Here is a 922,746-nt window from a genome sequence, read left to right as displayed (position 1 = left end):
TTTTCAAAAAAGTTTTGGATAAGTTCTATAACGGAGAAGAAGACGGATTTACTCTGGAAAAGCTTAATAAGTAATTTATAAAAAAACAAAAACACCGAGTTCTAAGAACTCGGTGTTGATTGGTGCGAGTGACGAGACTTGAACTCGTACGTCATGGACACACGCCCCTCAAACGTGCCTGTCTGCCTATTCCAGCACACTCGCATTTATTAACTTTGTCGGTCAACGTTGATTATTATATCAGATAGCTGAGTGTTTGTCAACACTTTTTTACAAAAAATATTTTTATATTTCTTAAAACTGCTTGATCTCCTATTATTTCAAATTATTAAAAAAACAGCTTGACAAAACAGAGTTATTGTAGTATAACTAAATAAAGGTTAGTTAAAGCTAACTTTTATTTTTAGAAACAAGTTAGTTTAATCTAACTAAATACAAAGAAAAGAGGTTTTTATATGAGTAAAGTAGCAATAGTTTATTGGAGCGGTACAGGAAACACCGAGGCCATGGCTAATTTTGTTGCAGAGGGCGCAAAAGAGGCGGGAGCTGAGGTTACATTGTTTACAGCAATGGAATTTGACGGCGGACTTATGGATAACTTTGACGCAGTAGCTTTCGGATGCCCATCAATGGGAGCAGAGCAGCTGGAGGAAGATGAGTTTGAACCAATGTTTATAGGCTGTGAATCAAAGCTTTCCGGAAAGAAAATAGGACTCTTTGGTTCTTACGGCTGGGGCGACGGTGAATGGATGAGAAATTGGGAAGAAACCTGCAGGGGAGACGGAGCCCAGCTTGTTATGGACGGTGTAATATGCAATGAAGCCCCTGACCGTGATGCTGAAAACGACTGCAAAAATCTCGGAAAAGCACTTGCCTGATTTGTCATTTTTTAATATAATAGAACTATATTATATTAGAATATGGGATGTGCTATGAAAGGTTTGCTGTATGCGTCTTTAGGAACCGGTTTTACATTTTTGATGACAACTTTGGGTTCGGCTTTGGTTTATTTATTTAAAAAAGAACCTGATACCAAGACACAACGTGTGTTTTTAGGATTTGCAGCAGGTGTCATGATTTCTGCTTCTTTTTGGAGTTTACTCTTGCCGGCTATTGAAGAATCTGAGAAAATGGGAGTACCAGGGTGGATTCCGTCTGCATTTGGATTTGCTCTGGGTGTTGTGTTTCTTATGACGCTGAACCTTTTATTGCCTCATCTTCATATAGACCAAAATAAACCCTCGGAAAAGTATATACATAAAAAGCGAACAACTCTTTTGGTGACGGCAGTGACGCTGCACAATATACCTGAGGGAATGGCAGTTGGCCTTGCGTTTGCTTTGGCAATGCAAGAGGGAAATATGGGAAATCTGTCAGCCGCCATGGCTCTTGCCTTGGGAATAGGAATACAGAATTTTCCTGAAGGAGCGGCAATATCCCTTCCGTTAAGAAAAGAGGGACTAAGCCGCACACGTTCATTTTTATATGGAAGTATGTCGGGAATAGTGGAACCTATTTTCGGAATAAGTGTGGTACTGCTGGCAGGAACAGTAAGCTCAATAATGCCTTGGCTTTTGTCATTTGCCGCAGGCGCCATGATATATGTAACAGTTGAAGAGCTTATCCCCGAATCACAGATGGGTGAACATTCAAACCTGGGAACTATTAGTATAATGGTTGGTTTCCTGATAATGATGATACTTGATACAGCTCTTGGCTGATAATGTAAAAATTTTAATACTGCAAAAAATTATGCCGTCCCATATAGGACGGCATTTTATATGTTAAATTTTATCTCAATGTTTACCACAGCAGTGTCCGCATGTTTCGCAGTTTGGGAATTCTTCGGTATTGTAGTCAATGCCCATTTTATTGTAGTAGTCCTGTACAGCCGCTTTTATTGCTTCCTCGGCTAAAACCGAGCAGTGCATTTTGTGAGCCGGCAAACCGTCCAGAGCTTCCGCGACCGCTTTGTTTGAAAGCTTTAGTGCTTCATCTATAGACTTTCCTTTAATCATTTCTGTCGCCATAGAGCTTGAAGCGATGGCGGAACCGCATCCGAAAGTCTCAAACTTTACATCGGTGATTATATTTTTATCTACTTTCAAGTATATTTTCATTATATCGCCGCATTTGGCGTTTCCAACTTCGCCTATTCCGTCGGCGTTCTCAATTTCGCCAAGATTTCTTGGGTTCATAAAATGGTCCATTACTTTTTCACTGTATAATGCCATAAAGCCACCTCATTTCAAAATATATTCTTTTCTGCCCTTTTCTTTGTCTTTCCAAAGAGGGGAGATGTTTCTCAGATAATTTACCACCTGTGGAACAGTTTCAATCATGTAGTCGATTTCCTCTTCTGTGTTGTATTCACAGAGGGAAAGTCTTAAAGAGCCGTGAGCGATTTCGTGTGGTCTGCCTATTGATAAAAGCACATGGCTTGGGTCAAGGGAACCTGAGGTACAGGCAGAACCTGAGGAAGCGGAAATACCTTTTGCATCAAGCAAAAGCAGTAAACTTTCACCCTCTATGCCCTCGAAACAAATACTTACGTTTCCCGGCAGTCGATTTTCTTTGTCACCGTTTAAAGCGGAGTGGGGGACTTTTAAAAGTCCGTCGATAAGTTTGTTGCGGAGAGGAATAAGATAATCTGAATTGCTGTCAATTTTTTCGCAGGCTTCCTCAAAGGCTGACGCCATAGCCATAATTGCTGGAATATTTTCAGTTCCGGCACGCTTGCCTCGCTCCTGTGCGCCGCCGTCAATTAAATTTGTAAGGGGAACGCCTTTTCTTGCGTAAAGAACGCCGATGCCCTTTGGTCCGTGGAACTTATGGGCGGAGAGGGAAAGCAAATCGATGTTTTCCTTTTCAACATCTATGTGAAGATGTCCGGCAGCCTGAACTGCGTCGGTGTGGAAAATAACCCCTTTTTCACGGCAGATTTTTCCAATCTCAGATATGGGAAGTATAGTTCCTATTTCGTTGTTTGCGTACATTATTGTCACAAGACAGGTATCTTCTCTTATGGCGTCTGCAACCTGCTGTGGCTTTATCATTCCGTTTTCATCAACCGGTAAAAGCTCAATTTCAAAGCCTTTCTTTGACAATCGGTCTAGAGTATGCAGAACTGCGTGATGTTCAAAGGCTGTTGAGATAATATGCTTTTTGCCTTTTCTTAATCCTATTTCTGCGGCGGAGATAATAGCCTGGTTGTCGGCTTCGCTTCCGCCTGAGGTGAAGTAAATCTCTTTTGGTGAACAGCCGAGATATTTTGCAATAGTTTCTCTCGCCTGAGATAAAGCTTCGGCAGCCTCCCGACCTACAGAATGTAGGCTTGAGGGGTTTCCGTATACATTTTCCATATATTTAACCATTGTTTTAATAGCAATGGGACTCATCTTTGTTGTAGCCGCATTGTCTGCGTATACTTTCATTTTTGTACCTCCTTTTATTTGGTATCTATTTTACGGCGTTAAAACCGTTTTCAAGGTCTGCCAAGATATCGTCAATGTGTTCGGTGCCGATTGACAGACGTATTGTGTTTGGTTTAATTCCTGAAGCTAACAGCTCTTCCTGTGAAAGCTGGGAATGAGTTGTTGAAGCAGGATGAATTACAAGACTTTTTAAATCTGCAATGTTTGCAAGCAATGAGAAAAGCTCAAGGCTTTCTGTAAACTTTTTCGCCTTTTCTCCGTCGCCTTTTATTTCAAATGTAAATATAGAAGCGGCTCCATTTGGGAAATATCTGTTGTAAAGCTCCTTTTCTCTGCCCTTTGCAAGGGAAGGGTGGTTAACCTTTTCCACCTGCGGATGACTATTGAGAAATTCCACAACCTTTAATGCGTTCTGAACATGGCGTTCAACTCTCAAAGAAAGAGTTTCAAGTCCCTGCAATAAAAGGAAAGAGTTAAAAGGTGAGATTGCCGCTCCCTGATCTCTCATGAGTGTTGTTCTCAGCTTTACAATATAGGCGAGATTTCCGCAGATTTCCGAGAAAACCGTTCCGTGATAGGATGGATTGGGCTTTGTAATTCCCGGGAACTTGTCGTTTTGTGTCCAGTCAAATTTTCCCGAATCTATTATAACTCCGCCCATAACAGTTCCGTGACCGCCTATAAATTTTGTGGCTGAATGAACCACAATATCTGCCCCATGTTCAATAGGTCTTAAAAGATAAGGTGTTGTAAAGGTGCTGTCTACAATAAAAGGTATGCCGTGCTTGTGGGCAATAGCTGAAATAGCCTCAAGGTCGATTACATTTGAATTTGGATTTCCAAGAGTTTCAGCATAGATAAGCTTTGTGTTTTCCTTTATTGCTTTTTCAAAGTTTTCAGGCTCTCTGGGGTCTACAAAAGTAGTTTCCAAACCCTGATCACGGAGAGTATTTGCAAAAAGATTGTACGTACCTCCGTACAAATTCATTGATGCAACAATGTGGTCGCCTGCCACAGCTATATTTTGCACTGCATAGGTGATAGCCGCTGAACCTGAAGCTGTTGCCAAAGCTGCGGCGCCGCCCTCAAGTGCGGCAATTCTCTCTTCAAAAACAGAAGAGGTTGGGTTCATAAGTCTTGTGTAGATGTTTCCGCCTTCGCTTAGGTTAAAACGTCCTGCGGCTTGGGCAGAATCATTAAAGACATATGCTGTCGTAGCGTAAATAGGAACAGCTCTTGCATCTGTTGCTGGGTCCGGATTTTCCTGTCCTGCGTGTATCTGTATAGTTTCAAATTTATAATTCTTTTTCATATAAAATCCTTTCGTCTGCATGTTATTTTCTGTCTGTCAACAGCGGCACATTCGTCCGAAACGATAATTTTTTCTTAAAAGCTTAGAAAACAGTTTAAGCATATAATCATACCTTTCTTATAGGTTAATATGATTATATCTTGATAAACCTATCTTGTCAATAGGAATATGAAATTTATTCCATAAAACAGGACTTAATGAAACGGATAATGATATATTGTTTTGTTTTTTATTGACATTTTAATTAAATATGATATACTGTAAAAAATTGATTATTAAGGGGTGAAAGACTATGTCTGAAAATAAAAAGCGTGAAACATTAGAAGAATTTAAAAACAGAGTTTACGGTTTTGAAAGCAACAGCATATATCTCAATGATTTCGGTTCTTTCAATACAGCAGGAGGGCTAAGCAAAAAAGTCGATGAAAACGGAAAAATGAAAAAATTTATAGGAAACACAACTGTTTTTCTTCTGAATGATAATAATGGTTTTAAAGACAGGGTGATTTATTTTCAGCAGGTTCTTTACACCATGTGTCATAGGATGCTGTCAGAAAAGCTTAGAGAAAATACTCTGCACATGACGCTCCACGACCTTATGAACGGTTTGCCTGAGGAAGTGTCACAGGAGGATATGAAGAAGCTGGGTGACAAAATCCAAAATATTTTATCTGACCTAAGAAAAAAGCCTTTTAAAATAAACTTGCAGTCAACATGGGCTTTTAATATGGTAAATACCAGCATTGTTCTGGGGCTTGAACCCTGCACCCAAAGGGACTGGGACATTTTGACAGATATTTATAGAAAAGTTGATGAGGTGTACAGTCTTAGCTATCCCTTTACACCTCATGTCACCTTGGCTTATTTTAAACCGGGCAGCTATAGCGGCAGTGAAGTAGAAAAGCTTCGCTATACCATTGAATGTTTGTCAGAGGAAAAGCTGTCTGTTACATTTGCAGAAAAAGACCTTGTTTATCAGATTTTTGAAGATATGAACAGCTATTATTAGTTAAAGAGGTAATTTATGATAGAAGTAAAAGGAAAATATAATACAGCAAAAGTTTTTACAGATAATTTGGAAATCTCTGCGGAAGGTCAGCTTAAAGCTGTATGTGATATGGAGATTTTCAGCCATAGCAAAATAAGAATTATGCCGGACGTACATGCGGGAAAAGGCTGTACCATAGGCACAACCATGACAATAGAAAATTTTGTTGTTCCAAATATGGTTGGTGTAGATATCGGATGCGGAATGCTGACTGTTAAGCTTAAAGAAAAGAGAATAGAGCTTCCTAAGCTTGACAGTCTTATAAAAAAAGAAATACCCAGCGGAAAAAGTGTCAGAGCAACTCCCCACAGCGGACATGAGCTTGTTGATATAACAGAGCTTAAATGCCTTGAAAAAATAGGGGACAAAAGGGCAAGAGAAAGCATAGGAACTCTGGGAGGTGGCAACCATTTTATTGAAGTTGATAAAGAGGGCGATGACCTTTATCTCGTTATCCACACAGGAAGCCGCAATTTAGGCCTTAGAGTTGCTGAATTCTATCAGGAAAAGGCATTCGAGGCCCTTGGGGGAAGAAATCAAAGTGATATTCCCTATGAGCTTGCTTATCTTTCAGGCTGGGATATGGAAAATTATCTCCATGATATGGAAATAATGCAGAGATATGCTCAGGTTAACAGAAGAATAATAAAAGAGATTATTTTAAAGGGAATGAAGCTTCACGAGGAGGGAAGCTTTTCAACTGTTCACAACTATATAGATATTGAAAATATGGTTTTGCGAAAGGGAGCGGTTTCCTCACAAAGGGGAGAGAAGCTTTTAATTCCAATGAATATGCGTGACGGAAGCCTTATCTGTACGGGACTGGGAAACAGCGATTGGAACTGTTCAGCTCCACACGGTGCAGGCAGAATTATGAGCCGCAAGGAAGTAGCGGACAATTTTACACTTTCCCAGTTTAAGAAATCCATGGACGGAATTTTTACCTCCTGTATTTCAAGGGAAACTTTGGACGAAGCACCTTTTGTATATAAACCTATGGATGAAATTCTTAAAAACATAGGTGATACGGTGACAGTTGATAAAATAATAAAGCCGATATATAATTTTAAAGCCAGCGAATAATAAAAGAACACCGCCTTAGTTTTGAAACCGAGGCGGTGTTTTTGTTAGATTATTTTTAATACAACGCTGAATTTGAATACCATTTTTTCCTTATCGAAATTGTAATCAATATTTCCGTCGTATTCCTTTGCAATTCGCTGAATACTTTTAATTCCAAAACCGTGAAAAGCTTTGTTTTCTTTGGTTGTGATAAGCTTTCCGTTTTTGATTTTCGGTTCACAGGAGCTGGAGTTTTCCATATTTATCACAATGAAATTTGTGTTAATAGGTTTTATTGTGAACTCAATATTTTTCTTATCCGATTTTTCTGCGGCAGTTACGGCGTTGTCAAGCATATTGTCAAGGACAGCCGTAAGATTGTTGTCGCTTATAAATGAAAAATCTATATTCCTTATGTCACAGTAAAAGGAGATTTGTTTTTCGTCGCATAGGGCGGCGTATCTGTTGATTATTGCGTTTACAAGCTTGTTGTCGCTGTATTTCTTTATTCTCTTTATCTGATATGATTGATAGAGATTGTCTATATAGTTGTTTATAGCTGTGAAATCCTTTTCTGCGGAAAGCTCCTTAATAGACAAAAGATGACGTTTTATATCATGAATGAGAATATTTGAGTTTTCGTACTGCTCTTGAAGAATAGCATAGTATTCGGTGTCGATTTCTGATTTTTGTTTTTGCAGCTGTAAATCCATATTTTCTTTTTGGGTTTTTATAGTCTGCTCGTGAATCCAGAATACTACGATATTTGAGTACAAAAGCAACACAGCGGATATACTGAAGAGCCTGTACACATTATCCTCAGCAGGATATTTTTCAGTTACGTATACTATTCCAAGAAGCAAAATAATTGAAGCTAAAGGAAGCAAAAACAGCAGATAGGCTTTGGAAACCCTAAAGGATTTCCCGTCTTCTTTTGAGGAAAGCTTCAATATTATAAATGAAACAAAGAAGTAAAAAAGCTTTGTACATATGCTTTGAAGCAGTAAAACCGTGCTGTTTGTGGTATGCGCCGTCACATCAATACCGAAAACAAGCCGGAATACATATAGAATACACAGCTCGGTTACAAGCATTATGGAAGCCAAAAGAATTGAGTTAAGAGCGCTCTGCAATGCGTCGGCATCAAAGCAGATAAAACAAAATAAAAAGTTACACAGCAGAAAGGCTGAAAGGTTAAGGTTTGGAATACCTATGTAGCTTACTGCATATTGTATTAAAAAAGAAAGACTGTAAACAATAAAGCACTTTTTATATGAAAGCTTCCTTTCAAATTTGCGGTCAAAATAAATGAAAGAAATTAAGGTTTCAAAAAGATAGGCAAAAAAGTAGCAGGCAGTTGTCATTTAATCCCCCCTGCAAATGCGAAGAATTTATTTTTAAAATCAGTGTATTTTCGCTGAGAAACACACTGGATTTCCACTAAATCACTGCCGCATTGAAAAGTGGCGGAGTGTTTATTGAAATTTACCACGTTCTGTAGATTTACAAGAAAGCTCTTATGGGAGAAAACAAAGCAGTTGGGCTGATTTATTATTTCGTCCCACTCGATTGGCTTTTTGTTTGTGTCGAATTTCCGTTGCTTTGTGACCACAACAGAGCCGTGTTTTTGATTTTCTATGTACAAAATATCCTTTGTTTTAACGGTGTAAACGCTGTCGCTGTTTTGTATTATGATTTGTTTGCTGATTTCTTTGTTGGCTTCTATTGCCTCAAGAAAATTTCGGTTAAATCTTTCAATATCTATAGGCTTTGAAAGATAACGAAAAACCTGAATTTTCATAGCGCTGTCGAGATAATTAGAAAATGAAGTGAGAACTATAATAAGAACATCCGGATTTGCAGATTTTAGTTTTTCAGAAACCTCAAGGCCGCTTATTCCCGGCATTTCGATATCAACAATGGCAATGTCGTAATAGGAATTTTCGCCCGTGACAAATTCACCGCTGTTCCTGACAGTTATTTCAAATTTACAGCGGTATTTATTTTTTATTTCATTTATTAGTGTTTGAACTTTATTGGTAATATTTACATCATCGTCGCAAATCAAAACTTTCAGCATAGAATCACTCCTGATGTATATTATACAATAAAAAACACATATTGTCATCACGGATTTTTTGATTATATATTTTACAAAAATATGGAACGAAATATATTTGATATCGTTTTTGCCGGATTTAATATCGTTTTTACCAATAATAACAAAAGTAAAGGAATTTGTGTTAAAATAAACCTAACAGTTAAGGCTCTTTGTTTAGAGCTTAGAGATTATTTAATTTTTACAGAAAAGAGGAATACATATGAATAATGTTAAAAACAGAATAGCAAAATTGTTTGTTGGATTTATGACACTTACTTTGTTCTTTTTGGCAAACTCAACCAGCTGCTACTATATTCACCAGCCGGAAGAGCCAGAAGAGATAAATGACTTCAAATGGATAAAGTGATAGACAGTTTTTCCGAAAGGATAATAAACTATTTTGTAAGCCGTGATCTGATAAAAGATAATAAAAAACGACTGTATCAGTACAGCATGACAAATATTGTTCAGTCATCCATATGCATCATAGGCACTTTGCTTATCGGACTTTGCATGGGAATGTTTTTTGAAAACCTGATTTTTTTCTTGGTTTTTAAGATACTGCGAAAATATTCCGGCGGACTTCATGCGGGCAAGTATATTTATTGTCTGTTGTTTTCGCTGTCGGCAAATGTTGTGTTTATGTTGATAATAAAATATCTTCAGAGCTTTGATTCAGTTGTAATAGTTCTGGCTTTTGAATTGCTTTCTCTTTTGTCGGCGGCACTTTTTGCACCGTTGGAGAACAAAAATAAAAGGATTAACGGAAAAGAAGCAATGATATATAAAATTATGGCTATTGCAATTTCTTTTTCACTTATTGTAGTATCATATATTCTTGTGTATTACAGCAATCCTTTTTCTGTACCTATAGGCATGGCAATGCTGTTTAACGGAATTTTGCTTGTTGTAGGAAAGCTCTCAATGTATGCGAAGAGTAAAAAGTTTCAATAATTGGTTTAAGCTGTGCTTTGTAAAACCTTTGCGTGTTTCCCAAAAAATTAACATTGATAATCTCTTATTACGCTTAAATATAGCGATAGTATGTCTTATTCATCACACGGTAGACCTTGGAAGAACTTCTTCTAAGGTCTATTGGCTTTTTAAGGGTTAATTTAACTTTGTAAAAGAAAAAAGTATTGCTTAAAATAAAATTAAATAAAAGAAAATTGAAAATCTTAATAATTTCTTAATAAAAATATATTTCATTGACACGATAATTTATATATGTTAGTATAATATAAAGCATAAAAATGCAATTGTTCAAATAAGAAAATACGGCGATTTTGAGGAGTAAGTAATGTATTTGTGGGTAGTTACAGCGGCAGTTTTATTACCACCTTTAATTATGGGGATATTTGCGGTTTTGCAAAAAATTAAAAGGAACAAGGACATTGATATGAAAGATGAGGATTTTATCGTTGAGATATCTGATTCTATAATATCTTCGTTACCGTAAAGATACGGTCTTTCTTTTTGAGTCCGTAGAGCATACCAAGATACTCCTGCATTTCTTCACAGAGAAAATGCGGCATTTTAATGGTGCGGTTGCTTTTCTTTGTTTTCGGCGTGGTAATTACATCTTCCCCGTGCAGACGCTGATAGGACTTGTTGATCGTAACCGTTTCCTTGTCAAAGTCGAAGTCCGCAGGCGTAAGCGCCAGCAGCTCGCCCTCACGGATACCGCACCAGTAGAGCATTTCAAAGGCGTAAAAGGAAACGGGCTTGTCCATCATCTCAAAGGAAAACTTCTTATATTCCTCTTTCGTCCAGAACAGCATTTCCCTGTGTTCCTCGCTGCCCATATTTCCCACCTTTGCGGCGGGATTGGAGCGCAGCTCATAATAGCGCACAGCATGGTTGAATATGGCTGAAAGCTGGTTGTGCAGTGTTTTCAGATAGGTCTGTGAGTACGGCTTTTTCTTCTCGTCACGATAGGCAAGCATTTCATTCTGCCAAGTGATGATCTCCTTTGTGGAAATCTCGCTGATTTTCAGCTTACCGAAAAAGGGCAGTATTTTCGTGCGGATAATATGCTCCTTCGTCAGCCATGTGTTTTCCTTCAGGCGGTTTTTCACATCTCTGATATACAGCTCCGTGAAAGCCTCAAAGCTCATATCAAGATCAGAGGAGTTCTGTAGCTGGAACATCCGCTCCCATTCCTGCGCTTCTTTCTTTGTGGTAAAGCCACGCTTGCATTTCTGCTTGTGCTCGCCTTTCCAGTTCACATACCTTGCCATCACATACCAAGTGCCGTTGTCCTTATTCTTGTAAACGGGCATTAATCATCTCTCCTTTCTGCTCCGTAAATTCTTTCACTAAAATACTGTCGGCTGACACGCCCTGCAACCGTAATAAATCCCTTTGCACTCAGTTCATCGTTGAGCTGTCGGATAATCTTGTAGGCGTAAGCCTTTGATACATCAAGTTCCTCTGCAACTTCATCTGCCCGCATAAAAGTTTTATCTGTCATAAAATCACCTCCTTTAAAAATAGTTCTCCTTATTTCGTGTCGGAATACTTTCTGACCGCTTTCCGATTTGCCCGGGCGGGTACGCCATTGCCGTGAAGTACGACGGTTATTCAATTTTTATCAACTTAACGCTATTCGTTTAAGTCTGTATTGTTATTATACTAAGCAAATTCAGTAAAGTCAAGCGGTTTTAGAAAAAATATTAAATTTATTTGCTTTTGTTGCATTGACATACACTAATCGTATCTGTATAATGTATATTGTCAATAGATCGTTAGGAGGAAGCGCAATGGCAATTGGTGAAAGAATCCGTTTCTTTAGAAATTTAAGAGGTATGACTCAAAAATGGCTCGGTCAGGCTGTGGGCTTTCCGCAAAAAACTGCCGACATTCGTATGGCACAGTATGAATCAGGATCAAGAACACCGAAAGAAGATTTGGTAAAATCTCTTGCAGGAGTACTTGAGGTTTCGCCTTTGGCGCTCAGAATTCCCGATATTGACAGTGATCTTGGCTTTATACATACTCTTTTTGCCGTTGAGGATTTGCACGGCGTAAGAGTGGAAAAGAACGAAAACGAAGTACATATCGTCTTTGATGGAAATAAGCCGAATGTTGACCACTCTGTTTTCCAAATGCTTACTGCTTGGGCAGAACAAGCTGAGAAATACAGAAGCGGCGAGATTTCTAAAGAACAATACGATGAGTGGCGCTATACTTATCCCAAAAAAGATACAACACAGACTTGGGCGAAAGTACCGTCGCAGGAACTCAGCGATGCCCTTGTAGAAGCCTTTAAGGACAAACTGAAATAACCCCGCAAACGACAAAAACCCCGTACTGACTTTATTCCGTCAGTACGGGGTTTAATGTTAATATGGTGTTTTTTGTGAGCCACAAGATATTACTCTTTACCCACAAACCACTTGATACATCCGATAAAGGTGTTCAAGTGCAATCTTATCAAAATCTTATCAACGAGGGTTTTGAAATCCTGCAAACCCGCATTATTACTGGGTTTTCAGACTTTTTCAATTTATTCCCACTCGCTCCTGAAAACCACCACTTAAACAATTTTGTATTGGTGATTTAGCACGAGTTATTTTAGTTATCTGAAATATCCATAAAATATGGACTCTCCAAATTTCTGTTGTCATTTTGTTGTCACAATTATGCAAAAACTAAATATTAATTTATTCTTTTCTCCAACGCTTTATAACTTCTTTGAATGCAATATTGATCCAATCTTTATTCCACTCATCATAGACATTAACATTGCTAGAACTTGGTGCAGGATTTGGCATACTCATTTTTACAACAGCAGGGAGAGGAACAGCATCTCCGACTACCAAGCATTCACCAGCCGCTAAAGTAGGAAGAGTATCAACCAACGAAGAATTATTATCAGGTAGCAAATTCTTAATACAGTTTTGGTCGTTCACATTAGTTAATTTCAAAACGATAAAGTTATTGCATTGCGAGAAAATAGTTTCTGATACTTCAGAAGGTCTTTGACTTACAACCATTAAATTCAAGCCATATTTTCTACCTTCTTTAGCAATTCTCTCAATAGAATGCTTAGATGCATTATATTCTGCACCACCATTTTTAGGTATATAGTTATGAGCTTCTTCGCATACAAGCATAAAAGGAATATCATTAACTAAACCCAATGTGTGACGAAGTTTTGAATAGTGGAAAGCAAAGTCAAAAATAACTCTCGAGAGCAAACTAATAACAATACTGAGGACTTCAAAAGGTATAGCACTCAAGTCGATAATGGTAACATTACTTTTATCTATGTATCCCAAGAATTGTTGAAGAATAACATCAAAATCTTCTGTTTTAAATTCTTCGCCACTTTCTTTTTTAGGTGCAGTTATAAATTTGAGTCGCTTGTCAGACAGTTTTGTTTCTAAACGAGTTACAAATCTCTCAAATTCTCCGTTATAAGGACCATTTGATGCCTTTGAATCTTTGGCGGTGCTTGTCGCTGCAAAGGTTACAATTTCGTTCAAGTATGCATTATCAGCATCATTTATTATCGTTCCATCACTACGTTTAGGAAGATGTGGCAATGTTTCATTTTTATTTATAACCTCGTTGTTTTTGTTCTTTATATAACGGTACACTTCCGATATATCAAAATACACTGGCGTATCATAGTTGATATGCTCCATAGTGGGATTGTGCTTTTCTTTACTGAGAATTACAGCTTTCTTGAATTGCGATATTTGATTGTGAGAATTCATTTCATTGCTCTCTATAAATAGAGCTTCTAACTCTTGAGAATTCATCAACCAATACGGCAAACAAAGCTTTTCAACATCAAGACAATTTACACTAAAGTTTTCTTCAGCTGCAAGCTTAAAAGCCGATTGATATTCGGAGTGAATATCAAAAATAATAACGTGAGAATTTTTTAATGAATCGGCATTTTCATTGTGACCATCATTGATCTTCATTATATTTTGCAAGAGACGAGCAACGGCGCAAGACTTACCAGAACCCGTAGATCCTACAACAGCTATATGCTTTCCAAAAAACTTGTTTCCGTCCACAAAATAGTTTACTGCATCATTATTAGAAAGACTTCCTATTTTGAATGAAAAGTTATCATTGCTACTAAAAATCGCATTAATGACTTCGTCATCTGGCAAATACACTGGTTCTGTAGGCGAAGGAAGATTGACACCGCCTTGCCTAAAAGAAATTCCATCTTCGGTTTCTGAATAGCATCCTATTGGTGTGCAAGAAACCGTATAGTTAATTGTATCTGCGTCTTTAGATTGGACAGCGCACACATTTTGAATTGACACGAGTATGTATAAATCGTTACCGTCCTCAATTGATAAATATTTTGAAACTTTAATCTTTGATTTGTTTTGATCAAAGACCTCTATACTATTTAGCAACACCTGTATTGTGCCAGGAGTACTATTTATAACTTTTCCTATTTCAATCATTACTTATGACACCTCCAAGTTTCTTTCTAAATTAACCAAATACCTTAATACATTTAATTCTTCAATTTCAATTCGCTCTGTGTAATAATTTGAACTACTTAATTCAGCTGAGATATCCCCGATAATATACAATTGATTTACATTACAGGATTCGAAAATGGTAGTAGTTATATTTTCCAAAGAGGCTATTTTGCATACAAATTCCGAAGAACAATCCGTGTTGTTTACAAAACTGTCAGGCATAAATACATTTCCAACTAATCCGCTATTAACTGTCTTTTGGTACTTATGTAATCCCAATATTACTTTTTGAATTATATCGGAACCATTTTCAAAAATAAATATTGGAGGACGCTGTAATGTTTTCTTTTTATAGTATTTAGCAATATATTCCTGAATGAAAGGAATTATTTGGTCCTCGTTTGCCGTGTGAAAGCGTTCAGAAAAAACAAACGCACGGATTGCTGTGTTCAATGAAAAAGAAGACGACAAATGCCTTTTTTTTGCTTGCAAAATTTTCTTTTTATCTAGTCCAGCTAACATCCATTTTGTTATTAAAACAGACTCTTTTGATTTCAGTTCTTCAATAAAGCTTTGCTTATTAACGGTTCGATCGCCAATTTCTGATTTAGAAGAAAGATTCGCAACTATTGAAAATGCATTAGGGTAATACAAATCTTCGGCAGTTCTGCGGTCAGTTAGCTCGCATAAATTTTGAATAACCTTTTCTTTTAAGCCTTCAAATTCTTCTGCTTGTACATATTTAAAGCAATTCCAAAACTTGCTTAAATCTAAGCAAAACCTCAAAGAAGTTCTATTCGATTTATAGTAATCTAAAATTTTCGCCTTATCTTCTTTGCTTTTCTTAGGCCTATTAGCAAGATTAAGTATTGAAGCATCGGGGATGGTGTAAATTTTGTGAAAATACGAGAGTTGTAGTTCCTTGCTGGTAGTTGTAGAAATATGTTTTTCAAAAGCAACTGTATCAATTTGATCAACATTTTCTGCATAGTGTGCAAACAAAATATATTCCGTACTTTTTCCTAATGCAACACACTCATTATAGTGACATACCATTTCCAAAATAGGAGCAGCTACACTGGACATAGTAAATTTAGCATCCTCGTGGTATTTACACTGAATTGTAGAAGTTGCATTTGGCAATTGTATATCAATATCTTCAATAACTCCTTCAAGTGTTATAGAAGCTTCATCATCAGCTCTTAAAATTTCAAGAATCGATTTATTAAACTGATACAAATAACCTTTTATAGTGCTATTGGCTTGTCTCATATTATCACCCTCTCTTTTTCACCCACTCATATTTTTGTCAACTATTTGATAAAGATTTAAATAATAACATTTTTAATATGAATTATTCATTTTAAACACTGAGTTATGCTCGAAGCATTTCTGCTATGCGCTCTTTTGAATTGATTGCTTCAATAAACTCTGTTATTGTAAGGGTTAATATGTCAATACCATATTGATATTTGGAATAACCTGCCATATATTTCGTATCAGCGTGTATAGATGGCGCAACCAATATTGAAAACAAAGTAATATTAGGCTGTTTTTCAATTGCTTCCTGTAAATGTCTTGTTATTGCTGGCATTTCGTTTGTAGCTTGATTGCGTGCACACATAAGTGTAACCTCCACAAGGGAATTGCAATCGGTATCATAACATTCGATATCTGCAACCCCGCCAGAAGCGGTAAAAGTTGGTAGTCCTTCATCATCTACGTGGTAATTTGGCCTAACGTCTAAATTTATAAAATGCTGTTTAAGCGCAACGCTTGTTAAAAACTCTAATCTTGTAGGCTTATCTATAATTCTAAGAATAGCATTTTTGCTTTCACCGTTTCTCGAAAGAATATTAAGCTCGTTAGCAATATCTTCTTTTGTATACTCTATTGCCCACTGATTTAAGGTAGAAATTCTTGCATCTGAAACTATAGTATCATCAACAACTTGTGTTAATGACACTACATTAGTATCAATAGCTCCAATATACTCAAAGAAATCTTTTTTAGAGGTAAAGTTACTATAATCAACATAATTAGCCAATACATATTCAATTTTAGACATTTCAAACGAGTTAAAGTCTATAAATCGACCATTACCTCTTAAAGATACTATACCTGTAATACGCATTTTCCTGATAAATTCATCTACAGCTTCACCTGTAATTTGGTTAAGTTTGAATCTGTTGCGTTGATTATCGGTAGCACCAAGAAGGCCTAAACATATCTCATAAACAACCTCGTCACCATAAGTAAATCTATATCGTCTGCGTAATTCTTTTATTTTCCTATATAAAGCTATTGCATCACGATTAGGCCAACATATAATCAATGAAAGTTCACTACGAAAAATACCTGCATCGTTCTCTTCGGGATCGTCTTTTAAAAGCTTTATAACCTGGAGAAGTAAAACAAGCGGAGAGTTGTCGTTTGCATTTTTTCTAAATGGATTATTGGTTTGATACTTCATCAAAGAATTCAGAAAAACATTTTTAATTTTTTCATCATTGATTGGATTTTCATTATGAGCATCAAGCAACATATGCCCAGCAATAGATATTTCTATCGGTTCACCCATTTTATAATACACAAAACCAAACTCCATTGAAAGCTTGTACCAAGTGTCAAATCTCGAGGGCCATCCTTTATCAAATCCAGCTTCTTTGTGATTTTGAGGACTATTTTGCATAATTTCGTCAACCTCATTATCACTAAAGTCACGCTCTTCGTTTAAAATCATTTTTAATCTTGGATTTTTTGAAATATACACTGGTCTATACAATTTGCGTTTAATTAATAATTTAGCAACAGCAAATATAATCTCATTAGTAAGTCTTTGCCCTTCATAAGGCGAAATACATTTGAGGAAATCGGCAATACGAGCAGGATTTCGCATAGTAGTAGAAAAAGATAATGGTTTGTATTCTGCAGCACGCTCTCTTGGCATAAACAAATCTCCTTAGTAGTTTTTCACAAGGACTTCATAAGTATCCTTTTCGGTATTGTCATTAAAACTAATGTAGTTACTTTTGATTCTAACAATATTATATTTTTGTGCCCATTCATTGAAAGTTCCATTATATCTTTTTCTATGCCATAACACGTTAGAAACAGCAAAGCGAATTTTTCTTGAGTTAAGTTCATCAAGATAATCTATCAAACGCATTTCACTATCTTCATTCCAAAGCTTATTGTATTCGCTAAAAGTGATTAAATATGGTGGGTCCAAATACACCATATCATTCGGTGTTGGCTGAACCTTTTCAATGAAGTCTTGAAAGTCCATATTAAATAATTCAATATTTTTGTCACTCACATAATCAAAATATGAATTAAGTGCGTTTACAACATTTTTGTTAAAATCAACATTGCCAACAGGCAAATTAAAATCTCCTTTTGAATTAAATCTAAGCATTCGGTTGAATCCATATATAAGCAGCATATACAAAAGCATCATATCATCTTTATTGTCATTGAAATCACTTCTCATTTTGTAATATGCTTCTTTGTTGTATTTTGCAAAATATGTTTTTACAAATTCCTTACGATATTCTTTTGGAACATCTTTGCCAAGAAAAGTTGCCGAAAGCTTATACTTATCAATATCAAACTTTAGTTCATCCCAAAACGCATCTTGATTATTACTAAATGAAATTAAGAATTCGTGCAACTTAATCATATAAGTATCAATATCATTTAATAAGTATTTTTTTGCATTAGTGTTAAGAAATACACTTCCGCCACCGCAAAAAGGTTCGATAAATCTATCAATATCTTTCGGAAAATTATCTTTTAATTGTGGAACTAATTTAAATTTATCTCCAACATAAAAGAAAGGAGAACGTCTGCAAACACTTGCATCAGTCATTTTGTCCACCTACTTTCGTTATAAAAACTAATTCTTTGTGGTTTGGTAATTCCGTTTTGCCAGCATTAAAATACTGATGATCTTTTTCAAATATTGAAACACTCCCTCTACTTTCTAAAATACTTCGGATATCATCGAGCGTAATTTTATTTTTTGACGAGCTACTTTTCGAATTATATGTATTATTATACGAGACAACAATATATTTACAGTTCAAAGAATTTATCAATTCTTCAAAAGTTTTTGTTGCAGAATTTCTGCAATATTCGCTCATATTCTCAGCTTTGGGTTTACGTGCGGTTCCAAACAACTCGGGTTTTTCCCATTTAGTGATATTTTCAAGAATATGATAAAATCTACTGTACTGTCTTGAATTGTAAGGTGGATCAATATAAACAATATCACAACTAATTTTTTTTGCTAATTCATTAGCGTCCAATCTAGAAATGTGTACTTTTTTATTTTCAAAATTATATGGTGTTATTAAATCAAAAACAAATGCATCGCTAATCATCTTTCCTTTAATGTATGCATCGTAATGGCCAACAGTATTAGCTGCCCTATCTAAAGAATACAGCAGTGAAGCAAGCAATATATTTTTTTCTTTTTCATTTAAGTCATTATTATTTTCTATTTGCTCTCTAATAAAACCTATACAGAGTGCATCATTATAAGAAAAAAATTTGTTTCCAAAATTTATTGATACATAGTTTTCGGGAATTTCTGTTGGCTGTATTTTTGAAAATTCTTTTTTTAAATCATTTAGTTTTTTGTAATCAAAATTAGATTGTTCAAAAAACGCTTTATATATTACTTCGTTTGAATATAGAAAATCATTTATATAAATTTCGTCTACATTATCTATCATTTGTTTACTTATTATTGCAGTACCTGCAAATAAATCACAAAATGAATTTCCTTCACAATTTTTAGCTATTAAATCTGAAATCCATTCCGATAATTTATATTTGCTTCCAGTATATCTTCTGTTCCAAATCTGATATGGCATACCATTGTTTCCTTTCTAGTTTTCTGCTTTTAACAACAATTTATATAAATCAGTTGTCATCAGAAGTTAATTCCATAATATCTTCTATTCGGCAGTCAAGGGCAGTGCAAATTCTTACCAATACGTCAACAGTAACATTTTCATTTTTACCAAGTTTTGCAATAAGAGAATTGCTTATACCAGCTGCTTCTCCGAGTTCTTTCTTTTTCATATTTTTATCTATCAGAAGTTTCCATAGTTTATTATAACTAACAGCCATACTGCACCTCATAAACATAATTAAATAGGATTTTAAGCTAATTTAGTATATCATATTTTTTTAAGCAATGCAATAACTAATTACACGAAAATGGAATTTAATACAGATAACGTCACTTATTTACTCGAAAGCAAAACCAAAAAAATACCGAGTATAACTTACTTTAAAAGTTACACTCGGCGTGATTTTTAAGCGTAGATTAAATCTGAAATTACAACTTCAGTTGCACGATTATGGATATTATTCATCTTCTGCACCCACAGCATTTGATTTTCAGCTTTGAGCTTTTCCGTTACATTTTCTTGTTCAGCAAGTTGTTTTACCAGCCGGGAAAACATTTTCTCTGCCTGCTCATCAACATCGGCAAGGTAACTGTTCAGCTTGCAGGAAGTCAGCAGGCTGGTGTAAAAAGCTCTTTTATGCTCCTTAATATACCTCAAATGCCTTTGTCCCCAAATGCCTACTGGCTTCTGTTCTTCTTCGGGCAGTGAGAGGCAGGGGAGATAATAATCTCCCTGCAGCTCGTACCATAATCCGTTCTTTTCGTCATAAATTTTCTTTTCCATCGTGTAGTCCTACCTTTCATCTTTATAATTTCTAAAGCGTGAGCCACGCTGTTTAGACTGTGTGATTTCCTTTGCCTGTTTCAGCATATCATCAATTTGTTTACTGCCGAAAACCATGCGGAGCAGCTTATAATCTTGCAACTCCGCCTTTTGTTTAGCGTTGATATTTTCCAAGTTCTTTGCCTTTTCCGACAGTCTGTTGTTATCGTGATACAGACTGTGATTCGCCTGCCGCCATTGTTCCAAAGTGTTCTTCATTTCAAAATATTTGATAATTACACCCTGTACCAGTTCTCTCAATGTGTTGATTACAGGCTGTGCAATTTTCGTTTTGTATGTCTTTGCGCTCATTAAAGCAGGAGGATCAGGGAGTTGATACTGCGGATCTTCATCAAAGTTTTTTACTACATTATCAAGAGACTTTTCGCAGTCAAGCATATTGTTTATCCGAGATTTTACAAGCTCCAATTTATCTTCTTGCTTGCTGATTTCATCGCCTAACTGAGCCACTTCTTTCTCTCGTTCCTGCTTTTTGTAGTCAAGAACAGAGAGGTGTTTCTCGTGAGTTCCTTTGTGTTCCCATTCAATTCCGTGACGCTCCATCACAGCTGAAAGCTGTTCTTTTTCGGATTGTATCCATTGATTCCACTCTGTATTTTCACGAGTACCACCCTTGAAACCTTGTGCGGCTAATGCTTGTTTGAGCGAAACTCTTGTATCAAGTCCTCGCTTACTGCCGGTAATAAACGGGACAAAATCAATGTGTAAATGCGGTGTGGCTTCGTCCATATGAAGATGAACTGAGAACACTTTTAACTGCGGATTTCTCTCCTGAAACCCTTTATAATACTCGTCCAATACCTGTTTAGCGAGCAGTCCGTTTTCACTTTCTGCGCTCATATCTTCTTTGTTGCCTATCTGCAAAATGATTTCGTGAAACGGCTTTTCCTGCTTGGAATTGCAGATTTTTTCATAGTAATTCTTTATTTTTCTATCCGCTCTTGTCTGCTTGTCATTGTATCTCTTAAGTGCTTCACCGAACAATTGATGATACACTTTCTTGATGTTCTCATTGCAGTAATCTATATTAAGATGGGTTCGGCTCGGATCTACATTTTCAGCTTTGAATTTACGGCTGTTGTGATTTACAGAGCCTTTCCCGACCATTGCGCTTATTGTTCTTTTCATAAGTTACACCTCCAATCTCTTAAAGATAGTTCTTCCTCGGTTCTGTTACTCTTGTCAAGAGTAACGCAAAAGCACTTTTGACAGGCAAGCCTATCAAAAATGCGACCTGCAAGCAGGTTTTGCGCTCTCCGAGGGGCAAAGAACACCTTTGAAAAGGTGCTCTCTGCACTCTCCACCAAACTTTATTACTTCTCGAAAAAGGAAGATTGCAAGGTTGCAGATGTGCCTGCCTTTGCAATGTTGCAACCTTGAATAGCTTCACTCTGTCTTTTCGGGAAGCTGCCAGTACCACTGACTGCCCTCTTTAACAGATTGGACATTCAGTGCCTTCTTTGCTTCGTCCAGCACACGCTTTGAAATACCTATTGCCTGTGCTTTCTTCACCAATTCTTTCTGCGGGTATTTGCCCTTTGAAAGATATTCGAGTATTAAGTTTTCAGCCTGCTCTGATTTCTTTTCCTTCGGAATACCGCTTAGCAAATCATCAACTGAAATATCGTAATGACCGAGCCAGCTGAATCCGTTTTCCTTGTCCAGCTCAAAGGCAATCGCTTCACCTTCGGGTGCAAGGGAGGACTTGTCCTGCACCATCACTCGCACCTGCGGATTGTCTTTGATTCTCCCGACAATCAAAACGCTTCTTGCCGAAGCCTGAAAGTCAATCGAACCAAGTCCACGATAAGAAGATTTGTTCCCGCTTCCTTTATTCATATGACCGACAAGCAAAATAGCACAGTCATATTTTTCTGCGATTCGTCCGAGCTGTGCCATCACATTACGAACTTCATTTGCGTTGTTCATATTGATATTGGTGCCAACATACGCCTGAATTGGATCAAGGATTACCACACTTGCACCGACTTCTATGATTGCTTTTTCAATGCGTTCATCCAGCATACTGAGTGCAGCTTCCGATTCATCTATGACTTTGATTTGCGTACAGTCTGCCTCAGCCGCCTCTAATCTCGGTTTGATGGTATCTTCCAGTCCGTCCTCAGCTGTTTGATAAATAATCTTGACAGGCTCACGCTCGGTATCGTCATAGGGCAGCGCCTCTCCTTTTGAGAGAAGTGCTGCCAGTCTTAACGCCAAAGTTGTTTTACCCTCACCGGGATCGCCTTGAATGATTGTGATTTTTCCGTATGGGATATACGGATACCAGAGCCAGTTTACTTCCTTGCTCTGTACTTCATCCATACTGATAATTTTAAGTTCTGCCATTCATACCACCGCCTTTCAAAAGAAAAACATTGATATTTCTGACATTATTGTGTATACTGTAAGTGTTACATTTAGATGATGACTGCCTTTCATCTGCGCCAACAGATGATGTTCGGGCGGTCATTTCTTTTTTATCATTCATTTGCATTTTCTCCTTTCAAGCCGATCAGTGTTACCGACACAAGCTCGACGATGTCAAGCAGTTCGTCCGACACTTCATCGGCTTTGTTAATTCGTTTTAACTCCGACAGAATTTCTGCCATTTCATTTTTCAGTGCTTTGTGAACTCTCGGGTTGCCCTGCACAACTACATCATGGTTCATACATTTGCGGTAGCAGTATTCCTGTTTCGGCAGTCCTGAAAGAGCAACAGCTTTATTCAGCGCCTCGTTTTCTTCGGGTGAAACTCTGAACCCCACCGTAATACTTCTGAACCTATTTTTCTTGTCTACATTTTTTGCTGACATATTACATCGCTTCCTTTCTGAAATTATTAAGTTTGTCCGCCATATCGTCCTGTGTCGACGGGAAAAGGTGAGCATAGTTATAGGTTATATCTATACTTTCGTGACCTACTCTGTCGGCGATTGCAACTGCTGAATATCCCATATCAATTAAGAGCGATATATGACTGTGTCTCAAATCGTGTATGCGAATACGCTTAACGCCTGCTTCTTGCGATCCTCTGTCCATCTCGTGGTGCAGATAGCTTTTTGTGATTTCAAAAATCCTATCGTTTTTTCCTATTCCGTAAAGCTGATTCAGATATTCCTGCATTTCTTCTGCAAGAAACTGCGGCATTTTGATTGTTCGATTGCTCTTTGGTGTTTTCGGATCAGTAATTACATCCCGCTTGCCAATGCGCTGATATGATTTATTTACCCTGACCGTACCCTTTTCAAAATCCAAATCCGCCGGTGTCAAAGCAAGTAATTCACCTTCACGCAGTCCGCACCAGTAAAGCATTTCAAATGCGTAAAACGATATTGGCTTGTCCATAACGGCAAATGAGAATTTAGCATACTCATCCTGCGTCCAAAATAGCATTTCTCTTCCTTTGGCTTTACCCATATTTCCAACCTTTTGAGCCGGGTTGCATTTCAATCCGTAAAACCTGACTGCGTGGTTAAAAATAGCGGATAGCTGATTATGAAGTGTTTTAAGATATACAGGTGAATACGGTTTTCCTTGCTTATCGATTGCTTTAATCATCTCATTTTGCCAAGCAATGATATCTTTAGGCTGAATGTCGCTGATTTTTCGCTGACCGAAATAGGGAAGAATTTTAGTTCGCATAATATGCTCTTTGGTATGCCAAGTGTTTTCTTTGATACGGTTCTTCATATCAGCCGTATAAATATCAATAAAGCTCTCAAATGACATATCCAAATCGGTTTCCACTTTATTCAGCTGTTCTCTTTCCCACGCAAGAGCCTCTCTTTTTGTCTGAAAACCTCGTTTTGTAGTTTGGTGGACTTTGCCCTGCCAATCGGTGTATCGGTAATACACCTTCCAAGTATTTGTTTTTTCATCTTTATAAACAGACATTACTTAATCCCTCTCTTTCTGTTTTGCTCCGTAGCAAACTCTTTCCATAAAATACTGTTTGTTTAGTCGACCTGAAATTGTGATGAAACCTTTTTCTTTCAGCTCATTATTTAATCTCTGTACAATTTTGTAAGCGTAAGATTTGGAAATACCTAATTCGTTGGCAACCTCCTCCACGCTCATAAAAGTATTTTCTGTCATAAAATCACCCCTTTCAGCAGTTTTTGATATAATAATTCTTTATTTCGTGTCGGAATACTTTCTGACCGCCTTCCGATTTGCCCGGGCGGGTACGCCATTACCGTGGTGTACGACGGTTATTCAATTTTATACACACTTAACGCTATTAGTTTAAGTTTGTATCATTATTATACTAAGCAAATTCCGTAAAGTCAAGTGGTTTTTGAGAAAATATTAAACTTTTTTGTTTTTGTATTCTTGACATACACTAAGCGTATCTGTATAATATATATTATCAACAGACCGTTAGGAGGAAGTACAATGGCAATCGGTGAAAGAATCCGTTTCTTTAGAAATTTAAGGGGTATGACTCAAAAGTATCTTGGTATTCAGGTGGGTTTTCCTGAAAAAACAGCGGATATTCGTATGGCGCAGTATGAAAGCGGTTCAAGAACGCCGAAAGCTGATTTAACAAACAATCTTGCAGAAGTGTTTGGTATATCATCTCAGGCTCTTACTGTTCCCGATATTGACAGCGACCTCGGACTTATGCACACATTGTTTACGCTCGAAGACCTTTACGGTATGAGAGCGGAGAGTGTAAACGGTGAAATACATTTATGCTTTGATGAAAACAAGCCGACAGCAAGCAAGTCTGTATTCCAAATGCTCGCCGCTTGGGCAGAACAAGCCGAAAAATACAGAAACGGCGAAATCACCAAAGAGCAGTATGACGAATGGCGTTATACATATCCCAAACTCGATACAACACAGACTTGGGCGAAAGTACCGTCACAGGAACTCAGCGATGCAATGGTAGAAGCGTTCAAAGATAAACTTAATAATATGTAATTGGGCAAAACAAAAAGAGCTAACAGACACAGAAATCTGTTAGCTCTTTATTTATGAATAATTTTCAGATGTTGTCAAAATGTTGTCACGAGGACATTTCGCCTTTCAAAAACCTAGTATTTATGCGGGTTTGTGGCGTTTTGACTACTATTCCCACTCAATAGTTGCAGGTGGCTTAGTTGTTATATCGTAGACTACTCGGTTAATTCCTTTTACTTCGTTTACGATTCTTACTGAGATTGTTTCTAAAACGTCGTATGGGATACGGGCAAAATCGGCTGTCATGAAGTCTGTGGTTGTAACTCCTCTAAGTGCCAATGTATAATCATAGGTTCTTTCATCGCCCATTACGCCGACGCTTCTCATTGAGGTGAGAACTGCAAAGTACTGGTTGATACTGCGGTCGAGTCCTGCATTTGCGATTTCATCACGGAAGATTTTATCTGCGTCCTGAAGAATAGCAATTTTTTCTTCTGTAATTTCTCCTATAATTCTTACAGAAAGTCCAGGGCCTGGGAACGGCTGGCGCCATACAAGATAATCTGCAAGTCCAAGTTCCAGTCCGAGCTGTCTTACTTCGTCTTTAAAGAGAAGTCTAAGTGGCTCGATGATTTCCTTAAAGTCAACATGGTCGGGGAGACCGCCTACGTTATGGTGACTCTTAATTGTTGCGGCGTCGCCTGCTCCGGATTCGATAACGTCCGGATAAATTGTACCCTGTGCGAGAAAATCAACCTTACCGATTTTCTTTGCTTCAGCTTCAAAGGTTTTGATAAACTCTTCGCCGATAATTTTTCTCTTTGTTTCAGGGTCAGTTACGCCTTTAAGTTTACCTAAGAACTGGTCTTTGGCGTTAACTCTTACAAAGTTTATATCCATATTTGAGAAAGCGGCTTCAACTTCGTCGCCTTCATTTTTTCTCATCATTCCATGGTCAACGAAAATACATGTGAGGTTGTTTCCAACAGCTTTTGCCAAAAGAATAGCAAGTACAGAGGAATCAACACCGCCGGAGAGGGCCAAAAGGACTTTGCCGTCGCCTACTGTATTTTTTACATTTTCAATGGCTGTTTTAGCATAGCTTTCCATTGTCCAGTCGCCGGAACACTCACAAACCTCATAGAGAAAGTTTCTAAGCATCTTGGTTCCGTTTTCGCTGTGGTTTACTTCAGGGTGATACTGCATACCGTAAAGTTTTCTTTCCTTACATTCCATAGCGGCAGTAGGGCAAGCGTCAGTATGAGCTGTTACTCTGAAGCCTTCCGGAAGTTCCTTTACATAGTCTGTGTGACTCATCCAGGAAATACCTTCTGAAGGAAGTCCCTTGAAAAGAAGACAATCTGTATCATAGTAGGTGGATGTCTTTCCGTATTCCTTAGTGTCAGGAGTTGTAACTACACCGCCCAGCACATGAGCCATAAGCTGATGACCGTAACAAATTCCAAGTACCGGAATTCCCAGCTCAAAAATTTCACGGCTAACCTTAGGAGCGTTTTCTTCATAAACGCTGTTTGGACCGCCGGTAAAGATGATACCTTTCGGCGCTTTGTTTTTTATTTCCTCAATGGTTATTTTGTTGTACGGATGTACTTCACAATAAACATTGCATTCTCTTACTCTTCTTGCGATAAGCTGGTTGTACTGACCGCCAAAGTCGAGAATAATAACTGTTTCATTTTTCATAAAAAACCTCCCTGTTGTAATAACACTGATTTGCAGAGTGTTAACAGAAGCAAAAGTGTCTTTAAAAATTAAAAAACAATCAAAAACACGAGGTTTTTGAAAGTTATAAGACCATATATTTATTTTGCCATGTATTAACCGATATTTCAAGTGCCAATATTATAAAAATATAATTTTTTTTCAAAAAAATCACCTTTTAGTCAAGAAAAAATTGATTGAAAGAGTTATGGGGAAAACCGGTAAGAAAAAATATAAAATAATTTTTTGTTTTTATTTACCTTAATTTTTTATTATGGTATAATCTACTAAACTAGTATGATTTAAAAGGAGTGAAAAAATATGAAGCTTAAAAAAGTTATTTCAGTTCTGACGGTATTATCGTTGCTTACTTCATCAATAGGAATTTCGGCTTTTGCTTCCAATAGAATAGAGCCTACCGAAAACACTGATTATACAGATATTCCTGCTACAGAGGAAACTATAACTACAGAGCCTACCACAGAGCCTGAAACAACTGATGATATGCAGCAATATGAAGAGCTTAAGAAAAATCTTATGCAAGAGTACGAAAATGCATTGTCGTTAAATAAAGAAGAATACACGGAAAAATCCTTTGAAAATTTGGAAAACGAAATCAATTTTACTAAGACTGTTTTAGAGAATTGGGAGGAGCTTTACACAGCAGGTGATGTCGCTTTAAAAAGCTTAAAGGAAGCGGTATTGAATCTGGAATCCTATAAGGACTTATTGCTGGATGTAATTGAAAAAGCTGAAAAGATTTCTTCCGAATGGTATACAGACGAGAGCTTTAAAGTTTTAACAGATTCCATTAAAAAGGGAAGAGAAGCGGTTGAAAAAGGCGGCGTAACCGAAGATATTGCCAATTCCCTTATTTCTGATATACAGAAAGCAGAGGAGAACCTTTATAATATTAAAGACCTTTTAAAACAGAATATTGCCGATGCCAAGAAAAAATATGACCTTGTCTATGAAGAAAGCTCTATGGTTCAGTTTAAAACTGAAATAGAGAGAATAGAAAAGTCATTTAATGATAATCTTACATCACAGGAAGCTAAAGAGCTTATCGAAGCCGTTTCAAAGGCATATAGTCTTTTAAAGCCTGTATTGGGCGATACAGATGTCAGCGGAGATATTTCCATAAGCGACGCCACAGCGGTTCAAAATTATATAAGTAATATCAATACAAAAATAGAGCTATCTGCAGCAGATGTAAACTTTGATGATAAAATAACTATAAGCGATGTTACAAATATTCAAAAATACGTTGCAGGTTTGATTGATGAATTTAAGAAAGACCCTCATTTACCTGATTATGATACAGAGTGGAATTTGGTTTTAGTAAATTACAAATATCCTATAAAGAACGGATATGTGCCTGATATGAGAGTGGTTGACGGCAGAAGCATTTTTACATTTGATAAGAGAGCGGCTGACGCATTGGAAAAAATGCTTGACGATTGCAGAGCAGAAGGCCTTGAGCCACTTATATGTTCAGCTTACAGAACACAGGAGCTGCAGGAAGAGCTGTTTGCAAACAAGGTGGCATATTATACAAATCAGGGTTACAGTTATGAAAAAGCGGTAGAGCTTGCAAAAACCTCTGTGGCATATCCGGGAACCAGCGAACACCAGCTTGGTTTGGCGGTTGATATTGTAGCTTTAGATTATCAAATTTTGGATGAGGGACAGCTTAAAACAGAGGAACAGCAATGGCTTATTAAGAATTGCTGGAAATACGGATTTATACTTAGATATCCAACAGGCAAGCAGGAAATTACAGGAGTTATATTTGAACCTTGGCACTACAGATATGTGGGAGTAGAAGCGGCTAAGGAAATAACAGAAAAGGGGATAACCCTTGAAGAATATTTGGAACTTGAATGATATATAAAAATGAAGCTTCGGTACGTTATTACCGAAGCTTCGTTTTTTGTCAATGCAAAACTTTTGAGAAAAGAACAAAATCATATATATAAAAAGTAGTTACCTGTGTGATTTTATCCAGTAGTCAGTTTGTTTATGTAATCAGGCGTTGTCGGTAACAGCGATTCCGAAAGTAATGCTGCCCTTGTATTCTACACCGTACTCATATCTGCCTGCGATAACAGGGAGAATCTGATACTGCTTTGTACCGTCCTCAGTGAAAGAAACTACCTCTTTACCAACACCTACAGCACCTGTAGAAGCGTTAGTTTCAATAGTTTCACCTTTTTCATTGATAATCTGATATCTGATAGATGTACGTGGGCTGGTAGTGTCACATTCGAGAACCATCTGATCATTATAAGCATCTGTTCCGGCAATTGTTACGGAAATCTTTTTGCCCTCAGGGAGATTTTCAATATCCTCGGCAACAACATCAACGGTTGTTCCTTCATTTCCCATTGTAACTGAAGCAGGGATTGTAACTGTGTAGGTTGGTTCTGCGGTAAGGGTGCAGCTTATGCTCTGCTCATCGGCTGAAAAAGAAATTGAAGCGGCGCTGAGAAGAACTGCACAGCACATTACTGTAGTTAAAACTTTTTTAAACATTTATATTTCCTCCTTGTTTCAGGTAACTACCAAAGTTGTTTTTACTTCTGCCCCGTTCATAGGGGAGAGATTTTCGTCTAAAGAATATGTATTTATTTGCAGAATTAAATCATATGTGCCGGGATTGGGGACATTTTCTAAAGAGATTTCTTTTATAGCCTTTCCCGGTTCGATTAAATCTGATTTGTAAAGTACGCTGTCGCCTACTTTAAGGGTATATTCAAAATAACAGGGATTGCCCTCGGGATTTACAAGAGTGATATTTGCGCTTTCAGCGTTTTGAGAAATGGTAATTTCACCATATCCGGGAATTTTTATGCCAGTTGTTTCGTTTCCTAAGTTCTCAAGTGTTTTGTCCCAATCTTCGGCATTATCAGCCAAGGAAAGACCTTTATTGTTGCTTACATCCTGCTGTTGACTTCCGTTAAAACAGGTGAGATAAACAACAACCATAGCCATAATGAATACAGCTAAAATCAAAACACCGATGATAATCTTAGATTTATCAATTCGTTTGTTTTCCATGGGAATAAAATCATCCTTTAAATAAGTCTTTTTGGAAGGCTGAAAAGCACAAAGCTTCTCAGCCTTCTTTATAGTTAAATAAATACAGAACGGAATGATTTAAATAATGAATTAAATTAGATATCTTTAAGCTCGACACCGAATGTCATAGAACCTTTGTATTCAACACCTTTCTGGATTGAGAGGTTCTGGTTTGTTGAACCCGGATAGTCGAATGCACAAGGATACATCTGGAAGTTTGCTGTACCGTCCTCTGTGAAAGAAGCAAGCTCCATGCCTTTTATCTGCTTCTCAAGAGCGCCGCTTTCAAACTCGTCGCCTGTACCTTTGATCATCAATGTCATCAAATAATTTTTTCCGCCGTCAGGATTTTCAGCTTCAAGATAAAGGCGTCCGTATGTACCGCTGCCCTTTGTGAGTGTTACGGAAATTTTCTTTCCCTCAGGAATGTGCTGTACGTCGCTTGCGGTAACTGGAACATTTGTGATTTCTTTAGTATCAATCTCTATAGTCTGAGGTATTGTTACAGTGTATACCGGATCATAGGGCTGGTACATTGTGATATCGGACTGAGCCGAAGTTGTGTTTTCTGCGCTTACCTGTGCAGCCATAACTGAACCAATCATGGCAACAGCAAGCATAGCTGCGATAATTTTTCTTTTCATGATACTCTCCTCGATTTTTTCCGTCTGCACCATTATTATAAGACTTTTCTTTTTAACTCATCATCATAGAACGGTAAAAAATCTGTTAATTTGCTTTTCTTTTTTTACCGATGATAAAAGCCGATACTCCTGCCGCAGCGGCGCATATTGCGGTAATACCGGGGATAATAGTGCAGTTGTTTTCTCCGGTTTGGGGAGAGGATGGCAAAGACTCCGTTGTTGATGAGGAATGTGTTTCAATTTGGGTTTCGGTTGGTTCATACATAATCAAGTCAGCTTCCTGAGCCGATATATTTTGACAAAGAAGCACCATGAAAACCATTAAACCTGTAATTTTCAACATTACTTTACCTATTGAAAAAAATCTGTTTTTCATATAATCACCTGCCTAATTTTAATTATAGAATATTAAATATTAAGTTTTTAATCTGATAAAGGTAAATTGTGGGTTAATTAAATGCATACCTTAAACAAAAATCAAGATAATAGAAATATATCAGTATAGAAAAGGTGATTGAAATGCAGATGAGAACGGACTTAGCCATAGAAGCAAAGGAGCTTGCAGGCGATGAGCTTTCAGGAGTTGAGCAAAGAGAAGAAACAAAAGGAGATATGAAGATAACCTTTACAAAAATAACAGGGGAGGGAGCGGCACGACTTTTAAACAAAAGCCGAGGAACATATGTGACGGTTGAACTTCCGTCCCTTTCTGATAATATAAAACACACTGATAAAAGAGTTCCGGAGATAGGAAAGATAATAAAAAATCTGCTTCCTGTAAACGGACTTATTTTGGTGGTGGGTTTAGGAAATAAGAGAATAACCCCTGACGCTCTCGGGCCTTTGGCGGCGGAAAAGATTTTGGCTACACGGCATATTTCGGGAGAGATTGCCAGAAGCACGGGCTTAGACAAATTAAGGCCGGTAGCTGTTGTGAAAACCGGAGTAACAGGGGAAACGGGAATAGAAACAGCAGAGATGATTTCAAGTATTGTAAAGAGAATTAAACCCACAGCGGTTATTACTATAGACGCCTTGGCGTCAAAGAGCCTTTCACGTTTGGGATGTACAATTCAGATTACAGACACAGGAATATCGCCGGGGGCGGGGGTGGGAAACTCACGAGCGGCAATAAACTATGAAACACTGGGAGTTCCTGTTGTGGCAATAGGAATACCTACAGTTGTGGACGCCGCCACTCTTGCCATAGATATATTAAATGCTGAAACAGAGATGCAGGCTTCACAGATAGCAAGAGAGGTAACACCAAAAGGAAATAAAATGGTGGTAACCCCGGGAGAAATAGACCTTTTGTGTTCCAGAGGGGCAAAGCTTTTGGCGATGGGAATAAACTGTGCCTTGCAGGATAAGTTTTCTCTTGAGGAAATTATGGAGTTTGTATAATTTATGTTAATTCATTGACACCTATTTTTTCCTGATATATAATTAACTCAAGAAAAAATGAAAGGGTGATAGCTGTGAGCGTTTATTGTGTTTCTGACATACACGGAGATTTAGAGAGATTTGACAAGCTTTTGGAGAAAATAAGTTTCTCCGAGGAAGATACAATGTATGTAATCGGAGATGTGGTTGACAGAGGCAAGGAGCCTATAAAGCTTTTGATTAAAATAATGGAAACGCCCAATATCACTCTGCTTGAGGGCAACCATGAAGAGATGATGAGTCTTGGTCTTGACCCTATCCATGAAAAAAGAATTCTTCATATTTGGCAGTGGAACGGTGGAGAAAATACATTCAGACAGTTCATCCGCCTTGAAAAGGAACAGAGAGAAAAAATTCTCGATTATATAAATGACCTTCCCGACTATATGGAAATAACGGTGGGGGGAAAAAGATTTTATCTTGTACATGGATGTCCCTCTGACGACCATCGCACCAGAATATGGGAGAGAGTGGAAAAGGACGAGGATTACACAGAATTGAATTTGGGAACTATTATTTTCGGACACACTCCAACCATTATGTATATGGACGTGGATAAGAACGACCATTTGAGAATTTTCCATGGCAAAGGCGTAATAGGAATAGACTGTGGATGCGGCCACCCAATGATAGAAAACCGCAGACTCGCCTGTATAAGACTTGACGATATGAAGGAATATTATGTGTAAATAAAATATCCCTCGGCTGTTTATAAGCCGGGGGATAAGTTTATTATAAAAATAAGGGTGCGGATTTCCGCACCCTTTAAATTTTATAGTAATAAATAATTATCAATATTTCTTACGTGCAACGTAAGTTGTGTGGAGAAGCTCGTGAGCTTTGTGGCTGCCTGGTTCTCCCAAATACTCCTCGTAAAGCTTCTTTACAACAGGGCTTTCGTGGGATTTTCTCAATGGAAGGTTCTTATCCTCATCATAGAGAGCCTTTGCACGGAGAGCTTTAAGGTCTGTAAAGTTGCGAACCTGTGCAGGCTGAATCGGCTGGCCGCCGCCGTTTACACATCCGCCCGGGCAGCACATGATTTCGATAAACTGATAATCTGCCTCGCCGGAACGAACCTTATCAAGAATTTCAGCTGCATTTTTAAGACCGGAAGCAACTGCAACCTTAACCTTAAGTCCTGCAACATCGTATTCAGCCTCTTTGATGCCCTTTGTACCTCTAACATCCGGATATTCGATTTCTTTCAAATCTTCTCCGGTGAGAGTATCAGCGGCAGTTCTCAAAGCAGCTTCCATAACGCCGCCTGTTGCGCCGAAGATTGCAGCAGCACCTGTAGTAACGCCCAAAGTTGGGTCAAATTCACTGTCAGGAAGCTCTGTAAACTGAATACCTGCGGATTTAATCATCTTTGCAAGCTCTCTTGTGGTGATAGAAATATCAATGTCAGCAAGACCGTTTCTGCCCTGGTCATCTCTCTTAATCTCAAACTTCTTAGCTGTACAAGGCATAACAGATACAACAACAATGTTGTCAGGGTCGATGTTTTCCTTTTCAGCGTAGTAGCTCTTGATTATTGCGCCTGTCATCTGCTGAGGTGACTTGCAGCTTGAGAGGTTGGGGAGGAGGTCCGGATAATAATGCTCGCAGAACTTAATCCAGCCCGGTGAGCAGGATGTAATCATAGGAAGCACGCCGCCGTTTTTAACACGTCCGATAAACTCGTTAGCTTCCTCCATAATTGTAAGGTCTGCACCGAAGTCGGTATCAAATACCTTGTCAAAGCCAAGACGCTTGAGAGCTGTTACCATTTTGCCCTTTACGTTTGAGCCGATTGGCATACCGAAGCACTCGCCCAAAGTTGCTCTGATAGCAGGAGCTGTATGTACAATAACAATCTTATCCGGATCGTTGATAGCGTCGAATACCTTGTCTGTGTCGTCCTTTTCAACCAATGCGCCTGTAGGACATACAGCAGTACACTGACCGCAGGAAACACAGGCAACATCAGCAAGCTTCTGCTCGAATGCACAGCCGATTTCTGTGTCAAAACCTCTGTTGTTAGCGCCGATAACGCCTACAAACTGCTCTTTACAAGCGGCAACGCATCTGCGGCAAAGCACACACTTGTTGTTGTTTCTTACAAGATAAAGTGTGCTTTCGTCGTTCTCGTAGTGAGGACGAGCACCCTCAAAACGGTTTTCGTTGTCTATACCGAAGTCAGCGCACATTTCCTGAAGCTCGCAGGAGCCTGAACGTGGGCAGGAAAGGCACTTTCTGTCGTGGTTGGAAAGTATAAGCTCAAGGGTTGTTTTTCTTGACTCCTGAACCTTCTTTGTATTAGTAAAGATTTCTGTTCCCTCTCTGTCGATTGGGTAAACACAAGCGGCAACAAGAGAACGGGCTCCCTTTACCTCGCATACGCACATACGGCATGCGCCGATTTCGTTTATATCTTTAAGGAAGCAGAGAGTAGGAATTTTAATTCCGAACTGCTTACATGCCTCCAAAATTGTAGTGTTCTTCTCAACAGAGAAAGGCATACCGTTAATTTTAATGTTAATCATTTCCATTTTAAATTATCTCCTTTCTCTTATTCCTTTATAATTGCGTCAAACTTACATTTTTCCATACAAGCGCCGCACTTGATACACTTGTTAGGATCAATAACGTGAGGCTGTTTCACGCTGCCCTGAATTGCGCCAACAGGACATACTCTTGAACAAGCTGTACATCCACGGCACTTATCCTCAATAATCTTGTACTGGAGAAGCTTCTTACATACGTGAGCAGGACATTTCTTATCTACAACGTGAGCCATATATTCGTCACGGAAGAAATGAAGTGTGGAAAGAACAGGGTTAGGAGCTGTCTGACCAAGTCCGCAAAGTGAATTCTCTTTAATGTAATAGCAGAGCTTTTCCATTTCGTCTATCATTTCAGGAGTGCCCTGACCCATTGTAATTTTGTCGAGCATTTCCAAAAGTCTCTTTGTACCGATACGGCAAGGAGTACATTTACCGCAGGACTCGTCAACTGTAAACTCAAGGAAGAATTTTGCAATATCAACCATACATGTTGTGTCGTCCATAACGATAAGTCCGCCGGAACCCATCATTGAGCCGATAGCGATAAGGTTGTCGTAGTCAATCGGAACATCAAGGTGGGAAGCAGGGATACATCCGCCGGATGGGCCGCCTGTCTGAGCTGCCTTGAACTTTCTGCCGCCGGGAACACCGCCGCCGATTTCCTCAACGATTTCACGGAGAGTTGTTCCCATTTCAACTTCAACAAGACCTGTATGCTTGATTTTTCCGCCCAAAGCGAATACCTTTGTACCTGCGCTCTTTTCGGTTCCCATATCCTTGAACCACTGTGCGCCGTTTAAGATAATCTGGCAGATATTAGCGTATGTCTCAACATTGTTGAGGATTGTTGGCTTGCCGTAAAGACCCTTAACAGCAGGGAATGGAGGACGTGGACGAGGCTCGCCACGCTTGCCCTCGATAGATGTGAGCAATGCAGTTTCCTCACCGCATACGAATGCGCCGGCGCCGAGTCTTAACTGGATGTCAAAGGAGAAATCAGTTCCGAAAATGTTGTCGCCCAAAAGTCCGTACTCGTGAGCCTGGTCAATAGCTATCTGAAGTCTGTGAACAGCGATAGGATATTCAGCTCTTACATAGATATAACCCTTGGAAGCGCCGATTGCGTAACCTGCAATAGCCATTGCTTCCAAAACGCTGTGCGGGTCGCCCTCGAGAACAGATCTGTCCATAAATGCGCCCGGGTCGCCTTCGTCGGCGTTACAGCCTACATATTTCTGGTCAGCTTCGTTTGCAGCTGCAAAGCTCCATTTAAGACCGGTTGGGAAGCCGCCGCCGCCTCTTCCTCTGAGACCGGAAGCCTTGATTTCATCGATAACCTGCTGTGGTGTCATCTCTGTCAAAACCTTACCGAGAGCTGCATAACCGTCCATAGCTATGTACTCGTCGATTTTCTCAGGATTGATAACGCCGCAGTTTCTCAGAGCAACTCTCTTCTGTTTCTCATAGAAAGGTGTGTGGTTAAGGCTCTTGATTGTATCCTGTTCAACTGTCTCCTGATAGAGAAGTCTTTTAACAATACGGCCTTTGAGAAGATGCTCTTCAACAATTTCCGGAATATCCTCAACCTTTACCATGCTGTAGAAGCTGCCTTCCGGATATACAATCATGATTGGACCCAAAGCACAAAGACCGAAGCAGCCGGTTCTGATAACATTAACTTCCTTTTCAAGACCTTTTGCCGCAATCTCTTCCTTGAGCTTTTCAATTATAAGTTCGCTGTTTGAGGAGGTACAACCGGTACCGCCGCATACAAGCACGTTAGAACGATACATATGTTTTCCTCCCTGTTATGAGTTTGCACCGATTGTATATTCGGTAACTACGTTTTTATTTACAATATGGTCATTAACAACCTTTGCTACCTTTTCAGGTGTCATCTTTACATATGTAACCTTGTCCTCGCCCGGAACTTCAATTTCTACAACCGGCTCAAACTGGCAAATACCGATACAACCTGTCTGTGTAACTGTTACGTTTGTAAGACCTCTTTTTGCTATTTCTTCTGTGAAAGCGTTAAGCACAGGTCTTGCTCCTGCAGCTATTCCGCATGTTGCCATACCAACAAGAACTCTGATAGCGTCCGGATTGTCCTGGCGCATGTTAAGCTGTGCCTTTGCTCTATCTCTGATTGCCTGTAATTCGGCTAAAGATTTCATTTATAACGCACCTCCGTAAAGTATTTCTGTTTGTTCTTTTAAGTAATCATCGATCCACTGCATAACCTCCGGCGTGTCCAGAGGAACATCTCCAAGCACCTCTTTAAGCTCTCTGGTGTCGAGAGTAAAGGTTTTATCGTCAACCGAATGAGTAAACACAATGTTTGTGTCGGGATTACAGCGGATTAAAATTGAAATTGTTGAATTTATATCTCCGAGAGGAGTCATATCCATGTGGGATGAAATAAATTTAGCGGTTACAACAGTTCCTTTTCCTAATTGTGACTTAATGTCAAGGTATCCGCCCGTCTGTTCTGCCGCCATTTTAAAGAGAGGGATACCAAGTCCTACCTTTCTGGTGGTTCTTGTGGTAAAAAACGGGTCAATAACGCTTTTTACCTGTTCTTCGGACATACCGCATCCGTCGTCGGTAATTTTTATTTCCAAAGTGCTCTGTTCCGTATCCTCTGTAATTTCTATTTTAATAACAGAGGCTTTCGCTCTTACGGAGTTTTGAGCAATGTCCATTACATTTAAAGAAAGCTCCCTCATACTTTATGCCCTTATGCCATGTACTTTGCAAGTATTCCGTCGATATCCTCAACCTCAAGACGTCCGTAAACATCGTCGTTTACAGTCATTACAGGAGCCAAACCGCATGCGCCTATGCAGCGGCAGGCTGTAAGAGAAAATCTTCCGTCTGCGGTACATTCCTCAGCACCTATTCCCAAAATCTCGGAAATTCTTTCAATAATCTTTCCTGCGCCCTTAACATAGCAGGCAGTTCCAAGACAGACAGAGATGTTGTACTGTCCCTTTGGTGTAAGTGAAAACTGTGAATAGAAAGTAGATACTCCGTAAACCTCTTCCAGAGGAACTGAAAGACCCTCAGCAATCATCTTCTGAACTTCTATTGGCAGATAGCCGTAAACTTCCTGTGCTTCCTGCAAAACGGGCATTACTGCACCTGGATCATCTTTGTGTTTTGCGATAATCTCTTTAAGCTTGGCTTCCTGCTCGGCAGTTCCGTTAAAAGGAATACTGCTTATTTTCTTTTGCATCTGTTATTTCCTCCTTAGCAATAAAATAATTATGCAACATCAATATTCTCTTTAAACGATAAATAATTTTATCTGTTCTTATGCATACAACTACATAATAACATATATTTATTCAAAAGTCCACAAAAATTTAATCTCATGAGTGAAATTTTATACACTAATAACTGATTTTGAATTTTTAAATTCCTATTCCTGCATAATTTTGATTGAATAGGAAAATATACTCAGTCATACACCCATCCAAGCCCGGTAATAAAGTTGTCAATGAATTAACATCTTAAATTATATGCAGGATTTGAAATAAAAATTTTTGATTTAAAAAAGAAAAAACAGCCTTTCGGCTGTCAAAAACAAAAAATCGTGATTTATTTGAGCTTGAAAAAAGGATAAAAATACAAATTCTGGAGTATTGATAATTAGGAGTTTTTTAAGTACAATTTGTTGCTTTAAAGATTTTATCAGCAATTCATTTTATCAATCAGTTCAAAAAGAATATCCTGCTGTTCCTTGTTAAGCTTTGACCACTTTTCCAGAAGAATTTTTTGGGAGTGGGTAAGGGTTACAGGTGCATCGTCCTCGGCAAAAAGCTGAGAAAGTGTTATTCCGAAAGCATTGCATATTTTTTCCAAAGATTGGACAGAGGGAACCATGTCCTTTCTGTACCAGGAAGAAATGGTGGATTGAGGAAGTCCGGAGTGTTCTGCAAGCTGATATTCCGTCCATCCACGCTCAAGTCGATATTTAGTTATGGTTTCAAGAATATTTTTCATTTTGTTTCACCGCTTATATAAAGTTTATCTATATAATAGCATGAAACAAAGGATTTGTGGATATCAGATATTGTTTTATTTATAATTTTAATCTGTGATGAAAAGATTTAAAATACTTTTTGTAAAAAATCTCAAAAATACTCTTGATTTTTTGGTTAATTCATGGTATACTACACAGCGGAATGCAAGTCTATGAGTTTTCGCATGGATAAGTGAGCGGCAGGCCCTGTACGATTGAGGCCTGTGAACCATGTCAGGCAGGGAACTGAGCAGCATTAAGCAGTGCACTTGATGCGATACAGTAAGTCTGTCGTTCACTTATTTATGCGACGGCGAGCAGGAGATCCCCAAAAGGATAAATGTTTCGCAAAGGCTTGCATTTTACTTTTATTTCGGGGGTGAGTTGATTGTATCAGGTTCTGTACAGAAAATGGAGACCAAAAACATTTGATGATGTTTCAGGTCAGGAGCATATAACAACTACCCTTGTAAACGAACTGAAATCCGGAAGAATAAACCACGCATATCTGTTTACAGGTTCCCGTGGTACCGGTAAAACCACCTGCGCCAAAATTTTGGCAAAGGCTGTGAATTGTCTTTCTCCGGAAAACGGAAACCCCTGCGGCAAGTGTGAAAACTGTATTGCGGCAGAGGACGGAAGCTTTCAGGACATTGTGGAAATGGACGCCGCCAGCAACAGAAGAATTGACGATATCAGAAGCGTCATAGACGGTGCAGTTTTCACTCCGGCAAAGGGCAAATATAAAGTGTATATAATCGACGAGGTGCATATGCTCACCCAAGAAGCTTTTAATGCTTTGCTTAAAACCTTGGAAGAGCCGCCCTCACACGTTATATTTATCTTAGCTACCACAGAGGTTCACAAGCTTCCTGCTACTATAATTTCACGTTGCCAGAGGTTTGATTTTCACAGAATAAATCCTCATGTAATAAAGGACAGACTGAAATATGTGGTTGAACAGGAGGGCTGTTCAATAACCGACGATGCGGCTTTGCTTATAGCGGCAATAGCCGACGGAGCATTGAGAGATGCGCTGTCTTTGACAGATAGATGCATAGGTTTGAGCGGCGGGGAAATAACACTTTCAGTTGTCAGAGAAGCGGCAGGTCTTTCGGGAAGAGGTTATGTGTACGACATGGCGTCATCCTGCATAAATAAAAACTGCGGAGAAGCTTTAGAGCTTATTGCAAAGCTCTACGGTGAGTCAAAGGACATGGCAAGACTTTGCGAAGAGCTTACCGAGCATTTCCGAAATCTTATGCTTTTAAAAAGCGTAAAGAACCCGGATGATATTCTTGTTGTGGGAAGAGATGAACTTGAGGTTTTGAAGTCCCATGCGGAGAGAATAAGCCTTTCGGAAATTGTCCATATTATGGATGTTTTGGGTTCGGCTTTCGAGAGAATGAACAGGGGAGCAGACAGCAGAACAGAAATGGAAACTGCTGTAGTTAAACTTTGTTCTCCTCAGCTTGATGTGACAGAGGATGCGGTTTTAAGCAGAATCGGAGCTTTGGAGCGAACCGTAAACCGCCTTATGAACATGATTTCAAGCGGAACTTTGACAGTTCAGAAAGATGACAATCTGAATAAAAACGGAGAAACTTCCAATAAGGCTGAAACATCAGAAAACACTGCCGAGTTTAATGATACAGAAAATTCAGAGAATACTGTTTCCAATCAGGCGGAAGACCCTCAAAATTCTTCGAGAGAACCTCAAAGAAAAAGAGGAGCGGTTGATGTAGATGAGATTTACCGAAATGCAAAGCCATTCCCAAATTGGAAAGAAGTAGTGGAGAATCTCAGGAAATATTCAAAAACCATTTCAGCCGCTTTCGACGGAACAAAAGCATATGTCAGCGGCAGATATATATTGATAGACTCTCCGTCAGACATTCCTTTCCAGCTTTTAAAACAGTCGTCACAAAGAGAAAAAATCAGGGAAGCTGTTTTGGAAATCACCGGTGCAACCTACAGCCTGGGACCATACAGACCACCTGAAAAGAAAATCCGTGAGGAAAAGGAAGACCCAATAGAAAAGCTCACAGAAAACTTTAAGAGCTTGGGTATCGAAGTGACGGAAGAATAATTGATTTAGCAAATAAAACTTTTGAATAAATATTTATTAAATTGGAGGACATACTTATGAAAGCAAGATTACCAAAGGGATACGGTTCCAACGGAGGAACAAACCTTCAGCAGATTGCAAAGCAGGCACAGAAAATGCAGGAGCAGATGGACGAAGCATCAAACGTGCTCAATGAAAAAGAATATTCCGCAACAGCAGGCGGAAATGCTGTAAGCGTAACAGTTACAGGTAAAATGGAAATCAAATCAATGGACATTAAGCCGGAAGTTGTTGACCCGGAGGATGTTGAGATGCTTTCCGATCTTATCACAGCTGCAGTAAACGAAGCACTGAGAGCTGCTCAGAAGGATAAGGAAGACACAATGACAGAGCTTTCCGGTGGATTTAGCTTGCCGGGCTTGTTCTGATAACATGGGAAGTTATAATGTAGCACCTTTGGACAGGCTTGTGGAGCAGTTTGAAAAATTGCCGGGAATAGGCATAAAGACAGCTCAGAGGCTTGCCTATTATGTGCTTAATATGAGTCAAAACGAGGCGTCGGATTTTGCCAAGGCGATAACCGACGCCCACGACAAAATAAAGTACTGCACAGTTTGCTGTAATTTTACAGATAAAGAAAAGTGTTCCATATGCAGCGACCCTAAAAGGGATAAAGAAGTTATCTGCGTTGTGGAAGAGTCAAGGGACGCCATGGCGATAGAGAACACAAGGGAGTTTAACGGAACATACCATGTGCTTCACGGGGCAATATCTCCTCTTGAGGGCATAACTCCCGATAGACTGTGCATAAAAGAACTGCTGGCACGTATAAATAACGGCAATGTAAAAGAGGTAATAATGGCAACAAATCCCACAGTTGAGGGGGAAACAACCGCCATGTATATTTCAAGACTTTTAAAGCCATTGGGTGTAAAAGTCACCAGACTTGCCTATGGAATACCTGTAGGCGGAGATCTTGAGTACGCCGACGAAGAAACATTGCTCAGAGCAATAGAGGGCAGGAGTGAACTGTAATGAAAGAGTCACTTAAAACAATAGCTCAAAATAAAAAAGCCTACCACGACTACTTTGTAGATGAAAGCTATGAAGCGGGAATAGAGCTTTGCGGAACAGAGGTAAAATCTCTGAGAGCCGGAAAGGTAAACCTGAAAGATAGCTGGTGCTCTATAGTGGAGGGCGAGATTTTTGTAAACGGTATGCATATAAGTCCATATGAACACGGAAATATTTTTAACCGTGACCCTGTAAGAGTGAGAAGACTTTTAATGCATAAAAAAGAGATAATGAAGCTTTACGGAACGGTAAAACAAACCGGCTATTCACTTATACCATTGAGCCTGTACTTTAAAGGAAGCAGAGTAAAGGTTCAGGTAGGACTGTGCAGAGGTAAAAAGCTCTATGATAAGAGAGCCGATATGGCGGCAAAAAGCGCCAAGAGAGATATCGACAGAGCTATGAAAGAAAGCAGAAAATGACAAATATCTCTTGAAAAGTAATAGGAATAGTGATATAATACTTTTCCAAAGAAAGCAGCTTTTAAATACAAGGTTTGTAAAAACCAGATAAATCTATTAGGGGATGTAAAGGTTTCGACGGGGATTTCAAGCCATGGTAAGCGAGCAGCGGTGCGGAACCGCTATAAAATCCGTAACTTAAAAATAACTAACAACAATAAAGTTGCTTTAGCTGCTTAATGCAGCTCGTTCTTCCTCGGAGTACCACGGCTGAGGTAAGGGCGTCGATTAGTGGTAAATGTGAATCAAAGAGTGTTTCGGCTTTGGTCACACAATAGAAACTACCGACTTATGAATCCTGTTGTTGGGAGTCATAATGGGGGAATCCCAAAACAATAACTGCGCTCGGAGAAAGCCGTGAGGCGAGATTTTCGGACAGGAGTTCGACTCTCCTCATCTCCACCAAAGAACAATTATCCGAACATCTTCAGGAGTGGTATTCATATTCACCCCCGGGATGTTCGGACTACTAACAAAACTAAAGGCAGAGGATCGATAACGGTTCTCTGCCTTTAGTCTAAATTAGGATATTTTAGTTTATATCTAAATATTTGATAACAAAATATAGTATAACAAATTATGGTGGTACATTATTATGAAACATTATTTATGGATATTAAGTAGAAAATACAAAGAATTTAGTAACAATAATATTGTGAAAGCAATTAATAAATCATTTATATTTAATTTGTTTAAGGCCCTGAGTATTATTATGTTTGTATTATTATTAATATTCTCTGTTAAACCTAAAAAAGCGTATGTATATGGTGAATTAGATAGTGTTTCATATGTTGATTGTAAAACTGAACTATTGGAAGTAAGCAGTATTATCTCAGATTATGTGTCGATTAGTGGCAATAATGAAATTATAATAGACTTAAATGGTCTATCAATCAATGGCATAGATTACATAGAAGGCGATTACTTGGTAATATCTCCAGAAGAATATAAAAACTTTAGAGAAGGATATATAAGCTTTTTTGGAACTATAGATAAGGTTAATTTTTATGATGTAAACTCATTCTCATTTCAAAATAAAATAATATATTCAGATACTTCAGAATACTTTTTTGTTGGTGAACAACATTTAAAAATTTATTCTGAAAATGCATATATTATGAGAGAAGATGGTAAGAAAGATGAAATTGATTGTACACAAGATTTAATATTAATGGATACATTAACAAAAAACACTATAAATGAATACAAAAGGGTTCTTGAAGAGATAACTAATGACGATGGCACCGTAAAAAAAGAATATGAAAAAGAGTATCAGCTATATACTAATTATATTGATAGATTATATAATGAAGAAAAATATCCGGTGAAAATATATATAAAAAACTCATATGAAGATTCGAATTTACAATTAGAAAATTGTTTTGTTGATTTTGAAAACGTTGAATCAAAATATGTAAGATCTTGTAAAATAGTAGCTAATGGAAATTTTGCTATATCCTATACGCCAAATGCAAATGAATACACTTTAAAAAATCAAGAAATCTGCTTAAACTCTTCAGAATCATTGATAAGTTTTTCTTATGACGCTAAAAATAACTTCTTGTTTATTTCAGGGTATGTTAATGATACAGTTTTATCTCGAATGAGTTTATTTCCAGATTTTTGGAATTGGTATTTTTCTAATATTTATATGATTCCGCTTACACTTATTTCTGCTGTATTTACAGCTTTATCGATGATGAAAAGTTTAAGAAAATAACTATTTATATTTAGTTTTGTAACATATTAATATTTTTATGCCTTCCATTTTTATTTTTAACTTGAAATATAGAATAATTTGTCATAAAATATATTTGTAAAAACCGTTATTTTTATTGATAATGTTAATAAAAGATGTATAAATGAACTGGGGTGCGGAAATGAACAGTGATTTAAAAAACACGAAACTGTGGCAAGTTTTTGAGGAAAAGGTTAATAAGGAACTTATAACTCCTGACAATCAAAAATTTATAGTACAAGTTGGAGAAATATGTACTTATGGAATTGATAGAGCAAGGACTATAAATCTAACATTTCCTATGTATACAATGCATGACTGGACTCATATTAAAAATGTCCTTGATATAATGTGTAAATTGTTAGGTGATAAACTTAATGATATAACTTGTGACGAAGCAGCAGTTATGCTAATCGCTGGTTGTTGCCATGATGTGGGAATGAGTTATGATAAAAAGGAAAAAGATGAACTTATTGAAGATTCTGCACTTATTGAAGAGTACTTAGATAAACACGCTGGCTATTATAATCGTGTGTATAAAGATGGTTTTAAGGAATTAAAAACTCTTGATGATATTCCAAAAGATATAATGAATGATTTTATGCGCAGCATTCACCATAAAAGATCTAATGAACTTATTAATAAGTTTTTTTATAAAGAAAGTTTTTCTGATAACTTATTGTTTCAAACAAGAATTGGTGTAGAAAATATAGCAAGCGTATGTCAAAGCCACGGTGAAAACTTTAGCTATATTCAAAATAATCTTGTTTCTAATGATAGAATTGATTTAAAACTTTGTGCAATTCTTTTGCGTTTAAGTGATATTCTTGATTTCGATACAAGCAGAGCACCAAAAACTTTGTATGATTTTTTTGATTTAGAGAATGTAGAGAGCAAAGAAGAAAAAATAAGCAAAAATGAATGGGAAAAGCACAGTTCATCATTGGGATTTGATTTTCCTACAAAAAGAACACCATATTATAATATTATATATAGTGCATGTTGCGGGTCAATTCAAATAGAGCAGGCTATTCGTTCATATATTGATTGGGTTAAAGCAGAACTTTGTGGCTGTTCTCAGATAATTAAAACATGTAATGATAGATGGCGAAATTTTATACTACCTATGGATGTTGATATTAACATAGTTGCACATAATTATTTATCAGGAGAGTACCGTTTTACTTTTGACCAAGAAAAAATACTTGAACTTTTTGCGGGAGAAAATCTATATGATGATCCTTATGTGTTTGTAAGAGAATTACTTCAAAATGCAATAGACGCTGTGCTTACCAGAAAACAAATAGATAAGAATCTTCCGCAAAACTGGAAACCTGAAATTAAGATAAGGTGCTGGCGTGATAACGAGGGATATGATTGGTTCCGCATAGAGGACAATGGTACTGGAATGAATTTAGAAGTCATAATGAACCATCTTTTAAAAGTAGGAAATTCTTATTATACCTCAGATAGCTTTAAAAAAGAAATGCTTGCAAGTGGTAATGATGTTGAATATTCACCGATTAGTAAATTTGGTATAGGGATGTTATCTTGCTTTTTGGAAAAAGATAATAAAGTTTATATTAGTACCTATCATTATAAGGATAAAAAAGCTTTGCGTCTTGAGATTCCGAATATGTCAGGATATTATTATGTATCCAGCGAGGAAAAACATCATATTCCAAATGAAATGAAAGGTGTTACCGATACTGAGAAAAAAGAATATTTAAATAAACCGGGAACGGTTATTGCTGTGAGAACTGCATTGTATAAAACAACAGAGTATACATGCTTTAAAGATATCGTAGATAAATATTTACTGTTTCCTCCATTTTCAGTTGTACTGCAAGAAGGTGAAACGATACATCGATATACAACACAGGATGAATTTATGAATGCAATGGAATCTTTTGGTGCAGGAGAAAAAAATTCACCTGTAAGAACATTAAAAATTCCATTGACAAGTTTTCAAAAAGAAAAAGTTTCATCATATTTAAAAAATTTTGAATCAGGTGAAAAATTAGCAACTAAGATTCAAAATATTATCATTGACTGCGTATTATTAAATAAATATTCGAATAAGTTGTCAGGAGTTATTTTTGTTGTTTATTTAGAAAATAAACTGCCGGATAGGTTTACTTCTTATAGCTTGCGAGTTATAAAAGATACCATGGAATTAAATGTTGATTTTATCAATCCAAATAAAAATAATTTTTTCGGAATAATGACGGTGAATATTCAATGCGATTTTACGGCGCCTATGAAGGAATTTATTAGTCATATAAAAAAAGAATATTATTTTAATTATTATATTTGTAACGGAATACGCAATGTAAGTAATAGTGATGAAAATATGTATAATGAATTCGCATGTTTTTTTATAAGAAACAGTAATAATATAATAACAAATATTTCAAGGGAATATGTAGAAAATATTAATATCGAAGAAAAAATAGATATTTCTATGATTATTACATCGTTTTTATTAGAGTATGGTTATAAAATAGATTTTACTTTTTTACAAGATGAAAAAGATTGTAATCTTTCGTTGGATAGTTATAATGAAATATTATCAAGACGAAAAGATTTTATTGAGCGAATGATTTTTAAATATGGAAATGATACTTATAATTACAAAACAATATCCGATAAGGTCTATAAAGATGGAAAAGTTTGCATGAATTTTAATGACAGTATTTATGATAATTACTATAGAAAAGTAATATTTTCTTATTTAAATTCAAAATATGAGCTTGGGCTAGATATTGTTAATGATAAACCAGTTATAAATATTAGTGGTAAGGGTAATTTTTATGGGAATATGGGAATATTTCCACCGGATATGTTCATTACATTTAAAAACAATAGATTATCAAATAAACTCATTTTTAGTATTGAATATACAAGTAAAAATATTTATAATATAAATCATCCATTATCAAAATTTTTTATAGAGAATGGATTAATAATTAAAAATTTTTCACAACAACTATTTTATAAATTGATAAGTGTTTTATCAGGAAGTTTTCCTGAATTTTTAATGGATAATATTAACTATCTTATGGATGCTATAAGAAATATTCCAAACATCGATATACTTGTTACTGATGATTTATACGTTACCGAAGACGATATTTATATTTTTGATGATGAGGATGAGCTTGAAGATAATGAATGATTTCTAATTATTTATACAAAGCATAAAACCCACCAGCTTTTCACAGGGCTGGTGGGTTGAGTTTTATTTTATTGACCTACATAGATTTCGTAGTGGTCGTAGTCTTGTAAATCTTCTGCAAGATAGCTTATGTCAATTTCAAAAGGCATTGTATCGCCGCTTTTTAAACCTTCATAGTAATCAAGTGTTCCTCCTATTATTTTGCCGTCTTTATAAAAAACTGCCATGACTGGGAAATAGCTATTTATATCAAAATTACTTGTATTGGTAACATTTCCGTATAACGCTATAAGTGCCCTATCTTCGTTTTTACGCTCAGATACATCACTTACAACGAGTTCGTTTTGGTAAATAGCGGTAGACTCTTCTTGCAAAATGTAGCCGCCGTCATCTGCCAAAGAGCCTACTGTCGCTTCTACTGTTGTAGCTACTTCCCCGTCATACATAATCGTTCCGCCACACATTATCGTATCACCTGCGGCTATTGCGGTCAGTGGCATTTCATTTTCATTCAGAACTTTTCCATAAGCGTCTTTTGCTGTAAATTTTATTACTACAAAATTTACAGCGTGATTAGGATTAGGATTTTTGATTTTCACGCCGTATTCAATCATTGTCTGACATTCATCCTCAAGGAAAGCTGTTAAAGAAGACTCGTATGCAGTGTATCCGAAGTCCAGAACTTCCAAAGGCTCAAGATTTTCTGTTGTCTCTTCGGTTTTTTCTTCTGTTGTGCTTTTTTCTGTACTTTTCACTTCTGTAGTTGTGCTTTCATTGGTTGTAGGCTCTGTACTTTCTTGATTGCTACCACATGCAGACATAGAGAAAGCCATAATTAAAACCATAAAAAACGCAAATATTTTAGTTTTCATATAATTTCACCTTACTTTATATTTTTGGATTTATTCTTATATTATATAAAAAATACAGAGCATATTAATTGCGTTCTACTAATCAGAAATCAGCCCATAGGAATGACGTATATTTCGTAGGAATCATATTCTTCTTTGTCTATTATGCTATAAATTGAGAAAGACTTTGTTTCGCCTGCATTTAAACTTAAAAGCAAATCGCTTTCACTTCCGGCAAGATTGCCGTCTTTTCTGTAGATGATTGATATTGATACTGCATGCATATCGATGTCACTATTATTTGTGACGTTTGCAGAGTATTTGGTTGTGTAAGAAATATCTTCCACAGTAACATTTTCTACGGAAAGGTCCTTTGCATAAATTATACCAGAGCTCTCTTGTGGGAGATATGTTACGTTTGTTTCTTTGACATCAACAGAAAATTCGACAGTTTCAGGTAAATCGCCTTTGTAAGTAATTGCACTACCGTATGTAATAGTTTCTCCAGCTGCAAGGCTCATAAGCTGATCTTGTTCTTCGGTTAAGACTTTTCCATTTTCGTCTTTTGCTGTGATGTAAATAGTTGGGAATTGTATGGCATGATTTGGGTTTGGATTTTTAATTTGAAGAGCATATGAAACCCTATTTCCTACTGATGATTCAGATACTACATATTCGCTTTTTACGAGTTCAGGAGGTAAAAACTCACTGTTAGCGTCATTCTCTGTTGTTGTAAGTGAATTTTCTGTTGTTGTAACTGTAGCATTGGTTGTTGACACTGTGGCATCCGTAGTTTTTTCGACATCTGTCTGTTGCACATCGCTGGAAGAACAAGAGGTAATTGTTGCAATAATTAAAGCAAGCACTAAAAAAATAGTCAATTTTTTTCTCATATCAATTCACCTTTCTTATAAAAGTAACTGTAAATTCTTATATAAAGTAATTGTACATTTAAAATATATCATTTATTACTATAAAAATCAATAATTTTTAATAAAATATACATAATTATAATTAAAAAATCTGAATTTTTAATGGGAAAAGAATACTTATTATTAATAGAAAAATATGTGATAAATTAATAATACACTGCATTTTATAAAAGTAACCCCTTTTAGCTCTAAATGAGTTAAAAGGGGTTCTATGTTTTTAATATACTAAAATTTTGCTCTAAGTTCTACTACTTTACCTATGATAGTTACAGGCTTACTAATCACATCATCATGGCTGAAGTACATTGGTTCGTATGCAGGATTGAATGATATGAGACTGATACTATTACTATGTTTTATTAGCTTTTTACAACATGCATCGTCGCCATTAATTTTTACAATAACGATATCGCCTGTTTCTGCATCGGATTGTTGCCTAACAATAACAACATCGCCGTCTAATATTCTTGGGGACATTGAGTCACCTTTAATCCTTAAACCGAAAAACTCGCCTTGTCTTGACATTTTTTCAGATATTTCTTCCCAATCAAGAATTTCTTCTATCGCTTCCATTGGAATGCCTGCCTTAACAGTTCCGAGAACAGGAATCTTTATCCCGGTATCAGTATTTTTTCTGTTATCAGTTAGAATATTATCTTCTAATTTTGCTTGTCCGTCAGTTACTGCGTATCCAGTAAGCTCTTCTAAAGATACGCCAAGTGTCTGTGCATATTCATAAACGGTTGTAATTTTCGGTATTCGTTGTGAAGTTTCATATCTACTAATAACTTGTTTGGATGTTTTGAGTAGGCTTGCAAGTTCGTCTTGTGACATATTACGTTCTTCTCTGATTTTTTTGAGTCTTTTTCCAAACTCATTATTCATTATTACCACCTCAAAATTCTGCTTGTTTATATTAAAGCATATTTTGTCACCAAAGTAAAGATAATTTTCAAAAAAGTCACCAAATAGTTGACACATAAAGGTGATTATGTTAAGCTGTGTTTGTCACCAAATAGAATACAAAAAGTATGGGGAATTAAAACAACAAAATGTTTCCTCATGATAAATGATAGCCTTGTATATGGAAAATAGAACGTAAAGTAACAGATAATGTCCATAGAATAGTTCTTATTCATATTTTTTTACTTGTTAAGTCACCAAATAGGCAACAGATAAATTCATTCATTTTTATTATCTATACCAAGAAGTTTATCTACCGCCGACTGCATCTCTGGATGTGAGCGGTAGGCTAAAACGAGTTCTTTTTCTTTTTCGGAAAAATCCTCTTTTACTTCATTTTCCTGATTTCCAAATATTAAATAATCTGCCGTCGTGTCAAGGGCTTTGGCAATCTTAATAATATTTGAAATTTGTGGGTCTTTTGTTTTGCTACCGAGAATTTTTGTCAAAGTGCTTTTTGGAATCTCTGATTTCTCTGCCAAATCATCGTTGGACATTCCTTTTTGCTTCTTGAGTTCTTTTATTCTGATTCTCATCTCTTCAACGCAAAAACCTATCATATAATCTCTCCTTTCGCCACCATTGTACTTTAAAGTTGGCGAATAGTGAATAGCATAGTTGATATTATTTTACAATTTAATTGTCTATACCAAGAAGTTTATCTACCGCTTTTTACACTTGTTAATTTTCTGTTTCTTTGCGCTGGATTTCAAGTAGTTGATCTATTTGCTTTAATACATACTCTTGGTATTCGGGTTTTAATTCTTTGAATGTAGAGTAGGCTAAATCAAATGCTTGATCAGGTTGTTTGTTAAACATTTCGCCATTTCCGGTTTTTAGCCACTCTTCATTTGCGTTAAAAGTTGCAGAAATAAGCTTAACAAGTCTGTCGTTGACTTTTCTATTTCCAAGTTCTATGCCAGCAATATATCCATTTGAAATAGAAATTTCTTTTGCAAATTTTGCTTGGGATAGACATAAAGATTGTCTTAATTCTTTGATGCGCTGATTTATGGTCATATATACACCCCCTTACTTTCCGTAAATATATAATATCACAAAAACACTCACAAAGCAAGTAAAAAGAAAGAAAATAGTATTGACACACTCACTATGTTATGTTATTATACTTACATAGAGAGTGGAGAAAGGAGGATACATAATGGATAAATCTACTGAAAAAAATTTTTTAAGCAAATTTAAAGAGCTCAATAGCGAAAATAAAAAATACATTATTGCAATTCAGCAGGCTCTTGTATTTGCTCAGGAAAGAGAAAAAGATCCAAACGAAAAGAAAGCAAGCTGAGCCGGCTTCTTGCCGGCACAGTGGAAAGAGAGGCAAAAGATAAAGCCTTTTAGTATGCGATAGGAGCATAAAGCACATCTATGTCAGAATGATAACTTAAAACAAATTTTCCTGCTTTACAAGATCTGCGGCGAAAGCAAGCAACTGTGCCTGCTTAATTACATCCAGTTTTTCAAAAATACTTAACAGTGCGATTTCCTGTTCTGTCAGATTTTTTTTAGAGTTGTTGATTTTGTTAATAGAGTCGCACCCGTTGTAAATTTCGTTTTGATTATTATGTATGTAATTTCTCGAATCTTTGGCGGCATCCTCTGATTCTGCTTTTTCAAAATTCAAATATGCTTTTATTGCAGAGTTTACATCGCCTTTGTATATGTCCAAGAAGTGATCATATAGGTCTGGTCGGAAAGACGATGCATCAATATAGTCATAGTTAATAGGCGATACTATTCCATCCTCTAATTCATTGACGCTTATATCGAAATAATCTGCGATTTTTTTAAGCGTACTGTTTCGAGGCATTTCTTTCAATTTCTTCCAAGTAGTGCCAGCAGAACTGGAGAAACCAAGTTCTGTTGCAAGGGAAGTAACCGTTATGCCTCTTTCTTTGCAAAGCGTTTCAAGTTTTTGATAGAAAGTCATTTTTATACCTCCGGTTTTTATAGAATTTTTATTGTTGTTCAGTAACCGAGTCAAACAGAGGCAAAGCGTTAATAAAGATTTGAATAACAAAGTTATTGGTGGTAACTTTGCAAATTTGTTAACATACACAACAGTTTAACTCGGATATACTGATTATGACACTAATGATTATGCTATAAAACCGAGCAAAAGTCAAGCAATACGTAAAAGGAGTTGTTGTTTTTGGAGAATATTTATACATGTAAAGAAGTGGCTGCACGTTACTATGTGGAAATAAGTACTGTTTTGGAGTGGATAAAAAAGAAAAAGCTTCCAGCGGTCAAAATAGGCAAGAGGTACCTTATTAAGGAATCAACTTTAGTCGCATTTGAAAATGAAAACCTTACTGTACAAAAGTAATTGAGCAAAACACATTCAGATTAAAAGGAGTAATCAAAATGAACAATATAGAAAAATCAACCTCGGTACTTGAGATTGTGCAGGCGATAGACCAGCTCATTACAGCTGTTGAAAGCACCAAAAGGCAAAGCAAAGTAATCAGTGAGGAAAATCACACAGAACCGACCGATCAACCAGTTATGCAGAGCGCTGTTAAATCGCTGACTTCTGAGGATTACCTGCTTGCAGCATACTTGGTTGCGACTTGCAAGCCTGAGAGACTCAAAATGGTTATAAGCCTGCTGAGCAAGGGCGGGTGGGATATGTCAGTAGAATGCAAAGCGCCGTCTAAGGTTGATACCTCCGATATCGCTTCTCGAATCGAACAGGCACTTCAGGAAACTGGATGTTCCGTTAAGGAACTGGCAGATATACTCGGCGTTTCACGTGGGGTATTGAATTCGTATAAGGGTGGAAAACGATTTCCAAGACCTGAAAGGTATGAGATGATCGTGTCTATGCTTAAAAATTTACATACCTGAGAAAGGCTCTCTTTATGGACAACATTGAAGAGAAAAGGAGTAAATATGAAAATATTAAAATCAGCCTTAACAAGTGTAATAATTTCAGTATTGGTTATAGTCATTGAGCCTATTAGGATTTTTGCCGGCTTAGCAAGTTTTGTTGTTTTTGGAATGCTGATTGTTGACTCAGTTAAGTGCTACATAAAAGCACAAAAAATATCGGTTAAGGAGAAAAAGCGCTGAAATGAAAACGTTTTTGATTTTAACAGCGGTGTTTATCCTGTCCAATATCCATGCGGTGGTTGTAGCCGCCGTTACGTTTATTGTGACGTTAATAATCTTTACAATTAAGGACGTGATTGAAGATGAAAAAGATAACGGTGACCAGGGAAAGAGCAGATAGGCTCGATATGTGGAACTTAGGCCTTTTTTACAAGTATGAAATTCATGGAAATAAAGTGGTTTTCTACTTTGATGAAAGACGTACAAAGCGTGAACCTAATTTGGTGAAGCCTACATAATAATGGATCTTAAGGATATGAGCGAAAATAAAATGGACTATTTTTGCGATGGAGTTTTAGAAGCAGTCCAGTTATTTTACACAAATCCTAAAAAGATGGAAGAGTTTGAAAAGTGGAAACAAAGTCAATTAGGTAAAAACGAAACAAATAAATTAAAGAATTGAAAAGGAGAGTATCGACATGACAGAAGTAAAAATAACCATCACAGCACCTGAACTTGCAAACGCAATCAATAACCTGGCTGCGGCACTTGCCGGAAAAACCTCTTTGGATAATCCGGATAAATCAGTTCAGACAGAACAAAACGTAATGCAGTATAACCCGGTTACACCTGTAGCGCCAGTATCTGCGCCGACCCAGATAACTAACATGGTTACACCGCCTGCACCGAGTCCGGCACCCGCAGCTCAGACTCCTGCAAACACAGTACCTACAGGAGCTCCACAGTATACGATGGATATGTTGGCTGTAGCCGGTACAGCTCTTATAGATGCAGGCCGTATGGGAGAACTGTGTGGATTGCTTGCAAAATACGGAGTAGAGTCTGTCACAGCTCTTAACCCGGCGCAGTATGGCGCATTCGCAACGGATTTGAGAGCACTGGGAGCACAGATATAAAGAGGAGGTAATTTTATGCCAACACCTGAAAAACACGCTCTGTTGTCGGCATCAGCCGCTCATCGCTGGCTTAAATGTACGGCAGCACCAAGGTTTGAAGAACAGTTTCCAGAAACAACATCAGACTATGCAGAAGAAGGACGTCTGGCACATGCCATCTGTGAATTAAAGGTTTTAAAAAAGTTTGGTGTAGGAATTACCTCAAAAACTTTTACTACTCGCTTCAATAAACTTAAAAAGGATCCATTATATCAAACCGAAATGGATAAAACCTCAGATTTGTATATTGAACATCTGTCAGAAAAGGCGATGGAGTATGATAGTATGCCGTGTGTTTCGGCAGAGGTGAGAGTTGATTTTTCAGATTATGTCCCACACGGGTTTGGTACTTGTGACTGCATTATGGTTGGCGGCGATACCCTTACCATTTTTGATTATAAACACGGAAAAGGTGTTGCCGTGTCAGCAGAATGTAATCCACAAATGAGGCTTTACGCTTTAGGGGCACTGAAAAAATACGCTCTAATTTATGGCAACGCACTCAAAAAAGTTTGTATGAATATAGATCAGCCGAGAATAAGCAGTGATCTTAGCAGTGAAACAATATCCGTTGATGAACTTAAAGAGTGGGGCGAGAGTATAAAACCGATAGCCGCAAGAGCTTATGCAGGTTTTGGAGAATTTAATCCGGGAGAACACTGTAAATTTTGCAGAGGCAGAGCCAAATGCAAAGCTCGTGCAGATGTATTTACAGCTCTTGAGGACTTTAAGAATTGTGTGCCGGAACACGGTAACAAGGAACCGAAAGAGGGGCAGGGAATACTCACTGACAGTGAAATAGGAGAACTGCTAATCAAGGGCAAAGAACTGGTTAAATGGTATGGTGACTTGGAAGAGTATGCATTGTCCGCAATTCTCAAGGGTAGAGAAATATCAGGATGGAAGGCTGTAGCCGGCCGCAGTAACAGAACCTGGTCTGATCAGGATGCTGCGTTATCTGCAATTATGGCTGCCGGCTATGATAAAGCACTTGTATACGATCTCAAGCCGAAATCACTTACCGAACTTGAAAAGCTAATGGGCAAGACAGAATTTGCAGAAAAGGTAGGTCAATTTATCATAAAGCCGCCAGGAAAGCCAACTCTTGCACCATTGAGTGATAAGAGAGAACCATACAACCCGGCTGTAGCTGATTTCGCAGGAGTTTCATCAAATGGATAGTGAAATGATTTTTGTATTTGTGGACGATTGTACATTCTATATTAGTCCGGATATATTTCTTGAAAACAGCACACTTCCTAATATCAAGAAATTTTTTAAATGTGTTTTTAAAGAGGAATGGAGAAATACAGATGCTATAAGGATATTAGGAGATTGTCTATCATGCAAACTTAAAGACGCTAAAATGAACTGGAACATTGCAAGCAGAATTTATCAAAATGAATACGTTGATACAAGATTTAGATATGACTTAAACGATAAAAGCATTCAAAAAATAAAATCGCAAAACAATAAAAGGCTCAACGAAGTAAAAAGATGTAAAACCAAGTACGAACGATGGAAAAAAATAAGCGACAATTTTAATACTTACTTATAGTCTAAATAAATTAAAGGGGATTTGATTATGTATCAGAATATAGCAACTAAAGTTTTGACCGGAGAAGTAAGACTTTCATATGTACATTTGACAACACCAACGGTTCCTCAGTCCGGTGGCACTCCTAAATACAGCGTTACCTTGCTTATTCCAAAGAGCGATAATGCAACAAAGTTGGATATAGAGGCATCTATAAAGGCTGCCTACGCAGAGGGTGTAAATAAAAAGTGGGGCGGTGCTCATCCGCAGCCTAAGAATATCCTGCATGACGGTGACGGTTTGAGACCGTCCGGATTACCTTTTGGCGAAGAATGTAAAGGACACTGGGTAATTACTGCATCGACACAAAACAAGCCGCAGGTAGTTGGAATTGACAATATCAACTGTGAGCTTGCACCTCAGGATATTTACAGCGGAATGTATGCACGTGTAACGGTAAATTTTTTCCCTTATGATAATGCCGGTAGCAAAGGAGTTGCCTGCGGACTGGGTAATGTAATGAAAACCAGAGACGGAGAACCGCTGTCCGGAGGAGCTTCAGCGGCAAGTGATTTTGCGGCCTTTAATTCCCAACCGACGGTAACGCAGCCGGCTGCGTATTATAATAATATGCCGCAGCAAACAGCACAACCGATGTATAGTATGCCGCAGCAATACAATCAGTCGCAATATACACAACAAGGATTTAGAGTTAATCCGATAACAGGTGAAGTTATTGGATAAAATACGGAGGGTGATTTAATGCATCATTTGAGTATAGACCTTGAAACTTTTTCAAGCGTTCCTATAGCAAAAGCAGGAGCGCATAAATACATAGAAAGCCATGATTTTGAAATACTTCTGTTTGCTTACTCGGTAGACGGCGGAGATGTTTTTTGTGTAGATCTTATGCAGGGTGAAATACTTCCTAACTGGCTTATTGATGCTCTGACTTCACCGGATTATATTAAGCACGCATACAATGCGGCGTTTGAATGGGGTTGCCTGTCCAGATATTTGGGCAGGCAACTTCCGCCAGAGCAGTGGCGCTGTACAATGTTCCACGGTTTGTATGCCGGGTACACTGCCGGACTTGATGCAACCGGCAGAGCTTTAGGACTACCGGAAGATAAACGTAAACTAAATACGGGTAAAGCGCTTATACGATATTTTTGTGTGCCGTGTGCGCCTACAAAAGCTAACGGAGGCCGAACACGAAACATGCCTCATCATGCACCTGAAAGATGGCAGTTGTTTAAAGAGTACTGCCGTCAGGATGTTGTTACAGAGATGGAAATTGAAAAACGACTGTCCTCAATAATAATACCCGATTTTGTACAAAAAGAATGGGAACGGGATCTTATTATAAACAGTCGTGGTGTAGCTGTTGATATGGAGCTCGTTGAAGGTGCGCTCGATATAGATAAAACGGTACATGATAGGCTTGTAGCAGAAGCTATGGAGCTTTCGGGGCTTAATAATCCCCGCAGTGTAGCGCAGCTCTCTCTTTGGTTGGAATCTCAAACAGGAGAAAATATATCTGACCTGCGAAAGGACACCGTCGCAAAGATGCTCGCCGAAAAGGATAATAGCCCTAAGGTGAAGCGAATGCTTGAAATAAGACAAGAATTGGGGAAGACAAGCACCAAAAAATATGATGCTATAGAAGCTGCCGTTTGTAAGGATGGCAGAGTTCGTGGGCTTTTGCAGTTTTATGGCGCAAATCGTACCGGAAGGTGGGCTGGCCGTTTAGTCCAGGTTCAAAACCTCCCGAGAACATATACAAATCCGTTGGAGCTTGCGCGTGAACTGGTAAAAAAACGTAATATTGAAGCATTAAGGTTTATTTATGGGAGTATCCCTAACACACTATCGCAGCTTATAAGAACGGCATTTATTGCAGCACCGGGCAAAGTACTTATTGACGCTGACTTTTCGGCAATTGAAGCTCGAGTTATCTCGTGGCTTGCCGGAGAAGAGTGGAGATTGGAAGTGTTTAGAACCCATGGCAAAATCTATGAGGCCTCTGCATCACAGATGTTTGGAGTACCTATAGAACTTATTAAGAAAGGTAATCCAGAATATTCCCTCAGGCAGAAAGGGAAGGTTGCGGAATTAGCCTTAGGCTATCAGGGTGGTACAGGAGCGCTTATAGCTATGGGTGCGTTGGATATGGGGATAGCTGAGGAAGACTTATCCGACATAGTAAGCCGATGGAGAGAATCAAACAAAAGAATCAGAGACCTTTGGTACAAAATGGAAGCGGCGGCAGTACAAGTCATTTCACAGGGCGGAGCTGTTGGCGTAAATGGGTTGGTTATATCCCATGAGCTTAACTGCGACACTGGATTTGATGCGCTTACTATTTTACTACCGAGCGGCAGAAAACTATTTTATGTTTCGCCTCAGATAGGTGAAAATCAATGGGGAAAACCTTCTCTGTCATATATGGGCATGAATCAGACGTCTAAAAAATGGCAGCGCATAGAAGCATATGGAGGAAAGCTCGTTGAAAATAGTGTGCAGGCTATAGCCCGTGATTGTTTGGCGCAAGCGATTGAAAATTTGGAAACAGCGGGAATACCAGTTGTATTTCATATTCATGATGAAGTAGTTATTGACTGTACTCCTGATACAGCTTCTTTAGATGATGTAATTCAAATAATGAGTAAACCCATACCGTGGGCTTCTGGTTTACCGCTTGGTGCTGACGGTTGGGTAGGCACATTCTTCAAGAAAGATTAAGGGGGAAGAGAGATGAAAAGCTTTGAATGGATTAGTGTCCACGATAAATTACCCGAAGACCAGGAGGAAGTTTTAGTGTGTGCAAGGTCAAAAAACGGTGTAAGAAATATAGATAAAGGATATTTATCAATAGACCGTTTTATTCATAGAGGACGTGCCCAAGTTACACATTGGATGCCATTGCCAGCCTTTCCTGAGGAGGATCCACCATGCAGTATGACAGAAAAATAATTATATCAACCGGAAGCAGCAGGCGATCAATGCACTGGAACCCTCAAACTCTTATGGTATCTGACTTATGGCTGAAATTAAAAACCCCTGTAAGGGGAACGGAAACTTTCGCAGAATATATGAGCTTCAAAAAATCTCAGCAGGACGATTTAAAGGACATAGGTGGATTTGTAGGCGGAACGCTTATCGGTACACGCCGCAAAGCAAATAATATTGCCGGACGTGACGTAATAACCCTTGACCTTGACAACATACCTGCGGGGTTTAAAGACGGCATACTGAGGCGTGTAGAGGCCCTTGGCTGTGGGTACTGCGTATATAGTACCCGTAAGCATCAACCGGCGGCACCTCGTTTGCGTGTGCTTTTTCCTACGGACAGAACTGTAACCGCCGATGAATATGAACCGATAGCCCGTAAAATGGCGGATTATATTGGTATTGACTATGCAGACCCAACTACATTTGAACCAAGTCGACTAATGTATTGGCCGAGCTGTAGTGCTGACGGTGAATACGTTTATGTAGTTGGTGACAAACCCTTTGTATCTGCAGACGGTATACTCGCACAATATGATGATTGGCATGATATAACGAAATGGCCTGCAATTCCCGGACAGCAGAAGTTTACAAAACTTGCAGTCAAGCAAGGAGACCCGGAAAGTAAAAGCGGTATAGTCGGAGCATTTTGTCGTACATATGACATATACAGAGCAATGCAGGACCTGATTCCGGGTATATACGAGCCGGCAGATAATTACAATAATAGATTCACATATGTCGGCGGATCTACCACAGGTGGTGCGGTGATTTACGAGAACGGTAAATTTTTATACAGCCATCATGCAACAGACCCCTGCAGCGGAAAGCTTGTTAATGCTTTTGACCTTGTGCGTTTGCATAAGTTTGGTGATGCCGATGAAGATGCACAGCCTGATACACCGGTAAACCGACTTCCGTCGTATGCCTCCATGTGCGAATTTGCTACAGGACTTTCAGATGTATCGGGTCTTATGGCTCAGGAAAGGTATGAAAGTGCGGCAAAAGATTTTAACGGTGTGGGTATTGACAATGCAGACAATCCGGCAAACTGGATGACAATGCTGGAAATAAGCCCGCAAACAGGAATCGTAAAGGCCACTATGAATAATATATTGATTATCTTGGAGCACGACCCTTTACTTAAAGATAAATTCGCCCTTAATAAATTTGCAAGCCGTGGAGAAGTTCTTAGCGTGGTACCTTGGGATCAGCGCAGCACACGGCGGCTTTGGGATGATAACGACAACCAAGGTTTGTACTGGTACTTGGAAAAGGTTTACAAAATTACAGGAACAGGAAAGATCGACGGTGCGTTGTCGCTTCATTCAAATCGTTTCGCATTTAATGAAATACAGGATTATCTAAGAAGCTTAATGGGAAAGTGGGACGGCACACAGCGACTTGATACTCTTTTTATAGATTACCTGGGAGCGAAAGACACTCCATACAATAGAGCTGTTACAAGAAAAGCTTTTACCGCTGCCGTCGCCCGTGCAATGACACCGGGGTGTAAATATGACAGCATGGTTATACTTTCCGGCCCGCAGGGAATAGGTAAAAGCACACTGCTTGATAAAATGAGCCGTGGTTGGTTTAATGACAGCATAAGAACCTTTGAAGGTAAAGAAGCGTCGGAACTTTTACAAGGTGTGTGGTTAGTGGAAATCAGCGAGCTGGACGCTTTTAGACGTACAGACGTGGCACGAATAAAACAGTTTCTTAGCCTACGAGCGGACAGGTTTCGTGCAGCTTACGGCAGACACGTCAAAGAAATCCCGAGATCCTGTGTGTTTTTTGGTACTACCAATACATCTGATTTTTTACAGGATACCACAGGCAACCGCCGTTTCTGGCCAATAGATACAGGTGAACAGGCGTGTATAAAAAATGTATGGAAAAATTTAAACGAAGAAATTGATCAGCTTTGGGCAGAAGCGGTTATGCGCTGGCAGGCTGGAGAAGCTTTGTATTTAAGCGGAGAGATTGAAGCCGCCGCCAAAGAAAAACAAGAGGAACACAGAGAAGTTTCAAGCAGGGAAGGTATCGTGCGAGAGTTCCTTGAGAGAAAAGTTCCGGAAGACTGGAGCAAATGGCCACTTGATAAGCGGAGAATGTATTGGGGCGGCTGCGTCCAGGGAGATGTAAAGCTTGTACACCGTGAAACTATTTGTGCAGCTGAGGTATGGTGTGAGGCATTCGGAGGTGCTATAAAAGATATGAGAAATTCTGATGCAAGAGAGATTAACAACATAATAGCAACAACACAGGGATGGAAAAAAACTAAAGGTGTAAAAAGAATCGGGCCATATGGTGTGCAGAGAGGATTTGAGCCAAAATAAGTGTAACAATTTGTGTAACAAACCTTGTAACAAAAAATAATTGCAACAATCGTATTGTAACAAAAAAATAATTGTTACGTAGATTGTTACATGGATTGTTACATTAAAAAATCCGAGTATAAAGCCGTTTTTTAATGTTTTGTAACAATGTAACACTTATTTTCTATTAACTATATTAAATAGGCAAACAGGGAGTATATATACCCGCCTAACCCGCCTGTGTGCACGTATTATACGCGCGCGTGAGAATGTTGTTACATGGATATAAAGAGGTGAAATCAATGCTTGAAGCGGAAGTGGAAAAATATCTGTGCCGTAAAGTAAAAAGTGATTTGCATGGCAGGGCTTTAAAATTTATAAGTCCGGGACTTAACGGCGTGCCTGACCGAATCGTCCTGATACCGGGTGGCAGAATTTATTTTGTGGAGACGAAAGCACCAGGGAAAAGATTAAGAAAACTGCAAAGCTATGTATGTACAGTTATTTCAGGTTTAGGTTTTGAAGTGAAAAGGATAGACACAAAAGAGAAAGTTGATGGATTTATAAAGGAGGTGAAAGCCGATGATTTATAAACCGCATAATTATCAATCGTACTGTATTCAGCGTATAGTGACAGATCCGGCGGTTGGATTGTTTTTACGACCCGGACTTGGTAAAACTTCGATCACCTTGACGGCAATAAATCTGTTGAAATACTATCGTTGGAGTATAAGTAAAGCTTTGGTAGTTGCGCCGAAAAAAGTTGCTGAAGGAACATGGAGCAAAGAAGCGGCTAAATGGGACCATCTTAAACACTTGAGGATAGTCACGGTGCTGGGATCTTCTTCCAAACGAATCAGGGCATTAAATACACCGGGAGATGTATATATCATAAACCGAGAAAATATTCCGTGGTTGGTTGATTATTATAAACAGGCTTGGCCGTTTGATATGTTGGTGCTTGACGAGAGTACAAGCTTTAAAAACAGTCGAAGTAAAAGATTTAAAGCAATAAAGCTTGTCCGCCGTTTTTGTAGAAAAATAGTTTTACTTACCGGTACGCCATCATCAAAGGGACTTGAGGATTTATGGGCGCAGGTTTATTTGCTTGACGGCGGACAGCGATTAGGAAAGACACTTACGCAATACCGTCAAATGTACTTTGACCCGGATAAGAGAAATGCAACACAGATTTGGAGTTATAAAGCTAAGTCTGGTGCGGAGGTTGCGGTGTTAAAGGCCATAAGTGATATTTGCGTCAGTATGAAAGCAGAGGACTATCTTGAATTACCTGCTTGTATTGACCACGAAATACCGGTGCTTTTGGATGATAAGGCAAAAAAAGCATACGACCAGTTTGAAAGAGATTTGTTGCTTGAGGTTGATGAGGATGTAATTACTGCAAGTGCTGCCGGCGTCCTTACTAACAAACTTCAGCAGTTTTGCAGTGGCGCCATTTACGATGAGGATAAAAAAGTTGTACATATACATGATTGCAAACTTGATGCATATATGGAGCTTCTCGAAAGGATTGATGGAGAGCCGTGCATTACTTTTTATGGTTTTCAGCATGACAGGGATAGAATTCTTGAACGGCTTTCAAAAACAAAACTATGTGTACGAGTTTATAAAGGTACGGAAGATGAGGATGCATGGAACAACGGAAAAATTGATGTTCTGTTGGTACACCCGTCAAGCTGCGCTTATGGACTTAATTTACAGGCAGGAGGCCGTCACATAGTTTGGTTTACTCCTAATTGGAGTTTTGAATTAAATGATCAGGGAAAATGCAGGCTTTGGCGACAGGGGTCACCTTACGATAAAATATATAATCATTTTCTTGTAGCACAAGGATGCGTTGACGAGGATATCATAGCAGCTGTGAAAGATCGTACTACCACACACGAAACCGTTATGAAAGTTCTGAAAGCACGTATACAAAAACAGAAAGCGTCAAAAGGCGGTGCAACATGATTGAGCGTAAATGCTATGTGTGTGGTTTAATTTGGCAGGTAAGTATTCAGCAGATTCATAAACCTAAAAAATATATTTGTCCCCACTGTGCTAATAAGAAAGACAAAACAGGATATAAGGAACTACGCAAAAAATTAAACGAGGTGATTTAACAGTGAATCCAAAATATAACAGCGAGGGATATCCGGATCCTACGGCATTTGCAGGAATTAAATCCGTGATTAAGGAAGAAACAGACGTTGAAAAACGAGCTAACGATTTGATAAAACATCTGAAGTATGTAATATCTCTTTCAGGCTTTGAACTTATAGAACGTATAAAATTCAGAGATAACAAAAGCGGGAGAGAGTTTAAATAGATTCCTATTATGTAAAGGGAGGCGTCACATATGGATTATTTCAGAGAAGCCGAGAATATACTCAGAAAAGTAAATTTGTTAGAAAAAGCTTTGGATAATTTAAAGCGACATAAAGGATTAATCATACAAAGAAATGCACCTCAGGGATGCAAAGCCTTATCGTTTGATAAGCCAGCATCGGCACCTATTGACAAAGAAACTCTTACTGAATTATGTGAATATGCCCAGTGTATAGAGCGTATCACAGCGACAGAATACGAAATAAAGAGAATAAAAGATATTATTTCTCAGCTAAGTTGTGCGGAACAGAATTTGATACAGCTTTGGTATATAGACGGGATAAGTAAAGATGAAATAAAGGAGAAGCTATACATATCATCACACTCAACACTTTATAAATTACAAAGACAAGCGGTTTCTAATTTTGCTTTGCTTTATTTTGGCGCAATAATTCTATAAAGTGTAAAAAAAGTGTAAGGACATTTGCTTTTTAATATGCTATAATAATATCGTACAAATGTGTACAGTTAAAAACCTTTTTCAAATTTCTAAATGCCGAGATTGGGACGAGTTTTCCATCTCGGCATTTGTATTTAAAAGGAGAGGAGGGAATGTATAAACGTGATATTAACCCCTGGGAGCGACAAGAGGGTGAAAGTTCAAAAGCTTTTGAGGCCTTTGTAATCTACAGAGATATGGGTGCTAAGAGGACCTTTACAGCTGTTGCGGATACGTTACATAAAAGTTGTACTTTAATAAGACGTTGGAAGGAGCAATGGGACTGGGAAAAAAGAGCAATGGCTTATGATAATTCTCTTGAGAAGGAGGCTCGTGCTGAGGCAGCAAAAGGGATAAGAAAAATGATAGAGCGTCATATTAAGATAGCTGTCGATATGCAGGATAAAGCGGTTGAGGCCTTAGGAAAGATGGGTGCAGGGGAAATGACACCGAAAGAGATAAGGGAATTTATTAAAATGGCAACAGAGCTTGAAAGACAAAGTCGTGTCCTTGAAAATGAAAGAACAGCGGAAAATGTTGACAATGAACAGTCCCTTGCCTCAGTAATAATAAATGCATACCGGGAAAGAGAGGAAAAGAATAATGCTGATGACAGCGGAACCGATTAAATATTATGCATCTCATCCGGTAGAATTAGTTGAAGACATAATCGGAGCAATACCGGATAGAGAACAGCGAAAACTGCTGCAAAGTATTGCAGAGAATCGCATGACGACGGTTAGAAGCGGACATGGTATTGGAAAAAGTACCGTTGAAGCTTGGGCGATAATCTGGTTTATGCTAACCCGACCATTTCCTAAAATTCCATGTACCGCACCAACACAGCATCAGCTTTATGATATCCTTTGGGCCGAAGTCAGCAAGTGGATACGTAACAGCAAAGTACTTCAGAAGGAACTTATATGGACGAAAGAAAAACTCTATATGAGAGGTTATCCCGAGGAGTGGTTTGCGGTTGCAAGAACTGCAAGCAAACCAGATGCGCTGCAGGGCTTTCACGCTGAAAATGTTCTTTATATCATCGATGAAGCAAGCGGTGTTGACGATAGCATATTTGAGCCTGTACTTGGTGCGCTTTCAACTCCCGGTTCACGTTTGTTAATGTGCGGGAACCCTACGCAGCTGTCAGGATTTTTTTACGACAGCCACAATAAAAACAGGGCGAGCTATAAAGCGTTTCACATTGATGGTCGTAATAGCAGCAGAGTGTCCAAAGAATTTGTACAAACCATAATTGATATGTACGGGGAAGACAGTGATGTTTTTCGTGTGCGAGTGGCGGGAGAGTTTCCTCTGCAGGAAGATGATATATTTATCCCTCTTTCGCTTATAGAAGCATCCATTATGACCGAACCTAAGACTAACAAAAATCCGAGTTTTATTCATATAGGCTGCGACGTTGCCAGATTTGGCGATGATAAAACAGTAATTGGATATAATGTAGACGGTAAAGTATCGTTCTATAAAAAAAGACGGGGACAAGATTTGATGAAAACCGCAGACGATATAGTTATGCTGGGTGAAGAATTGATTAGAAAATATAAATTTAACGGTACGATACCTGTGAAGATTGATGATGGTGGTGTTGGCGGCGGTGTAGTTGACCGTTTACGTCAAATGAAAAGAAATTCACCGGAGAGATTTGTTTGGCTGGACATTTATCCTGTAAAATTTGGACAGCGGATAAAGCACAAATATTGTTATGATTCAACCACTTACATGATGATGATAGTAAAAAAGCTTTTGCAACCGTTTGATGAGGACGGTAACAAGAAGCCTGTAGAGCTTATACTGCCGGATGATAATGATTTAATTGCCCAGCTCAGCGGGCGAAAATATTTTTTAACAGATAACAGTAAAATCAGGATTGAAAGTAAGGATGCAATGAAAAAACGAGGCAGTCCAAGTCCTGATGAAGCCGACTGTGTATTGCTTTTATGTCTCCCTATAAAACCGGGAAATAAAGGAAGGAGAGGGGATAGGAAAGTTGGAAAAGAAAACCAGCACGGTACCGGTGAAAGTTCAGCTGATAAAAGCGAAAAGCACCGTCCCGCTGTGCAAAGCAGAAACAACAACAGCCATATCAAGCAAAGAAGCTGATAGTGTTGGTGATTGGATATATCCTGAATATAACATGCTTGGTCTTAAAACCCTTGTGAAAAACAGTACCATATTGCCGCAGTGCATAAGAGCTTATAAAAACAACATTGCGGGTTTTGGAATAGACATACGCTATAAAAATGACATCGAGGAAACAGAAGCATCTGCTATTGAATTTGAAAAAGCAGAAAAGATAATTGAGCTGCTTAACACAGAAAATGATACAAAGCGCATTTTTGAGAATCTCATAGAAGCAAGAGAAATATATGGCATTGCATATATTGAGGTTATCCGCAATTTGGCTGGAGAAGTTCAGCAAATAGAGTTTGTAGAGGAAACTCCTTCAATAGCAAAAACAAAACCACTTAATCCATATATTGAAACTTGCTTTTTTTATAATGGAGAAGATATACCAAGAAAAAGAAAATACTGCAAATATCGCCAGCAAATCAATGGTAATACCGTTTATTTTAAGGAGTTTGGTGATCCACGAATAATGGATAATCGCAGCGGCAGATACCTTGAAGAAGGTGAAACTCTTGATATTCAATATCATGCCAACGAAATCCTTGAATACAAAATAGGTACTGAGCCATACGGCGAAGTTAGGTGGATAGGTCAAACACTGAGTGTAGACGGAAGTCGTAAGGCAGAGAACCTCAATAACAACTATTTTGAAAACGGAAGACATACACCGCTTGCAATACTTGTTAATAACGGAACGCTCACACAGGAAAGTTATGAAAAGCTTCAGGAATATATGAACGACATTAAAGGTGAAGCAGGACAACACGCATTTTTGTTGATAGAAACAGAATCTATTACCGGAAACACGGACTTTGAAACTTCCGAAAAACCGGATATAGAAATAAAAGATTTGGCAAGTGTACTTCAAAAAGATGAGCTTTTTCAAGATTATCTTGATAATAACAGAAGAAAAGTTCAGTCTGCTTTTCAGCTTCCGGACTTATACGTTGGATATACGACAGATTTTAATCGTGCTACTGCGCAGACTGTACAGGAAGTTACTGAAGAACAAGTATTTCAGCCTGAAAGAAGAAGTCTTGCATGGCTGATAAACAATAAGCTTTTAAACGGCTATAAGTTTAAATATGTTGAAGCCTATTTCAGAGAGCCAAAGATAAGCAATCCGGATGACCTCTACAGGATTATGAGTGTGGCCAACAGCGCAGGCGGGTTGACTCCAAACAAAGCAAAAGAAATCGTCTTTAATGCTCTTGGAGAAACGTCTGAACCTTATCCTGATGAATGGGGAGAGATACCGCTGTCCTATTTGCGTAATAAAGGAGCAGCGGAAGATGAGTACTCTGCCGTTATGCAAAATCTTCAAAAGCAAATAGAAAAAGCAGCATCAAACAATGAAGATAATATCGTGTCTGTGATGAAGCAGGTAAAAGGACTCCTTCAAGAGATAATACAAGAGGAGCACAGCGATGGGTAAGTATGTAGATACTTGCAGACAGCTTTTAAAGGCTATAGATGCTTACATAGAAAAAGCTGATAAAGATATAAAAGATATCCTTGAAGCTGAAGGATATGCGGAGCCTGAAAAAACAGTTGAGTATATAAAAAAAATTGAAGACGATGTTGCAGCGGCATTGACCGACGAAACTAAATATATACTTGAACAAACTGAAAAAGCATTGAGTCTTGAGAATTTCGCTGATAATGACTGGTCCAACATAAAGCAAGACGATCCTATAACATGGAAGTTAAAGGATATATTTGATAAACATTTTAATTCATTTATTTTGTCGTTCACCGACAGTTATATAAAGAACACTGATAAGGAGCTAAATGTAGTACAGGTATCAAATGTTACTACTAACTGGGTTAAAGATTGGAGTTCAAAACTTGCTGATATTATGCGGCTAAACAGCCATGATGAGATAGAAAATATACTCATAAATAATTTAAAGAAAGGTTCAGGAATACCTGAGTTTATAAGAGATATACAGGACAGCGGCATCAGAGATGAACATTACAAGGCTCGCAGAGTTGCGGTGACAGAAGTACTGTGTGCTCACAGTGTAGCCCAACAGGAAGCTTTTATGCAAAGTCCTGCTGTTAAAGAAAAGAAGTGGAGACACACAGGAAGCTATAGAAATGAACCACGCAAAAATCATGAGGCTATGAACGGTCAAATTGTTCCTGTTTCTGAACCTTTTAAACTTATCGGAAAAAACGGATCTACTTATTATCCTATGTATCCAAGAGATATTATTCTTCCGGCAGAAGAACGTATAAACTGTCATTGTATAAGTCAACCGGTTGTGGATAAAAAAATACTCGGTATGTCTCTTGAAGAGCGGCAAACGCTTCAGCAGAAAGCAATAGAAAACATGAATGCTGATTTTGAGAACGCTTTAGACAATAAAAACAAAACAAGAGCCGGTATAAACGAGAACACAATCCGCTGTGATTGGCTTAAAAACAGTTGTACAATAGAACAGAGAAAAAAGTACTTTAAGAGTGATGCAAGGTGGGCGTTGTTTGAAAGCGGAGTTATTAAAAACGATGCGGATCTTGAAAGACTTTATAAAATATCAACTGCAGGAAATAGACAAAGAAAAGTTTTTAAAACGTTGAGTGAGCTTGAAAAAGATGGTATAATTACTATTGAAAACAGTCGATTACCCCATGCTGTTACTCACTCTACCGTTGGAGAATACACAGGAATTTATAAAAATTATCCTAATGGAAGATTAAAATGCGGTGGACACTCCCAACAGTGTATCGATGAGCTTGATAAAAAGAATATTTCATATGTCATCGATAAAACTTGTAACAATGGAGTAAGACTTGGACATATTCCGGATCACAAAGATGGAAATAAACGAAAGCCGTGCAGTCAATCATGGTTTCCAAAAAGTTGGGATGCCGACGAAGTATTAAAGGCTGGAACTTATGTTATAAACACATCTTCAGATTCAGGATTGTTTAGATTTGGCATATATAACGGCGTGCGAGTTGGAGTTGTTTATGATATAAATACCGGAGGGGTAAAAACTATTTTTCCGGATAATGTTTATCAACCTTGAGGAGATGATTGAATGGTAGATGAGAAAAGAATTTATGAAATAATTGAAAAAAGAAGAAAAGCACATCCAGAAGATCCACGAAAAGAGGAGCTTTTCTGGATTCCGCTGCGAGATGCTTTGGGTGATGATGAACAGGATGCGCTCTCGTATCTAAAGAATGTAGATGGTGAAAAGACAGTCTTCTTCAGCGAAATATATGAAGAGGTTGTAGAAAAATTTCCGAGTGATGAAATGGAAGATGTTTTCCGTAGCATCATAAACACAGCTAATGAATATTTAGAGTCACACGATGTTTTTGAACCGAAAATATAATATGCTTATGTAACCCGTAGGATTAAAGTCCTGCGGTTTTCTTTTGGGTAAAAGCGGCACATATATGTCGCTTTTTGTTTTTATATATCCTACTGAAAGGGGGTGGAAAGGTGAAAAAACTAAAAAAAGCTTTTGCAATAACAGATGCAAAAATATCTTTTGTATCTTTGGTGGATGCCGCTGCTAATAAGCATAAATTCCTCATAACAAAACAGGAGGACGGTAAAGCCGGTATAACCACGTATGGAAAGATAATCAAAGCTGACGCTGAAAGCCACTATGTTACCGGGATAGTCTATGAACCAATGGTTGAAGATACAGATGGTAATTTTATGACTGAAGAAGAGATTATCAAGGCTGCCTATTGGTTTGCCAAAAACGGCGATAAGGTAGATTTGCAGCATAACTTTGAGCCGCTCTCGGGAGCAACTGTAGTTGAAACTTGGGTTGCCAAGGCGGATTTTGAAATTGAGGACACAGCTGTAAAGAAAGGTACTTGGCTTATAACAGTGGAGATTACTGACGATAGTGTTTGGAAGGATATACACGATGGAAAGATAAACGGCTTTAGTATGGGCGGTGTAGGGCAATTCAGCGAGGAGGATACAGATTTGGATAACGCAAATAAAAGCAAAAATACAAGTGAGAAAAAAGGGCTCTTGAAGCAGATTGCATCTGCGTTTGGATTAAAACTGATTGATAAAGGCGTTGTGGCTGAGATTTATGATAGCCGTGAGAAATGTTCACGCTTTTGGAGTGCAACCTCAGCCCTTGAAAATACACTTTATCATACTGATAACTCTTCAGGTGAAAGAGTGTTTGAAACTGACAGGGTTAAGATTATGCAGGCACTTGAAGACTTCAATAGAATTATCACGGATCTTCTTATACCCAAAGATGAAGGTTTAGAAGAGAATGATTCTGTTGATAATTCTCCTGTAGAAAAAGCCGGTAGGGTTCTCAGTCAAAAGCGTGAAAATGAACTTAAAGAACTTTATGAAACCCTTGGGGAGTTTCTCAGTTCTCTTAATAAACCTGAAACAGATGAAGGAAATAAGGAGGAAGTAAACGTGACAAAAGAGGAGGTGCAGCAGATAGTTAATGAAGCAGTATCTGCTGCAATAGAAAAAGCTCGAAAATCGGAACCAACAGCGCTGACCGCTGAACAGGTGCAGAATATGATTTCTGACAGTATAGAAAAAGCCATTGACCCAATTCTTAAATCAACAGGCGTACCAAGCAATCTCAATAACAGCGGCAATGTACAGCCTACTGTTCATTATTTGCATGGAATCATTTAATTAACTTAAAGGAGGAATTAAAGAGTATGACAGTAAACAAAGATATTATTGAAAAGGCGGCTATTACCACATCCATCCTGACAGCGGGACTGCTTAACCCGGAACAGTCAAAACAGTTTCTTAAACAGGTTTTTGATTCTACTCCGCTTATGGATGCTATTCGTCGCGAACTCAGAAAATCTCGTACCGGAGAAATTGATAAAATCGGTATTGCAAGACGAATTTTGAGAAAGAAAACAGAGAATACAGACGATGATTATCGTGCCGGCGTTGATACAAGTAAGGTTGAATATGCAACAACAGCAGTAAGACTTCCATGGGAAATCAGCGGAGAGACCCTGAGAGAAAATATTGAAGGCGACAACTTTGAGTCTGTTGTGACTGACCTTATGAGTCGTCAGGTTGGTATTGATCTTGAGGACTTGAGTATCAACGGTGATGAGGATGCTTCTCCTGGAGATGATTACGATTTTCTTAAAATCAATAACGGTTGGATTAAGCAGATTGAAGAGGGCGGTCATGTCTATGATGCAACTGATGCCGGCGGTATGAGTATTGAAATGTTCTACAAAGCCCTGGGAGAGCTGCCGAATAAATATAACGATGGCCAGCTTCGCTGGATCATGTCTCCGAGAAGAGCACAGGATTGGGAGATGTATCTTCTTAATCAGGTTATCACGGCCGGCGGTTCAGTTCCAGATAGTCTCTATGAATCACCTGCAAAAATTCCGGCACTTATATGCGCCAATATGCCGGATGATAAAATTTTACTTACCAATCCGAAGAACCTTATTGTTGTAAATACCTACAATATGCAGATAAGAAAAACAAACGAGGGCAAGGAAGCTGTGCTGAAAGACATGACATATTATGTTATCCATCTTGACTTTGATCCGGTAATTGAAGAACTTGATGCAACGGCCATTATCAAAGGCATAGGAGTGGTTACAGATGATACACCTTAAATTATGTAAAGGAAAGTCTTATCTCGGCGCAGTGAAAGCTACTGTGAATAAACCGGATGTTTTTGTTGAGGACAAAAAGACTGCAGAAAGGCTGTTGAAATCCGGTTACTTTATTTTGGTTGAAGAGGCTACAGAAGATGAAGATATCCCACCATCAAGGGATGATAAAAAAACTGAACATGATTTTAACTCATTATCCCTTGATGAGCTTAAGCAAATGGCGGAGGAAAATGGTGTAGATATAACTCACTGCAGAAAAAAAGCTGACTACGTTGCAGCTATTGAAGCTTCTGAAAAGGATTAAGCTATGGCAAAAAGACCCTGGATAACACCACATGATGTTAAAGCCTATACAGATATTGAATTGATAAAAAATCGTTCTCCTGAAAAATTAAAGGTTGACATTATGCGAGCAGAACAGTATGTGATTAACTATACGGGTAACAGTTTTTCTGATGACAATAAATATCCTCAAATACCTGAACCTGTTAGGATTGCCGTCATACTTATTTCGGAAGTTTTCGCTTATAACGCCAGCACAAAAGACGAAAATACCGGAATAAAGTCGGAATCGTTCGATGATTATTCTTACACTTTGTTTGATAGCACAGAACTTTCGTTGTCTTCTCTTAACCTTGGGGATCTGCTTGACGAGTTCTGTGACGAAGGAACAACAAGGGGAAAAATCAACCTAAAAATTAGGAGGTTGTAAATGTTTGCGGATTTTCTGAACCACCGATGTAATATATTTCATTTAATAAAGCTTGAAAGTTCTCCGGGTTGGGGATTACCAGCAGCATCGCAGTTTACTTATGGTGAGCACCCTGATATCCACGATGTGCCATGTCATTTTTGTGTTGGGAGCAGCACAAACAATGTTATTCAGGGCGAGCCACAAGCTGACTATGAAGCTAAAATTAAGTTGGTTTTACCGGTTGATATCGACATAAGAGTCAACGATAAGATTATTGATGCTGAGAGTGGATATGAATACACATCTGGTATACCTATAAAGATCCGTAATCATCATAAATTTGTATATATAAAACGTACTGAAAAACAAGAGGCACTGTGATGAGCGATGATAACGGAGTAAAAATAGATTTTGATGAACTTAACAGTTTTATAGATAAAATTAACTCGGCAGCTCAAGGTGGTTTTGCAAAAGCGAGTAAACTGTTTTTAGAGGGAATAGGAAACGAGTTTTTGCGAATTCTTGAAGATGAGATTATACGTCGAAAAGTTATGGATACAAGACTTTTGCTTAACAGCTTTCATAAAGGTGATGATTCAAATGTTTGGAAAATGAGCCAAGGAGGAATGTCGCTTGAAGTAGGAACAAATGTCGAGTATGCAAAATTTGTTAATGACGGACACTGGACCAACAAGAAGGGTGAAAAAGGAAGATTTGTCCCCGGAGAATGGAAGGGAGACAGATTTGTGTATATAAAAGGTCATAACAGCGGAATGTACCTTAAACAACAGTGGGTAGAGGGCGCACACTACTGGGAAGCGTCATTGGAAATATTAGAAAAAATGTTTCCTGATCTTGTGAAAGCGATGTATGTTGAATGGTTGGAAAATTACTTTAGTGAGTTTATCTGAGAGGTGATTATTTGGAACAGGAAGTTGCAAGCATTGCAAAATATATGATAGAAAACAGCGGCGGAGCCTATCCTTATTACTGGAAAATTCCAGAAGGATTTATGGTTCCGTCGATTTATTTTCCAGAACCGGAGGTTGCCTCTTACGGGGATACTTTTACAAGCTTTAGATATGAATATTCTTGGTATGTAAAAGTTTTTTCAAATAATGCTCAACAGGCACACAATATAGCACTAAAGATTATAGACGCTATTGTATCTAACCGTAACCTCATACCGCTTGTGGATGAAACCGGGGAGCCACTACCTTACGGTGTAAGAATTAAAAATCCTGAAATGAAAAATATCGAGGACAGTCCGTCAGCTGTACAGCTGTATATACGCTGGCAGAGTTCACGCCCTTATCGTTCTGAAAATGCCAAAAGAGCGATGGATTTGATTATGTCGATATCAGCGAAAGGATATGATTAAAATGAAAAAAGAAAATGTAAAAGAAAATAACAATAGCCTGGAATGTACACCTAATCCAGTGAAAGCACCTGAGTTTTCTATAGAACAGTTGAGGGAGAAAGCGCTGGTTCTTTTTGGAGTATCGGATAGTACTTTTGTAGCAGCTACATACAATCTCAATGGTACATTTACTGTTGAGGATATGAGATGCAGGATAGAGGCTTTTTTAAGTAAAAAGATAAAAGGAGGTAAAAAGTAATATGGCTGGTGGAACATTTACTGAAGCGGGCAAGGTTCGTCCGGGTACATATATAAATTTCATTTCTTCGAGAAATGATAGTGTAAGTCTTGGTAAAACCGGTACAGTTCTTATCCCGTTGATTGGACATGATTATGGTCCGGCAAAAACTTTTATTACAGTCAAAGCCACCGAACCAGAAGGACAGAAGGAACGTCTCGGATACAGTGTTTTTGAAGAGAATGACAATATGCTTCTTATTCGTGAAGCTTTGAAAAATGCCGGAGAAGTTATTGTATATATTCCTAACCAGGGTGAAAAAGCAAAGGCAACAAGCGGAGGACTTACTGTTACAGCGATGTACGGCGGGGTTCTTGGAAATTCTATAAAAGTTTCGGTTGTGACGAACCCGGTAGAGGGCTTTGATGTTACTGTATATCTCGGAGTTAATGTTGTATCTAAGCATGAAGGAGTAAGCTCCATAGAACAGCTTACAGCGGTTAAAGATCCGTGGGTTGAATTTTCCGGTACAGGTGAACTCACTGCCACACCGAGCATTGTGCTGTCTGGAGGAACAACTCCGGATGTTACGGCAAAAGACATCACGGATTTTTTGGATGTGTCCGAAAATGTATTCTGGAATACGATGGCGTTTCCTGTTGACGAGAACACAGTAGACGACAGTTTTGATGCCCTCTGCGAGGCTGTATCAGCTAAAGTGAAATACCTGGCAGAAGAGGTTGGCAAGTACCGAACAGCCGTTGTGGCTAACTTTTCGGCAAACTATGAACACGTCATAAATGTAACTAATTCTGTGGTTGTGGATGGGAAAGCTTTGACAGCTGCACAGGCTACAGCATGGGTTGCAGGCGCAGATGCGTCGGCGGGTCCAGGTGGCAGCCTTACATATAAAACATATGAAGGTGCAACGTCCATTGTGAGTGAAAAGAACCATGCTGAATCTGTGGCGGCAATCAACAAAGGCGAATTTTTCTTTTCTGCATCGGAAGGCGGAAATATAAAAGTGGAGTATGATATTAACTCCTTGACTGATTTTTCTGCGCCAAAAGATGAAACATACAGCAAAAACAGAGTTATGAGAGTATTTAATTCTTTTGGCAATTTGATTATGAGCGCATTTGCGCCTAATAAGTTTGACAACAATCGCAGCGGCTGGGATGTAATTGAGGGTATTGGACGTACATATCTCAAAAGTTACTATGATGCCGGATACATAAAAGATGTAGATTACGATAAAGACTTTGTTGTAGACAGAGGAGCAAGCAAAGACGACTCTATGTACATAACTGTAGGACTGTGTCCTGTACAGTCGTCCGAAAAGCTCTATTTCACAATTAAAACAAGGTAAGGAGGTTAAGCTATGGGTGTAAATAGAAGAAGAGCATCCGCACGTGAAGGTTCCGTATACTTAGACGGAAACAAAGTTTTAGACGCTGTAAAGTTTGAATTGCTTTATACTCCTGAAGTATCTGAAACAAGAAGTCTGGGTGAAAGAGGTGTTTCACGCCGTTGGTTATCAAGGGATATTACTGGAACTATTTCGCAGTATAAATCCACTCCGTGGTTACGTGAAGCTGTGAAAAAATATGAGGCTTCAGGAGAAACGCCGGAGTTTACAATTCAGGGAATAAGTGAAGATACAAACAGCGACTACTATGACAATTACGGCACTGATACAATTACCGCTGTAGGATGCGTACTTACAGGCGATATTCCTCTCGCCAGCCTTGACAGTGAAGGTGATCTCATCATGGAGGAAATAGAATTTGGAGCCCATGCTATAGTCTAAATAATAAATAGGAGGATTAAAGCTAATGAGTAAACTTAGTTATTTTATGCGTCCTGAGCTTAAACAGGACGTAGTTATGGAAGTTCCGGGGGTCGAAACATTTAAAGATGAAGAGGGAAATACAATACCTTTCAAAATTAAAAGACTTTCGACTTCTGAACAAAATAAAATACGTGGGATGTATCGTACACGAAAAATGGCTACAGATAAAAACGGAAAGCCTATCATCTCAAATTCCAATGAGGTGGTCTTTATCGAAAAGTATGACGGTGACAGAGCTGTAGACAGAATTATTGTTGAGGCATTTGTGGAACCGGATCTCAAAAACAAAGAACTTATGGATTTTTACGGCGTATATGATGTTGAGGATATGCCTAAAACTATTTTTTCAAAAACAGAGGACTATAATTACGTTGTTCGCAGCGTTATGAAAATTCTTGGACTTTGGGAAAAAAGTGATGGAGAGATAATTGAAGAAGTAAAAAACTCCTAACGGACGAGGAAAACGGCGATGCTCTTATGATATGGGCGCATAGGTTGTGGCAAAAGCACGGTCTAAGAATGGAAGATTTTGAAAAAATGCCGAGACAGACAAAATGTGCTTATATCGCATCAGAGATGGTTGCTGAAAAATTTCCCGTCCATAGCACTGATAGATTACTTCGAGCTTTTACTAAAAATAAATCTGTAAGGGTAAAAAATTCCAAAAAGAAAGGGGTGAGGTACAATAGCGGATACTAAAGCAAAACTAACGGCAATTTTCGAATTACAGGATAAAATGAGTAATAGTCTTGCCGGCATAGATGCACGAGGTCAGGAGCTTACAAATACATTAAAAAATATTGGGAAGGCAGCAACGGCAGCTTTTTCAATAGCTAAGATTGTTGAATTTGGCGATGCCAGTGTTCAAGCGGCTAATCAATTTAACAAAGGAATGAAAGAAGTATTTACTCTGCTTCCAGGAATATCAAAACAGTCTATGTCAGCAATGACAAACGATGTAAAAGAGTTTTCTAAAGAAATGGGAACCTTAACATCTGAAACAGTTCCTGCGCTTTATCAAGCTTTGTCCGCTGGTGTATCTCAAGACAGCGTTTTTGATTTTTTGGAAACAGCGAACAAGGCTGCAATTGGTGGAGTAACAAACCTTGAAACAGCGGTTGACGGACTTTCGTCTGTAGTTAACGCCTATGGTGAGGATACAGTGTCTGCATCTAAAGCCAGCGACCTTATGTTCACCACAGTAAAGCTCGGTAAAACTACCTTTGAGGAGCTTTCATCAAGCTTATATAATGTGGTTCCGACAGCTGTAGGCGCAGGTGTTGCTTTTGAGGATGTTTCCGCAGCTCTCGCCGCAATGACCGCACAAGGTATTCCGACAAGCGTTGCAACTACACAGCTGAGACAGGCAATTGTAGAGTTGTCGAAAAGCGGAACGGAAACAGATAAAATCTTCAGGCAGATTGCAGGAAAAGGATTTACAGATTTTATAGCTGAAGGAAATAATATACAGCAAGCATTTCAGCTTTTGGAACAATATGCATCGGATACTAATGTTGGTGTAAATGATTTGTTTGGCTCAGTTGAAGCTGGAAATGCTGTATTAGCACTCACAGGTCAGGGAACAGAAAAGTTCACACAATCTATGAGTGAGATGAGAGAGGCGATCGGCGCAACTGATGCCGCTTTTAAAACTATGGAAGAAGATCCCGGAAGAAAATGGGATAGAATAGTTGCGGCGGCAGAGGTTGCACAAATCAACATAGGAAATGTACTTATTGATAAACTACTTCCGATTATGGAGTGGGTTCAGGATAATATTGATGACATTGCAGCGGGTGCCGAGACCGCTTTTGATATTATTGGAGACTCTGTAGGTAAGGCGTGGAAAATAGCAGAACCAGCTGTAACTTTTATCAAGAATAACCCAGATGTAATCGCAGTAGCACTTGCAGGCATAGGTTCAGCGATTATTTCCTACAAAGTTATATCTGGTATATCAGGAGTTGCCAAAGCAATAAAAACATTTAACAGCGCTTTTAAAGCTTCTCCTGTTGGCATTATAACGGCGGTTGTAGGAGGCGTTGTTGCTCTTGGTTCTGCGATACAAGCAAGCGTACAAAAAATGAAAAAACAAAACCTTGCAGAGCATTTTGGAGATATAACTTTATCTGCAGAAGAACTTGAAGATGTTGCGTCAAGAATTGTTAGAGCTGATCCATTTGGTAAGCTTGCTAAATCAGCTCAGGCTATGAGTAATATCGAAAAGTATATCGACGATATAAGCAGCTATATGTCTGAAATTGATAAGGCCAATTGGAAGGTATCTGTGGGATTAGAACTTACCGAAACGGAAAAAGAAGCTTATAGAAACAATATAACCTCTTTTATTTCCGATACACAGTCTGTACTACAGGAAAAACAGTATCAGCTGACATTATCTGTTGATGCTTTGTTTGCAGAAGGAGAGGGCGGACAGCCTATAAAAGATTCTATTAACTCTTCATTCTCAGGTTATCAATCAGAACTTGCAGCATTGGGCACACAGCTTCAGGATGCTGTAAACGCAGCATTTGAAGATGGATTGCTTGATATTGATGAAGCTAAAGAAATAGCAGAGCTTAAAAATCAGATGGCTGAAATGGTAAACCAGCTTACTGCGTATGAATTTGATGCGCAGCTTGAAGTGTTGGCAGACCCAATTTTAAAAGGCGGAGACCTTACTCCTGAATCATTTGAAGCTTTGATGGGAAAGATTAACGAACAAATAGCTTCTGCAAGCGAACAATATGAGAGTGCATATGTTGATATATCATCTGCCCTTAAACTTCAATTAGGCAACGGGGAGATAGATCAGGCAACCTACGATGAAGCAATTAGCACGGCCGAAGAAGAGTTAAATAATAGAAAAGCGGAATTGACAATCAAAGGCGTGAAGTTTGCACTTGATACTGTGTCTGAAACATATGGAGAAGAAGCAGCGGCGGCTTTTCAGGAATGGACAACAGTTACTGAGTCTGTGTTTCAAGAACAGCTTGGTGCAATGCAAGAAAACGGCGCTTTTGAGTTCAGACCAGATGAATTTATTTCGATATCTTATGGAACGGGTCTTTCTGAAGAGTCAAAAGCTAATCTTACTGCAATTTTTGATATGCTCAAACCGAGTCAGGAACAATTGCTTGCAATCCAACAATCCTATGCAGATGCGGGTAGGGAAATACCTGATTATATTGCGCAAGGAATATCGGATATTGATGCTCTCGGAGTTGTTACATCAAATACAGATTCAATCTTTAGAACTGTAGGCGGTATGTTTAACGAGGCAGATCCAGAATATGCAGCAATGATAGAAAATGCAAAGAATACAGGTTTGTATGTACCAGCTCAAATTGCAGAAGGAATGCAAAACGCTGAAGCGATGGAACAAATCACAGCGGCTGGTAATGGCATCCTCGAAAGTATGAAAAGTACGCTTGAGCAAGGAGTCACTGCAAATGTACCAGTAACAATTAATTACAGCACAAGCGGCAGTATTAGATACACAGCCACAGCCCCTGCATATGAACAGCACGCAGATGGTACTCTATGGGGAGAAAATGCTTATATAGCAGGTGAAGAGGGTCCCGAACTTATACTTGGCAGAAGCGGAAGTAAGGTATTTCCAACCAAAGAAACAGACAGAATATTGTCCGCTATGTCGGATGTTTCTCCTGATGTTCCCATTCCTGAATTTTTAACAGGTCGGTATGACGAATATAAACGCAGCGATAAAAATATAACGCTTGAGATTAAAGGAAACGGAAAAATATCAATTGATAAAGGAGCTTCAAAGGAAGAGATAGTTACAATTTTGTTTGAATATCTGAAACCCGCATTGCTAAAAATTTTGGCTCAGGAAATATTTGAAGAGGGTGATAATTCCTATGAGTTCTAAATATCAAATTTGGATTACAGCTAATGCTGAAAGTGAAAAAATTCTCATTCCGGTTAACCCAGAGGAAATTAAAATAACACATGGCAGCGGAAATGAAAGTATTACTATATCCGGACTGGGCGAGATACCTATATTTGGTGACCGTCCAGCCACTGTTATTTCATTTTCTTCATTTTTACCTGCAACAAAGTTTTCAGGAATCAATAATGAAGAGATAGTACCTCCCCTAAGCATAGTGAAAAAAATCATAGAGTGGAAGAATAGTAAACGCCCTGTACACTTTTTGGCCACAGGAACAGATATTAACCAATACTGTACTATTGAAGAATTTACATATTCAGAAAAAGGCGGAGACGTCGGCACTATTTATTATGATATATCCTTTAAAGAATATAGAGAGGTTTCAGTGAAGCAAATTCAGGTTAATGATGGAACAGCGGAAATACCTGAGGACACAGAAACCCGCACAGATAATCGACTTCCGGCAAAAACCTATGAAGTAAAATACGGGGATTGTTTATGGAATATCGCTCAGTCCCAGCTTGGCGATGCAACGAGATGGAGAGAAATTTATGACCTTAACAAGGATATAATTTCCAGTTCATTTTTCATTTATGTGGGTCAGGTATTAAAACTGCCGTAATTAAGGAGTGTGAAAAATGATAAGATTGATTCTTTTAAAAGGAGAAAAAGCCTATGATGTAAGTGAATTAGTTTCCTCTGTAAGCTGGAAAGGTCGGCGTGGTTCTGCTGCACGTTCACTTTCCGTCAATTTTATAGACGATGATGGTTACAAACATGACCGTACAGGTATAAATGTAGGGAATGGCGATCGTTGTATATTTTATTGGAATGGTAAAGAGTTATTTAGAGGGATTATAATGCTGCAGGAACAATCAAATAGTAAAAGTATGAGTGTTACAGCGTATGATAATTGTATTTATCTTTCAAATAATTCAGATACATTTACTTATTCAAATAGAACGGCGAGCAGTATTTTTATTGACGTATGCAGCAGGTTTGGGCTGAGAATAGGAGAAGTCACACCGACAAACTATCAAATTGCGGATCTCGTAAAAAGCAAGACTACGGGGTGGGATGCAATCTTAGATGCATTAAGCATTACATTTGAGGCCACTGGGCGCAGATATTATCCAGTTTGTTTAGGTGAAAAAATAAACCTGATAGAGAGAAGAAATAATATTTTACAGTGGGTAATAGAAACCGGTACAAATATTGAAACTTATTCTTATTCAAAAAGTATAGAAAATATAAAATCAAGAATAAAGGTTTTTTCAAAAGAAGACCAGGTTGTTGCACAAGCACAAAACAACTCATTAGAATCTAAAATAGGTATTTTTCAGGATGTTATTTCTGCAGAGGATGATATGAACAGTGCTCAGCTTAATGAGCTTGCCAAGTCAACACTTAAAGAAAAGAGTACACCAGTTGAATCTCTCAATGTGTCTTGCTTAGGAGTGGCTGATGTTATAACTGGAACAGGTGTTTTTGTTAAAATAGCGCCGCTTAATATAGCAAAGACCTATTATGTTGAAAGTGATACCCATGATTTTACAGGTAATAAGCACGTGATGAGTCTATCTCTTTCATTAGCTAACGATATATATGACAGCAATTAGGAGGGATGAAAATGCCAGAACCTCAAAGCGTAAAGGAAATTTTAAGCAAAATTTTAAATCAGGATCTGCAAATTATAAAAGGAAGTGTGGTTTCCTCAAATCCTATATCTGTAAAAGCTTCAAATGATGAGAAACTTATAATCCCGTCGCAACTGTTGTGTGTCCCACACTGCCTAACAGATTATCAAGTTGATCTTGATATAGAGGAAGACGGTCAGAAAAAAAGAATAACAGCGACAATCAGAAACCATTTAAAAATTGGTGATGAGGTATGGCTGCTTTCTTTTAAACGAGGTAAAAAGTATCTGATTATTGACAGGGAGGGGTAGTATGGGTGTTGTGTTGCCTTTCCCAATAGTGTCAGCAAATATGGAAAAAGAAAAACCATCGTTGACCTATAAGCTTGATTTAGATATGGGAAGAATTATTGGGAAAGTTGATGGTATAGAAGCGGTAGAGCAAGCAATAAGAAAAGCACTAATAACTCCACGTTTCAAATGTATTGCCTATGACAATCAGTATGGAAGCGAAATAGAGCAATCAGTAATAATAGGAAACGCCACCGAAGAATATATAAGAGCAGATTTGCCTCGACTTATCAGTGATGCGTTATCTCAGGACACCAGGATAAGGAAAGTAAAAGATGTTAATTTTGATTTCAAAGATAACAGACTTTATATCAGTTTTATTGTAGAAACCATATATGGAACGACAACGATAAGTGAGGTGATTTAAAAGTGTTTGAAGATAAAACACCCGAGTCAATCCTACAGTATGCGCTTAAAAATGCACCTGCTGGGGTTGATACCAGACAAGGCAGCATATATTATGATGCAGTTAAAGGCGTATGTTTTAAAATCGCAGGTTTATATGCAGATATGAATGATGCTTTAGATCTTGTGTTTCTTGATTCGGCCGTAGGTGAGTATTTGGATGCGCTTGGAGAACAATATAAAATGATAAGACTACCAGCTACAGCGGCAAAATACAGATATATCTATTCTGGTACTGAGCCTGAAATAGGAGAGAGATTTTTCGGAGAGGGACTATATTTTTCCTTGCAGAAGGAAGATGATGCCCTGATACTCCAGGCTGAAAATCCCGGCAGTGTCGGAAATAATATTGCAATCGAAACACCTGCAGTCCCGGTAAATAATATAGTCGGATTGATTACATCTGAATTCGGAGAGCTTTTTGAACCGGGAGCAGATATTGAGAGCGACGAAGACTACAGGGAAAGAATAAGAATAAAAATGGCTGGACCATCGGAAAACGGAAACAGATTACACTATAAAACATGGTGTGAACAGATTCAAGGTGTGGGGCGAGCGAGAATAATTCCGCTGTTTGCAGGTGAAAATACCGTAATGGGTGTGCTTATCGGTGTTGATGGTAAACCGGCAACATCTGCTGTTGTGGAAAGAGTCCAGGAATACGTTGATCCTATAACTAAGAATATTGAAAAAGTTTATAACGATAAAAAAATAATAGTTGGTGATGGAACAGGTAACGGTGTCGCAAATATAGGAGCGCACTTTGCAGCTGTTGCAGCAGAAACATTAGAAGTTAATATTTCCTTTAAGGCTGTAAAAAATCCAAACGCAACAGAGGAAGATATAGATACTAAGGTTAAGGAAATGCTTTCTTCGTATTTTAAAGCGATTGTCCTTGATACTCCGGAAGCTGATCCCATGATAATAAGAGTATCAGAGATTGGAGCAAAACTGTTATCTCTGGACTGCATTATAGACTACTCAGATTTAAAGCTGAATGATTCGTCATACAACATAAATCTGAGTGACATTCAGGCCCCTGTAATTGGAGAGGTGACAATAACATGAGCCTTTATGAGAATGCTTATAAAAGCACATATGAGGAAATTCTAACGTATTATCCGTTGTGGTATTCTGATGTTCTTGAGATGACTGCGGTGTGGAAAACTTTGTGCAGTGAATTGGATGAAGCAAGAAACGGAATCGTACAGGCGATAAATAACTGTTTTGTCAACAGTGCTGATGAAGCTGCTATTTCAAGATATGAAAAGTTTTTAGGTGTTACCTATGATGGTGAACGAACCCTTTCTGAACGTCGTGACATGGTTGCTTCATTTTTTATCGGGAAAGGTCATATTGGCGAACCAGAGATTGTTGATATTATGTCAAAGTTCACGAGTGGTTCTATATCCGTAAATTTTGAGAATGGTATTATTACCGTAAAGGTTGAAAGGGAGTTCTCAGATAAATTCAATTTATCTGATAGTACATACGTGTTACTGAAAAGAATACCGGCCCATTTACGTTTAAAATTTTTGGATTTGTCACTTCCTATGGTTTTTCACACGGAAGAGAATTTTATACTGATAGATATTTTGTACGCAGTTGTATTTCAAAACTGCGTTATAGGAGAAGAAAAGAGACTTGACGGTTCGAGTTTGTTGGACGGTACCTGGGTACTATCCGCACCGCTTAAAGGAATTCTAATGGCTGATATAGAGTTCTTTAATAGAATTAAAGAAAATACAGGAAGTGTAAGCGGAACATTAACAAAAGATAATCCTTTTAAGCTTGACGGCACTTATTTCCTAAATGCAGAAAAAAGTCTTAGCGGAGGAATGGACAAGGAGGAGATATAAGCAATGGCAAATACGAGTGTGATTACAAATTATAGGCGTACAAAACTATGCCAGATAACAAGCGGAAATATTACGACGATAGCAAAAATAACACATGTTGCTTTTGGCAACAGAGGTGTTGATTCTGGTGGAGAGCCTCTCACACCTGCATCATCGCAAACTTCCCTCAACAATGAAATAGCCAGATACCCTATAGACAGTGTAGAATATCCAATACCTACAACAGCAAGATATAAGGTTACAATACCCGCAAACGCACTTATGGGTCAAAAAATAAGTGAAGCAGGACTTATTGATCAGGCAGGAAATTTGTGTGCAGTAAAGAATATGTACGAAAAAGTCAAGGATGGGGATACATCTTTTACTTTTACATTTGATGATGAATTTTAAGGAGTGGTAGTTTTGGCATATTATGAAATTCCGGATAATCCAGAATATAGTACAGAAATAAGAAAACTCGAAAATTCGGATCCGGCAAGTGCAGAAAAAGTGTTTAATCCTCTTTTTCAAACCTTAATAAACAATACCCATTATCTCCATAAAAATAAAGCGGATAAAGATATGTCAAATGTTAACGAGGAAGCGTTTATAAAATTGATTTCTACTTTTAATTGTGGAGTGTTTTATGTTGAGGCAACATCAGGAGGTGCTACCAATTTAGTAATTAACAAGCCGGAGATTGAGCTGAAAAAAGGGCTGACTCTTGCAGTAAAAACAGGACCCTTTAACTATGGTTATGAAGTTGATAATCCTACTATCACATTTAATAGTGTTACAAAAAATGTTTTTACTTTGTCGGGAAGTAGAAAGCTCAGACCTACCATAGAGCATACAGTTATATTTTTTACATATTCTGGGGATAATTGGTATATGCAAGATTATGGTTTGGTTTCAGCAAACGATTTGACTTTTTATAAAACTTTGAATGGTGTTTCACAATTTACAGATAAAGGGATAAAAAGCGCAGTCCAGAACGCAATGTGGGAGTATGTATCTATCCCTGCAGAGGATCAAGCACTTTATCCGGGAGGATACAAACCGTTTATATATTATGAGTTTGAAGGAACGCTGACGATGGCTACTGTTTTTGTCAGCGAGTGGGATAAAACGGGTCCTATGCCCATTTATAAATTTCAGTTTACCTGTCCGGATTTTCAGCCTTCTAATTTTGGTATAAATGAGAATATAATTGGTGCTGCTGAATTTAAGAAGAAAATACAGCCAGGTGGAACTTACGTAGTTACGATTATGAATAATATTCTTACCTATCACGAGATTCTCCCTGAAAACTAAGGAGATATGATATGGCGATGATTATAAAAGAAATTTCTGCAGCGGTTGATGAAAAAAACAATGTTCCTGTAATTGTCGCAAAGCAAAAAGATTTTAAATCACGGTTTATCAATGTAAGGCTCATAAATTCAGGTGGATTTATGAAAATTCAAAAGAATGCAAATGTTATTGCAAATTTTAAACGAGGTGACGGTGAAGCAAAATCATTTGCAGGAGGTGTAAATGAAGATGGCACAGTAAAAATCCTGTTGCCATTTTGGGTTTTAGAGCTAAGCGATACTGCTGTGTGTGATATATCTATAATAGAACCTGATGGTAGCAAGCTGACATCTATGTCATTTAATATTGTAGTAGAGGAAGCTGCAAATCCAGAGAATAGTGATATATCAGAGGATGATGACTATGAGATCCTGCTGTCACTTATAAATGAGGTCCAGGCTTTAAAAGAACACTGTAAAGAGGCTATAGATGTTGCGCTCGATACAGCGGAAGATTTAAAACAAGCTGCAGAAAATGGAGAGTTCGACGGTGCGTCTCCGGAAATTGGTGAAAACGGTAACTGGTTTATTAACGGTAACGATACTGGTAAGCCGAGTGTAGGAGAGGTATCAGAAAAAACTATACAGGAAATGGTTGATAGCTATTTGGCTACCGACCATTTTATTTTAGAATGTGAAATAGGAGGTTAACATGGAAAAAACATTAAAAGGAAGAATAAAACTGCTTTCTTATACATCGTCCGAGTGGAATTCTAAAAATCCTATCCTTTTTAAAGGAGAAGTCGGAATAGAAAGCGATACATCAAAGTTTAAATTCGGTGACGGTGAAAGTGATTGGAAAACTCTTTCATACGCAGGAGTTGATGCATCTCAACTGCAGGAACTGATAGACGCTAACAGAGATAACGTGTATTCTGTTGAAGCAGAAGAAGAGCAGGATGATTTGGAAGCTTTAAACACCGCCGTTGAAACACCGAAAAAGGGAGACATAGGTGTTGTTAAAAGAGTTATCGCTGATGACAAAAAAACATATACGACCTATGTATATAACGGATCTACTTGGGAAGCAGCTGATGGAAGCTACGATGCGACAAATGTGTATTTCGGTTCGGATTTGGTTATTACTGCTGCCATTGGTGTACAGACACCAGATTCGAGCGGCTCAAAAATCTTGCCAACAACTGGTAAAAATGTGAAGCAGGTTTTTGATTTGATCGTAGCACAGGAAAAAAATCCTTCGGTAACTCAGCCTGCGGTGACCGTTTCATCTTCTAACATGGGAGCAAAAGAAGCAGGTACAAAAGTTGCCCCACAGTATACGGCTTCTTTAAGTGCAGGTTCTTATCAATTTGGTCCTGCTACAGGGATCACTGCTACATCCTGGAATATCACTGATACAAACGGAAATAAGTCAACAAATGCAACTGGTACGTTTGCTGAGTTTCAGGTTACCGACGAAACAAACTATTCCATTACCGCTGTTGCTCAACACGGTAATGGTGCTGTACCAAAAACCAACCTGGGAAATGATTATACTGCAGGTCAGATTAAAGCAGGTTCAAAAACAGGGAATAAAGGTTCAATTACAGGATACAGAAACAGTTTTTACGGAACAACAGCGTCTAAAGATGTACCAACAGATTCGGATGTTGTAAGAGTTTTGACCGGAAAATCCAATAAAGCTTTGACAAACGGGGCAACCTTTAACGTAAGTATTCCGGTAGGTGCGTTGAGAGTGATAATTGCATATCCAGCGACTTTGAGAGATGTGACATCTATCCTTGATGTTAACGGATTAAATGCGGAAATAAAGAGCGGCTTTACAAAAACAGAAGTACAGGTTGAAGGCGCAAATGGTTTTGATGCTATTGCATATAAAGTATATACAATGGATTATGCAAAAGCTAATGATACGGCTAATACCTATAAAGTAACTATATAAGGAGGGAATTCACATGGCAGATTTTGGTAAGTTAAATTTTTCAGTAAGTTTTAATCCAACGAGTGGATTTCCGCTGGATGCGAGATATTATTTCAGCACACTTGCTTCGGCACAGGAGGCTGCTGCTTCCGCTGTAGAAGTTGGAAGTGCGGATGGAACTTACTTTATAGGTCAAAACATAGTTGTTGTTGAGGGAGATACAGCAACGCTTTATGTTATACAACCCAATAAGCAGTTAAAAGCTGTTGGTGCAGCACTTGTCGGCGATAATAAATCTATTGAAGTGGCTGAAAACGGAACAATCAGTCTGAAGGGACTTGCAAATGCTAAGACAGGTGCTTATCCAGCGAAAAAAGCAGACGGAACTATAGAATGGGTAACACCAACAGCCGCTTCTACATACACAATCGAAAAAGAGGCATCGGCGACTGCTGGATATTTGTCGTCTTACACTCTGAAAAAAGACGGTGTACAGGTTGGAGATAAAATCGATATACCAAAAGACTATCTTGTTAAATCAGCGTCCGTAAAAGATTCTGTGGGGGAAGGTGACCCATCTGGTTTACCGGCTGGAGTGAAATATATTGATTTTATCATAAATGCAAAAGACGACGATGGACAGGAATCACACGTTTATTTGAACGTAAATGAACTCGTTGATGCTTATACAGCTGGAACAGGTATATCTATAAGCGGAGAAAATGAAATCGGTGTAAAGGTTGTGGCGGCTAACGGATTATCTGTAGATGCTTCCGGTATAAAAATGGCGGTTGCCACCACCGGAACGGCAGGCGCACTCAGCGCAGCTGATAAAACAAAGCTTGACAGCGTATCATCTGGAGCGCAAGCGAATGTTATTGAGTCTATAAGTATCAACGGTGAGAAAATTTCACCGGTTGAAAAAGATGTACCTATTCCAATCGCAGCTGCAACAAGGCTTGGCGTTATTAAAGCAGACAACACATCTATAAGTATTTCCGGTGACGGGACAGCGTCTGTAAAATCTGTAAATACAAGCCTTTTGTCTCAAAATGAAGACGACGTATTGATTATAGATTGTAGTATATGAGGGCGGTGAGCGGTATGGCAGAAAATACAATACGTTCATTGCTTAGGCTCAATCAAAAGACCTATGAGGAATTATATACAGAAAATAAAATATTCCGAGAAGGTGAACCAGTGGTATGTGTTATCCCTGCCGCTCAAGATGCTGTACAGCAAGAGCCTTGTGTTATGTTGAAAATTGGGGACGGTGTAACGCCGTTTCGTTCACTTCCTTGGGTATCGGGTTTGGCCGCAAATGTTTATGACTGGGCTTTAAGCTCTTCAAAGCCAGATTATCAAACCTCAGAGATCAAAGGATTAGATACAAAATTAAACGATTTACAAAGCTCCATTCAAAAATTGAAATGGAAAAGAATATAAAAAGGAGATAATTTTATGTCAGAAATATTTTCAAACGCAGATATACTTATGTTGCCAAGTTTCATTTCTACAACATCTGATAAAATTGATACAGTTCCGGTAGAGGATGGACAGATTATTGTTTTATCTGATAAAAGTGGATATTTTTACGATTTTGACGGAAAAAGACGTGCTGTTGGAGGTATATCCTTTATCCCGGATTTGAGTGAGTCAGGGCAAGAAGATATACTCTACATATGTACAGAACCGGCAGGTCTTTATCTGTGGAACAGCGGAGAGTACAGTAGTATTGTACATGATTCAAATGTTCCGGATCTTTCAGTAGAAAATGAAAGACTTGGATGCATGTTGTATAAAACAGGAGCCGACACATCAGAGTGGGGAGCAGGAACAACATATTTTTGCAGAAATAATTCCATAGGTGAAGACAACAGCACAGAAATAGGAAAAACAATTCTTGATATTGCAAACAAAACACCGATGGTTAAACTTGCTATAGCGGGTGAGTTAAATGTAAATTACGGACCTTTGGTAATTCCTGATTTGTCATCGGCGCAGTACAAAAAGTTAACTATAATTTTGGACTTTAGCCAGTGCGTAATTAAAGCCCCGTATAGCGTGAATTCTGTTTTCAGCTTTATCCAGGTGACAAACACCTCGAATATCGAAAGTATCCACATAAGAGGACTTTTGATAGACCATTCAGTTGCACCGCTGAGCATAATATCAGCTGACCCTGCTTATCCACAGTCTATGTCAGTATATTTTGAAAACTGTAGTTTCTTGTTGGGCCGATATTCAAATAACACATCCAAACCTTATTTGTTGGTTGAAGGAACCGGTGGAACTTATCCCACATATTATTTTGATAACTGCACTTTTAAGAGTAATTATGACTCAAATAAAGAGGAAACTTTCAGAAAGGGCCTGATTGTAAATCTTTATCAATCAAGCGACTATCCTTCTTTTATGTTTTTTAACTGCTGTAAGTTTATGTTGGCTGATAACGAGAGTGCCTTGGACGGAACAGGTATATCAAACGGTGCTTATGGTATTACAAACTATTGGGGAGACAAACACATATTTAGATTTACAGGATGTGTGATGAGTGAATCTATATTGATGGCGCAAGCTGATTTTTCGTCCATCAACACATCTACAAAGCTGCAAGTGATATTTAATAACAGCAACACTACAGGAACAAATATTTTATATAGTAATTAAAGAAGGGAGAAAATAAATGAAACAAATCTGGACTTTAATACAAATAGCCTTTTCCACTTTTGGCGGTTTTATCGGCTGGTTCTTAGGCGGAAACGACGGCTTTATTTACGCACTTTTGGCGTTTGTAGTAATCGACTACATAACCGGAATTATGTGCGCTATAGCCGATAAGGAGCTTTCAAGCGAAGTGGGATTTAAAGGCATATGCAAAAAGGTTCTCATCTTCGCTTTGGTGGGAATTGGAAATCTTTTGGATATATACATTCTGGGACAGGCAGGTATTTTGAGAAATGTGGTAATCTTCTTTTATCTTTCAAATGAAGGCGTTTCAATTCTTGAAAACGCTTCACATCTGGGCTTACCGGTTCCGGAAAAATTAAAGGAAATACTTAAACAGCTGCATAATGGAAAGGAACATGAAAACTAATGTCATATACAAATTCTTCTCTTATATCATATACAAAATTAAGCCCTAACCATTCAGGTGAGAGAACCCACTCCATTGACCGCATTACTCCCCACTGTGTGGTTGGTCAGTGTGCAATCGAGACACTGGGAAATCTTTTTGCGGCGACTTCCTGCCAGGCATCCTCCAACTATGGAATAGGCTTTGACGGAAGAATGGGAATGTTTGTTGAAGAGAAAAACCGCTCCTGGTGTTCATCTTCAAACGATAATGACCAGAGAGCGGTAACAATAGAATGTGCTTCAGACACCACAGCGCCATATGCTTTCTACGACGTGGTTTACCAGTCACTTATCAATCTTTGTGTTGATATCTGCAAGCGTAACGGTAAAACAAAGCTTTTGTGGCTTGGCGATAAAGATAAAACCCTTGCCTATGAACCAAAATCAAATGAAATGGTGCTTACTGTACATAGATGGTTTGCAAACAAGAGTTGTCCAGGTGATTGGCTTTACAGCCGTTTGGGCGACCTTGCAGACAAGGTAACTTCCAAGCTCAGCGGCAGTTCTGACAATTCTGATAACACCGACGACGGTACAATCTACAGAGTTCAGACCGGAGCCTTTTCGCAGAAAGCCAATGCCGAAGCACAGCTCGAAAAGTTGAAAGAAGCCGGATTTGACGGTTTTATCACAACAGGTACGATTCAGAAGCCGGATAACACTCCCGATGAACCTGCCCTTGCTGTAGGCGATAAAGTAAAGCTCGACAGTGATGCCACAGTGTACGGCACATCAATGAAGTTTTCATCTTGGATATATGACTCTACCCTGTATGTAAGGGAAATCAGCGGCGACCGTGTGGTTGTCTCCACTCAGAAAACCGGAGATATTACCGGAGCGGTTGACAAGAAATATTTGAGTAAGATTTAACATTATTCTTAGGGGAGCAGAAATGTTCCCCTTTATTTTTTTGCCTAAAGCTAAATAAATATTGATTTAACAGCGTCAAAATGATATTCTTATAATAGAAATTTGAAAAAGAGTGATAATAATGGAAACAGCGGTAATTTATGCGAGATATAGTACCGGTCACAACCAAAAAGAAGAGTCCATTGAGGGACAAATAAGAGAGTGTACAGCCTTTGCGAAGGCTAACGACCTGCAAATAGTTGAAATATATGCCGACCGCCGGCAGTCAGGCAGAAGCGACAACAGAGAAGCATTTCAAAAAATGCTTAGTGACAGCAAAAAGAAGCTTTTTAATTATGTTATTGTTTGGAAAATAGACCGTTTCGGGCGAAACAGGGAAGAGATAACAAAGAATAAAGCGTTATTGCGTTTAAACGGTGTAAAGCTTCTATCTGCGAGAGAAAACATACCCGAAGGGCCGGAGGGGATTATCCTTGAAGCTGTGCTGGAAGGCTTGGCGGAATATTATTCAGCAAACCTATCCCAGAATATCAAAAGAGGAATGAGTGAAGCAGTTATGAAAGGCAAATATGCAGGTTCTTCTGCTGTGCTTGGATATTATGTGGATGATAATAACTATTTTCAAATAAATCCGGCCGAAGCCGACGCAGTCAGAAAAGTATTTGATATGTATGACACAGGTACCGGATACACAAAGATTGCCGAGTGGCTTAATAACAGCGGATTTAAAACATCAAGAGGCAAACCCTATAACTGCAACTCAGTCAAAAAGCTTTTAGCGAACCGCAGATATATAGGGGAGTATAACTGGTCTGATATAACCGGACAAATGCCGCAGATTGTGGATAAAGATAAGTTTGAGCGTGTGCAGGAAAAAATGAAGGCGAGAACTGTCACCCCAAGGCGCAGCGGTGATGTTGATTTTCTTTTGACCGGCAAGCTGTTTTGCGGCCATTGTAAGTCACCAATGTCGGGAGACAGCGGAACCAGTAAATCGGGAGAAAAACACTATTATTACACTTGCAGAGGAAAGAAGCAAAAGCATAATTGCAAGAAAAAATCCGTAAGGAAAGAATGGATTGAAAGCAAAGTCGCACGAGCTACACTTGATTATGTCCTTACGGATGAATCAATAGAATTTATAGCCGAAAAGATGTATCAAATATATAAAAAGAAGCAAAAGAAAAACAGCCAGCTTGCACATCTTAAAAGGCAGCTGGCGTCAACAGAAAAATCCCTTGAAAATCTTTTAAGGGCCATTGAAGCAGGAATATTCGGAGAAACAACAAAGAACAGAATGGACGAGTTGGAAGCCGAAAAAGAGAGATTGCAAGTAGAAATTGCAAAAGAGGAGCTGCATAATAAAGACCTCACTAAAGACCATTTTGTGTTCTACCTTATAACCATGAAAAAAGGAAACTGCGATAAAGCGTTTTTGACGTCAATTTTGGATATGTTCATCGACAGCATTTTTCTTTACGATGATAAGATGCTTATAAACTATAAAATTGGTGACGACTTTGACAGCTCTGAAATAGTTGAGTTAGTCGATTCAGGCAAAGCAGACGCACTTTTATATGAAAATGTTCGGATAAGCAATTCCCAAGTCCACCATGAAGGGTTGACAAAAAAGATGTCAACCCTTTTTTCTTAGTATTCATGCGGGTTTGCGGGCTTTTGGACGGAAAATCCGGAAAACGGTTTTACCGTGGATGTCCAAGGCAAAATCCCCAGCGAAACCCCACAAGCGGGGCTTCCGCCTGATTTTTCAGGCCGGAGGCCCCGCTTTTTTGCGTTCTGCGGCCCTTTTCCCCGTTGTCGGAAGTGTAGAAGTTTCCGGCAGGTTCATAGACAGATTGACGAAAGCCCAAAACGGCCCAAAATCAAACCCTCAAAATACAAGGGGGTAGTGCGCCCTTTTTCAGGAACTCCCCGGCTGGCTGGCCGGGGAGTTTTTTGCGCTTCCCCCCCTCTCACACTCTCCCCCTAAATACTTTACCAGCTGGGAAAGAACAAGATACGCTTCGCTCTTAACCAGCAGGAAACCAAGTTTTCAACAACAGCCAAGAAAGGATGAACAAAACTATGAATATCGGCATCGACCATGGCTACTACTCCATCAAGACCCGGCATTTTTCTTTCCCAGCCGGTATCACCGCCTATTCCCATGAACCCTACACCCTGCAGAACACGCTGGAGTACGGTGGAAAGTTCTTCGTGTGCGGGACCGGCAGACAGCCGATCCTGCGAAACAAGATGGAGAACGAGAACTACTATCTGCTGACCCTTGCGGCCATCGCCAAAGAAATCCAGCAGCGGGGCGCCAAGACGGACTGTTCCGTTACCATCGCAGTCGGCCTTCCTCTGGCTGGGTTTGGGCGGGAGAAGAAGTCCTTCCGGGAGTACCTTCGCCCTTCTTCCCAGCCGGTAGACTTCAAGTTCGAGGGCATCCCCTACAAAGTGACCATCGAGGATGTGAAGCTGTTCCCACAGGGGTATTCCGCCCTGATGATCCACCCGGAACTCCTCCAGAACGAGCCCTCCGTCCTGCTCATGGACATCGGCGGCTGGACGGTGGATCTGATGCGGCTGGACAACAATGTTCCCAACGCCGCCACCTGCCGGAGCCTGGAACTGGGGATGATCCGCTGCATCGACGAGGTAAAAGAACAGGTTCGCCGGGATGTGGGGCTGTCTGTAACCGACGCCCAGGTGGAGCGAGTGCTGGCGGGAAAGCCCTGCAGCATGGACGAGGACGCCCGCAGCATCATCCAAAAGCAGGGCCGCCTCTACACCGAGCGCCTTCTCTCAGCGGCCATGGAAGCAGGGTTTGACCTCAAGGCCATCCCGGTGGTGATGCTGGGCGGCGGCGCAGCGGTGGTCAAGCGCAACGTCGCCCCTCAGGACGGCCTGTGTCGGGTTTTTGCCCTGCTGGATGACCGGGTAAACGCCGAAGGATTCGAGCGGATTTTGGGGCGTTTGTCGGGCGGTGTGGGCAAGGGATGAGCAGGCCCCTTTTTATGTTCCGCCCAAACCTCCAGAATGAGGACCACCGCCGGGCATGGGCCCTGCTGCAGTCTGTGCCGGAAGGCCAGAAAAGCGCCTTCCTGGTGAAAGCGATTCTGGACAGCGCCAGGCAGGACGCCTTGGAGTCCACCCTGCGCCGCATCCTGCGGGAAGAACTTCAGGCTGTCCCTTCCCAGCCGGTGCAGCAGCCGGAGGAAGCCATCCCACCGGAGATGCTCGGCTTTCTCAACACCCTCATGGATGACGGGTAAAATCCCCCAAAGCGGCCCCCAACATAGCCCTTATTGCTTGTGACGTTTGTTGCCCCTGCTTTGGCTGAAAGGTTGTTGGTCTTGGTAATAGCTTTCTCTTCGCTCTTCGGATATGCTTGTGTTGCCCGAAAGGGAAAGAACCAAGCAAAGGAGCGGTGACCGTGGAGACCAAGGGCGTGACCTGTAAAATCCCGCTGGCCCTGCACAACAGGATCAGCGAGGAGATCCGGGAAACGGAAAGCACCATGAGCAAGTTTATTGAAATGATCATCCAAGAGCATTATGAGAAAGGGGCTGGCAAAGTCATGGCAAAGGGCAGAACACTGGCATTTCAGGTGAGTGAGGAATTGTTCCAGCGGGTCAAGGAATACCTGGAACGCTTTGAAAAAGTCCACCACCGCCGCCTGACGCAAAAGGAGTTCATCATCGGGCTTATCGAGCAGGCACTGGAGGAAGCGGAGGAAGAATTCGAGGCCGCCGAGGCAGCCGGACAGGAGGAACAGGAAGAAAGCGCCTGGGCCGCCGTCCAGGGCGAGGAAACCAACGAGGACGATGGTGACCCCAGCACGGGCCTCCCCAGCGAATACGCCGCCTGGAACGCCCCACAGGAGGACGGGCAGGAAACGGCGGACGAGGGCGAGGTAGATGCCGAGAGCGAAACAGCTGAAACCGAAGATGCCGGTGAAACCGAGGAAGTCGAAGAAGAAATCTACGCATAAGAGGAACAACAGCAGCCCGCAGGATTGGGTTCACCCCAGCCCCTGCGGGCTGTTTTCATATCATTTGACACTGCACCATGAAAGGGGTGATGCCGGTTGATTGTGTAGTAGCGTTTCATCAAATTTATGAAAAAGGAGCGTGATGCCCAAAGCCATAACGTATATTGACCTGTTTTCCGGTATCGGCGGGTTCCGGGAGGGACTCAGCCGGGCCGGAGGTTTTGTCTGCGTAGGCCATTGTGAGATCGACAAATATGCCGACCAAAGCTACCGGGCGCTGTTCGATACGAAAGGAGAGTGGTTCCGTGAGGACGTCCGAGAAGCCGACCCCGATGAAATGCCCGACTTCGACCTGCTGTGCGGGGGATTTCCCTGCCAATCTTTTTCTATTGCCGGACACCGTGGAGGGTTTGCCGACCCAAGAGGTACGCTGTTCTTTGAAATTGCCCGGCTGACTGCGGCAAAAAGACCTGCGTATCTGCTGCTTGAAAACGTACCCGGCCTGCTTAACCATGACGGAGGCCGGACGTTTGCGGCCATCCTCCATACGCTGGATGGATTGGGGTATGGTGTGGAATGGCAGGTGCTTAACAGCAAAGATTTCGGCGTCCCTCAATCCCGCAAGAGGGTGTACCTTGTCGGATATCTTGATGAAAGATGCAGAGGAAAAGTACTTCCTTTCACCGAAACAGCAGGAACGCCTCTTAAGCAAATTCGCCCCGGCGCACAGGGGGAGCGCATCTACTCCCCGGAAGGAGTAAGCTGCACCCTGACCTCCCAGGCAGGCGGGATGGGCGGGAAAACCGGGCTGTACTGCACAGGCGTCCCCATCAAGGAAAACACGAAAAAGGGATATAAAATGGCATATCCCGGTGACAGTGTGGATCTGGCATACCCCACCCTCAATACCCGCCGCGGCAGGGTGGGCAGGAAAATCGCCCACACCATCACCACCGGGAGCAGCCAAGGCACCCTTTGCTGTGTGGATATGAACGAGGAACCGGAGCTGACGGACTATGCCCGCTGCCTCACCGCCAAGCAGAACGGCGGGATCCGCAGCCACAAGCGGGAAGCCTCCGGCGTGTGGGACGGATGCCGCATTCGCCGCCTCACGCCACGGGAATGCCTGCGGCTCCAGGGCTGGACGGATGACCGCATCGACCTTGTCCTGCCGCTCCAATCCGACGCCCAACTCTATAAGCAGGCTGGGAACGGAGTCACCGTCAATGTGGTGGAAGCCATCGGAAAGCGGCTGGCCGCTGCCCATCGGGAGGTGACCGCTGTCGATTGACCTGAAAGACCAGTTCTTCGGCTGCGAGATCGAGATGACGGGGCTGACCCGCCAACAGGCTGCGGAAGCGGTGGCCGCCCTGTTCGGCGCCGCCGCCACCCATTCCCGTTCCTCCCGCACCTACGACCCATGGGAGGTCACCGACAACGAGGGGAAAACATGGCGCTTTGTCTTTGACGCCAGCATCCGCGCCACCCATCGGAGTGGGCGCAGGCAGCTTTCCACAGGCGATGATACCTACAAAGTGGAGATGAACTCCCCCAAGCTGGAATACAGCGAGATGGGGAAGCTTCAAGATGTAGTACGCACCCTCCGCCATGCGGGGGCTGTGGTCAATTCATCCTGCGGGATGCACGTCCATGTGGACGCCTCCAAGCACACCCCGCAGAGTCTGAAGAACGCCCTGTCCATCATGTACTCCAAGGAGGATATCCTGTTCAAAGCCCTCAAAGTGGACGAACGCCGGGTGGAACGCTGGTGCCAGAAGGTGCGAGAACCCATGCTGGAGAAGATCCGCAGGCTGCCCACCAACACCACCATGGACCGCCTCAAGCGGGAATGGTACGAGGGAGGCGATGGCAGCTACGAGCACTACAACTGGACCCGGTACTACGCTTTGAACCTTCATTCGGTGTTCTATCGCGGCACATTGGAGTGGCGCTGTTTTGAGAGCACCCTCCATGCCGGCAAGGTGCGCGCCAATATTACGCTGGCGCTGGCCATCTCCGCCCAAGCCATCAATCAGAAGCGGACGGTGATGCGGAAAACCGAGATCAGCGAGAACCCCGCCTTCACCTTCCGCACCTTTCTTTTGCGCCTTGGCCTCATCGGGCCGGAGTACAAAAATGTGCGGGAACACTTACTCTCCAATCTTCCCGGCGACAGGGCCTGGCGGTATGACAAATCCCAGTACCCCAGCCTGCAGAACCGACGCAACCAAGAACGATAGAGGTGATGAAAAACCACAGGGAAACTTTACTTTGCCTACGGCTCCAACATGAACCTGAACCAGATGGCCTTCCGCTGCCCGGACGCCCAGGTGGTGGATACCGTCCGGCTGGAAGGATACCGCCTTGCTTTCCGTATGAATGGTGGCGGGCATGGCGTTGCCACCATCCTGCCAGAGCCAGGCAGCTTTGTGGATGGCGTCCTCTGGCGCATTTCAGAACGGGACGAGCAGAGCCTGGACCACTATGAGGGATTCCCCCGGCTGTATGGAAAGGAACCCGTCACTGTGGTAGACCCGGATGGACTGAAGCGGGAAGTCATGGCCTATACCATGAACAGCCCCTACAAGGACGCCCCCGCACTGCCCTCTCAATCGTACCTGTCCGGCATCCTTCACGGGTGCCGGCAGAACGGGATCGAAATCGAGTCTGTGCTGGACGCTGTCTGGCGCACCCAGCGGGATACGCACCACAAGGTGCTCCCCCGGAAAAAGCCCCGCCAGAAAAATGGCGAGGAACGATAATTCTGCTTTAGCCCCCGTGGGTTTGAGGATTTTCCTCAAATCTGCGGGGGCTTTTTTTATTTTGCCAAAAAGGAGACTGTTATGAAAAATCTTAAAAGAGTGCTGTCCCTGATGATGGCGGTGCTGCTCTGCTTTGGGCTCTTCCCTGGCAGCGCCCTTGCCGCCGAGAATGATTATGACGGGTACCTCGCCATGATCGAATACAAAGACCGCCGTTATTCTCTCAGCGAAAACCTCCCTGCGCCTTTTGGCGGGCGTACAACCGAGGAATTCTTCGAGCTGCGGATCAATGATTTACGCACATACCGCACCGCCTACTGCATCCAGATGGGTGTACGGGCCAACAGCGGCATCGGCTACGAGGCATCGGATGATTACGCCTCTTTCACAGAAGAACAAAAGGCGCTGATCAACACTACCCTCACCCTGGGCTACAACATGGAAACCGGCACAAAGTACGGGGGCAGCGCCATCGATGAGTACATCGCCACCCAAATCCTCATCTGGCTCATTGCCCACAACCAGCTCGGCACAGGGTATGAGAGCCAGATCGTGGACGAGATCACCGCCAACAGCCCCGCAGCGAAGCCCATCTTCTATACCCTGCGGGAAAACGTGATGAACTACCGTACGATCCCGTCCTTTACCACAGATGACCCCAGCGCGGTTGGGGCCTATACCCATGCCCTGCAGTACAATGAGAGCACTGGGAAAAATGAAACGACGCTGGTGGATGAGAACAATGTGCTGGGTGATTTCACCTTCAGCTGCGCCGGCGTGGATTTTTCCGTGGACGGGAACCAGCTGCACGTTTCCACCAGTGAAACGGATTTCGGGACCATTACCGCTGAAAAGAGCCTGCCCTCTTCCATCCCCGGTGTGATAACCGGCGGCACGAAATACTGGCTGCGGGATACCTATCAAAATGTTGTCACCTTTGATGTAGAGGGCGAGGCCCAGCCGGTGAAGTGCTACTTCTCCCTCGAAATCAGATCCGGTACCCTGCAGATCGTGAAAACCTCCGAGGATGGCGAGGTTTCCGGCATCCCCTTCCACATCTCCGGCAACGGGGTGGAACGGGATGTGGTGACAGGCCCGGATGGGACCATTGGGGTGGACAATCTCCAGGCCGGCACTTACACCATCACTGAGCAGTCACCGAACCGATACGTCCAGCCCGCTTCCCAGCAGGTGACCATTTACCCCGGCCAGACCGCCAGCGTCAGCTTTTCCAATGTGCTGAAGAAGTTCACCGTCACCATGGAAAAGGTGGATTCCGTCACCGGGGAAGCCCAGGGCGACGCCTCCCTGGATGGCGCGGTGTACGGAATGTTCAAAGGTGAAACCCTGCTGGACACCTACACCACTTCGGGCGGGGGAAAGTTCATCACCAAGGAGTACCCCTGCGGCCCGGATTACTCCATCCGAGAGGTCTCGCCCAGCGAGGGGTACCTGCTGGATGAAACCGTCTATCCTGTGGGCGCAGAGCCGGGGAACTTCACGCTGGAACACAACAGCGTCCCCATGACCGCAACGGAGGATGTGGTGCTCGGCTCCATTGCCATCACCAAGCACACCGACCAGCCCGCCATTCCAGAGCAGGACGCTCCTGCGCCTGAAACGGAGCCTCCCACCGAGGAAGAAGCTGCCGTTACGGAAGAACAGCAGACCGAAAGCGCAGAGGAAGATCCCGCTTCCAGCACACCTGAAAATGGCGCTGTTCCTGAAAATAGCTTCGAGCCTTCCAGCCAGCCGGAAGAAAATGAAGCTGCCGACGAAGGCCAGGCCGGGGAAGGCAGCACCGCCCCGGAAAACGACGCTGTGCAGGAACCAGCTGACGTTGACCAGCCTGATGCAGCCGATGCGGAAGCAGAAGCTGTGCCGCTGGCCGTTACCAGCAATGAGGTGCAGATCGAGCAGCCGGAGGCCGGGGCTGAATTTCAGGTCTACCTGGCCAGCGCCGGCAGTTACGAGAACGCCAAAGAGTCTGAACGGGATATCCTGCTGACGGATTCCTATGGTTTTGCCCAATCGAAGGACCTCCCTTACGGCCTGTATGTGGTGCATCAAACCGCTGGCGCCGAGGGGCAAAAATTCGTCCCGGATTTCTCCGTGTTCATTTCCGAGCATGGCAAAACCTATTATTTCATCCTGAACAATCCCACCTTTACCTCCCTCATCCGCTTTGAAAAAAGGGACGCCGAATCCGGCGAGATCATCCCGCTGGCCGGCACCTCCGTGAAGATCCGCAATGCGGATACCGGCGAATGGGTGGTGCAGCACATCAACTATCCCAGCCCCATGGACATCGACACCTTCGTGACGGATTCCACAGGGACCCTCATGCTGCCGGAGGCCCTGAGCTTTGGAAATTATGAGTTGTATGAGCAGCAGAGTCCCTGGGGTTACGTTCTGGATGATGAGCCTGTACCCTTTGTGGTGGATGGCACCCAGGACGTTGTCACCGTGACCAAGTACAACACGGTGCAGAAAGGTACCATCACCGTCCACAAGGAGGGCGAGGTGTTCAGCCATGTGACAGAAGCCGGTGGCCTCTACCAGCCGCAGTACGAGGTGCAGGGCCAGCCGGGCGCTGTTTACGACATCACCGCTCTGGAGGATATCGTCACCCCGGATGGCGTCGTTCACGCAAAGGCGGGAGAACTGGTGGCTGCCCTGACCACAGGGAGCGATGGGACTGCCACATCGGAGCCCTTGTACCTGGGCCGCTACCAAGTTTCTGAACGGACAGCGCCCGCAGGCATGGTGCTGGATTCCGAACCGAAGGAAGTCACCCTCGCCTACGCTGGCCAGGAGGTGTCCGTCACCACCGCCGATGTGGGCTTCGTCAATGAACGGCAGAAGGTGGAGATCAGCCTTAAAAAGCTGCTGGAGCAGGATGAGACCTTCTCCATCGGGATGAATGGGGAATGGGAAAACATCACCTTCGGCCTGTTCGCCGCAGAGGAAATCGTCGCCGCCGATGGCAGTTCCATCCCCGCCGATGGCCTCATCGAGACCACCGGCATCGATGAAAATGGGAACGCCGCCTTCAAAACCGACCTCCCCTGCGGGGCCTCGCTGTATGTAAAGGAGATCGGTACGGATGAGCACTACCTGTTGAGCGACGAGAAATACCCTGTGGTGTTTGAGTACGCCGGGCAGGACGTCGCCACCGTGCAGCTGGAGGTCAATGACGGAGAAGCCATCGAAAACACGCTGAAGTATGGCAAGGTATCCGGCTGGAAGGTGGATCAGGACGGATTCGAGTTGGGCGGCGCCGTGATCGGCCTGTTCCGCTTTGACGAAACCGAGTTCACAGAAGAAACCGCCCTCATGGTCACCGAGAGCAATCCCATCGGGTACTTTGAATTTGACCGGGTACCCATTGGCAATTGGGTCATTCGTGAGATCGCAGCGCCGGAAGCCTTCGTACTGAGCGAGGAAACCTTCCCTGTGGAGATTACCGAAGATGGGAAGACCATTGAGATCACCATGGAAAACCAAATCATCCGGGGTACTGTGGAAACCACCAAGGTAGACGCCGACTTCCCGGAGAACAAGCTGTCGGGGGCCATCTTCGAGGTGTACGCCGATGTGGATCACAACGGGGAGTTCGACCCTGACATCGACAAGCTGGTGGGTGAAATGGCTGAGTCCGAGGGCGGCATCTATCAGCTGAAGGACTTGCAGTACGGGGATTACTTCCTGCACGAGAAGGAAGCCCCTGAATTTTTCCAGCGTGACGAGGGGTACTATCCCTTCTCCATCACGGAAAACGGCGCCATCGTGCGGGTGGAAACCGAAGCTGGCGTGGGCTTCCTCAACCATGCACAGACCGGCTCCCTGAAGGTGGTCAAGACAGCCGATGACGACCAAATCGAAGGCCACGCCTTCAAGATTACCGGCACCGACTTCATGGGCAACGCCTATGAGCAGGAGTTCCAGACCGATGAGAACGGTGAGATCAACGTCACCCTCCGGGTGGGCGAGTACACCGTTTCCGAGGTGGCCGGTGAGGATGCCGAACAGTATATCCTGCCGGATGACCAGACCGTGGAGATCCTGGCTGGCGAAACCGTCACCGTGGCGATGCACAACAAGCTGGTGCCGGAAATTCCCACCGTTCCTCAGACTGGGGACAGCCCCTGGATGCCCGCAGCTTTGATTGGCCTTTCCGCACTGGCGCTGCTGGCAGGCGGCGGGCTCCTCGCCATGCACCTTGTGGGCAAAAAGAAGAGATCCGCAGGCGGCCATGACAGGGGCCAGGGTATCCGATGAAAACCTTCCTGAAAGGTTTCTGCATCGGCCTGCTGTGCCTGAGCCTGTTGGGGCTTGCGTGGTTTTTGGTGCTCCAGCCGGGGCTGACCAATGGGGAAGCGCAGGCCCTAAAAGAGGAATACATAGTACAGCCCCTCCCCGGAGCCGAAAGCTCCGGGGAGGAACCGGCTGGGAATGAACAAACCGTGCAGGAGCAGAAGCCGGAAGCCATTGTAGACCTCCCGGCCCTGCAAGCGGAATACCCGGATATCAAGGGGTGGATCACCATTCCCGGAACCTGCGTAGACTACCCTGTTCTGCAAAGCGGCGTCGATGATCCCGAATACTACTTGCGGCGCACCTATAAAGGGGAATGGCGCACAGCCGGAAGCATTTTCTTTCAGTGGGACTGCACCCCGGAAAGCCGGAACACCGTGGTCTACGGACACAACATGAACGACGGGACCATGTTCGCTGTGCTGCAGAAGATGGCCGATGCAGCGTTCCGGGAAGAACATTCCGAAATCCTCCTGCAGACGGAAACCGGGCTGCGGGAGTACACCATTGTGGCTGTGCTGAAAACGGATATCCAAAAACTCTCCTTTAACCGCACCGTATTCGCGGACGATGAAGATTTCCTCTCCTTTCAGAAGGAGCTGCTTGCACAGCCGCTGTATCACGACCCAGCATTTATCCCCGGCGCAGGCCACCGCCTGCTGACTCTTGTTACCTGTTCCTATGAATGGGATAACGCCCGCACGGTGGTCGTCGCCGTACAAGTGAGGTGAGAATGAACCTATGGAACCGAAAGCAATTATAGTCATTGTCCTGTGCGCTGTCATTTTAGGCGGCCTTGTTTTCCTGCACATTCGCAACCGCAGGAAAAAGTAGCAGAGATTTTATTGGGTGGGGCGCTGAAAAGCGCCCCGCTTTTTGTATTTGAATGCACTGGAGGGATTGATTGAAGAAACTTGGACTTTTAGACCGGCTGGCAGAGCAGCACCGCACCTTCATCTCCAACCTGCGCCTGCAGCCCACCCTCAAATGGGAGGCCCTTGGAGACTTGTACCAGCTGGAGAACAAAGAGCAGTACCCGCTGAGGGAATGGGAAGAAGCTGTGTCCTACCTGCTGGGCTGCGAGGTGCGGTTTGCCAATTATGAGGACATCGGGAAAAGCCTCAAGCCCTTTTCCCTGAAAGTGAGGTGACGCCATGAATCAATTTTACACCGCCGAATCCGTCACGGAAGGCCATCCGGATAAGCTGTGCGACCTCATAGCCGACAGTGTTCTGGATGACTGCCTTTCCCATGACGCTCTCTCCCGTGTGGCCTGCGAAGTGCTGGCCACCAAGGGGCAGGTCATCGTAGCTGGTGAGATCACCAGCCTGCATGAACCCCAAATCCCGGCCATTGTCCGTTCTGTGCTGCGGAAGGTGGGCTACGACCCCACCCGGTACGCCGTCCAATGCCTCATCCATAAGCAAAGCCCGGATATCGCCGCAGGGGTGGATTGTTCGTTAGAGCAGCGAAGGGGATCTCTCCAAGATCCTGTCCTCCGCTTGGGCGCCGGTGACCAGGGGGTCATGGTTGGGTACGCCTGTTCGGAAACCCCGCAGATGATGCCACTTCCCGTTGTACTGGCCCACCGGCTGGCCGGCTGTCTCACCACAGCCCGGAAATCCGGCATGGTGCGGGGCCTGCGCCCGGATGGAAAAGCCCAGGTCACCGTGGAGTACGACGAGGATGGACGCCCCCTGCGGCTGGACACGGTTGTCCTCTCCGCTCAGCACAGCCCGGAGAAGCCCGCCGATGAACTGTTTTGGGAACTCACCGACAAGGTGCTGGCCCCGGCGCTGCAGGCGCTTCCCCCGGACGAGGATACTAAAATCCTGCTAAACCCCTCCGGGCGGTTTGTGCTTGGCGGCCCGGAGGCCGACACCGGCCTCACCGGAAGAAAACTCATGGTGGACAGCTATGGTGTGTTCGCACCCCATGGGGGCGGCGCCTTTTCCGGGAAGGACCCAACCAAGGTGGATCGTTCCGGGGCATATATGGCCCGCTACATCGCCAAAAACCTCGTGGCCGCCGGGCTGTGCAGCCGGTGCCAGGTGACGCTGGCCTATGCCATCGGAAAAGCCGAGCCGGTGATGGTGGAGGTGGATACCTTCGGCACCGGCGCCATCTGCGCCGACGATTGCCTGGCGGATGCGGTGCGCCTTGTGTTCGGGCTGACCCCTTCGGAGATCATCGCCCAGCTGGACCTGTTGACGCCCCGCTATACCCAAACCGCAGCCTACGGGCATTTTGGCAAGCCGGAACTCCCCTGGGAGCGCACCGACCAGGCCAAGATCCTCCGGGCAGCGGTAATCTAACACAAAGGAAGGAGCATTCCCATGCCCGGAGTGAGCAAAGAGCAGATCGCCGCCGCCAAGCAAATGACCGCCATCGAATTCCTGCGCCGGTTTCGCCCCAATGAACTGGTCAGAAGCGGCAGCCGTGGTGAGTTCCAACTGAGGGAGCACGACAGCTTCAAAATCAATGGGGAGTCCTCCATCTGGCATTGGAAAAGCCGGGATATCGGAGGGAAATCCGCCCTGGATTATCTCATCAAAGTGGAAGGGATGAAGTTTGTAGATGCGGTGCTGGCCTTGTGCGACGAATGCCCCAGCTACATCCCGCCTCCGCCTCAACCAAAAAAGAGGCCGGAGTTCATCCTTCCACCGGCAGCCGTGAACAACCGCAGGGTGTTCGCCTATCTGCTGAAGCGGGGGATCAGCCGTGGGGTCATCGAAGCCTGCATCCGGGCAGGGATCCTCTATGAAAGCGCAGACTACCACAACGCTGTTTTCGTCGGCAGGGATGAAACCGGCACTGCCCGGTATGCCTTCCTGCGCGGCACCTACACACTGGGAGAACCCTTCAAGGCAGAGGTGCCGGGCAGCGATAAGCGGTTTTGCTTCCTGCTGCCGCCGAAGGGAAAAACCAACCGGGTGGCTGTGTACGAAGCCGCCATTGAACCCATGGCTCATCTGACGCTGGAAGGGACCACAGACAAGTGGCGGCTGTCTCTCGGCGGCATCTACGCGCCGGAAGAAGGACATCGACAGGAACGGGAGGCCAAGAGCCCCCTTGCGCTGGACGCTTTTTTGGAGCGCCACCCGGAGATCGAGGAAATCGAGATCTGCACCAACAACGATTTTGCCGGGCGCTGGGCCGCAGCCCACATCGAGAGAGGCTATCAGGGCCGGTACCGCATGGTGAAGAACCTGCCCCGGCGAGAGGGCTGCGACTATGGCGATCTGGCAAAAGAAAACTATGAACGGCGAACCGCCCGGAGCCTTTCGGACGGTTCCCGATAGAAAGAAGGTCATGCAATCGACAAGAAGGAAATCACACTGAAACTTTACTCCCCACTGAAAGGGGATTTCTTTCCCCAGGAGGTCTACGACGATATCGATTGGATGGATCGAGTGGGGCCGGACGAGTTCTCTGGCTTTGAACTGGCGGACTATGAGGAATCCATCCGATCCGCAGTAAAAGACTCTTTTAGGGGAACGGGCGGGGATCTCATGCCCTACTTTTCAGAGAAGCGAAACCCCGGCGTCAAGGCAAAGGTGCTCAGCGCCATCCCCTCGGTGGAACTCCGGGACGGGGAACTGATGGGCTGCACCACGGTTCGGCTGAAGGAGCCTCTGAACGATGTGGAAATGAAAGCTCTCCAGGAGTATCTGCGGGGCCAGTTTTCCGATGGCTGGGGCGAGGGCTTCGAGCAGTGGGAAATCTATACGGAGGATGGTACGCTCTACGTCCATTTTTGGAATGAGGACTCCTTCTCCTTCGAAGCCGTGTCGGTGCAGGTCACAGAACCGGCAAAAGAGCCGTCTGTTCCCAAACGGCCCAAAATGAAGCTGGCCGGCATGGACGGAAACATCTTCTTTATCCTCGGCAAGGCTTCCCAGCTTCTCAAGAGAAGCGGACAGCCGGAACAGGCCAAGGAGATGGCGGACCGTGTCTACAGATCCGGCGACTACGGAAAAGCCCTGTCTATCATCAGCGAGTATGTGGAAACCGAGCTGTCGGTAAAACCGCCTGCGAGATCCAGGAAGGAACGGGGTGACGCCAGATGAATGAGAAAAAGTATGAAATCACCAACATAGCCCATCCGCAATATCCATGGCTACACCGCATCCGGGCACTGCGGGATGTGCGGGAGGACGTCCATGCCGGTGCCCTGGGCGGCTTTGTCCAATCGGAGGAAAATCTGAGTCAGGAGGGCCAGTGCTGGATTGCGGGAAACGCTGTCGCAGCGGAGGAAGCCTATGTGTACGGAAACGCCATCCTGTGGGATCAGGCCTGCGCCCGTGGCTGTGCGGCCATCTCCGGCCCAAGCAGGATCGGTGGAAACGCCATCATAGAGGATTACGCCATCATCACTGCTGGGTACGTTCACGGCAATGTCCATATTTCCGGCAACGCCAAGCTCTTTGCCAATTCCGTGACCGGCGGCATCCCCATCGTTATGGAGGGGGCGACTGTCTACGGTGAACTTGGTGGGGAAATCGAAGTGCGTGAAACCGCTGTGATTTTGCCTGGGGTCACCATAGACAATCCCACCAGTGACGTGATCCACATTGGGCCGGACGATATCGCCATCGAGCGCAGGTTCAAGCGTGAATCGCCCATTCTTACCCCGCCGCCCGGTTTCCAGCCCAAGCAGCATACCACCGTCAAGAAGCGCCATCGGAGTGAGGAACGATAAAAACAAAACAGGAAGGATGATGCCTCTGAATCAAAAGAACGAACTTGCTCAAGTTGTAGAAGAATCCACTTTGCCCATCGAGCACAACGGCGGGGATGGCTGGACCATTCTGCATGGGGACACCCTGCAGATCATCCGTGCCTTCAAGCCCCAGGTGTTTGATGCCCTTATCACCGATCCGCCCTACGCTTCGGGCGGCTGGAAACCTGCGGAGAAGAACCGCACGACCACACAGAAGTACAGCAGCATGGACCCCAAGAACGCCCCGCCCGACTTCGACGGGGACAATCGGGATCAGAGAAGCTGGACCCGCTGGATGGCTGAGTGGCTGTACGATGCCCGTAAAGCCTGCAAGCCGGGTGCGCCCGTCTGCCTGTTCATCGATTGGAGGCAGTACCCCTCCATCACTGACGCTTTGCAATGGGCCGGATGGATCTGGCGGGGCTGCGTGGTATGGGATAAGATGACCAGCCGCCCGCAAAAAGGGCGTTTCCGCCAGCAGAGCGAATATGTGGTGTGGGGCTCCAACGGCCCCATGCCGGTGAGCCGCCCGGTGGGATGCCTGCCGGGGGTGTTCCGTTACGCCAATCCGCAAAACCGCACCCATGTCACCGAGAAGCCCCTGCAGCTCATGCGGGACCTTGTGAAAATCTGTGTGCCGGGAGGAAGGATCCTCGACCCCTTCTGCGGGGCCGGAACCACCGTGCTGGCAGCCAGGCTGGAGGGGTACGAGGCCGTGGGCATTGAGGTGACCGATGCCTACTACAAGCTGGGCTCGGACCGGGTGCGTTTTGCGCTTGAGGCCAAGTCGGAAACCGCTGAATAATCTCCATGGCTATCCATGTGGATAGCCGCCAACAACCCCAAACCCAGGCAGGCTATCCACATGGATAGCCTGCCTGATTACCTACAAAGAAAGGAAACATCGCCATGGAAAAAGCCTTTGCCTACATCTGCGCAGCTGCGGATACGGCGCCCCGCCTTTTGAAGCGGTACTGCCGGAAAGTGTATGAGCTCGGATACGTCCCCATCTGCCCTAAACTAAACGATGGGCAGTACCTTGCGCTGGACAACGCCGATGAAAAGAGGGATTTTCACAATATTGCCCGCCAGAAGCTGGGCCGGTGCCGGATGCTGGTGGTATGCGGCAAGGAGATCAGCAACTCCATGTCCGCAGAAATCGGGATGGCCGAAAAGAGGAACATCATCTGCACCACACTGGATGGTCTGGCCAGAATCAAAGAAGCTGGCGAGGACAACGTCATCTGACCTGCGGCGCAGGTCGCTTCTTTCCCAGCCGGTGACTGGTTTTGCAAGCATAGCCTTTGGATATCCAAAGGCATTCTTGGGGAGCACCCCAAACCCCCGGCTGCCTGCCATCGGCTGATTTTGTGAAATACGAGGTGAAAAATGAGCCAAAAGCAGTACGCCGCATTTGCGGCAAATATAAAATCATGGGATGCCCTGCGCCAAAAGAAAACAAACTTTGTTCCGGGCGTTCTCAGGGTTGAGAAGGTCATCCTTCTGAGTAAATCGGATTTTGACAAACTCTCGGAGGATATCTCCCCGGATTATCCTTTCCTGCAAGACAACCGGCACCTCCTCAGCGCCGACCCGGGCGGGTTGTTCCGCTGCCTGATGGTACGAGCAGAAGGACAAGCAGAGCATCTGCTCATCTCACAGCGAAGAAATACCCTGTACCTGGGCTATGGGAAGGACTACCGCAAGGTGGACTTAAAAGAGGTTCCGATTGAACGCATCGTTTTAGAAGATCCGAAGGTGTACCAGGAACGGGCTGCGTTCCATCATCGGCCCCGCCGCATGGAGGATATCGTGGGAGAGCATCCCGGAACCTCCACTCCAGAGCGTCAAACGGGGTTTCGGGTGGAGCAGATCGTCGTTCTCTCCGACGAGCAGTACCGTCAGTTCCAGGAGAGCGGCCTTGTGGAAGATCAGATTTTCCTGTTCGACTACAACGACAAGATGTGGTTTGACCCCGGCGACCTGTGCTGGCACTGTGTGCTCGTCAAGGGTGAAACCAGCAGGGATGGCATCCTTGTGGAAGCGGAGGGGTATTCCTATGCCCGGTACGCCGCCTTTGCCCCGGATTGCAGCAGACTGCGGCTGCGGGATGCCCATGTCCACTATGAATACCCAGCAAAAGCGCCGGAGCAAGTGAAAACCCGAAAAAGGAATGAGCCGGAACGCTAAAGGAGTCCATATGAGAAAACGAAACCATATCATTCCCCTCCATCTGAACAAAAAGGAACTGGCCCATCTGGAGGCCCAGGTGAAACTCAGCGGCCTTGCCCGTGAGGAATTTCTCCGTTCCCTCATCATGGGAGCGCAGCTGCAGGCGAGGCCCTGCACCCACCATGCCGACCTGCTTCATAAGGTGGCTGGGCTTTGCAACAACGCCAACCAGCTTGCCAAGGTCGCAAACACCTATGGCGAGGCCAGCCGGCAGAGCGTGGAGGAAATGACCAGCATCGCCCGTGCGGTCTGGAAGGAAGTGAAGGAGAACTGGTAAATGGCGTACACCAGCATTATCCCCGTGCACCGCCTGGACAACAGTGTGGACTATGTCCTGGATGAGAAAAAAGCCTCCCGTTCCCAAAACGCAGACTCCCTGCAGGCGGCGGTGGACTATGCCCTCAATAAGGATAAAACCGAGCAGGACCTGTTCTGCTCGGCCATTGGCTGTACGCTGGATTCCGCCTTTGAGGATATGCGCCAGATCAAGAGGATGTGGCACAAGGAAAAAGGGGTGCAGGGATTCCACCTGGTGCAGAGTTTCGCCGCCGGGGAGGTAACGCCGGAATTGGCACATCAAATCGGTCAGGAACTTGCGGACCGTCTGCTGGGCGGCAGATTTCAAGTGGTCATCAGCACCCATTTGAACACCGGGCATATCCACAACCATTTGGTTTGGAATTCCGTTTCCATCCAAACAGGTAAGAAGTACCGGAGCAATGAAAAAAGCTATGTCACCGGGGTGCGCCGGATCTCCGATGAACTGTGCCGGAAATACCATCTCTCGGTCATCGACACCGAGAAATCGGAACGGGTGACCCGCCCCTATGCCCAATGGCTGGCCGAGCAAGAGGGAAAGCCCACTTGGAAAACCGTCATCCAGCAGGATGTAGACGCCGCCATAGCTGCCTCTCTCACTTGGAAGCAGTTCCTGCGGGTGCTGGAACAGCAGGGGTACACCTTCCGCTTTGACCGCAAGTACATGACGTTGAAACCGCCGGGCAAGGATCGGCCTGTCCGGTTTAAGACCCTGGGCAAAAACTACACGCCCGAAGCCATTCAGCGCCGTATCCTGTACCCCAGGCGCTCCGCACCGGCTGGGAAAAGAACACCACCCGCCCATGGGCTGCTTCTCCTCCTTGGGGAAACGCAGCCCCGCAAGCTCACCGGCCTGCGGGCGCTCTATTATTCCTATTTATATCAGGTGGGAGTGCTTCGCAAGAAACCGCCCTACCCAAGCTATGCCGTGCGGGAGGATATTCGCAAGCTGGACCAGCGGATCGAGCAGGCTGAGTTCATCTTTCAGCATCATGTGGAGGACCGCGGCCAGCTGGCCAGCCTCCGGCAGCAGGCGGAGGATGAAATCGTCGTGCTGTTAAAGCAGCGCCAGAAGCTCTACCGCTACGAGCCGGACTCCCCCCAGATCAGCGCCCTCACCGAGAAACTTCGGCAGCTTCGCCACACCGCCAAGCTGTGCCGGAACATTGAAACCCACTCTGTGGAGATGGAGCAGCGCCTGCTGGCGGCCCAAGAGGAAGATCGCCAGCGTCAGGAACGGGAAGAAAAACAGCAAGAACGTAAAAGTAAAGACGGACCCAGGAGGTGATTGATTGAACAGAATCCCCAGCAGAGAACAGGTGGAACGCCTCCGGCAGCGATATCCCGCCGGAACCCGAATCGTCCTGCATTCCATGGATGATGCCCAGGCCCCGCCGCCTGGTACCATGGGTACGGTTGTCTATGTAGATGATATGGGACAACTCGAAGTTGAATGGGACAACGGTTCCGCCCTGTCTCTTATCCCCGGTGAAGATTCCTTTTCCAAAGTTTCTGCGCCGGAAAAGGGAAAACAGAAACGCTCCCGTGATTTGGAGCGGTGAAAGCGAGGTGATTTGACTGAACTACGGAAGCGACCCCGCCGACCAAATTGTCCGATTTACCTTGGAAGGCACAGAGGTAGCCCTCAAGCTGTCGGGGTTGGCGGCAAAGAATTTCGCGCTGTTCGTCTATGCGGTATTAAAGGATCAGAAGAAAACCCGTGGAAAGACACGGCTGGTACGGATGCTGCGGGAACAGCGCCCCTTCAAATTCTTTAAGGTGCCGGTAAGTTATATGAAGGAATTTGCCAGGGAAGCCAAGGAGCACGGGCTCCTATACGTCCCCATTCGGAACCGGCAGAAGTCTGACCGCATCGAGGTAGTCGTGTTTGCTGATGACGCCTCCAAGATCCAGCGCATCTATGACAACCTCGGCCTGGATTACGTTGCGGCCCAGGCTGGTGACGCCACTGTGGAGAAAGCGCCTGTGCAGGAGAAACAGCCTCCCGCCGCCGCTGCCCCCAGCAGGACGGAAACCGTCCAGACGGAGCATGGTGCGGTGGAATTTGAGGTTGGCGGTTTCGAGGATGAGATTGAACTCTCCTCCGTACCAGATCAGGAGGAAGGGGCAAATTTTACTCTTGGCCGGGAGAAGGATCCTGTGCAGGGGGAGGCGGCAAAGAGTCCGTCAGAGAATTCCTCGCCCGACAGAAGTTCTTCGCCCGGTCCAACCGGCAGTGAGCCGGCGCCTGAGCAAAAGCCCTCCGTGAGAAAACAGCTGCAGGAGATCCGGCAGGAGCAGGCCCAGAAGAAGGAGGAACGGGCCAGACAGCCCCAGCGTGAGCACGCTGCGCCCAGCCGCAGCAGGAAAAAGAAAAAGCAGAAAGGAAGGTAATGCGGTATCGATTTAAGTACATTGATTGGCAAGCAGCAGGAACAGCAGCCTCAGCAGGAGACGCCCCGCCTTTCCAAAGAGGAATACGCCGCCATGCGAAAGGCGGAACGGGAAGAACTTCAGGCACGGGTGGACGCCCAGACCCAGGAGGTGTTCCGGGATGATGCCTCCATGAAGGGATTTCTCAATTTCATGGCACAGTGCACCCCACAGAGCACCCGGAACCTTCTCATCCTCTATGAGCAGGATCCCACCATCACACATCCCCGCACATTCGACAAGTGGAAAGAGGCCGGGCGTTCTCTGCGAAGCGGTGTGACGGGGTATGCGTTCTACGCCGACCAGGAGTATGAACGGGAGGATGGCACCAAGGGCAGCGGTTTCACCATCACCAAAGCCTTCGACATCTCTCAGACCAGGGGGCAGCAGCCCCTGCCCTCCCAGCAGCGGCTGCCGGAGGAGATCATCGCCGCCCTGGTGGAGCAAAGCCCTGTTCCACTGGCCATTTCCGATCAGCTGCCCCAGGGGGTGCAGGCGCAGTATGTCCCCAAGCAGCGCACCATCTATGTGAGAAACGGAATGGACGAAACCGCTACGATCTGCGCCATCGCCCGTGAGCAGGCCCATGCCGGTTTTGACACCGTAGGCAGCGGCTACTACCGGCAGGCGTATGCGCCCCAGGCCTATTGTGCGGCCTATGTGGTGGCACAGAAACTGGGGCTGGACACCTCTGCTTTCCACTTTGATAAGGTGTGCCAGACCTGCGCCGGGATGGAAGTCCAGGAGAAGAAGGGGTTCATCAGCGACGTCAAGCGGGCGGCCTATGCTATCAACCGGGATATGCAGCGGAGTTTTCGGGAGATGGAGCAGACCATCCAGCCGGATGAATTCTCCGTAGAGTCTCCCAAGCCCGCCAAAGCGCCCAAAGCCAAAGAGGACAAGGAAAAGGAAGCGGCCAGATAACGGCTCCCGCCGAGAGTTTTCCGTTTGTTTTCTTCTGTGCGGTAGCTTTCTACAAGGCGTTGTGATATGGTGATGATGAAAAACAGCAGGAAAGGCAGGGGTACCTATGGAAAAGCAAAGGATGCTCAAGATGAGCCAGCTGGAACAGGATATGCTGGTCAAGGCCCTTTGCGATACGCAGAGTGATGTGCAGCCTGAACAGGCCGAGGAAATGCGTTCCCTTGCTGCGAAAACTGTCCGTGCTCCCCGCCGCAGGCTGTACCTGAGCGATGAGGAATTCGGGCGGGCGGTACAGGCCCTAAACCGGAAGCGCAACGCCTATCTGTCGGCAGGACGGAGTAGCGTCGGGTTTGACCGCATTCTCCTCAAGCTGTTGAACAGCAAGTACCGGCATAAGCCGGTCAGATAAATCCATTCACTTCCCCCGAAGCCTGTGGGCTCTCCCCATGGGCTTCGGGGGGCTTTTTTTATTTTCTGCAAAAAGGAGGGTTATTTTTGATTCGATAGCTGTACGGAAAAATCCATGGTGGGTGTGGCTGCTGCCGCTGCCCATCGTTTGGTGGGCTGCCCTTTTGGTGGCCGGAAGCTGGAGCGCCGGGATGAACCTCGTGGATCTGCTGGGGAAACTCTCCGCAGCCATGAACAGTCCCTTTGCCATCCACTGGACAGAGTATTCCGCCCGGTGCCTGCTGTTCTTTACCATGGGGTATGGGATCGTGGCGCTGACGGTGGCCTCCAGCCGGAAGAACCGCCGCCGTGGTGTAGAACACGGCTCCGCCCAATGGGGCGATGTGTTTCAGATCGCCAAGCGGTACCGGGATAAGAAGCACCCGAAGGAAAACCTCATCCTGACCCAGCACTTTCAGATGGGACTGGACGGTCATAAACACAAGCGCAATACCAATGTGCTGGTGATTGGGGGCAGCGGCGCCGGCAAGAGCCGCTCCTACGCCATTCCCAACACCCTGAACTGTGGGAACTGCTCCATGGTGATTTGCAATCCGAAATCCGAGATCGTGCGGAAAACCGGAGGGGCTCTGAAAGACAATGGCTATGAGGTGCGGGTGTTCGACCTGCTCAGCCCCGACACCTCCTTCTGCTACAACCCCTTGGCCTATGTGCGGGATGACAAAGACGTGCTTCGCCTCATCGAAACACTCATCCAGAGCACCACCCCGCCGGGAGCACAGAGCAGCGACCCGTTCTGGACCAAATCAGAAACGGCGCTGCTCCAGGCCCTCGTCCTCTATCTCATGCATGAAGCCCCAAAAGAAGAACAGAACTTCGCCATGGTGATGGAGATGCTGGCCGCCGCCGAGGTGCGGGAGGAAGATGAGGAATACGAGTCGCCCTTGGACATCCTGTTCGCCCGTCTGGAGATGCGGAACCCGGAGAGCATTGCCGTGAAGCAGTACCATGTGTTCAAGATGGGGGCCGGAAAAACTCTAAAATCCATTTTGATTAGTGTTGGCGTTCGGTTGTCAGCGTTCAACCTGCCGCAGATCGCCCGGCTCACCTATACCGATGACCTCCATCTGGAGGAAATGGGCGAAAAGAAGGTGGCCCTCTTCTGCTGTATCCCGGACAGCGACAAGAGTCTCAACTACCTTGTGGGCATGATTTACGGCCAGCTCATCCAGACCCTGTACTATGTGGCGGACCGGAAATACAAGGGCCGCCTGCCGGTGCCAGTGCATCTCCTCATCGATGAGGCCCCCAACATCGCCCTGCCTACGGACAACTTCCTGCCCTGGCTTTCCACCATGCGGAGCCGGAACATTTTCTGTTCCTACATCGCTCAGAACATGGCCCAGCTCAAGGCGCTGTTCAAGGAGCAGTGGGAGTCCCTGGTGGGCCTATGCGATGAGTTTTTATATCTCGGCGGCAACGAGAAGGAAACCCACAAATACGTTTCCGAGCTCATGGGCAAGGAAACGCTGGATACCAACACCTATGGCCGCAGCCGTGGGCGAAGCGGCAGCTTCAGCGTCAACGACCAGCAGACGGGCCGGGAACTGCTCACCCCCGACGAGGTGCGGATGCTGGACAACCGCAAGGCGATTTTGTTCGTCCGTGGGGAGCGCCCCATGCTGGACGATAAGTACGACCTGATGCGCCACCCCAATATCCGGCTTACTGAAGATGGGGGCGCTGCGCCCTACGACTATACCCAGGCGAAAGATGCCGCAAACGATTTGGACTATTCTCCGGAGCAGTACGAGGATTTCGAACTGCTGGATCCGGAGGATTTTTTGAAGCCTTAAACTACACAATGAATTGGAGGAATGCTTCTGAAGAATATTCTGCATCATTGGATTTCCAAGAAAAATCATAGCAAGAAGAACGACAGGCTCCAGGGCGCTCTGCCTCTTGGCAGGAAGGGCCGCTGCGGGTTTTCCGTCTATGCCGCCACCGTGCTGTGTGTCGGCTGCCTGTCTACCACTGCTTTCGCCGCCAGCGATCCGCTGACGGTAGTGAACAATCTCTCCACCTTCATCTTTTCCCTGATCCGCGCCATCGGCCTGATTCTGCTGGGCTGGGGCGTGGTGCAGGTGGGCCTCTCCTTTCAGAGCCATGACCCTTCCCAGCGTTCCCAGGGCTTTCTCACTCTGGCGGGCGGCCTGGTCGTGACCTTTGCCAAGGAGATCCTCGACCTTATCACGGCCTGAGTTTCTGTGTTCCGGCAGCGGGGGCGTCCGCAGGGGCGCTCCCGCCTATTTTTTCTAAAGGAGGTGACCAGCCGGAAACTGGATCATAGATAACCTAAACTCGGCGCTGGAAACATGGAACGACAAGCTGGCCGAAATCTGGACCTTGCTCACCCAGGACCCCGCCACCTTCAAAGGCGGTGGGATTTGGGGCGTCATGCTCAACATCAACGATGCGCTGAAAGCCATTGGCCTTGGCTTGCTGGTGCTGTTCTTTGCAGTTGGCGTAGTCAAGACCTGTTCGAGCGTGGCCGATCTAAAGCGCCCGGAACACGCCCTCAAGCTGTTTGTACGCTTCGCCCTGGCAAAGGCGGCGGTGACCTATGGCCTGGACCTGATGCTGGCGGTGTTCCGCATTGTCCAGGGCATGGTCTCCACCATTATCACCCAATCGGGCCTGTCAGGGAGCACCGGCACGACCCTGCCCCAAGAGATTATCGACAAGATCAACGATGTGGGGTTTTGGGACTCCATCCCCCTGTGGGCGGTGACCCTCTTAGGCGGCCTGTTCATCACCGTTTTGTCGTTCATCATGATTCTGACGGTGTATAGCCGGATGTTCAAATTATATATGTACACCGCCATCGCCCCGGTTCCGCTCTCCAGCTTTGCGGGGGAACCCACCAGCAATGTGGGGAAAAACTTCCTTCGTTCCTACGCCGGAGTGTGTTTGGAAGGGGCCATCATCGCATTGGCCTGCATCATTTTCTCCGTCATGGCAACCTCCCCGCCTGCGGTGGATCCCAACGTCTCGGCGGTGACTGCCGTGTGGAGTTATGTGGGCGAGCTCATTTTCAATCTGCTTGTCCTCGTAGGCGCCGTGCGGATGAGTGACCGCATCGTCAAAGAAATCTTGGGCCTGTGAGCCGGAAGGAGTGAAGCAATATAGAAGTAAAAGTGCCAAAGGAAATACGGGATTACCAGGAGTCCATCTTTTTCGGCCTCTCCACCAGGCAGTTTCTCTGCTCCCTTCTGGCGGTGGGCGTAGCGGTGGGCATCTACTTCGGCCTGCGCCCCTTTGTGGGGAGCGAGGAAGTGGGCTGGATGTGCATCCTTGGGGCGGCGCCCTTTGCCGCCTGCGGCTTTTTCAAGTACCATGGCATGACTGCGGAAAAGCTGTCCTGGGCCTGGTTTAAGTCGGAATTTCTGTACCCGAAGAAGCTGGTGTTTCAATCCGACAGCCTCTACTACGAGGCGATGGAGGAAGCCATTGCGGAGGGGGAAAAGCCTCCCCGCAAGCGCAAAAACCGCAGGCCCCAGCCACCAGCTGGGAAAGAACAGGGGGAATAAGGCATGGAGATGAACATCCACTCCATCCTCCCGGAGGAAATCGCCGCTATGGGCGGGCATAGCAACCGTGTGCTGAATGACAAAACCGGCTGCATCGGCTATCTGACAGCCAACCTCAATGCCAGCGCCCCGGTGTTTGAAAGCTCCTGGCATGACCGCACGCCCCGGCTCAACACCCCTGAATTCACCGACGATTTCAACGATATGATGGATGCCCTGCGCCAAGGGATCCTGAAAAGCCCCGCTGAACTGCGCGCTTATTGTGCCGCTCACCCAGACAGCCTTCTGCAAGACAACCCAAGTGCCGATACACGGCATGGGTTTCGCATCAATACCGGAAGGTACTCCTACTGGATGGTCTGCTCGTTTCTCTCCACAGACTGCCGCTTGTGGGTAAATGCCTTTTCGTTCCTGGCGCTGGATCGCTACATGAGGGAGGCCCGAAACGGCATCCCCATTCTGGACTTGCAGGGCCATGAGCGGTTCCGAATGCCGGATGGAGGAAAACTGAAAGCCGTGTCTCCCAACGGGCGTTCCAGCTTCTGGACCATCCGTTATTTAGACACGGAACAGGCGGTTCTGTTCGATGAACTGCGCCAAAGCTCCATCCACGCTGTTCAGGAGTTGCCGGAATGGGCGGCAAAGAACGGGCTTCATCTGCTGCCGCTGGATCCGCCCATGCGGGCCAGCCACAAGCCGCACCGTAAAGGGCAGGAGCGGTGATGCCCAACACAAAAATCTCTTAGAAAAGGACGGATGCCTATCATCAAAACGCTTACCAAAGCAACGAAGTTGGAAAAAGAGAAATTCAAAATTCCCAAGTCCGTACAGGACGCCATCCCCATCCAGCGCATCTGGCCGGATGGGATTTTTCAGGTGGGGAGCCGGTTCTCCAAGACCTTCTCCTTTACCGACATCAATTACAGCATTGCCAGCAAGGATGATAAGACCGCCATGTTCCTGGACTATTCAGAGCTCCTCAACGCTCTGGATTCCGGGGCCAGCGCCAAAATCACCATCCACAACCGGCGGATCGACAAGGCGCAGTTCGAAAAATCCCTGCTGCTCCCCATGCGGGAGGATGGCCTGGATCATTTCCGCAGGGAGTACAATGAAATGCTGCTCTCCAAGATTACCGGCACCAACAACAGTGTGGTGCAGGACCGCTACATCACCATCACGGTTGCCAAGCGGAATATCGATGAAGCCCGCACCTATTTCTCCCGTGTAGGCACGGACCTCATCAATCACCTGTCTCAGCTATCCTCTGTGGGGCGGGAACTGGACGCCGCCGCCAGGCTGCAGCTGTTCCGGGATTTCTTCAAGGGTTCGGAGCCTGCGGCCTTTGCCTTCGACCTACGAGAGCACATGAAAAAGGGCCACAGCTTCAAGGATTGGCTCTGCCCTGACTCCATGGAATTTCAGAAGGACCACTTCCGCATCGATGAGCGGTGGGGCCGGGTGCTCTACCTGCAGGATTACGCCACTTACATCAAAGACTCCATGATTGCCGAACTCTGCGACATGGACCGCAGCCTCATGCTGTCCATCGACGTCCTGCCGGTTCCCACCGACGAGGCAGTGAGGGAGATCCAGAATAAGCTGCTGGGTGTGGAGACCAATGCGGCCAACTGGCAGCGGAAACAGAACGCCGCCAACAACTTCTCCGCCGTGCTGCCCTATGACATGGAACAGCAGAGGAAGGAAACCAAGGAGATGCTGGACGACCTCACCAACAGAGACCAAAGGATGATGTTCGGCCTGGTGACGCTGGTGCATCTGGCCGACACCAAGGAGCAGCTGGACTCGGATACCGAAACCATCCTCACTGTGGCCCGAAAGCATCTGTGCCAGATGAGCACGCTGCGCTGGCAGCAGAAGGATGGCCTGGACACTGTTTTGCCCTATGGCCTGCGGAAGATCCATGCCCTGCGCACCCTGACCACAGAGAGCACTGCGGTGCTGATTCCCTTCCGCGCTCAGGAGATCCTCCAGGGCGGCGGCATCTACTACGGACAGAACGCTGTTTCCAAGAACATGATTGTGGCGGACCGCCGCAAGCTCCTCAACGGGAACAGCTTTCGTTTGGGCGTCAGCGGCTCTGGCAAATCCTTCTCCGCCAAGGAGGAGATCGTCAGCATCGCCCTGTCCACCGATGACGATATCCTCATTCTGGACCCCGAATCCGAATTCGGCTTCCTGACAGAAGCGTTGGGCGGCGAGGTGATCCAGGTGTCAGCCTCTTCCGATACCCACATCAATGCGCTGGACATGGACAAAGCCTATGGGGATGAGCGCAACCCGTTGATTGAGAAATCCGAGTTCATCCTCTCCCTGTTTGAACAGCTGGTGGGCGCCGGGGGTGTTTCCGCCAAGGAGAAATCTATCCTGGACCGCTGCACCTACGACGTGTACCGGGAGTACATGGCCAACAACTACCAGGGCGAGGTGCCCACCCTGAAGGATCTGTACCAATCTCTCCTGAAGCAGCCGGAGCCGGAGGCCAGGGGGCTCGCCCTTTCCTCCGAGCTCTTCATCACCGGCAGCCTCAACACCTTTGCCCAGCCCACCAATGTGGATACCAAGGCGAGGATTATCGCCTACGATATCCGGGAACTGGGTGAGCAGCTCATGCCCATCGGGATGCTGGTCACGCTGGACGCCATCTTCAACCGAGTGATTCAGAACTGGAAGAAGGGCAAGACCACCTGGGTGTTTGCCGACGAGTTCTACCTGTTGTTCCGCTACCAGTACAGCGCCGACTTTTTCTACAAGCTGTGGAAGCGCATCCGCAAGTACAACGGCCTGGTGACAGGGCTGACCCAAAACGTGGAGGAACTGCTCCGCTCCGACACCGCCCGCCTCATGCTGGCGAACAGCGAATTCCTCATCCTGCTGAATCAATCCGCCACAGACCGTGACGAGTTGGCGGGCCTCCTGCACATCTCCGACACCCAGTTGGGGTACATCACCAATGTGGCGGCGGGCTGCGGCCTTATCCGCTGCGCCGGGAACATCGTCCCCTTCGAGAACAGTTTCCCCCGCAACACTCGCCTGTACCAGCTGATGACCACCAAGCCGGATGAGGCGCTGAGGGGGGTGTAACATCCATGAATCTGTCATTTTCCAGGGGGCCTCCTTTGGCTCCCTGATTTTAATTTGTGCAAGTATCGCTTGCAAAGAATCGTACATACGCCTCAGAGGTTTTCCCGCTCTGATTTTGTGCAACAAGTTGCTGCACAAATCTGCTTCTCACCTCTGATGTGTCTTCTTCCAGGAGGTATGCCTTTGAAAGAAATAAAGACCAAGCCGGAGGGCGGCAAGCCAAAACTGCTGGAGAGCGCAGCTAAAGTCCCGAAAACCGCTATGAAGGATTTGTGGCTGAAGTCCAAGGAGAAATCCATCTCCGAGTTAAAGGAAACGCCCTTCGCCAGCCAGCAGGGAGAATCCTTCAACGCCCCGGCCAACACTGCCGGAGATCAGATGCTGTCCGGCATGGAGAGCACTGCCAAGAAGGGAGCGGATTTGACCTATCGTGGCGGTAAAAAGCTGGCGCAGACCACCGCCAAAAAAGTGCGGGAGAAACGTGAGATAGCCCGCATTCGCAAGCAGGCCGAGGGTCCCGCCTCCCAAGCCGCATCCCAAACGGGAAAGGCCGCCAAGAGTGCGGCCTCCAAAATCAAGACCAAGAACGCCGTGGTGAAGGGTGTCAAGGGGAAGCCTGCAAAAGCGGTAAAGACAGCCAACCGGACCCTGAAGGGGGTCAAGCAGGGCACCAAAAGCATCAAGACCGCACAGAGATCCGCTAAGGTGGCACAGAGAACAGCCCAGGCCACCGCAAAAGCGGCAAAGGCAGCTGCCCATGCCGCCAGAGCCGCAGCGAAAGCGACGGTCACTGGGGTCAAGGCCGCTGTTAAGGTGACTGCCACAGCTATAAAAGCGACCATCGCGGCAGTGAAGGGGTTGATTGCCGCCATCGCTGCCGGTGGCTGGGTCGCCGTGGTGATCATCCTGCTGATATGCCTGATTGCTTTGATAGTCGGCTCCTGCTTCGGCCTGTTCTTCGGTTCAGAGTCCACTGGGACAGGGACCAGCGTGACCCAGGCGGTGGCTGACCTCAACGGAGAATACCAGGCGCGCATTCAGGAGATTGAAGCCGCCAACCCCCATGACAGGCAGGAGATCACCTCCAACGACGGGGTGCTGTCTGTCAATTGGGAAGATGTCCTTGCGGTATTCTCCGCAAAAGTAACGGGCGCAGAGGATGGCTCCCAGGTGGCCTCGCTGGATGATGCCCAGGTGGATGAACTGCGGAGTATCATGTGGGAGATGAACGCCATCAGCTACACCACCCGCACGGAGAGCAGTTCTGTGGAGGTGACTTCCACAGATGAGAATGGAAATGAGGTTACCAGCACGGAGACGGTGACGGAAACCATTCTGGAAATCACCATCACCCACAAAACACCGGAGGAAATGGCCCAGCAATACAGCTTCAATGACCGGCAGAACGAATACCTGGCCCTGATGACAGAGCCGGAAAATGAAAACCTGTGGGCCGAACTGCTGGGCGGTTACGTCAGCGGCGGCGGGCAAATCATAGACCCCAATACCAACTGGGAAGGAACGGGCATCTTCCAATGGCCGCTGCCTCAGAGCTACACCATCACCTCTTGGTTCGGCTACCGGGCGGATCCCTTCACCGGGGAGATCGACTACCACAGCGGCACCGACATCGGCGCTCCGGGCGGCACCCCCATCCTTGCGGCTGCGGATGGCACCGTCACCATTGCCAACGGGATAGACTCCTGGGGCGGCGGGTACGGATACTACATCAAAGTGCGCCACAACGACACCTATGAAACCCTGTATGCCCACTGTTCCTCCATCTGTGTGGTGGCAGGCCAGGAGGTCAAACAGGGCGAGGTGATCGGCTATGTAGGCACCACCGGGAACTCTACCGGAAACCACCTCCACTTCGAGGTGTGGCAAAACGGGCAGCGCACCGACGCTCTCAGCTTCTTCAGGGCTAAAGGATAAAAGGAAGCAGCAGCCTGGTTCAGGCTGCTGCCCCTCATTTCTTTCTCTCGAAGCTGTACCCCACATCACGGATGCACCGCAGGTAAACGCCGGAGTCCTGCTTCAAATTCAGCTTGCGCCGGATGGCCTGCACGTGATGGCTGACCAGCTTACGGGCCTCCCCATAGTCCGGTTCCCGCCAGATCCTCTCATAGATTTGGCTGTGCGTTAAGACATGGTTGGAGTTCTGGAATAAGTAAATAAGTATTTCGTACTCCGTTTTTGTAAGCGTGATCTCCTGCTGGTTGCGGAAAACCCTTCGCTGCCGTGGATAGATTTCAAGCCCTGGAAGAGATATGATGGAGTCCTTGTTCTGTTTGCAGTTCTCGATTTCGGGATGATCCTGCAAAAACGAAAGAAAGTCCTCAAAAACTTCCCCATCCTCTTCCTGCAGCTCCAGAATAATGACTCGTCTAATTCTATCACCTCCCATGCTTATGAACGAAATCCTGTTTGCCCTTCATGCTGCTGCATGAGGATCCCCGGTTTATTTGTCTTGCTCCCGAAATCCCCAGCCTTCCCAATCGTCATCGTCCTCCTCTGGCTCCGCCTCTTCCGTGAAGGTGGAGCCGGGGGCCTCTGCCGGGGCGTTGAGCATATAGGGAGTGACCTGTACCGGCATCTCGTTCTTGAGCGCCAGCACCTTGGGGGCCGCCTTGCCGCAAAAAACCATGGCGGCGGCAAAGGCGAAATACTGCACACAGCTTGTAAGATAGAGATTCACAATGGCCAATTCATTTCCCTGCACAGGGACGCCCTGCTCAAGCTGCAGGGAGATATTTTGATGGCAGGCCGCCAGGGAGACAAAAGCCGTGATCAGCAGCGCCACAGCAAAAACGTAGCAGGCCACAGCGAGGATGCTGCCCTTTTTGGAGGGTTTAGAAAACTCGTCCATCATCTTGCCCTCCTCTCGCTGCGAGAAGCGTTGTTCCTGCGGGACTGGTGCGGGGCCGAGAGGTCATCAACACGCTCCATCACCTGCAGCTCACCCTTCTTCAGCCGGAACACCACATCGGCCTGCTTCGCGAGTTCGTTGGAGTGGGTGACGACCACCACACACTTGTTCATCTTGTGGGCGCTCTCTTTAAGAATTTCCGTGATGTCCTGGGCGGTGTCCTCGTCCAGATTGCCCGTAGGTTCGTCTGCCAGGATTACCGGGGCCTCACTTGCCAGGGCGCGGGCAATGGCTACACGCTGCTGCTGGCCGCCGGAGAGTTTCAGCACATTCCGCTTGGCTTCTTCTTTCGTCAGCCCCAGGCGCTCCAGAATGGGCAGCGGCGGCAGCTTGGAAGTCAACGACACATTCTCTGCGGGGGTCAAATAGTCGATTAGGTTGTACGCCTGGAAAATAAACGCCACATGTTTTTTCCGATGGTCAGAAAGCCCCGTCTTGGCAATGTCCTGCCCATCGAAGTAAATCTGGCCGCTGCCGGGGCTGTCCAGGCCGCCGATCAGGGAGAGCAGGGTGGTTTTGCCGCAGCCGGAAGGACCCAGGATGGCGTAGAGCTTGCCCTGTTCCATTTCGGCGTTGACGCCTTTTAAGACTTTCTTTTTATTATCGTAGGAATATCCCACTTGTTTGATTTCCATGATACTCATAGTGATTACCTCATTTCGTTATTTTAGGGAGTGGATGGTCTTATTCCATCTGCGACAAAATCTGCTTAGGTTTCAACCGCATAGTCGAGATACTGGACACCAGCACCGCCGCCACCAGCAGGATACCTCCCACGATAGCCACCAGCATGAAATGCTCCGGTGTGACGATGACATTCTCCGCCGCCTTGCCGAACAGCGTACCCAGGGTGCCGGCCACTTGCTTACTGGAGAGGTAGGCCAGCGGGAAGGCCACCACCGCAATCAGCAGGGTTTCCAACACATATTGGAGAATCACCGCAGGCTTGGCAATCCCCACCGCCAGCAGGATTCCGGTTTCTCTTTTTCGGCTGCGGATGGACATGGAGAGAATCAGGATAATCAGCACCATGCTCACAGCAGTAATAACAACAATGAGGGTGGTAATCAGGGTGCCGGTGTCGGAAAGAGCGCTGGAAATATTTTGATATACCTCGTCATTGGCGGTGATGATAAAGTTATCCCAGTTAATCGAGGATATGTTCTGTACCTCGGCTATTACGTTATCCAACTGTGCTGCATCTTCTACGAAAAAGTGGGCCTCTTGGAGTTTGCTCCCATCTTCATAATTAACAGCCATTTCTTTCATTGCATTGTAGCTGCAAAAAGCATAATCGGCATAATCCCATAGTGTAGAAGCATCATACATGGTCGCCTCATCATTTTTATCGGCAACGATATCAAAAAAACCTACTATCTCCATATCAACTTCTGGATCGCCATTATTCGGATCATTGATCCCGGTAACTTTATCACCAATTTTTATCCCATTCCGTTCAGCGTTTTCTTTGCTAATGATAAGGCCGTTTTTTACATTTTCTGTAATATGAGAACCTTCTACCAGTTCAAATCTTCCGGATGAAAAAAGTTGGTTGTATTCAGTATTTATTGAACCATAGGTATAATAACTGTTGATAACATTTCCATTAACAAGTTCTTCACCAGCTTCATTATAATAGCTCGGCATAGAGACAACCGCTGCATCATATCCTGCAACTCCATCTACTGAGGAAATTTTCTGAAGCATTTCTTCGGATATAAATTCCTGCGTACTATAAGAACCACTATTGCCGCTGGCCCAACCGCCAGTAGATAAGTTTCTCTCCACGGTAAAGCTGGCCCCGGTGGTTCCCCGGACTTCCTCAGCCTGTTCCTCCTGGGCGTCGGCTATGGCAAGGCCGGACAACACCAGGGTAGTAATGGCAAGAAGCAAACAGAACACCAGCAGTGTCTTTTTCCACTTCCGTGCGCTGTATAAAATCGCTCGTATTCCTAAATTCGTTTTGTGGTTCATATTGCGCCTCCTTTACTCCATCTGCGACAAAATCTGCTTGGGCTTTAACCGCATGGTCGAAATGCTGGACACCAGCACTGCCGCCACCAGCAAAATGCCGCCCACGATGGCCACCAGCATAAAGTGCTCCGGCGTGACGATGACATTCTCCGCCGCCTTGCCGAACAGTGTTCCAAGGGTGCCAGCTACCTGCTTGCTGGAGAGGTAGGCCAGCGGAAAGGCCACCACTGCGATCAGCAGGGTTTCCAACACATATTGGAGAATCACCGCAGGCTTGGCGATACCTACCGCCAGCAAAATGCCTGTTTCTCTCTTTCGGCTGCGGATAGACATGGAGAGGATCAGGATAATCAGCACCATGCTCACAGCCGTGATGACAACGATGAGGGTAGTAATCAGAGTGCCGGTGTCGGAAAGGGCGCTGGAAATATTCTGATACACCTCGTCATTGGCGGTGATCTTGTAGTTGTTCCAGTTGATAGAGGAAATGCTCTGCACTTCCCGAATCACATTCTCTAATTGGGCGGCGTCCGTGACATAGTAGTAGGCTTCGGAAATGCCCTCGCCATCTTCGCCCCAGCCCTTAATCAAGCCTTCGGCTGCGTCCATACTGCAAAAAACATAGCTGGAATAGGCGTAATAGGACGCATCATCATACATATTTACTTGGTCGTTCTTATCAGCCACCACATCGAAGATACCTACGATCTTCATATCCACTTCCGGGGTGTTATTTTGCGGGTAGTAAACGCCTGTCAAGGTATCCCCAACCTTCAGCCCGTTCCACTCAGCCAGTTCCCGGCTGATAATAATGCTACCCGTCATATCATCGGTGATGTGGGTGCCTTCCACCAGCTCAAACCGGCCCGACAGAAACAGCTCATGGTATTGGGAATTGTAGGAGCCGTAGTTGTAGAAGCTGTAATTCTCATGGGCCAGTTCCTCGCCCTTATCATTGAAGATACGGGGCAGGGTAATCAGGGTGGCGTCATACCCCGCAATGCCATCCACTGCGGCAATCTGCTGGATCATGTCCTCGGACATAAATTCCTGTGTGCTGTAATTGCCGTTCCAGCCGCCCGTGGAGATGTCTCGCTCCACCGTGAAGCTGGCCCCGGTGGTTCCCCGGACTTCCTCGGCCTGTTCCTCCTGTGCGTCGGCAATCGCCAGCCCTGACAGCACCAGGGTGGTAATAGCCAGGAGCAGGAAGAACACCAGCAGCGTCTTTTTCCATTTCCGTGCGCTATATAAAATCGCTCGTATTCCTAAATTCATATCGCCTGCACCTCCTTAACTCATTTGCGACAAGATACTCTTGGGCTTCATCTTCATAATCGGGTAGGCCGCCAGTGCGGTAGAGGCCACACACAGCACCATGCCGAAAGCCCACACCAGTGCGTAATCCTCGGCGGAAACAGCCACCTCGATCTCGGCAAGGCCCAAATCCTCGGTGGATTCTTCTTCCGCAGCTTCGCTTTCCCCGGTCAAGTCCACCGTTTCATAGGTTTCGCTTGTCACCTGGGAGAGCAGGCTGCTCCCGATCTGATGGGAAATGGCTGTGCTGGTGCCGAAGGAGATCACCAGGGCGATGGCCGCCACAAGGATCACTTCCAGCAGGTATTGCAGCAGCACCGAGCCTTTGGAAATGCCCATGGCCAGATAAACGCCGGTTTCATGGATTCGCCCACGGAGCCGCAGCGTCAGGAACAGGGCCAGCACCAGGAAACAGATTACCGATACCACCGCAATGGCGATAAAGACGATGTTCTGCAAGCCCTCCAAGGATTCCTTGGCGTTCTGATAGTCGTTGTCGTAGCGGGTCAGGGTGCAGCTTTCCCAATCCACGCCATCCAGTTCCTGCACATCGGTCATAATGCGTTCCAGCTCGTCCGGGTCGTTCACATAGAAATCCCCGTACTGGACATTGGTGGTTCCCTCCGTGCCGTAAAGCAGGAAAGAGGCAGTGGAGAGGTCGGTAAACACGATGTTGTCGTAAAGGTCATAGGACGGGGCCATGCCGATGGAATCCTGTTCCTCGGTGTTGGTGAAGATCCCGGCCACCGTCACGGGGATGGTCTTATCTTTGTCCTCCACATTCCCCAGCAGCATGGTGTCGCCCACAGACAGGCCATTACGCTGGGCGAACTTCTCATGGATCAGCACCTGATTGCCGGTTTCGGTGGTGATAGGGTTGCCCTCCACCATCTCAAAGCCGCCATCGGTGAAATAGCTGTCCTCCTGGGAGTTGGAGTTTGCCACCACCCGTCCAGCGTTCTCGTAGCCCTCCGGCACCTGGGCAGCGCCCTCGGTGTTGATCTCCAGAAGGTTCCCGTCTGCGTCAAAATAAGTAGCGTAGGTGTAGGAGCGCAGGGTGTACCTGCCGCTCAAGCCATCCACATCAAGAATCTGGCTCACCGTATCCTCCGGGATACCGTTTTCCAGCGTCTTGGCGTTGATGGTGAAATAGCCCAGCAGGGCCTTTTTGATATTGGCATTGGCTGTTTCCGTGGCCGATTGGATGGAAAGGCAGGTCAGCATCAGCGTGGCCATGACCAGCAGAAACGCCAGCAGCGTGAGGGTCTTGCCCTTTTTTCGGATGGAATACAGGCAGGCCCGTTTGCACAGGTTCATGTCACAGCCACCTCATTTCCTTTGAGTAAAACCAGTGGGTTCACTTGTGTACCTCCTAACATAAGTTTTTCGCCGGGGCTTTTCCCGCTCCGGTGGTGTCCCGTCTGCCGGGAACACCCTTATGGTACACTACGAAGGTGGAGTTGAGGTGGAGTTGAGGAGTAGTTTTGATGGAGTTGGGGACAGGGCGCAAAAAAGCCGAGGGGCTTTCACAGGGAAAACCTCTCGGCTGAACACTTTTATTTAAGGTGAGAAAACGCCAGCTTGTGCCGTTCTTATTTTATGAGAACTTCGCCATAAATCGCACTCCATCCTCCGTATTCACCATGCTGTGCTGTATCCCATGGTGATCCAGAATGGTTTTGGTGATATACAGCCCCAGGCCGCTGCCGCCGCTATTGCGGTTTCTTGACTTGTCCACCCTATAGAATGGCGTGAAGATCTGCTTCAAATCTTCCTCGGCAATGTGGACGCCAGAGTTCTCCACAAAGAAAACACCATTCTGCAGCGACACCGTAACAGTGGCTCCCACAGGAGAATAGGCTACAGCGTTTCCAATCACGTTGGTGAACACCTTCTCCATGAGCCGCCCATCACCCGCATAGTGGAAGGTCGGCTGGATGTCCATGCGCAGTTCCATCTCCTTGTCCTCCATCCGGCCACGGAACTGCTGGCAGGCCTTTTGCAGCATTTGGCTGATATCCAGGTCGGTGCGCTCCAGGTGGAAGTCGCTGCCGCCCATCCGGGCCGCCGACAAAATCTCCTTGACCAGCGCCTCCATGTCATTGGTGGTTTTCAGGCACCGGCGCAGATAGGTGTCCCTGTCCTTATAGGGACCCACCTGATGGATCATCCCCTCCAGCTGCCCTTTGATGATGGCAATGGGGGTTTTCAACTCATGGGATACGGAGGTGAAGAAGTCCACCCGCTGCTTTTCCTGTTCCCGTTCCCGCTCGATGTCCTGCTGCAGCTGCTCATTGGCCGTCTGCAGGCTGTCCAGAGCATTGCTTAGCTGCTGGGACATCTCGTTCAGGCTGGAGGCCAAGACGCCAATCTCATCTCTTCGCCCTACATCGCATTTCCATGTCATATCCAGGGTGGTCATCCGTTTCGCCACATTGCTGATACCCACCAGCGGCTTGGAATAGTACCGGGAACAAATCACCGCTCCGATGATGGAAATCAGCAGGATCACAGCGGCGATAAGGGGGATCAGCTTCAGGAGGATATCGTAGGACTGCGAAACTGCTACCAAGGAAGCGTTTGCAAAGAGGTGATAGGTTCGTCCGTTTTGCAGGAACGTTGCAGAGCAGCTCATGGATGGTGCGGAGGAATCCATCTTCTCCATGTCGGCATAGTTCACGGAAAACAGGCTGTTACCAATATCATCACTGATTTCCACCGAGGCGTTGTTCGTCATGGAAAACTCCAAAAGGCTGTCCGAGCTGGCCTCCCAGCCGTTCCGCTCCAGAATATCTACCAGGTCATAAAAATCGGAAGTGACCTGCCCCTCCAGCTCCGTATGGTAATTCCTCGGCAGGAAAATCATCACCATGCCGTAGATGATAATACAACAGACCACCAGCAGGGCCAGCATACTGAGAAAGGTCTTTGCCTGGATGCTTTCACTAATTCTCTTTCTCAATTTTATATCCCGCCCCTCGTATAGTTTCGATATAATCCACGCCCAGCTTTTTGCGGATATTCTTGATGTGGGTGTTCACGATCTTCTCATCGCCAAAGTAGTCATAGCCCCAAATGCTGTCCAGCAGGCTCTCCCGTGTAAACACCCGCCCCTGGTTCTCCACCAGGAGTTTCAATATCTCAAATTCCCGGATGGTCAAGGACACGCTTTCGTCTTTGACAAGGACCGTGAAGCTGTCCGTATCCAGGGTGAGATCCTTATAGCGGAGGATGTTCGTCTCCACCCCGGCGCCTTGCTCCGCCCGGCGCAACACCGCTTCGATGTGCTTCACCACAAGGGGCATGGAGAAGGGCTTGGTGATATAATCGTCTGCCAGAGAGTCAAAGCCCTTCATCTGGCTGGCGTCATCGTCTAAGGCGGTGAGCATGATGATGGGTACTTGGCTCTCTTTCCGGATCGCCTCACAGACAGAAAAACCGTTCATTTTTGGAAGCATCAGATCCAGCAGGATGAGGTCTGGACGATGCTCATGGAATTTCTCCATCCCTTCTAATCCGTCGCTGGCCAGCACTACGTTATATCCTTCATCCTCCAGAAACGCTTTCACCACGCTCTGAATGGCCTCTTCGTCTTCTATAATTAAAATCGTTTTCGACATTGTCTGCACCTCCAGGTAGTAGTGTACCATACGAAGATGGAGTTTTGATGGAGTAAGTGTTACTTTTGAAAAAAAGTAACGGCGGTCTGAGAAAAAATCAGGCCGCCGTTGAATTCAGAGACACCATATTAGCTTTGCAAATGCTACTTTGAAAACTCCTGCATAATGAGGTTTAGGATTTCCTGCTGGTCGGCAGACAAGCCGCCGTTTTTCGGCTTGGTGCTCTCCTTCAATTCTTTCACCAAGAGGTGGATCAGTTCCCGCTGCCCATCGGTCATGCCTTCCAGCACAACCTGGTCTTTCTTATCGAAGCCAACCAGGTAATCCAGCGATACGTTGTAAATCCGAGCCATGGTCGTGAGGACATCCAGCGTAGGGATCTTGATATTGTTCTCATAGTTGCTGATGACCGATCCGGCCCGGCCTACTCTCCGTCCAAGCTCCTCCTGAGAAATGCCATACCGTTCCCGCAGCATCCGCAAGTGGTTCCCAAAATCAAACATCCCATCTCACCTCGCTTTATCCTCGAACTTAGCGTACAGCTATATTTTACCCGCTTGACCTTCGTGTATGGCTAAGTATATAATGAAAGTATTTAGCGATTTGATAAGTTTACGGGCGGTGATTTTCATGTTTTGCGAGGGCAGACAGGACGTATGTCCGGAGTTTGTCTGCACATTTGCCGGTCACAGGCAGGTTTTTGAGCCGAAAATCGAGGAAAGAGTAAAAGAAACGCTGGAAAGCCTGATAGGGAGAGGACACAGGCTCGTGTTCCTATGCGGGGGCATGGGCCAGTTTGATGCGCTCTGTGCCGGCGCCGTTCGCTGGCTGAAGAAAAAGCATCCGGAGAAGGGTATCCAGCTTTGCTTAGTCATCCCTTATTTCTCAGGTAAATTGAATGCAGATAGAAGTTTTTTTCGATCTCTATACGATGAAATTTTAATGCCGGACGGGGTAGAATATGCCCATTACAAAGCAGCGATCTCCAAACGGAACCGCTGGATGGTAGATCAAGCGGATTGCTTGGTCTCCTATATTATCCGCCAGTATGGCGGGGCCTATCAGACATACCGGTATGCACAGAGAAAATCCATCCCCATCATCAATGTAGCGAAAGGAGCGCCACAATGCCTAAAATGATTATCATCGAGTGCAGCGATGAAGAAGCTGACCGCATGGTAGAACAGCTCAAGAACATGATTGCTGAATATGAGTACCACTCGTACCATGGACCGGGAAAGGTCTATGAATTCGGTTCGCTGCGGATCGACCAACCTAAGCAGGAGGTGACCATCAACGGAGTCATGGTAGATTTGACCCGCAGGGAATTCGAAATCCTCGGGTTGCTTGCCGAGCACCCAAACCAGGCTTTACCCGCAGATTTCCTCCACAACGCTGTGTGGTCTCATCCCGACGCAGACCACGGCGAAGAAGAAGTGGCAGCCTATATAAATAGGTTGCGGGAGAAGCTGAAATTGGACCAGCCGGACTCCGCCTGCCAAATCGTCGACGAGGCCACCCAGCGGGGAAATGGCTACCGATTGACCTATTCAGCCAAGTAGAAAACGGCCTTTGTCGTAATTTGTAGAATAAGCCATTACGAAATATGTAATTCGAAGGAGAAAGATAGTAAGAAAATAGTTTCCCCTTTTTATACTGGCCCCATCTGAATTTGGCTGGAGAAAACTGGTATAACAGGAGGTTGCCGGTTTCCCCCGCATAGAGGGGATGCCAGCAATGCGGCGTTGGAAACCGCATCATATGATTTGGGCTGCAGCTTCACCCGAAGCTGCAGCCCTTTTTCGAGTATTATCACTTTCCCATAAGCATCCATATTGTGGATTTTCCAACGAGGTAGCCCTATCAAGCGCATTCGTCCAGGGACGAGTGCGCTTTTTTTACTTTTGCAGAAGGAGGTCATGGCTCAGAACACATAGCGGCAGGCCGCCGCCCCCGACAATCTGAATTTTCTCAAATTTCAGATTGATTGGAGGAAAACAGCCATGGCTTACAACAAAGCCAGAGCCGAAAAGAAGTGGCTCAAATGGAAAGAAGCGGAGGAAAAGAAACTCCGGGAGTTGGGTGTGGACGAGGAAACCATCCAGCGCCTGCATACATACGACTGGGCCGAATTCAACCGGGAGCGCCAATACCTGCAGCGGCAGGTGGAGTGGTCGCCCTATGTGGATTTGGTTTCGGCGCAGGACTTGGAACTGCCCGTAGAGGATGTGGAATCCCTCATGGACAGCATCGAAGATATGGAATTGCTGCGTATCCTCTCCAAGGAGGACAAGCTCACCATCCAAATCGCCTTTCTGAAGATGTCCGGCTACAACGGGTGTGAAATCGCTGAGAAAATCGGCCTGACACAAAAGGCGGTCAACCTTCGGATGGTGCGCCTCAGAAAAAAACTGAAAAAATTTTTTGAAGCGTGAAGCTATCGGCCCTTTTTCCTGGGCTATGGGATGAACGGGGAAAAGAAATACGTTCAACCTGTAGCTTGAAAAGTCAATATCAGCCATGCGGGTACGTTCCCGTCCAGGCGAGCGACGATGGAAAAGCGCCATGACAAGCTGCGGCACAGCTGCCACTCCCCAATGGGATGGCAGCTTGTGTCGTTGCTTCGAGCGATCCCTTTTGACCGAAAAGAGGGGGCAGTTGCCCTTTTCGCCACGACCCTGGCCGGAGTATTATGATACGCATTACCGTTTGCCCACACGTCAGATGGGTTGGCCGACCCTGGGTTGTAATCAGCAAGACCCCCGGAGAGCCAGTGAACGGCTTGTAAACTGCAAGCCTGCCCCCATGGTTCCCAAGGTTGCCGGGGGGCGAGTTGCAAATACGGCACATCAGAATCAACCCTTTTATTTTTCAGATTGCCGTTGACGGCGAATCCGTGCGGCGCAGTTTTTGCTGCGCCGCATCAGTTTGCCGCCAACGCACCAAGGAGAATGTGCCGATATGAACATAGACCTGAAGGAGCAGGCCCATGGTGAGATCGAGCGGATCTTCCGCATCCTTCTGCCTCAAAATGGGCTGGCGGTGCGGGAAGAACAGATTGCCCTGTGCCATACCATGCTGGACACCTTGCTCCACAATAAAATTGCCTTGTGCGATGCAGGGGTGGGGATTGGGAAAACCTACGCCTACCTGACCGCCTGCATCCTTTTGAAAAAGTTTTACCCATCCGGGCCTGCCGGCTCCCAGCCGGTGGTGGTCTCCACCTCCAGTGTGGCCCTGCAGGACGCCATCATCGGAGAGTACATCCCATTCTTATCCCGTATCTTTTTAGAAAACCATATCATCCCGAAGCCTATCCGGGCCATGGTTCGCAAGGGGAAGGAGCGGTTCGTCTGCGACGCCCGTCTCGCCCAGCGGCTGGAGGCCGTCAAGGGGAAGAACAAAAACGAGGAACAGCGGAAAGCGTTGTTCTCCCTTCAAAGCAATTATGACCTGGACGCTGTCACCGGCCTGAGCGGTTTTGACCGCCGCCAGGTGTGTGTTCCGAAGGTCTGCGAGAAAACCTGCCGGCTGCGGAACAGCTGCCGCTACCATCAATATTTGAAAGAGGCCCGAAGTGCAGAGATTTTCGTCCAGATCTGCAACCACAACTATTTGCTGGCCGATGCAGCCCATCGGCTTCAGGAACTGCGGCCCCTTCTGAACGATTACCGGGCTTTGGTCATCGACGAGGCCCACAAGCTACCGGATGCCGCCCGCCAGATGTACGGGCAGAGCCTGTCGGCGGAGGATTTTCATGAACTCTGCTCTCTGCTCACAAAGGAGAAGTATATCCTTGCGGCGCAGAACCTGCGGGAAAAGTTCCGGGCGCTGATGGGCGCCCTGTGCCGGGGTGAGCTGCTGGAAGAAGCACAGCGCACTGCCTTCGTGCTGACCGCAGAACGGGAAGCGGCCCTTCGGGATTGCCTCTCCCTCCTCCGTGTACTCCAAAAACAGCTGGCATCCCACCTGCCACGGTGGATCCTTCACCGGCTGGGAACAACAGAGCAGGTGCTGAACCTGTTCTTCACGGGGGATCGCCGCTATATCCTTTACATCCAATACGACAGGACCGGCAGCCCCAGCCTATGCGCCGCCAGCCGGCAGATGCCGGAACAGCTGAACCGTGCGCTCTGGCGCAACAACATTCCCGCCATTCTCACCTCCGGCACCCTCATGGCTGGGGGCAGCTTTCACCGGACCCGGCAGCGCATGGGGCTGTCTTCAAGCCAGCGGCTGGAGGATTTCATTGCGGAGTCACCCTTCAACTACCGGGAAAACTGCATCCTTTACATTCCGGGGGACCTGCCGAAAACGCCAATGGGCAGCGAAATGGAGGCCAAGTGTCTGGCAGAACAAATCTGCAGGTTGGTGGATGCCACCCATGGCCACACACTGGTGCTGTTTACTTCTTATTCTCTCATGGGCGCTGTCTACAACCAGGTGAAGGGCCGGATGGCCTTCCCGCTGATGGAGGTCTGGCGGCATTCCCAGGATGTTATCCATCGCTTCAAGCAGGCCCAAAACGCTGTGCTGTTCGCAGCGGGTTCCTGTTGGGAGGGGGTGGACTTTCCCGGAGATATGGTGTCATCGCTGATCATTGTGCGGCTGCCCTTCCCCGTTCCAGATCCACTGAGCGAAGCGGAACGGGAGCAGTACCCCACCTTGCAGGACTACATTAAAACTGTGGTGATACCCGATATGCAGGTAAAACTCCGACAAGGGTTTGGCCGTGCCATCCGCACGGAGACCGACACCTGCGTGGTCAGCATCCTGGACCACCGTGCCGCCCCCGGAGAGCGATACCATAAAGCTGTGCTGGAAACCCTGCCACCGATCCGCATCACTACCAAAATTGAAGATGTGGAGGATTTCATCCGGGCAAAGAAAGGCCCGGATTATTTTATGCCATAAAGGAGTTGCCATAGATGGACAAGAAAAATATGAAGGTGGCAGTTTATTTCCGAACAGCCACTACGCCAATAGAGCAAAAAGTCTGGCTCTATGCCAGTTCCAAGAGTTCCGAGCAAGCAGAGTGGAGAGATTTGAGCGTAGAAGCCATGAAACATACGGCCCGTCAAAATGGCCTTGTGGTTGCCGGGGTTTCCACTGACTCCAGCAGGCAGCTGCCGCCCATGGAGCGGCCCGGCGTTCAGGAAATGCTGGCGGCTATCCGAGAAGGACAGGTGGGTGCGGTGATGATGCCCAGCCTCCGTCATCTTGGCCGGGAGCTCGATGCAATCCTCCCTGTGTCAGCCGAATTTCAAAAACAGAAGGTACACATCCACGCCAAAGACGCCTCTGCGCTTTCCCTTCCTCTGTTTCCAAAGCCGCCCTCAAAGGGGAAAGGGGGCGACGCACGATGAATTTTCCCTATGCGGACCGCCCCATGTGGCTGTACAGCCGAAGCAGCGACAAGCATCTGAAGGTGCTGTTCCAGCAGATGCAAAACCTGCTGGATGAAGCGGAGCGCAGAGCATACACTGTCGCAGGCACTTCGCAGGATATGGGTTCCGGCAAGAGCATGGCCAGAATGGGCCTGAAGCAGATGATGCGTGCCGTGAAAGGCGGCCTTGCCCAAGCTGTGCTTGTGCAGAACCTCACCCGCCTAAGCCATGACCCCGCCATCCTTATGAGGATACTGGAGTTCCTGCAGGACCACAATGCGGTACTGATCACCACCGAAAGCGACCTGCGGTATGAACTCTACATCAAAGGGCTGGAACAACATTTTCTCAGGAGAGCCGCCCAAAAAGGGCTCCGGCTACCATGGTGAGCCTACCATGGATCCCGCTTTTACTCCGGCACTTCCGGGCGAAAAGGTGATCAAGGAAATTAAATACTTTGTGCTGTTTTCCACGCTGAAAAAGCTGATGGAGCAGGGAAAAATCACAGCAGAATACTGTCAGCAAGCCAATGTTGCTATTGCCGAAAAGTACGGAGTCTCTGAGCTCAGTATTTAGTGGTTGTCGTAATAGCTATCCCATGCCGGTTGTGGTAGTGTTGGGTGTGACAAAAAAGATGTCCAGCCGGAAAGGGGGTGGCAGAGATGCCGCAGGTCAGAGTGATTCAACCCATCTCAGAGCAAGCCAAAAAGCTGCGGGTTGCCGCTTATGCCCGTGTCAGCAGCGATTCAGCCGACCAACTGAATTCCTTTTCCACCCAGGTGGCTTATTACACCGACTTCATCCAATCCAAAGATGAATGGGAGTTTGCCGGCCTTTATGCTGACGAAGCGGTTTCCGGCACCACAGTCGACAAGCGGGACGATTTCCAACGCCTGCTTGCCGACTGCCGTGCTGGGAAAATAGACCGTATCCTTGTTAAATCCATCTCCAGGTTTGCACGAAATACCCTCGACTGCCTTCAGACCGTGCGAGAACTCAAGCAGCTTGGCGTGGCGGTGGAATTTGAAAAAGAGGGCATTGACACCGGGAACATGGGCAGCGAGATGCTGCTGAGTATTTTGGGCTCTGCCGCCCAGGAAGAATCTCTCTCCATATCGAAGAACTTGAAATGGAGTTACCGGCGCCGGATGAAATCCGGCGATTTTATTACATCCAAGGATTTGCTGGGCTATTTCTTCAAAAACAACACGCTTGTACCCAATCCCAAGGAGGTTCCCATTGTCGAATACATTTTTAATAGCTATCTGTCTGGAAAAGGGACAGAAGAAATCGCAGCGGAATTAAATGCGGCAAATCTAAAAACAGATAAGAAACCATCGGGCAGATGGCACTCTACAATGATTAGATATATCCTGTCTAATGAGAAATACATCGGTGACTCGTTGGTTCAAAAGAGATATACTCCTGAGGAATTACCGCTCCGGCAAAAAAGGAACAGTGGTGAACTATCGCAATACTATATTCAGAACTCGCATCCGGCCATTATTTCAAAAGAAACATTTGAAGCTGTTCAACAGCTGCTAAATCAAAGGAAGAAATGGCATCCTCCATCGGGGGAAATGCAGCAGACTCCTTTAAGGAGTAGAATGCAGTGTGCGCTTTGCGGTTCTTATTTTCACAAACATAAAAGCAATGGAGAGAACTGCTGGTTCTGTGCGTTACACAGAAAATCCAAGGATTTATGCCCCATGCCAAATATTCGTGAGCAGGAAATCCTGATGGCTTTCCTATCCATGTACAACAAACTCTTAGACAATATAGATATCCTTAGCACTATGATGAGCCAGTTGCTGGAGTTACAGGCCAAGTCCGTTTGTAGCCGGCCAGACATAATGGATTTAAACGAGAAAATTTCAGAATTAGTCACGCAGAATCACTCGCTCTCACGGCTACAAGCCAAAGGGTGCATTGATTCTGCTATTTTTATAGAGCGGAGCAATCGCAACAATAAGCGAATTGAGGAATTGCGCCTGGAACTGCGCCAGCGTCAGGAGCCGGACGATACCAGCAGCGCCATCGAAGGAACTCGCCTGTTGCTTGACTTATTGGAAGGGGCAAAACCTATGCTCGAATTTGACCCTTCCCTCTTTCGAAGCATGGTAAAAAAAATCACAGTTTATCAGGAAAAATTCTGTTTTCAACTTGCCAACGGGCTGGTTCTCGAGGAAAGGAGGGCCCAATCGTGAAAAAGATCCGATACTTTCCCTTCGGGTATCACATGGTGAATGGAAAGACTGTAATCCGTTCAGAGGAAAGTGCTCTGCTTCAGGAGTTATTTTCTGGCTACCTAAACGGTGCCTCGCTTCAGCAATTGGCTGATTACGCAGAAGGAACCGGGATTCGCTTCCGGGAAAACGCCGAGCATTGGAACAAAAACATGATTGCAAGGATGCTGGATGATGAGCGATATTGGCGTGCCGGCGATTTCCCTCTTATCGTCAGCAAGGAAATTGGGACAGCGGTTACTTCTATGAGAAAACGGAAGGCCACTGCCCAATCTCCCATCATATTCATACAGAGAAAGTTAGTCTGCTGTAGTTGCGGAGAAAAATTAAGACGAATCAAGCTAAAATCATCACGAATCCATTGGACTTGCAAAAAGTGTGGCATACCGTTCAGCCTGACAACCGACCGCGATTTGCTACAAGCCGTAACAGATAAATTGCTTATGTCCTGCCATAATCCGGAGATTGCGGGGCGAAATCCTACAACCAATAACAGCCTATCCATACAGGCAGCCCGCTTGACCAATAAAATCAATCAGGCGATGAACCAGCGGGAGGTGGATCCGAATGAACTGCTTCCTCTCATTCTTGAGTGTGCCGCTGAAAAATACAAAACCTGCTCCATCAAGGAAGCAGACCATCTGACCATTACCCTGAAAGCCCTCTTTCAGGCACACAGCAATGACAAGATCCTGGATCGGGAACTTTTTGAAAGGGCTGTGAAACAGGTGATCCTGCATCCGGACGCATCTGTACAGCTTCGTCTGCTGAACGATATCGTGGTTTGAAAGGAGAATCTCCATGGCACAAAAAACAGTTACAGAAATCCCGGCGAACCCCCTGCTGGGTGACCTTCGAAAGCGAAAACGGAAACTACGGGTAGCAGCCTACTGCCGGGTCAGCACCGAGGAAGAAGAACAACAGAATAGCTTTGAGGTGCAGGTGGCTTATTACACGGATAAAATCACCCATCATGAGGGTTGGCAGCTGGCCGGGATTTTTGCGGACGATGGGATCTCAGGCGTCAGCACCAAGAAAAGAGAGCAATTTAACAAAATGATTGAACTGTGCCGGAAGAAGAAAATTGACCTCATCCTGACAAAATCCATTTCCCGCTTTGCCCGTAACACCCTGGACTGCATCAAGCACGTGCGAATCCTCAAAAGTTGGGGCATTCCGGTCATATTTGAGAAAGAAAACATCGACACCTCGAATATGAACAGCGAGATGATCCTCACCTGCCTGAGTTCCTTCGCCCAGGCCGAGAGCGAATCTATCAGCGGCAACGTGACTAAGGGCATCCGCATGGGCTACCGGCAGGGCCGGTTCAGTTTCCGATATAAAAACTTCCTGGGCTATCGCAAAGGGCCGGATGGTGAGCCGGAAATTGTGCCTGAAGAAGCGAAGATCATCCGGCTGATCGCTCAGAATTACTTAAATGGCGATAGCCTGCGTACCATAAAGGAAACTTTGGAGAGCATGGGCATTCCAACCGCCACCGGCAATCAAAACTGGAGCACGGAAGCCATCCAACGCATCCTGCAGAATGAGAAGTACATGGGTGACGTCCTGCTGCAGAAAACCTACACGGCAGATTTCATTGAAGGCAAGGTCAAGAAGAACAATGGAGAACTCCCGCAATACTACATCAAGGACAACCATCCGGCAATCATTCCGAGGGAAATGTTTTACCAAATCCAAGAGGAAATCGCCCGCAGGAAAAGTAAAAAGCCCGCCAATGCCAAGAAAGCCAAGACCAATCGTGGGCGGTTTACCAGCAAATACGCTCTTTCGGAAAGACTTGTCTGCGGGAACTGCGGCTGTTACTTTCGAAGGGTGACATGGAGCATCCACGGGCGGAAGCAAATCGTCTGGCGATGCATCAACCGGCTGGAATGCGGGCCAAAGGTTTGCAAGGACTCCCCCAGCCTCAAGGAAGATGAACTCTATTCCGCTATTCTGAAAGCCATTCGTTCCCTGGTTCAAGGCCACCAGGAAGAAATGGCTGCCACCCTGCAGGAAGCACTTGCACACTGTATTGGTGGAGAAAACGCCGCAATCAATCCCCTTGTGATAGAAAACAGGCTCCATGACCTGGACAAGGACTTGGACCGGCTGCTTACGATGGAAGGGAGTGAAATCGTAGATCTGCGGATCAAACAAATCAGCGATGAGATGCTCCAGCTGAGGCAAATGAAAAAACGTGCGGAACTGGACACCCAGCAGGATATGGGCCGAGAAAACAAAGCCAAGGAAATCATGGCCCTCATCTCCGCAGAAGATCTCGACCTTACGGAGTATTCCGACCCCCTGGTGTACCGGGTGATTGAACGAGTAACCGTCCTCTCCAAAGAAGAGATCCGCATCCGCTTCGTCGGTGGGTTCGAACTCACCCAGCCCCTTCACTAAGAAGCAGGCACAGAGAAATGCTGGCAGCTTGGGCGCTGCCGGTGTCTCTCTGTGCCTGCTTTTCTCGTTGAGAAATGGGGAAATTTGTGGTATAATAAAATTAACCATTTACAAAGATACTGCAAAAGATGCATGAAACATCAAAAATGAGTCCATTCCACAACCTGATTAGAAAACTGAGTTTATTTAAGACTGGTGAGGAGAGCGGGCATATGTACATACAGAAGATACATATTGAAAATTTCAGACTATTAAAGAATGTAGATATCGTTTTAGACAAATCTTTAACGCTGATAGTTGGTAAAAATAATACTGGTAAGACATCAGTTGCCCATCTGCTTCAATCAATCATTAACGAAAAGAAGAATTTATCGTTTAACGACTATCCTCTTGAATGTCGGCAACAGCTTTATGAGACGCTTGAAAAATACTGGGCAGGTCAACTAAAAAATACTGAGATAAAAAATCAAATAGAGGAAACGAAGGTGATTTTTTATATCGATTATAGTGAAGATGGAGAGGATCAATGCCTTGGAGAGTTGCGTAACTTTATCATTGATATGGATGATACACTGAACACTGCACGGATAGATGTCGTTTATTCTTTTAATGATCTGAAAGCAGCAGAACTTTTTGATACATGTCGTAAACGCTATGATGAGTTGTTGGCTACAAAAGAGAAGGAAAACTCTCAATCAGGGCAGAGCGATTCGCTTTTATATGACAAATCCATTATTGCAGCTGTGGTGAAAGAGCAATTTGATAAGTTTTTCTCTTTGATTGTTCTTGCTGTAAATCCGACAAATACATATGATTATCAGGAGAGACATTCAAATCTATTAAAAAAGCTTTTTACATGCAGAATGATTGAGGCAGAAAGAAATCTTGACGAGTCGGAAAATAAAAATGAACATCCTTTGGCGAATATTATGAATCGTGTGTTCAGCCAAGATGAAGATCAACTTACGGAAGCATTACGTCCTATAATAAATGAACTTAATCATTATGTAGATAATATGAGTTTTGCAGCTCAGAGGAAGATTAATTCCCTGATGGATAAGATTGTTGAAAGCATGGTGCGGTTTGGTTATCCATCGACTGAAGATATGAGATTGAAAGCAAACACAGATATCTCTTTGAAACAGCAAATCCTTAATAGTACTGATTTAACCTATACGTCTGCGAATGCTGAGGAGTCTCTTCCGAGTACACACAATGGTTTAGGTTACAAAAACCTTATTAAGATTTCTCTTATGCTTCATGAGTTTGCAAGAGCAGTCAATGCGAATGATGCCACTATACCGTTACTTCTAATGGAGGAGCCAGAGGCGCATATGCATCCTCAGCTTCAAACAGCTTTTGTAAGCTTTTTAGATAAATTTTTAGAAGATGAGATAGGCAAGGAAAAATTATCTCAAGTTATTCTTTCTACGCACTCAGCTCATGTAGCTAATACTGTAAATTTTAAGCAAGTACGATATATGCGGCGGCAGAAGGAATTTGTTATATGTAAAGACTTGCAAAATTTTTATGAGTCTGCACAATCCGACGAAGTAAAGAAAGAAAATCTGGAGTTCCTGCAGAAGTATCTTAAATTAAGCTATTGCGATTTGTATTTTTGCGATAAAGCAATTCTTGTGGAGGGTGCGGCTGAAAGGCTTTTACTGCCCAAAATGATTTCAAAATGTGAGGAAGATGGTTTGTTTGGTACGCAGAAACCAACGCTTGCATCACAATATTATACAATTGTTGAAGTCGGTGGAGCATATGCACACAGATTCTATGAGTTTGTGGATTTTTTGGAAATTCCTACTTTGATTCTTACAGATATTGATTTCATTAATAGTGATCACAAGAAATGTCAACTATCTGTTGCCGTTAACTCATCTAATGGTGCGATTAAACGCTGGTGTCATGATATATATAACATCGCAGTGTCTACGAAAGTTCCTTTTGAAAAGGTATTAGAACTTGCAAGAGATCCTAATAAGAAAAACAATGGACATCGTCATATCGAGTTTCAACTTGAAGAAAACGGCGCATATCCGAGAAGTCTCGAAGAATCAATTCAAAATGTAAATCGCCAACTCTTTAATATTGATTCTGAGGTCACTGAAATACCGCTTTTTAACGATGACGAGGGCAGTAAAACGGATTTCGCACTTAAGTTGTTAACTGATTCGGCATACGAAAATTTTTCTGTCCCTTCATATATTCAAAATGGATTGATCTGGCTGAACAATCAAGACAAGATGCCTGAAGTAATGCAACCAACGAGAAAATATAAGAGGAAGCACGGTGCTTCTTCTCAGAAAGCGTGATTACATGGTTGAAAAGACGAATTATGAATTGGCCAAGGCTCGCGCTGATATGATTGATACTCAAATTATAAATATGCTAAAATCCGGTAAAAGCTTTCGTGTCGAGGCGGGTGCAGGCTCTGGGAAAACCTATTCATTGCACAAAGTAGTAGAATGGATAGATAAAAATAAGGCAAAAGAGTTTAGTAGAAAAAATCGTCAAGTTGCCTGTATTACATATACCAATGCAGCCGTGGATGTTATTAAAAATCGGATTTCGAGTGGAAGTTCTATTGTCCCATCGACTATTCATAATTTTGCATGGGATAATATAAAGAACTTTAAATCAACATTGCTTATCGGTATTGAAGAATTAGAACTTTTTCCTTCTGATAGCGATATTTCGAAAATCCAGAGTGTTGTATACGATCTGGGTGTTAGATACATTCAAAATAATGAGTTACACCTATTCCACGATGATGTAATTAAACTTTTTTCCTGGTTTTTAGATAAGCCAAAGTTTCGCATGTTGTTAACGGACAGATATCCAATTATCCTTATTGATGAGTATCAGGATTCCTTTAAAAGTATTACCGATAAGTTCCTAAAGTATTTTATTGAGAAGGAGCACGGTCCACAATTTGGATTATTCGGTGATGCATGGCAGACTATTTATTCAAATAATGGTGCTTGTGGCTTAATAGTCAGTGACAAGCTGATTGAGATAAAAAAAGAGTCTAACTTTCGCTCTCAGAAAGTTATTATTGATGCTTTGAATAAAATTAGGCCTGAACTCCCGCAGATATCAGCGTTAAACGAGAACGATGGCAGTATAGTGGTTATTACCACAAATGATTATCGTGGTCCCAGAGACACACGACCATATTATAAGGGTGAACTTCCTGAAGATTTGTTAATTGACTATATTACTTCGGTTAAAGAAAAATTAAAATCAAAAGGCTGGGATAAAGATAGTAAAGTTCTGATGATTGCACATAAAATGCTTGCCAAGCAGCAGCACTATCAAGCATTCTTGGATGCGTTGGGTGATCGTTTTAAAGATCAAGATGATAAGCACTTTATATTCTTTAGAGACATGCTTGAGCCTTTATACTATGCATTAGAGAAGCAAGATGTCAAAGCAATGTATGAGGTTCTTGGAACAATGCGTCAGCCAATAGAAACTAAGAGACAGAAGAAGCAGTGGCGCGACCTTACAAGTGCTTTATGCGTTGCAAGGCAAGGAACAATTTATGATGTTTTAAGGACAGCTGTTGATAGTAGGTTAATTCCCATTCCTCCAGATATTGAAAATTATATGAAAGAATATTATTCTACTGATGATTCGGCCTATGCACAGACTACCCTAAAACAGTTTTATGAAATTAAATATGAGGAAGTCATCAATGCTATCAATTTCTTCAAACCGGATGCCGTGTACTCTACAGACCATGGAGTAAAAGGTGAGGAATATGACAATGTTCTTTTTGTAATGGGCAGAGGATGGAATCTCTACAAGTTTGAAGATTCACTATATAAAGATGAAAAATCTCTGCAAGGCAAAGAACTTGCAACATACATTAGGAATCGAAACTTGTTTTATGTGTGTTGCTCCAGACCGAGGAAGAGACTCGCTATTTTAGTTACTGTTGAGATCAACGCACAATTCGAAACGTATTTGCGCAATGTATTTGGTGCCGATAATGTGGTACCATATAGTGAGTTTATGATGTGAATCTCCAACATGCATGAAATTCTCATTTTCACCGGGTATCTTTTTTGTCAACGCATCCCAAATCCGCACCCAATGCATAATTCTGACAGTATTATGCATTGGGTGCATTTTTGTTGTCCGAAAATCCAGTAATAAAGCCCAAAATTGATACTTACGCGTAACGATTTATTTAGCTAAAATAATGCTGTTTTTTCGATTAGAGTCATAAAATATGGTTATACCAATAAAAGTTTTATACTCACTGTAACGATTTATACTAATCCGGTGCAAATTAAAGCGCTTGGTGCAAATCTCCTTGACAAATGGTATTTATGCTTAAATTAGTTTTGTTTGTAATTTACTGTGTAAAATTTTATCGAAATTATTTAGTTACTTGCATTTAATAATTTAAGCTATTATAATATATATTATAAAAATATGGTTTTTATTTTGATTTATCTATGACTGAGTTTGTCTATTCGTCTGAATATATTTTTCTTATAGGATTGATTACTGCGATTACTATCATGGCTTTGAATAATAGGAGAACTTTTTATGAATCAATACACAATAAAAGACTTTTCTAATAAAGAAAGTTATCTTAATTTCGTTGATTACCTTCTAAATAACAGCGATTTGTTTTCCCTTAGCTTTATTAAGCGTTCAGAAAACGAATTGAGTACAGATACAAGTGACGATATATCAAAAATTCTTGAGCCTTACATAATGTTGGAGGAAAAAACAGTTAACGATTTTGGATTTATCATTCGATATATTGAATATAAATCAGATAAAAATGCGATAAAAGCTTTTGAAAAGGCAGATTATTTGTATGACTGGAAGTATCCTGAGTTTCCTTCAAATTTGTCATTTTATAAAAACGGTGAATGTGTTTTTGAAATAGACGCTCAGAATAGATGGAATAAAATTTACATTGAAAACGAAATTGAGAAAAATAAACTGGAAAGTATCGGTGTTTTATTTACAGATAAAAAAGATAAATCAAAAAATAACGACAATGCTGCCAATATGTCAGTATTAATATTTGATAAATTAAAACTAAGTATTGATGTGAATAAAACAAAAAACTATTATAATAATATCAGATTGGGTAAGTCACAGGACATACGAAATTACGAGAAATTTTGTATAGAGTATTTATCACCGCAAGAACAAAAATTTTTCAAGACTCTTGGAATTGAACCGGCAAAATTAGATATAAGCTGTTCCATCAGGGGAAGAGATAAAATATTTGTTGGAGGTTGTTATTATTTTTATGGCAATCTTTTAAATCACATAAATGAAACTGTTATAAATATCGGAAGGTTTAAGTTTGAATTTCAAAACACAGATAGTTATGACTATAATCCTCCTGAAGAATTGGAAGAGGGATATACATATTTTTTAGCCTCCTGCACTGTCCCATGGGTATTAGAGGAGGAGTGCAAATTGTTTGATATAGGTGATATGCCTGCAGAAAATATCTTTTTATAAATATTTTAGAATAACTTAGTTGGTGATACAAAATGAAGAAGTATTATATCAGAGACTTTGAAAATAAAGAAAACTATTTGAAATTTATTCATTACCTTATGAGTAACAGTGACACATTCTCGTTGGTTTATTTACGTTATCAAGAAAATTCCAAACCGACTAAAACCACAAAACAGGTATCAAAAATGCTTGCTCCATATAAGATTTATGCTGAGCGTGTTTATGAATGGCCAAGCATGATAACATGGGATACTGTGCATATTTATAAGTTGACTATGTATCGTGCCTGCGAAGAAGCTGAAGAAGTACTCGCATTAGCCGATTGTCTTTATGATTGGGATTATTCAAAATATCCAATGGATCTTTGCTTTTATAAAGATGGTTACTGTTGGTTTGCTACAAGTTCTCATGAATGTTGGAATGCGCTTTACACCAATAGTAAAAAAACTAAAACAGAGCTTGAGAAGCTTGGAGTTATTATTGATGATGAATGTGATTTTGATGAATCAAATCTGTTTTACAATGAAAAAGCCATAATTAAAGGAACAGATAACAAATTGTAAGGAGTAAGTATGTATTATGATTTAATGATAAATTTTGAAGATATAATAGATCATCAAGTTGAAATATTGAAGTATGCAGGTAAAAATTCAGATTATTTTACAGTTATTACAACCCTCAAAAAACCATATTCAAAACGGCCACCAAATTTTGTACATGATAAAATAATGATGGATTTATTTCCCTATATGGTAGATTATACTGTTGGTATAAAAGAATGGCCCGGGACATATCGAAGTGGAGGAAGCCATACCGTCATGCTTACTTATCGGTTATGTAAAAGCAGTAGATGCCTATTAGAAAAATTGGAGAATTGGTACTTACCGTTGCAGAATGGTCTTCCTGAGGATATATGCTTTTACAGAAAACAAAAACCATGGTTTGGAAGTGTTTCCCATGAAAAAATGGCTTTTATGTGGAATGCAACTGAAAGTGATTGTGCTAATTTGGAAAGGCTTTCAATTAAATTTTCAATTCAGGATAAAAAAGTTGAGAAGAGTTTTTAATTTTAATCGTCAATGGCAAACTGAATAACATAAGATTAAACCATTTAACGGATTTATTTTTGACAATAAATATTAGCGTTTTTATATTTAGTTTACAAATTTCGAGTAGGATGATTGAGTTTATGAATGAATTTGTTTTTTGGGATACAGATATTACTGGAACAGAAGATTACGATATTAAGGGTCAGGACTATAGCAATTTAATCAATATCTGCTGTAAATATTGTTCAGTTCTTTCATTTAGAATTGTAAATTCAGAGATTTCTTTTAAAAAAGAATTAGAAAAATTTCAAATTCCAAGACCTGAAAATATTAAATATGTTTATAGACATTACTATAAAAATTTAGAGTATCAATCTGACGTTAAATATTTCAGAGTTTGTCAAGAATTAAAAGACTTGCTTTTAAAAATTGCTGACAGTATATTTGAACTGATATGTGGTTGGGGTTTTAAAAATCCGGAAGATCCTGTTTTTTATAGAGATGACGGGAGCGTATTCTTTTCGTCTATAATTCATGATGGTAAATGTTTTTTATTTCCTACGGACTCGGAAAATATAAGCGATATAGTTTCGTCAGGTTATTGGATACACAAAAATGAAATATCATAAGTGGTGTTGGCATAACAAAACAGAAATTGGACTTATTGTGCTTATTTTAGCATTATCATTGTAGTTAGATAGTGAATAATCTGTACGCTTGTATTTACTACATAAAAATGAAAGTACTACAAAAATAGCTGATATTGAGTTATTCAAAGAACCACCTGATTCAGAAAATCTATAAGAGAACAATAAAATAAATTTGTTTTAATCAGATTTTATGAACAGGTTCAGTAAAAATAGACAATAGAAAAAGAACCTCCTATGGTAGAATAAAAGAAACTACCATAGGAGGAATTTTTATGCACAGATGTTATAGACACATATAGTCTGGTGCAAATTGTGGCAAAATACTGTACCCACATACTTAAAAGTAGGTGTGAGACGTACTTGATGGTGAATACTGAAATATCATCGATTATGTTGCAGATTATGAAGTTGTAACACAAATATGATGAATGCAAGTGTTGTCGGATGTATATGAAAATGTTGTGGAGTAAATTGACTACGACGAGTATTATAAGTTTATTTAAGAAAAAACAGAGCTCCGAAACACTTCGAGTCCCTGCTTAACTGTAGAAAAATGTTGTTAGCACTTTTTAAAACTTATAGAGTCTTTAAACAAATGACCGTATACCCATAGCGCACGGTCTATATCACGATTAGCATTGTATTCTTCACCGAAAATATCATCAATAAGACCGATATACTGCTTCATTTTCTCACCAACTAATTTGGGAAAATTTTTAATATTTTTATCTGACAATTCTCCGCACTTCACATCGTCGCCAATTTTTTTATTACTCTTAATTGCCAAAAGAGCTCTCATAGCAAAACGGTCATAAATCGGGCATTTTCCGGGATACTGATGATTTGTTACAAAATATAGTAAGGTAATTAAATACACAGCTCCAATACCTTGCCGAGGCTGCTTTCTTAATTCATCAAGAGCCAGCTCCATATTGCCGTTTCCCACCAAATCATTTAATCTTTGTCCATTTTCATGCAAATAATTAGTTATCCCCTTTTACATCAATCATAATGGGACGTTTGTCACCAAACCGTTTGATTGGTTCACCGTTCCATGAGTTGAAGCCCTCAGATTCAGAATACTCACCGAGTGCTTCTTTCCAATCGTTATGAAGTATGATGGTATCTTTAGATTTCGCATGGCTGATTTTCCCTATTTTCCAAGCAAGCATTAATGCAACATCAGAGCAGGTAAAATCTTTCGGTTCTTTTTTCAAAATTTCCTCAATTATATTCTCCACGAACCTGGAAGTTTTGCCAACAGAACGGTTTTTACCCGCATTGGTTTTATATGAAACTTTAGCTGTACAATCCGTAAAATATCGAGCATTATAGTATGAAATAAACTCCTCTTTGGAAAGTGGATTGCCGTTTTCTGTATAATAATTAAAATTCATTTCAACCACCTTTCTTATTTCTCATCATCTTTGTTCACACAAATTCTGCGATGAATTTTAAGAATACGTGACTTATATCTCATTGGTTTACATCTCTTTTATTTTTTGCATATTTTTGTACTGTTTTTTCTAAATAGTTTTTTACCCAGTCAGCTAATTCTTGCGGTTACAGTTGATTACATCCGGAGCATAAACTTTTGCAAAATGCTCCATAGCCATTTCATTTGTATGTGCGGTCACGGTGACATTGTGTATGTTCTCGTTCGAAAAGATGATATCTTTGCCAAATGTCTCGATTACATCTCTGATCATTGGCTTGGTAATACAAAATTTCACCCGTACGGTTTCGCTGGAAAACATATAGATGTGTTCTTTCATATACTCAGTAAGATTCAGTCGCTGTCTTTTTGCGCCTCGCAGCGTTTCAAACGGTTTTGCGGGTTTATCCAGAATTTTCAGTTCTCGGATACGGTCAAGCCGATAATTGGAAATATCATCGTATTTATTGTAATTACAGATAAGATAATACTTTCCTTCTTTTACCTCCATCTGGTAAGGGGTAACAACATATTCACGTTCACTTTCATCGGGGTGTTTGTGATAGTGTCTTTCATTGGCTGTAGGGGATATGCCTGGAAAAAAGCAGGCTGTCAATCAGTAACCGCAGTTCCGAATCGTCAAACTCCCGGCACAAATAAAAGTCTGAAAGAATATAGCTTTCCTCTAATTTTCCGGTTTGAGCGTTAGGCACCATGCGTATGGTTTCTCTGTATTCTATTTCATATCCGAAGTCAATCAGATTCATCAAATTACGTTTCACAGCTTTACGTTCAGCTTTCATATGATATTCCTGTTCCAGAATTTCCGAAATTTCTTTTTGACTGAGGCGATGATCTTTGTCGGTGTATCGACGGAGAATATCCAAAATATTGATAATCATCAGCTTTTTGGTGTTTGGTGTACATTGTATAAATCTTCCGATATTATTTAACTTTATTGTATCATCTTTAACGGTGTTTTACAAGATACAATGTGCATAAAAACGTGTATACTTAGTATATGAAATTTAATTTTTTTATTTTTCGCCGCAATGGACCTTTTTGAGGCAATGGCAGAGCGGCATAGTTGTGTAAATTCTGATTCGTACAAATGGTTTGAAATATTTATAACGGTGTATCTGCGGTTTTGCAGTCGGTTAGCTTTGGAAAATGATACGATTATTTTTACGCCATATCTTTTTCAAAAAAGATCGATAAGCCCTAACAAGTAGAAATTTCTTTTCTTCTGCTGTTTCGAGTGCTCGTCGGTTAAAATATATTGGTATGCTATTATACACCCGTCGATATTAATTTTATTTTTATAATAAGTCTATATTGCTTTGAGAACCCGCCGACCATCGCTTAAATCTCTGTCGAAGTATTCAAGGCTGAGATAATAAAGACCGATATAAGTGTTCTCCGTTTTTGTAACTGTAATATTGGTTGAAATAATTAGAATCATATAAGACACCAAATTGATAAATAAACTCTTTTTTTCATAGAAAAACTCTGTCAGCAAACAGTTATGATCATAGTGAGTATTACCATTGTTACCTGGATGAGTAAACCATCTGTGTGCATATTTTATAAATAAATCGTCATGTGATTTTCATGAACAAGTCCGTTTATACCTTTTATTATTTTGTATTTTTAAGAATTATTTAATAGAGCTATAATTTGTAATACAGTATTCATATTGTTGATTTTTCTTTTGCAACTTAACTGTAACTTAGAAACTTTCTATTTCCTATATTTATTTTTGAAATATTTTGAAAAGAATAGACTTTTTCGTAAGGTAGCGTATAATAGCTGAAAAATGTATGCTGTTTTCAGCTATTATAATGCTTACTATTCTTTTTATAATATATCTGCTGTAATTTTATATTTGATTGTAATCTAGTGCGTATATTGTATTGATTTAAATGTATTTATATGTTACAATAATTATATTATACAATAAAATTATTAAATATTTTTAAATTGATTTAAAAGCATAATTTAGTATTATGGAGGATTAAGTAATGAGTAATATAGAAAATAGTGCAACAGAGATTGCTTACTTTAATACGGATGCAGACGAGAAGTTTGCCGAAGATTATATTAAAGATTTAGATAACATTACTGTTTTCAGAGATGAAATTAAAAAGAATCTTAAAAATGCTGGGTTTTTCGGAAATATGGATAGCACCAATGAAATTGTTGAGTTTTTATGTGACTGCTGTAAAAAAGAGTTTCATGGCGATTTTGAAAATCCTAACGATAAAAGCCATTGTATTAAGTTGAATAAGAAGACATTAAAAAAATTGATTGAATATGGCGTTGTGACTTTAATCAACAATCTAAGTCGAGAATTTATGTATAAGCTGTGTTTTGCTTTAAAGATGGATGAAAAAGCCGCTGAAGCCTTTTTTTATAAAGGCTTTTTTGAACGTCCTTTTAATTTCAAAGATATTCATGAAGCAGTCTATTATTTCTGTCTGAAAAACAATAAAAGCTATAATGATGCATTAAAAATTATAAACGAAATTGAAAATTCAACTGAAGAGCAAAACTCTGACGCCGATGAATTAACTGCAATTATAGCTGGTAATATTAAAAAGATAAAAACAGAAGATGAATTGAAAGAATACATAATCCATAATAAAAGCGGATTTACCAAATGTAATAATACGGTTTACAGCGTGATTGATGATTTATTAGATAAATGCAAAAAATTAGCCAAGGATGAATCAGAAAAATACAGTACTGAAAATAAGACATCCAATCATGACGATAAACCGTTATCAATAGATGAAATGTTATCAGTTATTTATGGATATGATGCCCGCAGTAATTATAATAAAGAGAAAGTATACAAAAATAGCATAAGCACAAACAAAAAAGAAATATCTAAATTACCTAAGCTTATTACAAGGAACTTTCCTCAAAGAGAACAGTTTAATCAGATAGAACATAAAAAAGCGAGCGATGACACCTTGAAAAAAGCTTTGATAATGTTATGTTTTTATTCTTTTTTTACAGAAGCTTATTTAAAAGATCCCAATTTGATGAACTCAGACTTAATAGATGAATTTAAAACCGAAATGAATGGTATCTTAGAAAAATGCGGATATGTGCAGTTATACTGGCGAAATCCATATGATTGGATGATTGGTTACTGTATTCAGTTTGCAGGTGACGGAGGAAATCCCATATATAGATTACGAGATATTATTTCAGATATGTATTTAAAATACACCCAGGGATTGGATGATTATACTATAATTGATTGAAAACTGTTTTTACAAGCTTTAAAAATATTCTGATATACTATTAGCAATGGAGGTGCAAAATATGAGAAGTGAATTACCAAATGGTTATGTGCTTAGAGCTGACGATAGTACAAGTACATATAAGATTGAAAAAGTTATAGGAAAAGGATCCTCTTGTCTTGTATATCTTGCAGAGGGTGAAAAAGAAGGGATGCTCTATAAAGTTATTCTCAAGGAATATAATCCAAAAAATATTTCATTACCAAGGGAGGGAGGAGCGTTATTAATCAGAGAAGAAAAGAAAAAAGAATTTGAAGATGGTATTAAACGCTTTGAAGCTGGTATAAAAAAACAGGCTTCTATACGTTTAAACAGTGATTTGACAAACTCTACTTCTAACATCCAAGACATCATATCAGCAAACAATACAAAATACGTTGTGATGACATTTTTCAATGGAACAGCTTATAATGTGGATAGATACCCGACAGATACTTCGCTGCATAATTTTTTAATACGCATGAAAGCGCTGACGGCTGTGATAGGAAATTACCACAAAGCAGGGTATCTGCATTTAGATATCAAGCCGGATAATATATATGCCATACCGGAATCATCTGAAATAGTTATGCTGTTTGACTTTGACAGTCTGGTTGAAAAAGAGCAAATAAAGAATAAGACGGCCGTTCTTTCATATACGAAAGAATGGGCGGCTGTTGAGCAAACTGTCCCATCAAAGATGATTAATATATGTGAAGCCACAGATATATTTTCAATAGGTGAAATAATTTTTTATCGGATTTTCGGAAGACACTCCGATATTAGCGAACGACGCAGTTTTTTAAGTTATGAGTTTGACCATAATGCTGAGATTTTTAAAAATGTCAACCCAAAGGTATTTCCTTTGCTTAACACTTTGCTCAAAAAAACTATCTGTAACGTAATAAAAGAACGATGTCAGAACACAGATGAGCTTATTGAAAAGCTTTGCGAATTAATCAGGCTTTCTGACCCAAAAGAACCGTTTCTTGTCAGCACTTCTTTTATAACGTTAGAGTTTTTTATTGGCAGAGACAAAGAACTTCGAATGATTCATGAAAAACTGCAAGAGAAGAATATTTTATTTATCAGCGGTCTTGCAGGAATAGGAAAAACCGTACTTGCAAAGAATTATGCAAAGAAATATGCAGATTGTTATGAAACCGTACTATTTGCCGTATACAATAGCAGTCTGGAAATACTGATTAATGACGACTCAAATATCCATATCGCTAATTTTGAACCATTGGAAGGAGAGAAAAGTGAAAAATATTATTCACGTAAAATTAAAATATTGAAAGAATTGTGTAATAATAAAACTTTACTCATTATAGATAACCTAAATGAAAATGAGTTTAAAGGACAGGAGAAACAACGTAAAGATATTTTTGGACTTAATTGCAAAATTTTGGTTACTACACGTTTGAACACTACTAATAGCAATATTCGTATAGGTGAATTTCAAAATCCAGAAGACCTTATAAAGCTTTTTGATACGTATTGCAAGATTAAAAATGAAGATGAGAAGCAGTCTGCAAAAGAGATTATATCTTATTTTGACGGTCATACTCTTGCGGTGGAATTAATCGCAAAACAGATAAATTCTGGCTTCTCTACCCCTACTAAAATGCTTCAAAAACTGAAAGAGCGAGGAATTTCTAAATGCGGAAAGACCAACTATAAAAAGTCAATAGGAAAAATAAAAAAATAACGAATAAGGGATGAAAAAATATGCAAGACAAAAAGACCTGAACAAAAAGTCCAAGTCGATGGATAAGTGGGTATAAAAAGATTATTTAAATTGAGGGACGTAAGCGGTATTGTATTTCAAAACAGCAAAAATGGTGTTACAAAGCTTTCTGGCAACAGCACCAACAGCAGTAAGATGATGCTTGCCCTCGGATCGCTTTTTTTGATAAAAAGCCGAGAAAACCGGATCATGAAAGGCTGCAATCAAGGCAGCCTGAAACAGAGCTTTGCGCAAATAGGGAGAGCCACGCTTACTCATTTTGTTATTGGTGGATTGGTATTCACCGGATTGGCTGACAGAAGCGTCTATACCTGCATAAGCAGCAAGCTTGGAAGCGTTTGAAAAGCGAGAGATATCACCGATCTCTCCTAAAATAACAGCGGCGTTAATATTGCCTACACCCGGTACAGTCATAATAGGAGAATTAATTTTATCAAGGATAACTTTGATTTCTGCTTCCACATCACATACCTGAGCGTCAATAAATTTAATCTGCTCAATTAAAAGCCGAAGCTGTAAAGAGAAGCTATCCTGACAGAACTTCAGTCCGAAAGAACTTGCTGCGAGCTCTGAAATCTGAGTGATTTTGTTTTTGGCAAAACCCTTAAAAGAGACCTTTTTGAGCACGTTTTCAAGCTGTTCAGAAGAGATGTTTTCAAAATCATCCGCAGTCTGAAAGTGCGAAAGAAGTTCTTTAGAGGTTTCGCCGAAAACATCTGAAAAAGCAGTGTGATATTCTGGGAACACCTGGTCAAGAACACAGATTACCTTGCGCTTCAAGTCTGAAATGGACGAAACAAGATAAGTGCGAAAGCGTGACAGATTACGCAGTGACATTGTGTCTTCATCTGACAGTGAGGTTTCAACAAAATCACCGTAGCGTATCAAATCAGCAATGAGAACAGAATCGATGAAATCTGTTTTACGCTTTCTGATTTCAGTCCCTTTTCGCCAGCCGTCAGTTTGAATAGGATTAACGACATGAACAACAAATCCATTTTCAACAAGAAATGAGTAAATCGAAAGCCAATAATGACCGGTAGCCTCCATTCCTATTTCAACTTCTGATTGATTATTGATATGTACTGATAATTTTTCAATCAGGCTGTTTGCGCCTTCGGTTGTGTTTGAAAACGAGAATGCTTTGAATAATGGTTTTGCCGTTTCATCAATAAGAGAAGCAACATGAGTATTTTTGCCGATATCAATTCCGAGATAAAGCATAACATTCACCTAAATAAACAGATTTTAGATAGTTCCTCTTATCTGATAAACGTTACTGCCTTGTTCTATATTCGAAGTACGGCAATCAGCCGTCAACATCCAACTTATTCGTAATCTGTTTATCAGAAAGAGGTGTCAGTCTTTCCAGTACGGAGTAGCTTTTGGCTCCCCAAGGAGAATACGACATCCTCTATCTAATAACTACAATTATACAACATTATGTTGAATAATTATACAGTTGATTTTGGGAGATAGGCTCCCTTATCAACCTAAATTTATTATACAAGGAGAATGTTATTTTAGATAAGGATAATAAAATAAGCAGAAAGACGCCGTTTGAGCATATTTCCGAGGTGTTTGATATTGCAGATTTTGATGAGTCGAAAAAATATATTCTTGCCAATATGTCACTTATTCCAAGGAACGGTATTAAGGCGGAACTTTTTGCTGATTGGTGCAATTTGGAAAACTATAACGATATAAACAGTCTTGTTGAAAGCGGCTGGATTTATAGAGAAGATGACACCATAAAAATACATCCTTTGATAGCAGAAGTCTCTCAAGCGTATGCTGAAAAGAATCCGGAAATCTTAGAAAAATATTTAGAAAGCGTGATTTATGAAATCAAAAAGCTTAAAATAAATAGTGTTTTTTCAAAAGATATAGTAGGTTACATGGACATTTATTCCTTTGCCGCAGAAAAACTCTTAAAATATCCAACTATGTGTGATATAGGAATTTATTATTTGAGTATTGCAGAAGATGTAATAGATGGATATTTTAGCGATACATTAATTGAAAGCTGTCTTAAAAAGGCGTTGGAATTTTCGGTTAATAAATATGGAGATGATTTCAAAATAACGGACGATATACGTAAAAGGCTTTATACCTTCTACTTAAAAAACAAGCAGTCAGAAAAAACGCAAGATTATTTAAAAAAAATAAGGAGGATTGACACACTAATGGATACTCAGGATTATATCGTTACACGCATTAATGAAGGCGCTGTATATTTGAGTCAGAAGAATTTTGATAAAGCTTTAGAGTGTTATAATGAGGTTTTAGATTATTGCGAGAAAAATGAGAATAAGTATATTGATGATAAAATATATGCTTATGGAGGAATCGGAAGAGTTTACGACGAACTTAAAGATTTTAAGCAGGCGGAGGAATATTATAAAAAAGGATTAGAATTGAATATAAGCTTGCATGGAGAAATAAATGATGAAACCGCGAAATTCTATACTAATTTAGGCGATATTATGCGTCGTCAAGAGAAATTTAAAGCGGCTCTTTCATATTTTGAAGAAGCTTTGAAAATAAAAATCGAAATTTATGGAGATAAACACCGTGATGTTGCTAAAGCATACATAACTCTTGGAAGCGTTTATTGTAGTTCGGGTGACTTTATAAAATCTGAATATTATAATAAAAAAGCGCTTGAAATTTATCTTGAGATATACGGTGATACCGACATTAATACTGCAATGGCATATAGAAATTTAGGGGAATTATATGGTAGACAGAAATTATTTAAGAAAGCAAAAAAATACTCTTTACAGGCTTTGGAGATCCGCAAAAATTTTTACAAGGACAACAGTAATCACGAAGTTTTAGAAATGTACATGATTTTGTCGCTCATATATAAAGAACATGGTGATATGAAACAAAGCTCTGATTATAAGAGAAAATATCTCGAAAACGCCAAAGAACTTCCGTTTTAGGATTATTATTTAACTTTAAAAGTATCAAAAAATATTTTTTCACCTCTCTCTGTGAGAGGTGATTTTTTGTTATAACAACCGTTTTTACAAACATCGTATTTTTGTGTTATATAATTAAGCTGTAAAATAAAAGTCCGGCAGAGAAAAGAGGTAAAATTATGAAAAAAGTAGCGGTATTCTTAGACGGAGCTAATTGCTTCTATACACAAAGAAAAATGGGATGGGATATCGACGCTGAAAAACTTTTATCATATTGTAAGGGATTCGGCAATGTTGTAGAGGCTGTTTATTACACGGGAATTGATATCTGTCCTTCAAATAGTCAGCAAAAATACTACGATAAGCTTGCATATATTGGATACTCATTGGTTACTAAACCTGTTAAGACAATTTATGATCCGGAAAGCGGAAAGACCGTTCAAAAGGCAAATCTTGATGTTGAAATTGTCCTTGATATTTTTAATATGATTGACCGTTATGATATAGCTGTTCTTATAAGCGGTGACGGTGACTTTGAAAGGGCAATTAAACAATTGAAGTCAAGGGGAAAAGAAGTTAAAGTTTTGTCTACCCGTGGTTTTGTTGCTTCCGAGTTGGTACGTACAGTTGGAATAAATTATATTGACTTTCTCAAAATACGTGAAATAATCGAACGAAATCATAAAACCTGCAATTTTCAGGAGAATTTAAATTTAGATAAAAAGGCATCATAACCGTTTTTACAAAACACTAAATGTTAGATGATATAATAAAGTTGCAAAAAACATATTAAGGAGGACGAATTTATGGAGAAAATTTTTGTAAGAGGAACACAGGGTGCAACACTCGGCGGAATTATCGGAGGGGCAATCGGAACCATATTTACAGCAAGTTTAGCATTAGTGGCAGCGCCGGTAACCGTTCCTGCAATGGCAGCTATAGCGGTCGGCGCAGCTGCGGCAGGAGGAACATCTTCAGCGGCGGTTGGGACTCTGATTGGAGCCGGAGTTGGAACAACAGTAGGTACGGTTGAAACAATTTATGATAATACAAACAAAATAGAAGATACGGAGGAAGAATATTATGATTAATAATTTTTTTAAAGACATATTTTTTGAAAGTATGACTGCTATGTCAAATTCATGTCACAGCAAAAGCCCTAAGGATACTCACGGTCCAGTAGTAAAAACCGGACCAACAGCTGGACAAAACCGTAGCCGAAATAAAAATGGTCAATGGCGTCGCAAACGCAGCGATTCCAGTACTAAAAAATAATTCTATTGGTTTACAGAAGGTATAACTAAAATTTTGTGTAGACACTGTACTGAGTGTAAAAACAGAAATTAAAAGCATATTTATAAACTAAGGCAGCAACACCAAAGGTTGCTGCCTTAGTTATACCTCAACGCCGGATTATCATATGTCAAGGACAGCGAAATAGTTTATTTCATCCTTAACATATGAAATTTGTCGGGAATATGAACCTCGAAAAATATAGACAGCTTGATGTGGACAATATTACAGTCTACTTTTTCATGATGTTTATCATCGAAGGTACAACATTTTAAACAGTTTTTCATCCGTTGGAAATATTGATTTTTACTTTGTGACTTTACGGAACTGTAGATTAATTAAATATTGAAAAAAGTATTTTAGAAATATAATTATCTTCACAAATTAATATAGTTTGTGTTTATCTCTAATATCAGAAAACAATGGTATTTAGTAACACTACATAGAATGAATAATTTTAACGTGCTTAAAATAGTTATCCAAAACCTAACTGAATTTAGACAAAGTATAACTGTTTTTAACTTGTTTCTGATTGAAAACTTATAATATTTATAATTTTTTGTAGACTTTTTATTTTTTGTATTGTATAATAAAAAATATATAGTAAAACTCACCTAAAATAATTATATATGGAGCGGTAAAATTGGATAAAACGATTTCAGGGCTAGATTTTGAAAATAAAATATTTTTTCCATTGTTAGGAAAAATATCTCCAGAGCATAAATGGCTTCCGGTTTGGTCACATCTTTTGGATACTGCCGGGGTATTGGAATATTTATTAAACAATTGGATTTCATCTTCTGTCGTCGAAAACATAATGAAGCGAAATGATTTTGAAGGTTTTGATAGATTATGTATATTTGTAGCATTGGTACATGATATAGGAAAATTTACACCATTATTTCAATCAAAGCTTTTGGAATTATTACCCGAGTTTAGAAATCAAACTTCAGATTATGGATTTGAAATACCTCGTCATAAAGATTTTTTGGATTCAAATAAGTCACCTCACGGATACGCCGGCGAAGCAATATTATTGAAATATGGCTGTCCACAAGGTGTTGCAGCTGTAGTAGGGGGACATCATGGAAAGCCGTTTGATGGTGCAGAAATACCGGAGGAGCAGCTTGAGTTCTATGAAGAAAATTTTTATGGTCTTGACGGAGAAGATAGCAGTCAAGGAGAACTTTGGGAAAAAGTTTGGCAGGAATGGATTTCAACTGCATTAAATCTTTCCGGATATAACACAATACATGATGTTCCCGATATAGATGTACCGGCGCAGATTTTATTAAGCGGTCTTTTGATTATGGCTGATTGGATTGCAAGTAATCAAAGCTATGCTCCGTTAATCTTAAGCGACGATAAAGGTATTTATATTACATATCCAAAACGTGTTGAAAAAATATGTGAAAAAATCGCTTTTCCGGAACCGTGGACTCCCTGCTGCTTTTTTATGGATGACGAATACTTTTTACAGCAGTTTGGTTTTTATCCGAACTCGGCCCAGCACAAAATAATAGAAGCTGTAGAAAATTCATCCACGGCAGGTATATATATTTTGGAAGCGCAAATGGGTCTAGGCAAAACAGAGGCAGCTTTGGCAGCTGCGGAGCTGTTGGCAAGCAAATACGGGAACGGAGGAATATTTTTTGGATTACCCACACAGGCAACCGCAAATGGAATATTCCCAAGACTTATAGATTGGGCAGAAAAACAATCTGAGGATGTTCAGCACAGTATAAGACTTGCTCATGGAATGGCAATGATGAACAGTGATTATAAAAATCTATTTCACGGTTCTGCATTACAAAACGAAGATAGCAAATTTTATGAAAATAAGGAATCTGATAAAGACAGCGGTTTGATAGTACACAGTTGGTTTGAAGGAAGAAAACAAGCACTTTTATCATCTTTTGTTGTTGGTACTATAGATCAGCTGCTTATGGCTTCACTTAAACAAAAGCATGTTATGCTGCGTCACATTGGTTTAGCAGGAAAGGTTGTAATTATTGACGAATGCCATGCCTATGATGCCTATATGAATCGTTACTTAGACCGCACGTTATACTGGCTTGGTATTTACAAAGTCCCGGTTATCATTTTATCAGCGACATTGCCGGCAAAAAGAAGAGAAGAACTTGTTGAAGCTTATCATCACGGTTCTTTTGAGAAAGAGGCTTGGGGATGGAAAAACACATTGAATTATCCTCTGCTTACATGGACAGATGGGAATGAGGTTAAACAATGTACAATACCTGTTGAAAAATCGGTACGTAAAATTGAAATTCAGAAGATTGAGGAAGACAGTCTTATAACAATTTTGAGAGAAGGGCTTTCAAATGGTGGATGCGCAGGAGTGGTAGTAAATACTGTCGTTAAAGCTCAAAGAATTGCTAAACTGCTCAAAGAAGCTTTACCGGATAAAACAATTGTACTTATCCATGCACGTTTTACAATGATAGATCGTTCACAGAGGGAAAAGAGGATATTAAAGTCTATTGGCAAAAAGTCACTTCCGGAACAAAGAAACAATCTTATAATTGTGGGAACACAAATTTTAGAGCAATCGTTGGACATTGATTTTGATTTACTTATAACAGAGCTTTGCCCCATGGATTTATTACTGCAAAGAATAGGTAGACTTCATCGTCATAAAAACAGACAACGTCCTGATTTATTAAGCTTGGCAAAGTGTTTGATTATGAACACAGATATATCTGATAATAGTTCTGTTAAAGTTTACGGAGAATGGGTGTTGAGAAGAACGGCAGAGCTTTTGCCTAAAGAAATATCTTTGCCTAATGATATTTCTCCTTTGGTGCAGGAAACTTATCGTGACATGAGTGAAAATGAAGATCTATATACACTATGGTTAGATTATAGAGACAACTTGTTGAAAAAAGAACGAAAAGCCGATGCTTTTAAGCTGCCTAAAGAAGAAAATCTGGATAGTAATATTCACGGGTTGCTGGACAGTAACATCGGAAGTGGCGATGAAATCGGGGAAGCTAAAGTTAGAGATGGCGAAATGTCAATTTATGTGTTGCTGCTTGTCAAACATAAAGACGATACTATTAGTTTTTTACCTTGGCAAAATAATGGAACTAATATTCCTTTTGACCGTATTCCTTCTGATGAAGAATGTTGTGAAATATTAAAGCAGAGAGTGCAGCTGCCAAGACAGTTAAGCGTATACAATAACAAAGATTGCATAGATCAGCTTGAAATGGAAACTATGCAAGTTTTCAGAGAATGGCAGTATTCAAATATGTTAAAAGAGGAGCTTGTTCTCTTGTTAAATGAAAAATATGAAGGAACATTATGTGGGTACAAAATTGCTTATAGTGAAGATTATGGGTTAATTTGTGAAAAGGAGGAAAAATAAATGGCAGACAGAGCGTTTAACCTGTTAAATGAACAATGGATTTGTGTTATGAACAGCGATTATAAAATTGAGAAAGTTTCTTTGATTGATGTTTTCAAAAACGCACACCATTATCAAGGATTAGCAGGTGAAACAGAAACTCAAAATGTTGCAATGCTTAGATTTTTACTTGCTGTATTACATTCAGTTTTTTATCGTGTTAATGAGGATGGAAAAATCAGTCCTATAGAGTCACAAAGTGAAGCTTTGCGTAGATGGGAAGCAATCTGGAATATGAGAAATTTTCCTGAAAAGCCGATAACTGATTATTTGAATCAATGGGAAGATCGCTTTTGGCTTTTTGACGATGAGCATCCTTTTTACCAGGTACCTAAAATTACCGGAACAGATAATCCAGCAAAGAAATTGAACGGAGAACTTGTCGAAAGTAACAATAAAATACAGTTGTTTTCATTAAGAAGCGGCAAATCTAAAAATGAATTAAACTATGATGAAGCAGCCCGCTGGCTTATATATCTTCAGTCGTTCGGAGATACTGCTGCAAAGAAGCCTTCGCCTAAACTTGGATGGGTTGGAGGACTTGGAGTAGTCTTAGCAAAGGGAAAAACACTTTTTGAAACAATGATGCTTAACTTTGTCCTGCTGGATAATAATTCAAATGTTTGGGAAGAACCTAAACCTGCGTGGGAATTGCCTCAGCCAAGAGAAGATAAACTTATAGAAATTCCTCTGCCAAATAATCAGGCAGAATTATTGACATTGCAGTGCAGACGAGTTTTGTTATGCCGCACTGATAATGTTGTTACCGGATATATCGAAGCTGCCGGAGATTATATAGAAAAAGAGAATGCATTTTCAGAACAGATGACATATTGGGGCGAAAGAAAAAAGGGAAAAGAAACATTAGGTTTTTATCCGAGAGCACATGACCCCTCAAGACAAATGTGGCGAGATTTTTCTGTAATGCTTGGTGAGGGAACGAAAATGCCTGGTGTTGTTTTCTGGACCAAGAAATTAAAAGAGAAAGGTAAAATTGACAAAAACAGAGTCATAACGTTTCAAATTGTCGGAGTTACGTATGGAAGTATGTGCTGCGGTATAACCGATGAGTTTTCCGATGAATTAAAATTCCATACGGGTTTATTGGAAGAGCTTGGAAAAAAGTGGGTAAGACATATTACCGATGAAATAGAGCGATGCGACATGTTTGCAAAGGCAATAGGTCAGCTATCCTTAGATTTAAATAAAGCAATTGGCGGAGATGGAGTTTTTGCATCACAGCAGGCTAAGGAGCAGTGTTATTACCGTTTTGATATTCCTTTCAGAAACTGGCTTATGGATATTGACCCAGAAAATCAGAAAAATATGGAAGTTAGAGAAAAAAGAGAGCAATGGGAAAATACAGCAAAACAGATAGTTATTGATTTAGGTAAGGAATTAATTGAACATGCTGGTACAGCGGCTCTTGTAGGAAAAACTGTTGTAGAAAAAATAAAAAATAAAGATGTTAAGAGTCATTATTGTTCAGCTAAAGCTTTTAATAAATTTTTATATCAGATAAGTAGGGAGGAGAGAAAATGAGCGAGATTGTTACAGCAAAGCAGGTTGAACTTTATACAAAAAATAAACTGAATAAATTGCTTTTACAATTCGGAGATAATGTTCTTAGAGCTGCACTGGCAGAGCTTAGACGAGGTGTTGGTAAAAAACCGGGAGATATACCTCAGCTTTGGGGATATTTTCTTCAGGATATGCCTGAAGAGCTTTTTGGCACTAATGAGCCAAGCAAAGCTGAATGGGCTATTTATACCACACTGACGTTGTTTGCGCTTCATCAGCAGGGCAAAGATCCAAAGACAGATTGCATGTACAAAGAGGGTTATTCATTTGGTACAGCAGTAAACAGGCTTGTTCATGATGAGGATGAAAGAGAACGAGTGGCAAGAAGATTTTATGCAGCTGCCACTGCAAGCAGTATGGAAGAACTTTCCCACCATATGAGAGGAATTATACAGCTTTTAAGAGGCGAGGGTGTATCGCTTGATTATCCTATGCTTGCGGCAGATCTTTATCGTTATCAGTTTAACTCCCTTGTGTCCAATGTTAGATTGAAATGGGGACAGGATTTTTATAAAATTACAAAAAATAAAGAAATAGAATAATATTTAGGAGGCTGTTTTATGAATTCGTTATATGTTGATATCCATGTACTTCAAACCGTTCCGCCCAGCTGCGTAAACCGTGACGATACGGGAAGTCCGAAAACCGCTGTATACGGCGGAGTTACTCGAGCAAGAGTATCAAGCCAGTCTTGGAAGCACGCAATGAGATTGATGTTTAAGGATATATTTACAGATGAGCAGATAGGTGTTAGAACCAAGAAAGTATATGAATTAATTGTAACACTTCTTAAAGAGATGGATTGTGTTGTGAAAGAGGATATTATAATAAAAAAACTGAAAAAAGCAAATATAGAATTAAAAAAAGATACAAAAACAAAGGAATTAAACAGTAAAGCGTTAGTCTTTGTTAGTCGTAAGCAAGCTAAAGCGTTGGCAGAGTTAATTTCAAATAATTCAGATAGTGATAAAGAATATCAAGAAGCTATAATAAATTTCCCTTCTATAGACATTGCTTTGTTTGGTAGAATGGTTGCAGATAAGCCAGCAATAAATTATGATGCAGCTGCACAAATTGCGCACAGTATATCGACACATGAGGTACATAATGAATATGATTATTTCACTGCAGTTGATGACATTTCCAATGAAGACAATGCCGGAGCCGGACATTTGGGAACAGTTGAATTTAACTCCTCGACACTTTATCGTTATGCAACTGTGAATGTAAGAGAGCTTGTTAAGAGTTTGGGTACAGATACTCCTAAGGTTGTTGAAGGTTTTGTAAAGGCCTTTTTGCTTTCAATGCCAACAGGTAAGCAGAACACATTTGCAAATAGAACTGTTCCTGATTTTGCATACATAACTATTAGAGAAGACCAGCCCGTAAATCTTGCAGGAGCCTTTGAAGCACCTGTTAGAGCTGATCAAAATGGATATGTTTTAAAGTCAATTAAAGCATTGACTGATTATGCTGATAAGACCTATAAGACGTTTGTTGATGCTCCTAAGAACGCTTATTATATTGGCTCATGCGAAAGCAGTATTGCTTCCCAAGTATCAATGAAGCAGCTCATGGAGGAATTATTTGCTCAGGTCAGTGACTATTGTAATAAGGAGAATGAAAAATGAGTACCCTATTATTGCGAATGTCAGCACCTTTGCAGGCATGGGGGTACGAATCTAAGTTTGAAACAAGACGAACAAGCCGTGAACCTACGAAAAGTGGTGTTATTGGGTTATTGGCGTCTGCACTGGGAAGATCTCGTGATGAATCTGTACAGGATTTAAATGAACTTTCTTTTGGCGTGAGGGTAGATCATGAAGGAGAGTTGCTTCACGATTATCATACAGTCAAATTAAATGAAAGTAAAACATATGTTACACATCGTTATTATTTATCAGATGCAGTTTTCCTTGTTGGCTTAGAAAGTGATAAAGAAGAATTACTGCAGAAACTTAATAATGCTGTTTTAAATCCTGCGTTTCCGTTATTTTTAGGAAGACGATCATGTCCGCCAACATTACCCTTATCTTTGGGAATTCGTGAATGCAGCTTGCTGGAAGCTTTACAGTCTGAACCTTGGCTTATTTCTCAGTATATGCAAAAAAAGCTTAAAAACCGTTCGGATTTTAAACTTCGCATAATTACGGATTCTGACCCAAAAGATTCTCGAGCGGTAAGACAAAAAGACGTGGCTGTTTCATTTGATCCAAGAAAACGCCAGTATGGTTATCGCCCTATAGTTGAACATACCCCAATTACAATGGTTAATAAAAATTACGAATTTCCTGAGTACAACACAGAACATGATGTAATGGCTGAATTGACAGGGGGTGACTAAATGTATTTTTTAACAAGATTTGAATTGGATTTTAAGAAAAGAAGTACAATGAAAGCCCTTGTCTCTCCGAATTTGTTTCATGGAGCCGTGGAATCATCTTTTCCGGGAGAACGAAAAAGATGTCTATGGAGAATAGATTCCCTGGCAGGCCGAAATTATTTATTACTTTTAAGTTCTGAAAAACCAAATTTGGAACATGCAGTGAAACAATTTGGGGTTGATAATGCAGAACAGTTATGGGAAACAAAAGAGTATACGCCTTTGCTTGACCGTATAAAAGATGGTACGCAGTGGAGATTTAGATTGACTGCAAATCCAACAAAGAGCTGTAAAAATGGTAATGAAAAGGAAAAAAGAGGAACTGTGTATGCACATATAACCCCTGAATATCAGAAAAAGTGGTTATTGGAAAGAAGTGAAAAGAATGGTTTTACTTTGGAAGAAAATTCTTTTTCAGTAGTTGAGCACAAGTGGTATAAGTTTTTTAAAGGCAGTGTAAGAAAACATCCGGTAACATTACTTTCAGTTACTTATGAGGGATATTTAACTGTTAAAGATGCAGAACTCTTTAAAAATACATTGGTTGGAGGATTAGGAAGAGGTAAGGCCTACGGCATGGGTCTTTTGACTGTCGTAAAGGCAAGGTGATATTTATGGCTTCTAATATTCCCGGTATGGAAAAGCCTGAAATACAGGAACTTCCTCAAATCGGAGACAGAATGAGTTTCCTTTATTTAGAACATTGTCAACTTAATAGAGAGGATAGTGCTATACTTGTAAGAGATGAACATGGAACAATACGTGTTCCTGCGGCTGCAATTTCAGTTTTATTATTGGGGCCTGGAACAAATGTAACTCACCGTGCAATAGAACTAATAGGTGATGCAGGTGTGTCTATTGTTTGGGTAGGAGAACATGGTGTAAGATTTTATGCAGGTGGCCGTCCTTTGACACACAGATCTCATCTCCTTGTAAAACAGGCTCAACTTGTCAGTAACCAGCGTTCACATTTAGAAGTAGTAAGAAAAATGTATCAGCTTCGTTTTCCAGATGAGGATGTAAGTGGTCTTACTACACAACAGCTTAGAGGAAGAGAAGGCAGCCGCGTAAAAAAAGCTTACAAAAATTCAGCAAAAAAATGGGGAATACCGTGGAACGGCAGAGATTACGATCCGGATAATTTTGAAGATAGCGATGCGGTAAACCAAGCTTTATCAGCAGGAAACACATGTCTTTATGGCTTGGCACATGCTGTGATTTTTGCTTTGGGGTGTTCGCCTGGTTTGGGATTTATTCACGTTGGGCATGAGTGTTCTTTTGTATATGATATAGCAGACCTTTATAAAGCTGAAATTACTATTCCAATAGCTTTTGAAATAGCCTCTAAAAATCCTCCTGATTTGCCTGGTACAGTCAGAAGAAGAGTAAGAGATGAATTTGCAGCATCTCATTTATTGGAAAGAATGGTTAAGGATATACGTTATCTTCTGAAAGAAGATGATTGTTCCGATGATTCTAATGTTGATGTTACATATTTATGGGACAGCCGCAAAGGAATAGTATCAAATGGAATAAGTTATTCGGAAGATTAGGAGGTATTTTGAATGATTACCGTCGTAATTACAAATTGTCCTCCAAAGCTCCGAGGAGATATTTCAAAATGGCTGTTTGAAATAAATACAGGAGTTTATGTGGGTAAAGTATCTGCCCGAGTTAGAGATTTGCTTTGGGAAAGAATCTGTGAAAATATAAATCAAGGACAGGCAACAATGATATTTCCGGCGCAAGGTGAACAAAAAATGGAGTTTAGAGTACACAACACAAGCTGGGAAATCGTGGATTTTGATGGTCTGAAACTTATGAGAAGACCGAACATGCATTTGAAACAAAATGATGAACATTTTGAAAATAATAGTACGCAACTCAGTTTTAGCAGAGAAGCGAAAAATTTAAAAATCCAAAGTATTCAAAAAGCTAAAAAATCTTCAATGCAATATGATAATTACACTGTAATTGATGTAGAAACTACGGGACTTTCTCATTTAACGGATAGTATAATCGAAATTGCAGCTTTACGCATCAGAAATGGTTTGCCAAAAGATGAATTAAACTTTGAGATAAAATGTGATAAGTCTATTCCAAAAGAAATTGAAAAGCTTACGGGGTTAACGACAGAGCATTTAATCAAAGAAGGTCGTGATTTGGAAAATGCGTTAAAAGAGTTTATCGAATTTTTAAATTCTGACTTGATTATATGTTACAATGCACCATTTGATTATGGTTTTATACAGGCAGCGTGTAAAAAATTGAAAATATCACAGTTGAGAAATAAATATGTTGATGCACATGTTCTTGCAAAAAGAAAGATCAAAGAAGTTTCTGATTATAAATTACAAACTGTTGCAAAATATTTTTTGGTTGATACTTATGGTTCACATAGGGCACTTAGGGATTGTTATATTACATATGGGATCTTTAAAAAGTTAAATGAAATTTAAATTTTTGTTTAACAAAAGTCTGAGTTTTACTGGACTTTTTTAGTATTATCCCCGCACCCGCGGGGGTGATCCCACGGTGTCCTTTTTAAGACAAAATTTGAACAAATTATCCCCGCACCCGCGGGGGTGATCCCCAACTGTGGGTTATATCCATCGCTTTTCTTCTATTATCCCCGCACCCGCGGGGGTGATCCCCAAGCTTAAGAGACCAATCATCCTTTGGTAATATTATCCCCGCACCCGCGGGGGTGATCCCATATCAAGCATAACTGATATTGATTTATCAACATTATCCCCGCACCCGCGGGGGTGATCCCGAGCCTTCAAAAAATCGCAAGAGAGAAATCGCATTATCCCCGCACCCGCGGGGGTGATCCCCGAAAAGCGTTAAAATCAGCATATAACTATTGATTATCCCCGCACCCGCGGGGGTGATCCCTACAGCCGCAAACGTGCAGTGAGGTTTTACGAATTATCCCCGCACCCGCGGGGGTGATCCCGGCGCTGGACAGCTTACAGAAGCACAGCTTTCATTATCCCCGCACCCGCGGGGGTGATCCCCTCTGGGGTCGCTGTAGAGCTTGTAGAGGACTGATTATCCCCGCACCCGCGGGGGTGATCCCAGGTTGACAATTCCGAATGTGGCTTTATTTGGATTATCCCCGCACCCGCGGGGGTGATCCCGAAAAGTCAAGCCCTTTAGCTCTATTTTTTCGATTATCCCCGCACCCGCGGGGGTGATCCCGAAATGGACGGTCAGCACCCTTTTTGACCTGAATTATCCCCGCACCCGCGGGGGTGATCCCAGGTGGCTGATAAACTACAACCTATACTCACTATTATCCCCGCACCCGCGGGGGTGATCCCTGAGCCGTTTCCGCCTGCACAGTAGCCGCAGTATTATCCCCGCACCCGCGGGGGTGATCCCGAGGTTTTTGCTACATCCGAAAAAGAAAAGAAATTATCCCCGCACCCGCGGGGGTGATCCCGAGGTTTTTGCTACATCCGAAAAAGAAAAGAAATTATCCCCGCACCCGCGGGGGTGATCCCGAATATATCAATTCCTATATGGAAGAAAGAGGATTATCCCCGCACCCGCGGGGGTGATCCCGCCTGCGGCCTTTGCGTTTCTGTAGTTCTGCCATTATCCCCGCACCCGCGGGGGTGATCCCAAGTCGCATGACCGTGGCACAGGCGATTGACAATTATCCCCGCACCCGCGGGGGTGATCCCCTGCCGCACCAAGACCTCCGACAAAAGCGACGATTATCCCCGCACCCGCGGGGGTGATCCCCCTCGTGCTCTGGGTGCTCTTTTGCGGCGGCGATTATCCCCGCACCCGCGGGGGTGATCCCCTGTGCTTTGCAGGGCGAAAATCTGCACCTTAATTATCCCCGCACCCGCGGGGGTGATCCCTTGCACCAGCGAAGCTCTTAACGCTGTGGTGGATTATCCCCGCACCCGCGGGGGTGATCCCACTTGCCGCTGTTGTAGGCTCTGTTGTTTCATATTATCCCCGCACCCGCGGGGGTGATCCCGCTGTACACGAAAAATGGCAAAGGCTTTTCATATTATCCCCGCACCCGCGGGGGTGATCCCTGTATCAAATCTTAATATAATTAAATCATACCATTATCCCCGCACCCGCGGGGGTGATCCAATATTGCGAAAGACCTGAAAAGCTTTTAGAAAATTATCCCCGCACCCGCGGGGGTGATCCCGGTAATGACGACCTTGTAAGAATAATGACACCATTATCCCCGCACCCGCGGGGGTGATCCTGTTTCTTTTGCTCTAAATATAAATTCTTTCTTATTATCCCCGCACCCGCGGGGGTGATCCCATATGAGGCTTGCAAGAAAGTTGGCATAAAACATTATCCCCGCACCCGCGGGGGTGATCCCTAAATCTACTTGTGGTTCGTCTGCTTTTTCTTATTATCCCCGCACCCGCGGGGGTGATCCCAGTTGCACGTTTACCCTCTTATTCCATATCAAATTATCCCCGCACCCGCGGGGGTGATCCCCTTTTATCCTACCAGCATAATAAGTTGGGAGAATTATCCCCGCACCCGCGGGGGTGATCCCAGCATCCGAAAAAGATGTAACCGCTTCTGCATATTATCCCCGCACCCGCGGGGGTGATCCCGTTTCATCAAATCCGGAAACTGTAACGTCTGCATTATCCCCGCACCCGCGGGGGTGATCCGATTTGTGTGGCTTTATAAAGTAAAATTTAATGATTATCCCCGCACCCGCGGGGGTGATCCCATTACAAGGTCGTCAAAATTATCTTGATACCAATTATCCCCGCACCCGCGGGGGTGATCCCAGAAATAATCACCGCTACATTAGGTGAAAGAAATTATCCCCGCACCCGCGGGGGTGATCCCAAGGGGTCTGGACAATAACCTGTAAATTTAAAATTATCCCCGCACCCGCGGGGGTGATCCAGCCTCGTGCATTTCGTGCGGCTCTCCTGCCATATTATCCCCGCACCCGCGGGGGTGATTTCTTGTACACCTTTTTCAGAAATTCTATATGGATATTATCCCCGCACCCGCGGGGGTGATCCACGTGGTGGGTATCAATCCCGATATGCCTGTTTCATTATCCCCGCACCCGCGGGGGTGATCCCAGAGCTTTACTACCCTATACAAATAGCCGCTTATTATCCCCGCACCCGCGGGGGTGATCTGTGTATAGGCATTTAAGCCCAGCTAAAAAGGTTATTATCCCCGCACCCGCGGGGGTGATCCCAGCTATTGGACTTTACTCACTTTTGATTGAGGATTATCCCCGCACCCGCGGGGGTGATCCCTGGGTTAGGCTTAAATTTGCTGCCATGAACCTATTATCCCCGCACCCGCGGGGGTGATCCCATACTGATTGACTGCGGTGTGTCTTACAAGAAATTATCCCCGCACCCGCGGGGGTGATCCCAATCAAGGCATAATCAATGGCGTTAAAAATTCATTATCCCCGCACTCGCGGGGGTGATCCCGCTCCGAAGTCGCCTAATTTAATTTTTGCCACATTATCCCCGCACCCGCGGGGGTGATCCATGGTCATTGGCTTCTTTTATTGAAAAACGCTCATTATCTCCGTACCCGCGGAGGTGATCCCTGACACCGAAAGAGATAAGGAAATTTTACTTATAATATTCAAAACTGTTTCTTTTTCTTACCTCATAATAAACTCCCTGGTAATCTCCGTACCGTCTTTGAATCTGAAAGTTATTTTTTTACCTTTATGTACTACAGCTTCTTCGAGAAGGGTTATCCATGGGGTGTCGGACCATTCTTTCATGAAGATTGGTTGCTTTTCCAGTGAATTTAGGAAAAGGCGGTATACTCGTTCCTGATTTTTTAAATCGGTTTTCTTGTTGTTTATCTTTTGAAGTTTTGCCAGTGTTTCATTATAGCGTTGTTCCAGTGCAGAATATCGCTTTTCATATTCGTCCTGCTGCTGGGAAACGGTGGCGTTTTCCTGAACACAGTTGTCAACCAAGTCTGAAATATGGTTAAGCTCATCTCTGAGTTTTTCTATCCTTTTATCAAATCTTCCAAGGTCGCCGATTTTTTCAAGCTTTTTATTACAGCGGCTAACAACCTCAGCTTTATCCGCCATAAGGTAATTACAGGCTTCCATGAATTTTTCCTTAATGGCCGGAGTATCTATAGCTGGGGTTTTGCATTTAGTTTCGCCTTTTACTTTGCTGTTGCACTCCCAAACGTATCTTCGGTAACTCATGTTTGAGTGCCAAAGCTTACTGCCGTAAAATCCGCCGCAGTCGCCGCAGACTATTTTGCTTGAGAAAATCGTTCTGCCGCTGTATCTTCTGTTTAAAGCTTTTCGCCTTGCTATTTCAAGCTGAACCATTTCCCATTGGTCAGGGTCGATAATGGCTTCGTGACTTCCCTCAACATAGTATTGGGGAACTTCACCCTCGTTTTTCTTGGTCTTTTTTTGGAGAAAGTCAACGGTAAACTTCTTTTGAAGAAGGGCGTCGCCTTTGTATTTTTCATTTTCCAGTATGCTTTTAATTGTGCGTGGACACCAGGTGGTTTTGCCCATAGGGGTGGGGATTTTTTCGTCGGTCAGGTATTTTGCAATGCCTGTTGCCGTTTTTCCCTCAAGAAAAAGCTGATAAATTTGCCTTACGATTTTGGCTTCCTCTTCAACAATTTTAGGTTTGTCGTCTTCGCCTCGCTCGTATCCTAAAAAGCTTTTGTAAGCGAGGCTCACTTTTCCGTCGGCAAACCTTTTTCTTTGTCCCCAGGTCACATTTTCCGAAATACTTCGGCTTTCTTCCTGGGCAAGGGAAGACATAATGGTGAGAAGAAGCTCGCCCTTGCCATCAAAAGTGTAAATATTTTCCTTTTCAAAATAACATTCACAGCCTGCGTCCTTTAATTTTCTGATAGTCGAAAGGCTGTCAACTGTATTTCGTGCAAATCGGCTCACCGACTTTGTCACAATAAGGTCGATTTTCCTGTCCAATGCATCGGAAATCATCTGATTAAATCCCTCACGATTTTTTGTGCTGAGAGCTGAAATTCCCTCGTCTGTGTAAACCCCAACAAACTCCCATTCAGGATTTGAGGTGATAAATTCTGTGTAGTACTCGACTTGAGCCGTGTAGCTTGTGAACTGTTCGTCACTGTCCGTTGAAACTCTGGCATAGCCGGCAACTCGTCTTTTTGTTCTTTGATTGATTGGTTCTGATGTGAATAAATTCCTTGTGGCAGGTATTGTGGTTACTCTTGGCATGTGTTTTTCCTCCTTTGATTTTTAAATCTTTCCGATGCGGCTTCACGCATTTCTTTTGTCCATGAATTGCTCCTTGAGATAAATTCCCAGGTTGTTTTTTTAACTTTTCCGTTATTAAAGATAAAACGAAGAATGTTGTTCTCGGGAACCTCAATGTGGTCTATTGATGATAAAAAAGCGTTCTCGTCAAATTCAGCAGTCCCCAGAACTTCTGATATTTTTTCTTTTAATATGTCCTCAGGTATTGCCCTTGTTTTGCAGGTTTCTTTTCCTTTTGTCAGAAATGTACTGCAATTCCAGCCATGGGATTTTTTTGTGGTAATTCTTTTAAAGGTCTTTCCGCATTTTCCGCAGATTATTTTTCCGGTAAAAATGCTTCTGGAAGGCTTTTTTCTTTTTGAAAAAACCTCGTCGATTTCTTTTAGGGCAAGCTGAGCTTTGTTGAAAGTTTCCTCATCAATAATAGGGGAGTGGGTGTCTTTTACATAATACTTGTCCAACTGTCCGTCGTTTGTAACTTCCTTTTTATCGATGTGATTGTTGCGGTAACGCTTTTGTAAAATGGCGTTTCCGGTGTATTTTTCATTTGTTATTATGTTTTTAATGTGGTGGGCTTCCCAATGTCCGCCCAATGCTCCGGTAATTCCACGGGAGTTTAAATCACGGCTGATATTTCCCAAGGTTTCACCATTGATAACCCTTGCGAAAATCTCACGGACGATTGCCGCTTGTTCTGGATTTATAAAAATTTTTCCTTTCTCAATGTTGTATCCAAATAAAAATCTGATATTGACAAGCTTTCCGTTTTTAAAGGAGTTTCGTATTCTCCACTTCTGGTTCTCACTGGCGGAAAGGCTTTCTTCCTGAGCATAAGAGGCGAGAAGTGTCAATAAAAGTTCACCCTCAGCGCTTAACGTGTTTATGTTTTGCTCTTCAAAAAATACGCCTATTCCTAAGCTTTTAAGCTCTCTGACAATTTCCAGAAGAGCCACAGTGTTTCGTGAAAAGCGGGAAACGGATTTTGTGATAATAAGGTCGATGTTACCCTCACGGCACTGAGTGAGAAGCTTCTGGAAATTCTCCCTTGAGGTTTTTGTTCCTGTCATGGCGTTATCTGCATAAACTCCGGCAAAGGTCCAGCCCTTGTGATTTTGAATAAGCCTTTGATAGTAGCTTATCTGAGCCGATAGGGAATGAAGCATTGCGTCGTTGTCAGCGGAAACTCTGGCGTAAGCCGCCACACGCTTTGGCTTTGTAAGTTTAGGAAGAGGCCTAATCATTCTGATACAGTTCATTATATTGATACCCTCCTTTTGTGACATATTAACTCTAAAGAAATGACTTATCAAGGAAATAAGAACATATATTCTACACGAATAGAAAGTCAATAATTCTGAATATATAGTCTATTGTGCTTCAATATGACCGCCAAATCGGTGGGATATGTAGCATTTGTGAGAGCAGTATTTTTGTCTTTTATTTCCGAAAGTTACAAACTCACTGCCGCAGTGTTGACATATCAAATGATATTCAGTTCCTTTTTTACCGTTTGATTTTCGCCAATGGGCGATGCGGCAAGAATTAGAGCAGAACTGTTTTGGTTTAGCTTTAGGATTTACAAAAATAGGTTCTCCGCAGTTTAAGCAAAGTCCGTTTTTGCCAGGTGATTTAATAGCCCTTTGACATACGGATTTGACAGTGTTAGGGGAGAGAGAAAGCTGTTTTTCTATTTGACTGTAAGAAAAATTCTGTCTTCGTAGATTTAAAATTTCAGCCTTTTGAATTTGTGTCATCATAGCGTCGTTTCCTTTCCGAGGAATGTCCCTCACAATATAGCCACGGAAAAGGGGAGAGTTAAGGTTTTTTAAATAAAAAAATCACCCGCCAAGTTTTTAATCCTTGACGGGTGTTGTAATGCTCAATATGAAATTTTAATTTAATAAATTAGTAAAATCTTGAAAAGTCTTTGCAAATATATTTATTATAGCGTTCTTTACAATATTCTTCATTTTTTCCTGTTTCAGCATTGCGATGTTTTCCGTTAAACCATATAGTGTGTTTACCTGTATTTTTTCCGAGTTTATTGGTGTTACACTCAGCTAAAAATTCTTCTGATGATAGAATCCACATAAGGTTCATTCTTTCGGAATAGAATACAAAGTAAAAATTGGGAGTATATTCGTGTTGAATACCTGCAAAAAGTGCGGCGTTACCAAAGATAGCTTCATTAGAGCGCGCTTTTATTTGAATTTCTATAAATGTACCATCTTTCTTTTTTATTACACAATCCACACCATGGTCATCAACTAATGGAACATAGCAATCAAGCCCTTCCATTAGCATATCTCCAATTATTTTATATTCCATCCTCTTCCCAAAACCAGCTGTATGTCGAAAAGATATACTCATAATAGTTCTCCTTAAATTTACATTATAGATATTATATTATAAGTATGTTAAGAGTTCAACATATAAGATGTTTTAATCACTGGTGTCAAATCTTACTCAAATATTTCTTGTCAACCGCTCCGGTAACATCTCCGGTTTTCTGTGTTGAGATAACCACACGGTCGCCGCTGATTTCTCTTACGTACAGGGTAGAGGTGTATACCCAGTCTGAAAACTTCATTGATGTGCCGTACACTGTGGCATCACTGTCGAGCTTTACTTTATCGCCTACAGCAAGGGCAGGTTCATCGGGTGTGTTATCCGGCTTCTGAACCGTACCCGTTGTGATAAAACCGTTAAACCCGGATTCTTTCAGCTTTTCGAGCTGTGCTTCGGCATTGGCTTTCTGCGAAAAGGCTCCTGTCTGTACTCTGTAGATTGTCCCGTCAGCAGTGTTATCCGAACTGCCAACCAGCTTGGAAGTCACCTTGTCTGCAAGGTCTCCCAAACGGCTGTAAAGCCAATCGCCGGGGCAACTCTTGTTTGCAAACCATCTATGTACAGTAAGCACCATTTCATTTGATTTCGGTTCATAGGCGAGGGTTTTATCTTTATCGCCAAGCCACAAAAGCTTTGTTTTACCGTTGCGCTTGCAGATATCAACACAAAGATTGATAAGTGACTGGTAAACCACATCGTAGAAAGCATATGGCGCTGTGGTATCTGATGCACATTCGATTGTTACCGCTCTCTGGTCATTATCGTTGGAGGATGAACACCAGGAGCGGTTTTTCTCTTCAACAAACATTCCCATTCTTCCGTCAAAGCCTATTCCATAGTTGGAGGATGCCTGGCAGGAAGTAGATGCAAAAAGATTGCCCAGTGTCTCGATTGCACACTGACCAACCACACAGTGGGGAGTAATGCGGTCAATAGAGTGGGTTCTCTCACCTGAATGGTTAGGGCTTAATTTTGTGTATGATATAAGAGAAGAATTTGTATATGACATTAGTTTTCACTTTCCTTTCCATTATGCAGCTGTTTAAGTATTTCCTTTAATTTTTCCGGAACCGGCAAGCCGAGATGTGAAGCGTTTTCAAGAATTGACACGCCTTCATTTGAAAGATAAAAGAAGATTACCACATTTCTCAAAATACCTGCCTGTCCCAGAATGTATATATCCAAAAGATTTCCAATTCCCACCAAGGCGAAGATGAGAACCTTTTTGCATATGCCTTTAAAGCCTACCTCACTTGAAAGCTCCTTATCGGCTATAGCGCACATAATTCCGGTTATGTAGTCGATTACCACAAACGCCAAAAGTGCGTAAATAAAGCCATCGTTTCCGCCTAAGAACCAGCCGATAAAACCGCCAAAAGCGGAAAAGACTATTTGTATTAAAGTCCAGATTTGTTTCATTTATTTTCCTCCTTTAAATTGATTTACCTATGGAAACAGCACCGTTATTTATGCTTATGATTACATAATCGTTTGCTGTGTATCCGGATAAATCAAAAACGTTTTTGTTTATATGGTAATAAGGAGCAACGGTTATTTTTGTTGCTGAGCCCTTTTTAAATATTATACTTGCCGTTATCTGTATGTTTCCCGATTGTGTAGATAATACAGTCACATCGGATGTGGCTTCTCCTATGTCAAAAGATATCCCATCAATAGGGGTCACATTTCCTCCTGAAGGGAAAGAAATCTTTTTATTGGTTATCCCGCTTTTACTGTCAAAGCTAAGCAAAATCCAGCCGGAGTTACTTTTCATAAATACAGCGGATGAGTACTGAGCTATTGAGTGGTTTTCCCAAGTGCCGTTAATAACACTTATGCTCTCTTTTTTGCCGTTGAAAGTGAGCGTTGCTCCCGGCTGTACGCCTGAATCATTGCTGGGGTTTGTCATTCTTACAGCTATTATATCTCCAAGTTTAGGCGTTACACTGTTATCCGTGACCGATATGTTGGTATCTGTATCAATTCCGGAGTAGGTTCTAATTCCGGTTATACCCTCAAACTGTTCTTCCAGCTCATCATACCTTGTAAAAAGCTTATCAATAAGCTCATTAAGCTTTGTTGTATCTATTGGCTGGCCAACGCTTGTGACTATGCCGCATACGTTGGTATCATACCTCTTATCCTTATAGCTGGTTATATTAAGCTGACTGTTTCCTTTGCCTACATAAATTTCAGCTATGACAAGTTCCCATATCTCGGCATTTCTCACCGGTGTCACAGGTGTTGGATTTTCCGCAGGTGTTGAGGATCTGAGCTTTGCTCTTATCTGTCTTTCGGACAAATTCCACTGTATCACTATACTGTCAATACGGTTAAGAGTTGCGTGTGATTCCGGAATTTCAATGCTCTTGTCACTGTCATTGTTATAACCATATCCGTTTATAAAAGCTTTTCCCGGACGCAGTATAAAAGCTCTGTCGCCGTAAGGACTCAATCCCATGGAAAGCTCACTGCCTGTTTTTAAAAAGATGCCGTTTTCAATAAATGAAGAAAAATATTCTGCCCAGTAGGTTGAACCATACTTGCGGTCGCCGTTATCGCTGTCAAAAAAATAGGATTTTTCCATAGTGTCATACTCCCTTCTGTGAATTTATCTGTCTTATTTTATTTAAAAGTTTAGGCGCACTCTCTCCAAATTTAATCTGGATACTTTGTGCGCCGTCCTGATAAACCTCTTGTACTTCTGTTATTCTTGAATTTATCTGTATACCCCACTGCTTATTAAGACAGGTCACTCTGTCGCCAACGTCATAATCCTGCTTGTATACAAGATTTCCGGCAGTGTAAAGTTCAGAATTAAAAGTTCTCGCTTCCGTATATGACGCAAGCTCCTCATTGCCACGGGCCAAAAGTAAGTTTTTGTATTCATCCAATGAAATTGATATTTCTTCCGTGCCGTCCATGTATGATTGCTTAATATCGGATGCATTTACAAAAACCTCCGTGCGGTCAAGTCCCGTTAAGCTGTCCTGTGTACTTACCACAACACGCTGTTCACCTTCCTTTGTTTCTCCGCCTATGTAAGCCGTTGTTTTCTTATTGCTTGTGTCATATTCATAATCCTGACTTAATACATTGTCATACTCCGGGGAAAAGATACAGGGCGGAAGTCCGCCTGTATTGTCAACCGTTCTGTCCACACCTTTATACACTGTAAAGGTGTGATTTTTGTTTTTAAAGTCAGTAATTATCTTTATACCAAGCTTTCCGGCCTTTGCCGCTGTTTCTAAAGCTGTCAGAGCATTTACATATGCGTCCGATGAATAGTCAATAGTTCCGCCTAATCCCTGAGAAGCTCCCAAAAGCAAATTGGGGATTTTTCTTTTCGAGTTTGTGGGATTTACTGCATTTTCTTTTACAATTCTAAGCATGATAAGCTCAGTGGTGCTTTTGGTTATTATCTGATTTTCGATAATCCTTTTACCGAGCCATGATAAAAGGAATTTGCCTTGTACTTCGATTTGCTCGCCCTTTTCATCCTTTGTAATGGCAACATAGCTTATCTGTCCGGCTTCATCATAGCCTTGAATTGTTATGATATTTCCCATTGCCAGCATATCTCTATTGAAATCACTATAGCCGATAAGGAGTTTAAATTCTCCGCACTCCCAGTATCTGCGTGTCCATATGAGAGATATTGGGTCATCTATTACACCCAGCAGTGTAAGACTTGTATCATAAATAAAGATATTCATTTTACACACCCCTGTACAAGTTATCGTGATATATGGTTATCTCAAGATTGCTCTTGCCGCTGTCAGCGTTATAGCTGAAAAGATTATCGCCGATTTCAAGCTGTAAAAAGGTTGAAGATGGGTCCAAATACTGTATGGCGTTTTCCTTTTCTCCGTCAGCTCTGGTTATATATGCGGTTTTGTTTCTGTAATGGGTTGTAACTTCCAGCTTGTCGCCTTTGGAAAGTGAGACCTTGAGTTTTATATATTCCTCTGTTTCTGTGTTTTTCAAGGAGGGATTTGTAAGACTCGCAGTGGCATAAAATACAATTCTACATCCGCAGGTCACATCGCCTCGATTTATCACGTTGACTTCTGCCTGTTTATTCAGCCTTCCAATTTCCCAATCGCTTGTGATTTCAACAGGAAACTCAAAAGCTCCTTCCCATGACACAATAGAAGTGGCGGTTTCCATTGGGTCACACCAAAGCGGATCCGGACAGAGGATTGAAATATAGAAATCATAAAGAATTTTTGTACAAGTAAACTTTATGCTTTGAGCAATTCCTGAAATTTTTCTCTGTATTCCGTTGAGGTCATATGTAATCTCAAGTGTTTCCTCGGGAGATAAAGCGTTATTTAAATTTTGTCTTAACTGCGCTACAGAAATCTTATCGGTTATTCGGAAAGAACCCTGAATTTCAATAGTTCTGGGTCCTATTCTGTAGCCGGTAATAGTTTCTCCGTACTGTCCAAGGCCTTTTTGTGTATAGATTTCATTTGTGGCGTCAGACAGTCCCTTGCAGTCTTTTTTAATATTTACATGGTAATCACTGCTTTAAAGCGTCAGCCAAAACTCCGGTAAGCTTTCCGGTTTTTGCGGTTTCGTTTGAAGCTTCCGTTAAACCCTCAATGGGCAGACTGTCCCCGAAAGTTGCCCAAACACCGGCGGCAATATCTGTCCATTGGGAAAGCTGTTGCTCCGATTTACAAAGCTTTGCTAAGTGGTTTACCGCCTCGACGCTTCTGTCCTCTTCACCTAAGATAGAATAAAAATCGGTGTAAGCATTTCCTGCCTGCTCTGCGGTAAATCCTGCTGTAGTAAAGGCTGTGTCAAGCTTTGCTTGGTCTTCACGGTATTCTCGGGTAGATTCAGCAAGGTCTAAAAACTTTTTTGTAAGTCCAACCAGGGCGGCACCTGCGGCAACAGTGGCGGCTCCCACGGTTACCGCCATTCCTTTTACCGCTGTACCTATATTTTGTATGGCTTTTGAGGATTTTTCAGCGTCATCCGAAGCATTTTTAACTTCATCTCCGAACTCGTCGGCTTCCTTGCCGGCGTCTGAAAACTCATCACCTGTATTTTTAAGGCTTTTTTCATTTTGCTTAAGCTCACGCTCCATATCGTTGAGAGCGGCCTCAGCGTTGTTCAGTTGGATCTGCCAGTTCTTTGTTCTCTTGTCGTTTTCACCGAAAGAGTTAGATGCATTGTTCAAGGCAGAGCGAAGTGTTTCGATTTTCTTTTTCTGTTCATCAATTTCACGGTTTAGAACCTGATTTCGGGCGGTCAGAGCCTCAACCGAATTGTCGTTTTTGTCAAACTGGGAGGAAACAAGCTTCATTTCCGAACCCAGCACCTTGAAGGATTGGTTAATTTCAGTTAACGCCTTTTTAAATTCCTTTTCGCCCTCAAGACCGATTCTTAAACCAAAATCATCTGCCACTTTATCACCTGCCTTTTGTTAAATTCCGCACGGGATAACGTCATCTATGAAAACCTCACGTTTCGGCTTTGCCTGACCGTTCCACTGTTTGTGACATTCCCATAGGTCTAACAAAAGTCCAAAGGGCATGAGCCACACTTCATCCTGAGTTAAATTAAGGTGGGCAAGACCGTAATAAAGAAGTCGGGTGAACAGTTCTTCATCTGTTACCCGACCTGTGAGTTTTTTGTGTTGTCCTCGCTTACAATATTTCTTTTTGTGCCTTTGTAGAGAGCTTCCGACAAGGCCGATTTAAAGCCTGCCAAGTCCGAAGGTGAAGTCAGAAGCTCCACCATTTCCTCTGTCAGCAGCTCTCTTTTATTTTCCTTGTTTTTGATGTTATGAATTAAAATAGACTGGTTCGCCAAAAGTGTTATGAGCCAGACAACCTCGTTTAAAGCCATTTCAAAATTTTCCGATTTTAACAGCTTATCTCCCAGATTTTCAAGGCCGCCGTATTTGCCGGCTATCTCCTTTGTGGCTTTTGTTGTGAGAATGAGAGTGTACTCCTCACCGCCCAGTGTTATATTTGCGCTTCTTTCATTTTCCATTTAAATCCGCTCCTTTAATATTATGGTTCTGAATCTGCATAGGCTGGTTCGTAAACCTCGCCATACCATTTGCTTATGGTGTCTGCGGTAACTGAGGTGTCTCCCTCTGTGACCTCCGCTTTCCATGGGTGTCTGCCTTTGGCGTCAACCTTGTTTCTTCTGGTTACGGTTCCCTCAATGGTAGGTGTGGAAAACTCTATGCTTTCGCCCTTGGTGGTCAGGTTCGTTGAAGGTATTCCAAACTGCACTCTGTAAAGCCAGAAGTACCTGTATTTTCCGTTTGACTTTTTCGCTCTAAAGCCTACTGCCACAGGGTCTGCCGCATCCTCGCTTGCTGAAACCACAACACCGTTTTCGTCAATTACAGCTCCTGTAAGGTCGGAAGCTGCCTCCGAGCCTATATCGTCAACACCCAAGGAAAGTGTTCCACTTACAAATTCTTTTACTATCTCGGCGGCTCCGTCATCGGCATAGAGTATCGCCTCTGCAAGCTCCACAGAAAGCTCTACAGTCATTGCTTTTGCCAGCTGTCTTGGTGTATCGTAGGTTTCATCCCCGTCAGCTCCGTTTGTTATCTTTGCGTAAAACAGCTTATCAAGGCCTATTGTTGCCACATTTATTCCTCCGTTTCATAAAAATTCGCCGTATCAATGGCGTAATGATGATAGCCGGTATCGTCTTCGTGACCGATATACCGTCTGTCAGTTATGGTTATTTCAGCTTTCAGAAGCTTTTCCGTAAGCTGATTTTTTCTTTCTGTATAGTTATTCTTTGTGTAAAGAGAAATTCTCACTTCCTGAATATCAACGTTTGGAGAGTTATCTCCGAATAGGGAAAGAGTGTCTGTCATAGGGGTAAGGACTATATATTCATCAGGTGCAATATCAGAAAATACACCTGTTTCAACAGGTATATTAAGGCTTTCTGCAATACCTTTAAGTTCAGCAAGCAGACTCATAATTTTTTAATCTCCTCATTAAAGGTATCAATCATAGCCTTTTTGCACCGGGAACGAGAAGAGGATATTGCTGGCTTTAAAAATGGCTTTGCCGGCTGACCGTGCTTTCCGTATTCAAGGACGTTTGCAACCATTGCATTGGTGGCGGTGTTGTAGCTTCTTTTGCTCTTCGCTTCATACTGTGTGCGCCTTGGTTCGTTAAAGCCTATTTTTATGTTGTAATTTCCCTTTTCATCCACATCCATCGGAGCAACGCCCAAAGAGTCCTCAAGTTCTCCGGTGGAGCGGGACTCATACTTTGTTCCTGAACCCACAACTGCTGAGAGGTTTTCCCTTATCTTTTTAACCATAACTTCTCCGCCCGATTCAAGAACTTTTTCAACTATCATATCTGTATTTTTTCCCAGCTTTGAAAGCTTGCTCAAATGCTTATCCGGCATTTTTACTTTCGCTGTTGCCATGTTTTTTCACTCCTTTATTTGCTCGGTGTAATCTCTTTAGCCAAAACCTCCACATACATGCCTTTGCCCTTTACGTCCTCAACGGAGGTTATATCAAACCTTCCGTCATTGCACACAATGGTCATGGCTGTGGTTATTTTTACTTCGGGAATACATCTGAATCTAAAAAGATGGGTGGCGTCGGAAAACGATGCTCTGTTTGCCCATTTTTCACTGCCGTGGCGTCCCTCTCGGTACGCCCTCACAGTTGCTATGATTTTATCCTTTTCGGTTTTAAAACCCTCGCCATCCTTTATGGTTTCTTTTTCCACTATGTCGATAAACTCCGTCATTTTTCCAAAAGACATATCAAACCTTCCATTCTCTGTCCAATCTAAGCAGGAGATTCACCGTATTCCAAACCTGCTGACCTGCCTGAACATTGTCCGCAAAAAATCCACCGGTTGAACCGTCACGGCTTTCATAGAAATGGGACGAAAGCATAATGACCGCCTGTTCAGTTGTGGCCGGCATTTGATTTTCGCTGTAAAAACCTGCCTTTAAATGCTGATAGCTTTCAGCGTATGAAATTGAGGCGGTGATGTAGCCTTTCAAAAGCTCATCATCCGCCTCATGGTTTAGAATAAGGTTCTGCTTTACTTTTTGGAGAAGTTCATCAATCATAATCGTCATTTATTAGCCGGCGCTTTTCTGCTGAAGAACCTTTACGGCTTCGGAAAGAATAAGCTTTCCGTCAACTCGCTTTGACGCAATAAATCCGATCTGTCCGGTTTCTGCAAATCTCTCGTTGAGCCTTTTAAAGGTGATACCTTTTCTGTCGCCGATCCAGTAAAAGCTGAAATCGCCAAAAGCTATTGTTTTGTTGCCGCCCGATACCTGGGGAACATAGGGGGAAGTGTACAGCCTTTTGCCAAGGAGTGTGTCGTATCCGCCCTCGTGAAGTGCCGGCTGCCAAAGATACTGACCGTTGGAGTCCTTAAGCTTTCGTATGTTTTTAATGGTTGAGTCATTCAAAAGCCAGACAGCTTTTTTTCTGTAGGCACTGTTGAGGGAATAGAAAAGGTCGATAAGCTCGTCAGAGGTTATGGCTGTGGCGGAAGCGGCGGTAACTCCCACATCTGCGCCGCCGGTCTGATTGAAAATGCCCACAGGCTTTCCTGTGCCGTCGCCGGTGAGAAAGGCTTCTTCCTCCTTGTTGCCGATTCTCCTTGAAAACTCAGTTCTAAAATAGCCCTCAAGGTCAAAGGCAGAGTCACTGAGAAGCTCCTCAGAAATCTTAATCATTGTGGCAACCTTGTGTGCTCCGATAAGCTGCTGACCAAATTTCTCATCGCTTTCCGGAATTGCACCCTCCTCGTCAACCCATGAAGCAGTTCCCTTTGTAGTCACAATAGGGATTTTGTGACTGCCGGAAGTAGTGCTGAATATGTGGGCAAGACTTCTGAAAACATTTTCCTCCTCAAGGGACTGGACAAGTGTGTTTTCAAACTCATCAGGCACAAGATATCCGCCCTCTGTATCAGTGCCCACCTGCAAAGCGTTTCTAATCTCGTGGCTGATAAGTCCGCCTTTGCTTCTTGTCTGCGCCCAGAAAGCCTTGTTGTATTCGTCAGAGGCTCGTCCGGTTTTCGTATCTGTTTTATTTGAATTTGGTTTTTCGAGAATAGGGGAGTTGACCGGCAGGTTCAACTCTCTTTCAAGGGCGTCAAGCTTTTCCTGCCTTGATATTTCGTTGCCCAAGTCCACAATTTCCTGTTCCATTTTCTCATAGGCGGCTGTGTCCTCCGCAGAGAGAATGCCTTTTTCATTTCTGTGTGAGTCGAGAAAAGCCTTGGCATTTTCCCACACTTTAGCACGCTGTGTTCTAAGTTCGTTTACTTTGCTCATGTTAAATTCCTCCTGTTTATGGTTTAATAAGGTTTAGTCTTTTTTCAAGATACTCTATTGGAGTTCCTGAGTTTTCAATTTCCTTTTTGTGTCCGGTGATTTTGTCAATCAATGAATTTGTCACAGCTCTTCGGCTGAAAGTAAAGCTGTTTTCGGTATCTGATAAATCGGAAATACTGTCGTCTTTCTGAAATAAAATACCGTCGGCAAATCCAAGCTCAAGAGTTTTTTGTGCGTTCATCCAGGTTTCCGAGTCCATCATGTGTGAAAGCTTAGTTCGTGATAATCCTGTTTTAAGCTCATAGGCGTTTATTATGCTTTCTTTGACCTCGCTTAGCATATCAATAGCTTTTTTCATTTCCTTACTGTCACCGATAGCCACGGTGAGAGGGTTGTGAATCATCATAAGACTTACCGGTGACATTAAAACTTTTGTTCCTGCCATAGCTATAACCGAAGCAGCAGAGGCGGCAATTCCGTCAATCTTTACGGTAACATTACCCTTGTAATCCATCAGCATATTGTAAATCTGAGCCGCCGCCACGCAGTCACCGCCGGGAGAATTTATAAAAACGGTTATGTCGCCGGTTCCGGACATAAGTTCATCCTTAAAAAGCTTAGGTGTTACATCGTCCTCATACCAGCTTTCCTCGGCTATTGTGCCGTTGAGATACAGAGTTCTCTCCGCCATTGTTTCCTGATTCTTCACCTGTATTGTTTTCCAGTTCCAAAACTTCTTCATTTTCGCTCTTATCATTCCTTTCAATTATGGTTTTTATGGGAAGCATATTGCCGTTAACAAGATACAAGTCTCCGCCCTCTTCGGCAGGAATTCTGTCCTGATTTTCAAGCTCCCTTATGTCGTTTGCGCTCATCCAGCCGTTTTGCCTGCCTATGGCGTAGCCATTCATTCGGCTTTGATAGTCGCCTCGCAGTAATCCTTCAAGATTAAACTTTACAAAATATTTTTTCTTTTCCTCAGGTGTCAAAAGAGCTCGTCTTATTGATTGCTCCCAACGAACTATCCACGGATCCAACGTATATTTCACAAACTCCAAGGACTGCTGTTCTATATTAGAAAAGCTCGACTTTTCAAGGTCGCCTACCATATGGGGAGGAACTCTGAAAATTCGAGCTATTTCATTTATCTGAAACTTTCTTGTTTCTAAAAACTGAGCTTGTTCCGGTGATATACCTATTGGTGTGTATTTCATTCCTTCCTCCAGAACAGCTACCTTATTGCTGTTGCCGCTTCCGCCAAAAGTGGACTGCCAGCTTTCACGTACTCTCTGTGGGTCTTTGATAGTGCCGGGATGTTCCAACACACCACCAGGAGCGGCTCCGTTTGCAAAAAACTTAGCTCCGTATTCCTCGCAGGCTACAGCCATACCTATGGCATTTTTTGCCATTGCTATAGGTGAATATCCTACAAGGCCATCAAAACCAAGTCCAGGAATATGGAGAACTTCTGAGGGGTTGAGGTAAACAATATTACCTTTCGTAGTGTGAGCTTCTTCCGCCTGAGTGACGTATGTATAATAAAGCTGTCCGCTTTTATCCCTGCTCACCTCCATTTTGTTTGGCATAAGGGGATACAATGCAATGATTTCATTCTTGCCGTTTCTGATTATCTGCGCGTAAGCGTTTCCCCAGAGCAGAAGATGAGTCATAAGGGTTTCACGAAAGATGAAAGAGGTCATCTCCGGATTAGGCTCATCGTGAAGCAGGTTATACAGCGGGTGGTCTATGGCTTTTTCTTTGCCACCGTCATCGGTGTATCGGTAAAAGTGAAGTGGAAGACCTGCCACTGCTTCCGATAAAATTCTGACACAGGAATAAACAGCTGTCATCTGCATTGCAGAACGCTATGTAACAGCTTTACCCGATGAAGAACCGCCCATATAGAATGTATATCTGCTTCCGGCAGTCTGATTTTTTGGCTTGTCACGGGAATTAAATAAGCCTGAAAATATGCTCATAATTTACATCCTCTCTAAAAATGGAATAAAAAAATCTCCCGCAAGCGAAGTTAAATATTTTCCGCTTATGGAAGACTTGAGTTGTATTTTAATTGATATTTATATTCTGTTTTCTTCGCCCCAAACACAGAGCTGGTCAAGAATTTTCATCAAAGAGCGACCTCTCTCGCTGAGTGAGTATTCAACCTTTGGTGGGATTTGAGGGTATTCATTGCGCACAATAAGCTGGTCTTTTTCCAGTTCTTTTAGATTACTGCTCAAGGTTTTGTCGGAGATTGTTTTAAGATAGCGTTTAAGCTCGTTGAAGCGCACTACCTCAAATTCCATAAGACAGTAGAGAATTACCATCTTGTGCTTACCGGAGATAATGGACATGGTGTAGCTGAACCCTGTATCCTCAAAATTTGCGTTTTCAATATAGTTCTTTATCATTTTACACTTTCCTTTTGTATAGTAACTGTCTTTAATGACAGTACTTGTATTTTTATCATTACTTGCTATAATTATAATTGAACACGATGATTGTGTCAATTAAAAAGAAAAGAGAGGTAAGTAAAATGAGAAAACAGCTTAACATTACTGAGGGAATTTTCCCGATGCCGGTATTGATGATAGCCACATACAACGAGGACGGCAGCGTGAATGTTATGAACGCCGCATGGGGAACTATGCAGGCCCGTGATATTGTTGCGTTGAATTTGTCCGAATCACACAAGACAGTAAAGAATATCAAGGCCAGAGGCGGTTTTACAGTGAGTATCGCCGATGCCTCTCACGTTGTGGAAGCGGACTATTTCGGTGTTGAATCCGGCAACAGAGTAGCCGATAAGTTTGCAAAAAGCGGAATGACAGCGTCAAAGTCCGATGTTGTAGATGCTCCGGTAATCAACGAATTTCCTTTATGTCTTGAATGTAAATTTATTGAATATCAGGGTGATGAATACGGCTGCGGCGTAATAGGAAAGGTTTTGAAAGTCACAGCGGATGAAAGCGTTATGGAGGGTGATAAGCTCAATATGTCACTGGTAAATGCCATTGCATTTGACCCATATACCCACGGCTATTATAAAGTTACCGAGAGAGTGGGGGAAGCCTTTAAGGACGGTTTGAAGCTGAAAAAGTAAAAAGATTTATCCAAAGGGTTGCGCTTTAGCGTGACCCTTTTTAAATGAATAAAAGTCCACGGCTGTCGTAAACGCTGGCTGTGTTTTGGTTGCCGCATCTTATTGCCCTGTCCAAAGCCATAATGGACGCAACAGCTCCGTCAATTTTTTCAGAAGATTTTTTCTTGTCGGGTTTTATATTTCCCGCAGGGTCTGTTCTTATGAAAATGTTATCCATCATCCAGCGGAGAACCGGTTGTCCGCCATGGGCAATCTTTTCTTCTAACACCAGCTTCATAAGCTCCTTGGTGGGCGGCGACATATCCTCAAATCCCTGACCGAATGGAACAACAGTAAATCCCATGCCCTCAAGGTTCTGTACCATCTGGACAGCACCCCAGCGGTCAAAGGCGATTTCTCTAATATTGAACCGTTCTCCCAACCGTTCAATGAACTTTTCAATGTAACCGTAATGCACAACATATCCCTCGGTAGTCTGCAAAAATCCCTGCCGCTCCCAAAGGTCATAGGGGACATGGTCACGGCGGACACGCAGATCCATGTTTTCCTCAGGTATCCAAAAGTAGGGGAGAATCACGTATTTATCGCCCTCATATTCAGGAGGGAAAACCAGAACAAAGGCTGTTATATCGGTAGACGATGAAAGGTCAAGTCCTCCGTAGCACACACGCCCCTCTAAATCCTCTTCTGAAACAGAAAAAGCACACCTGTCCCAGCGTTCCATGGGCATCCAGCGAACAGCTTGTTTAACCCATTGGTTTAGCCTTAGCTGACGGAATGAGTTTTCCTCACCAGGATTTTGCTTTGCAGATTCACAGGCGTCCTTTACCTTGTCTATTGAAACGGTTATTCCAAGAGAGGGGTTAGCTTTTTTCCACACCTTAGGGTCCGTCCAGTCGTCGCTTTCCTCAGCTCCGTAAATAACAGGGTAAAAGGTATGGTCAATTTTTCTTCCATCAATAATATCTTTGGCTTTTTGGTGTATCTCGTAGCAAATAGACTTTGTATCGTTGCCGGCTGTGGTTATGAGAAAGTATAACGGCTGCATTCGGGCATCGCCCGAACCTTTTGTCATAACGTCAAATAGCTTTCTGTTTGGCTGTGTGTGAAGCTCGTCAAAAACCACACCGTGGGTATTAAAGCCATGCTTGTTTCCCACATCAGCGGATAAGACCTGATATATGCTTCCGGTGGGTTGATAAATAAGCTTTTTCTGGGAATCCAAAATCTTAACCCTTTTGGAGAGAGCCGAACACATCCTCACCATATCCGCCGCCACATTAAAGACAATGGAAGCCTGCTGACGGTCGGCGGCACAGCCGTAAACCTCGGCACGTTCCTCACCGTCGCCGCAGGTGAGAAGCAAAGCTACAGCCGCCGCAAGCTCCGACTTTCCCTGCTTTTTTGGAATTTCTATGTATGCCGTGTTAAACTGCCGGTATCCGTTCTTTTTGACAATTCCAAAAATGTCACGGATAATCTGTTCCTGCCAGTCGATAAGTTCAAAAGGAGTTCTCGCCCAAGTACCTTTTGTGTGGCAAAGACACTGAATAAACCCCACGGCATAATCGGCTAAGTCCTTGTTATACCGGGACCCCTCCGCCATAAATGAAGTGGGCTTGTACTTTTTAAGCTTTCTGATAAATGTCACCTCCTAAGAATAGATACGAAAAAAGCGCCTGTTTCCAGACGCTGTACGTTTTAATTTAAGTTTGTTTTCGGCATTTTATCACTGTATGAGATGTTTAATATTTGGATTTTGAGCCTGATTTCTCCAATGCAAGTATAGCCAATGAAACTATTATAGTGACAATCAAGGTCACTACACAGCTTAAAGCGCTGAACTGAAAAACAATCACACCGGACACACCGTTTATTAAACAGTGTGTCAGTATACAGGGGAATGTTCCTTTTGAAATCTTTCTTATGGTTGCCAAAGCATAGGAAAGCGTCAGGCACATTATACCGAACAGAAAATAATTCATATTTGAGTTGGCTGTTCCGTTTATGAAAAAAATCGGCAAGTGCCATATCCACCATATTACTGCGGTGATTATAGTGGCAATGTTGAAGTTAAAGCTTTTTTCAAGCTCCGGCTGTAAAATCATTCGCCAGCCTGCTTCCTCGTTTCCGCCGCTGAAAAGCATAAGAGGGATAATTACAATAAGCATGTAAACAGGAGAACCAATAGAGAACCCGTTTATGGCGCAACCCAGCAGATAATAAATCAGGACAAAAAGCAAAACAAGCCCGTAGGATAAAAGCGAGTGTTTGAAGTCGAAAACCTTTTTAAGCCAATGAAAAAAGCTGTTCACATGTCCGTTTCTTTTAAGAGAAATATAGGAAGCGATTGTAGGAGAAAAACCTCCGATAAAATGCATAACTCTTATGGGAAGGTCATAGACGGTCATATTTAAAAGCTGACTCAAAACAGCCGCTCCTCCCCAAAACAAAACGGTTATTGCAAAAGTGATTACAAGATAGTCCTTTAAAAGCTTTTTGTTCATAGATAAATGCTCCTTTCCAATCAGCTTCGCTTTATGTACACGAATTTAACTATACAGGATAAAACCAACTGACAAAGGGAAGCGGCAATCAGGGTATAAAAAGCGGTAACATTAAAATATCCAATGATAACAGCCGATATAATCATTAAAACAGAGGTTACCAAAAGCATGGGTATTCCCGCTTTGTATTTGATTGCTTTCATTCGCTCGTCGTTTTCTTTGTTGAAAAGCAGTTTAATGTTTTTTTCATCTGACAAGGCTCTTTTATAGCGGGCAATAAAAGCAAGTGCAATCAGCCCACAGGCAGATGTCAGACCGCATTGAAAGCTGAAAATCACGCTGGATTTTATTTCGGCAGTGGCAAAGAATGCGTCAAATACTCCCAAAGCAACAGCAATAAGTACAACCAAGGTTAACGCATAAATTCTTTTAGTTAGAGTCTTTTTGTACTTTTCCATTTTAAAAATCCTTTCATTAAGAATATTCAGACAAATCAAAAACTTCTTCTATTGTCAGACCAAAATAATGGGCTATCTTATATGCAAGAGGCAGGGAAGCGATATATTTTCCGGTTTCTATAGATGTAATGGTTTGTCTTGTGGTACCGACAGCTAACGCCAGTTCTTCCTGGGATAGTTTTCTTTCTTTTCTAAGTTCTTTTATTTTCGTTTCCAAAAAATCCCTCCCGCTTGACAAGTAAACTTTGCATTTTTAGTATAGCAAACTTTGCATTTGTTGTCAAGTAAACTTTGCATTTTACAAAAAAGCGCCTGTTTCCAGACGCTTTCTTAATATTTGTTATTCTCCTAAAATATAGAAGCCTATATAATGTTTTCCATTATTTAACCAGTGGAGCAAGGTTTGATATTCTAACGGCTTTTTTATTTCTATTAGCTGTATAAAGTGATTTATCTGTTCTTGAGTATAAAAATTGATACCGAGCGGGTCAATGTAGCCTTGTTTTAGATTTGCATAAAGTCCGTCGGTAATGATTTCCCCGTAATGAGTTAAAAATATTTCTAAATCATCTCCGTAAACATACAGAGAATCGTTTTTCCAGTGCTGTATTGAACCTGTTGTGAATATTTGTTCGGTGATCGTATTTTGAGGTAATAGACAATATTGAAACTCTATAAAATCCGAACCGCCGAATTCTCTGCGTTCTTCCTGAGTCTTAAATTTATGAAACAGCAAACAATCACCCTTTCAGTCAGATATTTCTTATAAAATAATATCATAGCAGCAGTGTTGTTTCAATAACTGTTCCTGTGAATCACTTCCAAAATCTTTTCCTGTTCCTCTAAACTTATTCCAAGACTTGAAAGCGCTTCTTTTATACCGCAGTCCGGACAAATAAGTGTTTTACCGTCTTTTCTCGAAAGAGCGGGGCGGGCGGTGTATGCCTTTCCACAGCAGGGGCAAATGTTTGTTTCGTGGCTTTCGTTTTTCATATGTTACCTCCGCAGTTTAAGTAAGCGTTTATCAGTGGTTTATTGTCAAATCCAAAGTTTCTGTAACCCTCAAGGCAGGTTCTAAGATACAAGGATGAAGGCTTTCCAATGGGGCTGTCCTCGTGCATGATATAAAGGAAAACATTTCTGTTTTGTACCTTTCCGGTTTTTATTCCCTTGACCGGAAGTACAATTTCTTTTTTATAGTAAAAGATAGGGAAGCCCTCGTATCTATCCAAGGAAAGCTCATCAGCCTGTGTCACTTCCCAAACAGCGATTGGAACCTTACAGTTTTCTTTAGGCTCAACTGTTAAATAATAGCCGGTTTTACTGCCTTTGAACAAAAGCTGATTGTTCTCAAGTACCGATGTTCCGATAATTCTCGCCTGTGGACAGCGCATTTTCATCTGTCTGATATTGAGATTGCTTCCGTATGCTCCGTAGTAACGTTTTTCCATAATTTTCAGTCCTTTCAAAGTTTTATCACCACCTTAAGACCGCCGAAGCGGTCTGGGTGATTTTTATTGTGTTCAGGCAACTCTGCCGTTTCTGAAGGCTGAATCTCCGGAAAGCTTTCTTGTGAGAATATCTCTGGCAGTGGAAAATTCCTCGCCGATAAATCCAAGTCTTAAAAGCCATGTTCTCATTGCGTACTTTGGATTTTCATTTTGCTGTGGCTTTGGACTTGCAGTTCTCACTGTTTTTGCCATTTGGCTCAATGCCAAGCAAAGCTGAATGTAGCTTTTAAGCTGTCCTGCGTGAAGTCCGTTTTGTCTGCCGTTTTCCGGTGCGTCGAATTGGAAAAGTCTGAATTCAACTGTTCCCTTTGTAAAGGTTGCGTGGAGGTTAAGCATATGGTAGCGGCTGTCGTTGTAGTGGTGATCCCTGCGTAAGTCTGCTCCGTGGCTTCCGTACCAAATGTCTGCAAGCTCCGCCATGGTATTAGGTTTTTGGGAGTTTATTTCCTGTAAAAATTCAGGGTTTACCATTTTGCAGTAGCGGTTCATTCTGCCTTTGTCGATTTGCAGTGCTTCTGCCAGCAGGCTTTCATGGCTTGCCATAATGTTTGCGAGGTTTCTCAGAGTTTTAGGTGTGTGTCCCTTTGCTCCAATATGAATGTGAACTCCGCAGCCTCTTGTGGCGTCGCTTTTTGCTCCGGCTCTGCGAAGAAGTCTTACAAGTTCCTGCAGTGTTTCCATGTCCTCGTAGTTGAGAATAGGTGTCACAAGCTCGCATTTTTCATCGTTGAGACCGGCATGCTTACATCCTTTTGGAACTTCCATTCTCTGCCTTGTCCGTCCCAAGCTGAAAATGTCTGATAACCGTTTCTTCTTGCTGTGTTCTTGTACCTGTTTGTTCCGAAGAATTCAGCGGCAATCTTTGCGGCTTTTTCTCTCGTGATGTTGTTCATCTCTATTTCAACGCCGATGGTCTGTTTTTTCATTTCGTTAACCTGGTTCATAAGCTTTTCGTTCATTTCTGTGTCCTCCGTCTTTCTTTTGGTACACACATATTAACTCTAAAAGCGTACTATATCCAGTGTTTTACTGATAATATACTACACGATGTTGTGTGTCTGTATTTGTGTATTTTTGACATTACAGACACACGTTTATTTTTATCTGAGCCAGCTTTTTAAAAAACATATTGCGTCTGAAAACACGCCTGATAATAGAAATTGATGGTTTCTCCGTCAAGAACACCGTATGCGTTTTCACATTTTTTGAAAAGGATTTCCTGTTCCGGTGTCAGCGTATCCCTGAGCTTTTGAACCGCATCACTAAAGCTTAGATAAGCTTCTTTAAGAAACTCGCTTTCGTTACTGCCGTGATAATTTATTCTGGAAACAATAAAATCATCAATGGCTTTTTCCATTTTAAATACCACCTTTCCTGATTGGTAGTAACATATATCACTCTAAGAAAGGCAAAAATCAAGCGCAGACGGAAAATTCTCCGTTATGGACAAATGGGTTTAAAAACTTTTATGGGAATATTTCGCTTTCTGCATTGATCTATAACATACTTTGTTCCTCGGGAGCTTCCGTCCCAAAAGGCAAGAACCAGATCTGCATTTTCAATTATGGTTATGTTTCGCTTGAGGGGAGCGGAGCGTCCGTATTTGCTGTACTCCGGCAAAAACTCAGTAAGCTTTATGTTATTGTACATAGCGTATTCCCTTGCGGATGTATCAACACCTTTAGCGCCGCCGGAAATTATTTCAGTAACATTTTCTGGGAGATATTTTCCTAAAGCATTGACATAAAGATTTCTTGAACCAACAACTGCGACTTTCATGTAATCACTCCTAAAAAAATAATAGATATATGGTATATCTAAAAACATATTATAACACATGATAGCTATAAAATAAACATATAATATATCTATATGGAGGCAGTTGTATGGCTATAAAAAGTGTATCAATACGTATAGAGGAAGAAATGCTGGAAAAGCTGGGCTTTGTGGCAGATTATGAAGGACGTTCCGTAAACAGTCATATACTTGTATTGATTAGAGAAAACATAAAAGCTTATGAACAGGAACACGGAGAAATAGACGGTTCTTTAAATCCGGCAGACAATGTAAAGCCGACAAGAAAGAAATAATGAGGCTTTGGCATTTCAACACCGCTCACGTCCGGAATATCAAGAATTTTAAGCTTCTTTCCGCCTGTATTACCATTTTCAATTTTTTCTGCAAGAGATTTTTTCTTTCGCCCAGCCCCGGGTCTTGCACCGCCCCGTCCGCCGGTGTTGTTGGATTTAGTAGGCACTTTTTCACCGTCCTCGTTGTTAATTTGAAAATAAAGATGTATAATTAAGTTAGAAAATCTATATTCATGGAGATATTTTATGATAAGACAATTTAAGAAAAATGATTTACCTGCTGTTATGCAGATATGGATTGATACGAATATTAAAGCGCATGACTTTATTCCAAAGGAATACTGGGAAAGTAACTATGAGATAGTAAAAGAAATATTGCCTGACGCAGAAATATATGTACATGAGGATGACACCGCAGATTTTATTGATGGCTTTATCGGATTGACGGATAATTATATCGCAGGTATTTTCGTTAAGGAAGATAAACAATCAAAAGGAATAGGAAAAAAGTTATTAAACTACGTGAAAAACATCAAACCGAACATAAGTTTAAGTGTCTATCAAAAGAACACTAAAGCAGTGCGTTTTTATAAGCGTGAGCAATTTCAAATTGTCTCAGAGAATGTGGATGACATTACCAACGAAAAAGAGTTTATTATGGAATGGAATAAATAAATTACTTAACCGTCACAGCAATGTGGCGGCTTTTTAATTACCCTTTTGAATTTGACTTTTTTGAACACAAGACCCCAGGCCGCTGACCGATAGAAAAAGGCGTAGAGATTTTTATACCCCTTCCTTTAGCGGTTGTGGGGAGTTCGTGTTCCTAGAACGCCGTGGGCTTTCATGTGACAGGAACGGCAGAGAGAAACAAGATTATTTTTCTCGTGTGTTCCTCCGTCAGCAAGGGGTAACTTGTGATGAACTTCCTCAGCCGGCCGGTAGATGCCACGGCTCAGGCAATCCTCGCACAGCGGATGCTTGCTTATGTATCGGTCACGTATTCGCTTCCATGCTCTGCCGTAGCGTTTATTTGCTTCCGGGTCACGGCGGTAGTGGTTGTACTCCTGCATTTCTGTTCCTTTGTGTATATGGCAGTAAAGCTCGCCGTCTTCGGCAAGATTGGGACAGCCGTTCATGCGGCAGGGACGTTTTGGCTTTCTGGGCACTGTGTCACCTCCTTAGGGTACAAAAAAGCCTCGCAGGATTTCTCCTACAAGGCTTTCTTCATTTTTCCATTATAATAATAGCATTTGTATGTACTCTCATTCAATCACATTTACTCTCATGTTGCAGAACCAGTGTGACTTCTTTCAAAGCGGTATCGTTCATCCTGTAAATGTGCTGAATACTATATCCCATATCCACCGCTATTTTTTCCCAAGTCTCAAAGCATAGATAACGCTTTTCTAAAAGTGTCTGTAATTCGGCACTTGGTACGGATTTAATGGTTGCGGAAATCTCTTTTTTAAGGTCCACAAGTTTGTCGATGTCCTGGTTGATTTCCTCCTGTAAGTCTATTATTTTTTCAACAGCACCAGCCATTTTTGATGTGGCTTTATTGGGACTGTGGGGCATACCGGTCAGCACAGAAGTTGCGCTCACTGCAAGGTCGTTGAGGGCTGAAACCTGCTGTATTTTGGAATTTATTTGACTGTCAAGAAATCTGGCCTGTGATAAATATTCTTTAGCTGTCATTTTTACCTCCTGTTGCGCTGTCTATTGCGTTTTTTGCCTCTTCTACAGAGCGAACCACAAAGGCGAACCCTCCGCTGCTGTGGATTTTTCTTATTGCGGCGTTCTGTAAGGGTGTGGCTTTACCCTTTTGAGTTTTAACTTCCAAAGCGATAAACCTGCCGTCAATACAGACTATAATGTCAGGAATACCGGAAGTTCCGTAAATCCCGCCGTGTTCTTTCCAGAAAAAACAGCGGGGGAGAGTTTTCAGATATTTTAAAATGCTTTTTGTTATATCAGATTCATTCATCGTTAAAAACCTCCAGATAAAAGCTTTTGATTTACACTTTTACAGATAAAAATGTATTTTTACAAAAACAAAAGTTAAAATTTAAAAAGTGTATATAGAAAGTAATATATAAAGAAATAGGATTTTTCCTGTCAAAGGGTCTTTTGTGTTTTGGCAGTTATTGTGGTCTGTCGTCAAGCTTAATACCTGTCAAAATTCTTCGTTTTCCCAGCTTGTCCACATTGCGTTCTATGTGGTCGTTACTGTTTATAAGTTGCTGAACAAACATTCGGTGAGAATAGGGCTTTAAGCCACATTCCTCGCAATAGGCTTTTCCTCAACCGGGGGCAAAACCTGTGACAACTGCTCCTGTGTGTATTTTCTCTCAGGATGAAATGATATACAGGTAACCATAACAGGCTCCTGTTTACAGTGATAAAATCCGGGCAGACGCATTACACGGCTCTCATTTACACAAACCGGGTCGCCGTGAAAGTGTTTTATAAGCTGTTGCTGAATCGAACGAAATTTCTCTACAGCTGCATTTTTCATAAACCAGTATACATGAAGTGATTTTCGTGTTTTTATAACCAATGAGGGCGGCAGGGGAAAGCTGTCTACAGCTTTTTGCTGTTCCTCAAACGACATGTCGTCCATCTCTACAAACTGGGCGTTAATCCTTGTTATGTTTTCGTCGTAATCTCCGCCGAAGTTCACAACAAAGAAAATACCTCGGCTTTCCTTGTTGTGCTGTTTTAGGGTGTTCTCTATGGAGGAAAACTTTCCGGCCTGAATTTTAAGCTTTGCCCCTTTGAAGATACCTCGCTTTTTGTCGTCAAAGATTCTAAAGCATACAGTGTCCTCGGGATTAAACAAAGACATTAAAATATCCTGTGGCGCTACATCCATAAAATCACCTCCATTCAAAATATCTTATTGTTTTTCCTCTCAACTTGGCTTCCTGAAGCTGTGTCTTTGCGGAAGAGGAAAGAGTATTCCCGAAAAACCACACCTCATTGCAGAAATCCATAAGAGAAATACCGAATATGATACCGAGCTTTCTTTCCTCCGGATCTCCATCGTTTAATATTCGTGGGTAGAGCAGGTGAGGGGCAACAGGGATTTTTCCTTTGGCTATAGCGTATTGACAGCATTTAATTGCCATGGAAATATTTTCTGTTTTGCTTCCGCTGTGGTTAGAAATTATGTATATCTTGGGTCTTGACAGGATTTCCTGATTTTTTCCCATAAATTTATTTTTTTCTTGTTCCTTTAATACGTTTTCTATGGCGTTTCCTGCAGTTGGATCTGCATAGCCTTCCTGATTTCTGTACATCTATATATCCTCCAATTCTTCCATAGTTCCAAAGGTTTTACCTGCCGAGGCTTCGGCTATAAGGGGGAGATTAAATTCTTCAAATGGCTTTGCCTCCATACAGCCTTTTATAAATATCACAGCTTCTTTGAGCTTGTCCTCGGGAATTATAAAGGTAAGCTCGTCATGTATCTGTAAAATGGGTTTTAGCCACGGTCGCTTATCAAGTCCCTTTAGTATTCGTCCGACTGATAATTTCAAAATGTCTGCGGCGGTTCCCTGTATCGGTGTGTTTAAAGCACAACGCTGGGCAAAGGACTTCACGCTGAAATTATCGCTTCTTATGCCGGGAAGATACCTGCGTCTGCCCGGATATGCTTCACTGTATGTGGTGCGGTAGGCTTCCGCTATTGTGTTTGCCTGCCATGTGGAAAGACCTCTGTAGCCGCTTTTTAAATTTTCTATAATATCTCTGCATTCCTGTTCAGTTTTTTCGATGCCGGCTTTAAATTTTAAAGTCTTTTGCAGTCCTTTAGGGAAAAGCCCGTAAAAGGTTCCAAAGTTTACGTTTTTGGCTATGGTTCTGCGTTCCTTGTACAGCGGATTGTGTTTGTCCTGAGCTTCTTCATAGGAACATCCGAAAATAACAGAGGTTGTGGCGGCGTGAATATCTCCGCCTTGTCTGTATATGCGGTTCATAACCTCGTCTTTGCAGTAAAATGCGCCCACTCTAAGCTCGATTTGCGAGAAATCAAGGGAGAGTATAAGAGAATTTTCGGGAGCTTTTATAAAGTTTCTCACACCGATAGGGTCGTTGGTCTTTCTGGGCATATTCTGAGCGTTTGGGTTTTGGCAGTTCATACGTCCAGTATCTGTGGATAAAGAAAATATGTTCGGATGGATGTTTTTGGTCACTGAATTTATATGTTTTATATATCCGTCAATGTATGTAGACTTTATTTTGCCCCATTTTCTGTATTCCTGAACCAGAGTAAACAGCTCTGAAAGCTCCGGTTTGTTGTTTTGACACCATTCCTTGAGCATTATGAGGGTTACATCGTCAACCGCTTCTTTGTTCGATGAGGTCATTTTTAGCACCGGAAGCTCTAAGTTTTTGAAAAGATAGTCCTTGAATGCTTGTGTACTGCAATTTTCCCCAATGGGAATATCTCCGATAATAAAGGAAATTTCCTCTCTTATCCTGTTTCGTTCCCTTTCAGCCTGCGCCTTTCTCTCAAGCATAAGGGGATAGTCTATTGGTATACCGTTGCATTTCATAATTCCCAGATAAACTGAGGTGGGCGACTCTATATCCTCAAGGATTTTTCTGTGTTTTGGAATAAATCTTTCAAACCAGCTGTTAAATATATGATAAAGCCTTAGTGAAAAGTCGGAGTCTGCGCAGGCGTACCGTATTGTTTCACTGTCCTGTGGGTCAAGCTCATCGAAAAATCTGCCTCCTGTGACAGTGTCAAAAGAGGGAAGAGGTTCCGAACATATTTCGCTTGCCAGCTTTTTCAGGCCGCATTCATGTAATCCTCTAAATTCATATGGACTTTTTAAAGTCATCTGGGCGGCAGACATTGTGTCATATACCGGAGGTTTTATAACAATTCCCATGGCATATGACATTTGAGATTCGAAACTTAGATTGTGCGCAACCTTTATAATTCCTTCATCGGTGAGAAAATCCCTTAAAAACACAAAAAACTCATCTTTATCTGCGTTTTGTCCGGTTTTGTGGGCTATGGGAACATATATTCCTGTACCCTGTAAAACGGAAAAAGAACAGCCCACAATATGCGCCTTGTGAGGGTCGAGAGCGGCTTTTTCCTCCTGTCGGTACTCTTCATCGGGTGCAGTTTCATAGTCAAAGGCAACTATTTCGGAATTTTTAATGTATTTATATACTGTAGGCAGGTCAGTGACGTTTTTATAGTTTAAGTGCATATGTTCGAATACCTCCCAAAAGTAAAGATTTTATAAAAAAGCGGTATTGTGCGGAGAGAAAGCTCCCCGCACATTTTTATAGGTTTATGCTCCAATAACCTCGCCGGTTTCCGGGTCAACTGTGATTGAAAGGTTGTCCTCTGCTTCATAGCTTACATTGTTTTTAAATTCCTTTACCTGCTCGCTCATGGCTGATATAAATGTATATTCCTCAGGGGTGAGCTTGCGCTCAAGAGAGAATTGTGCCTGTGAATAGGAAATTCCGCTGTTGTTTACGGCTTTTTTCAGGGAAAAACGTGTTACAATCATATTTGACTTGTTGCCCTTTGAAAGCTGTCGCATAAGATAGCGGCTGAAATCATTAAGAGAGCTTGTGGGAAGCGATAAAATCATAGGAAATATTTCTCCCTCACGGAGAATATAAAGTCTGCGTCTGTTTTTACATGCTTTTGAGCCGTTTTCTCCCGAGCCGAACTGATTGTAGGGGCATTCAGAGCATTTACCTCCCGGAACACCGTCGCCGAACATACCGTCGATACTGTTGCAATCGGGAGGATTGCTGCCGCCTGTGTATTTGTCCTTATAATAGGAGTACAAGGGGTGATGATAGAGAATAACGGCGGAAAACTCCTTAACATTTTCCGGCTCGTCGGGGTTGTCGCCCGGAATTTCAAACATTGTTGTTCCTCCGGATGGGATTTTTATTCTTTCAAAGGAAACGTTAAGTCCCTCCATTTCCTGAGAAACCATGTTGTTGAGATTAAAGTCCTTTACTGCCAGAAATCCGCTGTTGTCTGTTTTGCTTATTTCATTTGTGTTATTCATAGTCTGTTTTCCTTTCTTTACTTTGATGTTTTTCTTACGGTCACTGTAGTTTTTTCAAATACTCTCACCAAGCCTATAAGCCAGTTGGGGAGGGTATCGTTGTTTTCCGCCATTTGTTCCTTTACAAAGGCGGAAAGGGAGTTTGAATTTACGGTTTCATAAACTAAATCGCCATATCCTTTATTTTTGAGCTCTTCAAACAGATAGCTCTTTTGTTCGATTAGGGGTGAAACCCTCATTTTTGTGGTAAGACAGAACATAGTTCCGCTGTGGGTGAAGTTTTGTGTTTCAGATTCAGCCATAGCTATGGCAAGTCTGTAGTCCGTTTCATCTATTTGTGAGTTGATGTTTTTAAGCTTGTCCTCAAGCTGTTTCTTTTCATCACGAAGTGATTTGAGATTGTCTGCAAGTGTAAGCATTTTATTTTCCGTATGTAATGTTTCCTTTACTGAAAGTTATTGAAATGGGTTGATTCCCTTTCGGTAGTCGTCAACCAATGTTTTGGCAAGGTCAACCTTGTGGCGCAGAGAATGGAGGATTTTCTTATCCACTGTGTTTTTTGGCAATAAGGTAAATATAGTGACAGTTCTCTTTTTGAGATACCCTGTGGATTCTCGCCTTTGCCTGTTCGAAATTACTCATGCTGTAGTCAAGAGAGTAGAAAACCATTGTTGATGCGGCAGTAAGTGTAATTCCAAGACCTGCTGCGGCAATTTGACCTAAAAATACAGAACAGTCCGGATCTTCCTGAAAACGCCTGATTTCCTCACGGCGGTTTTTTGTACCGCCACGAACAGCAGAATATTTTATGTTTTTTCTTTGAAGCAGTTTTTCTATGTCGTTAAGCTCGGTGACAAATCTTGCCATAACAATTATCTTTTTGTCCTCGCTTTTTGCTCTTTCGATAATATCTGAAAGTGCGTCGAGCTTTGCCTTACTCACCATAAATATTTTGCCTTCGTCATCAGTGAGATGTCCTCCGGTAACCTGAGATAGCCTTAAAAGCTTAGTGAGAATATTCACAGTGGAAACGTCAGACTGAGAAATCTGGGTATAGCTGTCCTTTTCGATGTTCTTGTATAATTTCATGGCGATAGGCTCAAGCTCCACATAGCGAACCTCCTCGGTTATTTTCGGAAGGTCGAGACATTCATCCTTTGTAACTCTGAATGCTGCCGAGTGCATTTTCATAAGAAAATCATTTGTCATAGAATTTTTAAATCTCGGTATATGATTGCCGTAACCCACCATGTCAAAATATTTGTTCCTGAAAGCGTAAAAGCTGTCGCCGAATATGTTAGGGTCTAAAAATTTGTATTGGGAAAAGACATCAAGCTCACGGTTTGTTATAACAGTGCCGGTAAGCAGAAGTTTGTATCCGGCTTTGTTACCGAGATGATGCATGGCTTTTGACTGGGCAGTTCTCGCTTCCTTGAGCTTGTGACCCTCGTCGGCAATAATAAGGTCTGGATTAAAGCTTAAAAGCTCTTTTTTCAATTCGCCATGCGCTTTCATAATTTACGATAACCACCTGAAGCGCATTGCTGTCTATATCTGTCAAAGCTTTTATCTTGTCCTCTTTAGTTCCTTTAAGAATAGTTACTGTGTAGGGAAAGTCTGCAAACTTTTTAAACTCCTGTTCCCAAACACACACTATTGATAATGGCGATACAACAAGAACCTTTTTTACCTTTCCGGACAAATACAATGCTCCCGCAATTCCTATGCTTGTGAGAGTTTTTCCGGTTCCCATCTCCATAAGCAGTGCAACTCCTCTGCTTCGAGAGCTTCCGGGAAGCAATCCGAATTTTTCACAGGCAAACTTAAAAGCGCTATATTGATGTTCATAGGGTTTTACCTTTATGGGCATAATCAAAGAAAAGTTTTCATCCATTTAATCACCACCGTTGTTTTCTGATATGGCAATTTTGTTGACTGTGTTCCCGGGAACAATAATTGTTATCCCTTGCAATCTGCCTAATATAAGAGTTAAAAGCTTTTCTCTTATAAGGACATTTTTGCATCGCAGAACATTATTGCCTTTTTGTGATTTTGAAAGGCTTATGTTTAAGCTGTGTTTCATATGTTCAATCCTTTCTGAAGGGAGATTTTTAAGTCCTTCACTATATAGCCACTGGAAAAGGCTTTTTTAAGGATTTCAGAAAAATTTTTTTAATTTTTTTAAAGCAGTGCTCAATCTCTGAGAAACAGCGGAAACAGTGACGCCCTCATTTTTTGCATAGTCGGTAAGGCTGATATTTTTAAAGAACACGGATTTGATAAGTTCCTGTTGCTTTGGTTTCGGTTTTGAGATAGCAATATGCAGTTTTTTCTCCTGATCCTCTTCAAAAAGCTTGTAAAGCTCCTTATCCTCACAGGCAAAATCCTTTCCCTCGTATAAGTAGCTGTCCGGAGAGGTATGTCTGCGAGTTTCCTTGTGGTTTACGTTGTATTCAAGTCTGTCCAGGTCTAAAATAATTTCTCTCCAGCAGTCTTCAATATCAATGGTTACAACTTCATCTATAAATTTGTATTCGATCTTCATGCTTAGCTCCTTTCAGGAGCCAAGATGAACTGCCAAAAATAAAAACAGAGCCGTTTGCGAAACACAAAAAGCCGGATGACTACAAAACTTGCGTTTCGTAAATCATCCGGCCATTTGGTAGCTCACACTCGGCTCCGTTGCTCGGTATGTTTTATTTTTTTATGTTCTTATGTGATTTAATTGTTATGAGACTTTTGAACGTATTTCGTTCTTTCGTTCCGGCAACGCCGACTGGGCATTGCAGGGGACAACCACAAGGTTGTGACAGTGAGTCATTTCAGTTCAATTTTCAATTCTTCCTTTGGCAAAGAAGAAATGTCAAAGGCACGCTTGTTGCAGAGCGGACACTTCATTTTTTGTTTCATGCAAAAAACCTCTTTCCTTTATATATTATAAAATCAACAGGAGAAAAGCTCTAAAAATCAAAGCAATTCCTAATTGATATTATTGTCGTGAATGTCGCGAACAAATGTTTATAATATAATTATAGAATGTTTTTTCGCATTTGTAAATACTTTTTTGAAAAAATTCGAAAAAATGTTCAACGATATATCTCATTATACCGAATTTTACTTAAATTTACTCAGAACAATTTTATGACTATCTGTAAAAGTAAATATTAAATCCTTATTTTCTGTTACGGTTATATTTTTTATTGCAGTTCTCCATAGCCAATCGTCATAATAAAGTGAGTCTGTATTTTTAATGTAATCGAAAATTTGTTTTACACACTCACTTTTTGCCATTTCAGGCCTTATTTCTGACAATAGAGCGCCGCAGGTTTCAATAACACTTGTATGCTGACTGAACTCCTTTTTCAAGACAGCGGCGCAGGAGCTTTCAAGATAATCGTTTTTTATGTTGGGACAGTGCTTTTGTCTGTCATATAGATTTCGGCAACGCCAAAAGTTTTTACTTCTCATATACGAGCTTCCGCACAGACCGCAAATCACTTTGTTATTAAGGGTGATTTTGCTTTTACAGCCAGGCAAAAGCTTTTTTCTCATCTCAATCTCTTCCTGTAAAAGGTCGAATATTTCAGGAGGAATTATAGCTTCGTGTCCATTACTTACATAGTATTGTGGAACTGCTCCGTTATTCTTTTTTGCACGCTTATCCAGAAAATGTGCTTTATAAGTCTTCTGTAACAGCGCGTCGCCCTTGTATTTTTCATTTGTAAGAATACGCTTTACAGTGGATATATCCCAACTGTCATTTCCGCAGGGGGTTAATATATTGCATTTGTTTAAATAATCGCATATTCCGCCAAAGTTGGCGCCTAAAAAATAAAGCCTGTAAATAAGCCTTACGATTTTAGCTTCCTCAGGATTTACAACAGGAGTTCCGTCTTTTCCTCTGTCGTATCCCAGAAAGTGGGAGTAGGCCACGGAGTATTTTCCGTCTGAAAACCTTTTTCTGTGTCCCCAAGTGATATTGCGCGACATAGAGCGGCTCTCCTCCTGTGCAAGACTACTTAAAAGAGTAATCATAAATTCACCGTCATCATCAAGGGTGTTTATGTTTTCCTTTTCAAAATATACCGCAACTCCGGCAGCGGTAAGTTTTCTAAGAACTAAAAGTGTGTCAACAGTGTTCCTTGCAAATCTGGAAAGAGATTTTGTGATTATCAAATCTATCTTTCCGGCAAGGGCATCGTCAACCATTCTGTTAAAACCGTCGCGTTTTTTGCAGGATAATCCTGATATACCGTAATCATAGTAAATTTCTATAAAATCCCAATTTTCTTTTTTGCTGATTAGTGCTTTATAGTATTTTACCTGGGTATCAAGGCTTGTCCTCTGTTCGGCCGAACTGCTGGATACCCTGGCATAAGCCGCAACTTTTTTGTTTTTTGACAAATTTTTTTCACCCTCATTTGATAATGGTTCTTTGACTATTTTAGTGATTTTTTTGTTTTCCATGATAAACCTCTTTCCAACTCACTGACAGGGGGAGTGTAGATATCCAAAAGCCTGTCACGAAGCTTTTCGTATTCATCGAAAGTAATAATTTTGTCTTTTGCCATGTGGTAAAATACACATTCTGCAAATCGAAAATCTGTTTCGTTAGCGTAATATTTATCATCCATATTAGAGCCTCCTTTTCACATTGTATCTATTGCTCTAAAAAGGAGAAAAGTCAAGAAAATACGAAATTTTAAAGTCAGCTTTTTATCAAATTTTTGTATATCATGGAAAGTCATGACAAGCTAAAACACAAATAACTATAATATATATTTTTTTTAGAATTTTTACATATTTTTAACATTGAAACTGGAATGATTTTACATATAGTGAAAAAAAATCACGGCAATAAAATACAATCATCGCATACAATCTTCTTTTTTGATGATTTTCGCTAAATTTTATTTGGTTTATAGCATGATATAAAACATATATATAAAAATTTTTTCTTCCATTGACAACCATACTTATAAGTAATAAAATAAAATAGAAAGATAAATGTAGTATAGTGTCTTAACCGTAATAATACTGCATTTTCCTATGTTTATGGCTATACAAGATAATAAACGATTTTTTACAATTGATTTGGAACTATCTAAAAATTGTTGTAATAAATTAAGGGATAGGAGCAAAGGGTTTTGAAAAAAAGAGACGATTTGAAGAACGGAATTAGATGGCAGTTAGTCGCATATGACTTTATTTTGATGATACTTGTTTTGTGTGTTTCTCTGTTTTTTGTATCATATAAGTTGATTGCGTTGTCTTGGTGGAATGTAATAATTCAAGCGGTCGTGGCTATTTTAGCTGTGTTTGTTTCAAGGTTTATCGGAGGAACATATAAGCAGATTTGGAGATATGCGGGAACAAAATCCTATTTGATGCTTGTATTTTGCGATTTTATAGGAGCAATAGCTTATGCATTTATTCAGTTGTTTTTCCCGTTTGAAAAAGTCAGCGCCATAGTGTTTATGACAGCTATAGCAATGAACTTGCTTGCTTCAATCACTTTTAGATTTGCGTATAAGCTTCTTTACGAACATTCTGCGGACGAATCAAATTTGAGAAGCTTTGTAAGAAAATCTACATCATCATTAACAGGATTGCGTGAAGATGAAAAAGATGACTTGCATAATCGCAGAAGAATAAATATAGCCATTGTAGGTGCAGGACGTGTAGGTGTTATGCTGGCAGATGAGCTTATGAATAATCCAAACGCAGCATACGAGCCTAAATGCTTTATAGACATAGACCAGATGAAGGTCGGTAGAAATATCAACGGACTTCCGGTTTTGTCAGAAGATGATGCGACAATAAATTCTCTTTCAGAATTTCCGATTCAGGAAATAATATTTGCAGTTCCTGAGATCGATTCTGGGAAGAAACGTGAGCTTTACGAAAAATATAAGTCAAGCGGATATAAGCTCAAGGTTTACGACTATCCTACTGCAAAGTCTGTAAACAAGACAGGCGGTAAACGCCATATGAGAGAATTCTCAATAGAAGAGCTCTTGTTCAGAAATCAGGTTGATTTCATCAATGAGCAGACAAGAAATTATTATAAAGATAAGGTTATTTTGATTTCTGGTGGCGGCGGTTCAATAGGTAGCGAGTTGTCACGTCAGATAGCAAAGATGGGACCAAAGAAGCTCATAATTCTCGATGTTTATGAAAACGGAGCATATGACATTCAGCAGGAACTTAAAATGGCATATGGTGCTTCTCTTGATCTGTGTGTTGAAATTATTTCAATATGCGATAGGGAACAGCTTGAAAAAGTTTTCGATACTTATCGCCCACAGATTGTACTTCACGCTGCTGCTCATAAGCATGTACCGCTTATGGAGCACAACTGCTGTGAGTCCGTTAAGAATAATGTGTTCGGAACATTGAATATAGTTGAAGTTTCCGAGAAGTATGGCGTTGAAAAGTTTACAATGATTTCCACAGATAAGGCTGTTAACCCGACAAACGTAATGGGTGCAACAAAACGTATGTGCGAAATGATTGTACAGAGCAGAAAGAGTAAAACAAACTTCTCAGCTACAAGATTTGGTAATGTTTTGGGTTCTAACGGTTCTGTAATACCGTTGTTTAAAAGGCAGATTGCAAACGGCGGTCCGGTAACTTTGACCGATAAGAGAATCATAAGATACTTTATGACAATTCCGGAAGCTGCACAGCTGGTGCTTATCTCCGGAGCTATGGCAAAGAACGGCGAGCTTTTCGTACTTGATATGGGTAAGCCGGTAAAAATATTGGAGCTTGCCGAGAATATGATAAGACTTTCAGGTTTTGAACCATATAAGGATATAAATATCATAGAAACAGGTTTGAGACCAGGTGAGAAGCTGTATGAGGAGCTTTTGATAAAAAATGAAGATCTCGATAAGACGGAAAATAGCCTGATATTCATAGAAAGAGATAAACCACTTGCAATGGAGGAAATCTCAAAGAAGCTGGATATACTCAGAACAGCCGTTCATACCAATAACGACGAGACAGTGAAACAAGCTATGAAAAAAGCAGTCCCAACATTCAAATCCCCGGAAGAGGTAAACCGTAAGGCTGCAGAAACTGAGGAAATGAAGACGGTAAATTCTTGAAAGTATGATGTTTGATAAAAATAAAGATAGAGGTAATACAGAGTGGAATTGAAAAGATTTGATGAAAAAATTTGGCTCAGTTCTCCAACTATGCACGGAGAGGAGCTTGAGTATATTACAGAAGCATATAAAACAAACTGGATCTCTACAGTTGGTAAAAATATCAATGAAGCAGAAAGACTTGCTTGTGAAAAAGTTGGTTGTAAACATGCAGTGGCTCTTTCAGCTGGAACAGCAGCACTTCATATGGCTGTAAAGTTGGCTGGTGTTAAGCCTGGTGATAAAGTTTTTTGTTCTGATATGACTTTCGATGCCACTGTAAATCCAGTTAAATATGAGGGCGGCGAACCTATATTTATAGATACAGAATATGATACATGGAATATGGATCCAAAAGCTTTGGAAAAAGCATTTGAGCTTTATCCTGATGTGAAAGTTGTAATTATTGCTTATCTTTATGGTACTCCAGGCAAAGTAGATGAGTTAAAGGCAATTTGTGATAAGCATAATGCAATAATCATTGAAGATGCTGCAGAATCCTTAGGAGCTTCATATAAAGGAATTCAAACCGGTAGTTTTGGTAAATATAATGCAATTTCTTTTAATGGAAATAAAATAATAACCGGCTCTGCCGGAGGAATGCTTCTAACTGATGACGAAGAAGCAGCAAATAAAGTAAGAAAATGGTCTACACAGGCCAGAGAAGATGCTCCTTGGTATCAGCATGAAGAAATTGGCTATAATTATCGAATGAGTAATGTTATCGCAGGTGTTGTAAGAGGCCAGTTCCCTTACTTGGAAGAACATATCGCTCAGAAAAAGGCGATCTACGAAAGATATAAAGAGGGACTTAAAGATCTGCCAGTGATAATGAATCCTTTTGAAGAAGGAGTTGCAGAACCAAATTACTGGCTGAGCTGCTTAATGATAAATAAAGACGCAATGTGCAAGCAGGTAAGAAGTGACCATGAGGCTTTGTATGTTACGGAGCCAGGTAAGAGTTGTCCTACGGAAATATTGGAAACACTTGAAAAATATAATGCAGAGGGAAGACCTATTTGGAAACCAATGCACTTACAACCAATTTATAGAATGAATGATTTTATAACAAGAGAAGGTAGTGGTAGAGCGAAAACCAATGCATACATATCAGGCGGAGTATTAGGCAAAGATGGAAATGCACTTGATATCGGATCGGACATATTCGAAAGAGGCTTGTGCCTTCCGAGTGATAATAAGATGACGGTGGAGCAGCAAGACATGATTATTGAAATAATAAAGCGTTGCTTTGATTAAGTTTTAGTAAAGATATTAATTTTGAGGGGTTAGTATGCAAAAAAGGAAACAGGGAATATATGCTAAGTACATAAAAAGACTTTTGGATATTATCTGTGCACTCTTAGCTATTATAGTTTTTTGTTGGCTATACATAATTGTTGCAGTTCTTGTTTGGATAAAGCTTGGAAGACCGGTGCTTTTTAAACAGGCGAGACCAGGAAAAGATGAGAAAATATTCAATATGTATAAGTTTAGAACAATGACAGATGCGAGGGATGAAAACGGAAACTTACTTCCGGACGATGTAAGATTGACGAAGTTTGGTAAGCTTTTGAGATCAACAAGCTTAGATGAACTTCCAGAAGCGTTCAATATTTTGAAAGGCGACATGTCAATTGTAGGTCCAAGACCACTTATGGCAAGATATTTACCATATTATACAGAGGAAGAAAAAAAGAGACATTTAGTAAGGCCTGGATTAACTGGATATGCACAAGTGCACGGAAGAAATGCAGTATCTTGGGATGAAAGATTCAAATATGATATTGAATATGTTAATAATACAACATTTATAACTGATTTAAAAATATTATATGAAACAGTAAAGATAGTTATCTCTAGAAAGGGTATAAGTATTGATGATTTAGAAAATCTTGATAGCTATAGAAATAGAAAAAATTTAGAGAAAAAAGAAGTAATAACTTAATTATATATCAGAAAGTGTGAAATAAATGTGTGAAAATCTAAAAACTCCGTATTTTTTACTACATACCAAAATAGTTGATGGATTAGTTGAAAGTATTCAAAATGCAGTAAGAGAATATTGGAAAGATGGCATTGTAGGGTATTCATTTAAAACAAATAATCTTCCTTGGATAATTTCGCATATGAAAGAAAAGGGACTGTGGGCAGAAGTTGTTTCTTCTGATGAGTATAATTTGGCGAGGGAACTTGGTTATTCATATGATAAAATAGTATTTAATGGTCCAGCAAAAGAAAAAAAAGAATTTATTGATGCAGTTACTAATGGAGCTGTGGTGAATATTGATTCGAAAAGAGAATTAGATTGGTTACATGAAATTGAGAATATTGATAAAAATAGAAGTAAAATTGGTTTACGCGTGAATTTTTGTCTTGAAGATTTTTGTCCAGGTGAATCACAATGTGGAATAGACGATGGTAGGTTTGGTTTTTCGTATGAAAAAGGAGAATTACTTGAGGCGATAAATTTTTTAAGAAATAATAATATAACTTTATCAGGATTACATTTACATTGTAGTTCAAAAACGAGAAGTTTAAATATATATAAGGCTATATGTGATATAACTGTAAAAATAGTTAGAAAATACAATTTGAGTTTAGAATATATTGATATAGGTGGAGGCTTTTTTGGTGGTGTTATTGGAAAGCCAGATTTTAAAGAGTATATGTCGTTAATTTATAGTATTTTTTCAAAAGAAAAATATCTCGACAATACAAACATTATTGTTGAACCTGGCATGTCAATAATTGGTGCAGGTATAGATTATGTTACTTCTGTTATTGATATAAAAACGACAAAAAATAGTAATTTTGTGTTATTGGATGGTAGTAGGATACATATTGATCCATTAATGCGTAAGAAAAGTTATTCATATCATATTGATAACTTAGATGGAAATATCAAACGAGGAAAAGTAAATAAAGATCAAATTTTATGTGGATTTACTTGCATGGAAGGAGATCGTTTTTTTAAATTAAAGAATGAGCAAATTAATTTAGGAGACAAGATAGTATTTGAAAAAGTAGGAGCATACACCATGGGATTGTCTCCTCAATTTATAGAGTTCTATCCAGCTGTTTTTGCTAAGATAGACTCTCAAATTATATTAATCAGAAAAAAGCATACAGCTAAAGATTTTTTATTAAGTGAGAAGTGTGATAATATATGAATATTTTAATTTTAAGTTGCGGTACAAGAAATAAAATTGTACAATATTTTAGAAACTCATTAGAAGGAAATGGTAAAGTAATTGCTACTGATATGCAATGTACAGCACCAGCATTGTATGAAGCCGATAAATATTATATAGTTCCACGTATGACTGAACCTGGATATCTAGATATCATATTTGAGATATGTGTTAAAGAAAATATTAATGGTGTTTTTAGCCTTATTGATCCAGAACTTAGTTTATTGGCTAAACATTATAAAGAGTTTGAAGCGATAGGTACTACTGTAATTGGATCACCCTATTCTTTATGTGAGATGTGTCTGGATAAATATAGTATGTATAAGTGGTTGACAGAACACGGATATAAATGTGCAGATTCATATATAAATTTTGAGGATTTTAAAAATTCTTCATTGAAATATCCCGTATTTGTAAAACCTGCTAGTGGAAGTGCTAGTATAGCTATTGCTAAAGCCGATAACGAAAAAATTGCTGAATTTTTATTTTATCAAAGAGATGATATGATGATACAGGAGTTTTTAGACGGTGTAGAAATTGGCGCAGATGTATATATTGATATTATATCTGGTGAAGTAATTTCCATATTTACAAAAAGAAAAATTTTGATGCGTTCTGGAGAAACTGATAAAGCAGTAAGTTTTAAGGATGATAAATTATTTGAACTTATTGAAAAATTTGTGAAAGAAGCTGGATTTAAAGGGCAAATTGATATAGATATATTTAATATAAATGGTGAATATTACATTTCAGAAGTGAATCCAAGATTTGGTGGAGGTTATCCGCATGCTTATGAGTGTGGAGTGGACCATGTTAAATTAATAATTGAGAACTTGAAGGGTATAGCCAACAAAAAAAATATTGGTAATTATTGTGATGGTATATATATGATGAAGTATAATGAGATTATGATTAAAAAACTATAAAGGGGAACAGTAAAATGAAAAAGGCAATTGTGTTTGGAGCTACAGGTCAATTAGGTTGTTATAGCGCATTAGCTCTTAAAAAAAATGGATATGATACGGTGGCAGTAGGAAGAAGAATTTCCGATGGGGGGTTTTTTGCTACAAAAGATATAAAATACATTGGAGGAGTAAACCTTGAAGATGATAGTTCTTTTTTAGCTATTCCAAATACAAAATATGATGTTGTAGTAAATATGGCTGGAACAATGCCTGCACATGCTGATATGAATATGATGCCTTATGTTCAAAGTATAGTTGTGGGTATAGTAAATATATGTAATTGGATGAAAAAAAACGAGTCTAAAAGAATAATATTTAATACAACACCTAGTGATGTTGTGGATTTTTGGGGAACAACTGATCCAATAGATGATGATGCTGTTAGATCTTTTCCTAAAAATGGCAATGATCATGCTGTTTATGCTATTTGCAAACGTGCGGCTACAGATATTTTAGAGCATATGCGAATCGCAGAAAATTTTGAACCATGTATTTTTAGGCATTTTATGGTTTATGGTTGGCATCCGGATGCATATTATTATTTAAATGGTGAAAAGAGAATTCTTCCGTGGAGATCTATGGTAAGAAAATGTATTGCTGGAGAAGATTTAGAAGTTTATGGAGATTCATCTAGAAAAAAAGAATTATTATACATTAAGGATTTTGCAAATGCTGTTGTACGCGCTGCCGATACTCATGTATGTGGAATTTTTAATCTTCCAGGATATAAGCCATACTCTTTAGATGAGATGGTTGATGGAATAATTAATGCATTTTCAAGTAAACCTATTAAAAAAATTTCACGTTTGGATATGCCGGATACCCCACAAATTTTACTTTCTCATAATAAAAGTGAAAATGTTTTAGGTTGGAAGCCAATTTGGAAATGGGAAGATGCATGTAAAGATATGAGAGATGAATGTGTGACAAATCCGATAGAATTGATGTGGGGAGCCATTGATCCACTTGATAAAATTACTACATAATGTGCTTATATCGCATATATAATATTTTAGAGGCGAATATATGAAAAAAATATGTTTTATTACAACTGTTCACGGAACTTTACTTTCATTTGTGCTAGATTTAGCGAAATACCTTTATAAGACAGGTGAATTTGAAATATGGTTTGTATGTAATGCTAATGATGAATTTAAAAAGATACTTCCTGATTATATTCATTATTATCCAGTAAATATGAGAAGAGGAATTAACCTAGATGGGGTTAAAGCGATACACGAGTTAAAGAAACTATTTAAGAAAGAAAAATTTGATTTAGTACAATATTCAACCCCGAATGCTTCTTTGTATGCATCTATTGCTGCAAAACAAGCTAAAGTTCCAGTTAGACTATATTGCCAGTGGGGAATTTTATATGTCGGATTTTCCGGAATTAAAAGAAGAATATTTAAATTAATAGAAAAAATGGTATGTAAAAATTCTACACATATTGAGCCCGATAATAAATTGAATTTAGAATTTTCACATAATGAAGGTTTGTATCCTAGAGATAAAGGATATGTAATTTGGAATGGTAGCTCATGCGGAGTTAATTTAAAGAAGTTTGATATATCGAAAAAAGAAATTTGGAGACACGAGATAAGAAAAAAATATAATATTGATAAAGATGATATGGTATTTGTGTTTGTTGGCAGAATCACTAAGGATAAAGGTATAAATGAGTTGTTTTCTGCAACAAAAAAACTACTTGAAAAACATAATAATATTAAATTAATGGTAGTTGGAAATCCAGAAGCAACTAATACAGTTGATAAAGATCTTTATAATTGGGCTGAAAAATCTAAAGATATCATATTTATAGGATATACAAAAGAGGTTGAAAAATTTTTAGGAGCAGCAGATGTTTTTGTACTTCCGAGCTATAGGGAAGGTTTACCAAGCTCAATGTTACAAGCTGAAGCCATGGGATTGCCTATTATTGCAACAGATATTCCAGGAATAAGAGTAGCAATGATTGATGGGGAAATGGGATATCTAGTTGAAAAAGAAAACGAAAATAAGCTATTAAATGCTATGCAGAATATTATATATAATAATGATATAATAGAAAAATTTGGGGTAAATTCACTTAATTTCGCAACAAGAAAATATAATCAAGATGAACTATTTAAAAGGATATATTTTGATAGAAAACAGCTTTTGAATTTTGTTTAAATAAAATATAAGGAATGAATATTATATATGAAAAATTTAGCTCTGATTGAGGATAGAAAAAGACGACCAAATGGTAAATTACCTTTATTTCAAATAGCATTTAGAAAAGCACAATCTTCTAATTTTTTTTTATTAAGATATTTTTATCTAGTAGTGCTTTGTGTCTTTAGAAAATTTAATCATGTGGAATTACCGGCTGTTTTAAAGGTGGGGCCAGGTCTATTTCTTGGACATCCGTATTGTATTACAATAAATCCAGAAGCAATAATTGGAGATCACGTTAACATTCATAAAGGTGTAACTATAGGGAGAGAGAACAGAGGAAAAAGATGCGGAGTACCTATTATTGGGAATAACGTTTGGATTGGTGTTAATTCTACAATAGTAGGAAAGATAACTATAGGAGATGATGTCATGATCGCACCTAATACTTTTGTGAATTGTAATATTCCATCGCATTCTATTGTGATTGGGAACCCATGTATAATAAAACATAGAGATAATGCCACAGAATTTTACTTGTAAAATAATAATGTGATTTACCTAAAATAATATAGAATATGGAGGGAAAATATTATGGAGAATAAATTTTTAATACTTCCTGGGTGTGATGATAGAAATAGGGGTGACCAAGCTTTAATATGGGAAACAGTGTCAATTGCTAAAGATGCTAACTATAATGGAACATATTATATGTTATCAAATCAACAGTGCAGTCAACAATCACAAAGCAGAGGAATAGAGTGTGTTAATTTTATTTTAAAACATCCCTCGCGTTTGTCAAAAAAAAAAGAAAATATTAAGTATGATACTTTTCTAAAAATTAGCTGGGGATGTACTGCATTAATGGATTTATTCACAAAAGAACTATTACTACACAAATTTACTAGAAAATTATTTTTGCCTTTTTTTTGTAAAGAAGTTCGCCAAAGCTTAAATATGTTTATGGAAACAAGAGCGTGTTTTGTGAAGGGCGGAGGTTTTTTACATGCTTATAATGGTTTAGCAGACACATATAAGGTTTATTATTTTTTATATCATATACGTTTAGCACAATCGTTAGGAAAAAAAGTTTTTGTTATGCCAAATTCTTTTGGACCGTTTAACGCACCTTTAGTCAAGAAGATGATGCATAAATGTTTATCTAAATGTGAAGTTGTAATGGCTAGAGAAAAGAAATCTCAAGAGGAATTATATAGAGAATGTGGTATAAGATCAGAACTATTTATTGATATTGCTTTTCACTTACCTGTTGACAAGAATTATGATTCAAAATTTGAATTAGAAAATATGGGAGTACCGATAGGAAAGAAAATTTGTGTAGGTATTACTATGCGACCTTACAGGTTTACTGGTTATCAAAATGCAGATAATTTATACATAAATTATCAAAATTCATTAGCAAAATTTATTTTATGGTTAGATTCACAAGGAATATTTCCAGTATTAATTGAACATGTCTATGATGATTCAGCGCATGAAAAGGATATGTCATGTATAAATGATGTAGAGAAACTATTAAATAATAGATGTGAATATGCTGTATTTTCAAATAGAAAATTGACATGCTTGCAATTAAAAAAGATATATAGTGAATTTGATTATATGGTGGGTACAAGATTTCATTCTGTAATTTTTTCATTATCTTCATATGTGCCATCTATTGCTATAACATATGGTGGAAATAAAGGAAAAGGTATAATGGAAGATTTGAATTTGGATGAGTATTATATACCGATGGAAAGTATTACATTTGATTTATTGAAAGAAAAATTCGAAAAAATGAGAAAAAACAACGATGCTATAAAGAGAAAATTATTGCAAGAAATTCCTAAAATATGTGAACAGAGAAGTACTATTGTGAATTTGATAAAGGAGACTTAAATATGGCATTATTAACTGTTTTTACGCTAACTTATAATAGGGCGTATTGTTTAGATAAATGTTATAGTAGTTTAATTCGCCAAACATGTAAAGACTTTGAATGGCTAATTGTTGATGATGGTTCAACAGATAATACAAAGGAATTAGTTGACAGTTGGTCTCGTGAAGGAAAAATATGTATAAAATATATATATAAAAAAAACGGTGGTATGCATAGTGGATATAATATAGCATATGATAATATTTTTACTGAATTAGCAGTTTCTATTGATTCGGATGATTATATGACAGATAATGCTGTAGAACTGATAGTAAATTTTTGGAATGCTAATAAAGCTTCGGAGTATGCAGGTATTATTGGTTTAGATATTACTAAAAATGGCGATATAATTGGCAAAAAACTTCCTGATGTAAAAAGTATAAAAGTCTATGATTATTATAATAGATATGGAGGCAAAGGAGATAAAAAGATGGTATATCGTACAGAAGTGATGAGACCATATAAATCTCCGGAATTTGAAGGGGAAAAATTGTTTGCTACATGCTATAGATACTATTTAGTCGATCTTAAATACGATATGCTTGTTATGAATAAACCTTTATGTATAGTTGAATATATGGAAGATGGTTTTACAAATAATATTATAAAAACTTATAAGAAAAATTTGAATAGTTATATTTTTTATCGAAAATTTATATTGAATTATCCAAGAGCTACTCTCAAACATAAATTTAGATTTGCAATACATTATGTTGCAGAATGTTTACTTAATAAAGAAAAAAAATGGTTCAAAAATGCTCCTAAAAAATTATTAGTGTTTTTTTCTATTCCGTTAGGTTTAATGTTATATTGTTACATAAATATAAAGACGTAATTTGAGGTGTTGGAGCAGTGTGGTTTTTTTTATTGATCATTTCAATAGTTTTTTTCTATATTCTTTCTAATTATACATGTAAAAGAAAATATTTTAATACAGGTATAAATAATAGTTATTATAAAAATGATAGCATTTCATTATATGATGTTTTAATATTAATATATTTTTTCTTATTGACTATTATTGCAGGTTTGCGTTCAGGAATTGGTGACACAGGATATTATATGAGAAATTTTAATATATACAGCAATATTAGTGTCTTTGATTTATCATATATATTTTCTAAAAAAGAACCAGGCTTTGTTTTATTAAATGTTTTGATTTCAAAAATATATGACCATCCACAATTTTTCTTGTTTATTATTTCTGTAGTTACTATGGGATTTATATTTAAAAGAATATATAAATCAAGTGAGGATATTGGTTTATCATTATTTCTTTGGGTTTCTGCAGGTTTTTTATTAGGCACAATGAATGGTCTTAGACAATATATTGTTGTTGCTGTGCTTTTTTATTTTGGAGAAAATATAATTAACAAAAAACCTACAATATATATTATAATAACTATTTTGTTATCTACTATACATACTTCTGCATTATTTATTATACCGATTTATTTTATTGTCAAAAAACAAGCATGGAAAATCAGTACATTTATTATATTAATTATTTTTGCCTTTGCATGTTTAAATTTTTCATATATAATGTCATCATTTGGAGATGTTTTGGATAATACTGTGTATGGTAATTATACAGATTCATTGTCTACTGATAGTGATGCAGGAGCAAACTTAATAAGAGTGTTGGTTATGTATGTGCCAGTGGTTTTATCTTTTATGGCAAGGAATAAGATAAGAGATGATGACAGGGAATATCACTTTTATTCTAATATGATAATATTAAATGCTGCTTTCTATTCATTAGCAGCGATAAATTGGATTTTTGCGAGAATAGCTATGTATTTTCATATCTATCTGTTATTGTTTTATCCGATGATAATTAATAGACTTTTTACTGATAAAGATAAAACCATTGTAAAATTGTTTATCATATTATTTTATTCGGTATACTTTTTATATGAGGTAAGAAATACACCTTATTTAAGTTATTATTTAAATATTAATACAGATTTAATTGGTCCGCTTACGATTACTTTTTATTAAAATATATGTTTGCAATTAATATAATATAATCGTAATTTTATACAATCTTATATTTTTAAAGGAGAAAAAATTGAAAGTATTATTTATTATTCCTACATTAGGGGCAGGAGGTGCCGAAAAGGCATTAACAGAAATAGTAAACTCTTATTGTAAAAATAATCATGAAATATGTGTTTTAACATTATTTAACAAGGGTAAATATATAGAAAAGTTGAATAAAAATATAAACTACAGATTTATATTTAAAAATGTATTTAAAGGCAATATACATATACTTAAATTATTTACACCAAAGTTTTTATATAAACAATTTGTGAAAGAATATTATGACGTTATTATATCATTTTTAGAAGGGCCTACTACGAGAATAGTTAGTGGTTGTCCTTATAACAAAACAAAAATAATTAACTGGGTTCACACATCTTCAAATAATAAAAAAGTTTTTTTAGCCCCATATAGAAATTATAAGGAATTTTTAAGATGCTATTTAAAATATGACAAAACTATATTTGTTGCAGAATCTGCCAAAAATCAATTTTTTAATATGTTTCCTAAATTGAACGGAATAAAATCATCAGTAATGTATAACCCAATAAATAGTAAATATATTTTAGAAAAAGCAAATATACCTTTAAAAAATTGCTTATCCAAAAATTGTTTTAATATAATTTCTGTAGGTAGATTATCTCAAGTAAAAGGGTTTGAGAGATTAATAGAGGCCTGCTGTAGAATAAGAAATGAAGATAATTATAAAATTCATCTTTATATTATTGGTAATGGTGAAGAAAGAAAAAATCTAGAAAAAACAATTATAAGATATAACGGAAATAACTGTGTTACACTTATGGGATTTAAGGAAAACCCATATAATTATATGGCAAATTCTGATTTGTATGTTTGTTCGTCTTTTAGGGAAGGGTATAGTACGGCTGTAATTGAAGCTCTTATATTGGGTATACCAGTTGTGACTACCTTATGCTCTGGAATGAAAGAAATTCTAGGTGATAAATCCAAATGCGGATTAATAACCGATAATTCATATGAGGGTATTTATTATGGAATAAAAAGAATAATTAGCAATGCTGAAATTTATAAGGAAATGAAATTAAATGCAAAGGATAGAGGTAGAGCTTTGAGTAAACTTAACTCTATTTCTACAATAGGAATGAAATTGGAAGAAATTATTGAGGGATGAAAATGGATCTTGTTTCAATTATTGTTGCAGTATATAATACAGAAAAGTATTTAAAAAGATGTGTAAATAGTATTATTTCTCAAACACATAAGGATATTGAAATAATTTTAGTTGATGATGGTTCAACAGATATGTCATCTAAAATTTGCGATGAATTTTCTAAGATTGATAAAAGAATAAAAGTAATACACAAGCAAAATGCTGGTCTGACAAGTGCCAGATATGAAGGATTTAAAGTTTCTACCGGAAAATATATTACTTTTATTGATAGTGATGATTATTTACACAACGAATACATTGATAAACATTTGGAAAACATTAAGATTGATAATGCACAAATTTCTGTATGTAATTATTTTTATATTGACAAAAACAATATTATGAATAAGAAAGATTTTAAAATTAAAAAAATTGTTATAGATAAACAAAATTACCTTGATAGTTTAGTTTTGCCCCAAATTTATCCTCTAAATTCTGATCAACTGGTAATACCAAATTTTTTATGGCTAAGGATGTTTGAAAGAAGTGTCATTAACGATAGTTGCTTTATTTCTGAAAGAGAAGTTTATACTGAAGACCTTTTTTTTAACATAGAAGCGTATAAAAATAGTACAAAGATAACTGTTTTTAGTGAATGCTTATATTACTATTGTTATAATTCTAATTCACTAACTAATATATATAGGCCTAATAAGAAAGAAATGGAAATAAATAGAATTAATTATATTAAAAGATATTTGAGAGAATTTAATGTTATAGATAACGAGAGAATTAATTTTGTAATAATTAGATCAATTTATGAATGTATCGAAAATGCTAGTCATTTAAATAATTATAATGCTTTTAAAAAAGAAATAAAGTCATTTATTGATGAAAATAAGGATATTATATCTGATATAAAATACAAAAATATAAAAAAATGTTCAAAAGGAGAAAAAATTTGCTTTTTATGTTTTAAATATAAACAAATAAGGCTTATATATTTGCTGGGAAAATATAAAAATATTTAAATGCGAGGTAAAAATGTTATTATTGAGATTAAAACTATATTTATCATATTTACTTTCAAAAGGAAGTAACTTTTATTTTAAAGAGATGGAATCTAATAATAGAAAAAAAATTATTATAGCTCTTGCAGCAAATTATGGTAATTTAGGTGATGTTGCTATAACATATTCTCAAAAAAATTTTTTGGAGCAAAGTTATCCTGATTATGATGTTGTATTTTTTTTAATTAGTGAAACTTTTAAGAGTATGAAAAAATTAAAAAAAATAATAAAAAAAGATGATATAATAACTATAGTAGGAGGAGGAAATATTGGAAATCTATATGATGATATAGAGTATTGCAGACAATTCATAATAAAGAATTTTCCAAATAATAAAATTATAGTATTTCCTCAATCAATATATTTTACAAATGATATCTCAGGAAAATTTTCACAGAAAATATTAAAACATATTTATAACAAACATGATAACTTATATGTATTTTTAAGAGAAAATATATCTTATCAAAAATACGGTAATTTGTTAAAAAAGAATCTTTATATTGCTCCTGATATAGTTTTTAGTAACAAAAATTATATTGAGCAAACATATAGTAGAGAAAATATTTTAGTATGTTTAAGAAAAGACAAAGAAGATGGAATAGATAAACATATAAAAGATAAATTGATCAATGAAATAAATAGAAATAAAAATAATGTTGAATATATAGATACACATGTTGGAAATGAAAATGATATTAATATTCTATATAACGAATTATATGAATTTATTAATAAAATAAAAAAATCCAAAGTTGTAATCACAGATAGACTACATGGTATGATTTTATGTTACATTACTAAAACTCCTTGCATTGTATTATCTGGAAATAATGATAAAATTATTGGTAGCTATGAATGGATTAAAGATTCTAATTTTATAAAAATAATTAATAGTGTAGAAAATGATATAGTTGATAAAGTTTTACTTTTGATAAAAGAAATGTCTTTAATGGAACAATTAAATATTAATTATATTAATCTTGATAATAAGTTTAATATATTAAAAGAAGTTATTGATAAAGATTGTATATAAAATCAGGAGGCATTATTAATTTGAACAAACAGGGAAGGTTAGAAAATTCTGTTAAAAATTCAGTACTAGGTATTCTATCACAATGTGCAAATGTACTTTTAGGAATAATTGTTAGAACAATATTTATTAAAACCCTTGGCGAAGCATATCTAGGCGTAAATGGATTGTTTTCAAATATACTTACTATGTTGTCATTAGCAGAGTTAGGTATAGGCACAGCGATCATATATAATATGTACAAACCTATTGCAAATGATGACAAAGTTGCAATAGCAAAATTGATGAATTTATACAAAAAAACGTATAACATAATTGGAATTGTTGTTGCAATAATTGGTGTTGTAGTTATACCATTTCTAAAATATATTATAGGTGAACAAACTAATATTGACAATATTACCATTATCTATATTTTATATTTATGTAATACTGTTTTCTCATATTTTTTTGCATATAAAAGATCTATATTTAGTGCAGATCAAAAAGAACGTATTCTTCATATATTCAAATTAATTTTTTACTTTACTCGTTCTATTTTTCAAATATTAATTTTATTATTATTTAAAAATTTTATTTTGTATTTATTGATTCAGATAGTGTGTACATTACTTGAAAATATTTGTGTTTCAATCTGGGCAAATAAAAAATATTCATTTTTATTAAAATATAAAAATAGTCAGCTATCTAAAAATGAAAAGAAATCTATTTTTGACGATGTTAAGTCACTTTCAATTTATAAAATAGGTGGCGTTGTATTAGATGGTACAGATAATATAATTATATCAATTGTTGAAGGTGTTGTTAGTGTTGGATTGCTTTCTAATTATACATTAATAACAGGATCTGTTCAGACTTTTTTATCACAAATAACATCTTCGTTGACTGGAAGCATAGGAAATTATATTGCAAAAGAAAAAAGAGAAAGATATGAAAGTCTTTTAAATAATGTTACATTTTTACACTTTATAATTTATGGAGCTTTTTTTGTAGTATTTTCTACTATTTTTAATTCATTCATAAAAATTTGGATTGGTGAAAGTTTTATTTTAAGTAATTACATAGTGTTTGTGATTTGCTTGAATGTGTATATTTACGGAATGATGAATTCTGTTTGGACTTTTAGATCAACTATGGGATTATTTAGATATGGTAAATGGCGTCCTTTAGTATCTGCATTTATTAATTTAGCAGTTTCTATTTTATTAGCTAATTATATGGGACTGATAGGAGTTCTTTTAGGGACTACAATTACAAGATTATTAACAAATGTATGGTATGATCCTTATGTAGTATATAAATATGGTCTAAAAATGAATCCATATAAATATTACATATTATTCATAAAATACACTTTAGTTTGTATTATTGATATTTTGTTATTAATGTATGTATATGAATTGCTAAATTTGTCTAGTATACTTGGATTAATTATATATATACTTTGTTCACTTTTAGTTTTTTTTATTAGTGTCATTGTTTTCTTTTGTAGAACACAAGAATATAGATACTGTTATAATTTACTAAAGAATATTTTTTTAAAGTTATTTAAATTTATCAAATAATAATTGATTTATAAAAATGAAGACTTTTGATAGTTTGATGGTTATTATAAAATCAGATAATAATATATTTAACTGATTTGTATCTAAGTTAACAATTGAAATATCAATGGTACAAAGTATCAATATATGGAGTCTTTGCCAAATCTGCACCCAATGCATAATTCTGACAGCATTATGCATTGGGTGCATTTTTGTCCGCCGAATAGGAATGAGTAAACCACCAGTTAAACTGGTGGTTATGATTACTACTACATTTAACTGGTGGCTTAAAATTATACTTTTATTAAATTCAAATTAAACACTGTAAAGTCTTGTTTTATTGGCGGGATTGGAATTCCTATTTGTGTGAGTGTTGTACTCGCCGGAGTATAATTGAGTCGGGAAGAAATTGACCCATGCCTTAAAATCGGCTATCCTTTAAGTGTGTCGAATACTTGAAGGGAGATGGCCAAATGATAAGGAGTGGGCTAATACTAATGATAAAGGATTTAGCGTTAAAAGGCAAGAGTGTATCTCAAATTGCCAGTGAAGTTGGTGTATCGGAAAATACGGCAAGAAAGTACATAGCTGAGCCGATGAAACCTCACGGATTGCTTGGGCGCAAAAAACCATCCAAGTTGGATTCGTATAAACCGATGCTGCAAGAAATGATGAACCAAGGCATTTTTAACTGCGTTGTACTGCTTGACCGTATTCGTAATATGGGGTACGATGGCAGTATGACGATTCTCAAGGACTATGTACATCCATTTCGTCCGGGAAAATCGACACCGGCAGTGCGAAGATATGAAACGCTGCCAGGAAAGCAGGCACAGATGGATTGGGGTATCTGTCAGTTCGAAGATGAGCAGGGGCAGCTCCATCATGTACCGTCCTTTGTGATGGTGCTGAGTCATTCCAGAGCCAGATATGTAGAGTTTACCGCACGTTGCGATCTTCGTAGTCTGGAGCGCTGTATGATTCATGCATTCGAGTATTTTGGAGGAATTCCTGAAGAAGTCCTCACAGATAATATGAAGACCGTTGTAGATCATCGTAAGGCAGGAAAGGTCATCTGGAACCCTCAATTTGCAAATTTTGCAGCAGAGCTTGGATTCGTCCCCAAGGTGTGTAAGGTACGTAAACCCCATACAAAGGGGAAGGTAGAGCGGTTGGTTCGTTATGTGAAGGAAAATTTCTTCCCTGGGCGAATCTTTACAAATCTGGAGGATCTTAATCGGCAGGCACTGCAATGGTGCCACCAGGTCAATGCTAAGGTACATGCCACCACTGGTAAAATCCCTGCAAGGGAAATGGCATCAGAACCGCTGAAGCCATTGCCAGAGCAGGCAGTTCTTGATCGCTACCGCTGGGAGACCAGGCATGCAACCAGGGATGGTCTGGTCAGTTATGACGGCATTCGATACGGGATTCCCTGGCAGTACAGTGGAAAGGAAGTTCAGGTTCGGCTTCATAACGGCAAGGTTGAAATCTACTATAACGAGACGCTGCTTGCCGCACATGAAGCAACCCACGGAGCAGGACGAACCATTCATCTTACCGGCCAGTACCAGGGCTTGATAGAGAAGCACGGTATTGCGATCCCCAGCTGTATTGCCCATATGCAGTCAGCTTCGGTAGAGCAGCGGGATCTGAGCTTTTATGATCAGATGATTGGAGGTGTACACCGTGGTTGAATTGGAACACGCAAGAGAGCTTCTTATGACCATGAAACTCTATACGGCGGCAGAGCTATTAGACGCCCACTTGGAACAGGCATCTCACGAGCACCAGACCTATCTTCACTTCCTGGATGCACTGTTATCCTCAGAACAGATGGAAAGAAGCAGAAAAAGCCAGGAAACCCGCTTGAAGCTGTCAAGACTGCCTCATCGTAAGCAACTGGAGGATTTTGATTTTTCCTTCCAACCAAGCATTGACAAACGTCAGATTGATGAGTTAGCCACTCTGGCCTTTACCGCAAGAACAGAGAATGTGATCCTCATGGGGCCTCCTGGTGTAGGAAAAACGCATTTGGCTGTTGGATTGGCACTTAAGGCACTGGAAACTGGCATGGTCGTCTATTACACCACGTTGTCCCATCTGATTGATGACCTCAGAAAGGCACAAACTTTGGGAAAGTTAGAGCGGCGGTTTGGCGTGTACCTCAGACCCGCCGTACTGGTGATTGATGAAATTGGATACACACAGCTAAGCCGTCAGGAGGCAGAGCTATTCTTCCGACTGGTTTCTGACCGATACGAGCGTGGCAGCATGATCCTTACCAGCAACAAATATTTTAGCGACTGGGGAGAACTGCTCAGCGACAATGTTTTGGCAACCGCTTTACTGGATAGGCTGCTTCACCATGCACATGTTATTAATATTCGCGGGCAGACCTATAGACTGAAAGATCGTCTGAAGGCTGGTATTCACACCGCACCTCCAGTAAATATTTCGGAAGAATCTTAACTGACGATCAATAAACCGGCGGTAATAATCCCGGCGTTGCGGTCATTTTCTTTCCGGCGTTTTTCATTATTTTCTTTCCGGCGTTGACACCTATTTGTGTGAGTTCGTCGCCGCCGTATATTTTATTGGTGTTTAAATCACGGTAGTCCCATTCTTTGCACAAACCATAAATTGGAAAGACTGCGTGTGACGAGAGTGGATTATATAATTTTTGGAATATTACAGCATGACATTTTGTTTTGTCTTTGCTTACAATCATCCATGAGGTGTGATTATTATCTGGACTATTGCCGTGGTAAAATGTTCCGGTCATTGACCATTCTCTTTGTTCTTTATATCTTTTAATTTGCTCTGAGATATCGCTTAGCTCTTCTTTTAAACACTTTGTCAGGTCAAGCTCATATCCTAAATTGAACAGTTTGCAGATTTGATATCTTGTATCAAGGGGAGTGGTGCGGCCTGTCTGATGATTGGGAGTTATGCTTACATGAGCGCACATGACTGACGGAGGATATATCAAGCTAAAGCCGCTTTGAATTTGCACACGGTCACATGCGTCAGTGTTATCACTTGTCCAGTTCTGCGGAAAATATCTGAGCATTCCTGCATCGAAACGACAGCCTCCGCTGGAACAGCCCTCAAAAAGGACATTTGGATAAGCAGATGTAATCTCGTCCAGAACTCTGTAAAGGCCGAGTATATATCTGTGAGAGGTTTCGTCTTGGCGTTCGTATGGAAGAGCGGAAGAATATACATCAGTAAAGGGCCTGTTCATATCCCATTTAATATAGTCGATTTTTCCGTCGCTTAAGTAATCATTCAGCATACTAATCAAATATTCCTGAACTTCATTTTGACCTAAATCAAGGAGATATTCATGGCGTCCTTTTAGTGGTTCGTATCCGGGAACGTGCAGTATCCAGTTTGGATGTTCAATATAAATTGAACTGTCGGGACTTACCGCTTCCGGCTCAAACCACAGTCCGAATTTCAGTCCTATTGAATGTATCAAATCCGATACATATTGAATTCCTCCGGGGAGCTTTTCTTCATTGCATACCCATTCTCCCATAGATGAATGACTGTAATTGCCTTTTCTGAACCATCCGTCATCCAAAAGAAATAATTCAATTCCAAGTTCCTTTGCAAGTGCCGCCTGCTTTTTTATTTTTTCAAGATTTACATCATAATACATGGCTTCCCATGAATTTAATAAGATTGGACGAATTTTATTTTTCCAAGATCAAGGTATTATATGGTTCTGAATAAAATTATGAAAATTATTACTCATTCCGTTAAGTCCTTCGTCGCTGTAGTTGAGGACAGCTTCGGGAGTTATAAAGGATTCGCCTTGAGAAAGTGTCCAGTTAAATTCATCGGGATTTATACCGATTTGGACTCTTATTTGACCAAAGGAATCCATTTCAGCGGCGGCTGAGAAATTGCCGCTGTAGATAAGCTGAAATCCGTAGACTTCGCCTGATGATTCATCGGTTCCGGGCTGAAGCAATGCATAGAAGGGCTGGTGTCTTGGACTGCTGGAACCGTAACCGCTGTTTATACGCTGTATTCCTTGATGAAGGGGGAAACGGTTTATATTTGCTTCTTTTGCGTGACATCCGTAAAGAGATAAAAACTCGTATTGTTTTGCAGGAAGCTCAAGAGATAGGCTCTGTGCATTTTCTATGCGAATGGTAGATTTACCGACATTTTCTATGCGCTGATGTCTTGTAATTATATTTATATTCTTAAATATTGTGTAGTAGAGATATACCTTAACACCGGAAATACTGTCGAGGCATACAACTTCAAGTGTTTCGCTTTCATCTTTATTGTCGTATGACATTGGCAGTGATTTTTCCTGCGGTTTGTGGTCTAATATTTGCCAGCTGTGAAATTTAAGGTCTATTACAGCGGCTCCGCTTGGGCTTGCCACCGTAAGGGCGGGCAGACGGTAGTCGCCACGCCCTGGTGTAGGATACTCAAAAGTGAGGTCATCAAAATATATATTTTGATTTTTTTCCGGATACTCTATAGTATAGCTGCGTTTAAATGGTATCAAGGTATTTGAGCCGTGCCAAGCTCTTATAGCCTTGCCAAAATATCTGTGGATAAGATATTTATTATCTAATATTTCCATTACGTAGCTGATTTTCCCATTTGTAATATGGACTATAGAATTATCGGAACTAAATGTTATACTCATGCGTGTTTCTCCATTTTTGAATTAAAGCCAAAGAAGTATGTGAGCAAAAATGCAACTGCAAAGGCAACAAGGTTTACAAGAATATAGAATGGAAGCTGTTCGTTGAGGTAAAGCAATGTGCCTGGAATACCTGTAATTGACATGCCTGTTGCTTTCAAGCCGATGATTGAAGCAAGGAAACCGCCGCAGCCGCCGCCAATCATAGCCATAATAAATGGTTTTACAAATCTAAGGTTAACGCCGAATACTGCAGGTTCGGTAATTCCCAAAAGTGCGGAAAGGCAAGATGGATAAGCAACCTGTTTTGTCTTTATTGATACTGCTTTCAATGCTACAGCCAATACTGCGCCTGCCTGAGCAACGTTTCCGCATGTGCCTATTGGGTTGAGATAGTTCCAGCCGTCGTTGGCAAGCATACTGATTTCAAGAAAATTGAAGATATGATGAATACCGAAAATTCCAAGGAGCTGTCCGAAACTGCCGTATATTAAACCACCTATACCGAGCGGAAGGGTGAGAAGTGTTTCAACAGCATAGAGAACATAATTTTCTACTGTGTGGAGAATTGGGCCGAGAACGAACAGAGCCAAAACTATTCCAACAAGAAGAGTTAAAAACGGTGTGAGGATAAGATCCAATGAATCAGGGATTCTTTTTCTAAGCCATTTTTCAAATTTTGCACCTATGATACCTGTTACAAAGGCTGGAAGAACTGAACCCTGATATCCTGCTACATTGATAAATCCAAAGAATACCAAAGGCTCTGCTGCGCCTGAACCTACGTCATATGCGCTGGGCAGGCTTCCGCTTACCAGCATCAAACCTAAAACAATTCCGATAACAGGACTTCCTCCGAAGTTTTTAAATGTTGACCAGCATACAAGAGCGGGGAGGAAAGCAAACGCTGTATCAGTTAAAATCTGAGTAAATATAAGCAGTTGGTTGGGAATATCTGACGGAGTTAATCCGAAAACACCAAGAACCGCTTCCTGAGTGAGCAAACCACGCAAACCCATGAACAAACCTGTAGCAACCAAAACAGGAATAATCGGAACAAAAACATCGGAAAACATTCTGATAGCTCTCTGGAACTTATTTCCGTATGTAGTCTTTTTGTCTTCTTTGTCTTAACCGGAGCAGATACTTCGGCAGCCTTGCCGAGCTCTGACATTGTTGCATCGTATACACGATTTACCAGACCTGTGCCCAAGATGATTTGATACTGACTGGCGTTAAAAAACGAACCTTTAACACTTTCAAGATTTTCAATATCATCTACTTTAATTTTTTCTTTGTCGTGCACGATAATTCTGAGTCTGGTAGCACAATGCTGAACCGATGATATATTTTCCTTTCCTCCAACTAATTGGATAATTTGTTTAGCCAATTCCTTTTCTGACATGATAGTACCTCCTTCTATTTTTAAACGGTGAGAATTTCATTTAACTGCACCGAACTATACAAACCTGCACCCTCAATGCATAATGATAATACATCTGTTTTTGGGAATATTCTGGAGCTCAAAACGTCTTGACCTCCGTTTATAAATATTTCAAGACTTGAGTTGTCACTCCAAATCTCAATATTTTCAAAAGATTCAAGATTAAAAAGACGAATTTCTTCTGACTCAGATACCCAGCTGTTTCTTGCAAATAGGCCTGTTTTGTTTTCTGAGTTGTATTCAAAACGCCATTCATCACTGTGGATTTTTATTTGTTTGGTTTTCTTACAATCTTTTAAATCAACTGATAGATGAAAGCATCTGCTTATGTTTGAGAAAATAATTTTTTCACCATCAATGTTTCCCTGAATACTCTGACCAAGCAGCTCATAAAGTTCCTTAACCGGACGCTGTATCAGATGTCCGTTTTTAAATAGAACCTCACTGTTATCTATTTAAGTGACAGTGTATTTTTATTTGAAGCTTTAATGGATTTGTGATTGAGTTACAGAGAGAACAGGAATTTTTATGTATACTATGCAAGTATATTTGTGTTAGTATGATAAATTGGAGGTTTACAATGGTTAATGTAAAAAGAAAGCAGAGAAAAGCTTTTGTTTCAACAGAACAATGCGTTGCCTGCGGCTGCTGCGTGAAAGTTTGTCCCCTGCATGCAATTTCTGTTCCGAAGGGAATTGCAGCTGTGGTAGACATAACAAAATGTGTGGGATGCGGAAAATGCGCAAAGGAATGTCCTGCGTCTGTTATTGAAATTCAGGAGGTGCAGCCATGAAGAAAAAATGGTACGATTATTTGTGGATTGCATCGCTTTTATATTTAATTCTTGGATTTTTCAATATACTTTTTGCATGGCTTGGCTTACTGTGTTTTTTCATTCCTCTGATTATCTCAGTTGTTCAGAAAAACAAGGGATATTGTAACAGATACTGCGGAAGAGGACAGCTGTTTTCTTTAGTTGGAGGACGATTTGGATTATCACGCAAAAAGGATATTCCTAAATGGATGAAGAGTAAGTGGTTTAGATATGGATTTTTAATATTCTTCTTTGCAATGTTTTTCTTGATGCTTTGGAACACTTATTTAGTGTTTTCAGGAGCTACAGGACTAAAGCAGACCGTTACTCTTCTGTGGACATTTAAGCTTCCATGGCATTGGGCATATCATGGAACGATTTTACATCCCGGTGTTGCACAATTCGCTTTTGGATTTTACAGTGTAATGCTTACTTCCACAATACTTGGTTTTGTCACCATGATACTTTTTAAACCTCGCAGCTGGTGTGTCTATTGCCCGATGGGTACAATGACACAGCTGATTTGCAAAGCACGAAATAAGGAGTAATTTATATGAGAAAAATAATTGCGCTTATTCTTGGAATAGTTATTTTCCTAACAGGATGTGCATCTCAGAATACAGACGGTACTTATAAGCAGATTACAGTTGATGAAGCTGTTGAAATAATGAATGAGGAAACCGACTATATTATTTTGGATGTTCGTACCCAAGGTGAGTACGAATCAGGACACATTCCGGGAGCTATTTGTATTCCTAATGAATCAATAGGAGATGAACAGCCTAAGCTTTTGCCGGATAAGAACCAGTTAATTTTAGTTTATTGTCGAAGCGGAAACAGAAGCAAACAGGCGGCTCAGAAGTTATCACAAATGGGATATACAAATATAATGGAATTTGGAGGCATCAACGATTGGCAGGGAGAAACAGAAACCGGCAGTTGATGTATATAACAATAACATTAAATAGTATAAAATTATAAGTTTAAAGAAACAGATTTAAAAAATGCCATAGCTTAATTTTTAGCTGTGGCATTTTTATTATGCTTTTTATAATGAAAACAAAAATAAACTATCACATAATATAAATACTATATGTATTATAGAGAAAATATATATTTATTTTTATGTTTTTGTTTAAAGTTTATGGGCGTAATGCTGGGTTATGCAAGAATTTTAGTTGAAAATTTTGTAATATATCACATAATTTGAATTTTTACCTTACAATTTTGTAAGGTTCGCAGTTTGGGGCAATATTTGTGATACAATAGAAGTGTAAAATACACAATGGGGAAAGGAAGCTGTTGTTATGGAGTTGAGGAAATTAAATCAAAAACTATTTAGATGTCTTTTGCCTATTTCTATTGTAATTTTGAGCATGATGCTGTTGCAGTCATTTTTTTCGCAAAGATATGTTTCATTGCAGGCTTTAGAGCCGAATGATGGAGTATTGGATATAAGGGGTATTGATTTTTCGGATGAAGTATATCATCTCGTTAATAGTTGGGATTTTTATCCTGAAAAGCTTTATACTTCTGAAGATTTTAAAAATGGAACGGTGAAAGAAAAAGCAGATAGCGGTGTTTCTGCCGATGATTATGGTTATGGAACTTATCATTTGAAAATATTGGCAGAGCCAAATCAATATTACACACTTTGCAGTTTTTCTATGGATTATGCAACCCTTGTATATGTAAACGGAGCGGAAGTTGTATCCTATGGAAAAATAGCAGATAATGCGGAGGACTTTGTGCCACAGGGAGGTTATATGACGGTACCGATGGCATCTGACGAAAACGGAGAAATTGACATTATCTATCAGTATGGAAACTACGTTCATAATGAAGGCGGATTTATACAGACGACATATATTTCAACTCCTCAGAATATGGAGGAATTCAAAGCTGCCAACGACCTTACATCCCTTACGATAAGCGGCGGTCTTGTGATGCTGATGCTTTACTTTTTAATGAGTGCTGCGGTTCTTCGCAAAGGAAATTTCCTGTGTTTGGCTTTCTGCTGTTTGCTAATGGCGCTGAGAGATCAAAACTTTTACAGTTGTCATTTATTGCCGCCGGATACATCATGGTATATAGTGTATAGATTGTTTATTATAATTGTAATGTTAATGCCGGTTTCACTGCTTTTGTTGTTGAAGTTTCTGTATTATGATGTGACAAAGAATTGGCCGCTGTACATTTACCTAGGTATTGCTGCTGTTGCGGTTATTTTGATAAGCGTAATTCCTACACAGAACCTGGTTTTAATATCTACATCGGTTTATTATTTGTCTATTCCTTATTTGCTTTATTTGATTTATGGTGTTACACGTCACTATATAAAATTACGTAGGCTTAAAACGGCTGACATTCTGGTACTTGCAGGTTTCCTGATTCTTTTAGTCAGCATGCTGTACGAAGCACTTTTGACTAATCAAAGAGCATCAGTTGCTCACTATGGTGCAGCTGCTTACGGTATGATAAGTTTTGTTTTTCTCAATGCTTCGGCAATCAATCTTCAGATTCAGGAAAGAGAATTTGCACTTATTGAGAGCCGCAGCCGAAGCGAAATGCTTGAAAAGATGAACAGACTGAATATGGATTTTCTTCATAAGGTTGCCCATGAACTTAAAACGCCGCTTACAGTTATTTCCGGATATGCACAGCTTACCGGTATACAGATTGCCGCTGACAGAATAAATGAAGAGACACCTAATAATTTAAGAACAATTCAGTATGAAGCACAGCGACTTGCCAATATGGTAACAAGGCTTATGGAATATTCTTATGGAAGAACTTCGGAAGTTGCTTTCAGCTGTATTAACGTATCGGAATTATTGGAGAATGTCAGAGCTATTGCTGTACCTATGTGTCTGAAAAATCGTAACGCAGTAAAGATTTCTGAAAATGAATGTTCTGATATACACGGAAGCTTTGAAATGATGCTTCAGGTATTTACAAATTTAATTGTAAACGCAAGTAAAGGCACAACTAACGGAACTATAACTATAAGTGCATCCGACAATGAAATGGACGAATTTGTGGTATTCCGTGTGCAGGATACGGGTAAAGGTATCTCACCGGAAGTTCTTCCTCATATATTTGAACAGGGATTCAGCGGAAGCGGAAGCAGCGGACTTGGTTTGACAATATGCCGTGAAGTAGTGGATGCTCATGGAGGAAAAATCTGGGTAGAAAAAACAGGCCCTGACGGTACTGTATTTGCATTTACGATTTTAAAGGAGGAAGTTAAATGAGTACAATTTTACTTGTAGAAGACAATCCGCATATTATAAAAATAAACTCTGAGCTTCTGAAACTGCGTGGATATGATGTACTTCAGGCGGAAACTATAGCAAAAGCAAAAGACCAGCTTCGCTGGCATAATGTGGACTTGATAGTGCTTGATATTATTTTACCTGACGGAAGCGGTTTGGATTTATGCCGAGAGCTGAAAGCTCATCTTAATATACCGATTTTGTTTTTGACTGCCCTCGGTGAAAACCAGGATGTAGTTGACGGACTTCGTGCAGGCGGTGATGATTATTTAGCAAAACCTTATGACTTTGAAGTGCTGATTGCAAGAATAGAAGCACGTCTGCGTTCTGCCGCTGATGTTCACAGATACTTTTTATATGGTTGTTTGAAGCTCGATACAGTATCGCTTACCGGATATGTAAAGAATGTGGATATTCAGTTGACTCAGAAAGAATTTTCCATATTGTTGATTTTGGCAAAGAATGCAGAACGCAAGGTTACCCAGAGTGAGTTGATGCGAGAAGTGTGGGGAGAAGAGTCTGACAAAGAAAATAGAGCATTGTGGACATTGATTTCAAGACTTAGAAAAAAACTGAATAGTGAAGTCTCACGTCTTGAAATTTCCTCACTAAGAGGCGGAGGATATTTGCTTGAACAGCTTTAAAACTTGTATTTGGTAAAAGAAAAATATTTGTATAAAAAACCTTCAAATTGGAGAAAAGCCTCTTTGAAGGTTTTTGTTTTGAATTTAAAAAGAAAAAAAGTGATTTTATGTAGTCTGATGGATTATTTTATTCTTTTAATGGAAATAATGTAAGGAATATTTCATAAGAACAGTCGCTCTATACAATTCTTAGAAAATATATAATAATATTAGTAAAAAGAGGGAGGGAATGCAGAATATGGATGTAAGCAGTATAAAGTGCGAATATTTAAACGGTGCTTACAATGAACTTGCAAATTTGCTTGGGATTGAAGCGGTGTTAAAAATACATGCGGCTTATAGAGGACAGCAGATTACTTTCCCGGTTCAACTTTTCAGTAAGGATTTTTTGAGAAAACAGATTGTAGAGGAGTATAACGGCAGCAACATAAAACAGCTTGCAACGAAATACGGCTACAGTGAAAAATGGATCAGAAAAATTCTTAAAAGCAGTTTAGAAAGCGAAAAATGTGGTCAATAGACTCAACTTTTAAATATTTTTAATAAAGGAGGTGGCTTAAATGCTTAGTTTGATATCGCTTGTGTGTGCTGTGTTGGGTTACATACTATTCTTTTTAACAGAGATGGCAATATTTCCTTTTATCCTGATTATTGCCGGTTTGGTTTTATCTCTGGTTGATCTTGTAATGCTTTACAGCAAAGAAAAACTTCAGTTTGACGATTTTATAAAGGAAGCTTTTCAAACAAACTGGGGAAGCATTATATCTTTTATTGGAGGAGTAGCTTTTTTGATTTTATTATTTATTTACGCATAATGAGGAGTATTGAAAATGGCATTTAACGATTTTTTAAAGAAAGCTAAGGAAACCGCATCAAGTGCGGCAAACTCGGCTAAAAACGCCGCTAATTCGGCAAAATCAAAGTATGATGAAAAAAGAAAAGAAGCAAACGCCCAAAAGGCTGAAAGAGAAAGAATAAAAGCTGAAAAGCAGGCGGAGGCAGATGCGGCTGCAAAGAAAATGGTTGAGGATATCAGAGCAAGCCAAGGAACGTTGTTTGATGTTGATAAAAAACAGCTTGCGGATTTTACAGCCGATTATTATGACAAGCTCTACTTGCCGGCGCATAGCGTATCTGCAAGTAAGTTGATTTTTCATCCTCTTGATAAGAAAATTGACAAGTACGCACAAAAGGACTTTCCCGAATATAACAATGCCAACGAAACACCTTTGTGGATGATTTTGGGTAAAGGTCAGCAGAAAATTTTTCTTTCCACTAAAGCTTTGTATTTCAAAAAGGCATATGATGAGGAAAATATGTTTTTCTGCACAGGTACAATTCCTATAGAAAATATTGAATCTGTTTCCTACAGTAAAGACGGCGAAAACTACATCTTTACGTGTAACGGAGTAGAACTGCTTAACAGCAAAACAGGTTTTGCACTTGATACAGATTCCTTTGCAGGCTATATAACAAGAATTAAAAACAGAGATTTTACTATTACTAACGAGCAGATAGACAAGCTTATAAAGGAAAAAATAGGTGAGAATATTTTAAAAATTGTCAACGAATATGTATTTGACGATGAACTTATCCTTTATTTTGCCTGGGGCTGTGACTCTATAACTGCAAAGGATTTTGTAGTATGCTCAGACAAACAGATGGTTGTGCTTGACCGTGAAGCCTTTGGTCTGACAAAAAATGTAAAGCAATTCTATTATGAAGATGTTACATCCATGGCTACAATTCAAAATACAAACGGCTTGCTTGACCTTGCCCTTACAGTTGCGCTGAGCGTCTGTGATTTGGAAATATCAGTTGCAGGAGCGAAGGAACGATTGAATAATATGTATACATATGAGGCTGAAAAGGCTGTAAAGGTATACAGAGAATGCAGACGTGGAATTAAAGAGAGCAATAAACAGCCTCAGGTTGTTGTGCAGCAAGCATCAACTCCACAGGTGGATCCTTTGGAGCAGATACAAAAGCTTCAAAAATTAAAAGAAGCCGGAATTCTTACAGAAGAGGAATTTAACGCTAAAAAAGCCGACCTTTTGAGTAAAATCTAAATTATTTATTTTGGCTATCATCATTATTTGGTGATAGCCGTTTTTGTGACAGCGGAGAAGAGGATAAAATCCCTTATATAACTGCGAGACTTTCACGAAAATTTTTAAAATTATTTAATGAAAAAGAAAGATGGACGTTTTATGGGTATCTGTATTGTTATCATAAAATCATAAGAATAACAGTGTACGTTGCTGTTTCGTGAAAATCTGTCATAGATAAGGGGAGAGAATTTTGTCCAGAACATTATTAACCATTGATCCGGAATACATTGAATACGAAGACTTGAACGGGGTGTACAGGGAATTTGCCGATTTATTAGGAATAGATGCCGCCGTAAAAGTGTACAAGGAGTATCGAGGTCAACAGATTACGCTTCCTGTTCAGCTGTTTGATAAGGAATATATTGTTTCACAGATTTTGAAAGAATACAACGGATATAACATAAAGCATTTAGCCACCAAGTTTGGATACAGCGAAAAATGGATACGAAAAATTATTAAGGATAACATAGATAAGTAAAAATATAATTTGTAATAACTCACTAAATATATTTAATAATTTATTAGACAAAATGCGACCTGAGTGATATAATAAATTATACACATAGGGGGTGAGTTTATTGAATTTGTCTTTGGATTATAAAGGTAACAAGGGCTTCAGACTTTTAAATATTTACGAGCGGTTAAACAAAGGCGAGGTGGTTTGTAAAGAGGAGCTTGCAAGGGATTTTGGAGTTTCACTTAAAACCATACAGCGTGATATTGACGATTTGAGAGCATATTTAACAGAAGCTCATTTTACTGAAATAGAAGCCACCATAAAATATGATAAGGCTAAAAACGGTTATTATCTTGTGCGGCTTGAGAGGGAATGGTTTACAAATGAAGAGGTTCTTGCTCTTGCAAAAATTCTATTGGAAAGCCGAGCCTTTAGAAAAGACGAGCTTTCCGAGCTTATGAAAAAACTTTTAATGCAGACATCTGATAAAGACAGAAAAACCGTTGAAGACATTATTCACGGTGAGTATATGTCATACATTCCGCCAAGACATAATAAGCGTCTGCTTTCTTTGGTTTGGAATCTTTCAGCTATTGTTAAATCTCATAAGATTATAACTTTTTCATACACAAGACAGGACGGAAAGAAAAGTGTTAAAAAGGTTAAACCGGTAGCTATAATGTTTTCTGAGTTTTATTTTTATCTTATAGCATATATGGCTGAAGCAGATAAGGATTTTCCGATTGTTTTCAGAATAGACAGAATGGAAGATATAAAAGAAACCGGCGAGATTTTTTCAGTTCCCTATAAGGATAAATTCAATGACGGAGAATTCCGTAAAAGAGTTCAGTTTATGTATACCGGAGAACTGAAAACAGTGACCTTTGAGTACAGCGGCGTGCTTGAAGCAATTCTCGATCGAATTCCCACTTGCAAAATTTTGAAGGAGGACAAAGGAGTATATACAATCCGAGCCGAAGCCTACGGCGATGGAATTGATATGTGGCTTAGAAGCCAAGGGGATAAGGTTAAAATTTTGTGATTAAAGATATGAGTTTTATCAAAAACAATACATAAACATGTTGTTATATCTCTTCTTTTTATAACAAAACCGACATCAGCGAGAAATTGTTGATGTCGGTTTTGTTTTTTTATTTGTTTTTGTGTGTTTCTCTGTAATCTTTTGGGGACACGCTTTTTTTATTTTTGAATAGTCTGGAAAAATACAGAGAGTCGTCATATCCAACCGAACGTGAGATTGTTGATATTGGTAAATCCGTATGTACAAGAAGATCACAGGCTCTTTTTACTCTGAAATTCAAAAGGTATTCTTTTATTGAAACGCCAACGGCGGATTTGAAAAGTCTGTGGAGATAGGAACGGTCTATATTTAGAAAATCTGCAATACTCTGAACTGTTATTTCCCAAGAGTAGTTGGCTTCTATGTATTTTAATGCTTCATCTACATATTCGACACGTCGGTTTTCAACGGAATTTTCTTTGCTTGGAAATTTCTGTGCCAAAAGAAATAGATATCTGTATAGAATACTGTTCATTATTAAATCTCTGTTTTCAGTAAGCTGATAGGCTTCAAACATTTTTTCATAGCAGTTTAAAAATTCTTTGTCGGATTCGTAGGAAAAAACAGGACATTTTGTAAGAGAGGTTCTTGAAAGGTATTGTTTGATTTTAATGCCCTGAAATCCTATCCATGTGTATGTCCATGGGTCATCCTTGTCGGCTTCATAGTATATAAGTGAACCCGGCGTTATTAAAAAAGCCTCTCCTGCGGAAAGATGATAGGTTTTTCCGTTTGTTTCAAATATTCCTTTTCCCTCCAATATAAGGTGAATTAGATAGCCGCTGCGCAGAGCCGGACCATAGCTGTGTCCCGGAACACATGCCTCATATCCGCAGGTGTATACCATTGCATCAATATTTTGAGAAAAATCATTTGAAAAAACATAATCATGCATCAAACTCACTGCCTTAAAATTACTATTTGTGTAATAAATTATATCATTATTCGGTGTGCAGGGCAACAGATATATGTAATATTATAATTTAATACAATCAATAGGTTTATAAAAACTATTTAATATAACTATTGATTTGTGATGATATTAGTCACAAATCTGTATATAGAAACAACATTTGTCCATTTAATAAAATTTATTTACTGGTATAATGTAAGTAAATAAACAAACAGAAAACAAATATAAAAAGAAAGAGGGAATATAAATGGCAGTTATTTATAACGATGAAAAACAAATCTTTCATCTGCAAACCAAAGGCACGAGCTATGTTATGCAGGTTGTCAGAAACAAGTATCTTCTCCATTTATATTGGGGAAAACGAGTTCAAAATTACTGCGGAACAAGGTCAATAATCCTTAAAAACCGAGGTTTTGCGCCAAATCCTCAGGAAAATGACAGGGATTTTTCTCTTGATACTCTTCCTATGGAATATCCTCATGGGGGAAACGGTGATTTCAGAAGCTGCGCTTTTGGAATTAGGGAACAGAACGGTAGCAGAATTTGTGACCTTTCATATGTCGGCTACGAAATAATGAAGGGTAAACCAAAGCTTGAGGGACTTCCATGCTCTTTTGGTTCGGAGGAAGAGGTTTCAACACTAAAAATCCATATGAAAGATAAAATTTCAGGACTGAGCGTTTTTCTTCTGTACTCAGTTTTTGAAAATGCGGACGTTATAACACGCAGTGTGGTTTTTGAAAATCATGGAAACAGTCCTTTGACTCTTACAAAGATGCTGAGTATGTCTGTTGATTTCCGTGAAAGCGGTTTTAAGGTGATGACCTTGTATGGCGCACACAATAATGAAAGAAATGTGGATCTACGACCGCTTAAAAGCGGAATGGTACAGATTGAAAGTTTAAGAGGAACAAGCTCTCCGCAGCAAGCCCCTTTTATGGCACTATTAGAGGCAAATGCTTCAGAGGAATCAGGAAATATATATAGCGCAAATTTTGTGTATAGTGGTAATTTTACCGCCTTGGCACAGGCGGACTCCTTTGAAAATGTAAGATTTCAAATGGGTATGAACCCATGGAACGGTGAATGGTATCTTGAGCCCAACGAAAAATTTTTCATCCCAGAAACAGTAATGGTTTTCTCCTCACAGGGACTTAACGGAATGTCACAGATATACCATAACTTTTATCAGCATAATCTGATAAGAAGTAAATTTGCATTTCAGCCACGCCCTATACTCATAAATAATTGGGAAGCTACATTTTTTGATTTCAATGAAGATAAGCTGCTTGCCCTTGCTGATAAGGCGGCGCAGACAGGAATAGAGCTTTTTGCTTTGGATGACGGATGGTTTGGCCACAGAGATAATGACGACAGTTCCCTTGGCGACTGGGTCACAGATAAAAGAAAGCTGCCTTTGGGACTGTCTCATCTCTCCGACGAAATTCATAACAGAGGACTTAAATTCGGACTGTGGTTTGAACCTGAAATGATATCAAGAAACAGCGAGCTTTTTAGAAATCACCCTGAATATGCCCTTCACACAGAGGGACGCCCATATACTTTCGGCAGGGGACAGCTTGTTCTCGATTTGTCTAATGGTGAAGTTTGCCGCTATGTTATCGACAGTGTTTCAAAGGTTCTTAGAGAAACAAAAATCGACTATGTAAAGTGGGATATGAACAGACACCTCACTGATGTTGGAAGCATTAACTTTCCTATGGAAAGACAGGGAGAGATTTTTCACAGGTATGTTTTAGGACTGTATAAAATCTTAGAAGAGCTTACCACAGAGTTTCCGGACATACTTTTTGAAAGCTGTTCCAGCGGCGGGGGAAGATTTGACCCTGGTATGCTGTATTATATGCCGCAGACATGGTGCAGTGATAATACCGACGCAGTTTGCAGAATGAAAATTCAATATGCAACCTCATTTACATATCCGGTTGTTACTATGGGAGCTCATGTAAGCGAGGTGCCGAATCAGCAGACAGGCAGAGTTACACCTCTTCAGACAAGAGGACAAGTGGCAATGAGTGCAAATTTCGGTTATGAAATTGACCTTACAAAGCTTTCCTCTGAGGAACTTGACGAGATAAAGAAACAGGTTGCTTTTTATAAAGATATAAGAAATACAATCCAGTTTGGAAAATTCTACAGAATAAAAAGTCCATTTGATGAGAATGTTGCACAGTGGAATTTTGTTTCAGGCGACGGAAGTCAGGTTGTAGCTTTCCATTTTGAAATTTTAAGCCAGCCGGTAGCACCTATAAAGATATTAAAGCTTAAAGGGTTGGAAGCAGATGCCGTTTACCGTGATATTTCTACCGGTTATGAGTACGGAGGCGATGAGCTTATGTACAGCGGAATAAGTGTTCCCATTGAGAAAAAGGATTTCAGAAGTGTTTGCTTTAGATTTGTTAAAGTAAATTGATAATCGGCGTAAAGCCGTTAAATAAAGACTTTTCTGCCGAAAAAAGTCGTTTGCAGAAGCTGCCATAAAGCACAATAAAAATTTTTCTGTAAGCAAAACCAACACATTAAGAGAGGAGGTGCTTTGTTTCGGCAAACTGATTGAAAGAATTATGCTTGCAGTGCTCATTTCAGGAAATTATGAAAGGATAAACAGTCGGTACTAAACCGAAAGGGCAGCATTTCTGCGGTATTTCCTGAATGTGCAAATGAACAATAATTGTTTGTTTATATAAAGTACGGTAAAATAAAAATGTCAGAAGGAAACATAATGGACGCAAAAAAGCGAGAAAGATATGAAAGCATATCAAAAGAACTTACCGTGTTGGTCGGAGGAAAAGAAAACATCCAGGGTGTTGCCCACTGCGCCACAAGACTTAGAATAGTTTTGAAAATAACGACAGCGCAGATTTGGAGAAAATACGCAATGTAGAATTGGTAAAAGGCGTATTTGTTGCAGGAGACCAGGTGCAGATAATTTTCGGTGCAGGTCTTGTAAACGATGTTTATGAGGTTTTCGCAGAGTACAACAATATGAAAAACATGAGTCTCAGCGACCTTAAAACAGAAGCAAATAAGAAGATGAACCCTCTCCAGAGAATAATTAAGGCTCTGTCTGACGTGTTTATCGATATTATGCCGGGAATCCTTGCTGCGGCTTTGCTTACAGGTATTTCCGGAGTTTTGGGAAATTTTGAGTTCGTAGAAAGCAACGAAACACTTTTTGCAATAAACAAGCTTATCAACATTGCATCAGGCGCAATTTTTGGCTTCCTTCCTTTGGCTGTGGCTTACAGCGCAGTTAAAAGATTCGGCGGCCGTCCGATTTTGGGTATTGTAATAGGCTGTATAATGCTTTCACCAAGTCTTGCAGATGCGTATGCTGCGGCACAGGGAACAGTAGAGGTTACAACTCTCCATATATTTGGTTTAGGCGTAGATTTGGTAGGTTTCCAGGGCGGTATTATTGTTGCATTGCTTATGGGCTTTATCACAGCAAAACTCGATATCTTTTTTGAAAGAAAAATTCCTGAGGTCATCAGACTTCTTGTTTCACCGCTTCTCACAACACTTGTCAGTGCACTTCTCCTCTTTATAGTTGTTGGTCCTGTAGGACGTATGCTGGCTTCAGGTATTACAAACGGTCTTGTTTTTATGACACAAAACTTTGGCGCAATCGGATACGCTATATTCTCCGGTACACAACAGCTTATAGTAATTACAGGTCTTCACCATATTTTCGGAGCTATTGAGGCACAGTTATTGGTTGATACAGGACGAAACTTCCTAAATCCTCTTATGTCTGTGGCAATCATTGCTCAGGGCGGCGCTGTTTTGGGATATCTTATGCTTCACAGAAAGAGCGCAAAGGCAAAAGAGTTGTGCATACCGAGCTTCGTTTCCGTTCTTTTCGGTATAACAGAGCCTGCATTGTTCGGTATCAACGTAAGATTTAAGTATCCTCTTATAGGCGGATGTATCGGCGGAGCAATCGGTGGTCTTGTAGTTTATTTTGCAGATTTGGCAGCTCTTGGATTTGGTACTACTGTAGTTCCTGGAATTGCCTTGGCTGATCCGGCAAATAACGGCTATATTTGGTACATAGTTGCACATCTGACAGCTCTTGTGGCAGGTTTCCTGCTCACAATAATTTTAGGAAACTTTAAAAAAGATAATAAGTTAGAATCTGTTTAAAAACTTAAATCATCTGAATAAAATATAAAATAAAACGTGATATAATTTTATTGATAAAAATAGATATTATAACTAAAAATATTTATTTTAATACAAATTGAATTTTGAGAAGAAATAATTATGGGACAAAGTGATTTTTAAAGATTTTTAATATTTTTGTACTGATAATTTTGTATAAAATTGTTTAATTATCATAATTGATTGTACTTGAATTACTATGAATAAATAATGTAAAATCTTTTTATATAAGATGTTTTAAGGAGGCAGTCATATGAAAAATATGAATGATTTGCTTTTAGGACTTGAATTGTTCTACAGGTCTTCAAATTGTTATATATCAATTTTTAATATGAAAGATAATAATATTTTTTGGAGCTGTTCAAATGATTTTTCTGCATTTTTTAAAGAGGTTTTTCAGCGTCCATATATTAAGTTTGGCGATAAGCCAAAAATATTTTTAATTAACGGATTAGAGCTCATAGCTGTATTTAAGTTTTCTATATTTAATGAAGAGTTTGCGGTTCTTTTGGGGCCGGTTTTTACCACTGACCCTTTTAATGATTCTGGACTGTTCGGAAAAACATTGTACTTGGTTACAGAAGGAGATACCAAAAAAATAAAGGACTATTTATACAAGGTAAAGATTTCCGATAAACAGAGTTTTATAGATGATTTGTTCCTCTGTTATTTTATGCTTACAGGAAATACTATGGAGAATGAATATAATATAGAGGAAAAAATCATTTATAAAAGTATAAACAGAGATATAGAAAAAAGAATTTTTGAGATGAGGGAAGAGGAAGAACCAGACTATTTTCCATTTGAAAGGCAGGAAACAGTTCTTTCAGCTATAACAAGCGGTGATGTGAAGAGAGCAAAAGAATTGTGTAAAACATTTTTGTGTTTTAAGCCTTTTAAAAGATGTGATGACAACCTTACCTCAAGTAAAATCCGCTATATGTCTGCTATGCTTGTCATTTACAGACAAGCTATACTTTTCGGCGTTGATGAAACACATTCTGCGGCGATTTATAAAGAATTTTGCAAAAAAATTTCATATGCCAAAAATGAATTGGAAATGAAAAATTTATTTTTATCTGTAGTTGTAGAGTACACTCAAAAAATATCAGACTCAAATGTTTATAAAGTTGATATCAGAAAGGTAAATCCGGCGGTAAAAAAAGCCGTAAGCTATATCAGCCAGCATTTGCACAGCTATATATCCGTATATGATATCTGCTGTTACTGTGCGGTCAGCGAATCTTATCTAAGAATAAATTTCAAACATGATTTAGGAAAAAGTATTGTTGACTTTATAAATGAGCAAAAAATCAGGGAATCTAAGATACTTTTGAAAAACACGGATTATACAATAGCTGAGATTTCCGGTTATCTGTCTTTTTCTTCTCCAAGCTATTTTGCTAATCTGTTTAAGAAGTATTGCGGAAAAACTCCCCGTGAATACAGAAATTTGATAGATAAATGTTGAATTTTAATTAAATAAATCGAATATTGTTAGTATTGCAGCCCTCTCTATGTTATAATTCTAAACATAAGAGGGTTGTTATTTTACACAAAAAAATCATTATAATTTACTGAAAAATGTACAGTATAATATTTATTTAGCTTAAATTATTGCTATTACTAAATATAAAAGTAAAAAATAAGAAAAAAGTGTGATTTAAAGCTGAAAAGATAGTTATATGTTAAATACTATATGAATATTGTCCGATTTGCCTTGTTTAGCTTAAAACATATCATATAGAGAAAGGAGTATTAAAGATTTTTAAATGAGCAGAGAGGAAATCGGATATTTATAGAATTTTTGGTGGTTATATGTGTGATGAGTTAAAACCGACATAAGAGGAGGCATAAATTTATATCGTAAACAAATATTTTAGTGTAAATTTTTTATTTATTTCTTTGTTTAATCTGAAAGACCAACTATAAAAAGTCAATAGGAAAAATAAAAAAATAACGAATAAGGGATGAAAAAATATGCAAGACAAAAAGACCTGAACAAAAAGTCCAAGTCGATGGATAAGTGGGTATAAAAAGATTATTTAAATTGAGGGACGTAAGCGGTATTGTATTTCAAAACAGCAAAAATGGTGTTACAAAGCTTTCTGGCAACAGCACCAACAGCAGTAAGATGATGCTTGCCCTCGGATCGCTTTTTTTGATAAAAAGCCGAGAAAACCGGATCATGAAAGGCTGCAATCAAGGCAGCCTGAAACAGAGCTTTGCGCAAATAGGGAGAGCCACGCTTACTCATTTTGTTATTGGTGGATTGGTATTCACCGGATTGGCTGACAGAAGCGTCTATACCTGCATAAGCAGCAAGCTTGGAAGCGTTTGAAAAGCGAGAGATATCACCGATCTCTCCTAAAATAACAGCGGCGTTAATATTGCCTACACCCGGTACAGTCATAATAGGAGAATTAATTTTATCAAGGATAACTTTGATTTCTGCTTCCACATCACATACCTGAGCGTCAATAAATTTAATCTGCTCAATTAAAAGCCGAAGCTGTAAAGAGAAGCTATCCTGACAGAACTTCAGTCCGAAAGAACTTGCTGCGAGCTCTGAAATCTGAGTGATTTTGTTTTTGGCAAAACCCTTAAAAGAGACCTTTTTGAGCACGTTTTCAAGCTGTTCAGAAGAGATGTTTTCAAAATCATCCGCAGTCTGAAAGTGCGAAAGAAGTTCTTTAGAGGTTTCGCCGAAAACATCTGAAAAAGCAGTGTGATATTCTGGGAACACCTGGTCAAGAACACAGATTACCTTGCGCTTCAAGTCTGAAATGGACGAAACAAGATAAGTGCGAAAGCGTGACAGATTACGCAGTGACATTGTGTCTTCATCTGACAGTGAGGTTTCAACAAAATCACCGTAGCGTATCAAATCAGCAATGAGAACAGAATCGATGAAATCTGTTTTACGCTTTCTGATTTCAGTCCCTTTTCGCCAGCCGTCAGTTTGAATAGGATTAACGACATGAACAACAAATCCATTTTCAACAAGAAATGAGTAAATCGAAAGCCAATAATGACCGGTAGCCTCCATTCCTATTTCAACTTCTGATTGATTATTGATATGTACTGATAATTTTTCAATCAGGCTGTTTGCGCCTTCGGTTGTGTTTGAAAACGAGAATGCTTTGAATAATGGTTTTGCCGTTTCATCAATAAGAGAAGCAACATGAGTATTTTTGCCGATATCAATTCCGAGATAAAGCATAACATTCACCTAAATAAACAGATTTTAGATAGTTCCTCTTATCTGATAAACGTTACTGCCTTGTTCTATATTCGAAGTACGGCAATCAGCCGTCAACATCCAACTTATTCGTAATCTGTTTATCAGAAAGAGGTGTCAGTCTTTCCAGTACGGAGTAGCTTTTGGCTCCCCAAGGAGAATACGACATCCTCTATCTAATAACTACAATTATACAACATTATGTTGAATAATTATACAGTTGATTTTGGGAGATAGGCTCCCTTATCAACCTAAATTTATTATACAAGGAGAAACTAAAGATGAGATCCACAATAAAAATCAGGAAAATAACGGCGCTATTGTTAGCTGTTATTATGCTGCTTGGTCAGAGCGCCGCCGTGTCAGCGGCGGATAATGACCCGGCCGATGAGAATTACGGCTGGAAAGTTGAGCAATTTGGAAAAATAGGAGAGATTACTGTTCCTGAAGGTGGTATGGAATACTATGAAGACGGCTTCAAGGAAACACATACTCCTTTTTATCAGGCCGGTACTTCTTCAATAGTTATTTATAACGAAAATGCCCCGGAGCTTACAAATAGCGTTTGGGAATTTGATTTGATTTTTCAAGATGATGTTCAGAAATGTAGAATAGGGTTTTTCCCCAGATTTCAGGATCCTCAAAACTGCGGAGGTATAGCAATTGATACAGTTGCTTCTTTGCAGGCATCCACTATGCAGGGAGGCAGTGAGTCTTGGCCTGCACTTGCAAACGATACTGGATTTTCTATTGAGCACAACAGGGAATACCATTTTAAGTTTTTAACTGATGAAACATCAATAAAAATGTACGTTGACGGAAAGCTTATTACCCAGCGTACCCAAATGAACAATCTGCCTGCGTCAGGAAAATACGCATTTAGAATTTGGGGTATTGCAGATGCCGAAAAGGGGCAGAAATATGTTCAAGTTTCAAATATGCGTTTTGCTGAATACAAAAAATCCCAGGCTGACAAGACAGATTTTGAAATTCAGTCATCAGACTGGGGACTTTCAGATGTTGAAATTCCTTTAACTTTGGCACAGGATGATACTGTTACAGCTGTTAAAAACGGAGTTGAAGCTTTGGCAGCAGATACAGATTACACATTGTCAGAAAATAAACTTGTTATCAGCAAAGACTATATTGCAAAGCAAGTCGATACTTTTTCTTTAAATATAGAGTTTGACGGCGGCTCTCAGTCACAGGTAACATTTACAAAGAAGGTTCCTTTTGAACAGTTCGAGTATGTTATGGACTTTACAACCCAGCAGGAGGGAGTTGTTCAGAAGGGCGGTTCCGGTACTATTGAGTATACCGAAGACGGACTTCATATAAAGGGCGGAACTACACTACACTTTGAAAACGCACCACTTGCTGAGAACGGAGAAATAGAACTTGTTTTTGAAGAACTCAACGACGACGGCGGTGTTGGCTTCCTTTACAGAATAAACGGCGATGTTTGGCAGTCTGTTTATAATGCAAATTCATCACGTTATCAGTATGATACAAGCCTTTGGAATTACCGTTCAAATAAGATATCATCCTACCAGATTTTGGAGGACGGTACACCTATCTTTAAGAGAAACGGATATAACCACACATTGAAGCTCAGATATGTGGGCAATACCGTTACAATGTGGCTTGATGGTCAGCATATGAAGGATATCAGAATAGCCTCAATGGATTCTCTCAAGGGTATCATAGGTCTCAGCACTGAGGGCGCTACAGAGATAATTCTGAAAAAAGTCACATATAAAAATATAGACAATCTCCAACTTTCAGAATCAAGCGAAGAAAAAACAATAAGCTTGGGAGATATGAGTGTAAAGCTTGCCGCTGATTTCCCAAGAGTAATCAGCTATGAGCTTAACTCAAAGACAATGTACGGTTCACAGCTTGCTAAAAGCTATGTTTCAATAAACGGATGGGATTATCCGGCAACTGCTGAAATTTCAGAAGAAACAGAAACCTCTGTAACTTATAATGTTAAGGTCGAAGAAATTGGCGTTTCTTTCGATGTAGTGTACACTGTTTTGGAAAATAATGTTCTGGATATGAGAATTAAGAATATTGCAGATGACAGCTTTACAGTTTATACAATCGGATTCCCGGAACAACCTTTGATTTCTGCAAACAGCAGTCAAAGCGGTGCAAAACTCGACGCATCTATGGGCGCATCTGACGTACATCTTGACCTTACAAAGAACAGCGAAGATAAGGTTTTGAACACAGTATGCACAATTCCTGTAATTACCACTGATGAGCTCTCAGCTTCAATGGCAAATAATGTTCTCAACAACCTTTCTGAGTTTACATACAGAAGCTTTGATATGGAAGACGGAACTACAACAACAGGTTTCTGGAATACTGAATTCCTTTATAAGGGACTTGACGGCGCAAGAATGTATGAGGATGAGGACTTGTACTGCCAGGTTGTACTTACAGAGGATACAAATGAAGACGGAATAATGGATTGGCAGGATGGCGCAAATGCCCTCAAGACAATTATAGATGATAAAATTGTGGGCGGAGAAACAGTACGCAACAGCACTATCCATGTTGGTTACAACTTCTCCAGCGTTGTTCAGCATCCTTTCCTTAAAGTTGCAGATAACATGAAGCGTTTGAGCAATTACATGGACGGCTTCGGTCAGATTCTTGTATTTAAGGGTTATGCAAACGAAGGTCACGATAGCGGACATGCTGACTATGCAGACATAAACCAGCGTGCCGGCGGAGCCGAGGACATGCAGCTTCTCACAGAGATAATCGAGGATATAGACGGTGTTATGGGTATCCATATCAACCATTCCGAGGCATATCCGGAAGCTAAAATGTTCACAGATGAAACAATGACCACAAGAAACGGCTGGCAGTGGCTTGACCAGTCAAAATATATCCGCCGTGAGGTTGATATTTTAAACGGAGGCATGGATTCAAGACTTGATGAAATGTTTGAAAAGGTTCCGGGAATAGGCTTTGTTTATGTTGATACATATCGTGATGACAGATATGCAGCAGCAAGACTTGCACAGAATCTTTCAGATGAGCACGGCGTTATCATGGGTACAGAGGACGGCGTGAAGTTTGACCGTTGGACTGCATGGGTTCACTGGCCATCAATAGGCGATGGTATGCACAGATTTGTATATCATCAGGATAAGGATGTTTACAGCGGCAGCAACCTTTTCAGAGGCGGTTATAACAGAAGCGGCGGCTCAGGATTTATGAGCTGGCAGCATACAAATAATATTAACGATACAGTTAAGATGTTCTATACAAGTCAGCTTCCTCAGAAATATCTCATGCATTATGATGTTAGAAAGATGACATCAAACGAGGCTATATTTGAGGGCAATGTACGCTCTGTAAATAACAGCGGCACAAATGAGATTTATAAGGATGGAAACCTTATTGCTAAGGGTGATTTGGTATTTATTCCTTGGTATGCAGAGGACAGCGAAACAAAGAACCCTGATGAAGCAGCTAAGATTTATCACTGGAATCCATCTTCATCAACCACAGAATGGACTCTTCCGGCAGGATGGGAAAATCAGACAACAGTTAAGCTTTACAAAACAACACAGAACGGCAAAGTATTTGTTGAAGAAATTGAAGTAAAAGACGGAAAGGTTTCAATAAATGCTCAGGCAAATACTCCTTATGTTATTTACAAAGGAAACGAGGATGTAGCTCCTGACGTTACTAAGTGGAGTGAGGGAAGTCCTATCAAGGATACAAGCTTCAACTCAAGAGACTTCTCAATCTGGCAGGCAAGCTCTGAAAGCGGAGAAACAGACCATATTACAATCGAAGACGACAGCAACGGCGTTGCTATTGTAAATATCAGAGGAGCAGAGGACGGAAGCCTCAGCCAGACAATGACAGGTCTTGTTCCTGGACAGAAATACAGAGTATCTGTATGGACAGGCGCTACAAACGGAAAAACTTCACGTTTGACAGTTGTAAACAATGACGGAACAGAGTATGAAAACTATACTGAAAATACAGTAAGACAGAGCTATCTCCTTGACCACTATTCTCAGGGCAAGATGATGCAGAGAATATGGGTTGACTTTGTAGCAACAGGCGAAACAGCTGAGATTATACTTTCAGCCGACAAGAGCGGTGATAACGGTCTTGTTCAGTTCATGGAAACAAGAATTGTTAAGACAGACGCTTCTGAACTTCCTGAGGGATATGCAGCATATGAAGATTTTGAGCATGTTGACCAGGCTCACGGAATATTTGTTCCTGAGTCAAGAGAGGAACATTCTCACCTTTCACAGACTCATGAGGGATACACAACCGATACTATAAGCGGCGAGTGGTCACTTAAAATGGGTACAAGCTTCAGAACACTTCCATCAACTGTAAGACTTCTTCCTAACACAAAATACACAATGGAGTTTAAGACAATAGGAAGCGGAAACGTTTCAGTATTCTCAGAAACTACAAATGTGAAGGTTCTCGACTATAACTTTGAAGAGGGAGAAAACAAGGTTGAATTTACAACAGACGGAAGCAAAGACACCGTAATCAGATTTGCAGGCAACGGCGTTATGGACGGAGCAAAGCTTATCCTTGATGACTTTATGGTTTATTCAATTGTAGACAACACACCTCCTACAGTTCCTGAGAATCTCAAGGGCGAAAGCGTAAACGGAAGCGTTGTAAACCTTACATGGGACGCATCAACAGATGAGGATACAGGTATTTCCGGATACAATATTTACAGAAACGGAGAACTTATTGATTCAACAACAGAAACAAGCTATACTGACAACAATGTTGCAGAGTTCACAGTTTATAATTACAGCGTATCTGCAATAAATTTAGGTACTACAGAAAGTGACAAGTCTGCAGAAATCAAAGTAGCTGTTGGAAATGACAACAGCTTGCCGGTTCTCACAGGAATTAAACCTATCAGCAATGATAAGTTCGTTGTTACATTCAGCAAGGCTATGGATAAGGAATCCGCTGAAAAAACAGAGAATTACATCGTTTCTGACGGTTTGAAAGTTACAAGCGCAGTTCTCGGAGATGACCTTAAATCAGTAACTCTCACAATCGAGGGCGTAACAAGTGATACAAACGCAGTTTTGTACACAGAGAATATTGCAGATAATACAATATCAAAGAACATATGCAGTTCTGCTTCAACAGTTACAGTTTCACTTTTGTCACGCTGGTATAAGATGGATGAAACAGACGGCGACACAGCATATGACTTTACAGGAAACGAAAACGGTGTTAAAGCCGGAAAATATAATTACACCGAAGGTAAAAACGGATATGCAATGACATTTAACGGCGGAGAAAAAATCCAGCTTGGAGATACTTTGTTTAACGAAAGCGACAACTGGACAATCTCAACATGGTTCAATGTTACCGGAGAAACAGGACAGTCACAGACTATACTCAGCAACAACACCAGTGGTGACGCTTCAAGTAAGGGTATGTGGTTCTACATCAACGGAGGAAGCAAGAAACTCTGCGTTTCTCTCAGTGACAGCAACGGAAACGGTTCTATTTACCTTGAAACACCACAGGCAGTAAGTCTCAACACCTGGAATCATACTGCATTGGTTAAGGATGGAGATACATTAAGACTCTATCTCAATGGCGTACTTGCAGGAGAAAAGTCAATAGCAGGACTTTCTACAAAGAATTGTCCAAACAATGTTAGAATCGGCGGAAACTTCAACGGTTCAGGTTCTTTCCTCCACGGATTTAAGGGAGCAATGGACGATTTCAGAGTATTCGCTTCAGCTCTTGACGAAAGCCAGGTTGTAAATGAATATGAAAAGGTTTATGATGTTCCTACAATTTCAGGTGACAAATTCTATTATGACAAGTCACTTGGCGGAGATTTACAGATAGATGTAAATTACAACGGATATACTACAGAAAGCGTTATTTGCGGCGAAGAAGAGCTTTTGAACAATGCTGTAACAGTAACACCTAACGGTTTTGTGTTTGCTGAAAATTGGTTAAATAATATTGACGGCGAATGCACAGTAGAAGTTACATTTATAAAGGGCGAAGACAGCCAGGTTATCAGCTTTAACATAGAGGCTATTGCTTCCCCGTTAAAGCCTGATAAGTCAGAACTCTTCTTCCTCAAGGCAGAAGCAGAAGAACTTGATAACGTCTATACAGTTAACAGTTACAAGGCTCTTCAGGAGAAGATTGCACTTGCTGAGCAGATTATTGCAAATCCTGATGCAACTGAGTCAGATATAACAGAGGCTGTAAATCAGCTCACCGCAGCAATGGAAGGCCTTAAATACAATAAGGGCGACGTTAACGGTGACGGAAAAATTGATATTATTGATACTTCCTTGATTCAGACATACATTATTCGTAAGGAAGTTTCAGGAGATTTCTACCTTGATCCTGCTGATTCTGACGGAAATGGTACAATAAATATTCTTGATGCTACAATGACACAGCTTGTAGCTTCAGGTAATATGATAATAAACGACGACGGTGATATAGTAAAAGCATAAAGATAAGTGTTATTTGCCATATTTAACCTCTTTATTAAATCACATGAGGCTGCAGCTTTTGGCTGCAGCCTCATTATTTATATGAATAATAAAAACGCCTATGAAATACACAGGCGTTTAGTGTTAGTTTAATTTTCTAAATGTTCGTAATCGTCGGCCATATTTATTTCGTGAGCAGCAAATACACGGTTCATGCCATCGATTACCTTTTGATAGCTTTGGCGCATTTCAGCAAGGTATTCCATACCGCTAGGCTCAATGTGATAATAGATACGCGTTCTTTTTTTACCTACGGTTTTTGAATATTCGCTTATTTTGCCTTCCTTTTCAAGTTTGTAAGCTGCCGTATAGATGGTGTTTTGAGACAATGAAAGAAAACCTTCTGAAAGCCTTTGGATATCCTTTACAATCTCATACACATAACAGTCTTTTTCAGAAAGCAAAAGCAAAATTATCAAGTCAGTTATTCCGTTTTGAAACTGGTTTCTGCTTATCATATTTTCCCTCCGTTTTCATCATATACTAATATTATTCTAACACCTAATTACATATTTTGCAATAAAAATACAAAATAAATGTTTTTATTTAACAAAAAAATAAAGTGTATGTTAATATTATTTTATAAAAAAATAAATAAATTTTATTTAATTGAAGCACGTGTTTTTTATGGTAATAACTATCATTTAAAGTTTAGTAATAAGATATTACTGAAAATATTAAGGATATTAAATTTAAAGAAACGCTGAAATTTATTTTATAAAAATATAGGTGAAAAAAGATGATAGATAAACTTATAAAATAAAGACAATGAGAAAGATAAAGTTGCTATGGCAGTTAAATAGTAATAATTATTAAAATTATGAATTACAAAACTTCTTTATAGAAATTTATAATCTATAAAGAAGTTTATTTTTTTATGTATAATAAACGGTTTACCGTAATACATTTCTATAGTTATATAAATTTTAAGGAGATATGTATTATGGCTAATATAAGGGATAATTTTGTTAAAACAGCTCAGAATTATATAGGAACCGGCTGCAAGATATTCAATGATTACTTTGGTATGCCTGCCGGAACTCCGTGGTGTGCAGAATTTGTATCAAAATGCGCAGCTGATGTGGGGTTGATAAACAAATGCTTTGTAAAGGTTTTAGGTGCTGGGGATATTCCAAGATACGGTGTGGCTAAAGGTTACGGAAAATGGTTTGAAGGACACGAGGCAATTCCTCAGCCCGGTGACGCTGTGGTGTTCACGTGGAACGGACTTGGATATTTTCCGGGACATGACAAATATTTCAGCGACCATGTGGGTATAGTTGAGTACGTTGAGGGAAACACGGTACATACTATAGAGGGTAACGCCAACGGTTCAAATACTTCTTCTACAGTATGCAGAAAAACTTATCCACTTTATTCAGGAAGAATTAACGGCTATTACAGACCTAACTGGAGTCTTGCCGACCAATCTTACAATGAAACCAATACTGGAACTGTGATGATGGACGCAAAAACCAAAGCTATTAAAGAGGTACAGCTGTGGTTAAACAGAAAGTTTGGAACAGTCTGCGATATGGATGGGGAATACGGCCCAAAGACAAAGGCGGCTATTGTCTGTTCATTGCAAAGCTTTTTAAATGTCACCTATAAAGCCGGTTTGGTTGCTGACGGAATTATGGGGGTTAAAACCAAGAACGCCTGCAAACTTTTAAAAATGGGGGATAAGGGCGACTATGTGAAAATTTTACAGTCAATTTTAATTTGTCGTGGATATAATACCAATGGTTATGACGGAGAGTTTGGAGAGCAGACAAAAATTGCTGTTTTAGATTTTCAAAAGAAGAACAACCTTGAAGCAGATGGAATAGCCGGTCCAAACACGTTCGCCGCTTTGCTGTGGTAATTTTTTAACGAAAGCAAAAAAACAGGCATACCGCAATGCGATATGCCTGTCCGTTATTCAGAAGTTAATCTGAAATTAAATTTTAGTTTTGATTACTTATTCTTGATAGCTGCCTGAGCTGCTGCAAGTCTAGCAATCGGCACACGGAATGGTGAGCAAGATACATAGTTGAGACCAACCTTATGGCAGAACTCAATTGTTGTTGGGTCGCCGCCGTGCTCGCCGCAGATACCGAGCTTGATGTCAGGACGTGTAGCTCTACCGAGCTCAGCTGCCATCTTAACAAGCTTGCCTACGCCAACCTGGTCGAGTCTTGCGAATGGATCGTTCTCATAAATCTTGTGCTCATAGTAAGCATTGAGGAACTTACCAGCGTCATCACGGCTGAAGCCGAATGTCATCTGAGTAAGGTCGTTAGTACCGAATGAGAAGAACTCTGCTTCCTTAGCAATCTCATCAGCTGTAAGAGCAGCTCTTGGGATCTCGATCATTGTACCAACCTTGTACTTGAGCTCTGCGCCAGCCTCAGCGATAACAGCGTCAGCAGTCTTAACAACTACGTCCTTAACGAACTTAAGCTCTTTAACTTCGCCTACGAGAGGAATCATGATCTCTGGAACGATGTTGTAACCCTTGCTTGCGTTAACAGCCAAAGCAGCCTTAATAACAGCTCTTGTCTGCATTGCAGCGATTTCTGGGTATGTTACTGCGAGACGGCAGCCACGGTGACCCATCATTGGGTTGAACTCGTGGAGAGAAGCGATGATAGCCTTAATCTCTTCAACTGTCTTACCCTGTGTATTAGCGAGGAGTTCGATGTCCTTCTCTTCTGTTGGAACGAACTCGTGGAGAGGAGGATCGAGGAATCTGATTGTAACAGGATTTCCTTCAAGAGCAATGTAGAGCTGCTCGAAGTCGCCCTGCTGCATTGGCTCAAGCTTTGCAAGAGCTTTCTCTCTCTGCTCAACTGTATCGGAGCAGATCATCTCTCTGATAGCAGCAATTCTGTCTGTCTCGAAGAACATGTGCTCTGTACGGCAAAGACCGATACCCTGTGCACCAAACTTAACTGCCTGAGCAGCATCCTTTGGTGTATCAGCATTTGTTCTAACCTGGAGAGTTCTGTATTTATCAGCAAGGTCCATAATTCTTCCGAAGTCGCCGCCGATTGAAGCAGGAACTGTAGGAATAGCCTCGCCGTAGATGTTACCTGTAGAACCGTCGAGAGAAATGTAATCGCCCTCAACATATGTTCTGCCAGCAAGCTCGAACTTCTTGTTCTCTTCGTCCATCTTGATTTCGCCGCAGCCGGATACGCAGCATGTACCCATACCACGAGCAACAACAGCAGCGTGAGATGTCATACCGCCTCTAACTGTGAGGATACCCTGTGCATAATGCATACCTTCGATATCTTCTGGAGATGTCTCAAGACGAACAAGTACAACCTTCTCGCCCTTTTCGCCCTGTGCTACTGCATCTTCAGCTGTGAATACAATCTTACCGCAAGCAGCGCCTGGGGAAGCAGGAAGAGCATGAGCAACTGGCTTTGCAGCCTTAAGTGCTGCAGCGTCGAACTGTGGGTGGAGGAGAGCGTCAAGCTGCTTAGGATCGATCATGAGGAGAGCTTCTTCTTCAGAAATCATGCCCTCGTCAACGAGATCGCAAGCAATCTTAAGAGCAGCAGCAGCTGTTCTCTTACCATTTCTTGTCTGGAGCATATAGAGTTTCTTATCCTGGATTGTGAACTCCATATCCTGCATATCACGGTAGTGATTCTCAAGGATACCGCAGATCTTTACGAACTGCTCGTAAACCTCAGGCATAACTTCCTGAAGCTGTGCGATTGGCTGTGGTGTTCTAACACCAGCAACAACGTCTTCGCCCTGTGCGTTCATAAGGAATTCGCCCATGAGTTTCTTCTCACCTGTAGCGGGGTCACGTGTAAATGCAACACCTGTACCGGATGTATCGCCCATGTTACCGAAAGCCATCATCTGAACGTTAACAGCTGTACCCCATGAGTACGGGATTTCGTTCTGCATTCTGTAGAAGTTTGCACGTGGGTTGTCCCATGAACGGAAAACAGCCTTAACAGCGCCCATCAACTGCTCCTTAGGATCAGTTGGGAAGTCTGTGCCGATCTTCTCCTTGTACTCAGCTTTGAACTGATTTGCAAGCTCTTTAAGATCTTCAGCTGTAAGCTCAACGTCCTGAGTTACACCCTTCTTCTCTTTCATCTCATCGATGAGTTCTTCAAAATATTTCTTGCCGACTTCCATAACAACGTCGGAATACATCTGGATAAATCTTCTGTAGCAGTCCCAAGCCCAACGAGGATTGCCTGATTTAGCAGCGAGTACTTCTACAACTTCTTCATTAAGACCAAGGTTGAGGATTGTGTCCATCATACCGGGCATGGAAGCTCTTGCACCTGAACGAACGGAAACGAGGAGAGGATTCTCCTTATCACCGAATTTCATACCTGTGATCTCTTCCATCTTAACGATGTTCTCCATGATCTCTGCCTGGATTTCATCATTAATCTTTCTGCCGTCCTCATAATACTGAGTACAAGCCTCTGTTGAAATAGTAAAGCCCTGTGGAACAGGAAGACCGAGTTTTGTCATCTCAGCAAGGTTAGCACCTTTACCGCCGAGAAGCTCTCTCATAGAGCCGTCGCCCTCTGAGAATAAGTAAACATACTTGTGGCCCATTGTAAAAACCTCCTTAATAAATTCCGCTTGAATGTACTTGTACGACAAAAGCGCACGTACATCCCTAAGCCTATTTAGTATTATAACAAACTTTTGCAAAAATAGCTATATGTTTTTACAAATTTTTCTGAGTTTTTTTGAAAAAATCTACCCAACTTTTGACAGTTATCTTGTATAATTCGATAAAAATGTAGTTTAATTCTAACAAAAATACTTTTCCCCCTTGAAAAAATCAAATTTTATGAGATAATTGGATTGTATAGTTATGTTTCAACAGAACTTTATGGTGCATGCTGTCGATTGTTTTTTATGCCTTCGATGGTTTTTTGTTGTTGTCTTTTTTGTGTGACATTGTTTTAAAGACATTATCGCTATAGGGATATTACTAATTATGTATATTACATAATAATTTGCATATCTTAAAAATTGGACAGGCAAGCAAACCTTGACAATGAAGAAAATAAAGACGTCCGGTGTGCCGATGTTTTACTACTAACTACAGGGGGATTTTATATGAATTTTCACGGCAAGGATATTAAGATCTTTTCCGGCAGTTCCAACAGAGATGTTGCTCAGGGTATAGCAGGTATACTTGGACTTCCTTTGGGTAAGAGCGACTGTACAACTTTCAGTGACGGAGAGATTGCTGTTTCTCTTCACGAGTCTGTAAGAGGAAGCGAGTGCTTTATTGTTCAGTCTACATGCACTCCTGTTAATGATCATCTCATGGAAATGTTAATCATGATTGACGCTATGAAGCGTGCTTCTGCCGGACGTATCACAGCAGTTATGCCTTATTTCGGTTATGCTCGTCAGGACAGAAAGGCAAAAGCAAGAGATCCGATTTCCGCAAAGCTTTGCGCAGACCTTATTACAGCAGCAGGAGCAGACAGAGTCCTTACCATGGATCTTCATGCTAATCAGATTCAGGGCTTCTTCAATATTCCTGTTGACCACCTTGTTGGCGCACCTATTCTTGCTCGCCATATGAAAGAGAAAATCGGTTCTGCTACAGATGATTATGTTGTTGTTTCTCCTGACCTTGGTTCCGTTACAAGAGCAAGAAACTTTGCAGCAAAAATCGGCTGCCCGCTTGCTATTGTTGACAAGCGCAGACAGAAAGCAAACGTATCAGAGGTTATGAATATTATCGGTGAAGTTAAGGGCAAGAAGGTTATCCTTGTTGACGATATGATCGATACAGCAGGTACACTTTGCAACGCTGCAGCTGCTCTCGTTGAGAAAGCAGGAGCTACTGAGGTTTATGCATGTGCAACTCACGCAGTTCTTTCAGGTCCTGCTCTTGACAGAATTAAGAACAGCGTTATCAAAGAGCTTGTTCTCCTTGATACAATTCCTTTCACAAAGGAAAGAATGCTGGACAAGTTCACAGTTCTCCCTGTTGCTCCTGTATTTGCAGAGGCTATCGAGAGAATTTATGCCGACAGACCTGTTTCTCAGATTTTCGGTTAATTTCGCCAAATAACTCAATATTTATGAGATATAATAAGGGGTGCGTAGCTGCGCACTCCTTTTTGGTGTTTGTTAAATAATTTTTCAATAATATAATTTGATATCACCCTGTTGAAAAGGAATGATTTGATGTTCGGAAAAAATAAAAATTTTGGTTCAGGCTGTGAATTTATAATAGTGGGACTTGGAAATCCCGGTAGAGAATATGAAAATACTCGCCATAATATGGGATTTATAGCTATAGATAAAATTGCAGAAATCTATGACTGCAAAATAAACAAACTGAAATACAAGTCACTTATAGGAAGCTGTACAATAGACGGAAAAAAAGTGCTTTTAATGAAGCCTCAGACATATATGAACAACAGCGGACAGGCGGTTGTAGAGGCTATGCAGTTTTATAAAGTGCCTGCTGAAAATGTTCTTGTAATTTTTGATGATATTTCCCTTGATGTAGGCAAAATGAGAATAAGAAGAAAGGGAAGTGACGGCGGTCAAAAGGGAATGAGAAGCATAATTTATTTAAGCGGTGTTGATACATTCCCGAGAATAAAGATGGGAATAGGAGCAAAACCTAATCCAAACTGGGACTTGGCTGACTGGGTGCTTTCTAGCTTTTCGGCCAATGAACAGAAAATACTTGAAGAAAAGACAAAGGATGCTGCCGATGCGGCAAGACTTATTATTAACGGGAAAATAGCGGAAGCTATGAATAAATACAACTGATAAATCGGTATAAAAGCAGATTTAGAAAGGGAGATGATATAGATGATGAATTTTCTGGACAAAGTAATGGAACAGTCCCCGGAATTTCAAAAAATAGAAAGCTTTGCTTATGGCAAAAACTCTGTGCTGGTGACAGGCGTAACAGAGATACATAAGGCAAATATTATCGGGACATTATGCAGAAAAGACAGAAAAAAGTGTTTTTGTATTGTCTCCAATGAAAGGGAAGGACAGCAGCTCACAAACGACCTTTGTTCTATGGGAATAAAAGCCTATTTTTATCCGGTGAGAGATTTTATATTTGCAGATGTAAGCGGAAAATCAAGGGAGTATGAGCATAAAAGAATAGAAATACTTTTGAGCATTATAACATCTCAGTGCGAAGTTGTAGTTGCCTGTGCAGACGCCGCAATGCAGTTTACAATTCCTATGGAAAATCTTGAGGCTTCAGTTCTGAGCCTGATGCCGGGAAAGGAAATTTCTCCGGATAAATGCTGTAAAATTTTAAGCACTTTGGGATATGAAAACTGTGCCAATGTTGAAGGCAAGGGACAGTTTTCAAGGCGTGGAGGAATTTTAGACTTTTTCCCTCCTGAAAGCGATTACCCTGTAAGAGCGGAATTTTGGGGCGATGAAATAGATACCCTTAATTTCTTTGATATAGAAACTCAAAGGCGTACAGAGAGCTGTGAAAATATTCTTTTAGCTCCATCCACTGAAATATTGGTTTCGGATAATCAGGAGCTTGCCGGTAAAATAAGGCATAAAGCCGATTTGCTTAAAGGTAAAAACAGCGCTCTTGCTAAGGAAAGACTATACCGTGAAGCTGATGATATTGAAAACAATATAAAGATAGGTTCCCTTGATAAATTTATCGGACTTGTATATGAAAAAACCGCCACGCTTTTGGATTATGCCGACGATAATACGGTGTTTTTTGTATCGGAGCTTATAAATGTCCGTGAAAGAATCAAGGGCAGTGAGTTCAGATTTTCAGAGGACTTGAAAGAATATTTTTCCGATGGAATACTTTGCAGAGGTTTTGAAACCTACAGCATAAGCCACGGAACATTTGATGAAATTTTAAGTGAAAATACATGTATCTACCTTGACAATTTTTCAAGGGGAGGATATGATATCAGGCTTGACGCTTTAGTTCCATTTACCGCAAAACAGCTTTCCCCTTGGAACGGCTCAGTGACAGCTCTCTGTGATGATTTGGAGGGTATAACCCTTAAAAATAAAGCTGTTGTGATTTTGGCAGGAACAGAAAAAGCCGCCGCAAACGTGGCTTCTCTGCTTCGTGACAGAAATTACAATGCGGTTTATTCCACAAACTTGGACGAGGCGGAAAAGGGAATAATATACGTTACAGGCGGAAGTCTTTCTTCAGGCTTTGAATATCCCAGCCTGAATTTTATGCTTATTACCCACAGCCTTATTCCGGCAAAGCCCTCTAAAAAGAGAAAAACCATAAAAAGCGGAGAGGCTATATACAGCCTTTCAGAGCTGACGCCTGGTGATTATGTGGTTCATTCAACCCATGGTATCGGTATTTTCGGAGGTATTCACAAAATTGATACCCAGGGAATTGTAAAGGACTATATAAAGATAAGCTATGCAAAGGGTGACGTGCTTTATGTGCCGGTTACTCAGCTTGACCTGGTTTCAAAATATATAGGGCCTAAGGAAAATTCCACAGTCAAGATAAGCCGTCTCGGAGGTACGGAATGGCAGAAAGCAAAAACAAGGGTTAAAGCCGCCGTTAAGGATATGGCAAAGGAGCTTATTGCCTTGTATTCTGCCAGAATGAGCGCAAAGGGTCATGCTTTTTCAGCCGATACCGAATGGCAGAAGGATTTTGAAGCTTGTTTTGAATATGAGGAAACTCCTGACCAGCTCAGATGTATTGACGAGATTAAGGGCGATATGGAGAAAACAGCTCCTATGGACAGACTGCTTTGCGGAGATGTAGGCTTTGGAAAGACGGAGGTTGCCCTGCGTGCCGCTTTTAAATGTGTATGCGACAGCAAGCAGTGCGCTTTGCTTTGTCCTACTACGATTTTGGCTTGGCAGCATTATCAAACCGCTTTAAAAAGATTTGACGGATATCCTATCAGAATAGAGCTTCTTTCAAGATTCAGGACTGCAAAACAGCAGAAGGATATTCTTGAAAAGCTTGAAAGAGGGGAGATAGATATAATTATCGGAACCCATAGGCTTGTTCAAAAGGATGTTAAATTCCGTGACCCGGGACTTGTGATAATAGATGAGGAACAGCGTTTCGGAGTTGCTCAAAAGGAAAAATTCAAGGAATGGTATAAAAATATCGACGTACTTACATTGTCCGCAACACCTATTCCAAGAACACTTAATATGGCAATGAGCGGAATAAGGGACATGTCTGTAATAGAGGAAGCTCCCCAGGACAGACAGCCTGTTCAGACTTATGTACTGGAACATGATGAAGCTGTCATAAACGAAGCCATAAGAAGAGAGCTTAGGCGAGGAGGACAGGTTTTCTATCTGCACAACAGAGTTGATTCAATAGACAGCCTTGCGGCGTCCATTGCAAAAAGGATACCGGAAGCCTCCGTTGGTGTGGGACACGGAAAAATGTCAGAACATCAGCTTTCTAAGGTTTGGGAGGAAATGCTGGAACAAAAGATAAATGTTCTTGTATGCACTACAATAATAGAAACCGGTGTTGACCTGCCCAACGCAAATACATTGATAATAGAAAACGCTGACTGTATGGGACTTTCACAGCTTCATCAGCTCAGAGGTCGTGTAGGACGTTCCAGCAGACGTGCATATGCTTATCTTACATTCAACAGAAGCAAGGTGTTAAGCGATATTTCTCAAAAAAGGCTCAATGCAATAAGAGAATTTACCGAGTTCGGTTCAGGATTTAAAATTGCCATGAGAGATTTGGAGCTTAGAGGAGCTGGAAATATCTTGGGTGCAAAACAGCACGGCCATATGGAGGATGTAGGATACGATATGTATCTGAAGCTTTTGGGCGATGCGGTAAAAGAGGAAAAGGGAGAGAAAACCACAAATCCGGAGATTGACTGTCTTATCGACGTTGCGGTTCAGGCGCATATTCCGGAAAGCTATATTTCCGACCTTTCCACAAGGCTTGACGCATACAGAAGAATTGCAGATATCAGAAACGATGAGGACGCCCATGATGTTACCGATGAGTTTATAGACCGTTTCGGTGAGCCGCCTCAAAGTGTTGTGGGACTTATTGATATTGCTCTGATAAGAAATATGGCGAACGCTTTTGGCGTTTATGAAATAAGACAGAATGACAGCGGATTTTTGCTTTACCTGAGAAATATAAAGTCTGAAGAAGCTATGGATATAGTGGTAAAAAATGCCGGAAAAGCATTTTTAAATGCAGGAAAGAAGCCTTATATACTTATTAAGGCTTCAAAAAATGAAAAACCTCTTGAGTTTTTGCTTGAGGTTTTTACAAACCTAAAAAAATAAAAAATGCCTATAAGTGCAAATCAGCCAGTTAAATGGTGAATGTTTTATGAAAATTTGTAAAATTATAGATTTTTATAGACAACAGTGAATATTTGGTGTATAATTACCGATATATGCTGTCATCGTTAAACGATGATGAATTTTATTTAAGGACGGTAATTTTTTATGAAAGCAATCAAAAAAATCACCGCTGCTTTTTTGGCGGTGCTTATGATTATGTCAATCTCAGGATGCAGTACAAAACCGGAATGGTCATACAAGGTTGATGACAATGAGATGCAGATAGGCGTTTATATTTATGCCCTCTATACTGCATATAATCAGGCAGCAACATATGCTTCATCCGCAGAAGGTTACGATGCGGAAAAGTCTTTCCTTAACCTTACAATCACTGATGACGACGGAGAAACAGCAGTTGCTAAGGATTGGATTGTTGACACTGCAAAGGAACTCACAAAGAATATTCTTACAATCGAAGAAGAGTTTGAAGCAAGAGGTCTCACACTCACAGCAGAGGATGAGACAGCCGCTAAGGAATCAGCTGACAATGACTGGAACCTTGGACCATACTACGATATGTACCTTGCATACGGCATGATGCCAACTCCTTATAAGGATATACTTGAGCCTTACGGTGTATCTTACGAAAGCTTTGAGAGAGCAAGCTACATGGCTTCTGCAAAACAGACAGCTTTGTTTGAAAAAATCTACATCAATGATGAAGAAACAGCAGTAAGCACAGAAGACCTTACAAATTATTTTACAGAGAATTACACAAGCTACAGCTATTTGAGCGTTCGTCTTGCAGATTCTGCAACAGATGACTCAGGCTCAACAACATACACAGCTATGTCCGATGAGGATATTGCAGAAATCGAATCCACACTTCAGGGATACGCTGACAACATCAACAACGGCGCAGGAACCTTTGCAGAGCAGATGGTAGAGTATACAGCTTTAAAAGAGCTTGAGTCAGACCCATCAACAAGCGCAGTTGAAAATCTTGACGAGTCATCACTCAACGAAGATGTTATTGCTGCGTTGAATGAACTTGAAGAGGGAAAAGCTTCTCTTGTAAAAGTAGGCGAAGCAGAAAATGCTTATTACTACCTTATTTATAAAGCTCCTATAGCTGATTCAGTTGCTGATTATATTGAAGACGAAACAAACAGCTTCAACGTACTCAGCGCAATGAAGTCAGAAGAATTCCAGGATATGCTTACAGCAAAGGCAGAAGAGCTGGGAATTCAGGAGAATACAAGCGTAGTTAATTCTTATAAACCATCAATGTTCGAGTAATATAGTTTAATCTGCTCTGCCGGATTTAACTTATTACTTTAGGGATTTGCCAAAGTGCAGAAGGAGAATGAGGAGTATATGGCGAAAATGAAAAGAATCACAATATCTTTTTTCCTTGCATTGATTATGTGTTTTTCTTTTTCATCAATTTTTACCGTAAGCGCAGATGAGCTGTCCAGCGATGATTGGGAGGAAATTTCTCTTAATCTTCAGCAGGGCGGGGAACAGTCCGGAGAAGATTTTAACTTTATCAAGGAGAATAACGGAAAAAGTGACGACGGCGAATGGATTTTATACGTTGGAATAGGTCTTGTTGTTGTGGGTCTTTTGGGAATAACATATGCTGTTTTGTCATCAAAAAGACAGAGAGCTATTGCTAAAAAACGCAGAGACGCATACATTAGAAATGCCAAGGCCGCCAACAGAAAAAGAGTAAATTCAACACAGCAAAGCAGGGGAAGAACAAAGCAGGCTTCAACTGCTAAACCTCAGCAAGGTCAGAGAAGACCTGCTTCATCATCCGGCAGTACAAGAAGAGCCTATGATGAAAGCGGAAAGTATGACTCTTACAATTCTATTAAGGGCAGCAGATATGTTGACGGCGGTGTAAGACGTACCAATTCACAGCCATCTCAGGATTTTTACGATGACGGTTACGGACGTTCTGCATCACAGCAAAGTCAGTTTGCAGACGATGATGTAAAGACTTATACAAGAAAATCTTCTCAGCCGAGAAAAACTCCGGGTTATGAAGATATAAGTTCTTTCTCCTCATCCGACAGGGATATTTACAGTTCTTCTTCAAGAAAAAACAGTAAATATATCAACGATTATATCGACTACGAATAATTAAAAACAGGGCAGACGCTTAAAGCGCCTGCCCTTTAAATTTCTACAAACCATCTGTCATCTTCAAGAAAAAGATATCTTTGTTTACCTAATAAAAGACAAGTATATCTTATTCCTGCGCCGCCGGCTTTTAAAGAGGCGGCTCTTCTTATATCTGTTATCCTGTCGATTTCAAAGGTTCTGCCGTCTTCCCAGTGAACCTTCATAGGCATAATTCTTCCGTCACAGTCAAACTGCGCCGTAACACATACATATTGTTTCATGTTATCACCTCAGTAAATGTGTTTTCATACAGATTATTTGGATTAAATATACTTTGTAAAATATCCAACAGGGTGTATAGTATGGTCATCCTTTGGATTAAATCCGGAAAGACGTGGGTCGTTTAGCATAACTGCCGGCTGAACACAGTATGAGCCAAATCGTTTTTTTAAACTGTCAACAGCGCAGTCTAAATTATGAAGCCTGTTATTGTTTTTGGCATTACAGAAGAAACTCATCTGCACAGGTGTGTCAGAGGGGATAAGCTCGCTTAAACTTATTCCTATGCTTCTCAAAGGGGTTTCTCCTTTGTTTTTCAAAAACAGGTCTATAGCGTTTTCGGCAATTTCTTCTGTTATATCGGTGGGAATACTTAACTTGCGCTGGCGTGTAAAGGAGTTAAGGTTATTTTCCCTTATTGAAACGCCTACAACCCAAGCCTTTAGGTTTTGTTCTCTAAGTCTTCTCGCCACGCTGTCAGAAAGAACAAAGGCTACAATCTTTATATCTTCTACTGTTTTTAAATCTCGGTAGGTAGTTGTTGAGTTTCCGATACTCTTAACATCCTGATGACTTATAGAAAATGCCACAGAGGCCTTGTCACTGCCGTTTGCGAATTGATTGAGAAGATTTCCGTTTTTTCCGAAAACTGAAACGAGTGTATCCAGGGGGCAGTTTGCCAGATTTCCTATGGTGTATATGCCCATGTTGTTAAGTTTTTTCTTTGTGGCAGGCCCTACAAAAAGAAGATTTTCAACAGGCAAAGGCCAAACTATATATTTATAATTTTTATCAGTTATAACAGTAACTGCATCAGGCTTTTTGTAGTCGCTTCCAAGCTTTGCAAATATTTTATTAAAGCTTACTCCGATGCTCACAGTTATGCCAAGCTCATATTTAATTCTTCCACGTATTTCCTCGGCTATTGCTTTGGCTTTTTGGAAATTCATATCCCTTCCACTTATATCAAGCCAAGCTTCGTCAAGACCGAAAGGCTCCACTTTTTCGCTGTATTCTCCATATATTTCCCTTGTCATTTTTGAAAATCTTTTATACAATGGAAAATTAGGAGGAACAGTAACAAGTTCGGGACACTTTTGTCTTGCCTGCCATATGGCTTCGCCTGTTTTTACGCCGAAATTTTTGGCAATTTGATTTTTGGTCAGAATAATTCCGTGTCGGTCGTCGGCGTTTCCGCTTACGGCTACCGGTTTGTTTCGGATTTCGGGTCGGTAAAGACATTCCACCGACGCATAAAAGCTGTTGCAATCACTGTGGAGAATATACCTCATGAACAATCGCCTTCCTTGACGAAAATTTGTTTGATATAATTATAGAACTAATTTTCGATAATGTCAATAGGTATTTTATGGAATTGAAAAATTTTTTATATTGAGGCGGAATTTTCTTTGTGATATAATTTAATTGCTTGATAATACAGAAGAAAGGCGGATTGAAATGAAGTTTGTTCATCTTTCCGATTTACATATAGGAAAAAAGGTTAACGAATTTAATATGGCGGAAGACCAGAAATATATATTGAAGGAAATACTTAAAATTATAAATGAAGAACATTGTCAGGGAGTTTTTATCTCCGGCGATGTTTACGATAAGACAATTCCTTCCGGTGAGGCTGTGGGAATATTCGACGATTTTCTCACGGAGCTTTCAAATACAGGAGTTAAGGTTTTTATAATAAGCGGTAACCACGATTCGGCAGAGCGACTGGAGTTTGGCTCAAGAATAGTCAAGGACAGGGATATCTATATAGCATCGGTTTTTAAAGGTGCGCCGGAAAAAGTAACCCTTAAAGAAAAGGATGAAACAGTTAATATATTTATGCTTCCTTTTGTAAAGCCCTCTACGGTAAGGCCTTTTTTTGAGGATAAGACAATAGAGACCTACAACGACTGTGTGAAGCTTGCATTGGAAAAGGCTGAAAAAAAAGAAAATGAGATAAACATACTGCTTGCCCATCAGTTTGTCACAGGCGCATTAAAAAGTGACTCTGAGGAGGTATCAGTTGGCGGTATTGATAATGTAAACGCTGACGTGTTTGAAGGCTTTGATTATGTGGCGTTGGGACATATACACAGACCTCAAAATATTTCCACGGAAACATTGCGTTACTGCGGAACACCTTTAAAATATTCCTTTTCAGAGGCCAGCCACAAAAAGTCAGTAACTATTGTGGAAACAGGAAAGAAAGGCGAAATTTCAATAAAAACCCGTGAGCTTAAACCTCTCCGTGATATGAAAATAATAGAGGGAAGCTACATGGATGTGACAGACAGGGAATTTTATAAAGGACTTAATCTCGACGATTACTATAAAATAATTTTGACAGACGAAAAGGATATTTCGGATGCCATAAATAAGCTCAGAGCCATATATAAAAATATTATGAGCCTTGAATATAAAAACACAAGGACGATGAATAACGCCGGTGTGGACGCAGTACAGCCGGTTGAGGATAAATCTCCGTTTGAAATGTTTGAAGAGCTTTATAAGCTTCAAAATAATATTTCTATGGATGATGAAGAAAAAAGTTTTATAAAAAATATTATGGAAGAAGTTTGGGAGGAAGAGCTGTGAAACCTTTAAAACTTACAATAAGTGCATTCGGTCCCTATCCCGATAAAGTTGTTGTGGATTTTACAAAGCTGGGAAGCAGTGGACTTTATCTCATAACCGGAAACACCGGAGCAGGAAAAACAACTATCTTTGACGCAATAACCTTTGCACTTTTCGGAGAACCCAGCGGAGATAACAGAAAATCTGATATGCTGAGAAGCAAGTATGCCGATGAAAACGTGAAAACATACGTTGAGCTGGAGTTTTCCTATAAGGATAAAATTTACACGGTAAAAAGAAATCCTGAGTACAAAAGGAAAAAGCTCAAGGGCGACGGATTTACAAAGGAAACAGCCGACGCAGAGCTTACATTTTCAGACGGAAGAACACCGGTCACAAAAATAAAAGAGGTAAACGAAGCCATAAAGGAGATAACAGGTCTTGACAGGGGTAAGTTTACCAGAATAGTTATGATTGCCCAGGGGGATTTTTTAAAGCTGCTTTTTGCTGATACGGAGGAGCGAAGCAAAATTTTCCGTGATATTTTCAGAACAGAGCCATACAGAAAATTGCAGGAGTGCCTAAAAGAAAATGTTTCGGAAAGTAAAAGGGACTGTGAGGACACTCAGAAAAATATTCTCCGATTTGTTGAAAGCGGTCAGTATTACGGAGAAAACAAAGAAAGATTTGAAGAAATAAGAAAATCTAAAAACGCCGTATATTCTAATGAAGTTCTTGAATTTCTTCAAAGACAGATTGATGCTGACGAAATATTTTTAAAGGAGTCGGAAGAAAAAATTTCAAGTGCGGAAAAAGAGCTTGAAAAGATAAACCAAAACTTAGGACAGGCTGAACTTTACAAAAAAACACAGGAGCAGATAAATCTGACAAAAAGAGAAATAGAAAGCTTTGAAATGAAAGTTCAAAAGTCAGAAACTGAGTTAAAAGATGCGGAAAGCAAACTTCCTTTGTCAGAAACATTGACCGAAAATATAAGAGAAGAAAAAGAAAAGCTTCCTTTATATAAGGAACTGGACGAACTGGGAAGCAAAAGAAAAAAATCCGCAGAAAGAGCTAATTTCACAGAGAAAAATTATCAAAACGCAGAAAAGTCGGAAAGAACTTTTTCTGAAAAGCTTAAAGAGGCAAAGGATATCTGTGAAAAATTAGGCGATGCAGAGGTTCAGGCTGAAAAGCTGAAAAACAAAAAATCCGACCTTATGCAGAGAAAAGGTCAGACAGATGAAATTATTTCCCTTATGCCAAATGTAAGAAAGCTGAATGAGGATTACAAAAGGTTAGCAGTAAAATACGAAAAAGAAAAAACAGATTACGAAACTAAAAAAGCTGTATATGAACAGCAGGAAAGAAACTTTTTTGATGAGCAGGCAGGCTTTTTGGCGAAAAATTTAAAAGATAATTGCCCATGTCCTGTTTGCGGTTCACTTTCACATCCAAACCCTGCTAAGGTTTCAAAGGAAACAGTTTCAAGAGAACAGCTTGAAAAAGAAAAAAGTCAAGTTGAAAAATATAGAAACACTGTTTTGGATACACTTACGTTGTTGAATCAGGCAAAATCCACTTTTGAAATAGCAAGAGATAACATTTACGGTAAAATGGAAGAGTTTACCGGAGAAAAGGACAGAAAAAAGGCTGTTGAAATTATAAATTCAGAAAGCGAAAAATTGTCCGAAGAAATAAAATCTCTTGACCTGCAAATAAAGAAAGAGGAACAAAACGGAAGAATAAAGGAGAAAGCTCAAAAAGATATACCGATTTTTGAAAGCTCTTTGAATAAGGCAATAGAGGAAAAGCACAGAAGTGAAATTGAACTGGCAAGAATAAATGAAGAGATAAAAAATCTTGAAAAAGAATTGAATGATAAAAAAGAAAAGCTTACCTTTAAAAGCGAAAATGACGCAAAGCTTCATATAGAGAAGCTGCAAAAACAAAAGGATGATATAACATCTGCACATGAGAAAGCTTTTAAAGAATATCAGGAATTTAAAAATAAACTGGATGAGAAAAAAGCATCTCATTCAACGCTTAAAAATCAGCTTGAAAATATGGCAAGCTTTGACTTTACGGAGCTTAACAGTAAAAAATCAGAGCTGTTGAAAGAAAAAGAGGAACTTCAAAAACATCAAAAAGAATACAACCTGCGTCTTTCTTCCAATAAAACTGCGGTTGATAACATAAAAAAATATACCGTGGAACTGGAAAAATCCGAGAAAAAATATCAGATGGTAAAGCTTTTGTCCGATACAGCTTCCGGCAATCTTTCCGGCAAGGACAGAATATCCATAGAAACTTTTATCCAGATGACTTATTTTGACAGGGTAATAAACAGAGCCAATGTAAGGCTTATGAGAATGAGTTACGGACAATATGAGCTTGTGAGAAGAACGGAAAGCGACAAGGGAAGAGCCCAAAGCGGTTTGGAGCTTGATGTTATAGACCACTATAACGGAACAAAGAGAAGCGTAAAATCTCTTTCAGGCGGTGAAGCCTTTAAAGCTTCTTTGTCACTTGCTTTGGGTATGTCCGACGAGATACAGTCGTCCTCCGGAGGTATTCAGGTTGACTCCATGTTTATAGACGAGGGTTTCGGTTCTCTGGACGATGAATCTTTAAATCAGGCTATAGGCGTTTTGCAGGAGCTTACCGCCGGAAATAAGCCGGTGGGAATAATCTCCCATGTGTCGGAGCTTAAAGAGAGAATAGACAGACAAATTGTAGTTACCAAGCAGAAAAATTACGGAAGCAAGGTCGAAATAAAAATTTAATGTAAAGGCGGCGTGGTTTGCGCCGTCTTTTATTTTAACCAACGGTTAATTTTTGAAGGGTTATATTTATAACGGTTCAATTGAAAGGGGAAAATGCTTTTGTTATAATAAGATTAAAGAAGGTGATAACATGAAAATCAACCATATAATAAAGGAAAAGAGAATAGAGAGAGGCTATACTCAGGAACAGCTGGCGTCGATTTTGGGAGTGACTGCGCCCGCCGTCAATAAGTGGGAGAAAGGCAGTTCCTTTCCCGATATAACCTTGCTGCCTGTTTTGGCAAGAGCCTTGAAAACGGATTTAAACACACTTTTGTCTTTTAAAAATGACCTTACGAGGGAAGAACTCGCCATGTTTTTAAATGAGCTTTCAAAAATTGCAATTTATGAGAGCACAGAAAGAGCTTTTGAAGCGGCAAAAGAAAAGATAAGTGAATATCCAGAAAGCGACGAGTTGATTTTGTATTGCGCCATAATAATAGAAAATTCCGCTATTATGGAGAAGGGCAGAAATATTCAAAGTAATTACGATGAAGCCGAGGTTTTTTCATGGTATGAGAAAGCCTGTCAAAGCGGAGATACAAATATAAAATCTATGGCTCAGTCCTCTGTTGTCAATAAATTTATTGAAAAAGGAGAGTATGAAAAAGCCGAAAAAATCATAGATGAAATACCGGATAAACTTCCTGTAGATAAGAAACAGCTAAAAATAAACCTTGCTTTGAAAAAAGGCGAATATGAAAAAGCAGCCTTACTTTTGGAAGAAAAGCTGCTTTTATCTGTTACGGAAATATTATCTGATATGACTGCACTTATGCAGATCACTGTGAAAATCGGAAACGTTGAAGATGCAAAGTATATTTCAGAGGTTTCTGCAAAGGCCGCAGAATTATTCGATATGCAGAAATACAATATCTATATACCGAAATTTTTGTATCTGTGTTCAGTGGGGGAAAACAGTGACGAATTGAAAAAGGTTCTTTCAAAGCTTATGGACTCCACAGAGGAAAAATGGAAAGGGAATAAATCCCCTCTTTACCGTTTTGTAAAAACAAAGGACCACAAGGATTTGGAGAAAATATTGAAAAGAACTCTTTTTTATGAGATTGAAAATAACGATTCTATAAAGTTTTTGCGTGAAACGGAAATTTATAAGAAACTAAAAGCTGATATTAGTTTTCCTCAAGCTTCCAGCCAAAGTCATTGTGATAAATCATAAGCTTTGTCATTCCGCCGTCTATGCAAATATTTTCTCCTGTTATAAATGAAGCTTTATCAGAACAAAGGAAAAGCACCATGTTTGCTATGTCCAGAGGATTTCCTACACGGCCTGCCGGGTGCTGAAAGGCGTCTGCTCCTGAATATTCGGTAAAGTCAGTGTCAATCCAGCCGGGAGAAATCGAATTAACTCTTACTTTTCCGGAAAGAGATACTGCAAGGGCGTGAGTTAAAGCAGAAATGCCGCCCTTTGCCGCTGTATAGCTTTCTGTGTTTCTCTGGCTCATTCTGTCACGTGAGGATGAAATGTTTATTATTGAGCCTCCCTTGTTAAAATCATCCATAAAAAGCTTTGAAAGCATATACGGAGCGGAAACACCTATTCTAAGAGCATAATTGAAATCTTCCCAGGAGCAGTCGAAAATTCCGCCCATAGATTTCATTGCGTTGTTTACAAGGAAATCTATATGTCCGTAATCGGAAATAACCTTGTCATGAAATTTTATGAGTGTTTCCTCTTCGGCTATATCGCCCGTAAAATATTCGTTTTCTATTTTGTCGATTATGCAGACATGAGCGCCTGCCTTTTTAAATTCATCGGCTATTGTTTTTCCGATTCCCTGTGCGCCGCCTGTTACAACGGCTACTTTGTTTTTAAACATTGTGGTCACCTCATATTTTTTGTTTATTGAAATTCTTTCAGGTTTATTTTATAATTATATACAAAGTAAAATAAAGGGGAGTTTTTAATGAGTACATATACAGCTGTAAAGACATGGTTCAGCCCTACAGGAGGCACAAAAAAAGCTGTGGATATTTTCTGCGACGGCCTTGGTTTGCCTGTTAAAGAAATAGATTTTACGGTTATGGGAAACAGAGAAGAAACGGAGGAATTTACAGATAAGGAACTTTTTATAGCCTCAGTTCCTGTTTATGCCGGCAGAATACCTCCTATTGAAAATCTTTATAAAAACGTAAAGGGAAACAATACTCCTTGTATTATTGTGGCATGTTACGGAAACAGACACTATGATGATGCTATAGCCCAGCTTAAAAATATATTAAATGAAAGAGGTTTCATCTGTATAGGAGCTATTGCCTGCATAATTCCTCACATTTACTCTGACAAACTTGGAAAGGGCAGACCTAACGATAAGGACGAAGAGATAATAAAGGCTTTTGCAGAAAAAATAAACGGAAAGCTTGAAAGCGGAGAACTTTCAGAAATTTCTGTTCCGGGAAATCCAATGCCTGAGCCTAAGCCTGTTAAAATGATAAAGACATGGATAGAGGGACTTTGTAATTTCTGCGGTTTGTGTGCAGAAAGCTGTCCTGTGGGAGCTATCAACAGAGAAACAATGTTCATAGACAACAATGTCTGCATAAACTGTATGCGCTGTTCAAAAGTCTGTCCAAGAGAAGCCAGAAGCTTTGAGGCTGAACACATAAAACTTAAATTGGAGCAGAACTTCTTAAAACCAAGGGAGATAGAGTGCTTCCTTTGATTTTAAATCACAATAAATCTTTTCCGTAGATTTCCGTGTAACAAAGCTTGCCGGAAACTCTTGAGGACTGCATAAGGGAAATTCTTGAAACATTCATTGTAAGGTGTGGGGGAGTAATAAAGATTTTTTCTTTTGAAACCACCTGTCTTGCTATGGTTATATGTGGCTTGAATTTCCTTTTTTCTATGTTAAAGCCGGAGGCAATAAGCTCTTTTTGAATATTTTCTGCGGCTGAAGTAAGAGCGATACTTTCCTTAATTCCTACCCACCAAAGGTCGGAAAATTTACCGATTTTTTCAGTTGTGATTTTAAAACCTTTAAAATTTTGAAAAGCTCGGTCAACGGCATTTTTAGCACCCTGAATATTCTTAGTTTCTCCTATAAAAGCCAGTGTTAAATGCAGGTTCTCATCTAAGGTGAAATTACCGAAAACACTTTGATTTCTCAGTTCTTCACGTATGTTTATTAGTCCGTCTTTAAAGTTTTTGTTAAAATTTATTGCAATAAATAATCTCATCGCCTATTTACTCCCTGAAAAAAGTGATATAATGTAGTTGTGATATATTCTATCATAGGCGTGAGTATATTACAACGAAATTTTTCATCATAATAAAAGTCGGAGGTGCTTTACTTTGGAACTTTGTAAAGGATTGGCTCATGTAGCAATAGCTGTTGAAAATTTGGAAAACAGTATAAAGTGGTATGAAAAAATAGGCGGAAAGTGTCATAACCGTGGAGAACTGAAAACAGATATCGGAGTTAAGAAATTGGCTTTGGTGAATTTGTTCGGCGTTGATTTTGAACTCATAGAAAACGAAGTTCCGGAAAAACTTCCATCAGGAGCGATAACTCACGTGGCAATTACGGTTGTGGATTTGCCTAAGGTTATTGAATACCTCAAAGAAAAAGGCGTTGACAGCTTTATGACTGAGGAAATTGTAAATATGCCTGAGCTTTTCGGCGGCCTTAGAAACATATTTATAAAAGGTCCTGACGGAGAGGAAATCGAATTTATTGAGATGGGAAATTTCTGATAAATTTCGACGGATAAAACGGAGGAAAGAAAAAATATGAAGAAAGCAGCCCTTATTTTAGCTTTTGTATGCATGTTTATTTTTTCAGGATGTTCACAAGGCGAATATATGCCGGAAGTGAAGAATAGAACCAATGTTTTTGAAATTTACGACTGCGGCAGCAAAAAGCTTGTAAAGGAATTAAATGTTAACAGCGATGCTGACCAGCTTTTGATTCTTGACAGTATTATAAACAATGCAGACAACAGTAAGGACTATACAGAAGAACTAAGTGAGGTTGAACCGGAGTATGTTTTGGTAAACTGCGGTGAAACCGACGAAACAACCATATATGTAAAAATAAGATTTTCTGAGGGAAAAGTATACAGAGAGATTTACAGTGACAACGAAAGTTCATCAGTCCTTAATCAGGGAATACTTGACTGTATAACAGTTACGGAAGAGGATTTTAGAAGTATTTTGGCATAATAAAAAAGGTAACGGGACAAGCGTCTTCGTTACCTTTTTGTTTTGTGTTGATATTTAAAAAATCAGTCCTGGTTTAAAGCTGCTTTAAGAGCTTTTGAGAACTGGTCAGGACATGAAGTTGACTTCATTCCGCAGGTTATGCCCTCAAGTCTGTTTATAGCTTCTTCAACTTCCATTCCCTCAACAAGGGCAGAAATTCCTTTAAGGTTGCCGTTGCATCCGCCTGTAAAGCTTACATTTTTAACAACGCCGTCCTCAATTTCAAAATTGATTTTTCTGGAACAAACTCCCTTTGGTGTGTATGCATATTTCATATTTATACTTCCTTCCTTAGTTTTGTATATCTTAAATTGTGAATTTAATTACTTTCTTTTCTCGGCAAGCGCTAAAATCTTTTCGACTTCTCTGTCTGTTGTAAAACAACTGCCGAGAGGTCTTGGGGTCATAGAGTGAAATCCGTGGAAATCGGAACCGCCGGTTTTGATAAGATTGTATCTATCCGCAAGGGAAGAGAGATAATCAAAATCACCTTCTTTATTTCTCGGGTGCATAACCTCTATGCCGTCTATCATGTTTTCCTTGCACAGATTTTCCAAAAGCTCATAGCTGTTGTAAACACTGGGGTGAGCCATAACCGCCACACCTTTACAGCTTCTTACTGTGTCAATAGCTGTGCGCACATCCGGATATTCCACAGAAAATAAAGCCTTCGGGTTTTCTCCTCTGAAATAATAGCTGAAAAGCTCGCCGAATATTTTTGTTTCATAACCCAATTCCATAAGTAAAGCGATAATGCTCTGTTTAAAAACGCTTTTATATTTACCACGTTTTTCTCTGAGTATTTCATAATCAATAGGGTAGTCTTTTGATATTACCTCTATGGATTTTTCTATAGATTTTTCACGGCTTTGATTTGTAATTTCAAAAAGCTCATTTAAAGGGTTTTCATCCTGGGGAAGATAGCAAAGAATGTGAACACGTCTTCTTGTAAGAGGGTCACGTGTTGAAATTTCACAGGCTTTGAGAAGTCTGATGTTTTCACGGTCAGCGATTTTCTGAGCTTCAGGATACTGGGCAAAAGTATCGTGATCGCTTACGGCAATTGTTGAAAGCTTCAGTTTTACCGCTGTGGTAATAATTGTTTCAATATCGGTAGAACCGTCGGAATACAAACTGTGACAGTGTAAATCTCCGTTCATTTTTACATCTCCCGTTAATAATGAAAAGGTTATAAAACTTTAGATATGAAAAAAGCACCGAACGCAATGTTCAGTGCTTATGGAGCGGATGACGAGGCTCGAACTCGCTACCTCCACCTTGGCAAGGTGGCGCTCTACCGGATGAGCTACATCCGCATCCCTCAGTGCTCGTTTATTATATAACAGTAATCCTCATTTGTCAACACTTTTTTCAAAAAAATTTTAATTTTTTTCAGAAGCAGATTTTTTGACTTTTAGACAGTGAAATACACCTTAAAAATTTTAGTGGCGGAGAAACTGCACTTGTGGTATAATTAAAGTTATAGAGTGAATGAAAAGAAGTTTTACAAATTTATTGAATGGAGGGTATTATATTATGTCTTTTAATTTGAATTTAGGCTGTTGGTCATCGGTTTTTGCCGTGCCTACAAGAATTGTTGATAATGATATTAAACTTGCAAGCTCTTATCACTTGAAAGTTTTGCTTTATATTCTCAGAAACTCAGACCATGCCATGACTTATGAGTCAATCGGTTCAGCTCTCGATATGCATCCGGGAGATGTAAAGGACTGCATAAACTTTTGGGCAGACCGTGAAGTGATTTCTGTAGATGAAAATATGATTTCTCCTTATCCCGCTAAAAACTCAGAGAGCGTTATATCTTCTGTGGAAAGGGAAGAAACTCCGGAAAAAGAAGAAGAGAGGGAAAAGCTTTATCATCAGGAAGATTTTGAAGCTGATGAGGAAACAGGAGATGATAGCGGATACACATATCAGCCATCACCTGTTATAAAATCTCCAAGACCTTTGACACGTCCTTCAAGACCTGATATAAAGCATGTGGCACGTATGCTTTCCACAGACAGTGAGCTTGCGGCTTTGATGGAAGAAGCTCAGATGATTTTGGGTAAAACTTTGTCCTCAGGGGACGCCGCAACACTGCTTATGCTCAGGGATACTTACGGAGTCCCTGCAGAGGTTCTTATAATGATAATTCAGTACTGTGCCAGCGTCGATAAGGGCAATATGCACGCTGTTGAAAAGGAAGCCATAAACTGGTCCGACGAGGGCATTGTGACAATGGAGCAGGCGGACGAGAAAATAAAAGACCTTACAGAAAGACGTGAGGCATGGAACAGAGTTTCACGTGTGTTTGGTTTTAAAAATGTGGGTTCTCCTACAAAGAAACAGCTGGAGTTTGCTTCACGCTGGACTGCAGAATGGAAATTCTCCGATGAAATGCTTAGAGAAGCTTACGAGCGCTGTGTGGATGCTAAAGGTATTTACGAGATGAACTATATAAACGGAATTCTAAGCAACTGGCACAAGAATAAGATTTTCAATATGGATGAGCTTAGAAGCGCAGACGCCGCAAGAATGATGTCTGATAAAGGAGATAAAAAGATTTCTGACACAGCTCAGAGCATACACAACAAAAAGCACAGCTACAATATAGAGCGAACCTATGATATAGGGGAACTGGAAAAAAGAAGTATTCTGGATGAACAGGATTGATTTTAAACTATAGAGAAATGAGGTGCAGGCCTTGGGATACGGTTACAGTGTTCATGTAAAAGCAAAAGAGGTAATGCAGCAGAGAAGAGCTAAGGCTTTGCGTGAAGCTGACTACAGGCTTCAGGAGATTTACAATAAAATTCCAAGAATAGAGGAGATTGACAGGAAGTTAAGCTCTCTGGGTTCAGCCGCCGCAAGAGCCGTTGTAAAGGGCGGAGACGTAAAACAGCATATAGAGGAACTAAAAGTTCAAAGTCTTGGACTTCAGGAGGAAAGAAAAATGCTCCTTGCAAAGCACGGATACAGCTTTGATTATGATGAACCGAGGTTTATCTGCAATATATGTTCCGATACCGGAATTATTGAAAAAAACGGAATTTCCATCCAGTGCGACTGCATGAAAAAGCTTATGTTTGAGGTTGCCTGCGATGATATAAACAGAATAGCTCCATTAAAGCTTTCCACCTTTGATAAGTTTGATTATACCTTACAGCCGGACGAAGTGATATCCGGAATAAATCTCAGAGAAAACATGAAAAGGATATATCTTTTTTGCAGAAAATACGCCAGTACTTTCGGAGAGGGAAGCAAAAATCTTTTGATGAAAGGCGGCCCCGGACTTGGAAAAACCCATTTGAGCTTAGCTATTGCAAATGAGGTTCTTCATAAAGGTTTCGGTGTAATTTACGCTTCTGCTCCGTCGCTCATATCAAAGCTTGAAAAGGAACACTTTTCCTACAGATACGACGACCTTTCGGAAACAGAGGATGCGGTTACAAACTGTGATTTGCTTATTATTGATGATTTGGGTTCTGAGTTTTCTAATCAGTTTTCCACAAAAACACTTTACAATATTCTGAATAACAGAATACTGCTGGGCAAGCCGATTATAATAAGCACCAATTTGAGCTTTGAAAACATTGAATCTGCTTATTCCACACGTTTTCTTTCAAGGATTGCCGGAAACTGCGGAACTTTGAATTTTGTGGGAAAGGACGTCAGAAACCTTGTCAGAAGATAAGAAAGTAAGCAAAAGATTTTTATCATTTTTTCTTTGTTTGATTATGGCACTTTTAAGCTTTGTTTTGACTTCCTGCAATAGTGAAGTAAAGACGGAAACAGCGGAGTTTTTTGTATTCGATACTGTTGTGAATATAACGGCTTACGGAGAAAAGGCAAAGGAAGCCATAGAAGCGGCAAGAGACGAGCTTTACAGATATGACGCCTTGCTTTCAACAACAAATGAAAACTCAGATATTTATAAGGTTAACAACAACGAATCCCGGGAGGTTTCCGCTGAAACAGCGGAGATAATAGAAAAATCTCTGGAAATATCTGAGCTTACCGAGGGTTTTCTTGATATAACAATTTATCCTGTTGTGGAGCTTTGGGGATTTACCGGAGGAAACTACAGAGTTCCAAGTGAATCAGAGATTGAAGAAGCTTTGAATTTTGTTGGCTTTGATAAGATTTTCCTACAGGATAATAACGTGGTAAAGGACGATCCAAAGGTTCAGATAGACTTGGGAGCCACAGCAAAGGGATATATAGGTGATAAGGTTGCAGAAGCTATAAAAAATGCAGGCTGTAACAGCGCAGTTTTAAGCATAGGCGGAAATGTTGTGACAGTTGGAACTAAGCCTGACGGAAAGGATTTCAATGTGGGAATTACATGGACTGACGGAAAGGAAATATGCGCAACTGTTTCATTAAAGGATATGTCAGCAGTTACATCAGGTACATACCAGCGCAATTTTAATGAAAACGGAGTTTTTTATCACCATATAATAGACCCAAAAACCGGATATCCCGCCCAGTCTGATATAGGGTCGGTGACTATTTTTACTTCAAACGGACTTGTTGCTGACGGACTTTCCACAGCATTTTTTGTTATGGGAAGTGAAAAGGCTGTTGAGTTTTATGAAAACGAAAAATATTCAGAACTTGGCACTGACAGCCTTGATTTTATGATTATTAAAAATGACGGTACATGTATTGTTACAGAAAGTATTTACAGTAATATGAAGTTAAATTCTGACTGCATATCAGAGAGCGATGTAACTGTAATTTGAGACATAAAATAACCCGATGTTTCTGTTTAGTTGAAACATCGGGTTTAACTATTCATGGTGTGTTCCGAATTGCTTTATTTCGCCTTTTCTGAGCTTTTTGAAAAAATCTTTTAGAAGAGCGGCACATTCTTCCTGTAAAACTCCGCCTATAACCTGTGGTTTGTGATTGTAGGGAAGCTCAAACAGGTTTGTAACAGAGCCGCAGGAGCCGTTTTTCTTGTCATAGGCTCCGAATATAACCTTGGGTATTCGTGCATTGGTTATTGCCCCAGCGCACATTGGACATGGCTCTAAGGTCACATACATGGTGCATTGCCACAATCTCCAGCCGCCTAATTTTTTACATGCGTTGTTTATGGCTTCTATCTCCGCATGACACAGGCAGTTTTTTTCATTTTCACGGTGATTTGTTCCGAAAGAGATTATTTCATCGTCCTTGACAATTATTGCGCCAACGGGGACTTCGCCGTGCTGGGTATATTTTACAGCTGTTTCCAATGCTTTTTTCATATAGAAAATATGTCGGTCTTCAATTTGAATGTTGGACATTTTATCACCTTTTAACTTAGAAAAGAATCGCTTATAGAAATCGCCAAAAGAAGTACTGTAAAAGCTATAATTCCGAAGCTTTGGAAAAAGTATCTATATTTTTCTTTTTCGGTTTGTATAAGACCTGAATAGGGAGTGCTTGTTCTTTTGCTGAACCTGAGAAGCTTTTCGTCATTTTTTGAAAGTCTGTAGACCGAATATATACCTAAAAGCAAAGCCGCCACTACCACTATTCCGTAAATTATTTCGGAATATGTATTTCCTATATATTTAGGAAGAGCGGAAAAAACACATGAGAATAAATTATTTGCAAAGTGTACAATCATAGCGGGAACTATTGAGCCTGTATAGATTGTGACATACCCAAATACAAGACCTCCCACAAAGGCAAAGGGCAGCTGAACAAAATTATGATGCATAAGACCGAAAAGCAGAGCGGAAGTGACCACCGCAAAGCTTTCGCCGTATTTTCTTAAAATTCCCAGAAGAACTCCTCTGAATAAAAATTCTTCTGTAAGTGCCGGGATAACCGCAACAGATAAAATGTATACGGAAAGATTAAGCCATGATTTTTCAAAGACTGATGAGGATTGATTAACGGGTATTCCTATTAAATCCATATTTCCTAAAAAGAGATTGGTAAGATAATTGCTAAGCATAAAAAATGCAAAGGAAGCTATAAGAATAAAAGCAAGTCCTTCTTTTTTAGCTCTTGAAAAGGATATTACGGAACTAATCTTCTCTTTGGAAATAGCGCAGCAGAAAAATCCGGCAGGTATAAAAGCCAATATAGATGCCATTGCGCTTACCAGATTTGAAAGGGCAAAGGAGTTTTGAGGGTTTTTAATGCCCACTGCTGTGCCTATAACAATACCGTATGATATGAGATATAGGATAACTATAGAGAGAAGCAGGGAAAATCCTATCTTTGAAAAATTATTTCTTAAAGAGCTTTTTTGCTCGGCTAAGTACATTTTATCAAAGTCATAGGGGTTTTTGTTATTTAAAGTTTTATTTCTTCCTGAAAACATTAAAAGCCTCCTTTTAGAGGTATTTTTATATTTTACTTTATATAATGAAGTATATCACCCGAAGAGCTTTTTTACAAGATATAGATTAAAGGTTTGTTTTTAAGAAAAATATAATAAAAGTGTTGACAAAAGAGTTTTTGTAGGGTATAATACCAAAAGAACAATAAAGCAAGGCAGTTACATGCTTTCACCTGTGGGGTTCCGTCTGCACGGGTCAATATTTTTAACATGATATTTCTGCGGCGTTGAGCCGTGTTTTTGTGTTGAGTTTATTGTGCGGGCGGAGTGTATTCTGTCCGCATTTTCTTATATTGTTACACAACTTTTTAAAGCTTTGGAGGTGCTTACAATTAGCAGTAAGGAAATTCAGATCAACGAAGAAATTACCGAAAAAGAGCTTAGAATAATCGGCTCAGACGGTACTCAGCTTGGTATTATGTCAGCGGCTCAGGCTCTTGAGCTTGCAGCAAAGAGCAATCTCGACCTTGTAAAGATTGCGCCACAGGCAAAACCACCGGTTTGCAAGATAATGGATTACGGTAAATATCGCTTTGAACAGGCAAAGAGAGAAAAGGAAGCAAGAAAAAATCAAAGAGTTATTGATGTTAAGGAAGTAAGACTTTCCTTGAATATAGATACCCATGATTTTAACACTAAGCTTAACAATGCTCTCAAGTTTATCAAAAAGGGCGATAAGGTAAAGGTTTCCATCAGATTCAGAGGAAGAGAGATGGGACACCCGGAAATCGGTCAGGCTACAATGGAGCGTTTTGCAAAGGCCTGCGAAGAAGCGGCTATTGTGGAAAAACCTGCAAAGCTTGAAGGCAGAAACATGCTGATGTTCCTTGCTCCAAAGCCTAACAAGTAATATAAAAAATCAGGGAGGATAAATTTTATGCCTAAGATTAAAACACACAGCGGCGCAAAAAAGCGCTTTAAACTTTCCAAAAACGGTAAGGTTATCCGTGCTCATGCAAATAAGAGCCACATTCTCAACAAGAAGACAAGAAAGCGCAAGAGAGGCCTTCGTCAGACTTGTGTAGCTGATAAGACAAATACAGCACAGGTTAAGCGTTTGATTCCTTACAAATAATTCAATCTGAATTTTTTGTAAGCTATTGTATTGATTTTTAATATAACTTTTCGGAGGTAAATATATATGGCACGTATAAAGGGTGCGATGATGACTCGCAAAAGAAGAAAAAAGACATTAAAGCTTGCTAAAGGTTACTGGGGTGCAAAAAGCAAGCACTTTAAAATGGCTAAACAGGCTGTAATGAAGTCAGGCAACTATGCATACATCGGCCGTAAGCATAGAAAGAGAGATTTCAGACGCCTTTGGATTACAAGAATTTCCGCAGCTTGCAAGCTCAACGGCACAAACTATTCAACATTTATGAACGGTCTTAAGAAAGCAAATATCGCTCTTAACCGCAAGATGCTGGCTGAGATTGCAATTTCAGATCCTGCTGCATTTGCAAATCTTGTAGAAAAAGCAAAAAATGCATAATTAAATGTATAAACTGCGTTTGGGAGTTCCTTCCAAACGCTTTTGCATTTCTTTGGGAAAGTGTAGGTATATATGGAGGCAATTATAAATTCTAAGGATAACCGTATGGTGAAATACGCTGCAAAGCTTCAAAAAAGCGCTTCTTTCAGACGCGAGGAAAATCTTTTCCCGGTTGAGGGCGCAAGGCTTTGCGAGGATGCTTTAAATTCAAAGGCGGAGATAAAATACTTTTTTTATTCGGAAACAGCTGATAAAAAATACCATACAATTATAAAAAAAATATCAGAAAAATGCCCCAATACATACAGGGTAAAAGAGAGCGTATTTCCTAAAATGTGCGACACTGTTACCCCTCAGGGAATGCTTTCTTTGGTTTCACCTCTTGACAAAAGCCGTGTATTTGATACAATAAAAAAGTATAACAAGCTGAAGTTTTTGGTACTTGAGTGCGTTCAGGACCCCGGAAACATGGGAACAATCCTCAGAACCGCCGACGCACTGGGAATTGACGGCATAATAATCAGCAGCAATTCCTGTGATGTTTTCAGCCCGAAAGTAATAAGAGGCACTATGGGGGCGGTTTTTAGACTTCCGATTTTTATAACTGATGATATATGCGGATATATAAAAAGGTTTAATGAAAACGGATGCTCCTATGCTACAGTTCCTTTAAACGCCGATAAAGCGGTGACAGAGATTGACTTTAAATCAGGCAACGTGATTGCGGCTATAGGCAACGAGGGAAACGGTCTTACGAAAGAGTGCATTGAGGCTTGTTCATGCAAAATTACAATTCCTATGACGGGAAATGCCGAGTCCCTTAATGCGGGAATAGCGGCAGGCATTGTTATGTGGGAGATGGTCAGGTAATCATGGTTTATAACAACGCTCGTTACTGGATATGGCTTACTTTGGCTTTGGGATATAAAACGCCTAAGGCCTTAAAGGTATGTGAATTTTCCTTTAGTATAGCTGAGTTCTACGAGTGCGGTGAAAACCATTGGAAGCTTTGTCCCGGAATAACTCCTGCTGATATTCAAAAGCTTAAAAGTACCACATTGAGCAGTGCGGATAAAATTATAAACAGATGCATGGAATTAGATATCGATATAATAACCTTTGATGATGAGAGATATCCCATGTGTCTTAAGAATATTTATGCGCCTCCCTGTGTTTTGTACGTAAAGGGAGAATTTCCCGATTTAGATAACAGGTTTACCGTTGGAATTGTGGGAACAAGAAATGCTTCAAAATACGGTCTGCGTGTGGCTTATGATGCGGCTTCAAATCTTACAAGAGCCGGCGCTCTGATAATAAGCGGCGGTGCTTTGGGAATAGATTCAGCAGGTCATCGTGGAGCTTTGGCGGCAGGCGGCGACACGGTTTGTGTTTTAGGCGCAGGAATTGATGTGAACTACATAAGTCAAAACGCAAAGATGAGGGAGTATATAACAACTCACGGCTGTCTTGTAACGGAGTATCCTCCGGGAACACAGCCGAAGCCCTATCATTTTCCTGCAAGAAACAGAATAATAGCGGCTTTTTCCGACGCTGTTTTAATTGTTGAGGCGGCAAGAAGAAGCGGAGCGCTGATAACCGCCAATCTTGCTCAGGAACAGGGAAAAGAAGTGTTTGCGGTGATGGGAAACATAAATGCGGCATATTCTGAGGGTACAAATGCCCTTATTAAGGATGGAGCATATCCGTACACCCATTACACGGATATTATCGACGCTTTCCCTAATGTTTACATAACACGTAAAAACGACGTGAGAGCCACTGAAACCGCTTTGGAGGCTATTCCGGTAAAGGGAACACTTCCGAAAAATGCGGGCAAAAGCAAAGTGGTGCCGGCTTCCCAAAAGACTGAAAATGTAAACGCAGTGAATAAAGAAATGGAAGCCAAAAAAGGGAATATTTCTGAAAACATGAGAAATACTCCAAATGGAAAAATTGAAAGTATAAGCAGTGAAGCGAGGCGTGTGTATGACGCTATTAAACAGGGCGAAACAGTATCCACGGATGACCTGTGCATACGGCTCGGTTTATTGCCTTATAAAATTCTGCCTTATATTACAGAACTTGAAATAGAAGGTCTTGTGATAAATACAGGGGCAAGAAACTACAGAAAAGCATAGCAATATGAAATCTGTATAATAGATATGACAGAAGTAATTTAAAAAGTACGGAGGAATGAAATGTCAAATCTTGTAATAGTGGAGTCACCGGCTAAGGCTAAAACAATACAAAAGTATCTTGGCAATGACTACGAAGTTATCGCATCTATGGGACACGTAAGGGATTTGCCTGCGGCTCGTCTCAGCGTTGATATAAAAAATAATTATGCTCCGAAATATGCGGTGATAAAGGGCAAGGAAAAGCTTGTGGAAGAGCTTAAAAAGGAAGCCGAAAAAAGCGATAAAGTATATCTGGCAACTGACCCTGACCGTGAGGGAGAAGCTATTTCATGGCATCTTGCATATCTTTTAAATCTCGACCTTAACAGCAAAAACAGGGTTGAGTTTACCGAAATCACAAAAACCGGAGTAAGCAACGGAATGGAACACCCAAGGTCTATAAATATCGACCTTGTAAACGCCCAGCAGGCGAGAAGAATTCTCGACAGACTTGTGGGTTACAAGCTGAGTCCCTTTATTTCTCAGAAGATAAGAAGAGGTCTTTCAGCAGGACGTGTTCAGTCTGTTGCAGTTAGAATTATCGTTGACAGAGAAAACGAAATAAGAGAATTTAAGCCTGAGGAATACTGGTCAATAGACGCAAAGTTTATTCCAAAGGGCAGCAGAAGAGTTTTCACAGCCGCTTTTTACGGCGACGAAAACGGAAAAATGAAGATTGAAAACGAAGAGCAGGCAAAGAAAATCCTTGCAGACTTGGAGGACGCAGAATATGTGGTTTCCAAGGTTAAAAACGGCACAAGGAAAAAATCTCCGGCTCCTCCTTTTATAACATCTACATTGCAGCAGGAGGCTTCCAGAAAGCTCGGATTCCAGTCAAAGAGAACCATGAAGGTGGCTCAGGAGCTTTACGAAGGCGTTGAGGTAGAGGGAATAGGCGCTATGGGTCTTATAACCTATATGAGAACCGACTCCCTGAGAATTTCAAACGACGCCATTACCGAGGTTTCAAAATACATTTCCGAAACCTACGGAGAAAAATATCTCCCTGCAAAGCCACGTGTGTTTAAATCACGTGCCAATGCTCAGGACGGACACGAAGCTATAAGACCTTCTGTACCTTCATTGACCCCTGACAGAGTAAAGGGCAGTCTTACTTTAGATCAGTATAAGCTCTATAAGCTTATCTGGGAAAGATTTACCGCTTGTCAGATGGCTGACTGTATCCAGAAGACTACACAGGCTGAAATTTCTGCAAAGAATTATATTTTCAAAGCTTCAGGATATAAGGTTGACTTTGACGGCTTTACTGTTCTGTATGTTGAAAGCAACGACAGCGCAGAGGAAAAGGAAAAAGAGCTTCCGGCACTGGAAAAGGATATGCCTTTAAAGCTTAAAGAGATTGTGCCGAACCAGCACTTTACTCAGCCGCCAGCAAGATATACGGAAGCTTCCCTTATCAAGGCTTTGGAGGAATACGGTATAGGCAGACCGTCCACATATGCGGCTACAATTACCACAATAACAAGCCGTGAGTATGTAAAGCGTGACGGAAAAACACTTATACCTACAGAACTGGGAGAGGTTTCAACTCAGCTTATGAGAGAGCGTTTCCCGAAAATTGTAAACGTAAAGTTTACAGCTCAGATGGAAAAAGAGCTTGATACAGTTGAAAAGGGTGAAACCCAGTGGGTTCAGCTTTTGGACGACTTCTATCAGGATTTCGATAAAACACTTAAAAAGGCAAAAGAGGACATGGAGGGCGTAAAGCTCCACCTTAAAGAGGACGAAACAGACCTTATCTGCGAGTACTGCGGAAGACAGATGGTTGTAAAATTCGGCCGTTACGGTAAGTTTATTGCCTGCCCGGGATATCCGGAGTGCAAAAACATTAAGAAATTCGTTCAGGATATAGGAGTTGCCTGCCCTAAGTGCGGAGGAAAGGTAATTGTGAGAAAAACCAAAAAGGGCAAACCTTTCTACGGCTGTGAAAATTATCCGGAATGTGATTTTGTTTCATGGACTGAGCCTACAAACGAAAAATGTCCGAAATGCGGCAAGACTTTGTACAAGAAAAAGGGAAAGAAACCTACCCTTTACTGTGCTGAGGAAGGCTGCGGATATTCAAGACCTTTTGAATAATAAGATTTTAACAATGCCCTTTGTGGCTGAATGGTTGTGACTTATGCATATAAATGTAATCGGTGCCGGACTTGCCGGCTGTGAAGCGGCTTTCCAGTCCGCACAGAGAGGTTTAAAGGTTTATCTTTATGAGATGAAGCCCCAAAAGAAAACTCACGCTCATAAAAGCGATATGTTTTCGGAGCTTGTCTGCTCCAACTCATTAAAGGCGGACAGAGTGGAGAGCGCCGCAGGTATGCTCAAAGAGGAAATGCGTGTTATGAATTCCCTTTTGATGGAGTGTGCCGACCAGTGCCGTGTTCCGGCGGGAGGTGCTTTGGCGGTTGACCGTGACAAATTTTCCGCAATGGTGACAGACAGAATAAGAAATCATCCCAACATACAGGTGATTGAAAAGGAAGTCTTAAACCTTGATGAATTTATACAGGATAAAGACGGAATAACCGTAATAGCTTCAGGCCCTTTGACCTCTGAAAGTCTTTCGAAAAGTATTCAGGAAAAATTCGGCGGCGCACTTTCATTTTTTGATGCGGCGGCTCCCATAGTTTCTGCGGAAAGTATAGATATGGAACACGCCTTTACCGCTTCAAGATACGGAAAGGGCGATGGGGACGACTATATAAACTGTCCGATGAATAAAGAGGAATACGAGAATTTTCACCGTGAGCTTGTAAACGCCGAAAGAGCGCCTCTTCACGACTTTGATGTGAATAATCCTAAGGTGTACGAGGGCTGTATGCCAATAGAGATAATGGCGCAAAGGGGCGAGGACACAATAAGATTCGGCCCTATGAAGCCTGTTGGTTTGAGGGACCCGAAAACAGGTCATCGTCCATGGGCGGTTTTGCAGCTTCGAAAGGAAAATGCTCTGGGCAGTATGTATAACCTTGTGGGATTTCAGACAAATTTGAAATTTCCGGAGCAGAAAAGGGTTTTCGGTTTAATTCCTGCCCTTAAAAATGCTGAGTATTACAGGTATGGCGTGATGCACAGAAATACATTTTTAAACTCTCCGAAAATTTTAAATTCCGATTACAGCGCAAGGGAATACCCAAACCTGTTTTTTGCAGGTCAGATGACCGGAGTTGAGGGCTATATGGAGTCCGCAAGCTCGGGACTTTTGGCGGGAATGAATGCCGCAAGAAGAGCTTTGGGAATGGAAACTCTCACAATGCCGGAAACCTCTATGACCGGCGCACTGAGCAGATATATAAGCTGTCCTGAGGTTGAAAAGTTCCAGCCTATGGGTGCAAACCTTGGAGTGCTTCCTCCTCTTGAAAACCGTCCCAGAGATAAAAAGGAAAGAGCGGCGGCCTATGCCTACAGAGGACTTGAGGATATAGAGAAATTTTTAAGTTTGTCCGGTGAGAATTTTAAGCCGGCAAATATTCAAAAATAAACATGATTAGGGAAAAAGAACATATATAACAGAATTGAGGTGCAGCATAATGAAAATTATCGTAGACGCATTCGGCGGAGATAACGCCCCTTTGGAAATCATTAAAGGCTCCTGCGAGGCAAAGGCGGAGTACAATGTTGATATCGTTTTTACCGGAAACCGTAACATAATAGAAAAGGTGGCAAAGGAAAACAATATCGACATAAGCGGTATTGAAATTATACATACCGAAGATGTGATTTCTATGCACGACACAGGCTCTGAGATTATGAAGTCAAAGAGTAACAGCTCAATGGCAGTAGGACTTAAGGCTGTTGCCGAGGGCAAGGGCGACGCTTTTGTTTCAGCAGGAAACAGTGGTGCACTCTGCGTAGGCGCAACACTTCTTGTAAAGAGAATAAAGGGCATTAAAAGACCGGGCTTTGCTCCTGTTATCCCCACAATGGAGGGATGCCTTATTCTTGCAGACGGCGGAGCTAATGTGGATTGCAGACCGGAAATGCTTCAGCAGTTCGGTATTATGGGTTCTGCCTACATGAACAAGGTTTATAATCTTGAAAAGCCGAGAGTTGCCCTTGCCAATGTTGGCGAAGAGGAGTGCAAAGGCGGAGAGCTTCAGCTCCAGGCTTATCAGCTTATGAAAAACAGTCCGATAAATTTTATAGGCAATATTGAGGGCAGAGATATTCCAATGGGCGGCTGTGACGTGCTCGTGTGCGACGGCTTTACCGGAAATCTCATTTTAAAAACCTATGAAGGCGTTGCGATGGCTCTTATGAAGAAAATTAAGGGCATTTTCACAAAGGGTATTAAGAATAAACTTGCTGCCGCAATGGTGCTTTCCGATATGAAAGAGATGAAAAAAGAGTTTGACTACAACGAATACGGCGGCGCACCTATTTTAGGATGCTCAAAGCCGGTTTTCAAAGCTCACGGAAGCTCCAATGCTAAGACATTTAAAAATGCCATAAGACTTACAAAACAGTATGTTGAGGGCGACGTTATCGGAGCTATTGCAAAGTCTTTGGAGAGCATGAAATAATAAAAGATAAGCGGTGTAAACATGGAAGAGTTTCAGAAGATTATAGGATATGAATTTAAAAACAAAGAGCTTTTAACTGAGGCTCTGACACATTCATCCTATGCCAATGAACACAAAAATAAAAAAATCAAATGCAATGAAAGGCTTGAGTTTCTGGGAGACGCAGTGCTTTCTATAGTTGTTTCCGACTATATTTTTAAAAACTGTCCTCATCTTCCGGAGGGAGAGCTTACAAAGCTGAGGGCTTCACTTGTATGTGAAAAAAGCCTGTTTCAGTTTGCTAAAAAGATAAATCTGGGAAATTACCTTATTTTGAGCAAGGGCGAGAAGAACAGCCACGGCGACGAAAGACCGTCTATTCTCTCCGACGCCTTTGAAGCGGTGATTGCCGCTATTTATCTTGACGGCGGAATTGAACATGCGAGAAAGCATATTTTAAGATTTGTAGAGCCTGAAATTTTAAATCACAAGCCAAAGGCTTTTAAGGATTATAAAACCACATTGCAGGAAATAGTTCAGAAAAACCCGGGAGAGCTTTTGCAGTACTGTTTGGTTGATGAAAGCGGCCCTGACCACAACAAGCATTTTGTGGTTGAGGTTCATTTAAACAGCAACGTAATCGGCAAGGGCGGCGGAAAGAGCAAAAAGGAAGCCGAACAGCAGGCGGCTCGCCAAGCTCTTGAGCTTATGGGTTATTGATAAAAAGGAGGACGAAAGTTTGTCAGACAAAAATAAAAGGTCAAACGTGGCTGTTTTTGTACCGCACAACGGTTGTCCTCATATGTGCAGTTTTTGCGATCAGAGAAGTATAACAGGGCAGCAGTACCAGCCTACGCCTCAGGATGTTAAAGACGCTGCCCTTACGGCTTTAAAAACCATGGGAGAGTTTTCAAAGGACTCGGAAATCGCCTTTTTCGGCGGCAGCTTTACGGCGATAGACAGGGATTACATGGTATCCCTGCTTAAAGCCGCCTATGAGTTTCACGATGTTTTTAAGGGTGTGCGAATTTCCACACGGCCTGACTGTATAGACGAGGAAGTTCTCGATTTACTTAAAAGCTACAATGTTACGGCTATAGAGCTTGGCGCCCAGAGCATGGATGACCAGGTGCTTTCTGCCAATAACAGGGGGCACAGTGCAGAACAGGTGGAAAAGGCTTCAAAGCTTATAAAAGAAAAGGGTTTTTCTCTTGGTCTTCAGATGATGACGGGACTTTATAAAAGTACCTTGGAAAAGGATATGGAAACCGCTTTAAAGATTGCCGCTTTACAGCCTGATACAGTGAGAATTTACCCCACTGTAATAATGAAGAATACGGCTCTCGGCGACCTTTACCTGGGCGGTGAATATAAGCCCTATAGCTTTGAAGATACAGTGAAGCTTTGTTCAGATATGCTCAAGCTTTTTATGGAAAGAAACATAAAGGTGATAAGACTGGGGCTTCATTACAGCGAAGAGCTTTTAAGGGACAGACTTGCAGGAGCCTACCACCCGGCATTCAGAGAAATATGCGAAAGCAGATGTTTTCTTGAAAATATTAAAGCGGCCTTTGACGGAAGAGAAAATTTAGATATAAGAACACTTCCCGACGGGAAAACCTTTATCAAGAGAAAAAAAGTGCTGATAAATGTTGCGAAAGGCTCGGTTTCAAAAGCTGTGGGACAGTCGGGCGCAAACAAAAAATATATCTTTGAAAAGGGATATATACCTGTTTTTAAGGAAGATGAAAACCTTAAAGACTTTGATGTGAAAATTCAGATACTTGAATGACTATAAAATAACCTTTTGTTATGGGGTGTATGAATGTTACTGAAATCACTTGAAATACAGGGATTTAAAACTTTTCCCGATAAAACAAAGCTTACCTTTGACAAGGGCATTACCGCCGTTGTAGGCCCTAACGGTTCGGGAAAAAGCAATATAAGCGACGCTATAAGATGGGTGCTTGGAGAGCAGTCTCCGAAAAGCCTTCGATGTTCCAAAATGGAGGATGTCGTTTTCAACGGAACCGACGGAAGAAAGCGACAGGGTTTTGCGGAGGTCACTCTCACTATAGATAATACGGACAGACTTCTTCCCTTTGACGGTGACGAAGTGGCTGTCACAAGAAGATATTACAGAAGCGGCGACAGCGACTATCTTATAAACAAAAGTGCCGTAAGACTTAAAGATATACACGAACTATTTATGGATACCGGACTTGGAAGAGACGGTTATTCCATGATAGGTCAGGGAAAAATTGACAGCATAGTTGCCTCAAAAAGTGAGGACAGACGTGAAATCTTTGAAGAGGCGGCAGGTATTTCACGTTACAGATACAGAAAGCTTGAGGCTGAAAGAAAGCTTGCTTCTGCCGAGGAAAACCTTGTAAGACTTCGTGATATTGTGGCTGAGCTTGAAGGAAGAGTAGGGCCTTTGAAGGTGCAGGCTGAAAAAGCGGAGAAGTTTTTGGAATATTCCGAGGAGAAAAAAGGTCTTGAAATCGCTTTGTGGTTGGAAACACTCAATAAATCCTCAGCTATTTTAAAGGAGCAGGAGGACAAAATAACTGTTGCCAAGGCACAGCACGATGACGCCGAAAAAATTCTGGAAGAGATAGCAAGAGAAACAGAAAAGCTCTACTTTGAAAACGGAGAGATTTCCTCAAAGATTGAGGAGCAGAGAAGTATGAACGCTGAATACTCTGCCCTTTGTTCTTCAAAAAGGGGAGAAATCTCGGTTGCACAAAACGATATTATCCGTGACAGGGAAAATATAGAAAGACTTGAGAAAGATATTGCTCAGACGGAGATAACCTCAGAGGATTCTCAGAAAACGGCTCAGGAAAAAACAGAGATTTTGAAAGAGGTTGAAAAGACACTTTCAAATCTTAAAGCAAAATATGACGAGACCTCAGAAAAGCTCAATGCTAAAACCGCCGATACATGGAATCAAAGCGAAAAAATTCAGAAGCTTACATCTGAAATCACACAGATAAACTTTAAGCTTGCCGATGTTCGTGCAGCCTGCCTTGCTGCTCAGTCTGCGGCTGAGGATTACAGAGAGAGAATAAAAAGAGCTGAGGAGTCCGGCGAGGAAAGACAGAAAAAGTACGAGGAAATAAAAAAATCCGCCGAGGAATATACTGCGGTGGTTGAAAAGTATAAAAATCAGGGAATTGCCCTTGAAAATGTACTTAAAGGACTTGAAATAAAACTCCAAAACCAAAAGGCAAAACGTGACCAGACAAAAGCAGAGTCTGATAAACTTATTCTCGATACAGGAGAGATTTTCAGAAGAGTTAAAATTCTTGAGGACTTGGAAAGAAACCTTGAGGGTTTTTCCCAGAGCGTAAAGGCGGTTATGAAAAATTCAGCCGCAGGACTTTTGGGAGGAATACACGGACCTGTATCAAGAGTTATAACAGTTCCCAATGAATATACAGTGGCTATGGAAATAGCTCTTGGCGGAGCTATGCAGAACATTGTCACAGGTACGGAAGAGGATGCAAAAAAGGCTATTGAGCTTTTGAAGCAAAAGGACGCCGGACGTGCAACTTTCCTGCCGATATCCACGATAAAAGGAAAGCAGCTTAATGAACAGGGACTTGAGAATTGTTTCGGTTACATAGGAGTTGCCAGCGAGCTTTGTTCCTGCAAAGATGTGTATAAGGGAATACTTGACAACTTGCTGGGTAGAATTGTTGTGGCTCAGGATATAAACTGCGCCGTTTCCATTGCGAAAAAATACGGCTATAGATTTAAAATAGTTACTCTTGACGGACAGGTTGTAAACGCCGGCGGTTCTCTTACCGGTGGTTCCCTTGCAAAGAAATCAGGACTTTTGAGCCGTGCTACAGAGATTGAAAGACTCAAGCGCACAGGGACAAAAATGCAGGAGAAGTCCGACAAGCTTAAAGAGGAATATAGACAGTCAGAGGAAAATCTGGGAAAATGCGAACAGGAAATAGAAGAAAAGAGAAATCTTTTGAGAGAAACCCAGCGCAGATACATTCAGGCAGAGGGTGAGTACAAAGCCTGCGTCGGTGAATACAAAAACCTTGAAGCGATTATTTCGGAAAATAACACTCAGATTGAAGAGACAAAACGTCATCTTGACGAAAGCATAAAAACCGCTGAAAGCTCTTCGAAACTTCAAAAGGAAGCGGAGGAGGAAATAGCGGAAAAAGAAAAGATTTTGCAGAGCCTTACAGGAAAACGTGACGACCTTTCAAGAGAAAGGGAGATACTTTCAACAGAACTGCAAAACATAAGACTTGAAACCGTAAAAACAGAAAAGGATATTGAGTCCTTGAAATATGAAATCGCTGTTATGAGTGAGGCGGCTTCCGACCAGAAAAAGAGAAAACAAATGCTTTTAAATGAAATCGAAGCCATAAAACAGCGCTCAATGGGTTCAAACCACAGAATAGAAGCCATTGAAAAGGAAATCGCTTTGCTTGAAACAAGAATTTCCGAAGGCGAAGCAAACATAAAAGAGTTTAACCGCCAGCGTGAGGAAAAAGAACAGCTTACAGTTGAGCTTAGACAGAAAGAGCGTGACAAAACCTCTGAAAGGGAAATTTCAGGACGTGAGCTTGCCCGTCTCGAGGAAAGAAAACTCAATCTTCAAAAGCAGTACGATGATATAATATCAAAGCTTTGGGAGGATTATGAGCTTACAAAGAGAGAAGCTGAAAGCGTTGCAAAGCCTATTGAGAATATCCCTCAGGCTCAGAAGCGTTTAAACGAGCTTAAACAGAAAATTAAATCTCTGGGAAGCATAAACGTTGGAGCTATTGAGGAATACAAAGAGGTTTCCGAAAGATACGAGTTTATGACCACTCAGGTTTCAGATGTTGAAAAGTCCAAAAAAGAGATTGAAACCTTGATAAACGGACTTACAAAACAGATGAAGGAACTGTTTGAAGTAAACTTTAAGAAGATAAGCGAAAACTTTACCGCAACCTTTAAGGAGCTTTTCGGAGGAGGTACGGCATCACTGTCACTTTCAGAGCCTGATAATGTTCTTACCAGCGGAATAGATATTATAGTTCATCCGCCGGGCAAAATTGTGGTTCACCTTGAGGCTTTGTCCGGAGGCGAAAAAGCTTTGGTGGCTATCGCTTTGTACTTTGCGATTATGAAAGTTCGTCCGGCACCGTTTTGCGTTATGGACGAGATTGAGGCGGCTTTGGACGATGTAAATGTTGAAAGATTTGCAAAGTACATGAACAGAATTACAGATAAAACACAGTTTATACTCATTACCCACAGACGTGGAACAATGGAAGAGGCCGATGTGCTTTACGGTGTAACTATGCAGGATGAGGGTATTTCCAAGCTTTTGGAACTGAGAACAGCAGAAGCTGCTCAAAAGCTTGGAATAGATACAAGCAGAGCCTGAGTATATTAAATAAAATCTACAGGGGATGATTACATGGGATTTTTCAGTAAAATTAAAGAAGGTTTGAAAAAAACAAGGGATAATGTTGTAGGTCAGATTGATTCAATGCTTAAATCCTTTACAAAAATAGACGACGAGCTTTTTGAAGAGCTTGAGGAGCTTTTGGTTATGGGAGATGTAGGAATGTCAACAGCTTCCAAAATCTGCGACCAGCTTAAAGAAAAGGTTAAAAAAGACGGTATCACCGACCCTAAGGTTATTCGCTGGATGCTTGAGGATATAACAGCCGAAATGCTTGCAGGAGGCGAGGAGCTTGTTCTCAATACAAAGCCGTCAATTATTCTTGTGATAGGCGTAAACGGAGTTGGAAAAACCACAACAATAGGCAAGCTTGCAAACAACTTTGTCAAGGACGGAAAAAAGGTTATCCTTGCAGCGGCTGATACGTTCAGAGCTGCGGCTATAGAACAGCTTGAAATCTGGGCTGACAGAAGCGGCGCAAGCATTGTAAAGCAGAAAGAGGGAAGCGACCCGGCAGCTGTTGTATTTGACGCTATAGCTGCGGCAAAGGCGAGAGATGCGGATATTATTATCTGTGACACAGCCGGCAGACTTCACAATAAAAAACACCTTATGGATGAGCTTGCAAAGATAAGCCGTGTTATAGACAGAGAGCTTCCGGGAGCAGACAAGGAATTTTTGCTGGTTTTGGACGCAACTACAGGCCAAAACGCTGTAGTACAGGCAAACGAATTCAGAAATGCCACAGGTATCACCGGTATAGTTCTGACAAAGCTTGACGGAACCGCAAAGGGCGGTGTTGTGCTTGCTATTAAGGACGGTCTTGGTATACCTGTCAAATATGTGGGCGTAGGCGAGCAGATAGACGACTTGCAGCCATTTGACCCACAGGGCTTTGCAGAAGCATTGTTTGCACAGGATAAGAAATGATTTTTCCGAGAGGAGAAAGAGAAAATATGAAAAAATTTATTATTGCCACCAACAATGCCAAAAAGCTTGTTGAGCTTGACAGAATATTAAACCCATTGGGAATAAATGCCGTAACTGCAAGGGATGCAGGTGTTGATTTGGGCGATGTTGAGGAAACAGGAACAACCTTTGAGGAAAACGCCCTTATCAAGGCTATGTCAGCCTTTGAAAAAAGCGGACTTCCGGCTATTGCCGACGACAGTGGACTTATGGTTGACGCCCTCGATGGACGTCCGGGAGTTTACACCGCCCGTTACGGCGGAGAGGGACTTTCCGACAAAGAGAGATATATGCATCTTTTGGATGAAATGAAAGATATTCCAAAGGATGAGAGAACCGCCAGATTTGTAAGCGCAATTTGCTGTGTGCTTTCAAAGGATGAGGTTATCACAGTACGTGGTGAATGTGTGGGAGAAATCGCTTTTGAACCGTCAGGGGAAGGCGGTTTCGGATATGACCCGATTTTCCTTTATGAAGGCAAATCCTTTGCTCTTCTCACACCTGAGGAAAAGGACAGCATAAGCCACAGAGGAAAAGCTCTGAGACTTTTAAGGGAAGAGCTTTTGAAAAAGAACATAGACGGTTAAACCGTTTGAATTTTATAAATAAAACAAGGAGTGTTATATATAGTGTTGACAAGCAAACAGAGAGCATATCTCAGAGGTCTTGCAAGCAAGGAAGATACAATTTTGATGCTGGGTAAGGGCGGAATGAGCGACCAGATTATAAAGCAGGCTGATGATGCAATAAAAGCCAGAGAGCTTATTAAGGGTAAGGTTTTGGAAACCTGCGAGCTTACACCAAGAGAAGCAGCTGAAGAAATTGCGGAGAAAATTTCTGCCGATGTGGTTCAGGTTATCGGAACAAAATTTGTGCTCTACAGAAGAAACAATGACGAGCCGAAAATCGAGCTTCCTAAGGCTAAGAAATAAGGTTTTAAAATGAGTAAAAAAATTGCAATGCTGGGCGGTACTTTTAATCCAATTCATAACGCCCACGTAAAACTTGCCCTTGAGTTTATAGACAGAATGAAACTTGACAAAGTGCTTATGGTTCCTACGGCAATTCCTCCCCACAAGGAAATAAAGGACTTTGTGCCGGCAGAGGAAAGATTTTATATGACAAAGCTTGTGTGCGATATGTACGATAAGCTTGAACCCTGCGGCCTTGAGATGGAGAGAAAAGGAAAAAGCTATACAGTTGATACATTGAAAAGCATAAAAGAATTGTATCCCGACGCAGAGCTTTACCTGATTGTGGGCGCCGATATGTTTTTGTCATTGGAAACATGGAGAAATCCTCAGGAAATATTTAAAATGGCAAAGATACTTTCCGCACCCAGAGAGGACAGCGATTATGAGCCTATGAAAGAGCATCAAAAGGTGCTTAAAGAGCTGGGCGCTGACACTTTTGTCCTTGAAAAATCGATTTTCACTGTGTCCTCAACGGAAATAAGGGAAAAAATTAAAGGCGGAGAAGATGTTTCAAGCCTTATTCCTGAAAAAATTTATTCATATATAAAGGAAAAAGGTCTTTACCTTTGAATAAATAAATGATAAAATAATAGGTGATTTTATTTTTGATTTCGGGGGTATGTATTGTGTTGACGGCTGATGAGTATAAAGCTATGTTAAAAAAGTCTTTGTCCACAAGAAGATTTACCCATTGCGTAAATGTTTCAAAGGAAGCTGTAAAGCTTGCAAAGATTTACGGAGCAGACAAGGACAAAGCGAAAATTGCGGGACTTTTGCACGATGTTACAAAGGAAATGCCTTTTGAGAAACAGCTTGTTATTATGCATAACGGCGGACTTGCTCTTACAGAGGACGAGCTTATCTCAACAAAATTGTGGCATGCAATGTCCGGCGCAATTTATGTCAGAGATATTCTTCTTATTGACGACGAAGATATTTACAATGCAATAAGATATCATACAACAGGCAGAGCAGGAATGTCTTTGCTGGAAAAAATTATCTTTACCGCCGACTTTACAAGCGCCGAGCGTTCATATAACGGTGTAGAGGTTATGAGGGAAAAATCATACAAAAACCTTGACGATGCGGTTTTGTACGGGGTTTCCTTTACAATAAGCGATATTTCCAAGAAATGTCAGCCCCTTCATCCGGACGCTTTGAAGCTGTACAACGAAATTGTATATTCAAAATACAAAAAGGAAATCAAATCAAACAAATAATCAGAAGAAAACTGACAGGAGTGATTAAGTGAATACACGTGAACAGGCTCTGGAAATCGTAAAGATCCTTGATTCAAAAAAAGGACTTGATATAAAGCTTATAAATATTTCAGACGTGTCCAGTCTTGCCGACTATATGGTAATTGCCACAGGTACAAGCAGTACCCACGTTAAAGCTCTTGCCGAAGAGGTAGAGTATAAAATGGACGAAATGGGAATTTCCGTAAGTCACATTGAGGGACACCGTTCAAATACATGGATTTTACTTGACTATGTTGATATTATCGTTCATGTTTTTTCCGACGAAGCCAGAGAGTATTACAGCCTTGAAAGACTGTGGCAGGACGGTAAAATGGAGGACATTTCCGATTATCTTATCGACTGATTTTATAGGTGAATATTTTCACGGTTTTATTGAATAGCATGCCGCATCTGCGGCTAAATAAACAAGGAGGTTTCTGTTTTGAAGTACGACCATAAACAGATTGAACCCAAATGGCAAAAGGTTTGGGAGGACAGAGGGGTTTTCCACGCTGAGGAAAATTCACAGAAAGAAAAATTTTATGCATTGATAGAGTTCCCTTATCCTTCAGGTCAGGGTCTGCATGTTGGACATCCACGTCCTTATACAGCTCTTGATACTGTTGCGAGAAAAAGAAGACTCCAGGGATACAACGTACTGTATCCGATAGGCTGGGACGCTTTCGGACTTCCTACAGAGAACTATGCAATTAAAAACCACATTCATCCTGAAATTGTTACAAAGCAGAATGTGGCAAGATTTAAAAGCCAGATTCAGTCTTTGGGTATTTCCTTTGACTGGAGCAGAGAGATTAACACAACTGATCCTGAATATTACAAGTGGACTCAGTGGATTTTCCTCCAGCTTTTCAAGCACGGACTTGCCTATAAAAAAGAAATGGCTGTTAACTGGTGTACATCCTGCAAATGCGTTCTCGCAAATGAAGAGGTTGTCAACGGCACATGCGAGCGCTGCGGCAGTGAGGTTGTAAGAAAAGTTAAATCTCAGTGGATGCTGAAAATCACAGAATATGCAGACAGACTCATAGAGGATTTGGATTTGGTTGACTATCCTGAGAGAGTTAAGGCTCAGCAGAAAAACTGGATTGGCAAGAGCACAGGCGCAGAGGTTGACTTTACCACAACAACCGGAGACAAGCTCACAATATACACAACAAGACCTGACACCCTTTACGGTGCTACATATATGGTTATTTCTCCTGAACACCCGATGATTGAAAAGTGGGCAGGAATTTTGGAAAACATGGACGAGGTAAGGGAATATCAGGCTCAGGCTGCAAGAAAGTCTGACTTTGAGCGTACAGAGGTTGCCAAGGACAAGACAGGTGTTCGTCTTATGGGCGTTGAGGCAATTAACCCTGTAAACGATAAAAAGATACCTATCTTTATTTCCGACTATGTTCTTGTTTCCTACGGTACAGGCGCAATTATGGCTGTTCCTGCACACGATACACGTGACTGGGAATTTGCAAAGAAATTCGATTTGCCGATAATCGAGGTTGTTAAGGGCGGAGATGTTGAGAAAGAAGCATTTACCGACTGCGCAACAGGCATTATGGTTAATTCCGGTATTTTGGACGGACTTTCAGTTGAGGATGCAAAGAAAAAAATCGTTGAATTCCTTACTGAAAAGGGTATCGGACACGAGAAGGTAAACTTCAAGCTTCGTGACTGGGTATTCTCACGTCAGAGATACTGGGGCGAGCCTATTCCGATTGTTTACTGTGAGAAGTGCGGCTATGTTCCTCTTGATGAGAGCGAGCTTCCACTTAAGCTTCCTGAGGTTGAGTCCTACGAGCCTACAGACAACGGAGAATCACCTCTTGCAAATATCACAGACTGGGTAGAAACCACATGTCCTCACTGCGGAGGAAAAGCACACAGAGAAACAGATACGATGCCTCAGTGGGCAGGTTCTTCATGGTACTTCCTCAGATATATGGATCCTCACAACGACAAGGCTTTGGCAAGCAAGGAAGCTATTGAATACTGGTCACCTGTTGACTGGTACAACGGCGGTATGGAGCATACAACACTGCACTTGCTTTACAGCCGTTTCTGGCACAAGTTCCTTTACGATATCGGCGTGGTTACAACAAAAGAGCCATACGCTAAGAGAACAAGCCACGGAATGATTTTGGGTGAAGACGGCGGAAAGATGAGTAAGTCCAGAGGCAATGTTGTAAACCCGGATGAGGTTGTTGACGAGTACGGTGCAGATACAATGCGTCTTTATGAAATGTTCATAGGCGACTTTGAAAAGGCTGCTCCTTGGAAAACATCAAGTATCAGAGGCTGCCGCAGATTTATTGAGCGTTACTGGAATCTCCAGAACATACTCGTAGACGGCGATGAAATAAGACCTGAGCTTGAGGGTCCGTTCAACAGAACAATTAAAAAAGTCGGAGACGACATTGAAAATCTTAAGTTTAATACAGCTATTGCGGCGTTGATGGCACTTATCAACGACATCACCGCAGTGGGTTCTATAAATAAAAAGGAACTTTCCATATTCAGCATTCTGCTCAATCCTTTTGCTCCTCATGTTACAGAGGAAATGAACCAGCAGTGTGCTTTGGGCGACGATATAATTGCCGCTCAGAAGTGGCCTGAGTATGACGAAAGCAAATGTGTTGAGGCCACAGTTGAAATTGCAGTTCAGGTTAACGGCAAGATTAAGGCAAAAATCAATATTCCTGCCGACTGTGACAATGAAACTGCACTTAATGCGGCAAAGGCTGACGCCAATGTTGCAAAACTTATTGACGGTATGAACATAGTCAAGGAAATTTATGTAAAAGGAAAGCTTGTCAACATAGTTGTTAAGCCGATGAAATGATTTTTTGATAAAATTCAACTAAATTTTCATTATCCTATTGACAAGTATGTCAGTTATGTTATATAATACTCCTTGCAATTATGTGCATATAACCCCTGCCTTATGGCGGATGGGAGGGAAGATAGATGGCAGAAGTTAGACTTAAGGATAACGAATCTCTTGAGAGCGCACTCAGAAGATTTAAGAAGCAGTGTGCAAGAGCCGGCGTTATTGCTGAGGTACGCAAAAGAGAAGCTTATGAAAAGCCTTCCGTAAAGCGTAAGAAGAAATCCGAAGCAGCTCGCAAACGCAAATATAAATAATTAAAAGCAAAAAGCGGACAGGGGCTTCTTGTCCGCTTTTTTACTGTTTCGGAAGAATTAAATGTGAGTTCTAAGGAATGATAATAATGAAAAAAGTACTTGTAATTTTAGGTCCAAATCTGAATATGGTTGGAGTGAGAGAAAAAGGCGTTTACGGAACAGAAACCGCCGAAAGCATAAATCAGCAGATTTTGGAAAAAGCAAAGTCTTTAGACTTTGAATGTGATATTTTCCAGTCTAATCACGAGGGTGATTTGATTGACAAAATACATTATACTTTGGGAGTTTACGAAGGCGTTGTTATAAATGCAGGCGCTTTGACCCATTACAGTTATGCTTTGAGGGACGCTATAGCTTCTGTTAATATTCCTTTTGTAGAGGTTCATATGTCAAATATCCACAAAAGGGAAGAGTTTCGTCATCACTCTGTAATAGCTCCTGTTTGTGTGGGACAGATTGCAGGATTCGGAAAGCTTGTATATTTTCTGGGACTTGAGGCATTAAAGGAATTGATGGTATGAGTATTTACAGCGAAAGAATAAGGAAAATGAGATATTACATCTTTGCTCCAAATGAAGCTATGCTTTTTACCAAGGATGAAAATATCTACTACTTTACCGGAATGCGCCACAGCGAGGGCTCTTTGCTTATCACTGAGAAAAAAGCCTATCTTTTTGTGGATTTCAGATATGCTGAAGCCGCAGAAAAAACAGTTTCTTCCGCTCAGGTTATAAATTCTGTTGAGCGTGAAAAGGACATATGCAAGGCCTGTGTTGAAAACGGAGTAACTTTATTAAGCCTTGAGGCTAGAGAAACAAATGTACTTCAATACAACAGATTTACAGAGCTTTTCACAAAACGTCATTCCATAAAGCTCGAATGTGACGGCGGTTTTGATATGGCGATTGCCAACAACCGCATGATCAAAACTCCCGATGAAATTGAAAAAATGCAGACCGCTCAGAATATTACGGAAAAAGCTCTTACAGAGGTTTTAAACGATTTAAAGCCCGGAGTAACTGAAAGAAGTATAGCGGTAAGGCTTGAGTATCTTATGAAGCTTTACGGAGCAGAGGACGTTTCTTTTGACCTTATTACAATCACCGGTGAAAATACATCTTTGCCTCACGGCGTACCGGGAGACAGAGTTGTAAAAGACGGCGACTTCTTTACCTTTGATATCGGTGCGGTCTATGAGGGTTACCACAGTGACATGACGAGAACTTTCGGTATCGGTCACATAAATGAAAAGCAAAGGCAGGTTTACGATATCGTATTGAAAGCTCAGAAAGCCGCTTTGGACACTATTAAGGATTCGGTTTTTGCCAATCAGGTGGACGCAGCTGCAAGAGATATAATAAAGGATGCCGGTTACGGAGATTATTTCGGACATGCAGTTGGCCACGGAGTGGGACTTGAAATTCATGAAGCTCCCACAGTTTCTCCGAGAAGCACAAAGCTTTTAAGTCCGGGAATGGTGATAACCGATGAGCCGGGAATTTATATTCCGGGAGAATTCGGCGTAAGAATCGAAGATATGGTTCTTGTAGAACACGGAGGATACAAAAATTTTGCTTCTTTTACCAAGGACTTGATTGTAATCTGATTTTTATTGCAAAAAGTCATTGATTTTTATGTCGCTTTTATGTATAATATAATTGTTGAGTACCGACAAATTTTTTTGTTTGGCGCAAAAAGATGCGGCGGAGGAATAAATAGGAGGAATTAACTTATGATATCTGCAGGAGATTTCAGAAACGGCGTTACATTTGAAATGGATGGACAGGTTGTTTCTATTATCGAATTTCAGCATGTTAAGCCAGGTAAGGGTGCTGCTTTCGTAAGAACAAAAATCAGAAATGTAATCACAGGCGCTGTTGTTGAAAAAACTTTCAACCCAAATGATAAATATCCAACAGCTTATATCGAGAGAAGAGATATGGAGTACAGCTACGAAGACGGCGACCTCTACTATTTCATGGATACAGAGACATGGGAGCAGATCCCGATAAATAAATCCATTCTCGGCGACAACTTTAAGTTTGTAAAAGAGAACATGGTTTGCAAGATCCTTTCTTACAAGGGCAATGTTTTCGGCGTAGAGCCACCAAACTTTGTTGAGCTTATGGTAACAAAGACAGACCCTGGATTTAAGGGCGACACAGCTACAAATGCAACAAAGCCTGCAACTCTTGAGACAGGCGCTGAAATCAAGGTTCCTCTCTTCATCGATGAGGGCGAAATGATTCAGATCGATACAAGAACAGGCGAGTACATGGGCCGTGCATAATGCACAGATTTAAGGAGATTTTACTATGAACTTGAACGAAAAAATTGCTTACATCAGAGGTTTGGCAGAAGGACTTAATCTTGACCAGTCAAAGGACGAGGTAAAGGTTCTCAATGCTATTATTGAGCTTTTGGACGATATGTCTTTCACAGTAACTCAGATGGAAGACCTCTATGATGAACTTTCAGAGCAGATTGATGCTGTTGACGAAGATCTCTCATACCTTGAGGATGATTTCTATGAGGATTATGATGAGGACGAGTGCGACGACGATTGTGACTGCGGCTGCTGCGGCGGTGACGACGAGGAAGAGGATGTTTACTATGATGTAACATGCCCAACCTGCGGCGAGACAATCAGCGTTTCTGAGGATGTTCTTCTCTGCGGCGAGATCAACTGCCCTAAGTGTGGCGAAACTCTCGAGTTTGATTTCTCAGAGCTTGAGGACGAGGAGTGCGACTGCGACGAGTGCGCTAAAGGCGAGGAAGAGTAATTTAATTTCCGGTCACAAGTAACAAAATAAACACCTTCCGTGTATAATAGCGGGAGGTGTTTTTTATGCTTTATAAAAAAACTAAAAGGAAGAAAAGGAAAATTTTTAAAAAATATCTGATTTTCTTTTTTGTACTTTGTGTGGCGCTGGCGGCAGTGTTTGAATATCAGGTAAAGCCGATACAGGATAACTTTATAAGAACCAAGGGGAAAGTTGTTGTTCAGAAATGTATCTCAGACGCAGTTACAAAAACCCTTGAGGAGTCTCCGAATGAAGATTTTGTAAATATTTCCACAAACGGTGACGGAACGGTAACCGCCGTAAATACCGACGCTGATTCTGTGAACAAATTTAAAAGCGATTTGGAAAGTGAAATTTCAGCATCTCTTGAAAAAATACATACGGAAAACATAAGTATACCAATAGGAGCTTTTTCAGGGCTTACACTTCTTACAGAGGTTGGTCCAGATATAGCATTCACTTATTTTTTAACAGGCAGCTTTGAGGCTCAAATTACAGACAGCTTTGAAAGCGCAGGAATAAATCAGACACTCCATCAGGTGGAGCTTACTGTTACCGGAACGGTGATACTTGCGGCGTACGGATATGAAGAGGAAATAGAGGTAACAACCAATTATATAATATCTCAGACGGTTATCGGAGGAGAGGTTCCCCAGTACAGCAGATATTATGATATATAAAAATTGACGGTTATCTGAATATTTTGTTTTTAAGCAATCTCATAACCTTATTTACTTGAAAAAAAGCGTATTTTGTGGTAGAATAACATGATACTACAAGAGAATGGGGGATTTTGTCCGTTGCTTAACGACAATTTAAACAATTCACCGGAAATTCAAAACGATTATATAAAACTCATAGCCGAGATTATGGAGATAAGAAAAAGGGGAGAAGTGCCTCTTGCTTATATCAGAACCTACGGTTGTCAGCAGAATGTTGCAGACAGCGAGAAGATAAAGGGAATGCTCTCCATGTGCGGTTATGAGTTTACAGATAACCCGAACGACGCCGACTTTATTCTTTTTAACACCTGCGCCGTAAGAGAACATGCCGAGGACAGAGTTTTCGGCAATGTGGGAGCTTTAAAGTCACTTAAAAGAAAGCATCCGTCAGTTCTTATCGCTTTGTGCGGCTGCATGATGGAGCAGGAGCATGTTGCAAACAAGATTTATAAGAGCTTTCCTTTTGTTGGTCTTGTATTCGGAACACACTGTATGCATATTTTTCCGCAGCTTCTGTATAAGTCACTTGTTGATGGAAAGAGAGTCTTTGAAAGAGATAACGACGACCTTTTGGTGCATGAGGGAATACCTGTAAGACGTGACGGAAGCTTTAAAGGCTGGCTTCCTATCATGTATGGCTGTGATAACTTCTGCACATACTGCATAGTGCCTTATGTGCGTGGAAGAGAGAGAAGCCGTGAAAGCTCGGTAATTCTTCAGGAAGCCAAAAACATGATTGACGCAGGCTATAAGGATATAACATTGCTGGGTCAAAACGTAAATTCCTACGGAAAAGGTCTTGAAGAGAAAATCACCTTTGCAGAGCTTTTGAAAAAGATTGACGATATCGAGGGCGATTATCTTTTAAGATTTATGACCTCACATCCAAAGGACTGCACAAAGGAACTTATCGACACAATGGCGAATGGTAAGCACATAAGCAAGCATCTGCATCTGCCTTTCCAGTCAGGAAGCGACAGAATTTTAAAGCTTATGAACAGACGCTATAATGTGGAAAAATACTTGAGTATTATAGATTATGCAAAAAGCAAAATACCGGATGTTTCACTTACCAGCGATATAATTGTAGGATTCCCGGGTGAAACCTATGAGGATTTCAAACAGACCTTGGAGCTTATCAGAAAGGTAGAGTTTACATCATTGTTTACCTTTATCTACTCTCCGAGAGTTGGAACACCGGCGGCAAAAATGGATGACCCGATACCTTATGAGGAAAAATCAAAGTGGTTTTCCGAGCTTTTGGCGGTTCAGGAAGAAATCGCCGCAAAGAGATGCGCCGCTATGGTGGGAACAACTCAGAGAATTCTAATTGAGGGAGAAACCGGAAAGGACGGTATGCTTGCAGGAAGAACCTCAGGCAACATCGTTGTAGAGCTTCCGGGAGATAAAAACACTATCGGAACATTCCAAAATGCAGAAATCACAGAAGCCCGAAACTGGATACTCAGAGGAAAGCTTCTTTGATAATAAAATAGAAAAATACATTGATAATATAAAACGGAGGAAAATTAAAATGGATATTATTGAAATGACAAGAGATTTGGGAAGAGCACTCCAGCAGGAGGAAAGCTTCAAAAAGCTTATGGACGCTCAGAAAAAGGCAGACGCAGATATCGACCTTCAGAGACTTATAGGCGAGTTTAACCTCAAGAGAATGGCTATCAACAACGAGGCTTCCAAAGAGGACAGAAGCGACGAGAAGCTCAAGGAGCTCAACGCTGAAATGCGTCACGTTTACGCAGACATTATGAAAAATGAAAACATGACAGCCTATAACGAGGCAAAAAATGAGTTCGACGCTATTATGCAGAGAGTTACTGCTATCATTACTCAGTGTGCTGAGGGTGCAGACCCTGAAACTGCCGACTACTCACAGTCAAGCTGCTCAGGCAGCTGCTCAACATGCGGCGGATGCGGCTGATAAAAACTTATTTTATCTCCCTAAAATAAGGAAAGGAAGTATGTAAATGGCTGATTTATCGCCAATGATGCAGCAGTACTGCGAAATAAAAGAAAAAAATAAAGACAGCATTTTATTCTTCCGCTTGGGAGATTTTTATGAAATGTTTTTTGACGATGCAAAAATAGCTTCCCGTGAGCTTAATCTCACTTTGACAGGAAAAGACTGCGGTTTGCCAGAACGTGCGCCTATGTGCGGAATACCTTTTCACAGCTATGAGGGATATCTTGCAAAGCTTGTGGCAAAGGGCTACAAGGTTGCCATATGCGAGCAAACCGAGGACCCTGCAAAGGCAAAAGGTCTTGTAAAAAGAGAGATTATAAGAATTGTAACTCCCGGCACAGTGCTTGAAAGCAGTATGCTGGACGAGGGAAAAAACAATTATATAGCTTCTCTTTACGGCCTTGGCAATGATACGGGAATGTGTTTTTGCGATATTTCAACAGGCGAGCTTTTGGTGACTGTGGTAAGCGATAGCACAGCAACAGGTGAGCTTGTTAAAAATCAGCTTACGGCATTTTCTCCCAGAGAAATTCTTATCGGCGGAGATGTAATAAACATCAAAAAGCTGGATACATTTATCTCTGAAAAGCTTTCCGCTTCTGTGGAAATGTTTGAAGATGAAAAATACGATGAGAATAAGTGCCGTAATGAGCTTGAAAACCAATTCCCAACGGATGAGTTTCAGAAGATTTCACAAATGCCTTTGGTTATAAAAGCCTTGGGCGGACTTTTGGAATACCTTTCAGTAACTCAGATGGTGGGACTTGAAAGAATAAATAAAATCAAGATTTTTACTGACAGTCAGTATTTGAGGCTTGATTACAACACCTGCCGAAATCTTGAGCTTACACAAACCATGAGAGGCAATGAGAAAAAGGGTTCTCTTCTCTGGGTGCTGGATAAGACAAAAACCCCTATGGGCAAGCGGCTTATCAGAAGCTGGATTGAAAAGCCTCTTATGAATATCTGTGAGATAATCAACAGACAAAGCGCAGTTGAAGAGCTTGCAGGGGACACGGAAAAGAGAATGGAGCTTGCACATCTTTTATCGGGAATTTCCGATATGGAAAGACTGCTTACTAAAATAGTGTATGGTTCTGCAAACGGACGTGACCTGCGTTCTCTTGCTTCCACTTTGGAGGTTCTTCCATCTGTTAAAAGCTATCTTCAGGACAGTGAATCCAGCAAGCTTTCCGAGATTTATTCCGGGCTTGATGTTTTGGAGGATATCTTTACACTTATAGATAATTCCATTGCAGTAGACCCGCCTTTCTCTGTGAGAGAGGGAAATATAATCAAAGAGGGATTTAATAAAGAACTGGATGTTCTGCGTGGAGATATGACCAATTCTTCACAGCTTTTGGCTGATATCGAAACAAGGGAAAAAGAAAAGACAGGAATACCAAAGCTTAAAATAGGCTATAACAAAGTATTCGGATATTATATTGAAATTTTAAATTCCTCAAAGGATTTGGTTCCGGATAATTACATAAGAAAGCAGACCCTTACCAACTGTGAACGCTATATTACCGATGACCTTAAACTTCTGGAAAGCAGAATTTTAGGAGCAAAAGACCGTTCAGTCGCCCTTGAATATGAACTTTTGGACGGTATAAGAAAACAGGTGGCTGAAAACCTTGATAGAATTCAGAAAACAGCAACTACAATAGCGGTTCTGGATGTTTTGGTTTCCCTTGCAAATGTGGCTGTTGACAACAGATATGTGCGCCCTGAAATAAGCCTCGACGGCGTTATAAAGCTCAAGGACAGCCGTCATCCTGTTGTTGAAGCTATTTTAAAGAATGAACCCTTTGTTCCTAACGATGTAAATCTGGATAACGACAACTGCCGTGTGGCTATAATTACCGGCCCTAATATGGCAGGTAAATCCACATACATGCGCCAGACTGCCCTTATTGTTATAATGGCTCAGATGGGAAGCTTTGTCCCTGCATCATACGCTCATGTGGGAATAGTGGACAGCGTTTTCACACGTGTGGGCGCATCAGACGACTTGGCGGCAGGTCAGTCAACATTTATGGTTGAGATGAGCGAAGTGGCAAACATTGTGATGAACGCCACTTCAAAAAGCTTACTTATTTTGGATGAGATAGGCAGAGGAACTTCTACTTTTGACGGAATGAGCATTGCAAGAGCCGTTTTGGAATATGTGGTTGATAAAAAGAAATTGGGAGCGAAAGCCCTTTTTGCTACACACTACCATGAGCTTACAGTCCTTGAGGATTTGCTTGACGGTGTTAAAAACTATAACATTGCCGTAAAAAGACGAGGGGACGACATAACCTTCCTGAGAAGAATAATTCCCGGAGGAGCCGACGACAGCTACGGCGTAGCAGTTGCAAAGCTTGCAGGAGTTCCCGACTGGATTATAAAAAGAGCAAATAAAATACTCTCTGAGCTGGAAAGCGGCAAAAAGCCGGATGTTCCTGAACAGAAAAAAAGCTCGAAACAGCAGGCAAGTGAATTTGCCTCACCGTTTTTGCTGACTGAAAGCGCACCCTCTAAGGTGGAAGAGAGATTAAAAGAAATTGATGTAAATACTTTAACGCCTATTGAAGCGTTGAATGTGATATACGAGCTTAAACAGCTTATAGAATAATAAAAAAGGTGGTGACACGTTTGGGAAGAATAAATGTTTTAGATAAACATATGGCGGAGCTTATTGCCGCAGGCGAGGTTGTTGAAAGACCGGCTTCGGCAATAAAAGAAATGGTGGAAAACTCTATTGATGCCGGCTCAACCGCCATAACTGTTGAAATAAAAAACGGCGGCGTGTCATTTATGAGGGTTGCAGACAACGGCAGCGGAATTATGCGTGACGATGTAAAAAAAGCATTTCTGCGCCATGCAACCAGTAAAATAAAAGACCAAAGCGACCTTGATAAAATAGGCACTTTGGGATTTCGAGGAGAGGCTCTGGCGTCTATTTCAGCCGTTTCCGACCTTACCCTTATAACCAGATGTCCGGAAGACTTTGTGGGAACCTCCTACAGAGTTAGGGGCGGAGAGGAGGTCTTGTTCGAGGATGTTGGCTGTCCTGTTGGTACAACCTTTATTGTCCGTGAACTTTTCTTCAATGTTCCTGCAAGAATGAAATTTCTAAAAAAGGATATTTCAGAGGGCAATGCGGTTTCGGCGGTTATGGACAGGCTTGCCTTAGCTCATCCTGAGATTGCATTTACTTATATTAAGGACGGAAAGGTAGCTTTAAAAACTACAGGTGACGGAAAACTGCGTTCCGCCATATATTCGGTTTTCGGAAGAGAATTTGTAAACACTTTGATGCCGGTGGATTACACCCTTGATAATGTGCGTGTTTACGGATTTATTTCAAGACCGGTCAACGCCCGTCCCAACAGAAATATGCAGAATTTTTTCATCAACGGACGTTACGTCAAAACAAAAACCGGAGTTGTGGCTTTGGAAGAGGCCTGCAAGGGTTCTGTAATGGTGGGGAAATTTCCTGCCTGTGTTTTAAATATTCAGCTTGATTTCAGCATGGTGGATGTCAATGTCCATCCGGCAAAAATAGAGGTTCGCTTTGTAAATGAAAAGCCTGTTTTTGATGCGGTTTATCATGGTGTAAAATCTGCATTGCTGAAAGAGGATACAAATAAATCAGCTGTGATAAATTCTTTACAAAAAAGTTCATTTGAACCTCAGACTCCAAAGGTAAATCCTTTTGAGATGGCGCAGATGATATTTAAAAAGCGTGATTTGGAAGAAGCAGAAAAAAATGAACCTCCAAAGGCTGAAGAAAAAACAGACCCGATTTCTGAACTTGACAGTGTTTCTGAAAATATTAAGCCGTTAAGCCTTGAAGAAAAACCTTTTAAAGAAGCAGAAAAGCCATCAGAGAATAATAGCTCTGATATATTTAAAAACAAAACAGAAGAGGATATTTCCATTACTTTTGAGGAGAAAGAAGAAAAGAAAGAGGATAAGAAACCTCTTGCTGAAAATGATGGTGACTCAATTAAAAAAGTTACCCCGTCGGATGAATATATAAAGGCTTTAAAGGAAAAGATTATAACTAACTTTAATGACCACGGAAACTTTTCCTCAAATAAAAACCAGCGTGACTTAAATGATTCTGCAGGAGTAGATAAAAATGCTCATGTTTATGCAAAGCTAAATAAAGAGGTTTTCAAAGATAATGATATGACCTCAGAAGCGGTGCAAGAGCCTAAAGAAGAAAACTTTACAGGTGAAAATCTTTTGGAAAAGGATGAGCAAACAGTATTACCTCGTTTTATAGGAGAACTTTTCAATACATATATTATCCTTGAAAACGAGAAAAAAGAGATGCTGCTTATTGACAAACATGCGGCTCATGAGAGAATTCTTTATGAAAAACTTAAAAAAGAAAAGGGAAAAGGTTTTTCTCAAATGCTTTTGGATCCTGTAAGGGTTTTGCTTGACAAAATGGATTACGACAGCAGTATAGCTCATCTTGATGTGTTTAAGGAAGCGGGATTTGATGTAGAGGATTTCGGTTTCGGAACACTGATTGTGCGAAGCGCTCCCCAGTATCTTGACGAAAAGGATATACACGATTCCGTTATTGAAATGGCGGGATACATCGCAAAAAATAAAAAAGATATTACCACAGAGCATATGGATTGGATTTATCACAATGTGGCTTGCCGTGCCGCAGTAAAAGGCGGAAACCTTAATTCAAGTGCAGAACTTATGGAGATTGTAAAAATTCTCCACGAAAATCCACAGCTCAGATACTGCCCACATGGCAGACCTATTGTGGTTTCAATATCAAGAAGAGAGATAGAAAAACAATTTGGCAGGGTGTGATTACCGATGTCTGATAAAGATAAAATCAAAGTTTTGACCGTTGTTGGCCCAACCGCTTCCGGAAAAACAGCTCTTGCCGTGGCTTTGGCAAAAGCCTTGGACGGAGAGGTTATATCTGCTGACTCAATGCAGATTTACAAGGAAATGAGCATAGCTACGGCAAAACCGGATGAAGAGGAAAAAGACGGCGTTGTTCATCATCTTATGGATTTTTTGCCGCCGTCTGAAATTTTTTCCGTCGCTGATTATGTGGATCAGGCGGGAAAAATTATAGAGGATGTTCATAAAAGAGGTAAGCTTCCGATTATCTGCGGAGGAACAGGCCTTTATATAGATTCTCTTTTAAAAGGTGTAAAATTCACCGAAGAAAAATTTGACCCTAAGCTTAGGGAAAAACTAAACGAGGAATACAAGGAATTTGGAATTGAGCCTCTTTTGGAAAGGTTGAAAGAAATTGATTTTGAAAGCTATGAAAAGCTTAAAGTTGAGAGAAATCCCAAAAGAGTTATAAGAGCTTTGGAGATATATGAAACCTCCGGAGTTACAATGTCAGAACAAATTAAAAATTCTCTGCCTGAAGAACTGCCTTACGATACCGTTAAAATCGGTCTTAAATGTGCAGACAGGCAAAATCTTTACAACAGAATAAATCTCAGAGTAGACCTGATGATGGAGCGGGGATTATTGGAAGAAGCCAGAGAGGTGCTTAAAAAACCTCTCGGTGCAACTGCGGTTATGGCTATAGGCTATAAAGAATTGGCTCCGTATTTCAACGGTGAGAAACCCCTTGACGAATGTGTTGAACATCTTAAACAGGAAACAAGGCGTTATGCTAAAAGACAGCTCACCTGGTTTGGAAGGGACAAGGATATAAATTGGATACTTACTGATGAGTGCAGAAATTTTGAAGATGTTTTCCAAAAAGCGGCAGACATCTGCGGTTCTGCGGGACTTGTAAAAAAGTAAAGGAGTAATTTCTGTGAAAAGAACTGAAAAGAAAAAAGGTATGCTGGTCACAGGAGGAATTATTCTTCTTGTGGCGGTTGCTATAGTTACATATATTGTAAAATCTGCCAGTGCTATTCAGACAGAGGACGCAGTTTCCATTGAAGTGACAGATTATATCGATACCACCGGTTATGTTGTTAGAAATGAAAACTATATTCTTTCAAATAGAGAGGGAATTGTAGCATACGATGTGGATGACGGTGAAAAAATAAGTTATAACGGTGTGGTAGGAAGTGTCTTTCAAACAGAAAAAGATGCGCTAAACCATAAAAAAATCAGAGAACTGGACGCACAAATAGAAAATTTTGAAAGATTGAATCAGACAAACGTAAATGTTCAGATAGGACTTGACTCTGTAAATAACCAGCTTGACTCACGATTGATACAGTTTCAAGAGGATTTAAATAATAACAGCTTTAAATCTATGGATACAAACGTATCTGAACTTATGTACCTTATAAATCAGAAGCTTATTCTCACAGGCAAGGTTGAAAACTTTGATTCTGAAATTGAGGAATTGAAGCAGGAAAAAGAAAGGCTTGAGGCTGAAACGGCGGACAGTCTTTATACTATTACCAGCGAATATGCAGGTTATTTTGTTTCAACCTGCGATGGATATGAAAATATTTTGAGCTATGACGACATTGAAAATGTGACGCTTGATGACTATAATAATGTTGTAACAGCTGCAAATGTACCTGATTCTGCAATCGGAAAGGTAATACACAGCTTAAACTGGTATGTTGTATGTCCTGTTACTGCTGACCAGGCGTTCAGTCTTTCAAACGGTTCAACAAATGTTACAATCAAGATGCCTTATGCTTTTTCCGGAGATATACCTGCAAAAGTTATAAAGGTAAACCAGGAAACAGAGGATTCTGACGGAGTTGTAATATTGCAGTGCTCCTATATGGATTCAGACCTTTCAAAAATAAGATCTGAAACAGTGCAAATCGGCTTGAAAACATATGAGGGTATCAGAGTCAGCAAAGATGCTCTTCACAACGACTATGTAACCTATACCTACGAGGATGAAAGCGGAAACACCGTTGAAGAGCAGAAACTCGTTCAGGGTGTTTACGTAAAATACGGAAGCAAGCTTATATTTAAGCAGGTTTCAATTTTGTATGCAGGCAACGATTTTGTTATTTGTGATCCATCACCTGAAGAAGGTGTTTTATATAATGGTAAAACAGTAGAACTGTACGACCAAATTGTTGTGAGCGGAGGTAATCTATATGACGGAAAAATTATTGACTGATGTGGAATATAATTTTAAAACCATTCAGGAAAATATATGGAATGCAGCTGCATCTGTTGGAAAAAGCGGCGACGATATAACCTTTCTTGCAGCCACAAAAACTGTAAGTCCTGAAGTTATAAATCACGCAATTTCACTTGGTCTTGACCACATAGGTGAAAATAAAGTTCAGGAGCTTTTGTCAAAATACGATTATTACAATCTCGAGAAGTGTTCATTGCAGTTTATAGGACATCTTCAGACCAATAAGGTGCGACAGATAATTGATAAAGTCGATCTTATTCAGTCGGTAGATTCTGTAAAATTGGCACAGGAAGTATCCAATCAGGCAATTAAGCACGGCTTGGTTTGTGATGTTTTGGTAGAGGTAAATATTGGAAAGGAAGAAAATAAGTCCGGTGTTATGCCTGAAATGCTGGAAGAATTATTAAATAATATTTCTAATTTTGAGGGCATAAATGTTAAAGGATTGATGACAATTCCGCCAATTTGTGATAATACACAGAAAATCAGAAAATATTTCGAGAATATGCACAATATTTTTATTGACATATCGTCGAAAAAAATAGATAATATAAGTATGGACATTTTGTCGATGGGTATGTCGGCAGATTACCGTGAGGCTATTTTGGAGGGTGCGACTATGATTAGAGTCGGTTCTGCTCTCTTTGGTCCACGCCTGTACAAACAATAAACATTTCATTGGAGGAAATTTCTATGGCAGGGTTAGTAAATAAGATAAAGAATCTTTGGGGAGATAACGAAGAAGATTACGAGTACGAAGATGATATGAACGAATACGACGAGGACGAAGAAGAAATAGAGGATGAGTATGAGGAAGAAGAGCCTGTTGAAAGACAGCCTCAGAGAGACTCTTATCAGAGAAGAAACTTCAACAATTCTATGAACGGAGGAAATAAAGTGGTTAATTTCAGCGCAACAGCAAAGCTTCAGGTTGTTCTCTTTAAGCCTGAGAGATTTGGTGAAGAGACAAGAACTATTGCGGACGAGCTTATTAAGCTTCACACAGTTGTTCTTAACCTTGAAAATACAAACAAGGATATGGCAAGAAGAATTATCGACTTCCTCAGCGGTGTTGCTTATGCTAAGGGCGGACAGATAAAGAAGGTTGCCGCAAATACATATATCATTATTCCTAACAATGTTGAGCTTACAGGTGATGACCTCCTCGACGAACTTGAGAATAACGGCTTGTATCTTTGATGAAAAAATTAAAAGGTGATGCTTTTTCTGATGAGGATTCTATCCTATCAGCAAAAATATGTGATTTAATATCATTATCGGAAAAGCGTTGTTGTCCATGTTTTTCGGATTTTCTGAATCTGCATGAGATTCATGTTGCCGTAAAAACGGCAGACAGCAATGCTTTTTCTCGTTTTGTGCTTTTTGGAGGCTATGAGCAGGCGGAAAGAAAAATTTTTGCGGCGCTGCCTGATTACATAGAACCTTCAGATTGTACAGATGATTTTCCCATAATTCCCCTTACTTTTGAATATAAAAAGGAATTTGAGCTTAGTCACAGAGATTTTCTCGGTGCGCTTATGGCTCAGGGAATAAAAAGAAATTGTATAGGGGACATAGTTGTCACAGAAGGCAGAGCAGTTGTTTTTGTTAAGGACGATATGGCCGATTATATCTCGCTGAACATTGATAAGGTGGGCAGAGTCGGTGTTAAAATAAGTAAAATTATTCCGCCGGTTATATCGGCAGGAAACAAATTTATCGACATTGACATCACAGTCAGCTCAATGCGTCTTGACTGTATGGTTTCTGCTTTGACCGGTTTAAGCCGTGACAAGTCTTCGTCACTTATTTTTTCAAAAAATGTGTTTATAAACAGCAGTGAAGTTTCAAAGCAGGATGTTTTGGTTAAATGCGGAGATACAATCACTGTAAGAAAAAAGGGTAAATTTATAATTGATTCCTTAAATGGCAATACAAAAAAAGGAAGAATTAAGATTTCAGTAAAAAAATACTCTTAAAATTGCTTATTTATGTTTGATTTTCTTTTCGGAATATGATATTATAAGACAATAGTATCAGATATATTTACAATAAAGGTTGTGACAGCACACAGCCTTTTTCAGATTACTAATAGTGTTGACTTTGTTGTGACATAAAATAAAATTACGACAGGAGTGCGTTTAGATGCTTACTATTGATGAAATCAAGAATATAAGCTTTAGAAAAGCAAACAGAGGCGGCGGCTATCATCCCGATGATGTTGACAGCTTCATTGACGATGTAGTTGCAACTTTTGAACAGATGAAAAGAGAAAAGTCCGACCTTATCAGAAAAATGGATATTCTTGCAAACAGAATTGAAAAATATCGTGCTGACGAAGAGATTGTAAGAAATGCTCTTATATCTTCTCAGAGAATTTCTGATGAGACAATTAAAGACGCAAATGAAAAAGCAGAAGGAATTATTAAAGACGCCGAGGCACGTGCTCAGCTTATGGTTATGGACGCAAACAAAGCTGTTCTTGCTAAGAAGGATGAGATGCTCAAGCTTGAGAAAGATGCTGCTGATTTGAGAGATGCAGTGCTCGCTATGTATAAAAAGCATATTGAGGTAATAAGCGAACTTCCTACACAGCAGGACGTTGAGGAGTTAAACGAAAAACTCTACGACAGCAAAGAGGAAGAAACTGCACCTGTTGAACAAGAGGCAGAAACTGCATCAGAAGAACTTTTGACAGATGTTCAGCCTTCAGAGGTTGAGTTTGAGGGAGAGGTTATCACAGAAGCTTCTGAAAATGAAATGGAAGGCAATAACGAGGTTCAGGAGTAATATTCTGACTTAAATTTAGTATATATTTGTTTTTATATATAATTTTACAGAGCCGAATTGCAGTTTTGCGGTTTTGGCGATGAATTGATTTAAATAGGTTTGGAGAGATTATTGGTATGCCACAGGATTATAATGCAACGCTCAATCTTCCGAAGACTGAGTTTCCTATGCGAGCTGGACTTCCAAAAAGCGAGCCGGAAACTTTGAAGCGTTGGGAGCAGGAAAAAATTTATGAAAAACTGATGGAGAAAAACGAGGGTAAGCCTTTGTTCGTTTTGCACGACGGCCCTCCTTATGCAAACGGCAATATCCATCTTGGAACATCACTTAACAAGGTATTAAAGGATATTATTGTAAGATACAAGAATATGTCAGGCTTTAAGTCACCTTATGTGCCGGGTTGGGATACACACGGACTTCCTACAGAGCTTAAAGCAAGAGCAAAAGCAGGCGTTGAAAATTCAACAACAATTTCCGAGCTGGAGATAAGAAAGATTTGCCGTGAGTTTGCTTTGGGATATCTTGATGACCAGAGAAATCAGTTTAAACGTCTTGGCGTTATAGGCGAGTGGGATAATCCTTATATCACTCTTCTTCCTGAGTTTGAGGCAAAACAGATTGAAATTTTTGCAGAGATGGCTTGCAAGGGTTACATCTACAAGGGTTTGAAGCCTGTTTACTGGTGCCCTGACTGTAAGACAGCTCTTGCAGAAGCAGAAATCGAGTACGCAGAAGACCCATGTCACTCTATCTACGTAAAATTTAAGGTTAATGATGACCAGGGCAAGCTCAAGGCTTTGGGAATTGAACCTGAGAAGTGCTATTTTGTAATTTGGACAACAACCACATGGACACTTCCTGGTAACGTTGCAATTTGCCTTGGACCTGATTTTGATTATTCCATCATCAAATGCGGTGATGAATACTATATTATGGCAGAAGCACTTGCTGCTGATGCAATGAAGGAAGCCGGCAAAGAGGATTACGAAGTTGTAGGCACAATGAAGGGTATTGAGTTTGAATACATGAAGGCTCAGCATCCTTTCCTCGACAGAGAATCCCTTGTAATCGTGGGCGACCACGTTACTTTGGAAAGCGGTACAGGCTGCGTTCATACAGCTCCTGGCCATGGTGTTGAGGACTATGATGTATGCAAAAATTATCCTGAAATTCCGATCGTAGTTCCTGTTGATGCTGACGGCAGACTCACTGAGGAAGCAGGTCAGTTTGCAGGCTTGCTTACAGGAGATGCAAATAAGCCTATTGCACAGCATCTTGACAGCATTGGCGCATTGTTTGCTCTCAAAAAGATTATCCACCAGTATCCTCACTGCTGGAGATGTAAGAATCCTGTTCTCTTCAGAGCAACAGACCAATGGTTCTGCTCTGTTGAAGACTTTAAGGACGAAGCTGTAAAGGCTATCAACGAGGTTGAATGGATTCCTGGTTGGGGTAAAGACAGAATTACATCAATGGTTAAGGAGCGTAAAGACTGGTGTATTTCCCGTCAGCGTAAATGGGGTGTTCCTATTCCAATCTTCTTCTGCAAGGACTGCGGCGAGCCTTATATTGACAGAGATGCCATGATGGCAGTAGCAGACCTTTTCAGAAAAGAAGGTTCAGACGCTTGGTTTAAATATGACGCTTCTGAGATTTTGCCTGAGGGTACAAAGTGTCCTAAGTGTGGCGGCACACACTTTAACAAAGAACAGGATATCATGGACGTATGGTTTGACAGTGGCTCTTCACATGCTGCTGTTTTGGAGCAGAGAGATTATCTCAAGTGGCCTGCTGATTTGTACCTTGAGGGCGCAGACCAGTACAGAGGCTGGTTCCAGTCATCACTTCTCACTTCCGTTGCAACAAAGGGAACAGCTCCTTATAAGGCAGTTCTTACACACGGATGGGTTGTTGACGGTGAAGGAAGAAAGATGAGTAAGTCTCTCGGAAACGGTATCGACCCACAGGAGATTGTTGAGCAGTACGGCGCAGATGTACTCAGACTTTGGGTTGCTTCTTCCGACTACCATGCAGATATCCGTATTTCAAAGGATATCCTCAAACAGCTTTCTGAAGCTTACAGAAAGATTAGAAATACTGCAAGATATATTCTGGGTAACCTTAACGACTTTAACCCTGATACAGATATGGTTGATGTTGAGGACTTGTACCCGATTGATAAATGGGCTATTGCAAAGCTCAACGAGCTTAACGACAAGGTAAGAGCAGGTTATGATGCTTATGAGTTCCATCAGGTATATCATAGCATTCACAACTTCTGCGTTGTTGATATGTCTAACTTCTATCTTGATGTTTTGAAGGACAGACTTTACACAGAAAAAGCAGACAGCGCAAGCAGAAGAGCTGCTCAGACAACAATTTATATGATCCTTGACGCTATGACAAGAATGATCAGCCCAATCCTTGCATATACATCAGATGAAATCTGGAGATATATGCCACACGGCAGCAACTGCGATAAGGAATGTGTCCTCTTTAACGAGATGCCTGCTAAGGTTGACGTTGATATTGACGCTGAGTTTATGGCTCGTTGGGACAGAATTCACGAACTCCGTGACCTTGTTAAGAAGTCAATCGAGGTTGCAGTTAAGAACAAGCTTATCAAAAGCTCTCTTGAATCAAAAATCGTTCTTACCTGCGGCGGTGATAACTATGAGTTTGTTAATTCCGTTCTCGGTGAACTTACTGCTGTATTCATTGTTTCAAAGGTAGAACTTGTTAAGGGCGACAGCGACGAAATCAATGTAGTTGTTGAAAAGGCAGAGGGTGAGAAGTGCGAACGCTGCTGGGTTTACAGTGATACTGTAGGTCAGAACAGTGAGCATCCTACACTTTGCGCACGTTGTGCTGAAATTTTGAAATAATAATTGTGAAAAGCGGCGTGGATAACACACCGCTTTTCTTATAATATAAAAGCTAAAAGAGGTGTTGTGATTGGCAATTATAGCCCTTGGTTTGGCGGCTTTGCTTGTGGCGGCAGACCAACTTATAAAGTATTTTGTTGTGGCTTACTTACAGCCTGTAGGTGCAGTCAGTGTTATAGATAATCTTATAGACCTTGTATATTATGAAAACACAGGAATGTCCTTCGGTATGTTTGAGGGCGCAAGATGGATATTTGTTATCTTTACCGCAATAGCAATGGTGGTTATGGTGTATCTTTTGTTCAGAAATAAGAACGAGAAAAAGCTCTACTATATTTCCATTGCGCTGATTATCGGCGGAGGAATAGGAAACATGATAGACCGTATTCTTTACGGATATGTTATAGATTATTTCAGACTCTCATTTTTCCCGCCTATCTGTAATTTTGCCGACTACTGTGTTGTTTTCGGAGCGATTTTGTTTGCAGTTTACGTATTGTTTTTCTCAGACTTTTTTAAATCCGAAAAGAAACTGGAAAACACAGAAAAAATTGAAAAGTAAGGTTATAAAATGGACAGAGTTTTGAATTTTACTGCCGGCGAAACAGAAGCAGGCACAAGACTTGATAAATACCTTGCAGATATGGTTGAAGATTTGACAAGGTCTGCGGCGGTACTGCTTCTTGAAGACGGAAAAGTTACTGTAAACAAAAAAAGCGCAGCTAAAAACTATAAGATAAAAACAGGGGATGAAGTGGAAATTTCAATCCCCGAACCTGTTGAATACGAAGCTAAGGCGGAAAATATACCTTTGGATATTGTTTATGAAGATGACAGCCTTTTGGTTGTCAATAAGCCGAAAGGAATGGTGGTTCATCCTGCCGCAGGAAACTACGAGGGAACGCTGGTGAATGCGCTGCTTTATCACTGCAAAGACAGTCTGTCAGGTATAAACGGGGTTTTGCGTCCCGGAATAGTTCACAGAATTGATAAAAATACCAGCGGTTTGCTCATTGTAGCTAAAACAGATTTTGCTCATAAGGGACTTGCTGAGCAGATAAAAGAGCACAGCTTTACCAGAGAATATGAAGCTGTTGTCTGCGGAAAATTTAAAGAGCCTGAGGGTACTGTAAATGCGCCCATAGGCAGACACCATGTGGACAGAAAGAAAATGTGTGTCACTGAAAAAAACAGTAAAAATGCGGTTACACATTACAGGGTTTTAGAGGAGTTTAGAAACTATTCTCATATAGCCTGCAAGCTTGAAACAGGCAGAACTCATCAGATAAGGGTACATATGGCGTATTTGGGACATCCTGTAGCCGGCGACGATGTTTACGGAAAGCCTTTAAATGATTTTACGGGTCAATGTCTTCATGCAAAAAAAATAGGATTTATACATCCTGTGACCGGTGAATATTTGGAATTTGACTCAAATTTGCCGGAGTATTTTTTAAATTTTTTAGAAAAATTGAAGAAAATCGGATATTGACAGAAATATATTAAAAAAATACCCTGAAAGACTTGAAAAAAGTCTGATTATGTGGTATTATTTTAGAGCGTTTGAAACCGTCACGTTTTGTGATGGGGTTCAAATAACGGCGAAAGCCGTCATTTTGAAGCGGACAGTCCTCTGCCCAAAGGGGTACGAATGTCTGAAAATATTAGGAGGATGTTTATGGACGCATTAAAGACAATTGCAGCTAGTTCTGTAAAAAGTGAAATCCCTGAGTTTTCAATCGGTGATACTGTAAAGATTTCAGTTAATATCCGTGAAGGCGAAAGAGAAAGAATTCAGATGTTTGAAGGCACTGTTATTGCAAGAAAGGGCAGCGGTGTTGCTGAAACATTTACTGTTCGTCGTGTTTCTTACGGTGTTGGTGTAGAGAGAGTATTCCCTGTACATTCACCAAACGTAAAGGACATCCAGGTTGTTAGATACGGTAAAGTTAGAAGAAGCAAGCTGTACTATCTTCGTGACAGAGTTGGTAAGGCTGCTAAGGTTAAGGAAGAAATCCGTAAGTAAAACCTACTGGAAGGGGCGGTCTTACCCGTCCCTTTTTGCTTTTTTAGCTTAATTTTTTTAAAGAAGTGGTACTCATGAAAAAAAGTAAAAAAAATGATGAGATTTACTCAACCGTTGAACCGATAAGTTCTGCCGGAGTTACAGGATTTTATGATATTTTTTGTTCGGTCTTAGTATCTGCGTCTGTTCTAATATTAATAATAACATTTTTGTTTACGATGGTAATTGTTGACGGACGTTCCATGCAGCATACTTTGGAAAGCGGAGATAAAATAATCGTAACAAAAATGGATTATCAGCCTAAAGACGGAGACGTTGTTGTTGTGGGTAAGTCTGAGGAAGGCTATTCAAAGCCTATTGTTAAAAGAGTTATTGCCACAGCAGGTCAGACTCTGGAAATCGACTTTAAAAATCAAAGGGTTATTGTTGACGGTCAAGTCCTTGACGAGCCTTATGTGTCCAGTGAAACCATAGAAGGCACAGCTGAAATTCCAAGCGTTATACCGGAAGGCTATGTTTTTGTTATGGGAGATAACAGATACATCTCTATGGACAGCAGATATAAAGATATCGGACTGGTCAGAGTTGAGGATATAGTGGGCAAGGCGACTTTTGTTCTGTTCCCCTTTGATAGATTTGGATTCATTGAGTAAAAAATCTGAAAACTATTGTAAAAGACTCTTATCCGTTTTATAATAGATAAGAGCCTTTATTTAAAAAGGAGGAGATTAGATGGGAAGATACAAATACGACGATAATTTTGATTTTGCACAGGAAAGCTATGCCGACGTTATCGCCAAAGCCGAAGACGGAACTGAAACTGTCGTACTGCATAAAAGAGGGTTTGTAAGCGGTCTCTTTGGATGGATACACTGTCTGGTTACGTGTGTTGTTTTAATTGTGGTTCTTCTTGTTTTCTTTTTCCGTCCGGTTACTGTAGTGGGCGACTCAATGGGTGACACACTGGCTGAAAATGATACTATAATACTTACAAATTTTTTGTACAGACCGCAGCAGGGCGATATTGTTGTAATAAATGCGGACAGTGCGTTAGGTGAAAGCACAGCATTAATTGCAAGAGTTATTGCGGTTGGAGGTCAGAGCATATCCATTGAGGAGGACAAAAACAGGGTTTTGGTTGACGGAAAAATCATAGATGAGCCTTATGTAAAGGGCGAAACCTCAACAGGAATTGAATGGGACGTGCCTTCTACAATTCCTGACGGCTATGTTTTTGTTATGGGTGACAACAGAGAATCCTCCGTAGACAGCAGATATCAAAGCGTCGGTCTTGTACATGAAAGCGATATCATCGGAAAAGCTCAGTTTTTAGTTTATCCCTTTGACAGAATTTCAGTTATAGGTTAAAATTTAAAATTGATTAGGATGAAACGGTTTTATTTATTTAAAGCCGTTTCAAATTTTATATGTAGATTTGAAAGGAAAGTTATGAGCGAAATTCAAAATATACAATGGTTTCCGGGTCATATGACCAAAACTAAAAGAAAAATACAGTCATCTCTGAAGCTGGTTGACGCAGTTGCGGAGATTATAGACGCAAGAATACCTGTAAGCAGCAGAAATCCGGATTTGGCAGAAATAGTGGGCTCAAAACCACGTGTTGTGCTTTTAAACAAATGCGATATGGCTGACCCAAATGCAACTGCAAGATGGATTGAATATTTTAAAGCCAATAAAATAGTGGCTATTCCTGTTGACTGTAAAAGCGGAAAGGGACTTAACAAGTTTATCCCGGCAGTTAAAGAGGTTCTTGCAGAAAGAATTGCCGCATGGAAAAATAAAGGAATGGTAAACAGAAGCATAAGAGTTATGGTTGTTGGAGTTCCAAATGTTGGCAAGTCCTCATTTATAAACAGAATTGCAAAGCAAAATAGAGCTAAAGTAGAGGATAGACCGGGTGTTACAAGAGGCAATCAGTGGTTTACAGTTGCAAAGGGCTTTGAGCTTCTTGACACCCCGGGAGTTTTGTGGCCAAAATTTGACGATAAGGTAGTTGGAGAACATCTTGCGTTTATGGGCTCTGTTAAAGATGAAATTGTGGATACAGAGCAGCTTGCTTCACGTCTTTTGGAGTTTCTCTCAGTGAAAAGCACACCTCAGTTTGTTGAAAGACTGAAGCTTGCAGAGGTTGATTACAAAAATATGCAGGGCTATGAGCTGCTGGAGATTGTAGCAAGAAAAAGAGGAATGCTTATATCCGGAGGAGAAGTAGACACAGAGCGTGCCGCATCAATGGTTTTGGACGAGTTCAGAGGGGCGAAGCTTGGCAGAATAACACTTGAGCTTCCTGAGAATGTGTGAGGTTAAAAATGGATTGGCTTTATTATGAAAATACAGCGTACGAAAAGGGATATAACCTTGTGTGCGGAGTGGATGAAGCGGGAAGAGGTCCTTTAGCGGGACCTGTATGTGCCGCCGCTGTTGTTTTGCCTAAAGGACTTATTCTTGAGGGTGTAAACGACTCCAAAAAGCTTACCGAAAAGAAAAGGGAGGCTCTTTTCGACGTTATAACAGAGCAGGCTCTTGACTGGTCTGTGGCTTTTGCAACGGTTGAAGAAATTGAAGAAATAAACATTTTAAATGCCGCAATGCTCGCCATGAAAAGAGCGGTTGAAGGTCTTAAAAATCCCGTGGATTTTGCAATCATAGACGGAAACAGAAAACCGCCATTGGAAATAGACTGTGAAGCAGTGGTGAAAGGCGACGCAAAGTCTATGTCAGTTGCCGCAGCTTCAATACTTGCAAAGGTTTCAAGGGACAGAATTTTGCGTCAGTATGCCGTTGATTATCCTCAGTACGGATTTGAAAAGCACAAGGGCTACGGCACAAAAGTTCATGTTGAAGCATTAAAAAAATACGGTCCTTGTGAAGTTCACAGACCCAGCTTTTTGAAGAAAATACTGAAATGATGTGGTGAAATAGTGGGAAGCTTTTTGAATATATTTGGCAGTAAGGAAATAAATCATCTTGATAAGGGAAAATTCGGGGAAGATAAGGCCTGCAAATACCTTAAAAAGAAAGGCTACAAGATTATTGAAAGAAATTATCGCCTGAAATTTGCCGAAATAGATATAATAGCCAGGGATGAAAAAACCTATGTTTTTGTAGAGGTTAAAACACGAAAGCTGGGGTCTGTTATTCCTGCCTGTGTATCGGTTAACTTCAAAAAACAACAGAAAATAATGAAAGCTTCCTGCTGTTATTTAGCAGGTAAAAATATAAAGCCTCCAATGAGATATGATATCATAGAGGTGTACACCGACGAAAAACTAAAAAACTATGAGATAAACCATATAAAGAACGCTTTTGGAAGCAGGTCTGACTATGCGATTTTTTGATTTGCACTGCGATACCCTTTACAGGGCTGTTACAGAAAATAAAACACTGAACGAAAATATTTATAAACCTGAGAAAAACAGCTTTTCTCAGGGAGTTTTGTTTGAGTGGGATGAGCTTCCGCCTTTTCAGCTTTCCTTTGACAGAGGTAAAAAGTATTGCCCGTGGATTCAGTGTATGGCTGTTTGGATTCCAGATGATGTAACTGACGACTACGGTAAAAAGCTGTTTGATAAAGCATATCTGAAGCTTAAAAAAGAGTGTGAAGAAAATCATATGACAGTGTGCCGTGATTTTTCCGATTTAAAGTCTGTTACTAAAAACAAGAAGTATGGTGTTATTTTTACTTTGGAAAACGGCAGACTTATAAAAAATATTGATGACTTAACTGCTCTTAAAAACTGCGGCGTGAATATGATAACTCTCACATGGAATGGAGAGAATTCTTTGGGAAGCGGAGTAAAGGCGGATAGGGATTCGGGACTCACACCACTTGGAAAAGATGTTATAATGGAAATGAACCGATTGGGGATAGTTGTGGATGTGTCCCACGGCTCCGATAAGTTATTTTATGAGGCTGCTGAGATTTCAACAGCTCCTATTGCTGCAAGTCACAGTAACTCGAGAAAAATAACCGATAATCCCAGAAATATTACCGACGAACAATTTAAAATAATATGTCAAAAGGGCGGAGTTGTTGGTCTTAATTTTTGCCGAAGCTTTTTAAACTACAATCCTGAGAAAGCGGTAATTGAAAACGTTCTAAGACACACAGAACATTTCCTCTCTTTAGGGGGAGAAAATCACCTGTGCATTGGCTCTGATTTTGACGGAACAGATATGCCAAAGGGCATTACCGGGATTGAAAGCATGGAAAATCTTTACGAGCTTTTCCTGAAACATAACTACAGCGAAAGACTGGTTTCAAAACTTTTCTTTGAAAATGCCTATAATTTTTTTGAAAACTTTGACATTTAGCGCTCTATGGTGTACAATGTTATCTTGTATAGAAACTGTAAAAGAACCCGAAAGGATGGTTTTATGTTATATAACAGTACAGAAAATAAAAAAGAAGTCGTTTCTGCGGCTCGTGCCATTGCACAGGGCATTTCAAGCGAAGGCGGACTCTTTGTACCTTGTGATTTTCCTGCATATGACAAAAGTGTGTTTGAAAATCTCTGCAAAATGAGCTACAACGAAAGAGCAAAAAAGATTTTAGGAGATTTCCTCAGCGATTTTACTGCTGAAGAAATTGCTCAGTGTGTTGACAGCGCCTATACAGCAGAAAAATTTGAGAGTGACAATCCTGCTCCTCTCAAGGCAGAAACCTTTGACGGCAAAGAGATGAATATTTTGGAGCTTTGGCATGGCCCTACATCCGCTTTTAAGGATATGGCTTTGCAGATTCTTCCTCATCTCCTTACAAAATCTTTGCAGAAAACAGGCGACGGTAAGGACGCAGTTATCCTCGTTGCGACTTCCGGTGACACAGGTAAAGCCGCTTTGGAAGGCTTTAAGGATGTTGACCACACAAAGATTATTGTTTTCTATCCTGTTGACGGCGTAAGCCCTATGCAGAAAAAACAGATGAACACCCAGGAGGGTTCAAATGTAAATGTTTGCGCAATCGAGGGCAACTTCGACGATGCTCAGACAGGCGTTAAGAAGATTTTTACAACAGAGGAAATTATTGAAAAGCTTGATAAAAACAATATGCTTTTCAGCAGCGCAAACTCCATTAACTGGGGCAGACTGCTTCCTCAGATTGTTTATTATATTTCAGCTTACTGCGATATGGTTAACAGTGGTAAGATTGCTATGGGTGACAAGATAAATATTGTTGTTCCTACAGGTAATTTCGGTAATATTCTTGCAGCTTACTACGGCTACTGCATGGGTATGCCTGTAAACAAGTTTATCTGTGCTTCAAACTCCAACAATGTTCTTACTGATTTTATCAACACCGGAGTTTATGACAAAAACCGTGATTTTTACACTACAGTTTCACCGTCTATGGATATTCTTGTTTCCAGCAACCTTGAAAGACTTCTCTATAAGCTTTCCGGAAACGACGATGTAAAGACCGCTCAGTGGATTAAAGAGCTTAAAACAACAGGTAAGTACACTGTTGACGATGAGGTTAAATCTCAGATTCAAAAGCTTTTCTACGGCGGCTACTGCGGCGATACTGCAACAAAGGAAACAATCGGTAAGATGTACAAGGAGAATAACTACCTCTGCGACACACATACTGCGGTTGCAGTAAATGTTTACGGCAAGTATGTTGACGAAACAGGCGATAAAACTCCTTGCGTTCTTGCATCAACAGCAAGCCCATACAAGTTCTCAAGAGCTGTTATGGAGGCAGTTTCCGGTAATAAGGATCTTCCTGAGGATGATTTCGCTATTGTGGACATGCTCAAAGAGCTTACAAATACTCAGGTTCCAAAGCCTCTTATGGCTATTAAGGACAAGAAGGTTCGTTTTGAAGACGTGGTTAAGTCTGAAAACATGGCAGGCTACGTTTTGAATGTGCTTGGTGTAGAGTGATGTCACTGTTTGCTATTGCGGACACACATCTTTCCCTTGGTACTGACAAGCCAATGGATATTTTTAAGGGCTGGTCAGATTATGTGGAAAGACTTGAAAAAAACTGGCGTCTTCTGGTAAAAGAGGATGACACGGTGGTGATTGCCGGAGATATTTCCTGGGCTATGAAGCTTGAAGAGTGTGAAAAGGATTTTACCTTTCTTGAAAATCTTCCGGGTAAAAAAATCATTCTAAAGGGCAATCACGATTACTGGTGGGCAACCAAAAAGAAAATGGACGAGTATATTGAAAAAATGGGATTTAAAACCCTCAATATACTTTTCAACAACAGTTATTCCTGCGGTGATTTTGCTTTGTGCGGAACAAGAGGCTGGTGCCTTGAGCCTGAAAGCGAAGAGGACACAAAGGTTTTAAACAGAGAGCTTGGAAGATTGAAAACTTCCATAGACTGCGCTAAAAAGCTTGACTGCAAGGAAATGGTTGCTTTTTTCCACTATCCGCCGGTTTTCGGGGATAAGGAATGTACACCCATTATAGATTTGCTCATTGAAAACGGCATAAAAAAGTGCTATTATGGACACCTGCACGGTTCCATGGCAAAGAGATATGCGGTTAACGGAATTTACAGGGATATAGAATTTAGACTGATTTCCTGTGATAATATAAATTTTACACCGTTTTTGGTTAGATAATCGGTGAAAAAATCTTGAAAATATTAAAAAAACTATAGCAAAAATCTTATTTATATGCTATACTAACATAGTTATTGCGTTGTTAAACAGGAGGAAATGAAAATGGCTTTAAAAAATACCAATAAAACTGATACAAACACATATGTACTTGAGATTACTGTAGACGGCGATGCTTTTAAAAAGGCAATCGACAAGGTTTACCGTAAGCAGGTTAAAAACATTAACATACACGGATTCCGTAAGGGTAAGGCTCCTAAGGCTGTTATCGAGAAAATGTACGGAAAAGAAGTTTTCTATGATGATGCAATGCAGGAGTGCTATCCAGAGGCTCTCGAAGCAGCTGTTAGAGAAGCAGACCTTAAGCTTGTTGCTGTAGACGCTTTGGAGGCTGTTGAAGCAGGAGACGAGGGCTTCACATTCAAGGCTACAATCATTGTTGAGCCAGAAATCACAATCGAAGGTTACAAGGGAATCGAGTTTGAGAAGAAGTCAACTGAGGTTACAGAGGACCACATCAACGATGAGATTGAGAAGGTTAGAGACAGAAACAGCAGAATGGTAACTGTTGATAACAGAGCTGCAGAGAACGGCGACGTTGTTGTTATTGACTTTGAGGGATTTGTTGACGGCGAAGCTTTCGACGGCGGCAAGGCTGAAAACTATAACCTCAAGCTCGGCGCAGGCCAGTTTATCCCAGGCTTTGAAGAGCAGATTTGCGGACACAACACTGATGAGGAGTTCTCAATCAACGTTAAGTTCCCAGAGGACTATCAGGCAGAGGATCTTGCAGGCAAGGATGCAGAGTTTAAGATTAAGCTCCACGAGATAAAGACAAAAGAGCTTCCGGAAGTTAACGATGATTTCGTTAAGGATGTAAGCGAGAAGGAAACACTTGAAGAGTACAAGGAAGAGCTTAAGGAAACAATCGGCAAGCGTCTTCTTGAAGAGGCTGACAAGCACAAGGAAAATCAGCTTGTTGAAAAGCTTATCGAGCTTGTTCAGGGCGAAATTCCTGAGGCTATGTACAACAACATGGTAAGAGATATGATCAGAGAGTTTGACATGCGTCTGCGTTCACAGGGCATGGATATGGAAACATACCTCAGATATGTTGGCATGGATATGAAGGGTCTTGAGGATATGTACAAGCCAGAGGCTGAGAAGAGAGTTAAGATCAGACTTGCTCTTGAGAAGATTGCAGAGCTTGAGAACATCGAAGTTAATGATGAGGCTATTGAGGCTGAGTACAACAAGCTTGCAGAGAACTACAAAATGGATGTAGAAAAGGTTAAGGAAATCATCGGCAAGGATGGCCTTGTTGAGGATATCAAAGTAGAAAAGGCAATGGATCTCGTAAGAGAGAACGCAATCGAGAAATAATTTAGCAATATTATTATATTTCGCAGACGCTTTTTTGGCGTCTGCGAAAAGCCTATAAAATGGTTTTTTATTTTTTGGCAGCCGGCATGGATGTTTAACAAAAAATGTTCATTATTCCTGATAATGGTGAATAAAATATGTTTGGCTGCCGATAATTCTTTCCTGAAAGGATGGTATATTTATGAGCTTAGTACCTTATGTAGTAGAGCAGACCAGCCGTGGAGAGCGTTCATATGATATTTTCTCCCGCTTGCTCAATGATAGAATTATTATGCTGAATGAGGAAGTTAACAGCACATCAGCAAGTCTTATAGTTGCTCAGCTTCTTTACCTTGAGGGTCAGGATCCTTCTAAGGATATAAGCTTTTACATCAACAGCCCAGGCGGTTCTGTTACCGACGGACTTGCAATCTATGACACAATGCAGTACATCAAGTGCGATGTTTCTACAATCTGCATGGGCATGGCTGCAAGCATGGGCGCTTTCCTTCTTGCTGCCGGTACAAAGGGCAAGAGAATGGCTCTTCCAAACAGCGACATTATGATTCACCAGCCAAGCGGCGGCGCACAGGGTCAGGCAACTGACATTGAAATCCATACAAAGCACATTCTTCACACTAAAAAGCGTCTTAATGAAATTCTTGCAAAGAATACAGGACAGCCTTTTGATGTGATTGCTCGTGACACAGAGCGTGACAACTTTATGACCGCTCAGCAGGCTTTGGAGTATGGACTTATTGACAAAGTTATTGAGAAAAGATAAGAGAGGTTTAATTGATGCCCAGTAAAAAAAATGATCAGCAGGTGAGATGTTCTTTTTGCGGCAAACCACAGGAGCTTGCCGGAAGAATGATCGCAGGCAACGGGGTATATATCTGCGACCAGTGTGTTGAGCTGTGTATGTCTATAATTGAAGACGGAGAAATGGCAGCTCATAACCACGAAGATAACGAGGTTGTATTTGATAATTCACATCTTTTAAAGCCAAAGGAACTGAAAGCTATCCTTGACGATTATGTTATCGGTCAGGACAGTGCCAAAATCACATTGAGTGTTGCGGTTTATAATCACTATAAGCGTATTTTAAACCACGACGAGGATGTGGACTTTGCTAAGAGTAATGTGCTTTTGCTGGGACCTACCGGTGTTGGTAAAACATTGCTTGCACAGACTTTGGCAAAAGCTCTTGACGTTCCCTTTGCTATTGCGGACGCCACAACACTTACCGAAGCAGGTTATGTGGGCGAAGATGTTGAAAACATTCTTCTCAAGCTGATTCAGGCGGCTGATTATGATATTCAGGCGGCTGAAAACGGTATAATCTATATTGATGAAATTGATAAAATTGCAAGAAAATCCGAAAACCCATCTATAACAAGAGATGTAAGCGGTGAAGGAGTTCAGCAAGCACTGCTGAAAATTTTGGAAGGCACAGTTGCCAATGTTCCTCCACAGGGAGGCAGAAAGCATCCACAGCAGGAATTCTTGCAGATAAACACAAAAAATATTCTCTTTATTTGCGGCGGAGCTTTTGAAGGTCTTGAAAAGATAGTTGAAAGACGTCTTGGTTCTTCAGCAATGGGATTTGGAGCAGATATCAAGTCTAAGGTTGAGCTTGATTCCACAGACTGGATGAAGGATGTTATTGCTCACGACCTTGTAAAGTTCGGAATTATTCCTGAGCTTGTGGGCAGACTTCCGGTTATCACTTCTTTGAGCGGTTTGGATGAAAATGCTCTTGTAAGAATTTTGACAGAGCCTAAAAATTCCATTGTTAAACAGTATAAGAAGATTTTTGAGCTTGACGGTGTTGAACTTGATTTTGAAAAGGGTGCTCTTCTTGCTATTGCAAAGAAAGCCTGCGAGCAGCACACCGGAGCCAGAGGTCTTAGAGGAATAATGGAAGATACATTGATGAAATTGATGTTTGAAACTCCTTCCGACCCTGATATTGAGAGAATTACAATAACAGCCGGAGTGGTTAATCATACCGATAATCCGGTTATTAAAAAGAAATCAAAGCGTAAAATTGCGGTGAAAACTGTCAAAAGCCTTGAAGATGGTAAAAACGATGACGATATCTCCGGCAATTCCGCATCTTAATTAAGTATGAAAGCTGTGTGTTGTACTTTTTTCAACATACAGCTTTTGTGGATTTTATTTATTTTAGAAATTTTAAAGTTAGGAGGCAATGATATGAATGTACAGGAAGGTATGACTTCTATCATGCCGGTTTTGCCTCTCAGAGGACTTGTTATTTTCCCTGGTATGCTTATACATTTCGATGTGGCAAGGGAAAAATCCGTAAACGCATTATACAGCGCAATGGGTTCAGACCAGCATATTTTTGTGGTTGCACAGAAAGACCCTGCAATAGATGCTCCTCTGAAAGATGACGTTTTTGAAACAGGTGTAGTGGCAAAAATAGTACAGCTTGTTAAGCAGCCTGAAAATATGGTGAGAGTTGTAATTGAAGGCCAGTATCGTGCTGAAATTAAGGAATATAATGCAGACGGCGAGTTTATTTCTGCCATAGTTGAGCCGGTAAAATATATTAAAGACAAGACAACGGTAATGAATTTGGCATTGGTCAGATCAGTTAGAAATGTTTTCGAGGAATATCTGAAATATATGCCTAAAATGCCGTCAGATATATTATACAAATCTCAAAATGCCAAGAATGCCGATGATTTTTCAGATTTTATCGCAGCAAATATTCAGGCGGGATTTGAAAGCAAGCAGAGAATACTTGCTACTAAAGATGTTACAGAAAGACTTGAGTTTATACTTGATTTTCTCACAAATGAAGTATATCTTTTAAAAATAGAAAGAGAGCTTACCGATAAGGCGAGGGCGAAAATTGACGAAAGTCAAAAGGAATATATGCTCCGTGAACAGCTCCAGATAATCAAAAGCGAGCTGGGTGAGGATGAACCTGACGATGAAATACGTGAGTATGAGGAAAAGATAAGAAAGCTGAAGCTTCCCGAAGAAATTGAAACAACTCTTTTGAAAGAGTGCGCTAAACTTGATAAAACTCCGTTTATGAGTCAGGAAGCTGCGGTTATAAGAACTTATCTTGACACATGCCTTGAACTTCCATGGAATGTGTACTCAGAAGACGATATAGATTTGAAAAGAGTAGCCGAGTCTCTTGATAAAAACCATTACGGTTTGAAAAAAGTAAAAGAGAGGTTTTTGGAGTATTTGGCGGTTAAGAAAAATGCTCCGGATATGAAAGGTCAGATAATCTGCCTTTTAGGCCCTCCGGGCGTTGGAAAAACTTCTATTGCAAAATCAGTTGCTGAGGCGATAGGTAAAAAATATGCGAGAGTTGCTTTGGGCGGTGTGAGAGATGAAGCAGAAATCAGAGGTCACAGACGCACATATGTGGGTTCAATGCCGGGACGCATAATAAATGCAATGAAGCAGGCAGGAACAATGAACCCGCTTATTGTTCTTGATGAGATTGATAAGCTTGCTTCCGACTATAAAGGCGACCCAACATCGGCTCTTTTAGAGGTTTTGGACAGCGAGCAGAACAACACATTCACTGACCACTACATAGACTTGCCCTTTGATTTGTCTGACGTTATGTTTGTAACAACTGCAAACGATTACTCAACAATCCCTGCACCTTTGAGGGACAGAATGGAGGTTATAGAACTTCCAAGCTATACCCTTGTTGAGAAAATCAATATTGCGAAAAAACATCTTATTCCAAAACAGCTTAAAAACTGCGGATTAAATGCCAAAGATTTTAAGTTTACCCCTAATGCTATTGAGATGATTATAAACAACTATACAAAAGAAGCAGGCGTTAGAAATCTTGAAAGAACAATAGCTTCCGTTATGAGAAAGTCTGTTTATAAGAAGCTCACAGAGAATATTGAGAAGATTACTATTTCAAATAAAGATTTGGAAGAACTGCTGGGACCTGTAAAGTACAGCGACTCTGAAAAATCAAATAAAGATGAGGTTGGATATGTAAACGGTCTTGCCTGGACTTCCGTTGGCGGAGAGCTTTTGCCTATTGAAATTGCAGTTATGCAGGGAACAGGTAAAATTGAACTTACAGGTTCCTTGGGCGATGTTATGAAGGAGTCTGCAAAAACTGCCGTTACATGCATCAGAAGTCATGCGGAGGAACTGAACATTGACCCAATGTTTTATTCCACAAAGGATATCCACATTCATGCGCCGGAGGGTGCTGTTCCAAAGGACGGACCTTCCGCAGGTATCACAATGGCTACTGCTCTGTATTCAGCCTTGTCAAACAAAAAGGTTAGACACGATGTTGCCATGACAGGTGAGATAACACTTAGAGGAAAGGTTCTTCCTATTGGAGGACTTAACGAGAAGAGCATGGCAGCTTATAAAAACGGGGTTAAAACAGTAATTATCCCGAAGGAAAACAGCCGAGATTTAGCTGAAATTGACGAAGAGGTTAAAAACAATGTGACTTTTGTACCGGTTTCCGATATAAAAGAAGTGTTGAAAATCGCTGTTTTAGATAAAACAGAAAAAACCTCATCGGGCAGAAAAAAGACAAAAAAATCACTTAATATAAGTGGTATTGACGAAAGCACTAAGGAGGTTACTCTTTGAACATAAATAATGTAAAATTTGAGTTTGCAGCGGGAACTTCCTCACAGCTTCCGCCTTCACAAAAGCCGGAAATTGTGTTTTCAGGACGTTCCAATGTGGGAAAGTCCTCCCTCATCAACAAGCTTGTAAATAGAAAGGCTTTGGCTCGTGTCAGTGCGACTCCGGGAAAGACCGCAACAATAAATTTTTTCAGCGTTGACAGATTTCATCTTGTGGACTTGCCCGGTTACGGATATGCTAAGGTTTCACGTTCAGAAAAAGAACGCTGGTCAGAGCTTATGGAGGGCTATTTTGCCCAGGACAGAAACTTTTGTCTTGTGGTTCAGATAGTTGACATAAGACATAAACCATCTGCAGATGATATGCATATGATAAATTTCCTGGTTGAAAATGGTTTTCCTTTTATTATTGTTCTCACTAAAAAGGACAAGCTTAAAAAATCCCAGTTTATAAAGAGAATGGAAGAACTCAAAACAGAATTGGGAGAGTATGAGGGAATTTCACTTTTTCCTTTTTCTGCTCTTAACGGAGAGGGCGCAGAGGAAATAAGGAATGTTATAGATGAATGTGTAGATGATTTTTATTCCACTGAAAGGACAGAAGAATTTGATGAAGAATAATTTTAACAACAGTGTAAAAGTTAATTCCAAAGGTCATTTAGAAGTTGGCGGATGTGACTGCTTGGAGCTTGCCGAAAAATACGGAACACCTTTATATGTTCTCGACGAAACTATGATTAGAAATATTTGCAGAGAATATTTGCAGTCTTTCAAAAAATATTATGACGGAAACGGTCTTCCTCTTTATGCTTCAAAGGCTCTTTGCTGTATGGAAATGTGCAGAATAGCAAAACAGGAAAATATAGGACTTGATGTTGTTTCAGGCGGTGAAATTTACACAGCTTTGAAGGCAGATTATCCAGCTGAAAAAATACATTTCCACGGAAATAACAAGACTGTAGACGAGATAGAAATGGCTGTTGAGGCCGGTGTTGGCAAAATTGTTATGGACAACCTCAGCGAAATCGACAGAGTTAATAATGCAGCTGAGAAATTCGGTAAAACAGTAAATGTGTCCATGAGAATTAAGCCCGGTGTTGACGCTCATACACACGACTTTATCAGAACAGGTCAAATCGACTCCAAGTTTGGATTTGCCCTTGAAACAGGAGAAGCTTTTGAAGGTGTAAAAGAGGTTTTGAAAGCTAAAAACCTTAATTTTACCGAACTTCACTGCCATATAGGTTCACAGATTTTTGATATTGCTCCTTTTGTTGCAGCTGCTGAAATTATGATGGACTTTATTGCAAAAATCAAAAATGAGCTTGGACATCAGATAACAGAGTTAAACCTGGGCGGCGGTTTCGGTATAAAATATGTGGACAGCGATAAGCCTGTTGCATATGAGAAATATATGGAAGCTGTTTCTAAGGCTATAAAGGCAAAGGCTGAAGAGCACAATATTCCTGTTCCTTATATATACATTGAGCCGGGCAGATCAATTGTAGGTGAAGCCGGTGTAACTCTTTACACAGTTGGTTCAGTAAAGGAAATACCAAATGTCCGCAGTTATGTAGCTATTGACGGCGGTATGACTGACAATATCAGATACGCTCTTTACGGTTCTGCATATACTGTAATAAATGCATCAAAAGCAGATAAAGACGCTGACTATAAAGCTACTATTGCAGGTAAGTGCTGTGAGAGCGGTGACCTGGTTCAGGAAAACTGCATGATTGCAAAGCCTGATGACGGAGATGTTATAGCGGTTCTCTCAACAGGAGCATATAACTATTCCATGGCTTCTAATTATAATAGAAATCCGAGACCTGCCATTGTAATGGTTAAGGATGGAGAAAGCAGAGTTATTGTTAAAAGAGAATCCTATGAAGATATTATAAGAAACGATATCTGATATTGAATTTGATAGGTGGCTGATTTTTATGCATAAACTTGAAGATTATTTGCCTTTTTGGGAAAAATTGAATAAAGAGGAACAGACATTGCTTAAGGACAACTGCAAAACTGTTAATTATAAAAAAGGCAGTCATGTTTACAGTGCTTCTGAAGAATGTCTTGGAGTCCTTGTTATTTTAAAAGGGAGTCTGCGTACTTATATATTGTCAGACGAAGGCAGAGAAGTTACTCTTTATAATCTTTATGAAAATGATGTTTGTGTTCTTTCAGCTTCCTGTGTCCTTTCTCAGATAACTTTTGATGTTTTTGTAGACGCCAGGGAGGATTGCAGTCTTTTACTTATATCTCCTGCGGCATTTTCTTCCGTAATGAAAACAAATGTATATGCAGAAAATTTTATGCTGAGGATTACAGCTGAAAGATTTTCTGATACTATGTGGGCAATGCAGCAAATTCTATTTATGGGATTTGATAAACGTCTTGCTATTTATTTACTGGATGAAATGAACAGGAAAAATACCAATGTAATTAAAACAACTCATGGTGACATAGCCAAAGAAATAGGAAGCGCCAGAGAAGTCGTAAGCAGGATGCTTAAGAGTTTTGCGGAAGATGGTGTTGTAAGTATAAACCGAGGTGCTGTTGAGATAATTAACAAAAAATATCTGCAAAACCTGGTAAGAAACCAATAAAAATAAGTTTATTTAAGAGCCGGATATTACTGAATTCAGTGGTATCCGGCTTTTTACACATATTATTTTTGTGATTGTAATAAGTGCACAAAAAAATATATAAAAAATATACATTTTAACTATTGTTGTCTTTTTTTTGTTGTGATATACTATATATTGTAAGTGGCATACGTGCCAATTTTAGCATTTATTATGAGAAAGGAGAAAAACAAAATGCAAAAAAATATCACAAAAAAAGCATTATCTGTTTTGCTGGCTTTGACGATGATAATGGGAATGTTTTCAATGATTTCCTTTAGTTCATCGGCAGCAGAGAACACAAATTTGGCAACAGGCAAAACAGCTACTGCTGACAGCAGTGAAACAAATGATTTTGCTGCACCGAAAACCGTTGACGGAAGCGATTCAACCCGTTGGGCAAGTGCTGTTGCTAACGCACCTCACTGGGTTCAGATCGACATGGGCGAGCCAACAGAGATTGCTGCTGCAACTATACACTGGGAGAGAAATACTGTAAAAAGTTTCGAGATTCAGTATTCAGACACAGCTGCTGCAGATTCTTGGAAAGTAGCTTACAGCTATTCAAGTACTGAACTTTATGATGGCTGGAATACAAAGGTAAATTTTGATACTCCTGCAACAGGTAGATATTTTAGAATTTACATTAAAGATTTCGCCGATAGAGGACAGGACGAATCAGGCAAAGAGGTAACTTGGAATACAATTTCAATTTTTGAAATTGGACTTTTTGCAGAACCACTTGTAATTTCAGACCATACACTTGCAGAATTAGTAAATTCTATAACTGCTCCTGAAATCACAGCTGACGACACAACTGTTCCACTTCCTGAGGTTCCAGAGGGCTTTGAAGTTACATTTGCAGGCAGTAACTATGATAATGTTATTACACCAGAAGGTAACATTGCAACTCCTCTCGTAGACAAGCAGGTGAAAGTTGCTTATGAGGTTACTGACGGACAAGATACAAAGAGAACAGCTGATTTGACAGTTACAGTTCCTGGAAAAGTTGCTGCTTCCGCTGAAGAAAATAATGCAAAGCCGGTTGTAATTCCGGAAATCGCAGAATGGATTGGCTCAACAGGCGATATGACAATTACTGAGAGCAGTAAGGTTGTATATGCTTCTGAGGATCTTAAAGCAACAGCTGAGTTGTTTGCTGCTGATTATCTTGAAGTTACAGGCATGGAACTTGCTGTTACAGCAGGCACAAAAGAAGATGTTGCCGCTGGTGACTTCTATCTTGCTCTTGATGCAGAAGACACAATGAATCTTCGTGATGAAGGTTACTATGTAAATATCGCTGACGGTGCAGCTTATGTAACTGCTAATACAGCTACAGGTGCTCGCTGGGCAACAGTGACATTCCTCCAGATTCTCAAGCAGAACGGAACAACAATTCCACAGGGTGAGATGAGAGACTATCCTAAGTATGAAATCAGAGGATTTATGCTTGACGTAGGCAGAATTCCAATCGAAATAGAAACAATCTACGATATCGCTAAGACAATGTCTTGGTACAAGCTTAATGACTTTGAGCTTCACCTTAACGATAACCTTATATTCCTTGAGGACTATGTAAACGCAGGTCTTGATCCTCTTGATGCATATTCTGCATTCCGTATGGAAAGTGATATAACAAACGACGAGGGCGAAGGTATCACAGCTGAGGACCTTTACTATACTAAGGATGAATTCAGACAGTTGATTACAGATTCAAGAGCAATCGGTGTAAATATTGTTCCTGAGTTTGACTTCCCTGCACACTCTCTTGCAATCACATCTGTATTTGATGAACTTGCGGTTGATTATATAAACGGAAGCGGCCGCTCATATGCAGACCATTTTGATCTTTCAAATCCTAAATCTACAGAACTTATTAAGGATATCTGGGATGAGTATTTGGATGGTGAAAATCCTGTATTTGACGAACTGACAACTGTAAATGTTGGTGCTGACGAGTACACACACAATAATGAAGATTACAGAAAGTTTGCAGATACTATCCTTAAGTACATCCAGCAGGAAAAGGGCAGAACTGTAAGAATTTGGGGAAGCCTTTCAACTATCACAGGTACAACACCTGTATACTCTGATGATGTTCAGATGTATATCTGGAACACAGGTTGGGCTAATCCTAAGGCTATGCTTGAACAGGGTTACGACCTTATCAACATCAACGACGGAAGTGTTTATATTGTTCCTGGTGCAAACTACTACTACGATTATCTCAACCCAACAAGCATATACAACAATTGGAAGCCAAACGTAATCGGCGGAACAACAATTGCTGAAACTGAAGATCAGATGCTCGGTGGCGCTTATGCTATTTGGAACGACTGCATCGACACAAGAGATAATGGTATCTATGAGTATGATGACTTTGACAGATTCTATAAGCCGGTAGCAGCTTTCAGTGAGAAGCTCTGGGGTGAAGGAACTGAGAAAACAGCTACTGAGTTGGCAGAAACATTTGAGGAAACTTCAACAGCTCCTGGCACAAATCCTTACAATGAAGTAGAGACAACAGCTAATGACAAGACATTTGCTGAGTATACTTTTGATGATGGTACAGGCACAGATGTAACCGGAAACGGCTATAATCTTACAGATAACTCTGAGAATGTAACATATACAGACATTGCTGAAGGTAATCAGGCTCTGGTTCTCAACGGTGATACAAGCTATGTAGAAACACCAATCGAGTATCTCCCAGTTGATACAGATCTTACAATAAGAGTTAAGAGAACCAGCTATTCTAACGAAGAGCAGATACTCTTTGAAAGTGATTATCAGCCTACTAACGGTGCAGGTAAATATGCAATTCAGGCTGTTCAGGCTGATACAGGAAAGGTTGGCTTTGTAAGAGGCGCACGTACTTATACATTTGATTATGAGCTTCCTGTAGGCGAGTGGGTAACACTTACATTTAGAGGCGAACAGAACTTTGCAAGTCTTTATGTAAACGGCGAATTGGTTGACTCACTTGGCTCAACAGCAGGTCTTGCAATGAGAGCTACACTTTCATCACCATTCAATAGAATAGGAAGCAAGACAAATGCATTTATCGGTCTTGTTGATTATGTAAAGGCTGATAATCTCAATGCACCAGACGAGACAATTATTTCAAATGACAGTTTCACAGTTGAGTGTGATAACCAGAACCCTGCTGCAGGATCTGAAGGACCAATTTCCTATGCATTTGATAACAATCTCAATACATTCTGGCATTCAAATTATACACCAATTCAGGCACTTCCTGCTAACATCGAAATTCACGCTAACGAAGGAACAACACTGGATGTTGGAGCTATAACATATGTTCCAAGACAGTCAGGCGATAACGGTTACATTACATCTGCAACATTCTATTACAAGAACACAGAAGCAGGTGTAAATGAATGGACTGAAATCACTTCTGTAAATTGGGCTGCTGATTCTTCAACAAAGAAGGTTAACTTTGATTCTATTATTTCTGCTACTGATATTAAGATCACAGTTAAAGCCGGTAAGAATAACTACGGTTCTGCTGCTGAATTCTATCTCCATAATCAGATGGATGCAAGTAATGCTGAAGCTCTTAACAATGCAAAGGCAAACGCTGATGAAGTGATTGCAAACTATGCAGATATCATGAATAACGAGAAGTTTGCAGAGGCTTATAATAAGGCAGCAGAGCTTCTTGAAAACGGCGGAACACAGGAAGAGTATGACGCAGCTGCATCTGCACTTGCTGCAATGAACGCAGTTGTTATTCGTGGCGGAGATATTGACGGAAGCGGTAATGTTACAGTTTCTGATGCAACAATTATTCAGCTTATCGTATCCGGAAAAACTATAGATAATGCAGATACATATAGTAAGTACTCAGATATAGATTTGGATGGTAGTGTTGATATTGAAGACGCAACTATAATTCAGACATATCTCACAGGTGCATCTGACATTTTTGGAAAGACAGTTTAATATTAATTAACATTTAATTTGATTATTTAACTAGAAGGTTAAATAATTATTGCGTATGTCGTCGGGCATAATTAAATGTCCGGCGACTTTGCTAATTAAAACAAAAGGAGGAGAACAATGAAAAAGATATTATCAGTTATTTTGTGTACGGCTTTATTGGTTTCATCAGTACTGTGTGCCAGCTTTGTATCTGCTGAGGGAAAAGTTAATTCATACACCGGAACAGTTAATGACCTTAATACAGTTGAAAGTGTATACAATGATATAGCCTTAAATACACAAGATGACTTTACGGGAAATGTTGCCTTAGGTAAGACGGCAACCGCCTCCGGTTCCGAGAGCGATGTTTGGACTCCTGATAAAGCGGTTGATGGTGATAAAACTTCTGCTGATTCACGCTGGGCATCAGCAAGAGTGTATAATGTTACTCCAATAGTACCTCAATGGATTGCTTTGGATCTTGAGAAAGAAGTAACAAATATAACCGATATTACATTGACATTTGATAAGCTTGCATGGTCTACAAATTTTGATATTCAGACAAGAGCTTCAGAGGATGACGAGTGGGTTACTGTTAAAAATGTGACTTCAGATTCCGGCACAGAGCAAAATAAAGTATTTACAATAAATGACGTTACTGAGCTTGACAGATATGTTCGTTTCTATTTTAACGAGTTGAATTCTTCAGCTGCATGGGGAACAATCTCTATTAAAGAAATTGAAATTAACGGAACTCAGTCAGGCGGAGATGACTCAGAGCTTGTAGAAGTGACAGGAAATGTGGCACAGGGAAAAAATGCTACTGCTTCCGCTTCTGAAAGTTCAACATGGACTCCTGACAAAACAGTTGATGGCGATAAAGAAACCGCCGATTCACGCTGGTCATCTGGAAGAACTATGTGGAATGATCCGGTAGAACCTCAGTGGCTTGAACTTGATTTGAAAACAAATGTAACAGATATTACAGAAGTAAAAGTATACTTCAACGCTAAGGTTTGGGCAACAAAATATCAGATTCAGACAAGAGCATCTGTTAATGATGAGTGGAGAACAGTAAAAGATATTTCTGTTGCTGCAAGCGACGAAACAAACAAAATAGATACCTTTACTGATATAACTGAACTTGACAGATATGTTCGTTTCTATTTTACAGAAATTAACTCAAAGGCAGTATGGGATTCTATTTCCGTAAAAGAAATTGAAATTTACGGAACTCAGCTTATCGACCCAAATGCACCTGCTTCAGCAGCAGAGATAATGAATAAGATAACATCACTACCTGAACTTACTGTAGACTCAACTTCTATTGAACTTCCTCAGGTTCACAGTGATTATAAGATATTTATCAAGGGCAGCGAGGTTAAAAATGTTATCAGCCTTGATAACGAAGTAACACCTTATAATATCGGAGACAGAGATGTTTCTGTTATTGTTAGAGTTGAAAACAAAGAAAACGCTGAAGATTATGCGGAGAAAAGCTTTGTTGTTACTGTTCCGGATAAAACAGCTGAATTTCCAAACATCTATCCTCCGGTTGAAAATCCTAATGAGGAGCCTGCAGTAATACCCAATATTCAGGAATGGTATGGCTATACAGGTAATTTTACAATCACTTCTGATACAAGAATTGTTTATAACGATGAAGCCAATTTGGGCATTGCTAAAGTTGCAGAGAACTTAAAAGAGGATCTTTTGGATGCTTATGGACTTGACCTTCAGGTTGTTGCCGGCACAGATGGAAATCAAAATGATATTTACATTGAAGCAATGACAGATGATACATATGATGTCGGTGACGAAGGTTATTTTATGATAACAAATCATCTGGGTCTTAAAATTTACGCTCCAGGCTATACAGGTGCTTATTATGGAACAGTAACTCTTGAGCAGATTTTGTTCCAGGATAATACTCTTGATGTTCCAATGGGTGTTATAAGAGACTATCCAAACTATGAAATCAGAGGAGTTATGATAGATATCGCTCGTGCTCCGTATAGAATTCAGATGCTTAAAGATTATGAGAAAATGCTTTCATGGTATAAGATAAACGAAGTGCATCTGCATATAAATGATAACATTCATAATCCTAACGGCGATGTTACAAGTTATGAGCATTGGAAGGATACAGAGGGATATTTCAGACTTGAAAGCGAAACATTCCCAAGTCTCACATCTACAGCTAAATCAAACGAGTATTATAATGAGAGTATGGGCGGAACACCTTCCTATACAAAAGAAGAGTGGAAAGACCTTCAGACCTATGGAATGGATTTCGGAGTTGATACAATAACTGAAATTGATATTCCGGGACATTCTTTGGCACTTACAAAATATGTTTATGAAAATGCTGATGAGGCTGCAGAAGCGGGAATCACAGGTCCGGTAAACAGCACCAGAAACTGGGAACTCTTGTCATTGGAAGATGGCAGATTTGAAAATTCCCTTAAGATGGTTAAACTTTTGTTTGAAGAGTATCTTGATGAAGATGATCCAACATTCCTTTCAGACACAGTTCATATAGGTATAGATGAATACTGGAATATTAAGTCTAACGAAAGTGCTAACATGGTAAAGCTTATTGACGAGTTAAAGGCACTTTTGGAGTCAAAAGGAAAGACAGTCCGCTTATGGGCAGGTCTTGGCTCTTATACAGGTTCTAGTGTTTCCAACTACACTGATGTAGAGATGGACTGCTGGGCAACATCATGGGATAATCCATTGCAGCGTATTAAAGACGGATTTAAGATTATCAATGTTGACCAGCCTATAATGTACAACAACCCAGGAAGAAACAACCGTGATATAGTTAATGTTGAGTGGATGTATGAAAACTGGGATCCTACTGTATTTGCAGTTGGAAAAATCACTAAGGGTGAGCCAGGTCTTCTTGGTGCAAAAACCGCCTGCTGGGCTGATGTTAACCTTATTGGTATTACAGAGAAGGATTGCGATGAAAGAATAATCAGAGCAGCTGCTGTTACTTCAGAAAAAACATGGGGCGGCGTAAGAGCTGATGATACATATGAAGAATATGAACTTACATTCAGCAAGCTTAGAGATAAGACTCAGAATACAGATATAGCTATGAATGTCGCCTCTCAGTCAAATCTTGTAATGAAGTATGACTTTGAAAATGTTTCCGGCGATGTTGTTTATGATATGAGCGGAAACGGTTATGATGCTTCAATAGTAAACGGAGGAGCTGTTGAGGATGGAATGATGACATTTACAGCTGATACAAAGATTACAACTCCGCTTAAAACCATAAGCTATCCATATACTGTAACTTTCGACATAGAAGTTGGAGAAGGCAACGGCGATAATTCCGCTATTCTGGAAGGATATGACGGCAGACTTTCAGTAAAAGAAGACGGTACTCTCAGAATAAACAGAAGCTATTTTGAACAGACATTTGGAAATTACAAACTTAATCTTAACGAAAAACATAATGTAACAATTGTCGGTACACAGCAGGCAACAAAACTTTATGTGGACGGCGTTTTGGTTAAGCATTTGGGAAGAGCTTCTGCTTCTGAAACCGATTACGAGAACCTTGCAACAACATTTGTACTTCCTGTTACAAATATAGGCGGAGGATTTGTTGGAAAGCTTGGTAACTTTGAAGTTTATAATAAAGCATTTTCACCAGAGCTTATCAATGCCATTGCAAAAGGAACAGCATATAACAAGGTCAATGTTGCACAGGATAAGGGCGTTGCCGGAGACGGACAGACTGTTGGAATGGGCAATTATGACGTTGACTGGAAGAAAATAAGAGTAGGCTGGAAAGCAACAGACGGAGACGGCTTTGCACTTGACGGTTCAAATAATGTAAGCGTAACAGAGATTGACTCTTTCTTCGAGGGTAACTATAACGGTGCTTTCCTTACAGTAGATCTTTTTGAAAATCATGAAATCAGCGAAGTAGTTTTACAGTGGGATAGATCACCTCAGACTTATAAGATTCAGGTTTCAACAGATGGTAAGGCATGGACAGACGTTAAAACTGTTACATATACAGATACCAATAAGAAACAAGAGGTAATTACTCTTGATACTCCTGTAACTGCCAGATATGTAAAAATGCAGGGCGTATCATTGCTTAACGGGACAACATTTAAGCTGAGAGAATTTATGGTATTTGAAAATGTTGATAAAACAAGTCTTGCAGAGAAAACTGCAGAGGCAGAAGCTCTTATGAATAAACTTGGCGTATCCATTGTTGATAAGGGTAATTACCAAGAGCTTGTAAACAGCTATATTTACGCAAAAGCAATGGAAGAAAATCCAATGGCTGAAGCTAATAACGTAAATGAAGCATTAACAGCTTTGGAAAGCGCAATTGAAGATGCTTCTTCAGTACCTGAGTATAAGTTGGGCGACGTTGATCACAATGGAACTGTAGATGTAAATGATGTCACATTGATTCAGAAATATCTTACAAGAATGGAGCTTGATGTTGATTTCTTTGTTTCTGAAGCAGATATCGATAGCAGCAATTCTATAACTGTTTTGGATGCAACATTGATCCAAATTATGCTTGTTAAAAAGTAATAACGTGCATGATTTTTTGAGAAAATACTTTCTTAAAATAATTAAAACTTAAACAAACCTCGGATTTCAATTACTGAAATCCGAGGTTTTACATTAAATGAAAATTTGCTGCCAATAAATTGTGTTTTGAGTTTATATATTATGGACTTGCAATTATTTTATGTGTTGAGAATAGAATGTAGTACTAAAATGAAAAGAGTGATGAAATGCTGGATTTTCTTGCGTCTATTGGCAATTATCTCTATTTCTTAATACTACATGTTTGTTCAACAGGAGCTTTTCCAAAAAAGCTTTCTGCGGAAGAAGAAAAATATTGGATAGACAGACTAAAAACAGAGGATAAAAAGGCAAAAAATAAATTGGTAGAACATAATTTAAGATTGGTCGCACATATAATCAAAAAATATTATTCCGTCCAAAGTGATCAGGATGATTTGGTTTCTATAGGAACTATTGGTCTTATAAAAGCAATTAACACTTATGACCCTGATAAGAATATAAAGCTTTCAAGCTATGCGTCAAAGTGTATTGAAAATGAAATTTTAATGCATTTTAGAAACTGCCGAAAATCGGCTCAGGATGTTTCATTGAATGAGTCTATTGATACAGATAAAGATGGAAACCCACTGACCTTAATGGATGTAATGTCTGTGGATGATGATATAGTTGAAACACTGGATTTAAAAATCAAAAGTGAAAAAATTTCGAGATATATAGATGAAGTGTTGGATAGCCGTGAAAAAAAGATAATAATTCTTCGTTATGGACTTAACGGATGTAAACCGTTAACTCAGCGTGAGGTTGCACAAAAGCTTGACATATCACGGTCATATGTTTCGCGAATTGAAAAAAAGGCAATATCTCTTCTTAGAAAACGATTTGATAAAGGAGATAATCTTTTTTAATAAAGAGTTTTTATTTTTGTGATATGGTCACTGAAATGTTATGTCAAAATTAGTATAATAAAGCCGTTATATATTTATTATAAGTATATTTTAAGAGAGTTATACAAAATTGAATGATTATTTGTTAACAAAACAAAATATATTGTATAAAAATCTAGTGTTTGTTGTTGATAAAGTATAATATTAGTTATATAATATATATGAATCAGAAAATAAGCTTTGCTTGTAATATCTTTTAATATGTGAAAACGGAGGAATATTTATGAACGACAGCAAAAAGAAAGTTGTTATTGTCGGCGGTGTTGCCGGCGGAGCTTCTGCCGCTGCAAGACTCAGACGTCTTGATGAAAACGCAGAAATTGTAATGTTTGAAAAAGGTGAATTTATCTCTTTTGCAAACTGCGGACTTCCTTATTATGTGAGCGGAGAAATTAAGGAGCAGTCTGCCCTTACACTTCAAACACCAAAGAGCTTTAATGCTAGATTTAATGTTGATGTAAGAATACTCAGCGAGGTTATTGCAATAAATCCTGATGAAAAGAAAGTAACAGTTAAAAAAGTTGTAGACGGAACTACATACGAAGAAAGCTATGACGAGCTTGTGCTTTCTATGGGTGCTGACCCTATTAGACCCAATATTAAGGGTATAGAGTCAAATAAAGTTTTCACAATCAGAAATATTCCTGATACCTTGAGATTGAAGGAATATGTTGATTATAAAAAGCCTCAGAGAGCGGTTGTTGTTGGCGGCGGTTTCATCGGTCTTGAAATTGCAGAAAACATTAAAGCTGTCGGAGTTGATGTAACAATCGTTGAGATGAGCAATCAGGTAATTGCTCCAATCGACTATGATATGGCAGCAGAGGTACATTGTCACTTGAGATCTAAAGGGGTTAAGCTTATGCTTAACAGTGCTTTGGAGGAAATCGAAGAGAAAGACAATGCTCTTGAGGTAACTATAAGCGGTAGAAAAGTTGAAACTGATATGGTTGTTATGGCTATAGGTGTTAAACCTGAAAGTAAAATGGCTATTGAAGCAGGTATTGAGGTAAACTCAAGAGGAGCTATTAAAGTTGACAGCCATATGAGAACAAATATAAAGAATATTTACGCTATCGGCGACGTTATAGAGATTACAAACTTTATAACTAAAGAAAAAAGCTATGTTCCTCTTGCAGGTCCTGCAAACAAACAGGGAAGAATTGTTGCAGATAATATATGCGGCCTTGGAACAGTCTATACCGGAACTCAGGGTTCTTCTGTTATGAAGGTATTCGATATAACTGTTGCATCTACAGGACTTAACGAGAAAGAAGCAAAAAGACAGGGTCTTGATTACGGAAAAGTTTATACATATTCCGCAAACCACGCTACCTACTATCCAGGTGCTTCCATGATGGCTATAAAGACCATATATGAAAAGAAAACAGGAAAGATTTTGGGTGCACAGATTGTTGGCAGAGACGGTGTTGACAAGAGATGCGATGTATATGCAGTTGCTATCAGAGCAAATATGACAGCTTATGATTTGACTAACCTTGAGCTTTGTTATGCTCCTCCTTACGGTTCTGCAAAAGACCCAGTAAATATGGCAGGTTATGTTATAGAAAATACACTTACAGGTAAAGTTGAGCATATTTGCTGGGAGGATTTGGAAGCTGCAAAAGCTGACGAAAACGGTATATTGCTTGATGTAAGAACAGAAGCAGAGGTTGCAAATGCAGGAATCATTGATGGTTTTATAAATATTCCTGTAGATAATCTTAGAGCAAGAATTTCCGAACTTGATAAATCCAAGACAATATATATCACCTGTCAGATTGGACTTAGAGGTTATATTGCAGCGAGAATTCTTTCACAGCTTGGATATAAGTGCAAAAACTTCAGCGGTGGTTATAGATTCTATAAGATACTCGAAGCTGATAAAAATGCTAATAACTAATTTTAAATTTATATACTAACATAAAAAACAGCGTGAGATTTAACGAAAGATAGTCTCACGCTGTCTTTTATGAAAGGCAAAAAATAAACCGTCGAAAGACGGCTTATAAAAACACGAAATAAAATTTTGTAGTTTTAATAGTGAGTCGAAAGGATAAATATTGACATTTTGTCAAAGTAGAAATATACTTATCAGAGTGACTCGTTTACGACGTAATTTTCAATATCTTTTTTGAAGTCCTCAGGAACATCTCCGTCAACATTAAGAGAAATTGCGCCGGAAAATTCGCTGTTCAGTACACCCATAGAAATAACCCCCATTATTGAATGAGCGTCGATTGAATAATCGTCTTTAGAAATCTTGATACTCAAGTTTTTGTACTTGTTGGCGATGTTAACAATGGACTTTGCATCATCAAGATTTTTAATTATGATATTTCTCGTATACAATTTAAATACCTCCAAAAATCGAAATCAAGTACATGATACCATTTATTTGACGAATAATCAAGTATTTTGAAAAATTTCTTTTGATTTTCTGAAAATTATCTGATATACTATCCGCTGTGGACAGTTTTATTTTTCACAGAAATACTCTACCATTTCATATGGTATTAAAAATATTGAAAAAGGTGATAATTTGAATTTTAATGTGATAACTCTCGGATGTAAAGTGAACCAGTATGAATCACAGGTGATGAGAGAGAATTTGATAAAATCCGGATATATGCCATCCGATAACAAAGAAATAGCTGATATCACAGTTATAAATACATGTACGGTTACCTCTGTCAGTGACAGCAAAAACCGAAAGCTTATAAGAAGAATAAGAAGAGAAAATCCTCATGGAATAATTGTGCTGACCGGATGTATGCCACAGGCATTCCCTGATGATACATCTCTTTTTGAGGGCTGCGATATAGTTTTGGGGAACGCCTCAAGAAAAATGCTTGTCCCGTCAATAGAAAGATATCTTTCCAGCAAACAACAGATTATAGATATAACCGAACATCAAAACTCAGGGGAAGAATTTGAGTCTATGGCGATTTCTGATTTTGACGAGCGTACAAGAGCTTTTGTTAAAATTGAGGACGGCTGCAACAGATTTTGTTCCTACTGTATTATACCTTACGCAAGAGGAAGAGTTAGGTCAAAGAAGCTTTCACAGCTTAAAGAGGAAATAGAGGCTCTTGCACAAAAGGGATACAAAGAGGTTGTCCTTGTAGGAATAAATCTCTGCGCCTTTGGCCAGGACACAGGAAGCAATCTCTGCGACGCTGTAGATGTAGCCTGTGCAGTTGATGGAATAGAGCGTGTGAGACTTGGTTCTATAGAGCCTGAAAAGATGGACAAGGAAACTATTAAACGCTTGTCTGTTCAGAAAAAGTTCTGTCCGCAGTTCCATCTTTCTCTTCAAAGCGGATGTGATGAAACATTAAAGAGAATGAACAGACATTATACATCTGCTGAATATATGGATATCGTTAAAAATCTTTCAGAAGCCTTTGAAAATCCGGCTTTTACCACAGATGTTATGGTTGGATTTGCAGGGGAGACAGAGGAAGAATTTCAAAAATCTTTGGACTTTGTAAAGTCTGTTGGTTTTGCAAAAGTTCATGTTTTTTCTTATTCAAGAAGAAAGGGAACAGTTGCCGACAAAATGCCTAATCAGGTAAGCCCTGAGGAAAAAGACAGAAGAAGCAAAATTATGATCGAAGAAACAGATAAAAGCCGCCTCGGCTTTTTGGCTTCTCAAAAGGGCAGAACTGAACCCGTTTTAATAGAAACCATTCGCCGTGACGGCTTTCTTGAGGGGTACACAAAGAATTATACCCATGTAAAGATAAAAATAAACAAAGAAGATGAAGAAAGTTTCAAAAAGCTTTGCGGAACATTTGCAGATGTTTATATTGAAAGCTGTGAAAAGGATTGTTGTATAGGCAGTTTAGTACGATAATGCTTTTATGAGGTTAAAAGATTTCTCATATTTTCAATTTCTTTTGAAGCTTCTTCACTTACAAGAGAATTGTAGCTATAAAGTATAAATCCGTTTATATCTGCTTCACGTATGATTTCAATTTGTGTTTTGATAATATCATCACGGTCAAGCCATGTTCCGGAATCGGCGTCACTGCCGGCTTTATAGCCTGCAAGACCGACATACAATTCTACACCCGGAGCAAAGTCAATATCAATCCAATCCTGCAATGCGTCCTCAAAAGTGAGTGCTGGGTTGTCAAGGCTAAAATATATCTGCGGGCAGATATAGTCGGCATATCCTTCAGTAGTACACCAGGTAATCACGTCGGCATAAAGCTTTGCGTTATTGCCGAGATTTCCCTGAGGAGATATTCCGAAAACTGCGGTGTCGCTTGTTTCATGTACTGTTTTATAGACTTCTCTCAGCATACTGTTAACGTTTTCCACTCTCCAGTCATCCAGCGACATGGCTTCTTCTCCTTTATTGAGCTGTGAGGAATAATATTCATTATATGCCTCCGAATCGAAGCTTTTATCCTGTGTGGGGTAGAAATAATCGTCAAATTGAATTCCGTCTACGGGATATTTTTCTAATATTTCCCTTACGCCATTGCAGATAAGCTCTGTGACCTCAGGAAAAGCTGGATTAAAATAGATACCTGTGTCCGTTACTACTCCAAGATTTTTATTTTTTATATAGGGGTTGTCATCGCTGAGTGGGTCAGGAAAATCTGTAGTTTTAATTCTGTATGGATTTATCCAAGCTTCTATTCTCAGATTGTTGTCGTGTGCGGCTTTGCACATGTATTCAAGAGGGTCATATGTAAGTTCTGCACCTTGTGTTTGAAAAGTGACATGGGATGTGGGGAAGTAGTCTGAATCATAAAGAGCGTCGGCAAATGGCCTAACCTGAACAATAAGTGTATTAAATCCGTTTTTTAAAGCGTCATCGACTATTGTATCAAATTTACTTTCAAAGGATCCTTGTGAATAGTCGGTGCCGCTCATATTTAAGTCTATATAACTTACCCAAAGTCCACGGACTTCCTCATCTGGAAGCCTTGAGATTTCTTCGGAACTGCTTGAAGATTGATTGTTTTGAGTGCTGTTGTTTTCCGAATGAGGAATTTTGAAATTCTCACCGAAAAAATCTGTCAGCTTTGTGCCTGCACCGGCTATGAGTATGGCGGCAGCTAAAATAATGATAGAAATAAACTTTAACCTATTTGTGATTTTCATTGAACAACACTTCCTATGGAGATGATTTTTATGGATAAAATTTTCATTGTGTATTTAATAGTAATAAATATCATAGCTGTTATTGTGACAGTATTTGATAAGAAAGCTGCTATAAACGGCTGGAGAAGAGTTCCGGAAAAAACCTTGCTTCTTTTGTCGGCAATAGGGGGAAGCGTAGGCATGTATCTTACTATGAGGGGAATCAGACATAAAACTCTGCATGCTAAATTTATGGTTGGTATTCCGGTTATATTCGTGATACAGTGTGTAATTGTATTTTTGCTCTGTAAATATGTGTTTTAATGGCAGGAAGTAAAATGGAAGGTAATTATACAAAAGATTTTTTATCTGCTAATAGCTGTGATAACGGAGCTATCAGCTTTACTGTAGGGGAAAATGATGACGGAAAGCTTTTAAAAGTATTTTTAAAAATCACCTGCGGTGTATCAACCAGAACCTTTACAAAACTGAAAAAAATACCTTTGGGAATAACAAGAAAAGGGCAGCTCATAAAAGCCGATGAAAAGGTTTTTGCAGGTGATGAGATAGTTTTAAAACAGGTCTCAGAAGATAACAATATTATTCCTGTAAAAGGCAGTCTTGATATAGTTTATGAGGACAGTCATATTATTATCATAAATAAGCCTGCGTCTACTCCAGTTCATCCAACAAAAATACATCAGGAAAATACACTTGCAAATTTTTTAAGATACTATAGTCTTGAAAAGGGAGAGGACTACACATTCAGAGCTGTAAACAGACTTGATAAGGATACATCAGGTCTTGTACTGATTGCCAAAGACAGACACTCAGCCGGTATTTTACAGAAACAGGATATTTACAAGGAATACATTGCAGTGTGTACCGGCATTACTCCTGAAAAAGGGACAATAGATAAGCCTATCAAAAAATCAGAAAACAGCACAATGCTGAGAATTATTTCTGACGACGGAGATAAGGCGGTTACCCATTTTGAAAGAATGGACTGTTTTGACAATTCATCCCTTGTTAAACTTTGGCTTGAAACAGGCAGAACACACCAGATCAGGTGTCACATGAGCAGTATAGGTCATCCTCTTGAAGGTGACGACCTTTATGGCGGAAGCCTTGAAAAAATAGAAAGACAAGCGTTACATTGCGCTAAAATGAAATTTTTTCATCCTATTGACGGGAAAGTTATGGAGCTTTGCTGCGACATACCGGAGGATATGAAAAAAATAATCAATACAATGAATTTGTATGAAATAAATATTGAATAAATGACATTTTTGTGATATGATAATAAACAGTTAATATTTAACACTATTTAATCTTGAGAGAAGGTTATTCTAATGCAGGAAATTAAAATTGAACTTACTAAAAATCCTAAGGCTAAGCCACAAGACGAGTCAAAGCTTGGCTTTGGTCAGATATTTACAGATCATATGTTCCTTATGAACTATGACGAGGGCGAAGGCTGGCACAATCCAAGAATTGTTCCTTTCGGACCTATTGAACTCAGCCCGGCTGCTATGTGTCTTCACTATGGCCAGGAAGTTTTCGAGGGCATGAAAGCTTACAGAGGCGCTAACGGCAAGCCATTGCTTTTCCGCCCAGAAAAGAATATGGCAAGACTTAATCTTTCAAACGAAAGACTCTGTATTCCTCTTATTGATGAGGAGTTCTGTGTTGAGGCTATCAAGGCTCTTGTTAAGGTTGACGAGGACTGGATTCCAAAGTCAGAGGGAACATCACTTTACATAAGACCGTTTATTTTCGGTATTGACCCACATGTTGGTGTGCATCCTGCTCATCACCTTATTTTCTGTGTAATCTGCTCTCCTGTTGGAGCATATTATCCAGAGGGTCTTAATCCTGTAAAAATTTATGTTGAACAGAAATATGTTCGTGCCGTTAGAGGCGGTATGGGCTTTACAAAGACAGCTGGTAACTATGCAGCTTCCTTGAAGGCTCAGGACGAGGCTGAGAAGCAGAACTACACTCAGGTTCTCTGGCTTGACGGTGTTGAAAGAAAATATATCGAAGAAGTTGGAACAATGAACGTATTCTTTGTTATCGGCGACGAAGTTGTTACACCTGCTCTTCAGGGTTCAATTCTCGGCGGTATTACAAGACTCAGCACAATCGAACTTCTCCGCAGCTGGGGCTATAAGGTTTCCGAGCGTCAGATTTCAATCGATGAGGTTGCAAAGGCATATGACGAAGGAAAGCTTGTTGAAAGCTTCGGAACAGGTACAGCCGCAGTTATTTCACCTATCGGTGAACTCAAATGGGGCGACAAGATTATGACTATCAACAACGGAGAAATCGGAGAGATTTCTCAGAAGCTTTACGACAATCTTACAGGTATTCAGTGGGGTAAGATTGAAGATAAGTTCGGATGGGTAGTAGAAGTTGAATAATATTATTTTGGCAACTCACTCAATCGTATAAGAGATCTGTGGCGGCCGGATCATGTGTTTTGTGGTTCGGTCGCCTTTTTTGTTTGTTAAGGTGTGGTTATGGAAGAAATAGTGAATAATGAAAAGAAAAACAGAAATTATAGGAAAAATGCAGCTTCCCCAAAACGCTTTAGGTGGGTAAAATATGTATCGGCTCTGGTTGTGATTGTTGGAACTGCTTTGGTATATCTTTTTTTAACCGGATTTTTTAGTTTGCCAGGATTGTCGAAAGATGTGTATTATATCAGCGAAGGTGAAACTCTGAAAATAGAGGCGGAGGGAACAAGAGGAAGTTCTTTTTCCTCTGAAAATCAAGATATAGCTTCAATCTCGTCGGACGGTACTTTGGAAGGACTAAGTGTAGGAACTACAGAAATAACTATCAGTAATAAATACAATAAAAGCGACAGTGCAAAGGTTGTAGTTGTTGCTCAGCCTGATTCTCTTACTCTTGTTTCCGATAAAGAGTCCATTGCTTCGGGAGAAAAAATGCAGATATCCTTTTATGATGGAGTTGAAGAAATAGAACACAGCGTTGTGTACGAGTCACTTAACCCTGATATTGCCTCTGTTGATGCTCAAACCGGAGAGGTTACGGGAATATCCTCCGGAAAAGCTGAAATAAAAGGTACTTTATATAACGGCGTTGAGGAAATTATTACTGTGTATGTCGATGTTACACCGGTTGATTTTAGAATTGAGGACGGAAACGATTCTATAGTTTTGGTTGTAGGGGAAACATCTGTGCTGGCAACCACTGAGGAAAATTCACAGCATCTTTCTTTTGCCTCTTCTGATACTTCTGTTGTGTCAGTTGCTGAGGACGGTACAATAACTGCTGAAGCGGTTGGTGAAACCACAATAAATGTTACAAGATACAATGAATCAGACAGTTGTACTGTGGAAGTAATAGAAATGCCATCGTCGGTTCTTGTCGATATGCCGCAGATTTGTCAAAAGCCGGATTATTATTACGCCTGTGAAAGCGTCTGCGCAGTAATGCTATTACAGGGTATGGGATATGACATCACCCCTAATACATTTATTGACGACTATTTGACAATAAGATATATGACTTTTACAGATGAAGGTATAGCTGCGGCGGATATGAATTCCGCTTTTATAAACAATCCGTATGATTCTTCCGGATACGGTTGTTTCAGTCCGGTAATTGCAAAATCAATAAATAAGTATTTCAGCGATATCGGTGAAACAGAGTACAAGGCTATATATGAAAAGGACATAGAGTTATCAGATATTATAAAGAAATATTTAGCTAAGGAACAGCCTGTTTTGCTTTGGGCTACAACATATATGGTTGCATCATATCCGACTGATTCTTGGATAGTTGATTATGTGGATGAGAACGCCGAATATGAAATAGGTGATGTGTTTACTTTCCCTTACAATGAGCATTGTCTGCTTCTTGTGGGATATGACGATTATTATTACTATTTCAACGACCCGCTTTATGGTTCTCTTGTTAAATACGATAAGAGCTTGGTGGAATTAAGATATGAACAGATGGGCAAACAGATTGCAGCGGTGGTTCCTGCGTGAAATTTTGTGTTTATTATATGAAATAGCCTCAAAATTATTGAAAAGCTTTCTATATAATGATATAATAATATGCAGTTAAACGAATTGGCTTTTCGGAGGTTTTTGGATGAAAAAGATATTTACTTTCGCCGCTTTGTTGGTGTTTTGTCTTTCGCTTGCCGGCTGTGCAGCACAGCAGACCACTGCAACAGAATCAGGCATTGCAGATGACATGGATTTGGATTTGATTGTGTACAGGGATGTTCCTGAAGACGATAATGAATTTAATATTGAGCGTTTGACAATAACCTATTCTTGGGTAGGCGGATATGTTGACAGTATTCTCATGCAGTATGATTGCGCAACTGAAGAAGATGCTCAGGCGGCATACGATTCACTTAAGGAAACTTACAGTGACAGTCTGAAAATTGACGGAAAGAGAGTTACTTATAACGAAGATACCGCTGTTTGGAAATATTCAAAATATGATGAGGTTAGAAACTATTATCTTTCAATGTACTGGAGTATAATCGACGATGATAAGTATATTATGGCGATGAGTACAGAGAGCGAAACCTCTGAAACTGCTTCACTCGATGATAATTCAAACGCAACAGAAACAGATGCTACAGAAGCAGCATAAAACAAAATATTTACGCCCTTTCCTTATACTTAGGAAAGGGCGTTTTTGATAGGTTTATTTGATTTTAATTCGTGTTTTGCGGTTTACGCCTTTAATTCCTCCCAGCGCTCCGAAAATTAGAAGTATACCGAATGAAAGAACAGTTCTGTATGTAACTTCTTCAAATCCGCTTATCATTCCGCCTGTTAAAACCAGAATGAATAAAATGCCGCCTACAATGGCTCCGCAGACAATTCCTTTTTCTTTTTTGATTCTTGCGGCTACGTATCCTCCCACAAAAGCGCAGATAACATCGGCTCCTATTACTACACCTAAAACAGCTTCCGAGGAAAATGTTTTTGATACGGAGAACATGAAAGAGCAGAGGGCGACAATAGCGATGTTTATAAGTGCCGCCGTAAATACGCCTAAAATATAAGGGCGTAAAGTAGAAAAAATACTTTTCAATGATATTGTATAGCTATGCAAAAAAACACCTCCGAAAATATATCTTTAGTAGATATATATTCAGAGGTGTATGTTTTATATGTTTCCGGTAAAGCCGAGAAGAAGAAATTTTATTTTGTTTCTTCGTTTTTATCCTCAGACTTATTCTTTTTGAACCAGCCCTTGCTCTTTTTCTCTTCAGCAGGAAGCTCTTTTTCTGTGTCAACAGTTGAGATTGACCAGCGCTTTAATTTCATTTTAACACGGTCAGAACCTGTTTCGATAATGATTGCGTCTTCGTCGTCTCTGATAGCGATAACACGTCCCATAATTCCGCCGATTGTTGTAATCTCGTCGCCGATTTCAAGGCTTTCTCTCATCTTCTGGTCCTGTTTCTGCCTTTTTGACTTTGGTCTGATGAGGAAGAGATAGAGCAAACCGAAAATTGCGGCGTAGATAATAATAATCATCAAAAATGAAGTACCGTCAGTGCCGGCTGCGGTGTCTAAAAAGTTTAAGTTCATAATTTCAAATCCACCCTTTCATGATATGCCATACAATTATAGCAGACATTTTCTTTATGTGCAATACTATTAAAGAAAATTATATAAATTTATGCGGAAAACTGGAAAATTCTTCTTTATATTCTCTTTCCAAGTATTTCTCTGTAGTGTCTGTAGTAACTTTCAAATTCACCGTTGTCAAGAGCATTTCTGATTTCTTCCATAAGATTGTTGTAGAAATACAGATTGTGCATAACTGCAAGTCTCATGCCCAGCATCTCACCGCTTTTAAGCAAATGTCTTATATAAGCTCTGCTGAAATTCTTACATACTGGACACTGACACTGGCTGTCGATTGGTGTATCGTCCAATTCGTATTTTGCGTTTGAAATATTTATTATTCCCGACTTTGTGAAAAGATGTCCGTGACGGGCATTTCTTGAAGGCATAACGCAGTCGAAAAGGTCAACTCCTCTGTAAACAGCTTCCAAAATATTTACCGGGGTTCCGACACCCATGAGATATCTTATTTTGTCTTTTGGAGCGTGAGGTTCAACAGCTTCGATTATCTCGTACATAACCTCCGCAGGCTCTCCGACTGCAAGACCTCCGATTGCGTAACCGTCAAGATCGAGATCTGCAATGGTTTTCATGTGTTCAATCCTAAGGTCTTTGTATGTGCTTCCCTGGTTTATTCCGAAAAGCATCTGCTCTTTGTTTATTGTATCCTCAAGACTGTTGAGTCTTGTCATTTCCTTTTTGCATCTCTCAAGCCAACGCACGGTTCTTTCTATTGATTTTTTTGTGTAATCGTACGGAGCAGGGTTTTCAATGCATTCATCAAAAGCCATGGCAATGGTTGAACCTAAGTTTGACTGAATTTGCATACTTTCTTCCGGTCCCATAAATATTTTTCTTCCGTCAATGTGGGAAGAAAAATAAACGCCTTCCTCTTTGATGTTTCTAAGCTTTGCAAGGGAAAATACCTGAAATCCTCCGCTGTCTGTAAGAATTGGGCCGTCCCAGCGTGTGAATTTGTGAAGACCTCCGAGCTGTTTTACAACCTTATCTCCGGGTCTTAAATGCAGGTGATATGTGTTGCAAAGCTGAACCTGACATTTTATATCCTTTAAATCAAGAGCAGAAACAGCACCCTTTATTGCTCCGCAGGTTGCCACGTTCATAAACGCCGGAGTCTGTACAGTGCCGTGAGGAGTTATGAATTCGGCTCGCCTTGCGCTGCCTTCGGTTTTTATAAGTTTGTACATATTTCAATTTTACCTTTCATACAATAGTTTTTATATAATAAGCATAGCGTCACCAAAGGAGAAAAATCTGTATCTTTTCTCAACGGCTTCTTTGTATGCCGCCATAACGTGTTCATATCCGGCAAAAGCGGAAACCAGCATAATGAGTGTGCTTTCCGGAAGATGAAAGTTTGTTATAAGTCCGTCCAAAACCTTGAAGTCGTATCCCGGATAGATGAAAATGCTTGTCCAGCCGTCGCTTTCAAGGATTTTTCCGTCGTTAAAGGTTGCGACACTTTCCAAAGTTCTGCATGAGGTTGTTCCTACAGCGATAACCCTGCCGCCGTTTTTCTTTGTTTCGTTGATAAGGTCTGCTGTTTCTTTGGGCAGGTGGTAGTGTTCTCTGTGCATTTTGTGTTCGGTGATGTTTTCAGCCTTTACAGGTCTGAATGTGCCAAGTCCCACATGAAGTGTCACATAGCCGATTTTTACGCCTTTTTCCTCTATTTTTTTCAAAAGCTCTTTTGTAAAATGAAGTCCGGCTGTGGGAGCGGCGGCAGAACCTAATTCATGGCTGTAAACTGTCTGATATCTTTCCTGGTCTTTAAGCTCTTCTGTGATGTAGGGAGGAAGAGGCATTTTTCCAAGCTCCTCCAAAATTGTATAGAAATTTCCCTCACAGGAGAAATCTATAATTCTGTTTCCATCCTCAAGTACATCGGTAATTTTACCTTCCAAAACTCCTGGGGAAAATACAAATTCTGCGCCGACTTTAGCTTTTCTTCCGGGCTTTACAAGGGTTTCCCACCTGTTATTTCCCACGCACTTTAAAAGCAAAAATTCCACATGAGCACCGGTGTCTTTTTTTGTTCCGAAAATTCTCGCAGGCAAAACCCTTGAATCATTTAAAATAAGGCAGTCGCCTGGTTTAAGATAATCCGAAACATCATAAAAATGCTTGTGCTGAGTTTTTCCTGTTTCTCTGTCAAGCACCAGCATTGACGAATGGTCACGAGGCTCCACAGGAGTTTGAGCAATAAGCTCTTCAGGAAGCTCATAAAAATAATCGCTTGTTTTATTCTTTAAGGTCATATACAATCCCTTTCCTAAAATATGTTTATGTATATAAAATGTAATTCTATATGAGTTTTTAGCTAAAATTTGCTTTGTTCACCCGCTTAAAATATACTTTTCTGTAAATAATCAATTGACAATGTTCCTTTACCTGTGGTATATTATACTAAGTATAAACGGTTGAATAGGCTTTTAGCTTTAGGCTGCAATTCATATAATATAATATTATAGGGAAAATGACAACCGCTTTTTCAATTTTTTTATTTTTCGGAGGCAATTATGAAAAAATACAAAGTAGGAATTATCGGCGCAACAGGCATGGTAGGTCAGAGATTTGCTACTCTTCTTGAAAATCATCCTTGGTTTGAGGTTACAGCTTTAGCTGCCAGCAGCAGAAGCGCAGGAAAAACATATAAAGAGTGTGTAGAAGGAAGATGGGCAATGAAAACTCCTCTCCCTGCTTCTATGGCTGATATGGTAGTCATGGATGCTTCTGAGGTTGAAAAAGTTGCTGCTCTTGTAGATTTCGTATTCTGCGCAGTTGACATGAAAAAAGACGAAATCAGAGCTTTGGAAGAGGCATATGCAAAGGCAGAATGCCCTGTTATGTCAAATAACTCAGCACACAGAGGAACACCTGACGTTCCAATGATTATCCCTGAGATAAATGCAGATCATGCAAAAATTATAGAGTCACAGAGAAAGCGTTTGGGAACAAAGAAAGGCTTTGTTGCAGTTAAGTCAAACTGCTCACTTCAGAGCTATGTTCCGGCTATTCATCCTCTCAAGGCTCTCGGTGTAGATAAGGTGCTTGCATGTACATATCAGGCAATTTCCGGCGCAGGAAAAACATTTGAGCGCTGGCCTGAAATGGTAGATAACCTTATTCCTTACATCGGCGGCGAAGAGGAAAAATCAGAGCAGGAGCCTTTGAAGATTTGGGGACATATTGAGGGCGACAAGATTGTAAACTGCGACGATATTGCTATTACATCACAGTGCTTGCGTGTTCCTGTATCCGATGGTCATACAGCAGCCGTATTTATGTCATTTAAAGACGGTGTCGAGAAGCCATCAATTGATGAGATTATAAAGATTTGGGAAAGCTATAAGGGAAGAGCTCAGGAGCTTGAGCTTCCAAGCGCACCAAAGCAGTTCCTGCACTATTTCACAGAGCCTGATCGTCCTCAGATTAAGAGTGAGAGAAATCTTGAAAACGGTATGGCAATTTCTATCGGCAGACTCAGACCAGATTCACAGTACGATTATAAATTTGTTTGCATGTCACACAACACCCTCAGAGGTGCAGCAGGCGGTGCTGTTCTTATGGCAGAGCTTCTCTGCGCAGAGGGTTACCTTGATGACTGATTCAAATTTTATGAATCCAAATAATATAAAGTAACATACTTTATTATAGATAGTAGATAATAATCACGGAGGGAAACTTATGGGCAATCCAATTTTCAAAGGTTCTGCTGTTGCGCTGGTAACACCAATGCACAGCGACGGTTCTGTTAACTATGAAGTTTTGGGCGAGCTTATTGAGTTCCAGATAGCAAACGGCACAGATGCCATTGTGGCTTGTGGAACAACAGGTGAAGCCGCAACTCTTTCAGAAAAAGAACACTGCGAGGTGCTTTCATTTGTTGCTGAAAAGGTTAACGGACGTATCCCTGTTATTGCAGGTACAGGAAGCAACGATACAGCTACAGCTGTAATGCTTTCAAAATCAGCACATCAGTACGGAGCCGACGCAATTCTCTGCGTTACACCTTATTATAATAAAACATCACAGACAGGTCTTATCAAGCATTTTACAACAATTGCAGATGCTGTTGATATTCCAATGATCCTTTATAATGTTCCGTCAAGAACCGGCTGCAACATTAAGCCAAAAACATATGCCGAGCTTTGCAAGCACAAAAATATTGTTGCTACAAAAGAAGCAAACGGCGATATTTCTTCCGTTTCTCAGACAAGATCTTTGTGCGGAAACAATCTTGACATTTATTCAGGAAATGACGATCAGACAGTTCCATTTATGTCATTGGGTGGCCTTGGTGTAATTTCCGTATTTGCAAACTTCTGTCCAAGTGAAATGCATCAGATATGCCAGCTTTGCCTTGAGAATAATTTCGTAGAGGCTGCAAAGCTTAATTTCCACTACGTGGAGCTTATGGATATTATGTTCTCTGACGTCAACCCAATTCCGGTAAAAACAGCTATGAACTTGCTCGGATTTGATGTTGGTGAGTGCCGTCTGCCGCTTGTTCCTATGAGCTATGCCGGCTATCATGATTTGAAGGATTGTCTTGCAAAGTACGACCTTATAGGAAAGTATAATAAAAAGTGATTTTTGATAAGGGCGTATTATTACGCCCTTTTGTCTTTTCTATGTTAATATTTTCACATAAAAATTTTACAGAAATTTAACATGGAATTTTGTATAAAGTAAAAATAAGGAGATTTAAAATGGTTAAAATAATTCTTGGAGGCTGCAGCGGAAAAATGGGACGAGCAGTAACAGCCTCAGCAGAAGAAAACCCCAAAACTGAGATTGTCTGCGGTGTTGATATTTTCAATAATGGCAGTTTGACATATCCTGTACATGAAAATTTTTCACAGGTTACAGAAGAAGCTGATGTAATAGTTGATTTTTCAAATCCGTCTCTTTTGACAGATTTGCTTACATATGCTAAGGAAAAATCTTTGCCATGCGTATTGTGCGCAACCGGATACAGTGACGAACAGAAAGCAGAAATCTTGGAGGCTTCTAAAGTTATTCCAATCTTTTCTTCAGGAAATATGTCACTGGGTATAAATCTTTTGATAGAGCTTGCACAGAAAGCAGCAAAGGTATTCGGAAGCTCTTTTGATGTTGAAATAATTGAAAAGCACCACAATCAGAAAATTGACGCTCCAAGCGGTACAGCTCTTATGATAGCTGACGGAGTTTCAAAGGTTATGGAGCAGGAACCTCAGTATGTGTATGACAGACACAGCTACCGCAGAAAACGCAGTAAAAACGAAATCGGTATTCATGCGGTTAGAGGCGGCACAATAGTCGGTGAACATGAGATTATTTTTGCCGGCCACGATGAGGTTCTCACAATAAAGCACGAGGCTCATTCAAAAGAGGTTTTTGCAGTGGGCGCTGTAAATGCGGCAGCATTTATCTGCGGAAAAGAACCGGGAATGTATGATATGGGTGATATGCTCGCCGAAGAATAATTATTTATAAAAATACAAAAATGTAAACTCGGAGGTAGTTTAAGGTGTCAGATAAGAATACGGGTAAATTAGCATCGATGGATATACCCTATAACAACAGAGAATTAAGCTGGATGGATTTTAACTACAGGGTTTTGGAAGAAGCATTTGAAAAAGAAAATCCTGTTCTTGAGCGTTTGAAATTCCTTGCAATAACCGCTTCTAATCTTGATGAATTTTTTATGGTGCGTGTTGCCGGAGTTATGGACGAAATGCACGACGGAAGAAAAAATCCGGATGTTTCAGGCCTTACTCCAAAGCAGCTTTTCAAAAAGCTTTCCGTGAAAGTACACGACTTCTGGAAAAAACAATATTCCTGTCTTAACAGAAGCATAATGCCTGTACTTAATAAAAACGGACTTATGTTTATTTCTATAAATGATTTAAACGAAAAACAGAAGGATTTTATCGACGATTATTTTCATAAAATGGTTTTTCCTGTGCTTACACCTCTTGCGGTTGATACAAGCAGACCTTTTCCGCTTTTGGCAAACAAAAGCCTTAACATCGCAGTAAGACTTAGAAGTGAAGATGAATCGGTATTTGCTGTAGTTCAGGTACCGTCCTTGCTTCCAAGATTTATTGAAGTACCTCAGAGCGATGAAAAAGATAAAACAAGAAAGTTTATCATGCTTGAAGATATTATTATGGACAAGCTTGATGTTCTTTTTGAACTTTATAAAATTGAAAAATTCTGTCCTTTCAGAGTTATCAGAGACAGTGACTTGGAAATAGATGAGGACGTTGACAACCTTTTGGTTGAAATTCAGCGTTCAATTAAGAAGAGAAAAAGAGGAAAGCCGGTTCGTCTTGAACTTATAAAACATTGTGATGAGGAACTTAAGCATTTCCTTGTTGAGTCATTTGATGTTGAGGAGGACGAAATTTACGAGTCCACAGGCCCTCTTGACCTTACATTCTTCTCAAAATTCGGAGGTTTGGACGGCTGTGACAAATTGAGATTTGCTCCTATTGTTCCGGTTAACCCTCCTGCTGATTTTTACGGTTACGACGACTGCTTCAAAGCTATCAGAGAGAAAGACAGACTTGTACATCATCCTTATGAAAGCTTTGACGCAGTATTGAACTTTGTAAAACAGGCGGCTTCAGACAGCAATGTTTTGGCAATTAAGCAGACCCTTTACCGTGTAAGCGGTAATTCACCTATTATTGCAGCACTTATAAAAGCTGCGGAAAACGGCAAGCAGGTTACAGTATTGGTTGAGCTTAAAGCCAGATTTGACGAAGAAAACAACATCCAGTGGGCTAAAAAGCTGGAAAAAGCCGGCTGTCACGTAATTTACGGCCTTACAGGGCTTAAAACTCACTGTAAAATCTGCCTTGTTGTTAGAAAAGAAGAGGATACAATAAGACGTTATCTCCATATGGGTACAGGTAACTATAACGATATTACTGCAAGATTCTACACAGATATCGGCTTGTTTACCTGTAAGGAAGAATACGGCGAGGACGCTTCATCCTTGTTTAATGTTCTCACAGGCTATTCATTGCCGCCTGAGTACAACAAATTTATTGTTGCTCCAAAGGGTATGAGAACGTTCTTTGAACAGGCAATAATTAAAGAAACTGAAAACGCTAAAAACGGACTTCCGTCCGGAATTACTGTAAAGGTAAATTCCCTTGTAGACCCAAGCATTATTAACCTGCTTTATAAAGCGTCTCAGGCAGGAGTTAAGGTTACAATGATAGTGCGTGGTATATGCTGTCTTGTTCCGGGATTAAAGGGTATAAGCGATAATATTACAATATACAGTATTGTTGGCCAGCTTCTTGAGCACAGCAGAATTTTCAAATTTGAAAACGCCGGTGATCCTATTATTTTCATGGGTTCTGCGGACTGGATGCCGAGAAATCTGGACAGACGTGTTGAACTTGTGTTCCCGATTGAAGACCCTGATATCAAGAAGAGAGCATTTAAAATTCTTGAAACCATGCTCAGCGATACTGTAAATATGAGAATACAGAAGCCTGACACAACATATCATATGGTTGACAGAAGAGGCAAAAAAGTTGTAAACAGTCAGCTTGAGTTCTCAAAGAGAGCCCAAAAACAACAAAAAGCTGCTATTAAAAATAATATCAATAGTGAGGAAGTAGGAAAACCAATCGGAACTCCTCAATTACCGAAATGAAAGGATGTTGAAACATGAAACGAATCGGTATTTTAACCAGCGGCGGCGATTGTCAGGGTCTTAACGCCACCATAAGAGGCGTTGCAAAAACACTTTACGCCCATTATGGGGACGACGTTAAGATTTACGGCATTATCGACGGTTACAGAGGCTTGATTTACGGCGAGTACAAAGAGATGAAACCTGAGGATTTCTCCGGAATTCTCACCAGAGGCGGAACAATTCTCGGAACTTCAAGACAGCCGTTTAAGCTTATGAGAGTAATCGACGAAACATCCGTTGACAAGGTTAAAGAAATGAAACGTCATTATCAGGAAATGAAGCTGGATTGCCTTGTTGTTCTCGGAGGAAATGGCACACAGAAATCTGCAAACATGCTTTCCGAAGAGGGCATGAATGTTATCGGACTTCCAAAGACAATCGACAACGACCTTTGGGGTACAGATATTACTTTCGGTTTCCAGAGCGCAGTTGACATTGCTACAAATGTTATCGACTGTATTCATACTACAGCTACATCTCATGGCCGAGTATTTATTGTAGAACTGATGGGTCATAAAGCCGGATGGCTTACACTTCATGCAGGTATTGCAGGCGGAGCAGATGTTATCCTTATACCTGAAATTCCTTATGACATCAATTCTGTTATCAATACAGTAAAAGAGAGAACTAAGAGCGGAAAGAATTTCTCCATTATAGCTGTAGCAGAGGGCGCAATAACAAAAGAGGTTGCTGCTATGAAGAAAAAGGAAAGAAAAGCAGCTATTGCTTCTCTTGCATATCCTTCTATCTCTTATAAAATCGCCCATGAAATCGAACAGGCTACAGGACAAGAAACAAGAGTTACTGTTCCGGGTCATTTCCAGAGAGGCGGAAGCCCTGACCCGTATGACAGAGTTATTTCTACACGTTTCGGCGTTAATGCTGCAAAGCTTATCATAGAGGAAAAATACGGATATCTTGTTGCTATGCAGAATGACAGAGTTGTTCCTGTACCACTCAAGGAGATTGCAGGAAAGCTCAAATCCGTACCGCCTGATTGCGATATGGTTAAGGAAGCAAAAATGCTCGGTATAAGCTTCGGTGAATAATAAAACTTTTATAGTTTAATAAAACAGCGTGTCTTTATGAGATGCGCTGTTTTTTGACTGTATTCTGGAATTTTTAAATTTAGGTGATGATATGGGAATATTGGAAATGGTGCTCATAGGCGTAGGCCTTGCAATGGATGCATTTGCTGTGTCTGTATGTAAAGGTCTTTGTATGAGACAAATAAATTATAAGCATGCGCTTATTACAGCTGTGTTTTTTGGAGGGTTTCAGGCTTTAATGCCATTTATAGGCTGGCTGCTGGGAAAACAGTTTGAAAAATATATAACAGCTGTTGACCACTGGATTGCATTTATTTTGCTTTTATTCATAGGCGGTAAAATGGTGATTGAGGTTATAAAAGAAAGAAACTCACAGGAAGAAGTTTGCGATATCAAGTTTAGCTACAAACAGCTTACTGCCGAAGCTGTAGCCACAAGTATAGATGCTCTTGCGGTTGGAATTACATTTGCCTTTTTGAACACAGGCATTGCTTTGCCAATGACTATAATCGGAGTTGTAACATTTGTTATAGCTTTCGGCGGAGTAGTGATAGGAAACCGTTTCGGAGCAAAATTTAAGTCAAAGGCAGAACTTGCAGGAGGTATTATTTTAATTTTAATAGGTGTGAAAATTTTGGTTGAACACCTTATGGGCGGTTAAAATAAATAATAAAAGGTCTTGTATTTTTTTCGGTTATGGTGTATGATAAAGGTGTACAAACAAATTTTCGAAGTGTGAGGTAAGAATAATGCCTATAGAAAAAATTGTTGTAAAAGGCGCAAGAGAACATAATCTTAAAAATATAAATGTGGAAATCCCAAGGGACAAGCTTGTTGTAATAACAGGTTTGTCCGGTTCGGGTAAATCATCCCTCGCTTTTGATACAATATACGCAGAGGGTCAGAGAAGATATGTGGAGAGCCTCTCTTCATATGCTCGTCAGTTTTTAGGTCAAATGGAAAAGCCGGATGTGGACAGTATAGACGGACTTTCTCCGGCTATCTCTATTGACCAGAAAACCACATCAAAGAATCCACGTTCTACAGTGGGTACGGTAACGGAAATATATGATTATCTCAGACTGCTGTATGCCAGAATAGGTATACCTCACTGTCCTGTATGCGGCAGAGAGATAACAAAGCAGACAGTTGACCAGATTGTAGATAAGGTTTTGTCCCTTGAAGAGGGAAGTAAAATACAGATACTTGCCCCTATTATAAGAGGACGCAAAGGAACCCACAAAAAAGAGCTTGAAGCGGCGAAAAAAAGCGGATTTGTCCGTGTGAGAATCGACGGAATAATTTACGATCTTTCAGAGGAAATAAGCCTTGAGAAAAACAAGAAACACGTTGTTGAAATAGTTATTGACCGACTTGTTATAAAAGACGGAATACGTTCACGCCTTGCAGACAGCATTGAAACAGCCTCAAAGCTTACGGGTGGATTGTCGGTTGTAAATGTTATCGGCGGTGAGGATTTTCTCTTTTCTCAAAACTTTGCCTGTCCTGACCACGGGGTGAGCATTGACGAGCTTTCACCGAGAATGTTTTCCTTTAACAATCCTTTCGGAGCCTGCAAAAAGTGTACAGGCCTTGGAGTATTTATGAAGGTTGACCCTGATCTTGTTGTTCCAAACAAGGAGTTATCCATAAATCAAGGTGCAATTAAAGCAGGCGGCTGGGCAATGGAGGGAAATACCATTGCAAATATGTATTTTACTGCTTTGTCAAAAAAATATAATTTTTCTTTGGACACACCGTTTAAAGATCTTTCTGATGAGGTAAAAGATGTGGTTCTTTACGGAACAAAAGGGGAAAAGCTGAATTTAGAGAGAGTCAGCAATACCTTTACAGGAACTTATCAGGCAGTATTTGAGGGAATAATAAACAACCTTGAAAGACGTTTCAGAGAAACATCAAGTAACTGGATCAAAGAGGAAATTGAAGCATATATGACTGCCAGTCCATGTGAGGAGTGCCATGGAAAAAGATTGTCACCGGAAAGCCTTGCGGTTACTGTTGGCGGTTTAAACATAAGTGATTTCTGTGAAATGTCCGTTGTCAAAGCTTTAGAGTTTATAAATAATCTTGAGCTTACCGAACGTGAGCAGATGATAGCAAGGCTTGTTTTGAGAGAAATCAGAGAAAGGCTGACATTCTTAAACAGTGTTGGACTGGGATATCTCACCTTGTCCAGAAGTTCAGGTACACTTTCCGGCGGTGAAAGCCAGAGAATCAGACTTGCCACTCAGATAGGAAGTTCCTTGACAGGAGTTTTATATATTCTTGACGAACCGAGCATAGGACTTCACCAGCGTGATAATACAAAGCTTTTAAACACTCTTAAAAGGCTCAGAGATTTAGGTAATACGGTTATTGTGGTTGAGCATGATGAGGAAACAATGATGTCAGCAGATTATATTGTGGATATAGGCCCTGGAGCCGGAATTCACGGCGGCGAGGTTGTCTGCTGCGGCGATGCTAACGAGATAATGAAGTGTGAAAATTCAATAACAGGCCAGTATTTGAGCGGAAAGAGAAAAGTTTTAGTTCCTGAAAAAAGACGTGAGGGAAACGGTAATTTTCTTGAAATAATCGGAGCGGAACAAAACAACCTTAAAAAAGTAAACGCCAAAATACCTTTGGGTAAATTTGTGTGTGTTACAGGCGTTTCAGGTTCGGGCAAGTCCTCTTTGATAAATGAAATCCTTTATAAAAAGCTTGCCGCAGATTTAAACGGAGCTAAAACCCGTGCAGGAAAGCATAAAGCTTTTAAAGGCATTGAAAACTTAGATAAGGTTATAGATATAAACCAAAGCCCTATCGGAAGAACACCACGTTCCAATCCGGCAACCTATACAGGAGTGTTTACCGATATAAGAGAGCTTTTTGCTTCAACTCAGGAAGCTAAAATGCGTGGTTTTACCGCAGGAAGATTTTCATTTAATATAAAGGGCGGAAGATGTGAAGCCTGCGAGGGCGACGGAATTTTAAAAATTGAAATGCATTTTCTCCCTGATATTTATGTCCCGTGTGATGTGTGCAAGGGAAAAAGATACAACAGAGAAACTCTTGAAGTAAAATACAAGGGAAAATCCATTTATGATGTTCTTGAAATGACCGTGGAAGAGGGCTGCGAGTTTTTCGGAAATATTCCTAAAATCAGCAAAAAACTGCAAACCTTAAAGGATGTAGGACTTGGATATATTAAAATCGGACAGCCTGCCACAACTCTTTCCGGCGGTGAAGCCCAGCGTGTAAAGCTTGCAACAGAGCTTTCAAAGAGAAGCACAGGCCGCACAATGTATATTTTGGACGAGCCTACAACCGGACTTCACATAGCTGATGTCCACAGACTTATAGATGTTTTGCAGAAGCTTGTAGATAACGGAAATACAGTTGTTGTTATTGAGCACAATCTTGATTTAATAAAAACCGCTGACCATATTATCGATTTGGGCCCTGAGGGCGGAAGCGACGGCGGACTTATAATTGCGGAGGGTACACCTGAAGAAATAGCTAAATGCGAAAATTCCTATACAGGTCAGTACCTTAAAGCAATGCTTGAAAAAGATAATAAATAGCATGAGAAATCACCTCTGAATAATATAGTTCAGGGGTGATTTTTTGCTTGGTTTCATAAATGGTATTCACGGTTTTTTAAAGTCTCTTTTTATATTTTTCTTTGGTAAACCTGACATTTTATTTTTTTCTTATTTGGCATTGATTTTTATAGGGTTTATTGTTTATACTGTTAAAAGTATTTATCTAAAGACATTTACCGGAAAAGGTGTTTTAAGATATTTAGGAAGAAAATTGCTTTCCCTTATACTTGTCTGTCTTGCTGTGATTTTACAGCAGATTATTTCCGTGGAAATGGCGTTTAGAGAGTTTACTTTGATGTTTTTGATTATAAATCAGAGCCTTGAGCTTTTAAGATATGTTGATAAGATTGTGCCTGTACCTAAAAAGATTACGGATGCGCTTAAAAAATTACAGCAGGACAACGGCGATAATGATGATACAAACAGAGAAGCAGAGGAATAATTCATTTTTTCTGAAAGATAAAAAGAGGCAGCCAAAGTAAATTTCAACAATCTTTTCCTTGACCTTTTATACATTATGGGTTATAATTGACTGGTATAAAAAACGGATTTATTATCCGTGGATTTTGAAAGGGAGTAGATCGATGGGTGTTTTTGAAGAATTGAAATCAAGAGGGCTGATTGCCCAAATGACAAATGAAGAGCAGGTTCGTGACTTGCTTAACAATCAAAAAACACATTTTTACATTGGCTTTGATCCGACAGCTGACAGCCTTCACGTTGGACATTTCGTACAGATTATGGTTATGGCTCATATGCAGAGAGCAGGTCATGTGCCGATTGCACTTTTTGGCGGCGGTACAGGCATGGTTGGTGACCCATCAGGAAAATCCGACATGAGAAAGATGCTCACAGAGGAAGATATTGACCATAACATAAACTGCTTTAAAAAGCAGATGTCAAGACTTATAGACTTTTCCGAGGGAAAGGCTATTATGGTTAACAACGCCGAGTGGCTTAAAAACCTTAACTATATCCAGTTTATCAGAGAGATAGGCGTTCACTTCACAGTTGCCAAGATGCTTGCCGCAGAGTGCTACAAGCAGAGAATGGAAAGAGGCGGCCTTACTTTCTTTGAACTTAACTATATGCTTATGCAGAGCTACGACTTCTATGTACTCAACCAGAGATATGGCTGCCGTCTTGAGCTTGGCGGCGACGACCAGTGGAGTAATATCATTGGTGGTGTTGAGCTTACAAGAAGAATGGCTGCTAAGAAAGCAGAAGAAACCGGTATTGCTCCTGACAGCAATTCAGAGTGCTACGGTATGACATTTACTCTTCTTACAACCTCTGAGGGTAAGAAGATGGGTAAAACAGAGAACGGCGCAGTATGGCTTGACCCAGAAAAGACAAGTCCTTACGAGTTTTATCAGTACTGGAGAAACGTTGCTGACGCTGACGTTATCAGATGTCTTAAAATTCTCACATTTGTTCCTGTTCCTGAGATTGAAGAGCTTGCAAAGCTTGAGGGCAGCGAGATAAACAAGGCTAAAGAGATTTTGGCATATGAGGTAACAAAGCTCATACACGGCAAAGAAGAGGCAGATAAGGCTCAGGAAGCTGCACGTGCTTTGTTCGGCTCTAAAGCAAATACAGACAATATGCCAAGCACTGCATTGAGCGCAGAGGACTTTACAGACGGTGAAATCGCTGTTCTCGACCTTATGACAAAGTGCGGTCTTATCGCTTCAAAGGGCGAAGGAAAAAGACTCATTCAGCAGGGCGGTGTGGCTGTTGACGATAAAAAAGTTACAGACCCGTTTGCTAAGATCAATGCATCAGAGTTTAAAAAGGGCTATGTAGTAATCAAAAAAGGAAAGAAAGTTTTCCACAAAGCTACACTTTGATAAATTTAATTAAACATGTTTAGTACCAGAGATTTGCTGTAAACATACAGCAAATCTCTGAATACATATTAGGGGCTTTTTGCCAAATTTTTTTATTTATCGACGTGATGAAAAAGAATAGTAAAAATAAGGAAGGAGAAAATTATGAAGAAATTTTTCGGAGAATTCAGAAAGTTTATTTCAAAGGGAAATGTTATTGACCTTGCAGTGGGCGTTATCATAGGCGCTGCGTTTCAGGCAATAGTTAAATCCCTTACAGATGATGTTTTGTCACCTATTATCGGTTTGGTGGCTAAAACAGATTTCAGTGACTGGGTATTAACAATAAATGATGTTAATATCAGATACGGTGCTTTTATAACAGCTGTTATCCAGTTTTTGATTATGGCTTTGGTTGTGTTCTTTATTGTTAAGGCGATAAACAAGGTAAAGGACTTGGCAATAAAAAAAGAGCCGGAAGCTCCAAAAACAAAGAAGTGTCCGTACTGCTGTACAGATATAGATATTAAAGCTACAAGATGTCCTCACTGCACATCTGTTCTTGATGAAGAATTAGTCAAAGCATAACAGGAGGACACAATGAAAAGAAATATCACAGGGAAAAAGAATGGGGTAGGAAATGGGAACCTTTTCAAGCAAAATTCTTTCAGGATTTTGGCTGTGATAATTATCATGTGTCTTATGCTCGGAGTTGTGTGGAACGCTTCTTCTTGTAAAGATAGCAATGAAGAATTTAATGATGAGATTTCTCAGCAGGACAATGCAAGTGGTTATTCAGTTGATAATAAAGATATGTTGCGGCTTGTTATCACAGCTGATGACTGTAAAAGCGGAGATTTAATCCTTGTCAATAAGGATAATCCTTATGAAGATACTCCGGAAAACCTTGTTTCTGTTTTGGAACACTCAAATAAAACTTATACAGTGTCCGATTATAATGTTAAGCTCAATTCAAGGGTATGTGAAGCTTTAAATTCTTGGCTGGGAGAATTTTACCGTGAATACGGTGAAACAGATTTGCTTGTTGCCAGCGGTTATAGGAGCGTTGATACTCAGGAAAGCATATACGAAGATGATGTTTCAAAAAGAGGCCAGGAAGTAACCGACAAATGGATTGCCGTTCCGGGAACAAGTGAACATCATACAGGTCTTGCAGTGGATATGTCTATTTATAATACCGATAATAAAATATCTGAGGAATTTGACGGCGAGGGAATTTATAAAAATCTTTTGGAAACCTGCGATGAATATGGTTTTATTGTGAGATATCCTGAGGATAAAACCGAAATAACAGGTATTGATTATGAGCCGTGGCATTTCAGGTATGTGGGAAAAGGACATGCTTCGTATATTATGGAAAATAATCTTTGTCTTGAAGAATACATAGAGCTGCTGAAAAATCATACATATCAAAATCCACTTACATTTGAATATGACTCAACAAGCTACGGCGTATTTTGGTTTAATGAAGATGAAATACCATATACGGCTTTTATTCCCGATGGTTATCAGTATAATATATCCTCTGATAACTGCGGCGGTGTTATTGTTACATACTTTAAAAAGAATTGACCGATTTTAGCTTAATTAAAGTAAAAAATCAGACAGGTTTGATCTTTAATCTGTTTGATTTTTTCATATTTGGGTAAAACTAAAACTAAATAATCAATTTAAAGTAAATTTTAGGTTGATATATAAAATTATAAGAAAGGAGGGAATAATCATGCGATTATTACTGGCTGAAGACGAAAGAGAGCTTTCAAAAGCTCTGTCAACTATTTTGAAACATAACCTTTATACTGTAGATACTGTTTTTGATGGTGAGGAAGCTCTCGCTTATATTGAAAACGGTAATTATGACGGTGTTATACTTGACATAATGATGCCGAAGATTGACGGTATTTCTGTTCTTAAAATCATAAGAAGCAAAGGAATAAATGTGCCTGTTCTCATACTTACCGCAAAGTCCGAAGTTGATGACAAGGTGCTTGGTCTTGATTGTGGCGCAAATGATTATCTCACAAAACCATTCTCCATTAAAGAACTTTTGGCTAGAATCAGAGCTATGACAAGAATTAAAACTGAAGCTGTTGACTCACTTTTAAAGTTCGGAAATGTTACTCTTAACAGAGTTACTTTTGAGCTTTCAACTGCTTATGGTTCTTACAGACTGGCAAATAAAGAGTTCCAGATTATGGAAATGTTTATGAGCAATCCTAAAAATCTCATTTCCACAGAAAGAATACTGGAAAAGATTTGGGGATATGATACAGAAACAGAAGTAAGCGTTGTATGGGTTTACATTTCTTACATAAGGAAAAAACTGGCTTCAATAAATTCCAATATTTATATTAAAGCTACGAGAAACCTCGGTTATTCCCTTGAGGAGAAAGTAAATGATTAAAAAGCTTCGGCAAAAATTTATTTTGTCGGCTATGCTTTCACTGGTTTTGGTCCTGTTTGTAATTTTGTCTGGTATACATATCATGAATTATAATAAAATAACTTCTGATGCAGATAATATTTTAACAGTACTTAATCAGTATGGAGGTAAATTTCCAAAATATAATTCACCTGAACGAAAATTCAGAAATCCTCTTTCTCCGGAAACTCCCTATCAGTCAAGATATTTTACTGTGTCCTTTAATTCAGACGGTTCAGTAGGATTTATCGATACAGGAAAGGTAGTCGCCATAGATACGGAATCTGCCCAGGAATATGCGATTAAAGTATATGAGTCTGGAACAAATAACGGTTTCTATGACGTGTATAGATACGGAAAATTCTACAACGAGGAAGAGGATATGACACTGATTATTTTTCTTGATTGTAGTAAAGAATTATCAAATCTATATTCCTCAATTATTTTCAGTGTTATTTTAAGTTTAATAGGAATTTTTTCTGTTTTAATTCTTGTTATAATATCTTCTAAATTCTTTTTAAATCCTGTATACGACAGCTATAAAAAACAAAAACAGTTTATCACCGATGCGGGCCATGAAATCAAAACACCTCTTGCAATAATTGATGCAAACTTGGAATTGATTGAAATGGAAAACGGAGAATCAGAGTGGACTGGAAGTATCAGAAACCAAATTCAAAGACTTACATCACTTACTTCTGACCTAATTACTCTGTCAAAAATGGAAGAAAACGATAAAATTATTATGGAAAAGTTTTCTTTGTCAAATATAGTTTGTGAAGTCATCGACCCGTTTATTATTCCAGCTGTAACACACAAGAAAAGTTTAGATTACGATGTGGACGCAAATATTGAACTGTGCGGTGATGAAAAATCCATACGCAGACTTATAAATATTCTGCTTGACAATGCGATTAAGTACACACCGGAAAACGGAAGTATTTTTGTGTCATTAAAAAAACAGGACAAAAATATAATTCTATCTGTAAAAAATGATGCGGAAAATCTTAAAATAGGTGACATGCCGTATATTTTTGATAGATTTTACCGTGAGGATAAATCAAGAAATTCCTCAGTTAAAGGGTATGGAATAGGACTATCGGTTGCTAAAGCTATTGTTGATTCCCACAGAGGAAGAATATCAGCAAAAAGTCCAGACGGAAAGACTTTTGTTATAACTGCTGTGTTTAATGCATAGTAAACTAAATATATTATCACCGGAAGAGAAAATCTTCCGGTTTTTTGTATATAGAAAACCACTCGCTAGGCGAGTGGTTCAAAAGAAGGCGACAGCCGGTGATGTAGAAAATAAAACTCCTTTTGTTGTAAAATAAGCTTGCGGTCTGGCAGCTGCAAGGACAACAAAAGGAGGACATTCAAATGAATGACATGAACATTTTATCACATACGAAATGGAATTGCAAATATCATATAGTGTTTGCGCCGAAGTATAGAAGAAAAGTGTTCTATAAAGAAAAAAGAATAGAAGTAGGAAAAATATTAAGGCAATTATGTGAGTGGAAAAAAATAAAAATAATAGAAGCAGAAGTATGCCCAGATCATGTACATATGTTGGTAGAGATACCGCCGAAAGTATCAATATCAAGTTTTATGGGATACTTAAAGGGAAAAAGTAGTTTAATGATATACGAAAAGTTTCCGGAATTAAAGTACAAATACAGAAATAGAGAATTTTGGTGTAGAGGATATTATGTAGATACAGCTGGAAAAAATGCAAAGAAAATAGAGGAATATATAAAGCATCAGTTAGAAGAAGATAAGGCAGGAGAACAACTGACGATGCCTAATTTCTAAAACTCGTTTACGAGTAGCAAGTAACAAAATATGCAAATGTCAGATCGTACCAACGTGACGTGACACGTGGCTGGGAACAAAGGGTTATACCCGTCTATGAAATACCCCCGGCTTTGCCGGGGGATCATTATTGTTTTTTATTAAACAAAGCAAGAAAATTGCAAGAGAAATAATTTAATTACTGTGTTATAATTTAAGCAAAGATTGGAGGTGCTTAGATTGGCAAATAACCGTTTAAGGTCTATACACAGTCGTGTGGTAAAATATGCTCATAGTGGGCTATCAGCTTTGTATAAAGACTTATCTATTTCTTTTCGAGGCTATACAAAGGAACAGGTGACAGAAAGCAGGGAGAAATACGGAGAAAATCATATTGGCAAAAAGAGTATGGATTCTATTTGGTTTCGTCTGCGAAGAGCTTTTATAAATCCTTTCAGCGTTGTTCTTTTCATTCTTGGCTGTGTTTCGCTTATAACTGATGTAGTGCCTATAACCGGCTACAGCAAAAATTTTGCGGCATGTTTCATTATACTGGGTATGCTGATTTTAAGCGGTACAGTGAGATTTGTACAGGAAATGAGATCTAAAAAGGCTATTGATAATTTTAGCAAATTTATATACACCACTGTAAAAATTAAAAGAGACGGACACTGGCAGGAGATACCGGCTGAGAAATTAGTGGTAGGTGACAGAATTTCCTTTCATGCCGGTGACAGAATACCGGCTGACGTGAGACTTATAAGGGCTGATGATTTGTTTGTATCTCAGTCCATGCTTACCGGTGAAAGTGAAATTTTTGAAAAAGATACGGAAATTTTAAACAGTTCAAAAAATACAAAGATATCCGATTACAGCAATACTGTTTTTGCAGGTTCTGCCGTTATAGGAGGAACAGGCGAGGGTATAGTTTTGGCTGTGGGAAAAGATACGGTATACGGAGATTTGGGAACTATATCCCAGGGAAAAAACAGTGGATTCGATAAAGGTGCAAATTCTATATCCTGGGTTTTAATTCGCTTTATGGTGGTTTTAGTTCCTCTGGTATTTATAACCTGCGGAATAACAAAAGGTAACTGGGGTTCAGCATTTTTGTTTTCTCTTTCTGTAGCGGTGGGATTGACCCCTGAGATGCTTCCAATGGTTATTAACGCCTGCCTTGCAAAAGGAAGCGCAGTTATGGTAAAGAAAAACACCATCGTAAAAAATATAAACGCCATGCAGGGTTTTGGAAGTATGGATGTTTTATGCGTAGATAAAACGGGTACACTTACCGGCGATAAAATTATACTTGAATACTACATGGATTTGCTGGGCAATGAGGACAGCAGGGTTTTGGATTTTGCGTATCTCAACAGTTATTATCATTCGGGTGTTCAAAATCACTTGGATCAGGCTGTTTTAAAAGTAAAAGAAATGCCGGGTAAAAAGGAGCATTTTGAAAAGCTTAATACCATGTATCCTATTGCCGATGAACAGCCCTTTGACTATGAAAAGAAATTTTCCGGCGTTTTGGTTGAGGACGGCAAGGAAAATCTTTTTATAATAAAAGGCAGTGTTGAAGAAGTATTTAAAAGATGTAGTTATGCTGAATACAAGGGAAAAATTTATGATATAGATGAAAACTCCATATCAAGCGTAAATGAAATAGTTGACGAAATGCAGGATGATGGAATGAAAGTGATTGCCGTGGCTTATAAAAAGCAGTCATCACAAAGAATTTCCGGTAAAGATAATAAGGACTTCATACTTATCGGTTATCTTGCGTTTTTTGACGCACCGAAAAAAAGCGCATGTGAAGCTGTTGAAAAGCTTAAAAAGCTCCGTGTGCCCATTAAGGTTTTGACCGGCGACAACAAAAAAGTCACTTTGTCTGTTTGCAGAAGACTTGGTATTCCCTATGACAAGGTTTTAACAGGAGAGGATATTGATACCATGTCTTCTGATGAGCTTATAATCTCTGTTGAAAAAACATCTGTGTTTACTGAGCTGTCACCGAAACAGAAGGCTAAAATTGTTAAGGTGCTTCAGGAAAACGGACATACAGTTGGATTTTTGGGCGACGGAATGAATGACCTGCCGGCAATTATTCAGTCTGATGTGGGAATTTCTGCCGAGGGTGCGGCGGAAACAGTACAGGAAGCGGCAGATGTAATTCTGTTAAAAAAGGATTTAAACGTCTTGGAAGAAGGAATACTGGAGGGCAGAAAAGTATTTGCCAACATGTCAAAATACATCAGAATAACCGCTTCCTCAAACTTTGGAAATATTTTTGCTATAGTTGTAGCCGGAGTATTTCTTCCCTTTTTCCCAATGGCAGCAGTTCAGCTTCTTTTGCTTAATCTTTTGTATGATGTAATCTGTCTTATACTGCCCTGGGACAATGTGGACGAGGATATATACGACTATCCAAGACCTTGGTCGGGAAAAACATTGGGAAGATTTATGAGATTTTTCGGCCCTATAAGCTCTGTTTTTGATATTGCAACTTTCTTCTTTTTGTTCTTTGTTTTTTGTCCTATGGTATGCGGAGGGGATTTCTTGTCTCTTGCGGATAATCAATCTAAACTTTATTTTATTTCTGTATTTCAAACAGGATGGTTTTTGGAATCCCTTTGGACGCAGATATTGATTTTACATTTGCTGAGGACAAAGCATTTGCCATTTATCAAAAGCAGGCCGGCAGTTCCTGTGCTAATTGTTACAGTTGCAGGATTGTTTGTGCTTACGGCTCTTACATTTACGCAACTGGGAAAATGGATGGGATTTACCTCACTTCCGCCTGTTTATTTTGCCTTTTTGGTTGTTGTGGTGCTGTTGTATCTGCTGTTTGTCACAGTGGCGAAAGCACGTTATGTTAAAAAATATCATGAGTTGATTTAAGGAGGGGAGAACATGAAGAAAAATATAGATTTCGTAAATCTTAATTCCTCTTTGGCGTCATGGCTTTTAAACAGGCTTAAATCCGCTCCCTCCGATATGAATGATACGGAAGATTTAACAACTGGAATTGAAAATCTTATGAACGGAAGTACCAGCACTCTTATGCTTGAACTAAGTGATGACAATTCACAGTCAATTCTAAAAACTGACGTTATAAAATGCGGTGAGATTTCAATATATCCTAAAGCCAGAAAGGTTATTCGTGCGTCCCAGGAAATACCACTTACCCCTAAGGAATTTGATATTCTGTATTTTTTGGCAAGAAACCGTGGAGAAGTGTTCACAAAGGAACAGATATATCAGGCGGTTTGGGACAGTGATTATCTCCTTGATGACAGTAATATAATGGCGTTTATAAGAAAGCTAAGGAAGAAAATTGAACCAAATCCGGATGCACCTGAATATATAATTACAATCTGGGGTATAGGATATAAATTTAACGATAAAGAGATAATTTAACTTTTCAATGAAATATTTTCTTGCTTCTCTGAATAAGATTTTACAGGGAGTGAGAATTATGAAAGAAAAGAAAAATGTTTATTTTAAAGTTATATCTGCAATACTTGTTGCCGCTGTTTTGGGGTACGTTGTATATTCGGTAGTTTCGTATTTTTCCACCACTTCTACCGTAAATTACGACGGATATACCTACGAGCAAGTGGAAAAAGCCACAATGCCATATGTTGAAAATGCTGACAAGCCCCTAAACATTGGATATGAATATCTTGAATCTGAAAAGCTTAAAAGTTTGTATAAAGCTATAGAACAGTCTGTTTACTGCATATCTGCATCAAAAGATAATGAGGGGAAATATGTCACTATGCAGGTTTTAGCAGGTGAAGAGAGATACGCAGAAAAAGAAATACATATGACTGTCACCGCTTTTTTTGATGATAACCCTCAGGTGTTTTGGTGCGACAAATCTCTTTTGTGCAGTTATTCAAAGGATAAGGGTACATATATATCCGCTGTTTCTTTATATTCTGCCGATGAAATAGACAGCATGAGTGAAAAGCTTTCAAAAGAGATTTTAAAAATAGTCAGCAATGCGCCGGCGGTTTCTGATTTTTACTATACCGAAAAATATGTACACGGCAGAATAATTGACAACTGTGAATACAAAACTCCCGAATCCTCAGAGTCCCTTGCATCTACTGCTTACGGCTGTCTTGTGGAAAACAAAGCAAACTGTGAGGGTATTACAGATGGTTTTAATCTTGTGATGAAATGCTTTGGAATTGAAACATTAAAAATATACGGTTCGGCTCAGGGAATAGGATTGCATACATGGAACTGTGTCAAATTAAATAACAACTGGTATATGACCGATGTTACCTGGGATATGCGTGACAAAGGCCACAGATATGATTATTTTAATATGACCGAGAAAGAATTTTCAAAAACTCATATTGTGGAAAAAATGTATTCAGAAATTGAAGAGGACAAATCAAGCATAGAACTGTCTGTAAGATATTACAATATTTATGTGCCGGAATGTACGGACTTAAATCAAAGCTATTTTGCAAGGGAAGGATATCCGGTAACTAAGGAAACGGATATTTATAAAAGCAAATACTTGCTTGATTATATGTTCAGAGCTTTTAAGTCGGGTTCAGGTTACTGCTGTCTGAAAATCAGCACTGATATTATACCTTTAGATTCTGCCGCTGAAATCTTATTAAACGATGAAAATATAGATTACTACAATACCAATATACAGTATCGTTTATCGGACGGAGAAGTTTTTCATCTGGAAAAGGAAAATATAGAGATTGTTGAGGATTTGGGTATTATAATTTTAAGATTTTAAGATTTTAATGTTTATACTATTTATTTAATCCCGTATTTATGATATAATCATTTTGTATAAGGCGTAGTTTGCTTACGGTGAAACTGTGCCTATGATTAAGTAACGGGAGTGATACCAATGAAATACGATGCTCAGCTTTTTCGTTTGGAAAAAAATGAAGAAATAGCAAAAGGTATTTTTGATTTTGTACTTTATAATCCTCAGCTTGCTGAAATAACAAAGGAAGGACAGTTTGCCCATGTGAAGGTGGGAAATAAAACTTTAAGACGTCCTATATCCATTTGTGATGCAGACAATGAAAGAATCAGACTTGTGTTTCAGGTAAAGGGAGAGGGTACTGAGATCCTTTCCAAAGCTAAAGTCGGCGATGAACTGGATATAATTTGTCCTTTGGGTCATGGATTTGATATTCAGAAAGGAAAAAAATATTGCCTTATCGGCGGAGGTATCGGCGTTCCTCCTATGCTTTACTGCGCAAAAACAGCAGAAAATCCTGTTGTAATTACCGGATTTAGAAATAAAGACCTTGTAATTTTGCAGGACGATTTTAAGAAATATACAGACGAAGTTTACCTTGTTACCGATGACGGTACAGCAGGTGAAAAGGGCTTTGTAACTGATGTTCTGAAAAAGAAAATCGATGAGGTTGACGAAGTTTGCGCCTGCGGCCCAATGGTTATGCTAAAAGCTATAGCAGAAATATGCAAGGAAAAGGGAAAGCCTTGTCAGGTATCTCTGGAAGAGAGAATGGGCTGCGGTATAGGTGCTTGTCTTGTATGCGCTTGTAAGACAAGAACAGGCGAAAACGGCGAGGAAGAGTATACTCACGTATGTAAAAAAGGCCCTGTATATAAAGCTGAGGAGGTTGTATTTTAATGGCTGATTTGAAAGTAAAAATAGGTGATATTACATTTTCAAACCCCTTGATTGCCGCATCCGGAACATTCGGTTTCGGCCATGAATATAATGAGTTTTATCCTCTCAGCAAGCTTGGCGGTATTTCCTGTAAGGGAATAACTTTGCAGAAAAGAGACGGCAACCCGCCTCCAAGAATTGCAGAAACTCCAAGCGGCATCTTAAACGCTGTAGGTTTGCAGAACCCCGGCGTTGACCATTTTATAAAAGAGGACTTGCCTTGGCTTAAACAGCAGGACACAGTTATTATCGCAAATATTGCAGGAAACACAACTGAGGACTACTGCAAAATGGCAGAAAAGCTTTCCGACAGCGACGTTGATATGATTGAGCTCAATATAAGCTGCCCTAATGTTAAAAGCGGCGGCGTACAGTTTGGCACAAGCTGTGAATCAGTAGGCGCAATAACAAGTGCTGTAAGAAAATACTGCAAAAAACCTTTGGTGGTAAAATTAAGCCCTAATGTTACCGATATTGCAGAGATTGCAAAAGCAGCCGAGGCAAACGGTGCAGATGTTATTTCAATGATCAACACCCTTACAGGTATGAAAATTGATATCAATACAAGACGTCCTATAATCAGAAACAATACAGGCGGTCTCAGCGGTGCGGCTGTATTCCCTGTTGCCGTTAGAATGGTTTGGCAGGTAGCAAATGCTGTTAAAATACCGATTATCGGAATGGGCGGTATAACAACATGGCAGGATGCAGTTGAAATGATGATTGCCGGTGCAACTGCTTTACAGATTGGCACAGTGCTTTTCAACGATCCTTATGCACCTATTAAAATCTGTGAGGGAATGAATAAATTCCTTGATGACAATAATATTGCTTCTGTTACCGAGCTTACAGGAACAATTAAACCATGGTGATTAAAGGATTGAAAAATTTATATGATTATAATGTCTGTTGATTTGGGAAAGGCGAGAACAGGAATTGCCGTTTGCGATAAAACTGAAATGCTTGCCTCTCCTTATCGTGTGATAAATGAAACATATATAGAAAAGCTTCTTGATAAGGTTGCGGACTGTGCCAAAGAAACTAAAGCGGAGCTTTTAGTTGTTGGCTTGCCAAAAAACATGGACGGCTCAGAGGGTGAAAGCGCAGAAAATGCAAGAGTTTTTGCCCAGAGACTGAAAGAAAAAACAGGACTTCCTGTTGAGATGAAGGACGAGCGTGGAACAACAATAACCGCTCACAATTATCTTAACATAACCGACACAAGAGGAAAAAAACGCAAAGCCGTTGTTGACGCTGTTGCGGCTACAATAATTTTGCAGGACTATTTGGATTACAGAAAACATAGTCGAATTTAAAAGCAGGTGGCATTTATGAATAAGGATATTTTAATTGTATATCATTCGGAAACAGGCTTTACCGAAAAATATGCCAGATGGCTTTCTGAGGATTTAGACTGCCTTGCGATTTCTCTCGACAGTGCCAAAAAGCAGAATTTAAAGGAATACAAAAAAATTCTTTTCGGTTCTTGGATGATGGCAGGGGAAGTTCAGCGTCTAAAAGAAATTCAGGAAATTTGTCCCGATGAGGATAACTGCGTGTTGTTTGTAACCGGTGCGGCTCCTGCAAACTTTGCCGACAATTTTACAGCTATTCATACAGCTCTGCAAAACTTTGATTTTGATATAAAATATTTTTATCTTCAAAGTGGACTTAATTATCAGAAGATGAAATTTCGCAATAGAATGGTCATGAGAATGATGAGCATAATGCTGAAGATAAGAAAACCTGTGGGTGAAAATGAGATTATGCTCAAAAGTATTCTTAAAAATTCTTTTGACAACAGCCGCAGGGAGTATCTTGTTCCCATGGAAAACTATGTTTTAACAGGTTCAGAAGAACAAAAATAAAATTATCACATTTAACCAAAACCTCCATATTATATAGTGTTACCTAAGCATAAAGCTGTATTGCATAAGGTGATTGCAAAAATAATATGGAGGTTTTACTTATGGCGGATATTTCTTTGGAAAACAAAAATTGCTGCGAAGAAAATCACGACGGCTGTGACTGCGGCAAGCATGGAGAAACCGTGTGCATCGACGCAAGCAGAGTTTATGACAGCTGCGGCGACAAAGACTGTTTAAGCGACCTGCGCCTTTATTTTACAGAGGCTAATCAGGGGATTATAAATACTGCTGTCAATATAAGAATCAGAGATGTTGATGTGGCTGACGTCTGCATAAATCTGGAGCCTGTGCCTTTCCACCGTGGATTTTACACAGTTGATATGACATTCTTCTATGAGGTTTGCCTTGATGTTTTCGTAAATCCGGGAGCTATGCCTACACCTGTTTCAGGTCTTGCGGTATTCAACAAAAAGGTTATACTTTACGGCAGTGAGGGAAATGTAAAAACCTTTACCAGCACATCAAAATGCGGAGAAGAAAATCTTTCAGATGTTCCCTGCAAAAATCTTCCGAAAGCAACTGTTCAGGTTGCAAAGCCTATAGCTTTGTCGGCAAAAATAAAGGAAAACTGCGGAGGCTGTATGCCTAACTGCCGTGTTCCAAGCTGTATTTGCCAGCGTTTCGGCGGAGAGTTTATGGCTCCGGCAGGAAGAGCGGTTTATGTGACAATAGGTATGTTTACTGTTGTTCATATAGAGAGAAATGTTCAGATACTTGTTCCGTCTTACGATTTCTGCATACCGGAAAAAGAGTGCGTAAGCACCTCAGACAATCCTTGTGAAGTATTCAGCAAAATAGACTTCCCAACTGATGAATTCTTCCCGCCTAAGGTTACAGACTTAAACGGCGACGAGGGCTGCGGATGCAGAAGAATGTAATATTTTTTGATTAAGAAATGAGCTATCGGTTTTCCGATAGCTCTGTTTTTTATGTTAAGTTTTCATAAGGAAGAAAGTATGGTATAATTTAATGCGAGGTGGTAAAAGATGACCGTAACAGTTCCGTCTTATTATAAGGATTTTAAATGTATAGCCGATAAATGCAGACATTCATGCTGTATTGGATGGGAAATTGATATAGATGACGAAACCTTTGATTTCTATAAATCCGTTAAAGGCGATTTTGGTAAAAGACTTAATTCATACATAAAATCTGAAAGCGGTATAAATAGCTTTATTCTTGATAAAAACGAAAGGTGTCCTTTTCTAAACAAGGACAATCTTTGTGATATTTACATAGAGCTTGGAGAAAATAACCTTTGTCAAATTTGTACTGACCATCCACGTTTCAGAAATTATCTTTCCGATTGTATCGAAATGGGTCTTGGTATGTGCTGCGAAGAAGCGGCAAGACTTATACTTTCTCAGGAAAGAAAATTTAAAATGGTTTTTTTAAAGGAAGAAAATGAAGAGATTGATCTTACAGAGGATGAGGAATATATTCTGAATGTCAGGGAAGATTTGTACTCAATAATATACGAAAATGAAAGCGACATAGAGAACGGTATAAATAAAATTTTTGATTTTATGGAATACCCATTTCCTGATAAATCTTTGTCACAATGGGTAGATTCATTATTAAATCTTGAAATACTTGACCCTCAATGGAAAACACTCCTTGAAAACATAAAATCTAAGGAAAATGAGATTATAAAAACAGGTTTAGAAGGCTTCAACAGGGAGTTTATAAATCTTATTATCTATTTTCTGTTTCGTCATATGGTTAACTGCAGTGACTGGGAGGATTTATGTGCAAGGGTTTCCTTTTCTGTTTTTGCTTATAGGCTCATAAAAATATTATGTATAAATAAACTGATTGAATCAGAAGAATGTAATTTTGAAGACTTATGCGAGTATGCAAGGCTATTTTCCTCTGAGATTGAGTATTCTCAGGAAAACATGGATGCGGTTTTAGATATGTTAAAAATTTAAAGAAAAATCCAGTTCATTATGAACTGGATTTTGTGTATGTGAAGAATTATTCTCCGTAAATTTCTTTTGCGTAGTTAAACGCTGCCCAAGCTTTCGGCCATCCTGCATAAAATGCGGCGTGAGTCAAAATTTCGGACATTTCGGTTTTTGTAACTCCGTGCTTCTTGGCGTTTGCAATGTGAAATTTTAATGAGCTGTCTAAAACTCCGCTTGCCATAAGGGCGGTTACAGTTACAATGCTTCTGTCACGTGCAGAAAGCAAGTCCTCTCTTGCCCAAATCTCACCGAATAAAACATCGTCGTTGAGCTGTGCAAATTTTGGAGCGAACTCTCCAAGCTGATCTCTTCCTGCTGTTACTTTTTCCATGGCTATTACCTCATACTTTCTTTTAAAATTTCAACTATCTCTTCGTGATTTAAAATCTTGTATCCGCCTTCCATAATAAATGTTCCGTCGGTTATGCCATCAAGCATATCTTCGGTTACATTCAAATCCTTAAGGTTCATTACAAGACCGATTTCTTTCATGTAGTTTTCCATTTCATTAAGACCTTCAAGGGCGATTTCCTCGTCGGTTTTGTTCTGTGGATTTACATTCCAAACATTTATAGCATATCTCTTAAATTTATTAAGACCGTATGGCATTATGTGCTTGTAGTATGGGATAGAAACAGCCGCTAAGGTCATTCCGTGAGTTGCGTCTGTATAGGCTCCGACAGACTGACCAATCATGTGAACCATCCAGTCTGTTGTTTTTCCCTTTGCAACAAGTGTGTTTAACGCCCATGTGGCAATCCACATGATGTTGCTTCTTGCTTCATAGTCCTGAGGATTTTCAACAGCTATTTTTGAGCTGTGTATAAGGGATTTTAAAAGACCTTCCATAATATAATCGGAAGTGTTGTCGTCATCTCCTGAGAAATACTGTTCAAGGATGTGTGACATTATATCGTAGAAGCCTGCCACCATTTGATATTTCGGCAGAGTAAAAGTAAATGTAGGATTGAGAATAGAGAATTTAGGGAATACGTTGTCGCCGAAAACATGACCTATCTTGAGCTTGCTTTGGTGGTTTGTGATAACAGAGCCGCCATTCATCTCTGAACCTGTACCTACCATTGTAAGCACACAGCCTACAGGTATAATTTTGTTTGAAACGTCTTCCATTCTGAGATAATATTTATCCCATGGATCCTCTTCACAGTATGCGGAAACGGATACGGCTTTTGAGTAGTCGCAAACTGAGCCGCCGCCTACAGCAAGAATTAAATCTACGTTGTTATCCTTAGCAATTTTGCATCCCTCATAAAGCTTTTCAACTGTTGGGTTTGGCATAACACCGGGATCCTCAAACACGGTTTTGTTACATTCCTTGAGGATGTAAATTACCTGCTGATAAATTCCGTTTTCCTTTATTGAACCGCCGCCATATACAAGCATTATGTTTTGACCATAGTTATTGAGTTCTGTTTTAAGATTTTCAAGAGCTTTGTCGCCAAAATAAAGCTTTGTGGGGTTTGAATATGTAAAATTACCTAACATGATCGTCACTCCTGTTTGAATTATTTTTCATATTGAGTATACTCCTTAAAGTTAACTCTAAGTCAAGACTTTTTTAAAATTTTTTATTTTAAAATCCTTTATAAAAATTATGCTAGTGTTTAAGGTGTTTCTAAGTTAAAAAGAATAGAATACCTTGGGGTGATGTAATATGAAACTTTTATATGCTGAAGACGAAATCAGTATGTCGGAAGCTGTTAAGGATATTTTGGAATATCATAATTACAGTGTGGATGCAGTTTATGACGGTGAGGAAGCTCTGGAATTTGCAAGACTTGAACATTACGACGGAATAATACTTGATGTTATGATGCCGAAATTAAACGGTCTGCAGGTTTTACAAAAGCTTAGAGCAGAAGGCTGTAAAACTCCTGTGCTTTTACTTACTGCAAAAAGTGAGGTTGAAGACAGAATAGAAGGTCTTGATATGGGCGCCGATGATTATCTTCCAAAACCATTTGTGATGGGTGAGCTTTTAGCAAGAATCAGAGCTATGCTTAGGCGCAGGGAAGAATTTACTCCTGATATTTTAAAGTGCGGAAATATCTCTTTGAATATACAAAGCTATGAGTTAAGCGGAAACGGGCAGAGCTTTGTTCTTCCCAAAATAGAATATAAAATGATGGAAGCTCTTATGCTCAATAGAGGGATATTTCTTTCAACGGAGGACTTGCCGGTAAAGGTTTGGGGATATAATTGTGAAGCTGACATAGGCGTTGTGTGGGTATACATATCATATCTTAGAAAAAGACTTTCAGCGCTAAAAGCCAATGTGGAAATAAAAGCAAAAAGGAATGTGGGATATACACTGGAGGTTGTAAATGATTAAAATTCTTCAGCGTAAATTTGTCTTTGCTGCAATGATTGCAGTTTCAATTCTTCTTATAGCTTCTTTGGGTACAATCAATTTAGCAAATACAATTATGACCTCAAATCAAACCGATAATCTTTTAGATGAAATAATAACAGGTGAATTAAATCAATCAAGTCAACCGCCTAATGCTCCCAATAATATAAATCCTGGAAGCGGCCCTATGCGTTTTTCGGAAAGAAATATGTCTTCTGTTTTCTTTGTTGCAAGGGTAAATAATTCAGGAGAGGTTGTTCAGCTTGATATATCGAGAATTACCACTATGACAGAAGATGAGGCAGAAAATATAACTTTGCAAGCCATTGAATTATCTGAAAACTCCGGCAAAATATCAGGTTTTAAATATACAAGCATGAATGACGGTATCGGAAAGGTTTATGTTTTTTTGGATGTTTCTTATCAGACTTATTCCGTGCTTACTGTTTTGTTTTTGTCTGTGCTTATAGGTTTGATATGCTGGGTATTGATGTTAATTCTGGTAATTTTTCTGTCAAAAAAAGCTATTAAACCTATTGCTGAAAATATTGAACGGCAAAAACAGTTTGTAACAGATGCAGGTCACGAAATAAAAACTCCGCTGGCTATAATTTTAGCAAATACAGACGCTTTGGAGCTTCACAACGGCGAAAATAAATGGAGCAAGAACATTAGAGCACAGACTATCAGGCTCAGCGGACTTATGCAAAACCTGTTAACGCTTGCAAAAATCGATGAAAGTGATATAAACGCTACAAAGGAGAGTTTTTCTCTTAATGAGATTATCGACAGGACTTCCGATATGTTTCAGGAAATGCTAATTCCTAAAAACCTTATTTTACAGAAATACTATTCAGCAGATGTAATTATCTGCGCAAATAAGGAACTGATTACCCGCAAAGGCGGAGGATATGGAATAGGACTATCAGCCGCCCGTTCAATAGCTGAAATTCACGGAGGAAGTATAAAAGCAAGCTACGGAAATGACAGCACAATAATTTTTACCGTTGAATTTAAAATCTGATATCGTTACTAAAAACACTCACTTGGGTTACCACAGTGGGTGTTTTTATATTCTAAGTTGGCGCTAAGGTAAAAGTTATATGATGAACGTGTAAAATAAATGTAATGAAGCGAGGTGAAAAAGATGAAGTTCAGACATGAATGGAAACACGAGATAAACAAAGGCGATTATTATGAACTGCGTGCAAGATTATCTTCCATCGCTTATCCTGATAAAAATGGCGTAAACGGCAGATATATAGTGCGCAGTCTTTATTTTGATGATTTGAATGATACTGCCCTTATGGAAAAAATAAACAGTGTAAGCAAGAGAGAAAAATTTCGTATACGTTATTATGATTACGATAAATCTTTCATTCATCTTGAGAAGAAAGCTAAAATTGACAAGCTTTGCTGCAAAACAAGTGAAGTAATCTCCGATTCTTGCAGTTACATCGAATGTTGTTCTTTCACTGGGTATGGTCGGCGCATTATCAATCGTTCGTTTCCGTACAGCTATTAAAGAACCACTTGATATAGCTTTTCTTTTTTGGTCAATCGCTGTAGGAATTATTCTTGCCGCAGGATTTTTGCCGCTTGCTGTAATAGGAAGCGTGGTAATCGGAATTGTTCTGCTGGTTTTCGTCAACAAGAAATCACATCTCAACCCATACATGGTTGTTGTTTCATGTGCAGATTATGAGGCCGAATTGGCTGTGCGTGATTTTCTTGCAAAGCAGGTTCAGAAAAGTGTTATAAAAAGTAAAACTGCGCAGAAACATTCCATTGAGCTCAACATTGAGGTAAGAATGAAGGATGAAAACACAGACTTTATAAATATATTATCCGAAATGAAGGGTGTAAACAGCGCTGTACTTGTAAGCTACAACGGCGACTACATGGGTTAAGGGGGACTAAAATATGTCCACTCATAAGGTTCTATGATTCACAATTACTATCTTTATGAAAGTGACGGTCAGCTTTCAATGATTCCATGGGATTATAACCTTGCGTTCGGAGGATTTCAGTCAGCGGCTGATGCTACAAGCCTTGTAAACTACCCGATAGACTCGCCTGTTTCCGGAGGAACTATAGATTCAAGACCTATGCTTGCATGGATTTTCAATAATGAGGAATATACACAAATGTATCACGAATACTTTAATGAGTTTATAACGGAAGTGTTTGATAGCGGTGTATTTTCCGAGATGATAGACAGTGTGAAAGAGATTATATCTCCTTATGTTGAAGCAGACCCTACAAAGTTCTGTACATACGATGAGTTTTTGACCGGTATAGACACGTTAAAAGAATTTTGTCTGCTTCGTGCTGAAAGCATTTCGGGACAGCTTGATGGAACAATAGGTTCTACATCGGAAGAACAGCAGGATAAAGAAAACTTTGTGGATGCAAGCGATATTTCCATTTCGGATATGGGTTCAATGAACAATTCTATAGGCGGAGGCCGTGGCGGAATGATGAACAATGATTTTTCCGGTGAAGGCGGAGATTTTTCCATGAGAGAACAACAGCCATCATAGGAAGACAGTTCCTCAAATATGCAGGTTTCAAATACCGCAGATATCAATAGCAGTGGAGAAACCAACGAAGTTCCGCCTACTGAAATTCCTACAGAAAGCAGTACAGGAGAAGAATTTCCAAACAATGCAAACGGAAATATGATGCCGGGAAATAGAGGGAATATGAATTTCTCTATGGATAATCAATTTTCGGAAAGCACATCACAAACCCAGAGTAATGATATAATTTTAATAATAGTTACAATTTTAGTATTAACAGCAGGTTTAGCTTTTGCTTTCATTTTTAAGAGAAGATAATCTTACACACATAAAAACAGCCAGCGCAATTTAAATTTTGCGTTGGCTGTTTTCTGTTGAGTTAGTTTATCAATAATAAACCTTAAAGTATTTAAAATAAATCTTTTTGATGAAATTGAGTTTGCCAAAAACAAATTCCGCAGTGCGGACGTAATGATTATATGCTGTACGTTTTTCATCTTTTTCTATTGGTTTATTGCCAAAGGCCGCTTTGTTTGCCAGATTTACAAAGTATGCTATATCTGAAACGCTTAATTCTTCCACAAGCTCAGAAAGCTTTTCAGGGAAGTCTGCTTCTGTGCCTTTGTATTCCTTTAAGTAACCGCCAAGATGAAGCATATCTACCATTTTTACCAAAAGAATATTAGGTTTCATTCTTCTTAATGAAGCAAGCTTACCTTTCCTTCTCCATTTAAAGAACAGTATAACAGCTATAATCACAACAACAGTTATAACCGCAGTTACCACTATTTTTAGTGCCTGAATCAGCATTTCGCTCATGGAGTTATTATTATCTGATGAATTTGTATTATTTGGCTCTGTTGTTGGTTCAGTCAAATCTGATGGTTCCGTTGTGTTTTCGGTGGGTTCTGTTGTAGCTTCCTCTGAGGTGGGTTCTTCCGTAGGATTGTTGTCATCACCGGCAGTTGAACCTCCCTGGTCGATTTCATCCTGGGAGAAAGTCACCTCTGTAGGAATCCAGCCTGTGCCGTCTACATAGACTTCAACCCAAGCATGAGCCTTTTCATCTGTGGCTATTGCGGTGTATGTTCCGTCGCTGTTTTTATGAAAATCACTGGGAGTTACCATATAACCTGTAACGTATCTTGATGGAAGTCCCAGCAATCTATACATAAGCGCCGCTGTTGTTGCATACTGCTGGCAAAATCCTTTTCCGCTGTCAAACAGAAAATATTCTGCAATATCAACACCTGAAGGAGCATTGCCCGGTGAAGTTGTGTAGGTTGTCATTTCGTTCAACGTGTTTATAATGAAGTTTGTTGCGGCGGTGTAGTTACCTTTTCTTACTCCGCTTGTATTGCACAGTTCTACTATTCTCGGTATTTTATCCTCCGGAACATACATATAGGTGCTTTCTGCATATGCGCCGTACTCGCCTAACAGGTCATCAAATCCGCCGGCTGATACAGTGTCTAAAACACTAAGAAAGTCTGAGAGATTATATCCCTGATATGTTGTATAACCGTTTTCTGAGCCGGTCTCCTGAGAAAGAACAGGTACACATGTGCCGGTCATAAGGCTTTTATAGCTGCGGACGTTTATATCCATAACATCGCTTTCGTCAAGTATAAACTGCAAAATATAGTATGGATTGTTGCAGACCATACTGTAATAATTTCCGTCCTGCATGTTGGAGAAAAAGCTGTTTTCATTTACAGTGTTCCATCGTCCGTTATTATAGTAACCGCCTGTATAGTTCTTGAGATATACAGCGTCTTTTGGCTGCTGTGAGGTAACTATTTCCAAGTGTTTTTGTCCAAAGGAATAATTGTTTCCCCTGTTGACGTTGCCGTTGTCAGGCTCTACATTTACAACGGAAGAAATAGTCTGCTGAACAATAGACTCAACGGTCATCGGTATTTCATAGAGATTATCAAGGCGTGGTGTTGCAAATGTGTAGGCAAGAATGGAAAAAACCAAAAACAAAGCCATTAGGATTGCAGCACCGCTTCCGCCTGCACTCATTCTCTCGGAAGCCGACAGCCTGTGAACTTTTCGCTTTTTTCTTTTGGATGGATTGTGCACGTTTCCTACAGTGTAGCTTCCAACAAAGAAAAGACCCAGTAAAAACAGGTCAAGTAACTCTATGTCTATATCATATATAGGTGACATAATTAAAAATGGCACCGATACTAAAACCATAATCCATCCCTTACCGGCGCAGAATGTGAGCATGTAAAAGATGAGAGATATAAACATTGCGCAGACAAGAATTATATGGGTTATATCCACTAAGCTTATAAAAGGAGGTGACCATATAATCAAGCCTATTATTATATTTATCTGCGCCATTATTTTTCCGTAAAATAAGAAAAATGCCACTGCCGTTATGGCTGTTCCCGAAAGAAACAAATATAAAGGCTTTATTTTAGGCAGCATTGATATTATCCAAATAATAAGGCTGAATACTGCCAAACCTATATAAACAAAAGTTTCATTAAAGTTAATGTCTGTAAAGTTTTTAATAATTCTAAGTGTAGCGAATACACCGCAGTCAAAAAACAAAAGCATTAACAAATTTAAAAAGTAATTATTCTTCTTTGTGGTTGACACCGCTCCGGTAACTCGGAGTGATACGGCAGGTTCGTTTTTCTGATATAAATAATCCTGACGAACCTGTCGATTATTATATACAGATTGTTGATTTTTTGATTTCCTGCTCATAATCTTCCTCCGAAAATTCTTTTATTATGTTTTCGTTGTAAGACAGAATTAAATCGGTATTGAACATCAAAACGGACTCGTTTTTCATGCAATGCTGATAAAATTCAGACATATATTCTTCGGACACGGTTTTTGTACCGTCAATCACCCCTGTTATTATGAGGCTTTCAATCATTTCGCTGTAGTCCTCATATTTTTTTATATTGTGTGAAACCGTCTGCTTTTCTTCTACGCTGAACCATTGTATACAGTGGGGTATATCGGATGAGAGAAAACCAAGTGATATAGATGAAATAATCTCCCAGAACGCATCCAGCATTTTAGGGGAGCTGTCAGAGCTTCTCAAATCAATAAAGAAAAACAGCTCTGTGCCAACCTCGTCCATGTACTCTTTGCTCATAAGTTCGTCCATTCTTGCTGTAAGCTTCCAATGAATGTTTCTTATGGAGTCGCCCGGTGTGTATGTTTTTATCTGATATATTTCAGGAGGCTGATTTCCCGGTCGGTTTACAGCTTCTCTGTCAAGGTTGTCAAAGCCTAAAAAGATTTGATTTTTTCTTATATCAATCTTATTCTGTGACGGCATAACAACAAATGTTCCGCCGCCGGAAAGCTTTTTCTTTGATGCAAAAAAGCCAAGATAGTCCCATACTTTTATCTGACCGAGTTCAACTGACAGTATACCGGAGTATATGGAAGAAAGCTGCACTTCAATATCAGTAACACTTCTTGCGCCTACGTAACCCTTTAATGTGTGTTTTTTATTGTCGGAAACTCCGTTTGTTTTGCACACAACACTTAGCTCGAATTTGGTTACGGCAAGCAAAGATTTGTTTTTTATTTTGATGCATCCGGTAGTATATTCGCCCTTTTTTACCTTTTTGTCCGAAAGCAGAACATCAAAGGATAATCTGCGTCCGATAAGCTTGGAAACTATAAACATACCTATGAACAGAAAAAGCTCTGCAAAAAACAATATCATCAAAGGGCCGCTTCTGAAAAATCCGGCAAGATAAAGTGTGGCGCAGGCGGAAAACAAAAATATTATTTTCCTCATCTGTTTTTCCCCCTAAGGGCGGGAGCTTCAATCCTTTTAAGAATATCGTTTAATACATCTCTTTTGTCAACTCCGTCTATACGGGCTTTTACGTTGAGCTGTATTCTATGGAGAGCAACAGGTAAAAACTGGCTTGAAACATCTGAAGGAGAAACAAAATCATTTCCGTTAAGCCATGCGTTTGCCCTTGCTATCTTTACAAGAGAAATTGTACCTCTCGGGCTTACGCCTATTTCTATATAAGGATTTTCACGGGTAGCTGTTACAAGGCGTACAATGTAACTGTAGATATGGTCGTGAATATATACCTGCTCAACATCCTGCTGCATTTTAAGGAAAGCATCAGCATTGAGCATGGCTGTGAGATTGTCTGTTCTGCCGCCGTTTTGAACACCTTTTGCAAGCAGTATTTCGTTTTGCATATCCGGATAGCCCATTGATGTGCTTATCATAAATCTGTCAAGCTGAGCAAAAGGAAGCATCTGTGTACCTGCTGTACCGAATGGGTTTTGTGTTGCAATAACAAAGAAAGGTGACGGTACTTTTCTTGTTATTTTTTCAACAGTAACCTGTTTTTCTTCCATAACCTCAAGAAGTGCAGACTGGGTTTTAGGAGAAGTTCTGTTTATTTCGTCGGCAAGAAGCAGATTGCAGAATACTGCTCCGGGCTGGTAAACAAATTTTTGTATATCCTTTTGATATATGGAAAAACCTGTAAGGTCAGAGGGAAGTACGTCAGGTGTAAACTGCACACGCTTCCATTTAAGACCTAAAAGCTTTGAGAAAGCCAAAGCCAATGTTGTTTTTCCAACTCCTGGGATATCCTCAAGCAAAACATGTCCTCCTGCGAGAAATGCCGCAAAAACTTCTTTTGTAAGTTCTTCCTTTCCCAGAATAACTTTATTCAAACGTGAAAGCACAATTTGTGCTGCTTCTCTGTATTCCTGATTCATTTTTTCAAATCCTTTCATTTATAATGATTATCGATTGTATACGTTTAATTGTAGCCGTATTCGCTGAGTTTTTCCGCAAGTCCCTGTGTGTTTCCGTTCAGCAGAGCTATACCGTCAAGTATTTTTGCGTTGCCGCTGTGGTTTTGAATAACCGATATACTGTTTCCGAATTCACTTCCGCTGTGGGTAGCAACCGGTATTACATATTTCCCTGACAGGCTGTTTTCCTCCATAAATGTAACCATAGGCATGGGGATAGAATTAAGCCAGATTGGATAACATAAAAATACCACGTCATAACTGTTCATGTTATTGACCTTTTCGTTGATAGCGGGAAGCTCGCCGCTTTGCATTTCTTCGGAAACTTCTTTTACGCAATCCTCCAAATTATCAGGGTATGGTTCTGTTCTTGTGATACGGATAATATCAGCTCCGGTATAATCTGCGATAATTTGAGCAGCATCGGCTGTATTTCCTGTTCGTGAAAAGTATACAACCAACGTGTCTTTTTCTCCCTGTGGCAGAGCCTTGCCGGAGGTTTGTCCGCAAGCACAAAGACAGAAAATCATCGAAACAATCATCATCAAGCTCAAGATTATTTTTTTCAAATAACCACCTCTCAGAATTCATTATATTAGGAAAATATATATCCTTTTGTTTCAATCTAATTATACGTCAGAAGCGTTGATTAAGTCAATCTAATGAAATTTTTTTAATATTTATTTTATAATTTAATTGAGAGTTTTTTAGGGAAAAAGTAGATAAATAAACATATAAAATTTGTCTTGTTTCATATACTTTTAAGTAAGAGGTGATTAAATGAAAAAAATCAAAAGTCCATATTTCAACAAGAAAACACTTTACATATTTTCTGTAACCGCAGTTATAACAGCCTTTTGTGTTCTTATGTGTAATGCATATAATAAAGTATCCATGGAAACCGCAGAGAATAAAACCATAGGGGACTATAAATATAAGGTTATAATCGACGCAGGGCACGGAGGAGAAGACGGTGGTACTCAGGCATCAGACGGAACTATAGAGAAGGATATAAACCTTTCAATAGCCCAGATACTTCGTGATATGCTTGTACAAGGCGGTTTTGAGGTGGAAATGATAAGGGAAGAGGATATATCAGTAGGCGACAATTCCCTTGAAACTGTAAGGGAAAGAAAGCGTTCTGATTTGGAAAAAAGAGTGGAGATATATAATTCGGACGAAAACAATATTGTACTCAGTATTCACCAGAATAATTTTTCAGAAAGCAAATATAACGGCACACAGATATTTTACAGTGATAACACAGAAAGTCAGGAGCTTTCCGAATATATACGCCAAGCGGTTGTTGGGTTGGTTCAGCCTGATAATGAAAGGCAATGCAAGCCGGCTGACGACAGTATATTCGTATTGCGCAACGCAAAAGTACCTGCTATAATAATAGAATGTGGATTTTTATCTAATCCTCAGGAGCTTGAAAAATTAAAGGACTATGAATATCAGAAAGAAATAGCATTTGCAATTTATATGGGCTTTGCCGAGTATTGCTATAATAACTGATATAATCAGAAGGATGTATATATGGGAAAAATAAAAAGTGTTTATGTGTGTTCCGAATGTGGATACGAGTCGCCTAAGTGGTACGGTAAATGTCCCGGATGCGGCGAGTGGAACACAATGACAGAGGAAATCAAGGAACAGGTGAAAAACCAGTCGTCAATAGCTGTAAAACGCAGAACCGTCAGCAGCCTGCCTGTGTCTGTAAATGAAATATCCACAGCAGAGGAACAGAGATATAAAACAGGTTATTCTGAACTTGACCGTGTTTTGGGAGGCGGAATTGTAAAGGGAAGTCTTATTCTTTTGGGAGGAGACCCGGGAATAGGAAAGTCAACTATACTTATGCAGATTTGTTCAAGCCTTGACAGTGGGCTTAAAATTCTCTATATTTCCGGAGAGGAGTCTGCAAGACAAATTAAACTGAGAGCCAACCGCATAGGCGTAAGCAATCCCAACGTTTTTATAATGACCGAAACCGATATCGAGCTTGCGGCTGAAAACATAAGAGAATTAAAGCCGGATTTGGTTATGGTGGATTCAATTCAGACTATGAATTTTACGGAACTGAGTTCATCTCCGGGAAGCGTTGCCCAGGTCAGAGAGTGTACCTCTGTGCTTATGAGGGTTGCAAAAAGCCTTGAAATTCCCGTGTTGATTGTAGGCCATGTGAATAAAGAAGGCTCTATAGCAGGCCCAAAGGTGCTGGAACATATTGTTGACGCAGTTTTATATTTTGAGGGTGACAAACAGCTGTCTTACAGAATTTTAAGGGCAGTTAAAAACAGATTTGGTTCCACAAATGAAATCGGTGTGTTTCAGATGACTGATAAAGGATTAGCACAGGTCGAGAATCCCTCTCAGATGCTTTTAAGCGAAAGACCAAAGAATGTATCAGGAACATGTGTTGCCTGTGCTATGGAGGGCACAAGGCCTATTCTTGCGGAAATTCAGGGACTTGCAACTGCTTCAGGTTTTGGAAATCCAAGAAGAATGTCAACTGGATTTGACTACAGCAGAATGTCACTGCTTATAGCGGTGCTTGAAAAACGTGCAGGATATTATTTTTCCGGAGCCGACGCTTATATAAATGTGGTGGGAGGATTAAGACTTGACGAGCCTGCTGTGGACTTAGCTGTAGCAATGGCGCTTGTAAGCAGTCTTAAAGATGTACCGATTTCCGAAACAGCAGTGGCTTTTGGTGAAATAGGTTTGGCAGGGGAGATACGTTCTGTTTCTCACGCCCAGTCAAGGGTAAATGAGGCAATACGTCTTGGATTTAAAACCGTTGTTGTTCCTTACTACAATTTAAAGAGTATTAAAAACCAGGATGAAAGCGTTAGGGTTATCGGCGTTAAGTCGGTGCGTGAAGCCTTTAATGCGCTTACGGAATAAGCTATGAGTAATTTACTTTTACCGAATTTGCCGCAAAGTCCTGTCACACATATTATAATGGACAACAGCTGCAAGGCCTTTGAAACATTAAAATCCATGGGTATCAATATCACTGATACGGTTTCAATAAATAAGCTTCCTATATATGAACGCACTCACGCAGATATGCAGGTTTTGCCTTTAGATAAGGACACTGTATTTCTACTGAGGGAATCGGAACAGTTATTGCCGGTTCTTGAAGAGCACTATGATAACGTGATTATGTGCAAGGATGAGCTTATAAGGACGTATCCTTTTAACACCGCATTAAATTGCGCCATCGTCAAAAATAATATCTTTTGCAGAATTGATTTTGTGTACGACGAGTTCTTATGGCTTGCTGAGGATTACGGATTTAATATGATAGATACCCAAAACGGCTACGCAAAATGTTCCACTGCGGTGGTAACTGAAAACGCAATCATCACAGACAGTAAGGATATAGGGAAGAGGGCGAGAGAAGAAAATGCCGTTGATGTTCTTGAAATTCCTTACGGCGGAGTAAGTCTTCTGAACACAAACAGGGGATATATCGGAGGCTGTTGTTTCAAGCTTTCCAATGATATTTTGGCTTTTACCGGACAGATAAAAAATCATCCGAAGTATGAAGAGATAAAAAGTTTTTGCCTGAGTCACGGAGTATTTATTGAGGAATTGTCTGATGAAGAAATGCCGGCGGATATCGGCGGAGCTGTCATAATAGACACGAAAAAATAAATCAGAGAAATTACTAAAAAAAGAAAATACGATGATTAGAAAATAAAAATCTTTTGTATAATTATTTTGTATAATTCATAACATTTAATAATCACAAAAAGCGCAGGGTATTGTTGCTTTACCAATTTATGGTATCAATAATCTGCGCTTTTAATTTTGTCCATAAGTGAAAAGCACACGGTGCTCGCAGTGCGAACAAACCGTGTGCTTTTCATATAAAATGAAATTTGAAGAAGATGTAAGCAATTTTAATATGCCGATAAACAAGTAGAGATTTTATAATATAAGGGTATCGGCAAGCTTTAAATGTAGACCGGGAAATTACTTATCCGACGGATTGGTTTTCCTGGTTTTATTTTTTTCAAGGCCAAGGATGTAATCTACAGAAACTCTGTAGAACCTTGCCAAGGTTATCAGATGATGAACAGGAATCTCTCTGCGGCCAAGTTCATATTTGCTGTATTGTTCTTGACGTGTTTGCAGTATCTGGGCAATTTCATTTTGTGTGAGATTGTTTTGTTCACGAAGCTCACGCAGTTTTTTGTAATAGTATGAAGGCATAAACGTCACCATCGCTGATTAAAGATGTACAAAACGCAGATTAAATAAATGTTAATCTCTACGTATTGTATTATAACACAAAGTTTTTTAAGTTGCAATCAAAACTTTAAAATTAGGTGCAAACAGACATAAGAAAATTATATAATTAGAGGTTAAAACGGTCAACTTCGGTCAAAGTGTTCGATTAGCCTCTTAAAACCCTGTTAAGATCCCCTTAATTATACAAAATATCAATTTTGTATAATGATTTTCAGAGGTTTTTTCCCTTGCTTTTAAGAGATTTCTTTTAAAGACTTCTCTGTTTTTCAAATACTGTTATTACTGTTATCCTTTGTTTCTCTCACTTGAATTTATTTTTGCAATGCGGTAAAATATTCTAAGTGAATATCGGAGGTTTTCAAAATGGCAATAGATTTCATGACTGAGGCTTCTCCTCAGATAAAAGATTATCTTTTTTACCTTCAGACGGTTCGTGGAAAATCCCCCAAAACTGTTGATGAATATTTTTCAGACCTTAGAACCTTTTTTCGATTTATTAAGAGAAAAAGAAATCTTGTTCCTAAGGATATGGAGTTTACAGAAATTCCTGTAGATGATGTTGATGAAGAATTGATAAAGAGCGTTACCCTTACTGACGCTTATGAGTTTATGAATTATCTCCTCAGAGAACGCAGCAACAGCGCTGTTACCAGAGCCAGAAAATGTTCCAGCTTAAAATCGTTTTTTAATTACTATACAATAAAAAAGCACCTTCTCCCCTCTAACCCGCTGGCTGAGCTTGATATACCAAAGTCCGGTAAAAAGCTTCCCAAGTATTTGACTCTTGAACAGAGTATAGCTTTGCTCAACGCTGTTGACGGAGAAAATAAAGAACGTGATTATTGTATCCTCACTTTGTTCTTAAACTGCGGGCTGCGTCTTTCGGAATTGGTGGGTATAAATTTCAACGATATACGCTCCAACAACACTATAAGAATTACAGGAAAAGGAAATAAACAGCGTGTGGTATATTTGAACGACGCCTGTATAAAAGCTATAAATGACTATAAAAAAGTCCGCCCGGCTGACGGAGTCAAAGATAAAAACGCTTTGTTTTTAAGCGCACGACTTCAAAGAATAAGTCCCAAAACAGTTCAGTTTATTGTGAATAAATATCTGACTAAAATCGGACTTGACGCTCAGGGTTATTCCTGTCACAAGCTGCGCCACACTGCCGCCACTTTGATGTACCAGCATGGCAATGTGGATATAAGAGTTTTGCAGGAAATACTTGGACATGAGAATTTAAACACCACTGAGATTTACACTCACCTCAGTCCTGACCAAATTAAAAATGCCGCCAATGCAAATCCCCTGTCTCATATGATGAGCACGGAAAAAGACAAAGACGGCGACGATAATAATGATGAAAACTAAATTATACCGTTGGAGGCTTAAATGGAAAAATGGGAATTTTATAACGGCTTAACTTCTGAATGCGCTGAAATAAGGACAAAGGTTTTTATTGAAGAACAGGGATTCAAAGAAGAGTTTGACAATATAGACAGCAAGGCTATCCACATTGTAATTTTTTGTGACGGTGTCCCCTGCGCTACCGGAAGACTTTTCAAAAGTGATAAAGACGATATCACATATAAAATAGGCCGTGTTGCGGTTTTAAAGTCCTACAGAGGCCGAAACTTAGGAGCTAAGGTAATTTCGCTCCTTGAAGAAAAATGCCGAGAGATTGGCGGCGAAAGGATAATATTGTCTGCCCAGTGCCGAGCAAAAGGATTTTATGAAAAACAAGGGTACTCTCAGTTTGGTGAAGAATTTTATGAAGAGTATTGCCCTCATATAGATATGGAAAAAATATTAAAGTGAGGAGAAAAGTGAGGAGACTTGTTTATGAAAAAAACAAAAGCCAGAACATGCTGGGATTTGCTCTGTACGTTCTTTAAAATAGGTTTGTTTACCTTTGGCGGAGGTTATTCTATGATATCGCTTATTGATGATGAGTGTGTCGTAAAGAAAAAATGGATAACTTCTGACGAGCTGATGAATGTTACAATAATAGCGGAATCTACCCCAGGCCCAATTGCCATAAACTGTGCAACTTATGTGGGCTATCGTCAGGCAGGAATCCTTGGGTCTGTAATATCTACAATCGGTGTGGTTCTCCCCTCCTTTATAATCATTTATATTATCTCTCTTTTCTTTGATAATATTTTGGAAAATAAGATAATCGCAAGCGCATTTAAAGGAATAAAAATTGCAGTGAGTCTGCTTGTCTTTACAGCCGCTTTGAGAATGTTAAAGATAATACCGAGAAACAAGCTTCCTCTTATAATCATGGCTTTAACATTTGTGGCTATGATTGCAATAAGTGTATTCTCAATAAATTTTTCTTCCATATATCTTATCCTTATTGCCGGTCTTGTGGGATATATTACATTTGCAATATCACGTTTCAGAAAGGAAGATAAAAAATGATTTTTATTGAACTTCTGCTGGCGTTTTTGCAGGTTGGACTTTTTTCTTTCGGAGGCGCTTACGGAGCAATACCTCTTATTCAGGACACAGTTCTTTCTCACGGATGGCTTTCGGAAGATATGATAAAGTACTTCATTGCCGTTGCCGAATCAACCCCGGGTTCTATAATGGTAAATCTCGCTACCTATATAGGAAGCAATCAGGGCGGAATTATTGGAGCTGCTTTGGCTACAATTGGTGTTGTAATACCTTCCTTTTTGATAATATTTTTGTTTGTGAAATTTTCAGATAAGGTTTTCAACAAGCCATTTATACAGGCTATTCTTGACGGTATTAAGCCGTGTATAATCGGTATTATATTTGCCTCGGGCATTACAATGCTTTACGGTAACTTGTTTCCGTCTGACAGCATATCTGAATTTGATTTATATGCTCTTATTATTACAGTCATTTTAATAGCAGTTTCTGTTGTTTGGCAAAAAATAAAAAAGAAATCTATGTCCCCTATAGCTTTGATAATTGTTTCAGCAGTACTGGGTATAATTATTTACGGAATATAAAAAACAGCGGATAAATTCATCAACATAAGAATTTATCCGCTGTTTTTTATATAGTGATTGTTGTTGCGTAACTACCTATTTTTAATGTGTATGTATAACCTTTCTGAAGCAATGAACTGCTCACAATAATGTTGCTGAACGGTTGTTCTGCTATATCTGAAAAAATCAGATTTCCCGATTGATCCAAAATTTCAATGAAGGTGTTTTGAGGCTGGGAATCAAGATTCAAAGTAATAATTTGCTGTTCCGTTTCTGAGAAATTCTTTTCTCCGGAAAGATTTCCGGTTGCTAATATTGTTCCACCTGTGATATAAAGATCATCGCTGTAATCAATAACCATATCTTCTTCGTTATCGGCAGTTGAAATCATTATAGTTCCGTCGGAAACCGATACTTCTCCTTTTGCGTCAATTCCGTCACCTGAAGCGTTTATGGAAATAAATCCGCTAAAAATTCCTATACCTGAAGTAGCGTTAGAATTTGAAGATGTTTCTCTTAAACCGCTGCCGTCGTTTCCGCCTGCGGCGTTAATGCCGTCATCATCTGAGGTTATATTAAGAGACGCATCCTGTACGAATACTGTGTGGCCTTGAACTCCGATATAACTTTTCTCAATTGCTATATTAGCTTCACCTATTACAACGGTATTCTCTCCGTAAATGCCGTTGGAGTCTGATGTTATAGTAAAGCTTCCTCCGGTTATTGATACGTTTGATTTTGAATAAACAGCATCGTCAGAGGTATTAAAAGTAAATTCTCCTGAACTTACTGAAACCTCTTCCCCTGCGATTAAACCGCATCCGTTTTTCTCATTCTCTGTTGGGCTTGCTGAGCTGACAGCCGATATATTAAAAGCTCCTCCGTCAATCAAAAGAATGGATCTTGCATCGATTGCATTCCCCGATGAGCTTATTGCAAACATGCCATCGGATATATATATAAATCCTAATGAATCATTTTCTTCGTTGTAGGAGTAAATTCCTTTATCATCTGATTCTATAGACATCATAGATGAAGAAATTCTCACACTGTCTGAAGCAGCTATTCCATATTTATCAGAAGATATATAAATTGTTCCGCCTGTAATAACAGCGTTTTTTTCTGAAACAATACCGTTGCCTTCAGAAGCGTAAACATTTAAAGTTCCACGGCCGTTTATAGTTATATTTGACTTTGAATAGATAACTCCGTTTGCTCCGTCATTATCTGAAAAATAAAAATTATTGGAAAGTTTGTTTTCTGTATTTTCGGCTAAGGTTATATATACCTTATTTGCATTTTCAATTTGTATAGCTGATGTTGTGTTGTTCAGTATATTTACGCCGTCTAAAACAAGTCTGATATCTTCGTCACTGCCTGCGTCTACAATTATTCTGCCGTTTTCCAGATTTCCGGTAACTATATATGTTCCGGCAGATTTTATTGTAGCGACTGCTCCATCCACTTCTACATTTTCCGAGTCAGAAAAAACCTTGTCACCATTTAGATTGATTGCAGAAGTTTCTGTATCATCGTATCCTATTTCTTTGTCTTCAGCAGAAAATAATGATTCGCTTTCTGTAATGGAAAGCAATGTATCAATAGTTGCGCTTGCAGGAACAATTTGACTCATCAATATATTATTTTCAGTTTCGCTTGTACACCCGGTAAACAAGAGTGTCATAAAAGAAGAAAGTACTATAAATGTAAGAATATATTTTATTTTATATAAAGGTTTGTAAAATCCGTTGTTTTTTAAATCCATTTTACGTTCCCTCCTTACTATGAGATTTTATATAATAAAACATAATTTTACTTTAAAAAACAACAAAACCACAGAGGGTATAAATTTATTGCCTCCGTGGTTTTGCTGTTGATATAGAATATTATTATAAAAATATGATTTGGCACTTTTATTTATGTTTTTTATTATTTACGGGCTTCATACTCCAGAATATAACATTCATAGCTATTACTATAAGTAAAACCGCTGACATAGCTGCCCAAAAGCCTATATTTATTCCTAAAAACTCTGTTCTTCCAAAAAAATTAAGCCAAAGATTCATCAAGTTCATGTTTCATTCCTCCTCGTATTATAAAGTAGTAGTGTTTATAGACCCTCTCCAAGGTCTGTATGCTATACTGTTTGGAGATACTGTGGATTGTATCATTCCTCCTACCACTCGATGGTTTTTGAAAGGCTACAACCACAGTCTCTTTGTATATTTGTTAATCAGTTAGATACCGCATGACGGTTTATTTTAGAACGAGGTTACAACCGCAAAGAGTACCTGTGGCTCTAAACAGTATCAAATTTACTCAAAGGAGATTTCTTATGATTTTCATTGGTATTGATGTCGCTAAGGATAAGCATGACTGCTTTATTACAAACTCAGATGGTCAGGTACTATTTAAACCTTTCGCTATCCCTAACAATCGTGACGGTTTTGAAGCCTTATTTCAAAGAATCCTATACGTATCAGATGATCTAGACAAAGTAAAAGTAGGACTGGAAGCCACCGGACACTACAGTTACAATCTTCTGGGATTTCTTCTTGATAAAGGCTGCCACACCTTTGTTATCAATCCGCTCCACACAAATCTTTACAGAAAAAGTCTTAGCCTTAGAAAGACGAAAACGGATAAGGTTGATTCCCGTACTATTGCCACTATGATGATGTCTGACATGAACTTAAAGTCCTACTCAGATACATCTACCGTGCAGAGAATATCAATAGCTCCGAAGTTTTGAATTGAGTTAAGATTCTTTACTATTGTATGCTTTTTGCTCATGGAAACAGCGCCTTTTGCAAGGCAGGTTGTAACTATCATAGGGAGCATTTCCGGTGTAAGTCCCACAGCAATGGATATACCGAACAGAAATGCGTCGAGCCAATCGCCTTTAGTTATTCCGTTAACAAAAAATACAAGGGGAACCATAACCAGCATAAAACGTATCAAAACCCATGATACGGCGTTGACGCCTTTTGTAAAGCTTGTTTCAACTGCTTCTCCTGCAACAGCGGATGCCATTGAACCGAACAATGTTGAATCTCCTACAGAGATAACCACAGCAGCTGCACTTCCTGAGATTACATTACTGCCCATAAAAGATATGTTTGTGTAATCTGTTACTGAGTCTGTGGCTTCGCTGACAGTGAAATCATAGCTCCTACATTTCTGCTTAAAGCACGGATATCAATTTTTTCTTTTTCTTCCGACGGCATATTTTTCCACGCTGAAATATGGAGATATCCTTTTCCAAAGGAAAACCAAATACCTGCCAAAACAAAAATCAATCCGAAGAATATACAAGTAAAATTCATTGTTATTCTCATCTCCTTGTTTTTATTGTGTCTGTATTATAAAACTTTTTTGGAATTATTAACATGAACAAAACCTTGCGAATTTCTTGCGATTTGAAAAATAAAAAATCCCATATGACAGCAAATCTATACTGTCATATGGGATTTATGGGATTAGTGTTATTTAAATTAAACGTTGCCGAACTCTTCCAATATAAGTCCCTTATTATGCTCTAAAGCCCAGTCAATACTCCAATAGCTTGTGAAAAGCAAAAGGTTATTTCCTCTCATATCACATATTCTCTTTGTATCAGAGGCTAAATCAAGCTTTTTAGGGTCTACATCTTTGTTTCCTATCCAGCGTATAAACTGATATGGAAGTCCTTCCATAACAACGTCAACATTGTACTCATTTTCCAGTCTGTACTTAAATACATCGAATTGGAGCACACCAACAACGCCGACAATAACTTCTTCCATACCTGCGTCAAGCTCACGGAAAACCTGAATAGCACCTTCCTGGGCAATCTGTGTGGTTCCTTTTACAAACTGCTTTCTCTTCATTGTGTCCTTTTGACGTACAAGAGAGAAATGCTCAGGAGCAAAGGTTGGAATACCTTTAAACTTAACTTTATTTGACGCCATACATATTGTGTCACCTATGGAGAAAATGCCTGGGTCAAACACACCGATAATATCTCCTGCATATGCTTCGTCTATGATTTCTCTTTCCTGAGCCATAATCTGCTGAGGCTGTGAAAGTCTGATTTTCTTTTCGCCCTGTACATGATATACTTCCATATCTTTTTTGAACTTGCCTGAGCAAATTCTCATGAAAGCGATTCTATCTCTGTGAGCCTTATTCATATTTGCCTGTATTTTAAATACAAAAGCTGAAAAATCTTCATCGTAAGGTTTTACTATTCCGTCAACGGTTTCACGTGGAAGAGGAGGTGTTGTAAGTTTTAAGAACTCCTCCAAAAAAGGTTCAACACCAAAGTTGGTAAGAGCAGAGCCGAAAAATACCGGAGTAAGCTTACCGGTTCTTACTGCTTCCAAGTCGAATTCGTCGCCTGCGCCGTCCAAAAGCTCAATATCATCAAGAAGCTCCTGCTTATGAAGAGAACCTACATACTCTTCAAGGTTTGGATCGTCAGGAGAAACAGTCTTTTTCTCAACCTCATGCTGTCCGTTATTTGCTGTAAAGCAAAGGATTTCTTTTTTGCTTCTGTCGTACACTCCCTTGAAATCCTTACCGGAAGCAATAGGCCAGTTCATAGGACAAGTGTTTATGCCAAGTACGTTTTCTATATCTTCCAAAAGGTCATAAGGGCTTTTGGCGTCTCTATCCATCTTATTTATGAAAGTAATAATAGGGATGTGTCGCATAACACAAACCTTAAAAAGCTTTTTTGTCTGGTTTTCAACACCTTTAGACGCATCAATTACCATGACCGCTGAGTCAGCCGCCATAAGTGTTCTGTATGTGTCCTCGGAAAAGTCCTGGTGTCCCGGTGTATCCAAAATGTTTATGCAATATCCATTATAATTAAACTGAAGTACAGATGAAGTAACGGAAATACCTCTCTGCTTTTCAATTTCCATCCAGTCAGAAACTGCGTGCTTTGCCGTCTTTTTTCCTTTTACAGAACCTGCCACATTTATAGCACCGCCGTAAAGAAGCAGCTTTTCTGTAAGTGTTGTTTTACCTGCGTCAGGGTGCGAAATAATCGCAAAAGTTCTGCGCTTGTCAATCTGATTTTTTAAATCTGACACTTTATTTCCTCCGCTTGCCTAAAAATTTCTATCTTTATTATTTTACTATTTTCTTGTGATACAGTCAATAATAACAGTAAAATTATAGAAAATTAGCATATTAAGCAAATTAAACCGGAAAAGTATTGACATTTTATCTATTTTAGTGTATGATTGTTTCAAAGTAAGGATATGATTTTTATTCCTGCTTTTTGAATTTAGCTTTTTTTCATATTTTTTCATATACCTTCCAAATTGGGGCAGAAGCTTTGAGAGTTTCTGCCCCTCTCCCCTTTTTAAGGAGGCTTTTATGGTTAATTCAAATTTTTTAGGATTATATATACACATCCCTTTTTGTTCCTCGAAATGTGCATACTGTGACTTTTTCAGCATGCGTGGAAATGAGTCCAGATTTTCTGATTATACAGAGATAGTAAAAAAACGAATAAAGTTTTTTTCTGAAAAATACGGCGACAGAACCGTAGACACAATTTATTTCGGCGGCGGTACTCCAAGTATCATTGGCGCTGAGAGAATTACAGACATTATAAAGACAATAAAAGAGTCTTTTCCAGTCAGTGAAGTTTGTGAAATCACAGTGGAGGCAAATCCAGAGTGTGTATCACAGGGATTTGACTTTAATATATTAAAAAATGAAGGCGTCAACAGACTGTCTTTAGGAATGCAAACCGCTGTTTCGGAAGAATTATCTTTGCTTGGCAGAAATCATACAAATAAAGATGTTATGAATGCGGTAGCCAATGCCAAAAACAGCGGCATATCCAATATATCACTTGATATTATGCTGGGAATACCTAATCAAAGCGAATTGTCTTTAAAGGAAACAATTGATTTTTGTACCGGCCTTGATATCACTCATATATCTTCATATATTTTAAAAATTGAAGAAAATACACTATTTTGGAAAAGAAAAGATAAATATAATTTTCCTGATGAAGATTGTCAGGCAAATCTCTATCTGGAAGCTTGCCGACTATTAGAAGAAAACGGATTTATGCAGTACGAAATCTCTAATTTTTCTAAGCCCGGATTTGAAAGCCGCCACAATCTTAAATACTGGAACATGGAAAATTATCTTGGAATAGGGCCTGCCGCACATTCGTTTATTGACGGTAAAAGATTTAATTACGACAGAAGCACAGAGAAATTTAAAAACAATATTTGGAATAAAGATGATGACTGCTCTGATATTGAAACATATATAATGCTTAAGCTCAGACTAAAATCAGGCTTGAATTTTGATGAATTAAAAGAACATTTTGGTATATCTGTTTCTCAGAGGTTTTTAACAAAAGCAAAGGCGTTTCAAAATGCCGGATACTGCAATCTTCAGGATAGTTCCGTCATTTCTCTTACGCCTAAGGGCTTTTTGCTTTCAAATTCAATTATAGTTGAACTTCTCGAAACTTTATAAACTCAATAGAATATTCTTATAAATTTAATGTTATAGAAATCACAGGCTGTAATATCGTTGGTATCAATTTCATTTATAAGGATATAGTTTGCGCCAACCCCCAAAAGGAAGCCCTCTTTTGATGTCATTGTATTGCTCCCCACAAGAAAGTCAACATGAACACGGCGTCCTATTTGTGTTCGGATAAAACCGTTTAAAAACTGAATGCTTTCTGAGGTGACAGGAAACGCATCGCTGTAGCTGTTGATTCCGTTGTTCATCTCGTTTAATCTTTCTTCCTGTGTAAGTTCTCTTTGATTTTGATTACTCATGTCCTTCATGCCGGTATCCGGACCATATCCTATTGTTGTAGAAGGAGTCGGAACAAAATCCTGTGGAGGGAAATAAGGTAAGGTACTCGGGGTCTGACTGTTCTGAATCTGATTTTCGCTGTCTTTAGTATTGTTAGGTTTATCCTGATATTCAGGAAGAATTTCAACACCTTTGCTCAGTGCAATATTATACGCCGCAATTTGTTCCAATGAAGGAATATTCGGATTTACTACTCCTGTATACACGCAGCCGTCTTCCGGACAACTTCCTACACCATAAATCTTTCCCAGGTCAATACTGTTGTTCATAAAAAATCGCTCCCTTATGTTTTGTCGTATAGCTGAGTTGGAGCATAAAAGCAATGTGCTCCTACCCTGTTGTAAATAACCCCGACTTTTGTCGGAAAGTAAGGCGGACAATCCGGACTGTATGGATTAAAGAAAAACAGTGAGTTTCCAACAGCTGGAAAAGTATTTCCGGCCAATACAGAATCCACAATTTCATAGTGCTCTTCGTCAGGATCCATGTTGTAAACATTCTGTGGGTTGTACATTCCTCCGACATCGGTTTTCATACAGGTAAACTGCCCCTGCTGTTCGATAATTGCCCGAACGTCTCCGCCGTTGCTTACTCTTGAGAATTCTCCTGTTTCAGCATTCGCACGATTTACAATTACGGAAGCGACAGCACGCATACCATCGTTTCCTTCTCCGCCTGCTTCACACTGAATCAAGCGTGCAAAAAGTTCTCGTGTATCAAAAGCCAAATTTAACACCCCTTGTTTTCCGGTTTAACATTATATAATATGAAAGGAATATAAGGTTGTTAATTATTTCTTGACAAACAATAAAAAAAAGTATATTATAATTAAGTCTAAAATTAAGGAGATGTACCCAAGCGGCTGAAGGGTACGGATTCGAAATCGAATGACCTTATTGGTTGCCGTATTCCTTAAAACCATTGATTTTACGGGCTTTTTCGGTTATTATGTTTGATAGCAGTACGGTTAGTTCTCTCCGATAGTTCTCTCGCATTTCGAACTGTCGGAAACAGCCGAAGCGGAGAGAAAATCATCTTTTTGCGGACAAGAGCTTTTTCCCTTAAAATGGGGCTTTTTTTCTCAAAATCCGCTAAAGTGTGTTGGGAGTAAAACACTCGAAAACGAATGACCTTTTTGGAAGCTCACCGCCGAAAAACCTTGATTTCACAAGGCTTTTCAGCTATCATTGAAAAGTAAATATCCCTTAGTTCTCTCCATCAGTTCTCTCCTTTTTCCGAGGTGTTTTTGTGGGCTGGTGTGAAGATAAAACACGGAGTGGTATCGAAGTGGTCATAACGGGACTGACTCGAAATCAGTTGTACCTTCGGGTACCGTGGGTTCGAATCCCACCCACTCCGCCAGAAAACTCAGTCTGCAAGCGGTTTTTGCCGTTTGCAGGCTTTTTCTTTTTTCTGCACCTTTGGGATTTTTCCGTGAGTTCTCTCCTGAAAATCGGTAGTTCTCTCCTAAATTTTTTGAGATTTGAACTCTGGATATGTAGTTGGCGTATCCTTAGTAAAGCGATACGCCGCAGAAGCTATGAAATAACCTCTAATGCACCACTCAGACCGTTTACCATTGCGTCAGCCGATGACAGCTTGGAATTGTAATCCAAATGGGCATATACATTTGCCGTAGTTGAAAAATCGCTGTGTCCGAGCCATTCCTGTATCTGCTTCATAGGAACACCATTCGCAAGAAGCAGCGAAGCACAACTATGACGCAGGTCGTGGAAGCGAATGTGGCGCAAATTGTTCTTTTCAAGCAGCTTTGGAAATGATGCTGTGAGATAGTGCGGAGAAATCAATGTCCCCATCTCATCTACGCAGATATACTCCAAATACTTTTTGTTGTAGCATCGTCCGCATACCCGCCTGTATTCTTCCTGTTGTTTCTTGAGCTTTAGCAGCTTCTCTTTGAACGCAGGAACAAGGGGCAGCGTTCTCATACTCGATTTGGTTTTGGTCGTATCCTGTGCTATCTGGATATGCTTGCCGTCAAGGTTGCAGGAAGTAACGGTATGTCTAATGGTAATCGTGTTGTTTTGAAAATCAATAGCGTCCCATTTTAAACCCAGAGCTTCACTTCGCCTCAATCCATAGAACGCACCAAGAAAAATCGGTATTTCAATCAGCGTTCCTTTGGCGGCTTCAAATAATGCCTGTACCTCGTTGCTGTCATAGAAGCTGCCGATAAACTTATCAGCTTTAGGGCGTTCCACTTTATCCGCAGGATTGACAGAAATAAGGTCAATCTTTACGGCATATTTTAAAGCTCTATGGATAACGGAATGGTAGTGGATAACCGTGTTGGCTTTTACTCGCTTCAACTGTTTCATATAAAAAGCCTGAATGTCTGTCGCCTTTATTTCGGAAAGTGTGATTTTTCTTTCCTTGAAATACGGAATGATAACGCTCTTTGCCATACCTGAGTACGATGAGTATGTGGTAAGTGCGATAGTCGGCTTTGCGATTTCCAACCATTGAAGCAGAAAATCCGAAAACAGCATATCTTCCTGTATGGGTTTGCACTCAGGCACAAAGGTCTGCCTTGTTTCCATCAGCATCTTTTCCGCTTTCTTTTTATTTCCCTTGACAGGCAATCCTGTCGGCAACCATTTCGTTTTTCTTTTTCCCGCAGCATCGGGATAGCTCAAAACCATATAAAAATAGCCTTTTTTCTCTTGCAGATGTCCTGCTACCATAAATATAACCTCCTTTGCGTAGCACCGACTTCTGCTGTTGACCATATACATTGTAGCAATTTAAGCCAAAGAAGTCGAATGTGCAAATTCTTTAATTCTCCGCATTCCGCAGACCTAACCTCAAATAAGAAAGAAGATGGGCTTTCGGTACTTTGTACGCTCTGCCCACCTTCAGGTGTTCTATTTTGTTTTCACGGAGTAATTGATAACCTGTTTTTGTGCTGACACCAAGAGCCTTGCTCATTTCATCAACGGTTAAAATGTCTGGGTATTCTTTTAAGACTAACGCATATATATCTCCAAAGTTCATAAGCTCCTCCTTTTTTCAACTCCGATACTGATGAGGAGAGGAAATTCAAGCGATTTCAAATACTGCTCATCAAGGTGTGTGAGATGTTCTTTCAAGCGGCTTTTATCAATCGTGCGTAACTGCTCAAAGAGAATGATTGAGTTCGCAGGAAGCCCCTCAATTTGCCCCAAATATAAGTGTGTAGGTAATTTCTTCTTTTTGCGTACACGGCTTGTTATGGCGGCAATAATGACCGTAGGACTGTGCTTGTTTCCTATATCATTGGAGATAACAAGTACAGGTCGTGTTCCTCCTTGCTCCGAGCCGACAACAGGGTTTAAGTCTGCGTAGTAGATGTCACCACGCTTAATTGTTTTATCCATTAGTTTGACCTCCTATCTGGATATAAGCAGGTAAGCTCTGCCTATGTAATCAGCCAAACACAAGGAAGTTTTTAAGGTCGGGAAAGCATAAACAATTCTCTGTTTCAATAGACCGCCTTGTATTTGGCTTTATGATAGAAGCATCTCTATTTGTCCTCGACACCCCAAGATGCAAATGCGTTTCACGCAGGGAAGTCGCCAAACGGTCAGCAGCGAACTGACACCACGGGAGTTCCACCCCAACTGACGGTCTGCCAGAGCCGCCCTCATTGCCTGCGACGGTTTTATCACGCTCGGACTGTGACTGGACGGGAGTATCATTATCCTCTTTGTGGATTACGGCGAAATCGGGAGCTGCCCGATATTTTGAGTAGGTAGTTATCGCTCTCTGCCTTACGGCAGGTCGTGGCGTACCTCTCGACACGCTTATGCTTATCACAATCACAAAGAGAAAGTATTTGGCGAATGGCTATTCGATTGACAAGGAACAATCCTGTTTTCGCCACACAAAGGAAAACAGGGTGTGAGGATTTTATCCTCTCACCCTGTAGCCCGTGGGGAACTGCGATTTTCCCCTCTATTCAAAAAACTTTTTTAATTTTTCTTTGAGCCTGTCCATTCGCCTGTAAACAGCTTTCTCGGTGATGTTGAGAGAGTGGGCTATTTCACGAGTGGAATAGCCTTGTATCTTCAGCAAGGCGATTTGCAGGGTCAGCTTGTCCACCTTAATCAAAATCTGATAGAGTTGCTGATTTTCGATACTGTTCAACAAGTCCTCAATCGTCTTTATTTCGGGCTGCTGCGTATCATCGGCAACTCCCTCAAGGTATGTACCCACTTCCTGCATACGCTGATAGTACCGCCTGTCTGAATTGAAAATCGCCCAATCGTGAGAACGGAGCGTTTCAATAGTGCTTTCATCAACGCCGAGCTTCCTTAACTGTTTTTCTTCGGCTTCTTTCCAGAGCCGCCATTTCTTTTCTTCTTTGGCTTTGTTGTAAGCCATACCGTTTTACCTCCAATCTGAATTTTTGAAAAATCCAGATTGAAGGGCGGCGAACGGCAACCAACACCAGATATAGGCTTGTCCTTTATTCCGACAAATAACGACAAACAAAAAACCGCAAAGGCAGTCATACCTTTGCGGTTATAAGCAATATAAGTTCTATTGTGTAGATATATAGCTTCTACTTTAGAAGCGTAATAGTACCACGAATAACTTAGGATTTTTTTAACAGATTATCCTCACTTATTCGTGATGCTATGTAGGTAACTGCTGCTTCTGATAAGCAACAAGGCGCTCAGGGCAGACCAGCGCATAAAAAATCCCTCCAAACTCAAAACGGGTTTAGAGGGCTGCGCTATTTTATTCGGGCGTGACAGAACAGCCCACCAAAGCACCGTTTTTTTATTTGGTGGACTTGTCCAAGTATAAGAGAAAGAGCCGATGACTGTGATTACTCACAAGTTCATCGGCTCTGCGTCTGTGCGTCTGGCTCTTTGATGACAGTTATATGTAGTTCCTTTGCATCAATCAAACTTTCCTGTTTACATTTCGGACAGTAGAGAGGATAGTTTTTCAATACTGTATCCTCTCTAAGCCTGTCACGAGTTTTGCTGCCACAAACAGGACAGCGTATCCATTCTGTTTTATCCATAGGCGCACCACCATATATAAAATTATTTCCACGGTCTGACGCTACCAAGCCAGCCCTGTTCCGCCCAATACTTTCCGTCAAGGTATTCGGGGTCTGATTTATGTATGGATTTCTGCATCATACGACAGACAAAAAACTTAAATTTCGTAATCAGATTTGTGTATGCAGGTTTTGTATAATCTATATAGGCAAATTTACGGGATAGTTTTTGAATCTTTCCCGTAAGCTCAGCTTGTTTCTTTTGGGAAAGTTTTTCCCAAACAATATCGCCCATCAAAGCACCAGTAAATATCCCAATTTGAGAAATTCCCCACCAAGATAAACTATGCTTTATATCTTTCGCCGCTGATTTTGCTCCACTACCCAAGCATTGCGTTATGATAACAGCTCGCTTTTCAAACATTTCAGGAGCCGGGCGATGCGGCATCCAACGATAGGCGAGATGATCAAGAAATGCTTTCATTGCACCAGTAGCATGAAATACATAGGCAGGCGATGTCATTACAATCAAGTCTGATTCCAAAAGTGATTTTTCGATTTTTTCGATATGGTCAGCGTCCTTACAGTTTTTTTCACCCTTTAAGATACAGTTTGTGCAACCGATGCAGAAACTCGGACAATCCTTGGGGAGAAAATATTCTGTAATATTCGCTTTATCCCTAAATGCTACTAAAAACATCTCTTTCAAACGGTAGGTAACACCGTGCTTTTCTGTTCCGTTTATGACTGTGATTTTCATGATTACACCTCCAGAATGTCGTGAAGTATCTGCGTGTGAAAGGCGCTACGATTATCTTTTTGGCTCAAATCAATATTCAACATTTTTGATATTGTTTCGTGCCGCAAAAATGTTTGCTGCATAATAGTTATTAGGCAGAAAGTTTTTCGCCTTACAGTTGCCGTATCCCAATCGGGGCGGCAGGCAGAAACAAGCGAAAGATATGCCGCATAGGTTCTGTAAGTATTGTCGCATTCTTTCGGCGACTGCATATCCGTGAGAACTGAAATTCTGGATACAGCGGCGTGTTCAAACAAGAAATCCAGCGTCATATTTCCGAGATATTCCAACTTCTCAAAAGAGGACAGTCCTTCGATTTCTTCCCGTATATTCTGGAAGCGTTCTACGATTCCATTTATAATGCGTTCTACACACGCTTCTATCAGCTTATCCTTACTGCCAAAATGGTAATTTACAAGTCCTAAACCGACACCTGCATTTTTACATATATCACGGACGGTTATCTCCTCTAAATGTTCACCGTTTTCCTCAATGAGTTTAATCGTCGCCTGTATGATTGCTTCTTTATTATCCATACCAACATCTCCTTTTGAACGCCGTTCAATTATATTATACTGAACTGTGTTCAAAAAGTCAAGGGGTTTTAACATATCGACGACTGTGATTGCTCACAAGTTCATCGGCTCTGCGTCTGTGCGTCTGGCTCTTTGATGACAGCTATATGTAATTCCTTTGCATTTATCAAAGTTTCCTGCTTACATTTCGGACAATACAGAGGGAAATTTTTTAGTTCGGTATTTTCCCGTATCATTGTTCGGGTTTTATTGCCGCAGACAGGGCAGCGTATCCAATCACTTTTAGTATTTGCCGTATCCACTTAACCAAAATTCCTCCATAGCTGCATTAAATTTATCTGGTGTGTCCATATTCACACAATGTCCAGCTCCCTCGAAAATAATCACACAGCATTCTGGTTCATTTTTCTTCCACATTTCTACTGCGGATAGTTCCATTGGAATGTCATACTTTCCGCAGCCAATAAGCAAAGGATATTTCCTTGGTTCTGTCTGCCGAACATTTACCATACTGCTTAAAGAAGATAAATACATAAATGACTTTTTAGGAAATTGAATATTCATCTCGTAAAAATCCTTTTGAGCCTGTAAAGTATAAGCAGATATTTTTTTATTCGACTTTGCAAACCATTTAATTGAAAATAAAGCTTTAAGCATCATAAGTGTCTGTGATGCGCTATTTTCTTTCTGCATTTTTGCATCAAAATTGTTTATATCATAACCGCCGAAACAAGCAAGTGATTGTACTGCTTCTGGATACTGGTTTGCAAAGTCTTGAGCTAATACAGCTCCCAATGAAATGCCGACAATATGTATCTTTTCAATTTTTTCTGTTTTTAGGATTTCGCTTATCCACGCCGACATTTTATCTATACTATCACCTTTTCGCACTTTCGTTGATTTACCGTGACCAATAATATCAAGAGTAAGAATATTGTATTTATCCCGAAAATAGTCGATTTGGGTTTGAAACATATTATGATTTACAAAAGCTGCGTGAATAAAAAGTATCCATTCTGTTTTTTCCTTTCTGCTGATATAATAAACAATAGGTGATTTCTCTAAATGGTATTGCTTCATATTTCTCCATTCCTCATCTTTTCTAATAAATTCTCGAACCAATCAATATTAAATTTGATTATATCTTTGCCATATAGTGCAGATACAAATTGATAATTAAGTATATCTTTGTGTTCTTCTAAAACATCAATATTCTTTACATTATCACATATTGTCGCTAACACATTGTATTGTTCTTTTAAATACATTAAATGTTGTTGTATGCTTGTCTCTCGATTTTTCTTATCTGAAAATCCCATAAAATAGACCTTTGCTAACTCTGGAATTTTAGGACTTTGTTCTTCTAAGGGTGCGTTTATCCACTCATAAAAATGCTGCTTTCCGCTTTCCGTTATGCAATAGATTTTCTTATATTTTCCATTATCAATAATCTCCTCATAACTGATATATCCGCAATTCAGCAGTTTTTTTACTGCAGCCTGTATGCTGCCCATACTGCTGCTATACATCAAATTTATCCCTTTGCTAATTCTATCCCTTAATTGATATATCGTTCTATTACACATAAGTAAAAGTCCAAGAATAATGTTATCCATTGTACATCCTCCGTATATTGCTATTAGTAATATTACTATTATATTCAGAAAAGGACCAAAAGTCAAGAGGTAGTTGTTTTTGTAAACACAAAGCGACAGAGCTTTTATCCTCAGCCGCTTGTCTGTTATATGTATAAACGATTCCTCATTCACAATCTCCATAGCACAAACCTGTATGTTATTCATTCGCCCAATCCATTCAAAAGCGTATTCAGCCTTTAACTGTTCCGTGATACCATGTGTCCAAGAGATAATATGAATTTTTAGCTCCATTTATAAGAAGTGAAATATCTTATAGTCGGCATTTTCACATCGTTTAATAAGAAGCCACAAATCCATACAATATAATAAGATAATTATATTGGCGCAAGGTGGTGAGCTTATGGACGAGAGAAACAACGATTTTGATTTCGATTTTATGCCGATAGGACAGGCGATTAAGAAAGCCCGTGAAGCAAGGGGAATGACGAGAGAGCAGCTTTCTGGGATAATCGGCTATGCCCCCAGACACATTCAATCTATCGAAAATGAGGGAAAATATCCAAGCATCGAGCTGTTTATTCAGCTTATTACAATGTTCGATGTTTCGGTTGATGAGTATATATTTCCTAACAAAGAAGTCAAAAAGAGTTCCGTCCGCAGACGCTTAGACGCACACCGAGTTTTTTGACATACGCAGGAATATTTTTTGTTCCGTCCGCAGACGCTTAGACGCACAGCTCGACAATTTAGATGATAAAGAACTGTCCGTGATTGAAGCAACTGTAAACGGACTATGTAAAGCAAAAGAGCCAGAGGAATAAAATCCTCTGGTTTTCTTTTGCCCATTTTTAATAAGCAGGGATACCGTAGCCGTAGATAACGCTGCTGCCGATAGAGTAGCTGTTCTGTCGGCAAGCATCGCCTGAGTTACCTTCAACGGTATAGACCGTTCCGTTTTCCACACGCTCTACAATACCCACATGGTCTGTAAGACCGTCACCTTCCCAATCGAAGAAGATAATGTGTCCTGCTTCTGGCGTAAAGCTGCCGTCCTGCCATTGTCCTCTTTCCTTAAACCACTCAGAGCCTTGTATGCAGCCCGCAAACTTCGGGATAATCCCGTTCTCGATATAGCCGCATTCGTTCGCACACCACGAAACAAAGCAAGCGCACCATTCCACACGAGAATTGAAGCCGTACCACGACCAATAGGGCTGACCGCCTGTATTTCCGACCTGCGACAGAGCCACGGTCACGATTTCGCCGTCGCCTACGGATATGCCGTAAAGCACCTGCGACCATAGCGAATTGTTTTCATCGGCAAGTAATTCGGACAACATCTGCCGCTGCTCGTCATCAAAACCGTATTGGTCTGCCATTTCCTCGGCGGTTTTGTGGCTGACTGTGATATACAGGTAAGTCCGTGTTTGGGTGGTTTCGGTCTGGACGATATTTCCGTGACCGTCATCTGTTTCGGTTATCACGGTTTCGGTCTTGCTTTCCGTTCGGGAGCTTATTTCGTTCATTTCCCAGAATATATCCGTCAGGAGCTGCTTTTTATTATCGTCCATTGTCGCCACTTCCTGCGGATTGTCTGGGTCGGTAGTAGTCTTGACCGAGTAAACCGCAAGCACCTCTTTCCAGACGGCACGGCTTCCTGACATTTCCAGAACATCATAAGCTGTATCGCTTTTGATTTCATCAAGGCGGGTGTCATATTCGGTATTGATTTCTCTAACCACGGTCTGCATTGTCATTCCGTTTCCTGAGTCCTCGCCCGAAAAGAAAATACCAAATACCGAGCTTACGAGCAGACCGATAAGGCAGATAACCAAAATGACAACAACCGCAACCCAACCGCCCGCCGCAATCGCCGCAATTAACGCTTTTGTTCCTGCAATAATCGCCTTAACTGCCGCAATCGTAGCTTTGACCGCCGCTTTCACGGCAACAATCGTAGCCTTCGCCGTGGCTCTTGCTGTCTGTGCAGCTCTCTGAGCCGCTTTTACGGAAGCCTTCGCCGCCGCCTGTGTTGCTTTGGCGGTATGCTCGGCAGTTTTTATCGCTGCCTTTGAGGTTGCCTGTGCGGTTTTTACTGATTTTTGCGTAGTCTTTACCGTACCTTTGGCGGCTGTTTTAATCGTCTTTTTACCGCTTCGGGCAGTCTGCGTTATGGTCTTTTCCGCTTGATTTGCACCCTTGACCGCCTTATCTGCGGAATGGCTGACGGTACTGCGGTAGATCTGTACGCTGTTTCCAGACATACGCTTCTCGGCGGCTTTAGCGGCTCGTTTCTGCTTGAAATCCGATAGTTTATCCTTTGCCTTAACGATATTGTCCTTTGTGGTTTTGACCGCCTTTTGACCCTGCTTGTTGAACTGATGAACGCCCTCATTCGTAATGCGCTCCGAAGCTGCCGAAACCTTATCGGCAGCATACTCGGTAGCGGAGCCTTCCTCAGCGTAATAGCCCTGCTCCGCCTTATCCTTTATTTTGGAATAAGCCGACTTCATACGCTCGGAAGCTACCGCAGCCTTGTCAATGGTCTTAATCGTACCCTTGACCGCATCTCTGGTTTTTATATCAGCCATAGATAACCTCCTTCCCCAGAAGATTTGCAGTCAAAATCAAGCTGTCTTTTTTGCGACCACCACAAGCCTGCCATTCTGCGCCGAGTATTCACAGGTAGAGAGTGTGATGAGCCTGTCGCCGTATTCTGCATTTACGCCTGTTTCATACAATGCAAGCTCCTTGCATTTTTGAATATAGGCGTTAAACTCGTCCTCGTTTTCCGCATTGACAAAATCATAGTAGCGGAAGCCCTGAGAGCTGTACGCCACAGTCTTAAAGACAGCGACAATCTCATATTCGCCACGCTCCGTAAGGGTATCAAACTGAATGGTCTTGTGTTCCTCATAGAAGCTCTGGGATTTGTAATCCTCCAAAGCTCCGAACATCTTCCCGCCCTTAATGTGATGACCGTAGATAACAAGGTTATCGCTGCTTGCAAGGTCGCAGTTTTCCTGAATATACGGCGTTCCCAAGTCGCTGTATTCTTTATCAAAGTTACGCTTCAGATAGTAGTTCGGCTCATTCGGCGTCTGCATCACGGGGTAATTGACGGTTGTGCCTGCAATGGAAAGCCAGCCGACCATATCCGTGTTTTTCAAAAACAGTTCGCCGTACTCCGCAAGGACATTTTCTTCCTCAGTCAGGGGGACTTCTGGGGCGTTACTGTCCTCTGTCTGCGCCTGCTCCACGATTGCGGCAATTTCCTCAAAGGCTTCGGTCTGCTCGGCTTCGTGGGCATAATGGTCGTAAATGTGATAGCTGCAAAAAGCCGCCGTACCTAACAGGCACACGGCGGCAATAAGACAAATATACTTTTTCATTTTCATACGATTACACCTCTCCAAACTTGGTAGTCATCAGCCTGTAAAGCTCCGTATTCCGTGGGAACTTGTTGACGAACGGCACAAGGGAGCTGCCGACTTTGAGCAAGCCCTGACCTGCGCCGACATTCGTGATATAACTCATCTGAAGGTCGGAGATATTAAGCAATTTGGCAAGCTCAATCCTATCGGTGGACGCTTGATTTAACATAATGATAAATTCACTATTGGCAAGCATCGTCCTCGCCGTATGGCTCTGCAAAAGGTCGTCCACATTCTGCGTAATACCCGTACAGTACGCACCGTACTTACGCACACGCTTCCAGAGAGTAAAGAGGAAGTTTGCCGAGTATTCGTGTTGGAACAGCAAATAGATTTCATCAATGAAAATGAATGTGTTTCTGCCTTTTGCTCTGTTCTGGGTAATACGATTTAAGATGCTGTCAAGGACAACAAGCATACCGATTGGCTGTAACTGCTTGCCTAAATCCAGAATGTCGTAGCAGATAAGGCGGCTGTGCGTATCCACATTGGTATGCTTTGCAAAGGTATTCAGAGAGCCGTCCGTAAACAGCTCGATAGCAAGGGCGATTTCTTTCGCTTCTGGCTCGTCCTGCTTCAACAGTTCCTCACGGAAGTCCTGCAAAGTGGGCGGTACGCCCTGATAATTGCCTTGCTGATAGTGGCGGTACACGCTTGCCGTACAACGGTCAATAATTGACTTTTGTTTTGCACCCAGACTTGCGCCGCCGATGAGCTGTTCACACAAAGACAAAATGAACTCCGATTTCAAAATGACGGGGTTTGCGCCGTCACCGTAATCGGAGTTCATATCCATAGCGTTGATATGGTTTTCGCTCGTTGCCGAGATGTGAATGACCTCGCCCTGCATTGCCTTTACAAGCGGCGAATATTCTCGCTCAGGGTCAATGATAATAACATCGGCATTAGGGTCTGTGAGAATAATATTTGTCATTTCTTCTTTCGCCGTAAAGGATTTTCCTGCTCCAGACACACCGAGAATAAAAGAGTTGCCGTTGAGCAAATAGCGGCGGTTGGCGATAATCATATTTTTGCTGATAACATTTTGACCGTAGTAAACGCCGTTTTCGTGATGAATTTCCTGTACTCGGAAAGGAATAAATACCGCAAGACTTTCCGTTGTAAGAGTACGCATTGCATTGATTTTGCGAACACCAAACGGCAGGGCGGTATTCAGTCCGTCCATCTGCTGATATTTCAGCACCGCAAACTGACACAGGTGCTTTCTGGCAGTTGTGAGCAGAGCTTCGGTGTCATTGTCAAGCTGTTCCTTTGTTTCAGCCGTATGCACCATTGTCAAAACCGCAAACATCATTCTTTGGTCACGGGTTGTCAAATCGTCCAAGAACTCCTTGCTTTCTTTGCGCTGCTGTTCAAGGTCGTAAGGAATGACCGCCGAAAAATTGTTGTTCTGATTTTGTTTACGCTGCCAATTCGTGATATTGGTTTCCACGCCGAGCAGTCTGTTTTCGACCTCACGCACGGCTTCGTCTGTGGGTACGGGGATAATGTCAATGGACATCATCATATTGCGGTTAAGCTCGCAAAGCTCCGCCATCATACTATCCTTAATATATGCTGCATATTCACGCAGGAAAATCACACGCCCAAATCTATCACCCATACGAAAGTAGTCTTTTTCAAACTCAAAGGTATCTGGGCAAATGAAATCCTTAAAATCGTGACCTTTACGCATTGTCTGCTTCAGGTCAAAATGGAACGCCGTTTCCTCACCTGTGCGATAGAAGTCGTGGAAGATACGGAGTTTTTCTTCCGCTTCAAGCTCTACGCATTTTGAGCCGAGCCGTGCGAAATGGGAAATCAAATCAGCTCCCACACGGGCAAAATAGTTCCTCGCTTCCTCGATATTCTTTTTGCAGACGGAAACCGTTACATACTTATCCTGTACGATAGAATTAGCCCCCGTTACTTTATCAAGCAGCATTTCGTTGTATTCTTTACGGTATTTATCCAATCCGTCCTCTGCCATAGGAATTAAAATGGTCTGTTCAAAGTCCGTTTTATTAAGGCGGCGGTTGTTGACCGTAATTTTTGTGGTCGCTCCGCTATCGAGAGCGTTTAGCAGCTCTGAGTATTCAAGAAACATCGCCTCTTTGTCCTCACGGCTTGCCACGGAATAGTTTATATCCTCAAACTTAAAGGTTTTTGCGTATTTGTTGTTGCCGACAAGAAAAATACCGTCCTCCCAGATAGTCTTAATCGGAATAATCGCCTGTACCGATTTGGGAATGACAAACTTTTCCTTATCCTGCTTGAACAGAGTTTTAAGAGTTTTGTTTTAAGAGTTTTCAGCATTCTTTACCTCCTTGCTGCGCTTGGCTTTTTTTGATTTTTTCGCCACGGGGCAAATGCCTTTTTCGTGGTTTTGAATTGTGGTTTTCAGCGTTTCATAGTAGAGATTGTCGGGGTTAAACATCAGCTTTTTCGGCATCAAAAACTCCGACTTAATCCACGCCCATACAAATTGCTCTGCGGTCATACCGTTGTACTTAACAAAGCCCATTACCGCAAAGGGAGCAGCACCGAGAATACACACCCAACTGAGGGTTTCTGTCCCGAAGTACGGGCGGAGAATAAAATACAGTCCTACCGCCACACCGCAGGCAAGTAAAGAAAAAATGAACTGTCTGAGCGACAGTCCAAAGAACATACTTTCCGTATAATTGCGGATTTCCTTATTTATTTTGACTTCCAAAAGTTACACCTCCTTATCGTTCCATACCGCTTTTTTGTCTGGACTGCTTTTTGCGGGACGGATATGGGATATATTCTTCTTCACCCGCAATAATACTGAACTCCGCTTTTAGAAACGGATGCGTTTCCTTTTCCTGATACTGACGGATAAGCTCAACAGCACTTTCCTTTGTAGAGGTGCTTCCCTGTTGTACTCCGTCCTTAAAAACATAAAACCGTTTCATCGTTTCCTCCTTATAAGCCCATCATTTCTCTTACAACACGGTCTGCCATTTTGACGGCACCGACCAAGACGAGCATATTAAATACCAACTCACCGATATAGCTCCAAACCATAGATACAGGCGCAGCGTTCGGGTCAACCGCAGGGGGAGAAGCCGCAAAGAGTGAGAAGATGATACAGGCAAGCACAATGATTGCACCCTCCAGACAGACGGCAGCATAAGACTTGATAAAGCTCTTGCCGACACTCTGGCTTGGCTCTCCCGCAAAAGTGGAAAGAGGGACGGGAGCGATTGCGGTATAGAGATACAAACGGAAAAATCTTCCGTACACCGACATAATCATAATGAATGACAATATCGTGATGAAAAGTCCGCCGATGAGCGTAACAGCCCACAATGGAATGCTCTCAAAAAAGCCACAGTCCTCAACAGCCGTGACAATCTCCTGCGGCAATACCGTCTGTGCAGCCGAGCCGAAACCTGCGGCGTTCATAATGGTTGATATTAAACCCTGCACAATGTTGAACAGAGCCATCATCAGCTCCAAACCGTAGGTCACAACACCTTTTGCAAGGGCAAAGCGAATAAACAGCTTCAGAGCGTGTTCGGGCTTTTTAACCTCTGTGAATTTCCATTAGAGAACACAAAGCAAATACCCTCATATCCGAAGATACAAAGGTATGCTTAACGGTCATGGGTTTAGGTATTTCTTCATCTCTGCCTTTATCTTTTCTCTGGCGGCAGTTACAGCACGACCTACGGATTGTTGGCTGCAATGCTCGATTTTCCCTATCTCTTTATAAGTCATCTCATACTCATAGTGGAGCAGGAAACGCCGCCTTTGCATTTCAGGCAGTTTGCGAATAACTCTCTGGAGCAGTTCTGCCCGTTCTTCCTCAAGAATAACCTCCTCAATGCTTTTAGGCTGTCTTACCGCCCGCCAGTTCAGAGTTTCCTCCATAATTTCCGAAAACTCCCTGTGGCGGTAATCCCAACCCTCAATTTTCCGTTCGTCAAGTTCCAGTCTCCGAAACGCCATATAGAAGTCATAGGATACGCACAGTTTTTGGATTTTTCCCTGCCCGTCACGAAAACTGATATGATAGCTTGTTCCTGCCTCTGTCACTACTTCCCGAAGCCAGTATGACCGTTTAGGTATCGCCATTGCCTTGTCCTCCTGCTAAAAAATGGGTGAGAGGGGTTGTCCTCTCACCCAGTAGCCCGCAGGAAACAGCAGGGCTTTAGATACTATAAGAGTTTTCTCAGCTTTTTCCGCAGATGGTCTAACCTCGCATAGACAGCGCCCACCGATAAATCAACCATCGGCGCAATCTCCTTTAGGGAATATCCCTGCATTTTCAGCAGGATAATTTGCAGGGTACGCTTGTCCACAGTAAGCAATGCACGGTACAGATTTTCGTCCTCGATTTCATTCAGCATATCCCAGACTGTGTTGACCTCCATAAGCGGTTCCTGCATGGCAGTTTCCGCTATGTATTCCCCCACATCATTCAGGCGTGTATAAAACCGTCTGTCGGAATTAAATTCTTCTCTGTCAAAAGTGCGGATTTCCTCAATCGTTTCTTCATCAACGCCGCACTCCCGTAAAATCTTTTCTTCTTTCTCTTTCCAGAGCCGCCATCTGCGCTCTTCCTTTCCGTGGTTGTATGCCACTGTTCTTTACCTCCAATCTGAATTTTTTGAAAATCCAGATTGGCAGGCGGGGAACGACACCCAACACCGAAAACAGGCTTGTCCTGTGTCCTGACAAAAAACGACAAAAGAAAAACCGCAAAGGTTGTCAGACCATTGCGGCTATCAGAAGTAAAAGCTCTTTTATGTAGATATTTGTCCTCTGCTTTTAGCGCATAAAAGAGCCATATCAGAACAAGGATTTTTTTAACAGATTATCATTGTTTCTGTCTGGCAATATGTAGAACGCCGCATGGATCAGCGGCAGAATAGAAAGTGAAAAAAGACGCAAAAAATCCCTCCAAACTCAAAACGGGTTTAGAGGGAGCGTTAGGGCATAACAATACAGTCCGTCAAAACTCCGTTTTTTTATATGGCGGACTGATTAGCACTATCCGAAAAAGAAAGAGCCGATGATCCGTGAGGTAACTCACAAGTTCATCGGCTCTGCGTCTGTGCGTCTGGCTCTTTGATAATTATCATTTTTTGATTCTGTATATCAATTAGTGTTTCTTGTTTGCATTTTGGGCAATACAACGGAAAATTTTTTAATATCGTGTCAAAGCATATTTGTATTCGGGTTTTATTACCACAAACAGGGCATAAAAGCCATTTCCTATCGTTCGTAACATCACCGCCTTTGATTTATTGATTAGTTGTGGACGATTTTTTCTTACAAATTGTGCTTGCTAAAATTTCCACAATTACTATTGTTCCGAGTATGCCCCACGGGATTATCCATGAAAGATTAGCGGGCATTTCAAAACGATAAAATGTCGCTATTCCAAGCATTATAGCTAATACCCCCATACCACTGCCCACAACTCTGCATAATCTTTTCTTATCATATCTTTGCTTTTTCTCTTTACTCGATGTATTGTAACCAGCGATTAAACAACTGCCTTTTCCAGCAAGTAAAAGTAGAGAAAATACAGCAAGCATAATAACAACAGCCCAGCATAACAATATTGGTGCATTCATTTTCATAACCTCCTATTCATCGTTCTCATGCTTGGCGTTATACTGTTTTTTTAGCTTATACACAACAAAAACAGATATAAACATTAACCCATAAATAATTCCCAAAGCGGTTTCTGTAATTTTACCATCGACAACTATACCAGACTTTCCAACTATCAAATCGTAAATACAAGCTATGAGAGCCACAAAACCAAACAATCCCAAAAAATATATTAAATGTTTCTGCTTATTTTCTGTTAACGGATATATGTCATATAAAATAAATTCGATACTGCATAGAACAATGGTAAATAGAATAATTGTTAATTCAGCCCATTTCCCCGATGCCCATTCTATTCCTTGCGAATATAATAGTGTATTAAGTAGTAGTAAGCCTATAAGGCAAAACATACCATGTTTAAATATATTTCCTCTTTTTAATAATTGAAGTTCATCTAATTTCTTTATTTTTCTCACAATCTATTCCTCCCAAAATAACTCGTCTAATGTTTTCCCTAACACCTTACATATCTCTATACAGAGTTTTACAGACGGATAGTAGTCACCTTTTTCAATAGCATTCATAGTTTGACGGCTAACACCAATAGCCTCAGCTAAATCTTTTTGAGTCATATCCCGTGCAGCCCGTGCAGCCTTAAGTTTCAAATTTTTAGCCATAATACTTATCCTACTTTCATAAGTGCATATCCCACTCCTCATTCTACTTCACAATTAAGGTTAGCATAAATCACCCTGAAAAGTCAAGTAACTTTGACTTTTATTCAAAATATATTTACATTCAATCTCGCTTATCTCAATGAAAAAATAATTTCCCTCTCCACAATCTCCCTTGCACACGCCCGTATGTTATTCATTCTCTGCACCCATTCTAAGGCGTTTTCCGCCTTTAGCTGCTCCGTGAGCCTTTCCATGCGCTCCTGCGCCTGTCTGTCGATGTCGGCAAGGTAAGCGTTCAGCCTGCCGCTTGTGAGCAGGGTTATGTAGGTGGCTCTACGATATTCTTTCAGATACCGCAAGTGCCGCTGCCCCCATACACCTATGGGCTGTTCGTTCTCAGCAGGTACTGTGAGGCAGGGGAAAAGATAATCTCCCTGCTTTTCATAAGTGCCGCCCAACTGTTCAAAGATTGATTTTGCCATTGCCATTTCCTCCATTACCGTATTTTTATCTTTTTCGTCTTTGCGTACATGACCTTTATCAGCAGCTCGTCCACACAGTCCGTATATCTGCCCGCCGCAATCAGCTTGTTGCGGAAGTCGATCAGAGCGTGGAGAACAAGCTGCCTTTCTTCCTCGCTAAGATACAAGTGATATTTTCCCATAGCCTTTCCTTTCTTTGAGAGGACAGGCGTTTTTCCTGCAAGGGTGTTTCAGCACCTTTGCGGAAAATATCCGTTCCCCTATGTATCCGCCGAAGCGGTAACAGATTTTAATCATCTGTTCTGCCCCGGCATTGGTTTCCGTGCGGTCATAGACCTCAATCCTCTCCACAAGAAGATTAAGATTTTCAGCAGTCAACTCCTGCATTCCCACATACTGCGCCATCAGTTCCGCCCACCTGACAGCGTTCTGCTGATTGTCCTTAACCTCCTGCATGGCGGTTTCTAAAGCCTGTATCTGCCCTAAAAGCTGCTCCTGCTCGGTCTGGTACTTATCCATCAGACGGTTAAAATTGTCATGGGAGATACGCCCCGATACACTGTCCTCATACAGACGGTCAAACAGTCTCGTCACTTCCTCATACCGCTTTTTTGCCGATTTTAGTCTGTCGGCGTTGTTTTTTTCTTTGCTCCCGTCTGCTCTGGCGTTCATCTTCACTGCCAGAGCCACCGCTTTTTCTCTGTCCTCATAGGCAAGGCGGGCGTGGTACTGAATATCCGCAAGCACCGCCTTGTATAAATCCTCATAGAAAACACGGTGGTCTGTGCAGGCTTTGGTGTCGTGGGCGTAAGTGGTACACACATAAATCCTATGCCTTTTCCCCGTCCAGTAGCGCAAACCCAACGCCTTTCCGCAGGTGCCGCACTTCACAAGCCCCGCAAAGGGAGAGACAAAGTTATCGGCGGTATCCCGCCTGCGGCTCAAAATCTTCTCGTTTGCCCCGTCAAAAACCTCCTGCGTCACAAGCGGCTCATGGGTGTTCTCCACAGTAATCCAATCCTCCTGCGGTACTTTCTTTGAGGCGTTGACCTTGAAGATACTCTCAGTCTTGCACATCACGCAATGCCCCAGATAGAGGGGATTGGAGATGATATTGCGTATGACGGTGTGCGACCACTCATACTTGTTCTCTGGATTTTCAAACCGCTTGGAGTAGTCCTTTTCGCCCCGGCTGTGCAGCCACCATGACGGGCAGGGTACTTGTTCCTCACGGAACACGGTAGCGATTTTATGCGCTCCCATGCCTGCGTTGGCAAGTTCAAATATCCGTTTCACAATCCACGCTGTTTCCTCGTCCACGATCAGCTTGTTGTGGTTATCGGGGGATTTGCGGTAGCCGATAGGGTTAAAAGAAGAACGGTACAGCCCCGCCTTTGCCCTCGCACGGATAGAGGAACGGATTTTGCGGGAATTATCCCGGCTGTAAAACTCGTTCATCACATTTTTCAGAGCCGCTATATCGTTGTTCTTGTTGGCGGTGTCCACACCGTCATTGACTGCGATATACCGCACATTCTTCATCGGAAAGTAAATTTCCGTGAAGTGTCCGACCTTCAGATGGTCACGCCCCAGACGGGATAAGTCTTTCGTAATGACCACATCAATCTTGCCCGCCTCGATGTCATCGAGCATACGGTTAAAACTCGGACGGTCAAAATTTAATCCGCTGTACCCATCGTCTACATAGATTTCCACCACCAGAAAGCCATGTTCCTTTGCGTACTGCGTCAGCATGGCTTTCTGCGTTTTGATACTCTCGCTGTCGCCCTGCAGCATATCGTCCTTTGATAAGCGGCAGTACAGAGCCGCCCTTAACATTGCCATTCAGCTCGCCTCCTTTGTATCTGTACTGCCCTCATTGTATTGCGGAAGTTTGATTATCTCAAAGGTGCGGGGAGAGGATTTTCCCCTCCGCACCTCGTTTACAAGCAGGGAAATAAATAATTCCCGCATATCTGCGCCGCCCGTGTAAGCCGCCTGCACAATGATTTTCGGGCGCACCGCTGTCTTTGCCATAGGCATACCTCCCTTCAAAATCTCACTGTTCCAGTTCCTTTTTCAGAGCCGCAAGGAGTTTCTCCGCCTCCGCCTTTGTCAGTGTAATACCCTTGCCGCACTTCTCACGGGCAGGGGAAAAGCTGCGGATGTCGTACTTCGGCTCGTTCCCATTCCACGCAATCAGGTTGATTTCTTTTGTATAGCCGCTGTCGCTTGTGGAGAGGACAGCGATTTCTTTTACGATTTCATACTGGATTTCTTTCATCAAAGACCTGTCCTTTCTGTCCGTTACCCGCCGAGAAAAGAAGATTATCGGCTGTCACGGTTTCGTTTTCTCTGTAATTCACGCTCTAATAAGCGGATAATAAAATCTTCTATCTGCTTTGGCGTTGTGCCTCTGGGAAAATATTTCCGCAGCTTGTCCATACCGATTTTCACGGTTTCCCTCTGGTTTGCCTTTTCCTCGGTCATAATCGCAAAGATGGTATCCATATCAAGCCGCCCCATCTGGCTTAACTTTTTCATGCGCTGCGCCTGCGAAAGAGAAGGGGTAGCGTCCTCACTCTCCATCGTGATCCGCAGGTTTTCCTGCTCGTCCTTCTTCAAAAAGGACAGTTCCACCGCAGGGGTAAGGGCAATCTGCCCCTCGTCCACCATCTGTAAAATCGGCGGGATTAACTCGGTCAGGCGGATATATCGCTGTACCTGTGTGCGGCTGTCTCCCGATTGCTTTGCCACTGTCTCCACGGAAGTCAACTTCTGCCCAACTTGGTCAGAAGTTAAATCCGTGCGGTATCCCTGCCTTTTCATCGCCTCCAACTTCATCTTGTAAGCGAAAGCCCTCTCGCTTGGCAGGATATTTTCCCTCTGGATATTGCTGTCCACAAGGGTAATAATCGCCCGGTCACGGTCAAAGGGCAAAACAAAAGCAGGGATTGTCTCTATCCCTGCAAGCTGTGAGGCACGGACACGCCGCTGCCCTGCGATGACTTCGTACCCGTTCCCGTCCTCCTTCGGGCGGGTTATGATGGGCGTTACCACACCAAACTCCTTGATACTCTCCGCCATTTCCATCAGCAGTTCGTCCTCCACCAGACGGAACGGATTATCGGGGAACGGGTGTAAATCATCAATCTTCAGCACGGTAAAATCCTGTTTTTTCAATGGCTTTCCTACCTTTCTCTTGACTTATTTCTGTTCTGTTTCTGTAATTCTTCCAACACTTCGGGCGGGATTTTCCTGAGCAGGCGTTCCAACTGCTGATTGGTGCGCTGCAGCTCAAATATCTTCTGGTTGGCTTTCCGCACCTTTAATTCCTCTGCGTACTTCTCGTCACGCAGCCGCCCCGCATAGTCACTTTCCTGCCCGATTTTCTTTTTCAGGCTGTCGATATAGGCGCTCTGTTTCCCGATCTCCCGTGAAAACTTTTCCGCCTCCGGCAGCCATGCGGAAAGCAGGGAGAGCGCCTTATCCCGTTTCTTCCCTGCGTTAAAGGCGTTAATATCAGACAGCGCCGCCACGATTTCCTCATACTGTTTATCCAGCCTGCCGCCCAGCTTAAAGAGCCATGTGGGGATATGCTTTCGCCCCGTAATCATCGAGGACTGCCCCCGTTCCAACTCATTCCACCGTGCGGACATACGCTCATGGTAGGCGGTCTGCCACTCGGATAAAGACTTCTGGTTGCCTAAAAAGTATTTGGCAGACAGCTTTCCCTCTGGCGTAATCGGCACAAAGCAAAGGTGCATATGGGGTGTTTTCTCGTCCATATGCACCACAGCAGAGAGGATATTTTCTTTTCCCACACGCTCCGCTATGAAGTCCAAAGCCATAGCAAAGTAGGCTTTCTGTTCCTCCGGCGGTAAACTGTTCATAAATTCAGGAGAGGCGGTAATGAGGGTTTCCACCATCATCACGCTGTCTTTCCGCACCTTGCAGCCTGCCGCCTGCACCATGCGGTTAATCTCTTTTTTGTAGGTGTAGCGTGGCGGCGGCACAAGATGATAGTTGTACTTGGAGTGTTCCATATCAATATCGGGATTGCTCTTGTACGCCTCCTTCTTCCGTTCATTGTGGCGTTCACAGGCAGCCACGGAGCCTGCCTTGCGTTTCTGAAAACGCAGGATTGCGTAAGGCATAATCGCCTGACCTCCTTTCTTTTTTCGGCGGGTGTTCTTTGGGCGGTGACGGTGGTGACAGTGATGACGGTGGTTATGGGATACCCTCCCAAACCGCACAGCACTGTCACCGGCACCGCCTTTCCCCGCAGCCGCAGGCGGCGGGGAGCAGGGCGCAAGCCCTGCCGAAAGGGAGTCCAGAGGGAAAGTCTGGCACACGACCTTGCCTGCAAGGTGTAGTGTGTTACACCCTGCAAAAGCGGGCTGTAAAAACCGGGGCGGTTTTTTCAGCCGCAGGGGTGGCTTTACGAGCCGCAAGAGGCGAGAAAAGCCCACGCCTGCAAGGAGCGTTTGCGGGGTGTTCTCCCGCAGGGCAAGACCGCCGGATTTCACTTTGCTGTATCATCAGTGACAGACGCAGGGGGTATCCCAACATCGCTGTCACTGCTGTCATCACTGTCATCCGCCTCCTTTGTGAGCGCAATCAGCCTGCCCTCTTTCTTCCTACGGTACGCATAGCCGATATGGTTGTCCGCTAAAAAGGTTGTGCGGTATTCGTTAAGCCATTTGGTAATGACCGTGGGCGGGGTGTCCGTTTCCTCCATCGCCGCCAGAAGCTCCGTGGCTGTGCCGCACCATTTCTCTTTGTCCCGCATAAACTCCACCAACCGAAAAAGGGCAGGCGGTATGCTTTCCCTCGCAAGCTGCTCCTGACCTTTTCGCTCCACCATCGCCCAACTGCACTCCCTGAAACGCAGGACAAACTCCTGATACTCAATATCCCTGCCGACACAGTAGAGCCTTGCGGTGTCGGACGCACGGGTTTCCTTTTCCAGTACAAAGGTGGCGTCTGCGCTCCCCGTCAGCCCCGTTGTCCCCGATACCTTGTTGAACACATCACTGTCGTTCTGCTTGCGGATATGGTGGACAACGATGACCGCAAGGGAATGTCTGTCGGCAAACTCCTTAATCTGGGAAATATCCCCGTAATCACTGGCATAGGCGTTGTCCTTTGAGGCGGTGCGTACTTTCTGTAAGGTGTCAATCACAATGAGCCTGCTGTCGGGGTACTCTTTCAGATAGTCCTCCAACTGCACGATCAGCCCGTCCGTCAGCTTGCAGCTCGCCACAGCGAAGTGCAGGCGGCTGTCCGCCTCGTCCGTCAGACGAAAGAGCCTGTCTTGTATGCGGAAAAAGGTATCCTCAAGGCACAGGTACAGCACATCACTTTCCCGTGTTTCCATCTCCCAGAATGGCAGTCCCGCCGACACGCATAAGCAGAGTTTCAGCATGAGCCAGCTTTTGCCGATTTTCTGTGAGCCGCAGAACAGTATCAGCCCCGTGGGGATAAGACCATCCACCACAAAGCGGGGCTTGTCAAGCGGCTGATAGAGCAGGGTGTCTGCGTCCACCATGTTCAGCTTTTGCATGGGTGTCCTCCTTCCGCTTTCGTCTGGTTGTTGCATACTTGTCCATAGGCATTCGACCTCCTTAAAATTTTTATATCCCTGCCACAAGGACGGGGATATGTAGGCACAGCCATTCCATACGGTTCCACGCTTTCCCAAAGCGGCGTTGTCACTGCCTATGCTGTGCATGGATTAAGCAATGGGTGCGCTCGTATCATGGCGGCACTGTCCGTTGCGGCAGGTATCCCTCTGGCGGCTGCTGTGAAGTTTTCAAGGTACAGACGGGCAGACCTGCCCCCTACCTTACAGCCCGTGCGGATAGCCGGTTTTGGACACTGTGTTCTGATTTTTTGAAAAAGAAAAGCACCTGCATATATCCGTTCTTTTCTCGGATAGTTGCAAGTGCTTGCCATCAGATAAATCCGTGTTCAGTTGTATATGTTCTCTAACAGAAGTTCACCTCTGCAAACGAGCCGCAGGTTTTCATTACACCGATTACAAAAAACAGCACGAGCAAGGCAAGTCCGATAGCCTGTACTGCGCCGTGAATATCTACAATGACATTCCAAATCGATCCGCCTTTGAACTGTTCTGGAGATTGGGTAATGAGCTGCCATATTTCCGATAGCTTATCGTTCCAAGTCTTGAGTGCGTTCTCCAAGTTTTGCACAATCCAATTATCCGACATTTGACCACCTCCTTAGATAATTGGATAACGGGAGTAAATCCGCAAAGCGGATCTGCTCCCGTTATCTTGTCTTGTGTCAGTTCCTCATCAGCCTGTAATGAGGGTAAGGATTTCTTTGGCAAAAGTAATGACAACGCCGCCTGCAAGGGTCAAGAAGCCGTTAGCTCTCTGGGACGGGTCGTGGGATTTGAGGGACAGACCAATCTGCACAATACCAAAGCCAAGCAAAATCATACCGACAGCACGGATTAGACCGAAAATGAAGTCGGACAGATTATTGACTACGGTAAGAGGGTCGCTTGCTGCAAAGGCGGTTACAGATGTGCCGACTACCAAAGCCGTTGCCATAACCGCCACACAGTAAAAACGGAAGCCCTTTTTTACCTTGCCAGACATCGGCAGCTTTACGGTTTCCTTGTTTTCGTTTTTCTTAAAAAGTTTCATAAATAAAAATCCTCCTTTAGATATTAAAGATTTCTTCCAAGTCCTCATTGGAGAGAAGTTCATAGGAAGTGCTGACAGCTTTTACGCTTACGGCGTTCTTCGGAATATCGCTGTCAAACACAAGGGTTGCGACAGCCTGCACAGGCTCACCGTGAATATACGGCGGTTTACCTCCATCGGTTGTCAGCCTTACATTGGGGTGCTTCATAATGTCGTACTTAAAGTCCATTACAGGGCGTTCCCCACGAACAAAAAGAAGTGCGTAGCGGTTATCAAGCATACGCACTTCATCGGGTGTCATCAGCTCACGCCCTGAAATTTGATAGTTGGTTGAGTAGCTGCCGCTTCGACCTTCGCTCTTTCCGTAAGTGTTCGTATCAATCGTTTCCTTGCCCAAAAGCTCCGACACATATTTGTGGGTCGATTGCTCATTACCTCCCAAATACAGAAAGGTATCGCAGTTGCCGACAATGCTTTCCCATTGCTTTTCAAAAAGAGCTTTGAGCTGCGCCAGATTTTGCAGAATAATACTGACCGACACACCTCTGGAACGCATAACGCTCAAAATCTTATCGAAGTCATCAGGCAGGCTCACATTGGCAAATTCGTCCATTATGAAATGGCAATGCACAGGCAGGCTTCCTCCGTATTTGTGGTCTGCCAGATAGAAAAGCTGCTGAAATAACTGCGTATAAAGGATACTCACGAGGAAATTAAAACTCGTGTCGTTATCGGGAATGAGAGCGAACAAAGCAACTTTCTTTTCACCCAAAGAGGGCAGGTCAAGCTCATCGGTGGCGGTAAGCCCCGCAAGGCTTTCGAGGTTAAACTTTTCAAGCCTTGCGGCAAGGGTAATTTGGATACTCTTTAAGGTCTTAGCCGAGCCTGAGTGATAGTCCCTGTAATACTTCAGGGCAATATGCTCTGGGTTTACCATTTCCAGACGGTCAAACAGTTCGTCCAGAGGGCTTACATAGCTGTCATCGTCCTCACGGACTTCACCCGCACGAAGCAGCTCCATTACCATCGGGAAATTTTGCTCATCGGGCGGTGCTTCATATTTCAGATAGAACACCAACGCCAACAGAAGCATACTTGCCGCCGTATCCCAGAATGGGTCTTGCGACTGTGAGCCTTTCGGAGTGGTCGCCTTGAACAGATTGGTCACAAGCCTTTGCACATCATTGTCATTCCGCAGATAAACAAAAGGATTGTAACAATGGCTGCGGTGCATATTGATAAGGTCAAGAACACGCACCTCATAGCCTTTCTTTTCAAGCAGTCCGCCCACATCTCGCACGATTTCGCCTTTCGGGTCTAAAATTACCATTGAGGTATTGCATTGCATTGCGTTCGGCTTACAAAAAAACCTTGTTTTTCCCGCACCGCTTCCCCCGCAAACTAAAATGTTCAAATTGCGGCGGTGCTTTTTCCCGTCTAAGCCTATGCGGACATTCTGGGTGAGCAACTTATTTGCGGATGGGTCTTTATCACGGTATTTCTTGTTCAAAGTCCCCGCATCGCCCCATTTAGCCGAGCCGTGTTCCTCACGCCTGCGGTAGTTCCTGCGTGTAGAGAAATAAATGCCGATACCCATAGCATAGGCAAGCAAAAAAATAAGGACAGTCTTTGCGCTGTCCTCACACACCGTTATTTGAAACGGATTGCCCATTGCCACGGGCAGACCTCGGATTATTTCAACCAAACCTCCACCCACATAGGGTGCTGTTATCAGGGCAAGCCATATAACAGGAACAATACCGCAGACAGAAAGGATTAAGCCCGTTTTTTTGTCATCGTTCCTCATTGCACCTGCACGGAACAACCTTGACCTTTCTGGTCGGTGCGTTGGCTACCTTGTCAATCAGCTCATCAACAGGCTCGGTGGGGCGTTCCTCCTGTATCTGCCGATTTCTCAGGTTGTTGAGCGCATTGATAACGATATTTTTATCGTACTTATCAAGTGCGATATGGTATCGTTCTTCTTTCATAAGCTGCACCTCCGATTAGCGTTCCTGCTCTTTATTCCTTGCAGGCTTGTTTTTCTCCATACTCTTATACATATCGTTCTGGATTTCACCCAGAACATCACGCATTGTACCAAGCTCTCCCTTAAATACCTGCGTATCCATTCCGTCATACTCTCTGGGCAGTCTGGAAAAATCAAAGCCTTTGGTATCCACGCCGTAACGGGAGCTTACCATATAGGCAACGCAAAAGGATTTGAAATCGGAAGTATCACGGCTCTCATTGTACTTAAAGTCATAAACCGCCGCAGATACTTCCTTTGCCATACTGATAAACAGCACTTCCTCAGAGAGTCCCTTTTTGACAAAGATAGTCTGCTGAGAGCTGTCATAGTAGGCAGGCAGTTCCAAGTCATCAACAGGAACGCAAGGCACGGGGCTTGCGTCAATCAAAGCCGATACAAGCTCACGCATAGATTTCTGCTCCTGCGGCTGCATTCTCTCTTTTGCTGATGTTTCGGAAATGTCATAGACTGCTTTGGCGTTATAGGAAATGCCCTTTGTACCGTCCTCACGGGTATATTCCTTGCTCGGCTCAAGGATAACGACCTTCTGTGCGTCCTTGTTTACATAGACACGGCTCTGCTTCCAAGTGTTGTAGTCTTTAAGCTGTGTCGCTTCGGGCATCTGCGCCGATACCAAAATAGCGTTTGCAACCGAGTAACGGTCAAAACGCCCCTGCACATCAAGATACTGACGGAAGCTGTCGCCGCTTATCATCATTTCGGCGCAGGTGTTGTCAATCAGCTCATAGGCTTCCTTTCGCTGCGCCTGCTTCTGGGCTGCCCATTCCGCTTTATCAAACGGTTTGCTGCCGCCGCTAAATACATCATAAATGCTCATTCTGATTTACCTCGTTTCTTTAGATTTTGGTTTCTTTTTCTTTCTCTGGGGCTGCTTATGCTCGGTCTTGCCTGTGGGCTGCTTCTTCGCCCTGTCAGAAGCAGAGCTTTTGTCAAGGGAAGAAGGCGTATCCGCTTCCTGTTCCTTGCGGCTCTCCTTGATTTTCCGCAGTTCCTCTCTGACGGACGGTTTTTCGTCCTTAGTCAAAGTAGCCCCCTCTGCGGACTTCTTTGGCTGCTCTGAGATAGGCTCGGACTGAGGGGATTTTTCGGTCTTTGCCAATGAGGGGTTTTGAGCATTTTCCTCCTTTTGGATAGGCTTACCCATAAGCTCATCGAGCAGCTTGTCTTTCTCGGCTTTTTCCTGTACGCCGATGTCTGGCTCTGGCTGACCTGTTTTTTCATCTTTGGATTTCTCGGTTTCGGTCACAATAGAAGCGGTGGTTTCCGACGCCAATTTGAAGCGTTCCGCAATGCGGCTGATTTTCGATGCGTCCTCCGCACGGGCAAGCACATCGACCTCCGCATTGGGGTCTTTATTTCCTCTGTCCGCAAGGACGCAGTAAAGTACGCCGTACTTTTTGGCTTCCTGCGTAAACTTTTTCAGGTCGCCGTTCTTTACGGTAAAGACTTTCAGCTCCTTGCCAGAACGGAGCATATTGGTAAGCCTTGCTTTGCCCTTTGTTTTCTTTTCCTCTTTCAGAATGGAATAGAGGAGAACGGCGATGTTCTTCGCACCTGCGCCTGTGATTTTGGCTGCGACCTCAAATCCTTCCAAGCTCATTCGGACGATTTGTTCTGCCGCTTCGCCGCTTGTATTCATTCGTCATCAGCTCCTTTCGTTGTTGTTCTTCATCTGCCCGTATGGTGGATAACTTTTCTTTGAGAGCAGCGTTACGGGCTTCGATACTCTCGCACAGCCTAACCTCCTTTCGTATAACGCTCAGGCGTTTGGATAAATCGGAAAGCTGTGACCGTATTGCTTCCTTTTCTTCGCCGCCTGTTTTGCGGGAGATAGAATAAAGTTCCTTGCGCTTTTGAAGCAGGTCGGTTTTTTCCGTTTCCAAAGAGCCTTTATATGACAAGAGCTGCTCTACCGTATCAATGCGATTACGGCATAGCAGCCTTGTTTCCTGTGTGATAGCTTCCATTTTCATTAAGTCGTCTTTCAAAAGATAATGAAGCCTTGCGTAATTCTGTTTTTTATTTTTAGGCAGGATACCGAGCTTGTAACAGTAGTGCAGATACAGCCCCCGCAATCCGCCGATTTTTTTAGCCCCCGTTAGAGAGCCTTTGACACGGAACACCTTGACCGTCCTTTGCGGCTCGGTAAATCTGGAGAACTTCACAGCGTAGGAGTTTTCTGTGATACGCTCCATAATCCTCTCGTTGGTATATTCTTCTCCGAGCTTATACAGCCGCTTCGGGCGTTTCCACCCCTTACCGATGACCGTCCAATATTTGCGGTTTGGGTCAAAGCTCACACGGTATCCCATTTCAGCCATAATGCGGTCAAAGTCTTTCAGCGTGAACGACTTGCTGATAGCTTCGTCCACCGCCTGCCGTGTAACATTATCCCTCGTGGGCATACCGTTTTTCTCAGCCTGATACAAAGCGTATGGCTTTTTCTTTCCGCTTGGGTGTTCAATGACGGACAGGGCATATTCACGGCAAAGCTCATCGGAACGCTGTCGTAAAAGCCGCAGGTTTGCTTTGTTGTCGTGGTAATGCTTGCCGTCCGTAAAAGATACGGAGTTTACGACAAAGTGGTTATGCAGACAGTCGGTATTTAGGTGAGTGGCAACGATAACCTGAAATCTGTCGCCCCACATCTTTTGTGCAAGTTTTACACCGACCTCGTGCGCCTGCTCTGGCGTAACCTCACCGTGCTTAAAGCTCTGGAAGCCGTGATAGCAGACAATCTCGCTTTCATCGTTCCATTGCGCTTTTGCAATCATCATTTCATCTCTGGCGGTGGTCGGGTCGCAGTTTACGCCTGTGACAAAATAACGCTGCTCGGTTTTATCCTTGTTGGTGGCGTATTCCATTACATCGACCATAGCCTGCAAGTCCGCTTCGGTGTATTTGGGATTAGCTGTCTTTTCGGGATTTTCCGCATAATCTATGGGGTGGTCGAGCCTGCCACGCACATCCCATATTTCGCAGACCGCCATTACGGTGCTTTCCGTGGAAGCAGATATTTTTTTCGGACAGCGATTTGAAACTCGTGCCACCGCCTTGCTTCCTCTTTGAGCATCGGAGCGTCCACAAAGTTCAGGGCGTTGGCTTTTGCCGCAAGCTGATTGATACGGTTGCCGATGGCGGACAGCTCACGCATTATTTTGTAAAACTCTGGGTCAGGCTTTTCGCAGAGCCGATAGCCTTTTACCATTCCTCTTAGGAACGCTTCTTTGGAGCAGCCTGATTTTTGAACGAGAGAGTAGAGCTGTTCGGCTTCTTCCTCAGTCAGGCGGAAAAGTATCTGCACATTTCGTTTTCGCATTTTTCACTTCCTCTCTCTCGGTAAGTCGGTTTATCTGCAAGCAGCACATAATCACTACACCTGTCAGACCGCCGAGCATTACGCCGATGATGAAAAATATAAACTCAATCATTCTTAAACTCCTTTCTGTCTAACGGGGTATTAGGGGTTGCCCCCTAACAAGCGAATTTGGATAACCAAATTCAGTGCTTGGGTAAGACATTACTCGTCGCACTCGTCCTCATACATACATTCTCCGCACACGGGACAGAAGTACGGACAGTCCGAACAACGCTCGTCCTCGTTCGCTTCTTCTTCGTCGGTATCTTCAGCACCGTCCTCGCAAGACTCGTTGATTTTGGCTTCACCGCAGATAAAATCCTCATCGGTAAAGTTGATAAGGTCGGTATCGAACAGGATAATTTCGGTCTTTGCCTTTGCCTGTTCTGCGCTTTCAGCACAAACAGAAATGGTCTTTTCATAATGGGCAGTCAGGGTTACATCATACTTTTTCAATGGTTATTTCCTCGCTTTCAACATTTAATTTTTTTGTTTGTCGTGTTATTCTTCGGGTCAAAATCTGCGGACAATCAACGGGCATCACTCCTTTCACGGCTTGAAATCGGTCTTGCAATCCCCAGATAGGATAATAAAAAATCGTTGAAGTCCTTACCGACAGGCGGCGGCTCATCAACGATTTTGTAGTCTTTCTGCAAAAGTTCTTTGAGGGCGGCGGTACAAAGCCTGCCCGTTCTGTCATTGTCCAGATGCAGAAAAATAGTCTTGATATGGGGATTTGCTTCCAAAAAGGTGGTTAGGGCTATGGGGATTTTGCTTTCCTTAATCTCTTTCTTAGGCTGATACACACCCGAAAGAGAGAGCAGATTTTCCGATTTATAGTCTTTTCCCTCACACTTTAGATAGGTGGCGTAGGACAGTAAATCAATAGCGGCTTCAAATAAATGCACGGTATCACTCGGTTTGTCTGCCAGAAGTCGGAACGAATACCGCTTGTCGCTGCCAGAAGCGTCGCCCTTAAAAGAGCTTCCAATCGTGCCACGGTAGGCGGCATACTTGGGTGTTCCGCTTTCGTCCTTTCCGATAAATACAACATTGTGATACTTGGAGCTTTCAAAAATCGTACCGTCCGCAATACAGTCCTGTATGATTGAAAGGTCAATCCCACGCCCGAAAAGGTATTCGGTCACTCGGTTGCAGTCCTTATTTTTCGGTGGTAAAAGCAATTCCTTCGGCTCATCTTTTGGAACAGGGACAGGCGGCGGCTTCCAATCCGCCGTGATACCCGTAAGCAGTTCTACGGCTTCCACAAAGCTGTACTCCTTAACTTTGATTAGATAATCAAGGGCAGAAACGCCGCCGAAACCTCTCGACCACCAATACCATTTGCCGTTGGAAATCTTCAAGCTGTCGTGTTCTTTGGTGCAATATACATTGCCTGCCACACGCTTCAGGTTGTTCGGCTCATACCGTTGCAGATAGGACAGCAAGTCCATTTGCCGTGCCTGCTCAATCACGGCAGGGTCAAGCTGCACATAGGGTCTGTTACTTCTCATTCAAATAAATCACCTCCTTTACAATAGAAAAAGCCGAGGAATTTTCCGTTAAGAAAACCTCTCGGCTATGTAAAAGCGGCATCAGCTTCACGCCAATGCCGCAATGGGTTAGAGAATACTTAGCTTTTTAAGGTAGCTGACGCAATCAATACAGCCTTTGAAATAAACCTCTTTCAGCTCTAAGTTTGCTATTTCGTTTTTGCATTTCAGCACTTCACTCAAAGCGGTACATTCTTCCGCAGACAGCTCGCAGGGTCTATCTACATCAAGGACTTTCCGCACATTAGGATATTGTTCATAGAGTGTTTTAATCTTTTCCGTCAGCTCTTTATACCTCGTTTCGGAATGACAAGCTGTGCTTGTTTTGCTGAGATAATCGAAAAAGTCAGTATCGTATTCATCAAGAAATGTGCTAAAGCTCAAATCCTTTGCCATCTAACCACCTCCGAATTTCATTTCACAGCCCTATTATACATCTCGAAAAAGGGCTTCACAAATGTGGAAATCTGATTATCTCTCACGATTTGTACATTTTCTTTCGGGCTGTTCCTCAGTTTCTTCTGGCTCTGCATCAAGCACGGCAGGGTCTTTTTTATCCAGATTTAGCTCAATGTTGAGAGCGTTCAGCCGTTCCGACTTTTCTTTCAGTTCTTCCTCAAAGGCAAATGGCTTTTGTACCTCGACTTTTGCGGTTTCAAGCTGTGCGATAGTTTCCGCCCGTTTGGTCTGTGCGGCTTCCAATCGTGCGGGGAGCTTGGCAAGCTCGTTTTCAATTCGGGTCAGGTTTCCCAGAGGGTCAGAGCCTAATTCTACCTTGTATTTTGCCTGCCCGCAGAGGTTAAGGCAGTAATGAGTACCCACCGTATCATAGAAAACCTCCATTTTGAAGCCACGGTATGAGCCGATTTCAACAGGTGCAGACAAGGGATATTCCTTGCAAATCGCAAGGAGCATTTCACCTGCGGCAGCTTTTTCGGTGTAGCTGATACCACGCAAGGTCATCGGACAAAACTTTTCCTCGCCCTGCGGCTTGTGCTGCTCGGCAAGAGCTGTGTCTGCTTCATAGCAGACAATACGCTGCTCGTACTCCGCAATGGTCTGAGGGAAGTGTTTGAGTATCCTGTCCTCAAGGTCGTAACGCTCGGACAGATAACTCTGTTTCAGGACTTTGAGCTTGGATACCTGAATGTCCAAGTCCATCTTTTCCTTAAAACGCTCGTCGCCTGTGGCAAGCATTTTGACCTCCGCAAAGGACAAAGCAACCTCGTCCACATCTTCGGCAGAACGGACGAGGCTTTTACTCGTCATTATCTGGGAGATAAATTTTTGTTTGCTCTCCACGAGCTGATAGAGATAAGCGTCAAAGGTCTGCTCGGTTACATAGCGGTAAACCTCAACCTCTGGGAACATATTTCCCTGTCTTTCGATACGCCCTTGCCGTTGTTCAAGGTCAGTCGGTCATTTTTTGCGGACAGTTCATACATGCTATCCTTTTCTGTTCTCTGCTCCTGCGTTTGCTCTCGTTTGATTTCTCCCTCCGTATCTTCTTGGCACAAGCAGGACAATACCTTGATGCACCAGAGCCCGGGACATATTCAACGCCGCACACCGTACAATTTTTAGCGGGCATTGCTGCCCACCGTTTTGTAGGTATGATATGTAATTCATCGACAAAGCCGATGAATTTATAGTAAATCTTGATTTCCTGCTTCACTGTTCCGTCTGCCATCTTCTCACGCTCCGAAACAAGTATCTTGTCTATGAGTGCGTTTATAACTGTTGCATCCAGTTCTTTTAAGCCTTGATAATTTCGGATAAGGGCGAGGAAGTCACGGATTCCCCGTGATTTCTCGTAGCTTTCATTAAGAGTTTCCGTCACCTCTTTCAGCCTTGCTTCAATTTCAAGCTGCTCTTTCTGGTATTTCCCCGACATCATCTCAAAATTCCGCTCGGTAATACGCTCCATGACCTTATCCTCGTAGAGAGAGGAAAACAGCCTGTCCAGTTCCGCAAGGCGTTTGTTCAGCTTCTTACGTTCTTTCTCTAATGCTTTCGCCCTGCTCTGGTCTGTTTCCGTGAGCCGCTTTTCTATGGCCCTGACCGCCTTTTCATCATTCACTGCCATATCCGCAAAACAGTTGATGTCGGCAAGAACGGCATTGAATAAATCCCTTGCTTCTATATTGTGGGCACTACACTCGCTTCTTCCGTTTCTTGCATAATTATTACATGAATACTGTACACAGTCGATAATCTCTGGGCGTTTCCTCCTGTGTACGTTCATTGCCCGCAGAGCACATCCGCAGTCCACACACTTGATAACGCCTGCAAAAATATTTACAAATCCTCCCTTGTTCTGTGGAAGCCTACGACTTGTAATAAGCTGTTGGACAATATCAAATTCCTCCTGCGTGACTATTCCCTCATGGGTATTGGGTATCACTTCCCATTCTTCGGGCAGCTTAGAGGGGCGTTTCTTGCTTTTCATATTGGCGGCAATCCGTTTGTAGCCTACAAGATTTCCCGCATATATCGGGCTTCTTAAAATGCTCCTCACGCTGTTCCCACTCCAAATATAGCGTTTGTCCTCGTTCCCCTCAAAATGACGTTCAAAGCCTGTTTCGCCACGCTCCGCCGCATAAGCGGCAGGGCGTAGGATATGCTGTTTATTAAGATGTCTGCAAATTTTGGCAACTCCATTCCCTTTTAATGCAAGGTCGAATATCTCTTTTACAACATGTGCCACTTTATCATCTATCAGCAGATGGTTGTGGTCGGCAGGGTCTTTGATATAGCCATAAGGGGCGGTAGTTCCCATGAATTTCCCCTGTTGAAACCTCGCCCGATATGCCGATTTTATCTTAACAGATATGTCAGCGGCATACATTTCGTTTAAAATGTTGCGGAAAGGCGTGATGTCCATAGCAGATTTATTCAAGGTATCTACGCCGTCATTGACCGCTATATACCTCACGTTATGCTCTGGGAAGAAAACTTCCAGATATAACCCACAATCAAGATAGTTTCTCCCCAGACGGGATAAATCTTTCGTAATCACGCAGTTTATCAGACCGCTTTCAATGTCTTTTATCATATTCTGGAAACTTGGTCTTTGGAAATTTGTACCAGAATAACCATCGTCCACATACGTTTTTGCTATGTGCCATCCCTGCTTTTTCACATAATCCGTGAGGATGGATTTCTGTGTCGCAATGCTCGCACTCTCGTTATCCGTACCATCGTCTTTAGATAAGCGGCAATAAATGCCGACTAAATAGATTTTCTTTTCTTCTTTGATTCCTGCCATACTGTAAAACCTCCGTATCTGTCCTATCTGTTTTCATGTCCCATTGCGTACATTCTAAGCGGACAGCCCCTCATTGTCGAAGGTGTCGCCCTCGGCAATCTTCTTCCGAATATCCTCGGAGATAATCGGGACAAACGCTTCTGTAACGGTCTGTGTGCCGACATATTCACGGCTGATTATCATCTGCACTGGTGCTTTTGGCACGATACGCTTTCTCTTTTTATCTGCTTTCTTATCCTCGCCCATACTTAAATCTTCCTTTCCAGACAGGGCAGGGAAGAGTTTGGAAATGTCCCCGCCCTGCCAATCAGATACCATTAATCCTCGCTGTTTAATTCTTTCTGTAATGCTTTAAGGAGTGCCGCCGCTTCATCAGCGTTCAGCGTGATTCCCTTGCCGCACTTTTCACGGTTCGGGGAAAAGCTGCGGATGTCATACTTCGGCTCTTTCCCATTCCATGAAATGAGATTGATTTCCTTTGTGTAGCCACTGTCGCCCGTAGACAATACTGCGATTTCCTTTACGATTTCATACTGGATTTCTCTCATTCTCCATACCTCAACTCTCTGTATTTACTTCCCGAAAAAAGAAGATTAGCGGCTGTCACGGTTGCGTTTCCTCTGCAACTCACGCTCCAAAAGTTTGATGATGGTTTCCTCCATCTGCTTCGGCGTTGTGTTCTTCGGAAAGTATTTTTTCAGCTTGCTTGTGTTGATTTTCAAGGTTTCTTTCTGGTTGCCCTTTTCCTCCGTCATAATCGCAAATATCGTATCCATGTCAAGCCGCCCGCTCTGGCTTAACTGTTTCATCCGCTGTGCCTGTGAGAGTGAGGGCGTTGCTTCTTCGCTCTCCATCGTGGCAAAGAGGTTTTCCTGCTCGTCTTTCTTCAAGAAGGACAGTTCCACCGCAGGCGTGAGGGCGATTTTCCCCTCGTCCACCATCTGCAAAATCGGCGGTATCAGTTCCGTCAGGCGGATAAAACGCTGCACGGTCATCCTGCCCACGCCGAAGCCCTGTGCCACCTTGTCGTCCGTCCGCAACTTCGTCACAACTTGTGACGAGGTTAAGTCTGTGCGGAAACCCTGCCGCTTCATGGCTTCGGATTTCATCTTGTAAGCAAACGCCCGCTCCGATGGCAGGATATTCTCACGCTGCAAATTGCTGTCTACAAGGGTGATGATGGCTCGGTCACGGTCTAAGGGCAGGACAAACGCAGGCACGGTATTTATCCCTGCAAGTTCAGAAGCACGGACACGCCGCTGTCCTGCAATCACTTCATAACCGTCCCCGTCCTCTTTCGGGCGTGTGATTATCGGCGTGACAATGCCAAATTCCTTGATGCTTTCCGCTAACTCTGACAGTGTTTCATCTTCTGCCACATGAAACGGATTGTCGGGGAACGGGTACAAGTCTTTGGTCTTTAACACCTTAAAATCCTGTTTCTTCATTCACATATCTACCTTTCTTTCGCTCTGCTTCTATGATTTTTCTGCAATTCTTCCAACACTTCGGGCGGTATTTTTGACAGCAGCCGCCCCATCTGCTCGTTGGTTCTCTGCAATTCAAATATCTTCTGATTCGCTTTCTGCACCTTTAGTTCCTGCTCGTACTTTTCATCACGCATACGCCCCGCATAGTCTGATTCCTGCCCAATTCTCTCTTTCAAACTGTCGATATACGCCTGCTGTTTCCCGATTTCCTTAGAGAATTTCTCCACATCTGGCAGCCATGCAGAGAGTAAATCTAACGCTTTATCCCTTTTCTTCCCTGCGTTAAAGGCGTTGATGTCGGATAGGGCAGACACGATTTCTTCATACTGTTTATCAAGCCTGCCGCCTAATTTATAGAGCCATGTGGGGACGTGTTTCCGCTTGGTTTCCATTGAGGACTGCCCCCGTTCAAGCTGATTCCACCGTGAGGACATCCGCTCATGGTAGGCGGTCTGCCACTCGGATAATGATTTCTGGTTGCCTAAGATAGCTTTCGCTGACAGCTTATTGTCTGGCGTAATCGGCACAAAGCAGAGGTGCATATGGGGCGTTCTCTCGTCCATATGGACGACAGCGGAGAGGATATTCTGCTTTCCAACACGCTCCGAAATGAAGTCAAGAGCCGTCTGGAAATACGCTTTTTGTTCTTCGGGCGGTAACTGGTTCATAAATTCTGGTGAAGCTGTGATGAGCGTTTCCACCATCATCACGCTGTCTTTCCTTGTCCTGCACCCCGCTTCGGCTACCATGCGGTTAATCTCTTTCTTGTAGGTGTACTTTGGTGGTGCTATGAGATGGTAATTGTTTTTAGAGCGTTCCATATCTATATCTGGGTTGCTTTTGTAGGCTTCTTTCTTCCGCTCGTTGTGGCGTTCACAAGCCGCAACGCCGCCCGCTTTTCGTTTCTGGAAACGCAGGATTGCATAAGGCATAGGCGGATTCCTCCTTTCTTTCGGCGGGTGACCGTCCTTTGGGGTGACAGCGGTGACGGTGGTGACAGCAGTTTTGGGATACCCCCTGCCGACTGCCGCAACTGTCACCCTCACCCCCTGCATGACGGTCATGTCGATGATGACGGTGTTTTTGGGATACCCCCCTCGCAAGAGCCGTCACCGTCATGCCGCCATTCTTTTATCCGAAGCCGTAAGGCGTAGGATAGCAGGGCACAGCCCTGCCTTAAGGGAGTCCAGAGGGAACGTCTGGCACACGACTTTGCAGGGCAAAGTGTAGTGTGTTACACCCTGTAAACGCAGTCGGAAAAATCGGAATGATTTTTCTGACCGCAGGGGTGGTTTTACACGACCGAAAAGGGCGAGTAAATCTCACGCCTGCATTTTGCGTTTACGGGGTGTTCTCCCGTAGGGATGACAGCGGCAGGGTATCCTAAAATCACTGTCACCACCGTCACTGCTGTCACCCGCAGGGCAGAGCCGCCAGCTTTACATGGCTTTAAGCGTCAATGACAGTAACAGGGGGGTATCCTAATATCGCTGTCACCACCATCACCGCTGTCACCCGCCCTCCTTGCAAGGGCAATCCGCCTGCCGTCTTTCCTGCGGCTGTACTGGTAGCAGATACGGTTCTCGCTTAAAAATGTGGTGCGGTATTCATTCAGCCATTTCGTAATCACCGTGGGTATGGTTTCCGTTTCCCCCATAGCGGCTAACAGTTCCGTTGCCGTGCCTATCCATTCTTCCTTATCCCTCATAAAATCCACCAACCGAAAAAGGACATCTGGTATCGTTTCTTTCGCAAGCTGCTCCTGCGTTTTCCGCTCCACAAGCTCCCAACGGCAATCACGGAAACGCAGCGTGTATTCCTGATAAGGCGTGTCCCTGCCCGTTACATACAGCTTGGCGGTGTCAGATGCCCGTTTCTCCTTTTCCAGAACAAAGGTAGCGTCCGCACTCCCCGTTAAGCCTGTCGTCCCAGACACCTTGTTGAACACATCGCTGTCATTCTGCTTTCGGATGTGGTGTACGACAATGACCGCCAGAGAGTGCCTGTCGGCAAAATCTTTGATTAGGGAGATGTCCCCATAGTCGCTTGCATAGGCGTTGTCTTTTGAAGCTGTACGGACTTTCTGCAAGGTATCAATGACAATGAGCCTGCTGTCTGGATAGTCTTTCAGATAATCCTCAAGCTGCACGATAAGACCGTCTGACAGCTTGCAGCTTGCCACGGCAAAATGAAGCCGCCCGCTCGCTTCGTCCGTCAAACGGAACAGCCTGTCCTGTATGCGGCAGAACGTGTCCTCAAGGCAGAGGTAAAGCACATCGCCCTCCATTGTCGTCATGTCCCATAAGGGGATTCCCTGCGACACGCATAAGCACAGCTTCAGCATGAGCCAGCTCTTGCCTATCTTCTGTGAGCCGCAGAACAGCGACAAGCCTGTGGGGATAAGGCTGTCCACCACAAAGGACGGCTTCTCAAGCGGCTCATAAAGGAGCGTTTCGGCGTTGACTGTCTGTAACTTCTGCATGGGTTTCCTCCTTTCGGGCAGTTATCTTGTTTTTGTTGCACATAGGCGTTGACCTCCTTAAAAATAGATTTACTCCCACGAAAAAAGTGAGAGTATGTAATACCGCCAATCCCACACAAATAAAAAACAGATTTCTTTTTCGGGCGGTGTCGGTCATGGTTGGAGATATTTCCTCATTTCCGCTTTTACTTTCTTCTTTGCAACAGCAACGGATTTCTGTATTGCAGAAGCGGTGCAATGCTCCATAGCGGCGATTTGGTAAAAATTGAACTCATACTCGTAGTAGAGCAGGAAACGTCGCCTTTGTATCTCTGGCAGTCTGTCAACCGCCTTACAGAGCAGTTCCGCCCGTTCTGCTTCAATCATTTGTTCCTCAATGCTCTTAGGCAGCTTTAACGCCCGCCTGTTCAGCGTTTCGTCCCATACTTCCGAAAACTCCCTGTGCCGCTCGTCCCATTGGAGAAGATTCCTGTTCCTGCGTTCCATCTGCCGAAATTCAAAGAATAACTGCTCGGATACTTCCAGTTCGTGGTGTTCCCCCTGCCCGTCCTTAAAACTGATAAAATACCTTATACCGCTTTCCGTGGATTCCTCCCGAAGCGTGTACGCCTTAGCTTTATATGCCATCCCGTTTTCCTCCTGCCAAAAATAAGCGGGGAGATTCCACTCCCCACCCAGTAGCCCGCAGAATAATGGGATGTATTAGACGCTTACAAAATTTTCCGAAGCTTCTTCCGCAGATGGTCTAACCTCGCATAGATGGCACCAGTCGTCAAATGCACAAGTGGGGCAATCTCCTTTGTGGAATACCCCTGCATTTTCAGCAGGACGATTTTCAAGGTACGCCCGTCCACCGTGACTAATACTTGATAGAGATTTTCGCTCTCAATCTCGTCCAGTAACTCCGCAACTGTATTCACCTCCGCTTGCCGCTCCCTGTCTGCCATGTCCTCAAGGTATTCCGCAACGTCATTCGTCCATCGGTAAAACCGCCTGTTGGAATTGAAGTCTGCCCTGTCCGCTATGCGTATCTGCTCAATGGTCACTTCATCAACGCCGCACTCACGCAGCAGCTTTTCCTCCGCTTCTTTCCAGATACGCCATTTCCTGTCCTCCCGTCCGTGGTTGTATGCCATTCTTTCTTCCTCCAATCAGAATTGATTGAGAGGGCAGAGAAAAGCCCCCTCATTTTCCCAAAGGAAAAAACAAGGGGGCTGAACGCCTTAAATTTTAATTTTCTATTATCTTTCTTAGTTTTCTTAGGATTCTGGCTTTGCGTTTGTTCACAACGCTCTGGGTTATGCCTAACCTCGCCCCGACTTCACGCTCGGAAAGTCCGTCAAAAAAGATTGCCTGTATCAACTCCTGCTCACTATCCGACAACAAAGGCAGGGCGGCTTTCAGCCTGTCCACCATAACAGCATTGACAACGGTTTCCGCAATGTCCGCCGCTTCATCAGCGATAAAGTCCAGAGGATTCCCCTCGCTGTCCGTAAATCCGTCCAGAGATAGCAGGCTGTTCCTCGCATCTAATTTTTGCAGGTAACGCCACCGCTCCCTGTCACGGTAGAAGTCCGCATATTGCTCCCTTACGACTTCAAGCAGACAACCTTGGACGGGGATAAACAGCTTGTCCATATATCCCTTGTCGGCTTGCCTGCGGCGGCAGAAATCCGTATAGGACAGTTCCACATAGCCGCCGCTTTCTTTGATATATACTTTTCTTGGTGCGTATTTCACCGCTAATACCTCCAATCTGAATTTTTGAAATGTAAAAATCCAGATGGAGAGGCGGGGAGCGGCAACGCACACCAGAAACAGCCCTGCGGCACTTTCCAACAAAAAACGACAAAAGAAAAACCGCAAAGGCTCTGTGACCTTCACGGTTATGGGAAATACAAATTCTGTTGTATGGAGATTGTACTTCCACTTTCAAGGTGAGAAGTACCGTTGCACTGGCAGAAATTTTTTTAACTGGTTTCCTGCCGTTCTCTGATATGCTATGTATTGATAAATTTTGCTTCGTATGAGCAGATAGATAACTGCCCGAAAAAAGGACATAAAAAAATCCCTCCAAATTTAAAAACAAATTCAGAGGGTAATTTAGGGTATAACAAAATAACCCACCCGAATATCGTTTTTTTTATTTGGTGAGTTTGTTCTTTCAAATACGAAACAAAAAGAGCCGATGATTCGTGAATTGTTCCACAATTTCATCGGCTCTGCGTCTTAAGCGTCTGGCTCTTTGATGACAGTTATCTTCAAGTTGTCAACTTTAATCAATCTTTCTTGTCTGCATTTTGGACAATAAAGGGGATAATTCTCCAAAACAGTGTCCTTCCTAATTTTATTACGGGTTTTGCTCCCACAAACAGGACACAATATCCATTCGCATTTCATCATAATTAGTCTCTAATCCTTTCAAATCTCATTTTATATGACTTTTGCAAGCTGTTAAGCTAACTTGTGGAACATATGCCGAACCTTATCTATACGGCTATTCGGGCGGCGGGGTTGGCAAATAAATTTACCAATAGCTGGCTGGTATCCTTTTAACTCTGTCAAGCAGACTCCCTGCCCATTTGTGAAATAAGTTAAATCGTTCCTGTATTCTTGAATACATCTAGCAGGGATTTCTCCTTTCAGAATGACCTCGTCATTCTTTATCTGAGTACTTACAATATCTGCACAATACCTTGGAGCATCATGATACGCCCGTGAGAGATATTCCTGCGGTGCATAAATTTCAAAGTGGAGATATGGCTCTAATAGTTCTGTCCCTGCTTTTTTTAAAGCCTGCTCCAATACGATAGGGGAAAGCAGCCGAAAGTCTGCGGGGGTACTTACAGGACTATAATACAATCCATATTCAAAACAGATTTTACAGTCTGTCACTTTCCATCCATACAGCCCCTGCTCGCAGCCATAAAGAACCCCCTCCATAACCGCATTTTGGAACGATTGATTTAAATATCCAAGTGAAACTCTGCTTTCATACTGCACTCCGCTTCCAATAGGGAGCGGCTCTATGGACAACCCGACAGAAGCCCAGAAAGGATTTGGCGGGACTTCTATGTGGATGGTATATTCTGCTTTTCTAAGCGGTCTTTCCATATATATAACAGTAGGCTCTTTTATTTCTGCCTCCACATGATATTTTTCCTCAAGGATGGCACAAATGACTTCCATCTGCACATTCCCCAAAAAAGATAACATAATCTCATGTGTAACAGTATCAATGTCAAAATGCAAAAGAGGGTCTGTATCAGCAATCTCTGCGAGGGCATTTAACAGGGCTTCCCTTTGCTCCGGCTTTTGCGGCTCTACCGTTGTCCGAAGTAATGGCATGGGATTATCAATCCATGTTTTGTGAGGCAGGAGTTTTTCATTTCCCAGAATGTCGTTCAGTTTCAAAGTATCATCAGCTAAAATAACAATTTCTCCCGGACAGGCATGGTCAGCCGGGACGATTTCACCATTTGACGGAACACACATCTCTGTGATTTTTATTTTCTCTTTTTCAGATATTCTAATAACATCCCTCAAATGCAATGTTCCGCTATATATACGCACATAAACAAAACGCCGCCTTTTCTCTGAATATTCAATCTTAAAAACCTGCCCGCATAGTTCAGATTGACCTTCAGGCGTTGATGAATAAAATTTACTGGCAATTACTTCTATAAGCTGCCGAATCCCCAGATTGTTTTTAGCGCTTCCGTGATAAACGGGAAATAACGTTCCGTTTTGGAATCTCCTGTTTTCTTCCTGTTCCAGTTCTGACATTTTAAACGGTTTCCCTGACATATATTTCTCTAATAGTTCATCGTTTCCCATAATTACCGCATCCCACTGTTCCATATCGTCATTGTCCGTTACATTTATATGGGGATGCTGCCCAACCTTTTGCTTCACTATAATTTCCGAAGAAAGCTTTGCTTTCATTTCCCGATATACCATTGGCAAATCAATCCCCTCTTGGTCAATTTTATTGATGAAAAAAATTGTCGGAATCTTCATTATCTGTAGTGCATGAAACAGTATACGGGTCTGTGCCTGTATGCCATCCTTTGCAGAAACTAATAATACTGCTCCGTCTAATACGGATAAAGAACGGTATACTTCCGCCAAAAAATCCATATGGCCTGGCGTATCTATAATGTTGACTTTTACATCCTCCCACTGAAAAGATGTCACTGCTGTCTGGATAGTGATTCCCCTTTGACGCTCCAAATTCATTGTATCTGTCCTTGTTGTGCCTTCATCTACGCTCCCTAGTTCTGCAATTGCACCACTGGTATACAATAAACTTTCCGTTAATGTTGTCTTTCCTGCGTCAACGTGAGCCAGAATGCCTAAGTTAATTATTTTCATGTGATTTTCCTCCTATCAACACCCAAAAAAGGGCATAAAAATACCCAGTGATAAATACTCCTATCACTGGGTAAATAACTCCAATAGCCCCAAAACACTTATATGTTTTCGGGCATATAAAATTACATGATAAAAGTATTCTTAAACTGGGTACAAAAAACTAAGCCCCATATTAAAAGTGAAACGGGACTGCTACTTTTTGTTCCCACTATCAAATTGACAGTTTATTTAAGAATACCTTGCCGCATATTTATTAACTCCTTGTATAATACTGAATCTAATTATATTCCTTAACCCTTTATTTGTCAAGCTGACAAACTAAAGCAGAAAAAGCGGCAGGATTTCCCCCTGCCACTAATCATCTGTTTATGCAAAAATAATTTCCTTTTCCACAATCTCCCTCGCACAAGCCCTTATGTTATTGAGGCATCCTGTCCATTCTAAGGCGTTTTCTGCCTTTAGCTGTTCCGTTATGCCCTGTGCCTGTTTCATACCCTCTATGAGCCTTTCAAAGCGTTCCTGTGCCTGTCTGTTGATGTCGGCAAGGTAGGCGTTTAGCCTGCCGCTTGTAAGAAGATTGGTGTATGTAACTTTACGGTACTGTTTTAGATAATCTAAATGCCGTTGCCCCCAGATGCCTATTGCCTGTTCTTCTTCGGCGGGTACAGTTAAGCACGGTATCAAATAATCCCCTTGCCTTTCGTATTTGCCGCCCATTTCCTCAAAAATTGTCTTTGCCATTGTCTGTTACCTCCACATTCTTTTTTATTTTGAATGTCCGCAAAATCCGTCCTACATCGGAAGGTCGCCACGGACAGTCCAGATTATGAATGGCGATAAGCCTATCCTGAACATTCGTGCCTGCGCCCATTTTTTGAGTAGAGCCTAACAATACACGGACTTCACCGCTTCGTACCTTTGCGAACAGTTCTTTTTTCTGTGCGTCTGAGGTCGCTTCGTGGATAAACCGTATTTGCTCGGCAGGGATACCGCGGGCAACCAATTTCTCACGCACATCATCATAGATGCTGAATGTGCCGTCATTCTTCGGAGTGGAGAGGTCGCAGAACACAAGCTGCGTGGCTTTTGTGTCGGCGTATTCCTCCCAGATACGGTACACATTGTCGATACAGGCATTGACCTTGCTGTTCGGGTCATCTGGCAGCATCGGGTCAATCATTCTCTGGTCGAGAGCAAGGTTGCGCCCGTCATTGGTGATTTTGAGCATATTATCAACATTCGGCTCAACAAGCCTTGCCCTGACTTTCTCAGCTCGGCTTGCAAGAGCAGCTACCATTTCGGTCTGTATCTCGCTCGGCTTGGTCTTGATATTGTGGTAATTTACTTTCGGCACGGGGAGTTTTAACATATCGGCGGTCTGTATATCCGCCACCTCACGGAACATCAGCATCAGCTCTGGCAGATTAAAAAACTTGGCAAAGCGCGTCTTGGCTCGGTAGTTTGTACCCTCTGGGGCAAGCTCCAGAGCTGTTATGGTTTCTCCGAAGGTTGAAGCCCAACTGTCAAAATGCTGCAAGCCGTTTCTTAGCAAAGTATCGTACTGCAAGTACCGTTGAACAGAATACAGTTCTACCATTGAATTGCTGATAGGCGTACCCGTTGCGAATATCGTTCCTCGGTTGCCTGTGATTTCGTCCAGATAACGGCACTTCATAAAGAGGTCGGAGCTTTTCTGTGCTTCGGTCTGGGCAATGCCGCCGACATTCCGCATTTTCGTGTAGAGGTACAAGTTCTTATAAAAATGGCTCTCGTCAATGAAAATCCTGTCAATACCGAGCTGTTCAAAGTCGATTACCGTATCCTTGCGCTTGGTATCGTTGAGCTTGTCGAGCTTTGCTTTTATCCCTTTACGGGTTTTCATAAGCTGCTTGACCGTGAACTGTTCTCCTTTGCTTGCCTGCACATCATCAATACCACGCTCAATATCATCGAGCTGTTGTTCAAGCTGTTCCCGTTGCCGTTCAATGCTCATCGGGATTTTTTCAAACTGACTATGCCCGATAATGACCGCATCGTAATCGCCTGTGGCAATACGGGAACAGAACTTTTTGCGGTTTCCCGTTTCAAAATCCTGCTTTCGTGTCACAAGGATATTGGCGCTCGGATACAGACGCAGATACTCAGAAGCCCATTGACCGACAAGATGATTTGGAACAACGAACATCGCTTTATTGCAAAGTCCGAGCCGCTTGCTTTCCTGTGCGGCGGCTACCATTTCAAAGGTCTTTCCCGCACCCACCTTATGGGCAAGGAGAGTATTGCCGCCATAGAGGATATGAGCGATAGCGTTTACTTGGTGCGGTCTTAGGGTGATTTCTGGGCTGATGCCGCCGAAAGTAATATGACTTCCATCGTACTCACGGGGACGGACAGAATTAAAAGTGTCATTGTAATACCTGACAAGGCGGTTTCTCCGTTCTGGGTCTTTCCATATCCAATCCTGAAACGCCTCACCACTGGATTTGATTCCGGCGGCGAGGTGCTTTTCTGTTTTTAAGTTTTAACCTTCGATAATACCATCATTATCGTCTTCGTCTGAGTCGATGGTTTCACCACAATTGGTGCATTCCCATTCGTCATCCCAGTACATGATGCCGCCACAATTAGGGCAATTCTTGAAATATCTTTCTCCAGTGTCATCCTCTAATTCACCGGAGCAGTAAGGGCATCTGCTATACTCAGATTCATCGTAAACATTGTCACAAAACGGACACATCTGCATAATTTTTTCCTCCTTATACTTATAATTTTATTATGTTTCTACTTTACGCAGCATACTTAGTATATGTATCGACGAGAGTCTGATTCGGCAACAGGTCAATTCCTAACGCAGCGGCCTCTGCTGCTTTTTCAACTGAATGATGCCTGCCGCCAGATAGATTTCTGATGTGTTGGCTAACATCAAAAGGCTCCTGCGGAGAAGTGTACATACGAATAGGAATCACTTCTTCAATCACCGGTGGTGATGTCTGCACTATGGTGATTGACTCCGGCAATTTGTCCGATGTTTTGCTAAGACTGTTTTCGAGTGTCTCCCACAGCTCTTTGATGGCTTCCTTGTTCTTAAGACCAAGAATAATGCCAATAATAGCTGTGACACTGATTCCTGCAATGAGCAGCTGCTTCTTATGAGTCTTTATCCATACGATAAATCCTTTTCGATTCTCTTCCATTTACAAGCCTCCTTTACAAATCATCGATATCATACCCACCGTAATAAGCTAAAGCCTGTGCGATGAATAAACATCCTTCTTTTCCGTAATTCCTCTCGTGCTGTATTGCTATGTCTCCACCGAGGAAGAATGGAGCCGTGTACTTAGCAATAAACTGCGGTGTAATTTTTCCGTCAAGCTCCGGCTCCTTGTTATGGTCCACAAGATACTCGTGCAGCAGTTTAACGACTCTCTGCACCATATCGCTGTCATATCCAAGGTCTTTCATATCTGAAATAACTTGATAGTAGCCATGAAGGGCATATGTGTGCATCATTCCTTCAGCGTCAAAGTTTTCGAACATCTCAAGAATGCGCTCCACATCATCTGGACTCCAATCTTGTGGAGCCTTTGAAATAAGCGTGTCTGCTATTTGCATAAACGGCGCTGAGCGAGGGTCGTCGTAGAAGTTCCAGTTCTCATGGGCGTATTCCAGAAAATCTTTAAATTTGACACTGCCAACTTTAGACGTGGTAGGAACACGGCCCAGAAATTTTATGCTTTTAGCAAACTCCAAATAAATCAGGTTTTCATCGTGCTTCCGTTCCAACTCTGCTACCTTGTAGGCAATAGCTGTATCAAAATCGAAATCCGGGTCATTCATAAGCGCATAGATTTCTTTGGCTGTAAACCCAATGCCTATAAGGAGCTTAATGCCCCATATCCTTTCGATGTCTTCGTAACTGTAGTCACGATATTTATTCGTAGGATTTCTACTCTCGTTTGCAGGAAGGAGTTTTTCCTTTTCGTAGTAACGGAGCATATCACGAGTTATGCCGAGATTTTCTACTACCCATTTTACTGAATATCCCATCTGATCACCACCTTTCACTCATATAATACACCTTGGTGTTACACCAATGTCAATAGGTTTTTGTAATTTTTTTGCAAAAAAATATCCGGTCCTAAAACCAACACCCTAAACGACACTCCGACACCCCTGTGCCTATACCGCATTTCTTTGTATCAAATAACTAGTCTTAATTTCTAAAATACTGCCCTTGGAAAATCCAAACACTCAAGAACTTCATACATACAACAGGCGGCGTATAAAATGCTGTCAGGGTGGACTCCATTGCCGCACGGTATTCTTCTGGGGAAAGACTTGCATACAGCTCTTTGAACTCATCAGCCCACGCCGCATTGTTTTCATCAAACGCCATAGACAGACCGCCCCAACCGACATACTTTGAAAGGATTTCCTGTTCTTCGGGTGTGGCAAGTCGGTTTTCAAGCTCCAACTCGTGCAAGAGATTGATAGCCGCCATATTATTACGGAACTTTTCTTTTGCGCCGCCGACACCCAAAGTATCCTCAGTAATGCGATAATTGTGCCGTGGCTCTGAGGGAGCAGGGACAGGAGATACAGCCTTTTCGGGTTGTTTTTCTTCCTGTGCCTTACTGAGCAGACTGCGGATATAGCCGATTTTCTCAACACGGTTTATTGGAAAGCCCACGGCATTTGCAAAGGTCATATCCCGCATTGACACATCGCCGCTTATTTCACTGATACTTTCAATGACATAGCGGCGGTTATCAATAAGGATTTCCTTGCCGATGAGGTCAGAGTTATCCTGTATATCGGACTGTTCCTGCTGGCTTCGTTCCTCATCTTTCTGAGCGAACAGCTTGACGATGTTTTCGGCACTATTCAAGGTATCGGCATATTCCTGTGCTTCTTCCTCGGTTTCAAAGGTCTGGTAAATGCCGTCCACATCGTAATATTGCCCGTCCTCTCCGTATGGTACGGTGTTATCCCGTATGATAAACGGGTCGGCAAAGGCATCGGAAGTCAGTTCTACGGTATAATGCGGAACTTCCTCTATTGACAAGAACGGTGTCATCTCGTCTATGAGCTGACGGCAGACCTGCTTTTGCTCATCATCTTCTAATTCTTCTAACCACTCTGTAAGCTGTTCCACATAGCTTTGCACAAGCTCAGGGTTACTTAAATCATTGTTGATTTTCTGAATGGCATCTTCTTTTGTTTCTCCTACTTCAAGGGCGTCCATATACTCATAAGGAGAAACATCTTCCGCAAAATCTACCAGTCGCTCCGCAAGAGTGGCTTCCTTATCTTCTGGAACTCTAAACCAATCGCTTTCCGTTGCCATAATCTCCGCATAGAGCTTTTCGTCCTCTGGGGTGAGTGTTTTATGCTGCTCCAGATATGGTACAAACACATCTCGTCCCCATTGCAGGCTTTCTATTTGTTCACGGTAATAATCCTCGCCCTGTTTCTTCCATTCGGGAATAAACGGGCAATTCGGGGACAGAGAGTATTCGTAAAAGTTTTTGATATGGGAGATAAGGTCGCCCTCGCCGTCGCCAATATCAAACCGTCCTTCATAATGGAAATCTTCGCCGCCGATAGTAGCGGTAATCTCAAAATCGGTCTTATGATACCAACCGACATTATCTTTGCTTTCACGCTCTCTATGCTGCTTTTCGTCCAGAACGCCGAGAAGATAGTTGCCCAGAGCAAAGCTCAAATCGGTATATCGGTCATTAAACTGCCTGTCATAAAAGGCGGGGTGCTCCGAAAATCCGATTGAGAACTTTATGCTGTCTGGCTTTTCTTCGGACGGTGTTTGAACACTCTGCTTTTCGGTAACGACTACTTTCAAATGGTCGTTAGCAGGGTTTTCCTTTAACTTTTCCTCAAAATCAGCTCGGCTGAGTTCCTTTCCGAACAATGGAAAGTCGGGATTACGCAGGGAAACAGCGTTTTCATCAAACGCCGCAATCTCATATTTGTCTGCCCCGATATATACAACATCGTCCTCGTGATAGACATAGCGGAGAGGATACAGCTCCATAAGCTCCTGTGAAAACCGCCACGCATTGCTGCGGCTGTAAACATCGGCGGTCTTTCCCTGTACCAAAGCAAGAAAATCAATGAGCTGCTGGACAGTAGCGGGGTCGCCTAAATGCTGTTCCATTTGTTCGGCGGTTACATCTGCAAGGTCGGTACGCTCCACATTTTCAAGCAGGTCTTTCTCATAACCGTCTAAATCACGGATAAAATCGGACAGCCGCAAAGCAAGGGTATCTCTCTTATCGGCAGGTGGAAGGTCACGGTTTGCGTCAATGAAACGCTGCCTTGCCATTTTCCTTTGCGTGTCGATTTCGTACTGCGGAGCTTCCTCACTTTCGAGATAATCGGCGTAATGGTCTTTTTCCTTTTCATTCAGGTAGCGGTCATTCTTTATCAGCTCACGCAGCCGTTTTTCTACCTTTGCCCAAGAAAGAACAAGGTCGGGGTTTGCAGATGAGCCGTACTTTTCAATCGCAATGCCTTTCCCGTCGTGCCAAGTGTGTCCCTGCGTACCGTCTGGGAAATAATGCGTACCGCCGCCTGTGCCGTACTCTTTTTTGAGAAAATCAATATTGCCTTTGCTGTCCTCATTCTTTTGAAACTGACGGTAGATATGGTATTTACCATTCTGAAAGCCGCTTCCTCTTTGGAGAACAGAGTCAATATCTTCCTGAGAAATAACAAAAGCAGAGGATTTTTCGTCCTCTGCTTCAGCTAACATTTCAATCTGTTCTTCTACGGTGGGGAGATTAACTGTGACTTGCTGTTCATCAGCGACATTTAGCTGTAAATCAGCTCGTTCAGTATCGTTTCCTCCGCTTGACTGCGGATATTGTTCATCAGCCCGACCCATTGCATCGGTGCTTTTTCTTTCAGTTCCTCCGTCACGCCCTGCTCCTTGCAAAGCTGTTTTGTCAGAAGCTCCAACCTCGTAAGAGCCGTCTGTTCCACTTCGTAAAGATGTTTGTTTAGCTCGCCCGATGTCAGCAGATTGAGGTAGGTCACTCGTTTGTGCTGCTCCAGATAATCCCTGTGCATCAAAGCGTATCTGCCAAGCTGAATTTCTGGCTCTGTCGGTAATGTCAGGTCGGGAATAAGATAGTCCCCTTGTTTGGTGTATGTGATTTCGCTCATTATGATTACTCCTTTCGGCTTGTTCTCTGCCTACATCATAGCGTGTTTGAGATTGCGGCGCAAAGGTGCGATTTTGACTTTTCTCCGCAATTTGCACATCTCGGATAGTCTGAGAGATTTCCCTGAGTGCCATTTCAGAAATGTCGCTTGTAGCAACACCGAGAGCGTTGATAGTGGCGGGAGTATTAAAGTTAATGATTTCCGCAAAATCCTCACGCTCAAATACCGCTTCGGTATCAACACCGCAACGGCTCATCAGCATATATGCTACGCTGTTGACCGCAAGCTGTCGGTAAATGACCTCGATATTATATTCGTCAAGACCCTCTAACAAACTATCCTGCGTACAGGATTTGAGCTGCGGCATATAATCCTGCAAATTATCCTCAACTGCGTTTTTTGCCGTTTCCATCAGCACCGAAGCAAGGTCGGTGCTTTCCACATCGCCAAATCTGTCGGAAAGCCGTTCAATAACTGCCTGCTCGTATCGCTCACTCATCTGCCATATCGGAACAGGGCGGCTGCCGTAATAACCCTCGTGCGTATCGGATATATCAAAATAGTATTTCAGCGTGTTCCTGCGACCTTTTGGGTCGAACACCGCAATGCCTTTGCTGTCTTTGTTTACCCAACGCTTAAACTGCTTGTTCCAAGTTTCAAGCTGTGCTACCGCAACAGCGTCAGGGCGTTGAGCGTAAATCAAGAGCTGTTCATCAAATCGGCATTTATAGTTACGGCAAGCGGCAGACAAAAAACTCTGCCACGCCTGCGGATTTTTAGCAACCGCCACGCCTGTGCGCCGATACAGCTCTGTAATTAGCTGATACTTCGCAGCCATTCTTTGCACACCTCCTTATCGCTGATTGTCATAGTCATTCTTTCATTTCACCGCTAAAAAAGGAAATGACCTTATTTGCCTTGATACTCTTTTGCAGCTCATTGATAATACCAATGTCGGCTATGGTGATACCCTGTATCGCAAGAATATCGTCCATTGTCATAGCGGCAATCGACTTTTCATCAGTAAAGCCTGCTTCAAAGACCTTACCAAGCACCTTGATTGCCTTTTGGTTGAGTGCCATTTTCAAAACCTCCTATCGTTCTAAATCTTTATGCTTTGGGGCTTTTGTTACCGTCTGCGGCTCTGTGGGCTTTGGCTCATAGGTCGCTCCGTTTTGTTCCATACGCTCGGCAAACTCGCAGATATGGAAAATGTTATTTCCAATCTCGGTATGATACTCGTCAATAAAACGGCAGGGGCGTTCGGTTTTTTCTCCCCACGATGATGTGATGATGATTTTGCCGCCGTCTGGGATACGAAACAGCTCTTTGTAATTTGGGTCGATAAATCGGATACCCTGTTCAGCTTTTTGGATATGCTTATCAAGCCATTCTTTCACAAAGCAATAGCAGTAAAAATTGTAATCGCCCTTAGTCGGATTGCACCGAAACAGAAAGGCGTGTTTTTCCGTATCCACACGGAAACCGTACTCGGTGCAATAGCTTCCTGCAAATGCGCTTTCGGGATAATGCTTTGCAAACGCACTCATATCATAGCGGTTGTGCAAAAGTCCCTTGTCCTCACGAAGCGAATTGATAACCTCGTCAAGCTCTTTCTTAAACTCGTCCGTTTTCCATTGCGGTCTTGTATCAAACCAAGTAGTGTAAAAGCCATATCCAGAAGATGCAAAATCTCCACGCAAGTGTCCGATATTACTTGTCTGTCCCTCAAGCTGCATACTTTGAGCGTAGGTGTATTTCTGTTCGGCAGGGGTTAAGGCTCGTATCTCCATATCAGCGTTCCTCCCGATTTTTCTGTTTTTTCTCTTTCTGCTGCTCCTTGATTTTTGCAAGAGCTTCCTTTGCCCAATCAGGCATACATTCGGGCTTGATTTCTCCTAACACATCGTACCGTTCCCATCTGGATTTTTCGCCTGTGGCAAGGCAAGTACCAAAGACAGCGTTACCTCTGCCGCCTGTTGCTCCATTGCCGCCGTCCGCCAAAACGAGCTGAAAAGCAGGGTGCTGATATTCATACCGTTTCGGCTCTGCATTGATAACGACAACCTTGCCGACAATACTGCTGCTGCGTTTGTCGGGAATACAATGGTCTTTCGTGAACACGGTATTGTCAAAAGCGAATTTGGATAATTCGGATTTGGTTTGTTCTATCTGGGACTGTACTCGCTGAATGAAAATCCCCATAGCTTCCAGATAATCGTCACAACCAACGCTTTCTGTCGCCCACGGCACACCAAACGGATTATGGTAGTCGCAGTAGCTTACAAGGAAAGGGTATTTATCGCTTTTATCTACACCGAAAACAACCTCTTTGTCGCCAATATAAATGCTGTTCACGACCTCATAATTGCCGAGCATTCGTTTTTCTTCACTCATTCGATTGCTCCTTTCGTTTCTTTTCCTCTTTCTGCTCGTCTAAAATCCTGCGGATACAGACATCACAGAAAATAACAGACCCGTCCTTATATCGGGGATAAGGACAGGTCGTGCAGTCATATTTTCGTTTATCGCTCACGGTCATCACGGCTTTTCTGTTTTTTATCGGGCTGGTTGTAGGGCATACGGTATTCTCTTTGGTAGCGTTCATTCAGCTTTTCCCTTGCTTCCGATAACTGATTGCAGTAATATCCCCAAAAATAATCCGAGCCGTCCTTGCAGTACCAACACACATACGGGTTGGGGGCTTTGGCGTTATGACCGATGACAAGCTCGTTGTTCCCGATAGTACAGCTTTCGATGATTTCATAACCGCCGTTTATGCGTTTTTCTTCCATTTCACACCTCATTCCTTAGCGTATTTGCGGTATGCCTTTTCGCCTTCGGCACGGAGCCGCCTTACACGGGCGTTCCCCGCAAGCTCTGGATATTTTGCTTGCAGCTTACGGCGTGTTCTGCCCACGCTCTCAAAGCTCGGCAGACCGAGATATTTATACTGTTCCATTACTTCCGCAAAGGGCATTGCTCCTGCACCTTTCAAATAGGTGTTGCACACAATCAGATAGAGGGTCATATCATCGTTTCTTGCGTCCTCGTTCTTTTGCAGAATAGCCTTTACCTTAGCTTCAATGGTTTTCAGATTTTTCATAGATTGCCTCCATATATGGAAAGAGGGCGGCTTATCAACATAAGCCGCCCTTTTCCTGTCATATCGGGTTATTTCTTCTTTCTGTTTCGGATATTAAGCCATATTGCCGCACCGACGATAAACACTACAAGCACAATGGCGATAATAGTTTTAGCGTCCATAAATCAGTCCTCCTTTTTCTTTTTCTTGAAGCCGACAAAGCCGAGAACGCCTGCACCGATAACGGAAGCAGCCGCAAGGCTTACCCACAAGCCCAGATTAAAGTCATCGCCTGTTTTTGGCGTATCCCTGAACTCGTTGTGCATTTCAACAATAGTAGTAGAGTCTGTTTTGACGGTTGCCTGTTTGTCGGCAGGAAGGATATATCCTGCGGAAGCCGAGTCGCTGACTTCGGACACGGTGTATTCACCGATACGCAAACCCTCAATAAAGATTTCTCCGTTTTTGTCGGTCTTAAAGGTCTGGTCGTAGCCGTCAGCACTTGTCACACGGAAAGAGAAGCCCTCAACTTTACCGTCAGAGGAAGTCTTTACGATTTTGAGAGAGCCTTTCTGTGCTTCATTGATAAAGCCAACGCCTGCCTTGTTTTCTACGGTATAGGTCTTGCCGTTTTCCTCGATGGAAACGCCGTACACGCCTTCATCAAGCACAAAGCCGTCTGGGGCTGTTTTTTCACGGACGAAATACTTGCCGTAGCGCAGCTCGGTCATTTGATAAACGCCGCCCTCAAGCTCAGTCATTTCGCCGCACAGTTTATCGTCTTTATCAAATTCGCCGTTGCCGTTTGTATCGGCATACACCTCAAAGACCGCACCTGTGAGCTTATTGTCGGGATAATCTGCGTCAACCTTAGTCAGTTCAATATTCCCCTTGATAAAGTAGTTCACAAGCTCGATTTCCACGACCTCATCAACCTTGCCGACAGTTACGGCGATTTCTTCCTCGGAGAGTACAAAACCTGTGGGACTTTCAATTTCACGGATTACCCAAGTGCCATACGGCACTTTTTCAAAAGAAAAACTACCATCATCGGCTGATGTGGTAGTCTGGATAGCATTTTCTTTTGTAAACTCCTCTGTACCTGTCTTAAAGATACCGATGACCGCACCGCCCAGAGCGTTTCCGTCCTCATCGGATTTCAGACCGCTTACCGAGCCGTAAATGATTTCATTCTCAATAGCTTCGCCGTCATTGGCAGAAAGATGAACAATCGCCGTGTCCTGACCTGCGTACTCAAAGTGGACAGGGTATTTCTGCTCATTCAGCACATAGGCGGAATTGGTTGACAGCTCTTTTACATAGTAGCTGCCGAACGGAAGGTCGCTATTGACCGTGCCTTTGCCGTTTTCGTCCAGAGAAATAATCTCAATCAGACCATCGGCGGGGATAACCGTACCGTCTGCGGCGGTAAGGTCTGTTTCTGCATACAATCCAAAGGTTACATCAAAGATTTCGCCGTTATTGCCAACACCGTAGGCTTCGTCTGTTTCAAGGCTCTTTACAAGGTCAATTTCCACACGCTGCCTTTCATTGTAGAAGCTCGTTTCGGTTTCGGTAACAGCAATATTCTGACCTGCATACACAAGCTCGACAGCGTGAATTTCGTCATTCAGCACCATTCCGTAAGGAGCTGTGATTTCCTTGACCTCATATTTGCCCAGATACAGCTCTTTTGATTTTGCAGTTCCGTCCGTGCCTGTGGTAATAGTGTCAACAACCTCGCCCTTAGAAGCTCTCAGCGTTCCGTCCAGAGTATAAATATCCTCGGCGGCGGTAATCTCATAAACCGCACCTTCAAGCCCCTGTACCGCAAATACGGGCTGATACATTCCGTTATTCTCAGAAACGGAAGTGAACACCTCACCAGACTTGGAAACGGTAATTGTGCCTTTCTGCGCCATATTGGAGCGAACCACCTCAATGACCGTAATGCCGCTTTCTTCGGCAGAGCCGTCCTGCGTTACATCAAAATAGACAGGCTCGGAGTTCAGAACATAGCCATACGGAGCCTGCACTTCCACGATTGAGTATCCTGTGCCGTATTCCAAAGTCTGCGGCGTAATGAGATAACCGTCTGCTGTGGTATAAAAGGTGTCAATGGTCGTCACTTCGGGATAAGTGAAAGTCATTGTCACAAGCTCACCGTTGGGGTCGTAAATCTGGAAGCCTGCGCCTGCATACGGAATGGTAGCACCTGTTTCCGCATCTTTCTTTACGATTTTGATATAGCTTTCAAAATTAGCGTTATTGATAAGATAGCGGTAGGTCTGACCGTCCTTGCTGATAAATACCTCAAAAGGCTTCATCAGCTCTCGACCTTCCCACCCAGAGGTCTGCTCTACGACATAAACGCCGTAAGGCAAATCCTTTGTCTGAGCAAAGCCGTTTTCATCACAGGTGAGTATATCCCGCTCGGTTTCCTTTGCTGCGTCATAGCTGCCTGCGTCTTTCAAATAAACCTCAAATGTTGCTCCCGTTTCGGGTGTTTCAATCTGGGTTTCTCCGTCATCGGTGTGCTTGATAATGGCGATATTGCCCTTGATAATCTGCTCAGTCACATCGTTTGCGGTACTGTTGCGCTCTACGGTATAAAGCTCTGGCTCTGCGCCGATATGATGAATTGTAGTATCGAGCAGATAGCCCTCGGACGGGCTGATTTCTCGGATAGTCCAATCATCATCACAGATATAATAGTCTGTTGTAAACTGCCCGTTCTCGTCCGTAGTGTAGGTGTCAATCAGTTCTTCGCCTTTATAAATGCCGTAAACTGCACCTGCAAGAGAAGCGTCGCCCTGTGCCGTGCCTGTTTCCGCATCGGATTTCGTCACGGTCACATTGAACTTTTTGAGAATGTTCGTAAAGCTGCGGCTTGTAACCTTTTCCCATTCAATAGGAGCTGTCTGGCTTTCGGGAACAACATAGCGAATAGCCGTATCTACTTCCTCTACGGTGTAAGGTGTTTCGCCGCTGATTAGGACATTTTCAAATCTTGCCACACCGTTTTCATCGGTAACAGCATACTCATCAACGGGCAAGCCGCTAAGAGATGTGCCGTAAAGGTGGAACTTCACACCCTCCACAAGATTGTCCTCAGAGTTTTTGATAATCTCCAGACTGCCACGCTTCAAGGTGTTGTTAAAGGTTACGGTAGCAGTATGACCGCTTACAATCGTTACCCTTTGAACGCTCTGCGGCTCGTATCGGTCAATGGACTGCTCTGTGACGGTGTAAACCCCCGGCATTAGCTGAACATCTACCGTACCGTCTGCGCCTGTGGTAACGGTTTTATTTACACCGTTTCCAGAAATATTGAAGCTAATGCCAGACACAACACCGTCCTCAGAGGTCTTTTTAATCTGCCCTGTGCCGTAGGTTTCCGTGTCGATTTTAAGATAGAAATATACGGGGTCGGAAGCTCCAGAAACCATTGTCTGTTTACCAACACAGCCCCAGATAAGCATTTCTCCGCAATCGAGATTGACATTTTTCTGTGCCGATACTGTTACGGGAGAAGTAATCATCTTATCACTCGTAAAAGTATATTTGTTGCCGCTTCTTGTTACGGAAATACCGCTTGCGGAAAACTTAATATCGGACAATGTGTTGTTGGTATCCTCAAGCGTCAGGCTGTATTTCTTTGTATCGGGATTGTATTTGAGAGTGTAGGTGTCCGCATTGCTCTGGCTTCTTGCCGCAAAGCTCGGAATGGTATAGTGTTTTGACATCTGCGACAAAATCCAGTTGTAGCACTTCTCGGCGGGTCTGCCTTTCAGGGAATAGTAGTAAGTGTCCCCGTCAATCCCGTTTGCACTCTGGCGGTTTGAGGGGCTTGTGCGGAGCTGCTGCTGATATTCCCAGATAATTGTCTGGGTCGCAAAAGCATAATCATCTGCATTTGTGCCTGCAACGGGAGAGGATTTACCCTCGTGCCAGCCATACATCAAAGCCATCATAATACCGAACTGAGCGTCAGTCGGCAGGTTTTGAAAATACGAGCTGTTCTTTCCGCTTTTGGACACATAGGAATTGCCCGTGTTGAAATCAACGCCAGACTCCACGCAGTAAACCTGATGTGTTCCGCTATTATCTGTCATCAGATATTTTCGCTTGGCGTTACCTGCGTTAATGCTTTGCACGGTAATGTTGCCTTTACTGTCATAAACGATAAAAGAATAGGTTGCTTTGCTTCGGTAATACTCGCCGTCAGAGCCGACATAGTAATCGCCAAAGGAAGATGTGCAGCTTTTACCTTCCTCGCTCGTCCACGCAAAGGCGGACATCGGCAGAGCTGTTATCATCATCAGCAAGCAGAGAGCCGCCGACAGGATACGCCTGCCTTTCTTTGTAAACTTAGTTTTCATAGGCTGTTAAACCGTCCTTTCTTGATTTTGGGCATAAAAAAATCCCTCTGTCTTTGAACAGAGGGAAAAGCCTGATAGCTGCTCACGCAAAGAGGAAATAAATCGAGTAGCTGCCGTTTCCTCTTGCTTCGCAATAAATATTAAAAGCTGTGATTTCATCAATTCCGTATGCGCCGAGATTTTCGACAGTATGGAATGTGATATAGCGTTCAAGGCTCTGCTTTAATGCTTCGCCCTGATTGTTCTGTGATGCCGTTACAGGTTTCCACCAAGTAGAATTACTCGGAGTGAGTGAGCTGTCTAAGGCAAGCCCCATATCCAGACCAATGCCGATACAATCTTCCTTGACCGTTTCAATGTCAAATTCATAATCATAGGCGGTTTTAGGCTTTGTATCTTCGGGGACTGTCTGCGGTGGTATCTCCGCAGGCGGCTCTGTTTTCTCTGGCTCTTCGACAGGAGCAGAGCTGCTTTCCGTTACCGCAGGTTTTGTTTCAGATACTTGATTTTTTCCTTGCGATACAGGCTCGTTCTGTTTTGAAGTTTCGCTTTCAACAGGCTCATACTCTGTAACTTCGGCATTGCTTTCAAGCTCAGTATCCGTTTTGGCACTTTCACTTTCTTTACTTTCCGAGAAAAAACTGCTTTCTGTGCTTTCTGTTTCGGCGGCGGCTTCTGTTTCCGTTACAAGCTCATAATTATCACTTTCTTCGGGAGCTGTTGAAACATCGGCACAGCCGCTTAATGTCAATATCAGCACAAATAGCATTGCAATCATCTTTTTTCGCATAGCATAGACCTCCTTTGCGGCTTCATTATACGAAAAACCTCAGAAGCTCTCAAAGGTAGAAAATCTTTCAAACAAAGAGTTTTGCATATATTCTTTTTCGGATAGTCTTGGTAGTAAAAAAGGGGGTGAGGTGTGGAGAGGGGGAAGCCGAAAAAGCGGCTATCCACGAAAACGGGCAGACCTCGCCCTCGGTGTGCGGCTATCGTTCCTGAGCTTTCTGCCTTTGCAAGTGTCGGTTGTAAAACTCCAACGCTTTTACAACAAAATCCGCTTCCTGTCCTTTGGGAACAGATTTAGGAATGAGTTTGGTTATCCTCTCGTCACGGAAAGCAGGCTTTTCCCTTTGATTAGGTTTTTCTTCTTCCATAATGCTCTGGATAACCTCGCCTGTCAGCTTACCCTCCTGCATAAACTTCTTCATTTTGATAGCCTGTGCAAGCGACGGGGTAGCGTCGTTGTAGCTCATAGCTTCAAGCAAAGTGTACTGCTGTTCTTCGTTCAGATAAGAGATTTCAACGGCAGGACGAAAAGCAATCTGCCTTTCATCTACCATTTGCAGGATTTCGGGAACAAGCTCAGTCAAGCGGATAAAACGGCGGATTTGCTCACGGCTTTCGCCCACTTTATCGGCAAGTTCTTCATTAGACCTCGACTTCGACACCATTGGTGTCGAAGTTAAATCGTTCCTTTGTCCCTGTCTGTCCATTGCTTCAAGCCGCATTTTATAGGCAAAGGCTTTCTCACTCGGTAAAATCGTTGACCTCTGTAAATTGCTTTCTACCATTACAATAATGGCTTCATCACGGGTCAGCTCTTTAACCTCGCATTTCAGCGTTTCAAGTCCTGCAAGTTCACAAGCCTTTTTTCTTCTGTGCCCGCTTACAAGCTCATACCGTCCGTCCTCTTTAAGCCGAACGGTAGCAGGGGTCATTACGCCGTTTCGCTTAATGCTCTCGACAAGCTGCTGCATATCCTCGTCCATTAAAACCTTGAACGGGTGGTCTGGAAACTCGTCAATCTGCGATAAGGGAATATCTCTGATTTTACTCAGCTTTGCTTCTGCACGGCTTTCATCTGTCTGAAAAAGGTCATCGTAAGCGGTCAGTTCGATTTTGGTTTCTCTGCTTCTCGCCAATCTCTGCCACCTCCTTTCCGAACTGCTCATAAGCTGCGGCAACCTTACCGCTTTTGTCGTAAGCAAAAATGCTCTTGCCCTCTGCGGTAGCTTCCACCGCACGGATAGAATGCGGTATCTCAGTATCAAACACCTTGATTTTTTGACCGTAGGCACTTTTTACCGTTGCCGTGATTTCCTTAGAAATGTTGGTACGGGGCATTACCATAGTCATTAAAATACCGTCTATCCGCAGTTTGGGATTGATTTGTCGTTTTACCATTGACACAGAGCGAAGCAACAGCTCCAAACCTTTCGCTGAAAGGTAGTGCGGCTGTGTTGGGATAATCACGCTGTCTGCCGCCGCCAGAGCATTTATCGTTATCATACCGAGAGAGGGCATACAGTCGATAAGCACATAATCGTAATTCTTCTTAACCTCATTTACATAGGTTTTCAGAACACGCTCACGGCTCATAGCATTGATAAGCCGTACTTCAAAGCCTGATAACTCAATGTTGGACGGAAGCAGGTCAACGCCCTCGCTGTGGTGTATGATACCTTGCGAAACATCAAAAGATTTATCGTCTATGATGTTCTGCATTACGGTGGAGAGCGTTATGGGTATATCGTCAGGTCTGTTGTAGCCGAGTGCCATTGTGAGATTTGCCTGTGCATCGGCATCAATGAGCAGGACTTTCTTTCCTTGCTGTACCAGACTTACGCCCAGATTGACCGCCGTGGTCGTTTTACCGACACCGCCTTTCTGATTGGTCAGAGCAATCACTTTGCAATTTGACATTTGTGCGTCCTCCTTTCACATAAATTTAGCCGCTTTGTCAAGGCGGCTATGTAAAAGAGTGAGAGAACGCAAAAAAGCCGCTTACTCTTAGGTGAATAAGAATAAGCGGCTATGTGTGATGTGCCTTAGATATGTTCAATTTTCATTTTCTTAACAGGAGCGTTGACAACCTTGAAAATCAGCTCGTCAACGCAGTCCGTGTATCTGCCTTCCTGTATCAGTCTGTTTTTCAGCTCTACAAGGCTATGTATTACCAACTGTCGCTCGTGGCTATCCAGATATGCGTGGTAGGTTTTATCTTTCATAACGAATACCTCCGTTTCATTTTTCATTATAGATATGTTTAAGAAATTACGCCATTGTGCCATCGCTGCCTGTACGCAATTTTCGTATTTGCTCATTAAACCTCTGGTGCTTGACAGACTTCACGGCAATTCCTATGAAATATCTGCTTACGAGGAAATCCAATAGATACTCTTTTGGGATTTGATAACGCTGTTTGATATAAAAGCATTTCAACTCTTTTTTACCACACCAGCGACTAACCGAGTTTTTATTGTAGCCCGTAAACTGAGCTACCTGCTCAACCGACATAACATCTGGGTTGTTTTTTAGCAGTCGTTCATAATACTGACGCATACGGATTAAATCCTCTTGTGTGAACACCTCATCAAAGGACGGAGCTTTTTTATCTCCGCCTTTTCCTTTGTAAAAGCCGTCTGGGGCTTTGAATAGCTCTGGGTAATCATCTCTGTCTTTCAAATACTGAATAACATCAACCGTCTTGATTTTGAAGCGGCGTGTTTTTTTGCCGCTATCTATGTTCGGCACAAGACCGCTTTCCAATAAAAACAAGCAGGTCTTTTTGCTGATATGACAGATACGGTACATCTGGTCTTTGGTTATGTATTCGGGGTATTGCTGCAAAATCTCGTTGCAATATTTTTCTGTAATCATCACTTACACCTCTTTGCGCTTTTTGGTCAACAGCAGAAGAAAGGTGTAAAAGTTCTCTCCAATAGTATTTTGAGAGTGCCTGAAAAGTAGGTGGGAAAAGGGGTTTTGTTCTCTCCTGAGTTCTCTCCGTTCTCTCCAAGTTCTCTCTTTTTTGCTTTTTTTGAGCCATTTTTGAAACCTATTCGAACTCACGGTTTTTTGCCGCTTTTCGCCGCTTTTGGCTCGGATTTTACCTGTAAATAAAGTAGTTTTTCTTGCATTATTTTCTGCTCCTTTCTAACACTTTCCATATCACATAACACATTCGAAATCGAATGACCTTGTTGGTTGCCGTATCTCGCAAAACCATTGATTTTACGGGCTTTTTCGGTTATTATGTTTGATAGCAGTACGGTTAGTTCTCTCCGATAGTTCTCTCGCATTTCGAACTGTCGGAAACAGCCGAAGCGGAGAGAAAATCATCTTTTTGCGGACAAGAGCTTTTTCCCTTAAAATAGGGCATTTTTTCTCAAAATCCGCTAAAGTGTGTTGGGAGTAAAACACTCGAAATCAGTTGTACCTTCGGGTACCGTGGGTTCGAATCCCACCCACTCCGCCAGAAAACTCAGTCTGCAAGCGGTTTTTGCCGTTTGCAGGCTTTTTCTTTTTTCTGCACCTTTGGGATTTTTCCGTAAGTTCTCTCCTGAAAATCGGTAGTTCTCTCCTAAATTTTCTGAGATTTGAACTCTGGATATGTAGTTGGCGTATCCTTAGTAAAGCGATACGCCGCAGAAGCTATGAAATAACCTCTAATGCACCACTCAGACCGTTTACCATTGCGTCAGCCGATGACAGCTTGGAATTGTAATCCAAATGGGCATATACATTTGCCGTAGTTGAAAAATCGCTGTGTCCGAGCCATTCCTGTATCTGCTTCATAGGAACACCATTCGCAAGAAGCAGCGAAGCACAACTATGCCTTAAATCGTGAAAACGCATTCGTTTCAAGCCGTGCCTTTTAAGAAACTTTGGAAACTCTGAGGTAAGATAATCCAGCCTCATTCGGTATCCCATCTCATCAACAAACACAAACCCGTCATAATCATAATTGTAACAGTTTCCGCAAATTTTTTTGTTAAGCTCCTGTGCTTCCTTAACCTGCATAAAAATCTCTCTAAAGCTCCCTACAAGCGGAAGCGTGCGCAGACTGGATTTCGTTTTTGCAGACTGCTGTTCTACTTCACGGTATACGCCATCTTCCATTACCGTGGTTATCGTTCGCTTTATAGAAATTGTTCCTCGCTCGAAATCAATGGCATCCCATTTCAGCCCCATTACCTCTCCACGGCGAAAACCATAAAACGCCGCCACCAGTACAGGCAGTTCTAACTTTGTTCCACGCAGTGCATCAAACATTTCCTGCATTTCGTCTGCCGATAGAAACACCGGCTGAAAATCATTCTTCTTGGGACGGTCAACCTTGTCTGCTACATTTTGAACCAGCATATCGGTTTTTACCGCATATTTGAGCGCCGAATGAATAACAGCGTGATAATGAATAACCGTGTTGGATTTCACCTTTTTGAGCATCTCGGAATAAAACATCTGTAAATGTCTTGCTTCCAGTTCCCGAAGCGTCAGCTTCTTTTTGCGGAAGTATGGCTCAAGAGGATTTTTTATGATGCTTGTATAGGAGCTGTAGGTTGCTATCGCCAAACGACCTTTTGCAATTTCCAGCCATTCCAAAAGATAATCGGCAAACAGCATATCACTGCTTAATTCACCAACCTCTTCCGGTATTTCAAATTAAGCACGAATTTTTGCAAGTTCAGCCTCAGCCTTGCGCTTGTTGCCCTTTTCGGGCAAGCCAAGGGATATCCACTTTGTTTTCCTTTCTCCCTTGGCGTTTTTGTAATTCAATACGGCATAATATTTGCCGCTTTTTACAGCTAAATGTCCTGCTACCATATTTTTTACCTCCATAATTTTATTTGCAGAACAGAGCTCCAAACCGACAGCTATATTATATCGCCGATTTGGAGTTCTCTCCATTCTGCGATTTATTCAGCCGTATTCGTATCAGTACGAATCAGCGAGTGTCTCTGTTTCGTTCTCTCTGCCGTTTCAAAAGCTCCAAGCCTTTGATAATATCCTTTCGCATTTGTTCATTGGAATATTTCGGCGGAAAATATTTTTGAAATTCCTCACGCTTGAATTTTATCTGCTCCTGCTGATTTGGCTTTTGCTCCGCCATCACCTCATAAATCATCTGACTTTCAAGCACGCCTTCCTGTGATAACTTCTTTAACCGAATCGCCTGTGCGTGGGACGGTGTACAGTCGTTCTGCTCCATTGCGTCGAGCAAAACTTGTTGTTCAGATCGTTCTAAGTACGAAATCTCTACGGTAGGATTGAAAGCAATTTTGTTTTCGTCTACCATTGAAAGTAGTTCCGGAATTAAGTATGTCAGTCTGATATAGCGCTTAACCTGATTGCGACTTTCTCCTGCGTCTTCTGCGACTTTTTCGACACTCAGCAACTTCTGCCCAAGTTGGGCAGAAGTTACACCCTGATGTTTTATTGCATCCAACTTAATCTTGTAGGCAAACGCTTTTTCACTGGGCAAAATTATTTCTCTTTGCAGATTGGCGTCCACCATTGCAATGACCGCTTCATCATCGGTCATCTCCCGAATGATGACAGGCATTGCCTCAATTTCGAGCACCTGACACGCTGCCAGTCTCCTGTGTCCGGAGATCAGCTCATACCCGCCCTCTGGTAAAGGTCGAGCAAGCGCCGGCGTAATTGTTCCGAACTTTTTAATGCTCTCAATCAGCCGTTTCATCTCTTCGTTGTTTTGGATTTTAAACAGGTGATCCTTGAACAGGTGAAGCTCACACAGCGGAATGTCTTTGACACGTTCCAGCTTTGCGTCATCTCGTTCTTCCTGTGTTGAAAATAAATCTTCAAGTGTCGGCAAAGTAAAATCCGATTTTCTTTTTGTCATAAATATCTCTCCTCTCATTTCCATTTCAAATTGCTTTCCTGCGGTCTTAAAAATTCTCTTTCTATGTCCGCCTGAAACTTATGCCATCTAAGTGCCTCAGCTTTCAGCATAGGTGCATCAATAAAGCCGAGTGCATTTGCTTTGAGCGCAAGCTGATTGATGTTGTTGCCGATGGCACAAAGCTGCCGCATCGCTTCATAAAATCTTGCGTCCGGTTTTTCTTTTGGCTCGTACCCTCTGATCAAAATTCTGATAACTGAGGTTTCATTTATCCCCGACAGCTTCGCTTTACGTTTTAACTCGGCATTTTCTTCGGGCGACAGCCAAAACTGTCTTTTAATTCTCTTTGTCATAACTGCTCCTTTCTGCAAGAGGTCTTAGGACGCTTCCTAACGAGGTATTTGTGCTTTGGGAGTACAAATACACTGCTCGCTAATGCGATGCAGTTTTACCGTTTTACGACTTTTGGGAGTATAAACGGTCTGCTCGCTAAGATAACGCAGTCCCCTTCGCTCTATCTCAATTCCTTTAAAATCTCGTCAATGCGAAAACTTATCGCACTCTTTTCAAGCTGTCCGCAGTCCGCTTTTAACTGCTTTAACAGGCGGAAAATACGGTAATCCTTTTCACGGAAAGCCGTTTCAATTTCTCTCCCGAGACCTGTTTTTCTCAAATATTCCGACAGTGAAAGTCCGCAGTATTTTGCGTTTTGGCAGAGCTTCTCTTTTTCATCGGGTGTTACCCTGACATTGATTCCGAGCGTTTTGTTTCTCATTTTTCTTCCTCCTCAAGTGCAGTTTTCAGTGCCTCCAACAGCTTTTGCACTTCTTCACGCTTCAGGGAAATTCCCTTTGACGCTGTATCGCCCTGCCAGCGGCGGATGTCAATCATCGGGTCGTAAACACCCCATTTGACGATATTGATTTCTTTGGTTACGCCGTCCGGCTTGCCGCCGATAACTGCGATTTTCTTTACAATTTCATAGTTTGCCATTGCTTTTTCTCCTTTTTTTATTTCTGTTTGTGACGGCTGTGACGATTATGACAACTGTTTTTCTATATAGCGTTTTCCTCGTCATTTGCGTCATTGCTGTCACTGCGTATAAATTTTATCAGTCTGCTTTTGCCTGTCCGCTTTGTTTTGTATTCAATCACCACAGGCTCCAGCGTATCGCGGGAAAACTGTCCTAAGTATTTCGTAACGATATTCGGTGTGGTTTCACTCTCTTTCATTTCCGCAATCAGTTCACTTGCTGTGCCTGTCCATTCATCTCGGCTCTGCATAAAATCCACCACCCGGAAAAGAAATTTCGGTATCTCAGCTTTGTGAATATCATCGCTGTTTTTGCGCTCCACAAGTTCCCAGATAAGCTCGTTTAACTGCAAAGTCAGCTCTTGATACTCAACATCTCTTCCGCTGACCAAAAGCGACGCTGTATCCTTTGTTCGCTTTCTTTTCAGAATAAAGTTTGTGTCAGCCGCTCCGATAATTCCCGTTGAGCCGCTCACCTCATTAAAAGGATCGTCGCTGTCTTTCAGCTTTCGAAGATGATGAATCGCAAGAACGGCGATATTGTATTCGTCCGCAATGCGTTTGATAGAAGAAATATCGTCGTAATCATTGCCGTACATTCCCGCCTTGCCTGTGCTCCCTTTTGAGTCACGCACCTTTTGAAGCGTGTCGATAATCACAAGCTTTGTATCTGTATGCTCGTTCAAAAAGTTAATAATCTGTTCTTCCAAACCTCCGCCGATCAACCCGCACATTACCGCAAAATGCAGATTATTCGGCGCTGTATCGGTGAAAATGCATGAAAAGTGGAATGGCTGTCGAAAGCATAAGCTACTGCACTGCGTGATTTTGAAATTCCTATTGCAGGAGATAACGAACAAACCGAAATTGTCCGTATCCTTGACGATTTTCTCGCTAAAGAACAGCGAGCCAAAAAAGCTGCCAAAGCAGTTCTGGAACAAATCGACCTGATTAAAAAATCCATCCTTGCCCGTGCTTTTCGTGGCGAGCTGGGCACTAACGACCCTGCAGAGGAAAGTGCGGTGGAATTGGTGAAAGAGATTATATAAATAAGAATAAACCATATGAAATCTGCATATGCTAATCCAAAAACATTGAGGTGTATGCGTAAATGTATGGTTATTCTATAGTAATTTGTATTACAGAGATTACAAAAACATGCTGTAAAGTAGAAAGGAGATATAAAAATAGATAAAATTTAAAACAAAAATGATAATATTGAAGTAATCGAATCAGAAGTTAAGATGATTACTCCGATGATTCGTTGTTTAATATTTCATCTTGGGGAGCAGATCTTTCTTTTAGAGAATTAGTCAGCATGTACGAAGATGATGAATTGGTGAAACCAGAATTACAACATAAATATGTTAGTATAACTAATAATAAGTAATTTTGGATTACAAAATGCAACAAAACGCATAAGATCTGGGGCATTTTCGTCTGCAAACATCTCTGCACCGTTCTCAAGGAGATTACCGAGCAGTAGCAAAATCCTCTGCTCCGCCTGCACGGAAGAAGCTTCTCGCCGCATCATCTCCGCCGGGAATCAAGTCACCTACAAGCTTCTTCAAAGCGTTGGAGCCGTCCTGCCAGTTAGCAATATCGTCGCCGTTGTTGTCCTCTGTGATAACTTCGTCAGGCTCTGATGGGAACGGAAGAATCTTTTCTCCGTCAATGCCTCTGTACATGAAATCCTGATTCCAAATACCTACGGATTTTTCTCCGTTAGGCAAATCAAATCCAAGGTAAACAAACTCTTCACCGCCGAGATAGCAGTTATTAAACATTGAAGCTGAAATGAACGGTGTGTTAACTGAACGTGGAGCAACTGTAGATACATTCTTGTCGCTTATTTTTTCAGTAAGGTCACAAATCTGGCGATTGTTCTCCTCTACCAAGCAGCGTCAAGAGAAGCATCAGACTGAGCGCTGTTTGCAGAAATCAAAGGCTGAACCGGGAAACCGATTGAATTTACTGTAACATTGCTTTCATCAATATTCTTGATAAGCTTTTCTACAATCTGATATTCCTTAACTGTAAATACTACATCAAATGGCACGTCAATACCCTCACGGAAAACTACTTTCTTAACCAAAATATCGCCATTGTTATCTACCAAAAATTATATAGACAATGTAAAAAACCGATGGACTGTATGTGGCTTTACAGTTCATCGGTTTTTTGTTCCCTATATTATTTTTTAACTAATTACTATATACAATCTAATAAATTCAAGATTTAAATTTAATATTTCCAAATTACAAATTGTTCATAACAAATTCTTTTATAGTCATTAAGTTTTTGTTTTCGTCAGTTCCTCCGTCAACTGTTATGATAATCTCTTCTCCACATTTTACCGCAAGTCCCATCACTGCAAAAATCTTACTTGCATCAACAGTTTTTTCGCCTTTAGTTATAGTAACTTTACTGTCCTGAGATTTTACCAGCTTTACCAAAAGACCTGCAGGTCTTGCGTGTATACCCATTTCATCTTTAATAATATAATTAAAATTCATCATAATTATCTCTCCTACACTTAATTTAATATACAGAAGATATTTCCATTCCGCACTTCAGTGATTTTAAAAGTCTGTATGCAGCATCTTCATATAATTCTTCGCATCTGTCTATAGCTTCATCAATTGTCATAATACCGTTTACGGTGGTTACTACTGTTTCAATTCCTGTTTTATATATACTTTCATAACCCTGAAACAGTCCACCCACTATGGCAACAGCAGGGACTCCCGCTTTTCTGCATCTTTCGCCTATGCCTGATGGTACTTTTCCGAAAGATGACTGCCAGTCCATTCTTCCCTCCCCTGTTATAACAAGGGAAGCAGAGGAAAGCTTTTCATCAAAGTTTATTAAGTCCAAAACAACGTCAATACCAGGTTTAAGCTTTGCATTTAGAAATGTCACAAGTGCAAATCCTAGTCCTCCTGCAGCTCCTGCTCCGCTTATTTCTCTGTTTGATTTTCCCAATGCAGCTTCAACTACACCGGCATAATTTTTCATACCTTTTTCAAGCCTCTCAAGAATTTCCTGAGTTCCTCCCTTTTGAGCTCCAAAGGTAAATGTGGCTCCCCTTTCTCCAAGAAGTGGATTGTTTACATCACACATAACGGTAAATTCCACAGAGATTTTTCCGTCGGCAAGCTTAGCTTTTCTGCTTTCAAGATTTTTCGGTACGTCCATATCTACTGTGATAACCGCTTTTGAAATATTTTCACTTTTGCTGACGGTTCTCTGAGCCTTTGAGTTTTCGCTGGTCAAAACAAAGTCGTTCTCAAGAGGTGAAAAGTCATATCCGTCTCCGTCATCGCTTCCGTCCTCAAGCATAAGAACATTGCTGTAACTCTTTTCTGAATTTTTATCAAATACAGTGAGAGTTCCGTTATCTTCAACAGTGATTTTGTAGAATGAATTTTCCAAAACATTCTCCTTCTTTTCAACAAGAGTGTTTTTCTCCAAAGCCGTAAATTCCGTTTCGGTTTTCTTAACAAAATAGGTTTTAAATCCCATTGAAGGTATTTCATCCATGAAAGCAACTGTGTATTTTACAAACGGGTCATAATCGCCGTAATGAACTATCTGTCTGTCGATAAGTCCCGCATTCACTATTTCACTGGAAAGTATCTCAAAATCAGGACGGTTTCCCTTTTCATCCTCAAGGACAAAGCCCTTCATTTTTGTGATTATCTCTCCGGTTACAACCTCATTTCTTGCATATGGCAAAGTATTAAATACAACAAGCTTATCAAGGGTAATGTCACAGCTCATAGCGTCGGTTATTTTTCTCTTGTAAAATTCTATAAGACAGTCTGTTCTGTCCTCTGCAAGGAAAAATCTATCTGCGATTGCTCTGTGAACCTTGTCGCTGCAGCAGCAGCCAATGGAATCGTGGGCATGATTTTTCATAAGCTCTTTCCAGATTGCCTTGATAAGACCGTGATGATAATCAAATCCCAGTGAATAAGCAATACTTGCCAAAGGCTCCAATATGTTTGTGATCTTATTTTCGATGCGTGTATTTGAAGATTTAAGGTCTGCTCTGGAGGAATAAATACTGCGGTGAACACGCATATATTTTCCGTCCAAAAACTCGCCCTTTAAAGTATCAAGGTTTTTATTCTTTTCTATTATATCAAAAATCTCTTCGTACCTGCTTATTTTTGTAACTCTTCCCGGATAACATTCCTCGATGGATTTCATAACATCAAAAATATTTTTCTGAACCGGCATTTGGTCATGACCGTTGGGAAGCAGAATATGCTCTGTTGTGGCTCCCCTGTCAAGAACCGGAAGATATTTATCCATTCTCTGCTTTAATGCTTCGTGGTCAGCAGGAAGATATTTTCCAATAGCATATCCCAAAGGCAAAAGCTGAACCGTAACCTTTGAATTGTCGTCGCCTTCCCAGAAAAATTCTGTTTTATCGGAACCCATGCGCTCTGATGTTCCCCTCCAAAACATACAGCGTTTAATTCCAAACATGATTCCCAGAATAGCTCCCAAAATAGCGCCGTTTGAACCGCTCATTGAGCCAAGGAAATCAATAAGAACCGTATTTATCCATGCAACCGGTTTTCCAAGTATAAGGAAAATACCTATTCCTACAATAATTGTGCTGAGTACAGGATATACCCAGAAGGAAACGAAGCCTGCCAAAGTTCCCTTTGCAGGAATTGTCTTTCTCAGGAAACGTACTGTATAACCTGCTATAATACCTCCAAGCATACCGCAAAGGAAGCCGCCGCCGATAATGTTGGCTGCAATACCTGCCGCAAAGCCCGGAGCAAGGGCTGTCTTATCGCCCAAAGAATATGCCATGTAGGCTGAAAGCACGGGAATCATAATGGTTCCAAGCATCTGTCCGCCCATAGACTTAAAGCACCACAGCCATGACTGTTCAGCTGCCATAATATCCTGAAGGCCGAATACCTGTGTGATAAGTATAGCAAAGGCGTTTATCATACCGCCTGCAACGATGATAGGAATAATATATGATATACCGGTAAGAACTGATTTTTTGATATCCGAAAACAATGTATTTTTTTCCTCCGGTTCATCTTTTGCCACATACTCTGATTTTTCAAAGGTTTCCGCCTTTTTAAGAGCATCCTCTATAACCTTTTTGCCGTTTCTGATAGGCTCAGCAACCTTAGTCTTGAAAACCGGAAGATGATTAAATCTTTCACTTTCCTTTACGGCTACGTCAACGGCAAAGATAGCAGCGTCTGCATTTGCAAGTCTTTCGGCTGTGTGTCTGTCCTCAACACCGTTTGCGCCCTGCTTCTCAACGTATACTTTCACTCCAAGCTCTTCACCGGCTTTTACAAGTGCTTCAGCCGCCATATATGTATGTGCAATACCCGCAGGACAGGCTGTTACAGCTACTATTGTTTTTGAATATGTCTTATTTTCATCGGAGCCGGTACTTTCCTCTTTTTGCAAGTTTTACAAGTCTTTCATTTTCTCCCCTGGCACTGATAATTATCAATGCGTCCTCACTGCATCCGTGTTCAACAGAATATATCATATCATGTATCTGAGGATAATACTGCACGTTATAATCAATGCATCTCATATTTTTAACAAGAAGCTCACAAAAATAACTGGAATCTCCCACTCCTGCAAAAATACAGCTGTGTGCCTTTCTTATGACAGAAGCTACTTTTTCAACTTCGTGTTCATCAATTATATCAAGGGTTCTTACAATGTTATTAGGAAGCATTTCCATAAGCTGACTATGCGTCTTTCAAAAAGTTAGGTTACAGCGGCTTTGCAGAATTAAAATTTGCAATACAAAATGAAATAAAACCCAGAAACAAATCCTTGAGCCGTCACATTGGGAGCTATGTACAATTCCTTTGCCATCTTTTGTATAGAAAGCTTCATAATATCTTTTCTATGTTTTTGTATATACTCGACTATGTCATCTTCTGTGTCATTAAAATTTATATCGTATTTTTTTATTCTTTCATCGAATGTCATACCGCACCTCTCTATTTTCCGTAAATATAAAAATTATTTAAATATATAAGTCAACAATAAAGTTATTACTTTAATTTTGCAAAATGTAACCTTATTACCATCAATAATACTATTCTATCACAAAATTTCAAGAATACAATCAAAAAATATAACTATCATAAAAAGCTGATTGTTTGTCAAAACAAAGCTTTACTCTGTTCATACACATCTGCACCAAGTCTATACAAAATCTGATACTTCCGCTTCTCATCTGAATTTTATAAATTCAACATTAAGCGTAATGTGTATTACGCAATTCTTGCAACAACTATTTATCTGATTTAATTGTATAGAGTTCATTTATTTAAAATACCTATTCGTCGGGTTTGATTATTGATTGCATTTTATTATTTCTCTGTAAGCATTAAAAATAAAATTTAAGAATTTATTATAATATCACGAGTTTAAACGTGCATTATATCGTTATATTTCAAATTGTTTTATTTTATATAAATCATTTATAAAAAAACTAAATATATATTTTCTTTATAAGCACAAAAGTATATAATATTTTGGATTTTTTTAACTTTTTTACAAATACAGTATTGACATTAAAAATTATGTATGATAATATAAATGCATAAAAAATAAAAATTTTTATTAAGGTTAATTGTTTTTATATATTTATTATAATTGACAAAGTTTTAGATTAAAAAACATTGTCCGTGTTTTTATACATGTGTTTTTTCTTTGGATTATTGGTGTAAAAAATTCCGGTACATACACAAGATCTATTTATGGAGCATGGAGCCCTGATTCAAATGAATTTTAAAATGTAATAAAACAGGCGCTGTGCGCAAATCTTTGCGTACAGCGCCTGCAATGAAAAGAGGTATTTTCTATGGTAAAAAGACGAATTTTTGTGTTTATTTCCGTTTTATTGGTTGGACTTTTAGTTTTATCCGGATGTGATATGACATCCATACTCAGCAAAGATAAAGAACCACAGTCAAACGGTGAAACCTCAGGTAATGAAAATAACGCCTCTGAATCTTCCGACATGATTGAAGTTTCATTTGCAGAGCCTGTCAAACTTGATAATCATATTACCGTAACTGTGAACGACGCAAAGATTTTTAGTTCTTTCGAGGAAACAGGATATTCAGAAGATGAAGAATGTGTTGTCAAAAAAAAGGATTTTAACAGCGGCTACGTATTTCTGCTTTTAGATTATACCTTTCTTTATACAGACGAAAACCTGAAAGGACAGCTTATAAAAGGAAATGACAAACTTTCAGGCATAAACAGTATGATTGAATTGTATTCCTCCGAAACAGGTGAACAAAGCGGCACATGGGACAGATTTCCTGACACCGAGGTTGTTTTTGATTACACCATAGTTGACGGAGGAGAACACTATACAGATTCCAGTACTCAGTATCTTTATTTTGATCTTATAGAGGGACAGGAATTAAATCTAAAAGTTCTCTATGCCGTTCCTGATGAAAGAGCCAATCTTCCGTTTTACTTGCAGATTTCCAAGATTTTAGTTTCAAATGAACAAAAATATTATGTCAATCTGAATCTATCCAAGGAGGGCTCATGATGGCAATATTTAAAATAGAAATGAAAAAAGTATTTAAAGGTAAATTATTTTGGTTGGTAATAGCCTTTGCTGTTGTACTAACTGTATTGAGTGCCGTATATGAGATTCAGTCAAGCAAAAAGGATTTGGATATCTTTTCAGGATTTGGATATAATGTAATGTCTGCCACTTTTGACAACACTTATGTCAATACGGTTTACCGTGACTTTACCAGTATAACTCCTGCCATGTTTTATCGCTTTATTCCCCTTATCTGTGTGCTTGCCTACGGCTGGTCATACAGCAGCGACGTGAGAAGCGGATATATTAAAAGCATTATTACCCGTACAAGTAAATTGAAGTATCTTACCTCCAAGTATTTTGCCACATTTATCTCCGGAGGGCTTGTGGTGCTTATTCCGATTTTAGTGAATATTTTAACACTTGCCTGCTTTATGCCATTTCGTATGCCAAATATTTATGAAAGTATATACTATGCGGAACTCCCGGCGTTTGCCTTTGCCAATTTATTTTATAAAGCTCCGGCATTATACATGGTGATTATTCTCATATTTCATTTTATATTGGGCGGTCTGTTTGCCACATTTGCTATGGCGGTTTCAATGTTTACCACAAACAAATATATTGTAACGCTTTTTCCTTTTGTATTCTCTTTTTTGTATTCATATGTATGCTCAGTATTCTTAAAAAATTTTTTCTGGGGAGAGATGGATCCTCTTTACCTTATAAACGGGCTTAGCAACACATATAGAGTATTGGAATATTTAATCTTAGTATACGGTATATTTTTAATTTTAACTGCCGGAACGATATTTTTTAAAGGGATGAAAAAAGATGTTTTTTAAAATACTTAAATACGACTTAAAAAACACCATCATAAAAAAGTATAAAAACTACATACTTACCTTTTTTGTATTCTGCTGGTTTTTACTTGATGCCTATATGAGAATCTTAAATTCCGATATATCCATTAAAGATGTTACAATTACTGAAATGGTTATGTTTATTTTCAATGGCATGAAAGAATATATCCCTAGCGGCGACGAATCCTTTGCTTTTCCCATGATGTGGATGGTAATTTTTGTTTTGCTTTTATTTTTTACTCTCTACTATCCGTACAATGACATTATGGGCTACGGAAAAAATGTACTGATTGCAAGCACATCAAGGACGGTCTGGTGGCTTTCTAAATGTGTAACAACCATTTGTATATGCATAGTCTATTTTTTTACTGCCGCACTTAGCATTTTTATCTTTGCTTTTTCCTTTGGTTTAAAATTTGAGCTTACTGTTAAACCTGAGGTTTTTGCGACACTTTTGAGATACGGAATACCCGAGGGATTCAACTTATCACCTGAACCTTTATACATGGTTCTCACTGTATTTGTACTTCCGTTTATATTTGCAATAGCGATGTGTCTTTTGCAAATGCTTTTAACCTTGATAATAAGACCTTTCGCCAGTATAATTGCGGTAACCGCAATATTTATGGTTTCTGCTTATTATGTAAGTCCATTTATGATAGGAAACTATGCAATGACTCAGCGAAGTATATGCTTTATTTCAAATGGAGTTAACCCTATCGTTGGGGTTGTAATCATGGCTTCAATAATAGTATTTTCTATTGTGGTCAGCACGGTTCTGTTTAACCGTTATGAGATTTTAGAGAAAGAATAGTGATAGCTTATGACAGAAATTAAAATTGAAAACCTTGTAAAAACAATTAAGGGAAACAAGGTAATAGACAACATTACCCTTACCCTGACATCTCCCAAAATAGTTGGCTTTAAAGGTATAAACGGTTCCGGAAAAACTATGCTTATGCGTTTGATTTGCGGACTTATAAAGCCGACAGATGGAAAAATAACCATAAACGGAAAAGTTCTTCATAAGGATATTTCTTTCCCTGAAAGCGTCGGCATACTTATTGAAAATCCGGCTTTTCTCGACGGCTATTCCGGATTTGAAAACCTGAAAATGCTGGCTTCCATAAAGAATATTGTTAAGGACTACCAAATAAAAGATATTATCAGAGCTGTTGGGTTGAACCCTGATGACAAAAAGCATTATAAAAAATATTCTCTGGGCATGAAACAGCGCCTCGGAATAGCCTGTGCCCTTATGGAAAGTCCCGATATCATTGTTTTGGACGAGCCTACAAATGCTCTGGACAGCGACGGAATTACAACGGTAAAGGAGCTTATTGTCCAGAAAAGAGAAGAAGGTGCGCTGGTTATAATATCATGTCACGATATAGATATCCTCAAGGAGCTGAGCGAGGAGATATATGTGCTTGAACAAGGAAAGCTCACAGACCATTTCAATGTAGAGGAGTGATGAAGATGAAAAAAAGAAAACTTATATTTCTGATTTTTATTATTGCCCTCTTTGTTGGTGTGATTTCCCGAATTGTGTACGTAAACATTACCGCAACACCTATACCTAAGGTATATTATCCTATGGGAGAAACAATAGAATACACAGATGATTTTTTATTTAAACCTATGGATTCTCTCATAGGATACACAGTCAACATAAAAAGTGCCTCATTGATGACTTCTCAAGATTATATGGAAAAATATGGGATAAAACAAGAAGATTTGCCGCTTCCTGAATACGAGGTTGCAAGCTATGTTATAGATTTAGAAGTAGAATTTTCCAATATAAATTCTGAAAATCCTATAAATCCTTCAACATACACACTTTTATCTGATCTTTCAAGTCTTGTTATAGAACAAAACCTCTTCGGTGCATTGTATGAACAACCGCAAATCATTCAAGGAATATCATTGGAAAAAGGTGAAACAAAGACATATCATCTTCCCTATTGTTATAACGGCTCTGAAAATATACCTTTCTTTGATGTATATGATTATCTGAAAAATTCAGATTATTTGTATGTGCTTTCCCAGTATCCAACAGAAAGATATATAACCGTAACAGTCAAAGACGAAACATAAAAACATATCTCAATTAAACATAAAAAACTCAATCTCTTCAAATACATAATAATAGAAAAACAATCTTTTCTGCCAAAAATACCATTAACAGCAAAACGCATCGAAGAAAACTGTTCTCCGATGCGTTTCTAATTTTGTGATATAAATCATTTAATCTTTCCAAATAAAATTATGTTTTATAGACTCTCCGCCGTCTACTACTATGCTTTGACCTGTGCAAAATGTGTTTGTAACTGTTAAAAAATACGCCCATTGTGCAATTTCTTCAGGTGTTGCCCACTTTTTCAAAGGTGTTTCATCCATAATCTGAGCCCAAAGCTCTTCGTCATTCATTACACATTCATTAAGAGGCGTCAGAACACCGCCCGGGTCAAGACTGTTACAGGTCGCTCCAAAATTTGCCACACGCATTGCCACATTCTTTGTATATGCCAAAACTCCGCCCTTACTTGCGCAGTATTCCGGAAATTCCGAACCTGTATGTGCGCTTGCGGAACCGATATTTAATATAGAACGTATATCTCCTTGAACACCGTATTTTTCGGTGATATGAATAAGTGCTTTCAGATTTATATCTATATCATCTTCGTTTTGTGTTCCCGCATTGTTTATTAAAATATTCACACCGCTTATCTCCGGTAAATTATCGTAATCACGGACGTCAAGCTGATGATGTGTATAGCATTTATGTTCAATTTCAGATTTTTGTCTGTCAATTCCGATAACATCATGTTCTTCTTTTAAAAACAACTCGGCAATGGCTTTCCCTATGCCCTGTGATGTTCCGGTTACAAGTATTTTCATATTATTGACCCACTTTCATATAGGTGAGATACTCCTGTCCCACATTATACTTATGCCATCTCTTTACAATCTTATATCCAATAGGTGAAAAAACTATCTCCATAAACAATTCTGCCACAGCTCCTGTCAAAGAACACATTGCGCACTGCACAATTGTCCAGTGAAATCCGTCCCAGAATATTGGCGCAAAAAACACAAAGACAATAATTGCAAATATAAAATTGTCCATAAACTGACCTAAAAAGGTAGATATATAGGTCTGCGCCGCAAATGCTCGTTTGCTGTCCGGATTATTCTTAAAAGCTTTTCCTATAGTCCAGTTTAAAAAATTGTTTATCACAGCAGACGCCAAAAACGCAACCGTACTGCCAAAAAGAATAAACCATGTGCCGCCTAAAATTCCATTTAAGGCAGTGTAGTCTGCTGCATTTGATGGAATTACGCTGGCTATATAAAAAATCAAACAGGTAAGCAGATTTATAGCCGCCGCAAGAACCGCAATTTTATTTGAGGCCTTCGGTCCAAAATGCTTGGTTATAATATCCATGCACATAAATGAAAGCCAGGATATTAAAATACCGCCGTCCAAAGCAATCCACTCTGTTTGAACCAATGTCTTATTTGCAAGCAAATTCATGCATATAACGCTGACAACAAAAAGAGAAACCACCGTTGCAGGTATGCATCTGAGCAATATAGCAGTTTCTTCTTTTTCTTTTTTAATCCAAGCTCTGATTGTTTTGGTCTGTTGTGTTGATTGTAAAATTTCACTATTCATTTTTATTCCTCCGAAAAAATAGTTTTTACAAAACACAAAACCACTTTCACAGAAAGAAAATGGCTTTGCAAAACGCAAAGCCACTATCATTACAAAATATGAATAGCAGTCCTGGTTTTGTTTAACGACAGGATGGTACAAACGAACTGTCGGCATCTTATTGATGCGGATAATATTATATACTATATTTTTTGAAAATACAATACTTTATTTCGGTTTGCGAATAACTTTTTCCAGTGCTTTTCCCTTTGCAAGTTCATCAGCCAATTTATCCAGATATCTGATTTCCTGCATAAGAGGATTTTCAATATTCTCCACACGCACTCCGCATATTGTACCTGTTATAAGCTTTCTATCCGGATTTAAGTTTGGTGCTTTTAAAAAGAAATCACCGTAGGTTATATCGCTTTTCATAAGTTCATCTAAATTTTCTATGCTGTATCCTGTTAGCCAGCAGGTAACCTCATTAAGCTCTGCTTTGGTACGTCCTTTCTTTTCTACTTTAGCTATAAGCAACGGGTAAACCTTTGCAAATGACATACCGAATATTTTTTCTTCTTTCATTTTTCCCTCCGATATTCTTATTTAATAACATTTTACCACAAAAACAAAAGAACACAAGTGAGAAAAATCCGAGAACAGCGGCAAAATTGTTCTCGGATTTTCTATATTGAGTGAGGTTAGATGAATATGGTGTTATCAAATATTATTTCAGCTTCCAAATATCCTTATTGTATTCGGAAATTGTTCTGTCAGATGAGAAATATCCGGAATTTGCGATATTTGCAGTCATCTTCTTTGCCCATGAAATTCTGTCTTCATAATCCTCATAGGCCTTTTCTCTAACTTTGATGTATTCTTCTGTATCAAGAAGAGCTTTGAAGTAGTCTTCGTACTTTATATTGCGCCAAAGTGCTGAGAGCATTTGAGGATTTCCGATGGACAAAAGTTCAGGTGATACTATAAAGTCAACAAGATATTCAAGCTCCGGCTTATGATAGAAATCAACTGCTCTGTAAGATGAGTTTTTGTAAAGCTCTATAACTTCGTCACTTGATTTTCCAAAGGTATAAATATTATCTTCTCCAACAAGCTGAGCTATTTCAACATTTGCGCCGTCCATGGTTCCCAGAGTAATTCCACCGTTTGCCATGAACTTCATGTTTCCGGTTCCGCTTGCCTCTTTTGAAGCCAAGGAAATCTGTTCTGAAATATCACAGGCAGGAATTAAGCTCTGCGCCCATGTTACGTTATAGTTTTCTATCATACCGACTTTAAGCCACTTGTTTACACTTGGGTCATTTTCTATTAAAGACTGCATACACAAAATAAGATGAATTATATTTTTCGCCATATCGTATGCTGGCGCCGCCTTTGCTCCGAAAATAACTGTAATAGGACGTTTTGGAATTTCGCCGTTTTTAATCTTTATATACTTATAAATTACATAGAGCAAATTCATCTGCTGTCTTTTGTACTCGTGGAGTCTTTTTACTTGAATGTCGTAAATAGAATTTTCGTCTATCTCCACACCGCTTGTTTTCAAAAGCTGTTCTTTAAGTCTGATTTTGTTCTTATGCTTTACCTCAAGTAATTTATTTAAAAACTCCTCATCCTCGGAATAATCCATAAGTTTTTTAAGGTCTTCGGCGTCGTTTTTCCAGCTGTCCCCTATATATTCTGTAATAAGCTCTGATAAATCCTGATTGCAAACCTGAAGCCATCTTCTGAATGTAATTCCGTTTGTCTTGTTGTTGAATTTTTCAGGATAGAGCTTGTAAAAATTATTAAGCTCAGTATTTTTCAGTATCTCAGTGTGCAGATAAGCAACACCGTTTACTGAAAAACCGAAATGCATATCCATATGAGCCATATTTACAAGCCATCCGTCGTGGATAATTTCAACACTGTTATCTTTGGTTACTTTTCGTGCTCTTGCGTCAAGCTCTTTGATTATCGGAACAATCTGAGGAGCTACCTTTTCAATATATGAAATAGGCCACTTTTCCAAAGCTTCTGCCAAAATTGTATGGTTTGTGTATGCGCAGGTCTTGGAAACCTCTTCAACAGCCCTATCCATAGTCAATCCTTTTTCAACCAGCAGTCTAATAAGCTCAGGAATAACCATTGACGGGTGGGTATCGTTTATCTGGATAACAACGTGCTTTGAAATATTTTCAAAGGAAAATCCGTTGTCCTCAAGCTCTTTCAGTATAAGCTGTGCGCCTGCCGATACCATAAAATACTGTTGATATACTCTAAGAAGCTTGCCGTCTTCATATCTATCGTCAGGATACAGGAACGAAGTAAGACAATGAGAAATATCGTTTTTGTCAAAGTCTATGCCGCCGTTTTCAAACTCCTTTGGTTCTTCCACATCGAAAAGATGAAGTCTGTTTGCAACTTTTGAACCTGCTCCCGGTACAAGTATATCTTTCATAATTGCTTTCTGGGTAAAACCTCCGAAAGGAACTTCAAAGCTTACTCCTGTATCTTCCAGCCAGCTTTCATTTTCTATCCATGGGTCAGGGTTTTCCTGCTGATTGTTATTTACAAATCGCTGTCTGAAAAGACCGTAATGATAATTAAGTCCTACACCGTCGCCGTTAAGTCCTAGAGCTGCAATAGAATCGAGAAAACACGCTGCAAGTCTGCCGAGACCACCGTTTCCCAAAGATGGCTCCGGCTCATATTCTTCGATTTCACTGAGCTTTTTTTCCATGCTTTCAAGGACCTTTTCTGTTTCCTCAAATATTCCCAAAGCCAAAAGGTTGTTGCTCAAAAGTTTTCCTACGAGGAACTCTGCGGAAAAATAATAGAGCTTTCTTTCACCCTGAGGTTTAGGTAAATCTCTGCACAGCTTGTTTGTCATTTCAAGCATTGCATAATATATTTCATGATTGGTACAATCTTCCGGTTTTTTATTCCATTTTGTATTTGTGACATCGTTCAGTTTTTCATAAATTTTCATCATAATCAATCTCCTTTTCAGACATTGGTTTATCCAAAAAATTTAATCCTTTGGAAGTCTTCCATAGCATCCGGTGATACTATATATTTTTTCCGCAAGAGATTTGTCAAAAGCTGATTTTGGCAATCTCCATTTCCAGTTTACGCTGACGGTTGACGGTGTATTCATTCTTGCGCTGTTGTCAAGTCCCAAATAATCCTGCATTGGAATTACGCACCACTTGGAAACCGACGCCATTGCAAGGCAGACAAAATCCCAGTAAATCTCATTTTCAGGGGTATATCTGTTGTTGAGATACAACCTTGCCATGTTTCTTTCTTCCTCTGTTATATTTTTAAACCATCCCGCAATGGTTTCGTTGTCGTGTGTTCCCGTATACACAACAGAGTTTTCTTTATAATTGTATGGGAAATAGTGCTGAGCACCGGAGGAATCTCTTGAGTCAAAGGCAAATTCAAGCACCTTCATTCCCGGGAAACCGCAGTCGTCTACAAGTTTTCTCACTGAATCGGTGAGATATCCCAAATCCTCTGCGATAACCTCTCTCTTTCCAAGCTTTGCTTCAACTGCCTTAAAAAGCTCAATGCCAGGGCCTTTTTCCCATCTTCCGTCAATGGCTGATGTTGCACCGAACGGAATACTGTAGTACTCGTCAAATCCTCTGAAATGGTCTATTCTCAAAATGTCGTAGAGCTTATAGCAGTATTCAATTCTCTTTATCCACCAGCTAAATCCTGTTTCCTTGTGGTAATTCCAGTTATAAAGAGGATTTCCCCAGAGCTGTCCTGTTGCGGAAAAACCATCAGGAGGACATCCGGCAATTCTTGTAGGCTTATTGTCGCTGTCAAGGTAAAAAAGCTGTGGGTTTGCCCATGCATCGGCAGAGTCAAGGGATACATATATAGGTATATCTCCGATAATTTTTATGCCTTTGGAATTTGCGTAGCTTTTAAGCTCTTTCCATTGGCCAAAGAACTCAAATTGCATATACTTTTGAAAATCAATCTGTTCTTTTAATTCTTCTTTAAGTTTTTCCAAAGCTTCTTTATCTCTGAGTCTTATTTCTTTATCCCAGTTGTGCCAGCTTTGATTATCATATTTTTCTTTCGCTGCCATAAAAAGGGAATAATCTTCAAGCCAGAATGAATTTTCCTTTTGAAACTCTTTAAATGCGTTATTTTCATTTATATTTGAATTTTCAAAAGCTTTTTTCAAAAGTTTGTATCTTCCTTTGTAAAGCTTTCCATAATCGACTTTTTCGTTGTCTTCTCCAAAGTCAACAGCGTCACATTCTTCCTTTGTCAAAAGTCCGTTGCTTATAAGTTTTTCTAAATCTATAAAATACGGATTTCCTGCAAAGGTTGAAAATGACTGATAAGGGCTGTCGCCGTAGCCTGTAGGGCCTAAGGGAAGAATCTGCCAAAAGCTTTGTCCCGCTTCACAAAGCTTATCTACAAATTCATATGCTTCCTTTGAAAAACAACCAATTCCGTAAATTGACGGAAGGCTGCTTATTGACAATAAAATACCGCTTGCTCTCAACATAATCACCTCTCACTTTAAAGTAATCATTACACCGTAATGATCCGAAACCACATTACCGTTAGTTCCGTTAAAGACAACCACGGATTTTTCCACGTTTGTGTTTTCGTTTGTAAAGATAAAATCTATTCTCATTTTGCCGTCTGTGTCTTTATCTTTCCAGCCATCTATTTTTTTGCATACTGTGTAACCCTCATCTTTTAGTTCAGCCAGATTATACGTATCATTCCAGCCTTTAGCTGTGATATAGTCGTATCCTCCGCCTGAAACTGACGCCGGACTGTTAAAGTCACCCATAACAAAACATTCCATATTCTTTTCAACTATTTTTTCCAGTGATTCCCACTGATCGGTGAAAGGTTCTTCCTTATCCTCCCACCAGCCCATATGTACGGTAACAAACTGCATATCTCTCCCATTTACATCACAAACAACTGAAAGCGCTTTTCTTACTTTCCAGTTTTCAAACTCTTTTGAATGTGTTGTATAGCGCTGGGCTGTTTTTTTAAATGGCATAGACGAGAAAATCGCCAAACCCTCCTGATATTTTCCATAGCCTATTTTTGCCGGCGTCCATGTCCAGTACATGGGATATCCCAATTCACTCAAAAGCTTTGCCAAATTATAGGCGTGGTTGTCGCTTTTAAGAATTAAATCCTTTTCGTCGGAGGTGAAGCCGTATGCGGCTTCCGAAGAAACCGCTTTAGCTTCGATTGACTGATTAACCTCCTGCAAAGCAACTATGTCAGGTTTTTCCTTTGCAGTCCATTGGGCGAATTCTAAAAGTTTGTCCTGATAGTTTTCTTCTTCAAGACTATGACAGTTTAAAGTTAATATTTTCATAACAATCACAAAATATCCAGAATATCGGATTTAATAACATCGGCTTTCGGACCGTATATAGCTTGAATACCTGTGTCTTTTCTTACAAGTCCCAAAGCTCCCTCATTTTTCCAGTCGCTCAGTTCAGCAACCAAATCAGGATTTTTTACTGTAACACGGAGTCTTGTCATGCAAGCGTCAACATCAACAATGTTTTCTCTTCCGCCAAGCAATGCAATAATTCTTTCAGCCTTGCTTCCTGCGGTTCCTGTCTTTGCTTTGCTCTGGTCTTCGGAAACGTCTTCTGATTGAACATCATCGTCAATATAGTTGCCGAGTCTTCCCGGAGTTGCAAAGTTAAATTTCTTAATCATGAACTTTGATACGAAATATCCTACAACAAAGAATACTATTACGCAGATTACAAAGTTGAATACGTCCCAGCCAAGACCTGCGCTGAATGACATCGGAAGTCTGCTTATAAGCTCAAGGTTTCCGAATGAGTGAAGTCTTAAATGGATAACTCCTGCAAGGGCAAATGCAATACCCTGAAGAATAGCATAAACAATGTAAAGAGGAATTGCGCAGAACATAAACATAAATTCCAAAGGCTCTGTAACACCTGTAAGAAGAACTGCAACGATTGTTGAAAGGAACATTGAAGTATATTTCTTTCTCTTATCCGGGTCAATGCACTTGTACATTCCCACACCGATACCTATGAGCAATCCTGTTGCGCCTATCATCTGTCCAACCTTAAATCTTGCAGGTGTAACAGTTGTTAAAAGTTCCTGATAGCCAGCCATATCGCCCTGATTTTTGAGATTTACAAGGTCTGTAACCCATGCAAGCCACAATGGATCCTGTCCGAATACCTGTGTTCCTGCGTTTGTTCCTGTAAGAATTGTATATGTACCGCCGAATGATGTGTAGTTCATTGGAATTGTCAGCATGTGATGCAATCCAAATGGGAGAAGCAATCTTTCCAATGTTCCGTAAACAAACGGTGCAAGGATAGGAGATGTTTCTGATGAATTTGCAATCCAGATACCAAAGGAATTGATTCCGCCCTGAATAAGCGGCCAAACTATTGCAAGAACAATAGCAATTACCACTGACCAAACCATTACAACCAACGGAACAAATCTTTTGCCGTTAAAGAATGAAAGTGCGTCCGGAAGCTTTCTGAAATTGTAGTACTTATTGTAAACAACAGCACCTACAAATCCTGAGATAATTCCTATAAATACACCCATGTTAAGAGCAGGTGCTCCCAAAACAGATGTGAAGTAATCTGCAACCGGAATTTCCTGTCCGAACAATGTGTGTGTTGTTGCTCCCTCTGCTGTAAGCATATCGCTTGTAACACCAAAGAAAGAACCTGTAAGCAGGTTGATAAGAATAAATGCAATGGATGCCGCAAATGCTCCGCCTGCACGTTCCTTAGCCCAAGAACCACCTATTGCAACCGCAAACAACAGACTGAGGTTGTTAATAACGCCCCATCCGATATTGGAAACAATGTTTCCTATCCACATAGCTGTTGAATTATCTTTTCCGAAAATCTGAACCATGCTTCCCAAGGAAATCATCAAACCTGCCGCAGGCATAACTGCAATAACAACCATCATCGCTTTGCCCAATTTTTGCAGAAATTCAAAATTTACGAATTTTTTCTTTGAAATCTTTTTTGACTGCTCCTGAGCAGATTTAATTTTTTTATCAAGAGCCTTGTCAGTTTTGTTTTTTTCTTTTGTCTTACTGCCTATTGACATGACCTGTCACCAACCTTTACCTCTCTTAGATAATATGTAACCATTCAGAAGTCAAACATTTTCTATTTCCGTTTTACTTCCATGTTTTAACACAAAACTTTTAATTTGTGTTTTCCGCCAACGCAAACAGCCGGACTGCACATTTTTTACTGCTTTCTTTCCCCGCAAAATATGCAAAAGAAAGCATCAAGAACATTTTAAACGGAACTGTTTTGCATTTAAGCGATGCTGAATACAACCTGAAACCTTTCCCAAACACCTTTTCAACCTCCTTTAATTTTATTTGTGCAATCCGTTGCGCAAATTTACGCAATCGCTTTCATAACTTGATTGTACTACTGCAAAATCTATTTTTCAAGTACTTTTTTCTATTTCTCTCTTTTTTACAATAACAAATGATATTTTTTATTCAATTTAACTAATCTAGATTTTGGATATTTAATAACCGCATAAAACCATTCCATAATGCCTCATAAAAACTCAACGTTTTCTTGACAAGTTTCGTTGAAAGAGATATAATTATTTCATAATCTTTTGCATAAAGGAGTTGCGCAAATTATGGCAACAATTTCAGATGTAGCAAAACTTGCAGGTGTTTCCCCATCAACTGTTTCGAGAACATGCAGCAATCATCCCTCTATAAGCCAGCGTACAAAAGAACGTGTGCGCAAAGCCATGGCAGAACTTGGATATGAACCTAATTTTCAGGCAACAAGCCTTGCAACTCAAAATTCCAAAACTTTCGGGATTCTTCTTCCATCTTCCGATTATGATGTTTATCAAAAATCTTTCTACCTTGAAGCAATACGAGGCATAGGCTTGTTCTGCAATCAAAAACAATACATGAATACGATTATCACAGGTCAAAATGACGAAGAGATTTTACAAACCGTCCAGTCCATGGTAAAAGGCGGTCGTGTAGAAGGCTTTATCCTGCTTTATTCACGCCATGACGACCCTGTAATTAAATATTTGAACTCCGAAGGTATTCTCTATGTGCTTATCGGTAAAGCCACCAAAGATTTAAGCGACGCAATATATGTTGACAACGACAATATTCAGGCAAGCCGTGAGCTTACAAATCTTTTGATAAGCAAAGGCCACAAAAAAATCGGATACATTTCAAGCGACTCGGAATATAATTTTTCCCAAGACAGAAAAAGCGGCTATATGCTTGCCCTTACTGAAAATTCTATACCAATGAACTCACAGTACATTGTAGAGTGTTCAGGAATTCCGGATTACAACAATGATAAAATAAAAGAGCTCCTTACACTTGAAGACAGACCGACCGCAATAGTTACTAGCGATGATGTTTTGGCTACTCTTTTGATAAGTACCGCATATACTTTGGGACTCAAAGTTCCAGATGACTTGTCTGTTGCGTCTTTTAACGATTCTCTTTTATCTCATCTTTGCCATCCTCAGCTTACAAGCGTTGACATAAACGCATTGCAGTTGGGAATTGAAGCAGCATCACAGATAATAAATCATATTGAAAACCCTGATTTGCTGGCAACAAAGATTATTGTTCCTCACAGAATTATCGAACGTGAAAGCTGTTCTTCACCAAAATAAAAATCTTATATACATAAAAAAGCACTATACCCTCAATGAGTATAGTGCTTTCACTTTTATATGGAAATCATCATTCCAATATTACGCATTTATTGCCACGTGATTCAAATACGCTTTCAAATGCGGCTCTGTCATATTCAACTATTCCGGAAATCGGGTCAGCGATAGTTACAGTATCTTCCGAATATCCTATGAGAACTGCTCCGTGGTCGCTGGTACTCCAGTCAACGTATTCTCCGCTTTCAGTATACCAACCGCTTACACCGGATCTTTCCACCATGTAAATAGTTACCCACACAACCACTGGGGTATCTTCGCTTACAAGCTGGTAAAGTTCTTCAGGCGTTGAACCGGTCATGTCCACCGCTCTCATTGAGCTTCCCACATCTTCAAGATAGTCATCTGCAGCCGTGGTAATCGCTACGGTTCCGCAGATATAGCCGCCGGTGGTGGTAGGATCACCTATAAAGTAGTTATTAAGGTCAGGGCCATACAAGTTACCTTCGCTGTCGTAATAGAAATATGTCGGTGCAATAGGCAGATACTCTGTAGCCATTACAACTTTATCTGCATCATAACCATAATAGTTAAGAACCATTGTTAAAGCTGTTATTTCGCAACCTGTGGGAAGTTCAGGTGTCTGTATTATTGACTCAAAATCATCTATAACATACGAGCTTTTAGCTTCTGTTGTCGGCTCGGTAGTTTTTGTATGATTTTCATTAACATCTGTATTTTCACCTGAGTGAAGCGATGATGTTCCTTCCTCTGAAGTTTCTATATTGTTTGGATTAGTTTGCGCAACCTCTATGTAATTATTAAAAGTCAGATGATTGCTTAAATAATTTACAATCAAAAAAGATCCTACAGCTATGAAAACTAAAGACAAAATACATATACCGCCAAAAGTATGCTTATTCTTCATTTTTAGTTTCCCTTTTCAAAATTTAAGTTGCCGTCAACTCTATTATACCCTAAATTCAATAATGTCTAATACCAAAAACATGTAAAATTTAAAAATATTATGCAAGCCTTAAATAGGATTTTAAAATTCTTCGAAACTTATTATAACAATATTTTTTAAATTATCTATAACAATAACAAAATAAAATTATATTCCTTATTGTTCGATTATATAATTCTTTTGCAAAATATCTTATGGGATGTTTCTCAAAACTTTCACAAAATTTTTAGAATAAAATTAACTCCAACTTTTATTTTTATTATACAATATAAACCTTAAATATAATTATAACCTTAATCTGTGAACACAAATTTATTAAATTGCATAAAACTTGTATATTTAAAATTTAACGTTTCTTTTATTTCTATAATAATAAAAGAAAAAATTTAATCAAATCCTTTTTTGTCGATGGATAAAAATAACACAGCCTATTTTATGATTTAGGCTGTGTTATTTTAAATTTATTTTTTTATTCTTCTTTTATTCTGATTGAACAAGTCATTTAAGTGTTCCGTCAAAGGCAATTCTGTACGGAAAGGACGGAAAAAATGATATTTTTGCTTTCTTTCATCGTAGCGTTTTCTTATATCCGCCTTTATAGTTTCATAACGGACAACAACATTGTTTTCCTCTGCATATTTTTTGAGCTTTGCCACAATCTGTGCAGAATTAACCACATCTATAATAAAGAACCCAAAAAACAAACCTATAAAAAACGAAAATGCCAAATTATTTGAAAGCCAGTTCAATGCATCCAGTATATAGGGATGAATAAAGAAATAGTATACCGCCCCGAGTATTGCCCATATTAGGGAAAATTTCGGACAAATAACACCCTGTATATTTCCCCATTCTTTTGTATAATCCCATAAACGGACTTTTGTATGCTTCAAACTAACAATACCAGCTATGTATTCGATTGCCGTCATACAAACAGACATGAAAATAAATAACACAATTTTGTTCCAGAACGGATCTGTTATCATATTAAATTTTTCCATGGACGCTATCAAATACATAATGCACAGCCCACAGCCGTATATTGGAAGATACGGTCCGGTGCAAAATCCCGGGTTTATCCATTTTCTTTCAGGATTGGCAGAAGATATAAACCGCCTAAAAAGTAATTCCATCACCCATCCTGAAACTGAACCTATAAAAAAAAGAAAAGCAAGTATAAGCATTACATTCATATAATACACTCCGATTATTTTATATTGATTATTATAATATTATCTGTTTCTTTGTCAAGATGTCGCTTTAAATTTACTGCGATATATCATCTTTCACCGATTTTATCCAATCTTCTACAGATTTCGCTAAGATAAGCTGCTGCTTTAGCACTGCCAAACCTGTCTTTGGTATTTCCGGAAGATTCTCTTTCAACAATAGATTTTCCTCCATATATCCCTTGACTTCTCTTATCTGCTCTTCTATTCTTTCGATACATAGCTTTTTATCTTCGGTTGACAAATTTTCAAGATTCACTATAACTGCGTTAAAGTCCAAGAAAAAATTTATTTTTTTCCCTGATAGTTCAAACATTAAGCGTTTAAACTCCTGTTCTCCCTTTTCTGTAAGTGTGTATACAGACTTTTCCGGCATCTTTCCGTCTTTCTCTATATGCCCAACGATAAATCCCTTTTCTTCAAGCTGAATTACCTTTTTATAAATCGAAGGCGTACTTATTTTAACCCATTTTGAGATGTTTCTATACTCAACAAGTTTTTGAATATCGTATGCGCTTAATGGTTCTTTTTTTATTATTCCTAATACGATTAAGTCTATTGTAGCCATATTTTTCTCCTTTGGTATTGACATCTATTATAAATTATAGTACTATACTCTTTGCGACGCAACTACTATAATTTATAGTACTATAATAAATACTGTGAAAGGGGAATTATCATGAACAAAACAAACAACAAACTTCAGCTTTTATCCACATCACCTGTTCCAAAAGCACTTCTCGCTTTAGGTATTCCAACAATGATAGGAATGATGGTGAACGCACTTTATAATCTTGCAGATACCTATTTTGTAGCCGGACTTGGAACAAGTCAAAATGGAGCTATTTCTGTAGCTTTTCCTATAGGTCAGATTATTGTCGGCCTCGGTTTGCTTTTCGGAAACGGAGCTGCATCATATATATCACGATTGCTTGGTAAAGGTCAAAAAGACATTGCCGGCAAAACAGCAAGCACAGCTGTATACAGCAGTCTTTTTATAGGAGCAGTTATAATTATTATCACATCTATTTTTCTTACTCCTATTTTAAAGCTTTTAGGTGCTACTGAAAGCATTCTTCCATATGCCCAAATATACACAAGAATTTATGTTATATCATCTATTTTTAATGTGTTTAATGTCACTATGAATAACATAGTAACAAGTGAAGGCTCAGCTAAAACAACTATGTTTGCTCTGCTCTCGGGAGCTATACTGAATGTAATACTCGATCCGATTTTTATATACACTCTTAATTTTGGTGTTGCCGGAGCTGCCATCGCCACTGCAATATCCCAAATTGTTTCAACTCTTATTTACATTCAGTACATACTTAGAAAAAAGAGCAATTTTTCTTTCAGTATTAAAGAATGTTCTTTTACCAAAGAAATCATTTCAGAAATTTTAAAAATCGGAATTCCAACATTAGTCTTTCAGATATTATCAGGTGTCTCCATAGCAATGATAAGCAGGCTGGCAAAAGATTTTGGCTATGGCGACTCGGTTATTGCGGCTATGGGAAATGTTTCAAAAGTTATTTCTGTCGGCAGTCTTATGGTGTTCGGGTTTATTAAGGGATTTCAGCCTATTGCCGGATTCAGCTACGGAGCCGGAAATTATGACAGATTAAAAAAATCAATAAAAACATCTCTTCTGTGGTCAACAGGATTTTGTATCCTTTTTGGCATTTCAACAGCCGTTTTTTCCACGGAAATAATGTCCATGTTCACTCAAAACGATAGTAAGCTTATTGAAACCGGCTCAAAAGCACTGATAGCCAACGGCATTACGTTCATTCTTTTTGGATTTAATACGGTTTTCTCATCTCTGTTTTTAGCAATTGGTAAAGCCACAAAAGGATTTATTTTAGGAGCTTGCCGCCAGGGACTGTGTTTTATTCCTACAGTCGTATTCATGACTTTTTCCTTTGGTTTAAACGGAATTATATATTCTCAGCCGACAGCTGATGTAATCACCGCTATAATAACAGCAATTATGGAAGCAGGACTTTACAAAGAAATTTTTAATAAAAATAATTGTTTATAAGTCCTAATTCCTTTAATTTGTTTCCTATACCACTTTTGCTTCGGTCAAGAGCTTCTGACATTTCTGCGATAGTATATTTTTTATTGTACATATCAATAAGATCCATTTCTTCATCGTGATTCCAGGGTTGACCAGCATTTGTGCTTTTAGAGTTTTGAGATTTTATATCGGATTTATATTTTTCTTTGTTAATCGCTTTGTCAAAATTTAGAATGGACAATAAATTATCTAAAAGAAACTGCTGGGCTTTACTGTTGTATACCACTGCATTAAAAAAGCCGTAATCTGTTATCATTCTTCTAACCGACATGCCCATTGACTTTCCCGACTCTGTTGGGCGCTTAACTGTTTTTCCGTTTTCCTCAACCTCTTGCAGCAAATCGCAGTTTAAAAGCCATTGGGTTATAGGTTTTGTGGTAAGTTTTACCATATTTTCATCGTTCTTTAATTCGTTGAGTTTTTTTACTATTGCAGATATTGTAATTTCACCATTTGATATTCTAAAATTTTCTATCTCATGTTGTGAAAGACTAAAAGGTTTCTTCTTTCGCCCAGATTTCTTTTTATCACAATTCATCGCCTCTTTAATCGCTTCCGAAACAAAATAGAGACATCTTACTATTTTCACATCGTTTATTACACTGTCTTCCGGTAAAATAGCTTTTGTAATTGGATGCAGACCTTTTGCAAGACTCGATATGTATTCATCTGCCAGCAATAATTTCTCTTCTTTTTCCAATCACTCCACCCCATTCCATAAAATTATTTATAATTTATTATACAATATGATTGAATTTATAGCAATAATATTGATGAAATATTTAATAATTTTTATAGCAAAAGCAACCGATTTTTTGTGATATCGGTTGCTTTTTAATATGTTTTATTTATTTTTCTCCAGCATAAATGTCACTTTCCAAGGCCCCTCGGTGTAATTATTGTAATTATAGAATCTTCCGTATAACTTACAGTTTTCAGTGCTGTCTATTCCCTCAAAAACATATTCGTATATTACATCTTCGCCATCATTAAATCTTATACAATCAGTGGGGCTTATTCTTTTCTTTCCGCTGTCGTCTAAACAAATCCACAAATAACTGCCGTTTTCCCAAGGATTTATACAGCGAGCCTGAATATGGAGGTTTCCATCAATATATCCCATTCCTGTTATTTCAATATTGTTTACAGGAGTGCTGATAGAGAGGTTTTGGTCCAATACTGTTATTTCTTTTATTTCATATCTAAGGTCCATAACTATATCATCTCTGTTTTATAATCCATTATCCATTTCATATTTCATCGGTGTATACCTTATGCCGTCCGTGGTTTTTTCTGTATCTGTATCAATAAACCCAAACTTATGATAAACTTTAACAGCATATGGCGATGAGTTTACGGTGACAACATCATTTTGATTGTGCTTTTTTATGTATTCCCAAAGCTTTCTGCCTATTCCCTTGCGCTGACTGTCCGCTTCTACAAAAAAGCAGCATATGTGTTTTCTGTGTTGATTTGTGGCAATGACGCCTAAAAGCTTTTCTTTTTCATAAGCTCCAAAAATTTCTAAAGTGTCTAAAATCTTATCATTAAAAATAAAAGACCTGAAAGCATTAACCCCTTCAAAAGAATAGTCGGGAGCTTCAAATTTCAAAAATGTATCCCACATCAAAGCAACAGCCGTTTTGCGTTCAGTATTTTCTATTTTTCTAATTATCACGATACCACCCCTCAATTAAAAAATATCGCTTAAATTACAACCACTTTTTAGTCTCTTAATTTATTTTATCATATGATATATAAAATTTCAATTAAAACAATATCAAGTATTGACGGACTTAATAATATGTTATAGAATTTAGTAACATTATAACGAAACGGAGGGATAAAAATGATACCTGAAAAAATATTTGTAAAGAGAAGCAACAGAAAAACCCTCTCAATAGAAATAGGCAGTGACTTGAATTTATATGTTAAGGCTCCTCTTAATTTAAGCGACAGTGAAATTAAAAAGTTCATTAGTTCAAAAAGAACATGGATTGAAAAACATATGCTTTCAATGAAAGAACGCCAAGCGGAGGCTGCTAAAAATGCTGAGCCAAAGCTTACCAATGAGGATATAAAAGCTTTAGCCGACAAGGCGCTTGAGTACATACCAAAAAGAGTTGAATACTTTGCAAAGCAGCTGGGTGTTACTTATAACAGAATTACAATAAGAAATCAAACTACCCGCTGGGGAAGCTGTTCCGGAAAGAAAAACCTTAATTTCAACTGCCTCTTGATGCTCATGCCTAAGGAAATGATAGACTACACTGTTGTACATGAGCTTTGTCATTTAAAAGAGATGAACCATTCAAAAAATTTCTACAACTTGGTGGCTTCTATTTTGCCTGATTATAAGGAACGTGAAAAATGGTTTAAAGAAAACGGAAACAGAATAATGATGAGAATGAAAAAATAACTTAGAAAAACTCCCTTTCAGATTTGAATATCCGAAAGGGAGTTTTTTATACTAAACCTTTACTCCTAAAGTATACAATATTATTCTGCTTATGCAGCCTGAGACTTAATAAGAATAATCTGTACACCTGTTGCATCCTTTATTGTTATAATTCCGTCGCCGTCTACATCAGCAAGGCTTTCATAGAATGTTCCCTGAATTTCTATTTTGACAATGTGCTGCTGAATAAGTGTTACATCGTTTATATCAAGTACATTATCAAAGTTTACATCTCCGAGGATTGCCGGGATAACATTGAATATTGCAGTTTCAAGCTTCTCGTATGCAGCTGTTATTTCTCCAGCTGTGGCATCCTGTTTGTCAACTATCTTCTGAGCATTGTCCATTTCCTGCTTCATATTGTCAACAGATTCAGGCAGATAGAAATTATCAGAGTCGATTATTTCCTGAGCCTTAGCAATAAGCTCTGACAAATCGGTCTTATCAACATCCAAAACAAATCTAAGCTCAGGCATATTGTCCTCGCCGCTTATCCATGTTTTATAGTAATCTTTCTTGCCGCTATTGAGTTTATCAAGCAAAGTACCGTCTGTGAGCTGTTCTGCTGTTATAGAAGTATAATCAGCATAGTTTTCACAGTTGCCTATTGGGTTTTTGCCCTCAAGATAGTAAGCTTTATCTATTGTTGACAAATACTGCGGGTATGCTGCATACTCGTCCCAACCTGCTATTGCGCCAACGTTGCCTTCGCCCTTGGCTTCTGCTGTTGAGTAACAGTTATTTACAACCATCTGTGCTTCAGGATTTGCATCAAGGCTGCTGTTCATTGAACCAAATACTCCGCCTATTGATATACCTGTGCCTGTGATTGTACCTGTTGTAAAGCAGTTTTCAACCACGCTGTTATTGCACATTCCTACAAGACCGCCGACATCGTTTCCGCCGTTTACAGTTACATTCTTTCCATAGCAGTTATAGATAGTCGCATGCATTGTTCTTCCTACAAAAGCTCCGACCTTATCTCCTCCTGTTATTGTTGAATCAACTATACCGAGGTTTTTGATAGTTCCGCCCTCTAAGAAGCCGATAAGTCCTACATTTGTTACACCTGAATTATTGATTGTAAGGTTGCTGATAACATGACCGTCGCCGTCAAATGTTCCACTGAATGTGGCTATAGTTGTGTATTTAGCACCTGCCATATCTATATCGTTGGTAAGTTTGAAGTACGCATCTGTATATTCACCGGAATTGAGGAAGTTGCTGAACATGCTCAGGTCTTCTGCATTCTGAATAAGATAAGGTGACTCTTCTGTGCCTTCTCCCTCGAACTTAAAGTTCGGGTCATAGAGAAGTCTATACTTATTATAAATGCTTATATTGTCAATCTTTCCTGTGATTCCCTCAAACATCTTTTCTGTTCCGATGTAGGAAGATTTTGAGTTGTTATCTCTGCCCAAAACAGCTGGACTGAACTCTTCATCATTGATAACAAGAGTTGTTGTATTTACTCCGCCATGTACAAATGTACTTGTAAGTTTAATATTTACCCACTGGTCTGTTGGGATAGTTGTATTGAAAGTATATTCATACTTATCAACTACAAAGGATACACCATTTTCTTTATAGTTGAGATAGAAAGTACAGTGATCATCCTGGAACAAAACTGCATTTTCTGGCTGTTCTCCGTCCAAATATAAATCAAAGGAAATTGTGTACGGATAACCCACAGCCTCAAACGGCAAGTTAATATATGATGTTCCGTCAAGCTTAAATACATCGCTTCCAAGGGTATCATCGAATATGATTTCACCGTTTACTAAAGTTCCGTCATAGTCGTTTGCTATATCCTCAATGGTGTTTTCAGTAACATTTTCAAAATCATACTGAGCAATTGTGTACGTATCTGTTTTTACTATTCTTCTCGGATTTGCATAAGCTGCAAAATCTCCAACTGCGTTGAAAGCTTCAACAAATTCATCTCCGCTTTCAAATCTGTCCTCATCACCGTACCAAAGCTTCTCGCTTATTCCGCCTATGTAGGAAATCATAAGGTCAAGCATGTCATAATCAGAATACCAGCCCAAGTCGTTCCAGTTACAGAACAAGGAACCAAGAATCTGTGGATTTCCTTTAAGTACGTCAAAATCTCCATAGTAGTTGTCTATGCCGCCTCTGAGCATGTAAGGATTTGAAAGATTTCTTGTGGTGAAATCGCTTCCGCCCTGCCATGTGTCATAGAATCTTGCCATGTCAACATATCCGTTAAAGAAAGTTCCCGGACCGAATGCTGCTCCTGTATTTGGAACAAGGTACATAATATTACTTGTGGAATTGATTACCTCAAATCCTGCGTCCAAAGCCTCATCAACACGCTGGTCAGCGCTGTCCCAAATTTGATTTACAACATTTTCACTGTTTACTGTAGTTTCACCGTAATAATATGTAAGGTTACCCCAGAATACAACCTTATCAACATTATCTTTACCCAGCAAATACTGAGCCAAGTCGTTGATATAGCGTCTCATGTTTTCGTTTGTGTTGGCTGATTCGTCTGTTCCTATATGAACATATGCACTCTGGAATACAGGGTCTTCACCGTCTAAGAATTCATCGAAAACATCCTCAACCAATGCAAGTGACTCGTCATAATGTCCTGACAAATCGAAGTTTGCGCCGTTTACTATTGTGCTGTCAACGTTTCCAAACATTGCAGCATGTCCGGGAGTGTCGATCTCGGTGATAACATTCACACCATATTCCTTGAGATTTTTCTGCATCTGACGATAGTCATCCTGTGACCATACATATTCTCCGTTATTCAAGTTAAGCTGCGGATACTTTTTGCTCTCAACTACAAAGGAATTAGAATATTCACCGCCGCAGTCATTTATATGCAGGCTGAGGGTGTTCAGCTTAAACCATGACATGTATTTACCCATTTCCTCAATATAATCAAGTGAGAAATACTTTCTGGCAACATCCATCATTCCGCCACGGAGATCATATTCAGGATAATCACGAATGTAGCCCTTTGGAATCAGGCTGTGTGTCGGCTCCTGATACAAAATCTGAGTAAGAGAAACTCCGCCGTAGAACAGACCTATTTCTGTAGGTGCTTCAATTATAATTCTATCTGTGATAGAAATCTCGTATCCTTCTTCCTGAAGGTCATTTTGTCTGTCGGTATTGAAATTAAGGATAATGTCATTTGCTTCTCCCTGCGGAAGCTGTACAACAGAAAGCTCTATATCAAGCATATCTGTGAAATAGGTTTTAAGTCTGTTTGCCATTTCCAGTGATTCGTCGCTTGTGGCAACAATTCTTGTTTCACCTGTTATTTCAAAATTACCCTCAAGACCGTACCACTCTCTTAATCCGGGAACTACATTAGGCTTCTGATTTATGCCTTCATTGTCGTATTTTCCCGGTATTGTAATTTCAATATTTCTGTCAATGCGTCCAACTTTTTCGTTGCTCTCGGTATCATATACATCCAATATCAAAAGCGCCGTCTGTTCTGTCAAAGGAGTGTAAACATTTCCCTCAAGGTCAACCACGTTTTTATTTGTTGAACCGTAAACAGATGTTACATATTTACCGTCATCTGAATAAATAGGAGAAATCTTTCCGTCTTTAACCTCAACAGAAGTTACAGAAGCCATGAAAGCTTCCAGTTTGCCTACCTCTTCAAATTCCTCAAATACAGCGGTTTTATCTTCACCATAAGCCCATGTTAGATATCCCTCTTTTGCATTTGCATTTAAAAGGTTTACAAATTCGCTGTCTGTAAGTTCAGCTTTTGTTTTTCCGATAACTCCATCATTGGTGATAAACGGCTGTACATTGCCAATTCCCATATCAGGAATTTGTTCCATGTTGTAATATGTATTGGAAATATTTAATTCAGGCACAGCGGTAAAACCTATAACCTTTCCTGAATATGTTCCCCAGTTAACATGTCCCAAATTGTAGCAGTTATCAAGTACTGGCTCTGTGAAATCTTCATCTATTGCAGATATTTTACCTACAATTCCACCCAGTCTGAAAGTACCTCTTATTTTTCCTTTATTAAAGGAATTCTTTATTGTGGTGTTGCTGATAGAACCTGCGATACCTCCGACTGTATCAAAACCCTTTATTTCTGCATTGTTATAGCAGTTAATAATCTGAGAATTATTTGCGTTGCCTGCAATAGAACCAACAGTAAATCCACCGGAAATAGAACCGCTCTCAATACCAAAGTTCTTTATAACAGCGCCGTCAATATTTCTGAAGAAACCTGCGTTTGACTGGCCGCTTAAATCCATATTAAGATTTCTGACAACGTGATTGCCTCCGTCAAATGTTCCGGAGAAGCTGAAATTTCCTATACCTTCGAAATCAACGTCTTTCATATCTATGGAAGCGGTAAGTTTATAGTCAGCGCCTGCAAACAAATAAGAAAGCTCTACTACACGGGCCATTTCCAAAAGGTCATCGGCATTTTCAATTAAATATGGACTTTCTTCTGTTCCGTCACCTTTAAGAGTTGTTTCAACTGAAGAGCCTGTTCCCTCTCTGAATTCAGGATAACCTGAACCGCCGGTAATCCATGCAGCATAATTTTCATTACCTGTGCTGTTGAGCTTTTCAAGCAATGTACCATCTATAAACTCTTTCAAAGCACAAGGAGTGTACTCATCACTTTCACCATTATTTCCCATTGGTTTTTGACTTTCCAAATAGTAAACATTCTCTATAGTTCTTGCAAACTGAGGAGAGCTTAATCCTTCGTCCCAGCCCATTATTGCTCCGCCGTATTTAGTTGCTGAAACAATGGCAAGGGAATAACAGTTTCTCAAAACCGGTTTTGCTTCCGGCGTTGTATCAAGGCTTGCATTGAGTGAACCCAAAAGTCCGCCTGCTGAATCGCCTTTACCGGTTACGTTACCGTTTGAAAAACAGTTCTCTACAACTGAATTGTTGCACATTCCTATAAGTCCGCCTGCATCCTTGCCGCCGACAATAGTTACGCCTCTTGCATAGCTATTGTAAACTGTCGCATGCATACTTCTTCCGATAAGCGCACCGGTATTGCCTGCGCCTTTAATATTAGAATCAACTATGCCTATATTTTTAACAGTTGCTCCGTCCGCAAAAGCTATCAATCCTGTATTGTCTGTGGCATCATCTATAACAATATTTGATATTTCAAAAGACTGTCCGTCAAGAACACCGCTGAAATAGTTAGTTTTTCCAATAGGTGTTATTGAAGCTCCGGTACAGTCTATATCGTTTGCTAAAACATAATAATCGTCTGCATATGCTGCATCCTGTTCTATAAGATTTGACATATCAATCAAATCATCTGCCGACTTTATCACAAAAGGATTTTCAGCAGTTCCCTCTCCCTCAAGCTGTCCGGCGGTTTCATCTGCAAAAGATGCCACTGAAACCATGGACAAAACCATAAGACAAGATAAAATCACGCTCAGAAATTTTTTCATCGCTCTATCCTCCGTTCTGTTAAACATTTTACACTTGAATAATTAACTTACGTATGTCTTTTACCTCTGTTTTTACTCCTTTCTTTAGATAAAATACAAATAATTCATCACATAAGCGGCATAAAGTTTTGCAAAATATTGCTATTATCCATTCTCCTTTCCTGCAATATATTTTTTTACAAATGTACCACTTTATATAGTTTACATTATACTCTTAAGGTAATTTTTTTCAATAATTTTCTTGTATTGTTTTATTAAATTTAGACTATTATTTATTGTTATGTTTAATTCTTTTTGCGGTTAAATACAAAATTGTATTTGTTTTTTGAAAATAAATTTCTCATTCATAACAAAAGGTTTAATCAAATTATTTTTGTATATTAAAACAATCTTTTTAAATTAAACGGTTGTCATAAACCTTTTAAACTTAGCACTTTAAACGATTAAGATATCAATGATAATTTTCATCATATTCAGTTTTTTAGAAACCTTTTAAGTACTGTGTGAAATAAAAAAATCAAACCTATAAAACAAATTCTACAGGTTTGATTTTTGATAGTTTTTTAAATATTGGATTTATAGAGTTTTACTGTTGTTTACGCTCCTATATTATCAAATATAGAAAATCATAATAATTCAAAATACACATAATCACAGAGGCAATACAGACTAAAATAACTACTACAGTAAAAATTTTCATGACAGTAATTTTAGGTATTCCTTCTGTTTTCCATGTTGTCTCTATAAAAATGGTCTTCCTTTATATCCTCTTACAAAGTTCAAGCCTCCAATGCACAGCGGAAAAGTCAAATACAGCAATGTAAAACGGTCAACCGGCATTATTTTCATATACATCAAAAAATATATTATTATCAAATGAAAAACCGCTGTAACCGCAGATATTATAACATCAATAGTTTTGTACTTCCGCTGTGTGTTCCAGACATAATATATGTTTAAAATTATAATCGGTGAAAATATCAATCCGACTGCAATAATTGCCGTTATTAACGCTGAATTTGGAAAGCAATAGACTATTCCGGAAGCGCAAAGAGTTGTTAATGTATTTACAGCAAACGACCCTATTATTATTTTTGTCGCAATCGTATTTTTTACTATGTTTAATAATTCCATTTTCTACCCCTCAAAAAGTCTCATATAAAACTATAGAAATGTACCGTATTCATATCCTTTGGTATGTTTTTTCCATGATTTCCGGGCGGGAAAATACTTCTGTGACATCCGTGGTCCGGAGCAAACGCCATAAAGATTTTATGCTGCTTCCAGTTTTCTTTAATTAGCTCATAAAGTCCGCAATAGGTATCAATATTTTTTCTAAGCTCGTTTATGGATTTTCTACCCTTTGGTGTAAACCTGTGCATGTAATAATCATAATTACCGTTATACAAAACTATAAGGTCGTGATTGTCCGCAATTATCAGCTCTTCCGCCTTTTTGTTACACCGGTCAATGTTTGGGTAAATGAAATAGTCTACATTTCTACTCTTAAAAATCTCGGCTATAGAATCTCCCTGCGTGCAGACTATAGCTACCTTTTTACCTACTGAGGGTAAAAAATCGAAAATGGTGTTTACCTGCAAAACAGGTTTTTCATATTTAAGAATTCCATGATTTTCAGGTTTCATTCCAGTATACATTGAACCAAAACAAACCGGCGTTACAGGCGGATAAACCGTTAGAATGTCCTCCCTAACTTGGGTAATATTTTCAAGAGGCTTAAATAAGTCTTTGTACTCCTGATATATCCACAATCCTATGGCGTCAGGGTTATACATAAAAACTCTGTCAACCTTTGATTTTCCATTTTCATCTACAAAACCAAGTTGTTTGGCAGTTTCTAAGGTTTTTTCTAAAACACCACACTCAATGGTTTTGTCATGTTCGGTATCAGCACCCAGAAAAAATTCTATAGTAGGCCTTATTTTTGTAATTGGAGTTGTATTAAAAATATTATTGTCTTTCACATCAATTCACCCTTATACTATCTTAATCAAGGCTCCAACTGTCGCAATAAGAGAACCTGCAATGACTATAATCTGAAAAGGTATACTTCCGAATTTTCCGCATATTGTGTTTTCTTTTTTGCCTTTTCTGGAATGATTATAAGCCAAAATAACACCCACTCCAGTAAGCACCTGTACAACGCTTGCAAGTCTTGCAAAACCAACAAAGCTTGTAAGTCCCAGCAATGCAATTCCAAGACAAGGAATTGAAGCCAGCAGCCAGCTTTTTTTATTTCCCAGAGAAAGCTGTTCTTCAACAACATCTCTCAGATTTAAAGTATTTGCCCAAAAAGAGGTAGCAAGAGCCAAAAGTGAGAATATATAGCCGATAATGCTGACCCATCCGCCGATTTTTGCCGACATATCTACGATTGCACCATTCTGTGTTACATTATTACCAACACAATACAGAGTTGTAAATGTTATCAGAACAATTAACATAAGATTTATTCCTGTTCCAAGGGCAATAGCTCCACGGATTTTTTTAATATTTCCGTCAAGACCCTTTACCACCTGAGGAACAGACATTACAGCAGACAGAGAAAATGAAATAATGCTGTAAAGAGCCAAGACATTTCCCCATGCTATAAACTTGCTGGCAAAATCTGCACGGCCGCTTTTAAAGGATGCACCTATTAGAATTACTATAACCGCAAGCATGAAAATAACTGCAAATTTTTCAAAAATTCCAACCAGTTTCAATCCGAAAAATACAACCAATGCCGCCGCTACAAAGAAAATGCTCATTCCAATTCTGTAATCAATTCCAAGCCAGGATTCCAGCACAGCTCCACCGCCGGTGATAAATCCGCTGACATTGACTATTACGGAAAAACCTAAAAGTATAAATGCAGCTGCCGCCATTATCTTTTTATATTTTCCAATAAATAAATCATTTTCAAAGCATTTGATAAACTGCATTCCTCCGTTGTTGTATGAAAGCTCTGCAATCATAAAATGAAGCAGAAGATTTATACCATAAACTAAAACAAATATCACGCACATATCAAATACATTGTTTCTCGACGCTATGTATGGTACGGACAAAATTCCTGCCCCCACACCATGTCCGATTATTATACTTGTGGCTTCAAAAAAAGTAAGCTTTGCCTCGCTTTTCATAGTTACTCCCCTTACTTAAAATATTGTCGCTGTCAATTAGCTGAAACTCGATTGAATTATAGCATAAATAATAGTTACTTTCAATAAATTAAACAAATAAGCGATAGTTTCTGCAAGATAAAAAACTATCGCTCAATAATTGTTATATTAAATTTCTTTTTCTCGCTTCGTTTATCGCTTCCAGCTTACTTTTTGCATTAAGCTTCCTGTAGGTTTCACCGCAGTGATACTTAACAGTAGATTCCTTTATGCTCAGCCTTTCCGCTATATTTTTAATAGACATGCCTTCTGCCTGCATTTTTAAAATTTTCAATGCATTTTCCGAAAGCTTTATTTCTCCGTCCGTTCCACGTTCTAAATATTTTGGATAAAATTCTGCCATTTGCGCACATTCAGATATTACCCTGTTTTTAAAATCCTCATTTTTCCAAACCAGTTTATTTGATTTTAAAAGCTTTATCACAGCAATACCTTCTCTGGAAATTATTCTAACAAAGCCATATTCCTCTGACATATCAATACATTTTTGTAAATTAACTGTCCAATCCTTTCTGCCCATACGATACCATGCAATAGACAACAATAAATATGATTCTATCATAATATATGTACGCTTAATAACATCGGCATAGTAAAGCATTTTTTCCAGAATAGAACATGCCTGATTTAATTTTCCCATTTGCAGATAAACACGAGCTTTGGTTAAATAACGCAATCGTTCCATAGTGGAAAATTCGGCATTTTCCTGAGGGGCTGTCTTCATCCATTCGTTTATTTTTGGATACTTACATTGATAAAGATAAATACGGCACAGCATTGCGTCAATATTAAACAAAAGTCTTTCAGCCTCTTTTTCCGCACGCTCACGAAAAACTAAAAGCTGTTCTTCAGCATAGTCTGCATTGCCGTTAATTATAGATAACCATACAAGTATTCCTGTTGCAACAAAGCACTGTTCTATTTTTCCTCCGCTTTCTGCGGCAAGCTTTCCTTTTTCTGCAAGAGTCATAACACGGTAGCCGTCCATTCCTTTTTCCAGATAGCTTTCTGCTAATGCTAAAGAAACAAGACCCTTTCCATATTTTCCGAGAACAAATTCAACCATTTTTCCTATACTTGCGGCAAGCTCATTGTCATGTTTACTCCAATCGCAAAAATCCTTGCCGCCGTTCATCATCGAAGGCAGATTACTTGTAACAGAAAACTCCGGAAGTGTGGCTCCTCTATCCTTTATCAGTGTCCCCGCATGCTTTAAGATATCAACTAAATTTACTATTCCCCTGTGCGGAAGTCCTATATCAAGATACAAAAGTCTGCTCTTAGCCTCTCTTCTCTCACTGCATATATGGGTTTTTGCAAAATCTTTCAGGGCTTCATACCAGCGTTCACTTTCATCAATATTCATCAGCATTGACTGAAGCATACTCATTCCCGCTATAAGCAAAGGATTTTCAAGAATTTTTTCTTCAGGCAAAGAAAGATAATACTTTCTCATTTCAAAATAGTGACCTGATGCAGGGTTCTTTCTCGCATTAGCTATTAAAACTCGAGATATGCTTTCCTTATCATTGCATTGTTCATACATTGAAAGAGCTTCCGGTATTTTGTCATGCATTTCATAATAAAGTCCTGCATGATGATAAAGAGGGTTAATACGCTCATTATTCCATTTTTTCTTTAATCTTAACCGCATGGAATCTCTCATCTGCCATCTATATTCCCATATACCGTTTACACCATCTGAGACAAAAAAGTTTCCCATCTCCTGTGCACGAGCCAATAAAACTGCCACATTACTCTTTCCGGTTATCATTGACGCAAGCTCTTCTGTAAAATTGTCCACAATAGAGGTCTGCATAAAAAATTCCTGCAGCTCAATATCCCATTGGTCATAAACATAGCTTTCAAGGTAATTACACAGTTCCTGAGTAGCTGTCCTCAAATCACCACCGTTTATAGCCAAAAGTCTAATAGCAATCGGAAATCCCTCTGTAAATTTTATAATTTCATCCTCTTGCTTTTCATTTAATATAATGTTATTTTCTTTCAAAAAAAGAATTTGTTCTTCCCTTGTAAGATAAAAATCAGACTCAGGTATAGTAATAAAAGCATAGTGTATGTAAATAGATATGAGCCATCCGGGCATAGGAGAACGTGATATGAGCAGCAGCCATATATTTCCTTGTTCTAAAAGCTTTATTATGAGTTCTTCATAGCTTTTTCGTTCAGAAACACCCGTAACAAAATGCAAATCATCAATTACTACTATTTTTTCTTTTCCGTCTTTGCTTATATTTATTTCCTCAGGTGATACTTTAGCCGCTGAAAAGACACTATACTTTTTATGAGCTAAAAAATCCTTTACTAACGCCGTTTTTCCCGAACCTGTCACCCCATACATATACACCGGTGTTCTTATTTTATAGGCCATACTTAATTTTCTGCTTGCTTCCTTTGGTCTTATATAGTAATTATCATTATATAACATACTTTACTCCTTAAAACGCCGCAAATTTCTTCCATCACGCTGTATTACATGGATATATAAATAAATCTATAAAAATATAATAACAAAAATTTTTATAAAAGTGAACTATCCAAAAGTATAGTCAAAGGGCTTTTTTAATTTTATTTTGCAGGCTTTTCCAATATTATACAAGCAAAAGCCCCTACTGCTAAAAGCAATAGGGGCTTCGCCTCATTTATTATTGATTATAACTTGATAGAATTATTTTTTTGATATTGAAATCTGAATCAATGTTGCATCAATAATTGATATTGTTCCATCATTGTTCATATCTGCAAGAAGTTTATCAAACTCTGGGCCTTCTGCAAGTGAACCTACTATATATCTCTGAATAGCTGTTACATCTGCAACTTCCAATGAGCCGCTGTTATTTACATCACCAAGAACAGCTCCGCAGCCTGTGCATACGCCATCTTCAAAATGATGTCCTGTTGCAGGAATAACTTTCCACTCATCGAGATTTGTAATCTCTACAGTGCATTCTGCATCTTTAAAATATTTATCGCATGAGCAAATATAATAATCCTTAACGCCAGGCTCTGTGCAGGTCGCAGGCTTACCGCTTACAAGTGTTCCTGAATGTACATGTGCGTCTTTCCACATACGCTCTACAACAGCATAGTCAATACGGCTGTATCCGCCTGTAACAGTAACTTTAAGTGTATGTTCCTCGTTTGCCTTAGCATTCTCAACTGGAACATACCACATGCGTGCGGAAATTTTACCATTTGTTCCAAGCTTTGAAGTATCAATTGTCTGAGGTTCAACAACTTCACCGTCAAGTTCAAATGTCAATTTTCCATACTGACCGCTGGTTGATGTATCTCCCATTGGAGTAATTCCGCCGTAGAGCTGAACGCCGGTTCCCTTGAAATGAATTGTGTAGCTTGCGCCGTCTGCCTTTGTTCTTGCAAATCCCAGATTCTGATACATTGCATTCTGTATATGCTCAACCCAGTTGCTGTTCTCATCAGCGTCAGCATTAAATCCAGAATTATCTGTTCCTATCTGCTTGCTTATTGTCAAAGCAGGAGTGTATTCAAATCTGTTTTCTTCATTTTCGTCTGTTACATTCTGATTGATATAAATCTGAACAGCCTTAGTTCCTGCATTGTATTCATTGAGTATATCTTCCGGAACCTCTCCTTTATATGTTACAGTTGCTCCGTCAATACCTGCCTGATTATTGTTAAGCTTTTCAATTTCAAGAGTATATACTCCCTGCTCCAAGCCGTCAAATATAAGGCTTGCACCTGAGCCGGTTTTCCATGTAATAACTTCGCCGTTTTCATCTACAACTCTTGCTCTGATGTTGCTTGCCTGATCACTTCTGAGCTTGAGCTCTACTTTTGTTCCATAGAATTTGAATGTTGCCTTTGCGCCTGTCCAGTTGGAGAAGTGTCCGTCATTCTCCAGAGGATAATATGTAACGGCTGACTTATTGGACTCTGTTTCACGGTAAGACCACAAAGAATCATAATCGAAACGGAACAAACCGTCACCCATTGTGTTGTCGTTTACTGTAACTACATTCACCTTATTAGGGTCAACGATTTCCAAATTGCTGTCAACGCCATAAATTGCCGGTAAACCATTTGATGTAACCTCAAACTTTAAGGCTGTTGTCTTAACAAGCTCTTCCGAGTTAAATGTCCATGTACTATCTGCATGTGCCATATCTCCCAGAGATACCCACTGATTGTCACTATTTTTATAGTATACAGCGATTGATGTGATATTATTTCCCTTTTCAGTTATTGTAACCTCATCAAAACGGCTTTTATCAAAGCTGTTTTCAAGGCTGTATGTTTCAGCCTCTGCCGATGGCTGCCAATATGTTTCATTGTGATTATCAAATGCAAATGAAGCGTACATGCCTTCAGCTGCTGCCGGTGTTGATGTAGCTTTAGCGTCAAGCTTCCAGAAATAGAGATTTGCTTCGCCGCCGCCCAATACTATTGTAAACTGTCCGTTTTCATCAACAGCTACCTTTTTAAGTTCTCCGTTATTGTCCTTATCAACCTCATACAAGTCATAACCCATAAAGGACGGGTCAACTGTAATTGTGATTTCCTGACGGGTATTATCGGAAGAACCTGCCTCACGTGCTGTAATATTAAACTGATTGTAGCGTTCAGCCTGTCCTGCTACCAATCCATTCATTACCATAAATGCTTTTGGAGCTGTTGCACCTGCAAAGTACTCTGCTATCTCGCTTTCATAAAGACCCGGCAGTGTGTCAAAATATCCCAAAAGAACATCTCCGGTCAAACCGTCATGTGTATCGGAAAGGCTTACCATTGACACATCCTTAAGACCATATTCCTTGTTTTTAAGCTGGCTTTCCTCTGCGTCAAAATTGCTGCGGTTAAAGCCGTCTGTTGATGCAGAATCATCTGCTCCCAGTTCTCCAACTTTTACCATAATCCAGTCACTGTTCAAACGTGTGAGCTGGTCATCTATGGCATGTACTCTGTCAATAATTTCTCCCCATTCCAAAAGTCCACGGGTAGGTGTTCCGTCTTCATCCCAGAAATATGAACGGTCAAACTGATATTCAACACGGAAGAAATTGAGCCATTTCATACCTGAAATCAAAGATGTATTTACAACCAAATTCTTATTTGACTGTGAATGGTTAAATGCAAATGCATCAAGATACTGACCAAACATTATAGGCTTGCTTCCTGTGCCGTCATTTCCGCCTGATGCAAGCTTGCGATAAAGATTCCATGTTGGAAGGTTCAGCAATTTGCGGGCTGCAGCTTTCTGAACATTCTCAGCAGAAAGGTTTATACTTGAAGGATTAGCCCAAGAACTGTCACCGTAATAGTCGTCCCATGTGAGCATGTCAGGTTCTGCTATTTCCATATATTCTCGGAGATTTGACTCATTCCACTGATTCGGGAACTGGTTTGTATGGAGAATAACTCCCGGATAATTTTCACGTGTCCAATCAAACCATTTTCCGAAAGCTTCAGCTTCACTTCTGCTGTAGTATCCCTCGTCACCGAAACAGAAGCTGATTGCATTATAAATATAATCCTTCATGGATTCCGGAATAAAGTCAGTAGGCTCGCCGGCACTTGACATATTGTTGCCGCCGAAAGGAGCCTTTGCAATACCCCAAAGTGAATCAGGATTATAAAGCATATAATCTGAATTTCCAAAATCAGGGTCATAGAAAAGCGGTCCGTCATAGCCAAACTGCTCTGACTCTTCTACTGTAGGTGTTCCACGTCCGTATCCCTCACTTGGAGTCCAGCCAAGCATAGGTAAACCACGTTCTATAACTGTTGCCTGACCGCTTGCTATATACTGATGCTGTTCCTCATGCTCATAAGGGACATCTCCGCCCTCTGGTGCCGGCTGCTTTTCCGGAACATCAGCTGAATCTGTATATATCATAAACTGATACATACGGAGATTTTTGTTGGAATACTGCCAGTTTGTAACTTCAAATTTTATGTATCGGGTATCATAAGATACACCGAGTTCATATCTTACAACATTCTGATGATACTGTACACCTGTGCACATATTTCCCTTTGTTACAGGAGTTTCCCATTTCTGACCATCTGCGCTGACAGATATTTTGACTTTATTCTGTCCCAAGCCAAGATTTGAAGGACCGAAAGCTGCACGTATACGGCTTATACTGTACACATCACCGAGATCAACTGTGAAAAGAGTTGTTGGGGCTTTTGTTCCCTGTCCGTCAGGCAGCTTAGAAGCCTCTACTTCCCAGTAAGACTCACTTGTGTCTACATATGAACCATCAGCTTTACTGCTTTCTGGCAAAATAACAAGATAATCCTTTTTCAGAATTTCCATAAGCTTTGCCTGGTCGCCTACAGCTGTTTCAACTGAAAGATCATTCATTATCTTTTCATTGTTTACAATAGCTGTACGTCCACGATAGTCAGAATTAACCTTTGTTACATTAACTGTGTAGGTCTTAGATTTGTCTCCCTGTGACACATTAACAACTATGTTATGTTCGCCAAGATCAGATACATCCATCTGTACATAGCCACTGCTGTTCAAGGATTCGCCATTAACAGTTACCTTAGCATCTTCAGATGATGCAAATGGATAAACCTGTATGGAGTTTACCGAATTATACGCTGTTCCTGTGTAACTTGTTACCTCTGGAGCAAATCCCGTGTCGTTTGGCTTAACACCGTCAGGATAAGCTTCTGTGGGAGTGAGCTCGTAAACCTTATCAATTATAAGGTTTTTAAGATACGGTTCTTCTCCGTTCGGTGTTTCAACTGCGGAAACCGCAACAGACGTTGCCGCCGTAACCAACAGCATCCACGCACACAACAGACTTATAATACGTTTGCTAAATCCTTTAAAACACACTTTCTCCGTTGCTTTGCTTTGTGTTTTCTTCATTTTGTGTCCTCCTTTTATTTGTTTTTTCACGCATACAAGCATATTAGCCAGATTTCCTTTTTTATTAAAAGTTTTTTGTAATTTTAAAAAACAAAAATATAATCAAAAAAATTCCAAATAATTGTACTTGTACCTTAAAAATATTATAACATTCTAATTTTTACAATTCAACATGAAAAACATTATATATGCAATACGCCAATCCAAAATATAAGTAATTTTTTTGTGTAATATGCAATACAATAATTTAATTATGTAAATTAAAAAGCAGATACATGAACAATATCCATGTATCTGCTTTTATGTAGCTTATAAAAATATCTTAGTTTTCACTTTTTAATTTTTTAGGTTTTTCTGTGTTTTTTCTTCTTTTGGACAATTCTGCAACGGCTGTGTAAAGAACATCTGTTGAAGAATTCAAAGCTGTTTCGCAGGAGTCCTGAATTACTCCAACTACAAAGCCTGCTCCAACAACCTGCATTGCAATATCGTTTGGTATTCCGAAAAGACTGCATGCAAGGGGAACCAGCAGCAGTGAACCTCCGGCAACTCCGGAAGCTCCGCAGGCGCTTACAGCTGAAAGAATACTGAGTATAATCGCAGAGCCTATATCAACATTTATTCCCAAGGTATTTGCAGCAGCAAGTGTCAAAACTGAAATTGTAACAGCTGCGCCGCCCATATTTATTGTGGCGCCAAGTGGGATTGATACAGCGTATGTATCCTCGTCAAGTTCAAGCTCCTCGCACAGCTTCATATTTACAGGAATGTTTGCAGCAGAGCTTCTTGTAAAGAACGCTGTAATTCCGCTGTCTTTAAGACATTTGAAAACCAACGGATAAGGATTCTTTCTTATTCCTATAAATACAATTATGGGGTTTACCACCAAAGCGATAAAAGCCATAACACCAACCAACAAAGCTATGAGCTTTCCGTAATCTACAAGAGAACCTATTCCCTGAGTTGAAATGGTGTTAAAAACAAGTCCCATAACACCGAAAGGAGCCAAACTGATTACCCATTTTACTATCTGTGAAAGGGCGTCGGCTATGTTCTCGATGGCATTCTTTGTACCCTGAGAAGCTTTCTTCAAAGCAATTCCCAAAAGCACTGCCCACGTCAGTATTCCAATGTAGTTTGCATTTACCAAGGCGTCAACGGGGTTTGATACTATGTTCATAAGCAAAGTCTTCAAAACCTCGTTAATTCCCCCCGGCGGAGCGACACTTGAGGCTGTTTCCCCAAGTTTTAGCTGTATCGGGAAAATAAAGCTTGCTATAACTGCGATGCTTCCCGCTATGAGGGTTCCAAGAATATAAAGGAAAATAATTCTCTTCATATTTGTCTTTTTGCCCTGCTTGTTTCTGGAAAGCGCACTCATAACTAAGAATAGCACCAAAAGCGGCGCTACAGCTTTCAGTGCACCTACAAATAAATCTCCGAGAGTGGATAAAAAAGTAAGCTGAGGGAAAAACAGTCCTAAAAGTATACCGATAATCAAACCGACTATTATCCTCTTTACAAGACTTACTCTGTTCCACAAACCAATAATTTTTCTCATAAAGTTCCTCATTTCTATCAGTCGTAATTATTATTATACCATATTACAGACATATTTGAAACAGGTTTTTCGAGAAAATTTATACCATTTACTGTTTTTCTACAAATTATTTTATATTTTCCCTTTTAAGTCTTTCCAATATCTCCTTATCCGCCGGACAAAAATCATATTTTGTCGCTTCCCATGGATAAACCCATTTTATATCATTGTGTTCCAGCTTTTTAGGCTCTCCGGAAACTATTACCGCCTTAAACAGTGTAAGCTCAATCTTTATATCCGGGTAATCGTGTACTAAGGAAGCATAAATTTCCTTAGGAAGAATTTCAACTGAAAGTTCCTCTAAACACTCTCTAATTAAGGCTTGTTCCTTGCTTTCACCTTTTTCTACTTTTCCTCCGGGAAACTCCCATAAAAGTCCTCTGTCTTTATTTTCAGGTCTTTGGCAAATCATGATTTTCTCAGTGCTCGGATCATATATCAATGCCGCCACAACCTGTATTGTTTTTCTTTCTGTCATTTCATCTCTTCCTTTATGGTTTTATCGCCACTTTCATAACTCCGTCTTTTTTATTCTCAAACAGCTCGTAGGCTTTTTCAATATCTTTTAAGCTGTAAGTGTGTGTAATAAGGGGTGTTGTGTCTATTTTACCCTGTTCTATTAAACTGAGTATTTCTTCGCAGTCGCATCCGTCCACTCCGCCTGTTTTAAATGTAAGATTTTTACCGTACATATCAGGAAGCGGCAACACTTGAGGTTCATCATACAAAGCCACAATAATAACATTAGCGTTAGGTCTTGCACATTCCCATGCCATTTTAAATGTATCCTTTGTTCCTGCAACCTCGAAAACTACATCGGCTCCTCCATGACTGCTGTTTTCAATAACCGTATCTTTAAGCTTGTCCGGAGTTACTGTTATAACCTGAGGATAGTTCTTTTTCATAAATTCTATTCTGCCGCTGTCATTTTCACAAACAATGATTTTACCGGGATTTTTTAGCATTGCGCACAGCATAGTGCAAATTCCTGTAGGGCCTGCTCCGATAATCAGAACTGTGTCCTGAGGCTTAATATCCGCAATCCTTACCGCCCAAAATCCTGTAGCTAAAATATCTCCTGTAAAAAGTGACTGTTCGTCTGTCACGTTATCGGGAATTTTTGTAAGGCCGGTATCGGCAAAAGGAACTCTCACATATTCTGCCTGTCCTCCGTCGATTCTACAGCCCAACGCCCATCCGCCGTTTTTATCGGTGCAATTGTTTACAAAACCGTTTTTACAGAAAAAACAATCTCCGCAGAATGTTTCAACATTCACAGCCACTCGGTCGCCTATTTTTAAGTTTTTAACCTGCGAGCCTAATTCCTCCACTATTCCAACCATTTCATGTCCCACGGTTATTCCCTTAACCGCTTTCGGAACAGAACCGTGTTTTATATGTATGTCACTGGAACAAATACTGCCCAATGTGACCTTTACTATTGCGTCTCGGTCATTTAAAATTTCCGGAACCGGTTTTTCCTTTAATACAAATTTTCCGCTGTCTTCATATGTATAGGCAAGCATTGAAATCCTCTTTTCCATATAAAAATTTTTTAACAAAACACCTTTGCGTTCCACCGTATTTTCTCTGATAACTCTGTAACCCTGCTTTTCAAAAAACGGCTTTGCAGTTATTGAAGCGTACACACTGATTTTTTCAGATTTTACAAATCCCTCTAAGGTTTTGCAAATCTTTTCTCCTATTCCTTTTCCCTGATAATCCTTATGAACATAAAGCCTGTCAAGATAACCGGTTTCATCAATATTTCCAAAACCTGCAATTATATTTTCACACACAGCAACTATAGATAAGCTATCCAAAAATACCTTATTCCATTTTTTTAAGTCCATATCCTTAGAAGCCCATACATCCAGCTGTTCTTCTATGTAATCCCTTGCATTTACACTGTGAACCGTTTCATAAAAAAGCTTTGCAGTTTTCTCACAGTCTGTTGTCTTGTACCTTCTTATTTCTATATTCATAGCTTTCACCTATGTTATTTAAGCATAAAATCTGCCCATTTGCCTTTATATGAAGGCTCCTGCTGACTCCAGTATATAAGTCTTTCCACATAGTACATTATTCTGTTTTCCACAGCTTCTTTTGCGGTTTCTATTCCGTACTTTCTCACTATTGCGGTAAGCTCATACATAGGAAAACCCATAGCATGACCGGCTGTATGGACAACTGCGCATCCCTGTCCTACCGCATGACAAAGCGCTATATCTTCTAAAGAGTCTATTTCTTTAGCAAGACCATGGCAGTCAAGGATTTTTCTCTGAGCCTCTCTCATGCGTATTTCTCCAAAAGCCCAAAGTTTTGAGGCATTTAGTGCTTCTCTCGGCCTTGTTTCATCCGGATACTTTTCTTCCAAAACTCTTACGGCTTCTTCGGAAAGCTCAAGCGCCCACAAAGCCATTGCTCTGTGGTTTTGCTGTTCTATTAAAAATTTTAGTTCACTAAAACATTCGCTGTCCTTTGAAAACAAAATCTGATTTTTCCTTTTAAGCTTATTTTTTACTTCTTCCGTCCACTCCATATAATTCACCTTTAAAATAATATCACATAAATATAAAAAGTACAACTTATCAGTTTAAATGAACACCTGCTTTGTTGATATACTGTCATAAAATTCCTTGTCGTGCTCTACAAAAATAATCGTGGGTTTAAAATTTAAAAGTAAATTTTCTATTTGTATTCTTGATATAACATCAATATAATTCAACGGTTCATCCCATACAAGAAAATGGGCTTTTTCACACAAGCTCTTGGCTATTAAAACTTTTTTCTTTTGACCTTGGCTAAAGCTCTCCAGATTTTTATTAAACTGTTCCCTTGAAAAATCAAGTTTTCTCAAAATCGCCATAAACAAACTTTCATCTATATTATTTTCAAAAGCAAAGTTTTTCAAATTTCCTCGTAAAAATGAAGTGTCCTGCGATACATACGATATTTTCAGTTGACTTCCCTTTATAAATGTGCCTTTATAAGAAATATTTCCAAAAGCTATAAGCTTTAAAAGAGTTGATTTACCGCTTCCGTTTTTTCCTAAAACAGCTACCCTGTCGCCTTTTTCCACGTTGAAAGTAATATTCCCGCACACTTTTGTATCTCCGTAATAAAGGCTTACATCTTTTAATGTCAATAGATTTTTGCTGTGGTATTCAAGCTGTTCTATTTTCAAATCCTCACTTTTTTCTATATTTTTCAAAAGCTTGGATTTTTCTTCAATAGCGTTTTCCATGTTCCTTTTTACAGCTTTTGAGCGCTTAGCCATTTTAGCGGCTTTATGACCAATAAATCCTCGATCAGGCCGCAGTCCGGAATTTTTGGTGCCGTATTTTGTATTTTCAACTTTATTTGACCAGGCTGATTTTTCTGCGGCACTTTCCGAAAAGCTTTTTATCTGTTTTTTCAGCCTATCATTTTCCGCAAGCTCCTTTAAATCACGTTTCTCCTTGTATTCATACCAGGAAGAAAAATTTCCCTTAAATATTTCGATATCACTTCTGTTAATCGAAAGAATATGGTCAACGCATCCGTCAAGAAATTTTCTGTCATGGGATACAAGTATAAATCCTTTCTTTCCTTTTAAATATCTGCTCACAGATTCTCTGCCTTTTAAGTCCAAGTGATTTGTAGGCTCATCAATAAGAAGAAAACTGTTTTCCTTAATAAACAAAACCGCAAGCATAAGCTTTGTCTGCTCTCCTTTTGAAAGTGTAGAGAAAGGTCTGTACAATATTTCACTATCTGTTTCAAGCTTGTTAAGCTCGTATTCAAGCTCCCAAAGCATGAAATCTGAATATAAGCTTTCAGCAATCTCTATTCCATTAAGAGCTGTGTTTTCCACCTCAAAAGGAAAATATTCAAAATTCACAGAAGAATTTATTGTACCGGTATATTCATAGCTGCCCATCAAAAGTTTTAAGAATGTGGTTTTTCCCCTTCCGTTTCTTCCTGTAAATCCTATTTTCCAATCAGTGTCTATTTGAAAACTAACATTTTCAAAAACATTATCAAAACTTCCGTCATAGGAAAAAGTGAGATTTTTTACATCAATCAGCGACATTCTTTGTCCTCCTTTAAAATAAAAATGGCTGCAAGGAAAAATAACCCTTGCAACCATAGAAAAACAAAGTAACCGAAAACTTTATTTAAAACGAAAAGTTGAAAAGGCATAATTTTCCTGCATAATAGATATGACAAAACAGCGGCTAAACCTCTTAAATCTGACATACCAAAAATCAGCAAGAAAAATTACGCATCTTTTCAACTCCAATCATCAATTTATGTATTGATTATACTACATACAAATTCAAAAATCAACTGCGGCAACTATTCTATTTCAAAAGTAACTGTAGGATTTCCCGTGCCCACCGCTTCTTTTAAGCCTGTGGTGTCTGTTATATAACCGATTCTTGTATATGTATACGAGGTATTGTGTGCTTCATAAAACAACACCAAATAGTCCGACTGATACAGCATAATATCGCCTGAGTTGATACTTTCCACATTTTCCGGATTTGACTGAAAGCTTTCAGAAAATCTGTAATACTTTTCGTTTCCGTTAAGCTCATTCATGGTGACTGTAAGAGGGAATTTACTCATCAACTGCTGTGCACAGGGAGAGTCATTGTATATTTTAGCGTTAAAAACACTTCCGTTAACTGTAACTTTAATATCAGTCATTGTTTCTTCATCTCCCTGTGTTTCATTCGGTTCACTTGATTGTATTTCGGTCTGTGATGTTTCGGACATTTCATTTTCTGTTGCTTCTGTCATTTCTTCAGACTGAATTTCAGTAGTATTTTCTTCTGTTAAAACATTATCTGTTGTTGAAAATTCTTCTGTTAAACTATTTTCGGAAACTGAGCAAGCTGACAAAAACACAGTTGCAAGGCTTAAAAGTAAAATTAAAACTCTTTTCATATCAAACACCTTTTCCCATTTCATAGGCTTTCTTCAAAACGTCTTCATCTTTTTTGGCTTCTCCGGTTTCTGTAAGTCCTGTTCCTCTGATTACCCCGGCAAGGGTTGCTTTTTCAAAGCAGTCAACCCAGCCCTGCACTCCTTTTACAGCTCCGTCCATTGCGCTTTCTTCATCCTCGGCAGAAGCCGCCAAAAGGTAAACATCACGGAATTTATAATCGCTTGGAAAAAGACAGTTCATTCTGTCAATAAGAGTTTTCATCTGTCCTGACATTTCGTAGTAATAAACCGGTGTTGCATAAACAATTACATCTGCATTTTTTACCTTTTCAGCAATCTCATTTGCATCATCTTTTATTACACATTCCTGTGTTAATTGGCAGGAAAGACAGCCAATACAGAAATCAATTTTCTTTCCTATTAAAGAAATAAATTCAACCTCATTGCCTGCATCCTTTGCTCCTCTTTCAAACTCTCTGGCTATATAATCGGAATTGCTGTTTCTTCTCAAGCTTGTAGAAATAATAAGTACCTTTTTCATTTGTATCAACCTTTCTTAATAAATCATTCGTCACACTTTTTTATAAACTTAGCAGGAACTCCGCCTACCACTGTATTTTTTTCAACATCCTTTGTCACCACTGCTCCGGCGGCTACTATTGCACCGTCGCCTATTGTAACACCTGACAAAATAGTGGAATTTGAACCTATCCAAACATTTTTCCCTATATGAATAGGCTTTGGTATCATATCATGCCTAGTCTCCGGATTCATATCGTGATTTAATGTGGCAAGCACCACATTGTGACCTATCAATGCTCCGTCGTCTATAAAAATGCCGCCCTGGTCTTGGAATTTACATCCCATATTTATAAACACATTTTTTCCTATTGTAATATTCTTTCCGCAGTCAGTATAAAAAGGCGGAAACATTGCAAAACTTTCATCAACCGGTTTTCCTATAATCTCAGAAAAGATTTCTCTTATCTCCTGCGGATCATGGTAGCCGCTGTTAAGCTTTGCTGTAAGTTTTAAAGCCTCCTGAGATACACCGTGCATAAACTGATGTACAGGAGAACCGGCTTTAATATATTCTCCTGAATTTAATCTTGACAAATATTCCTTTAAATCCATATATCCCACCAAGCTTCCATAAATTATTTCTATGATATAATTATATTATTATTTTTAAAAATAGCAAATACTTATAAATTATACTTTACCATAGTTGACAGGAATGATAATAAAAAGTTATAATTTCCCCATAGAGGTGATAATATGGAACTTAGAGTGCTTAAATATTTTCTCGCTGTTACAAGAGAAGAAAATATAACCGCCGCCGCAGAAAAGCTTCACATTACACAACCCACGCTTTCAAAACAGCTTATGGATTTAGAAGATGAGCTGGGCAAAAAGCTTTTTATTCGTGGTAAAAGAAAAATAACCCTCACCGAGGAAGGAGTGTTTCTAAAAAAGCGTGCCGCTGAAATAGTAGAACTTGCCAATAAAACCGAGTCCGAAATAAAAATGCAGGATGACATTGTGGGCGGAGAAATCTACATAGGCGGAGGAGAAACCGAGTCTATGCATTTTATCGCCCAAACAATCAAAAACCTCACTATTAAATATCCTCAAATTAGATTTCACATGTTCAGCGGCAACGGAGAGGATGTCGAGGAACGCCTCGACAAGGGTTTAATAGATTTCGGAGTATTTGTCGGCCTTACAGATTTAAAAAAATACAACTATTTAAAGCTTAAATCTTTCGATACATGGGGCCTGCTTATGAGAAAGGACTGTACCCTTGCCCAAAATAAAACTATCTCTCCCAAAGACATAGCTAAAATTCCTATACTTTGTTCAAGACAAGCTCTCATACAAAATGAACTTGCCGGCTGGCTGGGTTATTCTTTTGATAAACTCAATATAATCGGCACATATAATTTGATATACAACGCATCTGTAATGGTTGATGAAGGAATAGGCTGCGCTTTAGCCATAGATGGACTTATAAACACAACCGGAAACAGCCGACTGTGTTTCAGACCTTTGGAGCCTGAAATAAAAGCTGACACAATTATTGCCTGGAAAAAACACAAAGCCTTCTCAAAATCAGCAGAAAAATTTCTTGAGTATTTACAGGATGGACTCTCCGCAAAATAAAATAACGCCGAAATCACATTCTAACAAAGCTGTGATTTCGGCGTATTTAATTATTTTTTAGTCACTGCAATCCAGATTTCGCAGGTGTATTGGGGATTTTTTACGTCCGCTGACGGGTAAGCTTCTATTTCTATGCCGCAGGGCTGGTATTCACTTGCCGGAAAGAATTCTGTACAGATATATTTATATACCTTTTTAAATGCCTCCGGCATTACTCCTACGCACTTGAATACCACAAAGGTGTTTTCCGGAATTGTTACCACTTCAAAGCCTTCCTCTTCTGCATCCTCATCACAATGCGCTCCTATTCCATAGGGGAAATCATATTTGCTGTTATCGTCAAAGCTTATTCCCAAAATGCAGTTTTTAAAAATGTTATTCTTGGAGATATGACCGCAGATTTTTTCTATTGTACCATCCTGAGTACACTCTTTCCAAAAATCCGCAATCTTCTCCGTTGTCATTTCCTCCTGCTTTTCAAAACGCTTTTTCTTTAAAATTACATTAAAAGCCTCTTTTTTCTCAATTCTGTAATTCATAATAGAACCTCCGCTCAATGTTAGTTTTACGGAAAGGCGTGAAAAGGATTTTAGCGTTGCACCGCTTTTTACCTGATTGGGCATAACTCCGTGAAACTTGGTAAATGCACGGGAAAAGCTCTCGGGTGTGCTGTAGCCGTATTTCAGTGCAACATCAATTATCTTTGATTTTTGATTTGCAAGTTCCTCCCCTGCCAAAGACAAACGGCGGTTTCTCACATATTCCCCTACTGTATATCCGCATATAACAGAAAAAACTCTCTGAAAATGAAAACTTGATGAGTATGCGCACTTCCCAACCTCTTCATAGTCGATTTTGTCGGTTATATGTTCTTCGATGTAGTCAATAGCTCGCTGAATACCTGTAATCCAATCCATCTTTTCACTTCCTCTCCTGTGAGCCTATTATATATGTATAAGAGAAAAGTATCTTGACTTTCAATGCTGAGGTATGAAGGTATTACAGTTTGCCGTGGGTCTTTTTATAATAGAAAATGTAGGAGTAAACCGAGGGTATTCCAATCCATAAAGCTACAATTATACCTGTAAGGATTTCAAAATCTTCTACAATAAACATTCCTGCGAGATAAAGCAAAACCAACGGAAAAGCTAAGTACCCGATAATTCTATGAGCCACTATCCAGGTTTCCTCGTCCATAACTGTCCATGGAAGCCTGAGTCCCGTATGTCTGCTGAAAGGCAGCTTAGGAGACATATTTCCGGTAAAAACTATTACAACTATAATGATGAAAGCCGCAAGATATTTTTGGTTTTCCACGGGAATTGATATTATTTCTGTATAGTCCAGCAATACGGCAGCTCCGCAGGCAATCAGCAGTCCTGTATTGAACAAGGTGACCTTTTTCAATGTTTTCATTTTGGGATTGCTTTCGGAAATAGACGGCGTCAGATTTCCCAGATTAAAATACAATATTAACATGCAGGATACTGTGCATACAGCCAAAAGTACCATTGACAAAATTGTATTTCTAAATGCCAGTGATGCGAAAAGTCCTGCAAATTCGAGAGATATTATAAGCAATCTGATTTTATTTTGTTTCATTGACTTTTTCATCTCCTCCGAAACTTAAAAGATCTGATAACTTTATATACATTTCCTGCATTACAGACAGATTAAGAGAATAGATAATCTGATTTCCCTTTCGTTCTGAAGTGACAATCTCTGCGTGTTTTAGAACATCCAAATGTCTTGAAATTGATGGCTGAGATATATCAAAATGTTCAGCAATTTCTCCGGCATTCATGTTTTTCCATTTTAAAAGCTTTATTATCTCACGTCTGTATGGACTTGCCAAAGCATGAAAAAAATCTTCGCTCATGCTATCACCTCTTTTCTATTTTCTATTATAGCTAAATGGCTAATTACTGTCAATGCTAAATTCACAAAATATACACCCCGAGAAAGTTTTCACTCTCTCGGGGTACGATTATACAAAATAATTCTTATTTGCTAATTACATATTAGTTTTCGATTGGCTCAAAATCTGCTGCGCCGTGTTTGCAAAGCGGGCAAATGAAATCCTCTGGAAGCTCGTCTCCCTCATATACATATCCGCAGATTTTGCATACAAAGCCTTTTTTGCCCTCTGTTTCTGGCTTTGGCTTAACGTTCTCAAGGTAATATGTATATGTCATTGTTTCCTTATCATTGATAACACGAGCCTCTGTTACACGGCAGATGAACATTCCGTGTGAGTCAAGGTCAATGTACTGCTCAACTTCCAAAGACATGAAAGCATTGATATAGTGAGGCAGGAAAACAAGGCCGTTATCTGAACGGTATGACTCCCAGTTTTCAAACTTATCTACGCTTCTGCCGCTGTGGAAGCCAAAGTTTTCAAATACCTTGAAAGGTGCTTCAACAGAAAGGCAGTTGAGGTTCATTTTACCTGTCTGCTTAATAACATGGTGTGAATAGTTAGCCTTATTTATTGTAACAGCTACACGGTTAGGAGAATCTGTAACCTGTGAAACAGCATTAACGATAAGTCCGTTGTCCTTTCTGCCGTCGTTTGATGTAACAACATAAAGACCGTAACCGATTTTGAAAAGTGCTGTCATGTCGTTCTTGTTTGCTTTATCGTCTGATCTTGCGATATAGTCTTTGCAAAGCTCTTCTGCCATTGCTTCGAGCTGGTCAAGGTTTTCCTTATTAACAGCAGACTTAATCTTAACTGTTGTATCAAGCCATGTGATGTCCTTGCTCTTCTCAAACTTGCCCTTCATAATCTTAGCGGCAAGAGGTGCCCATGAACCGTTTTCGATAAGACCGATTGTGCGCTTCTGGAAATTACGCTCTGTAAGGTGGTCAATATACTCTCTCATGAATGGGAAGATTTCTGCGTTATATGTTGTTGTAGCCAAAACAAGCTTGCCATATCTGAAAGCGTCTGCAACTGCAAGTGACATATCTGTTCTTGCCAAGTCGTGAACAACAACATTTGGACAGCCCTTTGTTCTGAGTTTTTCTGCAAGAATCTCAACAGCTTTCTTTGTATGACCATAAACAGATGTATAAGCGATTACTATACCGTCAGTTTCAACACTGTAAGATGACCATGTATCATAAAGCTTGAGATAATGTCCAAGATTTTCTGTGAGAACCGGGCCGTGCAGCGGGCAGATTGTGGAAATCTCAAGACCTGCAGCCTTTTTAAGGAGAGCCTGTACCTGTGCGCCGTATTTGCCTACGATACCGATAAAGTAACGGCGTGACTCATCGTCCCAAGGCTCGTTAGCGTCCAAAGCACCGAATTTTCCGAAGCCGTCTGCTGAGAACAGTACTTTTTCTGTTACATCATATGTAACCATAACCTCTGGCCAGTGAACCATCGGAGCAAAAACAAAAGTGAGCACGTGTTTTCCAAGGGAAAGTGTGTCGCCCTCTTTTGCAATAATTCTCTCACCAGTGAGATTTTCAAAGAAGCAGTCCATCATTGCAAATGCTTTCTGAGTTGCAACAATAGTAGCCTCTGGATATGTTTCCATAAAGTTCATAATGTTAGCGGAATGGTCAGGCTCCATATGCTGAATAATAAGGTAATCAGGCTTGCGGCCTTCAAGTGCATCAGCAATGTTATCAAGCCATTCATGGGTAAAGCTCGCATCAACTGTATCCATTACTGCGATCTTATCGTCTTTAATAAGATAAGAATTGTACGACATACCGTTAGGCACTACATACTGACCCTCAAACAGGTCCACATCGTGGTCATTAACACCCACATACAAAATTTCATTAGTTATTTTCATAATCTTCTCTCCTGCCTTTTTATGATGTAATTCATAACGCCGTCAGTATTAAAACAGCACAGCGATTAAAAGAGTCCATTAAAATTGATCACACGAGAAACAGGATGTTTATTTCTCGCAATAATACAATTATAAATATACTATTTTAAAGCATAGTTGTCAACAGCCGTCCGCTAATTAAACTCAATTTAATCTTTTCTTTTTATTTTTTAATTTATTTTCTTTATTGCAGTAATTTCTGCCAGATTTGTATTATTGCTTTGTTATAAACACTTTTATGATTATTAAACATGAGCTTAAATTGTTTTATCGATATTGCTGTTATTTCCTTTTAATATAAATAAAATAAAAAAGAATAAATCTTGTAAATCTGAATAAAAAGTGACAAATTTCAAAAAAAGTATGGAATAATGGCTGAAAATATGATATAATCTTTTTGATTAGACAGTAATTTCTGTTAATTATACTAAAAAACGATTGGAGGAGAACAGATGAAGAAAATACTGGCTTTATCGCTGTCGGTTTCTATGATAGTTTCTATGGCTGCAATTTCCGCATCCGCAGAAACCTATGACAGCAAACCACAAACAGCTGCCTCAGTAAGAATGAGTGCTGAACCTACAGAAAGAAGCACTAATTTTAATGAAGGCTGGCAATTTGCACTTGGTGAAAATACCGGAGCAGAAAAAATCGACTACGACGATTCCTCATGGAGAACACTTGACCTTCCCCACGACTGGAGTATCGAATTTGATTTTGATTACAGCTCCCCTGCAACTTCCGAGTGCGGTTATCTTGACGGAGGTACCGGTTGGTACAGAAAAACTTTTGTTTTACCTGAGTCCATGGCAGGAAAACAAATTTCAATTGATTTCGGCGGAATTTATATGGACAGCACAGTCTATGTAAACGGCGCCTATGTTGGCAACTACCCTTACGGATATATGCCATTTAGCTATGACATTACAGACAAAGTAGTATGCGATGGAAAAACAGAAAACGTTATTGCTGTAAAAGTTGTGAACCAGCTTCAGTCAAGCCGCTGGTATTCAGGCAGCGGTATATACAGAGATGTACATTTGACAGTAACTGACAAGGTTCACGTTGACAGATACGGCACATACATTACAACACCAAATATTGAAACTGAGTATCAGAACGGCACAGGTACAGCTCATGTTATTACTGACATAGTAAACGACACTGCTGATACTGCAACAGTATCCGTTCGTTCCACAGTTGTAGATATGGACGGCAACGCAGTAAACGAACCGGCTACAACAGAAGCCATGGAAATAGCTGCCGGAAAAACCTCTTCTTTCACTCAGGACCTCACCGTTTCATCACCAAAGCTTTGGTCAGTTGACTCTCCAAACCTTTATCAGGTTAAAACAGAAGTTCTTGTAGGAGAAGATGTTGTCGATACATATTTCAGCCGTTTCGGTTTCAGATGGATAAAATTCACTACTGACAACGGCTTCTATCTCAACGGAGAGTGGATTAAACTCAACGGTGTCTGCATGCACCATGACCAGGGCGCTTTGGGCGCAGTTGCAAACTATACTGCAATTGAACGTCAAATGCAGATAATGAAGGATATGGGTGTAAATGCAATCCGTGTAACCCACAATCCGGCAGATGACAAGCTTTTGGAAATCTGCGATAAGATGGGACTTATGGTAATCGAAGAAGCTTTCGACACATGGACAGGAAAGAAAACTTACGATTACGGCCGTTTCTTTAATCAGAAAGCTACACACCCTGACGCAGGAGCAAATATGACTTGGGCAGAATTTGACCTCAAGCAGATGATAAAGAGAGGAAGAAACTTCCCTTCAATCATTATGTGGTCACTTGGTAACGAAATCGGAAACACTACTTCCCAGTCCGGCTTGACAACTGCTCAAAATCTCCAGAAATGGGCTAAAGAGATGGACGACACCAGATATACAACTATCGGTGAGGACAAACTCAGAAGCAACATGAGTGACACAAGCAACAATCTCCAGCAGGGTTCATACATCCAGCAGGTATTTGATACCATTGATACAATGGGTCTTAACTACAGTGAGCACAGATATGATGCTTTCCACGAGGCATATCCTAACTACCTAATTTACGGTTCTGAAGTTGCATCAGCTACAAGCAGCCGTGGAGAGTACGCTCATCCTGATGTAATTCAGAAAGGTGACTCCGGTTCTCACCCTGAATACCAGCAGTCCTCCTATGATAACGACTGTGTTCCTTGGGGCAGAACAGCTCACGAAAGCCTTGTTTATCATCAGGACAGAAAATTCGTTGCCGGTGAATTCGTATGGACAGGTTTTGACTACATAGGCGAGCCTACTCCTTGGAACCAGAGTACAACAACACCTCCTAAGAGCTCTTATTTTGGTATTGTTGATACAGCTGGTTTTGCAAAAGACTCATATTATCTCTATCAGAGCCAGTGGACTTCTGTAGAGGATAATCCAATGGTTCATATTCTTCCTCACTGGAATTGGGAGGATGAAGCAAAACGTGCAAAGGTAACAGGCTCTGACGGAAAAATTCCTGTAAGAGTTTATACAAATGCAAGATCCGTTGAACTTTACTTCAAGGAAGCAGGAAGCACAGAGGAAGGTTACGGCACATTGGTTGGCGAGAAGCAGTCATTTGTAGCTGTTACACCTCATAAGGACGATCCTGACGCTATAGACAATAAGGATTACGAGTATCAGCGCACAGCTGACGGTGACCTCTGGCTTGAGTGGAGAATGGACTACAAGCCCGGCACACTTACAGCTGTAGCTTACGACAAAAACGGCGAACAGGTTGCTGTTGAAACAATAACAACTGCCTCTTCCCCAGCTTCTGTAAAACTTACAGCAGAAGATAAGGTTATTGCTGCTGACGGCACAGAGCTTTCTTACATTCAGGTTGACGTTGTTGACGAAAACGGAAACTTCGTTCCTACAGCCGACAACAACATTACATTCACAATCAGCGGCAACGGTAAAATCGTTGGTGTTGACAACGGAAACGCAGCAAGCCACGAGCGTTACAAGGATACAAACGGAACATGGCAGAGACAGGCTTTCAACGGCAAGGCTCTTGTTATCGTTCAGTCCACAAAGGATGCAGGTTCATTCACAATCAACGCAACTTCTTCAGGTCTTAACGGCGATTCCACAACTGTATACACAACAGCTGAGGGCGTTAAACCTACAGATATCCTCGGTTACAACGTAAAGAACATTACAGCTATCGTTGGTGAAGAGATTGTTCTTCCTTCACAGGTTGAGGCTGTTTATGCTGACGGCGTAACAACAAAGATGATGGATGTTACTTGGGATGAAATTCCTGAAATTTCTGAAACAGGCATCACAGTTGTAAAGGGTACAGTTACAGAAACAGGCGCTGAAATTACAATTGAAATTACAGCTATAGGCGCTATTGGCATTTTGAACAGCACAATTGCAACAGCTGTAGGCGTAATTCCGGAAATGCCAAAAACTGTACAGGTTATTTTCTCAGACGGAAGCACAAAGTCTGCAAATGTAACATGGGATAAGGAAATCACATCAGAAGACGTAGCTCAGACAGGTACTGTTGAAATAAACGGTAAAGTTGCGGGCTATGACGGACTTACTGCAAAACTTACATTGAGAGTAAGTGACCAGTTTGTATTTGATACAAATGTTGCAAGAGGCGTTAATGTAGAATATTCCTATCAGCAGGGTACTGACCTTGCAAGCAAGACTGTTGACGGAAGCTATGACCTTAGCAGCAGATGGACAACATGGACAAGCAGCGGCTTCGGCAACAGCAACCCAAGTCATTACCTCATTTTCAACTTTAACGAAAGCAAGTACATCGGTGCAGCAGGTGTATATTTCTACACAGACAGTGCTACTAAGCTCCCAAGCGAAGCTATAATCTACTATAAAGATGCAAACGGAGATTGGACTCCTGTAGAAAATCAGTCTATCGGTAAACTGGCTGATTTTAAAGCTTCAGCAATCAACAGATTTGAATTTACACCTGTTAATACAACAGCATTGAAACTTGAACTTTATCCACAGAAGAGCGGAAACAATAACTATCCTGTTGGTGTTATTGAGTTTGAAGCATATGCAGCGGGAACTCAGGTTGACGTTGGAACAACTGCAAAGCTCACTTCCCTTTCTGTAAACGGTCAGGCTCTTGAGGGCTTCAATCCTGATACATATTCTTACACAATTCCGGTTGCTTATCCTTATGATATTCCGGAAATAACAGCAGAAGCCGGAGAGAATGCAAATGTATTTGTCGTACCTGCAATGTCTATTGACAGAAATACAGTTGTAAAAGTAGTTTCTGAGGACGGAAAAACAGAAAACAATTACACAATCACATTCGAGAAAGAACCTATCAAGCTTACAGGACTTACTCTTACTGTAGACCCAACAACAGCTCCTGAAAATGCAACTCTTAAATATGAAATTAAGGCTGTATATGAGGATGGTTCACAGGCTGACGGAAACACAGTAAACGCTACAATCAATCAGGTATCTGCTGAAGGCGGCGAGATTTCTATAAACAATGCAGACAAAGAAATCTATGCAGTCAAGAAGGGTACAGTTACATTAGAAGCACAGTGTGAGTATCAGGGCAGCACATTCAAATCAGAACCTGTTACTATTACAATTACTGACAGCGAAATTGAAGTAGTTGTTGAATCTTACGAACCTGTAAACGTAACAACAAAGCTTAACCAGGCTCCTGTTCTTCCTGAGTATGTTGTTGCAAACGTAAAAGACAGCTTCCCAAGAAATGTAAAGGTTACATGGGATGAAATTGACCCGTCACTCTACGCTGATTACGGCACATTTAAGGTTTTAGGTACAGTAGAAGGACAGACACTCCGTCCTGAAGCTGTTGTAACTGTAAAAGACATCACAACCTTTGATACATTGACACTTGCTACACAGAAAGGTGTAGTTCCTGCATTGCCTGCTACTGTAAATGCTTACTACAGCGACGGAACAAGCGTTAAGGCAAATGTTACTTGGAACTCCTATACATCTGAAGACTTCAGCGTTGAGGACAATACAATTGTAACAGTTGAAGGTAAAGCAACAGTAAACGAGTCTGAATATACTGTTACAGCAAAGGTAAGAGTTACTGAAACAGACCTTACTCAGAGTGCTAACTACTATCAGACAAGAAACGGTTACGAACTCCCATTCGCAGTTGCTTCATTTACAAACGATGAAGCCGGTTCAACTGACAGAGTTGAAAAACTCAACGACGGAAGTATTTCCTTCGCTACATCAGATAATGAAGGCAAGAACATCTGGTGTAACTGGCAGAGAACTGCAAGAAGCGGTGACTGGGTAGGCGTTATCATGGCTCATGAAGGCGATGTTAAAGAAAACTATGTTGATACAATGAAGGTAGGCTTCTTTACAGAAGGCGACAGCGGAGCAACTCAGCTTCCAGAGTCTTACAAGATTGAGTACTACACAGGTCCTCTTGATTTCGAACTTCCAAGCAAATCTGCTAACGGAGTTAACAACCCAAGAGGTCACATTGCAAACATTGCTGACCATCCATTCAACGACGACGCTAACTGGACAGAAGTAACTTACGTAGGCGGAAAACCAGAAGCTAAGTCAGGCGAAATGACAACAATCACCTTTGAACCTGTTGAAACCTGCATTGTAAGAGTAAACATGAAGTGCAGAACAAATAAGTCAATCGGTGTTACTGAAATCGAGCTTTACGGTAAGGAAGTTGTAGAGAAGTCTACATATGAAATTACCAACGTAAAAGTTGGCGGAGCTGACTTTGCAGAGTTTGACCCATCAGTTACAGAATACAATATTTCTGTATCAGGAAAGGCTCCTGAGGTTACATTCGAGGTTACAAACAACGCTTCCGTAACAGTTGTTCCTGCAACTTCTGTTCCAGGAAAGACAGTTGTAAAGGTAGTAGCTGAGGACGGTTCAGTTGCATCTGAGAAGACATATACCTTCAACTTCACTTCCGACGGCGGTCAGGAATATGAAATCGGAGATGTAAACTGCGACCACAGAATTGATATCAACGACGCTACAATGATTCAGAACTATGTTTCAAGAAGATATGAGCAGACAGCAGGCTTCCATAAAGAGTATGCTGATGTAAGCAAAGACGGTAAAATCACCGTCATTGACGCAACACTTATTCAGATTAAACTTATTAAAGGCTGATAATCGTTTTAAGTTGTTTGTTAACTAATTAAAATGACCCTTCCAACTGAACAATTAAATTCGGTTGGAAGGGTTTTATTTTCTGTATTTAAATTTTCATATTACAAAAGGCGCATGGTATAAACCATACGCCTTTGTTTATTATAAAGTAATCTTAAACTAAATTACTTTGAAAGTCTTTCTTTCAAGCTGTTAAGCTGATCCTTGAGCTCTGCTGGGAGCTTGTCGCCAAACTTCTTGTAGAATTCCTCGATACCCTCAGCCTCTTTGAGCCACTTTGCGTTGTCAACATAGAGGATGTCTTCGAGAGTTTTCTTGTCCATATCAAGACCATCAAGGTTGATGTCGTCTGCATGTGGAACATAACCGATTGCAGTTTCAACTGCATCTGCCTTGCCCTCGCAACGGTCGATAATCCACTCGAGTACACGGAAGTTATCGCCGAATCCTGGCCAGAGGAAGTTGCCCTCGTCGTCAAGACGGAACCAGTTTACATTGAAGATCTTTGGAGCCTTATCGCCGAGGATTTCGCCCATCTCGATCCAGTGCTTGAAGTAGTCGCCCATGTGATAACCGCAGAATGGGAGCATAGCCATTGGGTCACGACGAACAACACCTACTGCACCTGTTGCAGCTGCTGTTGTCTCGGAAGCCATGATTGAACCTACAAATACACCGTTATTCCAGTCTCTTGACTGATATACGAGTGGAGTTGTCTGAGCACGTCTGCCGCCGAAGATGATAGCAGAAATCGGAACGCCTGCTGTTGAGTCAAACTCTGGGCTGATGCATGGGCAGTTCTTTGCAGGTGCTGTGAAACGGCTGTTTGGATGTGCGCCCTTCTCTGTAGCGGTCTTGCCGTTCCATGGCTCGCCCTTCCAGTTTACAGCGTTCTCTGGTGGATTCTTGTCAAGACCTTCCCACCAAACTGTGTTGTCATCAAGGTTATGAACAACGTTTGTAAAGATTGTGCCCTTCTGAGTTGAAGCAAGAGCATTTGGGTTTGACTTTTTGTTTGTACCAGGAGCAACGCCGAAGAAGCCGTTTTCTGGGTTAATTGCATAAAGTCTGCCGTCTGGGCCTTTTCTCATCCATGCGATATCGTCGCCTACTGTCCATACCTTGTAGCCTCTTGAAGTATAGCCCTCTGGTGGAATAAGCATAGCCAGGTTGGTCTTACCGCAAGCTGATGGGAATGCAGCGGATACATACTTAACTTCGCCCTGTGGGTTCTCAATTCCGAGGATGAGCATGTGCTCTGCCATCCACTGATTGTTCTTACCGAGGTAAGAAGCAATTCTCAAAGCGAAGCACTTCTTGCCGAGGAGAACGTTTCCGCCGTAACCTGAGTTAACGCTGATGATGTAGTTGTCCTCTGGGAAGTGGCAGATATATCTCTTCTCTGCGTCGATGTCGCAGCGTGAGTGAAGTCCCTTAACCCAGTCTTCGCTGTCGCCGAGAACGTCGAGAACAGCCTGACCAACACGGGTCATGATAGCCATGTTGAGTACAACATAGATAGAATCTGTTACCTCGATACCGATCTGTGCGAGAGGTGAACCGATTGGGCCCATTGAATAAGGGATAATGTACATTGTTCTGCCCTTATAGCTGCCTCTTGCGATATCAAAGAGCATCTTGTATGCTTCCTGAGGGTCTTTCCAGTTGTTTGTAGGACCTGCATCCTCTTCTTTTCTTGAGCAGATGAATGTTCTGTCCTCAACACGAGCTACGTCGTTCACAGCAGTTCTGTGAAGGTAGCAGCCTGGAAGTTTCTCCTGGTTAAGCTTAATAAGCTCGCCTGTTGAACAAGCCTGTGCACGGAGTGACTCGAGCTGCTCTTCGCTGCCGTCAATCCATACTACCTCATCAGGTGTCAAGAGGGCTTTCATTTCATCAAGCCAAGCCAAAACTGATTTGTTGTTTGTCATTGTTTTGTTTCCCCTTTCGAGAGTTTACCTTTAAATGGTAAAAAGTATATATAAATTTTGTTTTTATACCTTAAACATTATATCACATTGTCAAATCTTTATCAATCAATATAATGGTCGAATTATGCTGACTTTACTTCCGTTTTTTTAGTAGCAATAGATAAAAATCATTAAAAATATGTGAACTCAGCCTTATCACAAAAGATAAAATGCACGTTTTAATTTTAAATCCTGCATTTTTAAGGGTTGAACCTTTGTAAATATTTCCTTTTCATATCATCTTTACAAATGGTTATTTTTGATAATAGAAAAGAAATATTAGTTACAATTATCAGTATCTACCGAAACATTAACCCTATTAACGTGTGTATTAAACAAAATATTATCTGTAATCTATAGGAAGTGTAGCCACTGCGTTAAGACTTAGATTTGCAATATTTTTATCTAAATATTCATAATATCCCTGAGAGCCAACCATTGCCCCGTTATCTCCGCAGAGCTTTTTGTCCGGCATATAAAGAGCAAAACCGTTTTTTTCGCAGTCTTCTTCCAGCCTTCTTCTGAGCAATGAGTTTGCAGAAACTCCTCCTGCTGTCACCAATGTTTTAACATTCAAGTCTTTTGCCGCTTTAATAAAGTTTGTAGCAAGACAGTCAACAACTGCATATCTGAAAGATGCTGACAAGTCCTCTACAGGAAGTGTCTCCCCTTTTTGTGAAGCATTGTGTATTAAGTTTATTATGGCTGTTTTAAGTCCGGAAAAACTGAAATCATAGAGACAACCGTCTACTGTCGGCCTTGGAAGCTTGTAAGCTAAAGGATTTCCCTTTTCTGCTACTCTATCCATTGCAATTCCGCCCGGATATGGCATTCCCATTGTTCTCGCCGCCTTGTCGAAAGCCTCTCCTGCGGCGTCGTCACGGGTTCTGCCTATTATTTTCATCTTTGTATAGTCCTCAACCATAACAATGTGGCTGTGTCCACCTGAAACAACCAGACAAAGAAATGGCGGCTTCAAATCCTGATGGGATATGTAGTTTGAAGCTATATGGGATCTCAAATGATGTACCGGAACAAGTGGTTTGCCGGTTGCGAAAGATAGTCCTTTTGCAAAGTTTACGCCTACAAGCAGTGCGCCTATAAGTCCCGGAGCATGTGTCACCGCAATGGCTTCTATATCATCCATTGTCACACCGGCTTGATTTAGCGCCTCTGCTGTAACCCCCTCAATAGCTTCAACGTGACGTCTTGAGGCTATTTCAGGCACAACTCCACCGTAAAGTCTGTGTTCTTCTACCTGTGTTGCCACTACCGAGGACAACACATTTCTGCCATCCTCAACAACTGCAACCGCTGTTTCATCGCAGGATGACTCTATTGCAAGTATTTTCATATTACACTTCCTCTCATTTTGCGCCTTAGTATTTGTTAAAAATTTAACATCATAAGCAAGGCGTCTTCCGTCGGCTTTGAATAATAATTTTTTCTTGTACCCACTTTTTCAAAACCATATTTTTCATACAAAGCAATAGCCGGCGCATTTGAAGCTCTTACTTCCAAATTTATAAATGCAATATTTCTATTCTTAGCTTCATCTATAAAAGAGTCCATAAGCTTTTTGGCTATTCCTTTGTTTCGATATTTTTCTTTGACAGCTATAGAGGTCAAAATTCCCTCGTCTAAAACCGTTTCAAGACAGATATGACCCACTATTTCGCCGCTTTCCAAATCCTTTGCCACAAAAAAACAGTTGTTTTCATTTTTAAAAGTGTCCGTTATATTTTTAAGTGACCAAGGAGTTGAAAAAATTTCTTTTTCAATATCTGCAATTTCCTGTAAATTACAGGCTTTTGCCTTTTCAATAACTATATTCATATATCAAAGCTTTTCCAAAAGGTCTGTGAGAACGGAAACTATCTCGTCACGGCAGGCTCTGTAAAAATTTAGATCACTGCCGAACGGGTCTGTTATTCCACCCTTTTCCCTTGACATTACAAAAATTTTATTCTGAGGAACTCCCATACTCATCAGGATATCTGCGTGGTACATTGAAACCACACAGAACAGGTCTACTTCTTTTAAATCTACACCGTATATACCCTGTGATTTATGTCTGCTTATATCCACACCGATTTCCTTACAGGCTTCAATAGCATATTTTGAAGCACCGTATCCGGAGGAAGCGGCAGTTCCTGCACTGCTGCATTTTATGTCATAGCCTTTTTCTGCACAGAGCTTTTTAAAAATCCCCTCAGCCATTGCACTGCGGCAGCTGTTGCCGGTGCAGATAAAAACTACATTCTTAATATTTGTCTTTCTTTCTGCCATATTTACCATCACCTTTTTACTTTTGGCAGTTTTATGCTTTCTTAAAAAATTCAGTATTTGCAAGTTATCAGCCCTTTGCATCATACCAGGTTTTGCCAATAGCCGCATCGGCTATAAGGGGCACGGAAAGACTTACTGCGTTTTCCATCTCTTCTTTCAAAATTGCGCTGACCTTTTCCTTTTCTTCTTCAGGAGCTTCGACAATCAATTCGTCGTGAACCTGCAAAATAAGCTTTGCTTTCAGTCCCTCATCCTGAAGTCGATTGTCAACCCTTATCATGGCAATTTTGATTATATCCGCCGCTGTTCCCTGTATAGGCATATTTCTGGCAACCCTTTCACCGAAAGCTCTTGTTATATGGTTGCCTGTTTTAAGCTCAGGAAGATATCTGCGTCTGCCGAAAACTGTTTCAACATAGCCGTCCTCTTTCGCCTTTTCGGTTACATCATGCATATATTTATCAACGCCGCTGTAATGGCTGAGATATGCTTTAATATAGTTAGAAGCTTCTTTTGTAGTAACACCTATATCCTTTGAAAGTGAAAAAGCACCTATTCCGTAAACTATTCCGAAGTTTACCGCTTTGGCTCTGCTTCTCATTATTGGAGTTACAAAATCTCTGGGCATATTGAAAACCTGTGAGGCTGTAGCTGTATGAATATCCTCGTTGTCCTTAAACGCCTGCATCATGTTTTCATCTTTTGAAATATCTGCAAGAACTCTCAGTTCAATCTGGGAATAGTCGGCATCCACAAGGACACAGCCCTCTTTGGCACAGAAAAATCTTCTTAATTCCCTACCTATCTCAGTTCTAACAGGAATATTCTGGAGGTTTGGTTCTGTTGAACTTATTCTTCCTGTTCTGGTTTCGGTCTGATTAAAGTTTGTGTGTATTCTTCCGTCATCGCCGATAACCTTTAAAAGTCCGTCGCAGTAGGTTGATTTAAGCTTTGCCAGTGTTCTGTATTTTAAAATCATATCTATTACAGGGTGGTATTTTCTCAAATCCTCCAAAACGTCGGCGTTGGTGCTGTAGCCGCTCTTTGTTTTTTTCTTTGCGGGAAGTCCCAGCTTTTCAAAGAGTGCAACGCCCAGCTGTTTTGGTGAGTTTATATTAAACTCATATCCAACCTCTTCGTAAATCTGATTTTGAATTGAAAGCACTTCTTCATTTATAACTCTGCCGTAATTCTCTATTCCTTCTTTGTCCACGGCAAAGCCCACGTTTTCCATCTTTGCCAAAACCTTTGACAAAGGAAGCTCGATTTCATACATAAGCTTTTCCTGATTTTTGTCTGAAATCTCATATTTCAGTTTTTCATATAAATCAGGCAATGTTCCGTTTTCACATACAAACTGCAAAACCTCATCCTCTGCTTCAGCTTTCGCCGGCTCAACCTTATATTCCTCGCACAGTCTGCTGACTGAATAGTCTGTTGATGAGGGATTTAAGAGATATGCCGCCAACGTTATATCAAATATAATACTATTTTTATCTATTCCGTTTTTATCAAGGAAAGAATAAATCTCTTTACTGCTGTAGGCTACTATTTTATTTTCAAGCTGTGAGAAATCGGAAAGCTTTTCCACAGAAAGTCTGTACACCTCTTTACCGTTACATGCATATATGCACTCCGGAGATGTTTTGCTTTCTTTTATATATGTTATAAAAATATCCTTTTCGTCTTTGCCGAAAACATTTTTAACATCGATTTCCTCGGACAAGCAATCTCTAAAGGTTAATTTTTCCTTTTCTTTCTTTTTCTCTTCCTTTTTTACTCCGCTGTTTCTCAAGCCCATCTTTTCTATAAGTGAGAAAAGCTCCAAGTCAGCCATAAAATCTGCGGCTTTTTCGTCATCGCCTCCGGAAACGCTGTAATCTGCAAGTTTTTTGTCTATCGGCGCTTCTCTGTTTATCTCGCCCAACATTCTTGACAAAATTGCGTTATCCTTGCTGGCTTCCAGTTTTTTTCTTACTCCGTCCTTAATATCAAGCTCATCAAGGTGATCGTATATATATTCAACGGTTTTGTATTTTTTAATAAGGTCGCCGGCGCCTTTGGGTCCTATTCCCGCAACTCCAGGGATATTGTCGGATGTATCGCCCTGAATTGCCTTTATCTCAATAAGCTCACGGGGAGATACTCCATAGTCCTCCATTATTTTTTCCTTATCATAAATAATAGCAGTAGCTGTTCCCTGCTTTGTTGCGGCAAGGCGCACTGTGGTAAGGTCAGATACAAGCTGCAAGCTGTCACGGTCACCTGTTGCTATAACACATTCCCAGCCCTCTTTCTCACATTCTGCGGAAAGAGTACCCAAAATATCGTCGGCTTCATAGCCTTCACAGGTTACAAGCTTATATCCAAGCAGTGTGAGCAAATCTTTCAGGGGCTGAAGCTGAGAAGCAAGCTCCTGGGGCATTCCCTTTCTCTGGGCTTTATATCCGGAATACGCCTTGTGTCTGAAAGTTGGCGCTTTAAGGTCAAAGGCTATAGCAACACAATCAGGCGCTGTGTCGTTTTTTATTTTATTGAGCATTGTCAAAAAGCCGTATATTGCGTTTGTAAAACGTCCGTCCTTTGTTGTAAGAGGTCTTACGCCGTAAAAAGCTCTGTTGAGAATACTGTTTCCGTCAACTGCAAGTAATTTCATAATTTATACATCACATCCGTTATTTTTCCGTCTTTTACAAAAAGTCTGGGAACTCTTTTGCCGATTATACATATAACCTCGTAATTTATTGTTTCCGACCAGCGTGCAAGGTCGTCTGCTGTAGGCTCTCCCTTTGAGCCGTCACCGAACACAATAACCTTATCGCCTATATTGACATCCTCAATACCGCTTACATCAAGCATTGTCTGGTCCATACAAATTCTGCCTATTATTTTTGCCTTTTTGCCGTTTACCAGCATATATCCCTCTTCGCCGTATTTTCTTATATATCCGTCGGCGTAACCTATGGGAACTGTGGCAATCTTCATCTTTTTATCTGCTGTAAATGTTCTTCCGTAGCTTACGGTTGCTCCCGCTTCTATTTCCTTTACATATGAAATGCAGGTAACAAGCTTCATAACAGGTTTTATATCCAAAGCGTCTTTAAGCTTTGAAGACGGAGAAAGTCCGTAAAGAATAATACCGGCTCTCACCATATCCATATCAAACATCGGATAATCCTCAATAGCTCCGCTGTTGGCGCAATGTCTTATTTCAAAGTTTATGCCTCTGTCCTCAAGGCTTTTTACTGTATGTACAAAGTTATCATACTGCTTTAATGTAAACTCTTTGCCCTCTTCTCTTTCATCGGAAACTGCAAAGTGGGTAAATATGCCCTCGGTTACAAGGTTTGGCAGAGTCGCCGCCTGATAAGCTTCTTCAATGCTTTTTTCATCTCTTGGGAAGCTCTGGCACATAAAGCCTATTCTGCTCATACCTGTATCTATTTTTAAATGTATCTTACATTCAACTCCATATTTAACACACTGCTCGGACAGCTTTTGAGCATACTTTGTGCCGTATACCGCCTGTGAGAAATTATTCTCCGCAAGCTCCTTTGCACACATTGACGGGGTATAACCCAAAATAAGTATAGGAAGGCTTATTCCGTATTTTCTAAGCTCCTTTCCCTCGTCCATATTTGAAACAGCAAGGAAATCTGCGCCCAGCTGTTCATACATAACCGCAAGCTCCACAGCTCCGTGTCCGTAAGCGTCAGCTTTTACAACACAGCAAACCTTTTTGCCCTGAGCCGCTTTTTTAATTGTTTTAAAATTATGTATGGCTCTGTCCATATCTATTTCTGTCCATGTTCTTTTAACGAAATTCATATACACACCTCTTGCAATAATGATGAATAACAATTTATATATATGTATACATCCGCATTTGCATAATTACCTAATTATATTATATAACCATTCTTTGGGTAAATCAATAAGATTTTGGCATATTGGCTTTTTTAATCCTTTTAAGACTTTTATTTCATCATTTTTTCAGATTTATTTCCTTTTTTCTTCATATACAATTAAAAAACATTTGCAATTATACCAGTTTTTTGATAAAATGTGATTATGTGTTTTTCCGAAAACAAATATTTTTAAGGAGAGAGATGTTTAATGGATAAGATTATTATCTTAATCGCATTTGCCGTCTATATGGTAGTTATGATTGTCATCGGTGCTGTCTATGTAAAAAACACAAAGACAAACGAAGACTACTTCCTGGGCGGCAGAAATCTCGGCAGCTGGACTGCGGCCCTTTCCGCACAGGCTTCCGACATGAGCGGTTGGCTCTTGATGGGTCTTCCCGGCGCCGTTTACATTGCAGGAACCGGCGAAATCTGGATAGCTATAGGACTTTTGATTGGTACGGTTTTAAACTGGTATTTGGTTTCCGGCAGACTTCGCCGCTACACAATCAAAGCTAACAACGCTTTGACAATCCCAGGATACTTTGAAAACCGTTTCCACGATAAAACCGGTATTCTCCAGGTTGTATCATCTGTAATTATCACTATTTTCTTTACAGTTTACACGGCATCCGCTTTCAGCTCAGGCGCAAAGCTCTTTGCAACTGTTTTTTCCGACGGCTCAACAGATGGATTTAACAGCACATATATCTATGGTCTTGTTGTTGCCGCTGTTGTTATTCTTGTTTACACATTTATGGGCGGATTTAAGGCTGTATGTGCTACTGACCTGGTTCAGGGCTTCATGATGCTTATCGCAATCCTTGCTGTTCCGATTTTGGCTTACGGCATGCTTACATACAACACAGGTTTCCACGATGCACTTGTTGCAAACGGTGTTGAAAATCCTGAGAATTATCTCAACTTTATGAAAAATGCTGACGGTTCACCTGTAAGCGTGGTTTCCATTATTTCAAACCTTGGCTGGGCTTTGGGTTACTTCGGTATGCCTCACATTCTTGTAAGATTTATGGCTATCAAAAGCGAAGCTGAAGTTAAAAAATCAAGAACAATCGCTATTGTTTGGATTATCCTTTCACTTGGCGCCGCATGTATGATAGGTCTTGTGGCAAGAGGATTCTTGACCACACAGCTTGATGCTTCAACACAGGAAACAGTATTCATCAAGCTTATTCAGCAGCTGTTCTCAAACAATTATCTGCTTCTCTTTATCGGCGGTGTATTCCTCTGCGGTATTCTCGCCGCTGTTATGTCTACAGCTGACAGCCAGCTTCTCGTTACCGCTTCCGCAGTTTCAGAAGACCTTTACAGAGGCACAATCAACAAAAATGCAAGCGACAAAAAATCCCTTGCAGTGGGCAGAGCTGCTGTTGTAGTTGTTGCAATAGTTGCCGCATTTATTGCCCTTGACCCTAACAGCAGTATCATGGGACTTGTTTCAAACGCATGGGCAGGCTTTGGTGCCGCTTTCGGTCCTGTTATTATCTTCTCACTGTTCTGGAGACGTTCAAATTTGCAGGGAGCAGTAAGCGCAATGGCAATCGGTGCTCTGACAATTATCGTTTGGGATTACATTCCATTTATAAACGGTCAGACTTTGGGCGATGCTACAGGACTTTATTCTCTGGTTGTAGGATTTATTTTGGCTTCCGCAGCTATGATTATAGTTTCCCTTGCAACAAAAGCTCCCGGAAAAGAAATTACAGACGAGTTTGACGCTGTAAAATCCGGAAATGTTGAAGGTTGCTAATTATTATAATAGTTTTATATTCAATATCATTATTTCACCTGTATTTCCCCGGAAATGCAGGTGGTTTTCATTTGACTGATTTTTCACAGTATTTTCATGTTAAATCTTATTTCATTCTCCTGGGGAAACACAAAGGGTAATCCTCGTGCTATAATGTATTTAATTTCGATTTTCGGGTTCGGGGAATTTCACACTTTAACACTACATATTGTGACAATTTATTTTTATAGCACATTTTGTAGAGAAAAAAGTTTGGTACTATTTTAAAAACACATGCTTTTTGATAATTAAAAATCGTCAATTTTACCAAACCGTTAAAATCCCCATTGACTAACGGCAATATATGGGCTATACTTAACAAGCTGGCTTTTTTAATACTACATATTGTGTTAAAAATAAATCTCAACCACAAATTATGGTTGAGGTTTTCTAAAAATAAAAATATATAGAGAGAGGAAGCGGAAAAATGATAAAAACAATCATAAAAAGGGATGGCAGATCCGTTCCCTTCGATATAGAAAAGATATCGCAGGCTATTTACAAGGCAGCTCAGGCAATCGGCGGCAATGACTACGAGGCGGCTAAGGACCTGGCTGTTCAGGTATGTGATTATCTTGAAAATACGGAACACCAGACAGAACCTACTGTTGAGCATGTACAGGATACAGTTGAAAAGGTTCTTATCGAAAACGGTCACGCAAGAACAGCTAAGGAGTACATCCTCTATCGTTCTGAAAGAACCAGAATCAGAGAGATGAACACAAAGCTCATGAAAATCTATGAGGACTTGACATTTAAGCCTGCTGAGGACAATGATATAAAGCGTGAAAACGCAAATATCGACGGCGATACAGCAATGGGAACTATGCTCAAATACGGTTCTGAGGGCGCTAAGCAGTTCTATGAGATGTATATTTTAAATCCAAAGCACGCAAAGGCTCACAGAAACGGAGATATTCACATCCACGATTTGGATTTCCTCACACTCACCACAACATGCTGTCAGATTGACCTTATAAAGCTTTTCGACGGCGGTTTCTGCACAGGCCACGGCTATCTCCGTGAGCCAAACGACATTGCATCCTACTCCGCTCTTGCATGTATTGCAATTCAGTCAAACCAGAACGACCAGCACGGCGGTCAGAGTATTCCAAACTTTGATTACGGCATGGCTAAGGGCGTTGCAAAAACATACAGAAGAATTTACAGACAGAACCTTGCACGTGCAATTGAACTGCTCTGCGACGATGATGACGCTATAAACACAGGCAAGGAAATCTGCGACAAGGCTGAGGAAATCAGCGGACAGTGGCCAAAGCTTGAGGACGGCAAGGTATACATGGATGAAGAAATAAAGATTTTAACAGACATGTACGGCGAAAAGCTTGCAGGAAAGCTTCAGAGATTTGCATTCAGACACGCTGAAAAAGAAACAGACAGAGCTTGCTATCAGGCTATGGAGGCTCTTGTACACAACCTCAACACCATGCACAGCCGTGCAGGTGCTCAGATACCTTTTAGCTCCTTGAACTACGGCACAGACACCTCTCCTGAGGGCAGAATGGTTATGAAAAACGTACTGCTTGCCACAGAAGCAGGCCTCGGAAACGGCGAAACACCTATCTTCCCTATACACATTTTCAAGGTTAAGGAAGGCGTAAACTTCAACCCGGGCGATCCTAACTACGATTTGTTTAAGCTTGCATGCAGAGTTTCCGCAAAGCGTCTTTTCCCGAACTTCTCTTTCCTTGACGCACCTTTCAACCTCCAGTATTACAAAGAGGGACATCCGGAAACAGAGTGCGCATACATGGGATGCCGTACAAGAGTTATTGCAAACCACTATGACCCATCAAGAGAAATCGTAAACGGCAGAGGAAATCTCAGCTTTACTTCTATCAACCTGCCAAGACTTGCTATCCTTGCAAATAAAAATGTTGATTTCTTCTTTGAGCAGCTGGACAACATGATTGACCTTGTTATCGACCAGCTTCTTGCAAGATTTGAAATTCAGTGTCAGAAGCTCGTTAAAAACTATCCTTTCCTTATGGGACAGGGCGTTTGGATAGACAGCGAAAAGCTTAACCCTAATGACTCAGTTCGTGAGGTTTTGAAACACGGAACACTCACCTGCGGCTTTATCGGACTTGCAGAGTGCCTTAAGGCCCTTACTGGAAAGCACCACGGCGAAAGCATGGAATCTCAGCGTCTTGGCCTTGAAATTGTAGGCTACATGCGCAAGAGAATGAACCAGGCAAGCGAGCAGTACAACCTGAACTTCTCCCTTATCGCAACACCTGCCGAGGGACTTTCAGGCAGATTTGTAAGAATAGACAAAGAGCGTTTCGGTGTTATTCCTGGAGTTACAGACAGAGATTACTATACAAACTCTTTCCACGTACCTGTATATTACAACATCTCAGCTTTTGAGAAAATCAGGATTGAAGCACCGTATCACAATCTGACAAACGGCGGTCACATCTCATACATTGAGCTTGACGGTGACCCAACCGAAAACCTTGAGGCTTTCGAGCAGGTTATCAGATACATGAAGGAATGCGGTATCGGCTACGGCTCAATAAACCACCCAGTAGACCGTGACCCTGTTTGCGGACACACAGGTATTATCGGCGAAACCTGTCCTCACTGCGGCAGAAAAGAAGGCGACAGCGGCATCGGATTTGAGAGAATAAGAAGAATTACAGGTTACCTTGTAGGAACTGTTGACCGCTTCAACAACGCTAAAAAAGCCGAGGTTCACGACAGAGTTAAACACAGCCTCGGAACCTGCGAATGTGCTGAGGAGATCGGCTGATTATGGAAAAACAGCACACCTTAAGACTTGCAGGAGTTATAAGAGAATCCATAGTGGATGGCCCGGGAATAAGAATGACAGTTTTTGTTCAGGGCTGTCCCCATCACTGCAAAGGCTGTCACAATGCAAAAACCTGGGATTTTGAAGGCGGCTACGACGCACAGCCTGAAAGACTTATTGAAGAGGCAAAAAAAGACCCTCTTTTGAAAGGTCTTACCTTTTCAGGCGGCGAGCCTTTCTGTCAGGCAGAGGCTTTGAGCTATCTCGGAAAGCTTGCCCACGAAGCCGGATTTGATGTTTTCACCTACACAGGCTACACCTTTGAAGAGCTTTTAGAGGGTTCAAAAGAAAATCCCCAGTGGATGGAGCTTTTAAAGGAATGTGACTACCTTGTAGACGGTCCTTTCATATTAGAACAAAAAAATATTCTGCTTCGTTTCAGAGGAAGCAAAAATCAGAGAATTCTGGAAGTTAAAAAATCCCTTGAAGCGGGAAAAGCGGTTATTTCCGAAGAATACAATAAATGACAATCAACAGGCTGCATTTTGCGGCCTGTTTTTTTATAAAAAGATTTTAAATAACATACTAATTATGTTATAATAAGTTAAACAGCAAGTCAAAAGGGGTGTTATCTTTGTCGTACTTCATAACAATGTTTATAATAGGGATTTTAATAATTCTGCTGGGTTATTTTATCGGATTCAAAGGCAAAATTCAGCTTATTCACTCTTACCATTATAAGAATGTTAAGGACAAGGATAAGAAAGCCTACACAAGAATTATGGGTTTCGGAACGGGAGTTATCGGGGCATTTATAACAATAGGCGCATTTTTATATCTGGGCTTTGGTACTGCCGGAGCTTCTTCCGCCATACTCCCCGGACTTATATTGGGTTTAGGAATAATTGTTTACGCCCAGTATAAATACAACGGCGGTATATTTTGATTTTTGTAGGTTTCTTTTGATAATTGTTACAAAAACGAACCTTAAAATGAATTTAAGTTATATATGAAAATCCCTTGACTTAACTATACTTTAAATGTAGAATAGTACAAGTGTAAAATAAAATTCAAAGGGATTGAGAATATTGGCAGCATCATATGTTTTGAGAATACTTAAAGGCGCAAGCTTTTCAAGAATGTCTAAGGTCATCGACAAGGTCAAGGAAAAAAGCGGCAAAAACAAGGTTTCAATTTTCTTTGACATGGTCAACTGCTCCATAAGATACGGCGCAGGCTACTATGACTATCTTCTTTCAGAATACTACAACATGAACGGCGCTGAAAGAAAAACATATATGACACGTGTAAAAAATAAAAATCTTATTATGAGCCTTAACGACCAGAACTACTCCTATATCTTCGACCAGAAAAATGTTTTCGATGAGAAGTTTAAGGATTTTTTGGGCAGAGAGGTTTTGGACATTGCTAAAATCGACTTTGAAAGATTTAAAAAGTTTGTTGATGACAAGGAGAGCTTTTTTGCAAAACCATACATAGGCGAAAGCGGTAAAGGCATTGAAAAACTCCATGTAGCTGACTTTAAATCTGTTGAAGAACTTTATAAGTACGTTACAAACAAGGAGAAAAACTTCGGCGTTATTGAAGAGGTTATTGTTCAGCATCCGGACGCTGCAAGAATTTATCCCCCGTCACTTAACTGTCTGAGAATTGTTACCCTTGTAAAGGACAATGTTCCGCACCTTGTTTATGCTGTATTTAAGACAGGCAACAACGGAAATGTGGTTGATAACCTTGAAAGCGGCGGTCTTGCTGCAAAATTCGACATGGAAAAAGGCGAAATCTGCGGTCAGGGTCACATGTCCTCAATGGAAAAATACGACGTTCATCCATATACCGGTATTCCTTTTAAGGGCTACAAGCTCCCATATCTCAAGGAGATTAAGGAAATGGTATTTAAAGCCGCTTTGGTTGTACCTGAGATTAAGTATGTGGGCTGGGACGTATGCATAACAGAAAACGGCCCTGCAATCATCGAGGGCAACGACTACCCGGGTTACGACTTCCCTCAGTACTACGATGACGGTACTCCGAGAGTAGGTCTTTTGAAAAGAATTCAGGAAATACTGCCTGATTTTAAATAAGTTTTTTGATTCACCACCTGTTAATTTTTTCAGGTGGTGTTTTATAATGTGAAAGGACAACTATGGATATATTTTATTCTGAAAAGGGTTTGACCTTTGAAAATTTTATAAAATACCCGAAAATAAGTATTGAGGAAAATTCTTTTACTTTTATAACAGGTAAAAGCGGATGCGGAAAAAGCTCATATTTAAAAATGCTTAATTTCACTGCTTTGCCCTCAGAAGGGAAAATTTATTTCTGCGGTAAAGATTTAACAGAGCTTTCCCCCATTGAATACAGATGTCAGGTAATGCTGGCACCTCAGCAGGTATTTCTCACTGAGGGAAATATTCGTGATAATTTCGATTTCTATTACGGCATGAGGGAAAAAGAACCTCTTTCCAATGTGGAAATAGCTGAAGCTCTGAAAGTTTGCTGTGCAGATTTTCCACTTACAGCAGATTGCAGTCTGCTTTCCGGCGGAGAACGTCAGAGAGTTTTTCTTTCAATATTTATTTCCTGTATGCCGAAAGTTTTGCTGCTTGATGAGCCAACCGCCGCTCTTGATGAAAAGACCTCCAACGAATTATTTACAAGTCTTAAAAAGTACTGCCGTGAACACAGCATAACTGTTGTGTGTGTTTGTCACAACTTGGAGCTTGCGGAAAAATACGGCGACAGCATAATAAGATTGGGGGAATAAAAGTGAAAGACATTGTGGAACTTCAAATCTGGCAGTTCGCCCTTATATATCTGCTTTTAATACTCGTCATAATTATAATGAAAAAATGCAGGATAAATCAGACAAAGCTTTTGATTATGGCAAGTGTAAAGATGACTGTTCAGCTGGTATTGTCGGGATTTATCCTTACGTATATCTTTGAACATCCCCATCCCCTCTTTGTTGTGGCTTATCTTATAATAATGCTTTCCTTTTCAATACACAGAGTTATTTCCACAAACAAGGGATTAAACAGAAAATTTAAAATCGTAATAGGTGCGTCAATGACCTTTTCCGGCCTGTTTGTTCTTGTGTTCTTTATCTGCGCAGTTGTGGGAGAAAATATATTCAATCCCCAATACGTGATACCTATTTCCGGCATGATAATAGGAAACACGATGACCGGCGTTTCTCTTGGCGTAAAAACTTTCCGTGAAAGCTTAGAGGGACAAAAAGCAAAAATCAACGCTTTACTGTGCTTTGGCGCAAAGCCTGAAAAAATTCTTTTTCCTTTTGTAAAGCAGTCCCTTGAAACAGCTATGCTTCCCACAATAAACTCTATGATAGGTATGGGAATTGTTTCTCTTCCGGGAATGATGACCGGTCAGATATTATCAGGAACTTTGCCAACTACAGCTATACTTTATCAGATAGCAATAATGATTGCCATCTGCACAGTTGTTACAGCCGCAAGCTTCGGCTCCTTATATTTCGGCTACAAAACCCTATACAATCACAAAACCCAAATAATATAAGAAAATCCGATAACCTGATTTTTTATCAAAGGTTATCGGATTTTTTATATATCTCTCTTTTTAAGTTTAAGCATAATCGATATAGCTATTGCCGCAAGCAGGAAGATAATTAAAAGCGGTATCAGATTTTTAATGGAAAAGCCGCTGTTCAGCATAAGATTATAACCCCATGAGGCAGGAAAAAACTTGCCTATGATTTTCAAAGCATATGGCAATAAATCTGACGAGAACATTATTCCCGACAGCATTATTGACGGCAGAAAAATTATCTGGGAAATCATTGTAAGCTTACTTTGATTTTTTACAAGCAGACCAAGCACACAACCTACCGTGACAGACACCGCAAGAAAAATCGCCAAAGATAGAAAATACAAATTCGGTTTATCTGGAACAAAGCTTTCAAATATAAAGGGCGATGATATATAGATAATCAAACTCATAGCATACAGGTGTATAAACGAGGATACCGCCATTGAAACCAAACCAAAATATACAGGCGCTCCGTTTGCCTGATACACTTTTTTCATATCGCCGCCATACACTTCCGTCACCGACTGAGGAAGCCCTATAAACGCTCCCATGGAAATCCCCATCACTGTCATTGACTGTACAATACTTTCCCTCATTTGTGGCATCAGCGATGTAAAAATTCCTCCCATAAGCAAATAAAACAGCAAAGGAACCATATAACAGGTTATAAGCATAGTTTTGCTTCTTATATCAAGTTTTAACTGCAATCCTATACCATACAAAATTCCGTTCACGGTTGATTCCCCCTTGAAATATTTATAAGGTGCTCTTCCAAAGTTCCTCTCTCTACTTTTATATCCCTTATTTCAGAATTTTTAATTTCACATTTTCTTAGGATTTCATACATTGTCTTTCTGATATCTTCACATCGGTATGTTTCTTCTCCATTTTCTGTTCTTATCCGCACAGTGTAGAGCTTTCCCATCTTGTCCGAAAGTTCAGATACTGTCCCTAAAAATGACATTTTCCCTTTACTTAAAATTCCTATTCTGCTGCTCAGCGTTTCAACTTCTGCCATATCGTGGCTGGCTAAAACTATGGTTTTTCCTTTATCACTCAGTTTTCGTATTTCATCATGGAGAGCGGCTCTCCCCTCAACATCAAGTCCGGATGTGGGTTCATCGAGAAAAATAACGTCGGGATTTCCCACAAGACTTAACGCCAAGTGCAGACGTCTTTTCTGTCCTGTTGACAATTTATAATACGGAGTTTTATAAAATTCATCAACGCCCAGTGACTTTACCATTTCTCTGTCTATATCTGTTTTGTTCCACTGTGAAAACAGATTTAATGCTTCAAAAGGCTTAATAAAGGACGGCAAGGAGGATGACTGAAGCTGTATTCCTTTTTTGCCCATAACACTTATTTTACCGCTGTCATATTTTCTAAGGCCCTCTATACACTCCAAAGCTGTGGTTTTTCCGGCTCCGTTTATTCCCAGCAGTGCAAAGATTTCTCCTTTTTCCACTGTAAAACTTATACCATTTAAAACATCTTTTTTCCCGTAACTCTTTGTTAAGTCCATAACTTCAACAATGCTATTCATTCCCGCACCCCTCAAAAGGATTTATCCCGGAGTTTAAAAAATATATTTCCAAAGACTTTCCTATAAATTCGTTTACTCTTTTCTGTCTTTCTATAAACTCCTCACTGCCGTCAATTTTTCCTACTGACATAAGCTTCGGAAGCATATCCATATTTCCGCCTGTAAATTTAGAAACCATCTCCCAAAATCTTTTTGCAGCATCCAGAGCTTCTTTGCTTTCAGGATTTACTCCCCCATCTATAAGCTTTATTATCTCATCGTTAATCTTATTAAAATCATCCATAAAGCATTTACCGCTTTTCTGGTCGAAATTTTTTCTGATATGCTCCATCATATCATCGTCAAAATGCTTTATGAGCCAATAGTATTGGTTATTCATTTGAAGATTTACAATTATATCCGCATATTTTTTGAAATCAACTTTGTTCATTTGAATAACTTCTTCTTTGAGAAGTTCAATTTCTCTTAAGGATTCCGACAATACTTTTATCCTGTTTTTTATATCCTCAGCCTGACTTGTAAGGGCATTTATCACCTCATCGGGCGTATCCAAAGGAAACAGCCGCTTTTTTATATCATCAAGGGAAAATCCCAAGGATTTCAGAGATAATATCTGATGAATTTTTATAAGGTCTTTTTCAGTATAAATCCTTCTTCCGCCTTCACTTTGTGCTGAGGGTGAAACTATTCCTTCCTTATCATAATACTGCAATGTGCGCACGGACACACCCATTTTCTTTGCAGCTTCTCCCACTGTCATATAACCTTCAGGTATTGCCCTGTATTTTTCCATAGAGCTCACTCCAAATAAATTATTTTCTGCGCTTATTATAACTCATTACGCTGCGTCATAAGCAAGACTTTTTTACAAAAAAACAGCGGCAAAATTACCCCTGTCCGTAAAATAGGTTTTATTTTTTACTCTTTTTTGTTACATACAAAACTATGATATTGACCACCGGAAAAATTACTCCGGCAACCACAAAAATTATCCAGCTTTGTCTCCAGTTATTAGTTACAAAACTATAACCAAGATATGCCGCAACAACAAACAGCCAATACACAGTTGAGACTATTTCGCTCTTTTTAACACTTTCCTTTTTTATTACGGTGTAGTCCTCTTCCTGCAAAAGCTTTTTATAGCTTTCCCATACTATACCCACACGCACAAACAAGATAACCCCTATACCTGCCAAAGCCATAAGCAATGCCAGCATGGAAAGAATAAGCACCTGATTTTCATCATCAATCATAATTCCGATAAACAACGGTATTACAGAGAAAATACATATACAGGTTCCTATTATATTGTTTTTACTGTAATAGCTTTTAAAACCGCTTCTCTCGTTTCTTACCCATTGGCGCAGCTCTTCGGAAGTTTCAAAAACATCTTTTTGCAGGTAAAGGTAATCAGAGGTTTTTGTTCCGGCGTAAATGAAAATTGTACAGGCAATACCTGCAATCAACAGCAAAACTATAACACCGATACCTCCTGCAAAATTCTCCGAAAACTTTCCTTCTTCCGATAAACCTCCCATTATCAATAGGCATATTGGCGAAAGAATACAGAGATAAACCGCAAAAGCTATCCAGTCGGCTGTCTTTTTCTTAATCTCAATGAAGCCTTTTGCCTCTTCAAGTGTTACCTGTCTTATATCCTTTCGTTCGGGTTTTTGAACCTGAACTATATAATCCTCTGTTTCTGTAGGCTCATTAAAAGTTTCATTGTTTTCTTCTTTTAACAGATAGTCTGTCGTGACGCCGAAAAGATTTGATATCTTTATAAGTTTATCAATATCCGGAACAGACTGTGCGCTTTCCCATTTTGAAACCGCCTGTCTTGTGACATCCATTTTTTCAGCAAAAGTTTCCTGCGACCATCCCTGTTGTTTTCTCAAGGCGGCTATTTTTTCTGCCAGTGTCATAGTCTTTCATCCCCCGTTAAGAAAATTGTTTTTTAACTGATTGAATTATACAGGATTCAACGGTTGCATACAACCAACTACCTCTATTTTTTTGTCAACTGACAGTTGCGTTTTTATTTTTATGGCTTTTAGAGAATATTACACGTGAAAACATAATTAAAATCCGGCAGTCCTGCTTTTTTATAGCAAAACTGCCGGATAAGTTTTAATGTTTTAAAATCAATGTTTAAGGAAATACTCCATCATTGTGAAGCCTTTTTCGATATAGTTGCCTGTGGCTCTCGCATTGGCTTCTGTAAATGTTTTAACTCCGCTGTCCTTTTCATCTTTACTTGAGTAAATGAGATAAGGAACAGGATTTGAAGAATGTGTCTTTATTGACAATGGTGTTGGATGGTCAGGACATACAAGCACTGCAAAATCCTCGCCGCTGTTTTTAAGGTAATCAACTACCGGACTTAAAATCAGGCTGTCAATAAGCTCAATAGCTTTTATCTTATTCTCAGCTTCTCCCCTGTGTCCGCACTCGTCCGGAGCTTCAACGTGGATATATACAAAATCCTGACCGTTCTTAAACTCCTCAATAGCTGCGTCCTTTTTGCCCTCAAAGTTTGTATCTATGTAACCTGTGGCTCCCTCAACATCAACGCTTCTCATGCCTGCGCAGATTGCAATACCTTTGAGAAGGTCAACTGCTGAAATCATGCTTCCGTTCTTGCCAAACTTTGATTTAAAGCTGTCAAGGGCAGGTTTTGTTCCCTCGCCCCAAAGCCAAATTGAATTTGCCGGGCGCTTTCCCCTTTTAATTCTATCAAGGTTTACAGGATGGTCTTTAAGCAAATCATAGCTTTTTACCATAAGGTCATAAAGCTTATCTACACTTCTGCCTGTTGGAATATATTCTGTGATTTTTCTGTCTGTGATATCGTGAGGAGGTGTCAAGGTTCCCGGCTGTGGGTCGCCCTTGCTCCACACAAGGCAATGTCTATAGGAAACGCCCGGGTAGAATTTGAACTCATCGTTTCCAAGCTTTTCCTGAATATATTCAATGAGGATTTTTGCTTCTGCTGATGATATATCGTCGGAGCAGTAGTCAACCATTGTTTTGTCCTCATAATTAGGCTCGTCGGAAAGAGTTACAAGGTTACATCTCAAGGTTACGTCATCGGGCTTTAAGTCAATTCCGATACTTGCAGCCTCAAGAGGGGAACGGCCGCTGTAGTATTTTGCAGGCTCATAACCTAAAACAGAAAGGTTTGCAACATCACTGCCCGGCTTTAATCCTTCTGCAACTGTCTTTACTATGCCTACTTCGCCCTTTGATGCAAGATAGTCCATGCAATCCTTTTTTGCAAGCTCCATAGGAGTTTTATTGTCAAGTGACGGAAACGGCTCGTCTGCCATTCCGTCGCAAAGCATTACAAGATATTTCATTTTATATTACCTCTGGTAAAATCAATTTTTTTCAAGTTCGCCCTGACTTGCGGCTTTAAGATAAGCATTGATAAATCCGTCTATATCGCCGTCCATAACAGCGTTGATATTTCCGGTTTCAAAGCCTGTTCTATGGTCTTTAACCAATGTGTATGGCATAAATACATAGCTTCGTATCTGGCTGCCCCAGGTGATTTCTTTCTGAACACCCTTGATATCCTCGATTTTCTCAAGGTGTTCTCTCTCTTTAATTTCCATAAGCTTTGACATAAGCATTTTCATAGCCACGTCTCGGTTCTGGTACTGGCTTCTCTCAACCTGGCTGGCAACTACTATACCTGTTGGAATATGTGTAAGTCTTACCGCTGAGGAGGTCTTGTTAACCTTCTGGCCGCCGGCGCCGCTTGCACGGTAAACGTCCATCTTGATATCCTCAGGAGCAATATCTATTTTGATATCGTCGTCGATTTCCGGCATAACCTCAAGGGATGAAAAGCTTGTATGACGTCTGCCTGCGCTGTCAAAAGGAGATACACGAACCAGTCTGTGAACGCCTGCTTCGCTTTTAAGATAGCCGTAAGCGTTCTCGCCCTCTATAAGCAAAACAGCACTTTTAAGTCCGGCTTCGTCGCCGTCAAGGTAGTCGATTTCCTTAACCTTGAAATCATGTGCCGCTGCCCAGCGTGTATACATTCTGTAAAGCATCTGAGCCCAGTCCTGAGCCTCTGTTCCGCCTGAACCGGCGTGGAAAGTAAGAATTGCATTATTTTTATCATATTCTCCGGTAAGCAGTGTTTTAAGACGCTGCTTTTCAAGATTCTTCTTTACCTCTTCAAGCTCGGCTTTAGCTTCATCCAAAAGGGAAAGGTCCTCTTCCTCATTTCCCAGCTCGATAAGTGTCATTGTATCATCATAGGAAGCTTTAAGCTTTTCAAATTCTTCTACTTTTGTTTTGAGATTGCTTGTTCTTTGGAGTATTTTCTGGGATTTTTCCATGTCGTCCCAAAAACCCGGCTCTGCAGCTCTGTGCTCAAGCTGTTCAATCTCTGACATAATTGATTTAAGACCCAAAGCATCTGCCAAGTCGTCTATCTCGGGCTTCAAGCCCTCAAGTTCAAGTTTTAATTCTTCAAATTGCAGCATTCTGATACCTCATTATTCAATAAATTAAAAAACGATTACATTTTATTATATCCTACTTTCCTTAAAATGTAAAGCATTAAACTATCTTAAAAGAATGTGAAAAACATTGTTTTTTTAATTGATTTTTGATATAATACCTAATAACAATTAAACTACCAGGTAAAGAAAGGTGATTCAATGGATTATATAGGTGAAAAATGTCCTGTTTGCGGCAAAAATTTTCATGCCGATGACGATGTTGTCGTTTGTCCTATATGCGGAACTCCTCATCACAGGGAATGTTATGAAAACCTCGGTCACTGCTTTAACGAAGATAAACACGCCGAAGGGTTTTCTTTCGATAATTCAGTAAACGGTGAAAAAAATAATTCAAACGGCGAATTTATCATATGCAAAAAGTGCGGTAAACATAATCCCAAGGGTACTTTCTTCTGCGGAAACTGCGGCGAGCCTTTAAGCGAAAATGCACAGAAAGTTTCCGGTGAACAGAACAACCCTTACAGCAATAACCCATACGGTAACAATCCATACGGCGGACAGCAGCCGGGCGGATTTGGCGGTATGCCGCCTTTCGGTATGCCTCCTATGGGAGCAACTCCTTTTGACCCGCTGGGCGGTATGAACCCAGATGAGGTTATTGACGAAGGAGTAACCGTAGGCGAAACCGCAAAGTATGTTAAAACAAACAGCTTCTATTTTTTAAATGTATTTAAAAACATAAAGGCAATGGGAAGGTCAAGATTTAGTTTTGCAGCTTTCCTGTTCTCAGGCGGTTATCTTCTTTACAGAAAGATGTACAAAATAGGCGCTGTTATTTGCTCCATAAATCTTTTGCTTATTTTGGCTTCCACCATTATCAGCTATTCTGACGCATATATAAATGTATTAGGTCAGCTGGGTATTCTTTCTTCATCAACTCAGTCAAATATAATTTATTATACACAGAGCGTATTCCAGCTCCCATTTGACCAGATGATGATTTTCTTAGCGCCTATGATTCTGTCTATTATAAACTTTATTATAAACATTATTGTGGGATTTAACGCTAACAAGCTTTATTACAAGCACTGTATGAAGAATATCAGCAAAATTAAAAAGGAAAGCAGTTCTGCTGACGATTCAAATGCAAAATTGCAGACAATGGGCGGCGTAAACACCCCTATCGCTTTCACTTTGCTTATTGTTTTGTTCCTGATAAACACTATACCTTATATAATGCTTTTATAACACTTAAATGTAAAAGTACCGGATTATCAAAACCGGTACTTTTATTTTTTATGTTTTAAAGCTCAACCGGAATCGGTTCATGGTTTTTATAGACGTAATAACAGTCAAATCCGGCTTTAAGGGCAATCTCTCTTGCCTTTTCCATATATGCTCCCAATGCATCAACCTTGTGAGCATCGCTTCCGAAGGTGAGATACTTGCCGCCCAAAGCTTTGTATCTGTTTACAAGCTCAAAATCAGGCTGAGGAGCTTTTACCGCAGAACGGCATCCGCCCACATTTATTTCCAAAGCTTTTTTATTTTTAATCAAATTCAAAAATATCTCGTCTATCTTTTCACTGTATGGAGTCAGGTCCGGCATTTCGCCCATCTGTGCATACATATATCTCACAGGATATGTAAGGTGCGAAAGACTGTCAAAGCCATCCCAACAGGAAATATCCATAAGCTGTAAAAAATATTTTTCAAGATAATCTTTTATATTTTCCGGGGTATACTTTAGATAATAAAAATCCTCCATTCCCTTAAGGCTGTGAAGGGAAGCCAATATAAAATCTGTATGAGATTTACCGAGGATTTCGTCCCTGAGCGCCGGATTTGAAAGGGGCTGTCCCATCTCAACACCGGTGTACACCTTTATTTTCCCCTTAAACTCCTGTGACGCCTGCTTGCTTGCTTCAAAAGACAGAGGGATATTTTTCATCATATCGCCGTATTCGGTATTGTCTGTATGCAGACATTCCACCTCACAGTGGTCTGTTATTGTGACGGAGGTTATACCTTTTTCCTCAGCACTTTTGCAAAGCTCCCTTACGGAACACTCGCCGTCAAATGAATACTTTGAATGTACGTGACTATCGCATATTATCATATAAAAACCTCCTTTTTCGGTTATTTTAACACAAGGAAAAGCTTTATTCAATATATTATTTTTATTGAAATCATATTCTTTTTTAAGGATTTAACACAATAAGTTGTGTTTTTTCAACGATAAAGACCTTTATGCAACAATTTATGGCGGTTTAACCTTTACAATGCGCCATATAATATAGTATAATAAAAGCGTTAATTTTTAAAAAACGCAGATGTAATCGCTGCTAAGGTCACAGGAGGAACATGATGAAAGCTATTGTAACCGTAATCGGAAAAGACGAAATCGGAATTCTCAGCAAAGTATCCAGCGCCTGCGCTAACGTTCATGCCAACATTCTTGAAGTTACTCAGAGTGTTTTGCAGGATGTTTTTGCTATGATAATGCTCATTGAAATCGACAGCTCAAAAATTATGCTGTCTGAGGTTCAGAAAGAGCTTGAAAAAGCAGGAAATTCCATGGGTATGAAAGTTCATGTTATGCATGAAGACATATTTAACAGTATGCACAAAATATAAAAAAACTATTAACGAGGGATTTTTATGCTTGAAACCAAAGACATTCTTGATACTATAAATATGATTGACAACGAAAATCTCGATGTGCGTACAATCACAATGGGAATTTCACTTTTGGACTGTATTGACGAAAATATTGACAAGGCCTGTGACAAGGTTTACGACAAAATCTGCCGCTACGCCCAGGACTTGGTTAAAACCGGTGAGGATATCAGCAACGAATATGGTATCCCGATAATCAACAAGAGAATTTCTGTTACACCTATCGGCATGATTGCCGCTCCATGTCAGAGCAGAAGAGTTGTTAAGTTTGCTTACGCCCTTGACAGAGCTGCTCAGACTTTGGGTATAAACTTCATAGGAGGTTATTCCGCTCTTGTTCACAAGGGTTTTGCAGCCGGCGACTATGCTCTTATCGAGAGTATTCCTGAGGCTTTAGCTACCACCGAGAGAGTTTGCTCCTCTGTAAACGTAGGTTCCACTAAAGCCGGAATCAACATGGACGCAGTTAAGAAAATGGGCTATGCAGTAAAGAAATCTGCCGAGCTTACAGCTGACAAGGACTGCATCGGCGCTGCAAAGCTTGTAGTATTCTGCAACGCACCTGAGGACAACCCATTTATGGCAGGCGCATTCCACGGCGTTGGAGAGGCTGACTGTGTTATCAACGTAGGTGTATCAGGCCCTGGCGTTGTGAGAGCTGTCCTTGCAAAGGAAGGAAAAGGCAAGGATATTTCTGAAATTGCAGAAATGATTAAGAAAACAGCTTTTAAAATCACAAGAATGGGTCAGCTTGTTGCTCAGGAAGCTTCAAAGCGTCTTTGCGTGCCTTTCGGCATTGTTGACCTTTCCTTGGCTCCTACACCTGCTGTAGGCGACAGTGTTGCCCATATTCTTGAGGAAATGGGTCTTGAGGTTTGCGGATGCCACGGAACAACAGCTGCCCTTGCAATTCTCAACGACGCTGTTAAAAAAGGCGGCGTTATGGCTTCATCACATGTAGGCGGACTCAGCGGCGCATTTATCCCTGTAACAGAGGACGCCGGAATGATTTCAGCCGCAAGATGCGGAGCTTTGGATATTACAAAGCTTGAGGCAATGACCGCAGTATGCTCTGTTGGTCTTGACATGATAGTTGTACCTGGTGATACAACACCTGAGGTTATCTCTGCTATTATTGCCGATGAGGCTGCAATAGGCATGGTAAACTCAAAAACAACAGCAGTAAGACTTATCCCGGCTATCGGCAAAAAGGGCGGCGAAGAGCTTAACTTCGGCGGACTTTTGGGTATGGGTCCTGTAATGCCATTGAGAGCCGGTTCTCCTGCTGAATTTGTAAACAAAGGCGGCAGAATCCCTGCTCCACTTCAGTCTTTGAAAAACTAACCACTAACCGAACAGGCGTTTTTAACGTTTGTTCGGTTTTTTTATAAAAAAAATTATACCATTTTTACAAAATTAGGTTATGTGTATCGGATCATACCTAAGAACAACTTGAAATTCTCCCGATGTAGTTTTATAATATAGTGTTAGAAATAAAAATGGAGGTGAAGTTATGCAGGACATCATCAGAAAAATAGTCGAAATGGATGAAGAAGCAAGGCGATTGAAAGAGCAGGCTGAAAAAGAAAAGCTTGAATCTGAAAAGTCTATTGCCGAAACAAAACAAAAAGTTCACGATGAATTTATCGAGAGAGCTAAGACCAGAGCCGCCAAAACTACCGAGGCTGAAAGAGCTGCTCTTGACAAATCATGGCAGGAAACTAAGCTTATTCATCAAGAAATTGAAAAAAATCTTAAAAGTCAATATATCCAGAACAAGGATAAATGGATTGATGAGATTGTCAAAAGGGCAAAGCTTACTTCATGAAAGTTGTATTTTTTAAACAACAAGAAGGAGGTGCACAATAAATGACAATAATAGATTCTTCCGGTGCAATTCCGGCGAAAGCCAGAGCCAAATACGGCAGACGACTTACATCGGAGGATTATAATAACCTGATTCACTGCAAAACAGTTGCAGAAGTTGCGAATTATCTTAAGAGCAACACCTACTACAACGATGTTCTTTCTCAGTTGAATGAACACAATATCCACAGAGGTCAGGTTGAGCTTTTGTTAAAGCAAAAATTGTTTTACGATTTTGACGAGCTGTGCAGATACGAGTCACGGTCGGGAAACGGTTTTTCAAAGTTTATTGTAATGAGATATGAAATAAATCAGCTTATCCAATATCTCATTCTCTTAAACACCGGAAAAAGCCGTGAGTATATCTTCTCTCTCCCAAGTTACTTTGACAACTACACAGACATCAAGCTTTCACAGCTGGCAGCCTGTAAGGACTACAGCGCTTTCTTGGAAACAATCTCTCATACGCCTTATTACGGCGTGCTGAAAGAATTTGCTCCGAAAGACGGCAAAACCTTAAACCTTGCCGCTATTGAAAACAGCCTGTATCGTTATATGTACGACCAGCTTTACACTGCAATTGGAAAGCATAACCCCAAGTCCGAACGAAACGAGATAAAAAAGCTTTTTGACATGATAATTGATTTTTCCAATATCGGTAAAATCTACAGACTTAAAAAGTCCTATAAAATGAAGGGAAGCGCCATTGAATCTTATCTCCTTCCCTACGGCACTGTTACAAAAGAACAAAGAGAAGCTCTTTGCAGCTGTGACATGTCGGAGTTTTTCAATCTTCTTGGAGATATGCACCAATTCAGAAATGTCATGAAAAACAACAATCACGATATGTCGAGAATACCCATGGAGGCAAGATACAAACTGTGCAGAAATAAAATTTATTTCTCCCAAAACCCAGGTGTTGTAATGATTGCCTATATGTATATTGTCGGCATAGAGGTATCAAATATTATCACCATTGTCGAATCCGTGAGATACTCTGTAGCTCCGGAGGTTATCGAAGAGATGATAATTCATTGATAGATTGATGTAAATAAAGAAGTAAAATATGAGAGGTGATTATTTTGGCTGTTGCCCAGATTAAATCCATCGGAATTATCGGGCTCCTCAAGGATTTTGATAAAGCAGCGGAAATTTGCGGAAAATCCGAAATTTTTCAGCCGGAAGAAGTCAGCAAATTTTATTCCGAAACGGATAAGTTTGTTCCTGTTTCCATCAAGAATAATTTTTCCGCTCCCCTTGAAAAGCTGAAAAATCTTTTTGATGAAATCGGTTTTGAACCTGAGCTTGATTTTATTGACGAAGAACACATCAAAAAAGCTGAGCTGCTCAAGCAGTCGGCAGAGGTTGTGGACAGTCTTTCTTCAATCATTGCTCAGCGTGACAAAATCAAAGAGGATATTTCCGACTGTAAAAGCACCATCGAACAGACAAGCCACTTTTTAGGACTGGATTTGGAGTTTGAAAAAATCGCTGCCTGTGAATACATCAAGGTAAATTTCGGACGACTCCCGCTTGACAGCTATAAAAAGCTTGTAAATTACGAGGATAACCCCTATGTTGCTTTCTTCCCCTGCACTTCTGACGACGCCTATTGCTGGGGCGTTTATGTAGCTCCTATTGAGGAAAGCGACGAAGTTGACAGAATCTTTTCCGGTCTTTATTTTGAACACAATGCTTTGGGTGAGTTTAAAGGACTTCCTGAGGATTTCTATAAAGAACAACAGAAAAGACTTGCAGAGCTTGAAAAAGAACTCGAGAATTCCAATCTTAAAATAGAAGAATTTAAAAGATTTAACAGAACTACTCTTAACAAAATTTACACCCATCTGGAACAGGAAAATCTCTACTGTACAATAAAACTTAAAGCTATGAGATACAATCAAAGCTTTATTATCACCGGCTGGGTTCCAAACGACAAGGCAGACATGCTCCAAAAACAGCTTGAGGCTTTGGAAAGCGTTGAGGTTACAACAGACGAAGGAAAAAATATGCTGAAAAGCCAGCCTCCTGTTAAACTGAAAAACTGCTTCTTCTCAAGACCATTTGAGTACTACACAGAAATGTACGGTCTGCCAAATTACAACGAAATTGACCCTACCACATTTATCGCTATAACCTACACGGTTTTATTCGGTATAATGTTCGGCGATGTGGGTCACGGCATTATTTTGCTGCTTGCCGCAATCTTTATGTGGAAAAAGCGTCACATGCCTATCGGAAAGCTTTTGATACCCTGCGCCGTTTCCTCAACTATTTTCGGTGCTGTATTCGGAAGCGTATTCGGATTTGAACATGTTTTAGACCCGATGTACAGAGCGCTGTTTGGTTTTGAAGAAAAGCCTATCGAGGTTATGGCTTCATCAACCACAAACTACATTATATACAGCGCTGTAGGAATAGGAATGTTCCTGCTCATTATCGCAATGTGCCTGAACATCTACTCTTCTGTAAAACGAAAAGCTATAGGCGAAGCGATTTTCGGAATTAACGGACTTGCAGGACTTGTGTTCTACGGTTCCGCAGTTGCAGGACTTGTATGCCAGATGTTCCTGGGAATCCCGATAATGACTCCTGTATACGTTGTTTTGCTTATTGTTCTTCCACTTATTCTTGTTTTCCTCAGAGAGCCTCTTTCAAAGCTTGTTGAGGGCGACAAAAACTGGAAGCCTGAAAAATGGGGCGGTTTCATAGTTGACAACATATTTGAAATGTTTGAGGTTCTTCTAAGCTATGTAACCAACACAATGAGCTTTTTGCGTGTAGGCGCATTCGTTTTGGTTCACGCCGGTATGATGCAGGTTGTATTCGTGCTTGCTGAAATGATTGGCGGAACAGGTTATGTTATCACAGTAATCATCGGTAACATAATTGTTTTGGGACTTGAGGCACTTTTGGTTGCAATTCAGGTTCTTCGTTTGGAATACTACGAAATGTTCAGCCGCTTCTATATCGGAGAAGGCAGAGCATATACTCCCCTTAAACTTAAAAAGGCGGAAAGATAAAATACTATAATAATTTTAATTATAAAATATTCGGAGGTTTTTACCATGACAGCTTTTGATTTTGTAATGTTGGCAATTCCTGTTGCTTTTCTTATTCTTTCAGTATTTCTCTGCGTTAAGGCTTTTGAAAAAGGAAAAAGCCCAAAGAAAACAGTTTACACTCAGATAGCTTCTTTCGTTGCAGTTTTTGCAGTTTGCCTTTTGTTCCCTACAGTTGCAGGCGCAGCTGAAGTAGCAACTACAGGCGCAGTTTCCGGCGGCGACTTCGGTATGGGTCTTATCGGCGCAGGTATTGCAACAGGTCTTTCCTGCATCGGCGGCGGTATCGCTGTTGGCGGCGCTGCTCCTGCTGCTATCGGCGCAACAAGTGAAGATTCCAAGAACTTCGGTAAGTCAATCATCTTCGTTGCTCTCGGTGAAGGATGCGCACTTTACGGTATGCTTATTTCTATTATGATTCTTTCAAAGTTGGGATAATTATGAAGTTTTTCTTGATTAGTGACAATGTAGATACTAAAATGGGACTTCGCCTTGCCGGTATTGACGGCGTGGTTATTCACAGTGACAGCGAGGTTAAGGACGAGCTTATGAAAGCTATGGACAACCCGGAAATCGCAGTAATCCTTATGACGGAACGTCTTGTTTCTTTATGTCCGGATTTGATTTACGATTTGAAGCTTAACAGACGTCAGCCCCTTATCGTTGAAATTCCAGACCGTCACGGAAACGGAAGAACCAAAGACAGTATTACAAAGTATGTTCAGGATGCCATCGGTGTTAAACTATAATCTGCGGACTGCGGCAGTATAATCGGCAGTTAAACACTTTTATTACAAAGAGGTATTGCAATGAATGACGCCATGATTACTAATAACTTCCTGAACGCAATACACAAGTATGCGGAGAAGCAAAAGGAAGAAATTAAAAACGATATAGAAAAAAGAAAAGCGGAAGAGTTAAAGCAGGTTGAGGACGAAAGCCTTAAGGAAGCATTTGAGCTTATCCAGGCACAGGTTGCCCGTGAAAAGCTCAACATGACCAGCGAACTTGCTAAACGTGAACAGGACAGCCGCAAGCACATTTACAGTATGCGCCAGCAGATGACCGAAGAAATTTTCACAAACGCCGCTTTAAAGCTTAAAGAATATGCCAAAACCGAAGAGTACGGCAAGGCTCTTTTAAAGAGCGCAGAAAAAATGGCTGAGATGTTTAAGGACAGCCCTGTTGTGCTTTACATGTCACCAAATGATAAAAAGTATTACGACCAGGCAGCCGGAAAGTTCTCCGGAAAGGCTGAGGTCAAAGAGGACAGAACCATTGAAATAGGCGGTCTTAAATGCCGCTGTGACAATGCAAAAGCTATTGCCGATGACACAATGGACACTGCCCTTATGAACCAAAGAGAATGGTTCACAGAAAATTCTAACTTGAAGGTGGTGCTGTAATATGGAGAATAACGTAATCTACGGAATTAACGGTCCTGTTGTTACTGTTAAGAACGCCACCTGTTTTTCCATGATGGAAATGGTTTACGTCGGTGAAGAAAAGCTCGTTGGTGAAATTATCGGAATTAAGGACGATTTTACCACCGTACAGGTTTACGAGGAAACTACAGGTCTTAAGCCCGGCGACCCGGTTGTGGGCACAGGCGCTCCTATGAACGTGCTTTTAGGACCTGGTATTATCGACAACATTTTTGACGGTATCGAACGTCCTTTGAAGGAAATCGAAAAGGAGTCCGGTTCCTTTATCAAAAGAGGTTCTTCCGTATCCTCTCTTGACCCAAACAAAAAATGGAATGTAACCCTCAAAGTAAGACTTGGAGATAAGTTAAACGGCGGCGATATCTATGCCACATTGCCTGAAACTCCAATCATCGAACACAGACTTATGGTTCCTCCTACAGTAAACGGAACTGTTGTTGAGATTGCTCCTGACGGAGAGTACAAAATTTTCGATACAATCGCAAAGCTCAGAGATGACAACGGCGATGTTCACGAGCTTACACTCTGCCAGAAATGGCCAATCAGAACTCCAAGACCTGTTAAGGAAAAGCTTCCTGCAAGCGTTCCCCTTATCACAGGACAGAGAGTTATGGATACATTGTTCCCTGTTTCTAAGGGCGGTACAGCTGCTCTTCCTGGCGGATTCGGCACAGGTAAAACAATGGCTCAGCACCAGCTTGCAAAATGGTGCGACGCAGACATCATCATCTACGTTGGATGCGGTGAAAGAGGAAACGAAATGAGCCAGGTTCTCGACGAGTTCAGCGAGCTTATCGACCCTAAGTCAAATCGTCCTATGACCGACAGAACAGTGCTTATTGCAAACACATCAAACATGCCTGTTGCAGCCCGTGAAGCTTCAATCTACACAGGCGTTACCCTTGCTGAGTATTACAGAGATATGGGTTACCATGTTGCAATGATGGCTGACTCCACCTCCCGTTGGGCTGAGGCTCTCCGTGAGATTTCCGGACGTTTGGAAGAAATGCCTGCCGAAGAGGGCTTCCCTGCATATCTTCCATCAAGACTTTCAGAGTTCTATGAAAGAGCAGGACGTGCCGATGTTCTCTGCGGTGCAGAGGGTTCAGTAACACTTATCGGCGCTGTTTCTCCTCAGGGTTCCGACTTCAGTGAGCCTGTTACTCAGAACACAAAGCGTTTTACCAGATGCTTCTGGGCATTGGACAAGTCCCTTGCATATGCAAGACATTATCCGGCTATCAACTGGATGGACAGCTACAGCGAATATTTCACTGACCTTGACCCATGGTTTGAAAAGAATCTGGGCAAAGATTTTATCAAATACAGAAACAAAATTTCTTATCTTCTCCAGGAAGAAAGCAGACTTATGGAAATCGTAAAGCTCATAGGTTCTGACGTTCTCCCTGACGACCAAAAGCTTGTAATTGAAACCTGCCGTGTTATCAGAGTTGGATTCTTACAGCAGAACTCCTTCCACCCTGAGGACACATATGTACCGCTTGAAAAGCAGAAGCTTATGATGAAAACTATTCTTCATCTCCACAAGCAGTCTCAGAAGCTCATAGCAAAGGCTATCCCGATTTCACAGATAATCGGTCTCGGTCTTTTTGACAAGCTTACAAAGATGAAATACGATATTCCAAACAACAGACTTGATATGTTTGACGAGTACATCAAAGAGATTGACGAGAAATTAAATTCTATTGAATAAGGAGGAAAACAACATGGTTATAGATTATGTAGGCGTTAAGGAAATTAACGGTTCTCTCCTTGTTATGGACGGTATCAAAGGCGTATCCTTTGAAGAGATTGTAGACATCAGACTTGACAACGGCACTGTAAGACAAGGCAGAGTTGTTCAGATAGACGGCGAAAGAATCGTTGTTCAGGTTTTTGAGGGAACAAAGTCCATCGGTCTTACCGGTACAAGAGCAAGACTTACAGGCAGACCTATGGAGATGCCCCTTTCCCCTGAAATAATCGGAAGAGTTTTAAACGGCGCAGGTAAGCCTATCGACGGCTTGGGCGATATTTTCCCTGTTAAACGTGCCAACATCAACGGAACTCCTATAAACCCTGTATCAAGAGTTTATCCGAAAAACTACATCAACACAGGTATCTCAACTATTGATACCCTTATGACACTTATCAGAGGTCAGAAGCTTCCTATCTTCTCCGGCTCAGGTATGAAACACAACGAGCTTGCAGTTCAGATAGTTAGACAGGCAAAGATAAGCGGTGCTAACAATAAAAACTTCGGCGTTGTATTCGCAGCAATGGGTGTTAAAAACGACGTTGCAGAGTACTTCAGAAGAAGCTTTGAGGAAAGCGGCGTTTTGCAGAGAGTTGTAATGCTTTTGAACCTTTCAAATGACCCTATTATCGAAAGAACTCTTACCCCAAGATGCGCACTTACAATCGCTGAGTATCTTGCTTTTGAGCTTGACATGCATATCCTTGTTATTATGACAGATATGACCTCTTACGCCGAGGCTCTGCGTGAGTTCAGCTCCTCAAAGGGTGAAATTCCTGGAAGAAAGGGTTATCCTGGTTATCTTTATTCCGACCTTGCTTCTCTTTACGAGAGAGCTGGTATGATTAAAGGCCACAGCGGTTCTGTTACTCAGATACCGATTCTCACAATGCCTAACGACGACATTACACACCCTGTTCCTGACCTTACAGGTTACATCACAGAAGGTCAGATAGTTCTCGACAGAAGCTTGCAGGGCCAGGGTCTTTATCCTCCGGTAAGCGTTCTTCCTTCCCTTTCAAGACTTATGAAGGACGGTATCGGTGAGGGCTACACACGTGCCGACCACTCACCTCTTGCAAACCAGCTTTTCGCTTCCTATGCAAAGGTTATCGACGCACGTTCCTTGGCTTCCGTTATCGGTGAAGAAGAGCTTTCACCTATCGATAAAAAGTATCTCCAGTTCGGTAAGCTTTTCGAGGAGCAGTTCGTAAATCAGGGTGATGAAAACCGTTCAATCGAACAGAGCCTTGATTTAGGCTGGAAGCTTTTGTCAACACTTCCGAGAACAGAGCTAGACCGTGTGGACGACGAGCTTCTGGACAAATATTATGTTTCTCAAGAGGTATAATTATGGCTATGCAGGCAGTTCCCACCAAGGGAAATTTAATGAATACCAAAAAGTCCTTAGCTCTTGCAAAAATCGGTTTTGATTTGCTTGATAAAAAGAGAAACATTCTCATAAGAGAAATGATGAGTCTTATTGACAAGGCAAATGAAATTCAGGGAAAAATCGACGACACCTATGCCGAGGCTTATTTAAAACTCCAAAAGGCAAATATCCTCATGGGTTTCTGTGATGAAATAAGCCAGACGGTTCCCCTGGACAACAGCATTAAGCTAAATTACAGAAGCGTAATGGGTGTTGAAATTCCCATTGTCACCATCGACGAAACACAGCCTGAAAACTTTCAGCTGGACTACGGTCTTTACACAACCACTGACGCTTTGGACGAAGCTCATTTAAAATTTGTAGAGGTTAAAAACCTTACAGTTTTACTTGCTGAAATCGAAAACAGCGTCTACAGACTTGCAGACGCCATTAAAAAGACTCAGAAACGTGCAAACGCTCTTAAAAATATAATGATTCCCCGCTTTGAGGAAACCATAAAATTTATAACCGACGCTCTGGACGAAAAAGACAGAGAGGAATTTTCAAGACTTAAGGTTATTAAAAGAACCAAGTCAAAAAACAGCGGTTCAGATAAAGAATAAAAAAATTACACAGCTTTGGGTAAATCTCAAAGCTGTGTTTTTTTATGGAATAAAAATATTCTTACCGATTTCTACAGCCCTTGAATAGGGACTGTGACCTATTTCTTGGGTTTTGACAACAGGCGTTTTTTCATCAATAAAATGCAATGCTATTTCCTCCAGGGCTTTTGTTCCCTGTTCCTTTTCAAGCTGTGTAAATGTTCCCAGTATTACTCCGTTTACTTTTTCAAAAGATTTTAAGCTTTTAAGCTGTGCAAACATGGAAGTGATTTTTGGAACATCCCCTCCAAGGCTTTCCAAAAGGAGAACCTTTCCGCTTAGGTCAGGAAAAAACTCCGTTCCCGCCAGTTTTAAAAAGCACCTTATATTTCCGCCTATCAAAATGCCTGAAAAGCTTTCTCCCCTTAAAAACCTGTATTTAAAATTCAGAAAATCATCGCTTATACTCTTATTAAAGTCATTAAACCTTTGTAAAGGGCTTTCTGAGCCGCTGTGCTTGATTATATTTCTTATCTGATACAGGAATGAGCTTGCTGAAGTTTTGCTGTACAGGGCGTTTATAAGGGCTGTAAGATCACTGTAACCAAAAAATGGCTTAGGGTTATTTTTTATAATATCAAAATCCAAGTAATTTAAAATTGTATTTGATAAATCTCCCCCTGATATATCGAATATGGCGTCAACTGTTTTATCCTTATAAAAATTTAAAAGTGCATCTGCCCTGTTTTTTTCTGTTTTTAAAAATGACAAAACATCATCTGAAAATATGTAGGGACTTTCCGCTGTTTCTATTCCTATTGTATACAATGTGTTTTTTAATTTTTGTATTTCGTCTTTTCTATCTATCGAAAGCGGATTTGAACAGCACACAAGGGCGGCTTTTCTTATTCTCTGCATAATTTAACCTCTCTTTTTCAATGCATAAATACCACACGCAACGACACCTAAAACAGCCTCTATAATTATGGGAACACTTATAGGTATTTGAATATTAGGATAAGAAGAAAACACAACCATATAAATCTGACATGTAAACAACACTATAAGAAGTGTAAAAAGAACAATCGTTGAGAAAGTCATAAATCTGTTTTCAAAATAATTCATTAACGGAATAAGCATTAAACCAATTACTACAGGTAAAAAGATAAACCATTTACTTCCGTATGAGCTTGCCTGAGTGCCGTTCCACTGTATGGCGATATTATACGGAAGAATAAAAAATGATATTACAGCAAACACAGCCATAACAGAAATACTGATAATTTCACAAATTGATTTTTTATCTTTTTTAATCACTACTATCACTCCGTTTCATAAGTCAATTATATCACACAAAACAAAAAAGTACAGCAAAAGCCGAAGCCTTTGCTGTACATATATTAAGATATTCTAAAGGAGTAAACTTTTTATCAATACATTCCGCCCATATCAGGTGCAGCTGGAACTGCTGGTGCAGGCTCCTTAATATCTGTTACCAATGACTCTGTTGTGAGAACCATTGCTGCAACAGAAGCTGCGTTCTGCAATGCGCTTCTTGTAACCTTAGTTGGGTCAACGATACCTGCAGAAATCATGTCTGTGTACTCTTCTGTAAGTGCGTTAAAGCCGTATCCAACCTTACCGGCTGATTTTACGTTGTTAACGATTACAGAACCCTCAAGACCTGCGTTAGCTGCGATCTGACGAAGTGGCTCTTCCAAAGCTTTAAGAACAATCTTAACGCCTGTTTTCTCATCGCCCTCTGTCTTGTTGTAAAGCTCTTCAACTGCCGGAATAGCGTTGATAAGTGCGATACCGCCGCCTGCTACGATACCTTCCTCAACAGCTGCCTTTGTAGCTGCAAGAGCGTCTTCGATTCTGAGCTTCTTTTCCTTCATTTCAATCTCAGTAGCTGCGCCAACCTTGATAACTGCTACGCCGCCTGCAAGCTTTGCAAGTCTTTCCTGAAGCTTCTCACGGTCAAAGTCAGATGTTGTTGTTTCAATCTGTGAACGAATCTGTGCAACTCTTGCTGCTATCTGACCCTTATCGCCTGCGCCGTCAACAATGATTGTATTTTCCTTGTCAACCTTAACCTGTCTTGCAGTACCGAGCATGTCAAGTGTAGCCTCTTTAAGCTCAAGACCAAGCTCTGATGTGATTACTGTACCGCCTGTGAGGATTGCGATATCCTGAAGCATTTCTTTTCTTCTGTCGCCAAATCCAGGAGCCTTAACTGCTACGCATGTGAATACGCCTCTGAGCTTATTGAGTACCAATGTTGTCAGTGCCTCGCCCTCAACGTCCTCAGCGATGATGAGGAGCTTTCTGCCTGACTGAGCGATTGGCTCAAGCAAAGGAAGAATTTCCTGAGTATTAGAAATCTTCTTATCTGTGATAAGGATATATGGATTGTCAAGCTCTGCAATCATCTTATCTGTATCTGTAACCATGTAAGGTGCGATGTAACCTCTGTCGAACATCATACCCTCAACAACGTCGCTGTATGTCTTTGCTGTCTTTGACTCTTCAACAGTGATAACGCCGTCCTTTGTAACCTTCTCCATTGCCTCTGCAATAAGGTTACCGATTTCCTCATCAGCAGAAGAAACTGTTGCAACTCTTGCGATATCGTTGCTTCCCTCAACAGCCTTGCTGTTCTTTGTAAGAGCCTCAACTGCTGCCTCAACTGCATTTGCGATACCCTTCTTAACTACCATTGGGTTTGCGCCTGCTGTAACGTTCTTCATACCCTCACGGATGAGAGCCTGTGCAAGCAATGTAGCTGTTGTTGTACCATCGCCTGCGATGTCATTTGTCTTGATTGAAACTTCCTTTACAAGCTGTGCACCCATATTCTCAAATGGGTCGTCAAGCTCGATTTCCTTTGCGATTGTAACACCGTCGTTTGTAATAAGCGGTGCGCCGAATTTCTTGTCTATAACAACGTTTCTGCCCTTAGGACCAAGTGTAATTTTAACTGTATCAGCAAGCTTGTCGATACCTTTCATAAGTGACTTTCTTGCTTCCTCACCATATGCTATTTGTTTTGCCATGATAAATTGCCTCCATTTATTTATACTATTCGCTTATTATCTTTTTAATTATTCTACAACTGCGAGAATATCGGACTGACGAACGATTGTGTACTCTTCGCCGTCAAGCTTAACCTCTGTGCCTGCGTATTTGCTGGAAATAACCTTGTCGCCGACATTTACATACATCTTAACCTCTTTTCCGTCTACAAGGCCGCCAGGACCAACTGCAACGATTGTTGCAAACTGTGGCTTTTCCTGAGCTGCAGAAGAAAGGATAATTCCGCTCTTTGTTGTCTGCTCAGCTTCCTCAACTTTAAGTACTACTCTGTCAAGCAATGGTTTAATATTCATAATATATATGTCCTCCTTTAAATAGCTATCATTGTTTAGCACTCTTTATCCTTGAGTGCTAAGTATATTTTATACCATATCTTTGAAAAAATCAAGTGTATTTTGACCTTTAAAGGGAAATTTTTTAAATTTCATAAAACTGACACATTGTCATATTCTTTACAGATACAAAAAAAGCAGGAAATAAAAATATACTCCTGCTTTTTCTAAATTATTCTTTTGTCTTTTATTCTTCGCTTTTCTCAGGCAATAAAACAGCTTTATTTTGAAGCGTTTCGTCAAGCTCAAAGCCAAGTTTCTCTTTTGCTTCCGTATTCACATAGAGAATAAGCTCGTTTAAGTATCTTACCGGCATCTCGGCAGGTGTTCCGTCATTTTGAAGAATTTCCACTGCCATAAGAGCTGACTGCTTACCTACATCCACATAGTCAATTCCATATGCGATTGTACAGCCCTTTTGAACCATCTCTTCATTGCCGCCCACAACAGGAATTCCGTGCTCGTAGGCTACAGCTGTTATTTTATCTATATTCTCTATCAAAAGTTCATCATAAGGAAGATAGATAACATCCACCTTTTCAATCATATCAGTTATATATGAATCAAAGTCTGTGGTATCATTTACAGGATATTTTTCAAATGTCATTTCATTTGTCTGTGCCTGTGTTTCTGCCAGAGAAACCTGTGTAACTGAACTTTCGTTTAACTCATCATATACAGCACCCACTGTTTTTGCTTCCGGGAAAGCTGTTTTTATTAAATCTATCTGTTCAATACTCGGTGAATAGTCAGATACGCCGGTAACATTGGCTCCGGGCGCTTCATTGGTGTCTATAAGCTCTGCTTCCTCCGGGTCATTTACAGCGCCGAAAACTATCGGGATATCCTTTGTGGCATTGTACGCTGCAACTGCATTTTCTTCGGAAATAGCAAATATCAAATCAACACCGCTGTCTACAATGCTTTGAGCCATATCTGAACACTTTTCGCTGTCACCCTCTGCGTTCATATAAACATACTCTACATTTACGCCCTCGGTAAAACCTCTGTGTTCCATAGCCAATACAAACTCGTCGTATACGTCGCTGTATTCCTGAGAATCGTCAAACTGCATTATTCCTATTTTATACTGACTCAACTCTTCGGTAGCTGTCATTGTTGTCTGTGGTTCAGTGGATGCAGGTTCGGTAGTATCAGTATTATCTTGATCTGAGTTATTGTTTACAATATACATTATTCCAAAAATTATTGCCAGCACGATTAAAGCTGCAACCGGTATAATAAATCTAAGGTTCTTTTTCATGTAATCATTAAGTACAAACATGTAATCATTCCTTACAAAATAATTTGCCGCAGATTTACACGACTACCTATATATTAACCAATAAGAAAGTTTTTGTCAACCTTAGCGGATTTCCGTGTCCGGTTATGAAAAAAGACAACTATCCAAAAGGGATAATTGTCTTAAAATCTCATATAAAAACAAACTGCACCAAAAGCATATAGAGTACAGTTCCTCCGCCTACTGACAGGAGAAGGTTATGTTTCCATTTATGGAGTATTACTATAACCACTATGGCTATAAGCTCGGGTAAACCGTATGTTCCTGAAATAAAAGAAACATCTTTTAAACAGTAAACCACAAGCATACCGATTACCGCAAAGGGCAAAACCTTACCAAGATATGATATAAAGGGAGGAACCGGTTTGTTTCCTCTGAAAAGCATAAACGGCAAGGCTCTCAAAACAAATGTAACTGCCGCAATAATCAAAAGAGTTATTACGGACTGAACAGCAGTCTGGGTCATCTGGAAAGCCTCCTTTCAAGAGGCGCTCTGAACACTGTCAGCGCTGTAAATATGCATATCATAGCAGGAATAAGGAAATATGTAGATAAAAGCGGCAAAAAGCTTTTAAAAATTATAAGACACAAAGCTGTGCATCCCACACCGATAAGCGCCGGACTGTGTTCTTTAGTGCTTTCCCACTGTTCAAGAAAGATAACCACAAAAAGAGCCGTCATAACAAAGTCTATGCCATTTGCATTAAACTCTACAAACTGTCCTATAATTCCTCCAACAGTACAGCCGGTAATCCAATAACAGTGGTTGAGAAGTGTGGTCACGAAATAATATCTGCCTTTATCTATGTATTCGGGAACGTATTGAGAACACACAAGAGAATAGGTTTCGTCTGTCAAACCGAACATGCAGTATATTTTTTTCGCCCCTATCCCCTTATATTTTTCAATAAGTGACAGACCATAAAACACATGCCTTATATTTACCGCCAAGGTCATTATCACTGCGTTAAAAATACTGAATGGCTTATTCAGCAAGTCAACCGCTACATACTGCATTGAGCCGGAATAGACCGTACTCGCCGTAAAGGTTGTCCACAAAAAGTGATATCCGCTTTTTGCCAAAAGCACTCCGAAACCACATCCAAGAAAAAGATACCCGAATAATATGGGTATTGTCTTTGGAAAGGCAACCTTAAATACATCTTTGTAAGAACTCAATTTTCATCACCCGCAAATTTTGTACATAAATTAAAGCTTATTTCTTTTTAACGCCATACATATAAACCTGGCATTTTATCATTCCGTTATAAAGCTTTCTTCTTTTATCGGCTTTTCTGCCGAAGCATTTTTCAAAGTCATCATCAGGACTTATAACCGTATATCGTATATCCGGAGTATGTTTATAGTTTTCTCCCAGCACCTTGTAAAGCTCTTCGGCACTTTTCAAATCCAGAAGTCTTTCACCGTATGGAGGGTTTGTTATAACCGTACAGCGTTCCTCAGGACATCTAAACTTTCTCACGTCGCCGTATTCAAATTTAATCATATCTGCGACGCCGGCTTTTTGAGCATTCTCCAAAGCAGTTTTTAAAGCTTCTCTGTCTATATCGTAACCGTAGCCCCTAAAGGTGCAGTCCTCACGTTCTGACTCCTTTGCTCTTTTCCTCTCCTCTTTCCATATATAGGAAGGAATCTGACTCCATTTTTCGGCGGCAAAATACCTATTTATACCAGGAGCGATATTTTTCGCCTTTAAGGCAGCTTCAATCAATATGGTTCCGCTTCCGCACATGGGGTCTGCAACCACATGATTTTTTCTTACACCGGATATTTCAGCCAACGCTGCTGCAAGAGTTTCCTTAATAGGTGCATCGTTTGCCTTTTCTCTGTATCCACGTTTGTGAAGTCCTGCTCCGGAAGTATCAATCATCACACTTACTCTGTCCTTGAGAATAAGAAACTGTATCTGATGAACCGGTCCGGTTTCCTCAAACCATGGAAGCATATATTTTTCTTTTAATCTTTCCACAACCGCCTTTTTGATAATCTTCTGGCAATCCGGAATACTGTGAAGCTTAGAGCTTAAGCTTCTTCCTTTTACCGGGAAAGCGTCGGTTTTGGATATGAATTTTTCCCACGGAAGAGCTTTAACACCCTGAAAAAGTTCTTCAAAGGACAGAGCTTCAAATTCACCCATGAGAATCTGTATTCTCTCAGCATATCTTGAGCAGATATTTGCTCTCGCCATCATTTCAAAGTCACCTTTGAAAATTACTCTGCCGTTTTCCGGGGAAACTTCCTCTGCCCCTAAAAATCTAAGCTCGTTGCCAACCAGACCCTCTATTCCCAAAAGGCATGGCGCTGAAAAGGTATATTTCGGCATATTATTCTCCTGTCGTTTTATATTTTTAAAAACAGCCACAATTAAGGGTACCGGGAAATCCCGATACCCTTTGTTCTCTGTTTAACCGCCCGAAGGCTTATTTATTTCTGTATCGTCATCAAATGCTTTTTTATTCACGTTAAGTCGTTGTACCTCAGAATATCTATTAAACAAAGCGAATTTTTACCTTGCCGCTGTGCGGCAGTAATGTTATTCTTCGATGGTTGGCTCCAAAAGTCCGTATGCGCCGTCCTCACGCTGATATACAACATTAGCTTCGTTGGTATCGGCATTTACAAACATATAGAACTTGTGACCAATCATATTCATCTGAAGAATTGCCTCGTCTACAGTAATTGGCTTAACGGGAACCATCTTTCTTCTAACAAGATGATAATCGTCCTCAACGTCTTCAGGTTCTGCATTATCTCCAACAACAAGGTCGTCGATTGAACCTTCTCTCAGCCTGCGGCTGAGTTTCGTCTTGTTTTTTCTTAACTGCCTTGACAACATATCTGTTACTGTATCTAAGGCATTGTTCATCTCAGCCTGTGAATTCTCAACACGATAAATCATACCGTTATCTCTGATTGTGATTTCAACAGTCTGACGATTTTTCTCAACCGTCACAACAACGCTTGCTTCTGCATCCTCGGAAAAAATCTTCTGGAATTTTGAAAGCTTCTTTTCTACCCTCTCTTTGAAATTATCTCTGAGTGTAACTTTTCTTGCTGTGTAAGTAATCTTCATAACAATGCCTCCTTTTAAGACCTTAAAAAATCCAAGATCTTATTTTTACATTATTTATTTTTTATCTTCTGCCATTGCCATTGCCTCTGCGGCTGTAGCCACGGCTTTCTCCGGCTCGTTTAAGGTCGGACATCTTGTCCTCGCTTGTCTGTTTAAATTTTGACATCATATCTTCAAAGCTTACCGGACCATCAGATCTTCTTGAGGGCTGCCATTCAAAATTTCCCGGTGATGTTACAGGAGCTGCTGCCTCTCGTGGCTTTCTCTTTGCAGGTTTTTTCTGTTCAACTGCCTGCTTCATTGAAAGACTTACCTTTCCTTTTTCTCCAAGAGAAAGAACCTTTACCTTTACAACCTGATTTTCCTTTACAAAGTCTCTGATTTCACTTACATATGTAGAAGCTACTTCTGATATGTGAACCATACCTGTTGTACCGTCCGGCAAATCAACAAATGCGCCAAACTTAGTAATTCCAGAAACTTTGCCTTCTAATATGCTGCCAACTTCAATTGCCATAAATTAAAATACCCCTTATGTTTTTAAAAATCCTTATTTATATAACAGATTATTTTATGAACCTGTAACATTTACAAAAACTCTTTCGCCGTTTTTAACATAGTCCAATTCAGTTCTGGCGATTTGTTCCATGTACTCGGCGTTTTCCTCGTCACTGTAATTTTTCACATTTTGAATTTCCTCAATTTTGATTTCCTGAACCATAATATCGGTTTCAAGGTCGCTGAGAGTCTGATGTTTTTCAAGAATCTCAATATGCTGATTCAAAAGTGTTACAACGGCATAAACCGCAAAAACAACAAGTGCTAATTTTATTGTAAGACCAATTTTATTGATCTTTTTCTTTTCCGGTTTTTTTATTTCTTTAAGCTCCGGCTTACCGTATGTTTTGGAAGCGGAGGATTCCTTTACAGTACCGGAAAGATTATCCTTTTTATCAGCAGTGGTTTTTGTCCTATTTTTTACTGCCAAAAGACTTCACCTTTTTCCTTTCGATAAAAAAATCTTTCTATATACCTTTACAATATTATACAACATTTTGTTTATATTTTTCAATAGTGTTTTGAGAAACTTTTGAAAAAATTTCTTTACAGCGGCGGAAATTTTTGCCGCAGCTGTAAAAATAAAACCGTACAGTTTTCCGGTCAGCTGTCCTATGGTCAGCCTCAAAACAGCAAAGGAAAAAGCACAGGCAAATATTGTGTACCAGCGCACCACTCCGCTGCTGAATCCCAAAGCAAATGTAAAGACCGAAAAACCTGCCGCAGTCATAAATAGAATGTCGCAGATAAAATTTGATATAAAGCTATTTGAAAAAATCCTGCGTATCAAGCGAAAAACCTCATATTCACCGTACACAAAAGCTCCCAGCACAAATGACCACAGCAGGCAGTGGTATTCCATTTCTATAGTAACTTCCATAAGAATACCGCCTACCTGAACAGCTTGGAAACAAGACCCTTTGAGGGTGTACCGGCTGTTGTATACTGCATGGCATTTACATTGCCCTCAACGGTTACATCGCCTGTATCAAGACTCAGCCTTGTTATATGCAATCCTGTGCCTTTTATCACAAGGCCGCCCATTTCGGTTATAAGACTTACAGTCTGCTCATCAAAACCCGAAACATCACGGACGCCTGTAAGCTCCATTTTTCTGCGGTTGTCGATAATAACGTTATGTGGTTTGGTCTGTATGCTATTTTCGTTCATAAAATCGCCTCCTGAATAAATTATATGGAAACGATTTAATTTATATAACTACATTATCAAACCGCTTTATACATGCTTCCCGCGTCCTCTTTTTTTGCGTATTCGTTTACGCTTACCACTTCAATTTTGATGGTGCGTGCTCCGAATACTATCTCTATAACATCGCCCACCTTTACATCGTAGGAAGCTCTTGCAATTTTTCCGTTTACCTGAACCTTGCCTGCGTCACAAGCCTCATTTGCAACTGTTCTTCTCTTTATAATTCTGCTGACTTTAAGATATTTATCAAGACGCATTTTCTTTCTCCTCTTTGTTTCCATATTTGATGTTATAACCATCTGTTTAATTAAAACTTAAAATTTTTAGAAATATAAAAAACAAAGGACCGACAAAATGCCGGTCCAAAAAATTACTCCTGTGAATCCTTATTTACGGCATCCTTGAATGCTCTTCCTGGCTTAAAAGCCGGTACCTTTGAAGCCGCAATTTCGATTGGCTGGTTAGTTCTTGGGTCACAGCCTGTTCTTGCGTTACGGGTTCTCTGCTCGAAAGTACCAAAACCTACAAGCTGAACTTTCTCACCTTCAGCAATGGTCTCTACTATTGTGTCCAAAACAGCATTGATTATCTTTTCTGCGTCCTGCTTTTTTACTTCGCACTTTTCTGCCACCGTTGAAATGAGTTCTGTTTTTTTCATAATTCTTCCTCCGTAAAACAAATATATATTAAAAATTTAATTACTGATTTTTTTAGCTTCATCCCAAAGTTCATCAAGAACTTCAATTCCCGCTTCCTTCATATTTATATCCTTTTCAGAAGCAAGCTCTTCAACCTTTCGGAATCTCTTGGCGAACTTGTCACAGGCATCGTAAAGGGCTTTTTCTGAGTCCTCTTTAAGAAAACGTGAAACATTTACCACTGCAAACAGCAAATCGCCAAGTTCCTCGTGGATGTTTTCTTTGTCTGAATTTTTTACAGCCTCTTTAAGCTCGGAAAGTTCCTCGGAAACCTTTTCCATTGCTCCGTTGACGTCGTCCCAGTCAAAGCCTACTTTGGCGGCTTTCTGCTGAACCTTTGTGCTTCTCATAAGCGCAGGAAGGCTCTTTGCCACGCTGTCAATAGCGTCGGACTGAGTTTTCTGTGACTTTGTTTTCATCTTTATGTTGTCCCAGTTTGTGAGCACCTTATCGGATGTTTCGGCAACAACATCGCCGAAAACATGTGGATGTCTTACGATGAGCTTCTTGCAGACGCCGTCGCACACATCGTCTATATTGAAACCGCCCTGTGACTGTTCAATCTCAGAGTGAAAAACAACCTGAAGCAAAACGTCTCCAAGTTCCTCTTTTAAAAGCTCTGAATCTTCTGTGTCGATGGCTTCTATTGCCTCGTAAGTTTCTTCAATAAAGTTCTGTCTTATGCTCTTATGGTCCTGCTCACGGTCCCAGGGACAGCCCTCGGGGGATCTGAGTATTTTCATTATTTCAACCAGGTCGTTAAAACCGTATGAATCCTTTTTTATGTAATCCAATACAATCACCCCTAAAAAAACAATACATACATTTTAACCTAAAATACTTCATTTTTCAAGTAGTTTTTCGATTTTTTCGCCCCCGGGAAATATTTTCATTTCTTCGGCAGAAAATGTCCGCAAAAGCACCAAAAATATCAAATAAATCACCGCAGAAACAGCAATAGATAACAAAACGGCAATTTTTTGAAACATTACCGAGGCAAATGCATTATATATTGCCGCCGCAAAAGAGCAACATATTATAGCTGAGATAAGGGGTTTCAGCACACAATTAAGCAGATTAGGCCTTACTTTTGCGTGCTTGCACAGACAGTAAAAAAGCCCGAAAAAGATGTATATATAGGCAAGAAGCGAGCCTACTGCCGCACCCTGAATATTTAGATTTACGTTTCTCACAAATAGGTAATTTATAAGTATTTTTATTCCCATTCCCACAACAAAAAATTTAAGAGGAAGTGATATTTTACCTATTGCCTGAAGCATACTGCAAACAGGCGTACATGCGGCAATAAATATAACGGACAGTCCCATTATTTTCAGAACTTTTGCGCCGATTACAGCCACATTTCCGCCGAAAAACAGACTCATAATCGGATACGACAAAAAGAACAATCCAAGCCCCGAAGGCAGTACAATCGCCATTGTAATTCTTATCACTGTTTCTATGGATTTCTTTATTTCCTTTTTGCTTCCCTTTGTAAAAGCCGTTGTGACGTTTGGCATTGCGCATGTTCCAAGCACCTGAGTAAGGGCTGTTATAAGCTGCATTATCGTCAAACTACAGCTGAAACATCCGAACAGATAGGTGTGAATGGTTATAGGATTTTCCGGCGTTGGAATAGCAGGTATGGTGTGGTTTAATGCTCCGTCAAAACATCTGAGCAGCTGCTCTCTGTTTTCCACTGCGGTATGATAAATCACATGCTGTATAATGGCTGAATCCACTGTTGAACTTATGCTCATCACCAAAGATGTTACGCCTATAGGAATAGCAGTTTTAAAAATCAAAAGAAAGGTTCTTTCACTTTCTTTTCTTTCAATTGGTTTTAAATAATACTCCTGGGGAATACCTCGCCTTGATTTTCTGTATTTGCAGATAAGATACAAACAGGAAAAAATGCTTCCCAGAGTAATTCCTCCGATTGCCGCCGCAACGGATATTCCCGCCAAGGTATTAACCGCCTCAGCTTCTGACTCAAAAGTCATTCCGAAAAAAGTCCCTGTCTTTTGATAATTGGCTGTTCCTGCAAATACCACTGCGGCGGCAAGTCCCAAACCTACAAACAGCTTGCACAAGGCCTCTATAACCTGGGAAACTGCCGTCGGCGACATGTTTCTAAGTCCCTCGAAATATCCACGGTAAACCGACGCAACGCATCCGAAAAAAATCGTGGGCGATAGTACAAGCATTGAATAGATTGCATAGGTCTGTTCTATAAGCTTTACGTAAAAAAAGCTTCCTGCTGCCATTATCAAAAAGCATATTAAGCCGGTAATAACAAAAAACGGTTTTGCGGATTTAAAAATTTTTCGCACCTCACGGAAATTTTCCCGTGCGGCGCTTTCCGAAATCAGCCTTGAAACAGCCACCGGAAAACCCGCTGTGGCTATGGTAAACAAGGGTATGTAAATTTCGTAAGCATTGCTAAAAAGTCCCGTGCCTATTCCTGCAAAATCATCTCCGAAAACGGCGAAAATTCGTGTAAGAAATATTTTGAAAAACATTCCGCATATTTTTACCGCAAACATCGCTCCTGTAAGCAGAAAGGCTCCTGTTATAAAATTGGAGGTCACGCCTTTTGCGCTGTTATTTTTTACTTTCATAATTTATCACCTGTAAAAAAATGGGCGGGCACAAAGCCCGCCTCTTATGTGCTTATTAAAAAATATGCACTACTTGTCTTTTTATTACAGGTTTTAAAATTAGTCTTCGCTTTCTTCCTCAAGAGAAGCTCCGCACTTATTGCAAAAGCTTGAATCCTTTGGAACTGCGTTTTTACATTTTGGACAAATTTTTCTGTTTCTCATTGAAGCACGCTTTGCCTGAACCGCATGTAACTGCTCCACAAGTATATCTATTTCCCCTGTCAAATCCTCAAGGTCGTCCAAATCCAATGAACCGGCCTTTACTTCGTTATAATAAAGTCTGCCAAGCTCCGTATACTTTTTCTCAATCTCGTTTTTGATGTTGTTGGCACTTATTGCCAAAACAGAACTGTCGGCAATATCTGTGGCTTTTTTTCCGAAATCATCTATAGCCGCTTTTGCGTTTACCATTACATCATCAAGAATACTCATATTACTGCCTCCTTTTTATATTAAAAGTATTTAGCATAAAATTCGGCTATGCCTTTTTTTCTTTCTATTATTTCATCAAACCTTGTATTGTATTCGTACGGATACTTAAAATTAAATATTCTTTCCAGTCTGTCTGTTCCGAATTCTTTAAGCTTGGTTACAGCCCCTGCTCCGCATCCCAAAACTGTATGGGTTTCGTCCATTACAAACACATTGTAACTGCTTTCAAATTCCTCTTTCGCCCAGCCTACATTTTCCAGATTTCCAACCATTCGGCTCTGTCTGTAAAGATAGTAGGGCTTATATCCCAGAGCTGAAAGCTTTTCTTTTGTGTATTCCAGCATAAGTGAAGCGGTTATTCCCTCCTGCTTCAAAATCTGTTTGCCCTCTGCGGTAAGTCCGGAGCTTTTTTTCATGGACAAAGTGTGAACGGTTATACTTTCCGGGTCAAGCTCGCATATACCGTCAAGTGTATTTCTAAAGCTTTCTATTGTATCTCCCGGTAAGCCTGCTATAAGGTCCATGTTTATATGTCCCACTCCAGCCTGTCTGGCAAGCTTAAAGGCGTCTATTGCCTGCTGAGCAGTATGGCGTCTGCCTATATTTTCAAGTACATTGTCGTTAAGTGTCTGAGGATTAACGCTGATTCTGTCTGCTCCGCCCTCTAAAACAGCTTTAAGCTTATCAAATGTTATTGTGTCAGGACGTCCGGCTTCTACGGTAAATTCTCTGCAATTGCTTAAATCAAAAGAGGATTTTATTGCGTCCAGCAGGATTTTAAGCTGTTCGGCCGATAAGGTTGTGGGAGTACCTCCGCCTATATAGACAGTTTCCAGATTAAGTTTTAAGCTCTCTGCAATTTCCGCAGTTTTCTTAATCTCTTTTACAAGCAATTCAAGATATGGTTCTACAAGGTGCTTTGCCTTTTCCACCGACTGGGAAACAAAGGAACAATAACTGCACCTGCTGGGACAAAAGGGAATTGAAACATAAAGACTGAAAGAATTTCTCTGAGAAAGGTCTAATATCTTTCTTTCATTCTTTTCGGTTTCGCAGGCAAGGTCTGTTTTTTCTTCGCTTACAAGAAGCTTTTCTCTGAAATATTTTTTTGCCTCTCCCTCACCCATATCGTCCTTTAATCTTCGCATGAGCTTTATTGGTCTTACTCCTGTAAGAAGTCCCCACTTAGGAACATATCCTGTATACTGGGTAAAAAGGTCAAAAACCAGAGTCATCAGCGCGAGCTCTTCGTCGCCCTCTGTCAGCGGCGCTGTTACGGTTTTGTCAAACTCACCGTCGAAGAGTCTTGCTTCCATTTTATCCTCTGTTATTGCAGTGTATACAAAAGGTGGTTTCATATCTTCTCCATCCATATATTTCAAAACCGTTATTTTGTCGTTGGGGAAAAACACCCTTGTCAGGTTTTCAAGTTCATATAAATAATCGTGGTTAAAGATATATACTTCCATTCCTTTAATTCTCCGTAATAAAAATTTGTAAATTTATCAATCCATATATATATTGTATTTTCTCTCGTGGTCAAGTGTTGTAGGTCTGCCGTGGCCCGGGTAAACTCTACAGTTTCCGTCAATAGCTTTTATTTTTCCAAGAGATTTTAAAAGCATATTCATATCTCCTGTAGGCAAATCTGTTCTTCCGACTGACTCACAGAAAAGCGTATCTCCTGAAATCAGATTATCTTCAAATAAAAGGCAAATTGAACCTGCTGTATGACCGGGAGTAAGCATAATTTTAATATCGGTATTTCCAAGCTTAATAATACTGCCGTCATCAACAAGCATATCGGGAACTATTTTTTCCATACCATTTGGCGGCAAAAAGCTGCTTGAAAGGTTTATATCATTATCACCAAGGCTTGGTTTCTCCACTCGGCTTATTACAATTTCTGCATTAGTAAGCTCTTTAAGGGGAGCAGTACCATAAATATGGTCAAAATGGGCGTGGGTTAAAAATATATATTTTATTTTTGAAAAATCACAGTTTAAGCTTTTGAGAATATCAATAATCTCATCTGTTGCGGGATCAACAACTGCCATTTCACCGGAAATTGTTTCCTCAAGGAGATAACAGTTTGTCGCCAAGTCGCCCAAAGTGAATGCCTTTACATCAATCATTTTATCAGCTCCTTTGAATCTATGGTTATTGTCACAGGTCCGTCATTTAGCAGTTCAACCTTCATATCTGCGCCGAATACTCCCTTTTCAACCTTTTTAACACCATTGGCTTTAAGCTCACTGCAAAAAAGTTCATAAAGAGGTTCCGCTGTTTCCGGTCTTGCGGCGTTTATGAAATTAGGTCTTCTGCCTTTCCTGCAATCTGCACAAAGGGTGAAATTGGAAATAACCAAAGTTTCACCCTCTACATCCTCAAGAGAAAGGTTCATTTTGTCGTTTTCATCTGTAAAAATCCTCAATCCGGATATTTTTGCGGCGAGAACCGCCGCATCTTTATCCGTATCCTGAGAATTTACTCCAAGTAAAATTAAAAATCCTTTATTTATCTGCCCCTTAATCTCACCGTCAACGGTTACAGAGGCATTGCTGACCCTTTGAAGTACAGCCAACATTAAAAATCATCCTTTAAATATTATTTTCTTGTAATTGATATTGTTCCGTTGATGTTGGAAAGTCTTGCCACAATAGAGTTAATGTGGTCAATGCTCTTAACATCTATGGTAAATGTTATGATTGCTCTGCCGTCATTCAGTTCATGGGAATTTAGGCTGTGTATAGACAAATGCATTGCTGAAATATGCACAGCCAAATCTGCAAGATATCCTGTTCTGCCGTCGCAGAGAATTTCAATAGTTCCGTGGAATGTATCCTTTACGCTGTCGCTCCACCTTGCTTCTACCCATCTTTCAGGCTCTTCAGTCTTTGAAATGTCCTTAGGCACGTTGGTGCAGCTGCATTTATGGATTGATACACCGTAACCGCGTGTTATAAATCCGATTATATCGTCGCCCGGAAGAGGATTACAGCATTTTGAAAGCTTAATCAAAACATCGTCCATGCCCTCAACAATAATTCCGGAGCTGATTTTCTTTTTCTTTTCCGGCTGTTTTTCGAGAATTTCGTTTATGTTATCCTCTTCGGTTTTCTTATACTTTTTAGAGTATTCCTCTTTTATTCTCGGCATAAGCCTCCAAAGCTGTATGCCTCCGTATCCTATTGCAGCATAGAAATCATCCATTGTATTGCAATGCTGCTTCACCATCATCTTTGCGAAAAATTCCGGAAGTTCTTTTTCCGGTATATACATCATATTCTTTCGGAATTCCTTTTCAAGCTCTGCTTTTCCTTCAAGAATATTTTCATCTCTTTTTTCATGCTTAAACCAATTTCTTATCTTGGTTCTTGCCTGAGAAGTTTTTACAATTTTCAGCCAGTCTCTTTTTGGACCGCTTCCCTCTTTTTGTGTGAGAATTTCAATTATCTCACCGTTCTTAACCTGATAATCAATAGGAACTATCCTTTTATCTGCTTTAGCTCCTATCATGCTGTTTCCTACTCCGGAATGTATGGCATAAGCCATATCTATTACAGTTGAGCCGGCAGGAAGTGAAATAACATCACCCTTCGGTGTAAATACATAAACCTCGTTAGGGTCAAGGTCGTTCTTTATGGTTTTAATAAGGTTTGTGGAGTCGGCTTCCTGAAGCTGACTTTCTATCATCTGTCTTATTTTTTTAAGACTTTCATCAAGGCTGTCGCCTTTTCTCTTTCCTTTAAGTCCAAGCTTATATTTCCAGTGGGCTGCAATACCGTATTCAGCGGTGTAATGCATTTCCCATGTTCTTATCTGGATTTCAAAAGGTATTCCTCTTTTATCTATAACTGTTGTATGCAATGACTGATACATGTTTGACTTTGGTGTGGAAATATAATCCTTAAATCTGTTTGGAAGAGGCTGGAAAAGGTCATGCACAACTCCCAAAACATTGTAACAGTCGTTTACAGTGTCAACAATTACTCTGACTGCATATATATCAAAAATCTGGTCAACCGTCTTGCCTTGCATATAGGTTTTTCTGTATATACTGTGAACACTCTTAATTCTGCTGCTTACAAAGACATTAGGAATTATCTCCTCGGTTTTCTTTTTGATTTTCTGCGTTACATCATTCAAAAATTCTTCTCTCTGGTCTGCTGTAAGAGCAAGCTCCTGTTCTATCTCCGCATATCCTACAGGGTCAAGGTAACGAATTGAGTAATCCTCAAGTTCCTCCTTTACCGCCTTAATACCGAGACGATGAGCAATAGGCGCATACACCTCCATGGTTTCACGGGCTTTATCACGTCTTTTTTGGTCTTTCATACACTCCATAGTACGCATATTATGAAGTCTGTCGGCCAGTTTAATGATTATTACCCTTATGTCATTGGACATAGCTATAAGCATTTTTCTGACGTTTTCCGCCTGCTGTTCCTCTCGGTTGGAATAGGGAATTTTTGATATTTTGGTAACCCCGTCAATGAGGTTTGCAACGGTTTCTCCGAAAAGCTTTGTAACCTCTTCTATAGTGACCGGTGTATCCTCAACCACATCGTGGAGAAGTGCCGCCACTACCGAATCTGTATCCATTCCCAATTCCACCAAAATACAGGCGACTGATGTGGGATGTAAAATGTACGGAACTCCCGAAACACGTTTCTGATCCCCGTGAGCTTCATCAGCAAACTTATACGCCTTTTCAATTTTTTCCAAATCATATTGATTTCCCTGTGTTATGCTTTTTTCGATTAAAGCTTTTAACTCCTCGAAATCACGATAACAAGCTACTTTGTTAAGTCCACCCATCACTACGCACCTCCGATAATCTTTTGATGGAAAGGGAATCCGATAAATTCACTTTTCCTTGTATACTGTTAAGATAAATCCTTTCAGATTTATCGCTTCTTTCAATGCTGATAAGATTAAGCTCTTTCATCACGTCAAGAATCAGACAAAGCTTTCCGAAAGTTATGCATTTTCCAAGTCCGCAGTACAATATTTCCTTTCCTCCGAAAACACCTCCCGCTTCCCTTATATATCTATATACCTTAGCAAACTCTTCCCTTGTGGGCATTAAATAGCTAAATGTATTGTCATCAGCCTTTTGTGAGGCCACGAAATTTTCATATATTCTGTAAGATTTAATAAGCTCGCTGTAATCAAGATTTTCAGGTCTTACATCTACAGCTATTATTGAAACGCTCCCTCCGGAAAATTCGCTTATATCAAGCTTAACGGCGAAGTCGGCAACATCTCCTCTTTTAAAAGGAAAATCCTCTTTAGCTGTAAAGAATTTCATTATATTTACTCTTGTGCCGTTCTTTTCTGCCGTTATTCTAAGATGCTTGTTTTCCGAAAGTGATTTTACATCCACAATTCTCATGGAATAAAGACCAAACACCGGTGTTGGGTTACCTGCACCGTATGGCTCCAAAACTTGCAGCTGTCTTATAAAGTTTACATTTATTCCGGCAGGATTAAGCTTGCAGTCAATGTTCAAAGTGTCCATAGGCATTTCATCAAGGCTTAAAGCATATTGGTTTATGGCCTCTCTGAAATTTTCAACCTGTTCTCTCTTAATACCCAAGCCTACAGCCATTGGATGACCTCCGCAGTGGGTAAGATATTCACTGCATGCAAATACAGCGTCACACAGTGAAAATCCGGCAACACTTCTTCCCGAACCCTTGCCCGTATCACCTTCAAAGGTTATAACAATCACGGGCTTTCCGAAAAGCTCTTTTATTCTCGCCGCCGCAATTCCAATAACTCCCTGATGCCAGTTATCGGACTCAACCACTATAACCGGCATTGCAAAAATTCCCGGTCTTTTTTCCTGTTCTTTAAGTATTTCATCTATAATTTCTTTCTCAATAGACTGTCGTTTGTTGTTGTCCTGAGAAAGCTCTTTTGCTATTTCTTCGGCTTCCAGCATGTCATCAGTCATCAATAGATTTACTGTTTCAAAGGACTCGCCCAGTCTGCCTCCTGCATTTATTCTTGGGACTACCGAGAAAGCAAGACTTCCGGCAGTAATCTTTTTTCCTGAAAGTGAGGAAGCTTCTATAAGTGCGTTAATTCCGTAACGCTGAGGATTTCTAATCAAATTCAATCCGTGTTTTACGATGGTTCTGTTTTCGCCTCTCAAGGGAACTATATCCCCTATTGTTCCTATTGCGGCAATGTCACAGTAGTTGTCCAGTATTTCTTCTTTGTCCATCTGTCCCTGTTCCATTGCAAAAATCAATTTTAAGACAACACCAACTCCGGACAGCTCTTTGAACTTTGAGGGACAGTCTGTTCTGTGCAAATCCACCACAGCCACAGCGTTTGGCATTTCCTCTGAAACAGGCTTATGGTGGTCGGTAATGACCACATCCACACCCAGTTCATTTGCCAAGTCCACCTGCTTATGGGCGGCAATGCCGTTATCCACGGTTATTATAAGGTTTGCGCCTTTTTCATGTATTTTTCTTACCGCATCGTCGTTCATTCCATAGCCTTCGTTTTCCCTTGAGGGTATATAGTAGAAAACGTCGGCTCCCACTGTTTCCAGATAAGTGCAAAGCAACGCAGTGGAGGACACTCCGTCTGCGTCGTAATCACCGTAAACACATATTTTCTCATAGTTATCCAAGGCCCTGTTGATTCGCTCCACAGCTTTATCCATATCCACTGCGTCAAAGGGATTTTCAAACCCCGTATCATCTGATAAAAATTCCATGATGCTTTCCTTTGTATTGAAGCCTCTTATCATGAGAATATAAACAATAAAAGGAGGCAGTCCGCACTGAGCAGACAGCATTTCTGCCGCCTTTCTGTCTGCACTTGCAACAAGCCAGTTTTTCATGTGGACACCTCCTGAAAATCTAAATGTATAATATATCTATTTTATTCTTTTTTCACACGTTTGTCAAAACAAATTTACAAATTTTTGCCTTCTTCAATAAGTTTTTTAGCGTGTTCCAATGCCGTTCCGCCTACTTCAGCACCTCCGATTAGTGCGGCAAGGGATTTTATGCGGTTTTCATCGTCAAGCTTTGTAACCTCAGTATATGTTCTTTCGCCGTCTGTTGACTTTTTGATAAGGAAATGTATGTCTGCAAGGGCGGCAATCTGAGGCTGGTGAGTAACACAGATAACCTGTCTGTTTTTTGAAACCTGTTTCAGCTTCATGCCGACTTTCTGGGAAGCTGAACCGGAAATACCTGTGTCAACCTCGTCAAAAATCAATGTGCCGGTGATATCGTTCTTTGAAAGTACGGTTTTTATCGCCAGCATCATTCTTGAAAGCTCGCCGCCTGAGGCAATCTTTGAAACCGGCTTCGGCGGTTCACCCGGGTTTGAGGATATCAAAAATTCAACCTTATCCCAGCCCTTATCATTGAGGGGAACTTTCTCCACTGAAACCTCTATTCTTACGCCTTTCATATTCAAAAAGGCAAGCTCTTTTTCCACCTCTTCCTTGAAAATTTTACCGGCTGCTATTCTCTTTTCTGTGAGCTTTTCCGCTGTTTTGGTAACCTTTTCAAGGGCTATATCATAATTTTTCTGAGCTTCTTTTCTGGTGTTTTCAAAATTTTCCAGCTGGAAAAGCCTTTCTTCCGACTTTTCCAGAAAAGCAATCATTTCTTCTTCGCTTTCTCCGTATTTTCTTCTGAGCCTGTAAAGCAGGTCCAATCTTTCTTCAATTTCATTTAATCTGTAGGGGTCAATATCTGCGTCATCTATAAGAGCTTCTATATCCTCGGAAATGCTCCTCAATTCGTAATAAACGTCCGTAAGTCTTGAGGAAAGCTTTTCAGCCTCCGGCATGTAGCCGCTGACTACGGAAAGCTGTGAAGAAGCTTCGTCTGCAAGCTCGCAGGCTCCCTTAAAATCTCTGCCGTCAAGCATCATTTTTGAGTCAGCCAAAGCATCTCTTATTTTTTCGCTGTTGCTAAGCTTAATTTTTTCCGCTGTAAGCTCGTCAAATTCCCCTATTCTGAGCTGAGCGTTTCTCAGCTCCTCAACCTGATATGTGAGAATGTCCGTCTCCCTCATTCGCTGGGCTTCGTCAGTCACATTCTCCTCAAGTATTCTTTTATACTCTTTATATTTATCAAATTCTTCTTTATACTGTTTCAGCAGTTCACTGTAATCCCCCATTGAATCAAGGTAACCCAAATGTCTGCTGTCGCTCATAAGCTCGTAGCTTTCGTGCTGACCGTGTATATTTATCAAAAACGGAGATATGGCTTTTAATACAGACAAAGGAGCCGGCATACCGTTTATACGGCAAGTGCTTCTGCCGCTTGAAAGTATTTCACGTGTTATTATAAGCTCTTCGTCACAGCTGAAACCGTACTCATTGAGCATTTCCTCACATTCTTTTGGAACCTGAGAAAACTCGCCGGAGACAACTCCCTTTTGACATCCTGTGCGTATCAAATCTTTGGAGGCTCTGCCGCCTATTACGCAGTTTATTGAATCAATAACGATACTTTTTCCCGCTCCGGTTTCACCGGTCATTATATTAAAGCCTTTTTCAAACTCAATTGCGGTCTTTTCAATAACTGCAATGTTTTCGATGTATAATGTGTCAAGCACGATAAATCACTCCTGCTATGGATTTTATCCTCAGCCGTTATATTTTTTAAGTTCCGCCGCCAAGCTTTGAGCCGCTTCGTTTGAACGGCAGGCAACAAAAATTGTGTCATCGCCGGCAATGCTTCCCAAAATGGAATCAAACTTCATTGTATCAAATCCAACGCACACCGCCTGCGCCATACCTGTTGATGTCTTTATAACAACAAGGTTTCCGGCATAGTCCACGCTGGTGACGGAATTTCCAAATAGACTTTGAAAATTATTTTTTATATCCACAATATTTGAAACGCCGGCGGTATATTTATACCTGCCGTCGTGGGTCATGGTCTTTAAAAGTCTAAGCTCTTTTATATCCCTTGAAACCGTGGCCTGTGTTACATCAAAACCACTGCTGCGCAAATATTTCAGCAGTTCTTCCTGGGTTTCAATGGAATGTTCGTTTATAAGCTTTAGTATCCTTTCATGTCGTCTGTTTTTCATTGTTATTCACTCCTGGGCAGTTTCTCTTTTAAAAGCCTGTAAAAATTTTTATCTTTCAGGTGTATCATGGACAGATACACACTTGAACATTTCACCGTTATTATATCATCGTCTAAAATTTCTTCAGATTCCTGTCCGTCAATGGTTAAAAAACCGGTGCTGTTGTCGGGGGAATGTACTTTTATTGAGAGCTGCGCTTTGTCTGACAACACCACAGACCTTGAAAACAGAGAGTACGGACACAGAGGCGTCATTATCAGACAGCTCATATTTGGGTCCACTATAGGTCCTCCGGCAGAAAGTGAATAAGCCGTGGAACCTGTAGGAGTTGAAAACAACACTCCGTCGCCTCTGTAGCAGCAGAAGTTTTCTCCGTTTAAGGAAACTTCCATATCTATTATCCTTGAAAGGCCCTCTCTTGAGATAACCGCATCGTTTACTGCGATAAAAGTCTTTTCACGGTCACCTTTTTTCACGCATACATCAAGGAGCATCCTTTTCTCTGTATTATAATCGGATACAATTATTTTTTTTAGTTCTGAAATCTCGTAGGTTTCAAGCTCTGCGGCAAAACCGACTCTGCCCACATTTACGCCCACAATAGGTTTTCCTGCCAAAGCGGCGTGCTTTGCCATATGTATTATGGTTCCGTCGCCTCCAACAGTAACCGCAAAGTCGCACCATCCGGCAAGCAGGCTGTGATTTTCAAAACACTCAACATTCGCCGCAAGCTGCGGGTCAATACTTTCCATTGTTTTCGCATTTTGACGGATCATACCTACCTCAACACCGTCATCAGAAAACATTTTGATTATTCGGGCAGCGCATTTTACCGCTTCAATTTTTTTATCGTTTACTACAAGAGCCAGTTTCATCTTATTCTTCCTTTGGTTTGATAAATTCAATCAAGACTTTTGTGTGAAATCTCCACCAGTTCTTCCGCATTTGTCTTTGCAAAATCCTGAGGGTCCTCACTTTTTCTTATGTGTATAAGGTATTCAATGTTGCCCTGAGGCCCTTTAATAGGTGAAAAATCAGTGTGCAGCACATCAAATCCATTGTTAAGACAAAAGTCGTAGATATCTTTCACAACCTCCACATGAACCTTACTGTCTCTTACAACGCCTTTTTTTCCTACCTTACCTTTTCCCGCTTCAAACTGTGGCTTAATAAGACAAACCGCCTCGGCGTTTTCTCCCATAAGCTCACGTGCAACAGGAAGCAAAAGCTTTATTGAAATAAATGATACATCCATGGAAAAAAAGTCAATAACATCGGGAACCTCTTCCCTTGTGACCTTTCTCATGTTGGTTCTTTCAAGGTTTACTACTCTTTCATCATTACGAAGCTTCCAGGCAAGCTGACCATAGCCTACATCCACTGAATATACTTTTACCGCTCCGTTTTGAAGCATACAGTCGGTAAACCCACCGGTAGAAGCTCCGATATCCATACATATTTTTCCGCTGAGGTCAAGGCCGAACTGCTCCATGGCTTTTTCAAGCTTTAAACCTCCACGGCTTACATATTTAAGTGTCTGACCTCTAAGCTCGATACTTGCATTTTCATCGTAAGTATCACCGCATTTATCGGCCTTTTGATTGTCAACATATATCTGTCCCGCCATGATTACAGCTTTCGCCTTTTCACGGCTTTCAGCCAAGCCCTTCTCACATACGAGAATATCAAGTCTTTTTTTCATACCCTTTTTTTACTTCCTTTATTCCGGCATTTTCTATATCAGAATTTTAATTATTAAAAAATCTGTCCATTACAAGTTTTTCAACAGACTGGCTGTCAAGTCCCAGACGGCAAAGCAAGGAGTTTACTTTTCCGTGAGGAACAAATTCATCTTCAATGGCACGGATTATATATTCACCTTTATAGTCTCTGCTTTCAAGATTTGAAAGGAATGTTTCGGCTATACCGCCGCTTAAAATTCCCTCTTCAAAGAAAGCAATCTTTTTAAATTTCACAGCGAACTCAATAGCTTCCGGATTTATCGGCTTAATTCTGCAAAGCTTCAAAATACATACGTCTTTGTTGTGATTTTTCTTTAAAGCCTCTTTTGCAAGACAGACATTTGAAAATTCTCTTCCGTATGCAATAAGCAAAACTTCGCTGTTCTCGTCGCCGTAAATATTGTAATCTTCATTTACATCCACTAAATCCTTTGGACGGTAAAGCTCTCCGCCTCTTGGATATCTTACAGCCGCCACACCCATATCATAGTACATTGCCCTGTTCAGAGAAAGGCCAAGTCCCTCAAAATAGCAAGGAGAATATATTGTTGCTCCCGGTACTGAATTGAGAAGGCTTACGTCGAATACTCCCTGGTGGGTTTCTCCGTCCTCGCCTACAACTCCTGCTCTGTCTATAGCCAAAACTATATGGAGCTGCTGAGCTGCGGCGTCGTGAAGTATCTGGTCATAGCTTCTTTGTAAAAATGTGGAGTACACGGAAAATACCGGCATCATGCCCTTGGAAGCAAGTCCGCAGGCAAAAGTCACCGCATGTTCCTCTGCAATACCCACATCAAAAAATCTGTTTTTATAGGTCTGCGCAAAGTTATTAAGTCCTGTTCCTGATTTCATTGCGGCAGTTATTGCGCAGATTGTTCTGTCTTCTTTTGCCGCATCTGTCAAATAATCCCCGAATACATCGGAAAATCCAACTCCACTTGACAAAGGCTCTCCTGTTTCAACATCAAAGCTTCCTATACCATGGAAGTTCTTCGGGTCATTTTCTGCATACTGATAGCCTTTACCCTTTTTAGTAACAACATGCAAAAGCACAGGAGAGGTCATTCTTTTTGCCGCCTGCAAAGCTTTTTTTAGCTCGTCCATATCGTGTCCGTCAACGGGACCGTAATAGGTAAAGCCCATGCTGTCAAAAAATGTATCCTTATAAATAAGTCGTTTTAACTTTGATTTGCTCTTTTGCAGGTGCTTTTTCAGGTAGCCTCCCACAACAGAAAAATGTGAAAGTCCGCCTTCAATATATTTCTTCACCCTCAGATACCATGGCTGTATTCTCATATTGCTGAGATATCTGGCTATGGCACCCACGTTATGAGAAATTGACATTTTGTTATCGTTGAGGATGACGATAAAGTTTCTGTTAAATCTGCCTGCATTATTTAAGCCCTCGTAGGCAAGTCCACCTGTCAAAGATCCGTCTCCTATTACCGCTATTGTATAGCTGTTATCGCCCAAAAGGCTCTTCGCCTGAGCAATTCCATAAGCGGCAGATATGGACGTACTGCTGTGACCTACATTAAAAGCGTCGTGCTTGCTTTCGCTTCTTTTAGGAAAGCCTGAAAGTCCGTTTTCTGTTCTTATTGTGTCAATCTGTCCCAATCGACCGGTCAGAATTTTGTGGGTATAGCTTTGATGGCCTACATCCCATATAATGCTGTCCTTCGGTGAATCAAAAACATAGTGAAGCATCACTGTAAGCTCCACTACTCCCAGATTAGGAGAAAGATGACCGCCGTTTACAGATACGGTTTCAATAAGCTTTTCACGTATCTCTTCACAAAGCCGGGTAAGCTGTTTGTCATCGAGGTTTTTAAGGTCCTGTGGAGAGGTGATACCATTTAGAATTTCATATGATTTCATGGTCTTTTCCTCACTTAATATCAGAATGAATCACCGCCTATATTTTGCGGCAATTTCTCTGTAAAAGTTTATTATAACAGATTTTTCCTTTTCAGGCAAGATTTTAGTTAGTTCTGTTAAGCAGACTGTATGCAAATTCTTTAAGCTCCTTTGTATCGCCTTTAAATCCGTCGAGAGCCTTTACCGCCTTATCTGTGGCTTCCTTTGCAAGTTCTCTGCATTTTTCTATACCCAAAAGGGACACATATGTGGATTTATCGTTTTCCTTGTCGCTTCCTATGGGCTTTCCAAGTTCCTGGGAAGTTGAAATCACATCCAGCATATCGTCAACTATCTGGAAAGCAAGTCCTATATTGTCGCCGTATTCCCTTGCAAGGGCTATTGTTTCCTCGTCGGCTCCGGCGGCAATACAGCCCATCTCACAGGCGGCTTTTATAAGTGCTCCTGTTTTTTTCTCGTCCATTTCCCTGAGTATCTCTATTCCGGCTTTTTTCTCTTCATAGAGTATATCTATCATCTGACCGCCGCACATTCCCACGGCTCCGCAGTAATTAGCAAGAGTTCTTGCCGCCTTTACGCAGGCATGACTTCCACAGAGCTTCTCCGCTTCCTCTGACAAAACTGTTTCAAAAGCAAGGCTCTGCAAAGCGTCTCCGGCGATAATTGCAGTGCTTACACCGTAAACTATGTGGTTTGACGGCTTTCCTCTTCTCATGTCGTCGTTGTCCATATCCGGAAGGTCGTCATGGATAAGTGAATAGGTATGAATCATCTCCACACCGCAGGCAAAAGGAACAGCCTTACAGGGATTTTCTCCGCAGGCTTTACAAAATTCCAAAGCAAGACAGGGTCTTACCCTTTTTCCGCCTGCTTTAAGGCTGTAATCCATAGATTCCATCAAAACGCCTTCTGTGCAGTCCTTTGACGGTAAATATTCCTGTAATTTATTTTCTATCAATGATAAATACTCAGTCACGTTATTTCCCCGCTTTCCGAAACATCAATCCTTGTCAACAACTTTGATAACGCCCTTTGCCTGTTCAAGCATTTCATTGCAGGCGTTTAAAATCTCGCTGCCTTCTTTATAAAGCTCTATATTTTTTTCAAGAGTCACTTCGCCCCCCGACAGCTGTGCAACTATCTCCTCAAGGCGTTTGCAGCCCTCTTCAAAAGTGAATTCTTTATCGCTTTTTTTCTTTTTTTCTGCCGCCATCATTTTCACTCCTTATCTTCCACGGAGCCTGCTCCGCTGATTGACTGGGCAATTTCCATGATTTTTTCAAGCCTGTGGTTTACACCGCTTCGGCTTATGGGAGGTGTGAGCATTTCTCCCAAACCTCTCAGTGAAAGCTCCGGATTTTCCATCCTTATTTTTGCAATCTCCTCAAGCTCCGGAGGAAGTGCGTCAAGTCCGCAGCTGTTTTCGATTATTTTTATGGCTTTCATATGCTTCAGATAGGCGTTGGCGGTCTTTTTTATATTGGCAACCTCTGAGTTGCTCAACCTGTTTACGCTGTTTCTAAGCTCTTTTATATTTTTTTCTTCTTCAAATTTCTTTAAACTTTCTTCGGCGCCGGCAAGCTTCAAAAACTCGTGTATTTGTGAGCTTTCCTTTATGTATATAACATACACGCCCGAACGCTGGATAACCTTTGGCTTTATTGAATAGTCTCCGGCATCCTCTATTATTCTGCACAAATCCGTGCAAAGACTTTTTGTTGAAACAATAAATTCAAGGTGATAGGTTTTTGCAGGGTCTGTCACAGAACCGCAGGACAGAAAAACTCCTCGCAAAAAGTCCGATACTGTATCATCGTCAATATTTGCCATATTTATACGCAGGTTTATCTGTGACCTGTCATGACCGAATTTTTCAAAAATTCTCAGACATTCATCTGTGTTTACCACCCTGACAGTATAAAGCCGTATTTCATTATTTTTTGTTTTTAAAGACCTTATAGTATCAATAATCGGAGGAGGTGAAAAAAGTCCTGTGAGAAAATTTACAAATTTTCCCGCCGTTGCACGGCTTTCAGTTGCAAGACTTATTTCATTAAAGGAAAACTTTTTTCCAAACAGCAGCATTCCGTAACACTCCGCCACTGTTCTTTCAACAGCCAAATTATCCTCCGGATTTATCTGCAAAGAGCAAAGCTCTTTTTTTACATCTGACGAAAAAGACATTAGTTACCTCTGGTGAAAATATTTAAGTTTTAAGGCTTCCATATATCACGGTGATGAATACCGCTTCTGTATCCGGCCTCGGTAAGCTTTGTATTGAGATAGCAGGCAATAGTTACGGAACGGTGCTTTCCTCCCGTACAGCCGACCCCAATAACCAGTTCGCTTTTGCCCTCTTTTCTGTAAAGAGGCAGAGTGTATTTCAAAAACTCCAGATATCTGTTTGCCATCTCCACGGATTCCTCAAAACCCATAACATAGCTTCTGACCGGTTCATCAAGACCGGTCTGTTTTTTAAGCTCATCTATGTAAAATGGGTTTGGCAGACACCTTACGTCAAGCAGCAAATCGGCTTCAAGGGGAATACCGTATTTAAAACCGTAGGACATACAGGTGACAATAAGCCCGTCTTTGACATTTTCCAAAAACAATGTTGCTACACGCTCACGCAGCAGCTTCAGCGACATGTTTGTGGTGTCTATAATATAATCTGCGTTGGCTTTTATTGGCTTTAAAAGCTGTTTTTCAAGCTCTACCGCATCTTTAATTGTTATGTTTGAATACAAGTCCGTCAAGGGGTGCTTTCTTCTTGTTTCCTTATAGCGTATAAGAAGTGTATCGTTTTTGGCGTCCAGGAAAAGAATTTTTACATTCTTTCCCTCCTTGCGGAATTTGCTCAGCTCCTTTACAAGGGTATCAAACACGTTTCCTCCTCTTACGTCTATAACCACCGCAACACGCTTCATCCTTTTGTCAGAAGTTGTGTTGCACAGGTCATAAAGAGTAGAAAGCAGCGCAGGCGGTATATTGTCCACGCAGTAAAAGCCTATATCCTCCATCATATGAAGCACGTTTGTTTTTCCGGCTCCTGATGAACCGGTTATAATCACAAATTCCATTTATACTCATTCCCTTTGACTAACTTCCCGATTTAAAAACCGCTTTTCTTTTCAGCGGTTTTAATCAATAAATATATAAATCATTCCACGATTATCAATTCTCTTTCCAGCTGATAACCTGTTTCATCTTTAACGGTTTTCTGTATCAATTCTACCAGGTCGCAGACATCCTTGCAGGTTGCCCCGCCCTTATTGATAATAAAACCGGCGTGTTTTTCACTTACACATGCGCCGCCAACGGAAGTTCCTTTCAGTCCGCACTGTTCAATCAGTGTTCCGGCAAAATTTCCCTCCGGTCTTTTAAATACACTTCCGGCGCTTGGGTATTCCAAAGGCTGTTTAGAGGTTCTTCTGTTCATAAAGTCTGTCATTTTTGCCTTTATGTCCTCTTTATTGCCTTTTTTCAGTTTGAAAACGCAGTCTAAAATAGTCCACTTGTTTTCTTTATAGATACTCTTTCTGTATCCGAAATTAAAATCATTTTCTGACAAAGTCACAACCTGACCGTCCTGTGTCATGTGACGGCAGGTTTTAAGAACATCTTTTATCTCTCCGCCGTAAGCGCCTGCATTCATAAACACAGCTCCCCCAACGGTTCCCGGTATTCCCCAGGCAAACTCAAGACCTTCAAGAGAGTTTTCAAGAGCAAAGGAGCTGAGTTTTGCTAAAGTTACACCGGCTCCGCAGGCTATTGTATCCTCTGAAACAAGTCTTATATCTTTAAAATCTCCGCCCAGCGTAATCACTGCGCCCTCTATACCCTTGTCGCTGACAAGAAGGTTGCTGCCGTTACCCAGCAGCATATATTTTAATTTGCTTTCCTCAGCCCAAGAAACCAATTTTTTCAGAGTTTCAACGTCTTTTGCTTCCACAAAAATTTCCGCCGGTCCTCCGATTTTAAAAGTGGTGTGCCTGCTCATGGGCTCATCCATAAGCAGGTCACAGCCACACTCAAGGGCTTTCTCACAAAAAGTATTTTTTATCTGAGAATCTGTCATAAATCCTCCTAATAATAATTAGAATATTAAAATTTTGGATTATGCCTTCCAGTTTGTGATAATTTTTTTCTTATGAACCTCTGTTGGGGTAACATCCATACCTAAGCTCTGCAAAAGCTCCTGAGCTCCGTTGTAGCCCATTTTCTTCTGACGGTTATTCATGGCGGCAACTTCAATAATAATAGCCAAGTTCCTTCCGGGCTTAACAGGGATAGTCAAAACAGGAACATCAATTCCAAGTATCTCCATGTACTCATTTTCAAGACCCATTCTGTCGTAAACCTTTGTGCTGTCCCAAAGCTCCATATTTATAACCATGTTGATTTTCTCTGTAAGCTTTACAGCACCCATACCGAAGATTCTGCGGGCATTTATAATGCCAACGCCTCTAACCTCGATAAAGTGTCTGATATTATCAGGAGATGAACCAACCAGAGAAGTTTTTGAAACTCTTCTTATTTCAACGGCATCATCCGCAATAAGACGATGACCTCTTTTTATAAGCTCAATAGCTGTTTCGCTTTTACCAACACCGCTGTCGCCTATAAGCAAGCAGCCTTCGCCGTATACCTCAACCAAAACTCCGTGTCTTGTAATTCTCGGAGCAAGCTCAACGCTGAGGAATGATACAAGTGAAGCGGAAAGGGATGATGTTGAATCAGGTGAACGAAGCACCGGAATATCGTAAAGCTTTGCTGTAGACAAAATCTCATCCTTTTCCGGAAGGTTTCTGGCGATTATAATTGCCGGCGGCTTCAGCTTGAAAAGATTTTCAATTACATGTCTTTGCTGTTCACTGCCGAAACGTGCAAGGTATGAATATTCGGTTTTACCGAAAATTATAATTCTTGTTTTATCAAAGAAATCAAGATACCCCGTAAGAGCAAGACCGGGTCTGTTGACATCCATTGAACTTATCTGAATATTTTCATAGTCATCCGGAAGAAATAACGGCTCCAGCGACAACTCTTTAACAACTTTTGTAAGCGGAACTTTAAACTCAACAGGCATAATAACACCGACCTTTTCTAAAATTTATTATAAATTATCAGTCTTTATTATACCTCAAAGCAATATTTTTTTAAAGTCTTTTATTGTATAAAAATAAATTTTTTTTGAAAATCTCTCTAAATTCGTTGAATTTTTAGTTTTTCATTGACAGATTAAGAAAAAACATGACCTTATTTTTGTATATTTTTTCAGATTGTTCTGGTTTCTTTCTCAGAAAGTCCCTCCTCTTCTATGGTAAATACAGGGAAAATATATTCATATAATTCCTCTTTAGAGGCTTTTTCCGCTTTAAAAAGTCCGGTTGTCTTTTTACGGTTCTTTGCATTGTAGATTTCTATAAAATCCACAATGTGTTCCGATGTTATCTTTTCTTCACGGATATAATCAAAAGCTTTATCGTCGGCAAAAAAGAAAACACAATCCTTTCTCCATTCATAATCGGCAGACATATCTTTAAGAACTTCTTTTACCTGTTCAGAGTTAAGATTGTCCGATAGAATAACATATTTGTTTTGACCCGGAAAAGGCTTTTTTGCCGTCACTTTCTCCAATCCGTCAAATGCTGTTTCCAAATTTTCCGCCGTAACCGTTATATATTCCTGGGTAATCTCTTCCTCTTCATAAAGAGGCACTGCAAAGGTATATTCAAGCTGTCCGCCCGATTCATTTACAAAAACTCCCTCAATTATCGCCTTTTCGTTTACTTCTGTTATTGCGCAGGAGGAAAAGGAAAGCACCAGCATAAAAGCTATAAAAGAAAGATAAACCTTTTTCATTTTGTCCCTCCTGTTACCGACCTTTTAAAAAATACCGCCGCAACCACAGATATAAGAACCATTCCAAATATAATTCCATATGCAAAAATATCCGCTCTGAGCTTTAAAAATTCATAGAGAATTTCACTTATGACAAAAGTCAGCAGGCAAAAAACGATACTGCTCTTTCTGCTTCCGCTTCTTTCAAAAAGTGAAGAAAACCCTATTGCATATCCCGAAAGCTCTAAAAATACAAAGGCTGTTCTTACTATAAAGAATAATCCGTCATTTTCCTCAATTACGCTCATTCCCGAAAGCTTTGAAAGAGCGTAAAGAGGGTTATTCTCCTGAAGTGAAAACACACCGAGACAAACAATTACAAAAACAACTGAAATAATCGCAGTAAGATAATAAATTAAAAGAAAACCTGCGGCAGAGCGTCTGTTGTTGCCTTTAGATTTTTCTGAAAGGATTATACAAAGGGGTAAGGTGCTCAACCCTGAAATCAAGTACACAAGTGAGCTTAAAACAGAAAAAATTCCCGTTTCAGAAAATCCTGCAACAGTGCCTTCATCAATGCTGATTTGAGGAATTAAACCGATAAACAACACCGTAAGCAAAATCACGCAGACAGTAAATATAATGCCGTTTGCTCCGCACATGGCTTCAAGGCCTTTACAGCTTCCGTAAAGCACACCGCACATTGTAAGAAATATAAGGATTACAGGTGATACTTCCTTATTGATACATTCAGAAACAAAATCCGTATACCTCATAACCGTTATAATGGCGGCAAGAAGCAAAAATACGCTTAAAACATATTTATAAACAATAGCTGATGAGGGCAAACCTTTTTTCAGAGCTTTTGATGTGTCGCTTCCGCAATTATCAAAAAGCTTAAAAGCAAAGTACATAATAACTGCGGATATCACAAAAGCAAAAGGCAGAGCTAAAATTATCCCGTAAGCCGTCACTCCTTGAGGTAAATGGGCAAAAAATCCGAAAAAGGCAGAAATCTGCACCACCGCCATAAAAAGATAAAAGCTAAAAGAACTAACATTTCCCTTTAACCTCATCGCTCTTCGTCAGCTCCTTTGACATCTTGAATTTTCAAAACCTTTTTAGCAAGCTTTTTCCAGCTTGCCCTGATAAAAGTGTCACGCATTGCCCAAGGCATAAACGGCGCAAAAGGTGAGGCGTAAGGAACACCGAAGCAGTTTTTTCCACAGAGATTTAAAAGCATAACAAAGGACACAAGCACTATTCCCCACAACCCCAAAATACCTCCGCATATTATATACACAAGTCTTAAAATTGTTATACATGGGTACAAATCCGGTATGGTGTAGGAAGCGATTGCCGCTATAGCCACAACCATAAGTGTAGGAGAACCGATAATGCCGGCGCTTACGGCAGATTCGCCTATTACAAGTGCGCCCACAATACCAACCGCATGTCCTAAAGGCTTTGGTATTCTCAGTCCTGCTTCTCTCATAATTTCATATATAAAATGTATAAGCAAAACTTCAAGCATCAGCGGTAAAGGCGTTTGTGTAACAGAGCTTACTATTTTTGAAAGTATTCCCGGCGGAAAAAGCTCCGGGTGAAAGGTTGCAAAAGCTACATAAAGTCCGGGAATATAGATAGCCGCAAGAAAAGAGATATATTTTAAAATTCTGGTAAAAGCGGCGTAATAGGGTCTGTTTGAATAATCGTCAAAGCTCTGAAAGTTTTCAACAAAAAGCTTCGGCACATAAAGCACAGAGGGCGAACCGTCAATCATAACCGCAATTCGTCCTTCTGTGATTTTTCCGCATATTGTATCAGGTCTTTCTGAAATTCCCACCCCTGTAAACAGAGATTTTTCCTCATTGTCCTCTAAAAAAGGAACAAGATATCCCGCCGCCAGCACTGTTTCTAAATCGCATTTACCCAGTTCCTCTTTCAGCTTTTTTAAAATCTGCTTTGATGTTCTGTCGGAAAGATAACATAAACATATTTGAGTTTTTGAAAGTGTTCCTACGGTCATAGTTTCAAACACCAGCTTTGGGCTTTTTATTCTTCGTCTGATAAGTGTCATATTTATTCTCAATGGTTCTACAAAGCCTTCCCTGGAGCCTCTCTGTATGGTTTCTCCGGATGGTTCGGATACACTTCTGAAAGAAAAACCCTGCAAGCCGATTGCCAACATATTTTCGCATCCGTCAACGGCAATTATTGCAAACCCCGACATAAGCAGTGTAAGAAACATTTCCGTGTCCTTTACATCCACCATTTCCGAGGCTGTTATAACAGAGGTTTTTATAACTTCGAGGAGTTCACACCCATTGTCACTTCTGTATCTGCATCCCATAATGGGGTTTATAACGGAAATTGCCAAGGTTTCCTTGTTGCACATTCCCTCCATTGTAAAGACGGCGGCATTTTTCCCTTTAGGTGTGTTAATCTTAAACTCCCTTATGGTAAAATCCGCCGAAGAAGAAAACATCTCCTTAAAATCCAAAATATTTTTTTTAAGAGATTTATCCATATACATCACCAATAAGAGCATTGGCAATTTTTACTGTATTATACTTTTTATGTATCTGTTTACAAGGAATAAAAATAATGACAGCGGGAATAATACATTGGAAAAAGGAGGAATACCATGTTTATTTCCGCTGTCAGATCTGCGCTGATATATGTTTTTATAATAGCCGCCATGCGCATAATGGGAAAAAGGCAAATCAGCGATATGCAAACCTCCGAGCTTGTAATAACACTGATAATTTCCGATATTGCCGCAATACCTCTCCAAAACACTTCACAACCCCTTTTAAGCGGTATTATCCCCATACTTGTACTTATGTCCATGGAGATAATATTTAGTGTGATAATGCTGAAAAAGAGCAAATTCCGCAAGCTTATCTGCGGAAGTCCAGTACTTCTTATTGAGGACGGAAAGCTTTTAGAAAGTCAGATGAAAAGGCTTAGAATAAGCACCGAAGACCTTTGCGCCCAGTTAAGGCAGTTAAATATTTTTTCACTAAACGAGGTTCAGTACTGTATCGCCGAAACTAACGGCTCAATAAGCGTTCTGCAAAAACCATCCTACAGAACTCCAACCTGCGCACAATCAAAAATAAAAACAAAAGACGACGGCATAGAGGCTGTGGTTATTAACGACGGGGAAATTTTAAGCAATTCCTTAAAGCTGTGCGGCATGAATGAAGAAATTCTTGTGAAAAGACTTTCAGAGCTTAAACTTAAAAAGGAAGATATTTTCATACTTACTGCGGACAAAAAGAAAATAACTTCAATAATTCTGAAAGAGAGCAAAAACATATGAAGAGAATTTACCTTGCCGTAATTTTTTTAATTTTCACAATTGCCGCCGCTTTTTTTGAACTATATATTGTTTTCAATCCTGCAAAGGAAAGCATACGTCTTATTGAGCAGGCAACCGAGCTTTGCAGAAATGACCAGACTTCGGAAGCTGTAGAAATCTGCCACGAGGTTTCCGACCTTTGGACTAAATCCAATCCCACAATAAATATGTTTATCCAACATGAAAAAACTGTTGAGATTTCATCTGATATAAAAGAAATGACATTCTGCCTTGAAAACGGTGAAGAGTTTGATTTCCTTCTGACAGCAGAAAAGCTCAAAGAGGATTTAAAAACCATAATGGACAACGAACTTCCGCATATTTCAAATATTCTTTAGGAAAGCAAACAGCAGCCCGACTTTCATCGGACTGCTGCTGTTGTTCATAATAAAGATTCTCATTATCCGCTGTTTGCGGATAATTTATTGAGATTATTTATTTGCAATAATTGTCTGAATCAATGATACATCGTATATTGAAATTTTTCCATCCTGATTTGCATCAGCCAAGCTTTCGTTAAATGTTCCATCAATTGGATTTGCTGCAATATAGCTCTGTATAGTGGTAGCATCGGAAATACTTAATATACCGTCCATATTTATATCACCCAATCCATAAATTACTATGGAGAACTCTTTGCTGTAGCTGTCAATGCTGTTGGTTGCAGTTACCGTAAAGGTGTATTTTCCGCCTGCGGAAGGTTTTCCTGAAATTATTCCTGTGTTTTCATCAAGGCTTAATCCCTCAGGTAATGAACCCTCTGTAATACTCCATGTAATGGTTGGGTCACCGTCTGCGTTAAGCTGCTGTTCATAGGATGTCAACACATCGCCGCTTACAAGGCTTTCTGTTGTGATAGTCGGTGCATATTTAACTGTACCGTTTACAACACCGTTCAGTATGCCGCCGTTTTTTACTATTACAGCATAACTTCCTGTGCTAAGACTTGCACCCTCCGGTATAGTCATGGACTCTCCACTTTTTATAGTGAAGTCCATCTGCAATTCCACATCGCCGTAAACAATTCTGTCGTTGCCATTAAAGACGATACAATTTAAAACACTGTTATCATCTACTTCAGGAATTGGCGGAGCTGTATCAATTGTTTTAATACCTCCAATTATGGTTACCGCTGAATTGTTGCTAATATTCAGTTTAGCGATATTATCAGATGATGAAGTACCATTATAATAGATTCCGCTTCTATAATTTCCAAAATCACTTCTTGCTGTTACGCTGCTTTCATTAATATTGATGATAAGTTGACTAAATTCAGCATACACACCTGCATAAAGGCTGATTCCTCTTCCCAAAAAGTCTTTTCCATTTGCTTCAACAGAAGCATTGTTAATATTAAGCGTCGCTTTTCCGGAATCACCATTTATATTAATACCATGCTGCCAGCTATCCACCTTAAGACTGCCCGGACCATTTATGGTCAAAGTTACATCTTTACCTAATGTGTCTTTATATGAATCTGTAGTAATACGAATTCCTCCTGTGTTGGAAATAATATTTTCCCCCTCCAGTATAATTGTCATATCTACAGATTTATGTGGAAATCCACAAACATAAATTCCACAATCCTCGCCATGAATTGTCGCATTATGAAGTGTTAGAGTATTATAATCAGGATTATAATACACATAGTTATCTTCCGGAATACCGTCATATTTTGTCCATGTTATGCCATCAACAGAAGTCCAGTAACCGCCTGAAGTAATATCTGTATTACCTACGCAAACAGACTTAGGAGCATTATTCTCCGAATTAACAGTTATATAAACTAAAGCTGTTTTTCCATTATATGTTACTGTTACAGAAGTTAAGCCCTCTGTAAGTGTTTCAGGAGAGAATGTGCAGTCTTCTGCTGAAACAGTTTCTCTTGAACCATTGTTATAAACGGCTGTTATTTCTATACCTGTTGGGTCGAAGCTGTCACCGTCAAAGTATTCTGTCTTATCAGGCTGTTTTGTTACTTCGATACCTGCAAGCTCTACAGCTTTAACTGTTACCGGAACGGATGCTGTTTTTCCATTATAGGTTACTGTTACAAAGGTTACTCCCTCTGTAAGTGTTTCAGGAGAGAATGTGCAGTTTTCGATTGAAACAGGCTTTGTTGAACCGTTTTCATATGCAGCTGTTATCTCCATTCCTGTTGGGTCGAAGCTGTCGCCGTCAAAATACTCTGTTTTATCAGGCTGTTTTGTTATTTCAATACCTGTAAGCTCTGCCTCAATAACTGTTACCGGAACGGATGCTGTTTTTTCCTTATAGGTTACAGTTACAAAGGTTACTCCTTCTGTGAGTATTTCCGGAGAGAATGTACATTCATCAAGAGATACTGTTTCACTTGAGCCGTCGCTGTACTTTGCTTTTACCTCCATTCCTGTTGGGTCAAAGCTTTCATTTTCCTTATACTCAGTCTTATCCGGCTGTTTTGTTACCTCAATACCTGTAAGCTCTCTGGGAACGGTAACTGTTACAGGAACAGAAGCTGTTTTTCCGCCGTAGCTTACTGTTACTTCGTTTATTCCTCCTGTAAGTGTTTCAGGTGTAAAGGTACATTCGCTTAAATCTACAGTATTGTTTGTTCCGTCGTCATAGTATGCGGTTACTGTCATTCCTGTTGGGTCAAACTTTTCACCGTCAATATAGTCTGTCTTGTCAGGCTGTTTTGTTACTTCAATATTTGTAAGTTCTACCGGAGCTGTAGGACTTTGAAATATTATATTCATCGACATAACACTCTGACCCTCTAATGGAAATTCAGCGGTAGCGTCATTTACCTTTACATAGCAGCCCTTACCAAATTCATAACCATCATCCGCCTGAAGGGTAACCTTAGCGGTATAGTACTGGTTAGGCTTTGCTTTTCCTGTAACAGGTTCGCCTGTTGTGTCTTGACCCTCGTACCATACCAATGTAGCTGTCATATTAGATGTATGTACTGTAGCTTCAGCGGGCAAGTCTTGGTATTTCACCGGCTGGTCTATAGTAACCTCAACACGCATAATGATTCTTGTGCTTGTTGTTACTACCTCAAATTTATAACCGGTTGTAGTTGTTCCATAATGGGTATCTGTCTCATTTCTTCTTGCAAATACTGCATATGCCTTTCCGGCAGACAGTCCGGTAAACTCTCCTGAAGTGCCCCACTGCTCCTCGGTTGGATATGAAACCGAGTCAGACAAATCAACGCAGGCATATACTTCTCCAGGATAGGTTTGGATTGTAATGCTTGTATCTGTTACTGACAGTATGTTTATATCATTTACAGGCTCTGGGTTTGCCTTTTTGACTGCCTCAGAGGTCTGAGCAGTCAATGTACCCTCACAGCCGTTTGCTGATACAACAACCTTGATGATTTTACCTACGTCCTCGCCGGAACTGAGAGTATAGGTGTTTCCGTTCGCTCCGGGAATAGGGGTATCATCTCTGTACCACTGAATTGTGCTGAATGTCGGAGCGCCTTTTACTTCAACTGTCAGAGTTTCACCTATTGTAGGTGTACCGCTGAGAGATATTGAACCTGTCATATATCTTCCGTTAAGGTCAAGGATAGTAGCATCATACAGTCCGTCCGTCGTAAAAACACTGCTATAAATATAATTTATCTCTGAACCGTTGGCTCCGTTGAACCAATATCCGTCATTCATATTGCCTCTTGCAGGTTCCTTCATAAACACATAATCAGGTTCTCCGAAAGTGCCTGTATCACTGTTTATTACGTCTACAAGGTAGCTTTTTCCTTCTGTCTTGACAATGTTCCAGCTGAAATTCAGCCAATTCTGTTCGCCTCCAGGAACAAATCCGCTTGTGCCGTTTCCAATTAAATTTCCTGTTACATAGTAACACTCTGTACTGTCAAAATCAGATAAATCACAAAGGTATTTAAAGGCTTTTGCATATGCCTCTGATGTTGACTCGGTCTCAGGGTCACGGTCAAACACGCTGGTTATCTGGAAAGGATCTCCGTAGAATGTATCGAATAACGGATGATCCGGATTGCCAATAATTTCTCTGGCCTCTAAATCGTAAGATGCAAGATCGCAAATAGCATCCTTATAGACCTCAAGCTTTTCCATATCACTTTTTCCTGCATTGGCGTTTACGATTTCCTGTGCATTGGCAGCTGCTTTTGCTCCCTTTGACGCTGCACTGCTGCTTAATGTGTTTTTAGGATTTTCAGAGTTTTTATCCTGATAATCACTGTAAACCGGCATATAGTATGTAATACTGGTTATATATGTTGTATTTCCAACAGTAGAAATACTATAGCCCATTGAACCAAAACTGCGGTCCATTAAATCATACCAGAACATTTCGTACGGATAATTACAAATCAAGGCATTATATATACGAGTTGTTCTTATATTTTCTTCGATATACTTCTTGGCAAGCTCTAAACGCTTATCGTTGTCCGTTTCTCCTCCGTTGTCAATACTTACGCCGTTAAGACTGATAGTAAGTATCATTTCTCCGCCGTTGTGTACTGTTTCCACTATTTTGGCAGCAAGGTCGTTATAGACTTTTGTTTCCAATTCGTTGAGATATGACGAATTCCAATCTGCCAAAACCTCTGCGGAATCAGCAGAAGGCGCTGACATTGTCGCCACTTCTTGTACTTCGCCCATTGACTCGGTTACTTCCATGGTGATTTCATTTCCGATATTCTCGGTTTCGTCTGCAAATGCTGTAACGGGCAGTAATGAAACTACCATCAACGCACTGAGCAATACCGCCATAAATCGTTTTTTCATGTTTTGTTCCTCCTTTTTGATTTCCTGTTTTTTCCTCCGTCTTATTTTATTTTTCCACTGATATCACTGTATTTTTATAATATTGCAGTTAACTTTTGCAATATTTTACAGCAGATTTCCTCACCTCACTTTAACTATTCAAAATATCTCTCGACAACGCTGTATTTTTCCGCAAAGTAATAAACATATAAAGGATATAATAATTTTTCCTTATTTATAACTTTACTGACCTTATAGTGATTATATCATAAAAAAACAGCAAAACCGTGAACCTTACAAAATTGTAAGGTTCACGGCTGATATTTGGTATTTATTACATAATTTCACTTAAAATAAGTATAATTTATATAATTTTTATATAATATAAAATACTATGCAAAACTAATAGTGCTTTATAAACAAACAGCAGCCCGACTTTCATCGGACTGCTGCTGTTGTTCATAATAAAGATTCTCATTATCCGCTGTTTGCGGATAATTTATTGAGATTATTTATTTGCGATAATTGTCTGAATCAATGATACATCGTATATTGAAATTTTTCCATCCTGATTTGCATCAGCCAAGCTTTCGTTAAATGTTCCATCAATTGGATTTGCTGCAATATAGCTCTGTATAGTGGTAGCATCGGAAATACTTAATATACCGTCCATATTTATATCACCCAATCCATAAATTACTATGGAGAACTCTTTGCTGCAGCTGTCAATACTGTTGGTTGCAGTTACCGTAAAGGTGTATGTTCCGCCTGCGGCCGGTTTTCCTGAAATTATTCCTGTGTTTTCATCAATGCTCAATCCCTCAGGCAATGAACCCTCTGTAACGCTCCATGTAATTGTTGGTTCGCCGTCTGCGTTAAGCTGCTGCTCATAGTACATGCCTGCATTGCCGCCTGCAAGGCTTTCTGTAGTGATAGTCGGTGCATATTTAACTGTACCTGTTCCGGTGATTTCGCCATCCAGTTTACCTCCGGTCTCTAACTTAATCTCACCGTCGTTAATCATATTTCCGTTGTTGGCAATCTCACCGCTATTGGTTATTCCACCGTTGTTAGTAATCTCGCCGTCGTTGGTTATTCCACCGTTGTTGGCAATCTCGCCGTCGTTGGTCATTCCTCCGTTGTTGGTAATCTCGCCGTCGTTGGTTATTCCATTGTTGTTGGTAATCTCGCCGTCGTTGGTTACTCCACCATTGTTAGCAATCTCACCGTCGTTGGTTATTCCATTGTTGTTGGTAATCTCGCCGTCGTTGATTATATTACCTTTATTGGTAATCTCGCCGTCATTGATTATATTTCCTTTATTAGTTAAAGTTGTATCAGCAGGAACTGTGAGACTGCTTCCGCTATTGACAGTAAGGCTCTCGTCTTCGCCGATTTCAAGGTTTTCCTGCAATTCCGTATTGCCGTAAACAGTACCGTTTTTGCCGTCAAGGACAATACTGCCTCTGTCGTCACTGTTCGCTATTGTCACATCAATAGGAGTCATAATTATTGTTCCTTTGATACCGCTAATTGCGTTTACAACTGCGTCATCGCTGACATTCAGCTTTGCACTTCCTACAGCGTCAGAAGCTCCCACATAATATTCTATTCCACTACGACAATTGCTTCCGCCGGCTGTGAGACTGCCGCCGTTAACATTGATAGTAAGCTCCGGGTTTTTAGAATATATGCCTGATTGTATACCTATTCCGGTTCCATATGAGCCATTTTCAGCAACCCCGGCAACAACAGAAGCATTGTTTATAGTAATGGTAGAATTTCCGCTTCCGCCGATAACCAATATACCTTTGCCGTTACCATTATCACCTTTGACATTAAGACTTCCCGGACCTTGTATGGTCAGAGATGTATCTAGTCCGGTCCAATCTGCGCCTCTTTCTCCAGTAACAAAAATTCCGTAAGCTGCACCGTAGACAGTATTTTCACCTTCAAGTATAATTGTCAGTGCAAGTGAATTGCCGGATCTACTAACAGCATAAATACCACAACCCATTGAATCCGATTGGAAGTTATCCTGCACAATTGCAGCATTGTGCAGGGTCAGAACTCCCTTGTTATAGTGTATGTAGTTGTCCTCCGGAATACCGTTTTCATAAACTGTCCAGGTTTTTCCTCCGTCATTGGAAGTATAGTAAAAATTATCCGCCAAGTATATGATTGAATTGCCCACATAAAGGTAATTTGGAAGTGAGTTTTGGGAATAAACCGCTACATAAACTAATGCTGTTTTTCCGCCGTAGCTTACTGTTACCTCTGTATCTCCCTCTGAAAGCACATCAGGAGTGAATACACATTCGCTTGTCTGTACAGGTTCTTTTGTGCCGTTGGCATATATTGCTTCTATCTCTATGCCTGTGGGGTCAAAGCTTTCGCCAGGATTATAAACAATCTTATCAGGCTGTTTTGTAACCTTAATACCTGCAAGCTCAGGAATGTTAACAGTTACAAGTACAGAAGCTGTTTTTCCGTTGTAGCTTACTGTTACTTCCTTTAATCCCTTTGTCATTGTTTCAGGTGAGAAAGTACATTCATCTATTGAAACAGGTGCTTTTGAACCGTTGTTGTAGGAAGCTGTTATCTCCATTCCTGTGGGGTCAAATTTATCGCCTATCTCATAAACAGTCTTGTTAGGCTGTTTTGTAACTTCTATACCTGTAAGCTCTATAGCCTTTACTGTTACGGAAACAGAAGCTGTTTTTCCGTTATAGGTTACTGTTACTGAGTTTAATCCTGCTGTAAGCTTTTCAGGAGAGAATGTGCATTCCTCTGTTGAAACAACTTCTCTTGAACCGTTGTTATAAACGGCTGTTATTTCTATACCTGTTGGGTCGAAGCTGTCACCGTCAAAGTATTCTGTCTTATCAGGCTGTTTTGTTACTTCGATACCTGCAAGCTCTACCGCTTTAACTGTTACCGGAACGGATGCTGTTTTTCCATTATAGGTTACTGTTACAAAGGTTACTCCCTCTGTAAGCGTTTCAGGAGAGAATGTGCAGTTTTCGATTGAAACAGGCTTTGTTGAACCGTTTTCATATGCAGCTGTTATCTCCATTCCTGTTGGGTCGAAGCTGTCGCCGTCAAAATACTCTGTTTTATCAGGCTGTTTTGTTATTTCAATACCTGTAAGCTCTGCCTCAATAACTGTTACCGGAACGGATGCTGTTTTTTCCTTATAGGTTACTGTTACGGAGGTCACTCCCTCTGTGATTGTTTCAGGAGAGAATGTACATTCATCAAGAGATACGGTTTCGCTTGAACCGTCGCTGTATTTTGCTTTTACCTCCATTCCTGTCGGGTCAAAGCTTTCGTTTTCCTTATACTCGGTTTTATTCGGCTGTTTTGTTATCTCAATGCCTGTAAGTTCTACAGGAACTGTAACTGTTACAGGAACAGAAGCTGTTTTTCCGCCGTAGCTTACTGTCACTTCGTTTACTCCGCCTATAAGTGTTTCAGGTGTAAATGTACATTCGCTTAAATCAACAGGCTTGTTTGTGCCGTCGTCATAGTATGCGGTTACTGTCATTCCTGTTGGGTCGAACTTTTCACCGTCAATATAGTCTGTCTTATCAGGCTGTTTTGTTACTTCAATATTTGTAAGCTCTACAGGTGCAGTAGGCTGTTTAAAATGCACGTTTATTCCCATAACAGTCTGACCCTCTAATGGAAATTCAGCAGTAGCGTCATTTACCTTTACATAGCAGCCCTTGCCAAATTCATAACCGTCATCCGCCTGAAGGGTTACCTTAGCGGTATAGTACTGGTTAGGCTTTGCTTTTCCTGTAACGGGTTCGCCTGTTGCCTCCTGCCCCTCGTACCATGCCAATGTAGCTGTCATGTTGGCTGTATTTACTGTAGCTGTAGTAGGAAGCTCCTGATATTTCACCGGCGAATCTACAGTAACCTCAACACGCATAATGATTTTAGCACTTGTTGTTACTATCTCATATTTATAACCGTATGTAGGTGTTCCGTAATGGGTATCTGTTTCATTTCTTCTTGCAAATATTACATATACTCTTCCGGCTGAAAGTCCTGTGAAATCTCCGGAAGTGCCCCACTGTTCATCGGTCGGAAGCTGGATATCACCTGTGGATGCGTCTATACAAGCGTATACTTCTCCCGGATGAGTTTCAACTGTAATGGTTGTTTCGGTTATTGAAAGTATGTTTATATCATTTACAGGCTCCGGGTTTGCCTTTTTGACCGCCTCAGAGGTCTGAGCAGTCAATGTACCCTCACAGCCGCTTGCTGATACAACAACCTTGATTATTTTACCTACGTCCTCGCCTGAGCTGAGAGTATAGGTGTTTCCGTTTGCTCCGGGAATAGGGGTATCATCTCTGTACCACTGAATTGTGCTGAATGTCGGAGCGCCTTTTACTTCAACTGTCAGAGTTTCACCTATTGTAGGTGTACCGCTGAGAGATATTGAACCTGTCATATATCTTCCGTTAAGGTCAAGGATAGTATTATCAAGGATTCCGTTTGATAAAGAATAGGTGTAATGTATCTCTGAATCTTTGGCACCGTTGAACCAATATCCGTCATTCATATTGCCTCTTGCAGGTTCTTTCATGAACACATAATCAGGCTCACCGAATGTTCCTGTATCACAGTTTGTTACGTCTACAAGATAGCTTTTTCCTTCTGTCTTAACCACATTCCAGCTATAGTCTATCCAGTACTGTACGTCTCCGGGAATAAATCCGCCTGTACCTGTTGCGGTCATTTCTCCCATAACATAGTAGCATGCTGTGCTGTCAAAATCGGACAAATCACAAAGATACTTAAATGCTTTTGCGTAACCCTCAGCCATACTCTCTGTACTTGGATCACGGTCAAACACATTGGTTATCTGGAAAGGATCTCCGTAGAATGTATCGAATAACGGATGATCCGGATTTCCGACAATCTCAACGCCCTCTAAATCGTAAGATGCAAGGCCGCAGATAGCTTCCTTATATGCCTGAAGCTTTTCCATATCGCTTTTGCCTGCATTGGCGTCTACTATCTCCTGAGCATAGGCGGCTGCCTGAGCTGCCTTTGACGCTGCGCTGCTGCTCAATGTATTTGCAGGTTTTGAAGAGCCTTTATCCTGATAATCTCCATAAACCGGCATATAAAATGTAGTGTTGAGTATGGTTGTTGTATTACCTGAAGTAGAAATACTAAATCCAATTGAACCATAGCCTTCAGCCATTTTATCAAACCAGAACATTTCATATGGATATTCAATCATTAAGCATGAATATATTTTTGTTACATTTATTCTATCTCTGTAGTAGTCATTAGCAAGCTCTAAGAGTTTATCGGTATCTGTTTCTCCGCCGTTGTCAAAGCTCATTCCGTCAAAGGCATAATAAAATATCATTTCTCCGCCGGTTACAGCCCTTTCCTCCATCTGAGATGCTATGGAGTTATAAATTTTTGTTTCCAATTCGTTGAGATATGACGAATTCCAGTCTGCCAAAGCCTCTGCCGAATCAGCAGAAGACGCTGACATTGTCGCCACTTCCTGTACTTCGCCTATTGACTCAGTTACTTCCATGGTGATTTCATTTCCGATATTTTCGGTTTCGTCTGCAGATGCTGTAACAGGCAGTAATGAAACTACCATCAACGCACTGAGCAATACCGCCATAAATCGTTTTTTCATGTTTTGTTCCTCCTTTTTGATTTCCTGTTTTTTCCTCCGTCTTATTTTATTTTTCCACTGATATCACTGTATTTTTATAATATTGCAGTTAACTTTTGCAATATTTTACAGCAGATTTCCTCACCTCACTTTAACTATTCAAAATATCTCTCGACAACGCTGTATTTTTCCGCAAAGTAATAAACATATAAAGGATATAATAATTTTTCCTTATTTATAACTTTACTGACCTTATAGTGATTATATCATAAAAAAACAGCAAAACCGTGAACCTTACAAAATTGTAAGGTTCACGGTTAAAATTTGGCATTTATTACATAAATTAACCTATTATAATTTTGTATTTTTGTAAGTTTTTACTCAAGCTCAAAAGCACCTGTGTAAAGCTGATAATACTTTCCACGCTTTGCAATAAGCTCGTCATGGCTGCCACGCTCTATAATTCTGCCGTGTTCAAGAACCATAATAGCATCGGAATTTCTTACAGTTGAAAGCCTGTGGGCAATAACAAATACTGTTCTGCCCTCCATAAGTCTATCCATACCTTTCTGTACCAATGCTTCTGTTCTTGTATCAATACTTGATGTAGCTTCGTCAAGTATCATAACAGGCGGGTCTGCTACTGCGGCACGTGCTATTGCTATAAGCTGACGCTGACCCTGTGAAAGGTTTGCGCCGTTGCCTGTGAGCATTGTATCATAACCCTCCGGAAGTCTTGTAATGAAGTCGTGAGCATTGGCTATCTTTGCCGCTCTTATTATCTCTTCGTTTGTCGCGTCAAGCTTTCCGTATCTGATGTTTTCTTTTACGGTTCCGGTAAACAGGTTTGTATCCTGCAATACGATACCCAAAGATTTTCTAAGGTCGCTCTTTTTAATCTTATTTATATTGATATCATCGTATCTGATTTTACCGTCTGCTATATCGTAAAATCTGTTAATAAGATTTGTGATAGTGGTCTTTCCGGCACCGGTAGAACCAACAAAGGCAACCTTTTGTCCCGGCTTTGCGTACAGTGTTACGTTGTGAAGAACTGTCTTTTCAGGAACATATCCAAAGTCAACGTCAAACATTCTTACATCACCTGTGAGCGGTGTGTATGTAACTGTTCCGTCGCCGTGAGGATGTTTCCAAGCCCATGAACCTGTACGGTGGTCAGCCTCTGTAAGCTTGCCGTCAACATACTGAGAGTTTACAAGTGTTACATATCCCTCGTCCTGCTCCGGCTCTTCGTCCATAAGCTCGAAAATTCTCTGTGCTCCGGCAAGAGCCATAATAACAGCGTTGAGCTGCTGTGAGCACTGACCCAGAGGCTGGGTAAAGCTTTTTGAAAGCTGGAGGAATGCTGCGATTGTTCCCAGTGTCATTCCTGCAAGTCCGTTTACTGCCAAAAGACCGCCTACAATAGCTATAAGCACATACTGGAGGTTTCCCAGGTTCTGCATTATAGGCATCAAAATATTTGCATATTTGTTTGCATTATCTGCGTTCTTTCTCAGCTCATCATTGTGTTTATCAAAGGCTTCCTTGGCTTTTTCCTCGTGACAGAACACCTTTACAACCTTCTGTCCGCCTATCATCTCTTCGATATAGCCGTTGATATCGCCGAGGGATATCTGCTGCTTTACAAAGTAACGTGAACTCTTTCCTGTGATAAACTTGATTGTGGTAAACATGATTACACAGCCCAATATAACAACCAAAGTAAGCGCCCAGTTTGTGAAAATCATTGTAAAGAATACAAATATTACAGAAACGCTTGCTGAAAGTATCTGGGGGATACTCTGTGAAAGCATCTGTCTGAGTGCGTCTGTATCGTTGGTGTAATGGCTCATTATGTCGCCGTGGGTGTGGGTATCAAAATATCTGATTGGAAGGCTCTGCATCTTTGAGAACATTTCCATTCTTATATCTTTCAAAACGCCCTGTGAAATACTAACCATCATTCTGTTATAAAGGAATGTGGACAAAACACCTGAGGCGTAAATTATAGCCATTATTCCAACCGCTTTCAACAAGCCTGAAAAATCAGGGTTTGGCGACTGGGACAAAGGTGTTATAAAATCATCGATGAGTTTCTGTATAAACAGTGAACCTACAACAGTTACTATTGCGCTGACAAGAATACAAATTGTTACCACGAAAAATCTCAGCTTATAACCTTTGAATACATAGCCCAAAAGTCTGCCGGCTGTATGCTTTCTTGATACTTTTTTCTTTTTACTCATCGTCGCCGCCTCCTCTCGTCTGAGATTCGTAAACTTCACGATAAATTTCGCTTGTTTCCAAAAGCTGCTTATGCGGGCCAAAGGCAGTTACCTTTCCTCCGTCCATTACAATGATTTTATCTGCGTCCTCAACAGAGGAAATTCTCTGAGCGATTATGAATTTTGTTGTATTCGGTATCTCCTCACGCATAGCCTTTCTGATAAGGGCATCTGTCTTGGTATCAACCGCACTGGTGGAATCGTCGAGAATAAGTATTTTCGGCTTCTTAAGCAATGCTCTTGCTATACACAATCTCTGCTTCTGTCCGCCGGATACGTTAGAACCGCCCTGCTCTATATATGTATCATATCCCTGTGGGAAAGCTGATACAAAGTCATCAGCCTGGGCAAGCTTACATACTCTCACTATCTCCTCGTCTGTGGCATTTTCATTACCCCATCTGAGGTTCTCCTTTATAGTTCCGGAGAAAAGCACGTTCTTCTGAAGAACCATTGAAACTTCGTTTCTGAGGCTTTCAATATCATACTTTCTTACATCTATACCGCCGACTTTTACCACGCCTTCTGTTGCGTCATAAAGTCTTGGAATAAGCTGTACAAGTGATGTTTTTGAAGAACCTGTTCCTCCTATTATTCCGATTGTTTCACCTGATTTAATTTCAAGGTTTACATCGCTTAAACAGAACTTTCTATTCTTCTTATAGCTGAAGTTTACATTGTCAAAAACAACTGAACCATCAGGAATTTCTGTAATTGGGTTTTCACAGTTCTGAAGGTCGCTTACCTCTTCTAATACTTCAACAATTCTTTCTGCTGATGCTCTTGCCATGATTATCATAACAGCAACCATTGAAAGGAACATCATACTCATAAGAATCTGCATTACATAGGTGAAAAGGCTGGTGATGTTACCTGTTGTCATCTCTCCGCCTACTACAAAGTTTGTGCCGAACCATGCTATAAGAAGCATACATCCATAAACGCAGAACATCATAAGCGGTGCGTTGAGGGTTACTATTCTTTCAGCCTTTGTAAAGTCCTTGAAAATCTTATCGGAAACTTTTCCCATTTTCTTCTTTTCATAGTCTTCTCTTACAAAGGACTTTACAACTCTGATACCTGTAACATTTTCCTGAACTACAGTGTTTAGTACATCATAAGTCTTGAATACTCTCTCGAATATCGGGTGAGCTGACTTGAATATGGCTATAAGTCCTACACCCAGAACTATTATTACCAAAAAGAACATTCCGGCAAATTTTGCGTTTATTGTAAATGTCATTATAAGCGCAAAAATAAGCATTAACGGGCATCGAACTGCTGAACGTATAAGCATCATGTAGGCGTTCTGAACATTTGTAACGTCAGTTGTAAGCCTTGTGACAATACCCGCTGTGGAAAATTTGTCAATGTTTGAGAAAGAAAAATTCTGCACGTTGTAATACATGTCTTTTCTTAAATTTGCCGCAAAACCTGCGGATGCTTTAGCTGCGCATTTACCGGATAATGCACCGAATACAAGCGCTGCTATTGTAAGCACAATAAGCACAAGACCCATCCAGAAGATATAATTCATATCTCCGACTTCGATGCCTTTGTCAATGAGGTTTGCCATAAGCAAAGGAATTATAACCTCCATCAACACCTCACATGATACAAAAATAGGCGTTAAAATCGAGTCTTTCTTGTACTCTCGTATGCTCGACGCCAATCTTTTTATCATCTTTGTTACCTCCTTACAAATGTTCGTTTCAAAAATCGCATGTTCGGCAATAAACGTCTACATCTGAAATCATTGTACCTCTTCAAGGTTCTTTTTTATTTTTTCTGCAACAGTAAAAAATACGTTCATTTCTTCCTCTGATATTCCTCTGCTCAGCAAATCTTCAAAATCGTCAAGTCTATCAAGGACATTTGCCTGCATCGTTTGAGCTGTAGGAGTAAGACATATTTTTTTCAGTCTTGCGTCACCCTTAACAGGTTCTCTGGTTATAAAATTTTTCTCTTCAAGTCCTTTAAGCATTCTTGACGCCGTTGACCTTCTGATTACAAATTTTAATTCCACATCTCTCTGAAAAATGTCTTTGTCCTTATTATGATACAAAAATCCTATCACCTGACGTTCGCTGTCAGTAAGCTGTGCATTTATCTGAGGCAAGAAACAGTGAACCTTTCTTTTAAGTAAATTAGACAGTACTTTGATTTCAAGGCCAAGATGTGTTTTGCTATTCATAGCCGCCTCCTAAATAGTTATCATGCTAACAATATTATAGTTTAAAATAAAAGTGTTGTCAACAAAAAACATGCCACTTTCAGCTTTGGCAACAAACTGACATAAGTTCTTTCAACATTCACCTTTTCTATACATAATTTTCACAAAAACACAAAGACGCCGGAAAATAACTTTCCAGCGTCACTTAACATTCTATTATCTTTTTTGTGTAAAATATGCAGGACTTAACTGCAAATTATTCATTTTATTCCTTTGCAATTATTTCCTCTTTTCTCTTGAGCAGCTCTCCGCTCAAAAGCTGTTTCTCAACGTTTTCAAATCCCATTCTTGTAACAAGGTCTGCAAATCTCTCTTTTTTGTTTCCGTTTTCTTTAAAGAAAAGCAATGCGCTTTCAACTACATTGTATACCTCTTCCTCACTCTTAAGCAAAACGCTCAAAGATCTGCCCATTGCTGTTTTCTTGCCCCAGCGGCCTCCGATATATATGCGGTATGCTGTTTCATATTCGTTGTTTGCGTGGAAAGGACACTTTGTAAGACATCTGCCGCAGTTGTTGCATATGCTCTTATCTGTCACTGCAACTCCGTTTTCAACTTTGATTGCTCCCATAGGACATGCCTGAGCTATCATACATTTTTTACATCCACGGCATTTTTCTGTATTAAAATGACGTATACGCTGACCTACAATACCGATATCGTTAAGGTCAGGCTTTACACAGTTGTTTGGACATCCGCCAACTGCTATTTTAAATTTATGAGGAAGCTTCACATTGCCGTAACCTTTGAAAAATCTTTTGTGAATTTCTTCAGAAATTGCATATGTGTCAATAAGACCGAAATGGCATGTAGTACCCTTACAGCTTACAACAGGACGAACCTTATCACCTGTACCGCCTGTTTCAAGACCTGCCTGTGCTACAAAGGCTCTGAAATCATCAATCTTCTCATATGGAATACCCTGTACTTCCATAGTAAGTCTTGTTGTCATGGCTATATTGCCGTTGCCGAACTTCTCAGCAGCCTCAGATATGCATTTGCACTCTTCTGCTGTAATCTTTCCGTTGCGTGTGATAACACGTCCGTTAAAACATTCTGTACCTTTGTTCCACAGAAAACCCATCGCTTTAACTCTGGTTATATCTTCCTGCTTGATGTTTGTTTTGTTATCCATTGTGATGAAGCCTCCTTAAAATTGACAGATACCATACATTTTCCTTTGATTATATTATACCACATCTGTTTCATAAAATAAAATAATAATTTATTATATTTCCATAATAATACATAATAGTGTTAGATACACTTTAGTTTTTATAATTTCTTAAAAAAATTCGCTATTAAAATATCAATTTTCAACAAAATATCATTTACAGACCACCAATTAAATAGTATAATTATTGTAATCTTATATTAAAGGAGAGAATTATAATGATAAACTTTACCTATTCTATTCCAACCGAAATATGGTTTGGAAAAGGTCAGATTAAAAATATCGGCTCTATAGCCAAAAAGTATGGTAAAAAAGCTCTCATCGTTTACGGCGGCGGAAGCGTAAAGAGAAACGGCATCCTTGACGATGCTAAGAAATATCTTGCAGAAGCAGGAGTTGACTGCCTTGAGCTTTCCGGCGTTGAGCCAAACCCAAGAGTTACAACAGTTAAAAAAGGCGCAGATATCTGCAAACAGGAAAACATTGATGTTGTAATTCCTATCGGCGGCGGTTCAACTATTGACTGTGCTAAGGTAATTGCAGCCAGCGCACATTATGACGGCGACCCATGGGATATTGTTGTTGACCCATCCAAGATAACCGATGTTACTCCGGTTATAAGCGTTTTGACTTTGTCCGCTACCGGTTCCGAAATGGACACATTCGCCGTTATCTCAAATATGGAAACAAACGATAAAATCGGTTTAGGCCATCCTAAAATGCGTCCTGTAGCTTCAATCCTTGACCCTACATACACATTTACTGTAAATAAGTTCCAGACAGGAGCCGGCACTTCCGACATTATCTCACACATTCTTGAAATATATTTCTCCAACGGTGAGGGATATATGCAGGACAGAATGGCAGAAGCTTTGCTGAAAACAGTTATCCATTTCGGTGTAATAGCAATCGATGAGCCTGACAACTACGAAGCAAGAGCAAACCTTATGTGGTCAAGCAGCTGGGCAATCAACGACACTCTTACCTGGGGTAAGCCTGTTGCCTGGACAATTCACCCAATGGAGCACGAGCTCAGCGCATATTACGATATAACTCACGGCGCAGGTCTTGCAATTTTGACACCATATTGGATGGAATATGTTTTAAGCGACAAAACCGTTGACAAGTTTGCTCAGTACGGCGTTAATGTTTGGGATATTGATAAAAACATGGACAAGTACGATATCGCCAAGGAAGCAATTAAAAAGACAAGAGAATACTTCAATGCTCTCGGTATGCCTTCAACTCTCCACGAGGTTGGCATTGACGACAAGCTTCTTGATGTTATGGCTAAAAAAGCAAGCGTAGGTCTTGAGGACGCTTTTGTTGCTTTAACTGCTGAAGATGTTAAAAAGATATACGAAATGGCTTTGTAATTAAGATTTATACTTAAATAAAAAACAGCTGGGAATTCAACTCTCAGCTGTTTTGCTTTAAATATCAAAGGCTGCGGCAATGTGCCGCAGCCTTCTTTGTTTTATAAACTAAGAAAATCAGTCAGCAGGAACAAAAGGAAGCTCATAGTCTTCGTCTGTGGTTTCCTCTGTAGGGTCTGTTGTTGGTTCTGTAGATTCTGTAGTTTCTTCTGTTGCTGGTTCTGTAGGCTCTGTTGTTTCTTCAGAAGGCTCCGTTGTAGGCTCTTCTGTTGGGTCTGTAGGAACAACAGGTGCTTCACCCTTTGCAATAGCTATCTGAATAAGTGTTGCATCCAGCACAGTAAGTTTTCCGTCGTTGCTCAGGTCTGCATGTGAGAAGTCAAAAGCAGGGTCATTTATATCAATCTGTCTTGCAAGGTAACTCTGGAGAATAGTCGCATCACCTATATCCAAATTACCGTTCTTGTTGATATCGCCCATGATTTCAACAGGCTCCTTATCAGCATCTGCAAGTCTTCCGTAAATTTCAAATTCTCTTACGGAAACTGACCAGCCGGCTGCATTTTCGTTTACCTTATTGAATGTAAATCTTACATATCTCTGAAGCTCACCGCTGCCGGACTCACTTGTAAAGGTATCGATAATATCCTGGCTGTCGCCGTTAGCTCTTGTCTTTTCAGCAACCTTTGTCCATGATTTGCCGTCGGCACTTGTTTCGATAACATAGTCTGTAGACCAAACCTTCTTGTAGAATTTAATTACAATGCTTTCAACATCTACAGCCTTCTTGCCCTCTCCCAAATCAATGGTATACCACTGTGGAATCTGAGCTGAACCATCCTTGTTGTTCATTATAGCAGCAGACCATCTTGAAACATCTGTGTTGTCAATTCCGTCAACTGCAAGCTCAGGACCCCACTGACCTTCAACTTCGTTTCCTGAAGCCTCTACAGTCTTTTTGAGGGCGATATTTGTTATCGGATCCGGCTGTGACTCTTCTGGGTCTGAATATACGGAAACAATCTCATATATTGCAGGAACTGCGCCCTGGTCATAAACAAGCTTCAGACTTGCCACATTGTTTTCCTCTTTAGATGAGCCGTAATCAATATTAAGTGTGTTTACTTTCTCATTGAGTACGCCCAAATCGTGTTCTGCTCCGTCCTTGTCAATTGCGATTGCTCTTACCTTGCCAACACAATCATCTGTCTGAAGCACAACAAGTCTGTTTACATAGATTGAATCTGTAAGCTCATAAAGGATGTAGTCGTCCTGATTTACAGGTGCAGAAGCTGTAAAGAGTGTTGTAAGGTCCTTATCAGCTATTGCAGTGTAATCGCCCTGAACTGTACCTGTAATTCCCGGAACAGCCTTAGGAGTATCATAGTTGATATCAATTTCATGAATTCTCAAGTATGGATTTCCTGCCTCTGCCGGAACATCTCCTACCAGAATTTTTACATATCTGGCTGTCTGTCCGTTACCGTCTGCATATGCTATTCTGTAATTGCCTTCAAGTGCATAGTCGTTTACAAGGTCATTATTGAATGTCTTAATTGTAGTCCATTCGCCTTCAAGGTCAGAAGCAATCTGGAGTTCAGCATTATAAAGTCTTGGCTTTACAGGATTGTCTGAGAATACCATTTTAACTTCGTTAACCGGCATCTCCTTGCCCAAGTCGAATATGAAATACTGACCCTTTACCTGTCCTTCATTTGTCCAGGCATATGTTGAATAGTCGCCGTCAAATACGTTATCCCAGCTTCCCTCTTTAAGAGCGTTGCTAAGGGAGTTTTCTATCATTTTTCCGGAAATTTCATCGGATGAAATTGTAAGCACAAGGCTCTGTGCATTAACTGTAACAGGCTCTGTTCCGTCATTTCTGATAACTGCATATTTCACAACAGCTCCGCTTATAGACTCTGCATCTTTCCATACGTCGCCGTTTGCTGAGTATACCAATGAAAGTCCGTTTGCATTCAAAGCACTTGCAGTCTCAGAGAGAGCTAAGTTTGCTCCGATTACAGCCTTGGGAAGAGCTATTCCCACATACTGACCTTTTTCAAGTGTAATACCTGAAATACCTGTCAATGTGTAGTCGTCTCCGTTCTGTGTAACTGCAAGGTTCTGTGTGTTTTCAATATTTGTATAGATTCTATTGTCATCAAATTCGATATCAAAAGCTCTTACATGGAGCCAGTAATCCTTCTTGGATGGGTTCGCAGGATTGTCAAATCCTGTAATTCTGAGGCGGATGTATTTAGCCTCAACATTGAGATTATCAGCAACGAACTCTTCTTCACAGTTCATTTGCTTGATTTCTGTCCATCTGTTACCATCGGTTGAATACTCAAGAACAGCCTGATAAATCTTATCGTGGTCTGTGCTTGAAGAACCGTTGAGAATTCTAACGGATGTTACCTTTGTAACAGCTCCGAAATTCCAGCCGATATAGTCGTTTGCTTTCTGAACTGTATTGAATGACATTACTGTGCTGTCATCGCCGTCAAAAAGCTTGTCTGTATTTGCGTTTGCCTCAACTTTATTTCCGCCGATTACGCCCATAAAGCCGATATCATCGTTTCCTGTACATGTACCGTCAGGGTCAACAACATCCATAACTGCCTTTTCGAGAACAGGAAGTACCTCTGATACGAATGGCTCTATTCTCTTGCTTCCTGCCAAAGCTGTGCTGTAATTGCCGTCGCCGTTAAGGTAGGTAAAGCTGTCATATTTGTCATACTGTTCAACCGCCTGTGAGAACATATCCCATGCAGTTCCTGTATCACCTGACTGAGAAGCTATAACGCCTTCTACAACGCTCTTAGCAGCTGCTGTAACATTCTGCAAAGAATTAAACCAAGGGGTAAGCTCGTCAACAAGTGCCTGATTGTCACAGCTTGTCTTCATTGTGTCAACAGCTGCAATAATATTATCAAACTCAGCAAGCAAATCCTTTACTTCCTGGTCATTTGTAATATCTTCACCGGCAACTATCTTTGCTTCAACGCTCTCCAAAGCTTCCTTTATATATTCACTTTCAGGGAATCCCTGAGGAACTCTTCCTGAACCAGGAGCGTTAGAGATGTTTCTTCCTATTGTAGTAAATGCTGAGTAAACTTCCGGCTGGAGATATTTAAATGAGCTGAGCCAGATTTCCTCTGCATGTTCGCTGTAGTTTGTATTGTTCCACCAGAGAGCTGCAAGCTGATAAAGAGCTACTTTACTTGCCTCAGGATAAAGGCATGGGTTTGAAACTGCGCCTTTCATTTTTACATTATCACGTGCGTAATGTGTGATATCTCCAAGGAACATACCTGACTTTCCGTGTTCGTTTACAGGGTAGTTAAGCCAGAAGCATATATCTCCGTCGAACTTGCTTTGAGCATAGTCTATTGTTTCCTGAGTCATAGGTGAGTTTACATCGTCACCTGTCCAGAAAAGCATTATTGAATCATCAAGTCCGCTGAGGATATTAAGTTCATTGCTGCTTCCAAGCCATGCTTTGTTATATCCGTTAGGGCAGTAAGCTATCATCTCACAGCCGTTTGGCTTGATAAATTCATCCATAAGTCTGTTGATTAGTGTAACAACGTCAGAAACCTGTCCTGCAGGGAAGTCGTCGTTAAGAATAGCAAATCTTCTTACACCTGCATCATAAAGCTGCTGGAATTTAGCAAGGAGCTTTGCATATCTTGCCTCGTAAGCTTCTGTATCGTTTACATTAAGTCCTGAGAAGAAACCTGCAATATGTGCAGACCATGCATAATAGCATTTTGTTTCTTCACCGATTTTTGCAAGCTCTGCAATCGCATTTATCTGATCCTCAGGATAAAGCTCATAGCAAAGGCTTGTGTGATAAGGGTCGCTCTTTGAGGCATAGATGTATGTATTCATCTTGTAATCTCTTGCAAAACGCATAAGGCTTTCTCTGCCCTCGTCGTTCCAGATTGCATACATACCCTCAATGAAACCTCTGTAGAGCACATTTGCATAGTCCTCAATCTGAGCGGTAAGGAACTTCTCTCCTGCAAATGATGAGAACATCATCTGCAATGTTGCGATACCATAGTATGCGCTGTCTGTATCTCCACCGAGAATTGCTATTGTTCCTTCTTTTGCGCTGAGAACATAAGGATTATAGTTATCAAAAAGTGTTTCGTTTTTGATTGTGATATTTTCCTTTACATATGTATCAGCAGCACCTCCGCTGTCCTTTACTCCGACAAGGATATTTGTCTTATCGGAAACTGTCTGTGTTCCTTCTGTTGCTTTAATGCCGTACTTATCAAGTACTTCATTAAGGAAGGATTTTGTTGCTGCGTCAGTGTCGTTGTCATAAACTACATTGACCTCTTTTGTAATTTCAAATGAAGTTGGTGTTTCCTCATTGTCATAGACAACTGACTGCGGCAAAGGATAGATCTCATATCTGTTGGGATCTGTTGAATATCCGTCCGCAAGGATGCTTTCAACTCCATCCTGTACAGGCGCAGTATAGGCAGACGCTGCAAGGCATGATGATATAACAATCATAGCGGCAATTATGATGCCCACTGCTTTTTTAATTTGTGTTCTCATTTTGTACTCCTTTCATATTTTTTATTAAGCGAAATCCACAGTAAATTATATTTTATTTATGTGGACTAAACTTTCTAAAATACGATTTACAGGTGTACAGCAAAACACTGTACACCTGTATTTATTTTACACGAAATCCATATGAATTGTCAATTTATTTCCGGAAATTCACATCATATCTTCTTTATTGACCATTGTAATCGCCGGAAATTATGAGCTGAACTATTGTAGCATCAATAACAGTTATCTTTGAGTCGTTGTTAAGGTCAGCATATTCAAAATTGATATCATCTCTAATCAATACCAAATACTCCTGAATAAGTGTTACATCTTCAACTCCTACCTTACCGTCACCATTTACATCACCGGTAATGTGTGTATCCTCAATCTTTTCAAGTTCCTTAACAGCTTTTACAACTGCGATTTCAGCTGCGTCGATTTCCTCCTGTGTTGCATCTGCATTGCCGAGGACTTCGTTTGCTTTGTCAATAGCTGTTTTCAAAGCCTGCAAAGACTCCTGTGTATAGATACCTGTGCCGTCATCATAAAGCTTCTGAGCTTCGGAAGTTTTTTCCTGAAGTGCGCTGTAATCTGTGCAGTAAAGATTGATTTCTGCTGCGCTTATAAATGTATTTGCTGAGTCGCCCAATGTGCTTGTGGCAACAAGTCTTATTCTTCTTGCATTTACAAGGTCAAAATCAACAACCTTCAATGTCTTGTTGTTTTCCCATGTTCCGCTGGCAATTTCTACGAAATCGTCACCGTCAGCAGTTGTGCTGTACATAATCTTATATCCTGTAATATCACCGTTCTTGGAAGAATCCTGTCTTGGCAGATATGTAAGCCTTGTTACGGACTTATTTTCTCCCAAATCAAGTGTAATATAGTTATCTCTTCCGTTTTCGGAAATTACAGGCATCTGACCCTCTGAGCTTGACCAGATTGTATGCCAAATTGAGCTTGTATTTCCGTCTATGGCATATTTAGCTTCATTTCCAGCATGTGAACGAGGAGATGAGGCTGTCATTGTATCCTGCTGAATTATTGAAGGTGTACCAACCTTGATAAGTCCTGCTATTGCTGTATCGATGGCTGTTGAAAGCTCGTCAACCTGCTTTGCTGTAAGTGCTTCTGAACCGTCCAAAGCTTTCTGTGCATTGTCTACAGCTTCTGCAAGAGCTGCGAAAGTATCAGGCTTGAAGTTATCTTCACTGTAAGAAGCGGCTTCTACAATCTTTGCTTTCAGAGCTTCTGTATCTCCTGCCTTTTCTTTCAATGCATTGTAAGCGTTTTCGGCTTTCTCTACAAGAGCCTTTGCATCTTCCTCTGTGAGGCTGTCGTTCATAAGAGCGGCTTCAAGTTCAGAAATAGCTTCAGCCACTGCTGCATAGGTTTCTTCTGTGTAATAGTCAGGATTTAATACCTTTAATGTTTGATAAATCTCATTGACTGCTGTTTTATCTACAGTTGATACATACTCGAAAGCACCTATATCCGCTGTACCACTTACATTATTTCCTGCAAAGTCTTTTTCAGGTCTTCCGTCGATTTCAAGGCCTGCGTCTATTGCAGGTGAATTAGGAAGAAGCTTTGCAAGGTTTGCAACATCAAATGTGTCGGCTGCTTCTGTTCCCTGAACTGATGTAAGCTTGTCAGCATTTACAAAAAGCTTTGAAACATCTTCTATACCAAGATAGATATTTCCGGAGTTATTTCCTGTATTCTTAGGCTCGCTTGCCGGATGATATCCTGCAAAAATGTTGTTTTTAAATGTTGTGAGTTCGCCTATTGCATTGTATGCGCCGTCTTTATTTGCCATTTCAGGATTTGTAAGGCAGAAAATATTATTTGTGAATGCAATCTCCTTACCACGGCTTACCGGATACAATACCTTTGAGCTTATAAAGGTGTTGTTGTAAACCTGAGCGTTTTCAAGCTGAGTTACAGAGTCCTCACCTGTGCAAACTATAAATGCTTCGTTTACATTATAGTCACGGCAGTCATTTACACACACGTTGTATCTAACTGTATTATTTCTGTTATAGGAATTTGTTCTGACATGAAGCATTACGCTTCCGCCTGCATTATTATGGATATAGTTGTACTGAATAACACCGTCATGTGTCATATCGTCAAAGTTAAATGCCATGCCGTCGTATGCGTCAACACCGTTTTTAACTTCGTTGTACTGATAAACCATGTTATTTGCTCTGTCGCACCATGCACCACAGCCCCAGCCGTCAGGATACTGCTGGAATTTGCTGATAGTATTGTGTTCAACAAGAACACCGCTGGTATAAAGAGTTATAATACCTGAACGTGATACATCAGAAATTTCATTGTTGCTGATAACAACATTTGTATGTCTGTATGATTCGTCGTCAAGCTCTCCCTTTACGTTTGTAGTAGTGATACCGTTTGCGTCACAATTTGTAATTACGTTTCCGTCAATCAAAATATCGTTGAATATTGTAGGCTCTTCGTCAAGAATTGTTCCCGGATTGGTTTTATCAGAAGCGTTATTCTCTCTGTTGGTGTAGCTTATAATGTTGATACCACCGGTTCTGTGTGTTGTTCTTGCTCCGTAGAAATCTGTACCGCCGCCCTGAGGTCTTACTGTCCAGATATCATCCTGCTGTGATCTTCCGTTTACATCGGAAATTTCACAGTTCTTAATATAAATATGATTGTAAACACCGCCGCCGGAAGCTTCTACTCTTATGCCGCTAAGCTCATATGTATGGTCGCCGGCTGATGTGTGGTTTTTAACTGCAAGGTTATTTATCTCCCAGTATTCCTGATTATAGAGGTAAACCGCTGAACAGCTCTCGCCGAACGGGCCGTTTGCTCCGTAAGACGGTACTGCTGAATACAAACCATTGCCGTCAATCAAAGGCTTGTTGCCTTCACCGTAAACGTCAATAATAATTGGTTTTTCTGCTGAACCGCTGCCCTTTGGATAGAGCTGACCGATAAATGTTGAACCTCTCTTGATGAGAATCTTATCACCAGGTGCAAACTGGATATTATTTATATCCTCAAGGCTTTCAAAAGCTGTAGCCTCTGTCTTACCGTCGCCGCCGTCCTGTGCAGATGAATCAAGATAGTAGGTCGTATCTCCAGGTGAAACAATAACTCCCGGAACAACTTCGGCTCTTATAATATTGAAATAGTCGAAGTTAAAATTATTTTTGCTTGTTTCTTTTGTTGTAAACACAATTGTGTGTTCCTTGTTCTCGTCGCCGAAATCAAGTGACAAGAGCTTCTGCTGGAACTGAGGAGTTGAGCTGTCGATATATTCTGAGATATCCTCAACAGGTTCTCCGTCCACAGTAACACCCAGTGTACCTGCGCCGTTTCCAAGTTTAGTATAGAACTCAAAACCGCAGCCCTCAAAGGTTATTGTAACTGTAGCGCCTATTTTTGATGTTCTAAGATACTTGCCGCCGCTGTTACCCGGGTCGTTTGCAACAACAAAGCCCTTTGTCATTTCAGCTTCGCTTCCTACAAGCTCAGATGGATTTAAAACCATATATTTATTGGAAGTATCCTCCATCTCAACTTTTTCAGTAACCTTTTCAATAACTACAGGAGGCTCTTCTTTTTCTCTGATAACCTTGAAGTAGTCAAAGTTGAAATTAGGATTTGCAACTGTGCCCTGCTTTGTTGTGATTACAATTTTGTGGTCCTCGTTTGTATCACCTAAATCAACCTTGTAAAGCAAAGCTTCAAATTCCGGATTTCCGGAAACATACTCGCTTACAACCTCTGCTTCTCCGCCGTCAACAGAAATTTCAAGGTCGCCTGCTCCGCTTCCCTTTTTGCCGTAAAATTCAAAACCGGAACCGTTAAAATCAATAGTAATTGAAGCTCCGATTTTAGCCGTTCTCAAATGAACGCCTCCGCTGTTTCCCTGCTCTGTAACAGCAACAAAACCATCAGCCATATTTGAAACAAGACCCTGTGGATTTAAAGTCATATACTTTAAAGTGTCCATTTCAACTGTTTCAACTTCCTGTTCACCGGAAGCTTTGGCTGAAACATTGTTATTAGCAGGCTGTGCCGCAAGCTCTTCAGCCAATGCGGAAATGCCCATACTCGCTGCCGACAAAACCAACATAACTGATAAAACTACACTCAGTAATTTTTTCTTCATCTCTGTATACTCCCTTTCTTAAATTTTGGCACAAACACCTTATGTATATTATATAATATTTTTCATTATATTCAAATAGTTTTTAAGAAAAATTTTTGGCACTATCTATAAAAATCATTACATAATAGTATGTTTTTTGTTTTAAAACCAAAATTCGGACTTTTTAATAAAAATACGAATTGATTTTTGGTAAAAATAATGCCGGCTCGATTTACGCAACGCAAGATAATTATAATCATGTGCTTAAATAAATCAAGCCGGTTAAATTTTTCAAAATATGTTATATAATATCAAGCTGAATGTTCATAGTCATAAATAAACCAAACATTCGCAAGTTCAATATCGCTGAGTACTCCGTAATCAAAGTCATCCGGAGCTATGGTTCCGCTGTACCACTGCTGACTATTGAAGTATTCCTGAATATAATCTGTGTCAAAGAGTCTTCCGTGTCTTGCATAGATTTCATTTCTTGCAAGTTCAAGCTCAGCCATGCTCAAACCGGAGAGATCACTTGTTGTAAGCAGTCTTGTTGCAGAATCAGGAAGTATGTAGTAGTTATTTCCCGGAGACGGCGGATCTGTCGGCTTTTCTGTAGGCGGTTCTGTCGGAGGCTCTGTTGGCTTTTCCGTTGGAGGCTCAGTCGGTCTCTGTGTAGGAGCTTCTGTAGGCTCTGTTGTCGGTGTACTTGTTGTATTCTCAGTTGTGTTCTGGGTTGACTCTGTTGTAGCTTCAGTTGTATCGCTTGTAGCTTCGCCGTCCTTACCCAAAGAAACTGTAATTGTTATTGTATCGCCAACCTTGCCTGTTGTTCCTGCTGACGGAGATTGTCCTATTACAAGACCCTTTTCAACAGTTTCGCTTTTTTTATATACAATCTTTGTTTCAAGACCGTATTCTCTTGCCCTTGTAACAGCATCACTGTATTTCATTCCCTTGAGATCCGGAACACTGAACATAAATGCTTCGCTGCTCTGGCTCTCTCCTGTTTCAAATGTAGCCGGAGTACTGCTTTCATCTGTGGAAAGTCCTGCCATAAGCTTTTCACCGAAAACAAGATAAACAACACCGCAGACAACAACAAGCATTGCAAGGATTAACACTGCAATAAGCACAATTCTTGTTCTCTTTGCACCCGAGTCATTGTCCTGATAATTATTATCAACAATTACTGCTGAGTCGTAATCCTCATCGTCTTCGTCGTCATCATCTTCATCGTCGTCATCATCGTCGTCGCTGAATACATCGTAATCCTCAACAGCTCTTGGAGAATACTCATCCTCGTAGAGATCATCTCTTTCATCACTGTCCTCGGATTCATCTGATTGATCGTCGTCTTCCATATCATCATCAAAAGCTGAAAAAGAGCTCTGATAATCATCGTCATTTTTATAATCATCCGGATTAAAATACTGGTTTTCATCATCCGACGAATTTGTATCTGAGAAATAATCAGAAACATGATTATCCTCGTCGCTGACGTGCTCCGGATCAGAAAAATTTCTCAAAACATCCTCGGAAACTACGCTTCGCTTTAAACTGCTTCCGTTATCCTCGGCGATATTTTCAACCACCGTTTCTCCGCAGTTAGGGCAAATCACCGCACCGGGCTCGAGAATTTTTCCGCACTTTGGACAATTCATTTTTATCACCTCGTACTGTTCTCGCACAATATAACTACTTTTCAATCTGTTCTAAAAACCCAACTTATTACAGTTTTTGGAAAACCTTTATATAAGCTGTGGAATAATCAAAAGAAAAAGTCTACTTATACATGCTAACATATAATTGATAACACATTTGTCTTATATTGTCAACCTTAATGAGTAATATTTTTGTTCTAAACAATAATTTTCAGATAAAATTCAGTTATCGCTTCATTCCATGGAAGCTTTCATTTCCTTTAAGAAATAGGAAAGGCCCGAATATCTTCTGGTCTTTTTGTTATTCTGCACCATTTCTTTTAGCTCAGAAGCATTTCCTATTAAGATTAAAATCTTTTTTGCTCTTGTAACCGCTGTGTAAAGCAAATTTCTGTACTTTAGCTTCTGGGCGGTTCTGTAAAGCGGGATTATTACCGCCTCAAACTCGTTACCCTGACTTTTATGAACAGTCATTGCATAGGCATGTTCCAAATCCACTATGGCTTCCCTGTCATACACCGCTGTTTTATCGTCAAAACGTATTTTAAAGGAACCTGACTGTCTGTGAATTTCTTCAAGCCTTCCAACATCTCCGTTAAAGATTCCCTCTCCTGTTTCACCGTTTTCTTTTACCCACAAAAGATTGTAGTTGTTTTTTGTCTGCATAACCTTATCTCCCACACGGAATATTCTTCCGTCCAGTTCAATCTCTGTTTTTTCCTTTGAGGGAGGATTTAAAGATGCCTGCAAAACCTTGTTAAGCTCAAGTATTCCAAGCTCTCCCCTTCTTCCGGGACAAAGAACCTGAATATCATCAAAGGGTGAAAATCCGTAGGTTGACGGAAGTCTTTGAACACACAATGCGCTTACGGTTTCCCTCAGCCTATATTTGTTTTCACAGGGCATAAAGAAAAAGTCGTTGTCCTTAACAGAAATCTCCGGCATTTCGCCCTTTACAATCTTATGGGCGTTGGTAACTATAAGGCTCTGCATAGACTGTCTGAATATTTCCGTCAGTGCAACCACGGGAACAGCTTTGCTTTCTATCAGGTCGGAAAGAATATTTCCCGCTCCCACCGAGGGAAGCTGGTCGGTATCTCCCACAAGAATAAGTCTGCAACCCATTGGCAAGGCTCTCATTACACTTTCAAAAAGCACTGCGTCCACCATTGAAACCTCGTCCACTATAAGGGTATCACAGCTCAGCATGTTGCGCTCGTTTCTCTTGAACACAGGCCTGTCCTCGTCGTTCCATGCAACTTCCAAAAGGCGGTGTATGGTTTTCGCTTCACATCCGGTAAGCTCTGTCATTCTTCTGGCGGCTCGCCCTGTTGGTGCAGTTAATGAAACCTTTTCACCCATTGATTTTAAAATCTTAATTATGCCGTTTAAGGTGGTGGTTTTTCCTGTTCCCGGGCCTCCTGTCAGTATCAGCATACCTGCCTGCAAGGCAGTTCTTATGGCTGTCTTTTGCAGTTCTGCATATTCAAAACCCTGAGACTCTTCCACCTCTTTTATTTTGCTTTCCAAATCCTGAGCCGGCGGTATCGGAAAACTCATTATCATGTTTATTCTGGCGGCTATGTAGGTTTCACTCTGGAAAAGGGACGGGGTATAGATAAACGCTTCGTCGTTTATAATTGTTCTTATGATTTCACCCTGCTGAACCATGTCATCCAAAGCGGACTGGGCGGTTTCCTTTTCCACGGAAATAAAGGACGCCGCTGTTGCCGCAAGCTTTTCTTCCGGCAGGCAGGTATGTCCGTTTCTTCTGTTGTGGTTCAGCACATACACTATAGAAGCCGCAACCCTGTATCTGCTGTCTGATGGAAATTTTTTATCAACAGCAATTCTGTCCGCCACTTCAAAAGGCACATATATGCCCTCTGAACAGAGTATATAGGGGTTCTCCTCTATCTCAGTTATGGCTCTGTTTCCCAGCTTTTTCCACACAAGAACAGCCGTTTCGCCGTTAATCCCGAATTTTCCAAGATAAATTATAAGCTCTCTCATTCCGAAAGCGGCTTTTATTCTGTCACTTATTTCATTTGCGGCTTTCAGAGTTATTCCCTTTATTTTTGCAACCCTTTCAGGTTCGTTTTCAAGGATTTCAAGGGTATTTTCTCCGAACTCTCTTACAATAACCGCCGCCTTTGCCGGGCCTATTCCCTTTATAGCTCCCGAGGAAAGGTATTTCAAAATTCCCGCTGTTGTTGATGGCATACTTCTTTCACAGACGGACACAGAAAGCTGTCTGCCATAGGACGGATGATTTTTAAAAACACCTGTCAGTCTTACCTCTTCGCCAACGCTTATCATGGGCATTATTCCAACAGCAGTTAAATTTTCATCGCCGCTGAGTTCTATTACCGTGTACCCGTTGTCCTCGTTTCTATATATAATTGTTTCTACTTCACCTTCAACCTGATACATTGAAGAACCGCCCTTTTGTTCACCATTTGGACGGCTAAACATATCTTCTGTCAAATATATCACTCTTTTTTATTTTAATATCAGTTATTCTCCTGAGAAATTCTGTTTTTAAGCTCGTTTACGCTTATGAGATAGGCCTTGCTTTCAAGGGGTGTATCCGCTGTCAGCACCTTTTGAGCCAAAAGCTCTTCCTCCCTGTTTTTCAAAATTTTCCACGCAAAGAATTTAAGCATATGGGGATTTTTTATCATAAGAGGGCCTATCAAATGAGTTCCGAAAATATTGCCCTCAAAAACACCGTCAAAGGACTTTGTGTTGTCATCTCCAACACCTAAAAGCATTTTAAATGACTGCTGATGATTTTCTTCCCATTTAATATTTGTACATTTATTTACAAAACCGATTGTGAGATTATCTGCAAGCAGGTCTTTAAGCTCTTTGCAAAATGTAAGCTTCTCGGAAAATACATTTTCACAGACTGCGTCACCTGTAATTCTTCTGGCGGTTTCCTCTGTTTCAAAGTCGAAGAAACCAAGACACTGGTATTCTTCACCTTTTGCGCTTTTTATCTTTTTGCCCAGCATCTCAAAGGCGTTTCCGGTAAACAAAATAACTGTTCCTCTGTCTGCCGCTTTTTTAAGCTCCTGAGCATTGGGAACTATATCCGCCAAAGCTCTTTTTTGAGCCTTTTCGGTTCCTGCTCCCACATATATCATATCATAGTCCAGGGGCATAGCCTCAGACAAATTTTCCGATGATATTATCTCACATTCTATACCTGTTTTTTCCTCTGTAAATCTTTTCAGGGAAAGGAGGTTTGCGTATTCTCCATACAGATTCATTATACCATAGTAGAGATGCAAAATTCTGATTTTTTCTTTTGCCATTTCTGATACCCCCTTACTGCAACATAGTAGTTTCTGAAAGGAATTTTTCCTTGTCAGAGAAACATGTAACAACATAGATTTCTTCTTTTCCGCCGTTTCTCAGTTCCTCGATACCTGCGTGAATGTCGCTGAACACCTTGATTTTATCTTTCGGTATATTTGTATATGAAAAACGAAGCTCCAAGTCACTGCAATAAAGTCCCATAAGATAGATTTTATTTACACTGTCGGAATTTAAAATATCAAAATTTATATCCCAAAGCCAGCTTGTGTCGCCTGTATAATATTTACGGCTTATTCTGTCCACAATCACCACAACATCCCCGGGAGTTTTTCTTGTGGCGGCATAGGTTAAGGACTGTTCGTAGCTTATAGAGTTTTCGTGCTTTGAAGCCAGCAAAACTCCTGTTCTGTCACCCAGCTTAAATCTGACTATTCTGCCGTTTTTCAGGACAAAATTATTAAGGCTTGTACTTATTTGATTTTTATCAATTCCAACTGTACAGCAAGCCGCATAAGCCGCCAAAATATTATAAACATTGTAAATTCCGGTAAATGCCAAACCAATCTCTGTGCTGCCGTCTATCTCCACAACGCCTTCTTCAAGGTCAGCGGCTGTAACTGTGTAGTTTGTGTTATGCTTTTTAAATCCGCATTTCTCACAGCTAAAGCTTCCTATATGATTAAAATGTCTGTAATCGTAGCTGAGCTTTCCGCCGCAGACAGGACAGTATTTTCCGTCGTCGTAAACCCCTGTGCTCTCGTTTGTATCGGTGGAAAGGTTGTCCATTCCATACCATACAACATTTTTTCTTCCCTCTCCGAATGTGCTTATAAGAGGGTCATCGGCATTAAGGATAAGCTTTGTGCTTTCCGGAATACTTTCCTTTATAGCGTCATAAACCCAAAGAGGGTGTCCGTTTCTTGTAAGCTGGTCCCTGTAAAGGTTTACTATAACATAATGTGTTGGTGAAAAATGCTTAAAGGTGTATTTTGCATATCTCTCGTCCGACTCAATAAGAATATAATCCTTTTTGAATTTTCCGCCCATTGTACAGTTGTTCAAAATAAAGGTTGTTACGCCCTCAATCTGGTTAGAACCCTCTTTGTTGTAGGCGATGTTCAGTCCCGCATCCTCCATTACATGGGCAATCATCTCAACAGTTGAGGTTTTTCCGTTGCTTCCTGTAACTGCAATTATGTATTTAGGCAGGGATATTTTTCCCAATATATTCGGACAAACTTTAAGAGCAAGCTTTCCCGGCATACTGCTGCCTTTTCCCAACAGCTTGCCTGCAAATCTGGAAAGTTTGCAAACCAGTATAGCTAAAAATTTTCTCATAACAATCTGCTCCCATAAGACTTATTTGTTTTAACAGTCATTAAAATTTATTATATCACTTTCAGAAGCTTTTGAACAGATTTTCACAAAAAAATTAAGAATTGAGCCTTCCTGAACTGGAAGGCTCAATTCTTTAAAAATTACAATATTTCTTCAAATTCTTCTTTTGTCATGTACTCCATAAAGGGATATTCCCTGCACACTGCAAGGCATATGTTTTTTGTTTCCTCATCCACTCCGCAGTCAAGGCAGATAACCCTTGTGGGTCTGAATTTTCCCATCCACTTAACCTTTGACGCAAGGCTTCTAAGCATAAATTCCGCATCCGGTCTTTTGCCTTTAACCGGAGTCATAAGAAATGTTTTTGTTTCCTTTTTATAATCAAAAATCCAGTGCACCAGTTCGGTTATGAGATTTACAATTCCCACAACCGCAAACACGCCTATTATGATGTATAAAAACATGTATACCATAAAATTCACCTCTACATATTTTATACAGCAGAACAAAATAATGTTAAAATTTTCATTTAATTTTTTATAATAAAAATCTGTAAAGGTGCAATAATATATTCGGACAAAGCGTCCGCAAAAGTCAAAAGCGCCTTTCACAACGGCGGTAATGAAAGCGATTTTGACCTTTGAAAATTGATATAGATTTCCGCTAAATATTTCAGAGGTGAAAAAAATGAACAACAATTGTAATTGTCACTCAAACCAGTGCATTAAATGCACAGTATCAAACTGCGAAAACCACAACCCATCAGAGAATTACTGCACACTCAACTGCGTTACAATCGGCACACACGAGGCTAATCCTACACAGTGCCAGTGCGTTGACTGTCAGAGCTTCGTTATGAAGAAGCAGAAATAATCCCAAACCTTGAGATTATAGTCCCATAAGAAAACCGCTTTGGCAGAAAAAACTGTCAAAGCGGTTATTTTTATAATCAGGAATTCATTCCTATTTCTATAGCTTTTTTATTAAACTCAAGCATATTTGCTTTTCTTGCAGGAACGCACTTTTCGATAGCTTTATAAAGAGCCTCTTCTGTGCAGAAGCCTGTTTCTTTAAAGAGCTTACCTACAAGGATAATGTTTGCAAGACCTTTAATTCCGTTTTCCTCAGCAAGCTTTGTTGCCGGAACATAGAATACGTTTACATCTTCACGCTCTACCTTTTTATTGATAAGGAAGCTGTCGACGATTACTGTTCCGCCCGGCTTTACTGTGTCAATAAACTTTTCAAAGGAAGGGAGGTTCAAGGCAATCAAAACATCAGGAGTTAAAACAAGGGGTGAACCAATTGTTTTGTCTGAAATACATACGCTGCAGTTTGCTGTGCCGCCTCTCATTTCAGGACCGTAGGAAGGAAGCCATGAAATCTCTTTTCCGTCGTTAAGTCCGCCGTAAGCGATTACCTTTCCGGCAAACAAAATTCCCTGTCCTCCGAAGCCGGCAAGGACCATGTTGAAATCTCTGCTCATTTCAGTCTGTCCCCCTTTGTTTCGTCTTTATAAACTCCCAAAGGATAGTAAGGAAGCATATTATCTCTGAGCCACTGAATTGCCTCAAATGGAGACATACCCCAGTTTGTAGGACAGGTTGAAACAACCTCTACTATTGAGAAACCTTTTCCCTCTATCTGATTCTGGAAAGCCTTTTTGATAGCCTTTTTGGCGTTGATTACGTTTTTAACACAGTCAACAGTAACTCTCTGTGCAAGTGCTACACCGTCAAGTGTTGAAAGCATCTCACATACTCTTATAGGATAACCTGCTGTGTTTACGTCACGTCCGTATGGTGTGGTCTGTGTAACCATGTTAGGAAGTGTTGTAGGTGCCATCTGGCCGCCGGTCATTCCGTAGATTGCATTGTTGATGAAGATAACTGTGATATTTTCTCCTCTTGTTGCACTGTGGATTGTTTCGGCAGTTCCGATTGCGGCAAGGTCGCCGTCGCCCTGATATGTGAATACTACGTTTTCAGGCTTTGCTCTCTTGATACCTGTGGCAACAGCCGGAGCTCTTCCGTGAGGAGCCTGAACCATGTCGCAGTTAAAATAGTCATAGCTCATAACTGAGCAGCCAACGGAGGCAACGCCTACAGCATTACCCTCTACACCCAGTTCGTCTATTACCTCTGCAACCAATCTATGTACTATACCGTGAGTACAGCCCGGGCAGTAGTGCATAGGAACGTCTGCAAGGGCGTGTGGTCTTTCAAATACAACAGCCATTACAGCTCACCTCCGAATTTAATGATTTTCTCAAGAATTTCGTTTGGCGTTGGGATAACTCCGCCTGTTCTGCCAAAGAATTCTACCGGACGGGAACAATCAATAGCGAGCTTTACATCGTCTACCATCTGTCCCATGTTCATTTCTACAGACAAGAATCCCTTTGCTGTCTTTGCGGCTTTCTTCAGGCAGTCTGTTGGGAAAGGCCAAAGTGTGATAGGTCTGATAAGACCTGCTTTTATACCCTGTGCTCTTGCCATATCTACCGCACTGTGAGCAACACGGGCGGATGCGCCGAAAGCTACAAGGATAATGTCTGCGTCCTCTGTGAGATACTCGGAAGCTCTCTGCTCTGTGGCTTTAATCTTTTCATATCTTTCAAATCTCTCCACAACGAGGCTTTCAAGTGCCTGTGGTGTGAGATAAAGTGAGTTTACTACATTGTGTTTTCTCTTGTTCTGATGACCGCTTGCAGCCCAAGGTCTTTCAGGAAGAACCTTTTCTCCCTCGTCCTTAAACTCAACAGGCTCCATCATCTGTCCAAGCATACCGTCTGCCAAAATCATTGCAGGCATTCTGTATTTATCAGCCATATCAAAGGCGTCGCTTACAAGGTCAACCATTTCCTGAACTGTTGCAGGGGCGAAAACGAGAATCTGGAAATCGCCGTGGCCGGTTGCCTTTGTTGCCTGCCAATAGTCAGCCTGTGAAGGCTGAATACCGCCAAGACCCGGGCCGCCTCTCTGAACATTTATAATAAGTGCAGGAACATCTGAACCTGCCATGTAAGAAATAGCCTCTGTTTTAAGGCTTATTCCCGGTGAAGATGAAGAGGTCATCGCTCTTACACCGGCGGCAGATGCGCCGAGAACCATATTTGCTGCGGCAAGTTCTGACTCTGCCTGGAGGTATGTTCCTCCTATTTTGGGCATTCTTTTTGACATATAAGCCGCAAGCTCTGTCTGAGGTGTTATTGGGTATCCGAAAAAGTGCTTACAGCCCGCACGTATTGCGGCTTCTGCCAGCGCTTCGTTGCCCTTCATAAGAAATCTTTCGGACATTCAACTCATTTCCTTTCTTAATCCAAAAATATAGTGGTGATGTTCCCTTATCTCTCCACAACTATCATGCAGTCCGGGCACATCATTGCACAGGAGCAGCAGCCGGTGCACTTTTCTTCATCGAGAAGCTTTGCCGGGTGGTAACCCTTTGCGTTTATCTTCTCTTTATCAAGGGCGATTATATGTCTGGGACATGCGTTTACGCACATCTCGCAGCCTTTGCAGCCATCTTGATTGATGATAATTCTTGCCATTGTTCACATCTCCTTAAAAAGGTCAAAAGGGAGGCTTTACAAGCACCTCTACAGGAACAAGCCTGCCCACCGCCTCTAATTTATTTTCATTAACATACTCTTTGGGATAAGTGGTGGCAACAAGGGGCAAAGACAGAAGCTCTGCCGTTTTCTTTGCAAACTCATATCCCTCTTTAATTATTTCAGATGTGGTAAAGTTCTGAAGGTGGGTGTTATTTATCACCCCGGTTGCCGGCAATGATGATGCGCTTTCGATTTCTCTTAAAATCTCCACAGCCTCTTCCGGAGTTGCTGTAAGCGTTCTCTTGCCGTTGACCACATAATAAGCCTCGTAGCCTGCTTCCTTAATCTTCGAGGAAAAACGTCCCAGAGCGTAAGCTCCTGCGTCATCTCCTCCCACATCGATAATCACTGTTCCCTCTCTTACAAATATGGAATACATTGCAGCCGGAATTGACGGCAAATCAAGATTTGTATGGGAAAAGTCGCTGGCAACAATGTCTATTCCGTATTTTGCAAGTAAATCTTTGTAATCTCCGCTGCGAAAATAAGGGTTTACCACGTCCATATCTGCAATGGTGACCTTTTCGCCTTTTAAAGCCAAATCTATAGCCAAATTCAAGGACAAGTTTGTCTTTCCGCAGCCGTAATGTCCATATATGATTATTATTTTACTCATAAACCCTTACCTCTGGTTTTATCTTTTATATAAATCTTAAATCAGCACTTCTCAAGAGCCTGAGCCAAGTCCTCGATAATATCATCAACGTTTTCAATACCTACGCTGAGTCTGATAAGGTCAGGCTGTACGCCTGCTTCGATAAGCTCCTGGTCGTTCATCTGTCTGTGTGTATGGCTTGCAGGATGAAGAACGCAGGTTCTTGCGTCTGCAACGTGAGTAACGATAGCTCCAAGCTTCAAATTGTCCATCATCTCGGAAGCCGCCTGTCTGCCGCCCTTAACACCAAAGGTTACAACGCCGCAGGAACCGTTAGGAAGATATTTCTTTGCAAGCTCATGGTACTTGTTGCTTTCAAGGTCAGGATAATTTACCCATGCAACCTTCTCGTGGTTCTCAAGGAACTTTGCAACTGCAAGTGCATTGCTGCAATGTCTTGGAACTCTCAGGTGAAGTGTTTCAAGTCCCAAATTCAGAAGGAAAGCGTTCATCGGAGACTGGATTGAACCCAAATCTCTCATCATCTGAGCTGTAGCCTTTGTGATAAATGCGCCCTTTCCGAATTTCTGTGTATATACAACGCCGTGGTATGTTTCATCTGGAGTTGTAAGTCCCGGGAATTTATCGGCATGAGCGTCCCAGTCAAAGTTACCTGAATCCACAATAGCGCCGCCTACGCAGGTTGCGTGGCCGTCCATATATTTTGTTGTGGAATGGGTTACGATGTCTGCGCCCCACTCAAAAGGTCTGCAATTTATTGGTGTTGCAAATGTGTTGTCCACAATAAGAGGAACACCATGAGCGTGTGCAGCCTTTGCAAATTTTTCTATATCCAAAACAACAAGTGCAGGGTTTGCAATGGTTTCACCTACAACGCACTTTGTGTTTGGTTTAAATGCAGCGTTCAATTCTTCCTCTGTGCAGTCAGGGTCAACAAAAGTTGCTTCTATTCCCATCTTTCTTATTGTGTGGGCATAGAGGTTATAGGTTCCGCCGTAAACTGTTGCAGAACAGATAATGTGGTCGCCTGCTTCGGCGATATTCATTACAGCATAAAAGTTTGCCGCCTGTCCTGAAGATGTGAGCATTGCGGCAACACCGCCCTCAAGGTCGCAAATCTTTGCGGCAACCGTATCATTGGTAGGGTTTTGAAGTCTTGTGTAAAAATATCCGCTTTCCTCAAGGTCAAACAAACGTCCCATTTGCTCGCTGGTTTCATATTTAAAAGTTGTGCTCTGGTAAATCGGCAGTACTCTCGGTTCTCCGTTTTTTGGCTGCCAGCCGGACTGAATGCATTTTGTTTCGATTTTCATAATACTCAACCTCCGAATAATCCCTTAATCCATGCGGTGATGAAGTCTGTTCCCCAAACAACCACTGCGACTAAAAGCAAAAATAAGACTGCGCCCAAAACTTTATATGTTGTTCGTTTTGAAGGACTCATTTCCTCTTTAATCTTATCCTTATTCTTTTCCCCTATTTCCCGGCACATTTTCTCCGCCTCGTCCATATCGAAAGGAAGCGGTTTTTCCGGGTCAATAGCGCCTATCATAATGCATGTGTCGTAAGCCTTGGTAAAAGCCGAAAACGGAACATTTATCTCTGCAAGAGATGTACCCTTTCCCGTCACCTCATCAGAGGAATACATATCATTTCTAAATCTCGGAACACAGGGAATTCCCACATCCTCCAAAGACGCTTTTATATGCTCTCTTTCAAAGCCCTCTGCCGTAATAAGATATGTTTCTTCGTTTTCGCTTTCTATACCTCTAAGAGGCTTTCCGCACTCTGTACATTCTGTATATGTATCCGAGTGAAGTCTTTTACAGCGTGGACATATTTTCATATGTTCAACCTCCCAAATCTCATTCCGCCCCATTTTGAGGCAAAACACATGCTAACTTGCAACAATAAAAATGTACGCTTATATATAATAACAAATTTTTCGGTAAATTGCAATATATATTTGTCAAAATTCGTATATTTATTCATGGAAGTCGGACAAAAAGAAAAACCGTCCGAATTTTACGGACGATTTTTCATCAAGTTTTTCCTCTTTTATTTAGGTTTCTTTACCGGACATTTATCGAAAGACGGGTTAAATGCATAGAAGTTGCGCTCGTCAAGCTTATCTGTGAGTATTCTCAGGTTTTCTCCGAAACGTTGATAATGGACAATCTCACGTTCTCTCAAAAAGCGTATTGCGTCCCTTACATCATAGTCGTCGCAGAATCTCAGAATGTTATCATAGGTAGTTCTCGCTTTCTGCTCTGGCGGTACTTTAAAAATACCACCTAAATATTCCAGATAATTTCTATTATCGCCTTTCTTGAATTTTCTTCATGTCCAAACAAGGTAATTTTTTCTATAAATTCCCGGCAGATGTCGTCCGCAAATTCATTGTCTGTTTCAAGCTTTTTTAAAAAGGAGTTTTGACCTCCCTCAGCCTTTTGTTTTTCAATATTTTCATCAAGTGTTTTTATCTGACTTTTCAAGGTGCTTTTTTCTTCTTCAAGAGCAGATTTTTCGGATTTCAGCTTTTCGGTTACTGCTGAATACTCTTCATCACTTATAACACACGTATATTTATCCACATAGGCTTTTGCAAAAATATTTTTAAGCTTTTTTTCATTGAAAATTATACTTTTAAGTTTGTTTTCAAGGGTTTCCTTTTGCTCAAGCTCAAAGCTTTTATCTGAGATTGTCAGCTGTTCTGTATATTCTTTTCCTAAAAGGCTATTACAAATATCAATAAATTCCTTGACCGCTGTTTTTTTAAGTTTTTCCGACAGTATGCTTGTTCCGTGACAATACTTTTCCCCTAACAATCTCATAGGACAGCGGTAGTAAACCTTTTTTATACCGTTACGGCAATGATACGACTTTTTAAGCTTTTTTCCGCAGAAGCCGCAGTAAACTATTCCTGAAAAAACATCCATATTTTTTGTTTTGTATGCAGGCTTTGCATTTGATTTTCTCATATTCTCCGCTTTTTCCCATGTTTCTTTATCTATAAGCGGCTCATGGGTATTCTCCACTACAAACCAGTCCTTTGGGTCTGTTTTCACGGTTTTTGATGATTTATAGCTGAGACTCTTTTTCTTTCCCTGTACCATTGCGCCTGTGTAAACTTGATTTTCCAAAATTGACGACACCGTGTAGTAACGCCAATAAAAACCGTTTTCGGCTTCTGAATTTTTCCAGTTTAGGTTTTGCTGTCTTTTATAGAGTGCAGGCGTGGGAATATTTTTATCGTTTAAATATCTGGCTATATTTATTTTACTTGTACCCTCAACATACATAGAAAAAATCTTTCTCACAACCCTTGCCGCCGGCTCGTCCGGCACAAGATGGCCTTTATTATCCTTATCTTTTTTATAGCCGTAAGGTGCAAAAGCTCCTATATGCTTTCCCTTGCTTCTCAAATCGTTTAACACGCTTTTTATGCTTTCGGACAAATCCTCCAAATACCACTCGTTGACAAGTCCGTTAATCTGTCTGGCTTTTTTATTTCCCGGCACAAGGGTATCCGCTCTGTCCACAACGCCGATAAATCTCACGCCCCACAGGGGAAAGAGCCCGTGGATGTATTTTTCCACAAGCTCCATTTCCCTTGTAAATCTCGATTGGCTTTTACAAAGCACAACACTGAACTTTCCCAAAGAGGCGTCTTTTATAAGCTTTTTAAACATAGGGCGGTTTCTATCGGAGCCTGCGTAATCCTCGTCGCTGTACACTCCCACAAGCTGAAATCCGTTTTCTTCTGCATATGTAAAAAGCAGTGATTTTTGATTTATTATACTTCTGCTCTCCTGAAAATTCTTTTCCTTATCTCTGTCCTCTTCGGAAAGCCTTACATAAACGGCCGCTTTTTCGCCGCTCATTTATTTTCAGTCCTTAAATATTTTCTTTTTTGAACGCTCCAAAATCTTTTTAAGTTTTGAAAGCAGGTTTTCTTTTCTTTGAACTGCGTCCTCTGAATTATATTTATTTGTCACTTGGGCTTCCCTATTTTTTGTTGTTTGATTCATAAGTATCTCTCCTTTCAAGACATTTTACGCAGGTAAGCCAAAAAAAATACCCCGTTTTATCTATCACGGGATAAATAAAACGGGATATGTAAATATTATTTATTACTGTAATTATTTCTTCAAGCCTTCAACGATATCTCTTGTATCTCTTGCGATAACAAGCTCCTCGTTAGTAGGAATGATATATACAGGAATCTTTGATGTGATGTCTGTGATGCAAACGTTCTCTCCGCTCTTTGCGCTGTCATTTGCAGCAGCGTCAAGAGAAACGCCGAGGCATTTGAGATAATTGCAGACAGCAGCTCTCAATGGAGACTGATGCTCGCCGAGGCCTGCGGTAAATACGATACCGTCACAGCCACCGAGAGCTACATAATAGCCGCCGATTGTCTTTGCAATCTGATAATAGAGCATTTCATGAGCAAGCTGAGCATGCTTGTTTCCGCTCTTTTCAGCAGATGTAACATCTCTGTCGTCGCTGGAAACACCTGAAATACCCAAAAGACCTGACTTTTTATTGAGGATTTCGTTCATTTCCTGTGGAGTAAGATTTTCTTTTTCTGCAATGAAAGTTACAACAGAAGGGTCAAGAGAACCTGAACGTGAACCCATCATAAATCCGTCAAGAGGTGTAAGACCCATCGATGTATCTATAACCTTGCCCTTGTCAATAGCTGTAATTGAAGAACCGTTGCCGATGTGGCATGTGATGAGCTTGAGTTCTTTAATATCTCTGCCGAGAATTTTTGCCATCTCTCCGCTTACATATCTATGGGATGTACCGTGGAAGCCGTATCTTCTAACCTGATACTTCTCATAATACTCATAAGGGATAGCGTACATGTATGCCTTTGGAGGCATTGTTGAATGGAAAGCTGTATCGAAAACAACAACCTCAGGAACGTCAAGTCCGAAAACGTCACGGCAAGCTCTGATAGCCTGAACATGACCCTTATTGTGGAGAGGTGCCAAAGGAATAAGACTTTCAATACCCTTAATAACCTTTTCATCAACAAGAACTGATTTGCTGAACAAAGCACCGCCCTGAACTATTCTGTGACCTACTGCGGAAACCTCGTGCAAATCTGTGATTACGCCAACCTCAGGGTCTGTCAAAGCCTTTTTAACCTGCATAAAAGCAGATCTGTGGTCTGGCATTGGAACTGTATCTGTACGGCTTCTGCCGTCGAAGGTTTTATGTCCGATGAAAGAACCGTCCATGCCTATTCTTTCGCAGTTACCTTTAGCAATAACCTGCTCGTTTTCCATATCGATAAGCTGATATTTAAGTGATGAACTTCCTGCATTGATAACAAGAATTTTCACTGCAATCTCCTCCTCTGTTGAACTTATAAAAAAATTCATATATAATAAAAATACAATATAATTGTAATACAATAAGTTTAATTTTTCAAGACCTTTTTATATTCAGCAGGTAAATTTGAAGAAATAAATCGAATCGAGGTAATGAATTTTGAAAACAGCCGCAGTAATCAGCGAATATAACCCATTTCATAACGGCCACAAATACCTGAACACAGCAATAAAAGAACATTGCGCAGACGCAGTTATTTCCATCATGAGCGGAAGCTTCACCCAGCGAGGAGACGTGGCTCTCCTTTCAAAATTTTCAAGAGCTAAAACCGCCCTTGAAAACGGAAGCGACCTGGTAATTGAACTTCCTGTCCCATACGCTGTATCAAATGCTCAGATATTTTCCGAAAACGGAGTTATGGCGGCAGCTGCTTTAGGCTGTGTTGATTACCTCTGTTTCGGAAGCGAATGCGGTGACACTGAAGCCATAATAAAAGCCGCAAGGGCAACCTCCGACCCTCAGGTTCAGGAACAGGTAAGGCTTCACATGAAAAAGGGCGACTACTATCCAAGAGCATTGACCACATCAATAAACGAGCTTTACGGCGAGGAAACCGGAAAAATTTTAGCCGCACCAAACAATATTTTAGGGGTGGAGTACTGCAAGGCTTTGGAACACACAGACATAATTCCGATAGCCTTTAAAAGAAAGGGCGCTGAACACGACAGCCCGGAGATTTTAGGAAACATCGCCTCAGCCTCTAAAATCCGCAGTATGGTTTTTGAAAACAAAGACACCGAGGATTACTCACGTTTTACACCGGAAATGGAAATGGCGGAAAATCCGGTGTTTTTCGATATGTTTGATACGGTTATAAGATATATTTTAAAGATAACTACACCAAGCTTTTTGGCTTCTCTTCCGGATGTTTCTGAGGGACTTGAACACAGAATACTTGCCGCCGCAGGAACCTGCTCAAGCGTTCAGGAGATAATCGAAAAGGTAAAAACCAAACGCTATACAATGGCAAGACTCAGAAGAATTATGGTTCATCTTCTTTTGGGAGTAACTAAGGAAATTCAAAGAACGCCCCTTCCATACATCCGTGTTTTGGGATTTAACGAAACAGGACGTAAAATTCTATCAAGGGCAAAGGACACAGCCACTCTGCCAATAATTGTAAAGCCCTCGGACTCCATTAAAACCCTTGAACCTGAGGCAAGAAGAGTTTTAGAAAAGGACATCCTTGCCACCGATATCAGAGAGCTTGCATTAAAAGAAAAAGGAAAATCCGGCAGGGACTTTACAAACGGACTTATTGTTATATGATATAAAAGTAAAAGCGTGACACACCATGATGTCACGCTTTTTTACATTCAGATTTCATATTTATTTCTAACATAAAGCACTGTTCCACTGTGGATTTTTATTATAGCTTTATTTTCTGTAAAAATATTTGATATTCCTATAGGGTAAGCGGCTTTCATCTTATAGTGATTTAACGGGTATTTTGCGCCCTCATAGGACACATCCGCAGTATCACAACCAAAGGCAAAAACTGAAAAGGTTTTTCTTTTTTGATTTTCAATAAGATATTCGCCCTCTTTTAAAGCCTTTATTTCCTCTGTGGGCGTGATTATTGAAACATCCAAATCACGCTCTAAGCCGTACAGCAAAACAGAAAGGTTTGCAAATGTGTGGTCTATTCTTCCGCCCAGGGCGCAAAGCAAAATTATTTTCTTAAAGCCCAGCTCAAATGCTTTATTTACACAGGAAATTGTGTCGGTGTCGTCCTTTTCCGGGTTCAGCCTTACAATTTGAGATTTATCGCTTTTTACTTCCCCCTGCCAGGAATCAAAATCACCTATCCATACATCCGGATTTAATCCTACATTTTTCAAATGCTTCATACCGCCGTCGGCACAGATTATAAAATCTTTTTCGGTATCTATTTCTTTTTCAAGATAAGAATTATCACAGTCGGGAGAAGCGCAGACTATTATGCATCGGTCTTTCTTATGTAGATTTTCCATAAGTTATTTTCTCTCCCATTCCTTAATGTCTTTAACCTCGTTGTACATAGCCACATAGCTATCGTGACGGGATTTCTGAATTTTACCCTCGTTTACCGCCTCAATAATACTGCATCCCTTTTCGCACACATGGGCGCAGGACACAAACTTACAGCTTCCCAGATACTCTTTAAACTCAGGAAAACAGTATTGCAGTTCGTCTTTTTTTATAATCTCATAGCGTTCCAGGTCAACGGTTGAAAATCCCGGTGTATCAACGGCATAGCCTCCGTTTACCTTATAAAGCCTTGAAGAACGTGTGGTATGTCTTCCACGTCCCAGCTTTTTGCTTATATCACCTGTTTCAAGTCCAAGTTCCGGAAAAATTGTATTGAGCAATGTGGATTTTCCCACGCCGCTGTTTCCTGTAAAGGCAACTATTTTTCCCGGAAACAGGTTTGAAATCTCCTTTTTCTCATCGCCCTCAAATTTTGAAAAGGCTATGGTTTTTATACCCGAGCTTCTGTATATATTTAAAATTTCCTTGCAGTCAGCCAAATCTGTTTTTGTGATAACCACAACCGGCTCAATTCCTTTATTCACAGCCGCCGCTGTCATTTTATCAATAATAAAAGTATTGGGCTTTGGGTCAACCGCCGAGCTCACAATAACCAATGTATCTATATTGGCTACAGGCGGTCTTATAAGGCTGTTTTTTCTGGGAAGAATGTTTTCTATGGCGCAGTAACCCTCCTTTTGCAGAGAAAACTCTACCTTATCACCTACAAGAGGGGAATTATTTTTCTTTCGGAAAACTCCCCTTGCCTTACATTCGTATATTTCATCTTCTGATTCAACATAATAAAATCCGCCTAAAACTGAAATCAGCACTCCTGTTTTTCTGGTATTCTCCATATTTTCTCCTTAAAGCATTATTAAAATCCGGCTGTAAAATCTATTACAGCCGGAATCCTGATTAAATTAAAATTTACAAACTACTGCCTTACAGATTATTCGACATGCTCCTCGCCTGGCTCTGTTGTTGCCTGTGTTGGCGGTTCAGTTGTGGGAGGTTCCGTTGTCGGTTCATCCGTTACAGGTTCGGTATGCTGAGGAACATAATCGTATGACTCAGTATTTCTCACGCTCTGGTCATCGAAGTTTACTTCGTAAACTCTGTACTTCTTGCCGTCAATCTCTACAACAACGCTTGATGTGCCTGTTCCCTCAAGCTCTATTGTAAATGTGCTGTTGTATGCAGGAATTACGTTGCTTCTTGAATTTGTAGTATCAACAATTCCATCGACTACAACTCTGATATCGACAGGATTTGTTTCTGCTGCCGGAAGGTCTACATAGAACACATATGACTTGCTCTGAGGTATTCCCTCACTTACTGTAAGATTAACAACATAATCCTTTTCTACCATTCCTCCTGCAAGCGGTGACTGGTCAATAACTTCATCCTTAGGCTTATCGCTGTTTTTATCTGTTGAAACAGAATATTTCAAGCCTCTCTTATCAAGCTCTTTCTTAGCATCTTCCAAAGTCATTCCGATAACATTAGGAACTTCAATATCGTTTTCTGTAGACTCTCTTACAACATAGATATTGACTACAGAGCCTATTTCAACTTCTTCTCCTACATTCGGATATGTGCTCTTTACTTTTCCTGCCTCTCCGGTTTCATCTTCGATATAATAAACCTGAGGATAGAGGTTAGCGTCTATAACCTTCTGTTTTGCAACATCTTCCGTATCTCCGATTATTGAAGGAACGGTTATAGGTGTATCGCTTCCGTTTACATAAAGAGTTATTGTAGCGTCTGCCTTAACTTTCATTGAACCGGCTTTCGGATTCTGATCAAGAATTTCTCCCAGCTCTTTATCCTCATCGTATCGTTTTTCAATCTTGAAGTTAAAGGAATAGTCCGGATTGCTCTGAACGTCCACAAGCTGCTGACCTACAAAGTTTGGAACTTCAACTTCCGGCTGGCTGTTTGAGCCCATGTTTCCAAGGAAAACAAAAAGTAATATTATAACTGCCACTACACCGACGCCTATGGACACGCCCACTGCAATAAACTTGCCTGTGTTCTTTTTAGGCTCTTTAACCGCTGTGGCTGTCGAAACAGGCTGGCGCTGTGGTTTATTTTCTGATTTTACAGCCGCTGCCGGACGCTTTTGAACCTCAGGACCTCTGTTATCGAAATCCATATTGTCAAAATCATCGCCGTAGCCCTCTTCTGCATTTGTAGGATTAGGCTGAGGACGCTGTGGCTGTGTTTTTGGAATTTTTTCAACATATCTTGTGGGCTGGTTATCCACAAAACATCTGTATTCAAAGGTTATGTCAGGATTTTCCTCAAAGGTCTTTAAAGCCTGGAGCATTTCTGCGGCGCTTTTATAACGAAGACCGGTATTTTTCTGCATAGCCTTTAAGGTGATTTCCTCAAGTCCCTTTGGGATATTGGGGTTTATTTCTCTCGGCATTTTTGGCGTTGACTGCATCTGCATTATAGCTACAGACACGGCGTTTTCGGCGTCGAAAGGAAGTTTTCCGGTAAGCATTTCATAAAGGATTACGCCTACTGAATAAATGTCTGACTGACCGTCTGTGACGCTTCCCCTTGCCTGTTCCGGTGCAATATAATGCACTGAACCTATTGCCTGGTCAGTCATTGTACGTGTGTTGTTGTCAGATAATCTTGCAATTCCGAAGTCGGTAACTTTAATTGTTCCGTCCTCTGTAAGCATAATATTCTGAGGCTTTATATCACGGTGAATTACTCCGTGCTGGTGGGCATGCTGCAAAGCGCTCAAAATCTGTGACACAAGATGTATTGTGGTTTTCCAATCCACAACTCCCTGCTGGGAAATGTACTCTTTAAGGGTTATGCCGTCGATGTACTCCATTACGATATACTGGATAACATCGCCGAAGCTAACGTCATAAACCTTTACAATATTGGGATGCGAAAGCATTGCTATCGCTTTTGATTCATTTTTGAATCTTCTGCTGAAATCCGCATTGTGCAGATATTCGTCCTTTAATATTTTTATTGAAACTTCTCTGTCGTCAATGATGTCATAGCAGCGGTAAACGTATGCCATTCCACCCACACCTATCAGCTCACGGATTTCATATCTTCCGTCAAGCCTTTTGCCTGTGTATTTATCCAAAGTTGTTTCCTCCTTTAGTATATAGCGGTTACGGTTATATTGTCATAGCCGCCCTCTGACACTGCTCTCTCTACAAGCTTTCCGACGGCTGTTTTTCCGTCGTTTTCAGTTATAATAGAGAGCATCTCAGCGGCAGACACCATATTGCTTAAACCGTCTGTACAGGTAAGTATTTTATCCCCCTGTTCAAATTCAGTTTCTATATAATCCACATCCACATCAGCGCCTACGCCCACCGCTCTGGTAATGATGTTTTTGTTGGGATGCTTTTCTGCTTCTTCCTGAGTTATCTGACCCTGTCTGACCATCTCCTGTACAAAAGAGTGATCCTCCGTAATTTGAATTATACGATTGTTTCTTATAAGATATGTGCGGCTGTCACCTACATGGGCAACATGTACCCTATGATTTATTACAAATACAAATTCACAGGTTGTACCCATACCGCTTAACTCAACATTGTTTTGAGCCATCTCAAAGACTGTTGTGTTTGCATGTTTTACAGCGTCCGTCATAAACGAGGATAATTCCTCGTTGCTGATAATATTCTCCGGTATATCAAGTGTTTTGATCCGCTCAATAATAGCTTTTGCCGCTTCGGAGCTTGCAACATTTCCCCCGCTGGCTCCGCCCATTCCGTCGCAGACTACCGCCCAAACAATATCATCGTTGATTTTCCCCACGGAAAAAGAATCCTGATTTGTTTGACGCACCAGACCTATATCGCTTTTACCGAATATATTCAAGCTAAACGCCTCCTTTTCTTATATGTTTTCCCCTCAGCTGTCCGCAGGAAGCGTCAATATCGCTGCCGAGAGTTCTTCTAACCGTCGCAGTCACGGAGTATTTTTCTAAAATTTTTACAAATGACTCCAGTCTGTCCTTGTTGCTCTTTCTATAATCCGTTTCTGCAACGTTATTTACAGGTATAAGGTTTACATGACAAAGCATGCCTTTGAGTTTTCTGCCCAGCTCGTGGGCACATTCGTCCATGTCGTTGACCTTGCTTATCATGGCGTATTCAAAGGAGATTCTTCTTTTGGTCTTTTCTGCATAATATCTGCAAGCTTGAAGTAATTCTTCAACCGGATATTTTTTATTCACCGGCATTGTTGCACTTCTTATAGTATTGTTCGGCGCATGGAGCGACACCGACAATGTAAGACCAAAATTATATTCTGCAAGGTCGTAAATTCTCGGAACAAGTCCGCAGGTTGACAGAGATATATGTCTGACACCTATATTAAGTCCGTCGTCAGATGTTACAAGCTGAATAAACCTCACCACATTATAAAAGTTATCAAGAGGTTCTCCCATTCCCATAAGAACAATATTTGAAACTCGTATCTGACAATCCTTTTCTGCTTTTTCTATTTGACAAATCATTTCAGAGGGTGTAAGGCTTCTTGTAAAGCCGCTTCTGCCTGTGGCACAGAAGGTACACCCCATCTTACATCCCACCTGGGTGGAAATACAAAGGGAATATCCGTGATGATATTTCATAAGGACGGACTCTACATATTCACCGTCATTCAATCTAAACAGGTATTTTACTGTACCATCATATAATGAAACTTGTTTTTTTTCAATAGCTGCAACAGAAATATAGCACTTTTTATTCAGTTCGTCTATAAGGCTGCGGGGAATATTTCGCATTTCTTCAAAATTTTCCACACCTTTGTTTATCCAGCCAAAAATTTGTTTGACTCTAAACTTGGGCTGTCCCAGCTTTAAAAGCAGGTCTAAAATCTCCTGTTCATTTAAGGATTTAATGTCAATCCTGCCTTCTTTGTCAAAAGCCGGCACAAATCCTTCATGTGTCTTTTCTGATGCTTTATCTATGACCGGTAGTTCTTCCCTTTGTATCATGTCTTTATCCCTTCTGCAAAAGAGCAATATAAAATCCGTCTGTTCCGTTTGTCTGTGGGAACAAAGTTATCTCGTACTCCTCTTCCTTTATCGTTCTTTTTATATCCTTTGGAAGCTTTAAGGCTTTTCCTGAAAAATTCTTGTTTTCTTCTAAAAATCTTTTTACCACGTTTGTGTTTTCCAAAGGATTGAGGGTGCAGGTTGAATAAACCAGCTTTCCGCCCTCTTTTAAAAGCTTTGCGCTTTCTGAAAGTATCTTATATTGTATATCAGTTAAATTTTCATCGTACTGGTTATCTTTATATCTTATTTCCGGCTTTCTTCTCAAAATACCCGTACCGCTGCATGGCACGTCGCATAAAATTACATCTGCCGGTTTTTCCTCTTTATTCTGAGGATTTGCGCCGTTTCTCACAGCTGTTTTGATTATATTAAGTCCCAATCGTTTTGCGCCCTTTTCAATAAGCCTGAGCTTATGCTCGTAAAGGTCAAAGCAATAAAGCTCACCTTCGTTTTCCATAATCTCAGCCATTGAAAAAGCTTTTCCTCCCGGAGCAGAGCAGATATCATAAACCACATCACCCCTTTTGGGATTTGCCGTTAAAGCGCACAGTGTGCCTGCCCCGTCCTGCACATGGAAATATCCCTTTTTAAAGGATTTTAAATTTTCTATTGAACCTGAAAATTTAATATTGAGGCTTTGAGGAATTAAGTTTCTTTCGGCTTTTACACCCTCTTCTTCAAAGATCTTTATAAGCTCCTCTAAAGTAATTTTCAATGTGTTTACTTTTACAGTCACAGGCGGTCTGCCCTCAAGGGATTTAAGCATATCAACTGTTACGTCGTATCCGTAAGCATCAAGCCACTGACTTATAAGGCTTTCCGGACAGGAATACTTAACGCTTAAATATTTTACCCTTTCATTTTCAGGAGGCAGACTGTATTTTTTATCTGCCCTCACAAAATTTCTCAGCACTGCGTTTATAAAACCGCAGGACTTCATAAGCCCTTTCTTTTTTGCGATTTTAACGCTTTCGTTGACCGCCGCACTGTCGGGAACCTTATCCATAAAAAGCATCTGATAAATTCCCATTCTGAGAATTATCAATGTCTTTATCTCTATTTTTCTCATAGGCAGATTTGAATACTGCCTGATTATATAATCTATTGTAATCTGTTTTTCCAAAACACCGTAAACTATTGCAGAAACAAAGGCGCTGTCAAGTCCTGAAAGTCCGCTTTCTTTCAGCATTGTATTTACAGCGATATTGGAATAAGCCTTATCCTCAGACACCTTATAAAGTATATTAAACGCCAAGGTTCTGGGATTTATAGAACCATACTGCGCCATCATTATCTCCTTCTGTTATTGGCGATAACAATAAGTCTGAGAAGCTGGAGAACAGATGTGAGTGTTGAGGCAACATAAGTCATCGCAGCAGCCTGCAAAACCCTTTTTGCTCCGTTGTATTCCTCGCCGTAAAGGAGATTTGTGTTTTTGATACATGCCAAAGCTCTGGCAGATGCGTTAAACTCTACAGGAAGTGTCACTATTGTAAACAATACAGCCGCACTGTAGAAAATAATTCCCAATGTCACTACAAAGGAATACTGTACCGGCAAAATCAATCCAACAATTACCAAAATCCAGCCCAAGGATGAGCCGATATTTGCAGCTGGAAGGATTGCGCTTCTCAATTTATTCGGAAAATATCCCACCGCATGCTGAACAGCATGACCTGCCTCGTGGGCGGCAACACCTACAGAAGCGATAGATGAATTCATATATACATCCCTTGAAAGTCTTATAACATTTGTTCTCGGGTCAAAATGGTCGGAAAGCTTTCCCTCAACCATTTCAATTCTAACACCGGTTACGCCGTTGCTTCTCAAAACATATTCAGCCGCCTGCGCTCCTGTCATTCCTCTTGAGTTCATTCTCTGAGAATATTTAGCGTAGGTTGTCTGTACATTGGCACTGCATATAATTGAAATTATAAGGCATGGTACTACAAACACAAGATATGTCCAGTCAAAATATAAAAAAGGCATTTTCTATTCTCCTTTTGTTTATGAAAATCTGTCACCTACATTAAGTCTGTGACCCATGAGAAAATCTTTGCTGTTCATTCTCTTTTTGCCCTCAAGCTGAAGCTCGAGAATTTCAACAGCGCCGTCGGAACAAGCCACAACAAATGGATTAAGGGAAATTATTTCTCCGCAGTCACCTTTTTTACCGCTTACGCTGTTAAGCAGTGTTTTGTGGATTTTTACTTTTTTTCCGTTAAGCTCAGCCACAGCTACAGGCCATGGTGAAAGACCTCTCACTTTATTATGGACTTTCTCTGCACTTTGATTCCAGTCTATGCGGCACATAGATTTATCAAGCATGGAAGCGTATGAGCTTTCCTCGTCCTTTTGCTTTGTTCTTGTTACAGTTCCATCTTCAAGTTTCTTTATTGTTTCAGAAAGAAGGTCTGCGCCCATAACTTTCATTCTGTCGTAAAGCTCTCCGGAGGTTTCGTTTTCTCCTATTTCTGTTTCCGACTTCAAAAGCATGTCGCCTGTATCAAGTCCCACATCCATATACATTGTGGTAATTCCGGTTATTTTATCTCCGTTTAACACCGACCACTGTATTGGAGCAGCTCCTCTATATTTAGGAAGCAATGAACCGTGTACGTTTATACAGCCGTAAGGCGGCAAATCGAGGATTTCTTTAGGAAGAATTTTTCCGAAAGCCACAACCACAATAAGCTGAGGTTCAATCTTTTTAAGTATTTCAAGGGCTTCGCCGTCTTTCATGGATTTGGGCTGAAAAACCTCAATGCCGTGTTCCATGGCGCACACTTTTACCGGAGGAGGCGTCAATGTATATCCTCTGCCCTTTGGTTTGTCCGGCTGAGTAAATACCGCCGCCACGTCATGACCGTCGCTTACAAGTCTTTCAAGGCATGGAACGGCAAAGTCCGGAGTTCCCATAAAAACTACTTTCATAAATTATCTCCATTTCAAAACTGTTTTATAATTTCAGTAAATCAGTCGCCCAGCTCTTCCGGTCTTAACATTCTTTGAACTATATCCTTGAATATAATTCCGTCAAGGTGGTCAAGCTCGTGGCAAAATGCCTTTGCCAAAAGCTCCTTGCCCTCTTTGGTAAACTCGTTGCCGAATCTGTCCTGAGCCTTAACAGTTACAAACATCGGGCGGCTTGTAATTCCGTACTCACCAGGGCAGGAAAGACAGCCCTCTGCGGAAATCTGCTCGCCGGCTTTCATAATAATCTTTGGGTTTACAAGCTCGATAACACCATCGCCCACATCAATTACCACAACTCTTCTGATTATACCTACCTGAGGAGCTGCAAGGCCTACGCCGCCTGCTTGGTGCATGGTTTCTGCCATATCGTCAAGCAAAGTCCAGAGGTGCTGGTCGAATTTTTCAACAGGACGGCACTTTTTTCTCAGTACCTCGTCGCCCTCTTTTACTATATTTCTAATTGCCATTTTTCATCATCCAATCCAATAAAATCTTTCAAAAATCAATTTGCTTATTCTTCATACTCTATATTGACAGGGGATTCATGTCGGCAAAAATTCTCACGCCTTTTCCCCTGTTGTTGGTTCTTCCAAATTCACAGAGCATTAGGGTTATCAGACTTCTGGTTTCCCTGTTGTCCCTGCATTTTATAATTATATTGTATCTGTACTTGTTGTTTACCTTTGTCACCGAAGATGGCGACGGCCCCAAAACTCTCATGGGAATATGGCTGTAGCGAAGTCTTGCGGTTTCCGCCAAAGACTTGGAAAACTCCATAGCTTTCCGCCTTACGGCGTCATGGTTTAATCCCACAAAGCCTATATAACAGATATCCGCAAAAGGCGGATACAGCATACCTCTGCGTATCTCTATTTCACTTTGATAAAAAGCCTCATAGTTCTGCTCTGCGGCAAGGTAAATTATGGGGTTATCGGGAGTAAATGTCTGTATAACCGCTCTGCCCTTTTCCTCTCCTCTTCCGCTTCTGCCAACCACCTGGGTCAGCAGGGAAAAGGTCTTTTCATAGCTTCTGAAATCGTCGGAATAAAGCATGGTGTCCGCATTTATTACTCCCACCAATGTGACTTTTGGAAAATCAAGACCTTTAGCCACCATCTGAGTACCCACCAGTATGTCATAGTCCCCTGCGGCAAAAGCTGAAAGCTTTCTTTCGTGGGAATACTTTCCCATGGTGGAATCTGTATCAAGTCTTAAAATTCTCGCCGACGGAAAAAGCTCCGCCAGCTCCTGTTCAACACGCTGAGTTCCAGCTCCGGAAAACCTCAAACCCTCCTGATGACAGGACGGGCATGTGTTGGTATAGGGTATAGAGTACCCGCAGTAATGACACATAAGCCTGTTGTTGGCACTGTGAAAGGTCAATGATATTGAACAGTTGGGACAGGTTACAACCTCTTTGCACCTTGTACACGCCACAAAGGTGTTGTGACCTCTTCTGTTTAAAAGCAGTATGGACTGTTTTCCGTTTTCAAGATTCTTTTCTATCTCCAGCGCAAGTCCGGAAGAAAAGTTTCCGAAATTCCCCTCTGCTGTCTGAAGGTTCATATCTTCAATCATAACATCCGGCAAAACCGAGGTTCCGTATCTCTCTTTCAGCACCTCCAATGAGTAAGTGCCGTTTAGTGCATGATAATAGCTTTCAACCGACGGCGTTGCCGAACCCAGCAGAAGCAGGCTGTTGTTCTTTGTACATCTAAATTTTGCAACCTGACAGGCGTTGTATCTTGGGGTACTTTCGGATTTATATGTGTGCTCATGTTCCTCATCCATAATGATAAGGCCTATATTTCTAAGTGGCGCAAAAACCGCAGACCTTGTGCCTACAACTATTTTTGCATCGCCTCTCAGCACTCTTTTATACTCGTCAAGCCTTTCCCCTAATGACAATCGGCTGTGGAAAACAGCCACGTCGCTGCCGAAAAGCTTTTCAAACTTTTCGGTAAACTGAGGCGTCAATGAAATTTCCGGAACCATAAAGATTACGGTTTTTCCGTCTTTCAGGACGCTGTCTATAAGTTTAATATATACCGAAGTTTTTCCAGAACCGGTAACTCCGAAAAGCAGTGTTACCGACGGTTTATCCTCTTTAAATCTTCCGTATATATTTTCAAAAACTCTGTTTTGTTCCTCTGACAGGGTCATTTTCTTTTCCGGCAGTCCGGCGTTTACAGACACTTTTTTAGGTGTTCTGAAAACCTCTTCCTCGTAATAATAGGCTATGCCCTTTTTCACAAGGGCGTCGGCTACCGCAGTTGTAACCCCTGTATAATAGCAAATTTCCTTTACCGATGCGCCCTTGCACATTGATAATATTTCAAACACCGCTTCCTGTTTTTCGGTAAGGGAGTCCTCATAATCAAAGGCGTCATCGGTAAGCGCCATACACTTTACGGTGGCGTCGGCGGTTTTCCTTTTAGCTTTTTCTGTTTCAAGAACAAATCCCTCACGGCAAAGCTTTTCAAAAACCTCTTCGGCGTCCTTTCCGAAAGTATCGGCAGTTTTTTCCTTTTCAAGTCCCTTGCTTTTAAAAATTGCAAGGAGTATATTTTTTTCTTCCTGTGAAAAATCCTCAAGGCTTTCCGATTTTACAAGCTTTTCGCCTTTTTCCGAAAGCTTATAGTACAGCTTCATTTTGAACATAAGGCCTGCCGGAAGCATTGCCTTTACCCCTTCAAAAATTGTACAGAAGCATCTGTCCTTTATAAAAAGGGCAAGTTCCAGCATTTCATCAGTTAAAACCGCTGTCTTATCTAAAACCCGTCTTATTTCCTTTAAGTTTTCCACATCGGAAGCTTTAGCTTTATCCACCGAAAAAACCACCGCCTGGCGCAGACCGTTTCCTTTTCCAAAGGGAACATAGACACGTCTGCCCTTTTCTATGGACTTTTCAAGCTTTTTCGGCACTCTGTAATCAAAAAGTTTATCAAAGTGGTAAACTGTCTTTTCAACGGCAACAGCCGCTACAAGACAGTAATCCTCTTCTCTATTATTCCTCATCTGTGTCAGGCTCTAAAATATTGTATCTGTGCTGTTTGAAGTCCTCAATAGCCAAAAGCACAGGCTTATCTTTTGTTACAATCTCATTTTCATTAAAATATGTTGCAATCTCACGTGCTCTCTTTGCAACACCTATTACCAATGCGTATCTGCTCTTCTTTCCGCTGAACATATCATCTACTGAAACCTTATGCATACTTATTCTCCTTTTTATTCTTTAAATTATAGTATAGTCTTATTCTGTGTTGTGGCTGTGAAATTCATGTTAAAATATCACTTTGCACGTTCATTTTTTACAATATTGAGTATTTCCTCAACTGCTCTGTCTATGTCGTCGTTTACAACATTGTATTTATACTCGTTTGATCTTGAAATCTCTCTTAAAGCGGTATTGAGTCTATCCTGAATTACTTCTTCTTTCTCTGTGCCTCTTCCTCTGAGTCTTTGCTCCAAAACCTCTATTGACGGAGGAAGCAGGAAAATGCTCAGACAATCCGGATAAAGCTCTCTTACCTGCTCAAATCCCTGAACCTCAATCTCAAGAAAAACATTCTTGCCGTTTTTGAGATTTTCTTCAACAGGAGCTTTTGGACTTCCGTAATAGTTTTTGCAGTAGCATGCAGACTCCAAAAAAGCGTCCTCTGCCATCATGCTTTTAAACTCCTCAACAGAAATATAGTTGTAGTCAACTCCGGCAACTTCACCGGCTCTCGGAGCTCTGGTGGTCATAGAAACCGAAAGCCAGTTGTTTGGGTCTGCTGCAAGAATTTTTTTCATTACAGTTCCCTTGCCGACTCCTGACGCTCCGGTAAATACAATCAAAACTCCCTTGTTTACAGTATTGTTAGTCAATCTGCTCAGCTCCTTCTTCATTTCTGTTTCCAATAGTTTCAGGGGAAATGGCTGACAGTATGATGTGGTCGCTGTCGGTTATAATAACAGCTTTGCATCTTCTGCCGTAGGTAGCGTCTATCAGTGTTCCCTTGGCTTTTGCGTCCTGTACAATTCTTTTTATAGGCGCAGAGTCAGGAGAAACCACCGCAACAATCCTTGCGGATGACACTGTATTGCCAAATCCTATATTTATAAGTTTCATTATTTTCCCTCTTATTCAAGATTCTGTATCTGCTCTCTTATCTTCTCTATTTCAACCTTTATATCTACAACTCTGTGGGCAAGCTCTGCATCGGACACCTTAGAGCCTATTGTGTTTGCCTCTCTGTTCATTTCCTGAATTATAAAGTCAAGTCGTCTGCCCACTGCGCCGTCTGTGTCCAAAGCATTTTTAAGCTCTTCAAAATGGCTTCTAAGTCTTACTGTTTCCTCTGCCACGGCAACCTTATCGGAGAATATTGCAACCTCTGTCAAAAGTCTTTGCTCGTCTACTGTAGCTCCCTGGAGGAAATCCTTTATCTTTTCTTTAAGTCTTGCTTCGTACTCTTTTACGGTTTGAGGAGAGCGCTCTTCTATTTTTGATACAATTTCCAGAATACGCTCAGCTCTGCCCAAAACGTCAGCTTTAAGTCTTTCACCCTCTGACTTTTTCATCTCTATGTATCTGCTGAGAGCCTCATCCAAAGCCGGCTTTACTGCCGCCCAAACTTCATCCTCGTCCTCAGGTGTTTTATGAACCGTCAAAATATCCGGATATCTTGAAAGCATGGAAGCGGTTATATCATATGTCAAATCATATGTCTGTGCAAGCTCTTTAAGAGCGCTTACATATCCTGCCGCCAAATTGTGGTTAACGGTAACATTTGCCTGAGTATCCTCAGGTACGGAAACCGAAACAAAAACATCCAGCTTTCCTCTGCTTACCTTGCTGTTTATCTCTGATTTAAGTCTTTCCTCAAGGAATGAATATCCTCTTGAGGTTCTGCAAAAAAATTCAAAAAACTTATGGTTGACACTTTTAATTTCAACCACGATGTCACGTCCGTTTATGGTGGCTTCACATCTTCCGAAGCCGGTCATTGACCTTGCCATAATAATTTTTCCTTTCTCTTATATATGATAATTTCTGTGGTAAGCTGATATTCCCTTCGTTTTCAGCTTTTCCACAGACAATTATATCACCCCTATATTATTTTGACAATAGAAAAGTTACAAAATTGTAACCTTTATTTGTAAATCTTCTTTATATTTGCCTGTTTAACACAAACCGACATCAAAAAACATTTGCATTAACCTTGATTTCATGGTATAATAGATTGCAATTTTTAATACAATTTTATTTACAAGGGAATGGTAATAAATGTCCGGACATAATAAATGGAGTACTATTAAGCAGAAAAAGGGTAAAAACGACGCTGCAAGAGCAAAGATTTTTACAAAGATAGGCAGAGAGCTTATCGTTGCAGTTCGTGACGGCGGAAGCGCAGACCCAGCCGCTAACTCAAAGCTTCGTGACTGCATCGCAAAAGCAAAGGCAAACAACGTGCCTAACGAAAACATCGAAAGAATTATTAAGAAAGCCGCAGGCGAATCAGGCGGCGCAAACTACGAGGCTGTAACATACGAAGGCTACGGCCCAAGCGGTATCGCTGTTATTGTTGAGGCTCTCACAGACAACAGAAACAGAACTGCCGGCGATGTAAGACACTATTTCGATAAGTTCGGCGGCAACATGGGTACACCTGGATGCGTTAGCTTTATGTTTGAACAGAAGGGTGTTTTGGTTCTCGACAAAGAGGACAACGAGGTTGAAGAGGATAAACTTATGGAGGACGCTTTGGAAGCAGGCGCTGCTGATTTTGAAGCAGACGAGGATATCTATACAGTTTACACAGAGCCTTCTGACATGGGCGCAGTTCGTGACGACCTGACAGCTAAGGGCTATACCTTTGCATCAGCAGAAGTTGAGATGGTTCCATCCACCTACACAAAGATTGACGACCCTGATGTACAGGTTAAAATGCAGAAGCTCCTCGACATGCTTGAGGACAACGACGACGTTCAGAACGTTTGGCACAACTGGGAAATGCCTGAAACCCCAGATGAGGACTAATTTAATACAACCATTAAAATCTAAAAAGAGCGGTTTTCACCGCTCTTTTGTTTTATTATGTAGAAAACACGCCGTAAGAAATCGGCGTGTTTTTTCATTTTTTATTTAATTATGATCTTTTCTTTATGCAGCAACTGTTTCTTCTACTGTTGTTTCGGCTGTTGTGTCTGCCTCGGTTGTCTGCTCTTCTGTCTGGATTGCTTTTCCGTTTTCATCTGCAATTTTCTGGAAGTTCATTACTCCTATTGTCAGATTGTTTCCGTCAACTGTGTATTCCATATCCATTGAATATACTTCTCCGGCGAGATACTCAATGTGGATTGTTCCGTCTACTATATTATAGATACAGTCAGCTTCAACAACTCCGGCTTCGCTTATGAGCATTGTGCCGTCAGCTCTGAATGTGTATTCTATATCGTAGGTATAATCCTTCCATTTACCCAAAAGGTTGTCATCTCTTACATAGTCCTCCGGAACTGTGAGAGTATAGTCAGGAAGCTCTACATTCTTAAAGGTGTACTCTGTTGTGTCGCCTTCCATTACGAGAGTCATTATATCTCCCTGCAATTCATATACAAAATTTGATTGCAGTGCATATGGGATATCAACTGTTAAAATCTTCTGACCGTCTTCATCGAAAGATGTGCTGTAAACACCCATATATCTCATTGTTCCCAATGTCATATAAGCCACATTATCGTCGCCCAAAACAAGATAGGAATTTGCAGTTGAGGTCTCGTCAACACTTGTGCTCACCCATGCGCCCTTAATTGACGGCTGGAACGATGCATAAATGCCATAGATAACTATTGATGCAACTACAAGCACCAAAACAACTATTGTTGAAGGATAAAGAATACCTTTTTTCTTGGTCTTTACAGGTGTGCTTTCCTGAGCTTCAACATTTACATACTGTCCCTGATATCTGCTAAGGTCAGTATCAACCTGGTTTTCTGTTCCTTCTTCAGTATTTACGGAAGAACCTTCGCCGGTTTCAAAACTATATTCATTAAAAGGTTCTTCTGAATCTGTTTCTTCAGAGCTGTCGTTTTCCGTATTCAGTTCATCTGTAACATCATCAGAAAAATCATCTTGTGTTTCTGAAACAAACTGAGTTTCTTCCTCATTGTTTTCAACACTTGTTTCACTAACAGTTTCGTTCATATCCGTGTCTTTTGAAACTTCCTGTTCTTCATTTTCAAAAGCAGACTTATTTTGCTCTTCGCCCATTGGTTAAACCTCCAGAAAAATCTATTTTGTATGTTTTATATATTACTATATCATTGGCAACAAATCAACAGAAAGAATGTGAACGGTTGTTGAATATTTCCTGTTAAAAGTCTTTATGTAGAATAATTCTCGGAAAAAACGCATTTTTTTGGTAATAATATAAAATTATCTCTTGTAAATCCTATACATTTATGATATAATTTAGTGTGTCAAAGTAAGTTTATACTATCTTTGAGAATACACAATTTTCGTCTTTTAAATCACTAACCATGGAGGGATTTTAAAATGGATTTTATGGAAAGCTATAACCAATGGTGTCAGTATGCAACAGACGACAAAGATCTGATTGCAGAGCTCGAAAGCATTAAAGATAATAAAGATGAGATTTACGAGCGTTTTTACCGCTCCCTTGAGTTCGGTACAGCAGGTCTCAGAGGTGTTATCGGCGCAGGTACTAACAGAATGAATATCTATGTTGTAAGACATGCAACACAGGGTCTTGCAAATTATGTTAACTCAAAATTCGGCGGCGGTGCAGTTGCTATTTCTCACGACAGCCGTATTAAGGCAGACCTGTTTATGATTGAGGCTGCAAAGGTTTTGGCAGCTAACGGAATCAAGGCATATATCACCAGCGAGCTTCAGCCAACACCTGTACTCAGCTTCCTCGTAAGAGATCTCAAGTGCCAGGCAGGTATCATGGTTACTGCAAGCCACAACCCGGCAAAGTACAACGGCTACAAGGCTTACGGCGAGGACGGCTGCCAGATGACAGACGTTGCCGCAGGTATTGTTTATGATGAGATTTGCAAGCTGGATATATTTAAAGATGTAAAGACAATGGACTTCGACGAAGCAATCAGCAAGGGACTTATCGAGTATGTTGCTGACGAAGTTTATGACAGATATATTGGCAATGTTAAGAAACAGCAGATAAACGAAGGCATCTGCAAGGGTGCTGACCTTAAGGTTGTTTACACTCCTCTCAACGGAACAGGCAACAAGCTTGTACGCAGAGTTTTGGGTGAAATCGGCGTTGAGGATATTAAGATTGTTAAAGAGCAGGAAATGCCGGACGGCAACTTTACAACCTGTCCTTATCCAAACCCGGAAATTAAAGAGGCTCTCCAGAAAGGTCTTGAGCTTTGCGAAGTTGAAAAGCCTGACCTTCTCCTGGCAACTGACCCTGACGCAGACCGTGTAGGTATCGCAGTTATCGACAGCGACGGAAGCTATCGTCTGCTTACAGGTAATGAAACAGGAATTATGCTTACAGATTACATACTTTCCAACAGAAAGCGTCTCGGCACACTTCCTGAGAAGCCAATCATTGTAAAGACAATCGTTACAAGCATAATGATTGACAGACTTTGCGAAAAGTACGGCTGTGAGCTTAAAAACGTTCTCACAGGCTTTAAATACATCGGCGAGGTTATCCTGAACCTTGAACCTGCAAACGAAACAGACAGATTTGTATTCGGTTTTGAAGAGAGCTACGGCTACCTTGCAGGAAGCTATGTAAGAGATAAGGACGCAGTTGTTGCTTCTATGCTTATCTGCGAAATGGCAGCATATTACAAGAAGCAGGGCAAGACTCTTGCTCAGGTTATCGACGCTATGTATGAGGAATATGGTTACTACAAGAACACAACTCTCAGCTTTAGCTTTGACGGCGCTGCAGGTATGCAGAAAATGGCTGACATTATGGCTTCTCTCAGAGCTAACAGCCCGGCAGAAGTAAGCGGCATGAAGGTTGTTAAATTCTCCGACTTCAAAGAGAGCGTTGAAAAAGACCTTGTTGCAGGAACAGAAAAGGTTATCGAGCTTCCTAAGTCAAATGTTTTGGCATATTATCTTGAGGGCAACAACGCAGCTATTGTTCGTCCAAGCGGTACAGAGCCAAAGATTAAGATTTATATAACAGCAGTTGGCAAAGACAAGGCTGACGCACAGAGAATCACCGATTTGATTACAGACGACATGAAAAAAATCATGGGTCTTTAATCTGACCTTAAACAAAAGTCATATTGATGTTTACCATCAAACAAATATAAAACCGTAACATAAAGCCAAAAAATCCCGTGTACTCAGATTTAGAGTATGCGGGATTTTTGTATGTATTTTTAAAGTACTGTCATCTGCTGCCATGTTTTCGTGCAAATCGGTTATTGGATCGCCTTTCACAGCAAAGGTTCCCGCTGAAAAAGGCACACCTGATGCGGACTGGGGATAAATTCCCAAAGTGTGGTCTACGAAGTAATCTTCAAAACCTGCTTCCTTTATTTCCTTTTCTGTCAGGTTCTTTGTAAGCTGATAAACTATCGCTCCTATCATTTCCAAATGTCCCAACTCATCAGCACCAAAAGGCTGTCACTGTTCATGGTTTTTATCTTCCGGGTTTTTCAATGTGTTTTTGTAAAGCAAAGCTATTGTATTCAAAATTTTTTCAATTTCATCTTTGCCGGCGTTTTCCTTTGGATCTGCAATTTTAACTTTTGTCTCTCCCAGAAAAAATTCTGTAATATCCTTATCCAAAACAATCACCTCGGTAAAGAATACGCCGGCTAATTAAAAAAAGACCTTAAAAGACAATGTTCTTAAAACACAAAAATAAACGCTCTGAGGTCATCCCTACCTCAGAACGTTTATTTTTTAGCAATATATATTTGTTGAAAGGAGTAAACAGTACAAAAACTGTGGCGTTAGCTTATTTTTGTTATCTCAAAGGGACGCAGAATATAATAGGCGAGATCGCATCCCTGTGAAGATGAATTGAGGACAACTGTAAAGTCCTCGGAATTGTCTTTTTCTTCGTAAACTCTTGAGGAGAACACCTCTCCGTTTACAAATATCTCTATTGAGGAAGTGTCGCTGAAAATTCTTACGCTGTCGGTTTTATCTACTTTACAGCTTCTTTCAGTTCTGCCTTTTCCACTGTCACCTATTTTTAAGGTAAACACGCCGTCCTTGAGAGATATATTTATATCTTTTCTTATTGAAATATCAAAACTGTCTGTCTTATCTTTAAAATTTATCAATGCTTCACACTGAACCTTAGGGAGAACATTTATCTTTTCCTGCTCAAGTGAAAGGGATATTTCATCGGTTCTAAGCTTTTCAAGCTCGGCTATAGGTTCCTGCCAGATTTTGTTATCTTTAAATTCCAGTGTTCTTGGAATTGTAAGGCAGTGAATCCAGTTTTCGGTTTCCTCTGTTGGATTCTTATAAGGAACATCCGGAAGTCCGAACCAACCTATAATTATTCTTCTTCCGTCCGGTGCAAGGAATGTTTGAGGTGCATAGAAGTCAAAACCTCTGTCGAACTCTACAAACTCTGAAAGCTCGTCGCCCTCAACTATCATATATCCGCTCTGATAAATGTTTTGGCACTCTATTCCCTTTGGCTCCACGCCCTGGGGACAGCAGCAGAGGAATGTTTTTCCCTCAAGCTCAAAGAAGTCCGGACATTCCCACATGTATCCGAGACTTGGTTTTGTATAAACCTTATCAAGAGTCCAGTGTTTTTTATCTGAAGATTTGTAAACGAGAGCTTCTCCCCTGTCATCTCTGGTTCTTGCGCCCAGTATCATTTTATAGAGGTTTTCTCCCTCTTTCCAAACCTTTGGGTCACGGACATGGCAGGAACAATCTTCAGGATAATCGTCGTTTGTCATAAGGAGTTCTTTTTCTGAGAAATTAACTCCGTCTTTTGAACTCATATATATGAGGTTTTGTTCTCTGCCGCTGAGTGTATAGTCGTGGTTGCCCGGCTGCTTCACGTTTCCTGTGTAGAACAGCTCCATTTCACCGTCGTCAATAAGGGCAGAACCTGAATATGAACCGTTTTTATCCCAGACAGAATCGGGATAAATAACCATTCCGTAATTATTGTAATTTACAAAATCCTTTGTTGTATAATGTCCCCATCCCCTTTGAGCCGAAAGTCCCTGTGGGGCGTACTGGTGGAAAATATGATATTCGCCGTTGTAATAGCAAAGTCCGTTGGGGTCATTCAAAAAGCCTGTTTCAGGCATAAGATGATATTGTTGTCTGTAAGTATTTTTCATATATTAAAACCTTTTTGCAAATTCTTTGATTTCACTCATTGTAGCCATTGAGCATGCGCCGCCTTTTCTTGTTGTTGTGCTTGCAGCATAGAGTGATGAAAATTTTACAAATTCTTTCAATGTATTTTCGTCGATGTTTTCAAGCTCTTCAAGGCTCATTCCCTTTTCTGTTATGCTGTAAAGCATTGAGCCCATGAATGAATCTCCTGCACCTGTTGTGTCAACAACTTCTACAGGGAAGCAAGGCATTGAAACGTGAACATTCTTTGTGAAAGCTTCTGCTCCGTCCTTACCCTTTGTATACATAAAGAACTTACATCCGTTTTCAAAGAGCAGTTTTGCAGCCTCTGCCGGGTCATCCTTGCCTGTGATAAACTCAAGCTCGTTATCTGAAATTTTTACTATATCAGCATAAGGCAGAAACTCTCTTACAGCCGCCTGACAAGCTTCCGGGCTATCCCAAAGTGGAAGTCTGATGTTAGGGTCAAAGCTTACTGTGATTCCTTTTGCCTTCGCAATTTCTATTGCTCTCTTGTGAGCCTTCTTAACGGGATAATCCACAAGATCTACAGAACCGAAATGGAACACACTGCAATTATCAAACATATCCTCTGTTATATCATCAGGGCTTAAAAACAGGTCTGCGCTTGGATTTCTGTAAAAGCTGAAATCTCTGTTGCCCTCTTTATCAAGGGATACAAATGCCAAAGCTGTTTTTGCCTCGTTTGTTCTGAAGACATATTTTGTGTCAACACCTGCGCTGTTGAGGTTTTCAACAATGTGGTCGCCGAAAGCGTCATATCCCAGCTTTGAAATCATAATGGAATGACCGCCCAACTTTGAAATAGCCGCCGCAACATTGCCGGGTGCACCGCCTGCGGCACGCTGGAAATTATCTACATCTTTAAGGGCTCTGCCCTTTTCACACGGAATAAAGTCAATTAAAAGTTCACCCATTACAAGAATATTGTTCATTAGTGCTGCTCCTCTCAATTATGTCATATTTCATAAGGTGGATTCCCTCCGCCTTTTCATTTCCTTCTATAGCGTCAATCAGCAAATTGGTTGCCGTTGTGCCAAGCTCTGTATAATGATACTCTATTGTGGACAAGGCGGGCTCAATAAATTCTGAAAGCTTATTGTTGCCCACTCCTGCCACGGCACATTCTACGGGTATATCTACTTTCTGTTTCATGAGAAATCTCATTGCGCCGATAGCTATTTTATCTGTTACAGCGAAAACTCCGTCGGGCTTTACCTCGTTTTCATTCCAGATTTTTCCCATCATTTCCATTCCGGAAGCCACTGAGAATTTTCCGTAAGCCGCAAGCTTTGGGTCAAACTCTATACCATTTTCAGAAAGGGCGTCACGATATCCAAGCTCTCTCTGAACTCTGATAGAGTCATCCTCTTCTATATCCACATTCAAAATGGCAATTCTTTTTTTGCCTCTTTCAATCATTTTTGTGACTAAAGCTTTAACTGCGTTTCTGTTGTCATGAGTGTAACAGCAAAGCCCGTCCATTTTCTGACCGGTTACAATCACCGGTATTTTTAAACTGTCTATAACCTGTTTATGCTCCTGAGAAAGTCCCACCGACATCAGAAGTATTCCTTCAACCTGCTGATGATAAAGACTTTTCAGGCTTTCAATTTCTCTGCCCCAGTCAAGCTGGGTGTTTTCCATAAGGATTTTATATCCTCTCTCATTACAGCATCTGTAAGCGGCTTCGACAAGTTTCGCCATTGTTTCAGAAGCTATCTGAGGAATAATTATTCCTATGGTTTTGGTGCTTCTGTCCTTAAGGGATTTTGCAATCTGATTGGGTCTGTAACCGGTTTCGTCTATTACGCTTTGAACCTTTAAACGTATTTCCTCGCTTACATAACCTGAATTATTCAGCACTCTTGACACCGTAGATGGTGACACTCCGGCAAGACGTGCAATATCCTTTATCTGCATATATTATCAACTCACTTCTGTACATTATATAGTGGACTTTTGTTTAAACGCTATCAAGCCCTGTTATTGCAAAAAGCAAAAATTATATCAATAATATACATCAATATTCAGCTTTATGCAACCGGATTATAATGCTCTTTTTAACAAAGATAAGTGAATAATTAAAATCTAATTAAAACTTTAAATCATACTTTTCAATGTCGAGCTTTACATTTCCTTTTGACTCGAATGTTATTGAGTCTGCGTCAAGAGGAGTATACAAAGCTGCCGACATAGCTTTCTCTCCGTCGTTTACAAACAATTCAACTGAATTGCGGTCCAGCAGTATTCTGAGCTTTAAAGAATTGTATTCATTCTTTTTAACCTCTATTGTGCGGCTGTGGACAATGTAGTGTGGAAAACCTGAATAGGTTCTGTCCAAAGTCAGCAGATTATCTGCCGGGTCATATGTTATACTGCTGTAAAAATCTTCGTTCTGCGCAAATTTTATTACAAACTTTCTGCAGGTTTCTTTTTTATCAAAGTATACCGTTGTGGTGAGGTCGATAATTCTTCCTGCCACTCCGGGGAGTTTTATCTCTTCTTTGATATCTATATTTTTATAGGATACTTTATTGTATCTGTAATTTTCAATTTCTCTTACGGGGTTTTGAATTAAGCAACCGTTTTTAATGGTCAGCTCTCTGGGTATTGTGAACATACCGAACCATTTTTGACCCTTGGGTACAAATTTTGATGAGTCCCAAGCCTGCATCCATGCAATCATTATGCGTCTGCCGTCCGGTGTCAGCAAAGTCTGTGGTGCATAAAAATCAATTCCGCCTTCAACGGGCATCACGTTTTCTCTTGTGAATTTTCCTGTTTCATAGTCAAAATTTCCTGTGATACATATAACGTCATGGCCGTTGTGATATTCAAGACCCTTGGCAATCATGTTTTGAGGTGATGTGATTAAAACCCATTTGCCGTCAAGCATGAACAAATCGGGACATTCCCACATCTTTCCGTATTCATTGTTTGACCTGTCAACCGTGCTTACAAGAGTCCATTTCTCCGGAGCGTCCTCAGATGCTTTGTAAAGGAGTATCGCTCCGCTTCCGTCTGTTGTGCGTGTACCTATTACCGCATACAAATCTTTATCTTTTTTCCAGATTTTCGGGTCTCTGAAATCCCATTTGCTTCCCCATTCCGGCAAATCATTTTCTTTCAAAACAGGGTTGAGTTTTGATTTTTCGTAATTTATTCCGTCACCAAATGCCACGCACTGAGCTTGAACCGTTTTCTTTGTTCCGTCCTCAATCATTTCAGGATAAACGCCTGTGTACATTAGCATCTGACGGCCGTCTGAAAGTTCAACTGCACTGCCGGAAAAACATCCGTCAATGTCAAAATCACTGTCAGGGGCAATCGCCACGGGAAGTCTTTCCCAGCGGATAAAATCTTTTGTCTTGTAGTGTCCCCAATGCATGGGGCCCCATTTTATACTGTAGGGATGATACTGAAAAAACAAGTGATATTCTCCCTTGTAAACGGAAAAACCGTTTGGGTCGTTCATCCATCCTATTGGCGGCGTCACATGAAATGAGGGACGCTCTTCTTTTGTTATACTGTCCGCATTTTTATTTTCATAATCTCGTGCCTGTTGCAGGATTTCTGATGTCATTTCAAAATCACTCCCTTTATTGTTGGCGGTACTCCGGCGGCAAAAACAAACGTGCAGATGCTTTTGCCGCCATTGTACATTGGCAAAGTACTTTTTATACTGTTATAACCTGGTCAAGCAGTTTGCAGCTGCCTGTGTTAAGCTTGAAATCACTGTAATCGTCACAGTTTGTCAGGAGAACCACAACGCAGTCCGGATGTCCTGCCTTCTTGATTTTTTCTCTGTCAAATGTGATGAGCTTTTCTCCGGCTTTTACTTTCTGTCCCTCTTTTACAAGACAGTTAAAGCCATCGCCCTTCATTGCAACTGTGTCAACACCTACATGGATTAAAACCTCCATACCGTCCGGTGATGTAATTGCAACTGCATGTTTTGTATCTGTAACTGATGAAATTTCTCCGTCAAAGGGAGCTACTACTTCTCCAACCTCAGGTTCAATTCCAACACCTTTACCGAGAATACCTGCTGCAAAGGTCTGGTCAGGAATCTGCTCGTATGAGAAAACTTTTCCGTTTACAGGTGCATAGATAACACCGCTTTTGCACTGAAGTGCAGGAACTTCTTTTTTATCTGTGTTATTGTTTTCAGGAGCGGTTGCTGCTTCGTCCTCTTTCTTATCCTTGAAGCCGAAAAGCCATGTGAGAACAAATGCAACGCCTGCTGAAATTATGAACATGATGATATAGTTGATTGGGTTGTGGAGGCAAAGCAAAAGTCCGAAGATACCTGTAACACCTGTACCGCTGGCGCCAAGGCCTACGATTGAAGCATACAGAGCACCGCAGGCGCCGCCTACAGCTCCACAAAGGAAAGGCTTGAAGAATCTAAGGTTTACACCGAAGATTGCCGGTTCTGTGATACCCATAAAGCAGGACATTGCAGAAGGAATTGCAACAGCCTTTGTCTTTTTATTCTTTGTCTTTAAGCCTACTGCCAAAGCAGCTGCACCCTGTGCAATGTTTGCAGCAGATGCCAATGGCAGCCAATATGTAAATCCGTACATTGCAAGCTGTCCAACATCAATAACAGTGTACATATGGTGAATACCTGCAACAACTGTTGCTGAATAAAGACCGCCCATGATAAAGCTTCCGATACCGAAAGGCAATGTAAGCAATGTCTGAATTCCGCCGATAATAGCGTTTTCAACTGTTACGAAAACAGGTCCGATAATTGACAATGTAAGATATCCTGTTACAAATACGCTTACAAGCGGTGTAACAAAGAGGTCGAACATTGGAGGTACAATCTTGTGAAGTCTTTTTTCAATAAAGCACATTACCCATACGGCTATGATAACAGGAATAACATGACCCTGATATCCAACCATATCTATTGAATAAAGACCAAACCAAACACTTTGGGTCTGCTGAACTCCTTCGGTAGCAACTGTCCATGCGTTCTGGAGATTCGGGTGAATCATAATCATACCTATAACTGCACCCAAGTACGGGTTTCCTCCGAAAGCCTTTGCTGCGCTGAAGGCTATCAAAATCGGCAGGAATGTATAGGCAGTGTTTGCAAACAGATTGGCAAATACGTATATTGAACCGGATGTATCCATGTTCAAATAGCCGTTGTTTACCATAAAGTTCAAGGCTTCCATGATTCCCATAAGGAAACCGCTTGCTACGATAGCAGGGATGATAGGCACAAAAATATCACCCAATGTTTTTATGGCACGTTTAAAAACATTTTGCTTTGCAGCAGCAGCCGCTTTCACGTCGTCCTTGCTGGCGGCAGTTATTCCGGCAATCTTGATAAACTCGTCGTAAACTTTGTTTACCTCTCCTGTACCGATAATAATCTGCAGCTGACCGGATGCACTGAACACGCCCTTAACGCCGTCAATGTTTTCCACAGCTTTTGCGTCGCATTTTCCGTTATCCACAAGAACCAAGCGAAGTCTTGTAGCACAGTGGGCAGCAGACACAATGTTTTCTTTTTGCCCAACTTTGTCATAGATTTCTTGAGCCACTTTTCGATAATCCATAACTTCTCCTCACTTTTTTAAATATTTTATTAAAATCCGCTTTCGGATTAAAATACAACATAATTTAAAATCAGTTCTTCTTCGCAATCGTCTTTTTGATTTCAATTTTTAAAACAAGTTATGAAATCGTTTCCATATGTATAATACCATATATGAAATCGTTTTTCTATACTTTTTCATCAAAAAATTTAACTTTGTATAAATGACTATTTAACAGCTTGTCCTGTTGTGCGTTTTTACCATGAAAAAACACAAAATTCAATATCCTGCACAAATGAGCCACATCTCATTTAGACATAAATAACAAAGCAAATTTCCTATATTTCTCATTTTTTCTAAAATTTTCACACAAAAGAAAAAGCCGCCGAAATTCGGCGGCAGTGAAAATTTTATTTTTAAAATTAAAATCAAGTGGCAGAAACATGCTTTTTAATAGCTTCAAAGCTTTCCTTGCTGATTACATGTTCAATTCTGCATGCGTCATGAGCAGCTGTCTGTTCGTCAACTCCAAGCTGTGTGAGCCACTTTGTAAGCATAACATGGCGTTCCAGCATTGTTTGAGCAATCTCTTCTCCTTTTTCAAGAAGTGTTATATATCCCTTTTCGTCCATGCTTATGTAACCGTTTTCTCTGAGATTTTTCATTGCAACACTTACGCTGGGCTTTGTAAAATCAAGCTCGTTTACTATATCTATTGAACGCACATAGCCCTTTCTCTGTCTTATTATAAGTATAGTCTCCAGATAATTTTCCGCTGATTCCTGAATTTTCAAGGAATACACCTCCCATTATGGCTTTTGTACAGTATATCATATACCAATGGTAATTTTCAAGTCAAAACGTCCATAATATTCCTTTTTAGGATAGAAAAGTTATTTAATTAGCAAAAAAATACAGAGAATTATTGACAAATAAGTTAGTTTGTGCTAACATACAATGTAGTTAGAAACATCTAACCGATTAACATAAAAGAAGGGGTGGCTATGATGCCTTTAACTATGGCTAATGCCGGTGAAGTTAATTTAATCAAAAAGGTTGGCGGAAACGAAAAAATCAGACGTTTTTTGGAGAGTCTCGGTTTTGTCGTCGGCGCTGATGTCACCGTTGTGGCTGTAAATCACGGAAACGTGATTGTAAATATAAAAGAATCAAGAGTTGCTATAAGCCGTGAAATGGCAAATAAAATCATGGTGGGTAACTAATAGGAGGTTATTATGCGTACTTTGAAGGATGTTAAGTGCGGCGAAACCGTAAAAGTTTCAAAGCTCAACGGCAACGGCGCAGTAAAACGCAGAATAATGGATATGGGAATTACCAAAGGCGTGGAAATCTTTGTAAGAAAGACCGCCCCATTGGGAGATCCTGTTGAAGTTAAGGTGCGAGGCTACGAGCTTTCGCTGAGAAAAGCTGACGCAGAAATGATTGAAGTGGGATAATCCGGATGTGTTTTAATATTTTTAGTGTAGAGTAAATCTATTAAAACACATCTTTATTTGAGCACAAAGTTAGCTTATTCTAACTTATTTTAATGGAGGAATTGGTATGTCGTTTAAAATTGCACTTGCCGGCAACCCAAACAGCGGTAAAACCACACTGTTTAACGGTCTCACCGGCGCAAATCAATTTGTCGGTAACTGGCCCGGAGTTACCGTTGAGAAAAAAGAGGGAAAACTCAAAGGATATAAGGATGTAATAATCACCGACCTTCCCGGTATCTATTCCCTTTCCCCTTACACTTTGGAAGAGGTTGTGGCACGAAATTATCTTTTACAGGAAAAGCCCGACGCAATACTCAACATAGTTGACGGTACTAACCTTGAAAGAAACCTTTATCTTTCAACTCAGCTTATGGAGCTGGGAATCCCTGTTGTAATGGCTATCAACATGATGGACGTTGTGAGAAAAAACAAGGACGTCATTAAAATAGATGTTCTTTCAAAGAAAATAGGTTGTAAAGTGGTGGAAATTTCCGCTTTGAAAGGTACAGGTATTCAGGAAGCTGCTCAAGCCGCCTACGACGCCGCAGTCAACGGCAGAAAAACCGAGCCTGTTCACCGCTTTTCAAAAAAATGCGAGGAATATCTTGACAGTATAGAAGATAAATTAACTTCTGAAATTCCTCAGTTCCAAAAAAGATTTTACGCTGTTAAGCTTTTTGAGCGTGACGAAAAAATAAAGGAAACAATGAAAAATCTTCCTGATGTTGAAGAAATAATCAATCAGGCTGAAACTGAGTTTGACGACGACACAGAAAGCATAATAACCAACGAAAGATACAGCTACATAGATTCAATTATCAAAGGCTGTTACACAAAGCACAACAAAAATAAGCTCAGCACCTCCGATAAAATCGACCGAGTTGTAACAAACCGCTGGGCGGCTCTCCCAATATTTGCGGTGGTTATGTTTATTGTGTACTACATTTCCGTTACCACCGTTGGAACCATATTTACCGACTGGGCAAACGACGGCGTATTCGGAGACGGCTGGCATTTGCTGGGCATAGGAGCCGGCAAATACGAAACCGCAAGCGAGGAATATTCCACAGCCGACACAGAGGTTTCCGCTTTTCTTGAAGCCGCAGAGAACGCCGGTATCGACACAACAGCCATAAGCGAAGCAAGAGAAAACGGTGAAGAAATCTCAGCAGAAGAGCTTGCCGCCTTTGAAGCTTCCGCCGCCAATGTAACTGGCGAAGCTGTTTTCTATGACGACGACACAGGAGAGGTTTCAGAAACCGTTCCGGTTAATCTTGCTCTTTTTAAAGAAGCATATCAGGTTTCAGAGCCAGACCCGGCAGATTACGGCGTTTGGGTTCCAGGTATTCCTGTATTTGTTGAACAGGGTCTTACAGCTATCAACTGCGCAGACTGGCTTCAGGAGCTTATTTTGGACGGTATAGTTGCAGGTCTTGGAGCAGTTTTGGGATTTGTTCCACAGATGCTCGTTCTCTTCCTGTTCCTTGCTTTCCTTGAGGGCTGCGGATACATGGCACGTATCGCATTTATCATGGACAGAATTTTCAGAAAATTCGGACTTTCCGGTAAATCCTTTATTCCTATGCTTATAGGAACAGGCTGCGGAGTTCCCGGCATTATGGCTTCCAGAACCATAGAAAACGACAGGGACAGAAAGATGACCATAATGACAACCACCTTTATCCCCTGCTCCGCAAAGCTTCCGATAATCGCCCTTATTTCCGGTGCACTTTTCGGCAGAGCCTGGTGGGTAGCTCCAAGCGCATATTTTGTTGGTATTGCCGCCATAATCTGCTCAGGAATTATCCTTAAAAAGACCAGAATGTTCTCCGGCGACCCTGCTCCTTTCGTTATGGAGCTTCCCGCATATCATCTGCCGACTGTTGGAAATGTTCTCAGAAGCATGTGGGAAAGAGGCTGGTCATTCATCAAAAAAGCCGGTACAGTTATTCTTCTCGCCACAATCTTCGTTTGGTTTGCTTCCGCTTACGGTTTTGAGGGCGGCGGATTTACCAAAGTCGAGGATATGCAAAACAGTATTTTGGGAATTATCGGAAGCTTTATTTCCCCTATCTTTGCCCCTCTTGGCTGGGGAAACTGGCAGGCAACAGTTGCCGCCTTTACCGGACTTATCGCAAAAGAAAACGTGGTTGGCACATTCGGTGTTCTCTACGGGGGATTTGACGAGGTTGCGGAAAACGGCTGGCAGATTTGGGCAAACATGAGAGCATCTTTTACAGGTCTTTCCGCTTACTCATTCCTTGTGTTCAACCTGCTCTGCGCTCCATGCTTTGCCGCAATCGGCGCAATTAAAAGAGAGATGAACAACGCAAAATGGACTTGGTTTGCAATAGGTTATCAGTGTGTATTCGCCTATGTTGTTTCAATGTGCATATTCCAGCTTGGAACACTTATCACAGGCGGCGGATTTACAGTAGCAACAGCAGTTGCAATACTTCTGGTTGTTTTGTTCCTCTATCTCCTTTTCAGACCAAACAATACAGACAATAACAGACTTACAAAGAAAGTAAGAGTTTAATAAAAAATAAAAACAGGAGGCCGTATATGAGTTTTATAATTGCAAATTTGGGTACAATAATTGTGGGACTTATAGTTGCAGTTGTCGTGGGACTTGTGATATTTTCCTTGATTAGAAACAAGAAAAAAGGCAAATCTTCCTGCTCCTGTGGCTGCGGATGCGGCCACTGTCCCAACAGCAGCTCATGCCATAAGTAATTATGTAAAAATACAAGCCGAAAAAAGAGCGTTTCCGATAAAAAGGAGGCGCTCTTTTGCTGTTATAACTATAAAAGATAAATTATTTTTGTATCTTATATTTTTCTTTGCGTTCATCAAACTTTTCTTTAAAATATAGCCACAAAAATTGGTCGAATTCTTTGGCTGTGATGTTTTTATTTAATTTTTGGGAAAATGTTTTTTTCAATTCTCCCATTGCTTTACAGAAAATTCCATAGCTGTTAAAAGAAGTGATATTCGTAACCTTTTCACATCCCTTACCTGCATTGGCTTTTACTACAGACGATATATAGCTGTCATAAATAGGAAAAGCGTCCGGATTATGAAAACCGTCCAAAATATGAAAACTGCAATATTTAGTTGCAAACGAATAATGGTTGTTCATTTTCTTTATATTTTCTTCGCTGGAGTCTTTGGAATTTGCTATAATCTGTACCGCTTTTATTCTATCTTTTTCATCTTCTGAAGATATATATTCTTCTAACTTCTTTCCATTGTTTATAATATGTTTAGCCAACCAATATGTATCAATATTTTTTACTCGTGTAGAATATATCTGATTTATGATGCTTATTTTTGCAATAACACCATTTATATCAGTTTGACTTTTGTATTTATCAGTGCAAAGGTCATTTATGGCTTTTTCAGGAATCTGTAATTCATATTTTCTCCACTCTCCCATAATCCTTTTAAAGTTACAGCACATATCTTCCATATTTTCTTTTTCTGAAAAAACAAATTCTTCAGCCACTTCTTTAATAATTTCAGAATCACTTTTTAAATATTTTTTCTCACTCATTATAATCAATCCTTTCTCAATTAAATATACACCAATAATATAATATTTTCACCATTATTATATTGCAGTCAATCAGAAATTTCAACATTATTTTACAATATATAATAACGATTGTATTGAGGTGATTTTATGAGCTATTGTATGTATCTTAGGAAGTCCAGGGCGGATGAACAGGCGGATATTTCCAATCGGTTTGACACTTTACAAAGGCATGAGGATATACTTTTTGAACTTAGCAAAAAGCTTGGTTTAAAGATTGAAAAGATATTTCGTGAGATTGTTTCAGGGGACAGCATTGAAGCCCGTCCCGTTATGCAGGAACTGCTTTTTCAGGTTGAGAAAAAACTCTGGGATGGTGTTTTTGTAATTGAGGTTGAACGACTTGCAAGAGGCGATACGGTTGACCAAGGGGTTGTGGCAAGGACTTTCAAGTACAGCAAAACAAAAATTATAACTCCTATAAAGATATACGACCCATGCGACGAATTCGACGAGGAATATTTTGAGTTCGGGCTGTTTATGAGCCGTCGTGAATACAAGGTTATAAACAGGCGATTGCAGCGTGGGCGGTTATCATCAGTCAGAGAGGGAAAGTATACCGGAAGCATCGCTCCCTACGGTTACAGGAAAATTAAATTGAAAGGTGAAAAAGGCTTTACACTTGAAATCGATGAGGATAAAGCCGCTGTTGTTAAGCTTATCTTTAATTTATTTTTAAATGGAACTGAAATCCTTGAAAAATATGAGCCTTTGGGAATTTCAAAAATTTCCCGGTATCTTAATTCAAACAATATTCCATCTCCCTCCGGTAAAAAGTGGTCGCCATCTTCTGTTTACGGAATTCTCACCAATCCGGTTTACTGCGGTCAAATACGCTGGAATTATCGTCCTGCCTTAAAATCTGTAGTTATGGGAAAAATGAGAACTGAGCGCCCGAGAAACTCACCTGAAAAATACATGTTGACTTCGGGGCTTCATGAAAAAATTATTGACAAAGACGTATTTATAAAGACTCAAGAAAAAATTTCAGCCTGTCACAGGCCTCCTGTAAACCGAAGCAAGACAATAAAAAATCCATTAGCCGGATTAGTTATCTGCGAAAAATGCGGAGCTAAAATGGTTAGAAAACCTGCATGCACAGGCGATTATCTTGTCTGTCCCAAAAACTGCGGAAACGTATCCTGTCTTTTAAGCCTTGCAGAGGAAAAGATATTAAACGCAGTTGACTATTGGACAAAAGGATACGAAGTCCGATTAAATAAATCCCCCAAAAATACACCTGTTCAGGAGGAAAGTCTGCGTTGCCTGTCAGTTTTAAATCTTGAAAACAATCTAAAAAAGTTACAGAACCAGCTGGAAAAGGTTTACAGCCTTTTTGAACAGGGAATATATTCAAAGGAAGTTTTTGATATGAGAAAAAACAAACTTGCAACAGAAATATCCGAGATAAAAAAGCTCTTGTCTGACTTTGAAAATCAAAACTCACCGCAAAAAGATGATACAGAATTGGTTTTTGAGCCTGTAAAAATCACAGAGATTTACCAAAATACAACAGACCCAAAAAACAAAAATGATATTTTAAAGGAACTGCTTTACAAGGTGGAATACAAAAAAGAAAAAAGCGCAAGGTGGCATTGCTCACCCGACGCTTTTGAAATTACTGTTTATCCTAAGTTACCTAAACGGTAGCCGCTTTCATTTCTGTCACTGTTTTAAGCTTTTTGACACTGCGCAAAACCATCGGCAAAGCGATAACAAATGTCAGAACCTCACCAAACAGAACCGCATACCAAACTCCCTCAACACCCATAAGTGATGTTAAAATCCAAAGTCCAAGCGTTACAAACAAAAATCCTTTGCACACAGCCAAAAGCAATGATTTTCTTCCCTGTTCTATAGACTGGAAAAAGTACATAAGCATTGTGTTTATTCCTGTGAAAAGCAGTGATGAAAAATACATTATCATTCCCTTTGAGGCTATAGCTTCCATATTTGTATCTCCGTTTGAGAAAAATGAAACTATAAATCCCGGAACCACCGTAATTATTCCGTAACAAACTATACAGAAAACCGAAGAGTAAATCAGACACACACGCAAGGATTTTGAACATCTCTTTATGATTCCCGAACCGAAGTTGGTGGAAATTAAAGGCTGTGCCGCCTGGGCAAAACCATTTAAAAGTCCTTTAAACACATAAGCGATATTTGTGATAACCGCATAGGCGGCAAGATAAACCTCTCCGCCCAAGTTTAAAATTGCGCTGTTGAACATGAATATTATAGCTCCTGCGCTCAATTCCATTATTCCGCTACCTATTCCCACAGACAAAATTCTGCCTATAACCTTTGGGTCAAAGGATCTAAGCTTAAAATGCACGGTATTTTTTCTAAGGATAAAATGGAATGATGCGGCGATAAGTGAAAGCACCGGCGCAATAGATGTCGCCACTGAAGCTCCGAAAATTCCCATATGGAACACAGAAACAAAAACATAGTCCAATATTATATTTGAAATATTTCCAACCATAAGGGCAGCCATTGCAAGCTTTGGATTGTTATCCGCCCTTAAAAGCACACTCAGCGAGTACATAAGCACAAATGGCAATGCACTGCACATAACAGGCGTCAGGTACTCCAAAACCAATGGAAGAAGCTGGTCATCAGAACCCAAAAGATAGGCAAATTCCTTTCTGAACAGCACTCCAAACACCGAGAACATCAGTCCCACTATAAGCATCATAAATACTGAAACGGAAAAAGCCTTGTTTCGGGTATTCATATCACCGCTTCCCTGACTTATGGACATTATTGTAGCTCCGCCTACTCCGAAAAGCAGACCCACACAGGACAAAATCGTAAACACCGGCATACATATATTCATTGCCGCCAAACCCTGACTTCCTGAACCTGCCGATACAAAATAGATGTCTACGATACAGTAAATTGAATTTGATAGCATTCCCAAAAGTGTGGGTATCAGGTATTTAAGATACACTTTGTTAACACTTTTGGTTGTCAACTCACTTGTGAACAAAACAAACACTCCTTTACATCCACACTATAATATCAAATAGGTACACTGTTTTCAATATACTTTTGTTATTGTTTTCCAACTGTTTTTATAAATTCATAATAAAAAGAAAACACCCTCAAAAAGAAGGTGTTTAATCGCTTATTTTATTCCAAGCTTTTTCAAAATTTTAAAATCCGGAAGCTTTTTCTTTTCCACTATGTACATAACCTCATCGCCGGTTTTTACTTTTCCGTAGTTTATCTCTATTTTACTATCTCCCGGTATTTTAGGGAAAGTTATCGGAACTATTGTGTCCGCTCCGGCTTCCTTTATCATGTCCAAGTCTATCTCACAAATCAAGTCACCGGCTTTTACTTTATCGCCGGACTTGACTGCACAATTAAAAGGCTTTCCTTTTAAATAAACTGTTTCAAGTCCCACATGTATAAGCATTTCAAGTCCTTGTTTTGTTTTTAGCACATAGGCATGTTTTGTATCGGATATTGACTCAACAATACATTCAGCCGGACTGCAAAGCTTTCCGCTTTCAGGTTTTATGGCAAAACCTCTTCCCAGTATATTTGTTGAAAATACCGGGTCTGATACCTGTTCAAGGGGAACCACTGTTCCGCTAAGAGGAGACAGCAGCTGATTACTCTTTTCGTTCATATTTTTTCTCCTTTTTACAGCTCAAAAATCACCTACACCCTTTTGGGTCTTATTCTTCTGTACCTACATCGGGTTTACAATGTATCTTTTATAGGACATGCAAATTTCCGCAATTACCGCATATCTTTTTATCAGGTGAGGCTAATGGTCAGAAAACCTGTTTTTAAAACAATTTATAACAGTGAAAAATGCACTGAGGAAAATTATTCAAAATTTGAACGGCTTTTAATTCAAAATATTTTAAGAGAACTGAAAGAAAATAATGTAATCGACGCAGAGATATTTTCCATGTCGTTAAATCTCCTTTACAGCAAACAGGATTGGTAAAACAAAGGAATATAACAAATGCAGACGGCAAAAACGCTCGTCTGCATATTTTTTACTTTATATTACCGCTGTCATAATAGGATAACTTCCCTTCAGAAATGGGAACCGCTGCAAATTCAAGGTCTGCGCTCTGTCTGTTTAAATCTTTATTCCATCTGAAATAGATTATAAATCCATTGACTGTGTAAAGACTCCACATAATCAGAGTAGCTACGCTTTCTCCCCCATTGAAAAATGCAAATATCCACATCACAACCGTGACAATATCAACCACAATCCACAATATCCACTGCTCAATATATCTTTTTACGCACAAAATTTGAGCTACAACGGATATTACTGTGCTCATACTGTCTATATAAGCCATATTTCCTCCAAGGTATTTAAGCACTTCACCGTAAAGGAAAATAGCAACCAGTGTGCCGCCGAAAATCAGCAGAGCGGATCTCTGAGAAAGTCTTTTTTTCTTAACCTCTCCTGTGGCATCATCCATATTTTTACGCCATACAAACCAGCCTACAAAATTCATCGGAAGATAATAGATTATATTCAGCATAACTTCCCCGTAATATCTTGCGCCCAGGGAAATATAGGCATACAGTAAAACATTAACCACACCGAAAATGTATCCCGATGGTCTGCCTTTACCCGTCAAAATAACATAAACTACCCCTGAAACCGCCGCAATTATTCCTATTATGCTGTCATTCCAATAAATAGAAAGAGATATAATAATAAAAACCGATGAACAAAGCCATATAATTTCTGGAATTTTCCAATTATTCAATTCTGTTTTAAAAAACTGCCTCACTATACATCTCCTTTTTACATATTTTCCACCGTAAATTATACCGTACAAGCTCTTTCTTGTCCACAAAATGATGTATATATTATCCTGTGCCATGCAGTTTCATATACTTGTGTAGAAATAACTATTATTGCCAAAAAAAATTAGGAGAAATGATAATGCTTGCAGCTGTTTACTGCCGTGTTTCCACGGAAAAAGACGATCAGATAAACTCTCTTGAAAGTCAGATGAGTTATTTTCTTAATTACATTGAAAACTGTCACGATTTGACCCTGTTTCAGATTTACGCAGACAAGGGAATTTCAGGAACTGCCGTAAAAAACAGAACCAGATTTATTCAGATGATGGAGGATGCGGAAAAGGGTTTATTTCAGGTCATAATCACCAAGGAAGTAAGCCGTTTTTCAAGAAATATTCTTGACGCCGTTTCCTATTCCAGAAAGCTTAGAAATCTCGGAGTTTCAATAAGGTTTATGAATGACGGAATAGACACATCTCAGCCTGACGCTGAGCTTAGACTGTCAATTATGGCAAGTCTCGCCCAAGAGGAAAGCCGAAAAACCTCAGACCGTGTAAAATGGGGTCAGACGAGAAGAATGGAAAAAGGCGTGGTATTCGGAACCTCAATGCTCGGTTACGATGTAAAAAAGGGGAAAATAACCGTAAATAAGGAGGGTTCAGAAATTGTAAAAAACATATTCAATAAATACGTTTTCCTGCATATGTCTGCTTCAGAAATCGCAAAGGGACTTCAAAACGAGGGCATTAAAACCTATACAGGCAAAGAAAAATGGACTCCGTCTGTAATTATAAAAGTTCTGAAAAACGAAAAATACTGCGGAGATTTAAGGCAAAAAAAGACATTTACACCGGACTATCTCACCCACAAAAAGAAAACCAACAAATGCAATGAAAAAACCGTATTTATTAAAAACCACCACACTCCTATTATATCACGTGATTTATGGGAGGCGGCACAGCAGGAATTATGCAGGCGAAGTTATGTTAAAAAACAAGACTCCGGAAGAAGCAACAAGTTTTATTTTTCAGGAAAAATCATCTGTGCAAACTGCGGCTGTCCCTTTTCAGCAAGAAAAAAGAAAGGAAAGGACGGATATTACACAGTCTGGAAATGTTTGAACAATCAATGTCATGTGAGATATCAAATAAGAAACGACAGCCTTATGTATATGACAGCCTACAGCTATTCTCTGTTAAATATACAAAACGAAAAACTAACAGAGCACATACACTCTCTCTTGAACATGGCAGAAATACAATTAACAGGAACATCCTCAACTTCTTTAAAACAAAAAAAATCGGAAATTGAAGAATTAAAGATAAAGAAACTTAACATAATTGACGCCTATGCAACCCGTAAAATTTCGGAAAATGAGTTTATGGCTTTAAAATCAAAGTATGACAGTCTGATTATTCATCATAACAATGAGATTGAAAATCTTCAAAAAACTCAATCTGTAAAGAAACTTAAAAATACAACCATAAAAAAATATATAGATAAAATAATAAACTATAATAATATTACAAAAAGTATTATATATAATTGTATTGAAAAGGTGCACGCCTATGAAAACGGCATAGTTAAACTCAAATTTTGCCATCTTCCACAAGTATTTGAATTTGAGATATATTTCAAAAAATCCAAACAATATACCAGATAAAAATAGCGAAAGGAACACCCTGACGAATGTTCCTTTCGCTGATAATTGAGATATTGTTGTTGCCCGAATTGGCAAAAGTTGTAAGCTTTTTAAATATTAAAGAAATTCAGATAAATAAAAAGTGTATATTATTTCATCTGCCAGATATTCTACAATATGTATTATATCATATAGAAAATATTTTTTCCAGACAATAAACTGAGATTTTTTACAATATTCTTCCTATTATTGTACACACTTTGTAGCTTTAAAACTCATATTGTGTTCTATAACCACAACAAATCCTTTGATAAATGAAATTTTTACATGTTGACAAAAGTGTATAAATATAAACAATCTGTATAAACATGTCATAGCAGACTTACTTAAACCGAATTGCACAGCTATACTCTATATGTTATAATTTAGGTAATAATAAATCTTAAAAAGGCTGGTTTCTATGAACTCCGTTATAATAAACATTGTAAATTGCCTTCTTCTTATTTTTTCAGCAAACTCCGTACTGCTTATTGCTAAGCACAATATGTATTTTTTAATCCCGTTAAGCGTTGTGGCTTTTATAAGTGCAAACATATTAAACTGTTATGTACCCGGTAAGTACAGGTCGTCGAGAATGAAAGTGTGCGCCCACGGTGTACAAAGGCTTAAAACTTTTTTGTTTTCTTCCATTATATCATTTACAATTCATGTTATTGCCTTCTTTTTTCTCGGACTTTCCTGGTTTCCGCTGCTTATAAGCGCCCTTGTATGTATTTTTGCCCACTGTGTTATTTTCTGGAACGGAATGGTCTCCGTATATATTTCATCAACACAGCTGGGAATACATCACAGATTTATGGGCGTATTTCTGGCTTTTGTTCCTATTGTAAATGTGATTGAACTTATTAAAATCATCCGTATTACTTCCGATGAAATAAAATTTGAGGAAAATAAAGAAAAGATAAACACATTAAGAGCAGAATATAAAATCTGTAAAACAAAGTATCCAATTTTATTGGTTCATGGAGTCTTTTTCAGAGATTCAAAAAAACTTAACTACTGGGGAAGAATTCCCAAAGAGCTTGAACGCAACGGAGCTGTTATATTTTACGGAAATCATCACTCCGCCTCCTCTGTATCGGACAGTGCACAGGAACTTACAAACAGAATAAAAAGCATTGTCAATCAAACCGGATGTGGAAAAGTAAACATCATCGCCCATTCAAAAGGCGGTCTTGATTGCAGATACGCAGTAAGCTTCTGCGGTGCTGAAAAATATGTGGCTTCTCTCACAACTATAAATACTCCCCATCGTGGATGTGGTTTTGCAGACTATCTTTTAAAAAAGATACCTGAAAATGTTCAGAATAAAATAGCCGATACATACAACACATCTCTTAAAAAGCTTGGCGACACTTCCCCCGACTTTATGGAAGCCGTTACTGACCTTACGGAAAAAAACTGCGAGAAGCTTAACAGAATTATGGAAAAGGAAAAGGATAAATTTAAGGGTATTTTCTGCCAAAGCGTTGGTTCAAAGCTTAATAAGCGAACCTCAGGAAAATTTCCTCTAAACTTTACCTACGACCTTGTAAAATATTTTGACGGCCCCAACGACGGACTTGTTTCGGAAAAATCCTTTCAATGGGGCGAAATGTATACATTTTTAACTGTAAAAGGCAAAAGAGGCATTTCTCACGGAGATATGGTGGATTTAAACCGAGAAAATATCCCGGAATTTGATGTCCGTGAGTTTTATGTAAATCTTGTTTCGGATTTAAAAAACAGGGGACTTTGATTTTGTATCATTTCGTCGCCGATGTACCTATATCGGTGAGAGTGGCTTTAAGCTCCGGATAAGGCATTGTAAATCTCTGGCTTAAATATCTCAGAGAAGCTCCTAACTCACCGTCAGGACCGCCTAATATTCACAAGTTATTATAATTTAAGGGGACAGAAAAATCTGTCCCCTTTTTCTTACTCTTCCATATCCTCTTCGTACAGAATATCGTCCTCGTCACTGTAATGACTTTCAGATTTATTCTTCAAAGTATCTACAGCATTTATAATCACTTCCGGTATTGGTATTCCCATAAGTCCGGCATTTTCTATTATGCTCAGCGATTCGTTTACCAGAAACGCCACTATTACAGTATCTCTTAAAAATGTTGTACCTGCCACTATGTCAAGGCGGCACGCCACAAGCACAATTAGAAAAGTCACTCCTTTTCTGCAAAGACCTTTCCAGCCTGCACGGCTCTCCAATGTGCCTGTGGCGGTTTTCGGTGATTTATGGAATACCGCCGCCACAAGCAGTCCCGTAATATAATCAACCGCCATGAAAATTACCAGCGTTGTAAGTGAGCTGTCCCATCCGCCGAAATATGAAGCTATCGCAGAAAACATAGCTCCTACGCCGCCGCAGATAATCACATACAATGTTTTTATCTCGTTCATTTTTCACCTTCCTTTTGCCTTAACGCTCTTTTCCTACATCCTTTTTAAATTTCATTACTCTTTCATTTCTCTTAAAAAAGCACAGCAATAGCCATCGTTTTTAAGCTCCTCTACAAGGGTTTGGGCTTTTTCCTTGCAGATTTTATCCATCGCCACAACTTCATAATTGCAGTTCTGTGATGTTTTTGTATAGCCGTTTAAGCCGGCACCTTTGATTATCTCAGGATAGTCAAGATAGGCAATATCCATATCAACATTGCCTGCTATACCGCTGACAACTCCTTTTGAAGTGTACTGCCACATTCCGAAATTACCCGTATAGGTTGGCTTGTCGTTCCACTGGGCAAGCCAGATGTCGAATACCTTTACCCTGTTCATGTCTATCCTGTTGTTAATCCAATCAAGATTTGTATACACGGAAACATAGTATCCGGCTGCCTGTACCCTCTCACAGAATGCCATGATTATATCTGTTATGCGTGTTTTACCCAGATTCATCTGACTGGCGTCCTCAATGTCAAATGCAACAGGATATTCAAACTGGTATCCCTTAATTATACTAAGGAAAAAATCAGCTTCTTTTTTTGCGTCCTCCACAGTTGTAGCATAAGAATAATGATATGCACCAACCGGAACTCCTGCCGCTTTGGCATTTTTATAATTCTGATGAAACTTATTATCTGTCTGTTTTTCAATATTCTCTTTGCCAAAACTTGAACGAAGCATGGCAAATTCAATTCCGTCAGCCTTAACTTTCTTCCAGTCAATATCCCCCTGCCATGTGCTGACATCAATACCTTTTCTGTTAACGCTCATATTTTCACCCCCTTATTTCTCATTGACACAGTTGATAATAGCTTTCTTAAAGCCTTCATCCGTAAAAATATACTTGTCCACTTTACCGTTGTTTTCATACCATGCAGCAGCCTTTGAGTCATTTTCAAAGGATACAACAATATAAAGCTTTGTATAAGCTGAGGAAGTATTTATATCCGAATCTCCGGTATCAAGACTCTTTCTTGTAACACCTCCGGAATTTACATACACAGCTTCATGACAATACTGAGTGTGAATTATATCCTCTCCAACATGAAAGTTATCAAGAAGATACGTGTAGTATCCAAATATGGCTTCATCAATATTGCCATAATCATTTACACCGCCCATAAATTTGGTACAAAGCGGAAGCACCTGCGTATATGTCAATACATGTTCAAAAAATGAGAGATTTTCAGGTTTTATAAAACCTGCCGGCATATCGCCCTCTCCCCAAACGGCGCTTATTTTTGTGTCCACATACTTGTCCGTTTTTCCGTCGAAAACCCACCAGGTCAAGGTAGTCTTGTCCACATAAGGGAAATTATCACACAGCTTTTCAAATTCCTTTACTGCGGAATTAAAATTTTCCACACTGTCATTTAAAAGCCCGTCATATTTAATTTCTACCGGCTCACTGCACAAATTCGGCGATATATGAAAATCCAGTATATCGCTTACATATACCTGTTCCTCTCCGTGAGATATTGTGAGCTGCACCTGGAGAAAGTCTTTTTCAAAAAGCACAGCCTGAGGCAGTTCAAATCTAAGCTTGTCCCCCTCAAGTTCCAGCAATGCAAACTCATCGTTTAACTGCAATTTGTAGATATACTCGCTGTTTACAAGACCTTCTTCCTGTATATCAAATACAAGAACTGTGCTTTTGTGGTCTCCCGATGTTCCTGCCCAGTCGGATGAAGCTTCTATAAAATCCTTTCTTACAGTAATGTTTATTTCTCTCTGAAGCATTTTCTCATTCCTTTCCTTTAATATTGGGAACTGCTCCCCATAAAGGAGTAAAAAATTAAAGAAAATTGCATAAATCCCTGCAACTAAAATTTATAAAATAATTTTTTTATAGAAGTCACAAAGCTTTTTACAAACTTCAGTGCATATAAATCTGTTTTCTTTTTCGGTGACATATAAATTTATACCGCTTTTTTCATCCACATCAAACCACAAAAAAGCTTTTTCATGGCTTTTTAAATAGACATCAGATTTAATAATTTTATGCATATTTTCTCCCCTTGGTATACTATGTATTATCAAAGAAAATTGTTACGGTGATTTTATGACAGACAACAAGAGGGAAGCCGCCGCATACATAAGGGTTTCCACCGATGAACAGAGAGAGTTCAGCCCCGAAAGCCAGCTTGACAGAATTTTATCCTATGCTGAAAGCCATGGCTACAGCATAAAAAAAGAAAATATATTCTGCGATAACGGCATAAGCGGAAAATCTACTGAAAAACGTGAAGGCTTCAAGTCCATGATTGAAAAAGCAAAGAATAAACCCACACCATTTAAAGCAATTCTTGTTTGGAAATTTTCAAGATTTGCCAGAAACCGTGAGGACAGCATACTTTATAAATCAATGCTCAGAAAAAAATACGGTATCAGGGTGATTTCAGTCAGCGAGGACATAGGCGATGACAAAATGTCCGTTTTAATGGAAGCCATGATTGAGGCGATGGATGAATTTTACTCTGTAAACTTAGGCGAAGAGGTCAAAAGAGGAATGACCAAAAGAGCAGAAAAAGGAAAATTTCAAAGCAGGGCGCCATTCGGATATAGATTTTTAAAAGGCAGTCTTATTCCCTTTGACACGGAAAAGGAATATGTAAAACTGATTTACAATCTGTTTTTATCTGGAAAAAGCACAGAGGAAATCAGCGAAATTCTAAATAAAACAGGCGTTAAAACTTCAAAAGGAAATCCATGGACTTCACGTTCTGTACTTTATCTTCTTAAAAATCCGGTCTATGCAGGTTATGTTGTTTGGGATAATGTAACCTGTTTTGGAGTTCATGAGCCGATAATAAGCGAAAACGATTACAAACAAGCTCAATCAATCATCAAAAATCAAAAAAAGAGAAAAATCACGAAAAAACAGACGGATTGCTGTTTTCTGAAATTTCTGCGCTGTTCCTCCTGCGGGGGAAAATTCTGTATCTGCGGTGACGGTAAAAATCTTCAATGCATCAATTACATAAAACACAAATGCACAGTTTCTCACAGTGTTTCAATAAACCGTCTTAAAAAATCTTTAACTATGATTTTTGCCGAAATTTTCAGCGGTGCAGAAAAAATCAATTTACAAGAAACAGAAAACTTACCTGTTAATATTGCAAAACTGCAAAAACAGTTACAGCTAAAATATGAAAGAGTTAAAAAAGCTTACGAAGAGGGCATTTATTCCATTGAAGAGCTTAAAAAGACAGCTTTAGAGATTAAAAATTTTAATTCTAATTTTCCAGAGAAAAATTTCGAAAAGAAAAATATTGTTCCCTCCTCCGCAGATTTATTTAATATTATTTTCAACTCCGAAAAACTTGAACCTAATCAAAAGGAAGCTATTCTTTCCGCCGTGATTGACAAAATAGTTTTTTATCGTCCGGAAGAAAAACTCGCTGTATTTTTCAAGGAGGATATTTACAATAACCTTTTTCCAAAAGGCCCGCCATACTGAGTTATTATAATTTTTGCAAGCTTCGGGTTTGTGGTTTTTATATTTACCGGATACTGAAGACGCTTTTCATATACAAACATTATTTGCCCTCCTCTATTTCCCATGGCCAGGGACTTTGAATCCAGCCCCAGCGGTTGCCGTTTTTCTCGTCGGCAGTAAGGGGGCCGAATTTGCTCTCGTATTCCTCAACCAAGGGTCTTAGCTTCTCTTTATATCGAACAAGTTTTGCCGCAGTTTCCCTGTCGTTTGGATGAGTATCCAAAAACAAATGCAGGTCGTAAGCGGCGAAAGCGTAGGTAGACAGCTTTTTCATAAGAATTTGTCGTTCAGTCATTCATATCACCTCTGCATTTTTTGCCGTAAAAGGGCTTGTTAAGGGATTTAAACATAGTTCCCACTTCAAAACCCTGTAATGGGTCAAGGGTATCTGCGCCGTTAGGCTGGTAGGAAACATAAACCATCGCCTCTGAGGTTATTTCCGGAAATGGTTTAATGCCGTATTCCCCCATGATTTTTTCCATGTTGTCCATAATATCCTCCTTATTTTTCTTAATGGTTAATCGACTTCCTATATATCATATGTTTAACATAATAATATGTGCATATATATAATCCAATAATTCAAATTATAGTCATACTTTGTTGCATAAAAGCATTAACAGGATAAAGTCATGCAAGTTTAGTTTTTTAAATTGCATAAAACCCTATAAAAGCATTTTTTTATCTGCTTTTTTTCCAGAAAATGAATTTTTTTTGAAATTCCTTGAAATAATAGATAGTTTTCTATTGACAAAGAGCCGGACTGATAGTAAAATTATATACGTGAACAAAATCACGGCCATAAAAATTAACAGGGAGGTCAATTCCAATGAATGATTATATGCAGAGAGTTCTGGACACCGTGAAGAAGCGCAATGCAGGCGAGCCGGAATTTATTCAGAGCGTAGAAGAAGTATTTAAGTCACTTGAGGTTGTTTTCGACAAGCACCCAGAGTATGAAAAAGCAGGTCTTCTTGAGAGAATGGTAGAGCCTGACAGACTTTTCTCTTTCCGTGTATCATGGATGGACGATAACGGCAATGTACAGGTTAACAGAGGTTTCAGATGCCAGTTTAACGGTGCTATCGGACCTTACAAGGGCGGTCTCCGTTTCCACCCAAGCGTATATCAGGGTATTATTAAGTTCCTCGGTTTTGAGCAGACTTTCAAGAACAGCCTTACAGGTCTTCCAATCGGCGGCGGTAAGGGTGGTTCCGACTTCGACCCTAAGGGCAAGTCAGACGCTGAAATCATGCGTTTCTGCCAGTCTTTCATGACAGAACTTTATAAGTATATCGGACCTGACACAGACGTTCCTGCCGGTGATATCGGCGTTGGCGGCCGTGAGATTGGCTATATGTACGGACAGTACAAGAGAATCAGAAGCGCATTTGAGAACGGTGTTCTCACAGGTAAGGGTCTCAGCTACGGCGGTTCCCTCATCCGTCCGGAAGCTACCGGTTTCGGTGCAATCTACTATCTCCTCGAAGTATTGAAGCACTTCGGCGACGATATTAAGGGCAAGACAGTTGTTGCTTCCGGTTACGGCAACGTAACATGGGGGGCTGCTTTGAAGCTTGCTGAGCTCGGCGCAAAGGTTATCACAATTTCCGGTTCTGACGGTTATGCTTACGATCCGGACGGTGTTGTAACAGAAGAGAAGATCAACTACCTCCTCTACATGCGTGCATGCGGTCACGGAAGCGCAAAGATGTATGCTGACAAGTTCGGCGTTGAGTACCATAAAGGCGAGAAGCCATGGGGCGTTAAGGGCGATATCGTTCTCCCATGTGCAACTCAGAACGAAGTTGGTATGGAAGAGGCTAAGAAGATTGTTGAGAACGGCACTAAGTACTACATCGAAGTTTCCAACATGCCTACATCTAACGAGGCTCTTGAGTATCTCAAGGCTAACCTCCTTGCTGTTGCTCCTTCAAAGGCTGCAAACGCAGGCGGCGTTGCTACATCCGCTCTCGAGATGTGCCAGAACTCAATGAGATATTCATGGACTGCTGAAGAAGTTGACGCTAAACTCAAGCAGATTATGAAGAACATCCACGACATGTCCGCAGAAGCAGCTGAGGAATACGGCCTCGGTTATGACCTTGTTGCAGGTGCAAACATTGCAGGCTTCAAGAAGGTTGCAGACGCTATGATGGCAGAGGGTCTTATCTAATCTCATAGTATATAATAGTTTACATTGTTTACTCTTTATCCATATAGAACACCCCCGCAGGAAATGCAAGATATCCTTAGGGGAGAAAATAAAATAACCGAATAGGATATAAATAAACCGCCTTCAACTTTTTTAGTTGCGGACGGTTTATTTGCATCTGGATTCTTTTCGTTGCATGTACTATATGTTGTGTTGACGAACGACAGAAGGGTTTATGACTTCACTTAGAGTTTGCAGCCATATTCAGATTCATTTAATTTGGATAAATTTGGATAAATATAGATATGAAAACCACAATTTTATGAATGGTTATGAAGCTCACAGTGCTTTAATAAAATTCTTCAACTCCTTGAAAACAAAGAATTTGTCATATCGGGGTTTCGTAATCAGTTCTTTTTCAGTTCCGCTCCGCACTTTGCACAGAAGGCTTGGGAATTCGGGACAGAATCCCCAAGCTTTTCAGGCTCAAGGCAGTACTCCCGCAGCCGGATTCCAACAGCCTTCTGCAACTGTACCGAATAGCGATCGTCCGGTTTCCTTCTGCGCCAAGTGCGGTGCGGAGTTAAAGCCCGGAAGCACCTTTCTGCAAGACTCTGGTTCTCTGCCGGATGCTTTTCCGAATGCACCTGCCTTATCCTATTTTCGATTGCATCCGCACCCTTATGTAGTACCCGGCTGATGATATATCTTATGACGTATATCATGAGCACTAGAGCCACAGCAGTTACAATAATCAATACATTTGGGTTATCCATTTTTCTACCTCCTAATTTCACTTAAAAAAAGCTGGGTTTGGTTTTTACCTGAATCGGAACATTCTTGACCTGGGCAACTGGGTCAATGGAAAGGAACATCTTCTCTATTGCGGTAATCAAAATATTCATGGAAATATGCTCCTGTACCATGCCACGGTAGGTTTTCCAGTTGGTGAAGTGAAAATACCAGACATTGTGATCACCGATATCATTTTTGCGATACATTTCGGCTTTCCAGTTGCTTCCGTTAAAGAAGAACACCTGGTTCGCATCATTTTTTTGAACGGATACACCGCTTCCCCGCAGGTCGGCGTTCTGGATGCCCTGCAGCGCTCCCCGCAGGGTAAATTCTTCTGCCTGCTCCGTTATGACATACTTACGCTGGACGATCCTTCCTTCATCCATAAGCTGACGATTTACTTTTCCCTGACGAAGACCCAGCACTATGCCAATAGTGACGGCGCCAACGGAGAGTAAAATTGCTAACCACATAATCGATTCCTCCTAAAAGTTTATTTTTCCTGTGCATTTATGTTTCTGATAAAGCAATTGTGAAAATGACGTTATTAGCGTTTGCTTTTACGATATTTGTTAGAAGCCGGCAGACATATCACCGTAACTACTGCACCTCCTCTCAGACAATTCCCATTATGTTTACGAGTCTATCGAAAATCGTCTTATTCCGCCTCGTTTATTGCTTTCATTACCAGCCAATACTGCAAGATTTCCCAATCCTCATGCTGATCATTATAAATAAGCTCAATTGGAACGTGAACGGTAACAGGTTGAATGTCGCCGATCATAAAGATTGCCTGAATTGCCGCAGCTTCCATGTCATCGCTATATTGATTTTGTTTCACATATTCTTCGATTTTGTCAAAAACCTTCTTGGGTGGGAGAATTGTTACATTCACATTTAGTTTTGCTCGCTCAGTCTCTTTATTGTAGGTAAAGCTAAATCTATCCGTTTCAAATGTCGCATTCTTTAATATATAATCTGCAACCTTTTCTATGATAAGAGTCCCACCGTACCAGTCATAATCAGCCTCGAGTTTATGACGTTTAAAATCGTCCGAATAAACGATATATTTGTCGAGGTAGTCTAGGTTAGTATTGCTTAAGTATCCTCCAACAAAATTTTCAGCCTCTGCCATACAGGCTTCTTTGATTTCTTCCTCGCTCATCGGTTTTTCGCAGGCTGTAAACGATAGAAAGATAAAAATCATTAAAAATAGAGAAATAATTCTTCTGTGCCTTTTCATCCGAATTCCTCCTGATTTCTTGCATATTTCTATATCTGTACCGCCGTTGTGAAAGCGGCGGTATCAGTGTTTGTTTTTTATGTTTTTGGCGAGAAGATGGCGGACGGATCCCCGTAGTAGATATATCCGCTCTTTGCTTCCAAGTATACCGTAAGCGTTCCGTCATCGTTAGGTTCAACAGTAATCTTGTAGGCATCGTTTTTCTCCTTTGCCAGCAGATCGGAAACAGAACTCTGTCCACCGGTGATCTCGAGCAAATAGCCATCGCCCTTTGCTTTGTATGTACCCGTATAATTCCAGTCCATGTAGAGCGTTACAGTTCCGTCCGATTCAAATTCCACGGCGCTGATGTCAAAAGCATAGCTATTACATTCATAGTAACCGGATAAGGACGGCAAATCACTTCCGCCTCCGCAGGCAGTCAGGATTGTGGCGCATAGGACGACGACCAACAGCAAGGATAATAGCCGTACTTTTACGTTTGTTCTCATAGATTTTTCTCCGGACCTTTGTAAAAACATTTTGTTTGTCATATAAAAGCAAGCCATACGTCCGGTTATTATTCCGGATCATTTTTAAGTCTTGCACCGCATTTCGTGCAAAACATGGAATGGCTATCCATACCAGCACCGCACTGAGTACAGAAAACCATTTTCTGCGCAGAATACGAACCCTGTGTTGCCTCTGATACAGCAGACGGCTGCTCCTGCGGCGGTGTACTTGTCTGCGGCTGCGTGGACGAATAATACGGCATCTGTGGATTGATGGGACTTGTACTTCCATTAACACCATGCACAAATGCATGATGTTGGGCATTTTTTCGATAAATCAAGAAAACCTGTATGGCAAAAACGGCAATAAATCCAATCCATGCCAAACCGTACAGGGCAAGCTTAAAGCTTGTCCGCAGAGCGAGCAGGACATATATAACCTCGTATGCTCCAAACACACAAGAGATGATGAAGAAAACAAGCCGAAGAGTGTTTTTACTTTCATCCTTTTTCAATGCTAACACCCAAGCCATGGCAACCAAAGCATATAACACCAGATTTACAATCACCCGTTCAGCCCCGCGCCAGCCTGAAAAATAATATCCTCCGTAATTGATAATCTGCTGAATTGCAGTAATCAGACTGCCAACACTAAACAAGGAATATGTAAAAGCCATGACGAATGATTCTATCTTCACTTTCTTCATGCACATCCAAAGCTGCAAAAGACCGGCAAGCGCACACATCCAGATGTACATTTGACCATTGAGATTGATCAGCAGAAAAAAAGAACTGACAGCAGAAATGATTGCCAAAATGCGCTGAAGCGGATTCAGTTTCCAGCTTTTTGCAAGCAAAGCTATGTAGCTCACCACAGAGCGAAAGCTGCCGTCCATAAACTCTTCTGTTTCTGAAGTAGCAGGACTGTATTTTGTATCGTTCATAAGTAAATCCTCCTTGTTTTTAGTATCTCCGTATCAAGATTCGACAGGAATCTCTTCGTATGTATTCTCCACCTTCAAATAAACACCGTTTGAATCGTAAAGTTCCATTTCCATTAGCTGACCAAATTCTTTCATTTTGAAATGGTTCCCGGGCTGACCATCGCTAAAAATGGTAATTTCACGGATGATGTCGTTTTCTACGTCATAAACCTCATAATGATCTTCATAATAGACCGTATTTCCTTCCACCTTTACGACGCCGTCTTCTCCCGACACGAAGTCAAAATAATTGTCAAATAAAAGCACAGAATCCTTCTGACCGGATGACTGTTCCTCGCGGTTGCCTACCGGTTTTCCATCCGGGGCATAGAGCCATTGCACGCTGTATTCCTCACCATCAGTTTCCATGGTTCTACGAACCTCAATATAGCCGTCATCATGAACGATAACTCTGTCATGTGAATAATGAGTAATTGTTTCCTCCCCGTAATAGGTCGAACGGCTGGTTACAGGAAAGCTGACCGATAATGTTCTTGTCCCGGAAGATTTTCCGCAGGCAGTCAGCAGTGTGGTCGCGACGCACAGTATGACAAGCATTGATATAAACTTTTTCATTTTCATCGTGAAGTACCTCGCGTTTAATAATAAGAATAGAAAACCAGCAGCGGGACAACGTATGCCAGAATCGCAAGGATGATACTCAATGCTGTCCATACGATGACGCCAATCAACGCGCCTTTCCCCGCGGAGTGTGCTTTGAGCGGCGTTTGGTCTTTCCATACCAAATAGAGAATCAAGCCGACAATCGGAAAGAAAAAGCCAAGCGTCGTCATGCCGCCGGAGGGTGCATCCTGCACATATCCCATCTGCGGATATACAGGCTGCTGGATTGTGGGCTGTGCGTCCTGTGCCAGCATTGTGCGCTGCTTGCCACAGACGCTGCAGAAATTCTCTTCTGATGAGAGTTCCTGGCTGCAGCCGGAGCAGAACACCTTTTGTTCTGCGTCATTCGGTTCGACCCGAGACGGTTCCGGGCGTCTGGTACCGCAGCCTGCGCAAAACATCTCGTCCGGCAGCAGTTCCCGACCGCAGCCAGAGCAGTTTACTTTCTGAGCAGCATCAAAAGTACCAACGCTCTGATAGACCGGCTGTCCATAAGGCTGCGTAACGGGCATTTGATAGATAGGTCTTTCCTTTTTATACGGATGCGTCAGCCACCAGCCCAGAAGGAACGCCATAGGAATCAGGAACAGGACAGACAAACAGTATAAGTCGCTGCGCATAAAATAGATGTTTCCCACAAGATGCGCAAAGGCGATAAAGATGCCGAGTATGCCAGGCAGGAACCACAGCCTGTGCAGCCCACGCTTGTGCTCACCGTCCCCGGCGCACGGCGTGATCGTCATGAGGGTAAGGAGCAGATAGCATAGAATTTCCAGCACATAACAGCCGCAGATGCCAATTGCCCACATCATCGGGCCAAAATGAAGCTCATACTCATACACATCAAAAAAGCCCCGGGATCCGCAGTTCAGAAGAAAACTCGTAAGCGTAAAAGCGGGCAAAAGTGCTTGGATTGCCAGCGCGCCTGCCAGAAGGCTGTTCCGCTTCCGCATGAACAGCAGAACCGCCAGCAGGATCATGCTGCCGATCAGCAGGACTTGGTAGAGGATATGGAGAACAGAGTAGGTGCTGCAAAACTCCACCACCATGCGGTAGCCGATTTGACTGTCCATCCAACCGCTTCTGACCCGCAGCCGATATAAATTGGTCAGGAGACCAAAGGCCAGGATCACCGCAAAAATAGATGCGATCGGAAATTTTAGTTTTTTTGTTTCCTTCATTTTTCTTCCTCCCAGGAATGTGATTAGAACACCAAGAATCGCGACCGCAGCCAGCAAAGCAAGCTGCAACCAATTTCCTGTCCCATTGACCGGAGAGATACTTCCGTCCGGGTTGACTTTTCCGCTGATTCTGTCTCCATCCATGACCAGCAGCTCCAGCGTCTGCGGGTCGCTTCCGGCTGAATCGGCGGCAGGCAGCTCCATGGAGAACACCTGACCGGTTTCAATCTCCACATTGGGGTATTCCGCGGCACCATAGCTTTCGCCGCTATCGTCAAAGGATACCGTGGATACCGACATTTCACCGTCGTCTGTCGCCGTAATGCGCAGGGAATACGCCTCCGGGCTGTCAAACACAGCGACGCGCTTGGAATCCTCCACCACCATCAGCGCCACTTCTGGATTGGCAGAGATGAGAGACTCATCTACCTGATTGTCCGTGATCCGACCAACAACTTCACCGTTTTTTATAACCTCAACATCAACGGGGCAGTCCACTTCCCAGCATGAACATGGCTTTGAACACGATACGGCGCCCTCCACAATTGCCCTCAGATAGTTATCGATAATATGGTTTTCTGATGTTCTCAAGTCGTTCTCCCAGGAGAACCGATAGGCAAATTTATCGATATGTCCAAACTTTCCTATCATGGAATTTCCCGCAGCGGTCAAAGTTTCCCTTCCGTTCGGACCGAAGGTGTCAAAGTAATTGTAAATGTTATGGATATTATCATAGCCGGTCGTCACAGGAAAGTCCTCTTTACCGTCGTCCCAAATGGAGTCGATCGCACCATAGGTGTAGGAAAAGATACGGGAAGTATCGGTGTCCATGAAAATCCAACTGTCCCCCGTCTCTGGATTGTTTGCCAGTGCGGCAATCAGATTTGCCGCAGCGCCGCCAAGGCTGTGCCCGGTAATGAAAAAGGCACGTGGCTTATCATACAGATCCTCATGGGCATTGGCGTACTTTTTCACGTCCTCCCAAACCTTTTTCTCAAAGTCTTCAACATAGTCGTAGGCCGTATAACCCAGAACATCTCTGTTCGCTTCCGCATAGTGATCCCCTATAAACTCATTTACAGTAACGGAGCCCCGGACAACAATGAAGATGAGATTTGTTTCTTCACCGCTAAGCCGGATTGGCCTATGCGCTATGCTGTACGCATTGCCATCGCCAATTTCCTGACCCATGATTTCAACGCTGTTATCATAGTTGGAAGTCCAGATATTATCATCCTCTATGCCCATCTGATAGAAGAGCCGGCAGATTTCCTGCTCACCTCTTCCGGCTGCCATACAGAGCATCGCGCCGAGCGTTGCCAACTCGTTATCGTATTCATCGGCTGATTTCTCAAACATCCATTCTTTAAAATCTACAGTTGCTCCGCCATAACTGACCGGAACCCCCGGGATATATTCGCCAGCACCATCCACGTCCGACACCCATTCATATGTCCTGTCCGGCCACCAGCCATCCGGGTAATCCACAACAATTCTGTCGTTTTCCCAATGATAATGGATAGAGTCGTTACCGTTCTGGAACGGCTCCGAAGCCGTACTGCTGTCATCCTTGCCCCATACGAAAGCCCGGCTGTCATATTCGCCGTCCGCTTTGCGGAACACATAGACGCCGCGCACCTCGCTGGCGTCTGACTCCTTGACGATATACAGCTCTCCCTGATCTCCATCGTCGTATCGGTAAGTGCCGAGCCAGTCCGCTGAGCTTATTTGCGCAGATAGATATTCAATCTGATAACCGCAGGCTTTCAGGAAATCTCCCCATCCCCCGCGAATCGCTGTAAAAGGCTGCAGCGGCATGGCGTTAAGATCTTCTGTTGTTGCGGTACGCAGATATTCCACCTGCCAGTTTTCGCTGAACGTATAGATATATGCTTGGGAGGATTGCTTGTCTGCTGCCCCATTGGTGATAATCAGCTCCGGGTAATCGTTCCCCGCAACATCATAAAGACAGGCCTGCATTTCTGTGTCGTCAAAATATTCCTGTCCCATGTTCCGAAAGCGCCCGTTCAGGAGGAAATTCGCGAATTTGAGGTTCCAGGGATTCGCGTCCACATCCTCCAGGTATACATCGGAATCCGGCGTCATATATCCGGCAATTTTCAGTGCCTCTTTTTGCACAGACACCGGAGCAGAATCTGCATACTCCACAGAAAGGATCATGAGCTTCGACAAGTCGCCCCAGCTATAAAAGGCCACAATGTCATTTCTGGTCGGCTGGAACAGCTCATAAAACAGGGGATCGCCCATTCCGTAACGATAATCGCTGTCGTAGTAGTACTGACGGATGCTGAACAGGTATCCCTTCTCCTCATCCGCTAACTCATAACTGCTCTTTCCGCCTGATGCATCAAATTTGGAGCGATCGTAGAAGTGTATCCAATTGGCTCCCTCTAAGCCGCCCTCTGACCAGCGGTATTTCTCCGCAATGAATCCTGGTATCGTAATATCAAAACCGCTGAAGATTTCTGTTTGTATGGTAACTTCCTCGGACTCAGACGCCGCCACGGCAGAAACCGGCAGACAGAGCATCAGCATAAGCACCGCCAGAATCATGGATATTTTTTCTTCATAGAATCCCCTCGCTTTCAGACCTTTTACGAGACACTTGGATTGTTCGCAGCTGGCTCCTCACTGGCTTGATACTCAATTTACATCGTTCTCCTCGGAAAAGATTAACTTATCTCCATCGATCACATAAGTGCCACTGGACGAGAGGCCAGTCCCTGTGTAGGTGAACGAAAAATGTGTTGCATCTATCGTATAGGTATAATCAAGCCAGCTTCCGTCCTCGGCTCTAAAATTCATCGTGCCGTCTGCATTCAATCGGATAAGATAATGGGGGACATATTCGGCGTCTGGCTGGGATATTTCCAGCGTCCATTCGTCCAGTATTGACGTCACGTCAAATTCAGAGTTTCCGGCCTGCGTTGATGAATTTGCAGGTACAAAACAAAACTCCGTTGTCCCAAACGCCTCCGAGATTTCACGATCATAATAAAAAATCCGATCTTCAAAGCTGAAATACAAATTCCCTGCTTCGAAGCGTGCCGTTCCCTGAAAACCGCCGTAATCAGAGGTGACCGTTCCTGTATGATCGGGCGACATTGTAATGGTCAACTGATCGCTGAAAAAACGGTCAACTGATCGCTGAAAAAACGATAAAAGCTAAGCTCGCCGGAAAGCGTAGATTCATCGGTGGCTTTTAATTGCAGCGAAGCAGTCATGTCGCTGTCTTCCTGCTGCCAAGTCCAGTTGCCTTCATAGTCGTAGGCGGAAAACGTATTTCCCGAGGAATTCTCAGGCATGGCGATCCCCAGCTCATTCAGCATATACTCCATATCCCCCTGGAGCGATTCTTCCATAGTTCTTTTCTGGCTCTCATATGCATCGACGCCGCTGAACTGCGCATTGAAGTAGAAACTGAACGTGTTACATCCTGCAAATTTCTTCCCATCCGGGAGCTGGTTCATATAAAAAGCGTTGTTTTCATATTGATAGACTTCTCCAAAGTTCCCGTTCTCATCGAAGCCATATAAATGAACATACACGGGGTTATGGTCCAGAGAATCATATACCGGTATGTAAAAGCAACCGGCATTTTCGTATAAGCTAAAGGTTATTTCTGACTCTTGAGACTCATTTTTGGATCTTCCGGAGAAAAGCTGTATGGCCTCGCCATTCTGCACCGTCCATACATCAATAACCGGGAAGACGCCTTCTCCTTCCGGGGTATAGAGCATCACCAATTCGTCGGTGCCATCCTGATTAAAGTCCTTCAGGTCTAATTTGATTACGCCTTTTGCGTAACATTCATATTCGGAGCCGCCAAAGGAGAGGCTGCCATACCTTTCCAGGGCACTCTCTACGATACTCGCATATAGCTCGGTGGTATTGACTGTCTCCTGCTCCTCCGTTGAGGCGTCCTGACCGGATTCTACCGCTGCGTTCGATTCTTCCCCGAAATATGTATAGGAGCCGCCTTGCTCATCCTGAAGGAAACAGTTATACCGATGACTGGTTGAATCGCCCTGCATCCAGCATGCATCATTGGCTCCGGCATAAATCAAGTTCGGTACCCTTTCTACTTTGTCAAAGATCGTTTCCTCCAGGGTTTCTGTATTGAGGAAGCGGAGGGTCATATCCTTAAAATAGTAGAGTCCATTCTCGCACAGGGTAAATCTGTTATATGTTTCCTCGTAAGATGCAAGGTTTTCTGTACTTCCGTCCTCAATGTTTAGCCGGTAAATATTGTCTAAATCCGTATAATACAGATAATTGCCTTTGGAAATAAAGGAGAAATATTTCTCCACGTCATCATCATCCTGCGATGGCACTTTTCCGACTATCTCTTCCTCAGATTTTTCCGATTTTCGGTACAGGGTTTCGCCCATGAGATTTTTCTCTATGTCAGGAATAAAGTAATAATAGTATCCGTCGTTATACGCCGCAAAGCAGACAGGCCCCTCAAGGTCAAGAAAATCCTCCTGCTTGCACAGCTCACCGGTATTCAGATCCAGCCGGTAGAAGAAATAGCTGTTGCCGAAGATGAGATAATCATCAAAGAAGTAAATGCCTTGCACTTGAGACAGTAGCTCGCCATATGCATTGAGCTGCTCATAGCTTACAAGGGTGCCGTTTTCCTTGCCGTCCTTGCTGAGCCAATGGATCTCGTATTCACGGTCTCCCTGCTCTGTGGCTTTTGTGATTTCCATAAAGCAGATCTTATCGCTCCAGAGGAAGATATTGCCCAGGGTATACTTGCTCCATCCATTGCCTTTTATTTCCTCTGATTCGTAGAGAAGCTCCGGCTTCCCACGCAGATCGTTTTGGACTCGCTTAATGCAGGGCTCCCAGGTTTCGGTCACACTTAGAAAATATGTGTACTGGTCATCGTAAACAACAGAGGATCCCAGAGGGACAGAGCCGACGCTGTCGCCCTTCTTCCCAAGGGTAAAAATCAGGACAACCGCCAAAACCGCGATCAGCACGCTGCCAATGGACAGGCCGATTGCAAGGCCCTTTTTTGATTTTTTCCCGGAGGCCGCAGCGCCGCCGCTCATTGGGGCGCTGAAATTTTGTGCCCCCATAACCGGCTCCCGTTTCGGCGCCTGGATATTTACCGTTTCATCCGGTATGCCTACCGGTTGCTGCGGTGCCGGTGAAGCTTCTTGTGATATCTTTACAGGCGCTCCACACGCGCTACAAAATTTTGCGTCATCCGGCAAAGGATTTCCGCATTTTGAACAGAACATAATTTTCCTCCCTCTCGCTTGCCGGAGACAAACGCAGTCCCAGCTTATTTTTCATCCTATTTTACCCGAAGCGATAAAAAAGCGCCCCACACAATCAGGTAGTTTTCGTGAAAAATTTAAAAACACGATGGATACTACCTTTTTGTGTGGGGCATATTTGATCTTTCATGCTATAATATTCTTATCGTTATCTAACTGTACAGACCGGTTAGAATCATCTTTTCTAAGGGGGAATCCGATGGACGAGCGTAAAAAATCCGTTATCCGGCTTTTTGCGGCAGCGGCGCTGTTGCTTGCAGTCTCCGCATACCGGCAGCTTAGTATGCAACATTGGCCGGAGGATTCTCTGCGGCCATATCTTGTCTGGGCGGTCTATATGCTGCTGCTTTTCGGCTGGCAATATACGATCAGTACGAAAATCACACAAAAAACCATGCGCACCCATCTGACTGCGCAAAATATCATCAGTATCCTGTATTTAACGGTTCGCTTTGTTCAGGATGCTTTCCTCTATGTCAATATTCCGTGGATGCGCTTTACCGGATACTTTATCAATATAGCGGCTGTCTTTATCCCGCTGTTCGGTCTTTACGGCGCATTCTATCTCGGCAGGCCGGAGGATTACCGGATCAGTAAAAAGTGGTATCTGCTCCTGATACCGGCTTGTTTTTTGAGTGTGATGGCGCTGACCAACGAGTGGCATCATTTTCTGTATTACATTGTGCCGGAGGAACCCCAGCCGAATTTGTATTTTCACCCATATATCGGCACCTATATCATCTATCTGTGGGGATTGTGGATGATTGCGCATCAGGTACATGTGATCTACCAGCGAAATGGCACGACAAAGTCGGATCCTCTTTACCGGAAGCTGATTCCCTTCTATGAACCGATTTTACTGTTCCTGTTCAGTATTCCTTATGCCGCGACGGCCTATGTAGTGCGGTTTGAGCTTGTGGAATATTCGGCGGGGCTGATTTTCATTCTTGTGCTTTGCTGGGAGCTTTATATCCTGGTCGGACTGATTCCGGTAAACACGCAGTACGAGGATGTGTTCCGGCGATCTACGGTGGCGATGCAGATTCTTTCATCGGATGGCGAGCGGATTGCAGTATCGGAAAATGCGGCGGAAATCACGCCTGCTATGCTGGAAGCTCTGAAGCAGAATCAGCATTTTTCTGTTACGGAAGATGTTATCATGCATCTGCACCAAATCCCGGGCGGATGCATGATCTGGCAGACCGATCTTTCGCAGATCAACCATGCTTTTCGGGAGCTTCAGAGGCTGAATGCGGAACTGGAAGAAGAACAGGATCTGCTGGCACAGGAAATTCGCATTCAATCAGACGAGGCAAGTGTTCAGGCACGCAATGATATTTATGACAGCCTATCCACGGAGGTGGCCGGGCAGCTTGCTTCGCTGACAACGCTTTTATCGAAGGAATCCCTTTCGACGGATGACTGGAACCGCATCTGCCTCATCGGCACTTATATCAAACGATTCTGCAACCTGCAGCTCACTTATCAGGAGCAGAAGACGATCCCGATGGGAGACTTAGCCATCAGCTTGCAGGATGTGGCGAAATGTATGAAGAAGCTTGGAATCCGGACAAGCTTGGATTTTTGCCCCACGTCGAATTTAGAACCGGAGCTGATTCTTTTTATTATGAAAGCCTTGGAAGAGATTTTAGAGGAGGCGGATTTTTGCCTGACTTCTATGGAAATCCGAATCAGCGACACGGTTTGCTTTGAGATTACCGGCACAGATCACGGGCTTGCTCCTCATTCTTTAGAAGACGGTTATCGGTTCCAGACAGAAAAGATTCCGGCAGGCTATCGGCTTCTGCTTTTGAAAGAAGGAGAGGTGGCGCAGTGATGAAAAAGAAACCATCGGCGAAAATGATCAAAAAGGCAATCGATTCTTATCCCGGCGGAATTTGTTTTTCTGCGCTGGATGGCCGGGTCATTCTCGTCAATGAGAAGATGAACAAGCTAATACTGGAACTGACCGGACACACGATCCTGAACGCAAAGGTGGCGTGGGAGGAACTCAAAACCTTTGCCAATAACGGCAAGGCGGAAAAGCTGACCCAATCCTGGCTGCCGAAAGAGCCGGACAATGGAAATAGAAATCCCCACCAACAGTTGTTCTTCCGCTTCTCCGACAGCTCGGTCTGGCGTTTTGAACTGAGGTTTCTTGATTCCGATACCGTTCAGATTGAAGTGGCGGAAATTACAGAACTCTACCGGCTCAGCGAAGAACTGTATGAGAACACCATCCGGCTGCAAGAGATGCAAAAGCGGCAGAAAACCTTGCTGGACAGCATTGTAGAAGTCAATTTGAATAAAGAGATTCTCGCTGCCAAAATGCATATCCATGATGAGTTGGGGCACTGTTTGCTGGCTACCACTAAGGCGATTACAGAAGACAGTCTGGCCGAGAACGCCGATGTACTGCGGGAAAGCTGGAACAGCACCATTCGTGATTTTTCCAATATTCCTACTGTGTGGACGGTTCCTGATTCTTCCCTGCAGTCTGAACTGATGCAGGTGGCGGAGCTGATTGGTTGTAAGGTTGTATTCCTTGGCGAACAGCCAAAAAGTCGCAAGGCATTACAGCTTTTGTATGCCGCCGTCCGCGAGGCACTCACCAATGCGGTACGCCATGCGGACGCTACGGAATTGACGGTAAAAATCGAGCAAGATGAGAAAAGTTATCATATAGAGATATCCGACAACGGCGGTGTTACTGTTTCGAAAATTACGGAAGGCAATGGCCTTAGTGCATTGCGGCAACGATTAGAACAAGAAGGAGCCTCTCTAAAAGTTCTCTGCGGCAACAGCGTATCGCTTATTGTAAATATTCCACTTGATTTAGACGAAGCCCAGAAAGGAGGACGGAAATGATACAGGTTTTAATAGTAGAAGATTCCAGGATTACCCGGGATGCCATTGAAAGCCAGATCGCCAAATCAGAAAAATATATTCTGTACGCCTCCATAGAAAACGCAGCGAATGCAGAAATTGCCTGTCTGCGCGGGTGTGTCGATTTGATCCTGATGGATGTCTGTACGGCTGACGAAGAATCAGGCCTGAAAGCTGCGGCAAAAATCAAGCAGTACAATCCCAAAATCAAAATCATCATCATGACATCCATGCCAGAACATTCCTTTATTCAAAAGGCAAAAGCATGTGGATGTAATGGTTTTTGGTATAAGGAATATGGCCGCAATGCCCTGATGGAGGTTTGTGATCGGGTAATGAACGGCGAAATTGTTTACCCCGAGGACACACCGAAGATCCGAATCGGGTACAGCAACAGCGCCGAGTTTACCCGTCGGGAGTTTGATATTATCCGGGAGCTTGTTCAGGGCAGAAAATACGAGGAGATCGCGGAGTATCTTGGTATTACACCGAATACAGTCAAGTACCACATCAAGAATATCTTGCAGAAAACGGGTTACCAGAATACTTTGCAGCTAGTGGCTGAGGTGGTTGAAAAACGGTTGATTCTGCCGAAGTATTGACACAGAACTTCCTACAAAATATGCCGTAAGCTATACTACTAAAAAAGAAACGGTAGGTTTATTAGGGATTTTGCTTATGCAGAATACAATAAAACAAAGCTGACCGAGTGTAAACACGCAGTCAGCTTTTTTATGTCAAACCAAATAGTTTGCCCATATTAGAAAAGAAATATGCAAAGGTCTTGACAAACATTTGTTCTTTGTGGTATACTTTATGTAAATGTAGATGTTGTCTGAATCCGCACAATTGAATAACCGCCAAAACACATATTTATTTTTATTGATTTTTCGCAGTCATTTTCCGGTCTGCACCCACGGTTTAGTTTTGCTGAAGCCGTTACATACATAGGCGAATGCCAAGCGAGAGGGACTCCTCCCGCTGTATTCGTTTGCGTATGTAACGGCTTTTTGTTTTGACCAAAAAACTTTGAAAGGGGCTGATGCGCATATGATTGTTCTGCAACCGGAGTCAAATAAAAACCAAAACTCAGGAAAGGAAAAGAGCATGAAAAAAGAAAAAATCAAAACCGTAGACGGACAAACCCTGCTGGATATGCAGCTGCCGCAGATTCGGTTTGTGGTAGACGGCCTGCTGCCGCAGGGGCTTCATATCTTAGCCGGAGCCGCCAAGACCGGAAAATCGTGGCTACTGCTTCTGCTCTCCCTGCGGGTAGCGCAGGGCAAGCCGTTCTGGAATCTGCAGACAGAAAGAGGAACGGTGCTGTCGCTGTGTTTAGAGGACAGCCTCAACCGTATCCAGCAGCGGCTGATGGATCTGACGGAGGACGCGCCGGATAACCTCCACTTCGCAACGCTGTCCAAATCTTTATCGGACGGACTGTGCGGGCAGATCGAAGGATTTATCACAGAGCATCCCGACACGAATCTCGTCATCATCGATACCCTGCAGAAGGTTCGGGAAAACAGCGGAGAGTCCAATTTGTACGCAGCCGACTACAAAGACATCGGATTGTTAAAGTCTCTCGCGGACAAATACCGTATTGCCGTTGTGGTGGTACAGCATCTGCGCAAACAGTTCGACAGCGACCCGCACAATATGGTGACCGGCTCGACCGGACTGCTGGGTGCGGCGGATGGAAGTTATGTTCTCAAGCGGGAAAATGCCGGTGACAGGGACGCCAGGCTGTATATCAAAGGACGGGATGTGGAGGAACAGATTCTGAATATCCGCAGAGATGAAGAAACAAACGAATGGATATTTATTTTGAGCGATACGCCGGTTGTCAATTCCTTAAAGAGCGAAGCGTTCTTCCCCCTGCTGATGAATTATCTGACGGCAGAAAAAGAATTCTGCGGAACGGCAGGCGAGCTGTCCGAAAAACTGGGCGGCGGGATCAACGGAAATGTCCTCACACGAAAGCTGAACCGGTATGAAAAAGAACTGAAAAATATGGGCGTGGAATTCACCTGCAGCCGGACAGGCAAGCGCAGGGAGCTGCGGATCGTCTATGACGGTAATGACGATATGACGGTTGAAACGGTGTGCGGGAAAGAACCGTCACAAAGACCGCAACCCCTTGCTACAGCTTGATTTACCGGGATGGCAGAATCGTCATAGTCCCTGCTCCCCAAAATATCGTCACAATCGTCACTGCAAAAGATTTGCCCCCTGCCGCGCGATTTTGGGCGAGCCAAAGAGCAGACCACTATACACCCGACCGAACAGAATAAAAACGATTGCAGGCGGTTTGCGGTGCGAATAAAGCGGCTCAAACAATCAGCAGGAAGTGTGCAGAATCGTTGGGCAAATAATACGGGGTTGCAGCAGCAAATTTTCAGGGTCGAAAAGATTGCAGGAGAAAGCAGCGGGGTTGTAAACGCCCCGCTGCGGTTCACATCGGACGGCAATGCCGACCGAAGAATGGCGTGGCTACGGCGTTTCCCGGAAGTTTTCACCTTCAATGAAATTCGGGGTTGCAGGTACACCTGTTTTGAACTTTGGCGTCAAAAACACGGCTGCTGAAATGGGAAAAGCCCGAAACAAAGGCGTTTTGGGCAGTAAAATACGGTGCTGTACTTTGGTGCAGCACCGGGAAAGGAGCAAATATGGATTCAGAGAACAAGCAGAGAATCAGTCTGTACTTGGACAAAGAAGAGGTAGAAAGAATGGACAGTGCGGTTAAAAAATACGGCTACCGTTCCCGCAATGATTTTGTTTCCTCTGCCGTGGATAATTTAGTCGCAGATAGATTGCTCGGTGAAAACGATACGGTCATCAGCGAAAAGCTGTCAAAGGCTATCGCACAGATGAGCGAAGCACAGACCTTGCAAATCGCAAAAAGTATGTTTCGCTACGCTGTGGAAATGGAACTCATCATGCGGATGTTCTCGGAAACTTTGGATTTTACTCCGAGCGAAATTGAAGAAATGCGGAAAAAAGCGATTCGGAATGTCAGGAAAACAAGGGGCAAGGTCAGACTGGATGATTTGTTCAAACGAAAAGACACACAGTCGCTTTAAATTTGACAGCCGAAAGGCAGAAAGGAATTTTATGAAAGATAAAAGTATAGATTTTGAATTACTGCGAAAAAGGCGTGAGAAAATTCTTAAGCTGAGATCGGAATCCAATGAACAACAGCACATTGGTCTCGGCTATGTGATAACTGTTGACGGAAAGCATTATCCCGTTATGGCTTGCTTCCCTGTCGGAACGGCTGCGGGACATGTCAAAAGCAAATTTGAATATCTGATAAACGGTCAAAAAAGTTAGTGGTATTCTCGCTGGACTTTTGACCGGAGTAGTGATATGTTGGTGATGTATCCTATTCGGTTTGATAGAGCGAAGCTTCGCTCGGAAAGGAAAAGTGAAAATGAAATCAACCGATTGTACAAACAGAAATTTAATAACAGCGCTCTATTGCAGGCTCTCTCAAGAAGACGAACGGCTTGGCGAATCGCTATCCATTGAAAACCAAAGGCTGATGCTGAAAAAGTACGCTGAAGAACATCGCTTTCCAAACATTCAGTTTTATGTAGATGACGGATTTTCAGGAGCCGATTTTAACCGTCCGAGTTTCAAGAGAATGATGAACGATGTGGAATGCGGCAGGGTCGGAATCGTGATCGTGAAAGACCAATCCCGTCTTGGCCGAGACTATCTGCAGACAGGAATGCTGATGGAAATTACCTTTCCGCAGTATGATATAAGGTTTATCGCAGTCAATGACGGCGTAGACAGTGCAAACGGCGTCAGCGATTTTTCCGGCATCAAAAATTACTTCAACGATTTTTATGCCAGAGATACCAGCCGAAAGATCAGAGCGGTACAGAGAGCGAAGGGTGAACGCGGAGAACGGGTCGGGACAACCATTCCGTATGGATATATGAAAAACCCCGATAATCCCAAGCAGTATGTTCCTAATCCAGAAACTGCGCCGATCGTAAAACGTATCTTTGAGATGTATGCAAGCGGTATTGGAATCGTAAAAATCTGTGACCGGCTTTCCAGAGAGCAGATTGTATCAACAAGCGTGTATGCTTTCAAAACAACCGGCAGCAAATCCGGTAATCCTGATCTGACAAGACCATACCATTGGGCGCAGACAACGGTACGAAAGATGTTAGCAAATCAGGAATATGTCGGTGACACCGTAAACTTCAAAACCTATTCCAAGTCCAACAAGCTGAAGAAAAGACTGAAGAACGATCCCGAAAATATTCTCATATTTGAAAATACCCACGAAGCCATCATAGACCGCAAGACTTTTGAGTTGGTACAAAAGCATTTTGCAGGAAGAAAGCGCCCGGACAAGCAGGGCGAAATAGACAAGTATGCTGGATACCTTTTCTGTGGGGAATGCGGAAGCCGTTTGTATCTGCACCGAGGGAAAACCATCAAACCGGAAAACAACAATTTCCAATGCGGAGGTTTCCAAAGGAGAACCAGCGACTGTACCGCACACTATATCCGAGAGAATGTGCTTGACCAAATCATCCTGCACAATTTGAAAACGGTAACCGCCTTTGCAAGAGAACATCCAGAAGGATTTTATGCGATGGCAACACAGAACGGCGAAGCAGAAGCAAAAAAATTCTACAAAACCGTGGAGCGTGAAAAGATACAGATTGAAAAGCGAATCAAAGAGTTAGACAACATTATTCGGTGCCTATATGAGGACAGGGTATGCGGTCGGCTGACACCGGAGCGTTACGATGTGATGGCTGGTGGATACGAACAGGAGCAGGCAGAGCTGCGACAGGAGCTAACAACTATTACCGAACACATTGGCGAAATAGATATGCGGGAGAAATGCATACAGGAATTTGTGGTCAAGGCAAAAGAGTATATTGAGATGCCCAAGCTGACACCCGAACTGCTGCGGGTATTTGTCCGCAGAATTGAAGTATATGAGAAACCGGAAAAGTATTCCCGCACTTGTGGAAACCCAATCATCATCCACTATGCGTTCCAACTGCCGGAGCAGAACGGTATGCCCGCCATAGAAGTCCTCGCACGCCCTACAACTAAAACCGCCTGAAAAGCAGTACCCGAAAGGTAAAATGCCTTTCGGGTACATATAGCCCTCAAATCTCCGCTAAGAACATCTCAGAAACCTGCGGGGGTGTTTTGATTCAATATAAAAAATTAAATATACTGTGGGAACATGTCAACTGCTAATTTATATGTATCAATATCGAAAAGAACCAGCAAAATCTGAAGCTTGTCATAGCTTTGGAAAGTCACGATTGAGTCCACGGCAACTTTTAAAGCCTCTTCTTTCGGATAGCCGTAAGCTCCTGCCGAAATCAGCGGAAAAGCAACTGTTTTGCATGAGTGTCTCAAGGCTTCAATCAAAGAGCAGTTATAGCAGGACTCCAAAAGCCTTTGCTCTCCCCAATCTCCGCCGTTCCAGACAGGGCCAACCGTATGTATTACATACTTGCATGGCAGGTTATATGCTCCTGTGGTTTTTGACTCTCCGGTAGGACAGCCGCCCAGCTTTGAACATTCCTCCAAAAGTCCCTTTCCGGCGGCACGGTGGATACAGCCGTCTACTCCGCCTCCGCCCATAAGGCTTGATTTTGCGGCGTTTACAATGGCGTCTACGTTGAGCTTTGTAATATCTCCCTGAATTATTCTAAGACTCATACCAAATTCCTCCTAAGTAAAAGTTTGTCAGCTAAACTTTTTATAGAATTTAATAACATTCTTTTCTTTATTCACTTTTCCAAGTCCTAAGAAAACCCCGTCCTTCGTCTTGATACGATAAATTTCGCCGTCTTCACAGCCTTTTTTCCCTAAAAAGGTTCTGTTTATATCCAGCTCGCCGCCGTTTGAAAATCTCTTTGCCTGAGGCTCTGAAACAGCAACGTATCCATAGACCGTGAAAAGACTTTCAACAGGCATTACATGGGTCAGAAGCTTTTCCCTGTTTTCCTCTTCCCTCGCCTTGAGAAAATCCACTGCGTCCTCAATATTGTAGCCGCAGGCGGAAACCCTCTGCAATGAGTTCATAACTGCACCACAGCCAAGCTTTTTTCCAAAGTCGTCGATTATTGTGCGTATATAAGTGCCTTTTGAACATTTAACCCTTATGGTTCCGCTTTGGCTCTCATCGTCAAAGCTCAAAAGCTCGGCGTTATAGACCGTAACCTTTCGGCTTTGTCTTTCAACCTCTTTGCCCTCTCTTGCCAAATCATAGAGCCTTTTTCCGTCAATCTGAACCGCAGAATACATGGGGGGAATCTGTTCAATTTCTCCCACAAATTTTTTCAAGGCTTCCTCAGCCTCAGCTTTGGACACTTGAGATTTATTCTCTGTAAGGATTTTCCCCCAGATATCCAGTGTATCCGAGGTCATCCCCAGTTTAAATCCTGCCACATACTCCTTGTCGTGGTTTGGCACAATATCCTGAGCCTTTGTTGCATTTCCCAAAAGCAGTGGAAGCACTCCTGTGGCGTTTGGGTCTAAGGTGCCGCAGTGACCTATTTTTCTCTGTCCCAAAAGTCCACGCATTACAGCGATTACATCAAAGGATGTGTAGTCCATGGGTTTATTTACCACTATAACACCGTTTAACTCAGCAGTTTCCTTCATTGAGCACCTCTTCTGCCTTTGAAATAATCATCTCTCTGACCTTTTGGATATTTTCATTTATGGCGCATCCTGCCGCAGCAGCATGACCGCCGCCGCCGAAGTTTTTGCAAAATTCGTTTGCGCTTACGTCACCGTTGGTTCTTGCGGAAATTTTGCAGAGATTTTCAGCCTTTTCCTTTATGGTCAAGCCAAGACGGACTCCCTCAATTCTTCTGGGAATACTCTCAATGCCGCCCATATCGTCATCTGTAAGCTGTAATTTATTTACAATATCACAGGTGATATAAATAACAGCACACTTTCCGCCACAGCAGAACTCCATGGTGTCATAGATATATTTTTCCAGCTCAACCCTTTTTCTTGTGGTAAGCTCAAAAAATGTATAGTTAATCATCTGGCTGTCGCAGCCTAAATCCAGCAGTCTTGCCGCTGCACGAAGAGTATCTCCGGTTGTGTTTGAATATTTAAAACAGCCGGTATCTGTGGCTATTGCAGTGTAAAGACAGTTTGCAATATGCTTGTCTATCTCAACACCCAAAGCGTCTATAAGCTTTAAAACTATTTCTCCTGCCGCCGCACTTTCGCTGTCCACATACTTGTATGTGGCTTCCATGTCGTTTGTGACATGGTGGTCAAGGCACAAGTCTATTATATTTTCATATTTTTCTCTGTTTACACCCAAAAGAGACGGTGTTGCCACGTCAACGCTTACCACTTTCTCACAGACAAAATCTTCATCTGTTTTCAAACCGTCTTTTAAAAAGGCGAAGTTTCCCACGATTTCTTCACAGGTAATCACCCTTACGTTTTTGCCTTTTGCTTTCAAGGCGCAGGCAAGGGCGTAGCCGCTTCCAAGAGTATCTCCGTCAGGGCTTTGATGTGTTAAAATTTCAATATTATTCCATGAAAGCAGCAGTTTTGCGGCTTCATCAAGGGTTATTGTCTTGCTCATCTTCTTCCTCATCCCCTTTTATGTCAAGGCTGTTGAGTATTCTTGAAATATTTGCGCTGTACTCTATTGAATCTGTTGCGTGGAAAATAAGCTCCGGCACATGTCTGAGCTTAAGTCTGTTTCCAAGCTCACGTCTTATAAATCCTGAAGCGGATTTAAGTCCCTTTAAAGCCAGCTTTGCCCTTTCAAGTCCCTCCATTGCGCTTATATATACATTGCAGTAGGAAAGGTCGTTTGTAACCTCTACACGGATAATTGAGATAAAGGCATCGCTGACTCTCGGGTCTTTTACATGGCGCAGTATATCCGTAAGTTCTCTTTTAATATCCTCTGTAGTTCTTCCAAGTTTATGATTTGCCATTTTAAACCTCGCTGTATTACTAAGACGCCCGTTAAAAAAGCGGGCGTCTTTTCCTTATATTTATCAGTCTTCTCTGTATTCTTCTATTGTGTAAACCTCGAAGATATCTCCCTCTTTAAGGTCGTTAAATCTTTCAAGTCCGATACCACATTCGTAGCCCTCGGAAACTTCCTTAACAGCGTCCTTGAATCTCTGGAGTGAAGCAATCTTGTCGTCGGCAATGATAATACCGTCACGAACAACTCTAACCTCGGCATTTCTCTGAACCTTACCGCTCTTAACATAGCTACCTGCGATAAATCCAACATTCTTAACCTTGATTACGTTACGGCATTCTGCTGTACCCAAAATAACCTCTCTGGTCTTAGGAGCGAGCATACCCTTCATAGCGGCTTCAATCTCTTCGATGCAGTCGTAAATAACTCTGTACAGACGCATGTCAACACCGTCACGCTCGGCATTTTCGTTTGCAACAGGGTCAGGACGAACATTAAAGCCTACAATAATAGCATTTGAAGCGTTTGCAAGCATAACGTCGGACTCGTTGATAGCGCCAACGCCGCCGTGGATTACGTTTACTCTAACCTCGTCGTTTGAAAGCTTCATAAGTGACTGCTTAACAGCCTCTACAGAACCCTGAACGTCAGCCTTAACGATGATTTTAAGCTCCTTAACCTCGCCAAGCTTCATCTGGTCAAAGAGGTTATCAAGTGTAACCTTTGTCTGTGAATTGAACATCTCTTCCTTACGGGCAGTCTTTCTCTGCTCTACAAGCTCTCTTGCAAGACGCTCGTCGGAAACAGCGTTAAAGATATCGCCGCCGGATGGAACATCGTCAAGACCTGTAATCTCAACAGGAATAGATGGGCCTGCTTCCTTTACCTTTTCGCCCTTGTCGTTGGTCATAGCTCTTACACGTCCTACGGATGTGCCTGCAACTATAGTATCTCCAACTCTAAGTGTACCATTCTGAACAAGAACTGTTGCGATTGTACCTCTGCCCTTGTCAAGACGTGCTTCGATTACTGTACCCTTTGCGGCACGGTCAGGATTTGCTTTAAGCTCCTTCATATCTGCAACAAGCAATACCATTTCCAAAAGCTCGTCAAGTCCCTGCTTTGTCTTTGCAGAGATAGGAATACAAGGTGTATCGCCGCCCCACTCTTCAGGAACAAGCTCATATTCTGTAAGCTGCTGCTTAACCTGTTCCGGGTTTGCGCCCGGCTTATCCATCTTGTTGATTGCAACAATAACGGAAACGCCTGCTGCCTTTGCGTGATTGATAGCTTCAACTGTCTGAGGCATGATACCGTCGTCAGCTGCAACCACAAGGATAGCTATATCTGTAACCTGTGCACCTCTTGCTCTCATAGTTGTGAAAGCCTCATGTCCCGGTGTATCAAGGAATGTAATATCTCTTCCCTGAACCTTAACTCTGTAAGCACCGATATGCTGTGTAATACCGCCGGCCTCGGAAGCTGTAACATTTGCATGTCTGATAGCGTCCAAAAGTGATGTTTTACCGTGGTCAACGTGACCCATAACAACAACAACCGGAGCTCTCTCAACCAGGTTCTCGTCGTCGTCCTCGCTGTCGTCGATAATTCTTTCTTCTATTGTAACAATAACTTCTTTTTCAACCTTTGCATGGAATTCCATAGCAATAAGGCTTGCTGTATCAAAGTCTATTGTATCGTTGGCTGTAACCATTGTTCCCATAAGGAAAGCTTTTTTAACAACCTCGGCAACTGTAGCCTTAAGTCTTGAAGCAAGCTCGGAAACAACAATCTCATCAGGAATAAGTACAGTGATAGGCTTTGACTTTCTCTCGTTTGCAATTCTCTTAAGACGCTCTGCCTCTGTTTCCTTTCTGCTGTTCTTCTTGCCTCTCTGCTGAGAGCGCTGTGTTATCTTCTGCTTTGAAACAGTGTTGTCTGTCTTAATCTTCTCGGAAGCAAGTCTGTCGTACTTTTCGTTGTATCTCTCAACGTCAACAACTGCGGCTCTTGTGTCGATAACTCTTCCGCTTCCTCTTTTGCTCTTTATTGCGCCCTCTGTCTGAACAACAGGCTCCGGCTGAGCTTCGCTCTTCTGTGCAGGCTGGTTGTTTGTCTGCTGCTGGTTCTTTTTGTTCTGGTCAAAAGGCTTTTTGAAATCGTTTCTGTTATTCTGCTTTTTATTGTTTCTATTGTCGTTGTTTTTATCGGACTCCTGACGTCTGCGGTTTTTCTGCTGTCTGTCGTTGTCCTTTTTCTGGGAATTTTCCTCTTTCTGAGGAGCTTCCTTTTTATCTTCAGACTGAGTCTCTTCAGCCTTGTTTGATGCAAAATACTCATCAAAATTTGCTACCTGATTTTTCTGTGTAAAATGCTCGAAAACAGCGTTAAGCTCGCTTTCCTCCAATGCGGTCATGGACTTTTTTGTCACCTTACAATACTCTGCTACCGCATCTATTACATCCTTACTTGGAACATTCAAATCTTTTGCTACCTGATGTATCTTATACTTTATCATTTGCATCCTCCTGTTCTGACTCTATCTTTGCAAGCTCTGCAACTTTCTTTGCAAACCCCGCATCCACTATGGCTGCCACTGCGCAGTATTTTCCGACTGCCACACCCAGCTCATCCTTTGTTCTATTCAATACAAGTGTTTTAACATTGCACATGTGAGCCGTAGAAAACAGCTTTTTAACGGTGTTCTGTGAAGCGTCGCCGGCGGCAATAACAAGCACTGCTTTGCCGTTTATAACTGAGTCCTCGGCAATATCGTTTCCTACAATCAATTTGCCGGCTCTTCTGCAAAGTCCCAGCATAGAAAGCAGTTTATCGTTCATGTCGGTTCATCTCCTCTTCCATTGCGTCGTACACCTGGGAAGGTATCTGACAGCTGAAAGCCCTTTCAATTCTTCTGGCTTTTCTTGCCGCCCTCAGGCATTCAATATTGTTGCACACATAAGCTCCTCTTCCCGGCTTTTTGCCTACAAGGTCAAGGCTTATCTCACCGGGAGAAATAACATTGCCTTCCTCGTCCTTGATGTCCGGAGCTTTTACGACTCTGACAAGCTCCTTTTTCGGTTTCATCTCGCCGCAGCCGTTGCACTTTCTCATAGGCACTTTTTTTACTCGCACTCTATACCCTCCTTTTCACAATGCATTGTCAATCTTTAAACTAAAAATTATTCCTCTTCCTCGTCGTCACCAAAATCAAAATCTGCAACGATGTTGTCAACAAGGGCGTCTATATCAATATCGTTATTTATCTGTCTTTTTGGCTTTGCAGGTGCTTCCACTGTTTCCTGCTGTACAGGTGTTTCTGCAACCGGCTCTTCCTTAGCAGGCTCTGCTGTTTCTTCTGCCTTAGCAGTTACAACAGGCTCTTCCTCTTCGCCGTAGAAACCGCTCTCAGGTCTTATATCAATTTTCCAGCCTGTAAGCTTTGCGGCAAGTCTTGCGTTCTGTCCCTTATTGCCGATAGCCAGTGAAAGCTGACCGTCCGGAACAGTTACCTTACATGTGTGCTCAACAGGGTCTGTAACAACAACTGAAATAGCTGTTGCCGGTGACAATGCTGCTGCAACAAACTTTTCAATATCGTCGCTGTACTCAACAATGTCGATTTTCTCTCCGCCGAGTTCTTCAACAATGGTTGCAACTCTTGAGCCCTTAGCACCTATACATGCGCCAACTGCGTCGATTTCCTTATCCTTGCTGCATACTGCAAGCTTTGTTCTTGAGCCTGCTTCTCTTGAAACTGACTTAATCTCAACAATGCCGTCGAAGATTTCAGGAACTTCCTGCTCAAAGAGACGCTTTACAAAGTCAGGATGTGTTCTTGAGATATATGCCTTAGGTCCTTTTTCTGTTTCCTTAACGTCAAGAACATAAATCTTAACCAGGTCGCCCTCTTTGAGGTTATCCTGGCCAACCTGCTCGCTCTTTGGAAGAACAGCTTCGGCTTTGCCGATTCTTACTGTTGCGGCGCCTGTCTTGTTATCAATCTTTTCAACAACAGCAGTTACAAGCTCCTGCTTCTTGCTCTGGAATTCCAAAAGCATCTGGCCCTTCTCGCCGTCTCTGATACCCTGTCTGATAACGCTTCTTGAGGTCTGAACAGCAATTCTGCCGAACTCCTTAGGGTCAAGCTTTATTGTGATTTCTCCGCCAACATAAGCTCTTTTATCGTACTGAAGTGCCTCCGGGAGAGTGATTTCCTCTGCAGGGTTTTCAACCTCATCTACAACTCTCTTTTTAAGCTTTACGGAGAAAATCTTCTGCTCCGGGTTCATAACTATATCTACATTTTCGTTGCTGCCATATGTGTTTTTGCAGGCAATGAGGATTGCCTTGCTGATCTGGCTTATCATATAATCAACGGGGATTCCTCTTTCTTTTTCAAGAAGAGCAAGGGCTTCAAAAAGCTCGTCGTTGGAGTTATTATTGTCCTTTTTGGATTTTGTTGATCTGGCTGCCATTTTTCCAATCTATCCTTTCTGAAAATTATATGTTAATCTATTTGTATTTTACCGATGATATAAAGGTGTTTGAATTTAAAAATCAAGGTCGTCAAGCTTAATCCATGCGGCGTCTTTTTTATTGATAAGAACTTTGTTTTCACCGTCGTGGTCTGTTATCTCCACTTCGCCTTTGTCATAGCCTGTGAGAACTCCGCCGAATTCCTTGCCTATACCTTCAATAGGTCTTATCATTTTAACCTGAACATCTGCTCCGATAAACTGCAAGAAGTGTTCCTCTTTTATAAGCTCTCTTTCAAGTCCCGGTGAACATACCTCAAGGCAATAGTTCTGGTCAATAGGGTCTGCTTTGTCCAAAGGCTCGTCTATAGCTCTTGACATGTTTTCGCAGTCCTCGATGGTTACGCCCTCAGGCTTGTCGATAAAAATTCTCAGGTACCAGCCTGCTCCCTCTTTGAGAAATCTTATATCCCAAATATTTAAGCCCAATGAATCGGCAATAGGCTTTGCAAGCTCGTAAACAACTTCAACAGTACTCTTTTTATTCTTTCCTGCCACCTCAATATCACTCCCTTATTTTAATAAATACAAAGGAGCGGGTTTGCTGCCCACTCCTTTTCCTTTACATCTCTGCTAAGTATAACACAGTGATATGCAAAAATCAATACTTTTTTTGAAATATTTCAAAGGAGTAGTTTCTTAAACTTTATCAGCCAAACACAGCGTACCATTCTTTTACCGGCTGTGCTTCCCCCTTATATACAAGGGCGTTCATACCGATAAGTCTTGCTGCGGTGACGTTTTCCGCCTTGTCGTCAAGAAACAGACATTCCTCCGGCTTTGTATTGAACTTTTTCATTGCATAGAGATAAATCTCCTTATCAGGCTTTGCCATTTTCAACGGGCCTGAAAATACCATATCCTCAAGGCTTTCCACACCCTCTTTAAAGTGGTCGATGTGGTCTGCAAAAAACTGTGGCGCATTGGAAAGCAGGAAAAGCCTCATGCCCTTGGCTTTAAAATACCTTACAAGCTCCTTTGTTTCCTCAAGCAATGGCATGTGAGTATACCAGTCCTTGAAAAAGTTTTCTCCCGCCTCTTTCAGATTATCTGGAAGTCTATCTATTTTTTCATTTTTAAAATCATCGTATTTAATATATCCGGCGTCCAAATCAGCCCATTTGTCAAAAATTATGTCCTTGAAAGTTTCAAGATTTTCCTTATCACAGTAAAAACCGCATATGTAATCAGGGTCAAATTTTCCTATTACGTTTCCAAAATCAAAAACTATATTTTTAATCATACAAACACCTCAAATCATGCAAAAGTTGTTTTTTCTATATCCGGAAGCAGGCTGTAGATACTGCATCCGGCTTTATTTCCGAAGTACTCCAAAAGCTCGAAATACTTGTTCCATCTATCAAGGGTGTGTTCAAAAATTCCGTATCTTCTTGCCACATCAACCATACGTCTTTCCAGAATACAAAAACCCTTTGAATTTGCAAGACAGTCGCAGAGAATTATCAGTCTGTCATAATCGTCATACTCTGCATTCTTTATGTAATCACCTATAAAAGAATACTGCTCTCCGGTTATATCCGCCTTTTGTATATCTGTAGCAATGTCCTGCAAAGGGAAAGAATGGGTAAGACAAACTCTTGCCACCTCGTCCCAGCCTTTTTCCGTTGTATAATTGTATCCCTCAATTATATGCCTCATATAGAATACGCCCTCACGTCTTCCTATATCATGAAGCGCTCCCAAAGCAAAGGCTTTATCCGGATTTAATTCGGGACACTTTTCCGCAATAAATCTTGCCGCTTTTCCGGCATTTATTGAATGGTCAATCCACTGTCCGGGGTTTCTTTTTCCCGCTTCTTCCAATTCCTTATAAACCTGTTCTATTGAAGGATACATAAAAATCCCCTTTCTGCAAAACACCTGTAAGCATAGGAAAACACATCCCTACACTTACAGGTTGCTCAGTTTTTCTTTTCTTTTTCTTCTTCAGCGTTGTGAACAACCACTTGAGGGAAAGGTATGGTTATACCCTCTTTATCAAAGAGCAGCTTAACATTTTCCATCATATAATAATACACTTTCCAGTAATTTGCAGGGTCAGTCCATAGTTTTACCTCTATAATTATTGCGCTGTCCGCATGACTTCCCACATAAACAGCAGGCTCGGGGTCTTTCATTACCAAGTCATAATTTGCAATAAGTGTATAAAGCAGGCCTTTAACCTTCAATATGTCGTCGTCATAGCTTATAGAAAACTTTAAATCAACACGGCGTTTATCCTGTGAGGTACAGTTTATAACGCTGTCGCCGGTCATAATGGAGTTAGGAACTATAATCTCTCTGTTGTCATAGGTTTTCATGTGTGTGTTGAAAAGGTCGATTTTTACAACCGTTCCAGTCATTCCCTGAAACTCCAGAATATCACCAGCTTTAAAAGGCTTGTTTAAAATAATAAGCACTCCGCTGGCAATATTTGAAAGGCTGTTCTGCAAGGCAAGGCCGATTGCAACCATTGCCGCACCGAATGCGGTAAGTATCGAGGTTATATCAACACCCAAAACCGCCAATGCAGAAATTATTATAATAAATTTTAAAATAATATTTACCACGGAACCGATAAAGGTTATAACTGTATAATCGTTTTTCGCCTTTAACATTCCCTTTTTTATTATTTTTACTATCTTTTTGGAAACCCAAAATCCGATAATAATTATCAGAGCCGCACCAACAAGATTTCCCGCAATGGATTTGAGCCATTGCAAAACCCCGTCAAAAAATGTCGCCGGGTCATTTGTTACCTGCTCCACAATTTCTTCAACGGATATTGTGACATCCTCTGTGGTTTCTGCCGCAGCTGTAGCCGCCTGTGTGGCTGTGGTGGTTGATTCCACCAAATCCCTCAAAATACCGTAAAACAATTTCACACCTCTAAATCTTTCATAAGTTTAAAGAACCGAAATCAGATTAACTCGCTTAAATCTATCTCTCGCACAAGAGGAGATTTCTCATCATTTTTCCATTTAACAACTTCCAAAACTCCGTCCTCACGGAACACAACGGAAAATCCTTCTCTCTTTCCGTCAACGTATTTGCCGTAATATGTAACGTTTCCCTCTTTGTCAAATTTAACGCATACGCCCTGAGGCTTGTTGTCGCTCCACTTTCCGGCAAGCACAGAGCCGTCGTCAGGCTTAAAGCCCACGCCCATGCCCTCACGTTTATTGTTTTTCCATGTACCGGCATAGGATACGCCGTCGTCTTTATAGTAGTGAACGCCAAAGCCCTCTCTGTGGTCTTTGAAATACTCGCCCTCATAGGCTGTTCTTCCGTTAGGTTGTTCAGTTCTGCCGTAGCCGTTTCTCTCGTTGCGGCTGTTTGTTTCTCCGTAATATCTGTAAATTTCATTGTTGAGATTGAGAGTCATATCGCATTTATCTTTCCAAGGATTAACAGTAACATTTTTATCCTCGCAGCAGCTCTCAACCGGTACATCTGCCTCTTCTGAATACACCATTTTATTGTTCATAGTGTCTTTCATCCTTTCCTTAGAATTAAAGGACTCATTCATATCACCGTATTGTTTTTCTTTTCTGTGAGCTTTCAGGCTCTCTTTTGTCTTATGCTTTTTCTTTGTTTCTTTTACCGGAGCGCTCAAATCGATTACATCTTCTCCGCTGTAGTCCGGATTTTCAGACTCAGACTCCATATTATCAAACACAAAATCATTTCCTGAAACCGCTGTTCTTGAAGTTTCCATAGCAACTCCATTCATAGGAATATTTTCAAATCCCTTAGGCGGAGCGTTGAACTCTTCTCCGTCTTCATACATATCTTCCATATTTTTCTGTTCAAAAGTCGGTGCTTCGCCGTAATTTCTGGCGTTTCTTATATCAATTTTACCGCTGTTATTCTTAAAATATTCCGGTTTAAAATTGAAGCCCGACTCCACCTGCTGAGCGGTAACGTCAAATTCCTCTTTCTTTTCTTCGGCAATCTCTTTTTTAATATCCTCAACTATAGTTTCAAATCTCTTTACACCCTCAGCGTCTGCATAATACTCAAGACCCTCGGAGGAGAAAACCGAAACATCTACGGAAACATTTCTCATAAAGGCACGCTCTAAAATTTCCGGGTCGTCCTCATAATTGCACTTATAAAGGGTTACAGGCTGGGGCTGAGAAGAACTTTTTTTGATAAAAACACGTTTTCCGTCTTTAAATCCTGAGGACACCAAAATCTGTCCCCCGTTAAAGCCATTGGAATTATAGTATTCTGCTCTAATCCACTGATGGTCAGAAGAAAAGAAAACCTTTCTCTCCGCTGTACCCTTGTCATTGGTTGTTTCCACATAATAGGAACCGTCGCCGTTCTTGTGGCTGGTTTCACTGAGCTTGCTGTTTTTGTAAACCCTCCAAAACAACGGCCTGTCTTTTTCCAAGGAATAGATATATTTTACACTTTCGGTTTCTCCGTTTTTAACAAGTCTGTCCTTTTGAGAACATCCTGTCAAAAAAAATCTTCCTCTCACGTTTGACAGCACATCGCAGGTGATATCATCACAGTCATATCCGTTCAGGGAAACACCATATATTCTGTAGTTTTCTTTGTCCCAGTTTTTTAACATACTCAAAATCCTTTATTCACAACATACTCTTTCAGTTGAAATAATTTTAGAAAAGGCACAATATAAAATACTGTGCCTTTTCTTACTTACTATATAATTATCGCTTTTAAATCAGATAGAAATATCCATTGCAATCTGATAAAGATTCTTATCAAATACACGCTCCATGCTGAGTCCTTCTGTGATGTCGATATCTGTGACTTTACCGTCACGCATAGCGACAACTCTGTTTGATGCTCCTGAGATAAGAAGCTCAACAGCCTTATGACCCATCATACTTGCAACAACTCTGTCTCTGAGTGTTGGTGAACCGCCTCTCTGAACATGTCCGAGAACTGTTGCTCTTGATTCGATGCCTGTACGCTCCTGAACAAATCTTGCGATTTCTTCAACACCGCCAACGCCCTCAGCAACAACGATGATAAAATGCTTTTTACCTGTAGCCTGTGTTGCAAGAATTCTTGAAACAACGTCTCTTTCAAGGTCGTGCTCAATTTCCGGAACGAGGATTGATGTTGCACCCACTGCGATACCAGCCTGAAGTGCGATATCTCCGCAACGTCTTCCCATTACTTCTACAACAGAACAACGGTCGTGTGACTGTGCAGTATCTCTGATCTTGTCAACCATTTCCATAGCAGTATTCATAGCTGTGTCAAAGCCGATTGTGTATTCACTGCAAGCGATGTCATTATCAATTGTACCTGGAATACAAACGCAAGGTATACCGTGTGCTGTAAGGTCTCTTGCTCCTCTGAAGGAACCGTCACCGCCTATAACAACAACGCCTTTAACGCCCAAACTATTGCAATATCTTGCTGCCTTTTCAACGCCTTCCGGTGTGTTGTACTCTTTGCTTCTTGCTGTGTAAAGCACTGTACCGCCACGGTTGATTGTGTCTGAAACGGAGCGGAGATTCATCTCTACAACGTCTCCGTTAAGAAGACCGTTATATCCACGATGAACACCTACAACGCCAAGACCCTTGTTGATACCAGCTCTAACAACGGCTCTAACAGCCGCATTCATACCAGGTGCGTCTCCACCGCTTGTCAATACTGCAATCTTTTCCTTTGCCATAATATAAAACCTCCATTGGTGTATGCTGCGCATGATTGCGTATAGGACGTAAATTTCACTATGTAAAATTTTCTGTGATGCAACTTTAAAGCTTACAACCACATTAAACGTCGTATACACTATACAAATATTATTATATACCCTCTATAACAAATAATCAAGAGATTTTTTCAAAGTGCTTCAATTTTTCTTAATTTTGACATTATCATCCCCGAGCCTTGACGAAAGCTCGGAAAGCATTACATCATTTATATCAACCCACATGTTTCTTGGAGCTTTTAGAAGCTTTTTGTCGTTTTCAAGATATAGATATAAAGGAGTATTTCCGTCAAAAATGTCTATTATTTGTTTTGCTCTATTATACTTTTTCCCGCCTATTTTATCAACCTTTAAATAAAGGGAAATGTTTTCAAAATTCTGTCTGCCTGAAAAGCTTCTGCCCGCCTCCGGAATTGTTTTTTCCGGCACTTCATCGGCAGATGTTCCCGCTGTTTTTATCAAATCGCAGATAATCTTCGGTTCTTCATCAGCGGAACAATTAACCCTTCCGCTTATGTCGAGGACTGCGCCCTTCTTTATATATGCGCCGTACATTGCAAATATTTTCGGGAAAACCAAAAACTCGCAGGTTCCGTATTTATCCTCTGCGCTTACAAAAGCCATCATCTGGTTGGTTTTTGTAAGCTGTGTCTTTACAGCCTTGACAACGCAAACTACTCTTACATTTCTTCCGTCGCAGTATTTGTCGGAATTTTCATCGTCTATTATGTCGCCTATTCTGTCCGCTTTTATTTTTTCGCTGTATCCGTCATAGGCGTCAAGGGGATGACCGCTGAGATACATTCCTGCGATTTCATCCTCCATAAACAGCAGCTCGTCCTTTGAAAACTCCTCAAGGTTTGGGTAAACCGGCTCGTCGGAAACCTTTTCAGAACTGTCGCCGCCCATATCGAAAATGGAAAGCTGTCCTGCCATGTTTCTTTTTCTGTCGTACTCCACACCGTCCATTATGGTTTTCAATGTTGTCAGCATCTGACGTCTGTTTGCTCCAAGTCCGTCAAAGGCTCCGCATTTTATAAGACTTTCAATTCCCCTGGAGTTTGTGCCTTTGCCGTACATTCTGCTGCAAAAATCGTAAAGGGATTTAAACTTACCTTTTTGTCTTTCCTCAACAATGCTGTCGATAAAGCTTTTGCCAAGATTTTTAATGGCCATAAGTCCAAATCTTATATCGCCGCCCACAACAGTAAATGTGTTTCGGCTGTAATTGATATGAGGAGGCAAAACCCTTATTTTAAGTCGTCTGCATTCCCCTATATAAACCGCAAGCTTGTTTTGTCTGTCCAAGACGCTTGTAAGCAATGCCGCCATATACTGGCAGGGATAATGGAATTTAAGCCAAGCTGTCTGATATGAAACTATAGCATAAGCCGTAGCATGGGATTTGTTAAAAGCGTAAGAAGCAAAGCTTTCCATTTCTGAGAATATGGAAAGAGCAGTGTTTTTGTCAACACCACGGCGCAGACAACCTTCAACCTCCACGCTTCCGTCTTCATTTACAAGTCCGTTTATGAAAATTTCCTTTTCCTTTTCCATAACGTCGTGCTTCTTCTTACTCATGGCACGGCGAACAATATCCGCACGACCCAAAGAATATCCGGCAAGGGTTCGGAAAATCTGCATTACCTGCTCCTGATATACAATACATCCATAGGTAACATCGAGTATATCTTTCAAAAGAGGATGCTTGTATCTCACCTTTTCCGGATGATGGGAGTTTTCAATATACATGGGGATACTTTCCATTGGTCCCGGACGATAAAGGGAAATAACCGCAATCAGGTCTTCTATTGAGGTTGGGCCAAGCTGTGTCAAAACACTTTTCATGCCCTGACTTTCAAACTGAAAAACGCCCTCGGTAAAGCCCTGCGCCATCATTTTATAGACGCCCTTATCCTCTATGTCAATATTTTCAATTGACACCTTTTCGCCGCCGCTTTTTATCATTTCCAAAGCGTCATTTATAACCGTAAGGTTTCTCAGTCCCAAAAAATCCATTTTGAGAAGTCCCAGTTCCTCCAAAGTGGTCATGGTAAACTGGGTTACAATGGTGTCGTCGTTTCTGGCAAGGGGGACATAATCGTTTACCGGACGGTCTGTAATTACTACGCCTGCGGCGTGGGTTGTGGTGTTTCTGGGCATTCCCTCAATGCTCATGGCTATGTCTATAAGGTTTTTTACAGCCGGGTCAGTGTCGTATTTATCCTTAAGCTGAGAGCTTACAGTAAGTGCCTTTTCTATTGTCATTCCCAAGTCCTGAGGAATAAGCTTTGCTATAACATCCACCGAGCCGTATGGCATACCTAAAACTCTTCCGACGTCACGCACGGAACCTCTGGCAGCCATTGTACCGAATGCCACAATCTGAGCCACTCGGTCTTTGCCGTACTTTTCAATAACATAGTCGATAACCTCTCCACGTCTTTCAGTGCAGAAATCTATATCGAAGTCCGGCATACTTACACGCTCAGGATTTAAAAATCTTTCAAATAGAAGATTATATTTAATAGGGTCAATTCCGGTAATTCCCACGCAGTAAGCGCACAGAGAACCTGCGCCGCTTCCTCTTCCCGGGCCTACGGGAATTCCTTTTGACTTTGCATAGTTTACAAAGTCATCAACAATGAGATAGTAATCCACAAAACCCATTCTTTTAATTGTGGTAAGCTCGTATTCAAGTCGCTCCACAAGGGATTTATCTAGATTATCGCCATAGTGTCTGTAAAGGCCCTCGTAACATCTGCGTTTAAAAAATTCGTAGTGATCCTCGTCGTTTGGAACATCGAAATTCGGCAGCTTTCTCACTCCGAACTCAAAATCCACATTGCACCTTTCGGCAATTTTTGCGGTGTTTTCAAAAGCTTCTTCCATATTTGGAAAAGCTTCTTTCATCTCTTCTTCCGACTTCACATAAAATTCTTCCGTTGCAAACTCCATTTTATTGTCGTCGTAAATTGTATGGTTGGTCTGAATACAGAGCAGAATCTCGTGAAGCTTGCTGTCCTTGGCGTCGATATAGTGGCTGTCGTTGGTTACAACAAGAGGAATACCTGTTTCCTGACTTATTGAAATAAGCTTCGGATTTACCTCCTGCTGTTCTCTTATTCCATGATTTTGAAGCTCAATAAAAAAGTTGTTTTCTCCGAAAAGATTTTTATAATAAAGGGCTTTTTTCTTAGCAGCCGTGTAATCTCCGTTTAAAATAAGTGAGGGAAGCTCTCCTGCAAGGCAGGCGGAAAGGCATATAAGCCCCTCGTGATATTCCTCCAAAAGGGCATCGTCTATTCTTGGTTTCACATAAAAACCCTCTGTAAAGCCCTTTGAAACAAGCTTGATAAGGTTTCTGTAGCCCACATCGTTTTCACACAAAAGAACCATATGATAGTAATCACGTCCGGCAGTTCTCACCTTGTCAAAACGGCTTGAGGGAGCTACATAAACTTCACATCCTATTACAGGCTTTATTCCTGCTTTTTTGCAGGCACGGTAAAAATCTATAACACCGTACATTACACCGTGGTCAGTTATGGCAACCGCATTTTGACCTATGGCTTTTATTTTTTCCACCAGCTTGTTAATGCGGCAGGCTCCGTCAAGCAAGCTGTATTCAGTATGAAGATGCAAATGAACAAAAGACATATTCCCACCTCCTGTCAGTATTTTTCTAAAAATAAGCAAAACTTCCGACAGCTTTCATATCTTATCGGAAGCACGCTGTTAATATATTTAATTTATTCAACTATCGCCGTAAAGGAACCGTCTGAAAGGGTAACTGAAATCCTGTCGCCTTTGCTTACCTGATTTACAGAGCTTACGACCGCGCCCTCTTTTTGCAAAGCGGCATAACCTCTTTTCAGGATTTTTTCAGGGTCAAGCTGGCTGAACTTATTTTCTATTGTGTTTAAATCAAGCTCCTTGGAAGAAATAAACTTTTCTTCAGCTTCATGAAAACATTTTTTCAGCTCATTGAGATAAGCTATTTTATTTTCAAATTCCCTTTCAGGGCCACGCATTGCCATGTTGTCCTGAATTCTCGCAAAAATCATCTCTTTATGCAAAAGATTTTTTTCTGCATAACGCTCCATGCTTTTTTCCAGAGAAGTAAGCTTGTTTTTCTCTTCATAAATATCCGGAACAGCTCTCTTCGCCGCCGCAGAAGGCGTATGCTCTCTCACATCTGCCACAAAATCACAGATTGTAAAATCCGTTTCATGACCCACTGCGGAAATTACAGGCACAGTACAGTCAAATATAGCTCTGGCAAGCTCCTCGCTGTTAAATGCCCACAAATCCTCCGCAGAACCACCGCCTCTGCCGATTATAACCACGTCTGCGCATTTCGTGTCGGAAAAGTATTTAATACCCTGTATAAGCTGTTTTGGAGCTTCTTCCCCCTGAACCAGCGACGGGTATATTATAATATTTATGGGAGGCCAGCGTTTTAACAAAATACTTTTTATATCCTCAACTGCCGCTCCTGTAGGAGATGTTATAACTCCGACTGTTTTCGGATACAAAGGCAAAGGCTTTTTTGCGGACTGCAAAAAAAGTCCCTCTTTTTCCAGCCTGTTTTTAAGCTGTTCAAAGGCTATAGCCAAAGCACCTGCCCCCAAGGGCTGCAAATCATCAATATAAAGCTGATACTGTCCCGTGGCTTCATACAGGGAAACTCTTCCTCTGGCGATTACCTTCATTCCGTTTTCCGGACGAAATTTAAGCCTTGCGGCGTTTCCAGCAAAGATTACCGCCTTTATAACGGACTTATCATCTTTAAGAGAAAGATAGATATGACCGCTTCTGTAATGGTCTGTAAGGTTTGATATCTCGCCGGATATAAAAACCCCGGATAATCTGGGATCGCTGTCCATAAGTGATTTTATATAAAAATTAAGCTGGCTTACAGTGAGAACACCGGTTCTGCCAACATTAAATGATGTATTTATAATAACAGTCACCTGCTTTTATAGTGCTTTATTCCCGTGAGAAACGCAATTCCACCTGCATTGTCGGAAGAAAATTCCGCAGAGGCAAAGCTGCAGTTAAAGTCCCTTTCCATTCTTTCTCTGATAATAGAATTGGACATTACTCCTCCGGCATAAATCAAAGGATAGTCACCGAATTTTTCAAGAATATAACGGGTCATATCCGAAAGTGTTTCTTCCACATAAGCCAGACAATAAGCCGCTGTTTTCTCCTTGGAATCTCCGGATTTGAGCATTTGACTGCATTTATTTTCAACACCGCTTAAACAGCAGCGTCCCTCTTTTACTGAGGTTTTTATATTGAAAAGTTTTTTCTTGGAACTGTTTCTTCTATACTTTTGAGCCTTATCCTCCGGAATATAATTTTCAATGTTGAGATAAAACTCTTTTGCAAGCTTTTCTATCTCTTTTCCGCAGGGAAAAGAAAGTCCCATTTGTACTCCTGCTCTGTCAACTGCCTGTCCTGCGTTTAAATCAAGGGTTTCACCGACTATAGAAATGTCTTTTATAAAACCGCCGCTGCAATTTACCAAAAGTGCTTCCGTGGTTCCTCCGCTTAAATGAAAGGCAATAAAATCACAGTTAAGCAAATCAGTTTTGCCGCAGCTGAACACAGCCGCAGCTATATGCCCTTCCTGATGTGAAAACTCATACATCGGTACATGAAGTGTATCCGCTAAAACATGGGCAATATTTACGCCGACAGTAAAACAGGGCATATAGGAATTTTCCACAGGTCTTGGTTTTGATGAAACGCCCACTGCGCAGACATTTTTTAAATCAACTTCCTGTGAAAGCTCTTTATATATTTCATAAAACTGCTGTGTATGGTGAAAAACAGCATCGCTTTGACGCAAGCCGCACTGACCGTTTTTCACCGGCAGAAGTTTTCTTTTATGGATTATTTCATTTTTTTCGCTGTCATAGACCGCCACCGATGTGGTGTAGTTGCTTGTGTCGATACCAAGATAAATTCCCATATCAATCACTTTCAAACTTTTCGTTTCTTGCTACTGCTCCCAAAACACCGTTTACAAAACTGCTGTCGTCAATGGTATATTTCTTTGCAAGCTCAACAGCTTCGTTTATTGAAACAGAAACCGGAACAGTCTTTTCGTATTTCATTTCATAAATTGCAAGTCTCATAACCGCCAATGCAACCTTCGGGATTCTTGAAAGTCTCCAGCCTGATTTCAAATATTTCTCTATAATTCCGTCAAGCTCTTCCTTATGAGCCTCAACACCCATAGCTGTCTTTTTTGCATAATCTGAAACAGTAAATTCCTCAAAGCTTTCATCGGCAGCTTCTATAAGCTCATAAATATTGTCGTTTCCCGGGAAAAGCATCTCAAAGCCAAGGATAAAAGCTTGTTCTCTTGATTCATATCTTGAAACCGGCTTGTTGTCGTTTTTCTTTTCAGTCATTGCATCATACCTCGCACACATAAATTATCAAAATTCTAACCTTAAATAAATCTTTTTAATTATAACACATTTATAAATTATTGTAAACAAAAAAGGCGGTATCCGCATGGACACCGCCGTATGTTCTTTATATTAGCTTACTGCAAGTATTTTCTGAAGTGCTATACAGTCAGCTATGTCGAAATCTCCGTCTTTATCACAATCGTAAAGATCTGTTGTTTCGCCGTTATCAAGTCTGGCGATAGATCTCTGCATCTTTGTGGAGTCGAGAATTGTCAAGCTTCCGTCCATGTCAACATCTCCGTAAGTGTAACAACCTTCGTTTGTTGCCCATGTTGAAAGAGCTATCCAGCCTTCTCTGCCGCCGTAATTTATCTTACCCCAGCAGTACTTAGTATCTGTGCAAAGCTCTGATACAAAGTAATCCTTGCCCTGTGAACCGGTTGAAATATATCCGAGTGCACTTGCATCTGTTGAAGGCTTGCTTCTAACTGCAAGACTGTTAACCTTTATGTTAACTCTCATAAGCTGATTTTCACCGATAACTCCGATTGGGTCAACCGGTGTTTCGTTATTTCCGGAATCAGTTGCTCCGCCTGAGCTTCCTCCTGAACTTCCGTCATCATCTAAAAGATAGATAAAGCCTTGGAATGTCCAGCTGCTGTTTCCGCCAAAGTTATCAGAACCGTCAGCCTTTCCTGTGGTAAGATAAAACATTGTTCCGCTCCATGATGAATTGGAGAAAGTAACAACGCCGTCTTCAATCTTTTCAACCACAGCTACATGTCCTGAGCTTTCACCCCACCAACAAGCTATGGCGCCGACTCTCGGTTCCTGACCCTTTTCATAAGCGGTTGTAAGCTCGTACCATCTTCTGGCATCGTAATTTGGAAGAGATGGTTTAGCATCTAAAATCTCATAAGCCCTTCCGTAGGCATAAGCCGTACAGTTTGGCATTCCGTATCCTGAGCTGTAAAAAATATTTTTATTACTAAAATAGTATCCATTATCACTTGAAGGAGCAGTCAATCTTGGTACATATGTATCTGAAGCAGCGTTTGCACTGATAAATACCATAGTTGACATTATTGCTATGATAAGTGCCGCTATTAACGACGCAATGCGTTTTTTCCTGGTCACTTGAACACCTCGCATAATTCAATTTTATTCAAGCTTTAACACATGAAATACACGTCGTTTTAACCGTGGTAACAAGTTGTTAACAGCTTTGTCATTATTTTACCACTAACAATTACAGATTTGCAACTATTTTTTCTCCTTCTTACAGATTTTCCCTTTAATTTTTTGTTAATTTTAACAAAATAGAAATCTATTTATAATTTATATAATTATTGTTTTAAAATCACCCGTTTTGAAGCTTTTTCCTAAAAAATCAATATCAGAATAATAGTTTTCTTACCAATATTTCTTTTTAGCATTTTAAAAATTTATAAATACAAAAATATTTAAACACACATTTCGTCACTTTTTTATTATGAAAATCGGAAATTAAAGCTGTAACTACTTTCTGTTTTTTGTAATTAGTTCTTTTATTCCTTTTTAAGTTAAATTATTATATCACAAAGTCTGTCGGCAATTTTTCCAAGGTTTTCCAGTGTAAGCTCCTCAGCTCTTTTTGAAGCAGGTATACCGCAGTCCTCAAGTACAGAAATTATCTCCTGTTTGCCGACAGAAAGACCGCCGCTCAGGGAATTGGCTATATTTTTTCTTCTCTGTGAAAAAGCCGCCTTAATTGTCTTGAAGAACACTTCCTCACTCTTCACTGAAACGGGAGGTTCTTTTCTTATGTTAAGTCTTATAACCGCTGAGTCAACCTTAGGCGCAGGCATAAAAGAACCCGATGAAACATTAAAGAGAAGCTCAGGCTCACTGTAATACCATACAGCCGCTGTTACCGCTCCGCACTGTCTTGTTCCCACATTTGCGCATATTCTCTGGGCAGCCTCTTTCTGAACCATTACGGTTATAGATGAAACATTCAGTTTTTCTTCCAGCAATCGCATAACAATAGGTGATGTGATGTAATATGGAAGGTTTGCGCACACGCATACATTCATTCCCTCAAACTCTTCCTCAATAAGCTTGTTAAGGTCAAGCTTCATTACGTCCTCGTTAATAACCTTTACATTTTCGTACTCTCCCAAAGTTTCCTCAAGAACAGGCAAAAGTCTTTTGTCCAATTCAACTGCAATAACTTTTTTAGCACGCTTTGCAAGCTCGTTTGTCAAAACTCCGATTCCAGGGCCAACCTCAATAACTCCGCTGTTTTCATCCACGCCGCACTCCATTGCCATTCTGGGGCACACAGAGGGATTTATAAGAAAATTCTGACCCAGCGCTTTTGAAAATGTAAAGCCGTGCTTATGCAGGATTTCTTTTACCGTATTTATATTAGAAAGTTTTTCCATTTATAACAATCTCAATCCTTTCGGGTATTTGTTTTTAAGTGTTCCGTCAACGGCTTTTCCAAAGCCTGTGGTCATTCCCTCACAGCAAACCGCTGTATATCCTTTTATATCGGATGGAATTTCTATTTCCTCACCTTTCAGGTACTTTATAATTCTTTCATCACCGAGTGATAAATCAACGATGTTTACACATTCGTCTTTTTCTGCCGCCATAAAGGCACTGTGAGCAGGCTCTATTCTTCCTTTTTTGCCCTCTCCCAGCAAAACTCCGGCTCTGAGGACTCCGCATCTTTCTATTGACGGGAATTTTTTCAGGGCTTCCGGAAGTAAAATTATCTTTCCGTTAATCTGTGAAATATTTTCTCCAAAGGGTCTGTTTACAAACAAGCTGTCATAAAAATCAAGAATTTCTTCCCTTGTTATTTCATTGGACTGAACTTTTCCCCTCTGGTTTTTACCCTGTTTTTTAGAACCTTTTCTTTCTGTTGAAGCACCAAAGCTATCATAGAAATAAGAACCGCTTTCTATGGACATTCCTTTATGTCTGAGCTTAACGGCAAAATGTCCCTCTCCTCCATGGAAAGGAAAGATTCTAACCGCTCCGCCCATTGTTTTCATTCCGAAGCTTTCATTTTCATCTACAATTTCAAAATCAGGATTATTATTAAGAAACTTTTCAATAACACCTTCGTTTTCCTCAGGTGAAAAGGTACAGGTTGAATAAACAATAACTCCGCCGGGCTTTAAGGCAAGCTTTGCGCTTTCCAAAATATTCAGCTGTCTTACTGCACAGGCCTCCACATGCTCTCTGCTCCAATGCTCCAGCGCCTGAGGCTCTTTTCTGAACATTCCCTCTCCGCTGCAGGGCGCATCCACAAGAATTTTATCAAAACATCCTGCAAGTCTTTTGCAGAGCTCCTCCGGGCTTTCGCTGGAAACAACTGCGTTTCTCACGCCCATCCTCTCTATATTTGAAAGGAGAATTGAAGCTCTTGACCTTACAATCTCGTTTGACCACAAAAGTCCCTTTCCTTTAAGCTTTGCGGCTATCTGTGTGGATTTTCCGCCTGGAGCTGCACACAAATCAAGAACACAGTCACCTTCCCGAGGGTTTAAAAGGGTCACTGCGCTCATTGCAGAGGGTTCCTGAACATAGTATGCGCCGCAGTGATGCAGGGGGCTGTTACCAATAGAGGAAGCACTGGCGGGTATATAGGTTCCCTCCTGGGCAAAGGGCACTTGTTCCCATGGAAAATCCAAAAGGGTTTTCAGTTTTATAACAGAGATTTTCAAAGTGTTTGCCCTTAAACCACGGAAAGGCTCGCTGTCATAATTATCAAGAAATTTTTGGAAATTCTCTTTTAAGACAGGTTTTATCTCATTTAAAAAATCAGGTAATAATTGTATCATAAGAATATATCCACGCTCTTAGTTTATAATAATATCAAAGGAGGTGCTAAACTTGAGCAGACAAAACAAAAGAAATTATCAGAACAGACAGAACCAGAACAACCAGTCCATGAACCACGCAGATAACAATTATCCCGTAGATTCAATGAACGATGTTTACGAGTCATACAGCCAGTCCTCTGTAAAGAGAAGCAAAAATAATCAGAAGCGCAGCGCTCAGAACAAAAACGAGAGCAACTGCCGTTAAATTATATCTTCCCCATTTCCATCATTTTATATGCACAGTTTAACCTAAATCACGAAAACCGTGTATTTACAGCATCCGTCGGATAATTTTTTTCTTTTACCCGACGGATGCTGATTTTACATATGAAATTAAAATCCGAGCTCTTCGCCCACAATAATGACCTTAATTCTGTTTTTCTGACGCTGATATCCGCTTACAAGATAACTGCAACAGATTCTGTCTTCACTTTTGCATCCCTTGGCAAGTCCTGTGCTTTCGCCGTCTTTTGCAGAAACACAAACTCCGCATTTACTGCAATATGTGTCCTTGTTAAGTCTTATAGTGTTTGCAGGGGCTGCAATCTCCTTAACACGCATTTCGGCTTCTTTCAAATCTCTTACAATCTTATTGTATCCACACACAACCACAACGCTTTTAGGGCCGTATACAATGGCTGCAACTCTGTTTCCGTTTCCGTCAACATTGTAAAGCTCGCCGTTTTCGGTCACTGCGTTTGTACTTGTGAAATACACATCTGCGCTGAAAGCATCTCTGTAAACCTTGTCAATTTCTTCAGGTGTTATTCCCTCTCTTGAACGGTCCAGATAGTTATATCTGCTCTTTTTAACAAGGTCTATAATTCCGGTTTCCACAAGAGAAACAGAGCCGCCGCTGGCTATTGTATCTCCCGGAGCAATAAGAGTTTCAGCCAAAGCCTTGGCGTCCTCCTTAGTGCGGCAAAAATAAGCTTCCATATTATTGGCTTTAAGGTTTGCAATAGTTTTTTCAATCTTTTTATCAATTATTTCCTGTTTGCACCAATTCATTGTGTCAACCCCTTTGTAATCATTAAAATTTATAAAAGTTATTATACATAAAACAACAGGCTTTTTCAAGTGTTTCAGAAGCATATAAAAAGCCCGGAGTATTTCATCCGGGCAAAAATTGTTTATATAACAAAATTATTCATGAGATTTTCGCTGTCCTGTACGTCGTCATAGAACATATAAACTACCAAAAATACTCCGTCTTTCTCTGTTACATAGAAAGAATTATATCTGTAGTCAGTTTCAGGGTCGTAATTTACAAATTCTACGTCTTTCTTTGCAAATTCAACTCCGCATATGGAAACAGTTTCAACATCTGACACTTCATAGTCAGCCTCGTCAACACCTGAAAGAGTATTTACTACAAAGCTATTGAGATAAAACTCCTTGGAAAAGCTTCCTAATTTCTGAGCATAAATTAACATCTCGCTGTAGTTTTCACCTATTAAATCAAGTCCTACAACGCCTACAGACATATCATCGTTGTTATCTCCGTAATAGCTTATGATTTCCTCTTCAGTGAGGCTATAATATGTATTGGGGATATTATAGGTAATTCCGAAAAAGTCATTTGTATACACGCCGTCCACTGTTGAACCCTTGTACATGGAAACATCCTCTGAAGACTCTGTTGTTTCCTCATCAAAAGGATTATCATAGAAAGGACTGTCGCCGTAATCCTGATAAACGTCCTCGTCTGTTTCGTCTTTGGAATTTGTAATCGGCTCGAAGTCCTCTTCAACGGAAGTTTTGGAACTGCTTCCGAATATGAAGAATGCGCCGATTCCTATAGCCGCTACAAGGACTATACAGCATAAAACTATCACTGCCGCCTTTCCTGAGCCTTTCTTTTTAGGCGGTGTCTGCTGCGGCTGGTTATAATATCCTCCGTTATACTGACCTGTAGGAACATTTCCGCTCATATTATAATTGCTGTAATTATTTCCGTACTGAGAATAATCGCCGTTTTGCTGGGTTCCGTAATTGTTCGGTGTATTTCCATAACCGACAGACTGCGGTTCCTGGGTTTCAGGTTTTTCCTGTGCCTGAATTACAGGTTCCTGCTGAATCTGCTGTTCTGTTGTTCTACCCTCATCAACAGACGGTGCTGATTTTTCCACTTCAGCGCCGCAAATAGGACACATTTTCATATCGTCTTCAAGTTTAAATCCGCATTGTGTACAATACATACTCCAGACCTCTTTTCTTTGTAAAATTAAGGTTTAACCTTATTATATATTATATTATATAACAAGATATATTTCAATAATAATTTTTTAAGGTAAAATTTAATTCATCATATTGAGAAATTCCTCTTCTGTCAATATGGTGATACCAAGGCTTTGAGCTTTTACCAGCTTGCTTCCGGCTTCTTCTCCTGCAAGAACATAGTCTGTCTTTTTTGAAACAGATGAGGAAGTTTTTCCTCCCTGAGCTTCAATCATTTTAGAAGCTTCTGCTCTTTTAAGTGTAGGCAAGGTTCCTGTAAGAACAAAGGTTTTACCCTGGAAAACTCCGCCCTCGGATTTTTTCTCAAGAGGTTTCATCTCGACGCCCAAAGCTTTCAAATCATCCAAAAGCTTTACGGTTTCAGGCAAAGAAAAATATTCCTGTGCGCTTTTCGCCATTATCTCGCCGTATCCGTCGATTTCTCCGATTTCCTCCGCTGTGGCTTTAAGAATATTTTCAAGTGACAGGAATTTTTCGCAGAGAAGCTTTGCGGCTTTCTGACCTATATGTCTTATTCCCAAGGCGTAAACCAGTCTGTAAAGCTCTCTTGATTTAGATTTTTCTATTGCTGAAATGAGGTTTGAGGCTGATTTTTCGCCCATTCTCTCCATAGACGACAAATCCTCGGCTTTAAGCTTGTAAATATCCACAGGTGAAGAAATTACCTTATCGTCTGCAAGACGGTGAAGCAAGGAAGGACCAAGGCCCTCGATATCCATAGCGTCACGGCTGACAAAGTGTATCAAGTGTCTTATAAGCTGTGCAGGACATCCGGTGTTTGTACATCTGTATGCCGCCTCGCCCTCTTCTCTTGTGACCTCACTGCCGCAGGAAGGACATTTTGTTGGGAAAACAAAGTCTTCCCCTCCCTCAGCGTGTTCCTTAACTCCCAAAACCTCGGGAATTATCTCTCCCGCTTTTCTGACAATTATAAGGTCGCCAACACGGATATTTTTTTCTTTTATAAAATCCTCGTTGTGAAGCACAGCACGGCTTACGGTTGTTCCCGCAAGGCTTACAGGCTCAAATATGGCAACAGGTGTAAGAACTCCGGTTCTGCCCACGTTTACCTCGATTTCCAAAAGCTTTGTGGCTTTCTCTTCCGGCGGATATTTGTATGCCTCTGCCCATTTAGGAAACTTTGCAGTGCTTCCCAAAAGCTCTCTTACAGCATAGCTGTCCACCTTTACAACAGCTCCGTCAATTCCGTAAGGCAGACTTCCTCTCATTTTGCCTATTTCCTCGATTTTATCAATGATAACATTGATATTATCAGAAATATCATAAAAATCCGCAACAGGAAATCCGAGGGATTTCAGATAGTCAAGGCTTTCCTTGTGACTGCTTATGGTTTTTCCCTCAATCTGCTGTATATTGAAAATAAAAATACTCAAATCTCTTTGTGCGGTTATTCTGCTGTCTTTCTGGCGCAAAGAGCCTGCGGCGGCATTTCGAGGGTTTTTAAAGGTTTTTTCCTCGTTTTCTTCCTGCTGCTGTACAAGTCTTTGGAAGCTTTCGGTGGACATATACACCTCGCCTCTCACCTCCAAAAACTCTGGAGCGTTTTCAATTCTCTTTGGAAGATTTTTGATTGTAAGAAGGTTTGATGTTACGTCCTCACCGGTAACGCCGTCGCCACGGGTTGAACCACGTACAAAGACGCCGTTTCTGTACTCACAGGAAACAGAAAGTCCGTCAAATTTCGGCTCTACCACATATTTAGCGTCAGGAGCAATTTCCTTGACCCTTTTATCAAACTGTCTTAATTCTTCGTGTGAAAATGAATCGTGGAGACTTTCCATAGGCACGGCATGGGTTACAGGTGAAAACTTTTCCCCTGCGCTTCCGCCTACTCGGTTGGTTGGGGAATCGGGCTTTGCAAATTCCGGAAATTCAGCTTCAAGATTTTCCAGTTCCCTCAAAAGTCTGTCGTATTCAAAATCCTCTATTTCAGGGCTGTCGCTGTTATAATAAAGGTCGTTATGATAATTTATTATTTTTACCAGCTCTTCAATTCTTTTTTCAGCAGTTAATCTATCCATATTTTACCTCGGTTTGTACATCCAGGGCATATAGTTAAAATTAAACACAGCCCTTTTTATGCTTTTATTTGTTTTCTGGGATACGGTTAAAAGCTTATCGTATCCCTTAATTTTTAACGCTTTTTTTATTGTTTTTATTTCGTATCCGTGATTTATCAGTGAATCAACGCAGTTCAAAACCGTATCGGGAATTTTTTCTTTTTCAAACTTTTCTTTCAGGTCATCATCAGCCGAGCAATATTCCAAAAGTTCGCTTATTCTCATCATACTTTCAATTCTGCCGAAGCAGGCAAAATCATCGGCGGCAGAAGCTGTTTTTGGGACTTCTACAGACTCGTCCCTTTCCATAACGCAGTCGCACTGATGAATTTTATCCGCCAAAAGCAATGACTTATAAATATACTCCTCAGCATAGCCCACTGAGCTTTCGTCGTCAAAATAAACCTTTCTGCTGTTTATATAAAAGGTTTTAAACATCATTGCTCCCAAATCAAGACTTGTGTATCCGCTTATGATGGCTTTAAACATTTCCTGACCGGTTATTTTTACAGAGGAAAAGTTCAGGCTTTTACCCTTTTCACTGTCAGGCAGTTTTCCGAAAACCACATCTGCAAGGTTTTCCTTCGCCGCCTGGAGATATTCGGGGATAAAGCATTTATACATATGTCTTGGAAACACAAAGGTTGAATAAAGTCCCTGGGCATTTCTCAGACCGGAATTAAGCACGGCGCCGTAAAGACTTTTTCCGCATTGAATAACTCTTCCGTTTAAACCATAGAGCTTTACGCTGTCCAAAGCACATATCATAGTATTGTCTTTGGAGTTTATATCAAGCAAAATATATTCAACATTTATTCCCTGCACACAGTTGTTTACGGTTTTCAAAACCTCTTTTATGCTTTCCCCTAAATTTTTCATTGGTATTATAACCGACAGCTCAGTTTCCATACATTTTCCTCTTCCTTAAACATTTACTTATCGTTTATTCACTGCAGAAGTTCCTTTTTCTCTGAGATAGGTGGACTCCAAATCCGCCAAATGAAGCTTTACAGCCAGAGGATATTTTTCATAGGCAAGGCTTACGGTAAAGCCGTTGCTGTCCTCAAATCCTCCCATATGCCAGCGGATTGCCATAGCCTCTTCGATTTTAAGACGCATAAATCTTTCTATGAGAAAAACTGATTTTTCTCCGTGACCATAAGGAAAGCTGTCCTCCACTGCATAAAACGGCTGTTTTTCCCATTGGCCTGTCTGCTCGTTTTTCACGTTTCTGGTGCTCACCTTATAAAACTGAGCCTTGCACAGGTCATGGAGCAGAGCGGCAATAGCAAAGCTCTCCGCATTGTCCTTTTCCTCGTCAAAATGCTTTTCCATAAGGGTATTAAAAACACTTACGGAGTGCATCACAAGACCACATTCACAGGCACAGTGATATTTTGTGCTTGCAGGAGCTGTGAAAAAGTCTGTTTTCTGCATCCAGTCCAAAAGCTCCTTGGAGCCGGCTCTGTTTATGTATTTGTTATAGATACTTATAAATTCTTCTTTGTGGGTCATGTGTACCTCCGGAAATCACAGTTTAACTCTGTATTTTTCGTCAAATTCGTAAACCGCACGGGTTCCGCCCACATATTTCGGTCTTGTGTAGGCGCATATTATCATTGCGTTTCCAAGTTTATTTTCGGAAAGTCTTAAAGGCACTGCGGTTTCTTTCAGGTGCATACCTATCAAAGTTCCGCCTATATCAATTCCCGCCTGAGCTTTTACATGCTCAACCATACAGGGATTTTCAAAAACAGAATAGGCAACGGTTGCGCTGCTTCCTCCCGCTTTTGGCTGAGGCACAACGGAAACCTCCTCGAGATTATGACTCAAAGCATACTCTTTTTCCACAACCAAAGCACGGTTTAAATGCTCGCAGCACTGTGCGGCTAAATATATTCCCTTTTCTTTAAGCATGGGATAAAAACCTTTATACAATGCCTTTGCCGCTTCAAAGCTGGAATCATGTCCTATATGTCCGCCTACAATCTCGCTGGTAGAACAGCCAAGCACAAGCAAATCGCCTTTTTTAAGGTTAGCTTTCTCCACAAGCTCTGAAAACAATTTCAAAGCGTCCTGTGTAATTTTTTCATAATTTATATTTTCCACAACGCTCACCCCTTATTCTTTTCTTTGAAAAAGTTGATATTTTTATTATAAGACAAAAAGCGGACACCCAACAGGATGTCCGCCGTAAGTTTCAGAATTACTCTGCGTCAGCAGGTGCTTCCTCCTCTGAAATTACAGGGGCATCCGGAAGCAATTCTTTGATTGACAAGCTTACTCTCTTCTTGTCGAAGTCGATAGCTGTGATTTTAGCCTTTACAACTTCGCCGATTTTAAGCTCATCCTGTGGCTTCTCAATTCTCTTATTAGCGATCTGAGAAATATGGATAAGACCGTCAATTCCATCAATGATATTAGCAAAAGCGCCGAAAGATGTCATGCCGACAATCTTAGCGTCAACAACTGTTCCAACAGGATAATTGTTCTTGAGGATTTCCCAAGGATTGTCCTCTGCCTTTTTAAAGCCGAGAGAAATCTTGTTTGTCTCTGTGTTGATGTCCTTAATGTAAACTTCAACTGTGTCGCCTACGTTTACAACCTCGCTTGGATGCTTAATGCGGTTCCAAGAAAGCTCAGAAATGTGAATCATTCCGAATACGCCGCCAAGGTCAACAAATGCGCCGTAGTTTGTAAGGGACTTAACAACGCCTGTGTATGTCTTGCCAACCTCTGCTTCTTTCCAGAATGCTTCCTTCTGCTCTGCTCTCTTATCTCTGAGAACGGAACGGATAGAACCTACAGCTCTTCTTCTTCTGCCCTTCTGGGAAACCTCGATGAGTCTGAACTCAACTTCCTTCTTGAGAAGGTCGTCAAGGCTCTCGTCTCTGCTTGCAGTTGCCTGTGATGCAGGGATGAAAATTCTAACACCGTTGTATACAACGATAACGCCGCCGTTTACAACCTCAGATACAACACCCTTCAAAACTTCCTTAGACTCAACAAGGCCTTCAAGCTCTTCCCAGCCCTTCTGTGCGTCTACTCTGCGCTTTGAAAGCATGATTGTGCCTTCCTGGTCGTTTGTCTTCATGATAAGAAGCTCTACTTCGTCGCCAACCTTTACAACGTCTTCCGGCTTCTTTGTTGGGTCGTTAGAAAGCTCGTCAACAGGAATGTAACCTGCCTGTTTTCTGCCTACATCCACATAAACCTCGCTGGGAGTTATGCGAATAACAGTACCCATTACCCTCTCATTTGTATTTAAGTTTTTGAGGGACTCCTCAAGCATCGCCTCAAAATTTTCTTCAGTTTCCATTGTTTCACCGGATTTGTTAATAATGTCGCTCATTATATCCAGTACCTCCTTTATTATCCTGTCTGGTGTCGATGCACCCGCTGTAACGCCGATGTGTTCCGCCTTTGAGAACATATCTCGGTTCAATTCAGCCGCTGTCTCTATAAGAACTGTTTTTTCACAGTTGCGCAAACATATGTCAAACAGCTTTTTTGTATTTGAACTGTGTCTGTCTCCGATTACGACCATATAATCGGATTTACTCGATAATTCATCTGCCTCTTTTTGACGTTCCGACGTAGCATTACATATTGTATCAAAAATTTCGGCATTTGTATATACCTTTTTGAGAATTTTTAAACATTTTTTCCATTCTTGTGTATCAAAAGTTGTTTGAGCCACCAAAATCAGGGAATTTTGTTTCTCCTGAGGAATTTTTCCCATTATTTCACTTAATTCCTCACGGTTCTTAAAGGTCATACATTCGCCGGTACAGTGTCCCATTATGCCCTGGACTTCAGGATGTCCCGAGTCTCCGGCAATAAGGACAAATTTATTTTCAAGTCCCGCCTTTCTGACAATTCTGTGTATCTTTGCCACAAAAGGACAGGTGGCGTCCAGCAAGGGATTTCCCTTTTGTTTAATATCATCTATTACCTGCTGCGGCACGCCGTGGGACCTTATCACAATTATTTCGGAGAGGTCGGCTTCCTCTATTGAGTCTACAGGTCTGATACCCTTTTCTTTAAGCTCTCTGACCATCTCCATATTGTGTATTATAGGGCCTAAGGTTACGGCTTTTTTCTTTTCATCCAAAAGACCGTAAATCATATCAACAGCTCGGTTTACGCCATAGCAAAAACCGGCAGTCTTTGCAAGCTTTATTGTTGCCATAAGTCATGCTCTCTCATTTCGGTTATTTTTTCCATTATCTTTCTGGAAGCGTCCCTAAACTCCTTTGAAGAACCTGTAAGAAGTCCAAGCTCCTCCACAGTCATAGGCTCGCCGAATCTGACAATCCTCTTGCCGAAGGGTTTTCTTCCGCCGCCCTTTATGGTGATACATGCAGGGATTACCGGAGTATGTGTGGCATATGCTATCATTGCCGCTCCGCTTCTTGGTCTTAAAAGCTCGCCTGTTCTGGAACGTGTTCCCTCGATAAAAATAGCCATTACGTTTCCGTTTTTCAAAAGCTCTTCACCGTGGTTTATAGCTTCTTTATCTCCCTCGCCTCTGTAAACCGGGAAAGCCCCCAAGGCTTTTATAAGAGCGCCGAAAGCCTTATTCTTAAAAAGCTCAGCCTTTGCCATAAAGTACAGCTGTCTTTTCTGTCCAAGACCTAAAACCACAGGGTCGGAATAGGTTATATGGTTGCAGGCAAGTATATATCTACCCTCGGCAGGTATGTTGTTTTTATTATGATATTTTGTTCTGTAAATTACTTTAAAAATCGGAGTCAATACTATTCGTCCGAATACATAAAGCGGCTTTGCCTTTGGCATTACGAAATTCTCTCCCTTATTATTTTTGCAACCGCCTCAACGGAACCATCAAAGTCAAGATTGGTTGTATCCACAAGGACACTGTCTTCCGCCGGCCGCAAAGGAGCAGCTTTTCGGTTGGTATCGTTATAATCACGCTTGATTACATCTCTTAAAACATCTTTAACTGTTGTTTTCTCGCCTTTTTCCACAAGCTCTTTGTATCTTCTCTCTGCTCTTGATTCAGGAGAAGCAGTGAGAAAAATTTTAACCTGCGCATCAGGCAAAACCACTGTTCCGATATCTCTTCCGTCCATGATTACATTCTTTGTTTTTGCTATGTTTCTCTGCAAACCCAAAAGATATTCTCTCACTATTGGAAGAGCGGAAATATCAGAGGCAGTCATGCTTACCTCCGGTGTTCTGATAAGGCCTGTTACATCCTCTCCGTTCAAAAGCACAACCTGACCGCTTGTCTCTGAAAAATCCATTTCCACGGAAATTTCTTTCAGCAGAGCTTCAACCTCCGCTTTTGAAGAAGGGTCAACGCCCTTTCTAAGGGCTGCAAGCCCCACTGTTCTGTACAAAGCACCTGTATCCACATAAAGCAGTCCCAGCTGTTTTCCTACAGCCTTTGCAACGGAGGACTTTCCTGCCCCTGCCGGACCGTCAATTGCCACAGCTATGCACATACTATCATCCCTTTCATATTTTCAAAATGTAGATTCCATAATTACAAATATATATGCTAAAGTTAACTTATAAACTTAAATAAATTACAGACAGCTTTCTCCTGCCGCCCATCCTGTGGAAAAGGCAATCTGGAGATTAAATCCGCCGGTATATCCGTCAACGTCTATAACCTCGCCGGCAAAATAAAGGCCTTTTACAATTCGACTTTCCATGGTTGACGGGTTTATCTCCTTTGTGCAGACGCCTCCGGAGGTTACTATGGCTTCTTCTATAGGTCTAAATCCTTTTACATTTATTGAAAAGCTTTTCAAAAGCTTAACAAGTGCTGTTCTCTGCTCTCTCGTCACACTGTTGCATTTTGTGTCGAAAGAAATACCCCAGCGGTTTAAAACTACAGGTATCATCTTTCTGGGAAGCAGCTCTCCCAATGAATTGGAAACCGCTTTATTTATATTTTTCTCAAAATCTCTGAGTATTCTCTGGTCAAGCTTTTCTTCGCTTAAAGCCGGTTTTAAATCGAGATAAATCACATATTTTGTTTTATCAGGATTTTTAATATTTGCTCCTGCGCTTAAAACCATGGGGCCGCTTATTCCGAAATGAGTGAAAAGCATTTCGCCGAAATCCCTGTAAACCTCTTTTCCGCTGTCTGCGTTTACAACGGTCATGCCTGTGTTTTTAAGGGAAAGTCCCTGCATATCACGGCAGAATTTATCCGGACTTTCAATAGGTACAAGTGAGGGCTTCAAAGGGATTATTGTATGTCCCAGCTTTTGCGCAAAAGCATAGCCGTCGCCTGTAGAGCCGGTAAGAGGATAGCTCTTTCCTCCGGTGGCAATTATCACCTTTTGAAAGCTTCTTTTTTCACCGTTTTCCAAAACCAAGCCTTTTATTTCTCCGTTTTCAGCCAAAACATCGGTTACTTTATGTCCTGAGAAAACCGCTCCTGCCTCTGTTGCCGCCTTATGAAGTGTCACAGCAACGTCAGCCGCCTTATCTGAAACCGGAAAAACTCTGTTTCCTCTTTCAATCTTTGTTTTAAGTCCGTGACTTTCAAAAAAATCTATTGTATCCCAAGGTGTAAAGCCGTTTAAAGAGCTATACATAAATCTTCCGTTGGTGGGGATATTTCTTATAAATTCATCGTTGTCGCAGGCGTTTGTAATATTGCACCTGCCCTTTCCGGTAATTCTTATTTTCTTACCGAACATGTTATTTTTTTCAAATACAGTGACATCTCCGCCCAAGGACGCCGCCCTGTAAGCCGCCATCATGCCTGCGGCGCCTGCTCCTATTACTGCGATTTTTTCACCTTGCATCCTGTTTCTCTCCGTTTTCAGATGTATTATCCTTTTTTACCTTTTCACTGTTGGCGTAAATTCCCTGCTCGTTCCAAACCTGCTCCAAAGCCATAAAGGTTTTCTTAACATCCTCTTTCTTTGCTATAACCGTGGCAACTATAAGGGCGTTTATCATACTTAAAGGCGCTACCAGTGAATCAACCACAGACGCCATATCACTTCTTGCAATAAGAAGATGGTCAGCCTGAGAAACCAAAGGTGAAATCATGCTGTCAGTAAGGGCGATAACGTCTGCTCCCCTCTCTCTGGCAAAATGCATTACATCCACCGCCATAGTACTGTAGCGTGGAAAGCTTATTCCTATCATAACATCCTTTTCTGTAATTCTGAAAAGCTGTTCATAAGAGGCAGATTTGCTTGATGTGCTGATTACCCTTACATTTCCGAAAATCAGCTCGAAATAATATCCCAAAAAGTTTGCCAAAGGTGAAGTTGAGCGAACCGCATAGATATAAATATTTTCGGCGTTTACTATTGCCTTGACCGCATTGTTGAAATCCTCTCTTGAGGTTTCTTCAATGGTTCTGCGGATTTTTTCAATATCCTGATTCAATACGCTGTCAAGAACATCTCCTCCGCCTATTCTTTCGCAGGTAACGTCTATTCTCTGTACAGATGTAAGCTTATCCCTTATCATCTCCTGCATAGCTTTCTGAAGCTTCGGATATCCGCCGTAACCCAGCTCGCAGGCAAAGCGCACAACTGTGCTTTCACTTACCCCGACGGTTTCACCAAGCTTAGAAGCGGTCATAAAAGCTGCTTCGTCATAATGCTCTCCGATAAAATCAGCAATAAGCTTTTGACCCTTTGAAAGGTGCTGATATTTTGATTTTATTCTCGACAACAAATGTTTATCCATAATTGTTTACAAACCTCTTTTTTTGATTAAATATCGGTTGTTATCAACGGACAAAGTAAAAACCGTATACTTATCATCATATCTTTAAACTATACATAGAAGTATTTTACCATAATCTCAACTTTTTTTCAACAAAATTTTATAGTAAATATTTCTTGACCTTTTGTGATTTATTTCTTTAAAATTCTCTTTTCTTTTCTGACAAATTTTAAGTTTGCAGATAAATTTTACAGTTTTTTAAGAATATACACAAATTCTATTGCTTTTTTCGCTTTAATATGCTAATATATTAAACAATTCAAATACGTAAACCTTGGAGGTCACTATGATAGCGGTAATAGATTACGGCGCAGGCAATATTCAGAGCGTTATGAAAGCTTTAAGACACATAGGCTGCGACTGCGTTTTAACAAACAGTCCGGAAATTATAAACAGCGCAAGCGGCGCTATTCTCCCCGGTGTAGGTTCTTTCGGCGATTGCATGGACAACATCGAGAAATCAAATCTTACCGAAGTTATCAAAAACTATGCAAATTCCGGAAAACCCTTTATGGGAATATGCCTGGGACTCCAGCTTCTCTTCCCCGAAAGCGAGGAAAGTCCAAATGCATCCGGACTTGGTCTTTTAAAGGGAACAATAACCAAAATTCCAAAGCAGGAGGGAATTAAGGTTCCTCACATGGGCTGGAACAGCCTTAATATAAGAAAGAACGACGGTCTTTTTAAAGGAATAGAGGGAAATCCCTATGTGTATTTCGTACATTCCTACTATCTCACCGCCGAGGACAAGGACATCGTCAGCGCTGATACATTCTATTCCACTGAAATCCACGCTGCGGTACAATACAAAAATATTCACGCAACCCAGTTTCACCCTGAGAAAAGCGGCGATGTAGGCCTTAAAATTCTCAGAAACTTTGCGGACATGACGCTGTGACGGAATATAAATAGATAGGAGTTTTAATATGTATGCAAAAAGAATAATCCCCTGCCTTGACGTTAAAAACGGACGTGTCGTAAAGGGTATGAGTTTTGTAAATCTTGTGGACGCAGGCGACCCTGTAGAAAGCGCAATTCAGTATGACAAGCAAGGCGCAGATGAGCTGGTACTTTTAGATATAACCGCTTCATCCGACGCCAGAAATATAATGGTTGATATAGTTTCCCGTGTTGCCGATTCTATTTTTATTCCTTTCACAGTAGGCGGCGGAATAAGAACCACGGAGGATTTCAAGGCTATTCTCAGAGCCGGAGCGGACAAGGTTTCCGTAAACTCTGCGGCTGTTAAAAATCCCGATATCATCAACGAAGCCGCTTATAAATTCGGAAATCAGTGCGTTGTTGCGGCAATAGACGCCAAAAGACGTGAAAACGGAGGCTGGGAAGTCTATATAAACGGAGGACGAACCCCAATGGGACTTGACGCCGTAAAGTGGGCTGTGGAATGTGAAAAGCGAGGAGCCGGAGAAATCCTGCTCACAAGTATGGATGAGGACGGTCAGAAGAAAGGCTACGACATTGAGCTTACCAGAGCCGTTTCAGAAAGCGTTGGTATTCCTGTTATCGCCAGCGGCGGAGCGGGAGCTTTGGAACATTTTTATGACGCTTTTACAATAGGTAAAGCCGATGCGGTTCTAGCGGCATCACTTTTTCACTTCGGCGAAATACCTATTCCCAAATTAAAAGAATATCTTACAAATAAAGGAATACCGGTAAGACTTTAAAATAATTTACACCCTATAAATTTTAACAGCACGATAGAGTTTTTATTATATCTATCGTGCCTCTTTTTTGCGTAAATTTGTACATTTTGGTTAATTATTTCAGTAATTGTTATTCAAATTGTGGATAATAGTCAAAAGAAAATGTGATAAATTAGTTAAAAACATAATTGCGAAAAAACCTTAAAGATGATATATTTATATCGAATAAATACCATACAGAAAAGAGGTAAAAATTTATGAAAAGGAAAACAAACAAAGCTTTGTCTGTACTCCTTTCGGCTATAATGCTCGTTTCGGTATTTACGATTGCATTGCCGGAAACCATATCAGTACAGGCAGAAACAACCGGCACAAGCTTCACCTATTCTCTTGACGGCGATAACGCTGTTATCAACGGCTACACCGGAACGGAAAAGGATGTTGTTGTGCCTGACACAATCGACGGCCATAAAGTAACCGGAATTGACGAATTCGCCTTCTTTATGAACTACGGCATTACAAGCATAGCATTGCCTGAATCCGTAGAAAGTATCGGCGACTACGCTTTCTTCCACTGCACAATGTTGAGAGACGTTACTTTCCAGGGTAACACACTTTCCTTTATAGGAACAAGCGCCTTTGAAGGATGTCAGTACATTTCCGAAATAACACTTCCCGACAGCATTTCAGAAATCGGAGAAAGAGCTTTCCTGGGCTGTACAAGTCTTAAAAATGTGACAACAGGCAAAACCGTTGACAAAGTAGGGGCTTATGCTTTCGGTTATGCAAGAAACACATCAAACTGGAATTATGAAAGAGTTTCTATGACAGTTAACGGCTACAGCGGTACTGCCGCAGAGACATATTGCTCTGAGTACGGCGTAACATTTAACTCATTGGGTCAGGGCAACGCTGCACCTGCTGACAGTGGCAAGCTTCCGGAAGAAGAGCTTGATATTCCTGTTTTGAACTTCACTGACTTCAACAACTACACAGACAGCGATAATTCTACCCTTGATATCCGTGACGTGATTTCCAGAAACACAAAGGATTATACAGCAAATACAACAGCTACATATACAGACCCAGAAACAGGTCTTTCCTTTGATGTTTATGCAAATCTCAAGTTACAGGGTAACAGCTCTATGTCTTATCCTAAGAAAAACTTCACAGTTAAGTTTTATGCAGATGAAGCCTTTGACGGAAAGTACAAGGTTGAACTTCAGGACGGCTGGGGCAAGGAAAACAAATATGTTCTTAAAGCCAATTATATGGACCATTCACATTCAAGAAATGTTCTCGGTGCAAAGCTTTGGGGACAGATAGTTCATTCACGTGAAGACACATATCAGCAGCTTTTGGACGCTCCTAACGGCGGTGCTATTGACGGTTATCCTGTAAAGGTTTATATCAACGGCGAATACGAGGGTCTTTACACCCTTAATGTTCCTAAGGATGACTGGCAGTTCGCTATGGGCGACGGTGAAAAGGAAGCATTGCTTGCCGGTGAATCACACGACGGCTCCTGCAACTTCACACAGCCGGGCAGATACGATGAAAGCGACTGGACAATAGAATATCCTGACCCTGATACATGGGTTATAAACTCCTTTGACAATGTTATAAACTTCGTAAGCTTAAGCGATGACCAGCAGTTCAAAGAGCTTTTCAGCAATTATCTCGATTATGATTCCTGCATAGACTACTATGTTTACATGCTGTTTATCTGCGGAACCGACAACTGGGAAAAGAACATGCTTATGGCTACCTACGACGGTCAGCAGTGGTTCCCGTCAGTTTATGATATGGACTCCACATTCGGTATTTACTGGAACGGCGGACATTACAACACAATAGACTGGATGCTTACACATGAGTACATGGGTCCTGACCACGGAACCAATTCTCTTTTGTGGGAAAGAGTTTACAATAACTTCTACGACGATATCGCTGCAAGATATGCAGAATTGAGAGATACAGTTATCAGCGAAAAGAACTTTGTTAAAACATTAAACGACTATATCGGCGACATTTCAAAGGAAGCTTTCGACAGAGATTTGGAAATCTACGGAGGTATTCCATCATCCTCAACAAGTGACCCGAACCAGATAATCAACTACTCACTTGAAAGAATTAACTATCTGGACGAGCAGTTCGGATATGAAACAGAACAGCCTGATGATCCACTTAAAGAGACTCTCAAGGAAATAATCGACAAGGCAAACCTTATTGAAACAGATAAGTACACAGCTACTTCCGTCACATATTTCCGGCAGGAATTGAGCTATGCTGAAGATATCTACAATTCAGCAGTTTCAACAAGCGACGAAATCCTTGCTGCGAAAAAGGGACTTGATAAGGCTATGTCACTTTTGATTTCAGCCGATAATGAAAACTGTCTTGATTTGGCAAAGATTCCACAGAGCAGTCTGACAGCAGTAGCCGCAAGCTATCAAAACGGTGAGGACGGCTCAAAGGCTATCGACGGAAATACAACCACAATATGGCATTCAAATTATTCCGGCGGCAATATGCCTGTTATTTCCGAAAACGGAACTGACAACTATATTACATTTACATTGAATGATGAAAGCATTTCAAATGTAGCCGCTATCTCCTATTTGCCGAGAACCGACAAAAACACCAACGGCGTAATTACACAGTACAAGCTTATGTACAGCACAGAAGCAGACGGTGAAAACTTTGTTGATGTACCGGGCGGAAATGGTATCTGGGCAGACAATAAGGATGAAAAGCTCTGCATATTCTCCATACCTGTAGAGGCAAAGAGAATACGTCTTTATGCTACAGCAACATTGGGCGACACACCTAACAGATTTATCAGTGCATCTGAAATCAATCTCTTCACAACAGATACAACAGCATTGAACAGCGCAGTACAGACTGCCTCCAAAATTGAAGCTGACGGTTACACAGAAGAAAGCTACAGCGCAATGAAAGCCGAGCTTGAAAAAGCTATAGAAATCCTCTCCTCACCTGTTGCATATCAGACAGCTATAAACAATGCATGTACAGATTTGAATAATGCAGTTGAAAACCTTGAAGAAGCTGCTTCAGGTATCACAAAAGAAGAACTTAGAACACTTATTGACTCCGCCTCAGCATTAGACGCTTCTGTCTACACCAAGACAAGCAGAGAAGCTCTTGAAAAAGCTATTGCAGAAGCAAATAGCGTTTATGATAACAGTTCAGCTGCACAGGATGAAATCAACACAGCTTATCAAAACCTCAAATCTGCTGTTGACGGTCTTAGATACTATCTCGGCGATGTAAACCACAGCGGCAAAATTACAGTTATGGATGCAACCTTAACACAGATTTATATTACAAATTCATCAGCTGTAGAAATTGACACAGCTCTTGCTGACCTGGATAACAACTCAAAAATACAGATAGATGACGTATCTATTATTCAAATGATGGCAGCAAGAATTATTACAAGCAACGACGATGGAAGTGTTAACTTATAAAATTTCTGTCTGCTAAAAATTACTAAAACAATTCTTAAATATAACAAAAATGCAAGCTTAAACAAATTTTATTATCTGTAAAGTTTCTTACAGATACCTCAAAACTTATTTGACAATTTCTTTATATAATTAAATTTTTCAATTGACAAACTATAAGTTTCGTGTTAAAATCTTATTGTATTGATGATATTTGAGATATTGTTTTTAATGTTTTTCAAAGAGAAACAGCCGTTTTGACATTTATTTCCAAACGGCTGTTTTTTCTTTGTATAAAATATTATTATTTTGCAAAGAATTCATTTTTTATCAAATCAAGCTTAATTTATTTTTTTTGATTGCACTATTATAAATTGTCAAATTTTTCCAATTTTTACTTTTTCCTTTTATATGCGCAAAACATCACAATATATAGAAAGAAATAAAAAGCTCCATTGAAGATGTTGTGTAACATTCAATGGAACTTTTCCTTTTAAATGTACATGCCGTACAATTTTTTTATTTCCCTGCCGCTTACCCTTTCATTATGGGCAAGCTTATTTCTTATTTCTCGGCAGATTTTCAAATTGTTTCTGTCCTCGTCAGAAATAATTATTAGGTTTTGATTTACTATATATAACAGTGTGCTTAGCTCAAGCTCGAAAGGTTCTGTCACCAGCTCATCTATTGAGTTGTTCACCGGCAAAACCTTTTTTATTTCATTTACATACTTTTCAATGAACATATATCTCCTTTGCTCCAGCATAGGAAAAACCGTTCTCATCTGAGAAACAATAATATCCCTGTCTATTCTGCTGTTCTCTTTCCTGCCCTTTTCCTCTGTTATACCCATACTGTCACAGCATAGGTTATAGGTTTTATGAGGACTGCTCAGCAAATCATCTCCGCTTTTGGCAAGGGAACCGCAAAGCTCGATATTATCGGTGGATAAGTTAAAGGCAAGTTCCGCTATGTACTGTTTCAGAGCATAGGAACAGTTTATATCAAAGGTGTTCATCATGCAGAACATATGCCTGTCGAACTCGTTGGGAGTCATGTTAATTGAAACAAAATACTCCGACTTTGTTTCAAAACTGAATGAGCCAACTGTTTCCAAAATAAATATAGCTCTGTCCTTGCCTTTTCCATGACTATAGGAATTTTTTCTGTATTCATTTACAAAGGCGAGCCACTTGCTGGCTTCATCCTCGGAATCGATGCCCTCTACCCAAACATAAAAGGAATTCAGCGTTATGTTTTCAAGCTCCGAAAGATACTGTGCATAGGTCTGGTCTGGCCAGTAGTCCGCCTGAACATCAGGGGGACAAAGGCTGTTTAAAACCACATAGCCCGGCTGAGAATTTTTATCCGCCTTTATCATCTTAAATGACCTTACGGCTGTGATATCTCCCAGCTGTTTTTTTATTTTATCCACTAATATTTCTTTCCAGGGTATCGGCTCTTTGCAGAACAGAAAAATATTTTTATCTTCGGAAAGAGCATTTTTCAAAAGGTTAAAGGTGCGGACAGGATTTAACATCTGAGTCCACCAAAGTTCTCCGAAACACATATCAAAATCACTCCTTAACCGCTGTTACAGGCTTATAATGCCAAAGATTGCGTCTTCTACCTCTTTTTTTGTTCCCAGTAAATCTCTGAAGCTCTTTGTTCTGAAAGAAAATCTGTCGTTTACTTTTTTAAGAACATTCAAATCGCATAGCTCCTCAAGGAGAGTTTCAATCTGATATATGTCGTGGTTTTCAAATTTTTTAACTTCAAATTCCTTTAAATTTTCAAAGACTTCCGCCGCAGTGCTTCCCTCTGTGTCCTCATATACAAAGGACATATAAGCGATTATAAGTGCTATTATATAATATTCCTCGTCAAGTCTTAAAGTCATTTCAAAGCAGTTTTTAACTGCAAAAAGGAACTCTTTGTCTGTAAGGATTTTGCCTATATGGGATTCTGTTATATTGTAAGGCGGAGTCACAGACTCGTTGTACTCATAGTAGTACTTTTTCATTGACTTGATGAGCTTACTGCAAAACAGCTGAATTATACCAGGGAAATAGTTTGTAGTTGACAGTATATGGGAAATCACTGTTTCGTTGTTGTTAAATGAAAATCCCAGATAACTCAACGGTTTTGTAAGCAGTTCTCTGCCGCAGTCATAATTAAACGGCGTTACGTTTATTGATGAGAAATGAGAAATAACAGAGTTGTTGCCCAAAGCCACACTTCTGTGGAATTTAACGATATCGTGAAGTCCTGCCATTACAAATTTAAACTTGCCGCTTAAGGACTGCTGAATGTCTTTAAGACATACCAAAGGCTGATAATTCACGTTTTTACAGTCGTCAATAAATTTATCCGACTCGTCCATCATAAGAAGCAGATAGTTTATGGAGTTATTGGTGATTCCCATTTTAATTTGATTTGAAAGATTAACCCAGTCATCGGTGATTTCCGAAACTATTCCCTTGAGCATAAGCTCGTTTGAAATCTTTTCTGCGGAAGATTTTATATCAAGTCCGTTTATATCCACAAACAGCGCAACACGTCCGGCTTTCGGGTCATCCGTTTCGTACTGAGCCTTTTTAAGCATGGCTGATTTTCCCAGCTGTCTTCCGCCGTAAACCAGATTTGCTCCCGTGGGCGACTGAATAGAAAGCAATTCGTCACGTCTGCCTATAAACATTTCCGGAGGAATTGTATATGTGGACTCGTAAACATATGGCTGTAAATAGGAAAACGGCATTGTTATGGACATCAATGTTCTGTTGTTTCCTCCGCTTATATAGTGGTTTGCAATATACATTATTGTAACTCTGTCTATAAGCATATAAGTCCACATAAGTGGGGTTTGTTTTACCGTTTTGGCAAGACTTCTTCTTTCGGAAGCGTTAAGGGCGTAGTCCAGTAAAATTATTTTATTGCCGCTTATATTGTCAAGCTCTGTGTATTTATCGATAAGTCTTTTGCTGTCGGAATATCCGTACATGCACACAACGTAAAATCCGTTATCCTTACAGGCTGAGCCAAAGGAAGGAATAGGATGTGAATAAACATTCTTTCCCTTATAATTGGAATTGTATTTTATATGATAAATCTCATTTTTTGCGTCTGTGCTTTCATCAACGGTTTCAATATTTTCCCAGCCCAAAAGATTTAAAAGGGTTGTAATTCTCTCGCTGTTGGTTTTATTTCCGTTGTCAAGCCAGTTGTTTATAAGGGCTTCACCGCCCTTTCTGTCCTTGGCGACATGTATATTTTTTCTTACCGCTCTTCTGAGAGTATATCCTGCGGAAAAAACTGTTTTATAGTTTTCCTCAAACTCATTCCAGAAGCTTTTCAGACACTCTTCCGCATCAAGAGGAGGCTTTGACTCGCTGTCGAAGTCACCCTTTACAATTCTGCTCATCCAGTCCTCTGCCACTGTAAAGAACTGTTTGTCAATGTAGTCGGTAATTGTATCCACAATTTGCTGCTGAGGTTTTTCGCACTCCACAAGTTCGGAAAGCTGTTTTAAAAGTCTTTCTCCGTATGAAACGGCGTCACGCTGTATTTTCTTCATACAGCTGTTTACAAATCTGCTGAAAAATCCGTAATTTTTATTTTCAAGACAATACTGATACCAGTAATGGGTAATAGCTTCAATGCTGTTTAAAAACTGGTCGTATTTGTTTATCTGACCACGGCTGATAGCAAGGCATACGTCGGAATTAAATCTCTCAAGCTTTGCCCTCATCTGCTTTTTTGCCTGTTCTTCAAATATTGAAGCATTTTCGGGAATTTCCCATGTTGCATTATCCTCGGTATGTGCCAAATATTCAGCAATCAGGCCGGCAGTTCCGAAATCGTGACACTCCTCTTCCCTTGAGAAAATTTTCTTTCCGTGGTCAATTATGGTGGCTTCCTGTGCTTCTGCGTGGTCCCTTATTCTCTTAAGCACGTTAAAGTCCGGAAGGTCGCAGAAGGTTGATGTTATCTCAGGCAAATAATTCTGGTCAAGTAGAATATTGCCTGTTCTCAAAAAGTCGGAGAAGTAGTATTTTTTCTTACTGTAGTCCCATGTTCCGTCCAGTCGCCATATAAGCTCCTGTGCCAGCTCTTTTAAAACTGCGCAACCGTAAGCTTCCTGTATCTCCTGAGCATTGCCACATTCCTCAATAAGTTTTTCAAGCAATGGAAGAAGCTGTTTTTTGTATTCAAGGTAAACCGCATAGTTTTCCGTATTTTTCAAATCACAGCCGTTTTTATAGAGCTGAACCCACTCGCAGACGATTTTAATGCAGTTGTTTAATGGCGAGTAAAGGTTGTTTCTAAAGCTTCCCATAAGGTCGGAAGTTTTTCTTTCACAAATGCTTTTGTCCTCTCCCGCTCTTTTCCATGCCTGGTCAATGAAAGCGTCTATCTTTTCTCCATGAATTGATGAAACAGAAATATCATCGCCGTTTTTGATGAATGTTTCTCTGAATTCTTTTTCTATATTTAAGAATCCATCATAGTCGTCGTGGGATACAAAGTACATCATTCTTTCCGGCAAACCGTTGTTCTCGAACAACATAGATTTTGTCAGTTTAAATCTAAGCTGGTTTTTGTCCTCATGGAATACTCTGTTGAAATACCTGTCGTAAGAGTTTACGGCTTCCTTTACAACGCTGTCATGTCTTAACTCCAGCTCGTCCATGTTGACGTTTTGATAATCCGCATATTTATCAATCAAAACAACGTTTGCAATTCTGAAATCGTCCACTATATCCACAATTTCTTTCAGTGACGGGAAACGCTTTAAAGTTTCATCATCGAAATAATCAGCACAGCGGAAATGGGTTTCCTCCGTATTGCCGTAAAATGCACTTCTTAAAAAGGCGGAAGCAAAGCATATTTCTCTGAGCTTTTTGTATTCCGAACTATTCTCGCCACACCTTGTGATTATATCAGTCATGGAATAATTCTGTATTTCCATTGGGTTATCCACCGCAAGACTTATATCACGGTAAATTCCCTCCAATTTTGGATTAAGCAAGGAGGCGGCTTTTAAATATGTAAGGGAAACAGGTATTTTTCCGTCGCCCTTAATGTTCAAGGCGTAATCTATAACTTCCTTTTCCGTCAATTCCAAAGCTTCCCAGCCGGAACAATCTGTATATTCGTAATCCTGAAGCTCCTCAAGGTCTTCAAATTCATACTTTAATGGCGCTTCTTCCTCGGCTGTATTTTCATCGCTGTTATTCTCTTCATTTTCGTTGTTCTCTTCCTGAATTTCCGGTTCCTCTTGTACTTTCTCTGCTTCATCCTCCGGATTTAAGATTACGCTCAGGTTCTTTGCGTTTTCATTGTCCGGGTCGTGTTTCAGTATATTTTCCAAAACCTGAGACGCTGTTCCCAAATCTCCGGTTTTATAAAGACAATAGGCTATTCTGTAAAGAATAACGGAATAATACAATTTCTTAAAACTGTCGCTTAAAGCTTCCTTATTGTTGAGGTATTCCTGCTCCCAGCTTCTGCTCTCATTTTTAGCTTTTTCGTACATATTAAGGTCGCCGGTCTTTTCGCCCATATTGAAGTATATACTGGCTTTGCAATCAATATAGTGAAGTCGTGTAAGCTTAGGTAAATTTGTATCGCTGAGTATTCTGTTTACACACTCCATGCTGTCCTCAAGACGGTTGAGTTTTGTGAAAAGTCCATAAAGTATGGAATTGTACTGCAATCCTATACCGTTAAATTTATCCTTATGCTCTTCATAAAGCTCCAAGGCCTTCTGCAAATACTCGCTTTTATCCTCTTTGTTTGCTATTGTCAAACAACAGTTTATAGCTTCTATAACAGCTTCCGGCACGTGTTCTCCCTCTTCAATAGAACGCTTAAAGAAGGTCAGAGATTCATGGAACCTGTCCTCATTGTCCTTGTTGCTGTTGATATTTCGTCCTATTTGCAGGAAATTGAGCTTTTCTTCCTCGCTCTTTTCAGGAGCAGCTGCATCAGGTTTATTCTGTGCTTTGAACTGCTTTTTCTCCTTAATTGCACAGGCAAAACCGTTTTTAACCTCAAAATCTACAGGTATAGTCTGACCGGTGCTTTCAAGGTTTGAAGAAAATATCTGACTTATTGTTTCGTGAAGCTTGCTGTCGGCTATATCGCTGTATTTAAATCTAAAAGTCCTGTCGTCGCTGAGTATTTCTCCTTTTTCAGAACTCCATGACAGCCTTACAATCTTACCGGAAAGCTTTTCTCCGGGAATACTTGCCTTAACTGTGTTCACTTTTCTTTTGCTTATAAATTCAGCCACTTTATTATTTGGCATAAGATTTCTAAGGAAAAGTACAATTCCCGCCGTATTAACGCTGTTTGAAAATTTCTTTCCGTTTTCTTCATAAAGCACGGTCAGAATTTCCCTCATATAGCTGTCGCTTACGAGTATTGGGTTTCTGTTTATTGCGCTGATTACAGCCGATGCGTCACTGAGCTTAATCATGGTTTTATAAAGCACTGTGTAAACGGTTGCTATATATTCGCTGTCGTGATTTTCGGTAAGAGCTATAGAGGCACAGGCGGCGGCATCCTCCAGGCTTTTGTTTTTATAAAAAGCTATGGCCGCCAAATCGTAGCTTTTTCCCTTTATATACAACTCAGGGTCATACATATAGCATCTTGTATACATATACGCAAGCAGTTTATATGTGTTTTCTCCAAAGGGAGTTTTTCCTGAATAATCCTCAATTGTTCTTTTTAAGTTATTAACGATACCAAGTGCCCTGTCAATATCGTTATTTCTAACAGCAGACATAAAGCTTGTGTATCCGCTGTTAATTATTTTCTTTTCTTCCTTTGTCAGCTCTTTAAAAACACCGGTAAGCTTTGCGTCTGACGCCATAATATTTTTAATCTCTGTCATAAAACTGATTTTAGGAACAGGTGCAGACTGAACTTGTTCCTTCTGTTTAGGAGCTTTTGTGGAGGCGGCAGAAGAAATAAACAGCTTGACAGATTTCACTTCACCAAGCGATATAATATTTTCTTCACTGTCGTTTACTATCTCTATACATTCGTCATCCCGGTCGTTAAGCTTTCCGGTAACCTTCATGCCGTCACTCAAAAGCAATTCTATTTCGCTTCCTATTGGCAGCTGTTTTATCTTTTTTTCTATTAAGTTCATAGCCGATTTCCTTTCCTAAAAATATTTTTGTGCTAAAAATAACACAATTCTAAAAATAGTATCAATATTATATTACAAAACAGAGTTTTTTGCAATATAAAATAGTATTTTTCTTATAAAACATTAAATTTTATGCAGTTTGTCGAATTGACAATAAAAAACAACGCCGTAAATTACAGCGCTGTTTAATAGAATTATTCCTGTGTCTGAGCTTTATATATGAGCTTTGAAAGCTCTATAAGTTCGTCGAAGGTTGTAAGCTTTCCTGCCATGTTTCTAAACTCTGCGGCGCCTTTAAAGCCTTTTATATACCAAGCAACATGCTTGCGTGCTTCTCTCATTCCGATGTACTCTCCCTTATATTCAACAAGCTTTTGAATATGCTTGAGCATTACAGAGATTTTTTCAGCAGGTCCCGGCGGGAAGATAAGTTTGTCTGTGTCAAAATAGGCGTTTATCTCACGGAAAATCCAAGGGTTGCCCAAAGCTCCCCTGCCTATCATAATCATGTCACAGCCTGTTTCCTCCATCATTTTAGAGGCTTCCTCTGCGTTTGTAACGTCTCCGTTTCCTATAACCGGAATGTTTACTGCCTGCTTTACCTGTCTTATGATTGTCCAGTCTGCCGGCGGCTGATAAAACTGCTCTCTTGTTCTTCCGTGGACGGTTATTGCAGAAGCTCCTGCCTCTTCACAGATTTTTGCAACTTCAACGGCGTTTACTGAGTTTTCGTCCCAGCCCTTTCTGATTTTTACAGTTACCGGAACCTCTACGGCATTTACAACTGCGTTTACAATTTCTCCGCAAAGTGGAGGATTTTTCATAAGAGCGCTTCCGCAACCGTTTCCGCTGATTTTAGGGGCAGGGCAACCCATGTTTATATCTATAAATTCCGGTTCAAACTGCATTGCAAATTTTGCGGCATCTGCCATCACCTTTGGGTCGTCACCGAAAATCTGAACTCCGCATGGTCTTTCATCAGGTGATATCATCATAAGTTCTGCACTTTTTTTGCTGTTGAATGATATGCCCTTTGAGCTTACCATTTCAGAAACACAGAACGCCGCTCCGTAACCTCTGCAAAGTTCTCTGAAAGCTCTGTCCGCAGTGCCTGCCATCGGCGCAAGGCAAGCCTTTCTTTGTATTTCCAAATTTCCTAATTTCATTTTAATTCCTCTTAACTTTTCACAAAAAACTTATCTGTCAAACTGATACAAGCTGAACAAATCCACCTTTACTGAATTTGCTGACGCAGCTGTTTCAGTTTCCATGTTATTTTCAGTATTGTTTTCTGTGTTTTCAGAATTTTCTGTTTCCTTGTCATCACCGGCAACTTCATGGAGAACTTCTCCGGTATCTGTAAATATCATATTTGGATAAATAGTAAGCAAAAATTCATCCGGGTAATGGTCGTCAAGGAAATTTCCCACCGCTGTGCTTTCGGCAGTTCCGTTGTGACGTTTTACCATTCGGTCAACCGCCATACAGCTTATTACGCAGTCGAACACCATAAACACAAAAAGAATCCATGTGAGAATAACTCCCACTTTATTCGGAATTTTTTCTATCCATTTCGACATAAATGGGTACAGGAGTTTAATCCAAACTACGGCGAGTATGCCCCAGAATACCGCATACACTAAATCTGTTCTTCCACCCATAAGGCTGTATTTTGAGCCTGAGTAATCCCATGAAACCGTACCAAGGAAATACTCCTGATAAACTGAACAAAGTGTTTCAAATATAGCTCCTATAATAGCGCCCACAAGGAAAGTCCAGGTTTCGCTTTTCTTTCTGAACAGATACAAAACCAAAGTCATGGCAACAGCTCCGAAGCCATAAACCGGATTGAAAGGTCCGTAAATTAAGCCCTGTCTTGACTCATATCTGTGTTCCGTAACAAAAATGCAGAACAAAACTTCAATAACAACACCTACAAAGCATCCGATAAAGAACACCCAAAACAGTTTGTAAAATCCGATACCTGTTGCAAAGGATTTCTTGTTTGTTTTGAAGCTGTCAATCTTTTTAAACTTTTCAATTTTTTCCTGAATAGTCGTAGCATTGTTTCCTTCATTCTCAGCGGGAATCTCTTCTTTTTCAAGATTTTCTTCCTCTGAGGTTTTTTCAGAAACCTTTTTCAGATCTTCATTCATTTTCATTTTCCTTTCTAAACCATATACCTTAAAAGATAATTTATACAATAAAAAACAGGTGATCCTGTAAATCGATCACCTGTTTCTTATAAACACGGTACTCAACCAATAACTACAGCAAAATACAAAATCAGTATTTACGCTTGCCTATAAACATAATAAGCAATATGAGCAAGCCTCCGCCGACAGCAGACCACATAACAGTTCCGGTAAAATAGTCCGCCTTTGTCTGTTCCGCTTCGATAGTTCCTTCTGTCGGAACTTCAAAATCCCAGGGATTTCCCTCGGTTGTTGCCTCTGTCACCTCTACTATTTCTTCTGTTGTACTTTCAGTTGCCTCTGTTGTAGGTTCTGTTGTTGGCTCTGTCGCCTCAGTTGTGGGTTCTGTTGTAGGTTCAGTGGTAGGTTCTGTAGGCGCTTGCGTGGCTTCAGTAGTAGGTTCATTAGATGATTGAGGCTCTGTCTGCTCTGTGACCTGAATTTCTGTTGTCTCTTCTTCAGGGTCAACGGCAAAAACATTTGTTACACAGCTAAACATTAAAATCAAAACAAACAATAAAGCCAGAATTACATCTTTTTTCCTATTTATAATGTTGTTTTTATCGTTCCTCATACTATTCCTTATTTCTGCATTAAGTCACAGCAACTTACTCTTAAATGCTATGCATATTGATTATATCAAAATTTGGTTATGATTGCAACACCTTTGCCAGAACCTTTCCCAAAAGTTCTCCGGTATACTTTGCCTCCTCTAATGTGTTCATATCGGTTCCCACCTCAATAAGCAGAGAGCCGTTGTTTACATTCATATTGTAGGCAAAATCCCCGAAATACAAGGGTCTTGTCATTCCCGGGAACATATCCTCGGCGGTTTTTTGAAGCTTTAAAGCGAATACCAGGTTTTCCTCCCAGAACGGGAAGTTGTATTCCCCTGTTCCGTCATATCCGGACATAATCATAATCTGAGCGGCTTTCTTTCCGTCAAATGTAAAGGTCGGTTTTGTTTTTCCCTGTTCCCCGCCGTAGCCTATAGAATCTCTGTGAATGTCAAGGACAACTTTAATATTAGGATATTTTTCCAAATAGCTGTTTATTGTTTCCAAGCTTCTGTCATAAGAGCCGTTGTAGCTGGGGTTGTCGTGTTGGGTTGTATCATTTATAACTCCTATTCCCTGACGGCTCAGTTCTGCGGCAATTTCATCACCCACTGCGCAGACATTCTGAGAATTATCGGTATTTCTTGATGAATAGCTTTCGTGGTATGTTCCGTTATCATATGACATATAGCCCTCTGTTGCGTGAGTATGTACAATCAAAACCTGAACCTCTCCGCTGTCGTCCATAGTAAAGCCCAAATCCTTTTCCAGCAGTGAACCAATATCTATATCGTATCCTGTTGTATTCTTAACTGATATATTTTCATACAAAGTTCCGGACGCTCCTATGTTTGTTTCAATAACAGGGTACACAGCTTCTCCGGCAAATTCCTCCGCAGGGTCAACGGTTTCTTCTTCCCCGTTGCTTTCTGCGGTTGATTCTGTGTTCTCTGTGGTTTCATCTGTATCATTTTCGGCTAAAGGGTTTTCAGCCATATTTTCGCCGGTTTTCTCAACCTTAACAACCTCATCATTATCCGATATAATCGCCGCAGCTATTGCGCTTCCTCCGGCTTTAAATATAGAATCGGCATTAAAAAACAAGTTTACAACCGCCGCCGCAGTCAAAATTCCTCCTATAACTCCCAGAAATTTTGACTGTCCTTTTTTTCGTCTGTACACCAATTCTCCCACCTGCTTTACTATATCTTTTACTTTAATTCTATGTACAGACTTTTATTATTATTCTTATAGATATGAAAGCAATGTTTTTCAAAGCATTAAGCAAAAGGTCTCGCCCGACATGTAATGAAGTTGATTTTCAATCCTAACTTTTGCATGTCGGTTATAAAAATAAAGGAACGAGCTGAAATCCAACTCGTTCCTGTAATTTAATATCCGTGAGCTTCTTTAAGCATCATATCCTTGACCTTCATAAGTCTTGTCTGTGTGCTTCTTTCGTTTTCGTCAAGCTTCATGGTTATATATCTGATTTTTTCCTTTGTGTCAGGAATCATAACGTGTTCAAGGGCGTTAACTCTTCGGCGTGTCTTTTCGATTTCCGAAGCCATCATAAGGCAGGATTTTTCAATCTCAGCCAGCTTCAGCATATCCGGAAGAATATCCGCCAAGGATTTTACCGCATCGTCAAGCTCAGAAGATGTAAAAGCATAGCCGTAGGAATAAATATCGTTTGGGTCGGGAGTTCTGGTTTTTATATCATAAACCGGAATATAAACGCTCATTACGTTCTTTTCACCGATATCAAGATAGACCTCCTGCTTTGGTGCAAGCAATGCGGCGGAGATAACCTCGTCTGACATTGCGGCAGATGCCAAAACGAAATTCTTATTGGCGTCGCTTATCTTCTGCTCCACTTTCATTCTCAGCTCTTTGTTTTCTTTTACAAGCTCCAAAAAGCGGCGCATAAGCTCGTCACGTTTATCCTTTAAGAGTTTATGACCTCTGGTGGCTGTTACAAGCTTCTTTTTAAGTCTTGTCAGCTCCATTCTGGTGGGGTTCACCTGTGTTGTTGCCATACAATCACCCCTTACTTGCCATAGTACATATCAAGATACTTGTCGTCGATACGTTTCAGCTCGCTTCTCGGAAGAATTGAGAGAAGCTTCCAGCCCAAGTCCAGGGTTTCCTCAATACTTCTGTTGGTATTGTAGCCCTGTGATACATACTGTTTTTCAAACTCGTCTGCAAATTTTGCATAGAGCTTATCAATATCGGTGAGAGCCGCCTCGCCCAAAATAACCATAAGTTCCTTTGCGTCCTTACCACGGGCATATGCGGCAAAGAGCTGGTTCATTGTGTTGGAGTGGTCCTCTCTTGTTTTGCCCTTGCCTATACCCTTATCCTTAAGACGGGAAAGTGACGGAAGAACATCTATAGGAGGAGCAATATTTTTTCTGTAAAGGTCACGGCTGAGGATAATCTGACCCTCTGTGATATATCCGGTAAGGTCAGGAATCGGGTGAGTCTTATCGTCCTCAGGCATAGTCAAAATCGGAATCAATGTGATTGAACCGTTCTTGCCCTTTTGTCTTCCTGCACGCTCATAGAGTGTTGCAAGGTCTGTGTACATGTAACCCGGATAACCACGGCGTCCCGGAACTTCCTTTCTTGCGGCGGAAACCTCACGGAGAGCGTCGGCGTAGTTTGTGATGTCGGTCATAATAACAAGAACATGCATACCTGCATCAAAAGCCAAATACTCTGCGGCGGTAAGAGCCATACGAGGTGTTGAGATACGCTCGATAGCCGGGTCGTTTGCAAGGTTTACAAACATAACGGTTCTGTCGATAGCTCCTGTTTCCTTAAAGCTCTCTATAAAGAAGTTGGACTCTTCAAAGGTGATACCCATTGCGGCGAAAACAACGGCGAAAGGCTCTGTTGTTCCTCTAACCTTAGCCTGTCTTGCAATCTGTGCGGCAAGGTTTGCGTGAGGCAAACCGGAAGCGGAGAAAATAGGAAGCTTCTGTCCTCTAACCAGTGTATTCAATCCGTCGATAGCGGAAACACCTGTCTGAATAAATTCCTGAGGATAGTTTCTTGCCGCCGGGTTCATAGGCAAACCGTTGATGTCCATTCTCTTATCCGGCAAAATCTCAGGGCCGCCGTCTATAGGACGTCCCATACCGTCGAAAACACGGGACAGCATGTCAACTGATACGCCCAGCTCCATGCTTCTTCCCAAAAATCTAACCTTTGAATTTGAAAGGTTGATACCTGCGGATGAGTCAAAAAGCTGTACCAAAGCGTCTGTGCCGTTTATCTCCAAAACCTTACAGCGTCTTACTTCGCCGGCGGCAAGCTCGATTTCACCCAAGTCGTTATAGTTTACGTTTTCAACATTTTTTACAAGCATAAGGGGGCCTGCAACTTCTTCTATGGTTCTGTACTCCTTAGGCATCTTCATTATCCCCCTTTGTTGTCAAATTATTTATACTCTTCTCAAGATTGAGCATGATGTCTTCATATTCTTTTTCTGCGTTCTCGTTTTGAACATACTTAAATCTTCCTACACGCTCTCTCACCGGCAGAGAAACAAGCTTTTCAATATCTGCGCCGTTTTTAAGAGCCATAGTTGACAAATCAAAGTATGCCAAAACAAGGTGCATCATCTTGTACTGTTTGTCAAGAGATGTGTAGGTGTCTGTTTCGTGGAATGCGTTCTGGTGGAGGAAGTCCTCTCTTATTGAACGTGCGGCTTCAAGCTTCAATCTGTCGGGAGCTGAAAGTGCGTCCATACCAACAAGCTTTACGATTTCCTCAAGTTCAGCCTCTTCCTGAAGCAGGTGCATAATTCTTCCACGGCAGTCCATCCAGTCGGAAGCTACGTTTTCCTTGTACCAGTTTGCCATTGTATCAACATACAATGAGTAGCTTGTAAGCCAGTTTACAGCCGGGAAGTGTCTTTTATATGCAAGTGAAGCGTCAAGTCCCCAGAACACTTTAACAATTCTCAAGGTTGCCTGAGAAACAGGCTCGGAAATATCACCGCCAGGAGGTGAAACCGCTCCGATAACGGAAAGGGCGCCCTCTGTATCATCAGAACCCAAGGTAATTACACGGCCTGCACGCTCATAGAACTGTGCAAGTCTTGAACCCAGGTATGCAGGATATCCCTCTTCACCGGGCATTTCCTCAAGACGTCCTGACATTTCACGGAGAGCCTCTGCCCAACGTGATGTGGAGTCGCCCATCAAAGCTACTGAATAACCCATATCTCTGAAATACTCTGCTATTGTGATACCTGTATAAATTGAAGCTTCACGGGCGGCAACAGGCATGTCGGAGGTGTTGGCAATAAGCACTGTTCTCTCCATAAGTGTTTTGCCTGTTTTCGGGTCGATAAGCTCAGGGAATTCGTTAAGAACGTCTGTCATCTCGTTGCCACGCTCTCCGCAGCCGATGTAAACAACGATGTCGGCTTCTGCCCATTTTGCAAGCTGATGCTGAACAACTGTTTTACCTGAACCGAAAGGTCCCGGAACTGCCGCAACACCGCCCTTTGCTATTGGGAACAATGTGTCGATAACTCTCTGTCCTGTGATAAGAGGCATATCAGGTGACAATTTTTTCTTATAGGGTCTGCCCACACGAACAGGCCATTTCTGCATAAGGGTGAGGTCCTGAGTGGTTCCGTCCTCTTTTTCAAGAACTGCGATTGTTTCAGTTACTGTAAACTCGCCCTCTTTTATAGATTTAATTGTGCCTTTAAGCTTGCATGGCACCATAATTTTATGGAGAACTATATCGGTTTCCTGAACGGTTCCTATTACGTCGCCGCCTGTTACCTTTGTTCCCGCTTTAACACATGGAGTAAACTTCCACTTTATATCTCTTTTAAGGGAAGGAACCTCAACACCTCTCTGGAGATTGTTTCCGCTGAGCTTCATAATATCGTCAAGAGGTCTTTGAATTCCGTCGTAAATGCTTCTTATAAGTCCCGGGCCCAATTCAACTGAAAGAGGTGCTCCGGTTGACTCTACCGGCTCTCCCGGACCAAGTCCGGAGGTTTCTTCATAAACCTGAATAGAGGCTTTATCCCCGTGCATTTCGATGATTTCACCTATAAGTCTATGCTTTGAAACCCTTACAACGTCGAACATGTTGGCATCTCTCATGCCTTCGGCGATAACCAAAGGGCCGGCAACTTTTTTGATAGTTCCTATACTCAAATTATATCAATCCCTTCACTGGGTTAAAATTAAATCAATCGTTGAAAATAATGTCGCTGCCCACAGCCTTTTCAACGGCTTTTTTGACATTTGCAATTCCCTTGCCCGTATTTCCGCTTATTCCCGGAATAAGTATAACTGCGGGTATCGGGTTATCATTTGTCTTTTGTATCTCTTCGTCCAAAATCTCCGCCAAAGCTTCGGTGATGTAAATAATACCATAGCCGCTTTCGCAGAGCTTTTTAAAAGCCTTGTGGGGGTCGTCGTTTTCTCCCACATAAACAACGTCAAGCCCAAGGGCAGCAAATCCGTAAACGCTGTCCTTATCGCCTATTACAGCTATTCTATACATACATATCCCTCAGTCTTTCTTTTATTACGGAGTCTGAAAGTCCGTTGAGCTTTCCCGAAAGAATAAGTCTTACTGCGGTGATTTCCTTTTCTTTTCCCAAAATGTATGCCGCAAGAGGTCCTATTGTAAACGGGTCCCACTTCTGCTCCTGCATAAGGGAATTAAGATAGTTATCAGCCCACTTTTCAAAGGCTGAAACACTTATTTTAAGATAAGGCACTGCTGATGTAAACATTGTGCCTGTTAGACAATCGCAAATTTCGTCTATTCCCTTTACCGCAGCCGCCGCCAAAGCGTCCACATTAAGGCAGTCACAATGACAGAGAGCTTTTTTGATAAACTCGCCGCTTTTTGAGGTCTTTGCGCTTCTCACGGCGGTTTTTATATCTGCGCATCCCACTGTAAGCTGAGCATACCAGCGGATAAAGTCGTTATCGCTTTCCATTCCAAGTCTGTATATATGCTCAAGGGCTGCACGGTCTATTATAATATCGCAAAGCTGACCATCCGCTGTCTGAAGCAGTGAAGCCATAGCCTCTTTCGCAGGCTCCTGCAATATATCCGGAAGCTGGGAATAATCCCTGTTTTCCAAAGCTCCTACAATCTGCTGAGGCGAATAGACGGAATGTTTCAAAAGCATACTTTCGGGAGAAACGCTTCTTGTTACAGCTTTCACCGCAACTTTCAGGTTGTGGTAATCGTTTCTTATTCTGAATATATCAAATGAATTGTCGTCCTTAACAAGCTCGTCCATAAGCTCCCATAATTCCTCTGTCTGAATTGAAAGCATATGGGAAATATCGGAGTTGTCGGGAAAATTCCAGCCCTTGTCGGACAATGCTCTCAGACAACTTTTATAATCCGGAAGGGAAAGCAAGCTGTCGATATCGTGTCCGGAAAGAAGCGAAAGCTCCTTGGAACGTATACGGGCAACCGCATATGTGTAATCTGTTGCCATCGGCACAGCCCTCCTTATTTATCAAACAAAACTGCCGAAACCACATCGGTAAGTTTTTCTTTTTCTACTGTAAAAATTGTATCAAAGGTACAGTTTATCTCTATATCACCGTAAATCAACACAAAACCGCTGTCGATTTTTCTGTCAGGCTCTCCCAAGGTCAATTTGCCTGCGGATACCTTGTTGATTTTGGATATAAAGTTTTTATCCATTCTGTCCGTGTCTTTCTTTGAAAAAACAATGACGCCGTCCTGTTTCTCGGAATATTTTTCAACCATCTTTAAAATCAGGCTGAAATATTCCTCTTTATTAAGATTTTTAAGAGAGTTTTTGCTCTTTTCAAGCATATCGGAAATAACGGTCTGTCTTGCCAAAAGCTTTCCCTTTCTTATTTCCAGTTCAGCCGCTGATTTAGCTCTTGCTCTTACGTCTGCGCAGGCTGTTTCACAGCGGATTTCCTCTCTTTTCTTTATCTCCTCACAGTTTTTCTCACCTGCGGACAGAATTTCTTTTGCTTTCAGCTCAGCCTCGGAAATCATAGTTCTGCAGGCTTCCTGGCTGTCTGACTCTATTTTTTTGATAATTTTATCTAATCCATTCATATCCATTCTCCATTACTTAATTTGCAGGTGCAAACAAAATTATTTATCTGTTTATTACATGTTTACGTTTGCAACACCGAATACGGAAAGAATGGAGATAAGGAGAGCAAGAATTGCATATGTTTCAACCATTGCAGGGAGGATAATAGCTTTACCCATCTGGTCAGGCTTCTTTGCAACTGTGCCTATACCTGCAACGGAGCACTTGCCCTGGTGAATTGCGGAAACAAGTCCTGCAAATGCGATTGGCAGTGAGGATGCAAAATAGAGAAGTCCCTGAAGCAATGTGATGTCCTTTGGCTCGCCCAAAATACCTACGTTTGAAAGGATAAGGAAAGCAACGAGCAATCCGTAAATACCCTGTGTAGCCGGAAGAAGCTGGAAAATAAGAACTTTACCGAACTTTGAAGGGTCTTCTGTCAAAACTCCTGCTGCTGCGATACCGGCTTTACCAACGCCGATAGCTGAACCGATTCCTGCGAAAAATGTTGCAAAAGCTGCTCCCAATACTGCAAAAAATAAACCTAAATCCATCATGATTAAATTTCCTCCTTAATATTGTAATGTTTAGTATTGATTTTGAAGGGCATAAACTCCTTGCCGCCGCCCTCATAAAACTTTCCGAAAAATTCAACAAACTGCAATCTGTTTGTATGAACATATGCGCCCAGCGCATTTATACCGATATTCAAGCCGTGTCCTACAACAAATATTACCGCAAAAAGTATCATAGCGATAATACTGTCGCCAAGCATACTGCCTATCTGGTTGAAAACCTGAGCAATAACGCCGGTGGCAAGTCCCAAAGCCAACAGACGGCTGTAGGAAAGAATATCGCTTAAATAGCTTGTAACGCCGTAAAGTCCGTAGGCGCCCTTTAAAAATCTCTTTAAAGGATTTCTGCTCTCTCTTCCGGCAAACAAAAGAATTATTACGGCTCCTATTGCTGCGCAAATTCCGCCGATAGTCAAGAACACCGGAGGAAGTACAAAGCCTGCCATATCTTTCATCATATCAAGAGAAAGCAAAGCCAAAATTCCGCCGCCTACCAGCAAATACCAGCTGAACACATCATAAACTGCATATATGAAATGTCCGTCACGTATATGCATATAGGCTTGGATTCCAAGTCCTGTAAACAGGTGAATAATACCAAGCAGGAAAGAAAACATTAACATCTGCATTGGGTCTACAACCGGATTAAACCACAAAGCCGTGGTGATTCCCGGTATCTGCGGAACCTGTGAAGCGTCCATATGGAGAAATGTCTGACATATAACGCTTACCGCATCTCCGAAGAAGCTTCCGAACATTACTCCCCAGAACATTGTGGAGATACCGCAGTAAAAGAACATCTTTACCGACTTTTTGAAGCCTTCTTCCATATTTTTGAAATGATGAAGAGCCCAGCCGCAGCCTAAGGTCATTACAAGACCGTATCCGGCATCAGAGAACATCATTCCAAAGAAAACATAATAAAAAATCGCCATTATGGAAGTTGGGTCAACCTCTGTATGCTTAGGCATACTGTAGGTTTTCAACACACTTTCCACAGGCTCGCTGAACTTATTGTTTTTAAGCTTAATAGGTGTGTCGTCGTCGCAGACATCCTCAAGCTCAACATAAGCGTCGTATTTTGTTGACAAGGTAGCCGCAAGCTTCCCTGCGTCACACTTTGGCACATAGCCGCAAAGTACAAAAGCATGTTTTGTATTGGCCAAATTTTTTATAACCTGATATTTTTCAGCTCTTAAAACAAAATAGTCCTCAACAAAGGCAAAAGAGTCTTTCATACCACGGAAGCTTTTGATGTATTTTATATTTTTCTCAATTATATCATTGGCTTCCTTTATTTTCATTTCCGCTCTCTTTGCTTTTTCCTGAGGAACAAGGTGTGTTTCAACCACGGGATTTGAAAATCCCTCTTTTCTCAGAGCATTGTAAAACTGCTCTCTGAAATCAGTATGACACATAGCTACAAGGCAAGTAAGCTGAGGCGATGATGAAATAATTTCAATTTTGAAATCAACATTTTCATCTAAGTGAAGCTTTAATGCTGTGCAAATCTCTTCATAGCTTCTTTCAGCAGGAAATGTTCCCACAAACGCCGCTGTCTTTTTTGTTCCCTTAAAATTAAGGGGAATATCAAGATTTTTCCACGGAACAAGGGACTCAATAATTGACTCCTGCTTTACAATTTCGGCTTTGGCATCGGCAATCTTTTTACTTGCCCCCAAAACCTCGTAGACAACACGCATTATCTCGTTCACTTCATCAACGTACATGTAATAGTACTCTTTAGACAGGGGTTTTCTGCCCTCAATGGAGGAAAAAACAGATTTTTCAGTTGGCACATATTCTTCCAATATTGACAGCGCCTGAGCTGCCACGGAAGAATTTTTCAAATATGCAGACTGCTGACTGTCCGTATCTTCCTTAAAGAAAACACTGTCATGGATATCCAGGTCACATACCTCCAGTACCCCTCTTCTTTGCAAGGTTTCAAGGATGGTTTTCCTGTTCTTTTTCAGCGAATAAATCATTATCCGCTGCATTTGAAGTATTGCCAATTTACGCACCTCCGTTGCATAAATTTTTAATGATTTAAGAAAAAGAGGTTAGGCGATTACATTTTTAACAGCTTCAAAAACCTTTTCATAGTTCTTTTCAGCCTGTGCAATCAGCTTTGCGCTGTCGCTGTCACTTTTTTTCTTAATTTCAGCAAGTTCCTTTTCACATTCCTTTTTGACAAGCTCAATCTTGCCGTCGGAAGTTTGTTTGTACTGCTGCTGTGCATCTTTAAGCATTTTTGCGCTTTTTGTCTGCGCTTCGCTTACAATGCTTTTTGCTTTCTGCTTTGCCTCCTGCTCTGCCTTAACAGCTCTTGACTCAGCATCTCTAAGCTTATCGATTGTCTGTTTCAAAGTATTATCACCGCCATATCAAAATTATAATGTACTTATTACCTTTTAAGCATGTGTACAAATCTATTTTACATTTTTAATATTCATAAGTCAATGCAAACTTATAAAAAATCAATAAAAATTTTTAATTCTATAAACATTTTTAACCATTTTATACATAATACATTCTTATTTTTCAAATTTACTGAAATATATACTGCCCTATTAAGACATATATTTTCTTTTCTTTATGCAATAATTTAAACACGGTGTTTTCCGATTCAATATACGAGGTAATAGCATGATAACCATTTACGTTGACGTTTTAATCTGTGTAAATTTTTTCGTAAATTATTTTATACTGCTTTGTGTCAAAAAATTCCTAAGCCTTAATACAAAAAACTCCAGACTTATTATCTGCGCAGGAATAACCTCTTTATTCTCCCTTTTAATTTTTTTACCGCCTCTCTCCCCTGTAATCAGCTTCTTACTGAAAGTTTTATGCTCCGTGGCGACTGTTTTAATTTCTTTCGGTTACAGCGGCAAACGGTGCTTTATCCGTCAGATAGCCGTCTTTCTTCTCACAAATATCGGCTTCTGCGGCATAATTTTGCTGATTTCGGGAATTTCAATAAATAAAATCTCGGTTGTCAACAACGACTGGATTTACATAAACATGTCGCCGGTGGTATTTATTTTTCTTACTCTGATTTGTTATTTTGTTTTCAGATTTATTCAAATCGTCACAAAACACAAAACTGAAAACGATATCATCCACAAAATAAAGGTTAAAAAGTCCGGCTGCTTCTGGGAGTTCTTCGGAAAAACCGACACAGGCTGTTCCCTTTACGAGCCTTTTTCCGGCAGTCCCGTTATAATCGCCGACGCTGAGGTTTTTCAGAAAAAGCAAACCGCTTCGGCTTTTATAGGCGGCGACACAAACAACGGTCAAATCGAAGAAAACAGTCACGCATTTCGTGTAATACCCTTTGAAACTCTTTCCGGCGAGGGCTTTTTGAAAGCTTTCAAAGCCGATGAAGTTTACATAGACGGAAAAAAATCAGAAAAGGAAATCTACATAGCCATTTCCGAGGGAAAAATAAAAGACAAAGACAGCGCAATGGCACTTTTAAATCACGATATTGTAGAATGAGAGGATTTTAATTATGGAACTGGTAAAGTTATATTTTGCAAAAGTGAAAAACAAAATACTTCATACCTTTAGAAGATACTTTTCAAAAATTCTGAACACATTCCACAGGCTTACCGGCTCGGAAAGCCAGGTTTTTTATATCAACGGAAGCGAAACTCTGCCGCCTCCCCTTTCTAAAACAGAGGAAGCGAAAATCATGGAAAGGATTGAAGCCGGCGACGAATCAGCCAGAGAACCCCTTATTGTGCACAATCTCCGTCTTGTGGTTTACATTGCAAAGAAATTTGAAAATTCCGGTATCTGCGTTGAGGACTTGGTATCAATCGGCACAATCGGTCTTATAAAAGCCGTGAACACCTTTTCACCCGGAAAAAATATAAAGCTTGCCACCTATGCCTCACGCTGTATTGAAAATGAAATTTTGATGTTTTTGAGAAAAACCTCACACAGAAAAAACGAAATCTCCATTGACGAACCTTTAAATACTGACTGGGACGGAAACGAGCTTTTGCTCTGCGATGTTTTGGGCAGTGACAGCGATGTTATCAACAGAAACATCGAACAGGAGCTTGAACAAAATCTGCTTTTAGCAGCGATTAAAAATCTTCCCGGCAGAGAAAAAACAATAATGGAACTTCGTTTCGGCATAAACAATCAAAAGGAGCACACACAAAAGGAAGTAGCAGACATGCTGGGAATTTCCCAAAGCTACATATCAAGGCTTGAAAAGAAAATCATAGGACGACTTAAAAAGGAACTTGACAGAACAATAAACTGCTGAAAACACAAAAGCTCAGGGGCTTTAAACCTCTGAGCTTATCTTTTTATAAAAATTACTTTCTCATTCTATCTACAAGGAAAGGAATTGCTGTTTCAAAATCAACGCCGTACCAGTTAGAGCCTTCTCTCTCGGCTGTTATTCTGATACACTCAACAACATAATCAGCTGCGATTTTTACGCTGTCCTCAAGGCTTTTTCCGCCCATAAGTGCGCCCACAAAAGCAGATGAGAAAATATCTCCTGTTCCGTGATATCCCACCGGAATTCTCTCATGGAAATAGGTTTTATATGTGTTTGCCTCACAGTCATAAACCAAAACACCGTAATTGCCGTGCATAACCACGCCTTTCAGGATAATCTTCTTACATCCCAAAGCGGCGAGCTTCTTAACAAGTTCAAAAACATAGTTCTCATCGTATTTTTCCTTATACTCTGTACCTGTCATAAAGCAAGCTTCGGTTATATTTGGAAGAATTATATCGGCAACACCGCAGAGCTTTGCCATTTCCTTTGGAAAAGCTTCGTCAAAAGCAGGATAAAGCTTACCGTTATCAGCCATAGCCGGATCAACTACAACAACAGTATTGTCCTTAAGCTTTTCAATTACAGACATAACTGTCTGAATCTGTGCCTCGGAAGCCAAATAACCTGTATAAATTCCGTCGAATTTTATTCCCTGCTCTTTCCAGTGGTCAGTAATAGGAACAATCTGGTCGTCAAGGTCTTTACAGGTAAATCCCTTAAACATAGTGTGAGTTGAAAGCACCGCTGTAGGGATTATAGCCGCCTCAACGCCCATTGCAGAGATTATAGGCAGAGCAACAGTCAAAGAGCATTTTCCCAAGCATGAAATATCCTGAATTGTAACTATTCTTTTCATCATAAAACACCTCGTTTTCAATCTGCTGCTATTCTATCAAAAAATCTGTCACAATTAAATATACAGTTTTAATCTTTTTAACCAGTACAGTTTCTTTTATATCCGACCTGTTTATTTTATTTCCGCCTTGCAAAGCTTTAGCTTGGAAGTAAAGTTCGTTTCAAGGCGGACGAGGCGTTCTCCTTATTCTTTGGAATTGCTCGCTCTCATTAAAGTTTTTTCATTATATAAGCTGTAATCTTTGTTGTGTTCTGTTGTTTAATAAACATTAAAATACAACGTAGGGGCGGATTATTGTTATATAATAGAAAAATAAAGAAACAGCTATGGCTAACTAAATAACCATAGCTGTAAATTATAAGATCAAAAATGAAACCCAACCGAGTGCGAACCATTCCAAAGATCTAGGAAAAGGTCTCGCCCGACCTGTGCAGAACATAAAGATTAGATGAAACATTTGCAGGTCGGAGCTAAAAACTATAGGCGGGATTTGAAATCTTCGTAGGTGAAACTTCTTACAAGCTCGAAGCTTCCGTCTTTTTTTCTGTAGACTATTGAGGGCAGCTTCATTCCGTTAAAGGTGTTTGTCTTTACCATTGTGTAAAGAGCCATATCCTCAAAAATAAGCTTGTCGCCCTCTTTTAAAGGCTCGTCAAAGGAATAGTCACCTATTACATCGCCGGCAAGACATGTAGGTCCTCCAAGACGATAGGTGTATTTTTTCTCGCCGCTTTCACCGCTGTTGTAAAGTGGCGGACGGTATGGCATCTCTATTACATCGGGCATATGACATGCCGCAGAGGTGTCCACAATGGCAACGTCAATAACATTGTTAAAGGTTTCCATTATAGATGTCACAAGGAAACCGGCGTTTAAAACAACCGCTTCTCCCGGCTCAAGGTAAACCTCAACATTGTACTTTTCCTTTAAGCCTTTAACTATATTTATAAGCTTCTCTATATCGTAATCCTTGCGGGTGATGTGATGTCCTCCCCCAAGATTTAACCATTTCATGGAATGGAGATATTTTCCGAACTTCTTTTCAAACTCTATAACCGTTGTTTCAAGATCATCTGAGTTCTGCTCGCATAATGTATGGAAATGAAGTCCGTCAAGTATTTCAATCTGCTTCGGGTCAAAATTTGCAAGGGTTGTTCCAAGTCTTGAACCGTCGGCGCAGGGGTCGTAAATCTCGTGTCCCTCCTGAGTGGAACACTGGGGATTTATTCTAAGTCCTATCTGCTTTCCTGCTTTTTTTGCTCTGATACCGAACTTTTCCACCTGACGTGGAGAGTTAAAAACAAAGTGGTCGGCATAGGTCAAAAGCTCTTCAAACTCGTCTTCCCTGTATGCAGGTGAGAAAACATGGGTTTCTCCGGGAAACTCCTCTTTTCCAAGCCTTGCCTCGTGCAGTCCGCTGGCTGTGGTTCCGTAAAGATATTGGCTTATCAGCGGATAGGTTCTGTACATGGAGAAAGCTTTCTGGGCAAGCAAAATTTTACAGCCTGCCCTGTCGCATACAGATTTGAGTATCTCCAAATTTTTTATCAGTAAGCTTTCATCAACCACAAAATACGGGGTTGGTAAACCTGGTACTATATACTTTTCCATCAGTCAACCAGCACCGGATTGTGGGATTCAATCCAAGGAAGACCCCACTTGTTGAGAGCGTCCATAAATGGATCCGGATCGAACTCCTCAATATTGTAAACGCCCGGCTTCTGCCATGTGCCGTTCATAACAAGCATTGCGCCTATCATTGCAGGAACGCCTGTTGTGTAGGAGATAGCCTGAGAGCCAACCTCTTTGTAGCACTCCTGATGGTCGCAGATGTTGTAAAGGTAATATGTCTTATCCTTGCCGTCCTTTTTACCCTGGAAGATACAGCCGATATTTGTCTTTCCAACTGTTCTTGGGCCCAGGGATGCAGGGTCAGGAAGAACTGCTTTCAGGAACTGAAGCGGAACAATCTCCTTGCCCTCGTACATGATAGGCTCGATTGAAGTCATGCCTACATTTTCAAGACACTTGAGGTGTGTAAGATAGCTCTGACCGAAAGTCATGAAGAAACGGATTCTCTTAATTCCCGGAATATTGAGAGCCAAGGACTCTATCTCCTCGTGGTGGAGCAGATACATATCTTTCATGCCTACGCCGTCAAAGTTGTATTCTCTTTTAATTTCCATTGGCTCTGTTTCAACCCAATGGCCGTCCTCCCAGTAGGAACCTTTAGCAGAAACCTCACGGATGTTGATTTCCGGATTGAAGTTTGTAGCGAAAGGATAGCCGTGGTCGCCGCCGTTGCAGTCCAGAATATCAATGTAGTTGATTTCGTCAAACTCGTGCTTCAAAGCATAAGCTGAGAATACGCCTGTAACGCCCGGGTCAAAACCACTGCCCAACAGAGCTGTAATTCCTGCTTCTTTGAATTTCTCTCTGTAAGCCCACTGCCATTTGTACTCAAACTTTGCAGTGTCCTCAGGCTCATAGTTTGCTGTATCTATATAGTGTGTCTTTGTTGCAAGACAAGCATCCATTATTGTAAGGTCCTGATAAGGAAGGGCAAGGTTCAAAACCACGTCAGGTTTGAAATCATTGATAAGATTTACAAGCTGTTCAACGCTGTTTGCGTCAACCTGTGCAGTGGAGATTTTTGTCTTTGTTTTTCCCTCAAGCTCGTTCTTAAGGGCGTCGCATTTGGATTTTGTTCTGCTGGCAATGCAGATTTCCTCAAAAACTTCACTGTTCTGACAGCACTTGTGAATTGCTACGGAAGCAACGCCGCCGCAGCCGATAATTAGAGCTTTACCCATTTTAAATTCCTCCCGATATTAAAAATTCCTGTTATTGTTCAAGAGCCAATAGCATCTCTCTTACTATTTTACATGCCGCAGCAGCTGATATACCGCTGGGGTCATATGGCGGACTTAACTCGTTTACGTCACAGCCCACAATGTTGAGGCTTGAGCAAACCAGTTCAACTGCGTCCCTAAGTTCATTGAAAGTAACTCCGCCCGGTTCCGGTGTTCCGGTTCCAGGGAAAACGCTTGGGTCGAGAACATCAAGGTCAAGTGTAAAATAAACAGGCTTTCCCTTTAAGCTCTCTACAGTTTCTTTCAAACCGTTAAAATTAAATTTATTTGTAAAAACATGGTCTTTGCCCCAGAGAAATTCCTCTCTGTCCCCTGACCTTATTCCAAACTGAAAAATTCTATCGTCGCCCACAAGCTCCCAGCATCTTTTAAGAACTGCCGCATGGGAAAGCTGTGCGCCCAGATATTCCTCTCTCAGGTCAGCATGAGCGTCAAAGTGGATTATGTGCAGGTCCGGATATTTTTTAGCGACAGCTCTCACTGCGCCCAAAGTTACCAGGTGTTCGCCGCCCATCATAAATGGTCTTTTTCCGTCCCCAAGGATTGTCTTTGTTCTCTCTTCAATGTCCTCAAGGGCTTTTTCCGAGCTTCCGAAGCAAAGTTCCAAATCTCCGCTATCAAAAAAGCTGTAGTCGGTCATGTCTTTATCCTGATAAGGACTGTAGGTTTCCACACCGAAAGACTCCTGTCTTATAGTGCGGCTTCCGAATCTTGTGCCGGGACGGTAAGAGGTTGTGGAGTCAAAAGGTGCGCCGAAAAGCACGGTTTTTGCGTCCTCATACTCTGCGTCACAGGCCATGAAGGTTTCTATATTTTTATTCAACATCTTGAAGCAGCTCCTCTACATATGCAGGGAGATAAAATGCTCCCTTGTGAAGTGTTGTTGTATAGTAGTTGCAGGAAAGTCCACGCATGTTCCATCTTACCTCATTTAAATCCTTTAAAGGATGATATTTTTTAGAGGCAAATCCGAAAAGCCAGTGTCCCGACGGATATGTTGGGATATGTGCCTGATAAACACGGCTTATCGGGAAAGATTCAACAATTCTCTTGTGTGCTCTCTGGCAGGCGTTTGCGTCCTCGTCATAAAAAGGACTTTCGTGCTGGTTTACCATTATTCCGTCCTCTTTAAGGGCATTGTAGCAGTTGCCGTAAAACTCCCTTGTGAAAAGTCCCTCGCCGGGTCCGAACGGGTCGGTTGAGTCAACGATTATCAAATCGTATTCGTTTTCATGGAAACGCACAAAACGCAGACCGTCCTCATAATAGATATTAAGTCTTTCGTCGTCAAAACGGCAGGCAGTCTGAGGCAGATATTTTTTGCAGACCTCAACAACCAGAGGATCAATCTCAACCATATCAATCTGTTCAATATCATGGTACTTTGTCAGCTCTCTTATAACGCCGCCGTCGCCTGCACCGATTACAAGAACTTTCTTTACATTTGGATGAACAGCCATAGGAACATGGGTTATCATCTCGTGATAGATAAACTCGTCCTTTTCGGTAAGCATCATATATCCGTCCAGGGTTAGAAATCTTCCGAACTCCGGAGAATCAAAAACATCAATTCTCTGAAATTCGCTTTTTCCGCTGTAAAGCTGACGGTCAATTCTTATAGATATTTTAACATTTGGAGTATGTTTTTCCGAAAACCAAAAATCCATATTAAACTCCTTTCAAAACATTGAGCCTTTCAATATCGGGATTTTCCGGCCCTGTCATCGAGCAGCCCTTTTCCTTGGCATACTCTATATAATCGAGAATTTCTTTGGTTATCCTTTCGCCCGGAGCAAGAATCGGTATTCCCGGAGGATAGCACATTACAAATTCACTGCAAACTCTTCCCTCTGTTTCACGTATGGGCAATGACTCCTTGTCTGCATAAAATGCATCCTGAGGAGAAACCGCCACCTGAGGGTCAATGTATTCATGGCTCATAAGGTCTGATTTTGATTTTGAAAATCTTCTTCTCACTTCGTAAAGTGCGCTTACAAGCCTTTCAATTTCTCTTATTCTGTCGCCGATAGAGATGTATGCAAGTATATTTCCCAAGTCGCCGAACTCAATCTGTATATCGTATTCGTCACGAAGAAGGTCGTACACTTCAATTCCTGCCAAACCGATATTTAAAGTATTGACAGAAAGCTTTGTAACGTCAAAATCAAATATGCTGTCGCCGTTTATAAGCTCCTTTGAATATGCGTAATAACCGCCGATAGCGTTTATCTCTGCTCTTGCATATTCTGCAAGGTCAACAACCCTTGCAAAGGACTCCTTTCCTCTCAAGGCAAGGTTTCTTCTTGAAATATCAAGGCTTGAAAGAAGAAGATAAGAACCGCTGGTGGTCTGTGTAAGGTTTATTATCTGTCTTATGTGTCCCTCGGTCATTGCAGGTCCTGCCAAAAGCAAGGAACTTTGGGTAAGACTTCCCCCTGACTTATGCATTGAAACCGCAGCCATATCCGCACCTGCGTCCATTGCGGAAACCGGAAGATTTTCTCCGAAATAAAAATGTGTTCCGTGGGCTTCGTCTGCAAGACAAAGCATATTGTGCTCATGGGCAAGCTTTACAATTGAGCGAAGGTCTGAACATATTCCGTAATAGGTCGGATTGTTAACAAGCACAGCCTTTGCGTCCGGATGCTTTTCAATAGCTTTTTTTACATCGGAAACACTCATTCCCAATGGTATTCCCAATTTTTCATCACAGGCGGGGTTTACGTAAATCGGAATTGCCCCGCACAAAACAAGAGCTCCCATAACGCTTCTGTGTACGTTTCGTGGGAGTATAATCTTTTCGCCTCTTTTTACTACGGACAAAATCATGCTCTGCACAGCAGAGGTTGTTCCGCCCACCATTAAAAATGCATGAGCAGCATGAAAAGCCTCCGCCGCCAAAACTTCCGCATCTCTGATAACGGAAATCGGGTGGCAGAGATTGTCCAAAGGCTTCATGGAATTTACATCCATCTGCACGCAGTTTTCACCCAAAAGCGCAGTAAGCTCAGGGTTTCCACGGCCTCTTTTATGACCAGGAACATCAAAAGGAACTACCCTCATTTTCTTAAACCTTTCCAAGGCTTCATAGATAGGCGCCCTTTCTTGTGAAAGCTTTCTCATTTTATCACTCTCCGGTCTTGTATGATATATCAATAAATGTTTCTGCCGCTGTAGATTTCAATCATTTCACGTCTTATGCTGTCCATTATTTCAAGTCTTACCCTCGGCGGCAGCTCGTAAACATCTGTATTAAAAAGATAGTTTTGAAGGTTTATATCCTTGAGCATCATTTTTGTGTGGAAAAGGTTTGCTTCATATACGTTTATATCCACAGCGTCATATTTTCTCAAGGTTTCCTCAGCAATGTAGTCCTGAATTGAAATTACCTTACCGTCCTCAAAAACTTTTTTGCCGTTTACATCTCTGGTAAAGCCTCTCACTCTGTAATCCATTGTGATAATATCAGAGTCAAAAGAGCCTATAAGATAGTCAAGAGTTGAAAGAGGTGTAATTTCTCCGCAGGTTGCAACGTCTATATCCACTCTGAAAGTGGCAAGACAGGTTTCGGGATGATATTCAGGATAGGTATGAACGGTTACATGGCTCTTGTCAAGATGAGCAACCTGTGTTTCGCCACGCACCGGAATCATTGAACCCTCGGCAATAAGAATGGTAACTGACGCACCCTGAGGCTCATAATCCTGACTTGACACATTCAAAACCGTAGCGCCAATCATATCGGTAAGATTTGTAAGGATTTTAGTAAGTCTTTCCGAGTTGTACTGTTCATCTATATAAGCGATATAGTCACGCTGTTCCCTTGCGGTCTTTGCGTAACATACATCATAAATATTAAAACTAAGAGATTTTGTCAGATTATTGAACCCGTAAAGTTTCAGTTTCTGGCCCATCTTATTCCCTCCTGACTTCATTACTGACTTATCTTAAAAGTTTTCAAAGGTCGAGAACATTTAACATAAGTCAGTATTCTGCAAATAAAAAACGCAGGCAATGTGTGTTATCACATTACTTGCGCACTGCTTCCCCGCTTATATTTCTAAGGACACTATCCCTAAAAGAACAAGTCTATATTTTCGGAAAAAACAGATTCAGAGTCTATATAGCAAACTTCTCACTTTTACTACTCTTATTGACCGTTTCACAAGTTAGTATGCGATAAACGCACAGGTTATAAAGTAACCAACTTATAAAATTTTAAGTTTTTAACTCAATCAATAAGGCAACCAAAGTTGCCGCTCGGCAGTTGACCCGGCTGTCCGCATGGCCTTAACCAATAAATGGTGGTCAAAGAATATTTGCATGGAAGACGCTACAATCTGCTAAGTCCCATGTCGATTATATAATACTATTTTTATCGGTAAAAGTCAAGGCACATTTCTACAAATCTATCTGTTTTTTGCTAATAAAACAGATAAAAAGCAACATTTTATAACAGAAAAACAACTGTGTATCTTTCATTATTATTACTATATTTTTTGAGCCTAATCATTAAATAACAAAACAGTCCCGCCAATTCCTTTTAAAGAAAAAGCGGGACTAAAAACGGAAACCGAAATTAAGCCACATTAAAAACCGTGTCTGTATTTTAACTATAGCATATTATAACATACTGGCCGTACTCCTCGTTGAGATTGTACATAATCCCGTTTGACGGAGCTGAGCTGTTTGTAAGCACAAGACTTTTGTCGGTAAGTGAAGCGCCTCCTGTGGACACACCTTTTTGAAGCACGAAAGCGCTGTTAACTACCATACAGCTTTTCTTTGAGTTCCAGGAAGCAGGAGGAGCATTTTTCAAAAATATCTGAACCATTTTAGGGGCACTTGAAAGGGTAACGGTTCTTGAAGTGCTTCCGTTTCCCGCCATAAGGATTGAAGTGATACTTCCGCCCAAAAGTGCCCTGTCCTCTTCCGACAAATGTATTTTTCTGTCGTTTATGTGTTCTCCCAAGACGCTGTCCACTATTTCGTTATCTGTGGCAAAATCTATCATCTTAGGAGTATCGGAGTGTACCCAGCCGCTAAGTCCGAGATACTCCGTTTTATTGGTTGAACCCAAGTATATCATCCTTTCATCTTTACATTATTTCAATATCTGCCCAGGTATAGTTTTTGTTGTCCATTTCAAGCCAGGTGAGATTTTTTTCATCTATCTTTGTCCAAGATAAACCGTCTATTGTTATGGAAAGCTCCAACTCAGCCGTAATAATCTTAGGAAGTATTCTCTTTATCCATTCGATAAAATAGGAGGACAATCCCCTGTTCTTTATTGTTATGCCGACTGTAGAATTTGCATAAGAAGCGTCCATTTCAAACTCACCAACCGTTTCGCTTAAAAACGTTTCTATGCTTCTCTGGGTAAAGGAACCGGCTGCAATTTTTGAAGCCGCAATTATTCCCCTTTTTCTTTCCTCCTGATTATCCGAAATAAATCCCAAATCATACTTATTTTCAATATAATCAAGACCAGCAGACTCCGCCGTCTGAGCAAAACTCTCCTGCAAAACATTTTCAATCTCATCGCCCAAAGCCTGAAAACCTGCGGCATAACACCTAAGCTCCAAAAGAGCCGCCGAATCCTCCTTATCCTCATAAAGTCCGGTGGAAAGCAGTTTCTCCTTTAGATATTCAAAGGGTAAATACGCCACTTATACACCTTCTTTCATGGTAAGGGTAACTCCCGTAATTATTCTGTTTTCTCCGGCAGTGATATTGGATGAGGAACTGTCAAATTTATAGTCATAAACTCCCTGAGCATGGTACAAAGCGTCGCCTATATCCGAAAGCTTTAAATCCTCTCCGATTGTCAAGTTGCTTACCTTTCTCTGTACAGCCTCAGAGCAGTTTGTTTTTACAGTATCGAAAGTATAACCCTCATCGGGATAAATCGTAACTGTCACGCTTCCCTGTACAGATGTAGCCTTTAACACATCAACATCAACGCCCAGCTCTCTTTCCTGAAGCACAAGAGCCTCAAGATTTTCCAAAACCTGACTTTCTTCAACTGCACCATTGGGAAGTATAAAAATATCAACTGTGCCCTTTCCACGTCTTTTGGGAGATACATAAGCGGCTCCCACTCCGGTTACAGACAAAGCAAGCTTTTCATAATATGCGGCGTTTGTACCCGTTGCCGGAAAGCTTTGAGCCGCAACAATTCTGCTTCTGAAATCCTCGTCGCTTTCTTCATCTGTTCCCCCTGTAAACTTAGAAAGGTTTGTAACCTTTGAAACAGGCTGTAAAAGAGAAACCATAACACTAACTTCTCCTGTATTCACGTTTCCTGAGCTTCCTCCCTCTACTGCTCTCACTTTTGCGTCAGCATAATCTGCTCCCGCACTTAAAATAACCGCTTCAGTTGTTTCAAATCTTACCGGATTTTTACCGGATGTAGAAACGAGAGTTCCGGCTTTGATTACATAATCCGAGAAAAGCTCTCCCCCGGTATAGAACCTAACTGTACCCGATGCTTTTGCAGGCGGTTTTCGTGTAAGGCCAAGCTTTGAACCGTGATAATTAAGATATTCCCCGTCCGCAGTTTCAGAGTTAAGCTGTCTTTTCAGCCAGTCAATATTTACGCCCAAAGCGTGAAGCTCACCGGCAAGAATTTTCATTTTTATCTGAATATCAGAATTTTCATCGGGAAACATTCCTGTCTGTCGGTAATACTCGTTTCTCATTCTCTCCAGCACTTTGCTGTATTCTTCACTCATATAACAATCACCCTTTCCTCCTGTGTGCCGCTGTCATTTTCCGTTATTATCACCGTTATTTCATATTTTCCATCTTTTTCTTCCAAACTCTTTACCTTTGCCGAAACATTTTCAAGACGTGAAACCGCAGACCTTACAATACTGTCCGCCTGTTTTAAAGTCACTTTCTCACCGCTTTTTATATATTCCTGTAAAATACTTCCAAGCTCCCTGTCATAAATAAAACATTCTTTTTTCCCTGTTATGGCAATTAAAGCCTGCTGAGCGGTTTCGTCAAATCCGCAAACACTTTCAAACCTGTCGCCTCTCAATACATTGTCGCCGTCAAGAATTTTTATATCCATATCAAACCTCCTTGCCGTTAATAAGCACCTTGCCGTCGTTGCAAAGCTTTATCTGAGCACCTCCACGGGAGCACAAAAGGATTTCCCCTTCCTCTAAATCCTGAGGATAGGACAAAACACCAAGGCACACCTTTCCGAAGTCATAGGATAATACAACAGTCTTTTCACCTTTGGGAGGGAAGCTTACAATCCCATAGGGTGAAATCATAGGCAGACTTGAATACTCTTCGGTTCCTGCGGCGCTGATGTTTTTACCGTCAGCATTTGTTATTTCTCCGCTTTTTGCCTCTGTTGAGCTTTTGTTCTTTACAATTCTGTCAAGTATCCACATAACTGCTGTTCCCCCTTAATTCCACCACGGTATTTATCTGGTTTTCACTGACATTTATCTGTAATCCGTAAATTTTCAAATTATCAATAACCCTTCCAAAAACACTGACGGAAGCTTCAGCTCCAAGACAATCGGAAAGCAAACCGGAACACTTTAAAGATATATTTCTGCTGTTGTTAATTCCGTTTAAAAGCATTTTTTCTGCGCAGAAAACAGGTGTAAACTGTGTGTTTGATGCGTTTAAATACCTCTGTCTTTGTATAAGCCTTTTATCAGCCTCCTGAGAAAAAATTTCAGTTGAATAATCCTCCGCTTCGCTTCGCTTTATTTTTACCGAAGATATAATCTTGTGTCTTTGTATGTCGAACCTGTACTCCGAAAAATCTATATCAAAACCTTTTCCGAATGTTATTTTCTCGCCTGACGGCAAGCCGGTAAAATAGATAACATTGTCAGGACTGCAATAGGGAATGGTTTCATAACAGGTTTTGCAAAAGCTTTCGATAATGTCCCAAGGCGACTTGCCCTTAGCCACATTAAAAATCCCGTTGTAAGAAGATGTACCGCCCACATAATCGCTGAAACCATAGGGCTTTAAAAATATTTCTTTTATCTGTTCCGAGGTTGGATTGCTGTAAACCGCAGGCATTACCTCATTGTCCAAAAGCAACGACACTCTATTTCTTCCGAACACCTCAAAATAGTAATTCCCCTCAGAATAAAATTCTGTAATGGTGTCAACTATTCCGTCGAAAACAATTTTCCCTTCATCTTCAAATCTCATAAAAGCAATCTCTGATAGGGGTTCTCCCTCCGGGTCAAATCTTACCAGCAGTGTATGAGCGGGTACTCCCTCTTCCTCTTTTAGGACAAGCTTTTTAAATTTTCTGATAGTCTTTTCCTGTCCGTTTATATCGGTAAGCACTATTTTCAACTGAGCCTCACCTGACCTTCCTCTATTGGAATATCAGGGCGCCTTATCTGAGGATTCAAAGATACCAGCTTGTCCACATTTATACCGTATTTGTATGACAAATCCCAAAGAGTTTCCCCGTTTGGAATAACCTTGCGTATATTTTTCCCACCGGATTTACCCGACTCATACAGAGATGCAATTTCCAAGTATTCGTCCTGAACCTCAATAAATTCAAATTCATAATCCAGAACATCAGGCTTAGGCTCTCCCTTTAAAACAAGCCTGCTAAAAAAAGCATTTATGGGCGGAAAACCCGGAAGTGTCAAAACACCGATTTTACCGCTGTTGAATTTATCTTTGAGTTTATTATACATATCAGTACAGTTTTCCCCCACAAAGCAGCCGCTTCCTGTTATTACACAGTTTTGCTTCCCGAAATTCTGAAGAGTTGAGCCTCCGTAAGGATAATAGGAAATATTTGTATTTGTATTATGACTAAAAGTAAGATATTTAGAATTAAATTCCCATGTATACCCGTCAAAACTCATTGATGTTAAAGTCATAAAAGCTTCACCTCTTCCTCTTCGGTAAATTCTCTTGTGTATCTCAGACTTTCTCTTTCCATAAAAAAGCTGATTTCCTGAACACTTTTTTCTCCCTGAGATAAATCAAAAATATTTTCATTGTCCATCATCTTCACCGTCCCCGCTTTCGGCAATATCACCGGTAAATTCAATATCAGTCACCAAATAACCGTCAACCAAATGTGTCTTAATAACCGTCACAATACATTTTTCAAAACACTTTGTACTGCCGTCCAGCAAAAGCTTTGCGAAAAACTCCGGTTCATAAAAAAGGCTGTCCGCATAAGACGCCCTCTTTCTCACATTTATTGTATGACTTCCGTTTAAAGGAACTTTCCTTGATGGAATATCTGTAAGATAACTTTCAGCATTAAAATAATCCCTTTTGTCGGTGTACTCCACATCCACAAGATTTTCTATCTTTGTATCGTTTATCAACAGTTCAAAATAGTCGTCTCCCTCGCCGCCTCCGGAAGATGAATTTTCCGAATATTTAATAAATGTAACCGTTATTTCCCTGCACAGGGTGTCGGCTTTTTCATCAAATTTTATAGGCTCTAAATATATCTGCGGAATGTCCTCATCATCGTCGCCTAATGCAGAAATTTCATTAAAAAGCTCCAGCGCTCTTTGTGTAAGTGTATAACCGCTTGCAGAACAGGGAGCATACACAATAAATCCGGCAGACGAGCTGTCTTTTCTGTTACCATATCCGTAATTCAGGCTGTTTACACCGTTTTTCTTCATGCTGTCCAGCGTTACCACAACAAGGAAATTTTTTATGGGAACTTCAAAAGGTCTTGTCTGATATTCCTTAAGAAAAACCATGTCATTGAATTTCCCGCTGTTCTTCAAAGCCTGTACAGCGCTGTCAATCCATTGGTCAATACTGGTCATACTCAGCATCCTCCTTTTCGGTGTTTACAACAACTATTGCCCACACATAAAGATTTTCATTTCCTGATTTGTACATCTCGGAACGCTTTATATAAAACTTTTCCTCTCCCCTTGAAATCACAGTGTTCTGAATATCATCAAGAGGAATATCGTACTGACCTATATAAAGATAGTAACCGCCGTCGTAAAATCCCGGCTCTATTCTTTTGCCGCCTATGTACATTCTGTTTTTGTATCTCAAGGGTTCAATAAAAGCCTTGCCGCTTTTGGCTTCACCCTTTACGGTGACAACAATGTCATCACCGTAAAGGGAAATAGAGCGGCGTATTCTTTCTGCCAAGCTCATGTGATTATCCTCCCGAAATAAAAGCCCTCCTCTTTCAGCAGGTCGGAAATTTTCTCCTTTTCACATAGCCACAAAGATTTTGCAGACTCTGTAAGCTGGGTATAATCCTGTTCTATTTCGATATCCCCGGCTTTAAATCTTTTAGGATTGCCGGAAGTACCTGTGGTAAGGCAGTAAGAATAATAAGCCAAAGCGGCGGCGGCAGAGCTTATTCTACAGACATTTTCATTTGAATTATCTTTGTTTTTCAGTCTGCTTTCAATGTATTCCAAAGAATCACGGCAAAGGGGCGTCCATCTCTTCAAATCACTTTCTCCTAAGCCTGAAAGCATTAAAAATCTGTCCGTGACATTTTTCAAGCTCATAAAAAGCCTCCCGTCAGGCTATGCTGATAACTCTTGCAGCGTCGGTAAAGATTTTTGCAAAGCCTGCTGTGCAGGTGATAGCGGCTCTTTCAAGCTGTCTGTCGATAAGCTTGTCGTACTCAGTCTGCACACCGCCGGAAACAACCATTTCCAAAGCGCAGTTCTTGTCCATACCGATAAGCTTGTTGCCCTCAAATGTCGGAACATGGATAAGTGTTGCACCGAAAGGAGTCATCATCTTGCCTGTTCCGTGGAATGTAAGACCTGCGGAAGCGTCCTTCATCTCGTCAATTTTAAATACCATCTTAATTGCCTCTGTTGAAGCAATCATGGTGTTAAGCTCGTAAGGTGAAAGATTTGTCCAAAGGTTTATGAGGTCGTCATAAGTGATGTTTTCAGAATCAGCAGAATCGTTGCTTGGGCAGGGATTTGAATTGCCGTCGCCGTTAATGATAGTGTTTATAGCGTCCTCTGCCTGAGAAAGAGCAATAGCCGCACCAATCTGTCTTAAAGTGACAGAGAAAAGGTCAAGGCGCTGATATCTGATAGCCTCGTAGGAAGAAACCAACATTCTTCCTCTTTTATAAAGAGGAACCAGGTGATCCTGTGTCTTTACGGTTGTCTGAGGAATAAATGCGCCCTCGTTTACTCTCTTCAGCTTTTTCTCATCCTCATAAGGAATGGAAGCGATGCTTCTGTAGTCAAGTCCGTCGATATTTGTGACAACCGCAACCATCTGATTTATGATGTTCACGCTTTCCATACCTGTATGAACCGCTCTGCTTATGTATTCAGGGAACAAAGCGGCGCTGTCGGAGGTCTGGAAAAACTTTTCTATTCTGTCGGAAGACTTTCCGCTTACCTTGATGTCAAATCTCTTGAGCTGTCTTGAAAAAGCGTCAAGACCCTCAAGCTCTGTTCCTATATAATTTTCGGAAGGGTCCAAAGCCTCCAAAATATCGGAAAAACTCTTATTTCTGTAGGAATACATACCCTTTTCCGGTTTAATCTTTTCGTACATTTCCATTATTATAAATCTCTCCTTTTAAATCATATAATAAACTCAACGTATGTGCTGTCAACGGCAATTACCTGACATTGAACTCCGCCCCCAAGTGCTTTAATAACAGTTGAGGAAGAAGCGGCAAGCTCCTGAAATCCAAGGCCGATTGAACCTGCCTTTTTAAGCTTAAAGTAGCCCTTTGTCTGAACCGCAGCATAGCCGCCTCTTATATTCACAACAACGCCCAAAAACTGATTGCCGTCAGCACAGTTGGAAACCTTGTAATTTTCAGAAACTTTTACAATACTTCCCTTTACCACTCCGTCTGCCGCAGGCAATGTTATAACATTCTCGTTGTATCCGTTAAAACTAACATTCTCCATCTATATACCTCCAAATCAGATTTTAAATTCTTTATTGCTGTTCTTCTCTTTTCCGCTTTTGACTGAAGCAAGCTGAGGTCTGCATTTTCCTATAACCCCTGCCGCCTTTTTCTCATAGGAAGCCTTCAGCTCGGAAAGCTCCTTAACGGTGAGAGAATTCATGATTTTTTCCATTGTGTTTTCACTGATATCCGGCTGAATAATCGCCGAATACTTTTTAACTGCGGCTTTAAGCTCGTTTCTGTAAACCGCTCCGTCAGCCGCCGCCTTTTTAAGCTTTTCTATATATCCACAAAGCTTTTCGGTCTGCATGGGGTCAAGACTGAGGCTTTCCCCTGCGCCTATGCTTTTCAATATTCCCTCCATTGAAATACTCCTTTCCATACCGCCCGGATAGCTTTTGATAACTCCTGCTTCTCTCTGGGCGGGAACCGCAACGAAACTCCATTCATAAGCGTCTATGGGGTCGATAAGCTCACCGTAACAGAGTTTGCCGCCGTATACATTTCCCCTTTTATGTCCGCAGCTTCCCATATTTTCACCGCATATGGAGCATTTTTCAAAAGCTACGCTGCATCCAACACTGACTTCCTTTTTTATTCCGCTTTCTATTGCATAAATAACATCGTCAAACTGCCTTCCTCTGGGAATATAAGCCCTCGCCTCAAGGCGAAAATACTGGTCGCCTGTGGCAGTCACAACACCGTCAACACTCTTTGTACTGCATGAAATAATTCGTGCAGTCTGGTTGTTTGTACTGGGATTGTGGTCAAAAATACCGCTTTTTCCCACAAACATTTTTTCAAGGGCGGTCAGCGTTTCCACAGGGAATCTCTGAAAATCCCTGTCCACATCGTTGTCGCAAAGGACAACCGTAAATACATATACCTCTTCCTTAGAAAATCTTTTTCTTGTGTATCCGTTTATAAGCTCAAGCTCCTCATCTGTTGGAACATCAGCCGCCTGAGAATTGCCTATATCGCCACGGATACTTTTTAAAAGACCTTTGCTGTTCTCCAAATTCATACCTTCCAAATCACCCTTTTTCAATTACTCACTTTCACCGCCTTTTCCGAGAGCTTCCTCAATCTGCATAGCTTGAGCGTTTATAAGCCTTGCATTGGCAAGCTCAACCTCATCAAGAAGACTGATATTATCCCAGACAACGGAAACCTTTGATAAACTGCCTTTAAGCCTTAACCACATCTGAGCGATTTTCAAAATAACCGGCTCTAAAATTTTCCTGTAATATTCAAGCTCGCTGGTGAGAATATCCGCCTGCTGCTGGCTCATTCTCTCGGTACTTGACCACGAAAGACCGAGAATAAAAGGCGGAATTCCCATTTTTGCCACAATCTGCTCCAAAATATGCTTTATAGGCACATCACAGTCCAGCACTTGATTGTCGGCGCCGATTACCTTAACCGAAATATCTCCCACCGCAACGAAGTCGCAGACCTCGCCTTTGTTTCTCATGGCTCTGCTCCATTCGTCGGCAATCTGTTTTGCCTGAGCGGAAGCATTAAAGCCCTCATTTTTAGGGTTGTAGGTCACGGCAAATCTCACGTTTCCGATTCTCTCCCAGTTAGTTCCTATTGCGGTAAAGATTTTAAGCAATATGGAGCTTACAAAGGGCAGACCCTTTAAAACAGAGTTTCCCACAACCTCTCCCGGCTCGGGATTAAGTGGAGTCATACAGACAAGCTCCGGATGTTTAATAGGCTCCCATGTGCAGTTGTTGTCAATACAGATAACCACATCCAAAGGGGACTGGCCTTTTCGTATTTCAACATCCTTAAGGGACGCATTGTACAGATACTCAAGATTTCCGTCATTATCAAGAACCATTTCCCCCACCGCAGTACCGTAGGTTAAAAGCTGGTCGAAATACTGGGCAATAAAGGTTTCAAGTCCCCTTGAAGTGCCGTTTACCTTTACATCTTTGCAAAAGGCGTCAAGCTCTTTCTGCATACGCTTTTCTTCGCACTCCAATTTAAAGGAGCCCAGCAATCTCACGGTCTTGCATATAGCCGCATCCACAATGGGAATAGCCTCTCGTAAAGTGGAATAAAGCTCCATCTCGCTTTTTCTAAGGGGCGAATAGCTGTCAAGCAGAGAAAAAGGATGACGTTTGTACTCGCCCACGGCGGTTTGAACTACACAGCCCCTTTCACTGTTTCGGGAGGTATCTTTTTTGCTTTTCCAAAAACCTTTCAAATTTTCCTCCTTATCTTGCAACGGCGCAGGCGGCAAAGCCTGTGCTTTTTTCAAGGACAGTGGTAACAAAATATCTTATGTCGTCCATGGCATGGTCGTTTTCCTTTACCGGAACATCGAACTTTCCGCTGCTCTCCCAACGGTACAGAGAAAACTCCCTCATGCTGTCCTTGCAAGTGCTGCAAATTTTTATTTTGCCCTCCTTTAAAGCCGTGGATGTTTTTCGTATACCGTCGGTAACATTGTTTTTCGCCGGAACAACGGAAAACTCCCCGTGTCTTTGAATTACCTGAATAAAGCTGGCGGCAGAAGGGTCAACCACCACAACGCTGATTTTTCTGCTTCCCACAAGGCTTTTAAGTGCTTCGTAGTGTTCTTCGTCAGTTTTCTGTACACCCGTTTGTCTTGATTGATAGTAATATTCCTCAATCCTGTACCATACTCCCCTTTTAAGACCCCAAAGTCCAAAGGAAGCGGGATTAACCGTGCCGTAATCGCAGGAAACCGCATATTCCTCCATAGGTTCATCGGGAGGTTCGCAATATTTGCTTTCATCGTCCATAAAGGGATACACAGCTCCGAAAACAGCCACCCATTTTCCAAGAATAAACCGCTCGTAAAATGCGCCCGAATAAAGCCGTTTATATCTTGCAATGGTCTTTTGGGAAAGTGAAGGATTATCCTCCATGACAAAATGGAGATAAAGAGCGTTTTTCTTTTTAAGCTTTTTAATCCATTCAACATAGAACCAGTGCTGAGGGTATTCAGGGTTGCAGTTAAACCAGAATTTCGACCCGCCTACAGAACATCTCGCCAAAGCCTGTTCCACAAAGGACCGTGGCATAAGGGCAACCTCGTCAAAAAACACCCCCGCAAGGGTCATTCCCTGAATGAGGGAAGCCGAAGATTCATCCCTTCCTCCGAAAAGATAATACCTGTTTTTTCTTCCTTTATAGGTCACGGTAAGGATATTTTCGGAAAGCTTCTCACCGGTTTCAAAACCCAGACTTTTCAAAAGGGGCAGAACCGGCGTCACCACATTTCTCCTGAGGGATTTTATAGTCTTGCCGCACATGGCAAAGGAGCTGTCGTTAAACTCCGAAAAACTCCAGGCAATGAAAGACAGAACCATACAAAAGGTCTTTCCGCTTCTCACCGCCCCATCGCATATAACGGCGTCATAATTTTTCCACGGCGAGCTGGGACACCACCATGTAAGGGCCATAAGCTGTTTTTTTGAAAAAGGCTTAATCTCCGCCATACTCAATTTCCGTTCTATCCTGTCTTGAACCTGAGTTGTTCACGGCAGACGCTCCTCTGTTTAAGGCTTCAAAGAAAGAAACCGCCCCGTTGTCCTCCAATGAACCTGCCTCCAATTTTTCCAAAGCTTTAAGCCTGTCAAAAAACTTTATTTCCATAGCGCCCTCTTTAGGTCTGCGTATTTCAGATACGCAGTACAAATCCATATTTTTCAGCTTTTCAACATCGGGGTTTTCCATGTATAATAAACTCACGGCATCCCCTATGCCTCCGAAAGCTAATTTTTTATATCCGGTAACTGCCATAGAGGAAACCGTCTTTTTTCTTATAACAAGAAGTCTTGCAATCTCGTCCGCAATATCCTCCCTGCATAAAAGATTTTCTCCCCAAGTTTCCGGATCTTCCTTACAGCCCGCCAAAACAGCCGCCTGAGTGGAATTTCCGCTGCTTACGTAATTACAGCAGAATTGTCTTTCCTGCCTTGTCAATTTACTTTTCAATGACTTTTCACCTCGTGTTTCAAATTACACCTCCCGTTAACAGGAAAAAAAGGTCAAAAATTGCATAATTGAGTGCAACAAAAAAGAGAAAATAAGAAATTTTTTCAAAAATCTTACTTTCTCTATGGTTTAAAGTATAAAATTTCAATACATTAACAGCTTAACGGTGACAACAGCAAGGCAGGCGGCGGTAAAGTCCGCAAGCAAAGCGCAGAACAAAGTATACCTTGTCTTTGAAACTCCTACCGAGCCGTAATACACGGCTATTGCATAAAATGTAGTTTCAGTGGAACCGGACATAACGCTTGTAATTCTTCCGATAAGGCTGTCAGGCCCGTATTGTGAAAGCAAATCCGAAAGCAAAGCGGTAGACCCGCCGCCGGACACGGGACGCAGTAAAGCCATTGGCACAATTTCCTTTGGAAAGCCCAGAAAATCCGCCGCCGGCGCAATCAAGGAGGAAAAAACATCAAATAATCCCGATGCTTTCATAACCTCAATCATAGCCACAAAGCCCACAATAACCGGAGTAATCTCCAGCAAAACAGTCAGACCGCTTTTAGCTCCCCTTAAAAAACATTCAAATACAGGAACCCTTTTAAACAACGCCATAGCCATTACCGACAAAAGTATAACGGGGAAAATATAGCTCACGCTTTTCTCCCCCTTTTGTTTAAAAGCTTAACCGCCGTGATTCCCACAATCAAGGCAAGGCTTGAGGCAATCCAAATACAGGGAATAATATCAAAGGGCGACTGACTTCCGTATTTTGCCCTTAAAGTTCCAATCATGGTGGGCAAAAGCTGAATTGAAGCGGTATTCAGCACAACAAAAACTGTCATATTGTCGGAAGCTGTATCATCGCACCTGTCAAGCCGCTTAATCTCCTTCATAGCCGACAAGCCAAAAGGAGTAGCGGCATTTCCCAAACCCAAAAAGTTGGCTCCAACATTCAGGGAGATATTTTCAAAAGCCTTGCTTTTAACATCAATGTTTGGAAAAAGATGTTTTAACACCGGAGAAAAAATCTTAGCGGCAACCGCCGTTGCTCCGCACTCCCTCATTATCTCCATAAACCCGCACCAAAAGCAAAGACCTCCGCCGATAGTCAAAAGCAGGCTCACGGAAACCTCCGCACTTTCCAAAAGTCCGGAGGTAAGCTGTTCAGCTGTGCCCAGAAAAAAGGAGCAAAGGACAGAACCCCCGATAAAAACTGCAAAAATGTAGTTTAACAAGCAAAAACCCCCCTTTTCTTTTTCGCCTGTGTCGCTTCCTGTCGAATATTTCATCAAAGAAAAATATACTGTAAAGACTTGACTTTTTTACCACTCTTTGGTAGTATTTTATACATAAACCTTCTTATTTTAGAAGCATCTTACAAACCCGATTTTAAAATATTTTTCTTCATTCGAAATATGTAAAATTCGGAAAAATCAATATTCTAAAAGGAAAGGATGTAAAATACTATGAAGGTAGCCGGTTTTTTATGCAAAATCGATAAACTGGGACGAATCGTAATTCCAAAGCCTATCAGACAGGAGTTTGGACTCAACGTAAACGATGAACTTGAATTGTTTACCAACGAAAACGGCATTGAAATGAGAAAATACCGTAAAAAATGCCTGTTCTGCGGAAACGAAGAAATCCCACAGCTTTTGGAATACAAAGGCAAAATAATTTGCGAAAACTGCAAAAACGAATTGGAGAATTTATAATTCTCAGGAAAATGAAATTTGGAGGACACAAAAATGACAAGAATAGACAAAGAGAACTATTATCTCGACATTGCCGAAACAGTTCTTGAAAGAGGAACATGCCTCAGAAGAAATTTCGGTTCGATAATAGTAAACAATGACCAGATTGTATCAACCGGATACACTGGCGCACCAAGAGGCAGAAAAAACTGCTCAGACTTGGGCTACTGCTTCAGAACAAAACACAACATTCCCCGTGGTGAAAGATACGAAATGTGCAGAAGCGTTCACGCCGAAGCAAACGCAATAATCCACGCTGCCAGAGACCAGATGCTTGGCGGAAAGCTTTACCTTGTTGGAAAAGACGCAGTGACTGGAGAATATGTAGAAAACACTAATTCCTGCGCAATGTGCAAGCGTATGATAATAAACGCAGGCATTTCCAAGGTTATAATCAGAAACAACAAAACAGATTATACTGTTGTTGATGTAAACGACTGGATTGAAAACGACGATTCACTTGTCGCCGCATTCGGTTATTGATTTAATAAAACAGAATATAAGCTTATAAAGCATAAAAATCCCCCCGGCTTTAAATTTAAAACCGAGGGGATTACTTATTCTAAGACTTTTTTATCTCAAAATTATTATTTTGAAAGCTTGAGCTGAATAGTTGTAGCGTCCTTAATGTTGACTGCACCGTCATTGTTTACATCTGCCAAAGCAACATCAAAGTTAGCATCCTCAACACTTACGAGGTATTTCTGAATAGCTGTAACATCCAAAACATCAACAGTCTTATCGTGGTTTACGTCGCCCAATTCATACTCAGGCTCATAATCACCTATAAGATCCTCGAATGACCACTCATCCTGCCATTCCATTGTGATTTCGTGTGTCTCACCGTTGAAGTTCAATGGGAGCCAGATATAACGTGAATCCTGAAGATTTTCTCTGAACCAACGGTCGCCCATGTAAACAAACTTACCTGGAACCTTGTTTCCGTCCTCATCACGAACCGGAAGAATAAATGTGCTCTGGCTTCTAAATGTTGTTTCCTGCTGTGTTCCGTATGGGATATCGTTCACAGCAAACTTCTTGTTAGGAGCCCACTCGCCGAAGATATCGCCTTCAACATAGGAATACTGGCATGGGTTTGGATTCCAACCGGACTGACCGGAGGTAATGAGATAATATGTATCTCCATCCTTAAACATTGCAGGAGCTTCTCTGTATTGACCGGCAAATACTCTCACGTAGTCAACACCCTCTGTAAAGTTAGCTGGTGTGTTTTGTGAAATATCCTCCAAATCGCCGCTGAGTCCTGTGTACTCATCGTTGAGCTTGTGGATGATTGTAGTTGCGTTTTCTTCTGAAGAATAAACAACATAAGCTGTTCCGTCGTCATCCTTGAACAAAGTCATGTCACGGAGCATACCGTCACCGTTGCCTGTTGTAAGAACGCCTGTCATTGTAACTCTTCTTGTGCAGAGATACTTAAACGGACCTGTAGGTGAATCAGATATTGCGATACCTGCGGAAGCTACAGAATAAAGACCCATTCTTGGACCATCCTGATGCCACCACATTACATATTTACCTGTCTTATCGTTGTAAATTACCTTTGGTCTTTCAACAACTCTGTTCCAGTTGAACTCTCTATACATCTGCTGTTTCTCTTCAAATGTAAGGTTGTCGTTCTCATAGAGAGCATTGAGCTCGTCAATATACTCGTCAGAATTCAAAGCTGAAAGGCTTGAATAAGGTGATTTCATAAGTCCGTTGTAATTTGAAGCTGTGCCCTCAAACTCTGGAAGCGGACTGTTCTTGTAGATATCAGACTCTTCTGAAACATACATTGGTACATCGTCGTCTGTTGTTGAATACTGGAAGAGCTACTCCCTCGTAAGTCCAGTTAAGAAGATCCTTTGAAGAATAGCAGCCGATACCGATACCTGGGTTACCTGTTTCAGCGCCTGTAGGAACGTTCTCATAGCCCTTATGCTCGCCGTACAAGTAGTATGTCTTTGTTTTCTCATCGTAGAGAATACCGCCGCCGTGAGCCTGAATTGCATTACCGTTGTTGTCAACCCAAACCTTACCAGGTTTTACAGTTGTAACATTTCCAATAGTTGCATATGTTTCAACTGTTTCGAGGAGAGCGTCAGCAGCAGCCTGTACACCTTCCTGAATATAAAGATTTACATCACCTACTGCGTCGAGAGCAGCCTGGATTTTCTCTTTAGCGATTTCGTTTGTTGTATCAGCAATAGCCTGCTGTGCAATAGCGATTGCGCCCTCAAGAGCAGAAACATCAACTGTTACGTCTGCTTCTGTCTTTGCGTTAAACTCGCCGCATGTGATTGTATTGCCGTCGCCGCCTACTGAGAATACCTTAACTGCTACATATCTTGCATCTCTGCTTGCAAAGGTGGCTGTGCAGTCGTCAGTGCCGCTGCCCCATTCGCCTTTACCAGCTAAAGTAAAGCCGTTTGCTTCGTTATCAATATCAGTATCTGTCAAGTCGCCCTCAACAGCGCTTGTATAGATTTCAAATTCATAAATATGACCGTTCTGATTATCCTGACGAGGTGTGAAAATAATCTGAGAAAGGTCCTCTCTTACTTTACCCAAATCAATGATAAAGTAATCGCCCGGCTCAAAATAAGTTGCGCTGGAGCTCCAGTCAGATTCCCACCAAGTGCTCTTGTTTCCGTCAAGCATTTCTTTGCAGGGCTTCCGCCATACTGAGATACAACGTACTCTACTGACATTTCGTTCTGAGGAATTTTTCCGTCAGGTACAGGAGGCTCAACTTCGCCCTCAACTGCGATATTGAGTTCTGCGCATGTGATTGTCTGGTTAGGATCCGGTGGCTTTGTAGTTGCGGATTCAACTAAAATCTTGATATAACGAGCATTTACAGGAATATCAAAATCTGCATAAGCGTCATCAATTTTAGCAGCAATTTCTGTATTTGTTGAACCCCAGTCCCATGAGCCCTCAGATACAAGCTGCATATCGTCTGTTGTTTCTCCGGCATAAACCTTATAGTCTTTAATTTTTCCGTTTACGTCTGTCTGTCTTGGAGTGTAAATAACTCTGGATACGTTCTCCTTAACCTCGCCCATATCCACAAGTATTTCAGCAGGAAGCTGAGTGCTTCCCTGACTCCAGTCTGTTTCCCAGATAGTACTCTTGTTGCCGTCCAGCATATATGTTGAAGGATTGCTGCCGTAAGCGCTTGGAACGGTTATTTTAAAATTTGTACGGTCAAGATTTATGTAGCCTACTTCAGCTGAGGCAAACGAAAAACCTGTCACGAACATGGAAGTAACCATAGTGGCGCCGAGCACACAGGAAATAACTTTTTTCAATAAGTTTCCTTTCATGTTTTATTCTCCTTTTCCTGATAATCTTGTGATAAATTTATTATCACTGCACGTTGTAATTATACCATTTTAACAAATAAATGCAAATAACAAAAATTCGATTAACAGTTTTTTATATAAAGTGAAGCTCTTGAAAAAAATATTTAATATGCAATATGATTTTTAGTTATATTTCATTATACAAAAATCAAACTTATTTAGATTTCTTATTTTCATTTAAGAACAAGAAAAAAGCACAAACCTAAGTCTGTGCTTTTTCCCTGTGAATGATAAAGTTGTTAAAGAGGATTAAATATAAAAACTTAAAATCAGATACTGTCTTTTCTCAGAGTTTCCACAAGATTGTTTCTGTTTATCTTTGACATAGCGTAAATCATGGAAATCAGAACAACAATGAACACGCTTACAATAACGATTACGTAAGCTGACCAAGGAATTAAAAATCCTCCGTCCCAGGTGACATTGAGACTGCTGTAAATCCAAATAGTTATCAAAAATGAAACCGGAATACCAAACAGCAGTGCCTTTGTACCGTAAATAAGGCACTCAAAAATCATCATTCTTCTAAAGCCGCCCTTGGTCATTCCAACAGAGCGAAGCATTGCAAAATCTCTCTGTCGAAGCTTTAAGTTAGTAACAATGGTGTTAAATACATTTGTCACAGAAATAAGAGAAATCAAAACTATAAAGCCATAAGCAAATACATTTATAACCATCATAAGTGTTCTGGAATTTTCAATTTCTGCGGCAATGTTGTAAACAGACGATACTCCGTTTATTTCTCCCAGTTCCTTTTCAGTCTTTGCATAGTCGTTGCTGTCTATATATAAAGCGGCTCCCATTACGCCTTCAAAAACATATGAGCTGTCTCTCACAACACCATAAACAACATTTGAAGAAACACTGTCTCTGCCGTTATATCCAAAAGGCATACTTTCGGCTGTTGTAACCACATTAAAGCTGTATTCCTCACCCTTTTCATAGGTTTCAGTTTCATTGTTATAGGTTTTCTCAGAGAATTTAACTGTATTCGCTGTATCTTTCAAAAAATCATAGCTTTTAACAGTTCCGTTTTTATAATCTATTGTCTGACCAAGTCCATAAATGATAATGTCATTTTCTCCCAAAGTCTCTGGATTAAGTCCCAGAGAAGTCACATAATTTTCATATGTTTCATCGTCAAATCCCACAAGGAACATATCAACGCTTAAATCTTCAAAGCTGTCAAAGCCGTATTTGTCCATAAGCGCCGCTTTTCCCTCATCGGTCAAAAGCTCTTCTCCGTTTTCAACCAAGAAATTTCTAACTAATGATGAACTTGCTTTGTCAACAGAACCAAGATTTCTAACTTCCTGAAGAACTTCCTCCTTCGAGTCAGCATAATCAGAGCTTATGGTCGCTGTAATATCATAATCCGCTCTGTAGTAAACATTGTTTACACTGCTTGTAAGATACAGTATAAAAGAACTTGCGCTGACAAAAAGAACTATGCTCATAAAGAGAGAAATAATAGTAGCTCTGTACTTTTTAGCACTTCTTGTGTAGTATTTCTTTGCAAGAACTCCCGGAAGACCGAAAATTTTATAGGTTATTTTACTTGTTTTATGATTTTTCCTGTCGGCTTTTCTGTCGCTTATATCTTTTGAAGATCTTATTGCCTCAATAGCTGTAATTCTTGAAGCCCTGAAAGCCGGTTTTATTACAGATACAGCCAATGTTATGCAGGCTATTACAACAGCCGCAGCAATTCCAACCCAGGAAACCGACATATGGAACTGAACGCTGTTACCGCCCACAATGCTTGTGGTAAAGGTTTTGAGCTTATCTCCCAAAAGGAAAAAGGTAACACCTATTCCTCCAATTCCCGCAAGAATACCTAAAGGTATTCCTATAAGTCCCAAAACCAAGGCTTCAAACCTTACGCTTTTTCTTATCTGCTTTTTTGTAGCTCCTATAGATGAGAGCAAACCGAACTGCACTGTTCTCTCGCTTACGGAAATTGAAAAAGCATTGTAAATCAAAGCGATTGAACCTGTCATTATAATTACTATAAGAATTATTATCATTCCGTTAAGTGAGCTTGTGTAGGTTTCGTACTGAGAAACACCCTGATACATCAAAACTTCGTTGTTTGTAGAACCGCCTAATCCCTCTTCAAAAAAATAATAATTGCTGAAATCAATTACATCCTGAGGATTTTTCATTGTGTAGTAGACGTCATAAACAGCCGACTGGTCACTTAAATCGGAAAAAGTGATAGCCGTATATCCCGGAGCGGTATAATTTTCAAAGGAAGGTCTTTCATAAAATCCTACAATGGTATACTGTTTCAGAGTATTGGTTTCCAATGTTTCCTCGTCAGAAATTATTATATTTCCCTTATCGTCGTATTCCCCGGTTATAGGATTATTTTGAAACAGCTTATATCCCCCGCTTATTCTGTCACCAAGGGGAAGCACCAAAACATCGTTTATATCATACCTTACGCCGCCGTTGCTTTCCAAATGATTGGGAAGAATTATTTCCGCATCATTTTGCGGAAGTCTGCCCTCTGTCAAATGTATAGGCAAAGTACCAAAGGTTTCATCATTTCCGCCAATCACATAAAGATAAGGCTTAAAATCATTTTGAGAAGCCTCCATTTTCGCATAGCCTATATACTGGGTATATACTGTATCTGCAACACTTTCATCATGAGCTATTTCCTCTCCCTTTTCATAGGAAATATTTTGAAACATACCATGCCAGCTGCCGTTTTCATAAACAGCCGATTCATACAGATAATTCTGCAGGCTTGTAACGATGGTTGTAACAGCAGTCACCATAGAAACCGAAAGAATAATTCCCACAATTGTGACAATAGTTCTGGTTTTGTTTTTCTTCATGGACTGTAACGTCACTTTATTCATTATGTTCATCTGCGGATCACCTCATCTCGGGTGATTTTTCCGTCCTCGATGGAAATAATTCTATCTGCCTGCAAGGCTATATCCTCGTCATGGGTTATTACAATCAAAGTCTGGTTGTACTCACGGTTGTAATACTTCAAAAGCTCAACAATCTCTCTGCTGTTTTTTGAGTCAAGGTTTCCTGTCGGCTCGTCGGCAAGTATAACAGACGGTTCATTTATCAAGGCTCTGCCGATAGATACTCTCTGCTGCTGACCTCCTGAAAGCTGATTAGGAAGATGCTTTTCCCTGCCCTTTAATTTAAGAACTTTAAGCATTTCATCAAGCTTGTTTTCATTGACCTTTCTTCCGTCCATAAGCAGAGGAAGAGTGATGTTTTCCCTAACATTAAGCACCGGGATAAGGTTATAAAACTGATAGATAAGTCCCACATGGCGACGTCTGAAAATAGCCAGATTATCGTCGCTCTGTCTGTAAACGTCCTGACCGTTCATCATAACCTTTCCGGAAGTAGGTGTGTCAACGCCTCCCAAAATATGGAGAAGTGTGGATTTACCGGAACCACTGGGGCCGATAATAGCCAAAAACTCACCTTTTTCAACGGAGAATGAAACCCCGTCAAGAGCTCTAACCGTGTTTTCTCCCTGTCCGTATACTTTGCATAAATTCTCAACTCTCAGTATTTCCATATATTGTCCCTCCGTTTAGTTTATGCTGTAATTATACAGACTCAAGATGACATGGCGGTGACTCTAATATTACAAAAACGTCACTTTGAAGATTATTTTATTAAACCACCATTTTATAAAACCTAATGATAAACCTTGCCCCGCCCTCTCTTTTGTTTTGGGCTTTTATTATGCCCTCCTGTCCGGTGATTATCATTCGGGCAAGGGCAAGCCCTATCCCCACGCTGTTGGGGTCAGAATCTTTTCCTCTGTAGAACCTCTCAAAAATATGGGGCAAATCCTCAGGGTCAATGCCTTTTCCGTTGTCCTCAATGATAAATTCCGTGTAAATATTTGTTTCAGAAGCTGAAACCTTCACTGTTCCGCCCTCCGGCGTATGCTCCATACAGTTTTTAATAATGTTTGCAACCGCCTCACATGTCCACTGAAAATCAGCATTTACAGAACATTCACCGCACTCACATATAAAGCTCTGATTTTTTAAATCCATAGCCACCGCCACAGGCTCGTAAGCCTTTTTAACAAGGTCCGAAACAGAAATTTTCTCCTTTGTCATAACAAGAGTTCCCGTATCTATTTTAGAAATTTTCAAAAGCACTGAAATAAGCCACTGTGTGCGTTCAGTAAGCCTTGTAAGCTCTCTGATAAGTGACATGCGTTCGTCACGGCTCAAATCACTTTTTCTCATTCTTATAAGAATAAGATTTATGGCGGTAAGAGGAGTTTTGAGCTGATGAGAAATATCCGCAATGGAATCGCTTAAATAAATCTTGTCCTTTTTAAGTGTTTCCTTTTGCTGATTTAAAATAGCCACAAGCTTTTCCACCCTGTCGCTTAAAATGGCAAGCTCCCCCTCTTTAAAGCTTTTAAAATTTATTTTGCTGCTTCCGTCCAGGATTTTATCTATTTCATAGGTGATGTTTGATATTTTTCTGTATCTGAAACATGTGGCGGCAACATAACAAATTGTTATGAGTATCTCCCCCACGGCGGTTATTATAACAGCCCTTTCATTAAAAAACACATACTGCAAACCGCAGGTCGCCACAATAACCACCAGTGCAAAACAAAGTAAATATTTTGAACCTTTATTTCTGAAAATCATATTTCTACCTTCCCAGCTTGTAACCAAGACCCCTGACAGTTTTTATAACCGCAGGTTTCTGAGGGTCATCCTCAATTTTTTCTCTCAGCCTTTTTATATAAACAGTCAGAGTATTGTCATTGACAAAATCCCCTGAAACGTCCCAAATCTCATCAAGGAGAGCATTTCGTGTCAGAACCTTTCCACGGTTATTAAAGAAAACCAAAAGCAGCTTGTATTCAAGGGCAGAAAGAAAGATTTCCTTTCCGTTTTTCTGGACAGTTCCCTTTACAGGGTCAAGCCTTATCCCGCCTTCCTCCATAGAAGAAGGAGTTTTTCCGTATCTTCTCAAAACGCTTTTAATTCTTGAAATAAGCTCTCTGGGGCGAAAGGGCTTGTTTATATAGTCGTCTGCACCCATATCAAGGCCGGCAACCACGGAATACTCATCACCGGAAGCGGTAAGAAATATAACCGGTATATCCTTTGATGATTTTATTCCCGAGCAAACCGCAAAGCCGTTGCCCTGAGCCAAAGAAATATCAAGTAAAACCAAGTCAAAATCACTGTTTTCCACCATCTCTAAAGCTTCGTTCTGTGTTGACGTGCTTTCAACCATAAAGCCCTCATCCTTTAGAAATGCGCTTAGATTTTCAATAATGCTCTTGTCATCCTCAACCAAAAGTATTCTGTTCATTTTAACCTCCTTTTTCAGATATAAAAAACCCACCGCCTAAGCGATGGATTTTTAAATCAGGTTTTGCTGAAAATCTCCACGCTGTTTTGGCAAAGCCTTTCCACAGCTGCTCTTCCCAGCTTTTTTTCAATATATTTTACAGCCGCACCATAGTACTTATAGGAATTTCTCTTTTCGGAATGTACGTCAGTGGCAACAATATGCACAAGACCCTCATCCACCAACCTTAAAAGCTTCTTTCTCGTACCTATTTCACAGTAGGAAACAGCATTTGTCTGAAACAGTATTCCCATATTAACCATATCAACTATCTTATCGTGGTTTTTCATAAGCTTTGGATATCTCTCAATATGGGCAAAAACCGGAGTAATTCCCTTTTGCTTTAACTTCAAAAGATTGGTATAACTGCCATCCTCAAAATCAGAAGAATAAGCAAATTCCGTAAGCATGTAATTGGATTTTCCGTAACAAAGCTTATTGAGAACATTTTCCTGGGAGAAAAGATAATCGGTTACAAAAACCTCCGCCCCAAGCCTTACCTCAATCCCCTGAGGAATACTGTCTTTAAGGCTTTCAAAAGCTGCTTTTCTCTTTCTCAAAAACTCCTTTGTCGGAACCATGTGTGAATAATAATGAGGCGTAAAGCACACACATTCCACACCCTGCTCTTTAAGTCCTCGGAGAAGTTTTACACTTTCCTCCACACTTTTAGAGCCGTCATCTATTGAGGGCAAAATATGTGTGTGCAAATCGCAGTGTTTCATTTAAACCTCTCCTTTTGTAAGACTGTATTTATCAGATAAGATTGCTGATTAAATCTCCCATCTCACTGCATGAAACCTTAGTTGTTCCCTCTGTGTAGATATCAGGAGTTCTGTGAGTAAGCAAAATTTTATTTACCGCAGCTTCAATAGCATTTGCAGCCTCAGGCTGATTAAGAGAAAATCTCAGCATCATAGCAACGGAAAGAATAGTAGCAATCGGGTTTGCAATGCCCAAGCCTGCAATATCAGGAGCACTGCCGTGGATAGGCTCGTAAAGACCGCTCTGATTTCCGTTAAGACTTGCAGAAGCCAGCATACCAATAGAACCGCTTATCATTGAAGCTTCGTCGGAAAGAATATCGCCGAAAATATTTGATGTAACAAGAACATCAAACTGACCCGGATTTCTAACAAGCTGCATTGCGCAGTTGTCAACATACATGTGGTTAAGCTCAACCTCCGGATACTCTGCGCTTACCTTTATAACGGTTTCTCTCCAAAGTCTTGAAGACTCAAGAACATTTGCCTTGTCAACGCTTGTGAGCTTCTTGTTTCTCTTCATAGCAAGATCAAAAGCAACTCTTGCAATTCTCTCGATTTCAGGAACTGTGTACATCTCTGTGTCGTAAGCCGCAGGATTGCCGTTTACTTCTTTTCTGCCTCTCTCTCCGAAGTAAATACCGCCTGTAAGCTCTCTTACAACCATAATGTCAAGGGCGTTGCCGATAATCTCATCCTTCAAAGGAGAAGCGTCCTTCAAAGGCTCAAAAATAACAGCAGGGCGAAGGTTTGCAAAAAGGCCAAGAGCGCCTCTGATGCCCAAAAGACCTGCTTCCGGTCTGAGATTTCCCGGAAGTGTATCCCACTTAGAACCGCCTACTGCGCCCAAAAGAACGCTGTCAGCAGCCTTACACTTATCTATAGTTTCCTGAGGAAGCGGAACGCCTGTAGCGTCAATAGCACAGCCGCCCAAAAGCGCCTCATCATAGTTTACCTCAAAGCCGAACTTTTCAGCTGTCTTGTCCAATACCTTAACTGCCTCGTTTACGATTTCCGGACCGATGCCGTCGCCTTTCAGCAGTACAATATTATACTTTTCCATTTTCAGGACCCCTTTAATTATATAATTAAATTAAAGCGATGCGGGTCGAAACCTTGTAACAAACGCTTATAATTTCACTTTAACGATTTAAATTATATCACAAAATCCGCATTTTGTAAATATTCAGAGATTTTATCATCAACAAATCATAAAATCAACAGAGCCTTATCAGTTTTCCTCGTCCTCCGGCTCTCTTGGAACTGTTTCAAAAACCTCAGCCACCTTGTCCCTCTGCCACAGCAAAGGAGTAATTCTCATGGAGTATCCGCAGCCCGGATCCATCTGCCATTCAAAGGGCTTTGCCTGTGGCAGTCCGTAAACCGCTAATATGGTGGAAATAACTCCGGCATGTGTAACAATAACACAATCTGTTGTTCCGGTTTTCATAAGACCGTTTACAACATCCTCAAAAAGCCTGCAAACACGTCTTGCAAAGTCGGCGCCGCTTTCACCTTTTGGAGGCTTAACCTCGGAGGAGCCTGCCAGCCATTTTTCAAAATCCTCGTCGCCTTTCAAATTCTCGGCGGTAAGACCCTCCCACTCGCCGAAGGAACATTCAATAAAACCGTCCAAAACAATGGGTTTCAGGTTTGGATAAAGGATTTCACAGGTTTCCTTGCATCTTTTCAAAGGCGAAGTAAAAAGAGCCGTACAGTATGGATATTTGCAGAAATGGTCAAGCTTGCGCAAATCCGCCTTTCCCTTGTCGCTTAAGGGAACATCAGTTGTTCCTATGTATCTTCCCTGCATGGTTTCCTCGACAGCTCCGTGCCTGATGAGATGTATATTATAAGATTTCATTACATTTCTCCTTTTGCAAAACAAAAAGTTTTCGGGTACGAAAAAAGCCCGGTATAATTACCGGGCTTTAAGTGGAGCGGATGATGGGAATCGAACCCACACGATCAGCTTGGAAGGCTGAAGTTCTACCACTAAACTACATCCGCATTTCCTATCTCTCTGCGACGGGATTTATTATAGCATAAACCCCGCCGCATGTCAACAACTTTTTTGAATTTTTTTGATTTTTTAAAATTAAATTACCTGAAGCAAAAGCTCCTTGCCGTCGGATGAGAGATGTATACCGCAGATACCGTCATTGCCCGCTTCGATAATAGCCCTGGTAATTTTATCCTCGGCTTCTCTTCTGATAATATTTCTCAAATCTCTTGCGCCGCTTACGCCGTTTGCGCCCTTCTCTGCAATGTACTTGCATGCCTCATCGTCAAAGGTAAAGCGAATATTCTTCTCCTTGAGAGTGTCCACATACTCATTGAGCATAAGAGCAGCAATCTTAATATAGTCATCCTGCTCAAGAGGACGGAAAACAATAATCTCGTCAACTCTTGCAATGAACTCAGGACGCAGGAACTCTGAAAGGGCCTTCATAGCCTTTTCCTTTGAAGCCTCCTGCTGTGTCTTTCCGAAGCCTATAGCGCTTTCACGCTTTTCGGAACCGGCATTTGAGGTCATAATGATAACTGTGTTTTCAAAATTAACAGTTCTTCCCTGAGCGTCTGTAAGTCTGCCCTCGTCAAGAATCTGCAAAAGAATATTCAAAACATCCGGATGAGCCTTTTCAATCTCATCAAAAAGCAAAACTGAATAAGGTCTTCTTCTTACCTTTTCGGTTACCTGTCCTGCCTCGTCGTAGCCCACATATCCTGGAGGTGAACCTATAATCTTGGAAACCGAGTGCTTTTCCATAAACTCGGACATATCAAGTCTGATGAGGGTTTCCGGAGCGTCAAAGAGTTCCTTTGCCACAACCTTAACAAGCTCTGTTTTACCAACGCCTGTAGGGCCTACAAAGATAAATGAAGCCGGACGGCGTCTTGGAGAAATCTGCACTCTGCTTCTTCTGATAGCCGCTGACAAAGCGTCTACCGCCTCGTCCTGTCCGATAATCTTTGATTTAAGCTTATCCTCCAAATCCATAAGCTTGGAAAGCTCGTTTTCTCTTATTCTTGTGGACGGAATACCTGTCCAAAGCTCGATAACCTTGGCAAGGTCCTCTTCTGTAACCTTGTTAACAAGCTTCTCCTTATCAATTCCCTTAAGCTGTTCATCAACCCTTGCAAGCTCGCTGGTAACTGTTGCAAGCTTTTCATAGTCGATTTCCTCAGCCGCAGAAATTTCTTCCTTGTTGTATATAAGCATAGCCTTTTCGTCGTTGAGCTTCTCGTACTCCTCAGCTTCCTTATTTCTCAAAGATGCGCAGGAGCAAGCCTCGTCCAAAAGGTCGATAGCCTTATCCGGCAAAAATCTGTCGCTTATATATCTTTCGCTGAATACAACAGCCTTTCTTACTATGTCATCCTCCACGGTTACGTGGTGGTGATTTTCATAATATCCCTTAACGCCTGTCAAAACCTCGATTGTTTCGGCTACAGTAGGTTCTGCAACCTTGACAGGCTGGAATCTTCTCTCTAATGCGCTGTCCTTTTCGATGTACTTTCTGTACTCGTTAAATGTAGTTGCGCCGATAACCTGAATTTCGCCTCTTGAAAGAGAAGGCTTCAAAATATTGGCGGCGTTCATTGTACCCTCGCTGTCGCCGGTTCCCACAAGATTGTGAACCTCGTCGATAAAGAGGATTATATTTCCCGCCTCTTTAACCTCCTGGGTAAGACCCTTTATACGGCTTTCAAACTGACCACGGAACTGAGTTCCGGCAATCAAAGCAGTAAGGTCAAGGAGCTGTATTTCTTTATTTGCAAGCTTGTGAGGAACCTGTCCGTTTGCAATTCTCAAAGCAAGACCCTCTGCAATGGCGGTTTTACCTACGCCCGGTTCACCGATAAGACAAGGGTTATTCTTTGTTCTTCTGCAAAGAATCTGAATAACTCTCTCTATTTCCTTATCTCTTCCGATAATATTATCAATTCTACCCTCTCTTGCCTTTTGGGTCAAATCCTCACAGTAAAGGTTGATATGCTTTCTGTTTTTCTGCTTTTTATCTCCCTTTTTCTTCTGGTTTTTCTCGGTTTTTTCCTCGCCGGTTTTAGCTCCGCCGAACATATTCTGCAAAAATGCAGGGAATGTGGGAGCGCCGCCAGGAGAAAATCCCTTGTCACCGTCGTTATCCTCAGAGCCGTCCTGTGTATCGTCGGGAGCTGCAAGTCCCATTGACTCCATCATCTCTGAGATATCGCCGTTTTCTGCAAGCTCGTTCATAAAACCGCTCATCTGGTTCTGAACAGCTTCCAAATCCTCGTCGCTTATTCCCATCTGTTTTATTAAATCGTTTACCGGCTTAATGCCCATTTCCTTGGCGCATGTAAGACAATAGCCCTTTGTTTCCCCGTTAGGTCTGTTATCGGAAACAAACACAACAGCCGGTCTTTTGCCGCATTTAGCACATAGCATAAATCTTATTCCTTTCCCGAGCCTGAAAAACAAACTCATTTACAAAGTTTCATTGAAATAATATTTCAATAATATATATTACTTAATCTTATTTTTTATTTTATCTTTTACACCCTTAACCTGGTCTTTGACCTGTTTCATCTGCTGAGAGTATATGTGATAGTACATAACCAAAGCAAAAATCATCAAAGCTGCGGTTATTGACAGCAGTACAAAGGAAAGCACGTCGTTTTCATACTGAAAGAATGCTTTCAAAAATACAATAAGGCAAACGGAAAAATAAAACATTATAGTTCCGACTTTTCCGTACCACTTAGCCGGAGATGGAGTAACATTGCATTTAATCAGAGCCATTCCACCAAGCAGCATTAAAAAATCCTTAGCCATTAAGATAACTATTACCGGAGTGACAATAGGCATATATACGCAAAGACAAATGCCCACGGAAATCAGAGTAAGCTTATCGGCGATAGGGTCAAGAATTTTTCCCAAAGCCGTAACCTGATTAAGCTTTCTGGCTATAAGTCCGTCAAAACAGTCCGTCAATCCGGAAGTGATTATGAGAACAGCCGCCTCAATATATTTTTCATTTAAAAAGCAAATGATAAATGGAACAATAAGAACAATTCTGCATATTGACATAATATTCGGAATTGTCATTACTTTATTTATTGTACCAGATTCCTCGCTGCTGTTATTACTTCTTTCTTCCATATTATTCATATTTTCCTTCTCCCCAAACTCTAAGGTTCGGTTTTCTCCCATATCCAACATCATTATTTATGCAAAACTATATATTCCGTTAAGAAAACATACCCGCAATATTATTTATAATATCTCCTGTATAGAAAGCCTTAAACAAGAATGAACCGTCAATAGCCTCCTGAGTCAAGAACGGAATAGTGTCCCCGGTCAAAGGCATAGCCATTCTGACTAAAGATACAACGAGCATTACCAAAATAACGCCTTCGGCGATACCGATAACGCCTCCGAAAACTCTGTTAATAAGACTCAGCACAGGAAGCTCAAAGAACTTGCTGAGAAGTCTTGCCAAAGCCTTGAATACTGCGTAAAGTACGAAAAACAGTATTATCATAATGATAATTCCGATTAAAGCTGTAAACGCAGGCGAAATAAGACCCTCAACCGCAGTAGCCGCAGAGTTTATTGACTCCTGATTGTTATTTTCAATCCACTGAGAGACAGTTCCCTGGTCAAAGGAAGTGCCGCTAAGAAATACCGCTGCAAAGGACGGAATTGCAGAAAGAATACTTGTAATAACAGCTTCCGCTCCGTCTCCTATGGAATTTCCTATAGACTGGGAAACCTGTTCTGTAATGCCGCTTTTAAAAAACGTTTCGTAAATTGAATTTGAAAGAGAGGGACTCAGCAATACTGCAACAGTAAAAGCTGCCACTAAAGCCACAAAATTTAAAAGTGTAATTGCGGCGCCCCTTCTCCATCCTGCAAAAAAGCAAAGTAAGATGATTAACAACACAATACCATCAAGCAATAAAGACATTTCCTGCTCCTTTCTAATTACTTTCAGTAAATTTTATATATCTAATTTCACTTATTCCGAGAACATAGGCCTCACGCTGACCGTCCATAAGCAGCGCAGCCGCATCTGCCCCCGCATCTGTATTATATAGCTCGTTTCCGGATTTGTCAAAAAGTCTTGCCGTTCCGTTATCTATAACGCCAATTTTGTTTGAATAAGCGTCAATGGAAATAATTCTGCAATCGGTGTCAAAAGAAGTTTCAATCTGACCGCTTGCGCTGTACACATACAGAGAACAAAGTCTTCCGTCACCGTTTCTTGAAAGTGAAACAACAACTGACTGAAGGTCCTTGTCGATATCATAGGCGGTAAGCTCCATGTCGTTGTAGGAATTTCTGACAATTTCATTTTTTGAAAGATCAACAACACCGCAGGCGTTATTTCCTACAAAACCAACCTTATCCGCTGTTAAATATTCTACACTATAAACCACTGTGTTGTCAATTTCAAAGAATTCTACAGGTGTTTCCTCTGTAATGCTAAGGTAGTAAACAGCTGAAACAGGCTCACCGTTCTTAGCTGAAATACCGGAAGCCACAATCTTTGAACCGTCATCACTAAGTGCAATAGTGTTTATATAATACTCAGAAAAAGCATATGTGTATACTTCCTCGTTTGATGAGTTGTAAACTCTCATATAGCTTATGTATTCGTCGTGCTGAGTTACAATAGCATAGCTTCCGTTTTTGCCTATGTCGGCAGTAATAATAGGAAGGTCGCCGCTGCTTTCAAAGACAACCTCGTCAAGGGAATCAATTCTGTAGCCCTTTCCGCCCAAATCATAGGTAAGGCTTCTTGTGCCGTTTCCAACCATAACCGGTGTGGAAAAGCTGTGCTGTCTGTTAAAAATATGATTTCCGGAAGAGTCAAGAGCCACAATGTTGCTGTTTGAAGCATAAGCAAATTTTCCGCTCATTTCCATAATATTTCCGCTGGAAACCTCGGAACCGTTTATCAAAACAGGATATCCTGAATTATCGCCTCCGCCGAAAAGGTCATACTGTATCCAGTTTGCGCAGGACTCCAAATTCATAATGTTTCTGCTTGTAACAGCAAAAACCACTATGCAGAGTACCAAAACGATTACCGCAGCTGCGCCGACCTTTTTCTTGTTGAGTGCTTCCTGAGGGGCAACCTTTCTTTCATAGTTGTCAATAGGCAAATCCTCGTAGCTTAAAACCTCTCTGTCAGAGCCTCTGACAACGGCTTTTTCATATCTCTGAGGATTTTTCTTTTCGGAAGGTCTTTTGTATCTGCTCTTGTAGCCATCTTTTTTTGAAGAACCGCCGGAGCTTTTCTCATCGGAATATCTCTTTCCGGTTCCTGACTTTGACTTTTTTACTCTAAAGCTGAAAACAGAACGGACTGCATCCGCAATGTCGCCCATATTATTTTCATTTTTTTCCTCTAAATCTTCAGCCTTCTCAGTTTTCGGCGTATCCTTTTCGCCGGTGAGCTTTTCCCAGATACTTACAACCTTTTTGTTTTCCGGCTCTCTTTCTTTCTCACCGGTCTTTTTGCTGTTGTTCTCAGGGACATTTCCTTTATTTTCATCTTTATTTTTTCCCATATACTAACTCACTTTCCAAAACTCAGTAATTTACCTGATTAAGATAAAGTCCGCAGGCTGGAGCCGTAGGCCCGGCAAATTTGCGGTCTTTTTTTTCTATAATCTCTTTTATACCATCCTCGGGAATTTTTCCCTGCTGAACTCTCAAAAGCGTTCCAACCATAATCCTCACCATGTTATACAGAAAACCGTCGGCTTCCACTTTCATGGTTACAAGGTCATTGTCCCTCTCAACTGAAAACATCTTCACATTTCTCACAAAATCACCCTTTTCCCTTTTGTCAAGGGTGCAGAAAGATGTGAAATCATGCTTACCCACAAAAGCCTGGGCAGCTCTGTGAAGCTGTTTTTCATCTATTTTATATCTGTAGTGGAGTGCGTATCCGTTTAAAAATGGATTGCGCACCTCGCTGTTCCAAATCTTATAAATATACTGCTTGCTTTTGCAGCTGTATCTTGCATGAAAATCCTTATCAACTTCACGGCAGTCATATACGGCAACCTCCATAGGCAAATGCCTGTTTAAAGCCGCTTTAAGCCTTTCAGCAGGTATGGGATGCTCCGTTTTCAAGCTTATACAATACATATTTGCGTGAACTCCGGAATCAGTTCTGCTGCATCCCTTTATATCGGCATAACCGCCGATAATATTGTAAAGGGCATTTTGAAAAACCTCCTGTACCGCAAGGGCGTTTTTCTGAATCTGCCACCCGTGAAAAGCTTTGCCGTCGTATGAAATTGTCAGCAAAAGATTTCTCATTTAATCATTCCCAACATAATTACATCATTTAAAATTGCCTGTCATAAAAAGATGTTAAGTAAAATCACACCGCAGGCAACAATCACCATAAATACCGCAGCCTTATAATCAATAGCGGTCATGTGCAGTGATTTCATTCTTGTTCTGCCGCTTCCGCCCTGATAGCATCTGCATTCCATGGCGGTTGCCAAATCATAAGCTCTTCTGAAAGCCGAAACAAACAGCGGAACCAAAATCGGAACCAAAGCCTTTACCCTTTTTACAATGCCGCCGCTTTCCATGTCGGCGCCTCTTGCTTTCTGAGCCTGCATAATTTTGTCCGTTTCCTCTAAAAGAGTAGGAATAAACCTTAAGGCTATGGTCATCATCATAGCGATTTCATGAACCCTAATTTTGAAAAATCCCAAAGGCTTCAAAAGTCTTTCCAAAGCGTCGGTCAAATCTGTAGGCGACGTGGTAAATGTAAGACCGGAGCTTACCAAAATAAGGCTTATTATTCTCACGGTAACAAAAATAGCGTTTCTGATACCGCCGGTGGTTATTTTCAAAAATCCCCAGCTCCAAAGAACATCGCCTGTGCCGTAAAGCAGGTTTAAAACCGAAGTGAAAATAACAATAAATACAATGGTTTTTACACTTTTCAAATACATCTTTGTGGGCACGCCGCTTAAAAGAACGGTCAGAGCCACAATAACGGCGGTAAACGCCAGTGAAAAATAATTGCCGGTGCAAAAAATAAGGACAATGAAAGCAACCAGCAAAACTATTTTCATTCTTGGGTCCAGCCTGTGAAGTATGCTTTTTCCCGGGAAATACTGTCCCAGGGTTACGTCACGCATCATAGCTTGCCCCTCCTTTTCAAAACCTCTGCGATTTCAGCCGCCGCCTGGTCAACGGAAAGAATACCGTCTGAAAACATGCCGCTGTCGCCGTTGAGGTCAGCCATAATTTTTGTAATCTGGGGAATTCTCAGTCCTATTTCTGACAGCTCGTCTCCCCTTGCAAAAATATTTTTTGTATTGTCAAACATCTGAAGATGTGATTTATTCATAACAAGAACCCTGTCGGCAACACGTGCAATGTCCTCCATACTGTGAGAAACAAGCAAAACCGTGTTGTTTCTTGCCTTGTGGTACTCAGTTATCTGACTTAAAAGCACGTCACGTCCCATAGGGTCAAGACCTGCGGTAGGCTCGTCCAAAATCAGAATTTCCGGGTCCATGGCAATAACTCCGGCGATAGCGGCTCTTCTCTTTTCTCCTCCCGACAAATCAAAAGGAGATTTATAGAGAAGCTCCTCTTTAAGTCCTGTAAACATTGCCGCAGAACGGACACGCTTGTCAAGCTCTTCACCGCTTATTCCCATATTTGTTGGTCCAAAAGCGATATCCTTGTAAACAGTTTCCTCAAAAAGCTGGTATTCCGGATACTGAAAAACCATTCCAACCTGGAAACGGACTTTTCTTATCTCCTTTGGGTTTGCGAAAATATCCTCGCCCTTTAAAAGCACCTTTCCTGAGGTTGGCTTTATAAGACCGTTGAGCATTTGCACCATTGTGGATTTTCCGGAACCGGTATGTCCGATAATTCCAATAAACTCACCTTTTTCAATGGAGAAATTCACATTGTCAACCGCCTGTTTCTCAAAAGGCGTTCCGGCACCATATACAAAACTCAGGTTTACAGCTTCAAGCACACTCATTTAAGCACCTCCCTGAGCATCTGCACACACTCTTCCTCATTTAAAGGCATACGGTCGAACTTTACCCCCATTGACCTAAGCTGATAAACAAGCTCTGTAGCCTGAGGCACATCCAGCCTGTGCCTTTTCAGCAGTTCAACCTTTGAAAAAACCTCATGAGGATTACCCTCTGTAAGGATTTTCCCCTTATCCATAACAATTACCCTGTCCGCCATAACCGCCTCGTCCATGTAGTGGGTTATAAGCACAATGGTAATTCCGTTTTCTTTGTTGAGCTTTTTTATAGTGGACATAACCTCGTCCCTGCCACGGGGGTCAAGCATAGCGGTAGGCTCGTCCAGCACAATACAGTCAGGCTCCATTGCAATAATTCCCGCAATGGCAACTCTCTGTTTCTGACCGCCGCTAAGCTTATAAGGTGCGTGGAGTCTGTACTCGTACATGTCAACCTTTTTCAAAGCCTCGTCAACTCTTCGCCTTATCTCCTTAGGCTCAATACCCAAGTTTTCAGGGCCAAAAGCCACATCCTCTTCAACGATACTTGCCACAAGCTGGTTGTCAGGATTTTGAAGCACAAGACCTACTTTTTTTCGTATGTCGTAACACTTTTCATCGTCGCTGGTGTCCATGCCGTCCACATAAACCTTTCCCTCTGATGGCAGAAGCAAAGCGTTAAAGTGCTTAGCCATTGTGGATTTTCCGCAGCCGTTGTGACCTAAAAGAGCCACAAACTCACCTTTCTCAACGGACATTGAAATCCCGTCCAGCACATTTACAGTCTGCTGCTGATTTAGCTCATCATCTATATCATAATGAAATTTAACATTCTGAACTTTTATAAATTCCATTTTTTACTCCTAAGCAATAAAATTTAATCTACCGTTATCTTTCCCAAATGGCGGTAGAACCGCAGGGCAATACAAAACCGCTTTGTGTAACAGGCAAACCGATTTCATCCGCAGACACCCTGCCTTTAAATTTCGGACACAAGGTAACTCCCAAAAGATACTCCATAACACCTGATGAAAGACCTGTGGTGTAGGAATTAAGAATAAAAAATCTTGCGTCCTCGTGTAAAATATCACGGCACTGTAAAACAAGAGAATAGAGCTGTTCCTCCAGCTTCCAAACCTCTCCCCCCGGACCTCTTCCGTAGGAAGGCGGGTCCATGATAATTCCGTGGTATTTGTTTCCACGTCTTTTTTCTCTCTGTACAAACTTTATGCAGTCGTCAACAAGCCATCTCACCGGAAGCTTTTCAATTCCGCTGGAAACGGCGTTTTCCTTAGCCCACTGCACCATACCCTTTGATGCGTCAACATGACAAACTGTCGCACCTGCCGCCATGCAGGAAAGTGTTGCGCATCCTGTATATCCGAAAAGATTTAAAACCTTAAATTCTTTCAGACCTGATTTTCTGATTTTTTCAGCGGCAAAATCCCAGTTTACCCCCTGCTCCGGAAAAACACCTGTGTGCTTAAATCCCATAGGCTTGATATTAAACTTGAGATTTCCGTAATTTATCTGCCAACGGTCAGGCATTTTCTTAAACACTTCCCATGAACCGCCGCCGGTATTGCTGCGGTGATACATGGCATGAGCCTGCTTCCAAAGGGGGTGTCTTTTTTCCGTATCCCATATAACCTGTGGGTCGGGGCGTATAAGTATAATATCCTTCCATCTTTCAAGCCTCTGTGAACCGGAAGCGTCAATAAGCTCATAGTCTTTCCATCTGTCGGCAATTCGCATAGTCTTTAATCTTCCTTTAATAATAATATTCCTCTATGCGGCGAAAGCCATAAAAGCTTCCGCCGCATAATAAATCAGCTCAATCTGTCTCTAACTACATCAGCAGTTTCGTTTGCAAGCTTTGCAATCTTCTCTGCGTCCTCACCCTCTACCATAACTCTGATAAGAGGTTCTGTTCCGGAAACTCTTACGATAATTCTTCCGGTTTCACCCAAAATTTCTTCAACTCTCTTGATTTCCGCCTTTATCTCCTTGTCGGTATAGAAGCGCATTTTGCCCTCCTGAGATACCTTAACATTTATGAGAACCTGAGGGAATCTCTCCATAAGTGTGGCAAGAGAACTGAGTTTTGCATTACGTCTGTTTATAAGGCTCAAAAGCTGTACGCCTGTAAGCTGTCCGTCACCTGTTGTTGCATGGTTGAGGAAAATAATATGTCCGGACTGCTCGCCGCCGATATTATAGCCCTCTCTGAGCATTGTTTCAAGAACGTATCTGTCGCCAACCTTTGTGGAAACAAAATTCAGCTCGTTTACATCACAGAACCTGTTAAAGCCCATATTGGTCATAATTGTGCCTACAACAGTGTCCTTTTTAAGCTTTCCTCTGCTCTTCATGTCAAGAGCGCAGATAGCCATAACATAGTCGCCGTCAACAAGGTTTCCGTTGTCGTCAACAGCCAAGCATCTGTCGGCGTCTCCGTCAAAGGCAAGACCTGCGTCAAGGTTATGTTCCCTTACGTAGTCCATAAGGTGTTCCATATGTGTGGAACCGCACTCGTCGTTTATATTTACGCCGTTAGGATCGTCGGAAAGCATGTGGCATTTTGCGCCCAGACCCTCAAACAAAAGCTGTGCTGTACGGGATGCAGAACCGTTTGAACAGTCAAGAGCAATTTCCAAACCGGAAAGGTCATTGTCGATTGTGCACTGAACATGCTCTACATAATCTGCAACAGCGTTTGTTTCAATGGAAACAGTTCCCATATTTTCAAAATCAGGCTTAGAATAAGGAATTTTTCCGTCAAGAACGATGGCTTCGATTTCCTCTTCCAAATCGTCAGGAAGCTTGTAGCCGTCCTCGTTAAAGATTTTAATTCCGTTAAACTCAAATGGGTTATGAGAAGCGGAAATCATAATACCTGCGTCTGCCTTGTATTTGCCCACAAGATAAGCAACAGCAGGAGTAGGAATTACTCCCAGCAATCTGACATTTGCGCCAACGGAGCAAAGTCCGGCAATCAATGCGCCCTCAAGCATGTCGCCTGACAGACGTGTGTCCTTTCCTATCAAAAAAGTAGGGTGTTTTACTTCGTCGTTTATTAAAACCATAGCTGCGGCTTTGCCGATATTCATAGCAAGTTCGCAGGTAAGTTCAGTGTTGGCAACGCCTCTAACACCATCAGTACCAAAAAGTCTTCCCATAAAAAACTCCTCCTTGTCAAATCAAAATTCATTGTTTCAATCCAAAATTTTTGTAGGACTATTTAAACAGGATACCGACCTTTTAATAAAAACCCTTCCAAGAAGCCGAAATCCTGAATAAGGCAAAATAAAAATTACTGCCCGTCAAACAAACTCTGCTGTGAATTTTGCCCGGGGATTTTATCATCGTAACCCAAATGTCTGTATGCTTCCATGGTTACACATCTGCCACGTGGCGTTCTGCTTAAAAAACCAATCTGCATAAGATATGGCTCGTAAACATCCTCAATGGTGACAGCCTCTTCACCGATTGAAGCCGCCAGTGTTTCAATACCCACAGGGCCGCCGTTATAGTAACGTATCATAGCCTCAAGCATTCGCCTGTCGTTTTTATCAAGGCCCAGCTCGTCAATTTCCAGTCTGTCCAGAGCAATTCTCGCCGTGTCACAGGTAATAACACCGTTGGACATAACCTGAGCAAAGTCACGGACACGCTTTAAAAGTCTGTTTGCAATTCTCGGCGTACCTCTTGAGCGTGAAGCAAGCTCCAAAGCTCCGTCGTTGTCGATTTTTATATTCAAAATTCCTGCGCTTCTCTTAATAATAGCGGCAAGCTCCTCGGGGGTGTAAAGCTCAAGTCTCAAAATAACTCCGAAGCGGTCACGCAAAGGAGCCGTAAGCTGACCCGCCCTTGTGGTAGCTCCCACCAAGGTAAATTTAGGCAAAGCCAAATGATAAGAAGCCGCCATCTGACCTTTACCTGTAACAATATCTATGGCAAAGTCCTCCATAGAGGGATAAAGGATTTCCTCAACCGCACGGCTAAGTCTGTGTATCTCATCGATAAACAGAACGTCGCCGTCTGAAAGGCTTGTGAGTATCGCCGCCAAGTCGCCGGGCTTTTCAATAGCCGGGCCGGAGGTGATTCTCAAATTTACCCCAAGCTCGTTGGCGATAATGCCTGACAGTGTGGTTTTACCAAGTCCCGGAGGGCCGTATAAAAGTACATGGTCAAGTGTTTCCTTTCTGATTTTCGCCGCCTCAATAAACACCGCAAGATTTTCCTTAGCTTTTTCCTGACCTATATACTCAGAAAGTGTTTTAGGTCTTAAAGGATTGTCGTTTTCTAAAGTATCCTGGGGTATTTCCTCGGCGTCCATTATTCTGTTTTCAAAATCATATTCATTTGAAAAGTCCATATATAACTACCAAACCTTATTTTTGTTTTCCAAGTTCCTTCAAAGTTTCCCCGATAAGCTGTTCAACTGTTTTAGAACCGTCCAGACGGGAAAGTATAGGCATAACCTCCGCTGAGGAATATCCAAGCACCGCCAAAGCCGCAACAGCGTTTGTGATATTTCCCCCTGCAAACACCGGAGATGAGCTTTCCGAAACGGAAAAACCCTCCTGTGAAGCGGCAACGCCTTTCAGTTTATCTTTAAGCTCAAGGATAACCCTCTGAGCAAGCTTGTTGCCCACGCCCTGAGCCCTTGTAATCGTTTTGCTGTCGCCGGAAGCCACCGCAACCGCAACCTGTTCCGGAGTAAGCTCCGAAAGTATGGCAAGACCGGCTTTAGGGCCAACGCCGCTGACGCTTATAAGCATCTTAAATGTGGAAAGCTCCGAGGTTGAAGAAAAACCGAAAAGCTCCACGGAGTCATCCCTTACATTCATATAGGTATAAAGCATAGCCTCGCTGTTGAGTTTTATTTTTTTCAAGGTGTTGATTGTGGTTTGACATTTGTAACCCACACCGCCGCACTCAATAACTGCGCAGCCTGCTTCCATGTGTATAACTGTTCCTCTTACGGAATAAATCAAAATCTGTTCCTCCGATTTATCATCAATTTTTTAATGTCTGTTCCTGCCGCCTGGGTATGGGCAATGGCTATTGCCAAAGCGTCCGCCGTGTCGTCGGGTTTAGGAACGGATTTCAAATTCAAAAGCCGCCTTGTCATCTCCATTACCTGGTATTTCTGAGCCTTTCCGTAGCCTGTAACAGCGGTTTTAACCTGCAAAGGTGTGTACTCAAAAACCGGCACATGAAATTTTCTTGCAGAGAGAAGAATAACTCCTCGCGCCTCGGCAACCATAATAGCGGTTTTCTGATTGGTCTGAAAATAAAGCTTTTCAACGGACATAACATCGGGACGGCATTTTTGAAGAATATCACACATTGAATCGTAAATTTTTTCCAGTCTGAGAGAAAATTCCTGTTCCGCCTCGGTGGTAATTGCGCCGAAGCCCAAAGGAGAATATCTCATACCGTCATATTTAATTGCGCCGTATCCAACAATAGCATAGCCGGGATCAATCCCCAAAACAACCAAAAAATTCACCGCACTTCCAAAAGCATATTATTTCGCATGATAAGTTATTATATCACAATCAAATTGTCATATCAATAAAAATCAAGCCATTAACTTAGTGTTTCAGTGTTTTTCACAAAAAAATCAGGTTAATTAAAGTAAAATGTTCCGGAATATATTTTCTGTAATATTGTAAAAACACCCCACCATAATAATTTTGTCCCTTATTTTAAGGAACAAAACAATATAAGGAAAGTGATTAGATGAAAAATAACCGTAATAACAAAAACAAAGTAAACAAGCAGGCAAAAAACAAAAAATCCCAAAACACCATTTTCATCAGCGGCTGCAAAACTCAGGGTTTAGACCTTGACCGCCTTGTAAAGGAAAGGCTCAGCACTCCTCCCCAATATTCCACCTTAGGCTGGACATTCATGGGCAAAAAGGACGAGAAAACAAACACAGTGATAGCCGATAACGAAAGCGTAGAACAGCTTAGAAGCTTCAGCATGGAAAACAGACTCTAATTTCATAAAAAGAACCGGAATTTAAAGCGTTCGCCTTAAACTCCGGTTCTGATTTTTATTTTATAGAATAACAGTAAATGATAAAAATTTGTCCGTTTATGGAGATAATGTTAAATAATAGATTAAACACTTAAAACATTATTTTTTATCAAGAGGAGCTTTCTGTTGTCATTAGTTTTTCCAGCGTAATCACTCCGCCCTCATAGGAAAGCTCCATAGTGTCGCCCAAAAGGGTGTATTCAAAAACTACCACTTCTCCGCTTTCCCTGTCGATTATGGCAAAGGAGGAATTTGTCACTATGCAGTCGCCGTAAATCTTTGTTGCCGTTCCCTTTTCTGCCGGAAAAACCTGAAACTCCCCGTAATTATCTGAAAAACTCAGAGTAAAGCTTGAGCCGTTGGGATTTTCTCCCTGCCAGCTGTAGCAGGTAAGCTCAGTACCTTTGTCTCTGATAGTTTCACTGCATCCGCAGAAAACAAAACAAACAAATAAAACAGATACAGCCATAAAAAAAGCTTTAAAAGACTTATCCTTTACATTCAAAATTCAACACCCCTTTGCACTTAACTAATCTTATGCAAAGGGGTGTGTTTATATGTATGTCAGGCAGTTTCCTTTAAAAGTTTAGCTTTATAACCCATATCTGCTGCAATGCTTTCAAGCCTTTGAGTTTCCTCGGGATTTTTCAAAAATACCTTTACGGTTTTTGTGGGATAGTCGGCTTTAGCCACCATTCCCTCGTTTTTATTATAGGCACATTCCAGCCTTAAAGCACAGTTTTCGCACTTCATGCCCTCAACCTTTAAAATTCTCATGCAAAGGCTGTCTTTTCCGTCAGCTTTCAAGGTCTTTATTCCGAAAATAAAATAGAAAATATGGAACACCCAAACGCAGGCGAGAATTATTCTTCCCACAGGCACACGGCTCATCATAATAAAGCCAACAGACATGGTGATTGTGACAATAGTCATAATTCTAATCTTTGTTTTCCGGGTCATGCCCTTACCTCTTACAAAGCTTTCAAGGTTGTTTTTATAAAGCTTTGTGGAGGTAAACCAGTTGTGAAGTCTGTCAGAGCTTTTGGCAAAGCACACCGCCGCCAAAAGCAAAAATGGAAAAGCAGGAAGTAACGGCAAGACTGCGCCCACTGCGCCAAGACCTACACCTATACATCCCAAAACAACATACAACGCCTTACGTATTTTCATTTTGTGCCTCCAATCGTTTTTTCTCTTTTTTACTCTCTATAACATGGCTTACCGCAATAAACGGATGATGAAAAATCATTCTCGGACCCGAAAAAGCCATAACCTCTTTTATTCTTTTTCTCATTTCAGCCTTGTAACAATGGACCTTGCAGTTGGAGCAAAAGGTTTTTGTTTCCATAAATGGGCATTTGTCACTTCTCAGCATGGAATAATCCAAAAGCTCCTTACACTGAGGACAAAGACCCTTTTTAGTTTTATGCTTTTTTCTGCAATAAAGGGAAATCATAAGGGAAACCATTTCCTTTTCCCTCTTCCTTTTTTCCTCAAGGGATTTCATCAGCTCATCCTCCCGTGCTCAACGGAATACACCCTATCGGCAATTCTCATTGTTGAGGCCCTGTGAGATACCAGCACAACTGTTTTCCCCCTGCTTTCATCCTTTAAGGATTTTAAAATAACCGCCTCGTTTAAGCTGTCCAAATTGCTTGTAGGTTCATCCAAAAGCATAAACGGCGCATTGTGAAGAAAGGCTCTGGCAAGACCAAGTCTTTGTCTTTCTCCGCCGGACAATGTGTCACCAAGCTCACCCACCGGAGTTTTATAACCCTGCGGCAAGCTCATTATAAAGTCGTGAACGGAAGCTTTTTTGCAGGCGTTTTCAATTTCCTCCATAGTTGCGTCCGCCTTTGCAATTCTCAGATTGTTTTCAATGCTGTCGTGGAACAGGTGTGTTTCCTGAGAAACAAGGCTCTCCATATTTCTGAGATTGTCGGTATTGACATTGTTGATATTTCTGTCAGAGATAGAAACCTCTCCCCTGTCCGTTTCCCAAAACCTCATAAACAGTTTTAAAAGGGTTGACTTTCCGCTTCCGCTTCTTCCGGAAATTCCAACAACAGAGCCTTTTTTAATATCAACAGAAACATCGGAAAGTATTGTTTCGTCGCCGTAGGAAAAGAAAATATTTTCACCCTTAGCCCCGTGAAACTCCACTTCCTTATTGCCGGAAATCTCCTCAACAATCGGTGTTTCCTGCAAAATATCAAGAACCCTGTTTCCTGCCGCAAAGGTGTTCTGCAAAGTGCTTCCCAAATTTGCCAAAGCCACCACAGGGCCGAAAGAACTCATAATTGCAAGAACAGGAATCAAAACTCCGTCAAATCCCAAAACTCCCTTTGAATTAAGATAAGCGGATAAAATAAGCATACCGATATCAAAAACAAGGATTGCAGTATTTGTTACAGCCATATTTATTCCTGTGATTTTTTTCATCTGTTTTTCGTCAGCGGAAAGCTCCTCGGTCTTTTTGTTCATTTCTTCAAGGCGTTTTTCACCGGCTGAAAACTGAATAATCTCTTTAAGACCTCTGAGGCTGTCAAGCACAAAACCGGAAAGCTCTCCTGAACCTGTTCTGAATTTTATTCCCATGTCGCCGCTTAATTTTGAAGCGATAACAGGAATAATAAGCCCAACTGTCACATAAGCCACAAAAGCCAAAACACCAAGAGTCCAGTGATAGCTTCCCATAAAGAAACACATAAAAAGAGAAAATACAATTCCGATAACAGCAGGTGAAATTGTGTGGGCATAGAAAACCTCCAAAAGCTCAATATCGGAGGTTATGACCGAAATTAAATCACCCTTATCTCTGCCCTCAAGCTTTGCAGGACAAAGCTTTCTAAGACTTTTAAAAATCTTATCACGTATTAAAGCCAAAAGCTTAAAGGCTATAAAATGGTTGCACGCCTGTTCGGCGTATCTCAAAACACCTCTCAAAAGGGCAAAAACTCCAAGACTTATAAAGGCAAACAAAGATGAAAAGGGAACAGAAAATCCCAAAACATCCAGCAATGCGTAACCGCCGAAAATCGTTATAAAGGAAGCGCAGAGATGTCCGATAATTCCCATAAGAATTGCCAGAATCATATATCCGGTCAAAGGTTTTACAAGACCGATAAGGCTTGCCATAACTTTTATATTGCTTCTCTTTTTCACGCTGCGTCACCTCCCAAATTTTCCAAATCACGCTGAGATTTCCACAATTTTGCATAGTGTCCCTTTTTCTTTAAAAGCTCCTGATGATTTCCCATTTCAGAAACTTTGCCGTCCTCCAGCACATATATGTTGTCGGCGTCTTCAACATTTGCAAGTCTGTGGGAAATAAGTATAACAGTCTTTGTTTTTGCAAGACAGTAAATCTGCTCCATTATGTCGTTTTCACTTTCCACGTCGATATTGGAAGTTGCCTCATCAAAAATATAAACAGGCGTATTGTGAAGCAAAGCACGTGCCAAAGCCAAACGCTGGCACTGACCGCCGGAAAGGTTTGAAGCCTTTTCCGCAAGCTTTGTATCAAGGCCATTTTCGCTTTTCAAAAAGCTTTCAAGGTTTGTTTTCCTCAAAACTTCCCACATAGCCTTGTCGTCACTTTCAGGATTTCCCATAAGCAGATTTTCCCTTACAGTACCTTTATAAAGATAACTGTTGTGACCTATGTATGTTATTGTGTTCATAAGAGATTTTTCCTCAATATTTGAAAGCTCTGTATCTCCGATTTTCACAGAACCGCTGTAGCCCTTGTTTCTTCCCATAAGCAAGGAAGCAATGGTAGACTTTCCGCAGCCGCTTTCACCAACAATAGCGGTAAAGCTTCCCTTTTTAAAGCTCATGTCAACGCCCTTTAAAATCTCTCTGTCCTTTTCATAGGAGAATGAAAGGTTTTTGCATACAATATCGCCGCTGTTTTCAAGCTTCACCTTTTCTGTATTGTCCTCCTCCAAATCAAGAAGCTTAAAAATCTTATCACAAGCCGCCATACCGTTCATGGCGATGTGGAAAAAGCTTCCCAGCAGTCGCATAGGTATAAAGAAATCAGCCGCCAAAAGAATAATAAGCAGACAGCCCCCTAAACCCACATGACCTGCGCTAAACTGAGTAACCGCCATAATAACGCCAAGAGCCGCTCCTCCGTAGGCTATTAAATCCATTATGGTTATGGAGTTAAGCTGCATTGTGAGAACCTTCATGGTTATTTTCCTGAACTTTTCAGCCTCTTCATTCATTTCAAGCTGTTTTCTCTCGTCCGCCTGATACACCTTTAAAGTGGTAAGTCCCTGTAAATTTTCAAGGAAAGTATCACCCAAAGCGGTGTACTGTCCCCAATACTTTGAAAGAAGCTTTTTAGCCCAAGTCTGAACCGCCGCAATGGCAACTGGAATAAGGGGTACGCACACAAGCAAAACAAGAGCCGACGGAAAGTTTACAAAGGATAAAACCACAAACAATGTTATGGGAGCTATCATACTGTAAAAAAACTGCGGCAGATATGCTCCGAAATAGGTTTCCAGCTGTTCAACACCCTCAACGGCAACCTGAACCACCTCAGAGGTTTTCACATCATTGCTGTAAGCTGAGCCTAACCTAAGTAGCTTTGAATATATTTTTTCTCTTAAAGTCTTTTTCACCGCTTTAGAAGAGAGATATCCCATCTTTGAGGACAGATAAGTACAGACAAATCTGATACCTATTGCCAGTAATGCCCCAATTCCGCTAAAAATAATATCACCGCTCTGTGCTGTGCCCATGTAGATTTTACCCAAAAGCTGTGTAATAACAGCCATCATACCGATATTCGCAAGAAGAGAACACCACTGGAAAATAACATTTCCCGCAATGTACTTTTTGCTTTCCTTAACGGTTGAAATAAGCCGTTTGTTTATCATCATTTTTAATACCTCCAATACCAATAAGTAATTAGTAACAACTAACTCAAGCCGAAAATAAAAAGTATTAGTCATAACTAACACATAATCCTATATTAGCGGACACCAAAATTAGTGTCCGCTAACTCCATTCTGTATAATAGCATTTTTAATGTGCCTTTGTCAATAGTTACGAAATTTTTATTTCTCCTGTTGACAGTAAAAAAACATAAATCTATAATCATAAGTAAGAAATATAAAATCGGGTGATAAATATGAAAATAACCGTTTTGACAGAAAACACCGCCAAAAATGAAACCTTTAAATGTGAGCACGGTCTAAGTCTTTATATTGAAACAAATGATAAAAAAATCCTTTTTGATGCAGGACAAAGCGATATTTTTTTGAAAAACAGCAAAACCCTCGGCATAGACCTTGGAACCGTTGACCTTTGTATTCTCTCCCACGGACACTACGACCACGGCGGCGGACTGAAATACTTTTTGGAAATAAACAATACCGCTCCAATCTATATAAATGAACACGCCTTTGAACCTCATTACAACGGAAAAGGAAAGTATATAGGACTTGACCCTGTTTTAAAAGAAAGCAAAAGGCTGGTTATTACAAATGACGTCTGCAAAATCGACGGCAATATGACACTATACACCTGTAACGACAAAGCTTTAACCTACCCCATAGAGCCATACGGTTTGACCTGTATTAAAAATCAGGAAAAATCCCCCGAGGATTTCAGACATGAACAATATCTACTTATAAATGAAAACGGCAGAAAAATACTCATAAGCGGCTGTTCCCATAAAGGAATAGTAAATATCGCAGAGATTTTCAATCCCGATATTCTTGTAGGCGGTTTTCATTTCAAGGATATTGAACCTGATGAACAAAGCAAAGAAATACTAAAAGAAAAAGCCCGGCTTCTTCTGAAAGAGAAAACAACCTACTACACCTGCCACTGCACAGGAACATTGCAGTTTGACTATCTAAAAGAGATAATGGGAAATTGTGTAAAATATATTTCTGCGGGAACAGAAATCAACCTATAAAAAACTATTGACATTGAGAAAATCCCTGTTATAATAATTATTAGGTAACAGGTTACTTATTAAGCAAGGAGTTGAGTACATGGACGAAAAAATGCCGCTGGGTTTGATGTTCGCAATTATCGACAGAGCCTTTAAGAAAAAAGTCGATAAAAAAATTCAGGACATGGAATTAACGCCGGTGCAATTCAGGGTTTTAGGAGAAATAAGCCATTTAGAATCCAAAGGCGTGGAAGAGATAAACCAGCGTGATTTGGAAAAGGTGGAGAAAATCACCCACCCTGCTATGACCGGAATTATTCAAAGACTTGAAAGCAAAGGCTTTATAATCTGCACACCAAGTCCCAGAGATAAACGATACAAAAAAATTTCATGTACTGACAAAACAACCGACATACACAAAATGATAGACATAATGGACGAACAGCTTTTGGCTGAATTATGCCAGGGACTGTCTCAGGAAGAAATTGATACATATGTGAGGATTACAAAGCACATAATCAAGAATATCAATTTTGAAGCATAGGTCAATTAAAAACCAATAGCTAAAACTCAATTTTGGTTATTGGTTTTATTTTGGAAAAATAGGTAACATATTACTAATTGAAAGGAGACTAAAATATGGTAAAGAAACTATTAAAAGGCGTACGTGAATACAAGCGTGCATCTATTTTTACAATGGTATTTGCCGGACTCGAAGTTGTTATGGAGATTGTGGTTCCCTTTCTCATGGCAAGCATTATCGACCAGGGAATTTACGGCGGCAATATGAACACCCTTTTAAAGCTTGGATTATACATGGTTCTCTGTGTAATTATAGGTTTGATTTTTAGCTTTGTTGCCGGAGGACTGTCGGCAGACGCTTCGGCAGGCTTTGCCAAAAACCTCAGAAAAGACCTGTATTTTCATATCCAGGGATTTTCCTTTGCAAACATCGATAAATTTTCCACAGCCGGTCTTGTAACAAGACTGACAACCGACGTTACAAACGTACAAAACGCCTATCAGATGATACTCCGAATAGCCATAAGAGCGCCTTTGATGCTCATCTTCTCCCTCATCATGTCATACACCATAAACCCCACCTTGGCTACAATATTCCTTATTATTGTTCCGGTTCTGGGCGGAGGACTTGCATGGCTTGCACTTAAATCTCACCCAATATTTGAAGAAGTTTTCCATATTTACGACGACCTGAACGGAGTGGTACAGGAAAACCTCAGCGGTATAAGAGTTGTAAAATCCTTTGTCCGTGAGGAACACGAAAAAACAAATTTCAAAAGGTTTCCACAAACCTTTACAAAAAATTCTGCAAAGCTGAACGATACATGGCAATGAACGCACCGCTTATGCAGTTTGTAATCTACCTGTGCATGATACTTATATTCTGGCTTGGCGCAAGACTTATAGTGCTTTCCGGCTCTACAGAGCTCACCACCGGTGAACTTACAAGCCTTATCACCTATGCAATGCAGATACTCACTTCCCTTATGATGCTTTCAATGATACTTGTAATGATAACCATAGCCAGAAGCTCAGGTGAACGTATAGTAGAAGTCCTTGACGAAAATAGCAGTCTTACCAATCCGGAAAATCCGGTCAAGGAAGTAAAAGACGGTTCCATAAAGTTTGAAAATGTAAATTTCAGTTACTTCAACAGCACAGATTCACTGTGCCTTAAAAACATAAACCTCAACATCCCCTCAGGTAAAACAGTGGGCATAATAGGAAGCACCGGTTCCGGTAAATCAAGCCTTGTATCACTTATTCCAAGACTTTACGACGCCACAACAGGCTGTGTAAAGGTGGGCGGAATAGATGTCAAAAACTACAATCTTGACACATTGAGAAACAACGTGGCGATGGTTCTTCAAAAGAACGTGCTTTTCTCAGGAACAATTAAAGAAAACCTCCGCCGGGGCAACGAAAACGCCGATGATGAACCCCTTATTCACGCCTGCAAACAGGCTCAGGCAGATGAATTTATAACCGCATTTCCTGACGGCTATGACACATACATAGAACAGGGCGGCACAAACGTATCCGGTGGACAGAAACAGCGTATCTGTATAGCCAGAGCTTTGCTGAAAAAGCCTAAAATCCTCATTTTGGACGACTCCACCTCCGCTGTGGATACAAAAAACAGACGCACTTATCCGTAAAGCTTTCCGTGAGGAAATCCCCGACACCACAAAAATAATAATCGCCCAGCGTATATCCTCAGTAGAGGACGCAGACATGATAATAGTCATGGACGGCGACCATATAGACGAAATCGGCACTCACAAAACTTTACTTAAAACAAATAAAATTTATCAGGAAGTTTTCCAATCCCAGCAAAAAGGAGGAGAAGATAAATGAAAAATTACGACGGAGCAACCATAAAAAGACTTATGAAATATATTGCCGGACACGCAAAAGGAATTTTCATTCTTTCAATCATCTGCGTGCTTATATCAACTGCGGCAAACGTCAGCGGTTCAATGTTTATTCAGGTGCTTGTTGACGAGTATATAGAGCCGCTGCTTTTGGAGGATAATCCGGTATTCACTGGGCTTATTAAAGTTCTCATTACAATGGGTTCTGTGTATCTCATCGGCGTAATCTGCACCCTTATATACAACCAGCTTATGGTTAATGTTTCTCAGGGATGCTTAAAATCAATCCGTGACGATATGTTCAACCACATGCAGTCACTGCCGATAAAATATTTTGACACAAACACCCACGGCGACATAATGAGCCATTACACCAACAACACAGATACTCTCCGCCAGTTTATATCTCAGGCTCTCCCCCAGCTTTTTTCCTGTACAATAACAGTATTGGCGTCTTTCGCCATAATGCTCTACTACAGTCCCATTCTTTCCCTGCTGGTAGTTGTTATAACGGTCTGTCTCATTATCATAACCAGATTTATTGCAGGAAAAAGTACAATGTACTTTACCCGCCAGCAGACAGCTCTCGGCGATATAAACGGATATATTGAAGAGATGCTGGGCGGACAGAAGGTTGTAAAGGTATTCTGTCACGAACCACAGGCAAAAGCCGGGTTTGTTAAGAAAAACGACCAGCTTTACTATGAAGCCAGAAAGGCGAACAAATACGCCAACATCCTTATGCCAACACTGAGCCAGATAGGAAATATACAATATGTTCTCCTTGCAGTTTTGGGCGGATTTCTCGCAATAAACAATATAGGCGGAATAACCGCAGGTATTGTGGTTGCATTCCTGACCCTTTCAAAATCCTTTTCCATGCCTATTCAGCAGATTTCCCAGCAGTTGAGCATGGTTGCAATGGCCCTTGCAGGTGCTAAACGTATCTTTAAGCTTATAGACGAAGAGCCGGAAACCGACGAAGGCTATGTTACACTTGTAAATGCCACTGAGGAAAACGGCGTAATAAAGGAAACAGATAAGCGCACAGGGGTTTACGCATGGAAGCACCCGCACCACGACGGCACAACCACATATACAAAGCTTACCGGCGACATAAGGCTCAATCATGTGGATTTCGGATATGAAGAGGGAAAGACGGTTCTCCATGACGTATCGGTTTACGCAGAACCAGGTCAAAAAATCGCCTTTGTAGGTTCCACAGGCGCCGGAAAGACCACAATAACCAACCTTATAAACCGTTTCTACGACATAGCAGACGGCAAGATAAGATACGACGGAATAAACATAAACAAAATCAAAAAAGCAGACCTGCGCAGAAGCCTTGGAATAGTTTTGCAGGACACATATCTGTTCACAGGCACGGTAATGGACAATATAAGATACGGACGTCTTGACGCCACCGACGAAGAATGTATAGCAGCCGCAAAGCTTGCCAATGCAGACGACTTTATCAGACGTCTCCCCGACGGTTACCAGACAATGCTTACCGGTGCCGGAGCAGGACTGAGCCAAGGACAGCGACAGCTTTTGGCAATAGCCAGAGCTGCGGTTGCAGACCCGCCTGCAATGATTCTTGACGAAGCAACCTCATCAATCGACACCAGAACAGAAAAGCTGGTACAGAGCGGCATGGATAAGCTTATGAAAGGCAGAACAACCTTTGTAATCGCCCATAGACTCTCCACAATTCAAAATTCAGACGTCATAATGGTTCTCGACCACGGAAGAATTATCGAGCGTGGCGACCACGACAGCCTTATTAAAAAGCATGGAACTTACTACCAGCTCTATACAGGCGCTTTTGAGCTGGACTGATATAAAAAATGCATCGGAAAATATCCGGTGCATTTTTATTTTCTGAAATTCAATTGTTAAAGTATATTCTTAATTAAGATTTCATTTGTAATTTTCCGTTATTGCAAGATAGAAACACATACTATTTCATACAGCTTATAAAACGTAAAAAACCTGAATGTTTTCACATTCAGGTTTTTTGTCTTTGGTGACCGAAATTACTGGCACCCAGTAACCATGCGGTTTCCGGTGTGTTTCAAAAAATTTTTTTGAAAATCTGATACCCTTTTTCGAACCACCGAAGCGTTTTTCTTGATGTTGATTATTATAATAGAATAAAGGAGTTTTTTCAACCCCATGGAATGTTTGCAAACACAAAAATGCCGACCATTATTCAATCAATAATGATGAAGTAATGATCGGCTTTTTTCTGTCGACAATTATTTTGTCGGAATATCACCAACTTTTGAAAATCCTCCTATGAACCGGACTTCTATCTTGTCTTTTGAAAGGATAGTTACTTGTTCTACAATTCTTCTGATAAACGTGTCATCAAATTCTGTTAACTCAACGATATCGATGTCAATTGCCTTTAGAATATCATCAAGTTGCTTTTGACGCTTTGCATCGGTTGTTGCATTTTCTTCGGCTTGTTTTAGCTGCTCTGCCAACCGAGCCTTTTCCTCAGTCATCTCATTGAACTTTTTTTCAAATAGTTCTGTTTGGGAACTTTGGGCTGCCAAAGTTAAAAGATTCGCCATCCCGTGATCAATGTCCTGAATTCTTTGACGGATCACTTCTGGATTATTTTTGGCATCTTCAAATAAAATGATTATTTCTGTGCTTCACGAACTGCTTCTGCTATTTCTTCTTTATTATGAAATACGGACTGAATGCAGTTCAGAATTGCTTGGTGTAAAATGGGTTCCTTTAAACTTGGGAATGTTTGCAATACTTAGTTCCAAATTCAAGACGGTTTACGCATCGCCATACATCTTCCTTCGTTCCGTCCCGTTTGATCCACATGGTTCTGCGATACATAGCACCACATTCCCCACAAACGGTTCTTTCCGATAGTGCGTATTTGCTGGTATATTTTCCTCGACCAGACTTTGTCCTTCGGCAAGAAACCTTTCTTTTGCTACTGCGCCTTGCAATCTCTAACTGGACTTCCTGAAAAATATCTCTTGGGATAATAGCTGGATGATTGTCAGTAATGTAATACTGTTTGACCTCACCTCTGTTTTTCTTCACCTTCTTTTCGAGGAAATCTGCAGTATAGGTTTTTTGCAGCAGCACATCTCCAGCGTATTTTTCATTTTGCAGCATATTTCGAATGGTAGTTTTTGACCATGTTGGCTTTCCTGTTGGCGATGGGATGTGGTCAGCTTCCAGAGATTTTGCAATTTGTTCCGGGGTATCTCCACTGAGAAATGCGAAAAAAATCCGTGAAACAATGGCAGCTTGTTCAGGATCAATTTCAGGCTCTCCATTTTCTCCCGGTCGATAGCCTAAAAAGTTTTTGTACCTGAAGGCAAAATGGCCTTCCTTATACTGCCTGCGTTTTCCCATGGTAACATTTTGACTAATGGACTCGCTCTCTGCTTGAGCGAAGGCGCTAAACCATGTCAAATAAATTTCGCTGCTGACATCACTTGTATTGAGTCCTTCTTTTTCAAATTCTATGGTTACATTCAAGCTTTTCAGCAGCCGTATGTATTTGATAGAATCCAACGTGTTTCGAGAAAACCGGCTAAGTGATTTAGTGAATATTAAGTCAATTTTATGTCATTGGCAATGCTCGATCATTTTCATAAACTCTGGACGAATGGTATCTTTAGTGCCGCTGATTCCACGATCCGCAAAAATTCCGGCAAATTCCCATTCCGGATTGCTCTGAATAAGATCTGTGTAATAGGCAACCTGATTATCAAAGCTACTCTCTTGTTCTTCCTGCTCTGTACTAACTCGGCAGTAGGCGGCTACTCGTAGCTTTTTCCTTTTGGCCTGTCCTTGAATAAAGGGATTTTCGGGAATTTCCCTAATCACTTTAGTCTTTTTCTGTGTCATTATGGTTTCTCCTTGTATAATAAATTTAGGTTGATAAGGGAGCCTATCTCCCAAAATCAACTGTATAATTATTCAACATAATGTTGTATAATTGTAGTTATTAGATAGAGGATGTCGTATTCTCCTTGGGGAGCCAAAAGCTACTCCGTACTGGAAAGACTGACACCTCTTTCTGATAAACAGATTACGAATAAGTTGGATGTTGACGGCTGATTGCCGTACTTCGAATATAGAACAAGGCAGTAACGTTTATCAGATAAGAGGAACTATCTAAAATCTGTTTATTTAGGTGAATGTTATGCTTTATCTCGGAATTGATATCGGCAAAAATACTCATGTTGCTTCTCTTATTGATGAAACGGCAAAACCATTATTCAAAGCATTCTCGTTTTCAAACACAACCGAAGGCGCAAACAGCCTGATTGAAAAATTATCAGTACATATCAATAATCAATCAGAAGTTGAAATAGGAATGGAGGCTACCGGTCATTATTGGCTTTCGATTTACTCATTTCTTGTTGAAAATGGATTTGTTGTTCATGTCGTTAATCCTATTCAAACTGACGGCTGGCGAAAAGGGACTGAAATCAGAAAGCGTAAAACAGATTTCATCGATTCTGTTCTCATTGCTGATTTGATACGCTACGGTGATTTTGTTGAAACCTCACTGTCAGATGAAGACACAATGTCACTGCGTAATCTGTCACGCTTTCGCACTTATCTTGTTTCGTCCATTTCAGACTTGAAGCGCAAGGTAATCTGTGTTCTTGACCAGGTGTTCCCAGAATATCACACTGCTTTTTCAGATGTTTTCGGCGAAACCTCTAAAGAACTTCTTTCGCACTTTCAGACTGCGGATGATTTTGAAAACATCTCTTCTGAACAGCTTGAAAACGTGCTCAAAAAGGTCTCTTTTAAGGGTTTTGCCAAAAACAAAATCACTCAGATTTCAGAGCTCGCAGCAAGTTCTTTCGGACTGAAGTTCTGTCAGGATAGCTTCTCTTTACAGCTTCGGCTTTTAATTGAGCAGATTAAATTTATTGACGCTCAGGTATGTGATGTGGAAGCAGAAATCAAAGTTATCCTTGATAAAATTAATTCTCCTATTATGACTGTACCGGGTGTAGGCAATATTAACGCCGCTGTTATTTTAGGAGAGATCGGTGATATCTCTCGCTTTTCAAACGCTTCCAAGCTTGCTGCTTATGCAGGTATAGACGCTTCTGTCAGCCAATCCGGTGAATACCAATCCACCAATAACAAAATGAGTAAGCGTGGCTCTCCCTATTTGCGCAAAGCTCTGTTTCAGGCTGCCTTGATTGCAGCCTTTCATGATCCGGTTTTCTCGGCTTTTTATCAAAAAAAGCGATCCGAGGGCAAGCATCATCTTACTGCTGTTGGTGCTGTTGCCAGAAAGCTTTGTAACACCATTTTTGCTGTTTTGAAATACAATACCGCTTACGTCCCTCAATTTAAATAATCTTTTTATACCCACTTATCCATCGACTTGGACTTTTTGTTCAGGTCTTTTTGTCTTGCATATTTTTTCATCCCTTATTCGTTATTTTTTTATTTTTCCTATTGACTTTTTATAGTTGGTCTTTCATTACTTAAATAATTGCCCCATTTTTGAGTTGTATTGTAACAGCACCTGCTGGTGTTATCAAAATTTTACAAATAAATTTCCGTAGTATTTGAGATTGAAAGTGTTCCATCGGCTGCAGTTTTTTCAGTTCTGCTATCAAACATTCCGTTTCTTCTGAATCACCATTGGCATAACAGGCTTTGTATTTTTCCTGTGCGCATTGTTTGATGATTTCCAATAATCTTTTTGAATTGGACTTGGGATTACCAAGTTCTCGATAAATCTCGTTTTCTAACCTAACGGCTTGAACTGACAGGCAATTGGCATTCTTTTTAAAATTCATAACTTTCTGTGGATCTTCAATTGCCCTATTGATTGCGGATAAAACACTTGACATCAGCTCTCTGTCGGGCAAATACCTTGTTTCCGTATTGCAGGAAGGGCATTTCCAGATGATATATACATTATTCCGATGATTGATTCGGACAAGCTTCTGTCCGCAGGTCTGGCAGCAGATGAGATCTCGTATTCCTCGCAAGGCTGGATTCAGACTTCCACCATAAATTTGAGCTCTGTCTTTTCTTAGTTTTTGAACCAGTAGAAATAAATCATAGGGTAATATTGCAGGAAATTCTTCTGAAATATATTTTTTGCAGTCTAATATTCTGGCGATCATCGCCTTATTCCAAACCGCATTTTCTCGGTACTTTAAACCAGATTGCTACATTTGTTTGGCAAGCGTCTGCAGCGATGCGCCGTTTCGATAATTTTCAAAAATTGACTGCACAGCAGAAGATTCCAGTATGTCCGGTATAATATTTCCTTCATTCATCTGATATCCAAAAGGCAAGTATCTTTTTTTCTTCATGATTAACCTCCGCTTATCCTTTCTTCTTCCAACTCCAATCCATTGACAAGCTGAAATCTCAATGTTTCATGTGTCACCGTAATACGGCTCACTATATTTCGGAACACTGATGCGCTAAAAGCCGGCATCGGGAAGTCTAATATCGTTAAAATCAGGCGGGTGTTATCAATAAAATCCGCATACTCGTTTAAATTACGATATTGTTTAAGTTCGGCTTTTAAATTGGATATCTTTTGGCCTAATTCATTGGATTGAGCTATAAAAAAAGCAGAATCAATGCACTCTTTTGCCCGCAAGCGGTGTAGAGTGTGATTCTGCTCTAATAATCCAGCAATCTGTCTATTTAATTCCATGGCATCAGGATGGGCCATAAAATCCTTATCTTTTAGTTCTTCAAGCTGGCGGAGATAGCTTCCAAGGATTTCTTGACGATTTTCAGCCAGCTTTTTATATAAAGTAAGGAAACACCGTTGTATTTCAGTTTCATTTAGGCTCTCCATGCTGCACAGATGTTTCCCTTTAAAATGCTTGCGACAGGTCCACAAAACACGTTGGTTTTTCGCAATTCGTCTACAGAAATTTGTCCCGCACTCATCACAGACGATTAAACTTGTAAAAGGATACTGCCCATTATTTTGATGTCCATGTCGCTCTGATTTCCGCTTTAATAATTCTTGTGCTTTTCGGAATACCTCTCTGCTGATAATTGGAGCATGGGTATCTTCGGCGTAATACTGCTTTTTCTGTCCACGATTTATCTTTTTTTGAAAAGGCAGAGTATCTGTTGTGTATCGTTTTTGAAACAGTTCATCTCCTATGTATCGTTCGTTTGTAAGGATATAGAGAATACCTGTATAACTCCAAACGGGTTCTCCATTTAACTTTGGAATTTGTTCTTTTTGCAGTTCTGCAGCGATTTCCTGTATTCCCATTCCGGAGAGGAAGTCGCCGAATATTTTTTGAACAATTTTAGCTTCTTCCTGTTGTACAATGAGTATCCCTTTCTCATCCAGATAGTATCCGTATAGACAGCGCCCATCAGGGAGTAGGAAGTAAAAAGCACCAGAGTGTGGCCATGAGTGGCTTTCACTAAGCGGCAGATCTGCTCTGCCAGACACTTGGCTTCTTTTTCACTGCCCATTTGCGCCTTTGGCATATCATCGGGAATGTAGAGAAGGCAGTTTTCTTGATAATCAAAGGGAGAACCGCAATAAAATCATCCAGCCGCTTGTTTGCGGACAAACCCATGAGCTGGCGGGTTCTGTCAAAACTGCCCCCGGCCATAAGTGTTCCCGATGTGAGAATCGCTGGCGTTTCCTTCGACCAGAGTGCGTGGCGCAGCTGTTCCGGCATTTCCCGGCTGGCGGCGCACAGGCTGGGACTTCCGTCCCTGTCATACTGAATATAAAGAATGTATTTACGGTCGCCGGTAAAAAACAGGTTGAGAGTTTGCTCTGTTGTTCCCAGCCGGTAAAGTATCCACCGTGGGAGGTGAGGCGCAAGCTGTTTTTGGAGCTGCCGAAGAAAGGAGAGACAATCCCGAAGGGCAGCTTCCCGATCCGGTGTTAATACGAATGCGGTACGCTGCGCTTCTTCCAGCAGTTCGCCCCGGCACATGGCTCCCATAAGGGCAGTAAACTTTTCTTTCAGCCGCTGGGCTGCGAGGGCATATTTTTCTTTTGCCAGCAGAGTGCAGAGCTCACTGAAATCCTCTGCTGAAAGGCTTCGCCCATACATTTGCCGAGCTGCGTCCGGCAGTTTGTGAGCTTCATCGATTACCAAAGCCCGATAGTCATTCAGAAGAGGACGAAGTTCCTGCAAACGGTGTGCGGCGTCTGCCAGCAAGTAATTGTGATTGCAGATCTGGACGAAAATCTCCGCACTTCTGGCTTCCTTCAGGTATTGATGATACCGGCAGGCGCTTCGCAAAGGACAAGTTTTCTCGCAAACTTTTGGGACGCATACCTGCCGCCGGTCAAATCCACTGAGGCCGGTTACGGAGTCCAAATCATAATAAGTACGAAGAGAAAGCAATGCTTTGAGCTGTTCCGTATTCTTATTCTTATCTTTGACCGCTTCCAACCTTTGAGAAAGCCGGACGTCGCAGACAAAACGCTCTTTTCCTTTTCGCACGATGGCTCGGATGGGTTTGGAGATAACACGATTCTCCAGAAAAATCCGGGATAAAAAGGGAATGTATTCTCCGATGATAGCGTCCTGTAAAGCAACGCTGGAGGTAGAAATCACCACCGGCTGAGAACCTGCAGGTCCGTGCGGGGCGAACTTTTTCAGTAAAATGCAGGCGGTCAGGTAAGCATAGGTTTTACCGATCCCAACGCCTGCGTCGCACAGAGCGATATTGTTTTTGAGCAGGGTATCCAGCATGGCGTGACAGAGGGTGATTTGTTCTTCCCGAACCGCCAAACCATTTTGAGGCAAAAGAATTCTGAAAATCTTTTCAATCTCTCCGTGGGCCTGCTCTTTCAAAGTAGGCTTATTCATTTCGGCACATTCTTCTTTGAGCAGTTTGCTCGTATGTGTTGGCGGCAAACTAATGCGGCGCAGCTTTTAAACTGCGCCGCACGGATTCGCCGTCAACGGCAATCTGAAAAAATTAAAAGGTTTGATTTTGATGTGCCGTATTCGCTGCTCGCCCCCCGGCAACCTTGGGAACCATACGGGCAGGCTTGCAGTTTACAAACCGTTCACCGGTTCCCCAAAGGTCTTGCTGATTACAACCCAAGGTCGGCCAACCCATCTGACGTGTGGGCAAACGATAATGCGTATCATAATACCCCGCCCAAGGTCGTGGCGAAAAGGGAAACTACTCCCTCTTTCCGGTCAAAATGCATCGTTCAAAACCAACAACACAAACCACCGTCCCACGAATAAATGGGAGGCGGCTTATGTGCAGCTCGTCATGGCGCTTTTTTGTGCGTCGCTCACTCAGACGGGAATGTACCCGCATGGCTGGTATTCTCTTTTCAAGCTACAAGGTGAACGTTTCTTTTTCCCCGTTCGCCCAATAGCCCATGAAAAGAGGCAGAATATAACGCAGGTCATAAATATTTTTTTATTTTTTTCGTAGGCGGTAAATTCGCATATTTACAGCGTACTCATCCATTCCAAAAGCAGACGCTATTTCTTTGCTGCTGTATCCATCCATTTTCATAAAGAGAATTTCGAGGGTAAGCTTGTCCACAGTATGTAACAAAGAAAAAAGTTCCATGTCCTCGATACTATCCAGCAAGGATTCGGTATCCTCAACGGGTAGTTCCAGATCCTGTGCTGAAACCCAATCTGCATAGGGAGACCAATCCACCTGTCGCTGTAGGTATTGGCGTTCCTTATTAAACTGAGCCCAATCGTATGTATGCAGGCGCTGGATGATTTCCTCATCTACGCCGAGTTCTCTGAGTTTCTTTTCTTCTGCTTCTTTCCAGCAGAGCCATTCTTTTTCCGCTTTGGCTTTGTTGTATGCCATAGTTATTTCCTCCGATCAATCTGAAATTTATTGAAAATTCAGATTGTCGGGGGCGGCGACCGACCGCTATGGGTTATCAGCCAGAACTTACTCGATGGAAAATAAAAAAAGCGCAATTGTCCGTAGACAAAAGCGCTTACTGTACATAAATTATATATACCCGATATCTCTAAATGAAACACGGTAAAACTCCCCTAATTGGAGGAGTTTTATTTTGCTTTCCTTTCTTAACCTCCTTCAGGATAAGTCATTTCATATGTTAGCGATTACCATTGGTTTGTTTAATGGTCTTTACCCGGAAAACAAAGTAAAGGATATGGAATACCCAAACACAAGCCAGAACGATCCTTCCCACCGGAACAGCATGCATCATAATAAAGCCGATCGACATTAGAACCGTCACGGTAATCATAATCCGGATTTTGGTCTTCCACGTCATGCCCTGTCCTTTTACATAGCTTTCCAGATTGTTTTTATACAGCTTTGTTCCCGTAAACCAACGGTGCAGTTTTTCAGAGCTTTTGGCAAAGCAAAACGCCGCCAAAAGCAAAAACGGAAAGGCCGGAAGAAGCGGTAGTATGGCCCCCACGGCTCCGAGAGCTAATCCAATACAACCTAAAATTACATATAAAATCTTCTTGATTTTCACCTTGATTCCTCCAGTCGTTTTTTCTCTTTTTTCGATTCTATTACATGGGAAATAACCATCACCGGATGGGAAAACAACATCCTCGGTCCAGAAAACCGCATGACTTCCCGGATTTTCTCCCGCATAACCGGTTTGTAGCAATGCACCTTGCAGTTGGAGCAAAAGGTTTTGGTCTCCATAAACGGGCACTTATCGCTTCTCATCCTGGCATAGGCTTCAAGCTCTGCGCATTCGGGGCAAAGGCCGCCTTTGGTGTGATGTTTTTTTCGGCAGTACAGGGCAATCATCTCTGACACCATCCGCTTTTCCCGTTCCCGCTTATCGGCTGTACTTTTCATCAGCTCATCCTCCCGTGTTCCACCGAATAGACGGTATCGGCAATTCGCATGGTGGACTGCCGGTGAGAGACCAGCACCACGGTTTTGCCCGCCCTCTCTTCCCGCAGGGATTTTAAGATCACCGCTTCGTTTAAGCTGTCCAGATTGCTGGTTGGCTCATCCATTAACTTGGGTATATCTCTCAAAACCATTGACATAACTGGCCTTAACGGTATGCACAAATGTGTTTCATGTCCACTTCCCGTTTCCATTGTAGGCAAAAAAGGAATGCACAGTCAATTCAAACCGTGCATTCCTTTCCATGCTCCCCGGCGCCTCCGGCTCCGATGAGCTATGTATTATCCGATTATAAATTACGGAGCAGCTTGTCGTTCCTCCTGCTTAATGCTTTCTGCATCTTTTCATTTTCTGCCCGCAGCCGCTGATTCTCCTGCTGCAGTTCCCGTATCCTTTCGTGCAGGGCAACGATCTCATTATCCATCGCCATATCCAGAACCGAACGCCTGGGGTCGATCATCCCGACCTGCTGCTCCAGCGCTTTGTCCAGCGCTTGCCGTACCATCGGATTCTTGTAGAAGAACCCCCTCGACAGTCCCGTCTTGGCGATCAGCTTGGGGATCGTGACCTTCTCGCCTTCCTCCACCATCTCGAAGATGGTTCTCCTGGCAAGGTCAATCTTTTCGGCGCTGGCCTTCCTATTGCAGGCGATCATCTTGTCGTATTTGTTCATACTCTGCCTCCCATCCATCTAAGTTATCCAGGATTACCGCAGAGAGCCTTTGTCTGGCCTTTCGCGTCTCATCGGCGAGAAGCTGGTTGCTCATCTTCCGGTAATACTTCACATTTCGAACGCTGCTGTGCCCCAGCAGCTTGGCAATGGTCCAGTCGTCCAGGTGCATCTCGGTCAGCTTCATCCCATAGTAGTGCCGGTAGATATGGGTCCCGAAGCCGAAGATCTCACCGTTGTCATCCCGCAGTTCTTTCTTATAGATCATGTCCGTAATCCGGAACTGTACGGTGGTATATGGCATCGGCCGGCTGGGGTTCTTCTCATCGACGAAGATGTAAGTTGTATCCCCATATTTCTCTTTGGTGTAAGCAATTGCCTTTTTGATCAGCGCCGCAAGCTCTGCACTAATGGGCTTTTCATAGGGCTTGGTTTTCATCTGCCGGATCCGGATGATAATCTCGCCGTTCCGTTCCGACAGGCAATCCGGCGTCAGGGTCAGGGTATCGGATATCCGCGTCCCCAGCATCTGGTGGATAATCATCAGCCGTGCCGTCTGCGCATCCAGCTTTACGATCTCCCGGTTCAGCCGCTTTAGTTCCGCATCTGAATAGGTCTTGAAAGCCGCCTTTGGCGTTGGCGGAATGTCCCTTGTGAGGAACAGTCCGATCAGGTTTGGATAATCGCACATCTGGCCGGTGCTTTCCAGCAGACTGCGCAGCCGGTTCAAATCTGCATGGTAGTGTTTCGTCCCTGTAGCTTCCGTCTTTAGGTAGGTCAGGTATTCCTCTATGATCTCCCGGTTCAGGTCCCGGCAGGACTGCACCTGTGGGTATAGATCTGCCAGATATCTCGACAGGCGTCTGGCTGCCGTTAATTCCTTCTGTACACAGGCAATGGCTTCCCCCTGCAGGTTCAGGTAGATCCCTTTCTTCAGCTCCTGTCGGATGCCATCTTGGGATATCCGCGTAAAATTCAGCGTTCTGACCCGCTTGATTGGATTCTCTCTGTGTTCGATTTCCAGCTTGTCCAGCTCCCAGACATCCTTTTCTTCTTCCCGGCGGGCATCTACTGCTGTGAACTTGAGCATTCGCTCAAAATATCCAATTTCTCTTGCCTTGGATATGTTCTCTTTGCCGGTGGGTCCTCTGCTCCTATAATACAATGGGATGTGTTCCTTGAACATCCATGTCCGGAACTGTTTGACCCAGGTTTCCGGAGCCTTATCCCGCAGGCTGGATTTTGCTGTTGCACATTCTTTCAGGAACCTGCGCACCTTATTGTAGAACTGTTTGTCGCCCTGCATTCTTCCGATGCTTACCTGCGTACTGCGGTATCGGATGAATCCTTCAATCTCTTCCTTTAGTTTAGGCGACGGCAGCCCTGCCAGGTCGTAACAAGGGTTGCGTCCTATGATTCGTGCCAGGCCATCCGGTATTTCCTCCATTCCGTACAGCAGCCGCAGGTATATTTTCTCATCCATCTTTTTCCTCACCTCTCTTGATGTATGACGCCAGGCTGTGCCGGCTGAAGTAGTCTTCACTCGCTTTTTCGATCTTCTTGGGCATGTAGTCGATATACTGCTCGGTCATCTCCTCATAGTCGTGACCGAGGTAATCGCGGATACTCTGCAGGGATACGCCTGAGTCATAGAAGCAGGTCGCTATGGTGTGGCGGTAATCGTGGGAGCGGAAGATGTATTCCCCGTTCTGAATGTCGTTGCGTTCGCAGTATTTCAGCATATTGTAGCGGAAGGTTCCGCTCCGGTAGGGGCCGCCTTTGCTGTTTTGGAACACATAGTCCCCCGCTTTTATGTGGTGCTTTTTCAGGTATACCCGCATCAGCTTATACAGGGCCGCAGGAATTGGGATACGTTTGTAAGTGCGCATTTTGATCTGATAGACCTGAATCCAGGCGTCATCGCCCTGTATGTAGTAGGCGTTCCCTTTCAGGGTACACACCTCGCTGATCCGTAACCCTATACCCCATAGATGCAGATACATCAGCCGGAGGGTTTCAGGGAAGGCATAGAGCTTGGAGAAGATTTCTTCTGTGACCTCCTGTGCCACGCTCCGGTTATGATGCTTCAGTACCGTCTTCTGCAGTAAGCTGTCCGCATCGAAGGGGATTTGTCCGATGAGCTGCCGTACCCGCAGATGGTTGAAGAAGTGCAGGATGCTCATGACGATCTTATTGTAGGTTTCCGCCTGTACCCCCCTCTGCCGCTGCACCCGGAAGTACGCCTCCATCTGCGCCGGCGTTACAGAGCAGATATCGGTATCTTCCGGCTGCTGGATATCATTCAGGAAGCTTCGCAGGTAGATGAGTTCCCCCCGGATCACGCCGACCGACAGGTTGGTGATACCAAGCCCATACCGGATATATCTTTTGAGAAGTTCCCGGTTCCGGCGGTGCGTTACTTCGACAAAGGAGATGCTTAACACAGGGTTTGCGGGATCCATCCGCTCTGGCTGTATGTGGAACCGCTCCATATACCATACATGGGCGTTCCAGTTGATTTCCTCCGCTTGCAGGAACAGCGCTCTTCGGCAGAAGTTGATGATTCCAGGGCGCTTGCTTTCCGTGAGCCGGTTGCTGGGGATTTCACGGAACGCCTGTATCTGCGGCAGTTCCATGGCTTCGATATCCTCGATCCACTGCTCCGTACAAAAGTCATACAGGTCCCGCAGCCCCAACAGGTGGACGCGCCTACCTTCAGGGCTTGTGCTGTTCTCCAGCTCATAATGCAGGATGTCGAACACTTGCCGTTTCATCCTCTCCGGGGCATTTCTGGAAAAATCCCAGACATGCTCGTTTTTCCTTGTGGAATTTCGGAACATGGCCGAAACCTTTGGGTCTGGATGGTATGGCAGGTAGAGGATTCCATTCTCATACCGCGGCCGTGCGACCTTTCCATCCTCCAGGATGTGGAACTCCTGGCTCAGCGCATGCTGTTTGAGCTTGTCAAAGGCCAGCAGGTGATGGCGGATATGCTTCATACCGCTTTGCCCTTCCAGGTAGGCTTCAAAACTTTTTCTTGTTGCATAGTCCAGCTCCGAGAAATCCTGGATCCCTTCCATGACCATGAAGTCGATCACACTGGCTTTATAGCTGATCTGTACCCTGGCGGCTTCCGCTTCCAATCTGGCTCGAAGCGCCTGATTATCCTGTTTTGCTGTTATCTGCCTGAGCGCAGCCGTCGGCATAGCGGTTCACCTCCTCTTACAGCAGATCCTTGATCCCATATAGATCCGAGTGCTTTTCATAAAATTCCCGGCTTGCGGTCATCAGCTGGTTATCCAGGATGCCCAGATATTTGACCGTCGTATCCAGATGCTTATGTCCCAGGGCCAGCTGGATCAGCTCCAGCGCCCAGCCGGCGTCCCGTCTGGACACCGCATAATATCTGCGGAGCATGTGCGGGGTCAGCTTAATGCCGGTTTTTTCCTCCATTCGGTCCAGCATGTCATACACGCTCTCCACCCGCATGGGTTTGCCAGCGGTTTCTCCCCTGATATTAATAAACAGGAGGCTCTGCCGCTGCAGTAACCTCCTGTATTCCGCCAGATAATGCAGCAGGAACTCGAAGGTTTCCCTGCTGATCTTCGCTGAGCGGTATTCCGCATTCTTGGCTCGGGCTTCGTTGTCGTTGTCGTCCCGGAAGTACACCTTGAGGACCTGCTTCTCATAATCGATATCCTTGGTATAATCCACACCCAGGATCTCGCCGATCCGAAATCCGGTCTCTGCCAGCAGCAGGAGCAGCAGCTGATCCCGGAGGTTGGTACAGGCCCGGAGGATATCGATGATCTCCGGCTCTTGCGCCGCCCGCACATTCCGGTCCTTTTCCTTCAGGTACCCCTTGAAAGACTTGGAACGGATCGTCCGTTTGACCCCTACCGCATTGGATACGGTGATCTGGTTGTAAGCCAGCACCCGCAGGGGTTCCGTATATCCGTTATCCGCCAGATATAAAAAGAACCCGAACACATCCTTGAGGTATGCGTTGCAGGTTCCATTTCCCGTCTTCGCTGTTCGATTGTCTGTGATATGCCGTCCCTCCACCAGCCAATAGAGGAACTGCCCGAAGTGGCTGCTCTGTTCCTCAAAGCTCTTTTTTGCCACTTGCAATAGCTCGGTCCCGGTCTGATCCAGATAGTTCAGGTAGTAGCAGATCGAAAGGGCGAGCCGTCTGACCGTGTTTGGCGACCGGTTGGCGTCCGCCTTATGCTTCAGGTACTTGCTCGGCAGGAGAACGATATCGTAGTTTTCCTGGTCTTCGATGTAGTACAGCTTCCGTTTGCCGTCTACGCTGATCCTGATCCAATACCGGTTCATCCGCCTCACTCCTTTCCTTCGACTGCATACACAGTATATACTATCTTTTCGAACATATCCAGGAAAACAACCGATAAAAACGCCCTATTTTTCAGCGTTTTTCCCATCATAACCAACAAGCCCGTCCAATCCGAAGCTGATCAGGATTGCCCGGTCCACAGCGGCCATCCTCTCCCCGTCCAGCCTGCCGATATATGCGCCCAGGCGCATGCGGTCAATGGTCCGCACCTGTTCCAGCATAGCAAAGGACGCAGTCCTCAGCCCTGTGGGCAGCCTGGGCAGCCCGATATGGGTGGGCAGCCTCCGTTTTCTTCTTCTTCTTCTTCTGCTGGTAATGGCAGCGACGATGACCGTGGAACCGTGATGGTTGCCCACATCGTTTTGTATGACCAGCACCGGGCGCCGGCCGCCCTGTTCGCATCCGACCACAGGGGTCAGGTCCGCATAGTAAATGTCCCCTCGCCTGATCTCCATATGCGCCACCTCGCTACTGTGCGCCAGGCTTGTCCTTCTGGGGAGCATACGCCTCAAACGCCGCCCTGCTGACTACGGGGATCTCTTTTGCCCTGCGCCGCCCCATCTGGATCGGCGCCAGCAGGGGCAGGACTCTGCCGCACAGGATCTGGTCTGGGCAGTTCATAATGAACCCGCCCGCAGTATCCAGAATCAGGTTGTCCAGCATGTCGGTCAGGATGATCTTCTCTGCATCGTACTGATGGGCGCCAATAAAGTTGGCGATATTTTCCGGCGTCATCTCCAGGACATATTCCTGCCTGGCTCCGCCGTCCAGCGGATAGATATATGCGTACCCGGCATGCTCTCTGCCAGGGATTTCCTTCTCTACGATGGTTTGTTCCTTCCGTTTCAAACTTCATCCTCCTCTCCCTATGTAGAAAGGCGGCGATCCGTTTTAGGGCAGACCGCCGCCTGTGATATCAATCGTTTTGACCCTTTACCGATACTTGTCCACGACCCCCTCGGTACACGGGAACGCATTTCCCGGCCATGCATTTGGCCTCATTGGAATCTCACCACCCTGTGGTTCTCACAGAGCCGCCCTCGTTGGCTGCGACGGATCACGGTTGACGCCGCTTCACGCTCGGCCTGTCGACTGGACGGAAGTATCTTTAATGCCTCTGCCTTTCATGGCCCTCGCTGCGGGTGCGCCGCAGCGTCGGAGCTTTGCCGGCCTTGGAGGTTTCCTGTATCGGTTGGCCATCCGGGCTTGTGCTCCTGTAGCTTGTCCCTTTCGGGGACAGCAGAGGGAAAGTAGAAAATGCGCTGTACTATGAAATTGTCAAAGAGCAAAGCCCGTTCCCTTGTCACGGGGAAACAGGCGAAGGAGATTGACCCCTTCACCTATAACCTCACTTCCAAGACAAAACACAAACCCCTATTTCAGAAATTCCCGAATTTTTTTCAGCGCCGCACTCACGGACTTCTGTACCGTTTGATAGCTGCATCTTTCCCGTTCCGCAATTTCTTCGTAGGTGAGTCCATCAAAGAAATACATCTGCAGCCTTCTTTTCTGGATTTCCGGCAGCCGCCTGATTCCTTCTCGAAGTGCCTGTGTCTGTAGGGATTCATAAACAGCGTCTTCCACTGTGGCCTGATTCTCCGGCACACGGCGGCTTAAGAGAGCCTCGCTCAGCTCGGTCTGATCCAGATGCCTCTCCTGCTCATTGAGGAAGGAGAGATCGTCCAAGTCAAACCGGTCAAACAGCGCATAGAGCTTTACATCCAGTTCCAACTTGTGCGGGAACCCCTGGCCGTCTTTAAACGAGAGGTAGCATTTCCCATCGACCAATGACAGGGTATAGGGATTATACTTGTCCTTTCTTCTCTTGGGATGTCTGTCATCCATTTTCATATCCTCCAATCAACCGTTTTTTTGAATGAGCCAAAACGATTGATTGGGCGGACTACGGCATCCTATGGAAAAGCCGCATATATAACAAAATGCGCGCCAACAGACGCTATGGTCCGCTTGCGCGCATACAAATTTATGAAGGGATAAGAAGAGGTGTCATGGATGTAATGGGGGTTCATGGCAAGCTCTTTTATAGAATGTAAACCCGAATGTATAAAGAAGAAGCTGTAGATCACTCCTAAGAGCGAAGCTCGTTACTGCCGGGTTTAGGCTATATCGCCATGGTTTCCAGAGAACTAAGCATTCTGTTTTTTGACCATCTGGCCTGCTTCGCCACTTTTTTCATGAGCCATTCTGTCTCCTTCTGCCGGCTGTCAAAACGGGCTGGGTGTAGCCTTTGCACCCAGCCCGCCTGCAGACGCTTTTGCCGGTTTCGTTTCAGTTAATCAGCCTTATTTCCCGGCCGCCGCCTTTTTCCGCCTGTAGAACAGCATTCCCAGCACGCCGCAGGAGGCCAGCATCAGGCCGATCCACAGCGCCATATCGCTGCTGTCGCCGGTCTGCGGGCTTTCTGTTTGCCCAGAAGGCTTGCCCTGCTGTTCGGGCTTGGCTGGATCGGTTGGCTCAGTCGGGTCGGTAGGAGTGGTCGGGTCAGTAGGATCCGTTGGGTCAGTAGGATCCGTTGGGTCAGTAGGATCCGTTGGCTCAGTGGGTTCAACCGGCTCCAAAGAGGAACGAACCTGCACATATTTTTCGTTCTGATACTCTGTGCCGGCAGGATCGCCAATAATTTCCTCAGCCGCAGCAGAATCACCGGCCGCTACAACAGGATCGGTGTAGCCAGATAAGTCAGGTTTCCAGCGCATGGCGCCCTTTCCGCCGCTGGCAGTGACAACCGCTCCGTCGGAGATGGTGAAGATCCCCTTCTGATCGCCGCCCAATTCACCAAAGATATCTTCCTGGCCAGCAAAGATACCATAGTGCTCGCCGCTTGCAGAAGAGGCATTTACTACGGTTCCGGCTCCGCTGACGATGACATCACCGCAGATGCCGTGATCGTTTACGGAAGAAATATTCACCTTCGCTCCGTTAATCGCCGTAAGGTCAGTATTAATGCCCGGAGTGCCGAAACTGGCATCCTGAGTTGCATTGTTCTTCGCATTCAGCGTCGCGCCGTCCACCGTCAGTCCGCCGATTGCTCTGACTGCGGCATATGGCTGATCCTGCTCGTCGCTGGAAAAGTCAACGGTAAGATCTACAGACGCCCCGTCTTCAATGGTAATGGTATTGTTGCCAAACAGGCCGAAATAGGTGCCGCTGGTGGTCAGGCTTCCGTTTCCTTTGACCGTCATAGCCCCGTGGGAATAAACCGCGGAGTGAGAGAAGTCCCCTTCTCCGGTAATCTGATTCTCACCTTTCAGCACAAGGGTAAAGTTCTCTTCCTGCGCCCATACAGCGCCGAAGCCGCTGGATGTCAGCTGGGCGTTATCCAGTGTCAAGGTGTTGGCCGCCGGATCATAGTACGCCGTGGCGCCGTCACCGTCGGCATCACCCAGAATGTCGCTGGCGTTGGCGCTGGTGACGGTGATGCCGTTCACCTTTACCGCATACGTCTGTACCCCGGATGTTTCTACTTCAGCCTTGCACACCGTACAAACCCCGTTTGCTATCTGATGCACTCCGTACTGGTCTTTTTCGGCGCAGCCCTCTGCCGTGCAGGCTTTCCAGTGATATGTGCCGTCGCTGGTCCAGTCTTCCGCCCAGACATGCTCGTGTTGCTCTTTGTATACCAGCCTGAGATCGTAATATTTATCCACCACCTCATGTACCACTACCACAGGTCTTCCCTCACCCTCAGTGTTTATAGACCCTACTGTTCTCGACGATTCGATCCTGGTCAAAACCATTTCCGTCGTCAGGTCTGCTTTTGCGACATCCGCCAGCTCAGGAACCGTTGCCTTATTCTCCTCGAAATAGGCATAGAGCAGATCCATTATGGCTTCTATATCAGCATCATCTGCAGCTTCTATGCCCTCCTTATATAGCTTCTGGTCGCTGCCGGGCAAAGCCACATCTACAACTCCCGTATAATGCTTAATGATCTCCGTGTTGACTTTAATTGAGTCGTCTTCAACGAATGTCTCTTTGCTCGCGCTGCTCCACTCAGTCCATTCCGTCACATCAAAGCTCGCCGGATTGCCCCGATCGCCGGTGCCGGAAATAGCCTCCCGCGCTTTCACCTCCACGCGAAAGTTTGTGGGTTCTGTTAAATCCCCAAACGTTTTAAAGGTATAGTCAGTAGCCTGGCGAACCGTTTCTTTCTCCTTTAGATTCTCATCGACGAAAAGGGACACTTCATACTCAAAGATCTCCAGCTCTCCGATGGGTTCCGGCTGGCTCCAGCTGACTTTCAAACCGCTGTTTGTCCACTCCCGCTTTAAATCTCCCGGAGCAGCCGGCGCACCCGCCGCAAAAGCGGTCATGGGCAGCACTCCCAACACCATACACAGGGAAAGCAGCAACGCCGTCAGTTTCTTTTTTGCTTGCATTTGGTTTCTCCTCCTTGTCAAACAAGATTGCTTATCCTTTGGTATCCACCAAAGGATAGAAGGGATATCCCTTCTTGAAAAAATACCGGCTGCGCCGGGGCGGGCTGTGGATTTTGCACGAAGCCCGCCCGCAGGCGCTTTTGCCGGTTTTGTTTATTACTCAGCCTTATTTCCCGGCCACCGCCTTTTTCCGCCTGTAGAACAGCATCCCCAGCACGCCGCCGCAGGAGGCCATCATCAGGCTGATCCACAGCGCCATATCGCTGCTGTCCCCAGTCTGGGGGCTGCCGGTTCCCGCTGCAGGGATGGCTTCAGTCTGCACATATTCACAGACCGCACAGCCGCGCTCTCTGGAACCTTCTTCGGTCTCGGTGGCCTCTTTGGTTACTTTCCAATCGCCGTAGGTATGGGTGGCCACATTCAACCTTTCGCCGCAGGAGCATTCCTGCCAGTGCTCGGTATCGTCATATTTCCATGCTTCATCATGGATGCTGTGTTCATGAACCGGAATCGTCTCTTCCTGCGTATATTTGCAGATGGAGCAGGTACGTTCTCTGGAACCTGTTTCGGTTGTGGTAGGCTCCTTTGTTATCGTCCAATCACCGAAAGTATGGTTGCCCACTTCAGTTTTCTCGCCGCAGCGGCATTCCTTCCAGTGCTGGGTTTCATCCTTCTGCCAGTCGCCGTAGCTGTGCTCATGTTCAAGCATTGGAATGGTTTCGGTCTGCACATAGTCGCAGACCGTGCAGTCACGCTCTCTGGAACCAGCCTCGGTTTCGGTGGCCGGCTTTGTCTCTCTCCAATCGCCGTAACTGTGCTTGGCCACATTCAGCCTTTCGCCGCAGGAGCACGCCTGCCAGTGCTGTGCCGCGTCGTGCTTTTGGGTATAGCTGTGCTCATGGGGCGGTTCGGCTTCTCCGACGTCCGCCACCATATACTGGCCGTCCGGGTCGCCCACGATCATGATCCATCTGGCACGCACCCGTATGGTGTACTCCTCCTGCGGCCGCGTCACCACATCGTTTGTGAAAAACAAATAGGTGTCGATTTCCACTGCCTTGGACTCGACCACATCGTCGCCCAGCAGCAGCTGTGCCTCGTATTCAAAGCTATCGCCGGAGGCCGCTCCTGCCGGCCGGCCCCACTGCACCTGGTTTTGGTAGCCCGACCAGCGGGGGTTCCCTGGCACATATTCCCCCGCCGCCGAAACTGACAGGGGAAGGGCCGCGATCATCAGGCATACCGCCAGCAGCATACTGAAAAGCCATGCGCCTTTTTGCCGCCCCGGCGGTTTTTTCCCTGCGCATACGCAATCTCCTCCCTTTATCGCACCGGAGCGCCCTGCGAGGAAAGCGGTGCTCCGCATGCTCCGCAGAAGCGGCTTCCGGGCGGTATCTCCGCCCCGCACTGGGGGCATTTGTTTTCCAGCTTCGCCCCGCAGTTGTTGCAGAATTTGGCGCCGGCCGCACACTGGGTTTTGCAGGCGGGGCAAACCACCATACCCGCGTTCAGTTCCGCCCCGGCGTTTCGCACCACCACCGAGCGGCCGCCGGAGACGATGCACTGCTCAATCACCTGGAAAATCTCTTCCGGCAGCTTTTTCTGCTTGTAGGCGCCCACACCGGCAGTCACCGCCAGCGGCCATGCGATAAACCATCCCAGCGCGCCGGCGCCGATCTTATCCGACCATTCGCCCTGACCCACGGTGACGTTTAAGTTGTCATCCATCCGGATCATCTGCACCGTCGTAGCCATCCTCATGCCGGCAATGGTCTTCCAGCCGTCTTTTTCCTGACGGCCCTGCACCACATAGCCTTCTGTGGTTTCGGCACTCTGTACCTCCATCCCCTTAGCGGATGAAAGGAACGCCTCCACCGCGTTTGCCACCACCTGGGTACTCATGCCGGCAGGCAGCCGGAATACTCTCGATTCATTTGCCATCTCGTCTTCCTCCTCATTCTAAAGCCTGTACTTCATCGATATGCTGCAGTACGCTGTCTGCCAGATAACGTACTGCCAGCTGTTTTTCCTCCTCACTCAGGCCGCTTGCCGGACGGAGCATGGAAACATGGAGGATCGATGTGTTGATGGTCTGTTCCGTCACGGCAAAGGCGTACTCACTGGTATGCCCCAGCACCTTCGCCTCCGCCTTGATATCGCCGACCAGCGCCTGCTCGTATTGGCAGCCCATCCGGTCCAGCACGTCAAAGACGGCGTACACAGCCATGCGGCGGGGACAGTTGACATTTCTTTTTAGACTCAGCACTTTTTTCTCCTTTCCCCCGGAAACGGGGCTGTCATCTATTTCACAGGTCGAATCGTATTGGTCACATCCAACAGCATTCCGTCGAAAAGCTCGTCTTCTGTTGCTGCACCGATAAGAATCACAAACACCAAGCCGCCGTACTCGCCGCCGTAAACGCTGAGATAGGCGTCATATTCAGTATAGGTGTACTCATCAACAATCCAGTCAATTCCGCCGCTCTTGTATTGCCAACGTTCTTTTCGCGGTTGAAAAGATTCTTTGACCAGTACTTCCGCAATACCATCCATCCAGATTTCCTTATTGAAAGTATCGCTTATCTGCTGACTTTGCACTTCCACACCAACCGCAGCCGTACTTTTCTCCATCCTTAGCCGGCTTTCTCCGAGCACAGTAAACTGAATCTCGCTCTCGTCCTCCCAATAGAGGAATTGAAACGGGAGATTTTCATCATAAAATCGCTGGTAAATTGTGCCCGCCGGACCGTTGCTTCGGAAGGAATCCATTGCTGCAAAGATTTCCGCCTGCGCCTTCTCATCCCCCTGAGGATAGGAGCCGATAAGATTGTAGCAGCCAAACCCATTCTGGCATTCGATGAACGCCGCCAAAAATTCCATGGTTGTGCCTCCGCTTTCGGTAGCAGAAAACTGGATCAAGTAGGTGTCCAAAGAACTGCCCTCCCGGTAACCCCGGCTGAGGATCTCATGCTTTGTGATATTGGTGCTCTCCAGCAGGCCGATATAATACTGGACATATTTCTCCGCGTTCTCCTCCACATCAGAAAGGGTATACACCGGAAAACCGGCGGCCTTATCGTAAAATCCCACCTGCAGGGTAGCGCTCCCATCCGATGAAGCAAAAGCTCCGCTGCCGGACTCTGTTTCTGCATACCCCTGGGGGATCCCCATGGTGATATTCAGATACTCCTGAGCGTAGTCCTGCAAGGCGACATCGTCTACGCCCTCGGGTTCCTGCACTGTTATATCGAAAGGAGTGCCGGATGGCCCGTCAGAAGAACCCGGCTCTGCTTTCCCGCCGGTCAGCGCACCGATCCCCGCTACTGCTCCCCAGACGCCCAGACCCAGCACAGCAACGCACAGCACCAGCGCCGTGATCTGTACCCCGATATGGCTCCGCCGGAATCTGGTCCAAAGCCCCGGCTTTCCATCGGAACCTGCAGCCGTTTGACCGGATGGCACAGCCATGGTACGGTGATGGAAAGACGCCGGGGTTTTCCCGGTAATCCCTTCAATAAAGGCCTCCATGGTGGAGAAACGATCCTCCGCTTTTACCGCGAGCGCCTTCATGATCGCCTGTTCCACCTGCGGAGGCAGGGGAACGCCCAGTTCCGAGGGCTTTTTCAGCGTATCGTTATGGACCCGCATGATGGAATCCGGCGGCAGCTCCCCGGTCACGCAGCGGTACAGGGTGGCGCCCATGGCGTATACATCCGTCCACGGCCCCTGGTTCCCCTTACTGGAATACTGCTCCTCCGGCGCGTAGCCATGTTTCAGGATGACCGACACGCTTTTTTCATCTCCGATAGAAAACCGGGCCGCGCCGAAATCCAGCAGCTTGCTCTCTCCCTTGGAGGTAATGGAGATGTTGTCCGGGCTGATATCCCGGTGGGTCAGGTTCAGGGCATGAACCTGCGTCAACGCCTGCATCACCGGCATCAGGATGGTCAGCGCCTGGTCATAGGGAATCTTCCCGCCCTGGGATGCAACGTATGCCTTCAGGCTCATGCCGTCGATATATTCCATCACGAAATAGGCCGTGTTGTTTTCCTTAAAATAATTCTGCACTGACACGATGTTCGGCGTATTCTGCAGTTTGGCAAGGATCCGCGCTTCCTCTAAAAAGCGCTCCATGCCGTTTTGATAGTCCTCCTGGCCCCGGCCGGTCAGCGCCACGCTGTACTTATCGGAATGCCGGGTAGCAAGACCGGAGGGCATATACTCCTTGACGGCTACCTTAATCTCCAGCGTCAGGTCATAGCCCAGATAGGTGATGCCGAACCCGCCCACGCCCAGAACCTTTCCGGTCATGTAGCGGCCGTTCAGCAGCGTTCCCATGGGCAGCGCCAGAAACGGCTGTTCCTCCTCCGCATTAAACCCGCAGTGAGGGCATACAGGGAAACCGTCCGGCTTTTCCTGAAAGCAGCCATAGCAGATATGTTCCAAGTTCATGTTTTTCTCCTCTTCTCTTTGTTTCCGGCCTGGCCTTTCCCCCGCCGCAGCAGAAAGTCTGCCAGCGGCAGAAAAACCAGCGCCATCAGTGCGATCAGGCCCTGCTCTTCCAGAATGAACGGAAAGACCTTCATCATCTCCTCAATCAAGGGCTGTTTCTCCCTTTCCTCCAGACAAACCGAACAGAATACGGCCCCAGCGTCTTGGATCGTCGCAATCTATAACTCTAATAAAAATACTCTAATAAAAAACAGGCGATGGGCGTTCCCACAATCATAAGCCACCCGACGCACAGAAGGCAGATCTGAGTCATCCGATACATCTTGACATCGGCGGGACAGAAGTATTTTTCCGGATCAGATGGGTCAATGTAAATCTCCACCTCAGTTCCGATCTTCTTCTGCGCCTGATGATAGGCCAAATCGATGCCGGTGTTTTTTTGATAGACGCAGCCCATATACTCGTATTGGTATATCATAAAATAATGGTAGGAATGCTTGATCCGAATCCTCAGCGGTTCGATGACGGTCGCTTTTAGAAAAACCGTGCAGCCGCTCCCTCTCTGCGTCTTTTTCTTGTAAAAGTGGGCAAGCACGAAAAATAACGCGTAAAGCGGATATGTTATCGCGCATACAATCAGAATCAACGCAATATCCTCTGCAAAATTCATACGTCCCCCTCCTTTCCGCCCGCACCAATCTTTTTTAGGGAAACCGCCTGCCGCAGGTTTCGCTGCGGCAGGCGCTGAAGCTATATTGTTAGCCACATGACTCCAATCATAATCAAAACCGCAATGACGAGAAGAGCGACGATCAGGTAGGCAAGGCGCTGCTGAAAGTAATCCTTTTCCTCCTCCAGGCAGTAAAAGCTGGTAGGTTTGGCCGGATCGATAAAAAGCGTAAGCTCCGTTCCCACCTTTTTCCGGGCCTGTTCCTCCATTGCCGGGACATTGCCGATCTGTTCATAGGTCTCACCCCGGTAGGTATACCGGTACACGGGATAATAATAGAGTCCCAGCATCGCCATCTTCACCCCGAGGGAGGCCGCCCGCCTTCCCGTGCCGCCCGCTCCGCTCAGAAAGTGCGCCGCGGAAACACCCCCTGCGGCTTTCAGCATGCGGTGCTTGTTTCTGGCGTGATAGTTTCCCACGTCCACAATGGCCGCCCGGCATTCCGCCGTGCAGGCTCTCTTCTTCTCCGTCGTTTTTCTTTTCTTCCTGTAGAACAGCCAGACGGAAACCAGAAGCGTGACAAGGCCGATGCCGCTCAGAACGAGAATTAGAATAAGATCTTCCATGCTGGTTATCCCTCCCATGCACGGACGGACGCCATGGCCTGTTGATACAAAGCGACAACCGCATCTTTGTTGGAGCTGTTGAACATGCAGCTAACAGCGTAACACTTGCCGTCGATCATGGCGGAGGCAACACTGAACGTAAATTCATTCATGGTCCAATCCATGCACAGCCATTCCACACCGCCCAACTGCGACGTGTATGTTTCACCTACGGAAACGCCTGCGCTAGACGCCACGTCTCTCTGAAACTGCAAGACCTCCTCCGGGCTGCTCATTCCCAGCTGGCCGGCATTCCCTATTTCCACAATCCCGCTGTCCGGCGTAGCGCTCCCAAAGCCGGCTTCCATTGCCGCGTCCGTTGGGTAAATAACCAATTCGGCCGCCGCTCCGGCCTCTCCCAGGTTAACAGTCGTGTCCATCACGCGTCCTGCTGCCACGGCATCGTCCACAATCACCTTGACGCCGCTCTTAGAGCCATAGTACATCTTGTACGTTGTCTCCGGCGCACCGTTGCTCTTAAAGGACTGGATAATGGAATGGATTTCCGCTTCGGCGGCTTTGTCCCCCTTGGGATAGCTCGTGATGATGAAATAACAGCCGAAATCATACCCCTCCACCGCCATAATGACCACTTCGTTGGAGACGCCTTCGCTGTCGGTGCCTTCAAGATAGATTTGATAGGCGCCTGCGCTTCCCACCTGATCGGGTCCGGCAGCAAGGATCTGATAATCCGAAACTTCAAACAGGTTCTGCATCAGGTTGGCGGCAATAGCTTCTCTCTGGGATTCCACATCGGCAAGGGAGTAGATGGGTCCGTCAATGTTCCAAAGATAATCCATCATCATACCGCAGCCTTTAGCCTCATTGATAAAAATCGTCTCCTCCTCAACCCTCGTATAATCCGACGGGATCTCAATCGTAGCGTTGAGGATGCCAAGATCCTGCGCCACCATTTCCGCTGGAGGTTCTGTAGTAGGCTCTGGGTCTGTTGTCGGTTCCGGATTACTCGTCTGCGGTTGGCTGATGACAGGCGTATTCCCACCGCCGCCCCCTCCTGTCGGCCTTTTTTCCCCTCCGCCGGAAAGCGCGATAGGAAGGATAATACAAAGGGCGATCACCGCCAGCAGCCCACCGCCGGAAACCCAGGCAACCACCGGATTGGCTTTCATATAGGAAAGGAACCGGGAGAACGCAGAGGGCTTTCCTGCCGCAGCACCCCCGCCGTTATAGGCGGGCTGCTGATAGGCAGTCTGCCCGTAGCCTTCCTGCCTGTAAGCGGTAGCCTGGGTGCGCTGGCTAATGCTGGCCGCCACCTGATCCTGTACGGAAACGCGCCCGTTCAGTGCCCCGATGAATGCCTCCATATTGGGGAAACGATCCTCGGTTTTTACCGCCAACGCTTTCATGATGGCGTTTTCCACATTAGCCGGAATACGGAACCCCAGCTCCGACGGCCTTTTCATGGTATCCCCATGGATCCGTTCCACCGAATCTGGCGGAAGCTGCCCGGTAATGCAGCGGTACAGGGTAGCGCCCATGGCGTAAACATCCGTCCACGGTCCCTGATTGCCGTGGCTGGAATACTGTTCCTCCGGCGCGTAGCCATGTTTTAAGATGACCGACACGCTCTTGCCGTCCCCCAGTGCGAACCGCGCCGCGCCGAAATCCAGCAGACGGCTTTCGCCTTTGGATGTGATATAGATATTGTCCGGGCTGATGTCCCGGTGCAGGAGGTTCAGCGCATGCACCTGAACCAGCGCTTCCATGATCGGCTGCAGAATGGCAATCGCCTGGTTATAGGGGATCTTATCCCCGTTTTTTGCCAGGTAGGCTTTCAGGCTCATACCGTCTATGTACTCCATCACAAAGTATGCGGTGCCGTTCTCTTTGAAATAGTTCTGCACCGATACGATATGCGGGGTGTTTTGCAGCTTGGCAAGGATCTTCGCTTCATCCAAAAAGCGCTCCATACCGTACTGATAATCCTCCTCCACCCGTCCGGTCAGCGCCACACTGTAGTGGTCCGGATGCCTTGTGGCCAGGGCGGAGGGCATATATTCTTTAATCGCAACCTTGATCTCCAGTGTCAGGTCGTATCCCAGATAGGTGATACCGAACCCGCCAATGCCAAGCACCTTTCCTACCAGATATCTCCCGTTTAGGATCGTACCCAGGGGCAGCGCAAGATAGGGTTGCTCGTCGTTCTCATTAAATCCGCATCGGGGGCATGGAATCCCCGGTTCTTTTTCCGCGAAACAGCCATAACAAACACGTTCCGGATTCATTCTCCCACCTCCTCAAGCAATGTATTTTAAGTATAAAACGATGTATTTTGATAGCAAAATACAGTCACTCCTTCCGATTTTTGGACCAGGCATCGTAACACAGATCACCCAGCAGGAGCAATCCCAGCGCCACCAGAAACCCGATCCACCCGCCCCAGCCCACTAAAGGAAAAAGTGCAAAGGCAACTCCCAGCACAGACCAGATAAGGGCGCTGATTACACGTTCCCTATTCTCAGAGGGGCAGGAAAAGTACCGGGGATTCTTTTCATCCACAAAGAGCACCTCATAACTACCGACTTTGATTTCGTCCTTTTTGGAATACTCTACCCGGGATACTACCCGATACTCCTGTCCATCCAATGTGTACTGGTAGACCGGATGGTATTTATAGTTGATAATGAAGAAATCGGTGAAATCGTCGTCTGTCCAGCTGACGTCCACATCGCAGATGACGGCGTTCACTCTTCTCCGGCAGCGACGCTTTGACCGTACAGTCCGACAGAATGCCAAAATGATTCCGAAGAGAAACAAACATACTCCAAGGGCAAAGAACAAAATATCCCCCATCGCGTCCGTTGCATTCATGCTCCAAACGATTTTATCTCAGCTATGACAAAGAGTTCCTCCGATACCTGCCGCACCCGGTCGACATGCCGCAAGAGCAGCGCCTCCAGCCATTTTTCTGCATTGGCCGCTTTTAGAAATTCAATCTGTACTTCCAGGGGTTCAATGTAGAACTCACCTGCATACGCCAGCGCCCCTTCACCTTCCGACAGCGCCGGGAACTCGTGGAGTTCTTTCATTTCACCGTCTGCAGTCAGGTGGAAGACAGCCGCCAGTTCCCGGCCGGCGGCGTCCTCTCCCCACGCTTCCTGGATTCTTCCGTTTTTTAAACAATACCCTGCCATAACGGGTTACTCCTTGCTCACCACAAACCGGTTGGCGTTGTCGCACAGGTAGAATGTGTCCCCGATCGACAATTTTTCCGCCACATTCGCCGTCAGCTTTTTGCCGTTGCCCAGGAACGTGCCGTAGGACGATCCCAGATCGGTGATGATAAAGCAGTCTTCATTCGGGTCGTAGACTACCTGGCAGTGCCGCCCGCTGATACCCGGCGTGTTTTTATCGAATACGATGTTACAGGTTGCCGGGTCTCGGCCGATGACCACCTTGCCCTTTAACAGGTCAAAGCTCTGGCCAGAGTATTTTCCTGTCACGCCGCGCAGCACAGCCCGTTTTTCCACAGGGCCGCGGCCGCCTCTTGCAGGCGCTTTTCCAGATCCCATACCTGCGGCAGCGCCGGCAGGTGCCGGAGCCCCCTGTCCGCCCTTCTGGGACGTTACCAGCAGGATGATGCCGCCGATGAGCGCCAGCACGCCGATGGGCAGGAACACATAGGCAAACCAGGGCTGAGTCCAGGAGAGTCCGCCGCCTGCCATGGTGTATTCGAGCTGCTCGCCATCCAGGATCTTGGTCAATTCATCGACGATAATCGCGTAATTCATGCCCAAGGGAACGCCTGTTTGCGGATCCGTCGCTCCGAGTGTGTTAATACCAATTACATTACCGTTTTCATCCACCAGCGGGCCACCGGAATTTCCGCCCCCAATGGAAACATCCATCTGAAACGCCTCAAAGGTGACACCCGCTGGATTCAGCCGCTTGCTGATGATCCCCCGGGTCATCGTTATGTCATCCAACCCAAAGGTTGCAAAGTTCTGGCGGTAGGCAGAATCCGCTGGGAAACCCAGGGCATATGCCGTCTCGCCCGCGCTGACCGAATCAGACTCCCGCAGTTTGAGAGGGACTCTCTTGTCAGTGGGGGAAGGCAGCTTTAAAATAGCGATGTCTTTTTCTGACGGCGAGGAATAATACACCACCTGCGCCTGCACATAATCATTTTCTGCGGCGGAATAATACACTTGAACCTTTCCGGAGATAGACGGATCAATTCTGGGATATTCGTAGGCCATTTGCACCACATGGCCGTTTGTCACAATATATTCGACAGGTTCCCCGGGGTTGCCGATTGCAAACCCCGTCCCCATACCACTAGCAGTGTTTCCCTGGGAATCCTGGACCATAACGCCTATCATTACAACCCCGTTGCGCGCCTCATAGGGATCCATACCGCCCCCGCCTACCAGGCCCAATACGCCGAACACACCGGCGGCCAGGCCAATAACCAGCAGCAGGATAGCAACAACCTGCTTGCCCGATGACTTTTTCGCTTCCATTATGATTCCTCCTTATTTTTTCCATGGTATTTCAATGCGATGGCCGTATAGTTATCCTGGCCCGGCTTTCCGGCGGCCAGGATTTCCTCCTCCAGCTTGTCGCAGCACGCCTGGGGGGGGAGCGCCATGGCTTCCCGGATCTGCTTTAAGGTCAGGGTATCGCTCACCCCGTCCGAGCAGAGCAGCAGCGCGTCCTCCGGCTGGAGAAGAAAGGGCATACGGGTATAGTCGCATGTTACATCTTCTTTGCCTATGTACTCCGAAAGGGCCCCTGCCTGGGGATCTTGAAACGCTTCCTCCACGGGGAACGCCCCGTCCAGTGCCCTCAAAATCAAATCGTTCTTAAATTCCTGCCGGGTATTTAACCCATAGAGTTTGTTTTCCCTGAGCAGGAACAAATCGCTGTCGCCTACGCACCAGAAGGAGAGGCGATTCTCTTTGAGCAGGGCCGCCACCAGGGTAGTCCCCCCGTGCCCGCGAAACTGCTGGTAGACTCTGGCGCTTCGCTGGTATACCCAGCCGGGCACATCGCTGTCATCTGCCCAAGGAAAGATCCCCACCAACTGGGAGGCAGTTTCCGCAGCGATCATGCCGCCCTCCGCCATACCGCCCATACCGTCGCACAGCACAGCGAGCAGCCCGTCTTCCTCATAACGATCCATGCGGGAGATGCCGAAAGCGTCCTGCTGTTCTTCCCGGCTGCCAACGCCCTGTAGGTTGGCAAGCTCCAGTTCCGGCAGCGGTTCCGGACGTTCCGTAATCGGTTCTTCCACCGCCTGATCACCCCGCTTCTTTTTCTTCTTCCGCCGTATCAGGAAAAAGGCGAGAATCAGCGCCAATAGAAGCGCTGCGCCCGCCGCAACCGCCATCCAGACGCGGATGACGGTATCCGGAAACAGCGGCTGGTTTAACCATGAAAGTACACCCTCCATCCTTTACTCCTCATTCCACTGGAATTGCTCGCCGCACAGGGGCAGGAAGAGAAGCTGGCTCTTTCCCACCTCGATCACATCGTAGGCTTTTAAGGGGCGTACCATTTCCACCTGCTCGTCGTTGCAGTAAGTGATGCCCCTGCCCTGGCCGGGAGAAAGGGAAAAGCTGTTATGCTTGGCGTCATATGTAACCAATGCATGGCTTTCTCTGGATACAGTATCGTCATCCGCCAGGGCCACGTCCATCGCCGCCGCCCTTCCTATGAAGTTTCTGCCTGCTACCAGCTTATAATCTGCGCCGCGATGGGGACCGGAAACACAGACCAAGAATCCTACTGCAGGATCAATACCGATCTTCTTTTTAATAATGCCCACCGTCTTGCCTCTGTCTGCTTCCGGCGCAGCGCCTCCCGGCACAGCAGCCACGGTCTTCCCTACCGTTCCGGCCGCAACCGTCTTTCCGACCCCGGCGCCCTCCTGGCAGTAGGGGCAGCTATCGAATCTGGATTCATCGTAAAAATGGCCATTGTCACACTGTCTCATAATTGTTTTCCTCCTGATAAAGAAATCTTAAGGATTATCCAAAACCATCCTTGGTTTTTTACTGTTCTTACTGTAGCGCCTTTTTCGGAATTTGTGCAGGTCGCTTTAGCGCCAATTTCCCAAAAATTATGTGGCGCACCTGCGCCAATCCGCATTTTTCGCAGAAATCATGGGGAAATACCGCTTATCTCATCAGATCCTGATAGTCTGGGTCTGCTGTCCGAATCCCCCACACCAATTCCCAAAGCTTTTCATCTTCGGAAAGGACATAGCACCTGCCATCCACCCCTTCGAACCGGCGTTTATCAAACCAGAAACTGTAGGTATCCCCTTGCGCCGTCACAAATGTAAGCCCCCGGTTATCTGTAGAGACGATGGGTGACTCGGATTCCACCGACACATCCCGCAGCGCCTGCAAGACCCCGGCGATCACCGTTTCGTCCCTTGTCTCGTAGTCCGCCGCCGTCTCCGTCCAATGGTGAAAGATCAGTTCCACCGGCAGTTCCTCATGGGGCAGCTCCAAAAGCTCCCGCTGCCTTTCGGTACAGTAAGCAAAAAGGGAGTCCCCTTGGTATGCCGGGGACGAAGTCTCTGTCGGGGACGAAGTTTCTGCCGGAAGCGCAGGATCTGATGCTGCACACCCCACCAGCAAACAGACGGCGGCCAGAAGTACTGCTGACCCTCTTTTTTTCATTCGTGCCTCCTTTCTTCTGTCCTGGTCTCATGAATCGCTTTGCCGCTCGGTCTGTAACGCCAAAGGCGATCCAAACTCTTTTTTTGTCCTTTTATGATTTTACTGTATCGTTTTTTTAAGGATCTGTGCAGGCCGCTTTCGCGCCAATTTATCAAAAAACGCATGGCGCACCTGCGCCAATCTATTTTTTGTGTGAAAATTCAAAAACACCTTGATTGTGCAAAAGGGATTGCCGATCATGACAGCGGCCTGTTACATCCTGTAAACTTAAGAAGTGTTACACTCTATACAGGGTGGATGGCCTCAATTTTCTGGCTCCAAAGCTTCGTTTCTCAAAATGGCGCAGGTGCGCCACAGTGTTTTTTTAGTTTGGCGCTAAAGCGGCCTGTTAAAAACACCAGCTTCCTGCTATGATAAAAAACGAAAAGTTCACATGATGGAAGGCCGGCCAGGACACAGAATGTCCAAAAAGCTTCAGCTGGCCTTTTCGGAACGCAGGATCAGAAAGGGGATATATCGTATGTATGCAAGGTTCAGGCCGTACCATCTCATTGGCGCCATCGGGGGGTTCCTCACTGCCCTCACCGCCATTATTAGCTTGGCAGTTTCCACATCGTACTACATAAGCGCAGAATGGGTCATTATTGTAAACATGCTGCTCATTGGCTCCAACGGGTTAATCGCAACCTATTTCTTTGGCGCGTTCAGCGCTTCCCGTGACAGCCTCATCAAAGTAGGCAGCCTGATCGCGGGGATAGGTCTTGGTTTTAATGTCCTGATCTCAATTCTCCAGATGGCGGGGGTGTACGTTTTTGTTCTGGCTCTTCTTGGGGCTCTCGTTATGATGGCAGGGGTTGTGATCGCCTGTATCAAATTCATTATGCTCTTCCAGAGAGACGCTTTTGTCGTGGTGTTCTGCGTGTTTATTTTCCTGGGGCTTCTGCTGTCTTTATTCTGGACGTGGGCAAGCCTGATAAGCGGCGCTGGGCTGGGCGCCCTGCTGATTTATTTTTACGTCCACAATATCACCTACTAGACAGCTTCTCTCATTCAGGATATTTCCTTGTTTACCGCAGCTACACCGTGTGGCTGCGGTAAAACGGCATGTGCGGGCGCAAAAAACCGGTAGTTCCCGGATGCGGAACGCAGCTCCAAAAATATACGGTTTTATCCAGGAGAATCCCTGGTTTAGGTCAAACAGGAAGGATTGTATATTCCGCAAAAACGTCAGCGAAAAAAAAGTCTCTAACCGACAGAAATCGTTGAAAATCCTTGCCGTTTATAGTATAATAGTCTATAACACAGGAAGGATTGTATATTCCGCAAAAACGTCAGCGAAAAAAAGTCTCTAACCGACCGAAATCGTTGAAAATCCATGCCGTTTATAGTATAATAGTCTATAACTGTACCATTGCGGAGAAAGGGAGTGGAATGGGACGTATGGTAATAAAGAAAAGCTTCACAAATCCAAAATCCATTTATGCGATTCTGCTGCTTAGTGTTTTTACTTTTCTATTTCTTGGAGCCGAGTACCTATATGTAAACATGATCTCGCTTACGGCAGGGGAAGAAAAAACGGTGATTACGCAAAACTACGCGTTAGGAATAAGCGCTGTCGGTTTTTTGCTCTATCCGCTGTTTCATCGCCTTTTGAAAAGGCGGGTACAAATCGTTGGACTTTTTATCCTTGCACTAGCAGCGTCAGTATGCAATTTTTTGGTTCAAAAACATGTTTCTTATTCGTCCACTCTGCTCTCCGGAATGGCATTGTTCCTGTTTCTGGGGATATTGGGAAGCGCGGCCCACTACCTGTTTTTCAAACTGGCGAGGGATCGCACCCATCTGGCGCGTATGGTTGGTGTCTCCTATGCCCTTGGGATCTTCCTGCAGTTTCTAAATAACAATCTTGTGGATCTGGAAACTGCGGAAGCCTTGATACTTTCACTCTTTGCCCTTGTAGCGTTAGCGCTGTTGCTGAAGGCAGAAAGGCTTTGCCGCCAGGAAAACGCAGAAGCGGAAGAACTCCAGTCCCCCGCCATAGAGGATGATGGGAAGGGAACCCGAAAGAAGATCGCCGCCGGCGGACTCCTTGCACTGCTTGTCATCCTGATGGCATGTATCTTCAGTACGCTGGACAACGCGGTCACCATGCATCATGCAGCAGGCACTGACATTGGGCAATGGCCGCGGCTTTTGCTGGCGGTAAGCGGCCTTTCTGCCGGCTTTCTTTTTGATATCCGAAAGCGGAAATTTATGGCCATGATGATGTACTGCGTCATGCTGATGTCCGTCATCTGTGTGGTAGTACTCAAGCTGGGCGGCCCGTTTTTGATCGGCCTGATCGTATTTTATCTTTCGGCCGGATTTTTTGTGGTATTCTTCACCACCAGTTTTCTGGATTTTGCCTGCCATATGCCCACGCCGGCGCTGTGGGCCGGCATGGGACGCGCCATGAATAACATGAGCGCCGCTTTGCTTACCAACGCCTCTGTAGCGCTGCTGGTCTCTGACAGCAACGGTATGGCTTCCATCATTCTGGCGCTGGTCCTGTTTGTGGCCGTCAGCGTAATCATCTATCTTTATACAGCCTGGATGCCGGTTCCATCTGTCGCCCCCGAGGATATCCCGTCGGATCTGGATCCCCGGGAAGCTTTCCGTATCCTGTCAGAACTGCTTGCTCTTACGCCCAGAGAGACCGAAGTATTTGACAAGCTGGTCAATTCAGAGGAAAGTATTCAGGAGATCGCAGATGGACTGTATCTATCCCGGCGAACCTGTCAGCGGCATATCGCAGCGATCTATGAGAAAGCGGGTGTAAAATCACGCATGGGATTGTACCAGCTCTACATAGAAAAACAGCGCAGGCTATGACAGTCAGAAAGGGATTCGGATGAAGAGGATTAAAATTACCGTTTTGCTGATTTTATTGTGCGTACTGGCGGGGTGTTCCCCAAAAGACACATCGCTTCGGGCCTATTGCACCGAAAGCCAGCAGGAATTTCTGGATCAGTCGCTGGAAGAGCTGCCGGTCGCGCTTACCTATCATCACAACGATAACATCCTGGGACGCTACGAAACGACGGATGAAGAAATCATCTCCGAAATCCTGCAGGCATTACGGGAAACGACCATTGTATCCAAAGCTTTCAGCGGCTCTACAGACAGCCGGATCCTGGAGTTTGAGACAGCGGATGGGGATACCTGCCTCTTCTGGTTTGATGAAAACCGGTTCCATGGCGCCGGCGGAACATCCTATGTGCTTTCCGGCGACGAGGAGATCTGGGATCTGGCGCGGAAAATTCAGGAAACATATCCGGAATACAGGGAAGCGATGGAGTAAAAAGGCAGATCGAAAAAGCCGGGTGTTCCTTGCTTGTATGCAGCTAAGGCCGCGTAAGCAGGGAACGCCCGGTTTATTTATATTCGTTTTTCAAACGAGAGGGAGCCTCGGGTTTGGCTTCATTTGTTCGCTTTCCCCTTCCACACAAAACTCAACCCTCTATTTCAGAAATTTCCGGATTTTTTTCAGAGCTGCCGCTATGGACTTCTGTACCGCCTGATAGCTGCACCCTTCCCGCACCGCAATCTCCTCATAGGTAAGCCCGTCAAAGAAATACATCTGCAGCCTTCTTTTCTGGACTTCCGGCAGCTGGTTGACGCCCTCCCGGAGCGCCTGCGTCTGCATGGATTCATAGACGGCGTCCTCCACCGGGGCCGGCTCCTGTGCCGAACGACGGCTCAGCAGCTCTTCGTTCAGCTCGGTCCAGTCAAGGTGCCTCTCCTGCTCGTTAAGGAAGGAGAGATCGTCCAACTCAAACCGGTCAAACACGGCATAGAGCTTCACATCCAGTTCCAGCCTGTGTGGTACGCCCTGGCCGTCCCTGAAAGATAGATAACATTTCCCGTCGATCATCGACAGGGTATAGGGGTTATACTTGTCCTTTCTTCTCTTTGGATGCCTGTCATCCATCTCTTTGTCCTCCAATCAATCGTTTTTGAGTGAATCAAAACGATTGACCGGTGGACTTCGGCAATGAAATCCGCCATGATACGCAAAAGCGCCCACAGCAAGATTGCTGTAGGCGCAAAGCGGCACTATGGGGCGGTTTGAATCGCAGCGGTTCGGTGGGGTGGCATAAAATGGCCGCAAAAATCCTGTAAGGTCTGATCGTAAGCCTGATAAGAAAAAACGCCGCCCTCCCGGTCGGAAGGCGGCTTGCGTTGTATGGTTCGCATACATGGACAGCCACCCGCCTGCGCTGTATTTCCGGCGTTTTTAACCTACGGAAATCTATACTAACAGGCGGGCGTCTCAGCTCGTGACTCGTCTGCGACTCATCTGCAACATATTTTTGGCCTCATCCGCGTCTCATTTCAGGCTCACCTCCGGCTGTCAGATAATCATATTCGGACATGTTTGTTTTATCCTCTGGATATGCGCCTCCGTGAGATGCCGCTTGATTCCTGTATAAAAGGCATTTGCAGTTCCTGCTCCCGATTGCTGGTAGAGCAGTATGGTCAAGTGCATATTCAGGCTACTGTTAAACGGGTCAAAGGCCAGTGCGGCTTTGGCCGCCTTGTGCGCATAGATATACTCGCCACACTCGGTCTGGCGTTCTATATACCGGCCGGCGAGCCGGAAATACAGGACCTGATAGTATGTAATACTCGGGATAAAATAAATATTATCGGACAACCGTGGCAGAAGATTCCCGGAATACAGTCCGACGGCAGCTTCATACAGCCGATACCGCTTTTTCGGATTGTTCTCCATCTCGATACTGTCACATAGTTCTTCGAATAACCCCACATCTGTCACTACCTTGATTTCCGGATTGAAGCTGAATATGCCGTTGGCATAGACCACCAAATCCTCCAGCCCAACATAGCCAAGCAGCGATCTAAGCCTGTAAGCAATGTTCCGCACGGATTTCATCGGGATCTCACAGGACTCATCCGGCCACAGGATCAGTGCAAGCTGATTTGCCGTTGCCCGGTTCCCAGCCGTCACCGCAAGATACGACAGCAGCGTATAGCAGCGGGAAGAAATGAAATCCTTTTCGGACAGCGTTCCCTTGCTGCCATGTATCGTGAGCCCATTAAAGCAGTTGATCCGCACTTCCCCTGCAGTAAGCTTCAGCGCTTGCTTTGCGGCCGCCAGGCTCTTATTCAGTTTAATTTCATTTAATTCCTGGGCGACAGCGTAAGCGATTATGAACAGGAACGCAGGATCTGCGCCGTACCGCTTCGGGTTATCTACGCCGATATAACCCTGGTTCAGCCGTTTGGAAAAGGGGACGGCGATTAGGGAGCGAACGCCGTATTGTGTGAAAAAATCATATTCCGCCGGAACTGTCCTGCGCAGCTCCTCGATATCTGTAAAGATCATCGGTTCGCTCCTTTTGAGTGTGGCCACCCATCTCATGAAATTTTTGATTTCCAGATACTGCAGCTTGCCGCCCATGTACTCTATCCCCTTTTGGCACCACTCATAGGTACTCAGGCCAATGCCTGCCGCCCAATCCGCTTCGATAATATATGACTGTCTGCATCGTAAAATTCTGTCGCCGCCTGTAATAAGCCGTTGATCAGTGTGTCAGGATCTTCGTTGCCACGCTGGGCTTCTTCCAGCAGTTTCAGCGCTCTCAAAAAATGACGGGCATATTCCATTTCCATGTGTTCCTTCTGATATGTGCTCATCCTTTTCACTCCCTATTACAATAAATTTGGACAGGAAAGCCGGGCAGCCAGTCCGGCTTTCCCTCCATCTCGTGCCTAAGCTACAATAAGAGGAGCAACTGGCTGACGTTCACTCCCTTGGGCTTCGTATGTCCGCTTTGAAGACGGTCAGCCATCCTCTTGTTGCAGCGTTCGATTTGAGCAGGTTGAGCCTACCGGATGCCGGGGAGTTCGTGTCACCCAATAGATTGAATCGGCAGCGAGAAAAGATGGATTCCGGTTGCACAGATTCGTTGTATTGGAGGAATGTGGATGAACTGCGTTGGCATCGATGTTTCCAAGGGCAAAAGCATGATCGCAGTCATGCGGCCTTTCGGAGAGGTGGTAGTCTCACCCTTTGAGGTACTTCACACCGTCAGCGAACTGAGTGAGCTGGCAAGGCTGCTCAAAAGCCTGGACGGTGAGACCCGTGTGGTGATGGAAGCCACGGGTAATTACCACGCGCCTGTGGCCTGGCTACTCCACGACGCGGGGCTTTATGTCTCGGTAGTCAATGCAATGCTGGTGCACGACTACGGAAACAACAGTTCAAGGCGGGCCAAGACCGACAAGAAGGATGCTGTGAAGCTGGCCAACTACGGCCTTGACCACTGGCTCACACTGCCGAGATATGTCCCCGATGAGGATACCCGGCTCATGCTGAAGACCTGCTACCGGCAGTACCAGCAGTATTCCAAAGTACAAACCATGCTGAAGAATAACCTGATCTCCCTGCTGGACACAACTTTCCCGGACGCAAACCGCCTGTTTGCCAGTCCGCCCCGCGCTGATGGCAGCGAGAAGTGGGTGGACTTTGTAGATGCTTTTTGGCACTGCGAGTGTGTCTGCGGTCTGTCTGAGAAGACCTTTATCACCAGATACCAGAAGTGGTGCAGAAAGCACGGCTACAATTTCAACGAAAATAAGGCATTGGATATATACGCCTCTGCCTGTGGGCACTTCGGTGTCATGCCAAAAACGGATACAACAAAACTTTTGGTAGAACAGGCTATTTCCCAACTCCGGGCAACTTCTGCCGCGTTAGCTGCTCTCAAGCAAGAGATGCAGTCCCTGGCAGCTTCTCTGCCGGAGTATCCTGTGGTAATGGGGATGTTTGGCGTTGGTCCCTCTCTCGGCCCCCAGCTTATGGCTGAAATTGGCGATGTCCGCCGTTTTCATTCAAAAAAAGCACTGGTGGCCTTTGCGGGCATTGATGCCCCGCCCTACCAATCCGGCCAAATGGATGTCCGCAGCCGCAGCATTTCCAAGCGGGGGTCTGCCTCCCTGCGCAGGACGCTCTTTCTGGTGATGAGTGTCATCCTGCAACGTGCTCCAATGGATGAGCCGGTCTACCAGTTCATGAGCAAGAAACATTCTGAAGGCAAGCCTTACCGAGTCTACATGATGGCCTCCGCAAACAAGTTTCTGCGCATCTACTACGCTTCTGTAAAAGCCTATTTGGATTCCATGGAATACGACTGATTTTTCTGCACTATATCATCTGGCCGGCCGCCATTTCGATTTTGAGATGCTCAGCGGCATAGATTTGTGCGCTCGTTTTTTTGCTCATTCTCTCGAAAATTTTACTTGACTTTTTTTAGCAGGTCTTCAAAAAAGCACAAAGGCTGCCCGGCTCCTTTGGGGTGCGTTCCTCCACTGCCTTTTCAATCAGCGTCTCCACCGAGGCCTCGCTCTCCCGCGCCTCACGGACATACTCGTAAATCTTGTATGCCGAGAATAACAGCAGCACTGTAAAAACCACGGTCAGAATTCTTCTTAGCCACTTCATCGTCATATATCTCCATAAAACTCTTTGCCGCACCCTGGAACGGGGATTGAAAACGCCCGGCCACGCAAAACGAAGACTTTTGTGGCCGGGCGCAGAGCACATCTTTATTGTTCTGATTTGCGCCGTTTCGTTAGGAACAGCGTCACAAGGGCAGTCAGGCTGACGGCGCCCAGGCAGATATACAGCCATAGATGGGAACTGTCACCAGTCTGCGGTCCGTCCGGATCGTCCGGGTCGTCCGGCACAGTCGGATATTTATTTACAAATATAATATGTTCCGGTTTGCCGTCCATCCCGGGAACCGTCAGAACAATCTCGCTCACCAGCCCGGGTCCGTTCTCATTATTGGTAACATACACCTTCATGGTGTACACCGTTTCATCATAACTGCATTGACTGTTGCTGCCCTTGATTTGAGAAATGGTATAAGTATGAACACCGGGGCTTTCAAAAGAAAGCACAGGGAGCTTTTCCGTTCCGCTTCCCTTGATGGAGAGAACATATCCCTCGTCGGTGCTGCCGCTAGGCATGGGAGAAGTGAGCGAACCCTCCGCCTTCAGCAGAATTTTATATTTCTCTGCCGGCGACGGGGCGGTTCCCTCCAGCTTTATCTCCACAGACGGCAACTCCACATGCAGCGGTGCTGCGCCAATCAGCATGAAACAGCACAATACTATTGTCACAACACGGGAAATAGCGGCCTTTCTTCTGAATCTTATTTTCTATTCATCTATTCAACTTTGGACACCTCTTTTCTCGATTACGCAGCGCATGCATCAACCAATGCGCCTCAGATACTTAGATAATTTGATTGATTCACTACACAAAATTCTGGTTCCAATTGTGCGTTTCGCTTGGATAACTGTCAGAAGTTAAGCACATTTTCCTCTATCCTTTTATACCATTTAACCGGTAGGGGAAGAATGGTGTTTTCCATTTACTGTGTCAAAAAGGAACTTCTCTAACGTCCTGTTCTTAACGCCAGCCACACCTCTGCAGCCTCGTTGTTTTCTGTACAATAACAGAAATCCCATGCTTTTTAAAGGTCACATCAGCGCCAAAATGCAAAAATACCGTGGTGCACCGGCGCCAACTTCAGAAAACAACCCTTTTCCCTCAAAGGTTGACCATAAACCCGTCTCTAAATCGAACGTATGGACGCATTTTGTTTCCTCCTCCATATCGCATAAAAAGGGGAGCGCTAGATCCTATCTTTTTCTTTCTGCTGTAACATTTCTTAAGGTGGGAAGTTCAAGGGGGCTCACTATGGACCTCCCCTCGGTCCACCGAAAGGGCAGACTTCCCCCTTGGAAGTGGATAACAAATTTTTCAAGAGCGCAGACCGCCGGAAAGTCTGTACGCTTATATATAGGAAAAGGCTCTCCTTATGCGATTAAAATGCGCAGGGGAGAGCCTTCTTGTATAGATCGTGGGAGGCGGTCAGCCAGACGATTCCTTTTGCGGGCACAAAAGCAGATGATACCGGTTGGAGGTAGCGCTCCCGTTTTCCCGGTAATGGGCCTCTTTCCGGATCATACCTGCATTTTCAAGGTCTTTGATTGCCCGCTTCACCGTACTGCGTGAAAGGGATAAATCCGAAGCAATGGTCTTGATTCCTGGCCAAGCCTTTTTCTCTTTATCCTGCCGGTCGTAAAGGTAGATATATACCAGCTTGGCCCGGTGGGGCAGCTCCGCCTTGTAGAGATGATCAAGCCTGCCCATCGCTTTTCACCTCCGCAGTCTTCCCGGTAACGGGCGGCTCCGGCATTCTTCGGTTTCTGGGACTCGTCTGCACAGAGACGCCCCCGTCCCTGGCTCTTTCGCGTCCGGGCGCACGACCACCGCCTTGAGCCTCTGGATCAGCCATCACCTGGCGCTGGCCGCCGTAGGCCCCGCCATCATCATCGGACGGCATGGGCGGGTGCAGGAGATCCGGGCGGTACTTCTCCACGATTTTGTCCATGATCTCTTTTTTCTCCGCATACTCCACCCTGCGGTTGCCCTGATCGGGCACACTGTAGGGATGCTCCTCGTCAAACCGGATCCCCCATTTGAAGAACAGCTTCAGCTTGACCTTCATGGGATAGAAGCCGGTTTTCATGACCACGAACTGCCCCTTGGGCATACTCTTCAATTCATCCGGCGTCATCAGCGGCCGCTCGATCATCTGCAAAGATTCCGACGGATCGTTCTTGCTCCTTGACACCGAGCCGGACATAACGGTACAGCTGCCCAGGGCTTTGGAAAGGGTTTCCGCAGAAGTACTTTGGGGAGCAAACCCGCCGAAGATGGTGAGCTGGGTGTTGTCGATGATGATCTCCGCCCCCTCCTTGCCGTAGTTCTTTTCTAGCTGGGAAAAGGACTGGATGATCGGCACGATCTGCAAACGCCTGGAACGGGATGCCGAGAACATCATCTCGGCGGATTCAATCTTCGGTAGAGTGCCGAACTCGTCGCAAAAGAACACGCAGCGGTTTTTGAGCTTCCCGCCGTTTTCGTCGGCCACTGCCAGGATCTCACGGTAGAGCTGTTGGATGATGAGGGAGATCATAAAGAAGGTTGCGGGGTTCTCCTCCGGCATGATGATAAAGAGAGCCGATTTCTCCTTACAAAACTTCTCAGCGTCGATCTCGGTATCAAAGCAGAGAATCTGCTCCAGCTCCGAATCCAGGAAAGCGTTGAGCCGGGACAGCGCCGTACTCATCACGCTCGCCATGGACTGCTCTGCCGTGTTGAGTGCAGCCCCGGCGAACCACTTGGCCTTATGGTCGTTGGGAAGCAGCTCCATGAGCTGCTGGAACTGGTTCTTTCCCTTCTTGCCGGATGGCGCCAACAGCTCCTGAATGATCTTGAATACCGATACGATGTGCCGCTTCTTCGGCTCACAGAACTCGGCTACCAGCAAAATCGTCGCCGTCAGCAGCCCCTCGGCCGCATCATAAAAATAGGCGTTCTGCCCGAAGGAAGCGGCGTCCATGCCGGAGAGGATGATGGTCTTAGAGATGATCTTGGCGTATTTTTCGCATCGGGCCTTATATACCAACTGGTCCGGGTGCGCCTGGTACAGGTCCATATATTTATTGACCAGATGCAGGAGGTTATTGCCGTTGCTCCGGGTCGGGTTCCTAAGGTCGATTACCGAAATATGATATCCATAGTCCTTGGCGATCTGGCCGTAGTTGCGCATGATATCGCCTTTGGTGTCGGTTGACAAAAACGACATTCCGGACGCACAGGCGTACTCAATACAGGGGTACAGCCAATATGCCGTTTTACCAACGCCGGCGGCGCCGATCATTAGGGCATGGACGTCGCCGGTATCCACCATAGCGGTGGTATTCCCGGTGCAGCCCACTACAATGCCCTGGGGAAGCGGCTGGCCATCCGGCGTTACGGGTGGTTTGCTTTCCTTTGCCTGTTCACGCCACTGCTCCGGGGTAAATGGGACATGTTTGTAGGTCTTGCGAATCTCAGAGCGGTTGGCCCATCTGGCCGTGCCGTGCTGGCCGTCACCGACCGTCCGGCTCTTAATCCCATTCAGGCTGTAGATGTGTGCGATCAGCGTCACGCCGCCGAGCACGGCGAACATGACCACGCCCACAATAATCAGTAAGGTAATATTGCCTGTCATAAGGCAACATGCTTTCGGATCTTATTCTATCACTCCTTTCCCGTCAAATTTTCATCTTGTTCCTCAGAGCTGTGGTTGCACACATACTTCTTCCTCCGTTTCTTCTGCTTGATCAATTAAATCCTCATTCCAGTCCTTTCGGATCGGGATGAGGATCTTATGCTGGATTCCCTTCTCAAAGAGTGCTTCCGCCGTCCGCTGGTTGGCCGTCTGCCCTCGTTCATCGTTGTCCCTGCAAAGAAAAACCGTATCGATTTGCGGGTTATCCTTCAGCATCTGCCTCATCACCAGATCGGACACGCCGCAGGATGCGGCATAGCTGTGCTGCCGCCACCCCTCCTTGTGCAGGGAGATAAAGGAGAGCATATCGATGGGCGCCTCGAACAGATACAGCTGGTTGTCGGTTCCCCTCCAGTGGAAGCTGTACTCCGGCGTACTGCCGTCCTGGTTTCCCTTGAAGCTGCTCTCGGATCCGGTGCTCCGCTTGTGGACATGGCGCGGTTTTCCCTCCGGGTCGAAGCCGACGAACACAGCGTTGTGATAATCGGCGGATTCGTAGATCATACCTTTGTAGACAAAGGTGTTGAGGACGTCATGGTCAATGCCTCTGCGCCGCAAAAGATAGGCATAAACTCGGCGCATGTTCTCATTTTCCTGCGGCAGCACAAAGGGCTTGCGGGGTCCCTTCTCTATGGGCGGAGCTACCCTCAGCGTACCGCAATTGTTACCCAGGAGATATTCCAGCGCCTCTGGATAATCCATTCCATAAAACCGCCGCACAAAGTCAATGGCATCTCCGCCTGTCTGCTCATACTGGTGATACCACAGGTTCCCCCGGATGGTAATCTTTGCACCGCCGTTCTTCCATTCGTACTCCGAACCCGACCGTTTCAGGGTATGCCCCTGCCTGCACAGCAGATCCGCAAGGTCGGTCAGCCTTGCGCGCTCCTTCTGATCCTCTGTAAAATGAACATATTTAGTTGCCACTATGCAGCTCTCCTTTTCGTTTTACCTTTTCACACCTATTTACAGCCGGATCCCCAGCGCCTGTTTCTTCTCCTCAATCTGACGGCGAAGTTTCCGCTCAATGATCGTTCCGCCCTTACCCCGGCGCTCGTCCTCCAGACGGTTCTGAATCATCCGGCTGATATGGTGCAAGAGACGCAGGGACGCCATAGCTACTGACAGGTTCTTGTTGTTTCGAACGCTGTGGAGAAGCTGGGCGGCGTACTGGTTCCCGTGTTCTGCCGAGGCCGTCAGCCAGCGGACGGCTGCCTCCATATTCTGGGACACATCTTTACCGTAAAGGTAGAGCTTTCCCAGCTGGTATTCCGCGAAGTCGTTGCCCAGGGCGGCTGCGGCCTCGAAGAGCCGGACCGCCTTTTCCACATCCAGATAGCCCTCCTCGGACAGCCGGATCTTCCCCGCCAGGTATGCGGCATAGGGGTGGTCCTTTTCTGCGGCGCTCTCCAGATGATAGAGCGCCTTCCCCACATCCTTCGGAACTGCTTCGCCCTGATAGAACAGCTTGCCCAAGGCATATTCCGCAGGTGCAGCGCCTTTTTCCGCCGCCATGGTCAGGTATCCGATAGCCTTGGGGATATCCTGCGCCACTGCACTGCCCTCCAGATAGGCTTTGCCCAGTACGTAGGCGGCGTACTCATGTCCGTTTTCTATCGCCCTGTTCAGCAGCGCTTCTCCCCGCGCCAGATCCTGCGGCGCATCTTCACCAAGCAGCAGGGCTTTCCCCAACAGGTATTCCGCCGCCGGATTTTCCTGCTTTACCGCTTTTTCCAACCATGTCAGGGCATAGGCCGGGTTCTTCGGAACCACCTCACCCGCAAGAAACAGCCGCCCCAGCGCATATTGTCCGTAGTCATGCCCTTTCTGCGCAGCGGCAAATAGATAGTCCACCGCTCTGGGTGCGCTGCATCCTGCAAACCGTGGATCCAGGTAGAGCTTTCCTAGCCCATAGAGTGCGTCTGCATTGTCCAGCGCAGCAGCCTTCTCAAAATACTCCCGCGCCAGATCCAGATCCTTCTCGGTGCCGGTTCCGGTAAGGTTCATCTGCCCCAGCCGGTAGTAGAGCTTATCATCTGCCATCTGGCGCTCGATGGAGAGAAAGCCCAGGTATGCCTTTCGGTACCAGGATTCAGAGGCAGCTTTGTCGGCAGTCGTACCGACGCCGTCTTTATACATCCGGCCCAGCTCGTATGCTGCATAGGCATTGGGGCTGTTCTCATCAGAGGCCGCCATGGTGTACAGTCGAAAGGCTTCCGCGTTGTCCTGTTCCACCCCCTGGCCCCTGCGGTAGAGGCTCGCAAGCGCATATGCCGCAAAGGGATTTTCATTGGCGACAGCCTTTTCGTACCACGCTGCCGCCTGTAGATAGTCCTGTTCCACGCCGTATCCAAAGGAGAACAGCTTGCCGATGCGGTACTGCATATATCCCGGCTTTTTGGCTCTGCCCTCCTCTGCCAGAAATGCCTGATACGCTTTTGCAAACCATTCCTGTGCAGCGTCTTCGTCTTTCTCGCAGCCCAGACCTGACAGGTGCATCCTGCCCAGATCATACATGGCAAGCCCGTTTCCGGACGCCGCCTCTTCCTGCATTCCCTCAAAGGCCTTCTTAAAATTAGGCGGTACATCCTTTGTGCCGTACAGATAGCTTCTCGCCGTCTTGTATTTATCCGTCCACCAGGTCTTTTTCCTCCTGCTCCCACCGCCTGTTGGAAACGGTATGTCCGCCTCTACAGGTTCGGACTCGCTGCGTTCCGGCTCGGCGAACGCTTCCGGTCCCGACAGCTCCGCCCCTTCATCCGCCGCCCCGTCCTCCATAACCCGGTCTGCCATGATCTCCATTGCCGCCTGGATAACTGCATTGCGTATGGGCTTGAATTCCGGATTCCTGGACAACGGGAGCCTCGCCGGCATGTCCATGGTATAGGTCTTAAGCACTTCTTCCCGTTTCTCATACCACAGGGAATAGAGGGAAGCGATCCGCTCATCCTTCGCCAGCTCATCCACGATGTTGTCGATGAGATCCTTCACATCGGCCTTGAGGTATCCGTACACCTTCTTTCCGCCGGTTCTGGCCAGCCGCCCGGCCAGCTCCGTCAGTTTATTTTCCAGCACAGGATTGTCATAGCTTCCAGCATGGATCCCGGCAGCGATCTCCTCTGCCAACTTTTTACCCTCCGCTCTCAGCGCATCCCTGTGCTCGGTCTGCTGCTCATAAACGCTGAGCAGGTCTTGTGCAAAGATATCCCTTGCGAAAGAGGACCGCAGATTTTCCACCCCCTTCTTTGTGAGATAGCCTTCGTTCTCCAAAAGCGAATAGGCAATAAGATGCACATGGGGATGATGGCTCTCATTATGGAAGGCGGCATACCATCGCAGATTCTCCATGGGGATCTTCAGGTTCTCCGAGAGCGCCTGGGTCTGGGTTCGCAGCATGTCCCGCCACCGTGCGCCCCGGTTAAATCCCAGCCGCTCCGCATCCTCACGGCGCAGGGACACGATGGCCGTCCATACATTCCCCTCATGCCGGTTCAGCTCCTCGGACACCTCCGTCAGCTTAATCTCGACGCCGTCATCGGTAAAAAGGCCGTGGGAACCGAAGCGCTCCGCCCGCGGGCGGGTGGCGATGTAGTCGGCATAGGTTTTGCTGGTCATCATCGAATGGGCGTTATCCTCAATGGCACGGGTGATAAACTCCGATGCGGCGCCAATGGTTTTCTCGGCACGGTAATCTTCATACTCCAGCATCTCCCGGCTGTCTGGGAAATCCCGGAGGAGCTTTGCGATCAGGATCTTCTGCTTTGCCGTGGTCGGCAGCAGCTTTTTAGAATCATCGATCTTCTCCACACCCTCCCTGGTCGCAATGTATTTCAGGTAGCTGCCCGCACCGTTTCCGGGCTTGATGTATTTGAACTTGGTAATGAGCTTTGCCATCGCCCGTCACCTCACAGCATACCCATAGAGAGACCTTCGGTTTCCTCTTCCGGTCCTGTCTCCATATCCTCTTCTAATGAATCAGCTTCCTGCTGCAATTTTTTCTCCAGCGCAGGATCCCGAACATAAAGAAGGATGCCGCTGTAGTCGTAGCCGACCGCATCCAGCACCCGTTCCTTCATTACCTTAAGCAGGTATTGCGTATCAAAGTAGGATTCAAAATAGATGCCGTCGTCAATCTTCAGCGGTTTGTCCATGCCCCTGTCCGTCCTGCCGAGGATGACCCGTTCCCGTCCCGCAACCTTTCCGCTGATGGCGAGAAGCCTTCCGTGCATTTTCGCATCGGCATTACAGTCCTTCAGGATCATGGAGACAGCCTCCCGCCACGTTTTGCATGGCCGTTCTTCTCCTCCTGGCAGCACGACCGACACAGGTTTCTTCCCTTTAAAAAAATAATCCGGTCCCGCCAGGGAGCAGGCCATTACCGTTTTGGAAGAAAGATTTCCATCCCCTATCCTTTTTACAAAATCATCCATGTGCTGATCCACCAGCGCATGAAGCTCTCGCCGCAGGCGCCCAGCGTATTCATACAGTTGTTCCTTCTCCATCTTCTATCCCTTCTGCCAGTCCACGGCGTCGTCAAAGGAAAACGCACCGTTGATGCGTTTGACTTCTTTGACGCATTCCCCCCCGCAGAAGCTCCAGCGTCACCCTATCGATATCCTGCGCCGCTGCGATGAGGTTCATGGTGATGGCAAGCTCCACCGCCAGCTTGAACAGCATGCGGCTCATGCGGTTATCACTTTCGTCCACGATGCCCTTGAGCGTTGAGGTGATGATGTTGGGCAGGTACCTGTTGCTCTTTCCCGAAAGCAGATACCCGGCATAGAACAGGATGGCCTTCTCGATGAACTCACTCTGGGAGGCGCAGTTATCTTCCTTATATAACTGCTTCGCCATATCCAGCGAGGACTCCCTAATCCACAGCGCAAATTTGCGCTTAGTCTCTCTTGTCTGCTCCGCTTTTGCCATATCCGGCTCACTCCTTTCTTTTTCTACCGTAACCCCTGATGCAACCCACACCATTTCGCCGTAAACACGGGGACAAAGGCGAACCGCAACCCCGGTTACCGACCCACAGGCTCTGTAACCGACCCACAGATATGTGGACTTCATAAAGCGTCAAAGCGCCTTTGCAGCCGGCATTGCTGGCTGCTGTGAGCAGAGTCGGGGTGCTTAAGCAACCCCGACTCTTTCACCTGCTTGCAATTCGACCCAGATCTGCGCGCAGTCCTGTCGCTCGTCCATGGGCGCATAATCCCTCTGTTTCTTCCCCTATTGACCCCTGTACCGCTCTGTGGCTTTCATTTTCTCCAGACTAAATTGGACTGCTCACATTTCCATCATCAGACCACAGCACCGTCTCTTGCATCTTCTTTGCTTCCTGAGTACAAAATAATGATCCCCCGGCAAAGCCGGGGGTATTTCATAGACGGGTATAACCCTTTGTTCCCAGCCACGTGTCACGTCACGTTGGTACGATCTGACATTTGCATATTTTGTTACTTGCTACTCGTAAACGAGTTTTAGAAATTAGGCATCGTCAGTTGTTCTCCTGCCTTATCTTCTTCTAACTGATGCTTTATATATTCCTCTATTTTCTTTGCATTTTTTCCAGCTGTATCTACATAATATCCTCTACACCAAAATTCTCTATTTCTGTATTTGTACTTTAATTCCGGAAACTTTTCGTATATCATTAAACTACTTTTTCCCTTTAAGTATCCCATAAAACTTGATATTGATACTTTCGGCGGTATCTCTACCAACATATGTACATGATCTGGGCATACTTCTGCTTCTATTATTTTTATTTTTTTCCACTCACATAATTGCCTTAATATTTTTCCTACTTCTATTCTTTTTTCTTTATAGAACACTTTTCTTCTATACTTCGGCGCAAACACTATATGATATTTGCAATTCCATTTCTTATGTGATAAAATGTTCATGTCATTCATTTGAATGTCCTCCTTTTGTTGTCCTTGCAGCTGCCAGACCGCAAGCTTATTTTACAACAAAAGGAGTTTTATTTTCTACATCACCGGCTGTCGCCTTCTTTTGAACCACTCGCCTAGCGAGTGGTTTTCTATATACAAAAATATCAGCCGTTTCGCTGTCTGCAAAACGACTGATCTGTACTTTGATATTTGGTTTTACAATGTCATTTTCGGAGTGTAGTCCTCGGCGATATCTTCTTCTACATCGTCCTCGGTGGAGGCTGTCGGATATGCTGTCTGCTTCATGGCAAGCTCAGACAGGTTTCGGATGCGCCGCTCCACGCTCTCCGTAATCGCCTCGATCCGGCCGGCGTCCATATATTCCTCCGCACCGTCAGCGGTCAGCGTTTCGATGATCAGATCCTTTACATCCGAAAGCCGGCCAAAATCAATCCATGAAAAATCCGACACCAGCTTGATCTGCTCCGCATGATGGTTCTTGAAGGGCTTGCAGCCGACCTCTCGCTCCGAGCGTATCTGGGAAGCGACCTTGTCATAGCCCAGGGAGGAGCCGCTGTCATAAATCGGGGCGAACCCCAGCCATTCCAGCGTTTCCGAATTGCGCAGCAGGCCAAAGTTGTTCAGATGCCGGTCCTCATTGGCAATGAGATAGTCCAGCACGATCATGCGGTCGAGAAACGGCACAGCGTCCCTTACGCCGATTGCCTCGCAGCAGTTTACAAAGTGCTGATAAACCGAGATATTATTTGGCTTTTTCTGCATCTGTATGATACGCCATGCCGGGACCAGCTCCCTGCTTTCGTCCGCGAAATCCTCACAGATGGAGTAAGGCGCACCTTTGTTCCACGCCACCGTGTACGGCACATGGGGAATGCCGAGACGCTCCATCACACCCGTTGCGATCACCTCGTTAAAGGGCTGTTGACGAAAGGGGTTGGAGCCGCCCTTAACCAGACACCGTTTGCCGTCTATCATACGCCAGCGCTTTTTCAGGTTGCCGTCCGAGGTGTTGTCCGGGGAGCTGAGATTCAACGCATCGCCTTTGCGGTCGGCGCCGAACAGGACGTCGCCAATATCATCGGAGAAGGGATTGGTAAAGAAGTTGACCTCATCCCAGGAGAGGTTTGCGTCCTTCGGGCAGATCCAATACTGGTCGGAAAGGCTCAGCCCATAGCATTTCACCAGCAGCGCCCTTGTGCTTGTGATGTTCAGCGTTTCCATTGCCTCCCGCACACCGGAACGGCTTTCGGGGATGCAGCGGTCTGTCCACCAATCGTTGAGCGCCTTGCGGTCGGCCATGCCGTTCCGGATGGGGACGCCTACCGGCAGATGCTCCGGCGCATGGATGGCGCCGATCTTCCGGATTGAGCCGGTGGCGTCGTCCAGCTCAATATCGCACACAGCGATCCTCTGGTGCATAAATACATATTGCATCTGCGTCACCTCGCTTTGCGTTTTCTTCGGTTTGGAGCGCAGCCGCTTCAGCTGTGCCTGCAGCTCCTTTCGCCGGGATATTTCCACAGACAGGGCCGCAAGCTCGTCGTCCTTCAGATACCTGCTTTTCTTCTGCCCGTTTTCCGACCACTGGTGATAATAATACACCTTACCGTTAATGGCCTTTTGGGAGATATATCCCCTTGGCAGCTTTTCTATTTCTTTCGTGAGCTCGGAAATCTTTGCGAGCAGTTCCTGCGGATCCATGGCGGTGCCTCCCTTCATTGGAGTATATTATACCCCGTTTTAACCCCTTTTGTCAATGTGATATGCCGACGCCATGGAAGAATTGCCTTTACGGCGCTGCGGCAATCACCAACAAACGGCCGCTTTTGCTGCTGCCGTAGCAGGTGGAGAGGGTGAGGAGCTGCTGGTCATACTCCGGCACGGTACCGCTGGTATAGGCTGCCTGTGCAAGCATCGCACGGACGGCCTCCCCATAGGCTTCCTCGTTCTCAGCTGTGGTAAAGGCATACCATGGATCCACGTTGTTGGTCTTGACCACGGCGAACACCTCGTACACCGTCAGGCCGTCTGCGGTCTGCAGTTCGACCTGCCCATGCTCCGCACGAAAATCGGAGTCGGTATATCCCCGCAGCCCTGCAAACATCGACCCATTCTTCATGTTGTGGCCATAGATGATCAGGTTATCACCGCCGAGGCTGCAGCGGCTGTCCAGGAATGGGACGCCGCTTACGCTGTATTCCCCATAAAAACTGCGCCGCAGGTATTTCTGCGGGTTTTCCGGCGTATGCATGACGGGATAGTCCACCGCCGTATCCGGGATGGACAGCCAGCCGATGCAATCGCCGTTCCTTGCAAACAGTGCCGATAAATCCCGCAGAGCTTCTTCTGCCCCAGCTGGTTCGGTCGCTTCTGGCTCGGGCATTGCTTCTTCGCCATCCTCTGGCTCCATATCCGGCCACGGCATCGAATCCGGCTGCGATGCCTCTACCAATGCGGCCAGCTCCTCAAACTCATTTTTCTCTTTCTGCCGGGCAGCCAGCTCACCATAGATTTGGATGCCGGACACCACGAAAACCGCCGACAGCAGAATGGCAAGAAGGAGAAACCTAATTTTCCTCTTCGTCATCTTCCACCTCATAGAACTGTTCACCATCCACATCCGGCATCTGATCCCCGTTCATGCTGGCGCCAAAGTAGATGGCGAGGAACCGCTTGATATCCGCCTTCTTCATCCGGCGCACCTCAAAGCCCTGCTCGGAGATGACCTTCTCGGTGCGGTTGGCGGTCTGGAAGATCTGCTCCGGCTTCATGCCCTTACACCGCAGGATAAACAGGAACTGCCTGGCCGTGGACATCTCGGCCTGTACATGGTCCAGCATCTCCATATCCTTTTTCAGAATCCTGCGCACCTTCGGATTTTGTTCCTCATCCATGCGCTCCTGTAAATAACTTTTGTTATCGTCAAAGCATTCACAGGAATCCGTACAGGCGATCTCAATATCCGGGATGGCTGACAGCACCATCATCAGGTGCCGGATCTTAATCTCGATATTCACCCTGGAGAGCACGGAGATATTGGTGGGACCCACCAGATAAAACAACAGCTCGCCTTTCTGGGTTTCCAGGCCGTATTTCGTAAAGCTCTTGACTCCGATCAGCTCCTGCGTGGATCTTCCTTTTTTCTTCTGCCGTTTTTCCTTTGTTTTCGCCATTCCGCTCACCTCCATTCAAAGCTCTGTTGGGTGGAAATAAAGTAACGCACCGCATACCGGATAAAGTCCAGCACTGTGGTTTCGTCCAGACGGATGGTTAAAAATCCAAAGCACAGGGTCGCTGCCGCCGGTATCATAAATCCCAGCTGGGTCAGCGACAGCACGGAAAGCAGTGCGCACACACATAAAATTGTAAAGTCCCGAAGCCCCCACAGCCACAGGTTGGCCGTGGCCTTCAGGTTCTGCGGGTAAATGTAGGTGATCAATTATATCCCTCCCATCGTAAGTCCCTGCCGTTCTTGCTCCTCCGGCAGGGCGTCTTCATTTGCAGTCGAAAAGACCTGGCCGCTGCCTGCGACCTCTACTTCAAACCCGTGGGCGCAGAGGGCTCCGGCCGTCCTGCTGATTTCATCGTCTGTTTTTCCGATATCCTGCAGCCTGTCCACCAGGATCCTCGTGATCCCGCGGCTTTTGCAGTAACCGGTCATGTTCTCCAGTTCAACCCCGCACCGGCCCATGGGTACGGAGATGCTGAGGCTCCCTTCCGGCTCATACCCGTGTCCCTCGCAGTACGCCCGCAGCCGCTTATGCTTCTCTACGATCTGTTCTGCGGAAAGTCTGCCCCTGTTTTCATAGAGGTAGACCGGCTCGTCGCCGAAGGCGCTTTCGCAAAACTCCCGCGGCGTCTGGTTGTATTCCCTTTGCATGGTTTCGGCAATCATCTCCTTGATGAGCTTTGCCTCCCCCTCAGTGGGCTCATAATCGAACCATTGGTTTGGCTGGCCGTCATCCGCATCGATCTCGCATTCGATGCGGAGCGTGTCTTCATAGGGATTGTATTTGCCGTACAGGTTCAGCCATGCGCTGTCGTTACCGTTTAGCTGCGTCCCGAACTTTTTGTCCACATCGAACCATGTCTCGATATATACCGTGATTTCCTGCCCAATGTCGCAGTCCACCTCCATCTCGCGGTCGATGGCAATATCATGGCGCTCCAGCTCCTTGTTTTCTTTCATGCTGTATCCCTTCCTTGCATAGAATAATGATCCCCCGGCAAAGCCGGGGGTATTTCATAGCCGGGTATAACCCTTTGTTCCCAGCCACGTGTCACGTCACGTTGGTACGATCTGACATTTGCATATTTTGTTACTTGCTACTCGTAAACGAGTTTTAGAAATTAGGCATCGTCAGTTGTTCTCCTGCCTTATCTTCTTCTAACTGATGCTTTATATATTCCTCTATTTTCTTTGCATTTTTTCCAGCTGTATCTACATAATATCCTCTACACCAAAATTCTCTATTTCTGTATTTGTACTTTAATTCCGGAAACTTTTCGTATATCATTAAACTACTTTTTCCCTTTAAGTATCCCATAAAACTTGATATTGATACTTTCGGCGGTATCTCTACCAACATATGTACATGATCTGGGCATACTTCTGCTTCTATTATTTTTATTTTTTTCCACTCACATAATTGCCTTAATATTTTTCCTACTTCTATTCTTTTTTCTTTATAGAACACTTTTCTTCTATACTTCGGCGCAAACACTATATGATATTTGCAATTCCATTTCTTATGTGATAAAATGTTCATGTCATTCATTTGAATGTCCTCCTTTTGTTGTCCTTGCAGCTGCCAGACCGCAAGCTTATTTTACAACAAAAGGAGTTTTATTTTCTACATCACCGGCTGTCGCCTTCTTTTGAACCACTCGCCTAGCGAGTGGTTTTCTATATACAAAAAGGACGCCGAATGTTCAGCGTCCTCATTATAAAATGTTCTGTTGTTACAGTCCCATTGTCGGCTGTCCCGGCTCCTGCTCCAAACCGGTGACCAAATCGAACGCCGGGGCGAGGATCAGTTCGTATCTTGCACGGATATAGTGCTTATAGAATGCCCTTTGCAGGTCGGACAGATAAGGCGCCGTTCCGATGAATGCATCTACTGCGCCCATATCAACTCGCGGGACGATTCTCTTTACCGCTTCGTTGCAGCCCTCGTATTCCGCCGCCATCAGGAAGTCCCGGTAGTTGATTTTCCTGTCGCTTTGCTTTATAGCGGAGGTGGGATACTGATAAATCCTTGCATGAAGAGCGTCCTCGTTCGTGAGTACCTCGTTCATGACCCTCTCGTCAGCCTGGGGCAGCAGACAGCTTCCGCAGTCGTAAATCGGCGCAAGGCTTGCTTCCCCCGCAGCTTCATCGAACAGGAAGCCCCAATTTCCATTGTGCCGGTCAAAGTTTCCCAGCAGGGCGTCTGCAACGAACATATCCCAAAAATGCTTTTCCAGCACATCCGGCGATACATATTGCTGCTTCCCGATGGTATCGAGAATATCTTCAAGCTCTGTCCCTATACCATTTGAATCCGATTCCAGAATCGTGTTTTTGATGGAGCAGAAGTCGAAGAATCGCTTTCCGTCCGCCGTAAAGTCTTTGCAGGCGCAGATAATTTTATCCTTGCCGCCGACCTTGAATGTGCCCAGCATGGTTTCGTGCGCCCTTACGCCGAGCAGATTGAAGATGCTGCTTGCGATATGCTCGCTGAAACAGCTATTGGTGTAAGATAGCTCCGTGGGTTTATTCCTGCCGGAAGGCGGGAATTTCAGCATATACAGCGTGCCGTTATATTCCACGGCAATTTTCTTGCCGTTCGCCCCGTTGTATGCTCTGCCGGGTATGAGCCGGCAGCTTGTAAAATCGATTCCTTCAGCCACTTGTATCACTCCCTTACAGGTATTTCGCCCTCAGATAATCGGCATGTTCTTTTGTGATTGCCCCGTCGTTAATCTCTGCGATATTGACACTGCCGTAGAGCTCTCCCCACAGGCAGTCCAGCAGGGGGGATTTGTTTTTGAGTCCCTCTTTGTATGCGTCCAGGTCGTGCTGCAGATAGGCGGGCAGCCCATACTCATAGGAGCGTTCCTTTTCGGCCTGACGGATCCCTTCGACGGTCAGAAGCTCCATGGACACGCCAAGCGCCTTCGCCAGCTTATACACCGTTTCAGCAGAGCATTTTTCCAGCCTTGTCTTGCCACTGCATATATCATTGAGCGTAGCGTGAGGGATTCCTGCGTCTACGGCCAATCTGTATTTGGTCATGTTTCGCTTTTTCAGCAGATTCTCAATCGTCATTCCACTCACACCCTCTCTGCCTTTATTATATCGGTATGCCGAAATAATGTCAAGCAAGCTATGCGGGATTTAACAAAAGATCTGCATTTACTTCGCCGCCCTTGCCACGCTGCGGGTCAGGTTGACCGCCGTGGTGGTGGCGTGGACAACGCTCATCATGTTGACTCGTACCGAAGAGTCAAGCCCGAACTGTTGGGCAATCCGCGGGACTTCGTTAGCTGCCAGCATGATGCCAAGCCCCAGGAGCATATTGCCTGGGAAGGTGAGCAGTCCCAGGAATAAAAGCGTGGTCTGCATAAAAGCAGTCAGGCATATGGCGATGACCTGCTTGCACCACTGGTTAAACCCGTCCGTAAAGCCTCTGGGCACCGAGAACATATACAGCGATCCTACCGCTATCTGAATCAGCAGGATGCCGCCTCTTTTAATATTGGCAAAAAAGATCTTAATCACACAGTAGGCGAATGCGATCATACACAACAGGTTCAGTAGCCCAAATGTCGTCTGCGTTGCCACAGCGAAACTGCCTTCCAGGACGCTGGTACTGGTCCCGGCAAGCCCGGCGCTTTGCTGGCCTGCCAATATCTGCGTCAGATCCCCGGACAGGGTATTCTGTAGGCTGATGCAGAACTTATACAGCTGCACAGGTACGACGCCGATCAGGGAACAGGCGAAGAACCCCTTGAGGATGTTGATGGCGGTCGTCTTGATGTTGGCTCGTCCATTTTGGTATTCTATCGCCACATCGAATATGGCAACCACCACGCCGGCTACGAACAGTGCCCAGCCAAACAAGGTAAACAAATGTACCGTTGCGTCCACCCATTCCAGGTCGAAGATCTCCGCCCCCATATTGCCCATCATGGTGAAAAAATCCGCAACGGCATTGTAGATGATCGTATAGAACCATTGAAGAATGGTGTCGAAGATTACATTGGAGATCTGCTCGCCCAGGAAAGAAAATACGCTTCCTATGGCGTCACCGATGCCTCCAATGATGTCTCCCAACCAGTCAAACATGCGTTCTCACCTCCTATTCACAGGGAAGCCCTGCAGGATCCGCAGGGCTTCCCGTTCTTGTTATCACATGGTTATTCCGTTTTCCTTCATCGTCTGCGTCTTTATAAACTCAATCTCCTGCTCCGGCTGGGCGATAAGTTCATCCAGCCGGGAAATCAGGTTTTCCATATGCTTCTGCCAGCCGATCCAGTCCTTCTCCTCAAACCAACCGCCGTAGTATTCCCCCTTCTGGGCGTCGAGCTCTGCAAACCGTCTTCTGCAATTTAATGTGTCGGATAAATAATCCCGCAGCCATACGATAGATTCTTTATCTGCCGTAAAAGAAGTAAGGGCTGAGAACTTCCTGTCCCCCTCCGCCCATTCATCATCGTAGTCCAGCCCGTCCGGCATGTTGTCCATAACCTTCAGCATGATCTCTGCCAGTGCCATCGGGCTGGTATGAGACGGCCCGTCTTTCGGGTTGTCCGGCCGGTTCCAATCATCCTGCTGCAGTTCTTCGAGCACCCGCTGCACCTGCAGCTTTCCGTCCTCCGGCAGATTATTCCGTATAAAATCCACCGCATCCAATCCAGCGTCCGACTCAAAGGCCGTAATGCCCCAGCAGCCCATAACATTTTCCTCCCGTCATCACAGGATAGTCCAGATGTACAGCGGCGCCGTCAGGGTGAAGATTAAGCACGCGAACAGGATGCAGGGTGCGGCGAATTCGAACTGGCCGTGCTTGCGGTAATCAAAATACGCAGTGCCCACTTTGACAAAAAACAGGATGGCCAGGACCATGTCCACCACGGGGAATACCACGTTGTTCACTACGGTCTGGATCTGCGTCTTGGCCGTGGTCCAGGTCTGCTCAATGGCGCCCGCCACATCGCCGGCCGCAAAAGCGGGCACAGCAGAAACACAAACAAGCAGCGCCATCATCATGGCGCATGCCAAAATACGAAGGGATTTCTTTTTCATAAGCAGTTTCCTCCTAATGTTTTTCGGATCTCAGAGTCACGGATCTTCCGGGTCTTTACATGCAGGTTTTTGCAAAACTGAATCTCGGCCGCCATGCCCCTAGTAATCTCATCGCCGAAGACCCACATTTCATCGCAAAACCACAAAAGGCTTAATCCGGCCGCCATACCCATTTCACGTTCCCTGGGGATGCTGTCATCCAGGCACAGCGCATAGAAATGCGGCACCACTGGCGCGGTGCCGCATTTGAGCGCATATTCGGTGTATTTCTTTACCCGTTCCAGGTTCGCCTGAACGTCACCGCCCAGGGGAGCGCAGATATACACCTTTTTCATCATTCGCCGTCATCACCCTTCTTCTTTTTGAAGTACATAATACCCACCGCCACCAGGGCGCCCAGGGCCACGCCTGCCAGGCCAATCCAAAAGCCCAGGTTGGAGGTATCGCCGGTCTGCGGCACCTCCGGTGCAGGGACTTTCTCGTTGGTCATCTCGGCCTTCACGACCTGACCGTCCTCGGTGATCTCAAACTCGTGGGGTGTGGTATCAAGGAGGTATCCATCCGGCGCAGTGAATTCCTCGTAGGTGTATTTCCCGTATCGGAGGGTGAACCGGGCGATACCATTCTCGTCCGTGTAGCCCTCCGTTACAACGTTTCCGTCCGCATCCTTGATCCGGAAGCCGGCGTTCGGCAGCAGCTTGCCGTCCGAGATGTCCTTCTTGGTCAGCTCCAGCTCGCCGGTGATGGGCTTATTCTCGATTTCACCCAGTTCGATCACAGCGCCCTCCTCGCTGACCTGCACCTCAAACAGCTCATCGCTGAGCACGTAGCCCTCCACGGCAGCGATCTCCCGCACCAGCCATACGCCGTAAGGCACATTTTCAAAGGCAAAGGAGCCATCCTCCGCAGATGCAGCCGTGAGGATCGCATTTTCCTCTGTAAACTCGATGCAATCCGCCCGAAACAAACCGAACACGGTTCCGGGAAGCGGTTCGGACGCCTCATTCACCTTTACACCGGTGATGCTGCCGCGGATAATCTTATTGAGAATGGCTTCGCCGTTGTTGATTTCGATCTTTACCACGGCTACAGTTTCGTCATCATAACTGAATGTGACCGGATAGATCTCCTCGCTGATGAGGTACTGCTCGTCCACAGCGTATTCCTTCACATAGTAGCTGCCGATGGGCAGGTCTGCCGTAAAGGTCAGTGTACCGTCGGCCTGAACGCCGGCGATCTCAATCAGGCCGTCTGCCGGGATCATACTTCCATCTGCAGCCGTCAGTTCCTCTTTGGCATAGAGGGCGAAATATATGTTGAGGATCTCATCCCCCATGCCGATCTGGAACAGCTCGTCCTTCTCCAGATCCTTGTACAGCTTGACTTCCACCTTCTGCCGCTCGTTGTACAGGCTGACGGAGGTAGAGGTAACGGCGATTTCCTGGCCCGCATAGACCAGCTCTGCCGTCAGGATCTCATCGCTCTTGACCATGCCATAGGGCGCTTTGGTCTCTACGATCTCATATTTTCCCAGATACAGCTCCTTGCTCTCTGCCGTACCGTCGGCGCTGGTGACAAGGGTCTCTACCATCTCTCCCTTGGCATAGCGCAGGGTGCCATCCGGCGTGTAAATATCCTCTGCAGCCTGTACAGTAAACTCTGCGCCTTCCAGTCCGCTCTCCGCATACACCGGGGTATAGCGGCCATCCTGTTCCGTAACAGAGGCAAAGACTTCGCCCTGCTTGTTCAGGATGATCTTGCCCTTTTGAGGCATATTGGGCTTCTCCGCAATCACGATGGTGATGCCCTCCTCGCTGACGGCGTCCTCGGCCGTAACGTCAAAGTACACCGGCTCGGAGTTTAAGACATACCCATAGGGCGCCTGGATTTCCACCAGGGAGTACCCGACGCCATAAGGCAGCATTTCCGGCGTGATGAGGTACCCCTCTTCGTTGGTCGAGAACTCTGTGTGTTTCACCACATCCGGATAGGTGGTGGTCATCTCTACAAGATTCCCGCTGGGATCGTAGATCTGGAAGACCGCCCCCGCATAGGGAATGGATTTCTCCGTCTCCGCATCCACCTTGACCGCTTTCAGGTATGCCTTGAACTCCGCATTGTTGATGAGGTACTTATAGGTCTTGCCGTGCTCGGTGATGCAGACGGTAAAGGCAGGCATCAGCTCTCTGCCGTCCCAGCCTTTCGTCTGCTCCACCACATACTCGCCGTAGGGCAAATCCTTGCTCTGGGCGAATCCGTCCTCATCGCAGACAAGGACGTCCCTCTCGTCAGGGTCGGCTTCATCGAAGCTGCCGGCAGAAGCCAGATAGATCTGAAATTCCGCACCCGCCTCCGGGGTCTCAATCTGAGTCTCGCCGTCATCTGTATGCTTGATAAGGGCCACATTGCCCTTAATGACTTCTTCGGTTACGCCCATCGCAACGGCGTTGTGTTCAATGGTAAAATTGCCGGGTTCTGCGCCGACCGGGTGAACGGCTTCATCTAGCAGATATCCCTCGCTGGGTGTGATTTCCTGAACGGTCCAGTCCGGGCCGCAGATATATTCCGCTGTGGTAAAAGAACCGCTCGCATCGGTCTCATAGGTGTCCACCAGCTCATCGCCTTTGTAGATGCCGTACACAGCTTTTTCCAGGGTAGCGTCGCCCTGCGCTTCGCCCTTCTCCGAATCGGACTTGGTCAGGGTAACCGTGAACTTCTTGAGAACATTGGAAAACTCCACCGTGGCCGTCTGTCCGCTCAAAACCGTAACGGTCTTGCTTTCCTGGGGCACATAGCGGTCAATACTCTCCTCGGTCACGGTGTACTCCCCGGGAGCCAGGTTGTCGATCTGGATTTCACCGCCTGCCCCTGTGGTAACCGTGGTATCCACGCCGTTTCCAGAGACATGGAACGGGATCCCTTCCACGACGCCGTCTTCCGAAACCTTTACAATCCTGGCAGAGCCATAGCTGACCTTGAGGTTCAGGAAACCTTTCACCGGGTCGCTCACCGTCTGGGCGTAGGTGACCATGTCCTGCGTACCGCCGTTAGGGCCGATCTTGCCGTCCGTCCAGGTGATGACGCCGCGACGGGGCGCATCCTTTTCGGCCGTGATCACCAGGGAATCACTGGGCGCCTCTGCAGCGGTGATGGTCAGGGTGTTGCCGCTGACCGCAAATTCAATGCCGCTTTCAGCAGCGAAGGAATACTCGCTCAGTACGCCGTTGCTGTCGGTCAGGCTCGCCGTGTAAGCGCCGCCGTCCCAGGTCAGCTCTACCGTCTGGGCGCTTCCAGGCGTCCGTCCCATAAAGCTGGGCAGTGCGGAATGGTTCTGCACACTGGCCTCGATACTGCTATAGTAGCTCATGATCCGGCTGTACAGCGGGTGCCCGGTGCTGACCTGTTCTACAATGGCGTTGTATCCGCCGGTGCTGACATGGCGAAATTCCGCATCGCGCTCACCGACAACCGTCTCCCAGATCAGCAGCTGGGTAGCCACTGCGTGGGCCAATGAATCGGCTCCTTCATTTTGGCTTCTCCATGATGTGGAGATATTTCCGGTGTACCCATACTGCAGGATCCTTCCGATCAGCAGCTTGATATCGTCCGGGGCAATGGTGCTGTTGTAGCTGGAAGGGTAGTTGTCCCAAAAATCCTCTCCTTTATTGGTGTACACATCGCCGGTGTACTGGCCAACGCCGACTTCTATGCAATAGCAGATTTCGCCGGTATACGAATGCATAGCCCGGACCGTGGTCTGATCCGTATCGCCGGTACTCCACCCATTCATAAATTGGAGGGCCGGGTGTCCCCATTCGCTGTGGTAGTTTGCGTCCCCGTCCCGCGGGAAGGCGATCTGATAGACCTCCGCCTGCTCGCCCGCGGCGTAGGCTGTGGTCGTGCCGATGCCGAGGATGCCGGCCAGGCACAATACCAGCGCCATCATGAGGGAAATGCCTCTTTTACATGTCAATGCTTTCATGCGCTTGATGCTCCTTATTCATAAAGTAGTAGTTTAGAACCCCTCTCCAAGGGTTTTGGGCAAACAAAAAACGCACCGGATTCCGATGCGTTTCCTGTCTGCTGTTTGGTTATTCAGGATCAGGCGTAGCCGATATACAGATCGTAGCTCCCATCGCCGCGATCCTCCGCCCACACCCATACCTGTGTGATGCTGCCGTCATTGCTGTACCGGTTCAGCCGGTTCATGATGTCCCTCTCCAGATAGATGCAGTGGCTTCCTGCCGTGATGGGGTTATCCCAGCAGTATACTGCGCCGCTGTCCAGCGCAAGCCCCACGCCCTGGGCATAGCTCTTAGCATAGGAGACCCAGTAGCCGATGTCAAACGCCGGCTCGGTTTGAGCCGGTTCCGGCTCCTGGGCAACCGGTTCTGAGGGAGCCGGCTCCGGCTTGTTCTCGGGCGCTGCCGTCTGCGCCGGGACGGTTTCCGCCGGCCTTTCCGGCTCGGAAGGCTTTGCCGGCTCCGGCTCGCGTTCCTGCCGGCTGGGCGCTTGGTTTGGATTGGCCGATGCCGGTTTCTTCCCTTCTGTCTGCTCTTGCGGGGTTTCCTTTTCTTCTTCTGCCGGTGGCTGTGTGGATGCTGTCTCCTCAACCGATTCAGGCGCCGTCTGTTCCTCCTGGCTGCTGGCCGTCTGCGCCGCTGCTTCTGTCTTTCCTATCTGCTCCGCCTGGAAGGCGGATTCATCCGAAACATCCGAAGCGCTCTGGGACTTGCCGGCGCATCCGGCCAGATTTGCCAGGAGTATGCCGCAGAGGAGTACGGATAGGATTCTCTTTTTCATGGATTTCACCGTCCTTTCAACACAACAATACCAGCAATATTAAAAAAGTCTACCCCCAATCAGAAATTTCTACAAAAAGCTACATGCTCTGCTCCATCCCCTGGTCTGCCTCCTCGGAGACCTCCTCGCCTTCATCCTGCTCCTGGCCCTCTTCCAGCTTCTGTTCATAGGCTTCTAACACCTTGTCATACAGCTCGGTTCGGGCCTGTGCGGTGATGGGGTGGAACACATCGCTGTACCTGGTCTCTCCATTTTCCGTCGTGTAGCTGTTCTGGGGCATGGAGACAAACAGCCCCTTTTGCGAATCAACAACCCGGATACCGTGGATGGCATAGGCCCCAGCGATGTTGGCGCTGGCAAAGGCCCGGGTCGAACTCGCCGCGGAATCCAGCATCTTGTCGATCCGCACGGATATGCGCGGGGTATGCTGCTCCTGAGATTTGGGAGCAGCCTTAGCTGTAGTATTTTTCTTGGTTGCCATTGTGATTTACCTCCCTTTTTTATGGTTCCATGACTATGCCGTCAGTCTCTGTCTCCTCCGGCATGTTCCATTCTCCAAGTCGTTCGGCCGCCCACTGGGGCAAATGTTCCTCTTTCAGGATACCGAGAAAGTCCTGACGGTTGAAATGGGTCTCCTCGCCGTCCTTCAAAAACCTCCCGTACACCTTCCGCCCTCGGGCATTCGGCGCACAGCCAAAGCCGCTCTCCGCCAGGAACAGCTGATCGTCCGGCGTTTTATACCGATCCTTGAGGACGCTGCCCTTGAGCGCCAACACCTTGCCGGCATAGTCCAGTTGGCCGTCCGTCTCGGATTCGCAGCGGGAGCGGTCGAACAGGCCCAAAGCATCCCATGCCGCCCGTACCTGATCCGTCAGCTCATCGACCAGTCCCGGATTATGCCGGACGCAGTAATCCCGACGCAGGCTTTCATCTGGAGGGCGGATCCCCAATGCCCAATAGGCATTGCTCCTGGTATATTCCGGAGAGATCCGGTCCTCCTGGATGGTGGCCGCCAGCACCCACATGGTGCGGTCAAAACCAAATCGCTCCAGAAGGGGCGCGGCAGAATCCGGTTTTAGGCCGCCGCTCTCTTCCGCCTCATCCAGCGCTTCTTCCATAGCTCTGGCACAGGCGCAGTTCTCGTCATAGCTGACCTTCCAAGATTCCAGTTCATTTTGGTGGACAGCGTCTTTGATGGACCAGCGGTAAAAGGGAACATGTTCAGTCATCTTTCACGCTCCTTTGCTTTTCTGCCCAGAGTACGGAGAGATGGACAAGGGCAGCATGCTGCTCGGCGTCAGAGAGCCCGTCCAGGAACTCCAGCAGGGTCATCTCCTTGTCATTTGCGGCAGTCAGCGGGCTGTTACAGTTATCGCAGATCTTCTCCCGCCGCACCAGGACAGCTTTTCCATCCTCCGTTTCTGAAAAGGACAGCAGGTCATTTTGCGCAAAGCCAACCCGCATCCGCATCTCAATGGGGATGGTGATCCGCCCGCGCTTCCCCAGGATCCGATACATCGTGGCCAACTACTCCACCTCGCTTTCTTCGCACCTTTCGCAGCAGGGGCAGTCCTCGCAGTCGCCGTCGCAGTCCACCTCGTTCAGAGGGCAGGTGTCGCAGTTGCCATTGCAAACAAAGTCTTCGGCTTCCTGGAGGACTCGGATCATGAGACAGCCGTCCTCTACTGCAATCCCATAGACCGTGTCCTCGGCCACATTGCCGTCTTTATCCTGTTTCGCTCCAATGGCCAACAGCGCTTCCCTGGGGATGCCCAGGGCCACATATTCGCCGGAAGCAAATGGTTCCAGCCATTTCAAAGCTTCTTCCACACCTCCGGACGAATCCATCATCTTTTGATCTTGCATGATATGATGCACTCCTTTAATATTTTATCGATTTCGCCCGGTTGCATACCGCCGCCCGCCTCGAACAGCGTCATCTGCCTGGGCTTGTCCCTCTCCCGTCCGTACAGGTCATAGTTGCCTACCAAAAGCTCCGGGAACTCCTTGCCGGCCTCGTATTTCTGCACCATGCTGTGGATGCGTGAAAAACCGAACTGGTTGAAATCGCCGTACAGCTCCCGGATTTCCGGGCAGTCATTATATGAGATGAGCCACTGGCCCTGCGCCTCGGAGAGCGCCCGATGCAGCCGCAGATGGTCCTCCCAGGTAAAGCCGCAGTCGTACACATACTCGCTGGTATAATACGGCGGGTCGAGATAAAAGAAGGAGTCCGGCCGGTCATAGTGCTTGATCAGCACCTCAAAATCCTGGTTTTCTATGACTGTTTCTGCCATTCGGACGCCGAGCTGGGTGATGAGCGTAAAGAGGCTGGCAATGTTAAAGGGCTGGCAGGCAAAGGATTTGCCGCCGCTGGAATAGCTGTAGCGGATGAGCTTTAGGAACATGACCGCCCTTCGCAGGTCATAGTCCTCCCGGCTGGCCCGGTACAGCTCCCGGATCTCCCTGGCCTCGGGCGGTGGAAGCATGATTTCGGTCAGCTCCAGTTCCTGCTGTAAAAACTCATCGGTGAATTCTTCCTTATCGAAGAACCGCCGTAACACCAAAAAATCGTCTCGCGCATTGAGATTCAGGAATCCCAGGGTGCGGATGAACTCCATCGGCCGGTCCCGCATACAGCGGAACAGGTTGACCAGGTTGCGGTTGTAGTCGTTGTACACCTCAAACTTGTCCGGCTGCTCCTTTCCCAGCAGTACGGCGCCGGATCCGCCGAAGGGCTCGATGTACCGGTTGTACTGCCGTGGGAACAGGGCGTACAGAATATTCAGGATGGGCGTTTTGTTGCCCATCCAGCTTACAGGGGTCTTGATATTCACACCTCCTTCGAGACGGGAATCAACCGCCCTGCAAACAAAAAAAGCCGGATACCAATCGTTATGCAGTGCGATTGATATCCGGTCATGGTTTACTTGTCTGCTGCGTTAGGGGTTGCCTCCGCAGGGTTTGCGGCGCTTAATCCGCAAACAGCACAGCGCCGCGATACCGCCGCTTATCAGCAGGCCGGCGAGCAGCTTTGCTTTTCCGTTCATTCCATCACCATCCCTTCTTCTTTATTCTCCACCTGCTCCATACGGGAACGGAGCTGATGATAGAGGCGTTCTGCGGGGTGTTCCCCGTCCGAATGTCTTAGGCTGTGCACATGATCGAACAGATCGCCGGACAAAAACGCCGCATCCGGTTCGCTGAGGCAAAGGAAAATGGGATAATCCGTCCTTTGCATGTCAAACGCTTCTGGATGCTGCCTGTATTCTTCATATTTCAGGCTGCTTAGTTCTTCGTAAAATTGGCCAAAGCCTTCTCCGTCTGCGCGGCTCGGATCTTCCTGGATAAATGCGTACCATTGCCGGCATGCCTCGTCGAGTATGGGGTATTTCCTCTCGAATTCGTATTTAGAAACTATGCTCATATTGTTCTCCTTCCTCAGCCGCTGGCAGGTAGGCTGTCTGGTAAGCGTCCTCTCCGAGGGATTTCAAAATCTGGTTGAACCCCTCCTCGTCATAACAGCTTCGCACCCCTAAGTCCGCGCAGAGGTCACGGTAATATTCTAGTTCCATTTCATCCCGGTCCATGATGATGCTCTCATTTAATGCCAACCATGCTTTCCCTTTGTCCCAGGAAACACACAGGGAAGTGGGGAACCCACCCGTCTGATCGCATTGGAAATCCGGCGAGATGTGGATATCCAGAGGGCCTAGGAGCCTGTTCATCGCCTCATACTCGGTCAGGATGCAGTTTTCTTCGTAATATGGACCAGCGCAGCTGGTTTGGTTAAATGCCTCATAGGGCGAAAACGCCGCCAGCACCGAGTCTTCCCCGTCCGCATAGGCGCCGCAGTTCAGGGCACCATCTGCAATCGCCAGGGCCAGCGTCTCCCGCAGCGCATCCTCAGTCACACCGGCGGGCGCCTGTACCTCTGCTTTCAGCCAGATCCGGCTGTCAAACACCTCGGTGGAGAACCCAAGCCCCTTCGGCAGATCCCTGATCCCCTGAATCTCACGGGCAAGGCGCTGTACCTCCGCCTGCGCAATTTCTCCAAACGCCTCCGTATCCTCCATTTCATCGTACTCCCAATCCTCCAGATCCTCATGTTTCAGATCCTCCGGTGCGATGCCATGATACCGGCGAAACTGGATGGGGCAATAGAAAATTCGTCTCATAGCTGCATGTCCATCCCTTCCTCCATCTGGTTATCCTCAAAAGGGGCTGTGATATCTATCTCCCCGCCAAGGCGGTTATCCACATAATCCGAAAGCCACATGCCTTCCAGATTAAGATTCCGGAGCCGCCAGATGGCCAGTTTCCCGACATCCAGCTTGACAGCATCGTCAAAAAGGAACAGCAGGTTCTGCCGGCTCTCGTGCTGGAACACATAAATCCGCTCAAAGCGCGTCCCCTCTAAGAGGATGCCGTCGTCTGCCAACATACCGTTGACGCCGTCCTGCCACTCCTGCAGGTCTCCGCCGCAGCCCTGCAAAACAAGCCCTTCCTTTCTGGTTCCCCTCATCTCCCGAAGCGTGTGTATATCCATTCTCTCAATACTCATAGCTGCATGCCCTCCATCGTCTGTTCTTCAGCTTCTTCCGCCTGTCCGGTCTCCATAAACTCTCGCGGCGTCAGGCCGTACCCGAGAAAGTTCGGCGAGGTATCGTCGGTAAAGGACAGATGTCCCTGTTCCCGAAAATCCAGCAGCTCCCGCAGCAGTATGGTTCCACCGTGGTTTTCTCCGACCTTTGGCTCAATGGAAATGAACTGCCCTTTTTCATCGCTGTAGCGCAGGTCATAGGCATACAGCCCCTCCGGGATCTCCTCCGGCAGGAGCCTGCCATTACAGAACAGCGCCCTGCGGCCCAGCACCTCGATCACATCCAGCTTCTCATCAGTGAGCGCCTGGGTCTTCAGCTTCTTTGCTTCCGGTTCCTCCCGCAAGACCGGCTCGTACAGAGAGTGCCCGCGGGCCGAGATGACGCCGTATTCCGTATCCGTTGCGCCGAGGCGCCCAAGGAGCTGTTCCCCTTCCTTCTGCGCTGGCAACATGTCCAGCCACCTCCCATCAAAACGGGTATCCAGATAGTGTTGCAGATAGTTCTTAAAAAATGCCGCCGGCGCATTCGTATAATAGGACAGCTCGTACTCCTGCAGGTGCTCTGCGATGTCCAGTGCCTCCCGGATGCCCTGCGGTTTCTCCGCCGTCAGCGCCGCCTTAAAGGTCACCTGCACCATATCCGACATCTCCGCAATGTGTGCCGCCAGCTTGTTCAGGGTATCGAATTCCAGCATATCCCCAAACATCTCCGAGGTGATCTGGGGAATCGCAGATTCAAAGCCATAGTATACGCAGTCCTCGATACAGTCTTCATTGTGCGCCCGGGCCAGCCGGTCCGCTTCCGTCCTGTCTGCGGGCAGGGTCAGCCACTGGGTCGAGCCCGCCGTTTCATCCGGGCTGTTTACAGGCGCCTCTGCGACCTGCAGCCGGAACACGTACTCCTCCTCCGCTTCTTCATCCGGCAGCGTCACGCCATCGTAGATCTCCGGCCGTTCATAGGAGCCGGCTACCACATAGCTGTCATCTATAAATATGCCGTTATCCACTCCCCGCTGCAGTTGACCGAGCCGCCGTTTATCCAGCAGATACAGGGCGTTTTCCGGGATACTGGCCACATCGTCATGCAGGTCGTTTTCGATCACGAACGCTCCCAGCTGCTCGTCTGTCCGGATACCGGCCACGACTATGACGTCCTCCAGGTCATAGGTGCTGTTGATCAGATCCCGCATGCTCACCAGTTCGCCTTCCGGATCCTGGGGGATCATCTGCCGCCCTACCGCCCGAAAGACCAGCTTCTCATGCTCCGTCAGCCGGTCCAGCCGCTTGGCAAAAAAGTTTAATTCATCCAATGTGGGGCTATCCAGCCGGACGCTGACAAACTCCGGAAGCAGGGGGCAGCTCACCACCGTAATATCCTGATAGGCGTCCGCCCGATCCGCAGCCCTCGTCTTCTGTAATGCGTCGCGGATCTCATGCGCTGCCTGCGGCAGCGCCAGGTCCGCATAAAAATACCCGTCCCTGCCTGGATATTCGCGGACGAGTTCCACTGTCAATTGTTTTGCCATATTCTCCTGTCCCTTCTTTCCTTACAGCTCCATCGCCGGAGTGATGTCCGTCTCGGGTTCTTTCGTTCTCATTCGGAAATGGTTTGGTTCAAACAAGTCCTGCTGAATATGGGTGATCTGTTGGCTGAGCAGTTCTTCGGCGCCGACTTCGCACGCTCCGATCCTAACCGAAGCCAGGCTTCCGTCCAGCAGCTGGCCGCCCATCTCCGCTGTCAGCTGAAGCTGTCCGTCCGGAGTTTGGATATCTGCTGTGCATCCGGGACACTCCATAAGAAATCCCCGGATCGTTCCACTCAGTTCTTCCGCCTCAGCTCGTCGAACAGCTGCTTCCTGTAAGGCGCTGCAGACCAGCGATTCAAAGTTCTTTGTATCCATGCAGAGCGCCCGAAACCTACGTCCAAACTCCTCCAGCAGGGATAAATCCTCCGCATAGCAGAAGAAGCCGCTCGCCTCGCAGTCAAAACCGATCTTGCCGATATTTTCATCCGTTTCAAAGGCTTTTTTGAACACGTCTTCCCACTCATAGCCGCTGCCATGGGTATACAGCCCGTTTTCCATGACCGGCTCGCCGTTCCTCTCTGCATACCGGTTGAACGCCTCCTGCCCGAAATCCCTGTATTCTTGCGGGACAAAGGACAGTGCCAGGCACAAACTGAATTCGCCGCTGTCATGGTCCACGAGGTAGAAGGGTGCATTATCCCGGTTGAAGGCTTCGATCCTGTTTTTTATATCCATCCTGCTTACCGCCTTTTCCTGATGTTGGATTGCTCATTTTCCATTTCAATCGTTCGGTTCCTTTCATTTTGACGCCGCCGCACGAAGCGCCTGGGCGATCCCCTGCAGGACATACTCCACGCAGGGGATCGCAACGCTGTTGCCCAGCGCCCGGTACCGGGCGGAATCCGCCGCGCCTTCAATGTCCGTCCAGCCGTCCGGGAAGCCCTGGAGCCGCTCGCATTCCAGAGGCGTCAGCCGGCGGATGAGCTGCCCATTTCGTAAAGGATGGATGGAGTTGAGGGAGCTTCCTGTCGTCCCCTGCTGGAGCGTCCCGCACAGATCCCCATTCTCTTTTCCGTTGCGGCAGTCCAGGCCGGCCACATCCATCACCAGATCTGTGGCGTCCTTGTACTGCCGGGCGCTCTCGGTGGAGGTCACTTGATTTTCCTCAAAGAGATCCACTCTCTGACGGCTGTACACCGCATGGCGATCCGTGGCCGTCAGCGTATATGCGATATTCTCCTGACACCCAAGCCCGTTGCCGCCGTTCTGCGGCTGGCGGTCAATGCTGTTGCCCGTAATGCAATACGTGCTTTCCTGTTCCACCAATGGGATGTTATTCCCTCCGGTTCCATATCGCGCCGACATGGTTGGCGATACCTTGTGAGGTCCGGTATATCGGCTGTCGATGCCGTGATTTTCATACACCAGCGGTTGATGCCCATGCTCCTGTGCCCGAAGAGTACCGGTTTTGTCCACTGTACATGCCATGGTTTTTCCACCCTGGTCGTTCAGGCACAGGACGCTCGGCACCATGTTGGTACCGCTCTCCGATGCCTTGAGCGTAGGGGCGCATTCCTCCTGGTATCCAATCCCTCCGGCCTTTGCCCCCTGACCTGCAGAAAACGCCGCCGCATGGGGCAAACCGTCAGGTTCCTGCCTTTTGCCTCCCTCCGCAATAAAGGTCTGCTGCTTCATTCCCGGACGGGCGCCCAACGCACCGGCCAGGTCATGCAGGTCCCGCGCCTCATCCCGCTGGTTGACGGCAAAAGCGCTGGGGGAAATGATCCCATTGCGGCCGGTAGACATTCCGCAGTTTGTACCCAGTGTGGAAGTCACAGAGCCTGTTAGGTCTCCGTTATACCCGTCAAAACCTTCCGGGACCGCTCCGTCCGCTCGGGCGACGAATGACTGCATAGGCTCATCCCTCTGGTTTATACGGCACGGCTCCAGCGGCGTGGGCTGTTCATCGGAAGGCCACAGGTCCGCTTGTATCTCCAGTGCCTGTCTCAGCTTTTCCGGCAGCTGCTTTCCCCTTTCCCTGGCGCGGCGCAGGATGCCGAGGCAGGCGGTTTTACTTAAATAATATTTCTTCTGCGGTGCTGCCTCCAAAATCTGCGACAAGGAAGATTCTTTTTCTTCTCTGGGCGACACCCCAGTATTGAGCATCGAGGCATCGCCACGCCAGGGAGAAAGCGTCTCCCAGAAGAATTCGCCCAGCAGATTCCCAGCGCCCGGCGTCAGGTCGAGGGACTGATACGCCGCATACTTTAATTTGGACGATTTCTTCCAGGACGCACCGGAAGTCTTCGCCCTTGGGTTCTCCACTGGAGAAGGCGCCGGGCACATTTTCCCAAACGAAGTATCGAGGTCGAATAAGGTAAGCTGTCCGCCCTCGCTTGATTTCTGCATCTCTCATCTCCTTTGTGATGCGGATCTGTTCCATAAACAGGCCGGAACGCTCTCCGGCAAGGCCGGCCCTGGCCCCGGCCACGGACAGGTCCTGGCAGGGTGAGCCGCCGCAGATGATATGCACCGGAGGCAGCTTTGCCCCGTCCAGCTGTGTAATATCTCCCACATGGACCATTTCAGGGAACCGCAGCTTTGTCACCTCTATGGGGAACGCTTCGATTTCACTGGCCCACACCGGAATGATCCCGTTGCGCACTGCCGCCAGAGGGAAGCCTCCGATCCCGTCGAACAGGCTTCCCATGGTCAACGCCTCTTCTGTTTTCTTCACATTGAAACATCACCTCCCAATAAAAAATACCGCTATGCGTTCCATAGCGGCGTCCATCTCAGCGCTTCTGTTTTACATTCCCAATTCCGGCCCGTTTTCCTCCTCCATCGCTGGGTTCTCCTCTGCGTCACGGGCCATATCCTGCCCTTCGGCATAGTCCCAGCACCATTCGCCGGAGCCGATAGGGTACAGGATTTTGATCTCGCCGTCGATTTGATAGGGCTTCCCCTCATATTCATAGGCCATGCCCAGCTCATGGTCATCTACCACAAAGCTGTTCCGTTCCCTATCATATACGATCTTTGCCTGCTGGCCGCCCAGGTACTTTGCGCACACCTTTTCCGCCGTGTCTTTTTCAAAAAGCGGCTGCACCCATCCGTTCCAGGTCTTACCCGTGGTATATCCCTCAAAGCACCCATCCTCTTCAACGATGCAGAAAATCCCTTTCTGCAGAGGCACGCACTCCTGCACGAGCTCCTCCTGTGTCAGCTTCCGGAAGGAATCCACACCGGGGATCAGCGCAAGGCCACGGCCATTGTCCCACTGAATGTGGATTTGCGACTGGTCATCGACGAACCGAACTGTACCTCTCATTCCAGCGCGTACTGGATCACGGGGATCGTCCATATGGTTCAACAAAATGCGCGTACCCGGCGGATAGGCTTTTCTGGTCGGCTCGGCCAGCCGCCGATTGCGTTCCCACTCGTTCATGACCTTTCTCTCCTACAGATTGGGCGCCATGTCGGCCGATGCTGTCTGCTCTGGCGTGAACAACCGGACATACTCACCGGCTGCCTTTCCCAGCTCTTCCTTTTCCGTATATCCCGGCGCACCGTACCATTCCGGCTTCTCCCGGTAAATCCAGATATGCGGGGTGAAAGCCCCCGCCGTCGAGCCTTTCTGCGCTGCAAAGTAGTCCTTAAATTCCAGGATTGTGGCGTCGATCTGACCTTCCGCCTTGTTCATGGCCGTCAGCTTCAGCGCTTCGTATTTTTCGTGCGTGCCGCGGGTGATGAGCTCGGCCTTGATCCGGGTTCCATCCACCAGCGGCACAAAACAGGCTCTGCCGACATATTTAGCATCCTGGAACTCGGGCTGATTTCCCAGGATCCATTTCAATTGCTGTTGGAAAAAATTCATTTTGTCCGATCTCCTTGTATAATAAATTTAGGTTGATAAGGGAGCCTATCTCCCAAAATCAACTGTATAATTATTCAACATAATGTTGTATAATTGTAGTTATTAGATAGAGGATGTCGTATTCTCCTTGGGGAGCCAAAAGCTACTCCGTACTGGAAAGACTGACACCTCTTTCTGATAAACAGATTACGAATAAGTTGGATGTTGACGGCTGATTGCCGTACTTCGAATATAGAACAAGGCAGTAACGTTTATCAGATAAGAGGAACTATCTAAAATCTGTTTATTTAGGTGAATGTTATGCTTTATCTCGGAATTGATATCGGCAAAAATACTCATGTTGCTTCTCTTATTGATGAAACGGCAAAACCATTATTCAAAGCATTCTCGTTTTCAAACACAACCGAAGGCGCAAACAGCCTGATTGAAAAATTATCAGTACATATCAATAATCAATCAGAAGTTGAAATAGGAATGGAGGCTACCGGTCATTATTGGCTTTCGATTTACTCATTTCTTGTTGAAAACGGATTTGTTGTTCATGTCGTTAATCCTATTCAAACTGACGGCTGGCGAAAAGGGACTGAAATCAGAAAGCGTAAAACAGATTTCATCGATTCTGTTCTCATTGCTGATTTGATACGCTACGGTGATTTTGTTGAAACCTCACTGTCAGATGAAGACACAATGTCACTGCGTAATCTGTCACGCTTTCGCACTTATCTTGTTTCGTCCATTTCAGACTTGAAGCGCAAGGTAATCTGTGTTCTTGACCAGGTGTTCCCAGAATATCACACTGCTTTTTCAGATGTTTTCGGCGAAACCTCTAAAGAACTTCTTTCGCACTTTCAGACTGCGGATGATTTTGAAAACATCTCTTCTGAACAGCTTGAAAACGTGCTCAAAAAGGTCTCTTTTAAGGGTTTTGCCAAAAACAAAATCACTCAGATTTCAGAGCTCGCAGCAAGTTCTTTCGGACTGAAGTTCTGTCAGGATAGCTTCTCTTTACAGCTTCGGCTTTTAATTGAGCAGATTAAATTTATTGACGCTCAGGTATGTGATGTGGAAGCAGAAATCAAAGTTATCCTTGATAAAATTAATTCTCCTATTATGACTGTACCGGGTGTAGGCAATATTAACGCCGCTGTTATTTTAGGAGAGATCGGTGATATCTCTCGCTTTTCAAACGCTTCCAAGCTTGCTGCTTATGCAGGTATAGACGCTTCTGTCAGCCAATCCGGTGAATACCAATCCACCAATAACAAAATGAGTAAGCGTGGCTCTCCCTATTTGCGCAAAGCTCTGTTTCAGGCTGCCTTGATTGCAGCCTTTCATGATCCGGTTTTCTCGGCTTTTTATCAAAAAAAGCGATCCGAGGGCAAGCATCATCTTACTGCTGTTGGTGCTGTTGCCAGAAAGCTTTGTAACACCATTTTTGCTGTTTTAAAATACAATACCGCTTACGTCCCTCAATTTAAATAATCTTTTTATACCCACTTATCCATCGACTTGGACTTTTTGTTCAGGTCTTTTTGTCTTGCATATTTTTTCATCCCTTATTCGTTATTTTTTTATTTTTCCTATTGACTTTTTATAGTTGGTCTTTCCGAGGTATTTCTCATGTCAGGGGAAGAGGGAAGCGCATCTTTCACATCCTGCCCATCTCCATGCCGCCATCCTCTATGTTCTGAGCTGTTTCCCTGTTCTCCGCAAACATTACCTGGTGCAGCTGCTCATTTACATCCTTCCAGTATTTCATGTCCCGCGCCATCAGCACATAGCCGCTGTTCGCGACCATAACCTCCACACCGTCCTGTGACCGGATCGACAGCTCGCCATCCTCCCGATGGCGCATCACGCACTCCGCCAGCGCCGCAGGATCGTTGGATACGGTTTCCGTCCGCAGTTTATGGCCGGATACCCAATTCACAGTCAGTTCCGGGAACTGCCGGATATCGATCTCGTCCACTTTTTTTCTTTCTGCCTGTCGCTGCATCAGATTCTGACGAATCATGGCGTCTATATATTTCTCCATCTAAATTCCTCCGATCTGCGGCCCCTGCCGGGCATTTTCAACGCATGCATCCAGCTCTTCCTCTGAACAGAGGAAATAATCATCGCCGCTGTACCAGAAGGAGACGTACAGGTCGCTGTCCTCGGTATCGATGGGCTGCTGTTCAAAGTGCTCGCCATATCCATCGCTGCACTGGCCGGAAATCCATTTTCGGAAGATCTCCTCCTCCGCTTCGGTCAGATGCTCCTTAAACCGGCACTCGATCTTTCCGTACAGCTGCCCCCTGTATCCCTCCACATTCCAAACAGCGGAAACCAACTTTGCCTTGACGCCGGCGTCATCATGAAAAAATTGCGCCATGGCGGCCTCCGGGGCTGCCTGGTCTTCTTCCAGCTTCTCCTGGATCGCCCAGGCATAGTCACGCAGGAACCGGTTGTCCGCATCGCATAAATCCTCATACTCGCCATCGTCTACACTGCCGCGCAGAGGGCAGAAATAAGAGCGCCGCACCGATCCCAGGGCATATGTCATCTCCCGCACATCATCGATCAGCTCCTGGAAGCTGGCGTACTGGCCGTGCAGAAGATTTTCTTCCAGCTGGGGCCTGATTTCAGGATCTGTATTTTCCATTACAAAGGCGGTGGTATTCACCTCCGCCAGGGTATTGTCCTCAGAAAACAGCAGGGTCAACCGTTTGCCCACATCGTCCTCCGCATACAGCTTCACCCGGATCGCCCCGTCTTCCTCGTCTGCGATGGGAATATTGGAAGGGCTGTGCCGGATACCCACTGAGCGGAGCTTCTCATACAGGGCATAGATTCCCTGTGGGAAATCCACCAGCAGCGTACCGCTGTCAGCCTCGATCACGGCTCTGACCTTTGCCATATCACATCCCTCCCATGTTCAGATCGTTCATTTGCCTCTTTGGCATATACAGCTCCGCAATATCCTCCATGTGCGGGTAAAAGGGCGGCCCGTCTTCCAGTTTGCTTGCCGCCAGGTACCCTTCAATCTGCTCTACGCCGCCACCCGCCTGGAGGATCTGTGCGGCATGGCCCATTTCACCGGGGTACAGGCAGCAGGGGCGCAGGGACAATGCCGCAAGCTCCCTGGCTATGTCGTCCCCATATTCTCCCCGAATCTGGAGCAGGCCGGCAAGGATAGTTTCCAGCCACCGATTGACGCCGGTCTCCGGATCCGGCGTTTCCTCCAGATCCGGGTATTGTCCAGCCTCCACGCACTCTTTGGCAAAGGCAGCCCATCCTTCTGTGATATTACTGGGCGAATCGCATTGTATAACAGCGGTCATCATGCCCCGAAACTGTTCCTGTGTAATACCCCTTCCCGCAACAGCGGCTTGGCAGGCATATCCAATGTACCAGGCCGCCATATTTCGCATATTGCTCCTTATCCCGCGTTCGGCCCGGCTTTCACTGACCAGGGATCTCATTCGCCCATCATAAGCGGGAGCCATCAAAGTGCCGGACACACAGCTGGAGCGCCCATACGAAAATGCCACCCGTTCTCCCTTCGTCATATTTGCATCCCTCCCATCTGCTGCTCCACACCTTCTGACTGCTCCAGCCCCATCTCCTTTTGCAGTTCGGACAGGATATCTTCCTTACTGCCTCGTTCAGAGCCGCCCCAATTGGTATAGGCATCCAGATTATCGAGCCTTTCCGGGATGGTGCTGAAGCTGATTTCTCCTTCTTCCTGATAGGGGAAAAGGATGCGCAGGGTATCCGGCGCCATCTGCGCCATGAGATCCTCCGGCCGGCCGTGTACCTTACTGCCGTCTCGGGCGATCTCCTGTACCACCGCAACCGGCAGGTCCGCCGTCCAGAGAGAGTAATCGTCCACCCCATGGCAGGCAACGGCGCAAACCGGCGTCAGCCGCTGCCCGTCAATCTTGCCCATGACCCCCTCAAGCAGCCGTGCCTGTTCCGGCGAGATATCCGACAGGATTTCCAGTTCCAGCGCATTGATCACTGCGTCTGTTTCCTCGCTGGTTAAAAACAATGGTGTTTCGCTGCGCTCAAAATATATACCTCTGCCGTTTAGCAGGAGCGAGCATTCCCCTGCGATCCGGTGCATCCGCAGGAAAGCGTCCCCGCTTTCTTCCAGAGTCTTGCCGGTGGCAAATGGGATAAATTTGCGGCTGCCATCCTCATTCCTGCACACCAGGCTGATGTCCAGATAAATGCCCTCGCTGGCTCCATAATTGGGGACGCAGAGGGCATGATCGAAGTTCGGGAGTTCTCCCTTAAGCTGGGTTTCGTACTCTCCGTCAAACAGGAAATACTCATCCGGCAGCAGGCCGGTGGCCTCCAGATGCTTCTTCAGCTTTTCAAATGTCTCCCTGGCATCCGCCATGCCAATATGCCGGACCCGGCGCTGCTCATCCGGTTCGCTCCATCGATCCAGGTTAAAAGACCGTATTCTCGCCATATTTGCATTCCTCCTACTGTTTTATTCATAATGTGGGGCCTTCCATCCCATTGGGTGCCAAATCATCCCGCCAGTTGTTCTTGCATGCCTGGAAGTTTGCCGTTAGCTGCTCCGCCGTAAGGAATGTATCCGCCTCTTGATTGCATGATTCAAAGCCGTCCCGGTTCAGCTCAAACCAACAGTGATCCCTTTCCGAATCAAATTCATCGAATTTGCGCTCCGGCAATCCCACCTGGCTGGGGATAAAGTATTCCCCCATATCGCAGCACTCCAGGATCTGATCGATCTGGCTGTCGGTCAGCTCCCCATGGATGACACACATGTTGTGGACCTTATAATTATCTGAATCCCGGTACAGATAGCAGATTCTTGTGTTCATGCTATTCCTCCTTCCCGATTTCCAGTGCCCGGAGGCCGTATCTGCGGACGGCCATGGCATTGCAGATGAGCCTAAACAGCTCCGTTGGGATCAGCTTCGCATCGCCCAGGTCGTCAATGGTCAGGTGTTTGGTGCCAAGGTACAGATCCTTCGCCGCACAGTACAAGGTATATGCGCTCTCCGTACAGCCTGGAACGCAGAATGGCTCAAAGAGAAGCGTCCCTCCTGGATGCCTTTTCTCGACTATGCGCCTCAACCGCGGATCCGCTGTCAGCAGGTAAAGTGCGGACAGCAGTCCATAATCCCTTTGTCCCACCCTTTCAATCGCCGTCCAAAAGGCCGCCTGATGCCGCCCATCTTTGAATATCATAGGGTTTCCCTCGCTTTCCTTTAGGTATTGGTTCAGCCGCATCCGAAAGGATTGGAATGGAATATGAGCAGCCATTTGTCCCATTCTTTCTTCATAGGATGCCGGCGGTGGCTTTGTATCCATAATCCGAATGCCGATGACGCCGCAGCCCCTTGGCCTGTAATGGGGCGTATGCTGCATAAACCGCTCATACTCCCGTAAACGTTCGTCATCCATAAAATACATGGCCTGGCTCCTTTCCTGAAAACGGAAAAGGCCCAGGCTTTTGTTTTACTATCAAAAGCCTGGGCCTATCTCGTTGGTTACATATTACATATTTAGTTGTAGGTTATCCCCCTGCTCGAAGGATGGCGGCGCTTCTTCCAGCTGCGGGTATCCAAACTGCAGTTTTTCCGTCAGTGCATTTAACTCCTGTTCCTGCTCCCATGTGAGTGTCATACAGTTGTTTCTGGTAAAATCAACACAGCGATACAGGCTGGCGGCTTCTTCCGGAGTAAACAGCCGGCATCTGTCCACCAGCCCCGCCCTTATGGCGAAGGCCTCCTTGACATACTCATAATTGGGGGAGTAGTCCCCGTTGGTAACCCTGCTGCGATCCCCGTTCTGCGTCCATGTAGTAAACATGAACCCGTGCTGTTCGCTGTACATGCCGGCCATGACCGTATCGCCGCATTCTGCCATTCTTCGGTATCCCTCAACCTCGGGAATCCCCATGGACGGTGAATTTTCGTATTGTCCCACATACGCACGGATTAGCTTTGCCTGCTCGCCGATTTGAGAAAGAACCGCTTTTTCCTCCTCTGTGCGGATTTTCTCCGATTCCCAGCTGAGATAGCCTTTCTTGTCCTGACAGCACAAGCCTGTCCCGCCCGACGAAATGACCAGCAATCCCTTTTCCTCATCATACCGCCCGGCACAATCCAGCCGGCCCAGCTTTCGCAGCATTTCTTGCTGATAGAGCGTCATATCCCGATCCCCTCCTCGCCGTATATTTGTGGTTCGTTGTCCGCTTCTTCCATCTCTTCCGACAGAAGCTGCATATCCCGGAAAAAGAAAAAAGCATGCTGCCGCATGCTCTCCATGGATTCGTATTCCGGCCAGATGACGGTGAGGATGGCGGCTTCTACCATTCTCCCATCCCTTGTATTCCGGGACAGCTCTTCGTAACTGCCCCAGTAGCCATCTCCCCCCGTGTGCAGGATATCCTCTCTATCATCCACCTGAAGATAGTATCTGGCGGTATCCACACCGATTTCCTTTTCGATGCACTCCTGAAGCTCATATTTCATCCCCCGCAGATATATGTCCATGTCCTCCTCTGGAGCCAGGTAGACCTCCATGGTCCGGATCAACGTATCCGGCGCCTCCGCTGCGGAAAACTCCCTGAGTACGACTCTTGCGCCAAACGCTTCAGGCGGCTGGACATCCACGACGAGCTGCTCCAGTCTGGCTCCGCTGAATTCTTCAAAATACAGCGGATCGCCGAACACGATCCGCTTTGGTGTTTGTACCTTATATATTTCTTTCATCTGCTTTTCTCCTACATGGTCATGGAGAGGCCCTCATCCTCTGTCTGGACTTCTGCAAGCTCATTCAGAAAAGCAGGATCGACGATTACCTCTGACTCGTTTCGGCTGCTGAAAAAGGCATAGACATGCGCCTTATCAATCTTCGCTTCATATACGGCGCCATCCTCATCAAAGCGGTGCGCAAACCATTCCGCCTTTTCTCTGTCCAATGTCCAGGACAGAGCTTTCACCCTGTTGGCGTTATATGATGTTACGCCGCGATAGACAACGAGGGTATCCTCCAATGCCTGAAACTGCTTGTATTCGTCCTCATCCATGAGCACCTGGGGATCCGCTTTTTTGAACAGGCCCAACATCTGCTTTTGCGTAAAGTTAGGATCATTGTTGGGGCTTTCGCACATGACCCATGCGTTGGCCAGATATTCGGAAAAATCCTTTTGCGAAAAATATGGCATTGCATACTTCAAAAAGGCAAACCGATAGGATTTGGTCAGCATCATATAGATGTGCCTCGGCGTCTCAGCATTCTCAATTAACGACGCCATTTGCTCTCTCCATTGGCTCCTCACCGCTTCATCTGCTGTGATATCGGCTGCTCTATATTCGTTACCACTTCTTACCGTTACTATTCCTGAATCCGTAAACGGATGCTTTATTATCACCGGTGAGAATGATGTCGGTTCCGGATCCATCATTAAAAATACCCTTGCCAGCTGTTTCATCGCAGCTAAATCCGTCTGTTTTCTCAACCCGATCGCCTTCTTCTTTCTGTATTAGGGCAGAAAAAAAGAATGCCGTCACCAGCATTCTCTCCTGTGGATTTCATGTTGTATCAATTACATGCCCAGATCCAGATTTTCCTGTTGCTCATAATATTCGTTGACCTCCTCCACACTGGGACTAAAGATAGGCTGCGGTTCTGCTTCACCAAGCTGGATGGGGATGAGGGTCTCCTTGACCTGCTCCAGCAACTCCTTATCTGGACACTGGTCGATAAAGTTTCCCATGGTATTCATAATCAGCTCGTCCATCGGAGTGGTCAAAATCATTTGATCCACAAACGGTCGGCTTCCAATAAAGGATGCAATGTTTTCCGGAGTGTTATGGAACAGGAATTCTTCTCTTCCTCCGTTGCTGTAGACATAGGCATGTACAACCTCTCCACTGTCCATCAATGCCTGGATGGCATCTGATTGCGGCGCATTGTTTTTACCGCAATTTGGGGAGTAATAGTTAGCAAAGGAAGCACCGACCCCGTTTTGACCGAAGCCCTGCTGCTTTGGCAGTTCTTCATGAATGTCCTCTATGGTTTCTCTGTCCAGCGTATAGTCCTCCAGTGCGTATATCAGATCCTGTGTACTGTCTGGGTCTATTCGGAACATCTTTGCGTTATATGCATAGAAGGCCGCATAGTCATATTTTCCGTAATTGAAGCACCCATCCTTTTTTGGGGAATCCACCAAAGTAACGGGTTCTCGAAGAGCGTTCATAAATACTTCTTTCCCGCAAGAAATTAACCATGCCCGAAAATTGTTCAGGCCCTCATCGGCATAATCCGATCCCAACGCTGTACTGACCGCAAACATTTCATCCCGGTATGCCGCATCTTTGTACTCGTGGTAAATCAGGTGCCAATCCATAATGTCCTCTAAAGGGTAATGAGATAGATTCTCTACTATCCTTGTCCAAACCGTCTCTTGGTCATGATTTTGGGATACCGCATTTACATCCTCAATAATTCTCCAAAACTGTTCTTTCGTCATGCACACAACCTCCCTGCCTTGAAAGGCTTCTTTACTTTCACTTCTCTTATGGCAGGAATCATCTGCAGTGTAAAGGGTTCGGAGTAGTATTTTGCTTCGCAAAATCTCCACTCCCAGCTGTCGCTGCCCTTGACACTGCATCTGGTTCCTGCTCTTTAGTAATCAAGGCGGTTAAGCCTTCATGGGCTTAACCGCCTCTACAAAAAAACAGGTGTCCATTCTTTCACCTGCTCCTCCCTTACTGTATATACATTTCCCTCTTTCTTCTGTGTATCGTGTGGTTATCCTCTGCTCCTTTCCAACTCCATACACGCAAAACACACTCTAAGCTATCCTACAGTTTACGTCCAACAGCATAAAGGGCGCGTCGTGCAAAAATGCTCTTGCCAGTCCCAGCCGCTGACGCTCGCCGCCGGACAGGGTATCGCCCAATTCGCCTACCGGCGTGTTGTAGCCTTTTGGAAGCGTCATAATAAAATCGTGGACGGAAGCCTTTTTACAGGCGGTTTCAATCTCTTCATCGGTGGCCGACAGTTTGGCAATCCGCAGGTTGTTTTTGATGCTGTCGTGGAACAGCTGAGTTTCCTGGGTGACAAAGCTTTCCAGTTCCCGCAGGTTTTTGGTGTTGATCTCTTCTACCGATCTGTCGGAAAGCGCCACGCTGCCTTTCTGCACCTTCCAGAACCGCATCAGAAGCTTTAATAGGGTGGATTTTCCGCTTCCGCTTCTGCCCACAATCCCTACTACGGCGTTTTCCGGAATGGTCACCGATACATCCGAAAGAATAGTCTCATTGCCGTAAGAGAAGGAAACCTGCTCCGCTTTTGCGCCGGAGAATGTGATTTTCGGTTTCCCGTTGATTTCCTCTACTACCGGCGTTTCGTCCAGAATGTCCAATACCCGGTTGCCTGCCGCAAATGTGTTTTGCAGGGTACTGCCCAGCGCCGCCAGAGCAATTACAGGACCAAAGGAGGAAAACAGCGCCAGCGTAGGGATCAAAACGCCTTCAAAGCCCACTGCGCCGCTTTGATACAGCAAGGCCGAGACAAACAGCATGATAAGATCAAACGCCAACACCACCGTATTGGTAACTGCTGTATTTCGCCCGGCGGTGCGTTTCATCTTTTCTTCGTCCCGGGAGAGTTCATCCGTCTTTTCATTCATTTTGGAAAGGCGCTTTTTCCCCTGCCCATACTGGAGGATTTCGGAAAGCCCTCGCAGGCTGTCCAGCACAAAGCCCGAAAGCTCACCGGATCTGGTGCGGAAACGCAGTCCGTCGTCCCCGCTGCATTTGGATATCACCATTGGAATCACGATTCCCACGATCAGATAGGCCGCCAGCGCAATCACGCCAAGGATCCAGTGAAACGAGCCGATGAACAGGCACATGACAATGGTAAACAACAGCGCGATGGCAGCCGGTGAGATGGTATGAGCATAAAACACCTCCAGCAGTTCAATATCGGAGGTGATCACCGAGATCAGATCCCCCTTGTCCCGGCCTTCCAGTTTTGCCGGACAGAGCTTTCTCAGCGCGCGGAACACCCGGTCACGCAGCAGTGCCAGCAATTTAAAGGCGATAAAGTGGTTGCATGCCTGCTCCGCATACCGCAGAAACCCACGGAGTACCGCAAAAACAAGAACGGAAACAAAAACTGCCGTCAGGGTAAGCGGAATATCAAAACGCAGAGCCGCCAGCACACCGTATCCGCCGAAGATGGTAATAAAGGCGGCGCACAAATGTCCGATGAGTCCCATCAAAACAGCCAGCGCCATGTAACCGCTCAGGGGTTTTACCAGTCCGATCAGCCGTGCCATAACAGCAAATCCGCTTCGCTTTTTCATACGCCTGCACACTCCTTTCCAAATTGCTCTAATGTCTGCTGGGCACTCCACAGCCGTTCATACAGACCGTGGCGGGAAAGCAGTTCTTTATGAGACCCGCTTTCTGCAACAGTTCCGTGATCCAGCACATAAACATGGTGAGCATCCACCACATTGGCAAGCCGGTGGGAAACGAGGATTACCGTTTTGCTTTTTGCCAGCTCATGGATTTCACGCATAATATCGTTTTCGCTCTCCACATCAATGTTGGAGGTAGCTTCATCAAAAATATAAACAGGACTGTCATGCAAAAGCGCCCTTGCAAGGGCCAGCCGCTGGCACTGCCCGCCCGAAAGATTGGACGCTTTTTCCAAAAGCCGGGTATCCAGCCCCTGTTCCGCTTTTAAAAACTCTGCGAGATTTACCTGGGAAAGCACTGCCCACAGTTCTTCATCGGAAGCGCCGGGTTTTCCCATGAGCAGATTCTCCCGCACCGTGCCCTTGAACAGGTAGCTCTGGTGACTGATATAGGTAATATTCCGCAGAAGGCTTTCTTCCTGAATGGAGGAAAGGGGCACGCCACCCACTGTTACCTTACCGGTATATCCTCTGTTTCTTCCCATCAGGATCGAAGCCAGTGTGGATTTACCGCAGCCGCTTTCTCCCACCAGCGCCGTAAAGCTGCCCTGCGGGAAGGTAAGATCAACGCTATGGAGGATCTCCCGGTCCGGCTCATAGGAGAAGGAGAGACCGGAGCAGCGGATTGTATGCTCCGACGGGAAACTTTCAGTAATCTCAATCTTTGTTTCTTCCAAATCCAGCAGACGGAAAATCTTGTCGCTGGCCGCCATGCCGTTCATGGCAATATGGAAAAAGGAGCCCAGCTGCCGCATGGGGATAAAGAAATCCGCCGCCAACAGGATAATCAGCAGACATCCCTCAAGGGAAACGCCTCCGCTTTGGTACTGGGTCACCGCCATAATGACGCCCAGCGCTGCGCCGCCGTAAGCGATCAGGTCCATAATGGTGATGGAGTTTAACTGCATGGTCAGCACCTTCATGGTGATCTTTCGGAATTTTTCCGCCTGCTCGTTCATTTCCTGCTGTTTAAACTCATCCGCCTGATAGATTTTAAGGGTGGTGAGCCCCTGCAAATTTTCAAGGAAGGTGTCGCCCAGTTCCGTGTACTGCCCCCAGTATTTAGAGAGCAGTTTTTTCGCCCAGGTCTGTACCGCCGCAATAGCTACGGGGATCAGCGGCACACAAATGAGCAATACCACCGCTGCCGGGACATTCACAAAGCACAGCACGATAAACAGTGTGAGCGGCGCCAGCATCGCATAGAAAAACTGAGGCAGATATGCGCCGAAATAGGTTTCCAGCTGATCCACGCCTTCGACTGCCACCTGCACCACTTCCGAAGTTTTCACCTGCTCGTTGTAGGAGTTTCCCAGCCGCAGAAGCTTTTGATAGATCTTCTCGCGCAAGGTCTTTTTGACTGCTTTGGAGGAAAAGTACCCCATTTTGGCGGCACCGATGGAGCAGAAAAACCGGACTGCCAGAGCCAGAATTACAACGCCTCCCGTCACTGTTAAAAGCTGCGCCGAGGCCGAACCCCTGAAAAGCTCTGCAAGCATCCGGGAAATACTGAGCATCAGGGCGATATTCGCCGCAAGGGAGCACCACTGTAAAATTACATTTCCCGCTATGTATTTTTTGCTCTCGGCAACGGTACCGATGAGCCGTTTATTGATCATCATATTTTCGTCCGCCTTTTGTTATTTTTTTCATCACTTTCTTAACACCTGTACACAGAGCGGCAACCGCTATTACAAGCAGCACTGATGTAAAACCGTAAAAAAGGGATTGCATGGCATTATTCACAGCCGCTCGCCTTCTTTCTGTTCGTCCACTTTCTCAGCGCTTCATAGCTTTTCGGACTTACGGCATGTTCCATTTGGCAGGCATCCTCCGCCGCAGTTTTCCCATCCACGCCCAGATCTTCTAAAAGAGACCGGAATGTCTGGTGGCGCTCATACGTTTCTCTGGCAACGGTTTGCCCCTTATCCGTGAGATGTACTTCCCGGATATCGTCTAAAAAAAGGTAACCTTCCTTCTCCAACTCTTTCAGCGAAACGGAAACTGTAGGACGCGACGCATGAAGCTCTGCTGCAATATCCGCACCACGTACGGAGCCGTTTTGCTTTTGCAGCAAATACACGGCTTTCAGATAATCCTCCACTGTTTTTCTTTGTTTCATACGGCTTGTGCCTCCTTTCCATGTATTCAGGGTTACCCCTTATACCGGGATCACAAAGGGTTTTCCATCTACCGACTGAATGGTCAAATCGACACCGTATACCTCTTTGACAAGTTCCTTTGTAATGATTTCCTCCGGTAAACCGTGAGCAATCATTCGTCCGTCCTTCATCGCTACGATTTCGTCGCTGTAATACAGCGACTGATTGATGTCGTGGAGAACCATAACGATGGTAATTCCGTACTCCCGGTTCAGCTTCTGAATGAGTTTTAAAATCTGCAGCTGATAACGGACATCCAGATAGGTGGTCGGTTCATCGAGAAACAGTACCTTGGTGTCCTGTGCCAGCGCCATGGCAATCCACACCCGCTGTTTCTGTCCGCCGGAAAGCTCTGTTACCGGTTTATCCTTGTGCTTGCTTGTATGGGTGATCTCCAGCGCCCACTGTATTTTTTCTTCATCTTTTTGCGGATCCGATGAAAGCCCCATTGTGTGATAGGGCGTTCGCCCATAGCTTACAAGCTTTTCGACCGTAAGATCCGGCGGCGCCGTATTGTATTGATGGACAATCGCCGCTTCTCTGGCAAAATCTTTTAAACGCAAATTTGCGATATTTTCTTCTCTCAGAAACACTTCCCCCTGATCGGGCTTTAAGTTTTTTGTCATCAGGTTAAACAATGTGGATTTTCCGCATCCGTTTGCACCGATCAATGTGGTAATTCTCCCCTCGTGAAGAGAAAAGTCCAATCCGTTCAGCACCTGCTGTTTTCCGTAGGAAAAGGAGAGATTTTTTACGGTAAAAATATTACTGGCCATAGCTTTGTCTTGACCTCCTCAGCAGAATAATAAAGAACGGGCCTCCTACCACGGACATAATGACCGAAGCGCTGATTTCATAAGGCGCTGCAATGGTACGCCCAACCGTATCCGCTAAAAGCAGAGTAAAAGCACCCAGCAGGATCGTATAAGGAACCAATACCTTGTGATTGCTTCCTACCAAAAGCCTTGCAATATGGGGTACGATTAGTCCTAAAAAGCTGATGGGACCGATCACCGCCGTAGAAATGCCCGCCAACAGTACTGCAATAACCGAAATCACGATACGGCTTTTATTGACATTGACGCCGAGGCTTCTTGCTGTCTTGTCTTCCAGAGCCAGCAGATTACACTGACCGAGTACGAAGAACGAAGCGATCAATCCTACTACGCCGTACAATAACAGGGTTTGCAGGTCATCCCAGGTCTTCATGGTGATATTTGCATTTACGATGCTGGCAACCCCCGAATAATTGCTTCCTGTTCCGGAGTTAAACGCGCTCATCAGTCCGGTAAACATGGCGTTGACTGCTACGCCCACCAAAATGATGCGCAGGGGGGAAAGCCCACCCTTCCAGGAGAGAGAATACACCAGTAAAAATGCGATCATACCGCCCAAAAACGCAAACAGGGGCGTAAAGAAGTATAACGCCGGGAAAAATGCGGTAATCAGCACCGCTACAAGGCTGGCTCCTGAGCTGATACCGATAATTCCCGGATCAGCCAGCGGATTTTTCATCACAGCCTGTAAAAGCACGCCCGAAACTGCCATGGCCGCCCCGCCGAACATTGCGATAAAAATACGGGGAAAACGCAGATCGAATATGGTCGCCACATTTTCGTTGTATGCAACAAACAGTCCTTTGAAAAGTTCCAGAGGTGTCACCTTTAAGCTGCCGGTATTGACGGAAAAGAGAAAAAGTCCGACAAGCAGCACCGCTGTAATACCAAAGACCAACTATAAAAAGTCAATAGGAAAAATAAAAAAATAACGAATAAGGGATGAAAAAATATGCAAGACAAAAAGACCTGAACAAAAAGTCCAAGTCGATGGATAAGTGGGTATAAAAAGATTATTTAAATTGAGGGACGTAAGCGGTATTGTATTTTAAAACAGCAAAAATGGTGTTACAAAGCTTTCTGGCAACAGCACCAACAGCAGTAAGATGATGCTTGCCCTCGGATCGCTTTTTTTGATAAAAAGCCGAGAAAACCGGATCATGAAAGGCTGCAATCAAGGCAGCCTGAAACAGAGCTTTGCGCAAATAGGGAGAGCCACGCTTACTCATTTTGTTATTGGTGGATTGGTATTCACCGGATTGGCTGACAGAAGCGTCTATACCTGCATAAGCAGCAAGCTTGGAAGCGTTTGAAAAGCGAGAGATATCACCGATCTCTCCTAAAATAACAGCGGCGTTAATATTGCCTACACCCGGTACAGTCATAATAGGAGAATTAATTTTATCAAGGATAACTTTGATTTCTGCTTCCACATCACATACCTGAGCGTCAATAAATTTAATCTGCTCAATTAAAAGCCGAAGCTGTAAAGAGAAGCTATCCTGACAGAACTTCAGTCCGAAAGAACTTGCTGCGAGCTCTGAAATCTGAGTGATTTTGTTTTTGGCAAAACCCTTAAAAGAGACCTTTTTGAGCACGTTTTCAAGCTGTTCAGAAGAGATGTTTTCAAAATCATCCGCAGTCTGAAAGTGCGAAAGAAGTTCTTTAGAGGTTTCGCCGAAAACATCTGAAAAAGCAGTGTGATATTCTGGGAACACCTGGTCAAGAACACAGATTACCTTGCGCTTCAAGTCTGAAATGGACGAAACAAGATAAGTGCGAAAGCGTGACAGATTACGCAGTGACATTGTGTCTTCATCTGACAGTGAGGTTTCAACAAAATCACCGTAGCGTATCAAATCAGCAATGAGAACAGAATCGATGAAATCTGTTTTACGCTTTCTGATTTCAGTCCCTTTTCGCCAGCCGTCAGTTTGAATAGGATTAACGACATGAACAACAAATCCGTTTTCAACAAGAAATGAGTAAATCGAAAGCCAATAATGACCGGTAGCCTCCATTCCTATTTCAACTTCTGATTGATTATTGATATGTACTGATAATTTTTCAATCAGGCTGTTTGCGCCTTCGGTTGTGTTTGAAAACGAGAATGCTTTGAATAATGGTTTTGCCGTTTCATCAATAAGAGAAGCAACATGAGTATTTTTGCCGATATCAATTCCGAGATAAAGCATAACATTCACCTAAATAAACAGATTTTAGATAGTTCCTCTTATCTGATAAACGTTACTGCCTTGTTCTATATTCGAAGTACGGCAATCAGCCGTCAACATCCAACTTATTCGTAATCTGTTTATCAGAAAGAGGTGTCAGTCTTTCCAGTACGGAGTAGCTTTTGGCTCCCCAAGGAGAATACGACATCCTCTATCTAATAACTACAATTATACAACATTATGTTGAATAATTATACAGTTGATTTTGGGAGATAGGCTCCCTTATCAACCTAAATTTATTATACAAGGAGAAAATCTTTTTTCTTCTGCTTATCATAAAGCAGGCCTCCTTTTCGTGATAAAGCAAACAGCCGGGCGCCGAATTTCGGCAACCCGGCCATTGCTTTTTTACATGCAATATGCAGTCTTTTTTATTTCACTGTCTTACGCTTTCTGCTGATAAACAGAACGCCGATCATTCCGGCAGAAGCCAGCGCGAGGAGTGCAAAAGGAAGTACATTTGTGCTGTCTCCTGTCTGCGGGACATTGCTACCAACGTTTGCACTGTTTTCAGCATCGGTGATTGTGCTGCCCTGTTCCACCAGCGCATAGGTGCTGAAGCTCTTTGTCATGACTTTGTAGAAACCGTTTTCGACCGTGCCCTTGACCAGGGTTTTTGTTCCATCTTCATTGATTCGATACAAAACCACCTTGTCGGCATCATATCCTTCGGGAATGGGGTAATACACGGTGACAATACCGTTGGGCTGTACGTCAGCGCCATTCAGTTCAAAGTGAATTTCAAACAGGCGGAACTTCTTGCCTACATCGCTCAAAATAGAAGCAGCTCTGTCATTATCAGCGCCGGAGGTGATTGGGGTAACTACAAGTTTCACGCCTTCGGGGAAAACACCCTCATCAGCCTGGATCTTTATACCGGTTGTAGAATCGGTGACGTTGACTGCCGGGGATTGTTCTACAGGTTCTTCCGGCTTGATTTCTCCGTCATCGAGCTTGAGCAAAGACCAGTCAAGTTTCATCAGGACATCCTGGCTCCCAGTTCCATCGGAAATCGCTTCCATAATCGGGACGAACACATGAAGAGGTACATATTCGCCGGCGGCCTTATCCACCAGCTTCAGCCGGATCATTTCCGGATACAGATGGTCGGCATCGTTGTAAATGTCGATCACATCGGTTCCGTCTGCATTCTTCTGGGTAGACAGCACTTCGGCCGGAACCAGTGTGCCCTGCGGAATACCAAAATTGTTGTATGTATAGCCCGCATCATAGTAGGAAAGATTCATCAGATAACCAAATTTGTTCTCGATGGTCAAGCCTTTGAACTGCATGGTCAGATAATATTCCCCGTCAATGACCTCCAGCCAAACATTGTGGTTAATGGCGTTGTTCGACATAGAGAAGTTTTCCCGGTCAGTTTTTATCATCTGGGCGTAGAGGGTGTACTTTCCATCCGGCAAATTGTTAATGTCCCAATCTCCGGTGTCTTTCAAAGTCAACCCTTCAATAGCTTCTCGAAGTTTTTCAACTTCTGCATCTACCTCTTCCTGGCCGGAACGGTCATTGACCGCAACCATTTCCGCACTGTTTACGGCGTTTTGCAGTGTAAGGACAGAGGAATCGGTATAAAGCTCAGCCTGCTCCAGTTTGGCGTTTGCTTCTTCGAGCATTTGATTGAGTTCTGTTTTATCAGCTGTTTCCCGGTTGATCACTTCTTCCGGATCAGCATCCGGAGTCTCATCTGATACTTTAACCGCATCATCATAGTAAATGGTAAAGATGGCGTCTCGGGTCGCATCACCGCCGGCCATGATGGCGTCCATAGCGGATACACGGAATTTCGTCATAAATTGAGCGTCGTCAGTCGGCAGAATCATATATCCCTCACTTGGGTAATAATCCGTAGTTCCTTCGTTGAATGAATCGGTATAATAGCTGCCGTCCGAGTTCTTGTAGTAGGAAGTATAGGTGAGTTCTTCCAATTCACCCTCCTGGTTGTAGTACCACATCTGGATCATATAGCCCTTATCGGAGCCAATATTAACGGGATCGAAATTCAGTTCTAAACGCTTCACCCCATCTTTAACGACCAGGGTAGCCTCACCGCCCAGGCAGCTTGCAGACATGGATGTTTCATCCGGCTTGGATTCGTTAAATGTGGTGATCGGCACAGTATAGGTTCCGTCTTTCAAATCAGAGCCATCGGTATCCGCCAGCTTTTCATCATAGACAGCAAGGTTTCCAGACATATAATCTGCATCCACTATCAGGGAATAGATATCCCCCAATACTATGCCGTTTTTGTTGAACCATCCATATCGGAAACCGTTTTGCCCGCCTTCCTGAAAATATTCATTATAGAAAGTCCGCATATTATTTTTGTTCATGCCTTCTTGAATCGGAATTTCAAGGATAGGCGAACTGCCGAAATCAGAAACGGTTTCTTCCCCGTCCGTAACCTGGAAGTTAAAGAAAGTCATCAGGTTATAGCTCTGCACATGGCTTTCCATGTTCGCCCAGGGATTTTTGTCTACATTTGAACTTCCAGTGTCTGTAACAAGATTGATATGAAGCTGTGCGTTCTCCGAAACATATTTGGAACTGGTATGAAGCTTGATTCCGGTAGTATCATCAGTCAGTGTAACAGGCGTTACAGCCGTATAAGGGATAAGTGTTGCTTCGGCGTACCGGTAAACTAAGCCTCTGTAATCATCAATGGCCAATGTTTTTGCCCGGATGGTTTTTCCAGCAACCAATTCATCCAAACTGCTGTATTCCAGCGTCAGGGTTTCGTTTTGCAAAGTGATGGGCTGGTAATTCTCATCCAGAATTTCTGTGCTTTGTCCACCGTCAACCCAGGAAACAATTCCGTTGGGCGTGATGTCATAGGTGACGTACAGTTTCCCATCTTTGAACGCCGTTTTTGCGGACGTAGTACGGAAAGCAGCCGCCATCGTCGTGTTCATCGTGTCGTAATTGAATGAAACCGTCTGCTCTACTTCATCTAAAGCATCCGGCAGCTTCTGTGCTCCGGAAAAATCAATGGAAATCGTGCCCCAGGAAGAATAGTATCCTGTGTCAAATTCGTCAGACTCATAAGCGTGTTCATCCCGCTCATAGAGAAGATTGACAAACAATTCTTCACTCAGGCTGTCTACCGTAACGGAAAAAGCTATTTTTCCATTTTCAAGCTTCTGATAAGTTGTGTCATAAAAAAGCTCATTATTGTCCGCAGAAACCTTTTCTTTTTTGGCATCAGTAAAGCCGCTGCCCGCCAGATCATAGCCGTCAACTAAATTTTTCTGTGCATAACCGATCTCGGATAATTGTTCTGTTTCAGACGCTCCCGGCTTCATCGCTTCAAAAAGGATGGCGCGATAATCCTGCCAGCCGTACTGCATATATTGCTTGTTGCTATACATATCTCCTTCGAAGAGCCATGTGTCCCCTGGCGATAAGTAGAAAGTAAGGGTGTATTCTCCGTCATCAGCAAGAATTTTTATATTTTCAGAAAGACGGGTGTAGATATAACCGTCCATTCCTGAAAAATGCGCCATATAGGTTCCGTCTTCCAAAACGATTTCTTTTTTAGAAAATTCAGCGGTAATAAAAACATTGGAAGCAGGCATTTTAAACTTATTGTCATTCACTTCTACTGCTTTGCTTGATTCATCCATAACTGTAATGGATTTCAACTCAAAACCCGGCTCGGGGGTAACCGTTATTGTAACAATGGCTCCCTCTGCAGCTTTGTCTACATCAGTAGAAAC

At 41.8% G+C, this 922,746-nt stretch carries 891 protein-coding genes, 4 tRNA genes, 2 other RNA genes, 24 pseudogenes and 1 CRISPR repeat array (2 of these 922 only partly in view); of the genes and pseudogenes, 359 read left to right on the top strand and 562 right to left on the bottom strand.

The window, feature by feature from the left end:
• Positions 1 to 74, top strand: partial view of a DUF1810 domain-containing protein gene (locus CGICJO_RS11570; protein WP_486499011.1) — the final stretch only. It extends 340 nt beyond the left edge of the window; 74 of the gene's 414 nt are visible here — the last part of the coding sequence; the start codon falls outside the window, past its left edge; its stop codon occupies positions 72 to 74.
• 46 nt (positions 75 to 120) lie between these two features.
• Here the strand turns inward: CGICJO_RS11570 and CGICJO_RS11565 are convergent.
• Positions 121 to 204 (bottom strand) — tRNA-Leu (locus tag CGICJO_RS11565).
• Positions 205 to 455: 251 nt separating this feature from the next.
• On the opposite strand from CGICJO_RS11565, the gene CGICJO_RS11560 reads away from it, so the two are divergent.
• Positions 456 to 878: a flavodoxin gene (locus CGICJO_RS11560; protein ID WP_087376161.1), complete on the top strand. Its 423-nt coding sequence runs from the start codon at positions 456 to 458 to the stop codon at positions 876 to 878.
• A 54-nt stretch (positions 879 to 932) separates the two neighbouring features.
• Positions 933 to 1,721: a ZIP family metal transporter gene (locus tag CGICJO_RS11555; protein ID WP_087376162.1), complete on the top strand. Its 789-nt coding sequence runs from the start codon at positions 933 to 935 to the stop codon at positions 1,719 to 1,721.
• 75 nt (positions 1,722 to 1,796) lie between these two features.
• On the opposite strand, the gene nifU is transcribed toward CGICJO_RS11555, so the two are convergent.
• From nifU to CGICJO_RS11540, 3 genes are read right to left on the bottom strand one after another with little or no spacing between them, the layout of a single operon-like run.
• Positions 1,797 to 2,234, bottom strand: coding sequence for a Fe-S cluster assembly scaffold protein NifU (gene nifU, locus CGICJO_RS11550; protein ID WP_486499010.1), 438 nt, complete (start codon positions 2,232 to 2,234; stop codon positions 1,797 to 1,799).
• 9 nt (positions 2,235 to 2,243) lie between these two features.
• Entirely contained in the window at positions 2,244 to 3,434 is a 1,191-nt protein-coding gene (nifS, locus tag CGICJO_RS11545) for a cysteine desulfurase NifS (RefSeq protein ID WP_486499009.1), read from the bottom strand.
• Positions 3,435 to 3,459: 25 nt separating this feature from the next.
• Complete coding sequence (locus CGICJO_RS11540; protein ID WP_486499008.1) at positions 3,460 to 4,746, bottom strand: O-acetylhomoserine aminocarboxypropyltransferase/cysteine synthase family protein; 1,287 nt, start codon at positions 4,744 to 4,746, stop codon at positions 3,460 to 3,462.
• 292 nt (positions 4,747 to 5,038) lie between these two features.
• Here CGICJO_RS11540 and CGICJO_RS11535 point away from each other — a divergent pair, with 292 nt between their 5' ends.
• Positions 5,039 to 5,755 carry a 2'-5' RNA ligase family protein gene (locus tag CGICJO_RS11535; RefSeq protein WP_486499007.1) on the top strand — a complete coding sequence of 239 codons (717 nt, stop codon included), beginning with the start codon at positions 5,039 to 5,041 and terminating at the stop codon, positions 5,753 to 5,755.
• 15 nt (positions 5,756 to 5,770) lie between these two features.
• Complete coding sequence (locus CGICJO_RS11530; protein ID WP_486499006.1) at positions 5,771 to 6,877, top strand: RtcB family protein; 1,107 nt, start codon at positions 5,771 to 5,773, stop codon at positions 6,875 to 6,877.
• A gap of 44 nt (positions 6,878 to 6,921) precedes the next feature.
• Here CGICJO_RS11530 and CGICJO_RS11525 read toward each other — a convergent pair whose 3' ends face one another.
• Together CGICJO_RS11525 and CGICJO_RS11520 are read right to left on the bottom strand one after the other, a co-directional pair.
• Positions 6,922 to 8,220, bottom strand: coding sequence for a sensor histidine kinase (locus CGICJO_RS11525; protein ID WP_486499005.1), 1,299 nt, complete (start codon positions 8,218 to 8,220; stop codon positions 6,922 to 6,924).
• Positions 8,217 to 8,936, bottom strand: a complete 720-nt coding sequence (locus CGICJO_RS11520; protein WP_486499004.1) for a LytR/AlgR family response regulator transcription factor — start codon at positions 8,934 to 8,936, stop codon at positions 8,217 to 8,219. The genes CGICJO_RS11525 and CGICJO_RS11520 overlap by 4 nt, the downstream gene beginning before the upstream one ends.
• Before the next feature lie 241 nt (positions 8,937 to 9,177).
• Between CGICJO_RS11520 and CGICJO_RS11515 the strand changes: the two genes are divergently transcribed.
• Both CGICJO_RS11515 and CGICJO_RS11510 read left to right on the top strand, forming a co-directional pair.
• Positions 9,178 to 9,324, top strand: coding sequence for a cyclic lactone autoinducer peptide (locus CGICJO_RS11515; protein WP_087376170.1), 147 nt, complete (start codon positions 9,178 to 9,180; stop codon positions 9,322 to 9,324).
• On the top strand, positions 9,312 to 9,911 hold the full coding sequence (locus CGICJO_RS11510; protein WP_486499003.1) for an accessory gene regulator ArgB-like protein: 600 nt from the start codon (positions 9,312 to 9,314) through the stop codon (positions 9,909 to 9,911). The genes CGICJO_RS11515 and CGICJO_RS11510 overlap by 13 nt, the downstream gene beginning before the upstream one ends.
• A 491-nt stretch (positions 9,912 to 10,402) precedes the next feature.
• Here the strand turns inward: CGICJO_RS11510 and CGICJO_RS11505 are convergent.
• Positions 10,403 to 11,239 (bottom strand): annotated as a pseudogene (locus CGICJO_RS11505) (tyrosine-type recombinase/integrase); the annotation flags it as partial.
• Entirely contained in the window at positions 11,239 to 11,430 is a 192-nt protein-coding gene (locus tag CGICJO_RS11500) for a helix-turn-helix domain-containing protein (RefSeq protein ID WP_216567192.1), read from the bottom strand. The pseudogene CGICJO_RS11505 and the gene CGICJO_RS11500, both read right to left, overlap by 1 nt.
• Positions 11,431 to 11,719: 289 nt before the next feature.
• On the opposite strand from CGICJO_RS11500, the gene CGICJO_RS11495 reads away from it, so the two are divergent.
• Entirely contained in the window at positions 11,720 to 12,244 is a 525-nt protein-coding gene (locus CGICJO_RS11495) for a helix-turn-helix domain-containing protein (RefSeq protein ID WP_486499002.1), read from the top strand.
• A 378-nt stretch (positions 12,245 to 12,622) separates the two neighbouring features.
• Here CGICJO_RS11495 and CGICJO_RS11490 read toward each other — a convergent pair whose 3' ends face one another.
• The 13 genes from CGICJO_RS11490 to CGICJO_RS11430 all read right to left on the bottom strand — a co-directional run bounded on the left by CGICJO_RS11490 (position 12,623) and on the right by CGICJO_RS11430 (position 24,279).
• Positions 12,623 to 14,395 (bottom strand): ATP-binding protein, encoded by a 1,773-nt coding sequence (locus tag CGICJO_RS11490; protein ID WP_486499001.1) that lies wholly within the window; start codon positions 14,393 to 14,395, stop codon positions 12,623 to 12,625.
• A gap of 3 nt (positions 14,396 to 14,398) precedes the next feature.
• Positions 14,399 to 15,688, bottom strand: a complete 1,290-nt coding sequence (locus CGICJO_RS11485) for a hypothetical protein (protein ID WP_486499000.1) — start codon at positions 15,686 to 15,688, stop codon at positions 14,399 to 14,401.
• Between the two features lie 103 nt (positions 15,689 to 15,791).
• The gene (locus CGICJO_RS11480; protein ID WP_486498999.1) at positions 15,792 to 17,366 is read right to left on the bottom strand and encodes an AlwI family type II restriction endonuclease; all 1,575 of its coding nucleotides are present in this window, start codon (positions 17,364 to 17,366) and stop codon (positions 15,792 to 15,794) included.
• Between the two features lie 12 nt (positions 17,367 to 17,378).
• Positions 17,379 to 18,287 carry a DNA adenine methylase gene (locus CGICJO_RS11475; protein ID WP_087380185.1) on the bottom strand — a complete coding sequence of 303 codons (909 nt, stop codon included), beginning with the start codon at positions 18,285 to 18,287 and terminating at the stop codon, positions 17,379 to 17,381.
• Positions 18,280 to 19,296 (bottom strand): DNA adenine methylase, encoded by a 1,017-nt coding sequence (locus CGICJO_RS11470; protein WP_486498998.1) that lies wholly within the window; start codon positions 19,294 to 19,296, stop codon positions 18,280 to 18,282. Before CGICJO_RS11470 ends, CGICJO_RS11475 begins: the two co-directional genes overlap by 8 nt.
• A gap of 49 nt (positions 19,297 to 19,345) precedes the next feature.
• Positions 19,346 to 19,555, bottom strand: coding sequence for a helix-turn-helix domain-containing protein (locus CGICJO_RS11465; RefSeq protein ID WP_087380190.1), 210 nt, complete (start codon positions 19,553 to 19,555; stop codon positions 19,346 to 19,348).
• A 188-nt stretch (positions 19,556 to 19,743) separates the two neighbouring features.
• Positions 19,744 to 20,121, bottom strand: a complete 378-nt coding sequence (locus CGICJO_RS11460) for a TnpV protein (protein WP_486498997.1) — start codon at positions 20,119 to 20,121, stop codon at positions 19,744 to 19,746.
• A 9-nt stretch (positions 20,122 to 20,130) separates the two neighbouring features.
• On the bottom strand, positions 20,131 to 21,309 hold the full coding sequence (locus tag CGICJO_RS11455; protein ID WP_486498996.1) for a plasmid recombination protein: 1,179 nt from the start codon (positions 21,307 to 21,309) through the stop codon (positions 20,131 to 20,133).
• A 258-nt stretch (positions 21,310 to 21,567) separates the two neighbouring features.
• Positions 21,568 to 22,530: an AAA family ATPase gene (locus tag CGICJO_RS11450; protein WP_486498995.1), complete on the bottom strand. Its 963-nt coding sequence runs from the start codon at positions 22,528 to 22,530 to the stop codon at positions 21,568 to 21,570.
• A complete protein-coding gene (locus tag CGICJO_RS11445; RefSeq protein ID WP_486498994.1) occupies positions 22,517 to 22,672 on the bottom strand; it encodes a hypothetical protein in 156 nt (51 codons plus the stop codon). The genes CGICJO_RS11450 and CGICJO_RS11445 overlap by 14 nt, the downstream gene beginning before the upstream one ends.
• Complete coding sequence (locus tag CGICJO_RS11440; protein WP_486498993.1) at positions 22,665 to 22,997, bottom strand: plasmid mobilization protein; 333 nt, start codon at positions 22,995 to 22,997, stop codon at positions 22,665 to 22,667. Before CGICJO_RS11440 ends, CGICJO_RS11445 begins: the two co-directional genes overlap by 8 nt.
• 1 nt (position 22,998) lies before the next feature.
• On the bottom strand, positions 22,999 to 24,078 hold the full coding sequence (locus CGICJO_RS11435) for a site-specific integrase (RefSeq protein ID WP_486498992.1): 1,080 nt from the start codon (positions 24,076 to 24,078) through the stop codon (positions 22,999 to 23,001).
• 3 nt (positions 24,079 to 24,081) lie between these two features.
• Positions 24,082 to 24,279 (bottom strand): helix-turn-helix domain-containing protein, encoded by a 198-nt coding sequence (locus CGICJO_RS11430; RefSeq protein ID WP_486498991.1) that lies wholly within the window; start codon positions 24,277 to 24,279, stop codon positions 24,082 to 24,084.
• A gap of 300 nt (positions 24,280 to 24,579) precedes the next feature.
• Here CGICJO_RS11430 and CGICJO_RS11425 point away from each other — a divergent pair, with 300 nt between their 5' ends.
• Positions 24,580 to 25,110: a helix-turn-helix domain-containing protein gene (locus tag CGICJO_RS11425; protein ID WP_486498990.1), complete on the top strand. Its 531-nt coding sequence runs from the start codon at positions 24,580 to 24,582 to the stop codon at positions 25,108 to 25,110.
• 147 nt (positions 25,111 to 25,257) lie between these two features.
• Here CGICJO_RS11425 and guaA read toward each other — a convergent pair whose 3' ends face one another.
• Positions 25,258 to 26,793, bottom strand: a complete 1,536-nt coding sequence (gene guaA / locus CGICJO_RS11420) for a glutamine-hydrolyzing GMP synthase (RefSeq protein ID WP_486498989.1) — start codon at positions 26,791 to 26,793, stop codon at positions 25,258 to 25,260.
• Positions 26,794 to 27,132: 339 nt separating this feature from the next.
• Between guaA and CGICJO_RS11415 the strand changes: the two genes are divergently transcribed.
• Positions 27,133 to 28,698: a D-alanyl-D-alanine carboxypeptidase family protein gene (locus CGICJO_RS11415; protein WP_486498988.1), complete on the top strand. Its 1,566-nt coding sequence runs from the start codon at positions 27,133 to 27,135 to the stop codon at positions 28,696 to 28,698.
• Positions 28,699 to 28,839: 141 nt separating this feature from the next.
• Here the strand turns inward: CGICJO_RS11415 and CGICJO_RS11410 are convergent, their stop codons facing one another.
• The 4 genes from CGICJO_RS11410 to CGICJO_RS11395 all read right to left on the bottom strand — a co-directional run bounded on the left by CGICJO_RS11410 (position 28,840) and on the right by CGICJO_RS11395 (position 30,912).
• A complete protein-coding gene (locus CGICJO_RS11410; RefSeq protein WP_087379776.1) occupies positions 28,840 to 29,346 on the bottom strand; it encodes a hypothetical protein in 507 nt (168 codons plus the stop codon).
• Positions 29,347 to 29,364: 18 nt separating this feature from the next.
• Complete coding sequence (locus CGICJO_RS11405; protein WP_486498987.1) at positions 29,365 to 29,871, bottom strand: hypothetical protein; 507 nt, start codon at positions 29,869 to 29,871, stop codon at positions 29,365 to 29,367.
• A gap of 116 nt (positions 29,872 to 29,987) precedes the next feature.
• A complete protein-coding gene (locus CGICJO_RS11400) occupies positions 29,988 to 30,536 on the bottom strand; it encodes a hypothetical protein (RefSeq protein ID WP_087379770.1) in 549 nt (182 codons plus the stop codon).
• A gap of 85 nt (positions 30,537 to 30,621) precedes the next feature.
• Entirely contained in the window at positions 30,622 to 30,912 is a 291-nt protein-coding gene (locus tag CGICJO_RS11395) for a hypothetical protein (protein ID WP_087379767.1), read from the bottom strand.
• 143 nt (positions 30,913 to 31,055) lie between these two features.
• Between CGICJO_RS11395 and gpr the strand changes: the two genes are divergently transcribed.
• Positions 31,056 to 31,940: a GPR endopeptidase gene (gpr, locus tag CGICJO_RS11390; RefSeq protein WP_087379764.1), complete on the top strand. Its 885-nt coding sequence runs from the start codon at positions 31,056 to 31,058 to the stop codon at positions 31,938 to 31,940.
• A gap of 74 nt (positions 31,941 to 32,014) precedes the next feature.
• Complete coding sequence (locus CGICJO_RS11385) at positions 32,015 to 32,668, top strand: metallophosphoesterase (RefSeq protein ID WP_486498986.1); 654 nt, start codon at positions 32,015 to 32,017, stop codon at positions 32,666 to 32,668.
• A gap of 102 nt (positions 32,669 to 32,770) precedes the next feature.
• Here CGICJO_RS11385 and CGICJO_RS11380 read toward each other — a convergent pair whose 3' ends face one another.
• From CGICJO_RS11380 to CGICJO_RS11355, 6 genes are all read right to left on the bottom strand, one after another.
• Entirely contained in the window at positions 32,771 to 34,513 is a 1,743-nt protein-coding gene (locus CGICJO_RS11380) for an NADH-dependent [FeFe] hydrogenase, group A6 (RefSeq protein WP_087379758.1), read from the bottom strand.
• Between the two features lie 20 nt (positions 34,514 to 34,533).
• Complete coding sequence (nuoF, locus tag CGICJO_RS11375; protein WP_486498985.1) at positions 34,534 to 36,321, bottom strand: NADH-quinone oxidoreductase subunit NuoF; 1,788 nt, start codon at positions 36,319 to 36,321, stop codon at positions 34,534 to 34,536.
• 15 nt (positions 36,322 to 36,336) lie between these two features.
• A complete protein-coding gene (locus tag CGICJO_RS11370; protein WP_087379752.1) occupies positions 36,337 to 36,705 on the bottom strand; it encodes a (2Fe-2S) ferredoxin domain-containing protein in 369 nt (122 codons plus the stop codon).
• The gene (locus tag CGICJO_RS11365; protein ID WP_486498984.1) at positions 36,706 to 37,257 is read right to left on the bottom strand and encodes an ATP-binding protein; all 552 of its coding nucleotides are present in this window, start codon (positions 37,255 to 37,257) and stop codon (positions 36,706 to 36,708) included.
• An 11-nt stretch (positions 37,258 to 37,268) separates the two neighbouring features.
• Entirely contained in the window at positions 37,269 to 37,766 is a 498-nt protein-coding gene (locus CGICJO_RS11360) for an NADH-quinone oxidoreductase subunit NuoE family protein (RefSeq protein WP_087379746.1), read from the bottom strand.
• 458 nt (positions 37,767 to 38,224) lie between these two features.
• Positions 38,225 to 38,536 carry a helix-turn-helix domain-containing protein gene (locus tag CGICJO_RS11355; RefSeq protein WP_486498983.1) on the bottom strand — a complete coding sequence of 104 codons (312 nt, stop codon included), beginning with the start codon at positions 38,534 to 38,536 and terminating at the stop codon, positions 38,225 to 38,227.
• 217 nt (positions 38,537 to 38,753) lie between these two features.
• Between CGICJO_RS11355 and ffs the strand changes: the two genes are divergently transcribed.
• From ffs to CGICJO_RS11315, 8 genes are all read left to right on the top strand, one after another.
• Positions 38,754 to 38,852: signal recognition particle sRNA small type (gene ffs, locus CGICJO_RS11350), an RNA gene on the top strand.
• A 91-nt stretch (positions 38,853 to 38,943) separates the two neighbouring features.
• Positions 38,944 to 40,644, top strand: coding sequence for a DNA polymerase III subunit gamma/tau (dnaX, locus tag CGICJO_RS11345; RefSeq protein WP_486498982.1), 1,701 nt, complete (start codon positions 38,944 to 38,946; stop codon positions 40,642 to 40,644).
• A gap of 56 nt (positions 40,645 to 40,700) precedes the next feature.
• Positions 40,701 to 41,051, top strand: a complete 351-nt coding sequence (locus CGICJO_RS11340) for a YbaB/EbfC family nucleoid-associated protein (RefSeq protein WP_087379737.1) — start codon at positions 40,701 to 40,703, stop codon at positions 41,049 to 41,051.
• 4 nt (positions 41,052 to 41,055) lie between these two features.
• Positions 41,056 to 41,658 (top strand): recombination mediator RecR, encoded by a 603-nt coding sequence (gene recR, locus CGICJO_RS11335; protein WP_486498981.1) that lies wholly within the window; start codon positions 41,056 to 41,058, stop codon positions 41,656 to 41,658.
• Positions 41,658 to 42,119, top strand: a complete 462-nt coding sequence (smpB, locus tag CGICJO_RS11330; RefSeq protein ID WP_087379730.1) for an SsrA-binding protein SmpB — start codon at positions 41,658 to 41,660, stop codon at positions 42,117 to 42,119. Before recR ends, smpB begins: the two co-directional genes overlap by 1 nt.
• A 99-nt stretch (positions 42,120 to 42,218) precedes the next feature.
• Positions 42,219 to 42,563, top strand: a transfer-messenger RNA (tmRNA) gene (ssrA, locus tag CGICJO_RS11325).
• Positions 42,564 to 42,753: 190 nt separating this feature from the next.
• Positions 42,754 to 43,878, top strand: a complete 1,125-nt coding sequence (locus CGICJO_RS11320; RefSeq protein WP_486498980.1) for a hypothetical protein — start codon at positions 42,754 to 42,756, stop codon at positions 43,876 to 43,878.
• A 160-nt stretch (positions 43,879 to 44,038) separates the two neighbouring features.
• A complete protein-coding gene (locus CGICJO_RS11315) occupies positions 44,039 to 47,074 on the top strand; it encodes an HD domain-containing protein (RefSeq protein WP_486498979.1) in 3,036 nt (1,011 codons plus the stop codon).
• A gap of 68 nt (positions 47,075 to 47,142) precedes the next feature.
• Here the strand turns inward: CGICJO_RS11315 and CGICJO_RS11310 are convergent, their stop codons facing one another.
• The 5 genes from CGICJO_RS11310 to CGICJO_RS11290 form a co-directional block, all read right to left on the bottom strand.
• A complete protein-coding gene (locus CGICJO_RS11310; RefSeq protein WP_486498978.1) occupies positions 47,143 to 47,907 on the bottom strand; it encodes an FxLYD domain-containing protein in 765 nt (254 codons plus the stop codon).
• A 128-nt stretch (positions 47,908 to 48,035) separates the two neighbouring features.
• Positions 48,036 to 48,818 carry an FxLYD domain-containing protein gene (locus tag CGICJO_RS11305; RefSeq protein WP_486498977.1) on the bottom strand — a complete coding sequence of 261 codons (783 nt, stop codon included), beginning with the start codon at positions 48,816 to 48,818 and terminating at the stop codon, positions 48,036 to 48,038.
• Between the two features lie 264 nt (positions 48,819 to 49,082).
• A complete protein-coding gene (locus CGICJO_RS11300) occupies positions 49,083 to 49,742 on the bottom strand; it encodes a S24 family peptidase (protein WP_486498976.1) in 660 nt (219 codons plus the stop codon).
• A 296-nt stretch (positions 49,743 to 50,038) separates the two neighbouring features.
• The gene (locus tag CGICJO_RS11295) at positions 50,039 to 50,380 is read right to left on the bottom strand and encodes a helix-turn-helix domain-containing protein (protein ID WP_486498975.1); all 342 of its coding nucleotides are present in this window, start codon (positions 50,378 to 50,380) and stop codon (positions 50,039 to 50,041) included.
• A gap of 121 nt (positions 50,381 to 50,501) precedes the next feature.
• Positions 50,502 to 50,840, bottom strand: coding sequence for a helix-turn-helix domain-containing protein (locus tag CGICJO_RS11290; RefSeq protein ID WP_486498974.1), 339 nt, complete (start codon positions 50,838 to 50,840; stop codon positions 50,502 to 50,504).
• 142 nt (positions 50,841 to 50,982) lie between these two features.
• Here CGICJO_RS11290 and CGICJO_RS11285 point away from each other — a divergent pair, with 142 nt between their 5' ends.
• Complete coding sequence (locus CGICJO_RS11285; protein WP_486498973.1) at positions 50,983 to 51,126, top strand: hypothetical protein; 144 nt, start codon at positions 50,983 to 50,985, stop codon at positions 51,124 to 51,126.
• Between the two features lie 96 nt (positions 51,127 to 51,222).
• Here the strand turns inward: CGICJO_RS11285 and CGICJO_RS11280 are convergent, their stop codons facing one another.
• Entirely contained in the window at positions 51,223 to 51,768 is a 546-nt protein-coding gene (locus tag CGICJO_RS11280) for a helix-turn-helix domain-containing protein (protein WP_486498972.1), read from the bottom strand.
• Between the two features lie 222 nt (positions 51,769 to 51,990).
• Between CGICJO_RS11280 and CGICJO_RS11275 the strand changes: the two genes are divergently transcribed.
• The 79 genes and pseudogenes from CGICJO_RS11275 (at position 51,991) to CGICJO_RS10885 (ending at position 121,582) form a co-directional block, all read left to right on the top strand.
• Positions 51,991 to 52,167 carry a helix-turn-helix domain-containing protein gene (locus CGICJO_RS11275; protein ID WP_486498971.1) on the top strand — a complete coding sequence of 59 codons (177 nt, stop codon included), beginning with the start codon at positions 51,991 to 51,993 and terminating at the stop codon, positions 52,165 to 52,167.
• Between the two features lie 38 nt (positions 52,168 to 52,205).
• Entirely contained in the window at positions 52,206 to 52,688 is a 483-nt protein-coding gene (locus CGICJO_RS11270; protein WP_486498970.1) for a helix-turn-helix domain-containing protein, read from the top strand.
• A 45-nt stretch (positions 52,689 to 52,733) separates the two neighbouring features.
• Complete coding sequence (locus CGICJO_RS11265) at positions 52,734 to 52,913, top strand: hypothetical protein (RefSeq protein ID WP_486498969.1); 180 nt, start codon at positions 52,734 to 52,736, stop codon at positions 52,911 to 52,913.
• A gap of 1 nt (position 52,914) precedes the next feature.
• Entirely contained in the window at positions 52,915 to 53,073 is a 159-nt protein-coding gene (locus CGICJO_RS11260; protein WP_486498968.1) for a hypothetical protein, read from the top strand.
• Positions 53,074 to 53,208: 135 nt separating this feature from the next.
• A complete protein-coding gene (locus CGICJO_RS11255; protein ID WP_486498967.1) occupies positions 53,209 to 53,355 on the top strand; it encodes a hypothetical protein in 147 nt (48 codons plus the stop codon).
• Between the two features lie 16 nt (positions 53,356 to 53,371).
• Positions 53,372 to 53,809, top strand: a complete 438-nt coding sequence (locus tag CGICJO_RS11250; RefSeq protein ID WP_486498966.1) for a hypothetical protein — start codon at positions 53,372 to 53,374, stop codon at positions 53,807 to 53,809.
• Between the two features lie 15 nt (positions 53,810 to 53,824).
• Positions 53,825 to 55,030 (top strand): DUF2800 domain-containing protein, encoded by a 1,206-nt coding sequence (locus CGICJO_RS11245; protein WP_486498965.1) that lies wholly within the window; start codon positions 53,825 to 53,827, stop codon positions 55,028 to 55,030.
• On the top strand, positions 55,023 to 55,406 hold the full coding sequence (locus CGICJO_RS11240; RefSeq protein WP_486498964.1) for a hypothetical protein: 384 nt from the start codon (positions 55,023 to 55,025) through the stop codon (positions 55,404 to 55,406). Before CGICJO_RS11245 ends, CGICJO_RS11240 begins: the two co-directional genes overlap by 8 nt.
• A 27-nt stretch (positions 55,407 to 55,433) precedes the next feature.
• A complete protein-coding gene (locus CGICJO_RS11235) occupies positions 55,434 to 56,129 on the top strand; it encodes a DUF2815 family protein (RefSeq protein WP_486498963.1) in 696 nt (231 codons plus the stop codon).
• Between the two features lie 18 nt (positions 56,130 to 56,147).
• The gene (locus CGICJO_RS11230) at positions 56,148 to 58,130 is read left to right on the top strand and encodes a DNA polymerase (protein ID WP_486498962.1); all 1,983 of its coding nucleotides are present in this window, start codon (positions 56,148 to 56,150) and stop codon (positions 58,128 to 58,130) included.
• Between the two features lie 12 nt (positions 58,131 to 58,142).
• Entirely contained in the window at positions 58,143 to 58,361 is a 219-nt protein-coding gene (locus CGICJO_RS11225) for a DUF551 domain-containing protein (protein ID WP_486498961.1), read from the top strand.
• Complete coding sequence (locus CGICJO_RS11220; protein WP_486498960.1) at positions 58,340 to 60,739, top strand: virulence-associated E family protein; 2,400 nt, start codon at positions 58,340 to 58,342, stop codon at positions 60,737 to 60,739. The genes CGICJO_RS11225 and CGICJO_RS11220 overlap by 22 nt, the downstream gene beginning before the upstream one ends.
• A 281-nt stretch (positions 60,740 to 61,020) precedes the next feature.
• A complete protein-coding gene (locus CGICJO_RS11215) occupies positions 61,021 to 61,311 on the top strand; it encodes a VRR-NUC domain-containing protein (protein ID WP_486498959.1) in 291 nt (96 codons plus the stop codon).
• Positions 61,301 to 62,692: an SNF2-related protein gene (locus CGICJO_RS11210; RefSeq protein WP_486498958.1), complete on the top strand. Its 1,392-nt coding sequence runs from the start codon at positions 61,301 to 61,303 to the stop codon at positions 62,690 to 62,692. The genes CGICJO_RS11215 and CGICJO_RS11210 overlap by 11 nt, the downstream gene beginning before the upstream one ends.
• Positions 62,693 to 62,846: 154 nt before the next feature.
• Positions 62,847 to 63,050, top strand: coding sequence for a hypothetical protein (locus CGICJO_RS11205; RefSeq protein ID WP_486498957.1), 204 nt, complete (start codon positions 62,847 to 62,849; stop codon positions 63,048 to 63,050).
• 30 nt (positions 63,051 to 63,080) lie between these two features.
• Positions 63,081 to 63,509, top strand: coding sequence for a DUF1492 domain-containing protein (locus CGICJO_RS11200; RefSeq protein WP_486498956.1), 429 nt, complete (start codon positions 63,081 to 63,083; stop codon positions 63,507 to 63,509).
• 152 nt (positions 63,510 to 63,661) lie between these two features.
• Entirely contained in the window at positions 63,662 to 64,177 is a 516-nt protein-coding gene (locus tag CGICJO_RS11195) for a hypothetical protein (protein WP_486498955.1), read from the top strand.
• Complete coding sequence (locus CGICJO_RS11190; RefSeq protein ID WP_486498954.1) at positions 64,152 to 65,669, top strand: DEAD/DEAH box helicase family protein; 1,518 nt, start codon at positions 64,152 to 64,154, stop codon at positions 65,667 to 65,669. Before CGICJO_RS11195 ends, CGICJO_RS11190 begins: the two co-directional genes overlap by 26 nt.
• Positions 65,557 to 67,131 (top strand): phage portal protein, encoded by a 1,575-nt coding sequence (locus tag CGICJO_RS11185; protein WP_486498953.1) that lies wholly within the window; start codon positions 65,557 to 65,559, stop codon positions 67,129 to 67,131. Before CGICJO_RS11190 ends, CGICJO_RS11185 begins: the two co-directional genes overlap by 113 nt.
• Positions 67,124 to 68,731 carry a phage minor head protein gene (locus CGICJO_RS11180; protein WP_486498952.1) on the top strand — a complete coding sequence of 536 codons (1,608 nt, stop codon included), beginning with the start codon at positions 67,124 to 67,126 and terminating at the stop codon, positions 68,729 to 68,731. Before CGICJO_RS11185 ends, CGICJO_RS11180 begins: the two co-directional genes overlap by 8 nt.
• 12 nt (positions 68,732 to 68,743) lie before the next feature.
• Positions 68,744 to 69,043 carry a hypothetical protein gene (locus tag CGICJO_RS11175; protein WP_486498951.1) on the top strand — a complete coding sequence of 100 codons (300 nt, stop codon included), beginning with the start codon at positions 68,744 to 68,746 and terminating at the stop codon, positions 69,041 to 69,043.
• 110 nt (positions 69,044 to 69,153) lie between these two features.
• On the top strand, positions 69,154 to 70,344 hold the full coding sequence (locus CGICJO_RS11170) for an XkdF-like putative serine protease domain-containing protein (protein WP_486498950.1): 1,191 nt from the start codon (positions 69,154 to 69,156) through the stop codon (positions 70,342 to 70,344).
• A gap of 26 nt (positions 70,345 to 70,370) precedes the next feature.
• Complete coding sequence (locus CGICJO_RS11165; protein ID WP_486498949.1) at positions 70,371 to 71,309, top strand: hypothetical protein; 939 nt, start codon at positions 70,371 to 70,373, stop codon at positions 71,307 to 71,309.
• Positions 71,296 to 71,613: a hypothetical protein gene (locus tag CGICJO_RS11160; protein ID WP_486498948.1), complete on the top strand. Its 318-nt coding sequence runs from the start codon at positions 71,296 to 71,298 to the stop codon at positions 71,611 to 71,613. The genes CGICJO_RS11165 and CGICJO_RS11160 overlap by 14 nt, the downstream gene beginning before the upstream one ends.
• A 3-nt stretch (positions 71,614 to 71,616) precedes the next feature.
• Positions 71,617 to 72,021: a protein YqbG gene (gene yqbG, locus CGICJO_RS11155; protein ID WP_486498947.1), complete on the top strand. Its 405-nt coding sequence runs from the start codon at positions 71,617 to 71,619 to the stop codon at positions 72,019 to 72,021.
• Positions 72,022 to 72,384: a DUF3599 family protein gene (locus tag CGICJO_RS11150; RefSeq protein WP_486498946.1), complete on the top strand. Its 363-nt coding sequence runs from the start codon at positions 72,022 to 72,024 to the stop codon at positions 72,382 to 72,384.
• Positions 72,384 to 72,914, top strand: a complete 531-nt coding sequence (locus CGICJO_RS11145) for an HK97 gp10 family phage protein (RefSeq protein WP_486498945.1) — start codon at positions 72,384 to 72,386, stop codon at positions 72,912 to 72,914. The genes CGICJO_RS11150 and CGICJO_RS11145 overlap by 1 nt, the downstream gene beginning before the upstream one ends.
• A gap of 11 nt (positions 72,915 to 72,925) precedes the next feature.
• Positions 72,926 to 73,384 carry a hypothetical protein gene (locus tag CGICJO_RS11140; RefSeq protein ID WP_486498944.1) on the top strand — a complete coding sequence of 153 codons (459 nt, stop codon included), beginning with the start codon at positions 72,926 to 72,928 and terminating at the stop codon, positions 73,382 to 73,384.
• A 1-nt stretch (position 73,385) separates the two neighbouring features.
• Entirely contained in the window at positions 73,386 to 73,622 is a 237-nt protein-coding gene (locus CGICJO_RS11135) for a YqzN/YkzM domain-containing protein (protein ID WP_486498943.1), read from the top strand.
• Position 73,623: 1 nt separating this feature from the next.
• Positions 73,624 to 74,970, top strand: a complete 1,347-nt coding sequence (locus CGICJO_RS11130; RefSeq protein ID WP_486498942.1) for a phage tail sheath family protein — start codon at positions 73,624 to 73,626, stop codon at positions 74,968 to 74,970.
• A 12-nt stretch (positions 74,971 to 74,982) separates the two neighbouring features.
• The gene (locus CGICJO_RS11125) at positions 74,983 to 75,411 is read left to right on the top strand and encodes a phage tail tube protein (protein WP_486498941.1); all 429 of its coding nucleotides are present in this window, start codon (positions 74,983 to 74,985) and stop codon (positions 75,409 to 75,411) included.
• A gap of 25 nt (positions 75,412 to 75,436) precedes the next feature.
• Positions 75,437 to 75,904 carry a phage tail assembly chaperone gene (locus CGICJO_RS11120; RefSeq protein ID WP_486498940.1) on the top strand — a complete coding sequence of 156 codons (468 nt, stop codon included), beginning with the start codon at positions 75,437 to 75,439 and terminating at the stop codon, positions 75,902 to 75,904.
• A 68-nt stretch (positions 75,905 to 75,972) separates the two neighbouring features.
• On the top strand, positions 75,973 to 76,152 hold the full coding sequence (locus tag CGICJO_RS11115) for a hypothetical protein (protein ID WP_486498939.1): 180 nt from the start codon (positions 75,973 to 75,975) through the stop codon (positions 76,150 to 76,152).
• A gap of 37 nt (positions 76,153 to 76,189) precedes the next feature.
• Entirely contained in the window at positions 76,190 to 79,345 is a 3,156-nt protein-coding gene (locus CGICJO_RS11110) for a phage tail tape measure protein (RefSeq protein ID WP_486498938.1), read from the top strand.
• Positions 79,335 to 79,988, top strand: coding sequence for a LysM peptidoglycan-binding domain-containing protein (locus CGICJO_RS11105; protein ID WP_486498937.1), 654 nt, complete (start codon positions 79,335 to 79,337; stop codon positions 79,986 to 79,988). The genes CGICJO_RS11110 and CGICJO_RS11105 overlap by 11 nt, the downstream gene beginning before the upstream one ends.
• A 16-nt stretch (positions 79,989 to 80,004) precedes the next feature.
• Positions 80,005 to 80,985, top strand: coding sequence for an XkdQ/YqbQ family protein (locus CGICJO_RS11100; protein ID WP_486498936.1), 981 nt, complete (start codon positions 80,005 to 80,007; stop codon positions 80,983 to 80,985).
• Positions 80,986 to 80,996: 11 nt separating this feature from the next.
• Positions 80,997 to 81,314 (top strand): DUF2577 family protein, encoded by a 318-nt coding sequence (locus tag CGICJO_RS11095; RefSeq protein WP_486498935.1) that lies wholly within the window; start codon positions 80,997 to 80,999, stop codon positions 81,312 to 81,314.
• A gap of 1 nt (position 81,315) precedes the next feature.
• On the top strand, positions 81,316 to 81,720 hold the full coding sequence (locus CGICJO_RS11090; protein WP_486498934.1) for a DUF2634 domain-containing protein: 405 nt from the start codon (positions 81,316 to 81,318) through the stop codon (positions 81,718 to 81,720).
• A gap of 2 nt (positions 81,721 to 81,722) precedes the next feature.
• Positions 81,723 to 82,826: a baseplate J/gp47 family protein gene (locus CGICJO_RS11085; protein ID WP_486498933.1), complete on the top strand. Its 1,104-nt coding sequence runs from the start codon at positions 81,723 to 81,725 to the stop codon at positions 82,824 to 82,826.
• Positions 82,823 to 83,617 (top strand): putative phage tail protein, encoded by a 795-nt coding sequence (locus tag CGICJO_RS11080; protein ID WP_486498932.1) that lies wholly within the window; start codon positions 82,823 to 82,825, stop codon positions 83,615 to 83,617. Before CGICJO_RS11085 ends, CGICJO_RS11080 begins: the two co-directional genes overlap by 4 nt.
• Before the next feature lie 3 nt (positions 83,618 to 83,620).
• On the top strand, positions 83,621 to 84,007 hold the full coding sequence (locus CGICJO_RS11075; protein ID WP_486498931.1) for a phage tail-collar fiber domain-containing protein: 387 nt from the start codon (positions 83,621 to 83,623) through the stop codon (positions 84,005 to 84,007).
• A 12-nt stretch (positions 84,008 to 84,019) separates the two neighbouring features.
• Complete coding sequence (locus CGICJO_RS11070; protein ID WP_486498930.1) at positions 84,020 to 84,910, top strand: hypothetical protein; 891 nt, start codon at positions 84,020 to 84,022, stop codon at positions 84,908 to 84,910.
• A gap of 11 nt (positions 84,911 to 84,921) precedes the next feature.
• The gene (locus tag CGICJO_RS11065; RefSeq protein WP_486498929.1) at positions 84,922 to 85,599 is read left to right on the top strand and encodes a hypothetical protein; all 678 of its coding nucleotides are present in this window, start codon (positions 84,922 to 84,924) and stop codon (positions 85,597 to 85,599) included.
• A gap of 1 nt (position 85,600) precedes the next feature.
• Positions 85,601 to 86,851: a hypothetical protein gene (locus CGICJO_RS11060; RefSeq protein ID WP_486498928.1), complete on the top strand. Its 1,251-nt coding sequence runs from the start codon at positions 85,601 to 85,603 to the stop codon at positions 86,849 to 86,851.
• Positions 86,852 to 86,864: 13 nt separating this feature from the next.
• Positions 86,865 to 87,920 (top strand): hypothetical protein, encoded by a 1,056-nt coding sequence (locus CGICJO_RS11055; protein ID WP_486498927.1) that lies wholly within the window; start codon positions 86,865 to 86,867, stop codon positions 87,918 to 87,920.
• 14 nt (positions 87,921 to 87,934) lie between these two features.
• Positions 87,935 to 88,276: a hypothetical protein gene (locus CGICJO_RS11050; protein ID WP_486498926.1), complete on the top strand. Its 342-nt coding sequence runs from the start codon at positions 87,935 to 87,937 to the stop codon at positions 88,274 to 88,276.
• Between the two features lie 15 nt (positions 88,277 to 88,291).
• Positions 88,292 to 89,500 (top strand): hypothetical protein, encoded by a 1,209-nt coding sequence (locus tag CGICJO_RS11045; protein WP_486498925.1) that lies wholly within the window; start codon positions 88,292 to 88,294, stop codon positions 89,498 to 89,500.
• A 16-nt stretch (positions 89,501 to 89,516) separates the two neighbouring features.
• Positions 89,517 to 89,927, top strand: a complete 411-nt coding sequence (locus CGICJO_RS11040; protein WP_486498924.1) for a phage holin family protein — start codon at positions 89,517 to 89,519, stop codon at positions 89,925 to 89,927.
• Complete coding sequence (locus tag CGICJO_RS11035) at positions 89,927 to 90,838, top strand: N-acetylmuramoyl-L-alanine amidase (RefSeq protein ID WP_486498923.1); 912 nt, start codon at positions 89,927 to 89,929, stop codon at positions 90,836 to 90,838. The genes CGICJO_RS11040 and CGICJO_RS11035 overlap by 1 nt, the downstream gene beginning before the upstream one ends.
• Positions 90,839 to 90,959: 121 nt before the next feature.
• A complete protein-coding gene (locus CGICJO_RS11030) occupies positions 90,960 to 92,492 on the top strand; it encodes a recombinase family protein (RefSeq protein ID WP_486498922.1) in 1,533 nt (510 codons plus the stop codon).
• Positions 92,493 to 92,923: 431 nt separating this feature from the next.
• On the top strand, positions 92,924 to 93,844 hold the full coding sequence (locus CGICJO_RS11025) for a ParM/StbA family protein (protein WP_486498921.1): 921 nt from the start codon (positions 92,924 to 92,926) through the stop codon (positions 93,842 to 93,844).
• The gene (locus CGICJO_RS11020) at positions 93,841 to 94,116 is read left to right on the top strand and encodes a plasmid segregation centromere-binding protein ParR (RefSeq protein WP_486498920.1); all 276 of its coding nucleotides are present in this window, start codon (positions 93,841 to 93,843) and stop codon (positions 94,114 to 94,116) included. Before CGICJO_RS11025 ends, CGICJO_RS11020 begins: the two co-directional genes overlap by 4 nt.
• A gap of 161 nt (positions 94,117 to 94,277) precedes the next feature.
• Positions 94,278 to 94,835 (top strand): hypothetical protein, encoded by a 558-nt coding sequence (locus tag CGICJO_RS11015; protein WP_486498919.1) that lies wholly within the window; start codon positions 94,278 to 94,280, stop codon positions 94,833 to 94,835.
• Between the two features lie 142 nt (positions 94,836 to 94,977).
• Positions 94,978 to 96,126 (top strand): DNA (cytosine-5-)-methyltransferase, encoded by a 1,149-nt coding sequence (gene dcm / locus CGICJO_RS11010; protein WP_486498918.1) that lies wholly within the window; start codon positions 94,978 to 94,980, stop codon positions 96,124 to 96,126.
• Complete coding sequence (locus CGICJO_RS11005; protein ID WP_486500028.1) at positions 96,116 to 97,075, top strand: amidoligase family protein; 960 nt, start codon at positions 96,116 to 96,118, stop codon at positions 97,073 to 97,075. Before dcm ends, CGICJO_RS11005 begins: the two co-directional genes overlap by 11 nt.
• A gap of 39 nt (positions 97,076 to 97,114) precedes the next feature.
• Positions 97,115 to 97,597, top strand: a pseudogene (locus tag CGICJO_RS11000) (gamma-glutamylcyclotransferase family protein); the annotation flags it as partial.
• Positions 97,598 to 97,678: 81 nt separating this feature from the next.
• A complete protein-coding gene (locus CGICJO_RS10995; protein WP_486498917.1) occupies positions 97,679 to 101,878 on the top strand; it encodes a SpaA isopeptide-forming pilin-related protein in 4,200 nt (1,399 codons plus the stop codon).
• Entirely contained in the window at positions 101,875 to 102,645 is a 771-nt protein-coding gene (locus CGICJO_RS10990) for a class B sortase (protein ID WP_486498916.1), read from the top strand. Before CGICJO_RS10995 ends, CGICJO_RS10990 begins: the two co-directional genes overlap by 4 nt.
• 173 nt (positions 102,646 to 102,818) lie before the next feature.
• Positions 102,819 to 103,064: a hypothetical protein gene (locus CGICJO_RS10985; protein WP_486498915.1), complete on the top strand. Its 246-nt coding sequence runs from the start codon at positions 102,819 to 102,821 to the stop codon at positions 103,062 to 103,064.
• Between the two features lie 4 nt (positions 103,065 to 103,068).
• Positions 103,069 to 104,229, top strand: coding sequence for a methionine adenosyltransferase (gene metK / locus CGICJO_RS10980; RefSeq protein WP_486498914.1), 1,161 nt, complete (start codon positions 103,069 to 103,071; stop codon positions 104,227 to 104,229).
• Between the two features lie 21 nt (positions 104,230 to 104,250).
• Positions 104,251 to 105,216 (top strand): DUF3991 domain-containing protein, encoded by a 966-nt coding sequence (locus CGICJO_RS10975; protein WP_486498913.1) that lies wholly within the window; start codon positions 104,251 to 104,253, stop codon positions 105,214 to 105,216.
• A 102-nt stretch (positions 105,217 to 105,318) separates the two neighbouring features.
• Positions 105,319 to 105,984 carry a hypothetical protein gene (locus CGICJO_RS10970; RefSeq protein ID WP_486498912.1) on the top strand — a complete coding sequence of 222 codons (666 nt, stop codon included), beginning with the start codon at positions 105,319 to 105,321 and terminating at the stop codon, positions 105,982 to 105,984.
• Positions 105,981 to 106,616, top strand: coding sequence for a hypothetical protein (locus CGICJO_RS10965; RefSeq protein WP_486498911.1), 636 nt, complete (start codon positions 105,981 to 105,983; stop codon positions 106,614 to 106,616). The genes CGICJO_RS10970 and CGICJO_RS10965 overlap by 4 nt, the downstream gene beginning before the upstream one ends.
• A 16-nt stretch (positions 106,617 to 106,632) precedes the next feature.
• On the top strand, positions 106,633 to 107,442 hold the full coding sequence (locus CGICJO_RS10960) for a DNA-methyltransferase (RefSeq protein ID WP_486498910.1): 810 nt from the start codon (positions 106,633 to 106,635) through the stop codon (positions 107,440 to 107,442).
• A 104-nt stretch (positions 107,443 to 107,546) separates the two neighbouring features.
• Positions 107,547 to 107,885: a DUF7768 domain-containing protein gene (locus tag CGICJO_RS10955; protein ID WP_486498909.1), complete on the top strand. Its 339-nt coding sequence runs from the start codon at positions 107,547 to 107,549 to the stop codon at positions 107,883 to 107,885.
• A 141-nt stretch (positions 107,886 to 108,026) separates the two neighbouring features.
• Positions 108,027 to 108,827 carry a DUF6329 domain-containing protein gene (locus tag CGICJO_RS10950; protein WP_486498908.1) on the top strand — a complete coding sequence of 267 codons (801 nt, stop codon included), beginning with the start codon at positions 108,027 to 108,029 and terminating at the stop codon, positions 108,825 to 108,827.
• A gap of 10 nt (positions 108,828 to 108,837) precedes the next feature.
• Positions 108,838 to 109,146 (top strand): plasmid mobilization protein, encoded by a 309-nt coding sequence (locus CGICJO_RS10945; protein ID WP_342681016.1) that lies wholly within the window; start codon positions 108,838 to 108,840, stop codon positions 109,144 to 109,146.
• Entirely contained in the window at positions 109,147 to 110,475 is a 1,329-nt protein-coding gene (locus CGICJO_RS10940) for a relaxase/mobilization nuclease domain-containing protein (protein WP_486498907.1), read from the top strand. It begins immediately after the preceding gene.
• A 4-nt stretch (positions 110,476 to 110,479) separates the two neighbouring features.
• Positions 110,480 to 110,749, top strand: a complete 270-nt coding sequence (locus CGICJO_RS10935; RefSeq protein ID WP_486498906.1) for a DUF4314 domain-containing protein — start codon at positions 110,480 to 110,482, stop codon at positions 110,747 to 110,749.
• 61 nt (positions 110,750 to 110,810) lie between these two features.
• A complete protein-coding gene (locus CGICJO_RS10930) occupies positions 110,811 to 111,581 on the top strand; it encodes a PcfB family protein (protein WP_486498905.1) in 771 nt (256 codons plus the stop codon).
• Positions 111,582 to 111,602: 21 nt separating this feature from the next.
• Positions 111,603 to 112,544, top strand: coding sequence for an ArdC-like ssDNA-binding domain-containing protein (locus tag CGICJO_RS10925; RefSeq protein ID WP_486498904.1), 942 nt, complete (start codon positions 111,603 to 111,605; stop codon positions 112,542 to 112,544).
• Between the two features lie 106 nt (positions 112,545 to 112,650).
• Positions 112,651 to 112,953, top strand: a complete 303-nt coding sequence (locus CGICJO_RS10920; protein ID WP_486498903.1) for a hypothetical protein — start codon at positions 112,651 to 112,653, stop codon at positions 112,951 to 112,953.
• A gap of 37 nt (positions 112,954 to 112,990) precedes the next feature.
• A complete protein-coding gene (locus CGICJO_RS10915) occupies positions 112,991 to 114,808 on the top strand; it encodes a VirD4-like conjugal transfer protein, CD1115 family (protein ID WP_486498902.1) in 1,818 nt (605 codons plus the stop codon).
• 21 nt (positions 114,809 to 114,829) lie between these two features.
• Positions 114,830 to 115,213, top strand: coding sequence for a glutamyl-tRNA amidotransferase (locus CGICJO_RS10910; protein WP_486498901.1), 384 nt, complete (start codon positions 114,830 to 114,832; stop codon positions 115,211 to 115,213).
• 82 nt (positions 115,214 to 115,295) lie between these two features.
• Entirely contained in the window at positions 115,296 to 116,117 is an 822-nt protein-coding gene (locus tag CGICJO_RS10905) for a VirB6/TrbL-like conjugal transfer protein, CD1112 family (protein WP_342681110.1), read from the top strand.
• 20 nt (positions 116,118 to 116,137) lie between these two features.
• Positions 116,138 to 116,542, top strand: coding sequence for a PrgI family protein (locus tag CGICJO_RS10900; RefSeq protein ID WP_486500027.1), 405 nt, complete (start codon positions 116,138 to 116,140; stop codon positions 116,540 to 116,542).
• A gap of 3 nt (positions 116,543 to 116,545) precedes the next feature.
• On the top strand, positions 116,546 to 117,265 hold the full coding sequence (locus CGICJO_RS10895) for a hypothetical protein (protein WP_486498900.1): 720 nt from the start codon (positions 116,546 to 116,548) through the stop codon (positions 117,263 to 117,265).
• A gap of 33 nt (positions 117,266 to 117,298) precedes the next feature.
• Positions 117,299 to 119,647: a VirB4-like conjugal transfer ATPase, CD1110 family gene (locus tag CGICJO_RS10890; protein ID WP_486498899.1), complete on the top strand. Its 2,349-nt coding sequence runs from the start codon at positions 117,299 to 117,301 to the stop codon at positions 119,645 to 119,647.
• Positions 119,648 to 119,830: 183 nt separating this feature from the next.
• On the top strand, positions 119,831 to 121,582 hold the full coding sequence (locus tag CGICJO_RS10885; RefSeq protein ID WP_486498898.1) for a peptidoglycan DD-metalloendopeptidase family protein: 1,752 nt from the start codon (positions 119,831 to 119,833) through the stop codon (positions 121,580 to 121,582).
• 34 nt (positions 121,583 to 121,616) lie between these two features.
• Here the strand turns inward: CGICJO_RS10885 and CGICJO_RS10880 are convergent, their stop codons facing one another.
• From CGICJO_RS10880 to CGICJO_RS10840, 9 genes are all read right to left on the bottom strand, one after another.
• Positions 121,617 to 122,054 carry a winged helix-turn-helix domain-containing protein gene (locus tag CGICJO_RS10880; RefSeq protein WP_486498897.1) on the bottom strand — a complete coding sequence of 146 codons (438 nt, stop codon included), beginning with the start codon at positions 122,052 to 122,054 and terminating at the stop codon, positions 121,617 to 121,619.
• A gap of 54 nt (positions 122,055 to 122,108) precedes the next feature.
• Entirely contained in the window at positions 122,109 to 122,519 is a 411-nt protein-coding gene (locus tag CGICJO_RS10875) for a hypothetical protein (protein WP_486498896.1), read from the bottom strand.
• Complete coding sequence (locus CGICJO_RS10870; protein ID WP_486498895.1) at positions 122,516 to 123,220, bottom strand: ABC transporter ATP-binding protein; 705 nt, start codon at positions 123,218 to 123,220, stop codon at positions 122,516 to 122,518. Before CGICJO_RS10870 ends, CGICJO_RS10875 begins: the two co-directional genes overlap by 4 nt.
• 40 nt (positions 123,221 to 123,260) lie before the next feature.
• Entirely contained in the window at positions 123,261 to 124,550 is a 1,290-nt protein-coding gene (locus CGICJO_RS10865) for an ABC transporter permease (protein WP_486498894.1), read from the bottom strand.
• A 12-nt stretch (positions 124,551 to 124,562) separates the two neighbouring features.
• The gene (locus tag CGICJO_RS10860; protein WP_486498893.1) at positions 124,563 to 125,825 is read right to left on the bottom strand and encodes an ABC transporter permease; all 1,263 of its coding nucleotides are present in this window, start codon (positions 125,823 to 125,825) and stop codon (positions 124,563 to 124,565) included.
• Between the two features lie 15 nt (positions 125,826 to 125,840).
• Positions 125,841 to 127,181 carry an ABC transporter permease gene (locus CGICJO_RS10855; protein WP_486498892.1) on the bottom strand — a complete coding sequence of 447 codons (1,341 nt, stop codon included), beginning with the start codon at positions 127,179 to 127,181 and terminating at the stop codon, positions 125,841 to 125,843.
• A gap of 280 nt (positions 127,182 to 127,461) precedes the next feature.
• On the bottom strand, positions 127,462 to 128,826 hold the full coding sequence (locus tag CGICJO_RS10850; RefSeq protein ID WP_486498891.1) for a sensor histidine kinase: 1,365 nt from the start codon (positions 128,824 to 128,826) through the stop codon (positions 127,462 to 127,464).
• A complete protein-coding gene (locus tag CGICJO_RS10845) occupies positions 128,810 to 129,484 on the bottom strand; it encodes a response regulator transcription factor (protein WP_486498890.1) in 675 nt (224 codons plus the stop codon). The genes CGICJO_RS10850 and CGICJO_RS10845 overlap by 17 nt, the downstream gene beginning before the upstream one ends.
• Positions 129,485 to 129,627: 143 nt before the next feature.
• Positions 129,628 to 129,987 (bottom strand): helix-turn-helix domain-containing protein, encoded by a 360-nt coding sequence (locus tag CGICJO_RS10840; RefSeq protein ID WP_003531233.1) that lies wholly within the window; start codon positions 129,985 to 129,987, stop codon positions 129,628 to 129,630.
• 82 nt (positions 129,988 to 130,069) lie between these two features.
• On the opposite strand from CGICJO_RS10840, the gene CGICJO_RS10835 reads away from it, so the two are divergent.
• The 16 genes from CGICJO_RS10835 (at position 130,070) to CGICJO_RS10760 (ending at position 146,712) form a co-directional block, all read left to right on the top strand.
• Positions 130,070 to 130,624, top strand: coding sequence for a hypothetical protein (locus CGICJO_RS10835; protein WP_486498889.1), 555 nt, complete (start codon positions 130,070 to 130,072; stop codon positions 130,622 to 130,624).
• Positions 130,612 to 131,046 carry a winged helix-turn-helix domain-containing protein gene (locus tag CGICJO_RS10830; protein ID WP_486498888.1) on the top strand — a complete coding sequence of 145 codons (435 nt, stop codon included), beginning with the start codon at positions 130,612 to 130,614 and terminating at the stop codon, positions 131,044 to 131,046. The genes CGICJO_RS10835 and CGICJO_RS10830 overlap by 13 nt, the downstream gene beginning before the upstream one ends.
• 441 nt (positions 131,047 to 131,487) lie before the next feature.
• Positions 131,488 to 131,919: a sigma-70 family RNA polymerase sigma factor gene (locus CGICJO_RS10825; RefSeq protein WP_486498887.1), complete on the top strand. Its 432-nt coding sequence runs from the start codon at positions 131,488 to 131,490 to the stop codon at positions 131,917 to 131,919.
• Positions 131,920 to 132,445: 526 nt separating this feature from the next.
• Positions 132,446 to 134,398, top strand: coding sequence for an ATP-dependent DNA helicase (locus CGICJO_RS10820; protein ID WP_486498886.1), 1,953 nt, complete (start codon positions 132,446 to 132,448; stop codon positions 134,396 to 134,398).
• Between the two features lie 14 nt (positions 134,399 to 134,412).
• Positions 134,413 to 134,850: a recombinase family protein gene (locus CGICJO_RS10815; RefSeq protein ID WP_486498885.1), complete on the top strand. Its 438-nt coding sequence runs from the start codon at positions 134,413 to 134,415 to the stop codon at positions 134,848 to 134,850.
• The gene (locus tag CGICJO_RS10810; RefSeq protein WP_486498884.1) at positions 134,847 to 135,260 is read left to right on the top strand and encodes a recombinase family protein; all 414 of its coding nucleotides are present in this window, start codon (positions 134,847 to 134,849) and stop codon (positions 135,258 to 135,260) included. Before CGICJO_RS10815 ends, CGICJO_RS10810 begins: the two co-directional genes overlap by 4 nt.
• A gap of 7 nt (positions 135,261 to 135,267) precedes the next feature.
• On the top strand, positions 135,268 to 135,447 hold the full coding sequence (locus CGICJO_RS10805) for a hypothetical protein (protein WP_412111310.1): 180 nt from the start codon (positions 135,268 to 135,270) through the stop codon (positions 135,445 to 135,447).
• Between the two features lie 86 nt (positions 135,448 to 135,533).
• The gene (locus CGICJO_RS10800; protein WP_486498883.1) at positions 135,534 to 137,078 is read left to right on the top strand and encodes a recombinase family protein; all 1,545 of its coding nucleotides are present in this window, start codon (positions 135,534 to 135,536) and stop codon (positions 137,076 to 137,078) included.
• On the top strand, positions 137,075 to 137,905 hold the full coding sequence (locus tag CGICJO_RS10795; protein WP_486498882.1) for a recombinase family protein: 831 nt from the start codon (positions 137,075 to 137,077) through the stop codon (positions 137,903 to 137,905). The genes CGICJO_RS10800 and CGICJO_RS10795 overlap by 4 nt, the downstream gene beginning before the upstream one ends.
• Positions 137,906 to 137,918: 13 nt before the next feature.
• Positions 137,919 to 139,526, top strand: a complete 1,608-nt coding sequence (locus CGICJO_RS10790; protein ID WP_486498881.1) for a recombinase family protein — start codon at positions 137,919 to 137,921, stop codon at positions 139,524 to 139,526.
• A gap of 212 nt (positions 139,527 to 139,738) precedes the next feature.
• On the top strand, positions 139,739 to 141,847 hold the full coding sequence (locus CGICJO_RS10785) for an ATP-dependent nuclease (RefSeq protein ID WP_486498880.1): 2,109 nt from the start codon (positions 139,739 to 139,741) through the stop codon (positions 141,845 to 141,847).
• Positions 141,825 to 143,561, top strand: coding sequence for a UvrD-helicase domain-containing protein (locus tag CGICJO_RS10780; RefSeq protein WP_486498879.1), 1,737 nt, complete (start codon positions 141,825 to 141,827; stop codon positions 143,559 to 143,561). Before CGICJO_RS10785 ends, CGICJO_RS10780 begins: the two co-directional genes overlap by 23 nt.
• 534 nt (positions 143,562 to 144,095) lie before the next feature.
• Entirely contained in the window at positions 144,096 to 145,034 is a 939-nt protein-coding gene (locus CGICJO_RS10775; RefSeq protein WP_486498878.1) for a hypothetical protein, read from the top strand.
• A gap of 32 nt (positions 145,035 to 145,066) precedes the next feature.
• Entirely contained in the window at positions 145,067 to 145,597 is a 531-nt protein-coding gene (locus tag CGICJO_RS10770; RefSeq protein ID WP_486498877.1) for a hypothetical protein, read from the top strand.
• Positions 145,598 to 145,606: 9 nt separating this feature from the next.
• Positions 145,607 to 146,101 (top strand): hypothetical protein, encoded by a 495-nt coding sequence (locus CGICJO_RS10765; protein ID WP_486498876.1) that lies wholly within the window; start codon positions 145,607 to 145,609, stop codon positions 146,099 to 146,101.
• 122 nt (positions 146,102 to 146,223) lie between these two features.
• Positions 146,224 to 146,712 carry a hypothetical protein gene (locus tag CGICJO_RS10760; RefSeq protein WP_486498875.1) on the top strand — a complete coding sequence of 163 codons (489 nt, stop codon included), beginning with the start codon at positions 146,224 to 146,226 and terminating at the stop codon, positions 146,710 to 146,712.
• A gap of 580 nt (positions 146,713 to 147,292) precedes the next feature.
• On the opposite strand, the gene CGICJO_RS10755 is transcribed toward CGICJO_RS10760, so the two are convergent.
• The 5 genes from CGICJO_RS10755 to CGICJO_RS10735 form a co-directional block, all read right to left on the bottom strand.
• A complete protein-coding gene (locus CGICJO_RS10755) occupies positions 147,293 to 147,712 on the bottom strand; it encodes a hypothetical protein (protein WP_486498874.1) in 420 nt (139 codons plus the stop codon).
• Between the two features lie 4 nt (positions 147,713 to 147,716).
• Positions 147,717 to 148,130 (bottom strand): hypothetical protein, encoded by a 414-nt coding sequence (locus CGICJO_RS10750; protein ID WP_486498873.1) that lies wholly within the window; start codon positions 148,128 to 148,130, stop codon positions 147,717 to 147,719.
• Between the two features lie 153 nt (positions 148,131 to 148,283).
• On the bottom strand, positions 148,284 to 148,784 hold the full coding sequence (locus CGICJO_RS10745) for a helix-turn-helix transcriptional regulator (protein ID WP_486498872.1): 501 nt from the start codon (positions 148,782 to 148,784) through the stop codon (positions 148,284 to 148,286).
• Positions 148,741 to 148,971 carry a hypothetical protein gene (locus CGICJO_RS10740; protein WP_486498871.1) on the bottom strand — a complete coding sequence of 77 codons (231 nt, stop codon included), beginning with the start codon at positions 148,969 to 148,971 and terminating at the stop codon, positions 148,741 to 148,743. The genes CGICJO_RS10745 and CGICJO_RS10740 overlap by 44 nt, the downstream gene beginning before the upstream one ends.
• A 527-nt stretch (positions 148,972 to 149,498) precedes the next feature.
• Positions 149,499 to 149,630 carry a hypothetical protein gene (locus CGICJO_RS10735; protein ID WP_486498870.1) on the bottom strand — a complete coding sequence of 44 codons (132 nt, stop codon included), beginning with the start codon at positions 149,628 to 149,630 and terminating at the stop codon, positions 149,499 to 149,501.
• 559 nt (positions 149,631 to 150,189) lie between these two features.
• On the opposite strand from CGICJO_RS10735, the gene CGICJO_RS10730 reads away from it, so the two are divergent.
• Both CGICJO_RS10730 and CGICJO_RS10725 read left to right on the top strand, forming a co-directional pair.
• Positions 150,190 to 151,440 (top strand): hypothetical protein, encoded by a 1,251-nt coding sequence (locus tag CGICJO_RS10730; protein ID WP_486498869.1) that lies wholly within the window; start codon positions 150,190 to 150,192, stop codon positions 151,438 to 151,440.
• 61 nt (positions 151,441 to 151,501) lie between these two features.
• Positions 151,502 to 153,169 (top strand): NB-ARC domain-containing protein, encoded by a 1,668-nt coding sequence (locus tag CGICJO_RS10725; RefSeq protein ID WP_486498868.1) that lies wholly within the window; start codon positions 151,502 to 151,504, stop codon positions 153,167 to 153,169.
• A gap of 81 nt (positions 153,170 to 153,250) precedes the next feature.
• Here the strand turns inward: CGICJO_RS10725 and CGICJO_RS10720 are convergent, their stop codons facing one another.
• Positions 153,251 to 154,432, bottom strand: coding sequence for an IS110 family RNA-guided transposase (locus CGICJO_RS10720; protein ID WP_087376648.1), 1,182 nt, complete (start codon positions 154,430 to 154,432; stop codon positions 153,251 to 153,253).
• Between the two features lie 353 nt (positions 154,433 to 154,785).
• Between CGICJO_RS10720 and CGICJO_RS10715 the strand changes: the two genes are divergently transcribed.
• The 12 genes from CGICJO_RS10715 (at position 154,786) to cas2e (ending at position 167,278) form a co-directional block, all read left to right on the top strand.
• Positions 154,786 to 156,156, top strand: a complete 1,371-nt coding sequence (locus CGICJO_RS10715) for a tetratricopeptide repeat protein (RefSeq protein WP_486498867.1) — start codon at positions 154,786 to 154,788, stop codon at positions 156,154 to 156,156.
• Between the two features lie 158 nt (positions 156,157 to 156,314).
• On the top strand, positions 156,315 to 156,869 hold the full coding sequence (locus CGICJO_RS10710) for a LabA-like NYN domain-containing protein (protein ID WP_486498866.1): 555 nt from the start codon (positions 156,315 to 156,317) through the stop codon (positions 156,867 to 156,869).
• A 72-nt stretch (positions 156,870 to 156,941) separates the two neighbouring features.
• A complete protein-coding gene (locus tag CGICJO_RS10705; protein WP_486498865.1) occupies positions 156,942 to 157,226 on the top strand; it encodes a hypothetical protein in 285 nt (94 codons plus the stop codon).
• On the top strand, positions 157,219 to 157,410 hold the full coding sequence (locus tag CGICJO_RS10700; protein ID WP_486498864.1) for a hypothetical protein: 192 nt from the start codon (positions 157,219 to 157,221) through the stop codon (positions 157,408 to 157,410). Before CGICJO_RS10705 ends, CGICJO_RS10700 begins: the two co-directional genes overlap by 8 nt.
• Before the next feature lie 661 nt (positions 157,411 to 158,071).
• A complete protein-coding gene (gene cas3, locus CGICJO_RS10695; RefSeq protein WP_486498863.1) occupies positions 158,072 to 160,816 on the top strand; it encodes a CRISPR-associated helicase Cas3' in 2,745 nt (914 codons plus the stop codon).
• Entirely contained in the window at positions 160,817 to 162,397 is a 1,581-nt protein-coding gene (gene casA, locus CGICJO_RS10690; protein WP_486498862.1) for a type I-E CRISPR-associated protein Cse1/CasA, read from the top strand.
• On the top strand, positions 162,394 to 162,978 hold the full coding sequence (casB, locus tag CGICJO_RS10685; RefSeq protein WP_486498861.1) for a type I-E CRISPR-associated protein Cse2/CasB: 585 nt from the start codon (positions 162,394 to 162,396) through the stop codon (positions 162,976 to 162,978). The genes casA and casB overlap by 4 nt, the downstream gene beginning before the upstream one ends.
• An 18-nt stretch (positions 162,979 to 162,996) precedes the next feature.
• Positions 162,997 to 164,067, top strand: coding sequence for a type I-E CRISPR-associated protein Cas7/Cse4/CasC (gene cas7e / locus CGICJO_RS10680; RefSeq protein ID WP_486498860.1), 1,071 nt, complete (start codon positions 162,997 to 162,999; stop codon positions 164,065 to 164,067).
• A complete protein-coding gene (cas5e, locus tag CGICJO_RS10675) occupies positions 164,064 to 164,780 on the top strand; it encodes a type I-E CRISPR-associated protein Cas5/CasD (protein ID WP_486498859.1) in 717 nt (238 codons plus the stop codon). The genes cas7e and cas5e overlap by 4 nt, the downstream gene beginning before the upstream one ends.
• Entirely contained in the window at positions 164,781 to 165,428 is a 648-nt protein-coding gene (cas6e, locus tag CGICJO_RS10670) for a type I-E CRISPR-associated protein Cas6/Cse3/CasE (RefSeq protein WP_486498858.1), read from the top strand.
• A 5-nt stretch (positions 165,429 to 165,433) separates the two neighbouring features.
• Positions 165,434 to 166,372, top strand: a complete 939-nt coding sequence (cas1e, locus tag CGICJO_RS10665) for a type I-E CRISPR-associated endonuclease Cas1e (protein ID WP_486498857.1) — start codon at positions 165,434 to 165,436, stop codon at positions 166,370 to 166,372.
• A gap of 12 nt (positions 166,373 to 166,384) precedes the next feature.
• Positions 166,385 to 167,278: a type I-E CRISPR-associated endoribonuclease Cas2e gene (gene cas2e, locus CGICJO_RS10660; RefSeq protein WP_486498856.1), complete on the top strand. Its 894-nt coding sequence runs from the start codon at positions 166,385 to 166,387 to the stop codon at positions 167,276 to 167,278.
• A gap of 44 nt (positions 167,279 to 167,322) precedes the next feature.
• A CRISPR array of direct repeats spans positions 167,323 to 170,403; the repeat unit is 29 nt; unit sequence ATTATCCCCGCACCCGCGGGGGTGATCCC.
• 57 nt (positions 170,404 to 170,460) lie between these two features.
• Here cas2e and CGICJO_RS10655 read toward each other — a convergent pair.
• The 19 genes and pseudogenes from CGICJO_RS10655 to CGICJO_RS10560 all read right to left on the bottom strand — a co-directional run bounded on the left by CGICJO_RS10655 (position 170,461) and on the right by CGICJO_RS10560 (position 186,164).
• Positions 170,461 to 172,050, bottom strand: a complete 1,590-nt coding sequence (locus tag CGICJO_RS10655; protein ID WP_486498855.1) for a recombinase family protein — start codon at positions 172,048 to 172,050, stop codon at positions 170,461 to 170,463.
• Positions 172,038 to 173,345, bottom strand: a complete 1,308-nt coding sequence (locus tag CGICJO_RS10650) for a recombinase family protein (protein ID WP_486498854.1) — start codon at positions 173,343 to 173,345, stop codon at positions 172,038 to 172,040. Before CGICJO_RS10650 ends, CGICJO_RS10655 begins: the two co-directional genes overlap by 13 nt.
• A 649-nt stretch (positions 173,346 to 173,994) precedes the next feature.
• A complete protein-coding gene (locus tag CGICJO_RS10645; RefSeq protein WP_486498853.1) occupies positions 173,995 to 174,459 on the bottom strand; it encodes a hypothetical protein in 465 nt (154 codons plus the stop codon).
• Positions 174,460 to 174,544: 85 nt separating this feature from the next.
• Positions 174,545 to 175,447, bottom strand: a complete 903-nt coding sequence (locus tag CGICJO_RS10640) for an N-acetylmuramoyl-L-alanine amidase (RefSeq protein WP_486498852.1) — start codon at positions 175,445 to 175,447, stop codon at positions 174,545 to 174,547.
• Positions 175,447 to 175,857 carry a phage holin family protein gene (locus tag CGICJO_RS10635; RefSeq protein ID WP_486498851.1) on the bottom strand — a complete coding sequence of 137 codons (411 nt, stop codon included), beginning with the start codon at positions 175,855 to 175,857 and terminating at the stop codon, positions 175,447 to 175,449. The genes CGICJO_RS10640 and CGICJO_RS10635 overlap by 1 nt, the downstream gene beginning before the upstream one ends.
• 13 nt (positions 175,858 to 175,870) lie before the next feature.
• Complete coding sequence (locus tag CGICJO_RS10630; protein WP_486498850.1) at positions 175,871 to 177,025, bottom strand: hypothetical protein; 1,155 nt, start codon at positions 177,023 to 177,025, stop codon at positions 175,871 to 175,873.
• A 4-nt stretch (positions 177,026 to 177,029) separates the two neighbouring features.
• On the bottom strand, positions 177,030 to 178,154 hold the full coding sequence (locus tag CGICJO_RS10625) for a siphovirus ReqiPepy6 Gp37-like family protein (protein WP_486498849.1): 1,125 nt from the start codon (positions 178,152 to 178,154) through the stop codon (positions 177,030 to 177,032).
• Position 178,155: 1 nt separating this feature from the next.
• Entirely contained in the window at positions 178,156 to 178,929 is a 774-nt protein-coding gene (locus CGICJO_RS12720) for a phage tail family protein (RefSeq protein ID WP_505300427.1), read from the bottom strand.
• A 364-nt stretch (positions 178,930 to 179,293) separates the two neighbouring features.
• Positions 179,294 to 179,857, bottom strand: a pseudogene (locus CGICJO_RS10610) (phage tail protein); the annotation flags it as partial.
• Between the two features lie 206 nt (positions 179,858 to 180,063).
• A complete protein-coding gene (locus tag CGICJO_RS10605; RefSeq protein ID WP_486498847.1) occupies positions 180,064 to 180,447 on the bottom strand; it encodes a hypothetical protein in 384 nt (127 codons plus the stop codon).
• A 20-nt stretch (positions 180,448 to 180,467) separates the two neighbouring features.
• Positions 180,468 to 181,061 (bottom strand): major tail protein, encoded by a 594-nt coding sequence (locus CGICJO_RS10600; RefSeq protein WP_486498846.1) that lies wholly within the window; start codon positions 181,059 to 181,061, stop codon positions 180,468 to 180,470.
• A 2-nt stretch (positions 181,062 to 181,063) separates the two neighbouring features.
• On the bottom strand, positions 181,064 to 181,405 hold the full coding sequence (locus CGICJO_RS10595) for a hypothetical protein (RefSeq protein WP_486498845.1): 342 nt from the start codon (positions 181,403 to 181,405) through the stop codon (positions 181,064 to 181,066).
• Positions 181,402 to 181,866, bottom strand: a complete 465-nt coding sequence (locus tag CGICJO_RS10590) for an HK97-gp10 family putative phage morphogenesis protein (RefSeq protein WP_486498844.1) — start codon at positions 181,864 to 181,866, stop codon at positions 181,402 to 181,404. Before CGICJO_RS10590 ends, CGICJO_RS10595 begins: the two co-directional genes overlap by 4 nt.
• A 14-nt stretch (positions 181,867 to 181,880) precedes the next feature.
• Entirely contained in the window at positions 181,881 to 182,213 is a 333-nt protein-coding gene (locus CGICJO_RS10585; protein ID WP_486498843.1) for a phage head closure protein, read from the bottom strand.
• Between the two features lies 1 nt (position 182,214).
• Complete coding sequence (locus tag CGICJO_RS10580; RefSeq protein WP_486498842.1) at positions 182,215 to 182,538, bottom strand: head-tail connector protein; 324 nt, start codon at positions 182,536 to 182,538, stop codon at positions 182,215 to 182,217.
• Between the two features lie 3 nt (positions 182,539 to 182,541).
• Positions 182,542 to 183,753, bottom strand: a complete 1,212-nt coding sequence (locus CGICJO_RS10575; RefSeq protein WP_486498841.1) for a phage major capsid protein — start codon at positions 183,751 to 183,753, stop codon at positions 182,542 to 182,544.
• Positions 183,754 to 183,769: 16 nt separating this feature from the next.
• The gene (locus CGICJO_RS10570; RefSeq protein WP_486498840.1) at positions 183,770 to 184,495 is read right to left on the bottom strand and encodes a head maturation protease, ClpP-related; all 726 of its coding nucleotides are present in this window, start codon (positions 184,493 to 184,495) and stop codon (positions 183,770 to 183,772) included.
• Positions 184,389 to 185,732: pseudogene (locus CGICJO_RS10565) on the bottom strand (phage portal protein). The gene CGICJO_RS10570 and the pseudogene CGICJO_RS10565 overlap by 107 nt, the downstream one beginning before the upstream one ends.
• A gap of 99 nt (positions 185,733 to 185,831) precedes the next feature.
• On the bottom strand, positions 185,832 to 186,164 hold the full coding sequence (locus tag CGICJO_RS10560; RefSeq protein WP_087379441.1) for a winged helix-turn-helix transcriptional regulator: 333 nt from the start codon (positions 186,162 to 186,164) through the stop codon (positions 185,832 to 185,834).
• 125 nt (positions 186,165 to 186,289) lie between these two features.
• On the opposite strand from CGICJO_RS10560, the gene CGICJO_RS10555 reads away from it, so the two are divergent.
• Positions 186,290 to 186,856: a flavin reductase family protein gene (locus tag CGICJO_RS10555; protein ID WP_486498839.1), complete on the top strand. Its 567-nt coding sequence runs from the start codon at positions 186,290 to 186,292 to the stop codon at positions 186,854 to 186,856.
• Positions 186,857 to 186,896: 40 nt separating this feature from the next.
• Here CGICJO_RS10555 and CGICJO_RS10550 read toward each other — a convergent pair whose 3' ends face one another.
• The 10 genes and pseudogenes from CGICJO_RS10550 to CGICJO_RS10505 all read right to left on the bottom strand — a co-directional run bounded on the left by CGICJO_RS10550 (position 186,897) and on the right by CGICJO_RS10505 (position 193,111).
• Positions 186,897 to 188,498 carry a terminase large subunit gene (locus CGICJO_RS10550; RefSeq protein WP_486500026.1) on the bottom strand — a complete coding sequence of 534 codons (1,602 nt, stop codon included), beginning with the start codon at positions 188,496 to 188,498 and terminating at the stop codon, positions 186,897 to 186,899.
• A gap of 103 nt (positions 188,499 to 188,601) precedes the next feature.
• Positions 188,602 to 189,363, bottom strand: coding sequence for a CPBP family intramembrane glutamic endopeptidase (locus CGICJO_RS10545; RefSeq protein WP_486498838.1), 762 nt, complete (start codon positions 189,361 to 189,363; stop codon positions 188,602 to 188,604).
• 20 nt (positions 189,364 to 189,383) lie between these two features.
• Positions 189,384 to 189,821 carry a hypothetical protein gene (locus CGICJO_RS10540; RefSeq protein ID WP_087379450.1) on the bottom strand — a complete coding sequence of 146 codons (438 nt, stop codon included), beginning with the start codon at positions 189,819 to 189,821 and terminating at the stop codon, positions 189,384 to 189,386.
• Positions 189,822 to 189,837: 16 nt separating this feature from the next.
• Positions 189,838 to 190,038 carry a helix-turn-helix transcriptional regulator gene (locus CGICJO_RS10535; RefSeq protein ID WP_486498837.1) on the bottom strand — a complete coding sequence of 67 codons (201 nt, stop codon included), beginning with the start codon at positions 190,036 to 190,038 and terminating at the stop codon, positions 189,838 to 189,840.
• A 123-nt stretch (positions 190,039 to 190,161) separates the two neighbouring features.
• A complete protein-coding gene (locus CGICJO_RS10530; RefSeq protein ID WP_486498836.1) occupies positions 190,162 to 190,557 on the bottom strand; it encodes a hypothetical protein in 396 nt (131 codons plus the stop codon).
• A 59-nt stretch (positions 190,558 to 190,616) separates the two neighbouring features.
• The gene (locus tag CGICJO_RS10525) at positions 190,617 to 190,814 is read right to left on the bottom strand and encodes a hypothetical protein (protein WP_486498835.1); all 198 of its coding nucleotides are present in this window, start codon (positions 190,812 to 190,814) and stop codon (positions 190,617 to 190,619) included.
• On the bottom strand, positions 190,811 to 191,275 hold the full coding sequence (locus CGICJO_RS10520; RefSeq protein WP_486500025.1) for a gamma-glutamylcyclotransferase family protein: 465 nt from the start codon (positions 191,273 to 191,275) through the stop codon (positions 190,811 to 190,813). The genes CGICJO_RS10525 and CGICJO_RS10520 overlap by 4 nt, the downstream gene beginning before the upstream one ends.
• Positions 191,276 to 191,344: 69 nt before the next feature.
• Positions 191,345 to 192,291, bottom strand: a pseudogene (locus CGICJO_RS10515) (amidoligase family protein).
• Positions 192,292 to 192,449: 158 nt separating this feature from the next.
• The gene (locus tag CGICJO_RS10510; RefSeq protein ID WP_486498834.1) at positions 192,450 to 192,689 is read right to left on the bottom strand and encodes a hypothetical protein; all 240 of its coding nucleotides are present in this window, start codon (positions 192,687 to 192,689) and stop codon (positions 192,450 to 192,452) included.
• 83 nt (positions 192,690 to 192,772) lie between these two features.
• Positions 192,773 to 193,111 carry a DNA-processing protein DprA gene (locus CGICJO_RS10505; RefSeq protein WP_486498833.1) on the bottom strand — a complete coding sequence of 113 codons (339 nt, stop codon included), beginning with the start codon at positions 193,109 to 193,111 and terminating at the stop codon, positions 192,773 to 192,775.
• Positions 193,112 to 193,218: 107 nt separating this feature from the next.
• Here CGICJO_RS10505 and CGICJO_RS10500 point away from each other — a divergent pair, with 107 nt between their 5' ends.
• Complete coding sequence (locus CGICJO_RS10500) at positions 193,219 to 193,422, top strand: Arc family DNA-binding protein (protein WP_087379467.1); 204 nt, start codon at positions 193,219 to 193,221, stop codon at positions 193,420 to 193,422.
• Positions 193,423 to 193,668: 246 nt separating this feature from the next.
• Complete coding sequence (locus CGICJO_RS10495; protein WP_486498832.1) at positions 193,669 to 194,097, top strand: N-acetyltransferase; 429 nt, start codon at positions 193,669 to 193,671, stop codon at positions 194,095 to 194,097.
• A 125-nt stretch (positions 194,098 to 194,222) separates the two neighbouring features.
• Here CGICJO_RS10495 and CGICJO_RS10490 read toward each other — a convergent pair whose 3' ends face one another.
• The 13 genes from CGICJO_RS10490 to CGICJO_RS10430 form a co-directional block, all read right to left on the bottom strand.
• Positions 194,223 to 194,591, bottom strand: a complete 369-nt coding sequence (locus tag CGICJO_RS10490; protein WP_486498831.1) for an HNH endonuclease — start codon at positions 194,589 to 194,591, stop codon at positions 194,223 to 194,225.
• A 100-nt stretch (positions 194,592 to 194,691) separates the two neighbouring features.
• Positions 194,692 to 195,120: a hypothetical protein gene (locus tag CGICJO_RS10485; RefSeq protein WP_486498830.1), complete on the bottom strand. Its 429-nt coding sequence runs from the start codon at positions 195,118 to 195,120 to the stop codon at positions 194,692 to 194,694.
• Complete coding sequence (locus CGICJO_RS10480; protein ID WP_486498829.1) at positions 195,110 to 195,409, bottom strand: VRR-NUC domain-containing protein; 300 nt, start codon at positions 195,407 to 195,409, stop codon at positions 195,110 to 195,112. Before CGICJO_RS10480 ends, CGICJO_RS10485 begins: the two co-directional genes overlap by 11 nt.
• Positions 195,410 to 195,694: 285 nt before the next feature.
• Complete coding sequence (locus CGICJO_RS10475; protein ID WP_486498828.1) at positions 195,695 to 196,297, bottom strand: DNA-primase RepB domain-containing protein; 603 nt, start codon at positions 196,295 to 196,297, stop codon at positions 195,695 to 195,697.
• A 4-nt stretch (positions 196,298 to 196,301) separates the two neighbouring features.
• Complete coding sequence (locus CGICJO_RS10470; RefSeq protein WP_486498827.1) at positions 196,302 to 196,724, bottom strand: DUF7768 domain-containing protein; 423 nt, start codon at positions 196,722 to 196,724, stop codon at positions 196,302 to 196,304.
• A complete protein-coding gene (locus tag CGICJO_RS10465) occupies positions 196,725 to 198,653 on the bottom strand; it encodes a bifunctional 3'-5' exonuclease/DNA polymerase (RefSeq protein ID WP_486498826.1) in 1,929 nt (642 codons plus the stop codon).
• An 84-nt stretch (positions 198,654 to 198,737) separates the two neighbouring features.
• Positions 198,738 to 199,478, bottom strand: coding sequence for a hypothetical protein (locus CGICJO_RS10460; protein ID WP_486498825.1), 741 nt, complete (start codon positions 199,476 to 199,478; stop codon positions 198,738 to 198,740).
• A gap of 17 nt (positions 199,479 to 199,495) precedes the next feature.
• A complete protein-coding gene (locus tag CGICJO_RS10455) occupies positions 199,496 to 199,897 on the bottom strand; it encodes a gp33 family protein (RefSeq protein WP_486498824.1) in 402 nt (133 codons plus the stop codon).
• A gap of 124 nt (positions 199,898 to 200,021) precedes the next feature.
• Positions 200,022 to 200,993 (bottom strand): DEAD/DEAH box helicase, encoded by a 972-nt coding sequence (locus CGICJO_RS10450; RefSeq protein WP_486498823.1) that lies wholly within the window; start codon positions 200,991 to 200,993, stop codon positions 200,022 to 200,024.
• A complete protein-coding gene (locus tag CGICJO_RS10445; RefSeq protein WP_486498822.1) occupies positions 200,950 to 201,372 on the bottom strand; it encodes an SNF2-related protein in 423 nt (140 codons plus the stop codon). Before CGICJO_RS10445 ends, CGICJO_RS10450 begins: the two co-directional genes overlap by 44 nt.
• A 264-nt stretch (positions 201,373 to 201,636) precedes the next feature.
• Entirely contained in the window at positions 201,637 to 202,023 is a 387-nt protein-coding gene (locus tag CGICJO_RS10440) for a sigma factor-like helix-turn-helix DNA-binding protein (RefSeq protein WP_486498821.1), read from the bottom strand.
• A 569-nt stretch (positions 202,024 to 202,592) separates the two neighbouring features.
• Entirely contained in the window at positions 202,593 to 203,882 is a 1,290-nt protein-coding gene (locus tag CGICJO_RS10435) for a recombinase family protein (protein WP_486498820.1), read from the bottom strand.
• A gap of 35 nt (positions 203,883 to 203,917) precedes the next feature.
• Positions 203,918 to 204,112: an SHOCT domain-containing protein gene (locus CGICJO_RS10430; protein WP_486498819.1), complete on the bottom strand. Its 195-nt coding sequence runs from the start codon at positions 204,110 to 204,112 to the stop codon at positions 203,918 to 203,920.
• Between the two features lie 513 nt (positions 204,113 to 204,625).
• Here CGICJO_RS10430 and CGICJO_RS10425 point away from each other — a divergent pair.
• The 17 genes from CGICJO_RS10425 to istB all read left to right on the top strand — a co-directional run bounded on the left by CGICJO_RS10425 (position 204,626) and on the right by istB (position 224,178).
• Entirely contained in the window at positions 204,626 to 206,590 is a 1,965-nt protein-coding gene (locus CGICJO_RS10425; RefSeq protein WP_486498818.1) for a polysaccharide biosynthesis protein, read from the top strand.
• Between the two features lie 90 nt (positions 206,591 to 206,680).
• Positions 206,681 to 207,886, top strand: coding sequence for a DegT/DnrJ/EryC1/StrS family aminotransferase (locus CGICJO_RS10420; protein WP_486500024.1), 1,206 nt, complete (start codon positions 206,681 to 206,683; stop codon positions 207,884 to 207,886).
• A gap of 34 nt (positions 207,887 to 207,920) precedes the next feature.
• Entirely contained in the window at positions 207,921 to 208,574 is a 654-nt protein-coding gene (locus CGICJO_RS10415; protein ID WP_486498817.1) for a sugar transferase, read from the top strand.
• Positions 208,575 to 208,599: 25 nt separating this feature from the next.
• The gene (locus CGICJO_RS10410) at positions 208,600 to 209,799 is read left to right on the top strand and encodes a type III PLP-dependent enzyme domain-containing protein (RefSeq protein WP_486498816.1); all 1,200 of its coding nucleotides are present in this window, start codon (positions 208,600 to 208,602) and stop codon (positions 209,797 to 209,799) included.
• On the top strand, positions 209,796 to 210,746 hold the full coding sequence (locus CGICJO_RS10405) for an ATP-grasp domain-containing protein (protein ID WP_486498815.1): 951 nt from the start codon (positions 209,796 to 209,798) through the stop codon (positions 210,744 to 210,746). The genes CGICJO_RS10410 and CGICJO_RS10405 overlap by 4 nt, the downstream gene beginning before the upstream one ends.
• Before the next feature lie 14 nt (positions 210,747 to 210,760).
• On the top strand, positions 210,761 to 211,771 hold the full coding sequence (locus CGICJO_RS10400) for an NAD-dependent epimerase/dehydratase family protein (RefSeq protein ID WP_486498814.1): 1,011 nt from the start codon (positions 210,761 to 210,763) through the stop codon (positions 211,769 to 211,771).
• Between the two features lie 40 nt (positions 211,772 to 211,811).
• On the top strand, positions 211,812 to 212,960 hold the full coding sequence (locus tag CGICJO_RS10395; RefSeq protein ID WP_486498813.1) for a glycosyltransferase: 1,149 nt from the start codon (positions 211,812 to 211,814) through the stop codon (positions 212,958 to 212,960).
• A 27-nt stretch (positions 212,961 to 212,987) separates the two neighbouring features.
• Entirely contained in the window at positions 212,988 to 213,485 is a 498-nt protein-coding gene (locus tag CGICJO_RS10390; protein ID WP_486498812.1) for a serine acetyltransferase, read from the top strand.
• 51 nt (positions 213,486 to 213,536) lie between these two features.
• The gene (locus tag CGICJO_RS10385; RefSeq protein WP_486498811.1) at positions 213,537 to 214,844 is read left to right on the top strand and encodes a polysaccharide pyruvyl transferase family protein; all 1,308 of its coding nucleotides are present in this window, start codon (positions 213,537 to 213,539) and stop codon (positions 214,842 to 214,844) included.
• Between the two features lie 2 nt (positions 214,845 to 214,846).
• A complete protein-coding gene (locus CGICJO_RS10380) occupies positions 214,847 to 215,719 on the top strand; it encodes a glycosyltransferase family 2 protein (RefSeq protein WP_486498810.1) in 873 nt (290 codons plus the stop codon).
• A gap of 17 nt (positions 215,720 to 215,736) precedes the next feature.
• Positions 215,737 to 216,885, top strand: coding sequence for an EpsG family protein (locus CGICJO_RS10375; RefSeq protein WP_486498809.1), 1,149 nt, complete (start codon positions 215,737 to 215,739; stop codon positions 216,883 to 216,885).
• A gap of 70 nt (positions 216,886 to 216,955) precedes the next feature.
• Positions 216,956 to 218,080 (top strand): glycosyltransferase, encoded by a 1,125-nt coding sequence (locus tag CGICJO_RS10370; RefSeq protein ID WP_486498808.1) that lies wholly within the window; start codon positions 216,956 to 216,958, stop codon positions 218,078 to 218,080.
• Between the two features lie 2 nt (positions 218,081 to 218,082).
• On the top strand, positions 218,083 to 219,090 hold the full coding sequence (locus CGICJO_RS10365; protein WP_486498807.1) for a glycosyltransferase family 2 protein: 1,008 nt from the start codon (positions 218,083 to 218,085) through the stop codon (positions 219,088 to 219,090).
• 13 nt (positions 219,091 to 219,103) lie between these two features.
• Positions 219,104 to 220,165, top strand: coding sequence for a polysaccharide pyruvyl transferase family protein (locus tag CGICJO_RS10360; protein WP_486498806.1), 1,062 nt, complete (start codon positions 219,104 to 219,106; stop codon positions 220,163 to 220,165).
• A gap of 20 nt (positions 220,166 to 220,185) precedes the next feature.
• Positions 220,186 to 221,727 carry a lipopolysaccharide biosynthesis protein gene (locus CGICJO_RS10355; RefSeq protein ID WP_486498805.1) on the top strand — a complete coding sequence of 514 codons (1,542 nt, stop codon included), beginning with the start codon at positions 220,186 to 220,188 and terminating at the stop codon, positions 221,725 to 221,727.
• Positions 221,728 to 222,179: 452 nt separating this feature from the next.
• On the top strand, positions 222,180 to 223,403 hold the full coding sequence (istA, locus tag CGICJO_RS10350; RefSeq protein ID WP_486498804.1) for an IS21 family transposase: 1,224 nt from the start codon (positions 222,180 to 222,182) through the stop codon (positions 223,401 to 223,403).
• Positions 223,396 to 224,178 carry an IS21-like element helper ATPase IstB gene (istB, locus tag CGICJO_RS10345; RefSeq protein WP_486498803.1) on the top strand — a complete coding sequence of 261 codons (783 nt, stop codon included), beginning with the start codon at positions 223,396 to 223,398 and terminating at the stop codon, positions 224,176 to 224,178. Before istA ends, istB begins: the two co-directional genes overlap by 8 nt.
• Before the next feature lie 7 nt (positions 224,179 to 224,185).
• On the opposite strand, the gene CGICJO_RS10340 is transcribed toward istB, so the two are convergent.
• The 4 genes and pseudogenes from CGICJO_RS10340 to CGICJO_RS10325 form a co-directional block, all read right to left on the bottom strand.
• Positions 224,186 to 225,406 (bottom strand): alpha-galactosidase, encoded by a 1,221-nt coding sequence (locus CGICJO_RS10340; RefSeq protein WP_486500023.1) that lies wholly within the window; start codon positions 225,404 to 225,406, stop codon positions 224,186 to 224,188.
• Positions 225,407 to 225,421: 15 nt separating this feature from the next.
• The gene (locus CGICJO_RS10335) at positions 225,422 to 226,384 is read right to left on the bottom strand and encodes a glycoside hydrolase family 36 N-terminal domain-containing protein (RefSeq protein ID WP_486498802.1); all 963 of its coding nucleotides are present in this window, start codon (positions 226,382 to 226,384) and stop codon (positions 225,422 to 225,424) included.
• Positions 226,381 to 227,786, bottom strand: a pseudogene (locus tag CGICJO_RS10330) (sucrose-specific PTS transporter subunit IIBC). Before CGICJO_RS10330 ends, CGICJO_RS10335 begins: the two are co-directional and overlap by 4 nt.
• A gap of 20 nt (positions 227,787 to 227,806) precedes the next feature.
• On the bottom strand, positions 227,807 to 227,962 hold the full coding sequence (locus CGICJO_RS10325) for a GH32 C-terminal domain-containing protein (RefSeq protein ID WP_486500022.1): 156 nt from the start codon (positions 227,960 to 227,962) through the stop codon (positions 227,807 to 227,809).
• 443 nt (positions 227,963 to 228,405) lie between these two features.
• On the opposite strand from CGICJO_RS10325, the gene CGICJO_RS10320 reads away from it, so the two are divergent.
• The 10 genes from CGICJO_RS10320 to CGICJO_RS10275 all read left to right on the top strand — a co-directional run bounded on the left by CGICJO_RS10320 (position 228,406) and on the right by CGICJO_RS10275 (position 236,168).
• On the top strand, positions 228,406 to 228,618 hold the full coding sequence (locus CGICJO_RS10320; RefSeq protein WP_486498801.1) for a 4Fe-4S binding protein: 213 nt from the start codon (positions 228,406 to 228,408) through the stop codon (positions 228,616 to 228,618).
• Entirely contained in the window at positions 228,615 to 229,187 is a 573-nt protein-coding gene (locus CGICJO_RS10315) for a hypothetical protein (RefSeq protein ID WP_087379820.1), read from the top strand. Before CGICJO_RS10320 ends, CGICJO_RS10315 begins: the two co-directional genes overlap by 4 nt.
• 5 nt (positions 229,188 to 229,192) lie before the next feature.
• Positions 229,193 to 229,582, top strand: coding sequence for a rhodanese-like domain-containing protein (locus tag CGICJO_RS10310; protein WP_486498800.1), 390 nt, complete (start codon positions 229,193 to 229,195; stop codon positions 229,580 to 229,582).
• Positions 229,583 to 229,946: 364 nt separating this feature from the next.
• Positions 229,947 to 231,893: a sensor histidine kinase gene (locus tag CGICJO_RS10305; protein WP_486498799.1), complete on the top strand. Its 1,947-nt coding sequence runs from the start codon at positions 229,947 to 229,949 to the stop codon at positions 231,891 to 231,893.
• Positions 231,890 to 232,558 (top strand): response regulator transcription factor, encoded by a 669-nt coding sequence (locus CGICJO_RS10300; RefSeq protein WP_486498798.1) that lies wholly within the window; start codon positions 231,890 to 231,892, stop codon positions 232,556 to 232,558. The genes CGICJO_RS10305 and CGICJO_RS10300 overlap by 4 nt, the downstream gene beginning before the upstream one ends.
• A gap of 229 nt (positions 232,559 to 232,787) precedes the next feature.
• Positions 232,788 to 233,078 carry a Mor transcription activator family protein gene (locus tag CGICJO_RS10295; RefSeq protein ID WP_486498797.1) on the top strand — a complete coding sequence of 97 codons (291 nt, stop codon included), beginning with the start codon at positions 232,788 to 232,790 and terminating at the stop codon, positions 233,076 to 233,078.
• A gap of 40 nt (positions 233,079 to 233,118) precedes the next feature.
• A complete protein-coding gene (locus CGICJO_RS10290) occupies positions 233,119 to 233,373 on the top strand; it encodes a hypothetical protein (RefSeq protein ID WP_486498796.1) in 255 nt (84 codons plus the stop codon).
• A 15-nt stretch (positions 233,374 to 233,388) separates the two neighbouring features.
• Entirely contained in the window at positions 233,389 to 234,627 is a 1,239-nt protein-coding gene (locus CGICJO_RS10285; protein ID WP_486498795.1) for an SHOCT domain-containing protein, read from the top strand.
• 232 nt (positions 234,628 to 234,859) lie between these two features.
• Positions 234,860 to 235,147, top strand: a complete 288-nt coding sequence (locus CGICJO_RS10280) for a Mor transcription activator family protein (RefSeq protein WP_486498794.1) — start codon at positions 234,860 to 234,862, stop codon at positions 235,145 to 235,147.
• 91 nt (positions 235,148 to 235,238) lie between these two features.
• Positions 235,239 to 236,168 carry a helix-turn-helix transcriptional regulator gene (locus CGICJO_RS10275; protein ID WP_486498793.1) on the top strand — a complete coding sequence of 310 codons (930 nt, stop codon included), beginning with the start codon at positions 235,239 to 235,241 and terminating at the stop codon, positions 236,166 to 236,168.
• Positions 236,169 to 236,277: 109 nt separating this feature from the next.
• Here the strand turns inward: CGICJO_RS10275 and CGICJO_RS10270 are convergent, their stop codons facing one another.
• Positions 236,278 to 237,102: an AraC family ligand binding domain-containing protein gene (locus tag CGICJO_RS10270; protein ID WP_486498792.1), complete on the bottom strand. Its 825-nt coding sequence runs from the start codon at positions 237,100 to 237,102 to the stop codon at positions 236,278 to 236,280.
• Between the two features lie 265 nt (positions 237,103 to 237,367).
• On the opposite strand from CGICJO_RS10270, the gene CGICJO_RS10265 reads away from it, so the two are divergent.
• The 4 genes from CGICJO_RS10265 to CGICJO_RS10250 all read left to right on the top strand — a co-directional run bounded on the left by CGICJO_RS10265 (position 237,368) and on the right by CGICJO_RS10250 (position 242,776).
• Entirely contained in the window at positions 237,368 to 239,554 is a 2,187-nt protein-coding gene (locus CGICJO_RS10265) for an alpha-galactosidase (RefSeq protein WP_486498791.1), read from the top strand.
• A gap of 309 nt (positions 239,555 to 239,863) precedes the next feature.
• Entirely contained in the window at positions 239,864 to 240,025 is a 162-nt protein-coding gene (locus tag CGICJO_RS10260) for a PTS transporter subunit EIIB (protein ID WP_486498790.1), read from the top strand.
• A complete protein-coding gene (locus CGICJO_RS10255; RefSeq protein WP_486498789.1) occupies positions 240,004 to 241,287 on the top strand; it encodes a PTS transporter subunit EIIC in 1,284 nt (427 codons plus the stop codon). The genes CGICJO_RS10260 and CGICJO_RS10255 overlap by 22 nt, the downstream gene beginning before the upstream one ends.
• 271 nt (positions 241,288 to 241,558) lie before the next feature.
• Positions 241,559 to 242,776, top strand: a complete 1,218-nt coding sequence (locus CGICJO_RS10250) for a helix-turn-helix domain-containing protein (RefSeq protein ID WP_486498788.1) — start codon at positions 241,559 to 241,561, stop codon at positions 242,774 to 242,776.
• A gap of 570 nt (positions 242,777 to 243,346) precedes the next feature.
• Here CGICJO_RS10250 and CGICJO_RS10245 read toward each other — a convergent pair.
• Positions 243,347 to 244,528, bottom strand: a complete 1,182-nt coding sequence (locus tag CGICJO_RS10245; RefSeq protein ID WP_087376648.1) for an IS110 family RNA-guided transposase — start codon at positions 244,526 to 244,528, stop codon at positions 243,347 to 243,349.
• A gap of 299 nt (positions 244,529 to 244,827) precedes the next feature.
• On the opposite strand from CGICJO_RS10245, the gene CGICJO_RS10240 reads away from it, so the two are divergent.
• Entirely contained in the window at positions 244,828 to 251,061 is a 6,234-nt protein-coding gene (locus CGICJO_RS10240; protein WP_486498787.1) for an endo-alpha-N-acetylgalactosaminidase family protein, read from the top strand.
• 128 nt (positions 251,062 to 251,189) lie between these two features.
• Here the strand turns inward: CGICJO_RS10240 and CGICJO_RS10235 are convergent, their stop codons facing one another.
• Positions 251,190 to 251,558, bottom strand: coding sequence for a PadR family transcriptional regulator (locus CGICJO_RS10235; RefSeq protein WP_486498786.1), 369 nt, complete (start codon positions 251,556 to 251,558; stop codon positions 251,190 to 251,192).
• A 485-nt stretch (positions 251,559 to 252,043) separates the two neighbouring features.
• Here CGICJO_RS10235 and CGICJO_RS10230 point away from each other — a divergent pair, with 485 nt between their 5' ends.
• Entirely contained in the window at positions 252,044 to 252,964 is a 921-nt protein-coding gene (locus CGICJO_RS10230; RefSeq protein WP_486498785.1) for a peptidoglycan-binding protein, read from the top strand.
• A gap of 92 nt (positions 252,965 to 253,056) precedes the next feature.
• Here CGICJO_RS10230 and ppdK read toward each other — a convergent pair whose 3' ends face one another.
• Positions 253,057 to 255,681, bottom strand: a complete 2,625-nt coding sequence (gene ppdK / locus CGICJO_RS10225) for a pyruvate, phosphate dikinase (RefSeq protein WP_486498784.1) — start codon at positions 255,679 to 255,681, stop codon at positions 253,057 to 253,059.
• Between the two features lie 513 nt (positions 255,682 to 256,194).
• On the opposite strand from ppdK, the gene CGICJO_RS10220 reads away from it, so the two are divergent.
• The 5 genes from CGICJO_RS10220 (at position 256,195) to CGICJO_RS10200 (ending at position 263,526) form a co-directional block, all read left to right on the top strand.
• Positions 256,195 to 257,154, top strand: a complete 960-nt coding sequence (locus CGICJO_RS10220; RefSeq protein WP_087376637.1) for a ribose-phosphate diphosphokinase — start codon at positions 256,195 to 256,197, stop codon at positions 257,152 to 257,154.
• Between the two features lie 129 nt (positions 257,155 to 257,283).
• Complete coding sequence (gene pth / locus CGICJO_RS10215) at positions 257,284 to 257,880, top strand: aminoacyl-tRNA hydrolase (RefSeq protein WP_087376635.1); 597 nt, start codon at positions 257,284 to 257,286, stop codon at positions 257,878 to 257,880.
• A gap of 45 nt (positions 257,881 to 257,925) precedes the next feature.
• Positions 257,926 to 261,378, top strand: coding sequence for a transcription-repair coupling factor (gene mfd, locus CGICJO_RS10210; RefSeq protein WP_486500021.1), 3,453 nt, complete (start codon positions 257,926 to 257,928; stop codon positions 261,376 to 261,378).
• A gap of 165 nt (positions 261,379 to 261,543) precedes the next feature.
• Positions 261,544 to 262,677, top strand: coding sequence for a hypothetical protein (locus CGICJO_RS10205; protein WP_486498783.1), 1,134 nt, complete (start codon positions 261,544 to 261,546; stop codon positions 262,675 to 262,677).
• A 78-nt stretch (positions 262,678 to 262,755) separates the two neighbouring features.
• Positions 262,756 to 263,526: a hypothetical protein gene (locus CGICJO_RS10200; protein WP_486498782.1), complete on the top strand. Its 771-nt coding sequence runs from the start codon at positions 262,756 to 262,758 to the stop codon at positions 263,524 to 263,526.
• A 35-nt stretch (positions 263,527 to 263,561) separates the two neighbouring features.
• Here the strand turns inward: CGICJO_RS10200 and CGICJO_RS10195 are convergent, their stop codons facing one another.
• Positions 263,562 to 263,789, bottom strand: a complete 228-nt coding sequence (locus CGICJO_RS10195; protein WP_486498781.1) for a hypothetical protein — start codon at positions 263,787 to 263,789, stop codon at positions 263,562 to 263,564.
• Positions 263,790 to 263,831: 42 nt separating this feature from the next.
• Entirely contained in the window at positions 263,832 to 265,079 is a 1,248-nt protein-coding gene (dinB, locus tag CGICJO_RS10190) for a DNA polymerase IV (protein WP_087376628.1), read from the bottom strand.
• Between the two features lie 166 nt (positions 265,080 to 265,245).
• Between dinB and CGICJO_RS10185 the strand changes: the two genes are divergently transcribed.
• The 3 genes from CGICJO_RS10185 (at position 265,246) to CGICJO_RS10175 (ending at position 270,366) form a co-directional block, all read left to right on the top strand.
• Positions 265,246 to 266,382: an exonuclease SbcCD subunit D gene (locus CGICJO_RS10185; protein WP_486498780.1), complete on the top strand. Its 1,137-nt coding sequence runs from the start codon at positions 265,246 to 265,248 to the stop codon at positions 266,380 to 266,382.
• Positions 266,379 to 269,147 carry an SbcC/MukB-like Walker B domain-containing protein gene (locus CGICJO_RS10180; protein ID WP_486498779.1) on the top strand — a complete coding sequence of 923 codons (2,769 nt, stop codon included), beginning with the start codon at positions 266,379 to 266,381 and terminating at the stop codon, positions 269,145 to 269,147. Before CGICJO_RS10185 ends, CGICJO_RS10180 begins: the two co-directional genes overlap by 4 nt.
• 130 nt (positions 269,148 to 269,277) lie before the next feature.
• Positions 269,278 to 270,366, top strand: a complete 1,089-nt coding sequence (locus CGICJO_RS10175) for a helix-turn-helix domain-containing protein (protein ID WP_486498778.1) — start codon at positions 269,278 to 269,280, stop codon at positions 270,364 to 270,366.
• Here CGICJO_RS10175 and CGICJO_RS10170 read toward each other — a convergent pair.
• Positions 270,320 to 271,027 carry an SDR family oxidoreductase gene (locus CGICJO_RS10170; RefSeq protein ID WP_486498777.1) on the bottom strand — a complete coding sequence of 236 codons (708 nt, stop codon included), beginning with the start codon at positions 271,025 to 271,027 and terminating at the stop codon, positions 270,320 to 270,322. The genes CGICJO_RS10175 and CGICJO_RS10170 overlap by 47 nt on opposite strands.
• Before the next feature lie 87 nt (positions 271,028 to 271,114).
• Here CGICJO_RS10170 and CGICJO_RS10165 point away from each other — a divergent pair, with 87 nt between their 5' ends.
• A complete protein-coding gene (locus tag CGICJO_RS10165) occupies positions 271,115 to 271,870 on the top strand; it encodes a 4Fe-4S binding protein (protein ID WP_486498776.1) in 756 nt (251 codons plus the stop codon).
• Positions 271,871 to 271,877: 7 nt separating this feature from the next.
• Here CGICJO_RS10165 and thpR read toward each other — a convergent pair whose 3' ends face one another.
• The gene (thpR, locus tag CGICJO_RS10160) at positions 271,878 to 272,387 is read right to left on the bottom strand and encodes an RNA 2',3'-cyclic phosphodiesterase (protein ID WP_486498775.1); all 510 of its coding nucleotides are present in this window, start codon (positions 272,385 to 272,387) and stop codon (positions 271,878 to 271,880) included.
• 115 nt (positions 272,388 to 272,502) lie between these two features.
• Here thpR and CGICJO_RS10155 point away from each other — a divergent pair, with 115 nt between their 5' ends.
• Complete coding sequence (locus CGICJO_RS10155; protein WP_158096208.1) at positions 272,503 to 272,904, top strand: VOC family protein; 402 nt, start codon at positions 272,503 to 272,505, stop codon at positions 272,902 to 272,904.
• 36 nt (positions 272,905 to 272,940) lie between these two features.
• A complete protein-coding gene (locus CGICJO_RS10150) occupies positions 272,941 to 273,372 on the top strand; it encodes a hypothetical protein (protein ID WP_486498774.1) in 432 nt (143 codons plus the stop codon).
• Between the two features lie 62 nt (positions 273,373 to 273,434).
• On the opposite strand, the gene CGICJO_RS10145 is transcribed toward CGICJO_RS10150, so the two are convergent.
• From CGICJO_RS10145 to CGICJO_RS10135, 3 genes are all read right to left on the bottom strand, one after another.
• Positions 273,435 to 273,686: a TIGR03905 family TSCPD domain-containing protein gene (locus tag CGICJO_RS10145; protein ID WP_087376611.1), complete on the bottom strand. Its 252-nt coding sequence runs from the start codon at positions 273,684 to 273,686 to the stop codon at positions 273,435 to 273,437.
• 48 nt (positions 273,687 to 273,734) lie between these two features.
• Entirely contained in the window at positions 273,735 to 274,571 is an 837-nt protein-coding gene (locus tag CGICJO_RS10140) for a PHP domain-containing protein (RefSeq protein WP_486498773.1), read from the bottom strand.
• A gap of 80 nt (positions 274,572 to 274,651) precedes the next feature.
• A tRNA-Gly gene (locus CGICJO_RS10135) sits at positions 274,652 to 274,727 on the bottom strand.
• 220 nt (positions 274,728 to 274,947) lie between these two features.
• On the opposite strand from CGICJO_RS10135, the gene CGICJO_RS10130 reads away from it, so the two are divergent.
• The 3 genes from CGICJO_RS10130 to CGICJO_RS10120 are packed head-to-tail and all read left to right on the top strand — an operon-like array spanning position 274,948 to position 278,159.
• Complete coding sequence (locus CGICJO_RS10130) at positions 274,948 to 276,087, top strand: DnaD domain protein (protein WP_486498772.1); 1,140 nt, start codon at positions 274,948 to 274,950, stop codon at positions 276,085 to 276,087.
• Between the two features lie 31 nt (positions 276,088 to 276,118).
• Positions 276,119 to 277,108, top strand: coding sequence for an ATP-binding protein (locus CGICJO_RS10125; RefSeq protein WP_087376605.1), 990 nt, complete (start codon positions 276,119 to 276,121; stop codon positions 277,106 to 277,108).
• Entirely contained in the window at positions 277,095 to 278,159 is a 1,065-nt protein-coding gene (locus CGICJO_RS10120) for an FAD:protein FMN transferase (RefSeq protein ID WP_486498771.1), read from the top strand. The genes CGICJO_RS10125 and CGICJO_RS10120 overlap by 14 nt, the downstream gene beginning before the upstream one ends.
• Before the next feature lie 48 nt (positions 278,160 to 278,207).
• Here the strand turns inward: CGICJO_RS10120 and tadA are convergent, their stop codons facing one another.
• Positions 278,208 to 278,708 (bottom strand): tRNA adenosine(34) deaminase TadA, encoded by a 501-nt coding sequence (gene tadA, locus CGICJO_RS10115; RefSeq protein WP_486498770.1) that lies wholly within the window; start codon positions 278,706 to 278,708, stop codon positions 278,208 to 278,210.
• Between the two features lie 11 nt (positions 278,709 to 278,719).
• Positions 278,720 to 279,739 (bottom strand): CPBP family intramembrane glutamic endopeptidase, encoded by a 1,020-nt coding sequence (locus CGICJO_RS10110; protein ID WP_486498769.1) that lies wholly within the window; start codon positions 279,737 to 279,739, stop codon positions 278,720 to 278,722.
• 334 nt (positions 279,740 to 280,073) lie between these two features.
• Between CGICJO_RS10110 and infC the strand changes: the two genes are divergently transcribed.
• From infC to yihA, 51 genes and pseudogenes are all read left to right on the top strand, one after another.
• Positions 280,074 to 280,607: a translation initiation factor IF-3 gene (infC, locus tag CGICJO_RS10105; RefSeq protein WP_486500020.1), complete on the top strand. Its 534-nt coding sequence runs from the start codon at positions 280,074 to 280,076 to the stop codon at positions 280,605 to 280,607.
• A 27-nt stretch (positions 280,608 to 280,634) separates the two neighbouring features.
• Positions 280,635 to 280,832, top strand: coding sequence for a 50S ribosomal protein L35 (rpmI, locus tag CGICJO_RS10100; RefSeq protein ID WP_486498768.1), 198 nt, complete (start codon positions 280,635 to 280,637; stop codon positions 280,830 to 280,832).
• A gap of 66 nt (positions 280,833 to 280,898) precedes the next feature.
• Positions 280,899 to 281,249, top strand: coding sequence for a 50S ribosomal protein L20 (gene rplT / locus CGICJO_RS10095; RefSeq protein WP_087376595.1), 351 nt, complete (start codon positions 280,899 to 280,901; stop codon positions 281,247 to 281,249).
• Between the two features lie 72 nt (positions 281,250 to 281,321).
• On the top strand, positions 281,322 to 282,119 hold the full coding sequence (locus tag CGICJO_RS10090; protein ID WP_486498767.1) for a TrmH family RNA methyltransferase: 798 nt from the start codon (positions 281,322 to 281,324) through the stop codon (positions 282,117 to 282,119).
• The gene (dprA, locus tag CGICJO_RS10085; protein WP_486498766.1) at positions 282,101 to 283,387 is read left to right on the top strand and encodes a DNA-processing protein DprA; all 1,287 of its coding nucleotides are present in this window, start codon (positions 282,101 to 282,103) and stop codon (positions 283,385 to 283,387) included. Before CGICJO_RS10090 ends, dprA begins: the two co-directional genes overlap by 19 nt.
• Positions 283,388 to 283,447: 60 nt before the next feature.
• Positions 283,448 to 285,526 carry a type I DNA topoisomerase gene (gene topA, locus CGICJO_RS10080; RefSeq protein ID WP_486498765.1) on the top strand — a complete coding sequence of 693 codons (2,079 nt, stop codon included), beginning with the start codon at positions 283,448 to 283,450 and terminating at the stop codon, positions 285,524 to 285,526.
• Positions 285,527 to 285,569: 43 nt separating this feature from the next.
• Entirely contained in the window at positions 285,570 to 286,925 is a 1,356-nt protein-coding gene (trmFO, locus tag CGICJO_RS10075) for a methylenetetrahydrofolate--tRNA-(uracil(54)-C(5))-methyltransferase (FADH(2)-oxidizing) TrmFO (protein WP_486498764.1), read from the top strand.
• Between the two features lie 49 nt (positions 286,926 to 286,974).
• Positions 286,975 to 287,967: a phosphate acyltransferase PlsX gene (gene plsX, locus CGICJO_RS10070; protein WP_087376585.1), complete on the top strand. Its 993-nt coding sequence runs from the start codon at positions 286,975 to 286,977 to the stop codon at positions 287,965 to 287,967.
• Between the two features lie 21 nt (positions 287,968 to 287,988).
• On the top strand, positions 287,989 to 288,666 hold the full coding sequence (gene rnc, locus CGICJO_RS10065) for a ribonuclease III (protein WP_087376583.1): 678 nt from the start codon (positions 287,989 to 287,991) through the stop codon (positions 288,664 to 288,666).
• Positions 288,667 to 288,685: 19 nt separating this feature from the next.
• Positions 288,686 to 289,738 (top strand): elongator complex protein 3, encoded by a 1,053-nt coding sequence (locus CGICJO_RS10060; protein ID WP_486498763.1) that lies wholly within the window; start codon positions 288,686 to 288,688, stop codon positions 289,736 to 289,738.
• A gap of 33 nt (positions 289,739 to 289,771) precedes the next feature.
• Positions 289,772 to 293,353, top strand: coding sequence for a chromosome segregation protein SMC (gene smc, locus CGICJO_RS10055; RefSeq protein WP_486498762.1), 3,582 nt, complete (start codon positions 289,772 to 289,774; stop codon positions 293,351 to 293,353).
• A 33-nt stretch (positions 293,354 to 293,386) separates the two neighbouring features.
• Complete coding sequence (gene ftsY, locus CGICJO_RS10050) at positions 293,387 to 294,304, top strand: signal recognition particle-docking protein FtsY (protein WP_087376579.1); 918 nt, start codon at positions 293,387 to 293,389, stop codon at positions 294,302 to 294,304.
• A gap of 26 nt (positions 294,305 to 294,330) precedes the next feature.
• Complete coding sequence (rdgB, locus tag CGICJO_RS10045) at positions 294,331 to 294,930, top strand: RdgB/HAM1 family non-canonical purine NTP pyrophosphatase (protein ID WP_486498761.1); 600 nt, start codon at positions 294,331 to 294,333, stop codon at positions 294,928 to 294,930.
• A gap of 42 nt (positions 294,931 to 294,972) precedes the next feature.
• The gene (yhbY, locus tag CGICJO_RS10040) at positions 294,973 to 295,275 is read left to right on the top strand and encodes a ribosome assembly RNA-binding protein YhbY (RefSeq protein ID WP_087376577.1); all 303 of its coding nucleotides are present in this window, start codon (positions 294,973 to 294,975) and stop codon (positions 295,273 to 295,275) included.
• A 9-nt stretch (positions 295,276 to 295,284) separates the two neighbouring features.
• On the top strand, positions 295,285 to 295,887 hold the full coding sequence (gene nadD, locus CGICJO_RS10035; RefSeq protein ID WP_486498760.1) for a nicotinate-nucleotide adenylyltransferase: 603 nt from the start codon (positions 295,285 to 295,287) through the stop codon (positions 295,885 to 295,887).
• Between the two features lie 56 nt (positions 295,888 to 295,943).
• The gene (gene yqeK / locus CGICJO_RS10030) at positions 295,944 to 296,537 is read left to right on the top strand and encodes a bis(5'-nucleosyl)-tetraphosphatase (symmetrical) YqeK (RefSeq protein WP_242968257.1); all 594 of its coding nucleotides are present in this window, start codon (positions 295,944 to 295,946) and stop codon (positions 296,535 to 296,537) included.
• Positions 296,538 to 296,565: 28 nt separating this feature from the next.
• Positions 296,566 to 296,922, top strand: coding sequence for a ribosome silencing factor (gene rsfS / locus CGICJO_RS10025; RefSeq protein WP_087376573.1), 357 nt, complete (start codon positions 296,566 to 296,568; stop codon positions 296,920 to 296,922).
• A gap of 78 nt (positions 296,923 to 297,000) precedes the next feature.
• Positions 297,001 to 299,418 carry a leucine--tRNA ligase gene (gene leuS / locus CGICJO_RS10020; RefSeq protein WP_486498759.1) on the top strand — a complete coding sequence of 806 codons (2,418 nt, stop codon included), beginning with the start codon at positions 297,001 to 297,003 and terminating at the stop codon, positions 299,416 to 299,418.
• Between the two features lie 125 nt (positions 299,419 to 299,543).
• Positions 299,544 to 299,720 carry a 30S ribosomal protein S21 gene (gene rpsU, locus CGICJO_RS10015; protein ID WP_022506407.1) on the top strand — a complete coding sequence of 59 codons (177 nt, stop codon included), beginning with the start codon at positions 299,544 to 299,546 and terminating at the stop codon, positions 299,718 to 299,720.
• An 86-nt stretch (positions 299,721 to 299,806) separates the two neighbouring features.
• Entirely contained in the window at positions 299,807 to 300,241 is a 435-nt protein-coding gene (gene aroQ, locus CGICJO_RS10010; RefSeq protein WP_486498758.1) for a type II 3-dehydroquinate dehydratase, read from the top strand.
• Complete coding sequence (locus CGICJO_RS10005) at positions 300,238 to 301,326, top strand: M24 family metallopeptidase (protein ID WP_486498757.1); 1,089 nt, start codon at positions 300,238 to 300,240, stop codon at positions 301,324 to 301,326. Before aroQ ends, CGICJO_RS10005 begins: the two co-directional genes overlap by 4 nt.
• Positions 301,327 to 301,452: 126 nt before the next feature.
• The gene (gene efp / locus CGICJO_RS10000; RefSeq protein WP_087376567.1) at positions 301,453 to 302,010 is read left to right on the top strand and encodes an elongation factor P; all 558 of its coding nucleotides are present in this window, start codon (positions 301,453 to 301,455) and stop codon (positions 302,008 to 302,010) included.
• Positions 302,011 to 302,035: 25 nt separating this feature from the next.
• On the top strand, positions 302,036 to 302,503 hold the full coding sequence (locus tag CGICJO_RS09995) for a CD1247 N-terminal domain-containing protein (RefSeq protein ID WP_087376565.1): 468 nt from the start codon (positions 302,036 to 302,038) through the stop codon (positions 302,501 to 302,503).
• A gap of 65 nt (positions 302,504 to 302,568) precedes the next feature.
• The gene (yunB, locus tag CGICJO_RS09990) at positions 302,569 to 303,204 is read left to right on the top strand and encodes a sporulation protein YunB (protein ID WP_486498756.1); all 636 of its coding nucleotides are present in this window, start codon (positions 302,569 to 302,571) and stop codon (positions 303,202 to 303,204) included.
• 120 nt (positions 303,205 to 303,324) lie between these two features.
• Entirely contained in the window at positions 303,325 to 304,731 is a 1,407-nt protein-coding gene (miaB, locus tag CGICJO_RS09985; protein ID WP_486498755.1) for a tRNA (N6-isopentenyl adenosine(37)-C2)-methylthiotransferase MiaB, read from the top strand.
• Positions 304,732 to 304,780: 49 nt separating this feature from the next.
• Positions 304,781 to 305,188, top strand: a complete 408-nt coding sequence (locus CGICJO_RS09980) for a YlbF/YmcA family competence regulator (RefSeq protein ID WP_087376559.1) — start codon at positions 304,781 to 304,783, stop codon at positions 305,186 to 305,188.
• A gap of 46 nt (positions 305,189 to 305,234) precedes the next feature.
• Positions 305,235 to 307,850 (top strand): DNA mismatch repair protein MutS, encoded by a 2,616-nt coding sequence (gene mutS, locus CGICJO_RS09975; RefSeq protein WP_486498754.1) that lies wholly within the window; start codon positions 305,235 to 305,237, stop codon positions 307,848 to 307,850.
• Between the two features lie 20 nt (positions 307,851 to 307,870).
• A complete protein-coding gene (gene mutL / locus CGICJO_RS09970) occupies positions 307,871 to 310,060 on the top strand; it encodes a DNA mismatch repair endonuclease MutL (RefSeq protein WP_486498753.1) in 2,190 nt (729 codons plus the stop codon).
• Between the two features lie 6 nt (positions 310,061 to 310,066).
• Positions 310,067 to 311,026, top strand: a complete 960-nt coding sequence (gene miaA / locus CGICJO_RS09965; protein ID WP_486498752.1) for a tRNA (adenosine(37)-N6)-dimethylallyltransferase MiaA — start codon at positions 310,067 to 310,069, stop codon at positions 311,024 to 311,026.
• Between the two features lie 13 nt (positions 311,027 to 311,039).
• Positions 311,040 to 312,329, top strand: coding sequence for a biotin/lipoyl attachment domain-containing protein (locus tag CGICJO_RS09960; RefSeq protein WP_486498751.1), 1,290 nt, complete (start codon positions 311,040 to 311,042; stop codon positions 312,327 to 312,329).
• Positions 312,307 to 313,023, top strand: coding sequence for a YggS family pyridoxal phosphate-dependent enzyme (locus tag CGICJO_RS09955; protein WP_486498750.1), 717 nt, complete (start codon positions 312,307 to 312,309; stop codon positions 313,021 to 313,023). The genes CGICJO_RS09960 and CGICJO_RS09955 overlap by 23 nt, the downstream gene beginning before the upstream one ends.
• A gap of 23 nt (positions 313,024 to 313,046) precedes the next feature.
• A complete protein-coding gene (locus CGICJO_RS09950; protein WP_486498749.1) occupies positions 313,047 to 313,553 on the top strand; it encodes a cell division protein SepF in 507 nt (168 codons plus the stop codon).
• Positions 313,553 to 314,332 carry a YlmH family RNA-binding protein gene (locus CGICJO_RS09945; protein WP_486498748.1) on the top strand — a complete coding sequence of 260 codons (780 nt, stop codon included), beginning with the start codon at positions 313,553 to 313,555 and terminating at the stop codon, positions 314,330 to 314,332. The genes CGICJO_RS09950 and CGICJO_RS09945 overlap by 1 nt, the downstream gene beginning before the upstream one ends.
• 166 nt (positions 314,333 to 314,498) lie before the next feature.
• Positions 314,499 to 315,143 (top strand): DivIVA domain-containing protein, encoded by a 645-nt coding sequence (locus CGICJO_RS09940; protein ID WP_087376543.1) that lies wholly within the window; start codon positions 314,499 to 314,501, stop codon positions 315,141 to 315,143.
• Positions 315,144 to 315,259: 116 nt separating this feature from the next.
• Positions 315,260 to 318,028, top strand: a complete 2,769-nt coding sequence (ileS, locus tag CGICJO_RS09935) for an isoleucine--tRNA ligase (protein ID WP_087376541.1) — start codon at positions 315,260 to 315,262, stop codon at positions 318,026 to 318,028.
• Between the two features lie 70 nt (positions 318,029 to 318,098).
• Entirely contained in the window at positions 318,099 to 318,590 is a 492-nt protein-coding gene (lspA, locus tag CGICJO_RS09930) for a signal peptidase II (protein ID WP_486498747.1), read from the top strand.
• A gap of 9 nt (positions 318,591 to 318,599) precedes the next feature.
• Complete coding sequence (locus tag CGICJO_RS09925; protein ID WP_486498746.1) at positions 318,600 to 319,520, top strand: RluA family pseudouridine synthase; 921 nt, start codon at positions 318,600 to 318,602, stop codon at positions 319,518 to 319,520.
• A 186-nt stretch (positions 319,521 to 319,706) separates the two neighbouring features.
• Positions 319,707 to 320,054: a 50S ribosomal protein L19 gene (gene rplS / locus CGICJO_RS09920; protein ID WP_486498745.1), complete on the top strand. Its 348-nt coding sequence runs from the start codon at positions 319,707 to 319,709 to the stop codon at positions 320,052 to 320,054.
• Between the two features lie 74 nt (positions 320,055 to 320,128).
• The gene (gene lepB, locus CGICJO_RS09915) at positions 320,129 to 320,707 is read left to right on the top strand and encodes a signal peptidase I (RefSeq protein ID WP_486498744.1); all 579 of its coding nucleotides are present in this window, start codon (positions 320,129 to 320,131) and stop codon (positions 320,705 to 320,707) included.
• 79 nt (positions 320,708 to 320,786) lie between these two features.
• The gene (gene lepB / locus CGICJO_RS09910; RefSeq protein ID WP_486498743.1) at positions 320,787 to 321,422 is read left to right on the top strand and encodes a signal peptidase I; all 636 of its coding nucleotides are present in this window, start codon (positions 320,787 to 320,789) and stop codon (positions 321,420 to 321,422) included.
• 81 nt (positions 321,423 to 321,503) lie between these two features.
• Complete coding sequence (gene ylqF, locus CGICJO_RS09905; RefSeq protein ID WP_486498742.1) at positions 321,504 to 322,376, top strand: ribosome biogenesis GTPase YlqF; 873 nt, start codon at positions 321,504 to 321,506, stop codon at positions 322,374 to 322,376.
• Positions 322,377 to 322,384: 8 nt separating this feature from the next.
• Positions 322,385 to 322,984 (top strand): ribonuclease HII, encoded by a 600-nt coding sequence (gene rnhB, locus CGICJO_RS09900; protein WP_486498741.1) that lies wholly within the window; start codon positions 322,385 to 322,387, stop codon positions 322,982 to 322,984.
• Positions 322,985 to 323,008: 24 nt separating this feature from the next.
• Positions 323,009 to 323,413, top strand: coding sequence for a YraN family protein (locus CGICJO_RS09895; RefSeq protein WP_486498740.1), 405 nt, complete (start codon positions 323,009 to 323,011; stop codon positions 323,411 to 323,413).
• Positions 323,400 to 324,389, top strand: coding sequence for a dipeptidase (locus CGICJO_RS09890; RefSeq protein WP_486498739.1), 990 nt, complete (start codon positions 323,400 to 323,402; stop codon positions 324,387 to 324,389). The genes CGICJO_RS09895 and CGICJO_RS09890 overlap by 14 nt, the downstream gene beginning before the upstream one ends.
• A gap of 63 nt (positions 324,390 to 324,452) precedes the next feature.
• Positions 324,453 to 325,961, top strand: coding sequence for a threonine synthase (thrC, locus tag CGICJO_RS09885; RefSeq protein WP_486498738.1), 1,509 nt, complete (start codon positions 324,453 to 324,455; stop codon positions 325,959 to 325,961).
• Complete coding sequence (locus CGICJO_RS09880) at positions 325,961 to 326,653, top strand: metallophosphoesterase (protein ID WP_486498737.1); 693 nt, start codon at positions 325,961 to 325,963, stop codon at positions 326,651 to 326,653. Before thrC ends, CGICJO_RS09880 begins: the two co-directional genes overlap by 1 nt.
• Before the next feature lie 102 nt (positions 326,654 to 326,755).
• Positions 326,756 to 328,033 (top strand): trigger factor, encoded by a 1,278-nt coding sequence (gene tig / locus CGICJO_RS09875; protein WP_486498736.1) that lies wholly within the window; start codon positions 326,756 to 326,758, stop codon positions 328,031 to 328,033.
• Positions 328,034 to 328,214: 181 nt separating this feature from the next.
• Positions 328,215 to 328,796: an ATP-dependent Clp endopeptidase proteolytic subunit ClpP gene (gene clpP / locus CGICJO_RS09870; RefSeq protein WP_087376517.1), complete on the top strand. Its 582-nt coding sequence runs from the start codon at positions 328,215 to 328,217 to the stop codon at positions 328,794 to 328,796.
• 14 nt (positions 328,797 to 328,810) lie between these two features.
• On the top strand, positions 328,811 to 330,136 hold the full coding sequence (gene clpX, locus CGICJO_RS09865) for an ATP-dependent Clp protease ATP-binding subunit ClpX (protein WP_087376515.1): 1,326 nt from the start codon (positions 328,811 to 328,813) through the stop codon (positions 330,134 to 330,136).
• Positions 330,137 to 330,229: 93 nt separating this feature from the next.
• The gene (gene lon / locus CGICJO_RS09860; RefSeq protein WP_486498735.1) at positions 330,230 to 332,641 is read left to right on the top strand and encodes an endopeptidase La; all 2,412 of its coding nucleotides are present in this window, start codon (positions 330,230 to 330,232) and stop codon (positions 332,639 to 332,641) included.
• Positions 332,638 to 333,234 (top strand): annotated as a pseudogene (gene yihA, locus CGICJO_RS09855) (ribosome biogenesis GTP-binding protein YihA/YsxC); the annotation flags it as partial. The gene lon and the pseudogene yihA, both read left to right, overlap by 4 nt.
• Here yihA and CGICJO_RS09850 read toward each other — a convergent pair.
• Positions 333,208 to 333,270: pseudogene (locus CGICJO_RS09850) on the bottom strand (hypothetical protein); the annotation flags it as partial. The pseudogenes yihA and CGICJO_RS09850 overlap by 27 nt on opposite strands.
• On the opposite strand from CGICJO_RS09850, the gene lysA reads away from it, so the two are divergent.
• From lysA to CGICJO_RS09820, 6 genes are all read left to right on the top strand, one after another.
• Entirely contained in the window at positions 333,251 to 334,555 is a 1,305-nt protein-coding gene (lysA, locus tag CGICJO_RS09845) for a diaminopimelate decarboxylase (RefSeq protein WP_486498734.1), read from the top strand. The pseudogene CGICJO_RS09850 and the gene lysA overlap by 20 nt on opposite strands.
• 28 nt (positions 334,556 to 334,583) lie before the next feature.
• Positions 334,584 to 335,249, top strand: a complete 666-nt coding sequence (locus CGICJO_RS09840; RefSeq protein WP_087376507.1) for a Crp/Fnr family transcriptional regulator — start codon at positions 334,584 to 334,586, stop codon at positions 335,247 to 335,249.
• Positions 335,250 to 335,462: 213 nt separating this feature from the next.
• On the top strand, positions 335,463 to 339,233 hold the full coding sequence (locus CGICJO_RS09835) for a discoidin domain-containing protein (RefSeq protein ID WP_486498733.1): 3,771 nt from the start codon (positions 335,463 to 335,465) through the stop codon (positions 339,231 to 339,233).
• A 117-nt stretch (positions 339,234 to 339,350) separates the two neighbouring features.
• A complete protein-coding gene (locus CGICJO_RS09830) occupies positions 339,351 to 343,787 on the top strand; it encodes a discoidin domain-containing protein (protein WP_486498732.1) in 4,437 nt (1,478 codons plus the stop codon).
• Between the two features lie 206 nt (positions 343,788 to 343,993).
• Positions 343,994 to 344,692 carry an RNA polymerase sporulation sigma factor SigK gene (gene sigK / locus CGICJO_RS09825; protein ID WP_087376501.1) on the top strand — a complete coding sequence of 233 codons (699 nt, stop codon included), beginning with the start codon at positions 343,994 to 343,996 and terminating at the stop codon, positions 344,690 to 344,692.
• A gap of 262 nt (positions 344,693 to 344,954) precedes the next feature.
• Positions 344,955 to 346,634, top strand: coding sequence for an FAD-dependent oxidoreductase (locus tag CGICJO_RS09820; protein ID WP_486498731.1), 1,680 nt, complete (start codon positions 344,955 to 344,957; stop codon positions 346,632 to 346,634).
• 191 nt (positions 346,635 to 346,825) lie between these two features.
• Here CGICJO_RS09820 and CGICJO_RS09815 read toward each other — a convergent pair whose 3' ends face one another.
• Positions 346,826 to 347,083: an HPr family phosphocarrier protein gene (locus CGICJO_RS09815; protein WP_158096205.1), complete on the bottom strand. Its 258-nt coding sequence runs from the start codon at positions 347,081 to 347,083 to the stop codon at positions 346,826 to 346,828.
• A 202-nt stretch (positions 347,084 to 347,285) separates the two neighbouring features.
• Here CGICJO_RS09815 and mtaB point away from each other — a divergent pair, with 202 nt between their 5' ends.
• Positions 347,286 to 348,590, top strand: a complete 1,305-nt coding sequence (gene mtaB / locus CGICJO_RS09810) for a tRNA (N(6)-L-threonylcarbamoyladenosine(37)-C(2))-methylthiotransferase MtaB (RefSeq protein ID WP_486500019.1) — start codon at positions 347,286 to 347,288, stop codon at positions 348,588 to 348,590.
• A gap of 5 nt (positions 348,591 to 348,595) precedes the next feature.
• Here mtaB and CGICJO_RS09805 read toward each other — a convergent pair whose 3' ends face one another.
• The gene (locus CGICJO_RS09805) at positions 348,596 to 349,852 is read right to left on the bottom strand and encodes a glycoside hydrolase family 10-like protein (RefSeq protein WP_486498730.1); all 1,257 of its coding nucleotides are present in this window, start codon (positions 349,850 to 349,852) and stop codon (positions 348,596 to 348,598) included.
• A gap of 30 nt (positions 349,853 to 349,882) precedes the next feature.
• Here CGICJO_RS09805 and CGICJO_RS09800 point away from each other — a divergent pair, with 30 nt between their 5' ends.
• The 5 genes from CGICJO_RS09800 to CGICJO_RS09780 all read left to right on the top strand — a co-directional run bounded on the left by CGICJO_RS09800 (position 349,883) and on the right by CGICJO_RS09780 (position 354,475).
• Complete coding sequence (locus tag CGICJO_RS09800) at positions 349,883 to 350,155, top strand: DUF1294 domain-containing protein (protein WP_087376492.1); 273 nt, start codon at positions 349,883 to 349,885, stop codon at positions 350,153 to 350,155.
• 14 nt (positions 350,156 to 350,169) lie between these two features.
• Entirely contained in the window at positions 350,170 to 351,111 is a 942-nt protein-coding gene (locus CGICJO_RS09795) for an RluA family pseudouridine synthase (RefSeq protein WP_158096204.1), read from the top strand.
• A 72-nt stretch (positions 351,112 to 351,183) separates the two neighbouring features.
• Entirely contained in the window at positions 351,184 to 352,254 is a 1,071-nt protein-coding gene (locus tag CGICJO_RS09790; RefSeq protein WP_087376488.1) for a branched-chain amino acid aminotransferase, read from the top strand.
• A gap of 99 nt (positions 352,255 to 352,353) precedes the next feature.
• Positions 352,354 to 353,853, top strand: coding sequence for an Ig-like domain-containing protein (locus tag CGICJO_RS09785; protein WP_486498729.1), 1,500 nt, complete (start codon positions 352,354 to 352,356; stop codon positions 353,851 to 353,853).
• A gap of 106 nt (positions 353,854 to 353,959) precedes the next feature.
• The gene (locus CGICJO_RS09780) at positions 353,960 to 354,475 is read left to right on the top strand and encodes a hypothetical protein (protein ID WP_087376484.1); all 516 of its coding nucleotides are present in this window, start codon (positions 353,960 to 353,962) and stop codon (positions 354,473 to 354,475) included.
• Between the two features lie 54 nt (positions 354,476 to 354,529).
• Here the strand turns inward: CGICJO_RS09780 and CGICJO_RS09775 are convergent, their stop codons facing one another.
• From CGICJO_RS09775 to queA, 4 genes are all read right to left on the bottom strand, one after another.
• Entirely contained in the window at positions 354,530 to 354,943 is a 414-nt protein-coding gene (locus CGICJO_RS09775) for a TIGR04086 family membrane protein (protein ID WP_158096202.1), read from the bottom strand.
• A gap of 89 nt (positions 354,944 to 355,032) precedes the next feature.
• Positions 355,033 to 355,425: a preprotein translocase subunit YajC gene (gene yajC / locus CGICJO_RS09770; RefSeq protein WP_486498728.1), complete on the bottom strand. Its 393-nt coding sequence runs from the start codon at positions 355,423 to 355,425 to the stop codon at positions 355,033 to 355,035.
• A gap of 116 nt (positions 355,426 to 355,541) precedes the next feature.
• Positions 355,542 to 356,672 (bottom strand): tRNA guanosine(34) transglycosylase Tgt, encoded by a 1,131-nt coding sequence (tgt, locus tag CGICJO_RS09765; RefSeq protein WP_486498727.1) that lies wholly within the window; start codon positions 356,670 to 356,672, stop codon positions 355,542 to 355,544.
• A gap of 30 nt (positions 356,673 to 356,702) precedes the next feature.
• Positions 356,703 to 357,743: a tRNA preQ1(34) S-adenosylmethionine ribosyltransferase-isomerase QueA gene (gene queA / locus CGICJO_RS09760; RefSeq protein WP_486498726.1), complete on the bottom strand. Its 1,041-nt coding sequence runs from the start codon at positions 357,741 to 357,743 to the stop codon at positions 356,703 to 356,705.
• 261 nt (positions 357,744 to 358,004) lie between these two features.
• On the opposite strand from queA, the gene asd reads away from it, so the two are divergent.
• The 23 genes from asd to fliB all read left to right on the top strand — a co-directional run bounded on the left by asd (position 358,005) and on the right by fliB (position 383,455).
• A complete protein-coding gene (gene asd, locus CGICJO_RS09755) occupies positions 358,005 to 359,093 on the top strand; it encodes an aspartate-semialdehyde dehydrogenase (RefSeq protein WP_486498725.1) in 1,089 nt (362 codons plus the stop codon).
• 79 nt (positions 359,094 to 359,172) lie between these two features.
• Positions 359,173 to 360,078 carry a 4-hydroxy-tetrahydrodipicolinate synthase gene (dapA, locus tag CGICJO_RS09750; RefSeq protein ID WP_087376477.1) on the top strand — a complete coding sequence of 302 codons (906 nt, stop codon included), beginning with the start codon at positions 359,173 to 359,175 and terminating at the stop codon, positions 360,076 to 360,078.
• A gap of 119 nt (positions 360,079 to 360,197) precedes the next feature.
• A complete protein-coding gene (gene dapB, locus CGICJO_RS09745) occupies positions 360,198 to 360,956 on the top strand; it encodes a 4-hydroxy-tetrahydrodipicolinate reductase (RefSeq protein ID WP_486498724.1) in 759 nt (252 codons plus the stop codon).
• A gap of 77 nt (positions 360,957 to 361,033) precedes the next feature.
• Positions 361,034 to 363,148 (top strand): RNA degradosome polyphosphate kinase, encoded by a 2,115-nt coding sequence (locus CGICJO_RS09740; protein WP_486500018.1) that lies wholly within the window; start codon positions 361,034 to 361,036, stop codon positions 363,146 to 363,148.
• A gap of 14 nt (positions 363,149 to 363,162) precedes the next feature.
• Positions 363,163 to 364,239 (top strand): 6-phosphofructokinase, encoded by a 1,077-nt coding sequence (locus CGICJO_RS09735; RefSeq protein ID WP_486498723.1) that lies wholly within the window; start codon positions 363,163 to 363,165, stop codon positions 364,237 to 364,239.
• 91 nt (positions 364,240 to 364,330) lie between these two features.
• On the top strand, positions 364,331 to 364,900 hold the full coding sequence (locus CGICJO_RS09730) for a manganese efflux pump MntP (protein WP_486498722.1): 570 nt from the start codon (positions 364,331 to 364,333) through the stop codon (positions 364,898 to 364,900).
• An 88-nt stretch (positions 364,901 to 364,988) separates the two neighbouring features.
• Complete coding sequence (uvrA, locus tag CGICJO_RS09725) at positions 364,989 to 367,823, top strand: excinuclease ABC subunit UvrA (protein WP_486498721.1); 2,835 nt, start codon at positions 364,989 to 364,991, stop codon at positions 367,821 to 367,823.
• Positions 367,824 to 367,866: 43 nt separating this feature from the next.
• On the top strand, positions 367,867 to 368,286 hold the full coding sequence (locus tag CGICJO_RS09720; RefSeq protein ID WP_486498720.1) for a phage holin family protein: 420 nt from the start codon (positions 367,867 to 367,869) through the stop codon (positions 368,284 to 368,286).
• Between the two features lie 142 nt (positions 368,287 to 368,428).
• Positions 368,429 to 369,694: a tyrosine--tRNA ligase gene (tyrS, locus tag CGICJO_RS09715; RefSeq protein ID WP_486498719.1), complete on the top strand. Its 1,266-nt coding sequence runs from the start codon at positions 368,429 to 368,431 to the stop codon at positions 369,692 to 369,694.
• 144 nt (positions 369,695 to 369,838) lie between these two features.
• Positions 369,839 to 370,261 (top strand): large conductance mechanosensitive channel protein MscL, encoded by a 423-nt coding sequence (gene mscL / locus CGICJO_RS09710; protein WP_087376470.1) that lies wholly within the window; start codon positions 369,839 to 369,841, stop codon positions 370,259 to 370,261.
• A 12-nt stretch (positions 370,262 to 370,273) separates the two neighbouring features.
• Entirely contained in the window at positions 370,274 to 371,266 is a 993-nt protein-coding gene (locus CGICJO_RS09705) for a M15 family metallopeptidase (RefSeq protein WP_486498718.1), read from the top strand.
• 151 nt (positions 371,267 to 371,417) lie between these two features.
• Positions 371,418 to 372,098, top strand: coding sequence for a response regulator transcription factor (locus tag CGICJO_RS09700; RefSeq protein ID WP_087376468.1), 681 nt, complete (start codon positions 371,418 to 371,420; stop codon positions 372,096 to 372,098).
• Positions 372,091 to 373,314 carry a sensor histidine kinase gene (locus CGICJO_RS09695; RefSeq protein WP_486498717.1) on the top strand — a complete coding sequence of 408 codons (1,224 nt, stop codon included), beginning with the start codon at positions 372,091 to 372,093 and terminating at the stop codon, positions 373,312 to 373,314. The genes CGICJO_RS09700 and CGICJO_RS09695 overlap by 8 nt, the downstream gene beginning before the upstream one ends.
• A gap of 182 nt (positions 373,315 to 373,496) precedes the next feature.
• Entirely contained in the window at positions 373,497 to 373,931 is a 435-nt protein-coding gene (gene tnpA, locus CGICJO_RS09690) for an IS200/IS605 family transposase (RefSeq protein WP_087378795.1), read from the top strand.
• 210 nt (positions 373,932 to 374,141) lie between these two features.
• A complete protein-coding gene (mgtA, locus tag CGICJO_RS09685; protein ID WP_486498716.1) occupies positions 374,142 to 376,811 on the top strand; it encodes a magnesium-translocating P-type ATPase in 2,670 nt (889 codons plus the stop codon).
• Positions 376,812 to 376,823: 12 nt separating this feature from the next.
• Complete coding sequence (locus tag CGICJO_RS09680) at positions 376,824 to 377,330, top strand: winged helix-turn-helix domain-containing protein (protein ID WP_486498715.1); 507 nt, start codon at positions 376,824 to 376,826, stop codon at positions 377,328 to 377,330.
• A 58-nt stretch (positions 377,331 to 377,388) separates the two neighbouring features.
• Entirely contained in the window at positions 377,389 to 378,681 is a 1,293-nt protein-coding gene (locus CGICJO_RS09675) for a transglutaminase domain-containing protein (RefSeq protein WP_486498714.1), read from the top strand.
• A gap of 117 nt (positions 378,682 to 378,798) precedes the next feature.
• Complete coding sequence (locus CGICJO_RS09670; protein WP_486498713.1) at positions 378,799 to 379,557, top strand: dihydroorotate dehydrogenase electron transfer subunit; 759 nt, start codon at positions 378,799 to 378,801, stop codon at positions 379,555 to 379,557.
• Positions 379,557 to 380,468 carry a dihydroorotate dehydrogenase gene (locus tag CGICJO_RS09665; RefSeq protein WP_087375992.1) on the top strand — a complete coding sequence of 304 codons (912 nt, stop codon included), beginning with the start codon at positions 379,557 to 379,559 and terminating at the stop codon, positions 380,466 to 380,468. Before CGICJO_RS09670 ends, CGICJO_RS09665 begins: the two co-directional genes overlap by 1 nt.
• A gap of 21 nt (positions 380,469 to 380,489) precedes the next feature.
• Entirely contained in the window at positions 380,490 to 380,912 is a 423-nt protein-coding gene (ruvX, locus tag CGICJO_RS09660; protein WP_486498712.1) for a Holliday junction resolvase RuvX, read from the top strand.
• A gap of 15 nt (positions 380,913 to 380,927) precedes the next feature.
• Positions 380,928 to 381,464 (top strand): flavodoxin family protein, encoded by a 537-nt coding sequence (locus tag CGICJO_RS09655; RefSeq protein ID WP_486498711.1) that lies wholly within the window; start codon positions 380,928 to 380,930, stop codon positions 381,462 to 381,464.
• Between the two features lie 101 nt (positions 381,465 to 381,565).
• Positions 381,566 to 382,402, top strand: coding sequence for a hypothetical protein (locus CGICJO_RS09650; protein WP_242968161.1), 837 nt, complete (start codon positions 381,566 to 381,568; stop codon positions 382,400 to 382,402).
• 108 nt (positions 382,403 to 382,510) lie between these two features.
• The gene (fliB, locus tag CGICJO_RS09645; protein WP_486498710.1) at positions 382,511 to 383,455 is read left to right on the top strand and encodes a flagellin lysine-N-methylase; all 945 of its coding nucleotides are present in this window, start codon (positions 382,511 to 382,513) and stop codon (positions 383,453 to 383,455) included.
• A gap of 46 nt (positions 383,456 to 383,501) precedes the next feature.
• Here fliB and CGICJO_RS09640 read toward each other — a convergent pair whose 3' ends face one another.
• Complete coding sequence (locus tag CGICJO_RS09640) at positions 383,502 to 383,822, bottom strand: carboxymuconolactone decarboxylase family protein (RefSeq protein WP_087375988.1); 321 nt, start codon at positions 383,820 to 383,822, stop codon at positions 383,502 to 383,504.
• Between the two features lie 5 nt (positions 383,823 to 383,827).
• Positions 383,828 to 384,997, bottom strand: a complete 1,170-nt coding sequence (locus CGICJO_RS09635) for an iron-containing alcohol dehydrogenase (protein WP_486498709.1) — start codon at positions 384,995 to 384,997, stop codon at positions 383,828 to 383,830.
• Positions 384,998 to 385,166: 169 nt separating this feature from the next.
• Here CGICJO_RS09635 and CGICJO_RS09630 point away from each other — a divergent pair, with 169 nt between their 5' ends.
• From CGICJO_RS09630 to CGICJO_RS09605, 6 genes are all read left to right on the top strand, one after another.
• The gene (locus CGICJO_RS09630) at positions 385,167 to 385,844 is read left to right on the top strand and encodes a response regulator transcription factor (RefSeq protein ID WP_486498708.1); all 678 of its coding nucleotides are present in this window, start codon (positions 385,167 to 385,169) and stop codon (positions 385,842 to 385,844) included.
• Complete coding sequence (locus CGICJO_RS09625) at positions 385,837 to 386,886, top strand: sensor histidine kinase (RefSeq protein WP_486498707.1); 1,050 nt, start codon at positions 385,837 to 385,839, stop codon at positions 386,884 to 386,886. Before CGICJO_RS09630 ends, CGICJO_RS09625 begins: the two co-directional genes overlap by 8 nt.
• A 123-nt stretch (positions 386,887 to 387,009) precedes the next feature.
• Complete coding sequence (locus tag CGICJO_RS09620) at positions 387,010 to 387,387, top strand: VTC domain-containing protein (RefSeq protein WP_486498706.1); 378 nt, start codon at positions 387,010 to 387,012, stop codon at positions 387,385 to 387,387.
• A complete protein-coding gene (locus CGICJO_RS09615) occupies positions 387,344 to 387,772 on the top strand; it encodes a DUF4956 domain-containing protein (protein WP_486498705.1) in 429 nt (142 codons plus the stop codon). Before CGICJO_RS09620 ends, CGICJO_RS09615 begins: the two co-directional genes overlap by 44 nt.
• A 33-nt stretch (positions 387,773 to 387,805) precedes the next feature.
• Entirely contained in the window at positions 387,806 to 388,405 is a 600-nt protein-coding gene (locus tag CGICJO_RS09610) for a CotH kinase family protein (RefSeq protein WP_486498704.1), read from the top strand.
• An 18-nt stretch (positions 388,406 to 388,423) separates the two neighbouring features.
• Positions 388,424 to 388,702: a hypothetical protein gene (locus CGICJO_RS09605; RefSeq protein ID WP_486498703.1), complete on the top strand. Its 279-nt coding sequence runs from the start codon at positions 388,424 to 388,426 to the stop codon at positions 388,700 to 388,702.
• A gap of 69 nt (positions 388,703 to 388,771) precedes the next feature.
• Here the strand turns inward: CGICJO_RS09605 and CGICJO_RS09600 are convergent, their stop codons facing one another.
• The 4 genes from CGICJO_RS09600 to CGICJO_RS09585 are packed head-to-tail and all read right to left on the bottom strand — an operon-like array spanning position 388,772 to position 393,726.
• Positions 388,772 to 391,108: a transglutaminase-like domain-containing protein gene (locus CGICJO_RS09600; RefSeq protein WP_486498702.1), complete on the bottom strand. Its 2,337-nt coding sequence runs from the start codon at positions 391,106 to 391,108 to the stop codon at positions 388,772 to 388,774.
• Positions 391,071 to 392,165: a DUF58 domain-containing protein gene (locus tag CGICJO_RS09595; RefSeq protein ID WP_486498701.1), complete on the bottom strand. Its 1,095-nt coding sequence runs from the start codon at positions 392,163 to 392,165 to the stop codon at positions 391,071 to 391,073. Before CGICJO_RS09595 ends, CGICJO_RS09600 begins: the two co-directional genes overlap by 38 nt.
• Positions 392,162 to 393,118: an AAA family ATPase gene (locus tag CGICJO_RS09590; RefSeq protein WP_087375981.1), complete on the bottom strand. Its 957-nt coding sequence runs from the start codon at positions 393,116 to 393,118 to the stop codon at positions 392,162 to 392,164. Before CGICJO_RS09590 ends, CGICJO_RS09595 begins: the two co-directional genes overlap by 4 nt.
• Positions 393,119 to 393,162: 44 nt before the next feature.
• Entirely contained in the window at positions 393,163 to 393,726 is a 564-nt protein-coding gene (locus CGICJO_RS09585) for a flavodoxin (protein ID WP_486498700.1), read from the bottom strand.
• 211 nt (positions 393,727 to 393,937) lie between these two features.
• Here CGICJO_RS09585 and CGICJO_RS09580 point away from each other — a divergent pair, with 211 nt between their 5' ends.
• Genes CGICJO_RS09580 through CGICJO_RS09570 form a run of 3 tightly spaced genes read left to right on the top strand, consistent with a single transcriptional unit; the run spans position 393,938 to position 396,823 of the window.
• On the top strand, positions 393,938 to 394,675 hold the full coding sequence (locus CGICJO_RS09580) for an N-acetylmuramoyl-L-alanine amidase (protein WP_486498699.1): 738 nt from the start codon (positions 393,938 to 393,940) through the stop codon (positions 394,673 to 394,675).
• 21 nt (positions 394,676 to 394,696) lie between these two features.
• Positions 394,697 to 396,067, top strand: a complete 1,371-nt coding sequence (gene radA, locus CGICJO_RS09575; protein WP_486498698.1) for a DNA repair protein RadA — start codon at positions 394,697 to 394,699, stop codon at positions 396,065 to 396,067.
• Between the two features lie 3 nt (positions 396,068 to 396,070).
• Positions 396,071 to 396,823, top strand: a complete 753-nt coding sequence (locus CGICJO_RS09570; RefSeq protein ID WP_486498697.1) for a DUF6873 family GME fold protein — start codon at positions 396,071 to 396,073, stop codon at positions 396,821 to 396,823.
• Positions 396,824 to 397,144: 321 nt separating this feature from the next.
• Here CGICJO_RS09570 and CGICJO_RS09565 read toward each other — a convergent pair whose 3' ends face one another.
• The gene (locus CGICJO_RS09565) at positions 397,145 to 397,384 is read right to left on the bottom strand and encodes a helix-turn-helix domain-containing protein (RefSeq protein ID WP_486498696.1); all 240 of its coding nucleotides are present in this window, start codon (positions 397,382 to 397,384) and stop codon (positions 397,145 to 397,147) included.
• A 402-nt stretch (positions 397,385 to 397,786) separates the two neighbouring features.
• Here CGICJO_RS09565 and CGICJO_RS09560 point away from each other — a divergent pair, with 402 nt between their 5' ends.
• Genes CGICJO_RS09560 through CGICJO_RS09545 form a run of 4 tightly spaced genes read left to right on the top strand, consistent with a single transcriptional unit; the run spans position 397,787 to position 400,416 of the window.
• A complete protein-coding gene (locus CGICJO_RS09560) occupies positions 397,787 to 398,800 on the top strand; it encodes a tyrosine recombinase XerC (RefSeq protein WP_486498695.1) in 1,014 nt (337 codons plus the stop codon).
• A gap of 21 nt (positions 398,801 to 398,821) precedes the next feature.
• Positions 398,822 to 399,247, top strand: coding sequence for a GNAT family N-acetyltransferase (locus tag CGICJO_RS09555; RefSeq protein WP_486498694.1), 426 nt, complete (start codon positions 398,822 to 398,824; stop codon positions 399,245 to 399,247).
• A gap of 24 nt (positions 399,248 to 399,271) precedes the next feature.
• Positions 399,272 to 399,856 (top strand): chromate transporter, encoded by a 585-nt coding sequence (locus tag CGICJO_RS09550; RefSeq protein ID WP_486498693.1) that lies wholly within the window; start codon positions 399,272 to 399,274, stop codon positions 399,854 to 399,856.
• Positions 399,853 to 400,416, top strand: a complete 564-nt coding sequence (locus tag CGICJO_RS09545; RefSeq protein WP_486498692.1) for a chromate transporter — start codon at positions 399,853 to 399,855, stop codon at positions 400,414 to 400,416. The genes CGICJO_RS09550 and CGICJO_RS09545 overlap by 4 nt, the downstream gene beginning before the upstream one ends.
• Before the next feature lie 46 nt (positions 400,417 to 400,462).
• On the opposite strand, the gene CGICJO_RS09540 is transcribed toward CGICJO_RS09545, so the two are convergent.
• The gene (locus CGICJO_RS09540; protein WP_486498691.1) at positions 400,463 to 402,160 is read right to left on the bottom strand and encodes a carbohydrate-binding domain-containing protein; all 1,698 of its coding nucleotides are present in this window, start codon (positions 402,158 to 402,160) and stop codon (positions 400,463 to 400,465) included.
• A 148-nt stretch (positions 402,161 to 402,308) separates the two neighbouring features.
• Complete coding sequence (locus CGICJO_RS09535) at positions 402,309 to 402,470, bottom strand: hypothetical protein (RefSeq protein WP_087375970.1); 162 nt, start codon at positions 402,468 to 402,470, stop codon at positions 402,309 to 402,311.
• Positions 402,471 to 402,730: 260 nt separating this feature from the next.
• On the opposite strand from CGICJO_RS09535, the pseudogene CGICJO_RS09530 reads away from it, so the two are divergent.
• Positions 402,731 to 403,111 (top strand): annotated as a pseudogene (locus tag CGICJO_RS09530) (IS110 family transposase); the annotation flags it as partial.
• 2 nt (positions 403,112 to 403,113) lie between these two features.
• Here the strand turns inward: CGICJO_RS09530 and CGICJO_RS09525 are convergent.
• The 3 genes and pseudogenes from CGICJO_RS09525 to CGICJO_RS09515 form a co-directional block, all read right to left on the bottom strand.
• Positions 403,114 to 403,551: pseudogene (locus tag CGICJO_RS09525) on the bottom strand (magnesium-translocating P-type ATPase); the annotation flags it as partial.
• Positions 403,527 to 403,721 (bottom strand): DUF3784 domain-containing protein, encoded by a 195-nt coding sequence (locus tag CGICJO_RS09520; RefSeq protein WP_486498690.1) that lies wholly within the window; start codon positions 403,719 to 403,721, stop codon positions 403,527 to 403,529. The gene CGICJO_RS09520 and the pseudogene CGICJO_RS09525, both read right to left, overlap by 25 nt.
• Before the next feature lie 168 nt (positions 403,722 to 403,889).
• Positions 403,890 to 405,476, bottom strand: coding sequence for a peptide chain release factor 3 (locus CGICJO_RS09515; RefSeq protein WP_087375969.1), 1,587 nt, complete (start codon positions 405,474 to 405,476; stop codon positions 403,890 to 403,892).
• Between the two features lie 289 nt (positions 405,477 to 405,765).
• Between CGICJO_RS09515 and hemW the strand changes: the two genes are divergently transcribed.
• Positions 405,766 to 406,890 (top strand): radical SAM family heme chaperone HemW, encoded by a 1,125-nt coding sequence (gene hemW / locus CGICJO_RS09510; RefSeq protein ID WP_486498689.1) that lies wholly within the window; start codon positions 405,766 to 405,768, stop codon positions 406,888 to 406,890.
• Between the two features lie 2 nt (positions 406,891 to 406,892).
• Here hemW and CGICJO_RS09505 read toward each other — a convergent pair whose 3' ends face one another.
• Both CGICJO_RS09505 and CGICJO_RS09500 read right to left on the bottom strand, forming a co-directional pair.
• The gene (locus tag CGICJO_RS09505; RefSeq protein ID WP_486498688.1) at positions 406,893 to 407,510 is read right to left on the bottom strand and encodes a hypothetical protein; all 618 of its coding nucleotides are present in this window, start codon (positions 407,508 to 407,510) and stop codon (positions 406,893 to 406,895) included.
• 14 nt (positions 407,511 to 407,524) lie between these two features.
• Positions 407,525 to 407,977, bottom strand: coding sequence for a cell wall hydrolase (locus tag CGICJO_RS09500; RefSeq protein ID WP_330395794.1), 453 nt, complete (start codon positions 407,975 to 407,977; stop codon positions 407,525 to 407,527).
• A 537-nt stretch (positions 407,978 to 408,514) separates the two neighbouring features.
• On the opposite strand from CGICJO_RS09500, the gene CGICJO_RS09495 reads away from it, so the two are divergent.
• Positions 408,515 to 408,603 (top strand) — tRNA-Ser (locus CGICJO_RS09495).
• A gap of 176 nt (positions 408,604 to 408,779) precedes the next feature.
• On the opposite strand, the gene CGICJO_RS09490 is transcribed toward CGICJO_RS09495, so the two are convergent.
• The 12 genes and pseudogenes from CGICJO_RS09490 to CGICJO_RS09435 all read right to left on the bottom strand — a co-directional run.
• Positions 408,780 to 409,946 carry a tyrosine-type recombinase/integrase gene (locus CGICJO_RS09490; protein WP_486498687.1) on the bottom strand — a complete coding sequence of 389 codons (1,167 nt, stop codon included), beginning with the start codon at positions 409,944 to 409,946 and terminating at the stop codon, positions 408,780 to 408,782.
• A gap of 91 nt (positions 409,947 to 410,037) precedes the next feature.
• Positions 410,038 to 410,256 carry a helix-turn-helix domain-containing protein gene (locus CGICJO_RS09485; protein ID WP_087375964.1) on the bottom strand — a complete coding sequence of 73 codons (219 nt, stop codon included), beginning with the start codon at positions 410,254 to 410,256 and terminating at the stop codon, positions 410,038 to 410,040.
• Complete coding sequence (locus CGICJO_RS09480; RefSeq protein ID WP_117705380.1) at positions 410,253 to 410,618, bottom strand: type II toxin-antitoxin system PemK/MazF family toxin; 366 nt, start codon at positions 410,616 to 410,618, stop codon at positions 410,253 to 410,255. Before CGICJO_RS09480 ends, CGICJO_RS09485 begins: the two co-directional genes overlap by 4 nt.
• A gap of 49 nt (positions 410,619 to 410,667) precedes the next feature.
• Positions 410,668 to 411,057: a hypothetical protein gene (locus CGICJO_RS09475; RefSeq protein ID WP_486498686.1), complete on the bottom strand. Its 390-nt coding sequence runs from the start codon at positions 411,055 to 411,057 to the stop codon at positions 410,668 to 410,670.
• 138 nt (positions 411,058 to 411,195) lie between these two features.
• Positions 411,196 to 411,624, bottom strand: a complete 429-nt coding sequence (locus CGICJO_RS09470; protein WP_486498685.1) for an ECF-type sigma factor — start codon at positions 411,622 to 411,624, stop codon at positions 411,196 to 411,198.
• A 463-nt stretch (positions 411,625 to 412,087) separates the two neighbouring features.
• Positions 412,088 to 412,276: a cysteine-rich KTR domain-containing protein gene (locus CGICJO_RS09465; protein WP_486498684.1), complete on the bottom strand. Its 189-nt coding sequence runs from the start codon at positions 412,274 to 412,276 to the stop codon at positions 412,088 to 412,090.
• A gap of 22 nt (positions 412,277 to 412,298) precedes the next feature.
• A complete protein-coding gene (locus CGICJO_RS09460; RefSeq protein WP_204444917.1) occupies positions 412,299 to 413,015 on the bottom strand; it encodes a flavodoxin family protein in 717 nt (238 codons plus the stop codon).
• A 2-nt stretch (positions 413,016 to 413,017) separates the two neighbouring features.
• Positions 413,018 to 413,590, bottom strand: a complete 573-nt coding sequence (locus tag CGICJO_RS09455; protein WP_204444915.1) for a TetR/AcrR family transcriptional regulator — start codon at positions 413,588 to 413,590, stop codon at positions 413,018 to 413,020.
• 101 nt (positions 413,591 to 413,691) lie between these two features.
• Positions 413,692 to 413,892: a cysteine-rich KTR domain-containing protein gene (locus CGICJO_RS09450; RefSeq protein ID WP_412364364.1), complete on the bottom strand. Its 201-nt coding sequence runs from the start codon at positions 413,890 to 413,892 to the stop codon at positions 413,692 to 413,694.
• On the bottom strand, positions 413,873 to 414,670 hold the full coding sequence (locus CGICJO_RS09445; RefSeq protein WP_087229951.1) for an alpha/beta fold hydrolase: 798 nt from the start codon (positions 414,668 to 414,670) through the stop codon (positions 413,873 to 413,875). Before CGICJO_RS09445 ends, CGICJO_RS09450 begins: the two co-directional genes overlap by 20 nt.
• Entirely contained in the window at positions 414,667 to 415,206 is a 540-nt protein-coding gene (locus tag CGICJO_RS09440) for a PadR family transcriptional regulator (protein WP_087230327.1), read from the bottom strand. Before CGICJO_RS09440 ends, CGICJO_RS09445 begins: the two co-directional genes overlap by 4 nt.
• Before the next feature lie 141 nt (positions 415,207 to 415,347).
• Positions 415,348 to 415,443 (bottom strand): annotated as a pseudogene (locus CGICJO_RS09435) (TnpV protein); the annotation flags it as partial.
• A 145-nt stretch (positions 415,444 to 415,588) separates the two neighbouring features.
• Between CGICJO_RS09435 and CGICJO_RS09430 the strand changes: the two are divergent.
• Both CGICJO_RS09430 and CGICJO_RS09425 read left to right on the top strand, forming a co-directional pair.
• On the top strand, positions 415,589 to 415,876 hold the full coding sequence (locus CGICJO_RS09430) for a helix-turn-helix transcriptional regulator (protein WP_486498683.1): 288 nt from the start codon (positions 415,589 to 415,591) through the stop codon (positions 415,874 to 415,876).
• Position 415,877: 1 nt separating this feature from the next.
• Entirely contained in the window at positions 415,878 to 416,009 is a 132-nt protein-coding gene (locus CGICJO_RS09425) for a hypothetical protein (RefSeq protein WP_486500017.1), read from the top strand.
• 27 nt (positions 416,010 to 416,036) lie between these two features.
• Here CGICJO_RS09425 and CGICJO_RS09420 read toward each other — a convergent pair whose 3' ends face one another.
• The 75 genes and pseudogenes from CGICJO_RS09420 to CGICJO_RS09050 form a co-directional block, all read right to left on the bottom strand.
• Positions 416,037 to 417,779 (bottom strand): CHAP domain-containing protein, encoded by a 1,743-nt coding sequence (locus tag CGICJO_RS09420; RefSeq protein ID WP_486498682.1) that lies wholly within the window; start codon positions 417,777 to 417,779, stop codon positions 416,037 to 416,039.
• Positions 417,780 to 417,815: 36 nt separating this feature from the next.
• Positions 417,816 to 418,586 carry a class B sortase gene (gene srtB / locus CGICJO_RS09415; RefSeq protein ID WP_486498681.1) on the bottom strand — a complete coding sequence of 257 codons (771 nt, stop codon included), beginning with the start codon at positions 418,584 to 418,586 and terminating at the stop codon, positions 417,816 to 417,818.
• A gap of 4 nt (positions 418,587 to 418,590) precedes the next feature.
• Positions 418,591 to 420,903 carry a VirB4-like conjugal transfer ATPase, CD1110 family gene (locus CGICJO_RS09410; RefSeq protein WP_486500016.1) on the bottom strand — a complete coding sequence of 771 codons (2,313 nt, stop codon included), beginning with the start codon at positions 420,901 to 420,903 and terminating at the stop codon, positions 418,591 to 418,593.
• An 18-nt stretch (positions 420,904 to 420,921) separates the two neighbouring features.
• The gene (locus tag CGICJO_RS09405; protein WP_087375940.1) at positions 420,922 to 421,338 is read right to left on the bottom strand and encodes a PrgI family protein; all 417 of its coding nucleotides are present in this window, start codon (positions 421,336 to 421,338) and stop codon (positions 420,922 to 420,924) included.
• Positions 421,339 to 421,351: 13 nt separating this feature from the next.
• Positions 421,352 to 421,561: a hypothetical protein gene (locus tag CGICJO_RS09400; RefSeq protein ID WP_412569527.1), complete on the bottom strand. Its 210-nt coding sequence runs from the start codon at positions 421,559 to 421,561 to the stop codon at positions 421,352 to 421,354.
• A 10-nt stretch (positions 421,562 to 421,571) separates the two neighbouring features.
• A pseudogene (locus CGICJO_RS09395) lies at positions 421,572 to 422,189 on the bottom strand (VirB6/TrbL-like conjugal transfer protein, CD1112 family); the annotation flags it as partial.
• Positions 422,190 to 422,252: 63 nt separating this feature from the next.
• Positions 422,253 to 422,726 (bottom strand): RNA polymerase sigma factor, encoded by a 474-nt coding sequence (locus CGICJO_RS09390; protein WP_486498680.1) that lies wholly within the window; start codon positions 422,724 to 422,726, stop codon positions 422,253 to 422,255.
• An 83-nt stretch (positions 422,727 to 422,809) separates the two neighbouring features.
• Complete coding sequence (locus CGICJO_RS09385) at positions 422,810 to 423,235, bottom strand: RNA polymerase sigma factor (RefSeq protein WP_486498679.1); 426 nt, start codon at positions 423,233 to 423,235, stop codon at positions 422,810 to 422,812.
• Positions 423,236 to 423,691: 456 nt separating this feature from the next.
• The gene (locus CGICJO_RS09380) at positions 423,692 to 423,898 is read right to left on the bottom strand and encodes a cysteine-rich KTR domain-containing protein (RefSeq protein ID WP_074022020.1); all 207 of its coding nucleotides are present in this window, start codon (positions 423,896 to 423,898) and stop codon (positions 423,692 to 423,694) included.
• On the bottom strand, positions 423,899 to 424,234 hold the full coding sequence (locus tag CGICJO_RS09375) for a DUF3784 domain-containing protein (protein WP_486498678.1): 336 nt from the start codon (positions 424,232 to 424,234) through the stop codon (positions 423,899 to 423,901).
• Between the two features lie 12 nt (positions 424,235 to 424,246).
• The gene (locus tag CGICJO_RS09370; protein WP_071442551.1) at positions 424,247 to 424,690 is read right to left on the bottom strand and encodes a hypothetical protein; all 444 of its coding nucleotides are present in this window, start codon (positions 424,688 to 424,690) and stop codon (positions 424,247 to 424,249) included.
• A gap of 3 nt (positions 424,691 to 424,693) precedes the next feature.
• The gene (locus CGICJO_RS09365) at positions 424,694 to 424,891 is read right to left on the bottom strand and encodes a helix-turn-helix transcriptional regulator (RefSeq protein WP_071442552.1); all 198 of its coding nucleotides are present in this window, start codon (positions 424,889 to 424,891) and stop codon (positions 424,694 to 424,696) included.
• Positions 424,892 to 425,022: 131 nt separating this feature from the next.
• Positions 425,023 to 425,373: a TnpV protein gene (locus CGICJO_RS09360; RefSeq protein WP_486498677.1), complete on the bottom strand. Its 351-nt coding sequence runs from the start codon at positions 425,371 to 425,373 to the stop codon at positions 425,023 to 425,025.
• 14 nt (positions 425,374 to 425,387) lie between these two features.
• Positions 425,388 to 425,555, bottom strand: a complete 168-nt coding sequence (locus CGICJO_RS09355; protein ID WP_173829251.1) for a hypothetical protein — start codon at positions 425,553 to 425,555, stop codon at positions 425,388 to 425,390.
• The gene (locus CGICJO_RS09350) at positions 425,530 to 427,218 is read right to left on the bottom strand and encodes a recombinase family protein (RefSeq protein ID WP_486498676.1); all 1,689 of its coding nucleotides are present in this window, start codon (positions 427,216 to 427,218) and stop codon (positions 425,530 to 425,532) included. Before CGICJO_RS09350 ends, CGICJO_RS09355 begins: the two co-directional genes overlap by 26 nt.
• Complete coding sequence (locus CGICJO_RS09345) at positions 427,219 to 427,410, bottom strand: hypothetical protein (protein ID WP_071442555.1); 192 nt, start codon at positions 427,408 to 427,410, stop codon at positions 427,219 to 427,221.
• Positions 427,411 to 427,432: 22 nt separating this feature from the next.
• Positions 427,433 to 427,657 carry a YdbC family protein gene (locus CGICJO_RS09340; RefSeq protein WP_486498675.1) on the bottom strand — a complete coding sequence of 75 codons (225 nt, stop codon included), beginning with the start codon at positions 427,655 to 427,657 and terminating at the stop codon, positions 427,433 to 427,435.
• A gap of 44 nt (positions 427,658 to 427,701) precedes the next feature.
• The gene (locus CGICJO_RS09335; protein WP_486498674.1) at positions 427,702 to 428,556 is read right to left on the bottom strand and encodes a ParB/RepB/Spo0J family partition protein; all 855 of its coding nucleotides are present in this window, start codon (positions 428,554 to 428,556) and stop codon (positions 427,702 to 427,704) included.
• An 8-nt stretch (positions 428,557 to 428,564) separates the two neighbouring features.
• Positions 428,565 to 429,530 (bottom strand): MobV family relaxase, encoded by a 966-nt coding sequence (mobV, locus tag CGICJO_RS09330; protein WP_486498673.1) that lies wholly within the window; start codon positions 429,528 to 429,530, stop codon positions 428,565 to 428,567.
• A 368-nt stretch (positions 429,531 to 429,898) separates the two neighbouring features.
• Entirely contained in the window at positions 429,899 to 430,939 is a 1,041-nt protein-coding gene (locus tag CGICJO_RS09325; protein ID WP_486498672.1) for an AAA family ATPase, read from the bottom strand.
• A 155-nt stretch (positions 430,940 to 431,094) separates the two neighbouring features.
• Positions 431,095 to 431,331 carry a hypothetical protein gene (locus CGICJO_RS09320; RefSeq protein WP_486498671.1) on the bottom strand — a complete coding sequence of 79 codons (237 nt, stop codon included), beginning with the start codon at positions 431,329 to 431,331 and terminating at the stop codon, positions 431,095 to 431,097.
• Positions 431,332 to 431,375: 44 nt separating this feature from the next.
• Positions 431,376 to 431,606, bottom strand: a pseudogene (locus CGICJO_RS09315) (hypothetical protein); the annotation flags it as partial.
• 87 nt (positions 431,607 to 431,693) lie between these two features.
• Positions 431,694 to 432,050: a glutamyl-tRNA amidotransferase gene (locus tag CGICJO_RS09310; RefSeq protein WP_117602811.1), complete on the bottom strand. Its 357-nt coding sequence runs from the start codon at positions 432,048 to 432,050 to the stop codon at positions 431,694 to 431,696.
• Between the two features lie 16 nt (positions 432,051 to 432,066).
• Positions 432,067 to 433,857, bottom strand: coding sequence for a VirD4-like conjugal transfer protein, CD1115 family (locus CGICJO_RS09305; protein WP_486498670.1), 1,791 nt, complete (start codon positions 433,855 to 433,857; stop codon positions 432,067 to 432,069).
• Entirely contained in the window at positions 433,844 to 434,041 is a 198-nt protein-coding gene (locus tag CGICJO_RS09300) for a hypothetical protein (RefSeq protein WP_032521084.1), read from the bottom strand. Before CGICJO_RS09300 ends, CGICJO_RS09305 begins: the two co-directional genes overlap by 14 nt.
• 15 nt (positions 434,042 to 434,056) lie before the next feature.
• Entirely contained in the window at positions 434,057 to 434,920 is an 864-nt protein-coding gene (locus CGICJO_RS09295; RefSeq protein ID WP_486498669.1) for a hypothetical protein, read from the bottom strand.
• Between the two features lie 6 nt (positions 434,921 to 434,926).
• Entirely contained in the window at positions 434,927 to 435,742 is an 816-nt protein-coding gene (locus CGICJO_RS09290; RefSeq protein ID WP_486498668.1) for a PcfB family protein, read from the bottom strand.
• Positions 435,684 to 437,153 (bottom strand): relaxase/mobilization nuclease domain-containing protein, encoded by a 1,470-nt coding sequence (locus CGICJO_RS09285; protein WP_486498667.1) that lies wholly within the window; start codon positions 437,151 to 437,153, stop codon positions 435,684 to 435,686. The genes CGICJO_RS09290 and CGICJO_RS09285 overlap by 59 nt, the downstream gene beginning before the upstream one ends.
• Positions 437,093 to 437,422: a plasmid mobilization protein gene (locus CGICJO_RS09280; protein ID WP_032521088.1), complete on the bottom strand. Its 330-nt coding sequence runs from the start codon at positions 437,420 to 437,422 to the stop codon at positions 437,093 to 437,095. Before CGICJO_RS09280 ends, CGICJO_RS09285 begins: the two co-directional genes overlap by 61 nt.
• Positions 437,382 to 437,534, bottom strand: coding sequence for a hypothetical protein (locus tag CGICJO_RS09275; RefSeq protein WP_486498666.1), 153 nt, complete (start codon positions 437,532 to 437,534; stop codon positions 437,382 to 437,384). Before CGICJO_RS09275 ends, CGICJO_RS09280 begins: the two co-directional genes overlap by 41 nt.
• An 89-nt stretch (positions 437,535 to 437,623) precedes the next feature.
• Positions 437,624 to 437,917, bottom strand: coding sequence for a hypothetical protein (locus CGICJO_RS09270; protein WP_486498665.1), 294 nt, complete (start codon positions 437,915 to 437,917; stop codon positions 437,624 to 437,626).
• A gap of 74 nt (positions 437,918 to 437,991) precedes the next feature.
• Positions 437,992 to 438,975 (bottom strand): DUF3991 domain-containing protein, encoded by a 984-nt coding sequence (locus CGICJO_RS09265; RefSeq protein WP_486498664.1) that lies wholly within the window; start codon positions 438,973 to 438,975, stop codon positions 437,992 to 437,994.
• A 108-nt stretch (positions 438,976 to 439,083) separates the two neighbouring features.
• Positions 439,084 to 439,410, bottom strand: coding sequence for a DUF6664 family protein (locus tag CGICJO_RS09260; RefSeq protein ID WP_117705403.1), 327 nt, complete (start codon positions 439,408 to 439,410; stop codon positions 439,084 to 439,086).
• A 75-nt stretch (positions 439,411 to 439,485) separates the two neighbouring features.
• Positions 439,486 to 440,385 carry a hypothetical protein gene (locus CGICJO_RS09255; protein ID WP_486498663.1) on the bottom strand — a complete coding sequence of 300 codons (900 nt, stop codon included), beginning with the start codon at positions 440,383 to 440,385 and terminating at the stop codon, positions 439,486 to 439,488.
• Positions 440,386 to 440,425: 40 nt separating this feature from the next.
• Complete coding sequence (locus tag CGICJO_RS09250; protein WP_001820670.1) at positions 440,426 to 442,282, bottom strand: recombinase family protein; 1,857 nt, start codon at positions 442,280 to 442,282, stop codon at positions 440,426 to 440,428.
• A gap of 54 nt (positions 442,283 to 442,336) precedes the next feature.
• Positions 442,337 to 442,600, bottom strand: a complete 264-nt coding sequence (locus tag CGICJO_RS09245) for a hypothetical protein (RefSeq protein WP_000253176.1) — start codon at positions 442,598 to 442,600, stop codon at positions 442,337 to 442,339.
• A complete protein-coding gene (locus CGICJO_RS09240) occupies positions 442,600 to 442,830 on the bottom strand; it encodes a YdbC family protein (RefSeq protein WP_001206986.1) in 231 nt (76 codons plus the stop codon). Before CGICJO_RS09240 ends, CGICJO_RS09245 begins: the two co-directional genes overlap by 1 nt.
• A 45-nt stretch (positions 442,831 to 442,875) precedes the next feature.
• On the bottom strand, positions 442,876 to 443,730 hold the full coding sequence (locus tag CGICJO_RS09235; RefSeq protein ID WP_000743700.1) for a ParB/RepB/Spo0J family partition protein: 855 nt from the start codon (positions 443,728 to 443,730) through the stop codon (positions 442,876 to 442,878).
• Positions 443,731 to 443,738: 8 nt separating this feature from the next.
• Complete coding sequence (gene mobV, locus CGICJO_RS09230; protein WP_001820668.1) at positions 443,739 to 444,704, bottom strand: MobV family relaxase; 966 nt, start codon at positions 444,702 to 444,704, stop codon at positions 443,739 to 443,741.
• A 524-nt stretch (positions 444,705 to 445,228) separates the two neighbouring features.
• A complete protein-coding gene (locus CGICJO_RS09225; protein ID WP_014636623.1) occupies positions 445,229 to 446,254 on the bottom strand; it encodes an AAA family ATPase in 1,026 nt (341 codons plus the stop codon).
• 153 nt (positions 446,255 to 446,407) lie between these two features.
• Positions 446,408 to 446,881, bottom strand: a complete 474-nt coding sequence (locus tag CGICJO_RS09220; RefSeq protein WP_000323521.1) for a sigma factor-like helix-turn-helix DNA-binding protein — start codon at positions 446,879 to 446,881, stop codon at positions 446,408 to 446,410.
• Between the two features lie 83 nt (positions 446,882 to 446,964).
• Positions 446,965 to 447,390, bottom strand: coding sequence for an RNA polymerase sigma factor (locus tag CGICJO_RS09215; protein ID WP_000323896.1), 426 nt, complete (start codon positions 447,388 to 447,390; stop codon positions 446,965 to 446,967).
• A 94-nt stretch (positions 447,391 to 447,484) separates the two neighbouring features.
• A complete protein-coding gene (locus tag CGICJO_RS09210) occupies positions 447,485 to 447,994 on the bottom strand; it encodes a sigma-70 family RNA polymerase sigma factor (protein WP_000872511.1) in 510 nt (169 codons plus the stop codon).
• Positions 447,995 to 448,467: 473 nt separating this feature from the next.
• Positions 448,468 to 448,657: pseudogene (locus CGICJO_RS09205) on the bottom strand (cysteine-rich KTR domain-containing protein).
• Positions 448,658 to 448,708: 51 nt separating this feature from the next.
• Positions 448,709 to 450,628 carry a tetracycline resistance ribosomal protection protein Tet(O) gene (gene tet(O), locus CGICJO_RS09200; protein ID WP_117657162.1) on the bottom strand — a complete coding sequence of 640 codons (1,920 nt, stop codon included), beginning with the start codon at positions 450,626 to 450,628 and terminating at the stop codon, positions 448,709 to 448,711.
• 366 nt (positions 450,629 to 450,994) lie between these two features.
• A complete protein-coding gene (locus tag CGICJO_RS09195) occupies positions 450,995 to 451,369 on the bottom strand; it encodes a TnpV protein (protein ID WP_029172348.1) in 375 nt (124 codons plus the stop codon).
• Positions 451,350 to 453,101, bottom strand: a pseudogene (locus CGICJO_RS09190) (helicase-like domain-containing protein); the annotation flags it as partial. The gene CGICJO_RS09195 and the pseudogene CGICJO_RS09190, both read right to left, overlap by 20 nt.
• Before the next feature lie 48 nt (positions 453,102 to 453,149).
• Positions 453,150 to 453,371: a hypothetical protein gene (locus tag CGICJO_RS09185; RefSeq protein WP_486498662.1), complete on the bottom strand. Its 222-nt coding sequence runs from the start codon at positions 453,369 to 453,371 to the stop codon at positions 453,150 to 453,152.
• A gap of 43 nt (positions 453,372 to 453,414) precedes the next feature.
• Positions 453,415 to 453,822 carry a hypothetical protein gene (locus tag CGICJO_RS09180; RefSeq protein ID WP_486498661.1) on the bottom strand — a complete coding sequence of 136 codons (408 nt, stop codon included), beginning with the start codon at positions 453,820 to 453,822 and terminating at the stop codon, positions 453,415 to 453,417.
• A gap of 13 nt (positions 453,823 to 453,835) precedes the next feature.
• Entirely contained in the window at positions 453,836 to 454,675 is an 840-nt protein-coding gene (locus CGICJO_RS09175) for a MerR family transcriptional regulator (protein ID WP_486498660.1), read from the bottom strand.
• 166 nt (positions 454,676 to 454,841) lie between these two features.
• Entirely contained in the window at positions 454,842 to 458,651 is a 3,810-nt protein-coding gene (locus CGICJO_RS09170; protein ID WP_486498659.1) for an LPD25 domain-containing protein, read from the bottom strand.
• Between the two features lie 34 nt (positions 458,652 to 458,685).
• Positions 458,686 to 458,895: a hypothetical protein gene (locus tag CGICJO_RS09165; RefSeq protein ID WP_486498658.1), complete on the bottom strand. Its 210-nt coding sequence runs from the start codon at positions 458,893 to 458,895 to the stop codon at positions 458,686 to 458,688.
• A gap of 12 nt (positions 458,896 to 458,907) precedes the next feature.
• Entirely contained in the window at positions 458,908 to 459,606 is a 699-nt protein-coding gene (locus CGICJO_RS09160; protein ID WP_117705406.1) for a hypothetical protein, read from the bottom strand.
• 1 nt (position 459,607) lies between these two features.
• A complete protein-coding gene (locus CGICJO_RS09155) occupies positions 459,608 to 460,210 on the bottom strand; it encodes a hypothetical protein (RefSeq protein ID WP_117705407.1) in 603 nt (200 codons plus the stop codon).
• A 128-nt stretch (positions 460,211 to 460,338) separates the two neighbouring features.
• Positions 460,339 to 460,608 carry a hypothetical protein gene (locus tag CGICJO_RS09150; RefSeq protein WP_178509909.1) on the bottom strand — a complete coding sequence of 90 codons (270 nt, stop codon included), beginning with the start codon at positions 460,606 to 460,608 and terminating at the stop codon, positions 460,339 to 460,341.
• Between the two features lie 8 nt (positions 460,609 to 460,616).
• Positions 460,617 to 460,919 carry a hypothetical protein gene (locus CGICJO_RS09145; protein WP_032521095.1) on the bottom strand — a complete coding sequence of 101 codons (303 nt, stop codon included), beginning with the start codon at positions 460,917 to 460,919 and terminating at the stop codon, positions 460,617 to 460,619.
• Between the two features lie 164 nt (positions 460,920 to 461,083).
• Positions 461,084 to 465,280 (bottom strand): SpaA isopeptide-forming pilin-related protein, encoded by a 4,197-nt coding sequence (locus tag CGICJO_RS09140; RefSeq protein ID WP_486498657.1) that lies wholly within the window; start codon positions 465,278 to 465,280, stop codon positions 461,084 to 461,086.
• An 82-nt stretch (positions 465,281 to 465,362) separates the two neighbouring features.
• A complete protein-coding gene (locus tag CGICJO_RS09135) occupies positions 465,363 to 466,070 on the bottom strand; it encodes a hypothetical protein (protein WP_486498656.1) in 708 nt (235 codons plus the stop codon).
• A gap of 199 nt (positions 466,071 to 466,269) precedes the next feature.
• Positions 466,270 to 467,205, bottom strand: coding sequence for a ParB/RepB/Spo0J family partition protein (locus CGICJO_RS09130; RefSeq protein ID WP_486498655.1), 936 nt, complete (start codon positions 467,203 to 467,205; stop codon positions 466,270 to 466,272).
• Positions 467,159 to 467,986 carry a ParA family protein gene (locus CGICJO_RS09125; RefSeq protein ID WP_486498654.1) on the bottom strand — a complete coding sequence of 276 codons (828 nt, stop codon included), beginning with the start codon at positions 467,984 to 467,986 and terminating at the stop codon, positions 467,159 to 467,161. Before CGICJO_RS09125 ends, CGICJO_RS09130 begins: the two co-directional genes overlap by 47 nt.
• A gap of 125 nt (positions 467,987 to 468,111) precedes the next feature.
• Positions 468,112 to 468,291, bottom strand: a complete 180-nt coding sequence (locus CGICJO_RS09120; protein WP_087375883.1) for a hypothetical protein — start codon at positions 468,289 to 468,291, stop codon at positions 468,112 to 468,114.
• Positions 468,292 to 468,337: 46 nt separating this feature from the next.
• Positions 468,338 to 468,943: a helix-turn-helix domain-containing protein gene (locus CGICJO_RS09115; RefSeq protein WP_087375882.1), complete on the bottom strand. Its 606-nt coding sequence runs from the start codon at positions 468,941 to 468,943 to the stop codon at positions 468,338 to 468,340.
• Between the two features lie 774 nt (positions 468,944 to 469,717).
• On the bottom strand, positions 469,718 to 470,689 hold the full coding sequence (locus tag CGICJO_RS09110; RefSeq protein ID WP_486498653.1) for a tyrosine-type recombinase/integrase: 972 nt from the start codon (positions 470,687 to 470,689) through the stop codon (positions 469,718 to 469,720).
• A gap of 39 nt (positions 470,690 to 470,728) precedes the next feature.
• Positions 470,729 to 470,890, bottom strand: coding sequence for a hypothetical protein (locus CGICJO_RS09105; RefSeq protein WP_486498652.1), 162 nt, complete (start codon positions 470,888 to 470,890; stop codon positions 470,729 to 470,731).
• Between the two features lie 121 nt (positions 470,891 to 471,011).
• Positions 471,012 to 471,929: a ParB/RepB/Spo0J family partition protein gene (locus tag CGICJO_RS09100; RefSeq protein ID WP_486498651.1), complete on the bottom strand. Its 918-nt coding sequence runs from the start codon at positions 471,927 to 471,929 to the stop codon at positions 471,012 to 471,014.
• A 14-nt stretch (positions 471,930 to 471,943) separates the two neighbouring features.
• On the bottom strand, positions 471,944 to 472,282 hold the full coding sequence (locus CGICJO_RS09095; RefSeq protein WP_486498650.1) for a plasmid mobilization protein: 339 nt from the start codon (positions 472,280 to 472,282) through the stop codon (positions 471,944 to 471,946).
• A gap of 161 nt (positions 472,283 to 472,443) precedes the next feature.
• Positions 472,444 to 472,704, bottom strand: coding sequence for a plasmid mobilization protein (locus CGICJO_RS09090; RefSeq protein WP_486498649.1), 261 nt, complete (start codon positions 472,702 to 472,704; stop codon positions 472,444 to 472,446).
• A complete protein-coding gene (locus CGICJO_RS09085) occupies positions 472,701 to 472,922 on the bottom strand; it encodes a PC4/YdbC family ssDNA-binding protein (protein WP_486498648.1) in 222 nt (73 codons plus the stop codon). The genes CGICJO_RS09090 and CGICJO_RS09085 overlap by 4 nt, the downstream gene beginning before the upstream one ends.
• A 62-nt stretch (positions 472,923 to 472,984) precedes the next feature.
• Entirely contained in the window at positions 472,985 to 473,671 is a 687-nt protein-coding gene (locus CGICJO_RS09080) for an AAA family ATPase (RefSeq protein WP_486498647.1), read from the bottom strand.
• A 762-nt stretch (positions 473,672 to 474,433) separates the two neighbouring features.
• Positions 474,434 to 474,859 carry a hypothetical protein gene (locus CGICJO_RS09075; protein ID WP_486498646.1) on the bottom strand — a complete coding sequence of 142 codons (426 nt, stop codon included), beginning with the start codon at positions 474,857 to 474,859 and terminating at the stop codon, positions 474,434 to 474,436.
• On the bottom strand, positions 474,853 to 475,056 hold the full coding sequence (locus CGICJO_RS09070) for a hypothetical protein (protein ID WP_486498645.1): 204 nt from the start codon (positions 475,054 to 475,056) through the stop codon (positions 474,853 to 474,855). Before CGICJO_RS09070 ends, CGICJO_RS09075 begins: the two co-directional genes overlap by 7 nt.
• Positions 475,057 to 475,219: 163 nt before the next feature.
• Positions 475,220 to 475,480, bottom strand: a complete 261-nt coding sequence (locus CGICJO_RS09065) for an HPr family phosphocarrier protein (protein WP_486498644.1) — start codon at positions 475,478 to 475,480, stop codon at positions 475,220 to 475,222.
• 22 nt (positions 475,481 to 475,502) lie between these two features.
• Positions 475,503 to 478,418 carry a glycerate kinase gene (locus CGICJO_RS09060; RefSeq protein ID WP_486498643.1) on the bottom strand — a complete coding sequence of 972 codons (2,916 nt, stop codon included), beginning with the start codon at positions 478,416 to 478,418 and terminating at the stop codon, positions 475,503 to 475,505.
• Positions 478,387 to 478,704 carry an SIS domain-containing protein gene (locus tag CGICJO_RS09055; protein ID WP_486498642.1) on the bottom strand — a complete coding sequence of 106 codons (318 nt, stop codon included), beginning with the start codon at positions 478,702 to 478,704 and terminating at the stop codon, positions 478,387 to 478,389. The genes CGICJO_RS09060 and CGICJO_RS09055 overlap by 32 nt, the downstream gene beginning before the upstream one ends.
• Before the next feature lie 50 nt (positions 478,705 to 478,754).
• Entirely contained in the window at positions 478,755 to 478,958 is a 204-nt protein-coding gene (locus CGICJO_RS09050; protein WP_486498641.1) for a hypothetical protein, read from the bottom strand.
• Positions 478,959 to 479,838: 880 nt separating this feature from the next.
• Between CGICJO_RS09050 and CGICJO_RS09045 the strand changes: the two genes are divergently transcribed.
• From CGICJO_RS09045 to CGICJO_RS09025, 5 genes are read left to right on the top strand one after another with little or no spacing between them, the layout of a single operon-like run.
• On the top strand, positions 479,839 to 480,543 hold the full coding sequence (locus CGICJO_RS09045) for a hypothetical protein (RefSeq protein WP_486498640.1): 705 nt from the start codon (positions 479,839 to 479,841) through the stop codon (positions 480,541 to 480,543).
• Entirely contained in the window at positions 480,543 to 481,388 is an 846-nt protein-coding gene (locus tag CGICJO_RS09040; protein ID WP_486498639.1) for a hypothetical protein, read from the top strand. Before CGICJO_RS09045 ends, CGICJO_RS09040 begins: the two co-directional genes overlap by 1 nt.
• Positions 481,378 to 482,220 carry a DUF2705 family protein gene (locus CGICJO_RS09035; RefSeq protein WP_486498638.1) on the top strand — a complete coding sequence of 281 codons (843 nt, stop codon included), beginning with the start codon at positions 481,378 to 481,380 and terminating at the stop codon, positions 482,218 to 482,220. Before CGICJO_RS09040 ends, CGICJO_RS09035 begins: the two co-directional genes overlap by 11 nt.
• A gap of 9 nt (positions 482,221 to 482,229) precedes the next feature.
• A complete protein-coding gene (locus tag CGICJO_RS09030) occupies positions 482,230 to 482,880 on the top strand; it encodes an ABC transporter ATP-binding protein (RefSeq protein ID WP_486498637.1) in 651 nt (216 codons plus the stop codon).
• Between the two features lie 5 nt (positions 482,881 to 482,885).
• Positions 482,886 to 483,503 carry a DUF5028 domain-containing protein gene (locus CGICJO_RS09025; RefSeq protein WP_486498636.1) on the top strand — a complete coding sequence of 206 codons (618 nt, stop codon included), beginning with the start codon at positions 482,886 to 482,888 and terminating at the stop codon, positions 483,501 to 483,503.
• A 150-nt stretch (positions 483,504 to 483,653) separates the two neighbouring features.
• On the opposite strand, the gene CGICJO_RS09020 is transcribed toward CGICJO_RS09025, so the two are convergent.
• The 7 genes from CGICJO_RS09020 to CGICJO_RS08990 form a co-directional block, all read right to left on the bottom strand.
• On the bottom strand, positions 483,654 to 484,307 hold the full coding sequence (locus CGICJO_RS09020; protein ID WP_486498635.1) for an SDR family NAD(P)-dependent oxidoreductase: 654 nt from the start codon (positions 484,305 to 484,307) through the stop codon (positions 483,654 to 483,656).
• 1 nt (position 484,308) lies between these two features.
• Positions 484,309 to 485,085, bottom strand: a complete 777-nt coding sequence (locus CGICJO_RS09015; RefSeq protein WP_087375867.1) for a VUT family protein — start codon at positions 485,083 to 485,085, stop codon at positions 484,309 to 484,311.
• Positions 485,086 to 485,292: 207 nt separating this feature from the next.
• Positions 485,293 to 485,649: a DUF2200 domain-containing protein gene (locus tag CGICJO_RS09010; protein WP_486498634.1), complete on the bottom strand. Its 357-nt coding sequence runs from the start codon at positions 485,647 to 485,649 to the stop codon at positions 485,293 to 485,295.
• Positions 485,650 to 485,791: 142 nt separating this feature from the next.
• Entirely contained in the window at positions 485,792 to 488,059 is a 2,268-nt protein-coding gene (locus CGICJO_RS09005; protein ID WP_486498633.1) for a glycogen/starch/alpha-glucan phosphorylase, read from the bottom strand.
• 39 nt (positions 488,060 to 488,098) lie between these two features.
• Complete coding sequence (gene malQ / locus CGICJO_RS09000; RefSeq protein WP_486498632.1) at positions 488,099 to 489,601, bottom strand: 4-alpha-glucanotransferase; 1,503 nt, start codon at positions 489,599 to 489,601, stop codon at positions 488,099 to 488,101.
• A gap of 9 nt (positions 489,602 to 489,610) precedes the next feature.
• On the bottom strand, positions 489,611 to 490,441 hold the full coding sequence (locus CGICJO_RS08995) for an endonuclease/exonuclease/phosphatase family protein (RefSeq protein ID WP_486498631.1): 831 nt from the start codon (positions 490,439 to 490,441) through the stop codon (positions 489,611 to 489,613).
• A gap of 5 nt (positions 490,442 to 490,446) precedes the next feature.
• Positions 490,447 to 492,051, bottom strand: a complete 1,605-nt coding sequence (locus CGICJO_RS08990; RefSeq protein WP_486500015.1) for a PTS transporter subunit IIBC — start codon at positions 492,049 to 492,051, stop codon at positions 490,447 to 490,449.
• A gap of 702 nt (positions 492,052 to 492,753) precedes the next feature.
• Between CGICJO_RS08990 and CGICJO_RS08985 the strand changes: the two genes are divergently transcribed.
• Positions 492,754 to 493,773, top strand: coding sequence for a LacI family DNA-binding transcriptional regulator (locus CGICJO_RS08985; RefSeq protein ID WP_442856043.1), 1,020 nt, complete (start codon positions 492,754 to 492,756; stop codon positions 493,771 to 493,773).
• A 70-nt stretch (positions 493,774 to 493,843) separates the two neighbouring features.
• Here the strand turns inward: CGICJO_RS08985 and CGICJO_RS08980 are convergent, their stop codons facing one another.
• The 3 genes from CGICJO_RS08980 to CGICJO_RS08970 form a co-directional block, all read right to left on the bottom strand.
• Entirely contained in the window at positions 493,844 to 494,698 is an 855-nt protein-coding gene (locus tag CGICJO_RS08980; protein WP_486498630.1) for a C39 family peptidase, read from the bottom strand.
• 500 nt (positions 494,699 to 495,198) lie between these two features.
• Positions 495,199 to 495,921: a putative ABC transporter permease gene (locus tag CGICJO_RS08975; RefSeq protein WP_486500014.1), complete on the bottom strand. Its 723-nt coding sequence runs from the start codon at positions 495,919 to 495,921 to the stop codon at positions 495,199 to 495,201.
• 82 nt (positions 495,922 to 496,003) lie between these two features.
• On the bottom strand, positions 496,004 to 496,534 hold the full coding sequence (locus CGICJO_RS08970; protein ID WP_087375860.1) for a PadR family transcriptional regulator: 531 nt from the start codon (positions 496,532 to 496,534) through the stop codon (positions 496,004 to 496,006).
• Between the two features lie 111 nt (positions 496,535 to 496,645).
• On the opposite strand from CGICJO_RS08970, the gene CGICJO_RS08965 reads away from it, so the two are divergent.
• Entirely contained in the window at positions 496,646 to 498,010 is a 1,365-nt protein-coding gene (locus tag CGICJO_RS08965; RefSeq protein ID WP_486498629.1) for an MATE family efflux transporter, read from the top strand.
• On the opposite strand, the gene CGICJO_RS08960 is transcribed toward CGICJO_RS08965, so the two are convergent.
• The 3 genes from CGICJO_RS08960 to CGICJO_RS08950 all read right to left on the bottom strand — a co-directional run bounded on the left by CGICJO_RS08960 (position 497,988) and on the right by CGICJO_RS08950 (position 499,727).
• Positions 497,988 to 498,749, bottom strand: a complete 762-nt coding sequence (locus CGICJO_RS08960) for a hypothetical protein (RefSeq protein WP_486498628.1) — start codon at positions 498,747 to 498,749, stop codon at positions 497,988 to 497,990. The genes CGICJO_RS08965 and CGICJO_RS08960 overlap by 23 nt on opposite strands.
• Positions 498,750 to 498,893: 144 nt before the next feature.
• Positions 498,894 to 499,262: a hypothetical protein gene (locus CGICJO_RS08955; protein WP_486498627.1), complete on the bottom strand. Its 369-nt coding sequence runs from the start codon at positions 499,260 to 499,262 to the stop codon at positions 498,894 to 498,896.
• A gap of 18 nt (positions 499,263 to 499,280) precedes the next feature.
• On the bottom strand, positions 499,281 to 499,727 hold the full coding sequence (locus tag CGICJO_RS08950) for a GNAT family N-acetyltransferase (RefSeq protein WP_486498626.1): 447 nt from the start codon (positions 499,725 to 499,727) through the stop codon (positions 499,281 to 499,283).
• Between the two features lie 171 nt (positions 499,728 to 499,898).
• Here CGICJO_RS08950 and CGICJO_RS08945 point away from each other — a divergent pair, with 171 nt between their 5' ends.
• Positions 499,899 to 500,468, top strand: a complete 570-nt coding sequence (locus CGICJO_RS08945) for a M48 family metallopeptidase (RefSeq protein ID WP_486498625.1) — start codon at positions 499,899 to 499,901, stop codon at positions 500,466 to 500,468.
• A gap of 89 nt (positions 500,469 to 500,557) precedes the next feature.
• Here CGICJO_RS08945 and CGICJO_RS08940 read toward each other — a convergent pair whose 3' ends face one another.
• The 13 genes from CGICJO_RS08940 to CGICJO_RS08880 form a co-directional block, all read right to left on the bottom strand.
• Positions 500,558 to 505,957, bottom strand: coding sequence for a family 20 glycosylhydrolase (locus CGICJO_RS08940; RefSeq protein ID WP_486498624.1), 5,400 nt, complete (start codon positions 505,955 to 505,957; stop codon positions 500,558 to 500,560).
• A 1,154-nt stretch (positions 505,958 to 507,111) separates the two neighbouring features.
• The gene (locus CGICJO_RS08935; protein ID WP_486498623.1) at positions 507,112 to 507,942 is read right to left on the bottom strand and encodes a hypothetical protein; all 831 of its coding nucleotides are present in this window, start codon (positions 507,940 to 507,942) and stop codon (positions 507,112 to 507,114) included.
• A 12-nt stretch (positions 507,943 to 507,954) separates the two neighbouring features.
• Positions 507,955 to 509,103 (bottom strand): aromatic amino acid transport family protein, encoded by a 1,149-nt coding sequence (locus CGICJO_RS08930; protein WP_087375850.1) that lies wholly within the window; start codon positions 509,101 to 509,103, stop codon positions 507,955 to 507,957.
• 142 nt (positions 509,104 to 509,245) lie between these two features.
• The gene (locus tag CGICJO_RS08925; protein ID WP_486498622.1) at positions 509,246 to 511,591 is read right to left on the bottom strand and encodes a LuxR C-terminal-related transcriptional regulator; all 2,346 of its coding nucleotides are present in this window, start codon (positions 511,589 to 511,591) and stop codon (positions 509,246 to 509,248) included.
• Between the two features lie 240 nt (positions 511,592 to 511,831).
• Complete coding sequence (locus tag CGICJO_RS08920) at positions 511,832 to 516,031, bottom strand: discoidin domain-containing protein (protein WP_486498621.1); 4,200 nt, start codon at positions 516,029 to 516,031, stop codon at positions 511,832 to 511,834.
• Positions 516,032 to 516,353: 322 nt separating this feature from the next.
• Positions 516,354 to 517,592, bottom strand: a complete 1,239-nt coding sequence (sstT, locus tag CGICJO_RS08915) for a serine/threonine transporter SstT (protein ID WP_486498620.1) — start codon at positions 517,590 to 517,592, stop codon at positions 516,354 to 516,356.
• Positions 517,593 to 517,698: 106 nt separating this feature from the next.
• Positions 517,699 to 518,109, bottom strand: coding sequence for a (deoxy)nucleoside triphosphate pyrophosphohydrolase (locus CGICJO_RS08910; protein WP_486498619.1), 411 nt, complete (start codon positions 518,107 to 518,109; stop codon positions 517,699 to 517,701).
• Between the two features lie 13 nt (positions 518,110 to 518,122).
• Positions 518,123 to 519,616 (bottom strand): GNAT family N-acetyltransferase, encoded by a 1,494-nt coding sequence (locus CGICJO_RS08905; protein ID WP_486498618.1) that lies wholly within the window; start codon positions 519,614 to 519,616, stop codon positions 518,123 to 518,125.
• A 14-nt stretch (positions 519,617 to 519,630) separates the two neighbouring features.
• Positions 519,631 to 520,173, bottom strand: coding sequence for a putative immunity protein (locus tag CGICJO_RS08900; RefSeq protein ID WP_486498617.1), 543 nt, complete (start codon positions 520,171 to 520,173; stop codon positions 519,631 to 519,633).
• Between the two features lie 54 nt (positions 520,174 to 520,227).
• On the bottom strand, positions 520,228 to 521,706 hold the full coding sequence (gene abc-f, locus CGICJO_RS08895) for a ribosomal protection-like ABC-F family protein (RefSeq protein ID WP_087375843.1): 1,479 nt from the start codon (positions 521,704 to 521,706) through the stop codon (positions 520,228 to 520,230).
• A 266-nt stretch (positions 521,707 to 521,972) separates the two neighbouring features.
• Positions 521,973 to 522,566: a cyclophilin-like fold protein gene (locus tag CGICJO_RS08890; RefSeq protein ID WP_486498616.1), complete on the bottom strand. Its 594-nt coding sequence runs from the start codon at positions 522,564 to 522,566 to the stop codon at positions 521,973 to 521,975.
• 1 nt (position 522,567) lies between these two features.
• On the bottom strand, positions 522,568 to 523,107 hold the full coding sequence (locus CGICJO_RS08885; RefSeq protein WP_486498615.1) for a flavodoxin family protein: 540 nt from the start codon (positions 523,105 to 523,107) through the stop codon (positions 522,568 to 522,570).
• A gap of 23 nt (positions 523,108 to 523,130) precedes the next feature.
• A complete protein-coding gene (locus CGICJO_RS08880; protein WP_486498614.1) occupies positions 523,131 to 523,700 on the bottom strand; it encodes a sugar O-acetyltransferase in 570 nt (189 codons plus the stop codon).
• Between the two features lie 144 nt (positions 523,701 to 523,844).
• Between CGICJO_RS08880 and CGICJO_RS08875 the strand changes: the two genes are divergently transcribed.
• The gene (locus CGICJO_RS08875; RefSeq protein WP_486498613.1) at positions 523,845 to 524,729 is read left to right on the top strand and encodes a LysR family transcriptional regulator; all 885 of its coding nucleotides are present in this window, start codon (positions 523,845 to 523,847) and stop codon (positions 524,727 to 524,729) included.
• A gap of 50 nt (positions 524,730 to 524,779) precedes the next feature.
• Here the strand turns inward: CGICJO_RS08875 and CGICJO_RS08870 are convergent, their stop codons facing one another.
• From CGICJO_RS08870 to CGICJO_RS08845, 6 genes and pseudogenes are all read right to left on the bottom strand, one after another.
• Complete coding sequence (locus tag CGICJO_RS08870) at positions 524,780 to 525,646, bottom strand: effector binding domain-containing protein (RefSeq protein WP_486498612.1); 867 nt, start codon at positions 525,644 to 525,646, stop codon at positions 524,780 to 524,782.
• An 82-nt stretch (positions 525,647 to 525,728) separates the two neighbouring features.
• Positions 525,729 to 526,331: an SdpI family protein gene (locus tag CGICJO_RS08865; RefSeq protein WP_486498611.1), complete on the bottom strand. Its 603-nt coding sequence runs from the start codon at positions 526,329 to 526,331 to the stop codon at positions 525,729 to 525,731.
• A complete protein-coding gene (locus tag CGICJO_RS08860) occupies positions 526,318 to 526,608 on the bottom strand; it encodes an autorepressor SdpR family transcription factor (protein ID WP_486498610.1) in 291 nt (96 codons plus the stop codon). Before CGICJO_RS08860 ends, CGICJO_RS08865 begins: the two co-directional genes overlap by 14 nt.
• A gap of 142 nt (positions 526,609 to 526,750) precedes the next feature.
• The gene (locus CGICJO_RS08855; RefSeq protein ID WP_486500013.1) at positions 526,751 to 526,924 is read right to left on the bottom strand and encodes a rubredoxin-like domain-containing protein; all 174 of its coding nucleotides are present in this window, start codon (positions 526,922 to 526,924) and stop codon (positions 526,751 to 526,753) included.
• Positions 526,913 to 527,320 (bottom strand): annotated as a pseudogene (locus CGICJO_RS08850) (flavin reductase family protein); the annotation flags it as partial. The gene CGICJO_RS08855 and the pseudogene CGICJO_RS08850, both read right to left, overlap by 12 nt.
• 72 nt (positions 527,321 to 527,392) lie before the next feature.
• Positions 527,393 to 528,541: pseudogene (locus CGICJO_RS08845) on the bottom strand (FprA family A-type flavoprotein); the annotation flags it as partial.
• Positions 528,542 to 529,032: 491 nt separating this feature from the next.
• Between CGICJO_RS08845 and CGICJO_RS08840 the strand changes: the two are divergent.
• Complete coding sequence (locus CGICJO_RS08840) at positions 529,033 to 534,756, top strand: Ig-like domain-containing protein (protein WP_486498609.1); 5,724 nt, start codon at positions 529,033 to 529,035, stop codon at positions 534,754 to 534,756.
• A gap of 164 nt (positions 534,757 to 534,920) precedes the next feature.
• Here CGICJO_RS08840 and CGICJO_RS08835 read toward each other — a convergent pair whose 3' ends face one another.
• The 6 genes from CGICJO_RS08835 to alr all read right to left on the bottom strand — a co-directional run bounded on the left by CGICJO_RS08835 (position 534,921) and on the right by alr (position 542,843).
• Positions 534,921 to 536,687, bottom strand: coding sequence for a phosphoenolpyruvate carboxykinase (GTP) (locus CGICJO_RS08835; protein WP_486498608.1), 1,767 nt, complete (start codon positions 536,685 to 536,687; stop codon positions 534,921 to 534,923).
• A gap of 382 nt (positions 536,688 to 537,069) precedes the next feature.
• Entirely contained in the window at positions 537,070 to 538,080 is a 1,011-nt protein-coding gene (gene tsaD, locus CGICJO_RS08830; protein ID WP_486498607.1) for a tRNA (adenosine(37)-N6)-threonylcarbamoyltransferase complex transferase subunit TsaD, read from the bottom strand.
• 35 nt (positions 538,081 to 538,115) lie between these two features.
• Positions 538,116 to 538,562 (bottom strand): ribosomal protein S18-alanine N-acetyltransferase, encoded by a 447-nt coding sequence (gene rimI, locus CGICJO_RS08825; protein ID WP_087375832.1) that lies wholly within the window; start codon positions 538,560 to 538,562, stop codon positions 538,116 to 538,118.
• A 3-nt stretch (positions 538,563 to 538,565) separates the two neighbouring features.
• Positions 538,566 to 539,015 carry an arsenate reductase/protein-tyrosine-phosphatase family protein gene (locus CGICJO_RS08820; RefSeq protein ID WP_158096164.1) on the bottom strand — a complete coding sequence of 150 codons (450 nt, stop codon included), beginning with the start codon at positions 539,013 to 539,015 and terminating at the stop codon, positions 538,566 to 538,568.
• A 67-nt stretch (positions 539,016 to 539,082) separates the two neighbouring features.
• Positions 539,083 to 541,671 carry a DNA polymerase I gene (polA, locus tag CGICJO_RS08815; protein ID WP_486498606.1) on the bottom strand — a complete coding sequence of 863 codons (2,589 nt, stop codon included), beginning with the start codon at positions 541,669 to 541,671 and terminating at the stop codon, positions 539,083 to 539,085.
• Complete coding sequence (gene alr, locus CGICJO_RS08810; protein WP_486498605.1) at positions 541,668 to 542,843, bottom strand: alanine racemase; 1,176 nt, start codon at positions 542,841 to 542,843, stop codon at positions 541,668 to 541,670. The genes polA and alr overlap by 4 nt, the downstream gene beginning before the upstream one ends.
• Before the next feature lie 288 nt (positions 542,844 to 543,131).
• Between alr and putP the strand changes: the two genes are divergently transcribed.
• From putP to CGICJO_RS08775, 7 genes are all read left to right on the top strand, one after another.
• The gene (gene putP, locus CGICJO_RS08805; RefSeq protein WP_087375828.1) at positions 543,132 to 544,694 is read left to right on the top strand and encodes a sodium/proline symporter PutP; all 1,563 of its coding nucleotides are present in this window, start codon (positions 543,132 to 543,134) and stop codon (positions 544,692 to 544,694) included.
• 466 nt (positions 544,695 to 545,160) lie between these two features.
• Positions 545,161 to 547,509 carry an anaerobic ribonucleoside triphosphate reductase gene (locus tag CGICJO_RS08800; RefSeq protein WP_486498604.1) on the top strand — a complete coding sequence of 783 codons (2,349 nt, stop codon included), beginning with the start codon at positions 545,161 to 545,163 and terminating at the stop codon, positions 547,507 to 547,509.
• Positions 547,510 to 547,511: 2 nt separating this feature from the next.
• Positions 547,512 to 548,036: an anaerobic ribonucleoside-triphosphate reductase activating protein gene (gene nrdG, locus CGICJO_RS08795; RefSeq protein ID WP_486498603.1), complete on the top strand. Its 525-nt coding sequence runs from the start codon at positions 547,512 to 547,514 to the stop codon at positions 548,034 to 548,036.
• A gap of 107 nt (positions 548,037 to 548,143) precedes the next feature.
• Positions 548,144 to 548,455 (top strand): DUF3784 domain-containing protein, encoded by a 312-nt coding sequence (locus tag CGICJO_RS08790; RefSeq protein ID WP_486498602.1) that lies wholly within the window; start codon positions 548,144 to 548,146, stop codon positions 548,453 to 548,455.
• 142 nt (positions 548,456 to 548,597) lie between these two features.
• Positions 548,598 to 549,614: a sugar-transfer associated ATP-grasp domain-containing protein gene (locus tag CGICJO_RS08785; protein ID WP_486498601.1), complete on the top strand. Its 1,017-nt coding sequence runs from the start codon at positions 548,598 to 548,600 to the stop codon at positions 549,612 to 549,614.
• A gap of 62 nt (positions 549,615 to 549,676) precedes the next feature.
• Positions 549,677 to 550,297 carry an ABC transporter ATP-binding protein gene (locus CGICJO_RS08780; RefSeq protein ID WP_486498600.1) on the top strand — a complete coding sequence of 207 codons (621 nt, stop codon included), beginning with the start codon at positions 549,677 to 549,679 and terminating at the stop codon, positions 550,295 to 550,297.
• Positions 550,298 to 550,299: 2 nt separating this feature from the next.
• Positions 550,300 to 551,070: an ABC transporter permease gene (locus tag CGICJO_RS08775; protein ID WP_486498599.1), complete on the top strand. Its 771-nt coding sequence runs from the start codon at positions 550,300 to 550,302 to the stop codon at positions 551,068 to 551,070.
• A 44-nt stretch (positions 551,071 to 551,114) separates the two neighbouring features.
• On the opposite strand, the gene CGICJO_RS08770 is transcribed toward CGICJO_RS08775, so the two are convergent.
• From CGICJO_RS08770 to prfB, 6 genes are all read right to left on the bottom strand, one after another.
• Entirely contained in the window at positions 551,115 to 551,834 is a 720-nt protein-coding gene (locus CGICJO_RS08770; protein WP_486498598.1) for an ABC transporter permease, read from the bottom strand.
• A complete protein-coding gene (locus CGICJO_RS08765; protein ID WP_486498597.1) occupies positions 551,831 to 552,646 on the bottom strand; it encodes an ABC transporter ATP-binding protein in 816 nt (271 codons plus the stop codon). The genes CGICJO_RS08770 and CGICJO_RS08765 overlap by 4 nt, the downstream gene beginning before the upstream one ends.
• Positions 552,639 to 553,439, bottom strand: coding sequence for a MerR family transcriptional regulator (locus CGICJO_RS08760; RefSeq protein ID WP_486498596.1), 801 nt, complete (start codon positions 553,437 to 553,439; stop codon positions 552,639 to 552,641). Before CGICJO_RS08760 ends, CGICJO_RS08765 begins: the two co-directional genes overlap by 8 nt.
• Positions 553,440 to 553,557: 118 nt before the next feature.
• Positions 553,558 to 554,571, bottom strand: a complete 1,014-nt coding sequence (locus CGICJO_RS08755; protein WP_486498595.1) for a helix-turn-helix domain-containing protein — start codon at positions 554,569 to 554,571, stop codon at positions 553,558 to 553,560.
• Positions 554,572 to 554,790: 219 nt separating this feature from the next.
• On the bottom strand, positions 554,791 to 556,005 hold the full coding sequence (locus CGICJO_RS08750; RefSeq protein ID WP_486498594.1) for a cofactor-independent phosphoglycerate mutase: 1,215 nt from the start codon (positions 556,003 to 556,005) through the stop codon (positions 554,791 to 554,793).
• 21 nt (positions 556,006 to 556,026) lie between these two features.
• On the bottom strand, positions 556,027 to 557,148 hold the full coding sequence (gene prfB / locus CGICJO_RS08745; RefSeq protein WP_087375816.1) for a peptide chain release factor 2: 1,122 nt from the start codon (positions 557,146 to 557,148) through the stop codon (positions 556,027 to 556,029).
• A 177-nt stretch (positions 557,149 to 557,325) separates the two neighbouring features.
• Here prfB and CGICJO_RS08740 point away from each other — a divergent pair, with 177 nt between their 5' ends.
• Positions 557,326 to 558,375: an RING finger protein gene (locus CGICJO_RS08740; protein WP_486498593.1), complete on the top strand. Its 1,050-nt coding sequence runs from the start codon at positions 557,326 to 557,328 to the stop codon at positions 558,373 to 558,375.
• Between the two features lie 55 nt (positions 558,376 to 558,430).
• Here the strand turns inward: CGICJO_RS08740 and CGICJO_RS08735 are convergent, their stop codons facing one another.
• Positions 558,431 to 559,246 (bottom strand): histidinol-phosphatase HisJ family protein, encoded by an 816-nt coding sequence (locus CGICJO_RS08735; RefSeq protein WP_486498592.1) that lies wholly within the window; start codon positions 559,244 to 559,246, stop codon positions 558,431 to 558,433.
• A 248-nt stretch (positions 559,247 to 559,494) separates the two neighbouring features.
• Here CGICJO_RS08735 and CGICJO_RS08730 point away from each other — a divergent pair, with 248 nt between their 5' ends.
• The 11 genes from CGICJO_RS08730 (at position 559,495) to CGICJO_RS08680 (ending at position 569,930) form a co-directional block, all read left to right on the top strand.
• Positions 559,495 to 559,764, top strand: a complete 270-nt coding sequence (locus CGICJO_RS08730) for an ACT domain-containing protein (RefSeq protein ID WP_087375813.1) — start codon at positions 559,495 to 559,497, stop codon at positions 559,762 to 559,764.
• Between the two features lie 24 nt (positions 559,765 to 559,788).
• Positions 559,789 to 561,150 carry a PFL family protein gene (locus CGICJO_RS08725; protein WP_486498591.1) on the top strand — a complete coding sequence of 454 codons (1,362 nt, stop codon included), beginning with the start codon at positions 559,789 to 559,791 and terminating at the stop codon, positions 561,148 to 561,150.
• 169 nt (positions 561,151 to 561,319) lie between these two features.
• Positions 561,320 to 561,634 carry a hypothetical protein gene (locus CGICJO_RS08720; protein WP_087375811.1) on the top strand — a complete coding sequence of 105 codons (315 nt, stop codon included), beginning with the start codon at positions 561,320 to 561,322 and terminating at the stop codon, positions 561,632 to 561,634.
• A gap of 41 nt (positions 561,635 to 561,675) precedes the next feature.
• Positions 561,676 to 562,710, top strand: a complete 1,035-nt coding sequence (locus CGICJO_RS08715) for a V0D/AC39 family V-type ATPase subunit (protein WP_087375810.1) — start codon at positions 561,676 to 561,678, stop codon at positions 562,708 to 562,710.
• Positions 562,711 to 562,754: 44 nt separating this feature from the next.
• The gene (locus CGICJO_RS08710) at positions 562,755 to 564,695 is read left to right on the top strand and encodes a V-type ATP synthase subunit I (protein ID WP_158096163.1); all 1,941 of its coding nucleotides are present in this window, start codon (positions 562,755 to 562,757) and stop codon (positions 564,693 to 564,695) included.
• A 45-nt stretch (positions 564,696 to 564,740) separates the two neighbouring features.
• A complete protein-coding gene (locus CGICJO_RS08705) occupies positions 564,741 to 565,172 on the top strand; it encodes an ATP synthase subunit C (protein ID WP_087375808.1) in 432 nt (143 codons plus the stop codon).
• 2 nt (positions 565,173 to 565,174) lie between these two features.
• Complete coding sequence (locus CGICJO_RS08700) at positions 565,175 to 565,483, top strand: V-type ATP synthase subunit F (protein ID WP_087375807.1); 309 nt, start codon at positions 565,175 to 565,177, stop codon at positions 565,481 to 565,483.
• 60 nt (positions 565,484 to 565,543) lie between these two features.
• Entirely contained in the window at positions 565,544 to 566,140 is a 597-nt protein-coding gene (locus tag CGICJO_RS08695; RefSeq protein ID WP_486498590.1) for a V-type ATP synthase subunit E, read from the top strand.
• A gap of 1 nt (position 566,141) precedes the next feature.
• A complete protein-coding gene (locus CGICJO_RS08690) occupies positions 566,142 to 567,893 on the top strand; it encodes a V-type ATP synthase subunit A (protein WP_486498589.1) in 1,752 nt (583 codons plus the stop codon).
• A 13-nt stretch (positions 567,894 to 567,906) separates the two neighbouring features.
• Positions 567,907 to 569,286 carry a V-type ATP synthase subunit B gene (locus tag CGICJO_RS08685; RefSeq protein WP_087375804.1) on the top strand — a complete coding sequence of 460 codons (1,380 nt, stop codon included), beginning with the start codon at positions 567,907 to 567,909 and terminating at the stop codon, positions 569,284 to 569,286.
• 2 nt (positions 569,287 to 569,288) lie between these two features.
• Positions 569,289 to 569,930, top strand: a complete 642-nt coding sequence (locus CGICJO_RS08680; RefSeq protein ID WP_486498588.1) for a V-type ATP synthase subunit D — start codon at positions 569,289 to 569,291, stop codon at positions 569,928 to 569,930.
• A 42-nt stretch (positions 569,931 to 569,972) separates the two neighbouring features.
• Here the strand turns inward: CGICJO_RS08680 and CGICJO_RS08675 are convergent, their stop codons facing one another.
• The 37 genes from CGICJO_RS08675 to CGICJO_RS08495 all read right to left on the bottom strand — a co-directional run bounded on the left by CGICJO_RS08675 (position 569,973) and on the right by CGICJO_RS08495 (position 604,372).
• Positions 569,973 to 570,827, bottom strand: coding sequence for an LD-carboxypeptidase (locus CGICJO_RS08675; protein WP_486498587.1), 855 nt, complete (start codon positions 570,825 to 570,827; stop codon positions 569,973 to 569,975).
• 3 nt (positions 570,828 to 570,830) lie between these two features.
• Entirely contained in the window at positions 570,831 to 571,226 is a 396-nt protein-coding gene (locus CGICJO_RS08670; protein ID WP_486498586.1) for an SdpI family protein, read from the bottom strand.
• A gap of 113 nt (positions 571,227 to 571,339) precedes the next feature.
• Entirely contained in the window at positions 571,340 to 572,965 is a 1,626-nt protein-coding gene (gene groL, locus CGICJO_RS08665; protein WP_087379073.1) for a chaperonin GroEL, read from the bottom strand.
• Between the two features lie 48 nt (positions 572,966 to 573,013).
• The gene (locus CGICJO_RS08660) at positions 573,014 to 573,298 is read right to left on the bottom strand and encodes a co-chaperone GroES (protein WP_087379071.1); all 285 of its coding nucleotides are present in this window, start codon (positions 573,296 to 573,298) and stop codon (positions 573,014 to 573,016) included.
• A gap of 226 nt (positions 573,299 to 573,524) precedes the next feature.
• Positions 573,525 to 574,622, bottom strand: coding sequence for an ABC transporter substrate-binding protein (locus tag CGICJO_RS08655; protein ID WP_486498585.1), 1,098 nt, complete (start codon positions 574,620 to 574,622; stop codon positions 573,525 to 573,527).
• A 148-nt stretch (positions 574,623 to 574,770) separates the two neighbouring features.
• Positions 574,771 to 575,106, bottom strand: a complete 336-nt coding sequence (locus CGICJO_RS08650; protein WP_486498584.1) for a branched-chain amino acid transporter permease — start codon at positions 575,104 to 575,106, stop codon at positions 574,771 to 574,773.
• Positions 575,103 to 575,819: an AzlC family ABC transporter permease gene (locus CGICJO_RS08645; protein ID WP_486498583.1), complete on the bottom strand. Its 717-nt coding sequence runs from the start codon at positions 575,817 to 575,819 to the stop codon at positions 575,103 to 575,105. The genes CGICJO_RS08650 and CGICJO_RS08645 overlap by 4 nt, the downstream gene beginning before the upstream one ends.
• A gap of 37 nt (positions 575,820 to 575,856) precedes the next feature.
• The gene (locus CGICJO_RS08640) at positions 575,857 to 576,984 is read right to left on the bottom strand and encodes a THUMP domain-containing class I SAM-dependent RNA methyltransferase (RefSeq protein ID WP_486498582.1); all 1,128 of its coding nucleotides are present in this window, start codon (positions 576,982 to 576,984) and stop codon (positions 575,857 to 575,859) included.
• Positions 576,985 to 577,194: 210 nt separating this feature from the next.
• Positions 577,195 to 577,734: a ribosome hibernation-promoting factor, HPF/YfiA family gene (gene hpf / locus CGICJO_RS08635; protein WP_486498581.1), complete on the bottom strand. Its 540-nt coding sequence runs from the start codon at positions 577,732 to 577,734 to the stop codon at positions 577,195 to 577,197.
• A 61-nt stretch (positions 577,735 to 577,795) separates the two neighbouring features.
• Positions 577,796 to 578,251 carry a S1 RNA-binding domain-containing protein gene (locus tag CGICJO_RS08630; protein ID WP_087379059.1) on the bottom strand — a complete coding sequence of 152 codons (456 nt, stop codon included), beginning with the start codon at positions 578,249 to 578,251 and terminating at the stop codon, positions 577,796 to 577,798.
• A gap of 54 nt (positions 578,252 to 578,305) precedes the next feature.
• Entirely contained in the window at positions 578,306 to 578,722 is a 417-nt protein-coding gene (locus tag CGICJO_RS08625; protein WP_486498580.1) for an FtsB family cell division protein, read from the bottom strand.
• A 6-nt stretch (positions 578,723 to 578,728) separates the two neighbouring features.
• Positions 578,729 to 579,172: a spore cortex biosynthesis protein YabQ gene (gene yabQ / locus CGICJO_RS08620; RefSeq protein ID WP_087379056.1), complete on the bottom strand. Its 444-nt coding sequence runs from the start codon at positions 579,170 to 579,172 to the stop codon at positions 578,729 to 578,731.
• Between the two features lie 11 nt (positions 579,173 to 579,183).
• Positions 579,184 to 579,462 carry a sporulation protein YabP gene (gene yabP, locus CGICJO_RS08615; RefSeq protein ID WP_486498579.1) on the bottom strand — a complete coding sequence of 93 codons (279 nt, stop codon included), beginning with the start codon at positions 579,460 to 579,462 and terminating at the stop codon, positions 579,184 to 579,186.
• 56 nt (positions 579,463 to 579,518) lie between these two features.
• Entirely contained in the window at positions 579,519 to 579,758 is a 240-nt protein-coding gene (locus CGICJO_RS08610) for an RNA-binding S4 domain-containing protein (RefSeq protein ID WP_486498578.1), read from the bottom strand.
• Positions 579,759 to 579,871: 113 nt separating this feature from the next.
• Positions 579,872 to 580,159, bottom strand: a complete 288-nt coding sequence (gene hbs / locus CGICJO_RS08605) for a non-specific DNA-binding protein Hbs (protein WP_087379050.1) — start codon at positions 580,157 to 580,159, stop codon at positions 579,872 to 579,874.
• 36 nt (positions 580,160 to 580,195) lie between these two features.
• The gene (gene mazG, locus CGICJO_RS08600) at positions 580,196 to 580,993 is read right to left on the bottom strand and encodes a nucleoside triphosphate pyrophosphohydrolase (protein ID WP_486498577.1); all 798 of its coding nucleotides are present in this window, start codon (positions 580,991 to 580,993) and stop codon (positions 580,196 to 580,198) included.
• 48 nt (positions 580,994 to 581,041) lie between these two features.
• Entirely contained in the window at positions 581,042 to 582,820 is a 1,779-nt protein-coding gene (locus CGICJO_RS08595; RefSeq protein WP_486498576.1) for a putative polysaccharide biosynthesis protein, read from the bottom strand.
• 99 nt (positions 582,821 to 582,919) lie between these two features.
• Positions 582,920 to 583,294 carry a zinc-ribbon domain-containing protein gene (locus tag CGICJO_RS08590; protein ID WP_486498575.1) on the bottom strand — a complete coding sequence of 125 codons (375 nt, stop codon included), beginning with the start codon at positions 583,292 to 583,294 and terminating at the stop codon, positions 582,920 to 582,922.
• A 20-nt stretch (positions 583,295 to 583,314) separates the two neighbouring features.
• Positions 583,315 to 584,763 carry a coproporphyrinogen dehydrogenase HemZ gene (gene hemZ, locus CGICJO_RS08585; RefSeq protein ID WP_486498574.1) on the bottom strand — a complete coding sequence of 483 codons (1,449 nt, stop codon included), beginning with the start codon at positions 584,761 to 584,763 and terminating at the stop codon, positions 583,315 to 583,317.
• A gap of 36 nt (positions 584,764 to 584,799) precedes the next feature.
• Positions 584,800 to 585,429, bottom strand: coding sequence for an MBL fold metallo-hydrolase (locus tag CGICJO_RS08580; RefSeq protein ID WP_486498573.1), 630 nt, complete (start codon positions 585,427 to 585,429; stop codon positions 584,800 to 584,802).
• Positions 585,426 to 585,881, bottom strand: coding sequence for a D-aminoacyl-tRNA deacylase (gene dtd / locus CGICJO_RS08575; protein ID WP_087379038.1), 456 nt, complete (start codon positions 585,879 to 585,881; stop codon positions 585,426 to 585,428). The genes CGICJO_RS08580 and dtd overlap by 4 nt, the downstream gene beginning before the upstream one ends.
• Positions 585,882 to 585,901: 20 nt before the next feature.
• On the bottom strand, positions 585,902 to 588,115 hold the full coding sequence (locus CGICJO_RS08570) for a RelA/SpoT family protein (protein WP_087379036.1): 2,214 nt from the start codon (positions 588,113 to 588,115) through the stop codon (positions 585,902 to 585,904).
• On the bottom strand, positions 588,102 to 590,159 hold the full coding sequence (gene recJ / locus CGICJO_RS08565) for a single-stranded-DNA-specific exonuclease RecJ (protein WP_486498572.1): 2,058 nt from the start codon (positions 590,157 to 590,159) through the stop codon (positions 588,102 to 588,104). Before recJ ends, CGICJO_RS08570 begins: the two co-directional genes overlap by 14 nt.
• Positions 590,160 to 590,233: 74 nt before the next feature.
• Positions 590,234 to 591,898, bottom strand: coding sequence for a DNA repair protein RecN (recN, locus tag CGICJO_RS08560; RefSeq protein WP_486498571.1), 1,665 nt, complete (start codon positions 591,896 to 591,898; stop codon positions 590,234 to 590,236).
• Between the two features lie 30 nt (positions 591,899 to 591,928).
• Entirely contained in the window at positions 591,929 to 592,378 is a 450-nt protein-coding gene (argR, locus tag CGICJO_RS08555) for an arginine repressor (RefSeq protein WP_087379030.1), read from the bottom strand.
• Positions 592,379 to 592,380: 2 nt separating this feature from the next.
• Positions 592,381 to 593,253, bottom strand: a complete 873-nt coding sequence (locus CGICJO_RS08550) for an NAD(+)/NADH kinase (RefSeq protein ID WP_486498570.1) — start codon at positions 593,251 to 593,253, stop codon at positions 592,381 to 592,383.
• Between the two features lie 26 nt (positions 593,254 to 593,279).
• Entirely contained in the window at positions 593,280 to 594,080 is an 801-nt protein-coding gene (locus CGICJO_RS08545; protein WP_486498569.1) for a TlyA family RNA methyltransferase, read from the bottom strand.
• Positions 594,081 to 594,126: 46 nt separating this feature from the next.
• On the bottom strand, positions 594,127 to 595,998 hold the full coding sequence (dxs, locus tag CGICJO_RS08540) for a 1-deoxy-D-xylulose-5-phosphate synthase (protein ID WP_087379024.1): 1,872 nt from the start codon (positions 595,996 to 595,998) through the stop codon (positions 594,127 to 594,129).
• A 103-nt stretch (positions 595,999 to 596,101) separates the two neighbouring features.
• Positions 596,102 to 596,974: a polyprenyl synthetase family protein gene (locus CGICJO_RS08535; RefSeq protein WP_486498568.1), complete on the bottom strand. Its 873-nt coding sequence runs from the start codon at positions 596,972 to 596,974 to the stop codon at positions 596,102 to 596,104.
• 24 nt (positions 596,975 to 596,998) lie between these two features.
• Positions 596,999 to 597,211 (bottom strand): exodeoxyribonuclease VII small subunit, encoded by a 213-nt coding sequence (xseB, locus tag CGICJO_RS08530; RefSeq protein WP_486498567.1) that lies wholly within the window; start codon positions 597,209 to 597,211, stop codon positions 596,999 to 597,001.
• A gap of 5 nt (positions 597,212 to 597,216) precedes the next feature.
• Positions 597,217 to 598,182, bottom strand: a complete 966-nt coding sequence (gene whiA / locus CGICJO_RS08525; RefSeq protein WP_087379020.1) for a DNA-binding protein WhiA — start codon at positions 598,180 to 598,182, stop codon at positions 597,217 to 597,219.
• Positions 598,183 to 598,211: 29 nt separating this feature from the next.
• Positions 598,212 to 599,078 carry an RNase adapter RapZ gene (gene rapZ, locus CGICJO_RS08520; protein WP_087379018.1) on the bottom strand — a complete coding sequence of 289 codons (867 nt, stop codon included), beginning with the start codon at positions 599,076 to 599,078 and terminating at the stop codon, positions 598,212 to 598,214.
• An 80-nt stretch (positions 599,079 to 599,158) separates the two neighbouring features.
• Positions 599,159 to 600,076: a UDP-N-acetylmuramate dehydrogenase gene (gene murB / locus CGICJO_RS08515; RefSeq protein WP_486498566.1), complete on the bottom strand. Its 918-nt coding sequence runs from the start codon at positions 600,074 to 600,076 to the stop codon at positions 599,159 to 599,161.
• A 39-nt stretch (positions 600,077 to 600,115) separates the two neighbouring features.
• Positions 600,116 to 601,087, bottom strand: a complete 972-nt coding sequence (gene hprK / locus CGICJO_RS08510) for an HPr(Ser) kinase/phosphatase (protein WP_087379014.1) — start codon at positions 601,085 to 601,087, stop codon at positions 600,116 to 600,118.
• 188 nt (positions 601,088 to 601,275) lie between these two features.
• Positions 601,276 to 601,863 carry a Ger(x)C family spore germination protein gene (locus CGICJO_RS08505; RefSeq protein ID WP_486498565.1) on the bottom strand — a complete coding sequence of 196 codons (588 nt, stop codon included), beginning with the start codon at positions 601,861 to 601,863 and terminating at the stop codon, positions 601,276 to 601,278.
• Complete coding sequence (locus CGICJO_RS08500) at positions 601,860 to 602,918, bottom strand: hypothetical protein (protein ID WP_486498564.1); 1,059 nt, start codon at positions 602,916 to 602,918, stop codon at positions 601,860 to 601,862. The genes CGICJO_RS08505 and CGICJO_RS08500 overlap by 4 nt, the downstream gene beginning before the upstream one ends.
• Entirely contained in the window at positions 602,915 to 604,372 is a 1,458-nt protein-coding gene (locus CGICJO_RS08495; RefSeq protein ID WP_486498563.1) for a spore germination protein, read from the bottom strand. Before CGICJO_RS08495 ends, CGICJO_RS08500 begins: the two co-directional genes overlap by 4 nt.
• Positions 604,373 to 604,489: 117 nt before the next feature.
• Between CGICJO_RS08495 and CGICJO_RS08490 the strand changes: the two genes are divergently transcribed.
• Positions 604,490 to 605,170 (top strand): DUF421 domain-containing protein, encoded by a 681-nt coding sequence (locus tag CGICJO_RS08490; protein WP_486498562.1) that lies wholly within the window; start codon positions 604,490 to 604,492, stop codon positions 605,168 to 605,170.
• Positions 605,167 to 605,547: a DUF4363 family protein gene (locus CGICJO_RS08485; protein WP_486498561.1), complete on the top strand. Its 381-nt coding sequence runs from the start codon at positions 605,167 to 605,169 to the stop codon at positions 605,545 to 605,547. Before CGICJO_RS08490 ends, CGICJO_RS08485 begins: the two co-directional genes overlap by 4 nt.
• A 93-nt stretch (positions 605,548 to 605,640) precedes the next feature.
• Here the strand turns inward: CGICJO_RS08485 and CGICJO_RS08480 are convergent, their stop codons facing one another.
• The 6 genes from CGICJO_RS08480 to CGICJO_RS08455 form a co-directional block, all read right to left on the bottom strand.
• Positions 605,641 to 609,972 (bottom strand): bacterial Ig-like domain-containing protein, encoded by a 4,332-nt coding sequence (locus tag CGICJO_RS08480; protein ID WP_486498560.1) that lies wholly within the window; start codon positions 609,970 to 609,972, stop codon positions 605,641 to 605,643.
• Positions 609,973 to 610,459: 487 nt separating this feature from the next.
• Positions 610,460 to 615,631 (bottom strand): bacterial Ig-like domain-containing protein, encoded by a 5,172-nt coding sequence (locus CGICJO_RS08475; RefSeq protein ID WP_486498559.1) that lies wholly within the window; start codon positions 615,629 to 615,631, stop codon positions 610,460 to 610,462.
• Between the two features lie 356 nt (positions 615,632 to 615,987).
• Entirely contained in the window at positions 615,988 to 617,859 is a 1,872-nt protein-coding gene (locus CGICJO_RS08470) for an ABC transporter ATP-binding protein (RefSeq protein WP_486498558.1), read from the bottom strand.
• A complete protein-coding gene (locus CGICJO_RS08465; protein ID WP_486498557.1) occupies positions 617,852 to 619,582 on the bottom strand; it encodes an ABC transporter ATP-binding protein in 1,731 nt (576 codons plus the stop codon). Before CGICJO_RS08465 ends, CGICJO_RS08470 begins: the two co-directional genes overlap by 8 nt.
• A gap of 69 nt (positions 619,583 to 619,651) precedes the next feature.
• Positions 619,652 to 620,092 carry a MarR family winged helix-turn-helix transcriptional regulator gene (locus tag CGICJO_RS08460; RefSeq protein WP_486498556.1) on the bottom strand — a complete coding sequence of 147 codons (441 nt, stop codon included), beginning with the start codon at positions 620,090 to 620,092 and terminating at the stop codon, positions 619,652 to 619,654.
• Positions 620,093 to 620,336: 244 nt separating this feature from the next.
• Positions 620,337 to 621,266, bottom strand: coding sequence for a ferredoxin-like domain-containing protein (locus CGICJO_RS08455; RefSeq protein WP_486498555.1), 930 nt, complete (start codon positions 621,264 to 621,266; stop codon positions 620,337 to 620,339).
• Between the two features lie 257 nt (positions 621,267 to 621,523).
• On the opposite strand from CGICJO_RS08455, the gene CGICJO_RS08450 reads away from it, so the two are divergent.
• Positions 621,524 to 622,681 (top strand): iron-containing alcohol dehydrogenase, encoded by a 1,158-nt coding sequence (locus CGICJO_RS08450; RefSeq protein ID WP_486498554.1) that lies wholly within the window; start codon positions 621,524 to 621,526, stop codon positions 622,679 to 622,681.
• A gap of 117 nt (positions 622,682 to 622,798) precedes the next feature.
• Here CGICJO_RS08450 and CGICJO_RS08445 read toward each other — a convergent pair whose 3' ends face one another.
• From CGICJO_RS08445 to CGICJO_RS08415, 7 genes are all read right to left on the bottom strand, one after another.
• Positions 622,799 to 627,262, bottom strand: coding sequence for a beta-N-acetylglucosaminidase domain-containing protein (locus tag CGICJO_RS08445; RefSeq protein ID WP_486498553.1), 4,464 nt, complete (start codon positions 627,260 to 627,262; stop codon positions 622,799 to 622,801).
• A gap of 184 nt (positions 627,263 to 627,446) precedes the next feature.
• Positions 627,447 to 631,418, bottom strand: coding sequence for a discoidin domain-containing protein (locus CGICJO_RS08440; RefSeq protein WP_486498552.1), 3,972 nt, complete (start codon positions 631,416 to 631,418; stop codon positions 627,447 to 627,449).
• Positions 631,419 to 631,708: 290 nt separating this feature from the next.
• Positions 631,709 to 633,058, bottom strand: coding sequence for a YARHG domain-containing protein (locus CGICJO_RS08435; RefSeq protein WP_486498551.1), 1,350 nt, complete (start codon positions 633,056 to 633,058; stop codon positions 631,709 to 631,711).
• Positions 633,059 to 633,292: 234 nt separating this feature from the next.
• Positions 633,293 to 635,545, bottom strand: coding sequence for an SF1B family DNA helicase RecD2 (gene recD2 / locus CGICJO_RS08430; protein WP_486498550.1), 2,253 nt, complete (start codon positions 635,543 to 635,545; stop codon positions 633,293 to 633,295).
• A gap of 26 nt (positions 635,546 to 635,571) precedes the next feature.
• Positions 635,572 to 636,378 (bottom strand): hypothetical protein, encoded by an 807-nt coding sequence (locus CGICJO_RS08425; protein WP_486498549.1) that lies wholly within the window; start codon positions 636,376 to 636,378, stop codon positions 635,572 to 635,574.
• Between the two features lie 13 nt (positions 636,379 to 636,391).
• On the bottom strand, positions 636,392 to 637,720 hold the full coding sequence (locus tag CGICJO_RS08420; RefSeq protein WP_486498548.1) for a MurT ligase domain-containing protein: 1,329 nt from the start codon (positions 637,718 to 637,720) through the stop codon (positions 636,392 to 636,394).
• A gap of 140 nt (positions 637,721 to 637,860) precedes the next feature.
• Positions 637,861 to 638,193: a hypothetical protein gene (locus CGICJO_RS08415; RefSeq protein WP_143256349.1), complete on the bottom strand. Its 333-nt coding sequence runs from the start codon at positions 638,191 to 638,193 to the stop codon at positions 637,861 to 637,863.
• Between the two features lie 214 nt (positions 638,194 to 638,407).
• Here CGICJO_RS08415 and CGICJO_RS08410 point away from each other — a divergent pair, with 214 nt between their 5' ends.
• Complete coding sequence (locus tag CGICJO_RS08410) at positions 638,408 to 638,593, top strand: DUF1540 domain-containing protein (protein WP_087376307.1); 186 nt, start codon at positions 638,408 to 638,410, stop codon at positions 638,591 to 638,593.
• A gap of 76 nt (positions 638,594 to 638,669) precedes the next feature.
• Here CGICJO_RS08410 and CGICJO_RS08405 read toward each other — a convergent pair whose 3' ends face one another.
• From CGICJO_RS08405 to CGICJO_RS08355, 11 genes and pseudogenes are all read right to left on the bottom strand, one after another.
• Positions 638,670 to 639,206, bottom strand: coding sequence for a 2-oxoacid:ferredoxin oxidoreductase subunit gamma family protein (locus CGICJO_RS08405; protein ID WP_486498547.1), 537 nt, complete (start codon positions 639,204 to 639,206; stop codon positions 638,670 to 638,672).
• On the bottom strand, positions 639,203 to 639,958 hold the full coding sequence (locus CGICJO_RS08400) for a thiamine pyrophosphate-dependent enzyme (protein ID WP_486498546.1): 756 nt from the start codon (positions 639,956 to 639,958) through the stop codon (positions 639,203 to 639,205). The genes CGICJO_RS08405 and CGICJO_RS08400 overlap by 4 nt, the downstream gene beginning before the upstream one ends.
• Positions 639,958 to 641,019: a 3-methyl-2-oxobutanoate dehydrogenase subunit VorB gene (locus CGICJO_RS08395; protein WP_087376304.1), complete on the bottom strand. Its 1,062-nt coding sequence runs from the start codon at positions 641,017 to 641,019 to the stop codon at positions 639,958 to 639,960. Before CGICJO_RS08395 ends, CGICJO_RS08400 begins: the two co-directional genes overlap by 1 nt.
• 47 nt (positions 641,020 to 641,066) lie before the next feature.
• On the bottom strand, positions 641,067 to 641,273 hold the full coding sequence (locus tag CGICJO_RS08390) for a 4Fe-4S binding protein (protein WP_087376303.1): 207 nt from the start codon (positions 641,271 to 641,273) through the stop codon (positions 641,067 to 641,069).
• Positions 641,274 to 641,295: 22 nt separating this feature from the next.
• A complete protein-coding gene (locus CGICJO_RS08385) occupies positions 641,296 to 641,952 on the bottom strand; it encodes a nucleotide-binding protein (RefSeq protein WP_486498545.1) in 657 nt (218 codons plus the stop codon).
• Between the two features lie 41 nt (positions 641,953 to 641,993).
• Positions 641,994 to 643,265: an O-acetylhomoserine aminocarboxypropyltransferase/cysteine synthase family protein gene (locus tag CGICJO_RS08380; protein ID WP_442856054.1), complete on the bottom strand. Its 1,272-nt coding sequence runs from the start codon at positions 643,263 to 643,265 to the stop codon at positions 641,994 to 641,996.
• A 5-nt stretch (positions 643,266 to 643,270) separates the two neighbouring features.
• The gene (locus tag CGICJO_RS08375) at positions 643,271 to 643,798 is read right to left on the bottom strand and encodes a hypothetical protein (RefSeq protein WP_486498544.1); all 528 of its coding nucleotides are present in this window, start codon (positions 643,796 to 643,798) and stop codon (positions 643,271 to 643,273) included.
• A 212-nt stretch (positions 643,799 to 644,010) separates the two neighbouring features.
• Positions 644,011 to 644,223 (bottom strand): annotated as a pseudogene (locus CGICJO_RS08370) (manganese catalase family protein); the annotation flags it as partial.
• Positions 644,224 to 644,246: 23 nt separating this feature from the next.
• Positions 644,247 to 645,836, bottom strand: coding sequence for a recombinase family protein (locus tag CGICJO_RS08365; RefSeq protein ID WP_486498543.1), 1,590 nt, complete (start codon positions 645,834 to 645,836; stop codon positions 644,247 to 644,249).
• A gap of 6 nt (positions 645,837 to 645,842) precedes the next feature.
• A complete protein-coding gene (locus CGICJO_RS08360; protein ID WP_486498542.1) occupies positions 645,843 to 645,983 on the bottom strand; it encodes a hypothetical protein in 141 nt (46 codons plus the stop codon).
• A 111-nt stretch (positions 645,984 to 646,094) separates the two neighbouring features.
• Entirely contained in the window at positions 646,095 to 647,309 is a 1,215-nt protein-coding gene (locus CGICJO_RS08355) for an acetate/propionate family kinase (RefSeq protein WP_087376297.1), read from the bottom strand.
• A gap of 148 nt (positions 647,310 to 647,457) precedes the next feature.
• Here CGICJO_RS08355 and CGICJO_RS08350 point away from each other — a divergent pair, with 148 nt between their 5' ends.
• Positions 647,458 to 648,627: a tRNA(Met) cytidine acetate ligase gene (locus CGICJO_RS08350; protein WP_486498541.1), complete on the top strand. Its 1,170-nt coding sequence runs from the start codon at positions 647,458 to 647,460 to the stop codon at positions 648,625 to 648,627.
• A 47-nt stretch (positions 648,628 to 648,674) separates the two neighbouring features.
• Here CGICJO_RS08350 and CGICJO_RS08345 read toward each other — a convergent pair whose 3' ends face one another.
• The 14 genes from CGICJO_RS08345 to CGICJO_RS08280 form a co-directional block, all read right to left on the bottom strand.
• Positions 648,675 to 649,331: a thiamine diphosphokinase gene (locus tag CGICJO_RS08345; protein ID WP_486498540.1), complete on the bottom strand. Its 657-nt coding sequence runs from the start codon at positions 649,329 to 649,331 to the stop codon at positions 648,675 to 648,677.
• 3 nt (positions 649,332 to 649,334) lie between these two features.
• Positions 649,335 to 650,225 carry a ribosome small subunit-dependent GTPase A gene (gene rsgA, locus CGICJO_RS08340; protein WP_486498539.1) on the bottom strand — a complete coding sequence of 297 codons (891 nt, stop codon included), beginning with the start codon at positions 650,223 to 650,225 and terminating at the stop codon, positions 649,335 to 649,337.
• 95 nt (positions 650,226 to 650,320) lie between these two features.
• Entirely contained in the window at positions 650,321 to 652,492 is a 2,172-nt protein-coding gene (gene pknB / locus CGICJO_RS08335; protein WP_486498538.1) for a Stk1 family PASTA domain-containing Ser/Thr kinase, read from the bottom strand.
• Between the two features lie 14 nt (positions 652,493 to 652,506).
• Positions 652,507 to 653,238: a Stp1/IreP family PP2C-type Ser/Thr phosphatase gene (locus tag CGICJO_RS08330; RefSeq protein ID WP_486498537.1), complete on the bottom strand. Its 732-nt coding sequence runs from the start codon at positions 653,236 to 653,238 to the stop codon at positions 652,507 to 652,509.
• Between the two features lies 1 nt (position 653,239).
• A complete protein-coding gene (rlmN, locus tag CGICJO_RS08325) occupies positions 653,240 to 654,361 on the bottom strand; it encodes a dual-specificity RNA methyltransferase RlmN (protein WP_486498536.1) in 1,122 nt (373 codons plus the stop codon).
• Positions 654,362 to 654,365: 4 nt separating this feature from the next.
• Positions 654,366 to 655,715 (bottom strand): 16S rRNA (cytosine(967)-C(5))-methyltransferase RsmB, encoded by a 1,350-nt coding sequence (rsmB, locus tag CGICJO_RS08320; protein WP_486498535.1) that lies wholly within the window; start codon positions 655,713 to 655,715, stop codon positions 654,366 to 654,368.
• Positions 655,715 to 656,413 carry a zinc metallopeptidase gene (locus tag CGICJO_RS08315; protein ID WP_087376289.1) on the bottom strand — a complete coding sequence of 233 codons (699 nt, stop codon included), beginning with the start codon at positions 656,411 to 656,413 and terminating at the stop codon, positions 655,715 to 655,717. The genes rsmB and CGICJO_RS08315 overlap by 1 nt, the downstream gene beginning before the upstream one ends.
• An 18-nt stretch (positions 656,414 to 656,431) precedes the next feature.
• Positions 656,432 to 657,358 (bottom strand): methionyl-tRNA formyltransferase, encoded by a 927-nt coding sequence (fmt, locus tag CGICJO_RS08310; protein ID WP_486498534.1) that lies wholly within the window; start codon positions 657,356 to 657,358, stop codon positions 656,432 to 656,434.
• Between the two features lie 41 nt (positions 657,359 to 657,399).
• Positions 657,400 to 657,867 carry a peptide deformylase gene (gene def, locus CGICJO_RS08305; RefSeq protein WP_087376287.1) on the bottom strand — a complete coding sequence of 156 codons (468 nt, stop codon included), beginning with the start codon at positions 657,865 to 657,867 and terminating at the stop codon, positions 657,400 to 657,402.
• 58 nt (positions 657,868 to 657,925) lie between these two features.
• The gene (gene priA, locus CGICJO_RS08300) at positions 657,926 to 660,418 is read right to left on the bottom strand and encodes a primosomal protein N' (protein ID WP_486498533.1); all 2,493 of its coding nucleotides are present in this window, start codon (positions 660,416 to 660,418) and stop codon (positions 657,926 to 657,928) included.
• Entirely contained in the window at positions 660,408 to 660,614 is a 207-nt protein-coding gene (gene rpoZ, locus CGICJO_RS08295) for a DNA-directed RNA polymerase subunit omega (RefSeq protein WP_087376285.1), read from the bottom strand. The genes priA and rpoZ overlap by 11 nt, the downstream gene beginning before the upstream one ends.
• A 77-nt stretch (positions 660,615 to 660,691) precedes the next feature.
• The gene (gmk, locus tag CGICJO_RS08290) at positions 660,692 to 661,270 is read right to left on the bottom strand and encodes a guanylate kinase (RefSeq protein ID WP_242968219.1); all 579 of its coding nucleotides are present in this window, start codon (positions 661,268 to 661,270) and stop codon (positions 660,692 to 660,694) included.
• Entirely contained in the window at positions 661,263 to 661,514 is a 252-nt protein-coding gene (locus CGICJO_RS08285) for a DUF370 domain-containing protein (RefSeq protein WP_087376283.1), read from the bottom strand. Before CGICJO_RS08285 ends, gmk begins: the two co-directional genes overlap by 8 nt.
• Before the next feature lie 11 nt (positions 661,515 to 661,525).
• Complete coding sequence (locus tag CGICJO_RS08280; protein ID WP_486498532.1) at positions 661,526 to 662,404, bottom strand: YicC/YloC family endoribonuclease; 879 nt, start codon at positions 662,402 to 662,404, stop codon at positions 661,526 to 661,528.
• A gap of 268 nt (positions 662,405 to 662,672) precedes the next feature.
• Here CGICJO_RS08280 and CGICJO_RS08275 point away from each other — a divergent pair, with 268 nt between their 5' ends.
• Positions 662,673 to 663,425 carry a YebC/PmpR family DNA-binding transcriptional regulator gene (locus CGICJO_RS08275; protein ID WP_486498531.1) on the top strand — a complete coding sequence of 251 codons (753 nt, stop codon included), beginning with the start codon at positions 662,673 to 662,675 and terminating at the stop codon, positions 663,423 to 663,425.
• A 123-nt stretch (positions 663,426 to 663,548) separates the two neighbouring features.
• On the opposite strand, the gene CGICJO_RS08270 is transcribed toward CGICJO_RS08275, so the two are convergent.
• Complete coding sequence (locus tag CGICJO_RS08270; RefSeq protein ID WP_486498530.1) at positions 663,549 to 664,655, bottom strand: hypothetical protein; 1,107 nt, start codon at positions 664,653 to 664,655, stop codon at positions 663,549 to 663,551.
• 285 nt (positions 664,656 to 664,940) lie between these two features.
• On the opposite strand from CGICJO_RS08270, the gene CGICJO_RS08265 reads away from it, so the two are divergent.
• Entirely contained in the window at positions 664,941 to 666,659 is a 1,719-nt protein-coding gene (locus CGICJO_RS08265) for a phospho-sugar mutase (RefSeq protein ID WP_486498529.1), read from the top strand.
• A 36-nt stretch (positions 666,660 to 666,695) separates the two neighbouring features.
• Here the strand turns inward: CGICJO_RS08265 and CGICJO_RS08260 are convergent, their stop codons facing one another.
• The 8 genes from CGICJO_RS08260 to CGICJO_RS08225 all read right to left on the bottom strand — a co-directional run bounded on the left by CGICJO_RS08260 (position 666,696) and on the right by CGICJO_RS08225 (position 675,114).
• Complete coding sequence (locus tag CGICJO_RS08260) at positions 666,696 to 667,004, bottom strand: manganese catalase family protein (protein WP_442856053.1); 309 nt, start codon at positions 667,002 to 667,004, stop codon at positions 666,696 to 666,698.
• A 21-nt stretch (positions 667,005 to 667,025) separates the two neighbouring features.
• Positions 667,026 to 667,190, bottom strand: coding sequence for a hypothetical protein (locus CGICJO_RS08255; RefSeq protein ID WP_486498528.1), 165 nt, complete (start codon positions 667,188 to 667,190; stop codon positions 667,026 to 667,028).
• A gap of 167 nt (positions 667,191 to 667,357) precedes the next feature.
• Complete coding sequence (locus CGICJO_RS08250; RefSeq protein ID WP_486498527.1) at positions 667,358 to 668,722, bottom strand: glycoside hydrolase family 32 protein; 1,365 nt, start codon at positions 668,720 to 668,722, stop codon at positions 667,358 to 667,360.
• Positions 668,723 to 668,725: 3 nt separating this feature from the next.
• Positions 668,726 to 669,697 carry a carbohydrate kinase family protein gene (locus CGICJO_RS08245; RefSeq protein WP_486498526.1) on the bottom strand — a complete coding sequence of 324 codons (972 nt, stop codon included), beginning with the start codon at positions 669,695 to 669,697 and terminating at the stop codon, positions 668,726 to 668,728.
• Positions 669,672 to 670,685 carry a LacI family DNA-binding transcriptional regulator gene (locus tag CGICJO_RS08240; RefSeq protein ID WP_486498525.1) on the bottom strand — a complete coding sequence of 338 codons (1,014 nt, stop codon included), beginning with the start codon at positions 670,683 to 670,685 and terminating at the stop codon, positions 669,672 to 669,674. The genes CGICJO_RS08245 and CGICJO_RS08240 overlap by 26 nt, the downstream gene beginning before the upstream one ends.
• Before the next feature lie 172 nt (positions 670,686 to 670,857).
• A complete protein-coding gene (locus CGICJO_RS08235) occupies positions 670,858 to 672,348 on the bottom strand; it encodes a glycoside hydrolase family 32 protein (protein ID WP_486498524.1) in 1,491 nt (496 codons plus the stop codon).
• Positions 672,349 to 672,442: 94 nt separating this feature from the next.
• On the bottom strand, positions 672,443 to 674,341 hold the full coding sequence (locus CGICJO_RS08230) for a PTS sucrose transporter subunit IIABC (RefSeq protein WP_486498523.1): 1,899 nt from the start codon (positions 674,339 to 674,341) through the stop codon (positions 672,443 to 672,445).
• Between the two features lie 407 nt (positions 674,342 to 674,748).
• On the bottom strand, positions 674,749 to 675,114 hold the full coding sequence (locus CGICJO_RS08225) for a metal-dependent transcriptional regulator (RefSeq protein ID WP_486498522.1): 366 nt from the start codon (positions 675,112 to 675,114) through the stop codon (positions 674,749 to 674,751).
• A 210-nt stretch (positions 675,115 to 675,324) separates the two neighbouring features.
• On the opposite strand from CGICJO_RS08225, the gene CGICJO_RS08220 reads away from it, so the two are divergent.
• From CGICJO_RS08220 to CGICJO_RS08205, 4 genes are all read left to right on the top strand, one after another.
• Positions 675,325 to 675,543, top strand: a complete 219-nt coding sequence (locus tag CGICJO_RS08220; protein WP_087376271.1) for a FeoA family protein — start codon at positions 675,325 to 675,327, stop codon at positions 675,541 to 675,543.
• A 12-nt stretch (positions 675,544 to 675,555) separates the two neighbouring features.
• Positions 675,556 to 675,777, top strand: coding sequence for a FeoA family protein (locus tag CGICJO_RS08215; protein WP_087376270.1), 222 nt, complete (start codon positions 675,556 to 675,558; stop codon positions 675,775 to 675,777).
• A 106-nt stretch (positions 675,778 to 675,883) separates the two neighbouring features.
• Complete coding sequence (gene feoB / locus CGICJO_RS08210) at positions 675,884 to 678,358, top strand: ferrous iron transport protein B (protein ID WP_486498521.1); 2,475 nt, start codon at positions 675,884 to 675,886, stop codon at positions 678,356 to 678,358.
• A 26-nt stretch (positions 678,359 to 678,384) separates the two neighbouring features.
• The gene (locus CGICJO_RS08205) at positions 678,385 to 678,555 is read left to right on the top strand and encodes a FeoB-associated Cys-rich membrane protein (RefSeq protein ID WP_486498520.1); all 171 of its coding nucleotides are present in this window, start codon (positions 678,385 to 678,387) and stop codon (positions 678,553 to 678,555) included.
• Positions 678,556 to 678,637: 82 nt separating this feature from the next.
• Here the strand turns inward: CGICJO_RS08205 and CGICJO_RS08200 are convergent, their stop codons facing one another.
• Positions 678,638 to 679,375: an HI_0787 family protein gene (locus tag CGICJO_RS08200; RefSeq protein WP_486498519.1), complete on the bottom strand. Its 738-nt coding sequence runs from the start codon at positions 679,373 to 679,375 to the stop codon at positions 678,638 to 678,640.
• A 129-nt stretch (positions 679,376 to 679,504) separates the two neighbouring features.
• Here CGICJO_RS08200 and CGICJO_RS08195 point away from each other — a divergent pair, with 129 nt between their 5' ends.
• Positions 679,505 to 681,064, top strand: a complete 1,560-nt coding sequence (locus CGICJO_RS08195) for a recombinase family protein (RefSeq protein ID WP_486498518.1) — start codon at positions 679,505 to 679,507, stop codon at positions 681,062 to 681,064.
• Here the strand turns inward: CGICJO_RS08195 and CGICJO_RS08190 are convergent.
• Both CGICJO_RS08190 and CGICJO_RS08185 read right to left on the bottom strand, forming a co-directional pair.
• The gene (locus CGICJO_RS08190; protein WP_486498517.1) at positions 681,054 to 682,409 is read right to left on the bottom strand and encodes an MATE family efflux transporter; all 1,356 of its coding nucleotides are present in this window, start codon (positions 682,407 to 682,409) and stop codon (positions 681,054 to 681,056) included. The genes CGICJO_RS08195 and CGICJO_RS08190 overlap by 11 nt on opposite strands.
• Before the next feature lie 138 nt (positions 682,410 to 682,547).
• A complete protein-coding gene (locus CGICJO_RS08185; RefSeq protein WP_486498516.1) occupies positions 682,548 to 683,057 on the bottom strand; it encodes a PTS sugar transporter subunit IIA in 510 nt (169 codons plus the stop codon).
• A 144-nt stretch (positions 683,058 to 683,201) separates the two neighbouring features.
• On the opposite strand from CGICJO_RS08185, the gene CGICJO_RS08180 reads away from it, so the two are divergent.
• Complete coding sequence (locus CGICJO_RS08180; protein WP_087376264.1) at positions 683,202 to 683,384, top strand: hypothetical protein; 183 nt, start codon at positions 683,202 to 683,204, stop codon at positions 683,382 to 683,384.
• Between the two features lie 52 nt (positions 683,385 to 683,436).
• Here CGICJO_RS08180 and pnuC read toward each other — a convergent pair whose 3' ends face one another.
• Positions 683,437 to 684,195, bottom strand: a complete 759-nt coding sequence (gene pnuC / locus CGICJO_RS08175) for a nicotinamide riboside transporter PnuC (protein WP_486498515.1) — start codon at positions 684,193 to 684,195, stop codon at positions 683,437 to 683,439.
• Between the two features lie 155 nt (positions 684,196 to 684,350).
• Between pnuC and CGICJO_RS08170 the strand changes: the two genes are divergently transcribed.
• Together CGICJO_RS08170 and CGICJO_RS08165 are read left to right on the top strand one after the other, a co-directional pair.
• Positions 684,351 to 685,874, top strand: coding sequence for a recombinase family protein (locus CGICJO_RS08170; RefSeq protein WP_486498514.1), 1,524 nt, complete (start codon positions 684,351 to 684,353; stop codon positions 685,872 to 685,874).
• 613 nt (positions 685,875 to 686,487) lie between these two features.
• Positions 686,488 to 687,651, top strand: a complete 1,164-nt coding sequence (locus CGICJO_RS08165; RefSeq protein WP_486498513.1) for an esterase/lipase family protein — start codon at positions 686,488 to 686,490, stop codon at positions 687,649 to 687,651.
• Positions 687,652 to 687,673: 22 nt separating this feature from the next.
• Here the strand turns inward: CGICJO_RS08165 and CGICJO_RS08160 are convergent.
• The 5 genes and pseudogenes from CGICJO_RS08160 to CGICJO_RS08140 form a co-directional block, all read right to left on the bottom strand.
• Positions 687,674 to 687,781, bottom strand: a pseudogene (locus CGICJO_RS08160) (manganese catalase family protein); the annotation flags it as partial.
• A gap of 49 nt (positions 687,782 to 687,830) precedes the next feature.
• The gene (locus CGICJO_RS08155) at positions 687,831 to 688,310 is read right to left on the bottom strand and encodes a phage holin family protein (RefSeq protein WP_486498512.1); all 480 of its coding nucleotides are present in this window, start codon (positions 688,308 to 688,310) and stop codon (positions 687,831 to 687,833) included.
• Between the two features lie 54 nt (positions 688,311 to 688,364).
• Complete coding sequence (locus tag CGICJO_RS08150; RefSeq protein WP_486498511.1) at positions 688,365 to 689,126, bottom strand: glycoside hydrolase family 25 protein; 762 nt, start codon at positions 689,124 to 689,126, stop codon at positions 688,365 to 688,367.
• 12 nt (positions 689,127 to 689,138) lie between these two features.
• On the bottom strand, positions 689,139 to 690,095 hold the full coding sequence (locus CGICJO_RS08145; protein WP_486498510.1) for a hypothetical protein: 957 nt from the start codon (positions 690,093 to 690,095) through the stop codon (positions 689,139 to 689,141).
• A 90-nt stretch (positions 690,096 to 690,185) separates the two neighbouring features.
• A complete protein-coding gene (locus CGICJO_RS08140; protein WP_486498509.1) occupies positions 690,186 to 690,362 on the bottom strand; it encodes a hypothetical protein in 177 nt (58 codons plus the stop codon).
• Between the two features lie 55 nt (positions 690,363 to 690,417).
• Here CGICJO_RS08140 and CGICJO_RS08135 point away from each other — a divergent pair, with 55 nt between their 5' ends.
• Positions 690,418 to 691,815: a recombinase family protein gene (locus CGICJO_RS08135; RefSeq protein ID WP_486498508.1), complete on the top strand. Its 1,398-nt coding sequence runs from the start codon at positions 690,418 to 690,420 to the stop codon at positions 691,813 to 691,815.
• Here CGICJO_RS08135 and CGICJO_RS08130 read toward each other — a convergent pair.
• The 3 genes and pseudogenes from CGICJO_RS08130 to CGICJO_RS08120 all read right to left on the bottom strand — a co-directional run.
• Positions 691,791 to 691,895: pseudogene (locus tag CGICJO_RS08130) on the bottom strand (manganese catalase family protein); the annotation flags it as partial. The gene CGICJO_RS08135 and the pseudogene CGICJO_RS08130 sit on opposite strands and share 25 nt — an antisense overlap.
• Positions 691,895 to 692,149: a spore coat protein CotJB gene (locus tag CGICJO_RS08125; RefSeq protein WP_486498507.1), complete on the bottom strand. Its 255-nt coding sequence runs from the start codon at positions 692,147 to 692,149 to the stop codon at positions 691,895 to 691,897. The pseudogene CGICJO_RS08130 and the gene CGICJO_RS08125, both read right to left, overlap by 1 nt.
• Positions 692,142 to 692,345 (bottom strand): spore coat associated protein CotJA, encoded by a 204-nt coding sequence (locus CGICJO_RS08120; protein WP_486498506.1) that lies wholly within the window; start codon positions 692,343 to 692,345, stop codon positions 692,142 to 692,144. The genes CGICJO_RS08125 and CGICJO_RS08120 overlap by 8 nt, the downstream gene beginning before the upstream one ends.
• A gap of 338 nt (positions 692,346 to 692,683) precedes the next feature.
• Between CGICJO_RS08120 and gdhA the strand changes: the two genes are divergently transcribed.
• Positions 692,684 to 694,030, top strand: coding sequence for an NADP-specific glutamate dehydrogenase (gdhA, locus tag CGICJO_RS08115; protein WP_087376253.1), 1,347 nt, complete (start codon positions 692,684 to 692,686; stop codon positions 694,028 to 694,030).
• A gap of 386 nt (positions 694,031 to 694,416) precedes the next feature.
• Here the strand turns inward: gdhA and CGICJO_RS08110 are convergent, their stop codons facing one another.
• From CGICJO_RS08110 to CGICJO_RS08070, 9 genes are all read right to left on the bottom strand, one after another.
• Complete coding sequence (locus tag CGICJO_RS08110) at positions 694,417 to 694,785, bottom strand: hypothetical protein (protein WP_486498505.1); 369 nt, start codon at positions 694,783 to 694,785, stop codon at positions 694,417 to 694,419.
• A 21-nt stretch (positions 694,786 to 694,806) separates the two neighbouring features.
• Positions 694,807 to 695,277: a hypothetical protein gene (locus CGICJO_RS08105; RefSeq protein WP_486498504.1), complete on the bottom strand. Its 471-nt coding sequence runs from the start codon at positions 695,275 to 695,277 to the stop codon at positions 694,807 to 694,809.
• 185 nt (positions 695,278 to 695,462) lie between these two features.
• Positions 695,463 to 696,047 carry a hypothetical protein gene (locus tag CGICJO_RS08100; RefSeq protein WP_486498503.1) on the bottom strand — a complete coding sequence of 195 codons (585 nt, stop codon included), beginning with the start codon at positions 696,045 to 696,047 and terminating at the stop codon, positions 695,463 to 695,465.
• A 77-nt stretch (positions 696,048 to 696,124) separates the two neighbouring features.
• Positions 696,125 to 696,538 carry a hypothetical protein gene (locus CGICJO_RS08095; protein WP_486498502.1) on the bottom strand — a complete coding sequence of 138 codons (414 nt, stop codon included), beginning with the start codon at positions 696,536 to 696,538 and terminating at the stop codon, positions 696,125 to 696,127.
• 68 nt (positions 696,539 to 696,606) lie between these two features.
• Positions 696,607 to 697,482, bottom strand: coding sequence for a zinc ribbon domain-containing protein (locus CGICJO_RS08090; RefSeq protein WP_486498501.1), 876 nt, complete (start codon positions 697,480 to 697,482; stop codon positions 696,607 to 696,609).
• Positions 697,483 to 697,515: 33 nt separating this feature from the next.
• Positions 697,516 to 698,103, bottom strand: coding sequence for a hypothetical protein (locus CGICJO_RS08085; RefSeq protein WP_486498500.1), 588 nt, complete (start codon positions 698,101 to 698,103; stop codon positions 697,516 to 697,518).
• Positions 698,104 to 698,120: 17 nt separating this feature from the next.
• Entirely contained in the window at positions 698,121 to 701,900 is a 3,780-nt protein-coding gene (locus tag CGICJO_RS08080) for a lipase family protein (RefSeq protein ID WP_486498499.1), read from the bottom strand.
• 90 nt (positions 701,901 to 701,990) lie between these two features.
• Positions 701,991 to 702,464: a hypothetical protein gene (locus CGICJO_RS08075; RefSeq protein ID WP_486498498.1), complete on the bottom strand. Its 474-nt coding sequence runs from the start codon at positions 702,462 to 702,464 to the stop codon at positions 701,991 to 701,993.
• On the bottom strand, positions 702,461 to 704,599 hold the full coding sequence (locus tag CGICJO_RS08070) for a zinc ribbon domain-containing protein (RefSeq protein WP_486498497.1): 2,139 nt from the start codon (positions 704,597 to 704,599) through the stop codon (positions 702,461 to 702,463). Before CGICJO_RS08070 ends, CGICJO_RS08075 begins: the two co-directional genes overlap by 4 nt.
• Positions 704,600 to 704,837: 238 nt before the next feature.
• Between CGICJO_RS08070 and CGICJO_RS08065 the strand changes: the two genes are divergently transcribed.
• The 8 genes from CGICJO_RS08065 (at position 704,838) to CGICJO_RS08030 (ending at position 712,625) form a co-directional block, all read left to right on the top strand.
• Positions 704,838 to 706,475 (top strand): hypothetical protein, encoded by a 1,638-nt coding sequence (locus CGICJO_RS08065; protein ID WP_486498496.1) that lies wholly within the window; start codon positions 704,838 to 704,840, stop codon positions 706,473 to 706,475.
• Entirely contained in the window at positions 706,475 to 707,506 is a 1,032-nt protein-coding gene (locus tag CGICJO_RS08060) for a sensor histidine kinase (protein WP_486498495.1), read from the top strand. The genes CGICJO_RS08065 and CGICJO_RS08060 overlap by 1 nt, the downstream gene beginning before the upstream one ends.
• Positions 707,503 to 708,126, top strand: coding sequence for a response regulator transcription factor (locus CGICJO_RS08055; RefSeq protein ID WP_486498494.1), 624 nt, complete (start codon positions 707,503 to 707,505; stop codon positions 708,124 to 708,126). The genes CGICJO_RS08060 and CGICJO_RS08055 overlap by 4 nt, the downstream gene beginning before the upstream one ends.
• 448 nt (positions 708,127 to 708,574) lie before the next feature.
• Positions 708,575 to 709,678 carry an AAA family ATPase gene (locus CGICJO_RS08050; RefSeq protein WP_486498493.1) on the top strand — a complete coding sequence of 368 codons (1,104 nt, stop codon included), beginning with the start codon at positions 708,575 to 708,577 and terminating at the stop codon, positions 709,676 to 709,678.
• Positions 709,679 to 709,994: 316 nt separating this feature from the next.
• Positions 709,995 to 710,270: a hypothetical protein gene (locus CGICJO_RS08045; RefSeq protein WP_486498492.1), complete on the top strand. Its 276-nt coding sequence runs from the start codon at positions 709,995 to 709,997 to the stop codon at positions 710,268 to 710,270.
• Positions 710,254 to 710,607: a hypothetical protein gene (locus CGICJO_RS08040; protein WP_486498491.1), complete on the top strand. Its 354-nt coding sequence runs from the start codon at positions 710,254 to 710,256 to the stop codon at positions 710,605 to 710,607. The genes CGICJO_RS08045 and CGICJO_RS08040 overlap by 17 nt, the downstream gene beginning before the upstream one ends.
• Positions 710,608 to 710,638: 31 nt before the next feature.
• Positions 710,639 to 710,857 carry a hypothetical protein gene (locus CGICJO_RS08035; RefSeq protein ID WP_486498490.1) on the top strand — a complete coding sequence of 73 codons (219 nt, stop codon included), beginning with the start codon at positions 710,639 to 710,641 and terminating at the stop codon, positions 710,855 to 710,857.
• Between the two features lie 100 nt (positions 710,858 to 710,957).
• Positions 710,958 to 712,625 carry a recombinase family protein gene (locus CGICJO_RS08030; protein WP_486498489.1) on the top strand — a complete coding sequence of 556 codons (1,668 nt, stop codon included), beginning with the start codon at positions 710,958 to 710,960 and terminating at the stop codon, positions 712,623 to 712,625.
• Between the two features lie 107 nt (positions 712,626 to 712,732).
• Here the strand turns inward: CGICJO_RS08030 and CGICJO_RS08025 are convergent, their stop codons facing one another.
• The 21 genes from CGICJO_RS08025 to CGICJO_RS07925 all read right to left on the bottom strand — a co-directional run bounded on the left by CGICJO_RS08025 (position 712,733) and on the right by CGICJO_RS07925 (position 736,002).
• On the bottom strand, positions 712,733 to 713,236 hold the full coding sequence (locus CGICJO_RS08025; protein WP_486498488.1) for a macro domain-containing protein: 504 nt from the start codon (positions 713,234 to 713,236) through the stop codon (positions 712,733 to 712,735).
• Between the two features lie 27 nt (positions 713,237 to 713,263).
• On the bottom strand, positions 713,264 to 714,184 hold the full coding sequence (truB, locus tag CGICJO_RS08020; RefSeq protein ID WP_486498487.1) for a tRNA pseudouridine(55) synthase TruB: 921 nt from the start codon (positions 714,182 to 714,184) through the stop codon (positions 713,264 to 713,266).
• On the bottom strand, positions 714,168 to 715,136 hold the full coding sequence (locus CGICJO_RS08015) for a DHH family phosphoesterase (protein ID WP_486498486.1): 969 nt from the start codon (positions 715,134 to 715,136) through the stop codon (positions 714,168 to 714,170). The genes truB and CGICJO_RS08015 overlap by 17 nt, the downstream gene beginning before the upstream one ends.
• Positions 715,114 to 715,497, bottom strand: a complete 384-nt coding sequence (gene rbfA / locus CGICJO_RS08010) for a 30S ribosome-binding factor RbfA (RefSeq protein ID WP_087376249.1) — start codon at positions 715,495 to 715,497, stop codon at positions 715,114 to 715,116. The genes CGICJO_RS08015 and rbfA overlap by 23 nt, the downstream gene beginning before the upstream one ends.
• Before the next feature lie 63 nt (positions 715,498 to 715,560).
• On the bottom strand, positions 715,561 to 718,011 hold the full coding sequence (infB, locus tag CGICJO_RS08005) for a translation initiation factor IF-2 (protein WP_087376248.1): 2,451 nt from the start codon (positions 718,009 to 718,011) through the stop codon (positions 715,561 to 715,563).
• On the bottom strand, positions 717,998 to 718,333 hold the full coding sequence (locus CGICJO_RS08000; RefSeq protein WP_087376247.1) for a L7Ae/L30e/S12e/Gadd45 family ribosomal protein: 336 nt from the start codon (positions 718,331 to 718,333) through the stop codon (positions 717,998 to 718,000). Before CGICJO_RS08000 ends, infB begins: the two co-directional genes overlap by 14 nt.
• Complete coding sequence (rnpM, locus tag CGICJO_RS07995) at positions 718,323 to 718,628, bottom strand: RNase P modulator RnpM (protein ID WP_275532164.1); 306 nt, start codon at positions 718,626 to 718,628, stop codon at positions 718,323 to 718,325. The genes CGICJO_RS08000 and rnpM overlap by 11 nt, the downstream gene beginning before the upstream one ends.
• Positions 718,629 to 718,675: 47 nt before the next feature.
• Positions 718,676 to 719,971 (bottom strand): transcription termination factor NusA, encoded by a 1,296-nt coding sequence (gene nusA / locus CGICJO_RS07990; RefSeq protein WP_087376246.1) that lies wholly within the window; start codon positions 719,969 to 719,971, stop codon positions 718,676 to 718,678.
• 75 nt (positions 719,972 to 720,046) lie between these two features.
• Positions 720,047 to 720,529, bottom strand: a complete 483-nt coding sequence (rimP, locus tag CGICJO_RS07985; RefSeq protein ID WP_486498485.1) for a ribosome maturation factor RimP — start codon at positions 720,527 to 720,529, stop codon at positions 720,047 to 720,049.
• A gap of 151 nt (positions 720,530 to 720,680) precedes the next feature.
• Positions 720,681 to 721,274: an HAD family hydrolase gene (locus CGICJO_RS07980; protein ID WP_486498484.1), complete on the bottom strand. Its 594-nt coding sequence runs from the start codon at positions 721,272 to 721,274 to the stop codon at positions 720,681 to 720,683.
• Between the two features lie 14 nt (positions 721,275 to 721,288).
• Positions 721,289 to 721,888, bottom strand: coding sequence for an HD domain-containing protein (locus CGICJO_RS07975; protein WP_486498483.1), 600 nt, complete (start codon positions 721,886 to 721,888; stop codon positions 721,289 to 721,291).
• 65 nt (positions 721,889 to 721,953) lie between these two features.
• A complete protein-coding gene (locus CGICJO_RS07970; RefSeq protein ID WP_486498482.1) occupies positions 721,954 to 722,910 on the bottom strand; it encodes a mechanosensitive ion channel family protein in 957 nt (318 codons plus the stop codon).
• A 41-nt stretch (positions 722,911 to 722,951) separates the two neighbouring features.
• The gene (locus CGICJO_RS07965; RefSeq protein ID WP_486498481.1) at positions 722,952 to 724,616 is read right to left on the bottom strand and encodes an MORN repeat-containing protein; all 1,665 of its coding nucleotides are present in this window, start codon (positions 724,614 to 724,616) and stop codon (positions 722,952 to 722,954) included.
• Between the two features lie 111 nt (positions 724,617 to 724,727).
• Positions 724,728 to 725,696 carry a 6-phosphofructokinase gene (pfkA, locus tag CGICJO_RS07960; RefSeq protein ID WP_486498480.1) on the bottom strand — a complete coding sequence of 323 codons (969 nt, stop codon included), beginning with the start codon at positions 725,694 to 725,696 and terminating at the stop codon, positions 724,728 to 724,730.
• A gap of 180 nt (positions 725,697 to 725,876) precedes the next feature.
• The gene (locus CGICJO_RS07955; RefSeq protein ID WP_486498479.1) at positions 725,877 to 729,395 is read right to left on the bottom strand and encodes a DNA polymerase III subunit alpha; all 3,519 of its coding nucleotides are present in this window, start codon (positions 729,393 to 729,395) and stop codon (positions 725,877 to 725,879) included.
• A gap of 92 nt (positions 729,396 to 729,487) precedes the next feature.
• Positions 729,488 to 730,711, bottom strand: a complete 1,224-nt coding sequence (gene xseA, locus CGICJO_RS07950; protein ID WP_486498478.1) for an exodeoxyribonuclease VII large subunit — start codon at positions 730,709 to 730,711, stop codon at positions 729,488 to 729,490.
• The gene (locus CGICJO_RS07945; protein ID WP_486498477.1) at positions 730,708 to 731,718 is read right to left on the bottom strand and encodes a tRNA (adenosine(37)-N6)-threonylcarbamoyltransferase complex transferase subunit TsaD; all 1,011 of its coding nucleotides are present in this window, start codon (positions 731,716 to 731,718) and stop codon (positions 730,708 to 730,710) included. Before CGICJO_RS07945 ends, xseA begins: the two co-directional genes overlap by 4 nt.
• 1 nt (position 731,719) lies before the next feature.
• The gene (nusB, locus tag CGICJO_RS07940; RefSeq protein ID WP_486498476.1) at positions 731,720 to 732,163 is read right to left on the bottom strand and encodes a transcription antitermination factor NusB; all 444 of its coding nucleotides are present in this window, start codon (positions 732,161 to 732,163) and stop codon (positions 731,720 to 731,722) included.
• 132 nt (positions 732,164 to 732,295) lie between these two features.
• Positions 732,296 to 733,303 (bottom strand): CHAP domain-containing protein, encoded by a 1,008-nt coding sequence (locus tag CGICJO_RS07935; protein WP_486498475.1) that lies wholly within the window; start codon positions 733,301 to 733,303, stop codon positions 732,296 to 732,298.
• 425 nt (positions 733,304 to 733,728) lie between these two features.
• Positions 733,729 to 734,592 carry a 16S rRNA (adenine(1518)-N(6)/adenine(1519)-N(6))-dimethyltransferase RsmA gene (gene rsmA, locus CGICJO_RS07930; protein WP_486498474.1) on the bottom strand — a complete coding sequence of 288 codons (864 nt, stop codon included), beginning with the start codon at positions 734,590 to 734,592 and terminating at the stop codon, positions 733,729 to 733,731.
• Positions 734,593 to 736,002, bottom strand: coding sequence for an RsmB/NOP family class I SAM-dependent RNA methyltransferase (locus CGICJO_RS07925; protein WP_486498473.1), 1,410 nt, complete (start codon positions 736,000 to 736,002; stop codon positions 734,593 to 734,595).
• A gap of 52 nt (positions 736,003 to 736,054) precedes the next feature.
• On the opposite strand from CGICJO_RS07925, the gene CGICJO_RS07920 reads away from it, so the two are divergent.
• Positions 736,055 to 736,249 (top strand): hypothetical protein, encoded by a 195-nt coding sequence (locus CGICJO_RS07920; protein ID WP_087376232.1) that lies wholly within the window; start codon positions 736,055 to 736,057, stop codon positions 736,247 to 736,249.
• Between the two features lie 128 nt (positions 736,250 to 736,377).
• Here CGICJO_RS07920 and CGICJO_RS07915 read toward each other — a convergent pair whose 3' ends face one another.
• From CGICJO_RS07915 to CGICJO_RS07865, 11 genes are all read right to left on the bottom strand, one after another.
• Positions 736,378 to 737,055: a lactate utilization protein gene (locus CGICJO_RS07915; RefSeq protein WP_486498472.1), complete on the bottom strand. Its 678-nt coding sequence runs from the start codon at positions 737,053 to 737,055 to the stop codon at positions 736,378 to 736,380.
• A 122-nt stretch (positions 737,056 to 737,177) separates the two neighbouring features.
• Positions 737,178 to 738,245 (bottom strand): zinc ribbon domain-containing protein, encoded by a 1,068-nt coding sequence (locus tag CGICJO_RS07910; RefSeq protein ID WP_486498471.1) that lies wholly within the window; start codon positions 738,243 to 738,245, stop codon positions 737,178 to 737,180.
• Positions 738,246 to 738,344: 99 nt separating this feature from the next.
• Positions 738,345 to 740,327, bottom strand: coding sequence for an NAD-dependent DNA ligase LigA (gene ligA / locus CGICJO_RS07905; RefSeq protein ID WP_486498470.1), 1,983 nt, complete (start codon positions 740,325 to 740,327; stop codon positions 738,345 to 738,347).
• 3 nt (positions 740,328 to 740,330) lie between these two features.
• Positions 740,331 to 741,275 carry a glycosyltransferase gene (locus tag CGICJO_RS07900; protein ID WP_486498469.1) on the bottom strand — a complete coding sequence of 315 codons (945 nt, stop codon included), beginning with the start codon at positions 741,273 to 741,275 and terminating at the stop codon, positions 740,331 to 740,333.
• A gap of 27 nt (positions 741,276 to 741,302) precedes the next feature.
• Positions 741,303 to 741,881, bottom strand: a complete 579-nt coding sequence (locus tag CGICJO_RS07895) for an HD domain-containing protein (protein WP_486498468.1) — start codon at positions 741,879 to 741,881, stop codon at positions 741,303 to 741,305.
• A gap of 15 nt (positions 741,882 to 741,896) precedes the next feature.
• Complete coding sequence (locus CGICJO_RS07890; protein WP_486498467.1) at positions 741,897 to 742,475, bottom strand: TIGR01440 family protein; 579 nt, start codon at positions 742,473 to 742,475, stop codon at positions 741,897 to 741,899.
• Positions 742,476 to 742,572: 97 nt separating this feature from the next.
• Complete coding sequence (locus CGICJO_RS07885) at positions 742,573 to 744,558, bottom strand: bifunctional 4-hydroxy-3-methylbut-2-enyl diphosphate reductase/30S ribosomal protein S1 (RefSeq protein ID WP_486498466.1); 1,986 nt, start codon at positions 744,556 to 744,558, stop codon at positions 742,573 to 742,575.
• A complete protein-coding gene (locus tag CGICJO_RS07880) occupies positions 744,546 to 745,166 on the bottom strand; it encodes a lysophospholipid acyltransferase family protein (protein WP_486498465.1) in 621 nt (206 codons plus the stop codon). Before CGICJO_RS07880 ends, CGICJO_RS07885 begins: the two co-directional genes overlap by 13 nt.
• The gene (gene cmk, locus CGICJO_RS07875; protein ID WP_486498464.1) at positions 745,166 to 745,837 is read right to left on the bottom strand and encodes a (d)CMP kinase; all 672 of its coding nucleotides are present in this window, start codon (positions 745,835 to 745,837) and stop codon (positions 745,166 to 745,168) included. The genes CGICJO_RS07880 and cmk overlap by 1 nt, the downstream gene beginning before the upstream one ends.
• Before the next feature lie 84 nt (positions 745,838 to 745,921).
• Positions 745,922 to 747,157 (bottom strand): BaiN/RdsA family NAD(P)/FAD-dependent oxidoreductase, encoded by a 1,236-nt coding sequence (locus tag CGICJO_RS07870; protein WP_486498463.1) that lies wholly within the window; start codon positions 747,155 to 747,157, stop codon positions 745,922 to 745,924.
• On the bottom strand, positions 747,147 to 748,058 hold the full coding sequence (locus CGICJO_RS07865; RefSeq protein ID WP_486498462.1) for a MurR/RpiR family transcriptional regulator: 912 nt from the start codon (positions 748,056 to 748,058) through the stop codon (positions 747,147 to 747,149). The genes CGICJO_RS07870 and CGICJO_RS07865 overlap by 11 nt, the downstream gene beginning before the upstream one ends.
• 325 nt (positions 748,059 to 748,383) lie before the next feature.
• Between CGICJO_RS07865 and hisH the strand changes: the two genes are divergently transcribed.
• From hisH to CGICJO_RS07850, 3 genes are all read left to right on the top strand, one after another.
• Positions 748,384 to 748,995, top strand: coding sequence for an imidazole glycerol phosphate synthase subunit HisH (hisH, locus tag CGICJO_RS07860; protein WP_087376222.1), 612 nt, complete (start codon positions 748,384 to 748,386; stop codon positions 748,993 to 748,995).
• A gap of 28 nt (positions 748,996 to 749,023) precedes the next feature.
• Positions 749,024 to 749,782: an imidazole glycerol phosphate synthase subunit HisF gene (hisF, locus tag CGICJO_RS07855; protein WP_486498461.1), complete on the top strand. Its 759-nt coding sequence runs from the start codon at positions 749,024 to 749,026 to the stop codon at positions 749,780 to 749,782.
• Positions 749,783 to 750,018: 236 nt separating this feature from the next.
• Positions 750,019 to 753,252, top strand: a complete 3,234-nt coding sequence (locus tag CGICJO_RS07850) for a CotH kinase family protein (protein ID WP_486498460.1) — start codon at positions 750,019 to 750,021, stop codon at positions 753,250 to 753,252.
• A 469-nt stretch (positions 753,253 to 753,721) separates the two neighbouring features.
• Here CGICJO_RS07850 and CGICJO_RS07845 read toward each other — a convergent pair whose 3' ends face one another.
• From CGICJO_RS07845 to CGICJO_RS07775, 15 genes are all read right to left on the bottom strand, one after another.
• On the bottom strand, positions 753,722 to 754,798 hold the full coding sequence (locus tag CGICJO_RS07845) for a hypothetical protein (protein WP_486498459.1): 1,077 nt from the start codon (positions 754,796 to 754,798) through the stop codon (positions 753,722 to 753,724).
• A 24-nt stretch (positions 754,799 to 754,822) separates the two neighbouring features.
• A complete protein-coding gene (locus tag CGICJO_RS07840; protein WP_486498458.1) occupies positions 754,823 to 760,390 on the bottom strand; it encodes a tetratricopeptide repeat protein in 5,568 nt (1,855 codons plus the stop codon).
• A gap of 194 nt (positions 760,391 to 760,584) precedes the next feature.
• Complete coding sequence (gene dusB / locus CGICJO_RS07835; protein WP_486498457.1) at positions 760,585 to 761,556, bottom strand: tRNA dihydrouridine synthase DusB; 972 nt, start codon at positions 761,554 to 761,556, stop codon at positions 760,585 to 760,587.
• Between the two features lie 30 nt (positions 761,557 to 761,586).
• Positions 761,587 to 762,546, bottom strand: a complete 960-nt coding sequence (locus CGICJO_RS07830) for a putative ABC transporter permease (RefSeq protein ID WP_486498456.1) — start codon at positions 762,544 to 762,546, stop codon at positions 761,587 to 761,589.
• A 130-nt stretch (positions 762,547 to 762,676) separates the two neighbouring features.
• Positions 762,677 to 763,159, bottom strand: coding sequence for a hypothetical protein (locus CGICJO_RS07825; RefSeq protein WP_087376215.1), 483 nt, complete (start codon positions 763,157 to 763,159; stop codon positions 762,677 to 762,679).
• A gap of 76 nt (positions 763,160 to 763,235) precedes the next feature.
• Positions 763,236 to 764,324 carry a stage II sporulation protein P gene (gene spoIIP / locus CGICJO_RS07820; protein WP_486498455.1) on the bottom strand — a complete coding sequence of 363 codons (1,089 nt, stop codon included), beginning with the start codon at positions 764,322 to 764,324 and terminating at the stop codon, positions 763,236 to 763,238.
• A 209-nt stretch (positions 764,325 to 764,533) separates the two neighbouring features.
• Positions 764,534 to 765,181 carry a V-type ATP synthase subunit D gene (locus CGICJO_RS07815; protein WP_486498454.1) on the bottom strand — a complete coding sequence of 216 codons (648 nt, stop codon included), beginning with the start codon at positions 765,179 to 765,181 and terminating at the stop codon, positions 764,534 to 764,536.
• A gap of 11 nt (positions 765,182 to 765,192) precedes the next feature.
• Complete coding sequence (locus tag CGICJO_RS07810) at positions 765,193 to 766,563, bottom strand: V-type ATP synthase subunit B (protein WP_486498453.1); 1,371 nt, start codon at positions 766,561 to 766,563, stop codon at positions 765,193 to 765,195.
• Complete coding sequence (locus CGICJO_RS07805; RefSeq protein ID WP_486498452.1) at positions 766,556 to 768,334, bottom strand: V-type ATP synthase subunit A; 1,779 nt, start codon at positions 768,332 to 768,334, stop codon at positions 766,556 to 766,558. Before CGICJO_RS07805 ends, CGICJO_RS07810 begins: the two co-directional genes overlap by 8 nt.
• Before the next feature lie 34 nt (positions 768,335 to 768,368).
• Positions 768,369 to 768,686, bottom strand: coding sequence for a V-type ATP synthase subunit F (locus CGICJO_RS07800; protein WP_087376210.1), 318 nt, complete (start codon positions 768,684 to 768,686; stop codon positions 768,369 to 768,371).
• On the bottom strand, positions 768,679 to 769,644 hold the full coding sequence (locus CGICJO_RS07795; RefSeq protein ID WP_486498451.1) for a V-type ATPase subunit: 966 nt from the start codon (positions 769,642 to 769,644) through the stop codon (positions 768,679 to 768,681). Before CGICJO_RS07795 ends, CGICJO_RS07800 begins: the two co-directional genes overlap by 8 nt.
• A 14-nt stretch (positions 769,645 to 769,658) precedes the next feature.
• Positions 769,659 to 770,246, bottom strand: coding sequence for a V-type ATP synthase subunit E (locus CGICJO_RS07790; protein ID WP_486498450.1), 588 nt, complete (start codon positions 770,244 to 770,246; stop codon positions 769,659 to 769,661).
• Positions 770,247 to 770,300: 54 nt separating this feature from the next.
• Positions 770,301 to 770,780 (bottom strand): V-type ATP synthase subunit K, encoded by a 480-nt coding sequence (locus CGICJO_RS07785; protein ID WP_442856055.1) that lies wholly within the window; start codon positions 770,778 to 770,780, stop codon positions 770,301 to 770,303.
• Between the two features lie 5 nt (positions 770,781 to 770,785).
• The gene (locus CGICJO_RS07780) at positions 770,786 to 772,825 is read right to left on the bottom strand and encodes a V-type ATP synthase subunit I (RefSeq protein ID WP_486498449.1); all 2,040 of its coding nucleotides are present in this window, start codon (positions 772,823 to 772,825) and stop codon (positions 770,786 to 770,788) included.
• A 39-nt stretch (positions 772,826 to 772,864) separates the two neighbouring features.
• Positions 772,865 to 773,170, bottom strand: coding sequence for a hypothetical protein (locus CGICJO_RS07775; protein WP_087376205.1), 306 nt, complete (start codon positions 773,168 to 773,170; stop codon positions 772,865 to 772,867).
• A 280-nt stretch (positions 773,171 to 773,450) separates the two neighbouring features.
• Here CGICJO_RS07775 and CGICJO_RS07770 point away from each other — a divergent pair, with 280 nt between their 5' ends.
• Entirely contained in the window at positions 773,451 to 774,302 is an 852-nt protein-coding gene (locus CGICJO_RS07770) for a sigma-E processing peptidase SpoIIGA (RefSeq protein WP_486498448.1), read from the top strand.
• A 13-nt stretch (positions 774,303 to 774,315) separates the two neighbouring features.
• A complete protein-coding gene (sigE, locus tag CGICJO_RS07765; protein ID WP_486498447.1) occupies positions 774,316 to 775,083 on the top strand; it encodes an RNA polymerase sporulation sigma factor SigE in 768 nt (255 codons plus the stop codon).
• A 52-nt stretch (positions 775,084 to 775,135) separates the two neighbouring features.
• Here sigE and CGICJO_RS07760 read toward each other — a convergent pair whose 3' ends face one another.
• The 26 genes from CGICJO_RS07760 to CGICJO_RS07635 all read right to left on the bottom strand — a co-directional run bounded on the left by CGICJO_RS07760 (position 775,136) and on the right by CGICJO_RS07635 (position 795,951).
• Positions 775,136 to 775,966, bottom strand: coding sequence for a pyridoxamine kinase (locus CGICJO_RS07760; RefSeq protein ID WP_486498446.1), 831 nt, complete (start codon positions 775,964 to 775,966; stop codon positions 775,136 to 775,138).
• A 474-nt stretch (positions 775,967 to 776,440) separates the two neighbouring features.
• A complete protein-coding gene (gene nspC / locus CGICJO_RS07755) occupies positions 776,441 to 777,574 on the bottom strand; it encodes a carboxynorspermidine decarboxylase (RefSeq protein ID WP_486498445.1) in 1,134 nt (377 codons plus the stop codon).
• On the bottom strand, positions 777,574 to 778,776 hold the full coding sequence (locus CGICJO_RS07750; protein WP_087376200.1) for a saccharopine dehydrogenase family protein: 1,203 nt from the start codon (positions 778,774 to 778,776) through the stop codon (positions 777,574 to 777,576). The genes nspC and CGICJO_RS07750 overlap by 1 nt, the downstream gene beginning before the upstream one ends.
• A 31-nt stretch (positions 778,777 to 778,807) precedes the next feature.
• Entirely contained in the window at positions 778,808 to 779,662 is an 855-nt protein-coding gene (speB, locus tag CGICJO_RS07745) for an agmatinase (protein WP_486498444.1), read from the bottom strand.
• Positions 779,652 to 780,503, bottom strand: coding sequence for a polyamine aminopropyltransferase (gene speE, locus CGICJO_RS07740; protein ID WP_087376199.1), 852 nt, complete (start codon positions 780,501 to 780,503; stop codon positions 779,652 to 779,654). The genes speB and speE overlap by 11 nt, the downstream gene beginning before the upstream one ends.
• A gap of 1 nt (position 780,504) precedes the next feature.
• Positions 780,505 to 781,959, bottom strand: coding sequence for an aminotransferase class I/II-fold pyridoxal phosphate-dependent enzyme (locus CGICJO_RS07735; RefSeq protein WP_486498443.1), 1,455 nt, complete (start codon positions 781,957 to 781,959; stop codon positions 780,505 to 780,507).
• 29 nt (positions 781,960 to 781,988) lie between these two features.
• Positions 781,989 to 782,750 carry an adenosylmethionine decarboxylase gene (gene speD, locus CGICJO_RS07730; RefSeq protein ID WP_087376197.1) on the bottom strand — a complete coding sequence of 254 codons (762 nt, stop codon included), beginning with the start codon at positions 782,748 to 782,750 and terminating at the stop codon, positions 781,989 to 781,991.
• 695 nt (positions 782,751 to 783,445) lie between these two features.
• Positions 783,446 to 783,925, bottom strand: coding sequence for a hypothetical protein (locus CGICJO_RS07725; protein ID WP_486498442.1), 480 nt, complete (start codon positions 783,923 to 783,925; stop codon positions 783,446 to 783,448).
• Between the two features lie 10 nt (positions 783,926 to 783,935).
• The gene (locus tag CGICJO_RS07720; protein WP_486498441.1) at positions 783,936 to 784,505 is read right to left on the bottom strand and encodes a hypothetical protein; all 570 of its coding nucleotides are present in this window, start codon (positions 784,503 to 784,505) and stop codon (positions 783,936 to 783,938) included.
• Complete coding sequence (locus CGICJO_RS07715; protein ID WP_486498440.1) at positions 784,506 to 785,570, bottom strand: baseplate J/gp47 family protein; 1,065 nt, start codon at positions 785,568 to 785,570, stop codon at positions 784,506 to 784,508.
• Positions 785,567 to 785,914: a hypothetical protein gene (locus CGICJO_RS07710; protein WP_486498439.1), complete on the bottom strand. Its 348-nt coding sequence runs from the start codon at positions 785,912 to 785,914 to the stop codon at positions 785,567 to 785,569. The genes CGICJO_RS07715 and CGICJO_RS07710 overlap by 4 nt, the downstream gene beginning before the upstream one ends.
• Position 785,915: 1 nt before the next feature.
• Positions 785,916 to 786,245, bottom strand: a complete 330-nt coding sequence (locus CGICJO_RS07705; RefSeq protein ID WP_486498438.1) for a hypothetical protein — start codon at positions 786,243 to 786,245, stop codon at positions 785,916 to 785,918.
• Positions 786,232 to 787,179, bottom strand: a complete 948-nt coding sequence (locus CGICJO_RS07700) for a hypothetical protein (RefSeq protein WP_486498437.1) — start codon at positions 787,177 to 787,179, stop codon at positions 786,232 to 786,234. Before CGICJO_RS07700 ends, CGICJO_RS07705 begins: the two co-directional genes overlap by 14 nt.
• Positions 787,176 to 787,724 (bottom strand): LysM peptidoglycan-binding domain-containing protein, encoded by a 549-nt coding sequence (locus CGICJO_RS07695; RefSeq protein WP_486498436.1) that lies wholly within the window; start codon positions 787,722 to 787,724, stop codon positions 787,176 to 787,178. Before CGICJO_RS07695 ends, CGICJO_RS07700 begins: the two co-directional genes overlap by 4 nt.
• Positions 787,721 to 787,855, bottom strand: coding sequence for a hypothetical protein (locus tag CGICJO_RS07690; protein ID WP_275532163.1), 135 nt, complete (start codon positions 787,853 to 787,855; stop codon positions 787,721 to 787,723). Before CGICJO_RS07690 ends, CGICJO_RS07695 begins: the two co-directional genes overlap by 4 nt.
• On the bottom strand, positions 787,842 to 788,642 hold the full coding sequence (locus tag CGICJO_RS07685; RefSeq protein WP_486498435.1) for a hypothetical protein: 801 nt from the start codon (positions 788,640 to 788,642) through the stop codon (positions 787,842 to 787,844). Before CGICJO_RS07685 ends, CGICJO_RS07690 begins: the two co-directional genes overlap by 14 nt.
• Positions 788,629 to 788,988: a hypothetical protein gene (locus tag CGICJO_RS07680; protein ID WP_486498434.1), complete on the bottom strand. Its 360-nt coding sequence runs from the start codon at positions 788,986 to 788,988 to the stop codon at positions 788,629 to 788,631. The genes CGICJO_RS07685 and CGICJO_RS07680 overlap by 14 nt, the downstream gene beginning before the upstream one ends.
• Positions 788,985 to 789,353 carry a hypothetical protein gene (locus tag CGICJO_RS07675; protein WP_087376187.1) on the bottom strand — a complete coding sequence of 123 codons (369 nt, stop codon included), beginning with the start codon at positions 789,351 to 789,353 and terminating at the stop codon, positions 788,985 to 788,987. Before CGICJO_RS07675 ends, CGICJO_RS07680 begins: the two co-directional genes overlap by 4 nt.
• Positions 789,354 to 789,366: 13 nt before the next feature.
• Entirely contained in the window at positions 789,367 to 790,380 is a 1,014-nt protein-coding gene (locus tag CGICJO_RS07670; protein ID WP_486498433.1) for a phage major capsid protein, read from the bottom strand.
• A gap of 23 nt (positions 790,381 to 790,403) precedes the next feature.
• The gene (locus CGICJO_RS07665) at positions 790,404 to 790,739 is read right to left on the bottom strand and encodes a hypothetical protein (protein WP_087376185.1); all 336 of its coding nucleotides are present in this window, start codon (positions 790,737 to 790,739) and stop codon (positions 790,404 to 790,406) included.
• 15 nt (positions 790,740 to 790,754) lie between these two features.
• Positions 790,755 to 791,759: a hypothetical protein gene (locus CGICJO_RS07660; protein ID WP_486498432.1), complete on the bottom strand. Its 1,005-nt coding sequence runs from the start codon at positions 791,757 to 791,759 to the stop codon at positions 790,755 to 790,757.
• Between the two features lie 30 nt (positions 791,760 to 791,789).
• A complete protein-coding gene (locus tag CGICJO_RS07655; RefSeq protein WP_486498431.1) occupies positions 791,790 to 792,956 on the bottom strand; it encodes a serine/threonine protein phosphatase in 1,167 nt (388 codons plus the stop codon).
• Between the two features lie 10 nt (positions 792,957 to 792,966).
• Positions 792,967 to 794,217, bottom strand: coding sequence for a PBSX family phage terminase large subunit (locus CGICJO_RS07650; RefSeq protein WP_486498430.1), 1,251 nt, complete (start codon positions 794,215 to 794,217; stop codon positions 792,967 to 792,969).
• Positions 794,204 to 794,716 carry a terminase small subunit gene (locus CGICJO_RS07645; RefSeq protein WP_486498429.1) on the bottom strand — a complete coding sequence of 171 codons (513 nt, stop codon included), beginning with the start codon at positions 794,714 to 794,716 and terminating at the stop codon, positions 794,204 to 794,206. Before CGICJO_RS07645 ends, CGICJO_RS07650 begins: the two co-directional genes overlap by 14 nt.
• A 144-nt stretch (positions 794,717 to 794,860) precedes the next feature.
• Entirely contained in the window at positions 794,861 to 795,370 is a 510-nt protein-coding gene (locus CGICJO_RS07640; RefSeq protein WP_486498428.1) for a spore maturation protein, read from the bottom strand.
• Positions 795,367 to 795,951 (bottom strand): nucleoside recognition domain-containing protein, encoded by a 585-nt coding sequence (locus tag CGICJO_RS07635; protein ID WP_486498427.1) that lies wholly within the window; start codon positions 795,949 to 795,951, stop codon positions 795,367 to 795,369. Before CGICJO_RS07635 ends, CGICJO_RS07640 begins: the two co-directional genes overlap by 4 nt.
• Before the next feature lie 231 nt (positions 795,952 to 796,182).
• Between CGICJO_RS07635 and CGICJO_RS07630 the strand changes: the two genes are divergently transcribed.
• Together CGICJO_RS07630 and CGICJO_RS07625 are read left to right on the top strand one after the other, a co-directional pair.
• The gene (locus CGICJO_RS07630; protein ID WP_087376182.1) at positions 796,183 to 796,431 is read left to right on the top strand and encodes an AbrB/MazE/SpoVT family DNA-binding domain-containing protein; all 249 of its coding nucleotides are present in this window, start codon (positions 796,183 to 796,185) and stop codon (positions 796,429 to 796,431) included.
• A 33-nt stretch (positions 796,432 to 796,464) separates the two neighbouring features.
• On the top strand, positions 796,465 to 796,953 hold the full coding sequence (locus CGICJO_RS07625; protein WP_087376181.1) for a deoxycytidylate deaminase: 489 nt from the start codon (positions 796,465 to 796,467) through the stop codon (positions 796,951 to 796,953).
• 104 nt (positions 796,954 to 797,057) lie between these two features.
• Here CGICJO_RS07625 and CGICJO_RS07620 read toward each other — a convergent pair whose 3' ends face one another.
• The 24 genes from CGICJO_RS07620 to ruvC all read right to left on the bottom strand — a co-directional run bounded on the left by CGICJO_RS07620 (position 797,058) and on the right by ruvC (position 821,512).
• Positions 797,058 to 798,269 (bottom strand): family 43 glycosylhydrolase, encoded by a 1,212-nt coding sequence (locus tag CGICJO_RS07620; protein ID WP_486498426.1) that lies wholly within the window; start codon positions 798,267 to 798,269, stop codon positions 797,058 to 797,060.
• Positions 798,247 to 799,134, bottom strand: a complete 888-nt coding sequence (locus tag CGICJO_RS07615) for a discoidin domain-containing protein (RefSeq protein ID WP_486498425.1) — start codon at positions 799,132 to 799,134, stop codon at positions 798,247 to 798,249. The genes CGICJO_RS07620 and CGICJO_RS07615 overlap by 23 nt, the downstream gene beginning before the upstream one ends.
• The gene (locus tag CGICJO_RS07610) at positions 799,032 to 799,802 is read right to left on the bottom strand and encodes a discoidin domain-containing protein (RefSeq protein WP_486498424.1); all 771 of its coding nucleotides are present in this window, start codon (positions 799,800 to 799,802) and stop codon (positions 799,032 to 799,034) included. The genes CGICJO_RS07615 and CGICJO_RS07610 overlap by 103 nt, the downstream gene beginning before the upstream one ends.
• Before the next feature lie 308 nt (positions 799,803 to 800,110).
• Positions 800,111 to 802,720, bottom strand: coding sequence for an ABC transporter permease (locus CGICJO_RS07605; protein ID WP_486498423.1), 2,610 nt, complete (start codon positions 802,718 to 802,720; stop codon positions 800,111 to 800,113).
• Positions 802,717 to 803,400 carry an ABC transporter ATP-binding protein gene (locus CGICJO_RS07600; RefSeq protein ID WP_486498422.1) on the bottom strand — a complete coding sequence of 228 codons (684 nt, stop codon included), beginning with the start codon at positions 803,398 to 803,400 and terminating at the stop codon, positions 802,717 to 802,719. The genes CGICJO_RS07605 and CGICJO_RS07600 overlap by 4 nt, the downstream gene beginning before the upstream one ends.
• Positions 803,401 to 803,500: 100 nt before the next feature.
• On the bottom strand, positions 803,501 to 804,505 hold the full coding sequence (locus tag CGICJO_RS07595; RefSeq protein WP_486498421.1) for a sensor histidine kinase: 1,005 nt from the start codon (positions 804,503 to 804,505) through the stop codon (positions 803,501 to 803,503).
• Between the two features lie 4 nt (positions 804,506 to 804,509).
• Positions 804,510 to 805,181, bottom strand: coding sequence for a response regulator transcription factor (locus CGICJO_RS07590; protein ID WP_087379970.1), 672 nt, complete (start codon positions 805,179 to 805,181; stop codon positions 804,510 to 804,512).
• 56 nt (positions 805,182 to 805,237) lie between these two features.
• On the bottom strand, positions 805,238 to 805,945 hold the full coding sequence (locus tag CGICJO_RS07585) for a tyrosine-protein phosphatase (protein ID WP_486498420.1): 708 nt from the start codon (positions 805,943 to 805,945) through the stop codon (positions 805,238 to 805,240).
• A 31-nt stretch (positions 805,946 to 805,976) separates the two neighbouring features.
• Complete coding sequence (gene leuB / locus CGICJO_RS07580) at positions 805,977 to 807,047, bottom strand: 3-isopropylmalate dehydrogenase (RefSeq protein WP_087379964.1); 1,071 nt, start codon at positions 807,045 to 807,047, stop codon at positions 805,977 to 805,979.
• Between the two features lie 168 nt (positions 807,048 to 807,215).
• A complete protein-coding gene (locus CGICJO_RS07575; protein WP_486498419.1) occupies positions 807,216 to 807,848 on the bottom strand; it encodes a histidine phosphatase family protein in 633 nt (210 codons plus the stop codon).
• Positions 807,849 to 807,920: 72 nt separating this feature from the next.
• A tRNA-Gly gene (locus CGICJO_RS07570) sits at positions 807,921 to 807,994 on the bottom strand.
• A gap of 88 nt (positions 807,995 to 808,082) precedes the next feature.
• On the bottom strand, positions 808,083 to 810,416 hold the full coding sequence (locus tag CGICJO_RS07565) for an ATP-dependent Clp protease ATP-binding subunit (RefSeq protein ID WP_486498418.1): 2,334 nt from the start codon (positions 810,414 to 810,416) through the stop codon (positions 808,083 to 808,085).
• A 78-nt stretch (positions 810,417 to 810,494) separates the two neighbouring features.
• Positions 810,495 to 811,139 (bottom strand): CDP-alcohol phosphatidyltransferase family protein, encoded by a 645-nt coding sequence (locus tag CGICJO_RS07560; RefSeq protein WP_486498417.1) that lies wholly within the window; start codon positions 811,137 to 811,139, stop codon positions 810,495 to 810,497.
• Positions 811,140 to 811,218: 79 nt separating this feature from the next.
• Positions 811,219 to 811,938, bottom strand: a complete 720-nt coding sequence (locus CGICJO_RS07555) for a CvpA family protein (protein ID WP_486498416.1) — start codon at positions 811,936 to 811,938, stop codon at positions 811,219 to 811,221.
• A 13-nt stretch (positions 811,939 to 811,951) separates the two neighbouring features.
• On the bottom strand, positions 811,952 to 813,547 hold the full coding sequence (locus CGICJO_RS07550; protein ID WP_087379949.1) for a DUF5711 family protein: 1,596 nt from the start codon (positions 813,545 to 813,547) through the stop codon (positions 811,952 to 811,954).
• 22 nt (positions 813,548 to 813,569) lie between these two features.
• On the bottom strand, positions 813,570 to 814,307 hold the full coding sequence (gene truA / locus CGICJO_RS07545) for a tRNA pseudouridine(38-40) synthase TruA (RefSeq protein ID WP_087379946.1): 738 nt from the start codon (positions 814,305 to 814,307) through the stop codon (positions 813,570 to 813,572).
• A gap of 41 nt (positions 814,308 to 814,348) precedes the next feature.
• Complete coding sequence (locus tag CGICJO_RS07540) at positions 814,349 to 815,149, bottom strand: energy-coupling factor transporter transmembrane component T family protein (RefSeq protein ID WP_486498415.1); 801 nt, start codon at positions 815,147 to 815,149, stop codon at positions 814,349 to 814,351.
• Positions 815,146 to 816,009, bottom strand: a complete 864-nt coding sequence (locus CGICJO_RS07535) for an energy-coupling factor transporter ATPase (protein WP_087379939.1) — start codon at positions 816,007 to 816,009, stop codon at positions 815,146 to 815,148. Before CGICJO_RS07535 ends, CGICJO_RS07540 begins: the two co-directional genes overlap by 4 nt.
• Positions 816,006 to 816,857, bottom strand: a complete 852-nt coding sequence (locus CGICJO_RS07530; RefSeq protein WP_087379936.1) for an energy-coupling factor transporter ATPase — start codon at positions 816,855 to 816,857, stop codon at positions 816,006 to 816,008. The genes CGICJO_RS07535 and CGICJO_RS07530 overlap by 4 nt, the downstream gene beginning before the upstream one ends.
• A gap of 34 nt (positions 816,858 to 816,891) precedes the next feature.
• Positions 816,892 to 817,758: a class I SAM-dependent methyltransferase gene (locus tag CGICJO_RS07525; protein ID WP_486498414.1), complete on the bottom strand. Its 867-nt coding sequence runs from the start codon at positions 817,756 to 817,758 to the stop codon at positions 816,892 to 816,894.
• A 74-nt stretch (positions 817,759 to 817,832) separates the two neighbouring features.
• Positions 817,833 to 819,182: a phosphoglucosamine mutase gene (gene glmM / locus CGICJO_RS07520; protein ID WP_486498413.1), complete on the bottom strand. Its 1,350-nt coding sequence runs from the start codon at positions 819,180 to 819,182 to the stop codon at positions 817,833 to 817,835.
• 134 nt (positions 819,183 to 819,316) lie between these two features.
• Positions 819,317 to 820,342 carry a Holliday junction branch migration DNA helicase RuvB gene (gene ruvB, locus CGICJO_RS07515; RefSeq protein WP_442856080.1) on the bottom strand — a complete coding sequence of 342 codons (1,026 nt, stop codon included), beginning with the start codon at positions 820,340 to 820,342 and terminating at the stop codon, positions 819,317 to 819,319.
• A gap of 55 nt (positions 820,343 to 820,397) precedes the next feature.
• On the bottom strand, positions 820,398 to 821,003 hold the full coding sequence (ruvA, locus tag CGICJO_RS07510; protein WP_486498412.1) for a Holliday junction branch migration protein RuvA: 606 nt from the start codon (positions 821,001 to 821,003) through the stop codon (positions 820,398 to 820,400).
• Positions 821,000 to 821,512 carry a crossover junction endodeoxyribonuclease RuvC gene (ruvC, locus tag CGICJO_RS07505; RefSeq protein WP_087379921.1) on the bottom strand — a complete coding sequence of 171 codons (513 nt, stop codon included), beginning with the start codon at positions 821,510 to 821,512 and terminating at the stop codon, positions 821,000 to 821,002. Before ruvC ends, ruvA begins: the two co-directional genes overlap by 4 nt.
• A 242-nt stretch (positions 821,513 to 821,754) precedes the next feature.
• Between ruvC and CGICJO_RS07500 the strand changes: the two genes are divergently transcribed.
• Complete coding sequence (locus CGICJO_RS07500) at positions 821,755 to 822,018, top strand: hypothetical protein (protein WP_486498411.1); 264 nt, start codon at positions 821,755 to 821,757, stop codon at positions 822,016 to 822,018.
• Positions 822,019 to 822,166: 148 nt separating this feature from the next.
• On the opposite strand, the gene CGICJO_RS07495 is transcribed toward CGICJO_RS07500, so the two are convergent.
• The 5 genes from CGICJO_RS07495 to CGICJO_RS07475 are packed head-to-tail and all read right to left on the bottom strand — an operon-like array spanning position 822,167 to position 826,949.
• Entirely contained in the window at positions 822,167 to 822,562 is a 396-nt protein-coding gene (locus CGICJO_RS07495; RefSeq protein ID WP_486498410.1) for a hypothetical protein, read from the bottom strand.
• A 59-nt stretch (positions 822,563 to 822,621) separates the two neighbouring features.
• Positions 822,622 to 823,227, bottom strand: coding sequence for a YbaN family protein (locus tag CGICJO_RS07490; protein WP_486498409.1), 606 nt, complete (start codon positions 823,225 to 823,227; stop codon positions 822,622 to 822,624).
• Positions 823,214 to 823,564: a nitrous oxide-stimulated promoter family protein gene (locus CGICJO_RS07485; protein WP_486498408.1), complete on the bottom strand. Its 351-nt coding sequence runs from the start codon at positions 823,562 to 823,564 to the stop codon at positions 823,214 to 823,216. Before CGICJO_RS07485 ends, CGICJO_RS07490 begins: the two co-directional genes overlap by 14 nt.
• Positions 823,564 to 825,222 (bottom strand): amino acid ABC transporter ATP-binding/permease protein, encoded by a 1,659-nt coding sequence (locus tag CGICJO_RS07480; RefSeq protein ID WP_486498407.1) that lies wholly within the window; start codon positions 825,220 to 825,222, stop codon positions 823,564 to 823,566. Before CGICJO_RS07480 ends, CGICJO_RS07485 begins: the two co-directional genes overlap by 1 nt.
• Entirely contained in the window at positions 825,219 to 826,949 is a 1,731-nt protein-coding gene (locus CGICJO_RS07475; protein ID WP_486500012.1) for an ABC transporter ATP-binding protein/permease, read from the bottom strand. The genes CGICJO_RS07480 and CGICJO_RS07475 overlap by 4 nt, the downstream gene beginning before the upstream one ends.
• A gap of 254 nt (positions 826,950 to 827,203) precedes the next feature.
• Here CGICJO_RS07475 and CGICJO_RS07470 point away from each other — a divergent pair, with 254 nt between their 5' ends.
• The 6 genes and pseudogenes from CGICJO_RS07470 (at position 827,204) to CGICJO_RS07445 (ending at position 832,209) form a co-directional block, all read left to right on the top strand.
• Complete coding sequence (locus CGICJO_RS07470) at positions 827,204 to 827,995, top strand: MBL fold metallo-hydrolase (protein ID WP_486498406.1); 792 nt, start codon at positions 827,204 to 827,206, stop codon at positions 827,993 to 827,995.
• 79 nt (positions 827,996 to 828,074) lie between these two features.
• On the top strand, positions 828,075 to 828,518 hold the full coding sequence (locus tag CGICJO_RS07465) for a MarR family winged helix-turn-helix transcriptional regulator (protein ID WP_486498405.1): 444 nt from the start codon (positions 828,075 to 828,077) through the stop codon (positions 828,516 to 828,518).
• Between the two features lie 95 nt (positions 828,519 to 828,613).
• Positions 828,614 to 829,419, top strand: a pseudogene (locus CGICJO_RS07460) (ABC transporter permease); the annotation flags it as partial.
• Positions 829,420 to 829,461: 42 nt separating this feature from the next.
• Positions 829,462 to 830,154 (top strand): ABC transporter ATP-binding protein, encoded by a 693-nt coding sequence (locus CGICJO_RS07455; RefSeq protein ID WP_486500011.1) that lies wholly within the window; start codon positions 829,462 to 829,464, stop codon positions 830,152 to 830,154.
• A 76-nt stretch (positions 830,155 to 830,230) separates the two neighbouring features.
• On the top strand, positions 830,231 to 830,353 hold the full coding sequence (locus CGICJO_RS07450; RefSeq protein ID WP_486498404.1) for a hypothetical protein: 123 nt from the start codon (positions 830,231 to 830,233) through the stop codon (positions 830,351 to 830,353).
• Entirely contained in the window at positions 830,350 to 832,209 is a 1,860-nt protein-coding gene (locus CGICJO_RS07445; RefSeq protein WP_486498403.1) for an ABC transporter ATP-binding protein, read from the top strand. Before CGICJO_RS07450 ends, CGICJO_RS07445 begins: the two co-directional genes overlap by 4 nt.
• A 419-nt stretch (positions 832,210 to 832,628) precedes the next feature.
• Here CGICJO_RS07445 and CGICJO_RS07440 read toward each other — a convergent pair whose 3' ends face one another.
• From CGICJO_RS07440 to CGICJO_RS07430, 3 genes and pseudogenes are all read right to left on the bottom strand, one after another.
• Positions 832,629 to 832,949, bottom strand: a complete 321-nt coding sequence (locus tag CGICJO_RS07440) for a hypothetical protein (protein ID WP_486498402.1) — start codon at positions 832,947 to 832,949, stop codon at positions 832,629 to 832,631.
• Between the two features lie 169 nt (positions 832,950 to 833,118).
• On the bottom strand, positions 833,119 to 833,760 hold the full coding sequence (locus CGICJO_RS07435; RefSeq protein WP_486500010.1) for a recombinase family protein: 642 nt from the start codon (positions 833,758 to 833,760) through the stop codon (positions 833,119 to 833,121).
• Between the two features lie 30 nt (positions 833,761 to 833,790).
• Positions 833,791 to 834,258 (bottom strand): annotated as a pseudogene (locus CGICJO_RS07430) (recombinase family protein); the annotation flags it as partial.
• A 298-nt stretch (positions 834,259 to 834,556) separates the two neighbouring features.
• On the opposite strand from CGICJO_RS07430, the gene CGICJO_RS07425 reads away from it, so the two are divergent.
• Positions 834,557 to 835,738: an IS110 family RNA-guided transposase gene (locus CGICJO_RS07425; protein ID WP_087376648.1), complete on the top strand. Its 1,182-nt coding sequence runs from the start codon at positions 834,557 to 834,559 to the stop codon at positions 835,736 to 835,738.
• Positions 835,739 to 835,868: 130 nt separating this feature from the next.
• Here CGICJO_RS07425 and CGICJO_RS07420 read toward each other — a convergent pair whose 3' ends face one another.
• From CGICJO_RS07420 to CGICJO_RS07275, 30 genes and pseudogenes are all read right to left on the bottom strand, one after another.
• Positions 835,869 to 836,519, bottom strand: a complete 651-nt coding sequence (locus tag CGICJO_RS07420) for a hypothetical protein (RefSeq protein ID WP_486498401.1) — start codon at positions 836,517 to 836,519, stop codon at positions 835,869 to 835,871.
• Between the two features lie 45 nt (positions 836,520 to 836,564).
• Positions 836,565 to 836,711 (bottom strand): hypothetical protein, encoded by a 147-nt coding sequence (locus tag CGICJO_RS07415; RefSeq protein ID WP_486498400.1) that lies wholly within the window; start codon positions 836,709 to 836,711, stop codon positions 836,565 to 836,567.
• 2 nt (positions 836,712 to 836,713) lie between these two features.
• The gene (locus tag CGICJO_RS07410) at positions 836,714 to 837,829 is read right to left on the bottom strand and encodes a recombinase family protein (protein ID WP_486498399.1); all 1,116 of its coding nucleotides are present in this window, start codon (positions 837,827 to 837,829) and stop codon (positions 836,714 to 836,716) included.
• Positions 837,801 to 839,213 (bottom strand): ATP-dependent DNA helicase, encoded by a 1,413-nt coding sequence (locus CGICJO_RS07405; RefSeq protein WP_486498398.1) that lies wholly within the window; start codon positions 839,211 to 839,213, stop codon positions 837,801 to 837,803. The genes CGICJO_RS07410 and CGICJO_RS07405 overlap by 29 nt, the downstream gene beginning before the upstream one ends.
• 571 nt (positions 839,214 to 839,784) lie before the next feature.
• Positions 839,785 to 840,195 (bottom strand): sigma factor-like helix-turn-helix DNA-binding protein, encoded by a 411-nt coding sequence (locus CGICJO_RS07400; protein ID WP_486498397.1) that lies wholly within the window; start codon positions 840,193 to 840,195, stop codon positions 839,785 to 839,787.
• Between the two features lie 259 nt (positions 840,196 to 840,454).
• A complete protein-coding gene (locus tag CGICJO_RS07395) occupies positions 840,455 to 840,844 on the bottom strand; it encodes a YbaN family protein (RefSeq protein WP_412378472.1) in 390 nt (129 codons plus the stop codon).
• Positions 840,841 to 841,182 carry a nitrous oxide-stimulated promoter family protein gene (locus CGICJO_RS07390; protein WP_486498396.1) on the bottom strand — a complete coding sequence of 114 codons (342 nt, stop codon included), beginning with the start codon at positions 841,180 to 841,182 and terminating at the stop codon, positions 840,841 to 840,843. The genes CGICJO_RS07395 and CGICJO_RS07390 overlap by 4 nt, the downstream gene beginning before the upstream one ends.
• Positions 841,182 to 841,367: pseudogene (locus CGICJO_RS07385) on the bottom strand (ABC transporter ATP-binding protein); the annotation flags it as partial. The pseudogene CGICJO_RS07385 and the gene CGICJO_RS07390, both read right to left, overlap by 1 nt.
• A gap of 161 nt (positions 841,368 to 841,528) precedes the next feature.
• Complete coding sequence (locus tag CGICJO_RS07380) at positions 841,529 to 841,912, bottom strand: DUF6262 family protein (RefSeq protein WP_486498395.1); 384 nt, start codon at positions 841,910 to 841,912, stop codon at positions 841,529 to 841,531.
• Positions 841,878 to 843,392 (bottom strand): tyrosine-type recombinase/integrase, encoded by a 1,515-nt coding sequence (locus CGICJO_RS07375; RefSeq protein WP_486498394.1) that lies wholly within the window; start codon positions 843,390 to 843,392, stop codon positions 841,878 to 841,880. Before CGICJO_RS07375 ends, CGICJO_RS07380 begins: the two co-directional genes overlap by 35 nt.
• Complete coding sequence (locus CGICJO_RS07370) at positions 843,385 to 845,115, bottom strand: tyrosine-type recombinase/integrase (RefSeq protein ID WP_486498393.1); 1,731 nt, start codon at positions 845,113 to 845,115, stop codon at positions 843,385 to 843,387. The genes CGICJO_RS07375 and CGICJO_RS07370 overlap by 8 nt, the downstream gene beginning before the upstream one ends.
• Positions 845,116 to 845,131: 16 nt before the next feature.
• Positions 845,132 to 846,247 (bottom strand): site-specific integrase, encoded by a 1,116-nt coding sequence (locus tag CGICJO_RS07365; protein ID WP_486498392.1) that lies wholly within the window; start codon positions 846,245 to 846,247, stop codon positions 845,132 to 845,134.
• An 84-nt stretch (positions 846,248 to 846,331) separates the two neighbouring features.
• On the bottom strand, positions 846,332 to 846,721 hold the full coding sequence (locus CGICJO_RS07360) for a type II toxin-antitoxin system PemK/MazF family toxin (RefSeq protein ID WP_486498391.1): 390 nt from the start codon (positions 846,719 to 846,721) through the stop codon (positions 846,332 to 846,334).
• 13 nt (positions 846,722 to 846,734) lie between these two features.
• The gene (locus tag CGICJO_RS07355) at positions 846,735 to 847,115 is read right to left on the bottom strand and encodes a hypothetical protein (RefSeq protein WP_242968449.1); all 381 of its coding nucleotides are present in this window, start codon (positions 847,113 to 847,115) and stop codon (positions 846,735 to 846,737) included.
• A gap of 525 nt (positions 847,116 to 847,640) precedes the next feature.
• Entirely contained in the window at positions 847,641 to 848,111 is a 471-nt protein-coding gene (locus tag CGICJO_RS07350) for an RNA polymerase sigma factor (RefSeq protein ID WP_486498390.1), read from the bottom strand.
• 458 nt (positions 848,112 to 848,569) lie between these two features.
• Positions 848,570 to 850,666: an LPXTG cell wall anchor domain-containing protein gene (locus CGICJO_RS07345; protein ID WP_486498389.1), complete on the bottom strand. Its 2,097-nt coding sequence runs from the start codon at positions 850,664 to 850,666 to the stop codon at positions 848,570 to 848,572.
• A 166-nt stretch (positions 850,667 to 850,832) separates the two neighbouring features.
• Positions 850,833 to 851,921: a hypothetical protein gene (locus CGICJO_RS07340; RefSeq protein ID WP_486498388.1), complete on the bottom strand. Its 1,089-nt coding sequence runs from the start codon at positions 851,919 to 851,921 to the stop codon at positions 850,833 to 850,835.
• 68 nt (positions 851,922 to 851,989) lie between these two features.
• Complete coding sequence (locus CGICJO_RS07335; protein ID WP_087242500.1) at positions 851,990 to 852,607, bottom strand: zinc ribbon domain-containing protein; 618 nt, start codon at positions 852,605 to 852,607, stop codon at positions 851,990 to 851,992.
• Positions 852,608 to 852,620: 13 nt separating this feature from the next.
• Positions 852,621 to 852,932 (bottom strand): hypothetical protein, encoded by a 312-nt coding sequence (locus tag CGICJO_RS07330; RefSeq protein ID WP_087161955.1) that lies wholly within the window; start codon positions 852,930 to 852,932, stop codon positions 852,621 to 852,623.
• A 35-nt stretch (positions 852,933 to 852,967) separates the two neighbouring features.
• Positions 852,968 to 855,118, bottom strand: a complete 2,151-nt coding sequence (locus tag CGICJO_RS07325) for a serine/threonine protein kinase (RefSeq protein WP_087379600.1) — start codon at positions 855,116 to 855,118, stop codon at positions 852,968 to 852,970.
• A complete protein-coding gene (locus CGICJO_RS07320; protein WP_158096296.1) occupies positions 855,115 to 855,267 on the bottom strand; it encodes a hypothetical protein in 153 nt (50 codons plus the stop codon). Before CGICJO_RS07320 ends, CGICJO_RS07325 begins: the two co-directional genes overlap by 4 nt.
• A gap of 77 nt (positions 855,268 to 855,344) precedes the next feature.
• The gene (locus CGICJO_RS07315; RefSeq protein WP_087379603.1) at positions 855,345 to 855,788 is read right to left on the bottom strand and encodes a DUF3592 domain-containing protein; all 444 of its coding nucleotides are present in this window, start codon (positions 855,786 to 855,788) and stop codon (positions 855,345 to 855,347) included.
• An 80-nt stretch (positions 855,789 to 855,868) separates the two neighbouring features.
• Positions 855,869 to 856,414 carry a DUF3592 domain-containing protein gene (locus CGICJO_RS07310; RefSeq protein WP_486498387.1) on the bottom strand — a complete coding sequence of 182 codons (546 nt, stop codon included), beginning with the start codon at positions 856,412 to 856,414 and terminating at the stop codon, positions 855,869 to 855,871.
• A gap of 5 nt (positions 856,415 to 856,419) precedes the next feature.
• Positions 856,420 to 858,699: a serine/threonine protein kinase gene (locus CGICJO_RS07305; RefSeq protein ID WP_486498386.1), complete on the bottom strand. Its 2,280-nt coding sequence runs from the start codon at positions 858,697 to 858,699 to the stop codon at positions 856,420 to 856,422.
• 64 nt (positions 858,700 to 858,763) lie between these two features.
• The gene (locus tag CGICJO_RS07300) at positions 858,764 to 859,162 is read right to left on the bottom strand and encodes a hypothetical protein (RefSeq protein WP_263040796.1); all 399 of its coding nucleotides are present in this window, start codon (positions 859,160 to 859,162) and stop codon (positions 858,764 to 858,766) included.
• 119 nt (positions 859,163 to 859,281) lie between these two features.
• Entirely contained in the window at positions 859,282 to 859,608 is a 327-nt protein-coding gene (locus tag CGICJO_RS07295; RefSeq protein WP_007048427.1) for a hypothetical protein, read from the bottom strand.
• Between the two features lie 6 nt (positions 859,609 to 859,614).
• Entirely contained in the window at positions 859,615 to 860,937 is a 1,323-nt protein-coding gene (locus CGICJO_RS07290) for a trypsin-like peptidase domain-containing protein (RefSeq protein WP_486498385.1), read from the bottom strand.
• The gene (locus CGICJO_RS07285) at positions 860,937 to 861,869 is read right to left on the bottom strand and encodes a PP2C family protein-serine/threonine phosphatase (protein WP_486498384.1); all 933 of its coding nucleotides are present in this window, start codon (positions 861,867 to 861,869) and stop codon (positions 860,937 to 860,939) included. Before CGICJO_RS07285 ends, CGICJO_RS07290 begins: the two co-directional genes overlap by 1 nt.
• A 3-nt stretch (positions 861,870 to 861,872) precedes the next feature.
• Positions 861,873 to 862,286 (bottom strand): FHA domain-containing protein, encoded by a 414-nt coding sequence (locus CGICJO_RS07280; protein WP_486498383.1) that lies wholly within the window; start codon positions 862,284 to 862,286, stop codon positions 861,873 to 861,875.
• 310 nt (positions 862,287 to 862,596) lie between these two features.
• Positions 862,597 to 863,106 (bottom strand): hypothetical protein, encoded by a 510-nt coding sequence (locus CGICJO_RS07275; protein ID WP_486498382.1) that lies wholly within the window; start codon positions 863,104 to 863,106, stop codon positions 862,597 to 862,599.
• Positions 863,107 to 863,566: 460 nt separating this feature from the next.
• On the opposite strand from CGICJO_RS07275, the gene CGICJO_RS07270 reads away from it, so the two are divergent.
• The 3 genes from CGICJO_RS07270 (at position 863,567) to CGICJO_RS07260 (ending at position 866,446) form a co-directional block, all read left to right on the top strand.
• Complete coding sequence (locus CGICJO_RS07270; RefSeq protein ID WP_007048421.1) at positions 863,567 to 864,142, top strand: hypothetical protein; 576 nt, start codon at positions 863,567 to 863,569, stop codon at positions 864,140 to 864,142.
• Positions 864,143 to 864,546: 404 nt separating this feature from the next.
• Positions 864,547 to 865,977 (top strand): LuxR C-terminal-related transcriptional regulator, encoded by a 1,431-nt coding sequence (locus tag CGICJO_RS07265; protein WP_486498381.1) that lies wholly within the window; start codon positions 864,547 to 864,549, stop codon positions 865,975 to 865,977.
• A 19-nt stretch (positions 865,978 to 865,996) separates the two neighbouring features.
• A complete protein-coding gene (locus CGICJO_RS07260) occupies positions 865,997 to 866,446 on the top strand; it encodes a hypothetical protein (protein WP_076779351.1) in 450 nt (149 codons plus the stop codon).
• A gap of 159 nt (positions 866,447 to 866,605) precedes the next feature.
• On the opposite strand, the gene CGICJO_RS07255 is transcribed toward CGICJO_RS07260, so the two are convergent.
• The 3 genes from CGICJO_RS07255 to CGICJO_RS07245 form a co-directional block, all read right to left on the bottom strand.
• Complete coding sequence (locus tag CGICJO_RS07255; RefSeq protein ID WP_040918711.1) at positions 866,606 to 867,076, bottom strand: RNA polymerase sigma factor; 471 nt, start codon at positions 867,074 to 867,076, stop codon at positions 866,606 to 866,608.
• 423 nt (positions 867,077 to 867,499) lie between these two features.
• Entirely contained in the window at positions 867,500 to 868,570 is a 1,071-nt protein-coding gene (locus CGICJO_RS07250) for an AfsR/SARP family transcriptional regulator (RefSeq protein WP_486498380.1), read from the bottom strand.
• A gap of 35 nt (positions 868,571 to 868,605) precedes the next feature.
• Positions 868,606 to 868,806: a hypothetical protein gene (locus CGICJO_RS07245; RefSeq protein WP_087242542.1), complete on the bottom strand. Its 201-nt coding sequence runs from the start codon at positions 868,804 to 868,806 to the stop codon at positions 868,606 to 868,608.
• A gap of 291 nt (positions 868,807 to 869,097) precedes the next feature.
• Here CGICJO_RS07245 and CGICJO_RS07240 point away from each other — a divergent pair, with 291 nt between their 5' ends.
• Positions 869,098 to 870,306, top strand: a complete 1,209-nt coding sequence (locus CGICJO_RS07240) for an IS110 family RNA-guided transposase (RefSeq protein WP_486498379.1) — start codon at positions 869,098 to 869,100, stop codon at positions 870,304 to 870,306.
• 115 nt (positions 870,307 to 870,421) lie between these two features.
• Here CGICJO_RS07240 and CGICJO_RS07235 read toward each other — a convergent pair whose 3' ends face one another.
• The 37 genes and pseudogenes from CGICJO_RS07235 to CGICJO_RS07055 form a co-directional block, all read right to left on the bottom strand.
• Positions 870,422 to 870,613, bottom strand: coding sequence for a hypothetical protein (locus CGICJO_RS07235; RefSeq protein WP_486498378.1), 192 nt, complete (start codon positions 870,611 to 870,613; stop codon positions 870,422 to 870,424).
• A 104-nt stretch (positions 870,614 to 870,717) separates the two neighbouring features.
• Positions 870,718 to 871,230: a streptococcal pilin isopeptide linkage domain-containing protein gene (locus tag CGICJO_RS07230; RefSeq protein ID WP_158096297.1), complete on the bottom strand. Its 513-nt coding sequence runs from the start codon at positions 871,228 to 871,230 to the stop codon at positions 870,718 to 870,720.
• 823 nt (positions 871,231 to 872,053) lie between these two features.
• Entirely contained in the window at positions 872,054 to 872,335 is a 282-nt protein-coding gene (locus tag CGICJO_RS07225) for a helix-turn-helix domain-containing protein (RefSeq protein ID WP_087379644.1), read from the bottom strand.
• Positions 872,322 to 874,244: a VirD4-like conjugal transfer protein, CD1115 family gene (locus CGICJO_RS07220; RefSeq protein WP_486498377.1), complete on the bottom strand. Its 1,923-nt coding sequence runs from the start codon at positions 874,242 to 874,244 to the stop codon at positions 872,322 to 872,324. Before CGICJO_RS07220 ends, CGICJO_RS07225 begins: the two co-directional genes overlap by 14 nt.
• A gap of 63 nt (positions 874,245 to 874,307) precedes the next feature.
• Positions 874,308 to 875,231: a DUF3991 and toprim domain-containing protein gene (locus CGICJO_RS07215; RefSeq protein ID WP_486498376.1), complete on the bottom strand. Its 924-nt coding sequence runs from the start codon at positions 875,229 to 875,231 to the stop codon at positions 874,308 to 874,310.
• Between the two features lie 39 nt (positions 875,232 to 875,270).
• The gene (gene mobP3, locus CGICJO_RS07210) at positions 875,271 to 878,198 is read right to left on the bottom strand and encodes a MobP3 family relaxase (RefSeq protein ID WP_486498375.1); all 2,928 of its coding nucleotides are present in this window, start codon (positions 878,196 to 878,198) and stop codon (positions 875,271 to 875,273) included.
• An 11-nt stretch (positions 878,199 to 878,209) separates the two neighbouring features.
• Entirely contained in the window at positions 878,210 to 878,806 is a 597-nt protein-coding gene (locus CGICJO_RS07205; RefSeq protein ID WP_486498374.1) for a hypothetical protein, read from the bottom strand.
• Between the two features lie 31 nt (positions 878,807 to 878,837).
• Positions 878,838 to 879,230, bottom strand: coding sequence for a hypothetical protein (locus tag CGICJO_RS07200; protein ID WP_486498373.1), 393 nt, complete (start codon positions 879,228 to 879,230; stop codon positions 878,838 to 878,840).
• A 554-nt stretch (positions 879,231 to 879,784) separates the two neighbouring features.
• Positions 879,785 to 880,219 (bottom strand): IS200/IS605 family transposase, encoded by a 435-nt coding sequence (gene tnpA / locus CGICJO_RS07195; RefSeq protein ID WP_486498367.1) that lies wholly within the window; start codon positions 880,217 to 880,219, stop codon positions 879,785 to 879,787.
• A gap of 195 nt (positions 880,220 to 880,414) precedes the next feature.
• Positions 880,415 to 881,920, bottom strand: a complete 1,506-nt coding sequence (locus CGICJO_RS07190) for a DUF6788 family protein (RefSeq protein WP_486498372.1) — start codon at positions 881,918 to 881,920, stop codon at positions 880,415 to 880,417.
• A gap of 88 nt (positions 881,921 to 882,008) precedes the next feature.
• Positions 882,009 to 882,806, bottom strand: a complete 798-nt coding sequence (locus tag CGICJO_RS07185) for a class B sortase (RefSeq protein WP_486498371.1) — start codon at positions 882,804 to 882,806, stop codon at positions 882,009 to 882,011.
• On the bottom strand, positions 882,787 to 883,392 hold the full coding sequence (locus tag CGICJO_RS07180; protein WP_486498370.1) for a hypothetical protein: 606 nt from the start codon (positions 883,390 to 883,392) through the stop codon (positions 882,787 to 882,789). The genes CGICJO_RS07185 and CGICJO_RS07180 overlap by 20 nt, the downstream gene beginning before the upstream one ends.
• Positions 883,393 to 883,397: 5 nt before the next feature.
• Positions 883,398 to 883,658 (bottom strand): hypothetical protein, encoded by a 261-nt coding sequence (locus CGICJO_RS07175; RefSeq protein WP_486498369.1) that lies wholly within the window; start codon positions 883,656 to 883,658, stop codon positions 883,398 to 883,400.
• Complete coding sequence (locus CGICJO_RS07170; RefSeq protein WP_486498368.1) at positions 883,659 to 884,408, bottom strand: hypothetical protein; 750 nt, start codon at positions 884,406 to 884,408, stop codon at positions 883,659 to 883,661. It lies immediately after the preceding gene.
• 154 nt (positions 884,409 to 884,562) lie between these two features.
• A complete protein-coding gene (gene tnpA / locus CGICJO_RS07165) occupies positions 884,563 to 884,997 on the bottom strand; it encodes an IS200/IS605 family transposase (protein WP_486498367.1) in 435 nt (144 codons plus the stop codon).
• A gap of 184 nt (positions 884,998 to 885,181) precedes the next feature.
• The gene (locus tag CGICJO_RS07160) at positions 885,182 to 886,030 is read right to left on the bottom strand and encodes a HipA domain-containing protein (protein WP_486500009.1); all 849 of its coding nucleotides are present in this window, start codon (positions 886,028 to 886,030) and stop codon (positions 885,182 to 885,184) included.
• 94 nt (positions 886,031 to 886,124) lie between these two features.
• Positions 886,125 to 886,529 carry a helix-turn-helix transcriptional regulator gene (locus CGICJO_RS07155; protein WP_486498366.1) on the bottom strand — a complete coding sequence of 135 codons (405 nt, stop codon included), beginning with the start codon at positions 886,527 to 886,529 and terminating at the stop codon, positions 886,125 to 886,127.
• 87 nt (positions 886,530 to 886,616) lie between these two features.
• Positions 886,617 to 887,549, bottom strand: a complete 933-nt coding sequence (locus tag CGICJO_RS07150) for a conjugal transfer protein TrbL family protein (protein WP_486498365.1) — start codon at positions 887,547 to 887,549, stop codon at positions 886,617 to 886,619.
• 63 nt (positions 887,550 to 887,612) lie between these two features.
• A complete protein-coding gene (locus CGICJO_RS07145) occupies positions 887,613 to 888,158 on the bottom strand; it encodes a hypothetical protein (RefSeq protein WP_486498364.1) in 546 nt (181 codons plus the stop codon).
• A gap of 18 nt (positions 888,159 to 888,176) precedes the next feature.
• Positions 888,177 to 888,509 (bottom strand): DUF3852 domain-containing protein, encoded by a 333-nt coding sequence (locus CGICJO_RS07140; protein ID WP_486498363.1) that lies wholly within the window; start codon positions 888,507 to 888,509, stop codon positions 888,177 to 888,179.
• Entirely contained in the window at positions 888,506 to 888,847 is a 342-nt protein-coding gene (locus CGICJO_RS07135) for a DUF7768 domain-containing protein (protein ID WP_486498362.1), read from the bottom strand. The genes CGICJO_RS07140 and CGICJO_RS07135 overlap by 4 nt, the downstream gene beginning before the upstream one ends.
• Positions 888,844 to 892,491, bottom strand: coding sequence for a SpaA isopeptide-forming pilin-related protein (locus tag CGICJO_RS07130; RefSeq protein WP_486498361.1), 3,648 nt, complete (start codon positions 892,489 to 892,491; stop codon positions 888,844 to 888,846). Before CGICJO_RS07130 ends, CGICJO_RS07135 begins: the two co-directional genes overlap by 4 nt.
• 119 nt (positions 892,492 to 892,610) lie before the next feature.
• Positions 892,611 to 893,312 (bottom strand): prolipoprotein diacylglyceryl transferase, encoded by a 702-nt coding sequence (locus tag CGICJO_RS07125; protein WP_486498360.1) that lies wholly within the window; start codon positions 893,310 to 893,312, stop codon positions 892,611 to 892,613.
• Between the two features lie 79 nt (positions 893,313 to 893,391).
• Entirely contained in the window at positions 893,392 to 893,793 is a 402-nt protein-coding gene (locus CGICJO_RS07120; protein WP_486498359.1) for a SpoVG family protein, read from the bottom strand.
• 19 nt (positions 893,794 to 893,812) lie between these two features.
• Complete coding sequence (locus tag CGICJO_RS07115; protein ID WP_486498358.1) at positions 893,813 to 894,541, bottom strand: DUF3849 domain-containing protein; 729 nt, start codon at positions 894,539 to 894,541, stop codon at positions 893,813 to 893,815.
• A complete protein-coding gene (locus CGICJO_RS07110) occupies positions 894,534 to 894,830 on the bottom strand; it encodes an AbrB/MazE/SpoVT family DNA-binding domain-containing protein (RefSeq protein ID WP_417043089.1) in 297 nt (98 codons plus the stop codon). The genes CGICJO_RS07115 and CGICJO_RS07110 overlap by 8 nt, the downstream gene beginning before the upstream one ends.
• A gap of 9 nt (positions 894,831 to 894,839) precedes the next feature.
• Positions 894,840 to 894,980, bottom strand: coding sequence for a hypothetical protein (locus tag CGICJO_RS07105; protein WP_486498357.1), 141 nt, complete (start codon positions 894,978 to 894,980; stop codon positions 894,840 to 894,842).
• Between the two features lie 179 nt (positions 894,981 to 895,159).
• Positions 895,160 to 896,149 carry a DNA adenine methylase gene (locus CGICJO_RS07100; RefSeq protein ID WP_486498356.1) on the bottom strand — a complete coding sequence of 330 codons (990 nt, stop codon included), beginning with the start codon at positions 896,147 to 896,149 and terminating at the stop codon, positions 895,160 to 895,162.
• A 209-nt stretch (positions 896,150 to 896,358) separates the two neighbouring features.
• Positions 896,359 to 896,739: a hypothetical protein gene (locus CGICJO_RS07095; RefSeq protein ID WP_486498355.1), complete on the bottom strand. Its 381-nt coding sequence runs from the start codon at positions 896,737 to 896,739 to the stop codon at positions 896,359 to 896,361.
• Complete coding sequence (locus tag CGICJO_RS07090; RefSeq protein ID WP_486498354.1) at positions 896,723 to 897,490, bottom strand: hypothetical protein; 768 nt, start codon at positions 897,488 to 897,490, stop codon at positions 896,723 to 896,725. The genes CGICJO_RS07095 and CGICJO_RS07090 overlap by 17 nt, the downstream gene beginning before the upstream one ends.
• A complete protein-coding gene (locus tag CGICJO_RS07085; RefSeq protein ID WP_486498353.1) occupies positions 897,487 to 897,876 on the bottom strand; it encodes a hypothetical protein in 390 nt (129 codons plus the stop codon). Before CGICJO_RS07085 ends, CGICJO_RS07090 begins: the two co-directional genes overlap by 4 nt.
• Positions 897,873 to 899,441, bottom strand: a complete 1,569-nt coding sequence (locus CGICJO_RS07080; RefSeq protein ID WP_486498352.1) for an LPD28 domain-containing protein — start codon at positions 899,439 to 899,441, stop codon at positions 897,873 to 897,875. Before CGICJO_RS07080 ends, CGICJO_RS07085 begins: the two co-directional genes overlap by 4 nt.
• A gap of 21 nt (positions 899,442 to 899,462) precedes the next feature.
• A complete protein-coding gene (locus tag CGICJO_RS07075; RefSeq protein WP_486498351.1) occupies positions 899,463 to 900,176 on the bottom strand; it encodes an Imm51 family immunity protein in 714 nt (237 codons plus the stop codon).
• Between the two features lie 63 nt (positions 900,177 to 900,239).
• Positions 900,240 to 901,850 carry a DNA cytosine methyltransferase gene (locus CGICJO_RS07070; protein ID WP_486498350.1) on the bottom strand — a complete coding sequence of 537 codons (1,611 nt, stop codon included), beginning with the start codon at positions 901,848 to 901,850 and terminating at the stop codon, positions 900,240 to 900,242.
• Positions 901,825 to 902,151 (bottom strand): annotated as a pseudogene (locus tag CGICJO_RS07065) (DNA cytosine methyltransferase); the annotation flags it as partial. The pseudogene CGICJO_RS07065 and the gene CGICJO_RS07070, both read right to left, overlap by 26 nt.
• 99 nt (positions 902,152 to 902,250) lie before the next feature.
• On the bottom strand, positions 902,251 to 902,889 hold the full coding sequence (locus CGICJO_RS07060) for a DUF4314 domain-containing protein (RefSeq protein ID WP_486498349.1): 639 nt from the start codon (positions 902,887 to 902,889) through the stop codon (positions 902,251 to 902,253).
• 12 nt (positions 902,890 to 902,901) lie between these two features.
• Positions 902,902 to 903,318, bottom strand: coding sequence for a hypothetical protein (locus CGICJO_RS07055; RefSeq protein ID WP_486498348.1), 417 nt, complete (start codon positions 903,316 to 903,318; stop codon positions 902,902 to 902,904).
• Positions 903,319 to 903,618: 300 nt separating this feature from the next.
• On the opposite strand from CGICJO_RS07055, the gene CGICJO_RS07050 reads away from it, so the two are divergent.
• The gene (locus tag CGICJO_RS07050; protein ID WP_087376648.1) at positions 903,619 to 904,800 is read left to right on the top strand and encodes an IS110 family RNA-guided transposase; all 1,182 of its coding nucleotides are present in this window, start codon (positions 903,619 to 903,621) and stop codon (positions 904,798 to 904,800) included.
• 166 nt (positions 904,801 to 904,966) lie between these two features.
• Here CGICJO_RS07050 and CGICJO_RS07045 read toward each other — a convergent pair whose 3' ends face one another.
• The 17 genes from CGICJO_RS07045 to CGICJO_RS06965 all read right to left on the bottom strand — a co-directional run.
• Positions 904,967 to 905,353, bottom strand: coding sequence for a hypothetical protein (locus CGICJO_RS07045; RefSeq protein ID WP_486498347.1), 387 nt, complete (start codon positions 905,351 to 905,353; stop codon positions 904,967 to 904,969).
• The gene (locus CGICJO_RS07040; protein WP_486498346.1) at positions 905,354 to 906,217 is read right to left on the bottom strand and encodes a hypothetical protein; all 864 of its coding nucleotides are present in this window, start codon (positions 906,215 to 906,217) and stop codon (positions 905,354 to 905,356) included.
• A 1-nt stretch (position 906,218) separates the two neighbouring features.
• The gene (locus CGICJO_RS07035) at positions 906,219 to 906,869 is read right to left on the bottom strand and encodes a hypothetical protein (protein WP_486498345.1); all 651 of its coding nucleotides are present in this window, start codon (positions 906,867 to 906,869) and stop codon (positions 906,219 to 906,221) included.
• Entirely contained in the window at positions 906,866 to 907,780 is a 915-nt protein-coding gene (locus tag CGICJO_RS07030; protein WP_486498344.1) for a hypothetical protein, read from the bottom strand. The genes CGICJO_RS07035 and CGICJO_RS07030 overlap by 4 nt, the downstream gene beginning before the upstream one ends.
• Positions 907,781 to 907,805: 25 nt before the next feature.
• Positions 907,806 to 908,159: a hypothetical protein gene (locus tag CGICJO_RS07025; RefSeq protein WP_087379647.1), complete on the bottom strand. Its 354-nt coding sequence runs from the start codon at positions 908,157 to 908,159 to the stop codon at positions 907,806 to 907,808.
• A gap of 1 nt (position 908,160) precedes the next feature.
• Positions 908,161 to 908,745 carry a hypothetical protein gene (locus CGICJO_RS07020; RefSeq protein WP_486498343.1) on the bottom strand — a complete coding sequence of 195 codons (585 nt, stop codon included), beginning with the start codon at positions 908,743 to 908,745 and terminating at the stop codon, positions 908,161 to 908,163.
• A 93-nt stretch (positions 908,746 to 908,838) separates the two neighbouring features.
• On the bottom strand, positions 908,839 to 909,387 hold the full coding sequence (locus CGICJO_RS07015; protein WP_143256414.1) for a hypothetical protein: 549 nt from the start codon (positions 909,385 to 909,387) through the stop codon (positions 908,839 to 908,841).
• A gap of 104 nt (positions 909,388 to 909,491) precedes the next feature.
• Positions 909,492 to 910,058 carry a hypothetical protein gene (locus CGICJO_RS07010; protein WP_486498342.1) on the bottom strand — a complete coding sequence of 189 codons (567 nt, stop codon included), beginning with the start codon at positions 910,056 to 910,058 and terminating at the stop codon, positions 909,492 to 909,494.
• Positions 910,059 to 910,069: 11 nt separating this feature from the next.
• Complete coding sequence (locus CGICJO_RS07005; RefSeq protein ID WP_486498341.1) at positions 910,070 to 910,780, bottom strand: hypothetical protein; 711 nt, start codon at positions 910,778 to 910,780, stop codon at positions 910,070 to 910,072.
• A gap of 114 nt (positions 910,781 to 910,894) precedes the next feature.
• Entirely contained in the window at positions 910,895 to 911,821 is a 927-nt protein-coding gene (locus CGICJO_RS07000; protein ID WP_158096298.1) for a DUF4240 domain-containing protein, read from the bottom strand.
• Positions 911,822 to 912,145: 324 nt separating this feature from the next.
• A complete protein-coding gene (locus CGICJO_RS06995; protein ID WP_486498340.1) occupies positions 912,146 to 913,666 on the bottom strand; it encodes an amino acid ABC transporter ATP-binding/permease protein in 1,521 nt (506 codons plus the stop codon).
• Positions 913,663 to 915,402, bottom strand: coding sequence for an ABC transporter ATP-binding protein/permease (locus tag CGICJO_RS06990; RefSeq protein WP_486500008.1), 1,740 nt, complete (start codon positions 915,400 to 915,402; stop codon positions 913,663 to 913,665). Before CGICJO_RS06990 ends, CGICJO_RS06995 begins: the two co-directional genes overlap by 4 nt.
• Positions 915,403 to 915,521: 119 nt before the next feature.
• Positions 915,522 to 915,905 carry a metal-dependent transcriptional regulator gene (locus CGICJO_RS06985; RefSeq protein WP_486498339.1) on the bottom strand — a complete coding sequence of 128 codons (384 nt, stop codon included), beginning with the start codon at positions 915,903 to 915,905 and terminating at the stop codon, positions 915,522 to 915,524.
• A 39-nt stretch (positions 915,906 to 915,944) separates the two neighbouring features.
• Positions 915,945 to 916,721 (bottom strand): ABC transporter ATP-binding protein, encoded by a 777-nt coding sequence (locus CGICJO_RS06980; protein WP_204446532.1) that lies wholly within the window; start codon positions 916,719 to 916,721, stop codon positions 915,945 to 915,947.
• Positions 916,711 to 917,679, bottom strand: a complete 969-nt coding sequence (locus tag CGICJO_RS06975) for a FecCD family ABC transporter permease (RefSeq protein WP_486498338.1) — start codon at positions 917,677 to 917,679, stop codon at positions 916,711 to 916,713. Before CGICJO_RS06975 ends, CGICJO_RS06980 begins: the two co-directional genes overlap by 11 nt.
• Positions 917,680 to 917,794: 115 nt before the next feature.
• Positions 917,795 to 918,976, bottom strand: a complete 1,182-nt coding sequence (locus tag CGICJO_RS06970; protein ID WP_087376648.1) for an IS110 family RNA-guided transposase — start codon at positions 918,974 to 918,976, stop codon at positions 917,795 to 917,797.
• A gap of 410 nt (positions 918,977 to 919,386) precedes the next feature.
• On the bottom strand, positions 919,387 to 922,746 hold the 3' portion of the coding sequence (locus tag CGICJO_RS06965) for an NEAT domain-containing protein (RefSeq protein WP_486498337.1). Its footprint extends 549 nt past the window's final position; 3,360 of the gene's 3,909 nt are visible here — the last part of the coding sequence; its start codon lies off the right edge, out of view — the gene reads right to left on this strand; the stop codon is at positions 919,387 to 919,389.

The sequence above is a fragment of the Candidatus Limousia pullorum genome, from assembly GCF_057405065.1.
The sequence above is the reverse complement of the archived record's forward strand: the minus strand, read 5'-3'. Positions and strand labels throughout refer to the sequence as shown.

Bases quoted from the DNA above. Each gene is read 5' to 3' on its own strand.
- CGICJO_RS09105 (WP_486498652.1), bottom strand. From the start codon at position 470,890: ATGGTAGCAGGACATTTAGCTGTAAAAAGCGGCAAATATTATGCCGTA.
- CGICJO_RS08925 (WP_486498622.1), bottom strand. From the start codon at position 511,591: ATGTTATATAATGATAATTACTATATAAGACCAAAGGAAGCAAGCAGA.
- CGICJO_RS07025 (WP_087379647.1), bottom strand. From the start codon at position 908,159: ATGAACACAAGAATCTGCTATCTGTACCGGGATTCAGATAATTATAAG.
- CGICJO_RS07180 (WP_486498370.1), bottom strand. From the start codon at position 883,392: ATGGCGAAAACAAAGGAAAAACGGCAGAAGAAAAAAGGAAGATCCACG.
- CGICJO_RS11160 (WP_486498948.1), top strand. From the start codon at position 71,296: ATGATACACCTTAAATTATGTAAAGGAAAGTCTTATCTCGGCGCAGTG.
- CGICJO_RS10625 (WP_486498849.1), bottom strand. From the start codon at position 178,154: ATGAATATCTTTATTTATGATACAAGTCTTACACTGCTGGGTGTAATA.
- CGICJO_RS10150 (WP_486498774.1), top strand. From the start codon at position 272,941: ATGAAGAAAGCAGCCCTTATTTTAGCTTTTGTATGCATGTTTATTTTT.
- CGICJO_RS09350 (WP_486498676.1), bottom strand. From the start codon at position 427,218: ATGGCAATGTTAAGGGCGGCTCTGTACTGCCGCTTATCAAAGGACGAT.
- CGICJO_RS09150 (WP_178509909.1), bottom strand. From the start codon at position 460,608: ATGGAAGAAAAACGCATAAACGGCGGTTATGAAATCATCGAAAGCTGT.
- CGICJO_RS10820 (WP_486498886.1), top strand. From the start codon at position 132,446: ATGAACATAGACCTGAAGGAGCAGGCCCATGGTGAGATCGAGCGGATC.
- CGICJO_RS08690 (WP_486498589.1), top strand. From the start codon at position 566,142: ATGGAGAATAACGTAATCTACGGAATTAACGGTCCTGTTGTTACTGTT.
- CGICJO_RS09490 (WP_486498687.1), bottom strand. From the start codon at position 409,946: ATGGTAGCAGGACATCTGCAAGAGAAAAAAGGCTATTTTTATATGGTT.
- CGICJO_RS07915 (WP_486498472.1), bottom strand. From the start codon at position 737,055: ATGAATTGGTGCAAACAGGAAATAATTGATAAAAAGATTGAAAAAACT.
- CGICJO_RS10555 (WP_486498839.1), top strand. From the start codon at position 186,290: ATGAGAAAACAGCTTAACATTACTGAGGGAATTTTCCCGATGCCGGTA.
- asd (WP_486498725.1), top strand. From the start codon at position 358,005: ATGAAAAAATACAAAGTAGGAATTATCGGCGCAACAGGCATGGTAGGT.
- CGICJO_RS11530 (WP_486499006.1), top strand. From the start codon at position 5,771: ATGATAGAAGTAAAAGGAAAATATAATACAGCAAAAGTTTTTACAGAT.
- CGICJO_RS07055 (WP_486498348.1), bottom strand. From the start codon at position 903,318: ATGAATTTTTTCCAACAGCAATTGAAATGGATCCTGGGAAATCAGCCC.
- CGICJO_RS07900 (WP_486498469.1), bottom strand. From the start codon at position 741,275: ATGGAAACTGAGCTGTCGGTTATAATACCAATGAAAAATTTAGGGGAA.
- CGICJO_RS10185 (WP_486498780.1), top strand. From the start codon at position 265,246: ATGAAGTTTGTTCATCTTTCCGATTTACATATAGGAAAAAAGGTTAAC.
- CGICJO_RS07145 (WP_486498364.1), bottom strand. From the start codon at position 888,158: ATGGGCTGCTGGGGCATTACGGCCTTTGAGTCGGACGCTGGATTGGAT.
- CGICJO_RS08145 (WP_486498510.1), bottom strand. From the start codon at position 690,095: ATGCTTCAGAGAGAAATAAACATTACTGTAAGAAAGGATTTTATAGAA.
- CGICJO_RS07135 (WP_486498362.1), bottom strand. From the start codon at position 888,847: ATGATGAAAAAGGTGTATATCTGCGCTCCCCTGGGCGGTGACGTTCAG.
- CGICJO_RS08450 (WP_486498554.1), top strand. From the start codon at position 621,524: ATGATAAACTTTACCTATTCTATTCCAACCGAAATATGGTTTGGAAAA.
- CGICJO_RS11560 (WP_087376161.1), top strand. From the start codon at position 456: ATGAGTAAAGTAGCAATAGTTTATTGGAGCGGTACAGGAAACACCGAG.
- CGICJO_RS10810 (WP_486498884.1), top strand. From the start codon at position 134,847: ATGAATTTTCCCTATGCGGACCGCCCCATGTGGCTGTACAGCCGAAGC.
- CGICJO_RS11080 (WP_486498932.1), top strand. From the start codon at position 82,823: ATGAGCCTTTATGAGAATGCTTATAAAAGCACATATGAGGAAATTCTA.
- CGICJO_RS10570 (WP_486498840.1), bottom strand. From the start codon at position 184,495: ATGAAGAAGTTTTGGAACTGGAAAACAATACAGGTGAAGAATCAGGAA.
- CGICJO_RS07595 (WP_486498421.1), bottom strand. From the start codon at position 804,505: ATGATTTTCAGAAATAAAGGTTCAAAATATTTACTTTGTTTTGCACTG.
- CGICJO_RS08650 (WP_486498584.1), bottom strand. From the start codon at position 575,106: ATGACCCAGACTGCTGTTCAGTCCGTAATAACTCTTTTGATTATTGCG.
- CGICJO_RS08060 (WP_486498495.1), top strand. From the start codon at position 706,475: ATGAAAAAGAAACCATCGGCGAAAATGATCAAAAAGGCAATCGATTCT.
- thrC (WP_486498738.1), top strand. From the start codon at position 324,453: ATGTTATATAACAGTACAGAAAATAAAAAAGAAGTCGTTTCTGCGGCT.
- CGICJO_RS07465 (WP_486498405.1), top strand. From the start codon at position 828,075: ATGGACGAAAAAATGCCGCTGGGTTTGATGTTCGCAATTATCGACAGA.
- CGICJO_RS09360 (WP_486498677.1), bottom strand. From the start codon at position 425,373: ATGGCAAAATCAATCTTTGAACAGTTGGGCGGCACTTATGAAAAGCAG.
- rpsU (WP_022506407.1), top strand. From the start codon at position 299,544: ATGGCAGAAGTTAGACTTAAGGATAACGAATCTCTTGAGAGCGCACTC.
- CGICJO_RS11460 (WP_486498997.1), bottom strand. From the start codon at position 20,121: ATGGAAAAGAAAATTTATGACGAAAAGAACGGATTATGGTACGAGCTG.
- CGICJO_RS07105 (WP_486498357.1), bottom strand. From the start codon at position 894,980: ATGATCCGAGTCCTCCAGGAAGCCGAAGACTTTGTTTGCAATGGCAAC.
- CGICJO_RS11355 (WP_486498983.1), bottom strand. From the start codon at position 38,536: ATGAAAAATATTCTTGAAACCATAACTAAATATCGACTTGAGCGTGGA.
- CGICJO_RS11215 (WP_486498959.1), top strand. From the start codon at position 61,021: ATGCTTGAAGCGGAAGTGGAAAAATATCTGTGCCGTAAAGTAAAAAGT.
- CGICJO_RS09485 (WP_087375964.1), bottom strand. From the start codon at position 410,256: ATGAACTTTGGAGATATATATGCGTTAGTCTTAAAAGAATACCCAGAC.
- CGICJO_RS10705 (WP_486498865.1), top strand. From the start codon at position 156,942: ATGGAGAAAATTTTTGTAAGAGGAACACAGGGTGCAACACTCGGCGGA.
- whiA (WP_087379020.1), bottom strand. From the start codon at position 598,182: ATGTCTTTTTCGTCAGATGTAAAAAAAGAGCTTTGCTCTTTGCAGATA.
- CGICJO_RS10220 (WP_087376637.1), top strand. From the start codon at position 256,195: ATGAATTTTCACGGCAAGGATATTAAGATCTTTTCCGGCAGTTCCAAC.
- CGICJO_RS08035 (WP_486498490.1), top strand. From the start codon at position 710,639: ATGAAAGATAAAAGTATAGATTTTGAATTACTGCGAAAAAGGCGTGAG.
- CGICJO_RS10165 (WP_486498776.1), top strand. From the start codon at position 271,115: ATGAGTACATATACAGCTGTAAAGACATGGTTCAGCCCTACAGGAGGC.
- CGICJO_RS08715 (WP_087375810.1), top strand. From the start codon at position 561,676: ATGACAATAATAGATTCTTCCGGTGCAATTCCGGCGAAAGCCAGAGCC.
- CGICJO_RS07710 (WP_486498439.1), bottom strand. From the start codon at position 785,914: ATGGATATAAAAATTCTTGACGGCGACAATGTATTGAGAGGCGACAGG.
- CGICJO_RS10390 (WP_486498812.1), top strand. From the start codon at position 212,988: ATGAAAAATTTAGCTCTGATTGAGGATAGAAAAAGACGACCAAATGGT.
- CGICJO_RS09085 (WP_486498648.1), bottom strand. From the start codon at position 472,922: ATGGCAAACTATGAAATTGTAAAGAAAATCGCAGTTATCGGCGGCAAG.
- CGICJO_RS10765 (WP_486498876.1), top strand. From the start codon at position 145,607: ATGTATTATGATTTAATGATAAATTTTGAAGATATAATAGATCATCAA.
- hisH (WP_087376222.1), top strand. From the start codon at position 748,384: ATGATAGCGGTAATAGATTACGGCGCAGGCAATATTCAGAGCGTTATG.
- cmk (WP_486498464.1), bottom strand. From the start codon at position 745,837: ATGTGCATAGCTGTGGCAATTGACGGTCCGGCAGGGGCAGGAAAGTCC.
- rnc (WP_087376583.1), top strand. From the start codon at position 287,989: ATGGAAGAGTTTCAGAAGATTATAGGATATGAATTTAAAAACAAAGAG.
- CGICJO_RS07815 (WP_486498454.1), bottom strand. From the start codon at position 765,181: ATGGCAACAACACAGGTGAACCCCACCAGAATGGAGCTGACAAGACTT.
- CGICJO_RS08855 (WP_486500013.1), bottom strand. From the start codon at position 526,924: ATGACATATACATATTACCTTGAGAACGTTAAGCCAAAGCCAGAAACA.
- CGICJO_RS08940 (WP_486498624.1), bottom strand. From the start codon at position 505,957: ATGAAAAAATTTCTGAGCGTGATTTTATCTTGTCTTATGGTTTTGTCC.
- CGICJO_RS07075 (WP_486498351.1), bottom strand. From the start codon at position 900,176: ATGGATATAAAAAACAGGATCGAAGCCTTCAACCGGGATAATGCACCC.
- CGICJO_RS08820 (WP_158096164.1), bottom strand. From the start codon at position 539,015: ATGGCAGAAAGAAAGACAAATATTAAGAATGTAGTTTTTATCTGCACC.
- CGICJO_RS08410 (WP_087376307.1), top strand. From the start codon at position 638,408: ATGAACAACAATTGTAATTGTCACTCAAACCAGTGCATTAAATGCACA.
- dapB (WP_486498724.1), top strand. From the start codon at position 360,198: ATGGTTAAAATAATTCTTGGAGGCTGCAGCGGAAAAATGGGACGAGCA.
- lon (WP_486498735.1), top strand. From the start codon at position 330,230: ATGAATGTACAGGAAGGTATGACTTCTATCATGCCGGTTTTGCCTCTC.
- fliB (WP_486498710.1), top strand. From the start codon at position 382,511: ATGACCGTAACAGTTCCGTCTTATTATAAGGATTTTAAATGTATAGCC.
- CGICJO_RS09730 (WP_486498722.1), top strand. From the start codon at position 364,331: ATGGGAATATTGGAAATGGTGCTCATAGGCGTAGGCCTTGCAATGGAT.
- truB (WP_486498487.1), bottom strand. From the start codon at position 714,184: ATGAAGGAAACTGCTGAGTTAAACGGTGTTATAGTGGTAAATAAACCC.
- CGICJO_RS09805 (WP_486498730.1), bottom strand. From the start codon at position 349,852: ATGAAAATCACAAATAGGTTAAAGTTTATTTCTATCATTATTTTAGCT.
- CGICJO_RS09615 (WP_486498705.1), top strand. From the start codon at position 387,344: ATGGTCGGCGCATTATCAATCGTTCGTTTCCGTACAGCTATTAAAGAA.
- CGICJO_RS08590 (WP_486498575.1), bottom strand. From the start codon at position 583,294: ATGAGTATTCTTGATGATGTAATGGTAAACGCAAAAGCGGCTATAGAT.
- CGICJO_RS08695 (WP_486498590.1), top strand. From the start codon at position 565,544: ATGAATGACGCCATGATTACTAATAACTTCCTGAACGCAATACACAAG.
- tadA (WP_486498770.1), bottom strand. From the start codon at position 278,708: ATGTCCAACATTCAAATTGAAGACCGACATATTTTCTATATGAAAAAA.
- CGICJO_RS09590 (WP_087375981.1), bottom strand. From the start codon at position 393,118: ATGAATCAGGAATACAGAGAAGCAGCACAAATTGTGCTTTCACGTTTG.
- CGICJO_RS07630 (WP_087376182.1), top strand. From the start codon at position 796,183: ATGAAGGTAGCCGGTTTTTTATGCAAAATCGATAAACTGGGACGAATC.
- CGICJO_RS07110 (WP_417043089.1), bottom strand. From the start codon at position 894,830: ATGTATCGGATCCTGGGGAAGCGCGGGCGGATCACCATCCCCATTGAG.
- metK (WP_486498914.1), top strand. From the start codon at position 103,069: ATGAATCAATTTTACACCGCCGAATCCGTCACGGAAGGCCATCCGGAT.
- CGICJO_RS10300 (WP_486498798.1), top strand. From the start codon at position 231,890: ATGAGTACAATTTTACTTGTAGAAGACAATCCGCATATTATAAAAATA.
- CGICJO_RS09345 (WP_071442555.1), bottom strand. From the start codon at position 427,410: ATGGCAAAGACAGCGGTGCGCCCGAAAATCATTGTGCAGGCGGCTTAC.
- CGICJO_RS11395 (WP_087379767.1), bottom strand. From the start codon at position 30,912: ATGAAAAACAGATTTTTTTCAATAGGTAAAGTAATGTTGAAAATTACA.
- CGICJO_RS07610 (WP_486498424.1), bottom strand. From the start codon at position 799,802: ATGAAAGGAAACTTATTGAAAAAAGTTATTTCCTGTGTGCTCGGCGCC.
- CGICJO_RS11240 (WP_486498964.1), top strand. From the start codon at position 55,023: ATGGATAGTGAAATGATTTTTGTATTTGTGGACGATTGTACATTCTAT.
- CGICJO_RS09460 (WP_204444917.1), bottom strand. From the start codon at position 413,015: ATGAAAATCACAGTCATAAACGGAACAGAAAAGCACGGTGTTACCTAC.
- CGICJO_RS07880 (WP_486498465.1), bottom strand. From the start codon at position 745,166: ATGCCAAAGGCAAAGCCGCTTTATGTATTCGGACGAATAGTATTGACT.
- CGICJO_RS10335 (WP_486498802.1), bottom strand. From the start codon at position 226,384: ATGAGTATAACATTTAGTTCCGATAATTCTATAGTCCATATTACAAAT.
- CGICJO_RS09650 (WP_242968161.1), top strand. From the start codon at position 381,566: ATGGCGGATATTTCTTTGGAAAACAAAAATTGCTGCGAAGAAAATCAC.
- CGICJO_RS07390 (WP_486498396.1), bottom strand. From the start codon at position 841,182: ATGAAAAGTACAGCCGATAAGCGGGAACGGGAAAAGCGGATGGTGTCA.
- CGICJO_RS08580 (WP_486498573.1), bottom strand. From the start codon at position 585,429: ATGATTGATGTAAAGGCATTCACTTTGGGCGACTTGGCGACAAACTGT.
- CGICJO_RS07335 (WP_087242500.1), bottom strand. From the start codon at position 852,607: ATGGCAAATGAATCGAGAGTATTCCGGCTGCCTGCCGGCATGAGTACC.
- CGICJO_RS11370 (WP_087379752.1), bottom strand. From the start codon at position 36,705: ATGAAATCTTTAGCCGAATTACAGGCAATCAGAGATAGAGCAAAGGCA.
- CGICJO_RS07980 (WP_486498484.1), bottom strand. From the start codon at position 721,274: ATGATTAAAAATATAGTTTTTGATTTTGGAAACGTAATAGGAAAATTT.
- CGICJO_RS10430 (WP_486498819.1), bottom strand. From the start codon at position 204,112: ATGGATGATAAATATTACGCTAACGAAACAGATTTTCGATTTGCAGAA.
- lysA (WP_486498734.1), top strand. From the start codon at position 333,251: ATGAAGAATAATTTTAACAACAGTGTAAAAGTTAATTCCAAAGGTCAT.
- CGICJO_RS09255 (WP_486498663.1), bottom strand. From the start codon at position 440,385: ATGTTCCCAGAGGTTGAGGTTTACCGCTATGTAACCGAGCAGACCTTT.
- CGICJO_RS09555 (WP_486498694.1), top strand. From the start codon at position 398,822: ATGGAAAAATGGGAATTTTATAACGGCTTAACTTCTGAATGCGCTGAA.
- prfB (WP_087375816.1), bottom strand. From the start codon at position 557,148: ATGCTGCAATTTGAAGAATTAAAACTTGAACTTGAGGGCTTGAAGCCC.
- CGICJO_RS09545 (WP_486498692.1), top strand. From the start codon at position 399,853: ATGATTTTTATTGAACTTCTGCTGGCGTTTTTGCAGGTTGGACTTTTT.
- sstT (WP_486498620.1), bottom strand. From the start codon at position 517,592: ATGAGAAAAATTATTGGTTTGTGGAACAGAGTAAGTCTTGTAAAGAGG.
- CGICJO_RS08985 (WP_442856043.1), top strand. From the start codon at position 492,754: ATGGCAACAATTTCAGATGTAGCAAAACTTGCAGGTGTTTCCCCATCA.
- CGICJO_RS11220 (WP_486498960.1), top strand. From the start codon at position 58,340: ATGCAGTATGACAGAAAAATAATTATATCAACCGGAAGCAGCAGGCGA.
- CGICJO_RS10445 (WP_486498822.1), bottom strand. From the start codon at position 201,372: ATGGATGAAAACTTTTCTTTGATTATGCCCATAAAGGTAAAACCCTAT.
- CGICJO_RS07315 (WP_087379603.1), bottom strand. From the start codon at position 855,788: ATGAATTTTGCAGAGGATATTGCGTTGATTCTGATTGTATGCGCGATA.
- CGICJO_RS09390 (WP_486498680.1), bottom strand. From the start codon at position 422,726: ATGGCGATACCTAAACGGTCATACTGGCTTCGGGAAGTAGTGACAGAG.
- priA (WP_486498533.1), bottom strand. From the start codon at position 660,418: ATGAGGAATAATAGAGAAGAGGATTACTGTCTTGTAGCGGCTGTTGCC.
- CGICJO_RS08150 (WP_486498511.1), bottom strand. From the start codon at position 689,126: ATGAGCGTTAACAGAAAAGGTATTGATGTCAGCACATGGCAGGGGGAT.
- CGICJO_RS09880 (WP_486498737.1), top strand. From the start codon at position 325,961: ATGTCACTGTTTGCTATTGCGGACACACATCTTTCCCTTGGTACTGAC.
- CGICJO_RS10770 (WP_486498877.1), top strand. From the start codon at position 145,067: ATGAAGAAGTATTATATCAGAGACTTTGAAAATAAAGAAAACTATTTG.
- CGICJO_RS09890 (WP_486498739.1), top strand. From the start codon at position 323,400: ATGCGATTTTTTGATTTGCACTGCGATACCCTTTACAGGGCTGTTACA.
- CGICJO_RS08415 (WP_143256349.1), bottom strand. From the start codon at position 638,193: ATGGTATACATGTTTTTATACATCATAATAGGCGTGTTTGCGGTTGTG.
- CGICJO_RS11305 (WP_486498977.1), bottom strand. From the start codon at position 48,818: ATGAGAAAAAAATTGACTATTTTTTTAGTGCTTGCTTTAATTATTGCA.
- CGICJO_RS09235 (WP_000743700.1), bottom strand. From the start codon at position 443,730: ATGAAGAAACAGGATTTTAAGGTGTTAAAGACCAAAGACTTGTACCCG.
- CGICJO_RS09820 (WP_486498731.1), top strand. From the start codon at position 344,955: ATGAACGACAGCAAAAAGAAAGTTGTTATTGTCGGCGGTGTTGCCGGC.
- CGICJO_RS08375 (WP_486498544.1), bottom strand. From the start codon at position 643,798: ATGAAAATATGTCCACGCTGTAAAAGACTTCACTCGGATACATATACA.
- dxs (WP_087379024.1), bottom strand. From the start codon at position 595,998: ATGAAATCATATGAAATTCTAAATGGTATCACCTCTCCACAGGACCTT.
- CGICJO_RS11190 (WP_486498954.1), top strand. From the start codon at position 64,152: ATGCTGATGACAGCGGAACCGATTAAATATTATGCATCTCATCCGGTA.
- CGICJO_RS07005 (WP_486498341.1), bottom strand. From the start codon at position 910,780: ATGAAACAGCTGGCAAGGGTATTTTTAATGATGGATCCGGAACCGACA.
- CGICJO_RS10415 (WP_486498817.1), top strand. From the start codon at position 207,921: ATGCAAAAAAGGAAACAGGGAATATATGCTAAGTACATAAAAAGACTT.
- CGICJO_RS09340 (WP_486498675.1), bottom strand. From the start codon at position 427,657: ATGAAAGAAATCCAGTATGAAATCGTAAAAGAAATCGCTGTCCTCTCC.
- CGICJO_RS07945 (WP_486498477.1), bottom strand. From the start codon at position 731,718: ATGGGAATTTATCTTGGTATCGACACAAGCAACTACACCACATCGGTG.
- CGICJO_RS07220 (WP_486498377.1), bottom strand. From the start codon at position 874,244: ATGACAGGCAATATTACCTTACTGATTATTGTGGGCGTGGTCATGTTC.
- CGICJO_RS10315 (WP_087379820.1), top strand. From the start codon at position 228,615: ATGAAGAAAAAATGGTACGATTATTTGTGGATTGCATCGCTTTTATAT.
- CGICJO_RS10585 (WP_486498843.1), bottom strand. From the start codon at position 182,213: ATGTCTTTTGGAAAAATGACGGAGTTTATCGACATAGTGGAAAAAGAA.
- CGICJO_RS10950 (WP_486498908.1), top strand. From the start codon at position 108,027: ATGAGCCAAAAGCAGTACGCCGCATTTGCGGCAAATATAAAATCATGG.
- CGICJO_RS09700 (WP_087376468.1), top strand. From the start codon at position 371,418: ATGCGATTATTACTGGCTGAAGACGAAAGAGAGCTTTCAAAAGCTCTG.
- CGICJO_RS10875 (WP_486498896.1), bottom strand. From the start codon at position 122,519: ATGATGGACGAGTTTTCTAAACCCTCCAAAAAGGGCAGCATCCTCGCT.
- plsX (WP_087376585.1), top strand. From the start codon at position 286,975: ATGAAAATTATCGTAGACGCATTCGGCGGAGATAACGCCCCTTTGGAA.
- CGICJO_RS10500 (WP_087379467.1), top strand. From the start codon at position 193,219: ATGGCTATAAAAAGTGTATCAATACGTATAGAGGAAGAAATGCTGGAA.
- clpP (WP_087376517.1), top strand. From the start codon at position 328,215: ATGAGCTTAGTACCTTATGTAGTAGAGCAGACCAGCCGTGGAGAGCGT.
- rpoZ (WP_087376285.1), bottom strand. From the start codon at position 660,614: ATGCATAAGGTTTCAGTAGATGATATGTTCAGCGGAAAGAAGAGCAGA.
- CGICJO_RS11030 (WP_486498922.1), top strand. From the start codon at position 90,960: ATGGAAACAGCGGTAATTTATGCGAGATATAGTACCGGTCACAACCAA.
- speD (WP_087376197.1), bottom strand. From the start codon at position 782,750: ATGGGCCAGAAACTGAAACTTTACGGGTTCAATAATCTGACAAAATCT.
- ligA (WP_486498470.1), bottom strand. From the start codon at position 740,327: ATGGATAGATTAACTGCTGAAAAAAGAATTGAAGAGCTGGTAAAAATA.
- CGICJO_RS10495 (WP_486498832.1), top strand. From the start codon at position 193,669: ATGATAAGACAATTTAAGAAAAATGATTTACCTGCTGTTATGCAGATA.
- CGICJO_RS08220 (WP_087376271.1), top strand. From the start codon at position 675,325: ATGATGCCTTTAACTATGGCTAATGCCGGTGAAGTTAATTTAATCAAA.
- xseB (WP_486498567.1), bottom strand. From the start codon at position 597,211: ATGGCGGCAGAAAAAAAGAAAAAAAGCGATAAAGAATTCACTTTTGAA.
- CGICJO_RS07245 (WP_087242542.1), bottom strand. From the start codon at position 868,806: ATGAGCACATATCAGAAGGAACACATGGAAATGGAATATGCCCGTCAT.
- CGICJO_RS09220 (WP_000323521.1), bottom strand. From the start codon at position 446,881: ATGGCATATAAAGCTAAGGCGTACACGCTTCGGGAGGAATCCACGGAA.
- CGICJO_RS10480 (WP_486498829.1), bottom strand. From the start codon at position 195,409: ATGAATGAATCTGATATAACAAAAAGCATTTTAAAATATCTGAAAACT.
- CGICJO_RS10235 (WP_486498786.1), bottom strand. From the start codon at position 251,558: ATGATAAGCAGAAACCAGTTTCAAAACGGAATAACTGACTTGATAATT.
- putP (WP_087375828.1), top strand. From the start codon at position 543,132: ATGGATAAGATTATTATCTTAATCGCATTTGCCGTCTATATGGTAGTT.
- CGICJO_RS08880 (WP_486498614.1), bottom strand. From the start codon at position 523,700: ATGGATTTAAAGGAATATTTGTCAAGATTAAATTCAGGAGAATATATT.
- CGICJO_RS07770 (WP_486498448.1), top strand. From the start codon at position 773,451: ATGATAACCATTTACGTTGACGTTTTAATCTGTGTAAATTTTTTCGTA.
- mutS (WP_486498754.1), top strand. From the start codon at position 305,235: ATGGCTGATTTATCGCCAATGATGCAGCAGTACTGCGAAATAAAAGAA.
- CGICJO_RS10580 (WP_486498842.1), bottom strand. From the start codon at position 182,538: ATGACGATTATGATTGATGAACTTCTCCAAAAAGTAAAGCAGAACCTT.
- CGICJO_RS09030 (WP_486498637.1), top strand. From the start codon at position 482,230: ATGACAGAAATTAAAATTGAAAACCTTGTAAAAACAATTAAGGGAAAC.
- CGICJO_RS08910 (WP_486498619.1), bottom strand. From the start codon at position 518,109: ATGACAGAAAGAAAAACAATACAGGTTGTGGCGGCATTGATATATGAT.
- CGICJO_RS10635 (WP_486498851.1), bottom strand. From the start codon at position 175,857: ATGAAACAAATCTGGACTTTAATACAAATAGTCTTTTCCGCTTTTGGC.
- CGICJO_RS07420 (WP_486498401.1), bottom strand. From the start codon at position 836,519: ATGATCGCCAGAATATTAGACTGCAAAAAATATATTTCAGAAGAATTT.
- CGICJO_RS11250 (WP_486498966.1), top strand. From the start codon at position 53,372: ATGACAGAAGTAAAAATAACCATCACAGCACCTGAACTTGCAAACGCA.
- CGICJO_RS09830 (WP_486498732.1), top strand. From the start codon at position 339,351: ATGAAAAAGATATTATCAGTTATTTTGTGTACGGCTTTATTGGTTTCA.
- CGICJO_RS07405 (WP_486498398.1), bottom strand. From the start codon at position 839,213: ATGAATAAGCCTACTTTGAAAGAGCAGGCCCACGGAGAGATTGAAAAG.
- CGICJO_RS07040 (WP_486498346.1), bottom strand. From the start codon at position 906,217: ATGGCAAAGGTCAGAGCCGTGATCGAGGCTGACAGCGGTACGCTGCTG.
- CGICJO_RS10975 (WP_486498913.1), top strand. From the start codon at position 104,251: ATGCCCGGAGTGAGCAAAGAGCAGATCGCCGCCGCCAAGCAAATGACC.
- CGICJO_RS11510 (WP_486499003.1), top strand. From the start codon at position 9,312: ATGGATAAAGTGATAGACAGTTTTTCCGAAAGGATAATAAACTATTTT.
- CGICJO_RS07185 (WP_486498371.1), bottom strand. From the start codon at position 882,806: ATGACGAAGAGGAAAATTAGGTTTCTCCTTCTTGCCATTCTGCTGTCG.
- CGICJO_RS11515 (WP_087376170.1), top strand. From the start codon at position 9,178: ATGAATAATGTTAAAAACAGAATAGCAAAATTGTTTGTTGGATTTATG.
- CGICJO_RS07325 (WP_087379600.1), bottom strand. From the start codon at position 855,118: ATGAACTTGGAACATATCTGCTATGGCTGCTTTCAGGAAAAGCCGGAC.
- CGICJO_RS10285 (WP_486498795.1), top strand. From the start codon at position 233,389: ATGGCATTTAACGATTTTTTAAAGAAAGCTAAGGAAACCGCATCAAGT.
- CGICJO_RS08080 (WP_486498499.1), bottom strand. From the start codon at position 701,900: ATGATTCTGGCGGTGCTTATGCTGATGCTCTGTCTGCCGGTTTCTGCC.
- CGICJO_RS07200 (WP_486498373.1), bottom strand. From the start codon at position 879,230: ATGGCAAAAGCGGAGCAGACAAGAGAGACTAAGCGCAAATTTGCGCTG.
- CGICJO_RS11105 (WP_486498937.1), top strand. From the start codon at position 79,335: ATGAGTTCTAAATATCAAATTTGGATTACAGCTAATGCTGAAAGTGAA.
- CGICJO_RS09940 (WP_087376543.1), top strand. From the start codon at position 314,499: ATGCTTACTATTGATGAAATCAAGAATATAAGCTTTAGAAAAGCAAAC.
- CGICJO_RS11525 (WP_486499005.1), bottom strand. From the start codon at position 8,220: ATGACAACTGCCTGCTACTTTTTTGCCTATCTTTTTGAAACCTTAATT.
- nrdG (WP_486498603.1), top strand. From the start codon at position 547,512: ATGGAAAAACAGCACACCTTAAGACTTGCAGGAGTTATAAGAGAATCC.
- CGICJO_RS09565 (WP_486498696.1), bottom strand. From the start codon at position 397,384: ATGCCTTCATACTATTACAAAAAACTGCGTGAGCTTCGTGAACAAAAC.
- CGICJO_RS08165 (WP_486498513.1), top strand. From the start codon at position 686,488: ATGAAAGTGTGCGCCCACGGTGTACAAAGGCTTAAAACTTTTTTGTTT.
- CGICJO_RS07450 (WP_486498404.1), top strand. From the start codon at position 830,231: ATGATAATAGTCATGGACGGCGACCATATAGACGAAATCGGCACTCAC.
- CGICJO_RS09175 (WP_486498660.1), bottom strand. From the start codon at position 454,675: ATGGGATATTCAGTAAAATGGGTAGTAGAAAATCTCGGCATAACTCGT.
- CGICJO_RS11055 (WP_486498927.1), top strand. From the start codon at position 86,865: ATGGCAGATTTTGGTAAGTTAAATTTTTCAGTAAGTTTTAATCCAACG.
- CGICJO_RS11165 (WP_486498949.1), top strand. From the start codon at position 70,371: ATGACAGTAAACAAAGATATTATTGAAAAGGCGGCTATTACCACATCC.
- trmFO (WP_486498764.1), top strand. From the start codon at position 285,570: ATGCATATAAATGTAATCGGTGCCGGACTTGCCGGCTGTGAAGCGGCT.
- CGICJO_RS11145 (WP_486498945.1), top strand. From the start codon at position 72,384: ATGAGCGATGATAACGGAGTAAAAATAGATTTTGATGAACTTAACAGT.
- CGICJO_RS09835 (WP_486498733.1), top strand. From the start codon at position 335,463: ATGCAAAAAAATATCACAAAAAAAGCATTATCTGTTTTGCTGGCTTTG.
- CGICJO_RS10940 (WP_486498907.1), top strand. From the start codon at position 109,147: ATGGCGTACACCAGCATTATCCCCGTGCACCGCCTGGACAACAGTGTG.
- CGICJO_RS08570 (WP_087379036.1), bottom strand. From the start codon at position 588,115: ATGGGTGGACTTAACAAAGTAGCTTGTTATCGTGATTTCGAGGAGTTA.
- CGICJO_RS07225 (WP_087379644.1), bottom strand. From the start codon at position 872,335: ATGGGCAGGCTTGATCATCTCTACAAGGCGGAGCTGCCCCACCGGGCC.
- CGICJO_RS10590 (WP_486498844.1), bottom strand. From the start codon at position 181,866: ATGGCAACAGCGAAAGTAAAAATGCCGGATAAGCATTTGAGCAAGCTT.
- CGICJO_RS10365 (WP_486498807.1), top strand. From the start codon at position 218,083: ATGGATCTTGTTTCAATTATTGTTGCAGTATATAATACAGAAAAGTAT.
- CGICJO_RS07235 (WP_486498378.1), bottom strand. From the start codon at position 870,613: ATGAAGTGGCTAAGAAGAATTCTGACCGTGGTTTTTACAGTGCTGCTG.
- CGICJO_RS07035 (WP_486498345.1), bottom strand. From the start codon at position 906,869: ATGACGAAGGGAGAACGGGTGGCATTTTCGTATGGGCGCTCCAGCTGT.
- CGICJO_RS07490 (WP_486498409.1), bottom strand. From the start codon at position 823,227: ATGAAAATACGTAAGGCGTTGTATGTTGTTTTGGGATGTATAGGTGTA.
- sigE (WP_486498447.1), top strand. From the start codon at position 774,316: ATGGAACTGGTAAAGTTATATTTTGCAAAAGTGAAAAACAAAATACTT.
- CGICJO_RS07095 (WP_486498355.1), bottom strand. From the start codon at position 896,739: ATGAGCATAGTTTCTAAATACGAATTCGAGAGGAAATACCCCATACTC.
- rlmN (WP_486498536.1), bottom strand. From the start codon at position 654,361: ATGATACAAAGGGAAGAACTACCGGTCATAGATAAAGCATCAGAAAAG.
- CGICJO_RS10845 (WP_486498890.1), bottom strand. From the start codon at position 129,484: ATGTCGAAAACGATTTTAATTATAGAAGACGAAGAGGCCATTCAGAGC.
- CGICJO_RS07265 (WP_486498381.1), top strand. From the start codon at position 864,547: ATGGTAATAAAGAAAAGCTTCACAAATCCAAAATCCATTTATGCGATT.
- CGICJO_RS11405 (WP_486498987.1), bottom strand. From the start codon at position 29,871: ATGGAAAACAAACGAATTGATAAATCTAAGATTATCATCGGTGTTTTG.
- rsmB (WP_486498535.1), bottom strand. From the start codon at position 655,715: ATGATGGCGCAGTATGGTTCTATAAATCCCAGAACCTTGGCGTTTAAT.
- CGICJO_RS09535 (WP_087375970.1), bottom strand. From the start codon at position 402,470: ATGAACTTGATGAATCTTTGGCTTAATTTTTTTGGAAGAACAGAGTTT.
- CGICJO_RS09550 (WP_486498693.1), top strand. From the start codon at position 399,272: ATGAAAAAAACAAAAGCCAGAACATGCTGGGATTTGCTCTGTACGTTC.
- CGICJO_RS09420 (WP_486498682.1), bottom strand. From the start codon at position 417,779: ATGGCTGATATAAAAACCAGAGATGCGGTCAAGGGTACGATTAAGACC.
- CGICJO_RS07530 (WP_087379936.1), bottom strand. From the start codon at position 816,857: ATGGAATTTATAAAAGTTCAGAATGTTAAATTTCATTATGATATAGAT.
- CGICJO_RS11200 (WP_486498956.1), top strand. From the start codon at position 63,081: ATGGATTATTTCAGAGAAGCCGAGAATATACTCAGAAAAGTAAATTTG.
- CGICJO_RS09020 (WP_486498635.1), bottom strand. From the start codon at position 484,307: ATGAAAATACTTGTAACCGGAACATCACAGGGCATAGGGAAAGCCATT.
- tnpA (WP_486498367.1), bottom strand. From the start codon at position 884,997: ATGAATGACATGAACATTTTATCACATAAGAAATGGAATTGCAAATAT.
- CGICJO_RS09310 (WP_117602811.1), bottom strand. From the start codon at position 432,050: ATGAAACTTTTTAAGAAAAACGAAAACAAGGAAACCGTAAAGCTGCCG.
- CGICJO_RS11075 (WP_486498931.1), top strand. From the start codon at position 83,621: ATGGCAAATACGAGTGTGATTACAAATTATAGGCGTACAAAACTATGC.
- hpf (WP_486498581.1), bottom strand. From the start codon at position 577,734: ATGAAGATTACTTACACAGCAAGAAAAGTTACACTCAGAGATAATTTC.
- CGICJO_RS07440 (WP_486498402.1), bottom strand. From the start codon at position 832,949: ATGGCGAATCTTTTAACTTTGGCAGCCCAAAGTTCCCAAACAGAACTA.
- CGICJO_RS07050 (WP_087376648.1), top strand. From the start codon at position 903,619: ATGCTTTATCTCGGAATTGATATCGGCAAAAATACTCATGTTGCTTCT.
- tyrS (WP_486498719.1), top strand. From the start codon at position 368,429: ATGGGTGTTTTTGAAGAATTGAAATCAAGAGGGCTGATTGCCCAAATG.
- CGICJO_RS07375 (WP_486498394.1), bottom strand. From the start codon at position 843,392: ATGGATGAGAAAATATACCTGCGGCTGCTGTACGGAATGGAGGAAATA.
- CGICJO_RS11380 (WP_087379758.1), bottom strand. From the start codon at position 34,513: ATGGAAATGATTAACATTAAAATTAACGGTATGCCTTTCTCTGTTGAG.
- yabP (WP_486498579.1), bottom strand. From the start codon at position 579,462: ATGAACGAAAATAGCATACAGACCAAACCACATAACGTTATTATCGAC.
- CGICJO_RS07455 (WP_486500011.1), top strand. From the start codon at position 829,462: ATGCAGATACTCACTTCCCTTATGATGCTTTCAATGATACTTGTAATG.
- CGICJO_RS08980 (WP_486498630.1), bottom strand. From the start codon at position 494,698: ATGAAGAATAAGCATACTTTTGGCGGTATATGTATTTTGTCTTTAGTT.
- rbfA (WP_087376249.1), bottom strand. From the start codon at position 715,497: ATGGCAAATCATAAACTTGGAAGAACTACAGAGGATATTAAAAGAGAA.
- CGICJO_RS09800 (WP_087376492.1), top strand. From the start codon at position 349,883: ATGGATAAAATTTTCATTGTGTATTTAATAGTAATAAATATCATAGCT.
- CGICJO_RS10865 (WP_486498894.1), bottom strand. From the start codon at position 124,550: ATGAACCACAAAACGAATTTAGGAATACGAGCGATTTTATACAGCGCA.
- CGICJO_RS10400 (WP_486498814.1), top strand. From the start codon at position 210,761: ATGAAAAAGGCAATTGTGTTTGGAGCTACAGGTCAATTAGGTTGTTAT.
- CGICJO_RS09785 (WP_486498729.1), top strand. From the start codon at position 352,354: ATGGAAGAAATAGTGAATAATGAAAAGAAAAACAGAAATTATAGGAAA.
- CGICJO_RS11135 (WP_486498943.1), top strand. From the start codon at position 73,386: ATGAAAAAAGAAAATGTAAAAGAAAATAACAATAGCCTGGAATGTACA.
- CGICJO_RS06970 (WP_087376648.1), bottom strand. From the start codon at position 918,976: ATGCTTTATCTCGGAATTGATATCGGCAAAAATACTCATGTTGCTTCT.
- CGICJO_RS08280 (WP_486498532.1), bottom strand. From the start codon at position 662,404: ATGGCAAGGTCAATGACCGGCTTCGGAAGATGTGAAGCCACCATAAAC.
- nifU (WP_486499010.1), bottom strand. From the start codon at position 2,234: ATGGCATTATACAGTGAAAAAGTAATGGACCATTTTATGAACCCAAGA.
- CGICJO_RS07170 (WP_486498368.1), bottom strand. From the start codon at position 884,408: ATGAAAGAAAACAAGGAGCTGGAGCGCCATGATATTGCCATCGACCGC.
- CGICJO_RS10090 (WP_486498767.1), top strand. From the start codon at position 281,322: ATGGAGGCAATTATAAATTCTAAGGATAACCGTATGGTGAAATACGCT.
- CGICJO_RS11260 (WP_486498968.1), top strand. From the start codon at position 52,915: ATGAAAACGTTTTTGATTTTAACAGCGGTGTTTATCCTGTCCAATATC.
- CGICJO_RS08230 (WP_486498523.1), bottom strand. From the start codon at position 674,341: ATGGATTATCGAAAAGTGGCTCAAGAAATCTATGACAAAGTTGGGCAA.
- CGICJO_RS07190 (WP_486498372.1), bottom strand. From the start codon at position 881,920: ATGGATCCGCAGGAACTGCTCGCAAAGATTTCCGAGCTCACGAAAGAA.
- CGICJO_RS08245 (WP_486498526.1), bottom strand. From the start codon at position 669,697: ATGAACAATATTCTTGTAATGGGTGAACTTTTAATTGACTTTATTCCG.
- CGICJO_RS08095 (WP_486498502.1), bottom strand. From the start codon at position 696,538: ATGAGAACAAACGTAAAAGTACGGCTATTATCCTTGCTGTTGGTCGTC.
- CGICJO_RS10920 (WP_486498903.1), top strand. From the start codon at position 112,651: ATGGAAAAGCAAAGGATGCTCAAGATGAGCCAGCTGGAACAGGATATG.
- CGICJO_RS08390 (WP_087376303.1), bottom strand. From the start codon at position 641,273: ATGGCAAGAATTATCATCAATCAAGATGGCTGCAAAGGCTGCGAGATG.
- CGICJO_RS07535 (WP_087379939.1), bottom strand. From the start codon at position 816,009: ATGAGTGTGCTTGAAGCTGTAAACCTGAGTTTTGTATATGGTGCCGGA.
- CGICJO_RS10725 (WP_486498868.1), top strand. From the start codon at position 151,502: ATGAGAAGTGAATTACCAAATGGTTATGTGCTTAGAGCTGACGATAGT.
- CGICJO_RS08680 (WP_486498588.1), top strand. From the start codon at position 569,289: ATGGCTATGCAGGCAGTTCCCACCAAGGGAAATTTAATGAATACCAAA.
- CGICJO_RS08170 (WP_486498514.1), top strand. From the start codon at position 684,351: ATGCTTGCAGCTGTTTACTGCCGTGTTTCCACGGAAAAAGACGATCAG.
- CGICJO_RS08725 (WP_486498591.1), top strand. From the start codon at position 559,789: ATGCTTGAAACCAAAGACATTCTTGATACTATAAATATGATTGACAAC.
- CGICJO_RS07870 (WP_486498463.1), bottom strand. From the start codon at position 747,157: ATGCAAGGTGAAAAAATCGCAGTAATAGGAGCAGGCGCCGCAGGCATG.
- CGICJO_RS08630 (WP_087379059.1), bottom strand. From the start codon at position 578,251: ATGGCAATTGAAGTTGGCAGCATATTAGAAGGCAAAGTTTCTGGAATT.
- CGICJO_RS11455 (WP_486498996.1), bottom strand. From the start codon at position 21,309: ATGAAAAGAACAATAAGCGCAATGGTCGGGAAAGGCTCTGTAAATCAC.
- hbs (WP_087379050.1), bottom strand. From the start codon at position 580,159: ATGAAAAAAACAGAACTCATTTCAACGGTGGCAGAAAAGTGCGAAGTA.
- CGICJO_RS10005 (WP_486498757.1), top strand. From the start codon at position 300,238: ATGAGTATTTACAGCGAAAGAATAAGGAAAATGAGATATTACATCTTT.
- CGICJO_RS08485 (WP_486498561.1), top strand. From the start codon at position 605,167: ATGAAGAGAATTTACCTTGCCGTAATTTTTTTAATTTTCACAATTGCC.
- gdhA (WP_087376253.1), top strand. From the start codon at position 692,684: ATGAATGATTATATGCAGAGAGTTCTGGACACCGTGAAGAAGCGCAAT.
- CGICJO_RS11320 (WP_486498980.1), top strand. From the start codon at position 42,754: ATGAAACATTATTTATGGATATTAAGTAGAAAATACAAAGAATTTAGT.
- CGICJO_RS09355 (WP_173829251.1), bottom strand. From the start codon at position 425,555: ATGGGAAAATATCACTTGTATCTTAGCGAGGAAGAAAGGCAGCTTGTT.
- CGICJO_RS09655 (WP_486498711.1), top strand. From the start codon at position 380,928: ATGAATAAGGATATTTTAATTGTATATCATTCGGAAACAGGCTTTACC.
- CGICJO_RS07895 (WP_486498468.1), bottom strand. From the start codon at position 741,881: ATGACCCACAAAGAAGAATTTATAAGTATCTATAACAAATACATAAAC.
- CGICJO_RS07810 (WP_486498453.1), bottom strand. From the start codon at position 766,563: ATGCCTAAGGAGTACAGAACCATAGAAGAAGTTGCAGGCCCCCTTATG.
- CGICJO_RS08440 (WP_486498552.1), bottom strand. From the start codon at position 631,418: ATGAAGAAAAAATTACTGAGTGTAGTTTTATCAGTTATGTTGGTTTTG.
- CGICJO_RS08250 (WP_486498527.1), bottom strand. From the start codon at position 668,722: ATGAAAAATACTTACAGACAACAATATCATCTTATGCCTGAAACAGGC.
- CGICJO_RS10545 (WP_486498838.1), bottom strand. From the start codon at position 189,363: ATGAACAAAAAGCTTTTAAAGGACTATCTTGTAATCACTTTTGCAATA.
- CGICJO_RS08085 (WP_486498500.1), bottom strand. From the start codon at position 698,103: ATGAAAATGAAAAAGTTTATATCAATGCTTGTCATACTGTGCGTCGCG.
- CGICJO_RS09455 (WP_204444915.1), bottom strand. From the start codon at position 413,590: ATGGATAATAAAGAAGCAATCATACAGGCGACGATTAAACTCATTGAG.
- CGICJO_RS08700 (WP_087375807.1), top strand. From the start codon at position 565,175: ATGAAGTTTTTCTTGATTAGTGACAATGTAGATACTAAAATGGGACTT.
- CGICJO_RS08945 (WP_486498625.1), top strand. From the start codon at position 499,899: ATGATACCTGAAAAAATATTTGTAAAGAGAAGCAACAGAAAAACCCTC.
- CGICJO_RS10910 (WP_486498901.1), top strand. From the start codon at position 114,830: ATGCTTCTGAAGAATATTCTGCATCATTGGATTTCCAAGAAAAATCAT.
- CGICJO_RS08705 (WP_087375808.1), top strand. From the start codon at position 564,741: ATGACAGCTTTTGATTTTGTAATGTTGGCAATTCCTGTTGCTTTTCTT.
- CGICJO_RS08735 (WP_486498592.1), bottom strand. From the start codon at position 559,246: ATGATAATATGCGATAGTCACGTACATTCAAAGTATTCATTTGACGGC.
- CGICJO_RS07010 (WP_486498342.1), bottom strand. From the start codon at position 910,058: ATGAAAGAAATATATAAGGTACAAACACCAAAGCGGATCGTGTTCGGC.
- CGICJO_RS08550 (WP_486498570.1), bottom strand. From the start codon at position 593,253: ATGAAACTGGCTCTTGTAGTAAACGATAAAAAAATTGAAGCGGTAAAA.
- CGICJO_RS10650 (WP_486498854.1), bottom strand. From the start codon at position 173,345: ATGAACTGTATCAGAATGATTAGGCCTCTTCCTAAACTTACAAAGCCA.
- CGICJO_RS10735 (WP_486498870.1), bottom strand. From the start codon at position 149,630: ATGATTCTAATTATTTCAACCAATATTACAGTTACAAAAACGGAGAAC.
- CGICJO_RS10305 (WP_486498799.1), top strand. From the start codon at position 229,947: ATGGAGTTGAGGAAATTAAATCAAAAACTATTTAGATGTCTTTTGCCT.
- CGICJO_RS07840 (WP_486498458.1), bottom strand. From the start codon at position 760,390: ATGAACTTAATAGAAAAAAAGATAAAACAGCTGCCAATAGGAAGCGAA.
- CGICJO_RS09305 (WP_486498670.1), bottom strand. From the start codon at position 433,857: ATGAGGAACGATGACAAAAAAACGGGCTTAATCCTTTCTGTCTGCGGT.
- CGICJO_RS11470 (WP_486498998.1), bottom strand. From the start codon at position 19,296: ATGCCATATCAGATTTGGAACAGAAGATATACTGGAAGCAAATATAAA.
- CGICJO_RS09980 (WP_087376559.1), top strand. From the start codon at position 304,781: ATGGATATTATTGAAATGACAAGAGATTTGGGAAGAGCACTCCAGCAG.
- CGICJO_RS11180 (WP_486498952.1), top strand. From the start codon at position 67,124: ATGGGTAAGTATGTAGATACTTGCAGACAGCTTTTAAAGGCTATAGAT.
- CGICJO_RS11450 (WP_486498995.1), bottom strand. From the start codon at position 22,530: ATGGCAGAACTTAAAATTATCAGTATGGATGAAGTACAGAGCAAGGAA.
- CGICJO_RS08610 (WP_486498578.1), bottom strand. From the start codon at position 579,758: ATGCGTCTTGATAAATATCTTAAAGTCAGCAGAATTATAAAGAGAAGA.
- CGICJO_RS10890 (WP_486498899.1), top strand. From the start codon at position 117,299: ATGCCTATCATCAAAACGCTTACCAAAGCAACGAAGTTGGAAAAAGAG.
- CGICJO_RS10470 (WP_486498827.1), bottom strand. From the start codon at position 196,724: ATGTACAGAAATCAGGAAGGCTATGCAGATCCAACTGCAGGAAACGCC.
- CGICJO_RS09705 (WP_486498718.1), top strand. From the start codon at position 370,274: ATGAAAAGAAATATCACAGGGAAAAAGAATGGGGTAGGAAATGGGAAC.
- CGICJO_RS09055 (WP_486498642.1), bottom strand. From the start codon at position 478,704: ATGGAAATGCTTCCTAATAACATTGTAAGAACCCTTGATATAATTGAT.
- CGICJO_RS07735 (WP_486498443.1), bottom strand. From the start codon at position 781,959: ATGAGAAAGCTTTCACAAGAAAGGGCGCCTATCTATGAAGCCTTGGAA.
- CGICJO_RS07120 (WP_486498359.1), bottom strand. From the start codon at position 893,793: ATGGCAACCAAGAAAAATACTACAGCTAAGGCTGCTCCCAAATCTCAG.
- CGICJO_RS07590 (WP_087379970.1), bottom strand. From the start codon at position 805,181: ATGAACAGAATACTTTTGGTTGAGGATGACAAGAGCATTATTGAAAAT.
- CGICJO_RS08780 (WP_486498600.1), top strand. From the start codon at position 549,677: ATGGATATATTTTATTCTGAAAAGGGTTTGACCTTTGAAAATTTTATA.
- CGICJO_RS09570 (WP_486498697.1), top strand. From the start codon at position 396,071: ATGAGTAATTTACTTTTACCGAATTTGCCGCAAAGTCCTGTCACACAT.
- CGICJO_RS09945 (WP_486498748.1), top strand. From the start codon at position 313,553: ATGAAAAAATTAAAAGGTGATGCTTTTTCTGATGAGGATTCTATCCTA.
- CGICJO_RS08270 (WP_486498530.1), bottom strand. From the start codon at position 664,655: ATGGGCGAAGAGCAAAATAAGTCTGCTTTTGAAAATGAAGAACAGGAA.
- CGICJO_RS11040 (WP_486498924.1), top strand. From the start codon at position 89,517: ATGAAACAAATCTGGACTTTAATACAAATAGCCTTTTCCACTTTTGGC.
- CGICJO_RS10800 (WP_486498883.1), top strand. From the start codon at position 135,534: ATGCCGCAGGTCAGAGTGATTCAACCCATCTCAGAGCAAGCCAAAAAG.
- CGICJO_RS10200 (WP_486498782.1), top strand. From the start codon at position 262,756: ATGGCGAAAATGAAAAGAATCACAATATCTTTTTTCCTTGCATTGATT.
- CGICJO_RS11285 (WP_486498973.1), top strand. From the start codon at position 50,983: ATGGATAAATCTACTGAAAAAAATTTTTTAAGCAAATTTAAAGAGCTC.
- CGICJO_RS07680 (WP_486498434.1), bottom strand. From the start codon at position 788,988: ATGAGCTTGGCAGAAAGAATACGCCGCTCTATTTCCCTTTACGGTGAT.
- CGICJO_RS08140 (WP_486498509.1), bottom strand. From the start codon at position 690,362: ATGCATAAAATTATTAAATCTGATGTCTATTTAAAAAGCCATGAAAAA.
- CGICJO_RS07500 (WP_486498411.1), top strand. From the start codon at position 821,755: ATGAAAAATAACCGTAATAACAAAAACAAAGTAAACAAGCAGGCAAAA.
- CGICJO_RS07850 (WP_486498460.1), top strand. From the start codon at position 750,019: ATGAAAAGGAAAACAAACAAAGCTTTGTCTGTACTCCTTTCGGCTATA.
- CGICJO_RS08840 (WP_486498609.1), top strand. From the start codon at position 529,033: ATGAAGAAAATACTGGCTTTATCGCTGTCGGTTTCTATGATAGTTTCT.
- CGICJO_RS11090 (WP_486498934.1), top strand. From the start codon at position 81,316: ATGGGTGTTGTGTTGCCTTTCCCAATAGTGTCAGCAAATATGGAAAAA.
- CGICJO_RS10540 (WP_087379450.1), bottom strand. From the start codon at position 189,821: ATGGAAAAGTACAAAAAGACTCTAACTAAAAGAATTTATGCGTTAACC.
- CGICJO_RS09160 (WP_117705406.1), bottom strand. From the start codon at position 459,606: ATGGAGATACGAGCCTTAACCCCTGCCGAACAGAAATACACCTACGCT.
- CGICJO_RS07350 (WP_486498390.1), bottom strand. From the start codon at position 848,111: ATGGATGACAGACATCCCAAGAGAAGAAAGGACAAGTATAATCCCTAT.
- CGICJO_RS08885 (WP_486498615.1), bottom strand. From the start codon at position 523,107: ATGAAAAAGGTACTTATTATTTCTACAAGCTTGAGAAGAAACAGCAAT.
- CGICJO_RS10360 (WP_486498806.1), top strand. From the start codon at position 219,104: ATGTTATTATTGAGATTAAAACTATATTTATCATATTTACTTTCAAAA.
- CGICJO_RS10630 (WP_486498850.1), bottom strand. From the start codon at position 177,025: ATGGAAAAATCCTATTTTTTTGACAGCGATAACGGCGACCGCAAGTAT.
- CGICJO_RS07115 (WP_486498358.1), bottom strand. From the start codon at position 894,541: ATGACTGAACATGTTCCCTTTTACCGCTGGTCCATCAAAGACGCTGTC.
- CGICJO_RS11115 (WP_486498939.1), top strand. From the start codon at position 75,973: ATGGAAGATTTTGAAAAAATGCCGAGACAGACAAAATGTGCTTATATC.
- pth (WP_087376635.1), top strand. From the start codon at position 257,284: ATGTTCGGAAAAAATAAAAATTTTGGTTCAGGCTGTGAATTTATAATA.
- CGICJO_RS08090 (WP_486498501.1), bottom strand. From the start codon at position 697,482: ATGAACGATACAAAATACAGTCCTGCTACTTCAGAAACAGAAGAGTTT.
- CGICJO_RS10835 (WP_486498889.1), top strand. From the start codon at position 130,070: ATGAAAGTATTTAGCGATTTGATAAGTTTACGGGCGGTGATTTTCATG.
- CGICJO_RS11485 (WP_486499000.1), bottom strand. From the start codon at position 15,688: ATGAGACAAGCCAATAGCACTATAAAAGGTTATTTGTATCAGTTTAAT.
- CGICJO_RS11310 (WP_486498978.1), bottom strand. From the start codon at position 47,907: ATGGCTTTCTCTATGTCTGCATGTGGTAGCAATCAAGAAAGTACAGAG.
- CGICJO_RS11430 (WP_486498991.1), bottom strand. From the start codon at position 24,279: ATGACAGAAAATACTTTTATGAGCGTGGAGGAGGTTGCCAACGAATTA.
- CGICJO_RS07925 (WP_486498473.1), bottom strand. From the start codon at position 736,002: ATGATACAATTATTACCTGATTTTTTAAATGAGATAAAACCTGTCTTA.
- CGICJO_RS07205 (WP_486498374.1), bottom strand. From the start codon at position 878,806: ATGGAGAAGGAACAACTGTATGAATACGCTGGGCGCCTGCGGCGAGAG.
- rplT (WP_087376595.1), top strand. From the start codon at position 280,899: ATGGCACGTATAAAGGGTGCGATGATGACTCGCAAAAGAAGAAAAAAG.
- CGICJO_RS09275 (WP_486498666.1), bottom strand. From the start codon at position 437,534: ATGATTGAGTTTATATTTTTCATCATCGGCGTAATGCTCGGCGGTCTG.
- CGICJO_RS10145 (WP_087376611.1), bottom strand. From the start codon at position 273,686: ATGAAATATGCATACACACCAAAGGGAGTTTGTTCCAGAAAAATCAAT.
- CGICJO_RS08860 (WP_486498610.1), bottom strand. From the start codon at position 526,608: ATGAGCGAAGATTTTTTTCATGCTTTGGCAAGTCCATACAGACGTGAG.
- CGICJO_RS09095 (WP_486498650.1), bottom strand. From the start codon at position 472,282: ATGACAAAGAGAATTAAAAGACAGTTTTGGCTGTCGCCCGAAGAAAAT.
- srtB (WP_486498681.1), bottom strand. From the start codon at position 418,586: ATGAAAATGAAAAAGTATATTTGTCTTATTGCCGCCGTGTGCCTGTTA.
- tig (WP_486498736.1), top strand. From the start codon at position 326,756: ATGGCTTTAAAAAATACCAATAAAACTGATACAAACACATATGTACTT.
- CGICJO_RS10140 (WP_486498773.1), bottom strand. From the start codon at position 274,571: ATGAACGGAGATTTACACTGTCACAGTTTGTATTCCGACGGTTCTACC.
- CGICJO_RS09180 (WP_486498661.1), bottom strand. From the start codon at position 453,822: ATGGAAGAGAATCGAAAAGGATTTATCGTATGGATAAAGACTCATAAG.
- CGICJO_RS09290 (WP_486498668.1), bottom strand. From the start codon at position 435,742: ATGAATACAAGCGGCGAAGCGGCAGAACAAATCGTCCGAATGAGCTTG.
- CGICJO_RS08050 (WP_486498493.1), top strand. From the start codon at position 708,575: ATGATTGTTCTGCAACCGGAGTCAAATAAAAACCAAAACTCAGGAAAG.
- CGICJO_RS09630 (WP_486498708.1), top strand. From the start codon at position 385,167: ATGAAACTTTTATATGCTGAAGACGAAATCAGTATGTCGGAAGCTGTT.
- CGICJO_RS10990 (WP_486498916.1), top strand. From the start codon at position 101,875: ATGAAAACCTTCCTGAAAGGTTTCTGCATCGGCCTGCTGTGCCTGAGC.
- CGICJO_RS09560 (WP_486498695.1), top strand. From the start codon at position 397,787: ATGGCAATAGATTTCATGACTGAGGCTTCTCCTCAGATAAAAGATTAT.
- CGICJO_RS10750 (WP_486498873.1), bottom strand. From the start codon at position 148,130: ATGAATTTTAATTATTATACAGAAAACGGCAATCCACTTTCCAAAGAG.
- CGICJO_RS10595 (WP_486498845.1), bottom strand. From the start codon at position 181,405: ATGAGTCTGCTTGCTGAACTTAAAGGTATTGCAGAAAGCCTTAATATA.
- CGICJO_RS08835 (WP_486498608.1), bottom strand. From the start codon at position 536,687: ATGACAAACAACAAATCAGTTTTGGCTTGGCTTGATGAAATGAAAGCC.
- CGICJO_RS08405 (WP_486498547.1), bottom strand. From the start codon at position 639,206: ATGAGCAGAGATTTCAACATGGTCCTTGCCGGCTTCGGAGGACAGGGA.
- CGICJO_RS07620 (WP_486498426.1), bottom strand. From the start codon at position 798,269: ATGTATGTTTCAGAAGAGTCTGATATCTACAAGAACAGTCCGCTTCCA.
- nadD (WP_486498760.1), top strand. From the start codon at position 295,285: ATGAGTAAAAAAATTGCAATGCTGGGCGGTACTTTTAATCCAATTCAT.
- CGICJO_RS07080 (WP_486498352.1), bottom strand. From the start codon at position 899,441: ATGGCAAAACAATTGACAGTGGAACTCGTCCGCGAATATCCAGGCAGG.
- CGICJO_RS07020 (WP_486498343.1), bottom strand. From the start codon at position 908,745: ATGGATGACGAACGTTTACGGGAGTATGAGCGGTTTATGCAGCATACG.
- CGICJO_RS11020 (WP_486498920.1), top strand. From the start codon at position 93,841: ATGAGCAGGCCCCTTTTTATGTTCCGCCCAAACCTCCAGAATGAGGAC.
- CGICJO_RS07060 (WP_486498349.1), bottom strand. From the start codon at position 902,889: ATGAACGAGTGGGAACGCAATCGGCGGCTGGCCGAGCCGACCAGAAAA.
- CGICJO_RS08920 (WP_486498621.1), bottom strand. From the start codon at position 516,031: ATGAAGAAAACACAAAGCAAAGCAACGGAGAAAGTGTGTTTTAAAGGA.
- mobP3 (WP_486498375.1), bottom strand. From the start codon at position 878,198: ATGGCAAAGCTCATTACCAAGTTCAAATACATCAAGCCCGGAAACGGT.
- CGICJO_RS10790 (WP_486498881.1), top strand. From the start codon at position 137,919: ATGGCACAAAAAACAGTTACAGAAATCCCGGCGAACCCCCTGCTGGGT.
- CGICJO_RS10465 (WP_486498826.1), bottom strand. From the start codon at position 198,653: ATGCACTTAAACTATAAAAACGTCACTGACCTGCCTACAGTATATAAA.
- murB (WP_486498566.1), bottom strand. From the start codon at position 600,076: ATGACAGATTCTCAGATAAAAAATACTTTTTGTGAGAAAGCCCTTGAG.
- CGICJO_RS10775 (WP_486498878.1), top strand. From the start codon at position 144,096: ATGAATCAATACACAATAAAAGACTTTTCTAATAAAGAAAGTTATCTT.
- CGICJO_RS08480 (WP_486498560.1), bottom strand. From the start codon at position 609,972: ATGAAAAAACGATTTATGGCGGTATTGCTCAGTGCGTTGATGGTAGTT.
- CGICJO_RS09065 (WP_486498644.1), bottom strand. From the start codon at position 475,480: ATGATGAATTTTAATTATATTATTAAAGATGAAATGGGTATACACGCA.
- CGICJO_RS06995 (WP_486498340.1), bottom strand. From the start codon at position 913,666: ATGAAAAAGCGAAGCGGATTTGCTGTTATGGCACGGCTGATCGGACTG.
- CGICJO_RS08045 (WP_486498492.1), top strand. From the start codon at position 709,995: ATGCCGACCGAAGAATGGCGTGGCTACGGCGTTTCCCGGAAGTTTTCA.
- CGICJO_RS10855 (WP_486498892.1), bottom strand. From the start codon at position 127,181: ATGAACCTGTGCAAACGGGCCTGCCTGTATTCCATCCGAAAAAAGGGC.
- CGICJO_RS11230 (WP_486498962.1), top strand. From the start codon at position 56,148: ATGCATCATTTGAGTATAGACCTTGAAACTTTTTCAAGCGTTCCTATA.
- CGICJO_RS08380 (WP_442856054.1), bottom strand. From the start codon at position 643,265: ATGAAAATCGAAACAAAATGCATTCAGTCCGGCTGGCAGCCAAAAAAC.
- CGICJO_RS07795 (WP_486498451.1), bottom strand. From the start codon at position 769,644: ATGGCAACAGATTACACATATGCGGTTGCCCGTATACGTTCCAAGGAG.
- CGICJO_RS09505 (WP_486498688.1), bottom strand. From the start codon at position 407,510: ATGAACAACAGTATTGACCTGGGAAAGATTTATGGTGTAGGAAGTTGT.
- CGICJO_RS10655 (WP_486498855.1), bottom strand. From the start codon at position 172,050: ATGCCAAGAGTAACCACAATACCTGCCACAAGGAATTTATTCACATCA.
- CGICJO_RS10195 (WP_486498781.1), bottom strand. From the start codon at position 263,789: ATGAAACAATATGTATGTGTTACGGCGCAGTTTGACTGTGACGGAAGA.
- rapZ (WP_087379018.1), bottom strand. From the start codon at position 599,078: ATGGAATTTGTGATTATAACCGGTTCATCAGGAGCCGGAAAAACAAAC.
- CGICJO_RS11555 (WP_087376162.1), top strand. From the start codon at position 933: ATGAAAGGTTTGCTGTATGCGTCTTTAGGAACCGGTTTTACATTTTTG.
- CGICJO_RS11225 (WP_486498961.1), top strand. From the start codon at position 58,143: ATGAAAAGCTTTGAATGGATTAGTGTCCACGATAAATTACCCGAAGAC.
- CGICJO_RS08455 (WP_486498555.1), bottom strand. From the start codon at position 621,266: ATGGATAACAAAACAAACATCAAGCAGGAAGATATAACCAGAGTTAAA.
- CGICJO_RS08875 (WP_486498613.1), top strand. From the start codon at position 523,845: ATGGAACTTAGAGTGCTTAAATATTTTCTCGCTGTTACAAGAGAAGAA.
- rpmI (WP_486498768.1), top strand. From the start codon at position 280,635: ATGCCTAAGATTAAAACACACAGCGGCGCAAAAAAGCGCTTTAAACTT.
- CGICJO_RS08265 (WP_486498529.1), top strand. From the start codon at position 664,941: ATGGATTTTATGGAAAGCTATAACCAATGGTGTCAGTATGCAACAGAC.
- CGICJO_RS08490 (WP_486498562.1), top strand. From the start codon at position 604,490: ATGTTTATTTCCGCTGTCAGATCTGCGCTGATATATGTTTTTATAATA.
- CGICJO_RS08070 (WP_486498497.1), bottom strand. From the start codon at position 704,599: ATGTTCTGTTCAAAATGCGGAAATCCTTTGCCGGATGACGCAAAATTT.
- CGICJO_RS11315 (WP_486498979.1), top strand. From the start codon at position 44,039: ATGAACAGTGATTTAAAAAACACGAAACTGTGGCAAGTTTTTGAGGAA.
- CGICJO_RS08495 (WP_486498563.1), bottom strand. From the start codon at position 604,372: ATGGATAAATCTCTTAAAAAAAATATTTTGGATTTTAAGGAGATGTTT.
- CGICJO_RS09365 (WP_071442552.1), bottom strand. From the start codon at position 424,891: ATGGCTAAAAATTTGAAACTTAAGGCTGCACGGGCTGCACGGGATATG.
- nspC (WP_486498445.1), bottom strand. From the start codon at position 777,574: ATGGAAAAGTATATAGTACCAGGTTTACCAACCCCGTATTTTGTGGTT.
- CGICJO_RS09035 (WP_486498638.1), top strand. From the start codon at position 481,378: ATGTTTTTTAAAATACTTAAATACGACTTAAAAAACACCATCATAAAA.
- CGICJO_RS07380 (WP_486498395.1), bottom strand. From the start codon at position 841,912: ATGAACAAATACGACAAGATGATCGCCTGCAATAGGAAGGCCAGCGCC.
- aroQ (WP_486498758.1), top strand. From the start codon at position 299,807: ATGAAAAAAGTACTTGTAATTTTAGGTCCAAATCTGAATATGGTTGGA.
- CGICJO_RS11410 (WP_087379776.1), bottom strand. From the start codon at position 29,346: ATGTTTAAAAAAGTTTTAACTACAGTAATGTGCTGTGCAGTTCTTCTC.
- CGICJO_RS09465 (WP_486498684.1), bottom strand. From the start codon at position 412,276: ATGGATAAAACAGAATGGATACGCTGTCCTGTTTGTGGCAGCAAAACT.
- CGICJO_RS09115 (WP_087375882.1), bottom strand. From the start codon at position 468,943: ATGATTACAGAAAAATATTGCAACGAGATTTTGCAGCAATACCCCGAA.
- CGICJO_RS10455 (WP_486498824.1), bottom strand. From the start codon at position 199,897: ATGCTTACACTTGCAGACAATCTCAAATCACTTCGTGATGAAAAGAAA.
- CGICJO_RS10440 (WP_486498821.1), bottom strand. From the start codon at position 202,023: ATGAAGATCGAATACAAATTTATAGATGAAGTTGTAACCATTGATATT.
- CGICJO_RS08995 (WP_486498631.1), bottom strand. From the start codon at position 490,441: ATGAAAATATTAACTTTAAACTGTCATAGTCTTGAAGAAGAAAACTAT.
- CGICJO_RS10815 (WP_486498885.1), top strand. From the start codon at position 134,413: ATGGACAAGAAAAATATGAAGGTGGCAGTTTATTTCCGAACAGCCACT.
- CGICJO_RS08180 (WP_087376264.1), top strand. From the start codon at position 683,202: ATGGTCAGAAAACCTGTTTTTAAAACAATTTATAACAGTGAAAAATGC.
- CGICJO_RS08930 (WP_087375850.1), bottom strand. From the start codon at position 509,103: ATGAAAAGCGAGGCAAAGCTTACTTTTTTTGAAGCCACAAGTATAATA.
- groL (WP_087379073.1), bottom strand. From the start codon at position 572,965: ATGGCAAAACAAATAGCATATGGTGAGGAAGCAAGAAAGTCACTTATG.
- rnhB (WP_486498741.1), top strand. From the start codon at position 322,385: ATGGATTGGCTTTATTATGAAAATACAGCGTACGAAAAGGGATATAAC.
- CGICJO_RS07090 (WP_486498354.1), bottom strand. From the start codon at position 897,490: ATGAGACGAATTTTCTATTGCCCCATCCAGTTTCGCCGGTATCATGGC.
- CGICJO_RS08360 (WP_486498542.1), bottom strand. From the start codon at position 645,983: ATGAATCAAACAACAAAAAATAGGGAAGCCCAAGTGACAAATAAATAT.
- rplS (WP_486498745.1), top strand. From the start codon at position 319,707: ATGGACGCATTAAAGACAATTGCAGCTAGTTCTGTAAAAAGTGAAATC.
- CGICJO_RS10805 (WP_412111310.1), top strand. From the start codon at position 135,268: ATGGATCCCGCTTTTACTCCGGCACTTCCGGGCGAAAAGGTGATCAAG.
- CGICJO_RS10310 (WP_486498800.1), top strand. From the start codon at position 229,193: ATGAGAAAAATAATTGCGCTTATTCTTGGAATAGTTATTTTCCTAACA.
- CGICJO_RS08730 (WP_087375813.1), top strand. From the start codon at position 559,495: ATGAAAGCTATTGTAACCGTAATCGGAAAAGACGAAATCGGAATTCTC.
- CGICJO_RS09025 (WP_486498636.1), top strand. From the start codon at position 482,886: ATGAAAAAAAGAAAACTTATATTTCTGATTTTTATTATTGCCCTCTTT.
- tgt (WP_486498727.1), bottom strand. From the start codon at position 356,672: ATGTACAAACTTATAAAAACCGAAGGCAGCGCAAGGCGAGCCGAATTC.
- guaA (WP_486498989.1), bottom strand. From the start codon at position 26,793: ATGAAAAATGAAACAGTTATTATTCTCGACTTTGGCGGTCAGTACAAC.
- nuoF (WP_486498985.1), bottom strand. From the start codon at position 36,321: ATGTATCGTTCTAACGTGCTTGTATGCGGCGGTACCGGTTGTACCTCC.
- CGICJO_RS07555 (WP_486498416.1), bottom strand. From the start codon at position 811,938: ATGTCTTTATTGCTTGATGGTATTGTGTTGTTAATCATCTTACTTTGC.
- smc (WP_486498762.1), top strand. From the start codon at position 289,772: ATGTTACTGAAATCACTTGAAATACAGGGATTTAAAACTTTTCCCGAT.
- CGICJO_RS08345 (WP_486498540.1), bottom strand. From the start codon at position 649,331: ATGGAAAATCTACATAAGAAAGACCGATGCATAATAGTCTGCGCTTCT.
- CGICJO_RS09620 (WP_486498706.1), top strand. From the start codon at position 387,010: ATGAAGTTCAGACATGAATGGAAACACGAGATAAACAAAGGCGATTAT.
- CGICJO_RS09595 (WP_486498701.1), bottom strand. From the start codon at position 392,165: ATGAGGAAAATAATATTTTTGTTTTCCGCCTGCGCCACACTTTATCTT.
- CGICJO_RS10245 (WP_087376648.1), bottom strand. From the start codon at position 244,528: ATGCTTTATCTCGGAATTGATATCGGCAAAAATACTCATGTTGCTTCT.
- CGICJO_RS08475 (WP_486498559.1), bottom strand. From the start codon at position 615,631: ATGAAAAAACGATTTATGGCGGTATTGCTCAGTGCGTTGATGGTAGTT.
- CGICJO_RS11065 (WP_486498929.1), top strand. From the start codon at position 84,922: ATGGCGATGATTATAAAAGAAATTTCTGCAGCGGTTGATGAAAAAAAC.
- CGICJO_RS08435 (WP_486498551.1), bottom strand. From the start codon at position 633,058: ATGAATTGTCCAAAGTGCGGAAAAATTCTCGAGCCCGGTGCGGTGATT.
- tsaD (WP_486498607.1), bottom strand. From the start codon at position 538,080: ATGAAAATACTTGCAATAGAGTCATCCTGCGATGAAACAGCGGTTGCA.
- CGICJO_RS08040 (WP_486498491.1), top strand. From the start codon at position 710,254: ATGGACAGTGCGGTTAAAAAATACGGCTACCGTTCCCGCAATGATTTT.
- CGICJO_RS09215 (WP_000323896.1), bottom strand. From the start codon at position 447,390: ATGGCATACAACCACGGACGGGAGGACAGGAAATGGCGTATCTGGAAA.
- pfkA (WP_486498480.1), bottom strand. From the start codon at position 725,696: ATGGCAAAGGAAAAGATTGCAGTATTGACAAGCGGTGGAGACGCACCT.
- speB (WP_486498444.1), bottom strand. From the start codon at position 779,662: ATGTTGAATAAAAATATAGAAACCTTCATGGCCTGTGACGCAGAGTAT.
- CGICJO_RS09470 (WP_486498685.1), bottom strand. From the start codon at position 411,624: ATGGCTTACAACAAAGCCAAAGAAGAAAAGAAATGGCGGCTCTGGAAA.
- CGICJO_RS11520 (WP_486499004.1), bottom strand. From the start codon at position 8,936: ATGCTGAAAGTTTTGATTTGCGACGATGATGTAAATATTACCAATAAA.
- CGICJO_RS10270 (WP_486498792.1), bottom strand. From the start codon at position 237,102: ATGCATGATTATGTTTTTTCAAATGATTTTTCTCAAAATATTGATGCA.
- CGICJO_RS07305 (WP_486498386.1), bottom strand. From the start codon at position 858,699: ATGAATCCGGAACGTGTTTGTTATGGCTGTTTCGCGGAAAAAGAACCG.
- CGICJO_RS08030 (WP_486498489.1), top strand. From the start codon at position 710,958: ATGAAATCAACCGATTGTACAAACAGAAATTTAATAACAGCGCTCTAT.
- CGICJO_RS08105 (WP_486498504.1), bottom strand. From the start codon at position 695,277: ATGTGGTTAGCAATTTTACTCTCCGTTGGCGCCGTCACTATTGGCATA.
- CGICJO_RS08470 (WP_486498558.1), bottom strand. From the start codon at position 617,859: ATGAGTAAAAAGAAAAAAGTATCAAGAAAGCATACAGCCGGCAGACTT.
- CGICJO_RS10995 (WP_486498917.1), top strand. From the start codon at position 97,679: ATGAAAAATCTTAAAAGAGTGCTGTCCCTGATGATGGCGGTGCTGCTC.
- CGICJO_RS07155 (WP_486498366.1), bottom strand. From the start codon at position 886,529: ATGACGATTGAGAATCTGCTGAAAAAGCGAAACATGACCAAATACAGA.
- ruvX (WP_486498712.1), top strand. From the start codon at position 380,490: ATGATTATAATGTCTGTTGATTTGGGAAAGGCGAGAACAGGAATTGCC.
- CGICJO_RS09245 (WP_000253176.1), bottom strand. From the start codon at position 442,600: ATGGTATCTGATTGGCAGGGCGGGGACATTTCCAAACTCTTCCCTGCC.
- CGICJO_RS09155 (WP_117705407.1), bottom strand. From the start codon at position 460,210: ATGAGTGAAGAAAAACGAATGCTCGGCAATTATGAGGTCGTGAACAGC.
- CGICJO_RS07600 (WP_486498422.1), bottom strand. From the start codon at position 803,400: ATGGAAATACTGAGAGTTGAGAATTTATGCAAAGTATACGGACAGGGA.
- CGICJO_RS11125 (WP_486498941.1), top strand. From the start codon at position 74,983: ATGGGTGTAAATAGAAGAAGAGCATCCGCACGTGAAGGTTCCGTATAC.
- CGICJO_RS07675 (WP_087376187.1), bottom strand. From the start codon at position 789,353: ATGAGCTTGAAAAATGTCACGGACAGATTTTTAATGCTTTCAGGCTTA.
- CGICJO_RS09605 (WP_486498703.1), top strand. From the start codon at position 388,424: ATGCAGGTTTCAAATACCGCAGATATCAATAGCAGTGGAGAAACCAAC.
- CGICJO_RS08765 (WP_486498597.1), bottom strand. From the start codon at position 552,646: ATGAATAGCATTGTTGAAGTTATGGACTTAACAAAGAGTTACGGGAAA.
- CGICJO_RS07825 (WP_087376215.1), bottom strand. From the start codon at position 763,159: ATGAGGAACGATAAAAACAACATTATAAATAGGAAAAAAGATGTAATT.
- gpr (WP_087379764.1), top strand. From the start codon at position 31,056: ATGCAGATGAGAACGGACTTAGCCATAGAAGCAAAGGAGCTTGCAGGC.
- CGICJO_RS10915 (WP_486498902.1), top strand. From the start codon at position 112,991: ATGGGCTTCGGGGGGCTTTTTTTATTTTCTGCAAAAAGGAGGGTTATT.
- CGICJO_RS08870 (WP_486498612.1), bottom strand. From the start codon at position 525,646: ATGGATTGGATTACAGGTATTCAGCGAGCTATTGACTACATCGAAGAA.
- CGICJO_RS08240 (WP_486498525.1), bottom strand. From the start codon at position 670,685: ATGCAGATAAAGGATATTGCACGTCTTGCCGGAGTGTCACCATCTACG.
- CGICJO_RS07695 (WP_486498436.1), bottom strand. From the start codon at position 787,724: ATGACTTTAACATCAATGAGTTTTGACGGGTATACATGGGAATTTAAT.
- CGICJO_RS08155 (WP_486498512.1), bottom strand. From the start codon at position 688,310: ATGAACGAGATAAAAACATTGTATGTGATTATCTGCGGCGGCGTAGGA.
- CGICJO_RS10560 (WP_087379441.1), bottom strand. From the start codon at position 186,164: ATGATAAAGAACTATATTGAAAACGCAAATTTTGAGGATACAGGGTTC.
- leuB (WP_087379964.1), bottom strand. From the start codon at position 807,047: ATGGAAAAGTATAATATTGTACTGCTGAAAGGCGACGGCATCGGTCCG.
- CGICJO_RS11130 (WP_486498942.1), top strand. From the start codon at position 73,624: ATGGCTGGTGGAACATTTACTGAAGCGGGCAAGGTTCGTCCGGGTACA.
- hprK (WP_087379014.1), bottom strand. From the start codon at position 601,087: ATGCCTGTTGAGTTTAAAGTTCCGCTTACAAAAGTTGTTAAAGAGTTG.
- CGICJO_RS07000 (WP_158096298.1), bottom strand. From the start codon at position 911,821: ATGACGAAAGAACAGTTTTGGAGAATTATTGAGGATGTAAATGCGGTA.
- CGICJO_RS08100 (WP_486498503.1), bottom strand. From the start codon at position 696,047: ATGAAAAGGCACAGAAGAATTATTTCTCTATTTTTAATGATTTTTATC.
- CGICJO_RS10525 (WP_486498835.1), bottom strand. From the start codon at position 190,814: ATGAAAAACGAAAGCCACGAAACAAACATTTGCCCCTGCTGTGGAAAG.
- dapA (WP_087376477.1), top strand. From the start codon at position 359,173: ATGGGCAATCCAATTTTCAAAGGTTCTGCTGTTGCGCTGGTAACACCA.
- CGICJO_RS11360 (WP_087379746.1), bottom strand. From the start codon at position 37,766: ATGCAAAAGAAAATAAGCAGTATTCCTTTTAACGGAACTGCCGAGCAG.
- CGICJO_RS11295 (WP_486498975.1), bottom strand. From the start codon at position 50,380: ATGATAGGTTTTTGCGTTGAAGAGATGAGAATCAGAATAAAAGAACTC.
- CGICJO_RS07275 (WP_486498382.1), bottom strand. From the start codon at position 863,106: ATGAAAAAAAGAGGGTCAGCAGTACTTCTGGCCGCCGTCTGTTTGCTG.
- lepB (WP_486498743.1), top strand. From the start codon at position 320,787: ATGGGAAGATACAAATACGACGATAATTTTGATTTTGCACAGGAAAGC.
- CGICJO_RS10510 (WP_486498834.1), bottom strand. From the start codon at position 192,689: ATGGAAAAAGCCATTGATGATTTTATTGTTTCCAGAATAAATTATCAC.
- CGICJO_RS06985 (WP_486498339.1), bottom strand. From the start codon at position 915,905: ATGAAACAAAGAAAAACAGTGGAGGATTATCTGAAAGCCGTGTATTTG.
- CGICJO_RS07310 (WP_486498387.1), bottom strand. From the start codon at position 856,414: ATGGAAGATCTTATTCTAATTCTCGTTCTGAGCGGCATCGGCCTTGTC.
- cas2e (WP_486498856.1), top strand. From the start codon at position 166,385: ATGATTACCGTCGTAATTACAAATTGTCCTCCAAAGCTCCGAGGAGAT.
- miaA (WP_486498752.1), top strand. From the start codon at position 310,067: ATGTCTGATAAAGATAAAATCAAAGTTTTGACCGTTGTTGGCCCAACC.
- CGICJO_RS09670 (WP_486498713.1), top strand. From the start codon at position 378,799: ATGAAATACGATGCTCAGCTTTTTCGTTTGGAAAAAAATGAAGAAATA.
- yajC (WP_486498728.1), bottom strand. From the start codon at position 355,425: ATGAACTTAAACTTTTTAGACACCGCAGCCGGCACTGACGGTACTTCA.
- CGICJO_RS08200 (WP_486498519.1), bottom strand. From the start codon at position 679,375: ATGAGTGAGAAAAAATATTTAAAAAGTGATTCTGAAATTATTAAAGAA.
- smpB (WP_087379730.1), top strand. From the start codon at position 41,658: ATGAAAGAGTCACTTAAAACAATAGCTCAAAATAAAAAAGCCTACCAC.
- CGICJO_RS08655 (WP_486498585.1), bottom strand. From the start codon at position 574,622: ATGTTTGTACTTAATGATTACATGAAAAAGAACCTTAGATTTATTATA.
- CGICJO_RS07470 (WP_486498406.1), top strand. From the start codon at position 827,204: ATGAAAATAACCGTTTTGACAGAAAACACCGCCAAAAATGAAACCTTT.
- CGICJO_RS08315 (WP_087376289.1), bottom strand. From the start codon at position 656,413: ATGCCTTTTTTATATTTTGACTGGACATATCTTGTGTTTGTAGTACCA.
- CGICJO_RS11440 (WP_486498993.1), bottom strand. From the start codon at position 22,997: ATGTCAGCAAAAAATGTAGACAAGAAAAATAGGTTCAGAAGTATTACG.
- CGICJO_RS07475 (WP_486500012.1), bottom strand. From the start codon at position 826,949: ATGATAAACAAACGGCTTATTTCAACCGTTAAGGAAAGCAAAAAGTAC.
- truA (WP_087379946.1), bottom strand. From the start codon at position 814,307: ATGAGAAATCTTTTGCTGACAATTTCATACGACGGCAAAGCTTTTCAC.
- CGICJO_RS10410 (WP_486498816.1), top strand. From the start codon at position 208,600: ATGTGTGAAAATCTAAAAACTCCGTATTTTTTACTACATACCAAAATA.
- CGICJO_RS08425 (WP_486498549.1), bottom strand. From the start codon at position 636,378: ATGGCAAAAGAAAAAATCAGAATTTTGCATCTCTACTATGGTATAATG.
- CGICJO_RS07340 (WP_486498388.1), bottom strand. From the start codon at position 851,921: ATGCTGCTGGCGGTATGCCTGATGATCGCGGCCCTTCCCCTGTCAGTT.
- CGICJO_RS09600 (WP_486498702.1), bottom strand. From the start codon at position 391,108: ATGAGCAGGAAATCAAAAAATCAACAATCTGTATATAATAATCGACAG.
- dinB (WP_087376628.1), bottom strand. From the start codon at position 265,079: ATGAGGTATATTCTCCACAGTGATTGCAACAGCTTTTATGCGTCGGTG.
- CGICJO_RS08465 (WP_486498557.1), bottom strand. From the start codon at position 619,582: ATGATAAAAAGATTGGCGTCGAGCATACGAGAGTACAAGAAAGACTCG.
- CGICJO_RS09295 (WP_486498669.1), bottom strand. From the start codon at position 434,920: ATGAGCATTTATGATGTATTTAGCGGCGGCAGCAAACCGTTTGATAAA.
- CGICJO_RS10485 (WP_486498830.1), bottom strand. From the start codon at position 195,120: ATGACAGCTAAAGAATATTTATCACAGGCCAGATTTCTTGACAGTCAA.
- mscL (WP_087376470.1), top strand. From the start codon at position 369,839: ATGAAGAAATTTTTCGGAGAATTCAGAAAGTTTATTTCAAAGGGAAAT.
- CGICJO_RS08110 (WP_486498505.1), bottom strand. From the start codon at position 694,785: ATGGATAACCCAAATGTATTGATTATTGTAACTGCTGTGGCTCTAGTG.
- CGICJO_RS11495 (WP_486499002.1), top strand. From the start codon at position 11,720: ATGGCAATTGGTGAAAGAATCCGTTTCTTTAGAAATTTAAGAGGTATG.
- CGICJO_RS08185 (WP_486498516.1), bottom strand. From the start codon at position 683,057: ATGAACGAAAAGAGTAATCAGCTGCTGTCTCCTCTTAGCGGAACAGTG.
- CGICJO_RS11415 (WP_486498988.1), top strand. From the start codon at position 27,133: ATGAAGCTTAAAAAAGTTATTTCAGTTCTGACGGTATTATCGTTGCTT.
- nusA (WP_087376246.1), bottom strand. From the start codon at position 719,971: ATGGCAGCCAGATCAACAAAATCCAAAAAGGACAATAATAACTCCAAC.
- CGICJO_RS09185 (WP_486498662.1), bottom strand. From the start codon at position 453,371: ATGCAGATGTGTCCGTTTTGTGACAATGTTTACGATGAATCTGAGTAT.
- CGICJO_RS07830 (WP_486498456.1), bottom strand. From the start codon at position 762,546: ATGAATGAAGATCTGAAAAAGGTTTCTGAAAAAACCTCAGAGGAAGAA.
- CGICJO_RS08760 (WP_486498596.1), bottom strand. From the start codon at position 553,439: ATGGAAAAATACAGGGCAATACCTGAAGGTTATATGACAGTGGGAGAA.
- CGICJO_RS10320 (WP_486498801.1), top strand. From the start codon at position 228,406: ATGGTTAATGTAAAAAGAAAGCAGAGAAAAGCTTTTGTTTCAACAGAA.
- CGICJO_RS11480 (WP_486498999.1), bottom strand. From the start codon at position 17,366: ATGCCAAGAGAGCGTGCTGCAGAATACAAACCATTATCTTTTTCTACT.
- CGICJO_RS07150 (WP_486498365.1), bottom strand. From the start codon at position 887,549: ATGTTTGACTGGTTGGGAGACATCATTGGAGGCATCGGTGACGCCATA.
- ruvB (WP_442856080.1), bottom strand. From the start codon at position 820,342: ATGGACGCCGAGGAAATACCCCAGGATACTTTAGAAAACGACAATCCT.
- CGICJO_RS07955 (WP_486498479.1), bottom strand. From the start codon at position 729,395: ATGTCTTTTGTTCATTTGCATCTTCATACTGAATACAGCTTGCTTGAC.
- CGICJO_RS08055 (WP_486498494.1), top strand. From the start codon at position 707,503: ATGATACAGGTTTTAATAGTAGAAGATTCCAGGATTACCCGGGATGCC.
- CGICJO_RS08975 (WP_486500014.1), bottom strand. From the start codon at position 495,921: ATGCTTATACTTGCTTTTCTTTTTTTTATAGGTTCAGTTTCAGGATGG.
- argR (WP_087379030.1), bottom strand. From the start codon at position 592,378: ATGAAAAACAGACGACATGAAAGGATACTAAAGCTTATAAACGAACAT.
- CGICJO_RS09010 (WP_486498634.1), bottom strand. From the start codon at position 485,649: ATGAAAGAAGAAAAAATATTCGGTATGTCATTTGCAAAGGTTTACCCG.
- CGICJO_RS07575 (WP_486498419.1), bottom strand. From the start codon at position 807,848: ATGAAATCTTATAATATACATCTCATCAGGCACGGAGCTGTCGAGGAA.
- queA (WP_486498726.1), bottom strand. From the start codon at position 357,743: ATGACCTTAAAGAATAAAACAAGCGATTATTTTTATGAGCTTCCTGAA.
- glmM (WP_486498413.1), bottom strand. From the start codon at position 819,182: ATGGGAAGACTTTTTGGTACTGATGGTGTTAGAGGCGTTGCCAACACT.
- rdgB (WP_486498761.1), top strand. From the start codon at position 294,331: ATGAAAAAATTTATTATTGCCACCAACAATGCCAAAAAGCTTGTTGAG.
- CGICJO_RS07650 (WP_486498430.1), bottom strand. From the start codon at position 794,217: ATGGCGGAGATTAAGCCTTTTTCAAAAAAACAGCTTATGGCCCTTACA.
- CGICJO_RS11210 (WP_486498958.1), top strand. From the start codon at position 61,301: ATGATTTATAAACCGCATAATTATCAATCGTACTGTATTCAGCGTATA.
- CGICJO_RS08125 (WP_486498507.1), bottom strand. From the start codon at position 692,149: ATGACTGAACGACAAATTCTTATGAAAAAGCTGTCTACCTACGCTTTC.
- CGICJO_RS09125 (WP_486498654.1), bottom strand. From the start codon at position 467,986: ATGTCAAATTGCAAAGTGATTGCTCTGACCAATCAGAAAGGCGGTGTC.
- CGICJO_RS09675 (WP_486498714.1), top strand. From the start codon at position 377,389: ATGAAAGAAAAGAAAAATGTTTATTTTAAAGTTATATCTGCAATACTT.
- CGICJO_RS10380 (WP_486498810.1), top strand. From the start codon at position 214,847: ATGGCATTATTAACTGTTTTTACGCTAACTTATAATAGGGCGTATTGT.
- CGICJO_RS10960 (WP_486498910.1), top strand. From the start codon at position 106,633: ATGATGCCTCTGAATCAAAAGAACGAACTTGCTCAAGTTGTAGAAGAA.
- cas6e (WP_486498858.1), top strand. From the start codon at position 164,781: ATGTATTTTTTAACAAGATTTGAATTGGATTTTAAGAAAAGAAGTACA.
- CGICJO_RS11195 (WP_486498955.1), top strand. From the start codon at position 63,662: ATGTATAAACGTGATATTAACCCCTGGGAGCGACAAGAGGGTGAAAGT.
- CGICJO_RS09170 (WP_486498659.1), bottom strand. From the start codon at position 458,651: ATGGCTGCGAAGTATCAGCTAATTACAGAGCTGTATCGGCGCACAGGC.
- CGICJO_RS09090 (WP_486498649.1), bottom strand. From the start codon at position 472,704: ATGAGAAACAAAACGCTCGGAATCAATGTCAGGGTAACACCCGATGAA.
- CGICJO_RS07785 (WP_442856055.1), bottom strand. From the start codon at position 770,780: ATGGATTTAGGTTTATTTTTTGCAGTATTGGGAGCAGCTTTTGCAACA.
- CGICJO_RS08900 (WP_486498617.1), bottom strand. From the start codon at position 520,173: ATGGAGTGGACGGAAGAAGTAAAAAATAAGCTTAAAAGGAAAAATCAG.
- CGICJO_RS11290 (WP_486498974.1), bottom strand. From the start codon at position 50,840: ATGACCATAAATCAGCGCATCAAAGAATTAAGACAATCTTTATGTCTA.
- CGICJO_RS11095 (WP_486498935.1), top strand. From the start codon at position 80,997: ATGCCAGAACCTCAAAGCGTAAAGGAAATTTTAAGCAAAATTTTAAAT.
- CGICJO_RS08120 (WP_486498506.1), bottom strand. From the start codon at position 692,345: ATGGACAACATGGAAAAAATCATGGGGGAATACGGCATTAAACCATTT.
- CGICJO_RS07585 (WP_486498420.1), bottom strand. From the start codon at position 805,945: ATGAAACACTGCGATTTGCACACACATATTTTGCCCTCAATAGATGAC.
- ftsY (WP_087376579.1), top strand. From the start codon at position 293,387: ATGGGATTTTTCAGTAAAATTAAAGAAGGTTTGAAAAAAACAAGGGAT.
- tnpA (WP_087378795.1), top strand. From the start codon at position 373,497: ATGAATGACATGAACATTTTATCACATACGAAATGGAATTGCAAATAT.
- sigK (WP_087376501.1), top strand. From the start codon at position 343,994: ATGCTGGATTTTCTTGCGTCTATTGGCAATTATCTCTATTTCTTAATA.
- CGICJO_RS10240 (WP_486498787.1), top strand. From the start codon at position 244,828: ATGAGATCCACAATAAAAATCAGGAAAATAACGGCGCTATTGTTAGCT.
- CGICJO_RS09140 (WP_486498657.1), bottom strand. From the start codon at position 465,280: ATGAAAACTAAGTTTACAAAGAAAGGCAGGCGTATCCTGTCGGCGGCT.
- CGICJO_RS10640 (WP_486498852.1), bottom strand. From the start codon at position 175,447: ATGTCATATACAAATTCTTCTCTTATATCATACACAAAATTAAGCCCT.
- CGICJO_RS11300 (WP_486498976.1), bottom strand. From the start codon at position 49,742: ATGAATAATGAGTTTGGAAAAAGACTCAAAAAAATCAGAGAAGAACGT.
- def (WP_087376287.1), bottom strand. From the start codon at position 657,867: ATGGCAATTAGAAATATAGTAAAAGAGGGCGACGAGGTACTGAGAAAA.
- CGICJO_RS11255 (WP_486498967.1), top strand. From the start codon at position 53,209: ATGAGCGAAAATAAAATGGACTATTTTTGCGATGGAGTTTTAGAAGCA.
- topA (WP_486498765.1), top strand. From the start codon at position 283,448: ATGTCAAATCTTGTAATAGTGGAGTCACCGGCTAAGGCTAAAACAATA.
- CGICJO_RS08865 (WP_486498611.1), bottom strand. From the start codon at position 526,331: ATGAAACAAAATAAAATCAGATTGCTTATAATATCTCTCGAATTTGCA.
- CGICJO_RS09400 (WP_412569527.1), bottom strand. From the start codon at position 421,561: ATGAAACGGTTTTATGTTTTTAAGGACGGAGTACAACAGGGAAGCACC.
- CGICJO_RS11175 (WP_486498951.1), top strand. From the start codon at position 68,744: ATGGTAGATGAGAAAAGAATTTATGAAATAATTGAAAAAAGAAGAAAA.
- CGICJO_RS10645 (WP_486498853.1), bottom strand. From the start codon at position 174,459: ATGAGTATATCTTTTCGACATACAGCTGGTTTTGGGAAGAGGATGGAA.
- CGICJO_RS09950 (WP_486498749.1), top strand. From the start codon at position 313,047: ATGGCAGGGTTAGTAAATAAGATAAAGAATCTTTGGGGAGATAACGAA.
- CGICJO_RS11045 (WP_486498925.1), top strand. From the start codon at position 88,292: ATGTCAGAAATATTTTCAAACGCAGATATACTTATGTTGCCAAGTTTC.
- CGICJO_RS11265 (WP_486498969.1), top strand. From the start codon at position 52,734: ATGAAAATATTAAAATCAGCCTTAACAAGTGTAATAATTTCAGTATTG.
- CGICJO_RS09325 (WP_486498672.1), bottom strand. From the start codon at position 430,939: ATGCAAAAGCTGAACATGGTGGACGCAGACACCCTGCTCTATCAGCCG.
- CGICJO_RS08000 (WP_087376247.1), bottom strand. From the start codon at position 718,333: ATGAACGATAAACTGCTTTCTATGCTGGGACTTTGCAGAAGAGCCGGC.
- CGICJO_RS10295 (WP_486498797.1), top strand. From the start codon at position 232,788: ATGCAGAATATGGATGTAAGCAGTATAAAGTGCGAATATTTAAACGGT.
- hemZ (WP_486498574.1), bottom strand. From the start codon at position 584,763: ATGGAAGTATATATCTTTAACCACGATTATTTATATGAACTTGAAAAC.
- CGICJO_RS10955 (WP_486498909.1), top strand. From the start codon at position 107,547: ATGGAAAAAGCCTTTGCCTACATCTGCGCAGCTGCGGATACGGCGCCC.
- CGICJO_RS08675 (WP_486498587.1), bottom strand. From the start codon at position 570,827: ATGCAGAGAATAAGAAAAGCCGCCCTTGTGTGCTGTTCAAATCCGCTT.
- mobV (WP_486498673.1), bottom strand. From the start codon at position 429,530: ATGCCTTACGCAATCCTGCGTTTTCAGAAACGCAAGGCAGGCTCCGTG.
- nusB (WP_486498476.1), bottom strand. From the start codon at position 732,163: ATGACTGAAAAGAAAAACGACAACAAGCCGGTTTCAAGATATGAATCA.
- CGICJO_RS10110 (WP_486498769.1), bottom strand. From the start codon at position 279,739: ATGTTTTCAGGAAGAAATAAAACTTTAAATAACAAAAACCCCTATGAC.
- CGICJO_RS09735 (WP_486498723.1), top strand. From the start codon at position 363,163: ATGAAACGAATCGGTATTTTAACCAGCGGCGGCGATTGTCAGGGTCTT.
- CGICJO_RS08740 (WP_486498593.1), top strand. From the start codon at position 557,326: ATGGATTATATAGGTGAAAAATGTCCTGTTTGCGGCAAAAATTTTCAT.
- CGICJO_RS10700 (WP_486498864.1), top strand. From the start codon at position 157,219: ATGATTAATAATTTTTTTAAAGACATATTTTTTGAAAGTATGACTGCT.
- CGICJO_RS11060 (WP_486498928.1), top strand. From the start codon at position 85,601: ATGGAAAAAACATTAAAAGGAAGAATAAAACTGCTTTCTTATACATCG.
- CGICJO_RS08420 (WP_486498548.1), bottom strand. From the start codon at position 637,720: ATGAGAAAATTTTTAGCTATACTGGTTTGCAAACTTTCCAGATTTGCA.
- CGICJO_RS07360 (WP_486498391.1), bottom strand. From the start codon at position 846,721: ATGGAGATCAGGCGAGGGGACATTTACTATGCGGACCTGACCCCTGTG.
- CGICJO_RS09100 (WP_486498651.1), bottom strand. From the start codon at position 471,929: ATGACAAAAAGAAAATCGGATTTTACTTTGCCGACACTTGAAGATTTA.
- CGICJO_RS11270 (WP_486498970.1), top strand. From the start codon at position 52,206: ATGAACAATATAGAAAAATCAACCTCGGTACTTGAGATTGTGCAGGCG.
- recJ (WP_486498572.1), bottom strand. From the start codon at position 590,159: ATGAAAAACTGGCTTGTTGCAAGTGCAGACAGAAAGGCGGCAGAAATG.
- CGICJO_RS10785 (WP_486498880.1), top strand. From the start codon at position 139,739: ATGTACATACAGAAGATACATATTGAAAATTTCAGACTATTAAAGAAT.
- CGICJO_RS11465 (WP_087380190.1), bottom strand. From the start codon at position 19,555: ATGGCTGTTAGTTATAATAAACTATGGAAACTTCTGATAGATAAAAAT.
- CGICJO_RS11235 (WP_486498963.1), top strand. From the start codon at position 55,434: ATGTATCAGAATATAGCAACTAAAGTTTTGACCGGAGAAGTAAGACTT.
- CGICJO_RS07885 (WP_486498466.1), bottom strand. From the start codon at position 744,558: ATGGCAACAATAAAGCTTGCAAAGACTGCCGGTTTTTGCTATGGCGTA.
- CGICJO_RS07865 (WP_486498462.1), bottom strand. From the start codon at position 748,058: ATGGATAAACATTTGTTGTCGAGAATAAAATCAAAATATCAGCACCTT.
- CGICJO_RS11245 (WP_486498965.1), top strand. From the start codon at position 53,825: ATGCCAACACCTGAAAAACACGCTCTGTTGTCGGCATCAGCCGCTCAT.
- CGICJO_RS07365 (WP_486498392.1), bottom strand. From the start codon at position 846,247: ATGAACCGGTATTGGATCAGGATCAGCGTAGACGGCAAACGGAAGCTG.
- CGICJO_RS09520 (WP_486498690.1), bottom strand. From the start codon at position 403,721: ATGAATTTTACTTGTATATTCTTCGGATTGATTTTTGTTTTGGCAGGT.
- CGICJO_RS08445 (WP_486498553.1), bottom strand. From the start codon at position 627,262: ATGAGAACACAAATTAAAAAAGCAGTGGGCATCATAATTGCCGCTATG.
- casA (WP_486498862.1), top strand. From the start codon at position 160,817: ATGGCAGACAGAGCGTTTAACCTGTTAAATGAACAATGGATTTGTGTT.
- CGICJO_RS11500 (WP_216567192.1), bottom strand. From the start codon at position 11,430: ATGACAGATAAAACTTTTATGCGGGCAGATGAAGTTGCAGAGGAACTT.
- ylqF (WP_486498742.1), top strand. From the start codon at position 321,504: ATGAGCGAAATTCAAAATATACAATGGTTTCCGGGTCATATGACCAAA.
- CGICJO_RS11050 (WP_486498926.1), top strand. From the start codon at position 87,935: ATGGCAGAAAATACAATACGTTCATTGCTTAGGCTCAATCAAAAGACC.
- CGICJO_RS08205 (WP_486498520.1), top strand. From the start codon at position 678,385: ATGAGTTTTATAATTGCAAATTTGGGTACAATAATTGTGGGACTTATA.
- CGICJO_RS09300 (WP_032521084.1), bottom strand. From the start codon at position 434,041: ATGAAAGAAGAACGATACCATATCGCACTTGATAAGTACGATAAAAAT.
- CGICJO_RS10880 (WP_486498897.1), bottom strand. From the start codon at position 122,054: ATGGGAGGTGATAGAATTAGACGAGTCATTATTCTGGAGCTGCAGGAA.
- CGICJO_RS09695 (WP_486498717.1), top strand. From the start codon at position 372,091: ATGATTAAAAAGCTTCGGCAAAAATTTATTTTGTCGGCTATGCTTTCA.
- fmt (WP_486498534.1), bottom strand. From the start codon at position 657,358: ATGAAAGTAGTTTTTATGGGAACTCCGGACTTTGCCGTTCCATGCCTT.
- CGICJO_RS09225 (WP_014636623.1), bottom strand. From the start codon at position 446,254: ATGCAGAAGTTACAGACAGTCAACGCCGAAACGCTCCTTTATGAGCCG.
- CGICJO_RS09610 (WP_486498704.1), top strand. From the start codon at position 387,806: ATGATTCACAATTACTATCTTTATGAAAGTGACGGTCAGCTTTCAATG.
- CGICJO_RS11535 (WP_486499007.1), top strand. From the start codon at position 5,039: ATGTCTGAAAATAAAAAGCGTGAAACATTAGAAGAATTTAAAAACAGA.
- CGICJO_RS07605 (WP_486498423.1), bottom strand. From the start codon at position 802,720: ATGAACATAATGAATAAAGTGACGTTACAGTCCATGAAGAAAAACAAA.
- CGICJO_RS10895 (WP_486498900.1), top strand. From the start codon at position 116,546: ATGGAGATGAACATCCACTCCATCCTCCCGGAGGAAATCGCCGCTATG.
- recR (WP_486498981.1), top strand. From the start codon at position 41,056: ATGGGAAGTTATAATGTAGCACCTTTGGACAGGCTTGTGGAGCAGTTT.
- CGICJO_RS08015 (WP_486498486.1), bottom strand. From the start codon at position 715,136: ATGAGCAAGACAATAACCCTTGATGAAGCCGCAAAACTGCTGCTTTCA.
- CGICJO_RS10475 (WP_486498828.1), bottom strand. From the start codon at position 196,297: ATGGATGTAGCGCCACAGGATATTTTAATGTCTTTGTTTAATCCCGAG.
- rsgA (WP_486498539.1), bottom strand. From the start codon at position 650,225: ATGGAGAATACCAGAAAAACAGGAGTGCTGATTTCAGTTTTAGGCGGA.
- CGICJO_RS07665 (WP_087376185.1), bottom strand. From the start codon at position 790,739: ATGGAGAATGTTAGTTTTAACGGATACAACGAGAATGTTATAACATTG.
- CGICJO_RS07085 (WP_486498353.1), bottom strand. From the start codon at position 897,876: ATGAGTATTGAGAGAATGGATATACACACGCTTCGGGAGATGAGGGGA.
- CGICJO_RS11025 (WP_486498921.1), top strand. From the start codon at position 92,924: ATGAATATCGGCATCGACCATGGCTACTACTCCATCAAGACCCGGCAT.
- CGICJO_RS10260 (WP_486498790.1), top strand. From the start codon at position 239,864: ATGGACGCAAAAAAGCGAGAAAGATATGAAAGCATATCAAAAGAACTT.
- CGICJO_RS09445 (WP_087229951.1), bottom strand. From the start codon at position 414,670: ATGAAGCAATACCATTTAGAGAAATCACCTATTGTTTATTATATCAGC.
- CGICJO_RS10840 (WP_003531233.1), bottom strand. From the start codon at position 129,987: ATGTTTGATTTTGGGAACCACTTGCGGATGCTGCGGGAACGGTATGGC.
- CGICJO_RS10230 (WP_486498785.1), top strand. From the start codon at position 252,044: ATGGCTAATATAAGGGATAATTTTGTTAAAACAGCTCAGAATTATATA.
- CGICJO_RS09665 (WP_087375992.1), top strand. From the start codon at position 379,557: ATGGCTGATTTGAAAGTAAAAATAGGTGATATTACATTTTCAAACCCC.
- CGICJO_RS11475 (WP_087380185.1), bottom strand. From the start codon at position 18,287: ATGACTGATGCAAGTGTTTGCAGACGTTCTCCTTTCTTTTATGTTGGA.
- CGICJO_RS07715 (WP_486498440.1), bottom strand. From the start codon at position 785,570: ATGAGTGAAGAATACAGCAAAGTGCTGGAGAGAATGAGAAACGAGTAT.
- CGICJO_RS10250 (WP_486498788.1), top strand. From the start codon at position 241,559: ATGAAAAATATGAATGATTTGCTTTTAGGACTTGAATTGTTCTACAGG.
- CGICJO_RS08065 (WP_486498496.1), top strand. From the start codon at position 704,838: ATGGACGAGCGTAAAAAATCCGTTATCCGGCTTTTTGCGGCAGCGGCG.
- polA (WP_486498606.1), bottom strand. From the start codon at position 541,671: ATGAAATTACTTGCAGTTGACGGAAACAGTATTCTCAACAGAGCTTTT.
- CGICJO_RS10830 (WP_486498888.1), top strand. From the start codon at position 130,612: ATGCCTAAAATGATTATCATCGAGTGCAGCGATGAAGAAGCTGACCGC.
- CGICJO_RS09250 (WP_001820670.1), bottom strand. From the start codon at position 442,282: ATGGCAGGAATCAAAGAAGAAAAGAAAATCTATTTAGTCGGCATTTAT.
- CGICJO_RS09015 (WP_087375867.1), bottom strand. From the start codon at position 485,085: ATGAATAGTGAAATTTTACAATCAACACAACAGACCAAAACAATCAGA.
- CGICJO_RS10730 (WP_486498869.1), top strand. From the start codon at position 150,190: ATGAGTAATATAGAAAATAGTGCAACAGAGATTGCTTACTTTAATACG.
- CGICJO_RS09260 (WP_117705403.1), bottom strand. From the start codon at position 439,410: ATGGCAAAGGATTTGAGCTTTAGCACATTTCTTGATGAATACGATACT.
- CGICJO_RS07975 (WP_486498483.1), bottom strand. From the start codon at position 721,888: ATGTATCCTTCAATAGAACAGGTTTATAAGGAATTGGAAGAAGCGGGA.
- radA (WP_486498698.1), top strand. From the start codon at position 394,697: ATGGGAAAAATAAAAAGTGTTTATGTGTGTTCCGAATGTGGATACGAG.
- CGICJO_RS09925 (WP_486498746.1), top strand. From the start codon at position 318,600: ATGGACAGAGTTTTGAATTTTACTGCCGGCGAAACAGAAGCAGGCACA.
- CGICJO_RS10825 (WP_486498887.1), top strand. From the start codon at position 131,488: ATGGCTTACAACAAAGCCAGAGCCGAAAAGAAGTGGCTCAAATGGAAA.
- CGICJO_RS09640 (WP_087375988.1), bottom strand. From the start codon at position 383,822: ATGGAAAAAGTAACAGCAGGAAGAGATCAGCTTGGAGAGTTCGCTCCA.
- CGICJO_RS09795 (WP_158096204.1), top strand. From the start codon at position 350,170: ATGGAAGGTAATTATACAAAAGATTTTTTATCTGCTAATAGCTGTGAT.
- ppdK (WP_486498784.1), bottom strand. From the start codon at position 255,681: ATGGGCCACAAGTATGTTTACTTATTCTCAGAGGGCGACGGCTCTATG.
- hisF (WP_486498461.1), top strand. From the start codon at position 749,024: ATGTATGCAAAAAGAATAATCCCCTGCCTTGACGTTAAAAACGGACGT.
- feoB (WP_486498521.1), top strand. From the start codon at position 675,884: ATGTCGTTTAAAATTGCACTTGCCGGCAACCCAAACAGCGGTAAAACC.
- CGICJO_RS09955 (WP_486498750.1), top strand. From the start codon at position 312,307: ATGACGGAAAAATTATTGACTGATGTGGAATATAATTTTAAAACCATT.
- CGICJO_RS08545 (WP_486498569.1), bottom strand. From the start codon at position 594,080: ATGAAAAAAAGACTTGATATTCTCGTATGTGAGAAGGGCTTGGCTGAA.
- CGICJO_RS07270 (WP_007048421.1), top strand. From the start codon at position 863,567: ATGTCCAAAAAGCTTCAGCTGGCCTTTTCGGAACGCAGGATCAGAAAG.
- CGICJO_RS09045 (WP_486498640.1), top strand. From the start codon at position 479,839: ATGGTAAAAAGACGAATTTTTGTGTTTATTTCCGTTTTATTGGTTGGA.
- CGICJO_RS08965 (WP_486498629.1), top strand. From the start codon at position 496,646: ATGAACAAAACAAACAACAAACTTCAGCTTTTATCCACATCACCTGTT.
- rimI (WP_087375832.1), bottom strand. From the start codon at position 538,562: ATGAATATAGTTATTGAAAAGGCAAAAGCCTGTAATTTACAGGAAATT.
- cas1e (WP_486498857.1), top strand. From the start codon at position 165,434: ATGGCTTCTAATATTCCCGGTATGGAAAAGCCTGAAATACAGGAACTT.
- CGICJO_RS07400 (WP_486498397.1), bottom strand. From the start codon at position 840,195: ATGGCATACAACAAAGCCAAAGCGGAAAAAGAATGGCTCTGCTGGAAA.
- CGICJO_RS07800 (WP_087376210.1), bottom strand. From the start codon at position 768,686: ATGTATAGAATAGCTGTAATAGGCGATAAGGACAGCGTTTACGGATTT.
- CGICJO_RS11120 (WP_486498940.1), top strand. From the start codon at position 75,437: ATGAGTAAACTTAGTTATTTTATGCGTCCTGAGCTTAAACAGGACGTA.
- CGICJO_RS07725 (WP_486498442.1), bottom strand. From the start codon at position 783,925: ATGATATACTTGGGTTCAACCAATAAAACGGAGTATCTCGGACTTAGC.
- CGICJO_RS09440 (WP_087230327.1), bottom strand. From the start codon at position 415,206: ATGGATAACATTATTCTTGGACTTTTACTTATGTGTAATAGAACGATA.
- CGICJO_RS10395 (WP_486498813.1), top strand. From the start codon at position 211,812: ATGAAAAAAATATGTTTTATTACAACTGTTCACGGAACTTTACTTTCA.
- CGICJO_RS07560 (WP_486498417.1), bottom strand. From the start codon at position 811,139: ATGAATAATATGGAAGAAAGAAGTAATAACAGCAGCGAGGAATCTGGT.
- CGICJO_RS08460 (WP_486498556.1), bottom strand. From the start codon at position 620,092: ATGAATAGCAAAACACATCTTGGCCTTGAAATCAAAGTACTGTCTAAT.
- CGICJO_RS07125 (WP_486498360.1), bottom strand. From the start codon at position 893,312: ATGAAAAAGAGAATCCTATCCGTACTCCTCTGCGGCATACTCCTGGCA.
- CGICJO_RS09240 (WP_001206986.1), bottom strand. From the start codon at position 442,830: ATGAGAGAAATCCAGTATGAAATCGTAAAGGAAATCGCAGTATTGTCT.
- alr (WP_486498605.1), bottom strand. From the start codon at position 542,843: ATGAATTTCGTTAAAAGAACATGGACAGAAATAGATATGGACAGAGCC.
- CGICJO_RS08970 (WP_087375860.1), bottom strand. From the start codon at position 496,534: ATGGCTACAATAGACTTAATCGTATTAGGAATAATAAAAAAAGAACCA.
- CGICJO_RS07565 (WP_486498418.1), bottom strand. From the start codon at position 810,416: ATGCTATGTGCTAAATGCGGCAAAAGACCGGCTGTTGTGTTTGTTTCC.
- CGICJO_RS09265 (WP_486498664.1), bottom strand. From the start codon at position 438,975: ATGAGAAGTAACAGACCCTATGTGCAGCTTGACCCTGCCGTGATTGAG.
- CGICJO_RS09145 (WP_032521095.1), bottom strand. From the start codon at position 460,919: ATGAAAAATCTGAAAACCATTGAAGCTAAGGTAAAGGCTATTCTGCAA.
- CGICJO_RS08685 (WP_087375804.1), top strand. From the start codon at position 567,907: ATGGTTATAGATTATGTAGGCGTTAAGGAAATTAACGGTTCTCTCCTT.
- CGICJO_RS08660 (WP_087379071.1), bottom strand. From the start codon at position 573,298: ATGAATATTAAACCATTGCTTGACAGAGTAGTACTTAAAGTTGAGGAA.
- CGICJO_RS08400 (WP_486498546.1), bottom strand. From the start codon at position 639,958: ATGGCTGTTGTATTTGAAAGACCACACGCCCTTGCAGACGTTCCTATG.
- CGICJO_RS07070 (WP_486498350.1), bottom strand. From the start codon at position 901,850: ATGCAGAAATCAAGCGAGGGCGGACAGCTTACCTTATTCGACCTCGAT.
- CGICJO_RS08025 (WP_486498488.1), bottom strand. From the start codon at position 713,236: ATGAGTCTTAGAATAATTCAGGGAGATATTACAAAGCTCAACGTAGAC.
- yqbG (WP_486498947.1), top strand. From the start codon at position 71,617: ATGGCAAAAAGACCCTGGATAACACCACATGATGTTAAAGCCTATACA.
- uvrA (WP_486498721.1), top strand. From the start codon at position 364,989: ATGCCTATAGAAAAAATTGTTGTAAAAGGCGCAAGAGAACATAATCTT.
- CGICJO_RS10945 (WP_342681016.1), top strand. From the start codon at position 108,838: ATGAGAAAACGAAACCATATCATTCCCCTCCATCTGAACAAAAAGGAA.
- CGICJO_RS10205 (WP_486498783.1), top strand. From the start codon at position 261,544: ATGAAAGCAATCAAAAAAATCACCGCTGCTTTTTTGGCGGTGCTTATG.
- hemW (WP_486498689.1), top strand. From the start codon at position 405,766: ATGGTTAATTCAAATTTTTTAGGATTATATATACACATCCCTTTTTGT.
- CGICJO_RS07285 (WP_486498384.1), bottom strand. From the start codon at position 861,869: ATGGAGGGTGTACTTTCATGGTTAAACCAGCCGCTGTTTCCGGATACC.
- CGICJO_RS07525 (WP_486498414.1), bottom strand. From the start codon at position 817,758: ATGCGAATTGCCGACAGATGGAAAGACTATGAGCTTATTGACGCTTCC.
- CGICJO_RS11110 (WP_486498938.1), top strand. From the start codon at position 76,190: ATGAGTAATAGTCTTGCCGGCATAGATGCACGAGGTCAGGAGCTTACA.
- CGICJO_RS10575 (WP_486498841.1), bottom strand. From the start codon at position 183,753: ATGAGCAAAGTAAACGAACTTAGAACACAGCGTGCTAAAGTGTGGGAA.
- CGICJO_RS11400 (WP_087379770.1), bottom strand. From the start codon at position 30,536: ATGAAAAGAAAAATTATCGCAGCTATGCTTGCTGTTGCCATGATTGGT.
- yunB (WP_486498756.1), top strand. From the start codon at position 302,569: ATGCTTTATAAAAAAACTAAAAGGAAGAAAAGGAAAATTTTTAAAAAA.
- CGICJO_RS11035 (WP_486498923.1), top strand. From the start codon at position 89,927: ATGTCATATACAAATTCTTCTCTTATATCATATACAAAATTAAGCCCT.
- CGICJO_RS10460 (WP_486498825.1), bottom strand. From the start codon at position 199,478: ATGAATAACACAAATGAAATAAGCAAAACAGACAACAGCGGATTTCTG.
- infB (WP_087376248.1), bottom strand. From the start codon at position 718,011: ATGATAAAGTATAAGATACATCAGGTAGCAAAAGATTTGAATGTTCCA.
- lepB (WP_486498744.1), top strand. From the start codon at position 320,129: ATGAAAAAAAGTAAAAAAAATGATGAGATTTACTCAACCGTTGAACCG.
- CGICJO_RS09480 (WP_117705380.1), bottom strand. From the start codon at position 410,618: ATGGATAAAACAATTAAGCGTGGTGACATCTACTACGCAGACTTAAAC.
- CGICJO_RS07845 (WP_486498459.1), bottom strand. From the start codon at position 754,798: ATGTGTTTCGGAGAACTTTGGTGGACTCAGATGTTAAATCCTGTCCGC.
- CGICJO_RS07705 (WP_486498438.1), bottom strand. From the start codon at position 786,245: ATGTGGATACTTGACAGAATTGTAAAGAACAAAAGCTCAACAGAGGCA.
- CGICJO_RS10130 (WP_486498772.1), top strand. From the start codon at position 274,948: ATGTCTTTTAATTTGAATTTAGGCTGTTGGTCATCGGTTTTTGCCGTG.
- CGICJO_RS08365 (WP_486498543.1), bottom strand. From the start codon at position 645,836: ATGAGCGGCGAAAAAGCGGCCGTTTATGTAAGGCTTTCCGAAGAGGAC.
- dusB (WP_486498457.1), bottom strand. From the start codon at position 761,556: ATGAAATTAGGAAATTTGGAAATACAAAGAAAGGCTTGCCTTGCGCCG.
- CGICJO_RS08395 (WP_087376304.1), bottom strand. From the start codon at position 641,019: ATGTCCGAAAGATTTCTTATGAAGGGCAACGAAGCGCTGGCAGAAGCC.
- CGICJO_RS07685 (WP_486498435.1), bottom strand. From the start codon at position 788,642: ATGACCAGTATTGACCAATGGATTGACAGCGCTGTACAGGCTTTGAAG.
- efp (WP_087376567.1), top strand. From the start codon at position 301,453: ATGATATCTGCAGGAGATTTCAGAAACGGCGTTACATTTGAAATGGAT.
- CGICJO_RS08195 (WP_486498518.1), top strand. From the start codon at position 679,505: ATGAGCTATTGTATGTATCTTAGGAAGTCCAGGGCGGATGAACAGGCG.
- CGICJO_RS09110 (WP_486498653.1), bottom strand. From the start codon at position 470,689: ATGCTGTTTGCCGATTATCTTTTGGAATGGCTGGAAATTGCAAAAGGT.
- CGICJO_RS09680 (WP_486498715.1), top strand. From the start codon at position 376,824: ATGAAGAAAAATATAGATTTCGTAAATCTTAATTCCTCTTTGGCGTCA.
- malQ (WP_486498632.1), bottom strand. From the start codon at position 489,601: ATGTTGAGAGCAAGCGGTATTTTATTGTCAATAAGCAGCCTTCCGTCA.
- CGICJO_RS08905 (WP_486498618.1), bottom strand. From the start codon at position 519,616: ATGAATATAGAAATAAGAAGGTACAAGACAACAGACTGTGAGAAAACT.
- CGICJO_RS08720 (WP_087375811.1), top strand. From the start codon at position 561,320: ATGCAGGACATCATCAGAAAAATAGTCGAAATGGATGAAGAAGCAAGG.
- CGICJO_RS07140 (WP_486498363.1), bottom strand. From the start codon at position 888,509: ATGAAAAAGAAATCCCTTCGTATTTTGGCATGCGCCATGATGATGGCG.
- CGICJO_RS10170 (WP_486498777.1), bottom strand. From the start codon at position 271,027: ATGTTTAAAAACAAAGTAGCCGTTGTAACAGGCGGCGCACAGGGAATC.
- CGICJO_RS08595 (WP_486498576.1), bottom strand. From the start codon at position 582,820: ATGAAAGTAAAAAATAACAGCGCAAAAGGCGTGACCTCCAATTTTATA.
- CGICJO_RS07550 (WP_087379949.1), bottom strand. From the start codon at position 813,547: ATGGGAAAAAATAAAGATGAAAATAAAGGAAATGTCCCTGAGAACAAC.
- CGICJO_RS08750 (WP_486498594.1), bottom strand. From the start codon at position 556,005: ATGAAATATCTTGTAATGCTTTGCGACGGAATGGCAGACGAGCCGTTT.
- tnpA (WP_486498367.1), bottom strand. From the start codon at position 880,219: ATGAATGACATGAACATTTTATCACATAAGAAATGGAATTGCAAATAT.
- CGICJO_RS10965 (WP_486498911.1), top strand. From the start codon at position 105,981: ATGAATGAGAAAAAGTATGAAATCACCAACATAGCCCATCCGCAATAT.
- CGICJO_RS07625 (WP_087376181.1), top strand. From the start codon at position 796,465: ATGACAAGAATAGACAAAGAGAACTATTATCTCGACATTGCCGAAACA.
- CGICJO_RS07965 (WP_486498481.1), bottom strand. From the start codon at position 724,616: ATGTTAAAAAACTGGGACAAAGAAAACTACAGAATATATGGTGTTTCC.
- CGICJO_RS07445 (WP_486498403.1), top strand. From the start codon at position 830,350: ATGAAAAATTACGACGGAGCAACCATAAAAAGACTTATGAAATATATT.
- CGICJO_RS09005 (WP_486498633.1), bottom strand. From the start codon at position 488,059: ATGATGAAAATTTATGAAAAACTGAACGATGTCACAAATACAAAATGG.
- CGICJO_RS09165 (WP_486498658.1), bottom strand. From the start codon at position 458,895: ATGGCACTCAACCAAAAGGCAATCAAGGTGCTTGGTAAGGTCTTTGAA.
- CGICJO_RS09430 (WP_486498683.1), top strand. From the start codon at position 415,589: ATGGACGAGAGAAACAACGATTTTGATTTCGATTTTATGCCGATAGGA.
- ileS (WP_087376541.1), top strand. From the start codon at position 315,260: ATGCCACAGGATTATAATGCAACGCTCAATCTTCCGAAGACTGAGTTT.
- CGICJO_RS07670 (WP_486498433.1), bottom strand. From the start codon at position 790,380: ATGGAAATGTACGAAAAGATTAAACCGGAAAAGGGTATGTATTCCTAC.
- CGICJO_RS10870 (WP_486498895.1), bottom strand. From the start codon at position 123,220: ATGAGTATCATGGAAATCAAACAAGTGGGATATTCCTACGATAATAAA.
- CGICJO_RS10290 (WP_486498796.1), top strand. From the start codon at position 233,119: ATGCTTAGTTTGATATCGCTTGTGTGTGCTGTGTTGGGTTACATACTA.
- CGICJO_RS06980 (WP_204446532.1), bottom strand. From the start codon at position 916,721: ATGGCCAGTAATATTTTTACCGTAAAAAATCTCTCCTTTTCCTACGGA.
- CGICJO_RS09195 (WP_029172348.1), bottom strand. From the start codon at position 451,369: ATGGCAAAGACAATTTTTGAGGAAATGGGCGGCAAATACGAAAGGCAA.
- CGICJO_RS11435 (WP_486498992.1), bottom strand. From the start codon at position 24,078: ATGTCTGTTTATAAAGATGAAAAAACAAATACTTGGAAGGTGTATTAC.
- CGICJO_RS09135 (WP_486498656.1), bottom strand. From the start codon at position 466,070: ATGCGAAAAAAGATGATTGCAATGCTATTTGTGCTGATATTGACATTA.
- CGICJO_RS11540 (WP_486499008.1), bottom strand. From the start codon at position 4,746: ATGAAAAAGAATTATAAATTTGAAACTATACAGATACACGCAGGACAG.
- dtd (WP_087379038.1), bottom strand. From the start codon at position 585,881: ATGTTGGCTGTACTTCAAAGGGTCAGCAATGCCTCTGTAACCGTTGAC.
- CGICJO_RS11365 (WP_486498984.1), bottom strand. From the start codon at position 37,257: ATGAGGGAGCTTTCTTTAAATGTAATGGACATTGCTCAAAACTCCGTA.
- CGICJO_RS09790 (WP_087376488.1), top strand. From the start codon at position 351,184: ATGCAGGAAATTAAAATTGAACTTACTAAAAATCCTAAGGCTAAGCCA.
- CGICJO_RS07910 (WP_486498471.1), bottom strand. From the start codon at position 738,245: ATGTATTGTACACAATGCGGATTTAAACTTGAAGACGATATGAAAATG.
- istA (WP_486498804.1), top strand. From the start codon at position 222,180: ATGATAAGGAGTGGGCTAATACTAATGATAAAGGATTTAGCGTTAAAA.
- CGICJO_RS07690 (WP_275532163.1), bottom strand. From the start codon at position 787,855: ATGATGGACAATGAAAATATTTTTGATTTATCTCAGGGAGAAAAAAGT.
- CGICJO_RS08640 (WP_486498582.1), bottom strand. From the start codon at position 576,984: ATGCCGAAATATACCTTTTCAGCGCCATGCCTTTTGGGAATAGAGGGT.
- CGICJO_RS08755 (WP_486498595.1), bottom strand. From the start codon at position 554,571: ATGACACTGGCAGAAAAAATAGCCGCCTTGAGAAAACAACAGGGATGG.
- CGICJO_RS10265 (WP_486498791.1), top strand. From the start codon at position 237,368: ATGGCAGTTATTTATAACGATGAAAAACAAATCTTTCATCTGCAAACC.
- CGICJO_RS11100 (WP_486498936.1), top strand. From the start codon at position 80,005: ATGATAAGATTGATTCTTTTAAAAGGAGAAAAAGCCTATGATGTAAGT.
- CGICJO_RS10450 (WP_486498823.1), bottom strand. From the start codon at position 200,993: ATGAAAGCGCATGGCGAATTGAAAAAAGAGCTTTTAAGCTTTAATCCA.
- CGICJO_RS09780 (WP_087376484.1), top strand. From the start codon at position 353,960: ATGAAAAAGATATTTACTTTCGCCGCTTTGTTGGTGTTTTGTCTTTCG.
- CGICJO_RS07260 (WP_076779351.1), top strand. From the start codon at position 865,997: ATGAAGAGGATTAAAATTACCGTTTTGCTGATTTTATTGTGCGTACTG.
- CGICJO_RS11280 (WP_486498972.1), bottom strand. From the start codon at position 51,768: ATGACTTTCTATCAAAAACTTGAAACGCTTTGCAAAGAAAGAGGCATA.
- CGICJO_RS07415 (WP_486498400.1), bottom strand. From the start codon at position 836,711: ATGAAGAAAAAAAGATACTTGCCTTTTGGATATCAGATGAATGAAGGA.
- CGICJO_RS11445 (WP_486498994.1), bottom strand. From the start codon at position 22,672: ATGAATGATAAAAAAGAAATGACCGCCCGAACATCATCTGTTGGCGCA.
- rsmA (WP_486498474.1), bottom strand. From the start codon at position 734,592: ATGGAAAAACTTTCTAATATAAATACGGTAAAAGAAATCCTGCATAAG.
- CGICJO_RS10760 (WP_486498875.1), top strand. From the start codon at position 146,224: ATGAATGAATTTGTTTTTTGGGATACAGATATTACTGGAACAGAAGAT.
- CGICJO_RS06990 (WP_486500008.1), bottom strand. From the start codon at position 915,402: ATGATCAATAAACGGCTCATCGGTACCGTTGCCGAGAGCAAAAAATAC.
- mfd (WP_486500021.1), top strand. From the start codon at position 257,926: ATGAATTTTCTGGACAAAGTAATGGAACAGTCCCCGGAATTTCAAAAA.
- mobV (WP_001820668.1), bottom strand. From the start codon at position 444,704: ATGCCTTATGCAATCCTGCGTTTCCAGAAACGAAAAGCGGGCGGCGTT.
- CGICJO_RS08955 (WP_486498627.1), bottom strand. From the start codon at position 499,262: ATGGACCTTAGATATGAAATAAAAGAAATAACAGTATTGGACCAAAAC.
- CGICJO_RS08215 (WP_087376270.1), top strand. From the start codon at position 675,556: ATGCGTACTTTGAAGGATGTTAAGTGCGGCGAAACCGTAAAAGTTTCA.
- CGICJO_RS08275 (WP_486498531.1), top strand. From the start codon at position 662,673: ATGTCCGGACATAATAAATGGAGTACTATTAAGCAGAAAAAGGGTAAA.
- CGICJO_RS08385 (WP_486498545.1), bottom strand. From the start codon at position 641,952: ATGAGTAAAATAATAATCATATATGGACATTACGGCTGCGGAAAGACA.
- nifS (WP_486499009.1), bottom strand. From the start codon at position 3,434: ATGAAAGTATACGCAGACAATGCGGCTACAACAAAGATGAGTCCCATT.
- CGICJO_RS08890 (WP_486498616.1), bottom strand. From the start codon at position 522,566: ATGAAAAGAGTTTTAATTTTACTTTTAAGCCTTGCAACTGTGTTTTTG.
- casB (WP_486498861.1), top strand. From the start codon at position 162,394: ATGAGCGAGATTGTTACAGCAAAGCAGGTTGAACTTTATACAAAAAAT.
- CGICJO_RS10605 (WP_486498847.1), bottom strand. From the start codon at position 180,447: ATGGAAAATGAAAGAAGCGCAAATATAACACTGGGCGGTGAGGAGTAC.
- CGICJO_RS11425 (WP_486498990.1), top strand. From the start codon at position 24,580: ATGGCAATCGGTGAAAGAATCCGTTTCTTTAGAAATTTAAGGGGTATG.
- thpR (WP_486498775.1), bottom strand. From the start codon at position 272,387: ATGAGATTATTTATTGCAATAAATTTTAACAAAAACTTTAAAGACGGA.
- CGICJO_RS09540 (WP_486498691.1), bottom strand. From the start codon at position 402,160: ATGGATTTAAAAAACAACGGATTTTACAAACCTTTATATAAAATAAAA.
- CGICJO_RS09280 (WP_032521088.1), bottom strand. From the start codon at position 437,422: ATGCGAAAACGAAATGTGCAGATACTTTTCCGCCTGACTGAGGAAGAA.
- CGICJO_RS07485 (WP_486498408.1), bottom strand. From the start codon at position 823,564: ATGAAATCCCTTGAGGAAAAAAGGAAGAGGGAAAAGGAAATGGTTTCC.
- CGICJO_RS08505 (WP_486498565.1), bottom strand. From the start codon at position 601,863: ATGAAAAAGGTTTATCTTTCTTTTATAGCTTTTATGCTGGTGCTTTCC.
- CGICJO_RS08285 (WP_087376283.1), bottom strand. From the start codon at position 661,514: ATGAAACTTATAAATATAGGATTTGGCAATACAGTGTCATCCGCAAGG.
- CGICJO_RS10720 (WP_087376648.1), bottom strand. From the start codon at position 154,432: ATGCTTTATCTCGGAATTGATATCGGCAAAAATACTCATGTTGCTTCT.
- CGICJO_RS10860 (WP_486498893.1), bottom strand. From the start codon at position 125,825: ATGAATTTAGGAATACGAGCGATTTTATATAGCGCACGGAAATGGAAA.
- CGICJO_RS07345 (WP_486498389.1), bottom strand. From the start codon at position 850,666: ATGCAAGCAAAAAAGAAACTGACGGCGTTGCTGCTTTCCCTGTGTATG.
- CGICJO_RS11340 (WP_087379737.1), top strand. From the start codon at position 40,701: ATGAAAGCAAGATTACCAAAGGGATACGGTTCCAACGGAGGAACAAAC.
- CGICJO_RS09120 (WP_087375883.1), bottom strand. From the start codon at position 468,291: ATGAAAGATAAAACCTACCACGCATATCTGGATAGCCACGAGCGACAG.
- CGICJO_RS08990 (WP_486500015.1), bottom strand. From the start codon at position 492,051: ATGATGGTTGTTATTGCAGTTATGCCTGCGGCAGGTTTGATGATTTCC.
- CGICJO_RS09840 (WP_087376507.1), top strand. From the start codon at position 334,584: ATGCATAAACTTGAAGATTATTTGCCTTTTTGGGAAAAATTGAATAAA.
- CGICJO_RS08800 (WP_486498604.1), top strand. From the start codon at position 545,161: ATGATAAAAACAATCATAAAAAGGGATGGCAGATCCGTTCCCTTCGAT.
- yabQ (WP_087379056.1), bottom strand. From the start codon at position 579,172: ATGGAAGTTACTATAGAAATGGAATACCACTGCCTGCTGTGGTCATTT.
- CGICJO_RS07255 (WP_040918711.1), bottom strand. From the start codon at position 867,076: ATGGATGACAGGCATCCAAAGAGAAGAAAGGACAAGTATAACCCCTAT.
- CGICJO_RS09740 (WP_486500018.1), top strand. From the start codon at position 361,034: ATGGATATACCCTATAACAACAGAGAATTAAGCTGGATGGATTTTAAC.
- CGICJO_RS09040 (WP_486498639.1), top strand. From the start codon at position 480,543: ATGGCAATATTTAAAATAGAAATGAAAAAAGTATTTAAAGGTAAATTA.
- CGICJO_RS07435 (WP_486500010.1), bottom strand. From the start codon at position 833,760: ATGGGAAAACGCAGGCAGTATAAGGAAGGCCATTTTGCCTTCAGGTAC.
- CGICJO_RS07540 (WP_486498415.1), bottom strand. From the start codon at position 815,149: ATGATGCGTGACGTAACCCTGGGACAGTATTTCCCGGGAAAAAGCATA.
- CGICJO_RS10175 (WP_486498778.1), top strand. From the start codon at position 269,278: ATGAAAATCAACCATATAATAAAGGAAAAGAGAATAGAGAGAGGCTAT.
- CGICJO_RS10740 (WP_486498871.1), bottom strand. From the start codon at position 148,971: ATGAAAGCTGAACGTAAAGCTGTGAAACGTAATTTGATGAATCTGATT.
- CGICJO_RS09375 (WP_486498678.1), bottom strand. From the start codon at position 424,234: ATGAATGCACCAATATTGTTATGCTGGGCTGTTGTTATTATGCTTGCT.
- speE (WP_087376199.1), bottom strand. From the start codon at position 780,503: ATGGATTTTTGGTTTTCGGAAAAACATACTCCAAATGTTAAAATATCT.
- CGICJO_RS09995 (WP_087376565.1), top strand. From the start codon at position 302,036: ATGAACTTGAACGAAAAAATTGCTTACATCAGAGGTTTGGCAGAAGGA.
- CGICJO_RS07790 (WP_486498450.1), bottom strand. From the start codon at position 770,246: ATGAATGGATTAGATAAAATTATCAAAAAAATAGAGTCAGACAGCCAG.
- CGICJO_RS10405 (WP_486498815.1), top strand. From the start codon at position 209,796: ATGAATATTTTAATTTTAAGTTGCGGTACAAGAAATAAAATTGTACAA.
- CGICJO_RS08235 (WP_486498524.1), bottom strand. From the start codon at position 672,348: ATGACATCAGAAATCCTGCAACAGGCACGAGATTATGAAAATAAAAAT.
- CGICJO_RS07290 (WP_486498385.1), bottom strand. From the start codon at position 860,937: ATGGAAGCGAAAAAGTCATCGGGCAAGCAGGTTGTTGCTATCCTGCTG.
- CGICJO_RS11490 (WP_486499001.1), bottom strand. From the start codon at position 14,395: ATGATTGAAATAGGAAAAGTTATAAATAGTACTCCTGGCACAATACAG.
- CGICJO_RS07030 (WP_486498344.1), bottom strand. From the start codon at position 907,780: ATGGCGAGAATACGGTCTTTTAACCTGGATCGATGGAGCGAACCGGAT.
- CGICJO_RS08500 (WP_486498564.1), bottom strand. From the start codon at position 602,918: ATGAGGTTAAAGGGAAATGTTAGTTCTTTTAGCTTTTATCTTTTTATG.
- CGICJO_RS09320 (WP_486498671.1), bottom strand. From the start codon at position 431,331: ATGGCAAGCACTTGCAACTATCCGAGAAAAGAACGGATATATGCAGGT.
- CGICJO_RS07045 (WP_486498347.1), bottom strand. From the start codon at position 905,353: ATGGAGAAATATATAGACGCCATGATTCGTCAGAATCTGATGCAGCGA.
- CGICJO_RS10710 (WP_486498866.1), top strand. From the start codon at position 156,315: ATGAAAAAAGTAGCGGTATTCTTAGACGGAGCTAATTGCTTCTATACA.
- CGICJO_RS10420 (WP_486500024.1), top strand. From the start codon at position 206,681: ATGCACGGAGAGGAGCTTGAGTATATTACAGAAGCATATAAAACAAAC.
- CGICJO_RS07240 (WP_486498379.1), top strand. From the start codon at position 869,098: ATGAACTGCGTTGGCATCGATGTTTCCAAGGGCAAAAGCATGATCGCA.
- CGICJO_RS07370 (WP_486498393.1), bottom strand. From the start codon at position 845,115: ATGCCGACGGCTGCGCTCAGGCAGATAACAGCAAAACAGGATAATCAG.
- CGICJO_RS07425 (WP_087376648.1), top strand. From the start codon at position 834,557: ATGCTTTATCTCGGAATTGATATCGGCAAAAATACTCATGTTGCTTCT.
- CGICJO_RS07295 (WP_007048427.1), bottom strand. From the start codon at position 859,608: ATGGCAGGGTATTGTTTAAAAAACGGAAGAATCCAGGAAGCGTGGGGA.
- CGICJO_RS08135 (WP_486498508.1), top strand. From the start codon at position 690,418: ATGACAGACAACAAGAGGGAAGCCGCCGCATACATAAGGGTTTCCACC.
- CGICJO_RS07130 (WP_486498361.1), bottom strand. From the start codon at position 892,491: ATGAAAGCATTGACATGTAAAAGAGGCATTTCCCTCATGATGGCGCTG.
- CGICJO_RS10385 (WP_486498811.1), top strand. From the start codon at position 213,537: ATGGAGAATAAATTTTTAATACTTCCTGGGTGTGATGATAGAAATAGG.
- CGICJO_RS09625 (WP_486498707.1), top strand. From the start codon at position 385,837: ATGATTAAAATTCTTCAGCGTAAATTTGTCTTTGCTGCAATGATTGCA.
- dcm (WP_486498918.1), top strand. From the start codon at position 94,978: ATGCCCAAAGCCATAACGTATATTGACCTGTTTTCCGGTATCGGCGGG.
- CGICJO_RS09050 (WP_486498641.1), bottom strand. From the start codon at position 478,958: ATGACATTCGATGAAAGAATAAAAAAATACGATATAAATTTTAATGAC.
- CGICJO_RS07750 (WP_087376200.1), bottom strand. From the start codon at position 778,776: ATGGGTAAAGCTCTAATTATCGGCTGCGGCGGCGTTGCTTCCGTAGCA.
- abc-f (WP_087375843.1), bottom strand. From the start codon at position 521,706: ATGTCGCTGATTGATGTAAAAAATCTCACTTTTTCCTATGACGGAAGT.
- CGICJO_RS09580 (WP_486498699.1), top strand. From the start codon at position 393,938: ATGAAAAAAATCAAAAGTCCATATTTCAACAAGAAAACACTTTACATA.
- cas5e (WP_486498859.1), top strand. From the start codon at position 164,064: ATGAGTACCCTATTATTGCGAATGTCAGCACCTTTGCAGGCATGGGGG.
- cas7e (WP_486498860.1), top strand. From the start codon at position 162,997: ATGAATTCGTTATATGTTGATATCCATGTACTTCAAACCGTTCCGCCC.
- CGICJO_RS09635 (WP_486498709.1), bottom strand. From the start codon at position 384,997: ATGTTAGGTAATTTTACATATTCAAACCCCACAAAGCTTTATTTTGGC.
- CGICJO_RS07760 (WP_486498446.1), bottom strand. From the start codon at position 775,966: ATGATGAAAAGAATAGTTACAATTCAGGATATTTCATGCTTGGGAAAA.
- CGICJO_RS07615 (WP_486498425.1), bottom strand. From the start codon at position 799,134: ATGCTTGACGGAAACAAGAGCACTTGGTGGGAATCTGACTGGAGCTCC.
- CGICJO_RS11150 (WP_486498946.1), top strand. From the start codon at position 72,022: ATGTTTGCGGATTTTCTGAACCACCGATGTAATATATTTCATTTAATA.
- CGICJO_RS10505 (WP_486498833.1), bottom strand. From the start codon at position 193,111: ATGAAAGTCGCAGTTGTTGGTTCAAGAAATCTTTATGTCAATGCTTTA.
- clpX (WP_087376515.1), top strand. From the start codon at position 328,811: ATGCCCAGTAAAAAAAATGATCAGCAGGTGAGATGTTCTTTTTGCGGC.
- CGICJO_RS10970 (WP_486498912.1), top strand. From the start codon at position 105,319: ATGGATCGAGTGGGGCCGGACGAGTTCTCTGGCTTTGAACTGGCGGAC.
- CGICJO_RS07250 (WP_486498380.1), bottom strand. From the start codon at position 868,570: ATGGGCGGCAAGCTGCAGTATCTGGAAATCAAAAATTTCATGAGATGG.